The sequence below is a fragment of the Achromobacter sp. 1L-A-4-B-C2 genome (assembly GCF_057291955.1).
On sequence record NZ_JBXAWP010000001.1, the window covers coordinates 620514 to 1530872 of the forward strand.

Annotated in this window: 830 protein-coding genes, 6 tRNA genes, 6 pseudogenes and 4 riboswitches (2 of these 846 running past the window's edge); of the genes and pseudogenes, 418 read left to right on the forward strand and 424 right to left on the reverse strand. The window is 64.4% G+C overall.

Annotation, left to right across the window (positions count from 1 at the left end; translation table 11 throughout):
* The 4 genes from AC0Z35_RS02845 to AC0Z35_RS02860 form a co-directional block, all read left to right on the forward strand.
* Window positions 1-312 carry the end of a LysR substrate-binding domain-containing protein gene (locus tag AC0Z35_RS02845; protein ID WP_046803884.1) on the forward strand. 585 nt of this gene lie to the left of the window's left edge, so 312 of the gene's 897 nt are visible here — the last part of the coding sequence; its start codon lies off the left edge, out of view; its stop codon occupies window positions 310-312.
* Between the two features lie 171 nt (window positions 313-483).
* Window positions 484-1677, forward strand: coding sequence for a CaiB/BaiF CoA transferase family protein (locus tag AC0Z35_RS02850; protein ID WP_485131414.1), 1194 nt, complete (start codon window positions 484-486; stop codon window positions 1675-1677).
* Window positions 1674-2621 carry a hydroxymethylglutaryl-CoA lyase gene (locus tag AC0Z35_RS02855; protein WP_219991086.1) on the forward strand — a complete coding sequence of 316 codons (948 nt, stop codon included), beginning with the start codon at window positions 1674-1676 and terminating at the stop codon, window positions 2619-2621. The genes AC0Z35_RS02850 and AC0Z35_RS02855 overlap by 4 nt, the downstream gene beginning before the upstream one ends.
* 114 nt (window positions 2622-2735) lie before the next feature.
* Window positions 2736-3722, forward strand: a complete 987-nt coding sequence (locus tag AC0Z35_RS02860; RefSeq protein WP_046803813.1) for a Bug family tripartite tricarboxylate transporter substrate binding protein — start codon at window positions 2736-2738, stop codon at window positions 3720-3722.
* Between the two features lie 23 nt (window positions 3723-3745).
* Here AC0Z35_RS02860 and AC0Z35_RS02865 read toward each other — a convergent pair whose 3' ends face one another.
* Both AC0Z35_RS02865 and AC0Z35_RS02870 read right to left on the reverse strand, forming a co-directional pair.
* Complete coding sequence (locus AC0Z35_RS02865) at window positions 3746-5662, reverse strand: sensor histidine kinase (protein ID WP_485131413.1); 1917 nt, start codon at window positions 5660-5662, stop codon at window positions 3746-3748.
* Window positions 5663-5801: 139 nt separating this feature from the next.
* Window positions 5802-6572, reverse strand: a complete 771-nt coding sequence (locus AC0Z35_RS02870) for a response regulator (RefSeq protein WP_485131652.1) — start codon at window positions 6570-6572, stop codon at window positions 5802-5804.
* Between the two features lie 202 nt (window positions 6573-6774).
* Between AC0Z35_RS02870 and AC0Z35_RS02875 the strand changes: the two genes are divergently transcribed.
* From AC0Z35_RS02875 to AC0Z35_RS02885, 3 genes are all read left to right on the forward strand, one after another.
* Window positions 6775-13833 carry an autotransporter outer membrane beta-barrel domain-containing protein gene (locus tag AC0Z35_RS02875; RefSeq protein WP_485131412.1) on the forward strand — a complete coding sequence of 2353 codons (7059 nt, stop codon included), beginning with the start codon at window positions 6775-6777 and terminating at the stop codon, window positions 13831-13833.
* 78 nt (window positions 13834-13911) lie between these two features.
* Window positions 13912-14298 (forward strand): DUF6152 family protein, encoded by a 387-nt coding sequence (locus tag AC0Z35_RS02880; RefSeq protein ID WP_104142044.1) that lies wholly within the window; start codon window positions 13912-13914, stop codon window positions 14296-14298.
* Between the two features lie 16 nt (window positions 14299-14314).
* Window positions 14315-14800, forward strand: a complete 486-nt coding sequence (locus AC0Z35_RS02885) for a DUF6644 family protein (protein ID WP_485131411.1) — start codon at window positions 14315-14317, stop codon at window positions 14798-14800.
* Window positions 14801-14824: 24 nt separating this feature from the next.
* Here the strand turns inward: AC0Z35_RS02885 and AC0Z35_RS02890 are convergent, their stop codons facing one another.
* From AC0Z35_RS02890 to AC0Z35_RS02915, 6 genes are all read right to left on the reverse strand, one after another.
* Window positions 14825-16246: a DUF1254 domain-containing protein gene (locus AC0Z35_RS02890; protein WP_485131410.1), complete on the reverse strand. Its 1422-nt coding sequence runs from the start codon at window positions 16244-16246 to the stop codon at window positions 14825-14827.
* 91 nt (window positions 16247-16337) lie between these two features.
* On the reverse strand, window positions 16338-17153 hold the full coding sequence (locus AC0Z35_RS02895; protein WP_223264696.1) for a hypothetical protein: 816 nt from the start codon (window positions 17151-17153) through the stop codon (window positions 16338-16340).
* 101 nt (window positions 17154-17254) lie between these two features.
* Window positions 17255-18295: a glycosyltransferase family 2 protein gene (locus AC0Z35_RS02900; protein WP_371683090.1), complete on the reverse strand. Its 1041-nt coding sequence runs from the start codon at window positions 18293-18295 to the stop codon at window positions 17255-17257.
* A gap of 475 nt (window positions 18296-18770) precedes the next feature.
* A complete protein-coding gene (locus AC0Z35_RS02905; protein ID WP_485131409.1) occupies window positions 18771-21860 on the reverse strand; it encodes an efflux RND transporter permease subunit in 3090 nt (1029 codons plus the stop codon).
* Window positions 21857-22966 carry an efflux RND transporter periplasmic adaptor subunit gene (locus tag AC0Z35_RS02910; RefSeq protein ID WP_485131408.1) on the reverse strand — a complete coding sequence of 370 codons (1110 nt, stop codon included), beginning with the start codon at window positions 22964-22966 and terminating at the stop codon, window positions 21857-21859. Before AC0Z35_RS02910 ends, AC0Z35_RS02905 begins: the two co-directional genes overlap by 4 nt.
* Window positions 22967-23045: 79 nt before the next feature.
* Window positions 23046-23660 (reverse strand): TetR/AcrR family transcriptional regulator, encoded by a 615-nt coding sequence (locus tag AC0Z35_RS02915; protein ID WP_120156942.1) that lies wholly within the window; start codon window positions 23658-23660, stop codon window positions 23046-23048.
* Between the two features lie 88 nt (window positions 23661-23748).
* Between AC0Z35_RS02915 and AC0Z35_RS02920 the strand changes: the two genes are divergently transcribed.
* From AC0Z35_RS02920 to AC0Z35_RS02935, 4 genes are all read left to right on the forward strand, one after another.
* Entirely contained in the window at window positions 23749-25209 is a 1461-nt protein-coding gene (locus AC0Z35_RS02920; RefSeq protein ID WP_485131407.1) for an efflux transporter outer membrane subunit, read from the forward strand.
* Window positions 25210-25405: 196 nt separating this feature from the next.
* Window positions 25406-26098 carry a hypothetical protein gene (locus AC0Z35_RS02925; RefSeq protein ID WP_485131406.1) on the forward strand — a complete coding sequence of 231 codons (693 nt, stop codon included), beginning with the start codon at window positions 25406-25408 and terminating at the stop codon, window positions 26096-26098.
* A gap of 306 nt (window positions 26099-26404) precedes the next feature.
* Window positions 26405-27271, forward strand: coding sequence for an RNA ligase family protein (locus AC0Z35_RS02930; protein WP_120156946.1), 867 nt, complete (start codon window positions 26405-26407; stop codon window positions 27269-27271).
* 10 nt (window positions 27272-27281) lie between these two features.
* Complete coding sequence (locus AC0Z35_RS02935; RefSeq protein WP_485131405.1) at window positions 27282-28418, forward strand: AAA family ATPase; 1137 nt, start codon at window positions 27282-27284, stop codon at window positions 28416-28418.
* Window positions 28419-28580: 162 nt separating this feature from the next.
* Here AC0Z35_RS02935 and AC0Z35_RS02940 read toward each other — a convergent pair whose 3' ends face one another.
* Window positions 28581-30134 (reverse strand): IclR family transcriptional regulator domain-containing protein, encoded by a 1554-nt coding sequence (locus tag AC0Z35_RS02940; RefSeq protein WP_485131404.1) that lies wholly within the window; start codon window positions 30132-30134, stop codon window positions 28581-28583.
* A gap of 234 nt (window positions 30135-30368) precedes the next feature.
* On the opposite strand from AC0Z35_RS02940, the gene AC0Z35_RS02945 reads away from it, so the two are divergent.
* Genes AC0Z35_RS02945 through AC0Z35_RS02960 form a run of 4 tightly spaced genes read left to right on the forward strand, consistent with a single transcriptional unit; the run spans window position 30369 to window position 33578 of the window.
* Window positions 30369-31178 (forward strand): RraA family protein, encoded by an 810-nt coding sequence (locus AC0Z35_RS02945; protein ID WP_104142025.1) that lies wholly within the window; start codon window positions 30369-30371, stop codon window positions 31176-31178.
* 24 nt (window positions 31179-31202) lie between these two features.
* Entirely contained in the window at window positions 31203-31670 is a 468-nt protein-coding gene (locus tag AC0Z35_RS02950) for a nuclear transport factor 2 family protein (RefSeq protein ID WP_485131403.1), read from the forward strand.
* Entirely contained in the window at window positions 31667-31960 is a 294-nt protein-coding gene (locus AC0Z35_RS02955; protein ID WP_485131402.1) for a Dabb family protein, read from the forward strand. The genes AC0Z35_RS02950 and AC0Z35_RS02955 overlap by 4 nt, the downstream gene beginning before the upstream one ends.
* A gap of 31 nt (window positions 31961-31991) precedes the next feature.
* Window positions 31992-33578, forward strand: a complete 1587-nt coding sequence (locus AC0Z35_RS02960) for an aldehyde dehydrogenase (NADP(+)) (RefSeq protein ID WP_485131401.1) — start codon at window positions 31992-31994, stop codon at window positions 33576-33578.
* A gap of 87 nt (window positions 33579-33665) precedes the next feature.
* Here the strand turns inward: AC0Z35_RS02960 and AC0Z35_RS02965 are convergent, their stop codons facing one another.
* Together AC0Z35_RS02965 and AC0Z35_RS02970 are read right to left on the reverse strand one after the other, a co-directional pair.
* Complete coding sequence (locus AC0Z35_RS02965) at window positions 33666-34862, reverse strand: L-talarate/galactarate dehydratase (RefSeq protein WP_105807132.1); 1197 nt, start codon at window positions 34860-34862, stop codon at window positions 33666-33668.
* A gap of 42 nt (window positions 34863-34904) precedes the next feature.
* The gene (locus tag AC0Z35_RS02970) at window positions 34905-35837 is read right to left on the reverse strand and encodes a Bug family tripartite tricarboxylate transporter substrate binding protein (RefSeq protein WP_485131400.1); all 933 of its coding nucleotides are present in this window, start codon (window positions 35835-35837) and stop codon (window positions 34905-34907) included.
* Window positions 35838-35944: 107 nt separating this feature from the next.
* On the opposite strand from AC0Z35_RS02970, the gene AC0Z35_RS02975 reads away from it, so the two are divergent.
* Window positions 35945-37030 (forward strand): LacI family DNA-binding transcriptional regulator, encoded by a 1086-nt coding sequence (locus AC0Z35_RS02975; protein ID WP_485131399.1) that lies wholly within the window; start codon window positions 35945-35947, stop codon window positions 37028-37030.
* A complete protein-coding gene (locus tag AC0Z35_RS02980; RefSeq protein WP_485131398.1) occupies window positions 37027-38031 on the forward strand; it encodes a LacI family DNA-binding transcriptional regulator in 1005 nt (334 codons plus the stop codon). The genes AC0Z35_RS02975 and AC0Z35_RS02980 overlap by 4 nt, the downstream gene beginning before the upstream one ends.
* 14 nt (window positions 38032-38045) lie before the next feature.
* Here the strand turns inward: AC0Z35_RS02980 and AC0Z35_RS02985 are convergent, their stop codons facing one another.
* The 3 genes and pseudogenes from AC0Z35_RS02985 to AC0Z35_RS02995 all read right to left on the reverse strand — a co-directional run bounded on the left by AC0Z35_RS02985 (window position 38046) and on the right by AC0Z35_RS02995 (window position 42255).
* Complete coding sequence (locus AC0Z35_RS02985) at window positions 38046-39419, reverse strand: MFS transporter (RefSeq protein WP_219991102.1); 1374 nt, start codon at window positions 39417-39419, stop codon at window positions 38046-38048.
* A gap of 180 nt (window positions 39420-39599) precedes the next feature.
* Window positions 39600-41163: pseudogene (locus AC0Z35_RS02990) on the reverse strand (dihydroxy-acid dehydratase domain-containing protein).
* Between the two features lie 6 nt (window positions 41164-41169).
* Window positions 41170-42255: a mannonate dehydratase gene (locus tag AC0Z35_RS02995; RefSeq protein WP_485131397.1), complete on the reverse strand. Its 1086-nt coding sequence runs from the start codon at window positions 42253-42255 to the stop codon at window positions 41170-41172.
* A 320-nt stretch (window positions 42256-42575) separates the two neighbouring features.
* Here AC0Z35_RS02995 and groES point away from each other — a divergent pair, with 320 nt between their 5' ends.
* The 11 genes from groES (at window position 42576) to AC0Z35_RS03050 (ending at window position 53287) form a co-directional block, all read left to right on the forward strand.
* Window positions 42576-42863, forward strand: coding sequence for a co-chaperone GroES (gene groES, locus AC0Z35_RS03000; protein WP_006221616.1), 288 nt, complete (start codon window positions 42576-42578; stop codon window positions 42861-42863).
* A 37-nt stretch (window positions 42864-42900) separates the two neighbouring features.
* Window positions 42901-44541, forward strand: coding sequence for a chaperonin GroEL (gene groL, locus AC0Z35_RS03005; RefSeq protein WP_046803791.1), 1641 nt, complete (start codon window positions 42901-42903; stop codon window positions 44539-44541).
* Window positions 44542-44830: 289 nt separating this feature from the next.
* Window positions 44831-45754 carry a YihY/virulence factor BrkB family protein gene (locus AC0Z35_RS03010; RefSeq protein ID WP_219991103.1) on the forward strand — a complete coding sequence of 308 codons (924 nt, stop codon included), beginning with the start codon at window positions 44831-44833 and terminating at the stop codon, window positions 45752-45754.
* 127 nt (window positions 45755-45881) lie between these two features.
* Window positions 45882-46859: a LysR substrate-binding domain-containing protein gene (locus AC0Z35_RS03015; protein ID WP_104142007.1), complete on the forward strand. Its 978-nt coding sequence runs from the start codon at window positions 45882-45884 to the stop codon at window positions 46857-46859.
* 175 nt (window positions 46860-47034) lie between these two features.
* Window positions 47035-47586 (forward strand): 3-hydroxyanthranilate 3,4-dioxygenase, encoded by a 552-nt coding sequence (locus tag AC0Z35_RS03020; RefSeq protein WP_120156957.1) that lies wholly within the window; start codon window positions 47035-47037, stop codon window positions 47584-47586.
* A 28-nt stretch (window positions 47587-47614) separates the two neighbouring features.
* Window positions 47615-48616, forward strand: coding sequence for an amidohydrolase family protein (locus AC0Z35_RS03025; protein ID WP_485131396.1), 1002 nt, complete (start codon window positions 47615-47617; stop codon window positions 48614-48616).
* Between the two features lie 57 nt (window positions 48617-48673).
* Window positions 48674-49849, forward strand: a complete 1176-nt coding sequence (locus AC0Z35_RS03030) for an ABC transporter substrate-binding protein (protein ID WP_046803786.1) — start codon at window positions 48674-48676, stop codon at window positions 49847-49849.
* Between the two features lie 40 nt (window positions 49850-49889).
* A complete protein-coding gene (locus AC0Z35_RS03035; protein WP_485131395.1) occupies window positions 49890-50810 on the forward strand; it encodes a branched-chain amino acid ABC transporter permease in 921 nt (306 codons plus the stop codon).
* Between the two features lie 10 nt (window positions 50811-50820).
* On the forward strand, window positions 50821-51807 hold the full coding sequence (locus AC0Z35_RS03040; protein ID WP_485131394.1) for a branched-chain amino acid ABC transporter permease: 987 nt from the start codon (window positions 50821-50823) through the stop codon (window positions 51805-51807).
* Complete coding sequence (locus AC0Z35_RS03045) at window positions 51804-52580, forward strand: ABC transporter ATP-binding protein (protein ID WP_485131393.1); 777 nt, start codon at window positions 51804-51806, stop codon at window positions 52578-52580. Before AC0Z35_RS03040 ends, AC0Z35_RS03045 begins: the two co-directional genes overlap by 4 nt.
* Window positions 52577-53287, forward strand: a complete 711-nt coding sequence (locus AC0Z35_RS03050; protein WP_120156962.1) for an ABC transporter ATP-binding protein — start codon at window positions 52577-52579, stop codon at window positions 53285-53287. Before AC0Z35_RS03045 ends, AC0Z35_RS03050 begins: the two co-directional genes overlap by 4 nt.
* Before the next feature lie 10 nt (window positions 53288-53297).
* Here the strand turns inward: AC0Z35_RS03050 and AC0Z35_RS03055 are convergent, their stop codons facing one another.
* From AC0Z35_RS03055 to AC0Z35_RS03095, 9 genes are all read right to left on the reverse strand, one after another.
* Window positions 53298-54350: an Ldh family oxidoreductase gene (locus AC0Z35_RS03055; RefSeq protein WP_485131392.1), complete on the reverse strand. Its 1053-nt coding sequence runs from the start codon at window positions 54348-54350 to the stop codon at window positions 53298-53300.
* 12 nt (window positions 54351-54362) lie between these two features.
* Entirely contained in the window at window positions 54363-55883 is a 1521-nt protein-coding gene (locus AC0Z35_RS03060; RefSeq protein ID WP_485131391.1) for a mannitol dehydrogenase family protein, read from the reverse strand.
* Between the two features lie 163 nt (window positions 55884-56046).
* A complete protein-coding gene (locus tag AC0Z35_RS03065) occupies window positions 56047-57582 on the reverse strand; it encodes a UxaA family hydrolase (RefSeq protein ID WP_485131390.1) in 1536 nt (511 codons plus the stop codon).
* Between the two features lie 40 nt (window positions 57583-57622).
* On the reverse strand, window positions 57623-58489 hold the full coding sequence (locus tag AC0Z35_RS03070; protein ID WP_485131389.1) for a fumarylacetoacetate hydrolase family protein: 867 nt from the start codon (window positions 58487-58489) through the stop codon (window positions 57623-57625).
* Between the two features lie 64 nt (window positions 58490-58553).
* Window positions 58554-59300, reverse strand: a complete 747-nt coding sequence (locus AC0Z35_RS03075) for an SDR family oxidoreductase (protein ID WP_046803777.1) — start codon at window positions 59298-59300, stop codon at window positions 58554-58556.
* 14 nt (window positions 59301-59314) lie between these two features.
* Window positions 59315-60724, reverse strand: coding sequence for a TRAP transporter large permease (locus AC0Z35_RS03080; RefSeq protein WP_046803776.1), 1410 nt, complete (start codon window positions 60722-60724; stop codon window positions 59315-59317).
* A gap of 57 nt (window positions 60725-60781) precedes the next feature.
* Window positions 60782-61426 (reverse strand): TRAP transporter small permease, encoded by a 645-nt coding sequence (locus tag AC0Z35_RS03085; RefSeq protein WP_205571586.1) that lies wholly within the window; start codon window positions 61424-61426, stop codon window positions 60782-60784.
* Window positions 61427-61510: 84 nt separating this feature from the next.
* Window positions 61511-62485, reverse strand: a complete 975-nt coding sequence (locus AC0Z35_RS03090; RefSeq protein WP_046803775.1) for a sialic acid TRAP transporter substrate-binding protein SiaP — start codon at window positions 62483-62485, stop codon at window positions 61511-61513.
* A gap of 133 nt (window positions 62486-62618) precedes the next feature.
* The gene (locus tag AC0Z35_RS03095; protein WP_319301218.1) at window positions 62619-63353 is read right to left on the reverse strand and encodes a FadR/GntR family transcriptional regulator; all 735 of its coding nucleotides are present in this window, start codon (window positions 63351-63353) and stop codon (window positions 62619-62621) included.
* 167 nt (window positions 63354-63520) lie between these two features.
* On the opposite strand from AC0Z35_RS03095, the gene AC0Z35_RS03100 reads away from it, so the two are divergent.
* The 3 genes from AC0Z35_RS03100 to pyrF are packed head-to-tail and all read left to right on the forward strand — an operon-like array spanning window position 63521 to window position 66113.
* Entirely contained in the window at window positions 63521-63919 is a 399-nt protein-coding gene (locus AC0Z35_RS03100) for a diacylglycerol kinase (protein ID WP_006221640.1), read from the forward strand.
* A 48-nt stretch (window positions 63920-63967) separates the two neighbouring features.
* Window positions 63968-65287: an NAD(P)/FAD-dependent oxidoreductase gene (locus AC0Z35_RS03105; protein ID WP_082134395.1), complete on the forward strand. Its 1320-nt coding sequence runs from the start codon at window positions 63968-63970 to the stop codon at window positions 65285-65287.
* 7 nt (window positions 65288-65294) lie between these two features.
* Complete coding sequence (gene pyrF, locus AC0Z35_RS03110; RefSeq protein WP_319301213.1) at window positions 65295-66113, forward strand: orotidine-5'-phosphate decarboxylase; 819 nt, start codon at window positions 65295-65297, stop codon at window positions 66111-66113.
* Here pyrF and AC0Z35_RS03115 read toward each other — a convergent pair.
* The 6 genes from AC0Z35_RS03115 to ribBA form a co-directional block, all read right to left on the reverse strand.
* Complete coding sequence (locus tag AC0Z35_RS03115; RefSeq protein WP_046803773.1) at window positions 66097-66672, reverse strand: CinA family protein; 576 nt, start codon at window positions 66670-66672, stop codon at window positions 66097-66099. The genes pyrF and AC0Z35_RS03115 overlap by 17 nt on opposite strands.
* Window positions 66669-67175 carry a phosphatidylglycerophosphatase A family protein gene (locus AC0Z35_RS03120; RefSeq protein WP_046803772.1) on the reverse strand — a complete coding sequence of 169 codons (507 nt, stop codon included), beginning with the start codon at window positions 67173-67175 and terminating at the stop codon, window positions 66669-66671. Before AC0Z35_RS03120 ends, AC0Z35_RS03115 begins: the two co-directional genes overlap by 4 nt.
* Before the next feature lie 90 nt (window positions 67176-67265).
* Window positions 67266-68231 carry a thiamine-phosphate kinase gene (gene thiL / locus AC0Z35_RS03125; protein WP_104141989.1) on the reverse strand — a complete coding sequence of 322 codons (966 nt, stop codon included), beginning with the start codon at window positions 68229-68231 and terminating at the stop codon, window positions 67266-67268.
* Window positions 68232-68370: 139 nt separating this feature from the next.
* A complete protein-coding gene (gene nusB / locus AC0Z35_RS03130; protein ID WP_006227614.1) occupies window positions 68371-68880 on the reverse strand; it encodes a transcription antitermination factor NusB in 510 nt (169 codons plus the stop codon).
* Window positions 68849-69379, reverse strand: coding sequence for a 6,7-dimethyl-8-ribityllumazine synthase (ribH, locus tag AC0Z35_RS03135; protein WP_046803770.1), 531 nt, complete (start codon window positions 69377-69379; stop codon window positions 68849-68851). The genes nusB and ribH overlap by 32 nt, the downstream gene beginning before the upstream one ends.
* Window positions 69376-70566 carry a bifunctional 3,4-dihydroxy-2-butanone-4-phosphate synthase/GTP cyclohydrolase II gene (gene ribBA / locus AC0Z35_RS03140; RefSeq protein WP_046803769.1) on the reverse strand — a complete coding sequence of 397 codons (1191 nt, stop codon included), beginning with the start codon at window positions 70564-70566 and terminating at the stop codon, window positions 69376-69378. Before ribBA ends, ribH begins: the two co-directional genes overlap by 4 nt.
* A 148-nt stretch (window positions 70567-70714) precedes the next feature.
* Between ribBA and AC0Z35_RS03145 the strand changes: the two genes are divergently transcribed.
* The 9 genes from AC0Z35_RS03145 to AC0Z35_RS03185 all read left to right on the forward strand — a co-directional run bounded on the left by AC0Z35_RS03145 (window position 70715) and on the right by AC0Z35_RS03185 (window position 80686).
* Window positions 70715-71551 carry an HAD-IIB family hydrolase gene (locus tag AC0Z35_RS03145; protein ID WP_485131388.1) on the forward strand — a complete coding sequence of 279 codons (837 nt, stop codon included), beginning with the start codon at window positions 70715-70717 and terminating at the stop codon, window positions 71549-71551.
* 13 nt (window positions 71552-71564) lie between these two features.
* Window positions 71565-72380: an IclR family transcriptional regulator gene (locus AC0Z35_RS03150; protein WP_046803767.1), complete on the forward strand. Its 816-nt coding sequence runs from the start codon at window positions 71565-71567 to the stop codon at window positions 72378-72380.
* A 155-nt stretch (window positions 72381-72535) separates the two neighbouring features.
* Complete coding sequence (phnD, locus tag AC0Z35_RS03155; RefSeq protein WP_046803766.1) at window positions 72536-73534, forward strand: phosphate/phosphite/phosphonate ABC transporter substrate-binding protein; 999 nt, start codon at window positions 72536-72538, stop codon at window positions 73532-73534.
* Window positions 73535-73540: 6 nt separating this feature from the next.
* Window positions 73541-74311 carry a phosphonate ABC transporter ATP-binding protein gene (gene phnC, locus AC0Z35_RS03160; protein ID WP_046803765.1) on the forward strand — a complete coding sequence of 257 codons (771 nt, stop codon included), beginning with the start codon at window positions 73541-73543 and terminating at the stop codon, window positions 74309-74311.
* Window positions 74308-75192 carry a phosphonate ABC transporter, permease protein PhnE gene (gene phnE, locus AC0Z35_RS03165; RefSeq protein WP_485131387.1) on the forward strand — a complete coding sequence of 295 codons (885 nt, stop codon included), beginning with the start codon at window positions 74308-74310 and terminating at the stop codon, window positions 75190-75192. Before phnC ends, phnE (AC0Z35_RS03165) begins: the two co-directional genes overlap by 4 nt.
* Window positions 75189-76013 carry a phosphonate ABC transporter, permease protein PhnE gene (gene phnE / locus AC0Z35_RS03170; RefSeq protein ID WP_046803763.1) on the forward strand — a complete coding sequence of 275 codons (825 nt, stop codon included), beginning with the start codon at window positions 75189-75191 and terminating at the stop codon, window positions 76011-76013. Before phnE (AC0Z35_RS03165) ends, phnE (AC0Z35_RS03170) begins: the two co-directional genes overlap by 4 nt.
* A gap of 217 nt (window positions 76014-76230) precedes the next feature.
* Window positions 76231-77889, forward strand: a complete 1659-nt coding sequence (locus tag AC0Z35_RS03175; protein ID WP_104141984.1) for a CYTH and CHAD domain-containing protein — start codon at window positions 76231-76233, stop codon at window positions 77887-77889.
* A gap of 367 nt (window positions 77890-78256) precedes the next feature.
* Window positions 78257-78451 carry a hypothetical protein gene (locus AC0Z35_RS03180; protein ID WP_485131386.1) on the forward strand — a complete coding sequence of 65 codons (195 nt, stop codon included), beginning with the start codon at window positions 78257-78259 and terminating at the stop codon, window positions 78449-78451.
* A 36-nt stretch (window positions 78452-78487) separates the two neighbouring features.
* Window positions 78488-80686, forward strand: a complete 2199-nt coding sequence (locus AC0Z35_RS03185) for a phosphocholine-specific phospholipase C (protein WP_104141981.1) — start codon at window positions 78488-78490, stop codon at window positions 80684-80686.
* A gap of 104 nt (window positions 80687-80790) precedes the next feature.
* Here the strand turns inward: AC0Z35_RS03185 and ftsY are convergent, their stop codons facing one another.
* Window positions 80791-81906 (reverse strand): signal recognition particle-docking protein FtsY, encoded by a 1116-nt coding sequence (ftsY, locus tag AC0Z35_RS03190; protein WP_485131651.1) that lies wholly within the window; start codon window positions 81904-81906, stop codon window positions 80791-80793.
* A gap of 343 nt (window positions 81907-82249) precedes the next feature.
* Between ftsY and rsmD the strand changes: the two genes are divergently transcribed.
* The 4 genes from rsmD (at window position 82250) to AC0Z35_RS03210 (ending at window position 84946) form a co-directional block, all read left to right on the forward strand.
* The gene (rsmD, locus tag AC0Z35_RS03195) at window positions 82250-82816 is read left to right on the forward strand and encodes a 16S rRNA (guanine(966)-N(2))-methyltransferase RsmD (RefSeq protein WP_046807919.1); all 567 of its coding nucleotides are present in this window, start codon (window positions 82250-82252) and stop codon (window positions 82814-82816) included.
* A 58-nt stretch (window positions 82817-82874) separates the two neighbouring features.
* On the forward strand, window positions 82875-83378 hold the full coding sequence (gene coaD / locus AC0Z35_RS03200) for a pantetheine-phosphate adenylyltransferase (RefSeq protein ID WP_046807920.1): 504 nt from the start codon (window positions 82875-82877) through the stop codon (window positions 83376-83378).
* A 105-nt stretch (window positions 83379-83483) separates the two neighbouring features.
* Window positions 83484-83735: a YfhL family 4Fe-4S dicluster ferredoxin gene (locus tag AC0Z35_RS03205; protein WP_006221659.1), complete on the forward strand. Its 252-nt coding sequence runs from the start codon at window positions 83484-83486 to the stop codon at window positions 83733-83735.
* Complete coding sequence (locus AC0Z35_RS03210) at window positions 83732-84946, forward strand: benzoate/H(+) symporter BenE family transporter (protein ID WP_046807921.1); 1215 nt, start codon at window positions 83732-83734, stop codon at window positions 84944-84946. Before AC0Z35_RS03205 ends, AC0Z35_RS03210 begins: the two co-directional genes overlap by 4 nt.
* Before the next feature lie 12 nt (window positions 84947-84958).
* Here the strand turns inward: AC0Z35_RS03210 and AC0Z35_RS03215 are convergent, their stop codons facing one another.
* Entirely contained in the window at window positions 84959-85345 is a 387-nt protein-coding gene (locus AC0Z35_RS03215) for an MOSC N-terminal beta barrel domain-containing protein (protein WP_046807922.1), read from the reverse strand.
* Window positions 85342-87840 (reverse strand): AsmA family protein, encoded by a 2499-nt coding sequence (locus tag AC0Z35_RS03220; protein WP_104141979.1) that lies wholly within the window; start codon window positions 87838-87840, stop codon window positions 85342-85344. Before AC0Z35_RS03220 ends, AC0Z35_RS03215 begins: the two co-directional genes overlap by 4 nt.
* Window positions 87841-88258: 418 nt before the next feature.
* On the opposite strand from AC0Z35_RS03220, the gene AC0Z35_RS03225 reads away from it, so the two are divergent.
* Window positions 88259-89857 carry an MDR family MFS transporter gene (locus AC0Z35_RS03225; protein ID WP_046807924.1) on the forward strand — a complete coding sequence of 533 codons (1599 nt, stop codon included), beginning with the start codon at window positions 88259-88261 and terminating at the stop codon, window positions 89855-89857.
* Between the two features lie 3 nt (window positions 89858-89860).
* Entirely contained in the window at window positions 89861-90301 is a 441-nt protein-coding gene (locus tag AC0Z35_RS03230) for a MarR family winged helix-turn-helix transcriptional regulator (protein WP_314355582.1), read from the forward strand.
* Window positions 90302-90344: 43 nt separating this feature from the next.
* On the opposite strand, the pseudogene AC0Z35_RS03235 reads toward AC0Z35_RS03230, so the two are convergent.
* The 11 genes and pseudogenes from AC0Z35_RS03235 to betI form a co-directional block, all read right to left on the reverse strand.
* Window positions 90345-91031: pseudogene (locus AC0Z35_RS03235) on the reverse strand (PDDEXK nuclease domain-containing protein).
* Window positions 91032-91056: 25 nt separating this feature from the next.
* The gene (gene ychF / locus AC0Z35_RS03240) at window positions 91057-92148 is read right to left on the reverse strand and encodes a redox-regulated ATPase YchF (RefSeq protein WP_046805048.1); all 1092 of its coding nucleotides are present in this window, start codon (window positions 92146-92148) and stop codon (window positions 91057-91059) included.
* A 95-nt stretch (window positions 92149-92243) separates the two neighbouring features.
* Window positions 92244-93023 carry a CPBP family glutamic-type intramembrane protease gene (locus AC0Z35_RS03245; protein ID WP_046805049.1) on the reverse strand — a complete coding sequence of 260 codons (780 nt, stop codon included), beginning with the start codon at window positions 93021-93023 and terminating at the stop codon, window positions 92244-92246.
* Window positions 93020-93619 carry an aminoacyl-tRNA hydrolase gene (gene pth, locus AC0Z35_RS03250; protein ID WP_485131385.1) on the reverse strand — a complete coding sequence of 200 codons (600 nt, stop codon included), beginning with the start codon at window positions 93617-93619 and terminating at the stop codon, window positions 93020-93022. Before pth ends, AC0Z35_RS03245 begins: the two co-directional genes overlap by 4 nt.
* Window positions 93620-93716: 97 nt before the next feature.
* On the reverse strand, window positions 93717-94328 hold the full coding sequence (locus AC0Z35_RS03255) for a 50S ribosomal protein L25/general stress protein Ctc (protein ID WP_046805051.1): 612 nt from the start codon (window positions 94326-94328) through the stop codon (window positions 93717-93719).
* 148 nt (window positions 94329-94476) lie between these two features.
* A complete protein-coding gene (locus tag AC0Z35_RS03260) occupies window positions 94477-95427 on the reverse strand; it encodes a ribose-phosphate pyrophosphokinase (protein ID WP_006227587.1) in 951 nt (316 codons plus the stop codon).
* Between the two features lie 141 nt (window positions 95428-95568).
* Window positions 95569-95645 (reverse strand) — tRNA-Gln (locus AC0Z35_RS03265).
* Window position 95646: 1 nt separating this feature from the next.
* Window positions 95647-96546: a 4-(cytidine 5'-diphospho)-2-C-methyl-D-erythritol kinase gene (gene ispE, locus AC0Z35_RS03270; protein WP_120157628.1), complete on the reverse strand. Its 900-nt coding sequence runs from the start codon at window positions 96544-96546 to the stop codon at window positions 95647-95649.
* Window positions 96547-96578: 32 nt separating this feature from the next.
* Window positions 96579-98252, reverse strand: coding sequence for a choline dehydrogenase (gene betA / locus AC0Z35_RS03275; RefSeq protein WP_485131384.1), 1674 nt, complete (start codon window positions 98250-98252; stop codon window positions 96579-96581).
* A gap of 78 nt (window positions 98253-98330) precedes the next feature.
* Window positions 98331-99797, reverse strand: a complete 1467-nt coding sequence (gene betB, locus AC0Z35_RS03280) for a betaine-aldehyde dehydrogenase (RefSeq protein ID WP_046805053.1) — start codon at window positions 99795-99797, stop codon at window positions 98331-98333.
* A gap of 17 nt (window positions 99798-99814) precedes the next feature.
* Window positions 99815-100438, reverse strand: coding sequence for a transcriptional regulator BetI (gene betI / locus AC0Z35_RS03285; protein WP_104141970.1), 624 nt, complete (start codon window positions 100436-100438; stop codon window positions 99815-99817).
* A 286-nt stretch (window positions 100439-100724) separates the two neighbouring features.
* Here betI and AC0Z35_RS03290 point away from each other — a divergent pair, with 286 nt between their 5' ends.
* Entirely contained in the window at window positions 100725-102311 is a 1587-nt protein-coding gene (locus tag AC0Z35_RS03290; RefSeq protein ID WP_219991120.1) for a BCCT family transporter, read from the forward strand.
* Window positions 102312-102385: 74 nt separating this feature from the next.
* Here AC0Z35_RS03290 and lolB read toward each other — a convergent pair whose 3' ends face one another.
* Complete coding sequence (lolB, locus tag AC0Z35_RS03295) at window positions 102386-102988, reverse strand: lipoprotein insertase outer membrane protein LolB (protein ID WP_219991121.1); 603 nt, start codon at window positions 102986-102988, stop codon at window positions 102386-102388.
* Window positions 102988-104874: a tetratricopeptide repeat protein gene (locus tag AC0Z35_RS03300; protein ID WP_104141967.1), complete on the reverse strand. Its 1887-nt coding sequence runs from the start codon at window positions 104872-104874 to the stop codon at window positions 102988-102990. The genes lolB and AC0Z35_RS03300 overlap by 1 nt, the downstream gene beginning before the upstream one ends.
* On the opposite strand from AC0Z35_RS03300, the gene mutM reads away from it, so the two are divergent.
* From mutM to AC0Z35_RS03320, 4 genes are all read left to right on the forward strand, one after another.
* On the forward strand, window positions 104873-105700 hold the full coding sequence (mutM, locus tag AC0Z35_RS03305) for a bifunctional DNA-formamidopyrimidine glycosylase/DNA-(apurinic or apyrimidinic site) lyase (protein ID WP_485131383.1): 828 nt from the start codon (window positions 104873-104875) through the stop codon (window positions 105698-105700). The two genes, AC0Z35_RS03300 and mutM, sit on opposite strands and share 2 nt — an antisense overlap.
* Window positions 105701-105837: 137 nt before the next feature.
* Window positions 105838-106791, forward strand: coding sequence for an MBL fold metallo-hydrolase (locus AC0Z35_RS03310; protein WP_046805058.1), 954 nt, complete (start codon window positions 105838-105840; stop codon window positions 106789-106791).
* Between the two features lie 116 nt (window positions 106792-106907).
* The gene (locus AC0Z35_RS03315; RefSeq protein ID WP_485131382.1) at window positions 106908-108587 is read left to right on the forward strand and encodes an FAD-dependent oxidoreductase; all 1680 of its coding nucleotides are present in this window, start codon (window positions 106908-106910) and stop codon (window positions 108585-108587) included.
* A gap of 19 nt (window positions 108588-108606) precedes the next feature.
* Window positions 108607-108807, forward strand: a complete 201-nt coding sequence (locus AC0Z35_RS03320; protein WP_046805060.1) for a DUF2783 domain-containing protein — start codon at window positions 108607-108609, stop codon at window positions 108805-108807.
* A gap of 40 nt (window positions 108808-108847) precedes the next feature.
* Here the strand turns inward: AC0Z35_RS03320 and AC0Z35_RS03325 are convergent, their stop codons facing one another.
* A complete protein-coding gene (locus AC0Z35_RS03325; protein ID WP_314355574.1) occupies window positions 108848-109762 on the reverse strand; it encodes a LysR family transcriptional regulator in 915 nt (304 codons plus the stop codon).
* 163 nt (window positions 109763-109925) lie between these two features.
* On the opposite strand from AC0Z35_RS03325, the gene hmgA reads away from it, so the two are divergent.
* A complete protein-coding gene (gene hmgA, locus AC0Z35_RS03330; protein WP_485131381.1) occupies window positions 109926-111224 on the forward strand; it encodes a homogentisate 1,2-dioxygenase in 1299 nt (432 codons plus the stop codon).
* A gap of 149 nt (window positions 111225-111373) precedes the next feature.
* Window positions 111374-112693 carry a fumarylacetoacetase gene (gene fahA / locus AC0Z35_RS03335; protein ID WP_485131380.1) on the forward strand — a complete coding sequence of 440 codons (1320 nt, stop codon included), beginning with the start codon at window positions 111374-111376 and terminating at the stop codon, window positions 112691-112693.
* A gap of 158 nt (window positions 112694-112851) precedes the next feature.
* Here fahA and AC0Z35_RS03340 read toward each other — a convergent pair whose 3' ends face one another.
* Both AC0Z35_RS03340 and AC0Z35_RS03345 read right to left on the reverse strand, forming a co-directional pair.
* Window positions 112852-114747, reverse strand: coding sequence for an LTA synthase family protein (locus AC0Z35_RS03340; RefSeq protein WP_485131379.1), 1896 nt, complete (start codon window positions 114745-114747; stop codon window positions 112852-112854).
* Window positions 114748-115013: 266 nt separating this feature from the next.
* A complete protein-coding gene (locus AC0Z35_RS03345) occupies window positions 115014-115742 on the reverse strand; it encodes a FadR/GntR family transcriptional regulator (RefSeq protein WP_046805065.1) in 729 nt (242 codons plus the stop codon).
* Between the two features lie 127 nt (window positions 115743-115869).
* Here AC0Z35_RS03345 and AC0Z35_RS03350 point away from each other — a divergent pair, with 127 nt between their 5' ends.
* From AC0Z35_RS03350 to AC0Z35_RS03370, 5 genes are all read left to right on the forward strand, one after another.
* Window positions 115870-116718, forward strand: a complete 849-nt coding sequence (locus tag AC0Z35_RS03350) for an NAD-dependent epimerase/dehydratase family protein (RefSeq protein ID WP_104141955.1) — start codon at window positions 115870-115872, stop codon at window positions 116716-116718.
* Between the two features lie 8 nt (window positions 116719-116726).
* Window positions 116727-117611: an SMP-30/gluconolactonase/LRE family protein gene (locus AC0Z35_RS03355; RefSeq protein WP_485131378.1), complete on the forward strand. Its 885-nt coding sequence runs from the start codon at window positions 116727-116729 to the stop codon at window positions 117609-117611.
* A 111-nt stretch (window positions 117612-117722) separates the two neighbouring features.
* Window positions 117723-118700 carry a TRAP transporter substrate-binding protein gene (locus AC0Z35_RS03360; RefSeq protein WP_485131377.1) on the forward strand — a complete coding sequence of 326 codons (978 nt, stop codon included), beginning with the start codon at window positions 117723-117725 and terminating at the stop codon, window positions 118698-118700.
* 7 nt (window positions 118701-118707) lie between these two features.
* Window positions 118708-119271, forward strand: a complete 564-nt coding sequence (locus AC0Z35_RS03365) for a TRAP transporter small permease (RefSeq protein WP_082134494.1) — start codon at window positions 118708-118710, stop codon at window positions 119269-119271.
* Entirely contained in the window at window positions 119262-120545 is a 1284-nt protein-coding gene (locus AC0Z35_RS03370; RefSeq protein WP_046805069.1) for a TRAP transporter large permease, read from the forward strand. Before AC0Z35_RS03365 ends, AC0Z35_RS03370 begins: the two co-directional genes overlap by 10 nt.
* Here AC0Z35_RS03370 and AC0Z35_RS03375 read toward each other — a convergent pair.
* The 5 genes from AC0Z35_RS03375 to AC0Z35_RS03395 form a co-directional block, all read right to left on the reverse strand.
* On the reverse strand, window positions 120497-121318 hold the full coding sequence (locus AC0Z35_RS03375) for a phosphatase PAP2 family protein (protein ID WP_104141952.1): 822 nt from the start codon (window positions 121316-121318) through the stop codon (window positions 120497-120499). The two genes, AC0Z35_RS03370 and AC0Z35_RS03375, sit on opposite strands and share 49 nt — an antisense overlap.
* A 72-nt stretch (window positions 121319-121390) precedes the next feature.
* Window positions 121391-122734 (reverse strand): sensor histidine kinase, encoded by a 1344-nt coding sequence (locus AC0Z35_RS03380; protein ID WP_219991131.1) that lies wholly within the window; start codon window positions 122732-122734, stop codon window positions 121391-121393.
* The gene (locus AC0Z35_RS03385) at window positions 122731-123444 is read right to left on the reverse strand and encodes a response regulator transcription factor (RefSeq protein ID WP_046805072.1); all 714 of its coding nucleotides are present in this window, start codon (window positions 123442-123444) and stop codon (window positions 122731-122733) included. The genes AC0Z35_RS03380 and AC0Z35_RS03385 overlap by 4 nt, the downstream gene beginning before the upstream one ends.
* 49 nt (window positions 123445-123493) lie before the next feature.
* A complete protein-coding gene (locus AC0Z35_RS03390; RefSeq protein WP_485131376.1) occupies window positions 123494-124909 on the reverse strand; it encodes an FAD-binding oxidoreductase in 1416 nt (471 codons plus the stop codon).
* A 97-nt stretch (window positions 124910-125006) separates the two neighbouring features.
* Window positions 125007-125636, reverse strand: a complete 630-nt coding sequence (locus tag AC0Z35_RS03395; protein WP_219991133.1) for a BPTD_3102 family carboxylase-like protein — start codon at window positions 125634-125636, stop codon at window positions 125007-125009.
* Between the two features lie 324 nt (window positions 125637-125960).
* Here AC0Z35_RS03395 and AC0Z35_RS03400 point away from each other — a divergent pair, with 324 nt between their 5' ends.
* Together AC0Z35_RS03400 and pgi are read left to right on the forward strand one after the other, a co-directional pair.
* Window positions 125961-127355 carry a phosphomannomutase/phosphoglucomutase gene (locus AC0Z35_RS03400; protein WP_485131375.1) on the forward strand — a complete coding sequence of 465 codons (1395 nt, stop codon included), beginning with the start codon at window positions 125961-125963 and terminating at the stop codon, window positions 127353-127355.
* 8 nt (window positions 127356-127363) lie between these two features.
* Window positions 127364-128917: a glucose-6-phosphate isomerase gene (gene pgi, locus AC0Z35_RS03405; RefSeq protein WP_485131374.1), complete on the forward strand. Its 1554-nt coding sequence runs from the start codon at window positions 127364-127366 to the stop codon at window positions 128915-128917.
* Between the two features lie 94 nt (window positions 128918-129011).
* On the opposite strand, the gene AC0Z35_RS03410 is transcribed toward pgi, so the two are convergent.
* From AC0Z35_RS03410 to coq7, 10 genes are all read right to left on the reverse strand, one after another.
* Complete coding sequence (locus AC0Z35_RS03410) at window positions 129012-130154, reverse strand: glycosyltransferase family 4 protein (RefSeq protein WP_046805077.1); 1143 nt, start codon at window positions 130152-130154, stop codon at window positions 129012-129014.
* Window positions 130151-131308, reverse strand: coding sequence for a glycosyltransferase family 4 protein (locus AC0Z35_RS03415; RefSeq protein WP_485131373.1), 1158 nt, complete (start codon window positions 131306-131308; stop codon window positions 130151-130153). Before AC0Z35_RS03415 ends, AC0Z35_RS03410 begins: the two co-directional genes overlap by 4 nt.
* Window positions 131305-132420, reverse strand: coding sequence for a glycosyltransferase family 4 protein (locus AC0Z35_RS03420; protein ID WP_485131372.1), 1116 nt, complete (start codon window positions 132418-132420; stop codon window positions 131305-131307). The genes AC0Z35_RS03415 and AC0Z35_RS03420 overlap by 4 nt, the downstream gene beginning before the upstream one ends.
* 3 nt (window positions 132421-132423) lie before the next feature.
* Window positions 132424-134355, reverse strand: a complete 1932-nt coding sequence (gene asnB, locus AC0Z35_RS03425) for an asparagine synthase (glutamine-hydrolyzing) (RefSeq protein ID WP_104141940.1) — start codon at window positions 134353-134355, stop codon at window positions 132424-132426.
* A 44-nt stretch (window positions 134356-134399) separates the two neighbouring features.
* Entirely contained in the window at window positions 134400-135542 is a 1143-nt protein-coding gene (locus AC0Z35_RS03430; RefSeq protein ID WP_319301130.1) for a glycosyltransferase family 4 protein, read from the reverse strand.
* The gene (murJ, locus tag AC0Z35_RS03435) at window positions 135543-136892 is read right to left on the reverse strand and encodes a murein biosynthesis integral membrane protein MurJ (protein WP_046805082.1); all 1350 of its coding nucleotides are present in this window, start codon (window positions 136890-136892) and stop codon (window positions 135543-135545) included. It lies immediately after the preceding gene.
* 1 nt (window position 136893) lies between these two features.
* A complete protein-coding gene (locus tag AC0Z35_RS03440; protein ID WP_219991138.1) occupies window positions 136894-137919 on the reverse strand; it encodes an SDR family oxidoreductase in 1026 nt (341 codons plus the stop codon).
* A 10-nt stretch (window positions 137920-137929) separates the two neighbouring features.
* Window positions 137930-139207: a Vi polysaccharide biosynthesis UDP-N-acetylglucosamine C-6 dehydrogenase TviB gene (tviB, locus tag AC0Z35_RS03445; RefSeq protein WP_120156990.1), complete on the reverse strand. Its 1278-nt coding sequence runs from the start codon at window positions 139205-139207 to the stop codon at window positions 137930-137932.
* 99 nt (window positions 139208-139306) lie between these two features.
* A complete protein-coding gene (locus AC0Z35_RS03450) occupies window positions 139307-140413 on the reverse strand; it encodes an MraY family glycosyltransferase (RefSeq protein WP_046805084.1) in 1107 nt (368 codons plus the stop codon).
* A 754-nt stretch (window positions 140414-141167) separates the two neighbouring features.
* Entirely contained in the window at window positions 141168-141845 is a 678-nt protein-coding gene (coq7, locus tag AC0Z35_RS03455; RefSeq protein WP_046805085.1) for a 2-polyprenyl-3-methyl-6-methoxy-1,4-benzoquinone monooxygenase, read from the reverse strand.
* 123 nt (window positions 141846-141968) lie between these two features.
* Between coq7 and AC0Z35_RS03460 the strand changes: the two genes are divergently transcribed.
* The 4 genes from AC0Z35_RS03460 (at window position 141969) to AC0Z35_RS03475 (ending at window position 146542) form a co-directional block, all read left to right on the forward strand.
* Entirely contained in the window at window positions 141969-142412 is a 444-nt protein-coding gene (locus tag AC0Z35_RS03460; RefSeq protein ID WP_046805086.1) for an OsmC family protein, read from the forward strand.
* An 8-nt stretch (window positions 142413-142420) separates the two neighbouring features.
* Entirely contained in the window at window positions 142421-143392 is a 972-nt protein-coding gene (locus AC0Z35_RS03465) for a thymidylate synthase (protein ID WP_485131371.1), read from the forward strand.
* Window positions 143393-143777: 385 nt separating this feature from the next.
* Window positions 143778-145841 carry a putative bifunctional diguanylate cyclase/phosphodiesterase gene (locus tag AC0Z35_RS03470; RefSeq protein ID WP_485131370.1) on the forward strand — a complete coding sequence of 688 codons (2064 nt, stop codon included), beginning with the start codon at window positions 143778-143780 and terminating at the stop codon, window positions 145839-145841.
* Between the two features lie 206 nt (window positions 145842-146047).
* On the forward strand, window positions 146048-146542 hold the full coding sequence (locus AC0Z35_RS03475) for a dihydrofolate reductase (protein WP_485131369.1): 495 nt from the start codon (window positions 146048-146050) through the stop codon (window positions 146540-146542).
* A 19-nt stretch (window positions 146543-146561) separates the two neighbouring features.
* Here the strand turns inward: AC0Z35_RS03475 and AC0Z35_RS03480 are convergent, their stop codons facing one another.
* Window positions 146562-147980: an aminotransferase-like domain-containing protein gene (locus tag AC0Z35_RS03480; protein WP_485131368.1), complete on the reverse strand. Its 1419-nt coding sequence runs from the start codon at window positions 147978-147980 to the stop codon at window positions 146562-146564.
* 162 nt (window positions 147981-148142) lie between these two features.
* Between AC0Z35_RS03480 and aptA the strand changes: the two genes are divergently transcribed.
* The 10 genes from aptA to AC0Z35_RS03530 all read left to right on the forward strand — a co-directional run bounded on the left by aptA (window position 148143) and on the right by AC0Z35_RS03530 (window position 163128).
* The gene (gene aptA, locus AC0Z35_RS03485) at window positions 148143-149468 is read left to right on the forward strand and encodes an omega-aminotransferase AptA (RefSeq protein ID WP_485131367.1); all 1326 of its coding nucleotides are present in this window, start codon (window positions 148143-148145) and stop codon (window positions 149466-149468) included.
* Window positions 149469-149584: 116 nt separating this feature from the next.
* Window positions 149585-151078, forward strand: a complete 1494-nt coding sequence (locus AC0Z35_RS03490) for a CoA-acylating methylmalonate-semialdehyde dehydrogenase (RefSeq protein WP_046805092.1) — start codon at window positions 149585-149587, stop codon at window positions 151076-151078.
* 133 nt (window positions 151079-151211) lie between these two features.
* A complete protein-coding gene (locus AC0Z35_RS03495; RefSeq protein WP_046805093.1) occupies window positions 151212-152720 on the forward strand; it encodes a M81 family metallopeptidase in 1509 nt (502 codons plus the stop codon).
* An 81-nt stretch (window positions 152721-152801) separates the two neighbouring features.
* Window positions 152802-154367: an ABC transporter substrate-binding protein gene (locus AC0Z35_RS03500; RefSeq protein WP_120156992.1), complete on the forward strand. Its 1566-nt coding sequence runs from the start codon at window positions 152802-152804 to the stop codon at window positions 154365-154367.
* Window positions 154368-154394: 27 nt separating this feature from the next.
* Window positions 154395-155336 carry an ABC transporter permease gene (locus tag AC0Z35_RS03505; protein ID WP_046805095.1) on the forward strand — a complete coding sequence of 314 codons (942 nt, stop codon included), beginning with the start codon at window positions 154395-154397 and terminating at the stop codon, window positions 155334-155336.
* 9 nt (window positions 155337-155345) lie between these two features.
* Entirely contained in the window at window positions 155346-156251 is a 906-nt protein-coding gene (locus AC0Z35_RS03510) for an ABC transporter permease (RefSeq protein WP_485131366.1), read from the forward strand.
* A 5-nt stretch (window positions 156252-156256) separates the two neighbouring features.
* Window positions 156257-157954, forward strand: coding sequence for an ABC transporter ATP-binding protein (locus AC0Z35_RS03515; protein ID WP_046805097.1), 1698 nt, complete (start codon window positions 156257-156259; stop codon window positions 157952-157954).
* Window positions 157955-158016: 62 nt separating this feature from the next.
* Entirely contained in the window at window positions 158017-159426 is a 1410-nt protein-coding gene (locus tag AC0Z35_RS03520; protein WP_046805098.1) for an amidase, read from the forward strand.
* Between the two features lie 27 nt (window positions 159427-159453).
* Window positions 159454-160929 carry a M81 family metallopeptidase gene (locus AC0Z35_RS03525; RefSeq protein ID WP_485131365.1) on the forward strand — a complete coding sequence of 492 codons (1476 nt, stop codon included), beginning with the start codon at window positions 159454-159456 and terminating at the stop codon, window positions 160927-160929.
* A gap of 240 nt (window positions 160930-161169) precedes the next feature.
* Window positions 161170-163128, forward strand: a complete 1959-nt coding sequence (locus AC0Z35_RS03530) for a DUF945 family protein (protein ID WP_485131364.1) — start codon at window positions 161170-161172, stop codon at window positions 163126-163128.
* 91 nt (window positions 163129-163219) lie between these two features.
* Here the strand turns inward: AC0Z35_RS03530 and gcvP are convergent, their stop codons facing one another.
* The 5 genes from gcvP to AC0Z35_RS03555 all read right to left on the reverse strand — a co-directional run bounded on the left by gcvP (window position 163220) and on the right by AC0Z35_RS03555 (window position 169744).
* A complete protein-coding gene (gene gcvP / locus AC0Z35_RS03535; protein WP_485131363.1) occupies window positions 163220-166093 on the reverse strand; it encodes an aminomethyl-transferring glycine dehydrogenase in 2874 nt (957 codons plus the stop codon).
* A 71-nt stretch (window positions 166094-166164) separates the two neighbouring features.
* Window positions 166165-166542: a glycine cleavage system protein GcvH gene (gene gcvH / locus AC0Z35_RS03540; RefSeq protein ID WP_046805102.1), complete on the reverse strand. Its 378-nt coding sequence runs from the start codon at window positions 166540-166542 to the stop codon at window positions 166165-166167.
* 102 nt (window positions 166543-166644) lie between these two features.
* On the reverse strand, window positions 166645-167745 hold the full coding sequence (gene gcvT, locus AC0Z35_RS03545) for a glycine cleavage system aminomethyltransferase GcvT (RefSeq protein ID WP_485131362.1): 1101 nt from the start codon (window positions 167743-167745) through the stop codon (window positions 166645-166647).
* 91 nt (window positions 167746-167836) lie between these two features.
* Window positions 167837-167960: riboswitch (glycine riboswitch) on the reverse strand.
* A 33-nt stretch (window positions 167961-167993) separates the two neighbouring features.
* Window positions 167994-168090: riboswitch (glycine riboswitch) on the reverse strand.
* Between the two features lie 116 nt (window positions 168091-168206).
* Complete coding sequence (locus AC0Z35_RS03550) at window positions 168207-169100, reverse strand: ZIP family metal transporter (RefSeq protein WP_485131361.1); 894 nt, start codon at window positions 169098-169100, stop codon at window positions 168207-168209.
* A gap of 29 nt (window positions 169101-169129) precedes the next feature.
* Window positions 169130-169744 carry a superoxide dismutase gene (locus tag AC0Z35_RS03555; protein ID WP_120156997.1) on the reverse strand — a complete coding sequence of 205 codons (615 nt, stop codon included), beginning with the start codon at window positions 169742-169744 and terminating at the stop codon, window positions 169130-169132.
* A 191-nt stretch (window positions 169745-169935) separates the two neighbouring features.
* Between AC0Z35_RS03555 and AC0Z35_RS03560 the strand changes: the two genes are divergently transcribed.
* On the forward strand, window positions 169936-171420 hold the full coding sequence (locus AC0Z35_RS03560) for an SPFH domain-containing protein (protein ID WP_082134495.1): 1485 nt from the start codon (window positions 169936-169938) through the stop codon (window positions 171418-171420).
* Window positions 171421-171432: 12 nt separating this feature from the next.
* Here AC0Z35_RS03560 and AC0Z35_RS03565 read toward each other — a convergent pair whose 3' ends face one another.
* The 3 genes from AC0Z35_RS03565 to AC0Z35_RS03575 all read right to left on the reverse strand — a co-directional run bounded on the left by AC0Z35_RS03565 (window position 171433) and on the right by AC0Z35_RS03575 (window position 175614).
* Complete coding sequence (locus AC0Z35_RS03565; RefSeq protein WP_485131360.1) at window positions 171433-172635, reverse strand: BaiN/RdsA family NAD(P)/FAD-dependent oxidoreductase; 1203 nt, start codon at window positions 172633-172635, stop codon at window positions 171433-171435.
* Between the two features lie 23 nt (window positions 172636-172658).
* Window positions 172659-174920: an arginine/lysine/ornithine decarboxylase gene (locus AC0Z35_RS03570; RefSeq protein ID WP_046805107.1), complete on the reverse strand. Its 2262-nt coding sequence runs from the start codon at window positions 174918-174920 to the stop codon at window positions 172659-172661.
* A 241-nt stretch (window positions 174921-175161) separates the two neighbouring features.
* Entirely contained in the window at window positions 175162-175614 is a 453-nt protein-coding gene (locus AC0Z35_RS03575) for a hypothetical protein (protein WP_485131359.1), read from the reverse strand.
* A gap of 113 nt (window positions 175615-175727) precedes the next feature.
* Here AC0Z35_RS03575 and AC0Z35_RS03580 point away from each other — a divergent pair, with 113 nt between their 5' ends.
* The gene (locus AC0Z35_RS03580) at window positions 175728-176246 is read left to right on the forward strand and encodes a GNAT family N-acetyltransferase (protein ID WP_319301080.1); all 519 of its coding nucleotides are present in this window, start codon (window positions 175728-175730) and stop codon (window positions 176244-176246) included.
* 22 nt (window positions 176247-176268) lie between these two features.
* Here the strand turns inward: AC0Z35_RS03580 and AC0Z35_RS03585 are convergent, their stop codons facing one another.
* Window positions 176269-177510: a GGDEF domain-containing protein gene (locus tag AC0Z35_RS03585; protein WP_046805141.1), complete on the reverse strand. Its 1242-nt coding sequence runs from the start codon at window positions 177508-177510 to the stop codon at window positions 176269-176271.
* Window positions 177511-177671: 161 nt separating this feature from the next.
* Here AC0Z35_RS03585 and AC0Z35_RS03590 point away from each other — a divergent pair, with 161 nt between their 5' ends.
* Entirely contained in the window at window positions 177672-178541 is an 870-nt protein-coding gene (locus AC0Z35_RS03590) for a GNAT family N-acetyltransferase (protein ID WP_485131358.1), read from the forward strand.
* An 18-nt stretch (window positions 178542-178559) separates the two neighbouring features.
* Here the strand turns inward: AC0Z35_RS03590 and dcd are convergent, their stop codons facing one another.
* From dcd to apbC, 4 genes are read right to left on the reverse strand one after another with little or no spacing between them, the layout of a single operon-like run.
* The gene (gene dcd / locus AC0Z35_RS03595) at window positions 178560-179123 is read right to left on the reverse strand and encodes a dCTP deaminase (protein WP_006221748.1); all 564 of its coding nucleotides are present in this window, start codon (window positions 179121-179123) and stop codon (window positions 178560-178562) included.
* Window positions 179124-179165: 42 nt separating this feature from the next.
* Entirely contained in the window at window positions 179166-183326 is a 4161-nt protein-coding gene (locus tag AC0Z35_RS03600; protein ID WP_485131357.1) for a translocation/assembly module TamB domain-containing protein, read from the reverse strand.
* Window positions 183323-185218, reverse strand: a complete 1896-nt coding sequence (locus tag AC0Z35_RS03605) for an autotransporter assembly complex protein TamA (protein WP_104141915.1) — start codon at window positions 185216-185218, stop codon at window positions 183323-183325. Before AC0Z35_RS03605 ends, AC0Z35_RS03600 begins: the two co-directional genes overlap by 4 nt.
* 3 nt (window positions 185219-185221) lie before the next feature.
* A complete protein-coding gene (gene apbC, locus AC0Z35_RS03610; RefSeq protein ID WP_120157003.1) occupies window positions 185222-186310 on the reverse strand; it encodes an iron-sulfur cluster carrier protein ApbC in 1089 nt (362 codons plus the stop codon).
* A 101-nt stretch (window positions 186311-186411) separates the two neighbouring features.
* Between apbC and AC0Z35_RS03615 the strand changes: the two genes are divergently transcribed.
* A complete protein-coding gene (locus tag AC0Z35_RS03615; RefSeq protein ID WP_006221752.1) occupies window positions 186412-186687 on the forward strand; it encodes a hypothetical protein in 276 nt (91 codons plus the stop codon).
* Between the two features lie 202 nt (window positions 186688-186889).
* Complete coding sequence (gene metG, locus AC0Z35_RS03620) at window positions 186890-189010, forward strand: methionine--tRNA ligase (protein WP_262984199.1); 2121 nt, start codon at window positions 186890-186892, stop codon at window positions 189008-189010.
* A 76-nt stretch (window positions 189011-189086) separates the two neighbouring features.
* Here metG and AC0Z35_RS03625 read toward each other — a convergent pair whose 3' ends face one another.
* The 3 genes from AC0Z35_RS03625 to AC0Z35_RS03635 all read right to left on the reverse strand — a co-directional run bounded on the left by AC0Z35_RS03625 (window position 189087) and on the right by AC0Z35_RS03635 (window position 191369).
* Entirely contained in the window at window positions 189087-189824 is a 738-nt protein-coding gene (locus AC0Z35_RS03625; protein WP_485131356.1) for a sulfurtransferase, read from the reverse strand.
* A 114-nt stretch (window positions 189825-189938) separates the two neighbouring features.
* On the reverse strand, window positions 189939-190736 hold the full coding sequence (locus tag AC0Z35_RS03630) for a DUF4377 domain-containing protein (RefSeq protein WP_485131355.1): 798 nt from the start codon (window positions 190734-190736) through the stop codon (window positions 189939-189941).
* A gap of 102 nt (window positions 190737-190838) precedes the next feature.
* Complete coding sequence (locus AC0Z35_RS03635) at window positions 190839-191369, reverse strand: META domain-containing protein (protein WP_046805114.1); 531 nt, start codon at window positions 191367-191369, stop codon at window positions 190839-190841.
* Window positions 191370-191673: 304 nt separating this feature from the next.
* Here AC0Z35_RS03635 and AC0Z35_RS03640 point away from each other — a divergent pair, with 304 nt between their 5' ends.
* Entirely contained in the window at window positions 191674-192840 is a 1167-nt protein-coding gene (locus AC0Z35_RS03640) for an acyltransferase family protein (RefSeq protein WP_046805115.1), read from the forward strand.
* Here AC0Z35_RS03640 and AC0Z35_RS03645 read toward each other — a convergent pair.
* Window positions 192821-193225 (reverse strand): helix-turn-helix domain-containing protein, encoded by a 405-nt coding sequence (locus AC0Z35_RS03645; RefSeq protein ID WP_485131354.1) that lies wholly within the window; start codon window positions 193223-193225, stop codon window positions 192821-192823. The genes AC0Z35_RS03640 and AC0Z35_RS03645 overlap by 20 nt on opposite strands.
* Window positions 193226-193830: 605 nt before the next feature.
* On the opposite strand from AC0Z35_RS03645, the gene AC0Z35_RS03650 reads away from it, so the two are divergent.
* Both AC0Z35_RS03650 and kch read left to right on the forward strand, forming a co-directional pair.
* Window positions 193831-194643, forward strand: a complete 813-nt coding sequence (locus tag AC0Z35_RS03650; protein ID WP_046805116.1) for a winged helix-turn-helix domain-containing protein — start codon at window positions 193831-193833, stop codon at window positions 194641-194643.
* Window positions 194644-195082: 439 nt separating this feature from the next.
* A complete protein-coding gene (gene kch, locus AC0Z35_RS03655) occupies window positions 195083-196294 on the forward strand; it encodes a voltage-gated potassium channel protein (RefSeq protein ID WP_485131353.1) in 1212 nt (403 codons plus the stop codon).
* Window positions 196295-196297: 3 nt separating this feature from the next.
* Here the strand turns inward: kch and AC0Z35_RS03660 are convergent, their stop codons facing one another.
* Window positions 196298-197917: an EAL domain-containing protein gene (locus AC0Z35_RS03660; RefSeq protein WP_319308419.1), complete on the reverse strand. Its 1620-nt coding sequence runs from the start codon at window positions 197915-197917 to the stop codon at window positions 196298-196300.
* A 262-nt stretch (window positions 197918-198179) separates the two neighbouring features.
* Between AC0Z35_RS03660 and AC0Z35_RS03665 the strand changes: the two genes are divergently transcribed.
* The 7 genes from AC0Z35_RS03665 (at window position 198180) to AC0Z35_RS03695 (ending at window position 204276) form a co-directional block, all read left to right on the forward strand.
* Window positions 198180-198647, forward strand: a complete 468-nt coding sequence (locus AC0Z35_RS03665; RefSeq protein WP_485131352.1) for a hypothetical protein — start codon at window positions 198180-198182, stop codon at window positions 198645-198647.
* Window positions 198637-199383 (forward strand): acetoacetyl-CoA reductase, encoded by a 747-nt coding sequence (phbB, locus tag AC0Z35_RS03670; protein WP_104141905.1) that lies wholly within the window; start codon window positions 198637-198639, stop codon window positions 199381-199383. Before AC0Z35_RS03665 ends, phbB begins: the two co-directional genes overlap by 11 nt.
* A gap of 376 nt (window positions 199384-199759) precedes the next feature.
* Window positions 199760-200875 carry an ABC transporter substrate-binding protein gene (locus AC0Z35_RS03675; protein WP_046805119.1) on the forward strand — a complete coding sequence of 372 codons (1116 nt, stop codon included), beginning with the start codon at window positions 199760-199762 and terminating at the stop codon, window positions 200873-200875.
* Between the two features lie 81 nt (window positions 200876-200956).
* A complete protein-coding gene (locus AC0Z35_RS03680) occupies window positions 200957-201850 on the forward strand; it encodes a branched-chain amino acid ABC transporter permease (RefSeq protein ID WP_046805120.1) in 894 nt (297 codons plus the stop codon).
* The gene (locus AC0Z35_RS03685; protein ID WP_485131351.1) at window positions 201843-202730 is read left to right on the forward strand and encodes a branched-chain amino acid ABC transporter permease; all 888 of its coding nucleotides are present in this window, start codon (window positions 201843-201845) and stop codon (window positions 202728-202730) included. Before AC0Z35_RS03680 ends, AC0Z35_RS03685 begins: the two co-directional genes overlap by 8 nt.
* Window positions 202727-203545 carry an ABC transporter ATP-binding protein gene (locus AC0Z35_RS03690; RefSeq protein ID WP_485131350.1) on the forward strand — a complete coding sequence of 273 codons (819 nt, stop codon included), beginning with the start codon at window positions 202727-202729 and terminating at the stop codon, window positions 203543-203545. Before AC0Z35_RS03685 ends, AC0Z35_RS03690 begins: the two co-directional genes overlap by 4 nt.
* An 11-nt stretch (window positions 203546-203556) precedes the next feature.
* Window positions 203557-204276: an ABC transporter ATP-binding protein gene (locus AC0Z35_RS03695; protein ID WP_120157631.1), complete on the forward strand. Its 720-nt coding sequence runs from the start codon at window positions 203557-203559 to the stop codon at window positions 204274-204276.
* A gap of 6 nt (window positions 204277-204282) precedes the next feature.
* On the opposite strand, the gene AC0Z35_RS03700 is transcribed toward AC0Z35_RS03695, so the two are convergent.
* The gene (locus tag AC0Z35_RS03700; protein WP_046805123.1) at window positions 204283-204957 is read right to left on the reverse strand and encodes a GntR family transcriptional regulator; all 675 of its coding nucleotides are present in this window, start codon (window positions 204955-204957) and stop codon (window positions 204283-204285) included.
* Between the two features lie 335 nt (window positions 204958-205292).
* On the opposite strand from AC0Z35_RS03700, the gene AC0Z35_RS03705 reads away from it, so the two are divergent.
* The 4 genes from AC0Z35_RS03705 to AC0Z35_RS03720 all read left to right on the forward strand — a co-directional run bounded on the left by AC0Z35_RS03705 (window position 205293) and on the right by AC0Z35_RS03720 (window position 209355).
* Complete coding sequence (locus tag AC0Z35_RS03705) at window positions 205293-206729, forward strand: cytochrome ubiquinol oxidase subunit I (RefSeq protein ID WP_485131349.1); 1437 nt, start codon at window positions 205293-205295, stop codon at window positions 206727-206729.
* A 4-nt stretch (window positions 206730-206733) separates the two neighbouring features.
* Complete coding sequence (gene cydB / locus AC0Z35_RS03710; RefSeq protein WP_485131348.1) at window positions 206734-207741, forward strand: cytochrome d ubiquinol oxidase subunit II; 1008 nt, start codon at window positions 206734-206736, stop codon at window positions 207739-207741.
* Window positions 207741-207878: a DUF2474 family protein gene (locus AC0Z35_RS03715; RefSeq protein WP_082134497.1), complete on the forward strand. Its 138-nt coding sequence runs from the start codon at window positions 207741-207743 to the stop codon at window positions 207876-207878. Before cydB (AC0Z35_RS03710) ends, AC0Z35_RS03715 begins: the two co-directional genes overlap by 1 nt.
* Window positions 207879-207942: 64 nt before the next feature.
* Entirely contained in the window at window positions 207943-209355 is a 1413-nt protein-coding gene (locus AC0Z35_RS03720) for an aminotransferase-like domain-containing protein (RefSeq protein WP_485131347.1), read from the forward strand.
* Window positions 209356-209389: 34 nt separating this feature from the next.
* Here AC0Z35_RS03720 and AC0Z35_RS03725 read toward each other — a convergent pair whose 3' ends face one another.
* The 7 genes from AC0Z35_RS03725 to AC0Z35_RS03755 form a co-directional block, all read right to left on the reverse strand.
* The gene (locus tag AC0Z35_RS03725; RefSeq protein WP_485131346.1) at window positions 209390-209992 is read right to left on the reverse strand and encodes a WG repeat-containing protein; all 603 of its coding nucleotides are present in this window, start codon (window positions 209990-209992) and stop codon (window positions 209390-209392) included.
* 122 nt (window positions 209993-210114) lie between these two features.
* Complete coding sequence (locus AC0Z35_RS03730) at window positions 210115-211092, reverse strand: Bug family tripartite tricarboxylate transporter substrate binding protein (RefSeq protein WP_485131345.1); 978 nt, start codon at window positions 211090-211092, stop codon at window positions 210115-210117.
* Window positions 211093-211176: 84 nt separating this feature from the next.
* Window positions 211177-212442 carry a tricarballylate utilization 4Fe-4S protein TcuB gene (tcuB, locus tag AC0Z35_RS03735; protein ID WP_485131344.1) on the reverse strand — a complete coding sequence of 422 codons (1266 nt, stop codon included), beginning with the start codon at window positions 212440-212442 and terminating at the stop codon, window positions 211177-211179.
* On the reverse strand, window positions 212439-213845 hold the full coding sequence (gene tcuA, locus AC0Z35_RS03740; protein ID WP_485131343.1) for an FAD-dependent tricarballylate dehydrogenase TcuA: 1407 nt from the start codon (window positions 213843-213845) through the stop codon (window positions 212439-212441). The genes tcuB and tcuA overlap by 4 nt, the downstream gene beginning before the upstream one ends.
* A 77-nt stretch (window positions 213846-213922) precedes the next feature.
* Complete coding sequence (locus tag AC0Z35_RS03745) at window positions 213923-214849, reverse strand: LysR family transcriptional regulator (protein WP_485131342.1); 927 nt, start codon at window positions 214847-214849, stop codon at window positions 213923-213925.
* A 2-nt stretch (window positions 214850-214851) separates the two neighbouring features.
* Window positions 214852-215550, reverse strand: coding sequence for a glutathione binding-like protein (locus tag AC0Z35_RS03750; RefSeq protein WP_046805131.1), 699 nt, complete (start codon window positions 215548-215550; stop codon window positions 214852-214854).
* Between the two features lie 145 nt (window positions 215551-215695).
* On the reverse strand, window positions 215696-216151 hold the full coding sequence (locus AC0Z35_RS03755; RefSeq protein ID WP_485131341.1) for a hypothetical protein: 456 nt from the start codon (window positions 216149-216151) through the stop codon (window positions 215696-215698).
* 207 nt (window positions 216152-216358) lie between these two features.
* Between AC0Z35_RS03755 and AC0Z35_RS03760 the strand changes: the two genes are divergently transcribed.
* The 9 genes from AC0Z35_RS03760 to AC0Z35_RS03800 all read left to right on the forward strand — a co-directional run bounded on the left by AC0Z35_RS03760 (window position 216359) and on the right by AC0Z35_RS03800 (window position 226929).
* Window positions 216359-217237, forward strand: coding sequence for an alpha/beta hydrolase (locus AC0Z35_RS03760; RefSeq protein ID WP_120157014.1), 879 nt, complete (start codon window positions 216359-216361; stop codon window positions 217235-217237).
* 167 nt (window positions 217238-217404) lie between these two features.
* Window positions 217405-218898 (forward strand): tetratricopeptide repeat protein, encoded by a 1494-nt coding sequence (locus AC0Z35_RS03765; RefSeq protein WP_485131340.1) that lies wholly within the window; start codon window positions 217405-217407, stop codon window positions 218896-218898.
* 41 nt (window positions 218899-218939) lie between these two features.
* On the forward strand, window positions 218940-219104 hold the full coding sequence (locus AC0Z35_RS03770; protein ID WP_162941279.1) for a hypothetical protein: 165 nt from the start codon (window positions 218940-218942) through the stop codon (window positions 219102-219104).
* 148 nt (window positions 219105-219252) lie between these two features.
* Entirely contained in the window at window positions 219253-220473 is a 1221-nt protein-coding gene (locus tag AC0Z35_RS03775; protein WP_485131339.1) for a CaiB/BaiF CoA transferase family protein, read from the forward strand.
* Window positions 220474-220492: 19 nt separating this feature from the next.
* Window positions 220493-221290, forward strand: a complete 798-nt coding sequence (locus tag AC0Z35_RS03780; protein WP_411266407.1) for an enoyl-CoA hydratase/isomerase family protein — start codon at window positions 220493-220495, stop codon at window positions 221288-221290.
* 11 nt (window positions 221291-221301) lie between these two features.
* On the forward strand, window positions 221302-222525 hold the full coding sequence (locus AC0Z35_RS03785; protein ID WP_485131338.1) for a CaiB/BaiF CoA transferase family protein: 1224 nt from the start codon (window positions 221302-221304) through the stop codon (window positions 222523-222525).
* On the forward strand, window positions 222522-224885 hold the full coding sequence (locus AC0Z35_RS03790) for an acyl-CoA dehydrogenase family protein (RefSeq protein WP_485131337.1): 2364 nt from the start codon (window positions 222522-222524) through the stop codon (window positions 224883-224885). The genes AC0Z35_RS03785 and AC0Z35_RS03790 overlap by 4 nt, the downstream gene beginning before the upstream one ends.
* 43 nt (window positions 224886-224928) lie before the next feature.
* The gene (locus AC0Z35_RS03795) at window positions 224929-225900 is read left to right on the forward strand and encodes a Bug family tripartite tricarboxylate transporter substrate binding protein (protein ID WP_485131336.1); all 972 of its coding nucleotides are present in this window, start codon (window positions 224929-224931) and stop codon (window positions 225898-225900) included.
* Between the two features lie 66 nt (window positions 225901-225966).
* On the forward strand, window positions 225967-226929 hold the full coding sequence (locus AC0Z35_RS03800) for a LysR family transcriptional regulator (protein ID WP_046807675.1): 963 nt from the start codon (window positions 225967-225969) through the stop codon (window positions 226927-226929).
* A 54-nt stretch (window positions 226930-226983) separates the two neighbouring features.
* On the opposite strand, the gene AC0Z35_RS03805 is transcribed toward AC0Z35_RS03800, so the two are convergent.
* The 7 genes from AC0Z35_RS03805 to AC0Z35_RS03835 all read right to left on the reverse strand — a co-directional run bounded on the left by AC0Z35_RS03805 (window position 226984) and on the right by AC0Z35_RS03835 (window position 232996).
* Complete coding sequence (locus tag AC0Z35_RS03805) at window positions 226984-227853, reverse strand: amidohydrolase family protein (protein ID WP_485131335.1); 870 nt, start codon at window positions 227851-227853, stop codon at window positions 226984-226986.
* Complete coding sequence (locus tag AC0Z35_RS03810) at window positions 227850-228464, reverse strand: carboxymuconolactone decarboxylase family protein (RefSeq protein ID WP_485131334.1); 615 nt, start codon at window positions 228462-228464, stop codon at window positions 227850-227852. The genes AC0Z35_RS03805 and AC0Z35_RS03810 overlap by 4 nt, the downstream gene beginning before the upstream one ends.
* 130 nt (window positions 228465-228594) lie before the next feature.
* A complete protein-coding gene (locus AC0Z35_RS03815; RefSeq protein ID WP_485131333.1) occupies window positions 228595-229209 on the reverse strand; it encodes a glutathione S-transferase in 615 nt (204 codons plus the stop codon).
* A gap of 36 nt (window positions 229210-229245) precedes the next feature.
* Window positions 229246-229890 (reverse strand): flavin reductase family protein, encoded by a 645-nt coding sequence (locus AC0Z35_RS03820; protein ID WP_046807672.1) that lies wholly within the window; start codon window positions 229888-229890, stop codon window positions 229246-229248.
* 36 nt (window positions 229891-229926) lie between these two features.
* Window positions 229927-230910: a tripartite tricarboxylate transporter substrate binding protein gene (locus AC0Z35_RS03825; RefSeq protein ID WP_485131332.1), complete on the reverse strand. Its 984-nt coding sequence runs from the start codon at window positions 230908-230910 to the stop codon at window positions 229927-229929.
* A 51-nt stretch (window positions 230911-230961) separates the two neighbouring features.
* Window positions 230962-231960 carry a Bug family tripartite tricarboxylate transporter substrate binding protein gene (locus AC0Z35_RS03830; RefSeq protein ID WP_046807670.1) on the reverse strand — a complete coding sequence of 333 codons (999 nt, stop codon included), beginning with the start codon at window positions 231958-231960 and terminating at the stop codon, window positions 230962-230964.
* 97 nt (window positions 231961-232057) lie between these two features.
* Window positions 232058-232996 carry an IclR family transcriptional regulator gene (locus tag AC0Z35_RS03835; RefSeq protein ID WP_485131331.1) on the reverse strand — a complete coding sequence of 313 codons (939 nt, stop codon included), beginning with the start codon at window positions 232994-232996 and terminating at the stop codon, window positions 232058-232060.
* Window positions 232997-233152: 156 nt separating this feature from the next.
* Here AC0Z35_RS03835 and AC0Z35_RS03840 point away from each other — a divergent pair, with 156 nt between their 5' ends.
* The 3 genes from AC0Z35_RS03840 to AC0Z35_RS03850 all read left to right on the forward strand — a co-directional run bounded on the left by AC0Z35_RS03840 (window position 233153) and on the right by AC0Z35_RS03850 (window position 237905).
* The gene (locus AC0Z35_RS03840) at window positions 233153-234142 is read left to right on the forward strand and encodes a Bug family tripartite tricarboxylate transporter substrate binding protein (RefSeq protein WP_485131330.1); all 990 of its coding nucleotides are present in this window, start codon (window positions 233153-233155) and stop codon (window positions 234140-234142) included.
* A gap of 72 nt (window positions 234143-234214) precedes the next feature.
* Complete coding sequence (locus AC0Z35_RS03845) at window positions 234215-236566, forward strand: cytochrome P450 (RefSeq protein WP_485131329.1); 2352 nt, start codon at window positions 234215-234217, stop codon at window positions 236564-236566.
* Window positions 236567-236864: 298 nt separating this feature from the next.
* Window positions 236865-237905: a DUF2235 domain-containing protein gene (locus tag AC0Z35_RS03850; protein ID WP_485131328.1), complete on the forward strand. Its 1041-nt coding sequence runs from the start codon at window positions 236865-236867 to the stop codon at window positions 237903-237905.
* Between the two features lie 252 nt (window positions 237906-238157).
* On the opposite strand, the gene AC0Z35_RS03855 is transcribed toward AC0Z35_RS03850, so the two are convergent.
* From AC0Z35_RS03855 to AC0Z35_RS03930, 16 genes are all read right to left on the reverse strand, one after another.
* Complete coding sequence (locus tag AC0Z35_RS03855; protein ID WP_485131327.1) at window positions 238158-238994, reverse strand: DUF6708 domain-containing protein; 837 nt, start codon at window positions 238992-238994, stop codon at window positions 238158-238160.
* Window positions 238994-242254, reverse strand: coding sequence for a T6SS effector BTH_I2691 family protein (locus AC0Z35_RS03860; RefSeq protein WP_485131326.1), 3261 nt, complete (start codon window positions 242252-242254; stop codon window positions 238994-238996). The genes AC0Z35_RS03855 and AC0Z35_RS03860 overlap by 1 nt, the downstream gene beginning before the upstream one ends.
* 528 nt (window positions 242255-242782) lie before the next feature.
* Window positions 242783-244087, reverse strand: a complete 1305-nt coding sequence (locus AC0Z35_RS03865) for an ABC transporter substrate-binding protein (RefSeq protein ID WP_485131325.1) — start codon at window positions 244085-244087, stop codon at window positions 242783-242785.
* A gap of 36 nt (window positions 244088-244123) precedes the next feature.
* Window positions 244124-245248 carry a zinc-dependent alcohol dehydrogenase family protein gene (locus AC0Z35_RS03870; protein WP_485131324.1) on the reverse strand — a complete coding sequence of 375 codons (1125 nt, stop codon included), beginning with the start codon at window positions 245246-245248 and terminating at the stop codon, window positions 244124-244126.
* 132 nt (window positions 245249-245380) lie between these two features.
* Window positions 245381-246133, reverse strand: coding sequence for a glucose 1-dehydrogenase (locus tag AC0Z35_RS03875; RefSeq protein ID WP_046807567.1), 753 nt, complete (start codon window positions 246131-246133; stop codon window positions 245381-245383).
* A 25-nt stretch (window positions 246134-246158) separates the two neighbouring features.
* Entirely contained in the window at window positions 246159-247595 is a 1437-nt protein-coding gene (locus AC0Z35_RS03880; protein ID WP_485131323.1) for an aldehyde dehydrogenase family protein, read from the reverse strand.
* A gap of 17 nt (window positions 247596-247612) precedes the next feature.
* A complete protein-coding gene (locus AC0Z35_RS03885) occupies window positions 247613-248269 on the reverse strand; it encodes an ABC transporter ATP-binding protein (RefSeq protein WP_104141865.1) in 657 nt (218 codons plus the stop codon).
* A 3-nt stretch (window positions 248270-248272) separates the two neighbouring features.
* A complete protein-coding gene (locus tag AC0Z35_RS03890; RefSeq protein WP_046807570.1) occupies window positions 248273-249013 on the reverse strand; it encodes an ABC transporter ATP-binding protein in 741 nt (246 codons plus the stop codon).
* Between the two features lie 2 nt (window positions 249014-249015).
* Complete coding sequence (locus AC0Z35_RS03895) at window positions 249016-250032, reverse strand: branched-chain amino acid ABC transporter permease (protein WP_104141864.1); 1017 nt, start codon at window positions 250030-250032, stop codon at window positions 249016-249018.
* Window positions 250032-250937, reverse strand: a complete 906-nt coding sequence (locus AC0Z35_RS03900) for a branched-chain amino acid ABC transporter permease (protein ID WP_219991172.1) — start codon at window positions 250935-250937, stop codon at window positions 250032-250034. Before AC0Z35_RS03900 ends, AC0Z35_RS03895 begins: the two co-directional genes overlap by 1 nt.
* Window positions 250938-251203: 266 nt before the next feature.
* Window positions 251204-251818 carry an electron transporter SenC gene (locus AC0Z35_RS03905; protein WP_485131322.1) on the reverse strand — a complete coding sequence of 205 codons (615 nt, stop codon included), beginning with the start codon at window positions 251816-251818 and terminating at the stop codon, window positions 251204-251206.
* Window positions 251815-253200: a GldG family protein gene (locus AC0Z35_RS03910; protein WP_485131321.1), complete on the reverse strand. Its 1386-nt coding sequence runs from the start codon at window positions 253198-253200 to the stop codon at window positions 251815-251817. Before AC0Z35_RS03910 ends, AC0Z35_RS03905 begins: the two co-directional genes overlap by 4 nt.
* On the reverse strand, window positions 253197-253910 hold the full coding sequence (locus AC0Z35_RS03915) for an ABC transporter permease (RefSeq protein ID WP_046807575.1): 714 nt from the start codon (window positions 253908-253910) through the stop codon (window positions 253197-253199). Before AC0Z35_RS03915 ends, AC0Z35_RS03910 begins: the two co-directional genes overlap by 4 nt.
* Complete coding sequence (locus AC0Z35_RS03920) at window positions 253907-254875, reverse strand: ABC transporter ATP-binding protein (RefSeq protein ID WP_485131320.1); 969 nt, start codon at window positions 254873-254875, stop codon at window positions 253907-253909. Before AC0Z35_RS03920 ends, AC0Z35_RS03915 begins: the two co-directional genes overlap by 4 nt.
* Before the next feature lie 68 nt (window positions 254876-254943).
* Window positions 254944-255810, reverse strand: coding sequence for an N-acyl homoserine lactonase family protein (locus AC0Z35_RS03925; RefSeq protein ID WP_319307711.1), 867 nt, complete (start codon window positions 255808-255810; stop codon window positions 254944-254946).
* A gap of 280 nt (window positions 255811-256090) precedes the next feature.
* On the reverse strand, window positions 256091-256999 hold the full coding sequence (locus tag AC0Z35_RS03930) for a LysR family transcriptional regulator (protein ID WP_120157638.1): 909 nt from the start codon (window positions 256997-256999) through the stop codon (window positions 256091-256093).
* A 120-nt stretch (window positions 257000-257119) separates the two neighbouring features.
* Here AC0Z35_RS03930 and AC0Z35_RS03935 point away from each other — a divergent pair, with 120 nt between their 5' ends.
* The 12 genes from AC0Z35_RS03935 to prpF all read left to right on the forward strand — a co-directional run bounded on the left by AC0Z35_RS03935 (window position 257120) and on the right by prpF (window position 275182).
* On the forward strand, window positions 257120-257713 hold the full coding sequence (locus AC0Z35_RS03935; RefSeq protein WP_104141856.1) for an amino acid synthesis family protein: 594 nt from the start codon (window positions 257120-257122) through the stop codon (window positions 257711-257713).
* Window positions 257710-258582 carry an alpha/beta fold hydrolase gene (locus AC0Z35_RS03940; protein WP_485131319.1) on the forward strand — a complete coding sequence of 291 codons (873 nt, stop codon included), beginning with the start codon at window positions 257710-257712 and terminating at the stop codon, window positions 258580-258582. Before AC0Z35_RS03935 ends, AC0Z35_RS03940 begins: the two co-directional genes overlap by 4 nt.
* 126 nt (window positions 258583-258708) lie before the next feature.
* Window positions 258709-259704, forward strand: coding sequence for a Bug family tripartite tricarboxylate transporter substrate binding protein (locus AC0Z35_RS03945; RefSeq protein WP_485131318.1), 996 nt, complete (start codon window positions 258709-258711; stop codon window positions 259702-259704).
* Between the two features lie 136 nt (window positions 259705-259840).
* Window positions 259841-260698 carry a PA3715 family protein gene (locus tag AC0Z35_RS03950; protein ID WP_485131317.1) on the forward strand — a complete coding sequence of 286 codons (858 nt, stop codon included), beginning with the start codon at window positions 259841-259843 and terminating at the stop codon, window positions 260696-260698.
* Window positions 260699-260958: 260 nt separating this feature from the next.
* A complete protein-coding gene (locus tag AC0Z35_RS03955) occupies window positions 260959-262989 on the forward strand; it encodes a type VI secretion system Vgr family protein (RefSeq protein WP_485131316.1) in 2031 nt (676 codons plus the stop codon).
* Window positions 262990-263038: 49 nt separating this feature from the next.
* On the forward strand, window positions 263039-265609 hold the full coding sequence (locus AC0Z35_RS03960) for a peptidoglycan DD-metalloendopeptidase family protein (RefSeq protein ID WP_485131315.1): 2571 nt from the start codon (window positions 263039-263041) through the stop codon (window positions 265607-265609).
* Complete coding sequence (locus tag AC0Z35_RS03965) at window positions 265606-266214, forward strand: hypothetical protein (protein WP_485131314.1); 609 nt, start codon at window positions 265606-265608, stop codon at window positions 266212-266214. Before AC0Z35_RS03960 ends, AC0Z35_RS03965 begins: the two co-directional genes overlap by 4 nt.
* Before the next feature lie 181 nt (window positions 266215-266395).
* Entirely contained in the window at window positions 266396-268294 is a 1899-nt protein-coding gene (locus AC0Z35_RS03970; protein ID WP_485131313.1) for a sigma-54-dependent Fis family transcriptional regulator, read from the forward strand.
* Window positions 268295-268653: 359 nt separating this feature from the next.
* Complete coding sequence (locus AC0Z35_RS03975) at window positions 268654-270456, forward strand: NAD(P)/FAD-dependent oxidoreductase (RefSeq protein WP_485131312.1); 1803 nt, start codon at window positions 268654-268656, stop codon at window positions 270454-270456.
* 162 nt (window positions 270457-270618) lie between these two features.
* On the forward strand, window positions 270619-271329 hold the full coding sequence (locus AC0Z35_RS03980; protein WP_104141845.1) for a GntR family transcriptional regulator: 711 nt from the start codon (window positions 270619-270621) through the stop codon (window positions 271327-271329).
* A complete protein-coding gene (acnD, locus tag AC0Z35_RS03985) occupies window positions 271329-273947 on the forward strand; it encodes a Fe/S-dependent 2-methylisocitrate dehydratase AcnD (RefSeq protein ID WP_485131311.1) in 2619 nt (872 codons plus the stop codon). The genes AC0Z35_RS03980 and acnD overlap by 1 nt, the downstream gene beginning before the upstream one ends.
* Before the next feature lie 50 nt (window positions 273948-273997).
* The gene (gene prpF, locus AC0Z35_RS03990; protein WP_485131310.1) at window positions 273998-275182 is read left to right on the forward strand and encodes a 2-methylaconitate cis-trans isomerase PrpF; all 1185 of its coding nucleotides are present in this window, start codon (window positions 273998-274000) and stop codon (window positions 275180-275182) included.
* Between the two features lie 15 nt (window positions 275183-275197).
* On the opposite strand, the gene AC0Z35_RS03995 is transcribed toward prpF, so the two are convergent.
* On the reverse strand, window positions 275198-275647 hold the full coding sequence (locus AC0Z35_RS03995; protein ID WP_219991182.1) for a PaaI family thioesterase: 450 nt from the start codon (window positions 275645-275647) through the stop codon (window positions 275198-275200).
* Between the two features lie 4 nt (window positions 275648-275651).
* Window positions 275652-276452 (reverse strand): IclR family transcriptional regulator, encoded by an 801-nt coding sequence (locus AC0Z35_RS04000; protein ID WP_104141841.1) that lies wholly within the window; start codon window positions 276450-276452, stop codon window positions 275652-275654.
* A 169-nt stretch (window positions 276453-276621) separates the two neighbouring features.
* On the opposite strand from AC0Z35_RS04000, the gene AC0Z35_RS04005 reads away from it, so the two are divergent.
* From AC0Z35_RS04005 to AC0Z35_RS04050, 10 genes are all read left to right on the forward strand, one after another.
* Complete coding sequence (locus tag AC0Z35_RS04005; protein WP_485131309.1) at window positions 276622-278268, forward strand: acetate--CoA ligase; 1647 nt, start codon at window positions 276622-276624, stop codon at window positions 278266-278268.
* 19 nt (window positions 278269-278287) lie between these two features.
* Window positions 278288-279469 (forward strand): FAS1-like dehydratase domain-containing protein, encoded by a 1182-nt coding sequence (locus tag AC0Z35_RS04010; protein WP_485131308.1) that lies wholly within the window; start codon window positions 278288-278290, stop codon window positions 279467-279469.
* Between the two features lie 163 nt (window positions 279470-279632).
* On the forward strand, window positions 279633-280880 hold the full coding sequence (locus tag AC0Z35_RS04015) for a CaiB/BaiF CoA transferase family protein (RefSeq protein WP_485131307.1): 1248 nt from the start codon (window positions 279633-279635) through the stop codon (window positions 280878-280880).
* Window positions 280881-281005: 125 nt separating this feature from the next.
* The gene (locus tag AC0Z35_RS04020; protein WP_485131306.1) at window positions 281006-281971 is read left to right on the forward strand and encodes a Bug family tripartite tricarboxylate transporter substrate binding protein; all 966 of its coding nucleotides are present in this window, start codon (window positions 281006-281008) and stop codon (window positions 281969-281971) included.
* Between the two features lie 202 nt (window positions 281972-282173).
* On the forward strand, window positions 282174-283604 hold the full coding sequence (locus AC0Z35_RS04025) for a gamma-aminobutyraldehyde dehydrogenase (RefSeq protein ID WP_120157038.1): 1431 nt from the start codon (window positions 282174-282176) through the stop codon (window positions 283602-283604).
* Window positions 283605-283617: 13 nt separating this feature from the next.
* On the forward strand, window positions 283618-284412 hold the full coding sequence (locus AC0Z35_RS04030; protein ID WP_046806652.1) for a nuclear transport factor 2 family protein: 795 nt from the start codon (window positions 283618-283620) through the stop codon (window positions 284410-284412).
* Between the two features lie 44 nt (window positions 284413-284456).
* Entirely contained in the window at window positions 284457-285203 is a 747-nt protein-coding gene (locus tag AC0Z35_RS04035; protein ID WP_485131305.1) for a FadR/GntR family transcriptional regulator, read from the forward strand.
* Between the two features lie 44 nt (window positions 285204-285247).
* On the forward strand, window positions 285248-286030 hold the full coding sequence (locus AC0Z35_RS04040; RefSeq protein ID WP_485131304.1) for a cache domain-containing protein: 783 nt from the start codon (window positions 285248-285250) through the stop codon (window positions 286028-286030).
* 151 nt (window positions 286031-286181) lie between these two features.
* The gene (locus AC0Z35_RS04045; RefSeq protein WP_046806655.1) at window positions 286182-286544 is read left to right on the forward strand and encodes a DUF805 domain-containing protein; all 363 of its coding nucleotides are present in this window, start codon (window positions 286182-286184) and stop codon (window positions 286542-286544) included.
* Between the two features lie 169 nt (window positions 286545-286713).
* Entirely contained in the window at window positions 286714-288123 is a 1410-nt protein-coding gene (locus AC0Z35_RS04050) for an NAD(P)/FAD-dependent oxidoreductase (RefSeq protein ID WP_205571639.1), read from the forward strand.
* A 23-nt stretch (window positions 288124-288146) separates the two neighbouring features.
* Here the strand turns inward: AC0Z35_RS04050 and AC0Z35_RS04055 are convergent, their stop codons facing one another.
* A complete protein-coding gene (locus AC0Z35_RS04055) occupies window positions 288147-289523 on the reverse strand; it encodes an MFS transporter (RefSeq protein WP_485131303.1) in 1377 nt (458 codons plus the stop codon).
* Between the two features lie 235 nt (window positions 289524-289758).
* On the opposite strand from AC0Z35_RS04055, the gene AC0Z35_RS04060 reads away from it, so the two are divergent.
* The gene (locus AC0Z35_RS04060; protein WP_485131302.1) at window positions 289759-290661 is read left to right on the forward strand and encodes a LysR family transcriptional regulator; all 903 of its coding nucleotides are present in this window, start codon (window positions 289759-289761) and stop codon (window positions 290659-290661) included.
* Window positions 290662-290666: 5 nt separating this feature from the next.
* Here AC0Z35_RS04060 and AC0Z35_RS04065 read toward each other — a convergent pair whose 3' ends face one another.
* The 5 genes from AC0Z35_RS04065 to AC0Z35_RS04085 form a co-directional block, all read right to left on the reverse strand.
* Entirely contained in the window at window positions 290667-292235 is a 1569-nt protein-coding gene (locus AC0Z35_RS04065) for an argininosuccinate lyase (protein WP_485131301.1), read from the reverse strand.
* Between the two features lie 174 nt (window positions 292236-292409).
* Window positions 292410-294401 (reverse strand): phosphatase PAP2 family protein, encoded by a 1992-nt coding sequence (locus tag AC0Z35_RS04070; RefSeq protein WP_485131300.1) that lies wholly within the window; start codon window positions 294399-294401, stop codon window positions 292410-292412.
* A gap of 133 nt (window positions 294402-294534) precedes the next feature.
* Window positions 294535-295512, reverse strand: a complete 978-nt coding sequence (locus tag AC0Z35_RS04075) for a LysR substrate-binding domain-containing protein (RefSeq protein WP_104141821.1) — start codon at window positions 295510-295512, stop codon at window positions 294535-294537.
* A gap of 107 nt (window positions 295513-295619) precedes the next feature.
* Window positions 295620-296291, reverse strand: coding sequence for a DUF1028 domain-containing protein (locus tag AC0Z35_RS04080; RefSeq protein WP_046806662.1), 672 nt, complete (start codon window positions 296289-296291; stop codon window positions 295620-295622).
* 118 nt (window positions 296292-296409) lie between these two features.
* The gene (locus AC0Z35_RS04085) at window positions 296410-296823 is read right to left on the reverse strand and encodes a RidA family protein (RefSeq protein WP_120157045.1); all 414 of its coding nucleotides are present in this window, start codon (window positions 296821-296823) and stop codon (window positions 296410-296412) included.
* A gap of 223 nt (window positions 296824-297046) precedes the next feature.
* On the opposite strand from AC0Z35_RS04085, the gene AC0Z35_RS04090 reads away from it, so the two are divergent.
* From AC0Z35_RS04090 to AC0Z35_RS04100, 3 genes are all read left to right on the forward strand, one after another.
* Window positions 297047-298072 carry an ABC transporter substrate-binding protein gene (locus AC0Z35_RS04090; protein ID WP_046806663.1) on the forward strand — a complete coding sequence of 342 codons (1026 nt, stop codon included), beginning with the start codon at window positions 297047-297049 and terminating at the stop codon, window positions 298070-298072.
* Between the two features lie 97 nt (window positions 298073-298169).
* The gene (locus AC0Z35_RS04095; RefSeq protein WP_485131299.1) at window positions 298170-299024 is read left to right on the forward strand and encodes an ABC transporter permease; all 855 of its coding nucleotides are present in this window, start codon (window positions 298170-298172) and stop codon (window positions 299022-299024) included.
* 1 nt (window position 299025) lies between these two features.
* Window positions 299026-299847, forward strand: coding sequence for an ABC transporter permease (locus AC0Z35_RS04100; RefSeq protein ID WP_485131298.1), 822 nt, complete (start codon window positions 299026-299028; stop codon window positions 299845-299847).
* Window positions 299848-299851: 4 nt separating this feature from the next.
* Here the strand turns inward: AC0Z35_RS04100 and AC0Z35_RS04105 are convergent, their stop codons facing one another.
* Genes AC0Z35_RS04105 through AC0Z35_RS04125 form a run of 5 tightly spaced genes read right to left on the reverse strand, consistent with a single transcriptional unit; the run spans window position 299852 to window position 304090 of the window.
* Window positions 299852-300808 (reverse strand): 2-hydroxyacid dehydrogenase, encoded by a 957-nt coding sequence (locus AC0Z35_RS04105; RefSeq protein WP_120157046.1) that lies wholly within the window; start codon window positions 300806-300808, stop codon window positions 299852-299854.
* A gap of 13 nt (window positions 300809-300821) precedes the next feature.
* Window positions 300822-301295 carry a type II 3-dehydroquinate dehydratase gene (locus AC0Z35_RS04110; RefSeq protein WP_314355485.1) on the reverse strand — a complete coding sequence of 158 codons (474 nt, stop codon included), beginning with the start codon at window positions 301293-301295 and terminating at the stop codon, window positions 300822-300824.
* 12 nt (window positions 301296-301307) lie between these two features.
* Window positions 301308-301928 carry a glutathione S-transferase gene (locus AC0Z35_RS04115; protein WP_485131297.1) on the reverse strand — a complete coding sequence of 207 codons (621 nt, stop codon included), beginning with the start codon at window positions 301926-301928 and terminating at the stop codon, window positions 301308-301310.
* Window positions 301929-301979: 51 nt separating this feature from the next.
* Window positions 301980-302978 carry an NAD(P)H-quinone oxidoreductase gene (locus AC0Z35_RS04120; protein WP_485131296.1) on the reverse strand — a complete coding sequence of 333 codons (999 nt, stop codon included), beginning with the start codon at window positions 302976-302978 and terminating at the stop codon, window positions 301980-301982.
* A gap of 8 nt (window positions 302979-302986) precedes the next feature.
* Complete coding sequence (locus tag AC0Z35_RS04125) at window positions 302987-304090, reverse strand: ABC transporter ATP-binding protein (protein WP_255444686.1); 1104 nt, start codon at window positions 304088-304090, stop codon at window positions 302987-302989.
* Between the two features lie 257 nt (window positions 304091-304347).
* Here AC0Z35_RS04125 and AC0Z35_RS04130 point away from each other — a divergent pair, with 257 nt between their 5' ends.
* Window positions 304348-305616, forward strand: coding sequence for an NAD(P)-binding domain-containing protein (locus AC0Z35_RS04130; RefSeq protein ID WP_314355480.1), 1269 nt, complete (start codon window positions 304348-304350; stop codon window positions 305614-305616).
* 50 nt (window positions 305617-305666) lie between these two features.
* Here the strand turns inward: AC0Z35_RS04130 and AC0Z35_RS04135 are convergent, their stop codons facing one another.
* On the reverse strand, window positions 305667-306581 hold the full coding sequence (locus AC0Z35_RS04135; RefSeq protein WP_104141810.1) for a beta-keto acid cleavage family enzyme: 915 nt from the start codon (window positions 306579-306581) through the stop codon (window positions 305667-305669).
* A 13-nt stretch (window positions 306582-306594) separates the two neighbouring features.
* Complete coding sequence (locus AC0Z35_RS04140; RefSeq protein ID WP_219992785.1) at window positions 306595-307809, reverse strand: ABC transporter substrate-binding protein; 1215 nt, start codon at window positions 307807-307809, stop codon at window positions 306595-306597.
* Between the two features lie 149 nt (window positions 307810-307958).
* On the opposite strand from AC0Z35_RS04140, the gene AC0Z35_RS04145 reads away from it, so the two are divergent.
* On the forward strand, window positions 307959-308717 hold the full coding sequence (locus AC0Z35_RS04145) for a Crp/Fnr family transcriptional regulator (RefSeq protein ID WP_223264681.1): 759 nt from the start codon (window positions 307959-307961) through the stop codon (window positions 308715-308717).
* A 26-nt stretch (window positions 308718-308743) separates the two neighbouring features.
* Here AC0Z35_RS04145 and AC0Z35_RS04150 read toward each other — a convergent pair whose 3' ends face one another.
* The 3 genes from AC0Z35_RS04150 to AC0Z35_RS04160 all read right to left on the reverse strand — a co-directional run bounded on the left by AC0Z35_RS04150 (window position 308744) and on the right by AC0Z35_RS04160 (window position 310730).
* Window positions 308744-309970: a type II toxin-antitoxin system HipA family toxin gene (locus tag AC0Z35_RS04150; RefSeq protein WP_485131295.1), complete on the reverse strand. Its 1227-nt coding sequence runs from the start codon at window positions 309968-309970 to the stop codon at window positions 308744-308746.
* Window positions 309970-310416: a helix-turn-helix domain-containing protein gene (locus AC0Z35_RS04155; RefSeq protein WP_411266406.1), complete on the reverse strand. Its 447-nt coding sequence runs from the start codon at window positions 310414-310416 to the stop codon at window positions 309970-309972. Before AC0Z35_RS04155 ends, AC0Z35_RS04150 begins: the two co-directional genes overlap by 1 nt.
* A gap of 240 nt (window positions 310417-310656) precedes the next feature.
* Window positions 310657-310730, reverse strand: a tRNA-Gly gene (locus AC0Z35_RS04160).
* A 183-nt stretch (window positions 310731-310913) separates the two neighbouring features.
* Between AC0Z35_RS04160 and trmB the strand changes: the two genes are divergently transcribed.
* The 4 genes from trmB (at window position 310914) to lysM (ending at window position 313753) form a co-directional block, all read left to right on the forward strand.
* Entirely contained in the window at window positions 310914-311738 is an 825-nt protein-coding gene (trmB, locus tag AC0Z35_RS04165) for a tRNA (guanosine(46)-N7)-methyltransferase TrmB (RefSeq protein WP_485131294.1), read from the forward strand.
* A complete protein-coding gene (gene pip, locus AC0Z35_RS04170; protein ID WP_485131293.1) occupies window positions 311738-312679 on the forward strand; it encodes a prolyl aminopeptidase in 942 nt (313 codons plus the stop codon). Before trmB ends, pip begins: the two co-directional genes overlap by 1 nt.
* A 12-nt stretch (window positions 312680-312691) precedes the next feature.
* Complete coding sequence (gene thiS / locus AC0Z35_RS04175) at window positions 312692-312892, forward strand: sulfur carrier protein ThiS (RefSeq protein ID WP_006222389.1); 201 nt, start codon at window positions 312692-312694, stop codon at window positions 312890-312892.
* Window positions 312893-313306: 414 nt separating this feature from the next.
* Window positions 313307-313753 carry a peptidoglycan-binding protein LysM gene (lysM, locus tag AC0Z35_RS04180; RefSeq protein ID WP_046806676.1) on the forward strand — a complete coding sequence of 149 codons (447 nt, stop codon included), beginning with the start codon at window positions 313307-313309 and terminating at the stop codon, window positions 313751-313753.
* Window positions 313754-313873: 120 nt separating this feature from the next.
* Here the strand turns inward: lysM and ffh are convergent, their stop codons facing one another.
* Complete coding sequence (ffh, locus tag AC0Z35_RS04185) at window positions 313874-315280, reverse strand: signal recognition particle protein (RefSeq protein WP_046806677.1); 1407 nt, start codon at window positions 315278-315280, stop codon at window positions 313874-313876.
* Window positions 315281-315386: 106 nt separating this feature from the next.
* Here ffh and AC0Z35_RS04190 point away from each other — a divergent pair, with 106 nt between their 5' ends.
* From AC0Z35_RS04190 to AC0Z35_RS04205, 4 genes are all read left to right on the forward strand, one after another.
* Window positions 315387-316229: a cytochrome C assembly family protein gene (locus tag AC0Z35_RS04190; RefSeq protein WP_485131292.1), complete on the forward strand. Its 843-nt coding sequence runs from the start codon at window positions 315387-315389 to the stop codon at window positions 316227-316229.
* 1 nt (window position 316230) lies between these two features.
* On the forward strand, window positions 316231-316500 hold the full coding sequence (locus tag AC0Z35_RS04195) for a PP0621 family protein (protein ID WP_046806679.1): 270 nt from the start codon (window positions 316231-316233) through the stop codon (window positions 316498-316500).
* 144 nt (window positions 316501-316644) lie between these two features.
* Complete coding sequence (gene ampD, locus AC0Z35_RS04200) at window positions 316645-317223, forward strand: 1,6-anhydro-N-acetylmuramyl-L-alanine amidase AmpD (protein ID WP_485131291.1); 579 nt, start codon at window positions 316645-316647, stop codon at window positions 317221-317223.
* 19 nt (window positions 317224-317242) lie between these two features.
* Window positions 317243-317863 carry a glutathione S-transferase family protein gene (locus tag AC0Z35_RS04205; protein WP_046806681.1) on the forward strand — a complete coding sequence of 207 codons (621 nt, stop codon included), beginning with the start codon at window positions 317243-317245 and terminating at the stop codon, window positions 317861-317863.
* A gap of 16 nt (window positions 317864-317879) precedes the next feature.
* Here the strand turns inward: AC0Z35_RS04205 and AC0Z35_RS04210 are convergent, their stop codons facing one another.
* Complete coding sequence (locus tag AC0Z35_RS04210) at window positions 317880-318698, reverse strand: IclR family transcriptional regulator (RefSeq protein WP_485131290.1); 819 nt, start codon at window positions 318696-318698, stop codon at window positions 317880-317882.
* Between the two features lie 331 nt (window positions 318699-319029).
* Here AC0Z35_RS04210 and AC0Z35_RS04215 point away from each other — a divergent pair, with 331 nt between their 5' ends.
* From AC0Z35_RS04215 to AC0Z35_RS04240, 6 genes are all read left to right on the forward strand, one after another.
* Window positions 319030-320109 carry a 2-dehydro-3-deoxygalactonokinase gene (locus AC0Z35_RS04215; RefSeq protein WP_485131289.1) on the forward strand — a complete coding sequence of 360 codons (1080 nt, stop codon included), beginning with the start codon at window positions 319030-319032 and terminating at the stop codon, window positions 320107-320109.
* Window positions 320106-320759 carry a 2-dehydro-3-deoxy-6-phosphogalactonate aldolase gene (locus AC0Z35_RS04220; RefSeq protein WP_485131288.1) on the forward strand — a complete coding sequence of 218 codons (654 nt, stop codon included), beginning with the start codon at window positions 320106-320108 and terminating at the stop codon, window positions 320757-320759. Before AC0Z35_RS04215 ends, AC0Z35_RS04220 begins: the two co-directional genes overlap by 4 nt.
* The gene (dgoD, locus tag AC0Z35_RS04225; protein WP_046806685.1) at window positions 320756-321904 is read left to right on the forward strand and encodes a galactonate dehydratase; all 1149 of its coding nucleotides are present in this window, start codon (window positions 320756-320758) and stop codon (window positions 321902-321904) included. The genes AC0Z35_RS04220 and dgoD overlap by 4 nt, the downstream gene beginning before the upstream one ends.
* A 144-nt stretch (window positions 321905-322048) precedes the next feature.
* The gene (locus tag AC0Z35_RS04230) at window positions 322049-323359 is read left to right on the forward strand and encodes an MFS transporter (RefSeq protein ID WP_319307687.1); all 1311 of its coding nucleotides are present in this window, start codon (window positions 322049-322051) and stop codon (window positions 323357-323359) included.
* Window positions 323360-323581: 222 nt separating this feature from the next.
* Window positions 323582-323908 carry a type II toxin-antitoxin system RelE/ParE family toxin gene (locus tag AC0Z35_RS04235; RefSeq protein WP_319307686.1) on the forward strand — a complete coding sequence of 109 codons (327 nt, stop codon included), beginning with the start codon at window positions 323582-323584 and terminating at the stop codon, window positions 323906-323908.
* Window positions 323905-324213 (forward strand): helix-turn-helix domain-containing transcriptional regulator, encoded by a 309-nt coding sequence (locus AC0Z35_RS04240; RefSeq protein ID WP_319307685.1) that lies wholly within the window; start codon window positions 323905-323907, stop codon window positions 324211-324213. Before AC0Z35_RS04235 ends, AC0Z35_RS04240 begins: the two co-directional genes overlap by 4 nt.
* Before the next feature lie 66 nt (window positions 324214-324279).
* On the opposite strand, the gene AC0Z35_RS04245 is transcribed toward AC0Z35_RS04240, so the two are convergent.
* The 3 genes from AC0Z35_RS04245 to AC0Z35_RS04255 form a co-directional block, all read right to left on the reverse strand.
* Window positions 324280-325479, reverse strand: a complete 1200-nt coding sequence (locus tag AC0Z35_RS04245; RefSeq protein ID WP_485131287.1) for an MFS transporter — start codon at window positions 325477-325479, stop codon at window positions 324280-324282.
* 146 nt (window positions 325480-325625) lie between these two features.
* Entirely contained in the window at window positions 325626-326576 is a 951-nt protein-coding gene (locus tag AC0Z35_RS04250; protein WP_485131286.1) for an IclR family transcriptional regulator, read from the reverse strand.
* On the reverse strand, window positions 326566-327363 hold the full coding sequence (locus AC0Z35_RS04255; protein WP_046806689.1) for an IclR family transcriptional regulator: 798 nt from the start codon (window positions 327361-327363) through the stop codon (window positions 326566-326568). The genes AC0Z35_RS04250 and AC0Z35_RS04255 overlap by 11 nt, the downstream gene beginning before the upstream one ends.
* Window positions 327364-327578: 215 nt before the next feature.
* Here AC0Z35_RS04255 and AC0Z35_RS04260 point away from each other — a divergent pair, with 215 nt between their 5' ends.
* The 5 genes from AC0Z35_RS04260 to AC0Z35_RS04280 all read left to right on the forward strand — a co-directional run bounded on the left by AC0Z35_RS04260 (window position 327579) and on the right by AC0Z35_RS04280 (window position 334489).
* Window positions 327579-328745: an acyl-CoA dehydrogenase family protein gene (locus AC0Z35_RS04260; RefSeq protein WP_485131285.1), complete on the forward strand. Its 1167-nt coding sequence runs from the start codon at window positions 327579-327581 to the stop codon at window positions 328743-328745.
* 64 nt (window positions 328746-328809) lie between these two features.
* Entirely contained in the window at window positions 328810-329793 is a 984-nt protein-coding gene (locus tag AC0Z35_RS04265) for a Bug family tripartite tricarboxylate transporter substrate binding protein (protein WP_485131284.1), read from the forward strand.
* Between the two features lie 121 nt (window positions 329794-329914).
* The gene (locus AC0Z35_RS04270; RefSeq protein ID WP_104141788.1) at window positions 329915-331078 is read left to right on the forward strand and encodes an acyl-CoA dehydrogenase family protein; all 1164 of its coding nucleotides are present in this window, start codon (window positions 329915-329917) and stop codon (window positions 331076-331078) included.
* Window positions 331079-331167: 89 nt separating this feature from the next.
* The gene (locus AC0Z35_RS04275) at window positions 331168-332163 is read left to right on the forward strand and encodes an acrylyl-CoA reductase family protein (RefSeq protein WP_485131283.1); all 996 of its coding nucleotides are present in this window, start codon (window positions 331168-331170) and stop codon (window positions 332161-332163) included.
* A 136-nt stretch (window positions 332164-332299) separates the two neighbouring features.
* Window positions 332300-334489, forward strand: a complete 2190-nt coding sequence (locus AC0Z35_RS04280; protein WP_485131650.1) for an acetate--CoA ligase family protein — start codon at window positions 332300-332302, stop codon at window positions 334487-334489.
* Window positions 334490-334648: 159 nt separating this feature from the next.
* Here the strand turns inward: AC0Z35_RS04280 and htpG are convergent, their stop codons facing one another.
* On the reverse strand, window positions 334649-336547 hold the full coding sequence (htpG, locus tag AC0Z35_RS04285; protein WP_485131282.1) for a molecular chaperone HtpG: 1899 nt from the start codon (window positions 336545-336547) through the stop codon (window positions 334649-334651).
* A 204-nt stretch (window positions 336548-336751) separates the two neighbouring features.
* On the opposite strand from htpG, the gene AC0Z35_RS04290 reads away from it, so the two are divergent.
* A complete protein-coding gene (locus AC0Z35_RS04290; protein WP_485131281.1) occupies window positions 336752-338137 on the forward strand; it encodes a nucleobase:cation symporter-2 family protein in 1386 nt (461 codons plus the stop codon).
* A 162-nt stretch (window positions 338138-338299) separates the two neighbouring features.
* Window positions 338300-338384 (forward strand) — tRNA-Leu (locus AC0Z35_RS04295).
* Between the two features lie 280 nt (window positions 338385-338664).
* On the opposite strand, the gene AC0Z35_RS04300 is transcribed toward AC0Z35_RS04295, so the two are convergent.
* Window positions 338665-340128 (reverse strand): ATP-binding protein, encoded by a 1464-nt coding sequence (locus AC0Z35_RS04300; RefSeq protein WP_485131280.1) that lies wholly within the window; start codon window positions 340126-340128, stop codon window positions 338665-338667.
* Window positions 340129-340293: 165 nt separating this feature from the next.
* Between AC0Z35_RS04300 and AC0Z35_RS04305 the strand changes: the two genes are divergently transcribed.
* The 3 genes from AC0Z35_RS04305 (at window position 340294) to AC0Z35_RS04315 (ending at window position 341682) form a co-directional block, all read left to right on the forward strand.
* Window positions 340294-340959 (forward strand): SOS response-associated peptidase, encoded by a 666-nt coding sequence (locus AC0Z35_RS04305; protein WP_485131279.1) that lies wholly within the window; start codon window positions 340294-340296, stop codon window positions 340957-340959.
* 55 nt (window positions 340960-341014) lie between these two features.
* Window positions 341015-341323, forward strand: a complete 309-nt coding sequence (locus AC0Z35_RS04310) for a hypothetical protein (protein ID WP_314359018.1) — start codon at window positions 341015-341017, stop codon at window positions 341321-341323.
* A 101-nt stretch (window positions 341324-341424) separates the two neighbouring features.
* The gene (locus AC0Z35_RS04315) at window positions 341425-341682 is read left to right on the forward strand and encodes a CrpP-related protein (protein ID WP_314359020.1); all 258 of its coding nucleotides are present in this window, start codon (window positions 341425-341427) and stop codon (window positions 341680-341682) included.
* Here the strand turns inward: AC0Z35_RS04315 and AC0Z35_RS04320 are convergent.
* Entirely contained in the window at window positions 341635-341898 is a 264-nt protein-coding gene (locus AC0Z35_RS04320) for a DNA-3-methyladenine glycosylase (RefSeq protein WP_485131277.1), read from the reverse strand. The two genes, AC0Z35_RS04315 and AC0Z35_RS04320, sit on opposite strands and share 48 nt — an antisense overlap.
* 506 nt (window positions 341899-342404) lie before the next feature.
* On the opposite strand from AC0Z35_RS04320, the gene AC0Z35_RS04325 reads away from it, so the two are divergent.
* Window positions 342405-342743: a hypothetical protein gene (locus tag AC0Z35_RS04325; protein WP_162941224.1), complete on the forward strand. Its 339-nt coding sequence runs from the start codon at window positions 342405-342407 to the stop codon at window positions 342741-342743.
* A gap of 191 nt (window positions 342744-342934) precedes the next feature.
* Here AC0Z35_RS04325 and AC0Z35_RS04330 read toward each other — a convergent pair whose 3' ends face one another.
* From AC0Z35_RS04330 to AC0Z35_RS04350, 5 genes are read right to left on the reverse strand one after another with little or no spacing between them, the layout of a single operon-like run.
* Complete coding sequence (locus AC0Z35_RS04330; RefSeq protein ID WP_485131276.1) at window positions 342935-343939, reverse strand: hypothetical protein; 1005 nt, start codon at window positions 343937-343939, stop codon at window positions 342935-342937.
* Window positions 343940-343998: 59 nt separating this feature from the next.
* Window positions 343999-344247 (reverse strand): Rz1-like lysis system protein LysC, encoded by a 249-nt coding sequence (gene lysC, locus AC0Z35_RS04335; protein WP_485133306.1) that lies wholly within the window; start codon window positions 344245-344247, stop codon window positions 343999-344001.
* Window positions 344129-344530, reverse strand: a complete 402-nt coding sequence (locus AC0Z35_RS04340) for a hypothetical protein (RefSeq protein ID WP_485131275.1) — start codon at window positions 344528-344530, stop codon at window positions 344129-344131. Before AC0Z35_RS04340 ends, lysC begins: the two co-directional genes overlap by 119 nt.
* Window positions 344527-345003 (reverse strand): hypothetical protein, encoded by a 477-nt coding sequence (locus AC0Z35_RS04345; RefSeq protein ID WP_485131274.1) that lies wholly within the window; start codon window positions 345001-345003, stop codon window positions 344527-344529. The genes AC0Z35_RS04340 and AC0Z35_RS04345 overlap by 4 nt, the downstream gene beginning before the upstream one ends.
* A gap of 2 nt (window positions 345004-345005) precedes the next feature.
* Window positions 345006-345449, reverse strand: a complete 444-nt coding sequence (locus AC0Z35_RS04350) for a hypothetical protein (protein ID WP_346550891.1) — start codon at window positions 345447-345449, stop codon at window positions 345006-345008.
* 32 nt (window positions 345450-345481) lie between these two features.
* On the opposite strand from AC0Z35_RS04350, the gene AC0Z35_RS04355 reads away from it, so the two are divergent.
* Window positions 345482-347578 (forward strand): acyltransferase family protein, encoded by a 2097-nt coding sequence (locus tag AC0Z35_RS04355; RefSeq protein WP_485131273.1) that lies wholly within the window; start codon window positions 345482-345484, stop codon window positions 347576-347578.
* A 149-nt stretch (window positions 347579-347727) separates the two neighbouring features.
* Here AC0Z35_RS04355 and AC0Z35_RS04360 read toward each other — a convergent pair whose 3' ends face one another.
* The 19 genes from AC0Z35_RS04360 to AC0Z35_RS04450 all read right to left on the reverse strand — a co-directional run bounded on the left by AC0Z35_RS04360 (window position 347728) and on the right by AC0Z35_RS04450 (window position 365521).
* Window positions 347728-348930 (reverse strand): hypothetical protein, encoded by a 1203-nt coding sequence (locus AC0Z35_RS04360; RefSeq protein WP_485131272.1) that lies wholly within the window; start codon window positions 348928-348930, stop codon window positions 347728-347730.
* Window positions 348931-349006: 76 nt separating this feature from the next.
* Complete coding sequence (locus AC0Z35_RS04365) at window positions 349007-349897, reverse strand: hypothetical protein (protein ID WP_485131271.1); 891 nt, start codon at window positions 349895-349897, stop codon at window positions 349007-349009.
* Window positions 349894-355500: a phage tail length tape measure family protein gene (locus AC0Z35_RS04370; protein ID WP_485131270.1), complete on the reverse strand. Its 5607-nt coding sequence runs from the start codon at window positions 355498-355500 to the stop codon at window positions 349894-349896. Before AC0Z35_RS04370 ends, AC0Z35_RS04365 begins: the two co-directional genes overlap by 4 nt.
* Window positions 355501-355536: 36 nt before the next feature.
* Window positions 355537-355839, reverse strand: coding sequence for a DUF1799 domain-containing protein (locus AC0Z35_RS04375; RefSeq protein WP_485133307.1), 303 nt, complete (start codon window positions 355837-355839; stop codon window positions 355537-355539).
* 5 nt (window positions 355840-355844) lie between these two features.
* On the reverse strand, window positions 355845-356165 hold the full coding sequence (locus AC0Z35_RS04380; protein WP_485131269.1) for a phage tail assembly chaperone: 321 nt from the start codon (window positions 356163-356165) through the stop codon (window positions 355845-355847).
* Window positions 356166-356236: 71 nt separating this feature from the next.
* Entirely contained in the window at window positions 356237-356887 is a 651-nt protein-coding gene (locus tag AC0Z35_RS04385) for a phage tail protein (RefSeq protein WP_485131268.1), read from the reverse strand.
* 103 nt (window positions 356888-356990) lie between these two features.
* Complete coding sequence (locus AC0Z35_RS04390; protein ID WP_485131267.1) at window positions 356991-357431, reverse strand: hypothetical protein; 441 nt, start codon at window positions 357429-357431, stop codon at window positions 356991-356993.
* Window positions 357428-357781: a DUF3168 domain-containing protein gene (locus AC0Z35_RS04395; RefSeq protein WP_485131266.1), complete on the reverse strand. Its 354-nt coding sequence runs from the start codon at window positions 357779-357781 to the stop codon at window positions 357428-357430. Before AC0Z35_RS04395 ends, AC0Z35_RS04390 begins: the two co-directional genes overlap by 4 nt.
* The gene (locus AC0Z35_RS04400) at window positions 357774-358268 is read right to left on the reverse strand and encodes an HK97 gp10 family phage protein (protein WP_485131265.1); all 495 of its coding nucleotides are present in this window, start codon (window positions 358266-358268) and stop codon (window positions 357774-357776) included. The genes AC0Z35_RS04395 and AC0Z35_RS04400 overlap by 8 nt, the downstream gene beginning before the upstream one ends.
* The gene (locus AC0Z35_RS04405) at window positions 358265-358603 is read right to left on the reverse strand and encodes a phage head closure protein (RefSeq protein ID WP_485131264.1); all 339 of its coding nucleotides are present in this window, start codon (window positions 358601-358603) and stop codon (window positions 358265-358267) included. Before AC0Z35_RS04405 ends, AC0Z35_RS04400 begins: the two co-directional genes overlap by 4 nt.
* Window positions 358600-359019 (reverse strand): head-tail connector protein, encoded by a 420-nt coding sequence (locus tag AC0Z35_RS04410; protein ID WP_485131263.1) that lies wholly within the window; start codon window positions 359017-359019, stop codon window positions 358600-358602. Before AC0Z35_RS04410 ends, AC0Z35_RS04405 begins: the two co-directional genes overlap by 4 nt.
* A gap of 2 nt (window positions 359020-359021) precedes the next feature.
* Complete coding sequence (locus tag AC0Z35_RS04415) at window positions 359022-359348, reverse strand: hypothetical protein (protein WP_485131262.1); 327 nt, start codon at window positions 359346-359348, stop codon at window positions 359022-359024.
* 66 nt (window positions 359349-359414) lie between these two features.
* Complete coding sequence (locus AC0Z35_RS04420) at window positions 359415-360653, reverse strand: phage major capsid protein (RefSeq protein WP_485131261.1); 1239 nt, start codon at window positions 360651-360653, stop codon at window positions 359415-359417.
* Between the two features lie 68 nt (window positions 360654-360721).
* On the reverse strand, window positions 360722-361462 hold the full coding sequence (locus AC0Z35_RS04425; protein WP_485131260.1) for a head maturation protease, ClpP-related: 741 nt from the start codon (window positions 361460-361462) through the stop codon (window positions 360722-360724).
* Window positions 361428-362768 (reverse strand): phage portal protein, encoded by a 1341-nt coding sequence (locus tag AC0Z35_RS04430; RefSeq protein WP_485131259.1) that lies wholly within the window; start codon window positions 362766-362768, stop codon window positions 361428-361430. The genes AC0Z35_RS04425 and AC0Z35_RS04430 overlap by 35 nt, the downstream gene beginning before the upstream one ends.
* Complete coding sequence (locus tag AC0Z35_RS04435; RefSeq protein WP_485131258.1) at window positions 362768-364468, reverse strand: terminase large subunit; 1701 nt, start codon at window positions 364466-364468, stop codon at window positions 362768-362770. Before AC0Z35_RS04435 ends, AC0Z35_RS04430 begins: the two co-directional genes overlap by 1 nt.
* Before the next feature lie 46 nt (window positions 364469-364514).
* Window positions 364515-364835 carry a hypothetical protein gene (locus tag AC0Z35_RS04440; RefSeq protein ID WP_127185228.1) on the reverse strand — a complete coding sequence of 107 codons (321 nt, stop codon included), beginning with the start codon at window positions 364833-364835 and terminating at the stop codon, window positions 364515-364517.
* A 186-nt stretch (window positions 364836-365021) separates the two neighbouring features.
* Window positions 365022-365189, reverse strand: a complete 168-nt coding sequence (locus AC0Z35_RS04445; protein WP_485131257.1) for a hypothetical protein — start codon at window positions 365187-365189, stop codon at window positions 365022-365024.
* Window positions 365189-365521 (reverse strand): HNH endonuclease, encoded by a 333-nt coding sequence (locus AC0Z35_RS04450; RefSeq protein ID WP_485131256.1) that lies wholly within the window; start codon window positions 365519-365521, stop codon window positions 365189-365191. The genes AC0Z35_RS04445 and AC0Z35_RS04450 overlap by 1 nt, the downstream gene beginning before the upstream one ends.
* Window positions 365522-365807: 286 nt before the next feature.
* Here AC0Z35_RS04450 and AC0Z35_RS04455 point away from each other — a divergent pair, with 286 nt between their 5' ends.
* A complete protein-coding gene (locus AC0Z35_RS04455; RefSeq protein WP_485131255.1) occupies window positions 365808-366161 on the forward strand; it encodes a response regulator transcription factor in 354 nt (117 codons plus the stop codon).
* A gap of 615 nt (window positions 366162-366776) precedes the next feature.
* Here the strand turns inward: AC0Z35_RS04455 and AC0Z35_RS04460 are convergent.
* Window positions 366777-367208, reverse strand: a complete 432-nt coding sequence (locus AC0Z35_RS04460) for an H-NS histone family protein (RefSeq protein WP_104145972.1) — start codon at window positions 367206-367208, stop codon at window positions 366777-366779.
* A 540-nt stretch (window positions 367209-367748) separates the two neighbouring features.
* Between AC0Z35_RS04460 and AC0Z35_RS04465 the strand changes: the two genes are divergently transcribed.
* Entirely contained in the window at window positions 367749-367991 is a 243-nt protein-coding gene (locus tag AC0Z35_RS04465; RefSeq protein WP_485131254.1) for a hypothetical protein, read from the forward strand.
* 135 nt (window positions 367992-368126) lie between these two features.
* On the opposite strand, the gene AC0Z35_RS04470 is transcribed toward AC0Z35_RS04465, so the two are convergent.
* The 8 genes from AC0Z35_RS04470 to AC0Z35_RS04505 all read right to left on the reverse strand — a co-directional run bounded on the left by AC0Z35_RS04470 (window position 368127) and on the right by AC0Z35_RS04505 (window position 372626).
* The gene (locus AC0Z35_RS04470; protein WP_485131253.1) at window positions 368127-368768 is read right to left on the reverse strand and encodes a hypothetical protein; all 642 of its coding nucleotides are present in this window, start codon (window positions 368766-368768) and stop codon (window positions 368127-368129) included.
* Complete coding sequence (locus tag AC0Z35_RS04475; protein WP_485131252.1) at window positions 368768-369190, reverse strand: putative PDDEXK endonuclease; 423 nt, start codon at window positions 369188-369190, stop codon at window positions 368768-368770. Before AC0Z35_RS04475 ends, AC0Z35_RS04470 begins: the two co-directional genes overlap by 1 nt.
* Window positions 369187-369888 carry a hypothetical protein gene (locus AC0Z35_RS04480; protein WP_485131251.1) on the reverse strand — a complete coding sequence of 234 codons (702 nt, stop codon included), beginning with the start codon at window positions 369886-369888 and terminating at the stop codon, window positions 369187-369189. Before AC0Z35_RS04480 ends, AC0Z35_RS04475 begins: the two co-directional genes overlap by 4 nt.
* Window positions 369872-370705 carry a YdaU family protein gene (locus tag AC0Z35_RS04485; RefSeq protein WP_485131250.1) on the reverse strand — a complete coding sequence of 278 codons (834 nt, stop codon included), beginning with the start codon at window positions 370703-370705 and terminating at the stop codon, window positions 369872-369874. The genes AC0Z35_RS04480 and AC0Z35_RS04485 overlap by 17 nt, the downstream gene beginning before the upstream one ends.
* Window positions 370702-371196, reverse strand: coding sequence for a nuclease domain-containing protein (locus AC0Z35_RS04490; RefSeq protein ID WP_485131249.1), 495 nt, complete (start codon window positions 371194-371196; stop codon window positions 370702-370704). The genes AC0Z35_RS04485 and AC0Z35_RS04490 overlap by 4 nt, the downstream gene beginning before the upstream one ends.
* On the reverse strand, window positions 371187-371492 hold the full coding sequence (locus AC0Z35_RS04495; RefSeq protein ID WP_346541222.1) for a hypothetical protein: 306 nt from the start codon (window positions 371490-371492) through the stop codon (window positions 371187-371189). Before AC0Z35_RS04495 ends, AC0Z35_RS04490 begins: the two co-directional genes overlap by 10 nt.
* A gap of 294 nt (window positions 371493-371786) precedes the next feature.
* Window positions 371787-372233, reverse strand: coding sequence for a phage regulatory CII family protein (locus AC0Z35_RS04500; protein ID WP_104143997.1), 447 nt, complete (start codon window positions 372231-372233; stop codon window positions 371787-371789).
* Between the two features lie 150 nt (window positions 372234-372383).
* Window positions 372384-372626: a YdaS family helix-turn-helix protein gene (locus tag AC0Z35_RS04505; RefSeq protein WP_485131248.1), complete on the reverse strand. Its 243-nt coding sequence runs from the start codon at window positions 372624-372626 to the stop codon at window positions 372384-372386.
* A 71-nt stretch (window positions 372627-372697) separates the two neighbouring features.
* Here AC0Z35_RS04505 and AC0Z35_RS04510 point away from each other — a divergent pair, with 71 nt between their 5' ends.
* From AC0Z35_RS04510 to AC0Z35_RS04580, 15 genes are all read left to right on the forward strand, one after another.
* Window positions 372698-373726, forward strand: a complete 1029-nt coding sequence (locus AC0Z35_RS04510; protein ID WP_485131247.1) for a S24 family peptidase — start codon at window positions 372698-372700, stop codon at window positions 373724-373726.
* Between the two features lie 483 nt (window positions 373727-374209).
* A complete protein-coding gene (locus tag AC0Z35_RS04515) occupies window positions 374210-374485 on the forward strand; it encodes a hypothetical protein (RefSeq protein WP_485131246.1) in 276 nt (91 codons plus the stop codon).
* An 8-nt stretch (window positions 374486-374493) separates the two neighbouring features.
* Entirely contained in the window at window positions 374494-374715 is a 222-nt protein-coding gene (locus AC0Z35_RS04520) for a hypothetical protein (protein WP_485131245.1), read from the forward strand.
* 4 nt (window positions 374716-374719) lie between these two features.
* The gene (locus AC0Z35_RS04525) at window positions 374720-374992 is read left to right on the forward strand and encodes a hypothetical protein (RefSeq protein ID WP_485133301.1); all 273 of its coding nucleotides are present in this window, start codon (window positions 374720-374722) and stop codon (window positions 374990-374992) included.
* 269 nt (window positions 374993-375261) lie between these two features.
* On the forward strand, window positions 375262-375420 hold the full coding sequence (locus tag AC0Z35_RS04530) for a hypothetical protein (RefSeq protein WP_485131243.1): 159 nt from the start codon (window positions 375262-375264) through the stop codon (window positions 375418-375420).
* A gap of 270 nt (window positions 375421-375690) precedes the next feature.
* On the forward strand, window positions 375691-376230 hold the full coding sequence (locus AC0Z35_RS04535) for a hypothetical protein (RefSeq protein WP_485131242.1): 540 nt from the start codon (window positions 375691-375693) through the stop codon (window positions 376228-376230).
* Window positions 376227-376472 (forward strand): hypothetical protein, encoded by a 246-nt coding sequence (locus tag AC0Z35_RS04540; RefSeq protein ID WP_485131241.1) that lies wholly within the window; start codon window positions 376227-376229, stop codon window positions 376470-376472. The genes AC0Z35_RS04535 and AC0Z35_RS04540 overlap by 4 nt, the downstream gene beginning before the upstream one ends.
* A 286-nt stretch (window positions 376473-376758) precedes the next feature.
* Window positions 376759-377730 (forward strand): hypothetical protein, encoded by a 972-nt coding sequence (locus tag AC0Z35_RS04545; RefSeq protein WP_485131240.1) that lies wholly within the window; start codon window positions 376759-376761, stop codon window positions 377728-377730.
* A complete protein-coding gene (locus AC0Z35_RS04550) occupies window positions 377727-378248 on the forward strand; it encodes a hypothetical protein (RefSeq protein WP_485131239.1) in 522 nt (173 codons plus the stop codon). Before AC0Z35_RS04545 ends, AC0Z35_RS04550 begins: the two co-directional genes overlap by 4 nt.
* Entirely contained in the window at window positions 378245-378625 is a 381-nt protein-coding gene (locus AC0Z35_RS04555; RefSeq protein WP_485131238.1) for a hypothetical protein, read from the forward strand. Before AC0Z35_RS04550 ends, AC0Z35_RS04555 begins: the two co-directional genes overlap by 4 nt.
* Window positions 378626-378677: 52 nt before the next feature.
* Window positions 378678-379016 carry a hypothetical protein gene (locus AC0Z35_RS04560; RefSeq protein WP_264615252.1) on the forward strand — a complete coding sequence of 113 codons (339 nt, stop codon included), beginning with the start codon at window positions 378678-378680 and terminating at the stop codon, window positions 379014-379016.
* A complete protein-coding gene (locus AC0Z35_RS04565) occupies window positions 379013-379180 on the forward strand; it encodes a hypothetical protein (protein WP_485131237.1) in 168 nt (55 codons plus the stop codon). The genes AC0Z35_RS04560 and AC0Z35_RS04565 overlap by 4 nt, the downstream gene beginning before the upstream one ends.
* Window positions 379180-379482, forward strand: a complete 303-nt coding sequence (locus AC0Z35_RS04570; protein ID WP_485131236.1) for a DUF4884 domain-containing protein — start codon at window positions 379180-379182, stop codon at window positions 379480-379482. The genes AC0Z35_RS04565 and AC0Z35_RS04570 overlap by 1 nt, the downstream gene beginning before the upstream one ends.
* Window positions 379483-379598: 116 nt before the next feature.
* Window positions 379599-379805 carry a DUF4224 domain-containing protein gene (locus AC0Z35_RS04575; RefSeq protein ID WP_485131235.1) on the forward strand — a complete coding sequence of 69 codons (207 nt, stop codon included), beginning with the start codon at window positions 379599-379601 and terminating at the stop codon, window positions 379803-379805.
* On the forward strand, window positions 379802-380836 hold the full coding sequence (locus tag AC0Z35_RS04580; protein WP_485131234.1) for a site-specific integrase: 1035 nt from the start codon (window positions 379802-379804) through the stop codon (window positions 380834-380836). The genes AC0Z35_RS04575 and AC0Z35_RS04580 overlap by 4 nt, the downstream gene beginning before the upstream one ends.
* 347 nt (window positions 380837-381183) lie before the next feature.
* Here AC0Z35_RS04580 and AC0Z35_RS04585 read toward each other — a convergent pair whose 3' ends face one another.
* On the reverse strand, window positions 381184-381537 hold the full coding sequence (locus AC0Z35_RS04585; protein ID WP_104141782.1) for a hypothetical protein: 354 nt from the start codon (window positions 381535-381537) through the stop codon (window positions 381184-381186).
* A gap of 187 nt (window positions 381538-381724) precedes the next feature.
* On the opposite strand from AC0Z35_RS04585, the gene AC0Z35_RS04590 reads away from it, so the two are divergent.
* The 3 genes from AC0Z35_RS04590 (at window position 381725) to AC0Z35_RS04600 (ending at window position 384225) form a co-directional block, all read left to right on the forward strand.
* Window positions 381725-382342, forward strand: a complete 618-nt coding sequence (locus AC0Z35_RS04590) for an HAD family hydrolase (protein WP_485131233.1) — start codon at window positions 381725-381727, stop codon at window positions 382340-382342.
* Window positions 382343-382379: 37 nt separating this feature from the next.
* Window positions 382380-383690: a hypothetical protein gene (locus AC0Z35_RS04595; RefSeq protein WP_485131232.1), complete on the forward strand. Its 1311-nt coding sequence runs from the start codon at window positions 382380-382382 to the stop codon at window positions 383688-383690.
* A 67-nt stretch (window positions 383691-383757) separates the two neighbouring features.
* Window positions 383758-384225 (forward strand): MarR family winged helix-turn-helix transcriptional regulator, encoded by a 468-nt coding sequence (locus tag AC0Z35_RS04600; RefSeq protein WP_189371350.1) that lies wholly within the window; start codon window positions 383758-383760, stop codon window positions 384223-384225.
* Window positions 384226-384296: 71 nt separating this feature from the next.
* Here the strand turns inward: AC0Z35_RS04600 and AC0Z35_RS04605 are convergent, their stop codons facing one another.
* The 4 genes from AC0Z35_RS04605 to AC0Z35_RS04620 form a co-directional block, all read right to left on the reverse strand.
* Window positions 384297-385613 carry an MFS transporter gene (locus AC0Z35_RS04605; protein ID WP_046807253.1) on the reverse strand — a complete coding sequence of 439 codons (1317 nt, stop codon included), beginning with the start codon at window positions 385611-385613 and terminating at the stop codon, window positions 384297-384299.
* 59 nt (window positions 385614-385672) lie between these two features.
* The gene (locus tag AC0Z35_RS04610) at window positions 385673-389110 is read right to left on the reverse strand and encodes a c-type cytochrome (protein ID WP_485131231.1); all 3438 of its coding nucleotides are present in this window, start codon (window positions 389108-389110) and stop codon (window positions 385673-385675) included.
* Window positions 389107-389709, reverse strand: a complete 603-nt coding sequence (locus AC0Z35_RS04615) for a (2Fe-2S)-binding protein (RefSeq protein ID WP_485131230.1) — start codon at window positions 389707-389709, stop codon at window positions 389107-389109. The genes AC0Z35_RS04610 and AC0Z35_RS04615 overlap by 4 nt, the downstream gene beginning before the upstream one ends.
* A gap of 94 nt (window positions 389710-389803) precedes the next feature.
* On the reverse strand, window positions 389804-390961 hold the full coding sequence (locus AC0Z35_RS04620) for an FAD-dependent monooxygenase (protein ID WP_120157079.1): 1158 nt from the start codon (window positions 390959-390961) through the stop codon (window positions 389804-389806).
* Between the two features lie 271 nt (window positions 390962-391232).
* Here AC0Z35_RS04620 and AC0Z35_RS04625 point away from each other — a divergent pair, with 271 nt between their 5' ends.
* The 6 genes from AC0Z35_RS04625 to AC0Z35_RS04650 are packed head-to-tail and all read left to right on the forward strand — an operon-like array spanning window position 391233 to window position 398137.
* A complete protein-coding gene (locus AC0Z35_RS04625) occupies window positions 391233-392009 on the forward strand; it encodes a maleate cis-trans isomerase family protein (RefSeq protein WP_485131229.1) in 777 nt (258 codons plus the stop codon).
* Window positions 392006-392848 carry an alpha/beta fold hydrolase gene (locus AC0Z35_RS04630; RefSeq protein ID WP_485131228.1) on the forward strand — a complete coding sequence of 281 codons (843 nt, stop codon included), beginning with the start codon at window positions 392006-392008 and terminating at the stop codon, window positions 392846-392848. The genes AC0Z35_RS04625 and AC0Z35_RS04630 overlap by 4 nt, the downstream gene beginning before the upstream one ends.
* A gap of 39 nt (window positions 392849-392887) precedes the next feature.
* Window positions 392888-393961, forward strand: coding sequence for a 2,5-dihydroxypyridine 5,6-dioxygenase NicX family protein (locus tag AC0Z35_RS04635; protein WP_485131227.1), 1074 nt, complete (start codon window positions 392888-392890; stop codon window positions 393959-393961).
* The gene (locus tag AC0Z35_RS04640; RefSeq protein WP_046807247.1) at window positions 393958-394644 is read left to right on the forward strand and encodes an isochorismatase family protein; all 687 of its coding nucleotides are present in this window, start codon (window positions 393958-393960) and stop codon (window positions 394642-394644) included. The genes AC0Z35_RS04635 and AC0Z35_RS04640 overlap by 4 nt, the downstream gene beginning before the upstream one ends.
* A gap of 48 nt (window positions 394645-394692) precedes the next feature.
* Window positions 394693-397056, forward strand: a complete 2364-nt coding sequence (locus AC0Z35_RS04645) for a xanthine dehydrogenase family protein molybdopterin-binding subunit (RefSeq protein ID WP_485131226.1) — start codon at window positions 394693-394695, stop codon at window positions 397054-397056.
* 46 nt (window positions 397057-397102) lie between these two features.
* Complete coding sequence (locus AC0Z35_RS04650) at window positions 397103-398137, forward strand: XdhC family protein (RefSeq protein WP_104141768.1); 1035 nt, start codon at window positions 397103-397105, stop codon at window positions 398135-398137.
* Here the strand turns inward: AC0Z35_RS04650 and AC0Z35_RS04655 are convergent.
* From AC0Z35_RS04655 to AC0Z35_RS04665, 3 genes are read right to left on the reverse strand one after another with little or no spacing between them, the layout of a single operon-like run.
* Window positions 398067-398612, reverse strand: a complete 546-nt coding sequence (locus AC0Z35_RS04655; RefSeq protein ID WP_485131225.1) for a GAF domain-containing protein — start codon at window positions 398610-398612, stop codon at window positions 398067-398069. The two genes, AC0Z35_RS04650 and AC0Z35_RS04655, sit on opposite strands and share 71 nt — an antisense overlap.
* A complete protein-coding gene (locus AC0Z35_RS04660) occupies window positions 398612-399964 on the reverse strand; it encodes an MFS transporter (protein WP_046807244.1) in 1353 nt (450 codons plus the stop codon). Before AC0Z35_RS04660 ends, AC0Z35_RS04655 begins: the two co-directional genes overlap by 1 nt.
* A 34-nt stretch (window positions 399965-399998) precedes the next feature.
* Complete coding sequence (locus AC0Z35_RS04665; protein WP_485131224.1) at window positions 399999-401228, reverse strand: metal-dependent hydrolase family protein; 1230 nt, start codon at window positions 401226-401228, stop codon at window positions 399999-400001.
* A 246-nt stretch (window positions 401229-401474) separates the two neighbouring features.
* Between AC0Z35_RS04665 and AC0Z35_RS04670 the strand changes: the two genes are divergently transcribed.
* On the forward strand, window positions 401475-402425 hold the full coding sequence (locus AC0Z35_RS04670; protein WP_485131647.1) for a LysR substrate-binding domain-containing protein: 951 nt from the start codon (window positions 401475-401477) through the stop codon (window positions 402423-402425).
* 55 nt (window positions 402426-402480) lie between these two features.
* Here the strand turns inward: AC0Z35_RS04670 and AC0Z35_RS04675 are convergent, their stop codons facing one another.
* Complete coding sequence (locus tag AC0Z35_RS04675; protein WP_485131223.1) at window positions 402481-403617, reverse strand: FUSC family protein; 1137 nt, start codon at window positions 403615-403617, stop codon at window positions 402481-402483.
* 163 nt (window positions 403618-403780) lie between these two features.
* Between AC0Z35_RS04675 and AC0Z35_RS04680 the strand changes: the two genes are divergently transcribed.
* The 3 genes from AC0Z35_RS04680 (at window position 403781) to AC0Z35_RS04690 (ending at window position 407494) form a co-directional block, all read left to right on the forward strand.
* Window positions 403781-404797 carry an amino acid ABC transporter substrate-binding protein gene (locus tag AC0Z35_RS04680; RefSeq protein WP_314355445.1) on the forward strand — a complete coding sequence of 339 codons (1017 nt, stop codon included), beginning with the start codon at window positions 403781-403783 and terminating at the stop codon, window positions 404795-404797.
* A gap of 209 nt (window positions 404798-405006) precedes the next feature.
* Complete coding sequence (locus tag AC0Z35_RS04685) at window positions 405007-407094, forward strand: UvrD-helicase domain-containing protein (protein WP_485133302.1); 2088 nt, start codon at window positions 405007-405009, stop codon at window positions 407092-407094.
* A 118-nt stretch (window positions 407095-407212) separates the two neighbouring features.
* Window positions 407213-407494: a peptidylprolyl isomerase gene (locus AC0Z35_RS04690; RefSeq protein ID WP_104141761.1), complete on the forward strand. Its 282-nt coding sequence runs from the start codon at window positions 407213-407215 to the stop codon at window positions 407492-407494.
* A 95-nt stretch (window positions 407495-407589) separates the two neighbouring features.
* Here the strand turns inward: AC0Z35_RS04690 and AC0Z35_RS04695 are convergent, their stop codons facing one another.
* From AC0Z35_RS04695 to AC0Z35_RS04710, 4 genes are all read right to left on the reverse strand, one after another.
* Entirely contained in the window at window positions 407590-408330 is a 741-nt protein-coding gene (locus tag AC0Z35_RS04695; protein WP_485131646.1) for an ATP-binding cassette domain-containing protein, read from the reverse strand.
* Between the two features lie 62 nt (window positions 408331-408392).
* Window positions 408393-409355: a sugar ABC transporter substrate-binding protein gene (locus AC0Z35_RS04700; protein ID WP_120157086.1), complete on the reverse strand. Its 963-nt coding sequence runs from the start codon at window positions 409353-409355 to the stop codon at window positions 408393-408395.
* Between the two features lie 18 nt (window positions 409356-409373).
* Window positions 409374-410315 carry an ABC transporter permease gene (locus tag AC0Z35_RS04705; RefSeq protein WP_485131221.1) on the reverse strand — a complete coding sequence of 314 codons (942 nt, stop codon included), beginning with the start codon at window positions 410313-410315 and terminating at the stop codon, window positions 409374-409376.
* A gap of 145 nt (window positions 410316-410460) precedes the next feature.
* Window positions 410461-412029, reverse strand: a complete 1569-nt coding sequence (locus tag AC0Z35_RS04710; protein WP_485131220.1) for a xylulokinase — start codon at window positions 412027-412029, stop codon at window positions 410461-410463.
* 273 nt (window positions 412030-412302) lie between these two features.
* Between AC0Z35_RS04710 and AC0Z35_RS04715 the strand changes: the two genes are divergently transcribed.
* Both AC0Z35_RS04715 and AC0Z35_RS04720 read left to right on the forward strand, forming a co-directional pair.
* Window positions 412303-413502 carry an ABC transporter substrate-binding protein gene (locus AC0Z35_RS04715; protein WP_120157088.1) on the forward strand — a complete coding sequence of 400 codons (1200 nt, stop codon included), beginning with the start codon at window positions 412303-412305 and terminating at the stop codon, window positions 413500-413502.
* A gap of 107 nt (window positions 413503-413609) precedes the next feature.
* Window positions 413610-413783 (forward strand): hypothetical protein, encoded by a 174-nt coding sequence (locus AC0Z35_RS04720; RefSeq protein WP_485131668.1) that lies wholly within the window; start codon window positions 413610-413612, stop codon window positions 413781-413783.
* Between the two features lie 42 nt (window positions 413784-413825).
* Here the strand turns inward: AC0Z35_RS04720 and AC0Z35_RS04725 are convergent, their stop codons facing one another.
* Window positions 413826-415298, reverse strand: coding sequence for a DUF1254 domain-containing protein (locus AC0Z35_RS04725; RefSeq protein WP_485131219.1), 1473 nt, complete (start codon window positions 415296-415298; stop codon window positions 413826-413828).
* A 173-nt stretch (window positions 415299-415471) separates the two neighbouring features.
* Between AC0Z35_RS04725 and AC0Z35_RS04730 the strand changes: the two genes are divergently transcribed.
* Window positions 415472-416065 carry a hypothetical protein gene (locus AC0Z35_RS04730; RefSeq protein ID WP_485131218.1) on the forward strand — a complete coding sequence of 198 codons (594 nt, stop codon included), beginning with the start codon at window positions 415472-415474 and terminating at the stop codon, window positions 416063-416065.
* 59 nt (window positions 416066-416124) lie between these two features.
* Here AC0Z35_RS04730 and AC0Z35_RS04735 read toward each other — a convergent pair whose 3' ends face one another.
* From AC0Z35_RS04735 to AC0Z35_RS04745, 3 genes are all read right to left on the reverse strand, one after another.
* The gene (locus tag AC0Z35_RS04735) at window positions 416125-416688 is read right to left on the reverse strand and encodes an ureidoglycolate lyase (protein ID WP_046803331.1); all 564 of its coding nucleotides are present in this window, start codon (window positions 416686-416688) and stop codon (window positions 416125-416127) included.
* Window positions 416685-416924: an Arm DNA-binding domain-containing protein gene (locus AC0Z35_RS04740; protein WP_485131217.1), complete on the reverse strand. Its 240-nt coding sequence runs from the start codon at window positions 416922-416924 to the stop codon at window positions 416685-416687. Before AC0Z35_RS04740 ends, AC0Z35_RS04735 begins: the two co-directional genes overlap by 4 nt.
* A 176-nt stretch (window positions 416925-417100) precedes the next feature.
* On the reverse strand, window positions 417101-417619 hold the full coding sequence (locus AC0Z35_RS04745; RefSeq protein WP_046803329.1) for an Hcp family type VI secretion system effector: 519 nt from the start codon (window positions 417617-417619) through the stop codon (window positions 417101-417103).
* A 379-nt stretch (window positions 417620-417998) separates the two neighbouring features.
* Between AC0Z35_RS04745 and AC0Z35_RS04750 the strand changes: the two genes are divergently transcribed.
* The 3 genes from AC0Z35_RS04750 (at window position 417999) to AC0Z35_RS04760 (ending at window position 424683) form a co-directional block, all read left to right on the forward strand.
* Window positions 417999-418379: a cupin domain-containing protein gene (locus AC0Z35_RS04750; protein WP_120157092.1), complete on the forward strand. Its 381-nt coding sequence runs from the start codon at window positions 417999-418001 to the stop codon at window positions 418377-418379.
* A gap of 257 nt (window positions 418380-418636) precedes the next feature.
* Complete coding sequence (locus AC0Z35_RS04755) at window positions 418637-421801, forward strand: WG repeat-containing protein (protein WP_485131216.1); 3165 nt, start codon at window positions 418637-418639, stop codon at window positions 421799-421801.
* A gap of 2 nt (window positions 421802-421803) precedes the next feature.
* Window positions 421804-424683 (forward strand): WG repeat-containing protein, encoded by a 2880-nt coding sequence (locus AC0Z35_RS04760; RefSeq protein ID WP_485131215.1) that lies wholly within the window; start codon window positions 421804-421806, stop codon window positions 424681-424683.
* A gap of 100 nt (window positions 424684-424783) precedes the next feature.
* Here AC0Z35_RS04760 and AC0Z35_RS04765 read toward each other — a convergent pair whose 3' ends face one another.
* A complete protein-coding gene (locus AC0Z35_RS04765) occupies window positions 424784-425656 on the reverse strand; it encodes an isocitrate lyase/PEP mutase family protein (RefSeq protein WP_485131214.1) in 873 nt (290 codons plus the stop codon).
* A gap of 101 nt (window positions 425657-425757) precedes the next feature.
* Between AC0Z35_RS04765 and AC0Z35_RS04770 the strand changes: the two genes are divergently transcribed.
* The gene (locus AC0Z35_RS04770) at window positions 425758-426639 is read left to right on the forward strand and encodes a LysR family transcriptional regulator (protein WP_046803325.1); all 882 of its coding nucleotides are present in this window, start codon (window positions 425758-425760) and stop codon (window positions 426637-426639) included.
* Window positions 426640-426751: 112 nt separating this feature from the next.
* On the opposite strand, the gene AC0Z35_RS04775 is transcribed toward AC0Z35_RS04770, so the two are convergent.
* From AC0Z35_RS04775 to AC0Z35_RS04785, 3 genes are all read right to left on the reverse strand, one after another.
* Window positions 426752-427567 carry a siderophore-interacting protein gene (locus tag AC0Z35_RS04775; RefSeq protein WP_485131213.1) on the reverse strand — a complete coding sequence of 272 codons (816 nt, stop codon included), beginning with the start codon at window positions 427565-427567 and terminating at the stop codon, window positions 426752-426754.
* Between the two features lie 30 nt (window positions 427568-427597).
* Window positions 427598-428302 carry a PadR family transcriptional regulator gene (locus AC0Z35_RS04780; RefSeq protein WP_485131212.1) on the reverse strand — a complete coding sequence of 235 codons (705 nt, stop codon included), beginning with the start codon at window positions 428300-428302 and terminating at the stop codon, window positions 427598-427600.
* A 71-nt stretch (window positions 428303-428373) separates the two neighbouring features.
* Complete coding sequence (locus tag AC0Z35_RS04785) at window positions 428374-429012, reverse strand: MmyB family transcriptional regulator (protein ID WP_413815420.1); 639 nt, start codon at window positions 429010-429012, stop codon at window positions 428374-428376.
* Between the two features lie 41 nt (window positions 429013-429053).
* On the opposite strand from AC0Z35_RS04785, the gene AC0Z35_RS04790 reads away from it, so the two are divergent.
* Complete coding sequence (locus tag AC0Z35_RS04790; RefSeq protein WP_485131211.1) at window positions 429054-429443, forward strand: hypothetical protein; 390 nt, start codon at window positions 429054-429056, stop codon at window positions 429441-429443.
* 103 nt (window positions 429444-429546) lie between these two features.
* On the opposite strand, the gene proC is transcribed toward AC0Z35_RS04790, so the two are convergent.
* Complete coding sequence (gene proC / locus AC0Z35_RS04795) at window positions 429547-430353, reverse strand: pyrroline-5-carboxylate reductase (protein WP_485131210.1); 807 nt, start codon at window positions 430351-430353, stop codon at window positions 429547-429549.
* A gap of 244 nt (window positions 430354-430597) precedes the next feature.
* Here proC and AC0Z35_RS04800 point away from each other — a divergent pair, with 244 nt between their 5' ends.
* The 5 genes from AC0Z35_RS04800 (at window position 430598) to dapA (AC0Z35_RS04820) (ending at window position 437066) form a co-directional block, all read left to right on the forward strand.
* Window positions 430598-432064: an FAD-binding oxidoreductase gene (locus AC0Z35_RS04800; protein ID WP_485131209.1), complete on the forward strand. Its 1467-nt coding sequence runs from the start codon at window positions 430598-430600 to the stop codon at window positions 432062-432064.
* A 49-nt stretch (window positions 432065-432113) separates the two neighbouring features.
* Window positions 432114-433196 carry an ABC transporter substrate-binding protein gene (locus AC0Z35_RS04805; protein ID WP_046803319.1) on the forward strand — a complete coding sequence of 361 codons (1083 nt, stop codon included), beginning with the start codon at window positions 432114-432116 and terminating at the stop codon, window positions 433194-433196.
* Between the two features lie 61 nt (window positions 433197-433257).
* Complete coding sequence (locus AC0Z35_RS04810; protein ID WP_046803362.1) at window positions 433258-434337, forward strand: ABC transporter ATP-binding protein; 1080 nt, start codon at window positions 433258-433260, stop codon at window positions 434335-434337.
* A 4-nt stretch (window positions 434338-434341) separates the two neighbouring features.
* Window positions 434342-436117, forward strand: coding sequence for an ABC transporter permease subunit (locus AC0Z35_RS04815; protein ID WP_046803318.1), 1776 nt, complete (start codon window positions 434342-434344; stop codon window positions 436115-436117).
* Between the two features lie 43 nt (window positions 436118-436160).
* Window positions 436161-437066 (forward strand): 4-hydroxy-tetrahydrodipicolinate synthase, encoded by a 906-nt coding sequence (dapA, locus tag AC0Z35_RS04820; RefSeq protein WP_485131208.1) that lies wholly within the window; start codon window positions 436161-436163, stop codon window positions 437064-437066.
* Between the two features lie 6 nt (window positions 437067-437072).
* On the opposite strand, the gene AC0Z35_RS04825 is transcribed toward dapA (AC0Z35_RS04820), so the two are convergent.
* Window positions 437073-437903 carry an IclR family transcriptional regulator gene (locus tag AC0Z35_RS04825; protein ID WP_046803316.1) on the reverse strand — a complete coding sequence of 277 codons (831 nt, stop codon included), beginning with the start codon at window positions 437901-437903 and terminating at the stop codon, window positions 437073-437075.
* A gap of 32 nt (window positions 437904-437935) precedes the next feature.
* On the opposite strand from AC0Z35_RS04825, the gene AC0Z35_RS04830 reads away from it, so the two are divergent.
* Window positions 437936-438094 carry a hypothetical protein gene (locus AC0Z35_RS04830; RefSeq protein ID WP_485131207.1) on the forward strand — a complete coding sequence of 53 codons (159 nt, stop codon included), beginning with the start codon at window positions 437936-437938 and terminating at the stop codon, window positions 438092-438094.
* Between the two features lie 32 nt (window positions 438095-438126).
* On the opposite strand, the gene AC0Z35_RS04835 is transcribed toward AC0Z35_RS04830, so the two are convergent.
* The 3 genes from AC0Z35_RS04835 to AC0Z35_RS04845 all read right to left on the reverse strand — a co-directional run bounded on the left by AC0Z35_RS04835 (window position 438127) and on the right by AC0Z35_RS04845 (window position 441368).
* A complete protein-coding gene (locus tag AC0Z35_RS04835) occupies window positions 438127-438894 on the reverse strand; it encodes a phytanoyl-CoA dioxygenase family protein (RefSeq protein ID WP_485131206.1) in 768 nt (255 codons plus the stop codon).
* 116 nt (window positions 438895-439010) lie between these two features.
* Window positions 439011-440135, reverse strand: coding sequence for an AI-2E family transporter (locus AC0Z35_RS04840; RefSeq protein WP_046803314.1), 1125 nt, complete (start codon window positions 440133-440135; stop codon window positions 439011-439013).
* Window positions 440136-440285: 150 nt separating this feature from the next.
* On the reverse strand, window positions 440286-441368 hold the full coding sequence (locus tag AC0Z35_RS04845) for a LysR family transcriptional regulator (protein ID WP_120157104.1): 1083 nt from the start codon (window positions 441366-441368) through the stop codon (window positions 440286-440288).
* Window positions 441369-441758: 390 nt separating this feature from the next.
* On the opposite strand from AC0Z35_RS04845, the gene AC0Z35_RS04850 reads away from it, so the two are divergent.
* From AC0Z35_RS04850 to AC0Z35_RS04860, 3 genes are all read left to right on the forward strand, one after another.
* Window positions 441759-442955, forward strand: coding sequence for an efflux RND transporter periplasmic adaptor subunit (locus AC0Z35_RS04850; RefSeq protein WP_046803312.1), 1197 nt, complete (start codon window positions 441759-441761; stop codon window positions 442953-442955).
* Between the two features lie 26 nt (window positions 442956-442981).
* Entirely contained in the window at window positions 442982-446197 is a 3216-nt protein-coding gene (locus AC0Z35_RS04855; RefSeq protein WP_319307795.1) for an efflux RND transporter permease subunit, read from the forward strand.
* Window positions 446198-446269: 72 nt separating this feature from the next.
* Window positions 446270-447748: an efflux transporter outer membrane subunit gene (locus tag AC0Z35_RS04860; RefSeq protein ID WP_046803310.1), complete on the forward strand. Its 1479-nt coding sequence runs from the start codon at window positions 446270-446272 to the stop codon at window positions 447746-447748.
* Between the two features lie 191 nt (window positions 447749-447939).
* Here AC0Z35_RS04860 and AC0Z35_RS04865 read toward each other — a convergent pair whose 3' ends face one another.
* Window positions 447940-448497, reverse strand: a complete 558-nt coding sequence (locus AC0Z35_RS04865) for a hypothetical protein (protein WP_485131205.1) — start codon at window positions 448495-448497, stop codon at window positions 447940-447942.
* The gene (locus tag AC0Z35_RS04870; RefSeq protein WP_485131204.1) at window positions 448497-449432 is read right to left on the reverse strand and encodes a LysR family transcriptional regulator; all 936 of its coding nucleotides are present in this window, start codon (window positions 449430-449432) and stop codon (window positions 448497-448499) included. Before AC0Z35_RS04870 ends, AC0Z35_RS04865 begins: the two co-directional genes overlap by 1 nt.
* Window positions 449433-449614: 182 nt before the next feature.
* Between AC0Z35_RS04870 and gtdA the strand changes: the two genes are divergently transcribed.
* From gtdA to AC0Z35_RS04910, 8 genes are all read left to right on the forward strand, one after another.
* A complete protein-coding gene (gtdA, locus tag AC0Z35_RS04875) occupies window positions 449615-450679 on the forward strand; it encodes a gentisate 1,2-dioxygenase (protein ID WP_485131203.1) in 1065 nt (354 codons plus the stop codon).
* 150 nt (window positions 450680-450829) lie between these two features.
* Window positions 450830-451528, forward strand: a complete 699-nt coding sequence (locus AC0Z35_RS04880) for a fumarylacetoacetate hydrolase family protein (protein WP_219991262.1) — start codon at window positions 450830-450832, stop codon at window positions 451526-451528.
* Window positions 451529-451540: 12 nt separating this feature from the next.
* Window positions 451541-452179, forward strand: a complete 639-nt coding sequence (maiA, locus tag AC0Z35_RS04885) for a maleylacetoacetate isomerase (protein WP_485131202.1) — start codon at window positions 451541-451543, stop codon at window positions 452177-452179.
* Window positions 452176-452565 carry a chorismate mutase gene (locus tag AC0Z35_RS04890; RefSeq protein WP_485131201.1) on the forward strand — a complete coding sequence of 130 codons (390 nt, stop codon included), beginning with the start codon at window positions 452176-452178 and terminating at the stop codon, window positions 452563-452565. The genes maiA and AC0Z35_RS04890 overlap by 4 nt, the downstream gene beginning before the upstream one ends.
* The gene (locus AC0Z35_RS04895) at window positions 452558-453565 is read left to right on the forward strand and encodes a Bug family tripartite tricarboxylate transporter substrate binding protein (protein WP_485131200.1); all 1008 of its coding nucleotides are present in this window, start codon (window positions 452558-452560) and stop codon (window positions 453563-453565) included. Before AC0Z35_RS04890 ends, AC0Z35_RS04895 begins: the two co-directional genes overlap by 8 nt.
* A gap of 129 nt (window positions 453566-453694) precedes the next feature.
* Complete coding sequence (locus AC0Z35_RS04900) at window positions 453695-455047, forward strand: FAD-dependent oxidoreductase (protein WP_485131199.1); 1353 nt, start codon at window positions 453695-453697, stop codon at window positions 455045-455047.
* A 16-nt stretch (window positions 455048-455063) separates the two neighbouring features.
* Window positions 455064-456278: a 3-hydroxybenzoate 6-monooxygenase gene (locus tag AC0Z35_RS04905; protein ID WP_485131198.1), complete on the forward strand. Its 1215-nt coding sequence runs from the start codon at window positions 455064-455066 to the stop codon at window positions 456276-456278.
* A 49-nt stretch (window positions 456279-456327) separates the two neighbouring features.
* Complete coding sequence (locus AC0Z35_RS04910) at window positions 456328-457503, forward strand: ABC transporter substrate-binding protein (RefSeq protein ID WP_485131197.1); 1176 nt, start codon at window positions 456328-456330, stop codon at window positions 457501-457503.
* Window positions 457504-457661: 158 nt separating this feature from the next.
* On the opposite strand, the gene AC0Z35_RS04915 is transcribed toward AC0Z35_RS04910, so the two are convergent.
* The gene (locus AC0Z35_RS04915) at window positions 457662-458678 is read right to left on the reverse strand and encodes a Bug family tripartite tricarboxylate transporter substrate binding protein (RefSeq protein ID WP_104141720.1); all 1017 of its coding nucleotides are present in this window, start codon (window positions 458676-458678) and stop codon (window positions 457662-457664) included.
* A 214-nt stretch (window positions 458679-458892) separates the two neighbouring features.
* Here AC0Z35_RS04915 and AC0Z35_RS04920 point away from each other — a divergent pair, with 214 nt between their 5' ends.
* Together AC0Z35_RS04920 and AC0Z35_RS04925 are read left to right on the forward strand one after the other, a co-directional pair.
* Window positions 458893-459372, forward strand: coding sequence for a hypothetical protein (locus tag AC0Z35_RS04920; RefSeq protein ID WP_485131196.1), 480 nt, complete (start codon window positions 458893-458895; stop codon window positions 459370-459372).
* Window positions 459373-459402: 30 nt separating this feature from the next.
* Window positions 459403-459813, forward strand: coding sequence for a hypothetical protein (locus tag AC0Z35_RS04925; RefSeq protein ID WP_485131195.1), 411 nt, complete (start codon window positions 459403-459405; stop codon window positions 459811-459813).
* Window positions 459814-459910: 97 nt separating this feature from the next.
* Here AC0Z35_RS04925 and AC0Z35_RS04930 read toward each other — a convergent pair whose 3' ends face one another.
* The 4 genes from AC0Z35_RS04930 to AC0Z35_RS04945 all read right to left on the reverse strand — a co-directional run bounded on the left by AC0Z35_RS04930 (window position 459911) and on the right by AC0Z35_RS04945 (window position 465176).
* Window positions 459911-460327 (reverse strand): VOC family protein, encoded by a 417-nt coding sequence (locus AC0Z35_RS04930; RefSeq protein ID WP_104141717.1) that lies wholly within the window; start codon window positions 460325-460327, stop codon window positions 459911-459913.
* A 238-nt stretch (window positions 460328-460565) separates the two neighbouring features.
* Complete coding sequence (locus AC0Z35_RS04935) at window positions 460566-463295, reverse strand: hypothetical protein (protein WP_485131194.1); 2730 nt, start codon at window positions 463293-463295, stop codon at window positions 460566-460568.
* 63 nt (window positions 463296-463358) lie between these two features.
* A complete protein-coding gene (locus tag AC0Z35_RS04940; protein WP_485131193.1) occupies window positions 463359-464342 on the reverse strand; it encodes a hypothetical protein in 984 nt (327 codons plus the stop codon).
* 87 nt (window positions 464343-464429) lie between these two features.
* A complete protein-coding gene (locus AC0Z35_RS04945) occupies window positions 464430-465176 on the reverse strand; it encodes a lysozyme inhibitor LprI family protein (protein WP_485131192.1) in 747 nt (248 codons plus the stop codon).
* A gap of 485 nt (window positions 465177-465661) precedes the next feature.
* Between AC0Z35_RS04945 and AC0Z35_RS04950 the strand changes: the two genes are divergently transcribed.
* Window positions 465662-466312, forward strand: coding sequence for an imm11 family protein (locus AC0Z35_RS04950; RefSeq protein ID WP_485131191.1), 651 nt, complete (start codon window positions 465662-465664; stop codon window positions 466310-466312).
* A 302-nt stretch (window positions 466313-466614) separates the two neighbouring features.
* Here the strand turns inward: AC0Z35_RS04950 and AC0Z35_RS04955 are convergent, their stop codons facing one another.
* The 4 genes from AC0Z35_RS04955 to AC0Z35_RS04970 all read right to left on the reverse strand — a co-directional run bounded on the left by AC0Z35_RS04955 (window position 466615) and on the right by AC0Z35_RS04970 (window position 470855).
* On the reverse strand, window positions 466615-467355 hold the full coding sequence (locus tag AC0Z35_RS04955) for an amino acid ABC transporter ATP-binding protein (RefSeq protein ID WP_046803291.1): 741 nt from the start codon (window positions 467353-467355) through the stop codon (window positions 466615-466617).
* Between the two features lie 60 nt (window positions 467356-467415).
* Window positions 467416-468516, reverse strand: a complete 1101-nt coding sequence (locus AC0Z35_RS04960; RefSeq protein WP_219991277.1) for an amino acid ABC transporter permease — start codon at window positions 468514-468516, stop codon at window positions 467416-467418.
* Window position 468517: 1 nt separating this feature from the next.
* Complete coding sequence (locus AC0Z35_RS04965; protein ID WP_046803356.1) at window positions 468518-469708, reverse strand: amino acid ABC transporter permease; 1191 nt, start codon at window positions 469706-469708, stop codon at window positions 468518-468520.
* A gap of 130 nt (window positions 469709-469838) precedes the next feature.
* Window positions 469839-470855 carry an amino acid ABC transporter substrate-binding protein gene (locus AC0Z35_RS04970; RefSeq protein WP_046803289.1) on the reverse strand — a complete coding sequence of 339 codons (1017 nt, stop codon included), beginning with the start codon at window positions 470853-470855 and terminating at the stop codon, window positions 469839-469841.
* A gap of 325 nt (window positions 470856-471180) precedes the next feature.
* Here AC0Z35_RS04970 and AC0Z35_RS04975 point away from each other — a divergent pair, with 325 nt between their 5' ends.
* The 6 genes from AC0Z35_RS04975 to AC0Z35_RS05000 all read left to right on the forward strand — a co-directional run bounded on the left by AC0Z35_RS04975 (window position 471181) and on the right by AC0Z35_RS05000 (window position 476649).
* Window positions 471181-471939 (forward strand): cell division ATP-binding protein FtsE, encoded by a 759-nt coding sequence (locus tag AC0Z35_RS04975; protein WP_485131190.1) that lies wholly within the window; start codon window positions 471181-471183, stop codon window positions 471937-471939.
* Window positions 471936-472844: a cell division protein FtsX gene (locus AC0Z35_RS04980; RefSeq protein ID WP_319302303.1), complete on the forward strand. Its 909-nt coding sequence runs from the start codon at window positions 471936-471938 to the stop codon at window positions 472842-472844. Before AC0Z35_RS04975 ends, AC0Z35_RS04980 begins: the two co-directional genes overlap by 4 nt.
* A gap of 339 nt (window positions 472845-473183) precedes the next feature.
* Window positions 473184-473963 carry a chemoreceptor glutamine deamidase CheD gene (gene cheD, locus AC0Z35_RS04985; RefSeq protein WP_046803286.1) on the forward strand — a complete coding sequence of 260 codons (780 nt, stop codon included), beginning with the start codon at window positions 473184-473186 and terminating at the stop codon, window positions 473961-473963.
* 107 nt (window positions 473964-474070) lie between these two features.
* A complete protein-coding gene (thpR, locus tag AC0Z35_RS04990) occupies window positions 474071-474625 on the forward strand; it encodes an RNA 2',3'-cyclic phosphodiesterase (protein ID WP_485131189.1) in 555 nt (184 codons plus the stop codon).
* Window positions 474626-474669: 44 nt separating this feature from the next.
* Window positions 474670-475230, forward strand: coding sequence for a 5'-3'-deoxyribonucleotidase (locus AC0Z35_RS04995; protein WP_046803284.1), 561 nt, complete (start codon window positions 474670-474672; stop codon window positions 475228-475230).
* 81 nt (window positions 475231-475311) lie between these two features.
* Window positions 475312-476649 carry an NAD(P)H-dependent oxidoreductase gene (locus AC0Z35_RS05000; RefSeq protein WP_104141705.1) on the forward strand — a complete coding sequence of 446 codons (1338 nt, stop codon included), beginning with the start codon at window positions 475312-475314 and terminating at the stop codon, window positions 476647-476649.
* A gap of 66 nt (window positions 476650-476715) precedes the next feature.
* Here AC0Z35_RS05000 and AC0Z35_RS05005 read toward each other — a convergent pair whose 3' ends face one another.
* Both AC0Z35_RS05005 and AC0Z35_RS05010 read right to left on the reverse strand, forming a co-directional pair.
* Window positions 476716-477462 carry a FadR/GntR family transcriptional regulator gene (locus AC0Z35_RS05005; RefSeq protein WP_046803355.1) on the reverse strand — a complete coding sequence of 249 codons (747 nt, stop codon included), beginning with the start codon at window positions 477460-477462 and terminating at the stop codon, window positions 476716-476718.
* A 37-nt stretch (window positions 477463-477499) separates the two neighbouring features.
* A complete protein-coding gene (locus AC0Z35_RS05010) occupies window positions 477500-478237 on the reverse strand; it encodes an SDR family NAD(P)-dependent oxidoreductase (protein WP_046803282.1) in 738 nt (245 codons plus the stop codon).
* A 407-nt stretch (window positions 478238-478644) separates the two neighbouring features.
* Between AC0Z35_RS05010 and AC0Z35_RS05015 the strand changes: the two genes are divergently transcribed.
* From AC0Z35_RS05015 to lpdA, 10 genes are all read left to right on the forward strand, one after another.
* A complete protein-coding gene (locus tag AC0Z35_RS05015; RefSeq protein ID WP_219991281.1) occupies window positions 478645-479880 on the forward strand; it encodes a branched-chain amino acid ABC transporter substrate-binding protein in 1236 nt (411 codons plus the stop codon).
* Window positions 479881-480028: 148 nt separating this feature from the next.
* A complete protein-coding gene (locus AC0Z35_RS05020) occupies window positions 480029-480970 on the forward strand; it encodes a branched-chain amino acid ABC transporter permease (RefSeq protein ID WP_046803280.1) in 942 nt (313 codons plus the stop codon).
* Complete coding sequence (locus AC0Z35_RS05025; RefSeq protein WP_485131188.1) at window positions 480967-482235, forward strand: branched-chain amino acid ABC transporter permease; 1269 nt, start codon at window positions 480967-480969, stop codon at window positions 482233-482235. Before AC0Z35_RS05020 ends, AC0Z35_RS05025 begins: the two co-directional genes overlap by 4 nt.
* Window positions 482232-482984, forward strand: coding sequence for an ABC transporter ATP-binding protein (locus tag AC0Z35_RS05030; RefSeq protein WP_046803278.1), 753 nt, complete (start codon window positions 482232-482234; stop codon window positions 482982-482984). Before AC0Z35_RS05025 ends, AC0Z35_RS05030 begins: the two co-directional genes overlap by 4 nt.
* Window positions 482981-483712 (forward strand): ABC transporter ATP-binding protein, encoded by a 732-nt coding sequence (locus tag AC0Z35_RS05035; protein WP_485131187.1) that lies wholly within the window; start codon window positions 482981-482983, stop codon window positions 483710-483712. The genes AC0Z35_RS05030 and AC0Z35_RS05035 overlap by 4 nt, the downstream gene beginning before the upstream one ends.
* A 36-nt stretch (window positions 483713-483748) precedes the next feature.
* Window positions 483749-484537 carry an SDR family NAD(P)-dependent oxidoreductase gene (locus AC0Z35_RS05040; RefSeq protein WP_046803276.1) on the forward strand — a complete coding sequence of 263 codons (789 nt, stop codon included), beginning with the start codon at window positions 483749-483751 and terminating at the stop codon, window positions 484535-484537.
* A 37-nt stretch (window positions 484538-484574) separates the two neighbouring features.
* Window positions 484575-486758, forward strand: coding sequence for an alpha-ketoacid dehydrogenase subunit alpha/beta (locus tag AC0Z35_RS05045; RefSeq protein ID WP_104141697.1), 2184 nt, complete (start codon window positions 484575-484577; stop codon window positions 486756-486758).
* On the forward strand, window positions 486755-487243 hold the full coding sequence (locus AC0Z35_RS05050; protein ID WP_046803274.1) for a VOC family protein: 489 nt from the start codon (window positions 486755-486757) through the stop codon (window positions 487241-487243). The genes AC0Z35_RS05045 and AC0Z35_RS05050 overlap by 4 nt, the downstream gene beginning before the upstream one ends.
* Window positions 487244-487253: 10 nt before the next feature.
* Entirely contained in the window at window positions 487254-488615 is a 1362-nt protein-coding gene (locus AC0Z35_RS05055; RefSeq protein ID WP_485131186.1) for a pyruvate dehydrogenase complex dihydrolipoamide acetyltransferase, read from the forward strand.
* A gap of 8 nt (window positions 488616-488623) precedes the next feature.
* Window positions 488624-490021 (forward strand): dihydrolipoyl dehydrogenase, encoded by a 1398-nt coding sequence (gene lpdA, locus AC0Z35_RS05060; protein WP_485131185.1) that lies wholly within the window; start codon window positions 488624-488626, stop codon window positions 490019-490021.
* A gap of 122 nt (window positions 490022-490143) precedes the next feature.
* Here lpdA and AC0Z35_RS05065 read toward each other — a convergent pair whose 3' ends face one another.
* From AC0Z35_RS05065 to AC0Z35_RS05075, 3 genes are all read right to left on the reverse strand, one after another.
* Entirely contained in the window at window positions 490144-491025 is an 882-nt protein-coding gene (locus tag AC0Z35_RS05065) for a LysR substrate-binding domain-containing protein (RefSeq protein WP_485131184.1), read from the reverse strand.
* A gap of 179 nt (window positions 491026-491204) precedes the next feature.
* Window positions 491205-493073, reverse strand: a complete 1869-nt coding sequence (gene ilvD / locus AC0Z35_RS05070; protein ID WP_046803270.1) for a dihydroxy-acid dehydratase — start codon at window positions 493071-493073, stop codon at window positions 491205-491207.
* 78 nt (window positions 493074-493151) lie between these two features.
* Window positions 493152-494042: a LysR family transcriptional regulator gene (locus tag AC0Z35_RS05075; protein ID WP_104142281.1), complete on the reverse strand. Its 891-nt coding sequence runs from the start codon at window positions 494040-494042 to the stop codon at window positions 493152-493154.
* Between the two features lie 118 nt (window positions 494043-494160).
* Here AC0Z35_RS05075 and AC0Z35_RS05080 point away from each other — a divergent pair, with 118 nt between their 5' ends.
* Window positions 494161-494706: a GNAT family N-acetyltransferase gene (locus AC0Z35_RS05080; protein ID WP_314355392.1), complete on the forward strand. Its 546-nt coding sequence runs from the start codon at window positions 494161-494163 to the stop codon at window positions 494704-494706.
* The gene (locus AC0Z35_RS05085) at window positions 494703-495905 is read left to right on the forward strand and encodes an MFS transporter (protein WP_485131183.1); all 1203 of its coding nucleotides are present in this window, start codon (window positions 494703-494705) and stop codon (window positions 495903-495905) included. The genes AC0Z35_RS05080 and AC0Z35_RS05085 overlap by 4 nt, the downstream gene beginning before the upstream one ends.
* Before the next feature lie 79 nt (window positions 495906-495984).
* Here AC0Z35_RS05085 and queC read toward each other — a convergent pair whose 3' ends face one another.
* Window positions 495985-496704, reverse strand: a complete 720-nt coding sequence (gene queC / locus AC0Z35_RS05090; protein ID WP_104141686.1) for a 7-cyano-7-deazaguanine synthase QueC — start codon at window positions 496702-496704, stop codon at window positions 495985-495987.
* A gap of 165 nt (window positions 496705-496869) precedes the next feature.
* Here queC and ppc point away from each other — a divergent pair, with 165 nt between their 5' ends.
* From ppc to AC0Z35_RS05110, 4 genes are all read left to right on the forward strand, one after another.
* The gene (gene ppc / locus AC0Z35_RS05095) at window positions 496870-499719 is read left to right on the forward strand and encodes a phosphoenolpyruvate carboxylase (RefSeq protein WP_485131182.1); all 2850 of its coding nucleotides are present in this window, start codon (window positions 496870-496872) and stop codon (window positions 499717-499719) included.
* 233 nt (window positions 499720-499952) lie between these two features.
* Window positions 499953-500888: a 3-hydroxyacyl-CoA dehydrogenase family protein gene (locus tag AC0Z35_RS05100; protein ID WP_046803265.1), complete on the forward strand. Its 936-nt coding sequence runs from the start codon at window positions 499953-499955 to the stop codon at window positions 500886-500888.
* A 178-nt stretch (window positions 500889-501066) separates the two neighbouring features.
* Window positions 501067-502407, forward strand: a complete 1341-nt coding sequence (locus tag AC0Z35_RS05105; protein ID WP_104141685.1) for a short-chain fatty acid transporter — start codon at window positions 501067-501069, stop codon at window positions 502405-502407.
* 38 nt (window positions 502408-502445) lie between these two features.
* Window positions 502446-503174, forward strand: a complete 729-nt coding sequence (locus AC0Z35_RS05110) for an SDR family NAD(P)-dependent oxidoreductase (RefSeq protein ID WP_046803263.1) — start codon at window positions 502446-502448, stop codon at window positions 503172-503174.
* Window positions 503175-503224: 50 nt separating this feature from the next.
* Here AC0Z35_RS05110 and AC0Z35_RS05115 read toward each other — a convergent pair whose 3' ends face one another.
* On the reverse strand, window positions 503225-504007 hold the full coding sequence (locus AC0Z35_RS05115) for an IclR family transcriptional regulator (RefSeq protein ID WP_046803262.1): 783 nt from the start codon (window positions 504005-504007) through the stop codon (window positions 503225-503227).
* A gap of 194 nt (window positions 504008-504201) precedes the next feature.
* On the opposite strand from AC0Z35_RS05115, the gene AC0Z35_RS05120 reads away from it, so the two are divergent.
* From AC0Z35_RS05120 to AC0Z35_RS05145, 6 genes are read left to right on the forward strand one after another with little or no spacing between them, the layout of a single operon-like run.
* Window positions 504202-504891, forward strand: coding sequence for a 3-oxoacid CoA-transferase subunit A (locus AC0Z35_RS05120; RefSeq protein ID WP_046803261.1), 690 nt, complete (start codon window positions 504202-504204; stop codon window positions 504889-504891).
* Window positions 504888-505532 (forward strand): 3-oxoacid CoA-transferase subunit B, encoded by a 645-nt coding sequence (locus AC0Z35_RS05125; RefSeq protein WP_046803260.1) that lies wholly within the window; start codon window positions 504888-504890, stop codon window positions 505530-505532. Before AC0Z35_RS05120 ends, AC0Z35_RS05125 begins: the two co-directional genes overlap by 4 nt.
* Window positions 505533-505547: 15 nt before the next feature.
* A complete protein-coding gene (gene catC / locus AC0Z35_RS05130) occupies window positions 505548-505823 on the forward strand; it encodes a muconolactone Delta-isomerase (protein WP_006227165.1) in 276 nt (91 codons plus the stop codon).
* A gap of 12 nt (window positions 505824-505835) precedes the next feature.
* The gene (locus tag AC0Z35_RS05135; RefSeq protein WP_006216052.1) at window positions 505836-506132 is read left to right on the forward strand and encodes a YciI family protein; all 297 of its coding nucleotides are present in this window, start codon (window positions 505836-505838) and stop codon (window positions 506130-506132) included.
* A 53-nt stretch (window positions 506133-506185) separates the two neighbouring features.
* The gene (gene pcaD / locus AC0Z35_RS05140; protein ID WP_314355389.1) at window positions 506186-506965 is read left to right on the forward strand and encodes a 3-oxoadipate enol-lactonase; all 780 of its coding nucleotides are present in this window, start codon (window positions 506186-506188) and stop codon (window positions 506963-506965) included.
* Window positions 506966-506969: 4 nt separating this feature from the next.
* On the forward strand, window positions 506970-508010 hold the full coding sequence (locus AC0Z35_RS05145) for a cyclase family protein (RefSeq protein ID WP_485131181.1): 1041 nt from the start codon (window positions 506970-506972) through the stop codon (window positions 508008-508010).
* A gap of 86 nt (window positions 508011-508096) precedes the next feature.
* Here AC0Z35_RS05145 and AC0Z35_RS05150 read toward each other — a convergent pair whose 3' ends face one another.
* Complete coding sequence (locus AC0Z35_RS05150) at window positions 508097-508429, reverse strand: PsiF family protein (RefSeq protein WP_046803257.1); 333 nt, start codon at window positions 508427-508429, stop codon at window positions 508097-508099.
* 353 nt (window positions 508430-508782) lie between these two features.
* On the opposite strand from AC0Z35_RS05150, the gene AC0Z35_RS05155 reads away from it, so the two are divergent.
* The 4 genes from AC0Z35_RS05155 (at window position 508783) to AC0Z35_RS05170 (ending at window position 511384) form a co-directional block, all read left to right on the forward strand.
* The gene (locus AC0Z35_RS05155; protein ID WP_046803256.1) at window positions 508783-509121 is read left to right on the forward strand and encodes an FxLYD domain-containing protein; all 339 of its coding nucleotides are present in this window, start codon (window positions 508783-508785) and stop codon (window positions 509119-509121) included.
* Window positions 509122-509301: 180 nt separating this feature from the next.
* Window positions 509302-509952, forward strand: coding sequence for a carbonic anhydrase (locus tag AC0Z35_RS05160; protein ID WP_046803255.1), 651 nt, complete (start codon window positions 509302-509304; stop codon window positions 509950-509952).
* A gap of 71 nt (window positions 509953-510023) precedes the next feature.
* Window positions 510024-510632, forward strand: a complete 609-nt coding sequence (locus tag AC0Z35_RS05165) for a glutathione S-transferase (RefSeq protein WP_046803254.1) — start codon at window positions 510024-510026, stop codon at window positions 510630-510632.
* A gap of 131 nt (window positions 510633-510763) precedes the next feature.
* Window positions 510764-511384 carry a hypothetical protein gene (locus AC0Z35_RS05170; RefSeq protein ID WP_485131180.1) on the forward strand — a complete coding sequence of 207 codons (621 nt, stop codon included), beginning with the start codon at window positions 510764-510766 and terminating at the stop codon, window positions 511382-511384.
* Between the two features lie 84 nt (window positions 511385-511468).
* On the opposite strand, the gene AC0Z35_RS05175 is transcribed toward AC0Z35_RS05170, so the two are convergent.
* On the reverse strand, window positions 511469-512806 hold the full coding sequence (locus AC0Z35_RS05175; protein WP_485131179.1) for a DUF3100 domain-containing protein: 1338 nt from the start codon (window positions 512804-512806) through the stop codon (window positions 511469-511471).
* Between the two features lie 247 nt (window positions 512807-513053).
* Here AC0Z35_RS05175 and AC0Z35_RS05180 point away from each other — a divergent pair, with 247 nt between their 5' ends.
* From AC0Z35_RS05180 to AC0Z35_RS05195, 4 genes are all read left to right on the forward strand, one after another.
* Window positions 513054-513989 carry a LysR family transcriptional regulator gene (locus tag AC0Z35_RS05180; RefSeq protein ID WP_104141679.1) on the forward strand — a complete coding sequence of 312 codons (936 nt, stop codon included), beginning with the start codon at window positions 513054-513056 and terminating at the stop codon, window positions 513987-513989.
* 74 nt (window positions 513990-514063) lie between these two features.
* On the forward strand, window positions 514064-514255 hold the full coding sequence (locus AC0Z35_RS05185; protein WP_046803250.1) for a DUF2970 domain-containing protein: 192 nt from the start codon (window positions 514064-514066) through the stop codon (window positions 514253-514255).
* A gap of 145 nt (window positions 514256-514400) precedes the next feature.
* A complete protein-coding gene (locus AC0Z35_RS05190) occupies window positions 514401-516143 on the forward strand; it encodes a nitrite/sulfite reductase (protein WP_314355386.1) in 1743 nt (580 codons plus the stop codon).
* Window positions 516136-516681 (forward strand): DUF934 domain-containing protein, encoded by a 546-nt coding sequence (locus tag AC0Z35_RS05195; RefSeq protein WP_046803248.1) that lies wholly within the window; start codon window positions 516136-516138, stop codon window positions 516679-516681. Before AC0Z35_RS05190 ends, AC0Z35_RS05195 begins: the two co-directional genes overlap by 8 nt.
* On the opposite strand, the gene AC0Z35_RS05200 is transcribed toward AC0Z35_RS05195, so the two are convergent.
* A complete protein-coding gene (locus AC0Z35_RS05200; RefSeq protein ID WP_485131178.1) occupies window positions 516629-517447 on the reverse strand; it encodes an IclR family transcriptional regulator in 819 nt (272 codons plus the stop codon). The genes AC0Z35_RS05195 and AC0Z35_RS05200 overlap by 53 nt on opposite strands.
* A gap of 103 nt (window positions 517448-517550) precedes the next feature.
* Here AC0Z35_RS05200 and AC0Z35_RS05205 point away from each other — a divergent pair, with 103 nt between their 5' ends.
* The 4 genes from AC0Z35_RS05205 to AC0Z35_RS05220 are packed head-to-tail and all read left to right on the forward strand — an operon-like array spanning window position 517551 to window position 521758.
* Window positions 517551-518543 carry a Bug family tripartite tricarboxylate transporter substrate binding protein gene (locus AC0Z35_RS05205; protein ID WP_046803246.1) on the forward strand — a complete coding sequence of 331 codons (993 nt, stop codon included), beginning with the start codon at window positions 517551-517553 and terminating at the stop codon, window positions 518541-518543.
* 16 nt (window positions 518544-518559) lie between these two features.
* On the forward strand, window positions 518560-520155 hold the full coding sequence (locus AC0Z35_RS05210; protein WP_485131177.1) for a class I adenylate-forming enzyme family protein: 1596 nt from the start codon (window positions 518560-518562) through the stop codon (window positions 520153-520155).
* Complete coding sequence (locus AC0Z35_RS05215) at window positions 520152-520943, forward strand: citryl-CoA lyase (protein WP_485131176.1); 792 nt, start codon at window positions 520152-520154, stop codon at window positions 520941-520943. The genes AC0Z35_RS05210 and AC0Z35_RS05215 overlap by 4 nt, the downstream gene beginning before the upstream one ends.
* On the forward strand, window positions 520940-521758 hold the full coding sequence (locus AC0Z35_RS05220; protein ID WP_104141672.1) for an SDR family NAD(P)-dependent oxidoreductase: 819 nt from the start codon (window positions 520940-520942) through the stop codon (window positions 521756-521758). The genes AC0Z35_RS05215 and AC0Z35_RS05220 overlap by 4 nt, the downstream gene beginning before the upstream one ends.
* 61 nt (window positions 521759-521819) lie before the next feature.
* On the opposite strand, the gene AC0Z35_RS05225 is transcribed toward AC0Z35_RS05220, so the two are convergent.
* Window positions 521820-522614, reverse strand: coding sequence for a MetQ/NlpA family ABC transporter substrate-binding protein (locus tag AC0Z35_RS05225; RefSeq protein WP_485131645.1), 795 nt, complete (start codon window positions 522612-522614; stop codon window positions 521820-521822).
* 182 nt (window positions 522615-522796) lie between these two features.
* Between AC0Z35_RS05225 and AC0Z35_RS05230 the strand changes: the two genes are divergently transcribed.
* The gene (locus AC0Z35_RS05230) at window positions 522797-523870 is read left to right on the forward strand and encodes a DUF6817 domain-containing protein (RefSeq protein WP_485131175.1); all 1074 of its coding nucleotides are present in this window, start codon (window positions 522797-522799) and stop codon (window positions 523868-523870) included.
* Window positions 523871-523949: 79 nt separating this feature from the next.
* Here the strand turns inward: AC0Z35_RS05230 and AC0Z35_RS05235 are convergent, their stop codons facing one another.
* From AC0Z35_RS05235 to hemA, 5 genes are all read right to left on the reverse strand, one after another.
* Complete coding sequence (locus tag AC0Z35_RS05235; RefSeq protein ID WP_046803240.1) at window positions 523950-524513, reverse strand: UbiX family flavin prenyltransferase; 564 nt, start codon at window positions 524511-524513, stop codon at window positions 523950-523952.
* Between the two features lie 7 nt (window positions 524514-524520).
* The gene (gene grxD, locus AC0Z35_RS05240) at window positions 524521-524847 is read right to left on the reverse strand and encodes a Grx4 family monothiol glutaredoxin (protein ID WP_006227137.1); all 327 of its coding nucleotides are present in this window, start codon (window positions 524845-524847) and stop codon (window positions 524521-524523) included.
* Window positions 524848-524978: 131 nt separating this feature from the next.
* On the reverse strand, window positions 524979-525812 hold the full coding sequence (prmC, locus tag AC0Z35_RS05245; protein ID WP_485131174.1) for a peptide chain release factor N(5)-glutamine methyltransferase: 834 nt from the start codon (window positions 525810-525812) through the stop codon (window positions 524979-524981).
* Between the two features lie 10 nt (window positions 525813-525822).
* The gene (gene prfA / locus AC0Z35_RS05250; protein WP_046803353.1) at window positions 525823-526905 is read right to left on the reverse strand and encodes a peptide chain release factor 1; all 1083 of its coding nucleotides are present in this window, start codon (window positions 526903-526905) and stop codon (window positions 525823-525825) included.
* A gap of 84 nt (window positions 526906-526989) precedes the next feature.
* Complete coding sequence (gene hemA / locus AC0Z35_RS05255; protein WP_046803238.1) at window positions 526990-528264, reverse strand: glutamyl-tRNA reductase; 1275 nt, start codon at window positions 528262-528264, stop codon at window positions 526990-526992.
* A gap of 215 nt (window positions 528265-528479) precedes the next feature.
* Here hemA and AC0Z35_RS05260 point away from each other — a divergent pair.
* From AC0Z35_RS05260 to AC0Z35_RS05310, 11 genes are all read left to right on the forward strand, one after another.
* Window positions 528480-528555, forward strand: a tRNA-Phe gene (locus tag AC0Z35_RS05260).
* A gap of 85 nt (window positions 528556-528640) precedes the next feature.
* Window positions 528641-528716, forward strand: a tRNA-Phe gene (locus AC0Z35_RS05265).
* 131 nt (window positions 528717-528847) lie between these two features.
* Window positions 528848-529621, forward strand: coding sequence for a hypothetical protein (locus AC0Z35_RS05270; RefSeq protein WP_485131173.1), 774 nt, complete (start codon window positions 528848-528850; stop codon window positions 529619-529621).
* A complete protein-coding gene (locus tag AC0Z35_RS05275) occupies window positions 529618-530115 on the forward strand; it encodes a hypothetical protein (protein ID WP_046803236.1) in 498 nt (165 codons plus the stop codon). The genes AC0Z35_RS05270 and AC0Z35_RS05275 overlap by 4 nt, the downstream gene beginning before the upstream one ends.
* 14 nt (window positions 530116-530129) lie before the next feature.
* Window positions 530130-530221, forward strand: a riboswitch (TPP riboswitch).
* Between the two features lie 69 nt (window positions 530222-530290).
* Window positions 530291-531373: a LuxE/PaaK family acyltransferase gene (locus tag AC0Z35_RS05280; RefSeq protein WP_485131172.1), complete on the forward strand. Its 1083-nt coding sequence runs from the start codon at window positions 530291-530293 to the stop codon at window positions 531371-531373.
* On the forward strand, window positions 531370-532830 hold the full coding sequence (locus AC0Z35_RS05285) for an acyl-CoA reductase (RefSeq protein WP_485131171.1): 1461 nt from the start codon (window positions 531370-531372) through the stop codon (window positions 532828-532830). Before AC0Z35_RS05280 ends, AC0Z35_RS05285 begins: the two co-directional genes overlap by 4 nt.
* The gene (locus tag AC0Z35_RS05290) at window positions 532827-533591 is read left to right on the forward strand and encodes an ABC transporter ATP-binding protein (protein WP_485131170.1); all 765 of its coding nucleotides are present in this window, start codon (window positions 532827-532829) and stop codon (window positions 533589-533591) included. Before AC0Z35_RS05285 ends, AC0Z35_RS05290 begins: the two co-directional genes overlap by 4 nt.
* Window positions 533588-534352, forward strand: coding sequence for an ABC transporter permease (locus AC0Z35_RS05295; protein ID WP_485131169.1), 765 nt, complete (start codon window positions 533588-533590; stop codon window positions 534350-534352). Before AC0Z35_RS05290 ends, AC0Z35_RS05295 begins: the two co-directional genes overlap by 4 nt.
* A 20-nt stretch (window positions 534353-534372) precedes the next feature.
* Window positions 534373-535386 carry an ABC transporter substrate-binding protein gene (locus tag AC0Z35_RS05300; RefSeq protein WP_485131168.1) on the forward strand — a complete coding sequence of 338 codons (1014 nt, stop codon included), beginning with the start codon at window positions 534373-534375 and terminating at the stop codon, window positions 535384-535386.
* A gap of 1 nt (window position 535387) precedes the next feature.
* On the forward strand, window positions 535388-536167 hold the full coding sequence (locus AC0Z35_RS05305) for a 3-oxoacyl-ACP reductase (protein ID WP_314355375.1): 780 nt from the start codon (window positions 535388-535390) through the stop codon (window positions 536165-536167).
* A gap of 44 nt (window positions 536168-536211) precedes the next feature.
* Window positions 536212-538821 (forward strand): mechanosensitive ion channel family protein, encoded by a 2610-nt coding sequence (locus tag AC0Z35_RS05310; RefSeq protein ID WP_485131167.1) that lies wholly within the window; start codon window positions 536212-536214, stop codon window positions 538819-538821.
* Here the strand turns inward: AC0Z35_RS05310 and AC0Z35_RS05315 are convergent.
* Window positions 538818-539990, reverse strand: a complete 1173-nt coding sequence (locus tag AC0Z35_RS05315) for a M20 aminoacylase family protein (RefSeq protein WP_485131166.1) — start codon at window positions 539988-539990, stop codon at window positions 538818-538820. The two genes, AC0Z35_RS05310 and AC0Z35_RS05315, sit on opposite strands and share 4 nt — an antisense overlap.
* Before the next feature lie 175 nt (window positions 539991-540165).
* On the opposite strand from AC0Z35_RS05315, the gene AC0Z35_RS05320 reads away from it, so the two are divergent.
* Both AC0Z35_RS05320 and AC0Z35_RS05325 read left to right on the forward strand, forming a co-directional pair.
* Window positions 540166-541089, forward strand: coding sequence for a LysR family transcriptional regulator (locus AC0Z35_RS05320; RefSeq protein ID WP_485131165.1), 924 nt, complete (start codon window positions 540166-540168; stop codon window positions 541087-541089).
* 173 nt (window positions 541090-541262) lie between these two features.
* Window positions 541263-542249, forward strand: coding sequence for a Bug family tripartite tricarboxylate transporter substrate binding protein (locus AC0Z35_RS05325; RefSeq protein WP_104142759.1), 987 nt, complete (start codon window positions 541263-541265; stop codon window positions 542247-542249).
* Here the strand turns inward: AC0Z35_RS05325 and AC0Z35_RS05330 are convergent.
* Window positions 542236-542706 (reverse strand): Lrp/AsnC family transcriptional regulator, encoded by a 471-nt coding sequence (locus AC0Z35_RS05330; RefSeq protein ID WP_046803228.1) that lies wholly within the window; start codon window positions 542704-542706, stop codon window positions 542236-542238. The two genes, AC0Z35_RS05325 and AC0Z35_RS05330, sit on opposite strands and share 14 nt — an antisense overlap.
* 290 nt (window positions 542707-542996) lie before the next feature.
* On the opposite strand from AC0Z35_RS05330, the gene AC0Z35_RS05335 reads away from it, so the two are divergent.
* Complete coding sequence (locus tag AC0Z35_RS05335; protein WP_104142756.1) at window positions 542997-543641, forward strand: LysE family translocator; 645 nt, start codon at window positions 542997-542999, stop codon at window positions 543639-543641.
* Window positions 543642-543698: 57 nt separating this feature from the next.
* Window positions 543699-544604, forward strand: coding sequence for an EamA family transporter (locus tag AC0Z35_RS05340; protein WP_485131164.1), 906 nt, complete (start codon window positions 543699-543701; stop codon window positions 544602-544604).
* 26 nt (window positions 544605-544630) lie between these two features.
* Here AC0Z35_RS05340 and AC0Z35_RS05345 read toward each other — a convergent pair whose 3' ends face one another.
* The 5 genes from AC0Z35_RS05345 to AC0Z35_RS05365 form a co-directional block, all read right to left on the reverse strand.
* The gene (locus AC0Z35_RS05345; protein WP_219991308.1) at window positions 544631-545623 is read right to left on the reverse strand and encodes a Bug family tripartite tricarboxylate transporter substrate binding protein; all 993 of its coding nucleotides are present in this window, start codon (window positions 545621-545623) and stop codon (window positions 544631-544633) included.
* Between the two features lie 182 nt (window positions 545624-545805).
* Entirely contained in the window at window positions 545806-546591 is a 786-nt protein-coding gene (otnI, locus tag AC0Z35_RS05350) for a 2-oxo-tetronate isomerase (RefSeq protein ID WP_120157150.1), read from the reverse strand.
* A 144-nt stretch (window positions 546592-546735) separates the two neighbouring features.
* A complete protein-coding gene (locus AC0Z35_RS05355) occupies window positions 546736-548751 on the reverse strand; it encodes a TonB-dependent receptor domain-containing protein (protein ID WP_485131644.1) in 2016 nt (671 codons plus the stop codon).
* Between the two features lie 160 nt (window positions 548752-548911).
* The gene (locus AC0Z35_RS05360) at window positions 548912-549154 is read right to left on the reverse strand and encodes a type II toxin-antitoxin system RelE/ParE family toxin (RefSeq protein ID WP_485133303.1); all 243 of its coding nucleotides are present in this window, start codon (window positions 549152-549154) and stop codon (window positions 548912-548914) included.
* Window positions 549114-549236, reverse strand: a complete 123-nt coding sequence (locus tag AC0Z35_RS05365; protein ID WP_485131643.1) for an antitoxin PaaA2 family protein — start codon at window positions 549234-549236, stop codon at window positions 549114-549116. The genes AC0Z35_RS05360 and AC0Z35_RS05365 overlap by 41 nt, the downstream gene beginning before the upstream one ends.
* 94 nt (window positions 549237-549330) lie before the next feature.
* Between AC0Z35_RS05365 and AC0Z35_RS05370 the strand changes: the two genes are divergently transcribed.
* The gene (locus AC0Z35_RS05370; protein ID WP_046803222.1) at window positions 549331-549810 is read left to right on the forward strand and encodes a VOC family protein; all 480 of its coding nucleotides are present in this window, start codon (window positions 549331-549333) and stop codon (window positions 549808-549810) included.
* Between the two features lie 76 nt (window positions 549811-549886).
* Here the strand turns inward: AC0Z35_RS05370 and AC0Z35_RS05375 are convergent, their stop codons facing one another.
* From AC0Z35_RS05375 to AC0Z35_RS05415, 9 genes are all read right to left on the reverse strand, one after another.
* Window positions 549887-550936 (reverse strand): ABC transporter substrate-binding protein, encoded by a 1050-nt coding sequence (locus AC0Z35_RS05375; RefSeq protein ID WP_046803221.1) that lies wholly within the window; start codon window positions 550934-550936, stop codon window positions 549887-549889.
* Window positions 550937-551026: 90 nt separating this feature from the next.
* Window positions 551027-552010, reverse strand: a complete 984-nt coding sequence (locus AC0Z35_RS05380) for a CobW family GTP-binding protein (RefSeq protein WP_485131162.1) — start codon at window positions 552008-552010, stop codon at window positions 551027-551029.
* 1 nt (window position 552011) lies between these two features.
* A complete protein-coding gene (locus AC0Z35_RS05385) occupies window positions 552012-553670 on the reverse strand; it encodes an amidohydrolase family protein (protein ID WP_120157154.1) in 1659 nt (552 codons plus the stop codon).
* A gap of 5 nt (window positions 553671-553675) precedes the next feature.
* Window positions 553676-554923: a metal-dependent hydrolase family protein gene (locus tag AC0Z35_RS05390; RefSeq protein WP_485131161.1), complete on the reverse strand. Its 1248-nt coding sequence runs from the start codon at window positions 554921-554923 to the stop codon at window positions 553676-553678.
* A gap of 25 nt (window positions 554924-554948) precedes the next feature.
* A complete protein-coding gene (locus AC0Z35_RS05395; RefSeq protein ID WP_104142744.1) occupies window positions 554949-555830 on the reverse strand; it encodes an ABC transporter permease in 882 nt (293 codons plus the stop codon).
* A gap of 8 nt (window positions 555831-555838) precedes the next feature.
* Window positions 555839-556885, reverse strand: coding sequence for an ABC transporter ATP-binding protein (locus AC0Z35_RS05400; protein ID WP_104142742.1), 1047 nt, complete (start codon window positions 556883-556885; stop codon window positions 555839-555841).
* A 3-nt stretch (window positions 556886-556888) separates the two neighbouring features.
* On the reverse strand, window positions 556889-557752 hold the full coding sequence (locus AC0Z35_RS05405) for an ABC transporter permease (protein ID WP_046803215.1): 864 nt from the start codon (window positions 557750-557752) through the stop codon (window positions 556889-556891).
* 343 nt (window positions 557753-558095) lie between these two features.
* On the reverse strand, window positions 558096-559193 hold the full coding sequence (locus AC0Z35_RS05410) for a M14 family metallopeptidase (protein WP_082134355.1): 1098 nt from the start codon (window positions 559191-559193) through the stop codon (window positions 558096-558098).
* Entirely contained in the window at window positions 559190-560611 is a 1422-nt protein-coding gene (locus AC0Z35_RS05415; RefSeq protein WP_485131160.1) for an MFS transporter, read from the reverse strand. Before AC0Z35_RS05415 ends, AC0Z35_RS05410 begins: the two co-directional genes overlap by 4 nt.
* Window positions 560612-560863: 252 nt before the next feature.
* On the opposite strand from AC0Z35_RS05415, the gene AC0Z35_RS05420 reads away from it, so the two are divergent.
* Window positions 560864-561769, forward strand: coding sequence for a LysR substrate-binding domain-containing protein (locus AC0Z35_RS05420; protein ID WP_485131159.1), 906 nt, complete (start codon window positions 560864-560866; stop codon window positions 561767-561769).
* A gap of 171 nt (window positions 561770-561940) precedes the next feature.
* Window positions 561941-562648, forward strand: a complete 708-nt coding sequence (locus tag AC0Z35_RS05425; protein ID WP_046803211.1) for a FadR/GntR family transcriptional regulator — start codon at window positions 561941-561943, stop codon at window positions 562646-562648.
* Here AC0Z35_RS05425 and AC0Z35_RS05430 read toward each other — a convergent pair.
* From AC0Z35_RS05430 to AC0Z35_RS05495, 14 genes are all read right to left on the reverse strand, one after another.
* Complete coding sequence (locus AC0Z35_RS05430) at window positions 562629-563978, reverse strand: amino acid permease (RefSeq protein ID WP_370638791.1); 1350 nt, start codon at window positions 563976-563978, stop codon at window positions 562629-562631. The genes AC0Z35_RS05425 and AC0Z35_RS05430 overlap by 20 nt on opposite strands.
* 95 nt (window positions 563979-564073) lie before the next feature.
* Window positions 564074-565333: a 3-oxo-tetronate kinase gene (gene otnK, locus AC0Z35_RS05435; RefSeq protein ID WP_485131158.1), complete on the reverse strand. Its 1260-nt coding sequence runs from the start codon at window positions 565331-565333 to the stop codon at window positions 564074-564076.
* Window positions 565330-566256 carry an L-threonate dehydrogenase gene (ltnD, locus tag AC0Z35_RS05440; RefSeq protein WP_255444167.1) on the reverse strand — a complete coding sequence of 309 codons (927 nt, stop codon included), beginning with the start codon at window positions 566254-566256 and terminating at the stop codon, window positions 565330-565332. Before ltnD ends, otnK begins: the two co-directional genes overlap by 4 nt.
* Before the next feature lie 22 nt (window positions 566257-566278).
* Window positions 566279-567253, reverse strand: coding sequence for a D-erythronate dehydrogenase (gene denD, locus AC0Z35_RS05445; RefSeq protein ID WP_104142730.1), 975 nt, complete (start codon window positions 567251-567253; stop codon window positions 566279-566281).
* A gap of 99 nt (window positions 567254-567352) precedes the next feature.
* Window positions 567353-568138, reverse strand: a complete 786-nt coding sequence (gene otnI / locus AC0Z35_RS05450) for a 2-oxo-tetronate isomerase (protein WP_485131157.1) — start codon at window positions 568136-568138, stop codon at window positions 567353-567355.
* A gap of 46 nt (window positions 568139-568184) precedes the next feature.
* Window positions 568185-569522: an MFS transporter gene (locus tag AC0Z35_RS05455; RefSeq protein WP_104142727.1), complete on the reverse strand. Its 1338-nt coding sequence runs from the start codon at window positions 569520-569522 to the stop codon at window positions 568185-568187.
* Between the two features lie 75 nt (window positions 569523-569597).
* A complete protein-coding gene (gene otnC / locus AC0Z35_RS05460; RefSeq protein WP_219991319.1) occupies window positions 569598-570236 on the reverse strand; it encodes a 3-oxo-tetronate 4-phosphate decarboxylase in 639 nt (212 codons plus the stop codon).
* A gap of 214 nt (window positions 570237-570450) precedes the next feature.
* Window positions 570451-571680, reverse strand: coding sequence for an MFS transporter (locus AC0Z35_RS05465; protein ID WP_485131156.1), 1230 nt, complete (start codon window positions 571678-571680; stop codon window positions 570451-570453).
* 37 nt (window positions 571681-571717) lie between these two features.
* The gene (locus tag AC0Z35_RS05470) at window positions 571718-572557 is read right to left on the reverse strand and encodes an amidohydrolase family protein (protein WP_485131642.1); all 840 of its coding nucleotides are present in this window, start codon (window positions 572555-572557) and stop codon (window positions 571718-571720) included.
* 120 nt (window positions 572558-572677) lie between these two features.
* A complete protein-coding gene (locus tag AC0Z35_RS05475) occupies window positions 572678-573130 on the reverse strand; it encodes a hypothetical protein (protein WP_485131155.1) in 453 nt (150 codons plus the stop codon).
* A 65-nt stretch (window positions 573131-573195) separates the two neighbouring features.
* Window positions 573196-574092, reverse strand: coding sequence for a glycerophosphodiester phosphodiesterase (locus tag AC0Z35_RS05480; RefSeq protein ID WP_485131154.1), 897 nt, complete (start codon window positions 574090-574092; stop codon window positions 573196-573198).
* Window positions 574082-575686 (reverse strand): hypothetical protein, encoded by a 1605-nt coding sequence (locus AC0Z35_RS05485; protein WP_046803200.1) that lies wholly within the window; start codon window positions 575684-575686, stop codon window positions 574082-574084. Before AC0Z35_RS05485 ends, AC0Z35_RS05480 begins: the two co-directional genes overlap by 11 nt.
* Window position 575687: 1 nt before the next feature.
* Entirely contained in the window at window positions 575688-576602 is a 915-nt protein-coding gene (locus AC0Z35_RS05490) for a hypothetical protein (protein WP_485131153.1), read from the reverse strand.
* A gap of 96 nt (window positions 576603-576698) precedes the next feature.
* Entirely contained in the window at window positions 576699-577160 is a 462-nt protein-coding gene (locus AC0Z35_RS05495) for a hypothetical protein (protein WP_104142720.1), read from the reverse strand.
* A gap of 213 nt (window positions 577161-577373) precedes the next feature.
* Here AC0Z35_RS05495 and AC0Z35_RS05500 point away from each other — a divergent pair, with 213 nt between their 5' ends.
* From AC0Z35_RS05500 to AC0Z35_RS05520, 5 genes are all read left to right on the forward strand, one after another.
* Complete coding sequence (locus AC0Z35_RS05500; protein WP_046803198.1) at window positions 577374-577961, forward strand: hypothetical protein; 588 nt, start codon at window positions 577374-577376, stop codon at window positions 577959-577961.
* A 113-nt stretch (window positions 577962-578074) separates the two neighbouring features.
* Window positions 578075-578740 (forward strand): RNA polymerase sigma factor, encoded by a 666-nt coding sequence (locus AC0Z35_RS05505; RefSeq protein ID WP_046803197.1) that lies wholly within the window; start codon window positions 578075-578077, stop codon window positions 578738-578740.
* Between the two features lie 2 nt (window positions 578741-578742).
* Window positions 578743-579369, forward strand: a complete 627-nt coding sequence (locus tag AC0Z35_RS05510) for a hypothetical protein (protein ID WP_485131152.1) — start codon at window positions 578743-578745, stop codon at window positions 579367-579369.
* A 17-nt stretch (window positions 579370-579386) separates the two neighbouring features.
* A complete protein-coding gene (locus AC0Z35_RS05515; RefSeq protein WP_485131151.1) occupies window positions 579387-580898 on the forward strand; it encodes a caspase family protein in 1512 nt (503 codons plus the stop codon).
* Window positions 580899-580959: 61 nt separating this feature from the next.
* Window positions 580960-581349 carry a SecDF P1 head subdomain-containing protein gene (locus tag AC0Z35_RS05520; RefSeq protein WP_485131150.1) on the forward strand — a complete coding sequence of 130 codons (390 nt, stop codon included), beginning with the start codon at window positions 580960-580962 and terminating at the stop codon, window positions 581347-581349.
* Window positions 581350-581363: 14 nt separating this feature from the next.
* On the opposite strand, the gene AC0Z35_RS05525 is transcribed toward AC0Z35_RS05520, so the two are convergent.
* The 5 genes from AC0Z35_RS05525 to AC0Z35_RS05545 form a co-directional block, all read right to left on the reverse strand.
* Window positions 581364-582569, reverse strand: a complete 1206-nt coding sequence (locus AC0Z35_RS05525; RefSeq protein WP_485131149.1) for an acetyl-CoA C-acyltransferase — start codon at window positions 582567-582569, stop codon at window positions 581364-581366.
* A 97-nt stretch (window positions 582570-582666) separates the two neighbouring features.
* Window positions 582667-584244 (reverse strand): aldehyde dehydrogenase family protein, encoded by a 1578-nt coding sequence (locus AC0Z35_RS05530; RefSeq protein WP_485131148.1) that lies wholly within the window; start codon window positions 584242-584244, stop codon window positions 582667-582669.
* 51 nt (window positions 584245-584295) lie between these two features.
* Entirely contained in the window at window positions 584296-584694 is a 399-nt protein-coding gene (locus AC0Z35_RS05535) for an acyl-CoA thioesterase (RefSeq protein WP_485131641.1), read from the reverse strand.
* Between the two features lie 119 nt (window positions 584695-584813).
* The gene (locus AC0Z35_RS05540; RefSeq protein ID WP_485131147.1) at window positions 584814-585764 is read right to left on the reverse strand and encodes an SDR family NAD(P)-dependent oxidoreductase; all 951 of its coding nucleotides are present in this window, start codon (window positions 585762-585764) and stop codon (window positions 584814-584816) included.
* Between the two features lie 5 nt (window positions 585765-585769).
* Entirely contained in the window at window positions 585770-586252 is a 483-nt protein-coding gene (locus AC0Z35_RS05545; protein WP_046803193.1) for a MaoC family dehydratase, read from the reverse strand.
* A gap of 199 nt (window positions 586253-586451) precedes the next feature.
* On the opposite strand from AC0Z35_RS05545, the gene AC0Z35_RS05550 reads away from it, so the two are divergent.
* On the forward strand, window positions 586452-587093 hold the full coding sequence (locus AC0Z35_RS05550) for a TetR/AcrR family transcriptional regulator (protein WP_046803192.1): 642 nt from the start codon (window positions 586452-586454) through the stop codon (window positions 587091-587093).
* A 157-nt stretch (window positions 587094-587250) separates the two neighbouring features.
* Here the strand turns inward: AC0Z35_RS05550 and AC0Z35_RS05555 are convergent, their stop codons facing one another.
* Window positions 587251-588879 (reverse strand): AMP-binding protein, encoded by a 1629-nt coding sequence (locus tag AC0Z35_RS05555; protein ID WP_485131146.1) that lies wholly within the window; start codon window positions 588877-588879, stop codon window positions 587251-587253.
* Window positions 588880-589056: 177 nt separating this feature from the next.
* Here AC0Z35_RS05555 and AC0Z35_RS05560 point away from each other — a divergent pair, with 177 nt between their 5' ends.
* From AC0Z35_RS05560 to AC0Z35_RS05570, 3 genes are all read left to right on the forward strand, one after another.
* Window positions 589057-589812 carry an enoyl-CoA hydratase/isomerase family protein gene (locus AC0Z35_RS05560; protein ID WP_485131145.1) on the forward strand — a complete coding sequence of 252 codons (756 nt, stop codon included), beginning with the start codon at window positions 589057-589059 and terminating at the stop codon, window positions 589810-589812.
* A 29-nt stretch (window positions 589813-589841) separates the two neighbouring features.
* Entirely contained in the window at window positions 589842-591065 is a 1224-nt protein-coding gene (locus tag AC0Z35_RS05565) for an ABC transporter substrate-binding protein (protein WP_046803189.1), read from the forward strand.
* A 164-nt stretch (window positions 591066-591229) separates the two neighbouring features.
* The gene (locus tag AC0Z35_RS05570) at window positions 591230-593332 is read left to right on the forward strand and encodes a PhoX family protein (RefSeq protein WP_104142706.1); all 2103 of its coding nucleotides are present in this window, start codon (window positions 591230-591232) and stop codon (window positions 593330-593332) included.
* A 15-nt stretch (window positions 593333-593347) separates the two neighbouring features.
* Here the strand turns inward: AC0Z35_RS05570 and AC0Z35_RS05575 are convergent, their stop codons facing one another.
* Entirely contained in the window at window positions 593348-594319 is a 972-nt protein-coding gene (locus tag AC0Z35_RS05575) for a MerR family transcriptional regulator (RefSeq protein WP_485131144.1), read from the reverse strand.
* 172 nt (window positions 594320-594491) lie between these two features.
* Between AC0Z35_RS05575 and AC0Z35_RS05580 the strand changes: the two genes are divergently transcribed.
* Window positions 594492-594947, forward strand: a complete 456-nt coding sequence (locus AC0Z35_RS05580) for a fasciclin domain-containing protein (RefSeq protein WP_104142703.1) — start codon at window positions 594492-594494, stop codon at window positions 594945-594947.
* A 132-nt stretch (window positions 594948-595079) separates the two neighbouring features.
* Window positions 595080-595331 (forward strand): DNA-3-methyladenine glycosylase, encoded by a 252-nt coding sequence (locus tag AC0Z35_RS05585; RefSeq protein WP_120157173.1) that lies wholly within the window; start codon window positions 595080-595082, stop codon window positions 595329-595331.
* Here the strand turns inward: AC0Z35_RS05585 and AC0Z35_RS05590 are convergent, their stop codons facing one another.
* The 4 genes from AC0Z35_RS05590 to AC0Z35_RS05605 all read right to left on the reverse strand — a co-directional run bounded on the left by AC0Z35_RS05590 (window position 595332) and on the right by AC0Z35_RS05605 (window position 599089).
* Window positions 595332-596108 carry an EAL domain-containing protein gene (locus AC0Z35_RS05590; protein ID WP_046803185.1) on the reverse strand — a complete coding sequence of 259 codons (777 nt, stop codon included), beginning with the start codon at window positions 596106-596108 and terminating at the stop codon, window positions 595332-595334. It abuts the gene before it with no gap.
* Window positions 596109-596392: 284 nt separating this feature from the next.
* Window positions 596393-596469: transfer RNA gene (locus tag AC0Z35_RS05595), tRNA-Pro, on the reverse strand.
* Window positions 596470-596808: 339 nt separating this feature from the next.
* Window positions 596809-597774: an octaprenyl diphosphate synthase gene (gene ispB, locus AC0Z35_RS05600; protein ID WP_046803176.1), complete on the reverse strand. Its 966-nt coding sequence runs from the start codon at window positions 597772-597774 to the stop codon at window positions 596809-596811.
* Between the two features lie 154 nt (window positions 597775-597928).
* Window positions 597929-599089 (reverse strand): fumarylacetoacetate hydrolase family protein, encoded by a 1161-nt coding sequence (locus AC0Z35_RS05605; RefSeq protein WP_104142698.1) that lies wholly within the window; start codon window positions 599087-599089, stop codon window positions 597929-597931.
* 119 nt (window positions 599090-599208) lie between these two features.
* Between AC0Z35_RS05605 and AC0Z35_RS05610 the strand changes: the two genes are divergently transcribed.
* The 5 genes from AC0Z35_RS05610 to proB all read left to right on the forward strand — a co-directional run bounded on the left by AC0Z35_RS05610 (window position 599209) and on the right by proB (window position 603396).
* On the forward strand, window positions 599209-599967 hold the full coding sequence (locus AC0Z35_RS05610) for an IclR family transcriptional regulator (RefSeq protein WP_485131143.1): 759 nt from the start codon (window positions 599209-599211) through the stop codon (window positions 599965-599967).
* A gap of 302 nt (window positions 599968-600269) precedes the next feature.
* Window positions 600270-600581 carry a 50S ribosomal protein L21 gene (rplU, locus tag AC0Z35_RS05615; RefSeq protein WP_006216228.1) on the forward strand — a complete coding sequence of 104 codons (312 nt, stop codon included), beginning with the start codon at window positions 600270-600272 and terminating at the stop codon, window positions 600579-600581.
* A 34-nt stretch (window positions 600582-600615) separates the two neighbouring features.
* Window positions 600616-600876 (forward strand): 50S ribosomal protein L27, encoded by a 261-nt coding sequence (gene rpmA, locus AC0Z35_RS05620; protein ID WP_046803173.1) that lies wholly within the window; start codon window positions 600616-600618, stop codon window positions 600874-600876.
* 191 nt (window positions 600877-601067) lie between these two features.
* A complete protein-coding gene (obgE, locus tag AC0Z35_RS05625; protein ID WP_485131142.1) occupies window positions 601068-602204 on the forward strand; it encodes a GTPase ObgE in 1137 nt (378 codons plus the stop codon).
* Window positions 602205-602259: 55 nt separating this feature from the next.
* On the forward strand, window positions 602260-603396 hold the full coding sequence (proB, locus tag AC0Z35_RS05630; protein ID WP_046803171.1) for a glutamate 5-kinase: 1137 nt from the start codon (window positions 602260-602262) through the stop codon (window positions 603394-603396).
* Here the strand turns inward: proB and AC0Z35_RS05635 are convergent.
* Window positions 603393-604070 (reverse strand): transcriptional regulator, encoded by a 678-nt coding sequence (locus AC0Z35_RS05635; protein WP_046803170.1) that lies wholly within the window; start codon window positions 604068-604070, stop codon window positions 603393-603395. The genes proB and AC0Z35_RS05635 overlap by 4 nt on opposite strands.
* A 79-nt stretch (window positions 604071-604149) precedes the next feature.
* Here AC0Z35_RS05635 and AC0Z35_RS05640 point away from each other — a divergent pair, with 79 nt between their 5' ends.
* Window positions 604150-604599: a helix-turn-helix domain-containing protein gene (locus AC0Z35_RS05640; protein ID WP_162941286.1), complete on the forward strand. Its 450-nt coding sequence runs from the start codon at window positions 604150-604152 to the stop codon at window positions 604597-604599.
* A gap of 164 nt (window positions 604600-604763) precedes the next feature.
* On the opposite strand, the gene AC0Z35_RS05645 is transcribed toward AC0Z35_RS05640, so the two are convergent.
* Window positions 604764-605327 carry a SecDF P1 head subdomain-containing protein gene (locus AC0Z35_RS05645; RefSeq protein ID WP_046803168.1) on the reverse strand — a complete coding sequence of 188 codons (564 nt, stop codon included), beginning with the start codon at window positions 605325-605327 and terminating at the stop codon, window positions 604764-604766.
* A gap of 390 nt (window positions 605328-605717) precedes the next feature.
* Between AC0Z35_RS05645 and thiC the strand changes: the two genes are divergently transcribed.
* On the forward strand, window positions 605718-607631 hold the full coding sequence (gene thiC / locus AC0Z35_RS05650) for a phosphomethylpyrimidine synthase ThiC (protein WP_104142696.1): 1914 nt from the start codon (window positions 605718-605720) through the stop codon (window positions 607629-607631).
* A 99-nt stretch (window positions 607632-607730) separates the two neighbouring features.
* Here the strand turns inward: thiC and AC0Z35_RS05655 are convergent, their stop codons facing one another.
* From AC0Z35_RS05655 to gpmA, 7 genes are all read right to left on the reverse strand, one after another.
* Window positions 607731-609143, reverse strand: coding sequence for an FAD-binding oxidoreductase (locus AC0Z35_RS05655; RefSeq protein WP_319302160.1), 1413 nt, complete (start codon window positions 609141-609143; stop codon window positions 607731-607733).
* A complete protein-coding gene (locus tag AC0Z35_RS05660) occupies window positions 609140-609859 on the reverse strand; it encodes a FadR/GntR family transcriptional regulator (RefSeq protein ID WP_120157178.1) in 720 nt (239 codons plus the stop codon). The genes AC0Z35_RS05655 and AC0Z35_RS05660 overlap by 4 nt, the downstream gene beginning before the upstream one ends.
* Before the next feature lie 117 nt (window positions 609860-609976).
* Entirely contained in the window at window positions 609977-611176 is a 1200-nt protein-coding gene (locus AC0Z35_RS05665; RefSeq protein WP_319302158.1) for a GGDEF domain-containing protein, read from the reverse strand.
* A 138-nt stretch (window positions 611177-611314) separates the two neighbouring features.
* A complete protein-coding gene (locus AC0Z35_RS05670) occupies window positions 611315-612070 on the reverse strand; it encodes a HesA/MoeB/ThiF family protein (protein WP_046803163.1) in 756 nt (251 codons plus the stop codon).
* Window positions 612067-613512, reverse strand: a complete 1446-nt coding sequence (locus AC0Z35_RS05675) for a S41 family peptidase (protein WP_319302155.1) — start codon at window positions 613510-613512, stop codon at window positions 612067-612069. The genes AC0Z35_RS05670 and AC0Z35_RS05675 overlap by 4 nt, the downstream gene beginning before the upstream one ends.
* A 69-nt stretch (window positions 613513-613581) precedes the next feature.
* Window positions 613582-615192, reverse strand: a complete 1611-nt coding sequence (locus AC0Z35_RS05680) for a murein hydrolase activator EnvC family protein (RefSeq protein WP_143215259.1) — start codon at window positions 615190-615192, stop codon at window positions 613582-613584.
* Window positions 615193-615199: 7 nt separating this feature from the next.
* Window positions 615200-615952: a 2,3-diphosphoglycerate-dependent phosphoglycerate mutase gene (gene gpmA / locus AC0Z35_RS05685; protein ID WP_046803160.1), complete on the reverse strand. Its 753-nt coding sequence runs from the start codon at window positions 615950-615952 to the stop codon at window positions 615200-615202.
* 184 nt (window positions 615953-616136) lie between these two features.
* Here gpmA and AC0Z35_RS05690 point away from each other — a divergent pair, with 184 nt between their 5' ends.
* The 5 genes from AC0Z35_RS05690 to AC0Z35_RS05710 are packed head-to-tail and all read left to right on the forward strand — an operon-like array spanning window position 616137 to window position 619613.
* On the forward strand, window positions 616137-616559 hold the full coding sequence (locus AC0Z35_RS05690) for a rhodanese-like domain-containing protein (protein ID WP_046803159.1): 423 nt from the start codon (window positions 616137-616139) through the stop codon (window positions 616557-616559).
* Between the two features lie 46 nt (window positions 616560-616605).
* Entirely contained in the window at window positions 616606-616863 is a 258-nt protein-coding gene (grxC, locus tag AC0Z35_RS05695; RefSeq protein ID WP_006216244.1) for a glutaredoxin 3, read from the forward strand.
* 39 nt (window positions 616864-616902) lie between these two features.
* Window positions 616903-617451: a protein-export chaperone SecB gene (gene secB / locus AC0Z35_RS05700; RefSeq protein ID WP_219991339.1), complete on the forward strand. Its 549-nt coding sequence runs from the start codon at window positions 616903-616905 to the stop codon at window positions 617449-617451.
* 14 nt (window positions 617452-617465) lie between these two features.
* Window positions 617466-618572 carry an NAD(P)H-dependent glycerol-3-phosphate dehydrogenase gene (locus tag AC0Z35_RS05705; RefSeq protein ID WP_219991340.1) on the forward strand — a complete coding sequence of 369 codons (1107 nt, stop codon included), beginning with the start codon at window positions 617466-617468 and terminating at the stop codon, window positions 618570-618572.
* A gap of 48 nt (window positions 618573-618620) precedes the next feature.
* Window positions 618621-619613: a Bug family tripartite tricarboxylate transporter substrate binding protein gene (locus tag AC0Z35_RS05710; RefSeq protein WP_046803157.1), complete on the forward strand. Its 993-nt coding sequence runs from the start codon at window positions 618621-618623 to the stop codon at window positions 619611-619613.
* Between the two features lie 52 nt (window positions 619614-619665).
* On the opposite strand, the gene AC0Z35_RS05715 is transcribed toward AC0Z35_RS05710, so the two are convergent.
* Entirely contained in the window at window positions 619666-620136 is a 471-nt protein-coding gene (locus tag AC0Z35_RS05715; RefSeq protein WP_319302150.1) for a tRNA (cytidine(34)-2'-O)-methyltransferase, read from the reverse strand.
* Window positions 620137-620232: 96 nt separating this feature from the next.
* The gene (locus AC0Z35_RS05720) at window positions 620233-620784 is read right to left on the reverse strand and encodes a ComF family protein (RefSeq protein ID WP_413815377.1); all 552 of its coding nucleotides are present in this window, start codon (window positions 620782-620784) and stop codon (window positions 620233-620235) included.
* A gap of 249 nt (window positions 620785-621033) precedes the next feature.
* Between AC0Z35_RS05720 and AC0Z35_RS05725 the strand changes: the two genes are divergently transcribed.
* Window positions 621034-621969 carry a methyltransferase domain-containing protein gene (locus AC0Z35_RS05725; RefSeq protein ID WP_319302149.1) on the forward strand — a complete coding sequence of 312 codons (936 nt, stop codon included), beginning with the start codon at window positions 621034-621036 and terminating at the stop codon, window positions 621967-621969.
* Between the two features lie 61 nt (window positions 621970-622030).
* Here the strand turns inward: AC0Z35_RS05725 and AC0Z35_RS05730 are convergent, their stop codons facing one another.
* The 7 genes from AC0Z35_RS05730 to rsmB form a co-directional block, all read right to left on the reverse strand.
* On the reverse strand, window positions 622031-623272 hold the full coding sequence (locus tag AC0Z35_RS05730; protein WP_046803154.1) for a YbdK family carboxylate-amine ligase: 1242 nt from the start codon (window positions 623270-623272) through the stop codon (window positions 622031-622033).
* A 330-nt stretch (window positions 623273-623602) separates the two neighbouring features.
* Window positions 623603-625072: a TrkH family potassium uptake protein gene (locus AC0Z35_RS05735; protein ID WP_046803153.1), complete on the reverse strand. Its 1470-nt coding sequence runs from the start codon at window positions 625070-625072 to the stop codon at window positions 623603-623605.
* A 53-nt stretch (window positions 625073-625125) separates the two neighbouring features.
* Complete coding sequence (gene trkA / locus AC0Z35_RS05740) at window positions 625126-626505, reverse strand: Trk system potassium transporter TrkA (protein WP_046803152.1); 1380 nt, start codon at window positions 626503-626505, stop codon at window positions 625126-625128.
* Window positions 626502-627194: a response regulator gene (locus AC0Z35_RS05745; protein ID WP_046803151.1), complete on the reverse strand. Its 693-nt coding sequence runs from the start codon at window positions 627192-627194 to the stop codon at window positions 626502-626504. The genes trkA and AC0Z35_RS05745 overlap by 4 nt, the downstream gene beginning before the upstream one ends.
* A gap of 12 nt (window positions 627195-627206) precedes the next feature.
* Entirely contained in the window at window positions 627207-629528 is a 2322-nt protein-coding gene (locus tag AC0Z35_RS05750; RefSeq protein ID WP_046803150.1) for a sensor histidine kinase, read from the reverse strand.
* Window positions 629525-630136 (reverse strand): DUF4390 domain-containing protein, encoded by a 612-nt coding sequence (locus AC0Z35_RS05755; protein WP_046803149.1) that lies wholly within the window; start codon window positions 630134-630136, stop codon window positions 629525-629527. The genes AC0Z35_RS05750 and AC0Z35_RS05755 overlap by 4 nt, the downstream gene beginning before the upstream one ends.
* 18 nt (window positions 630137-630154) lie before the next feature.
* Complete coding sequence (gene rsmB / locus AC0Z35_RS05760; RefSeq protein ID WP_219991344.1) at window positions 630155-631492, reverse strand: 16S rRNA (cytosine(967)-C(5))-methyltransferase RsmB; 1338 nt, start codon at window positions 631490-631492, stop codon at window positions 630155-630157.
* A 94-nt stretch (window positions 631493-631586) separates the two neighbouring features.
* On the opposite strand from rsmB, the gene AC0Z35_RS05765 reads away from it, so the two are divergent.
* Window positions 631587-632219 (forward strand): LysE family translocator, encoded by a 633-nt coding sequence (locus AC0Z35_RS05765; RefSeq protein ID WP_485131140.1) that lies wholly within the window; start codon window positions 631587-631589, stop codon window positions 632217-632219.
* Between the two features lie 1338 nt (window positions 632220-633557).
* On the opposite strand, the gene AC0Z35_RS05770 is transcribed toward AC0Z35_RS05765, so the two are convergent.
* From AC0Z35_RS05770 to AC0Z35_RS05890, 25 genes and pseudogenes are all read right to left on the reverse strand, one after another.
* Window positions 633558-634739 carry a hypothetical protein gene (locus AC0Z35_RS05770; protein WP_485131139.1) on the reverse strand — a complete coding sequence of 394 codons (1182 nt, stop codon included), beginning with the start codon at window positions 634737-634739 and terminating at the stop codon, window positions 633558-633560.
* 140 nt (window positions 634740-634879) lie between these two features.
* Window positions 634880-635155, reverse strand: coding sequence for a YrhB domain-containing protein (locus AC0Z35_RS05775; RefSeq protein ID WP_485131138.1), 276 nt, complete (start codon window positions 635153-635155; stop codon window positions 634880-634882).
* Window positions 635155-635265 (reverse strand): annotated as a pseudogene (locus tag AC0Z35_RS05780) (hypothetical protein); the annotation flags it as partial. The pseudogene AC0Z35_RS05780 and the gene AC0Z35_RS05775, both read right to left, overlap by 1 nt.
* A 102-nt stretch (window positions 635266-635367) precedes the next feature.
* Window positions 635368-635739 carry a hemagglutinin repeat-containing protein gene (locus tag AC0Z35_RS05785; RefSeq protein ID WP_485131137.1) on the reverse strand — a complete coding sequence of 124 codons (372 nt, stop codon included), beginning with the start codon at window positions 635737-635739 and terminating at the stop codon, window positions 635368-635370.
* A gap of 165 nt (window positions 635740-635904) precedes the next feature.
* On the reverse strand, window positions 635905-636348 hold the full coding sequence (locus AC0Z35_RS05790; protein WP_485131136.1) for a hypothetical protein: 444 nt from the start codon (window positions 636346-636348) through the stop codon (window positions 635905-635907).
* A pseudogene (locus tag AC0Z35_RS05795) lies at window positions 636345-636467 on the reverse strand (hypothetical protein); the annotation flags it as partial. The pseudogene AC0Z35_RS05795 and the gene AC0Z35_RS05790, both read right to left, overlap by 4 nt.
* A 15-nt stretch (window positions 636468-636482) precedes the next feature.
* Window positions 636483-637484 (reverse strand): hypothetical protein, encoded by a 1002-nt coding sequence (locus AC0Z35_RS05800; protein ID WP_485131135.1) that lies wholly within the window; start codon window positions 637482-637484, stop codon window positions 636483-636485.
* 117 nt (window positions 637485-637601) lie between these two features.
* The gene (locus AC0Z35_RS05805; RefSeq protein ID WP_485131134.1) at window positions 637602-637829 is read right to left on the reverse strand and encodes a hypothetical protein; all 228 of its coding nucleotides are present in this window, start codon (window positions 637827-637829) and stop codon (window positions 637602-637604) included.
* A gap of 293 nt (window positions 637830-638122) precedes the next feature.
* Window positions 638123-638713, reverse strand: a complete 591-nt coding sequence (locus tag AC0Z35_RS05810; RefSeq protein ID WP_485131133.1) for a hypothetical protein — start codon at window positions 638711-638713, stop codon at window positions 638123-638125.
* Window positions 638710-640893, reverse strand: a complete 2184-nt coding sequence (locus AC0Z35_RS05815; RefSeq protein WP_485131132.1) for a hypothetical protein — start codon at window positions 640891-640893, stop codon at window positions 638710-638712. The genes AC0Z35_RS05810 and AC0Z35_RS05815 overlap by 4 nt, the downstream gene beginning before the upstream one ends.
* Before the next feature lie 6 nt (window positions 640894-640899).
* Complete coding sequence (locus AC0Z35_RS05820) at window positions 640900-641547, reverse strand: hemagglutinin repeat-containing protein (protein WP_485131640.1); 648 nt, start codon at window positions 641545-641547, stop codon at window positions 640900-640902.
* Between the two features lie 9 nt (window positions 641548-641556).
* On the reverse strand, window positions 641557-641919 hold the full coding sequence (locus tag AC0Z35_RS05825; protein WP_485131131.1) for an IS3 family transposase: 363 nt from the start codon (window positions 641917-641919) through the stop codon (window positions 641557-641559).
* Between the two features lie 49 nt (window positions 641920-641968).
* A complete protein-coding gene (locus tag AC0Z35_RS05830; protein WP_485131130.1) occupies window positions 641969-642301 on the reverse strand; it encodes a transposase in 333 nt (110 codons plus the stop codon).
* Between the two features lie 119 nt (window positions 642302-642420).
* Window positions 642421-642729: a DUF6984 family protein gene (locus AC0Z35_RS05835; protein WP_485131129.1), complete on the reverse strand. Its 309-nt coding sequence runs from the start codon at window positions 642727-642729 to the stop codon at window positions 642421-642423.
* On the reverse strand, window positions 642726-643892 hold the full coding sequence (locus AC0Z35_RS05840; protein ID WP_485131128.1) for a hypothetical protein: 1167 nt from the start codon (window positions 643890-643892) through the stop codon (window positions 642726-642728). Before AC0Z35_RS05840 ends, AC0Z35_RS05835 begins: the two co-directional genes overlap by 4 nt.
* Window positions 643889-645058: a hemagglutinin repeat-containing protein gene (locus tag AC0Z35_RS05845; RefSeq protein ID WP_485131639.1), complete on the reverse strand. Its 1170-nt coding sequence runs from the start codon at window positions 645056-645058 to the stop codon at window positions 643889-643891. Before AC0Z35_RS05845 ends, AC0Z35_RS05840 begins: the two co-directional genes overlap by 4 nt.
* A gap of 721 nt (window positions 645059-645779) precedes the next feature.
* The gene (locus AC0Z35_RS05850; protein WP_485131127.1) at window positions 645780-646031 is read right to left on the reverse strand and encodes a DUF7660 family protein; all 252 of its coding nucleotides are present in this window, start codon (window positions 646029-646031) and stop codon (window positions 645780-645782) included.
* 7 nt (window positions 646032-646038) lie between these two features.
* Entirely contained in the window at window positions 646039-646386 is a 348-nt protein-coding gene (locus AC0Z35_RS05855; RefSeq protein WP_485131126.1) for a hypothetical protein, read from the reverse strand.
* Window positions 646364-647407: a pre-toxin TG domain-containing protein gene (locus AC0Z35_RS05860; protein WP_485131125.1), complete on the reverse strand. Its 1044-nt coding sequence runs from the start codon at window positions 647405-647407 to the stop codon at window positions 646364-646366. The genes AC0Z35_RS05855 and AC0Z35_RS05860 overlap by 23 nt, the downstream gene beginning before the upstream one ends.
* Window positions 647408-648047: 640 nt before the next feature.
* Entirely contained in the window at window positions 648048-648506 is a 459-nt protein-coding gene (locus AC0Z35_RS05865; RefSeq protein WP_319302129.1) for a hypothetical protein, read from the reverse strand.
* Window positions 648507-648514: 8 nt separating this feature from the next.
* Window positions 648515-650011, reverse strand: coding sequence for a hypothetical protein (locus AC0Z35_RS05870; RefSeq protein WP_319302128.1), 1497 nt, complete (start codon window positions 650009-650011; stop codon window positions 648515-648517).
* A 411-nt stretch (window positions 650012-650422) separates the two neighbouring features.
* Window positions 650423-650581, reverse strand: coding sequence for a hypothetical protein (locus tag AC0Z35_RS05875; RefSeq protein ID WP_185975333.1), 159 nt, complete (start codon window positions 650579-650581; stop codon window positions 650423-650425).
* 669 nt (window positions 650582-651250) lie between these two features.
* Window positions 651251-651580: an Imm45 family immunity protein gene (gene imm45 / locus AC0Z35_RS05880; protein ID WP_185975332.1), complete on the reverse strand. Its 330-nt coding sequence runs from the start codon at window positions 651578-651580 to the stop codon at window positions 651251-651253.
* A gap of 1 nt (window position 651581) precedes the next feature.
* A complete protein-coding gene (locus tag AC0Z35_RS05885; RefSeq protein WP_485131124.1) occupies window positions 651582-665552 on the reverse strand; it encodes a two-partner secretion domain-containing protein in 13971 nt (4656 codons plus the stop codon).
* Window positions 665553-665666: 114 nt separating this feature from the next.
* Entirely contained in the window at window positions 665667-667379 is a 1713-nt protein-coding gene (locus tag AC0Z35_RS05890; protein WP_046803111.1) for a ShlB/FhaC/HecB family hemolysin secretion/activation protein, read from the reverse strand.
* A 376-nt stretch (window positions 667380-667755) separates the two neighbouring features.
* Between AC0Z35_RS05890 and rimO the strand changes: the two genes are divergently transcribed.
* Window positions 667756-669072 (forward strand): 30S ribosomal protein S12 methylthiotransferase RimO, encoded by a 1317-nt coding sequence (rimO, locus tag AC0Z35_RS05895; RefSeq protein ID WP_046803110.1) that lies wholly within the window; start codon window positions 667756-667758, stop codon window positions 669070-669072.
* A 79-nt stretch (window positions 669073-669151) separates the two neighbouring features.
* On the opposite strand, the gene AC0Z35_RS05900 is transcribed toward rimO, so the two are convergent.
* Window positions 669152-669703: a ferritin-like domain-containing protein gene (locus tag AC0Z35_RS05900; protein WP_046803109.1), complete on the reverse strand. Its 552-nt coding sequence runs from the start codon at window positions 669701-669703 to the stop codon at window positions 669152-669154.
* A 230-nt stretch (window positions 669704-669933) separates the two neighbouring features.
* Between AC0Z35_RS05900 and AC0Z35_RS05905 the strand changes: the two genes are divergently transcribed.
* From AC0Z35_RS05905 to AC0Z35_RS05925, 5 genes are all read left to right on the forward strand, one after another.
* The gene (locus AC0Z35_RS05905; protein ID WP_046803108.1) at window positions 669934-670521 is read left to right on the forward strand and encodes an LOG family protein; all 588 of its coding nucleotides are present in this window, start codon (window positions 669934-669936) and stop codon (window positions 670519-670521) included.
* Window positions 670522-670563: 42 nt separating this feature from the next.
* Window positions 670564-671130: a hypothetical protein gene (locus tag AC0Z35_RS05910; protein ID WP_046803147.1), complete on the forward strand. Its 567-nt coding sequence runs from the start codon at window positions 670564-670566 to the stop codon at window positions 671128-671130.
* Between the two features lie 32 nt (window positions 671131-671162).
* A complete protein-coding gene (locus tag AC0Z35_RS05915) occupies window positions 671163-671789 on the forward strand; it encodes an HAD hydrolase-like protein (protein ID WP_485131123.1) in 627 nt (208 codons plus the stop codon).
* Window positions 671790-671810: 21 nt separating this feature from the next.
* The gene (locus AC0Z35_RS05920; RefSeq protein WP_485131122.1) at window positions 671811-672437 is read left to right on the forward strand and encodes a pyridoxamine 5'-phosphate oxidase family protein; all 627 of its coding nucleotides are present in this window, start codon (window positions 671811-671813) and stop codon (window positions 672435-672437) included.
* Window positions 672438-672532: 95 nt separating this feature from the next.
* Entirely contained in the window at window positions 672533-673054 is a 522-nt protein-coding gene (locus AC0Z35_RS05925) for a class IV adenylate cyclase (protein WP_046803146.1), read from the forward strand.
* 65 nt (window positions 673055-673119) lie between these two features.
* Here the strand turns inward: AC0Z35_RS05925 and fmt are convergent, their stop codons facing one another.
* Entirely contained in the window at window positions 673120-674070 is a 951-nt protein-coding gene (fmt, locus tag AC0Z35_RS05930; protein ID WP_485131121.1) for a methionyl-tRNA formyltransferase, read from the reverse strand.
* A 32-nt stretch (window positions 674071-674102) separates the two neighbouring features.
* A complete protein-coding gene (gene def / locus AC0Z35_RS05935) occupies window positions 674103-674615 on the reverse strand; it encodes a peptide deformylase (protein WP_046803104.1) in 513 nt (170 codons plus the stop codon).
* Between the two features lie 224 nt (window positions 674616-674839).
* Between def and dprA the strand changes: the two genes are divergently transcribed.
* From dprA to AC0Z35_RS05950, 3 genes are all read left to right on the forward strand, one after another.
* Window positions 674840-675952 carry a DNA-processing protein DprA gene (dprA, locus tag AC0Z35_RS05940; protein WP_485131120.1) on the forward strand — a complete coding sequence of 371 codons (1113 nt, stop codon included), beginning with the start codon at window positions 674840-674842 and terminating at the stop codon, window positions 675950-675952.
* A 120-nt stretch (window positions 675953-676072) separates the two neighbouring features.
* Window positions 676073-676981 (forward strand): hydroxymethylglutaryl-CoA lyase, encoded by a 909-nt coding sequence (locus AC0Z35_RS05945; RefSeq protein WP_046803102.1) that lies wholly within the window; start codon window positions 676073-676075, stop codon window positions 676979-676981.
* A complete protein-coding gene (locus AC0Z35_RS05950; RefSeq protein WP_120157202.1) occupies window positions 676978-677451 on the forward strand; it encodes a hypothetical protein in 474 nt (157 codons plus the stop codon). The genes AC0Z35_RS05945 and AC0Z35_RS05950 overlap by 4 nt, the downstream gene beginning before the upstream one ends.
* Before the next feature lie 51 nt (window positions 677452-677502).
* Here AC0Z35_RS05950 and AC0Z35_RS05955 read toward each other — a convergent pair whose 3' ends face one another.
* On the reverse strand, window positions 677503-678519 hold the full coding sequence (locus tag AC0Z35_RS05955) for an amino acid ABC transporter substrate-binding protein (RefSeq protein WP_104142648.1): 1017 nt from the start codon (window positions 678517-678519) through the stop codon (window positions 677503-677505).
* A gap of 153 nt (window positions 678520-678672) precedes the next feature.
* A complete protein-coding gene (locus tag AC0Z35_RS05960) occupies window positions 678673-679914 on the reverse strand; it encodes an aminotransferase-like domain-containing protein (RefSeq protein ID WP_485131119.1) in 1242 nt (413 codons plus the stop codon).
* Window positions 679915-680114: 200 nt separating this feature from the next.
* Here AC0Z35_RS05960 and AC0Z35_RS05965 point away from each other — a divergent pair, with 200 nt between their 5' ends.
* Window positions 680115-680834, forward strand: coding sequence for a YggS family pyridoxal phosphate-dependent enzyme (locus AC0Z35_RS05965; protein ID WP_485131118.1), 720 nt, complete (start codon window positions 680115-680117; stop codon window positions 680832-680834).
* Window positions 680835-680994: 160 nt separating this feature from the next.
* Complete coding sequence (locus AC0Z35_RS05970) at window positions 680995-681963, forward strand: Bug family tripartite tricarboxylate transporter substrate binding protein (RefSeq protein ID WP_319302108.1); 969 nt, start codon at window positions 680995-680997, stop codon at window positions 681961-681963.
* Window positions 681964-682080: 117 nt separating this feature from the next.
* On the opposite strand, the gene AC0Z35_RS05975 is transcribed toward AC0Z35_RS05970, so the two are convergent.
* Entirely contained in the window at window positions 682081-686040 is a 3960-nt protein-coding gene (locus tag AC0Z35_RS05975) for a DUF3683 domain-containing protein (RefSeq protein ID WP_046803096.1), read from the reverse strand.
* A 131-nt stretch (window positions 686041-686171) separates the two neighbouring features.
* A complete protein-coding gene (locus AC0Z35_RS05980) occupies window positions 686172-686708 on the reverse strand; it encodes a YqaA family protein (RefSeq protein WP_104142643.1) in 537 nt (178 codons plus the stop codon).
* A 157-nt stretch (window positions 686709-686865) separates the two neighbouring features.
* Here AC0Z35_RS05980 and ilvA point away from each other — a divergent pair, with 157 nt between their 5' ends.
* Window positions 686866-688374 (forward strand): threonine ammonia-lyase, biosynthetic, encoded by a 1509-nt coding sequence (gene ilvA, locus AC0Z35_RS05985; protein WP_319302104.1) that lies wholly within the window; start codon window positions 686866-686868, stop codon window positions 688372-688374.
* Window positions 688375-688549: 175 nt separating this feature from the next.
* On the opposite strand, the gene AC0Z35_RS05990 is transcribed toward ilvA, so the two are convergent.
* On the reverse strand, window positions 688550-689662 hold the full coding sequence (locus AC0Z35_RS05990) for a porin (RefSeq protein WP_485131117.1): 1113 nt from the start codon (window positions 689660-689662) through the stop codon (window positions 688550-688552).
* A gap of 468 nt (window positions 689663-690130) precedes the next feature.
* On the reverse strand, window positions 690131-690514 hold the full coding sequence (locus tag AC0Z35_RS05995; protein ID WP_219991355.1) for a DUF4148 domain-containing protein: 384 nt from the start codon (window positions 690512-690514) through the stop codon (window positions 690131-690133).
* A gap of 404 nt (window positions 690515-690918) precedes the next feature.
* Here AC0Z35_RS05995 and AC0Z35_RS06000 point away from each other — a divergent pair, with 404 nt between their 5' ends.
* Window positions 690919-691809, forward strand: a complete 891-nt coding sequence (locus tag AC0Z35_RS06000) for a LysR family transcriptional regulator (RefSeq protein WP_046803091.1) — start codon at window positions 690919-690921, stop codon at window positions 691807-691809.
* A gap of 13 nt (window positions 691810-691822) precedes the next feature.
* Here the strand turns inward: AC0Z35_RS06000 and AC0Z35_RS06005 are convergent, their stop codons facing one another.
* The 8 genes from AC0Z35_RS06005 to purT form a co-directional block, all read right to left on the reverse strand.
* Window positions 691823-692374 (reverse strand): adenine phosphoribosyltransferase, encoded by a 552-nt coding sequence (locus AC0Z35_RS06005; protein ID WP_046803090.1) that lies wholly within the window; start codon window positions 692372-692374, stop codon window positions 691823-691825.
* A gap of 54 nt (window positions 692375-692428) precedes the next feature.
* Window positions 692429-694126 carry a thiol reductant ABC exporter subunit CydC gene (gene cydC, locus AC0Z35_RS06010; RefSeq protein ID WP_485131116.1) on the reverse strand — a complete coding sequence of 566 codons (1698 nt, stop codon included), beginning with the start codon at window positions 694124-694126 and terminating at the stop codon, window positions 692429-692431.
* Complete coding sequence (gene cydD / locus AC0Z35_RS06015) at window positions 694123-695955, reverse strand: thiol reductant ABC exporter subunit CydD (RefSeq protein WP_485131115.1); 1833 nt, start codon at window positions 695953-695955, stop codon at window positions 694123-694125. Before cydD ends, cydC begins: the two co-directional genes overlap by 4 nt.
* Entirely contained in the window at window positions 695952-696077 is a 126-nt protein-coding gene (gene cydX, locus AC0Z35_RS06020) for a cytochrome bd-I oxidase subunit CydX (protein WP_046803087.1), read from the reverse strand. The genes cydD and cydX overlap by 4 nt, the downstream gene beginning before the upstream one ends.
* 13 nt (window positions 696078-696090) lie before the next feature.
* Window positions 696091-697245 (reverse strand): cytochrome d ubiquinol oxidase subunit II, encoded by a 1155-nt coding sequence (cydB, locus tag AC0Z35_RS06025; RefSeq protein ID WP_104142637.1) that lies wholly within the window; start codon window positions 697243-697245, stop codon window positions 696091-696093.
* A 14-nt stretch (window positions 697246-697259) separates the two neighbouring features.
* Window positions 697260-698834, reverse strand: a complete 1575-nt coding sequence (locus tag AC0Z35_RS06030; protein ID WP_046803085.1) for a cytochrome ubiquinol oxidase subunit I — start codon at window positions 698832-698834, stop codon at window positions 697260-697262.
* A 128-nt stretch (window positions 698835-698962) separates the two neighbouring features.
* Window positions 698963-699508: a GbsR/MarR family transcriptional regulator gene (locus AC0Z35_RS06035; protein WP_104142636.1), complete on the reverse strand. Its 546-nt coding sequence runs from the start codon at window positions 699506-699508 to the stop codon at window positions 698963-698965.
* Window positions 699509-699935: 427 nt separating this feature from the next.
* Window positions 699936-701153: a formate-dependent phosphoribosylglycinamide formyltransferase gene (gene purT / locus AC0Z35_RS06040; protein WP_046803083.1), complete on the reverse strand. Its 1218-nt coding sequence runs from the start codon at window positions 701151-701153 to the stop codon at window positions 699936-699938.
* A 105-nt stretch (window positions 701154-701258) separates the two neighbouring features.
* Here purT and AC0Z35_RS06045 point away from each other — a divergent pair, with 105 nt between their 5' ends.
* From AC0Z35_RS06045 to AC0Z35_RS06085, 9 genes are all read left to right on the forward strand, one after another.
* Window positions 701259-702248, forward strand: coding sequence for a KpsF/GutQ family sugar-phosphate isomerase (locus AC0Z35_RS06045; RefSeq protein ID WP_046803082.1), 990 nt, complete (start codon window positions 701259-701261; stop codon window positions 702246-702248).
* Window positions 702245-702853: a KdsC family phosphatase gene (locus tag AC0Z35_RS06050; RefSeq protein WP_082134343.1), complete on the forward strand. Its 609-nt coding sequence runs from the start codon at window positions 702245-702247 to the stop codon at window positions 702851-702853. Before AC0Z35_RS06045 ends, AC0Z35_RS06050 begins: the two co-directional genes overlap by 4 nt.
* 37 nt (window positions 702854-702890) lie before the next feature.
* On the forward strand, window positions 702891-703523 hold the full coding sequence (gene lptC, locus AC0Z35_RS06055) for an LPS export ABC transporter periplasmic protein LptC (protein WP_046803080.1): 633 nt from the start codon (window positions 702891-702893) through the stop codon (window positions 703521-703523).
* Complete coding sequence (gene lptA, locus AC0Z35_RS06060) at window positions 703520-704137, forward strand: lipopolysaccharide transport periplasmic protein LptA (RefSeq protein ID WP_046803079.1); 618 nt, start codon at window positions 703520-703522, stop codon at window positions 704135-704137. Before lptC ends, lptA begins: the two co-directional genes overlap by 4 nt.
* A gap of 33 nt (window positions 704138-704170) precedes the next feature.
* Window positions 704171-704965, forward strand: coding sequence for an LPS export ABC transporter ATP-binding protein (gene lptB / locus AC0Z35_RS06065; protein WP_046803078.1), 795 nt, complete (start codon window positions 704171-704173; stop codon window positions 704963-704965).
* 222 nt (window positions 704966-705187) lie between these two features.
* A complete protein-coding gene (gene hpf, locus AC0Z35_RS06070) occupies window positions 705188-705526 on the forward strand; it encodes a ribosome hibernation-promoting factor, HPF/YfiA family (RefSeq protein WP_006216296.1) in 339 nt (112 codons plus the stop codon).
* A gap of 321 nt (window positions 705527-705847) precedes the next feature.
* A complete protein-coding gene (locus tag AC0Z35_RS06075; RefSeq protein ID WP_046803077.1) occupies window positions 705848-706303 on the forward strand; it encodes a PTS sugar transporter subunit IIA in 456 nt (151 codons plus the stop codon).
* Between the two features lie 19 nt (window positions 706304-706322).
* Window positions 706323-707249, forward strand: coding sequence for an HPr(Ser) kinase/phosphatase (gene hprK / locus AC0Z35_RS06080; protein ID WP_006216298.1), 927 nt, complete (start codon window positions 706323-706325; stop codon window positions 707247-707249).
* A 22-nt stretch (window positions 707250-707271) separates the two neighbouring features.
* Entirely contained in the window at window positions 707272-708705 is a 1434-nt protein-coding gene (locus AC0Z35_RS06085) for an aminotransferase-like domain-containing protein (protein WP_319302070.1), read from the forward strand.
* A 17-nt stretch (window positions 708706-708722) separates the two neighbouring features.
* Here AC0Z35_RS06085 and AC0Z35_RS06090 read toward each other — a convergent pair whose 3' ends face one another.
* The gene (locus AC0Z35_RS06090; protein ID WP_319302068.1) at window positions 708723-710006 is read right to left on the reverse strand and encodes a cytochrome c; all 1284 of its coding nucleotides are present in this window, start codon (window positions 710004-710006) and stop codon (window positions 708723-708725) included.
* Between the two features lie 13 nt (window positions 710007-710019).
* Window positions 710020-710808 (reverse strand): c-type cytochrome, encoded by a 789-nt coding sequence (locus tag AC0Z35_RS06095; protein WP_485131114.1) that lies wholly within the window; start codon window positions 710806-710808, stop codon window positions 710020-710022.
* Between the two features lie 187 nt (window positions 710809-710995).
* On the opposite strand from AC0Z35_RS06095, the gene rapZ reads away from it, so the two are divergent.
* Window positions 710996-711868 (forward strand): RNase adapter RapZ, encoded by an 873-nt coding sequence (rapZ, locus tag AC0Z35_RS06100; RefSeq protein ID WP_046803145.1) that lies wholly within the window; start codon window positions 710996-710998, stop codon window positions 711866-711868.
* Entirely contained in the window at window positions 711865-712827 is a 963-nt protein-coding gene (locus AC0Z35_RS06105) for a septal ring lytic transglycosylase RlpA family protein (protein WP_046803073.1), read from the forward strand. Before rapZ ends, AC0Z35_RS06105 begins: the two co-directional genes overlap by 4 nt.
* A gap of 20 nt (window positions 712828-712847) precedes the next feature.
* Here the strand turns inward: AC0Z35_RS06105 and AC0Z35_RS06110 are convergent, their stop codons facing one another.
* Both AC0Z35_RS06110 and rsmI read right to left on the reverse strand, forming a co-directional pair.
* Window positions 712848-713432: a methylated-DNA--[protein]-cysteine S-methyltransferase gene (locus AC0Z35_RS06110; protein WP_485131113.1), complete on the reverse strand. Its 585-nt coding sequence runs from the start codon at window positions 713430-713432 to the stop codon at window positions 712848-712850.
* A gap of 4 nt (window positions 713433-713436) precedes the next feature.
* The gene (gene rsmI / locus AC0Z35_RS06115) at window positions 713437-714372 is read right to left on the reverse strand and encodes a 16S rRNA (cytidine(1402)-2'-O)-methyltransferase (RefSeq protein ID WP_219991361.1); all 936 of its coding nucleotides are present in this window, start codon (window positions 714370-714372) and stop codon (window positions 713437-713439) included.
* Between the two features lie 65 nt (window positions 714373-714437).
* Between rsmI and AC0Z35_RS06120 the strand changes: the two genes are divergently transcribed.
* The 4 genes from AC0Z35_RS06120 to AC0Z35_RS06135 all read left to right on the forward strand — a co-directional run bounded on the left by AC0Z35_RS06120 (window position 714438) and on the right by AC0Z35_RS06135 (window position 716930).
* Window positions 714438-715004: a YraN family protein gene (locus AC0Z35_RS06120; protein WP_485131112.1), complete on the forward strand. Its 567-nt coding sequence runs from the start codon at window positions 714438-714440 to the stop codon at window positions 715002-715004.
* A gap of 101 nt (window positions 715005-715105) precedes the next feature.
* Entirely contained in the window at window positions 715106-715699 is a 594-nt protein-coding gene (locus tag AC0Z35_RS06125; protein ID WP_006216307.1) for a phosphoheptose isomerase, read from the forward strand.
* Window positions 715696-716439 (forward strand): BON domain-containing protein, encoded by a 744-nt coding sequence (locus AC0Z35_RS06130; RefSeq protein ID WP_319302060.1) that lies wholly within the window; start codon window positions 715696-715698, stop codon window positions 716437-716439. Before AC0Z35_RS06125 ends, AC0Z35_RS06130 begins: the two co-directional genes overlap by 4 nt.
* On the forward strand, window positions 716436-716930 hold the full coding sequence (locus tag AC0Z35_RS06135; protein ID WP_046803068.1) for a peroxiredoxin family protein: 495 nt from the start codon (window positions 716436-716438) through the stop codon (window positions 716928-716930). Before AC0Z35_RS06130 ends, AC0Z35_RS06135 begins: the two co-directional genes overlap by 4 nt.
* 159 nt (window positions 716931-717089) lie before the next feature.
* Here the strand turns inward: AC0Z35_RS06135 and AC0Z35_RS06140 are convergent, their stop codons facing one another.
* Window positions 717090-717878 (reverse strand): MetQ/NlpA family ABC transporter substrate-binding protein, encoded by a 789-nt coding sequence (locus AC0Z35_RS06140; RefSeq protein WP_046803067.1) that lies wholly within the window; start codon window positions 717876-717878, stop codon window positions 717090-717092.
* 263 nt (window positions 717879-718141) lie between these two features.
* Here AC0Z35_RS06140 and argB point away from each other — a divergent pair, with 263 nt between their 5' ends.
* The 5 genes from argB to AC0Z35_RS06165 all read left to right on the forward strand — a co-directional run bounded on the left by argB (window position 718142) and on the right by AC0Z35_RS06165 (window position 723204).
* Window positions 718142-719044, forward strand: a complete 903-nt coding sequence (argB, locus tag AC0Z35_RS06145) for an acetylglutamate kinase (protein WP_006216311.1) — start codon at window positions 718142-718144, stop codon at window positions 719042-719044.
* Entirely contained in the window at window positions 719044-719790 is a 747-nt protein-coding gene (locus AC0Z35_RS06150; RefSeq protein WP_485131111.1) for a pyrimidine 5'-nucleotidase, read from the forward strand. Before argB ends, AC0Z35_RS06150 begins: the two co-directional genes overlap by 1 nt.
* 56 nt (window positions 719791-719846) lie before the next feature.
* Window positions 719847-720422: a nucleoid occlusion factor SlmA gene (slmA, locus tag AC0Z35_RS06155; protein ID WP_046803065.1), complete on the forward strand. Its 576-nt coding sequence runs from the start codon at window positions 719847-719849 to the stop codon at window positions 720420-720422.
* Window positions 720423-720645: 223 nt separating this feature from the next.
* Window positions 720646-722139 carry a DASS family sodium-coupled anion symporter gene (locus AC0Z35_RS06160; RefSeq protein ID WP_046803064.1) on the forward strand — a complete coding sequence of 498 codons (1494 nt, stop codon included), beginning with the start codon at window positions 720646-720648 and terminating at the stop codon, window positions 722137-722139.
* A gap of 12 nt (window positions 722140-722151) precedes the next feature.
* The gene (locus AC0Z35_RS06165; protein WP_104142623.1) at window positions 722152-723204 is read left to right on the forward strand and encodes an Ldh family oxidoreductase; all 1053 of its coding nucleotides are present in this window, start codon (window positions 722152-722154) and stop codon (window positions 723202-723204) included.
* 59 nt (window positions 723205-723263) lie between these two features.
* Here AC0Z35_RS06165 and rodA read toward each other — a convergent pair whose 3' ends face one another.
* The 5 genes from rodA to AC0Z35_RS06190 all read right to left on the reverse strand — a co-directional run bounded on the left by rodA (window position 723264) and on the right by AC0Z35_RS06190 (window position 728900).
* Complete coding sequence (gene rodA / locus AC0Z35_RS06170) at window positions 723264-724400, reverse strand: rod shape-determining protein RodA (RefSeq protein WP_046803062.1); 1137 nt, start codon at window positions 724398-724400, stop codon at window positions 723264-723266.
* On the reverse strand, window positions 724397-726325 hold the full coding sequence (gene mrdA, locus AC0Z35_RS06175) for a penicillin-binding protein 2 (protein ID WP_046803061.1): 1929 nt from the start codon (window positions 726323-726325) through the stop codon (window positions 724397-724399). The genes rodA and mrdA overlap by 4 nt, the downstream gene beginning before the upstream one ends.
* A 15-nt stretch (window positions 726326-726340) precedes the next feature.
* A complete protein-coding gene (mreD, locus tag AC0Z35_RS06180) occupies window positions 726341-726901 on the reverse strand; it encodes a rod shape-determining protein MreD (RefSeq protein WP_006216318.1) in 561 nt (186 codons plus the stop codon).
* Entirely contained in the window at window positions 726888-727772 is an 885-nt protein-coding gene (gene mreC / locus AC0Z35_RS06185; protein WP_039882480.1) for a rod shape-determining protein MreC, read from the reverse strand. Before mreC ends, mreD begins: the two co-directional genes overlap by 14 nt.
* Before the next feature lie 84 nt (window positions 727773-727856).
* Window positions 727857-728900: a rod shape-determining protein gene (locus AC0Z35_RS06190; protein WP_006216320.1), complete on the reverse strand. Its 1044-nt coding sequence runs from the start codon at window positions 728898-728900 to the stop codon at window positions 727857-727859.
* Window positions 728901-729127: 227 nt separating this feature from the next.
* Between AC0Z35_RS06190 and gatC the strand changes: the two genes are divergently transcribed.
* From gatC to gatB, 3 genes are all read left to right on the forward strand, one after another.
* Window positions 729128-729436, forward strand: a complete 309-nt coding sequence (gatC, locus tag AC0Z35_RS06195; protein WP_046803060.1) for an Asp-tRNA(Asn)/Glu-tRNA(Gln) amidotransferase subunit GatC — start codon at window positions 729128-729130, stop codon at window positions 729434-729436.
* Window positions 729437-729439: 3 nt separating this feature from the next.
* Entirely contained in the window at window positions 729440-730966 is a 1527-nt protein-coding gene (gene gatA, locus AC0Z35_RS06200; protein ID WP_219991363.1) for an Asp-tRNA(Asn)/Glu-tRNA(Gln) amidotransferase subunit GatA, read from the forward strand.
* Window positions 730967-731079: 113 nt separating this feature from the next.
* Window positions 731080-732537 carry an Asp-tRNA(Asn)/Glu-tRNA(Gln) amidotransferase subunit GatB gene (gatB, locus tag AC0Z35_RS06205; protein ID WP_046803058.1) on the forward strand — a complete coding sequence of 486 codons (1458 nt, stop codon included), beginning with the start codon at window positions 731080-731082 and terminating at the stop codon, window positions 732535-732537.
* A 77-nt stretch (window positions 732538-732614) separates the two neighbouring features.
* On the opposite strand, the gene pyrE is transcribed toward gatB, so the two are convergent.
* On the reverse strand, window positions 732615-733313 hold the full coding sequence (gene pyrE / locus AC0Z35_RS06210; protein WP_104142618.1) for an orotate phosphoribosyltransferase: 699 nt from the start codon (window positions 733311-733313) through the stop codon (window positions 732615-732617).
* Window positions 733314-733446: 133 nt separating this feature from the next.
* Between pyrE and AC0Z35_RS06215 the strand changes: the two genes are divergently transcribed.
* The gene (locus AC0Z35_RS06215) at window positions 733447-734235 is read left to right on the forward strand and encodes an exodeoxyribonuclease III (RefSeq protein ID WP_104142617.1); all 789 of its coding nucleotides are present in this window, start codon (window positions 733447-733449) and stop codon (window positions 734233-734235) included.
* A 483-nt stretch (window positions 734236-734718) separates the two neighbouring features.
* Entirely contained in the window at window positions 734719-736062 is a 1344-nt protein-coding gene (gene gdhA / locus AC0Z35_RS06220; RefSeq protein ID WP_205571594.1) for an NADP-specific glutamate dehydrogenase, read from the forward strand.
* 25 nt (window positions 736063-736087) lie between these two features.
* Here the strand turns inward: gdhA and AC0Z35_RS06225 are convergent, their stop codons facing one another.
* Window positions 736088-736579 (reverse strand): copper chaperone PCu(A)C, encoded by a 492-nt coding sequence (locus tag AC0Z35_RS06225; RefSeq protein ID WP_485131110.1) that lies wholly within the window; start codon window positions 736577-736579, stop codon window positions 736088-736090.
* A 20-nt stretch (window positions 736580-736599) separates the two neighbouring features.
* Complete coding sequence (locus tag AC0Z35_RS06230) at window positions 736600-737499, reverse strand: LysR family transcriptional regulator ArgP (RefSeq protein ID WP_104142614.1); 900 nt, start codon at window positions 737497-737499, stop codon at window positions 736600-736602.
* A 162-nt stretch (window positions 737500-737661) separates the two neighbouring features.
* On the opposite strand from AC0Z35_RS06230, the gene AC0Z35_RS06235 reads away from it, so the two are divergent.
* The 6 genes from AC0Z35_RS06235 to AC0Z35_RS06260 all read left to right on the forward strand — a co-directional run bounded on the left by AC0Z35_RS06235 (window position 737662) and on the right by AC0Z35_RS06260 (window position 744551).
* A complete protein-coding gene (locus tag AC0Z35_RS06235; protein ID WP_319302012.1) occupies window positions 737662-738294 on the forward strand; it encodes a LysE/ArgO family amino acid transporter in 633 nt (210 codons plus the stop codon).
* A gap of 146 nt (window positions 738295-738440) precedes the next feature.
* Window positions 738441-739382: a LysR substrate-binding domain-containing protein gene (locus tag AC0Z35_RS06240; RefSeq protein WP_185975331.1), complete on the forward strand. Its 942-nt coding sequence runs from the start codon at window positions 738441-738443 to the stop codon at window positions 739380-739382.
* 320 nt (window positions 739383-739702) lie between these two features.
* Window positions 739703-740866, forward strand: coding sequence for an ABC transporter substrate-binding protein (locus AC0Z35_RS06245; RefSeq protein WP_046803050.1), 1164 nt, complete (start codon window positions 739703-739705; stop codon window positions 740864-740866).
* 142 nt (window positions 740867-741008) lie between these two features.
* Window positions 741009-741881: a branched-chain amino acid ABC transporter permease gene (locus AC0Z35_RS06250; RefSeq protein WP_006216335.1), complete on the forward strand. Its 873-nt coding sequence runs from the start codon at window positions 741009-741011 to the stop codon at window positions 741879-741881.
* 3 nt (window positions 741882-741884) lie between these two features.
* Window positions 741885-743810: a branched-chain amino acid ABC transporter ATP-binding protein/permease gene (locus AC0Z35_RS06255; RefSeq protein WP_485131109.1), complete on the forward strand. Its 1926-nt coding sequence runs from the start codon at window positions 741885-741887 to the stop codon at window positions 743808-743810.
* An 18-nt stretch (window positions 743811-743828) separates the two neighbouring features.
* Window positions 743829-744551, forward strand: coding sequence for an ABC transporter ATP-binding protein (locus tag AC0Z35_RS06260; RefSeq protein WP_046803048.1), 723 nt, complete (start codon window positions 743829-743831; stop codon window positions 744549-744551).
* A gap of 118 nt (window positions 744552-744669) precedes the next feature.
* Here AC0Z35_RS06260 and AC0Z35_RS06265 read toward each other — a convergent pair whose 3' ends face one another.
* The 3 genes from AC0Z35_RS06265 to AC0Z35_RS06275 form a co-directional block, all read right to left on the reverse strand.
* Window positions 744670-745095, reverse strand: coding sequence for an organic hydroperoxide resistance protein (locus AC0Z35_RS06265; protein WP_006216338.1), 426 nt, complete (start codon window positions 745093-745095; stop codon window positions 744670-744672).
* A gap of 209 nt (window positions 745096-745304) precedes the next feature.
* Entirely contained in the window at window positions 745305-745778 is a 474-nt protein-coding gene (locus tag AC0Z35_RS06270; RefSeq protein WP_046803046.1) for a MarR family winged helix-turn-helix transcriptional regulator, read from the reverse strand.
* A gap of 122 nt (window positions 745779-745900) precedes the next feature.
* The gene (locus tag AC0Z35_RS06275) at window positions 745901-746608 is read right to left on the reverse strand and encodes a Crp/Fnr family transcriptional regulator (protein ID WP_219991367.1); all 708 of its coding nucleotides are present in this window, start codon (window positions 746606-746608) and stop codon (window positions 745901-745903) included.
* A gap of 169 nt (window positions 746609-746777) precedes the next feature.
* Here AC0Z35_RS06275 and AC0Z35_RS06280 point away from each other — a divergent pair, with 169 nt between their 5' ends.
* The 7 genes from AC0Z35_RS06280 (at window position 746778) to AC0Z35_RS06310 (ending at window position 755279) form a co-directional block, all read left to right on the forward strand.
* Window positions 746778-748754: an AMP-dependent synthetase/ligase gene (locus tag AC0Z35_RS06280; RefSeq protein WP_046803044.1), complete on the forward strand. Its 1977-nt coding sequence runs from the start codon at window positions 746778-746780 to the stop codon at window positions 748752-748754.
* Between the two features lie 5 nt (window positions 748755-748759).
* Entirely contained in the window at window positions 748760-749557 is a 798-nt protein-coding gene (locus AC0Z35_RS06285; RefSeq protein WP_046803043.1) for an ABC transporter ATP-binding protein, read from the forward strand.
* An 11-nt stretch (window positions 749558-749568) separates the two neighbouring features.
* Window positions 749569-750498, forward strand: a complete 930-nt coding sequence (locus AC0Z35_RS06290) for a branched-chain amino acid ABC transporter permease (RefSeq protein ID WP_046803042.1) — start codon at window positions 749569-749571, stop codon at window positions 750496-750498.
* Between the two features lie 24 nt (window positions 750499-750522).
* Window positions 750523-751587 (forward strand): branched-chain amino acid ABC transporter permease, encoded by a 1065-nt coding sequence (locus AC0Z35_RS06295; RefSeq protein WP_046803041.1) that lies wholly within the window; start codon window positions 750523-750525, stop codon window positions 751585-751587.
* Between the two features lie 138 nt (window positions 751588-751725).
* The gene (locus AC0Z35_RS06300) at window positions 751726-753066 is read left to right on the forward strand and encodes an ABC transporter substrate-binding protein (protein WP_485131108.1); all 1341 of its coding nucleotides are present in this window, start codon (window positions 751726-751728) and stop codon (window positions 753064-753066) included.
* A 60-nt stretch (window positions 753067-753126) separates the two neighbouring features.
* Window positions 753127-753993: an ABC transporter ATP-binding protein gene (locus tag AC0Z35_RS06305; RefSeq protein ID WP_223264744.1), complete on the forward strand. Its 867-nt coding sequence runs from the start codon at window positions 753127-753129 to the stop codon at window positions 753991-753993.
* Between the two features lie 17 nt (window positions 753994-754010).
* Window positions 754011-755279, forward strand: a complete 1269-nt coding sequence (locus AC0Z35_RS06310; protein WP_485131107.1) for a phenylacetate--CoA ligase family protein — start codon at window positions 754011-754013, stop codon at window positions 755277-755279.
* Between the two features lie 17 nt (window positions 755280-755296).
* Here the strand turns inward: AC0Z35_RS06310 and AC0Z35_RS06315 are convergent, their stop codons facing one another.
* From AC0Z35_RS06315 to AC0Z35_RS06325, 3 genes are read right to left on the reverse strand one after another with little or no spacing between them, the layout of a single operon-like run.
* Entirely contained in the window at window positions 755297-755716 is a 420-nt protein-coding gene (locus AC0Z35_RS06315) for a YeeE/YedE family protein (RefSeq protein ID WP_046803038.1), read from the reverse strand.
* Window position 755717: 1 nt separating this feature from the next.
* On the reverse strand, window positions 755718-756149 hold the full coding sequence (locus AC0Z35_RS06320; RefSeq protein WP_485131106.1) for a YeeE/YedE family protein: 432 nt from the start codon (window positions 756147-756149) through the stop codon (window positions 755718-755720).
* Window positions 756146-756481: an ArsR/SmtB family transcription factor gene (locus tag AC0Z35_RS06325; RefSeq protein ID WP_485131105.1), complete on the reverse strand. Its 336-nt coding sequence runs from the start codon at window positions 756479-756481 to the stop codon at window positions 756146-756148. Before AC0Z35_RS06325 ends, AC0Z35_RS06320 begins: the two co-directional genes overlap by 4 nt.
* Window positions 756482-756602: 121 nt before the next feature.
* Here AC0Z35_RS06325 and AC0Z35_RS06330 point away from each other — a divergent pair, with 121 nt between their 5' ends.
* The 4 genes from AC0Z35_RS06330 (at window position 756603) to AC0Z35_RS06345 (ending at window position 759956) form a co-directional block, all read left to right on the forward strand.
* Complete coding sequence (locus AC0Z35_RS06330) at window positions 756603-757457, forward strand: MBL fold metallo-hydrolase (RefSeq protein WP_319301992.1); 855 nt, start codon at window positions 756603-756605, stop codon at window positions 757455-757457.
* A gap of 93 nt (window positions 757458-757550) precedes the next feature.
* Window positions 757551-759017, forward strand: coding sequence for a polyphosphate:AMP phosphotransferase (gene pap / locus AC0Z35_RS06335; RefSeq protein WP_485131104.1), 1467 nt, complete (start codon window positions 757551-757553; stop codon window positions 759015-759017).
* Window positions 759018-759045: 28 nt separating this feature from the next.
* Window positions 759046-759495 (forward strand): GNAT family N-acetyltransferase, encoded by a 450-nt coding sequence (locus tag AC0Z35_RS06340; protein WP_046803034.1) that lies wholly within the window; start codon window positions 759046-759048, stop codon window positions 759493-759495.
* On the forward strand, window positions 759492-759956 hold the full coding sequence (locus tag AC0Z35_RS06345) for an HIT family protein (RefSeq protein WP_485131103.1): 465 nt from the start codon (window positions 759492-759494) through the stop codon (window positions 759954-759956). The genes AC0Z35_RS06340 and AC0Z35_RS06345 overlap by 4 nt, the downstream gene beginning before the upstream one ends.
* Before the next feature lie 27 nt (window positions 759957-759983).
* Here AC0Z35_RS06345 and AC0Z35_RS06350 read toward each other — a convergent pair whose 3' ends face one another.
* Both AC0Z35_RS06350 and AC0Z35_RS06355 read right to left on the reverse strand, forming a co-directional pair.
* Entirely contained in the window at window positions 759984-761138 is a 1155-nt protein-coding gene (locus AC0Z35_RS06350; RefSeq protein ID WP_314355300.1) for a glycosyltransferase, read from the reverse strand.
* Window positions 761135-761542, reverse strand: coding sequence for a hydrogenase (locus AC0Z35_RS06355; protein WP_185975330.1), 408 nt, complete (start codon window positions 761540-761542; stop codon window positions 761135-761137). The genes AC0Z35_RS06350 and AC0Z35_RS06355 overlap by 4 nt, the downstream gene beginning before the upstream one ends.
* 353 nt (window positions 761543-761895) lie before the next feature.
* Between AC0Z35_RS06355 and nhaA the strand changes: the two genes are divergently transcribed.
* From nhaA to AC0Z35_RS06380, 5 genes are all read left to right on the forward strand, one after another.
* Window positions 761896-763128 (forward strand): Na+/H+ antiporter NhaA, encoded by a 1233-nt coding sequence (nhaA, locus tag AC0Z35_RS06360; RefSeq protein WP_485131102.1) that lies wholly within the window; start codon window positions 761896-761898, stop codon window positions 763126-763128.
* Between the two features lie 172 nt (window positions 763129-763300).
* Window positions 763301-764086: a 3-hydroxybutyrate dehydrogenase gene (locus AC0Z35_RS06365; protein WP_046803029.1), complete on the forward strand. Its 786-nt coding sequence runs from the start codon at window positions 763301-763303 to the stop codon at window positions 764084-764086.
* A 45-nt stretch (window positions 764087-764131) separates the two neighbouring features.
* Window positions 764132-764893, forward strand: a complete 762-nt coding sequence (locus tag AC0Z35_RS06370; protein ID WP_485131101.1) for a uracil-DNA glycosylase — start codon at window positions 764132-764134, stop codon at window positions 764891-764893.
* 278 nt (window positions 764894-765171) lie between these two features.
* Window positions 765172-766968: a DEAD/DEAH box helicase gene (locus AC0Z35_RS06375; RefSeq protein WP_046803027.1), complete on the forward strand. Its 1797-nt coding sequence runs from the start codon at window positions 765172-765174 to the stop codon at window positions 766966-766968.
* A 151-nt stretch (window positions 766969-767119) separates the two neighbouring features.
* Window positions 767120-768307 carry a class I SAM-dependent methyltransferase gene (locus AC0Z35_RS06380; protein WP_485131638.1) on the forward strand — a complete coding sequence of 396 codons (1188 nt, stop codon included), beginning with the start codon at window positions 767120-767122 and terminating at the stop codon, window positions 768305-768307.
* A gap of 51 nt (window positions 768308-768358) precedes the next feature.
* On the opposite strand, the gene AC0Z35_RS06385 is transcribed toward AC0Z35_RS06380, so the two are convergent.
* The 3 genes from AC0Z35_RS06385 to AC0Z35_RS06395 are packed head-to-tail and all read right to left on the reverse strand — an operon-like array spanning window position 768359 to window position 771782.
* Entirely contained in the window at window positions 768359-769468 is a 1110-nt protein-coding gene (locus AC0Z35_RS06385; protein WP_485131100.1) for a tRNA nucleotidyltransferase/poly(A) polymerase-related protein, read from the reverse strand.
* Entirely contained in the window at window positions 769465-771615 is a 2151-nt protein-coding gene (locus AC0Z35_RS06390; protein ID WP_219991374.1) for a lytic transglycosylase domain-containing protein, read from the reverse strand. The genes AC0Z35_RS06385 and AC0Z35_RS06390 overlap by 4 nt, the downstream gene beginning before the upstream one ends.
* Before the next feature lie 20 nt (window positions 771616-771635).
* Window positions 771636-771782: a hypothetical protein gene (locus AC0Z35_RS06395; RefSeq protein ID WP_485131099.1), complete on the reverse strand. Its 147-nt coding sequence runs from the start codon at window positions 771780-771782 to the stop codon at window positions 771636-771638.
* Window positions 771783-771849: 67 nt separating this feature from the next.
* Here AC0Z35_RS06395 and AC0Z35_RS06400 point away from each other — a divergent pair, with 67 nt between their 5' ends.
* The 6 genes from AC0Z35_RS06400 to AC0Z35_RS06425 all read left to right on the forward strand — a co-directional run bounded on the left by AC0Z35_RS06400 (window position 771850) and on the right by AC0Z35_RS06425 (window position 778117).
* Window positions 771850-772524 carry a 5-formyltetrahydrofolate cyclo-ligase gene (locus AC0Z35_RS06400; RefSeq protein WP_104142823.1) on the forward strand — a complete coding sequence of 225 codons (675 nt, stop codon included), beginning with the start codon at window positions 771850-771852 and terminating at the stop codon, window positions 772522-772524.
* Window positions 772525-772745: 221 nt separating this feature from the next.
* Window positions 772746-774176, forward strand: a complete 1431-nt coding sequence (locus AC0Z35_RS06405) for a circularly permuted type 2 ATP-grasp protein (protein ID WP_046803025.1) — start codon at window positions 772746-772748, stop codon at window positions 774174-774176.
* A gap of 2 nt (window positions 774177-774178) precedes the next feature.
* A complete protein-coding gene (locus tag AC0Z35_RS06410; protein WP_046803024.1) occupies window positions 774179-775153 on the forward strand; it encodes an alpha-E domain-containing protein in 975 nt (324 codons plus the stop codon).
* A gap of 15 nt (window positions 775154-775168) precedes the next feature.
* Window positions 775169-775972 (forward strand): transglutaminase family protein, encoded by an 804-nt coding sequence (locus tag AC0Z35_RS06415; protein WP_046803023.1) that lies wholly within the window; start codon window positions 775169-775171, stop codon window positions 775970-775972.
* Window positions 775973-776026: 54 nt separating this feature from the next.
* The gene (locus AC0Z35_RS06420) at window positions 776027-776893 is read left to right on the forward strand and encodes a proteasome-type protease (RefSeq protein ID WP_046803022.1); all 867 of its coding nucleotides are present in this window, start codon (window positions 776027-776029) and stop codon (window positions 776891-776893) included.
* Between the two features lie 177 nt (window positions 776894-777070).
* Complete coding sequence (locus AC0Z35_RS06425; RefSeq protein ID WP_485131098.1) at window positions 777071-778117, forward strand: tripartite tricarboxylate transporter substrate-binding protein; 1047 nt, start codon at window positions 777071-777073, stop codon at window positions 778115-778117.
* Between the two features lie 73 nt (window positions 778118-778190).
* Here AC0Z35_RS06425 and metF read toward each other — a convergent pair whose 3' ends face one another.
* The 9 genes from metF to AC0Z35_RS06470 form a co-directional block, all read right to left on the reverse strand.
* Window positions 778191-779033: a methylenetetrahydrofolate reductase [NAD(P)H] gene (metF, locus tag AC0Z35_RS06430; protein WP_046803021.1), complete on the reverse strand. Its 843-nt coding sequence runs from the start codon at window positions 779031-779033 to the stop codon at window positions 778191-778193.
* Entirely contained in the window at window positions 779033-779368 is a 336-nt protein-coding gene (locus AC0Z35_RS06435; RefSeq protein WP_006224804.1) for a phage holin family protein, read from the reverse strand. The genes metF and AC0Z35_RS06435 overlap by 1 nt, the downstream gene beginning before the upstream one ends.
* Window positions 779369-779492: 124 nt before the next feature.
* A complete protein-coding gene (gene ahcY, locus AC0Z35_RS06440; RefSeq protein WP_046803020.1) occupies window positions 779493-780911 on the reverse strand; it encodes an adenosylhomocysteinase in 1419 nt (472 codons plus the stop codon).
* 100 nt (window positions 780912-781011) lie between these two features.
* Window positions 781012-781159: riboswitch (S-adenosyl-L-homocysteine riboswitch) on the reverse strand.
* Between the two features lie 61 nt (window positions 781160-781220).
* Window positions 781221-782270 carry a glycosyltransferase family 4 protein gene (locus AC0Z35_RS06445; RefSeq protein ID WP_485131097.1) on the reverse strand — a complete coding sequence of 350 codons (1050 nt, stop codon included), beginning with the start codon at window positions 782268-782270 and terminating at the stop codon, window positions 781221-781223.
* Window positions 782271-782381: 111 nt separating this feature from the next.
* Entirely contained in the window at window positions 782382-782618 is a 237-nt protein-coding gene (locus AC0Z35_RS06450) for a DUF1289 domain-containing protein (protein ID WP_046803018.1), read from the reverse strand.
* Between the two features lie 79 nt (window positions 782619-782697).
* Window positions 782698-783585: an alpha/beta fold hydrolase gene (locus AC0Z35_RS06455; protein ID WP_485131096.1), complete on the reverse strand. Its 888-nt coding sequence runs from the start codon at window positions 783583-783585 to the stop codon at window positions 782698-782700.
* A 21-nt stretch (window positions 783586-783606) separates the two neighbouring features.
* Window positions 783607-784263 (reverse strand): 3-isopropylmalate dehydratase small subunit, encoded by a 657-nt coding sequence (leuD, locus tag AC0Z35_RS06460; protein WP_314355292.1) that lies wholly within the window; start codon window positions 784261-784263, stop codon window positions 783607-783609.
* Window positions 784260-785681, reverse strand: coding sequence for a 3-isopropylmalate dehydratase large subunit (gene leuC / locus AC0Z35_RS06465; protein WP_120157235.1), 1422 nt, complete (start codon window positions 785679-785681; stop codon window positions 784260-784262). Before leuC ends, leuD begins: the two co-directional genes overlap by 4 nt.
* Window positions 785682-785838: 157 nt before the next feature.
* Window positions 785839-786822 (reverse strand): tripartite tricarboxylate transporter substrate binding protein, encoded by a 984-nt coding sequence (locus AC0Z35_RS06470; RefSeq protein WP_485131095.1) that lies wholly within the window; start codon window positions 786820-786822, stop codon window positions 785839-785841.
* A gap of 163 nt (window positions 786823-786985) precedes the next feature.
* On the opposite strand from AC0Z35_RS06470, the gene AC0Z35_RS06475 reads away from it, so the two are divergent.
* Window positions 786986-787909 (forward strand): LysR family transcriptional regulator, encoded by a 924-nt coding sequence (locus AC0Z35_RS06475; protein ID WP_485131094.1) that lies wholly within the window; start codon window positions 786986-786988, stop codon window positions 787907-787909.
* Between the two features lie 95 nt (window positions 787910-788004).
* Window positions 788005-788535 (forward strand): annotated as a pseudogene (locus AC0Z35_RS06480) (HipA domain-containing protein); the annotation flags it as partial.
* Between the two features lie 9 nt (window positions 788536-788544).
* Here the strand turns inward: AC0Z35_RS06480 and AC0Z35_RS06485 are convergent.
* The 3 genes from AC0Z35_RS06485 to AC0Z35_RS06495 all read right to left on the reverse strand — a co-directional run bounded on the left by AC0Z35_RS06485 (window position 788545) and on the right by AC0Z35_RS06495 (window position 791095).
* Complete coding sequence (locus AC0Z35_RS06485; protein WP_046803011.1) at window positions 788545-789186, reverse strand: flavin reductase family protein; 642 nt, start codon at window positions 789184-789186, stop codon at window positions 788545-788547.
* Between the two features lies 1 nt (window position 789187).
* Window positions 789188-789958 (reverse strand): GntR family transcriptional regulator, encoded by a 771-nt coding sequence (locus AC0Z35_RS06490; protein ID WP_104142592.1) that lies wholly within the window; start codon window positions 789956-789958, stop codon window positions 789188-789190.
* Between the two features lie 174 nt (window positions 789959-790132).
* A complete protein-coding gene (locus tag AC0Z35_RS06495) occupies window positions 790133-791095 on the reverse strand; it encodes a polysaccharide deacetylase family protein (protein WP_485131093.1) in 963 nt (320 codons plus the stop codon).
* A 230-nt stretch (window positions 791096-791325) separates the two neighbouring features.
* Here AC0Z35_RS06495 and AC0Z35_RS06500 point away from each other — a divergent pair, with 230 nt between their 5' ends.
* The 3 genes from AC0Z35_RS06500 (at window position 791326) to AC0Z35_RS06510 (ending at window position 795952) form a co-directional block, all read left to right on the forward strand.
* Window positions 791326-792516, forward strand: coding sequence for an ABC transporter substrate-binding protein (locus tag AC0Z35_RS06500; protein ID WP_319301961.1), 1191 nt, complete (start codon window positions 791326-791328; stop codon window positions 792514-792516).
* A 65-nt stretch (window positions 792517-792581) separates the two neighbouring features.
* The gene (locus tag AC0Z35_RS06505) at window positions 792582-793460 is read left to right on the forward strand and encodes a branched-chain amino acid ABC transporter permease (protein ID WP_046803008.1); all 879 of its coding nucleotides are present in this window, start codon (window positions 792582-792584) and stop codon (window positions 793458-793460) included.
* Window positions 793460-795952 (forward strand): branched-chain amino acid ABC transporter ATP-binding protein/permease, encoded by a 2493-nt coding sequence (locus tag AC0Z35_RS06510; protein WP_485131092.1) that lies wholly within the window; start codon window positions 793460-793462, stop codon window positions 795950-795952. The genes AC0Z35_RS06505 and AC0Z35_RS06510 overlap by 1 nt, the downstream gene beginning before the upstream one ends.
* A gap of 7 nt (window positions 795953-795959) precedes the next feature.
* Here AC0Z35_RS06510 and AC0Z35_RS06515 read toward each other — a convergent pair whose 3' ends face one another.
* Both AC0Z35_RS06515 and AC0Z35_RS06520 read right to left on the reverse strand, forming a co-directional pair.
* Complete coding sequence (locus AC0Z35_RS06515; RefSeq protein WP_485131091.1) at window positions 795960-797597, reverse strand: dipeptide ABC transporter ATP-binding protein; 1638 nt, start codon at window positions 797595-797597, stop codon at window positions 795960-795962.
* A 151-nt stretch (window positions 797598-797748) separates the two neighbouring features.
* Window positions 797749-797877, reverse strand: a complete 129-nt coding sequence (locus AC0Z35_RS06520) for a hypothetical protein (protein WP_255444113.1) — start codon at window positions 797875-797877, stop codon at window positions 797749-797751.
* On the opposite strand from AC0Z35_RS06520, the gene AC0Z35_RS06525 reads away from it, so the two are divergent.
* From AC0Z35_RS06525 to AC0Z35_RS06565, 9 genes are all read left to right on the forward strand, one after another.
* Window positions 797876-798748, forward strand: coding sequence for a VOC family protein (locus tag AC0Z35_RS06525; protein ID WP_120157242.1), 873 nt, complete (start codon window positions 797876-797878; stop codon window positions 798746-798748). The genes AC0Z35_RS06520 and AC0Z35_RS06525 overlap by 2 nt on opposite strands.
* A gap of 1 nt (window position 798749) precedes the next feature.
* A complete protein-coding gene (locus tag AC0Z35_RS06530) occupies window positions 798750-799859 on the forward strand; it encodes a M14 family metallopeptidase (protein WP_485131090.1) in 1110 nt (369 codons plus the stop codon).
* Between the two features lie 64 nt (window positions 799860-799923).
* Entirely contained in the window at window positions 799924-800937 is a 1014-nt protein-coding gene (locus tag AC0Z35_RS06535; protein ID WP_046803003.1) for a quinone oxidoreductase family protein, read from the forward strand.
* Window positions 800934-801356: a PaaI family thioesterase gene (locus tag AC0Z35_RS06540; RefSeq protein ID WP_104142586.1), complete on the forward strand. Its 423-nt coding sequence runs from the start codon at window positions 800934-800936 to the stop codon at window positions 801354-801356. The genes AC0Z35_RS06535 and AC0Z35_RS06540 overlap by 4 nt, the downstream gene beginning before the upstream one ends.
* A gap of 27 nt (window positions 801357-801383) precedes the next feature.
* The gene (locus AC0Z35_RS06545; protein WP_485131089.1) at window positions 801384-803030 is read left to right on the forward strand and encodes an ABC transporter substrate-binding protein; all 1647 of its coding nucleotides are present in this window, start codon (window positions 801384-801386) and stop codon (window positions 803028-803030) included.
* Window positions 803031-803040: 10 nt separating this feature from the next.
* On the forward strand, window positions 803041-804012 hold the full coding sequence (locus AC0Z35_RS06550) for an ABC transporter permease (RefSeq protein ID WP_104142585.1): 972 nt from the start codon (window positions 803041-803043) through the stop codon (window positions 804010-804012).
* A 1-nt stretch (window position 804013) separates the two neighbouring features.
* Complete coding sequence (locus tag AC0Z35_RS06555; RefSeq protein WP_485131088.1) at window positions 804014-804901, forward strand: ABC transporter permease; 888 nt, start codon at window positions 804014-804016, stop codon at window positions 804899-804901.
* A gap of 22 nt (window positions 804902-804923) precedes the next feature.
* The gene (locus AC0Z35_RS06560; RefSeq protein WP_485131087.1) at window positions 804924-806465 is read left to right on the forward strand and encodes a class I adenylate-forming enzyme family protein; all 1542 of its coding nucleotides are present in this window, start codon (window positions 804924-804926) and stop codon (window positions 806463-806465) included.
* A complete protein-coding gene (locus AC0Z35_RS06565; protein WP_485131086.1) occupies window positions 806462-807253 on the forward strand; it encodes an SDR family oxidoreductase in 792 nt (263 codons plus the stop codon). The genes AC0Z35_RS06560 and AC0Z35_RS06565 overlap by 4 nt, the downstream gene beginning before the upstream one ends.
* A 24-nt stretch (window positions 807254-807277) precedes the next feature.
* Here the strand turns inward: AC0Z35_RS06565 and AC0Z35_RS06570 are convergent, their stop codons facing one another.
* Window positions 807278-808291, reverse strand: a complete 1014-nt coding sequence (locus tag AC0Z35_RS06570; RefSeq protein WP_046802997.1) for an Lrp/AsnC family transcriptional regulator — start codon at window positions 808289-808291, stop codon at window positions 807278-807280.
* Between the two features lie 82 nt (window positions 808292-808373).
* Here AC0Z35_RS06570 and AC0Z35_RS06575 point away from each other — a divergent pair, with 82 nt between their 5' ends.
* Together AC0Z35_RS06575 and AC0Z35_RS06580 are read left to right on the forward strand one after the other, a co-directional pair.
* Window positions 808374-809702: an MFS transporter gene (locus tag AC0Z35_RS06575; RefSeq protein ID WP_046802996.1), complete on the forward strand. Its 1329-nt coding sequence runs from the start codon at window positions 808374-808376 to the stop codon at window positions 809700-809702.
* Between the two features lie 79 nt (window positions 809703-809781).
* On the forward strand, window positions 809782-811212 hold the full coding sequence (locus AC0Z35_RS06580) for an amidase (RefSeq protein ID WP_485131085.1): 1431 nt from the start codon (window positions 809782-809784) through the stop codon (window positions 811210-811212).
* A 201-nt stretch (window positions 811213-811413) separates the two neighbouring features.
* Here the strand turns inward: AC0Z35_RS06580 and metK are convergent, their stop codons facing one another.
* Entirely contained in the window at window positions 811414-812577 is a 1164-nt protein-coding gene (gene metK / locus AC0Z35_RS06585; RefSeq protein WP_046802994.1) for a methionine adenosyltransferase, read from the reverse strand.
* Between the two features lie 284 nt (window positions 812578-812861).
* Here metK and AC0Z35_RS06590 point away from each other — a divergent pair, with 284 nt between their 5' ends.
* From AC0Z35_RS06590 to xerC, 5 genes are all read left to right on the forward strand, one after another.
* Window positions 812862-813722 (forward strand): lysophospholipid acyltransferase family protein, encoded by an 861-nt coding sequence (locus tag AC0Z35_RS06590; RefSeq protein ID WP_485131084.1) that lies wholly within the window; start codon window positions 812862-812864, stop codon window positions 813720-813722.
* A 39-nt stretch (window positions 813723-813761) separates the two neighbouring features.
* Window positions 813762-814652 (forward strand): lysophospholipid acyltransferase family protein, encoded by an 891-nt coding sequence (locus AC0Z35_RS06595; RefSeq protein WP_485131083.1) that lies wholly within the window; start codon window positions 813762-813764, stop codon window positions 814650-814652.
* Between the two features lie 27 nt (window positions 814653-814679).
* Window positions 814680-815591: a diaminopimelate epimerase gene (dapF, locus tag AC0Z35_RS06600; RefSeq protein WP_485131082.1), complete on the forward strand. Its 912-nt coding sequence runs from the start codon at window positions 814680-814682 to the stop codon at window positions 815589-815591.
* A gap of 4 nt (window positions 815592-815595) precedes the next feature.
* A complete protein-coding gene (locus AC0Z35_RS06605) occupies window positions 815596-816273 on the forward strand; it encodes a DUF484 family protein (RefSeq protein WP_046802990.1) in 678 nt (225 codons plus the stop codon).
* A 199-nt stretch (window positions 816274-816472) separates the two neighbouring features.
* On the forward strand, window positions 816473-817408 hold the full coding sequence (xerC, locus tag AC0Z35_RS06610) for a tyrosine recombinase XerC (RefSeq protein ID WP_485131637.1): 936 nt from the start codon (window positions 816473-816475) through the stop codon (window positions 817406-817408).
* Window positions 817409-817419: 11 nt separating this feature from the next.
* On the opposite strand, the gene AC0Z35_RS06615 is transcribed toward xerC, so the two are convergent.
* Genes AC0Z35_RS06615 through AC0Z35_RS06635 form a run of 5 tightly spaced genes read right to left on the reverse strand, consistent with a single transcriptional unit; the run spans window position 817420 to window position 821905 of the window.
* Window positions 817420-818661 (reverse strand): nickel/cobalt transporter, encoded by a 1242-nt coding sequence (locus AC0Z35_RS06615; protein WP_485131081.1) that lies wholly within the window; start codon window positions 818659-818661, stop codon window positions 817420-817422.
* On the reverse strand, window positions 818652-819245 hold the full coding sequence (locus tag AC0Z35_RS06620; protein ID WP_485131636.1) for a DUF1007 family protein: 594 nt from the start codon (window positions 819243-819245) through the stop codon (window positions 818652-818654). The genes AC0Z35_RS06615 and AC0Z35_RS06620 overlap by 10 nt, the downstream gene beginning before the upstream one ends.
* Window positions 819246-819295: 50 nt before the next feature.
* The gene (locus AC0Z35_RS06625) at window positions 819296-820300 is read right to left on the reverse strand and encodes a metal ABC transporter substrate-binding protein (protein ID WP_485131080.1); all 1005 of its coding nucleotides are present in this window, start codon (window positions 820298-820300) and stop codon (window positions 819296-819298) included.
* 19 nt (window positions 820301-820319) lie between these two features.
* Window positions 820320-821186, reverse strand: a complete 867-nt coding sequence (locus tag AC0Z35_RS06630; protein WP_104142573.1) for a metal ABC transporter permease — start codon at window positions 821184-821186, stop codon at window positions 820320-820322.
* A complete protein-coding gene (locus AC0Z35_RS06635; protein ID WP_046802985.1) occupies window positions 821183-821905 on the reverse strand; it encodes a metal ABC transporter ATP-binding protein in 723 nt (240 codons plus the stop codon). The genes AC0Z35_RS06630 and AC0Z35_RS06635 overlap by 4 nt, the downstream gene beginning before the upstream one ends.
* 366 nt (window positions 821906-822271) lie before the next feature.
* On the opposite strand from AC0Z35_RS06635, the gene AC0Z35_RS06640 reads away from it, so the two are divergent.
* From AC0Z35_RS06640 to hslU, 5 genes are all read left to right on the forward strand, one after another.
* Window positions 822272-822775 carry a Fur family transcriptional regulator gene (locus AC0Z35_RS06640; RefSeq protein ID WP_046802984.1) on the forward strand — a complete coding sequence of 168 codons (504 nt, stop codon included), beginning with the start codon at window positions 822272-822274 and terminating at the stop codon, window positions 822773-822775.
* Between the two features lie 410 nt (window positions 822776-823185).
* Entirely contained in the window at window positions 823186-824301 is a 1116-nt protein-coding gene (locus AC0Z35_RS06645) for a CobW family GTP-binding protein (protein WP_104142572.1), read from the forward strand.
* Window positions 824302-824427: 126 nt separating this feature from the next.
* Window positions 824428-824892 carry an RNA polymerase-binding protein DksA gene (gene dksA, locus AC0Z35_RS06650; protein WP_006216410.1) on the forward strand — a complete coding sequence of 155 codons (465 nt, stop codon included), beginning with the start codon at window positions 824428-824430 and terminating at the stop codon, window positions 824890-824892.
* Window positions 824893-825024: 132 nt separating this feature from the next.
* Window positions 825025-825564, forward strand: a complete 540-nt coding sequence (gene hslV / locus AC0Z35_RS06655; RefSeq protein ID WP_006216412.1) for an ATP-dependent protease subunit HslV — start codon at window positions 825025-825027, stop codon at window positions 825562-825564.
* An 80-nt stretch (window positions 825565-825644) separates the two neighbouring features.
* Complete coding sequence (hslU, locus tag AC0Z35_RS06660; RefSeq protein WP_104142571.1) at window positions 825645-826979, forward strand: ATP-dependent protease ATPase subunit HslU; 1335 nt, start codon at window positions 825645-825647, stop codon at window positions 826977-826979.
* Between the two features lie 243 nt (window positions 826980-827222).
* On the opposite strand, the gene AC0Z35_RS06665 is transcribed toward hslU, so the two are convergent.
* Window positions 827223-827528, reverse strand: coding sequence for a copper-binding protein (locus tag AC0Z35_RS06665; protein ID WP_006216414.1), 306 nt, complete (start codon window positions 827526-827528; stop codon window positions 827223-827225).
* Between the two features lie 208 nt (window positions 827529-827736).
* Between AC0Z35_RS06665 and AC0Z35_RS06670 the strand changes: the two genes are divergently transcribed.
* The 5 genes from AC0Z35_RS06670 to rfbC are packed head-to-tail and all read left to right on the forward strand — an operon-like array spanning window position 827737 to window position 831730.
* Window positions 827737-828291: a cob(I)yrinic acid a,c-diamide adenosyltransferase gene (locus tag AC0Z35_RS06670; RefSeq protein WP_485131079.1), complete on the forward strand. Its 555-nt coding sequence runs from the start codon at window positions 827737-827739 to the stop codon at window positions 828289-828291.
* Window positions 828292-828340: 49 nt separating this feature from the next.
* Window positions 828341-829405, forward strand: a complete 1065-nt coding sequence (gene rfbB / locus AC0Z35_RS06675) for a dTDP-glucose 4,6-dehydratase (RefSeq protein ID WP_485131078.1) — start codon at window positions 828341-828343, stop codon at window positions 829403-829405.
* Window positions 829402-830310, forward strand: coding sequence for a dTDP-4-dehydrorhamnose reductase (rfbD, locus tag AC0Z35_RS06680; RefSeq protein ID WP_485131077.1), 909 nt, complete (start codon window positions 829402-829404; stop codon window positions 830308-830310). Before rfbB ends, rfbD begins: the two co-directional genes overlap by 4 nt.
* Window positions 830307-831188 (forward strand): glucose-1-phosphate thymidylyltransferase RfbA, encoded by an 882-nt coding sequence (gene rfbA, locus AC0Z35_RS06685; RefSeq protein ID WP_485131076.1) that lies wholly within the window; start codon window positions 830307-830309, stop codon window positions 831186-831188. Before rfbD ends, rfbA begins: the two co-directional genes overlap by 4 nt.
* Entirely contained in the window at window positions 831188-831730 is a 543-nt protein-coding gene (gene rfbC / locus AC0Z35_RS06690; protein WP_485131075.1) for a dTDP-4-dehydrorhamnose 3,5-epimerase, read from the forward strand. Before rfbA ends, rfbC begins: the two co-directional genes overlap by 1 nt.
* Here the strand turns inward: rfbC and lipA are convergent, their stop codons facing one another.
* On the reverse strand, window positions 831731-832741 hold the full coding sequence (gene lipA, locus AC0Z35_RS06695; protein WP_046802961.1) for a lipoyl synthase: 1011 nt from the start codon (window positions 832739-832741) through the stop codon (window positions 831731-831733). It abuts the gene before it with no gap.
* A 215-nt stretch (window positions 832742-832956) separates the two neighbouring features.
* Between lipA and AC0Z35_RS06700 the strand changes: the two genes are divergently transcribed.
* Window positions 832957-833769, forward strand: coding sequence for a substrate-binding domain-containing protein (locus AC0Z35_RS06700; RefSeq protein ID WP_485131074.1), 813 nt, complete (start codon window positions 832957-832959; stop codon window positions 833767-833769).
* A gap of 162 nt (window positions 833770-833931) precedes the next feature.
* Here AC0Z35_RS06700 and AC0Z35_RS06705 read toward each other — a convergent pair whose 3' ends face one another.
* The 10 genes and pseudogenes from AC0Z35_RS06705 to AC0Z35_RS06750 form a co-directional block, all read right to left on the reverse strand.
* On the reverse strand, window positions 833932-834651 hold the full coding sequence (locus AC0Z35_RS06705; protein ID WP_485131073.1) for a tetratricopeptide repeat protein: 720 nt from the start codon (window positions 834649-834651) through the stop codon (window positions 833932-833934).
* Window positions 834648-835298 carry a lipoyl(octanoyl) transferase LipB gene (gene lipB / locus AC0Z35_RS06710; RefSeq protein WP_485131072.1) on the reverse strand — a complete coding sequence of 217 codons (651 nt, stop codon included), beginning with the start codon at window positions 835296-835298 and terminating at the stop codon, window positions 834648-834650. Before lipB ends, AC0Z35_RS06705 begins: the two co-directional genes overlap by 4 nt.
* Before the next feature lie 19 nt (window positions 835299-835317).
* Window positions 835318-835590, reverse strand: coding sequence for a YbeD family protein (locus AC0Z35_RS06715; RefSeq protein WP_006216435.1), 273 nt, complete (start codon window positions 835588-835590; stop codon window positions 835318-835320).
* A gap of 117 nt (window positions 835591-835707) precedes the next feature.
* Window positions 835708-836574 carry a D-amino acid aminotransferase gene (locus AC0Z35_RS06720; RefSeq protein WP_162941297.1) on the reverse strand — a complete coding sequence of 289 codons (867 nt, stop codon included), beginning with the start codon at window positions 836572-836574 and terminating at the stop codon, window positions 835708-835710.
* A gap of 139 nt (window positions 836575-836713) precedes the next feature.
* Window positions 836714-837976 carry a D-alanyl-D-alanine carboxypeptidase family protein gene (locus AC0Z35_RS06725; protein ID WP_046802956.1) on the reverse strand — a complete coding sequence of 421 codons (1263 nt, stop codon included), beginning with the start codon at window positions 837974-837976 and terminating at the stop codon, window positions 836714-836716.
* Between the two features lie 151 nt (window positions 837977-838127).
* Window positions 838128-838781: an alpha/beta hydrolase gene (locus tag AC0Z35_RS06730; RefSeq protein ID WP_219991413.1), complete on the reverse strand. Its 654-nt coding sequence runs from the start codon at window positions 838779-838781 to the stop codon at window positions 838128-838130.
* Window positions 838782-838967: 186 nt separating this feature from the next.
* A pseudogene (locus AC0Z35_RS06735) lies at window positions 838968-839567 on the reverse strand (ABC-type transport auxiliary lipoprotein family protein); the annotation flags it as partial.
* The gene (locus AC0Z35_RS06740) at window positions 839564-840520 is read right to left on the reverse strand and encodes an MlaD family protein (protein ID WP_332609529.1); all 957 of its coding nucleotides are present in this window, start codon (window positions 840518-840520) and stop codon (window positions 839564-839566) included. The pseudogene AC0Z35_RS06735 and the gene AC0Z35_RS06740, both read right to left, overlap by 4 nt.
* Window positions 840507-841346, reverse strand: coding sequence for an ABC transporter ATP-binding protein (locus AC0Z35_RS06745; RefSeq protein ID WP_046802952.1), 840 nt, complete (start codon window positions 841344-841346; stop codon window positions 840507-840509). Before AC0Z35_RS06745 ends, AC0Z35_RS06740 begins: the two co-directional genes overlap by 14 nt.
* A complete protein-coding gene (locus tag AC0Z35_RS06750) occupies window positions 841346-842476 on the reverse strand; it encodes an MlaE family ABC transporter permease (RefSeq protein ID WP_485131071.1) in 1131 nt (376 codons plus the stop codon). The genes AC0Z35_RS06745 and AC0Z35_RS06750 overlap by 1 nt, the downstream gene beginning before the upstream one ends.
* 96 nt (window positions 842477-842572) lie before the next feature.
* Between AC0Z35_RS06750 and AC0Z35_RS06755 the strand changes: the two genes are divergently transcribed.
* From AC0Z35_RS06755 to AC0Z35_RS06765, 3 genes are read left to right on the forward strand one after another with little or no spacing between them, the layout of a single operon-like run.
* A complete protein-coding gene (locus tag AC0Z35_RS06755) occupies window positions 842573-843424 on the forward strand; it encodes a biotin--[acetyl-CoA-carboxylase] ligase (protein WP_485131070.1) in 852 nt (283 codons plus the stop codon).
* Entirely contained in the window at window positions 843421-844227 is an 807-nt protein-coding gene (locus tag AC0Z35_RS06760; protein WP_046802950.1) for a type III pantothenate kinase, read from the forward strand. The genes AC0Z35_RS06755 and AC0Z35_RS06760 overlap by 4 nt, the downstream gene beginning before the upstream one ends.
* A gap of 12 nt (window positions 844228-844239) precedes the next feature.
* A complete protein-coding gene (locus tag AC0Z35_RS06765; RefSeq protein ID WP_185975327.1) occupies window positions 844240-844404 on the forward strand; it encodes a hypothetical protein in 165 nt (54 codons plus the stop codon).
* Window positions 844405-844449: 45 nt separating this feature from the next.
* Here AC0Z35_RS06765 and AC0Z35_RS06770 read toward each other — a convergent pair whose 3' ends face one another.
* The 18 genes from AC0Z35_RS06770 to AC0Z35_RS06855 form a co-directional block, all read right to left on the reverse strand.
* Window positions 844450-845781, reverse strand: a complete 1332-nt coding sequence (locus AC0Z35_RS06770; RefSeq protein ID WP_485131069.1) for a 3-deoxy-D-manno-octulosonic acid transferase — start codon at window positions 845779-845781, stop codon at window positions 844450-844452.
* A 1-nt stretch (window position 845782) separates the two neighbouring features.
* A complete protein-coding gene (gene waaC / locus AC0Z35_RS06775) occupies window positions 845783-846820 on the reverse strand; it encodes a lipopolysaccharide heptosyltransferase I (protein ID WP_485131068.1) in 1038 nt (345 codons plus the stop codon).
* A 104-nt stretch (window positions 846821-846924) separates the two neighbouring features.
* Window positions 846925-847719, reverse strand: a complete 795-nt coding sequence (locus AC0Z35_RS06780) for a PIG-L deacetylase family protein (RefSeq protein WP_485131067.1) — start codon at window positions 847717-847719, stop codon at window positions 846925-846927.
* Entirely contained in the window at window positions 847709-848587 is an 879-nt protein-coding gene (locus tag AC0Z35_RS06785; RefSeq protein ID WP_485131066.1) for a GNAT family N-acetyltransferase, read from the reverse strand. The genes AC0Z35_RS06780 and AC0Z35_RS06785 overlap by 11 nt, the downstream gene beginning before the upstream one ends.
* Window positions 848588-848712: 125 nt before the next feature.
* A complete protein-coding gene (gene galE, locus AC0Z35_RS06790; protein WP_485131065.1) occupies window positions 848713-849753 on the reverse strand; it encodes a UDP-glucose 4-epimerase GalE in 1041 nt (346 codons plus the stop codon).
* Window positions 849750-850652, reverse strand: a complete 903-nt coding sequence (locus AC0Z35_RS06795) for a glycosyltransferase (protein WP_485131064.1) — start codon at window positions 850650-850652, stop codon at window positions 849750-849752. The genes galE and AC0Z35_RS06795 overlap by 4 nt, the downstream gene beginning before the upstream one ends.
* Window positions 850649-853384, reverse strand: coding sequence for a glycosyltransferase (locus tag AC0Z35_RS06800; protein ID WP_485131063.1), 2736 nt, complete (start codon window positions 853382-853384; stop codon window positions 850649-850651). Before AC0Z35_RS06800 ends, AC0Z35_RS06795 begins: the two co-directional genes overlap by 4 nt.
* A gap of 81 nt (window positions 853385-853465) precedes the next feature.
* Entirely contained in the window at window positions 853466-855499 is a 2034-nt protein-coding gene (locus tag AC0Z35_RS06805) for a glycosyltransferase (RefSeq protein ID WP_485131635.1), read from the reverse strand.
* A gap of 2 nt (window positions 855500-855501) precedes the next feature.
* Window positions 855502-856659, reverse strand: a complete 1158-nt coding sequence (locus tag AC0Z35_RS06810; RefSeq protein WP_485131062.1) for a class I SAM-dependent methyltransferase — start codon at window positions 856657-856659, stop codon at window positions 855502-855504.
* A 15-nt stretch (window positions 856660-856674) separates the two neighbouring features.
* Window positions 856675-858066, reverse strand: coding sequence for an ABC transporter ATP-binding protein (locus AC0Z35_RS06815; RefSeq protein ID WP_485131061.1), 1392 nt, complete (start codon window positions 858064-858066; stop codon window positions 856675-856677).
* Window positions 858056-858880: an ABC transporter permease gene (locus AC0Z35_RS06820; RefSeq protein WP_485131060.1), complete on the reverse strand. Its 825-nt coding sequence runs from the start codon at window positions 858878-858880 to the stop codon at window positions 858056-858058. Before AC0Z35_RS06820 ends, AC0Z35_RS06815 begins: the two co-directional genes overlap by 11 nt.
* Before the next feature lie 28 nt (window positions 858881-858908).
* Window positions 858909-861026, reverse strand: coding sequence for a glycosyltransferase family 4 protein (locus tag AC0Z35_RS06825; RefSeq protein ID WP_485131059.1), 2118 nt, complete (start codon window positions 861024-861026; stop codon window positions 858909-858911).
* A complete protein-coding gene (locus AC0Z35_RS06830; protein ID WP_485131058.1) occupies window positions 861026-862363 on the reverse strand; it encodes a glycosyltransferase family protein in 1338 nt (445 codons plus the stop codon). The genes AC0Z35_RS06825 and AC0Z35_RS06830 overlap by 1 nt, the downstream gene beginning before the upstream one ends.
* A gap of 374 nt (window positions 862364-862737) precedes the next feature.
* The gene (locus tag AC0Z35_RS06835; protein WP_485131057.1) at window positions 862738-863076 is read right to left on the reverse strand and encodes an EamA family transporter; all 339 of its coding nucleotides are present in this window, start codon (window positions 863074-863076) and stop codon (window positions 862738-862740) included.
* Window positions 863073-863786 carry a class I SAM-dependent methyltransferase gene (locus AC0Z35_RS06840; RefSeq protein WP_485131056.1) on the reverse strand — a complete coding sequence of 238 codons (714 nt, stop codon included), beginning with the start codon at window positions 863784-863786 and terminating at the stop codon, window positions 863073-863075. The genes AC0Z35_RS06835 and AC0Z35_RS06840 overlap by 4 nt, the downstream gene beginning before the upstream one ends.
* A 1-nt stretch (window position 863787) precedes the next feature.
* Entirely contained in the window at window positions 863788-864780 is a 993-nt protein-coding gene (locus AC0Z35_RS06845) for a glycosyltransferase family 2 protein (protein WP_485131055.1), read from the reverse strand.
* Window positions 864777-866702 carry a hypothetical protein gene (locus AC0Z35_RS06850; RefSeq protein ID WP_485131054.1) on the reverse strand — a complete coding sequence of 642 codons (1926 nt, stop codon included), beginning with the start codon at window positions 866700-866702 and terminating at the stop codon, window positions 864777-864779. Before AC0Z35_RS06850 ends, AC0Z35_RS06845 begins: the two co-directional genes overlap by 4 nt.
* 63 nt (window positions 866703-866765) lie before the next feature.
* Complete coding sequence (locus AC0Z35_RS06855) at window positions 866766-867887, reverse strand: MraY family glycosyltransferase (RefSeq protein WP_485131053.1); 1122 nt, start codon at window positions 867885-867887, stop codon at window positions 866766-866768.
* A gap of 450 nt (window positions 867888-868337) precedes the next feature.
* Here AC0Z35_RS06855 and AC0Z35_RS06860 point away from each other — a divergent pair, with 450 nt between their 5' ends.
* From AC0Z35_RS06860 to AC0Z35_RS06870, 3 genes are read left to right on the forward strand one after another with little or no spacing between them, the layout of a single operon-like run.
* A complete protein-coding gene (locus tag AC0Z35_RS06860) occupies window positions 868338-868907 on the forward strand; it encodes an SRPBCC family protein (protein WP_046802946.1) in 570 nt (189 codons plus the stop codon).
* Window positions 868908-868940: 33 nt separating this feature from the next.
* Window positions 868941-870359 carry an MFS transporter gene (locus AC0Z35_RS06865; protein ID WP_104142528.1) on the forward strand — a complete coding sequence of 473 codons (1419 nt, stop codon included), beginning with the start codon at window positions 868941-868943 and terminating at the stop codon, window positions 870357-870359.
* 18 nt (window positions 870360-870377) lie between these two features.
* Window positions 870378-871247, forward strand: a complete 870-nt coding sequence (locus AC0Z35_RS06870; protein ID WP_104142527.1) for a DMT family transporter — start codon at window positions 870378-870380, stop codon at window positions 871245-871247.
* Between the two features lie 9 nt (window positions 871248-871256).
* Here the strand turns inward: AC0Z35_RS06870 and clsB are convergent, their stop codons facing one another.
* The 12 genes from clsB to AC0Z35_RS06930 form a co-directional block, all read right to left on the reverse strand.
* Window positions 871257-872468 (reverse strand): cardiolipin synthase ClsB, encoded by a 1212-nt coding sequence (gene clsB, locus AC0Z35_RS06875; RefSeq protein WP_104142525.1) that lies wholly within the window; start codon window positions 872466-872468, stop codon window positions 871257-871259.
* On the reverse strand, window positions 872465-873331 hold the full coding sequence (locus AC0Z35_RS06880) for an endonuclease/exonuclease/phosphatase family protein (RefSeq protein ID WP_046802943.1): 867 nt from the start codon (window positions 873329-873331) through the stop codon (window positions 872465-872467). The genes clsB and AC0Z35_RS06880 overlap by 4 nt, the downstream gene beginning before the upstream one ends.
* 271 nt (window positions 873332-873602) lie before the next feature.
* Window positions 873603-875390, reverse strand: coding sequence for an aspartate--tRNA ligase (aspS, locus tag AC0Z35_RS06885; RefSeq protein ID WP_046802942.1), 1788 nt, complete (start codon window positions 875388-875390; stop codon window positions 873603-873605).
* A gap of 40 nt (window positions 875391-875430) precedes the next feature.
* Window positions 875431-876096: a DUF502 domain-containing protein gene (locus AC0Z35_RS06890; RefSeq protein ID WP_046802941.1), complete on the reverse strand. Its 666-nt coding sequence runs from the start codon at window positions 876094-876096 to the stop codon at window positions 875431-875433.
* A gap of 17 nt (window positions 876097-876113) precedes the next feature.
* Window positions 876114-876449 carry an FmdB family zinc ribbon protein gene (locus AC0Z35_RS06895; RefSeq protein ID WP_319307568.1) on the reverse strand — a complete coding sequence of 112 codons (336 nt, stop codon included), beginning with the start codon at window positions 876447-876449 and terminating at the stop codon, window positions 876114-876116.
* Between the two features lie 207 nt (window positions 876450-876656).
* Window positions 876657-877940 carry a putative Na+/H+ antiporter gene (locus AC0Z35_RS06900; protein ID WP_046802939.1) on the reverse strand — a complete coding sequence of 428 codons (1284 nt, stop codon included), beginning with the start codon at window positions 877938-877940 and terminating at the stop codon, window positions 876657-876659.
* A gap of 192 nt (window positions 877941-878132) precedes the next feature.
* Window positions 878133-879029 (reverse strand): DUF6999 family protein, encoded by an 897-nt coding sequence (locus tag AC0Z35_RS06905; protein ID WP_104142521.1) that lies wholly within the window; start codon window positions 879027-879029, stop codon window positions 878133-878135.
* Complete coding sequence (locus AC0Z35_RS06910) at window positions 879026-880993, reverse strand: iron-containing redox enzyme family protein (RefSeq protein WP_485131052.1); 1968 nt, start codon at window positions 880991-880993, stop codon at window positions 879026-879028. The genes AC0Z35_RS06905 and AC0Z35_RS06910 overlap by 4 nt, the downstream gene beginning before the upstream one ends.
* 32 nt (window positions 880994-881025) lie before the next feature.
* Window positions 881026-881958 (reverse strand): fatty acid desaturase family protein, encoded by a 933-nt coding sequence (locus AC0Z35_RS06915; protein WP_205571597.1) that lies wholly within the window; start codon window positions 881956-881958, stop codon window positions 881026-881028.
* Window positions 881918-882694, reverse strand: a complete 777-nt coding sequence (locus AC0Z35_RS06920; RefSeq protein ID WP_046802936.1) for a sterol desaturase family protein — start codon at window positions 882692-882694, stop codon at window positions 881918-881920. The genes AC0Z35_RS06915 and AC0Z35_RS06920 overlap by 41 nt, the downstream gene beginning before the upstream one ends.
* A gap of 135 nt (window positions 882695-882829) precedes the next feature.
* Window positions 882830-883723: a 4-hydroxy-tetrahydrodipicolinate synthase gene (gene dapA, locus AC0Z35_RS06925; RefSeq protein WP_485131051.1), complete on the reverse strand. Its 894-nt coding sequence runs from the start codon at window positions 883721-883723 to the stop codon at window positions 882830-882832.
* Window positions 883724-884043: 320 nt separating this feature from the next.
* Complete coding sequence (locus tag AC0Z35_RS06930) at window positions 884044-884529, reverse strand: GAF domain-containing protein (RefSeq protein ID WP_050448331.1); 486 nt, start codon at window positions 884527-884529, stop codon at window positions 884044-884046.
* Window positions 884530-884687: 158 nt separating this feature from the next.
* Between AC0Z35_RS06930 and AC0Z35_RS06935 the strand changes: the two genes are divergently transcribed.
* From AC0Z35_RS06935 to AC0Z35_RS06955, 5 genes are all read left to right on the forward strand, one after another.
* The gene (locus AC0Z35_RS06935) at window positions 884688-885890 is read left to right on the forward strand and encodes an aminotransferase-like domain-containing protein (RefSeq protein WP_046802933.1); all 1203 of its coding nucleotides are present in this window, start codon (window positions 884688-884690) and stop codon (window positions 885888-885890) included.
* 133 nt (window positions 885891-886023) lie between these two features.
* Complete coding sequence (gene ubiA / locus AC0Z35_RS06940) at window positions 886024-886950, forward strand: 4-hydroxybenzoate octaprenyltransferase (protein WP_046803123.1); 927 nt, start codon at window positions 886024-886026, stop codon at window positions 886948-886950.
* Between the two features lie 227 nt (window positions 886951-887177).
* A complete protein-coding gene (locus AC0Z35_RS06945; protein WP_104142516.1) occupies window positions 887178-887582 on the forward strand; it encodes a DUF1090 domain-containing protein in 405 nt (134 codons plus the stop codon).
* 356 nt (window positions 887583-887938) lie between these two features.
* Window positions 887939-888331, forward strand: a complete 393-nt coding sequence (locus AC0Z35_RS06950; protein WP_082134336.1) for a DUF4148 domain-containing protein — start codon at window positions 887939-887941, stop codon at window positions 888329-888331.
* A gap of 201 nt (window positions 888332-888532) precedes the next feature.
* Entirely contained in the window at window positions 888533-889654 is a 1122-nt protein-coding gene (locus AC0Z35_RS06955; protein ID WP_319307571.1) for a saccharopine dehydrogenase family protein, read from the forward strand.
* Between the two features lie 62 nt (window positions 889655-889716).
* Here AC0Z35_RS06955 and glcC read toward each other — a convergent pair whose 3' ends face one another.
* Complete coding sequence (glcC, locus tag AC0Z35_RS06960; protein WP_046802929.1) at window positions 889717-890481, reverse strand: transcriptional regulator GlcC; 765 nt, start codon at window positions 890479-890481, stop codon at window positions 889717-889719.
* A 238-nt stretch (window positions 890482-890719) separates the two neighbouring features.
* Between glcC and AC0Z35_RS06965 the strand changes: the two genes are divergently transcribed.
* From AC0Z35_RS06965 to AC0Z35_RS06975, 3 genes are all read left to right on the forward strand, one after another.
* Window positions 890720-892900, forward strand: a complete 2181-nt coding sequence (locus AC0Z35_RS06965; RefSeq protein ID WP_319307572.1) for a malate synthase G — start codon at window positions 890720-890722, stop codon at window positions 892898-892900.
* Window positions 892901-893083: 183 nt separating this feature from the next.
* The gene (locus tag AC0Z35_RS06970) at window positions 893084-893701 is read left to right on the forward strand and encodes a TetR/AcrR family transcriptional regulator (protein ID WP_104142512.1); all 618 of its coding nucleotides are present in this window, start codon (window positions 893084-893086) and stop codon (window positions 893699-893701) included.
* Between the two features lie 317 nt (window positions 893702-894018).
* Entirely contained in the window at window positions 894019-894876 is an 858-nt protein-coding gene (locus tag AC0Z35_RS06975) for a cysteine hydrolase family protein (protein WP_319307573.1), read from the forward strand.
* 141 nt (window positions 894877-895017) lie between these two features.
* On the opposite strand, the gene AC0Z35_RS06980 is transcribed toward AC0Z35_RS06975, so the two are convergent.
* The 5 genes from AC0Z35_RS06980 to AC0Z35_RS07000 form a co-directional block, all read right to left on the reverse strand.
* Window positions 895018-895641, reverse strand: a complete 624-nt coding sequence (locus tag AC0Z35_RS06980) for a TetR/AcrR family transcriptional regulator (RefSeq protein WP_319307574.1) — start codon at window positions 895639-895641, stop codon at window positions 895018-895020.
* 127 nt (window positions 895642-895768) lie between these two features.
* Entirely contained in the window at window positions 895769-896080 is a 312-nt protein-coding gene (locus tag AC0Z35_RS06985; RefSeq protein ID WP_046802924.1) for a DUF4148 domain-containing protein, read from the reverse strand.
* Window positions 896081-896179: 99 nt separating this feature from the next.
* On the reverse strand, window positions 896180-896491 hold the full coding sequence (locus tag AC0Z35_RS06990) for a DUF4148 domain-containing protein (RefSeq protein ID WP_319307575.1): 312 nt from the start codon (window positions 896489-896491) through the stop codon (window positions 896180-896182).
* A gap of 227 nt (window positions 896492-896718) precedes the next feature.
* Window positions 896719-897459: a class I SAM-dependent methyltransferase gene (locus AC0Z35_RS06995; protein ID WP_319307576.1), complete on the reverse strand. Its 741-nt coding sequence runs from the start codon at window positions 897457-897459 to the stop codon at window positions 896719-896721.
* Between the two features lie 75 nt (window positions 897460-897534).
* Window positions 897535-898512, reverse strand: coding sequence for an AraC family transcriptional regulator (locus AC0Z35_RS07000; protein ID WP_319307577.1), 978 nt, complete (start codon window positions 898510-898512; stop codon window positions 897535-897537).
* Window positions 898513-898654: 142 nt separating this feature from the next.
* On the opposite strand from AC0Z35_RS07000, the gene AC0Z35_RS07005 reads away from it, so the two are divergent.
* Both AC0Z35_RS07005 and AC0Z35_RS07010 read left to right on the forward strand, forming a co-directional pair.
* Window positions 898655-900538 (forward strand): TonB-dependent siderophore receptor, encoded by a 1884-nt coding sequence (locus AC0Z35_RS07005; RefSeq protein WP_485131050.1) that lies wholly within the window; start codon window positions 898655-898657, stop codon window positions 900536-900538.
* Complete coding sequence (locus AC0Z35_RS07010; RefSeq protein WP_485131049.1) at window positions 900535-900873, forward strand: TonB-dependent receptor domain-containing protein; 339 nt, start codon at window positions 900535-900537, stop codon at window positions 900871-900873. Before AC0Z35_RS07005 ends, AC0Z35_RS07010 begins: the two co-directional genes overlap by 4 nt.
* An 8-nt stretch (window positions 900874-900881) precedes the next feature.
* Here the strand turns inward: AC0Z35_RS07010 and AC0Z35_RS07015 are convergent, their stop codons facing one another.
* Window positions 900882-902048 carry a mandelate racemase/muconate lactonizing enzyme family protein gene (locus AC0Z35_RS07015; protein WP_319307579.1) on the reverse strand — a complete coding sequence of 389 codons (1167 nt, stop codon included), beginning with the start codon at window positions 902046-902048 and terminating at the stop codon, window positions 900882-900884.
* A 113-nt stretch (window positions 902049-902161) separates the two neighbouring features.
* Between AC0Z35_RS07015 and AC0Z35_RS07020 the strand changes: the two genes are divergently transcribed.
* Window positions 902162-903064 (forward strand): LysR family transcriptional regulator, encoded by a 903-nt coding sequence (locus AC0Z35_RS07020; protein WP_319307580.1) that lies wholly within the window; start codon window positions 902162-902164, stop codon window positions 903062-903064.
* Window positions 903065-903118: 54 nt separating this feature from the next.
* Here the strand turns inward: AC0Z35_RS07020 and ssb are convergent, their stop codons facing one another.
* Window positions 903119-903640: a single-stranded DNA-binding protein gene (ssb, locus tag AC0Z35_RS07025; RefSeq protein ID WP_046802916.1), complete on the reverse strand. Its 522-nt coding sequence runs from the start codon at window positions 903638-903640 to the stop codon at window positions 903119-903121.
* Between the two features lie 412 nt (window positions 903641-904052).
* The gene (locus AC0Z35_RS07030; RefSeq protein ID WP_046802915.1) at window positions 904053-905237 is read right to left on the reverse strand and encodes an MFS transporter; all 1185 of its coding nucleotides are present in this window, start codon (window positions 905235-905237) and stop codon (window positions 904053-904055) included.
* Between the two features lie 196 nt (window positions 905238-905433).
* Here AC0Z35_RS07030 and uvrA point away from each other — a divergent pair, with 196 nt between their 5' ends.
* Window positions 905434-908289 (forward strand): excinuclease ABC subunit UvrA, encoded by a 2856-nt coding sequence (uvrA, locus tag AC0Z35_RS07035; protein ID WP_370638738.1) that lies wholly within the window; start codon window positions 905434-905436, stop codon window positions 908287-908289.
* Between the two features lie 62 nt (window positions 908290-908351).
* A complete protein-coding gene (locus AC0Z35_RS07040) occupies window positions 908352-909014 on the forward strand; it encodes a glutathione S-transferase family protein (RefSeq protein ID WP_485131048.1) in 663 nt (220 codons plus the stop codon).
* Between the two features lie 71 nt (window positions 909015-909085).
* Here the strand turns inward: AC0Z35_RS07040 and AC0Z35_RS07045 are convergent, their stop codons facing one another.
* Window positions 909086-910213 carry a deoxyguanosinetriphosphate triphosphohydrolase gene (locus AC0Z35_RS07045; RefSeq protein ID WP_046803121.1) on the reverse strand — a complete coding sequence of 376 codons (1128 nt, stop codon included), beginning with the start codon at window positions 910211-910213 and terminating at the stop codon, window positions 909086-909088.
* A 23-nt stretch (window positions 910214-910236) separates the two neighbouring features.
* Window positions 910237-910359, reverse strand: partial view of a 3-dehydroquinate synthase gene (aroB, locus tag AC0Z35_RS07050; protein ID WP_046802912.1) — the 3' end only. Its footprint extends 954 nt past the window's final position; the window shows 123 of its 1077 coding nt (coding positions 955-1077); its start codon lies beyond the right edge, outside the window — the gene reads right to left on this strand; it ends in the stop codon at window positions 910237-910239.

The window sequence follows — 910359 nt, forward strand, 5'->3', positions numbered from 1 at the left end:
TACGTGGGCCTGCCGCCCGCCACGTCGCTGGCCACCCGCTTGTCCGAAGAAAGCGGTCGCCTGGGCCGGGCAATGCGGCTGCGCATCCAGGTGCGCAGCTTTGACGCGATCTGCCGCATGGTCACGGCCACGGGCGGCGTGGGCATCCTGCCGCGCATCGCCGCCGAGCCGCATGCGCGCTCGATGCCGCTCAAGCTGATCCCCCTGACCGACGAATGGGCGCGCCGCTGGCTGCTGCTGGGCGTGCGCGATGCCGACACGCTGACCGTGGGCGCCCGCCTGTTGCTGGCGCATCTGCGCGGCGACCACTAAGGCGGCGATCAAGAAGGCGGCGACAAAGAAGGCGGCTGCCGCTGCGGGTTTGCCCGGGGTTTCTCGTTCCAGGAATACCCCTTTCCCCGATTGTCCATTCCGCTTCCCGCCGCTTCGCGGGCACACTGCCGCCTGTCAATCATCAATATCAAGCGTTGCCAAGGAGGCGAAATGGCTGGGCAGATTCTTGCTGGCATCCGCGTGCTGGAGCTGGGCCAACTGATAGCGGGGCCGTTCGCCGCCAAGACCCTGGCGGATTTTGGCGCGCAGGTCATCAAGATCGAACCCCCCGGGCAGGGCGACCCGCTGCGCAAATGGCGCTTGCTGCACGAAGGCACGTCGGTGTGGTGGGAAGCGCAGTCGCGCAACAAGCAGTCGGTATGTGTGGACCTGCGCCAGCAGGAAGGCCAGGACATCGTGCGTCTGTTGGCGCAACAGGCCGACGTGCTCATCGAGAACTTTCGCCCCGGCACCCTGGAAAAATGGGGCTTGTCCTGGGAAGCCCTGCATGCGCTGAACCCGCGCCTGATCATGCTGCGCATCTCGGGCTACGGCCAGACCGGCCCCAAGGCGCGCGAACCGGGCTTTGCCGCCATCGGCGAAGCCATGGCCGGGTTGCGCTACCTGAACGGCGAACCGGGTCGCGCGCCGGTGCGCGCGGGGCTGTCGCTGGGCGACACCATCGCGGGCCTGCATGGCGCGCTGGGCGTGATGATGGCGCTGTACCAGCGCGATGCGCGTGGCGGCGTCGGCCAAGTGATCGATGCGGCGCTGTACGAAAGCCTGTTCAACCTTAGCGAAAGCCTGCTGCCCGAATATTCCGTGTTCGGCGCCGTACGAGAGCCCGCCGGCGCCGCGCTGCCGGGCATTGCACCGTCCAACGCCTATCCCTGCCAGGACGGCTACGTGCTGATCGCCGGCAATGGCGACGCCATCTACACCCGGCTGATGGCGCGCATCGGCCGCGACGACCTTGGCCGGGACCCGGCCTTGGCGCACAACGACGGCCGCGCCCGCCGCGTTGCCGAGATCGACGCCGCCATCGGCGCATGGACGCAGGCCCGGCTGATCGACGACGTGTTGGCCGCCATGCGCGAAGCCGACGTGCCGGCCGGTCGCATCTATTCCGTGGCGGACATTGCCGCCGACCCGCACTACCGCGCCCGCAATGCCATCACCACCGTGCAATCGGCCGCCGGCGTGCAAGTGGAAATGCCGGCCGTCTTTCCGTATCTGTCCACCAACCCCGGCGCGGTGCGCGAACGCGCGCCCACGCTGGGCGAGCACACCGATGCCGTGCTGGCGCAGGCGGGTTTGTCGAACGAACAACGCGACGCGCTGCGCGCCAAGGGAGTGATTGCATGAGCGCCGGCCCCGCCAAGATCGAGATCAACGAAGTCGGCCCGCGCGACGGCCTGCAAATTGAAAAAAACCTGGTCGCCACCGATGACAAGGTCGCCTTTGTGGACGCCCTGTCCGACTGCGGCTTTGCGCGCATCGAAGTCACCAGCTTTACCTCGCCCAAGGCCATCCCCGCGCTGGCCGACGCCACGGAGGTGATGCGCCGCATCCGCCGCCGCCCCGGCGTGATCTATACCGCGCTGGTGCCCAACATCCGCGGGCTGGAACGCGCGTTGGAAGCGGGCACGGATGAGATGAACCTGGTCATGTCGTGCAGCGAGACGCACAACCGCGCCAACCTGCGCATGACGCGCGATCAGTCGCTTGCGGAGCTGTCGCAGGTGCTGGCCGCCGCCGCCCGCAGCGGCACGCCGTGCAACGTGTCGCTGTCCACCGCCTTCGGTTGCCCGTTTGACGGTGACGTGGCCGTGGACCAGGTGCTGGACCTGGCCGCACGGCTGGCGGACGCGGGCGCCACCGGCATCACGCTGTGCGACACCACCGGCATGGCGTATCCGACGCAAGTGGCCGCCTTGTGCGAACAGGCGTCCGCGCGCCTGCCGGGTGTGGCGCTGACCGTGCACCTGCACAATACGCGCGGCATGGCACTGGCCAACGCGATGGCCGCCTGGCAAACCGGCATCACCCGCTTTGACGCGGCGGCCGGCGGCCTGGGCGGATGCCCGTACGCACCCGGCGCCAGCGGCAACGTCAACACCGAAGAACTGGTGCACATGTTCGCCTGCATGGGCGTGGACACCGGCGTGTCGCTGGAGCCTTTGCTGGCCATCGTGCGCGGCTTGCCCGCACTGGTGCAGCGCGACCTGAGCAACGCCTTGCTGCAAGCAGGGCCACGTTTGGCAACGCATGCCGCGCCCGCCTGGCTGGCCGAGAGATTTCCGCAGTAGCAGTGATGCAGTGATGCAGTGATGCAGTGAAGTACGACGCAGCGCGGCCCAAAACCCGCAACCGTTTCATCCGTTTGTTTTGACCACACCTATAAAAAAGCAAGGAGACATCCCATGACATTGCCCAGCCTGCCCACCCTTCTGCGCGCCGGTATCGCCGCCGCGCTCGCCCTCGGCGCCAGCGCAGCCAGCGCGCAAGCGGACTTTCCCAATCGCCCCATCACGCTGATCGTATCGGCCGCGCCCGGCGGCACCACCGACATTGCCGCCCGCCTGATCGCCCAGCCCCTGGGCACGGCGCTGGGCCAGAGCGTCGTCGTCGAGAACAAGCCGGGCGCCTCCGGCGGCATCGCCGCGCAGGCAGTCGCCCGCGCCAAGCCCGACGGCTATACGCTGCTGCTGCAATACTCGGGCTTTCAGGTCATCACGCCCCACGTGACGCCTGCCGCCGGCTGGGACCCCATCAAGGACTTCGCCCCCGTCGCCAACGTGCTGTCGGCGCCGCAAGTCGTGGTGGTGCGCCCGGACCTGCCCATCAACTCGCTCAAGGAACTGGTGGCCTACGCCAAGGCCAACCCGGGCAAGCTGAACTACGCGTCATCCGGCAACGGCTCGCTGCAACAAGTGGCCACCGAACTCTTGAACCAGATGGCCGGCACGCAGATCACGCACATCCCGTACAAGGGCACCGGCCCCGCGCTGAACGACCTGCTGGGCGGCGCCGTGGACATGACCATCACCACGCCCCCGCCGCTGCTGGGCCAGATCGCCGCCGGCAAGCTGCGCGCACTGGCCGTCACCGGCAACACCCGCCTGCCGTCCCTGCCCAACGTGCCCACCGCCGCCGAAGCCGGCTACCCCGACCTGATCGTGTCGTCGTGGTTCGCCATGTACGCGCCCAAGGACACGCCCGCGCCGGTCGTCGACAAGATCGCCGGTGAAATCCAGAAGATCATGAAGACCGACGCCTTCCGCCAGAAGGCCGCCGAACAAGGCGCCGAAGCCATTTTCATGGGGCCGAAGGAACTGGGCGCGTATACCCAGTCGGAACTGGACCGCTGGGGCAAGGTCGTCAAGGCCGCGAACATCACGGCGAATTGATGGGGGGGCCTGGTTCCTGGTTCCTAGTTCGCCACGAGACTCTGGCCGCTTTTTTTCTGCTGCTGACCGTAGTGCTGGGACAAGGGCAGCCACAGCTTGAACAGCGTGCCGCCCGGCAGTGGCTGCCAGGCGCACCGCGCCCCAAGTACCGTCACGCGATTGCGTATATTCGCCACGCCCCGCCGCCCCGGCAATGCCACCTCGGGCGGCGGTGGCATGAACGGTCGGCCGTTGTCCTGCACGCACACCCACACGCCGATCTCTTCCGCGCCGCCCGCGGCCGCCGTCGCTTCGGCGGTGGTCACGGTGATCTCCGTCGCGTCGCTGTGCTTGACGATATTGGTCAGCACCTCTTGCAGGATACGCAGCACGTGTAGCGCGCTTTGCGCGTCGAGCCACTGCAATGGCGGCAGATCGCTCATCCGCCAACGCAGCGCGATCCCGGCCCCGGTCAACCTCGGCCCCAATCGAAAGCGCAAGGCCCCCAACAAGGCCAACAGGTCGGCATCGGTGCTTTCCAGGGAATCGATGGCGATCTTCAGGTCGTCGATGCATTCCCGCAGAACCTGAGCGATGTCCAGCGGCGTGCGCCCCAGCTCTACCTGGCGCAGCGCGCTCATCAGAGAAGAGCCCACGCCATCATGCATTTCGCTCATCAGGCGTTGACGTTCGTTCAATAGCGTCTGTTCGCGCTCGGCCACGCGCAAGCGCTCGTGCGCCTGGACCAGTTCGCGCTCTTGTGCGGCCAATTGCTCGGCCAGCACCGCGCGGGCGCGCGCAGCCACGGCCAGCGCACGGGTGTAGCGCGTGAACGCGACATAGACGAACAGGGTGAGCAAGCCCAGATTCACATACGGCGTCAGGTATATGCCTTCCATGTCCGTCTTGAAGCTCTGCATGCGCAGGTCATGCCACGCCATCAGCAACGACACGGGCCCCCATGCAGCCAGCAACACATTGGCGCGGCTGCGTTCATGCCAGGCGTTGGCCGTGGCGGCATAGATCTGCGCCAGCGCCGGCGGCAGAACTGCCAGGCGCTGCACGGCCAGAATCCCGGGACGATCCGCCCACCAACAGGGCAGCGTCGCGACGACGACAACGGCCCAGTACACCAGCAGGACGCGGCCCAAGCGCGGGCGCGGGCGATGCTGCACCATGCCAAGGAAATGAAATCCGCAGACGGGTACGGTCACCATGCCCACCAACGTCATCCACGAGAACCAGGCGAAGCTCATGGACAGGCCCGCATCGTCCACCAGGAACAGCAAGGCTGCCAGCGCCTGCGCCACCGCCATGCAAAAGAAAAGCGCGAACGGCCACGCGCCGCCGGCAGGCGCCAGGCTGGTGTCGCGACGGCGGTTCGTGCGCAGCCAGATGGCGATGCCCAAGGCAAAGAATCCCAGCAGCAGGAAAGAGCCACGCCAATAGGTCGGCAGCGCCGTCTGCAGAAAAGTGCGCCAGCGCCAGGACGGCAGCAAGTCGGCGGTCGGTCCGATCCACATCGACGACAGCGCGCCACCCGTATTGGGCTGGTTGGCCACGCGCACGTACACCCATGCATCCTTGCCCGGGTGCAACAGGCCGCCCAGATCCACCCACAAAGGGTGATTGAAGTTGTTCCACGCGCGGTCGCCACGTGATTGCCAGGCGCGCTGCCCGTTCACGTATACCGCCAGCGTGCCGGTTGCCTGCCAGCGCGCGGCGTATAGCCGCAGCCGCGGCGTCGTGAAGTCCGTGGCAGGAATGTGCACGCGGTACCACTGCACCTGCGCACGGTCCGCCGATCCCGGCGCGGCTACCGGCCACGGCGTTCGCGGCCGGGCATGCGGCAGACTTACCGGCTGCCAGTCGGCGTCGGCGGCATTCATGGCACTGTCCCCGGCGTCCAGTTCAGCCATCGAAGGCGGCTGCATCCACGTGGTGCTCGATGACGGCCACATCTGCGCTTCAGTGATATGGAGCACGGGCGATTGGGCTTGCGCCAGCCCGCAAACGGCAAGCAGAAGAAGGCCAAGCATTAACCTCAGCGCGGCGTCCCAACTGCCCATGGCCACCCAGGGCCGCGCCCCCTCGGGCAGTTCAATCCTCACTCAGCCACCCGTGTCGCGCGCCTTCGCGCACCGCTTCAGCCCGCGAATTCACCTGAAGCTTGGTATAGATGCGCCGTACAAAGGTCTGCACGGTGTGCGGCGAGACGCCCAAAGCGCTGGCGACTTCGTCCACCGTATAGCCGCGTGAGACCAGGCGCAGCGTCTCGGCTTCGCGCGCCGAAGGCGATACAAGCGGCGCGCATGCGGGGGCGGCAACGGCCTCGACGGGCGGCGCCTGCACGGTGTGTCGCAAAAGGAGTTTCCTGGCCACCATCGGGTTGATCGGGCTGCCTCCGGCATGCAGGCTGCGGATTTCCGCGACCAGCTCCTGGGCGCTCAAGTCCTTCAGCACATAGCCCATGGCACCCGCTTCGATGGCGCGCAGGACGTGGGTTTCATCCCCAAAAATCGTGCTTACCATCACGGCGCATTCCGGCCATGCCTGCCGCGCGGCGGCGATCACATCCAGGCCGGAGCCGTCGGGCAAGCCCAGGTCCACCAAAAGCACGTCAAGCGGCTGGCGTGGCAGCAGGGACAACGCTTCGCGCCGGTTGGCCGCCATCCAGGCCATGCATAATCCCTGCGCGGTCTGGACGGCGTGCGCCAAGGCCTGCTGGCAAACCGCATCGTCTTCGACTGTTGCCACACGTATAGGCGGTCCGCTGGCTGCCGATGCGCTGTCCGCGCGCGGCAGCACTTCGTTCGTGTCGGGAGTTTGCGCCGCCGGTTCAGACTTTTGTTGTATGTCTTTTTTTCGCATCAGATGATCATCGGACGGCTTCGATTCATATCGAACAGGGCGCACCGGATCGCCAGAGCGAGCCCCGCTGCGAGCACAAGCGGCGAGTCTGCCTTCATCGGCTTGTTCCGTCATGTCCTCAGTTTTAGGGACATACAGTGTTGCACAAGTTTTTTATGCTGCGCCAGCCACCTCAACGCTGTCCTGATAACCGGAAGAACGCATGACCAACCGCCGGGTTTACCTTCGCGTAACCACTCTCTCAGCCGCGATTGCCGGCACCTTCCTGGGGGCTGCGGCGTCGGGCCAGACGTACAACTGCGGCGGTGGCAGCGGCGGACTGTCCTGCAACACGTCAGGCACTTCCGGCCAGGCGGTCATATTCCAAGCCGGAAACTACAACCCCGTACCGCCCATGAACGTAAGCGCCAGCGCGGACATCACGGTGACGGTTGGTTCTTCAACGAAGGCGGCGCTTCAGGCCTTGTCGATAGGCGGCAACGGCAATCCAGACGGCACGCTGACCGGTACGGACACGCAAGGCCTGACCGTGATCAACACGGGCAACCTGACGTTGCAGTCCGCGGGAGGTCCGATCGTCAGCGACGGCAATCTCTACGGGCTATTCGCGCAGATGCAGGGCGGCAATGCCGCCAGCAGCAGCAACGGCGACTATGGCGGCAATGGCGGCGTGGCCGGCCGGTCGCAGACCGAGATCCTGTCGGTGACCAATCACGGCGACGTCAGCATCAATCTGCCCAACGTCACGGTAGCGGGCGGCGCGGCCGTGGCCGCGCTGAGCCAGGGCGGCGCCGGTAGCGGCACCACGGACGACCATAACCCCAGCGGTGCCGGCGGCCAGTCGGCGGGGGCGTCCATCGTCAATACGGGAAACATCAACGTCAACCTCGCCGGAACGGGGCGCTACGCAGGCATCCTGGCGTCCAGCAGCGGCGGCAATGGCGCCGATCAATACGACGGCGGCGCCAACATGGGCGGCGGCGGCGGCAGTGCTTCGATCACGAACTCCGGCAATGTCGCGTTGAATTGGGTCTGGACCAACAACTCGACCGCCTCGTCCGCGCTGTATGGCGTGCTGGCTCAATCCACATCGGGCAATGGCGGCGATTCGACCGACAAGGGCCTTGGCAATGGCGGTGCGGCAGGCATCGGCGCCGCCAGCGACCTCAGCGCCAAGGTCACCCTGCTAAGCGGCGGTAACGTCACCGTCACCCAGAGCGGCACGCCGCCAGCGCCCGGAGCGGGCGTCGCAGCGATCATCGTGGCGGGCAACGGCGGCAATGGCCTGGCCGACGAAGACGACACCTTGGGCGGCAATGGCGGCAACGCGGGCAGCATCAATGGCTCGCAGGTTCCCTTGCAGATCAACGTGACGGACGCCAGCGTGTCAACGGCGGGAAGCCAGCTGCCGGCGTTGCTGGTTTCAGCGCGCGGCGGCGCGGGCGGCGGCAACTTCAATAGCGGCAGCTATCACGATCGTAATGGGGGTCTTGGCGGGCAGGCGGGCGACGCGGGCGTATGGGTCACCACGGCCAGCGCCCCCATTACCTTGTCCACTACAGGCGACCACGCTTCGGGGATCCAGACCTCGCAAGTCGGCGGCGCGGGCGGTGCGGGCGGGGACTACGGCGGCGATGCGTTGGGGTTCGGCAGCAGCAACGCCGGCAATGGCGGCAGCGGTGGCAACGCCGGCAGCTTGACGGTCAAACTGGCGGGCAGCAAGGCCCTGCCCATCACCATCACCACCGCAGCGAACGACTCCCATGGTATCTATGCGGTGTTGCAGGGTGGGCAAGGCGCCGACGGCGGCACGCTTACCGGAACGATCGGCGGCGGTTCGGGAGGCGATGGCGGCGCGGGCGGTTCCACCGGATCGATGAACGTGTCCCTTGCCGGAACATCGATCTCGACGCGGGGCGCGAACGCCTTCGGCATTCTTGTGCAGAACCTGGGCAATGATGGCGGCACCGCCGCGTCCGCCACAGGCACGGACGTACAGGGGGGCAACGGCGGCAATGGTGGCTCGACGGGCACGGTAACGATATCGACGGATTCAAACACCGCCATATCGACGCAGGGGCAAGGCTCGCCCGGCATCCTGGCACAAACCGCCAGTGGCGCCGGCGCCAACGGCGGCAATGGCAACGGCCAGTTGAGCGGCGTTGACGGCAGTGGCGGCAACGGTGGCTCGGCGGGCGCGATAACCGTAGCCAACGCCGGCACGATAACGACCGCCGGCACGGATTCGGTCGGCATCATGGCGCAGTCCCTGGCGGGCGCGGGCGGCGCCGGGTCGGTCGACTACGGCATTTTCTACAGCAAGGGCGGCACGGGCGGCGCCGCCGGTTCAGCCGGGGTCATTACCGTGACGAACACCGGCGCCATTCGCACCAGCGGCACCATGGCGATGGGCGTCCTGGCACAGTCCATCGGCGGCAGCGGCGGCGCGGCGGGAAGCGCGGGCGGCCTGGGGGTTTCGCTGGGTGGCGATGCCACCACCAACCCCTTCGAGTCCAATGCCAACACGGTGACCTTCAACGCGTCCGGCACCATCGCCACCACGGGGCTGTCCGCGATAGGTGTCCTGGCGCAATCCATCGGCGGCGGCGGCGGCGCGGGCGGTGCTACGCAGGGGTTGATCAGCGTTGGCGGCACCGGCGGCAAAGGCGGCTCGGGCGGCTCAGTGATGGGCACGCCCACCAACCTGGCGCTCACTACGGGCGGCGACAACGCGCACGGCCTGGTCGCCCAATCCATCGGCGGTGGCGGCGGCAATGGGGGCAATGCCAGCAGCTTTGGCATTTTCCATTCGGTCGCCATTGGCGCATCGGGCGGTGACGGTGGCACGGGCGGGTCCGTGGTGCTGAACCTGAACAACTCCAACATCGTCACGCAGGGAACCAAGGCGGCAGGCCTGGTCGGCCAGTCCATCGGGGGTGGCGGCGGCACCGGCGGCCAGGCGTTCGCTTATAGCGTCGGCCCCCTGGCGACAGTCGCCGTGGCGGTGGGCGGACAAGGCGGCACGGGCGGCAACAGCGGCGTCGTCAGTTCGCAGATGCTGGGCGGCAGCATCAAGACGGGGCAGACCTCGCGGCTGGTCAACGGCACTTGCGCCGACCCGTGCCTGACGGCGAACGCGCAGCCCATCGATTCCTTTGGCGCCGTGATCCAAAGCATAGGTGGCGGCGGCGGCCTGGGCGGTAATGCCACGGCGAAGGCGGCGGCAATCGGGATCCCGGTGACGGAAGCGGGTACGCAGGTTTCGATTCCTGTTTCGGTCGCGGTCGGTGGCACTGGCGGTATCGCGGGCGATGGCAATTACGTGACCTTTGCCGCTGCGCAAGGCGCGCAGATCGAAACCCGGGGCCAAGGCTCGCACGGTGTGTTGATCCAAAGCATCGGCGGTGGCGGCGGCGCGGGCGGCGACTCGTCGTCGCTGGCCGCTGCGCTGGATTACGGCGGTACGGTGCCCGAAGGTGCGTTCTCTTTATCCTTGAATGTGGCCGTGGCCGTGGGAGCGGACGGCGGCGCCGGCGGCAACGGCAATTCGGTCTGGAGCGCCCTGGGGGGCCTGGTCAACGTATCCGGCGGGCAAGCAACGTTCACGCCCGATGCGGCCGGAACCGCAAGCAGCACTATCGCGACTTACGGCGATTATGCCAACGGCATCACCGCGCAATCGATCGGTGGCGGGGGCGGCAACGCCGGCTTCGGCAGCGCAAACACGCAAGATTTCGGCACCGGGTCCGTCCTGACGGCCAGCATCGGCTTAGGCGGCTCGGGCGCCGTCGGCGGTAATGGGGGCCTGGTCCAGGTAGAGGTCTTGCCCACGGGGCAGATCCAGACGGCGGGATCCGGCGCCATGGGCGTGCTGGCGCAGAGTATTGGCGGCGGCGGAGGTGCGTCACAAGGCGGCTCCTATAACTTCGTTGGCCTGGCCATGCACGTATCACCGTCATTCGACGTCAAAGTGGGCAAGACGGGCGGGGCCGGCGGCGCGGGAGGCGCCGTGGGGGTGACGGTCGGCGGCAACATCGCCACCTACGGCGGTGACGCCGCGGGCGTGCAGGCGCAGTCCATCGGCGGTGGTGGCGGGCAAGGTGGATCGGCGGGGTCGGATGGTTCCGCGGACAATCCCATCGTGTCCATTCTTGATGGTCGCGTCGACGCCAAGAACGTGCTCCAGGATGTGTACCAGAAGCTCTTGAAAGAGCAGCCGCCCAACTATCAGCTCAACCTTAATCATGATGTGTCGGTCGGCGGCGCGGGCGGCGTGGGCAATACCGGTGGCACGGTCACGGTGAATCTGGATCCCACAGGCACGATCACCACCGCGGGCGATTGGTCCGCGGGGATATTTGCCCAGAGCATCGGCGGCGGCGGCGGTAAAGGGGGCGGCGCGCTTGCAACAGGCTCGGGCTGGGTGGATCCGACGAAAGTCGACGTGAACTCCAACTACAGCGTGGGCGGCGATGGTGGCAAGGGCTCGACCGGCGGCAGTGTGACGACGGCGCTGAACGGCGGATCGATTGCCACCAGCGGCTATGGCGCGGCCGGCATCTACGCGCAGAGCGTGGGCGGTGGCGGCGGCCATGCCGCGGACGGCTCGGACGGCTTCTTTGGCACCCTCACCGTCGGCGTCGGCTACGGCGGTTCGGGCGGTGGTGCGGGCAATGGCGGGGCCGTCACGCTATCCACCGCTGCGGGCGCCCCGGCCAACATCACGACCATCGGCACGCAGGGCGAAGCGGCATTCGGCACGGTGCTGCAATCGGTGGGCGGTGGCGGCGGTTTCGCGGGTGCGGGCACCAGTGTGCGGGTTGCCGTGGCCGACGATCCCATACCGGCCATCAAACTGTCGACCGGCCAAACCCAGAATACAAGCGAAGGCAACGGCGGCGCCGTGACGCTGCAAGACAACGGCGCCCTGCGCATCACGACGCAGGGCAACAACGCGTTTGGGGTGCTGGCGCAAAGCGTGGGCGGCGGCGGCGGGATCGTCATCAATTCGCAAAATCAACAAGCGACCGCAGGCATCAACACCAGCATTTTCGGCAGCACACCCGAGGGCGGCGCACAGGCTGACGGCGGCACGGTGACTGCAAGTCTTGGCGCACAAAGCTGGATCAAGACTTTCGGGACCGGATCGCATGGCCTGGTCGCCCAATCGGTGGGCGGAGGCGGTGGTTTGGTCGGCCTGCCTGGCACCGCGCCCACCCTCACCGTCGACGCAAGCCAAGCCGCGTCCATATCGCCGGGCAACGGGCAAGGTGGCAACGTCTCGGTGACCAACAACGGCATCATCACCGTTACGGGCGCCGGCGCCATCGGGATCCTGGCGCAAAGCGTCAGTGGCGCAGGTGGCCTGATGCTGGCGGCGGATGGGAATACGGTCTATGCAGGATCAGGCACTTCGGAACGGCTCGGCAACGCCACTGTCAATGTCACGGTCGGCGCCAATGCAAGCGTCTGGTCGACGGCGGTCAATGGCATCGGCATCTTCGCGCAGAACGCGAATGGAAACGGCGTGACCCTCGCCATCGACGGCAGCGTCATCGGTGGATCGGCCACCGAGGCGGCAACCGCCATCTGGACGGACAGCGCGGCCGACAGCATGATGAACATAGCAAGCACGGGCTCGGTGACCGCTGACACCGCGGTCCGGGCCACCACCGGCCTGCTCAATATCAACAACGCCGGCCTGTTGATGGGCAACGTCTACCAGAACGGCGGCGGGATGACGAATACCGGCACCTTTTCGTCCGGCCCGCAATACGTGGGGACATCGCTGCAGAACAACGGGCTGGTTGCGCTGGGCGGGCGCGAAGGCACCCACTGGGGTTATGACCGCACTCGCTTCATCGCCACGACCTTCAACACGACTTACACGCAATCCGCGCAGGGCACGCTCAAGGTGGGGGCCGACTTTGACAAGATGGCATCCGACTTCCTGACCATCAACGGGCCTGCCACCCTGGATGGCAAATTGCTGGTGGCGCCGCTCGCTCTGTTGCCGAATCGGGAGTTGGCCGTATTGAACGTCAACGGCATCCAGGCCGGCGCCTTGCTTGCATCGGATTCCCCGGTGGTCGACTACGAAGCGCGCCAGGATGGCGGCACGACCCACGTGCGCTCTGTGGGCGCCAACTTCAGCGCGGATTCGATGCAGTTAAAGCGCAACGCGACAAGCCTGGCGAGCCACTTGCAACGCGACTGGGATCAAGGCGGAACCGCCGGGCTTGCCAAGCTGTACGCGGTGCTGGACGCGGCCTCGCGCCAAGGGGCCGGCTCGTACCAGAATCGCCTGTCGGACCTGTCGCCCGGCGTTGCGCTGGCGCCCGCCGCGCAAATGCAGCTGGGCATGGCGCGCTTCACCGGCGCAATGATGTCCTGCCCCACGTTCGTGGGCAACGGGCCCATGACCCAGGAGCAGGATTGCGTCTGGGGGCAGGTCACCGGCCGCAATACGAATCAGGACGGCGGCAACGGCTCATCGGGGTTCTCACTGGACAGCGTGACGTACCAGCTGGGCGGCCAGCGGCGGATCGCGCCGGACTGGTATCTGGGCGGCTCGTTCGCCTACCAGAACTCGCATCTTCGTGGCGACGATCGTCGCGTCACCGGTTCCGGCGACACCGGGTATGCCGGTCTGGTGCTCAAGCGGGAAGCCGGCCCCTGGACGATTTCGGGCGCGCTGGGCGCGGGCTATGGGTCGTATGACCTGAACCGCAATCTGGCGATTCCCAATTTCAAGTCGCAAGCCACGAGCAAGCCCGACGTGTACAGCTTCGGCGCGCGCATACGCGTGGCCAGGACCTTCACCGACGGCAACGTCTACGTGAAACCCTATGCGGATCTGGACGCGACTTACTCGCGTATGTCCGGCTATGAAGAGTCGGGCGACGCCCTGCATCTGAAGGTGGCCAGCAGCGATCAGATGGTCTTCGGCCTTGCCCCCACGTTGGAAGTCGGCGGACGCAGCGAGCTACCGCAGGGCGCCGTGTTGCGGCCGTTTGCCTACGCAGGCGTGTCGCTGCTGTCGGAAGACGGCTGGAAAACCAAGTCCAAACTCGCGGGCGCCCCCGACAGCGCGGGAAGCTTCACCACCACGATGCCCACCGACAATGTGGTCGGACGCATCGGCGCGGGCTTCCAGGTCACGCACGCCAATGCGCTGGACTTCAGGCTGCAATACGACGGCGAGTTCGCGTCGCGGGGCAACAGCCATTCGGGCTCGCTGAAGCTGGCTTATCGGTTCTAGAGGTATGCTTTGCTCACTGGCCGCCACGCCCCAGCGCGGGCCGTGGCGACGGCCCCACCGCACCCCAGGAGCATCGACATGAAGCTATCGAAGCGCGCGTTATTTGCAGGGCTGGCGCTATCCGCGCTGTGCGCAGTGGCCCCCACGGCCATGGCGCATCACGGTTGGTCATGGGCGGAATCCGAACAGATGACCTTGCAAGGCACGGTCGAGCAGGTGCAGGTCGCGCCGCCCCATCCCACGTTAAAGGTGCGAGCCGATGATGGCGTCTGGGTGGTCGAGCTGGGCAATCCCACCCAGACGAAGGAAGCGGGATTCGTCGAGGGTTCCGCCAAGCCGGGCGACGCCATCACCGCCATTGGCAACCGCGACCAGGACGCCGGCAACAAGCGCATGAAGGCCGTCCAGGTCACGGTGGGCGGCAAGACCTACGACATCTATCCCAGCCGCATCAAGAAACCCTGAGCCACGGCTTTCACCCATGCCTGAACCGCTGCGGCTGGCGCTGGACGCGCTGACGGCCCTGCCCCCGGCGCTGTGGCTGCGACGATCCGGAACGCTTTATCTTCTGGTCAACGCCGCCCATATCGGCGCCATCGGCCTGTTGATCGGTTCGATCGTTCCGCTGGACCTGCGGCTGCTCGGCGCGCTCAAACCCACATCCTTGGCGCTTCTGGCGCCTGTGCTGGCGCGCACCGCCGCGGTTGGCCTTGCGCTGGCCATACTGACCGGTGCAACGCTGTTCACCGTGCGGGCGCAGGAATACCTGGAAAATCCGGCATTCGTGGTGAAGATGGGCCTGTTGGGCGCGGGGCTTATCAACGCCTGGCGGGTGCGCCGGAGCGGGGCATGGGGACAGGTACTACAAGGCGGCCCCGCGTCCACCGCGCTGCGCTGCCAGGCCGCCGTCTCGCTGCTGCTATGGACGGGCTGCCTGGTAGCGGGCAGATGGATAGGATTCCTGTAGTCGGGAGTCGCTCAGTGCAATGCGCTACATCGCCTTGACGATCTGGGGCGGACTCCACGTGCCATTCCCGGGAGGCAGGATGGAAGGCGCCTCGGTCTTCGGCCAGTACAGGCGCATGACCAGGTACATGAGATCGTTTGGTGCCGGCAGCCAGTTGTTCTCTTTGTCCGCGCCGGGTGACGTTTTCTGAAGGTACAGCGTCAGCGAGCCATCCGCGTTTTTCGTCATGGTCGAGAGCATCGGCGAATTAATCAGGTACCGATCGATGGAGTTCTCGATCAGCAACTGCGTCTTGCCGTCGTACATCGTCACCGACCAGAAAGCATTGACCGGCGGCAGCTGCCCCTCGCGAAAGGTAATGGTGTAGTTGTGTTTACCAGCATCCAGCGGCTCGCCATCGGGCAACGTCGTGGTCAGGGGGTAAGTGGCTTCCGCAGCGTCGTTGGCATATATGCCCGCCTGCGCCACCGCGGCCCGCTTCAGCCAGTCGCCGTGGTAGAAGGCGCTGTCGCCGCCGGCCCCCACGATGTTCCAGCCATTGACCTTCGTGCCCAGATTCTTGATAGCGTTTTCGACCTTGGCATGCCCGTCTTGCATGCCTTGGACGACGGCGCTCTTTTGCTCGGCGGACAGCTGTTCGAAGCTGAACTTCTTGTCGGCGCCAATGCCCAGACGAGCAAGCTTCGCACGAATTGCCACTTCTTCCGGCGCGGCCGGGCCGAATTGCAAGGCGAAACCCAGGTATGTGAAAAAGTCGGTCTTTGCCAGATCGTTATTGATTCTTGGAAAGTCGATGGCGGGCGCGGCAGGAGGCGCCGGCTGTTTGAGATATGCAGAAAGCGGCTGTGCTTTGTAGCCCGATTGAATCGCTACGACGTTGGGCATGTCGGCCGGGTTGAACAGTTGAGTCCGAAAGACCGCGAAGGGAAGCTGCGTTTCGGATCGAAAAACCTTTCTTATGCCTGGAGGCATTACGCCTTTCCAATCGGGGCCAACGACCATGTAATCGCCAGCCTCGTCCCCGGTGGAACGGCTTCCGATGTAGCCGAAATTGTAGGTACTGCCGTCAATAAGCTGAACCGAGTAGTACCGAGGCTTAGTCACTGCCGGTACCGATAAAACGATCGGCTCGGTGCGTAGGTCCATGAACATCATGGAATACGGCGTGTCGCTGTTCGGCGAGATAATGGCCGTGTCCTTGTAGGTGGCGACATGGTGCAGGCTGCGAATCTGGTTGAACGGAGCCTTGTACTGGCTCGAGCTCTTGTCGACCGCGTACTCGTACATGATCGCGTAGTTCATCACAATAGGAAGACCGTAGATGTACCCTTCCTCGGCGATGGCCCGCGTTTCGGAGAGACTGATTTCCGCGCAGGCATAGGACGATGTGAAGGACGCAATCACCAGCATCGCGCGACAAACTGCTTTCGGTAGTTTGATGTCCATGAGGCTCTATTCCATCTGTTAAGTCCAGCGGTGAATCGGCTCGCAACCGACTGACGACAGGGTGCGTCGAAGCGAGTCTGACAAGCAGCCTTTAAAAACGAATGGTCAAGCCGGCCATTGGGCCGTGCAGCACAGCGTCGAACTTAAAGCCGCCGGCGCTGTAATCCACGCCCACAGCGCGGTAGCCGGCAGTCGCTGAGACGCTCTTGCTGAAGTTGTATCCCATGCCGATTCCAACATCCCAATCCGCATTCGCGCCGCCAGCGCCTACCAGGCCCCAGCCCGTCGCGTACAGTTTTGTAGTGAAAACGTAGTTGCCCCGCACCCCTACGACGGCATCCACCCACGTGGCGCCATCGCTGCTTTTCCTGCCATTCAGGCGTGCGCCCTTCAGCGTGATGTCGGTGTCTACCGACCAAACGCGCAAACCCGCCACGACGTCAAGGCTGTGAGGTGACTGATCCAGGACGGAATACCCTGCGCCCAGTAGACCGGTGAAGGTCTTGCTGTGGACGTCCGCAGTGGTTGCCACAACCTCACGGGGCGTGTCGCCCTGAGCGCCGACCTTTGCATAAATCAAATCGCCGAAAAGGCTGTACCGGCCCTTACGTGCTTCGCCGCTAAGCATGGCCGCGAAATCCAGGTTTTCGAGAATCTGATCAAAGCTCGTGTCTACATCGATGACCGGCAACCGTCGGTGAGACACCTTTCCAGACAGCGCCGGTGCCCAGACATAGGGCGTGACTGAAAATTCCCATTCGCCTGATCGCCGACCGTCGGACACAGGCGTATCAACCTGGTCCGCGCCAAAACTCGATCCGGCGTAAAGCAGCCCGCCAACCAGACATCCAAGCATGCGCTTTATCATCGTCCCGCCTCGGCCCGCAAGAGCCAGTGAATTAATCACGGCGGCCCCCAAGGGGCCCTATCGAAACGACATCAGTTCGCTAGTTGCAAATTCAAGCCCGGCAAATCTGCCCGTCCGGGGCGGGGCGCGGGGCCGAGGCGTTAGAAGCGCCAGCGGCCGAATATGAAAAGGACGTTACCCGTGCCGCTTGCACCTGGGATATAGGTGGCATAGAGCATGGCTCCCTTGTAGCTCGCGCTGACCAGTTTGCTTTCCAAGTACCCCTTGCCGACGTATTCGCCCAACAGGCCGATAGTCAAAAGCTGAATTCCGCTCAGCAACGTAATCATGGCCATCAGTGACGGATAGCCCGGTACGTCATCACCGAACATCATGGTTTTGAAGATAATCCAAAACCCAAATGCGGCGCCTGCCAATGCCACAACGGCGCCTATCCCCGTCGCCCACCGCAACGGAGCGGTTGAGAAGGAGGTGATTCCTTCAAGGGCGAGCCCGAACAGGGCGAAGTAGTTCCATTTTGTCTTGCCGGCAGCCCTGGGCGCGCGGTCATAGTCGATGACTTTGGTCGGGAATCCGATCCAGGAATACAGACCTTTCATATAGCGGCACCGCTCCGGCATTTGAAGCAGGGCCTCTACCGTTCTTCGACTCATAAGGCGAAAGTCACCGGTGTCTGCGGGTATCCGCGAACGGCTCATACGACTCAGGATTCGATAGAACGCATACGCAGACAACCGCTTCGCGGCACCTTCCCCCTCGCGCTTGCGTCGTCGCATGGAGACGATGTCGAAGCCGTCGCGCCAAGCCTTTACCATATCCGGAATGAGCTCAGGAGGATCCTGCAGGTCGGCATCCAACATAATCACGGCCTCACCGCGGGCATGCGCCAACCCTGCGCTCATCGCAGCTTCTTTTCCGAAGTTTCTGCTCAGGCGCACGACTCGCACCCTGGGATCCCGTCGAATCAGCGCAGCCACGAGCTCCACGCTGTTGTCCGTGCTTCCATCATCCACGAACACGATTTCGTAGGGTTGGGCCAGCCCTCCAAGAATCCCTTTCAGCTTCGCATAACAGACAGGCAAGACGTCCTGTTCGTTCAAGAACGGGACGACAACCGAGATCTGAATTGTGCTTACCGCTTTCTTGACGGCTTCAGACGGACTTGGCAGCGATGTGATCACAGTATGACCCCGCTCGATATCGAAGGACTGCCGACCTACGAAAGTTCACCACCATACTCGTCGAACATGCGCAATAAATACGCTGCGGCTTCGATTCATATCGAGCCTACCCGTATGCACAGCGTCAGGATAGAGGCGAACAAGACAGTCGGATACCCGGGAATACGAGCGACCGCTACTTAACGTTTTTAAACATGCCACGCAACGAGAAAACCACCAAAAGTAATATGCCCTGAAACCCCGGTCGGATCGGTTGGCAACCGACGCAATGCGCGCAGCGACGCGCTTCACGCTACTTGCCGGCAGAGGAATAATCCATACCTCATGTTGGGTACGGCAACAGGCGACCAAACGGTTCTTGCTTTTTCGGATGAGTCTTTGATTCAAGACGCCCGGCGCGAAAGCGTTGCGCCATGGCTTTGCTGTAACGAGGGCGGGGCGGGAAACCAAATAACGCCATCTCCCGCCGCCCGCATTATGCGTGCTGAGCCTCTTCGATCCTTCCGCCCTGCTCCGCGCGAATTTTGAACCAGATGGAATACATCGCCGGAAGGAAGACGAGCGTCATGATCGTGCCACCCAGCGTGCCCCCAATCAGGGTATAGGCCAGCGTTCCCCAGAACACCGAATGCGTGAGCGGAATGAAAGCCAAAATGGCTGCCAGGGCGGTGAGCAACACCGGACGCGAGCGCTGCACCGTGGCTTCAACCACCGCATGGAACGGGTCCAGCCCCTCGTTCTCATTGTGGTGTATCTGCCCAATCAGAATCAGCGTGTTCCGCATCAGGATGCCCGACAGAGCGATCAGGCCCACCAGTGCGTTGATCCCAAACGGTTGCTGGAAGATCAGTAGAGTCGGCACCACACCGATCAGACCGAGCGGCGCAGTGAGGAAAACCATGACCATGGCCGACATCGAACGCACTTGCAGAATGATGATCAGCAGCGTCAGGGCGATCATGATCGGGAACAGAGGCAGCATCGCCGTGCTGGCTTTGCCGGACTCTTCAATCGACCCGGCCTGCTCGATCCGATATCCATTGGGAAGCTTGTCGATGATCGGTTGCAGGTCCTTGGTGATTGCCGAGGAAACGTCCGGCGGCTGTAGGCCTTCGGCAATGTCACCCCTTACCGTCATGGTGGGCGTGCGGTCGCGGCGACGCAGAATGGGATCTTCCATGCGAACCTCGACTTCCCCCACCTGAGACAGAGGAATGCGCTGGCCGGCGGAACCCACCAGGGTAAAACCTTCAATCTTGGCCGGATCGAGTCGGATATCGCCCGCTGCGCGCCCCATCACCTGGACCGAACGAATGTCTTCGCGAACGGACGTGATCGGCACACCCGTGAGCAGGAATTGCAACTGCTGGGCGACGGCCGAGGACGTCAGCCCAACGGCCTGCAAACGATCCTGATCCAGCGAGAAATGCAGTGTCGGCACTAGCGGTCCCCAGTCAGTATTGACCGTGCGCATCATGGGGCTGGCTTGCATTACCTGCTGCACCTGGCCGGCGATATCGCGCAACGTGGACGGGTCAGGTCCCATTACACGGTAGGCCACCGGGAATGGCGAATACGGGCCGAACACAAGCTGCGAGACCCGCACGCGGGCTTGCGGCGCAAGTCCGTCAGCCGTGGCTTCGCGCAGGCGCAGCTTGAGCTTTTCCCGCGCCTCCTGGCTGTCGGTAAGCACAACGATCTTCGCAAACGAGGGATCGGGCAGCTCAGGCGCCATGGCCAGATAGAAACGCGGTGCGCCCTGACCGACATACGCGGTGACGATCTTCGCTTCTTCCTGCTTTTGCAGCCACGCTTCAATCTTCGCCGTGGTGGCGCTCGTCTGCTCAATGGAGGTGCCATAAGGCATCTGCACCTCTACCAGTACTTCCGGACGATCAGAGTTTGGGAAGAACTGCTTCTTGACCACGCCCATGCCGGCGATCGCCACGATAAATGCCACGATTACCGTTCCGGCCACCAGCCACTTGCGGGCGATGACCCGGGTCAGCACCCTGCGGAAGCGGTTGTAGCGAGGCGTGTCGTAAATCGCCGCGTGCCCCCCTTCGACCTTCTTTATCTCCGGCAGCATCTTCACGCCGAGGTAAGGCGTAAACACCACGGCGACGACCCAAGAGGCGATCAGGGCAATGCCCACGATCCAGAACATATTGCTGGTGTATTCGCCCGCCGTCGACTGGGCAAAGCCGTTGGGCATGAAGCCAACTGCGGTGACCAGTGTGCCAGAGAGCATTGGCGCGGCGGTGTGGCTCCAGGCATATGCCGAGGCTCTGATCCGGTCGTAGCCTTCTTCCATTTTCACGACCATCATTTCGATGGCAATGATGGCGTCATCGACCAGCAGGCCAAGCGCCAGAATCAGAGAACCCAGGGTTATGCGGTCAAAGTTCTTGCCCGTGGCGGCCATGATCACGAAGACCACCGCCAACGTCAGCGGCACAGCCGCCGCCACGACCACGCCTACGCGCCAGCCCATGCTGACAAAGCACACCACCATCACCACCAGCAGGGCGACGAAAAATTTGACCATGAATTCGTCGACCGCCGAGCTGATGTTGACAGACTGATCGGTGACCTTGGTCAGGGTCATGCCCAGTGGCATGTCCTCATTGATTTTGACTACCTCTGCATCGAGCGCCTTGCCGAGATCCAAGCCATTCCAACCCTCGCGCATGATGACGCCCAGCAGCAAGGCTTCTTCGCCGTTATTGCGCACCAGGAACGTCGACGGGTCTTCATACCCGCGCTCGACGGTTGCTACATCCGAGAGCTTCAGCGTGCGTCCGCGAGCTACGATGGGCGTATCGCGGATCTTTTCCAGTTTGTCGAAGGCCCCGTCAAGCCGCAGGAAAATCTGTGGCCCTTCGGTATCAATGGAGCCGGCCGGGGTAAGTACGTTCTGACTGTTCAGGGCAGAAAAAATATCCTGTGGCGAGACCCCGAGCGTCGCAAGACGGTCATGCGCAAACGAGACAAATATACGTTCGGCTTGCTCGCCAATGATGTTGACTTTCTTAACACCAGGCACGTGCAGAAGACGTTGTCGCAGCGATTCGGCATCTCGCACCAACAGCCGCTGCGGCTCGCCCTTTGCCTTAAGCGCGAAGAGCGCGAAGGTCACATCCGAAAACTCGTCGTTGACCATCGGCCCGATAACACCGGCCGGCAACTTGCCCGATTCGTCGCTGAGCTTCTTGCGCGCCTGATAGAACTCCTCCTGGACTTCGGAAGGCGGCGTCTTGTCCGCAAGAGACACCATGGTGAAGGCCAGGCCCGGACGGGTGTAGGTTTCCGTTCGGTCATACCACTTCAGTTCCTGCATGCGCTTTTCGAGCGGCTCGGCCACCTGGTCTTGCATTTCCTGCGCCGTGGCGCCGGGCCACGCGGTAATGACTGTCAGCTGTTTGACGGTGAAGGGCGGATCCTCGGCGCGGCCCAATTGGAAAAACGCCAAGGTCCCGGCAATCGCAATCAGAAAGATCAGAAATACCGTAATCGAGCGCTCACGAACTGCAAGCGCGGATAGATTGAAACGTCCCTCGCTCATGGACGGCTCCCCGCTACGCTGGAAACGCCCTGAGACGCCACCCGAACCTGCTCGCCCTCATGCAGCAGATGGGCACCCAGCGCGATAATCTGCTCGCCGGCTTTCAGGTCGCCGGACACGCGCGCAGCATCATCGCCCAGGCTCAAGACGTCCACGGGTCGCCAAGTCACTATGGCCGGGTTGCCCGCAATAGCCCACACGCCCGGTCCCTTGCCGGCGTTGTAGACGGCAGCGATCGGCACCTGAAGCACCTGCTTGTTGGCGGGCCCGTCGGGAATATCAAGAGTGACCGTCGCGCCCAGTGGCGCATTAGCCAGCGCGCCTTCCAGCACATAGCGCGCCTCGAACGTCCGAGTAAGGCGGTCCGCCGACTCAGACAACAGCCTGAGCTTGGCGGATACCGCACCGGCGTTGCTGCCATATAACGTCGCTTGCGCCGTGGAGCCAGGAGGCGGGCGCAGCGTCTCCGGCAGGTTCACGATCGCTTCTCGCTGGCCAGCGCGCGCCAGTCGAACCACGGGTTGCCCAGGGCTGACGACCTGCCCGGGTTCAGCCAATGTCTCCATAACCACACCATCGGCGTCGGCCAGCAGCACGGCGTAGCCCGAGGCATTGCGGGCCACATCGGCCTGTGCGATGGAGACGCTGAGCTGCGCCTTTGCCGAGTCGGCAGCTGCCTTGATCTGGTCATACGCCGATGCCGACACGGCGCCGGCCGCGACCAGATCACGATAGCGCGCCTCGTCATCGGCGGTTTGCTTGGCGCGTGCCCGCGCGGCCGTCACCGCCTCTTGCTGTGCGCGCGCCTGAAGGCCCAGGTCAATGGGGTCCAGCCGCATCAGGGGCTGACCGCGCTTGACGGTCTGTCCGGTATCGACCAGACGCTCTAGGACCTTGCCCGAAACGCGAAAGCCCAAGTCGCTCTGCACCCGGGCGGCGACAGTGCCGGTGAACGAACGGGATATGTCGGAAGAATGTTGGACCGCTGTCGATCTCACGAGTGGAGCGCGCGTGCGTGGATCGTCGGCCTTAGAGGACTCGCCACACGCCGTCAAGACGAAAGGCAGCAAGCAAACGGCAATAGTGGCAGGTCGAAGCCGAAGCATGGGTTCCCTTACTTAAATGAGTAGAACAGGAACCGCATTCTCAAACTAGTGACTAGTAAAGTCAACAGTCACTACACGTTCAGGGCGACAGGCTCCTCAAGATGAGGGCGGAAAGCTGCACTGCCGACTCAGTCGCCATGTCGAGGTTGTACTGAAGCTGTACGGGATTGATATAAGGCCGCATGACCAGATAGATTGCGTTGGACGCTTCATCCAGCGGCGTCTTGCGCTCGAATTCGCCGGATTCGCGCCCCTCTAGAAGGATGCCTTGGATCACCTGACGCAAATGCGCCTCCAGGGCGCGCACGGAAGGCCACTGGTCGCGTGCGGCAACGGCAGCGATGTCGTAGAGCTTGCGATCATGGAAGAAAAGATCGCTGCCGGTTTCGGTCAGAGCGCGGAAAAGCCTGCGCAATCGCTCTGAAGCCGTGGGCGAATCAGCGATCACAGAGTCAACCACCTGCATGATGATCGCAAGCCGGTTCGAGCAAATCACCTCGCCGATCGCCTGCTTCGAGTCGAAGAATTTATAGATATAAGCCTTGGAGAATCCAATCGCCTTGGCCAGATCGGACACAGTGGTCTTCTCATAGCCGTAGTGGCTGAAGTGCTCGGTCGCCGCCTCGACGATCTGGTCGCGTACGTTGTGCTCCGAAGGCCCACGCGAATGGGTGGTAGTGCCGTTTTCAGTCATTTAATTAGCTTAGCCTGACGAACTGTGATTGACAACGAGTGACCATATAGTAATATCGTCACCTCAGATTGCTCATTCAAGGATCCCCATGCTTTCCCCTCGCTCTCTCGCCCTCGTCATGAGCGCCTGCCTGATGACGGGTTGTGCGGTGGGTCCGGACTATCACCGACCGGATACTCCCCTTTCAGAGCACTACATGGGCCAGCGCGCCGTCGAAAATCGGGCAGCAGCGACCCCCGCCAGCCTTGCGATCTGGTGGGAGGGCTTTGGAGACCCAGTACTGAGTCACTTCGTCACAAGGGCGCTTGAGCAGAACCTGGATCTGGCCCAGGCCATGGCCAGGGTGACTCAGGCGCGCGCCGGCCTCGGCGCTGCGACAGCCGCATTATTGCCCACCGGGAATATCAATGGCCAAGCAGGACGTTCTTATCAGTCTATTGAAACTCCGCTCGGCCAGGTGCTGAACTCCACCCCGGATTTTGACCGGTACGGCAATTCGTACGAGACCAACCTGGGAGCAAGCTGGGAACTGGACGTGTTTGGAGGGTTGCGCCGCGAACGCCAGGCCGCGATGGCCGAATACCAGGCATCCGAGGCGGGCGCTGCCGCTACACGACTGGCCGTCGCCGCGCAGACCGCCGACATTTACATCACCATTCGCGGATTGCAGGCGCGCCTGGACATTGCGAGCCACCAGGTGAAGACGCAACGTGGGTTATTGGAGAAGGTTCGCTTACTACACAGCAAGGGCCTTGCCGCCGAGTACCAGGTTCGGCAGACCGAGGGCTCGCTCGCCCAGGTGCTGGCAACGGTTCCCGTAATCCAGACCGGCTTGGACGCCGCGATGAATGCATTGGACGTAATGCTAGGCACCCCGCCGGGCACCAATCGCGCGGAACTGGCGGCCACCGGAGTTATCCCCAAGGCGCCGCGGATCGCGTCCACAGGGACGCCCGCGGATCTGTTACGGCGCAGGCCCGATCTCATCGTGGCAGAACGTCGGCTTGCCGCGTCCAGCGCGCGCATTGGCGTGGCTATCGCCGAGTACTACCCAAAATTCTCCCTGAATGCCTTGCTGGGTAGCGCCACATCCATTTCCAGCGGCAACCTTTTCTCCAGCGGCGCCAGCCAGTCGGCGGCGGTTCTAGGTCTACGGTGGCGGCTTTTCGACTTCGGTCGTATCAACGCGCAGATCGATCAGGCCAAGGGACAGGAAGCAGAAGCCCTCGCGGCCTACCGCCAGTCCGTGCTGCGCGCCACCGAAGACGTCGAGAACGCCTTCTCCGCCCTGGTCAACCGCGAGACGCAAGCCACGACGCTTGCCGGTGGCGAAGATTCTCTGACCCGTGCGCGTCAGTCGTCATTCATGGCCTACGAGAAAGGCACAGCCAGCCTGATCGATGTCCTGCACGCAGACGAAACGCTGTTGCAGGCTTCGGATGCCCGAGCGCAAGCGCAGACCGATTCGGCACGGGCGGCCATCTCGGTGTTCAAGGCGCTTGGCGGCGGCTGGCAGCCCCCTCCATTCGAATCCGTGGCGGTTCGATGACGGGCATCCTGTACCACTACGGCAAGCCTCTTGAGGCAGGTAGGCCTCGGCCCGCAAGGTCACGGTGCGCCGCGCGAAACGCTCATCGGCCCCATCCAGCATGCGCACGCCGGTAATCGGATCCGCGATGCAGAAGCCGACGTTCAATTTCGTGGCAAACTTCGACAATAAATCCCTCCCATAGGAAACATCGACATTGTCGCGCGCCCTTCGATATCTTTCGTTGCCGGCCTTACGTTGGGCTTTGCCGACGCTAGCCCTGCTGGCCACCGCCGGGTGCGGGTCCGGTTACGCCGATAGCACGACGAAGGCACCGCTGCGCAAGCTGAACCCCGCTGCGACGCAGGCCTACGAGATACGGCTCACACTTGCCAATGCGTCCGATCTATCAAGCGCAGGCGACGGCAAATCGCCGTTTACGGTGGCAGAGGGCACTGTGCAGTTCGACGCCAGCAACGGCGCCCGCTGTGGAAAATCCAACGCCCTGTCCGGCCACGTGCCGACATTGTCCAGCCACGAACCGTTCCGCCTTTCCCGTATATCCGCCACCGAGTACGTGGGCACCGTGTATGCCGACATGCTGCTCGACGAGGACTATTACGGGCGCGGGGTATGCCATTGGGCATTGACTGAAGCGCGCGTCGCTTTGCAAGCGCGGACGGATAGTGCCGATACGCGATTCGTAGCGGGGCTGCCCGCGAAAAAAATGCTCGCGGGCGGTACCCAGGCGCGCTATTTCTGGAAAGGGTATTACCCCCGATTCGAAGGCGGGCAACATACCGATTACGGAACGCCCCAGCTGGATACCGTTTCGGCCGAAAAGCTAAACGAGTTTTTCACCGTGACGCTGACGGCCAGGAAGATCGCTGGCGACGCGCAAGCCAAGTAAACGTCTATCACCCGCGTCATGCCTCGCATTGACAAAACCCTTTTCGATGTCTTAGGATCCCGCCTCTTCTTCAACCCGCTTTTCCATTTGAGTGCAACCGTGTCTGCCATCCGTCACTACGCCTAAACGCCGACGACTACCGCCCTGGTAATCGCGGTCTGCCTGCGCGCCCCGTGCTGCTCGACGCCTGAGTCTTGAGCGCACGCCATGGGGTCCAGGCGCGGTTCCAGGAAGCACACACCCACTCGCTTTCCTTTCCCGTCCAGACTGCGTCGTCGGCTTTTCCATCACACTGGAGAAGATCCCATGACGCAAGATTTCTGCGCTTACGCGCAATCGCTGGACCTGTTTCGCTATCCCCGCACTCCCCACCTGGAAGGCTCGCGCCTGCAAGACGGCGACGAAGGCCACGACCACGTGCCGTACCGTCAATTGGCCGGCCTGCACCTGGTCGTCGAAGAAAAGCTCGACGGCGCGAACACCGGCATCAGCTTCAGCCCATCGGGCGAACTGCTGCTGCAATCGCGCGGCCACTACCTGGTGGGAGGCGGACGCGAACGGCAATTCAGTTTCGTAAAAGCCTGGGCCGCGGCGCACACCGACTGGCTGCTTGACCGCCTGGAGGACCGCTACGTGATGTATGGCGAAACGCTGTCGAAGAAGCACTCGGTTTTCTACGACGCCTTGCCGCATCATTTTTTTGAGTTCGATGTCCTGGATCGTCACAGCGGCGAATTCCTGTCCACCCAGGCGCGCCGCGTCTTGCTGGCCAATGGCCCCGTGCTGTCGGTGCCCGTCCTGTATGAAGGCGTGGCGCCACCCAGGCTTGACACGCTCAAGGCCCTGCTGCGGCCGTCGCTGGCCAAGACGCCAGACTGGCGCAAGGCTTTTGAAGCCACCGTGCAGCGAGAAGGCTTGGACCTGCAGCGCGCCTGGAAACAATGCGACAAATCGGACCTGTCGGAAGGCCTGTACGTCAAAGTGGAAGCCGACGGCAGGACGATCGCCCGCTACAAGTGGGTAAGACGAGATTTCGTTCAAGCCATCCTGGATTCGGACAAACATCATTCCGAGCAGCCCTACGTGCCCAACCAGTTGGCGCCCGGCGTTGATCTCTACGCGCCGCGTCTCGCGGTGGACTGGGACACGCTGCGCGGCGCCGCCGGACAATAAGGAATAGATCATGCAATACGAAGCACTGCGGGCACTTACGCCTGCTCCGGGCAAGGCGCCGGATTTCAATGCCTGCCTGGCGGCATTTCCCGCGCTGGAGCTGGCCAAGACCACGCCGCAAGACCCGCGCTATCACGGCGAAGGCGATGTCTGGACCCACACGAAAATGGTGATGGAAGCGCTGCTGGCATTGCCGCAATACCAAACGGCGGCTCGGGCCGACCAGGAAATCGTATTTCTTGCCGCGCTGCTGCACGACATCGCCAAGCACAGCACGACCGTCATCGACCCGGTCACCGGCGCCATCGGCCAGCCCGGCCACTCCCGCAAGGGCGCCATCGATGCGCGGATTGCGCTGTGGGATGCAGGCGTGCCCTTTGCCGTGCGCGAGGCCGTGTGCCGGTTGATCGCGGTCCATCAGGTACCGTTCTTCGCACTGGAAGGCTCGCGTCGCGGCAAGACGCCCGAGTTCATCGTGCGTGAACTGTCCTGGCAGGTCGACATTCCATTGCTGGCCATGCTGGCCGAAGCCGACATGCGCGGACGCATCTGCGCGGACGGTCAGCGCGTGCTGGACAACATCGCGTTGTTCTGCGAGCTGGCGCGCGACGAACGGTGCTTTGGGCAGCCACGCGCCTTCGCCGATGCCCATACCGCGGTCAGCTATTTTCGCGGCGCCGACGTGCACCCCGATTACCCGTTGTTTCAGGAACCTGGATCGCGGGTGATTGTGATGTCCGGATTGCCCGCGTCGGGCAAGAACACCTGGGTAAGCCGGCATCATCCCGAGTTGCCGGTGATTTCGTTCGACGATGCGCGAGAAGAACTGGGCCTGCGCCACGGCAAGAACGAAGGCATGGTGGCGCACCTGGCTATCGACCGTGCCCGCGAACTGCTGCGGCGCAAGGCGCCCTTCGTCTGGAACGCCACCCACCTTAGCGAGCTGATGCGCAAGAAGACGTTGGATCTGCTGTATTCGTATCATGCGCAAGTTGAACTGGTCTATCTGGAACAACCGCGCGCCGAGCTGCTGCGCCGGAACACTCGGCGCGACACATCGCTATCGAACAAGACGTTGACCAGCATGCTGCACCGCTGGGACCTGCCGCTGCCGACCGAGGCGCACCGGGTGACGTATGCGGTTTAACACGACGGACCTACCGTGCCCGCCCCCCGGGAAGAGCACCGGAGAAGCACCGGGAAAGCACAAACAAAAGCCGCGCGGCGGTTACGAAGGCCGGCGTTCATGCGGGGAGACGAGTGGCGGGTCGCCGGTGCCTACTGCCAAAAGCTTCGCGTACGAAGTTGCCTAAAGCGGAAACTCAAACAGGCATCCGGACAAAGGCGCCTTGGCCAACGTGTCCAGGGCGACTTGCTGGCGCGCTGTCGTGACAATCATGCGCGCACCAGCCGCCGCCAGATCTGTCGGGCAAGGCACCGGCAAGCCCACCACCCGATCCAGCAGCCCATCCCGGGTGAAGCGCACGACGCTCCAGCCGTCGCAGAGCGCGGTCCAGATGCCGCCGTCGGCGTCCAGCGCAAGTCCGCTTAGCAGTCCTGAGCCTTTGGGCATGCTGGCCAGGCGGCGCACGCTGTCATGGCCCGGTTGCAAAATCAGGATGGCGCCGGACGCGGGCGTCACCGCGTAAAGCTCACATTCCTTGGCGCACCACTGCAAGGCCTGCACGGGTTCAGCGATGGCCCAATGGGGCTCAAACCGACCCGTGGGCAATGCGATCACGCCTACCACGCAGCCTGCTCCTTCCTCCTGTTCGAACGCCGCCCAGGCCTCGCCGGCATTACCGCCTTGGCACAACGCCATCAACGTTGCGCCCGGCCATGCGGCCTGCGGATTGATCGTGCCGTCTTGCGCGATGCGTACCGCACTGTTGCCGCCCGCCACCAACATTCCGTCTGCGTCCAGCAACAGGCCCTTGATCGGATTTTCAAGCCGGTAGGCGAGCTCATCGCGCGGCGGCCTGGACGACATGTCCAGGCGCCGTACCGACGGCGCTAACACGTCGGCCCAAACCAGACTCTTGCGGTCCGGGCACCATTGCGGATGCGCGCCATGAAACGCCCAAGGCCCGGCGATGGCCACTGCGGCAGTTCCGTCCGCAGGCGGCTTCACGGTTTCGAGTTGCGCACCAATGCGGCGGGCCGCTTGAGCCACTTCGGGCCCCAGCAATTCCACTCGGGCGCGCGTCAGCCGATAGGCAGGCCCCGCCACGCTGATGGCGCCCCGCACCACGCCGGATGCGTCCACGATAGGCGCCCCGACACAGCGCACGCCCAGCACGATTTCTTCGTCATCGATGGCGTAGCCTCGGGCTGCGGTGATCTTCAATTCCGCATTCAGACGCCTCCGGTCGGTGATTGTGTGGGGGGTGAACGATCTCAGCGTCATGTCGCGGACAATTTCTTCTCGTGGCGCGGCTTGCATGACGGACAAAATCGCTTTTCCCTGGCTGGTGCAATGCACCGGCTTGCGCTGTCCCAACACCGCTGCGGATCGCACGCTATGCGCACCGTCGCAGCGTTCAAGCGAAATGACTTCAAGGCCGTCCAGCGTCGCCAGATAGCAGGTCTCTCCGGTCAGGTCCCGCAGACCGCGCATTTCCAAGGCGGCGGCGGCGGCCAAGTCCGGCATCGTATAGGCCTGGCGCGCCATTTCGAAACAGCGGAATCCCAGCCGATAGACCTTGCGCAGCGGGTCACGGCGCAACATGCCGCGCGCCACCAGCGTTGCCAGCAAGCGGTACGTGGTGGTTCTGGGCAACGCCAACTGCGCCGCCAGATCGGTCTGGCTCAAGCCATCGGGTGCCGCGCCCACCGCCTCCAACATGTCGATGGCTTTCTCCAAAGAGCCAGTTCCATCACCAGTATTTGCTGTCATCGGGGCAAGTCTCAATATGTGGAAAAAAGCGCCAAGTTTGACGTTCGCGCGCTGCTGGTCTCCATATTAAGTTCGCCGCAACTTCAATACCATTTCGTGAACGGATGCCGCGCCGTGACGGCGCGGGCATTCATCCCCGGATGTTCCACCATTTGGGACAAACCGCCGATTTCCCTTCACGTAAAGCGACAGCCACGCACCATGAGCGTCTCAAACCCTCCCCCCTTGGCCGTAATTCCCCAGCGCGAACCGGCCCCTTATGTTCCCGATTCCGTCCTGGACCGTCTGGCCCGCGCCACCAGCGGCTCGCTGACCACGCAGCTGTATATCAAGGGCCTGCGTCAGCCGGTGCTGCACGGCCTGACGCCGCTGAACAAAAAGGTCAAACCCTTTGCCGGCCGCGCGTACACCATGCGCTTCATTCCCGCGCGCGAAGATGTGGACGTCTATGGCAACCTGACTACGTCGCCCTCGGCGGACAACCTGCAATGGGTGGGCGTCGAGCAGATCGAGCCCGGCCATGTGCTTGTCATTGACAGCAACAAGGACGGCCGCGCCGCATCCATGGGCAATATGCTGATCACGCGGATGATGATGCGCGGCGCGCGCGGCGTCATCACGGACGGTACCTTTCGCGACGGCACCGAACTGAGCCAGATGGATTTTCCAATCTGGAGCACCGGCGTCACCGCGACCACTCGGCTGAGCTACCACCATGTGGCGGATCTGCAAGTGCCGATCGGCTGCGCCGGCGTGGCGATCTATCCGGGCGACGTGATCCATGGCGATGGCGACAACATCACCGTCATCCCCGCGCATCTGGCCGAAGAAATGGCGGACCTGTGTGAAAAGCGTGACGACATCGAAGCGTATCTGGCCTTGCGCGTGCAAGCCGGCGAACCGCTGTGGGGCCTGTATCCGCCCAGCGACGCCACGCGCGCGCAATTCAAGCAATGGGTCGCTGACGGCCGCCCCGCGATCCCCGCCGCCAAGCCCGCAGGCAGCCGTTGATCACGCCGCATTCAGGATGCACTCATGAGCAAAACGTTTACCCCCGAAGACCACGCCGCGCTGATCCGCCGCTATTTCGACGCCTGCAATGCCGCCGACTATGACGCGCTGGTTGATTGCTTCACCCCCGACGCCGTCCACTACTTCCCGGCCGGCTTGCCGGAAGTGCCGTGGCGCACCGCCGACACCATCGCCAAGAAATGGGTGTGGTGTGTCGAAACGCTGGGTTCCCAGTGGACCATCGAACGCATCATCGTCAGCCACGACACGCCCGAGGCGATGATCGAATGGACGCATTGGAAGAACAAAAGCGGCACGGCCCTGCGCGGCGCGGAGTGGTACGACTTTGATCCCGAGACGGGAAAAATCTCAGAGATCCGCGCCTACTACGCCTCGCCCGCTGACCTGTCTGCCCGCATCAATGAACTGGTTGCGTTTGACTATGCCGATCGGGGCTATCACCTGCAAAGCGCCACGAAGGCAGCAACATGATCCGGCACATTGTCTTGTTCCGCAGGCGTCCCGGCGTCGAGCGTGATGCGGCGCTTGAAGCGCGCCTGGCCGAGCGCATGAGCGCCTTGGGCGCCGACATTCCGGCGATACGGTTCTGGCGCGTTGCCGCCAACGAACTGACGCGCCCCATCAGCTGGGATTACATCCTGGAGTCCGAAGTCGACAACTCAGCCGAGCTCGATGCCTACCTGTTCCACCCGCTGCATGTCGCATTGGTGGCTGATTTGAAGCCGTACTTCGAATGGGCCGCCGTTGACTACACGGTGTAGGGCAACGCTGAAACCTATGCGAGACCGCAACATGACACTGTCTGGAAGCATGCTCATCGGAGCATCCGACGTAACGGGCGACGAAGGCGTCGCCCACGCCATCAATCCGGCAACCAATCAGGCGATCCCGACTCCCCCGTTCGGCCTGGGCGGCGCCGCGCACGTGGATCGCGCCGCCCGTTTGGCGGCCCAGGCCTTCGACGCCTATCGACGGCAACCCATGGAGACCCGAGCCGCCTTGCTGGAGTCCATCGCCGACAACATCGAGGCGCTGGGCGACACCCTGATTGAACGGGCGCATGCAGAAACGGGCCTGCCCGTTGCTCGGCTGCAAGGAGAACGCGGCCGCACGACCGGACAACTGCGCCTGTTCGCAAGCGTTGTCCGCCAGGGGCATTTCCTGCGCGCCACGCTGGACACGGCGTTGCCGCAGCGGCAGCCGCTGCCCAGTAGCGACCTGCGCATGTCCAAACTGCCGCTGGGTCCCGTCGCCGTCTTTGGCGCCAGCAATTTTCCGCTGGCATTTTCGGTGGCTGGTGGCGACACCGCCAGCGCGCTGGCGGCAGGCTGCCCCGTGATCGTCAAAGCCCACTCGGCGCACTTGGGCACCTCGGAGCTGGTGGGCCGAGCCATTCAACAAGCGGTTGCCAGGCTGGGACTGCACGAGGGGGTGTTCTCTTTGCTGATCGGATCGGGACGCAAGCTGGGAGAATCGTTGGTCGCCCATCCCGCCATCAAGGCGGTCGGCTTCACGGGGTCCCGCCAGGGCGGGCTGGCGTTGCAGCGTATCGCGCAGCAACGCACCGAGCCGATTTCGGTGTACGCAGAGATGAGCAGCATCAACCCCGTGTTTCTGCTTCCAGGCGCCTTGGCCGCCCGTCCCGAAGCACTGGCCAGCGCGTTCGCAGATTCCTTGACGCTGGGCGCCGGCCAGTTCTGCACGAATCCCGGCCTGGTGCTGGCAGTGGACGGGCCCGGCCTGGATGCGTTCGTCGCCGCGGCTGCCCGGGCAGTGGGCAAGAAGCCCGCTCAGACCATGCTGACCCCAGGCATCCACGACGCGTATTGCTCGGGCAAGGCGGCGTGGCAAGCTGCCGATGGGGTATCCACCGTGGCGACAGGTCTCTCATCCGAAGGGCGTCCCAACGCCGCTCAGGCCGCGCTGTTTCTCAGCGATGCCGAGCACCTGTTGGCAGAGACAGCGCTACAGGCCGAAGTCTTCGGGCCCGCTGCGTTGCTCATCCGGGTGCGGGATGAAGACACCCTGCACCGAGTCGCCGAGCATCTTGAGGGCCAACTGACCGCTACCTTGTTGCTGGACGAGTCCGACCATCCGCTGGCGCGCACGCTGCTGCCCGTGCTGGAACGCAAAGCCGGCCGCATCCTGGTCAACGGCTTTCCGACGGGCGTGGAAGTCTGCCACGCGATGGTTCACGGTGGCCCCTACCCAGCCACGACCAACGCGATGTACACCTCGGTGGGTGCGCAAGCCATCGACCGCTTCCTACGCCCTGTTTGCTATCAGGATGTGCCAGAAGCCCTGCTGCCCGCTGAGCTGCTGGCGGACAACCCGCTGAATCTCTGGCGGCTTGTGAATGGTGCGTTCAAACAAGCCTAGCCTACCTAAGAAGGCAAGAAAAAGCGCGTCAGTCCCGAGAGACTGGCGCGCTTTTTACTTGGCCGGCATTGCCGGCCCTTTCGATCGCTACGGACGCTTGCCGAACTCTTCGAAGTCCGCGCGCCAGGCGATTGCCTGTTCGCTCAGCGAGAACCCCAGCCCGGGCCGATCCGACACGTACATGCGGCCATCCTTCAAGTGCATCTGCTCATTAAACATCGGACCCAGCCACTCGAAGTGCTCCAGCCACGGCTCGATGGGATAGGCGGCCGCCAGGTGCAGGTGAATCTCCATGGCGAAATGCGGGGCCAGCTTGCGGCCCTTGAATGCTCCCAACGCCATGATTTCCAGGAACGGGGTGATGCCGCCCACGCGCGGGGCGTCCGGCTGAATGAAATCACTGCCTTCCGCCAGGATCAACTGGGCGTGCTCGCCCGCACTGGTCAGCATTTCGCCCGTAGCAATGGCGGTATCAAAGCGGTTCGCCAGTTGCGCATGGCCCTCGAAGTCATACGCGTCCAAGGGCTCTTCAATCCAGGTCAGATCAAAGTCTTCAAAAGCGCGGCAAGCGCGCGTCGCCTTCTGCCGGTCCCATTGCTGGTTGGCGTCGACCATCAGCGGGAAGTCGTTGCCCAGCAGCTTGCGCACCTCGCCCACGCGCTGGACATCGATCGCCAAGTCAGGCTGGCCCACTTTGAGCTTGATGCCGCCGATGCCGCTTTCGCGCGAAATCTGCACGTTCTTCAACACCTGGTCCAGCGGGGTATGCAGATAACCGCCCGACGTGTTGTAGCACTGCACCGAATCGCGATGCGCGCCCAGCAGCTTGGCCAGCGGCAGACCCGCGCGCTTGGCCTTCAGGTCCCACAGCGCAATGTCGAATGGCGCAATCGCCTGTGTCGTCAGGCCGCTGCGGCCCATGGACGCGCCCGCCCATAGCAACTTGGTGAACAGCTTGGAAATATCGCTGGGGTCTTCCCCCAGCAGGTTGGGCGCGATTTCCTTGGCGTGCGCATACATGCCTGGACCGCCGGCGCGCTTCGAATAGCCGAAGCCGATGCCCTCATGGCCGTCGCGCGTGCGGATCTCGGCAAAGATGAACGCGATCTCGGTCAATGGCTTCTGCCGGCCTGTGAGCACCTTGGCGTCACTGACGGGCGTCGCCAGCGGCAGATACACCAGCGATACCTTGATCCATTCGATACGGTCGCCGCTCTCAGCCGCGGTGCGCACGTTGGCGTCTGCCTTGGCATAAGACACGATGTTGGATTGGACAGCTTTCATTTGATCAATTCCGGATAGAGGACAACGAAAATGTGGGCCTGCTCAATTGAGCTTGATGCCGGCCTTCTGAACCACTTGTTCCCAGCGGGAGATTTCTTGCTGTACGAATCGGCTGTAATCCGCCGACCGGGACGCCACGACCACGAAGCCGCTGGCTTCGAGCTTTGCACGCGCGGCGGGGTCAGAGAACCCCTTGACCATCGCCGCCTCCAGCTTGGCGACGACAGCGGCGGGCGTGCCCTTGGGTGCGGACAACCCTGTCCACGACACGGCACTGAAACCCGGATAGCCGGACTCGGCCACGGTCGGCACATCGGGGTACAGCGGATTACGTTCGATGCTGGTCACGGCCAATGCCCGCAACTTTCCCGCTTTCACATGCGGCAACACCGCATCTTGATTGGTGAACATGCCGGGAATCTGGCCAGCCAGCACATCGTTCAACGCAGGCGCACCCCCCTTATAAGGGATGCCCACCATGTCCAGGCCCGCCACCTGCTTCAGGTATTCGGTCGTCACGTGACCAGATGACGCATTGACCTGGCCGTAGTCGAATTTGCCAGGATGTGCCTTAACCCAGGCAATAAATTCCTGAAAGGTCTTCGCAGAAAACGCGGGGTTCACGACCAGCACATTCGGCCCGGCCGCCAATTGGGAAATATGAACGAAGTCGCTGTTCGAGTCATACGACGGCTTTGGCGTGAAGCCGTGAATAATGGCGTTGCTGCCTATCCCCGACAACAGCAGCGTATAGCCATCGGCCTGCGCTCTTGCCACTTGCTCCGTGCCGATCGCGCCTCCGGCGCCCCCCTTGTTCTCAACGACGAAAGCCTGCTTGAGCTCGCGGCCGAGCACATCGGCAATCAAGCGGCCCATCAGATCGCTGGTGCCGCCAGCGGGAAAGGGCACGACAATTTTCACCGGACGCGACGGATAGTCAGCTTGCGCCCAAGCCGCGCCAGGCAGTGTCACCATGCTGGCCACCAGGCATAGCGCGGTGAATAGAAATCTACGGCTCATGCTTTGTCTCCTGTGCGGTCGTAGCCGCTTTTTATGGATAGAATTATGGAAGCGCTTTCATTTTGAACGCCTGCCCGGATTTCGCAATCCACCCCTTTTATCGACATCGCCTCGCGTCCCACACTTTGGAACTTTCGCCTCACATACCCGGCAATGCCCGCATGAGCGACGTCGCCCGAGAGGCGGGCGTCTCACTCGTCACCGTTTCGCGCGCCTTGAATACCCCCGAAAAGGTGTCTCGCGATACGCTGGCGGCCGTGCGCCGCGCAATCGCCCTGCTGGGCTATGTGCCCAACCTGATGGCGGGCAGTCTGGCCTCCAACCGTTCCCGCATCGTCGCCGCCATCGTCCCAACGATATCCAACCTGGTCTTTGCCGAAACGATCGAAGCGTTGACGCATACGCTGGCCGGAGACGGATATCAATTGTTGCTAGGCCAAAGTGGCTACAGCAAACAGGTGGAAGCAGCGCTTGTGGATACGTTCCTGGGCCGCCGCGTCGACGGCTTGGTGCTGACCGGCTTTTCGCAGCCCAAAGCGCTGCGCCTGAAACTGCAACGCGCGAACGTGCCCGTCGTGCAGACCTGGGGCCTACCGGGCCCGGGGCACACCACGCTGATCGATATGGCCGTCGGGTTTTCGAATGCAGGCGCAGGACGCGCCGCCGCGCGCCATCTGATTGATCGAGGTCATCGCACGCTGGCATTCATTGGCGCCGATGAGGCGCGGTCCCGGCAACGCCTGCAAGGCTTTCGCGCGGAAGCGCTGGCCGCCGACCTGCCTGATATCGAAGCGGCGCTCATCCCGCCTCCGGTTCAGATCGACGCGGCCGGACCCTGTCTGGAACAGATGCTGACACGCCGCCCGGACATCACGGCGGTGTTCTGCAACAACGACCTGCTGGCGGCAGGCTTGCTGTTCACCTGCCGGCAAAACGGCCTGCCGGTCCCCGAGCGGCTTGCCATCATGGGCTTTGGCGATCTGTCGATTTCCCGGGCGGCCTCTCCCGCCTTGTCGACCATCCGGATCCGCCGTGCAGAGATGGGCGAACGGGCCGGAAAGATGTTGATGGCCCGTTTGGGCAACTCCGCGCCCGGCGCGAAATTCGCCGATCTTGGCTTCGAGGTCATTGAACGGAGCAGCACATGACGCACGCCGCAACCCGCGTCCAGATGGCTGACGTCGCCCGCGAAGCCGGCGTCGCGCGGGTGACGGTCTCGCGCGTGATCAATGCGCCGGACAGCGTCGCCCCCAAAACGCGCGCCACTGTCCTGGCCGCGATCGCCCGCCTGGGATTCGTGCCCAATCTGAATGCTGGCACGCTGGCGTCACGCCGTTCACGCATTGTCGGCGCCCTGGTGCCCACCCTATCCAATGCGTGGTTCGCCGACACGATGGACGGTCTGTCGGCCCGCTTGTCGGCAGCAGGTTATCAATTGCTGCTTGGGCAGACCCGATACGACCCGCATGAAGAAGAGCGATTGGTTGACGCCTTTATTGGCCGGCGCGTCGACGCCATCGTCGTAACCGGCACGCAGCATTTGCCTGCCGTGCAAGCGAAGCTGCAACGTTCGGGCATACCGGTGATCGAATGCTGGGATTTGATCGATACGCCGATTGACACCGTGGTGGGCTTTTCCAACGCGGACGCCGGCGCCACAATGGCCCGGCATCTGACAGGCCGCGGCTGCCAGCAGCTGGGATTCATCGGCGCGGATGAACCCCGTTCCGCGCAGCGCTTGCGCGGGTTCCGGGAAGCCGCGACAGCAGCTGGCGTCTCCAGCGTTCATATGCACCTCGTCAAGCCGCCTTCCAGCATCCAGGATGGCGTTCATGGTCTGGAAGCATTGGTGGATGCGCATCCCGGTCTTGACGGTGTGTTTTGCGGCAACGACACCCTGGCGCTAGGCGCGCTGCTGGCGGCCCGAAACCACGGCTGGCGCGTTCCCCAGAACATTGCCGTCGCCGGATTTTCAGACCTGCCGGTCGCCATCGCCAGCGTCCCGGCGCTGACAACCATCAGAATCGATTCCCGCGCGCTGGGTGAGCACGCAGGCGACTTGCTGGCGCGCCGCCTGCGCGGCGCATCCAACGATGGCCAGCGCGTTCACGACCTGGGATTCACGCTTGTCGTGCGCGACAGCGCCTGATCCCCAATACCCCATCACGGGTTTGATGGACGGGCGTGAATCTCGCGCAACGCCGGCGCTCTGCGCTTGGGCTCAAAGCGTTGGATGCGGCCCACCAGCAGCCAGTAACTCGCCACGGCAACTACACCGTGCAAGCCCACAAACACCAAGGCTTGGTGGAACGAACCCGTCGTGCCCAGGATGTACCCAATCACGACGGGCGTAGTGATGCCCGCCGTGTTCCCGACCGCATTGAACACGCCGCCAGTCAAACCGATCATCGACTTGGGCGCAGTATCGGCCACCACCGTCCAGCCCAATGATCCGAAGCCCTTGCCAAAGAAGGCCAGCGACATCAGCGCCACCACGATCCAGTCGGTATCAACGTAGTTGCAGCCGATCATGACCGAGGTCAGCAGCAGGCCGATGGTGATGGGCACCTTGCGCGCAATCGTCAGTGACTGCGTGCGCTTGAGCAGCCAGTCCGACACAAATCCCGTCAGCACGCCACCCACGCAGCCGGCGATGGCCGGCAACGACGCCACAAATCCCGCTGTCAGAATGCTCATGCCGCGCTCTTTCACAAGATAGGTCGGAAACCACGACACGAAGAACCAGGTGATGGCGGTAATGCAATACTGCGCCAGGAAAATGCCCGTCAACATCCTGCTGCGGAATAGATCAAGCAGGTTGGGCGTGCGCTGCACCATGCCGTCCGCATCGGGCTGCACATCGCCGTCCGTGGATGGGGCCACGCCATGGGCCGGCAGATCAACGAGTGCGCCGCCGTTGCGCATCAATTCCAATTCCTGGGCGGTGAGCTTGGGGTGTTCGGTTGGAACCTGATAGGCACGCCACCACAGCAGCGCCAGCAACAAGCCCAGCGCGCCCATGACCGAGAACACATGTTCCCAGCCGAACATATGGTCCAACCAGCCCATCAACGGCGTGAACAGGGCCAACGACAGATACTGCGCACTGTTGAAGATGGCGCCGGCCACGCCGCGCTCCTGCGCGGGAAACCAAGCGGCGATCACACGGCCCGAGGCCGGACCCACCGGGGCCTCGAACGTGCCCAGCAGAAAGCGCAGAACCAGCAACGCGGCGAACGCGGAAGCAAACCATCCGGCGGCGCCCATGAACATCGTGCACGCCGACCACAGCACCAGGCCGCCCAGTACGGTGCGCTTGGCGCCGAGCCTGTCGACCAGCCACCCCGCAGGAACATGTGCCAGCACATAGGCCCATGCGAAAGACGAGAACAACCATCCCATCTGCACAGGAGACAGACCCAGCTCCTTGGACATGCCTGAACCAGCGACAGACAAGGTCGCGCGATCGCCCGTGCTAAAGGCAAGTACGATCGTGATCAAAGCGAGAATGAGAAAGCGCTGGCGCGCACGCAACATGTCTAGGTCTCCAGATTATTTTTGTTGGGGGCAGACCGTGCGCATTGCGGGAAATGCACACCGCGCAGGACCGCGCCCGGTGCTAGGTTCAGAGTGTGTACCGACGCCTCCACGCGCTCAAGGCGGCGCGCGGGCGATCAGGTGCCTTTGTCTCAGACTCTGGAATTGAGCAGGAAGAACTCAAAAAATATCTGGCTCGCCGGCGCATTCGCCGGCCTGCGCCAGCAGCACATCCATGTCGCAGCCTTGATCCGCTTGCAGGATGTGGTCGGTGAACATCTTGCCGTAGCCTCTGCCGAATCGGGCGGGCGGCGCGTGCCATTGCGCACGCCTGCGAGACAATTCGTCGTCGCTGACTTCCAGCCGGATCTGTCGCCCTGGCACATCAATGGCAATGATGTCGCCCGCCTGCACCAGTGCCAGCGGGCCGCCCACATACGCTTCGGGCGCCACATGCAAGACGCATGCGCCATAGCTGGTGCCGCTCATGCGCGCGTCGCTGATGCGCAGCATGTCGCGCACGCCTTGCCTGACCAGCTTCAGGGGCACGGGGATCATGCCCCATTCAGGCATGCCCGGACCGCCCTTCGGGCCTGCATTGCGAAGCACGATCACATGGTTTTCCGTGACGTCCGCGTCCGGATCGTCCAGCATCCGCTTCAGACTGGGGTAGTCGTCGTACACCAACGCCGGGCCGCGATGGTTCAGATACTTCGGACTCATCGCACTGGGCTTGATCACGCATCCATCTGGCGCAAGGTTGCCGCGCAGCACGGACAGCGCGCCCTCCGCATAGACGGGCCGCTCCAGCGGACGAATCACCTCGTCATTGAAGACTTGAGCCGAGGAAAGGTTAACGCGCAGGCTCTGACCTGTGACGGTCAGCGCGTCCAGATCCAGGTGCGCTTGCAGCCGCGACATCAATACGGGCAAGCCGCCTGCAAAGTAAAAATCCGCCATCAGATAGGGGCTGTCGCCGTTGGGGCGGATGTTCGCAATCACGGGTACTTGGCGGCTGATGCGGTCAAAATCATCCAGGCCCACATCCATGTGTCCAGCGCGCCGCGTCCACCGCCGGGATGCAGGACGCGCCGGGTAACGCCATCCCCAAAGCCTCTGCGATCGCGGTCATGGTACTGGCGGTTCCCATCGTCATGCAGGTGCCCGGGCTGCGTGCAATGCCGCTGATAATGCCGTCCCACTCTGCTTCGGTAATAAGTCCGGCACGGCGATCGTCCCAGAACTTGAACGCATCCGATCCCGAGCCTAACGTCTTGCCGCGAGAATGGCCACGCAGCATGGGACCCGCGGGCAGGAACACCGCAGGCACGCCGGCGCTGATGGCGCCAAGCAGCGTCGCCGGCGTCGTTTTGTCGCAACCGCCCATCAGCACCACGGCGTCAACCGGATAGCACCGAATCATTTCTTCGATTTCCATCGCCATCAGATTGCGGTAGAGCAGCGCCGAGGGCTTGACCAGCGCATCATTCAGCGACATGGCGGGCATCTCCAACGGAAAGCCGCCTGCCTGCAAGACCCCCCGTTTGACGTCATCGACGCGCTGCCGAAAGTGCATATGGCAGGGGTTGAACTCCGACCAGCTATTGATAATGGCGACGATCGGTTTGCCTTCCCAATCTTTTCGCTCGAAGCCCATTTGCATGAACCGGCTATGGTGGTTGAAGGTTCGGAAATCATCGTTCGCGAGCCACCGCTGGCTGCGCAACTTTCTGGCTTCGGCCATGGCGATTCAGCGCCCCGGCGGCGACCACACGCCGGCGGCCTGCAACAGGCCGCGCGTGTAGCCCAGCGCGAACGCCATGAAACGTTCCCGCCCTTCATCGATGTCGGAGACGGGCACGTGATCGGGACACAACGGCCCGGCGTACCCTCCGCGTTGGTACGCCTTCACGGCCTCCAGCATGTCGACATCACCCTCGTCAGGAAAGACCTCTTGAAAATCCAGGTAGCCGCCCCGGATATTGCGGAAATGGACCATGAAGATGCGGCCGGTGGAGGCGAACTCTTCGATCACGGGGATCATGTGCCTGGCGGGCTCCTTGAACATCTCGGCAACCGTTCCCTGGCAGAAATTGAGCCCGTGGTTCTTGCTGGGAGACAAGGCCAGGAAGCGGCGCAAGCCGTCGGCCGACCCGACTACATGCTCAACCCCGTTTAGGCCCCCGACCGGGTACGCCGGATCGTGCGGATGGCAGGCCAGCCGCACACCGGCCTTGTCCGCCGCAGGCACCAAGCCTTCAACCAGGAATTCGATGGCGTCCCAGCCAGCCTGCTCGGTCACCGGCGGCACTACACGCGCCATCTTCTGGCCGCACAGCAGCGCCGACTCCGACCCGCCTTCCTCTTGATTGCTGGGATACCCGACGCCCCAGTAGGAGTGCTTGCGTTCGTTTTCTGGCGAGTATTCCCGGTAGACAAATCCGGAGTTCCGGGCGCCGCCGCGCCCGGGCTTCAACCCCGTGCGCGTGATGCCTACCATTTGGACGTTGTACTTAAGACAAGTGATGCCCGCATCCGCCGCCTTCTGGATGTTGTCGGCCAGGGTTGCGCGCTGCCGCTTGGCGCTATCCATGTCGATCATCGAATCCAGAAGAATGGAACCCACATCCAATGCAAAGACATCCAGCTTCAGGCCAAAACCTTCAACCCATTGTCGATAGGCGGCGAGCTTGGCGGCGTCCCATTTGCTGACACCGCCGCGGGCTGACACGAGCTCGGTGCCACGGTTGTCGAGCACGACGCTTTGAACGCCGAGTTGAGTCGATAAGCGCAGTCGGCGCTCATCAGGATTGAGCAGTTGCTCGCTGATATACATGGCGTCTCCAGAATTCCAACCCCGTCCAACACAAAATAGACACGTGTTCATTCTGTGGCGGCAGCGCCTGGGTGATCAAGCAGGGAAGTGTTCGGCGCCCGGCTCATGGGGGCCGGAATCTCAAATGGTGGAACGCGAGTGACAATTGGCGGCCTAGTCTGGCCATCGTCCAGCCGAACCCCGAATATGTAACAGCCGTCCCTCCCCCCTTGAACCCTGCAACATCATCCCTATAATTAGCACTCGACACCGGTGAGTGCTAACAGCCCTCCCGGGGCTAACCGATCATTCACTTTCAATCAAGTAAACAGGAGTTCCTCATGGCCTTGCGTCCCCTGGGCGATCGCGTGATCGTCAAACGCCTCGAAAACGAGCGCAAGACTGCCTCGGGCATCGTCATCCCCGACAGCGCCGCTGAAAAGCCTGATCAGGGCGAAGTCGTGGCCGTCGGCCCCGGCAAGAAGACCGAAGACGGCAAGATCCTGCCGGTCGACCTGAAGGCTGGCGACAAGGTTCTGTTCGGCAAGTACGCCGGCCAGTCCGTGAAGGTTGATGGCGAAGAACTGCTCGTCATCCGCGAGGACGAAATCCTCGCCGTGGTTCAGTAAACCCCGCCTCAAACGAATTTTCGAAGGAAGCTAAGAAATGGCTGCCAAGCAAGTATTGTTCGGTGACGACGCCCGTGTGCGTATCGTCCGCGGCGTGAACGTTCTCGCCAACGCTGTTAAGACCACCCTGGGCCCCAAGGGTCGCAACGTCGTGCTGGAGCGCTCGTTCGGCGCCCCGACCGTGACCAAGGACGGCGTGTCCGTCGCCAAGGAAATCGAACTGAAGGACAAGTTCGAGAACATCGGCGCACAACTGGTCAAGGACGTTGCCTCCAAGACCTCCGACAACGCCGGTGACGGCACCACGACCGCCACCGTGCTGGCTCAAGCCATCGTCATGGAAGGCCTGAAGTACGTTGCCGCCGGTTTCAACCCGATCGACCTGAAGCGCGGCATCGACAAGGCTGTCGCCGCTGCCGTGGCTGAACTGAAGAAGCAATCCAAGCCGGTCACGACCAGCAAGGAAATCGCTCAAGTCGGTTCCATCTCGGCCAACAGCGATGCCTCCATCGGCCAGATCATCGCTGACGCGATGGACAAGGTTGGCAAGGAAGGCGTCATCACCGTCGAAGACGGCAAGTCGCTGGAAAACGAGCTGGACGTCGTCGAAGGCATGCAATTCGACCGCGGCTATCTGTCGCCCTACTTCATCAACAGCCCGGAAAAGCAAGTTGCCGTGCTGGAAGATCCGTTTGTCCTGATTTTCGACAAGAAGATCAGCAACATCCGTGACCTGCTGCCCGTGCTGGAACAAGTTGCCAAGTCGAGCCGTCCCCTGCTGATCATTGCAGAAGACGTCGAAGGCGAAGCGCTGGCCACCCTGGTTGTGAACAACATCCGTGGCATCCTGAAGACCACCGCCGTTAAGGCTCCGGGCTTCGGCGACCGCCGCAAGGCCATGCTGGAAGACATCGCCATCCTGACGGGCGGCACGGTGATCTCCGAAGAAACCGGCATGTCGCTGGAAAAGGCCGGCCTGGCTGAACTGGGCCAAGCCAAGCGCATCGAAGTGGGCAAGGAAAACACGACGATCATCGACGGCGCTGGCGACAGCAAGTCGATCGAGGCTCGCGTCAAGCAAGTCCGTATCCAGATCGAAGAAGCCACGTCCGACTACGACCGTGAAAAGCTGCAAGAACGCGTGGCCAAGCTGGCCGGCGGCGTTGCCGTGATTCGCGTTGGCGCTGCCACCGAAGTCGAAATGAAGGAAAAGAAGGCTCGCGTCGAAGACGCCCTGCACGCTACCCGCGCCGCAGTGGAAGAAGGCGTTGTGGCTGGTGGCGGTGTCGCACTGCTGCGCGCCAAGCAAGCCATTGCTGAACTGAAGGGCGACACGCCTGACCAGAACGCCGGTATCAAGCTGATCCTGCGTGCTGTGGAAGAACCGCTGCGCACCATCGTCACGAACGCCGGCGAAGAAGCCAGCGTCGTGGTCAGCAACGTGCTGAACGGCAAGGGCAACTACGGCTACAACGCTGCAACCGGCGAGTACACCGACCTGGTCGAGCAAGGCGTTCTGGATCCCACCAAGGTGACCCGCACCGCCCTGCAAAACGCTGCCTCCGTCGCCAGCCTGCTGCTGACGGCTGAAGCCGCCGTGGTCGAACTGGCCGAAGACAAGCCCGCTGCCCCGGCCATGCCGGGTGGCATGGGCGGCATGGGCGGCATGGACTTCTAAGTCCCGCTTTCCTTGCACGGCCTCCCCGGCGTCAAAACCGGGGAATGCAGTATCTGAAAAACCCCCGGACCTTCGCCCCGGGGGTTTTTCTTTTTGTGCGTCCATCTTTTTGTGCGCTCCTGCCCGCTACCGACGGCGGATTCGGCGGCCGGCCACCGCACACATTGCCTGTTGTTTCCAACGCACCCGTTATCGCCCGGCGCGAACACGTTTGCGCACAAACTCGCGGTTTCCCCCAGTCGCATGCGTCCCTACAATGAAGATTCCTTCGCCCACGCCGCCCAGCCCTATGCGCCTACCCCAGAGCCTGCGAGCCTTGCGTCCGTCCGAGATCGGCGGGCTGCTGATGGACTCCGCCAACCAGTGGTCAAACCACCGCGCCTCCAGCAAGGGCGCCGCGCTGGCGTTGTACATGGTGTTTTCATTGGCGCCGATGCTGATCCTGGTGATCGCCGTGGCCGGCGCGTTTTATGGCGAAGACGCGGTACGGTCAGAGCTTTTCTTGCAGATGCGCGACCTGACCGGCGAACGCGGCGCGGAAGTCATCCAGACGGTGTTGGCCAGCGCGCATGAATCCGGCGGCGGGTGGATCGCCGCGCTGATTTCCATTTTTGTGCTGATCTTCAGCGCCACCACCGCCTTTGCCGAACTGAAGGCCAGCCTGGACGATTTGTGGGAAGTGCCCGCCAACCAGAAGGGCGGCATCCAGGGCATGGTGCGCAGCCGCATGCTGTCGTTTGGCCTGGTGCTGGTGCTGGCGCTGTTCCTGTTGGTGTCGTTGACGGTGAATGCCGCGCTGGGCGCTGCGCAAAAGCTGTATGGCGACCTGTGGATGGCGTCCACCGTCGCCAGGGTGGTGGATTGGGCATCGACGCTGTTTTCGTTTTCGGTGGTGGTCGCGCTGTTTGCGGTGATCTTCAAGTTGCTGCCCAGCGCAAAGATATCCTGGCGCGACGTGATCCCGGGCGCCATCGTGACGGCCGCACTGTTCCTGGTGGGCAAATGGGGCATCGGGCTGTACCTGAGCCGGGGCGCGGCCGTGTCGGCCTATGGCGCGGCGGGTTCGCTGATCGCCCTGCTGCTGTGGATCTACTATTCCGCGCAGATCTTTTTCTTTGGCGCGGTGTTCACGCGGCAATTCGCGCTGCGCTTCGGCGATGCCGCGAAGCCTGCCGTGTCGGACCCGGCCCCGGCGGCACCCCCGCAACCCTAGACCGGTAGATACAATCGCGTCTACCGCGAGTTCTTCGACGCTGATGGCCCCGCCCGCACACGCGCTGCGGTGCATCCGTTGCCGCACCCGCACTTGCTGATTTCAATCAAGGCGGGCGCCTCCAAGCATGTCGAACTTCCGCATCACGCCCAATGCGCTCAGCCATAAGCTGAAGCTGCATCAATTGCAGATCTTTGAACGCGTGCTGGCGCGCCGGTCGCTGTCGCGCGCGGCCAGCGAACTGCATCTGACCCAGCCCACCGTCACCAAGGCCATCCACGACCTGGAAGCCTTCTTTGGCGCGACCTTGTTCGAACGGTCGAACCGGGGCGTCACGCCCACGGAGCTTGCCCTGGTGCTGGGGCGTCGCGTGCATGCCATGTTGGCCGAGGTGCGCTACATGGCCGACGACATCGACGCGGTACTGGGCGGCGCCAGCGGCCACGTGGTGGTGGGCACGCTGATCGCCGCGTCCGCCAAGCTGCTGCCCGAAGCCATTGCCCGCATGATGACCGACCACCCGGGCATCCAGGTCACCGTGCGCGAAGGGCCGTCGGCCCAGTTGCTGCCCGCGCTGGCCACGGGCGACGTTGACATCGTCGTGGGCAGGTTGCCCGGCGCCGACATGGCGTCGATATCGGGCGTGGCGGTCGACCATCACAAGCTTTATCGCGAAGCGCTGTGCCTGGTGGTCGGCGCGCAGCATCCCATGGCCGCCGCGCAAGAGGTCACGCTGGCGGACCTGGCCGACCACATCTGGATTCTGCCCGCGCCCACCTCGCCCCTGCGCGCTTCGGTTGAGCGCACGTTTTTCGACGCGGGCCTGCGCCTGCCCGCGCGCCACGTGGAATCCCTATCGCTGCTGACCAACATCGGCATCCTGATGCACAGCGACGCGCTGGCGCTGATTCCCTACGACGCGGCAGCGCAGTTCCTGTCCATGGGCTTGCTGGCGCGCCTGCCTACGACGGTGTTCGGAGACTTTGGCGACGTGGGCTATTCCGTGCGCGCCGATCGTCCGATGACGCCCGCTTGCCAGCGGCTGGTGCAGTACCTGCAAGCCATCACGGCGCAGCGCGAACCGGCATCGGCCCGCCGCGAATAACGCGCGAATATCGCGCGAATATCGCGCGGATAACGCGCGCGGGCCAGGCGCGCCCGTTTCCCTACGGGAAACCCCGCGATAGATAAGCCGCATATCCAACCGCGCAATTTCTATTATTCCCTCGGCGCGCTCGCCCCCTAGACTTCATCAAACCAAGCCTCCCCCGGAGATCCTCATGCCCGCCTACGGCCCGCCGTTGAATTTCCAGCGCTGGATCGACGATCACGCGCATCTGCTCAAGCCGCCCGTGGGCAATCAGCAGATCTGGCAAGACGCCGACTTCATCGTCACCGTAGTCGGCGGCCCCAACCACCGCACCGATTATCACGACGACCCGCTGGAAGAATTCTTCTACCAATTTCGCGGCAACGCCTGGTTGTCGCTGTGGGTAGACGGCAAGCCCGAACGCGTGGACTTGAAGGAAGGCGACATCTTCCTGTTGCCGCCGCATGTACGCCATTCGCCGCAACGCCCCGAAGCCGACAGCGCCTGCCTGGTCATTGAACGCCAGCGCCCCGTGGGCCTGCTGGATGGCTTTGAATGGTATTGCCCGCATTGCGGCCACCTGGTGCACCGGGTTCAAGTGCAGTTGAAAAGCATCGTCACCGACCTGCCACCGCTATTCCAGGCGTTCTACGACAGCACCGACAAGCGCACCTGCCCCGGCTGTGGCCAGGTCCATCCCGGCAAAGGCCACGCGCCCGCCGGACAAGCCGTGCCCGCCTAGCACCCCAACTCTTGCGAAGCCGTTATCCATGATTCAGAAAATCGACATGCACGCCCATTTCTTTCCGCCGATCACGCGGCAGGAAGCGGCGGCGCTTGATCCCGTGCACGCGCCCTGGCTGCGCCCGGACGCCGACGGCGCCACCGGCCAGATCATGGCGGGCGATCGCGAGTTCCGACCGGTGGACGCCACGCTGTGGGACCCGGCGCTGCGCATCGAGCAGATGGATCGGCATGGCGTGGACGTGCAGATCCTGTGCGCCACGCCGATCATGTTCGGCTACACCTACCCCGGGCAACTTGCCGCCGAATGGGCGGCCCGCATGAACGACCTGGCGCTGGAACACTGCGCCCATGCGCCCGCGCGCTTGAAAGCGCTGGCGCAGGTGCCGCTGCAAGACCTGGACCTGGCTTGCAAAGAAGCGTCCCGCGCACGCGCCGCCGGCCACCTGGGTGTACAGATCGGCAACCACGTCGGCCCGCGCGACCTGGATGACGACACGCTGGTGCAATTCCTTATCCACTGCGCCAACCACGACATCCCGGTGCTGGTGCACCCGTGGGACATGATGACCGATGGCCGCATGAAGAAATGGATGCTGCCCTGGCTGGTGGCCATGCCCGCCGAAACGCAGCTGGGCATTCTGTCGTTGATTTTGTCCGGCGCCTTCGAACGCATTCCGCGCAGCCTGAAGCTGTGCTTCGCGCACGGCGGCGGCAGCTTCGCGTACCTGCTCGGCCGCGTGGACAACGCCTGGCGGCACCGCGACATCATCCGGCAAGACTGCCCGCGCCTGCCCTCTTCCTATACCGACCGCTTCTACACCGACAGCGCCGTGTTCGACCCGCGTTCGCTGCGCCTGTTGATTGACGTGATGGGCGAAGACCGCGTGCTGCTGGGTTCCGACTACCCCTACCCGCTGGGCGAACAGGAAGTGGGCCGCCTGGTGGCGCACGCGGAACTGGTGCCCGAGGTGCAGCAAAAGATCCTGTTTCGCAACACGATGACGTTTTTTGGATTGCAGCCGTAACCCCTGCGCGGGGCAAGAGACCACGACCGTGACACACGGCAACTCAAGGGAAAAAACATGAAACGCACCACCACACTGGCCGCCGCCGCGGCCCTGGGCCTGGCCCTGTCGGGCGCCGCGATGGCCGACGTGAAGATTGGTTTGTTGACCACATTGACCGGCCCCGGCTCCGTGCTGGGACAGGACCAGCTGGACGGTTTCATGCTGGCCGTGGACCAGGGCGGCGGCAAGCTGGGCGGCGTGCCGGTGCAGGTCATCAAGGAAGACGATCAGTTCAAGCCCGAAGTGGGCGTGCAGGCCGCGCGCAAGCTGGTGCAAAGCGACAAGGTGCCGATCATTACCGGCGTGGTGTATTCCAACGTGATGCTGGCCGTGGTACGGCCCGTCACCAGCGCGGGCGTGTTCCTGGTGGGGTCCAACGCGGGGCCAACCAACCTGGCTGGCAAGGACTGTTCGCCCTATTTCTTTTCCACGTCCTGGAACAACACGCAGCGCCATGAAGGCAGCGGCGAAATGGCCAACCAGATGGGGTTCAAGAAGGTCTACCTGCTTGCCCCCAACTACCAGGCGGGCAAGGACGCGATGGCCGGTTTCAAGCGCTTCTACAAAGGCCAGATTGCCAACGAGGTCTTCACCCAGGTCAACCAGCCCGACTACTCGGTAGAGCTGGCGGCGCTGGCCGACGCCAAGCCGGACGCGGCGTATGTGTTCTTTCCTGGCGGCATGGGCGTGAATTTCATCAAGCAGTACCGGCAGGCCGGGCTGTTCGGCAAGATACCGCTGTTGTCGGTGGACACCATCGACGGGGCCACGCTGCCCGCGCTGCAACAGGATGCGCTGGGCGCCGTGACCAACGTGCCGTATTCGCCGGACCTGGACAACGGCGCCAACAAGGCGTTTGCCGCCGCGTTTCGCCAAAAGTACGGACGCGAACCGTCCAGCTATGCGGCGCAATCGTTCGACGCGGCCCAGCTGATCGGCTCGGCGCTAAAGAAAACGGGCGGCAAGGTCGACGATAAGGACGCGTTGCGCAAGGCGCTGGAAGCGGCCGATTTTGCTTCGGTGCGCGGGGAATTCCGCTATCAGCCCAATCACTTTCCGGTGGCCGGATTTTTCCGCGCCGACGTGCAGGCCGGTGCGGACGGCAAGGTGGCGTTCGTGAACAAGGGCCCCATCTTCGCGGACCTGTCCAAAGTGTCCGACCAGTACGCCGCGCAATGCGTAATGAAGTGATGCGCAGGGCCGCGCCGGCCCCGCGCCAAAGGTGACAACCATGTCCGCGACGCTGCTGCTTGTGCAGGCCTTGAACGGCTTGCAGCTTGGCATCCTGCTGTTTCTGCTGGCCGCCGGCCTGACGCTGGTGTTCGGCATCATGAACTTCATCAACCTGGCGCACGGGTCGCTGTACATGATGGGCGCGTTCATCGCGGCCACCGTGTTCCGCCACACCGGGTCATTTCTGCTGGCCGGCGCCGCCGTCATCGCAGGCATGGCGGCGCTGGGTCTGCTGCTGGACCGCATCGCGCTGGCGCGGCTGTATCCGCGCGACCACCTTGACCAGGTGCTGGCCACCTTCGGCTTCATCCTGTTCTTCAATGAGCTGACCCGCATCATCTGGGGCCCCGCGCCCATCAGCATGGGGCTGCCGTCGTGGCTGTCGGGCACCATCGACATCCTGGGCGTGACCTATCCGCTGTACCGCTTTTTGATCATCGTGATGGGCTTGCTGGTGGCCGGCGGCTGCTACGTGCTGATCCACCGCACGCGGCTGGGCATGTTGATCCGCGCGGGTTCCACCGACCGCATGATGGTGGGCGCGCTGGGCGTGAACATTGCGCGGCTGAACACCTTGCTGTTCGTGCTGGGCGCGGTGCTGGCCGGGCTGGCGGGCTTGATGGCAGGCCCGATCCTGTCGGCGCAGACGGGCATGGGCGAACCCATCCTGATCCTGACGCTGGTGGTGATCGTGATCGGCGGCATCGGCTCGGTGCGCGGCGCGTTTCTGGCGGCGTTGATGGTGGGGCTGATCGACACGCTGGGCCGCGCGCTGCTGCCCACCTTGTTGCGCGCCACGCTGCCGCCCGCCGCGGCCAATGCCGCCGGGCCAGCCATTGCGTCCATGCTGATCTACGTGGTGATGGCGCTGGTGCTGGCCATGCGGCCGCAGGGCCTGTTTCCCGTCAAGCATGGATAAGGGGAATCGCATGCACATTCCGTCCGCGCGCTTTCTGGTTGCCACCGCCTTGCTGGTGCTGCTGGCCTTGGTGCCCGCGTACGCCCACTGGCAGGGCGAACCTTTCCTGCTGGCCTTGTTTGGCCGTGTGCTGGTGTACGGCGTGGCGGCGCTGGCCCTGAACCTGTTGCTGGGCTTTGGCGGCATGGTCAGCTTTGGCCATGCGTTGTACCTGGGCCTGGGCGCGTATTCGGTGGGGGTGATGTCGCACTACGGTATCGAAAGCGGCTGGCTGCATCTGGCCGGAGCGCTGGGCGCGTGCGCCGTGGTGGGCTTGATCAGCGGGTTCGTCGTGATGCGCACCTCGGGCATCGCCTTCATCATGATTACGCTGGCGTTCGCGCAGATGTTCTACTTTCTGGCCACAGGGCTGGACGGCTTTGGCGGCGACGACGGCATGTCCTTGTTTGCGGGCAGTGACTTCGGTGCGTTCCGGCTGGATACGCCGCTGGCGCTGTACTACGCGGCTTTCGGCGTGCTGGTGTTGGTGCTGGCGCTGATGCATCGGCTGATCCACGCGCCGTTCGGCATGGCGTTGCGCGGCTGCCAGGCCAACGAACGGCGCATGCGCGCGCTGGGCTTTCCCACGCTGCGCTACCGGCTGGCCGCTTACGTGTTGTCGGCCATGATCTCCGGCGTGGCGGGCGTGCTGCTGGCCAACCTCACGATGTACGTATCGCCGTCCTATCTGGCATGGACCACGTCGGGCGAATTGATTGTGATGGTGGTGCTGGGCGGCATCGGCACGCTGTTCGGCCCCGTTGTCGGCGCGCTGGCCTTCCTGCTGTTGGAAGAAGGGCTGAAGCTGTTGACCGGGCATTGGATGCTGATCATGGGGCTGTTGATCGTGGGCGTGGTGCTCGTGTCGCGGCGCGGCGTGTATGGCAGCTTGCCCGACACGCCCTGGCGTCGCCACCCCGCCGCGCCGCTGGGCCAGCCTTCCGGAGAACCGCAATGAGCGCGCTGCGTGTTGAAAACCTGGTCAAGCGTTATGGCGGATTAACGGTCACCGACAATTTGTCGCTGGACGTGCAAGCGGGCGAATTGCATGCGGTGATCGGCCCGAACGGCGCGGGCAAGACCACGCTGATCGGCCAACTTAGCGGCGAACTTCGGCCCGATGCCGGGCGCGTGATGCTGGATAACCGCGACATTACCCGCATGCCCGTGCACACGCGGGTGCGCCATGGCCTGGCCCGCTCGTATCAGATCACCTCGGTGTTCAAGCCGTTCACCGCTTTGGATAACGTGGCGATGGCAGTGCAGGCGCGGCGTGGCCACAGTTTTCGCTTCTTCAAGCCCGTGCTGGGCACGCCCGCGCTGACGGAGCCGGCCCTCGACGCGCTGGCGCTGGCCGGCTTATCGGCCCGCGCCAACACCCCGGCAGCCGAGCTTGCACATGGCGAACTGCGGCAACTGGAGCTGGCGATGGTGCTGGCGTGCCAGCCGTCGCTGCTGTTGCTGGACGAGCCCATGGCCGGCATGAGCCAACACGAATCCGAAGCCATGACGCGCCTGCTGTTGCAGCTGCGTGGCCGCTACACGATCTTGCTGGTGGAACACGATATGCAAGCCGTCTTCGCGCTGTCAGACCGCATTACGGTACTGGTCTACGGCAGCGCGCTGGCTTGCGGCACGGCCGACCAGATCCGCAACGACCCGCACGTGCGCGAATGCTATCTGGGCAGCGAACGCGCCAGCGCCCGCCGCAAGCAGGAGGCCGCCGCATGAGCCCCCTGCTATCGCTGCGCGGCGTGACGGCGCACTATGGCGCCAGCCAGGCACTGTTCGGCATCGACCTGGACATTGGGCCGGGCCAATTCGTGACGCTGCTGGGCCGCAACGGCATGGGCAAGTCCACCACCGTGAAAACCGTGATGGGCCTGGCGCGCGCCACCACGGGCAGCATTGTTTTTGATGGCCAGGACATCAGCCGACTGCCGTCCTACAAGGTGGCGCAATGCGGCATCGGACTGGTGCCCGAAGGGCGGCATATCTTCCCTAACTTGTCCGTGCGCGAAAACCTGATTGCCACCGCGCACAACCGCCAGGGCCTGGCGCAACCGTGGTCGTTGGACCGCGTGTACGCGCTGTTTCCGCGCTTGGCCGAACGCGCGCGGCATCTGGGCAGCCATTTGTCCGGCGGCGAACAACAGATGCTGGCAATCGGGCGGGCGCTGTTGACCAACCCGCGCTTGCTGATTCTGGATGAAGCCACCGAAGGGCTGGCGCCCGTGGTGCGCGAAGAAATCTGGCAGGCGCTGGACAGCCTGAAGCAGACCGGGCTGGCCGTGCTGTGCATCGACAAGAACCTGGAGCCGCTGCTGGCCACCGCCGACCATCACGCTATTGTCGAAAAGGGCCGCGTGGCGTGGACGGGATCATCGCAAGCGTTTCTGGATGACGAGCCCCGGCTGTTGCAGTACCTGGGGGTGTAGGTCCGCTTGCTCAGACACGTTGCGCGGGCAGCGGCACGCCCAGGCGCAGGCTCCAATCCTGCATCTGCGCCCACAAGGCGGGCGGCACGGGAATGCCGTCTTGCCGGCGCGCGGCCTCGGCCGCCGCTTCAGGGTCGCCCGGCATGCGCGGCGCGCCCGGTTGCGCCGAGAGTTCCATCGCCATTGCCGCCACCACACCCGCCAGCGCCGCGCCACCCGCGAAGCGCTCCGGATCGATCACGATAAAGAACGCACCCAGCTCGCGCGGGCGCTGCAATTGTTCATACATGGGCGAGATATGCGGGCCGAACGGGTTGCCGTTCAACGGGCCGCACAGCAGCTCGATCATCATCGCCAGGCCGTAGCCCTTGTAGCCGTATTCTTCGCCGCCCAACGGCCGCAGGGCGCGCACGGCGTCTGCGTCCGTGCAATCCCGCCCGGCGGCATCAAGCGCCACCCCGGGCGGCAACGCCACGCCATCGCGGCGCGCGTTCATGACGCGGTTCCACGGAATGGCGGTGGTTGCCATGTCCAGACACAAGGGCTGCGCGCCTGCGCGCGGAAACGCCAGCGATATCGGGTTGGTGCCAAAGAACGGCTGATGGCCGCCATGCGGCGCGGCAATCGAATCCGAATGGGTGAACGCAATGCCGATCAAACCTTGCCGTGCCGCCGCGCGGCTGTACAAGCCGACGGCGCCGCAATGCGAAGAATCGCTGACGCCCACGGCGGCGATGCCCGCTTCGCGCGCCAGCTCAATGGCCAGCGCGTTGGCCCGGTGCGCCACGATGATGCCCTGCCCTTGCCCGCCGTGCAGCTGCGCCGTGCCGGGGCCGGTCCGTTCGATGCGAATGGCGGGGCGCGGCACGATCGAGCCGTGCGCGACGCGGTTCAGGTAGTGCGGCAACCGGGCGATGCCGTGCGAATCAATGCCCCACAGGCTGGTCTGCGCCAGGCTGGCCGCCAGGCTGCGCGCGTCTTCATCGCTGAAACCTTGTGCGTGCAGGCAGGCGCTGCCCCAGCGTTCCCATTCATCGGCATCCACTCGGCTTTGCCCAGACATGCGGCGCTCTCCTCAGGTAGCGGCTTGCACGGCGTACAGCACGCCATGCTGGCGCAGGTTTTCCAGATGCGTGCCTAGCGCGGCCACGAAGTCGGGCACGCGGCCCAGGTTGCCGAACACCGGCTTATAGCCCGCCAGCACCATCGCGCGGCGGTGCGCCGATTGCGCGGGCGCGGACGCGCGGGCGGCGACCTCGGCGCGCGACAGCAGCTTGGCAAGCCGCGCGGCCAGCGGGTCGTCGATGGCGTAGCGCCCGCCTTGCTCGTCCTCGCCGCGCAGATAATGCAGCCACGCGGCCACTGCCAGGGATAGGCGCTGGATGTCGTCGCCCGCGCGCAAGCGGTAGCGTATGGTTTCCAGCAGCCGTTGCGGGATTTTTTGCGAGCCGTCCATCGCCACTTGCGGGATTGGATGCGGCAGCGCGGGGTTGGCGACCCGTTCCAGGAAGCGGCGGCGGTATTCCTCCAGCCCGCCGTCCGGAATGCCCTTCAACGTAGGCGCGATTTCCAGCCGCATCATGGCATCCACGAACGCATGCAGCGCGGGCGTCTGCACGGACTCGCTGACCGTCCGGTGCCCCAGCAGCGCGCCCAGGTAGGCGAAGGCGGAATGCGGGCCGTTCACCATTCGCAGCTTCAAGCGTTCGTAGGGCGCGGCGTTACGCACGAAGGTGGCGCCGCCCTGCGTTTCCCAAGCCGGACGGCCGGCGGCGAACTTGTCTTCGATCACCCAATTCAGATAGGGCTCGCCCACCACGGGCCAGGCGTCTTGCACGCCCAGCTTGTCCGCGATGCGCCGACGGTCATCGTCATCCGTGCCCGGCACGATGCGGTCCACCATGGAGTTGGGAAAGGTGCAGTGCTTGTCGATCCAGCCCGTCAGCGCGACGTCCACGCGCAGCGCAAAGGCCAGCACCAGGTTGCGCAGCAGGTCGCCGTTGCCGCGCAGGTTGTCGCAGGACATCAACGTGACGGGCGGCAAGCCGCGCTCGCGGCGCAGCGCCAGGCCATGGACCAGAATGCCGATGGTGCTGCGCGGACGATGCGGGTTTTCAAGGTCGTGCAGGATGTCGGGGTCATCCCAGCGCAGGTGGCCCGTGGCCGGCTCGTGGCTGTAGCCTTTTTCGGTCACGGTCAGGCTGACGATGCGGGTCTGCGGATACGCAATCCGCTCAAGCACGGCGTTGGGGTCTTCTTCGGCCACCATCACGCGCAGCACCGAGCCCACCACACGCAGCTGCTCGCGCGCCTGGCCGTCGGGGCCGCCGTCGCGCAGGGCCAACGTGTACAAGCCGTCTTGGGGCGTCAGCGCATCGCGCGTGTCGGGTCGGCGCAGCGACACGCCCAGAATGCCCCAGCTAAGATCGCCGCTGGCCTCCATGGCCAGGTCCGTCATCACCGCCTGATGCGCGCGATGAAAGGCGCCCAAGCCCAGATGCACGATGCCGGGCGTGAGCCGGCTGCGGTCATAGATGGGTTTTTCCACGTCTGCGGGCAGACGCGGCAACGACTCCGTATTCAAACGTTCAAGCATGGTTGACCAGGGGCGGAAGGCGCCATGCACCTGTCGGGTGACCGGCCAGTCGGCGCGCGGGTGAGGATATCCCCAGACACAGAATTGTTCGATCCCCGGACAGTGACAAAATGCAACACCCCATCATCATGATCCTCGTCGCCGGTATCCGCGGGCCGTTCGCCTACATCACCGCGCCCAGCTGCCACGGCACGAATTCGTTCTGGCCATAGCCGTGTTCTTCGCTGCGGGTGCGCCGCCCCGAAGCGGTTTGCAGCATCAGCTGGAAGATGCGTTCGCCCATCTGCGCCACGCTTTGCGCGCCGTCCACGACTTCGCCGCAATTGATGTCGATATCGTCGGACTGGCGCTGCCACAACGCGGTGTTGGTCGACAGCTTTAACGACGGCGCGGGCGCGCAGCCATACGCCGAGCCGCGCCCGGTGGTAAAGCAGATCAGGTTGGCGCCGCCCGCGACCTGGCCGGTGGCCGATACGGGGTCATAGCCCGGGGTGTCCATGAACACCAGCCCGCGCGAGCGCACGGGCTCGGCGTATTCGAATACGTCGGTCAGGTTGGTGGTGCCGCTTTTAGCGATGGCGCCCAACGACTTTTCCAGAATGGTCGTCAGCCCGCCCGCCTTGTTGCCGGCCGACGGGTTGTTATCCATCTCGGCATCATTGCGGGCGCAGTAGTCTTCCCACCAGCGCACGCGCGCCAGCAGTTTGTCGGCCACGGCCGGGGTTTGCGCGCGACGCGTGAGCAAGTGTTCGCCCCCGTAGATCTCGGGCGTTTCCGACAGGATGGCGGTGCCGCCGTGGCGCACCAGCAGGTCCACGGCGGCGCCCAGCGCGGGGTTGGCGCTGATGCCCGAATAGCCGTCGGAGCCGCCGCATTGCAGGCCCACCGTCAGATGGCTGGCCGGCACGGGCTGGCGCTGCACCTGGTTGGCCTGCTCCAGCATGCGTTCCACCAGTTCGATGCCGCGCGCCACCGTCTTGCGCGTGCCGCCTGTGTCCTGAATATTGAAGGTGTGCAGCAGGCTGCTTTCACGCAGGCCCTCTTGTTCCATCAAGCCGCCGATCTGGTTGGTTTCGCAGCCCAGCCCCACCACCATCAGCCCGCCGAAGTTGGCATGGCGTGCATAGCCGCCCAGGGTCCTGCGCAGCACCTTCAAGGGTTCGCCCTCGCTGCCGGTCGCGCAGCCGGCGCCGTGCGTCAGCGCCACCACGCCGTCCACGTTCGGACAGGCGGCCAGCGCATCGGGATGGATGTCGCGGCGGAAGTGGTCGGCGATGGCGCGCGCCACCGTGGCCGAACAGTTCACGCTGGTCAGGATGCCGATGTAATTGCGCGTGGCGATGCGGCCGTCGGCGCGCACGATGCCATCGAAGGTGGCGGGTTCGGCCACGTACTCGGTGGGGTGCGCGCCCTGTCCCACGGCGTAGTCGCGCTGGAACGCCGAGAATTCCAGGTTCTGCGTGTGGACGTGCTGCCCGGCCGCAATGGGCTGGCGCGCCACGCCGATGATCTGGTTGTACCGGCGCACCGGCTCGCCCGCCGCGATGGCGCGTACGGCCACCTTGTGGCCGGGCGGCACCAGCCCTTGCACCGTCACCCCTTCGCTTTCCAGCCGCGTGCCGCTGACCAGCTGGCGCCGGGCGATCACCACGTTATCCGCCGGGTGGATGCGTATGACGGCCGTATCGTTGTGGGACATGAAGACTCCGGAAAGAAAGGGGTGCGGGTCGGGCGAGCGATCAGCCGTCGATCAAGGCCGGGTCCCAGGCATGCACGCGCTGGCGCTGCTCGCCCAGGCCGGCGATGCCCAGCTTGATCTCGTCGCCCGCCTTCAGGTACACGGGTGCGGGCTTTTGCCCCATGCCCACGCCGGGCGGCGTACCGGTGCTGATCAGGTCGCCCGGATACAGCGTCATGAAGCGGCTGACATACGCCACCAGCTGCGCCACGCCAAACACCATGGTGCGCGTGCTGCCGTTCTGATAGCGCTTGCCGTTCACTTCCAGCCACATCTCCAGGTCTTGCGGGTTGGGAATGTCGTCGGCGGTGGCCAGCCAGGGGCCGATGGGGCCGAAGGTGTCGCAGCCCTTGCCCTTGTCCCAGGTGCCGCCGCGTTCGATCTGGTATTCGCGTTCGGACACGTCGTTGACCACGCAATAGCCGGCCACGTGCTTCATGGCGTCGGCCTCGCTGACGTAGCGCGCCTTTTCGCCGATGACCACGCCCAGCTCGACTTCCCAATCGGTCTTGACGGAATCCTGCGGCAGCACGACGGGGTCGTTGGGACCGACGACGGCGGACGTGGGCTTCATGAAGATGACGGGCTCGGCCGGCACGGGCAGGCCCGATTCGGCGGCGTGGTCGGCGTAGTTCAGGCCGATGCAGATGAACTTGCCCATGCCGCTCCAGGGCGGCGCGATGCGGCCCGGGTTGGCCACCAGCGGCAGCGTGGACGCGTCCAGCGCGCGCAGTTCGGCCAGGCGCGCGGACGTCAGCGTTTGCGCGGTGATGTCGGGCAATACGGAGGACAGGTCGCGCACCTTGCCCTGGTTGTCGATCAGTCCGGGCTTTTCAGAGCCCTTGGGGCCATGGCGCATCAGTTTCATATCGGTTCCTTGTTGCGGAAATGGAAATAGGAAATAGAAATAGGAAATAGGAAAGAGGAAAGCTTCAGTTCGTCCAGCCGCCGTCGATCACCTGGGTGGTGCCCGTGGTGAAGGCGGATTCGTCGCTGGCAAGATACACCGCCAACGCGGCGATTTCATCCGTACGGCCGATGCGGCCCATGGGTTGGCGGGCGGTGAACGCGGCCTGCACGGCGGCAATCGTCTGCCCGCTAGCCGCGGCCTGCGCTTCAATGCGCTGGTGCAGCGACGGGGATTCGACGGTGCCCGGGCAGATGGCATTGCAGCGGATGCCTTGCGCCACGAAGTCGGCCGCCACCGCCTTGGTCAGCCCGATGACGGCGGCCTTGGTGGCGCCGTACGCACAGCGGTTGGGCGCGCCCTTGATGCTGCCGGCCACCGACGCCATGTTCACGATGGAACCGCCGCCGCGCGCCAGCATGCCCGGCAGGCACGCGCGGATCAGCCGGTACATGGACCGCACGTTCAGGTTGAATGAAAAGTCCCACGCGTCCTCGTCGCAGTCCAGGATGGTGCCGGCGTGCACGAAGCCCGCGCCGTTGAACAACACGTTGACCGGCCCCGCGTCTTGCGCCAGCGCGGTGATGGCGCGCCCGTCGGTCACGTCCACCACTTGCGTGCGGCAGCCCGACAGCGTCTGTAGCGCGGCCGCGTTGATGTCCACGGCCAGCACGTTGGCGCCTTCTCGCACAAACGCCTCGGCCACGGCGCGGCCGATGCCCTGGCCGGCGGCGGTGACGATGGCGGTCTTGCCTTGCAGTCTTTCCGACATGAGTGCGTCCTTTTTTATTTGCCGGCCATGCCCATTGCGGTGGGCAGCCACAGGGTGATCTGGGGGATGTAGGTAATGGCGATCAGCGCCACGAACAGCGGCACCAGCCACGGCAGGATGGCCATGGTGGTGCGTTCAACGGACAGCCGCGCCACGCGCGCCAGCACGAACAGCACCATGCCCATGGGTGGATGCAGCAAGCCGATCATCAGGTTCAGCGTCATGATCAAACCGAAGTGAATCGGGTCGATGCCCAGCTTGAGCACGATGGGCAGCAGGATGGGCACCAGGATCGTGATGGCGGCGATGGTGTCGATGAAGCAGCCCACGATCAGGATCAACACGTTGGCCATCAGCAGGAACACCCACTTGTTCTGCGTCACGCTGAGGATGGCGTCGGTCAGCGCCTGCGCCGCTTGCGTGGTCGTCAGCAACCATGCAAACACCGACGCGGCCGTCACGATGAACAGCACGGATGCCGTGGTCTCGATGGTGTCGAACGTGGCCTTGGCCAGCGTGCGCAGCGTCATCGAGCGGTAGCGCACCAGGCCCAGGAACAGCGCCCAGATCACCGCCGCCACGGCTGCTTCGGTAGGCGTGAACCAGCCCAGCGTCATGCCGCCGATCAGGATCACGGGCGCCATCAACGCCATCACCGCCGAAAAGTTGAAGCGCCAGTCCAGCACCAGCAATGCCACGAATGAAATTCCCGTGGCCACGTTGGGCGACACGCCGGCCAGCGTCATCAGCCAGATCGAAAAAGGAAACGCCAGCACGATCAGCACTTCCAGCCCGGCGCCGGCCAACCGCTTCCAGTTGAAGGCGACGTCGCCGCCCCAGTTGTTGCGGCGCGCGTAGTACGCCACGGTCAGCATCATCAATATCGTCAACACGGCGCCCGGAATCAGGCCCGCCAGGAACAGCGACCCAATCGACACGTTGGCCATCATGCCGTAGATGACAAACGGCAAGGACGGCGGAATGATGGGGCCCAGCGTGGCCGACGCGGCGGTCACGCCCACGGCGAATTCGGTTTCGTAGCCATGGTCTTTCATGGCCTTGATTTCGATGGTGCCCAGGCCCGCCGCGTCGGCGATGGCGGTGCCCGACATGCCGGCGAAGACGACCGAGCCGATGATGTTGACCTGCCCCAACCCGCCGCGCATCCAGCCCACCAGCGCCACCGCGAAGTTGTAGATGCGGCCGGTGATGCCGGCAATGTTCATCAGGTTGCCGGCCAGGATGAAGAACGGCACGGCCAGCAGCGGAAACGACTCCACGCCGGCGATCATGCGCTGCGCCACCACCACGTCGGGCACGCTGCCCGAGATCAGCACGAACAACAGCGACGCGCCCGCCATGGACACCGCCACCGGCAGGCCCAGAATCATCAACAGCAGAAAGGTTCCAATCAATGTGCCCATGGCATGCTCCTGGAAAGGCACTGCAACGTCATAGGGGCCAAGCCCCGGCGTTTCGGATCAATCCTGCGACTCGTAGGCCGCGGGATTTTCCAGGATGGAATAGCCTTGTCGCCAGTTCTGCACGGACACCTGCATCGACCGCACGAACATCATGGCAAAGCCCGCCAGGGCCAGCCAGTACACATAGGACTTGTTCCAGAACAGCGTGGTCATGGGCTCGTCGCCCACCAGCACGATGTAGCGATACGTGAGCCACACGGCATAGCCGAAGAACACGGTGCGCAGGATGTCGATGACGGTGGCCAGCACGCGCCCCACCGGCTTGGGCAAGTAGCGGTAAAGGAAGTCGACCTGAATGTGGCGGCAGGCGCGCACGCACATGGCGGCGCCCAGAAACACCACGCCGATCAGGCAGTACACCGCCAATTCCTCGGTCCACGCGAACGAATCGTTCAACACGTAGCGGGAAAAAAATTGCAGAAAGACCAGGCCGGACATTACCCAGAAAATGCCCAGGCAGATCCAGTCTTCCGGCTGATAGCCTGCCAGGCTGACTTCGTGCTGGTCGGCCTCTTCGAAGCTATGGACGATGTCGTCCACGCTGGTCTGGTGCGGGCCGGAAGATGACGTTGCGTGGCTGTGCGGCGGCGTCGGGCCGTGGCTTACGGCCGCCATCGGCGCCGCTTTCGCGTTGGAGTGCATGACGTTCCCCTGATCGGAATGGGTAAGGTGGGGCGGGCCGGCAAGGCCCGCCCACGCGGGCGCTTACCGGGGGCCTACCCGGACTTACTTCACCGCCTGGATCTTTTCCCAATCCGATTTCTGATAGCCGTACTGCTCGAACGGCACCTTCTCCAGCACGGTCTTGCGGAAGTCGTCGATGTTGACTTCGGCCACGTTCAGACCGCGTTTCTTGAACACTTCAACCATCTTCTTTTCGCTGGCGGCCACTTCGGCCGACGCCTTTTCGGCCGCCTGCTGCGAGACCTCGGCGAAGATCTTCTTGTCTTCGTCGGACAGGCTCTTCCACAGCTTGCCCGAGATCACCGTGTTCAGGTGATCGACGATGTGGCCGGTCAGCACGATGTTCTTCTGCACCTCGTAGAACTTCTTGGCCTCGATGGTGGTCAGCGGGTTCTCCTGTGCTTCCACGGTGCCGTTCTGCAAGGCCAGGTAGACCTCGGCGAATGCAATGGGCGCGGTGTTGGCGCCACAGGCACGCGGCATGGCCAGGTAGGCGGCCACGTCGGGCACGCGGATCTTCATGCCCTTCATTTCAGAGCACTTGGTGAAGGCGCGGTTGGACGTGGTCTGGCGCGTGCCGTAGTAGGTGGTGGCGACGATGTGGTTGCCGCTTTTCTGGTCGTAGCCGCCCGTCAGCTCTTTGTAGATGTCGCTTTTGGTGTAGGCGATCAGGTGCTCGGGGTTGCGGAAGGTGTAGGGGTAGTAGGTGACGCCGATGCGCGGGAAGCTCTTGGCGGCGAAGCTGGAGCCGGAAATGATCATGTCCACCGTGCCCAGGGTGAGGCCCTGGTTGATGTCGTTTTCCTTGCCCAGCTGAGAGGCGGGATAGACGTCGATGTGATAGCGGCCGTTGGTGCGTTTTTCGATTTCCTGAGCCGCCCACACCGACGAGGTATGGAAGGGTTCGGACGTCTCGTACACATGCGCCCATTTCAACTTGGTTTGCGCCAGCGCGCTGCCACTGACGGCCAGCGCGACGGCGGCAAACAGCACTTTGATAGCGTTGCCTTTATTCATGTTGTCTCCTCTCTTTGAGGTAGCGGGCGCGGCGCAGGATGGGGTGGCCGACCCGCCTTATGTTTCACATCGGAATTTCACATACGTGGTGCACCTTGGTACTGCGACTGCGACTGTGAGAACCCCGGTGGCGTCAGGACGCCGCCGGTTCTTTGCTATCGATGCGCATCGTCTCGGCCGCGCCCGGCCAACTGGCGGTCAAGCGGTCGAACGAGCAGGAAAGATGGTGATGCATGGCCGCGCGCGCGGCAGGCTCATCGCCCGCCGCGATGGCGGTGATGACGCGGCGGTGCTCGGTGATGGCGACGGCCCAGCTGTCCGGGTTTTCAAAGTAGTCGCCCAGTTTCACGGACAGGGGGTTGTGGCGTTCGTCGAACAGTTCGCCCACCACGCGCACCAGCACGGCGTTGTTGGCCATTTCGGCCACGCGCAAATGAAACAGCCGGTCGCCGCGGATGGGCACAAAGCCCGCGCGGGCTTCGTCTTCCATGGCGCCCACGGCTTCCAGCAGGCCGTCGACCAGCGCCGGCGTGGGGCTGCGGGCGGCCTGGGCGGCAAGTTCGCCTTCGATAGTCCAGCGGGCGCGGATGGTTTCCAGGGGGCTTTCGGCGGTCAGGCTGACGCGCGGCGAGCCCGACAGGCTTTGCACGTACACGCCCGACCCCATGCGCACTTCCACCCAGCCTTCGACTTCCAGCGCGATCAAGGCCTCGCGCACGGACGGGCGCGACACGCCCAGCTTCAGCGCCAGGTCGCGCTCCGGCGGCAAGCGCGCGCCCACGGGAAATTCGCCCGCTTCGATCAGCAAACGCAGCTGGTCGGCGATCTGGCGGTACAAGCGGCGCGGCTCGATGGTCTGGATCGGCATGGTGGGTGGGGTGAAACCGGACGGGTAAAGTGGCCTTACCAATTGACCAGAATCCTGCGCCTGCCGGCCATGCGTCACAATTAGGGTTTGCCCATAGGTTCGCGCCGCGTCACGCGGGCAACCCATATCTGTTAAAAAGCCGCCACACCCGGCCTTCCTACGCGCACATGACCCACGACCCGCAACACTCGCCCTTCAAAAGCTCCGGCGGCTTGCGCCGCATCCTGAATGCGCTGCGCTACTCGTGGCAGGGCTTGCAGGCGGCCGTCAAATACGAGGCGGCGTTCCGCCAGGAACTGGCCTTGGCCGTGCTGATGATCCCGGCCGCGTTCTTCCTGGGCCGCACCACGGTCGAGGTGTTCTTCCTGGTGGGCACGGTGGTGATGGTGCTGGCGGCAGAGCTGCTTAATTCCGCCATCGAGGCACTGGCCGATGCCTTGTCGGTGGAACGCCACCCGCTGCTGGGCCGCGCCAAGGACCTGGGCAGCGCGGCGGTCATGTTGCTGCTGATTTTTGCAGGCGCCGTCTGGATCGGCGTGGCGATCAGCCGTTTCGTCATGCATTGAAACGGTCAGCATCCCGTGGGGGATGCGGCCGTCTTTATACTGGGAGCCATGATGCCTAATTCGACGTCAACACGCTCTGAACGCATCGTCATCGTCGGCGGCGGTGCGGGTGGCCTTGAACTGGCCGCCAAACTTGGCCGGGTCCACGGCCGCCAGCACATCACGCTGGTCGACAGCCGGCCCTTCCACATCTGGAAGCCGTCGCTGCATGAAGCGGCCGCCGGCACCCTGGATATACACCAGGAAGGCCTGTCCTACCTGATGCTGGCCCACATGAACGGCTTTTCGTTCGCGCAGGGCCGCCTGGTCAGCGTAGACCGCGAGCGCCGCCAGATCGTGGTGGATGCCGTCAACGATACGCAGGGCCTGGAAGTTCTGCCGCGCCGCGAACTCGGGTACGACACCCTGGTGCTGGCCCTGGGCAGCACGTCCAACTTTTTCAACACGCCCGGCGCGGCCGAACACGCCGTCACGCTGGACACCACCGAAAACGCCGAACAGTTCCGCCTGACCATGCTCAAGGCCATGGCGTTGGTGGACCAGGCCAAGGTGCACAACCCGTCCGCCCGGCTGGATTTGGTGATTGTGGGCGGCGGCGCCACCGGCGTGGAATTGGCCGTGGAACTGACGGAAGCCAGCCACGTGGTCAGCGCCTACGGCCTGCCTAATTTCCGTGCCGAACGCGACCTGGCCATTACCTTGGTGGAAGGCGCGCCGCGCATTCTGTCGGCGCTGCCGGAAAAGATTTCAGAGGCCGCCACCCACCGCCTGACCGAACTGGGCATCGGCGTTGAAACCGCCTGCCGCGTGTCGGAAGTGACCGGCCACAGCGTCAAGACGGCCGATGGCCGCGAATTCCCCGCGCAGCTGTGCATGTGGGCCGCCGGCATCAAAGGCCCCGCCTTGCTGGCCGACCTGGGCTTGCCGCTGAACAAGCTGGGGCAGGTGGAAGTGAACGAACGTCTGGAAACGCCGGACCCGAACATCCTGGCCCTGGGCGATTGCTGCTCGGCGCCTTGGCGCGACGGCCGCAGCGTGCCGGCCCGCGCGCAAGCCGCGCACCAGGAAGCCGACTACCTGGCCAAGAAACTGACGGCCCGCCTGCGCCACAAAGCCGAACCCACCGAGCCCTACGTCTACCAGGACCACGGCTCACTGGTGTCGCTGGGGCAGGACGCCGGCGTGGGCAGCCTGATGGGCAAGCTTGCCGGACGGGGACTGTTCGTAAGCGGTACACTGGCGCGCTTGATGTACATGAGCCTGCACCTGATGCACCACAAAGCGGTGTTGGGCATTTCGCGCACGGCCTCCCTTGCCCTGGCTCGCCTGCTGATGCGGCGCACGCGCCCCCGGGTCAAACTGCACTGAACTCCCCATGAATTTCCTGCAAAAACTCGAACACGCCTGGACCACCAGCAACTCGCTTCTGCAAGTGGGCCTGGACCCCGACCCCCAACGCTTTCCGCGCGAATTGCAGGACAAGCCGGATGCCATCTTCCAGTTCTGCCGCGACATCGTCGACGCCACCGCGCCGTACGCTTGCAGCTTCAAGCCGCAGATTGCGTACTTTGCCGCGCACCGCGCCGAAGACCAATTGGAAGCGCTGTGCCAGCACATCCGCGACAAGCATCCCGACCTGCCGATCGTGCTGGACGCCAAGCGTGGCGACATCGGTTCCACCGCCGAGAACTATGCGCGTGAGGCGTACGATCGCTACCAGGCGCACGCGCTGACGGTCAGCCCGTACATGGGGCTGGATTCCGTCGAGCCCTACCTGGCGTGGCGCGACCGTGGCGTGATCGTGTTGTGCCGCACGTCCAACCCGGGCGGTTCGGACCTGCAATTCTTGAAGATGGATAACGGCGAACCGCTGTACCTGCACGTTGCCGGTCTGGTTGCCGACAAGTGGAACGCCAACGGCCAGTGCGGCCTGGTGGTGGGCGCCACGTTCCCGAACGAATTGGCGGCGGTGCGTCAGCGCATTGGCGACGCCCTGCCCCTGCTGGTGCCGGGCATCGGCGCGCAAGGCGGCGACATTACCGCCACGGTGAACGCTGGCGCCAACGCGGCGCGCAGCGGCATGATGATCAACTCATCGCGCGCCATCATCTACGCCAGCGGCGGCGACGACTGGCGCGAAGCCGCCGGCCAAGCTGCGAAGGGCTTGCGGGATGCAATCAACGCAGTGCGTTGATTTCCTGATCAGCCCCCACGAATTCCAGCAAGCCGCGTAACGCAAACTCCACGGCGGCCTGACGCACTTGCGTACGGTCGCCAGGAAACACGTGGGTGGCGGCGCGGCTGGTGATGCCGTCGCCCACCCGCATCGCAAACCCAAACGACACCATGCCCACCGGCTTGCCCGGCGTGGCGCCCCCCGGCCCCGCAATGCCTGTCGTGGACACGGCCACGTGCGCGGCGGGCGCAACCAACAACACGCCGTTGGCCATCTCAAGCGCCACGGGTTCGCTGACCGCGCCAAAGTGATGCAGCGCGTCGGGCGAGACGTCCAGCTCGGTCACTTTGGCATCGTTGCTGTAGGTGACGAAGCCGCGTTCGAACCAATCGCTGGAACCCGCCACCGACGTCATCGCGCCTGCCAACAGCCCACCGGTGCACGATTCCGCCGTGCCCAGCATCCAGCCATGGCGCCGCATTGCGTCGCCCAGCCGCTCGGCCAAGCCGGCCAGTGTGGCTTCCGACAACTGCGCCGCCGACAGATTCGAACGGGTATTTCCTTGCAGTTCGCTCATCCCAAGACTCCTGTGCGCGCGACCAGCACCATGACCAACAGGGCATAGCCCGCCGCGACGATATCGTCCCACATGACGCCAAAGCCACCCTTGATATGGGCGTCGAAGAACTTGATGGGCGGCGGCTTGACGATGTCGAACGTGCGAAACAACGCAAACGCCAACAACTGCGACAACCAACCCGCCGGCGTCAGCCACAGCACCAGCCAAAACGCCACCATCTCGTCCCAGACCATTCCGACATGATCGGCCTGCCCAAGTTCACGGCCTACGCGATGGCAAGCCCAGCACCCATACAGAAAGGCCAACGCCAGGAACACGCCAATCGCCAGGTCGGATGCCGCGGGCGCGGCGGCAACCCAGATGCCCCAAGCAAGTAGCGTGCCCCACGTGCCCGAGGCCGGCCGGATCAGGCCGCTGCCCAGGCCAAAGGCGATCAGGCGGCCAGGGTCACGGCACACCCACCCAAGCGTGGGATACGCAGCCCGCGAGCGTTCGCGCATGGACGGGGAGGACTTATCGGAAGAGGACATGGTGCCTGGGCCGCTTGAAAGAGGAGGAGGAAAACGGAAACCGGAATCGGCTATTCACATTCAAGCCGCCGGAAAATGATCGAAGCCGGCGGGCAGGTCGGCCAGCGGCTGACCTTGCGCATCCAACACGCGCAGCCCGGGTTGGGCCAGTGTGTGGCCAACGCGCGTCACCCGCGCTTGCGCCTGATCGGCGGCCTGTTGCACGGCCTCGCGCCGCGCGGCGGGCGCGGTAAAGCACAGCTGATAGACGTCGCCCCCGCCCAATACGGCGCGGCGACGCGGCGCATCGTCCAGCGCCGCCAAGGCGGCAGCCACCGGCATGCGGGCGTATTCCAGGTTGGCGCCCAGGCGGCTGGCGGCCAGGATGTGCCCCAGGTCTTGCAGCAAGCCGTCCGACAGATCGATGGCCGCGTGGGCAATGCCGCGCAGTGCCAAGCCCAGCGGGACCTGCGGTTGCGGCCATTCCAGCGCGGGGCGGGTTGCGGCCAGCAAGGCGTCGTTGGCGGGATACTGGCCGTCCAGCAATCGGTAGGCCACATCCGCCGCGCCCAGTTCGCCCGACACCCAGATATCGTCGCCCGCCTGCGCGCCGTCACGCCGCAATGCCTGCCCGGCGGGCACCGCACCGAACACCGTCACGCTGATGGCCAGATCGTGCGCGCTGCGGGTGGTGTCGCCACCGATGAGCGGGCAGCCGTGGGCATCGGCCAGTGCATGGAAGCCATCCGCGAAGGCAGCCAGCCAGGGTTCGTCCAGGCGCGGCAAGGCCAGGCCCAGCACGCAGCCGATCGGGCGCGCGCCCATGGCGGCCAGGTCGGACAGGTTCACGGCCAGCGCCTTGTGGCCCAGGGCGCGCGGGTCCACGTTGGAAAAGAAATGCCGGCCTTCCAGCAGCAGGTCGGTGCTGGTGGCGACCTGCTCGCCGGGCGGCACGGGAAACAACGCGCAGTCATCGCCCACGCCCAACAAACCCGCAGGCGCGGTGCGGGTGAAATAGCGCGCGATCAAGTCAAATTCGGACGCCACGGCAACTCCGAGACGCCGGCCGGCGGCCGGCTGGAAAACACATAAGAAAGGGGTCAGGCGCGGACCACGCCTGGCGCACCGTACAACGATGCGCGCAGGGCAGCCCGCGCCTGACCCCTTAAGAGGCCATCAGGCGGGGTCAGCGTCGCTGCTGCGCCGCCGCCTGGACCTCGTTGGCGCGCACGTCGGCAGCCAGTTTGTCGAGCACGCCGTTGACGAACTTGAAGCCGTCGGTACCGCCGAACGACTTTGCCAGTTCAACGGCTTCGTTGATGGCAACCTTGTACGGCACTTCGACATGATGAATCAGTTCGAAGCTGCCGATCAACAGGATGCCGTGCTCAACGGGCGACAACTCGGCCAGCGGGCGGTCGACATAGGGCGTGAAACGCTCGCGCAGCGCCGGGGCTTCGCGCAGGACACCATGCAGCAAGGTCTTGAACCATTGCGCGTCGGCCTCGGAAAAATCCTCGGTGTCGCGCAGATGGGCGTCGATCTCGCCGGCGTCCTGCGTGCCTTCGCCGCCGCGCAGCAGCCACGCGTAAACGCCTTGCAGCGCGAATTCGCGTGCACGGCGGCGTGCGCTGCGCGCGTTGGCGCGGGCTTGCGCCGCGCTATCAGCGCTGGTCGTCGTCTTCTTCGTCGTCAAAATCTTCGTCCTCGTCGTCTTCGTCTTCGTCTTCTTCCTCGGGTTCCAGCGCCGCCACCAGGTTGGCCATTTCAACGGCCACCTGGGCGCAATCGCGGCCCTTGCCGGCGGCGCGGGCTTGCGCCTGCTCGTCGGTGTCGACGGTCAAGACGCCGTTTGCGACGGGGATGCCGGTTTCCAGGGAGATACGGGTGATTGCAGTGGCCGTTTCATTGCTGACCACTTCAAAGTGATAGGTCTCGCCACGGATGACGGCGCCAAGCGCGATCAAAGCGTCGAATTCAAACGTTTCGGCCATGTGGGACAGGGCCACGCCCAGTTCCAGGGCGCCCGGGACGGTGGTGACCATCACGTCGCGTTCGTCCACGCCCAGCTCGGCCAATTCCTTCAGGCACGCTTCGAGTTCGGCCTGACCGATTTCTTCGTTGAAGCGGGCGCGAACGATGCCGATGTGCAGCCCTTCGCCGTTCAGGTCGGGGGTAAGGATGTAAGGGTTCATGTGTCGGCCTTAAGTGTTGCGGGAGTATTCTGCGGGTCGCAATCGTAACCCGTAATGGTCAGGGAAAAGCCCGCCATGCTGGGCATCTTGCGGGGCCGGGCCAGGAGCCTCATCTGGCCCACATTCAGGTCACGCAGGATCTGCGCGCCGATGCCATAAGTGCGCAAGCCGAAGCGGTCGGTGCTGGCGGCGGCGTCGGCCTGGGCCTTGGGGTCGCTCCAGCCGGCAATCTGGCCAAACAGGTGTTCCGTGGACGACTGGCAGTTCATCAGCACCAGCACGCCGGCCGGCGCGGCGGCAATGGCTTCCAGGGCCTTCGCCACGCCCCAGCTATGCGGGCTGGCGCCGGTGTCCAGCACGTCCAGCACGGAAGCCGGTTCATGCACGCGCACCAGCGTTTCGACGTCGGGAGAAACGTTACCATGCACCAGCGCCAAGTGGGCGGAGCCGGTGGCGGCGTCTTCGTAGGCCACGGCCTCGAAGGTGCCCCAGGCCGTCTGCATGGGCCGCTTGCCCACGCGCTTGACGATGGATTCGTGTTCGCTGCGGTACTGGATCAGGTCGGCGATGGTGCCGATCTTCAGGTTGTGCTGGCGGGCAAATTCCACCAGGTCCGGCAAGCGGGCCATGGTGCCGTCGGGCTTCAAGATTTCACAGATGACGGCGGCGGGCGTCAGGCCGGCCATGGCGGTCAGGTCGCACCCGGCTTCGGTGTGGCCGGCGCGCACCAGCACGCCGCCGGGCACCGCGCGCACCGGAAAGATGTGGCCGGGCTGGACCAGGTCGGACGGCTTGGCATCGCGCGCCACCGCCACCTGGATGGTGCGGGCGCGGTCGGCGGCCGAAATACCGGTTTCAACGCCTTCGGCGGCTTCGATGGACTGCGTGAAGTTGGTGCCGTAGCGCGTGCCGTTGCGGGCCGCCATCATGGGCAGCTCCAGTTGGCGGCAGCGTTCTTCGGTCAGGGTCAGGCAGACCAGGCCGCGGCCGTGGGTCACCATGAAGTTGATGGCTTCGGGCGTGACGAATTCGGCGGCCATGACAAGGTCGCCCTCGTTTTCACGGTCTTCTTCGTCAACCAGGATGACGATGCGGCCGGCGCGAAGCTCGGCGATGATCTCGGCAACCGAAGCGATACCGAAAGATTCCGGCTCGGAGCCGGGCAAAGAGGACAACTGGACGGACATGGCGGGCACGCAAACCAGGCGGGAAAGCCCGGATTTTACCGCCCCTGGGCCCAGAACCCCTATTGGTCTGCAAGAAGCCCGTTCGGCGGGGGTCATACGGTTAAACTTTCGCCCGGAGATCCCCCTTAAAACTCGAAGGAAAAACCTCATGCAAGCCCTTGCGGCCATGCCTTTGACCGTGGCGGCGGCGGTTCGCGTCGTCCTGACCGACATCGACGACACGCTGACCACCGAAGGCCGACTGCCGGCCGACGCCTACGCCGCGCTGGAACGCCTGGAGGCGGCTGGTATCCAGGTAGTGCCCATCACCGGCCGCCCGGCCGGCTGGTGTGACCATATCGCGCGCATGTGGCCGGTGCGCGCCGTGGTGGGGGAAAACGGCGCGTTCTACTACGCGTATGACCGCCAGGCCCGCCGCATGACGACCCACTACTGGACGGACGCCGCCTCGCGCCAGGCCAGCCGCAAGCGCCTGGATGCCATCCGCGACCGCGTGCTGACCGAGGTGCCGGGCTGCGCGGTGGCCAGCGACCAGGACTACCGCGTGGCCGACCTGGCCATCGATTTCTGCGAAGACGTGCCCGCCCTGCCCGATTCGGCCGTCAGCAAGATCGTCCAGATCTTCCAGGACGCCGGGGCGCAGGCCAAGGTCAGCTCAATCCACGTGAACGGCTGGTTTGGCGACTACGACAAGCTGACCATGACGCGCACGATGTTCCAGCGGGAATTCGGCCTGGACGTGGCCGACGCGCTGGACAGCACGCTGTTCATCGGCGATTCGCCCAACGACGAGCCCATGTTTGCGTACTTTCCGATTTCGGTGGGCGTGGCGAACATCCAGGCGCAATTGCACCGCTTGAAGGACCGCCCCGCGTTCGTGGCCGCCTATCACGGCGGCGCCGGGTTCGTCGAAATGGCCAACCGACTGTTGGCGGCGCGCCAGCAACCGCAGGCCGCGCAATCATCCCCAGCCCGATCGGCATAAGGGCAGACACACCGTGGCCACCTCCAAGACCCCCGCCGCGCCCGCCAATGATGGCCGCCGCAGCATCCAGTCCATCGAAGTGGGCGTGCCGTTGTTGTCCGCCCTGGTCGACGCCGGCAAGCCGCTGACCCTGCGCGACCTGGCGGCGGGCGCCGGCATGACGTCCGCCAAGGCGCACCCCTATCTGGTCAGCTTCATCCGCGTGGGGCTGGTGCAGCAGGATGCCGTTACCGGCCAGTACGAGCTTGGCCCCTTCGCCTTGCAGATGGGGCTGGTCAGCCTGCAACGGCTGGACCCGGTGCGCATCGCCATGCCGGAGATCGCCAAGCTGCAATCGGACATCGGCCACACGCTGGGCATCGCCGTGCTGGGCTCGCACGGCCCCACGATGATCCACATGACCGAAGCCAGCTACCCGGTGCACGTGAACATGCGCAAGGGCACGGTGATGTCCATGCTGCACACCGCCACGGGGCTGGTGTTCGCGGCGTGGCTGCCGCCCAAGGTCAGCGAACACTACATCGCGCGCGAAGAAGGCGACACCGCCGTCATCGCCAGCGTGCCGCCGCCGCGCAAGGCGTCGCGCGCCAATATCGAAGCCCAGCTGGCCGACATCCGCGTGCACGGCATGGCGCGCGCGCTGGGCAACCCGCTGCCGGGCGTGGATGCGCTGTCGGTGCCGGTGTTCGACAACACCGGCAACATCGTGCTGGCACTGACCAGCCTGGGCCCGACGGGGCTGTTCGATGTGTCGTGGGACGGCACGATTGCCAAACCGCTTCTGGCCTGCGCGCACGAAATCTCGCGCAAGCTGGGCTATCGGGGCTGATCACCCTGCCGGTGTTCGCAAACAAACGAACATAAAGCGAACAATTCGAACAAATCCCGAAAAGAAAGGCAGGGACTTTCCCAGGTGTGCCTGTCCCCTCTTGTGTGTTTGAATTCAGCAAATATTCAAATTCATCCCAAAGAGGAGACAAAACCATGCACGCGATGCGTCTAATGCAAGCGGCCGCCCTGGCCGCGTTCGCCGTTGGCGGCTCGGCCGCCAACGCCGCCGACACCTGCTCGAACCGTGGCGATCTGGACCAGATGTACTGCGACGCCAACAAGGATCTGGTGGCGGACACACCCTCCGACGCCTCCAAGCTGAAGACACCGTCGACCCTGGTGTTCACCTACACCCCGGTGGAAGACCCGGCCGTTTACGAAGACATTTTCAAGCCCTTCACCAAGCACCTGTCCGAATGCACGGGCAAGCGCGTTGTGTTCTATCAGGTGCAAAGCAACGCCGCTGAAATCGAAGCCATGCGCTCGGGTCGCCTGCACGTGGGCGGCTTTTCGACCGGCCCCACCGCCTTCGCCGTGAACATTGCCGGCGCGGTGCCGTTTGCCGTCAAAGGCTATGCCGACGGCTTCCAGGGCTACAACCTGATCGTCATCGTCAAAAAAGACAGCCCCTACCAGAAGCTGACGGACCTGAAGGGCAAGAAGCTGGCGCACACCGCGCCGTCGTCGAACTCGGGCCACATGGCGCCCGTGGCCCTGTTCCCCAAGGAAGGCCTGACGCCGGACAAGGATTACAAGGTGATCTTCTCGGGCAAGCACGACCAGTCCGTCATGGGCGTCAATTCCGGCGACTACGACGCGGCCGCCGTGGCGTCGGACGTGTTCAAGCGCATGGTTGAACGCGGCCAGGTCAAGGAAGCCGACTTCCGCGTCATCTACCGTAGCGAAAAATTCCCGACTTCGTCGTTCGCCTACGCGCATGACCTGGAGCCCAAGTTCCGCGACCAGATGCTCAAGTGCTTCTACGACTACCGCTTCCCCGCGGAAATGTCCAAGGCCTTCGATGGCGCCGACCGCTTCTATCCGGTGACCTACCAGAAGGACTGGGCCATCGTCCGCCAGGTGGCTGAATCGGGTGGCGAAAGCTTCAACCGCGCCGCCTACGACCGCGAATCCGCCAAGAGCAAGAAGTAATCCAGCATGACGACGTCGCTACGCATTTCCGGCCTGGTCAAGGAATACCGGGCCGGCCGGCCGGTTCTCAATGGCATCAACCTTGAAATCGCCGGCCAGGGCCTGACCGCCATCATCGGCCCTTCCGGCACCGGCAAAAGCACGCTTCTGCGTTGCATCAACCGGCTGATCGAACCCACCCAGGGCGAGATCGTGTTGCAGTCCAAGGAAGGCGCCGTGGACCTGGCCCGCGTGCGTGGCGCGTCGCTGCGCCGCGCCCGCCGGCGCATTGGCATGGTGTTCCAGGAATACAACCTGGTCGAACGCCTGACCGTGATGGAAAACCTGCTGACGGGCCGGCTGGGCTATACCTCGGCGCTCAAGGCCTGGATGCGCCGCTTTGAGCCCGAAGACATCGAGCACGCCTACAAGCTGCTCGATACCGTTGGGCTGGCCGGTTTTGCCGACCAGCGCGCCGATGCCCTGTCGGGCGGCCAGCGCCAGCGCGTGGGCATCGCCCGTGCCCTGATGCAGCGCCCGCAGCTGCTGCTGGCCGACGAGCCGACCTCGTCGCTGGACCCGAAGACCTCCGTTGAAATCATGGAGCTGCTGTCCGACCAGGGCAGCGCCACCGGCATCCCCGTCATCGTCAACATCCACGACGTGGAACTGGCGCGCCGCTACGCCACGCGCATCGTCGGCATGTCCGGCGGGCACGTGGTGTATGACGGCGACGGCCAGGGGCTGGACGCCACCATGCTCAAGACCATCTACGGAGGCGAGTCTTGGCTGGAATGACGCACCCCCGGGGCGGCCGCCCCTTTGCCATGTCCGGGCGCGCCAAGGCGGGCCTGGTGTTGCTGGTGATCTACACCCTCTATGCGGGCGCGCAGCTGGATTTCAGCTGGGCGCGCTTTGAAACCGGCATGGGACACGCGTCGACGTTTCTTTCGCGCATGTTTCCGCCCAATTTCGAAAAGCCCGCCACCTTGTGGAAGGGCATCGCCGAAAGTCTGGAAATTGCCGTGCTGGCCTCGGTGCTGGGCATTCTGTTCGCCCTGCCCGTGGGCCTGCTTGGCGCGCGCAACATGATGCCTGCCTGGGTGTCCTGGCCCGCGCGTTCGCTGGTGGCCCTGTGCCGCGCGCTGCACCCGGTCATCGTCGCCATCCTGTTCGTGAAGGCCGTGGGCTTCGGCGCGCTGGCGGGCATCCTGGCGTTGACGGTGGCGTCCATCGGTTTCATCGGCAAGCTGTTCACCGAGGCCATCGAAGAGATCTCGCTCAAGCAGGTGGAAGCGGTGCGCGCCAGCGGCGCGTCGTTCGCCAACGTGATTATCTTTGGCGTGCTGCCGCAGGTGTTCGCGCGCTTTATCGGCTTTGCCACCTACCAGTTCGACTCAAACCTGCGCAACTCCACCATGGTGGGCATCGTGGGCGCGGGCGGCGTGGGCGGCACGCTGTTCTCGGCGTTCCAGCGCTTTGACTACGACTTCGTCAGCGCCATCCTGCTGACCTTGATTGCCATCATCATGCTGGGCGAAATCATCGCGGGCTTCGTGCGCGCCGTATTCCTGGACAACCTGGGGTTCGACCGCATCCTGCAAGGCCGCTTCGCCGGCGCGCGGGGCATCGGCGCCAGCAAGCCGGCAGCCGTCCGCAAGGCGGAGGTGGAAGAATGAACGCCCACGCCTCAAGCCTGAACCCGCCCGGCTCGCCGCGTGTGTGGCAGCGCTACAGCATGGGCCAGCGGCTGCTGCGCTTTGCGCTGTACCTGCTGGTGGTGGCAGCCATCGCGCAGGCCATACGCGGCGTGGAGGTCATACCGGAATTCCTGTATGACGCGCCCGAGCAGATGGCCGACCTGTTCCGCCGCATGTGGCCGATCGACTGGGCCTACTACCCGGACGGCGTGCACAACGCGCTGATCGAAACGCTGCACATCGCCACCCTGGGCACCATCCTGTCCGTCTTCATGGCGGTGCCGGTGGGCCTGCTGGCGGCCAACAACCTGACGCCCAGCAAAACCATCAACATGCTGGCGCGATTGATCCTGGTGTCCAGCCGGTCGGTCAATTCGCTGGTATGGGCGCTGCTGTTCATCGCCATCTTTGGACCCGGTGCCTTGGCCGGCACGCTGGCGATTGCGTTCCGCTCGATCGGGTTCGTGGGCAAGCTGGTGGGCGAAGCCATCGAAGAAGCGCAGCGCGGGCCGATCGAAGCGGTTACCGCCACGGGGGCCAGCAAGGCGTCCGTGCTTTGGTATGCCTACTGGCCGCAGATCCGCCCGGCGTTCTGGTCCATCGTGCTGCTGCGCTGGGACATCAACGTGCGCGAGTCTGCGGTGCTGGGGCTGGTGGGCGCGGGCGGTATCGGCATGGCGCTGGATACGGCGCTGAACCTGTTCCAGTGGGATCGCGTGGCGCTGGTGCTGGCCGCCATCTTCGTGGTGGTCGTACTGGCCGAAATCATCATCACGCAGGCGCGCAAGCGCATCCTGTAAGCGCTGCTTCCTGATTACGCTTGTCGGTTTCCCCTGACCAGCGCTCCTTGGCGCCGCCCTTGAAAAAAGGCGGCGTTTTTCTTTTGTCCCGGCAACAGTGGCTTGTTGTGCACCGCGAATGGCGACTATGCTCGATGTGACCAAAATATGAACCGTCATCAAATCCGCCCCCTTGCTTGATTAAGATCTCGGCTTTTGCCGTCGGACACCCACCGCCATGTCGGAACAGGAATTGAAACTGCACGTGCCCGCCGCGACGCGCCAGGCCGTCCAGAACGAAGTCAAGCAACGCGACGCCACGCGCATCCGTCTGCACGCCATGTACTTCGACACGCCCGAACGCGAGCTGGCGCGGGCGCGCATTGCCATCCGGCTGCGTCAGGAAGGCCCGGACTGGGTGCAGACCCTGAAGATGCCCGGCATCAACGCCATTACGCGCATCGAACTGAACCACCCCCGCCCCGGCCCCGTGCTGGACCTGTCCGTCTATGCCGGCACCGAAGTCGAAGAGGCGCTGGGCGCAATCAAGGGCGAACTGGGCCTGCGCTATGAAACCGACGTGCTGCGGCTGCTGCGCAAGGTCCGCACCCGTTACGGCACGGTCGAACTGGCCTTTGACACCGGCATCCTGCGCGCGGGCGCGCTGGAGCTGCCGATTTCCGAACTGGAATTCGAGCTGATGTCGGGCCGCCCCGGCGCCATCTTCGCGGTGGCGCGTGGCTGGCAACAGCGCCACAGCCTGGTGCTGGACCCGCGCAGCAAGTCCGAACGCGGCGACGCGCTGGCGCAACTGGCCCACAAGCTTGCCGTTGAAGACGCCAACCCGGGCGACGATCTGGAAGCGCGCCGGGCCCAAGCGATTGCGCAATTCTGGGCACCGCGCGGCGCGGCCCCGGTCAAGCTGCGCGAAGACATGACAGCCCCGCAAGCCCTGGGCCGCATCGCCGCCGAATGCCTGGACCAGATCGCGCGCAACGCCGCCGTGTTGGCCGAAGTCGATACCGAAGGCGTGTACCGCGCCGGCAATTCCGAACACGTGCACCAGCTGCGCGTGGGCGTGCGCCGCCTGCGCTCGGCCTGGAAGCTGTTCGACGGCTGGGTCGCGCCGGTGCCGGACACGCTGCTGCAAGGCGTGCGCACGCACTTTGCCGCCTTTGGCGCCAACCGCGACCAGGACGTGCTGAACGAAACGGTGGCGCCCGCGCTGATCCACGCAGGCATGCCGGTGATTCCGATGGAAGCCGCGCCGCCTGAACAGGACGCGCAGACGATTGCCGCCGGCAAGGCGTTTCAGGCCTGGCTGCTGGAGCTGCTGGAATGGAGCCTGGATGTGCCGCCCGCGTTGCCATCCGGGGGCGCGCAGGCCGTGGCCAATGGCACGCCCAGCGATGCCGCGCCCGAACCGGCCATCCGGCTGGAAGGCGGCCTGGCGGCCACCAGCGTGAAGCCCACCATCATCCCCATGCTGGCGCCCGAACCCGACCCGCACCACCTGCGCAAGCAGCTGGCGCGGCGCCTGCACCGCTGGCACAGCAAGGTGGCGGAACAGGGCACGCAGTTCGCCAAACTGGATATCCCCACGCGCCATGAATTGCGCAAGCGTGGCAAGCGGCTGCGCTACAGCCTGGCGTTTGCCGAATCGCTGCTGCCGGCCGCCAAGCTGCGCGGCTATCGCAAGCTGTTGTCCCGCGTGCAGGACGTGCTGGGCGAAATCAATGACCTGGCCGTCGCCAAGGACTATTACGAGTCGTGCACCGCCACGCATCCGCAAGCCTGGTTCGCGCTGGGCTGGATCAGCGCGCGCCTTGAAGAGCTGGCCGTGGACGCACAAAAGGCCTTCGACGCCCTGGCGAAAAGCAAGCCTTTCTGGCGCTAGGCCAGGCCACGCGCGGCTGCGCCACGCGCGTCGGCGCGGTGGCCCCTGCGTGCGCGAATCGGTTGCGGGGCAGTGCCTGACTGGCGCGTCGGCGCCTTGGCCCGTCTACCGCATCTTCGCGACAAACGCCCGCGCGCCTTGCACCTGGACACGCATCTAGCAAGGCGTTTCAAAAAAGGGGCCAGAGTCAGCAACGGGTCAGCTTGCTGTCAATTTGTCGACATTAACGGCGTCAATACTGGATCGCTGTCGCCCGGCCGCCCTGCGCCGGTCGCATTCGTGGCCCGCAGCATCCCGCCCGACATTCGTCCTGTGTGACGGCACGACGGCCCTTGCGGGCCGTCAGCCCATCCACAACGACCGAACCATGGAAACCCAATCCCCCTTGCTCGCCCATGCAAGACGAGGCCTTGCGGCCTTATGCGCCTTGTCGCTGGTGTTCGCGCTGTCCGCTTGCGGCGGCGACGACAACGACTCTGACGAACCGGCTCCTGCTCCGCCCACCACGACGCCCACCCCGCCCGCGCCCCCTGCCGCGTGCGGGGTGCACTGCGCGCCTTGAGCCCGTTTCCCATCGATCACCAGGACAGACAAGCCAATGACGTTCGACGCATCCAAACGAAAGTTCTTCAAGACCACCGTGGGCGCCACCGCCGCGGTCAGCGCGCTGTCGATGTTTCCGCCCAGCATTCGCCGGGCGCTCGCCATTGAAGCCAGCAACGCCACCGGCACGATTCAGGACGTGAAGCACGTCGTGATGCTGATGCTGGAAAACCGTTCCTTCGACGGCTACTTCGGCACCTTCCCCGGCGTGCGCGGTTTTGGCGACCGCTTTCCCATTCCGCTGGCCAACGGCAAATCGGTATTCCACCAGACGCGCAGCGACGGCACCGAGGAATTGCCCTATCACCTGGACGCCGCGCAGGGCAACGCGCAACGCGCCGGCAGCACGCCGCACTCGTGGCCCAATTGCCAAGCCGCGTGGGACCACGGCCGCATGAACAAGTGGCCCAGCGCCAAGCAGCCGCTGTCCATGGGCTACTACGAAACCGCCGAAGTGCCGTTCCACCGCGCGCTGGCCGACGCCTTCACGCTGTGCGACAACTACCACTGTTCGATGCACGCCGGCACCATCCCGAACCGCCTGTTTTTCTGGACCGGCACCAACGGCCCGTCGGGCGACAACGTGTCGGTGGTGATGAACGAATGGAACGACGGCGCCGACGTGGGCCCGTCCACCGAAGGCTGGACGTGGACCACCTATGCCGACCGCCTGCAAGCGGCCGGCGTCAGCTGGAAGGTCTACCAGAACATCCCCGATAACTTCGGCTGCAACGAGATGATGAGCTTTCGGCACTGGCGCGCCGAGATCGAAAAAATGCCGGCGGACCGCCGCGTCACCAACCAGGGCGGCCCCGCGTACAACCCGGCCATCGACGACCAGTACAGCCCGCTGGCCAAGGGCTTTGGCAACACGATGGCCGACGGCGGCTTCCTGCAAAGCCTGCGCGACGACGTCGCGAACGGCACGCTGCCCGAAGTGTCGTGGATCATTCCGCCGGCCGCCTACAGCGAGCACCCCGGCCCGTCCAGCCCCGCCAAGGGCGCGTGGTACATCCAGGCCGCGCTGGACGCGTTGACACAGTCGCCCGAGGTCTGGAGCAAGACGGTGTTCCTGGTGACCTACGACGAGAACGACGGCTTCTTCGACCACATGCCGACGCCCTCGGCGCCGTCGCGCAACGACGACGGCACGCTGGCTGGCAAGTCCACGCTGACCGACGCGCAAATGGCGTTCGAGTATTTCGACTACCCGCCGGCCACGCCCAAGCAGCTGACCGCCGACGGCAAGCCGTTCGGCCCGGGCATGCGCGTGCCGATGTGGGTGATTTCACCGTGGAGCCGGGGCGGCTGGGTCAATTCGCAAGTGTTTGACCACACCTCCGCGCTGCGTTTTCTGGAACAGCGCTTTGGCGTCGTGGAACCCAACATCAGCGCGTTCCGCCGTGCCGTGTGCGGCGACCTGACCACCACGCTGGACTTCGTGTCGCCCAACAGCGCCCGCCTGCCGACCCTGTCGGGCCGCACGACCAAGACGGACGCCGACGGACTGACGACCTGGCAGGAAGCGCAGCCGGCCATCGCCATCCCCACGCAGCAAACGCTGGCCCCGCAGGCCTCGGGCACCCGCCCGTCGCGCGCACTGCCGTACGAGCTGCACACCAGCGCGCGCGAGCAAGCCCGCGAGAACCGCGTGCAGCTACTGTTCGCCAACGCAAGCGGTGCGCAAACGGCTGCGGTCTTTCATGTGTACGACAAGCTGCACCTGGACCGCATTCCGCGCCGCTACGTGGTCGAAGCGGGCAAATCGCTGGATGACGTCTGGGACGTGTCGGGCGACAGCGGCCAGTACGATCTGTGGGTGCTGGGCCCCAACGGCTACCACCGTTCGTTCTCGGGCGACTTGATGCGCGCGGCCGGCGCACAGCCCGAAATCCAGGTTTGCTACGTGCCGTGCGACGACGCCCAGGTGCAGGTGAAGCTGCACAACAATGGCACGCAGGACTGCGTCTTCACGGTGCAAGCCATGGCCTACCGCAACGATGGCCCGTGGACGGCAACGGTGGCGGCGGGACAGGTCGGCGAACTGAGCTGGCCGGTCACCAGCAGCGGCCAGTGGTACGACTTCACGGTGGGCTGCGACACCTACCCGGCATTCAAGCGGCGCTTTGCGGGCCGCATGGAAACGGGCAAGCACGGCATCAGCGACCCGGCGATGGGGCAGCTGGACAGCTGAAAATAAAACGGGACGGCGCCTTGGGCGTCGTCCCGTTTTGCGGTCCGGCAGGCGAGCGATCGGCTGCCGGATCAGCGCCGTATCAGCGCCGTATCAGCGCCGGGTCAATCCGCCAGCAAGGCGCCCGCGAATTCGTCCGCGACGAAGGGTTGCAGGTCTTCCAGGCTTTCGCCCACACCGATCCAATACACCGGAATCGGACGCACGCCCTGGCTGCCCGCCGCCACGGCGGCCAGCGTGCCGCCCTTGGCGGTGCCGTCCAGCTTGGTCACGACCAGGCCGGTCAGGTTGATGGCGGCATCAAAGGCGCGGATCTGCGCCAAGGCGTTCTGGCCGGTGTTGCCGTCCACCACCAGCAGCACTTCGTGCGGCGCCGATGCATCCGCCTTGCCGATGACGCGGCGGATCTTTTTCAGTTCTTCCATCAGGTGCAGCTGCGTGGGCAGGCGACCCGCCGTGTCCACCATGACCACGCCCATGCCGCGCGCGCGGCCGGCGTTGACGGCGTCAAAGGCCACGGCGGCCGGGTCGCCGCCGTCTTGCGAAATGACGCTGACGTTGTTGCGGCTGCCCCATTCCACCAGTTGCTCGCGCGCGGCCGCGCGGAAGGTGTCGCCCGCTGCCAGCAGCACGCTGGCGCCCTGGCGCTGGAACGTGTGCGCCAACTTGCCGATGGACGTGGTTTTGCCCGCGCCGTTCACGCCGGCGATCATCACCACCAGCGGCTTGGCGCTGGTCAGGTTGAAGCCGCGCTCCAGCGGGCGCAGGTGGTCGGCCAGCAACTGACGCAGTGCGGTCTTGACCTTGGCGGGGTCTTCAATGCGCTCTTTCTTGACCCGCGCACGCAGCGCGGTCAGCAGCTTCTCGGTGGCCTCCAGGCCCGCATCGGCCATAATGAGCGCCGATTCGAGTTCCTCGAACAGGTTTTCATCGACCTTCACGCCGACGAAAATGCCACCAATGCTCTGCCCCGTGCGCGACAAGCCTTGCTTCAGGCGCGACAGCCAGGAGGATTTCTTGGGCGCTTCGGGGGCCGGGGCGGGTGCGGGGGCGGGCGTGGGCGTCGACACGGGCGCCGGTGCAGGCGTTACGATCGGCGCGGGCGGCACAACCGGCGCTGGCGCGGCGGCTGGCACCGCTGCGGGCGCAGGCGCGAATGCCGAAGGGGTCTGAGGCGCGGCAGCCGGTGCAGGCGCGGACGATACCGTCGGCGCCGACATCGGCAACGGGGCACGCACGGATTCGGCGGCGGGCGCGGGCGGTGTAGCCGGTGTAGACGAGACAGCCGGCGCGCTCGGGACGGCCGGCGTTGCCACCGTAGGCGCTGCGGGCGATACCGGGGGCGTAATCTGCGGCGACGGCGCGGCAGGCGCAGGCGCGGTACCCGGAGCGGGAATCGGCGCGGGCGCCGGGCTCACGGGCGCCGGGCTCACGGGCGCCGGGCTCACGGGCGCGGCAACGGGTTCCGTGGGCGCAACCGGGGCGTCCACGACCTCAGGCGGCGGCGCGGGCTGGGCCGGCGCGGCGGGCGGAGGGGTTTTTTTCTTGAAGAAGCGGCTAAACATGGGTCACAAGTATATTCGTATCGTCGGGGGCCAATACAGGCGCACCCCCATCGCCGTTCCCGACGTGGAGACGCTGCGCCCCACGCCCGACCGGGTTCGCGAAACGCTGTTCAACTGGTTGAATCATCTTTGGGCCGGCGAATTCGCCGACAAACAGGTGTTGGACCTGTTCGCCGGCAGCGGCGCCCTGGGCTTCGAGGCGGCGTCTCGCGGCGTGGCGCATGTGCAGATGGTCGAGCGGGACAAGACCGCCGCGTCCGCGCTGCGGACACTGCGCGACAAGCTCAAAGCCGACATGATACGCATCCACGTGGGCGACGCCATGCAGGTCGCCGAACGGATGGATGCGTCCCGCTTTGACCTCATCCTATTGGATCCGCCCTTCGGACAGGGTTGGCTGCCGCGCCTTTGGCCGATTCTGCCCGGTATCCTGAGCCCGCACGGACTCGTCTACGTCGAGGCGGAAACGGCCATCGAAGCTCCCGAAGGTTTCCAGATCTTGCGGCAGGACAAGGCAGGCGCGGTCCACTACCATCTGCTGGAATTTGCTGCATTGCGGAAATAGATCAATAATCCGAGCTTCGGAGGATGGTGTACACCACTAATAACGGTACGGAGCTCGCATGATCATCGCTGTATATCCCGGCACTTTCGACCCGCTGACCCGGGGCCACGAAGACCTGGTCCGCCGTGCGGCCACGCTTTTCGACAAGGTCGTGGTGGGCATCGCCCACAGCCGCAACAAGAAGCCTTTCTTCAGCATCGACGAACGCGTTGAAATCGCGCGCGAAGTGCTGGGCCACTATCCCAACGTGGAAGTGCAAAGCTTTGGCGGCCTGCTGAAGGACTTTGTGCGCGACCAGAACGGGCGCGTCATCGTGCGCGGCCTGCGCGCCGTGTCCGACTTCGAATACGAATTCCAGATGGCCGGCATGAACCGCCACCTGCTGCCCGACGTCGAAACCCTGTTCATGACGCCGTCGGACCAATATCAATTCATCTCGGGCACCATCGTGCGCGAAATCGCCCAGCTGGGCGGCGACGTCAGCAAGTTTGTGTTCCCGTCCGTGGAACGCTGGTTGCAGGAAAAGGCCAAGGAACGCCGCGAGCAATCCTGGCCGGGCTGATCCACCGGCACGGCACCATCCCGAAGGGCGCGATTCGCGCCCTTCTTGCGCTGGGCGGCCGGCAGTACAATGGCAGCCGCCCCCGGCTTTACACCGTTGCCCACCATGGCCTTGCTCATCACCGAAGAATGCATCAATTGCGACGTTTGCGAGCCCCAGTGCCCGAACGACGCGATCTCCATGGGTGATGACTATTACGTCATCGACCCCGACAAATGCACCGAGTGCGTCGGCCATCACGACGAACCGCAGTGCAAGGTGGTGTGCCCGGTAGAGTGCATTGAACTGCACCCTCAGTGGAACGAAGGCCAAGAGCAGCTCATGGCCAAGTACCGCCGCCTGACCGGTGCCGCATGAGCGACGCCACGCAACACGGCATTCCCCTTCCCCCTGGTTCCCACCAAGCCCGCCGCGATGTCTCGGCATCGGCGATTGCCGCCGGCGTGGTCGCGGTGCTGGTCAGCTTCGGCGGCACCGCCGTGCTGATGGTGCAAGCGGGCCACGCAGCCGGGCTGGACGCCGCGCGCATCGGGTCGTGGATCGGCTCTCTAAGCCTGGCATTCGGATTTGGCGGCGCGTTCTACAGCCTGCGCACCGGCCTGCCCATTGTGATGGCGTGGTCCACGCCCGGCGCGGCGCTGCTGGTGACCGCGCTGGTGGGCGTGCCGTTCAATGAAGCCATCGGCGCCTATATCCTGGCGGCCGGCCTAACGCTGGCCTGCGGCCTGTTCGGCTGGATCGACCCCATCCTGCGCCGCATTCCCGGTGAAATCGCCGCCGCCATGCTGGCCGGCGTGCTGCTTAACTTCGGCATGGGCATCTTCAGCAACGTTGCCAACCAGCCCGGCCTGGTGCTGGCGATGTGCGCCACGTACCTGTTGTGCCGACGCTGGGCGCCGCGCTACGCGGTGCTGCTGGTGATGATCGTTGCCATTGCGCTGGCCTTCGCGCTGGACATGATCCGGCTGGACCTGCTGGACTGGAGCCTGACGCAGTTCGTCTGGACCACGCCCGAGTTCAGCGCCCAGGCCGCCGTCAGCCTGGGCATTCCGCTGTTCGTCGTGGCCATGGCATCGCAGAACCTGCCCGGCCTGGCGATTCTGCAAGCGGCGGGCTATCGGCCACCAGCCTCGCGCATCGTGGCCGCCACGGGCTTTCTGGGCCTGCTGGCCGCGCCGTTTGGCGCGCACAGCGTCACCATGGGCGCGATCAGCGCCGCCATCTGCACCGGCCCCGAAGCACATCACGACCCTTCCAAGCGCTACATCGCCGCCGCCACCTACGGCTTGGGCTATGTGGGCCTGAGCGTCGTGGCGGGCGCGGTAGCCGTGTTCTTCCAGGCCCTGCCCGCCGCCCTGCTGGCCGCGTTGGCGGGCTTGGCGCTGTTGGGCACGATCATGGGCGGCATGTCGGCCGCCATGGTCAACCCGCAACGACGCGAAGCCGCGCTCATCACCTTGCTGGCAACGGCGTCTGGCTTCAGTTTCTGGGGTATTGGGTCGGCCTTCTGGGGCCTGGTGGCGGGCCTGCTGGCCCATGCCGCGTTCGAGTTCAAGCGGCGTCAGTAAGGGCGCTGCCCTTCAGTCCGGCCAGGAGGCCACGGGCGTGTCGGGGTGCACCTTCATGATCCGGCAGGGCACCTGCACGAAGTTCGAGATCCAGGCCGCGGCCAGTTCCCCTTCGTCGATCACATCGATGGTCTGGTCGCCCACCTTCATGCTGTAGCGGACGCTGTCGTCGTCTTCGATAACGTCCAGCGGGATGTCCATGCGCAGCATGCCCGGCGCTTTCAACACCAGGTAGCCCAGGCGCAATTCCACCGCAACGTCGGCCAGCCGTGGGCACAGCTCACGATTCAGCCATTGGCCGGAATCGTTGGCGATCAGCCATTGGCGGTGATAGGCCGCAGCAGCCGGCTGGGCCGTGACGCCGCATTGCGCGATGGGTTGAAAGCTATCGGTGCTCATTTACCTAGCAGTCCTTTCAGGGCCTTGTCCACGGCCGCGCCGTTGCCGTTCTTGCCCGTGACGGCGTCGCGCAGCTTGTTTTCCAGGCTGCGCTTCAGGATGGCGCCGATGGCGTCTTTCCACAGCAGCGTGTACGTGGGCTTGTCGAACGGGCCCTTTATATGCACGGGAATCGTCACGTCTTTCAGGTCGATCAGTTCCTGGCCTTCGGGGTTGGCCGCCGGGTTGACGACGCGCGCACGCGCCACCAGGTCCAGCTCGCTCTTGACGAAGTCGATGTTGGCCGGATCGCCCTGCGTCACACGCAGCAGCGGCGACACGATGTTCAGGCGCTTGACGGCCGCCACGCCCTTGGTGAAGGCCAGGTCCGCGTCCATTTCCGAAAACTCGGTTTGCTTACTGGTGTCGGCGGGCACGGTTTCGTCTTGCGATTCCGGCTTGAACGCCGCCTTCAGTTCGCGCAGCGTCTCGGTCAGGTTGATGCCCTTGACCGCGCCATCGCGCAGGCGCACCTGCATCGTGCCGCCCAGCGCACTCTTCATGGCGTAAGCATTGGCGCCGGCCGTCTTCAAGTCCAGCGCCAGGCTGCCCGTGCCGCTGAGCACGTTGCGGTTGGCCAGGTCCATCAACAACGGTTCGATGGCGATACCGGCCAGCGACATCTTGCTGGCCAGCTGGTTGCCTTGCGCCGCATCCACCGACAACGCGCCCGCCAGCTTGCCGCCGTACAGGCCGGCGGTCAGGCTGGAGATTTCCAGCTTGCCTTTGTCCAGCTTGACCACGGCGGCCACTTCATCCGCCTTCAGGCCACGCACCACCAGCTTGCCGACCTTCAACGTGCCGTTGACGCTGGGGCCGATCAGGCCGGAGAGGTCGATGGTGTCGTCCACCGGCGCGGCAGGCGCGGGCGGCGCGGCGGGCTTGGAATCATCCTTCTTGCCATCGGCGGGGGGCTTGGGCGGCGCGGCCACCACGGGCGGCACCAGCTTGTCCAGGTCCAGCGTGTCCACCACCAGCGCGAACTTCACCGCAGGCGTTTGCGACAGCTTGGTGATGTCGGCGCTAAGGTCGAACTTGCCGCCTTCCAGCACGGCGTTGATCTTGCTGCTGGCCTGGTCTTTCAGCAGGTCGGCGTTCAGGCTGCCGATCACCGGAATCTGCAAGCTGCCCTTGGGCAAGCCCGGGTCGGTGATATTGACGTCGCCGCGCAGCGCCGACAAACCGCCGCTACGTTGCAACAGGTTCAAGGTCAGCGGCGATGCAAAATTCAGCTTCACGACGCGGTCGCCATTCTTGGACGTGCTGTCCAGCTTGGCTTCCTTGATGTCGAGTTCGGCGGCGTTGCCGCTGATGCCGTTCAGGCCAAAGCTGGCATCCAGGCCGCTGATGCGCACGCGGCCGGTCAGTGCTTCACCGGTGGCCGACGTGGGCGAAATGTTCAGCGCGGGCGCGTCCACGGCGAATTCAAACGGGCCGTCGGCCGAGCCGCCCTTGGCACGCACGGCGAGTTTTTCGATTTGCAGCTGGCTCTTGTGCGGGTCGATCGCCAGCTTGGGCATGGCCACGCTGGCTTCCACATTGGTGGCGCGCGCGGCCGGGTCGGTGATGTCGCCCTGGAAAACCACTTCCAGGCCCGCCACGTCCAGCGCGGATTTCTGGCCGTTGAAGGCCAGGTTGCCACGCACGGCCAGGCTCTTGGCCTCGGCGCCGGGCAACTTGCCGTCCATGCGCAGGTCCAACTTTTGCGCCGCGTAGCGCTTGGCGGACGGGTCCAGCGTCAACAGGGCCTGCCCCGTCAGGTTGGCGTCCACGCGCGGGTTGCCGCCTTCCACGCGCGCCGTCAGGCGCACATCAAAGGGTTGGTTGAACGTGACGCGGCCGGTATTGGCGTTGATTTTCGTGACCGCCACCGCCATGCCGGAAATCTCGTCCTGCAACTGCACTTCGCCGTCCTTCAAGTCCAGGCCGGCGATATCGATCTGCATGTTGTTGCGGTTGGCCGGCAAGGTGCCGCTGGTGATGGCCTGGGCCGCCGTCTGCGCCGCGCCCACCAGGGCTTCTGCCGGGTTGGATGGCGCGGTGGTGACGGTGGACGCGCCGCCGACCAGATTGCTGAAGTTGAATTGGCCGTCCTTGCCGCGCACCACCCGGGCCTTCAGGCCGCTGATGGCCACGTGGTCGACCACGAAGCTATTGGACAGCAAGGGCCAGACGGCAACCGCCAGGCGCGTGCTTTCAATGGAAGCGAAGGTGTCCGTGCTGTTCGGCTCGGACAGCGACACGCCCTGCACCGACAAGCCGATGCGCGGAAAGAGCGATAGCTCGATCTCGCCGTCGATCGTCAATGTGCGGTGATAGCGTTCTTGCACAAGCTCTTCCAGCTTGTACTTGTACGCGTTGGGGTCGAATGTCAGCAAGAAGATGGCCAGGCCAACGACGGCCACGACAACCAACACAACCAGGCCTATCAAAATGCGCTTGAACCACGTTTTCATTGCTGCCCCGTCGGTACCTCGACTGGAAATTCTTGGATGCCGCCCACCGCGCAACGCGCGGGGATGGTGCTGTAGCGGCGGAAAACCCACGCGCCAGTTGGAGCTGTCTGCCTTTCAGGGCGAGCCCTCGCTCCTGCCGGAAGCTTGTGGCCGCGGCGTTTGGAAAGAGGATCTACCAAGGAAGGCGTGCTGAAGACGTTGGAATCACCAACGTGCAGATTTCGCTATCGTAACAAATCGGGCCGCCTTAAAGCGGCCTTGTCAGACCATGACACCAAAAACGCGATAAGTCATGGATGGAATTAATAGCGGCGTGGGGTCACGAGACCCTTCCGCCCCGCCTTGAAGCTGACAATTTTCTGTCCGGCGGATTGTAGGACTAGAATGATTGATCCATCAATCATTGATATATCCAACAATGCCCGCCCCCACTCCCAGCACCCCGCATTCGCCCGGCCAGGTGCTTCCCTTCCGGCAGACGCTGCTGGCCATGCTGGGCATGTGCTTCGTCATGATGATGGTCGCTATCGACCAGACCGTGGTGGGCACCGCGTTGCCCACCATCGTGGCCGAGCTCAAGGGCTTTGAACTGTATGCGTGGGTTGCCACGTCGTACCTGCTGACCTCGGTGATCACCGTGCCGATCTTCGGCCGCCTGGGCGATTACTACGGCCGCAAGCCCTTCGTGGTGGCGGCCATCATTCTGTTCACGCTGGCATCAGCGCTATGCGGCGCGGCCGACAGCATGCTGACGCTGGTGCTGGCGCGCGCCTTGCAGGGCATCGGCGGCGGCATGCTGGTGGGCACCGCGTTCGCCTCGATCCCCGACCTGTTCCCCGACCCGCACGTGCGCCTGCGCTGGCAGGTCATGCTCAGCTCCGCCTTCGGCATCGCCAACGCGGTCGGCCCCACGCTGGGCGGCGCGCTGACCGAGCACTATGGCTGGCGATCAGTGTTCTACGTGAACCTGCCTATCGGCATCCTGGGCCTGTGGTTCGTATCGCGCTACCTGCCGCACCTGCGCAATCACACGTCCGGCAAAGTGCGGCTGGACTGGCAAGGCGCGCTGCTGATCGCGCTGGCGCTGGGCAGCCTGCAACTGCTGGTCGAGCTGCTGCCCAAGGAAGGCTTCAGCGGCCCCATCGTGCTGCTGGGCGCGGGCAGCATCGCTGCGTTCGGCCTGCTGATCTGGTGGGAAAAGCGTTGCCCGCATCCGCTCTTGCCGCTGGACATGTTCCGCAATCGCGGCCTGGCCACGCTGTTCACGCTGGCGCTGCTGGTGGGCGTGACGATGTATTCGCTGCTGTTCTACGCGCCCTTGCTGCTGCAAGGCGGCTTTGGCCTGTCGCCGCAGGACGCGGGGCTGTTGATTACGCCGATGGTCGTTTTCATCACGGTAGGCAGCATCATCAACGGCCGCATCATCACGCGTATCCGCAACCCCAACCGCATGCTGTATGCGGGCTTTTTGCTGATGGCGCTGTCCTGTATGGGCATTGTCACCACGCACAACTACACGTCGCATGTGCTGATTGGCGCGTACATGCTGATGGCCGGCCTGGGCATGGGGTTCATCATGCCCAACCTGACCGTGTTCGCGCAGCAGACGGCGGGCCGCACGCACCTGGGCATCGCCACGGCGCTGTTGCAGTCGCTGCGCATGATCGGCGGCATGCTGGGCACGGCGGTCGTGGGCACCATGGTCAGCCACAGCTATTTCAGCGGCGTCGAGTCCACGCTGCGCGGCGCATCAGCGCAATGGCTGCCTGAATTGAACGACCCGCAGATGCTGGTGAACCCCGCAGCCCAGACACAGTTCCTGGCACAATTGGCGCATCAAGGCCAGGACGGCACGTCGCTGATCGAGATCGCGCGAGTCGCGCTGGTGGGCGCCATCCATGAAGGCCAGCTCATCGCGCTGGCCGTCGCCATCTTCGCGCTCTGGTGCGTGCGACGCGTGCCGCTGGTGCAACTGGCCCGCCCCACCAAGGCGGAGCCCGCTGGCGTCGGAGAATAGCTTTTGCCCAGACAACAACAAGGCCTGCAAGTCATCCAGCACATGGGGCAGACGTACCGCGTCATGCAAAGCGCATTCAGCAGCAAGGTCGGCCACGCCCTGCCCCGCTGGCGCATCCTGCTGGCGTTGCATGAGAACGGACAGTGTTCGCAGAAGCACCTGGCCGAACGCTGCCGGCTGGACCCGGCATCACTGACCCGGCAATTGCAGGCGATGCAGAAGCTGGGCTGGATTTCGCGCGCGGTGGATGCCCAGGACAACCGGCTGACCAATGCCACGCTGACCGCCACAGGGCAGGCGGTGGTGAACGAAGCGCTGCCTAAACGGGCAGCGTTTTTCGAAGAGGCGTTGAAGGGGTTGTCAGCGGCGGATGTGGACACGCTGAACCGGGTGCTGAGCGTGCTGGAGTCGAATTTCTTGAGGGCGGCGGGGGATAGGGGGTAAGGCGGGGGGGGGGTGATGCGGGACTTGAACTCGGCCGCGCTGCTTATTTATCCGCACCGCCCAGTTCGCGCTCGATCTGCTCGATGCTGGGCAGGCTGGTTTGTAGCTCTTCAGGCAGAGATTCCAACAGCTTGTATTCGGCGATACCCATGGGTGGGGATTTGTCGCCGAGGGCGTATTCAGCGACGACCTTGTTCTTGCTCTTGCACAGCAGCAGGCCAAGTGTCGGGTTGTCTTGATCGCTTTTTACCTGACGGTCAATGGCAGTCAGATAGAAGCCGAGTTGCCCCAGGTGTTCGGGTTTGAACGCACCACCCTTGAGTTCGATAACCACATAGCAACGCAGCTTCAGGTGGTAGAACAGCAGGTCAATGAAGAATTCATCTCCCCCTACATTCAGCAGCACCCGGCGGCCGACAAAGGCGAAGCCCGCGCCCAATTCCATCAAAAAATCCGGTGACGTGGCTGACCAGTGCCCCTTCGATTTCCCGCTCCTGCGCCTCGTCCGTCAGACCCAGAAAGTCGAAACGGTAAGGATCTTTAAGAGATTCGCGGGCACCGCCAGGCGCTGCAAGATGTCGCAACCGATCTGCCTGTACAGCAGTACCAGCTCTCGGTTGACGGCTTGAGCGGCCCGTTGCTGCGCCGTATGAATACGGATCTTCAGCTCACCCAGCCAGTGGTCGTAACCGTCAGGCGTGGGTATCAGGGATGCGGGCTTATCGCTCATGCCGCCGTCGAGCCTCAGACGTCGATCAAACGTTAAACAAGAAATTCATCACATCGCCGTCCTGCACGATGTATTCCTTGCCTTCGGCGCGCATCTTGCCGGCTTCCTTGGCGCCTTGCTCGCCCTTGTACGTGATGAAGTCTTCGTACGCGATCGTCTGCGCGCGGATGAAGCCGCGTTCGAAGTCGGTGTGGATGACGCCGGCCGCTTGCGGGGCGGTTGCGCCGATGGGCACCGTCCAGGCGCGCACTTCCTTCACGCCTGCCGTGAAGTAGGTTTGCAGGCCCAGCAGCTTGAAGGCGGCGCGGATCAGGCGGTTCAGGCCCGGCTCTTCCATGCCCATGTCGGACAGGAAGGCCTGGCGGTCGGCGTCGTCCAGGTCGACGATTTCGGATTCGATGGCGGCGCAGATGGCGACGACCGGTGCGTTGCGCGCGGCGGCGAATTCGGTGAGGCGGTCAAGCAGCGGGTTGTTGGTGAAGCCGTCGTCGGCCACGTTGCCCACGTACATCGCGCGCTTGGCGGTGATGAAGCACAATTGGGCGATGTCGGCCTGTTCTTCGGGGCTGAGGTCCAGCGCGCGAATCGGCTTGGCTTCGTTCAACTGCGCCACGCACTTTTCCAGCACGGCCACGATGCGCTGCGATTCCTTGTCGCCGGAGCGGGCGGTCTTCTGGTGACGCAGCAGCGCTTTTTCAGCGGTTTGCATGTCGGCCAGCGCCAGTTCGGTTTCGATGACTTCGATGTCGGCGATGGGGTCGATCTTGCCCGCCACGTGGATCACGTTGGGGTCTTCGAAGCAGCGCACGACGTTGACGATGGCGTCGGTTTCGCGGATGTGCGACAGGAACTGGTTGCCCAGGCCTTCGCCTTTGCTGGCGCCGGCAACCAGGCCGGCGATGTCCACGAATTCGACGGTGGCCGACAGGATGCGCTCGGGCTTGACGATTTCAGCCAGCTTTTGCAGACGCGGATCCGGCACTTCGACCACACCGACGTTGGGCTCGATGGTGCAGAACGGATAGTTCTCGGCGGCGATGCCGGCGCGGGTCAGAGCATTGAAGAGAGTCGATTTGCCAACGTTGGGCAGGCCGACGATGCCGCATTGCAGAGCCATGGGAATCCTGTGTAAGTACGGTATTGATCGTTAACGTTCTAGTTTACCCCGGGTGCGCCCCGTGGCAGTTTCGCCTGCGCGGCGATGCGACCCCGCTATTGGGCGATGGACGGCGCCCAGCGCATCACGGCCCAGATCATCAAAATGGGGCCGGCGTTGAACGTGGCGTGCAGCAGGATGGCCGCGCCGATGCCGCGACGCACGCGCATCCAGCCCAGCACCAGCCCGGTCAGCCACTGCGGCAGCACCAGCAGCGGCATCAGCCAGTACGGCGTCTTGCTATAGACAAAGTTGGTCAGGTGCACCGCCGCGAACGTCAGCGCGACCAGGTGAAACACCAGGCCAAAGTGCTTCAGGTAATAGCGCCGCCACGTCGTGTCCCACCCCGTCAGCAACGTTGCGCGTTGGCGCACGCCCCAGCATGCCAGGATCACGAAGGCGGCCAGCAGCAGCCCCGTCCACAGCTTCGGGCCATACAGCACGACCGGCATCAGCGCGGGCACCAGCCACAGCACTTGCAACGGTCGGCGCAGACCATAGCGGAACAACATTTCTTCGACCAGCGGCGCCCAGATCACTGCCGTCAACCACGGCAGGTTGGTGGGGTCGATACGGTGGGTGGCGCCGCCCAGGCCGGCGGCCATCACGGCAACGGGGCCCAGTGCGAAAAGATTCAGCGCCCACAGCAGCCCGGCCCAGGCCAACAGGCGCCCGGGGCGTATGCCCGGCCACCAGTCGGCCAGCAAACCACTGCCCGCCGCGCGGCCCGGCACGCGCGACAGCGAGCGTGGGTGCCGGATATACCGCCAGAAATCCGCGACTTCTGTTCGAAAGCGGGTCTTGGCGACGGGCTGGGACGGTGCGGGGTGGCTCATCCCGCGACGTTGCCGCTGTGCAACTGGCGCGTGGCCAGCGCGAAATCGCCCGCCAGCATCGCCGGCACGACGGCGCGGCAGCGGTCGATGACGGCTTCGATTTCCTTTTGCTCGTCGCGGCGCGGCGGGTGCAGCACAAAGTCGGCAACCTGTTGCGCCAAGCCCAGCGTGCGCGGGTGACCGATGCCGATGCGCAGCCGCCAGAAGTTCGGGCTGCCCAGCACGGCCTGGATGTCCTTCAGGCCGTTGTGGCCCGCATGGCCCCCGCCCTGCTTGAGCTTGACCTGCCCAGGCAGCAGATCCAGTTCGTCATGCAACACCAGCACCTGTTCCGGCGCCAGCTTGTAGAAGCGCGCCAAGGCGCCCACAGCCTGGCCCGACTTGTTCATATAAGTGATGGGCTTGAGCAGCAGCACGTTGTCCGCCCCCAGGCGCGACTTGGCGACCATGCCGAAAAAAGATTTTTCAAGCGCAAAAGAAGTGCGCAGATCGTCCGCCAGATGGTCGGCCAGCCAAAAGCCGGCGTTGTGCCGGGTCGTTTCGTAGTCGGGACCGGGGTTACCCAATCCCACAATGAGGCGTACGGGAATAGACATGATGGAGGGTGTTTAAACCAAAAAACCCTGCGCATGCAAATGCACACGCAGGGTTTCGGGCACAAGCCGCGGAAAGCCCGAAGGCTTTCCAGCAGACTTAGGCAGCCGGAGCAGCTTCTTCGGCTTCGTCGGCAGCGGCAGCGCCGCCCTTGACGATGGCGGCAGCCAGCAGCGGGTTGTCTTCACCGCCGTGGGGCACGTACGTCACGCCCATGGGCAGCTTGATGTCGGCCAGGTGGATCGAAGCGCCGGCCAGGATGTTGGTCAGGTCAACTTCGATGAACTGGGGCAGAGCCTTCGGCAGGCAGGTGATTTCCAGTTCGGTCGTCACGTGGCTGATGATGGCGCCGGCCAGCTTCACAGCGGGCGAGATTTCGGCGTTGACAAAGTGCAGCGGCACCTTGGTACGCAGAGCCTGGTTGGCGTCCACGCGCTGGAAGTCCACGTGCAGGACTTGCGGCTTGTAGGCGTGCCATTGAACCGAACGCAACAACACTTGCTCATCCTTCGAGCCTTCGAGCTGCATTTGCAGGATCGATGCGTGGAATTCTTCCTTACGCAGGGCGTGATAGATCTCGTTGTGGTCGAGTTCGATGTTCAGGGGGGCAGCCGTACCACCATAGACAATGGCGGGAACGCGGCCCGCGCGGCGCAGGCGGCGGCTCGCACTCGAACCCTGGACGCTACGCGCAGTGGCGATGAATTTCATGGAAAACTCCAAAAACAAAATAAGGTGAAGAGGCTTCACCAGTTAACGGCACGGCGCGCAACATGCGCGCCGTGTTGATTGCGCCTTGCCGCGACCAGCAAGGTGCAAAAACTAAAGGTAGGCTGTGGCCTGACCGACGCGAATCGCGTCAGTCGACGAACAGCGAGCTGACCGATTCCGCGTTCGAGATACGCAGGATGGTCTCGCCCAGCAGCGCGGCGCACGACAACTGGCGGATCTTGCCGCTGGCCTGGCCTTGCTCGGAGAGCGGGATGGTGTCGGTGACGACCAGTTCGTCCAGTTCCGACGCTTCAATGCGGTCAATGGCGCCGCCCGACAGCACGGGGTGCGTGCAATAGGCGTAAACGGCGCCGGCGCCGCGGTCTTTCAGGGCCTGGGCCGCCTTGCACAGCGTGCCGGCGGTGTCGACCATGTCGTCCATGATGATGCAGGTGCGGCCGTCGACTTCACCGATGATGTTCATCACTTCCGACACGTTGGCGCGCGGACGACGCTTGTCGATGATGGCCAGGTCGGCTTCCAGCTGCTTGGCCAGCGCGCGGGCGCGAACCACGCCGCCGATGTCCGGGGACACCACGACCAGGTTCGAGAAATTGCGGCGCCAGATGTCGCCCAGCAAGATCGGACCGGCGTAGATGTTGTCCACGGGGATGTCGAAGAAACCCTGGATCTGGTCCGCGTGCAGGTCCATTGTCAGGACGCGGTCAACGCCAGCCACTTGCAGCATGTTGGCCACAACCTTGGCCGAGATCGCGACGCGCGCCGAACGCGGGCGGCGGTCTTGGCGGGCATAGCCAAAGTACGGAATCGCGGCGGTGATGCGGCCGGCGGACGCGCGGCGCAGGGCATCGACCATGACCATGATTTCCATCAGGTTGTCATTGGTGGGCGCACAGGTGGGTTGCAGGACGAAGACGTCCTTGCCACGCACGTTCTCGTTGATTTCGACCATCACCTCGCCGTCGGAGAAGCGACCGACGGTCATCTTGCCCAGGGACATATCGAGGTGGTTGACTACGTCCACGGCCAGCCGAGTGTTGGCCGTGCCCGTGAAGATCATGAAGCTATCGTTTGCCATGATGGATGATGCGATGGTCGTTGTAAGACACTAACGAGGTGATGCGGGGTGAAAACACCAGCGAATCCGGAAAATAAAAAAGCTGCTGAACCCGGGCCAGTGTCTTACAGGCGTGTTCAACAGCTTTTTTATGTATTCGGTTGGCTGGGGAGGAAGGATTCGAACCTTCGCATGCCGGAATCAAAATCCGGTGCCTTAACCAGCTTGGCGACTCCCCAACTATCTTGCAATCCAATTCCGCAACGGATGTTCAGTTAAACCAGTACAAGCCTGCACTAACCGAAACCGTGGATGCGTTGTGCTGTTTGTTTTAACAGCGCCGCGCATTATAGCGGATATTTCTGTTTTCGCCAAAACGGCTTCGGAGAGTTCTGAGAATTCGGCGAATAAACATGCGCCTGATCCCGACATGCGTACAGGATAACCCTGTTCTGCAAGCCACCGCGATGCCCTGAATACTTCAGGATAAAGACGGTGAACCACCGGCTCCAAGTCATTTTTCCCGAAGGAAAAAGTTGGCGAAGCAAGAAAGTCCGCTATTGTGATGTAAGAAGAATCCCTTGTCAAATCGGGCGCCGAAAATATGCCAACAGTGGGCACGCTGGTGTCAGGTTGCGCTACCAGATACGCGCGTTCAGGCAGCGTCACAGCGGTCAGTGCTTCGCCCACGCCTTCGGCAAAAGCGGATTGCCCGAACACGAATACCGGCACGTCGGCGCCCAACGGCAAGGCCAGGTCCATCAGCTGGCGCCGCGTGAGGCCGGTGTTCCACAGCTTGTTCAATGCGATCAACACCGAGGCCGCATCGCTGGAACCGCCGCCCAGCCCGCCCCCCTGTGGAATGCGTTTTTCAAGGCCGATCTGCACGCCCTGGCGTGTGCCGGTGGCGCGTTGCAAAGCGTGCGCGGCCCGCAGGGTCAGGTCGTCGGCTTCCGACACGCCGGCAAGCTCGGTGGCGCGGCTGATGACGCCGTCGGCGCGCACGTCGAAATGCAGCGTGTCGCAAAGGTCGATGAAGCGGAAGACCGTTTGCAGCAGGTGGTAGCCGTCAGCGCGGCGGCCCACCACATGCAGGAACAAATTCAGCTTGGCGGGAGCGGGAACGTCGTACAGAGTCACATCAGGCAACCGGTGCGGGACAAGCCCACATTCTAGCTACGCGCGGGGCCCTGCGCCGTGTAGTACGGCACGTTGGCGCGCGGCAGCGGCTCGCGGCCACGCAGGTGGTCGGCCAGCTTTTCAGCCATCATGATGACCGGCGCGTTCAGGTTGCCCGTGACGATGTCCGGCATGATGGACGCATCGATCACGCGCAGGTTTTGCAGCCCGTGCACGCGCCCGTAGCCATCCACCACCGCCATCGGGTCCGACGACGCCCCCATCTTGTTCGAACAAGACGGGTGATACGCGGTCTCGGCTTGCGCGCGCACAAAGGCATCCAGGTCCGCATCGCTTTGCAGGGCAGCGCCCGGCGAAATCTCGCGGCCCGCATATTGCGCCAACGCGGGTTGCGCGAAGAGTTCACGCGTGATGCGCAGCGCCGCGCGAAATTCGCGCCAGTCCTGCGCGTGCGACATGTAGTTGAACAAGATGCTGGGATGGTCATGCGGCGAGCGCGACCGAACGTGCACGCGCCCCCGACTGGGCGAACGCATGGAGCCCACATGCATCTGGAAGCTATGCGCCTTGATCGGGTTGGACCCGTTGTAATTGATGGCCACCGGCAAGAAGTGATATTGCAGGTTCGGCCACGGGAAATCGTCGTGGCTGCGTATGAATCCGCCGGCTTCGAACTGATTGCTGGCGCCGATGCCGGTCCCCATCAACAACCATTCAGCACCGATCGCCGGCTGATTGCGCAACTTGAGCGCGGGGGCCAGCGACACGGGCTGCTTGCATTCAACCTGCACGTAAAGCTCCAGGTGGTCTTGCAGGTTTTCGCCCACGCCCGGCAGCTCATGGCGCACGGCGATGCCCAGGCGGCGCAGCAACTGCCCCGCGCCCACGCCAGACCGTTGCAGGATTTGCGGCGACGCGATGGCGCCCGCGCACAGCAGCACCTCGCGGCGGGCAAAGCTGCGGTGCTGCTGGCCGTGCTGCTCCCACGCCACGCCTTCGGCGCGCTGGCCCGAAAACAGAATCACGTCGATCAACGCCCGCGTCACGATGGTGAGGTTGGCGCGCCCGCGCGCTTGATCCAGATAGCCGCGTGCCGTGCTGGCACGACGCCCGCGCGGGGTCACGGTGCGGTCCATGGGGCCGAAGCCTTCCTGCCGATAACCGTTCATGTCAGGCGTATGCGGATAGCCTGCCTGTGTGCCCGCCGCGACCATGGCATCGAACAACGGGTTGTTGTCCAGCTTGGGCGTGGTGACGCTGACGGGCCCGGCGCCGCCGTGATAATCGCAAGCGCCCACGTCGCGGCTTTCTGCCTTCTTGAAGTACGGCAGGCACGACAGGTAATCCCAATGCGTCAGGCCTTCGACGCGCGCCCAATGGTCGTAGTCCAACGCGTTGCCGCGGATGTAGCACATGCCGTTGATCAATGACGAACCGCCCAGGCCCTTGCCGCGACCGCAGTCCAGCCGGCGCCCGTTCAGGTGCGGCTCGGGGTCGGTTTGATAGCCCCAGTTGTAGCGCCTGCCTTGCAAGGGCATGGCCAGTGCGGCCGGCATCTGCGTGCGGAAATCGAAACGATGATCCTGCCCGCCCGCTTCCAGCAGCAGCACGGTGGTGCCCGGGTCCTCGGTCAGCCGCGTGGCCAGCGTGTTACCCGCTGATCCCGCGCCCACGATGATGTAGTCGTACTCCCGCTTGATCGACATGCCCTTCCCCCCTACACGTACAGAAAGCGGGCGGCCCGGCCTTACGCCCGGCGCCCGGTGCGATGTGCGACGGCCCCGTCAGAACACCGAGGCGAACTCGCCAAGTTCGACCTGGACCGACTTCGTTTGCGTGTATTGAGCCAGCGCCTCCAGGCCGTTTTCGCGGCCCAGGCCCGACTGCTTGTATCCGCCCACCGGCATTTGGGCGGGGGATTCGCCCCACGTGTTGATCCAGCAAATGCCCGCCTGCAAGCGATGCGCGATGCGGTGGGCGGCAGCAAGGTCGCTGCTGACCACGCCCGCCGCCAAGCCGTAGCGGCTGTCGTTGGCGCGCTGCACGACTTCGTCCTGGCTATCGAAAGACAGGATGGTCATGACGGGACCGAAAATTTCTTCCTGCACGATTTCCATGCTGTCGTCGCAGTCGGTGAACACGGTGGGGGCCACGTACGCGCCCTTGGCCAGCACGCCGTCCGTCAAGCGCACGCCGCCGGCCAGCAAGGTGGCGCCTTCGCGCTTGCCGATTTCGATCCAGCTCAGCACGCCGTCCATGTGCGCGGCGCTGACCAGCGGACCGAAGTTGGTGCGGGGGTCGAAGGGGTCGCCAACGCGAATGCGCGCCACGCGCTCCAGCACGGCGGCTTCGAATGCCGCCTTTTGCGATCGGTGCACGAAGACACGCGTGCCGTTTGTGCACACCTGCCCCGAGCTGAAGAAATTGGCCATCATGGCGATGTCAGCGGCGCGTTCAACCGAGGCATCGGGCAACACGATCAGGGCGGACTTGCCGCCCAGTTCCAGTGTCACGCTCTTGAGCGATGCCGCCGCCACGCCCATGACCTGCTTGCCCGTATCCACGCCGCCCGTGAAGGACACTTTTGCGACGCCCGGGTGGCCGGTCAGCCAGTCGCCGATGTCACGGCCACTACCCAGCACCACGTTGAAGACGCCATTGGGCACGCCGGCTTCGGTATAGATTTCGGCCAGCCGCAGCGCCGTCAGGGGCGTGATCTCGGCGGGTTTGAACACCATCGCGTTGCCCGTGGCCAGCGCGGCGGCCGACTTCCACATGGCGATCTGAACCGGATAATTCCACGCGCCGATGCCCGCGATCACGCCCAGCGGTTCACGCCGCGTGTAAAAGAAGCTGGACTCGCGCAGCGGCACCTGGATGCCTTGCACGGCAGCCGCCAACCCCGCGTAGTACTCGATGACGTCCACACCCGTGGCGATATCCACGGTGCGCGTTTCGGACAGCGGCTTGCCGGTATCCAGCGTTTCCAATTCGGCGAGCTCGTCATTGCGTTCGCGCAGCAACTGCGCAGCCCGCAGCAGTACCTGGCCGCGTTGGGCGGGGGACCGCGCCGCCCATGCCTTCTGCCCTTCTTGCGCGCTGGCCACCGCGCGGTCGATATCCTGTCGGGCGGCCACCTGCACTTCCGCCAACACCGCGCCGTTGGCGGGGTTCACCGTGGTGATGGTCTTGCTGCTGATGGCGTTGGTGCGCCGACCGTGGATGTAGAGTTGCTGGATGGGCAAAGGCATGGGAGTCCGTCCTATTGTCAAAGTGAGGGCGGGCCCAAGGCCGGCTGCCCCACGAATTGGCTGCGAGCTAGCAGCAGGTCTACATAGTCGTAAGCGACGGCGCGCGCTTGTTCGCCCGCGAAATCCGCGCCCATCAAACCACCGCGCAACCACAGCCCGTCGATCATGGCGGCCAGGCCGCGCGCGGCTTCTCGCGCTTGGGCAAGCGGCAGCACGCGCTGGAATTGGCAGCACAGGTTGGAATGCAGACGGCGGTCATTGGCGCGTTGCAGGCGGCCCAGGCGCGGCTGGTGCATGCTGGCTGCCCAGAACGTCAGCCACGCGCGCATCGCGCTGCGCGAGACCTGCGTGGGCACGAAGTTGCCGTCGATGATGGCGTGCAGTTGCGCACGGGCGTCTGGCGCGGCGGCGACGCGCGCGCGCGATACGGAATCGCGCAGGTTGCGCAGCAATTCCCGCATGGACGCTTCCAGCAAACCGTCCTTGTCGCCGAAGTAGTGGCTGATGATGCCGGTGGACAGTTTGGCCGCGCGGGCGATGTGCGCGATGGAGCTTTCCGCCAGGCCGACCTGGTCGATGGATTCAAGCGTGGCCTGAATAAGTTGATTGCAACGGATGGGCTGCATTCCGACTTTTGGCATGTTGCGCGGAGTTCCTGGGTGACATGAAGAAAGCGACGAGAAAGCGCCGAGAAAGCGACGAGAACGGCCGACGGCAATGACGGTAACTAGCTGTCGGCGGAGTGCGGTCGAGTCTAATTTATATTGATTGATCGTTCAATATAAAAACGGTAAGGTGCCGCAGACACATCGCCGACGGCCACATCGCTGGCAACACACATCGACGGCAAACACGCGAACAGCACGAACAGCGCGAACAACGACACATCGGTAGCACCAGGCAGCATCACCACACGGGGAGACAGCGGTGCGGCATGAACGGATCACTTCGACGCGGTCATCGGCAAGCGCACCGGTCCGGCGCAGCTGGCTGGCGCATACCAATCCCATCGTTTTCCTCAGCGCGGCCGTCTCGGTGCTGGGGTTCGGCGCCCTGCTCATCTGGCAGCCCGATGCCGCGCAGGCATGGCTGCAAGCCGCGCAGTTGCTGGTGGCATCGCACTTTGGCTGGTACTACATGCTGGCCATGACCGTCAGTGTCGGCTTTGCCCTATGGCTGGCCCTGTCGCGCCACGGCGCGCTGCGCCTGGGCGATGACGACGAGTCCCCGGAATTCAGTTATCTGTCCTGGGTGTCGATGCTGTTTTCATCCGGCATCGGTATCGCGCTGGTCTATTACGGCGTCTACGAGCCCCTGGACCATTTCCTGTTGCCGCCCACCGGCGCGGGTGGCACGCAGGACGCGGCGCGTAACGCGTTGACGCTGACCTTTCTGCACTGGGGCATCCACGGCTGGACGCTTTATGCCCTGACCGCCACCGCGCTTGCCTATTTTGCGTATCGCCACAAGCAGCCGCTGGCGCTGCGTTCGCCCTTGCAGGGGCTGTCGGACAAACCGCTGCCCAAAGCGGTCGGCCATGCGGTGGATGGGTTCGGCGTGCTGGCCACGATCGTCTCCATGGTCACCAATCTGGGCCTGGGCGCCTTGCTGCTGCACGCCGGGCTGACCTACCTGCTGAACGTTCCGAACACCGCTGCCGCCCAGGTGCCCATCGTCATCATCATGATGGTGGTGGCCACCGGCGCGGCCGCGCTGGGCATCAAGCGCGGCATCGCCGTGCTGTCCAACGTCAACACCGCACTGATGTGCCTGCTGTTGCTGTTCGTGTTTCTGGCCGGACCCACCCGCTTGCTGCTGGACGGCATGGTGCAGAACCTGGGCGACTACCTCAACGCGTTCCTGGGCAAGAGCTTCGACCTGTACCTGTACGACATGAAAGCCGTGCGCTGGACCAGTTCCTGGACCATCTTCTATTGGGCCTGGTGGATAGGCTGGGCGCCCTTTGTCGGCATGTTCATCGCGCGTATTTCACGTGGTCGGCGGATACGGGAATTGATCTTCGGGGTGATGCTGGTGCCGCTGGGCTTCACGCTGGCGTGGCTGTCCATCTTCGGCAACACCGCCATCAACCTCGTGATGAACGAGGGCGCGGCGGGGCTGGGCGACATGGCCTTGGCCAACCCGCCCATGGCGTTCTACACGTTGATGGAATACCTGCCGCTGACGCAGTGGGTGGCCGGCGTGGGCGTGGTGATGTCATTCATGCTGTTCTTGACGCCGGTCGATTCCGGCACGCTGATGATCGCCAACCTGTCCGCGCGCAACGCGGACGCCGGGCACGATGCGCCCATCTGGCTGCGGGTATTCTGGGCGTCGCTGACCACGATGCTGGGTGTGGGGCTGCTGCTGGCCGGCAACTTCAACGCAATGCAGACCGCGGTCGTGCTGTGCGGCCTGCCCTTTTCGGTGATCTTGCTGTGCTACATGGCCAGCCTGTACCGGGCGCTGGTCCGAGACAACCCCGAGCCCAGCTCCCAGGCCGTCGCGCGCTGAGTGGCAAGCTCGCAGGCCTGCCGAGCTTCCGGCGTGCCGACTGGCCGACTGGCCTCGTGCAAACAGACCCGGACTCAGGGCTGGTTGACCACCAGCCGAACCATGATGCGGCGACCCGGTTCCTGGCGTTGCAACACCAGCATCTGCGGGCCCAGGTTGTCGTAGCGCGACAGGTTGGCGCGCCAGCCGCCTTGCTCGAAGGCGGTAGGCCGGCCCCGGTCGTCGCGGGTGATGTCCGATGCTTCCGGGTCGGCGGGCAACTTGCCGCGCAGCCAGTCACGCAAGCCCGACACGGGCATGCTGCTGCCCAGGGCTTCTTCGGCCAGGGCATCGGGGTTATCGGCTTCCAGCCGGGTACCGTCGGCCTTGGTCAGGGTGGCCGCGCCGGGCCGCCCTTGCACGCGCGCTTCGGTTGAACCCAGCGGGTTGGTCAGGTCCAGCACATAGCGCTGGCCGTCATCCGACCACGAAAACCCGCCCTGCACGGCGTTTTGCTTGCCGCCTTCTTCGTTGACGGTGATCGCAAAGCGGCCGATGCGCGAGAACGCGTCGGCGCTGGCGCCTTCAATGGGTTTAGGCGTGGTGGTGCAGGCGGCAAGCGCCGTCGCCAGCAACGCCAAGAACGCCAGGCGCAGCCAGGCAACCATGCCAGGCAGGCGTCGCAATGCCAAAGCCATCACAGATTGACTCCCAGCCGCCGGACAACGTCCTGGACGGTCTTGTTCTTGGGGTCTTTCATCAGCGCCACGCGCAGCAGTTCAATAGCCTGATCGCGCTTGCCTTGGCTCCAGAGCACTTCGGCCAAGTGGGCGGCGATGTCGGCCTCGGGGCGCACGCTGTAAGCCCGGCGCAGATACTGCGCGGCGGATTCGGATTCGCCCATGCGGTACTTGACCCAGCCCATGCTGTCCAGAATGAACGGGTCGTTGGGCGACAGTTCAAGCGCCTGGGTGATCAGGTCCAGCGCTTCGGGCAGGCGCTGGTTGTGGTCGGCCAGCGTGTAGCCCAATGCGTTGTAGGCGTGGGCGTGGTCCGGGTCCAGCGCGATGACCTGGCGCAGCATGCGCTCAAGATCGGCCAGGCGGTTCTGGCGTTCGTACAGCATCGCCAGTTCGTATTTGATTTCGACCGTGTCCGGCAGCGCCTGATCGGCGGCTTCCAGGGTGCTGACCGCTTGCGGCACGCGGTCCGCGTCGCGCAGGATCTGCGCCTTGGTCAAGACGCCCAGCGTGCGCTCTTCTTCGTCTTGCGGGCCGGCGGCGTCGATCATGGCCAGCGCATCGTCCACGCGGCCGCTCTTGGCGCGCAACGCGGCTTGACGCATCTGCACGGAATAACGCAGCGTCGGGTCGTCGATGCGGCCCAGTTCGCGGATAGCTTCGTCGTAGTTGCCCTGGTCTTCGGCAATGCGCGACAGCAGCACGTGCGCGTCGGCCGCGGCGGCGCCGGCATCGGTTGCGCCCGGCACCGTGGCGCGCTGGCGCTGCTGCTGCACGTCCAGATACTGTTGCAGCAAGGTCTTGGCTTGCGGCAGTTGGCCCGCCTTGTAGGCCAGTTGCGCCTGCATGAACAGCAGGTCGAAGTCTTCCGGCGACCGGCGCGACATGGCTTGCAGTTCGGACAGCGCGCCGTTGTAGTCACCGCTGTCGGCCAACTGGCCCGCCAGCATCAAGCGCACCTTGCGGGCGTTGGGATTGCGGTTGATATAGGCGCGGGCCTCGGCCTGGGCGCGCTGCGGGTCCACCTTGGAACCGTATTCCAGCAGGCGCTGGGCGGCGGGTTCGGATTTCGGGTCGCCGGCCAGGGCCGCGCGGGATTCCTGCGTGGCGCGTTCGTAGTCGCCAGCGGCCGAGGCCACGTCGGCCAGGGCCAGGTGGGCGGCAGGCAGCTTGCGTACGCTGTCGCTCAGGGATTCGTCAAGAATGCGCAGCGCCAGACGGCGGTCGTTCAGGCGGCTGAGCACGGCCAGCGCCTGGCCAATGGCGGCCGGCTTGTCGCGCGAGGCGTCGATGCGGTTGCGCAGCGCCTGGGCCAGGCCCTTGGTCTGGCCGTTGGCAGCCGCCAGGGCAAGCTCGGTGGAGCTGGCTTCGACGTCGTTGGGAGACAGGCGCGCCCACACGCGGGCGGCGTCCAGCGCACCGGCAAGATTGCCGCCGGCCAACTGGAATTCCAGGCCCCGTCGCGCCAGGCGAGGGTCGCCCGTGTCGCGGGCGAGGCCGACCATGGTGGTGGCCGCCGTGCCGTACATGCCGCGCTGGGCGGCGATTTCTGACGCGAGGACGCGGTAGAAGATGTCGGCGGTCAGCGAGACATAGGGCAACTGACCCGGCCGCAGGCGGATCACCTCGGTTTCCGGCTGGCGGTTCTGCGGGGCCATGCGAGGCCCGGTCGCATCACGCGTCCGGCTGTCGGCCGCCTGGGCCGGCAGCGAAAAACCTGTTGCCAGCGCAAGCGCCAACACGGCGATCCCGATATTCATTTGTTTGAAAGACGACTTCACGCGGCCCGTCCGGTTGATGGCACAATCTTCGTACACGCAATTGATGATCTTACACTGGCTCATGCCGGAACTGCCTGAAGTCGAAACCACGCGTCGAGGAATCGACGCCGTCATCACCGGCCGGACGCTCTTGCGACTGGTCATCCACGAAGCCCGCATGCGCTGGCCTATCCCCGCCGACCTGCCGACGCTGATCGCCGGGCGCGACGTGCTGGAATGCGCCCGCCGGGGCAAGTACCTGCTGCTGCGGTTCGAGCACGGCACCCAGATCGTGCATCTGGGCATGTCCGGATCGCTGCGCAGCGTGGCCCCTGGTGAATTTCTGCGCAAGCACGACCATGTCGAATGGATCTTCCAGGACGCGGTACTGCGCCTGCACGACCCCCGCCGGTTTGGCGCGGTGTTGTGGCACGACCATGCCGACGGCCCCATCGACGCGCATCCGCTGCTGGCCAAGCTGGGCATCGAACCCTTCGACCCGCGCTTTGACGGCGCCTGGCTGCACCGGCATTTCAAGAACCATGGCGCCGCCGTCAAGCAGGTGCTGCTGGCGGGCATGGCGGTGGTGGGCGTGGGCAATATCTACGCATCAGAAAGCCTGTTCCGCGCGCGCATCAACCCCAAGACCCCTGCCAACAAACTGTCATTTGCCCGCTGCGAACGGCTGGCCGACATGGTGCGCGCCACGCTGGCCGACGCCCTGACCTCTGGCGGCAGCACGCTGCGGGACTACGTGGGCGCCACCGGTGAACCCGGTGCGTACTTCGAAATACACGCCGCCGTCTATGAACGCGAAGGCCGCCCCTGCCGCGTGTGCGAAACCCCGATACGGCGGTTCGTCCAAGGCCAACGGGCCACGTACTACTGCCCGAAATGCCAAAGGAATTAGCTCTAAGGCCCTGAAATCCCTGGGGAAATCCCTGCATGCCCTTCGGCCATTTGTTTATAGCAAACGTATTGCACAAACACTAACGCCACGCTATATTCCTTCCACACACTATTCCTATAACAGTGGAAGGAGCCTCCATGAGCAAGCAATTCGCCTCGCACGCCGACATGGACGACAAGGTCGTCTCGTTCGAAAAACTGTCTGACAACGCCTATGCCTACACGGCCGAAGGCGACCCCAACACGGGCGTGATCATCGGCGACGAGGCCGTCATGGTGATCGACACCCAGGCCACCCCGGTCATGGCGCAAGACGTCATCCGCCGCATTCGCGAAGTCACCGACAAGCCGATCAAATACATCCTGCTGTCGCACTATCACGCCGTGCGCGTGTTCGGCGCGTCCGCCTACAACGCCCAGGAAATCCTGGCCAGCCGCGACACCTATGACCTGATCGTCGAACGCGGCGAACAGGACAAGGCCAGCGAAATCGGCCGCTTCCCCCGCCTGTTCCGCAACGCCGAATCGATTCCGCCGGGCCTGGTCTGGCCGACGATGACGTTCAAGGGCGAAATGACCGTCAACCTGGGCAACCTGGAAGTCAAGCTGCTGCAAGTGGGCCGTGGCCACACCAAGGGCGACACCATCGCCTGGCTGCCCGAGCAGAAGATCCTGTTCGCCGGTGACCTGGTCGAATACCAATCCACCCCGTATTGCGGCGACGCCTATTTCCGCGACTGGCCCACCACGCTGGACGCGCTGTCGGGCTTTGAAGCCGAAAAGATGGTGCCCGGCCGCGGCCCCGCGCTCAAGAACGCCACCGAAGTGCGCCAGGGCCTGGCCGGCACCCGCGCGTTCCTGACCGACCTGTACGGCGCCGTGAACCGCGGCGTGGCCGAAGGCAAGGACCTGAAGACGATCTACCGCGAGGTCTACGACTTCATGAAGCCGCGCTACAGCGACTGGGTCATCTTTGACCACTGCATGCCGTTCGACGTGTCGCGCGCCTATGACGAAGCCTCGGGTCACACGCACCCGCGCATCTGGACCGACAAGCGCGACCTGGAAATGTGGGCGCAGCTGGAAGGCTGACCCCGGCGGGCCGGCAGCCCCGGCCCGATTGATTGCAGCAAGAACCGAAGGCGCGCGTCGCAAGGCGGCGCGTGGCTACGCGCATAAAAACAAAATGACCCACACAGGAGACAACCGTGGGAGACATCGACTTTCAGGCGATGGAGTTCGCCTATGAAAAGCACGCCGACCAAAGCGCCGGCACGCCCCCCCGCCATCAGGTAGTGGTGGTGGGCGCCGGCCCGGTCGGCCTGACCACCGCGCTGGACCTGGCGCGCCAGGGCGTGCGCGTGGTGGTGCTGGACGACGATTACCGATTGTCCACCGGGTCGCGCGCGATCTGCTTTTCCAAGCGCACACTGGAAATCTGGGACCGTCTGGGCGTTGGCCAGCGCATGATCGACAAGGGCGTGTCGTGGAACGTGGGCAAGGTGTTCTTCCGTGAACAGGAAGTGTGGCGCTTTGACCTCTTGCCCGAACCCGGCCATCGCCGCCCCGCTTTCATCAACCTTCAGCAGTACTACGCCGAAGGTTATCTGTACGAACAAGCCCGCCAGGAACCGAACATCGACCTGCGCTGGAAAAACAAAGTCGCCGGCGTCACGCAGACGGACGACGGCGTCACCCTGACCATCGACACGCCCGAAGGCACCTACACGCTGCACGCCGACTGGCTGGTCGCCTGCGACGGCGCGCGTTCGCCCGTGCGCAAACTGATCGGCCAGGAAAGCCATGGCCGCATCTTCCGCGACCGCTTCCTGATCGCCGACGTGAAGATGAAAGCCGACTTCCCGACCGAGCGCTGGTTCTGGTTCGATCCGCCCTTTCATCCGAACCAGTCCGTACTGCTGCACCGCCAGCCGGACAACGTCTGGCGCATCGATTTCCAACTGGGCTGGAATGCCGACCCCGTCGAAGCCGTCAAGCCGGAAAACGTGCTGCCACGCATCCGCGCGCTGCTCGGGCCCGATGCGCAATTCGATCTGGAATGGGTCAGCGTCTACACCTTTGCGTGTGAACGCATGGACAAATTCCGCCACGGGCGCGTCGTGTTTGCGGGCGACTCCGCGCACCGTGTCTCGCCCTTCGGCGCGCGCGGCGCCAACAGCGGCGTGCAGGATGCCGAAAACCTGGCCTGGAAACTGAAGCTGGTGCTGGCGGGCCTGGCCCCCGACGCGCTGGTCGACAGCTACAGCGTTGAACGCGAATACGCGGCCGACGAGAACATCCTGAATTCGTCGCGCGCCACGGATTTCATCACCCCCAAGAGCGACATCAGCCGCAGCTTCCGCAATGCCGTATTGAACCTGGCCAAGACGCATCCGTTCGCCCGTTCCCTGGTCAATAGCGGCCGCCTGTCCCTGCCCGCAACGTATGCCGCGTCGCCGCTGAATACGCCCGATACGGACGCATTCGCGGGCCGCATGGTGCCCGGCGCTGTCGCGCTGGATGCGCCGGTCACGCAGCACGGCGACAAGGACTGGTGGTTGGCGCAGCTGGATGGCGGCTTCGTGCTGGCCGTGTTCTGCGGCAACGCGCTGCCGGACGGCGACACGCAGCGCGCGTTGCTGGCGATGCGCATGGGCCCCGTGCCCGTCAAGACGGTTCTGGTGCTGGATGCGCAATGCGATGCCTCGGGCCTGGCTGCCGACCTGCCCGTGGTGACGGACGTGGAAGGTTGCCTGGCCAAGCGTTACGACGCGCAAGCGGGCACGGCTTACCTGATCCGCCCCGATCAGCACATCGCCGCGCGCTGGCGCGCCTTCAACGCCGACGCGGTCGCCGCCGCCGTCAAGCGGGCCACGGGCCACGCGTGAAACAAGAGGTCATCCCATCATGCTGATTACCGAAACCAACCTGAGCTCGCCCGACGACTTCTACGAAGCGCTGATCGAAACGCACCGCGACCTGAGCAACGAGCAAAGCCAGGAGCTGAACGCGGCGCTGATCCTGCTGTTGGCCAACCACCTGGGCGACGTGGCGCTGCTGCGCGAGGCCTTGCAGCAGGCCCGCGCGTCGGTAGTGGAACGCGCGTAGCCGCGCGCCGCCTGCGCGGCGGCGCCCGCCACGTCCCCCCCTACCGCCCGCCGCCCACGCCGAACGTATCCACGATCAGCGCACGCAGCCACTGATTGCCGCTGTCGCGGTCAACGCGGCGTTGCCAATAGAGATTCGTCTGTAGCGCGGGCACTTTCACCGGCGGCGTCATGAAGCGCAGCCCGAACGGCGGCGCGGCGCTGGCGGCCAGTTTTTCGGGCACGGTAGCCAGCAGATCCGTTGCGCTGACGATGTACGGCACCGCCGAAAAATGCGGCACGCTGAAGTGCTCGGCCAGCACGATGCCCGCGCGCTCCATCGACTGGTTCACCTGCCCGTAAGGCGCGGCGCGCGACACGATCAAGTGGCGCTCGGCGCGAAATGCCTTGATGCCCATGCCCGCGTGCGCCGTCGGGTGCGCTTGCCGGAACAAGGTGGCGTAGCCCTGGCGAAACAACATGCGCTGCAATGTGCCCGCGCCCATTTCATCGAACGCGCCAATCGCCAGATCGACACGGCCGGCCTCCATCTCGCGCGGCAGGTCCGGCCCCTGGACCCGCACGGAATCGATGCGCACCTGCGGCGCCACCTGCACGCAGACTTCCATCAGGCGCGGCATGAAGTGGATTTCGCCCACGTCCGTCATCGCCACGCGAAAGCGACGGCTGCTGGTGGCGGCATCGAACACGTCCTGGTCTTGCAATGCCTGCGTCAGCATGGTCAGCGCCTCGCTGACCGGGCCGGCCAGCCGCTGCGCGCGCGGCGTGGGCAGCATGCCCTGGCCGGTACGCACGAACAACTCATCGCCAAAGGCGTCGCGCAAGCGGCGCAGGGCGTTGCTGACGGCGGGCTGCGTCAGGTCCATGCGGCGCGCCACGGCCGACAGGCTGCGGTCTTCCAGCAAGTGCTGAAACAAGATCAGCAGATTCAAATCGACGTTGCGCAGTTCGGCCATGCCGCCCCCCTTTCTACTATTCACAAAATTTATAGTCTGTATTTTTGCATTCCCGTAGCCGTATCGGGGGTTTTTTCCGACAATGACGAATCGCCGCCGGGTTGCACCGCGGCACCCCATACCGAACGCGCGGCCATGCACCGCGCCGCCACAGGAGGATTCCATGGAACTGCAATACCTGACCGGGTTCGGCAACGATTGCGCCACCGAGGCTTTGCCCGGCGCGCTGCCCGTGGGCCGCAATTCGCCCCAGCAATGCCCGTATGGCCTGTATGCCGAACAACTGTCCGGCACCGCCTTCACCGCCCCCCGCAATGAAAATCGCCGTTCGTGGCTGTACCGCATTCGCCCGGGCGCGCAGCACAAACCGTTTGAACCGTTTGCCGGCGCTGCCGGCTGGGAAAGCACGTTCGGCCACAGCCCGGTCACGCCCAACCAGCTGCGCTGGAGCCCGTTGCCGATTCCCGATGCACCCACCGACTTCCTGGAAGGGGTGCAAACCTGGGGCGGCAACGGCGGCCCCGACGAGCAGGGCGGCGTCGCCATCCACCTGTACGCGGCCAACAAGTCCATGCAAGGCCGCTACTTCTACAACGCCGATGGCGAACTGCTGCTGGTGCCGCAACAAGGCCGCCTGCGCCTGGCCACCGAGTTGGGCCTGATCGACCTGGAACCACTGGAAATTGCCGTCATCCCGCGCGGCGTGCGCTTTCGCGTCGAGCTGCTGGACGCCGAGGCGCGCGGCTACATGCTCGAGAACTTCGGCGCGGCGCTGCGCCTGCCCGAGCTTGGCCCGATTGGCTCGAACTGCCTGGCCAACGCCCGAGACTTCAAGACGCCGGTGGCCTGGTACGAAGACATCGAAGGCGACTTCGAACTGATCGCCAAATTCACCGGCGGTTTCTGGCGCGCCCCGATCGACCATTCGCCGCTGGACGTAGTGGCCTGGCACGGCACGCACGCCCCGTACAAGTACGACCTGCGCCACTTCAACGCGATCGGATCGATCAGCTTCGACCATCCGGACCCGTCGATCTTCACGGTGCTGACCGCGCCGTCGGACACTCCGGGCACGGCCAACATGGATTTCGCGATTTTCCCGCCGCGCATCCTGGCCATGGAAGACACCTTCCGCCCGCCCTGGTTCCACCGCAACGTCGCCAGCGAATTCATGGGCTTGATCCAGGGCGTGTACGACGCCAAGGCCGAAGGCTTTGCACCCGGCGGCGCCAGCCTGCACAACTGCATGAGCGGTCACGGCCCCGACGCCGAAACGTTTGAAAAAGCCTCGCACGCCGATACGCACAGCGCGCACTACATCCGCGATACGATGGCGTTCATGTTCGAAACGCGCCGGGTGATCCGTCCGACCGCGCAGGCGCTGGCCTCAGGGCAATTGCAGAACGACTACTACCGCTGCTGGCAGGGCATCGTGAAGCACTTCAACCCGAACAAGGCGTGACGGCGAACCCCCGCTGATCCACGCTCACGGCGATGCGCGCAAGCGCATCGCCGTTTGGTATTTGATTTTGGCATCTGCTTTTGGCGTACACCCGCCGGCGTTCCTCCGGTTTACGGCCATCCACACACACATCAACGAGACACGCAGCCATGACCACCACCATCAACGAAACCCACGACCCGTCCTTGAAAAGCTGGGTTGCCAGCGCCAACACCGGCACGTCCGATTTTCCCGTGCAGAACCTGCCCTATGGCACCTTCCGCCGCAAGGGCACGAACGAATCGTTCCGCCCCGGCGTGGCCATTGGCGACCAAATTCTGGACCTGGCCGCGCTGGCCGCACAGAAGCCGTTTGAAGGCCTGGCCGCCGACGCCCTGGCCGCCTGCAACAGCGACAGCCTGAATGCGTTGATGGCGTTGGGCCACGCCCACTGGAGCGCCCTGCGCCTGGCGCTGTCGCGTGCCTTGCGCGACGGCGCCGCGCTGCGCGCCACCGTCGAACCGCTGCTGGTGCCGCAGGCCGACGCAGAGCACACCACCCCCGCGCGCATCGGCGACTACACCGACTTCTACATCTCGGTGCACCACGCCACCGCCATCGGCAAGCAATTCCGCCCTGACAACCCGCTGCTGCCCAACTACAAGTGGGTGCCCATCGGCTACCACGGCCGCGCATCCAGCATCGGCGTCGACCAGAAGTTTCCGCGCCCCGTGGGCCAGACCCGCCCGACCAACGAAGGCGACACGCCGCAGTTCGGCCCGTGCGCCCGCCTGGACTACGAGCTTGAGCTGGGCATCTTCGTGGGCACCGGCAACACCCAGGGCGACCGCATCGACCTGGCCGACGCCGACCAGCACGTCTTCGGCCTGTGCATCCTGAACGACTGGTCCGCGCGCGACATCCAGGCTTGGGAATACCAGCCGCTGGGCCCCTTCCTGTCAAAGAACTTCGCCTCAACGATTTCGCCGTGGATCGTCACGATGGAAGCGCTGGAGCCCTTCCGCACGCAATACAACCGTGGCCCGGCTGAACCGCAGCCGATGCCGTATCTGGCCTCGGACGCGAACCGCGCCAAGGGCGCCTACGACGTGCAGCTGGAAGTGCTGATGACCACCGCGCAGTCGCGCGAGGCCAAGGCGCCGCCGGTCACGCTGTCGCGCAGCAACTTCCGCGACGCTTACTGGAACGTGGCGCAGCTGATCACGCACCACACGGTGAACGGCTGCAACCTGCAACCGGGCGACATGCTGGGCACGGGCACGCTGTCCGGGCCGCAGCCGTCGGAAGCCGGTTCGCTGCTGGAATTGAGCCAAGGCGGCAAGACGCCGATCGACCTGCCCTGGGGCGAAAAGCGCACGTTCCTGCAAGACGGCGACCAGATCATCATGCGCGCCGCATGCCAGAAGGCGGGCTATCCGAAGATCGGTTTCGGCGAAGCCTCCGGCGTGGTGTTGCCGGCCAAGCTGTAAAGCAAACTCCGACGCAAACCCCGCACGGCGCAAGCGATCACGCGCGCGCTGCGCCGCGCGGGCACATCGTCAAAAACAAGAAAGGCCGCTCCGTTTACCGGGCGGCCTTTCGTTATTTCATGCCGTCGTTGCCCAGGCATCAGGGCTTCAACGCGCCATCAAGGCAGTCGGTATTTTTCCTCGCGGTAAACCCAGCTTGCCCACAGCGCATGCGCCAGCGCTTCTTCAGTCAAGGCCGGGTCCGCGGGCTCGATGGGCGCATAGACTTCGTCCTTGCCCACCGGCGCGGCTTCGTATCGGAATTCGCGCGGCGCTTTCTGTGGCTCCAGCACCAGCAGCTTGTCACCTTGCAAATAGCCGAAGTTGTCGGCGTACTGCATCATTGCGCGGTTCGGATCGCGCTGCGTCAGGTCGGCGCCCAGCATCGGGTTGACGTTGTCCAGCCCGATCAATGACAGCAGCGTGGGCGCCATGTCGATCTGGCTGACCAGGCGCTCGTCCTGGCGCGGCGCAATGCCGGCGCCCAGGAACAGCGCGGGAATCTGGAAGTGGCGTACCGGCACCGGTATCGACCCATACACGCGCGAATCGTGATCGGCTATCACCAGGAACACGGTGTTGTCCCAGTACGGCGCCTGCTTTGCCTTTTCAAAGAACTGCCCCAACGCCCAGTCGGCGTATCGCACCGTGTTATCCACCGTGGCCGGGTCGCCCACCGGCTTGATGCGACCTTCGGGGTATTCCCACGGCGAATGGTTCGACACCGAAAACGCCAGCGTGAAGACCGGCTTGTCGCCATCCGCGCGCAGCAGGCGGTCGACCTGATTGAACATGTCTTCGTCGGACGCGCCCCATGACCCTTCGAACACCGGGTTCACGAACTTGGGCCGGTCCACCACTTCATCAAAGCCGTTGCCCAGGAAGAACGCGCGCATATTGTCAAAGTGCGACTCGCCGCCATACACGAAGCGCGAGTGGTAGCCGTGCTTGCCCAGCACCTGCGCCAGCGTGAAGAAGCCGGTTTGCGAACGTGGCAGCTTGACCACCGCGTCGGCCACGCTGGGCAGGAAGCCCGCCGTTACCGCTTCGATGCCGCGCACCGAGCGCGTGCCCGTGGCGTAGGCGCGATGGAACATCCAGCCTTCCTTGGACAGGCGGTCGATATTGGGTGTCAGGTCGCGCCCGCCCAGGCTGCCCACGTACTGCGCGCCCAGGCTTTCCTGCAAGATGATCACCACGTTCAGCGGCTTGTCGCGCCGCACCGTGGCTTTTTGTTCGTGCAGGCTGGGATAGCGCGCATCCAGCGGCGCCCCGGTCAGGCCGGCTTTCTCGCGCACGATGGCGTTCATCTGGTCCACCGGCATCCGTGGATACATCGCGGCCGACGAGCGTTCGTCGCGCATGCGATAGGCCGCGTCGAACACGCTGTACAGCGAATTCAGCGCCAGGGCATTGACCATGGAATCTGAACTGAACGCCACCTTGGCCGGGTTGATGGGCCGGTGTTCCAGCGTGCCGCGCGCGCCCAGCACCACCAGCGCCAGGATCACGAAGGACGCAATCGGCCGCTTCCACCACGCCATGAATCCATCGCGCGAACGCGTCGGAAACAGCTTGAACGCCAGCCATGCGGCCACCACCAGCACCACAAATGCCGCCAGCAGCACGCCCTTGTAGCCCTGCCACAGCATCGACCCCACTTCCTTGGGATTGAGCAGGTAAATGAAGTAAAGCCGGTTCGGCCGCGTGTCGTATTCCGCGATGAACTGCGGCGTGGACACTTCCAGCAGCACATACAGCATCCACCAGACGCGGAACCACCACGCGGTAATCGCTGCGGCCAGCGGGCGATGCCCAAACCACGGCGACAGCACCGCGGGCAACGCAATCACCATGGACAACAGGCAGACGTCGATGCGCAGCCCGCCCAGCAGCACCGGCCCCAAGCCGCCGGCCGCTTGCACGCGGTCCCACATCCAGAATGACAGCCCCAGCCGCGACAAAGTCAGCAGCACCAGGACGGCCAGGATGAATCGAAGTGTCAGGCGACGCATGCGGCGGCCCTCCGCAAGAGGCGAAGCGCGTTCGCCACCGGTGATGAAAGAATGCCGCTGTTGATGCCGAGCAAAGCCATGCCGTCTCGTAGTCCGAAATGAAAACGGGCAAAGATTAACGCGGTTTTGGGTACACGGCCGGTAGATTCGCAACGGTTCGCGACGGCTGGCAATGGCCGGCAATCGCTTAAACGTTGTACGACATCGTATTTCGCGCTACGTCGCGCGGTCGGCTTCCCGTACGGGCTGGTCGGGTACGTATCTGTCTACTGGGCGCGGCGCAGGCGTTCGCGGCTGTTGCTCAGGTGCGTGCGCATCGCCGCGCGCGCGGCTTCGGCATCCTGGCGCATGATCGCGCTGTAGATGTCTTCGTGTTCCAGGTTGACGCGGGCCAGATAGGCCGCGCGGTCTTCGTGCGCGAACTTGGCCGAATTGATGCGGGTGCGTGGAATGATCGCCGACCCCAGGTGCGACATCAGGTCGGCGAAATAACGGTTGTCGGTGGACTGCGCCACCAGCAGATGGAACTGGAAGTCGGGCGTGATCGTGTCGCCGCCAACGTCCAGCGCGGCTTTGAACAGGTCAAGCGCGCGCCGCATTTCCTGCAACTGCACGTCGCTGCGCCGAATGGCGGCAAGGCCCGCGGCCTCGCTTTCCAGGCAAATACGCAGCTCTAGCAGCACCAGCACATCGCGCACCGTGGCGATGTCGGCCGGGTCCACCCGGAAGTCGACGCTGCCACTGGGCTCCAGCGCATACGTGCCCACGCCATGATGCGTTTCGACCAGGCCCGATGCCTGCAAGCGCGACAGCGCTTCGCGCACAACGGTTCGGCTGACGCCAAACTGACGCATGATCTCTGATTCGGTGGGCAGCTTGTCGCCAGGGCGGATTTCGCCACTGCGTATGCGTTCGGAGATGCTCTCGACCAAGCCTTGAGCCAGATTCCGGGGACGACGCTGCGGCAAGACAGGAGTATCGACAGGAGCGTTCATCAGGGTTAATCCGAAAATGAGTACAAAGGCTTGACGCTGAAATTTGCGGCTAATTATACTTTGCGCAAGTTGTATGACAACGTACCAGATACGTTCCCACTCCGCACCTTCTACCGAGCGTTGCGACATGAGCAGAACCGTCAACCCGCCGCCAGCGACCACCCGCTGCCAGCGTCTATTACTCACCGGCGCCGCCGGGGGCCTGGGACAAGTGCTCCGTCCCCGACTCAAAGCATTCACCGACCTGCTGCGCATATCCGACGTGGCGCCCATGGCCGCCGCGGGCGATGGCGAAGAAGCCGTCCCGTGCGATCTGGCCGACGCCGCCGCCGTGTCGTCGCTGGTGCAGGGCGTGGATGCCATCGTGCACCTGGGCGGTGTATCGGTTGAACGCCCGTTCGAACAGATTCTTCCGGCCAACATCCAGGGCGTCTACAACCTGTACGAGGCCGCCCGCGTGCACGGCGTGCGCCGCGTGGTGTTCGCCAGCTCGAACCATGTCATCGGCTTTTACGAACAGGGCCAGCAACTGGACGCCAACGTGCCGTTGCGCCCCGACGGCTATTACGGCCTATCCAAAGCCTATGGCGAACATCTGTCGCGCTTTTACTTCGACCGCTACGGCATCGAAACCGTGTGCCTGCGCATCGGTTCGTCGTTCCCCGAGCCCAAAGACCGCCGCATGCTGGTTACCTGGCTCAGCTACGACGACCTGACCGACCTGGTCACGCGCGCGCTGTTCACGCCTGACGTCGGGCACTTGATCGTCTATGGCGCGTCCGCCAACCGAGACCGCTGGTGGCGCGACGACGCCGCAAAGGTGCTGGGCTTTGTGCCCAAGGATTCCTCCGAGGTCTTCCGTGCGCAGGTCGAAGCGCAGCCGCCACTGGCCGCCGACGATCCGGTTGCGCGCTACCAGGGCGGCGCGTTCGTCAAGGCCGGCCCGTTCCCCTTCCCCCCGGTTTCCACCAAGTAGGCGCCCCCATGCCCGCAATCGCCGAACGCGTTGGAGACATGCTGTGCGGCGTCGGAGAAAGCCCGGTCTGGCGCGCCAGCGACCAGACCTACACCTGGACCGACATTCCCAACAAAACGCTGTGGCGCTGGTCGCCCGCCAGCGGTGAATTCGCGCAATGGGCGCTGCCGCGGATGGCGGGCTGCATCGCCATGCGCGGCGCGGGCTGGCTATTGGGAATGGAAGACGGCGTGTACGAATGCGACGCGCTGCTGCCCGATGCACCTTGCCACCCGCGCCTGCTCGCGCCGGTGGCACACGCCGCGCCCGGCATGCGCTTTAACGATGGCCGCAACGATCGGCAAGGCCGCTTCGTGGCGGGCACGATGGTGATGGACATGGGCCGCGCGCTAGCGGCCGGCCGCCTGTATCGCTATAGCGCCAGCCCGCGCGACCTGACCGTGCTGGTGGATGACCTGATCGTGCCCAACGGCCTGGCATTCAGCCCGGACGGCAAGACGATGTACCTGTCCGATTCGCACCCGTCGCGCGCCATGGTGTGGGCGTTTGATTACGACGTGGACAGCGGCACGCCCCACAATCGCCGCCCGTTCATCGCCGCCTTGCCCGCCGGCCGCCCCGACGGCGCCGCGGTCGACGCCGACGGCTGCTACTGGATTTGCGGCAACGACGCCGGCCGCGTCTACCGCTACACGCCCGACGGCCGGCTGGACCAGACCTACACCGTTCCCGCCCGCAAGGTCGCCATGTGCGCCTTTGGCGGCGCGGGCATGGACACCCTTTTCATCACGTCGATACGCCCTGCCGACGCCGCCCCCGGCGCGCTGGACGGCGCCGTGTTTGCCCTGCGCCCCGGCGCGCGGGGCCTGGAGGAAACCGCAAGCGCCGGCTAGCACCCGACCGGGGCGGCATTAACGCGCCCCACGCAACGTAGGTCTGTACACGAAGAGCTTCGAGGCCGTCCTGGCCCATAACGAAACGCCGTACTCCAACCGGAGGTAGACATGCTGCGCCCCACCCTGACCCGCGCCATCCTGGCGGCGGCTGCCTTGCTGACCCTTGTTCCCCTGGCCAACGCGGCCGAGCTGCGATCCGCCGACATCCATCCCGACGACTATCCCACCGTGCAAGCCGTGCGCCAGTTCGGCGAACTGGTCAAGCAACGCACCAACGGCCGCATCACCGTCAAGGTCTATGCGGGTGGCGCGCTGGGCAACGAAGACGACTCGATCGAACAGGTCAAGCTGGGCGCGCTGGCCATGGCGCGCGTGTCCAGCGCCGCCATGCACAACATCTGCCAGACCACGCGCGTGCCGTCGCTGCCGTTCCTGTTCCGTTCAAAAGAACATCTGCACAAGGTGCTGGACAGCGAGATCGGCGATCAGATCCTGCGCGCTTGCGAGGCGGCCGGCTTTGTCGGGCTGGCCTGGTACGACAGCGGCTCGCGTTCGATGTACACGCGCAACAAGCCCGTCAAGACGCTGGCCGACGCCAAGGGCATGAAGATCCGCGTGCAGCAGTCGGACTTGTCCGTCGCCATGGTCGAGGCCATGGGCGCCAACGCCACGCCCATGCCGATGGGCGAGGTCTATACGTCGTTGAAGACGGGTCTGGTGGACGCCGCCGAAAACAACTTCCCCAGCTACGAAAGCGCGCATCACTACGAAGTGGCGAAGTACTACGCGCTGACCGAGCACACCATGACGCCGGAGATCCTGATCTTCTCCAAGCGCCAGTGGGACAAGCTGGCGCCCGAAGACCAGAAGATCCTGCGCGAGGCCGCGCGCGAATCGGTGCCGTTCATGCGCAAGCTGTGGGACGAACGCGAACAGAAGTCGCGCGCCATCGTCGAGAAGGCGGGTTCGCAGATCGTGGACGTGGACAAGGCGTCTTTCCAGGGCGCGATGAAGCCGGTGTACGACCGCTTTGTCACCACGCCAGAAATGAAAGACCTGGTCGCAAAGATCCAGGCTGTCCAGTGAGGGCGACATGTTGGCCACACCCACGAATGAAACCGGTGTAGCAGCGGTGGGCCGGGCGCAAGCCCTGGCCGGCCCGCTGGACGCCTACACGCGCGGCTGCGCCCTGCTGGCGCGAGCCTGCATGTGGACCAGCGTGTTCGGGCTGGTCTGCCTGATCATCGCGGTCAGCTTGCAGATCTTCGGCCGCCACGTGCTCAACAGCACGCCCACCTGGGCCGAAAGCCTGGCGCTGCTGCTGGTGCTGTACGTCACCATGCTGGGCGCGGCGGTTGGCGTGCGCGATGCGGGCCATATCGGCTTCGAGTCGCTGCTGGAAGCGCTGCCCGCGGGCGGGCAGCGGCGCTTGCGCATCTTCATCCACCTGCTGGTGCTGCTGTTCGGCGTACTGATGGCCTGGAACTGCGGCGTGCTGGCGGAATCGGTACACGCCTACAAGATCCCCAACCTGGGCATCTCGAACGCCTGGAAGTACATCCCCGCAACCCTGTCGGGCACCTTGATCGCGCTCTTTTCGCTGGAGCACATCATCGCGATCCTGCGCAACCATAAGGTGGTACCGGCATGGCGCTGACACTGCTTTCGTTTACGTTCATGGGCTTTTTGGTGATCGGCGTGCCGGTGGCCTTCGCCATCGGCCTGTCGTCCATCACCGCGATCATGGTCGAGGACCTGCCGCTGGCCGTGGCGTTCCAGCAGATGACCTCGGGCATGAACGCGTTCTCGTTCCTGGCCATTCCCTTTTTCATCTTCACGGGCGAGCTGATGCTGTATGGCGGCATCGCCGACCGCATCGTCAACTTCGCCAAGTCGCTGGTGGGGCATGTGCGCGGCGGGCTGGGCATGTCCAACGTGGTGGCTTGCACGCTGTTCGGCGGCGTGTCGGGCTCGCCGGTGGCGGACGTGTCGGCCATGGGGTCGGTGATGATCCCGATGATGAAGCGCGAGGGCTATCACGCCGACTACGCGGTCAACGTCACCACGCACGCGGCGCTGGTGGGCGCCCTGATGCCGACCAGCCACAACATCATCATCTACACCTTGGCGGCGGGCGGCAAAGTATCCATTGCCGCGCTGATTGCCGCCGGTGTCGTGCCCGCGTTGATCCTGACGCTGTGCAACCTGGCCGCCGCGTATTTCGTGGCACGCAGCCGGGGCTATCCGGCGGGCACCTTCCCTGGCTGGCACATCGTGTTGCGCTCGCTGGTGGCGGCCACGCCCGGGCTGTTCGTGGTGGTGCTGATCATCACCGGCATTCTCAGCGGCGTGTTCACCGCGACGGAATCGGCCGCGGTGGCGGTGTTGTACGCGTTGGCGCTGACGGTGTTCGTGTATCGCTCGTTGACCTGGGACCAGTTCGTGCGCGCGGCCAGCAAGGCGGTGAAGACGACGGGCGTGGTGTTGCTGCTGATCGGCATTTCGGCCACCTTCGGCTATCTGATCAGCTTTTACGGCGTGGCCGAAAAAACCGGCGAGTTGATGGCCTCGATATCGACCAGCCCGTGGGCCATCTTCCTGATGGTCAACATCATCCTGTTCGTGCTGGGCACGTTCCTGGACATGGCCGCCACCATTCTGATCTGCACGCCCATTTTCCTGCCGATCTGCATGCAGTACGGCATGGGGCCGGTTCAGTTCGGCATCGTCATGTTGCTGAACTGCGCGCTGGGCTTGAACACGCCACCGGTGGGCACCACGCAGTTCGTGGGTTGCGCCATCGGCGGGGTATCGGTGGGGACGGTCATGCGAACGATCTGGCCGTTCTATGGCGCGCTGCTGGCCGCGCTGGCGCTGGTGACCTACGTGCCCGCGTTCTCGCTGTGGCTGCCGGGCGTATTGCTTAACTGATCGCGCGACAAGCGGGACGGGCCGGATGGACCGGGCCGTTCCGCATCGGCCCGGCCGCCGGCATGCCGCCTGACGATCAGCGGCATGAAGAACAGCGCGGCCAGAAACCACAGCAGGGTCGCCGACCACAGCGTCTGGCTCAGGAAATGCGCGCCCTGCAAAATGCGCACCACTGAAAACAGCACGCCGGCCGACACGCCCGTCGCCAGGCCCCACCAACGCCATGCAGGCCGTTTCAGCGCCCAGCCGAAAAAGTACAGGGTCAACATTGAATACCCCGCGCCCGCATGGCCGCTGGGCAAGGCGCCGCCCGCCCTGGCGCGTACCCACGTCCACCAGTGCAGCGGATACGGCGTGTAGCCGCCCAACGTCTCCAGGTCGTAAGGACGCGGCAGCGTCGTGTGGTGCTTGAGTTGATTGACCAGTACCTGTCCGACCAGGCATGTGGCCGCCAGCGCCAGCGCGGCGCCGCGCCACTGTCGCCACGCCGGCACGCGAAAGCTGGCGGCGACCACACCGACAGCGGCCAGGGCCACGCCGATGGGCAGCACCAGCACCAGGCGATGGCCCAGCATTTCCAGCAATCGGTTGGTGTGTAGGGGGAAATCGTTCAGCACCGGGCTGAACAGCGCATGCGCAATGCGCAGATCCAGTCCCGACACGTTGGTCCACCAGGCGGCGGCCGCCAGGGCCAACGTCACGCCGATCAGTTGGCTGCACAAATACCAGGCAAGCGTGGGCGCACGCGCCGGGAACAGCGGTGGGGACGGCATGGTGGCAAGGACCAGGGGACGGTTCGGGGAATCGCTGAGGTTAGCGCCCCGAAGGTCGAATAATCGTCAAATTCAGGTCTGTGTTTGCGGCGCAACAGCGGTGGAATGCGCGTCGAACCGCAGCAGGAACCGGGTGCCGCGCGATGCCGGCTCGCGCGACGATTCCACGGTAAGCAGCCAGCCCTGCATGTCGCAGACGCGCTTGGCGATGGCCAGCCCCAGGCCGCGCGCCGTCTCGTGCTGGCCGGCGGCGACCGTGTCGCGCATGCGGCCGCTGTAATAACGGCGGAACAGGAAAGGCAGGTCGTCCGGCGCGATGCCCTTGCCATCGTCGCTCAGTTCCAGCACGTCAGGCGCGCGAAACGTGGCGGTCAGCGTGGCCGGCGCGGCATGCTCGACGGCGTTGCGCACCAGGTTGCGCAGCACCGTCAACAAGGCGTAGCGATCCAGTGTCAACACATGGCCGGAGGCAATCTGATTGTCGAAACGCAGTTCGGCCAGCGCGCCCTGGGCCTCGTAGCCGCGCCAGGCGTCCTGCATGCATTCGGCGATGTCGACGGGCGCGGGCGGAAGCAGCTGGTCGCGCGCCATGGCGCGGGCGCTTTCCAGGCACACGATCACGTCGTCGACGTTGTCCACCACACGCGTCAGGCGCTCGCGTTGGTCGGCCGTCAACGCCTGGGTCAGCAGCATCAGCTCGCTGTCCGAGCGGATGGCGGCCAGCGGCGTGCGCACTTCGTGGCTGAGGTTGCCGGCGAATTCCCGCTCGCGCGCGATGGACCGGTCGACCTGGTTCTGCACGCGGTTAAAGGCTTCGATCAGGCGGCCGGCCTCGTCATCGCGGGTCACGGCCATGTCTGGCGCACCCGGCGCCCAGGTGGCCAGCCGGTCGGTCAGGTCCAGCAGCGGCCCCACCGCCACCCCCGCCACGCGGCGCGACAAGGCGTAGGCGCCCACGACGCAGATGGCGCCCACGCCCAGCACAATCAAGCCGAAATCATGGACGCGCTCTTCGTTGTCGGTAGCGTCGTATAGCAGGTACACCTTGCCCCGCCCCGTGTCGGCCACCATTACGTGCCAGGTATAGGCTTCGGGTTCGATCAGGTGCAGCCCGTTATCCAGTTCCATCACTTCGTCGGGTATGCCGGCCGGGCGCTGCCCAGCCACGCTCATCCAGGCGCGCATCGACCCGCCAAGCTCGCGCACGCCGTCGCGCGGCAGGAAGTCGTCGCTGCTGCGCGCATGCTGCACCAGGCGGTCCATTTCGGTGTTCAGGATGTCGTTGACCAGGTCGTCTTCCATCTGGTCAAACGTCAGGTAGGCCAGCAGCGCCAGCGCCGTCACGAATAGCGCGACGGTGCCAGTCAGCGCCCACACCACGCGCTGGGTCAATGTGCCGCCCGTGGCGCGCGTCATGGACATATTCCGTTCAGCGTCAGACGCCAGCCAGTGCCGTGCAGCGTTTCGATGCCGTCAAAACCGGCGTCCGCCAACGCGCGGCGCAACAGGTGGACCTGGCTGCGCAACGCGTCCGACGACGGGGGTTCGTTGCCCCACAACAGCGATTCCAGTTCTTCGCGCGCGACCACGCGGCCGGGGTCCCGCATCAGCGCGTCCATGATCAGGCTGGCCTTGCGCGTCAGATGCACGGGCTGGCCGTTGACCAGCACGCCCCGGCTGCGCGTGTCGTACTTGAGCGGACCGAATTCGCGCACCGCGTCCACCGTCGCCCCCTTGGCGCGCTGGATCAGCGCCAGCAGGCGGGCTTCGACTTCAAGCAGCGCGAAGGGCTTGGTCAGGTAATCGTCGGCGCCATGGGAAAACCCCGCCAGCTTGTCTTCCAGGCTGTCGCGCGCGGTCAGCATCAGGACGGGCACGTCGGCGCGCATGTCGGTGCGCAGCGTGTGCAGCACCGCGTTGCCGTCCATGCCCGGCAGGCCGATGTCCAGGATCAGCGCATCGAAGCGCTGCGCCTTCAAGCGTTCCAGAGCAGCGTGGCCGGTGTAGGCCACGTCGGGCAGGAAGCCGCGCGCCTCCAGGAATGAATACAGGTTGCCGGCGATGATGTGATCGTCTTCAACGATCAGCACCCGGTGATTTGCTCCCGCCGCGGGGCTGACTGCCATGTTGTGGGCTCCCTGTTCAGTAGATCGCAAGTGGCGGCGCAAGCGCGCGCTAGGCTTGCAGGACCTTACCCGGATTCATCAGCCCTTGCGGGTCCAGCGCGCGCTTGATGCGGCGCATCAGCGCAAGCTCTACCGGGCTTTTGTAGCGCGGCAATTCGTCGCGCTTGAGCTGCCCCACGCCGTGCTCGGCGCTGATGGAGCCCTGATGCGCATGCACGCTGTCATGCACCACGCCATAGATCTCGCTTTGCAAGGCCAGTAGCTCGGCTTCGGTCTGGCCGGGCGCATTGGCGACGTTGTAATGCAGGTTGCCATCGCCCAAATGGCCGAAGATGACGTGCCGCACGCCGGGAAAGCGCGCTTGCAGCAGCGCGTTGGTCTTGTGCACGAAGCCGGCGATGGACGAGATGGGAATGGACACGTCGTGCTTGACGGACTTGCCCAGCTCGGCTTCGGCCAGCGGGATGCTTTCGCGCAGGTGCCACAGCGCCCGGCTTTGCGCGACGTTGGCGGCAATGGCGGCGTCGTGGATCAAGCCGGCGTCGATGGCCTCGCCCAGCACGGCCTCGAAGCGTTCGCGCGCGTGGGCCTCGCTTTCACTGTCGGACAGTTCAAGCAGCGCGAACCACGGCGATTCGGCGGAGTCGCCTTCGAAGGGCAGGCGCTGTTGCGGGAACAGGTGCACCACGCCTTGCAGGCAGGCGTTGCTCATCAGTTCGAAACCCGTCAGCGCGGCGCCAAAGCCAGCCCGCGCGCGGGACAGCACTTCAACCGCCTGGTCGATCGTGTCCAGGGTCAGCAGCGCGGTGCAGCTGGCAACAGGCCGGGGAAACAGTTTCAACGTGGCGGCGGTGATGATGCCCAGCGTGCCTTCGCTGCCGATGTACAGGTCGCGCAAGTCGTAGCCGGTGTTGTCTTTGCGCAGGCCACGCAGGCCATCCCAGATTTCGCCTTCGGCCGTCACCACTTCCAGGCCCAGCGTCAGGTCGCGCGTATTGCCGTAGCGCAGCACCTGCGTGCCGCCGGCATTGGTGGCCAGGTTGCCGCCGATGGTGCAGCTGCCTTCGGCAGCCAGGCTCAGCGGAAACAGCCGGTTCGCGCCCGCGGCAGCCTCTTGTACGGCTTGCAGGATGCAGCCCGCTTCGACCGTGATGGTGTCGTTGTCGGTATCCACATTGCGCACCGCCGTCAGGCGGGCCGTGGACAGCACGACGGCGCGACCGGTGTCGTCCGGCGTGGCGCCGCCGCACAGGCCGGTGTTGCCGCCCTGGGGCACTACCGGCACGCCGTGGCTCAGGCACAGCTTCACGGCGTCGGCCACTTCCTGAGTGGAGCCGGGCCGGATCACCGCCAGGGCCGACCCGCGATAACGACGGCGCCAGTCCAGCACATAGGACGCGGCGTCCTCGCCGGTCAGCACATTCGTGAAACCCAGCAGGGACTGAAGATCGCTCAACAATGTCATAGGCGCCGCACAAGAAGGGGCCTGGGCGCGCCCAGGCACGGGTCTAGGGATGTGCGGGCTATTGTAGGGGTTCAAGGGCGCGGGCTGAAGCGCCGCGCTAGCCGACGGCCTGATCCAGCCGCGTGCCCGTCAGGCCGGAACAATAGGCGCGCGAGGCGATGCGGTTCATGAGGAAGGCGCGGTCGGTGCCGGCCGGGCCGGGCATTTCAGACAACGCCCGGTAGGCGCGGCGCAATGCCTCGCCCCGCGTGTCGCCGCAGACCAGCAGGCGGGTGCAGGGCAAGCGGCGGTCGACGCAGCCGTCGATACGCATTTCAAGCGCATGCGCGCCAACGGCGTCGGGGCTGGCCACGATGGAGCCGGCATGCGGTTGCGCTTCGGCGCCAATCACGCGGAACACGCCGCTGCGGTCGTCCAGGGAAAATGCCACGGCGCCCATGCCTTGCCAGTTGCGGTCCCGGGCGACGTCGGCGGCAATGGTGCGCAACGCGGTTTCAATCGAAGACGGCAGATGCGGCGCCGGGCATTCGGCGATCAACACGCGGGCCTCGCGCCAGACGCAGCGTTCCCACGCGCGGCCGGCGACCATGTCGCCCGTCTCGGAAACAAATACATGGATATCAAGCCGGCGTTCACGGCCCGCGGCCGGCCCGGCGTAGTCCGTGGGAGGACCGCGCCGGCTGCTGGCGCCCCCCGATGACATCACAGTAGAAACTTTGGCACCCATGGCCTCTCCCGGTCTTTCTGCTTGCAGCGCAAGCGTATCACCTTCCCATGACAAGCAATTTGTGGGCCATGCCGCCGCAGCCCGTAGCAGAGTCGAACCGCCCCCGCCCGCGCACCGGATCAAAGCGGCACGCTACGTGCTACGCACCATTTCAGGGCGGGCGCCACCCTTAAGACGCCCTACTGCTCCCGTCGGATGAGGCGCATGCGCCGATGGGGGATAATTCACTTTTCTTGCTTAACCCGGTCGGGTTTTGATATACGGGTTTACCACTAGGCCCATCAAAACCAGCGCTGCAACCTTCTTCTTCTTCAAGGAATCGTCGTGGGCAACAACAACACGCAATTTCCCGCTTCCGTCTTCAAAGCGTATGACATTCGCGGCACTGTGCCGGACCTGATCGATGCAACGTTCGCCCGCGCGCTAGGCGTGGCGCTGGCCACCCGCGCACGCGAAGAAGGCGTGCAGACCCTGGTGGTGGGCCGCGACGGCCGCCTCAGCAGCGAAATGCTGTCCGACGCCTTGCAGGAAGGCATGCTGGAAGGCGGGGTCGATACGCTGGACGTTGGCATGGTGCCCACGCCGCTGGTCTACTTCGCGGCGAACATCATGCAGACCGGTTCCGGCGTGGCCATCACCGGCAGCCACAACCCGCCCAAGTACAACGGTTTCAAGATGATGATGGGCGGCCGCGCCCTGTATGGCGACGAGGTACAGGCCTTGGGCGCCGCCATGAACGGCGCGGCCTCGGCCCCGGCTGAACGCGCAGGCGTGCGCCGCCAGCTGGACCTGGTCGCCGCCTACATCGCGCGCGTGGCCTCGGGCGTGAAGCTGGCCCGCCCCATGAAAATCGCCATCGACTGCGGCAACGGCGTGGCCGGCGCCGTGGCGCCGCAGCTGTTCCGCGCGCTGGGCTGCGAAGTGACCGAACTGTTCTGCGAGGTGGACGGCACGTTTCCCAACCACCACCCGGACCCGGCCGAACCCAAGAACCTGCAAGACCTGATCAAGTGCGTGGCCGACACCGACTGCGAACTGGGCCTGGCCTTTGACGGTGACGGTGACCGCCTGGGCGTGGTCACAAAATCCGGACAGATCATCTGGCCGGACCGCCAGCTGGTGCTGTTCGCGCGCGACGTGCTGGACCGCAACCCCGGCGCCACCATCATTTACGACGTCAAGTGCAGCCGCCACGTGGGGCTGTCCGTGGAAGCCGCTGGCGGCGTTCCGCTGATGTGGAAGACGGGCCATTCCCTGGTCAAGGCCAAGCTGGCCGAGACCGGCGCGCCGCTGGCCGGCGAGATGAGCGGCCACATCTTCTTCAAGGAACGCTGGTACGGCTTTGACGACGGCCTGTACACCGGCGCCCGCCTGCTTGAAATCGTGTCGCGCCAGGCCGACGCCTGCGCGCCGCTGGAAGCGTTGCCGCAGGACGTATCCACGCCCGAGCTGAAGCTGGAAATGGAAGAAGGCCAGCCCTTCGCCCTGGTCAAGGGTTTGCAGGACCACGGCCAGTTCCCCGACGCCCGCCGCGTGCTCACCATCGACGGAGTGCGCGCGGAATACGCCGACGGCTTCGGCCTGGCCCGCCCGTCCAACACCACGCCCGTTGTCGTGCTGCGTTTCGAGGCGGAAAACGCCGAGGCGCTGGCCCGCATCCAGGCCGACTTCCGACGCGAACTGGGCAAGCTCGCACCGGAAGCGACATTGCCGTTCTGATTGCGTCCATGTCGCTATCCAACAGCCCGGCCTGGCAACAATTCTCGGCAGCCGCCAAGGCCGCGCCCTTGCGCGGCGAGCAGCTCAGGGTCGTCAACGCCCCGGGCCTGCGGCTGGACCTGAGCACCCAGCCGCATTCGCCGGCCTTGCACGCGGCGTCCGAGGCGCTGCTGGCGCAGCAGAACTTCGACGCCGCCCGCGCCTTGTTGTTCGACGGCGGCCACGCCAACTGGACCGAGGGCCGCGCGGCCTGGCATACCGCCCTGCGCGCGCCCAACCCGCCCGCCCCGGTGGCCAAGATGGTGCAGGCCGAACGCGACCGCTTGCGCGAATTTGTACGCGAAGCCGATCGTGCCGACCGCTACGGCTACGTGCTGCACCTGGGCATCGGCGGCAGCGACTGGGGGCCTCGCCTGGTGACGCGTGCCTTGCGCCATGGCGGCGCCCGGCGCGAAGTGCGATTCGCATCGAATGTGGATTCGCATTCCGTCGCCGACGCCATGAGCCGCCTGGACCCGCACGACACGCTGGTCATCGTCGCGTCCAAATCGTTCACCACGACCGAGCCGCTGGCCAACGCCGAAGTGGCCATGAACTGGCTGCGCGAAGCCGGCGTGGCAGACCCGATCAAGCAAGTGGTGGCGATTACCGCCAACGTGGAAGCCGCGCTGAACCTGGGCATCCTGCCCGACCACATCTTTCAGATCTGGGACTGGGTGGGCGGCCGTTATTCGTTGTGGTCCGCCATCGGCCTGCCCATCGCGCTGGCGCTGGGCAACGACGCGTTTGACCAGTTGCTGGCAGGCGCGGCGGCCATGGACGAACATTTCCGCACGGCGCCCCTGGCCGAGAACGCGCCGGTGCAGATGGCGCTGGCGGGCGTCGTCAACCGCAGCGTGCTGGGCTATGACTCGTTGGTGATCGCGCCGTACGATTCACGGCTGTATCACCTGGTGCCGTGGGCGCAGCAGTTGGAAATGGAGTCGCTGGGCAAGGTCGCAACGGCCGACGGCAGCCCCGTCGACGTGCCCGCGGGGCCCGCGATCTGGGGCATGTCGGGCACCGACTGCCAGCACACGTTTTTCCAGTGGATGCACCAGGACGCGATGGGTGCACCCGTGGATTTCATCTTGTGCGAACAGCCGGACCACGCCTACGCCCGCCATCACGAACTGCTGATTGCCAACTGCCTGGCGCAGCGCTCGGCGTTGCTGCGCGGCAAATCCCTTGACGAGGCGCTGGCGGAAACGTCCGCCACCGAAAGCGATCCGGCGCGCGCGCGATGGCTCGCGCAACACCGCGTTCATCCTGGCGGGCGCCCGTCTACGCTGATCGTGTTGCCGCGCCTTGAGGCCTACACGCTGGGCGCGTTGCTGGCGATGTACGAACACAAGGTGTTCACGCAAGGCGTGATCTGGGGCATTAACCCGTTCGACCAGTGGGGTGTGGAATTCGGCAAGGCGCTGGCCAAGGGCATCATGCGCGAGCTGGATTCGCCGCAGCCCAGCCAGCAGGACCCGTCGACTCGCTTCTGGATCGACGCGATCGCGCGGCGGCAGTAGGCGGACAGCGCGGCAGCGCGGGACGCTGCCGGCGCTCGACATGGCACGGGCTGGGATTGCCGGATACTGGCCGCGCGTCGGTGGCGGCCTTGGGCTAGCCGCCAGCCGCGCGCCGCCCCAGCGCGTCGTACAGCTCAACATGCACGCGCGCAACCTGACGGATATCGAACTCGCGTTCGGCCAGCTCGCGCCCCGCCGTGCCCATCGCCTGGCGCAGCACGGCATCGTCCGCCAAACGCGCGATGGCGTCCGCCAGCGATGCGGCATCGCGCACCGGCACCAGCAAGCCGGTCTTGCCGGGGTCGATGGCATCTCGGCAACCGGGCACGTCCGTCGTGACCACCGCGCGCCCGCAGGCCGCGGCTTCGATCAGCGATTTGGGCAGCCCTTCGCGATACGAAGGCAGCACGGCGATATGGCTGGCGGCGTACAAATCAGCGATGTCCGAGCGTTCGCCCAGCGCCTGCACCGCGCCTTCGCGCTGCCAGGCCTCCACCTCTTCTTGCGTGGCTGACGTGGGGTTGCCCGCGTCCACCCCGCCCACCAGCTGCATCGTGACGGGCACGCCGCGCTTGCGCAGCAGCGATGCCGCATCGACGAATTCGCGCACGCCTTTGTCGCGCAACAAGCGCGCCACCATCGTGACCACGACGGGCGGCGACGGCGGTTCGGGCGACGCGCGATAGGCGTCCAGGTCCACCCCCGCGCCACGGATCATGACGACCTGCTCGTCGCGCACCGCGCCCAGGGACTTGAGCAGGTCGCGATCATTGGCGTTCTGAAAAATCACGCGGCTGTTCGGATGGCCCAGCGCCACCCGGTACAGACGCGCCACCACGGCGCGCACCAGGCGCATCTTCAATGAGTTCGACAGGAACACGAAGCCCAGCCCCGAGATCGCCGCCACCATGCCCGGCACGCGGGCCAGCCGCGCGGCAATGCCGCCGTACAGCACCGGCTTGATCGTGACCAGGTGCACCACGTCCGGGCGCACGCGGCGAAACAGGCGCACCAGCGCGCGCAACGTGCCCAGTTCCTGCAAGGGATGCTTGCCGCTGCGCGTCATGGGTATGGCGTGATGCGTCATGCCCAGCGCCTGAATGTCGGCCACCGCCGGGCCATCCATCGTGGCCACGTGCACGTCATAGCCCGCCTGCTGCGCCGCCAGCGCCACCGGCACGCGGTGCGACATGAAAAACGCGGGGTTGTTGACCACAAACATCAGGCGGCGACTCATGCGTTGGCTCCAGAAATACGGCGCCATACGGCGATGTAACGTTGCACCATGCGTGCCAGATCAAAGTTTTCCAGCACGCGCGCGCGGCCGGCTTCCCCGGCGCGGCCCGTGCCTCGCGCGGCGACATCGCACAGCGCGGTTTCGATGCCCCGCGCCAGCGCTTCGGCTTGTTCGGGCGGCACGACGACGCCGGTGTCGGCAACGATGTAGGCGGCGTCGCCCACGTCGGTCACCACGCAATAGACGCCGCACGCCATGGCCTCGGCCACCACATTGGGAAAGCCTTCGGCGCAGCTGGACAGCACATGCAGGTCCAGCCCGTTCATCACGGCGGGCACGTCGTCGCTGGGGCCGGCCAGGATGAGGCGGTCGTGCAGGTTCAGCTTGTCGATCAAGGCAGCCAGTTCGGGGTTGTCGGACGTCATGCCGCGTCCAACCAGCACGCAGCGCAAGCCGCCGTCACGCCCGTCGCGCACCAGCGCGGCCACGGCGCGCAGCAGGTTGGCATGGTCTTTCAACGGGTCCCAGCGGGCCACGCTACCGATCACGGGCGCGTCTTCGGACAAGCCCCATTGCGCGCGCATGCGCGTGCGGGCCTGGGCGTCCGGCGCATAACGCGACAGGTCATAGCCATTGGAAATGACGACCATGCGGTCGCGCCGGTAGCCCTTTTCGGCATGGCGTTCGGCGGCGTTCTGCGCCGCGCACACGATGGCCCGCGGCACGCTGCCGGACAACAACGCGCAAGCGCGCAAGACGATGCGCGCCGACCGGCTGCTGCGTTCCAGGTGTTCGCCGGAATTGCGGATGCCCCAGGCAATGGCGCGCACGCCGGCCAGCCGCGCGGCCAGGCCACCGATCAGGTCGGCGTGATACATCCAGGTCTGCACAACGTCGGGACGCGTGCCGGCGATCAAGCGGCGCAGCACCATGAAACCGCCCAGGCTGACGCGGCCGCGCTTCATGCCCAAGGCATGCACCGCGACGCCGGCATCGCGCAGGCGCTGGCCGTAGATGCCTTCATCGGTCAAGGACACGACGGTGTGCGACACACCCGCTTCCGGGTACGTCGCCAGGCGCAGCAGCACGGATTCCGCGCCGCCCTGGCCCAGGCCGGTGATCACGTGCAGCACATGTAATGCCGGGGTGCTCATCGCCCCTCCCGCACCGCGTCGAACAGTTCGTCCCATTCCGACAGCACGCTGGAAAGCGCATAACGCTGGCGTACGGCGGACGCGCCGCGGTCGCCCAATTGCCGACGCAAGAGCGGGTCGCTCATGATGCGTTGCAAGGCGTCGCGCAAGGCATCGCGGTTGCCGGTGGGCACCAGCAGGGCGTCCTGCCCGTCGCGCGTCATTTCGCGCGGGCCGCTGGGGCAATCGAACGCCACACACGGCAAGCCCAGCGACATGGCTTCCAGCAGCACGTTCGGAAACCCTTCCACCAGCGAGCTAAGCACGAAGGCCTGGCCACGCGCCAGTTCTTCCCACGGAGTTTCGGTACGGCCTGGCAGGCTGACCCGCGCTTGCAGGCCCAGCTTGGCAACCTGCGCTTCCAGCGCCGCGCGTTCCGGGCCTTCGCCCCAAATGCGCAGGTTCCAATCAGGATGCGCTGGCGCCAACTGCCCGAACACGTCGATCAACAGATCGAAGCGCTTGTCGGTCACCAGGCGGCCCATGGCCAGCAGTTCGCGTGGGCCGTCACCGTCGTGCTGCACCACGCGCGGCGCTTCTAGCAAGGGCGCGGGCAAGGGGTTGGGGATGACAGCCAGGCGCTTGATGCCCGGCACCTGGCGCGAGAACGGGCCGGCGGTGTCTTCGGCCTGCACCGTCACCATGTCGGCGCGCGGATACAGCAGCCGGCGCAGCCGGCGCCACACGGTGCCCGTCGTGGTCTCGGCCACGGGGTTGGTACGTTCGCAGACGATCAAGGGCACGCCCAGGCCCCGCGTGGCCAAAATGGCGGCCACGTTCACGTTGGTCAGGAATGACACGACCACATCGGGCTTGGTGTCGCGGATGTGTTTGCGCAGGGCCATCAAGCGCTTGAACGCCGCCATCGCGCCCGAGGCGCGGGTGCCGGCGATATCGGCCAGCCAGGCCAGCTGGACCTTGTCGGACAACGGATAAAAGCACGTGCCCTTGGACGAATAAGTGGGCGTCAACGTGACGGTATCCCCGCGTTCGGCCCATGCATTCACCAGCGTGGCGGCCACCCGTTCGGCGCCGCCCGCGTGCATGGAACTGACCAACATCAGAATTCTCATACGTCAACGACTCCCAATCGTTCCCCCTTGATCCGGTGCTGCACGATAACGATCCAGCCAGGCCTGCATCATCAACACGCCCCACAGGTGGCTGTCCCAGTTGCGATGGCCCGAGGTGTGTTCACGCCATTTGCGCAGGATGGGCTCGGGTTCGAACCAGCCTTCCTGGCGCAGCCGCGTGGGGTCCAGCAACGCATCGGCCCATTCGCGCAAGGGGCCGCGCAACCAGGCGGCCAGCGGCACGGCAAAGCCGCGCTTGGGGCGGTCCACCAGCGCCTGCGGCACATGGCGATGCAGCACCTGGCGCAGCAGCCACTTGCCCGTGTTGCCGCGCACCTTGTATTGATGCGGCAGGCTCCAGGCAAATTCATACACGCGGTGATCGATCAGCGGCACGCGCGTTTCCAGGCTGACGGCCATGGCCGCGCGGTCAACCTTGACCAGGATGTCGTCCGGCAGATACGTGACCGTGTCCAGCTTCATCATGGCTTCGAAGGTCGACCCTTGCATGTCGCGCGCGAATTCCGACACGGGCTCCACGCCGCCCTTGACCACCTGCGACGGCTCCGGCCAGTACGACACGAAGTGGCGATAGAAATCCCCGCGCGAATCGGTGCGCAGCAGCTCGCCCAGCTTGCCGACCTTGCCGCGCCAGGCGCCGCGTCCGGGAAGTTGGGCCGAGGCGGACAGCAGCGCGCCGGCCGGCTTGCGCAGCATTGCGGGCACACGCTCGCATTGTTGCCACCAGTTGTTTACGCGGAAATAGCGCGAGTAGCCGCCGAAGAGCTCGTCGCCGCCGTCGCCGGACAGCGCCACGGTGACGTGCTGGCGCGCCATCTTGGTGACCAGCGACGTCGGGATCTGCGAGGAATCCGCGAACGGTTCGTCGTACATATCGGCCAGCGACGGCACCACCGCCAACGCATCGTCGGCGGTCACGTAAAGCTCGGTGTGATCGGTGCCCAGGTGCGTGGCGACGGCCTTGGCGTGCTGCGCCTCGTCGTAGCCTTTTTCGTGGAAACCGATGGCGAAGGTGCGCACGGGCTTGGCGCTTTGCGCCTGCATCAATGCCACGATGGTCGACGAATCGATGCCGCCCGACAGGAACGCGCCCAGGCTGACGTCTGACAGCATCTGGCCGCCGACCGCCTTGGACAGCACGCCTTCCAGCGCCTCGGCGGCTTCGGCATCGGTGCCGAAGGACAAGGGCGCGCGCGCCGCCGCGTCGGCGGCTTCACGAGCGGACCAGTACACGCGCGGTTCCGGCATGCGGCGGCTGCGAGTGTCGTCGGCGGTGAATTCGATCCACGTTCCCGGGGGCAGCTTATTGATGCCCTGGTAGATGGATTGCGGCGCGGGAATGTAGTTGTGGCGCATGTACGAAGCCAGCGCATTGCGATTCAGGTCGCGGCCGAATCCGGGGATGGGCATCAAGCCCTTCAACTCGGACGCAAACACCAGCTCGGCGCCCGAATAGCCGTAGTACAGCGGCTTTTCGCCCATGCGGTCGCGCGCCAGCATCAGCTTGCGCGATGCGCGATCCCACAGCGCGATGGCGAACATGCCAACCGCCGCTTGCAGCGTGGCTTCGATGCCCAGCGCGGTAAAACCGGCCAGCAGCGTTTCGGTATCGGAATGGCCGCGCCAGGTGGGCGCCAGTGCCGATTGCTCCAGCTGCTTGCGGATGTCCATATGGTTATAGACCTCGCCGTTGAACACCATCACGTAGCGGCCGCAAGCGGACGTCATGGGCTGGTGGCCGGCTTCGGTCAGGTCCAGGATGGCCAGGCGCACATGGCCCAGCGCCACTTCGGCTTCCGGGTCTTCCCAGAAGCCGTTGCTGTCCGGCCCGCGATGGCGGATGCGGCGGCAGCTTTCGGCCAGCAACCGTTCCTTGTTCCCGATGGGGCCCCAAATTCCGACTATTCCACACATGATGAGGTTCTCGTGGTCACCGTAGCAACGGCGTGCCGCAGGGCCTAGCGGCCCGATTCGCGCACGCCGTCAAAAAGTTCTTTCCATTGCTGCAACACGCGCGCGGCCGAGAAACGGTCGCGCACATCGGTTGCCGCTTGCGCCATCCGCTGGCGCCTTGCGTCATTTTCCATGACTTCGGACAGCGCCTTGCACAGCGCCGGCACATCGCCGTTGGGCCGCACCAGCACGCCGTCGATGCCGTCGCGCACAATCTCGCGCGGGCCGGTATCGCAATCGAACGACACCGCCGCCAGGCCGCTGGCCATGGATTCCAGCAAGGTGTTGGACAGGCCTTCAAAGCGCGAAGTCAGCACGTACAGGTCGGCGCTGTCGTACCAGTCGCCCACGTTGCCGGCGCGGCCCGGCATCGAGATGCGCTGGGCCAGGCCCGCCTGGTCGATCTGTGCCTGCAACGCGCCGCGTTCATGGCCTTCGCCCAGGATAACCAGATCCCAGTCCGGATGCGACGGGGCCAGCGTGGCGTAGGCCTGGATCAACAGGTCGAAACCCTTGTCGGCGTGCAGACGGCCCACGGCCAGCAGACGCTTGCGATCAGGCGCCGCGTTGGGCGCCAGCATGGGCTCGGCACGCGGCAGCGGCCAATGCACCGGGTTGGGGATGACGGCCAGGCGCGAGCCCGGCACGTGGTGTTCGATCCAGTCGGCCGTGCCACGGGTCAATGCCACCACACGGGCGGCGCGCGGATAGGTCATGCGGCGCAGGCGCTGCCACAGGCCAGACAGCGTCTGCGACGGCGGATGGGTGTGTTCGGTGGCAATGACGCGGCAGCCCAGCCCCGAGGCGGCCAGCACCGACAGCACGGACGCCGTGGTCATCATGCCCAGCACGATGTCCGGCCGAAATGCCTTGATGACGCGGCGCAACGCGCGCACGCGCTGCACGTTGCTCCAGATGCCGCGCAGCCCGCCGCCCTCGCCCGCCGTGTTCAGCACTTCGCGGCGCACCTTGGGGTGCAGCGCGTAGACGTCGCCATCGGCGTTGGCCTGCGTTACGACCATGACCTCGCGGCCCATGCCGGCCCAGTGCGCGCTCAGGTCGGCGGCAACCCGTTCAGCGCCCCCGCCATGCAGCGAATGGATAAACAGCAGCACGCGCAGCGCGCGGCCGGAGTCGGCTTGCGACATTCAATCGGCCTCCTTGGGTTCAGCCTTGCGCATCGCCACCACCAGGTAGCAGGCGAAGGACAGCACATACATGAGGCTGGTTGCCAGCATGATGCCGGCCGCGCCCATCTTGGGCGCCAGCACGGTGTTCAACACGGCCTTCAGCGCGAAGTTGGCCACGGCGATGGCGGCCATGATGCGGTAGCGATTCTGGCTGGCCAGCAATTGCACCAGGATCAACACGCCAAAATAGAAAGGCAGTTGCAACAGGCCCCAACGCAAGACGTGCGCCACGGCCTCGGTGTTCTCGGCGGTGAAGGCGCCGCGCTGGAACAGCACGGACACGCCCCAGGGCGCCAGCACCCAGCCGATAGCCACGGCCACCGCGCCCGCGCCCACCATCAGCACCGACCATTTCAATGCCATGCTGCGCGCGCGGTCGGTATCGCCGCGCGCCTGCACATCGGCCAGCACGGGCAACGCGGCGCGCCCGACCGACACCGCGCCGATGCCCAGCAGCAACGACAGCAGCCGGCTGGCGTAACCCAGCGTGGCGTTGGCGTTAGCGCCCAGGTTGGCGGCGGCGTATTGGTCCAGCGGGCCGACAAAGCTCATGGCCACCTGGCCGATCAGCATCACGCCGGCCGCGCCCATCAGTTCGGGCCAATGCGGCGAACGCAGCGTCAGGCGCGGCGCGCCCCAGAAGCCGCCATCCGCGCGCGCGGCCAGCCAGGCCAGCCAGACGGTCTGGATGGCGTAGCCCACCAAGGTGCCCCACAGCAGCGGGCCCACGCCGTCGGCGCTGACGGCCAGCATGACCCAGGCCAGCGTGGCCACGGCGGGCACGCTGTCCAGCAAGGTGTTGACGTGGCGTTCGTGCGCGCGCAGGCGCGCGGCACTGATGCCCGCGATCAGCAGCAAGGCGGACACCGGGGCGAAGGCCACCAGCAGGTCGCCCGTCATGCCGCGCACGCGCTCGGGCAAGCCCTTGCCCAAGGCGTCCACAACGTACGGCCAGGCAAACCAGGTGGCTATCGCCAGCGCGACACCGGCCGCGGCAACCCAGCCTTGCAGTTCTTTGATGAATTGGTCGCGCTCGGCATCATCCGCGCGGCGCAGGCGCACCAGCACGGGGATCAGCACCACTGACAGCACGCCCACGATGGTGACCGGCAGCCAGGTGGCCATGGTCATCGTGAATTGGTAGGCGTCCACGGCGTCGCTGACGCCGTAGCGGTACGCCACCGCCATCTCTTTGATGGCGCCGGCGGCCTTGCCCAGCAGAAGGAACACCGCCACCCGGAACGCGCCCTTGAAAATGCGCTGATGGTCCGGGTGGATGTTGCCGAGTTTGCGGACGAGTGCTTTCAAATCAACGCAGGAATTGCGTGTACCAGGGCATGGCCACTTCCAGGCCTTGCAGCACGGTGTGCGACGGCACGTAGCCCAGCAGACGGCCGGCCTTGCTGACGTCGGCCTGCGAATGGCGCACGTCGCCGGCGCGGAAGTCGGCGTAGACCGGCTTCTTGGCGTAGTTCACGTTCTGGTTGCCCAGCGCCGTGACCAGGAAGCCGAACAGGTCGTTCAAGGTGCTGCGGCCGCTGACGGCCACGTTGTAGACCTGGTTGCGCGCTTCGGGCGAGGCCATCGCGCCAAGCAGATTGGCCTGCACGGCGTTGTCGACGAAGCAGAAGTCGCGGCTGGTTTCGCCGTCGCCGTTGATGGTGACGTCTTCGCCCTTGATCATGGCGGCGGTCCACTTCGGGATCACGGCGGCGTACGCGCCGTCGGGGTCCTGGCGCTTGCCGAACACGTTGAAGTAGCGCAGGCCCACGGTCTCGAAGCCGTACGAACGCGCGAACACGTCGGCATACAGTTCGTTCACGTACTTGGTGACGGCGTAGGGCGACAGCGGCTTGCCGATGTTCTCTTCCACCTTCGGCAGGGCCGGATGGTCGCCGTAGGTGGAGCTGGAGGCCGCATAGACGAACGACTTCACGCCCGCGTCGCGCGCGGCGACCAGCATGTTCAGGAAGCCACCGATGTTCACTTCGTTGGTGGTGATCGGGTCTTTCAGCGAACGCGGCACGGAGCCCAAAGCGGCCTGGTGCAGGACGAAATCAACGCCTTCGGTCGCGCGCTGGCAGGCGGCCAGATCGCGGATGTCGCCTTCCACGAAGGAAAAACGCGCCCACTGTTCGGGCGTTACCGAGTCGCGCACTTCATCCAGATTGCGTTGGTGGCCGGTGGCGAAGTTGTCCAGGCCGGTCACGGTCTGGTTCAGCTTGAGCAGCGTTTCCAACAGGTTCGAGCCGATGAAGCCGGCGCAGCCGGTCACCAGCCACTTGCGCGGCTGGGCGGCGAGTTCTTGCTTGATGGTTTCAAATCGCGTGGTCATGGCGGAATCCTTACAGACGCAGGTCGGATTCGGCGGGCGACAGCACGTACTTCAGGTCGTACAGCACGTGTTGCGGCTTGCCCAGCTTGCGGATGCCTTCGGCGCCCATGGCCTTGAACTGGTTGTGCGCCACCGCCAGGATCACGGCGTCGTACTTGCCTTCTTCAAGCTTGGCCACCGGGGTCAAGCCGTATTCGTGCACGGCTTCTTCCGGGTCGACCCACGGGTCGTAGACGTCCACTTCCACGTTGTAGTCGCGCAGTTCGCCAACGATGTCCACGATGCGGGTGTTGCGCAGGTCGGGGCAGTTTTCCTTGAAGGCCAGGCCCATGACCAGCACGCGCGCGCCTTGCACATGGATGCGCTGCTTGGTCATGCACTTGACCAGCTGCGACACCACATAGCCGCCCATCGAATCGTTCAGGCGACGACCGGCAAGGATGATTTCGGGGTGGTAGCCGATGGACTGCGCCTTGTGGGTCAGGTAGTACGGGTCCACGCCGATGCAGTGGCCACCGACCAGGCCCGGACGGAACGGCAGGAAGTTCCACTTGGTGCCGGCCGCTTGCAGCACGGCTTCGGTGTCGATGCCCATCTTGTTGAAGATCAGGGCCAGTTCGTTGATCAGCGCGATATTGACGTCGCGCTGCGTGTTCTCGATCACCTTGGCGGCTTCGGCCACGCGGATGCTGGACGCCTTGTGCGTGCCAGCGGTGATGATCTGCTTGTACAGCTGGTCGACCAGTTCGGCGACTTCGGGCGTCGAGCCGGACGTGACTTTCTTGATGGTGCTGACGCGGTGATCCTTGTCGCCCGGGTTGATGCGTTCGGGGCTGTAGCCGGCGTAGAAGTCCACGTTGAACTTCAGGCCCGACACGCGTTCCAGCACGGGCACGCAGTCTTCTTCGGTGGCGCCGGGGTACACAGTGGATTCGTAGATGACGATGTCGCCGCGCTTGAGCACGGCGCCAATCGTTTCGCTGGCCTTGACCAGCGGGGTCAGGTCGGGCTGCTTGTATTCGTCGATGGGCGTGGGCACGGTCACGATGAACACGTTCGCCTTGCCCAGTTCGGCGCGGTCGGCGGTGTAGGTCAGCTGAGCGGCTTCGGCCAACTCTTCGTCGCTGACTTCCAACGTGTGGTCGTGGCCGGCCTTCAAAGCGTCGATACGGCGCGTATTGATATCGAACCCGATGACCGAGCGCTTCTTGCCGAACTCCACCGCCAGGGGCAGGCCAACATAGCCCAGGCCCACGACGGCAAGTTTCACATCCTGAATTTGCAACATAACTCTCCCTTCACCGTAGAACGTTTACGGCATCTTGAATATGGTCGGGTGATCGATGACTAACGAGCCCCCGGCGGTGATCGCCGGGGCGCTCAACTCTTAATCCGAGGTCTTCAAAACGGACGGCAGCAGCAGCCAGCCGGGGCGGCGCCACGACACCAGGCGCGCATACAGCCAGACATAGACGCTGGCGAACACCAGCAGGCTGGCGCCCAGCGCCCACGCGTTGTCCCACCAGATGGTGGCCGGCACCAGGCCGATCAGCGCCAGCACCCACATGTAGGGCGACGCCATCGCGTTGCACAGCGCCGGCACGGCATGGCGGCGACCACGGCTGAAGGTCACGCGGACCAGGCGGCGGAACACCAGTTGGTGCAAGTGCAGCGCATCCGGCTGGTCGACCGGCACGCCGCGCTTGAAGCGGCGACGCCAGATCGAAAAACCGGTTTCGAAGACGGGGTAGAACAACACGGCCAGCGCGTAGAACGGCGACACCGAGGGGTTGCGCACCACCAGCAGCACGGCCAGCTCGGCCAGCATGAAGCCCAGGAAGTACGCCCCGCCGTCGCCCAGGAAGACGCGGCCGAACGGAAAATTCCAGACCAGGAAACCCAGTGTGGCGGATGCCAATGCGGCGGCGATCATGAAGATGGGCACGTCGCCCACTTGCAAGGCCACCAGGCTGATCGACACCGCCATCAGCGTGGCGACCATGCCGGCCAGGCCGTTCATGCCGTCAACGATGTTCAGCGCATGGGTACAGCCGCCCACGGCAAACATGGTGAACAACAGCGATACGGGCCAGTACGACAGCACGTAGTCCACAGGCGCCATGCCGACACGGCTGACGCCGCCCAGCAGCCACCAGGCAATCGCCGCAGACAGGAAAGCCGCCAGCAAACGCTTGCTGGCGCCGATGTCTTTCGTGATGTCTTCCAGCAGGCCCGCGACGAACACGGGCAGCGCGGCAACGAACAAGGCGGGCCACAGCCACGTCAGGGTCATGTTGGCCGGGCCAAGCACCAGCAGGCCCAGCAGCGTGCCGGCCAGAACGGCCAGGCCGCCAACGCGGGGCGTGGCGCGGGAATGGTTCGCTTGTGGTTTATTGAGGTCGCTGTCGCCGGTGAAGCGGCCATGCCAGCGCTCCGACCACACGATGAGTCCCCCCACCATGAACGCGACCACGCAGATATACAGCCAGGTCACTGGATCACCTTTGGTTGGTCTATCGAGACAGGCCCGCCATTATGGGAGGCAGGTGTAACGCCCATATATGTGAGGGATAAGGAAGTGCAATTCACGGGCACGAAACGTAACGCCCCTGCCGGGGCCGTTCGTGCGCGCAGAAGTACGGATTTCATGCTGGCGATTGTAGAGCTTTCCGCCTTGGCGCATACGAAATATCCAAGGGAAAACACGGACGCGTCCATAGGGAGGATGGCCGGGCTTGCCGCGCGGGCCGGGTCGCAAATGTCAATAAATAGGGACGGATTATTTCCAGGCAAAAAAAAGCCCGAGATCGTGAGATCTCGGGCTAAATCCACCAAAGGAGGAGGGTGGAGGAGACAACCGTGGCATGTTGGGAGCTCGCTTTCTGCTCGCTGCGCTGTCGGGGTTTTGCACCGCGCCGACTGCGTTTCAACATCCGATGAATGAATAGTACCGAGGTTTTTTGTGCGATGCAAGAATTTTTTTGATCTCTTTAAAAGGTCAAATCCGACGTTGCATTTTCGCCGCAAATTTCGCGACCGCCGCCTGGAGAGCCATAGCTGGCAACGACTTGGTCCAAAAAAGGGTTTTTGCCGAACGGGTAAACCCCTTGCGGATTTACCCTTGGCGGTTCCGGGTAATCCCACCCCGCAAACCGCACCAATTCAGTGCACCGCGCACCACGATGCGGCCAAATTGGCGCAGTGCAACATTTCCTTAAAGACCCTTAAAGATCGATTCGGGCCGGCATTCAGATCCAGTACGCCGTGGTGGTCATCACCTTGGACATCGCCCGCATGGCCGTCTTTACAGGCCCCGGCAGCGGTACGCCCCCTGCCCGCTCGGCGCTGGCGCGGTGCTCGGCCTCGTCGTCTTTCATCTTTCGGACGACCTCGCGCGAGCGTTCGTCTTGCACCGGCAAGGTGCGTAAATGTTCGTCCAAATGGGCCTCGACCTGTTTTTCGGTCTCGGCCATGAAGCCTAGATTGCGGGGCACGCCGGCGTAGCTGGCCAACACGCCCAATGCAAAAGAACCGGCATACCAGACCGGGTTCAGCAGGCTGGGCCGGCTGTTCAGCTCGGTCAGCCGTTCGTTGCACCAGACCAGATGGTCGACTTCCTCGGCGGCGGCATTGAGCAGCAGCGCGCGGGGGCCGGGTTCGCGGCAGACCGAGGCCTGGCCACGGTACAGCGCCTGGGCGCAGATTTCGCCCACGTGGTTCACGCGCATCAGGCCGGCGGCGTGGCGTTTGTCCTGCTCGGAAAGCGCGCCCGGCGCGTCGGGCGTCGTGGCCGGATACGGCCGGCCTGCCGTGGCGCTGTTGGACAGCACGCGCAATGCGCGGTCGGCCTCGGCCAGCAAGGCATCCAGCGGGCCGATGCGGCGGCGAATGGAAACGGGTCCGGATTGAGACAAAGCAGTGGACATGGGCGGCTCCTGTGCAAACTGGCGCCACACACCCCTGATGCGGGGCGGGGCTCTCATGCCTGGAATTGTACGCAACAGGTATCATCGACCATTGACTGCGCTCAATGCGGAAGGACACTCAAAATGGAATGCACGATTGACTGGGGCGGCCCCAACGGCATGCTCTTTACCGCCAGCACCGGCAGCGGCCACGTGGCCGTAATGGACGGCGCCGTGGACGGCGGCGGACACAACCTGGCGCCGCGCCCGATGGAAATGCTGCTGGCTGGCACCGGCGGCTGCACGGCGTACGACGTGGTGCTGATCCTGAAGCGCGGCCGCCACGCCGTCACCGGATGCAGCGTCAAGCTTCAGGCCGAACGCGCCGAGTCCGACCCGAAGGTCTTTACCCGCATCCATTTCGCCTTCACCGTCACGGGCCGCAACCTGCCGCAGGCCGCCGTGGAGCGCGCCGTGCAGTTGTCGCACGAAAAATACTGCTCGGCTTCGGCCATGCTTGAAAAGACCGCGGCGCTGACCTTCTCGGTCGACATCGTCGACACCCAGGAAGCGCCGGCCGCCGCCTGAGAACCGCCATGAAACAATATCTAGACCTCGTTCAATCCATCCTGGATACCGGCTCGTGGCAGGAGAACCGAACGGGTATCCGCACGATCAGCATGCCGGGCGCCTCCCTGCGCTTTGACCTGCAACAGGGCTTTCCCGCCGTCACCACCAAGAAACTGGCCTTCAAGTCCGCCATCGGCGAAATGGTCGGCTTTTTGCGCGCCTCGCGCAGCGCGGCCGAATTCCGCGAGCTGGGCTGCAAGGTCTGGGACCAGAACGCCAACGAAAACAGCCAATGGCTGGCCAACCCGTACCGCGAAGGCCCGGACGACCTGGGCCCGGTCTATGGCGTGCAATGGCGCCAGTGGCCCGCCTACAAGCTGCTGGATGCCGGCAACAATGGCCAGCTTGAAGACGCACTGTCCCGCGGCTACACCAAGGTGGCCGACCTGCAGGAAGGCGGCGTGGACAAGGTGCTGCTATATAAAGCAGTCGACCAGCTGCGCCAGTGCCTGGACACCATCCACGAACGTCCGGGCGACCGCCGCATCCTGTTCCACGGCTGGAACTGGGCGCAGATCGAAGAAATGGCGCTGCCGCCCTGCCATCTGCTCTACCAATTCCTGCCCAACGCCACCACCCGCGAGATCGCGCTGTGCCTGTACATTCGGTCCAATGACGTGGGCCTGGGCACGCCGTTCAACCTGACCGAAGGCGCGGCGCTGCTACACCTGGTGGGTCGTCTGACGGGTTACAAGCCGCGCTGGTTCACGTATTTCATTGGCGACGCCCACATCTACGAGAACCACCTGCCGATGCTGCGCGAGCAGCTCACGCGCGAACCCTTTGAATCGCCCCAGCTGGTGTTGTCGGACCGCATTCCCGACTTTGCCGTCACCGGCCGCTACGAACCCGAGTGGTTGGAAAAGGTCGAGCCCGGCGACTTTTCATTGTCCGGCTACACGCATCACGCTCCCCTCACCGCGCCCATGGCCGTGTAGGAAAGCCCCCGGGGCCGCCCCTTCGTCGGCCTCGGGCGCCCGCGATCAGCGGCCATAAGTGAAGATTGGTGAGCTTCTGGAAGCGCGATTTCGGTATAACCCATCCCTTAGCCTCGGACGCGCGTCCGGCACTACGCGCGCATCCAGGAGTTCGACCGGCCCATGCCGCGCCGAGCCCGCCGCCTGTCGCCGATCCCGCGACGCGCCCGGCAGCGCCGACCGCAGGCATTGCTTGCCCCTTCCCCCTTCCCGACAAGAGAGTACGAAAATCGCCAGCGTCGACAGCAGCAATCGTCTTACGACGGAATTGCAACTGTTGACTACTAATTGATTTGATTTGAGGCCGGCGCGACGGCAGTAAAGCGCTTAGGACAGGACCGCACAAATGCTCGTTGGAACTTATAACCCTTCGCTCGTCCTCGTATCTCTAGGGGTCGCCATCCTGGCGTCATACACGGCGCTGGGCATGGCCAACCGTGTGCGGGCCTCGCACGGGCTGCCGGCGGCGCGCTACTGGCTGGCGGGCGGGGCGTTCGCGATGGGGGTGGGCATCTGGTCGATGCACTTCGTGGGCATGCTGGCCTTCAACCTGCCCATCCCGATGGGTTATGACTTGTCATTGACGGTGCTGTCCCTGGCCATCGCCGTCGGCTGTTCGGCGTTCGCCCTGTGGATCGTCTGCAAGGACGAATTGCCGTGGCGCCGCCTGCTTGTCGGGGCGCTGCTGATGGGCGCCGGCATTGCCGCGATGCACTATCTGGGCATGGCCGCCATGCGCATGGCGCCCGGCATCGTCTACGACGCGAAATGGTTCGTGCTGTCCATCGTGATCGCGGTGGCCGCCTCGGGCGCCGCCCTGTGGATCACCTATCGCCTGCGCCATGACGGCCCGCGCGTGGCGTTTTCGCGCCCGCTGGCCTCGGGCGTCATGGGCATCGCCATCGTCGGCATGCACTATTCGGGCATGGAAGCCGCCGGCTTTCCGGCGGGCAGCATCTGCATGGCGGCCGACGGCGGCATCTCGGCGGGCTGGCTGGCCATCGCCGTCACCGCCGTCACGCTCAGCGTGCTGGCGATTGCGCTGGTGGTGGCCGTGCTGGACAACCGGCTTGAAGCCCGCACGTCCGCGCTGGCCTCGTCGCTGGCCGAAGCCAACGAGGAACTTGTGCAATTGGCCTTGCACGACACCCTGACCAAGCTGCCCAACCGCATCCTGCTTGAAGACCGCATGGAGCAGGCCATTGAAAGCGCCAGCCGCCGCAAGGGCTATTTCGCGGTGCTGTTCTTTGACCTGGACGGGTTCAAGGCCGTCAATGACGCCTATGGGCATCACACCGGCGACGCCTTGCTGATCGATCTGGCCCAGCGCATTCGCCAGGCCCTGCGCACCCAGGACACCGTGGCACGCCTGGGCGGCGACGAATTCATCGTGCTCAGCGAAGTCATCGAGCCCACCGACGCCGCCAACGTGGCCGACCGCCTGATCGAAGCCATCGCGCGCCCGGTCATGGTCTATGGCCACGAAGTGCTGGTGACTTCCAGCGTGGGCATCGCCGTCTACCCGAACGATGGCGAAGACACGCACGCCCTGCTGACCAACGCCGACGCCGCGATGTACCACGCCAAACGCCTGGGCGGCACCGGCTACAGCTTCTTCGAGCCGTCCATGAACGCGGACGCGCATGAACAGATCGAGCTGCTGCACGACCTGCGGCTGGCCCAGGAGCGCGACCAGTTCGTGCTGCACTACCAGCCCAAGTACGAAGCACCGGCCGGCCCCATCATGGGCGCCGAGGCGTTGCTGCGCTGGAACCACCCCACGCGCGGGCTGGTCGGCCCGGACCAGTTCATTCCCACGGCGGAGAAGACCGGGCTGATCCTGTCGATCGGCGAATGGGTCATCAACGAAGCCTGCCGCCAGATGCGCGAATGGATCAACGCCGGCCAGGGGCACTGGACCATCGCGGTCAATATTTCCGCCTTGCAGTTCGCCCACGCCAGCCTGGTCGAAACGGTGCGTTCCGCGCTTGCCCGGCACGACGTGCCGCCCGCCTGCCTGACGCTGGAAGTGACGGAATCGACCGCCATGCGCGACGCCGAGGCCAGCCTGACCGTGCTCAAGCGCCTGTCGGGCCTGGGCGTCACCATTTCTATCGACGACTTCGGCACCGGCTATTCCAGCCTGCTGTACCTGAAGCGCCTGCCCGCCACGGAATTGAAGATCGACCGCGGCTTCGTCAACCAGCTGGAAAACGACAACGAAGACGCGGCCATCGTGTCGGCGATAGTCGCCTTGGCCCAGCAGTTGAACCTGCGCATCGTGGCCGAGGGCGTGGAGACCGCCGCGCAGCAGAAATTCCTGACGGGGCTGGGTTGCGATTCGCTGCAAGGCTTCCTGCTGGGCCGACCGATGCCCGCCACCGAATTCCTGGAACACGCGGCGACCTGAACGGAAACAAGGCGAAGCGCCAAGGGCCGAACGGCAACAAGGCTGAACGGCAAGATCTGAACGGCGCGGGTCGAACGGAAAAAAGGCTGAACCGCAAACGTCGGCGCTGCCCCAAGCGCCCCTCTTCAGACCAGCGCCCGAATTTGCTACGCTTACGCCGTTCCGCGGGCCGACTTCCGGCCGCGCCTCCACCGTAGCCAGCCCGAATGCCCGCCAGCCTTACCCTGATCGTCGCCTACTCCACCAACCGCGTCATCGGCCGCGACAACACGCTGCCCTGGAAGCTGCCGGGGGACCTGGCGCATTTCAAGCGCAGCACGCTGGGCCATCCCATCATCATGGGCCGCAAGACCTGGGATTCGCTGGGCCGCCCGCTGCCCGGCCGCAGCAACATCGTCATCAGCCGCAACCCTGATTTCACCGCAACCGGCGCCACGGTCGTACCCAGCCTGCAAGCCGCCATCGACGCCTGCGGCGAGGTAGACGAAGCGTTCGTGATCGGCGGCGCACAGATCTACGCCCAGGCGCTGCCGCTGGCGCAACGCGTGCTGGCCACGGAAGTGCACGCCGACGTTGACGGCGACGCGTTCTTTCCGTTGCTGCCCTCGTTCCAGTGGAAGGAAACGGCGCGCGAATCACAGCCCGCTGAAAACGGCTACGACTACGACTTCGTGACGTATCAGCGTCAGGCCTTGCGATAGGGCCTATTCCCGCCCCGCTTCACGCCGCGCCCGCGTTTCTGATGAAGCGCCACAACGCCGGTGCTTCCGAATACGCCACGTTAAAGCGCACCCAGGGCGTGTCGGCTTCGTCCACCTCGAAGTAAGACCCCGGCGCCAGCCAGATACCGTCTTTCAGTGCCAGTTCGGCCAGGCCGTTGGCGCCGCGTTCGCGCCAGGTGCCCGCCACCTTGGCCCACAGGAACAGCCCGCCCTGGGGCCGCCCATGGATTTCAAAACCGTGTTGGCGCATCTGTTCGGCCACCACGACGTGCGCCTGGGCCAGCCGTTCGCGAGTACGGGCGATGTGCGCGCGGTAGCGGCCTTCGCGGATCACCTGGTGCACGATGCGCTCCATGATCTCGGGCGAGGTCAGCCCCACCGCCATCTTGGTGCGCGCAATGTCGCGCACCAGATCGCGGTGCGCCACCACGTAGCCCACCCGCACCGACGGGCTGATGACTTTGGAATAGCCACCCAGGTAGACCACGCGCTGCCCGCCGTCCAGCGCGGCCAGCATGGGCGTGACGCCGGGCGCCAGTTCGCGCGAGATATCGTCTTCGATCACCCATAGCCCATGGCGCTCGGCCGCCTGCAAGATGCGAAAGGCGTTGGCCATGCCGATGCTGGCGCCCGAGGGGTTCTGCAATACGGTGTTGATGAACAGCGCGCGCGGCCGGTGCTGCGCCGCCACCGCTTCCAGCGCCTCGCAATCCAGGCCATCAACCGTGCGCGGCACCGACACCACGCGCAGGCCCGCCAGGCGCAGCAGCTGCAACAGGTTGGCGTAGGCCGGCTGCTCGACGACCACCGTGTCGCCCGGCCGCAGCAAGGTGCGGATCACCATGTCCAGCCCGTGCGTGACGCCCTGCGTCAGCAGCACCTGCGAGGCCTCGACCTCCATGCCTTGCGCGCTGAGGCTGGCCGCGATGGTTTCGCGCAGCGGCGCGTAGCCGTACGGGTGCCCGTAATTGGCGATGCGCATCGCCGGCACGCGGCCCATGTGGCGCAGCGCAACGTGCAGGCCTTCTTCGTTCAGCCATTCGCCGGGCAGCCAGCCGCAGCCGGATTTGATGGGGATGGAGTGGTCGGCAAAGATGTCCGACAGCAACCAACCGGCGTTCAGGCGCGGGGGCTCCCAGGACAGTGGCTCGCCCCGGCGCGCGGGCGCATCCGGCGAGGCCACCCGGTAGCCCGCGCCCGGCCGCGCCGCCAGCCAGCCCAGCGACACCAGCCGGCTATAAGCGCTGGCAACGGTGAAGGTGCTGACGCCGTACTGGCGCGCGAACTCGCGCACCGACGGTAGGGACATACCCGGACGCAGGGTTTGTTCCTCGATGGCGCGCAGGATGGCCGCCACCAGCTGTTCCACCAGAGTGGGCGCCAGTCCGCGAGCGCGGTTGGGCTGGAAATCGATCACGGGGATAACTGTACAGTTGAACCACTCGTGACTATACAGTTAGCGGGCTTTGCGCAGATCGTATATTTTCATTCCTCGTGGGACAGACCAGAATCATTGAATCCCGGCGGCCGCGCTTTCCCTTCTGTTGCGGCGCCGCCGTTTCGTTCTACTGGAGCCGCCATGAACGCCCCCGCCAATTTGCCCGACCTGTCCCATCTCTGGATGCCGTTTACTGCCAACAAGCAGTTCAAGGCTCATCCGCGCATGCTGGCAGCGGCCAAAGGCATGTACTACACGTCGGCCGATGGCCGCCAGATCCTGGACGGCACCGCCGGCCTGTGGTGCGTGAACGCCGGCCACGGCCGCCAGGAAATCGTCGAGGCCATTTCCCGCCAGGCCGGCGTCATGGACTACGCCCCGGGCTTCCAACTGGGCCACCCGCTGGCGTTCGAGGCCGCCACCGCCGTGGCCAGCCTGATGCCGCAGGGCCTGGACCGCGTCTTCTTCACCAACTCGGGTTCGGAATCGGTCGACACGTCCCTGAAAATCGCGCTGGCTTACCACCGCGCGCGCGGCGAAGGCCAGCGCACCCGCCTGATCGGCCGCGAACGCGGTTACCACGGTGTGGGCTTCGGCGGCATTTCGGTGGGCGGTATTTCCACCAACCGCAAGACCTTCTCCGGTGCGCTGCTGCCCGCCGTGGACCATCTGCCGCACACCCACAACCTGGAACAGAACGCCTATTCCAAGGGCCAACCCGCCTGGGGCGCCAACCTGGCCGAGGAACTGGAACGCATCGTGGCGCTGCATGACGCGTCCACCATCGCCGCCGTGATCGTCGAACCCATGGCCGGCTCGACCGGCGTGCTGATCCCGCCCAAGGGCTACCTGGAAAAGCTGCGTGAAATTACTTCCAAGCACGGCATCCTGCTGATTTTTGACGAAGTCATTACCGCCTACGGTCGCCTGGGCGCCGCCACCGCGTCCGAGTTCTTCGGTGTCACGCCCGACATCATCGCCATGGCCAAGGGCGTCAGCAACGCCGCCGTGCCAGCCGGCGCGGTCGCGGTCAAGCGCGACGTGCACGACGCCATCGTCAACGGCCCGGCGGGCGGCATCGAATTCTTCCACGGCTATACGTACTCGGCGCACCCGCTGGCCGCCGCCGCCATTTTGGCGACGCTGGACATCTACCGCCGCGAAGATCTCTTCGGCCGTGCCCGCAAGTTGTCGGGCGCCTTCGAGCAAGCCGCGCACAGCCTGAAGGGCGCGCCGCACGTCATCGACGTGCGCAACCTGGGCCTGGTGGCCGGCATCGAACTGTCGCCACGCTCGGGCGCTCCCGGCGCACGCGCCGGCGAAGTCTTCCAGAAGTGCTTCGACAGTGGACTGATGGTGCGCTATACCGGCGATATCATCGCCGTGTCGCCCCCGCTGATCATCGACGAAGCCCAGATCGGCCAGATCTTCGACCAGATCGGAAAAATCCTGAAAGAAGTCGCCTGACCCTGATGACGACGCAGCCCTCGCGGCCGCGCCGCGCTTGATGTGACACCTCTTGCGGGCGGCCATGTGCCGCCCGCAAGAAGTTTTGAAGAATCCCGCAGAGAAGCCCCCGCACCATGAAGAAGATCCCCCATTTCATCAACGGCCAGCATTTCGATGGCCGCAGCAGCCGCTACGCCGACGGTTTCAACCCCGCCACCGGCGAAATCTGCTCGTCCATTCCGCTGGCGTCCAACGAAGACGTGGCGCTGGCCGTTGCGGCCGCCAAGGCCGCGTTCCCGGCCTGGTCCGAAACCCCCGCGCTCAAGCGCGCCCGCATCCTGTTCAACTTCAAGGCGCTGCTGGATCAGCACCAGGACGAACTGGCCGAGCTCATCACCCGCGAACACGGCAAGGTGTTCTCGGATGCCAAGGGCGAAGTCATGCGCGGCATCGAAATCGTTGAATTCGCCTGCGGCATTCCGCAGTTGCTCAAGGGCCAGTATTCCGACCAGATCGGCGGCGGCATCGACAACTGGAGCATGCGCCAGGCACTGGGCGTGGTGGCCGGCATCACGCCGTTCAACTTCCCGATGATGGTGCCGTGCTGGATGTTCCCCGTGGCCATCGCCTGCGGCAACACCTTCGTGCTCAAGCCCTCCGAACGTGACCCATCCGCGTCCCTGCGCCTGGCCGAACTGCTGACCGAAGCCGGCCTGCCTCCCGGCGTGTTCAACGTGGTGCACGGCGACAAGCTGGCCGTGGACGCGCTGATCAATCACCCGGACGTTGAAGCGCTGTCGTTCGTGGGCTCTACCCCCATCGCCGAATACATCTACGCCGAAGGCACCAAGCGCGGCAAGCGCGTGCAGGCGCTGGGCGGCGCCAAGAACCATCTGGTCGTCATGCCCGACGCCGACCTGGACCAGGTCACCGACGCGCTGATGGGCGCCGCGTATGGTTCGGCCGGCGAACGCTGCATGGCAATCTCGGTTGCCGTGGCGGTGGGCGATGTGGCTGACAAGGTGGTCGAACGCCTGACCCCGCGCGTCAAGGCGCTGATCGTCAAGGACGGCATGAACGCCGACGCCGAAATGGGCCCGCTGGTCACGGCGCAGCACCGCAACAAGGTCATGGGCTACATCGAAGACGGCATCGCGGCCGGCGCCGATCTGGTCGTGGACGGCCGTGGCCTGACAGTGCCCGGCAACGAAAAGGGCTACTTCCTGGGCGGCACGCTGTTCGACAACGTCAAGCCCGCCATGAACATCTATCGCGAAGAGATCTTCGGCCCGGTGCTGTGCATCGTGCGCGTGCCCGACTTCGCCAGCGCCGTTGAACTGATCAACGCGCACGAGTTCGGCAACGGCGTGGCGTGCTTCACATCCGACGGCGGCGTGGCCCGCGCGTTCGCACGCCAGATCAAGGTCGGCATGGTCGGCATCAACGTGCCGATTCCGGTACCGATGGCGTGGCATTCGTTCGGCGGCTGGAAGCGTTCGCTGTTTGGCGACCACCACGCCTACGGCGAAGAAGGCATCCGCTTCTACTCGCGCTACAAGAGCGTGATGCAGCGCTGGCCGGACAGCATCGCCAAGGGCGCCGAATTCACCATGCCCGTGGCGAAATAAACCCGCCCGCTTCACGACTTCAACCCTCCGTTTTCCAGAAGGACGCATTACCCGGCTTTGCAAGGGCGCGGCTTCGGCCGCGCCCGGCCAGTACCACGACACAGCAACATCACATGACACAAGGGGATGCCCGATGCGCATCGGTATAGGCGGCTTTCAGCACGAAACCAATACGTTCGCGCCTTCGCGCGCGACGTGGGAAGATTTTGCCGAGAAAGGCGGCGGCTGGCCCAAGCTGGTCAGCGGCCCCGCAATGTTCCAAGCCGTGGCAGGCGCCAACATTCCCGTGGCGGGCTTCATCGAAGCCATGAGCCAGCACACGCTGGTGCCCACCACCTGGGCCGCGGCCAGCCCGTCCGGCCTGGTCACCAAAGACGCGTTCGAACGCATCAGCGCACTGATCTTGCAAGGCCTGTCCGACGCGCTGCCGCTGGACGGCGTGTACCTGGACCTGCATGGCGCCATGGTCACCGAACACCTGGACGATGGCGAAGGCGAACTGCTCAAGCGCGTGCGCGAGCTGGTCGGCCCCGACGTACCCGTGGTGGCCAGCCTGGACCTGCACGCCAACGTCACGCGCGCCATGGTGCGCCATGCCGACGCGCTGGTCTGCTACCGCACGTATCCCCACATCGACATGGCTGAAACCGGGCAACGCGCCGCCGCGCTGCTGTCCCAGCGGCTGGCCGGCGTGCCGCGCCCCTATGCGTCGTTGCGCGCCTTGCCCTATCTGATTTCGCTGTGCTGGCAATCGACCGACATCGAGCCGTCGCGCAGCCTGTATGCGCTGGTGGGCGAGATCGAAGCGCGCGGCGCCACCAGCCTGTCTTTCGCCACCGGATTCCCTGCTGCCGACTTCCCGGAATGCGCGCCCACCGTATGGGCCTACGGCACCACGCAAGCCGAGGCCGACGCGGCCGCCGCCGAAATGGCGCGCGCCGTGCTCAATGCAGAACGCGACTTTGGCGGCAAGCTCTACACGCCCGACGAAGCCGTGCAGGAAGCGATGCGAATCGCGCACGATGCGGACAAGCCGGTCGTGATCGCGGACGCGCAAGACAACCCCGGCGCGGGCGGCAGCTCGGACACCACCGGCGTGCTGCGCGCGCTGATCCGCCATGACGCGCGCGACACCGCCATCGGCCTGATCGTTGACCCCGCCGCCGCGCTTGCCGCGCACCGCGCGGGCGTCGGAAACAAGGTACGGATTGCACTAGGTGGACACTCGGGTATTCCCGACGACGAGCCGCTGGACACCGAGTTCATCGTCGAGAAAACTTCAGATGGACGCTTCGATACGCACGGCGCTTTCTACCGCGGATTCCACATGGATCTGGGCCCCAGCGCCTGCTTGCGTATTGGTGGCGTGCGCATCATCGTCGCCTCTAACAAGGTGCAGATGGCGGACCAGGAAATGTTCCGGTTCGCGGGCGTCGAACCCACGCGCGCCGCGATTCTGGTGGTGAAGAGTTCCGCGCATTTCCGCGCGGATTTCACATCCATCGCGCAAACGATCCTGGTGTGCGCCGCCCCCGGCTCCATGCTGATGGATGCGGCAAAACAACCATGGACACGGTTGCGTCCCGGCATCAGAATGGCGCCTTGCGGACCAGTGTTTTCGGGCCGGCCCGCAACCGCCTGACCCTCCCACGCCGCCATCGAGCGGCGCGTTAACGACGTAGCGGCCAACCGTGCCGCTCACACCGCTTCAAGGGGAATCTCCATGCTCAAGTTTGTTCGAGCGGCCGCGTTGGCCGGTGCAACGTTGATGATGGCTCACGGCGCTTACGCCGAAACCGTCATCAAGTCCGTCATGCACTCGCCGTTGCGCTTGACCGACCCGCACGCCACCACCGCGTACATCACGACGTGGCACGGCTACATGATCTACGACACCTTGCTGGCCACCGACGCCGACAACAAGATCCAGCCGCAAATGCTTGAGAAGTGGGAAGTCTCGCCGGACGGCAAGACCTACACGATGACCTTGCGCGACGGCCAGAAGTGGCACGACGGCAAGCCCGTCACGTCCGAAGACTGCGTGGCCTCGATCAAGCGCTGGGCCGCCGGCGACGGCATGGGCCGCACGCTGCTCAAGTTCACCGACAAGATCGAAGTCATTGACGACAAGAATTTCCGCATCGTCATGAAAGAACCCACGGACCTGGCGCTGCGCGCGCTGTCCAAGCCGACGGGCACCGCGCCGTTCATGATGCCCAAGCGCATCGCCGAACAGGCCATCGGCCAGCCCATCACCGACATGACCGGCTCCGGTCCGTTCAAGGTGATCGAATTCAAGCCCGGCGTGAAAACGGTGTATGCCAAGAACGCCGACTACGTGCCGCGCAAGGAACCGGCCAGCGGCCTGGCCGGCGGCAAGGTCGTGAACGTGGACAAGGTCGAATGGGACGTCATGCCCGATGCCCTGACCACCGCCAACGCGCTGCTGGGCGGCGAAATCGACTTCGTCGAACAGTTCCCGTATGACCTGTTGCCGATGATCGAAGGCAACAAGGACCTGAAGGAAGAGTCCCTGAGCCCGGTCGGCTACTTCACGATGTACCGCTTCAACTTCAAGTACCCGCCCTTCAACAACAAGAAAATCCGCCAGGCCGCGATGTACGCCATCGGCCAGGAAGACGTGATGAAGGCGCTGGTGGGCAATCCCAAGTACTGGAAGACGTGCGCGTCGCTGTGGGGCTGCGGCACGCCGATGGAAAGCGACATCGGCAAGGAAGTCGTGGTGCCGTCGAACATCGAAAAGGCCAAGGCCTTGCTGAAGGAAGCGGGCTACGACAACACGCCCATCCTGGTCATGCACGCCACCGACGTGGGCACGCTGTCCGCGCAACCGGTGGTGATGGCGCAGGCGTTGCGCAAGGCCGGCTTCAACGTCAACCTGGCGGCCATGGACTGGCAAAGCGTGGCCACGCGCCGCGCCTCCAAGGCCGCACCGGCTGAAGGCGGCTGGAACATCCACAACACCAACTGGTACGCCACTGACGTGATGGACCCGGTGCGTTCCGCGCCCGCCGCCGCCAACGGCGACAACGCCTGGTTTGGCTGGCCCGACATGCCGCAAGTGGAAGAACTGCGCACCAAGTTCGCGCTGACTTCCGACCCGGCCGAGCAAAAGAAAATCGCCGACGAATTGCAGCGCATCGGCATCGACGAAGGTCTGTACGTGCCGCTGGGCCAGATGTCCGTGCCCACCGTCTATTCGACCAAGCTCTCGGGCCTGGTGCATGCACCGGTCTTTGCGTTCTGGAACGTCAAGAAAGCTCCTTAAAGGGGCAAGCAGTTCAGGGGGAAATACATGCTGGCATTTGTCTCACGCCGGCTCCTCGCGACCATCCCCGTTCTGGTGATGGTCGCGGTGGTGGTCTTCGCGATATTGCGTTTCAGCCCGGGCGACCCGGCCATCATCATGGCGGGCGACGGCGCCACGCCTGAGCGTATCGTCCAGATACGGCAGACGATGGGCCTGGACCAACCGGTCATCAAACAATTCTTCATCTGGGGCGGCAAGCTCCTGCAAGGCGATCTGGGCACCTCGCTCATGTCCGGCGTGCCGGTCACCAAACTGATCGCGCAACGCCTGGAACCGTCCATGAGCCTGGCGGTGCTGACCCTGGTCTTCACGCTGCTGGTCGCCATTCCGCTGGGCATCCTGGCGGCATGGCGGCAAGGCCGCCTGCTGGATCGGGCCGTGATGGGCTTTTCGGTGCTGGGCTTTTCAGTGCCGGTGTTCGTCACGGGGTACCTGCTGATCTGGCTGTTCGCCATCAAGCTGGGCTGGTTCAACGTGCAGGGCTATGCGCCGCTGGACAAGGGCTTCTGGCCCTATCTGCACCGGCTCATCCTGCCGTCACTGGCCTTGTCCACGGTCTATGTAGCGTTGATTGCGCGCATCACGCGCACCAGCGTCATCGAGGTCATGGGCGAAGACTTCATCCGCACGGCGCGCTCCAAGGGCCTGGGTGAAACCGGTGTGCTGCTGGGCCACGCGCTGCGCAACGCCGCCGTGCCCATCGCCACCGTCGTGGGCCTGGGCATTGCGCTGCTGATCAGCGGCGTGGTCGTGACTGAATCGGTGTTCAACATCCCCGGCCTGGGCCGGTTGGTGGTGGAAGCCGTGCTGGCGCGCGACTACCCCGTCATCCAGGGGCTGACGCTGTTCTTCGCGTTCGTCTACGTGTTCATCAATCTGGTTGTCGATTGCGCCTACACGGTGTTCGACCCGCGCATCCGCTACTAGGGAAGAGCCATGCACACGCCAACCGATGCCGCCGTGCCGGCGGCCGCCGACCTCCCCGGAGGCGGCAACCCTCAAGTCACCGCCTGGCGCCAAGTGCGCCAGGGCCTGAAAAGCTGGCCGGTCATGCTGGCGCTGGTGGTGCTGGTGACCATCGTCGCCATTGCCGTGTTCGCGCCGCTGCTGGGCACGGTGGACCCTACCTTCATCAACCCGGGCGCGCGCCTGAAGCAGCCCTTTACCGACTACCTGTTCGGCACCGACGCCTTTGGCCGCGACGTCTGGTCGCGCGTGGCCTACGGCGCGCGCATCTCGCTGATCGCGGGCCTGGGCGCCGCCGTCGTCAGCGTGGCCATCGGGCTGGTCATCGGCGTCATTGCTGGCTGGTTCCGTTCGCTGGACGGGCTGATCATGCGCACGATGGACGCCATCATGGCCATTCCCGGCATCCTGCTCGCAATTGCCCTGGTGTCGGTTACCGGCGCCAGTATCACGACCGTGCTTGTCGCCATCACCATCCCGGAAATTCCCCGGGTGGTGCGGCTGGTGCGCGGGCAGATCCTGACGGTGCGCGGCGAACCCTATGTGGAAGCCGCGCTGGCGTTGGGCACGCCCTTGCCGCTGCTGCTGTGGCGGCACATGGTGCCCAGCACCATCGCGCCGCTGACGGTGCAAGGCACCTACGTGTTCGCCTCCGCCATGCTGACCGAAGCCATCCTCAGCTTCCTGGGCGCCGGCATCCCGCCCGAGATCGCGTCGTGGGGCAACATCATGTCCGAAGGCCGCATGTATTTCCGCATGCTGCCCGGCCTGATTCTCTTTCCTGGCCTGCTTCTGTCGCTGACCGTGCTTAGCGTGAACATCCTGGGTGACGCCCTGCGCGATGCGCTGGACCCGAAAATGGTGCGCAGGATCTGATGCCGATGACCTACTCTCCTACTCCCCCCGCGGGCGACACCTCGTCCGCCATCCTGGCCATTCGCAACCTGTCCGTGGAAGTGGCCGGCGCCGGCAACCGCGTCGTGCGCAATCTGAGCCTGGACGTGCATGCCGGCGAAACCGTGTGCGTGGTTGGTGAATCCGGCTCGGGCAAATCGGTCACATCGCTGGCCGTGATGGGCCTGTTGCCGCAAGGCATCCTGTCCATCAGCGCCGGTTCCATTCGCGTGGAAGGTGAAGACGTCGCCACCGCGTCGCAACGCCGCCTGCGCGAGATGCGCGCGACCCGCATGGCCATGGTGTTCCAGGAACCCATGACCGCGCTGAACCCCGTGCATACGGTGGGCAAGCAGGTTGACGAAGTGCTGCGCCTGCACCGCAAGGGCATGAGCGCCGCCGACCGCCGCGCCAAGGTGCTGGACATGTTCCAGTCGGTACACCTGCCCGATGTGGAACGCATCTTCGAGGCGTATCCGCACCAGCTGTCGGGCGGCCAGCGCCAGCGCATCGTGATTGCGATGGCGCTGATCCTTGAACCCAAGCTGCTGATCGCCGACGAACCCACGACCGCGCTGGACGTCACCACGCAAAAGCAGATCCTGGCGCTGATCAAGGAATTGCAGGTCAAGCACAAGACGGCCGTGCTGTTCATCACGCACGACTTTGGCGTGGTGGCCGAGATTTCGGATCGCATCGTGGTGATGAACCGGGGCGACCTGATCGAAAGCGGCACGCGCAACGAAATCCTGGCCGAACCCAAGCAGTCGTACACGCGCCGCCTGGTGTCGTCCGTGCCCAGCCTGGTGCCCAACCGCCGCGACGCGCCGGATGGCCAGCCCGTGTTGCACGTCAAGGGCCTGGGCCGCACCTACGCGGGCAAAAGCTCGATGTTCTCGCGGCGCGCCGCGCAACATGTGGTGGCCGCTACCGACGTCAACCTGACGCTGCGCAAAGGCGAAATCCTGGGCATCGTGGGCGAATCCGGGTCGGGCAAGTCCACGGTGGCGCGCTGCATCGTGCGCCTGATCGAGCCCACCGCCGGGCACATGATGATGGGCGGTGAAGACTTGAGCACCTTGTCAGGCTCGGCGCTGCGGCCGGTGCGCCGCCGCATCCAGATCGTGTTCCAGGACCCGTACCGGTCGCTGAACCCGCGCCGCACCGTGGGCGAATCCATCATCGAAGGCCTGCTTAACTTTGGCATGCCGCGCGATCAGGCGCTGAAGCGCGCCGGCGAAACGCTGACCGTGGTGGGCCTGAGCCCCGACGCCATGCAACGCTACCCGCACCAATTTTCGGGCGGACAGCGCCAGCGCATCTGCATCGCGCGCGCGCTGGTCATGGACCCGGAGATCCTGGTGGCCGACGAAGCCGTATCGGCGCTGGACGTGTCGGTGCAGGCGCAGGTGCTTGAACTGCTGGAGCAAGTGCGCCAGCGCACCGGCGTGGGCGTGCTGTTCATCACGCACGATTTGCGCGTGGCCGCGCAAATTTGCGACACCATCATGGTCATGCAGCGCGGCAAGGTGGTCGAGACCGGTTCGGCCGAAACCGTGCTGACCGAGCCGCGCCACGAATACACCCGCGCGCTGATCGACGCGGCGCCTGGGCGCGACTGGGACTTCCGCAACTTCCAGCCCGTCGCCACGACCTTGGCGCAAGCGGCCGCCGCCGCATCATGATGGGCTGATGTGCCGATGCCCTGAATACCCGAATTGCCTTCCTTTGCAACACAGGAACCCAGATGTCACAACCGCACGAATTGTCCGCCCAGGAACTGCTGCAAGCGTATCGCGACAAGACCTTGTCGCCCGTTGAGGTCACGCGCTCGGTGCTTGACCACATCCAGCGCTGGGAACCGCACCTGAAGGCCACCTACGCGTTGGACCCCGAAGGCGCGCTGGCAATGGCGCGGGCCTCCGAAGCCCGCTGGATGAAGGGCCAGCCGCAATCAGCGGGCGGCTACAGCCTGGATGGCGTGCCCGCCACCATCAAGGAAAACATCGCTACACGCGGCACGCCCGTGCCGCTGGGCACCGCCGCCACCGACCTGACCCCGGCCGCCGCTGACGCGCCGCCCGCCGCCCGCATGCGCGAAGCGGGCGCCGTGCTGCTGGGCAAGACCACCATGCCGGACTTCGGCATGCTGTCATCGGGGCTGTCCAGCTTTCACGAGCTGACGCGCAACCCCTGGGACCTGAGCAAGAACCCGGGCGGTTCCAGCGCCGGCGCGGGCGCGGCGGCGGCGGCGGGTTATGGCCCGCTGCATATCGGCACCGACATCGGCGGTTCAGTTCGCCTGCCGGCCGCCTGGTGCGGCATCGCCACGCTCAAACCCAGCCTGGGCCGCATTCCCATCGACCCGCCTTTCATGGGCCGCTGCGCCGGCCCCATGACGCGCACCATCACCGACACCGCACTGATGATGGGCGTGCTGTCGCAGCCTGACGCGCGCGACCACATGAGCTTGCCTTTCCAGGACTTCGACTGGCTCAACCTGGCGCAAGACGTTAAAGGCCTGCGCATCGGCCTGCTGATGGATGCCGGCTGCGGCCTGCCGCTGGACCCGGAAGTGCGCGACGCCGTGCAGGCGGCCGCGCAAGCCTTCGAAGCCGCCGGCGCCATCGTCACGCCGATGCTGCCCTGGATGACGCCCGACATGCTGGATGGTGTGGACCGTTTCTGGCGCACGCGTTCGGCCATCGACTTGGCCGCGCTGCCCGAGGCACGCCGCGCCAAGATCCTGCCGTTCATTCGCACGTGGGCGGAAAGCGGCGGCGGCCAAAGCGGCGAAGCCGTCTTCAAGAGCTACTACGAAACGCTGAACGTGCGCGCCAAGACCGTGGCCGCCTGCGCGCCATTCGACTACGTGCTGTCGCCCGTGGCGCCCGTGGTGGCCTACAACGCCGAGTGGCCGTCGCCCACCAATGAAGTGGCCACGACCATGCACCACATCGGCTTCACCTTGCCCTTCAACATGAGCGAACAGCCGGCCGCCTCGGTCAATTGCGGCTATACGCGGGCGGGGCTGCCCATTGGGCTGCAAATCGCCGGCGCGCGCTTTGACGACCTGGGCGTGTTGCGCGTGGCGCGCGCGTGGGAGCAGATGCGTCCCGCGCAACACCCGTGGCCGCAGCCGCCCCAGACGAACTGACTTTCCACAGCAACCACAGGAATTCCCATGCGTTGGCTATTGGCAATGATCAAGCACGAGACGAATACCTATTCGCCCGTGCCGACCCCGCTTGAACGCTTTTTCCGAGGCAGCCCCGACATCCTGGCCGGCGATCTTGCCATCAAGGCCTACGAGAACACCGACAGCGGGCTGGGCGGCTATATCGAAGTGGCGCGCCGCGAGGGCGCGGAAATGGTCGTGCCCGTAGCGGCCGAGTCCTGGCCCAGCGGCCCCACCAGCGCCGAGACCCACGAACGCCTGTGCAAGCTGGTGCTGGACCAGGTCAAGCTGGGCGGCTTTGACGCCATCTTGCTGGACCTGCACGGCGCCATGGTGGCCGAAGGCGTGGAAGACGCGGAAGGCGACCTGCTGCGCCGCCTGCGGGAAATCGACCCGACCACGCCCGTGGCCGTCACGCTGGATATGCACGCCAATATCTACGACGACATCGTGCGCAACGCCACCGTCATCAGCGGCTTTCACACGTATCCGCACGTGGATATCCGCGCGGCCGGGGTGCGCGCCGCCAACGTCATCGCGCGCACGCTCAAGGGCGAGATCAAACCCGTCATGACGTGGGCCAACAAGCCCATGCTGCCGCACATCATGTGCCAGGGCACCCATGCCGCACCCAACGGCCCCTTGCAGGAACGCTGCAAGGAACTGGAAGCGGGCGGCGTGCTGGCGGCGTCCGTCTTCGTGGGGTTTCCGCATGCGGACATCCGCGAAGCGGGCCTGAGCGCCGTCGTCTGTACGGACGGCAACCTGCAAGAGGCCGAGAAGCACCGCGACGAACTGCTGGAACGCGCCTGGGCAGGTCGCGCCGATTGGGTGTTCCACCCCGAGCCGCTGGCGCCCACCATCGCGCGCGCCAAGCAGATCGAGCAAGGCCCCGTGGTGCTGCTGGACCACTACGACAACACGGGCTCGGGCGGCACCATGGACACCACGGCCGTGCTGGCCGAAGTGTTGCGCCAGGAATTGGACAACGTGGTGTTCTACGCCATCTGCGACCCTCAGGCAGCAGAACAGGCCGCCGCCGCGGGCGTGGGCAAGACCATCACCCTGACGCTGGGCGGCAAGCTGGCCATGCCGGCTATCAAGGAACCCAGCGAACCGTTGCAGGTGACAGGCCGCGTCAAGCTGGTGTTCGACGGCGTGTACCTGAGCCGGGGCCCGATGTACCGGGGCGTGCGCAACGACACCGGGCTGACGGTGGTGATCGACACCGGCCGGGTCGAAATCGTGGTGGTGTCGCGCCACCAGGAACCCTTCGACATCAACTGCCTGTCGTCCGTGGGCGTTGACCCGTTGCAAAAGCGCTATGTGGTGCTGAAAAGCCGGGTGCACTGGCGCGCGGGCTTTTCCGCCATGGCCACCGAGGTCATCGAGTGCACCGGCGTGGGCGTCACCACGTCCGACTACAGCCAGCTTGAGTTCAAGCACGTGCGCCGGCCGATCTACCCGCTGGACCCGCTGTAACGAAATCGGGTCGCAAAGTTGTCGACAAAACGGCCGGCGCCCTGCGCCGGCCTTTCATTTTGAAATCTTCAGTAACTGGGCGCACGGTCGAGCGTCACAGCGCATCGGTATACTCCGGCGCGGGCCCTTACAGGCCGATGAATACGTGTATGCCGGCAGCCGCGCCTGGGAGACCAGCCGCGACGGCGCAATGCCCTGTCTGCCGGATATAACTCGATAATCAACGAAAAAAGCACAACGATGAAAAAGAGCGTAGCGATCACCCTCGGCGTGGTCATAGTGGGAGCGGGAAGCTGGATAGGCGCCACGTGGTATACCGGCAAACGCATTGAGGAAAGCTCGCAACGCCATCTGGCAGAAGCCAACGAAAAGCTGGCCAAGCTGACGCCGCTGTTCGGCCTGCGCATCGACCAGCTCAAGTACGACCGCAGCCTGTTCTCGACCCAGGCCCGTTATGGCCTGTCGCTGGTCAAGAACGACAAGAGCCCGGACGCCATGCCCGCCGGCATGATCGAATTCGATGCCGTCATCGAACACGGCCCCTTCCCCAAGACCGCGCTGTCGCGCGGCGCGATTGCGCCCAAGCTGGCGTTCGTGCACGCGGAAGTCGCCAAGACCGACAACCTGAAGGAAGTGTTCGCGCTGACCAAAGACATCTCGCCGCTGATCAGCGACGCGATGGTCAGCTACAGCGGCACGACCACCTCCACGGCCAAGATCGCGCCCGTGTCGACCGCGCTGCAAGGCAATTCGATCGACTTCAGCGGCATGGTCATCACCGGCAGCTTCGACCGTACGCTGCAAGGCGTCGTCGCGCATGGCGTGATGGACAAGCTGGCCATCGACGGTTCCAAGAGCAACGACCCCGTCATCATGTCGATCGCCGGCCTGACGATGGACGTGAACAGCCGCATGGGCAAGTTCGGCGTGTCGATAGGCGATTCGGACCTGAAGATCAAGCGCATCGACGTGACCCGCAAGGGCGACGACGTCAAGCTGTCGCTGGATAACTTCGGCTACGGCGTGAAGCTGTCCGAGGACGACAAGTCCATCAACATGCAGGCCGCCTATCAAACCGGCGACATCACCGTCAACGACGTGCCTCTGGGCAATGGCCAGGCCGTGATCAAGCTGGCCAAGCTGGACGGCCAAGCCGTCAAGCAACTGTCGGACACGTACAACCAGCTGCTGCGTCAATACATGGCGCAGACCGAAGACGAGGGCCTGAAGGACGAGCAGTTCCAGGCGATGCTGGACAGCGCCGGCAAGCTGCTGGCGGGCAACCCGTCATTCAGCATCGACCCGATCAGCTGGAAAACCGGCAAGGGCGAAAGCAAGCTGAACTTCACGCTGGACCTGGCCAACCCGCCGGACGTCAAGAACCTGACGCCGCAGGAAATTGCCGCCAAGGCCATCAAGCGCATCGACGCCACGCTGATCATTTCCAAGCCGATGGTGCAGGACCTGGTCGCGCAATACGCCGTCAAAAAAGAAGGGCTGACCCCGGAGAAGGCCGCCGAGGACGCCGACCAGACCGTGCGCCAGATGTCGGGCATGGCTGAAATGTTCAACGTGGGCAAGAACGACGGCGACAACATCGTCGGCAAGTTCACGTTCGCGGACGGCATGGGCAACCTGAACGGCAAGGAAATTCCCGCCGACGAATTGTTCAGCGGCCTGCTTGGCGCCGCCGGCATGAATTCCATGGGCGACGACGAAGAAGAGTCCATGCCCGGCATGAGCGAGCAAGAGCCGGCCGAAGGCGCAACGCCCGCCGTCGGCGTGATGCAGGACTTCAGCCTGGACACCGTCAGCGCCCTGCTGGACGACATGGGCATTACCGCCAACAAGCAGGATGGCGACGAAGGCCCCGTGCTGATCCTGGACCCGGGCACCACCGGCGCCAGCGACCTGCGCCTGGAATTCCTGTGCAACGACTTCACTGAAAAGTGCCTGGACCTGGTCATGACGGCCACGTACAAGACCAAGAAGCCGATGTCGCTGAAGACCATCAACAGCTGGAACCAGGAATACCGCTGGACCCGCGCCTACCTGGACAACAAGAACCAGGCCGTGCTGCAAATGGACATGAACGCGGAAGGCGGGATCGGCAAGGACAACCTGCAAATCCTGTTGAACACGTTCATCAGCATCGCCGAAGACTTCAACGAGGCGGCCCAGGCGGCGCCGGCCAAGTAAGGCGTACGGCTGATACCGATACGGGCAAGCGCCCAACAAAAAGCCTCCATCGCAAGATGGAGGCTTTTTTATCGCCGCTACGCGTAATGCCCTACGCGTACGCTTCGATCGGCAAGCACGCGCAGACCAGGTTGCGGTCGCCGTAGGCGTTGTCCACACGGGCCACGGGCGGCCAGTACTTGGCCTCGCGCAGCGACGCCACCGGGTAGGCGGCCTGCTGGCGCGGGTAGTCGTGCAGCCATTCTTCGGCCAACAGCATCTGCGCGGTGTGCGGCGCGTTCTTCAGGACGTTGTCCTCGCGATCGCGTTCGCCGCGCTCGACCTGGGCGATTTCCTCGCGGATGGAGATCATCGCGTCGATGAAGCGGTCAAGCTCGGCCACGCCTTCGGATTCCGTGGGCTCGACCATCAGCGTGCCGGCCACCGGGAAGCTCATGGTGGGCGCGTGGAAGCCGTAGTCCATCAGGCGCTTGGCGATGTCCTCGGCGCTGATGCCGCTGGTTTCCTTCAACGGGCGCACGTCCAGAATGCACTCGTGCGCCACGCGGCCATTGCGGCCCGCGTACAGCACCGGATAGTGGTCGCGCAGGCGGGTAGCGATGTAGTTGGCGTTCAGGATGGCCACTTCGGTGGCGCGGCGCAGGCCATCAGCACCCATCAGCGCGATGTACACGAACGGAATCGGCAGGATGCCGGCCGAACCGAACGGCGCGGCCGACACCGGGCCGACCTTGGCTTCGCCGGGCAGCTTGCCCTGTTCGTTCACCACGCCCGGCAGGTACGGCGCCAGGTGCGCGCGCACCGCTACGGGACCCACGCCGGGGCCGCCGCCGCCGTGCGGAATGCAGAACGTCTTGTGCAGGTTCAGGTGCGATACGTCGGAGCCGAACTTGCCCGGCTGGGCCACGCCGACCATGGCGTTCATGTTGGCGCCGTCCAGGTACACCTGGCCGCCGGCCTGGTGGACCATGTCGCAGATTTCAGTGACGGCTTCCTCGAACACGCCGTGTGTGGACGGGTAGGTGATCATCAGCGCGGCCAGCTTGTCGCCGACCTGCTCGATTTTGGCGCGCAGGTCGGAAAGATCGACGTTGCCGTTGGAATCGGACGCCACCACCACCACGTCCATGCCGGCCAGCTGCGCCGACGCGGGATTGGTGCCGTGGGCCGAGGCCGGGATCAGGCAGACGTTGCGCTGATGCTGGCCGTTGGCCTGGTGGTAGCCGCGAATGGCCAGCAGGCCGGCGTATTCGCCCTGCGCGCCCGAGTTCGGTTGCAGGCTGATGTTGTCGTAGCCGGTGATTTCGCACAGCGCGGCGGACAGGCGGTCGATCAGTTCGTTGTAACCCTGGCTTTGCGAGGCGGGGGCAAACGGGTGGATCAGCGCGAATTCGGGCCAGGTGATGGGGATCATCTCGGCCGTGGCGTTCAGCTTCATGGTGCACGAACCCAGCGGGATCATCGTGCGGTCCAGCGCCAGGTCCTTGTCGGCCAGCTTGCGCAGGTAGCGCAGCATGTCGGTTTCGGATTGCACGCTGGAGAAGACGGGGTGCTTGAGGATGGCGCTTTCGCGCGCGACCGATGCGGGAATGCCGCCGGCGGCGGCCGCGTCCAGCGCGTCGATGTCCAGTTCGACATCATCGCGTTCCAGGCCGGCGGCAAACACGTTGACCAGCGCTTGCAGGTCGGCGACGGTAACGGTTTCGTCCAGCGACACGGCCAGGCGCGCGCCGTCGACGCGGCGCAGGTTGATGTGCTCGCACTCGGCGGCCGTCAGGATGGCCGGGGTGGCCGCGCCCGTTTCCAGCAGCAGCGTGTCGAAGAACGTGTCGTTCACAACCTTCACGCCCAGCTTGATGAGTTCTGCGCGCAAGATGGCGGTGCTGCGCTGCACGCGCTGGGCAATGCGGCGGATGCCTTCGGGGCCATGCCACACGGCGTACATGCCGGCCATCACGGCCAGCAGCACCTGCGCGGTGCAAATGTTGGACGTGGCCTTCTCGCGGCGGATGTGCTGTTCGCGCGTTTGCAGCGCCAGGCGCATTGCCGGGTTGCCTTGTGCGTCTTTCGACACGCCGACCAAACGGCCGGCCATGTTGCGCTTGAAGGAATCCTTGCAGGCCATGAAGCCGGCGTGCGGGCCGCCAAAACCGAACGGCACGCCAAAGCGTTGCGCCGATCCGATGGCGATGTCCGCGCCCCACTCGCCCGGGGCGGCCAACAGGGCCAGCGCAAGCAGGTCGGTGGCGCAGGCAACCACGGCGCCTTGCGCGTGGGCGGCTTCTGCCAGCTTGCGGTAGTCGGACACCGAGCCGGTGCTGTGCGGGTATTGCAGCAGCACGCCGAAGCATTCCGGCAGGCCCTGGGCTTCGTCGCCCACCGTGATTTCCAGCCCCAGGCCTTCGGCGCGCGTGCGCACGACTTCGATGGTCTGCGGATGCACGTGGCGCGAAATGAAGAACACCGGGCTTGGCGACTTGGCGCCACGGCGGGCCAGCGTCATGGCTTCGGCGGCGGCCGTGCTTTCGTCCAGCAGCGAGGCGTTGGAGATGTCCAGCCCGGTCAGGTCGGCGACCATGGTCTGGTAGTTCAGCAGGGCTTCAAGACGCCCTTGCGAGATCTCCGGCTGATACGGCGTGTAGGCCGTGTACCAGGCGGGGTTCTCAAGAATGTTGCGCAGCACGACGTTGGGGGTCTGCGTGCCGTAGTAGCCCTGCCCGATGTAGTTGCGAAAGACCTTGTTGCGGCCCGCGATCTGCTTCAGTTCGGCCAGCACGTCGGTTTCGCTGCGCGAGGGCGGCAGCGCCAGCGGGGCCTGGCTGCGGATCTTGGCGGGAACGACTTCGTCGATCAGGGCGTCCAGGCTGGCGCTGCCAATCACTTGGAGCATGGCGGCCTGGTCGGCGTCGGACGGGCCGATGTGGCGGGGGATGAAGTCGGTATGGGTGTCTAGGGCGCGCGACATGGGAACTCTCGGGTGGTGGTGCATCAGGCCGGCGCGCCAAGAGGTCGGCGCGCCCGGCTCGAACCGGCTTCTTAGCCGTTGGCGACGGCTTCGTAGCCGGCGGCGTCCAGCAGCTTGTCGGCATCGGCCGCGTTGACCGGCTTGATCTTGAAGATCCAGGTGGTGAAGGCCGATTCGTTGATCAGGCTGGGGTTGTTTTCCAGCTCGTCGTTGAAGGCAACGATTTCACCGTTGACGGGTGCGTAGATGTCCGAGGCGGCCTTGACCGACTCGACCACGCCGGCGGTTTCGCCCGCGTTCAGCTTGGCGCCAACCTTGACGTCGCCAACGAAAACCAGGTCGCCCAATTGGTCCTGGGCGGTATCGGTGATGCCGACGACGAACACGTCGCCTTCAGCTTTGACCCATTCGTGGGACTGGGTGTACTTGCGATCGGTGGGCAGGCTCATGGGAAATCCTCTAGGGAATACGGGTAGATGAATGGTGTTGCGCGCCTCGTGCGAGCGGCGTGTGCGTCAACTGGCAGCGGCCGTTCGCGCGAAGCTTCGAGTTTACGAGTGTTCGACGGCTTTGCCGTTACGCACGAAGGGCAGCTTGCAGACCAGGGCGGGCACCCATTTGCCGCGGATGTCGACTTCGACGGTGTCGCCCGGACGCACGCCTTGCGGCAGGCGGGCAAAGCCGATCGACACGCCCAGCGTGGGCGACATGGTGCCGCTGGTGAGTTCGCCCGTGCCTTGCACGCAGCGCACGGCCATGTGGGCGCGCATCACGCCGCGCTCTTGCAGCTTCAGGCCGACAAAGGCGGCGGGGGTGGCGAATTGTTCCAGCGCGTCGCGGCCGATGAAGCGGCGCTCGGCATTCTTGAGCGACACGGTCCACGTCAGGCCGGCCTGGTCGGGCTGGGTCAGCTCGTCCATGTCCTGGCCATACAGGTTCATGCCGGCTTCCAGGCGCAGCGTGTCGCGCGCGCCCAGGCCCGCCGGGCGCACGCCCTGGGCAGCAAGGTCGCGCCACAGCTGCACGACGTCGGACGCAGGCAGGACGATTTCAAAGCCGTCTTCGCCGGTGTAGCCGGTGCGGGCGACGAGCGTGTCGTCGCCCACGCGGGCGGCAACGAAGGGGGTCAGTGCTTCGGAGGCGGCTTGCCAGGCCGGGCGCGCGGCCCAGACCTTGGCGCGGGCGTTCGGGCCCTGCACGGCCACCATGGCCAGATCGCGGCGCGGGGTGATGGCAACGTCGAAATTGCCGGCCTGCTTCACGCGCTGCATCCAGGCCACGTCTTTGTCGGCGGTGCCGGCGTTGACGACCACGCGCCATTCGTCAGCGGCAAAGAAATAGATGATCAGGTCGTCGATGACGCCGCCCTGCGGGTTCAGCATGCACGAATACAGCGCCTTGCCGGGCACGGTCAGCTTGGCGACGTCGTTGGCGACCAGGCGTTGCAGGAAGGCGTAGGCATCGGGGCCGGCCACATCCACGTTCAGCATGTGCGACACGTCGAACATGCCGGCGTCCTGGCGCACCGCGTGGTGCTCCTCAAGCTGCGAGCCGTAGGCCAAGGGCATGTCCCAGCCGCCGAAATCGACCATTCGGGCGCCGGAGGCGATGTGTTCGTCGGCCAGCGGGGTGCGTTTGAGGGTTGCGGACATGCGCGGAAACTCCGGGACGGCAATGGCTTGCCAGGGTTACGGAATGCCGGTCGTGACAAGCGGATTGCGCCCGCACGGCATCGGCTGAATCTTCCGCCCCTCTGTCCTTTTGCCTGAGAGTTGCCCCGCGCTGGGCGGGTTTGCACCTTCGGCGCCTGGGCTGCTCGCTGTGTCCCGAATTCGGGGCGGCGCCAGGTCTCTCCAGAGTACTGTTTTGCCGCATCCACACGGTAAAAACCGGGACGGGGCAAGCATGTGCGGTATCGGTTACCTGAGCGATTCTGGGCGAATTGCGCCTTCGGCGGCGACCCTGGTGAAAGGGGCGCTCTCTCCCGCAAACATGCGTGACAGCGGCGCCAAGCATACAACGAAAACCAGGCCTGGAAAAGCGCGATTTCCGGGCGCGGCCCGGCCACAAACCGCTGCCGTGGACCGCGCCAAACCGGACACCAACCCCCGGGCTAGCCCAGCGCCGTGTCCAGCAACATCATCAGCACAAAGCCCAGCATCAGCCCGCACGTGGCGTAGACCTCGTGCCCCTTGCGGTGCGATTCGGGAATGATCTCGTGGCTGATGACAAACAGCATGGCGCCCGCCGCAAAGCCCAGCCCCCAGGGCAGCAGCAAGACGGACCAGCCGACGATGGCGGCGCCCAGCACCGCGCCCAACGGTTCGACCAGCCCCGACAACATGCCCAGCGCCACGGCGAAGGCCCGCTTATAGCCGGCGGCCAACAGCGCCACCGCGACAACCATCCCTTCGGGAATGTCCTGGATCGCGATGCCCGTGGCCAACGCGGTGCCCGCCACCGGATCGCCCCCCGCGTAACCCACGCCGATGGCCAGGCCCTCGGGCAGGTTGTGCAGCGTGATGGCGATAACGAACAACCAGGCGCGTCGCATGCGGCGCGCCTCGATGCCTTCGCGGCCCTTGATGAAATGTTCGTGCGGCAGCGTGCGGTCCATGATGAGCAGCACCGCCGCGCCCAGCAGAATGGCCGCCCCCACCGTCAGGCCCGCGCCCCAGCGGCCCATGCCCTGGCTTTCGGCCGCCGCAATGCCGGGCACCACCAGGGAAAACGCGCTGGCCGCCAGCATGACGCCCGCGCCGAACCCGAACATGCTGTCCTGGACCTTTTGCGGGATGGTGCGGGCGAACAGGATGGGCACGGTGCCCAGCGCGGTGGCGCCGGCCGCTACCAGCCCGCCCAGCAGGGCGTCGGCCACGTGCGGCGCGCGCACGTCCAGGTAGGCCCACAGCTGGTGCATCGCCAGGCAGGACACCAGCACGGCCAGGATCCAGACGCTGATGCTGGTGGCCGCGGGACGCACGCGGTGACGGCTGAATGTGTTCATGGGGCCGATGCCTCCATCACAAAGCGGGCTTAACCCTTTGCGGCCGCATAACGGCGCGCCACCTCGGGCCAATTCACGACATTGTAGAAGGCGCCAATGTATTCAGGGCGACGGTTTTGGTACTTGAGGTAATAGGCGTGTTCCCAGACGTCCAGGCCCAGGATCGGCGTATTGCCGTGCATCAGAGGGCTGTCCTGATTAGCGCTGCTTTCCACCACCAGCTTGCCGGCCGGCGTGACCGAGAGCCAGGCCCAGCCGCTGCCAAAGCGGGTCAGGGCCGCTTTGGTGAAGGCCTCGCGGAAGGCGGCCAGGCCACCCAGTTCGGATTCGATAGCGGCCGCCAGCGCGCCATCGGGTTCACCGCCACCCTGGGGCGACATCACCGACCAGAACAAGCTGTGGTTGGCGTGGCCGCCGCCATGGTTGCGCACCGCGCCGCGTATGGCTTGCGGCAATTGGTCCAGCCGCGCGACCAGGGCTTCAACGGGTTCTTCCGTGCTGATGCCGGCGCCATCCAGCGCCGCGTTCAGGCTGGTGACATAGGTTTGATGATGCTTGCTGTAGTGAATCTCCATCGTCATAGCGTCGATGTGAGGCTCGAGGGCGTCATAGGCGTAGGGCAGCGTCGGAAGGGTGTAGGGCATGAGCGTCTCCGTGGAACTGGCCCCTTTTCATCGAAAGCAGCCAGTCGAAATCGAAAACATAAATGATATGTATTTTTATTTGATAAAACAATAACGACATTGTCATAAGTCGCGGAATGGTCGCGTCCTATGATCCCGCAGTCCAAGGGCGCCCACCCCGGACGCCTTAACTTCGAGTATCCGCCGTAAACATGATCGAAATTTCCACCACGAGCATCGCAAGCGCCCTGGTTGCTCTGTTTCCCCTGATCGCATTTGTCATCGTTTCCCTTCGCCGCGTTGTGCCCACCAACATGGTGCACATCGTTCAATCCAGCAAGCAGACCACACCCTACGGGCGCGGCAAGTTGGGGGGCAACACCTACTACCACTGGCCAAGCTGGCTGCCGGTGTGGGGCGTGGCGGTATCCAAGTTTCCTGAAAGCAACTTCCAGGTCGATCTGAAGGACTACGCTGCCTATGACGCCGCACGGCTACCGTTCGAAGTCGACGTCACTGCGTTCTTCCGCATTGAAGACGCCTCGCTTGCTGCCCAGCGGGTGTCGACCTTTGATGTCCTGGTCGACCAGCTTCGCAACGTAGTCCAAGGGTCCGTACGTAGCGTGTTGGCAACGAACAAGCTGGAAGACATCATGCAGGCGCGAAGTACGCTTGCCGACGCGTTTACTGCAGCAGTGGACACTCAACTAGCCGAGTGGGGCGTCAAGACCGTCAAGACCATCGAGTTCATGGACATCCGCGACAGCGCGAACAATAAAGTGATCGACCAGATCATGGCTCGCGAGAAGGCGCGCATAGACCGCCAGAGCCGCGAAGAAGTCGCCGAACACAATCGCGCGGCAACCGAAAAAGAAATCGCCATGAAGCGGGAAATCGACCTTCAACAGCAGAACGCTCGCCAGCAGGTCGGCATGCGCAACGCGGAAACCGAACGCGAGGTTGGCATCGCAGAGGAACAGTCACGCCAGGCGATCGCGTTCGAATCCGTCACCACGGCTCGAAAGGACATGGAGGTCCAGCGCGTGCGCGACGTACAAGCGGCCGAAATTTCGCGTGATGTCGCTGTCGTCAGGGCCGAAGAAAACCGGCAGATAGCCGTGGTTGCCGCACACGCCGAAAAAGAAGCCCAAATTGCCAAGGCGGAAGGCGATCTGATCTCGGCAACCCGGGAAGCCGAGGGTGTAACGGCGCTTGGCGCCGCAAAAGCGTCCGCCGAGCAAGCCATGCAGGTGGCGCCCGTTGAAGCGCAAATCAAGCTGGCGAAAGAAATCGGGGGCAACGCGGGCTACCAGGAATATCTCATCCGCATCGAACAGGTAAGGTCAGGCAAGGATGTCGGCATGGAAATGGCCCGCGCCCTGCAACAAGCGGACTTGAAGGTCATCGCCAATTCGGGCGATATGCAAAATGGCGTCGCCTCACTGGGCGACATGTTCACGCCCAGTGGCGGCACGCGCCTTACGGGCATGTTGGCCGCGCTAGGACAAACGCCGGAAGGCGCGGCCCTGATTGAGAAATTAGGCGTCCCAGTGGTTGCCGGCAAAGCATTAAAAGAAGTTTCCCATAGCGCCACACTTGGCGCGGTGGCAACGGCTGCCATGGCGCACGACACCATCATGGCGCCGCCGCCTGCCGCGACGGCTTCAACCGACGGATCAGTATGGCGGCAGCTCTGATCCCGGCGAGGCCTACAGCGCCTTGCCGCAGGCCACGCCGGAGGCCCAGGCCCATTGGAAGTTGTAGCCGCCCAGCCAGCCGGTCACATCCACCGCTTCGCCGATGAAGTACAGCCCGGGCGTGGTTTTGGCTTGCATGGATTTCTGGTCCAGGCCGCGCGTGTCGACGCCGCCGCGCATCACTTCGGCTTTCTTGTAGCCGGCGGTGCCGCTGGGCACCAGCGTCCATTGATGGATGTCTTGAGCCAGCGCGCGCAGCGTTTTGTCGGGCGCGTCGGCCAGGCGCATCGCGGCCAGGCCGGGCTTGCCGCCCTGCTCTGCCAGATGCAGCCAGCGATCGGCCAGGCGCTTGGGCCACAGGCCCGCCAGCACGGTATGCAGCTGCTGCCGGTTGCCCGACTTGGACGCCAGCAATTCTTCGGCCAGGTCGCGGCCCGGTGCCAGGTCGATCACGATGGGTTCGCCCGGCTTCCAGTAGCTGGAAATTTGCAGGATGCCCGGGCCTGAGAGGCCGCGATGGGTAAACAGCAGGTCTTCCAGGAATTCACCCCGCGCCTTGCCCTGCCCCGTCTGCAGGCCCACTTCCAGCGCCACGCCCGACAGCTCGGACAGCGGCTGCCATTGTGCGGAGTCAAAGGTCAGCGGTACCAACGCGGGTCGCGGCTCGACGACTTTCAAGCCGAATTGGCGCGCGATCTTCAGGCCGAAGTCGGTGGCGCCCAGCTGCGGAATCGCCATGCCGCCCGTGGCCACGACCAGCTTGGCCGCGCGGATCACGCCCTGGCTGGTGCGCAGTTCGAAGCCCTGCTCGCCGTGGCCGATATCGGCCACCGAACAGCCCATGCGCCATTGCACATCGCCCGCGTCGCACTCGGCGCGCAGCATGTTGATGATGGATTCGCTGGAATCGTTGCAGAACAGCTGGCCACGGTGTTTCTCGTGCCAGGCGATATGGTGGCGCTTCATCAGCGCCAGAAAATCCTGCGGCGTGTAAGCCGACAGTGCCGAGCGGCAGAAATGCGGGTTTTCGGACAGAAAATTGGAGGGCCCGGTCCCGATGTTGGTGAAGTTGCAGCGGCCACCGCCGGAGATGCGGATTTTTTCGGCCAGGCGCTCGGCATGGTCGACCAGCACCACGCGCAAGCCGCGCTGCCCGGCCACCGCTGCACACATCATGCCAGCGGCGCCGGCGCCGAGGACGGCTACATCAAACATCAGGACTCCAGACCCGCCGGGTCTTATTCTTCGATCAGGCAATCAACGTAGTAGCGCTTTTCGCCATCCGGACCCAGTTCGTCGGCCAGGCCGTGAATATAGGTTTCGAAGCCGGGGAAGCGCTCGTTGAATTCGCGCGCGAATTGCAGGTACTGCACGATCGTGCGGTTAAAGCGTTCGCCCGGAATCAACAGCGGAATGCCCGGGGGATACGGCGTCAACAGCACGCCCGTGACGCGGCCTTCCAGCTTGTCGATGTCGACACGCTCGACCTCGCGGTGCGCCATGCGCGCAAAGGCGTCCGACGGCTTCAGCGCCGGCACCATGTCGCTCAGGTACATCTCGGTGGTCAGGCGGGCGACGTCGCGCGCGCGGTAGGCTTCGTGGATTTCCTGGCACAGATCGCGCAGGCCCATGCGTTCGTAGCGGCGATGCACACGGCAGAAGTCGGGCAGGATGCGCCACAGCGGCTGGTTGCGATCGTAGTCGTCCTTGAACTGCTGCAACGCGGTCAACAGCGTGTTCCAGCGGCCCTTGGTAATGCCGATGGTGAACAGGATGAAGAACGAATACAGGCCGGTCTTTTCGACCACGACGCCGTGCTCGGTCAGGTACTTGGAGACCAGCGCGGCCGGGATACCCGTTTCGCCGAAGCTGCCCGACATGTCCAGCCCCGGCGTGATGACCGTGGCCTTGATTGGGTCCAGCATGTTGAAGCCTTCGGCCATTTCGCCGAAGCCGTGCCAGTGGTCGTTGGCTTCCAGGATCCATTCGTCGCGGTTGCCGATGCCTTCGGACACCAGGCGGTTGGGGCCCCAGACCTTGAACCACCAGTCGTTCTTGCCGAATTCGGATTCCACCTTGCGCATGGCGCGGCGGAAGTCCAGCGCTTCGCGGATGCTTTCCTCGACCAGCGCGGTGCCTCCGGGCGGCTCCATCATGGCGGCGGCCACGTCGCACGACGCGATGATCGCGTACTGCGGCGAGGTCGACGTGTGCATCAGGTACGCCTCGTTGAAGACGTTGCGGTCCAGCTTGCGGGTCTCGGATTCCTGCACGATGATCTGCGAGGCCTGCGAAATGCCGGCCAGCAGCTTGTGCGTGGAGTGCGTGGCGAAGACCATCGCGTCCTGGCTGCGCGGGCGGTCCTGGCCGATGGCGTGCATGTCCTGGTAGAACTCGTGGAACGAGGCGTGCGGCAGCCAGGCTTCGTCAAAGTGCAGCGTATCGACATAGCTGCCCAGCTGCTCCTTGATCATTTCCACGTTGTAGATAACGCCGTCGTACGTGCTTTGCGTCAGCGTCAGGATGCGCGGATTCTTGTTCACCGCTTCGCGCGCGAAGGGGTTGGCCTCGATCTTCTTGCGGATGTTGTCCGGGTGGAATTCTTCCAGCGGAATCGGGCCGATGATGCCCAGGTGGTTGCGCGTGGGGCGCAGGAACACCGGGATCGCGCCCGTCATCGTGATGGCGTGCAGGATCGACTTGTGGCAGTTGCGGTCCACCACGACCACGTCGCCGGCGGCCACGTTGGCGTGCCACACGACCTTGTTGGACGTGGACGTGCCGTTGGTCACGAAAAAGCAGTGGTCGGCGTGGAAGATGCGGGCGGCGTTCAGTTCGGACTCGGCCACGGGGCCGGTGTGGTCCAGCAGTTGGCCCAGTTCGTCCACGGCGTTGCAGACGTCGGCGCGCAGCATGTTTTCACCGAAGAACTGGTGGAACATGCGGCCCACCGGGCTCTTCAGGAAGGCGACGCCGCCCGAGTGGCCCGGGCAGTGCCACGAATACGAACCGTCTTGCGCGTACTTGACCAGCTCGCGGAAGAACGGCGGCGGCAGCGAATCCACGTAGCTGCGCGCTTCGCGGATGATGTGGCGCGCCACAAATTCGGGGGTGTCCTCGAACATGTGGATGAAGCCGTGCAGTTCACGCAGGATGTCGTTCGGAATGTGTTCCGACGTGCGCGTCTCGCCATACAGATAGATGGGGATGTCGGCGTTGCGAAAGCGCAGTTCGCCGATGAACATGCGCAGGTTCTTGATGGCGCTGGCCACGTCTTCGGGCGAGTCCACGTCGAACTCTTCATCGTCAATCGACAGGATGAAGGCGCTGGCCCGGCTTTGCTGTTGCGCGAACGAACTCAGGTCGCCATAGCTGGTCACCCCGATCACCTCGACGCCCTCGGCCTCGATCGCTTCAGATAAGGCACGAATACCCAAACCGGACGCGTTCTCGGAACGGTAGTCCTCGTCGATGATGAAAATGGGGAAGCGAAATTTCATGCAGGCGCTCCTGGGGGCATGGCGGGTTCGGTCGCATAACGCGGCGCGAGTGTACTGCTAGTAAAAATCCGCCTGATGACAGACGGCGCGAGCCCCCGCCCAACAGGCGGGAATGGCGGAATTGTAGGGCTGTTTTTCTTTCAGTCCTACGGGAAATCCCCAGATAGGCCGAACGGCCGTTGTCATCGCGCCAAAAGCCGGGCTTTCAGCACAGCGACAGCAACGGCGGCACGGAGCAAACCTAGCGGATGGTGCGGGCTTCGCCGGCTTCCAATGCCAAGGTGAACTGCTCGAAGTAGGCGGGGATGGACTCGGTGGCCCCGTCCCGGATCCGGCGTTCTACCTTGGCGATGGCGCCAAAGCAGACTTCGGCCCCGGGTTCGCCACAGACAAGCACGACCGGGTCTTCGTCGTCGCAGACCTCGTACAGCCCGCCGTGCGCCCGGCGTCCAACCTCGTAGAGGTAGGCGGCGGCGCCAACGGTTTGCATGGGGGTAAGCGGCAAGGTGCCCAGGTGGGCGGCTTCCAGCGCGGTATCCAGCGCGTAGATGCTGGACAGGGAGTAGTCCAATATGGCGCCGGTGGATTCGGCGGCTTGTACAAAGTCTTGCGCGGCGTCTGCCACCCGTTCGACAAATGCGTCCTGCACTTCATCAAGGGTGGCTTCCTGGTTTGTCTTGAGGAAACCGAACATCGTTGGCTCCTTTGTGAAAACCGCAAGCGGCAATAGGGCCATTATAGGCAAGCGTGTTACCTATAATCGGCGGGAAACCCCTCAACGTTTCCTATTCCCAACACTTGCCGCCCATGACCGCACCGCTAGTCAGACGCCTGACTGCCCTTGACGCCCCGTCACTGCGACGTTTGCGCCTGGACGCCCTGGTTGAAACGCCGGAATCGTTCGGATCGAGTTACGAAGAGGAACACACGCTGACACTGGACGACATCAAAGGCTGGGTCACCCCGCAGGACGACAGCGCGATGTTCGGGGTGTTCGTGGGTGATGACCTGGTGGGCATCATCGGCGTGGGCCGCCAGCGCAAGTTGAAGATGCGGCACAAGGCGCATATCTGGAGCGTCTACGTGGCGCCCGAACAGCGTGGCCGCGGGCTGGGGCGGTTGCTGTTGCAAGCCGCCATCGCGCATGCCCGCACCATGCGCGGCATTCGTCAGGTGCAGCTAAGCGTCACGTCCAACAACACGTCGGCCGCCGCCTTGTATGCCGGCCTGGGCTTCGTGGAATACGGGCGCGAGCGCGAGGCGCTATGCGTCAATGACCAGCTTTACGACGAAACGCTGATGGCGCTGCCGCTAGCGGAAAAGTAAACGACAAAGCGGGCGGAGCGCCCTACGCCGCCGCCCCGCGCCGCCGCGTGCCGTAGGCGCACACCTGATTGCGGCCACCGTCCTTGGCCTTGTACAGCGCCTGGTCAGCCGCCTTGATGACCGCGTCCGGCGCACGCAGCGCGTCGCCCCGCTCGGCCACGCCGATGCTTACCGTTACCCGCAGCGGACGCGGATTGCGCGCACCGCGCGCACCGCGCCGGCGCTGGCCCAGTTGATCTGCCTTGGGTCGCGCGGGCTTGTCACGCAGGCGCATCTGGTAGGCCTCGATTGCGCGGCGCACCGCTTCCAGGTGCGGCAGGCTTTCCGCCGCCGTCTTGCCCGGAAACACCAACGTGAATTCTTCGCCGCCGTAGCGATACGCCTGCCCACCGCCCGGCACGCGCCGCAGCTGCGACGCCACCATGCGCAGCACCTGGTCGCCCACGTCGTGCCCGTGCGTATCGTTGAATGCCTTGAAATGGTCCACGTCGGCCATCGCCAGCGTGTAGACGCGGCCCATGCGTTGCAGGCGTTCGTTCAGCGCGCGCCGGCCCGGCAAGCCGGTCAGCTCGTCGCGAAACGCCATGTGAAAGCCTTCGTGGGCCAGCGAAATGCACAGCGCCGTCAGCGCGGCGGCGGACATCAGGGCCAGTTCGATTGGATGCTGCGCGCCGCGCGGCAATGCCCACGCCATGCACACAAACCCCAGCCATTGTCCGGCCTGTTGCGGGCGGCCATAGCGCAGCAGCAACAGGGTCAGCGTCAGGCCGGTGCCCAGCAACGCCACCAGCGCCTCGACCGGCACGCCAAGCCGCGCCAGCTTGCCTTGCAGGGCAAGCGTGCCAAACACTTCCACCAGCCCTTCTTTGCCGACCAGCGCAATGCCGGCCATGCCGACGGCAATCAGGCCGATGCGCAGCGCCAGGTCCAACAGCATGCTGGATCGTTCGGCCCACAGCGCGTTGATGGTGTAGGCAATGGCCCACCACGCCAGCGCGGGGCCCAACGCCCATGGCGCCTCGCGCGCCAGCGTCGGCCATACCGCCGTGGCCGCCAGCACGCACAGCATGAGCGCCATGGTTTGCGAACGCTGATACATCAAGCAGATGGCCGCGCCGATCAGCGCCATCACCCACGGCACGAACGGCACGATCAAGGTCAGCGCGGGCGGCCACTCGCGCCACAGCATCAGGCCTACCGCGGCGGCCACTGGCAACGCGGGGTAGAACAACAGGGGCAGCCAGGGGATATGGGGGTAACGCACGGTGGGGGCCTTGCTCGCTTGCAGAGATGACGTCGCCAAATCGGCAAACATATATATCCTTTTTACGGTCGCCGGCGGGGGTTCTTTAGCGCGGTTACCGCTGTGTCGCCGGCCCGTGGCGCGCGTGATATGTTTTCATCCCCCGCCGAAGGAATGCCGCCATGCAGCTGCTTGTGAATATCGATGTGCCCGATCTTGAACACGCCATCGTCTTCTACGAACGCGCCTTCGGGCTGACGCTGCACCGGCGGCTGGGGCCGAAAGCGGCTGAAATGCTGGGCGCCAACGCCCCCATCTATCTGCTGGAAAAGGCCGCTGGCACCACTGCGACGGGTGCGGCGGGTGCGGCAGGCGCGGCGGCGCCATCGCGCGATTACGCCCGCCATTGGACGCCCGTGCACCTGGACGTCGTCGTGCCCGACGTGGACCGGGCCGTCGATCGGGCCGTCGCCGCCGGCGCCATCCTGGAAGGCCACGCTGCCACTCACGCCTGGGGCCGCATCGCACACCTTAGCGACCCGTATGGCCACGGCATCTGCATCCTGCAATTTTTGGGACGCGGCTATGACGAAATCACGGGCGATCAGGTGCGCACCCTGCCCGTCTCGGCATCCGACTTCGATGCGCTGGCCGACATCCGCGTGCAGGCCATGCGCGACAGCCTGGAACGAGCGGGCAGATTCGACCCGGCGCGTGCCCGGGAACGGCTGCGCGCCAATTTCCACCCGGATTGCACCTGGTGGATCGAACATGCCGGAAAACGGGTGGGGTTCTATGCCCTGCGGCCGGACGGCCAGGGCCTGCGGCTGGACCACCTGTACCTGGTGGCCGCCGCGCAGGGACAGGGCCTGGGCGGCCGCGTCCTGCAAAGGATTCTGGATGACGCCGACAGCCAGGGGCTGCCGGTCAGTGTGGGCGCGCTGCGGGGCAGCGATTCGAACCGGTTTTATCGGCGGCACGGGTTTGTGCAGACGGCCGAGTCGGAATGGGATATCGACTACCTGCGCCCGGCGCCGGGGCACGCGGGCTAAGCCGCCAGCGCCCCCCGATCAGGTGCGCGGCAGCGTCACGCCGCGTTGGCCCTGGTATTTGCCGCCACGGTCCGCGTACGAGGTCTCGCACACTTCGTCGCTTTCCAGGAACAGCATCTGCGCGCAGCCTTCGCCGGCGTAGATCTTGGCGGGCAGCGGCGTGGTGTTCGAGAATTCCAGCGTGACGTGGCCTTCCCATTCGGGTTCCAGCGGCGTCACGTTGACGATGATGCCGCAGCGCGCGTAGGTGCTTTTGCCCAGGCAGATGGTCAGGACGCTGCGCGGAATACGGAAGTATTCCACCGTGCGGGCCAGAGCGAAGGAATTCGGCGGGATGATGCAAACATCACCCTTGAAGTCCACGAACGAGCCTTCGTCGAAGTTTTTCGGGTCGACGATGGTGGAATTGATGTTCGTGAAAATCTTGAATTCATCGGCGCAGCGCACGTCGTAGCCGTAGCTGCTGGTGCCGTAGCTGACGATGCGCCCGCCATTGGCCGTGCGGACCTGGCCCGGTTCAAAGGGTTCGATCATGCCGGCGTCGGCCTGGCGGCGGATCCAGCGGTCGCTTTTGATGCTCATGGTGGGAATGGTGCTAAAGGGGTGAAGTGGCCGTCATTTTACTCAGTTCCCCCAGAACGTCCGGTACACCAGCGCGATGCCGTTGACCGACCCGCCCTTCAAGTCCACGGAAAGCCCGCGCGCCAGACGGTAACTGGCCCGGCCCACGGTGTCGCTGCCGGCCAGCGCCTGCTCCACGCTTAGCGTGATGCCGTTGGCGAAAGACTTGCTGGCCACCAGGAACTGGGTTGCCAGCTGGCTGTCACTGTCCCGGTTTACGTCGCCGGCCACCGTGCGGTCGGGCAGGATGCTGCCCGAACTGCCGATATTGCCGGTGCGCACGCTGACATCGTCCAGCCCGAACTGTTTGTAGAACGGCTGGCCGCCGCCCAGCAGCGCGGTGCCCACCGACACCAGCAAGGCCGCGTCGCTGCCGCTTTCGTCGGGTCCGCGCCCCAGCAGCAGCCAGGACAGCTTTTCGACATCGCTGACGTCCGGGTAGGACACCAGGTCGATACGCGGGCGCTGCGCGGTGCCGACCACCTTGACGCCGGCCTCGACCTGTTCGCCCGTGCGCAGGGCTTCGATGTCCAGCAGCGGGTTGTCCAGCCGGCCCTGGAACGTCAGCGTGCCCCGGCTGAGACGCAGCTTCTGGCCATAGGCCTCGATGCCGCCGCCCCGCGTGCGCAACGCGCCCACGCCGGTCAGCCTGCCATCATTAAGCAGAATCTGGATGGAGCCCAGCAGCCCGGCGTCCAGCCCCATGCCCGTAATGTAGAAACGCGGCCCCATGTCGAACTTCAGGTTCATGCTGGTTTGCAGCGGCGTGGACACCGTGGCGCGATCCTGGCCCGGATGAATGACTTTGACGTCGTCATCCAGCGACGGCACGCCCTGCAGGATTTCCAGGCTGAACCACCCGGCGTCAGCCTTGAGGTCGCCCACGATGTCGATGCGCGGCATGGCGGCCGTCAGCGTGACCGTGCCGGAAACCATGGCGTAGCGGTCCGAGCGCTGCAAGGCCGGAAAGCGGTACAGCGTCAGCTTGATGTCGCCACCGCCGTCCATGATGTTCCACTGCCCGCGCGCCTCGGCGTAGCCGCCCTTGGCCTCGGGGTTGGTCGTGATCCATTCCTTGGTGCGCCATTCGGCCGGCATCACGCGCAGCGATGCCGGAAAGCGCAGGCTGTCCAACACCAGCCGCTGGCCATCCAGCCGCGCCGACAGCGTGCCGTCCACCAGGCGCACGCCGTCGTCAATGCGGACCAGGCGCAGCTTGTCGCCCCGGATGTTGCCCGTGGCCGACCATTTTCCGGCCAAGGTGCCTTGCACCTCGACGTTGGCCTTGACGGCGCCGCCCACTTCCATCGAATCGCCCACAAACAGGCCGACCCAGGCCAGATCGGCAATGTCGGCGTCCAGCTTGGCACGCAGCGGCTGGCGCTCGTCCAGCGCCATGCCGCCCTTGGCGTCCACGCGCAGCACGGCGGTGCCGGTGCCGTTCACGGTGCCCATCTTGGCGGTAGCCAGGTCGATTCTGGCGTCCAGGCGGCTGGCGTTGGGCGACGTGGGCGTGGCCGTCAGGTCCAGCACAAGCGCCTTCAATCCCAGGGGGACGGGCGGGTCGCCGGGGATCAGCAGGTCGCCTTCACGGCGGGCAATGCGCGCCTTGCCCGCCAGGCGGCCGTCAAATTTCAAGTCCCAAAGCAGGTCCAGGGCGATGCGGCGCTGGCCCTCGGGCACCATGGCGTTTACGCGCGAGGGGCCCTTGCCCAGCTTGGCGGCGGCCTCGGGGTCCAGCGCGCCGATCACCTGGCGGGCCATGGCGGCCGTGATGACCAGGTTGTCGGCCTGGCCGGCGGTTTCCCAGCGCTTGCCACCGCCGCGCGAGCCTTGGTGCGCCAAGGTCAGGCGTTCCTTGCCCGGCAGCGTCACGCTGAGAACGGTCTGGCCCACCTGCCATTGCCATTGCGGGTGCACGGCCGACGGCAGATAGGCCAAAGAGACCGCCCGGTCAGCCGCCACGACAAACCCGGCGCTATCGGCCGTCAGCTTGGAAAAGGTGCCGCGCCAGCCCACCAGCGCCGCGTCGGGCTGGCCCGCGGGGCCCTTGCCCCAGCCGCCGGCAAAGACGATATTGGCTTTGGCCGGCGCCTCGCCCAGCACGCCCGCGCGGGGCTTGGCGGGGGTGTAACCGGCGTTGAGCTCGCCGCGATGCGCCGCGATATTGCCGGCCAGCTTGCCCTTGAGCTCGGCGCCGCCCGGGATGCCGGGCCAGAAGGCGTCCAGCTGCGGCGCCTGCGCGTCCAAGGTCAGCGCGCCGTCGGTGGCGTCCATCTCGCCCGATGCGCGGATGCGGTTGCGACCCAGCTTCAAGTCCACGTCCAGGCCGTGAATGCGCAGTCCGGACAGCGGGTCGGAGGAGGCGGCGGGTGCGGGTGCGGTCGTTGGCGCCGTTGTGGAGCCCGCCGGTGCGGGTGCCGGTGCGGGTGCCGGTGCGGGTGCCGGTGCGGGTGCCGGTGCGGGTGCCGTTGCGGGTGTCGGTGCAGGTGCCGTTGCGGGTGCCGGTGCGGGTGCCGGCGCCGTCGCTGTTGCCGGTGCCGCGGCCGGTGCCGATCCGGGCTCGGTTGCGGCGATGTCCACTTGCGCTTTCACGCCGCCCGTCAGCGGCTGCTTGTTCCAGCGGGTGCCCTCTTCGAAACGCAGGTCAATGGCGGCATGGCGCAACTGGCTCAGGTTTTCAATGTCGGCCTGCACGTCGCCGCGCACCGTCAGGACTGCCGGGGGCACGTCCTTGCCCAACCACGGCGCCAGATCCAAACGCTGCGCGCTGATCGTGCCGGTGATGCGGTCGCGGCCGGCGACTTGGCCGGCGCCCGATTGCAGGTCGAACTGGGCGGCCAGGGTCGACTTATCCGGCAGCTGCGCGTTGGCGCGGGCGCTGCGCAGGATAAGCGCGGTGCGCGGGGCCAGGTCGGCCACCACGTCCAGCAGCATCCCCGACCCGGCACCGTCCAGCTTGGCCTGGATGCCATCCATCGACCCCGCCGCATCGGCGCGCAGCACGACCTGGCAGGCGGGCGCGGGCGGGCCGGCGATCTCGGAAGTAGCGGCTTTGGAGCCGGCGCTCGCGCCCGGCCCGGCGGCCACATTGGCGTTCCCCGTGGCTTTGGGATTTACCTGTGCGCTTGCTGTGGTCGTCCGCGCATCGGCTTTGTTGCGGCCCTGATTGGCTTTGGAGTTCGCCTGCGCGTCGGCTTTGGAGTTCGCCTGCACGTCGGCTTTGGAGTTCGCCTGCGCATCGGCTTTGGAGCTCGCCTGCACGTTCGCGTCGGACGCCGGCGCATTGGCTTTGGAGTTCGCCTGCGCGTTGCTCGGTGCGCTGCCGCGCGGTTTCGCCGCTGTTCCGGATTGCGGCGCAGTGCGTGCGCCCGGTTGCGCCGTGCGTTCGGCGCTGGCGGCGCGCTTGGCTTGCGACGTCGTGTCCCCTTGCTTGCCCGTCGCGGCCGGACCCGCCGCGAATACGCCCCCTAATCGGTCCGCCTGACACAAGGGAGATTCGGGGCCGGAACCGCGCGCGGTCACATCCAGGCGCGCGGCGAACGGCCAGGGGTCGGCCATGCCTTGCAGCTGCGCTTCGCCCGACACCTGCGCCTCGCCCACCTCGTGGCCAACCCGCAGCGACGCGATGCGCAGCTGCGCGCCTTGCTTGCCGGCCGCGAACGTCGCGCTAAGGTCGCCCAGCGTGACCGGCAACGGCTGGCCGTCCTGCACCAGTTGAAAGTCACCCAGGGCCAGGCGGTCCACGGCAATATCCACGGGCAGGGACGGCAAGGAAAACGGCTCGCTATCGTCCGGCGTGGCGGGCGCCTCGGCTGACGGGGCCAAGGCCACGCGCACCGATTCCGCCGACACGTCGCGCACATGCAGCCGCCGCTGGCCCAGCGCGCGCCAGTCCACATTCAGATGTAGCCGGCTGATATCGACGCGCGTGCCGCCCGCGTCCACGTCCAGCTTGCCCACGGTCACGCCGCGCAACAACGATCCGTTCACGTCCAGCGCCTGGCCGTTCAACTGCTGTGCGGCGGTGGTCAGCAACAGCCGCGTGCCGCTTTGCGACCCCACCAGCCAGAACAGGAAGCCGGCGGCCAGCAACAGCAGCATCGCCAAACCCGGCAGCCACCACACCAGCACCTGCCGCAGGAATTTGCGCAACAGCTTCAAAACGCGATCCCCAACGAAAAGTGCAGACGCAGGTCGCGCTCGCGCTGGCCGTAGGCCACGTCCAGGAACAAGGGGCCGGCGGGGGTGCGCACCCGCGCGCCGACGCCGTAGCCCACCGCCAGGGACATGTCGCCGAAGGACTCGGCGGCATCGCCCGCGTCCACGAACACGCCCATGCCCCAGCGTTCGTTGAAATAGTGGTCGTATTCGACGCTACCTACAACCAGCGTCGGCGCGCCCACCACGGCGTTGTCGCGTTGCACGCCGATGCTTTGATATTTGTAGCCGCGTATGGACCGCGCGCCGCCCGTGCGAAAGCCGAAGTCGTCCGGCACCTGCACCTTGCTGCTGGACCACACGCGGCCGACCTCGCCGCGCACCGTCAAGACGTCCAGCTTGCCGATGGGCCACCATTTCTGCGCACGCAGGCGGGCGCGGGTATAGGGTTCGCCAGTGTCCAGCGTCACGCCCACGCCGCCGCCCACGGCAATCAGGTTGCCTTCGCGCGGGTCATATTTGTTGTCGACGTCGCGGCGCAGCCATTCGGCCGTGGCGGTCAGCGTGGGCAACGTATATTCGTCGCCGCCGTCGATTTTTACGTGGTCCTGTGCCAGCAGCAGGCCCCAACGCGTTTCATATTCGACGCGGCTGTCGCCCGCGCCCTTGCGCTCTTGCAGACGCGTGGCGCCCAGGGCATAGCGGGTTACATCCAGGCCCTGGATGTCGGAATGGTCGGCCAGCACGCCAAACGAATCCTTGTAGCCGCGCTCGGTGGGCGGCAGCAGGAAGTCGGCGTAGGCGCGCTGACGCAGACGGTCCACGCTGAAACCGGTTTCCATGGTGACGGGTTGGCCGAAGACCACGTTCTGGCGGTATAGCGATTCCACGCGTACGCCCGCCTCGTCGTCTACGCCGATCGACGCCGTGAACCGCTTGGGCGGCGCTTCCACCACGCGCACCTGCACGGGCAAGGTCACTTCGCCGTCCGAGTCATAGGCGGGCGGCGGCGGCGGCACCGCGCCCGACACAGTCGGGTCGCCCGCGGGCGTGGCGGCGGCCACATCGGCAGAGCCGGGCGCGCGGGCGCGATCGGATTTCACGTCGGCCGCCTGCGGCGGCGTGCTGCCGGGCGGCTCCAACGACACGAAGGCGCCGCGAAAGAAGGCCGTTGATTGCAGGTCCTGCTGCCAGGTATCCAGTCGGTTCTGATCGTAGGCGGCCCCGACCGAATAGCGCACGTAGCGCTGCACCAGCTTGTCCGGTACGCGTTTCAGGCCTTCGGTGGTCAGTTCGCCCATACGGACCTGCGGCCCGCTGTCCACGGTCACCTGCAAGGCGGCGGTGGCCGTGTCGGCCATGATTTCCGCCTGCGATGCCGTCATGCGCGCCAGCATGAAGTCGCGCGTCGAAATCTCATCCAGCAGGTTCGACTTGGCCCGATTCCAGTCACTATTGATAAATGGCTGTCCGGCCTTGAGCTGCCAGTCGTCGCGCAGCTTTTGCACACGCTGGGCGAATTCCGGACGCGTGATGCGGCCGGTGAACTTCAGGTCCACGGACGAGACGGTCGTGCGCTTGCCCGGCACGATGCCGATATCCCAGGTTTCCCCGCCGATATCGGTGCCGGATTCCAGCGTTACCGTGGGTGAAAAGTAACCCTGCGTGGCCAGCGCGGCCAGCGTGGCGTCGCGCGCACGGCGTCGCAGCCGGTTGATTTCGCCCCCGTCCTGGTCTTCAGCCAGCCGAGCAATGGCATCAACGGCCTCGGTAATGGCCGTCAGCGCGGCCGGCGGCACGCCGCCCGGGTCCACGATGACTTCCGGCCGCTTGGCCAACGCCTCGGCTGAAAACACGCATAGTCCTGCCAGAATGGCGCGGGCTGCCCATTGCATGTGTCAGGTCGGCTGCTGGACGACAATAGACGGAAATTTTCCGGCCATATCACGCGGTAGCGCGGCCACCCCGGCGGCCAGCTTGCGGGCAATGGCACGATAAAGCCCGGCGGCTTCGCTACCGGCATCCGACACCACGGTGGGCTTGCCGGCGTCCGTTTGTTCGCGGATGGCAAGCGTCAGCGGCAGGCTGCCCAGCCAGGGCGTTTGATACTGCTCGGCCATGCGCTGGCCGCCGCCTTCACCAAAAATGTGTTCGGCATGACCGCACTGCGAGCAGATGTGAATGGCCATGTTTTCGACCACGCCCAGAATCGGCACTTCAACCTTCTGGAACATGCGCAAGCCCTTGCGGGCGTCCAGCAGCGCGATGTCCTGCGGCGTGGTCACGATGACGGCGCCCACCACCGGCACCTTCTGCGCCAGTGTCAACGCCACATCGCCCGTGCCGGGAGGCATGTCGACGATCAGGTAATCCAGGTCGCGCCAATTGGTCTGGCGCAGCAACTGTTCCAGCGCCTGCGTCACCATCGGGCCGCGCCAGATGGCGGGGGAATCGGCGTCGATCAGGAAGCCGATGGAATTAGCCTGCAAGCCGTGGCCCGTCAGGGGTTCCATGCTTTTGTTGTCCAGGCTTTCCGGGCGGCCCGAAATGCCCAGCATCGTGGGCACGCTGGGGCCATAGATGTCGGCGTCCAGCACGCCGACCTTGGCGCCCTCGGCCGACAAGGCCAGCGCCAGGTTCACGGCGGTGGTGCTCTTGCCCACGCCGCCCTTGCCCGACGCAACGGCAATGATGTTGCGCACGTTGGGCAGCGGCTTCAAGCCCTTCTGCACCGCGTGGGCCGCAACCTTCCAGGTGATGTTGATGCGGGCGTCGGGAACGCCGGCCTGGGCCAGCGCCGCGGCCGCCACGGCGGCCACCTGTTCCCGCACGCCGTCGGCGGGATACCCCAATTCCAGGGTGACAGCCACGCGGCCGCCTGTCAGGTCGATGTCACGATCTTTTACAGAAACGCCCAGGTCCAAACCCGTGTTGGGGTCGCGCGCCGCGCGCAAAGCGGCGCGGATGTTTTCTATCGTTATACTCATGTCACTATGGTTCCGTAGGCAGCGCGGCTTCTGCGGGCCGCCATCCCCTAAAGGATAGCGGATACGCGGGAACCTTTCGCTGCGTTTTGCATCCGACCTTCATGACCAACACACTTATCCGCTTCTTCCGTGCCGTCCTTTTCGCCGCCCTGGCCTTGATCGGTATGGCGATGGCGCTGGTCTTCATGCTGTCCACGGCGCTTGCCGTGGCGATCCTTTACGTGGTCGCCAAGGTGCGCGGCAAACCTTTCGGCGTCCGCGCCTACTGGAGCCAGCGCCAAGGCGCCCGACCGGGACCCTTCCAGACCGCCACCGCCCCCTTCGCCACGCAGCCGCGCGGCGATGTGATCGACGTCGAAGCTCGCGAAGTTCGCTAACGTCGGCATGACGTAAACGCTTGCGCCGCGTGCGGCGCAAGCTTGCCGTTGCCTTTGCCGTCGCCCGGTACGACCGCCCGGACTGCCCGCGCCGGGTACCGCCACCGACTGCCGGCCGCCACCCATTCCAACCCGCCTGAATCGCGCCCGCGCGATCGGCGGGTTGCGTCGTTATCGGGCCGCGCCGGGGCAAGTCCACGCCATTGTCCTAAAATGGCCCGCCAAACCCTTTTTCCCTCCCCCTCTGTCGACAACCATGTCTCGCACCCTATTTGTCACCACAGCGCTGCCCTACGCCAACGGATCCTTCCACATCGGCCACATCATGGAATACATCCAGGCTGATATCTGGGTGCGTTCGATGCGAATGGCGGGCCACACGGTGCATTTCGTGGGTGCCGACGACGCGCACGGCGCGCCGATCATGTTGAAGGCCGAAAAAGAGGGCATCACGCCGCAGGCGCTGGTGGCCCGCTACGCCGCTGAACGCCCGCAGTACCTGAACGGCTTCCACATCCGTTTCGACCACTGGCATTCCACCGATTCGGCGGAAAACGTCGCGCTGTCGCATGACATCTACCGCGCGCTGCGCGAGCAGAACCTGATCGAAACGCGCTCCATCGAACAGTTCTACGACCCGGTCAAGGGCATGTTCCTGGCCGACCGCTACATCAAGGGCGAATGCCCCAAGTGCCACGCCAAGGACCAATACGGCGATTCCTGCGAAGTGTGCGGCGCCGTGTACGCGCCCACCGAACTCATCAACCCGTATTCGGCGCTGACCGGCGCGACGCCGGTGCTGAAGTCGTCCGACCACTTTTTCTTCAAGTTGTCCGATCCCCGTTGCGTGGAATTCCTGCAGCAATGGACCACCGGGTCCAACGCCAACGGCGGCAAGCACTTGCAGCCGGAAATGCTGGCCAAGACGCGGGAATGGCTAGGCGCCGAAGACGGCGAGGCCAAGCTGGGCGACTGGGACATCTCGCGCGATGCCCCCTACTTCGGCATTGAGATCCCCGACGCGCCGGGCAAGTACTTCTACGTGTGGCTGGACGCGCCGGTGGGCTATCTGGCGTCGCTGAAGTCGTACTGCGCGGTCAAGGGCCTGGACTTCGACGCCCTGCTCGACCCCAACGGCACCACCGAACAAGTGCACTTTATTGGCAAGGACATCGTGTATTTCCACGCGCTGTTCTGGCCCGCCATGCTGAAATTCGCCGGGCGCAAGACGCCGGACGCGGTCAATGTGCACGGTTTCATCACCGTCAGCGGTGAAAAAATGTCCAAGAGCCGCGGCACCGGCATTTCGCCGCTGCGCTATCTGGAACTGGGCATGAACGCGGAATGGATGCGCTATTACATCGCCGCCAAGTTGAACGCCCGCGTCGAGGACGTGGACTTCAACCCCGAGGATTTCATCGCGCGCGTCAATAGCGACCTGGTCGGCAAATACGTCAACATCGCCAGCCGCGCCGCCAGCTTCATCACCAAGCACTTTGACGGCGTGCTGGGCTATTCCGGCGACACCGCCGCGTTGTCGGCCGAATACGCCGAACAGGCCGAGTCGATCCGCGCCGCTTTCGAGGCACGCGAATACAACCGCGCCATTCGCGAGATCATGGCTTACGCCGACCGCATCAACCAGGCGTTCGACACCGCGCAGCCGTGGGTGCTGGCCAAGGGCCTGGCCACCGCCGACGACGCGCAAAAGGCCGCGTTGCAAGACATCTGCTCGCGTTCGCTGGCCGGCTTCAAGGCGTTGTCGGTGATGCTGGCGCCGGTGCTGCCGTCGCTGGCCGAGCGCGTCGCGCTGGAGTTGTTTGGCGCCCAAGCGCCGTTCACCTGGGCCGATGCCGCCGTGCTGCCGCAGCGCGTGGCACCGTTCAAGCACCTGATGCAACGCGTGGAACCCCAGATGCTGGAAGACCTGTTCGAACCGCCCGCCGCCCCCGTCGTTGTGCCCGGTGGCGAGCCCGTTGCCGAAACCATTTCCATCGACGATTTCGCCCGCGTGGATCTGCGCATTGCGCAGATCGTCAACTGCGAACACGTCGAAGGCTCGACCAAGCTGCTGCGCCTGACGCTGGACGTGGGCGAAGGCCGCCACCGCAACGTGTTCTCGGGCATCAAGTCGGCCTACAAGCCCGAAGACCTGATCGGCAAGCTGACCGTCATGGTGGCCAACCTGGCGCCGCGCAAGATGAAGTTCGGCGTGTCCGAAGGCATGGTGCTGGCCGCCAGCCACGCGGACGAAGCCGTGGACGCCGGCATCTATGTGCTGGAGCCCTTCCCCGGCGCCAAGCCCGGCATGCGCGTGCGTTGATCGGCGCATCCGCCTGACGCAAAAAAGGCCCGCCGGTAATGGCGGGCTTTTCTTTGGCAGACGGCCCGGGCCAGGGCTACGGCTGGGTGGGCGCCAGCTCCGGGTCCAGCGAATGGCGTTCGTCGAAGACGAAGCATTTGCCGTCATACCCGACGCCGCCGGTTTCCTCGAAATACTTCAGGATGCCGCCGTCCAGCTGATACACGTTGGGAATGCCCGCCTCGTTCATGTAAATGGCGGCTTTTTCGCAGCGGATGCCGCCCGTGCAGAAGCTGACCACCGTCTTGCCTTCCAGTTCGGCGCGGTGCGCCTGTACGGCGGCCGGAAACTGCGTGAAGCGTTCGATGCGCCAATCGATGGCGTTCTTGAACGTGCCTTCATCGACTTCAAAGGCGTTGCGCGTGTCCAGCATGACGACGGGGCGGCCGGCATCGTCGGCGCCCTGCTCTAGCCAGCGCGCCAGCGTCTTGGCGTCCACCCCCGGCGCACGGCCCGCTTCAGGGCGGATGGTGGGGTGGTCCATGCGAATGATTTCGCGCTTGATCTTGACCAGCAGCTTGCGAAACGGCACGCCTTCGCTATGGCTGAATTTCACTTCCAGGTCTACAAAGCGCGCATCGGCGCGCAGCGTTTGCAGGAAGCTGTCGATGCCCTGGGCGGAACCCGCCAGGAACAGGTTGATGCCTTCTTCGGCCAGCAGGATGGTGCCCTTGAGCCCGCAGTCGCCAGCCACGGTCAACAGGTGGGCGCGCAGGTCGGGCAGGAGATCCAGCGAAACGAATTTGTAGGCGGCGATATTGACGACGGCAGTCATGGCAAAGCAATGCAAAGCGGTGGGCGAAGGCCGTAATAGTAAACGCTGGGCGGATCGCCCCGCAGGCGCGAGCGCCGGGCACGCCCCGCCGCCCAGCGCCCGGCTTGATCCGTATCAACGGCTGACGATTTCCTGCTCGATCACCGCGTCCAGCACCCAGCGCGTGGTTGAAGCGCCCGGCGGCGGGTTCGGGTCGGTCACTTCAACCACGCGCAGCCGGTAACGGATGCCCGGCTGAAACTGAAAGCCCGTGATGTCGCCATACCAGTACTGCCACGGCTGCGAGGCGCTGTCGCGCACCTGATAGCACAGCGCGCGACCGGCGCCCCCGTTGCAGGGCACGCGCTCGGCATTCACATAGACCAGCTTGGTCGGCCCGGCTTGCCCGCCCGCCACCGGGTCCACGCGGCGGCCAAAGTCCAGCGTATCGCCGCTGGCAAGCACCCACGTCATGCGCTGAGGGTTGTTGGTGTTGTCCAGCGACGTCGCGGTGATGCGCGTCAGCCCAGTCAGGAAGTCCTGCTCAAGCTGCATGTTCTGCGGCGCGCACGCCATCATCGTGGCGACCGGATTCGCTTGCACGATCAGTTGGCCGTTAGCCACGGTATAGGGCGCGTTGTATTGGTTGCAACCCGCAAAGCCCGATACCCGCGGCGCACCTTGCACATGGACGAAGCTGACAGTCAGGGGACGCGAATTCGACGAGGGATGCGGAATCGTCCGCAAGCCGCCGCCCGGCGAGGTCCAGCGCGCCAGGTCCCAGCTGGTCTGGGCCAGGATGTCGGAGGCGGAAGCGGGTTGGAAGCGGCGGTCTTGCCCATCGGCGGCGCGATGGGACGGGCCGGCGCAAGCGGCCAGGGCAACGGCTAGCGCGCATGGCGCCAGCCAGCGCAGGATAGCGGTAAAGGGCATGGGCGGTCTCCGCACGTGAGCACGTCAGCAGGTCAGCAAGTCGGGCCGCGCCACGGCGCGATGCCGGGCGCGGAAAGGCGACATTATCGCGCTGCCAAGGGCTTACGGCGTGGGCGGGTCCTGACGGCGTTCAAATTCCAGCACGTCGCCGCCGCGCAAGTTGAACGTCAGGTGCCGGGGCGCGCCACCGCTGTCCAACGTGAAGGTGTCGATGGCGGTCAGGCCGCGCAGGTAGTCGGCTTCAAGCTTGGCGCGTTCGGGCGGCACGCAGGCCATGCGCGTGGTGGCCGGGGCGTCGATAAACAACTTGCCGCTTTGCAGCTTGTACGACCCCATATAGCGGTTGCAGCCGGAAAAGCCGTTGACGCGGTACTGCTTGCCTTGCGCCAGAAAGGTCAGCTGCACCGGCTCGCCGTTATCACCGTGGGGGATGTCGCGCTGGGCGCCGCCCGTCTGGGTCCAGCGCACCAGTTCCCAACTTGTCTGGGCCAGGGAATCTGCACTGGTGGCGGCATTGGCCGCGGCGGCGCCTTGCGGGCGCGCGCCTCCGGTGGACCCCGCGCAACCCGCCAATGCCAGGGTCAGCAGGCTCAGGCACAGCAGCCGGCAACGCGAAGACAGAGGGGTAGGCATGAATAGGTCTCCTAAAGGTTTCATAGCCCCGACTGTAACCGGCACAGGCCTGTAACGTCCTGCTCTCTAAACCCTACAGCCGTATCCAAAAGCAGCACGATGGCCCGATTCCATCACGCCGAAGATGCAGGGTGCTGCATCGAATGCCGCATGGCGGCGCCTGTGTCCGACGCGCAGAATCATTCCAGACCACGCATCTGGCCACCCTGGCAGCACAGGGCAAACAAGCCGATCGCAACGTAACGAACGACGCATGCGTCGGCCGCTTCTGGCCGGCCATAAAAGATTACCGGGAGACACGGCGATGGGCTTCTTGAGAACTCTACTGGCGCTATCAGTGGTGCTGGACCACCTGGGCGGCGGCTACGCCGATCACCTTGTCGGCGGGCGGCTGGCGGTGCAACTGTTTTATGTGATTTCGGGCTTTCTGATTTCATATGTGCTGACCGCCACGGACAACTACCAGGGCGCCACGGGCAAGTTCTACGCCAATCGTTTCCTGCGCCTGTTCCCCATCTATCTGACGGTGGCGGGCCTGACCCTGCTGGCGCATGTTTTAAGCGGCGGCGCGTTCTTCCGCTTCTATGCAGCCCTGCCCTTCTCGGCCGATCTTTTCCTGGTGCTGTCCAACCTGTTCATCTTCGGACAGGACTGGTTGATGTTCTTCGGCATCGAACACTCGGCGCTGGCATTCACGGGCAGCTTCGCCAATAGCGAAGTGCCGCTCTACCAGGGATTGCTGGTGCCGCAGGCCTGGACGCTCGGTGTCGAAATGAGCTTCTACCTGGTCGCGCCTTTTGTTCTGGGATCGCCGCGCAGATTGTTGGCCCTGCTGGCCGCATCGTTGGCGCTGCGCGGCGTCTTGATCGTGACCGGCGTCGGCGTGACGGATCCCTGGACCTATCGGTTCTTTCCCACCGAACTGGCGTTGTTCCTGATCGGTTCGCTATCGCACCAGGTACTGCTGCCGCGCTTCAAGGCCTGGACGCGCCGGTTTCACCGGCTGCCTGAAGCGGGCACCGTGGCGCTGTTCATCTACACGCTGCTGCACTTTTCCATCGGCATCAATCCGACGGTGCGTGATGGGTTGGCGGTGCTGCTGTTTGCCGCGCTGTTGCCGCTGGCTTTTCTGTTTCAGTCGCGCCACCGCCTGGACAAGGCCATCGGAGAACTCAGCTACCCGATCTATATCTGTCATTCGCTGGTGATCCTGTTCTTCAGCTGGTTGCTCAACGACGTTGAAATGCACCAGCCCATGTTGTTCGCGGCATTGGTGATCGCGGGTTGCATCGGGTTTTCGGCGCTATTGAACGGCTTGGTGGCGGACCCCGTGGAACGCTTGCGCAGCCGCCTGCGCCGCAAGCCGCAGCCGGGCGAATTCATGCCCGCGCCGGACCCGCATCGCCGGCCGCAAAGCGCGGTGCCGCCCAGCCCGGCTCAACCCATGGGGCCTATTCGCCGCGTGCCTTGATGTAGGCGGCAAGCACGAGTTCGATCTGCCGCTTTTCCTGCGAGCTCAAGCGTGAATAGGTGGCGTAGGACACCGATTCGAAGGGCCACGCCGGTGGGGCCGGCAGGTCGCCGGGATTGGCGTTGGCCGCGGTCGGCTCGGCATAGCCGGAGCTAAGCATCGGCCCTTCTCCGGTACTGAGCCACATCGGGCTGACCCGCAGAGCGCGGGTCAATTTGATAAGCGCATCGCTGGAGGGCTGCTGGCGCTGCCCGCTTTCGTAGTTGCCGATAGCGCTTTGCGACAGGTTGCTTGCGACCGCCAAGTCCTTTTGAGTCCATCCCTGAAGCATTCTTGCGTTGCGCAGACGATGGCTAAACGTGTCCAATCGATCAACCTGAGACATTAATATGAAATTATTTATTTGATTAAAACATCTCAACACTGGCGCCAAATAAACGGATTGCGCCCCAATTTCAGGGTTAATCCGTAAATCGCAATATTCGCGTGCTTGCGTGTCGCATGAGCCCCGCCGGCACGGCTTTATCGAGCGGGTCACACCGACGAAAACCCAAGCCGGCCAGCCACTTACCGCAATAATGCAGCGTGCGCGGAAAGGGTAGTCGCACCGGGGTACAACCCGCAAGCCCGACGTTAAAGCCGCACGAGTTTATGAGCAATTCCGTATGCAAAATAGAAAATAATGTATCGGTAATACTTAATAATCCGCTGAGGCAGGGGCGCAAAGCCCGAGGCGGCGCGGTGCTTTCCGCTACTGTTCCGTGACGCCACGGTTACCATCAGAAACTACAGAAACGTATCTTCACAAAAAAACACGCCCGTGTTTAAATGAAACACGGGCGTGACTTCAAGGCGGCATAGTCCTCGCCGCTGGTGGCCAGCATCGGACAGGAAGCCGGCCGAAGCCCGTGCCCACATTCAAAAAAACACCGCCAGACGGTCTCGTCATGGCGCGACGCTCCGTGCCGCGCCGGCTCATTGGAAGCATCAATGAATAACACGCTGGATGTCATTTTCCTTGGCAATGACGATGCCAAGCACGCCAGGCTTGTGGATGCCTTGTCTCATCTGGGTTTCTGCGTACGCCGTTGCCATGACCTGATCGACGTCTACGACCGCTATTCCCGCCGCCCCAGTCCGCTGGTCGTGCTGGACGCGCCGCTTTCCGATATCCACAACGCCGCCGTACGCTTGCGCGCGGTCGATCGGGGCCTGGGCATTGTCGCCATCGCCGCCTTTGCAGACGCCGAAAGCCGGATCCGCACGCTGCTGTGCGGTGCGGACGCCTGCCTGCCTCCCGATGTGACGGGGCTGGAATTGGCCGCGGCATTGCAGGCGCTGGTGCGCCGAGCGGTGGGGCTTGACGGCATGGAAGCCGCGGCGGACACGCACGCCGAAGAACCGGCGCAGGAAACCTGGCGCCTGGCCAACAAGGGGTGGACACTGATCAGCCCCGCCGGCCGCACACTGGGGCTGACCACCGGCGAACGCGATTTTCTGTCGCGGCTGGTGACGGCGCCCGATCGCAAGATCAGCCGTGACGCGTTCTACGCCGATGGGGCCGACGATGCAGACAGCGGCATCACGCGCCGGCGCTTCGTCGACGTCATGATCAGCCGCTTGCGGCGCAAGGCCACCGCCAACCAGATGACATTGCCGATCCGGGCTGTGCACGGCTGGGGCTATATGTTCGCGGCGGATATCGCGCTGGACCCGGACTATCGAGCTTCAGGGGAGGACAGCCGGCAGGACGGGCTGGAAGAATGGGGCCGCGAAACCGAAGACGCCGGCGCGGCAAACTGATCTGGGCGCAAAGCCCATGGCGCGTTCAGATTGAACGGGCGAAAAAAACGCGGCGCTGCCCCCGAGAGGTAAGACGCCGCGCTAAAACAACACGTGAACCCGGAGTCATCAGCCGGCACTGATGCCTTCTACCTGGATCACGCGATTCCAACATTCGTGCCTCATACTGCTCACGCACGGTCCGACCGTGAACTTCTGCGCGGTCTCTAGTCCGCGCACAAGCTGCAACGTGATCAACGCCTGGGTGCTGGCCGGCCCCGACTACTGGCTGACTTCCACCCGTATCAGCGGTTTTCCACTTGGATAGCCGCGTGATGAACGAAGTTTATGACTTGGCACCCGAATCCAGTAATTCTTTGTTGATAGCCTTCTATACCTATTTGATATAGCAGAGCCCTTTGAGTCATCGTCCTAAAATGCGGACTAAAGGACAGGTCCAATGCCGCTAACCTCTGTGTCGCTGATGCGCCTGCACAAGAAAGTGCTGGCGGTGTTTCCCCCCAACTGGTGCCTGGCCATCCTGGTTGCGCTGGACGGCTACGCATTCATGCACCCCGTGCTGCGCGAAGTGCGCGCGCGCGAATATTCGTTCTGGCTGGCGCTGGACAATTGGCATGAAGTGATGCGCGTGGTGGGCCTGTTGGAAATCCCGCGCCTGGTGCTGGGTGTGGGGCTACAGGTGATTGCCATCGGCCTGATCTTGAAGGCGCGCATCGCCTGGGCGTTCTCGCTGGTGCTGCTGATCGGCATCGGCACCTTCGCGATTCTTGGCGACAGCGGCCGCGCGGGGCTGGGCATCTACACGATGGTGCTGGTGATTGCGCTGGGGGTGTATTGGCGCCGCTTTGACCGCGCAAGCGTGACGGCGGGTTCGCTGTTCGCGCTGGTCAGCGTGATGTCCCTGTTGATCTACGCCGTCTTCGGCACCCTCTACCTGGGCGAAGAATTCAACCCGCCGGTCAAGGACGCGGGCACCGCGTTCTACTTTTCCATCGTGTCGATGTCGACCGTGGGCTATGGCGACATCACGCCGCACAGCACCACCGCCAGGCTCTTTACCGCGTCGATTATCATCCTGGGCATTACCGTGTTCGCCACGTCCATCAGCGCCATCGCCGGCCCGGTGATCGGCGGCAACTTGAAACGGCTGGTCAAAGGCAAGTTTTCAACCGCCATGAGAAAAAACCACATCATCATCGCGGGCGCGACGCCGCTGGCGCTTAGCGTCTACGCTGGATTGCGCCGGCGCGGCGACGAGGTCACGGTAATCGTGCCGCCCGGCATGCCGCATGAATACCCCGCCGCCACCGATTTGATCGAAGGCGACCCGTCCAGCGTAGACGTGTTGCACAACGCCGGCGTGACGCGTGCGCGCTATGTGCTGGCGCTTCGCGACGACGACGCCGAAAACGCATTCATCGTGCTGGCCGCCAAAGAGGCCACGGCGCAGGGCGGCGCCAAGACGGTGGCGCTGGTCAACACCAGCAAGCATCTGGAAAAGATCCGGCGCGTGCATCCGGACCTGGTGTTCTCGGTGCAACTGCTGGGCGCCGAGTTGCTGGCGCGTGCCATCAACGGCGAACCGATGGACGGCCAGGCCATCACCGACTTGTTCTTCGCCAAGGCCGAACCGCAGGCCAAGGCGTCCTGATCGCTACGCCGCTGTCGCGCCCGGCGGCGTAGCTTGCGCCAGCGCGCCCGTCGTCGCGCCACCCGACGATGGCGGCACCGCGCCTGGCGGCGAGTGCTTTGCGTACCAGGGGATGAATTCGGCCGACGGCATCGGCCGCGCAAACAAATAGCCCTGGATGAACGCCACGCCGCGCGCCGTCAGGTAGTCAAACTGGACCTGCGTTTCAACGCCCTCGGCCACCACCGCCAGATTCAGCCGGTGCGACAAGGTGATGATCACGTCCAGCACCGGCGCCTCTTCACCGGTCGGCAGAATGGACTGCACGAAGCCCTTGTCGATCTTCAGGTAGTCCACCGGAAACTTCTGCAGGTACGACAGCGAACAATGCCCCGTGCCGAAATCGTCGATCGCCACACGCACGCCCGCCGCCCGCAACGCCTCGATGTTGCGGCGCGCCTGGCCGCTGTCCTGGATCAGGCTGCGCTCGGTAATTTCCAGCACCAGCAGCGGCCGCCGCGCGGCCACGTTGGCCAGAAACGCCTGCATGTCGGGCACCAGCAGGTTGCTCGACAGATGCTCGGGCGCGATGTTCACGCCGATGTGAAAGTCAGGCGGGGTGCGCCACGTTTGCAAATCGCGTTCGATCAGCCGCAGCAGGTGCTGGGTCAAGGCAATGATCATGCCCTCGGCTTCGGCGGCCGCAATGAAGATGTCCGGCCGCACGAAACCCACGCCGGGCCGGTTCCATCGCATCAGCGCTTCCACGCCTTCGCACTGCCCGGTCAGTTGCCCATACACCGGTTGGTAATGCACCTGGAATTCATTGGCCAGCATGGCGCGGCGCAACTGCTCTTTGAATGACAGGCGGTTCAGTTGCAGGCGATACGCCGCAAACGCCAGGCCCGCGCCAATCAATAAGGTGGCGGGCAGGTAGCTCAGCAACAGCTGCTTCCAGGCGTGCATCATGCTTGCCGTGGGCGCCCTCACGTTGATCGCCAACGCGACCCGCCCGTTGTTGCGCGTGATTTCGTCGTACACGGGCTGGATGCCGGCGTCGTCGTCGCTCCAGGAATCGCTGTGTATGGGCGCGCCCTTGCCCACGATCAGTTCAATGCGATAGTCGCCCAACGTGCCCACGGCGTTCAGCAGGTCCAGCACGTAGCGGCCGTCCAGCGCGACGGCGCCGCTAAAGCCCGGGGCGCCCGGCTTGCCCAGCAGAATTGCCGGGCGGTCCGGCGCCAGCGGCGTGCCCGCCACTGAAAACAGCCAGCGGTCGGGCGTGCCGTCGATGGGCCATTTGCGGAAATCGCCCAATTCGGAATCCACTTCGCCGACGATCGAAGAACAATAAATGTGGCGATCGTTGGCCAGCACCAAGGCGCGGAAATACGGGTTGAGCGTGCCCCAGCGACGCAGCTGCGGCAACACCTGAGCACAGGGCTGCGGCGTCAGCTCGGCCACCTGATCCAGCACCGGCCACGCCTGCGCAAGCATGTTCTCGATTTGCACGCGCACGATCTGCGCGGCGGCTTCGGCTTCGGTCCTTTGCTGCTTTTTGGCGTGGATCCAGGTCCCCGCCAGGCACAGCAGCGCGGGTAGCACCAACGCCAGCGCCACCGGCAGGTACCGCCAGGACGGCACGCGAACCGTTATTCCCGATGTGGCCACAACTGCCTCGCTGAATAGTCCGTGCAGCCCAAGTGCCGCTTCGACGCATGACACACCATGGCCGAGGTAACGTCAAGTTACTTTGCGGGCACAAAAGCGCGGCGCGCACGGGCTGGCATTGCGGGGGGACGCTGGGCTATTGTTGACCCACGCCGTGCGCTAGGCGCAGCCGCCCTGACCCAGACGGCTTCCAGGACTGATTCGTTGCCCCTTACCACTACGACAAGGACGGATGATGAAGAAACCTACTGCCTCCATGCCCCAGGGAATTGCCGGCGCCAACGCCGCCTATTACCAACGACTGACCCAACTAGCCCAGGAAAGCCAGCAGCGCTGGATGGAACTGGGCCGCCGGCTGGCCGACCAACACACAACCAACACGCTGTCCACGCTAAGCCCGCTGCAACACACCGGCGACTGGCAATCCATTGCACCGGCGCTGGGCGAGATGACGCGCAAGCAATGGCAGGCGCAATTGGAAGCCAGCCAGGCCATCACCCATGCCGCGCTGCAAGAGCAGGCCGCGCTGACGGCCGGGCTGGGCGAAGCCATGAGCGGCTGGTTCAAGCTGGCCACCGGCGGCGGCATCGCCCCCGCGCCCTTCCCCATGACACAGATCTGGACGGCGATGTCGGACCAGATGGCCGCCGCGTGCGCCGCCATGCGCGATGCCAACCAACCCGGAGATCGCCATGACGGATAAACGCACCGCGCTGGTGACGGGTGGCTCGGGCGGCCTGGGCCGCGCCATCGCGCTGGCGCTGCACGATGCCGGCCACGACGTGATCGCCACCTACCACTCCAACGAAGGCGCCGCGCACGCCTGGGCCGAAGAAGAAGCCTCGCGCGGACGCCGCTTCGCGCTGTACTCCGTGGACGTGGGCGACTACGCGTCATGCCAGACGCTGATGCGCCGGCTGGACCACGACGGGCGCATTATCGACATCCTGGTCAACAACGCCGGCATCACGCGCGATGCGCGCTTGCGAAAAATGAGCCTGGAATTTTGGAACGAGGTCATGCACAGCAACCTGGATTCCATGTTCCACATGACACAGCCGCTATGTGGCGGCATGGCGGACCGCGGATGGGGCCGCATCGTGAACATTTCGTCCGTCAACGGCAGCAAGGGCGCGTTTGGCCAGACGAACTACGCGGCGTCCAAGGCGGGCATCCACGGCTTCACCAAGGCGCTGGCGCTGGAACTGGCCGGCAAGGGCGTCACCGTCAACACCGTGTCGCCCGGCTACCTGGACACGCGCATGGTGCAGGCGGTGCCCGAAGATGTGCTGAAGGAAAAGATCCTGCCGCAGATCCCGGTCGGCCGCTTGGGCCAACCCGAAGAAGTCGCGGCGCTGGTGGCATTTCTGTGCGGCCCGCACGCAGGATTCATGACCGGGGCCAACGTCGCCATCAACGGCGGCCAGCATATGTACTGAAGTACTGACCGTAGTACTGAAGTCCTGACCGTAACGCGGCCACGCTGACCGGCCGGCCCTCGTTTCTCAGGCAACAACATCGCGCCCGCCGACGGCTCCGTCGGCGGGCGCGATGCGTTGCGGCATATCGACACGCGGTGCAACCCGGTGGATAAAACGGTGTTTGAAACACCAGGTAACGGGTTAACCCCATATTGTTGAGACCCGAGCTGCCTCGTATATTTGCATCCACTTGAGCAGGATTGGATGCAATTTCTATTTTTAGTATCCACATCTGCCCTCGTTTCGCGCCTTGGGTAATGCCCAGGGCCACCACACACCGCCGGCCCCTTCGCGCATCAGACGCGGACCCGGCACGCTTCGAGGGGAAACCACCATGCAATTGTTCGTCCGCCCGTTGCTGGGCGCCACCTGCCTGATGTTGTCGCTGGCCGGCGCCGGCGCCCACGCACAGGAAACCGTAAAGATGGGCGCCGTGCTGTCGTTGACCGGCGCCAACGCCACTGTGGGCGAGGACGTGCGCCGCGCCGTGGACCTGGCCGTGGAAAAGGTCAACGCCGACGGCGGCGTGATGGGCAAGAAATTTGCCGTGGTGGTCGAGGATTCGGGCGGCAACCCCACCACTGCGTTGAATGCCGCGCGCAAGCTGGTCAGCGTCGACAAGGTGCCGGTCGTCATCGGCGAATACTCGTCGGGCATTTCCATTCCGCTGGGCCAGTACCTGGTCAAGGAAGGCGTGACGCACATCAACATCGCCAGCACCAGCGTCAAGATCCGCGACCTGGGCGCCACGTCGTTCAACCTGATCGGCCTGGAAGACAAGGGCAACCGCTTTTCCGCCAAGGACACCTGGGATCAGGGCTACCGCAACGTGGCCATCATTGCGCCCAACAACGCCTACGGCCAAGGCGTGGCGCACGGCTACAAGGAAGAGTTTGAAAAGCTGGGCGGCAAGATCGTGACCGAAGTGCTGTACACCGCCGGCCAGTCCACCTACCGCCGCGAATTGCAGCAGATGTCGCGCAGCAACCCGGACGCCTACATCTACACCGCCTACGGCCAGGAATCGGCCGTGATCAACCGCGAGGCCTTTGAACTGGGCCTGCGCAAGACGCCGTGGTACGGCATCTTGCTGAGCATGTGCCTGAGCGACACGCCGGCCGACATCGCGCAAGGCCAGATCGGCATGGAAGTGGGATCGGTGCTGGGCCCCAAGGGCCGCGAATACGCCGAAGCCTTCAAGGCCCGCTACAAGGACGGCTTCAAGACGTCCTACACCGGCTACGCCTATGACGCGGTGCTGTTGACGGCCGCCGCCATGAACCTGGCCAAGTCCACCGCCCCCGCCGACGTGCAGGCCGCCCTGACCCAACTGGGCCAGAAGGGCTATGAAGGCGTCACCGGCTTCATCAAGTTCGACAGCGACCGCCAGCGCGTGGACCCGCCCTACGCCAAGCTCAAATCCGACCAAGGCAAGATCGTCGCACGTTGATGGGCCCGGGCCGGCGGCTGCCACGCAGCCCCGGCCTTGTCTTCAGGCGTTTTCTTTTTTGCTGTCTTACGAGTCAACAAGATGATCCAGATTCTCGTCGACACGCTGCTACGCTGCTCGGACCTGGCGCTGATCGCGCTGGGCCTGAGCATGGTGTATGGGCTGGTCAAATTTCCAAACATCGCGCACGTGCAATACGCCATGCTGGGCGCGTACGCGACCTATGCGTGCAGCGTGCTCGGCCTGCCCCTGCCCCTGGCGCTACTGGCCGCAAGCCTGCTGACCGGGGCGCTGGCGCTGGTGTTTCACCTGCTGGTGTTTCGTCGGCTGCTGCGCGCGGGTCCGGCCATCACCATGATCGGCTCGCTGGCGCTGTCCATGTTGCTGATCGCTTTTTGCCAGGGCGTCGCGGGTTCGTTCCCGCTGATGTTCAAGCTGCCGCTGGCCACGCCAATACGCCTGGGTGACGCCAGCGTCACCGTCATGCAGATCGCCGCCGTATCCACCACGGCGGTACTGCTTGCGGCCTTTGCGCTGCTGCTTTTCACTACGCGCACGGGTCGCGCCATGCGCGCGCTGTCCTGCAACCCGGCCCTGGCCGACGCCAGCGGGTTGAACGCCTCGCGCATTACCTGCCAGGTGGCGTTCGCCAGCGGCGCGCTGGCAGGTCTGGGTGGTGGGCTGCTGGCCCTGTCCACGGGCGCGCACATCAACCTGGGTTCGGATCTGTTGTTGCCGGTGTTCGCCGCCGCCATCCTGGGCGGCCTGGGCAACCCACTGGGCGCGGTCGCTGGCGCATTCCTGATCGCCTTCACCGAAACGCTGGTGACTAACCTGAACTTCGGCTGGCTCTACAACAAGCCGGTGGCCTTCCTGCCGGTGGCGTACATCAGCGCGGCATCGTTCCTGATCCTGTTGCTGGCGCTGCTGTTCAAGCCCTACGGCCTGTTCGATCGCGAGGTGCGCCGTGTTTGATTTCCTGATTTCATCGCTGACCTTCGGCGCGATCTTTGCCTTGATGGCGCTGGGCCTGAACCTGCAAGCCGGCTTGGCGGGCTTGCTGAATTTTGGCCACATCGCGTTCGCGGGCATCGGCGCATACGGCACCGGCATCGCCGTGCATATCGGCTGGCACCCGGGCCTGGGCGCCGCTGCCGGCGTTGCGGTGGCCATGGCGCTGGGCTGGTGCGTTGCACGCTTGGGCAAGCAGCTGGCCGCCGATTATTGGGGCATAGCCACCCTGGCCATCGCCGAGATCATCCGCACCGTCGCCACCAACGAACTGTGGCTGACCAATGGCGCGCAAGGCATCAGCGGCATCCCCGCGTTGTTCGGCGGCCTGGACGGCAAGAGCGGCGCGCTGGCATTCCTGGGCCTGGTGCTGGTGTTGACGGCCGCCGCCGCCGTGCTGTTGCGCCGTCTGGCCTACAGCCGCTTCGGGCGCGCGCTGCGCGTGATGCGCGAAGAACCCAAGCTGGCGGCCTGCATGGGCTATGACCTGATGCGGCTGAAATCGCGGGCGGTAATGGCCGGCGCGGCAGCGACCGCGCTGGCGGGCTCGCTGTACGCGCACTACATGAGCTTTGTCGGCCCCGATTATCTGCTTGCCTCCGAGACATTCCTGTTGTGGACCATGCTGATGATCGGCGGCATCGGCAACGTATCGGGCGTGCTGCTGGGCGTGGTGCTGGTGCAGACCGCCTACACGCTGGTGCCCTTCGCCAAGGACGCGTTCGGCTTCGGCTCCGACGTGGCCGGCGCGCTGCGGTTGGGCTTGATCGGCTTCATTTTGTTGGGATGCCTGTTGTGGCGCAGCGAAGGGCTGCTGCCGGAAAAGATGAGGAAGATGCCATGACCACCCCTTATGCATTGCAAGTCGATTCGGTGGCCAAGGCGTTTGGCGGCAACCGCGTGCTGGAGAAGGTCGGCTTTTCGATCCGACCAGGCGAAATCGTCGGGCTGCTCGGCCCGAACGGATCGGGCAAAAGCACCTTGCTGAACACCATCACCGGCTTTGAATCCATCGACGCCGGCACCGTGCAGTTCGAAGGCCGACGCATCGACTCCTTGAACGCGCACCGCATCGTGCAGGCCGGCATCGCGCGCACCTTCCAGTTGCCGTCGATGCCACGCAAGATGTCCGTGGCCGAGGTCGCCATGGCGGCATCGACCGAGCATCACGGCGTGTGGGAAAACCTGTTCGGCTCGCGCGCGGCGGGGCTGGCCGAGACACGCGCGCGGGCGCGTGCCGGCGCGTTAATGGACCAATTGCTGCTGACGCCGGTGCGCGATTTGTCGGCAGCGGCGATCTCGGGCGGGCAAAAGAAATTGCTGGGCATCGTCTGCGCGCTGATGGCCCAGCCGCGCATGCTGATGCTGGACGAGCCCACGGCCGGCGTGCACCCAAACCTGCGCAGCGACATTGTCCGTGCGTTGCAGCGCCTGAATGATGCAGGTATGACGATTGTGATTGTCGAGCACGACATGCATTTCATCCGCGAAGTCTGCCATCGCTGCATCGTGCTGGACCGTGGCCACATCGTGGCCGATTGCCGGCCGGATGAACTGGCGTCCAATGAACGGGTGTTGCAGGCGTATCTGGGCGGCGCGGCGGCCAAGCCCGCCGGCGGCGCCACCGCCACGCCGGTACTGCGCATGGGAGCTGCCTGATGAGCGAAAAAATGATCGACGTGCAAAACGTTGTTGCCGGCTACACCCGCGACGTGGACATTCTGCGCGGCTTGTCGCTGCATGCAGGCCAATCTGAAATCGTGACGCTGCTGGGACCCAACGGTTGCGGCAAATCGACCTTGCTGAAAACCATCGCCGGCTACCTCAAGCCGCGCGAAGGCCAGGTCGTGCTGAAAGGCAAAGACATCTCGCGCTTTCCCGTGCACGAGAAAATTCTGCGTCACGGCCTGGGCTTCGTACCGCAAACCGAGAACGTGTTCACGGCGTTGTCGGTGCGCGAAAACCTGCTGGTGGGCGGCAATGCGCTGGACAAGGCGCAGTGCCTGGCGCGCGTGCGCACCTTGTGCGAACACTACCCCGTGCTGCAACGCAAGCTGGATGCGCCCGCCGCGTCGTTATCCGGCGGCGAACGGCAAATCCTGGCGCTGGCGCGCGCGCTGATGCCTTCGCCGGGCCTGTTGCTGCTGGACGAGCCATCGGCCGGGCTGTCACCCAAGACGCTGGGCGAAGTGTTCGAAGCCATCCAGCGCATCCGCGCCAAGGAAGGCGTGACGATACTGATGGTGGAGCAAAACGCCATGGAAGCGTTGCGCATTTCCGACCGCGCGTACGTGCTATCGATGGGCACGGTGGCCATCACCGGGCAGGCCGAGGCCTTGATGAACGACGCAAAGGTGCGCGAACTGTACCTGGGCGGCCGCGCGGCGTAGGCCCGTTCAGCCGTCTTCCCGCATGCGGTGCATGGCGACCAGGTTTTTCTTGGTTTCGATAATGTGCGCTTCCACCAGGCGCGCGGCCAACGCGCCGTCCTGCGCACGACAGGCTTCCAGGATGCGGTAGTGATCCGCCTGCGGCCCTTCCTTGCCGGTCGCCTGCGACATCATCTCGTGCGTGTAGCGGTCCGTGTTCAGGCCGTATTCCTCGATCAGCCGTCGCAGCCGCGTGTTGTTTGCCGGCGCGCAAAGCGCCAGGTGAAAACGGCGGTTCAGCTCGGCCCACTCCGACACCGAATCGGCCTCGTCGTAGGCCTTCAGGATGGCTTCCAAGGTGTCCAGGTCAGCCCGCGCCATGTTGGGCACGGCCGCGCGCACCGCGTAGCCTTCCAGCGCGATGCGGATGTCCAGCAGCTCACAAATCTGGTCCACGTCCATGCGGATGACGACCGCGCCCCGGTTCAGGTGATACGCCACCAGCCCTTCGGTTTCCAGCTGGCGCAACGCTTCGCGCACCGGAATGCGGCTGGCCTGAAAGCGCGTGGCCAGGGCGTCCTGCTTTAGCGGCGTGCCCGCGGGCAAGGCGCCCGTCAGGATCTCATAGCGCAACTGGTCGCGGATGCGGTGCGGCAAGGCCTGGGCTTTACTGGACGTGCCCTTCGTTTTGGTGATGCTCATGACTCTCGGGTATCTATGGGGCGAAGGACGGCGGCCTGCGGCAAACGTCGATGAAAGTGGATCCAACGGCGGGCTCCCATCGTAGCCGAACGAACCGGGATCGGGAACCGCCGCCGTCCACGCAGGGCATGGCAAGCGTCTGCGCCGTTTTTCAGGGACACCATCATGACGCGGGCCTGATCCGGGTACAGCGCCAGAGCCGGCGTCCCGCCTGGCTTTACGCGTCCGACCGCCCAAACTGATCCGCTTTTTTATTCCATTTCTGAATCTGTACTGCATCGCGCTGCGGATCTACCGTTCGACGGGTAGGACACCCGTTTATCAGGAAGACCGCTATGCATGGCGACGCGCTATTGCTTGCCCGAATACAGTTTGGGTTCACCATTTCATTTCACATCGTTTTTCCCGCCATCACGATCGGCCTGGCCAGCTATCTGGCGGTGCTGGAAGGCTTCTGGCTGCGCACGGGCAAAACCGTCTATCGCGACCTGTATCACTTCTGGACCAAGATCTTTGCCGTCAACTTCGGCATGGGCGTGGTGTCCGGCCTGGTGATGGCGTACCAGTTCGGCACCAACTGGAGTTTTTTCTCGGACTTCGCAGGCAGCGTGACGGGGCCGCTGCTGGCGTACGAAGTGCTGACCGCCTTTTTCCTGGAAGCCGGCTTCCTGGGCGTGATGCTGTTCGGCTGGACGCGCGTCGGCCCGGGCCTGCACTTTTTCTCGACCATCATGGTGGCGCTGGGCACGCTGGTGTCGGCCACGTGGATCCTGGCGTCAAACAGCTGGATGCAAACGCCGGCCGGCTACGAGGTCCTGGACGGGCGCGTCGTGCCCACCGACTGGCTGGCCGTGATCTTCAACCCCTCGTTTCCGTATCGCCTGGCGCACATGGGCATCGCCGCCTTCCTGGCGACCGCGTTGATGGTGGGCGCGTCCGGCGCGTGGCACTTGCTGCGCGGCGACCGCAGCCCCGCCGTGAAGAAGATGTTCGCCATGGCCATGGGCATGCTGCTGCTGGTGGCGCCGCTGCAAGCGGTGGTGGGCGACTTTCATGGCCTCAATACCCTGAAGCACCAACCCGCGAAGATCGCCGCCATTGAAGGCCACTGGGACAACGAACCCGGCGTGGGCGTGCCGCTGACGCTGTTCGGCATTCCCGACATGGCACGCGAAGAAACGCGCTTTGCGCTTAACGTGCCGCGCTTGGGCAGCCTGATCCTGACGCATAGCTGGGACGGCCAGTTCCCGGGGCTGAAGTCCTATCCGCCCGAAGACCGCCCCAATGCCACCGTGGTGTTCTGGTCGTTTCGCATCATGGCCGGGCTGGGCATGCTGATGATTCTGCTGGCCGGCTGGGCGCTGTGGACGCGCTGGCGCGGGCGGCTGTACGAGTCGCGCGCGCTGCAACGCTTTGCGCTGTGGATGGGGCCGTCCGGCATTGTCGCCATGCTGGCCGGCTGGTACGTCACCGAGATCGGCCGTCAACCATGGATCGTCTACGGCGTGATGCGTACGGCCGACGCGGCCACGCCGCATGGCGTTGGCGAACTGACGTTGACGCTGGGCCTGTTCGTGGCGGTCTACCTGCTGGTGTTCGGCGCCGGCGTGTCGTACATGCTGCGCTTGATCCGCATGGGGCCCAGCCCCGCGCCCGGCCACGCGCCGCTGTCGGGTGGCCCGGGTGAAGCGCGCCAGCCGTCACGCCCGCTGTCCGCCGCCTCCACGCTGGCGGGGGTGGAACCCGCGCCGCACAACCGTTCCGGAGTCTGACGCCATGGGCATCGACCTTGCATTGATATGGGCCGTCATCATTTTGTTCGGCGTGATGATGTACGTGGTGATGGACGGCTTCGACCTGGGCATCGGCATTCTGTTTCCGCTGATCCGCAGCCGCGATGAACGCGACGTCATGGTCAACACCGTGGCCCCCGTCTGGGACGGCAACGAGACCTGGCTGGTGCTGGGAGGGGCGGGGCTGATGGCGGCGTTTCCGTTGGCGTATGCGGTGATCCTCAGCGCGCTGCACCTGCCGCTGGTGTTCATGCTGCTGGGCCTGGTGTTTCGCGGCGTGGCGTTCGAATTCCGCTTCAAGGCCGACGAACATCATCGCCGTTATTGGGACATGGCCTTTGTCTTTGGCTCGGTCACCGCCACGTTCTTCCAGGGCGTGACGCTGGGCGCCTACATTGAAGGGATTCCGGTGGTGGGCCGCGCCTTTCACGGCGGCGCGTGGGACTGGATCAGCCCGTTCTCGCTGTTCACCGGCGTGGGGCTGGTGGTGGGCTATGCCTTGCTGGGCTGCACCTGGCTGATCATGAAAACCGAAGGTCGGCTGCATCGCCACATGTGCGATATCGCCCGGCCGCTGACGTTGACGCTGCTGGCCGTGATCGCGGTGCTTAGCGTGTGGACGCCGCTGGCGCAGCCGCAGATTGCGCAGCGCTGGTTCAGCCTGCCCAATATGTTCTGGTTTTTCCCGGTGCCGGTGCTGGTGGCCGCCGCCGGCTTCGAGCTGATCCGGCGCGTGCGCGCCACGCCCGCCGCCGGGCCGTTCATGCTGTCGCTGGCGCTGGTGTTTCTAGCCTACACGGGCCTGGGCATCAGCATCTGGCCCGCCATCATTCCGCCTGACGTCTCCATCTGGACGGCCTCCGCGCCGCCGCAAAGCCAGGGCTTCGCGCTGGTCGGCGCGTTGCTGATCATTCCGATTATCCTGGCCTACACGGCGTGGTCGTACTACGTGTTTCGCGGCAAGGTCCGCACCGGCGAGGAGTTCCATTGATGCGTGTCTGGACAACATCTGCCTGGCCGCGCCGCCTGCTGTGGCTGGCGCTGCTGTGGGCCGCCAGCGTCGCCACCTTGGGCGTGGCGGCCTACGCGCTGCGGCTTCTGATGCGCGCCATCGGCATGTCGACATGACGGCGCACCGTCACACCCGCGTACCGCCCCGCCCCTCTTTTTCCCTTTTTGAAACGACACCGCCATGAAGCGCTATGAACGGTTGACCGAAGACATCACCGCCTCCATCAGTTCCGGCTTGCTGCAAGTCGGCGACCGCCTGCCCTCGGTGCGGCAGACCAGCACCAGCCGGGGCGTCAGCCCGTCAACGGTGTTCAAGGCCTATTACCTGCTGGAAGCGCGGGGCCTGATCCGCGCGCGCGATCGGTCCGGCTACTACGTGCTGCGCGCCCCGCACGCCGTGCTACCGGAACCCGACGCCCTGTCCAGCGCCACCGCCGGGCGTCACCCGGTGGACGTCAGCGACAACGTGCTGCAAGTGCTTAACGCCACGCTGCGTCGCGACATGGTGCCGTTTGGCTCGGCCTTTCCCAGCCCGTCGCTGCTGCCCTACGCGCGGCTGGGCAAGTTCATGGCGTCGGCGGCGCAGCGGCTGGATCCGTGGGGTTCCATTGACGACCTCAGCCCGGGCGACGCGGCGCTGCGCCGCGCCATTGCATTGCGCTATCTGGCCGATGGCCTGTCGGTGCCGGTGGACGACATCATCATCACCAACGGCGCGCTGGACGCGCTGAACCTAAGCCTGGCGGCGGTGACCCGGCCGGGCGATGCGGTCATCGTCGAATCCCCCACCTTCTATGCCGCGCTGCAATCGTTGGAGCGCAACCAGCTGCACGCCATCGAAGTGGCCACGCATCCGCGTGAAGGCATCGACCTGCAAGCGCTGGAACGCGCCATCGTGCAGCACCGTCCGCGCGCCTGCTGGCTGATGACCACGTTTCAGAACCCGCTGGGCAGCCTGATGCCCGACAGCAAGAAAGAAGCGCTGGTCAAGCTGCTGACGCGCCACGGCGTGGCGCTGATTGAAGACGACGTTTACGGCGAGCTGTACTTTGGCGAACAACGGCCGCGCCCGGCCAAGGCGTTCGACAAGGAGGGCATCGTGATGCATTGCTCGTCGTTCTCGAAGACGCTGGCGCCGGGTTATCGCGTGGGCTGGGTGGCGGGGGGACGCTACACCCGGCAGATCATGCGCAACAAGCTGACCACCAGCCTGGCCACCGCCGCGCCCACCCAGGCCGCCATCGCCGCCTATCTGGAAAAAGGCGGCTACGACCGCCACCTGCGCCAGTTCCGGCAGGCGCTGGCATTGCAGCAGGGCGAACTATTGCAGGCCGTGGCGCGCTACTTTCCCAAAGGCACGCGCGCCACGCGCCCGGCCGGCGGCTACTTCGTGTGGGTGGAGCTGCCCGAGCATATCGACACGCTGAAGGTGCATCGGGCGGCATTGGATCACGGCATCAGCATTGCACCAGGGCCGTTGTTTTCGTCATCGGGCGCGTTCGGAAATTTCATGCGTCTTAACCACGGGCACCCCTGGAGCGTCGACATGGAACAAGGCATGGTGACGTTGGGCAAGCTGATGGCTGGAGGGTAATGCGGCGTGCCGGTTGAGAACGACCGGCAGGCGCTCAGCGCCGCGTGTCGGCGCCCGCGCGCGCGGCTTCCACGTCCTGCATCAGGCTGGCTGCTTCGTGACGCAAAGGCATCACCACCCGGCCTTGGCGGTCGATAGCGCCCCATTGGCCGCCCGCCATGTAGTAGTGCTCGCCCCCGGCGGCAGGCACCTTGCGGCAGCCCTGGCACACCACGGCCAGCCCGCCTTCAAAACGGTCGACCCAATCGTAAGGCGTCGTGATGACGCGATTGAGTTGGGCGTCGTAATACGCCATGCCGCCTGACCACGGCCCGCGCGTCAGCCCGTCTTCAAAGTCGTCGGCGAAATTGTCGTACGTGACCACGGCCACGGACTTGCCGTCGGGCCGTACCCATCGCCATGACCCGTGCGTGTATGCCGGCGACAAGCCGTCTGCGTTGAAATCCATGCGCCCCAGCGCCTGGGCAGCGAAGGTCAGCGTGTCGCCGTCGACACGCGCGCAATGGTCCTCGGATTCCAGCGAGCCGCCCTCGTGCTTGGCGGGGTACAGGCATTGCAGGGGATAGGACGAAGCCGGGGCGGCGGCCGGGGCGGCGGGCGCGGCAGCCAGCAGGGCAAGCAACAGGGTCGTCAACATGGCGGCGATCCTAGCATGCTGGCCGGGGCCCGCAAGCCCCGGTGTACGGCGCCCCGGGAAGGCAAGGCTGTCATTCGCGGGTGCGACCGGCGGCCCGGCGGCCACTATTCGCCCCCGGTGCGTCAGTTCGCCGTCGCGCCCGAATCCTTCACCGCTTTCGCCCAGGACGCGATCTCGCTCTGGATGAACGTGCCGAACGCGGCGGTGTTCAGGGTGGACGCGGCCGCGCCTTCTTCCATCAGGCGCTGCTTGACCGCGGGCGCGGCCAGCGCACCGCTTAGCGCCGCGTTCAGCTTGTTGACCACCTCCGGCGGCGTGCCGGCCGGCGCAACCACGCCGTGCCACGACACCGCCTGGAAGCCGGGCAGGCCGGACTCGGCCATCGTCGGCACGTCGGGCATGGCCGGCGAACGCTCGGGCGAGGTCACCGCCAGCGCGCGCAGCGTGCCTGCCTTCACGTGCGGCAACACGCCCGGAATGGTGGTGAACATGAAGTCGATCTGACCGCCGATCAAATCCGTGATGGCCGGGCTGCCACCCTTGTACGGCACGTGCGTGAATTGCAGCTTGGCCGCGCTCTTGAACATCTCGCCTGCCAGATGGCCAGGCGTGCCGGCGCCCGCCGAGCCCATGTTCGTCTTGTCGCCCTGCCCGCGCAGGTAGGCAATCAATTCCTGCACGCTGGCCGCCTTGACGTTGGGCCCGATGACCAGCACGTTGGGCACCGTGGCCAACAGCGTGACGGGTGTGAAGTCCTTCACCGCGTCATACGAAATGCGCGAGTACAACGACGGGTTGATGCCATGCGTGCTGGCGGTAGCCAGCAGCAGCGTGTAGCCGTCCGGCGCGGACGAGGCCACCTGCTTGGCCGCGATGGTGCCGTTGGCGCCGCCCTTGTTGTCGATGACGATGGTCTGGCCCAGCGTCTGGGCCGCTTGCGCCGCAACCGTGCGCGCCAGGATGTCGGACGTGCCCCCGGCGGAATGCGGCACCACCAGCGTGATGGGCTTGGTCGGGAAAGTTTGCGCGTGCGCCACCGGCAACGCCGGCAGCAAACAGGCGGCCAGCGCAACGCGCGCCAGCAGTCGGGTTTGGATCATTGAAGTCTCCTCGTTTGTCATTGGATGCGGCGCCCTCGCCGGGGCGCCGTCATGCCCGCGTGGCGCGGGTGGGGTCGGGTCAGATCAATCGGAGCCCAGTTGCAGCTTGTTCGGCTGGCGCTTTTCGATAGACCACTTCAGCAGCGCCGCCGAACGGTAGATACCGTGCGCGAACTTGCCGTAGGGCAGCGTCAGGAACAGGGCCATCACCACGCCCAGGTGTATGGCCAACAACAGCGCCATCGCGCCGCCATCGCGCCCGGCAAGCAAGGCCAGCCCCGTGGCGCTGGTCAGGAACAGCAGCACGATGAAGCCGCGATCCATCGGCTTCTGTGCCGCGTCGCCCTGTTGCGGATGGCGCTTGATGTTCAACCACAGCAAACCGGCCGGCCCGATCAGCAAGCCGATGCCCCCGGCCGTACCCAGCAACACCGGCGCGCTCAGCAACGGATACGGCGCCTGCTGATTCAGCAGATAGTGGTACAGCGTGGCCACGCAGGTGGCGGCAAAACACAGCATGAAGCCGTAAAAGGTGAAGTGATGAAAACGCCGGCGCCACAAGGTGAACGCATCGTCGGCGTTGTTGCAGCCCTTGCCGTGGCCGCCGTCCAGATAGCGCAGGCGCAGCGCGTCGTGCGCAGCCTCGGCCACCGCCGCGCCGGATGCCGCCCCCGGGCTGACGTTGCGCCAGAAGCGCGTGACGCCCACGCCCAAGGCCAACATCGAAAAACCAAACACCACGCCGAACATCAGCGCCAGCGTGTTGTGCGGGAACACGGCGTAGAAATTGCCGGCCATGGGTTCATCAAACAAGCCGCCCGCCATCAACACGGCCAGCACCAGGAACAGCGCCAGACCCGCGGCGGTGGCCAGCGACAAGGCCAGGCCGTTGCGCTTGTACAGCGAGCCCAGCGCGGCCGGCCAGGCGTAATCGGTGTAGGTCTGCACCCGCACCTTGGCCATGGCCTGCGGCACGTTCACCGCGAATTCATGTGGCGGCGCGTACTGGCACGCGTGCAGACAGGCGCCGCAGTTATGGCAGAGGTTGGCCAGGTAGTTCAGGTCGGCCTTGCCGAATTCCAGGCGGCGCGTCATGGCGGGAAACACCGCGCAAAAGCCTTCGCAATAGCGGCAGGCGTTGCAGATCTGCATAACGCGCGCCACTTCGGTTTCGTCTTCGGTCAATGCGTCCGCTTGCGGCTTGGCGTTCTTGCCGCGCCACTGGACGGGGTGTTCGACCATGGCGGCGGGCATCGCGGGTTGCTCGGCCACGGCGGGGCTGCCGGGCGTCGAAGCATGCGGGGTGGAAAACGACTGGGCCTCGCGGGCCAGGGCTTCAAGCTGCTTCATGTCGCGCTCTTTGCAAGGGTCTGGGCGCGCGCGGCGGCAGCGGCCCGGGTGCCGGCAATGCGGCCGAACGCCGTGCCGATGGACATGCCCACGCCGGCCGTATAGCCCTTGCCCAGCACGTTGCCGGCCATCATCTCGCCGGCCACGAACAGGTTGTCGCTGGGCACGTCGTTAAAGCGCACGGCGGCGGTGTCGTCCACCTTCAAGCCCAGATAGGTAAAGGTGATGCCGGGGCGCAGCGCGTAGCCGTAGAACGGCGCGGTGTCGATGGGCCGTGCCCAATGCGTCTTGGCGGGCGCGATGCCTTCTGTGTGGCAGTCGTCCAGCGCGGTGTGGTCAAAGGTACCGACACGGCACGCGGCGTTGTAGTCGCGCAAGGTCTGTGCAAAGGTGGCCGGGTCCAGCCCCAGCTTGTCGGCCAGTTCGGGCAGCGTGTCCGCCTTCACGCCCGGAAACACGGGCGGCATGAAGCGGCCGATGGCCTTGGCGTCGATGATGGAATAGGCGATCTGCCCGGGCTGCATGGCGGTCAGCCGGCCCCAGATGGCATAGCGCTTGGGCCAGAAGTCTTCGCCTTCGTCGTAAAAGCGCACGGCGTCGCGGTTGACCACCACGCCCAGCGACACGCAGTCGATGCGCGTACAGATGCCGCCGTCGTACAGCGGCGCGCGCGCGTCGATTGCCACGCAGTGCGATTGCGAGGGGTCGCCGATGCCGTCCGCCCCCGCGTCCAGCATGAATTTCAGCAGCACGCCCATGTTGAAGCGCGTGCCACGGATCAGGAAATTGTCGGCCGGCCATTCGCCGCGTTCGTTCTGGCCCCAGGCCTCGCGCAGCCATTCGCGGTTGGACTCGAAGCCACCCGCCGCCAGCACACAGGCGCGCGCCTCGATGCGTTCGTCGCCGATGCGGGCGGCCTTGAAACGGCCGTCTTCCAGCTCCAGCGCATCGACCGGCGCGTTGTAGCGGATCTGCACGCCCAGCGCTTCGGCACTGCGGTAATACGCGTTCACCAGCGCTTTGCCGCCACCCATGAAAAAGGCGTTGGTGCGCGCCACATGCAGCGCGCCCGACAGCGGCGGCTGGAAGTTCACGCCATGGCGGCGCATCCAGTCGCGGCACGTGGACGATTCGCGGATGACCAGGCGCGCCAGATGTTCGTTGGTCTGTCCGCCTGTGACTTTCAGCAGGTCTTGCCAGTATTCCTCTTCGGGATAGGCGTCGATCAACACGTCTTGCGGCGCATCGTGCATGCAGCGCAGATTGCGCGTGTGCTGCGAATTGCCGCCGCGCCATTCGCGCGGCGCGGCTTCCAGCAGCATCACACTGGCGCCGGCCTCGCGCGCCATCAGGGCCGCGCACAGCGCCGCGTTGCCCCCTCCCACCACCAAGACGTCCACCATGCCATCGTCCCCAATTCAATGGGCTGACTGTACTGACGGGGCGGCGTCCGCGATATCAGGCGGGCGTCAACGGGTCTTCACGAATCGTGAAGGGCCACGACGGCCCATTTGCCCTGTTGCGCCAGCGTGCGCGAGACGTCGGCCAGCACCAGGCGCGCGGCCAGCGCGGCGGGCGACAGTTCGTCGTCGGACAGGCTGACCAGCAGATTGGGGCGGAACAAGTGGGCGTCGTCGATGCGGGCCATGTGCAACTGCCCGGGCGCAATACGCGCCGTGGCGGAGCTGGGCTGGATGGTGGCGGCGCTGCCCAGCTGCACCACGTCCATCAACAGCGACAAGCCATCCACCTCGGCCACCACGCGCGGCGTCTGGCCCAGTTGCAGGAAGGCGTTGTTCACCAGCGCGCGCAAGCCATGGCGGCCGCTGGGCAGCACCAAGGGCAGATGCGCAATGTCGGCCAGCCGCGTCGTGTCGCCGCCCGGCACCCCGGGCATGTCGCGACGCGCGCACAGGAACAGCGGCTCGTCCAGCAACGGCATGATGCTCCAACGGCGCGCGGATTCGGCCTGGAACACGATGGCCAGGTCCAGCAACCGGCCGTTGAGCATGTCGGCCAGATGGCCCGACAGCGCCTCGACCAGATGCAGCCGGATGTCCGGGTAGCGTTCGTTCATGGCTTGCAGGAACGGCGCGCCCAAAATGGCGGCGGTGGTTGATGACAGGCCCACGCTGACTTGGCCGGCCAGCCGCGCCTGTTGCGCGGCCTGCACGGCGTCATCCGCGTGGCGCAAGGCCAACTGCGCCTGCCGAAAAAACGCCAGCCCGGCATCGGTCGGCACCACGCCGCTGGCGCTGCGCTGCAACAGCCGCGTCGACAGTTCGCCCTCTAACCGGCTGATCTGCTGGCTGAGGGCCGACGTGACCATGCCGATGGACATCGCCGCGCGGCCGATGCTGCCGGCCTCGACCACGCGCACGAAGTAACGCAGCTGGCGCAGTTCCATGCCTAGCTCGGAATGGTCAGGCCCCGCACCACGGCCGGGCGCGCGACAAACGTTTCCAGCACGCGGGCCACGTTCGCAAATTGCGGGAAGCCGACCAGCTCGCCCGCTTCATAGAAGCCGACCAGGTTGCGTACCCACGGGAAGATGGCGATGTCGGCAATGGTGTATTCCTCGCCCATGACCCAGTCGCGGCCTTCCAGGCGCTGGTCCAGCACGCCCAGAAGGCGCTTGGCCTCGGCCACGTAGCGGTCGCGCGGGCGCTTGTCTTCGTAGTCCTTGCCAGCGAATTTATGAAAGAACCCCAGCTGGCCGAACATGGGGCCGATGCCGCCCATCTGGAACATCAGCCATTGCAGCGTCTCGTAGCGTTCGGCCGTGTCCGTCGGGATGAACTGGCCGGTCTTGCTGGCCAGGTAGATCAGGATGGCGCCCGACTCGAACAGCGCCAGCGGCTTGCCGCCCGGGCCGTTGGGATCAAGGATGGCCGGGATCTTGTTGTTGGGGCTAAGGGACAGGAATTCCGGAGAAAACTGGTCTTGCTTGTCGAAAGCCACCCGATGGGGCTCGTAGGGCAGGCCGATTTCTTCCAGCAGGATCGACACCTTCACGCCGTTGGGCGTGGGCAGCGAATAGAGCTGGATGCGGTCGGGATGCTGGGCGGGCCACTTCTTGGTGATGGCGAACGAATCTAGGGAGGTCATGCGGGGTTTCTCCAGAGGAGGCGGACATCGGGTTGGGGAATTGCGCCGACAATCCTAGCGCATACGGGTGGAAATCCGCCTGAAAATTACCGGCGGACGGGGTGGGCGGGGCGGGCGCATCTGCCTGCCGGGGCGGGGCCTGCGCCTAGCGCGCCCCGAGCTTGGACACGCGCAGCAAGGCCCAACGCACCGCCGTCGTCGCCAGGGCAATGGGCAGCACCAAGGGCCATTGCGCCAGAAACAGTTCACGCGTGGCCTCGCCCCACGCCCAGGTGTTGCCGAACACGATCGGCGCGGGCGGCGCCAGGTAAAGCGCCAGCAGCGCCGCCGCAAACGTCGCCGAAAGCCCCGCGACCGCGCGGCCCGCCACGGTCAGGCGGGCACCGGCCAGGCGCTCGGCAAGGGTCAACAGCAGCAGCCCGGCCAGCCCCGCCAGCACGGCGTCGGCGTAGAAATCGCGGGGTCCGTAGAGGTAAGGCGCGTCGGGCACCGCCCAGCCGTAGGCGCCCGTGGTCAACAGCGACGTCAGGCAAGCGCCAAAGAGCGCGGCGGCGCCGGCCAACAGCAGGAAATCGCAGAGTCGGGGTAGAAGTTTGAGCATGAAGGCTGGGGTGGGATCGGAGGGAAAACGGCGAACGGGCGCAGCATGCCACAGGTGGTGGCGGATGCGGCGGCGCGGGGATGAGGACGTGGCGTGGCGGGTCGGGTCAGTCGCGACGGTCGGGTCGGCTTCGCGGTGGGACGGTCGGCGGCGACATCTGCAACTGCGCTACATTGATCGGCGTTCCGCCTTCGCCACGTCCCATCCATGCGCGCGCCCCGCTTGCTGTTGACCTTGTTGCTGGCCACCGCCCTGCCCTGGCCGGGCATGACCGTTTCGTACGCCGCCCCGATAGCCACCGCCTCGACGTTTCCGGCAGCCGTGCTGGCCGATCAGCGCTACGGCCCCGACCCCGCCCAGATCGCCGATGTCTATCTGCCCGATGCATCGACACAGCACGGCCGACCCGCCCCCGTGCTGGTCGTGGTGCACGGCGGCTCATGGAAAGGCGGCGACAAGGCCACGCCCGACGTCGTGCAGGACAAGCTTGCCTACTGGCTGCCCCGGGGCTACGCCGTGGTCTCGGTCAACACGCGGCTGATGCCGCAAGCCCGCCCGGCCGCGCAGGCCGAAGACCTGGGGCGGGCCATCGCGTGGATCGGCCAGCAGGCCGCCCGCTGGCACGCCGACCCGGACAACCTGTTCGTCATGGGCCATTCCTCAGGCGGCCACCTGTTGACCTTGCTGGCCGCCGACGCCGCGATGCGCCAGCGCACGGGCGCCCCCTTGTGGCGGGCCAGCATCATCCTGGACGGGGCGGGCTTCGATCTGCTGGACGTCATGCCGCGCCCGCACGCCCCGTTTTACGACGAGGCCTTCGGCGCGGACCCCGCCGAATGGGCGCAGGCGTCGCCCGCCGCGCAACTGACCGGGCCACAGCCGCCCGCGCTGTTCGTCTGTTCCACATTGCGGCCCGACCCGTGCCGACGGGCGCAGCGCTACGCCGACCTGTTGACGGCACAAGGCGGCCAAGCCGCGCTGTTCGGCGTTGCCCGCAACCACGCGCAGGTCAACGCCGACGTCGGTGCCGACAACGAGGCCACCCGCGCAATCAACGCCTTCATCACCGCACGACTACAGCGGTAGAAGCCGTCAGCGCGATAGGACGCAGGTGGAACCGATCGGCTGCGATCGGTGGCGATCAAAAACGGTCGCCAGCAATCGGGACCGACAAGCAGCAACAGGCCGCGCGTTCGTGACACAATCTGGCCCGCCTCAATGACGGGCGGGCCGCCCTCGTGCCCGCCACCTCCATGCCCCAGTTCACCCTGCACCGCCTGACCTCGCTGATCCTGACCGCCGCCGGCCTGCTGGCCTTGCCGGGCGCTCACGCCGAACCCGCGACGGTGGGCGATATGCCGCCCCCTATGGCGCCCGCCGAGACGCCCGCCGTGCTGCCCCCTGTGCTGCCCAGCGATTCTCAAGCTGCCACACCCGCCGCGCCTTCCGCTGCCGCCCTTACCGAGCCCCCGCCCGGCATGGCCCAGTACGGCCGGGGCACCCATGGCCAGACCCTGACCCTGACACTGCTCAGCGACCACACCAGTGCGCTCGCTCCGCACACGCCGTATCGCCTGTTCCTGACGGGCAAGAAAGAGTTCATTGAAGACACGCCCAGCCAGGACGGCATCCTGCACGGCGTCACCGACGACCAGGGCCGTACCGCCTGGGTCTGGACCGACAAGCCACACGACCCCGACGACTTCACGCTGATCCGACGCGTCGGCGACGGCGCGTGGGGCCACTTCTTCCAGCTGCATTCCAGCAGCAGCACCAAAGAACCGGTACCCGCGTGGCCCTACATCCTGACCATGCGCCAGCGCTGGGGCGAGCAATGGGTAGACCTGGGCTACACCACGCGCCAAGGCGCCACGGCCTACTTCAGCCACGACACGCCGGCCGTGCCCATATCCTTGTCCATCGAGTCGCCCGTCACCGACAACCACGCCTGCTTCGACGAACTGGACGCCATCAACCGCAAGTTCAGCCAGGGCGACGTCGACGGCGCACATGCCCTGATCGGCGCGATGCACTGCGCCGCCACCCCGCAACAACAGTTGAACCTGGCGCAATTGCTGTTGATGGTCGGTCGGCAGGACGATGCCCGCCACTGGCTGATGCGGGCACGCGAATGGCGGTTTCCGCAATCCCTGAAACCCGTCGACACCGATTTGCTAAGCGACCGGCTGGACGTAGAGCGGCTGCTGGGCATGCCCGACCTGGCGCTGGCCGATGCCCAAACGCTGCAACAGCGTCAAGCCAAGCTCGCCCGCGCAGGGCGCGCCAGCGACACGGACTGGGCCAACAACATCGCTTATTTTCTGGCGGACTTTCCGGACTACCTGCCCCAAGCCGAAGCCCAGGCGCGGCAATCGATCCGCGAGATGGGGCCGAACGCGTTCAACCAAGGCACCCTGGGCTGGATCCTGAGCCTGCAAGGCCACAGCGAAGAAGGGCTGCGCCTGCTGCATGTGGCGTATCGGGAGCTGTCCCGCAATGAAGAGCTGGTGGCCGACTATGGCCTGGCGCTATGGCAACACGACCGCCCTGAGCAGGCGGTGCGCCTGTGGGACGAGGCGCAGGCGCAATGCGTCTGGGGCCGGCGCCTGCACGACGCCATGCGCCAGGCGCAGTACCCGCACCCCTATTTCCAGCCGGCGGACTCCGACGCGGTCAAGGCGTATCGGCAGCGCTGCGACGCGCCTCGGACCAAACGCACCCACCGGCAACCGGTCGCCGCCCTATAATTTCTTCTCGCCTTGCCCCGGGGCAGCCGCAGGAGACCACCATGAAATCGACGTTGATTGCCTTGCTGACCACGCTTGCCATCTCTGTCTTGGTAAGCGCTTGCACCAACAGCCCCGGCGGCCCGCCGCACCCCGGCGCCGTCAATCCCTACAGCAGCGGCGGCTTTAACGACGCCGGCCCGAATTACCCCGACACGGGCCGCTGACAAGTCCCCGGCTTTTCCTTGCCCGCGTTGTTGCCATTGCACGCGGGTCGGTGCGCCAAACGCATAACAGCTTTGTGCCTCGGGTGCATCCCGCCGCAAGCCGGAAATCCTAGACTACCTGCACATCACAGGAGTCAAGGAGAAGGCTTTGCAGCCGCTGTTATCAAACGTGAAAGTGCTGGACCTGAGCCGCATTCTGGCCGGCCCCTGGGCCAGCCAGATCCTGGCCGATCTGGGCGCGGACGTCATCAAGGTCGAGCGGCCGGGCCTGGGCGACGACACCCGGTCCTGGGGCCCGCCTTTCCTGAAAGACGAGCACGGCCAGGACACTACCGACGGCGCCTACTTCATCGCCACCAACCGGGGCAAGCGGTCCATCACGCTGGACTTGCAGACGCCTGAAGGGCAGGCGCTGGTCAAGGACCTGTGCCGCGACGCGGACGTGGTGCTGGAGAACTACAAGGTTGGCACCCTGGCGCGCATGGGGCTGGACTATGACTCGCTGGCCAAGATCAATCCGCGCCTGGTGTATTGCTCGGTCACCGGCTTCGGGCAGACCGGCCCGCGCGCCGCCGAGCCCGCGTACGACTTCCTGATCCAGGCCATGGGTGGCCTGATGAGCGTCACGGGCGAACGCGACGACAAGCCCGGCGGCGGCCCGCAAAAGGTGGGCGTGCCCATCGTGGACCTGACCACCGGCGTCTACGCCGCGCTGGGCATCGTGGCCGCGCTGCTGCGGCGCTCGCAGACGGGCCAGGGCGAGTACATCGACGTCGCCATGCTGGACGTGCAGGTCGGCCTGTTGGCCAACCAGGCCATGAACTTCCTGCTGGGCAACCGCGTGCCGCGCCGCACCGGCACCGCGCATCCGAACATCCAACCGCAACGCACCTTTGTCTGCGCCGATGGCGACATCGTCATCGTCGTGGGCAACGACGCGCAATTTGCCGCGTTGTGCCGCCTGCTGGGCAAGCCCGAGCTGGCGCAAGACCCCCGCTACATCACCAACAGCCAGCGCGTGACGAATCAGGACACGCTGGACCCGATCCTGGACGCCATCTTTCTTACGCGGCCGCGCGCGCACTGGCTGGCAGCGCTAAAAAGCGCCGGCGTGCCGGCCGGGTCGATCAACACCGTGCCTGAAGTGTTCGACGACCCGCAGGTGGCGCACCGCGCCATGTTGCGCCGCCTGCCGCACCCCACCGCCAAGAGCGTGCCGCAAGTGATGAACCCCTTGCGCTTCGCCACGGCGGACCTGCGCGCCGACCGCGCACCGCCCCTGCTGGGGCAACACACCGCCGAAGTGCTTGAAGAACTGGGCATGAGCGCGCAGCAGATTGCCGACCTGCGCCAGCGCAAGATCATTTGAACAAGACGGAGACACGGACATGACCATGCCCGACAACTTGACCGGCCCCTACACCGCGCTGCACGTCACACTTGAAGACGGCGTGGCCGTCATCCTGCTGGCCAACCCGCCGGTGAATGCGCTTAGCACCGACATGATGAACGAGCTGTCCTGGGTGCTGGACCGCATCTCGGAAACGCCCGAGGTGCGCGCCGTGGTGTTGTCCGGACAGGGCAAGACGTTTTGCGCGGGCGCGGACTTGAAGAACCGCGCCGCCACCATCAAGGGTCCCGGCGACCTGCCGCAGCACTCGCGCCGCACCCGCGAGTGCTTTCATGCCATTCGCGAATGCGCCAAGCCCGTCATCGGCGCCATCAACGGCGCTGCGCTGGGCGCGGGGCTGGCCATCGTGGCCTCGTGCGACATCTTGCTGGCGGCATCGACGGCCGTGGTCGGCCTGCCTGAAATCAACGTCGGCCTGCTGGGCGGTGGACGCCATGGCATGCGGCTGTTCGGCCATTCCCGCTTGCGCCGCATGATGCTGACGGGCTTGCGCGTGGACGGCGACGAGCTCTATCGCCTGGGCATCGTCGAAGCCTCCGTGCCCGCCGACGCCTTGATGGATCGCGCCCTGGAATTGGCGCGCGAGCTGGCGTCCAAGAGCCCCTTGGCCACCGTGCTGGCCAAGCAGACGCTGAACGCCATCGAAGACATGAGCCTGCGCGACGGCTACCGCTACGAACAGGACATGACCGCCGCTATCGGCAAGACCGAAGACGCCCAGGAAGCGCGCCGCGCCTTTCTGGAAAAGCGGGCACCGGTGTTCCAGGGCAAATAAGGGGAAGACCGATGAGCCGAGCATTAGAGGGCGTCAAAGTCCTGGATTTAAGCCGCGTGTTCTCCGGGCCGTGGGCCGCGCAGATGCTGGCCGACTTTGGCGCCGAGGTCATCAAGGTCGAACGCCCGGGCCGGGGCGACGACGTCCGGCACCAGGGCTATCCGATGCCGGATCGCCATGGCGAACCCAGTCGGCAAACCTCGTCGTTTGTGGCGATGAACCGGGGCAAGAAATCCCTGACCATCGATATCTCCAAGCCCGACGGCCAGGCGCTGGTTCGCCGGCTTGCCGAGCGCGCCGACATCGTCATCGAGAACTTCAAGGCGGGCGACCTGCGCCGCTACGGGCTGGATCACGACGCGCTGTCCAAGGTCAACCCCCGGCTGGTGATTTGCTCGATCACCGGCTTCGGGCAGTCCGGCCCGTACAGCCATCTGCCCGGCTACGACCCGATCTTTCAATCCATGAGCGGGCTGATGAGCGTGACCGGGGTGCCCGATGGCGAACCCGGCGCGGGGCCGGTCAAGGCGGGGTATTCCGTGTCGGACATCACGGCGGGCTTTTACGCGGTGGCGGCCATACTGGCGGCGCTGCACCATCGGGACCAGATCTCTGGCGCAGGCCAGCATATCGACCTGGCCTTGCTGGACGCGCAGATTGCCGCCATGTCGCACATCGGCATGAACTATCTGGCAAGCGGCCAGGTGCCGGCGCGCATGGGGTCGGCCTCGCAGATAACCGCGCCGTTTCGCGCGTTTGCCTGCCGCGATGGACACCTGATGGTGGCGGTGGGCAACGACACGCAGTTTCGCGCCTTCTGCGCGGTGATCGGGCTACCCGCGCTGGCCGACGACGCGCGTTTTACCAGCAACCCCAAACGCGCCGCCGCGCAAGCCGAGTTGTCGCGCCTGATCGAGCCGGCCATGCAGGCGCGCACCGCCGGCGAATGGAACGACGCGCTGGCTGCGGCCAACGTGCCCTGCGGCCCGATCTACACGATGGACCAGGTGTTTGAGGACCCGCAGGTACGGCACCGCCAGGTGCTGGGCCGCGTCGCGCATCCTGAACTGGGCGACATGCCCGTCATCAACAACCCCATCCATTTTTCCAAGACGCCGATAGCGCCGGGCCTGCCGCCGCCCCTGCTGGGCGAACATACGGCCGAGGTCCTGCGCGCCGAACTGGGGCTGTCCGACGACGAGATCGCGCGCCTGCACGCCGAGGGCATCGTATGAGCAGCGTGGACCCTGCCTTGATCGAAGAAATACGCGACAGCGCGCGTGATTTTCTGTCGCGCCGCGACCAGCGCCAGCGCAAGCGCTCGGCAAGCGGCGCCGATCGCGCCTATTGGCGCCAGATCGCCGACGCCGGCTGGCTCGGCATGAGCGTGCCGGAAGCCATGGGCGGGCTGGGCCTGGGCTGGCACGCGATGGCCGCCGTCATCGAAGAAGCCGGACGCGCGCAATTGCCCGAGCCGCTGGTGGGCGCGGGCGTATTGGGCGCAACCCTGCTCACGACAATCACACCCCTGCCGGACTCCCCCTTGCGCGACACCCTGCTCCAAGCGGTGTGCGATGGGACGCGGATGATGGCGCTGGCCTGGCAAGAAACCGAAGGGCAGCTGGAAGCCGGCGAGGCCGCGGGCGTGTTCGGCGTCAGCGCCACCCCGCGCGAAGGCGCCTATGTCTTGAACGGCGAAAAGCGCCATGTCATTGCCGACGCCGCCGTGGACGGCTGGCTGGTAATGGCCGATAGCGAACCAGGCACCCTGTTGTTCTACCTGGCCGCCGGCACGCCCGGCGTTACCGTGCGCCCCCATGCGCGCGCGGACGGCACGCCCGCCTGCCACCTGAGCATCGAATCGGCCATCGTGCCGGCCGACGCGCTGCTGTCCCAGGACGCTGTGCTGGACGCCGTGGACCATGCCCTGGATTACGGCCGCCTGATGCAATCGGCCGAATTGATCGGCGTGGCGCGGCAGGTGCTGGCCGATACGGCGGTCTACCTGAACACGCGCCAGCAATTCGGCAAGCCGTTGTCATCGTTCCAGGCACTGCAACACCGGCTGGTGGACGCGGCGCTACAGGTGGAGTTGGCGGCCAGCAGTTTGCAGGACGCGTTAACGACATTGGCCGACGCCACGGACCCGGACGTCGCCACCGCTCGCAAGGTTGCCGCCAGCCGGGTGAAGGCCCGCGCGGCGCGCGCCGGGCTGGACGCCACGCGCCTGGCGATTCAGTTGCACGGCGCCATCGGCTACACCGAGGAATGCGACGTCAGCCTGTATTTTCGCAGCGCCTTGCACCTGGCCGCGTGGCTGGGCAACGCCGCCGCGCATCGCCAACGCTACGGCGCACTGGCTGATGCGCCCGCGCCCCCTGCCGACGACACCGCCACGCCGTCATCGCCGGGGGAATTTCCCCGCGACGCCGACTGGAACGGCATGCCCGAAGCCGACTTCCGTGCGCTGTTGCGCCGCTTTTTTCACGCGCATTATCCCCAGCACCTGCGGCATGTGCCGTGGCGGCTGCATTGGGATGAGATCAAGCCGTGGTACTTCACGCTGTCGCGCCAGGGCTGGATTGCACCATCGTGGCCGCGCGAGCATGGCGGCATGGCCTTGTCGCCCGCGCGGCAGATCGCCTTCATCGAAGAGGCCGAGCGCCATGGCGTGGCGCGCGCACCCGACCAGGGCCTGGTCATGCTGGGCCCCATCCTGATCCGCTACGGCACCGAGGCACAACGCGCACGCTTCCTGCCGGGCATCCTGTCGGGCAAGGCCGTGTGGGCGCAGGGCTATTCCGAACCCAACGCGGGTTCGGACCTGGCGGCGTTGCGATGCGAAGCCGTGATCGACGGCGACGACCTGATCGTGACCGGGCAAAAGACATGGTCGACGCTGGCGCAGGACGCCACGCACATGTTCATGCTGGTGCGTACCGACAAGACGGTGAAGAAGCAGGCGGGCATCAGCTTCCTGCTGGTGGACCTGGCCAGCCCCGGCATCAGCCGCCGCCCCATCCGCACGCTGTCCGGCCACGAAGAGTTTTGCGAAGTGTTCTTCGATCAGGTGCGTGTGCCGCGCGCCAACCTGGTGGGTGAACTGAACGCCGGCTGGGGTATCGCCAAGGCACTGCTGGGCTTCGAACGCTTGTTTTCCGGCAGCCCGAAGCACGCGAGCCATGCGCTGCAACAGATCTTCAGCATCGCGCGACAACGCGGCCTGTTGGCCGACCCCGCCTTTACGGACCGCCTGGCTGAACTGCGGATGGACAGCGCCGACCTGACCGCCATGTACCGCGTGTTTGCCGATATGGCCCGGGCCGGTCGACCGTTGCCGCCGACGTTGTCGCTACTGAAAATCTGGGCCACCGAAACGCATGAACGACTGGGCGCGCTGCTGATCCAGATTGCCGAGGAATACGGCGGCGCCGACATGCGGCTGGGCTACGGCGATGGGGATCGGGATGGGAATGGCGGCGTGCAGGCGCTGGCGCCCTACCTCAACGCACTGGCCGCCACCATCTTCAGCGGCACCAACGAGATTCAACGCAACATCTACGCCAAACAGGTCCTGGGCCTGGACGGCGCATAACAACATCGCGCCGACACGACTGGGCGCCATCAGGAGAGAGACAATGAAAAAAGCACCCGCATTGACGGTGGCCTCGGTATTGCTGGCCGCAACGATGGCGCCCGTGGCGCAGGCCGCGCAGCCCTGGCCCAGCCAGCCCATCCGCTTGATCGTGCCCTACCCGCCGGGCGGCTCGGTGGACAACCTGGCCCGCCTGCTGGCACCCGCGCTGGGCAAGCGGCTGGGCCAAACCATCGTCATCGAGAACAAGGCGGGCGCCAGCGGCACCATCGGCGTGGACGCCACCGTGCGCGCCGAGCCGGACGGCAACACGTTCGGCTTCGGCGTGCCGGGCGCCATCACCGGCCTGCCGCACGTCATGAAGGTGCCTTACAACGTCAGCACCATTCAGTATGTGTCGCTGGTGGCGCGCATTCCGCAAGTGGTCATGGTGAACCCGTCGCTGCCCGACACCACGCTGGCCGCCTTCGTTGCCAGCGCCAAGCAGCATCCGGGCAAATACAACTACGGCTCGGCCGGCAACGTGACCACGCCCCATCTGGGCGGCGAACTGCTGAAGCAGCAAACGGGCATCGACATCATGCACGTGCCGTACAAGGGCGCCGCGCCCGCCGTGACGGCCTTGCTGTCCAACGAAGTGCAGATGTTCCCGGGTGACGCGTCGGCAGCCTTGGGCTTCATCAAGGCAGGCAAGCTGCGCGCGCTGGCGGTGGCCAGCCCCGAACGCTTCGAGGGCCTGCCCGACGTGCCCACCACCCGCGAGGCGGGCTTTCCCGGCGTGATCGTGGAATCGAACTACGGCATCATCGCGCCCACCGGCACGCCCAAGGACATCGTCGACAAGATGGCGGCGGCCATCGCCCAGTCCCTGGCGGAACCCGAACTGCGCCAGAAGATGATCGACCAGGGCGCCATTCCGGCGGCAAGCACGCCGGACCAGTACCGCACGCTGATGGAAACCGAATCCAAGAAATGGGGCGACGTGATCCGACGCGGCAAGCTTGGGCTGGAATGACCCGTTGCCACGCGCTTTGCCGTACGCTTATGCCGTTCCTTCTGCCTGCGACCCCGCCCCGCCATCATGCCTTTCGCCAAAGCCACCGGGCTAAGCCTGGACCTGACTGCCGACCTGAACAAATGGAGGGCGTTCCTGGCGATTGCGGAGTTGGGCAGCATCACGCGCGCCGCGCTCTACCTGGACCAGGACCAATCCGTTCTCAGCCGCCGCATCAACGCACTGGAACGCGAGTGCAACGCGCGGCTGTTCAACCGCACCGGTCGCGGCGTGAATTTGTCCGAGGTGGGCCAGCGGCTGTTTCCCTTGGTGCAAACGCTGCTGGGCGACGCCGAACGGCTGGAACTTGAGCTTAACGGCCAGGCGCGCGAGCCCGCGGGCGAAGTCACGCTGGGGCTGTTGCCGTCCACCGCGCATCCGCTGATCCGCCGCTTGTTTTCGCGCCTGCGCAAGCACTTCCCGAAGGTGCACCTGAAGATTCTTGAAGGCTCCAGCGGCCAGATCGAAGAGTGGCTGACGGACAGCCGCGTGGACATCGCCATCCTGTACCGCTATGGCGACAAGTGCCCGCCGGGCGAGCAGGCGCTGGCCTACGTGGATTCCTATCTGGTGGGCGCGGCGGGCGATACGCGCACCGCATCGGGCGAAGTCACGTTCGACCAGCTTAACGGCCTGCCCTTTATCCTGCCGGGCGCGCCGAATGGTTTGCGCAATGCGCTGGACGGCCTGGCGCGAGCGCGCAAGATCACCATTGCCCCGTTGATCGAAGCGGATTCGTTGCCGCTGATGAAGTCGATTGTGGAGCACGAGAACATGTACACCGTGCTGCCGCTACATGCCGTCTGGCAAGAGGTGCAGGAAGGCCGGCTAAGCATCGCGGCGCTGCGCGACCCGACGATGGGCCGAATCATTTCCATGGCATTTTCCAGGTCCAAGGGACCGGGCCGCACCGTCATGGAAGTGGCGGCGCAGATTGAAACGCTGGTGCGGGAAATCGGCGGCGAAGGCGTGTGGCATGCGGAACCTTGAGGGGCAAGGAATCGCCTGCCGCAGGACCGCCTGCCGCAGGTCCGCCTGCCGCGCTCAACCGAACCCGTACAGGCGCGCCGGGTTGTCGACCCATACCTTCTTGCGCAAGCCGTCGTTGCCCAGCCATTCATAGGCCACGTCCACCAGCGCATCGGCCGATGGCGCGGACGCGCCCATGCGCACGAACGGCCAGTCCGATCCCCACAGCACCTGATCGGGGTTGGCGGCCGTGAAGGCGTCGTGGATGTAGCGGGCATTTTCATAGTCGGGCGCGGCGCCCACGCGGCACAACGTCAGCTTCATCCAGATTCGCCCGTCGGCCAGCAAGCCGCGCAGCAGCTGAAAGGCCGCATCCTGTTCGCCACGCGCAGGCACCAGGCTGCCCAGATGGTCGATCACAATCGGCACGTCCAGCGCAGCCAACGCCGGCAGATGCTGCACATACGCATCGCAAGGCGCCCATAGCTGGGCATGCAGGCCAAACTGCTTCATGCGCGGCGCCATCGCGGCAATCTGCCCAAAGCCCACGCTGCCGGGGAACAAATTGCCCGCCGGGTCGCGCGCTTCCAGAAAGCGCAGACCGCGCACGCCGCCATCCACCAGCGCCTGCAACTGCGCATCGGTCACCGACGGGTCGGCCACCGCGATGCCGCGCAGCCGCTCACCGCCTTGCGCCAAAGCGTCCAACAACGCCGCCGGGTCCACGCCATAGGGCGCGGGCTGCACCAACACCCCGCGCGCCGCGCCCAGCGTATCCAGCATGCGCAGGTAGCGCGGCGCAGGCGCGTCCGGCGCGGCATAGGACGAGGCGTGTTGCAGGGGAAAGCGGTCATACGGGCCGAACACATGGCAATGTGCATCGCAGGCCAAGGCGGGTAGCGCGTGCCTGGGGGTGACGGGCATGCGCGGTATCTCGGGCGTCATGGCTGCTCCTTGCGCGGCAGCGCCGCCAATGGGCTCAAGGCCGGCGCGCCGCCTTGCGTCGGAATATCCAGCGGCGCGGGCGCGTCGTCCGGCATCGGGATGTCGTGTGCGTTCAACGTCATGGACACCATGGTGTAATAGCCGATCACCGCCGTCAGCTCCACCACGCCCACCGCCTGCCATCGCGCTACCGCTTCGGCATAGAGGTCGGGATCGACCTGGCCGGTTTCCTGCAACTGGCGCGAGAACTCGTAGACGACTTCATCGTCGCGCGTGTCGAACCGCGGCATCTCCCGCGCCTGGATGGCGTCCAGCACGGCGTCTGCAATGCCGGCCGCGCGCGCTGCCTGCGCGTGGATATGCCATTCGATCTGGCTGTTCCAACGGCGCGCCGTCACCACAATGGCCAACTCGCTGACACGCGGCGGCAGGCTGGTGCCAAAGCGCAGCAGGGCGCCCAACGCCTGCCAGCGTTCGGCAAGTTCGGGGCTGTGCAGCGCCGCGCGCAGCGGGCCCACAAGGCGCCCGCGCGGGCCCGAGACGATCTTCTCGTACACGCGTTTCTGGTCCTCGGTCATGCTGTCGGGGGAAGGCAGCGGGATACGGCTCATCATCATCCTCGGTTCAGTTTGTGGCGCGGCGCCAAGTCGGACGCGCCGCGCGCATCGACGCACGCAATGACGCCGGCAACGATGCACGCGACGACCCGCGCATCATCGGGCCACGTTCGATACGGCGCGTTCACGGCGTTTCATCCGGCTGGCTGCGCGCCACCGACGGGCGCGCGCAAAAGCCTTGATGCCAGGCGGCAAGCTTGGGGTGGCCACTGCGCCAATCGATATCCGGAAAACGATAATCCATGTACGACAGCGCGCAACCGATGGCAATCACCCCCAGGTCGAAGCCGGTGGCCGACAACGCGGGCGTCTCGGCTTCCAGCGCGGCCAGCACGGCACGCACCTTCAGCGCAAACGCGTCCAGCCAAGCCGCCGTCTGCTTTTCCACAGGCTTGTTGCGCTCTTGGCGGTACAGCAACAACGCGTCCAGAAACCCATCGCCCAGCGCCTGCCGGCGCTCGGCCACGAGCCGCGCCGTGGCATCGCCAGGCATCAGCCGACCGCCCGTCAGCCCATCCAGATACGCACAGATGACGCGCGAGTCGTACAAGGCCGTGCCATCTTCCAACACCAACGTGGGCAGCTTGATCAGCGGATTGTCCGCCACCAGATCCAGATTGGGCTTGTCCATTGCGACGGGCGTGCGCACCAACTGCACGCGGTCTTCAATACCACCTTCGTATAAAACGATCATCACCTTGCGCACAAACGGCGACCTGGGCGACCAATGCAACTTCATCGTGGTTCTCCTTGGGGTTGCGCGACGGGGCGCGCATCAATGCCCTTGCGCGGGCAGCACCGACGGGTCGTTGGCCGCGGTGGGCGCCAGCATCTGGAACAAATCACTTGTGTGCGCATACCAACCCGCGCCATGCATGCGGCCCAGCAAGCCCAACGCGGGCGTGTCCACATGAAAGCGATCGCGGTTCAGCAACGCGTCGTCGCGCAGATACATGCCCACCACGCGCGCCAACACGATCACACGATGCGGCGCGGCCTCGATCACCTGCCACACCTTGCATTCCAGCGCTGCCGGGCTTTGCGCGATGCGCGGCGGCGCGACCAGCGTCGATGGCTGCGTGGACAGCCCCACGCGGGCCAGCTCGTCAACGCTGGCGTCGTAATCCAGGCTGGTCTGGTTCATCTGCCGGGCCAATTCCCTGGACACCACGTTGATCACGAATTCACCCGTGTCCATGATGTTGCGCGACGAATCCTTCCACTGCCCGGCGCGCGGGCCGATGCCCAGCGCCACGATGGGCGGGTCACTGCTGACGACGTTGAAAAACGAAAACGGCGCGGCGTTCAGATCGCCGCGCGCGGACTGGGTCACCACCCAGGCAATAGGCCGTGGCACGACCACGCTGGACAGCAGCTTGAACGCATCGGCGGACGCCAGTTGGCTGAAATCAAAATTCATGGCGGCATCGCCCTGCGGCGGCGTTACGAAGGTTTTTCATTTTGCCAGCAGCCCCAACGAGCCCAGCAACCGCTGCATGTCGGCGCGATCACGGCGCACGTAGGCGTCGGCCTCGGCGGGCGATAAGGACATCAGTTCTATCGCCTGCTCTTGCATCACGCGCCGGTATTCCGGGTCGTCGTTCACGGCCTGCACGGCGCTGCTCAGGCGCTGCACGATGTCGGGCGGCGTGCCGGCGGGCGCGGCCAGGCTGTACCACGTAGCGGCCTCGGCGCCCGCCACGCCGGCTTCGGCCAGCGTGGGCACGTTGGGCAGCAGCGGGGAACGCTTGTCGGCTGCGTACGCCAACGCCACCAGCCGCCCTTGGCGGATGAATGGCAGGCTGGCCGACAGGTTCAGCATGGCCAGGTCGATCTGGCCGCCCACCACATCGTTGATGGCGGGCGATGCGCCGGCGTAGGGAATGTGATTGAGCTGCACGTGCGCAGCCTGCTGGAACTGTTCCGCGCCCAGATGCGTGGCGCCGCCCACGCCGGCCGACCCGTAGCTGAGCTTGCCCGGTTCGGCCTTGGCGCGTTCCACCAATTGCGCAACCGTGGTGATGCCACGCGCCGGGTTCACCACCAGCATGATGGGCTGCACGGCCACCACCGAACAGAACGCGAAGCCGTCCACCCCGTCGTAGGGCGTCTTTTGCATCAACGGCGTCACCACGTGGCCGGCGGACGTGCCCAGCAGCAAGGTGTAGCCGTCCGGCTTGGCGCGGGCCACAAAGCCCGTGCCGATGGACGCGCCGCCACCCGGTTTGTTTTCCACCACCACCGGTTGGCCCAGCCGCTTTTCCAGTGCGCGGCCCAGGCTGCGCGCCACCACATCGGCCGGGCCGCCCGCCGCGTACGGATTCACCAGCGTCAAGGGGCGGTCAGGATAAGACGCGGCGTGGGCGGCCGGCATCAGCAGTGCAGCCAGCGCCGCCACCATGGCCGCTTTGGCCAAGCGAAACGGATTCATCGATGTCATGGAATTTCCCGTTGAAGGGCGATCAAGCGCGCGCCCATGGCCGTCTCGCAATCAGTCCGACTTGGCGCCGGACTGCTCGATCACTTTGGCCCACTTCGCCGTGTCCGTCTTGATCTGCGCGGCAAACGCTTCGGGCGTGCTGTGCGTGGTCTGAATGCCGTAGGCCGCCATGCGCTCGACCATTTGCGGTGACGTCATCACCGCCGCGATGTCCTGGTTCAGCTTGTCGATCACCGCGCGCGGCGTACCGGCAGGCGCCAGCACACCTGACCACAGGCTGACTTCGTACGACTCAAAGCCCGGCGTTTCTGAAATCGACGGCACATCGGGCAGCACCGGCAAGCGCTGGCGGCTGGTCACGCCCAGCGCGCGCACCTTGCCCAGCTTGACCTGTTCGATGAAGTTCGATGACGTGTCGATCATCATCGATATCCGGCCCGCCAGGAAATCGTTGATGGCGCCCGACGTGCCCTTGTACGGGATATGGCGGATGTCCACACCCGCCGTGGACTTGAACATTTCGCCGGCCAGATGGCTGGTCGTGCCGTTGCCCGATGAGCTGAACGTCAGTTCGCCCGGCCGCGCCTTCGCCAGCGCCGCCAGTTCCGCCACGGAATTCACTTTCAGATCGGAATTGACCACCAGCAGATTCGACGTCAGGTTGGTCATCGAGATCGGCGCGAAGCTCTTTTGCGGGTCGTAGCGCAGCTTGGGGTACAGCGACGGGTTGATGGTCAGCACGCCCATCGTCGAGTACAGCAGCGTGTAGCCGTCGGGCGCCGCGCTGGCCACGGCTTCCGCGCCAATCGTGCCCCCAGCGCCACCCCGGTTTTCCACCACGATGGCTTGGCCCAGCTTGTCACCCAGCCCTTGCGCCAGCGCGCGCGCCATCAAATCGGTTGCGCCCCCCGCCGGAAACGGCACCACCATCCGGATGGAGTGGTCAGGATAGGCGCCCGCCACGGCCGGCCCCATCATCCCGACGGCGGATACCGCCGCCCCCACCCGCAGCCACAGGCCGACCGAGGTCAGCGCCCTTGCGATCTTCATACCGTCTCCAAACCTTGTGATTTTTGTGTTTGAAGCATGGTATGCGGCGGGCCGGGCCGGCGCTATGCGCGGTATCGCATATCTGCTTTGCGCAGGGCTACGCCACGTAACCCAATGCCGCGCTGGCGGCCGCGGCTTCTTTTTTTACCGCCGCCACCACCTTGCCGTTGGGCGACACATCAAAGCCACCCGTCGCGCCCAGCGCCGTCAACACCGCGCAGGGCCGGCCCGTGTGGTCATACAAGGGCGCCGACACGGCGCTGATGCCGCGCAGGTTCGTATCCTTGACCGTGGCGCAGCCGGCCGCTTGCACCTGACGCCGCAGCCCACCGATGGGATCGTCGCGGTCCAGCAAGGCGCGCAAATCGTCGGGCGCCTCGGCCAGTTCCGCCAGGGCCATCCGCTGGATCGGGGCTTCGTCCAAAGCGCCCAGAAACGCGCGTCCGGTCGCGGACCACAGCATCGACAGTACCGAGCCCACGCGCACGTTCACCGTGACGGGCAGCGCCGGTTCCTCGAAGCGCACGATGGTCGGGCCCTTGTTGCCCATCACGGCGATGAAGCACGTCACCGCCAGGCTTTCGCGCAGCCGGATCAACACGGGTTCGCTGATGCGCAACGGGTCCGCCTGGCGCATGGCGGCCACGCCCACCATCAGCGTTTCCAGGCCAAGGTGGTACTGCTGCGTGGCCACTTCCTGGTCCACCAGGCCCTCGGCGATCAGGCTCATCAGATAGCGATGCACCTTGGCGGGGCTTTCGTCCACGTGCGCGGCCAGCGCGGTCAGGCTGGCGCGCCCGCCCATTCGGGCCAGGCCTTTCAACACCACCATGCCGGTCTCGGCAGCCTGCACGCGCTGGCGCCTTTCGAGCGGGCGGGTGTCCCTTTCCGGATTCACATCCGCATTCGTGGATGCCTTGGTGGATGCCTTGGTGGATGCCTTCGTGGACGCCTTTGTCGACGCCTTGGGGGCAACCTCGTCGGACGTCCGGGCGGACTTGGCGGGCATCTTCTTGGACGGCTTGGATGGGGTCATATCAGCGGTGATTCCTGGCGAATGCGGGCGCGCGGGGCGGCTGGGGGCCTGCCGGCGCGGATCCAAGGTTAACCCTTCTTGAAAAATTACGCATTGCGTATATGATTTACGCAAAAGAAGGGATGCCATCAGGTCATCCCAATACGGAGACAGCCTATGCGCGCCCTGAAACACCCCCTGCTTGCCGGCCTTTTGGCCTTGCCCCTGCTGGCCTGTGCCAGCGCGTTTGCCCAAACCGCACCGGCCAACTACCCGTCCAAACCCGTGCGCTGGGTGGTGCCGTACGCGGCGGGCGGCGGGTCCGACTTCCTGGCCCGCAGCATCGGCCAGGGCCTGACCGGCCGCCTGGGCCAACCCGTCGTCATCGAGAACAAACCCGGTGGCAACACCGCGATTGCCGCCTCGGAAACCGCGCGCGCCCCGGCCGACGGCTACACCATGCTGTCCGCCGACAACGGCACGCTGGTGTTCAACCCGGCGCTGTACAAGAAGCTGTCGTATGACCCGGTCAAGGACCTGGCGCCCGTCACGCTGATGGGCCGCTTTCCCATGATCCTGGTGGTGGGCCCGTCCATGAAGGTCAACACCGTTCAGGAATTTTTGGCCGAGGCCAAGTCACGCAAGGAAGGCCTGGACTACGGTTCCGCTGGCGCGGGCAGCCCGCACCACCTGGCCATGGAACTGCTGAAAGTCGAAAGCGGCCTGACCATGACCCACGTGCCGTATCGCGGCGCATCGCCCGCGCTGGCTGACGTGGCGGGCGGCCAGATCCCCGCCATGATGGTCGACCTGGCGGCCGGCGCGGGCTTCATCAACGGCGGCAAAGTGCGCGCGCTGGCCGTTGCCAACCCCACGCGCCTGCCGCAATTGCCCAACGTGCCGACGTTTGCCGAGATCGGCCTGAAGAACGTCGAGGCCGCCGCGCAGGTGGGCGTCGTGGTGCCGGCGGGTACGCCGCCCGCCGTCATCGACGCGCTGAACAAGCAGGTGGTCGCCACCATCAACGACCCGGCCACGCGCCAGCGCCTGGTGGAATTCGGCATCGAGCCGGTCGGCAACACGCCCGCCGAATACGCCGACATGCTGAAAGCCGAACGCGCCCGCTGGCAAAAGCTGATCAGCGATCTGAAGATCACGCTGGACTAAGCGCTGCCATCACCACCCGCGGCCTGCCGCCCACGCGGCAGGCCGATGCATCACGAATACACGGAAAGCATCATGAGCCAATCGCCCTCTCCCTCGCGCCCGTCGGGCTGTCCCATCGATCACGCGGCGCTTGCCGCGATGCAAAGCCCAACCGGCTGCCCCGTCAGCCCGCGCGCGGCCGAGTTCGACCCCTTTGGCGATGGCTATCAGCAAGACCCGCCTGAATACGTGCGCTGGGCGCGCGAGCAGGAACCCGTGTTCTACAGCCCCAAGCTGGGCTACTGGGTGGTGACCCGCTACGAAGACATCAAGGCCATCTTTCGCGACAACATCACCTTCAGCCCGTCCATCGCGCTGGAAAAAATCACCCCCACCGGGCCCGAGGCCAACGCCGTGCTGGCGTCGTACGGCTACGCCATGAACCGCACGCTGGTCAACGAAGACGAGCCCGCCCACATGCCGCGCCGCCGCGTGCTGATGGACCCGTTCACGCCCGAAGAACTCAAGCACCACGAGCCCATGGTCCGCCGCCTGACCCGCGAATACGTCGACCGCTTCATCAACGACGGCCGCGCCGATCTCGTCGACCAGATGCTGTGGGAAGTGCCGCTGACCGTGGCGCTGCATTTCCTTGGCGTGCCCGAAGAAGACATGGAGCTGCTGCGCCAATATTCCATCGCGCACACGGTCAACACCTGGGGCCGCCCCAAGCCTGAAGAACAAGTGGCCGTGGCGCATGCCGTGGGCAATTTCTGGCAGTTGGCCGGCAAGATCCTGGACAAGATGCGCCAGGACCCGTCCGGCCCCGGTTGGATGCAATACGGCCTGCGCAAGCAGCAGACGCATCCGGAAGTCGTCACCGATTCCTACCTGCATTCCATGATGATGGCCGGCATCGTCGCCGCCCACGAAACCACCGCCAACGCATCGGCCAACGCCATCAAGCTGCTGCTGCAACACCCCGACGCCTGGCGCGAGATCTGTGAAGACCCCGACCTGATTCCCAACGCCGTCGAAGAATGCCTGCGCCATAACGGCTCGGTCGCGGCATGGCGCCGCCTGGCCACGCGCGACGTCGAAATCGCCGGTGTGCCGATTCCGGCAGGCTCCAAGCTGCTGATCGTCACGTCGTCCGCCAACCACGACGAAGGCCAATTCAACGACGCCGACCTCTTCGACATCCGCCGCGAAAACGCCAGCGACCAACTCACATTCGGCTACGGCTCGCACCAATGCATGGGCAAGAACCTGGCCCGCATGGAAATGCAGATCTTCCTGGAAGAACTCACGCGCCGCCTGCCGCATATGAAGCTGTCGGAGCAGTCGTTTACCTATGTGCCCAATACCTCGTTTCGCGGGCCGGAGCACTTGTGGGTGGAGTGGGACCCGAAGCAGAACCCGGAACTCGCGTCGCCGGCATTGCTGAATGATCAGCACCCCGTGCGCATCGGCGAGCCCTCGTCGCACGCCATCACGCGGCCCGTCGTCGTGCAAAGCGCGGTCGAAGCCGCTGACGGCATCCTGCGCCTGCGTTTGGTGTCGCCCGATGGCAAGCCGCTGCCGCGCTGGACGCCGGGCTCGCACATCGACGTGGAATGCGGCGACACGGACTTGTCGCGCCAATATTCCTTGTGCGGCGATCCTTCGGAGACCGGTGTATTTGAAATTGCCGTGTTGAAGGAAACGGAAGGCCGAGGCGGCTCCGCATGGATGCACGCGAACGCGGTGGTCGGCACACGCTTGCGCATCCGGGGGCCGCGCAATCACTTCCGCATGAATGAAGCGGCCGACAAGCTGATCTTGATTGCCGGCGGCATCGGCATCACCCCCATCAGCGCCATGGCGCGGCGCGCCAAGGAACTGGGCCTGGATTACCAACTGCATTACAGCGGGCGGTCACGCAGCTGCATGGCGATGCTGGACGAACTTGTCGCGTTGCACGGCGACCGCCTGCATGCCCACGTCAAAGACGAAGGCACGCGCGCGGATTACGCGGCGCTGTTGTCCCAGCCGGATTTCGGCACGCAGATTTATGCGTGCGGCCCGCAAGGCTTGCTGGATGGCTTGGCGGCGTGCTGCGCCGCGTGGCCGGAAGATGCGCTGCGCGTGGAACACTTCCATTCCACCCTGGGCACGCTGGATCCGTCCAAGGAACAGCCATTTGAAGTCGTGCTGAAGGACTCGGGCATCGTCATCAACGTGCCCGCGGATCAGACCCTGCTGACCGCGCTGCGCGGCGCCAATATCGACGTGCAAAGCGACTGCGAGGAAGGCCTGTGCGGATCGTGCGAGGTGCGCGTGCTGGAGGGGCAGATTGACCACCGCGACGTCGTGCTCACGCGCGCTGAACGCGACGCGAACAACAAGATGATGGCGTGCTGCTCGCGCTCGTGTGGCGGTGGGAAGGTGGTGTTGGAGTTGTGACGGTGGACTGACCGACCCGGCTACCAACCTCGCCAATCGTGGATACCATCCGCCTGTACGGCGGATGGCTACGCATTCATTAGTTCGTTTATCCCCCCTTCCCGCCCCGCCTGCGCCCAAGCGCCCGCGCAGGCGTTTTTGCGTCCGCCACCCCTAGTAAAAAAAGCGGTGTACATGCCGCCAGCAGGGAAACCACGCGGGCGGCAAACGGGTAACCCGCGTGATAGCGTGCCTCACGCGGGCGTCATCCCAGCCAGCAGCAGATGTATCGCAAGACTCGATCTGTGGAGAGCCGAGCATGCAGAAGAATCTGGCCATCTTCTTTGACGGTACGTGGAACGAACCCAACGACCGCACCAACGCCTACGAGCTTTACAAAGCCGCGCCCGAAACCAGCACGCAGGAAACCCTGTATATCGAAGGCGTCGGCACCCAAGGCCAAGGCCTGTGGGCCGCCATCGATAAATTCCTGGGCGGCGCATTCGGCGCCGGCCTGTCCGCCAATATCCGCCAGGGCTACCGATGGCTGTGCCAACGCCAAGAACCTGGGGACCACATTTTCCTGTTCGGCTTCAGCCGTGGCGCGTACTCGGCACGCAGCCTGGCCGGCATGGTCCGCAAATGTGGCCTGCTCAAAAACCCCACCGACGACAACGTCGCCGAAGCGTACGCGCTTTACCGCGATGAGTGCCTGCCCTCGTCCATCGACGCCATTTCGTTTCGCGCTCAGTTCTCGCGCGACACCGACCTGCATTTCGTCGGCGTCTGGGACACGGTGGGCAGCCTGGGCATACCCGTCGGCGGCATTTCGTTTCCCGGGTTTTCAAAGTTCTATAACTTTCACGACACCGAACTGAGCAACCACGTCCGCAACGCCTATCACGCCATCGCAACGAACGAATACCGCGAGCCGTATTTCCCAACGCTATGGACAAGGCTGGCAACATCCGAACCGCGCCCGCCGGACAGGCCGGTTGAACAGCGCTGGTTCATCGGCGCGCACTCGGATATCGGCGGAGGATATCGCGACGGGAGTTTGCAGACACTACCGGCAGCGTGGATCCAGGAAAAGGCGCGGCAGGCGGGGTTGGAAGCCGGCACCGCGCAGCGCATCTCCACCGACTATGACCAGTGCAATCCGCACGACTCGTACAAGGAGTTCACCGAGAAGGTGCTGATTCATGTGAAGAAGCAAGCGCGGGTTTGGGACGGCGAGACCGTGTTGAATCTGACGGTGGATGAAAGAGTGGTGAGGCGGGTGGAAGGGAGTGTGGAGTATTTGAAGGAGTTTCCGGATTTCAGGGAGGCGGTGGCGGCCTTGCCGGTGGGGCGGGGGTAGCCCAGACGCTTGCCTCGCACATCCAAATTATTAAACCTATCCAAGACTGGCTAGGTCCCGAAGTGATAGTTCGAGGCGCATTCGCGCAGCGCCGGAGCCACTTCCGGCGGCTCGTTCGGACCCGGAAGATCACGCTTCCAACCGGCGCAGGGAGGATTGAGCATCGATCTGGGCATTACGCTTCCTCCGTCACGCTGATGCGGGCATAGCCGGTAAGGTCATCCACGTCAGGCACAATCGTGATTGATCTCATCACCGCCCTTCTCCCCTGCCCTCCAACCCACGCGAATATTCGCTAGATCGCGACTCCCAATCCATCGCCTCCGGCCACTCCACCCGAGGCGCCCACCGCAATGCCAGGTTGTACGCCGGCACATCGTTCGCATCGCGCGGTTCGATGTCGCACGGCGGCAAGGCTTGCGGGCCTTGCTGCATATAGGTGCAGACGTAGGCCCAGAGGTTGTCCAGGTCGTGGTTGTAGGTGCTGAGGTGGAAGCGTTCGATGACGTCGTTGGTACCGGGTTTGACGATGGCGAGGGACACGCCCCACTTGATCATCAAGCCCCCGCCGGAGGTGACGCCCCATTGCTCCCAGAGTTCGGCGCGCACGTCGTCCCAGGGGTAGCTGGCGGTGGTGACGTACCAGCGGGTGAACGGGTTCCACCAGACCATGTGGAAGCCGTAGACGTAGATGCGGCGGCGGGCGCGGTTGAAGCGGATGGGGAGGTCACGTGGGGGGGAGACGTCGGCCAGATACAGAAATGCGGTCATCCAGACACCAATTGCCAAAACGAACACAGCGATCCACAGCGTCGACCAATCGCTCGTAGTGAACGCTCTGGGGTGATCCACCAGCAAACTCCAAATGACGCCGGGTACTCCGATGATCGTCGCATAGAGCATAAATGGGATAAACAGCAACAACACCCCACGTATGCGGGATGATCGACGAGACAGTTCCATGTAGACATCATCAACATGATTGGGCGCGTTTTCACGCAAGCTAGGAATTGCATCGGGACGGTCATTTGGGCCGGGCAAGTCGCGTTTCCATCCCAAGCAGGCCGGGCTGAGTTTGGGTTGAACCATTACGCGTCCTCGGTCATGCTGATGCGGGCGTAACCGGTAAGGTCATCCCTGTCAGGCCAGAACGTGATCTCGATCGTGGCGCTCTTGATACTGTGCATGGGTCCGAGCCAGTATCGACAACTCAAGACGGGAGATTCTCGGGTTGGCAAACCCTGATCTTCTGGCAGCAAGTATTTATACGAATCCAATCCAGGGGCCCACCGCATGCTGTTGTGGTGCATTGCCGCAAGCACGCCCTCTGACAGTTTTGGACCTCGGCGTCCGCTTCTTTCCACGCCAAAGCTCTCTAAAAGCAGCCTGAATTCGAAGCGCGATATCGTGGGGTCGAACCCTGGCAACACGATCCGATAGGCCAGTTCAATTCCCGATTCGACCCCGCCCGTTGCCTGGATCTGCAGAATGTCTGACGTTAGAAGCAAATCGGTATCCATTACCCGCTTGGCGGAATGAAAGCCCAGGGTTGCATCCATTCCTATGACCGCAGCGTTCAACGCCGAAATCGCCGCGTCCATTTGGTCAGCCCCCTCCCAACGACGTTCTTGTTCTGCTTTGCCAAAGTAGGACCGACGGGCCCACATTTCCAGACTGTCCGACTCAAGAGACTTGGCGTTTTTTCCGACAACGAAAGCGGCCAGTCCAAGCACGATTCCAAGGCCCAGTGGCCCTAACAAGGCTCCGTCTACCAAGATGCCAAAGATGCTCGCGGCAGCACCGAAGAGTGAAATGAAGCCACTCAACTTGTACTGTTTTCCCGCGTCGACATCTCCCAATAAATCCGTCCGAACTTCCGCCGCGAAACTCCCCACCCCATCCGCCACCCCGCCCAACGCCGCGATTACCCCTCCCGCCTTGATCTGCGTCTTCCCCATCCCGATCGCCCGCGTCACAGCACCGCCCTCCGCTGCCGCCACCCGTCGCATGAACGGCTGCACACATTCCGCGCCAATTCTCAGCGTCAACCCACCCGCCTCCACACCCGCCCCCAGCAGCCCCACCCCTGCCCCATACAACGCGGCCATCGCTTCCGGATGCCTTGCACCGACAGTCTCCCGCGCCGCATCCAGGCTGGTACGCACGCTGTCATGCAGGAAATACAAGCTGACCAGTGACAGCGCGCCATAACCCGACCCGACAGACAATCGCTTTAGACTCGTCAGCCCATTCTTCGCGAACTCCTGCGCGTGGGCCGCGCTTAACTCCAAACCCTTTAGCAGTTGCGCCGCCGGGGCTTCCAGGTTCTTCATGCCGACCGAGATCTTTCGCATCGCGCCATGCGACGCCTTGCGCGCCGCATCTTCCGCTTGACGGACCACACCTTCCACCTGGCGCGCCACATTTTCTACTGGATCGCCGGCTACTTTCTCAAAGGCGTTGATTCGCTTCCGGATCTCTTCCGCGCTGCCTTCCATCCACAGCGTCACGTCAATCAGCGTATTGCGCACCGCCGGGTCCGGGATGCTGATCAAGCCGGCGAACACAAACGCGCGCACGCGCCGGCTGGCGTCTTGTTGCAGGGGCTCGCCGACGCGTTGCAGCTCTTCGGCGCAGATGGACAGCAGTTCCCCCACCGTGAGTTGAACCACCACCTGCGTCATCTGCGCCTTGCGGTACAGCCACGCGCCGCCCACGTGAACCGCATCGACGGCGGCTTTGGAGCCGGCGCTCAAGTGTTGATTCAGGCGCTCGCTGGCGCCGTGCATGGCGGTCAGCAGTTGGTCGGCGGCGTCTGCCGCTCGGCCTTCTCGCCATGCACCGATTTCTTTGCTGCTGATGATGCTCTTGACGGCGTCGAAGTATTTTTTCCCGGCGTCGTTGGCAACCGCCCCGGCGCCGAACAGCGGGATAAAGGTGGTTTGCAAAAAGGTTTGATGGCCGTTCAAGGCCAGATAGGCGGCGCTGTTGGGATCACTTAGCAACGACTGCCACGCGGTGCCGGTAGGCCCCAGCGTTTCAGGCTCCGCCGACGCGGCATCAGGCGCAGGCATCGCATCGGTAATCCCGCCGTCCAAACACGCACCAACCGTAATCAAGCGCAGCAGACGCGATCGTTCATCGGTATCGGAATAGTCCATTGCCACGATGCGCTTCCACGCCGCGCTACCCAGTACCTGCGCCCAATCCTTGCCATACGCATCGATATCTTTTTCAAACCGCTTGATGTCGCGGTCATACCGGGACTGAAAGCTCGCCCGGCCATGGCGGCGCGGTTCGGCGGGGGGATTGGTTTCCCAGTAGCGTTCTTTCAATCGTTCAACGCGATCGGTGATCTTGGCCTGCACCCGCTCTTGCCGTTCACGCGCGGGGTCCCAGAACACGGGTGGCGTGCCGGACTCGCTGGGCATGATGTCGAGCAAGGGTGTCGGGCTATCCATCGTCTCGGCGTCGGTCTGCACGGCGTACATCTGTTGAATTGCCAGCAGGCATTGCGAGGTCAGGTAGGCATAGCGGCGAGTCGGCTCTTCGGACCACAAGCGCTTCTGCGTATAGGCGGCCAGGCGGACGTTGTTGAGTTCTTCGGCCATGCCGATCGGGTCGGGCAGAATCAGCCCGGTCACGCCTTGCGGCAAGCGGTGCTGCCGTTCCATCAGCGTCAGGTAGTTACGCATGCCCGTGGCTTGCGTCACGCGCGATGACCAGCCGTGAACACTGCCGAAGTCGTCGACACCGCTGACATACTCCGCCACGTGTTTGTTCACCGGATGCGCATGTTCCAGCGCCAGCGCGGTGCTACCCGCCGTGGGATCGTCCCGCAACTTGGGCAGATCCACGATGACAAACCGTAGCGGGTAATTGGCATTCAAACCGTCGCCTGACTTGTACGCATCCAGCACCGCCGTCGGCCAAGGGTCTTGCGAATACGCGATCCAGGCCAGTTTGTACTTATCAATGTCGATACCGATGAACGACGCGGGCAAGTCGTGGGCGGCCTGAACGCAGCGCTCGGCCAGCGGAGCAGGCTCGTCGCGCGCCATCTCGTAGGGATCGAAATGCCGCATATGGCCCGCATCGGTCACTTGATAGGCATGCCATACCCTGCGGTCCAGCAGCACATACACATAGCCCTTGCGCATGATGCGCAGCGATTCTTGCAGACCAGGATGCGACAGCGCACCGCGCGCATGTAAGAACGGGCTCTTGGCCACCACCGCCGGGCGCAGCAGCAGAATCGGCACGCCGTTGCGTTCGCAGGCGTTGCAACTGCCGGGTGGCAGCGGCAGGGTTTCTTCGACGATGTCGATAAGCGATTGGCTGAGCGTCATGCGAACACTCGAAGGCCAAGGCTCTTGCTGGCAATGCAAAACGTTGCGGGGGTAGGCATGACGGGCTCCGTCGTCGTGTCGGCCATGGCGGCCGGGGGGCTTCCGAAGGAAGCGCTAGCCGGACTCATGCAACATCCATGCCGAGCGTCACGTCCTGTCAATAAGCTCCATGAAATCAATGGCTTGCCATGCGGCTAAGACACTTACGACGGAGCTCTCTGACCGGAATCCCTACGAAACCGCCGTTTTCCCCCAGAAAACGGGCCAGTTCTGACCCGATAAAAAAATATCGCTATTGAATCAATGGCTTGTAGCGGGTCAAAATTGGCCCGATCAGGTCAAATCTGGCCCACGCTGTGAAGAATGACCGCACGCCACTCTTCCCTAAGGATGCGAACCATGGCTCTTGGTCTGTCATCGCACTATGTTTTGCTGAATAAAAAATGCAGTCTGACACCTTAAAAAAACCAAAAAAAAACCCCGACGATTGCTCGCCGGGGGAGTCCCTGCACACACAACACAGCTTGCTCAGTTCGAATACACCCTGATCTGGTCGCTTTTCAAGACATCCGGGGTCAGGTTCTTTTCAATCCAGCCCATCGACGTGTCTTCCACTCCCGGCGTCACCAGTTCGGCCGGCACGATCGTAATGTCGGCCAGCACCTTGAATGGGTACTTGTCGCTCTTCTTGGTCACGCCGAACAATTGCGCTTCCAGGCCCTGGCCGTCAGCACGGTGCATTTTGACTTCGCGGCCGTAGCCCTTGAAGGACACGTCGTGCATGGCGGCGGCCACTTGTTCCGGGGTGGGCCAGGCGCCGTTGTTGTCCTTGATGGCTTTCTCGTAGCCTGCTTTCAGGCCCTGGATGGCTTGCACCATGTGGTAGACCGAGTAGATCGGGTACGCGCCGGTCTTGTCGTGGAATTTCTTCACGAAGGCCTGGTGCTGCGGGTCGTCCTTGGTTTCCGGGTGCAGGAAGTAGTGATCGCCGCGTGCGCCGACGTAGACGCCTTCGGGCAAGGCGTTGCCCAGGCGTTCCAGCGAGCTTTCGGCCAGCGACAGCACGAAGGTAGAGTTCTTGAACAGGTTGCGCTGCGAAGCCTGGCGCACGAAGTTGTCCAGGTCGCCGCCCCATGACGTGGACACGATGACGTCGGGTCGCAGTGCTTGCAGGCGGCTGATTTCCGTGGAGAAGTCGGCGGCACCGAACTTGGGGAACATCTCGGCCACGACCTTTACGTCGGGCTTGAACTTCTTCAGCGCGGCCAGGAAAATGTCGCGCGAGTCGCGGCCCCAGGCGTAGTCCTGGTTGACGATGGCGATGGTCTTGAAGTCGGGCTTGACCTTCATCAGGTACAGCACCTGCGCGACCATTTCGGTGGTGGCGTTGGCTTGCGTGCGCACCACGTACTTGTACTTCTTGCCTTCCAGCGCCTTTTCCGTGCCGCAGTCCCACAGCACGTTCAGCACCTTCAGGTCTTCGGCTACGGGGGCCACGATGTTGCAGTGGCCGCTTGAAATGGCCGACAGCATCACGCGCGTGCCGCCTTCGGCCAGGCGGCGGTATTCGGACAACAGTTTTTCGCCGCCGCCGCCTTCGTCGATGTAGCTGGGCACAAGCTTGACGCCGTCGATGCCGCCTGCCGCGTTGATGTCCTGGATCAGGATTTCAGCGGCGTCGCGCGCCGGCACGCCGAACACCGATGCCGAGCCCGACAGGAAGGTCGAGATGCCGATGTTCAGTTCTTTGGGCTTGTCGGCGGCGCCGGCCAGCGCCGCGAAGCCGGACAGCAGGGTGGCGCCTAACAGCGCGGCCAGTCTTGAGGTTTTCATGGTTGTCTCTCCAGTGTTGTAGTCGGGTCTATGCCCTTAGAAAACGATGGCGTCGCGCAGGCTGCCGCCGGTGGCGAGGTGATCGAACCCCTCGTTGATCTGGTCCAGCGAAAATGATTTACCCATCATCCGGTCCACCGGCAGGCGGCCCGCCTTGTACAGGTCGATATAGCGGCCGATGTCGATGGCGGGTACGCCGGAACCCAGGTAGCTGCCCCGTATGTCGCGCTCTTCGCCGACCATCTGCGAGAGCGATAGCGGGAAGCTGAACTTGGGGTTGGGCAGGCCCGAGGTAACAGTCGCGCCGCCGCGCCGGGTCAGCTTGTAGGCGGTTTCAAAGGCGGGCACGGCGCCCGCCATGTCAAAGCCGTAGTCCACGCGGCCGCCGGCCAGATCGAACAAGTCATCGTCCGTCTTGACCTGCTTGGGGTTGACGACATGGGTGGCGCCCAGCTCCTTGGCCAGCGCCAGTTTTTCGTCGCTAAGGTCGATGGCCACCACGCGGCGCGCACCGGCCGCAACCGCAGCCAGCAAGGCTGACAGGCCCACGCCGCCCAGCCCGACGATGGCGGCGGTGTCGCCTGCCTTGATGCGTGCGCGGTTCAGCACCGCGCCCGCGCCCGTCAACACGGCGCAGCCGAACAGCGCGGCTTCGCGATGGCTGAGTTCAACGTTGACCTTCACGCAGGACCGGCGCGACACCACGGCGTATTGCGCGAAGCAGGACACGCCGGTGTGGTGGTTCAGGTATTCCTCGCCGATGTGCAGGCGGCGGTCGCCACCCAGCAAAGTGCCTTGCGTGTTGGCGGCCGCACCGGGTTCGCGCAGTGCGGGGCGGCCTTCCATGCAGGGGTTGCAGCAGCCGCAGCTGGGCACGAACACCATGGCCACGTGGTCGCCGGGTTTCAAGTCGGTGACGCCGGGGCCGGTCTCGACCACTTCGCCGGACGACTCGTGCCCCAACACGATGGGCACGCCGCGCGGGCGGTCGCCGTTGATGACCGACAGGTCGGAATGGCACAGCCCGGCCGCCTTGATGCGCACCAGCACCTCGCCCGTGCCGGGCGGGTCCAGGTCGACCTCGGTGATGGTCAGGGGCCGGGTCTGGGCATAAGGGCCGGGCACCCCTACGTTACGCAACAACGCCGCTTTGATTTTCATGCGCTGACATCCAAGTAGAAGCAATACGGGCTAGAAGCAATACGGGCTAGAAGCGATGCGGACCGAAAGCAATACGGACCACTAGCAATGCCGACCGGCAACCGGCCGGCAGGCACCGCCCCGATCACAGCCTTACACCGTGCGTCCGCCGTCCACCGGGAACTCCACGCCAGTGATGAATTCCGCCGCGTCGCTGGCCAGGAACAAGGCCGCCGCCGCCACGTCCGATGGCTGGCAGAAGCGGCCAAGCGGAATGGTGGACACGAACTTGGCGCGGTTCTCGGGCGTGTCGGGCAGACCCATGAACAGTTCGAACATCCCGGTGATGCCCATCACCGGGCAGATGGCGTTGACGCGGATGCCGTCGGGGCCCAGCTCCACGGCCATCGATTTGGACAGCACGTTGACCGCGCCCTTGGACGCGTTGTACCAACTGAGGCCGGGGCGCGGGCGGATGCCGGCGGTGGACCCGACGTTCAGGATCACACCGCGCTTTTGCTTGCGCATCACGGGCACCACGGCCTGCGCCATGTGGTAGATGGACTTCACGTTGATCTCGAACATGCGGTCGAACATGGCCTCGTCCACGTCCAGCATGGGCTGGTTCTTGTGGGTGATGGCGGCGTTGTTGACCACGATGTCGACGGAACCGAATTTTTCTTGGCAGACGCGCACGACGTTGTCGATGTCGGCGCGGCTGGACACGTCGGCCTTGACCGCCAGCGCGGCGGCGCCCACTTCGGCGGCCACGCGGTCGGCGGCTTCCTTGTTGATGTCGGCGATGACGACTTTGGCGCCCTCTTTCGCATACAGCTTGACGATGCCTTCGCCGAAACCGCTGCCACCGCCCGTGACGATGGCGACCTTACCCTGCAACTGACTCATGACTTGACTCCGATATGCGTGGCGATCATTCGCCGTAGAACTGGATCAGCGTTTTGGTCGTGCTCATTTCTTCCAGCGCGATGAAGCCCTTCTCGCGCCCGTGGCCGCTTTTCTTGACGCCGCCAAACGGCAGTTCCACGCCGCCGCCCGCGCCAAAGCCGTTGATGTAGACCTGACCGCACTTGATGCCGCGCGCCACGCGCTGCTGGCGTCCGCCGTTCTCGGTCCAGACCGCGCCCAGCAGGCCGTAGTCGGTGGCGTTGGCCAGCCGGATGGCGTCGGCTTCGGTGTCAAAGGGCAGCGCCACCAGCACCGGCCCGAAGATTTCTTCGGTCAGCAAGGTGCTGTCGTGCGAGGGCGCGGAAAACAGTGTCGGCTTCACGAAGTAGCCGCCAGAAGGCACGCCGTCGGCAATGGCGCCTTCGGCCGCCACGGTCAGCCCATCGGCCAGGCCCTTGGCGATGTAGCGGTTGACGCGGTCGAACTGCGCCTTGTTGACGACCGGGCCGCAGGTCAGGTCCATGTCGGGCGTGCCGGCGCGCACCTTGGAAAACTCGGCGGCCAGCGCCTTCATGAAATCGGCATACACGCCGCGCTGCACCAGCAGGCGGCTGCCCGCCGTGCAGGTCTGCCCGGTGTTGTGGACGATGCCTTTGACGATGGCGGGAATGGCCAGTTTGTAGTTGGCGTCGTCGAACACAATGTGGGCCGACTTGCCGCCCAGTTCCAGCACGCACTTGACCGCGTTGACGGCGGCGGCCTGCTGGATCAGCACGCCCACTTCGTTCGAGCCGGTGAAGGTGATGAAGTTGATGTCGGGGTGACGCGACAGGCTGGCGCCCGCCTCTTCGCCCAGGCCCGTCACGATGTTCAGCGCACCCGGCGGAAAGCCCACTTCCAAAGCCAGTTCGGCCACGCAGATGATGGACAGGCAGGCGTCTTCGGCCGGCTTGACGACGCTGGCGTTGCCCATGGCCAGCGCCGGGGCCACGCTGCGGCCGAACATCTGCGCGGGGTAATTCCAAGGAATGATGTGGGCGGTCACGCCCAGCGGCTCGCGGATCAGCTGGACGGAATAGTCCTTCTGAAAAGGAATGGTCTGGCCGTGCACCTTGTCGGCCGCGCCACCGTAAAACTCGAAGTAGCGCGCCAGCACCGTGATGTCGCCGCGCGCGGTGGACATGGGCTTGCCGGTGTCGCGCGATTCCAGCCGCGCCAGCTCTTCGTGATGCGCCAGCACGGATTCACCCAGGCGCAGCAGCAGGCGGCCGCGTTCCAGCGCCGTCATGCGGCCCCAATCGCCTTCCAGCGCGGCGCGGGCGGCGCCGACAGCAGCATCCACGTCGGCCTGCTGACCGCGCGGAATGGTGGTGAATACGTCGCCGTCCACCGGCGACACCACGTCTATGGTGCGCCCGTCATGGGCATCGACCTGGCGGCCGTTGATAATCATCTGCGTCATGCAATGTCTCCGGAAGTTCAATTCAAGGTGATCGAGCCGCGCTCGATCGTCCAGATCTGGTCAGGAATGTCGCCCAGCAGCTTCACGTTGGATTCCGTGATGACGACGCATAGGTCGGGCTGCAATTCCTTCAGGCGCCCCAACGCTTCGGTGTAGTCGCGCGCAAGCTTGGGGGCCAGGCCCTGAAAGGGTTCGTCCAACATCAACAGCCGCGTGCCGACCATGATGGCGCGCGCCAGCGCCACCATCTTTCCCTGCCCGCCCGACAGCGCCGAACCAGACCGGCCCAGCATGGGTTCCAGCTGCGGCACCACCTTCAGCACGGTCTGGATGCGGGCGGCGATTTCAGTCTTGGACTGGCCTTGCACTTCGCACGGCAGGTTCAGGTTTTCAGCGACGGTCATGGTCGGGAAGATCACGCGATCTTCAGGCGCGTAGCCCACTTTCAAGGCCGCGCGCTTGTGGCCGGGCATGGCTGTCAGGTCGGCCCCGTCGAACGCGATCTTGCCGGACTTGATCTTGGTCAGGCCCATGATGGTGCGCAGCAAGGTGGTCTTGCCCGCGCCGTTGCGCCCCACAATCCCGATGGTTTTGGATGATTCAAAACTGGCGTTGACGTCGCGCAGGATGCGGTTGCCTGCCAGGTCTACGTTAATGGCCGATAGGTTCAGCATGGTTCAGGCCCCCAGCACTTCGCTTTTGATCTGCGGGTTATTCAAGACTTCGTCCGGCGTGCCGTCGGCGGCCACCTTGCCCGCGATCCAGGCGGCCACGCGCGTGGCGTAGCGCGACACGATGTCCACGTCGTGCTCGACAAACCAGCTCGTCACGCGGCGCTCGTCCAGCGCGTGCATCACGGTTTCCATCAAGGCGAATTTGTCTTCGGACGCCACCCCGCTGGTGGGCTCGTCCATGATGAGCAGCTTGGGCCGCAGCGCCAGCGCCATGGCCACATCCAGCAGCTTGCGTTTGCCCTCGGGCAACTCGATGGAAGCCTCGTCGGCTTCGGGCAACAGGCCCACCAGGTCCAGCGTGGCGTCCACTTCTTTTTCGTCGATGGTGCTTTCCAGCGAACGGAACCAGCTCAGTTCCTTGTTGCGGCGCGCGGCGGCGATCTGCACGCATTGGCGCACCGTGTGTTCGGTGAACAGCTGCGGCAACTGAAACGAACGGCCCAGCCCCAGACGCACGATCTTGCGCGGCGCCATGGCGGTGACGTCGCGCCCATCGAAAATCACGCGGCCCTTGGACGGCGCCAGGTAGCCCGTGCAGATGTTGATGAAGGTGGTCTTGCCCGCGCCGTTCTGGCCGATGACGGCCAGGCGTTCGCCTTCATGCAATTCGAAGTTGATGTTGTCGGCCGCGATCACGCCGCCGAAGGCCAGGTAAAGATCTGTGGTTTGAATAAGCGGTTTCATCATCAGTTCCTCACCGGCGCGTGCGTGTTGGCGGAAACGCGCGCCTGCAAGGTGGCGTTGGCGCGGGCGCGGGCCCGGGCCTCATCGCGCTTTCGCGTGGCGATGCGCTTCATGACCTGGCCGACAAAGCCGGTGGGGAACATGAAGATCACCAGGATCAGCGTCAGGCCCAGCAAGAACTGCCACAGGCCGGGGAAGTAAGCGGCCGACACCAGCTTCACCGTTTCAAAACCGACGGCGCCCAGGAACGCACCGGCCGCATGGCCCGCGCCGCCCAGAATGGTGATGAAGACGAATTCGCCCGAGCGCAGCCACGAGCCGATTTCGGGGGTGACCAGGCCCTGCATCAAGGCCAGGATCGCGCCCGAGAAGCCGACGACGACAGCCGACAGCAGGTAGCCCTTCCACATGATGAAGTACGCGGAAAACCCCAGGTACTCAATGCGCGTTTCGTTGGTCTTGATGGCGGACAACGCCTGCCCGCTGCCCGAACGGAAGTAGCGCTGCACCCACCAGGCCAGCACCAGTGACAACACCAGCGTCAGCACCAGCAACGCGCGTTCGAAGGACTCGCGTTCCATCAGCACGCCGGCCATTGTCGGGCGCACGATGCGCATCCCGTCCGAGCCGCCGGTCAGCGTGTACAGCTTGCCCAGCAACGCGAACAGCACCATGCTCAACGCCAGGTTCAGCATCCCGAAGAAGATGCCGCGATAGCGCACCACGAACAGGCCGATCACGATGGCCGCCAGGAAGCTGGCAACGACGCCCGCCATAATCAGCAGCAGCGCGTCGGTGCCCGGCATGGCGCGCGCCAGGAACGCGACCGTGTAGGCCGAGATGCAGGAATACATGGCATGGCCAAACGAGATCTGGCCAGCCCGCGCCATCACCGACACGCCCAGCGCCGCGATGGCGTAGGTCAGGCCGATGACGATGGGGGTGATTGTCCAGGAAAGGCTATAGCCAAGAGCTAGCGTGGCCATCGCGGCCACGAGGCTGAGTACGACGACTTTCATCAGATCCTCCGGGCTTGGGCGACGGTGAACAAGCCATGCGGCCGGATGATCAGCACCAACACCATGATGATGTACGGCACCGCCACTTCCAGTTCGGGCGCGGCGTAGACGGCAATGGAACGCATGACGCCAATCAACAGCGCCGCGATCAGCGCACCGGTGATCTGGCCCAGCCCCGCCGTGGCAACCACCGCAAACGACAGCACCGTCATGTCGGTACCGGCGCCCGGCACCAGCGACGTGGTGGGCGCGGCCAGCGCGCCGCCCAATGCGCCCAGGATGGTGGCGATCACGAAGGTGACGTAGCCGATCTTCTTGGCGTTGATGCCCAACGACGTGGCCACTTCACGGTTGTGCGTCGTGGCCACCGTCTGCTTGCCCAGCTTGGTGTGGCGCAGGAAATACTCCAGGCACACGTAGGCCAGCACGGCGGTCACGGGCACCACCACCAGCTGGTAGGTGGTGTAGGTGATGTCGCCGATTTCGATATTGCCCAGACGGTTCACGACTTCGCTGGCGCTGTAGGGCTGCGCGCCCCACAGCAGGCGCTGGACGTCTTCCAGCATCAGGAAGCCGCCAAAGGTGATCAGCAGTTTCAGGATGGGGTCGTAGTTCTGCGCGCGGCGGATCAGCACGAATTCCATGATGCTGCCCAACGCCAGGCCGATGGCGATGGCGGCCACGAACAACGCGGCGAACAGCAGGAATGGGGAATCGGTTTTGGGCGCCAGAAACATGACGAGACTGGCCGCGGCATAACCGCCGAAGGCGTAGAAGGCGCCATGGGCAACGTTCAAGATGCCCATCACGCCAAACACCAGGGTTAACCCCATCGACACCAGGAACAGCAGACTGGCGTACGCCACGCCATCCACCAAGGCGAGAGGCAGTAGATCCAAGGTCAAGCGTCTTCTCCCAATACGCTAAACACCTGCCCCGTCCGCGATGCGTTGCCGGGGCAACGGGCATCGCCGGCAAGGCGGCGTGGGCACATGGCCCGGGCGTGCGCGTGGCGCGCCCTTGTCTCGTTATCAACCTTGCCGCCTTGACTTCGAACGCGAATCGAAGCGGAACGGAAGGCACTTTTATGGACCGGCGCGATCACTGGCAAGCGCCACTTTTCGTACTAGTCCGATGTGCAGCGAAGTATAGGGACGCCCCTTTTGAGCGGCTATTTATCTTTGCGCAAGCCGGGTTTCACAAGCAATAGAGAGGCCGTGGTCGCCATGCCGGGCGCATGCGGGTTTACCTGAATCGTCGCGGCCATCGGCGCGCGCGTCTGGTAATCGGGGATGATGCGCAGGTGCGGTTCATCGGGCAATTGCACATAACGGCCTAGTCCATCCGGCGTGAGCGCGCCGACGTCCATCCGGGCCAGCGTGGCGCCTTTATCGTCATCGATGGCGATGCGTAGCGCGGGCGGATTCAGGCCATATGATTCGCCGGGGTGCGGGGCCAGCACGCGGTCACTGCGGGCTTGCGAAAACAGCGGCAGGAAGTCGTCTGCGTCGAAGGCGGGGGGTGCGGTGGAGGTTGCACTGCCCGGCATCGCGGCCCAACCCTGAGCGGCGCGTGTGTACGTCGTCGTGGATGCTGGCGTGGACAGCGTGATACGCGCCGCCTGCGCGGCGTTCCACGCGTACAGCCGCGCCGGCTTGCCGGTGTCGTCATGCAGGTGCGTGTGCCCACTGTGGGTGGCGGGCGATTCCATGGCCTCGTGCCATTGCCAGGCGGACAGCGCAACGCCCGCCGCCAGCAACATCAGCCAGCCACGCCCCGCGTTCATCGCCGCCTCCACCACAGCAGCAGGCCCGTCATCAAGGCCAGCAATGGCAAGGCCACGGTACTGGTCCAGAACACGGTGCGCATCTGGCGATTGGTCAGCTCGACACGACGGTTTTCGTAATGGCGCGGGCGTATCGTCAACAAGGCGTCTTCACCGGCCAGCAGCGTGACGGCGCTGGTAAAAAGTGCGCCGTTGCCCAGCGTGGCGAAATGGCGGTTGGTGGCGAAATCGCTATCGCCCGCAACCAGCAGCGTGGGCCGCGCCGACCCGTCCGCGCTGGCGGTCTGCGCGTTGCGCGTGGCCAGCGCCATCAAGGTGTAGCGCCCCGCCGACTGCCCCGGCAACTGCGCCTGTGCCGACGTCTGCGCCAGCGGCGTGACCGTCACGCCTTGCGGCAGCGCCTCTCCGGCGGGTTCCAGGCCTGCCGCGCCGGGAAAGAAACTTAACGGCAGGCCGCGCGTCATCTTGTGCCGCGTGTAGTCGCTGACGGCTGGGCTGCCGGGGTCGTTGCGGTAATGGCTGCCGGGGTCGACCAGCGCGCCCATCGGCCGCGCGATACCGAAGTCGGCCAGCAACGCATCCAGCCCGTGGCGCGTGTCCGGTTCCAGCAGCAACAGGGTCTTGCCGCCGTCGGCCGTCCAGCGGCGCAGCGCCTCTGCGTCGTCGCTACCGAACGGCGCGCGCGGCCCCGCCGCCACCACCACGGCGCAGGCCGGCAAGGCTTGCGCCAGGCTGCCCGCGTTGATACCGCGCGTGGCAAAGCCCAAGGTCTGCAAGGCATTGCGCGCCATCGCCATGCCGTGCTGCTCGTGCACCTCGACGCGCGCCACCAGGTTTTCATCGTCGCCGTGGTCTTCCAGATCATCCAGCGACGTCAGGCTGTCCAGCACGGCTTCGCGATGGCCCTGCGTAAAGCACACCGTTTGCGCGCCACGCTGGCTGATGCGGATCAGCGCGTTGGTGAAGTCGGTTTCGGTGCCGCCATTGATCGTCATCTTGCGCGTGTCGGCGGCCAGCACCGCGCTGCCGGCGAACTGGATGCCCGCTTCGCGCGCCTCGGCCGGACGCAGTGCCGGGTCCACGCCGCGCACACGGATCAGCGGGTTGGTATGTTCGTACTGGCGCAGCAGCTCCAGCGCGTCCACCATGCTTTTGTTGCGCAGATCGTAGAACCACGTCACGTCCACGGCTTGCTTGATCTGGCGGGCTACCTCAACGCTTTCGGGCGACAGGCTGTACAGGCGCTGCGCCGTCAGGTCCAGGCGGCCCAGATGGCGCGAGGCCCACAGGTTCAGCGCCAGCAGCAAGGCGGCAACGGCCAGCACCGGCAACCACAGCAACAGGCGCCGGCCCGTGCGCAGCATGCGAGGGTTTGCGTTCATCGCAGCCTCCAGCGCTTGAGGTTGACGGCGGCCACCATCAAGGCCAGCACCGCCACGCTGGCCAGCGTGACCGTGGCCGGACCGGGCAACACGCCCCGAATAAAGTCCACGTGTTGCGCCGACAAAGACAGCGCCTGAAAGAACGGCGACAACGCGGGAAAGGCGTCCAGCGCGGCCGGGTAATCAATGAACCAGAGCAGCACCAGGATGCCCCACGTGGCGCTGGCCGCCACGATCTGGTTGGTGCAGGCGCTGGACACGGCAATGCCGATCGCCAGGAACAGCGCGCCGTACAGGAACACGCCGACGTAACCGCCCACGATCGGCCCGTAGTCCGGCTGCCCGTACCACGCCAGCGGCAGCACGGCGGCGGTCGTGCCCGCCAGCATCAAGGCCAGGACCGTCAACCCGGCCGCGTACTTGGCCGCCACCAGCGTCGCGTCGGACAGCGGCAAGGTCAGCAGCATCTCCAGCGTGCCCTGGCGCGCTTCTTCGGCAAAGGCGCGCATGCTGACCAGGGGCATCACCAGGATCAGCAGGATGGTCATGTTGTGAAACGCGGTGACCATCTGCCCCGTGCTGACAAAGAACAGGTTGAAGCTGAACAGGTAGCCGGACAAGGCCCAGAACACGGCCACCACCACCAGCGCCACGGGCGAGCCGAAATCGGTGCGCAGCTCTTTTCGGTACAACGCCAAAAAGCCTTTCATGCCCGCCTCCGCATCACCGGGTCGTTAGGCGCCAGCGCGGCAAGCAGGCGCGCTTCCACGGCGTCATGCAGCGACAGCACCGCGCGCACCTGGGCGTGCGCCAACACGATGCGCAGCACGCGGTCGCACATCGCGCCTGAAGGATCGCCCGCGCCGGCCGTGTCCCAGCTGATGCGCCACTTGCTCAGCTCGGCATCCTGTACGGTAGCGTCCACGCCGCGTATCCCGTCGCAGGCCGACAGCGCGGCGCGCAAGGCGGCGTGGCCGGCCGTTGGCAAGGCCAGCTGTAATTGCAGCGCGGCCTGCGCCTGCCCCAGCACCGCGTCTTCCACCAGCCGCCCCTGCTGCAAGATGACGATGCGCGTGCACAAGGCTTCCACCTCTTGCATAAGGTGGCTGCTGAACACCACCGCGCGGCCTTGTGCGCAACGGCGGATCATGGCGCGGGCCTCGACGATCTGGACGGGGTCCAGGCCATTGGTGGCTTCGTCCAGCAACAGCACGGGCGGATCGTTCAGCACCGCTTGCGCCAGGCCGACGCGCTGGCGCTGGCCCTTGGACAAACGGCCGATTGCGCTGCGGGCCACGGCTTGCAGGTCGAAGCCGTCGATGGCGCGTTCGATGGCAAGACGACGCGCGCCCGCCCCGCCCGCCACCTTCACCCCCGCGCCAAATTGCAGGTATTGCATGACCGTCAGCGCGTCATACAGCGGCGCGCGTTCGGGCAGGTAACCGATGTCGGCGTTGCCCCGGCCCGGCGCGGGCGGCCGGCCGCACACGGTGACGCGGCCGCTGTCGGGCGTGTAGAACCCGGCCATCAGGCGCAGGGTGGTGGTCTTGCCACTGCCGTTCGGCCCCAGCAGGCCCACGATTTCCCCGGGCGCCACGGACAGGCTCAGGGAATGCAGGACCTGACGGGGTCCAAACGACTTGCAGACCTGGTGCAAAGCAACGGCCGGCTGCATGGGGCGCCTTCGGTCAGACTTGCGTTAGTCGAGGTCGATCGACGGGGAATGCGGCATCCAGCAACGCGTTAATCGAACACTTTGGTCTTGGCGTTTTGCGCGTGCTGCTCGGCGTCGTGGCTGTACCAAAGCTGGCCCTGGCGCGCATCGCGGATCTGCTTAAGACGGTCAATCGCCAGCATGGACGCCGCGGTGTTCCATGTGATGCCCGGGATGACGCCCGCCTCGTTCTCGGCGGTGTAGATGGCGTCGGCCGCCAGCAGCACGGTGCCGGTGTTCTTCAGCTTGACCTGCAAGGACTGGTGGCCCTGCGTGTGGCCCTTGGTGTCCAGCAGCACGATGGTGCCATCGCCGAACAGGTCGAAGTCGCCTTCCACCTGGATGAAGTCGTAGTCCCGCGTGGTGTCGAAGTCCTTCATGACATAGGCGGCGCGCTGGAATTTTTCGGGCCACCAGGCGGCGCGCAGTTCGGCCTTTTGCACGACGTGCTTGGCCTTGGGAAACATCTTGATGTTGCCGGCGTGGTCCAGGTGAAAGTGCGAATACACCACGTACTTCACGTCGCTGACGTCAAAGCCGGCGGCCTTGAGCTGGCGGTCGACGACCTCGTCGCGGCCCTGGATGGAATTGAACGCGCCGCACAGGCCCTGGCCCCAATAGTTGGCGCAGTTGCCGTCGGCGGTGGCCTGGTTCATGCCGGTGTCGAACAGGACCAGCCCGCGCGGGTGCTGGATGACATAGGCGGGCACCGGGATCTTGATCTTGGTGCCCACGTCGACCATGGCGGTCATGAAGCCCTTGTCCAGCTCGATCTTGCCGACCGACAGCTGCATCAGCTTGATGTCGGGCGGCGCGTCGGCGGCCTGCGCGCCCGCCCCCGCCAAGACCGCCACCGCGCCCACCGCCCCTGCAAACCTCTTCCAGCTCTTGCTCATTGTCGTCTCCTCGGACCCACGGGTAACCGCCGCCAGATGGCGACGGTCGATAGCAAGCCACCCGGTATGCCCCGGGTTTTCATTCGATAGGGTTCTGCTGTGCGGGGGGATGGCGCGGCGGATCGGTTCGCCGGCCCGGACGGCATCTGACGGCCGTTTTCTCTGTTGCGCACTCTGACGCAGCGCCGGGAGGCTGCCAATTAAGGATTTATTAAGCTGGGCTTCACGCCGGCCGAAGTAGTGACAACCCTAGGCCGAAGGCGGGTAAGGCAGCCGGGCGTTACACCAGCGCTGCGCCCTTGCGGCGCGTGAACTGCGCCAGCGACCGCAAGGCCAGCGCGTGCATGGCCGCCACCGATGGCAACAAGGTTTCTTCCTTGCGGGTCAGCACGCCCACGATGCGCTCGACGGTGGGCTCGCCCAGCGGCACGAAGGCCAAGCCACTGCTGACGGCGGGTCGCGCCAGCACCGGCAGCACTGTCACGCCCAGGCCGCTGACCACGCTGGCCAGCAACGACGCGCGGTTCGACACCACCATGGCCGGGTCGTCGATGGCGCTGCCCAGTTGCCGGTTCTTGAGCGTGTCGAAGGTGGCGTTGCCGATCAGGCGTTCGCCTTCCAGCGCCGCCCACGGCACGGCTCCGCGCCGCCGCGCCAGCGGATGCGATTTGCGGCACACCAGCCCGAAGGCATCTCGCGCCACGGGGGTGAACGCGACCTCGGCCGTGCGCGGCACCTGGCCGGCAACGCCCACCTGCACTTCGCCCGTCAGCACCAGCCGGTGCACGTCCTGCGACGATTCATCCACGGCGCGGATGCGGATGTCGGGATGGCTGCGCGCGTAGCGTTCCAGCAGGCGAGGCAGCCATTCGTCGGCCAACGACGGCATCACCGCCAGCGACACCGGCCCCGTATTGCCCATGCCCAACTGCCGCGCCGCCTCCAGCACGCGGTCATGCGTGGCCAGCAATTCGCGCAGCAGCGGCGCGACCGCCAGGCCCAGTGGCGTCAGCTGCGCCCGCTTGCCGGCTTCGAACAGCGGCGCGCCCAATTGCTGTTCCAGGTCCTGCATGGCGGCGGACACGGCGGCTTGCGAGCGGTGCGTGCCTTCGGCCGCCAGCCGAAAGCTGCCGTGGTCGGCCGCCAACAGGAATTGGCGCAGGTGCTGGATCTTCAAGGGTGCGGGCATGGCGGGCATCGATTGACTTCAGGTTTTCCGAAATTAACTTGAGTTAATTTGGATTGTCAAAATTCCGGCATGGCTTGAACAATAGGTCCATCGTCAGCCCTTATGCACTGGAGCAATCGAATGGCCCTGCAAGTCCGAAAGATCATCAGCTATGTGGAAAAGACCTGCATCGAAGGCGGCAAGCCGGCCGAGCGGCCGCTGATCATGATCGTTGCCGCCGCCGTGATCCGCAACCCGTGGGCGGGCCTGCCGTTCCAGGAAGACCTGCGCCCGCGGATCCTGGAAAACGCGCCGCCCCTGGGCGAACTGCTGGTGGCCGAAATACTGCGGCAGGCGGGGTCGGCAGACCAGATCGAAGCCTATGGCAAGGCCGCCGTGGTGGGCACGTCGGGCGAGGTCGAGCACGCGTCCGCACTGATCCACACGCTGCGCTTTGGCAACGCCTATCGCAACGCCGTGGGCGGCACCAGCTACCTGGCCTTTACCAACACGCGCGGCGGCCCGGGTTGCGTGATTTCCGTGCCCTTGATGCACAAGGAAGACGAAGGCTTGCGTTCGCACTACCTGACCGTGCAGACCAATATCAACGACGCCCCCGCGCCCGACGAAATCGTTATTGCGCTGGGCGCGGCAACGTCCGGCCGGCCGCACCACCGCATCGGCAACCGCTATTCCGATTTGCAGGAACTGGCGCAAGAGGCGCAATCGAAATGAGCACGCCACGTCGACGTTCCGGTCGTGGCGCGCCGCTGGTGTTGCTGCACGGCGTGGGGCTGGACCACACGCTTTGGGATGATCTGGCGCCGCTGCTGGAACCCCGCTTCGACGTGCTGCGTTACGACCTGCTGGGCCATGGCGCGGCGCCCGGCATCCAGGGTGCCGCGAACATCGGGCAATTTATCGAGCAGCTGGATGCCGAGCTGGATGCGGCGGGTTGGGGCGAAGCCAACGTGCTGGGCTATTCGATGGGCGGTTTGATCGCGGGCGCCTACGCCGCCGCGCGGCCCTGCCGCGTGACCCGGCTGGTGCTGCTCAGCACGGTGTTCCAGCGCACGCCCGACGAGGTGCAGGCCGTGAAGGCGCGTCTGGTGGCGGCTGCCACGCAGGACGTGGCGACGTCGGCGGCGGTCTCGCTGCAACGCTGGTTCACGCCCGCGTTCGAGGCCGCCCGCCCCGAACGCGTCGCTGCCATCGGCCACCGCTTGATAAAAAACAACCGCGCCAACTTCCTGGCGGCCTATCGTCTGTTCGCGCATGGCGACGCGCTGCTGGCGCAAGCCGCGCCGGATATCGCCTGCCCCACGCTGGTGATGACAGGCGGGGATGACGTCGGGTCCACGCCTCGCATGACGCGCGCGTTGGGGCGGGCACTGCCGGACGCCCGAGTGCGCGTGCTGGATGGACAACGGCATATGCTGCCGGTGGAAGCGCCCGAGGCGCTGGCCTCGGCGTTGCACGGCTTTTTATTGCCGGGCGGGCAATCGGATGCGCGACCGGACGGTATGCCCGACCGGACGAATGACCCGGCGGCCCAGCCACTGCGGGGCCCGTCATCAAGCCCGTTTCCTGGCCCTGGGATGTAGGAAACCCAGGCCCAACGCCGGCCGCCACGCCCACACCGCCGACCACGCAGACCCGCGCTGAATCGCCCGCCCAACAGAGGCGATCGGCCAACGCTCTGAAGACTGAGCGCAGATGGAGACAAATGCATGAATCGCAGAACCGTTTTGAAGCACCTGGCCCTGGGCGCAACGACGCCGCTGGCCGCATCGCTGGGCTTGTCGTTGGGTTTGTCGCTAAGCCGTAATGCCGCCGCGCGCGAGGCGCCGCTGCGCGTCATCGTGCCGTTTCCGCCGGGTGGCGGCACCGACGTGCTGGGCCGCGTCATCGCCGCCACCCTGGAAGGCGCGCTGGACCGCCCGGTCGTCGTGGAAAACAAGCCCGGCGCCAGCGGCATGCTGGGCGCCGACTACACCGCCAACGGCGCCAAGGACGGCAGCATGCTGCTGTTTGCCGGGCTGGTGCCGTCCGTGCGCTACTACGCGCGTCCGCCCGAAGAGGTGCTCAAGCAACTGGCGCCCGTCTGCCCCATCGCGCGTTCTCCGTACATGGTGGCCGTCAATGCCGACCTGCCCGCCAAGACGCTGGCCGACCTGGTGGCCCAGGCCAAGCGCGATCCCAAAGGCTTGACGTTCGGGTCGCCCGGCAACGCCACGCCGCAGCACCTGGCCACCGAACTGCTGCAAGCGGCGTGCGGCATCGACCTGCTGCATGTGCCGTATCGCGGCACGGGCCCGATGATGACCGACCTGCTGGGCGGCCAGATCCAGTTGGTGGTAGCCACGGTCGCCGCCGTTGAACCGTATATGAAGGGCGGACGTCTGCGCGTGCTGGGCGTTACCAGCCGTGAGCGGCTGCCCAAGTATCCCGACATCCCCACGGTTGCGGAAAGCGGCTACGCCGGGTTCGACGCGCAGATCCAGTTCGGCACGTATTGCGCGGCCGGCACGCCCGACGCGATGATCGCTGCGTTGAACCAGGGCATCAACCGCGCACTGCAAACCGAGGCCGTGCGCAGCAAGCTGGCCGAACAGGGCTTTGCGCCGACGGGCGGCACGCCCGCGCAGTTGCAACAGTCGCTGCTGGCCGAGATCCGCAACGTGGCCGGGCTGGTGCAGGCGGGCAAGGTCCGGGTGGACCTGTAGCGATCGTTGCCGCGTCGGTACAAGCGGCAACGTCCGGGTCGAGCTGTAGCGATCTGTAGCGGGCGGTAGCGAAGGGGCGCGCAGCCGCCCCAAGGCCTGATTAGAATTCGGACTTCTTCCTTTCCGCCCGCCCGCCATGTTCCGTCCCTATTCGCGTCTGCCCGCCGCCGCCCTGCTTCTATCCGCCGTGGTGACCTGCGGCGCGGCGCAAGCGGCCAGCGGGCCTTGCCCGGAAGCGGCCGGCATCGTGCGCACCGTCTACAACAATACCGACAAGCCCGACGCCCAAGGCCGCATCCGCTTGAAGGAAGGGCACGCCATCGTCACGCTTTCCGACGCGGACGTGGGCGCGCCGTTTGCCGTGGCATGCAAGGCATGGCCCGCCAATCCGGACCTGTTGCTGGTGGCGGTGCCCCTGATGCAGGACACCCCCGACCCCGAGAACGGCCACGTCGGCGATCTGGACGTGCTGGTGCTGGACAAGCAAACGTTGCAAGTGCGCCAACGGCGGCGCCTGGTGGGCCTGATGTCGGACGATGCGGTGCGCATCGCCGGGCTGGCGTTCGACACCGCGCGCTACGACGTGGCAACCGACAAGCGCGCCTTCGGCATCCGCATCGAACGCGAAGGCGCATCGCGCGCCAACCCGTTCGATGAAACCAGCTTGCGGTTATTCACCGTGCACGACAACGAGTTGCGCCTGGTGCTCGACGGCATGTCCGTCAACCGCTCGTCGGGCGTGTGGGACACCACGTGCGCGGGCGAATTCTCGGAAAGCGCCGTCAGCTTGGCAATAGGCGACACGCAACGCCGCGGCTACCGTGACCTGATCGCCACCGAATCCCACTCGGCCAGCCGCGCTTCGGTGCAGCAAGGCGACTGCAAGGAAAAGACCGTCAAGCAAGGCAAAACCCGCCACACGCTGACATTCGACGGCAAGCGCTACCGCATCCCGGCCGCGCTACGGTCCATGGATCGCGATAGCGCTGGATAAGCCAAATTTGCCGCAGCGCAATGAACAACCCAGCAGGCGGCAACAGCGCCGGTGGCCGGCCAGACCGCTATCAGGCCGGCCCGCTTGATCCCCGCCCCGCTTCGGGATTCGGATATTTCCAAGTTGTCCCCGTCAGTATTCTTAGTCGTCCTATAGCCATACGCTGACTCGCTGTCCAAGATGTGCCGCATGACGCATTCAAAGGGGGCATCGTGAGTCACAAACATGACTTCCGATTTAGCTTTAGCATCGTAGGCGGCATGGATTTTGAAGTGGTCGAGTTCACGCTCGACGAGGGCTTGTCCGAGCCGTTTCGCCTGGAACTGGATCTGGCCAGCCACGAATCGTCGGTGGACTTCGGCCTGGTGCTGGACCAGGCGGCGCTGCTGACCGTCTGGTATCAAGGCGCCCCGGTACGCTACGTGCACGGCGTGGTCTCGCGCTTCGAGCAAGGCGCCACCGGCTTTCGCCGCACCCGCTACCGCGCCACCGTTGAACCGCTATTGGCGCGCGCCGGCCTGTCTTCCGATTGGCGCATCTTCCAGCAGTTGTCCGTACCCGAAATCCTGCAAGCGGTGCTTAAAGAGCACGGCGTCCTGGACTACGAACAGACGGTGACGCACGAACACCTGCCCCGCGAATACTGCGTGCAGGCCGGCGACACCGATCTGTACTTCATGGAACGGCTGGCCCGCGAAGAAGGCTTCTTCCATGCGTTTCATCACCACGCCAAAGGCCACCGTCTGGTCCACAGCGACCGCTTGCACATACACGGCAACATCGATGGTGGCCCGGTGCGCTATCTTCCCGCCCCGGGCGGGGACCAACCCGAGCCCGCGCTACGCCGCTTTTCCTACGCCGAACAGGTGCGCACGGCCCGCCAGACCCAGCGCGACTACACCTACACGCACCCGCAATACACACAGGAACACAGCCGCGACGGTGTCGACCTGCACCACCAGCACCGTCACTACGAACGGTACGACTACCCGGGACGCTACAAGCGCGACGAAGCGGGCATTCCGTTTACCGAGAACCGCCTGCGCGGGCTGCGACGGGATGCCCGGATCGCCACGGTGGAAGGAGACGACCCTCGTTTGGTCCCCGGGCTGTCGTTCGAACTGGCAGGCCATCCACGCGGCGACCTGAATCAAGGCTGGCGCCCCATACGCATGCGTCACCACGGCGTGCAGCACAGCAGCCTACAGGAAGACAGCGCCGACGCGCAGCAAGGCACCCGTTATGGCTATACGGCGGAGCTGGTCTCCAAGCACACGGAATGGCGACCCGAACCGCTGCCCAAGCCTCGCATCGATGGCCCGCAGATTGCCACGGTGACCGGGCCAAAAGGGGAAGAGATCTATTGCGACAGCTACGGGCGCGTCAAGGTGCAGTTCCCTTGGGACCGCCTGGGCAGCCATGACGAACACAGCTCGTGCTGGATCCGCGTGTCGCAAAACTGGGCGGGCGCCATGTGGGGGCATATGGCCATACCGCGCATCGGGCAGGAAGTCATCGTGAATTTCCTGGACGGCGACGTGGACCAGGCTGTCATCACGGGCCGCACCCACATGGCGCTGCAACTACCGCCTTACGAACTGCCACGCCACAAGACGCGCATGACGATAAAAAGCCAGACGCACAAAGGCGAGGGCTATAACGAGCTGCGCTTTGAAGACGAGCGCGATCAGGAAGAGATTTTCGTGCATGCGCAGCGCGATCAGAACATCCACGTCAATCACGACGAGACCACGTTCGTGGGACACGACCGCAGCGAAAAGATCGAGAACGACGAGACGATTGCCATCGGCCGCAACCGCCGCGAAACCGTGGCTACCGACGAGCAGGTCGATATCGGCCAAGACCGCCGCCACAGCACCGGGCAAGACGATTTTCTGAACGTGGGGCGTAACCACACCGTCCATACGGCCAAGGACCGCACGGAAGAGGTCGGCAACAGCCGGCGTGACAAGACAGCCGCCAACCACTGGACCGACATCGGCGGTTATGCCGAAACAAGAATCGAAGGCTATGACCTGCTGGAAGTCGGCCAGAAGATACATCGCAAAACCACCGTCTACGAACTACAGACCGGCGAGAAGGTGGTCTTTAAGGGCCCTGGCGGCACCATCACCATCGACGGCTCGGGCATCACGCTGGATGGCGTCGAAATCAAGATCAAGGGGCCATTGAGCCAAAGCAGCGCGGGCGCAGGCAGCGCGCTACAGATTGCGGGCGTACCCGCCGTGTCGCGCGACGTAGACCCTGCGGATATTCCGTTATCCGAGTAGGCAACGCGCGCGGCTATCCATCGGAGTTCCAACCTGGGAGCAAGGCCTCATGTTGATCAGCGCACCCTTCCTGCGCGCGGTGCTGCAAGCCGACGATGCGGAAAGCAATGCCTACTGGAGCCTGGGTGAGAAGACAGGCAAAGGCGCCTTTCCCGTCAGCCACCAGTTCGGCTGGCATGGCGGCGTGCACCTGGTGGCACCGGGGTCTCCACAGAAGCCCGAACCGGTGCGGGCAATTGCAGATGGTGTCGTCGTGTATGCCAGGGCCAGCGACTCACCCAAGCGCGGGGTCGATGCCACCACGCCCGCCGACGACCCGTTGATGTACTACAAGGGCTGGACCAGTAACGGCGTCCTGGTGCTGAAGCACGACACCGAGATCGGCGAAGACGTCAGCGTCACGTTCTATTCCATCTACCAGCATCTGCACGCCCTGGAAAAGCACACGGGCACAAAACTCGCGTTGAACACGGGCGACAAGGTGTACCGCAAAGAGGCGATTGCCCGCGCGGGCTACCTCTACGGCGAACCCGACCGCATTCATTTCGAAATAGTGGCCGACAGGGCCAACGTCGAGCGATTGCTGGGCCGCAGCGCCGGCGCTCTGAAAGCCAAGGAGGGCCGCCGCGATTGCGTGTGGGGCGATATTCACTTTGTATTGCCCGCCAATACGCCGCTGTATGACATGAATCCGCGTGAGGTTCGAAGCACCTACCTGATACGCCACTTTCAAACCGGGCAGCCCGGCAGCGCGGAACGCCCCGCCGCCCTTGCCTCGCAGTTCGGCACCACCCCTGACCGGCTATGGCAGATGAATCGCAAGTCGCCGAGCGGTGCGGATCGGGAAGGCGATGAGAAGACGTGGTTGAACTGGGTGAACGGCGCGCATCAGAGCATGTTCGATCTACCTACCCCTAGCGCAACGGAAAGAACAATCTATGTGCCGGGGGTTTACGGCGCGCTCGTTGACCGCTTTCCTTCCGGTTCGAATCCCGATCACTGGGCAAACTGGCAGGTGCCGGTAGCCGCGCGGACCACGGCGGAGCTGATTATCAGCATCAGCGAACTGCGGGGTGCCTTTACGGTCACCGCGCGAACTCGGCAAGGCGAGATCATTGGCGTCCTGCAAGGCGCTGCCGAGAAAACCGAAAGTTCGTACGAGCTATACAACACGGCGGTCAAGCAGTATCCAGGCTGCCCCAGCGCGGGGTTTGAAATGCTGCGCTTTGGTCGTGTGCTGGGTCCTGATGCGCCGGCACAAAGCGATTTGTATCACGGCCGACTGCCCCACATCCGCAGAGTCCGGCTGTCTGACGACAGCATCTTCTTCGTTGACCTGAATGCACCCGACGTCCAGGTCTACAGCGATGCAGATTTTCCGCATTGGCAAGGTTGGACGTTTATTGACGACGATCTGGACGGCAATAGCCGATGCGACTCGGGCACGCTGCTGAACCTGATAGAACCGTTGAAACCCACTGCGCATCCAGCGCCGACGCTGACGGGAGTCTTGGGAGACACGCTTCACAAAATGGCCACTGGCGTACACGCCTTGATGCAATACCAAGACCGCCTGGCACGCGCCACCGCCAAGATCCGCACCGCGCAAGTATCCAAGGCATTGCGCCGCTGTGTGGTGAAGATCCCCACGGAATGGTCACGGGATGATTTTGACAAGCGATGGGGTTGGCTGAAGGTGGACGACCCCGACCAACGCCCGGCGAATGTGCTGAGGACAAGCGAATGCCTTAGTGATGAGGCCTATGGCCGGCTGAAGCGGCATCACGAGGCGTTGGCGTTCTGGGAAGACGCGCAGGCGCAAGGACTGGCACTGGATAAGGTGCATTACCACTTTCATCCGTTGCAGTTTATTGAGGAGTTCAGGAAGTGTGGGTGGCTCTCCAAAGGTGACCTGCGGCGAATCTATCCAGACGCCTTGTACAACAAAAAAGAAACCCCCGATCCGGAGATGCTCAGGGAAAAATATCGTGCCTCTGTAAATAAGGCAATGCGAAAGTACTTCATCGTCACGCCAACACAGATGGCTCACTTCCTCGGCCAGGCAGCAGTAGAGTCCTATAGCTTCGCGCGAATGATGGAAGCGTCATCCACCCATTTCACAGCCAGCCTGCAACCAGAGCGAGGAGGCTACTACAACAACCCGCAAGACGAGCACTTCAACTATCTGGATAACAAGCTGGGAAACGTAGACAGCGGAGATGGACGAAAATATCGCGGCCGCGGAATAAAGCACCTGACCGGTAGAGAGAACTACGCCAAATACTGGGTTTACAGGGGATGGCTTGAAAGTTCGTCGTTCAATCGAGCGTGGTGGACATCTTCGCAAAAGAAGCGTCCAACAATTGAAAGGCCTCATGCCCTGAGTGAGGATGCATATAACTGCGCCGACGCAGGTGGCTGGTATTGGACGGCGGGGGCAGCGTCCAACCGATTCCTCACCATAAACTCGAAAATAGTCGAGCTTGACGTATCGGACAGCGCCATATTCGCAGTCTCGGCCGCGATAAACGGAATCGGCGCGTCGGGAGAGCCCAACGGTCTACCGGAACGCACCGCCCAGACCAGGAGGATATCGAAAATAATTTTGGACACCCCATGAACACCATACGGTATGCCTTGGGCTCCATTGCAGCCTCGTTGTTATTCTCGGGCATGGCTGCGGCGGACTCTATATCCTTCCACGATGGATTAGAAGTCCTGGTACCCGCCCACAGCGCAGACACCCACTCCGTCAATGGTGGCACATGTATTGATGCGTCCAGACACTCGTTCGCGTTGAGAATCTGCCTGTACAGAAGATCTTTCGAGGACATGGCGGCTTCCAACATGTTCTTTGAATATCGATCTTTAAGCGATGATGAAAAAGAGCTAGCAGGCCCTTTACCCGAAGATTCGTACGTCGTCAGCGCGGGAAACTGGCTACATCCAACGTCAAAAAAGGTCAGCACACACTTTCAGTACTACGAGGCAGTGGGCGTCTTATGTAATCTGGGAGCCAACTTGCCAGAGCCTACCTATCGAGACTGCTACTTTGCAGGGATGAAGCCCCTTCTGAACTTGGCCACCCCATTGAGCATTTTCGTCTCGTCCGGCTACCCCGTGACCGAGTCCAAGAAACTTCAGACCCAGAAAATAAGAGAAGCGATTAACTCCATCCAGATACTTAAGCCATCTGCACTCATTAATTCACAACAGGAAAAATAACAGGACTGCGGGAAACCGCGCCCACACGTCTTGCGTCCTTGAATCCGGCGTTGTCTGCACCCCGCCCCCCCCCGCCGCAATCCCCCCCCCACCGCTGGATAACCACCATTTACAAGCCGATTCGTCTCTGTGCATGCTGCCGTGTTGATCCGGCACAGATCGGGCGCAACATGGAGACGACATGCCTAGTCAGGAATCCCCGCATACCGCCCACATTCGCGAGATCGAACAGGTGGGCCAAGGCCGGCCTACGCAGCGCGATGCGCATGTGGTGCGCAGTTGGCTGCGCTGCCTGGATCAGTACCAGCTCGATCCGGCGCAGGCTTGTGAAGCCTATATCGTGCCGGATGGCCGGTTGCGAGAACATCGGCAGCAATCCGAAGCGCTGATCCGCATTGCGCGCAGCGGGCTGGATCATCTGTTCCGGCAGGTGGCGGGGCAAAACTATGTGTTGTTGCTGGCCGACCGGCAAGGCGTCACCGTGGAATTCCTGGGAGACCCCGCGCAGACATCCAAGCTGCGCAAGGCGGGTCTGTACCTGGGATCGGAATGGTCCGAGCCGCGTGCCGGCACCTGCGCGGTGGGCGCCTGCCTGGAGACGGGCGAGGCGCTGACCATTCACCAGACCGACCACTTCGACAATACGCACACGCCGCTGTCCTGCACCGCCGCGCCAATCTATAACGCCGACGGGGAACTGGCCGCCGTGCTGGATATTTCCCTGCTCAGTTCGCCCAGCCTGAAGACCAGCCAGAACCTCGCGCTGCATCTGGTCAACAGCACGACGCGCCGCATTGAACTGGCTAACCTGATGGCGCGCACGCGCAATGAATGGGTGCTGCGCTTTGCGCGGTCGCCCGAGTTCTTGGATGTAGACCCGGAAGCGGCCATCTCGCTGGACGGCGCGGGCCGCATCCTGGGCATGACGCATTCGGGCGCCAAGCTGCTGGCGCGGGCGGCCGGGCTGGACTGGCGCCAACCGGCCGGCCTGATCGGACTACCTGTCACGCGTTTTTTCGACGTGCAGTTGGACGACCTGCCGCGGTACACGCGCGGCCATGCGCCGCAAGACCGCCTGATCGTCGCGCGCGACGGCAACGCCCTGTTCGCCCACGCCATCGAACCGAACCGCAGCACGCGCGGCGGCGCCGTGGCCGTGCGCGGCACGCCATCCGCACTGCGCGGGCTGGACGGCGGCGATGCCAGGATGGCGGCGTTGCAGAGCCGCGCCGCCAAGCTTGCGCGGCAAGGCCTGCCTATCCTGCTGCACGGGGAAACGGGGGTGGGCAAGGAATATCTGGCGCGCGCGATTCACGAAGACAGCCGGCGGCCGGGCCGCTTCGTGGCGGTGAACTGCGCGGCCATTCCTGAATCCTTGATTGAAAGCGAGCTGTTCGGCTACCTGCCGGGCGCTTACACCGGCGCGGCGCCCAAGGGTCGCAAAGGGCTGATCGAAGAGGCGGATGGCGGCACGCTGTTTCTGGACGAAATCGGCGATATGCCGCTGGCGCTGCAAAGCCGGCTGCTGCGCGTGCTGGCGGAATCCGAAGTCACGCCCATCGGCGCCAATGCGCCGCGTGCGCTGCGTCTCGCGTTGGTGTCGGCTTCGCACCGCGAGCTGGGCGCGCTGGTGCGCGAGGGGCGTTTTCGTGAAGACCTTTACTACCGTATCAACGCCGCCACGCTGACGGTGCCGGCGCTGCGCGAACGCCAGGATCTGGACTGGCTGATCGCGCGCATGCTGGCGCGTCACCAGGATGAGTCCGGTGCGCCCGTCCTGTCGCCTGGCGCCTTGCTGGCGTTGAAGGCGCACACGTGGCCCGGCAATATTCGCGAACTGGCCAACGTGATCGCCGTGGCCGCCGCACTGTGCGAACACGGCGTCATCGAGCCGGGCGACCTGCCCGACGCGCTGGCCCCGGGCGGCGTGGCGGTGTCGGCCGAGGAAGCGGCGCTGCGGTCCACGCTGGCCAGTTGCGCGGGCAATGTGTCGGAAGCCGCGCGGCGGCTGGGCCTGGACCGTTCCACCGTGCACCGCCAGATGCGGCGCTACGGGCTGGGCGCTCGCGGGCGGCGCTAGGGCTTTCTGCACTGCGGTTCCTGGCGCGACTTTCCTCGATCAGGCCGTAACTTGCCGCGCCGCCGCCAGTTAGCGCGCCTGGCCGCAACTTGCCGCGCCTCGCCCGACTTGCCCCCTGCCCGCGACCCAGCCCCCCACGGCGCCACACCCCCGCGCCACAGGTGTGGCGTCGCGCCACGGTGGGTCGGCAGCGTATCCGCCCGTTCCCCCCGTGCCACGGGCGCGCGGCGTTGTCGGCGAGCTGGCACAGCATTTGCATGGAAGGGGTTGGGCAGCCACCGGCCGGTACAGGCCGGGACCGCTCGCGGGCGTACGCGTCCGCCCCCCAACCACGCCCGCCATGGGCAAGGAGACAAGCTATGCAGACCGCCCCCGCCGACGCCGCTTTGGACGCCGTGCTTGCCCGTCTGAACACCGCGCTGGGAAACAAGGACATGGCCGCCATCGCCGACCTGTTCCAGGAAGAATGCTATTGGCGCGACCTGGTGCTGTTCAGCTGGAACCTGCGCACGTTCGAAGGCCATGCGCAGATCCGCGACATGCTCACGCAACAACTGTCGCAAGTTGAACCGGTGCGCTTCACGCGCGACGATCGTGAAGCGACAAGCGACGACGACGGCCTCTTGCAGGGCTGGCTGCACATCGATACGAACCTGGCGCGCGGCTACGGCCACATCCGCGTGAAGGACGGCAAGATCTGGACGCTGCTGACCACCATGTCCGAGCTCAAGGGCCACGAGGAACCCAGCGGCACGCGCCGCCCCCTGGGCGCCGAACACGGCAGCCGCCGCGAACGCCAGACCTGGCTGGAAAAGCGCGAGCAGGAAGCCGCGGAACTCGGCTACAAGACGCAGCCCTACGTGCTGATCATCGGCGGCGGGCAAGGCGGCATTGCGCTGGGCGCGCGGCTGCGTCAACTGAACGTGCCAACCATCATCATCGAAAAGAACGAGCGCGCGGGCGACAGCTGGAGAAAGCGGTACAAGTCGCTGTGCCTGCACGACCCGGTCTGGTACGACCACCTGCCCTACATCCCCTTTCCGGAAAACTGGCCCGTGTTCGCGCCCAAGGACAAGGTGGGCGACTGGCTGGAGATGTACACGAAGGTGATGGAGCTTAACTACTGGACGTCCAGCGTCTGCGAATCGGCGCGCTATGACGAGGCGAAGAAAGAATGGGAAGTCACCGTGCTGCGCGACGGCAAGCCCGTCGTGCTGCGGCCCAAGCAACTGGTGCTGGCCACCGGCATGTCGGGCAAGCCGAACGTGCCGCGCTTTCCCGGGCAGGACGAGTTCCAGGGCGAACAGCAGCATTCTTCGCAACATCCCGGGCCGGACGCCTATCGCGGCAAGAATGTGGTGGTGATCGGCGCCAACAATTCGGCGCACGACATCTGCGCGGCGCTGTGGGAAGGCGGCGCCAACGTGACGATGGTGCAGCGCTCGTCTACGCACATCGTGCGGTCGGACACCTTGATGGACATCGGGCTGGGCGGGCTGTATTCCGAAAAAGCGCTGGCCAGCGGCATGACCACGCGCAAGGCCGACCTGACGTTTGCGTCGCTGCCCTACAAGATCATGGCGCAGTTCCAGATCCCGCTTTACAACCAGATGCGCGAACGCGATGCCGAGTTCTACAGCAAGCTGGAGAAGGCCGGCTTCATGCTGGACTGGGGTGACGACGGCTCGGGCCTTTTCATGAAATACCTGCGGCGCGGCTCGGGTTATTACATCGACGTGGGCGCTTGCGACCTGATCATCGACGGCAGTGTGAAGCTGCAATCCAATACCGACGTCAGCCACCTGGCGCGCGATGCCGTCGTGTTGAAGAACGGCGTGACCTTGCCCGCGGACCTGGTCGTGTATGCCACCGGCTACGGCTCGATGAACGGCTGGGCCGCCGACCTGATCAGCCCGGAAGTTGCCGACAAGGTAGGCAAGTGCTGGGGCCTGGGATCGGACACCACCAAGGACCCCGGCCCGTGGGAAGGCGAACAGCGCAACATGTGGAAGCCGACTCAGCAGGAAGGGCTGTGGTTCCATGGCGGCAACCTGCATCAGTCGCGGCACTATTCGCAGTATCTGTCGCTGCAATTGAAGGCGCGCCACGTGGGCTTGCCGGTGCGGGTGTACGGCATGCAGGCGGTGCACCACAAGCGCTAGCCTGGCGTTGATGTGCCTGTCGCAAGCGGCCCCCGGCCGCTTGCACCCCCTTTACCCCGGCTTGCGCCTCGCCCCACCGCGGGGTAAATTGTTGACAATTCAGCGTCCACACAACGCTTTATCCCGATATTCACCCCGCAATTCGGACATATTGTTGACACTATGAGCAAAGTGCTGACGCTGCCAGGCGCGGCGCCCGGGGACGGCGAGACGCTGTCGGATCACATCTTCAAGAAGATCCAGGCGGCCATCGTCAAGGGCGAGATCGCCCCGGGCAGCAAGATTTCCGAACCCGAACTTGCGCGTATCCATGGCGTCAGCCGTGGGCCGCTGCGTGAAGCGCTGCATCGCCTGGAAGGCCAGAAGCTGCTGGTGCGCGTGCCGCATGCGGGCGCGCGGGTGGTCTCCTTGTCGCAGCAGGAATTGTCCGAGCTGTATGAGATTCGCGAATCGCTGGAAGGCACCGCATGCCGGCTGGCCGCCGAACGCATGCCGCCGTCTGAAATCGCCGAGCTGCGCGAGGTACTGCACGCCCACGAACGCGATGCCGCTTTTCAAGCCGGCGTGGGTTACTACCAGCAGGAAGGCGATTACGATTTCCACTACCGCATCGTCAAGGGCAGCGGCAACCAGATGCTGTTTCGCATGCTGTGCGACGAGCTCTACCAACTGGCGCGCATGTACCGCATCCAGTATTCGACCACGCCCAACCGCCCCCGGCAGGCCTATGCCGAACACCACCGCATTCTTGACGCCATCGCAGACCGCGACGGCGAGCTGGCTGAAATCCTGATGCGCCGCCATATCCGCGCGTCACGTATCAACATCGAACAACAGATCGCGCAAAGCACGCTGACGCGCACGGAGGCATGATGAACCATTCGTACCGCAAGACCCTGCCCGGCACCCGCCTGGATTATTTCGATGCGCGCGCCGCCGTTGAAGCCATTGCGCCCGGCGCCTACGCTGGCCTGCCGTACACGTCGCGCGTGCTGGCCGAAAACCTGGTGCGCCGCTGTGACCCGGCGATGTTGACGGATGCGCTCAAGCAACTGATCGAGCGTCGCCGCGACTTGGACTTTCCGTGGTTTCCCGCGCGTGTGGTGTGCCATGACATCCTGGGCCAGACCGCGCTGGTGGACCTGGCGGGCCTGCGCGACGCCATCGCTGAAAAAGGCGGCGACCCGGCCAAGGTCAACCCGGTGGTGCCGGTGCAGTTGATCGTGGACCACTCGCTGGCGGTGGAATTTGACGGCACCGACCCCGACGCCTTTGCCCGCAACCGCGCGGTGGAAGACCGCCGCAACGAAGACCGCTTCCATTTCATCGACTGGACCAAGCAGGCCTTTCGCAACATCGAAGTGGTGCCGCCGGGCAACGGCATCATGCACCAGATCAACCTGGAACGGATGTCGCCCGTTATCTACACGCAGGACGGCGTGGCGTTCCCGGACACGCTGGTGGGCACCGACAGCCACACGCCGCACGTGGATGCGTTGGGCGTGATCGCCATCGGCGTGGGCGGGCTGGAAGCCGAAAACGTGATGCTGGGCCGCGCCTCGTGGATGCGCCTGCCGGACATCATCGGCGTGGAACTTACCGGCCGCGCGCAGCCGGGCATCACCGCCACCGACGTGGTGCTGACGCTGACCGAGTTCCTGCGCAAAGAAAAAGTGGTGGGCGCATATCTGGAGTTCTTCGGCGAAGGCGCCGCCAGCCTGACCTTGGGCGACCGCGCCACCATTTCGAACATGGCTCCTGAATACGGCGCCACCGCCGCCATGTTCTCGATTGATCAGCAGACCATCGACTACCTGCGCCTGACCGGCCGCGAAGACGAACAGATTGCGCTGGTGGAAACCTACGCCAAGACGGCGGGCCTGTGGTCCGACAGCCTGGCGACCGCCGAATACGAACGCGTGCTGCGCTTTGACCTGTCGACGGTCGTGCGCACGCTGGCCGGCCCGTCCAATCCGCACCGCCGCCTGCCCGTCTCGGACCTGGCCGAACGTGGTATTTCCGGCGTGGTCGAAAACGCACCGGGCTTGATGCCCGACGGCGCCGTCATCATTGCCGCCATCACCAGCTGCACCAACACCAGCAACCCGCGCAACGTGATTGCCGCCGGCCTGTTGGCACGCAATGCGCGCCGCGCCGGCCTTGCCCGCAAGCCGTGGGTGAAGAGCTCGCTGGCGCCCGGCTCCAAGGCGGTGCAGCTGTACCTTGAGGAAGCCGGGCTGTTGCCGGATCTGGAAGCGCTGGGCTTCGGCGTCGTCGCCTTCGCCTGTACCACGTGCAACGGCATGTCGGGCGCGTTGGACCCGGTCATCCAGCAAGAAATCATCGACCGCGATCTGTATTCCACAGCCGTGCTGTCCGGCAACCGCAACTTCGACGGCCGCATCCATCCGTACGCCAAGCAAGCGTTCCTGGCGTCGCCTCCGCTGGTGGTGGCCTATGCGATTGCCGGCACCATCCGCTTTGATATCGAACGCGATGTGCTGGGCGTGGATGGCAACGGCAAGGAGATTCGCCTGAAAGACATCTGGCCCAGCGACGAAGAGATCGACGCCATGGTCAAGACGGCGGTCAAGCCCGAGCAGTTCCGCAAGGTGTACGCGCCGATGTTCGGCATTCAGGAAGACCGTAAAGCGGGCGTCAGCCCCTTGTACGATTGGCGCCCGCAAAGTACCTACATTCGCCGTCCGCCGTACTGGGAAGGCGCGCTGGCCGGCGAGCGCACGCTGCGCGGCATGCTGCCGCTGGCGCTGCTGGGCGACAACATCACCACCGACCACCTGTCGCCGTCCAACGCCATCCTGATGGACAGCGCGGCCGGCGAATACCTGCACAAGATGGGCCTGCCCGAAGAGGACTTCAACTCTTACGCCACCCATCGCGGCGACCACCTGACCGCGCAGCGCGCCACCTTCGCCAACCCCAAGCTCTTTAACGAGATGGTGACCAACGAAGACGGCACGGTGAAGCAGGGATCGCTGGCGCGCGTAGAGCCCGAAGGCCGCGAGATGCGCATGTGGGAAGCCATCGAAACGTACATGCATCGCAAGCAGCCGCTGATCATCGTGGCGGGTGCCGATTACGGCCAGGGCTCGTCGCGCGACTGGGCGGCCAAGGGCGTGCGGCTGGCGGGCGTGGAAGCCATCGTGGCCGAAGGCTTTGAACGCATCCACCGCACCAACCTGATCGGCATGGGCGTCTTGCCGCTGGAATTCAAGCCGGGCGTGAACCGCAAGACCTTGGCGCTGGACGGCACCGAAAGCTATGACGTGATCGGCGAACGCCAACCGCGGGCGGACCTGACGCTGGTGATCCATCGCCGCGATGGCCAGACCGTGCAGGTGCCGGTGACGTGCCGTCTGGACACCGCGGAAGAAGTGTCCATCTACGAAGCCGGCGGCGTGCTGCAACGCTTTGCGCAGGACTTCCTGGAAGCCGAATCCGTTGCGGGCGACACCAAGAAGGCCGGCTAAACCGGGCTGCGCACCGCCGCCCTGACCCTCACAGACACCAGGACATCCCCATGGCTCATGCTCCTCAGACCAAAATTACCGCCACCTACATGCGCGGTGGCACCAGCAAAGGCGTGTTCTTCAAGCTTGACGACCTGCCCGAATCCGCGCGCGTGCCCGGCCCGGCGCGCGACGCGTTGCTGCTACGCGTGATCGGCAGCCCCGACCCCTACGGCAAGCAGATCGACGGCATGGGTGCGGCCACCTCCAGCACCAGCAAGACCGTCATCGTCGGCAAAAGCACGCAGCCGGATCACGACGTGGACTACCTGTTCGGCCAGGTCTCCATTGACCAGCCGTTCGTGGACTGGAGCGGCAACTGCGGCAACCTGTCGGCGGCCGTCGGCCCCTTCGCCATCACCAACGGCCTGGTCGACCCGGCGCGCGTGCCGGACAACGGCGTGGCGGTGGTGCGCATCTGGCAGGCCAACATCAAGAAAACCATCATCGCTCACGTGCCCATGACGGACGGCGCGGTGCAGGAAACCGGCGACTTCGAACTGGACGGCGTGACCTTTCCCGCCGCCGAACTGCGCCTGGAATTCATGGACCCGGCCGAAGACGGCGACGGCGGCTCGATGTTCCCCACGGGCAATCTGGTGGACGACCTGGAAGTGCCGGGCGTGGGCACGTTCAAGGCCACGATGATCAATTCCGGCATCCCGACCATCTTCCTGGAAGCGGCTGCGCTGGGCTATACCGGCACGGAATTGCAAGACGACATCAACAGCGACGCGGCCGCCCTGGCCCGCTTCGAAACCATTCGCGCGCATGGGGCGCTGCGCATGGGCCTGATCGAAAAACTGGAAGAGGCCGCCAGCCGCCAGCACACGCCGAAGGTCGCATTCGTGGCGCCGCCCAAGGCCTACGTCTCATCCAGCGGCAAGCAGATCGAGGCCGACAAGATCGACGTGCTGGTGCGCGCGCTGTCCATGGGCAAGCTGCACCACGCGATGATGGGCACGGCATCCGTCGCCATCGCAACGGCCGCGGCGGTACCCGGCACGCTGGTCAACCTGGCCGCCGGCGGCACCGAACGCGACAACGTCAACTTCGGCCACCCCTCCGGCACGCTGCGCGTAGGCGCACAAGCGCAGTTGGTTGACGGCGAATGGAAGGTCACCAAGGCCATCATGAGTCGCAGCGCGCGCGTGCTGATGGAAGGCCGCGTGCACGTGCCGCGAATCGGGTTCTAAGGCGGGGCGGCGCAATCAGGCAGGCGCGGGCTTCGCGCCTGGGCCTGGGTCCAGCACTTTCAACACCGCCGCCCCCGTCGCCAGCACCTGCCCGGCGACGCTTAGCTCCCCCCGCATGAACACCAGGCTGGACGTGGCGCGCAGGACGTCTCCGCGCACTTCCAGGAACTGTCCCGCGCGTGCCGCCGCCAGGAAGTGCGTGTCCAGTTGCACCGTGACGCACGCGCGGCGGTCCAGGGCTTGCCAGGCGATGGCGCTTAAGCCGTGGTCCAGCAGCGCGGTCAACAAGCCGCCGTGTACGACGCCTGCCGGGTTCAGGTGGTTCTCGGTGGCCAAGAGTCCGTAGGCCCACGCCTGCCCTTCCTTGCGCACCCACAAGGGGCCGATCAGTCCGGCGAAGCCGGGTAGTGATTTGCGGTGCCAGCCATCGGCGGCAAGGGATTCGGGATTGGCGGGGTGCGACATGGCGTCAGCTCCGTGTGGACAGCAGTTGCGACAGCGTGTGCGCTTCCGCTTGCAATTCCTTGGCCAGCGCGTGCGCGCGGGCGTCGTCCAGTTGTTCGGCCAGGCCCGCGGCCACCAGGGAATGCGTCATGCGCTTGTGGCTGTCGAGCACGGGCACGGCGATGACGACGACGCCGTTGATGTAGTGGTTGCGATCCAGGCTATAGCCCTCGCGCCGCACCGCGTCGATGTCGGCTTTCCACTCCGCATAGGCGGGCGCCTGATCCCAGCGCAACGCCTTGAATCGGCGTTCCAGTTCTTTGTCCGAGAGGTCTGAAAACGCGGCCACCAAACGGCCCGTTGCGCTGATCAGCGCGGGGAAGCGGCTGCCCACGTCCACGTGCAGACGGAAGGGCGCGGTCGAGCGCGACAGCGCCAGCACCACCATGTGTTCGCTGCCCGCCACTTCGACGCCGATGGCCGTGACGTTCGCGCTGCTGGACAGCTTGTCCAGCACCGGCTGCACCAACGCCGGGAAGGGGCTGCTTTCGATCACGCTGCGCGCCAGGGTCAACATGCCCACGCCCAGGCTGTAGCGCTTGGTGCCGGTGTCGACCTTCACCAAGCCTTCTTCCACCAGCACACGAAGTATGTGCAGGCAGGTGCTGGTGACCATGCCCAGCTCCTGCGAGATGGCCTTCAAGGTCATGGCCTCGCCGCCACGGCCCAGCAATCGCAAGATGGCGATTGACCGCGTTACCGCCGGCACGGGGCGCACGCGCGGCCCCGCTGCGGCGGTGGATTCCTGGGAACTGGCTTCACTCATCGGGCTCTCCGGTTTTTATTGCGGCAAGCATACCTTGCGCGGGACAAAACGCGTCCCTTAATTGCCGCCCGTAATTGTCTATATACAATCGATAAACGTCATTGACAATTTAAAAGCCCGCGCGCATAGTCGCTTCAACGGCTTGCCAGACCCACACAGGTACGACGACATGACGATGCTGACGCAGACCACCTCATACGCCGACGCGCAGGCGCTTTGCACTTCCGAGAAGCTTTGGGAGTTGTTCGATGGCAACCGCGACCGCATGAACATTGCGCACGAATGCATCGACCGGCACGCGCACAAGGACCAGCCCGCGATCATCCTGGTGCGTGCAACCGGCGCTGATGAAACCTTCAGCTTCCAACAGATCGCCCAGGCGTCCTCGCGCTTTGCGCACTACCTGGCGGATCAGGGCATCGGCGCCGGCGACCGCGTGGCCGTCATGCTGGAACCGTCGCTGGCGTTCTATGTGGCCATGTTCGGCGCCATGAAACGCGGCGCGATCGCGGTGCCGCTGTTCACCCTGTTTGGGCCGGACGGCATCCGGCTGCGCGTGCAGGATTGCCAGCCGCGCATGCTGGTCACCAACGCCGACAAGGCGCCGATGGTGCCGGCCGCCGACGACATGCGCGTGGTGATCGCGGACGACGCATTCCTGGCATCGCTGGACCGCTTCCCCGCGCAATACGACTGCAACACGCAAGCCGATGACCTGGCCATCTTCCAGTACACATCGGGCACCACCCGCGAACTGCCCGACGCCGTGCGCCACACGCATCGCGCGCTGGTCACGTTGATGCTGGCCGCGCTGTACGGCACCGGCGTGCGCCCCGGCGACCGCTACATGTGCCCGTCATCGCCGGCGTGGGGGCATGGCCTGTGGCACGGCACGCTCGCGCCCCTGGCGATGGGCGTGACCATCGGCGCCTATGCCGGCAAGTTCAACGCCGAACGCCTGCTGCAAGCCTTGCAGGACCACGCGTTCAACAACATCTCGGCGGCCGCCACGCATTACCGGATGATGCGCAACTCTGGCGCGGCGGGCCAATATCGCTACCAGATAGACAAGGTGTCTTTTACCGGCGAACCCATCGACAGCGAGACCTCTGCCTTTGTCCTGGCAACCTTTGGACGCCCGGTGTGCAGCATGTACGGCACGACGGAAATCGGCGTGTGCCTGGTGAACTACCCGGGCGCGCCAGACTTCACCGTCAAGGCGGGATCGCTGGGCAAGCCCGTGCCCGGCCTGCGCGTCCAGGTGCAGGATGCCAACGGCGCGCCCTGCCCGCCCGGGGTGACGGGCGAACTGAAACTGTGGCGACGCGACGCCTGGGTAGCCACCAAGGACTTGGGCCGCGTCGACGAAGACGGCTATTTCTGGCATGGCGGCCGCGCCGACGACGTCATCATTTCCGCCGGGTGGACGATGAGCGCCGTTGAAATCGAAGACGCCATCCTGAAACACCGCGACGTCACCGAAGCCGCCGCCATCGGCGTGCCCGACGCGCTGCGCGGCCAGGTCGTCAAGGCGTTCGTGGTGTCGGCCCGGCCGGGTGACGACGCCTTCGTGGAAGAAATCCAGAACACCGTGCGCAGCCAATTGGCGCAACACGAATATCCGCGCCAGGTGGTGTTTGTGCCTGAGCTGCCCAAGACGCCAGCCGGGAAGATTCATCGCCGCAAACTGCGCGAACAGGAACTTGCCGCGCCCTCCGCGAACATCAACGCCGCCACCTCCCCTGACACCCCTACCGACGGCTCCACCAACACCCCCACCAACAAAACACCCGCCGCGCCCGCCGCGCACGTATGACCCATCCCCAGGAGACATCATGCTGACCGAAACCAAACCGCAAGTGCAGCCCCAAGCCCAGGCCCCCACGAAGACCGAACGCAGCTTCCCGAAGATCACCGAGCGCGGCCTGGACGAACTGCGCGCGCGGATCGGCGTGAAGATCGGCGCCACCGCCGAACCGTGGTGCTACGAAGCCACGCGCGACAACATCCGCCACTACGCGCACGGCATCGGCGATGACAACCCGTTGTGGTCGGACCCCGACTACGCCGCCAAGACGCAGCATGGCGGCATCATCGCTTTGCCCAGCTTTTTGTTTTCCACCAGCCGCATCGTGTCGGGCTACGTGGGTGGCCTGCCCGGCGTGCACGCCATGTGGTCAGGGGCCGACTGGACCTGGCACAAGACCGTCAAGCGCAACGACGTGATCTCGACCGAAGCGCACCTCAAAGACCTGGTTGAACACCAGACGCGCTTTGCCGGCCGCGCCGTGCAACAGATCTATCACGTGGACTTCTTCAACCAGGACGGCGACAAGGTGGCCGAGGCCGACAGCTGGTGCTTTCGCACCGAACGCGACCACGCCCGCGAACAAGGCAGCAAGTACAAGGAAGTGCGCGCCCGCGAACCGCGCCGCTACAGCCCTGAAGAAATCAAGGAAGCGTACAAGCTGTACGCGCAGGAAGCAGTGCGCGGCGCCACGCCCCGTTACTGGGAAGACGTGAAGGAAGGCGAAGAACTGCCCGTGATGTTCAAGGGCCCCATGACGGTGACCGGCTTCATTGCCTACGCGCAAGGCTGGGGCGGCCTGTACATCCGCGCCAACAAGCTGGCCTGGCAACTGATTGACGCGCACCCGGGCGTGGGCATCACCAACCGCTTCGGCATTCCCGACGTGCCGGAACGCGTGCACTGGGAAGAGGAATTCGCGCTGGAAGTGGGCGCGCCGGGCGCCTACGACTACGGTCCCGAACGCAATTCGTGGTTGACGCATCACCTGACGAACTGGATGGGCGATGACGGCTTCCTGCGCAAGTCCACGTGCAAGATTCGCCGCCACAACCCCGAGGGCGACATGCTGTTCTTCAAGGGCCGCGTCAAGCGCAAGTACTTGGAAGACGGCCGGCACCTGGTGGAAATCGAACAGGAAGCGCGCAACCAGGACGATGAGTTGTCCGTGCTGGGCTCGGGCGTGGTTGAATTGCCCACCCGTGCGTAAGCCGTATCGCGCACATGGCCCTCATGACTGCATGATGCATGGGCGGCGCGGGCGCAGCGCGCGCCCCGCCGCCTGATTTCCGACGGCTGACCGGCCGCCGCTGCTTACCATGATCGCGCGCGGGTTTGCCGCCCGCGCGTCCGACATGACCAAACCGAGGTCAATGATGTCTGGTTCATCGGAGCATGCTGCACACGCCCCGCCCGCCCGCGCCGCTGGCGCGCTGGAAGGCATTCGGGTCATCGATCTATCCAGGGTGCTGGCCGGGCCGCTCTGCACGCAGATGTTGTCCGACCAGGGCGCCAGCGTCATCAAGGTCGAGCCGCCAGGCGGCGACGAAACCCGAGCGCTAGGCCCGCCCGTCAACGCGGACGGCGACGCGGCCTACTTCACCGCCGTCAACCGAGGCAAGCGCGCCATTGGCCTGGACTTGTCCTTACCTGGCGGTCGCGACGTGCTGCTGCGCCTGCTGCAAGAGGCCGATGTGCTGGTCGAAAATTTCTTGCCCGGCACCATGGCCAAGTGGGGCCTGGATTACGAAACAGATTTGAAGCCGCGCTTTCCCCAGCTGATCTATTGCGCCATTTCAGGCTTTGGCGAAGACGGCCCGCTGGGCGGCATGCCCGGCTACGACGCCATCCTGCAAGCCATGTGCGGCTTGATGAGCGTGAACGGTGACGCGGCCGGCGGCCCGACGCGCATCGGCATCCCCATCGTCGACCACCTGACCGGCTACACCGCGCAGTCGGGCATCTTGCTGGCGCTGTACCACCGCGCACGCACGGGCCAGGGCCAGCGCGTGGACGTGACCTTGTTCGACACCGCGTTAAGCCTGCTGGTGCCGCACGCGGCCAACTGGATGCACACGGGCCAGACGCCCGCGTTGATGGGCAGCGCGCATCCGAATATCGCGCCATACGACCGGTTTGCATGCCGCGACGGCGAGATTTTTCTGGGTGTGGTGAACGACCGCCAGTTCCGCAAATTCTGCGATTACGCCGGGTTGGGCGCCTTGCTGGAAGACGCGCGCTTTGCCACCAACCGCCAGCGGCTGGACCACCGCGACGCCTTGCGCGCCGCCATCGAGCAAGCGCTGGCCCACCGCACGCGTGCCGATTTCTGCCACGACCTGATGCGGCTGGGCGTGCCGGCCGGCCCCATCAACAGCGTGCCCGAAGCGTTTGAACAGGCGCACGCGGTGCATCGCGGCATGCGCGTGTCGCGCGACGGCTATCAAGGCATTGGTCCGGCCACGCGCTTGTCCGAAGCGCCCACGCGCATCGGCCGCCCCCCGCCCGGCTTTGGGCAACACACCGATGAAGTCTTGCGGCAAGCGGGGTATGACGACACGCACATCGCCGGCTTGCGGGAAGACGGCGTCTTGCCGCTCGGACCCGCGCGCAAGCGATAGCAGGCAACAGCAACGACGGCAGCAGCAGCAGCAGCAGCAGCAGCAGCAGCAGCAGCAGCACCGCGGCAACGGCAGCAGCCGCGTCCGCGGCATCACGACCCTATAAAAAAATCCAGGAGACCACCATGAAACCCTTACGCATGATCGCCGCGCTGGCGGCATCCGTTCTGTTCACACAGCCGGTGTCGGCCGCGGACAGCTATCCCTCAAAGCCGGTGCGCATCATCGTGCCCTACCAGGCGGGACAGGGCACCGACGTGGCCGCCCGGTATCTAGGCGAGTATCTGGCGCGCAGCATGGGCCAGCCGTTCATCGTCGAAAACCGGCCGGGCGCGGGCGGCAACATCGGCGCGTCCGAAGCGGCTCGCGCCGCCCCCGACGGCTACACCTTGCTGATGGGCACCAACGGCACGCACGTGCTGAATCAGTACATCTATGCGTCCACCAATTTCGACCCCGCGAAAGACTTCGCGCCCATCATGCTGGTCAGCTCGTTTCCGATGGTGTTGCTGACCGCGCCCGGCTCGCCCTACAACAGCCTGTCCGACCTGCAAGACGCCGCGAAGTCCAAGGCCGACAGCATCAATGTCGGCATGCCCAGCACCACGGCGCGGCTGGTGTTCGAATTGCTCAAGCAACAAGGCGTGGCCAGCATCCGAGGCATTCCGTACAAGGGTTCGGCAACCGCCACCACGGACCTGATGGGCGGCCAGGTGCAGCTGGGCATCGACACCGTCAGCGCCGCGCGCTCGTTCATTACCAGCGGCAAGCTGCGCGCGTTGGCCGTCACGTCGCTGAAGGAATCCGCCTTGTTGCCGGGCGTAAAGCCGGTGTCGGCGCAGGGCCTGCCCGACTTCCAGGTGATTGCGTGGAACGGCCTGTACGCCCCCAAGGGCACGCCGCCCGCCGTGGTGCAGAAGTTGAACGCGGAACTTGCCAAGGCGTTGGCGCAGCCCGAGGTGCGCCAACGCCTGCTGGAACTTGGCCACGAGCCCGGCGGCGGCACGCCCGCTGAACTGGAAGCCTTTGCGCGTAGCGAACGGCTGAAGTGGCAACCGCTGATCATCCAGGCCGGACTGAAAGCGGAATAGCCGCTCACCGCATTTGCTTTGACCCCCACGCCCGGGCCTCGCGCCCGGGCGTTTTGCATGGGGCTCGCATCCAGGGTTAACCCCAGCAGAATAAATACCTATAACCTCAGAGAATATAACTATCGCTAGCCCACCCGTCAGCCAATGTGCTGGCCCACCCGCTAGAAAACCCAAACCAGAACAACCCTCCGGGAGACAAACCATGGCGCTGCCCACCCTCAAGCATTTCATCAACGGCCAGTACGCCGAATCCACGGGCTCTGAATACTTCGACCTGATCAGCCCGGTCACCGCCCAGCCTATCGCCCGCTCTCCCAACGCCAACGCCGCCGACGTCGATGCCGCCTACGCCGCCGCCAGCGCAGCCTTCAAGATCTGGGGCCGCAGCACACCGTCCGCGCGCCAGCAGGCGTTATTGAAATTGGCCGACGCCGTCCAGGCCAACAGCGACCGCCTGGTCGAGGCCCAAAGCCGCAACACCGGCCAGCTCAAGCACCTGATCGCCTCTGAAGAAGTCGCGGTCTGCGTCGACCAGATCCGTTTCTTTGCCGGCGCCGCGCGCTTTCTGGAGGGCAAGGCCACGGGCGAATACATGGAAGGTTTGACGTCCAGCATCCGCCGCGAACCGCTGGGCGTGGTGGGCCAGGTCACCCCCTGGAACTATCCCCTGATGATGGCCGTCTGGAAGATCGCGCCGGCCCTGGCAGCGGGTAACACGGTGGTGCTCAAGCCCAGCGACACCACGCCCGAAAGCACCTTGCTGCTGGCCGAACTGGCCGCGCCGTTCTTCCCCGCCGGCGCGTTCAACGTGGTGCTGGGCAATGCCGCCACGGGCGCCAAGGTGGTGTCGCACAAGACCCCCGCGCTGGTGTCCATCACCGGTTCAGTGCGAGCCGGCCTGCAAGTGGCCGCGTCCGCCGCCGCCAACCTGACCCGCGCACATCTGGAACTAGGCGGCAAGGCGCCGGTCGTCGTCTTTGAAGACACCGACCTGGATCGCGCCGCGCAACACATTGCGCTGACGGGCTTCTTCAATGCGGGGCAGGATTGCACCGCCGCCACCCGCGTCATCGTGGCTGAATCCGTGCACGACGCGTTCGTCACCAAGCTGGTGGCCGCGGCTATCGACACCCGCTTTGGCGACCCCGACGATCAGGAGGCGCTGTACGGTCCGCTGAACAATGCCGCGCAGCTGGAACGCGTGCAGGGCTTCATCACCCGCCTGCCTGCCCACGCCCGCGTTGAAACCGGCGGCCGCCAGGCCGCGCGCGCCGGGTACTACTTCGAACCCACCGTCATCACCGGCCTGCAACAGCAGGACGAAGCCATCCAGACCGAAGTCTTCGGCCCCGTCATTACGGTGCAGAAGTTTGCTGGCGAAGAGCAGGCCATCGCCATGGCCAACGACGTGGAATACGGCCTGGCCGCCAGCGTCTGGACACGCGATCACGGCCGTGCGCAGCGCCTGTCGCGCGAGCTGGACTTCGGCACGGTATGGATCAACACGCACATTCCGCTGACCGCCGAAGCCCCGCACGGCGGCTTCAAGCGGTCGGGCTATGGCAAGGACTTGTCCGCCTATGGCTTCGAGGAATACACGCGCGTCAAGCACGTGATGAGCGCGCACGACTGACCGGGGAAACATCATGAGCACCCAACACACGCCCACCACCCAAGCCGATGCGCTGCGCGAACGCGTTGCCCGCGCGCACCATGAATTGTTCACGCTGCGCGACACCGGCGCGCTGGAACGCTATTTCTCGCCGCGCTTCATCGAGCATTCCCCCTTGGTCAAAAACGGGCTGGACGGCCTGTTCATGCTGGTCCAGGAACATCCCGACCTGAAGCACGAGGCCCACCGCGTGCTGGTGGACGGCGACCTGGTCGCCATCCACGGCCGCTACACCGGCCTGGGCGAACAGCCGCTGGTCGGCTTTGACATCTATCGCGTGGCCGACAACCGCATCGTCGAGCATTGGGATGGCCTGGTGCCCGAAGCGCCGCCCAACGCCAGTGGCCGCACCCAGCTGGACGGCCCGACGCAACCGCGCGCCGACCAGGACGTCGATGAAAACCGAGCGCTGGTGCTGGGCTTTTTCACGCGCGCCCTGATCGAAGGCGACTATCAAGCGTTCATCGACAACTGCAACGGCGAAGCCTTCCACCAGCACAGCCCGGACATTGCCGACGGCACGGCAGCCGTCATCGGCTTTCTGAACCAGCTGCGCGAATCCGGCCAGGGCCTGCAATACAGCCGCATCCATCGCTGCGTGGCCGAAGGCGACTTCGTGCTGACGCATTCCGAGGGCAGCATCGCCGACCAGCGCCACGCCTACTTTGAACTGTGGCGCGTGCAAGACGGCAAGGTCGTCGAACTCTGGGATGCCATCGCGCCCGTGCCCGACGACAGCCAGGCGCTGCATCGCCACGGCATCTTCTAGCGCCGTGGCATGATGCACGTTTTCCATTCGCGCCGGAGCCCCCCATGACCGCCCACGCCATCGTCTATGCACCGATTGGCCAAGGCACGCGCTCGGAGCAGGTCGTCGAACGCCTCAGCAACGCGATCGTCGCCGGCCTGCTGCATCCCGACGAGCAGCTGCCCAACGAGAACGAGTTGTCGCGCCTGATGGGCGTGTCGCCCGTAACCGTGCGCGAGGCCCTGAACACCTTGCGCGCGCGCCAGCTGATCGACACCCGGCGCGGGCGCAATGGGGGCAGCTTCGTGTGCCCCGTGCCGGCGCAGATGATGCACGACCGCCATCCGCTGCGCCTGGCCACGCCGGGCGATCTGGCCGACCTGGGCGAGCTGCATTGCGCCGTGATCGGCCACAGCGCCAAGCTGGCCGCGCGGCGTTCAACGGCTGACGATCACCGGCGCCTGGCGCAAGAGATCGACCAGTTCGAAGCGGCTAAGGCGGCGCAGGCGCGCGCGCAGGCGGACATGCGTTGCCTGCTGCTGCTGGCCACGCACGCGCAGTCGGCGCGGCTGGCCAACCAAGAGCTTGAAATCCAGGCGGAATGGGCGCCGCTGGTTGCCGCGTTGTATCCGCACGGGTCGGTGCACGCCGAGATGGTGGCGGCATATCGCCGGCTGCAAGCGGCGCTGCAAGCGGGCGACGATCTTGCCGGCAGCGCGCTTGCCCTGGACATGATCAGCACGCAGACGGACCACCTGCTTGAACACAAACTGCGGTTGGACGCCACGGCGCCGCCGCCACAACAGACCTAGGGCCGCTGAACGCCGGCGGCAACCTTGGCTACAGGAGACGGCAGATGAACGAAGACGCGCATATCGACCGGGCCCACGGCATTCTGGACTGCGTCGTGAACGACGCCCGGAACACCGCCGCCGCGCTGGCCGAGGCCGCCGCGCAGATTCTGTCGGGCCAGACCCCGACGCCCGGTAGCGGCCTGCGGCTGTCGGCGGACCATCGCCGCGCGCTGCAAACCCACATCCAGGTGGCGCTGCAACTGAACCCCTGGTGCAACGGCGCGGGCTTCGCCAGCTTTGAAGCGCATGCCGACACCGATGACGGCTACTGGACGCTGGAATGGTGGCAGCAAGAGGGGCGCTCCCTGCAACACGTGCCCCTGGAACGCAATCAGGAAACCCGGCGGCGGCTGGATTTTCGCGCGTTCGCCTGGTTCGACCAGCCCGCGCGCCGCCATCTTCCCGTTATCGAAGGCCCCTACGTGGACTACATCTGCAACGGCGCCTACACCATCACCGCCGCGCACCCCGTGCTGGTCCGCCAGGCGTTCGCCGGCGTGGCCGCCGTGGATGTTCTGGTCTCCACGCTGGACCGCATGCTGCTGCCCGCGTTGCGGCGCATCGGCAAGCCCGCGTTGGTGCTGAACGCGGATTCGCGCGTGGTCATGTCCACCGCCCACCGCATTCGCACCGGCAGCCTGTGGCAGCCGCAACACGGTGACCGCCTTATCGGCGCCCGCGGCGCGCTACGCCTGGCGGTGCTGCCCGCCCCGCCATCACACGCGGCGGGCGGCCACGCCGGCCAGCCCAGCCTGCCCGGACTGGCGCACAGCCCCGGCAGCTGAGGGGTCCGACGCGCCGGCACGACGCCCGCCCGCGCCCACGCCCCTTCCCTTAATTCTTTTCAATCCCTTGGCGCCCCCGCGCGCCGATGGCGCCGCCCGCGCTCACGCCCGGCGCGGATGGCGCACATCTTTACAAACCAGGAGACCCCCCATGAAGTGGTATCTGCAAGCCCTCAAACACTACGCCGTCTTCCAAGGCCGCGCACGGCGTCGCGAATATTGGTACTTCGTGCTGTTCCAGCTGATGGCCGTGTTGGCGATCTCGGCGGTGGAACGCGCGCTGGCCATCGCCAACCCTGAAATCCTGTTTGGCTGGTACACGGCGGGCTTTCTGCTGCTGACGCTGCTGCCCGCGCTGGCCGTCACCATCCGCCGCCTGCACGACACGGGCCGCAGCGGCTGGTGGGGCTTGCTGCATGCCGTGCCCGTCATCGGCACGCTGCTGTTGCAGCCCTTCATGCTGCCCGCCGGCGCCCCCGGCCGCAACCGCTTCGGCCCGGCCCCCACGGCCTGAGCCCTTTTCCGATTCCAGGAACATCGACATGACATTGAATCGACGCGAATTCATCCTCAAGACAGCGGCGGCCACAACGACGGCCACCGCCGTCGGCGCACTGGGCTTGTGGCCCGCGACCTCGCACGCCTTGACCACCGCCTACGCCAGTGTGCCGCCCCGCGACACCATGCTGCCGCCCGCCCAATTGCTGCACGATGCCCAGCCGATACCCACTCGGCTGGGCATTGATCCGCGCATCTGGAACTGGCGGCACGACGCCAAACCCACCGACCCCATGCCCGCCAACTACTACGAGGCCTCGCTGTCCGAGTGGCCCGCCTTCGGCCCGCTGCCGGGCGATGTGGACTGCGAAGTGGTCGTCATCGGAGGCGGCCTGCTGGGCGCGTCCACCGCCTTGCACCTGGCCGAAGCCGGCGTCGACGTGGTGCTGATCGAAAAAGACCATATCGGTTCGGGCGCATCGGGCCGTAACGGCGGCCAGATGACACCGGGCCTGGCGCGCTGGGAAGCGGGCACGATGCTGGACAACCTGCCGTTGGACGACGCGCGGCGGCTGTGGCGCTTTGCCTCGGTCGAAGCCATGGAAACGGTGGACGGCCTGCGCGAGCGCTACGGCTTCGACTGCGACCGCAAGCGCGGCCACGTCACGGCGGCGGTGCATGCGGGCCATATGGGCGCGCTGGTTGAAAATGCCGACGCGCGTCGGCGGCTGGGCGACGACGCCGTCAAGATCATCGGCCGGCATGAACTGAAAGAACAGTACGTGAAGTCCGACATCTATTTCGGCGCGGCCATCGACAGCGGCGGCGGCCAGGTGCAGCCCTTGGCGCTGCTGCGAGGTCTGATCCACGCCTTCGTCAAACTGGGCGGCCGCGTCTACGACAACACCGCCGCGCAAGCCATCGACGAATCGCCGGGCAATACGCGCGTGACCACGGCGCAAGGCGCCATCAAGGCACGCCGCGCCGTGGTGCTGGCGGTGCACAGCGCCACCTTCCAGTTCATGCCGGGTAGCTCAACCACCGTGCCGTTCTTCACCTACGTGGCCGTTACCCCGCCGCTGGGCGATACGCTGAACGCGCTGATCCCGTCCGGCCTGCCCATCTACGACACGCAGCTGCAAATCGACTACTACCGGCCGGTGCGCAACAACCGGCTGCTGTTCGGAGGCCAGGGCACCGGTAACTCGTGGTCGCCGCGCGACGTCAACAACTACCTGCTGGATCGCATCAAGACCGTGTTCCCGCAATTGGAAAACCCGGCGCTGGAATATTCCTGGAGCGGCATCAGCGACCTGACGCTGAACGGCGCGACCGACAGCCGCAAGAGCGCGGGCGATGTGCCCGTGTACATGGTGCACGGCTGGAGCGGCCACGGCGTGGCGCAAACGGTGCGCATCGGCCGCGCCATCAGCGATGACGTCACCGGCCGCAACACCGACTACGCCATGCTGACGCGCTTTGACCATGCGGGCATCCCGCTGGGACGCCACTTGTCGCCCGTGGCCATCCCGCTGATCAAGGGTGCGCTGGGTGTGATGGGCATCCTGAACCCGGCCGACATGGTGTCGTTCTAGCCGCGCGTCCTGGCGCCTGCCGATCAGGCCCCGGTCCAGGCGGCAGACCGCGCGCGGTCGCGGCCCATGATCGCTACCGTTACCGCCACCCACAGCAGCACCACGGCCAGCGCATAGGTCCACCGCATGCCCGCCGCCAACGCGGCGGGCGACGCGAACCGCAGGTCGACACTGCCGGCGCCCCACGCAAACACGGCGCCCATCAACGACGCGCCCGTAATGAACCCCAGGTTGCGCGACAAGTTCAAGACGCCCGACACCGCCCCGCGCTGATCCGCCTGCGCGCTGCCCATGACGGCGCTGCTGTTGGCGGCCTGAAACAGCGCATAGCCGCTGGTGATCACGGCCAGCGGCGCCACGTACCCCGCAATGCCAAAGGCGGCCGGCACCCACGGCAGCACCGCCGCGCCGGCGGTCATCGCCACCAAGCCGGCCAGCATCACGCGTTGCGCGCCAAACCGATCCACCGCCCGCCCGGCCGGCACCCCCACCAGCGCCGCGACGACAGGGCCGCACGACATCACCAGGCCTACCCCCGCGGTGCCCAGGCCCAACGCGCCGCCCAGGTAGAACGGCCCCACGACCAGCGTCGTCATCATCACGGTAGACACCAACCCGTTCGTCGCCACGCCCGCGCTTAACGCGGGTTGGCGAAACAGCGACAGTTGGATAAGCGGGGACGCTGCCCGAGCTTGACGCCACACGAACGCCCCGCCGGCCATGGCCGCCGCAGCAAGCAGCGCGGCATTGGCGGCCCCGAAGCCGCCACCGGCGGTCATCGCCAATGCGTAGGCGGCGATGCCGCACGCCAACAGCGCCGAGCCGGGCACATCGAAGCGTGCTCTTGAAGGCACGGCGTGCGGCGAGCGCATCGGGCCGCCTTGCGCGCCGTCTTTGGGCAAATGAACCCACGCCAGCCCGAATGCCAACACGCCCAGCGGCACGTTGATCAGAAAAATCCAAGGCCAGCCAAACGCCCCGATCAACAGCCCGCCCAACGTCGGCCCCAAGGCGGTACCGATGGCCGACATCGTCCCCATCAGCCCCATGACGCTACCCGTCTTCTCTTTGGCCACGGACGCGCTGGCGAACGCCATGGTCAGCGCCATCATGATCGCCGCACCCAGGCCCTGCACCGCGCGCGCCGCAATCAATCCGCCCAAGCCGAGCGACGCGCCGCAGGCCAGCGACCCCACGGTGAACAGCCCGATTCCCGCCAACATCAACCGCCGCCGTCCCAGCAGATCTCCCAGCCGCCCCACGCTGACAATCAGCGTGGTGATGGCCAGCAGGTAGGCCAGCACAATCCACTGCACGTCCTGAAAGCGCGCATCCAACGCCACTGACAGCGTCGGCAAGGCCACGTTGGCAATGCTGGCGCCCAGCGCGGGCAGCAACATGCATAAGGACAGGCACGCCAACAACCGGGGGGCAGGTCGGGGCGGCACAGGGACTGCGGGAGGAGTGGTGGGCATGATCGGGCCTGCAAGAAAGGCGGGACGCCAACACGGCGCCCTTACGCACATCCTAGGCGTGCGCCACACCAAGCGGAAGACGCAGCATTTGCACTGAATACCTGCACCGGACGCCATGTCAAAACTCCCGCAGCACCCGGCGGCATGCTACGTTTGCCGCATGGCCCATCCCGATCTGAATCTGCTTATCACGCTGGACGTGCTGCTGGACGAAGGCAGCGTGGCGCGCGCGGCGCGGCGCCTGCGTCTGAGCCCGTCCGCCATGAGCCGCGCCCTGGCGCGGCTACGCGACACCACCGGCGACCCGCTGCTGGTGCGTGCCGGACGCGGGCTGGTGCCCACGCCGCGCGCCCTGGAACTGCGCGGCCATGTTCATGGGCTGGTGCAGGCGGTGGAAGCGGTGCTGCGTCCCGCCGCGCAGCCTGACCTGGCGCGGCTGACGCGCACCTTTACGCTGCGCGCAAGCGACGGTTTCGTCGAAAATTTCGGGGCGCGCCTGCTCGCGCGCACCGCGCATGAAGCCCCTGGCGTGCGGCTGCGCTTTGTACAGAAAACCGACAAGGACAGCGCCCCACTGCGCGAAGGCAACGTCGACCTGGAAACCGGCGTGGTCGGCGACGCGGCCAGCCCCGAACTGCGCACACGCGCCTTGTTTCAAGATCGATTCGTTGGCGTGGTGCGCAAGGGCCATCCGCTGGCAGCCAGCAAGATCACACTGGCCCGCTATGCCAAGGCGCGCCACATTCAGATATCCCGGCGCAACCGGGACAGCGGGCCGGTGGACGCCGCATTGGCCACCGCAGGGCGGGAACGCAGCATCGCCACCAGCGCGAGCGGCTTTTCGGCCGCGCTGGCGCTGGCGCGCGGGTCAGACCTGATCGCAACCGTACCCGAGCGGCACACGGGCAGCCTGCGCAGCGGCATGCACACTTTCGCGCTGCCCTTCGCGATGCCACCCTTCACCGTGTCCATGCTGTGGCATCCGCGCATGGATGCGGATGCCGCTCACCGCTGGCTGCGGAGCTGCCTGCTGGACGCCGTCCAGCAGGACACCGCGGGATAGCGCGCCTACTTGCCCGCGCTGGCCGCCAGCGCGTCAAACGCCTTGTCCAAGCTGGCTAGCGACTGGTTGATGTGATCGCGGCGGTCCTTGATCCATTTTCCTTGCGCCGCCAGCTGTTCGCGCGCGGCCTTCACCATGCGTTCCATTTCCGCCGGCTGCGGGCCGCCGATGGTCGCGCGGTTTTTCACAATGGCCACGGGGTCCAGCGTGGCGCGGAACTCGGCTTCGCTCATGGGCAGCTCGTTGCCGTATTTGGAATCCTTCATCGCGTCGGCGTAAATGCGGCGCGCCTGGTCATACGGAAAGTCCAAGGGCTTGATGTTGTTGGCCTTGGCGTAGCTGACCACTTCGGACGCAAAGTGATGGCCGTCGCGGAACGGCAGCTTGTACTTGCGCATCAGCACGTCGGCCAATTCCTGCGACGCCGTCCAATCGCTGTTCAACTCTTCCAGCGCGCGGTCGGGGCTGATGACCATGGCGCGCAGCACGCGGTCCCAGCGCTTCAGCGCCGAAATGCCGCTATCGACCATCGCTGAATTCTGCTTCACGTCTTTCGGGTCGCTCATGCCGGGCGTGATGTTGTGCGTCTGGATCACGGGGCCCATCGCCAGCGTGATGGCGGTGGACGCATCGCTGCGCGTGTCGTTCAGCAACCCGGGGTTGCGCTTTTGCGGCATGGCGCTGGACACGTAGGTGTTGCCGCCGCCCTCTTCCAGCAGGATCCAAGGCCGCGACTGCGCGTACTGCGTCATGACGTCTTCAACAAAGTTACCGGTACGCAGCGCGATGCTGGTCACAATCGACGCCACTTCCACCGGCTGGTCCATCGACGAAATCTGCGAGGCGTCGTACGCGTTATCCACCAGCGCTTCAAAGCCCAGGTATTGCGCCATGCGCTTGCGGTCCAGCGGCCAGCTGGTGCCGTTCAGCACCGTGGTGCCCATCGGCGACCGGTCGATGCGGGCATAGGCCTCGCGTATGCGCTGCGCATCGCGCGCCAGCCCGGCCGCCTGGCCCAGCAGGTAGTGCCCATAGCTGTTGGGCTGCGCGGCAACGCCATTGGTGTAGTTCGGCACGACGGTGCCGGCATGCTTGGCCGCCAGCTCCACCAGCGTGGTCGATGTCTTGTTCAACTGGTCCGCCAGGTCCAGCAGCTTGTCACGCAGGATGGCGCTGCGGTAGGTAGCGTGCATGTCCTGGCTGGAGCGGCCGGCGTGCAGCAAGGTGATGTCTTCGCCGGCCGCCTTGATCAGCAGCGGTTCGAACGTGATGACGGTAGCGGGACGCTTGGCGCCCGGCTGGTTGCCGTCGTTGATGACCTTGGCCACGCCTGCCGCCAGGCGCGGCGCCATGGCCTTGTCCAACAAGCCTTCATCGGTGTTGATGACGGTGGTGGCCTTGTTGATCTCTCCCAACCAGAAGAAGGGGTCGCGCGGCGTCGGGGCGGCGACGGCTGGGGCGGACGCCGTGGCAGGCGCGGCGCCACCGGCGGCCGGGGCTGCTTGCGCCAGCGCGGCCTGCGCGCACACTGAAAGGACCAGGGCGGCGCCCAGGGTGGGAAGACTCTGTCTCATGGCGTTCTCGTTATGGGGTGGGCCGGTCAGTTTATGGAAAACCCCGGCGCTGGAAAACCCGCGATTTCACGGATAGGCGCGGCGGCCCCAAAAAAAATGCCCCTGCCATGGATCAGGCAGGGGCATGGCAGGCGCCGGCGCAGGCGGCATCATTGCGCCGCCCGCGCCGCTCCATCAGACGGCAGGGTCCAGACGCACCTGCACGCTGTCGGCGTTGTAGATCGCCGTGGCCTTGAAGCCCTTGACGGTCACGCCGTCGAACGTGCCGTGTACCTTGCCCGCGCGCAGCACCGTCAGCGTCGTACCCGCCTGCGGCGTGTAGCCCGGGCGGAAGTCGACGTTCAATTGCCCGGCCAAGGCCGCATCGGCCGTCACCGCGATCTGGCCGGCGTCAGCGTCGCCGATCCAGGTTTGCAGCGTGCCCGCCGACGTCTGCGTGTAGGGGCCTTGCACCTGCACGGCCTCGGTGGCGTTGAGGGCCAACGCGCCGCCACCCACATAGACCGCGCCTTGGCCCAAGGCCTGGGCGGCGTCGGCGCGCAAAACGCCCCCCGCCACCTGCGTGCCGCCCGTGTAGGTGTTGGCGCCCGCCAGCCCCAACGTTCCGGTGCCGCTCTTGGTGAGCTTGCCCGCGCCGCCGATATCGTTGCGCCACACGTCCAGCGCATGGAAGCCGCCTCGGCTGGCCGTCATGGTGACGTCCACGTCGCCGTTGAACGCGCCGTAGCCGTCGCCGGCCGCAAACAGGTTCAGCCGGCCGAAGCCCTCGGCGTCGTCAATGACGGGATAGCCCGACGGCAAGGCCGTGGTCTTGAGCACCACGCGGCGTTGCTCGGCGCTCAGGTAAGGCAAGCGCGTCTCCAGCATGACTTCCGCGCCCTTGGGCACGACGGCCGGCTTGCCGGTGTCGCCAATCTGCGTAAAGCTGAATGTCAGGCGACGGCGGTACTCGGCCTTGTTGGCCGCATGATCCGCGAAGCGGTCCTGGCTGACGTCCTGAGAGTGGGCGAACGCCAGGAACTGCTCGGGCGTGCTGGCGCCCACTGCGGCCATCAGCGTCTGGTGCGCCTGCGCATAAGCGACCGACCGCGTGCCTTCGCTGGCGGCATAGATGTTGCCCAGCGCGGACGCCTGGCCCAACACGCGCCCGCTGATCACATCCAGCGGCGAATGCATGCCGGCAATGATGCGGCTTTCGCCCAGTTCCAGGCCGCGCGCCAGCAGTTCGTGGAAGCGTTCCGGCACCAGGTAGGCCATGCCGATTGCATTGCGCACGGACTCGGCGGTATGGCCGCTGGGGTAGCCGCCGTCGGTGGGCGCGGACGTGCTCTTGGCCGGTTCCAGCGCCGGCACGACCTGCACGCTGGCGCTCCAGCGCCACGGGCGCGCGTACTTGTAGAAGCGCTTGCTGGGTTCAGTGGACGCATTGCCGCCCATGCTGTTCACAAAGTCGATGACATCGCCGAAGGCCGGGTTGGCCGCGCCGCCCACCCCCGTGTTGTTGCCGGTGTCGTCGTACTTGACGGTGGTGGCGTCGGGCGCCACGTCGTTGATGCTGGTGGTCTGCTGCGCCGCCGTGCGCCATGCCGCCGTCAGCGGCCCCAGGCCATCCGTCACGCTGTAGTTCTTGCCACGACGATCGTCCAGGTAGGCCGCCTTGGCCTGCTCGGGCGTGCGCTTGGCGGTGGTGCGCACCACAAAGTCGATGTTCTCGTCGTGCACGGCTTTGTTCTTCACGCGGCCATCGGTGGCGTCGCCCGGTATGCCCGTCCAGTCCGACGCGATGATGCCCGGGAAGCCGTCGGCGCCGGCGGCGGTGACGCCCGCGTCCACCAGGCGCGTGCGCGGTTCCCAGATGTCCAGGAAGCCGCTCAGCACGCGCACCCCGGCATTGGATTCCAACGTGGCGTAACGCGGATCGCCGCGCTGGTTCGTGGCGGCAAAATCCACGAACGCGGGCGCATCCGGAACGGGTGCGGTATCGACGCGACCCAGGCCGGCAGGAGGTGCCGGCACCACGTAGGCAACGTCGTCATTCTGTTGCGGGGCGTCGGTGTCGTTATCGTCGTCGCCGCCGCAGGCGGACAGGGCAAGGATAACGGCCAGGGACGTGGCGCGCAGGGCATAGGCGGGAAGCCCCCTGCGCGAGGGTCGTGCTTGGATCATGAGCGTTCAGCCAACGGTTTGCAGAACGCCGCATGGTAGGTAGCTATTGTTTACGCGCGATGACAGGCGGCGCGGCGCTTGTCATCGCGCGTGGAGCCGTGCGTTGGTATATGCCTGCCTGCACGGCGCGCCGTCAGCCCGGGTCTGCCGGGGCCATGCCCGAGATATACGGGTCAAAAAAACTGGCCGCGCTCATGCCGGGTATGTATTGATCCGAGATATACGCGCGGCACCGCTGCATGAACGCCTGCGTCAGCCGCGACGGCTTCATGGGCTTGTAGGTGGCCAGCCCAAGCAGCATCGGACGGTGCTCGCCGGCCAGGCGCAGGCGTACCAGGCGCTTGCCGTCCAGCGATTGCGTCGACCTGGGGCGCACGTTGAACAGCGCATACCCGATGCCGTTGGCCACCATCGACCGCACCACGTCTTCAGACCGCGAGCGCGCCACGATATTGGGTTCCAGCCCCGACTTGGAAAACAGCGACAGGAAATATTCGCGGCTCATGGGCAGGTCCAGCAAGACCATGGGCAGTTGCGCCAGCTCGTCCAGCGTGACCGCAATTTGCTGCGCCAAGGGATGCAATTCGCTGACCAGCACGTGCGGGGGCATATGGGCCAGCGTTTCAAAGCTGATCTCTTCGCCCAGTTGCAGGTCATACGTGATAGCCACGTCGACGTCCAACGTATGCAGCTTGTTGATGAGCTCTTGCTGGTCGCCCTCTGCCATATGCAGTTCGACTTTCTCGAACGCGCGTGAAAAACCGAAGATGACTTCGGGCGCGATCATGGCCGCCAGCGGCTGAAAACAGCCCACGCGCAGCACGCCCTGCATCATGTCGTTCGAATTGGAGGCAATCTCGTACAGCTTGGTCGCGCGTTCCAGCAGGTCTTCGCATTCCTGCATGACCTGCATGCCCAACGGCGTCAGCGCCAGGCCCTTGGACGGATGCCGCACGAACAGCTGCACGCCCAGTTCGGTCTCGATGTGGGCGATGGCCGCCGAAATGGATGGCGGTGAAATATGGATCTGGGCCGACGCCGCCGCGATACTGCCGTGCTTGGCAGTCGCCACGAGGTATTCCATCTGGCGCAAGGAAATGCGATTGAGCATGGTCCAACTTGAGCAAACAAAGAATGTTGCACAGTATCCGGTCTACCCGTGGCGGCGGGCAACAGTTTCCTCGGTGGGCCATGGCAGCCGGGATGGCCGCCGCCGGTTCACAGGTCCCCGGGCACGCCGAAGCTGGGCGCGTCGCGCGGGTCACGTGCGCGGGTGACGTAAGCGGCAACCTGGGGCTGGTAGATCTTCCAGGCGTCGTACAGGGCCTGCACCGGGTCGGATTCCACCCAGTCCAGTCGCAAGTCGACGATGGGCCAGTCCAGATCCTGATAGACCAGCACGCCGGCGGAATGCACGGGCCCCGCTTCGCCGCCGGCGGCCTGGCCGGCCAGCAAGGCCTGCATCAATCGCTCGGCCAGCTCGCCCTGCGCTTGCTCGAAGGCGGCGAGCATGGCGTGCGGCACGTCGGTGCTGGCCAGCATATTGCCCGCGCAGGCGGCATGTTCGCCCGCCGCGCTGGCCAGGACGCCCAAGGCGCTGGCGCCGGTGTAGATGGCAGGCGGATGCGAGGCGTCGATGGCCATCAATTGGCGATACGCAATAAAGGGACGCGCCTGCATATCTTCAAGCGCCTGTTGCGGGCTGCGCCCCGCCGCCATCCGGTCCAAGGTCAGCGGCCCCAGGGCGGGGTCGGTGATGTTCTGGCTGACGGCGGCGCCCACGCCCGCGCGAGCCCGAATGCAGCGCGACGCCACGGCCGGCGAAGACGAGGAAACGGCCGCGCCGAACTGGCCGGTAGCAGGGCAACGGGCAATGATGGAAAAGGTCATGTCGATGAGTTCGGGTCGATGAGTTCGGGTCGATGAGGTCAGGTCGAGGAAGTCATAGCGTAGGGATGGCGTCGATGCCGTGGCGTCGACACCGTCGCGGCTGCCTGCCCGGTATCCATCAATCCGGGATCACGGCGGTGGCGTCGATCTCGACCAGCCATTCCGGCCGGGCCAAGGCCGACACCACAATGCCGGTGGACACCGGGTAAACCCCCTTCAGCCAGCGTCCCACCACGCGGTAGACGGCCTCGCGATAGCGCGGGTCGATCAGGTAAATCGTGATCTTGCAGATGTCTTGGATCTCGCCGCCCGCTTCCTTGAGCAGCATGGCGATGTTCGCCATGGCCTGCTCGGCCTGGCCGGCGGCGTCGCCAATGCTCACGCTTTCAGAGGTGTCCAGGTTCTGGCCGATCTGTCCCCGCAGGAACACGGTGCTGCCCCGGGCCACCACGGCCTGGCACAGGTCGTTATCCAGGTTCTGCTCCGGGTACGTGATCTTGGTATTGAAGGTGCGAATGCGCGTGTGTTTCATGGCGGCAAGAAGGGTGAAGGAGGCTGGTATCGGGAACGTGGCGCCGCAAGCGTGCAGCGCGTTGCATGGCATCCATGGTCAGACTCGGGCCGCCCCGACGCCTATTTGTTTTTTCCTTTGCCCTCTCTCGGAATTTCCGACTTGGCCCCTGCCATGCCCTCTTCCATCATCTGGCTTCCAGTCGGAAGCGCTCGGCGGAACCAACACAGACAAGGGGAATTCAATGATTCGCAAACTTACGGTAGCCGGGCTTCTTGCCAGCGCGCTGGTCGCCAACGTGGCCGTGGCCGAGGACGCGCTGGTGGTCAGCACCTGGGGCGGCAGCTTCCGCGACCTGATCGACGAGAACATCGGCAAGGAATTCACGCGCCAGACGGGCGTGCCGGTCAAATACATTACCGGCGGCACGATCGACCGCTTGAACAAGGCCAAGCTGACCAAGACGCCCGAAAGCGACGTCACGTTCACCACGTCGCACATCGGCTGGCTGTACGTGGACAGCGGCCTGTTCGAAAAGCTGGACACCGCCAAACTGCCCAACTACGCCAACCTGGTGGACCGCGCCAAGGTCAGTCCCTTTCATGTGGGCAGCTGGGCCTATGTGTACACGATCGGCTATCGGCCTGACCTGACCCCCAAGGACATCAAGTTCGACAGCTGGAACGACCTGTGGAACCCCGCGCTAAAGGGCAAGCTGTCGGCGCCGGATTTCGACCCCAGCCACATCATCGACGTGTCGGCCATGCTGTCCGGCGGTGACGCCAAGACCTGGGAAAAAGGCCAGGACAAGCTGCGCGCGCTGAAGCCCAACTTCAAGGCGTTCTACACCAACGACGCCAATAGCCAGCAGCTGATCGCCACCGGTGAAACGCCCGTGCAGATCCTGCTGTCAATGAATGCTTACTACATGATCGGCCAGGGCGTTCCCATCAAGGTCGTCATGCCCAAGGAAGGCGCCGTGCTGGGCATCGACACCATGGGCATCATGAAGGGCAGCGCCAAGGCGGACCTGGCCTACAAGTTCATGAACATTGCGCTGTCGCCCGAGGTGCAGTCCAAGATCGTGGCCTACAAGAAGGCCAGCCCGGTCGTCACCAACGCCAAGGTATCGGCCGAGGACGCGGCGCTGCCCGGCGTCTTCACCACCAAGGAACAGTGGGACAAGCAGGCCATCGTCATCGACGACAAGCTGCGCGCCGAGAAGACGGCGCAATGGCGCAAGTGGTTCACCGAAAACATCATGAACTGAAACGCGCGCCGTCGCGCCGCCCGTGTCCCGGCCACGCCTGTGGCGGGACACGGGCATTTCCACACCGCATCCCCGCACTTGGAAGTGACCACGACCTATGAATACGCGTTCCAGTTTGCGAGGCTGGTTGATCTCGCCCGCCGGCCTTGTGGCGGTTTGCATCTGTGTGTCGATGGCGGCGGTGCTGCAATTCAGCGTGCGCGCCTTCATCCCCGGCTCGTTGGACGTGGGCGGGCTGACGCTGGAGAACTTCACCGGCCTGGGCAAGTCGGTCTACCTGTCCGCCTTCGCCAACACGCTGCTACTTAGTATCGAAACCACGATCTGCTCTTTGCTGGTGGCGTACCCGCTGGCCTACGCAATGGTGCGGGTGCGTCAGCGGGTGCTGAAGTCGTTCATCCTGATCGTGTCGATCACGCCGCTGTTCCTGGGTGAAATCGTGCGCACGTATTCGTGGATCATCGTGCTGGGCAATAACGGGTTCATCAACACGGTGCTGCGCAAGATCGGGCTGATCGACCTGCCGCTGAACCTGATGTTCACGCACCTGGGTGTGCTGATCGCGCTGGTGCACGTGACGATACCGGTCGTGGTGCTGATGCTGGCCACCGCCATTTCGCACATCAATCGCGATTTTGAAAAGGCCGCGCAAAGCCTGGGCGCCGGCCCCGTGCGCACGTTCGTCACGGTGACGTTGCCGCTGTCCATGCCGGGCATCACCGCCAGCATCACCACGTCGTTCGCGTGGACGTTCAGCGCGTTCGCCACGCCGCAGATGATCGGCGGCGGTCGCGTGCCCACGGTATCGACACTGGTTTACCAGCTGGGCTTTTCGTCGATGAATTTCCCCCTGGCCGCGAGCCTGAGCGTTGCCGGCCTGACCTTGACGGTTGTGTCGCTGATGCTGCTCGGCCGGGCAACCAAGCGGCTCAACGCAATGGGAGCGCACTAGCATGGCCATCAAACATTCCCTGCCCTTGCCGCTGCGCATCGGCGCCCCGTTGCTCGTTACGCTGATCCTGGCGTTTGTGTTGCTGCCCGTGGTGGTGGTCACGGTGGCGTCCTTCAATGACAAGGCGCTGCTGACGTTTCCCCCTGAAACCTGGTCGCTGCGCTGGTTCGAACGCGTGTTCACCTATCCAGACTTCCAGCAGGGTTTCCGTGCCAGCCTGATCGTGATGTTCTGGGCCTCGTTGCTGGCGCTGTTCATCGGCACCGCGCTGGCTATCGCGGTCAAGCGCATGGGGTTTCCGGGCAAGGACATGCTGCAAGCGGTGTTGCTGTCGCCGCTGGTGATTCCGCATTTCACCTTGGGGCTGGGGCTGCTGATCCTGGTGGCCCAATTTGATATGGACCGTGGCTACGGCTTGGTGATTCTGTGCCACGTGATGCTGGTGCTGCCGTTCGTGATGCGCAGCGTCTACGTTTCCATGGAGAACATCGACGAACGTCTGGAGCAGGCGGCGGCCAGCCTGGGCGCGTCGCCCTTGAAGGTGATGTTCACGGTGACGGTGCCCTTGCTGGCGCCAGGCCTGTTCGGCGGCTGGCTGTTCGCAGCCATCATGTCGTTTGGAGAGTTCACCGCGTCGCTGTTCGTCACGACACAGTTGACGCAGACGCTGCCGGTGTCGATGTACAACTACGTGCGCGAATTTGCCGACCCGACCCTGGCGGCGTTATCGGTGGTCTACATCGTGGTGACGGCGACCCTGCTGGCCGTGGCCAATGCCTTTCTGGGCCTGGGCAAGATCCTGAATATCGAAGACGCCGACTAGGCGTTCAATACCCGCGCGCCGGGTCGATCTGATTTGCCGGGGCATCGCCATGCGATACACGGGCGATGTTCTCGGCGATCTGCGCCGCCGCCGATGCCGGGATGGCAACCGACGCCAGATGCGGGGTGATCAGCACATTGTCCATGCGCCACAGCGGGTCGTCACCGGGCAAGGGTTCGCGTTCGAAGACGTCCAGCGTTGCCGCGCCGATATGGCCGCTTTGCAGCAGCGCCGTCATGGCTGCCTGGTCCACCAGGGCGCCGCGCGCTACGTTGATCAACGCGGCGCCACGCGGCAGCTTTTCCAGCCGCGCTCGGTTCAGCAGGCCTCGCGTTTGCGGCGTCAGCGGCAGCATGACGACCAGAATGTCCGCCTGCGAAATGACCGCGTCCAGCGTCTCCATGCCCGCATGGCATTGCACGCCGGCTATCTGGCGCGGGCTGCGCGACCAACCCAGCACGGTAAGCCCCTGGCGTTGCAGTTCGTGCGCGGCGCAGGCGCCCAGCTCGCCCAGGCCCAGCACCGCCACGCGCGTGTCCTCCGGCGAACGGGGATGCCGATACGCCCATTCGCCACGGCGCTGGGCTTGTTCAAACCACGGAATGTCGCGCGCGTGGCGCAGCGTGGCGAACAGCACGTAGCCGGCCATCATGCGCGCCATCCGCGGATCGGTGATGCGTGTGATGGGAACGCCGGCGGGCAGATCGGTGCGGCCCACCAGCGAATCCACGCCCGCCCCCAGGTTGACGATCAGGCGCAGGTTGGGCATGCGGTCGAAGAAGCCCGCGGGCGGCTTCCAGGCCAGCGCGTAATGGATGTCGGCGGGGTCGTCGATGTCGTCGGCGTGCAGCACGCGCAAATGCGGCATGCGCGCTTGCAGTGCCTGTTTCCAGGCCGAGAAGTCATCGAACTGGCTGTAGAAAACCATCGCGCCCGAGGGCGTCGTATTGCTGGCGTTCATGGAAATGGCCTTATCAAGCGGTGCGCGCGATCAGGCGCGCCATGGCGTCGATGGCCAGCTCGTAACCCTCGCCGCCCAGGCCCGCGATGACGCCGTCGGCCGCCTTGGAAATATAGGAATGATGGCGAAACGCTTCGCGCCGCCAGATGTTGCTCATGTGGACTTCAATAATGCGGCCGGGAAACGACAGCAGCGCATCCAGGATAGGGATCGACGAATACGTCAGCCCGGCGGCGTTGATGATGATGCCCTGGGCGTCGCCGCGCGCTTCTTGAATCCAATCGATCAGCTGGCCTTCATGGTTCGATTGCACGAAATTCAGCGTCAGGCCCAGGCTGGCCGCCTTGCGCTCGCAACGCTCGCGCAACGCGGGAAAGCTCTCGGTGCCGTAGGTCTTGTTGGCGTCCAGCCCGTACAGATTGGCGTTGGGCCCGTTCAGAAACCAGACGGTGGCGGCGGTTGGCATAGCGGCGGTGGGTTCGGTCATGGTGGTACGGTTTTAGGCTTCATGGGGAAGGGTTGCCTGCATGGCGGGCAACGTACGAAACGCGGCTTCCCATTCCGCGGCGCCGGGATGGCGGGCGCGCCAATCGATTTCAGGAAAGCGAAAATCCAGGTAACCCAGCGCGCAGCCCAAGGTCACCTCGCCGATGGTGGGCGCCTGGGTTGCCAGCGCGGGCGCCTGTTGCTCGATCTGATCCAGGCAGGCAGCTACCTTCACCAGTTGCGCGTCGCGCCAGGCGGCGTATTGATATTCGGACGGCCGCGCCGTGTGCTCGTAGCGTGCCAGCAAGGCCGCGTCCAAGAGGCCATCGCCCAGCGCCTGTTGCGCCAGGGCAAGCCAGCGGCGCGGCCCGATGTCGGGAAACAGACCGGCCTGGGGCGCCAGGTGGGCCAGGTATTCGCAGATGACGCGGCTGTCGTAAAGCGCATGGCCATCGGCCAGGATCAGCGTCGGCACCTTGGCCAAGGGGTTGTGGGCCGCGATGCGATCGTCGCGTCGGATGGGGTTTGCCGCGCTGTCCAGCCACTGGATCTGGTCCGCCACGCCCGCCAGGTGGGCGCAGACCATCACTTTGCGGACGTAGGGCGACGTGGGCGCGTAAAGCAGCTTGAACATACAAGACCATGCCTTTGTCGCGCGTGCGACAGGAACCAGGGATCCAGGGAATCAAGGACGCAGCACGACCTTGCCGAACACGTCGCCCGCCTCCAGCATGCGGTGCGCGTGCGCCGCCTGGGACAGCGGCAGGCTTGCATGGACGCGCGGCGTGATGCGCCGGTCCGCCAGCAGCGGCAGCACATGGCGCGCGATGGCCTGCCCCATTCGGGTTTTCTCGGCCGCGCTTTGCGGCCGCAGCGTCGACGAATGCAGGCTCAGTTGTTTTTGCATCAGGGTCAGCAGGTCCAGCGTCACCACCGACCCTTGCAGGAAGGACAGGCTGACGTGGCGACCGCCAAACGCCAGCGCCTGAAGGTTGCGTTGCACGTAGTCGCCCCCCACCATATCCAGCACTACGTCCACACCGCGCCCCTGCGTGGCGTCCAGACAGGCCTGCACGAAATCCGTATCGCGATAGCAGACCGCCCGTGCCGCGCCCATCTCGCGCAGCGCCGGCAAGCGATCCACGCGGCCCGCCGTGGCGATGACGGTGGCGCCCGCCGTATACGCCATGCGGACGGCCAGCGTGCCGATGCCGCCGGCCGCGCCGTGCACCAGCACCGTCTGGCCCATGCGAAGGCGTCCCAGCTCAAACAGGTTGTGCCACACGGTGTACAGGCCTTCGGGCAAGGCGGCCGCCGCGTCGTCGTCCAGGCCGTCCGGCACGGCCAGCGAATGGTCGACTCGCGCTACGCACCAGGGCGCGTAGCCGCCGCCGGGCAACAGGCTCATCAACCGTTGCCCCAGCAGCGCCGTCGGCACACCCGGCCCTGTCGCGGCCACGTCGCCGCACGCCTCCAGGCCCAGCACATCGGTGACGCCGTCGGCGGGTTTGACCAGCCCTTGCCGCTGCATGATGTCGGGCCGGTTCACGCCCGCCGCGCGCACGCGCAACAGCACTTCGCCCGGGCCGGGGGTCGGCACCGGCCGGGTTGCCAGCGTCAGCACGCCGGCATCGCCGGGCTCGCGGGCGACGATGGCCTGCATGGTGGTGGGGATAGCGGTCATGGCCGGCGTTACGACACGTTGAAGACGCTGATGCCCTGGCCGGGCAGCGCCAGCCCGGTCACCGCACCCACCGGCCATTGCCGCAAGGCGTCCAGGCCCGCGCTGCGCACCATGACGCGCTGATGCCCGGCCACCGGGATGTCCACGTCGATGTAGGAATCGATGTGATCGCCCTGGAACACATGGTTCACGACCGTGCCGCTCAAGACTGATTCACTATGCAGGTTTTCCAGCCGGATCTGTTCGGGCCGCACGTAGATGTCCAGCCGCCGGCCTTCGTGCGAACCGCCCACCAGCCGGTCTCGCGCCACGCGGATCAAGCCCGCGCCCAGGCGCAGCAAGAGGCCGTCGGGGTCCGAGCCGTGATAGTGCGCGGGCAGAATATTCACATCGCCCAGGAACGAGGCCACGAACGGGTCCTGCGGATTGCGGTAAAGCTCGTCAGGCGTGGCGATCTGGCGGATGACGCCGCTGGACATCACCGCGATGCGATCCGACATGGCCAGCGCCTCGCCCTGGTCATGGGTGACAAACACCGTCGTCACGCCCAGCTTGCGCTGGATCTCCCGGATCTCGACCTGCATGGCGCCGCGCAGCCCCTTGTCCAGCGCCGAGAACGGCTCGTCCAGCAACAACACCTTGGGGCGAATCACCAAGGCGCGCGCCAAGGCCACGCGTTGCTGTTGGCCGCCGGACAATTCGCGCGGGCGGCGTTCGCCCAGGCCGTCCAGCTTGACCAGCGCCATCGCCTCCTGCACACGCTGGGCGATCTCGTCGGCCGGCATCCGGCGCATGCGCAGGCCGTAGCCGATGTTGCGCGCCACCGTCATGTGCGGAAACAGCGCGTAGTTCTGGAACACCATGCCGATCTGCCGCTGATACGGAGGCGTGTCCGTCACCAGCTGGTCTTCGATGAAGATCTCGCCGTTGTCCGCTTGCGCAAAACCGGCGATCAGGTTCAACAGCGTGGTCTTGCCGCAGCCTGAAGGCCCCAGCAAAGTCAGGAATTCTCCCCGCCGGATTTTCAGCGACAGCTCCTGCAACACCGTTTGCTGGCGGTATTTCTTGACCACTCCTTCCAGGCTTACCGCGCTGGACGATTTTGGGGGCATGGGGCTGTTCTGCATGGCGGCTCTGTGTGTTGCGCGATGCTTTGCAGAATACGCCGAAGGGGGTGCGCCGGCCGTTTGTGGATATTGATGCGGTCCATCGGAAAAAACGAAACGAGGCGCCGGCCCGGCCCCGTCCAAGTGATTTGCTTTTTCCTAAGCCCAGCGTCCAAAAAACCAAGTTATCAAGCCCCGGTATCTGGCTCACACTGCGCCGCATCGAAGCATGAACGTGGTCTTGAACCTACTTAGGAAACGCAATGTCAGTGGAAAAAACCAATACCTTGGTGATCGGCGCGGGCCAGGCCGGCATCGCGATGAGTGAGCACCTGGGCGCGATGGGCATTGACCACATCGTGCTGGAACGCAAACGCATCGCCGAGCGTTGGCGTTCTGAACGCTGGGACTCGCTGGTCGCCAACGGCCCCGCCTGGCATGACCGCTTTCCCAGCCTGAAGTTCGACGATATCGGCGCGGATGTGTTTCCACCGAAGGAACGCATGGCGCAGTATTTCGAGGACTACGCCAGGATGATCCACGCCCCCGTGCGCACCGGCGTCGAGGTGCTGCGCGTGACGCGCAACCAGAAGCGCCCGGGCTTTACCGTCACCACGTCGGACGGGGTGTTCGAAGCGTTGCACGTCGTCACCGCCACCGGCGCGTTCCAGATCCCCAGCTACCCGGCCATCGTTCCCGAGGATGCCGGCATTCAGCAAGTGCATTCGTCCGCCTACAAAAACCCGGGCCAGTTGGTGGACGGCGCGGTGCTGGTGGTGGGCGCGGGCGCTTCCGGTTCGCAGATTGCCGAAGAACTGCGACGCGCCGGGCGCACGGTGTACCTGTCGGTGGGCGAACACTACCGCCCGCCCCGCTCGTATCGCGAACGCGATTACTGCTGGTGGCTGGGCGCGCTGGGCATGTGGGACGAGGTCAAGAAAAAACCCAAGCGCGAGCACGTTGCCTTTGCGGTCAGCGGCTACGACAACGGCAAGACCATCGACTTTCGGCGGCTGGCGCACGCGGGCATCCAGCTGGTCGGCATCACCCAACGCTTTGACAATGGCGTGATGACGTTTGAAGAAGGGCTGGCCAGGAACATCGCGCAAGGCGACGCGGACTACTTCGAGGTGCTGCGCGAAGCCGACGCCTACATCGAACAAAATGGCCTGGACCTGCCGCCCGAACCCGACGCCTGGCAGTTGCTGGACGACCCCGAGTGCTTGACGCACCCCATTCTTAGCCTGGACCTGGCGCAAGCCGGCATCAAGAGCATCGTCTGGGCAACCGGCTTCAAGGTGGACTACCGCTGGATGGAAGTGGACGTCTTCGACGACAACGGCTATCCCGTGCACAAGCGCGGCATCACCGGTGAAAAAGGCATCTATTTTCTGGGCCTGCCAAACCAGTCAAACCGGTCTTCATCGTTCATCTGGGGCGTGTGGCACGACGCGAAGTACATCGCGGACCATATCGGAATACACCTGGATTATCTGGCGTATGAGAAAAACGGGGGCATGCCCGGGCGGTGAATCCGTTTGGCCCGGGCATGGGTCCTGTGATCTTGCGACCACAGATCCGATCACACCGAAAACTCGGGCCGGATACCGCTTTGCAGGGGCAGCCCCAGGATCTCGCGCGCTTCGGCGGGCGTGGCGGGTTCCATGTCCATTTCGCGGATGATGCGCACGATGCGCTCGGTCAGTTGCACGTTGGTGGCCAGCTCGCCGTGGCGGTAGTACAGGTTGTCTTCCAGGCCCACGCGTGCATGGCCGCCCAGCAGCAAGGCGCTGATGTTGGCTTCCAGTTGCGACGGGCCGATGCCGCTGACGCAAAAGATGCTGTTCTTGGGCAGCAGGTCCACCATCATCTGTAAATGGCGCGGCGAGAACGGCATCGCATTCTGAAAATTGCGGTGCACGTTCATGACCAGGTTGATGAAATGCGGCCCTTCGTCCAGGCCTTCATCGATCAACGTGGTGGCGTCTTGCAGGATGTGCGTGGGGCTGAAGACTTCCCATTCGGGCTTGATGCCGCGCGCCTTCATGCCGGCCGCCAGTTCGCGCGCCTTGGTCAGCGGCGTGTTCATCAGATATTCGCGATCGCCAAACGCCAGGTTCAGCGTGGTGGCGTCCAGCGTGCACATTTCGGCGCCGGCATCCATGCCTTTCAGGCGTTCTTCCCACAGGATTTCCCAGGTGCCCGGCGACGTTTCCTTGACCATGTCGCCATGCACGCCGCCGCCGGTGGAGTTGTTCAGCACGATGTCACAGCGCTCGCGGATGCGCTGGTTCATGTCGCGATAGATCGCCGCATCGCACGTCGCCTGGTCGTCGGGCCGGCGCGCATGCAGCGCCACCACGCTGGCGCCCGCGTTGTAGCAGCGGTAGACGTCCTCGGCGATCTCTGCCGGCTGCGTGGGCAGATGCGGGTTCTGGGTCTTGAATGCCATGCCCCCGGTTGGGGCGATGGTTACGATGACTTTGCGTTTGGCCATGGCGGTCTCCGGTTCATTTCCACAGCGTGCAGCGGCTTTCCGACTGCTTGGTGAAGGCCTCGTTGCCGTCGATGGTTTGCAGCACCTTGAAGTAATCCCAAGGCTGCTTGGACTCGTCCGGCGTCTTCACTTGCAGCAGGTACATGTCGTGCACGACACGGCCGTCGGGGCGCACCACGCCGTCCTTGATGTAGATGTCGTTCAGCTTGTTCTGGCGCAGATACGCCAGCACGCGGTCGGCGTCGTCGGTGCCGGTGGCCTTGACGGCGCGCAGGTATTGCAGCGCGGCGGAATAATCGGCGGCTTGCAGCGACGACGGCATGGCGTTGCGGCGTTCGAAAAACTTCTGAGCCCAGGCGCGCGTGGCGTCCGATGCATTCCAGTACCAGCTGTCGGTCAGGTACATGCCTTGCGTGGCCGGCAGGCCCATGGCGTGGATGTCGTTGATGAACATGATCATGCCCGCCAGCCGCATCGTCTTGGTCACGCCGAATTCATTGGCGGCCTTGATCGCATTCGTGGCGTCCGCGCCGGCATTGGCCAAGGCAAGAATGTCCGCCTTGCTGCCCTGCGCCTGCAACAAAAACGATGAAAAATCGCTGGCCGACAAGGGGTGCTTGACCGCGCCCACCACCTTGCCGCCGCCCGCCTCGACCACCTTCGTCGTATCGGCTTGCAGCGCATTCCCAAAGGCGTAATCGGCCGTCAGGAAGTACCAGCTTTTACCGCCCGCCTTGACCACGGCGGCGCCCGTGCCCCGCGCCTGCGCGACGGTGTCGTACGCGTAGTTCAGCGTGTAGGGCGTGCATTGCTCGTTGGTCAGCGCGGGCGCGCCGGCACCCACCACGATGATGGGTTTCTTCTTGTCGGCCGCCACCTGAGACATGGCCAGCGCGGTGCTGGAATTGGTGCCGCCGATCAGCATGTCCAGGCCGCGCTGATCGAACCATTCACGCGCCTTGGCCGAGGCGATGTCCGCCTTGTTCTGGTGGTCCGCCGTCAACAGTTCGATTTTCTTTCCGTTGATCTCGCCGCCCATTTCTTCGATGGCCATCTTGATGGCTTCGGCGCCACCGGGGCCGTCGGGGCCCGAGTACACGCCGGACAGGTCGGTGATGAATCCGATTCGAATGACATCGTCCGAAATCTGGGCGTGGGCGGCGCCGGCGTGCAGCAGCGACACGGCGACGCCGCAGGCGAGCGCGCCGCCGGACATGATGCGTGGCATTGACAACATACCTGTCTCCTCTTATGTTTTTTGGCTCTTGATGCCTCAACTATTCTGGGACCGCCCCCTGGCCCGTACAGTCATCATGGTGACAAAGCGGCCTAGGGTTTACCTGAGCGCCTTTCCCCTTTTGGTTTAACGGAGTAACCATGCGTGCATCCACCGCCAGCGCAGGCAGCCAGACCGGTGCTCCCGGGCGCCAGCCGGCCGCATGTCCGGTGGACAGGATGTTGAGCGTTGTGCCCTGGTACAACGGCTTGCCCGAACTTGAACGCAATCTGGTCCGCTCGGAATTGCGCACGGTGTCGCTGGCCACCGGCGAATATCTTTTTCGCGCGGGGTCGAAGTCGCTGGGGTGGTACGGCGTGGTCGAAGGGCTGGTGAAATGGACGTCGCCGGGTGCGAACGGCAAGTGCCTGTCGCTGGCCGGTTTCAGCATCGGCAGCTGGTTCGGCGAAGCCACGATGCTGCGCCGCGAGCGCTTCGAATATGAGGTCGTGGCGCTGCGCCCCAGCCGCATCGTGATCCTGCCGCGCGACACCTGCGAACGGCTGTGGAACCACAACATCGAATTCACCAAGGCCGTGACGATGCATTTGGCGCAGCGCGTCAATTGGCTGATGGCCTGCTACACCGGCAACGTATTGCTGGATGTCGACACCACCGTAGCCCGCGCCGTGGCGGCGCAATTCGATGCCGAACGCCATGCCGATACGCAGGGGCGTTTGAAGATATCCCAGGAAGAAATCGCCAGCCTGTGCGGCGTGTCCCGCCAACGCTGCAACGCCGCCCTGACCAGGCTGGCACGCGCGGGCGTGCTACGAACGCACTACGGCGGCATGACGATATTGGATAAGGATGCGCTGTATCGGCGGGCGATGATCGAGGATGATGCCGGCAATCGATAGCAGCCTGCCGAGGCTGGGCAATGCCTTCATAGAAATGCGGGCTCAAAATCCGTCAAGCCGGAGCGTTGCATGCCCAGCCCCTTTGCCACCTCGCGCCAGCTATCCACCGCCTGACCCACCTCTGTCCAGATTGCAGCTGCTTTCTGCGCATCCAGCCTGAAATAGGCGGCACCCTCCATCAGCATGGCGCGGCTGTCGATTGGCCCCGAATCCTCGGTCAGCCATGTCTTGCTCTCGCGACGGTCGCCAGGCATCGGATTCAAGTCAAACGCCGGCGACAATCGCCATCCATGGTTGCGCGCGTCGTACAGCAGACCCGTATTCCGCAAATGATCATCGGTATTGCAGATCAGAAAATTGAAAGCCAGGCGTCGCCACAACTGGTGGATATCGGCAATAGGGTTGGCGCCGCTCTGCAACAGAACATCCACCAATTCGGTATACGCATGCACCGTATCCCGGCCATCGGATTGCAGCATTGTCGCGGCGGACACGTAGGGGATGCGCCCGCCATTGTCGGTACGGTCAAAACGCCGAATAATGGCCACCGCCGTTCTGTCAACAACCGCCACACGCGCAACTGCCGTATTGACGCCAGCCTTGCTGGCAAGATGCATTGCCATCACTTCGCCACGGATAATGTCGCGCTGATCCGCCTGGCTAGGAAACTTGCCCAAGGCTAAACGTCCATCGTGGTCTAACACCGTCGATTTGGGCCGGGCTCCGCCAAGCGAGGTGCCCTGCCCCAGCAGGTATTGCAGGTCCTGCTCGCTCTCCGTTCCGGCCTCTAGCGCTCGGGCGGCTCGCACAACGTTATCCAGCTTCAGCAATGGCGGCACTTTTCCATGCGTGTCGTCGGCGCGCAGATAGATTTGAGCGGAAGGGTCAAACAAACGCAGCGCCCCGACACGGGCCTCGTCGTCAACCCATAGCAAGAAGTCGACAGGCTCGAGCGCAGGCGTGTCCCGGTCTTTCTGCCGGAACCTCGCATGCGCGCGCCGGATTACACGCTCGCCCCAGGAGTCGGGCGCAGTGTCTTCCAGCGCGCGAAAAAACGTCTGTTCAGGATGTTGGATGCCCGAGACGGGCAACAGGTCGGGCGATAGCGTGAAAAAACGCGGGCTTTGCAGCCAACGCTCGTCGTACTGGAACGCGCTGCGCTTGCCGTTACCCAAATACAGCCGTCCTACCACTTGCCCGCTGGAACCCAGATGAACCTCCAGGTCTCCACGCCGGATCACCTTCGGCGCCATCAGAAACCCTCCAGCTCTTCGTTGTCATTCGTCGATTGGGTTTGCCCGGGCTGAGAATCGGACATGCCCAATTTTCGGCCACGCGATGTGCGAACCCGCTGCGGCAAATTTTCACGCATCAGCGCCATGCCAAGCGCGTCCTTTTCCATGGCCAAAACCTCGGCCACGGCGTCCAGGCGCCCAAGCACATGCAACGCGCGCAGGAAGGTGTGCAGGGCGGTGCCGGGATAGCCGTCTTCCATGCGCCTGACGGTACTTAGTGAGGTTCCAATGCGCTCGGCCAAGTCTTCCTGACTTAGCCGGCGCATACGGCGAGCGGACGAGATGTCCTGTCCCAGGCGATGCAGTGCGCGCTCGACGGGGCGCGGCATGGCGACACGGTGCTCGGCAGATTTTGGGGTGGAAGGCATGGGTTGCTTGGTCAAATATGAAGGCAAATTGCCCATAGACGGTCATATATGAACATATCGCGATTTGCCAGACAAGCAAGTCCCGTTAACTATTCAAATATGAGGTTTAAATTGATTCATAGGTTCATATTTGGCTACTGCGCGTGCGACGGTGGTTTGGCGATATGACAACTACGCCTTCAACGTGCCGCCGGACGCAAGGGGCGGGCACGAGCGTCGACGGGCGTCAAACAGACGGGATCGATCGTCGCGCGAATAGCGTGCAAGCCTGGGAGTTGGAGCGGGTGAAGGGAATCGAACCCTCGTATGAAGCTTGGGAAGCTGCCGTTCTACCATTGAACTACACCCGCTCGGGTGTCGTGCCAGGGCGCGGGTCCCTGGCAGAGTCGGCGATTATAGCGCGGCTTTTTTTGGATTCGGGCAGGAATTTTGGCTTGCCGCCGCGCTTGCGGGTCGGGGCGGATTAATGCGTCCCTTATTTAGTGCATCCGACCGACTCCGCCGGCCGGCACCTGCCACTACAATTCGGGGCTATGAATACGAACAACCCCGCGGACAAGCCCGCGACGCCCCCCGTGAACACCTCCGACACGACCGCCGATTCCTCTGCTTCGGCGTCCACCGCCGCCCCTGTTTCCGCCGAGACGCAGGCTGCGCTGGCCAGCACCGCGCATGCGCCGAACAGCCCCGGCGCGACGCATATCCGCAGCTTTGTGCACCGCCGTGGCCACATCACCCAAGGTCAGTTGGCCGCGCTGGAACGGTTGATGGGCGAATGGTCCATTCCGTACGCGCCCCGCCGCCTGGACCCCGCCGCCGCGTTTGGCCGACAAGCGCCGACGGTGCTGGAGATTGGTTTCGGCATGGGCGAGACCACCGAGAAGATCGCGCTGGCGCGTCCGGACGACAACTTCCTGGGCGTGGAAGTGTTCAACGCCGGCGTCGGCTCGCTGCTGCGCCGCATTGAAGATTCCAAGATTCAGAACCTGCGCATCATCCAGCACGACGCGGTCGAGGTCGTGCGCGACATGATCGCGCCGGATTCGCTGGCCGGCGTGCACGTGTACTTTCCGGACCCGTGGCCCAAGAAGCGCCATCACAAGCGCCGCTTGCTGCAACCGGCGTTCGTGTCGCTGCTGGCCAGCCGCATCGCGCCGGGCGGCTACATCCATTGCGCCACCGACTGGGAAGACTACGCGGTGCAGATGCTGGAAGTGCTTAGCGGCGAACCGCTGTTGGCCAATACGGTCGACGGCTACGCGCCGCGCCCCGATTACCGCCCCCTGACCAAATTCGAGACACGCGGCCTGCGCCTGGGCCACGGCGTCTGGGACCTGATCTTCAAGCGAGTCGCCTGATGCTCTATCCGCCGATCGAACCCTACCGCCACGGCATGCTGGATACCGGAGACGGACACCAGATCTATTGGGAAATGTCGGGCAATCCGAACGGCAAGCCCGCCGTGTTCCTGCATGGCGGGCCGGGCAGCGGTTGTTCGCCCGTGCATCGCCAGCTGTTCGATCCGCAGCGCTACAACGTGCTGCTGTTCGATCAGCGTGGTTGCGGAAGGTCCAAGCCGCATGCCAGCCTGGACAACAACACGACGTGGCATCTGGTGTCCGACATCGAGCGCCTGCGCACCGAAATCATGGGCGCGGAAAAGTGGCTGGTGTTTGGCGGATCGTGGGGTTCGACGTTGGCGCTGGCGTATGCGCAGACGCACCCGTCGCACGCCAGCGAGCTGGTCGTGCGCGGCATCTTCGGTTTGCGGCGCGCGGAAATCCAGTGGTTCTACCAGGAAGGCGCGTCGTGGCTGTTTCCGGATCGGTGGGAAGAATATCTGGCGCCCATTCCCCAAGCCGAGCGCGGCGACCTGGTCGCGGCGTATCACAAGCGGCTGACGGGCGATGATCCGGCCGAGCAGTTGCGCGCGGCCAAGGCGTGGAGCAAATGGGAAGACAGCACCATCACGCTGCTGCCCAGCCCGCGCCATCAGCAAAGCCACGCTGCCGACCGCGCCGCGCTGGCGTTTGCCCGCATCGAAAACCATTACTTCGTGAACGCGGGCTTCATGGAAGAAGGCCAGCTGATTCGCGACGCGCACAAGCTGCGCGGCATACCGGGCACCATCGTGCAGGGCCGCTACGACGTCTGCACGCCCGCGCGTACGGCCTGGGACCTGCATCGCGCCTGGCCGGAAGCGGACTTCCACCTGGTGCCCGACGCGGGCCACGCCTTTGATGAACCCGGCACGCTGGCGCGCCTGATCGCCGCCACCGACGCTTACGCAAAACAGTGAGGACACCCTGACATGCACATCACCCTGAATGGCGACGCGCGCGAATTCCCGTTGGACACGACCGTGATCGAACTGCTGCAAACGCTGGGCTACGCCGGCAAGCGCGTGGCGGTGGAACGCAATGGCGAAATCGTGCCCAAGAGCCAGCACGAGCAAACCACGCTGACGGACGGCGACCAGATCGAGATCGTGGTCGCGGTGGGCGGAGGCTGAACGTCCGCCACGCATTGACCTGCTTGCAACGACGAAGGGCCGCTGATGATCAGCGGCCCTTTGCGTTGGGACGCATGTTTGGCGCGGGGGTGGCGTCAACGTGATGCCGACACCTTTCTTCATTGCACGGCTTGTCCGATGGGGTTTGCGCCAAGCGCGCGAGTCACCGTGCAAAGTGACGAGCATTGTTGCGTAGTCTGGCGAGCGACTAGCAACCTGTTACACGATAACCCCTCGTCTGGCGGCAATTGTGCGAGTAATAATCGTTGCTGTTGGCTCGTTACGCGGCAAATTGCGGGTCAAGCGGGGGGCTTTGCGTCACCCGCCCTCTGCGGCATTCCAGGGCATGTTGCCCACCGCGCGCGCTCGCCAGGGACTTGGTTTTCTCACCGCAGCACAGATAAAGGAAACACTATGGGTCTGCTCAATTTCATCAAGGACGTAGGCGAAAAGCTTTTCGGCGCCAGCGAGGCCAAGGCCGCGACGGCTGACGAACTGAAGAAAGAGCTGGATAAGCACGGCCTGAACGCCGACGGCCTACAGATCACCGTGGACGGCGACAAAGTCACGGTAGCCGGCGAGGCGCTCAGTACCGAAGACGCCGAGAAGATTTCACTGGCGTTGGGCAACACGGTGGGCGTGGCGGCGGTGGACAACCAGTTGAAGGTCAAGCAGGCCACGCCGGAAGCCAAGATGTACACGGTGCAAAAGGGCGACAACCTGTGGAAGATCGCTGAAGCGCAATACGGCAAGGGCCAGGGCGCCAAGAACACGCTGATCTTCGAAGCCAACAAACCCATGCTGACCAGCCCGGACAAGATCTACCCGGGCCAGGTGCTGCGCATTCCGCCGCTGTCGTAAGCGGCCACTGAACTCGACAAGCCGGAGAACACCCATGCGTTTTCCGGATTGTGTCGCGGCACGGCGCCCCCTGCCTGCCGCGACTGCTTGGCCAGACGCAATGTCTGGCCATTTTTTTGCCTACTTCATGCCGAAGCGGCCCAGCCCTTTCATGCCGCCCATGGCGCGCATCATCTTGGCCATGCCGCCCTTCTTCATCTGCTTCATCATCCCCTGCATCTGCTCGAACTGAGCCAGCAGGCGGTTGACTTCCTGGACCGGCACGCCGGAGCCGGTGGCGATGCGGCGCTTGCGGGACGCCTTGATCAGTTCAGGCTTGGCGCGTTCGGCGGCCGTCATGGAATTCAGAATGCCTTCGGTACGGCGCAGCTGCTTTTCCGCCTGGCCGCCTTGCAGCTGACCGGCTGCCTGCTGGAACTGGGCCGGCAGCTTTTCAAGCAGCGACCCCATGTCGCCCAGCTTTTTCACCTGGCCAAGCTGATCGCGGAAATCGTTCAGGTCGAACTTGTTGCCCGACTTGATCTTGGCCGCCAGCTTTTGCGCATCGGCGATGTCGATGTTCTTTTGAGCCTGCTCGACCAGCGAAACGATATCGCCCATGCCCAGCACGCGTTGCGCCATGCGGTCAGGGTAGAAAGGTTCCAGGCCGTCCAGCTTTTCGGACACGCCGACAAACTTCAGCGGCTTGCCGGTGACGTGGCGCACCGACAGGGCCGCGCCGCCACGGGCGTCGCCGTCCAGCTTGGTCAGCACCACGCCAGTCAGGGGCAGCGCGTCCGCAAAGGCGCGCGCGGTGTTGACCGCGTCCTGGCCTTGCATGGCGTCCACGACGAACAGCGTTTCCACCGGCTTGACCAGATCATGCAGTGCGCGGATTTCGCGCATCATGGCTTCGTCGATGCCCAGGCGGCCGGCCGTATCCAGGATCAGGACGTCGTAGTGGTGACGACGCGCATGGTCCACCGCGCCGCGCGCGATGTCTTCAGGCTTCTGGCTGGGGTCGGACGGCAGGAAATCGACACCGACCTGAGCGGCCACGCTTTTCAGCTGGTCGATAGCGGCCGGGCGATACACGTCGGCGGACACCACCAGCACTTTCTTCTTGCCGGTCTTGCGGCCGTGCTGCGTGTGCTGCCCTTCGGACAGCCAGCGGGCCAGCTTACCGGTGGTGGTGGTTTTACCCGCGCCTTGCAGGCCGGCCATCAGGATGACGGCGGGCGGCTGCACGGCCAGCGACAGTTCGTTGGAATCGGCGCCCAGGTCGCCGCCCATCAAGGCGGTCAGTTCCTTGTGGACGACGCCGACCAGGGCTTGGCCCGGGCTGAGGCTGGCGGCCACTTCCTCGCCCAGCGCTTTTTCTTTCACGCGGGCGACAAATTCACGCACGACGGGCAGCGCCACGTCGGCTTCCAGCAGCGCCATGCGCACTTCGCGCAGCATCTCCTGGGTGTTGGCCTCGGTCAGGCGGGCTTCACCGCGCAGCGTCTTGACGACACGCGATAGGCGTTGAGTTAGGTTATCGAGCATGAGAGGCGTTTCCGCTTAAACTAGTTGATTGAACGGTGGCCGCAGGCGCGGATTCTGCGCTTTCGGGTGGCACGCACCCCAAGGCCCCATCCAGACAACGGTTTCTATGTCACTCGGCATTGTATTTCACACAGCGGCTGCCTTGGCGTACGCAGTGCTAGGGGGGTCACTTTGGCTCCGCCTGGCCGGCGCCGGGGAAGTTGAGCAGACGGGCAAAATCGGCCGTCTGTGCCTGCTGGGGGCCCTGATTCTTCAAGGGATCGGCCTGCAACAAGCGATGCTGGGCGCCCAGCATCTGTTCATTGGGTGGGCACTGGCCCTGTCCGCCGCCATCTGGCTGGGCATGGTGGTGTTCTGGCTGGAAAGCCTGCTGGTGCGCATCGACGGCCTGCAATTGCTGCTGCTGCCCGCCGCCGCCCTGGCCAGCGCCCTGGCCGCCCTTTTTCCGCAAGGCCAGTTCGTGCCGCACGCCGACGACGCCTGGCTGCGCGTGCACCTTTTGATTGCGCTGGCCGCCTATGGCCTGATCACCATCGCCGCGCTGCACGCCATGATGATGGCGCTGCTTGACCGCCACCTGCACCGCCCGCTGGACGCCCCCGCCGAACGCAGCATCATCGGCCGCGTGCTGGACTCGCAGCCGCCGCTGCTGGTGCAGGAACAACTGCTGTTCCGTATTATCTGGATCGGTTTCATCGTGCTGACCCTGGCCGTGGGCTCGGGGTCGGTGGCGTCCATGAAACTGACGGGCAAGATCCTGCCGTTTGACCACAAGACCGTCTTCACGCTGCTGTCCTGGCTGACATTTGGCGTGTTGCTGGTTGGCCGCCATGTATGGGGCTGGCGTGGCCGCGTGGCGCTGCGCTGGACGCTGACGGGTTTTGGTTTTTTGATTCTGGCGTACACCGGCAGCCGGTTCGTGCTGGAAATGATTCTGCATCGAGGCTGACGTGGGCAAGTTGTTGTTCTGGATTGTTCTGATCATCGCGGTGCTGTTCGTGGCCCGCATCGCCGCCCGCATGGCGGCCGCCCGCCAGGCCGGCGAGCCCACCCAGGGGCGCGGCAAGGCGACACGCTCGGCGCCCGCGCCGGCCGCCCCCGAATCCATGGTGCGTTGCGCGCATTGCGGCATCCACCTGCCCCGCTCCGAGGCCGTGCTGCTGAACGGCATGACCTGGTGCAGCACCGAACATTCCACGCTGGGCCCCGCCAGGAAGTAAGCGGAAAGCGGGGCGGGGGAACCGGGCGCCCGCGACGGCGCATGGGCTGCGTTTTACGCACGCCCCTCGGCAAAAACGCCAATTTGGGAGGCGGCGGCGACCACGGCATAATGCCCGTTGGCTTCAACACGCATGTTCTCTCTTATGGCTCTGCTTCTGGATCGACATGGCTGGCTGGCGCCGGCCCCCGGCGTCACCCTGCTGCCTTCGCCCAACTGCGACGCGCGCCCCGACGGCGCGCAGGTCTCTTTGCTGGTGCTGCACAACATCAGCCTGCCGCCCGGCCAATTCGGCGGCCCGGAAGTTGCCGGGCTGTTCACGAACACGCTGGACTATTCGTCGCACCCCCGGCTGGAACGCCTGCGCGGCCTGCGCGTGTCGGCCCACTTCTTTATTCGCCGCGATGGGCGCATCATGCAGTTCGTGTCCACCGACCAGCGCGCGTGGCACGCCGGCGTGTCGCGCTTTGGCCGGCGCGAACGCTGCAATGACTTTTCCATCGGCATCGAACTTGAAGGCACGGATACCCTGCCGTACGCCGACGAGCAGTACCTGGCGCTGCGCAAGCTGACGCCGGTGTTGCGCGCGCGTTATCCGCTGGCTGCGGCCTGGGGCCACGAACACATTGCCCCGGGGCGCAAGACCGACCCCGGGCCCGCTTTCAACTGGACGCGTTTTTCGCGCGACAGCGGCTTTGCGCGGCGGCAGTTGCCGCCCGTCTGACACTACTCAAGGACTGGTTATGTTGAAGATCTGGGGACGTCTTACGTCCGTCAACGTGCAGAAGGTAATGCTGGCCGTGCGCGAACTGGCCCTGCCGCACACCTTTACCCAGGCAGGCGGACCGTTCGGCGTGGTGGATACGCCGGAATTCGCCAAGCTGAACCCGAACCGCACCGTGCCGGTGATCGATGACGGCGGCTTTGTGCTGTGGGAATCGAACGCCATCGTGCGTTACCTGGCCGCGCGCTACGGCGCGGGCACCTTGTGGCCGGAAGACGCGTGCATGCGCGCCGACGCCGACCGCTGGATGGACTGGCAGACCACCGAATGGCAAGCCGCGATGGGCCCCGCATTTCTGGGGCTGATTCGCACGCCGGAAGCCAAGCGCGACCAGGCCGCGATTGAAAATTCGGTCAAGCGCTCCAACGTCCGCGCGCAGATCCTGGACCAGGCGTTGCAAGGCCGTGAGTTCATTGCAGGCCGTCACCTGACCATGGGCGACATTGCGCTGGTCAGCTCGGCGCACCGCTGGCTGGCCCTGCCCATCGAACGCCCCGATACCCCGGCGCTGTCCGCCTGGTATCGCCGCGTGATGATGCGCCCCGCCCCGCAAGGCGTGCTGACGCTGCCGCTGGAATAAGGCGTGCCGGACCGCGTCAGCCGCGGTCCACCTTCCAGCCCATTTCCGCCGAAATACCGGCGGCGGCTTCCTGCACCACCGGCACCATGTCGCGCATGCGGTCCAGGGACATATACGGCACGGTGCTGGACACGCTGATTGCCGCGACGATGCCGCTTGAGGCATCGCGCACCGGCGCCGCCACACAGCGGATCGACGGCTCGTTGTCTTCCAGGTCAAACGCATAGCCCTGCGCCGCATAGTCACGCATGCGGTCGCGAAACGCTTCCCAGCTCTGCTGGCCACCCGGTGCGCGCGAGGACACCGGCGCGCCGATGCAATGTAGCGCCTTCCATTGCGGTTCTTCGGTATCCAGCAGCAGCGCCTTGCCCACGCCCGTTGCCGCCAGCGGCATCCGATGGCCCACGCGCGAGCGCATTTCCAGCCCCTTCTTGCCAGGAATCTTTTCCAGGTACAGCACTTCGTCGTTGTCGCGCACGGCCAGATGAATGGTATCGCCCGTCTGCGCGGCCAACGCATCCAGGTAGGGCCGCGCCAGCGTCGCCATGGGAAACGCTTCACGCGCCTGGAATCCCAGTTCGATCAGCTTGGGCCCCAGCACATAACCCACCCCCGGCAAAGCGCGCAAATAGCGCTCTTGCACCAGGCAGCTGGCAAGCCGGTGCGTGGTGCTGCGCGCCACGCCGATGCGGGCGCAGATTTCCTTCAGGTCGCGCGCGCCGTCGGCCACCGCCTGCACAACGGCCAGACCGCGCATCAGCGTCTGCGTGCCGGCCGGCGCGGCGGCGTCGGGGTCCAGGGAGGGAATGGGATTTGCGGGCAAGGGGAAGGTCATGAAACGGGGATGAAACGGGGAGGCAATGGCGGAAACGGGGCAAGCATACCCGGGATGGCAAGGGCCAGGGCGCGACACAGGGCAACCGGCCATCCGATTCGGGCACCGTCCAAAGCGCGCCTTCTACCGTGCCACATTCCCTGTATGTGGGATTTAATTCTATATTTTGAGATTTTTCAAGCTCTGATCTAGAATTTTTTCCAGCGCGCGCCACGCTTTGCACAAGCCCGGTGCGCACCGACACAACAAGGTTTCCCCGCCCCGCCCGCCTGACGCATCCCCGCGCCGGACGGGCGCACCAGGCAGGGCAGCCAACGATGAGACACATCAGATGACACCCGCAACGCCCGCCCGCGCGGCGCTTATCGCGCTGGATTGGGGCACCTCTTCGCTACGCGCGTATCGGCTGGACGGCACGGGCCGCACGCTGGATACGCGGCATCTGCCCTGGGGCATCATGCGCCTGCCGCAACCTTTGCAGGATGGCGCGGCCAGCACCGCCTTGTCTGGTTTCGACCTGGCGTTTGACCAGGCTTGTGGCGACTGGCTGCGCGCGGAACCGAGCTTGCCCGTCATCGCCTGCGGCATGGTTGGCAGCGCGCAAGGCTGGCGCGAAGCGGCCTACCTGGACGTGCCCGTCGACCTGGCGCGCATCGGCACCCTGCTGACGGTGGTGGAACGCACCAGCGCCGGACCCGACGCCACCCCGCTGCATATCGTGCCCGGCCTGATCCAGCGTCACGGCCTGCCCAACGTCATGCGCGGCGAAGAAACGCAGGTCTTCGGTGTGATGTTCGACCAGGCCGAAAAATCCGGCGCCAATGCCGCCGACAGCGTGCTGATCGGCTTGCCCGGCACGCATTCCAAATGGGTCACCGCCCGCCGAGGCCGCGTCACCCACTTCGACACCTTCATGACCGGCGAGGTCTACGCCGCGCTGCGTGGCCACACCATCCTGGGCCGCACGATGAGCGACGCGCCGGCCGCCGACATGGCCGCCTTCGAGCGAGGCGTGAAGGTAGCCGGCGCACCGGCCGGACGCGCCGGCGTGTTGTCCACCATCTTCAGCACGCGCGCACTGGGCCTGACCGGCGAACTGGCGGCCACGTCGCAAGCCGACTATCTGTCCGGCCTGCTGATCGGCCACGAAATCGCCGCACTGGCCCAGATGCTGCACGAGCAAGGCGAGCGGCCCCGCATCGTGCTTTGCGGCGACCCGGCGCTGTGCCAACGCTACATCCTGGCCATGCAGCACTACGGCCTGGGCACGCCCGAACAAGCGCAGAACGCCACCGAACGCGGCTTGTGGCACCTGGCCGTCTGCGCCGGGCTGGTCAAGGCCGAATCGGGCGCGGCCGGGCAGCGCTACGCCACCCCCACCCCTTCGGCATCCGTCCAGGAACCCACATGAACCACACCGGACTGCAAACCGCCATGGCCCACTGCGGCCTGATCGCCATCCTGCGCGGCATCCAGCCGCACGAAGCCGAAGACATCGGCAACGAACTGTACGCGGCGGGCTTTCGCCTGATCGAAGTGCCGCTGAATTCGCCGGACCCCTTAGCCAGCATCCGCGCCATGCGCGCCGCGCTGCCAACTGATTGCCTGATCGGCGCCGGCACCGTGCTTGACCCCGACGACTGCGCGCGCGTGCAGGATGCGGGCGGCGAATTGATCGTCATGCCGCACAGCGACGCCGCCGTCATCCGCGCGGCCAAGACGCTGGGCATGGCGTCCTGCCCCGGCGTTGCCACGCCCACCGAGGCATTCGCCGCGCTGGCAGCCGGCGCCGACGTGCTGAAGATGTTTCCCGCCGAACAGCTGGGCCCCAACGTGCTGCGCGCATGGCGCGCCGTGATGCGCCCGCCAATCGCGCTGGTGCCCGTGGGCGGCATCACGCCCGACAACCTTTCCGACTTTGCCCGGGCCGGAGCCAGCGGCTTCGGCTTGGGCTCCGCCTTGTACAAACCCGGCCTGACGGCCACCGAAGTCGGCCAGAACGCGCGCGCATTCGTCGCCGCCTGGCAACGCGCCTATTCCGCCCAGGAGACCCAAGCATGAAGATCACCAAGCTCACCACCTACATCGTGCCGCCCCGGTGGTGCTTCCTGAAAATCGAGACGGACGAAGGCATCGTCGGCTGGGGCGAGCCCGTCGTGGAGGGCCGCGCGCATTCGGTGGCCGCTGCCGTTGAAGAGCTGTCCGATTACCTGGTCGGCAAAGACCCGCGCAACATCGAAGACCACTGGACGGTGCTGTACCGGGGCGGCTTTTATCGCGGCGGCGCCATCCACATGAGCGCGCTGGCCGGTATCGACCAGGCACTGTGGGACATCAAGGGCAAGCACCTGGGCGTGCCGGTGTCGCAACTGTTGGGTGGCAACGTGCGCGACCGCATCCGCGTGTATTCGTGGATCGGCGGCGACCGCCCTGCCGATACCGCCGCCGCCGCCAAAAGCGCGGTGGACCGCGGCTTTACCGCCGTGAAGATGAACGGCACGGAAGAACTGCAATTCATCGATTCGTTCGACAAGGTTGAAAAGTGCCTGGAGAACGTGGCCGCCGTGCGCGATGCCGTCGGCCCCAACGTGGGCATCGGCGTGGACTTCCACGGCCGCGTGCACAAGCCCATGGCCAAGGTCCTGATGAAAGAGCTGGACCCGTTCAAGCTGATGTTCATCGAAGAACCCGTCTTGAGCGAACACTACGAAGCCTTGAAGGAACTGGCGCCGCTGACGTCCACCCCCATCGCGCTGGGCGAACGCCTGTTCTCGCGCTGGGACTTCAAGCGCGTGCTGTCCGAAGGCTATGTGGACATCATCCAGCCGGACCCGTCCCACGCGGGCGGCATCACCGAAACGCGCAAGATCGCGGCAATGGCCGAGGCCTATGACGTGGCGCTGGCGCTGCATTGCCCGCTGGGTCCCATCGCCCTGGCCACCTGCTTGCAGATCGATGCGGGTTGCTACAACGCCTTCATCCAGGAACAAAGCCTGGGCATCCACTACAACGCCGCCAACGACCTGCTGGACTACGTCAGCAACCGCGAAGTCTTCCAGTACGAAGACGGCATGGTCGCCATTCCGCAAGGCCCGGGCCTGGGCATCGAGGTCAACGAGGAATACGTAAAGGAGCGCGCCGCCGTGGGCCACCGCTGGCGCAACCCGATCTGGCGCCACGCCGACGGCAGCTTCGCCGAATGGTAAAGCCAGCCCGATCACGCTGACTGACCGCCATGCGGCGCCTCTTGCTTCTGTCACGAGCGCCGCTTTTTTCTTCTTTATATCGATAACCCATCGGCATCCAAGCCGATGGCCCCGCCCCTAGCAGGGCGCACGAGGAGACAATCCGTGTCAACCGCCACCCACGCCGGCTTGCAACACACCCAGCGCCCCACGCGCAGCCGGTACATCATCATGGTGATGTTGTTTATCACCGTCGTCATCAACTACCTGGACCGCAGCAACCTGTCCATCGCCGCGCCCGCGCTGAAAGACGAGTTTGGCCTGGACACCTGGCATGAAGGCCTGATCCTGTCCGCCTTCGGCTGGACCTACGCCGCCATGCAGATCCCCGGCGGCTGGCTGGTGGACCGCGTATCGCCCCGCGTGCTGTATGCCGTGGCGCTGATCCTGTGGTCGGCGGCAACCTTCTTCATGGGCTTTGCCAGCAGCTTCATCATTCTGTTCGTGTTGCGCCTGGCGGTAGGCGCGTTGGAAGCGCCCGCCTACCCCATCAACAACCGTGTCGTCACCACTTGGTTTCCGGAAAAAGAACGCGCCACCGCCATCGGCTTCTACACGTCGGGCCAGTTCGTGGGCCTGGCCTTTCTGACGCCCGTGCTGGCCTGGCTGCAACACCATTACGGCTGGCACATGGTGTTTGTCAGCACCGGCTTACTGGGCATCGTCTGGGGCGTGCTGTGGTACCTGATCTACCGCGAGCCGCGCCAGTTCAAGGGCGCCAACGCCGCCGAGATCGAACTGATCCAGCAAGGCGGCGGCGTGGTCGACCTGGACCGCAACGCGCGCGCCAAGAAGGCGCCGTTCAACTGGAATGACCTGGGGCTGGTCATGTCCAAGCGCAAGCTGTGGGGCGTGTACCTGGGCCAGTTCTGCCTGACGTCCACGCTGTGGTTCTTCCTGACGTGGTTTCCGACTTACCTGGTGAAGTACCGCGGCATGGACTTCATCAAGTCGGGCTTCCTGGCATCCGTGCCCTTCCTGGCCGCGTTCGTGGGCGTGTTGTGCTCGGGCGTGCTGTCCGACTTCCTGGTGCGACGCGGCGCCACCGTGGGCCTGGCGCGCAAGCTGCCCATCATCCTGGGCCTGCTGATTTCCACATCGATGATCGGCGCGAACTTCACCGATTCCACGCCCTGGGTCATCTTCTTCCTGGCGCTGGCCTTCTTCGGCAACGGCCTGGCATCCATCACGTGGTCGCTGGTGTCAACGCTGGCGCCGGTGCGGCTCTTGGGCCTGACGGGCGGCGTGTTCAATTTCGTGGGCAACCTGTCATCCATCTGCACACCCATCGTCATCGGCCTCCTGGTGTCCAAAGACAACTTCGCCCCTGCCATCGTCTACGTTTCGTCGCTAGCCCTGCTGGGCGCGCTGTCGTACATCCTGCTGGTCGGCAAGGTGGAACGGATAGAGGCGTGATTGATGTGTGTGGGTGAGATGAAGGGTGCCGGATGAACGGCACCCTTTTTTTGTGCGCGATATGCAGCCCGAGAGCACAGAGCAAGGGCTAAAAGCGTCACTTCCACGTTTTCGCTTTTGCAGCGGATCAAGGACCATCACGCCATGTGAGTCACATCCGCCGATGACGAGACGGCACGGACAAGCAACTTGACTAATTTTCGTCGATAAACGAATATGGCCATGTTTGAAATTGAACACTACGTGACCGCCGATGCCGGGATCGACCTTTATGTGGCGTGGTTGAAAAGCCTGCGTGACAACCGCGCAAGAGTGGCGATCATCCGCCGAGTCTTTCGCATCCACCAAGGCAACTTCGGCGATCACAAGTTCTGCCGCGAAGGAGTCTGGGAACTACGAATAGATATCGGCCCGGGATATCGCGTGTATTACGGGCTAGCCGGACGGCGTGTGGTGCTGTTGCTTTCCGGCGGCGACAAACGTTCGCAAACTGACGACATCGAGCGCGCGGTATGCGCATGGCAACATTGGAACCAGAGAACACCATGAAAAGCAGACCCCACGATGAAGCGATGGCCGAGCTGTACCGTGATGACCCCGCATTGGCCGTTGACCTGATCAACAGCGTGCTGGAAGACGGGACCCAGGCAGAGCTCTTGATCGCGCTGCGGCAACTGACGCAGGCTTTTGGTGGCGTGCAGGCCGTGGCGGCGCAGGCGCACCTGAATCCCACCCAGCTCTACCGCACGCTGTCACCCAAGGGCAACCCCGCGCTGAGCAGCCTGACGGCAATCCTGAAAGCCTTGGGCCTGCGGCTGGCGGTACAACCGCTGACACCCGTGGGCGCCAGATAATGCGAATGGGCGGGTTGGGGGACAACGCCCAACCCGCCCAGCTAATGCTAATGTTCGACGCGCCACTCAGCAGCCCTGCATCGCCAGCTTGCGGCGGCGCACGTTGCCGGCGCGTTGCACCAGCACCAGGGCCAGGCCGGCGGTGGCGATGACGGCGCCGGCGATGGGTACGGCGGCGTAGCCCAGCCCGGCCGAAATCACCGCGCCGCCCGCTGCCGCGCCTACCGCGTTGCCCAGGTTGAACGCGCCCACGTTGACCGACGATGCCAGCCCCGGGGCCTCCGTCGCCGCGCGCATCACGCCCATCTGCAAAGGCGGCACCACGGCAAAGGTGGCGATGCCGAAGATCAGCAGGGAAATCGCCGCGCCGATCTGGGTGGAGGCGATCCACGGGAACGCCAGCAAGTCGATGATGACGATCACCAGGAAGGTGATCAGCGTGCCGTCCAGCGAACGGTCGGCCATGCGGCCACCCAGGCCGTTGCCCAGCGTGAAGCCCAGGCCAATCAACACCAGCATGCCGGTAATGAAGCCGGGCGACGCGCCGGTGATCTCGGCCAGCGTGGGCGCAATGTAGGTGTACAGCGTGAACATCGCGCCCGCGCCCACCACCGTGGTCAACAGCGCCAACAGCACGACGGGGCTTTTCAGCACGGCCAGTTCATGGCGCACGTCGGGGCGGCGTCCGGCTTCGCCCGCGGGCAAGGCGAACCACAGCGACAACATCGCAATCAAGCCCAGCACGGCGGTGGCGGCGAACGACATGCGCCAACCGATCACCTGCCCCAGCCACGTCGCGGCCGGCACCCCGCCCACGTTGGCGATGGTCAGCCCCATGAACATGGTGGCCACCGCGCTGGCCTGCTTGTGGCGCGGCACCACGCTGGCGGCTACCAGCGAGCCCAGCCCGAAGAACGCGCCGTGGTTCAGGGCGGTGACCAGCCGCGCCAGCAGCAGCGTCGTGTAATTGGGTGACAGGGCCGACAGCACGTTGCCGATGGTGAAGATCAACATCAACAAAATCAGCGCCTTGCGCCGCGACCAGCGCGAAAACACCAGCGTCATCAGCGGCGCGCCCACCATCACGCCGATGGCGTAGGCGCTGATCAGCATGCCGGCGCTGGGAATGGACACGCCCACGCCATCGGCGATGACGGGCAAAAGACCCATCGGTGAAAACTCGGTCACGCCAATGCCAAACGCACCGACGGCCAGCGCCAGTAGCGGCAGCCCGGATTTGACCGGTTGATTATCTTGCGGGTTCATGCGAATTCCTTAGAGCACGTCGGAAAGACAGGCGTGCAGTATGACGGCGCCATCCTTGCGGAAAAAGCCGTCTGGCGGGCAAACACTTTTGACTTGGGGTCACAAATCGGTTCCCGGTGTCGGGATCAGGGATGCACAGCCCCGCGCTAGGTCAGCCCCAACAGGCGCTCCGTCTCGCGCGCCAGCGCCACCAGCCGGGGCCCGATATCGGCGGCGCGCTCGCGAAAGGGTCCGTCCCCGGAAGGCACGCCACAGTTGAAAACGTACGTCAGTGACTGGTACGGCCGCCACAACGGGGCCGCAAACCCATACGCGTCGGGACGCCACTGCACGTTGTTGCCGCAATACCCCTTGCGCTCCAGGTCGCGTGCCGCCGCCGCCAGGCTGGGAAAATGCTCGGCGTAATGGCGCGCGTCGGCCACACGTAGCTGGTTCAGCACCACCGCCCGCTCGGCATCCGGCACGCGGCACAACCACGCCTTGCCCGCCGCGCTGGACAGCAGCGGCAGCGACGCGCCGATATCGGGCCGGGTTTGCAAGGCGTCGTTCGAGCGAGCGGTTTCCACGTACACCATTTGCAGGCGGTCGCGCACCACCAGCGACACCGCGCCGCGTGCGTGGTCGGCCAGCTGCTTCATCAGCGGCCGCGCCAGCTGGCGGATCTGCATGCTGGCCAGCAAGGGGTAGCTCAACGCCAGCACCGCCGCGCCCAGCCGGTAGCGGGCGGGCGAGCCCACGCGTTGCAAGAAGCCCAGCTCGACCAGCGTATGCGTCAAGCGCGCCACGGCGCTTTTCGACAGGCCCGTCTGCTGCGCGAAGTCCTTGTTGGCCAGCTCGGGCCGGTCCGCCCGAAAGCAGCCCAGGATATCGATGCCGTGCGCCAGCGTGGTGGCGAAGTCGCGGTCGCGGGCGGGGTCGACGCCGTCCCGGTGTTGGCTGCCGTCCCGATGTGCGGAGCCGTCCCGGTGTTGGCTGCCGTCCCGACGTGCGGAGCCGTCCCGATGTTGGGAGCCGTCCTGATGTTGGCCGCCGTCCCCATGGGGGTCGCGCTTGCGGTCACGGCGGGGCTCGTGGCCACCGTTAAGTTCAACCGGCATCCGAACGCTCCAGCATTTTTTCCACGCGCGCCACCAGCGTCAGCAGACGGGGTGCGATGCGCCGCCGCAGATCGCCCGCGCGCAATCGCCGCGTGGGAACCCCGCAATTGAAAACGAATACCTGGCCATCCACGCGGCGCCGCATCGGCACCGCCACCGCGTGCACGTCCGCGTGCCACTCACCCTCGGCCACGCAATAGCCATGCGCGGCGTAATCCCGCTGCGCCTCTGCCCAGCCGGGTGCATGCCGTTGCCATGCAGCGGGGTCTTGTTCGCGCAGCTGACGCAACAGCGCTTGCGCCTCGGCCGGGTCCGCCTGCGCCAGCCACGCGCGGCCCATCGCAGACGCCAGCAACGGCAGCATGGCGCCGATGTCCGGCCGAAACGCCACCGCGTCATGGCCCCGGCACGTTTCCACATAGACCATGTGCGTGCCGTGATGCATGCCTAATGACGCCGACCCGCCCGCCGCGTTGGCCAGCCGCGTCATCAGCGGACGCGCCATCTGCCGCAGCTTGATGCTGGCCAGCAAGGGATAACTTAGCGACAGCAGCGCCGTGCCCAGTCGATAGCGGCGCAGGCCGGCGTCATAACGCAGCAGCCCACGCTGCACCAGCGTGTACGTCAGCCGCGAAATCGTGGCTTTGGACAGCCCGGTGCGGTCGGCAAGCTCGCGGTTGCTTAGCGCCGGCTCGCCATGGCGAAAAGTTTGCAGCACCGACAGGCCGTGGGCCAGCGTGGTGGCGAAATCAGGGTCGGGGTGGCGGCCGCCCAAGGGCGTGGTCATGGTCGCATTCCGGGTGGGACGGCGCGCGGACAGGCGCCGGGCAGTGAGGTCGATGATAGTGCAGGCGCCCCCTGCACCGCAGCCCGCGCGCTCATAAAGCGTTCAAGATATCAAAACACTTGTCTCGCATTTCGCGCTGCTTTGCTACCTTGGATTCCGCGCCGCCCGGTGTGAAATATCGGCCCGGCCCACAAAAAAACAATCGGAGACAGGCCATGATCAGGGACCCGGAAGGCTATGCCGCCTTCATCGATTCGCTACGGCGCTTTGTACGGCAGCAATTGGTTCCACGCGAAGCCGAGGTTGCGCGCCTGGATGCCGTGCCCGACGACTTGGTGCGCGCCATGGCCGCCCAGGGCATGTTCGGCTATTCCATCCCCGAAGCCTACGGCGGCGCGGGCATGAGCACCGAAGAATTGATCCGGGCGGCCATCGAGTTGTCGCAATGCTCGGTCGCGTTTCGCGCCCGAGTCGGCACCAACACCGGCATCGGCTCCGAGGGCCTGGTCGCCGACGGCACCGAACAGCAGAAAGACCGTTACCTGCCCCGCCTGGCGTCCGGTGAATTGACCGGCTGCTTCGCGCTGACCGAGCCGCAAGCGGGCTCGGACGCCACCGCCTTGCGCACCACCGCCGTGCGCGACGGCGACAGCTACGTGCTGAACGGCGAAAAGTGCTTCATCACCAACGCGCCCATTGCCGGCCTGTTTACCGTCATGGCGCGCACGGACCCCGACGCGCCGGGCGCCAAGGGCATCTCGGCCTTCATCGTCGAGCGGGGCACCCCCGGCCTGACCACCGGCCAGCCTTACGACAAGATGGGTCAGGCGGGCTCGCCCGTGTCCGCCGTGTACTTCAACGACTGCCGCGTGCCCGCCGCCAACCTGATCGGCGGCCAGGAAGGCATGGGTTTCAAGACCGCCATGAAGGTGCTGAACAAGCAGCGCATTCACCTGGCTGCCTTGTGCATCGGCCCGGCGATTCGCATGCTGGACGACACCCTGCGCTTCGTGGCCGAACGCCAGCAGTTTGGCAAAGCGCTGATGGACTTCCAGCTGATCCAGGCCATGATCGCCGACTGCCAGACCGACATCCAGGCGGCGCTGGCGCTGGTGCTGCAAACCGCGCGCGAGCGCGACGCCGGCCACGACGTGACCATGAACGCGTCGATCTGCAAATACTTCGCGTCGGAAATGTGCGGCCGCGTCGCTGACCGCTGCGTGCAGATGCATGGCGGCTATGGCTACATCGCGGAACAGGGCATTGAACGCTTCTACCGCGACGTGCGGCTGTTTCGCCTGTACGAAGGCACCAGCCAGATCCATCAACTGACCATCGCGCGGCACACGCTGGCGCAGGCCGGCTACACGCCCGGCCGTTAGGTCCGAGCGTTTTCGGGACCGCCGCCACAAGAAGCGCGCGGCCCACAACCCCAAGGAGACTGACATGCTGCACAAGCACCTGCCGAAGTGGATCGGCGCCCTGGCGGCCGCGTTTGCCTGCGCTGCCCTGCCGCCCCAAGCGGCCGCCGCCTACCCCGACAAGCCGATTCGGCTGATCGTGCCGTTCGCCCCCGGCGGATCCACCGACATCCTGGGCCGCCTGCTGGCCGAAGCGCTGCACCCCATCCTGGGCCAGCCGGTCATCGTGGAAAACAAGCCGGGCGCCGGCGGCAATATCGGCGGCGACTTCGTGGCGCGCGCCGCGCCCGACGGCTACACGCTGCTGCTGGCGGCGGCAGGCCCCACCGTCATCAACCCCAGCCTGTACGCCAACATGCCGTTCGACCCCGCCCGGGACCTGACGGCCATCACCTGCATCGAACGCGAACACAACCTGATGGTGGTGACCAAGTCGATGCCCGTCACCACCTTGCAGGAATTTCTGACATACGCCCGCAACCACCCCGGCAAGCTGTCCTTTGGCTCGCCCGGCAACGGGTCGCCCGCGCAACTGGCGGGCGAATTGCTCAAGCAGAAGGCCGGGCTGCAAGCCGAACACGTGCCCTACAAGGGCTCCGGCCCTGCCATCACCGACCTGGTCGCTGGCCACATCGATTTCATGATCGACAACATGCCCGCGCTGCTGCCACAGGTCAAAGCCGGCACGCTGCGCGCGCTGGCCGTACCCAGCGACGCGCGCGCCACCGCCTCGCCGGACGTGCCCACCTTTACCGAAGCGGGCATGCCGGGCTTTGAAGTGATGGCATGGAAGGGCTTGATGTCGCCCGCCAACACCCCACCCGCCGTGATCGACCGCCTGCATGCCGCCGTCGTAAAGGCGCTGCAAGACCCGCAATTGCGCGCGCGCTTTCAGGAGCTGGGCGCTGAACCGCTGGGCAGCACACCGGCGGAATTCGCCAAGCAGATCGCCGACGAAACCGTGTGGTGGGGCAAGTTGGTGAAGTCCACCAACACGCGTATCCAGTAAGGCGCTACCAAGGTGCCTGCGTGACGATGCCTGCGTGAGGGTGCCCTCACATGCTCGCCTTCACATGCATGCCTTCACATGCTCGCCGTTATTCGCAAGCCACTGCCAAGAGACACAGCCCATGCCCGCCCAGCCCTACGACGACGCCGCGATCCAAGACCTGTGCGAGCGGGTCCGCCGCTTCATCGATGACATCGCCATCCCCGAAGAATCGCCCGCCATCGCCCGCAACGTGGCGTCTCTGGACCAATGCGTGGCGCGCTTGCGCCTCAAGGCGCGGGATGCCGGCCTGTACGCGCCGCAACTGCCCGTCGAATTTGGCGGGCTGGGTCTGGGTTGGCGCGCGCTGGCCCAGGTGTTGGAAGCGGCCGGGCGCGGCTTCTTAGGGCCGGCTGCCCTGAACTGCGCCGCCCCCGACCAACCCAACATGCTGACGCTGCTGCGGCTGGCCACGCCCGCGCAGCGCGAGCGCTATCTGCTGCCGCTGGTGCGCGCCGAACAACGCGCCTGCTTCGCCATGACAGAACCCGCACCCGGTGCGGGGTCCGACCCGTCGATGCTGCGCACCCGCGCCGCGCGGCGGGGTCAAGGCTGGGTATTGAACGGCCACAAGCAATACATCAGCGGCGGCGTCGGCGCGCACTTCGCGTTGCTGCTGGCGCAGACCGATGCCGGCGCCACGCTTTTCATCGTGCCCGCCGACACCAAGGGCTACCGCGTCATCCGCGACATCGGCATGGTCACCGGCTACCAGATCGGTGGCCACGCCGAGATCGAGTTGCAGGACTGTGAAGTCGGTGACGAGGCCGTGCTGGGGGAACCCGGACGCGGTCTGGAATACGCGCAGCTGCGGCTGGAACCAGCGCGCCTGTCCCACTGCATGCGCTACATCGGCCGCGCCCGCCGCGCGTTGGACACCGCGCAAGCCTACGTCACGCAGCGCGAGTCTTTCGGCGCGCGCCTGGCCGACCTGCAACAGATTCAAGCCATGGTCGCCGATTCGCACATCGACCTGCACGCCAGCCGTCTGATGACGCTGGACTGCGCAGCCCGCATGGACGCAGGGCTGTCCGTCAAACAGCACAGTGCGATGACGAAGGTGTTCGTGTCGGAAGCCGTCAACCGCGTGGCGGACCGGGCCGTGCAGATGATGGGGGCTGCGGGGCTGTCGGACGACACACCCGTGGCCATGATCTGGCAGGAGATGCGGCCGTTTCGTATCTATGACGGCGCCAATGAACTGCACCGCGCAACACTGGCTCGGCGATTGCTGGCGCCACGATGATTGTTGTGCAGGACCGGTTGCGGATCGACGTTGCCGGTCTGAGAACCCGCCATGTCGACACGCGTTGTCGACCCGTTTTGGAGACTTGCATGCCCATCTCGACATTCCAGGCGTACCGCTTGCACGCCGGCCCCGACGGGGCCTCGCCGCAGGGGCGATTCGACACGCTGTCCGAAGGCGAATTATCGCCCGGCGACACGCTCATCAAGGTCGCGTACGCCGGCCTGAACTACAAGGACGCGCTGGCGCAAGCCGGACGCGGCAACATCGTCCGCGACTATCCCCGCATCGGCGGCATCGACCTGAGCGGCACCGTGGTGCACTCGGCCGACCCTGCGCTAGTGCCCGGCCAGCAAGTTGTCGTGCACGGCTTTGGCATCGGCGTGGATTGCGACGGCGGCTACGCGGAATATGCGCGCGTGCCGCACGACTGGGTCCTGCCCCTGCCCGACGGCATCACCCTGCGCGATGCCGCCGTGCTGGGCGCCGCCGGCTTCACCGCCGCACTGTCGCTGCACTGGATGGAACACTGCGGGCTGACGCCGGAGCAAGGCGACGTGCTGGTCACCGGCGCGACCGGCGGCGTGGCCGGCATCGCCATCGACATCCTGAGCCAACGCGGCTATCGCGTGTGCGCCATGTCCGGCAAGGTGCAGGCGGCGGATTACCTGCGATCCCTGGGCGCGGCCGACGTCATCGCCCCACCCGACTTGTCCGCGCCCATCAAACCCTTGATGAGCGCGCGCTGGGCCGGCGTCATTGATACCGTGGGCGGACCCTTGCTGGCGCATGCGCTGGCCGGCTTGCGCCCCGACGGCGTGGCCGCCGCCTTCGGCAACGCGGGCGGCGCGGACCTGCCCACATCCGTCATCCCCTTCATCTTGCGTGGCGTGAAGCTGTTGGGCATCAACGCCAACAGCCCGATGCCGCTGCGCCGCGCGCTATGGGAAAGGCTAGCCACCGATTACCACCCGACGCGGCTGGACCTGACATCACGCGAGATCGCCTTGGCGGACCTGCCACGCGCCCTGACCGCGATGCTGGAACGCGGCAGCACCGGCCGCACCGTCGTGCGCTTTTCTTGAACGCAACCTCGGCTGCGCGCGGCTACACACGAGCGCGCGCGAGTGCGCCCGAGTGCGCCCGAATGCGAACAGCATGCGCGCTTCGCTTCGTTTGAAGCGGCGCGCCGTCCTCACCAAACCTGAATCCGTCGCCACCATGACCCTGCAATCCGACTCCTCGCTGACGCGCCTGTTTACCCCTCGCAGCATCGCCATCGTGGGCGCGTCCGCCACGCCCGGCAAGATCGGCGCCATGCCCGTCAGCCTGCTGCGTCAGCATGGTTACGACGGCCGCATCCTGCCCATCAACCCGCGCGCCGATAGCATCCAGGGCTTGCCCGCCGCGCCCGATCTGGCCGCGCTGGATACCGACGTGGACCTGGTCATCCTGGCCGTGCCCGCCGCGCATGCCGCCCAGGCGCTACAAAGCGCGCGCCCTGGTCAGGTTGGCGGCGCGGTCGTATTCACGTCAGGCTTTTCGGAAACGGGCGCGGAAGGCGTCGCCATGCAAGAGGCGCTATGCGCCATCGCGCGCGAGCGCGGCATCCGCCTGCTGGGACCCAACTGCCTGGGCTACATGAACGTGCGCCACAAGGTCTACGCCACGTTCTCGCCCGCGCCCGCCAACGGCGCCGTGGCGTTGGGCGGCATCGGCATGGTGTCGCAAAGCGGCGCGTTCGGCGCCTATGCCTATTGCATGGCGCGCGAACGCGGACTCGGCCTGTCGCACTGGATCAGCACCGGCAACGAAGCCGACATCGACGTGGCCGACTGCATCAACTGGCTGGCGCACGACGCCGACACGCGGGTCATCATGGCTTACATGGAAGGCTGCCGCGACGGCGCCAAGCTGCGCGGTGCACTGGCCGCCGCGCGCGACGCCGGCAAGCCCGTGGTCGTCACCAAGATCGGCCGCACCCAGGCCGGCGCGCAGGCCGCTGCGTCACACACCGCCGCGCTGGCGGGCGATGACGCCGTCTACGACGCGCTGTTTCGCCAATACGGCGCGCTGCGCGCGCGCAGCATCGAAGACTTCTTCAACCTGGGCTATGCGCTGGACACCTGGCAGCAACGCCCCCAAGGCAAGCGCCTGGGCATCTTCACGATATCCGGCGGCGTTGGCGCCTTGATGGCGGACGAGGCCGAGGAAGCCGGCCTGTCGCTACCCGAACCCGACGCGGCCGCGCAAGCCCGGCTGCTGGAACGCGTGCCCTTCGCTGGCCCGCGCAACCCGGTCGACGTCACCGGCCAGGTGGTGTCCGAGCCCGGCCTTCTGCTGGCCACCGCCGACGACATGCTGGCCGACGGCCGCTACGATGCGCTGGCGGTCTTCCTGGCCGCCGCCGGGTCGTCGGAAGCTTTGTGGCCCACCTTCGAGACCTTTGCCCGCGAGATGCGCGCCCGCCACCCCGACGTGCCACTGGCCTTCTGCGCGCTGTTCCCGCCTGAGCGCCGCCGCGAGCTTGAACGGCTGGGCACGCTGGTGTTCGAAGACCCCAGCGCCGCGATACGGACGATAGGCGCGGTGGCGGGCTTGGCTGCGGCGTCGGGGGCCACGTTGGATGCCGCGTCGAATGCTGTATCGAATGGCAGCACGGATGGCATCTCCAAGGCCGCGTCGGAGGCCTCCACCCACACCTCAATGCCGCCAGTTGCAGCAAGCATCGAGCCGCTGCGCGACACCTACAACGAAGTGCAGGCGATGGACGTCCTGCGCCAAGCCGGCCTGCCCGTGCCCGACTGCACGCTTGCCACCGACGCCGACACCGCCGTGGCCGCCGCTGCCCGCGCGGCCGGCCCCGTGGTCTTGAAAGTGGTGTCGCCCGACATCCTGCACAAAAGCGATGTAGGCGGCGTGAAGCTGAACCTGTCGGGCGAAGACGCCGTGCGCCACGGCCACGCCGCCATCCTGGACAGCGTACGCACGCACTGCCCCACTGCCCGCATCGACGGCGTGCTGGTCGCGCCCATGGCGCCCAAAGGCGTGGAGTGCATCGTGGGCGTGCACAGCGACCCGGTCTTCGGCCCCGTCGTCATGTTCGGCCTGGGCGGCGTCTTCGTCGAAGTACTGAAAGACGTCAGCTTCCGCCTGGCGCCCTTTGGCCATGCTCAGGCTTTGTCGATGATCCGCGAAATCAAGGGCTACGCGCTCCTGCAAGGCGCACGCGGCGCACCGCCTTGCGACATCAATGCGTTGGCAAATGCCTTGGTGGCGCTGTCGCGTTTCGCGGATGCGCGCCGGGAAGATTTCAGTTCCGTGGAGATCAACCCCTTGTTGGCGCTGCCGGATGGGCAGGGGGTGCTGGCCTTGGATGCGGTGCTTATTCCCAGCGCTGGGCGGTCATGACAATCTTGGGCGCTTGGGCACGACCTGCACTTCCAGCCCAAGCAGACATGAAGGCCTCCAAAATTACCGATCGGGAATATTCACTTCCCTCGCAGCCTCGCGCAATAAAAAAGAGGGCGCCTTACGTTCAGGCGCCCTCTCATCCCACCACCCCGCCGCTTACTTCAGCAGCAAGGCATTCAAGCGCTTCACAAACGCGGCCGGGTCGGCAATTTGTGCACCTTCAGCCAGCAGGGCCTGATCCAGCAGCAGACGCGCCCACTGATCAAATTCACCATCTTCAGCCGCACGAATGCGTGCCAGCAGCGGGTGTTCCGGGTTGATTTCCAGCACCGGCTTCACGTTCGGCGCTTCCTGACCCGCGGCCTTCAGCATGCGCAGCAGGTGCGGGCTGAGTTCATTCTGGCCCACCACCACGCACGCCGGCGAATCCACCAGACGCAGCGTGACGCGCACTTCCTTCACCTGATCTTCCAGCGTCTTTTGCAGGCGCTCGACCAAGGACTTGAAGTCTTCAGCCACTTCGGCTTGATGCTTCTTTTCTTCTTCGTCGGCCAGCTCGGCCAGGTCCAGGCCGCCCTTGGCGACCGACACCAGCGACTTGCCGTCGAATTCGCGCAAGTAAGACAGCATCCATTCGTCAACGCGGTCCGACAGCAGCAGCACTTCGATGCCCTTCTTGCGGAAGATTTCCAGATGCGGGCTGTTGCTGGCGGCGGCGAACGTGTCGGCCGTGACGTAGTAGATCTTGTCCTGGCCTTCCTTCATGCGCGACACGTAGTCAGCAAACGACACCGTCTGCGCCTGGTCGCCCGAATGCGTGGACGCAAAGCGCATCAGCTTGGCGATGCGTTCCAGGTTGGCGGAATCTTCGCCCGCGCCTTCCTTCAGCACCTGACCAAATTCCGTCCAGAACGTGGCGTAGTCTTCCGGCTTGTTCTCGGCCAGGTCTTCCAGCAGCGACAGAATGCGCTTGGCCGAGCCTTCGCGAATGGCGCGCACATCGCGGCTTTCTTGCAGGATTTCGCGCGACACGTTCAGGGGCAAATCGGCCGAATCAATCACGCCGCGCACAAAGCGCAGGTACGACGGCAGCAGCTGGTCAGCGTCATCCATGATGAACACGCGCTTGACGTACAGCTTCACGCCGTGGCGGCCGTCGCGGTCCCACATGTCCATGGGCGCGTGCTTGGGCACATACAGCAGCTGCGTGTATTCGCTGCGGCCTTCCACGCGGTTGTGCGTCCAGGCCAACGGGTCGTCGTAGTCGTGCGACACCGTCTTGTAGAACTCGCGGTACTGCTCTTCAGTAACTTCCGACTTGCTGCGGGCCCACAGCGCATTGGCCTGGTTCACCGTTTCCAGTTCTTCGGTCTTGACCTGCTCGCCCTTTTCCTGGTCCCACTCTTCCTTGGCCATGCGGATCGGCAAGGAGATGTGGTCGGAATAGCGGCGCAAGATTTCGCGCAGCTTCCAGCCGTTCAGGAATTCATCTTCGTCGGCGCGCAGGTGCAAGGTCACGTCGGTGCCGCGCGTGGCCTTCTCGGCGGCGGCAATCGTGAATTCGCCCTGGCCGTCGGATTCCCACTGGATTGCGTCCGTGGCGCCGGCGCGGCGGCTGACCACGGTGACCTTGTCGGCCACGATGAACGACGAGTAAAAGCCCACGCCGAATTGGCCGATCAGCTGCGCGTCTTTTTGCTTGTCGCCCGTCAACTGGGAAAAGAATTCCCGCGTGCCGGAGCGCGCGATGGTGCCCAGGTTCGCCACGGCTTCTTCGCGCGACAGGCCAATCCCGTTATCCGAGATGGTGATGGTGCGGGCAGCCTTGTCGTAGCTGACCGTGATGGCCAGCTCGCCATTGCCTTCCAGCAATTCGGGCTGGTCGATGGCTTCAAAACGCAGCTTGTCGCAGGCGTCCGAGGCGTTCGACACCAGCTCGCGCAGGAAAATTTCCTTGTTGCTGTACAGCGAATGGATCATCAGGTGCAGCAGTTGCTTCACCTCGGCCTGGAACCCCAGGGTTTCGGACGTGGAAGACGTGGCGGTTTGGCTCATGGTTCTACGTGAAGTAAAAAAATTAGGGACAAATAAAAAGGGACCGCAAATACCGGGATCCCGGGGCGAGGAGCCCGCGCGGAATCCGGGAAACCCTACTGAGGTGGGGGCTATCGGGAACTTTTCAAGGCCCCGTCGCGGCAGCGGCGCGATCCCCGCTAAAATCCCGCACTTTCTCTCCTACCCCCGGCCGGCCTTCCGCCCATGCAACCCGCCTCCCTTTCGCAACCCGCCCCCCACGCCGCCGACGACGCGCCCAGCCACGACCTGGTCTACGGCCCCGCCGACCGCCCCGCGCCGCCCGTCGCCTTCGTCGCCGCGTTGCAGCACCTGCTGGCCATCCTGGTCCCCATCGTCACCCCCGGCCTGTTGATCTGCCAGGCGCTGGGCGTCAGCAGCCGCGACACCACGCTGATCGTGTCCATGTCGCTGGTCATCTCCGGCATCGCCACCTACGTGCAGTGCAAACGCTTCGGCCCGCTGGGCGCCGGCTTGCTTATCGTGCAGGGCACCAGTTTCAACTTCGTGGGCCCGCTGATCGCAGGCGGGTCGGTCATGGTCAAGCAAGGCACGCCGGTCGAAGCCGTGATGGCCGCGATCTTCGGCGTGGTCATCGCCGGTTCGTTCGTGGAAATGGGCATCAGCCGCATCCTGCCCTTCGTCAAACGCCTGATTACCCCGCTGGTAACCGGCATCGTCGTGCTGCTGATTGGCCTGACCTTGATCAAGGTCGGCCTGATCAGCATGGGCGGAGGTTTCGGCGCCATGGCCAACGGCACCTTCGCCAGCGCCGAGAACCTGACGCTGTCCGGCCTGGTGCTGGGCACGATCATCCTGCTGAACCGCGTGCCGGTCGTCTGGATCCGCAGCACGGCGCTGGTGCTGGCGCTGGCCGTCGGCTACATCGCCGCCGCGTCCATGGGCCGCCTGGACTTCACCGGCGCACGCGAAGCCGCCCTGTTCCAGATCCCCGTGCCGCTGCACTTCGGCCTGGGCTTCTCGTGGGCGCTGTTCGTGCCGATGCTGATCATCTACCTGGTCACGTCGCTGGAAGCCATCGGCGACGTCACCGCCACCAGCAAGGTGTCCAAGCAGCCGGTCGAAGGCCCGCTGTGGATGCAGCGCATCAAGGGCGGCGTGCTGGTCAACGGCGCGAATTCGCTCCTGGCTGGCGTGTTCAACACCTTCCCCAGCTCGGTCTTTGCGCAGAACAACGGCGTAATCCAGCTGACCGGCATCGCCAGCCGCCACGTCGGCGTCTGGATCGCCGGCATGCTGATCCTGCTGGGCCTGTTCCCCAGCGTGGCCGGCGTGCTGCAAGCCGTGCCCGAACCCGTCCTGGGCGGCGCCGCCATGGTGATGTTCGGCGCGGTGGCCGCGTCCGGCATCAACATCCTGGCGGGCATCCAGCTGGACCGTCGTGCGCTGTTGATCATCGCGGTATCGCTGGCCTTGGGGCTGGGCGTGTCGCAAGTGCCTGAAATTCTGTCGCACCTGCCGCACGCGGTAAAAAGCGTGCTGGAATCGGGCGTCGCCACCGGCGGGATCTGCGCCTTGGTCATGAACTGGTTCTTGCCGGAAAAGAAGTAGATAGTGCTTGAGGGCTGGGTCCGTTTTCGGCTGGATGGCCGGGCGGATCCGGCCTTGATCAGGGGCTGGATTTGAGGCCGCCTGACAATTTTTGAAAGTACGCATATAATCGCTGTCTTCGTTCTCCCGCAGCCGTCATCTGGACGTGTTCGCGACCCCCTTGCCCGGGTGGTGAAATTGGTAGACGCAGGGGACTCAAAATCCCCCGCCGCAAGGCGTGCCGGTTCGATTCCGGCCCCGGGCACCACATAAAAATCAAGCACTTACGTAATGCGTACCGCCATACAGCGCGGTAGTGTTCCGCATTCGTTCCGCCCCCCGTTCCGCAACTTGATCAAATCCGATCACATAGCCATCACATTGCGATCAGGGCGCCGATCGGCAATTTCCTCTGTGAAATCATCGCTCTAGATATTTCGTGCTGGGCGCATAGGCGGTCTAGCGATCAAGTGGATCACATAGCCATCACATAGAGATCACATAGGAATTCCCAAGAAACATGGGGAACGGGCGCGATCTCTTGTCCGTTAAGCCCAGAAGGGCCAGTAGGAAGCATGGCGCTTCGACTCGCTATCGGGATTTGACTTTCGAATCAAGCCAGCCTCCAAGGTCTCTTTAATGATCCGCGAGGCCATCGCGTGATTCTGATCTTCAATATTGAAGCGCTTGCGGACGGTCGCATTAGTCGCTGTCTTATTGCTTACATACATCAGACAGGCATGTTGGTAGCAAGCGCGTATGCGATCTTTCGGCTGCATCGCGGTCAGCTTTTGTGGGGCGTAAAGAATCGCGACCGTGTTGTCCCCAACAATCCGAAATTCAGGCGGTGGCAACTGATAAAGCTCGGCCTCAAACACCACCTTGTCAATGCCGCTTCCACGCTCTTCGCACATCCCGAAACGACGCAGCAGAGAGGCAAGGCGCTCATTCCTGGAACGAGGCGGGGTATCCATCAGCCGATCAATTTCCACCAAGGGCGTTCCGGGGTTCGAAATCTCCATGCGGTCGTCGAAAATCTCGATAAGAGGACCCGCTCCGCCCACTCTGAAATCCTGATGGATTAGGGCGTTCGCGGCAAGCTCGCGGACGGTAAGTGTGGGATACATCGGTACGCTTTTCCGCAGTGCTGTTCCCATCACCTCGTTGTTGGGCACAAGGTTATTGATGAAGGAAATGAGGTTTTCAAAACCTGCAGCGTACCCTCGTACACCGCCTTGCTCGCGCTTTGTTATGACGCGATTATCTCCTTCATACAACACAACGCGCACAGCCTTGCGCGCGAGCTTGGGAAACGACGTCAAGTCTCGCGCGAATAGAATTGCACCCAGGTTGGTCACGCCATAGTCCCCCGCCTCTTCTTCAACGATCAACTGCTCACTCAGCAATTGGCGGAGGATCTGTGCCCGGCCCTCAGGCAGAGGAATTTCAGACAGCTGAAAGTACGCTGGATAGTCGAGCAACGAGATCGCTTCCGATTCCGAAAGCCCGGATGCAGCCAGCTCTCCTTCATACTGCGTCTGCTCAAAGATCCGCCAAAGCTCCGCCTCCAGCTCAGGAGCAGATTTGAGCGATTTCTTCGTAGACCCCACGCGTATGAACTCTTGTCCTTCGAACTGCGTTGGCTGTCGATGCGCCCGATCTACCGCCATCATGACAAGGTCATGACCATCAACGACCACAGGGAAAAATTCGAATTTCGTTTTGGGTGTGACTAGCCTCTGAAGCCACGGGATCAAGTCTTCATTTCCGATTTTGCTGAAGAACGGATCGAACTTGGTTCCCACCACGCGGCGTGTTTGATCTTCGACGCCCCAAATCAGATATCCATGGTGCTTGCTGGCAAGCGCCGCAGAGTTGGAGAGGGCGGAAATGTAGCTACCAATTTCCTTTGGATCTGCATTGTTCACCTTGAACTCAAGCCAACCACATTCATGGGCATCTTCTATGAGTTTTCGGGCGAGCTTCGCTCGTTTATCAAAACTTTGATCCATACACCGCCTGCGTTAAACATCTTGGCCGCCATCCCTTGTGCAGCCTACGCGGCTAGACTACCAGATAGCGCAATCTCTGCCGACTTTGAGTGAGAGTCTGGTGGTCCTAAGAACAACTCCCATCGGTGCCAGCGACTGGCCGACCTTATGTGGGGCGGGGGAACTATGTGTAGCCACTACCAGACCTTGAAAGACGCCGAGCTGCTGCTCAAGAAATTCGGAGTTCGCCAAAAGCCGGCCGCCATCGGCAAGTACGACATGTGGCCCAGGTATCAAGGCGTATTCGTGCGCCGCCCCGTGGAGCATGACGCGGGAGACGACGCTGTGCCGGAACGGGAAGCAGTGGCCGGCCGCTGGGGTCTCATCAGCGCCATGACCGAGCTCGATGGGCTGGACAAAGCTGGCAAGCTCTCTACGTTCAACGCCCGCAGCGAGACCGCGTCCAAGTCCTTCACCTTTGGCAACGCATGGCGTCGCGCCCAACACTGCATCATCCCGGCGGATGCCATCTTCGAACCCGACTGGCGGTCCGGGTCTGCCGTGCCCACGCGGTTCACACGGGTTGACGGCGCGCCGCTCGGCATCGCGGGCCTTTGGGACCGGTGGCGCGATGCTGCCGGCCAGTGGCAAGAGAGCTACACCATGCTGACCATCAATGCGGACGATGACCCGCTGTTCCGTGACTACCACCAGGCGGGCAAGGAAAAGCGCATGGTCGTCATCCTGCCGGAAGGCGCGTACGGCGACTGGCTGACCGCGCCGGCCGCTGCCACCTGGGATTTTATCCTCCCCTTCCCCTCGGACAAGCTCGTCGCCACGCCGATGAAGTGACCCCTTTTTTTGCTGCAATATACTGTATTTTTATCCAGTCTTTAGGCAGCAACCTATGCTCTGCACCGTCACCCGCACCCACTGCCTGGGCGAAAAGCGCCCTGACCGCGATCCCGGCCCGACTATCACAGGCACAGTGCGCATGTACTCGATCATGCGCGATGACTTGAAGCGGTACGTCAGGATCATGACGATGGACAGCCTCCAGACGTTCGGCGCATCGCAGAAAGGCACGATTCCGGATTTAGTCCAACCCGAGCTTTTGACCTTCGGATCTGATCGCGGCATGATGGTCTGCGGCTTTGAAGAAATCGATGGAAAGCGCTACTACCAGGGATGGTGGATGCAATGGATCGACGGCTGATCCTTCCGTACTCGGCCGGTAGTGCCGCAACACTATTGCAAGCGACGCACGGGCGAAGGCAAACTGGCCTCCCATTCACCATACTTTTGGAGGGTTCAGCAATGCACTGCGATCACATCCAGAAGCTCGGCGCGAAAGCCGCCCGCGAGGGGTTGACCCTGTGGGACTGCCCGTACTTACGCGCTGCCGAAATGCCTGGACATACCGGAGAACGGATCTCGGATTGGGTATTGAAGATCGAGGCATGGGAAGCAGGGTTCCGAAAGCATGTGCGGGCTCGGTCACCCACGGTGCGAGGCCGAGTTCGCGCTCTAGTCGCCGCGAACCGAAGTTCTGCGGTAGTCCTCCGCACGGGCTAGCGTACGGTAGAACATGGAGCCCACATTGACGAGCCCGGTGCACTCATCAACGCTCAGCCTGTCGCTGATTTCCACAAGGCAGTTGGCGTATTCGGTAAGCACTTCCGCCCAATCATCGAAATTTTGACCGGGGGCAGCGTGGGAGATCATTTTCGCGAGAAGTTCATCACGTAGCATGGCGGGGCCTTTGAATTGCGAGCCGATGCGTTGCAGCAATCGGTATGCCCACCCGTCATTCAGCGCCCCTCTACGGGGCGCTTTCTATTGCCTGGAGTTCCGCGGCCCTTGTCCATAGGCAGATTGGGGGATAGGGCCTGCCCTTCCCTGCATGCTACGAATGAAGTGCCACGGGAAAGCGCTGACCGCCGGCACATTAGATCGATCCCGATGCGGACGCGCAGGCTACAGGAGGGGCAATTTATGGCTTCCGGCTCCCGATTGTCCGACGTTATCGTCAAACTGCCTGACCGATCCACATGTCGAGTGGAACGACGCCTGATCATAAAACGCAGCCCTGATGCCGCACCAGTTCACCAGTATGTGTGCACTCTAACCACTGGCGAGGCGGTCGTCTGGCTGGGAGCCGGCAAATACCGGTTGCCGAGCGGCGCCATCGCCATCGCCGTCGCCCACAAAAAACCGTAGGGGGGGTGGCCGACTAGGGAACGCGCACAGGCATAAACGGTTCATAATTGTCCGCACCTATCAACGCAGGGGCAATCATGGCCTTCTATGCTCAAGAACGAGTGTCCACTTGCGATATAGCGGGCGCCGTGGCCCGCGCGGCACTCGAAGACATACGCATCAATTCGTTCGCATGTCCGGGGTTACCTGAAATTCGAGTGTTCGAAGCAAGCAAGACCAAGTTCGAAATCACCCTACGGTTGCGCGCGGAAAGTGACACGCTGATCGAGGCATTCGCACTGGGCCGCCAGGAAGCGTTATCCGCCGCGCGAGGGTTTTTGGATGACACGCTTACACCGGAAGCCTTATTGGCCCAGGTCCAAGGAGCAATGGCCTCTTTGGAAAGACAATACAAAGAAGCCGCGCGGGACGCGTAGGCTAGCGCAATCGCGCCTGGCAAGCCTCCAGCTGCGCGGTCACTCTTTGGATCCCAGCCTGGAGGGCGAAATAATTCGGTTGACCCGCAAGAGCAAGTTCGGCGCGGACTCCATCGCCCGCACCGAGGCCTACACGAGGGAATGCCGGGCCAGCAGCGGCAACTCACCGCCGCGGGCCACACGCTTCTATATCAGGGCGCGATGGTCTTCTGATACCAGTAGATGTCCCACAGGTTCGGATCAGGACGGCCGCTGCCTTGCGAGGTCGCGCCGCCGAAGTAAAGCTGATAAGCCGGGAACCAAGGATTGATGAAGCCGTAGGGATCACGCAGGAAGGCGGCGAAAGCATTCCAGCTCTTTCCAGTGTCCGCTGATGTTACGTTGTCCACAGCCTCCCACGTGCCGGCAGCCATCGCACTCCACGGCGTCCGGTAGACGTCCAGCCGCCCCTCATCGTTAAGCCTATTCGTCACCATATACACATTGCTGGTGGTGGCATCAAAGCCGAAGTCGGCGGCCGTAATAAATCCTCCATAGACTCCCTGTTCGGAGATCTGGTGCTGGTAGTCCAAATTCAGGCCATTGGGCGAATGGAACAGATGATAGTGCTGCGCGCCGCCCACGGTTTCTTGACGTAGGACGAACAGCCATACCGCAGGTCCGCCCGTGCCGTTGATAGCCACCTGATGACCAATGCCGTAGGCTTGACCATAGTTTTCGCGATAGATAGGCGTGGGGTGTTTAACCCAGTTGATCTTGTCATTTGAGAAGGCGACACCGATACCGTTATTGACGCCCCCATTCGATCCGTCATTCGTGCCCGTGTAATACATGGCGTACTGGTAATGCGTCGAGCTGCCCAACGGGTAAACAAAATCGCCTTTGACCACACTCGGGTCGCACGTGTGCGCAGAATCCCAACCGTTGCTTCCTTGATTGCTGGGCTGCAACACGTTGTGGATCGGACCATACGTCGGCCCGGAGACATCAATGTTGCGGTAGTAGATGTTGTCGGCGTTGTTGCCAGAGCCGCACCACCAAATGTCCATCGAATTTCCATCTCTCATGACGGCCGGAGCGTAGTCGTATCCAGCGCGCTGAAACAGAAGCCCCGATTGCGACGGCGGTTGCGCGTGGGTGGCCAAGGCAGGGGCGAGCAGCAGTACGCCTGCCAGTACTTTTTTGAAAGAGTTCATGCTGTGATCCTCATGTCACTTTGATAATCAATGCGAAGTCGAAATGCGGGTTAGGGCTGTCACTTCATAGGCGTCTCCGGTGAATGGATCGTCGGCTTCGGCCACGCATCAACTAAGGCGCGCTGCCTCGCGGCGCACTCCCCGTAATGCACTGCCAGCACCATGTAGCTGCGTGCAAAGTCGTCCCAGCTATCGCTCGTCACTGCCGGCACCTGCGGGCATGGCTGCGCCAGGTTGACTGGCAGTATTGGCCACGCGGCCGGCTTCGTTGATGTGCTGCAGCCGCTCAGCGTCGATGCGGCAGCCAGCAGGCAGAGGGCTTTGAACTTCGACACGGGTGTACCTCTCTATGGTCTTGGGTTGGGCATCGCGAAGCGCCACCAGTGCCCCCTCCAGGCTTACCGATACATCTGCCAAGCGCGCTGTCTGACTCTTAAACTCGTTGAGCTGGGCAAGAGTGTGATCGGCGGTGGCCTTGTCAACCCCAGCCTGGTATTGACTTGCACCGTACCAGCGCACGCCAAACACGGCGGCTACCACCAGAGCGGCGCCGACCAGATAGGGCAGCGCTGCCCGCAGCACCGGGTTCATGAAACAACCTCGGCGACCGCCTGGCGATAGAGGTCTGGCCAAGTTTCAGGATGCGGCTTACCGGGGCGCCACGTGCGCAGATAAAGCGCCCATGCGCCTTCCGCGTCACCAAGCGAAGGCAGACGCTGAAAGTCGGTCCACAACAGCAGGCGGGCAAAGGCAGCGGCCAGAACATCGTCGTGTTCCAGCGTGTTGTACACATCGCGCGCGGTCGCAGCGACTTCGCGCTCATCGCACACCGAATAAGCAAGGTCACGACTGAACGGATGCATCAGAACCCCGCGCACCCCGCCCCCCTGCTCGAACTGCCAGAAACCCCGCGCCGGCCCTCCGATCTGGCGCCTATGCAGAAAGCGACTTTCCTGCAAACCAATGGCAAGAAGCATCACGCGTGCTTCGCGGGTATCGCGGTTCGCGGGCAAGAGCGCAAGCGCAGGTGCGATTGCGGTGTCGATAACAGTCTTCAAATCCACAATCACCCCTCCCCACCAGGCCGCACGCCCAGAATCTTCGCGCGGACCTCGGCCACCCATTCAAGCAGCCCCTTCTGGCGCATGCTTGCCATCCATCGCATGTACGCCCCCAATACCCACCATGCCGGAAGCCCAGCGAGCAGCATGCTCGGCCCCAACACGTAGAACTTCGCCAGCAGCGCGTCATCACTGCCCGCGCCGTGCTGCGCCAGCCAGATCATGGCGTCCATCAGCCCCGGTTTCCACGCGATCACCGCGCCGGCCAACGCCGGCCCAAACATGAACGAGCATGCGACGGTCGAAATCGTTCGGACGGTGAACTCCCGCGCCGACCGTGGCGGCATGATCAGCAGGCCAAGCATGGCCGCCAACGCCGCCGGCACGCCATACGCCATTGCGACCTTCAAGGCAGCGAGGCCTCCCAGCCCCGTAGTACCTGGTTCCATAGTTGCACTGCTCCTGTAGACGGTGCGCATGATTGCCTCCCGTATGGACGAAAAAAAACCCGCCGAAGCGGGTGGTTTCAGTTAGCTCTTACAATCCGAGCCAGATCAAAAATACTCATAGGAAAATGTCAAACCTCAAGTACCGCCCAGAGATAGACGGGCTGCGCGCGATATCCGTTTTGGCCGTGGTTCTGTTCCACCTCGGCGTCCCGGGCATTAGCGGCGGATTCGCGGGCGTGGATGTTTTCTTTGTCATATCCGGGTTCTTGATTACGACCATCCTGAAGTCAGAACTGGATGACAGCACGTTCTCGCTGCTCTCCTTCTACGATCGTCGCATCCGGCGCATTCTTCCCGCGCTCCTGACTATGCTGCTGGCGTCGCTCGCTGCAGGGTATTGGCTGCTAGCACCTGGCGATTACGCCACTATGGCGCGTAGTGCAGTAGCCGCATCAGCTTCCGGAAGCAATATCTTCTTTTTTCTATATACCGGCTACTTCGATGCGTCATCTTCCATGATGCCGCTGCTTCATACTTGGTCGCTGGCCATCGAAGAGCAGTTTTACTTCGTCCTGCCACTAGCTCTGGTGGCCATCTATAGGGTCGGCCTCGGGAGGCATGCTCCTGCCGTCCTGGTCTGTATTCTTGGCTTAAGCTTCGCTGCTTCCATCCTGGCCCTGGCGGATGGCCCGAAAGCCGCGTTCTACCTTCCTCAGTACCGCGCCTGGGAACTCGCCGCCGGTTCTATGCTGGCCATTCTACCGGCCGCCAAGCACGCGAGGTTTGGCGCGCCCATCGGAATTTTCTGCGTTCTCCTAGCGGTTCTTTCCCTAGACAAATCCACACCATTCCCTGGTTTCGCCGCAATGCTGCCCGTGACCGGAGCGGCTTTATTACTGCGCTACGGGGCACAACCCGGTCAAGTCCGATCCCTTCTATCCCTCCCTCCGATGGTTTTCATCGGGAGGATCTCATATTCGCTGTATCTCTGGCATTGGCCGGTAATCGTGTTCTGGAAGCACTACACCAGTAATGCGCCCCTGCGAATACAGGACCAAATCGTCCTCGCCGCAATCTCTCTGATGCTAGGCTGGCTGTCGTGGCGCTGGGTTGAACAACCTTTCCGCAAGCGGAGCCTGAGCGAACATCGGACCATCGGTGCCGGCATTGGAGCATCTGTGCTGATATCCGGGGTCGCCATGGCGGTGGTATTCGCCCAAGGCTTCCCAACAAGAATCCCTCCCGAACTAGGCAACCTGGGCGACCGCGATGCTATGTGGTCATGGTCATGCCCGGCAGATGTGCCAACCGGGCCGTGGAAAGGGCTTTGTCAAGTTGGCGTACCCTGGAACGAGGCTAAGGCCCGTCTTGTCCTGACGGGAGATAGCCACGCTGAACACTTCATGCCATACATCCATGAGGCCGCCAAGGCTGACGGACTTGCTGTGGTGCTGTTCCGCGCGTGCCCCCCGATCTTCACGGACACGGGGACAAAACGATTTGTTCGCGTCGGCCCAGACTACACTGCTGGTTGCACCAAGACCCACGACCAACTGCTAGCCCAGCTCGCCGCCTCCCCCGACGTTTCTGGTTTGATCATCGCGTCTGCCTGGGCGGGACATGCGCTCTGGTCATTTAGAGGACACACGCCACCGGAATCAATCGGCACTCCGGATGCCAGAGACAACGGGCTCCAGGCTATTCAAGACGGGATGAACGAGCTGCTACCCGCTTTGGACCGACTGGGAAAGCGTGTAATCGTCATCAGCGACATGCCCTCGTTCGACTACGACCCTATCCACTGCGCCATAGGTGATTCTTCGGGGTTGATCCGCAGGCCGTGTGCGCCAGGCTCAACAAAGATATCGGCCACGACCTTCAGTACGTGGCAAGCCAATTCCCAGCGAATGCTGCAATCGGTTCACGCGGGTAATCCGGGGACGATATTTGTGTTTCCTGGGCAGTACATGTGCAATGAGTCCGGCTGCGATGCGACTCAAGACGGTACTTTCCTGTATCGAGACACTGACCATTTGCGCCGAGATCTACCGCCGCTTGTTAACCGGCACCTGGCTGACCGGATTGGCCTAACCAACGCTCTGAGGTCGGTCATTCCTCCTGGGGGATAGGTGGCCTCTCATCTTCTGGAGCTAGCGGTGTATTCCCTGCGTCCTGCCAAGCCAGGAAAGCCAGATAGTCAGAGCTGGTTTCGTCGATTGGTATGAACGCCCCGTCTTCCAACCGCAGGATGCTTCCAATTTTGAGTAGTTGGTACATGTCAAAGCTCCGCTGCGATGATGATGAAGGCTGCCGTGCTGTTGTTACCCTGGACGATGCACGCATTTCCAGCCGTCAGTAGAGCGGAACTGGCAGTAAGGGACAACGCCGCGGAATCAACCCCGATCTGACCGAACACCATGGCAATGTTGCCGATATTCCCGCCGGCTGCCGTAGTTACGGAAAAGTCAGAGTTTGATGTGTATGAGATCGTGGGCGCAGCGCGCTTTCGCCGATAGGAAAAGATGGTTTGTGCCTGATTCGTCGAGATTGCTTGTGCGATCGCGAACTGAGTAAACGGAGTAAGGCTGCGGCGTACTTCGGTGTACCAGATGCAAAGGTCCATCTCTGCCGTTTGGGGACGATTTTCAAACGATGTGGGGTTCAATCCAGCTTCAAATTGAGGCAACGTGAGAGTGCCCATACCGAATTCGATGTTGGTACTGATCCCGCCGGTAATCGCGCCCCTGACGGGGCTGGTGGCGAAGCCCCCCGCGCCAATACGTCCCGTAGAGGTTCCGGTCCACGATAGAACGTGATCACCCGTACGCAGATTGTTCCCTTCGACTACCTGCACGAGCGTACCGGCCGTGATGGTGATCGTGGTAACTCCTGCCGACGTGGAAAAGGTGTAAGTGCAGCCTCCGCTGCCAGCCTTCCAGCGGTCATGGCCGTAGGCCCCTGCCGCCAGTGTGACAGTGCCAGACACCGCTCGTTGGTTGATGTTGAACTTGCCGTTAATGAGCAGGTTCTTGAAGCCGCCAGTCGGGATGACCCCACTCACAGTATCAGCCGTGTATGCCACGCCGGCCCAGTTCATCACGCCGATGCCGGGAACATAAATTGGACCAATGTTGGCCGTCGGAATAGAGTCGGCAGCCACGACCGGCAAGCCCATCCCCTGGGCGGCGAGCTGCGCGTAGTGCTTGGCGGAGAATTCGCCGCCGCTTACTGGCGCACCGGTCTTGGCTGCCCACTCCGCTGCCAGCGCGGCGCTGCTTGCGGCTACGGCAGCGGTTTGCGCGGCCGCATCGGCCGATGATGCGGCGTCCGCTGCCTTTTCGCCTGCAAGATTGCGGCTGGTTGCTGCGTCCTGGGCACTGCTGCCCGCAGCGGCGGCATTTTCTTCCGCAGCCAGGGCCGCATCATTGACCTGCTCCTGGAGCAAATTCGCTTCCTGAGCGAAGCTCGGCAGCGCGGCCATGAATGCGTCTGCCCTTTCAGGAAAGTTAGCCGGGTCGCTTCGGCTCGGCGGGTTGGGTAACGCTGTGATCGCCATATCAGGTAAGTCCTTCAATTTCTAAGCTGCAATAGGAAACCAGCGGGTAAGCGATTTCCAATGAAAAGTCTCGGTAAAAACCAAATATTGTGAGCGGGCCGTAGCCCTCCGCGTCCGAGCCAATCCAGACGCAAGGCGTAGCGCGAAGACCAGACAGCAGGCGATAGACCGCGTTGAAGCGAGCCGAATCGACCCACAGCCGATGCGACATCCGCCGCGAGAAGCGACGACGCCGAAACGTCGTTACCCCTGTTGCCGACGTCTCTTTGCGGCTGTAGTCGATGATGCCGGCGCTGCCGCCATACTCGACTTCACCGACCTCATAGGCACTGCCGCAGATCATGGCTCCGCATGCCGCATCTGCCCCCGGCGCGCTGATGGTCACCTCAAGATGCAGGCTCCCGTATGCGGGGATATCCGTGAGAACCACCTCGGATAGCGGTATGAACGGCTCAAAGAAGTACTCAAACCAGTTCGAAACAATCGAACCCTCTAACTGCCGCGAATGCTCGTAGATGATTGGGCCTGCGGGGCCGTCCCTGCCCACCACCGACAGGTGCGAACCGCCAAGTTCCAGCAGCGCCAGGCTGTTCGTGATCCCAGGCTTGACTACAACCGCCAAGGGGCTGGGCGCGACCGTCTGCGTGCTGACCTCGCTATCGAACATGAGCCATTTGTTGGTCGGCCCAGCCGCCGCCCAATAGAGCGGCGATTGGTCCGGTTGATGACCTTTGTTCGGCGCCTGGACGCACTCGTAGATGATCGATTCATAGAGGACTTGCGCCCCCACCGGATAGTCGTTTGCCGGATCGTATGCAGGCAGATCGCTGTCCGGCACACTCGAAGAGACGAGCTGTGCCGGACCTATCACCACAGGTTTGATTACTTTCATGTGCTTTCCACCTGAAGAGGTGCGCCGGACTCGGTACGAACCAGCATCCCGTCCATTTCGAGCCGGTCAAGCTGGCGCGCGGTTTTGCCGGTATTGCTGGCCGTCGCGCGCGCCTCGATACGCAGGCTGGCAACTTCTGCCCGAAGTGCCTCGTTCGATTGGCGCAACGCCCGCAATTCTGCAAGCAGCAACTCTTGATTGCCGCCCCCGGAAAGGATTGCCTGCGTGCGTTCCGCGCTGAAGATTCGCGAAGGACCAGTTACCTCCAGTTCCGGCCCGCGCTCGCCCACCAGGCGCAACCCGCCGGCATGGTCGCCGCCCTTCGCAAACGCCGCCACAGCCCGGCCGCTCAACGCATTGACCACTTGGCGCAATCCGTTCACCGTTGCGTCACGGCTGGCGTTGATCGCGTTCGCAACCACCTGCTCACCGCTGAGCGCCGACGATTCCAAGGCGGCCAAGGTGGCATCAATTTGCGCAAGCAGATCCAGGCTTTCCTTGGCGTAGTCCTTCGGTGCCACGGAATCCAGCCGGCCTGCGACCGCCTCGGCCCGAGCCAGCGCCGTCGCGACGAATGCCTGATAGGCGGCATCGGACGAGAACGAATCCTTGGCCGCCTCAAGCATCGGTTGCATGAGCGCGTTTAGCTTGTCGGCGTAGCCGGCCAGCGCCTCCCCGTCCGAACCCATCGCGCTGGCGTATGCCTTCGCATAGTCGCCCTGCAATGAAGAAAACTGATCCTCGGGGGAAAGCTGGCTGTAGCGGTAGTCTGAAACCGATTTACGAAGCCCCGCCGCGCTTTCCGCCATCAAGCCAGCAAGCGCCTTCTGGGCCTCGTAGTACCGCACAGTTTCCGCACGCAGCTCTCCCAGCCGCGAAACGGACTTCGTTGCATCCAGCGCGAACTTCTGCAGCGCATCTGCGTATGCCGTTTGCTGGTTCTTGGCGTTTGTCGCCGCCTCGGTTGCCGCGGCCTGTGCGCTCGCGGCCGCCGTCACCGACGCCGCATATTCGGCTTGCAAGCGGGCGACGTCTGCGAGCGCTGGTGCGCCTGCCGCTGCCGCCTGTGCTGCCCGCAATGCCGCTTGCGCCTGTTCCCAGGCTGCTTGCGCAGCCGGCATCTGCGACTGCGCTACGCTCCGCGCCGCGTCTAGCTCCGACCAGTTCTTCTTTTTGTATGGGACCGTCTTAGGCGCGTAGATATCCCAGTTCAGCTTATCCAGCAGTGCCTGGGCTTCGGTCGCCCGTTGCTGAGCGGCGGCAAGCCCTGAAGTTGCGTTGTCATAGCCGCCCTTTACCGCGTTGTATGCGTCCTCCCGCTGTTTACGTTCCGCCACCCGCTGTGCCGCCATGGCATCAGCGGCGTTCAGGCGGCCAGAGGCTGCTATCAGCCCCGCGTTGCTCGGGCCCACGGTGTTGACCCCGGCGATTTGCTTCGCGATGGCCTGCGGCGTCATGACCTTGGCGTCAATGATTCCGCGCGCAGCGTCACGCACTGCCACCCGCTCGGCATTGATGCCGTTCATCAACCCGGCGAAGCGGCTGGCCAGATTTTGGAATGCCAGCGCCATCGTCGCCACAAAAGTATCGGTATCGACCGCGGCCAGTGCGGCGCCCAAACCCGCAAAGTCGATGATCGCACCCCCGGCCTGCGCCCGCAGATCGGCGATTTGATCGCCCAACAATGCGGACGCCTCCTGGCCAGCGGTCATTTCTGCAGAAACGCTGGTCAGATTGCCATTGAACTGGATAAGTCCGGAGTCCAGAATCAGGAACAGGCGCGAGATATACCCAACTGCCGCTGTAGCCCCCGAGGCGCTATCCGACACGTCATCAAACGCGAGTGCCGCACCAGACAATGCAGGCAACGATGCCCCGCGCCCGCCAAATGGCTCGAACAACGCTGCAGCCGCTTCCTGCACCGCCCGTTCCGAAGCTTCTATCGCCGTGGCGAACGCCGGCCCGAGAGAAATCAAGGTGGCATAGGCCGCCCGTCCCGAATCAGTCGTTAGATCCAGGGCCAGAGCAACCTTGTTCAGCTCCTTCATGGTGTTGGGCATATCGATGCCGACCGATTGGAGCGCATCACCGATCGACGCCAAGCTGAACTTGGCGCGTTCGCCTTCGGTGTATGCCACCTCGTAGAACGCTTGGCTGGCATTCGTCAGGCTCTCCAAACCGCCGAAGGCCGCCGCGACTTTAGTCGCCGTTTCCGCACCCATCAGGGACACGTCCAGAAGGTCATGGCGAAGCAGCTTCAAGGAAGAATTGACGTTCGCCAAGCTGTCACTCAACCGCGCAAGTGTCTGACCGGCAGATTCACCCTCGGCCGCCAACCGGTCTATGTCGGGAATCAGCGCGCGCACCATGTTCTCGCCGACGTTTGCCAGCATCGTGTCGATGAGCTTCTGGTTCTCTTCGGCGTCCTTCGTCAGCGTGACCTTGATGCGCTCGCTGTAGGTGTCCAACGTCTTGGAAGACACCCCAATAGAATCCGCAAGCGCGCCGACGCCCATCTTCATCAATTCAAAGGAGGCCGTCATGGACTCCATGAATTCGCTGTCCAGCGAACCGTATTGCACCCCCTTCTTATTGCTGCGGAACACCCCACCCTTTTGAGTCCAGGGTGTTTCGTTGTGGCCCATGAAACCGAGCGTGCCGAACTCGCCAGCAATCGACGTGTCGCCGTACTTTTTCGGCTGCATTCCGAACAGCCTCGCGATGGGGGATGAGCCGGACAGCATCGACGCCCATTCGCCCTTGACGCCAACCGCCCGCAGAATCTTGTCGGTCCACAGCGACGGCCCGGTGATCGGGTTGTACTTGGCAATCGGCGCCATCGTGCCATTGCCCGCATCCCATCCCTGTTTGTAGAGCGAACGAGAGGCCATCATGCCGGCAGCAATCCAGCCCACCACCGGGATTGCGCCAGCGGCCATCGAACCAGCGCTGGCCGCCGCGCTTCCCGCAGTCGTCGGGCCTGCCAAGCCAGCGGCCAGCGTGGCACCCTGCCCTGTCATGCCCAACGCAAACTGCGTGGCCGCCGTTGACCCGATAGCGCTGCCAATGGCGGACACGCCAGAAGCGAGGGACGCAGTGATCCCACCCGTCAGGGCGCCGTATGCGGTCTTGGCAACGCTCAGTACGTTCATCAGGCCCAGGCCCCCAAACGAACCGCTTTGCCCCGCCGCACCGGACAGAGACGCCACGGCACCGCCCGCAGAGGACGTGCCGCCCATGATGCCCGCCAGATTGGCGACCATGTTCACAACAATGGGCTGCGCAAACATTTTGTACAGCTGGTCCGCGACCGTCGTCTTAAATGTCGTGGTTAGCGACTTGGTGAACGACTTCCAGCCCTCCTTGCCGTTGTTCAGCATGTCGGCAAAGCCGATCCGGAACACGTCGCCGTACTTATCCACGCTGCGCTCCCAATCACGCGCTGCGTCGTCCGCGATCTTCTTCTGGGCGTCCTTCACGTCCTTGGCGCTGATCGCGGCAGAAAGCCGCTCCCGGGCCTCGATTTCCTGTTCAATGAGATCAACTTCGCGCGCCGACCCTTCGAACCCGGCCAGCGTTGCCTTGCGGTCATACAAGCGCGCGATAGTCAGACGCTCCAGCGCCGCCTTGCTCAGCCCGTAAGTGGCAACCTGATCTTCGATTGCGGCGGCCTCCAGGCTGATCTTTCCGACGCCCTCTTCCAGCTCCTGCATGTACTTCGCGCGCGACTCCAGGAACGCTGCCGTTTCCTTGTTAGTGCGCGCCAGGGCGCCTGCCTCGGCGGCTAGCGCCTGTGTGCGCTCCAGGCCGGCGCGCGCGGCTCCCTTCAAATTGCCTTGAAGCAACTCGCCAATCTCAGCGGCGCGCCGCTCATGTTCGTTGAGTTTGCTGGTTTGCAGACCACGTTCGGCCAGCTCCACAGCCAGCGCCTTTTCCTCCGCAATGCGCGCCCGCAGCCTGGCCGCTTCGTTCTCCGTCGCACTCGGCCCCTTGCCCGCCCCCTTGTCTTCAAACCGCTTCTCGATATCGGCCAAGGCCGCCTGGTGCGCGGCGTACACCTTGCGATACTCTTCGGTCCCCGCGGCAAGACCTGCAATCGCCTTGCGATACGCATTCGATTCGGCCTCGATCGCCTTTGCGCGCTGCTGCGGCTTCGTACTCCGGTTGGGGTCATCGACATACTCGGCCCGACTGCGCGCGGCAGCCAGATCCTCGACAGCCTTCTTTTCGGCTTGTGCCGCAGCAACGGCGGCCGCAGATTTCGCCAGCATTGCGCCCAATTCGGCCTGAGCGCCGTCAAGGCCGCTAAATTCCTTCGCCGAGACCGTGGAGCCGCCCTGTTGCGCCAGCCTGATGTTTTCCTGTCGCTGCCGCACCTCGCGTTCCATCTTCGCGATGGCATCCTCGGCGGTAGAGGGACGGCCAATGTCCAGCATGGCATCCCATGCCCCCTTGGCTGCACCCTGCACGCCGGCCCATGCACGCTCCAGCGTGCCCAGATTGTTCGTAATCTTTGGGGCGCGGTCGTTCAGCGCATCCGCGTATGCCTTCTGCGCCACGGCCGCCGCTTCGCTTGATCGCCCTTGCAGATCCAAGGCGCGAATTTGCTCATAGGTGCTGGCCGTCAGGTAGTTCATGCCTTCGTTCAGCTTGAGCGATGCCTCCAGCGGGGCCTTACCCAAATCTTCGAACGCCTTGGCCGTATCGGTCACGGCCGTGCCGGTCGCCTTCTCCCAGCGAATCGCCGCTGCGGTAAACGCCTCCAGATTCTGCGCGCCCACTTTCGCTGTGCCCGCGAAGACGTTCAGCGCCGCCGCCGCTTGGCCCTGCGTTCCCACCGTGGAGCCGATCCGCTCAGACATTAGCTGCAATTGACCCGCGGTCACGCCCGCAGCATTGCCCGTCTTGATGAGCGTCTGGACGTATGCCGAGGTTTCCTGTGACCCCTTGTAGTAGGCGATGCCCAAGCCCGCGACGGCGCCGGCTGCCAGCGTCATGGGGCTGATGAGCCCACGGATATAGGTGCCCATTGCCCGTGCAGCGGGTCCGATCCCACCAAACATATCCTTAAGCTGCCCGCCCTGCTGGAGCATCACCGTCATCGGCCGCTGCCCGCCCTGAAGCGACGTGATGATATCCGTGAACTGCGCCGGCACGCCGCGCATAGCCGCCGCCGTAGCCTTCGCCGACATGCCCAACTGCTGCATCGCCGGTGCCGTTGCAGATATGGCCACCTTGGCCTGAGTATGCTTTGCCGTGACCGCGTTCAACTGGTCCAGGTAGGGCTTGAGCTGGTTCGTGTCAATGCCGCGCTGCTTGGCGATTTCCTGAAAGTAGGCCGCCGTGCCACGCGCGCCCGCCTCGGTCACAGCGATTTGGCGTTCAATTTGCCCGATCAGACTCTGCGTGGAGCGCTCAATCTTCTTGGTGGCCTGGCTGCTGCTATCGGCCGCTTTGTTGAGACTGGTCGACGCACCGCGCCCCAGACTGTCCAGCGACTTCTTCGCCTTGCCAGTTTCCTGTGCAACGTCCGCCATCGCGGCAGTCAGGCCGGACGTGTCGCCTGTGACCGCAACGACGCCTTCCGCAATAACTTTCGACATGGTCAGCCCAAATGAAAAATGCCCGCTCGCGGCGGACTACTTCCGGTTTATCTCTTCCAGGGCGGCGAACTCAAGGACGCGCACCTGCTCTTCCAGTTCTTCGTACTGCCCTGGCGTGAGGTCCATGCGATCCATCTTGTGGAACAGGGCGCAGTAGTCCATTCCTGTCGCACCTGCCATACCGATGCGCCATTGCGAACGCAACGCGAAGAACAGCATGAACGCGGCTTCGTTCTCCGGCCATATCTCGACTGGATCGCCCGCTACGTCGTCCGACGTAAGCCCGAATGCGGCCAGCTCGCGCGGGTCGGGCGCCTTCTCGTAGAGAGCGGCGCCCAGCGCCTTTAGTTTCCCAGGCGCGCCTTGCTGAGTTCGTCGATGTAGGCGCCCAGCACGGCACGCGCGGAACCGACGTAGCCCTGGACCAGGCGTTCGATGTTGTCCTGGTCAAACGCATCATCCAGTTCCCAGCCGCACGCGATGTCCAGCAGGAGATGGACGTCATCGGCGCGTTCCGCCAGCCCCTCGGCGAATTGCTTGAACTCTTCCTTGGTGCGATGCTTGAAAGTGAATTCCACTTCTTCAAAGCCCGCACCAGGGACGGGCAACGGCACCTTCTTCTTGAACGTGGGGGCCGGATTGAGGGTGAATTTCGTCTTTGCCATGATTGGATGTACTCCGAGAGGGTGCTTGGGTTGCAATGCCGCCCAACACGGGCGACAGGTTCGTGATTGACTTATGCGGCGGCGTAGCGCACGGGGCGCGAAAGCAACGAGAATGTGGCCTGCACGCCCATCACTTCGCCCTTGGTCATGGTCGGCGTCTCGTTGAACGACACGTAGCCGTTGTAGAGAATCATCGAACCATTGGGGAACGTGATGCGCAGGGCGCGCACCTCACGGGTTTCCGCAGCCGCTTGCAGCGCCTTGTACCCGGCCAGCGTCGGATCGTCCGCGATGGTCAGCGCCAAGGACTGCGCGCTGGCCTGGGTCGGGATCTGCGCTTCGAAGTCGTTTTCGAGGAAGCTGTAGGTGGCGAACTGCATTTCGCCGCCGGACGTGCTGGTTTCCAGGATCTGCGTGATCTGCGTAAACGCCGTGATTTCACGCACCGAGCCGGCGCCAGTGCCGGCAGGGAATTGCACCAGGGACGAGGTATTCATGCCTTCCAGGGAGAAGGCGCCGGCGGCAGCATCAGCGACACGCATGATGCGCTCGTTGATCTTCTGCCATCCAGACTTCACTTCGATGAGCGCGCCGTTGGCGATACCGTGGGCGGCGCTGGTCGCAACGGCCGGATTGGCATTGGTCAGAGCGGTGATGTTCTTCGACGCGCCATATGCGGTCGCCAGCGCGATGATCACGCCATTGGGGAGGGATACTGACATTGTGGGCTTCCTATCTCGGGACGAAAAAAAACCCGCTTTAGGCGGGTTGTGTGGTGTTGCCCCACAAAGGGGCGGTCTCGGCCCAGCGGGCCATCAAAGGGGATTACGGCGGCTCAAATATCGGGCTGTCGATTTCGAGCGATACGCTGGTGACAGCGATATCGGTCCCGCCACCGATGCCCAACATTCGGCTAGAGGCGCGGGCGGTGAAATAGTGATGCCCGAAACCCGGAACCATGACGCGAAAGCTGAAGCTGGATTCAGAATCAAGCGCTGCGCGCAGCAAGGCCTGACCCGGATCGACCAGGCGGTACATCTCCAGCGGTAGCGAGGCGGCGGCCTGGGCAACACGTCGCTGATAAGGAACTGCTGCGCCAATGGGGTGAAAGGGAACGTTCTGATACGACTTGCCCAGGCTGCTCAGCACCCGGACGCCACGGACAGGCGTATAGGCCAATGCGTCGAACGCCGAGCGCGTCAACGTGGACGGAAGGACGGCGCTGACACCGACCGTAGAGCCGGTGGATACATGAGGTGTCGTCATAGCGTGTCGTGCCAGATCATGAAATCCTGCGTGGCGCCCTTGAACCCGGTGATCGGGTCCGTGACGGACACCGGTCCACCCTCGGGCCGAGCAAACGTCGGCGCCCCGCACAGGATCGCCCTGGCAGCCGCAATCAGGCCGGATGCGTTCAGGCGGGACTTCGCCCAGACATTGATCTGGACGCGAGCGCCCTGCTTGTCCGCCGTTTCCCCGTCCACAAACACGACATCGCGCCCCCCGACCTGTTGGTACGTCATGAACGGCATGGGCGTGTCGCCGGCTGCGGTATCGGGAAATACGCGGCCCTCCACAAGAGGGGCAAGGACCGCAACAATCATCGGTTCAAGCATTCATAATCTCCCCGATTTTTTCGGCCATTCGCAGCCGTCCTGCCTCGACCGCCGCCGCGATTTTTGCGTCCACCGATACTCGTAGATACGGCTGCGCCGGTTCGAATATCGGCGTTTTCAATGGCTTATCCTTGAGGGTGACGTACGCCCCGTCCGGTAGCCTCAGCACAGCGTGGCGGCGCCAGTGGCCATGCTCAACGAGCCACCAATGTGGCGCCTTGCTCTTATTCACGCCGACCTGATATGTCTTGCGGTCTGCGTCAGATTCTGACGCGTCGAACCACCGATAAATGGCTCCCTGAAGCTTGCCCATATGGAAGGGAACTCGCGCTCGCATTTCGTCGTAGAGAACCACCGCCATGGCATGCGCCGCAGGGCGGACCGCTTCCTCGCGCACCCTCTCCACAAACGTCGCAATTTGGCCGGCGATATCCCCCTCGAAGGAGAAGGATACGGATCGACTCGTGTGCGTCCTTCGCAGGCTCATGCGGCAACCTCGATAGGTGATAGGAGTCTGCAAACGAGATCGACATGATCCCGATTCACTTCATCCGCCAGGACCGCCTCAATTTCGTAGAAGTCTTCACGATGTTGAACACGCATCCCCGCGACAACGTCTAGCCGAAATCTGAGCCTGATGCTCGCTTTGACAATTTGACGCTCCGCACCGGCCTTGATTGCCTGAATCCCCGACGTGTGCCGTATCGACGCCCAGTTCGGCGGGCCATAGCGAACCCACTTGTTGGTTAGCTCGTTCGCCGCGTCACGTTCCTCTGCATTTTTAAGGAGTTCAATGCGGCTGTTCAGCGATCCGGCTCTCATGGCAACACCCGACCATAGGGGAAGACCAGTCGCGCAAATCCAGGATTCTCATGGAGCATCTTTTCACCCGCTGCCTCGGGGTTGTTCAGCATGTCGCCTACCAACATCACAATCGCTAATTTCAGCGGCTCTGGAGCGGGCCCCGGTCGGGATGTGAAAAGCACTGGATACGCTCCTGGCTCCCCGTCCAGATCGGCCGGCCAGAGGGGCAATGGGGCCGTCCGGCCGCCGACGGGAGTCCATTCGTAGGACGCTGCGGCGAGCGCAAAGCCCGTTCTTCGCTCGACCAATTCGCGGGCCGCGGTTATCAGCCCTGGGATATCCTCATCCAGGGCATCGTGATCAATACGTAGAAGCCGCTTCACCCGGTCCACGCTGATGGGCTCGCTAATCGCGGGAGTGATCAGGCGCAGCATGTTCAGCCTCCGGCCGATTCCACCGCCTTCGGGTGGGGATCGATATATCCGGCGCCTTTAAGCGCGGGAACATGTTCGGCGTCGAACTCGCGCACTTCGCCGCACTTGCCATAGATGCTGTCGTGCAGCACCAGAGCCTTAACCCACTTTCGGTCGTCCGGTTCGGGGGTCGGCGCCAGCGATTCGGTCAGGCCCGGCATTGTCGCCGCCTGGGCGGTAGCGCCGACCTCCCCAGCAGCAGCAGCAGCAGCGGCTGCCTGGTCAGGCAAAGCGGGCGTGCCCAGGGGCTCGCCACTCGGCGCGGTCTGGGCCGTCGTTTTTCGTGCCATGGATTTCTCCTTTAAAGAGCCGACCAGTGGTATGTGCCCGCCGGCCAGCGATCACCCGGATGCCGCTTAGGCCGCGGCGCCGTGCTGGAACAGCTTCACCGCGCCGCCCACGTCGACCAGATTGCCGCCCGAACGCATCCAGGCCAAGAAGCCAACCTGGCCCTTTTTGACGTAGGCAGAATCGTTGAAGCGGAACAGCGTGATCGCCATCACGTCGCGGATCTTGTACAAGCTGAAGTCGCCGAACGCGATGGACTTGGCGGCGGCCGCCGGCACCGGCATGTGCTGGTTGATCTGGATGTCACGATTCAGCAGGCGATCCGGCGCGCCGCCGGGGTTTCCCTGCTCGTAGCCGGGAACGAAGATCGGGCGGCCCTGATCGTCCTTGATCTTGCGCACCATCTTGAGCATGTCGTCGTGGAACATCCACTTGGCGCCCAGGCGATAGGCCGGGTCCACGCTGTGCTCGATGTCCACCAGATCGTCGTAGGTGATCAGAGGAATTGCCGAGACGGCGCCGATCTTGCCGACGCCGGCGGCGGTAACCACGCCCATGGGGCCGGACGTGCCGGCCCCGACCGTGTAGTGGCGATTGGTGACGCGACCGAGGCGGGTATTGAGACGCTGGGTGATAAAGCCCTCGATGTCGGACGAGCTATCTTGCAGCAGCTCCCAGGGCACGGTCACCACCTTGGAGCTGAACTTGTAGACCTGCAGGCCCTTCGTGCCGAAGCTTACGTCCTGGTCCGTCGCCGACTGGTTTTCCGCGACGATCTCGCCCTCTTCGTTCGTGCCGTCGCTGGTGGGGTACTGCATGGGCTCGCCGCCCGCGGTGCGAAGGATTTGGGCGACCTGCCGCATGCCGCCGAACGTCTTCAACGCGTCCAGGATCGAACTGGCCACCGTGGTGGGCACCGTGTAGCCGCCCTGCTCGGGATTCACGGCCGGGTTACCGCTCATGGCGCCACGGATATGGTTCCAGTCCTCGGCGCTCAGCGCGTTGTCGCCGCCACGGCACCACTTATCGAACAGGGCGACATCCGCCGGTCGGGCGCCTTTGGCGCCGGGGCGCGCATCGTGCTCACGCACGCCCGCGTCGTGAAGGTCGTTTTCAGCCGTCAGGTCCATCATTTTCTGATGGCGTGCGATGGCACCGTCGATGCGCTCGATTTCCGCCGTGTTGTCGTCGTACTTCTTCTGGTGGTCGGCGTTCCAGTTGGCGCCGGGGTTGTTATCCAGCAGAGCGCGGGTTTCCTTGGCCAGCGCGTTGCGGCGCTCCCGCTCGGCTTGAAGATTGAAAGCCATAACTTAGGTTCCTTCAGTCGTAAAAAAACCGCCCGAAGGCGGTGGGTTGTCCTGCGAGCGGGAGCCGCTTATGCAGGGGTAGCCTCGATCAGCGAAAACCGCCGCTCAAGATCATTTCGTAGGGCTTGGACCTGGGCGTCATCGACATCGGACGGTTTCGGCTCGGTCAGCGCCTTGGGTGCGTTCTGGTAGGCCGCCAGATTCCATGCGTTGGAGGTGGTCGGCTTCTTCGCTGCGGCGTCAACGATGCGATCGACAAAGCCATGCTCCAGCGCCTCGTCGGCGCTGAACCATGTCTCCGCGTCCATCCAGGCCTCGACCTGATCCGCCGACTGGCCGGAGCGGGCCACATAGTCGGCGGTGATCGCGCCGTCCACCTTTTCAAGCAGATCGGCCGTTTCCCGCATGTCGGCCTTGTTGCCGATGGCAACCGTCCAGGCGTTGTGGATCATGAAGAATGCCCCCTGCGAGATCTCGACCTCGTCGCAGGCCATGCAAACGTCCGTCGCCGCGGAAGCGGCCAACCCGTCCACGTGAGCAACCACCTTCGCCGAATGCTGCCGGATCGCGGTCATTATCGCGCGAGCGTCGAACACGTCGCCCCCGGGCGAGTTAATGCGCAGATGGATCGTGTCGGCCTTGACGCTGGAAAGAGCCTTGGCGAAGTCGGTAGCGTCTATATCGCCCCACCACCCGCCGATCACCCCATGCAGGTAGATCGTATGCTCGCCATTGCTCGCCTCAGCGCGCAGCGGCTTCGATCCAGAGGCGTTATCACGCGCCAGCTGAAGAAGCTTCGGAATTTTCATTCTCGGTTTCCTTGTCTTGATCGTTATCGTCCTCGCGTGCGGGTTGCGCTTGTGTGCCCGCCCGCGTCGGTCGGTCAAAATCCCCGCCCAAGGGTTGGAGGTTCTTCACGCGGCGCACCTCGTCCACGCTCATCCAGCCCTGCGCACCAGGGCCGCCCAGCGCCTTGGCGAAGTAGTCCGCCTGAGCCTTGGAATCGCCCGCCATGAGCCCATCCGTGTTGTGCTCGGTGAAATACCGCGCGGTGCGGAATAGCTTTCGGTTCAACTCGCCCTTGATGCGCTTTAAGTGCGGGGCCAATGTGTATTTCACAAAGCCGATACCCATCTGCTCGATGCCGCTCCCCCAGCTGCTGGACTTGGTCATTTCGCCGATCATGTGCGGTGGAACGCCGAAGGCTCGCGCCATGTCGATCACCTGCCATTGCCGAGACTCCAGCAATTGCTGGTCCACCGCCGACATTGTCAGTTCCTTGATATCCAACCCTTCGGTCAGAATCAGCGGTATGCGGCGGTTGCCCTGAATGCCGCCATACTTCGCAATCCAAGCGGCGCGAAAATCCTCTTGCATGTCCGGGGACATGGCTGCCGGCGCCTTGATCGCTACCTCGGGCTTGCCTCCTTCGCTGAAGAACTTCCCGGCATGTTCGTCGCCCTGAATGGCAATGCCAATGCCGTTTCGCGCCCCCCACTGAATCACCGACATCGAGCTGATGCCGTTGAACCCGAAGCCGGGGATGTGAATCACGTCATCCTGATCGACCGTAAAGAAGCCCTTATCGTCATAGAACGTGTACTGCAATCGCCGTAGTTCGCGCGGGCTTTCGCGCTCCTGTTCGCGGATCTCCACACGGGAGCGGGGCCAGGGGATCAGGCTCGTCATTGCGCCGGCACGGTTGCGAACGATGTACGCAATTCCATCGCCCCGCAACAGCATCTGCGTGATCAAAAATTCCCACGCAGCAGAAGCTACCCAAGTGGGGCAAAACTGTTCGTTGAGTGTCCACCAGTACGCGTGGTCCACCTGCTGCCGCGCCCCGTCCACGCGCTCGAAGATGGGCAGAGGCAACTGCGCGATGGATCCAGCGATCAGCGAAACACAGGCGTAGACCGCCGATACCCGCATAGCAGTTTGGTCATTGACCACCGCACCTGCCGCGGTCCGAGGATCGCCGAAGATCTCGTACATGCGGATGTCGGACGAGGAGACCGTCCCGCCGTCGGCGATGTTGCCAATTGCTGGCTCTTGTCGGCTGTCTGGCTGTGCCGCCTGGCCGTCCGAGCCGAAAAATCTGGAAAGTAGTCCCATCACATCACCACGAATCCCTGTTGAATTTTCTGGACGCCTGCCGATGGGTTAAGCGACATCAGTTGCGCCGCGTCGAAGAGGGCCATGAGCGGGTCAATCTTCGCCGTGCCGCTGGCCTGCTTCGTGATCACTATTCCATTTGCTCGCACTTCGATACGGGCATTGCCCACACTCCAGGCCATCAGGGGCTGATCGCCGTGCAGAAACGTCCCTTCGGCCAGCTTGCGCTCTACCGTCTTGATGATCCCGCCCAGGCGCCAGCCCTGCGACACCCCCACGATCAAGTCTTCGGGGATCTCCGCTTCCAGCAGTGCGTCGTTGAAAGTCACGCCGTTCTGATCGGCGCCGATGGCGTTTTTCTCAGGCAGCAGACCCGCCTCGAACACCTGGCGCACAATGGCGGCAAGTTCGGCTGTGTCTTCGCCGATCTGGTTCACGATGACCAGGTCGCCGGCCTTCTCGAAGTCTTGCAGCCGCGGGGCGATGTCCTTGCGCCGCTCAAGGACGGAGGGATGCGCCCAAGCGCGCCCCCAGTGCAGCCAGTTCCCCGTTCCACGCTCTCGACCAATGAGCCCGAAGCCGAGCAAGTCGTCCAGCCCGCCCCCGTCAATGCCGACGGTCACCACCTCGGAACGTTCGAGCAGCGCGGGAAGCGTCAAAACTCTATTGCCGCGCGCCAACCAATGGTCCGCGCCCGCCCACCGGTCCGAACGCAGATTGAGGCCGATCTCGACGTTTCCGTACTTCGCCAGGAAGCCCTTAAGTGACTCTTTCCCTTCGTCAGCCGCCTTTCGGTACTCTCGCGCCAGGAATTCTTCGTCCACCGAATACCCCATATTGGGGTTGACCATCGGTAGGTTCTCCAAGAGCAAGCATTCTTCGGTCTTCACCATTTCTGGTGGATGCTCGAAGAGGATCGGCATGAATTGCGGATCGTGGATCTCCCCGTCTCGTACCTTGCGCGCGTAGTCGAGCTTTTCCTTGAACACCCCCGCCGGTGGATCGTCACTCTGGGTTGTGATGTAGATCACAAACCCCTCAGGCCGGGACGCCAGGCCGCCGGACGCCTCGCGGAGCATGTCTTTGGCGTTTGCCTCTTTGCCAAAGAGCCACAACTCTTCGACCAAAATCCCAACGGACTTTTTCCCCGCAGTCGTACTCGCGTCAGCTGCGATCACCTTGAGCTTGGCGTTCTTCTCGCGGTGCGTGAGGGTCTTCACGTGCTCTTGCACATGGATAAGATCCGCGAGCTCGCTGTACTCCTCGCCGTCCTCATCCTCCTCCAGGAAGTTCACCATGTCCTTGGCAGGACCAAAACTGTTGTCCGCCACTTCCTTTGTCGGAGCGAGAATCGTGAACTCGGCCGACCGCCGCCAGTTCCGGATCAGGCAAGTCAGCATGATCGACGCCGCCAGGCCAGACTTGAAGTTCTTCTTCGGCAACATCACGAACCATTCTTTGATGAGCCTGCGCCCGCTCTGCGAGTCATAGGCTCCAAAAATGGTTGCGGCCAGGTCAAACACCCATTGACCGCACGCATCCGCCATGTGCGGACTGCCAGGCGCGTCCACGATCCGTAAATCGCGCATCACAGCAAGCCCGGCTTCGGCCTCATCGGGGAAGATGGGCGGCGGGATGATCGACTTGCCGGCGCGCAGCCGTTCCGCCCAGTCAGGGCAAGACGTAGTCCATTTCGGCATTGCGTTCCTCGCGGCAAACACCGCCGCGCTGGCGGGTCATTTCGGATTAGGAGTTGTTGACGACAAGCCGGGGTGGTGCTGCGGCCGGGGCGTACTTCCCGGCGCTGGCTTTTCTCGCGGCTGCATCCTTTTCGCCCTTCTTCCCGCCTTCGCCCTTCTTGGCGTGCGTGTACTGAACTGCGGCGATCGCGGCGCGCACCTGTAGCGCGGTCGCCTCCACCTGTCCGAGGGCAACTTTCTGAAGGAGGTCCAACATGTTGTCCGCCTCGATCAGCGGAGGCGGCGCCTTGGGCGTGTCGTCTACCTTTTTCCGTGGCCGGCCGGCGCCAGAACGAGCGCCGCCGCTGCGTCCTTTGACTCCAGCCATTTGAATTCCAATTTGAAAAGGGGAAATTTTCTGCGCGTGAGGGAACAGGTGGTTTCCAATCCGGCAACCCGCCAGACTTTCGACCCGCCCCCCCTCTGCCATGGCCTCTACCGCCCGCGCACAGGGCCGCCAGGGCGCGACGACGGAGCAGCCGCGCGCGCACCATCACCAAGACCGTGCGGCCCGCTAAGGCCTTCTGGTGACGCAGACGGACAGGCCACGCCCGATCCAGCGCGTCACCTTGCCCGCGTCTGGCGTTGCACCGGTGATCTGCGCGGCCAATGCCACGCCGGATAGATACCAGCGCACCCACCACGCGACGCGAACCGAGATCGTGACTGCGTGCGGTGCCATTACGTGCGGCCCCTGTATCCCATGTCCTGCCGTGTCTTGGCGTCATGGCATCCGACCTTACGCCCGAGCGCATCGCGCGAGACGCACAGCACCTGCGTGTTTCCGTCGACGTCTTCGCCGCCATCGAACAGACTTACCTTGTGGTCAAGCTCGAAGCCGTGCGGGTACAGGGTCAACGATCCACAATGCGCGCAGTGCGGATTAGCGGACCATACTTGCAACCTGCGGTCTTGCAGCTTGCGGCCTGTCATCCGTTTTGCGCTTGGCGTCGGCGCGGCCGAAAGCCTGGGGCCGACCGTAGCCAAACGCGGCTTCAGTGTCGTGAGTTTCATGGTTAAGCCTTTGGATTGTGCCGGGCGTCAGCACTGGCACGTTGCCCGATGCGCCGCGCCTGCCGCCGCTAACCAGGCCCCCGCGCGGCCCTCAGCGGTCCTCGGGGGCGGACGGGCGCGCCAAGACGTGCCAACTCGGAACCGGCGCGCGGCCTCGCTATGTACAACCCGCAGGTTGACCGCCTACTGGATCGGGCGCACAGTTCAAAGCTGGAAGCGATGGGGCGACATATCGCGAACGGGGCCGCCGCCGGGACATTTCAGTCGGATAAATCGGGGGGCCTTCATGCGCGTTCTAATCGTTGACGATGATGCGGCCACAGCCGAGCTGACAGCAGAGTGCTTGATGATGGATAGCGAAATCATCGTCCAGATCGCCCCCGACGATGAGGCCGCTCTACGTGCGACAGTTGACTTTGCGCCCGATGCGATTCTGCTCGATGTACAGCTTGCCGGCACGTCTGGCCTAGATTTGGCCGTTGACCTAAAAGTCCTGTCCCGAGGTCGCGCCCGCATCATTGTCTTTAGCGGGACGGTCAGCGAATACGAATCGGGGCCTTTGCCTCCGGGGGTAGACGCATGGCTTTCCAAGCCCGCGCACCTCGACGAGCTGCACGCGTGCATTTCGGCAAAGCCCTGATCCACTCAGACTTTTAAGTTCCCACGCACGGCGAAAGAAACTGGTTCCCGGCCTATGAGCGAAGCTCCATCCCGCACTACAGAATTTCTAGTTGCACTGGTTGGCGATCTGGAGACGGTCACAGCCATATGTTCTAGATGCCCCGAAGAAATTTCCCTTGAAGAAAGCTTCACAGGGTGGGAGCCACGTCCGAAGGGACCAATCCAGGTTTTGCTTGTGGCGCATCAAGATATGGCTGCGAATGGCGCAGCGCTACAGTTTGCCCTAATTCTAGAGGACATACTGAATCAGCCGCCGCGAGGGGATAGATTTATGCGGATGAGGATAACGGTTGGCAGTGACGTCAACCGCTCACATATCGAAGACCACTTCCGCTCGTCTCCGACTGCGCTTGGGCACAACTTCAATACACATCCGCGCCAGGGCCTGTCATTCCCATCAGCACCACAAATATGTCCGCGCTTTTAAAGCGCGCAGCAACGGCCAGTCGCCGCACTGGTCAATAAAGTCCTGTGGCTTGCTCGCGGATGTGGAGGCAGTGGAAGACGCAGGCGCCGCTGCCCTGTGTCCGGGTTCAGTATCTTAGCCGCAAAGGTCCGGTGCGACGTCGCGCGCCTAATGTTGCGTTGGCTGTTCGACGATAAAGTGCCGGCGATCGCGGCCCTCTGATTCGGCGGCAGCGAGCCAACGTGGAATGACACCTCGCCCGGTCCATGTTTGTCCCGTCTCCGGGTCTCGGTACTTTGGCGCGACTCGAGATCGTCCATCGAAGCGCGGTACCGGAGCAGTCGAGGAATCCGACGAAAGCTGAAATGCGGCCGTTATGTCATCCGGCTCGATTTGCGACTGACGCATCAAACGAACAATTTCGCGAACAGCCAGGGCTCTTCTCTTTGCACGCAGCGCGTTTACGCGATGCTCCAACAGACCGATTGCGGCAGATATGCCTTTCAGTGCGTTTGGTGGCTTCATGGCGGCTCCCGTTGACCGACTTAAGCACTTTATTCCTCCCACAATTATGTAGGGAGCCGGGCTTACCCTCACCATGTAGCGCAAACCTCGCGATGATAGGAGTAACCCTGATTAGCGCCGGTGTTTGCATCGGATGTGGGCTAAAGCTGTATTGACCCCCCAAGACGACAGTGACCCAATGACATCTGGGAACAGACCCTAAAGTAAACGGAGGGGCGTCATGGAGGCACACTACACAAAACGGCCTATGGAGCTTGTCGCAGTTGACCGCGACGGGGTGACGTACATCATCGAACGGAGATGCCGATCACTGCCGTGCGACGATGGCCAACAGGCCTTTTTCTATTGCTGCTTGCGGGACGGGCAGCCCGTTTCGTGGCACGGCGAGAACAATTACCAATTGTCTGACGGGACGGCGCTTCTCGCGGTTGCCTGCCGTCTGACGCAGCCGGACGTAGCAGGGATAGAAAGGGCTCGGACTGATCCGGCCTAGCTGGCTTGGAACGCAGTACCGGGCGATTCAGAGGCTAGGCAGCCCGGCGCATGTTCACTATTCCCCACAGGTGGGCTGAGTGCTAATGTGAAAGTCCGCGGGGTTCACTCCGGAGCTACATCATGATTGATAATCCGGAAGCGAACATCGCCCGCGCCGTCAGCTTTGAAGTGGGGGCACTGGAAGGGGAACTCAACGCCGTGATCATGCGCGTCGAACATATTCCCTTGGCGGATTCCACCGCAGAGGAGACGCCTGGCTCATTTGTTTTCATTCTTGACAGGGAGCAAGCCGCAGACCTCAAGCGACAGCTGCTGAATGCCTTGGGATGGTTTGGCCCTGGCCCCCCACAAGTGGCCCATTAGTCCTCACGCATCGCCGCGAACAAACAAAATAGCCCGCCATTTCGCTGGCGGGCTTTTCATGGACGCAGTAATACACCGTATCCGTTCTGCGCCTATATTGGGGGAAAAAACACCACCGGTCAACGACTTTTTTTTTTAGGCGTCTACCGGATCGATCAAACCTGACGCCTGGAGACATTCAGAAAACGCTCGACTCGCCTGTTGATGCACGCCTGGCGCTGCGCCGGCGCCCCCGAAAAGCCATCGCTTCAGCTTCGCGCTGTGCGCCCCCGCAGTTTTCTCATCGACATCGTGCCGCGCGGCTAGGTCGGCCAAAGTTGCTTTAGCACCCAGCAACCGCTGAATCAACGCGGATCGCAATCGGCCGTTCGACACGCAACCCGCCAGTGCTCCCGCCGCAGCCGCCGTGGTTACCTCGCTCATAGCGTCCTGCCATTCCGGGTTCACCTTTCGACCAATGCAACAAGCGGCCTTGCAATCGCACGGGAATTCGGCCTGTGCGGTGCTGGCGATCAGGACGGCGCGGTACAAGGGCGGCAGGCGATTCAGTTGCGCGCGTATCATGCCCGCCTGCCCTGCGCCATCAATGCCCGAGAGGCCTTTGCCTTCGCCTTCCGGCTTGCCGGACATCGCCTTGTTCATCAACGGCCGGTCATATTGCTGCATCGAGTAATTCAACGCGTACACCAGCGCAGCATGGGCACTACGGAAAAGCGCCTCGGGCTTTTCTTTCACGGCCGGGGCCGAAGGTACGCGAGAAAGCGTATAGGTCGTCATCAATAAATTCCCGGGGAAAAAGTCACTTTCGCGGGAAGCATTTCCCGCATCCATTGCATTGCCGCTTCCCACCCCAGCGTGACGGTGTACCGCCCCCGGACAGGAAAAATCTTTGGGTTCACGTCGTGGGCATCGACCATCACCGATTCGCCACGCGCGCCCGTCTGTCTGTAGATCAGCACCGGTACGCCCTGCTCCCCGGCCTGCTCCTGCGCCTGGCGCCACCATGCGGGTAGACAAAGCGTGTTGGCGTGCTTGCATTCGATGCTGATCCGCGCGAATGCAGGATCGTCCGCAACCACGTCGCTATCGCCGACCGCGTTGCGCACGCGCCGCCGCCACACCTTGCCAGTTGCCTCGGTCAGCATGTTGGCAACCTTGCGCTCATACGACGCGCCTTTGTTGCGTGCCATTGCGCTCATGCTCGCGCCCCCTGGTCCGGGTAGGCGTCCATCGCGGCTTGCGCCATGGCGATCACCGTGGGCGAGTACTGCGCGCCGCCCTTCTTCACGGCGTCCAAAATGCGCTTGGCGCCTCGGCGGGGGTCGCGCCCGGCTTCGTTCAGGATTGCACCCGCCCCCATCGCCTTCAGTGCCTTCGCCGCCTCTTCCGGCGTCGCTTGGGTCGCACCGGGCGAGGGCAATGCAGGCGCAGGCGTGGGGACCGGATGCCATTGGCCGCGCGCCATTTCGTCGCCGAATGCGCGTTCCCACCGCGACTTCAACACCGCATAGCCGCAGTTCAGCAAATCATGCGTGCCGACTGCCACCGCTGCCCAGTAAATCGCCGGATGCGCCCAGTTCCCAATTTCGCCACGGCGGCGCGCGGTCATCCCCGTCACCGCGTCATGGAAAGCAACCTCGGGCGTCATCCAGGGGCGGCACAGGCGGATGAACTCGGGCAGCGTGGGCGGCCAGTCACGGCTCAAGCAAGCAACGATGCCCACGCGGGCCTCGGCTTCGGTAAAGCCGGCCAGCATCTGATTCCACGCCTCTTTGACCTCGCGTGGCGTGAGCCCTTCCCATGCCTGAGCAAACTTGGTCCCGTACATCAGGCGCAGTTCCTTCATTACCAGGTCGCCAATGCCTTGGACGGCGGACGGGTTAGTGAGTTGTGACATCGATGATCCCCATGTCGATTTCGGTTTGTGGCACGCCTTGCGAAAGCGACGCGCCCATTTCTTCGTTCCAAGACGCCCGGCGTTGGGCCGCACTCTGCGGGCGGCTGGGCCGTGCCGCACCGGAGCGCAGGACACGTTGCAGGTAGGCAACCGGTTCAATGGCCTGGTCGTCCACGCATTGCTGGATGGCCCGCACGATGTCCGCGTCGTCGTGGCCCTTGCGGAACATGCCCAGCATGGAGCGCGCTTGCTTCTCGGGCTGGCCGGCAGCGATCAGCAAAGGCAGGCCCAAGGCGAAAATCTTCTCGACGGCCGATGGCGGCTGCGGCGGCGTGCCGCCCGTTCCGCTAGGAACGGAATATTGGTTCTTGGTTATTGGTTCTTGGTTAGGGTTACGACTGGGTTCTTTCTGGCCCCCGACTGGGTTTGCTTTCGCATCCGTTTGGGTTTCTTCTGGCAACCCATCAGAAACCGACTGGGTTTCGTTGGGTTTCTTCTTGGGCCTTCCGCCTGCCTTCCCGTTATCCCGGTTGGTTTTCGCCTTCTGCTGGTACGCGGCGATTTCGCTATCCGCTCGCTTATTGCGCCATGCCCCGTCCACAAGCTCGAAGAACTCTTGCAGGATCATCGGCACGGCCGCGCGCTCTTCCTCGGTGCGCGCCCCCACCCAACGGCAGACCTGTTGCAGATCGTCTTTGATCGGCTGTTCCTCGGCGTAGTAGCGGCGCAGCAAGCGGCTATAGATGGCGTCTTCGATCAGGCTCAAGTGCATCGTGGCCTGGGCGTAGTCGCCGATGTTGTGGCTGTAGTAGTTCATTCGGTGACTCCATAGAGCGCTTGAAAGCCGCGCTCCGCTTCCTCGGGCCACTTGCCCAGGTCAATGATTCGCTGGCGCGTGAGGCGCAAGGCGGGGATGAAATAGCTAAGCTTCATCGCGCGCGGTGCTTTGGACTGATCCAGGAAGAAATGGCAGCCGCCGCAGGCAAACGCGATGCACCAGTCATGCGCCTTGATGCCCTTGCCTTTACCGTCGCGCGTCCGATTCGAATGGGCCGATACCGTGCTTTCAATCCCGCCCCAGCAGTAGCTGGGTACGCGTGTAAGACATTCCTCGTCCTTGGCAAGCGCCAACAGCGCGGGATTGCGATAGACGGTCTTTGTCTTCCTCTTGCCCTTCTTGCGCGCACTGATGGCTGCGCGTGGGGGCGGCATAGGGGTGGTCCGCATCGGCGCTGCACGCATCATCGGCGTGGCGCTGCGCTTCATGGGGGTCTTGTTCTTGAGGGGCGTGCGGCGCGTCAGCGACATACCGCCTCCGGCTTCGTCTTGACTCGCCACCAGTACGGGAATTTCCAGGCGTTTGCGCGACGTTTGATCAGGCCAGCGCGGGCAGCATCGAACAGAAACGAATCAACGGCACGGGCGGCAGCATCAGCGCGCGGCGTGCTGGGCCAAGGGTCCACCGCCACCAAGGCGGGCAGCACAATGGCCCGTAGTGCCACTACATCAACGCGGCGCGGAGTATCGATGATGGCTTGCTTGACGGCTTCGACCGTCTTGGGCGGCACCCGGTAGCCCCGGAACATGTGGAGGCAGTCAGCCATAGACGCCGCTCCAGTCTAAAAAGGGCTTGCGGACGGCCTCATGAAAGAGTGTTGCCGCCTTGGCGTTGTGATCCAGCTCAGCGCGGCTGGCGATGCCGCATGCATCCCGGACGAACCGCGCTGCGTGTTGCTGGCCTGACACGCCCTCGGGGGCGGCGCCAACGCGGGATTCAACCCACTGTTGAAACTTCGCGCCGTTGCACATCATTGCAGCCGCGCGCGACAGCGCCGCCCCCTTACGCTCCGTGGACGCGATACGCGCCCGCACGGGTACACCAGAAGTTCCTCGGTGCATCATTCTTCGGCCATCCCTTCCAGGCGCGTGTTGATTTCACCCACCGCCGACATGACGCCCGCGCCGGCCTCGCGGATCCGGGTCAGTTCCTGGCGGTCCACGCCGCCATCCGCCAGTGCCTTGTGAATCTCCTGCCCGTAAACACCGCTCGCCACCATGAAGCCCACCACCTGCTCAAGCACCGACATGTCGCTTTCGGCCTGGCAATGGCTCGGAGCCTTCACCAGCAGAAAGCCGTGCGAGTGCGCCAGCGCCGAGAGAATGCGGAAATCCGCTGTCATACGCATCAGGCGATCAGCCTCGGCAAGCGTCAGGTGATGCGTGGTGTTGTTCGGGTTGACCTTGTTGCGCAGCACAGCCGCGGATATGCCGACCAGCGGCCCCAGCGACTCGCTGCCGCCCTTGTATTCGTGCACCGTCAGATCGGCCGCAGTGGTGATGTTCATTTCGAGCATTCCTGAACGTATCTATTGCGAAGCAGCGGCTTTACGATGCGCTGCATGGGGAACGAACTTCAAACGTCCAGCGGACCAATCTGCACGCGGTCATCCTGCTGTGGGACGGGCGCAACCGGCGGTACTGGTTTTGGGGGTGTGTCAGTGGTGTGCATATGCGGCCTCCTTGAGTTCGGGCCATATCCGGTCCCAGCCATCAGGCCAAAGATCGCGGCGGCTGACGACGCCACCGGTCTCTTTCTCGATTGCCACGCAGCGTTCCGGCGAGATGGGCGATTGCCCGGATGCCATCTGCGATAGATAAGAAGGCGAGACGCCAATTGCCTTAGCTAAGCTCGCCGCCGTGCCACGTGGGCTAGTGCTGATATAGGTCTTAAGGTCCATCCGCCAAGTTTAGTGAGAACTAAACCGTAAGGTCAAGTGTTTACTAATTTAGTGTCCTATAAACTTTCGCCATGACCATCCAAGACATTCGACGGGCGAATCTTCGCGGCTGGGTGCAGCAGAACGGTGCGCCCAGCAAGGAGAAAAGCTACTTCTCGCAAGTCCTATCCGGCACGTCTCCTATCGGGGAACGTGCCGCGCGTCGGCTTGAGCGCGATTACCGAATGGGTGAAGGCTTTTTGGATACACCGCTGGACACCAGCGCCAAAGCAGCGCCGCAACCACCCGCGCCCTCTCCCTGGCCTTTCGCGTCTATAGCGGAGGCGGACGTGCGGGCTTTGCCTGCCGGCCAACTGAGCGCCTTAGAGGGAGCGATAGCGCTCGCCATCGCTCAGCTGAAACTCGGAATTACGGTGGCCCCGCCACCCTCCGTGCGGCCAGCGCAATCAGCCCGGGGCGAACTGGTGGACATGGATGCTGCCGACGACGCATTCCCGATGCGCGTCGGCGGCCTACCGCCCGCGCCGGGGGAAGACGGAAAGACCAGTCAACAAGCAGAACGCGAGCGCAAAGTTCGGGTTAGCACCAAAGCCGGTGTAATAGCCAATGTCGGACCAGGCGAGCCGCACGCGGCGAATGACAAGTTCGAAAAGGTGCCAGAAATGGCAGACGTGCGCCTGGCTGCGGGAGACGGCATTGAGAATTTGGCAGAGGAAGAAACCGGCACCGTTCAATTCCGGCGGTCCTTCCTGCGATCTGTCGGCGCCGGTTCGGGTAAAGCCCGCGTCGTATATGCGAAGGGCGATAGCATGGCACCGATCATTCGGGATGGTGCTGCCTTGCTCGTCGTTCCTAATGAAAGCCTCGCCGTGCAAGATGTGGCTGCGGGCGGAGTCTACGCCATCAATTACGACGGCAAGATGATTGTGAAGACCATCACGCGGGACCGCCTGACAAAACGATGGGTTGCTCGCTCGTTTAACCCCGCATACCCGGATATTTCGCTTGAGAACGGCGCGTCCGTTCGCGTGCTTGGCCAGGTTGTTTGGGCCGGATCTCGTCTGAGCGACAGTGAATCCGGTCAATGGACGCGCGCATAAGAAGCTCCCCTCACTAATAGCACCAGCCACCTTCGGGTGGCTTTTTTTCGCCGCGCACTAAGTCGCACGGCCCAAAGTCACGTCCCAGAGTTTAGTTTTTACTTGACGATAAGTTTAGTGTTTACTAATATCTGCTCTACCGCAGCTTTGCGCTGCAAACGGTACCCCACGGACCCGCAGGCAGTAGTCAGGCCATCGCCTCAAGCGGGAGACGTCACCGCCACAAAGTCGGACTGGGGAAGGCGAGAACCGCTCTTTAACAACTTAGGCCGCCCGCCCCCGAGAGGGAGGAAGGGCGAAACAGGACAACCAGGCGCCAGCGCGCCCCCGGACCCTGTGTGCATGGGCCACCGCGCCCAGGCAACGCCCAGCCGGGCGTGGCGACGATAACCCCGGCATGAAATCCGATTCCGCTGAAAAGCGGGTTTCGGCCAGCGCTGCGGGTCAGCGCTTACCGAAGCCCACCCCGTAGGAAATCCCACCATGAACAAAGACCGCCGTAAGCAGCTGGACGCCCTGCGCCAGCGCATCGAAACCCTGAAGTCCGAAGCGGAAAGCCTCAAGGACGATCTGGAAAGCGGCCCGCTCAGCGACGAGCAAGACGCCTTCGACAACATGCCGGAATCGCTTCAGGACGGCGAGAAAGGCACGAAGGCACAAGAGGCGCTGGACTCCATGCAAGAAGCCATCGACTCCCTGGACGAAGTTTGCAGCGCGCTCGACGAAGCAACCCAGGCTCTGGAAAAGGCTGCTGAATAGCCACCCTCATGCCCACTATCGACACACAAGACCACGTAGGCGGCTGCTACATGGACGAAACGCCCGGCGGCGTCTTCGGCAACCGCTGGTACTACGACCGCCGCTACTGGTGCGCCTGGGAAAGCCTCAGTGACTCTTACCAGGGCGCGCCATTGCTTTCCAACGCGGTGATGGACGACTTCGGCACTCTTGTGCCCGTCCCGCGCCCTCCCCGTCAACCCCAGCACTGAGGAAATGACCATGCAATGCGAGTGCATTTCGCGTGTCGAAGAAGAAGCCAGGGCGCACCTTCAACCGCAAATTAAGGGCCCAATCAACAGCGTCAAGATGGGCAATGTCGCCTTTGTCATCGACGGCAGTTCAATGGACGCCCGGCTCTACATCCCTCTCCAAGTGAAAGCGGATGCCCCCGGCTACCGCAGCCAGGACGGCAAAGCGGTGCCACTGCATGTGACCTTCTGCCCCTTCTGCGGGGTGCCTGCAAAGGCCGAGCAGGTCGCGGCCTGACAGCCCCGGCTCATGCCCCGCGTGCGGGGTATCGGCAGGCGCTGTGCCTGGACACCATGGAGATTGACCATGTTTGGCAGTGACGATCCTGAAAGCACCATCTTCAACCCGAAGCGCAAGCGGGGCCTCGGCCCCAGCTAGACCGCCTCGGCTTAATCCCTGAGTACGCGGGCGCAGAAAGCCGGGCGATATCGGCATGGGTCAAAAGTTGCCCGATGGCTGGAGGAGCACCCACCCTCTGTACGCCAGATGACGGCGCAATACGCTAAGTGGCTGTACCTAACCTGCGCCGGGTAAGCGCGCAGGACCATCATCAATCACCCGCAACCGCAACCCAGTCAACGGAGCATCCCATGGTCGCCGTGATCATCCGCTTCCTCGAAGAACTCATCGACGCCTTCAACTTCGGCAGCAGCATCAACAAGTAATGCCGCGCCTGCCCCGCCTCACCGGGGCGGCTTTGGAGAGTGGGCCGGCGTCGCAACGTCACCGACGCTGAAAGTGACTTTCAGGGATTAACCGGGCCTCCAGCCTGCTCTCCAAAGCCCATCACCGCGCGTTCGCGCACATCCCCATGCCCTCAACCATCCCCGCCATCTGGTGGGGCCTGGCCCTGCTCGCCTTGGCGGCGGTGGCCCTGGTCCCCGCCTGCGAATACCTCAACCGCCGCTATGTTGCGGCCGACCCCTGGAATCGAAATGACCAACGACAAAGCACGCCATCGGATGCTTAAGCTCCTGGCCCTCGCCCGTCGCGGCGAAGGCGGCGAACGAGACAACGCCCAGCGCTTTTTGGAATCCATGCTCAAGAAGCACGGCATGACCCTTGCAGATCTGGATGAAGATTGCCAGGAAGCCGAATGGAAGTGCTTTCCCATCAAGACTGCCCAGGACCGCCGCTTACTCGTCCAGGTCGCCGGCATGGTCCTGAAATCCAACTCATTGGACCTGCGGCAGCAGCGCGGGAAAAAGAATGTCTGGATCGAAGTCACGAAGGCCCAGCATCTGGAAATCGAACTTCACTATCGAGCATTCAATCGCGATCTGAAGAAGGTCCAAGAACAGGCCTTCATCGCATTTATCGGCCGCAATGACATTTTCAGTGGCGTGCGTGATGATGATGACGCGCCGCCCAAGTACTCCGCCGCAGACCTCGCCGCCATCGCCGCGATGATGGAGGGTATGTCGCGTACCGCCGTACACCGCCCCCTCGAATACACCGTGGGGGTCGCCCGATGAACACGGCAGCCCGTAACGCGATAAGCGCGTCCGTCCCCCGCCGCATTGTCGCCACCAAGCTGACAACGCCGGCCATCACTACCCGCCGCCTCGCTGACATGGTTGCTCCCCGCGACCACGCCGGGAAAGGCGCGTGGAATCACAACGCCTCCATCCCCGCAATTGCGTGGGTCTATGCGGCCCTGTTCGCCTTCGCCTTTCTGGTGGTGCTGCCGTGGCTGGGACGTGGAGCAGGCTTCTGACCATGAACGGTATCGAATTCATTTTGCGTGATCGGTCGGGCTGGAGTCCGACGCTCCCACGCCCCCGAAGCCGGTTTCGTTGGGTTGATTCGAAGCCCAAGCCGCTCACCCGCTTTGAAATTGCTTTCATCCGCTCTGCAAGGGGAACCGTCAACAGCGCCGACCTGGCGAGGTGCTATGGGGTCACGGCGCAGACGATCCGCAACATCTGGGAAGGCCGCCGCCATCCTCTCCAACCATCCGGAAAGCGGCCTGGCCGCCGCCCCAAGTCCCTCAAGGTGCCAGCATGACCGATTCCAGCGCCCCCGTGTCGTTCCGACAAAAGATCCTCAATAAAGAAATCAAGCGCGCCCACGCAATGCAGGTCCGGTATGAGGATCTGCACGTGGAACCCGGATTCAATCTCCGCGCCCCCATAGAACGCCTGGGCGGCAAGCTGCGCCAGCAGGCAGAAGCGGCCGAGGAAAGCTTGTTCCGGCACATCATGGCCGGGGGGCAGTACCCCGCACTTGAGGTTCGCCCCCGCGCCGAGGGTGGCGTGTGGATCGTTGACGGCCACCGCAGACACAGGAACATCGGGCGGGCAATCGCTGCCGGCGCTCCGCTCCAGGACAAGGCCGGCTTCGTCATGGTCGACGTCGTTGCGTTCGAAGGAAACGACGTCGAGCGGACGAAGCGCGTTATTTCCAGCTCGAAAGGCCAGGGCCTGCTCACGCTGGAAACCGCCTTCGGGTATGCACGCTTGGCGCGATTCAAGTGGGACTGCGAACGCATCGCCGCCGAGGAAGGCGTCACTTCAGTTTGGGTCGGCAAGCTCTTGACCCTGGCAAACGCAAATACCGACGTTCATGACCTCATCCTGGCAGACCTGGTCAAGCCCACCGTAGCAATTGCCGCTGTCGAAAAGTATGGCGAGGCTGCTGGAGAGTTTCTGCGCAATCGGGGAAAAACCACTGTCAGCGACATCAAGGGCCGGCCGCTGCCCCGCAAGGTTGTCTCCCCGCTCATCAGCGGCGTGGACGCCTTTATCAAGGGCCTGGACGCCAACCAGCGCGCAACCCTTGTGGACATCAAGGAAGGCCGCGTAGCCAGCGAGACGATCACCATTCCGACCGCCGCGCTTATCGATCTGTTTGAGGCACACGGTGCCGTCGAAACCGTCCGAGCCAAGCAAGCCGAAAAGCAGCGCTTCCAGGCCGAAGCCGCAGCAGCTGCCGGCCAGGCCGAAATCCCCACCGAACAGGAAGCCACCGCATGAGCGCCCCCGAGAATGCGCCCCCGGTCGAATTGGTCGATGCAGCTGTAAATGCGTGGTTCGCCGAAACCCCGCGCGCTGCGTTGATCCCCGACCCGCACGAACACTTCCGCGAACGAATGCGCGCCGCCCTTGTTGCGGCGGGCTGGACGGCCACAGCCGCCGCCGCTGCGCGGGATGCTGCCCGTCAGCAACGCTTGATTGATGAACTGAGCAAGATCGTTCACAACATGGTTGTTGCCGACCAAGCTGCCTGGATCGAATGGAGGCACGGCAAGGGCGCAGAAGCGGCCATGCAGTGGATCGGCAACGGCCTGTTGGGGCCAGACCACATCCCCGCAGAGGACGAGCCTTACAGCACCGAGGCCCAAGCGTGGTACGACGCCAACCGCGCCGACGCCTTTCCGGCCTGCCAGTGCGGCCGACCGTCCAACATCCTGCACATGGGGAAAGGGTATTGCTCTACGGAGCATTACGACGCCGCCATTGCCGCCCAGCAGGGCAAAGGGAGTGAAGCATGACAAACGGCCTCGATGTCCTCAACGAGTTCACGAAGGAAGAAATCATCGCCTTCGTGCGTGAAAAGGGGATCTTCCTGAGCATCCGTCGCCGAGATCTGCTTTTCATCCGCTGGAAGACTGCTAGCAAGAAGCTGATGGCCGACTTTGACGCGGAGCTTGCCCGCTGGGATGCGGAAAAGCCCGATTTCAAAAAGCGGGATGCCTTGGCTATCCAATGCAATGCCAGCAAAGACATCCACGAAAGGCTTCGTCTATTGCGCGAGATCGAACCATACGACAAGGCTCTGCAAGATCACATTTCGCGCACGCGGAAGCTGGACGCCCGGCAGAAGACCGTTGACCGCATGTATCGCGACATCGAAAGGGAGGCAGCATGAGCAATTGGAACAAAGCCGCCATTGCCCAACAGTCCCAGCGGAAGGAGGCGTGATGAAGCGATTCATCCAGCAGCCCTACGTCGAGACTCGCGCCACCATAGAACTGTCTGAGGTCGAAATGCGCGCCTTGGAAGCCCTGATCGGCTATGGCGTCCAGCCGTTCTTGGACGTGTTCTACCAGCACATGGGCAAGCACTACCTGCGGCCGCATGAGGCGGGTATCCGCTCCCTGTTCAAAACCATTGGCAGCGATATCCCTGATGTCCTGCGACGCGCTGATGCAGCACGCCAAGCGTTTGCCCTGGATGAGCCGGTCATTCGTTCCAAGAAAGAGCATGACGAACTGATCGCCCGGTTGATCGCAAAGGCCACCACCAAGGAAAGGACATGACCAACTTTATCTGGCGCCTGCGCGCCGCACTCGCTTACCGCCGCATGGCCGCCCTGAACTTTCCCATGGCCTGGGGCTGCGCGGGCGCGCTGCTTGAGAACCGCGATTCCTTCGACGGCCCGGTAGACGCCGTGCGCGAAGACCTCACCTATTGGGGCGAGTGATGACACACCAGAAAAGCGCCTTCATTTCTAGCTATCACGGGAGGGCCACCTTGCGCGCGCTGATGTGCATCGTGTTAGCCGCCATGCTGACGGCCTGCTCAAAAGAGCCTGTCTCGGTGTCCGGCACTGACAACAAAGACATCGCGGTCGCCGAACTGTTCACCCACAAAGGCGTCACCGTCTACAGGTTCTACGACGCAAACCGCTGGGTCTACTTCACCAGCACGGACAGCGACATCACATCAACCCACCAGGAATACTGCGGAAAGGGCTGCACCCACGCCGTAACCGTGGAAACGTAGGGTGATGCCGGGTATACGCCCCGAGGCAGGTGACCATAGGCCCGCCCCAGGCTTACAAGGACCGCTCGTGAATTTATCGACGCCCGCAGCATTGCGGGCTTTGTTTTGGAGGCTCCATGGACCCAATTCTGTCCGAAGCCGCCCTGGCGCGGCTGACTGGCTACGTTCACGCCGCTGCGCAACAGCGCGTACTGAATGAATACGGCATCCCTTACAAGGTCGTCCGCCGGGAAATCATCGTTCTGGTCGCCCACGTGACGGCTTGGGTCGAGGGCCGCCCCGTACCGCGCCATTCCGCGCCCAATCTATCCGCAGTGTCATGACGAACAAGTTTCCTAACCTGCGCACTCACACGCGCAAGCGCAAAGGTGGCCGTGTGGTCACCTACTATTTCTATGATCGCCGGAAAGAGGGCGAACCCGATATTCCACTCGGCACAGACTACGACCGAGCCATCGAATTGTGGAACGAGATCCGCCTGGGAGCCCCCCGAATTGTCGGAACGCTCGAACAAGCTTTTGCAGCATGGGAACTGGACAAGGAAACGGGGCTTCTGTCTTACGCCAACTCGGAAACCCGGGACGGCTACAAGAAATGCCTGAACAAGCTGCGCCCTGTATTCGGTGCAGCAACTTGGGAATCCGTGGAGTTCGTCCACCTCACCGGCTACTTGCGTCGTCGCAGCGCCAAGACTCGCGGAAATCGCGAAATGGCCGTCCTACAGATCATTTGGAACTGGGCGCGCAAAGAGGGCCTGACTGCGGTTCATTGGCCCGCCGCCGGCATGGAGCGATCACGCTGGAAAAACCCCGAGAACGCACGGGAATTCGAAGTCACGGACGACCTGTTCGAAGCCGTGTATCAAGCTGGCGATCAGGTGTTGCAAGACGCCATGGATATCGCCAGCGCGACGGGGATGCGGATCAAGGACACCATACAGGTGCCCCTCCCCGAAGACGACCTGCTGCGCCTCACGGCAAACAAGACGGGGAAAAAAGCTGATTTCGACGTGTCTCTGTCCGAGGTTCTTCCGGGCTTGATCAAGCGCCGTCGTGCGGTTCGGGCACATCATCAAATGCTGCTGAGCACGCCAACTGGGCGGCCCGTGACGTACACCATGTTGCGAAATCGCTGGGAGTTTGCCCGCGAATGGGCCGCCCTGAATGCGGCAGCTGCAGGCGAAATGGATCTTGCCACCGAAATTCGCGCAATGATCCTACGGGACATGCGGAAGCGCGCCGGGGATCTTTCGGAAAGCGATGAAGCGGCCAGTCAGCTACTACAACATAGCAGTGTGACCCTGACCAAACGTCACTACCGGACAAGAGTTACACGGCTAAAGCCAGTCCGCTAAAATCCGTTCCGCATTTGCATGCCTTCCCTGCGGACAAAAGGCGAACAAAATGCGGAACGGATCGCCTTGAAACCCTCGCTAACACTGGAAATCCATACAGGACTCAAAATCCCCCGCCGCAAGGCGTGCCGGTTCGATTCCGGCCCCGGGCACCAGAATTCCTCATGTGACGCGCGTTAAACACGCTTCGTCCAGCATCGCATCATCCCCTCCGAGCATTGCCCTCCTCGGGCTTAGACGGCCATACCCCCCGGGCTAATGCCCCGCGCGAGGGGCATAGGTACGCACTGCAATGCAGTGCAGTGCTCACGCACCCAGCTAAAAAAGAGCGCCATTAAATAGCGCACCTACTTTTTATCTCCGGTCAGAGCCATGTAGCAGCCCGCGTAGCCCAAGTTCTCGAACTCATCTACAGCTTTCGATTTCCGTTCGGCCGACTCGTAGGACGGAACCCGGAACGCCTGCTCAATGAAGAGCATTTTGATGCCCTTCATGTACTCGTCCTCTGTTCTGGATGCGTCTTCCATAAGCTGCCTCATGGAAGCGCCATGCTGACGCTTTTCCATAATTCCTCGCGCAATAGATGATGAGATTGCGCACTCCTTCATGATCTCGTCAGACGAGGGAGCCGCGACAGCGTTCGAAGATAAAGCAACCGCACACGCGAGCTGGGCGAAGAACCAATTATTTATTTTGACCATTGATCGCCTCTCCTTGTGAGGCGTCGAGTTTACTAGTCGCAACCTGCTAAACGAAAACCCCTTACGGAGACCCCACTCAAAGCTTCGCTCTGCTTTTTAGCCACTAAAACCGCTGTTGCGATAAGCTTGCCTCCACTCGCCCACCGCACCGTGGACATTCATTTTGACAAGCACCGGGGGCTCTCCGATGGCAATCAAAGCCGTAGCGTTTGACGTGTTTGGGACATTGGTCCATATCCAGCGGCCTACTCGCCCGTTTCGAAAGTTGGTCCGTCTGCTGCATGAAGCCGGTCGTCGGCGGCAGCGTGACGACGGGGTTCGGGCGATGAGCAATGTGTTGGACCTCAGGCAAGCGGCAAGCTTGTTTGGCGGGATGGTTAGTGAAGAAGATTTGTGTGGGTTGGAGGCCGAGTTGCATGAGGAGATCCAGTCGATCTCACTCTTTGACGATGCCATTCCCACCCTGACTGCTCTGAAAGACCGAGGCATCAAAGTAGCGCTCTGCTCAAACCTTGCCGCGCCGTATGGGCCGCCGGTGCTGAAACTGTTGCCCGTCCAGCCGGACTTTTGCGCCTGGTCGTACGAAGCTAGCGCGGTGAAGCCGCAGCCGAAGATCTATCAATACCTTTGTGAGGGTATTGGCTGCCGGCCGAATGAGGTCTTGATGATTGGTGACACCGTCGATGCAGATATGATCGGCCCGCGAAAATTCGGTATGCAGGGATACCATTTGAATCGGCAGGCAGCCACGCCGGCTAACAGCGATTCTCTGCGTTCGCTAAGTGAAGTGCTGAATATTGTTTAACTGATTCTTTTCAACTGATCGGCCGCATCCCCTCCCAATGACCACCACCCCCTACCGGGATTACCTCTTCGGCCTGATCATCTCGATTGCCCTGGCCGGGTGGCTGGCATTCCTTGGCCTTACCGCCGCGTTAACTCCCGACCTGGGCTGGGGCATCGTCGCCCTTCTTACTGCCGCAATCTGGGTGGGCGGGCCACTGGCCATCCTGCTGATCATCGTCTGGCTCTACTACCTTTCTCGCGATCGGGGCCGTGTGCCGGGCCGGGTCCATGCCTGGTTGTTCTTGCCTACGCTGATCACCATGCTGATTTACCCGGCCAGCGAATCGTTCGAAAAATCCAAACGCGAGCGCTTTAGCGATGCGCATCCCTATATTGCGGAAACGCACGTCAACCTTAGCGGCAAAGATCTGTGGATCGACACCACGCCTTACGCCACCACGTCGTCGGGTGCTGGGCCAAGAATGCCGTTTGCGGCCGCTGAATCGCAGCAGTTCATGGTGTTCAATCGATATCCCAGCCCGGCCGCGACCCAGCCTTTTCCGTATGACGGCACGCGCTTGCGCGAGGATATCGCGCAGTACAGATATCTTTCTGCGTCGGGCGATGCTGTCGCCGCATCGTTGCCGTTGACGCGTCTTGCTTACCCGGACGTGGCGCGCTTTTCATCCGCGTTGAATAAGCCGGATAGATCGATGTTGCGGTATCTGTATTTTCATTATCCCGACCGTGTCGAGGTTGCCCCTGTGCTGAACCGTTTGGCGGGGATGACGGAGCAGCGTCTTGATCGAAAGGGGCAGCACGGGCTGGTGTTGCTCAGTGCGGTCAATTACACCAGCAGCGCTATCGCTCGGCTTGAAGTGAATGGTCAGACGCTGGATATCGGCGACCGCGCGCTTGTTTCCGTCGCGCCGTTGCCGGCCGCCTGCCATGATTTTGCGCGGCCCATCGGTGCGGCGTTTATTATGCTTAGCCGGCCACTGGCGCTGCGGTGGCAAACGACTGGCGCGCCGGGAACGCCGGGAACGCCGGGAACGCCGGGAACGCCGGAAGCGCCTGAACCCAGCAGCACTGCCAACGCCGCCCACCCCTGGCACACCGCAACGCTGCACGCGCCCGCATTTCGGCATCCTGAACCCGTTGACGGAGAAACCACGCTGATGCGTCTACAGCTGTATTTCCTGCCTGACGGCACGGTCGAAGTGGAACGCTTTGTGCAGGTACATTTTCCGAAAGACAAACTAGGCATGCGCGCCACCGGCGTACCCGCACGCGCGGCCCCTTATGCAAGCTGCGGCGGCGCATACAGTACCTACAACCCGCAAACCGTCCCGCTGCTGGCAAACTAGACATACCGTCAACCTGCACACCGTTGATAAAGATCATCATGACCCATGCATTGCTTCGGATAGGCTTATGCGCAATATGAAAGGCAAGTCCTCGTCCACCACGGAAGGCTATTTGTTTTCTGATCAGATAGGTCACCTGCTGCGGCGTGTCTATCAGCGTCACACCGCTTTGTTTCAGCACTACATCCCCGACTCTCAGCTCACCGCCGCGCAGTTTGTCGTGCTGTGTTCGGTGCGGGATAACGGTGCAAGTTCACTGGCGGACCTGGTCAAGGCGACGGTCATTGACCAAGCTACGGTGCGCGGCGTGGTGGACAGGTTGAAGCAGCGCGAATTGGTGCAGGTGGATCACGACCCGGTTGACCGGCGCAAAGTGGTTATCAACCTGACACCCGTCGGGCAAGCGCTGGTTCAAGAGATGGAACCGTTTGCCAAGCAGATCACGGAAAGCACCTACGGCAATCTGAACCCGGCCGAGCGCGTGGCGCTGCATTTTCTGCTGACCAAAATGTTGAACGGCGACGAACAGGCCTGAGCTGTTCGTCGCCGTTCCTGGCAGCACGCCGGCGCTATTCACGCCGGCGGCACCCTCGATTTACACCACCATCAATCCAGCGCGCGGTTGCGCGACTCCACGTCTACCGACCAGATCGACACGGCGCCTGCCAGCAACATGCTGGACAGCACGACCAGCGACAGCGTGAAGTGGCTGGTCATGATGGGCGCGATGATGGCCGGGGCGAACAGCCCGCCAAAACGCGCCACCGCGCCCGCCATGCCCATGCCGCTGGCGCGCAAGTCCGTTGGGTAGACCTCGGGCGTGAACGCATACAGCGCGCCCCACGTGCCCAGCAGCGAAAAGCTCATCAGCAAGGTGGAACCGATCACCACGGCGGGGTCGGTGCCCAGGCTGTACAGCATGCAGCCTACCGCGCTCAAAATCAGGAAGCCGACCAGCGTGGGCTTGCGGCCCCAGCGTTCGACGCCATAGGCAGACAGCGCAAAGCCGGGCAATTGCACCAACGCCAGCAGCACCAGGAATTCCTGGCCGCGCATGAAGGCAAAGCCGGCGGTGCTGAGCTTGATGGGCAGGTACACGAAGACGCCGTAGTACGCGATGGAGATCAGCGCCCATGCCAGAAGCAACCCGATGCTGCGGCGGCGGTAGCTGGGCGAGAACAAGGCGAACATGGATTTGTTGACGGGCGTTTCCGGTTGCAGCGCGGGCACTTCGATGTTGCGCTGGTTGACGCGCGCGACGCGTTCCAGCACTTTGCGCGCCTGGTCGGATTTGCCGTTGCGGTTCAGGTACATCGGCGATTCCGGGATGTAGAACCGCAGCACCACGCCGATCAGTGCGGGCAGGCCCGTAACGAAGAAGATCACGCGCCAGGCGTCATCGCCCCACGACACCGCCGCCAGCGCCAGCAGCGCCAGGAAGATGGTGCCCACGGCCCAGAACGATTCCAGCAGCACCAGCCAGCGGCCACGGCGATCGCTGGGCAGGAACTCGGCCATCATCGTGTAGTCCACCGGCAACGTGCCGCCCACGCCGATGCCCGTCAGGAAACGCAAGAGCAGCAGCCACGTGAACTCAGGCGCGAAGGCCGAAGCCACGCCCGCGCAGGCGTCGATGACCACCGCGATCATCAGGACGGGTCGCCGGCCGATGCGGTCGGCCATCCGGCCGAAGACGAACGCGCCGATCAACATGCCGATGAAAAAGAACGTGCCGCTTTGCAGCGCTTGGGGCACGGTGATGCCAAAGGTCTTGGCGATGGACGGCGCGGAAAAGCCGATGGACAGCACCTGCATGGCGTCGGCCATCCAGACCAGGCCAAATATCACAAAGAGCCGATACTGGAACTTGCCGACGCCGGCCACCTGAATGGCCTTGTCCACGGATACCAATGAAGCTGACATAGATGAAACCCCTTGATGTGATCATCACTAAAGCCGCACGCGTTATGGCCGCGTTTTCCTTAATTCAGCTCCGCATGGTTGCGTAGCTGTTTAATCGTCGTGCCGGGATCGGCCCAGGCCTCTTTGTCCGGCGCAAAACGTTCCCGCAAATAGCCCAGCAGGTCGGCGACCTGCCTGTCGTCAAGACTGTCCTTGAAGCCCGGCATGTACCCCAGCGCGTCGTCGGCGGGTTCCTGGATGCCGTGCAAGATCACCTGGATCAGGTTGTCGGGCGTGTCGGCGTGCAGGTTGGTGTTGGCGCTTAGCAAGGGCTTGGCGCCGAACAGCGTGGGCCCGCTTCCGGCCTCGTGGCAGACCGCGCAGGCGTTCTGATAGATGCGTTCACCGTTGGCGCGCCGGCCTTGCAGGGATTGGATCGTTGCAGCGGCGGGCGTGGTGGCGGAGGCAGACGCAGAGGAAGTCTTGGGCGCAGCCGCGGTGTCGGTTGTGGTGTCGGTGGTGGTCTCGGTCGTGGTCTCGGTCTTGGACGATGGCGAGGACAACGAGGGCGAGGGCGAGGGCGACGGTGTCGCAGAAGCCGATGCAGAAGCGGATGCCGAAGCCGATGCCGAAGCCGATGCCGATGCCGATGCCGCCGACGCAGCATATTCGGCATTGCCGTCGCCCTGCCGCTTCGGCAAGTCCAGCAAATACGCGGTGATGGCCTTGAGGTCGTTGTCCGGCAATTCTGCCAAGCCGTGGATCACGGGCGCCATCGGCCCGGCCGCCACGCCGTGGCTGGGGGAATAGCCCGTGCGCAGATACTGGAACAGTTCATCACCCGACCAGGCGCGTGGTCCGCTGGCCAGTTGGTTCAAGGCGGGTGCGGTCCAGCCTTCTGCCTCGCCCCCTGCCAGGTAATGCACGCCCTTCTTCTCCGCGCCCAGGCGGTTGCGCGGTGAATGACAAGCGGCGCAGTGGCCAACGCCCTCGACCAGATACGCACCACGCAGCCACTGCGCGCTGCGCGACGGGTCCGGCGTGAAGGGCGTGGCGTCGTGAAACAGCGCATTCCAGCCGGCCAAGAGCGGGCGCATATTGAAGGGGAAGGCCAACTGCGTCTTCGGCGGCTCGGACTTAACGGCGGGTTGCGACATCAGGTAGCCATACAACGCCTGCATGTCCGCTTCGCTCAATTTGGCATAGGCCGTGTAGGGAAACGCGGGATACAGCTGACGGCCGTCCTGGTGCACGCCTTGGCGCATGGCGCGTTCGAACGCGGGGTAGGACCAGCGGCCGATGCCGGTGTCGTTGTCGGGCGTGATGTTGGTGGAATAGATCGTGCCGAAGGGGGTGTCCAGCGCCAGACCGCCCGCGTTGGCTTGGCCACCGGGCGCGGTGTGGCAGGCGATGCAATCCCCGGCAGCGGCGACCAGGCGGCCCCGTTCGATGGCCCGCATGGAATACAGGGAAACGTCGGGGCCAGCCGTCAAAGGCAACGCAGGCTTGATGGGCCACAGCGCGGCGACCATGCCGGCCAGACCGGCGACGCCGGCCGCGAGCCACACGCCGGCTCGCGCCAGACGACCCCGCGCCGACGTGCCCCAGCTTGGTCGCCCATGGTCTTGCAACGCCAAGCGCAACGCCTCGGTGTCGAACGGCGCTTGCCGCAGCCGCACGCCGGTTGCGTTATGGATGGCGTTGGCGATGGCGGCGGCGGCGGGCAAGGTGACCACGCCGTCCATGGCCAGACGACCTTGTGTGACGTTGCCGTCCGCGACGTCTCCCGCTGGGCGGGGCAGCATCGCGCCGTCGCTCCCTTCGTAGGGGCGTACGGCCGGGAGTGGCGCGTCATCCTTGAACGACGGGCTGACCCAATCGTCAAACGCCGGCGGCCCCGCCAGCAGACGGCGCGCGTTATCCAGCAGCCATGGCGTTTGCTGTTCGATATGGGCGTGTACGGGCGCGCCTTGCGCCGGTTGCAGGCGCTGGCTGTCGTGGCCGGCGACCACGCGGGTGACTTCCACCTGACCGGTCTGGGCGCGCACGGATACCTCGGCCACCCAGGCGCTCCACACCATGCGGGTGGCGCCGTCGTCATCCACGCATTGCACCTGTGCGGTGGCGAAGCCCGTGCCATGCAGCAGGCCCGCGGTGGGCGCTGGGGCGGCGTCGGTGTCGGCGTTGGCGTTTGCGTTTGCGCCTGCGCCTGCGTTTGCGTTTGCGTCTTCGCCTGCGCCTGCGTTTGCGCCCGCGCCTGCGTCTGCGTCTGCGCCTGCTCCGGCGCCGGTGTTTAATCTTGCGCGACTCACGACTTGGCGCGCCAGCTCGCGGCCCTTGCCTTCGGGCAGGTTTTCCACGCGCCACGCGATGGGATCTTTGCCGTGGGCCAGCGCGGCTTCATGCCATTGGCTTTCTTGCGCAAAGACTTGCGCGGCGTTCAATTCATCCACACTGGCGCGCAACGGGGGCAGCGCGCGCCGGGGCGACGTTACGGGCGCGCCGCATACCGTCGCCTGTGCCGACGCGCCTGCCAGCGCGGGCTGGCTCAACAGCCGCGCCAGGCTCGGGCGCACCGCCCAGGGTGCATCGGACCGCAACGACGCGGCGCCGGCAGCGGCGAGCGAGTCGGGTTGCGGCGCGAAGGTAGTGGCGTTGGTGGCCGAGGCGTTAGAGGCAGAGGCGTTGGAGGCCGAGGCGTTGGAGGTGTCGGCGTTTGAAGCCCATGCATTCAAAGCAGCAGCATTCGGAACGGCAGCATTCGAAGCACCTGCATTCGAAGCACCTGCATTCGAAGCACCTGCGTTCAAAGCAGCAGCGTCCCAACCCGCCGAGGCGAACGTCGCATCATCGACCGGCAGACGCAGCACCAACTCTTCAGCAACACCCGACCGGCAGGCCACGCACACCGGCCGGCCCACTGCTTGCGACAGCAGCGCGGCGTCGGCGGCGGCGTCCATCAAGTCCAGGGGATGCCCCGCATCGTGGCCTTCGGAGACCGCCCCGTCGATCGTCGCATGCACCGTGACGCGGATCGTCTCTTGCGCTTGTTGCAGCAGCGCCGCCAGCTCGCGGCGTATCTGAGCTTGCGTGCCGGGCGTGCAGGGCGGCAGCCACACGCCGGCATGTCCGTTCAGCGCCCATACCGTCGCCCGAGCACCGGCTGGCGCTTCAAAAGACGGCAGGCACAGGCCATAGCGAATTTCGTCCGAATCCGCGACATCATCACGTGGCGTCTGGACTGAATCCGGCGCTTGCCATACGGGCGCCAAGGCCATGGCCGCCTGCCTGGCATGAACGGGCGACACGGCGACGACGCCCGCGAAGTGTGTGTGCCGAACCACCGTCACAACGCCAGACAGCGCGCGCGCCTGATCCCACTGCGCCTGCTGCAAGACGCTGCCGCGATACCGCGCGCCATCCCACAGCACGGCAGGCGGACGCAAGGCCACGCCGTGCAGCAGGTCCGCGGGCAGGCCCAGGTGGTGCAGCGGTGACCCCAGCGCGTCCTGGCTCATCGCGTGGATCCGCCATCCGCAAGGTCAACACCGCCCGCAACATCCGCGACACCCGCAACACCCACAACACCCACAACACCCACAACACCCACAACACCAACACTTTTCGCCCGCAACTGAACCGCCCGCAGCGCCGCCTGCATGATTTCCACATGCGTGCCGCAGCGGCACAGGTTGTGATGCAGTTCGCTGCGCAGCGCGTCTTGCGTGGGCTCAGGATTGCGGCGCAGCAGCGCTTCCACCGTCATGATCATGCCGTTCAGGCAGTACCCGCACTGCGCTGCCTGGCAATCGATAAATGCTTGCTGCGTCGTGCCCGGTTGCTGACGTGTGCCCAAACCTTCCAGCGTGACCACCGCCCTGCCCTGCGCGGCCCGCACCGGGATCACGCACGACCGCGCGGCCACGCCGTCGATCAACACCGTGCACGCGCCGCACTCGCCCAGGCCACAGCCATACTTCGGCCCGTTCAGCGCCAGGTCGTTGCGCAGCACGTGCAGCAGCGCCGTGTCGGGCGCGGCCGGCACGGTGCACTCGACGCCGTTGACGTTCAAGCGGATCGGCTGAGTAGCGCGGCAGGAATTGACGGTGGGTCCCATAAGGCGTGGCGCGTGGTCGCAGTTCGAAAAGTACGAAGGTTGCCGCGACACGGGCCCAGGGGCAAGCCCCCTGGCACGCGCGGCGGACAGATCCTCAGGCCGCGGCCCGCGTCTTGGGGTCTACCAGCGGTTCGTTGAACACGTCATAGCCAAAGCACCACGACGGATCTTCATTCGTGCGCAACCAGGTGTTGTCGTGCGAAATGCGCTGCACCTTGCTGGCGCGTTCGGCGCGGTTGGCTTCGTACAGCGCAAAGGCCAGCTCGTGGTTCTGCACGCCCACTTCCTGGAAGCAGCGCGCCAGCATGGCGCCATCTTCAATGGCCATGGCCGCGCCTTGCGCCATGTGCGGCTTCATGGGGTGGCAGGCATCGCCCAGCAACACCAGGCGGCCACGGCTCCAGAGCGGCAGCGGGTCACGTTCCAGCAGCGACCACTTGGTGACGTCCACCGTGGCGTCGATCAGCGCCTGCACGGTGGGGTGCCAACCGCTGAAGGCTTCGCGCATTTCATCCTTGCTGCTGGGCAGCCAGCGGTCGTTCAAGTCCCAGTGCTCCACCGGCACGCCGGTGACGTAGTAGAGCTCGTCGGCCTTGCTGGTAACGAAGTACACCATCATGTGGCGATCATCGCTCCACCATTTGACGCAGGAATCGAAGGGCAGCATGCCGGCCTTGGTCCGCGGCGTGGGGAACACGGCGCGGTGCGCCAGATAGCCCGCGTACTTGGGCAGCTCTGGCCCCAGCAGTTCTTCGCGAATGCGGGAATTGACGCCATCGGCGCCGATCACGATGTCCGCCTCTTCCGAGGTGCCGTCGGCAAAGTGCATCAGCACCACGTCGCCGCGATCTTCCACGCGAGTCAGGCTCTTGTCGTACGCCACCACGTGCTTGGGCAAGGCGTCGACCAGCAAGGCATGGAAGTCGCCCCGGTGCACGGTCAGATACGACGCGCCGTATTCCTTGACGGCGTAATCGCCCAGCGGAATCTGCGCCAGGATGTCGCCGGTTTCCCAATGGCGGCTGTACCAGAAGTCCGGGTGCGAGCCCTGCGCGTTCAGCGCATCTTCGATACCGATGCGGCGCAGGATCTTCATGACGTTCGGCCCCACGTGGATACCGGCCCCCAATCGCGAAAAGCCGGGCGCCTGCTCGTAGACGCGAACGTTAAGCCCTTGCTTGAGCAGCAGCGCGGCGGTGGCGGCGCCGCCCAGGCCCGCGCCGACGATGGCGATACGAGGGGATGTAGACACGGAACTTCTCCTTGCTGGATGGTGAAAGACTGCTGAAGCCAATTCAGGAAATTATGGAGTACACGCTTAATTTATGGATACATAAAAAGATGACCCGCGCGTAAACCCGAAGGGGAATCACCAAAATAGTGCATTACTCGCGCACACTTAGGTGAAAACCACTACAACAAGCGGGCTGGTCATCTGCGCTGCTCTTTGCAAGAATAGAGCGTATACGCTTCTTTTGAATTTATCGAAAACCCTAGGCCCGCCCTTTTTCCAAGGCTTCTCCATGACGAAGACATTCCGTATCGGCCAGATCGTTCCCAGTTCCAACACCACGATGGAAACCGAGGTGCCCGCCATGTTGCAGGCGCATTCGTCGCTGCGCCCCAACGATCGCTTCACGTTTCATTCCAGCCGCATGCGCATGAAGAAAGTGCAGAAGGAAGAGCTGGCCGCCATGGACGCCGAAAGCGACCGCTGCGCGCTTGAACTTAGCGATGCGCGCGTCGACGTGCTGGGCTACGCCTGCCTGGTGGCCATCATGGCCATGGGGCGCGGTTACCACCGCGTGTCTCAGAAACGGCTGACCGAGCGCACCGCCGAAAACGGCGCCTCCGCGCCCGTCATCACCAGCGCGGGCGCGCTGGTCGAGGCGCTGCATGCGATGGGCGCCAAGAAAATCGCGCTGGTCGCGCCCTACATGATTCCGCTGACCGAACTGGTCATGGACTACATCGCCGCCGAAGGATTCGAAATCGTGGATTGGCGCGCGCTGGAAATTCCCGACAACCTGGACGTGGGCCGCCATGACCCGGCCAAGCTGCCGGGCATCGTCGCCGGCATGAATGTGGCCGACGCCGATGTGATCGTGCTGTCCGCCTGCGTGCAAATGCCGTCGCTGCCCGCCGTCTCGCAAGTGGAGGCGGAAACCGGCAAACCCGTTCTCACGGCGTCCATCGCCACCACCTACGCCATCCTCAAAGAACTGGGCATGGACCCAGTGGTACCCGGCGCCGGCGCCCTGCTATCGGGCGCTTACCCCTACTCCCGGAGCGCACAATGACCCAAGCCCAAGCCAATAGCACTTTTCTGTACGGCGCCAACGTCCACGCCAACGGCATCCGCCAGCACTACCTGCGTTACGGCGGCACGGCGGGCGAACGCGCCGGCCGCCCCGCCGTCATCCTGATTCCCGGCATCACCAGCCCGGCCGTCACCTGGGGCTTTGTGGCTGAACACCTGGGCCGCCAGTTCGACACCTATGTGCTGGACGTGCGTGGACGGGGCCTGTCGGCGTCCGGCCCCGGGCTGGACTACGGCCTGGACGCGCAAGCGGCTGACGTCAATGCGTTTGCCCAGGCGCTGCAACTGGCCCACTACGCGCTGGTCGGCCATTCCATGGGCGGCCGCATCGCCGTGCGCGCCGCGCGCAGCCAACCCCAGGCGCTGACTCGCCTGGTCCTCGTGGACCCCCCGGTATCCGGCCCGGGCCGCCGCCCGTACCCGGCCAATCTGCCGTGGTACGTGGACTCCATTCGCCAGGCCACGCACGGCATGAGCGCCGAGGACATGCTGGCCTTCTGCCCCACCTGGACCGAAGCCCAGCGCCAACTGCGCGCGCAATGGCTGCACACCTGCTTTGAACCGGCGATTGTGCAGAGCTTTGAAGACTTTGGCCGTGACGACATCCACGCGGACCTGCCCGCCATCAAGATCCCGATGCTGCTGGTTACCGCCGAAAAGGGCGGCGTCGTCGGCGATGACGATGTGGCCGAATGGCAGGGGCTGGCGCCGCAGACGCAGCACGTGCGCGTACCCCGCGCTGGCCACATGATTCCGTGGGACAACGAAGCCGGCTTCTACGCCGCCTTCGGCGATTTTCTTGGCAGCAAGATCGACTGATCCGCCCTTTTCCCAATCCGCTGATTCAAGGAGCCCGCCATGTCCGTCAGCGATATCGATTTGATCCACGCCTGGAAGCAGGTGCTGACGTTGTCGCGGCTTGAAGCCGGACAGATCGTCACCGTGCTGACCGGCGCCGACACGCACCCGCAAACCTTGCGCTGCGCGATCGCCGCCGCCACCGACCTGGGCGCCCGCGTCAACCGCCTGGACCTGCCGCCCGTCAACGCGGAAAAGTCCATCAGCCGCGACGCGCTGGCGTATCTGGGCGCCACGCCGCTGACGGGCAACCCGGCCGCCATCGCGGCGCTGAACGCCAGCGACCTGGTGCTGGACCTGATGACGCTGCTGTTCTCGCCCGAGCAGCATGACATCCTGCAGACCGGCACCAAGATCCTGCTGGCCATCGAACCGCCCGAAGTGCTGTGCCGCCTGGTCCCCACCGATGCCGACCGCGCGCGCGTGCAGGCCGCCGCGCGTCGCATCGAAGCCGCCAAGCAAATGCACATCACGTCCGACGCCGGCACCGACCTGCGCTGCGAACTGGGCGAGTTTCCCGCGATATCGGAATACGGCTTCGTGGACGAACCCGGCCGCTGGGACCACTGGCCCAGCGGCTTCGTCCTGACGTGGCCCAACGAAGGGCAAAGCCAAGGCCGCGTGGTATTGGACCGTGGCGACATCCTCTTGCCCATGAAGGACTACGTGACCGATCCGATTGAACTGGTCATCGAGAACGGCTACGTCACCCGCATCAACGGCGGGCTTCAGGCAGACATCCTGAAGGAATACATGGCGGCGTATGAAGACCCGGAAGCGTATGCCGTGTCGCATATCGGCTGGGGCCTGCAACCGCGCGCGCAGTGGTCCATGCTGGCGCACTACAACAAGGAAGCGCACATCGGCATGGACGCGCGCGCCTTCGAGGGCAATTTCCTGTGGTCCATGGGCCCCAACAATGAAGCAGGCGGCAGCCGCACCACCGCCTGCCATATCGACATCCCCATGCGCCATTGCAGCGTGGCGCTGGACGGCCAGCCGATGGTGACGCGCGGCGTGGTGCAAGACGAACCCGGCCTGGCGCACGCCGCCCGCCGCAAGGACAACAAATGAATGCTTCCACCCAAACCATTCCCGCCGACGCCGTCGCGGGTGACATCTCGGCCTACTCGCGGCAAGGCTTCGGCACGCCGTTGCCGCTGAAGGCGCCCTTTGGCCTGCTGATCGTGGACTTCGTCAACGGCTTTGCCGACCCGGCCGTGCTGGGCGGCGGCAACATTGCGCCGGCCATTGCGCAGACGCGGCACCTGCTGGCCCACGCGCGTGAACGCGGCTGGCCGGTCGCGCACAGCCGCATCGTGTTCTCGGACGACGATGCCGACAGCAACATTTTTTGCTTGAAGGTGCCCGCGATGTTGGCCCTGAAAGAACATAGCCACAACAGCGCCATCGTGCCCGAGCTTGCCCCGGCGCCCGGCGAATACGTGGTGCGCAAAAGCACGCCGTCTGCATTCTTTGGCACCATGCTGGCGCCGTGGCTGGCGCAGCGCGGCGTGCAGACCTTGCTGGTGGCCGGCTGCGTGACCAGCGGCTGCGTGCGCGCCAGCGTGGTGGATGCCATGCAGGCGGGCTTTCGGCCGCTGGTGGTGTCCGACTGCTGCGGCGACCGCGCGCTGGGGCCGCACGAAGCCAACCTGTTCGACATGGCGCAGAAGTACGCGGCTGTCATGCCCTTGGACCACGCGCTGGCCGAGACGCGCGCGTTGGTGGATGCCCCACTGCCGGCCGCGCGCTAAGCGCGACATAATCGTCAACCGGCCCGGCCCCTCCCCTTCGCTGCCCTCATGCCCCTGCCCCAGCCCCACCTACTGCCTGGCGCGCTGCTTGCCCACCCCGACGCCTTGCTGGTGGTGCGCGAGCCGTCGGCGCCGCCCAAACCCGCGCCGGGTCAGCCGGGCTCCGCCACCGAATACGTCCAGCCCACGCCCGAAATATTCGTGGCCATCGTGCGCGATGCCGGCCTGGTCGCGGGCGACACGCCGTCGCCCGGTTGGCGCGTGCTGGCATTCAACGGGCATGTGGACCTGGGCACCGGTATCCGCACGTCACTGGCGCAGATCGTTGCCGAAGAACTGGACGTGCCCCTGTCACGGCTGGACATGGTGCTGGGCCACACCAGCGCCGCGCCCAACCAGGGGCCGACCATCGCCAGCGCCAGCATCCAGATTTCCGCCGTGCCATTGCGCCGCGCCGCCGCGCAAGCGCGCGAACATCTGCTGATGCTGGCGGCGCAGCGGCTGGGCGTGCCGCGTGACGCGCTGTGCGTGCGTGATGGCGTGGTGCAGGTGCGGGACCAGCAAGATCGCCGGCCACGCCAAGGTCGGCACGACGACGGCGATACGACGCATCACAACAATGCCGCGCCACACTTGCCGCAAGCGCTCAGCTATGGCGATCTGCTTGCCGGCCAGCACATCCGCTTGACGCTGGCCGCGCCCGACGCCCCCGTCCGCCTCAAACCCGCCAGCGAATATCGCATCGTCGGCCAGGGCGTCGCCCGCGTGGACATCCCCGCCAAGGCCACGGGCGAACTGAGCTTCGTGCACGACGTGCGCGTGCCGGGCATGCGGCATGGCCGCGTCGTGCGCCCGCCGCACCCCGGGCGCGATGCCGGCGACTTCATCGGCCAATGCCTGATCGATGTGGACCGCGCCTCCGTGGCCCATTTGCCGGGCAATGTGCAGGTGGTGGTGCAAGGCGATTTCATCGGCGTCGTGGCCGACCGCGAAGAACAGGCCATTGCCGCCATGCGCGCCCTGAAGGTCCGGTGGAAGCCCATTCCGCCCGCGCCCGACCTGAGCGACGTGGCTGCCGCCATCCACGCCAACCCGGCCCGCGCGCGGCCGCTGATCGAAGACGGCGACGTGGACGCCGCGTGCGCCCAGGCCGCCACGCACCTGCGCCGCCGCTACGTCTGGCCGTATCAGATGCACGCGTCCATCGGCCCATCCTGCGCCGTGGCGGATTTTCGTGACGGGCGATTGACGATGTGGACGGGCACGCAAAACCCCCACATGCTGCGCACCGATCTGGACCGGCTGCTGAACCTGGGCGAAGGCCAGATCGACCTGATCCGCCTGGAAGCCGCCGGGTGCTACGGGCGCAATTGCGCGGACGACGTCTGCGCCGACGCAGCGCTGCTGTCGATGGCGGTGGGCGCGCCGGTGCGCGTGCAGCTGACGCGTGAACAAGAACACCAATGGGAGCCCAAGGGCACCGGCCAGTTGATGGACGTGGGCGCCGCCATCGACGCGCAAGGCAATCTGCTGGCGGTCGACTTCGCCGTGCGCTACCCCTCCAACGATGCGCCACTGCTGGCCTTGCTGTTGACCGGCGCCGTCTCGGGCGACCCGCGCACACTGGAAATGGGCGACCGCACCGCCGCGCCGCCCTATCGCTACGCGGCGCGGCGCGTCGTCTGCCACGACATGCCGCCGATCGTGCGTTCGTCTTGGTTGCGCGGCGTATCGGCCCTGCCCAATTCCTTTGCGCATGACTGCATGATCGACGAGCTGGCCGAGGCCGCTGGCGCCGACCCGGTCGAATACCGCTTGCGCAACCTGGACGACGCGCGCGCCGTCGCGCTGATCGATGCCACGGCCAGGCAGGCCGGATGGCAAGCGCGCGCCGCCGGCAGCCGGGGCCAGCCGGACGCCGACGGCTTACTGCGCGGGCGGGGCATTGCCTATGCGCGCTATGTGCACAGCAAGTTCCCCGGCTTCGGCGCCGCGTGGGCGGCCTGGGTCATCGACCTGTGCGTGGACCCGGCCACGGGGCGCGTGCGCGTCGAGCGCATTGTCGTCGGCCAGGACACGGGCATGATCGTCAACCCGGCCGGCGTGCGCCATCAAGTCCATGGCAACGTGATCCAGACGCTTAGCCGCTGTCTGATTGAAAAGGTGTCGTTTGACGACGCCGGCGTGGCCAGCCGCGAATGGGGTGGCTACCCCATCATCGGCTTCAAGGACGTACCCGCCATTGACGTCTTGCTGATGCCGCGCCAGGACGAACCGCCGATGGGCGCGGGCGAATCCGCATCCGTGCCCGGCCCCGCCGCCATTGCCAACGCCTTGTTCGACGCCACCGGGAAGCGCTTTTACGAAGCGCCATTCACGCCCGACGCCGTGCTGGCGGTGTTGGCGGCCTGACCCACGCAACAACGCCACACATCAACGCCACGCAAGCATCAGCCCCATGACGGACATCAACATCCTGGTATTACGCCAAGCCTTGGCCTGGCAACAAGCCGGCATCCCGGCCTGGCTGTTCACCGTGGTCCGTACGTGGGGGTCGTCGCCCCGGCCCGCCGGGTCGATCATGGCGATGAACGCGCAAGGCGCGGTGGTGGGGTCGGTGTCTGGTGGCTGCATTGAAGACGACTTGGCCGATCGCGTTCGCGCCCTGGGCGATGACGCGCACTTGCCGGTGCTGATGCGCTACGGCGTGCTGGCGGACGATGCACGCCGCTTCGGCATCCCTTGCGGCGGCACGGTGCAATTGTTGATGGAACGCATCGGCGCGCACAGCCTGCTGCCAGAACTGCTGCAAGCCTGCGTGGAGCGGCGCTGCGTCACGCGTACCGTCGATCTGTCATCCGGGCACACGCGATTGCAGGGCGCACAGCCCGACATCGCGCCGCAATTGACTGACGCGACGTTGACGGTGGGCTTTGGTCCCACGGCGCGCCTCATCGTGATTGGCGCGGGTGACACCAGCCGATATCTCTGCCAGATCGCGCTGACCTTGGGCTTTGAAATCATCGTTTGCGACCCGCGTGAATCGCATCAGGGCGATTGGGCGCAGGACGGCATAACTTTCACGCGCGAGATGCCGGACGACGTCATCCTGCGCGTGCAGCCCGACGCACGAACCGCCGTGGTCGCCTTGACGCATGACCCCAAGCTGGATGACCTGGCGCTGATCGATGCGCTGCAATCCAACGCTTTCTATGTCGGCGCCATCGGCTCACGCAAGAACAGCGAGCAGCGCCGCGCGCGGCTGCGCGAGTACTTTGATCTGACCGACGCCGACCTGCACAAGCTGCGCGGCCCGGCCGGCGTATTCATCGGCAGCAAGACTCCCGCCGAGATCGCGTTGTCGATCATGGCGGAAGTGGTGGCGGCAAAGAACGGAGTGAGCTTCCTTGCCGCCGCCGCGCTCACACGCTGTCCAGCCCCGATCGATCAACCGCCGCCGCCGCCGCTTGCGCAGCCTGCATTTCCTCAATGAAGACCGGCGCGCACATGCCCGCGATCACCGCCGCCAGATCCCGGTCGGCAAGATCGTAGGCTTTGCGACCGGCCAGCAGGTTCAGCGACCCGATCACCCGGCCCTGGTAGCGCACCGGAATATTGAACGCGGAATGCAGGCCGCGCTCGATCAGCATCGGCGCTTCGGAAAACACCGACCGCACGTCGTCTTCATCGCTGGCCACATACAGCAGGCCTTGCTCCAGCACATGACGCGACCACGGCCCGTTGCCCGTGGCCTTGAAACCGCCCAGCGGGCTGATGCTTTCATCCGACGTGTACAAGCGCTTCATCAGCCGATGCTCTGGCAGATACAGCAGCGCGGTGAACAGCTGATGCCCGAAGGCGTCCGCCAGCAAGGCCGACACTACTTGCCACTGCGCCGCGCGGTCTTCTGCCTGAGCCAGGGCCCGCGCATGCGCCGCCCACGGCGCCAAGGTTGATGTCTGTGTCATCAGTGAATCGCCTCCAGCACCACGCCACGCGTGTTCTTGCCAAAGAACAGGATGCCCAGCCCGCCCACCAGCAAGATCGCCGTCATCATGGCGAACACGCCGGCAAAGCCCAGTACGGGATACGCCACGCCGACGATGGTGGGCGATGCAATCGAGCCGATGCGCGCAAAGGCCGATGCCGCGCCCATGCCGGTTGCCCTGATCGACGTCGGATAGATCTCGGCGGTGTAGGTGTACTGACCGGCAATCACGCCATTCATGCCGAACGACAGCAACATGCTCAACATGATGATCTGCTGTTCACCACTGGCCAAAGCCAGGCCCAGCGCCGACAGGCACGACAGCAGCATGTACGCCAGAATCGTGTACTTGCGGCCGATCTTGTCGTTGAAATACGCGGCGGAAAAATAGCCGGGAATCTGCGACAGATAGATCAGGATGGTGTACGAAAAGCTCTTGGTGATGGTGAAACCGCGCTCGACCAGCAAGCTGGGAATCCACACCAGGAAGGCGTAGTAGCAGAACAGCACCGTGATCCAGAACACCCACACCAGCACCGTCGTGCCCAGGTAGGTTTTCGAGAACAGGGACGTCAGTTTGTCCATCGCGCTTTGCGGATTTTCGGCGGCGGTGGCGGCGCGCCGCGTCGCAACGGGCGTGGGCAGCGGACGGCCCAGCTTTTGCTGCACTTCGGCTTCGATGGCCGAGCAGATGCGGTCGGCTTCGGCGGTCTGGCCGGTGTGTTCAAGCCAGCGCGGCGACTCGAACAGCGACTTGCGCCACCACAGCAAAAACACTACCGGCACGGAAGCAATCACCATGATCCAGCGCCAACCGTCGTCGCTCATCGGCACGATGAAATAGCCCAGCAACGCCGACAGCACGAAGCCGAACGAGAAGAAACCCGCCAGCGCGCCCGTGAAGCGTCCACGGTATTTGCTGCTGACAAATTCCGCCAGATACGGCGCGATGATGGCGCCTTCCGCGCCCATGCCGATGCCGGCAATCATGCGCAGGATGTAGAACTCGTGATAGTTGCGCGCAAACGCGTTGATGAACGTGGCCACGCAGAACAGCAGCAAGGCCCACATCATGATTTTCTTGCGGCCGTAGCGGTCACCCAGGATGCCCGAGAACAGCGCGCCCACCAGAAAGCCGACGTACGTGCTGCTGGCGATCCAGCCGATCTGGCCGGTGGATAAGCCCCACTGCGTGCGCAGCGAGGGGATGATGAAGGCAATGATGCCGGCGTCCAGTGCTTCAAACGCAAGCCCCAGGCCGCCGATCATCAGCAACCTGAAATGGAAGCTGGAAAACGGTAGCCGTTCCAGGCGGTCCGATACGGAATACATGGTGAAGATTTCCGGAAGTAAGGGTGAAAGAACGTCACCAGGCGTTCTTGTGCAGCAAGCCGCGGTTCATGATGAGCTTGATGGAATCGGGCTGCGTCAGCAGGGCGATGTCGTCCAGCGGGTTGCCGTCGACCAGCAACAGGTCGGCATGCGCGCCTTCGCGGACTTCACCCAGCAAGCCTTCCTGGTTCAAGATCTCGGCGCCGATCAACGTCGCTTGCTGGATCACCTTGGCGTTGCCCAGCACGCGCGCGCGCAAGGGCAGTTCGTCGGCTTGCATGTAGTGGGTTTCGCCCAGCAGGTCGCTGCCGTAGCCCATCTTCACGCCGACTTCGTCCAGGATTTCCAACGCCTTCAAGCCCTGGGTGCGCACGGTGGCGATTTTCTTGACCGAGTCCGCCGGCAGGCCATAGCGCTCGCCGTCGTTGGCCAGGCCTTCGTAGGTGATCAGCGTGGGCACCATGTAGGCGCCATGTTCTTTCATCACCTCGGCCGCCTCGCGGTCCACCAGGTTGCCGTGTTCGATGGTGCGCACGCCGCAGCGCACGGCACGCGTGATGGCGCGCGGCGTGTAAGCGTGGGCCATCACATAGGTGTTGGCGTTGCTGGCTTCTTCAACGATGGCGATCAGTTCTGATTCAGAAAACCCCAGGTTCTGGATCGGGTCGTTCGGCGACGCCACACCGCCCGAGGCCATGACCTTGATTTGCGTGGCGCCTTTCAGGATTTCCTCACGCACCGCCAGGCGGCAGTTGTCCACCCCGTCGACCACGCGGCCGATGTTGCCGATCTTGACCGAGCACGGGCACGGGTCCAGCTCGTCGTTGCGCGGCCGGAAGTCGCCATGGCCGCCCGTCTGCGACAGGGCTTTGCCCGAGCAGAACAGGCGCGGGCCATCGACCACGCCGTCCAGCACGGCTTGCGCCAAGGCCCAATCCGCGCCGCCGGCATCGCGCACCGAGGTAAAGCCCCGGTCCAGCATGCCTTGCATGATGGGCAAGGCGCGCAGCAGTGCCAGCGCGTTGGGCAAGGCGGCCACGCGGCCCAGGTTGAACGACGAGGCCACCACGTGCACGTGGCAGTCGATCATGCCCGGCATCAAGGTCATGCCCTTGGCGTCAACCACCTCGGCGTCGGGCGCCGTCAGCGCGTCGGCGCTGATGCGGGAGATCATTCCGTCTTCGATCAATACGTTGGCCGCGTCTTCGAGGACCATCGATCGGGTATTCAAGATCTTGCAATTCTTAACAACAACCGGCTTCATAAATAAATCACGCTATCTGTTCAACATGCAGGAAATTCAGCATGGCGAACTCTACCGGTACAATCCAAACGTCCGATACCGGGTCTCCCCTTAGGCGTTCGACACAAAATAGAACAGCCTTATGAGCTTTACTCATACCCCTCTTCGGGAATGCTCCGCGCCGGTTTTGAGCCACATTTCTTATCCGCGATTCATAGCCGGATTGCGCACACCACCATGAGACGTCGCTGCCCCACCCTCTCAGAGTTGAACGCGTTCACCGCGGCGGCGCGTCACTTGTCGTTCTCCAAGGCGGGCAAGGAACTGTTCGTGACGCAAAGCGCGATCAGCCGGCATATCGCCACGCTGGAAAGCTATCTGGGCCACACCCTGTTCATTCGCGCCACCAATGGCTTGCAGCTGACCCGCATGGGCGCGACCTACCTGAGCCTGATCCGGCCGGCCCTGCACACGCTGGAAAGCGCCACATCGCAGGTCATGGCCACGCAGCAGTCGGCCAAGTCGTTGAACGTATCCGCCGCGCCCACCTTCGCGGCGCAATGGTTGTTTCCCCGCTTGAAGACGTTTCGCGCCTTCAACCCGGATATCTCGGTCAACTTCGTGCGCTACAGCGTGGCGGATTACAAAAGCACCGAACTGGATTTCGATGCATCCATCCAGTATGGCTATGGGGATTGGCACGATGGCGACGCCAAGTACCTGACCGGGCGCGAAACCCGCCTGGTGTGCTCGCCCGATTATCTGGAACAGCACCCCATCAACAGCCTGGAAGACATCAAGCAGTGCACGCTGCTACAGCACATCGAGATTCCGCTGTCGTGGGAATACTGGTTTTCCACGTATATCGGCGATTATGATCGCGCGCGTTTCGGCCCGGGGTTCAATCTGTTTTCAATGATTATCCAGGCGGCCTCATCCGGCTTCGGCGTGGCCTTGATGCCGCATTGCCTGATCGAAAAGGAACTGACGACGGGGCAGCTGGTGGACGTGTTCGACCGCGCGTTTGAAAGCCCGCTGGGTTATTACCTGTGCGCGCCGAACTGGCGCAGCAATATGGAAAGCTATGACCGCCTGAGCCAGTGGCTGTCGCATGAATGTTTGCATGGCGCGGCCGTGGAAGGCGCCATGGTGCAAACCGCCAAGCCGGATGCCGATTGCCCCTATTGCGCGGCGGGTCTGGCACCCACGGGCGGATAACGACAAAAAAAGGAATATGGGCAAGAGCCGGCATCCGCCCCCCCTGCCCACGTAATCAACTCACCCGATTCGGCAGCACCGCGCGCATCCACCGGCTTAATCGCGGCCGTATGCGTTGGTTATGCAGCAGCACCGCGCCCAGCACCCCGATGAACGCGCCGATGACTGTATCCACAAACCGCGCTTCAATGACGTCGGCCGGATAGCCCTGGCCTAGATGGGGCGCTTCGGCCAGGAATATGGTCAGCGGCGTAATCAGCGCCACCGCGCTGGCATAGTGGCGGACCACCAGCGTTTCAATACCGAACGACAGCGCCATCATCACCAGGCTAAGCGTCCACACATTCAACGGCAGGCTCAACAACGCCCACGCCACGCACAAACCCAGCGCCGTTCCCAATATCCGATGCAGCTGGCGGTTCCAGGCCGCCCACAGGCTGGCGCCCTGGATAATCGCCAGGCAACTGACCGGCACCCAATACGGGCGCGGCAGTTGCAGTAATTCGGCCACCAACAAGGAAATGCCCACGAACAGGCCGATGATGACCGAGTCGTACACCACAAAATCAAAGGTCGGTTTGGGCGGCGCGGCTTCGGGCGGCGGCGGCGCCACGCGCGTCATGTGCAGGGAATACGCAAACGCCACCAGGCAGGCCACCAGGCAACCCAGCGCCACCATGCCAACGCGCATCGGCACATCTTCAATATGGCCAGGCGTATACGCGGCAATCGCGGTGGCCATAATGAAGAACAGGCTGCCCGGCGGCCCCAGCCGATAGCAGCGGCACACCATGTTCACCAGGATGGCAATAACGGTCAGTGCGGCAATCATCGCCGTGGGCCAGAACTGCGTCAGCGCGCCGATGGCGTAGCAGGCGACCATGCCGAACGCGGCCGCCAGCAGCATCATCATGCGTTGGGCAAGTGAAGTATTGGGCAGGCTTAGAAACACCATGCCGCCCAAACTGGACATCAGGCCATAGTCCATGCGGCCAAAATACGCGCCCACCATTAATGGCAAGCCGGAAGACAGCGCGGCGGCCAGCGGCATTTCCCAGCGCCGGTCGCTGGTATTGACGCGGATCAGTTCACGCCACGTGCCCTGCACCTGCTGCTTGACGAAACCACGCCCCGGGCGGCGCCGGGCGTGGCCGCCGTCGTCGGCACCTTCGGGTGGATCTTTCTGATTCATTTATCGCCCCTGTGTCGGCCCGGCAAGAATTATCCCCGTAAATTCCGCCCAGTGGATTTAACGGGAATTCCCTGATATTCCCGCCCAGGCGGCGTGGCTACCATTCCGCGCACCTCGGCCCACGGCCGACAGAATACCAATGCGCCCAGCGCGCGGAGACACCATGAAAGCACTCAAACACGTTGCGGCAGGCACCGCCTTATTTCTTTCGTCCTGGGCCGCCACGGCGGGCGTGACTTTCGACAGCGTCAAGAACAAGGGCTTTGTCCAATGCGGCGTCTCGACCGGCGTGGCCGGCTTTTCGGTCAATGACAGCAAGGGCGGCTGGGTCGGCCTGGACGTGGACCTGTGCCGCGCGCTGGCCATCACCATGTTTGGCGACCCCGCCAAATCCAAGATCATGGCCGTCAGCGCCGTGCAGCGTTTTACCGCGCTGCAATCCGGCGAAGTGGACGTCCTGCCGCGCAACACCACGCTATCACTCACGCGTGACACCACGTTGGGGTTGATCGGCGTGGGCGTGAACTACTACGACAGCCAGGGCATCATGGTGAACAAGTCCCTGAACGTGAAAAGCGCCAAGGAACTGGACGGCGCCACCGTGTGCGTGCAACCGGGCACGACCACCGAACTGAACCTGGCGGACTGGTTCCGCTCGCAGAACATCGCGTTTAAACCGGTGGTGGTGGAACGCCTGGACGAGATCATCCGCGCCTTCGCGGTGGGCCGCTGCGACGCGTTCACCGGCGACAAGTCGCAACTGGCCGCGGCGCGCAGCAACCTGGAAAACCCCGGCCAATACGACATCCTGCCCGAGAACTTCTCGAAGGAACCGCTGGGCCCCATGGTGCGCCAGGGCGACGAGCAGTGGTTCAACGTCGTGCGCTGGACCATGTTCGCCATGCTGGAAGCCGAGGAATACGGCGTCACGTCCAAGAACGTGGACGAGATGCTGAAAAGCACCAACCCCAACGTGCAACGCCTGCTGGGCGTGACGCCCGGCATGGGCAAGAACCTGGGCGTGGACGACAAGTGGGCCTACAACATCATCAAGCACATCGGCAACTACGGCGAGAGCTTCGAAAAGAACCTGGGCCCCAGCAGCCCGCTGAAGCTGTCGCGCGGCCTGAACGCGTCTTACCGTGACGGCGGCCTGATGTACGGGTGGCCGGTGCGCTGATCGCGGCGCGTCCGCTTTCCACATCTGCTTTCCCGTAGTCAGGACCTGAATGGCCGGCAGGCGCGCCTAGCGCCCGCCGGCCATTTGCGTTGCGGAGCCCATTTTTGGAATCGTTACACTGGCGTCTTCCGCTGCGACATTCTGCTCGCGCCTTTTTTGCCTAGATGACCACAAACTCCCCTGCCCCCCAGTTCTTCCCGTCCGGATTCGTGCCCACTGAAGAACAGGCCCGGATCCAGACCTCGCGCAGCCGGACCAGCCTGGTCATCGCCAACGCGGGCGCCGCCAAGACCACCACGCTGGCCCTGCGCATCGGCGAAGCGCTGACGCGCGGCCTGCCGCCTGAAGACATCCTGGCGCTGACGTTCACGGATGAAGCGCGCCAGGTGCTGCAAACGCGCCTGGTCGACGTCGGTATCGCCTACAACACGGCGCGGCGCGTCCCTGTGCAAACGGTTGAAGAGTATGCGCAGCGGGTATTGGCCAAGATCGAAGACGGCAAGCCCGAGGTGTTGCCGTCCACGCGCGAACAACAGGCCTACGCCTTGTACGCTCTGGAAAGCGTGGCGGCCAATAACCCGCAATATGCCGAGCTGCTGGATATCCGTACGCACAACACGGCCGTCAGCCAGTTTCTGGATAACCTGCTGAAGCTGAAAGCCACGATGCAGATCGCGCCGAATGACGAGGCCGATGCCGTGTCCATCGCCGAAAGCGCGGGCGTGACAATCACCGATTATCTGTGGGCCGTTGAATACGAAAAACAGCGCGTTGATGTGTTCGGTTATGTAGACGCCCGGGGTTTTTTTGACGCCACGTACGATCTGGCCCGCCTGCTGCGCTCTTCTTCCGACCCGCGCGACGTGCTGGCCCCTTACAGGCTGGTGTTGTGTGACGAGCTGCACGACATCAACGAAGCGTCGTTCTGCATTATCGAAGCGCTGCTGAATGTGGACGTTACGTATTTTGTAGGCGTGGGCGATAAAGACCAGGTGATTTATTCACACCTGGGCGCGGATGAATCGTTCCTGCAAACTCGCATCCGTGCCAGCTTCCCGGATTGCGCAAACTACCCGCTGACGATGACGTACCGCCACGGCCCGCATCTGGCCTACGCGATGGAAGCGTTCAAGCAAAAACCGGTGGATTCAAACCTGCCGCTGCGCACTGACATTCACGAGGCCGCGTACGCCGACACGCCGGGTGCGTGTGGCGACCAGGTCGTCAAGGCGATCCTGCAATGGAAGCAGGACCGCAAACCGCTGGACCAATGCTGCGTCCTGCTGCGCGACGCGCATCAATCCATCGAAATCGAAAACGCCTTGATGAACGCCGGCCTGCCCTACCGCACGCTGACGATGAAGAGCTACCTGCTGCGCGAAGAAATCCTGTTCCTGCGCGGCATGCTCGCCATTGCGCTTGACGACTTCCACCACGTGGCCGCACCCGCCACGCGCGAGGCCATCGTCGACGCGCTGACCACCTTTGCCGAAGTGCCGCTGACGCCGCAGGAACTGCGCGAAGCCCAGACCACGCTGGCCAACGAGCCGTCCGCGCTGAAGCACTTTTTCAGCGGCCAGATACAGCGCGTGGGCAGCCCCGCCGCCCGCGCCCGCATCACGGACGCGGTGGAACACCTGCGCGCCTTGCCCACCGACACCCCCGCCTACCTGGCGCTGGAGTCCGTGCGCGACGGCATGGACATGGAAAAACTGGCCAGGCGCCTGTACGTGCACCCCTACGAGGCGTCCGTCGTCACGCGGTCGATCAACGGTTTCATCGCATCGGCCAAGGCGTCGGCCAAGACGCTGCGCGAGTTCTCGGAATGGATCGGCGCGGCGGAAGCCTTTGTCGGCGCGCGGCCCGGCAAGAACACGGTGCAGATGGATTGCATCGTCAACGTCAAGGGCAAGGAATTCGAACACGTCGTCCTGCCCTTCATGGACGCCGACGCATTCCCCGACCCGCTGCGTCAACGCCGCGAAGAAGAGAACCTGTTTTACGTCGCGGCAACACGAACCAAGTCGCGCCTGACCTTGATATCGACGCAAGACGCCACGCGCCGCAGCGCGTTCATCGACCAGATGCAACTGGCCGCCACGCAAAAGCGCGCGGACACCGCGCTACGCCGAAACATGGCCGCGCCGGTGCAAGCGGTGGGCCACCGGGATCTGAAAGTGGCCTACGCGAACCGGGACGTGGTCAAGGCGCTGGGCGCGCAATGGGACAAGACCCGCAAGGTTTGGTATGTGCCCAGCGGGATGGACTTGGGGCCGTTTCGGGAATGGCTGGCGTAACGTCGGGTTAATAACCGCAACAGGGCCGCCACGAAAGCCAGTTTATGATGGCACCGTAGTGAGCACGCCCAAATGCGTTACTCTCCCCTCCCCAATCTATTCCGCAAGGAGCCTCCACATGGCACAAGCCTCCGCCCGTCACATCCTCGTTTCCACCGAAGACAAGTGCAACGAACTCAAGACCGCCATTGAAAACGGCGCTGACTTTGCTCAAGTCGCCAAGGAAAACTCCAGCTGCCCGTCGAGCCGTGACGGTGGCAACCTGGGCACGTTTGGCCCGGGCCAGATGGTCAAGGAATTCGATACCGTCGTGTTCAGCGCCCCGGTCGGCGTGGTGCAAGGTCCGGTGAAGACGCAGTTCGGTTATCACCTGGTTGAAGTGACCAGCCGCCAGGACTAAGTCCCGCCGCTGCACGATAAAAGGCCGCCGCCAGGGGAAACCCGGCGGCGGCTTTTTTTATGCGTCAGGCGCAAATGCGGGCACGCCCGCCAGAATCAATCTTTACCCGTCATCACCCGATGCGCCAGGGCGTCGGCGTCCAGGCCGGCGATGTCGCGTTCGATCACTTTGACGCCACCTTTCAAAATGGCGACACGATCGGCCAGCGCGACCACGTCGGCCATGTTGTGACTGATCAGGATTACCGTGCGCCCTTCTTCGCGCAGCTTGCGCACCAGGTTCAGGACCAAGGCGGTTTCCTTGACGCCCAGGGCGGCGGTGGGCTCGTCCATGATGACGACGCGCGCGTCCCAGCGCAGGGCGCGGGCGATGGCGACGGCCTGGCGTTGGCCGCCCGACATGCGTTCAACGGGGCGCTCCATGTCGTCGATGGGCACCGACAGGCGCTGGAGATAGCCGCGCGCCTGCTCGGCCATGCGGCGCTTGTCCAGCACGCGCAGCGGGCCGACGCGGCGGACCAGCTCGGCCCCCATGAAGACGTTTTCCCAGATGGACAGGCGCGGCGCCAGGGCCAGGTCCTGGTAGATGGTGGCGATGCCCTGGACCAACGCATCGTGCGGCGAGCGGAAGGCGACGGCGCGGCCGTTCAGGCTGAGTTCGCCGCCCGTGGGTTCCTGCGCACCCGAGATGATGCGGATCAGCGTGGATTTGCCCGCGCCGTTGTCGCCGCAAATGGCCATGACCTTGCCTTCGGGTACGTCCAGGTCCACGCCTTTCAGGGCCTCGACCGCGCCGTACGATTTGCGGATCTGGCGTAGCGACAAGGCGGCGGTGATGGGGGGCATGCTGGCTGGGGTCATCGGGGTCATGCTGACTGGGATTACACGCTGGCCCGCATTCACTTCGCGGCGGGTTGCAGGAACTTCTGCACGTTGGACGCATCGACCAACACCGAATCCATGAACAGGTACGGCCCCGAGGCCACCGTTTCCTTGGGCTCTTTCTTGACCACGATGCGGTCGATGGATTCGATGGCGCTGGTGCCCAGCTGTTCGAACGGAATCATCATCGTGGCGGTGATCAGGCTGTTGGGGTCGGCGATGCGGCGATAGGTTTCGGGCCCGCCGTCCACCGACACCAGCGTGATGTCGCCCTTCTTCATGCCTTGCGATTGCAGCAGGTCGTCGATGACGTAGGCTTGCCCGTCAAACGATGCCCACACGCCCTTGAACTGACCTTGATGGCGCAGGAACAGCGCCTGCATGCCGTTGCGCACATCGTCGCGCCAGCTTTGCGTGCGGGCCATGCTGAACTTGGCCAGATCCTTGACGGCGGTGTTCTCCGTCAGCACCGCGTCCAGCATCTTGCCGCGAATGCGCGTGCCCGAGTTGCCATCAAAGCGCGCCGACAAAATGTTGCCCTGATAGCCCATCTTGCCCAGCAGGTACAAGACCGACTGCGCGCCCGTAGCGTATTCGTTGACTTCCACGTCGAACAGCATGTGCGGGCTGGCGCCGGACATCACGCCCACCACCGGAATGCCTTTCTCTTTGGCGGCCTGCAACTGCGCGTCGGTTTCCACCGGCTTGCCCATCGCCACGACGATGGCATCGACCTTCTTGTTGACCAGCGTGTCCAGCTGTTCGGCCAGCTTGGGCAACGAGCCCTCGGCGTTCAGTTGCGTGACCGTCCAGCCCTTGGCGCGCGCGGCCTGGGCGGCGGCGTTGGCCACGCGGGCGTGCGTCTCGGACGACATCTGGAACGCGACGATGCCGACGTCAAAGGCGTGGGCGGCGCTGGCGGCCAACGCTTGCGCGGCGAAGGCGCCCGCCAGCAACGTGCGCTTGATCAATGTCTTCATGATGGTTTCCCCTTCGGATCAGAATTTGAAAGCCGCTTTCTTCAGCACGGCCGATGACACCGCGACGGATGCAATCATGATGAATCCCAGCACGATGTCCTGCACGTAGTACGGCGCGCCCATCAGCACCAGGCCGTTGCCCAGCACCTTCAGGATCAACGCGGCCACCAGCGTGCCGCCGATGTTGGCATGGCCGGGGTTGAACATCGTCATGCCCAGCAGCACGGCGGCGATGGCATACAGGAAGTAGTCGCCGGCCATGTTGGGCGCGGCGGACGACAGGCTGGATGTCAGCAGCACGGCGGCGACGCCGGCGCACAGGCCGGACAACGCCAGCCCGATGCTTTTCATGGCGCGGATGTTGATGCCGGCCAGGCGCGCGGATTCGCCGGCCTCGCCCGTGGCCGTCATGCGCGCGCCGGTGCGCGTCCACTTGATAAGGAAATACGCGACCAGCACGATGCCCAGCATCCACAGCACCAGCGCCGGGATGCCGAAGGGCTTGGCGCGAGCCAGGTCGGTAAAGGCAGTGGGCCAGCGGCCTACGTAGGACACGCCGTCGGTCAGCATGAAGGCGAAGCCGCGCGCCATGGCGGCCATGCCCAGCGTGGCGATCAGCGATGGCACGCGCAGCAGCGTCACCGCGATGCCGTTGGCCAGGCCGCACAGCAGGCCGACGCCCAGGCCCGCCGCAATCGCGACGATCACCGGTTGGCCGGTATGGACCAGCGCACCGGTGACGACGGCGGCCAGGCTGGCGACGTCGGCCACCGACAAGTCCAGTTCTGCCGTCACCAGCGCCAGCGTGAAGCCGATGGCGATGATGGCCAGGAAGCTGGTTTCCTTGGCGATGTTCAACAGGTTGTTAGGCGCCGCGAAATTAGGGGCGGCGATTGCGAAGAAGCCCACCAGGACCAATCCCGCGATTGCCGTGCCGTACTTTTCCAGGATGCCGCGCATCGACTCAACCCTTGCTGCGTTGGTATTTGTTGTAGTGCAAGGGTTATCCACCGCCTGCCGGGCGTACGCGCCCTGATGGCGTAGCAGTTTATACCCGGGCAGCCCCGCGCAGGGCGGCTTTGCGGCGTCGTCGCACTTAGGGTTTTTACGGCAGGCGCAGTGAGGCCAAGGCGTGCGAGACCGGCGTCAAGGCGGCTTCGGCAGCGCGAAATTGCGCATACAACCGGTGATAGGCGTTGCGTCGGGTGGCGTCGGGATCGTAGCGGTGCGCGGGGCGTGCCAGGGTGGCCTGGGCTTGCGCGAAGCTGCCGTAGCGGCCAAGCGCGGCCCAGGCGGCAGCCGCCGCGCCGATGACGCCCGGCTGGTCCGCCTGCCCCACCACGACGGGGCGTTCGCAGATATCGGCCTTGACCTGGCACCAGTGCGGGTTGGACGCCGCGCCGCCACCGAAGCGGATTTCTGCAACCGGCTTACCCAGTGCGGCTTCGGCGCGTTGCAACACCGTGCGGTTCAAGAAGGCCACGCCTTCCAGCACCGCCCATGCCAGGTCGCCGGGGCCGTGCCGGCGGTTCAGGCCGATGAAGGCGCCGCGCAATTGGGGGTCCCAGTAAGGCACGCGCTCGCCTTGAAGGTAGGGCAGGAACAGTGCGGGCTGCGGGTCGCGCGGCGCGTTAAGCAAGGCGTTCATGGCGTGGCTGACGGCGGACATGTCGCCGGCCCGCGAGTCGCCAAACCGGGCCACCCCGCCCAGCAAGGGCAACAGCCAGGCGATGGTGTCGGCGCCGTTCTGGCCCGGTCCGCCGATCTGGTGGTTGCCGTTGCCCCAGTTCACCGTCATCAGCCCCTCGGCCAGCACCGGCTCGGCGCCGACCGCGCCAAAGACTTCGGTAGTGCCCGAGATGTTGTAAGCGTAGCCGGGCCGCAACGCCCCCAACCCGGCCACGGCGGCCCAGGTGTCGTTCGAGCAGGCGACCACGCTGCGGCCGGCCAGACGGGCCAGCGAACCCGGCAGGCCGGGTTGCACCGGGCCGACGATGGCAAGGGGGTCGAGCAAAGGCGGCACCCAGCCGGGATCGGCGCCGACCGCAGTCAGCAGGTCGGGGGCCGGGCCTTGCGGCCGCCCCGCCGCCGCCAGTCTGGCCATGGACACGGTGTCGCTGGCGGCATGGCCGGTCAGGCGGAAGTTCAGGTAGTCCTTCGGTTCCAGCACGACACGCACGCGTGCGGCGTGTTGCGGTTCGACGCGCAGCAGCCAGACCACGCGCGCCCACGGGTGAAACGCGTTGATCTGCGCGGCCTCGGGGTGGTCGGCGGGCATCGCGGCCAGCCATTGCGCCACGTCCCCCGCCGTGCGCGTGTCGCGCCATGTGATGGCGGGACGCACGGGCGCGCCCTGGGCATCCACGAATACCTGCGTGCGGGTGACGCCGCAGATCGCGAGGGCGGCGATGGCGTCAAAGTCGGCGCCCGCCTGCCGCGCCAGGGTGTCGGACAGCACTTGCAGCCCGCGCCACCACTCGTCGGCATCGATCTCGTCCCAGCCGGCTTGGATGCCGGTGGCCGCCGGGCTGTCGATGGCGCAGGCGTGGGCGATGCCTCCCGCCTCATCCACCAGCGCGGCCCGGAAGCGGGTGCCGCCCAGGTCCACGGCAAGAACGTAGCGCGGGCCGGCAGGGCCGGAAGATTGGGGGTCGGTCGGTGGGCGGCGGGACATAGCGGCAGATTGTATTTCAGGGGGGTCGCGCCTGACCGCGTGGATGACACCAAGATCACGCTGCGCCGCAGCACCGGAAACCGTATCAGTTGATAATTTCTGTTCACGTGACAAGGCCGGATCCGTGCGACAGAATGGGCCGCACCCGGCGGAGACAGCCGGGGCCACGATAGAACAGTACACGTCCAAGCCCCATGAAAAAATCCAGGGACAACGTCGCATTCTGACGACGGCACGGCATCCAAACCAAAACCCCAAGGCGGGAGACAAATCATGAAAAGAACCTTGAACGCGGCGGTAGCCTCGGCACTGCTGGCCTTTGGCGGCGCGGCCGTGGCCGATGACGGCGTGATCCGCATCGGCTTCATCACCGATATGTCGGGCCTGTCGGCCGATGCCGACGGCCCGGGCGGGGCCGAAGCCATCAAGATGGCGGTGGCGGACATGGGCGGCGAAGTGGCCGGCAAGAAGATCGAAGTGCTGGTTGCCGACCATCAAAACCGGGCCGACATTGCGTCGTCTCGCGCGCGCGAATGGCTGGATCAGAAAGGCGTGGACATGCTGATCGCGGGCGCCAATTCCGCCGCCGCGCTGGCCATGGCAAAGGTGGCCGAAGAAAAGAAGACGCCGTTTTTCGTGGTCAGCGCGGGCGCCTCGGAACTGACCAATGCGCAATGCACGCCGTACACGGTGCACTACGTTTACGACACGGTGTCGCTGTCGCGCGGCACGGCGCGCGCGATGCTTAAAGAAGGCAACAAGGACTGGTACTTCCTGACGGTGGACCACGCCTTTGGCCACGCGCTGGAGCGCGATGCGTCGGCCGTGGTGCAGGCAAACGGCGGCCAGGTAAAGGGCCGTGTGCGCCATCCGCTGAACACATCGGATTTCTCTTCCTACATCTTGCAGGCGCAGGCGTCGGGCGCCACGGTGCTGGGCCTGGCCAACTCGGCTGCCGACACCAGCAACGCCGTGAAGGCGGCCGCCGAATTCGGCCTGACGCCGAAGATGAAAATTGCCGGCCTGCTGGTGCTGATCACCGACATCCACGCGCTGGGCCTGGCCGCCGGGCAAGACATGTACCTGACCACCGCCTGGTACTGGGACCAGGACGACGCATCCCGCAAATGGGCCGCGCGCTTTGAAGAGCGCATGAAGAAGAAGCCGTCGATGCTGCAAGCGGGCGATTACTCGGTCACCACCACCTACTTGAACGCGGTGAAAGCCACCGGCACGACGGACGGCGAAGCCATCATGAAGTGGGTCAAGAGCAACCCGGTAAACGATTTCTTCGTGAAGAACGCGACGGTGCGCGCTGACGGCCTGCTGGTGCACGACATGTATTTGATGCAGGTGAAAAAGCCGGCCGAATCGAAGGGGCCTTGGGACTATTACAAGCTGGTCGCGAAGATTCCGGGTGATGAGATCTATACCTCGCCGAAGGAATCCAAGTGCCGCTTGATGACGCAATGATCCGATGACGCAATGACGCAACGACGCATACGGGCAAACCCATAACGCCTTCCAGGGAAAACGCTTGACCCCGCAAGACTTGACCGCCCTGCCCGTGGACCTGAGCGGTGCCTTTGCGCACGCCCTATGCCGCGTCCAAATGGGGCGTGGTCGGGTTGACGCGATCGCTGACGGTGGAGTTGGGCAGTTACGGCATCTGCGCCGGCGTGGCCGATCGCCGGCTGCGTCAGGCTCATGACCTGCGCGGCCTGGCGCGTCGAGCCGTCATGACAACCGTGTAGAAGATGCGCAGATCGTGGATGTTGAAGTTGCGCTTCATGCCGCTAGCGCGCCACGCGTTCGATTTCCGGTGTGACCCACTTGCCGTCCAACAGCGCCGGCTTGGGCCAGTAATAGCGCATCGTCACCATGAACGGGCCGTCCGGCGCCGGCAGCCAGTTTGATTCGCGGCCCTTGCCTGGGGACTGCGCCTGGATGTGAATGGTGACCCCGCCATCCGCGTCTTTTTTCAGCGACGGCAGCATGGAGGAATTGATCAGGTAGCGGCCCAGCGGATTGGGCGCCAGCAATTGCTCGGGCAGGCGATACAGGGTCATGGACCAGAATGCGTTAACGGGCGGCAGGCTGCGCGGCGCGAAGCGCATGGTGTAGGCGTACCTGCCGTCCAGCTCTTGCCCACGGCTGTCTTTTTCAAGCACGGGGTACAGCGCTTCTTCGCGGCTATTGGCGCCGATGCCGATCTGCGTGCCGGTGGCGCGCGACAGGTAATCGTTCTTGAGCTTGGCGCGATCGCCAAACAGCGTATCGGTCTTGCCGGCCAGCGCCGCGCGGTTCTTGTCGATGTCGTTCTGCGCGGTGTGCATGCCCTCTTGCAGGGCGCGGCGCAGGCGCGGGTCCAGCTTGTCGACCGGGTACGGCTGACCCGGCTTGATACCGATGCTTGCCAGGCGTTCGCGCAACCATTTTTCGGTGGGATGCGTGGGGGCAAACTGAAGCAGGAAGGCCAGCTGGTGATAGAACTCAAGCGAGGTGCGCATCTCGTGTGGCGGCACGGGAGCAATCCAGTCGATCGGGGCCGGCGCGGGCGGCGGCGCGGTGCGCGTGTACGCGGACAGCGGCTGCACCTTGTAGCGCGCCTGGATGCGCTTGACGTTGTCCAGGTCGGCCGGGTTGAACAGCTGCGTGCGCCCCACCAGGTTGACCAGTTCCGTTTCTGACTTGATGACCCGCGTGATGCCCTTGGGCGTCTTGCCCTGCCAGCGCGGCCCCGCCACCAGGAAGTGACCGCCGCCGTTGCCGGTCTCGCGGCTGCCGATATAGGCGAAGTTATACGTGTACAGGTCCATCAATTGCAGGACGAAGTACCGCCGCTTCTCCATGGGCGGCACGCTGATGACCACGGGTTCGGCGCGCAGGTCCAGCATCGCGAAGGAATACGGCGTATCGGAATTCGGCGTGACGAACGCGGTGTCTTCGGGCGTGAAGACGCGCGCGATGTTGATGATGGTGTTGGGCGGCCCCTTGTACTGGGGGTTGGTCTTGTCCAGGTTGAAGGCGTACAGGGTCTGGTAGCTGGCGACCATGGGTGTGCCGTACAGATACGCTTCGCTGGCGATGCTGCGCGCCTGCTGCGCGGTGACGCCGTGAATGCCGACGGACTGCGAACCCGTTGCCTCGTCCGGAGACGTGAAGCTGCACCCGGCTACGCCAGCGGCCAGCATCAAGATGGCAAGTCCGCCCAAAACGGGGTGCCGGGCCGGAGACGTCAGGCCGGTGCTACTCTGGCGATCACGCATACATTTGCTCCAACACATTCTGATGTTGGCAACGCCCTGTTGGCGGCAGCGTCGCGGGCAAGGACTGCAATTCCCGGGGGATTCTGGCATATTTCCCGTCAATCAAGAAGGCTCGGCCAACCGCGGCCACAGCGCGGTCAGCCCCCACCCACACCGCAACAACCATCCCTTGCATGCCCACCACCCCGACACACCCCGACGCCCTCTTGCCCATTGACGCCAACGTGCGCGCATCGTCGTACTTCGTTCTGCGGGCAACGCACGCCTGCCGCCACTGCCGGCACGCCACCCCGGTTTACGCGCTGGCGTTGCCGCCGGGGCACGAAAGTACAGAGGCCGAGACGGAGTTGGACGACGATGGCGACAGCCGGGGCCTGGACCCGGGCGCGTTTCACGATTGGCTGTTCAGCCCGCCAACCTGGCAATGCGTACCCGGCCCGGCGCTGATCTCGCAAGTGGGAATATTGGCGGCGGACGTGGCGGCGCACTTGCGCCAGGCGGCCCCGGCGCTACGCGCGGACCCGGACGGCCAGGGTCAATGGACCAATTTTTGCGAGCATTGCGGCCACGCGATATGGGAGGGCGATTTGTACCCAACCGTGGGCCAGGCCTTTTGCCCGAAGGACGATGCCGCTGCCACACAGGTCTTGGTACAGACCGTGCACGCGCCCTTCGCGGCTTACGCGTCGATGATCTGGTCGGACGGCTATCGCAACAAATGGCCGCTGTTCAAGCGGCTGGGCGTAGCGTGCGGCGAGGCGGATTGAATCAGCGTCGGGCCGCGCAGGTCGGGCCGCGTCAGGTCGCGCCGGCCGACCTTCAGCGCTCAGGCATCCACGGCCTGCTCGCGTTCCGCCACGTCTTCAAGCTGATGCGTGGCAATTGCCACGATGGCGCTTTCGGTCGCGCGGGCATCGGTGCTCAGGTGCTGGATCAGGTCCAGCGTAGTGGACCGGCGCGTCAGCATCAGGCAGGTCACCTCGGCATCGACCACGCGGGTTGCATGCCAGCAGCCCGGCCGCATGCAGATGCCCTGCCCTTGCGGCACAAGAAAGGCGGCCAGCGTCGTCAGGTCGGGGCTGCCGTCGGCATTGCTGCTGGCCACCACCTGGATGATCGTGCCGGTCAGCGGCACGATGGCCTGTTGCGTCAGCAGGTGCTTTTCCAGGCTGGCGATGTCGGTCGCGCGGCTTCGGTAATTTACCCACAGCACTTCGGCGTCGCCGCCCGCGCCCGTGTTGAAGACATGTTCCTGCCAGAAGTCCGTGGCGGCGTTCGAGAACAGCGGCACCCCGTTGCCGTCCGGAATCGGCTTGCCCAGCATCCAGCCATAAGGCGTGAACGCTTGCGGCGTCAGGTCGTTGACTTCCAACTGCGTGTTGCTTGTCATGCGGAACCCTGTGTTGGCTTGGGCGGCGTGCCGCGTTTAGGAAATTCAGCGGCGTAATCGAAATCGCCGCGCGCGATGGCTTCGATGATCGTGGCGCGCCGGTCGGCGGCGCGTTTCAGGTTGGCGGCCGTGGGCTTGACGCGGATGCGTTCCACGCAATGCCGGCCGTCGTAGTAGAAGCCGATCTCGATGGACGATTCCGACGCGGGCCGGACGCCTTCGAACCCCTGGCTCATCGCCTTTCCCGTGATGGTTGCTGTTGGGCCACATGATAAACGCTACGCGATGACGAAAAAAAGGCGCAGCGCGCCTTCAGTGAAACCAAGCCGCGATGACGCACCGGTGCGCCGATGCGCCGGTGCGCCGATGCGCCGGTGCGCCGGTGCTCCGGTGCGCCATCGCGGCGACCTGCTTAGCTTTCCAGCGGTTTGCGCCAGTCGTCCGACGCTTCGGTGCCGGCAATTTCGTGCGTCCACGTGATCTTGCGGTACGCCATGGCTACCTTGATCAACTGCGTGAAGTCCGATTTGCTGGGGTCTTGCGCGTGCGGCAGCACACTCGTGATGTCCACGATGGTGGCGTCTTCCAGCGCCGTCGTGAAGAAGTGTTCCTGCTTGCCGTCGATGGACGTGCGATACCACTTCACTTCAACTTCGGGCAGCATTTCGCCCGAGGCCAGCGCGTGATACAGCAAGGGCGTGGCCTTGTTCAGCGCGCTGGTGAAGATGAACGGCTTGTGCACGCGCTGGCCCGAAGGCTGGCCGCTTTGCGGGTCGGTCGGGGTGTTGACGCGGTGTTCGATTTCCTGGACCAGGATCTGGTCTTCGTGGCCTTCGACGTACACGTTGCCGACCGAATCCGCGGTGAAGGCGCCTTCGGTGATGTTGCCCTGGGTTTTGCCGGAAATGCTGATATAGGCGGGAGTAGGCATGTCGATTCCTAAGTCGTCGTAGTGGGTGGCCATGGTGGCCGGATGCCTCCCGAAGGAGGCGCTACGTAGGGCTAATGCAACATCCATGCCAAGGCGTGAATTAAAAAACTATTCGCAATGGAATCAAAGACTTGGGATGGATTTACGATAAGTACGACGCGCCGCTTCCCCCTTGTTGCCCGTGGTTTCTCGGCTTTTCCGGGGCGATACGGGCCAGAACTGGCTCGCCAGAAAATAAAGGCTTATAGATCAACGCGTTGCAGCGGGTCAGATTTGGCCTGATCGAGCCAGATCTGGCCCAGCTCGGTACCATGGCCGATCAACGCTGTTTTGCACTACCTTGTCTTCCTGCCCCGCCCCGCTACCAAGGACGCCCCACATGACTACCAATTTGTCATCGCATTACGTCTTGCTGGATGCCGCCGGCACCGCGACAACCGTGAACGGCGGCGACGCGTTCTGGTCGCAGTCGCCTGACGAGCTGGACCGTTTCGGCCGTGGCTGGCTGGTGTCGGAATACACCTTCACCAAGGACTGGCCGCAATGGGAGATGCACCCCGAAGCCGACGAGATCGTCCGCCTGATGGCGGGCGCGGCCGAGCTGCATCTGGAATGGCCCACCGGCGTGCAAGTGGTAAAGATGCTGGCCGACGATGCCTATGTCATACCGAAGGGCGCCTGGCACACCGTTAAGGTGATGGAACCCTGTCGCATGTTGCACATCACCATGGGCGCGGGCACACAGCACCGGCCGGTCTAGCGCAGGTCTAGCGCACAACCCTACAACCGGGAAATCAAGGCCAAGGCGAACCGCCGCCGACACGGCACCGACTTGCCACCGAATGGCCATGGGATTGCCACCCGTTAACGCTTCGTTTTCTATCGTTACATTTACCCCTTCATTGCCTGCTACTGCTGGTTACAGTGCTGCCTTCGCATATTTTGGCAAGGCACCCCGACCATGTGGCACGTCCGGCTTGGCTTCCCCTTTTTCGCGGCGCTTGTCCGCGCCTTCGCATGATGCGCGCCGCGATCAAGCCGCTGTCCCTGGCCCTGGCCTTGGCCCTGCCGGCACTGCCCGTGACCGCGCGCGCGGAGTCCTGGCTGGACCAGTGCACCACCTCTTACTACGGACAGGGCTCGGACCCGGTCTGCCATCAGCCTTTCAGCGAAGGGCTGGCGGCCGTGCTGACGGGATCGCGCAGCGATGAGGCCGGCGCCTGGGGCTATATCGACAAGCAAGGACGCATGGCCATCGCGCCTGCCTATCGGTACGTCATGCCGTTCCAGAACGGCGTGGCTGCCGCCAGCCAAGGCGAACTGTGGGGCTATATCGACCCCAAGGGCCAGTGGGTTATCAAGCCGCGCTATACCAACGCCACGGGGTTCAATGCCGAAGGCACCGCGCTGGTTGAAGAAGACGAGCGGGACGTCCTGATCGACCGTCAGGGCAAGGTCGTCAAGACCTTTCCACTGGGCACGCGCACATGGGGTTTCATGCCCGGCCAGAAGCTGGCATCGATAGAAATGCCCACGCCGCCGCGCCTGATCAACACCACGACGGGCGCGGCGGCCGAGCTGCCCGAAGGCGTGATGATGCTGGCCGCGCCGTCGGCCGGTTACCTGCCCGCGCAGGTACGAGGGTCGCGCTATTCCGGATGGTGGGGCCTGCTGGACGCGCAGGGCCGCTGGGCCGTGACGCCGCAGGTGCTGCGTTCGCGCGAAGCACCCATGCGCGACGGCGACGTCGTAGCCGTACGCCGCGATGAAAAGTGGACGTTCGTGGACCCGCGCGGTGAAGCCATTTCGTCCGCCGCCTACGAACGCGTGCAATGGCTCGCGCCCGGCGTGTGGCTGGTGGCCACCGAAGACGGCAAGTCGACGTTGCTGGACGGCCGCCTCAAGCCGACGCATGCGTTCACCACGTCGTACATGGGTGTGCAGCAGCGCGATGGCTGGCGCTATCTGTCCGACGCATCGACCACGCTGTTGATCAGCCCGGCCGGAACGATGCAGAAGCTGGCGATACGCGACGGCCGCGTCGACATCGTGCAAGGCCGCGCGTGGGTCTATGGCATGCCGGCCGATGGCGCGCCGCGCGCGGATGGCGCCGGCGACGCCGCAGCGGGCGACGCAGCAGCAAGCGACGCCGCAAAGGAAGCCGCGCCCGTTGCCGTGGAAGCCTCGGACGGTAACGTCGATATCGCGGCCGACGCAGTAGCGGTGGATGCGGCGGACAATGCGGCCGCCGCTGCGGCAGGAGCCTCCGACGCGTCCAAGCCCGGCGCGGACGCGGTGGCGGCTCCTGCCGCAGCGGTCGATACCGCGGCGGTCGACACCACCGCAGCCGACACCGCCACCGTCGTCACCGACGTCGCGGAAACCGTTGGCGCGGATCAAGCCGCGGCCGGGGCCGAAGTGGCCGACACCATCAGCTCGGACGACGCCGCCTCGTACTCGGCTACGGTCGCCAGCGCCGACGGGTCGCTGGTGCAGGTCTACGCGGCCGACGGCAAACCTTTGCTGGATTCAGACACTGCCCAGCGCCTGCGCGGCTATGACGTCAGCGAGTTTTCACCTCGCAAGACCGCCCCGCGCACGCCAGGCAACGCGACCATGCCGCTGGCGCTGCTGCGCGCCCTCAACGGCGACCGGCCGCTGGCCATCCTGACCGCCACCGGCAAGATCGTGTCGAACCCGCAATGGGAAAACATCGACACCTATAACGTGACGATGCCGCTGGTGGTGCGCGCCAAGGGCGACAAGGTGGGCGCCATCGACGGCCAGGGCAAATGGGCGGTGCCCCCGGAATACAGCGAATTGCGGCCGTTCAACGGCCCCTACACCTGGGCACGCACGCCCGACATGCTGCGCCGCGACGCCATCCTGATCGATGCGCGGGGCAAACCCACGCGCGTGCCGGACGAGGTGGGCGCGGCAGCCTCCGACCTGGACGGCGATCTGCTGGTCTACCGCGCCGCCGACGATAACCGCGAGCGCCGCTGGGGCCTGTGGAACGTGCGCTTGAACGCGCCCGCCCTGAAGCCCGACTACGAACGCATCGAGGAATTCGACGACGACTGGGTCCGCGTGCAGGACAAGGACCGATGGGGCGTCGTCAACCGCCAGGGCCAGTGGGTCGTACCGGCCAAGCACGACAGTGCCTACGGCATGGAATATCTGGGCAACGGCGTCATGCTGGTGAGCGAACCCGAAGGCAAGGGCCTGGCCGGCCGCTACGGCGACAGCCCGTACCGCATGGTCAACCTGCGCACCGGCAAGCACAGCGACATCATCTACGGCAAGCCCGACAAGCTGGCCGAAGGCCGCTACATCGGTCAACTGGCCGACGGCAGCGCCGTGCTGTTTGACGCGCAAGGCCGTGCCACCAAGATTTCCGACGGCCGTCCCGAAAGCAAAGAGCAGCACGGTGAATGGCTGATCGTGCGCCAGGACGAACGCGAAGGCGCCATCGACGCGCGCGGCAACCTGCAAGTGCCCGCGCTGTATGGCGAATTCAACCCCTTCTTCGTGCAGCCCGAGGGCCTGGCGCGCGTCAACCAGGGGTCCGGCTATCGCGTCATCGACCAGCAGGGCAAGACCGTGCTGGAAAAGCGCGGCGACGGCTTCCCGCTGGCGTCCATGCGGCGCGTGCTGTTCACCGACGACAGCTCGTCCACCACGGTGTTGACGGACCTGCAAGGCCGCGAAGTGGCGCGCCTGTCCGGCCGCTATCCGGTCGAATACCGCCACGCCAGCGAAGGCGTGGTGCCGTACAGCGAGAACTACGGCAAGTACGGCTTCCTGGACGCGGCGGGCAAGCGCGTCGTGGGCGCGCACTTCAGCGTGCTGGGCCCGTTGAAACACGGCCTGGCACGGGCGCAACGCCTGGACCGCACCGGCAAGCTGTATGGGTTCATCGACCTGAGCGGCCGCTACGCCATCCCGCCCGCCTACAACTGGGCGCAAGACTTCCAGGACGAACGCGCGATGGTGTTTCACGACCACCTGGTCGAATTCATCGACCCGCGCGGCAAGACCACCACCACCTTTGGGGTGTTGTGCGACCAGATCGTGATTTTTGACGCGGAAGAAAACCAGAGCTGGCCGCGCGAAGCCCTGACCTGCTCCGATGCCAAGCGCATCGATCCCCCCGCCCTAGACTCCGCCAAAGCAGAATGACCATGACGTCACGCGTGATCCGCACCACCCGTATCGCCTTCGCGCTGGCCGCGCTGGGCGCATCCCTGTCCGCGCAGGCGCAGACGGGCCATGTGTTCTGCGTCGACGAAGCCCGCGCGCGCAACGACGCCGCCGTCGATGACATTTCCAATCACACGCCCTACACCAACGGCTGCATCCGCAATATGGCGGACGGACGCGCCGCCGTGCTGCTGCCGTCGGCGCTGGAACCCATGCGCCGCGTGCCGTCGGACGAGTCCCTGCGCCGCCATGCCTGGGGCTTTCTGGACCAGAACGGCCGGCTGGCGATCCGCCCGATTTTTGAATCCGTGCGCGACTTCCGCCACGGCCTGGCCGCCGTAAAGTGGCAGGGCAAATGGGGCTTCATCAACCCGCAAGGCCGCATGGCCGTGGCGCCGCGCTACGACAGCGTGGGCGACTTTGCCCAAATCGGCCTGGCCGTGGCCACGCTGGACGGCCGGCACCTGTTCATCAACCGCCAAGGCGAACCGGTCGGCGATCCGCTGGACGCGGGCATCGACAGCCTGGAGCTGGCTGACGGCCTGCCCGCGCGCGCGGCCGTGGCCTTCAAGCCGGAATACCGCTCGCCCACCGGCGAACGCCGCTTCGCCGCGCCCGGCGTGGCGGTCAAGCAAGCCTATGGCCCGGACCTGTACATCGCCACCGACGGCGAGTATCGCCAGGGCCTGGTGGACCGCGATTGGAACTGGGTGGTCGAGCCCGTGTACCACGACATTTCCACCGACCGCGACGGCAGGCTGGCCGTGGCCGATGGCCCCGACGGCGTGGTGCTGCTGGGTACGGACGGCAAGGTGATCGGCGCGGACCAGCACTACGAATCGATGGGCCCCGTGGGGCGCAAATTCTGGAGCGCGCAGCTGGCCGGTCGCAAGGGCTATGCGCTGCTGGACGCCGCCGGCCAGCTGGTCGCCACCCTGACCTCGGAGCAAGCGCATGCCTCGCAGCGCTTTCACGACACGATCGTGTACCCCTCGGGCGAGACGCTCATGGCGCTGGTGCCAGGCCAGGACAAGCCGCTGACGCTGGGCGCGGGCCTGTCGCCCAGCATCAATGAAGAAGGCTTCGTGCTGTTCAGAGGCGAGACGGGTGTGGGCCTGCTGACGCCCAAGGGCGCGTGGCTGCACGGCGAATCGGCGCCCGCATGGCTGGCGGATGCCGGCGACATGGAAGTCCGCCAGGGCCGCCTGTGGATCAAGAGCCAGGAACGCGCGCTGCTCAATATCGTGGACGCCGACGGACACGCGTTACTCAAGCCCGAAGCCGTAGAAGCCACGCAGAACATGGAATTGAAGGCACTGTCCGTCAACGTGCCGGGCGCGCCGTTGGGCATGCTGGGCCAGTCGCATTGCCAGTGCGGCCCGGCAGGCGCCGGCTTGCTGCTGGCCGACGGCAGCCTCGTCACCGATGCCGCGTGGACGAGCCTGACACCGCTGGACGCAGACGACGAGCGGGGCGGCGATGCGCCGCTCTTGGACGAGGGCCTCAAGGCAGATCAACTGCGCTACGCCGCGACCACCGCGGACGGCATCCGTCTGCTGGACGCGCAGGGGCGCGTGATGGACCTGCCGCCCCAGCAACACATCGGCGCCTTCAACAACGGCTACGCGCTGGTGTACGCCAAGGGCGTGAACAAGATGATCGATCGCGCGGGCAAGCAGTACGACCTGCCCGCCGGCGTGTTCGATTCACAGGTGGTGGCGCCGGGCGTCATGCGCTATGTGAAGACCGCCAGCGCCGATGCTCCGTGGGGCCTGTACGACTTTGTGGCGGGCAAGGAATTGGCCGCGCCGGCGTTCCAGGAGATCGGCGTGTTCCAGCACGGACAGGCCGGCGCGTCGCTGGGCGCGGGCCGCGTGGGCGTGATCGACCTGCAAGGCAAGTGGATCGTGCCCGCGCGTCATCATGGCGTCGAGCGCGTCAACGACAAGCTGTGGAAGGTGATGCAGGCCGGCGGCCAGGACGAGGACTACGCCCGTCCCGTTGCGCTGTTCAACGACCAGGGCCGCGCGCTGACGCCCTTTATCAGCCGGCTGCAAATCGGCCGTGCGCAAGACGGCAGCGTGACGGCCGACAGCGATCAGCGCCGCTGGGTTTTTTCAGCCGATGGCACCCATGCGCTGGACCTGGAAGACGCGCTGTACACCCGGCTTGGCGACTGGCTGGAAATTCGCCGCGCGCCCCGCTATGGCTATCTGAACGATCAAGGCCAATGGCAGATCGCGCCTCGCGCCGGCGTCACGTCGATCTTCCAGGGCGCGCCCGCGCGCGCGCTGGCCGCCGATGACAGCGGCACCCGGCTGATCGATACAGCGGGCAAGACGGTGGCGACACTGCCCGCCGGCGAATGGGATTGGCCGCAAGGCTCGCCGCTTTTGCTGCGGCACTACGAGGTCAATGGCCGGTTGCGCACCGACTATGTCGAACCCGGCGGCAAGACGCGGTTGACGGCCGAAGGCGCAACGTCCGCGTTTTCGGAAGGCCAGGCGGTGTCGCTGCTGTCCACGCGGGCGATGCGTGCGCTGGACGCCAAGGGCGCGCTTACCGGCCCGGCATTCAACGCGTTGGGCACGCTGCGGGACGGCCTGGCCCCGGCCCTGGCCGATATGAACTTCGGCTTTGTCGACCGCCACGGCGAATTCGTGATCGCGCCCGACTACAGCGCGGTGACGCCGTTCCTGAACCAGCGCGCGGTGGTGTCCACGACCGACGCGTCGGAAATCATCGACCCGGCCGGCCGCGCGCTGGCCCGCGTGCAGATGGTGTGCGGCGTGCGCACGCTGTACGGCAGCGCGGGGCAACGCTTGTGGCCGAACACGATGCCGGCGCGCTGCGACCGTTAGACCGTCAGACCGTTAGACCGGACCGTTAGACCGTTAGACCGTTAGGGCTGGAGCCCCACGCCTTGGCCCGCAGGCGGTCGGCGGCGCGGGCGTTGGACGCTTACTGCGCGTCCAACGCCAGATAACGCGCGGTCTGCACGATGGCCTCGCGTTCCTTGAAGCTGGTCAGGCGATCGGCCAGCGCGCTGCTGTCGCCCGTTTGCTTGATGGCCGCCAGCGTGGCCTGCATGGCGTGGATGGCCGCGCGTTGCAAGTCCGACGGAATGATGGCCAGGCGATAACCCATCGCCGCCAGATCGGGCAACGGCACCAGCGGCGTCTTGCCACCGTAGAACATGTTGATGAGCTTCAGGCCGGGCAGGCGGTCGGCAATGGCGCGGATCTGCGCCAGCGTTTCGGGCGCTTCCACGAAGATCATGTCAGCCCCGGCTTTCAGGTAGCGCTCGGCGCGCGCGATCGCGGCATCAAACCCTTCCACCGCGATGGCGTCCGTGCGCGCAATCACCAGCGTGTCGGCGTCGCTCAAGGTCTGCCGGGCAATGTGCACCTTGCGGCACATCTCGTCGGCGTCCACCAGGCTTTTGTCGTCCAGGTGCCCGCAACGCTTGGGAAACGACTGGTCTTCGATATGAAACGCGGCCACGCCCGCGCGCTCCATGATGCGCACGGTGCGCTCCACATTCGCGGACCCGCCAAAGCCGGTGTCCGCGTCCGCCACCACCGGCAGCCCGCTAGCGTCGACGATCTTTTCCACGCGGTCCATCACTTCTGTAAAGCTCAGCAGGCCGATGTCCGGATATCCCGCCGCGCGGGCGATGGCGCCCCCGCTGGCATACACGGCGCCAAAGCCCGCTGCGGCGACCAGCCGCGCCGAGAGGCCGTCGTAGGCGCCGGGCGCGACCACAATGTCGTCGGCCAGTTGCTGGCGCAGCAGGGCGCCGGGTGTCAGGCAGGGGGTCGCGGAGCGCGTCATGGAAATCCTTGATCGGTGGGGCAATGTCCGCATGATCGGCCTGCGCCATTAGAATGTCCAATATATGGAATGTTGATAATCAGTACATAAAAGGTATCGATATGGAATTGCGCCATCTGCGTTATTTCGTGGTGACGGCCGAGGCGCAGCACTTCACCCGCGCCGCTGAAATACTGGGCATGGCGCAGCCGCCGTTAAGCCAGCAGATCCGCCAGCTGGAACACGAGGTCGGCACGCCGCTGTTTGACCGCACGGGGCGCGGCGTGGTGTTGAACGACGCGGGTCGCGCCTTTCTTACCTGCGCGCAAGACATTCTGCGGCGCACCGACGCGGCGGTGCAGACGGCCCAACGCGCCGCGCGGGGCGAGGTCGGGGAATTGGCCTTGGGGTTTACCGAGTCGGCGTCGTTCAACGGCGTGGTGACGGAAGTAATACGCCAGTATCGCCAGCGCTATCCCGACGTGGACATGACGCTATCGCAAGGCGATAGCGAAACGCTGGTGGCGCAGCTGCGCGAAGGCGCGATCGATGCCGCGTTCGTGCGGCCGCCGTTTGCGCTTGATGGTGGGCTTGCGTTCACGCAGCTGACCGAAGAACCGCTGGTGGTGGCCTTGCCATTGGGGCATGCGCTGGCACGCCGCAAGCGGCTGGCGCCGAAGGATCTGGCGCAGGAACGCTTCATCCTGTATTCCCGCAAATCGGGCTATGGGCTTAGCGCGGACATCATGGCGGCGTGCCGCCAGCATGGCTTGAATCCGTTGATTGGCCAACGCGCGCCGCAGCTGTCATCGGCGGTGAATTTGGTGGCGGCGGGCATGGGCGTGGCTGTGGTGCCGGCATCGTTGCGCCACCTGCGCCCGGACGGCGTGGTGTATCGCCCCTTTGCCCTGGACTGGCCGCGCGCGGTGCTGGGGCTGGCGGTGCGTGAAGACCGGCCAGGAGGACGCGTGGAGAACCTGCTGCGTCTGGCGCGCGAGGCGTAAGGGACGATGCCGGGCGTCGGATGCGTGACGCCCGATGCGTGATGCCCGATACCTTAAGGGAAGGCGTCGTGGCGGCGACGTTAACGCGCCCGCCCCCCACGCCACGCAGCAATCAGTCTTCGTGCGACTCGTGCACCGCGACCGCGCCACGCTTCCAATAACTCGCGGCACGGATGCGGGATTTGTCGATGGCGTGTTGCGACACCATGATCTCGCGCACGGCCTTGGCCACGGCGGACTCGGCGGCCACCCACACATAGCCCTCGCCCGCCGGCAACGCCAGTTCGCGCGCCGCTTGCAATAGCAGCGTGCTGTATCCCGCCGCCGTGCCGTTGCGGTGCAGCCACCGCACCGACGTTTTCGCGGCCGAGGCCAACGGCATTTCGTTATCGGGCGACGGCACTTCGATCAACACGATCGCTTCGGCCCCGGCCGGCAGTTCTTCCAGGCGGCGGGCGATGGCGGGCAGCGCGGTTTCGTCGCCAATCAGCACATGCCAGTCGAACCCCTTGGGCACCACGAACGACCCACGCGGGCCGCCGATACCCAGCTGCTGCCCGGGCTGCACCTGTGCCGCCCAGGTGCACGCCGGCCCATCGCCGTGCAGCACGAATTCAATCTCCAGCTCGCGGCGCGCGGCGTCGAAACGGCGCGGCGTGTAATCCCGCGCGGCGGGCTTGGGCGCGCCTTCGGGAAACTTCACGCCATCAGGCCCCACGCTGGGCAAGGCAGGCGCTTGCGTCGGGTCGGCCGGAAAGAACAGTTTGACGTGGTCGTCGAATGACGCCGAGACAAAGTCTTGCAGGTCATCGCCGGTGAACGTGACGCGGGCCAACAGACCGGCCACGGGTTCGACGCGCACGACGGTCAGGACGCGCATTTTCAGCGTGTGGCGCACGCGCTCCACGGTCAGGTCGCTACGGTTCATCAACACTCCAGATTCGGGAAAAGGACAAGATCAAGCACAGGGCTTGCCGTTGATCTCGTCGGTGGCGCGCGCCAGGATGGCGGCGATGCGGCGTTGCTCGGCGGGCGAGGCATCGGTGCGCTCCATCAGCGCGCGGCGCATCGCGTGGCGCGCCTCTACAAATTCCGGCACCCAACCGGTGCGCGCGTCCTCGCCTTCCGGGCCCACGCTGCGCGGCTCGCCGCTCCAGGCCTGGCGCATCCAATCCATTTTTTTGGCGATGTGCTTGAAGCGGTTGAACATCAGCGCGACGCGCTCACGGTTGGCATCCAGATGCGCCTTGCCGGCGTCCGCCAGGTGGTAGCGCTTCTTCGCCCCGTCTTGCTCGACGGTGGCGTAGCCCAGCTCTTCCAGGTAGGTCAGCGCCGGGTAGACCATGCCGGGGCTGGGCGTGTAGAAGCCGTTGCTCAGCGCGCCGAACGCCTTGATCAGTTCGTAGCCGTGGCTGGGATTTTCTTCAAGCAGGCCCAGCAGCATCAGTTGCAGATCGTCGGCCGACACGCGGCGGCCGCGTGTGAAACCACGGCCATCGCCGCCGAACCCATCGGCGTCGCCCCGCCCGTCATCTGGCGGGCCGGAAAACCAATCGCCGCGCGAGGCGGCGTGGTGCGAGGGGTGGTGGTGGTGCTTGGGATGGTGATGATGGCGGCGGTGATGGCCACCGTTGTCGGGTGTCTGAAAGTCGGGATGGCGCATGGAATGCCTCTTACGATGTATCTTAAGATATAGATCTTACGATACATCCGAGAAATCCCCGCCGTCAACTTCTACGTTGCGTGGCGTGTCTTCAACCATAGTGCGAACGGCTCCGCCTTTGGCTCTTCAGGCGCCGCCGCATAGACCACCAAGCGCAGATGGCGGCTTTCATCCACGGTCAGCGTGGTGTGCTCGAAGGCGATGTCGCCCAGCGATTCGATATGCAGCCGGCGCTGGCCCATGCAGGCGCCGTGCACATCGTGCTCGCGCCACCACGCGTTGAAGTCCGGCGATACGGCTTGCAGTTCGTCGACCAGTTCGGCGATGTCGGGCACCCCCGTTGCACTGGCAAAGTCGCGACGAAACGTGGACAGCATTGCGGGCGCCTGCGCCGGCCAGTCCGAGAACAAGCGTCGCATCGCGGGCACGACGAACAACATCCACAACAAGTTGCGCCGCCCCGTGGGCTGCGCCGAGAAATCGAACACGCGGTCCGCGGCGGCGTTCCACATCACCACGTCCCAGCGCAGGTTCAGGATGTACGCGGGGCGGGTCGGCAGGTCGTCCATCAGCCGTCGCACCTGCGGCGGCACCGTGCACCACGTGCGGCCGGCTTCGGCGGGCGGGCGCTGATGGGCAAGCAGGTACAGGTGGCGGCGTTCGGCGGCATCCAGCTTCAGCACGCGTTGCGGGGCGGGAGATAGGGTCATGCTGCCCCGACACCCGCGCGTTGGGTCCAGTGGGACTGGGCGTGCTGCTGTCAGGCGGCTTTATCACGACCTTCGCGTGCGGGGCCGCGTCCATTGCGGTGCTGCTGGCGATCGCGCGCATGCAACGCAGCGTCAAGGCGCGCGGCGGCGCGCCGCTGCTGGACATGGCCTTGATCGCGCAGCCGGGCTTTGCGGCCGGATGCCTGCTGGTGATGCTGGTGTTCTCCACCGCCAGCGCCATGTTTCTTTGCTACGCGTTGTTGGTCCAAACCGGCTTCGGGCTGGACGCGTTGACGGCGGGCCTGATCTTCGCGCCGGCCAGCGTGGGCTTCGTTGCGGGGTCGATGGCCGCGCCGCGCCTGGTGAACCGCTTTGGCACGCCGGCCATTGCTGTTGCGGCCTTGCTGTACGGCGGGCCACCGCGGCCTTGATGGCGAAGGTGGACATGGCCGGCGCGGCGCTGTCGCCGTGGTCGCGGGTGCCTGCGCTGGTGTGGCTGGGGCGACACCGCGACACGGCCTCACTGGGCTGAGATCAGCCCGCCGACAGTTCCCGTGCGCGCTTTTCCGCCTTGTGCACCGCCGCGCCGATGGCCTCGGCCACGCCGGCTTCGCGCAAGTGCGTCAGGGCCGCATAGGTGGTGCCGCCCTTGGATGTGACGCGATCCTGCAATTCCGTCAGGGGCACGTCTTCGCTTGCCGCCAGGCCTGCCGCGCCGCGAAAGGTGGCGACCGCCAGGCGGCGCGCGTCTGCCTCGGAAAAGCCCAGCTCGACCGCGCCCTTTTGCAGCGCCGCCATGAAGTAAAAGACATAGCCCGGGCCGCTGCCCGTCACGGCGGTGACAGCGTCGATCATGCCTTCGGTGTCGGTCCAGATGCGCTCGCCCACGGCGGCAAACAGGGCGTCGACGCGGTCGCGCTCGGCGGCGCCGCACGCCGCCGTGGCGTACAACCCCGTCATGCCCAGCCCCACCTTGGCCGGCGTGTTGGGCATGGCGCGCACAATGCGCGCGTGGCCGCCCAGCCAGTCCGACAGCGAGGCCAGGTCCACGCCCGCCGCGATGCTGACGACCGTGGCGCTGGCGGGCAGATATTCCCGCACCTGGGCGCAGGCGTCCTGCAAGCCTTGCGGCTTGGTCGCCAGCACGCACAGCGCGGCGTCAGCGACGGCCGGTCCCACGCTTTCCTGGCAGGCCAGTCCCCGCGCCCGCAAGGCCTCTCGCGTGGGCGCGTAAGGCTCGATCACCAGGAAGTTGGCCTGCTCACGGCCTTGTCCTAGCAGGCCGTCGATGATGGCGGAGGCCATGTTGCCGCCTCCGATAAAAACGATCTTTTCGCGCATGGGAATTCAGTTCCAAAGAGGCAGGGAAGGCGATGCAGACAGACCGCATATCGCACAATACGATTGTATTTCGCTCGTTTAGCGGGCGACAAGCCGTATGTTCCCCACCCGCCTCGACTAGGACATACCCTAAATTCGATTGATATACGATTAATCAAATCGAAAAGCGATTTAAGTGATCGTATGCTGTGCCTCAATGCGCTCGGGTTCGTGTGATCCCCGAGCTTCATTCGGGACCACAGACATGACCAACGGCATCACCCTGCTAGACGCGTTGACCCAGGCCTTGGGCGCGGACGCCATCCTTCATTCCGACACCGACATGGCCGGCTATACCGAAGACTGGCGCGGCCGGTACAAGGGCCCCGCACTGTGCGTCGCCCTGCCCGGCAACACGCAGCAGGTGGCCGACATTGTGCGGCTATGCAACGCCCATGCCACGCCCGTGCTGCCGCAGGGCGGCAACACCAGCCTGTGCGGCGGCGCGGTGCCGGATGCCAGCGGTACGCCGCCCGTCATCGTGAACCTGGCGCGCATGCGCCGGGTGCGCCGGGTGGATGCCGCCAACAATTCCATGGAAGTAGAAGCCGGCTGCGTACTGGCCACGGTGCAGGATGCAGCGGCCGCCGAGGGCCGCTTGTACCCCATCAGCCTGGGCGCGGAAGGCTCGTGCCAGATCGGCGGCACCATCGCCACCAACGCGGGCGGCACGGGCGTACTGCGCTACGGCAACACGCGGGACAACATCCTGGGCCTGGAAGTGGTGCTGCCCGACGGCGCCATCTGGAACGGCCTGACCGCGCTACGCAAGAACAATACCGGCTTTGATCTGAAGCACCTGTTCATCGGCGCCGAAGGCACCCTGGGCATCGTCACTGCCGCCGTGCTCAAGCTGCATCCGCTGCCCACCCGCCACGCCGTGGCCTGGCTGGCGCCAGACAGCCCGCAAGCCGCGCTGGAAATCCTGGGCATGTTCCAGCGCGCCTGCGGTTCGCGCCTGTCGGCCTTTGAAATGATCGACAGCAATCAGCTGGACATCGTGATGGCGCATGTACCGGGCCGCAAGAACCCGCTGGGCGACGCGCACCCGTGGCATGTGCTGGTGGAACTGTCCGACACGGGCAGCGGCGACGAACTGCAAGCGCTGTTGCAGCAGACACTGGAACACGCGTCCGAACAGGGCCTGCTGCACGACGCCGTGCTGGCCAGCAACGACAGCCAGCGCGCCGCGCTTTGGGAAGTGCGCCACAGCGTGTCCGAAGGCAATAAGAAGGCCGGCGTGGGCCTGACCACGGACAGCGCCGTACCCGTGTCCAGCGTGCCGCGCTTCATCGACGAAGCCACCGCCGCCGTGCGCCGCCTGGTACCCGACCTGCCGGTGCTGATCGTGGCCCACCTGGGCGACGGCAACGTGCACTTCATACCCTTCTTCACCTTCGACGCCTGGAACGCCCTGCCCGACCGCGACGCGATGGCCGCCGATATCCGCCGCGCGGTCAACGATGTGGCCGATGCGCTGGGTGGCACCTTCAGCGCCGAACACGGCGTGGGCCGCACGTCGCTGGCCGAAATGGCGCACTACAAGTCCCCCGTTGAACTGGCGATGATGCGCGCGCTGAAGGCCACCTTCGACCCCGCCAACCTGTTCAACCCCGGCCGCTTGCTGCCCCGCATGGATCGAACCGCCCGCCTTCGACCCCCCGTCTTTTGAATCCCCACCCTTGATCCGCAGTCCCTGACCCGACCCGCAGGAGTCTTCCATGAAAACGATCCCCCACAACGCCTCGCGCCGCGCCGCGCTGAAAACCGTGGCCGCCGGCGCCGCCGCGCTGGCCATGCCCATGATCTGGACGCCGTCGCGCGCCGCCTCCAAGCGCATCGTCGTGCGCGATGACGGCGGCATCTACAGCAAGGCCTATGGCGCCGTGTTCTACAAGCCGTTCTCGGAAGCCACCGGCATCCAGGTGGTGGGCGTGCAGGCCAACGCCGAACCGACCGCGCAGATCCGCAGCATGGTCGACACCGGCAACTACACCTGGGACATGGCCAAGATCAGCCAGCCCGCCATCCTGATGCTGACCGAAGGCGGCAAGGTCTATCTGGAAAAGCACGGTCTGGAATCCGACCCGGTCGTGGCCACCATCCCGCCGCAATACATGTCGCCCTACGGCGTGGGCAACAACGTCTACACCACCGTGCTGGCGTACCGTACCGACGCCTTCAAGGGCCGCCGCGCGCCCGCGTCGTGGGCCGACTTCTGGAACGTCAAAGACATCCCCGGCCGCCGTGGCCTGCGCAAGCATCCCTTCGACACCATCGAAGAAGCGCTGATGGCCGACGGCGTGCCAACCGACAAGGTCTACCCCTGCGACATCGACCGCGCGCTGGCCAGCCTGGACAAGGTCAAGCCCTCGGTGGACGTGTGGTGGAACACGGGCGCGCAGGTCGAACAGATGCTGGGCTCGGGCGAAGTCGACATGATCGCCACGTGGGTATCGCGCGCGCAATCGGCCATCGCCAACGGCGCGCCGGTGCAGATCGTGTGGGACCAGAACATCTGGGGTTGCGACAACTGGTCCATCCTGAAAGGCACGCCCAACGCCGACGCCTGCCGCGAGTTCATCAAGTTTGCGTCGGACCCGAAGCGCCAGGCAGCGCTGGTCGAATACTTTGCCGCCGGCGTCACGCAGCCCGCCGCCTTTGACCACATCAAGGCCGACGTGGCGCGCAACTGCCCGACCCACCCCGACAACATCAAGACCGGCCTGCACATCAACGCCGCGTACTGGCTGGACAAGCAGCGCGACGTGCTTGAACGCTTCAACGGCTGGGTCCTTAAATAAGCCATCGGCCGCGCGCCACCGCCGTGGCGCGCGCCGCGCGAAATCTAATGTGCTGAACACCATGTCTTCTTCCAATCTGCAAATCTCGGGCCTGGGCAAACGCTATGGCGATTTCGTCGCGTTGGCGCCCACGCACCTGGACGTCGCTCGCGGCGAATTCCTGACCCTGCTGGGCCCCTCCGGGTCCGGCAAGACCACCTTATTGAGCCTGATCGCCGGCCTGGCGCAGCCCGACGAGGGCCGCGTGCTGATCGACGGCGCCGACGTCACGTACGGCGCGCCCTACGAGCGCGACATCGGCATGGTGTTCCAGAACTACGCGCTGTTTCCGCACATGAGCATCGAAGAGAACATTGCGTTTCCCTTGAAGATGCGCAAGGTGCCGGCAGCCGAAGCGCGCCGCCGCGCGCACGAAGCGCTGGACATGGTGCGCCTGCCGCACGTAGCCACGCGCCTGCCGCGCGAACTGTCCGGCGGCCAGCAGCAGCGCATCGCGCTGGCGCGCTGCATGGTCTATCGACCCGCCATCATCCTGATGGACGAACCGCTGGGCGCGCTGGACAAGAAGCTGCGCGACCAGATGCAGCTGGAGATCAAACGCATCCACCGCGAACTGGGCACCACCATCGTGTACGTCACGCACGACCAGGAAGAAGCCATGACGATGTCCGACCGCATCTGCCTGATGAACGGCGGCGCGATCGAGCAGCTGGGCACGCCGGCCGATCTGTACTTCCGCCCCCGCACGCTTTTCGTGGCCGACTTCCTGGGCGAATCGAACCTGCTGCAAGGTGAAGTCACGGCGGTGGACGGCGACGTATTGAGCGTGACGCTGGCGCATCAGGGCGTTACCGGACAGGCGCTGTCCAACGGCGCCCCGATCAAGCCCGGCCAGAAAGTCACCGTGATGTTGCGCCCGCAAAACCTGCGCGTGGCCACGTCGGGCAGCGGCCTGACCGGCAAGCTGCTGGACGTGATGGTGACGGGCAGCCTGACCAAGCTGTACCTGGACCTGGGCGTGGCCGACGCCGCCCCCATCGTCGTGGCTTACCCCACGCAGCGCCAGGCCGAGCAATACGCCATCGGCCAGCCGCTGACCGTCAGCTGGCAAGCCGCCGACGCGGTGGCCATTGCGGAGTAAACGCATGACATCCCTTGCTACTCCCCGCAAGCGCATGAGCCCCGGCCGCCGCCATTTCCTGATGGCCGCCCCGCTGGTCGTGCTGCTGCTGGTGCTGCTGATCTATCCGGTGGGCCAGCTGCTGTTGTTAAGCGTTGTCGACGACAAGGGCTTCACGCTGGCGCAATATCACCGGCTGTTCGAGTCGTCGGTGTATGTGAACGTGCTGCTGATCACGTTGAAGATTTCGTTGTGGACCACGTTCTTCTCCGTCGTCGCGGGCTACCCGGTCGCCTATCTGATTTCCAGCCTGTCCGCCAAGCGCAAAACGTCGCTGCTGTTCTGGGTGCTGCTGTCGTTCTGGACCAGCTTCCTGGTGCGCACCTTTGCCTGGGTGGTGCTGCTGGGCCGCAACGGCGTGGTCAACCAGCTGCTGCAAGCGCTGGGCATCCTGGATGCGCCGGCCAACCTGCTCTACAACTTCGGCAGCGTGCTGGTGGGCATGGTGCATGCGCTGATGCCGCTGGCGGTGCTGACGATGCTGTCGGTAATGGAGAACATCGACCGCAACCTGCCGCGCGCCGCCTCCACCCTGGGCGCGCGCCCCGGCACGGCATTCTGGAAGATCTATTTCCCGCTGTCGATGCCCGGCGTGGCGGCCGCGGCCATCATGGTGTTCGTCACCGCCATCGGCTTTTTCATCACGCCCGCGCTGCTGGGCGGACGCAAGGAAACGATGATCACGCAGATCATCATTGACCAGGTGCAGCAGACCATGAACTGGGAGTTTGCCGGCGCGGTGTCGGTGTTGCTGCTGGTGGTGGTGCTGGTGGTGTTCGCCATCTATGACAAGGTGCTGGGCCTGTCGACCATGACGGGCGGCGCATCCACGCGCGTGCGGGCATCGGGCAAGGAAAGCCTGTCGCGCCGCGCGGGCGATGCGGTGTTGACGGTGCTGGCGAATGTGTCGGATGCCCTGTTCGCGCTGTTGCCCAAGCGGGTGCGGCGGTCGGTGTCGGGCACGGGTCAGTCACGCACGCTGTGGTGGATCGTGCTGGGCGTGCTGGCGTTTCTTAGTGCGCCGGCCTTCCTGATGATTCCGCTGTCGTTCGATTCCGGTTCGGGCCTGACGTGGCCGCCCAAGGGCTTTTCGCTGCAATGGTACGAGCAGATGTTCACGTCGCCCGTGTGGATGCAGGCCATCACCCGGTCGTTGATCGTGGGCGTGGGCACGGGTTTGCTGGCGATGCTGATTGGCACGCCCGCCGCCTTCCTGCTGGTGCGCGCGAACATGCGAGGCAAGTCGGCGATGCTGGCCTTCGTGCTGTCGCCCATCGTGGTGCCGCGCATGATCATCGCGGTGGGCATGTTCTATTTCTTTGCGCGCGTGGGGCTGGTGGGATCCACCATCGGCCTCATCCTGGCGCATACCGTGGTGGCCGTGCCCTACGTGGTGATCACCATGATGGCCGTGCTGCGCAACTACGACACGCGGCTGGACCTGGCGGCGCAAAGCCTGGGCGCCGGGCCGTGGGCCACGCTGCGCTTCGTGACGTTTCCGATTCTGGGCGCGGGGCTGATGTCGTCATTCCTGTTTGCCTTCGCCACATCGTTCGACGAACTCACGATTGCGCTGTTCGCCTCCGGCGGCCTGAACGCCACGCTGCCCAAGCAGTTCTGGGACGAGGTCACGCTACAGATTTCCCCGGTGATTGCCGCCGTCTCTACCTGCCTGTTCATTTTCATTGCCGCGCTGATCTGGCTGGCCGACCGGCTGCGCCGCCGCAGCCTGGCCAATTGAATCCGACGCCTCTGATTTAGATTTATTTTCCTGGATACACAACATGCTGAACGCAACCCAACTGCGCGGAGTTTTTCCCGCCATCCCCACGCCGGTCAACGCCGACGACACCATCAACGTACCCGCTGCCAAGGCGCTGGTTGCCTACCTGATGCAGCAGGGCATCGACGGCATCGTCCCGTTGGGCGGCACGGGCGAATACGGCGCGCTGCCCCGCGCCGAGCGCATCCGCATGTGCCAGTTGACGGTCGAGGCCGTAGCCGGCCGCGTGCCGGTGATTCCCGGCGTGCTGGACCCCGGCTATCACGACGCGCTGCAAGCGGGCCGCGAATTCGCCGAGGCCGGCGCCGATGCGCTGATGGTGCTGACGCCCTACTACACGACGCCAACGCAGGCCGGCATCCGCGACTACTTCCTGCGCTATGCGGATGCGTCGCCGCTGCCCGTGATGATCTACGAGATTCCGTACCGCACCCGCATCGCGATTGCGCCCGAGGTGCTGCATGAACTGTCGCGCCACCAGAACATCATCGGCATGAAGGCCTGCAACACGGACATGTACCACTTCCTGCGCACGGTGGCGGGCGTGGACGAATCGTTTGCGGTGTTCAGCGGCGAAGACACGCTGCTGCCGGTGCATCTGGCCGCCGGCGCGCGCGGCGGCATCGTGGTCACGGCTAGCTTGCTGCCGTCGGCCTGGCGCCAGGTCTACCAGCTGGCGTCGGAAGGCCGCACGCGGAAATCGATGGAACTGCATCGCCGCCTGATTCCGTTGATGGACCTGGCGTTTGCCGAGACCAACCCGGGCCCGATGAAGTCCGTCATGGACCTGATCGGCGTGAACGCGCCCGATGTGCTGGACCCGCTGGTGGCCCCGGCCGATGCGTTGCAGTCGGCCCTGCGTGAAACGCTCAAGCCGTTGCTGGCGGAATTCGAAGGGGTGAAGTAAGTCGGCCTATCTGGAATAGCCCGCGAATTTGGACTTTGAAATCGATGTGGCCGCCACCTGCACATGGGGCGCCAGTTCGGCTTCAACGCGGGCGACCGTCCAGCGCGTCGTGGGCACCGAAATATTGATGGCAGCCACGGCCAGGCCGCGATGGTCGGTGACCGGCGCGGCCACCGAGATATCGCCCAGCACCGTCTCGTTGACGATAATCGCGTAGCCCTTTTCGGCCACGCGCTGCACGCGGTCCATCAGCTTGTCAGGGTCCACTTCGGTGTAGGGCGTGATGGGGTCCAGCCGCGTGCGCGCCAGGATTTCACGGCGATGCTCGTCCGTCAGACGCGACAGGATCGCGGTGCCGGACGCCGTGAAGAACGCCGGCAGACGGCTGCCGACGGCGATGTCCACGTTGACCAGGTGATGGCCCGGAAAGCGCGCGACGAACACAATTTCGTGGCCGTCCAGTTCTTGCAGGTTAGTGGTTTCGCCCAGCGTGCGGCTAATGTCCAGCAGATAGGGCGAGGCCTTGTCGATCAGCTCGTTGGCGCGCACATAGTTGTACGAAAATTGCAGCACCTTGGGCGTCAGCCCGTAGTTGCGCGTGTCGGGAATGCGGCGCAGGTAGCCCAGCGTTTCCAGCGTGTAGACCAGGCGCTGCGTGGCGCTGCGGTCCAGGCCGGACGCGCGGGCGATGTCGGCCAGCGTCATGTGGCGGCGCGACCCGTCGAACGCGTGCAGCACCTGGAAGGCCTTTTCGGTGGACCCCACAAACAGCGATGACCGGGTTGCGCCGGGCGCCTGCGATTCTTGCGTGTCGTTGTCGATCTTTGTTTTGGGCACGGGAAACAGCCTGTTCAGTTCCGGGGATGGTCATGCAAGAAGAACGCGATGCGGGTTTTGCCGGCCCGGCATCGCGTATTCATCCAGACGTTCTGCGTACTGCGTTATGCGCACTGCATTGTGCGCACTGCTTACTGCGTACTGCGGTTGAAATAATTGTAGTTCAATTATTTATTGCAGATATCGATTGATTATCACCGCCCCAACGTCCGCCCCTTACCGCTTACCCAGCCAGCGGCACGTCCGGCTGCGACGCGGAACGCGTACCCGCGATGGGGTGGCAGGACGCCGGATGATAGGTGTGCACCAACGACAGCTTCACGCGGTCGCTGCGATTGCCTGGCGCGGCGTGCAGCGTGCGGCAATGGAAGAACACCACGTCGCCCGCCTCTAGCGTGGGGCTGACCGCCCGCGCGATCCAGTCGGCGTTTTGGGGTACGTTTTCGCGGAAGAACTTCTTCTCATCGAATTGTTCAGGCGCGAAAGACGCCGTGTGCGAACCGGGGATGAATGACAGACCACCATTGCCCGAACTTTCGGGCACCAGCGCCAGCCAACAGGACACCAAATCAGTATCGGAAAAAGACCAATAGCGGATGTCCTGATGCCAACCGGTCAGGCTGCCGTAGGCCGGGTGCTTGGTCATCACGCAGTTGTGATGCACGGTGGACAGCACAGCCGGTTCGCCGAAATAGCGCGCCAGCCATTGGCCGATGGCCGGGTCAGTGGCCCACTGCGCGAACAGCGGGTCGCGCGCATAGGCGTTCAACAGGCGGCGCACCGTCAAGCCGCCTTGCGTCTCGCGGGATGCCGGCGCGCCGGGATAGCGCAGGTCGGCTTCGTATTCGATGGGCGCTACATGGTCTTGCAAATGGCGCTCGGCCAGGGCGCGCAAAGCGGCTACCCGGTCCGGGTCCGCAAACTGGCGGGCCACCACAAAACCCTGCTGGCGCAGGACGGCAATTTGATCATCGTGCAGGAACCCGGACATCTCAATCCTCACACCCCGCGGCGGTTGCGAAGCGTCTGCGTGCGGGGCAGGCGCGTACCGGTCAGGCGCCGGTAAACGCGGGGATGGCTAGATTACCAAAGCGGGCGGGCTGCGCGTCAGGCAGTAGGTGTTTTTTCAACGCGCGGCGTCGCCGGCGGCAGCGGCGGGCGAGCCCGTTCAGCGTCGCGTTCCTGGACTTCGTGGTGCACCCATTCACGCCACACGGCCACCAGCAAGGCCATTAGCACCGGCCCGACGAACAGGCCCACGATGCCCATCGTCTTGACGCCGCCCACCAGGCCGAAGAACGTCGGCAGGAACGGCAGCTTGACCGGGCCGCCCACCAGGCGCGGGCGCAAGGTTTTGTCCACGATGAACAATTCCACGCTGCCCCAAACCATCAGCGCAATGCCCGCCACCACGTGGCCGGAACCGACCAGGTACAAGGACACCAGCGTGAACGACAGCGGCGCGCCGCCGGGGATCAAGGCCATGAAACCGGTCACCACGCCCAGCAACACGGGCGACGGCACGCCCGCTACCCAATAGGCGATGCCCAGCACCAGGCCTTCGCCCAGCGCGATCAGGCCCATGCCGGTAACGGTGGAATTGATAGTGGCAGGCACCACGCGGGAAAACCGCTGCCAGCGCGCAGGCAGAATGCGTTCGCCCAGCACGTCCAGCTGCGCCACCATCCGGATGCCGTCCTTGTAGACGAAGAACAGCGTGATCAGCATGAACAGCACGGTCAGGAGCAGCTGGAACACGTTGCCCGTCGCGGCCAGCACCATGCGGTAGATGTTGCCCAGGTGTTCGCCGCTGACGGCTTCAACCAGCGCGCCCAGCGCGTGGGGCTGGCCAATATACGATTCCCAATACTGGCCCAGGCGCTCGCCCAGCACGGGCATCGACGTAATCCAGTTCGGCACGGCCACGCCGTGGCGGTTGGCGGCTATGGCCCAGGCGAAAAAGGTGCTGGCTTCCTTGATGGCGTAGGACAAGGCCAACGACATCGGCACGATCAGCACCACGATGACCATGAGCAGCGCCAGCGACGCGGCCACGGCCGTGCGGCCGCCGCAGCGCACGACCAGGCGCTGGTACAAGGGCCAGCTGGCCAGGCCAATAATCAGGGCCGCAAGAGCAGGAACGAGAAAGCCGCTAAGGAAGTACACCCCGGCCAACAGCACGAGCAAAAGCAGCCAACGGGCCATCAAATAAGCGGGTAGAACAGGCTGCATAGCGCGGATCGACAGTAAGGGCGTTGTAGGCTTTGACTGTCGGACTATACAGACGTTTCAAGATATACGAGGGACGCAAGCCCTGTATTTACTACGGGGATTCCCGTGGTTTTTCGGCGTGGCACGCACCGGGCGCGCCACGCCGCACGCTTACAGCGCGTACTCGGCGGCCTCTTCGCGCGGGCTGCGGCGACGCGGCGGCGTCTGGGCCAACACCGGTTCGGCCAGCGGCTGGGCGGCGGGCGCCCCCATCGTCATGGCGCTGGGCATGCCCAGCTGACGCTGATACACGCCGCAGCTGGCGGCTGCCGGATCGGTTTCGTCGCGGCCGCTCAATAGTGGGCATCCGGCGAACAATTCAGCCACCCAGTCCGTAAACGCGCGTACCTTCGGCGACAGCTGGCGGCTTTGCGGATACAGCACGGAAATCGGCGTCGAGCTGGGCTTCCACTGCGGCAGAATTTCGATCAGCTCGCCCGATTGCAGGTGCGGCAGGGCCATGTAGCGGGCCACCTGGATCAGGCCGAAACCCTTCAGCCCGCAATCCAGATAGGCGCCGGCTTCGTTCACCGCTACCGTGCCCTTCATGTCCACTTCCTGGTGCTTGCCGTCCACCTTGAAGTCCCAGGCGCAGTTACGGCCCGTGCGGCTCATGAAGTAATGCACCGCGTGGTGATCGCGCAGCGACTCGATGGTTTGCGGCATGCCGTGGCGCGCCACGTAGGTGGGCGAGGCGCAGGTGACGGTCTGCAAGGTGCCGATGCGGCGCGCGACCAGGCTGGAATCTTCCAGTTCGCCTGCGCGAATCACGCAGTCGACGGCCTCTTGCACCATATCCACAGGCCGGTCGCCCAGGCCAAGCACCAGCTCGACGTCGGGGTATTTGTCGTGGAAATCACACAATGACGGGATCAGGATCAGGCGGCCGATGCAGGTTGGCACGTCAATGCGCAGCCGGCCCTTCAGGCGCAGCGCTGCTTCCTGGAAACAGGCCTCGGTTTCTTCGACGTCCGCCAGAATGCGCACGCAGTGCTGGTAATAGCCCGCGCCGTCCGGCGTCAGGCCGATACGGCGCGTGGTGCGATTCAGCAGTCGTACGCCCAAGAGGCGTTCGAGGTTCTGGATGATGGTGGTGACGGTGGTGCGCGGTAGCGAGAGGCTGTCGGCCGCCCGCGTGAAGCTGTTGGCGTCCACGACGCGCACAAACACCTGCATAGCCTGAAAACGGTCCATGGCGACGGTGTCCTTTTGGGCAAATAAGTCGGGGTGAACGGAGCATAACCCGATTTCGACGCCGATTAGTCATCCGTGTCGAACAGTGTTGCCGGATTAACTGTGTTTATCCGGCCCCACAAAACACTCAGAATGCGAACCATCTTGAAGTGCCCTTGCCTCCCGGCGACCCCACAGGGCATGTCAATCCTCAGCTTCCGTCCTCGCAGAGCGCCCCCCCGGCACTCTGACTTGGATCCGCAACCCTGATGGATGTTGCGTTGCAGCATAAGCATATACGCCTAGCCGCAACGGACGCTAAGGACTGACATGGCCAGACCCGCCGCAGCCGCCCCCGCCCCGGGCTCCAAGCAAGCGCGCTTTCGCACCTAAATCTTTCAAGGAAACATCATGGTTTCGCGTAAACGTATTGCTGTGCTCGTTGTATTTGCCGCCGTGCTGGCGGCCGGTGGCGGCTATGCCCTGACCCGTGGCCCCGGTGGCGGCAACGTCGCCGTGGCCCAGGGCGCGCCCGCCGCGACCCCGGTCGAAGTAGCCGAAGTCGTCAACAAGACCATCGTGGACTGGCAGCGTTATTCCGGCCGCCTGGAAGCCATCGACCGCGTCGACATTCGCCCGCTGGTGTCCGGCACGCTGACGCAAGTGCACTTCCAGGACGGCAGCATCGTCAAGAAGGGCGACGTGCTGTTCACCATTGACCCGCGCCCCTACGCGGCCGAGGTTGACCGCGCCGCCGCCGCCCTGACCGCCGCCAAGGCCCGCGCGTCGTACACCGCCACCGAACTGGCGCGAGGCCAGCGCCTGCTGGCCGACAACGCCATCGCACGCCGCGACTTCGAGGAAAAGCAGAACGCCGCACGCGAAGCCGCCGCCAACCTGCAAGGCGCGCAGGCCGCGCTGGACTACGCCAAGCTGAACCTGGGCTACACCCGCATCGAAGCCCCCGTGGCCGGCCGCGTGTCGCGCGCCGAAGTCACCGTGGGCAACGTGGTGGCCGCCGGCGCCGCGTCCGTGCCGCTGACCACGCTGGTGTCGGTGTCGAAGATGTACGCATCGTTCGACGTGGACGAACAAACGTTCCTGAAGTACGTGAACCCGGCGCGCAACGGCAAGGCCGGCTCGGTGCCGGTTGAACTGGGCCTGGCGAACGAAGAAGGCTATTCGCGCACTGGCGTCGTGCAGTCGGTGGACAACCGCCTGGACGCCACCTCGGGCACGATCCGCGTGCGCGCCGAATTCGACAACGCCGACGGCTCGCTGTTGCCCGGCCTGTACGCCCGCGTCCGCCTGGGCGGCAGCGACCCGCGTTCGGCCGTGCTGATCGACGAAAAAGCCATCGGCACCGACCAGGACAAGCGCTACGTGCTGGTGCTGGACGACAAGAACCACGCCGTCTACCGCCAGATCAAGCTGGGCGCCAACCAGGAAGGCCTGCGCGTCGTGGATTCCGGCCTGAAGCCCGGTGAACGCATCGTCGTCAACGGCCTGCAACGCATCCGTCCCGGCGACGCCGTGACCCCCACCGTCGTGCCCATGGTTGCCGCCAAGCGCGCACCGGTGCAGACCGCCGCGGCCCAGGTCCAGTAAGGCCCGCGCGTCTACAGAGAACGCTCATGAATATCTCAAAGTTCTTCATCGACCGGCCGATCTTTGCCGGTGTGCTGTCCATCCTGGTGTTGCTGGCCGGCCTGTTGGCCATGTTCCAGCTGCCCATTTCCGAATACCCGGAAGTCGTGCCGCCGTCGGTGGTGGTGCGCGCGCAGTATCCGGGCGCCAACCCCAAGGTCATCGCCGAGACCGTCGCGTCGCCGCTGGAAGAATCCATCAACGGCGTCGAGGACATGCTGTACATGCAGTCGCAGGCCAACAGCGACGGCAACCTGACGCTGACGGTCAACTTCAAGCTGGGCGTGGACCCGGACAAGGCGCAGCAGCTGGTGCAGAACCGTGTGTCGCAAGCGCTGCCGCGCCTGCCGCCGGACGTGCAGCGCCTGGGCGTGACCACCGCGAAAAGCTCGCCGACGCTGACGCTGGTGGTGCACCTGATTTCGCCTAACGACCGCTACGACATCACCTACCTGCGCAACTACGCCATCCTGAACGTCAAGGACCGCCTGGCCCGCATCACGGGCGTGGGCGAAGTCACGGTGTGGGGCTCGGGCAACTACTCGATGCGCGTGTGGCTGGACCCCCAGAAAGTCGCGCAGCGGGGCATGACGGCGTCGGAAGTCGTTGCCGCCATTCGCGAACAAAACGTGCAGGTTGCCGCCGGCGTGATCGGCGCATCGCCCACGCAGGGCGACGTGCCCTTGCAGCTGAACGTGAACGCGCGTGGCCGTCTGCAAAGCGAAGAAGAGTTCCGCGACATCATCCTGAAGACCTCGTCCGACGGCGCCGTGACGCACTTGTCCGACGTCGCCCGCGTGGAGCTGGACGCGCAGGAATACGGCCTGCGTTCGCTGCTGGACAACAAGCAGGCGGTGGGCATGGGCATCATGCAATCGCCGGGCGCGAACGCGCTGGACGTGTCGTCCAAGGTGCGCGCCGCCATGGCCGAGCTGTCGCAAGACTTCCCGCCGGGCGTGGAATACCGCATCGAATACGACCCCACGCAGTTCGTGCGTTCCAGTATCGAAGCCGTGGTGCACACGCTGCTGGAAGCCATTGCGCTGGTCGTGCTGGTGGTGATCCTGTTCCTGCAAACGTGGCGCGCATCGATCATCCCGCTGCTGGCCGTGCCGGTCTCCATCGTGGGTACGTTCGCGCTGCTGCTGGTGTTCGGCTATTCCATCAACGCCTTGTCGCTGTTCGGGATGGTGCTTGCCATCGGGATTGTGGTGGACGATGCGATCGTGGTGGTGGAAAACGTGGAACGCAACATCGCGGCGGGCTTGAGTCCACGCGACGCCACCTACCGCGCCATGCGCGAAGTCAGCGGCCCCATCATCGCCATCGCGTTGACGCTGTGCGCCGTGTTCGTGCCCCTGGCGTTCATGACGGGCCTGACCGGCCAGTTCTACAAGCAGTTCGCCATGACGATTGCCATCTCGACGGTGATCTCGGCCTTTAACTCGCTGACCCTGTCGCCCGCGCTGTCGGCCCTGCTGCTCAAAAGCCATCACGACAAGCAGGACTGGCTGACCCGTGGCATGAACCGCGTCTTCGGCCGCTTCTTCAACTGGTTCAACAACATGTTCGGCCGCGCGTCCGAGTCCTATGGCACGGGCGTGTCCAGCGTGATCCGCCGCAAGGCCGGCGCGATGGGCGTGTACGCCGTGCTGGTGGCGGCCACGATCGGCGTGTCGTACCTGGTGCCCGGCGGCTTCGTGCCCGCGCAGGACAAGCAGTACCTGATCGGCTTCACGCAGTTGCCCAACGGCGCATCGCTGGACCGCACGGAAGCGGTGATCCGCCGCATGAGCGACATCGCCTTGAAGGAACCCGGCGTGCAATCGGCCATCGCGTTCCCGGGCTTGTCGATCAACGGCTTTACCAACAGTTCCAGCGCCGGCATCGTGTTCGTCACGCTCAAGCCGTTTGACGAGCGCAAGGGTGCCGAGCTGTCGGGCAACGCCATTGCCGCCTCGCTGAACCAGAAGTTTGCCGCCATCCAGGATTCGTTCATCGCCGTGTTCCCGCCCCCGCCCGTGATGGGCCTGGGCACGCTGGGCGGCTTCAAGCTGCAACTGGAAGACCGCGCGGCGCTCGGCTATGCCGAGCTGGACAAGGCCAAGCAGGCCTTCCTGGCAAAGGCGCGTCAAACGCCTGAACTGGGCCCTGCGTTCTCCAGCTACGAAATCAACGTGCCGCAGCTGGACGTGGACCTGGACCGTGTGAAGGCCAAGCAGCTGGGTGTGCCGGTGACGGAAGTGTTCGACACCATGCAGATCTACCTGGGTTCGATGTACGTCAACGACTTCAACCGTTTCGGCCGCGTGTTCCAGGTGCGGGCGCAAGCCGACGCCCAGTTCCGCGCGCATGCCGACGACATCCTGCAACTGAAGACCCGCAACGCCGCGGGCGACATGGTGCCGCTGTCTTCGCTGGTGACGGTGAACCAGACGTTCGGCCCCGAAATGGTGGTGCGATACAACGGCTACACCGCCGCCGACATCAACGGCGGCCCGGCGCCGGGGTTTTCGTCGGACCAGGCGCAAGCCGCCGCCGAACGCGTGGCCGCCGAAACGCTGCCGCGTGGCGTGAAGTTCGAATGGACCGACCTGACGTATCAGCAGATCCTGGCGGGCAATGCCGGCTTGTGGGTGTTCCCGATCAGTGTGCTGCTGGTGTTCCTGGTGCTGGCCGCGCTGTATGAAAGCCTGACCCTGCCGCTGGCCGTGATCCTGATCGTGCCGATGAGCATCCTGGCTGCGCTGACCGGCGTGTACCTGACGGGCAACGACAACAACATTTTCACGCAGATCGGCTTGATGGTGCTGGTGGGGCTGTCCGCGAAGAACGCGATCCTGATCGTGGAATTCGCCCGCGAGCTTGAAATGAGCGGCCGCACGCCGCTGGAAGCCGCCATCGAAGCCAGCCGCCTGCGTCTGCGTCCGATCCTGATGACGTCCATCGCCTTCATCATGGGTGTGGTGCCGCTGGTGATGTCGTCGGGCGCCGGTTCCGAAATGCGTCATGCGATGGGCGTGGCGGTGTTCTTCGGGATGTTGGGCGTGACCTTGTTCGGCCTGTTCCTGACGCCGGTGTTCTACGTGCTGCTGCGTTCGCTGGGTGGCAAGCCGCTGCACTCGGCGTCCCAGCATGAAGCGCCGGAGTGCGCGCCGCACATCGACCCGCATGCGCCGCCCGCCCCGCAGACTCACGCATAAAGCAGGCAGACCCACAGAGAAGCCAGCGCGCCCTGCCCCAGCGGGCGGGGCGCGCGACAAAGAGAATTCATCATGATCCAAAGACTGACCCGCGGTTCCGCCCTGCTTGCCGTCCTGCTTGTGCTGGCCGGCTGCGCGGTGGGCCCCACCTACGAAAAGCCGTCCGCCGCCGCGCCGGCGGCGTTCAAGGAAGCCGCCCTGCCCGCGTCCGAGGCCGGCACCTGGAAGCCCGCCGAACCGTCCGAAGACGCGTTGCGCGGCGCCTGGTGGAAGGTATTCGGCGACGACGGCCTGAATCAATTGCAGGAAGAAGCGCAGCAGGCCAACCAGAACCTGCAAGCGGCCGCTGCGCGCCTGGCGCAGTCGCGCGCGCTGCAACGCGAAGCCCGCGCCGGCTTCTTCCCGACGCTGGACGCGGCCTTTGGCCCCAACCGCCAGCGCCCGTCCGCCGTGTCGCAAGGCTTGCCCGATGGCACGTCGACCAGCCCCGTGACGACGTGGCGTGCGCAAGGCGCGGTGTCGTACGAGGCCGACCTGTTCGGTCGCGTGGCATCCACCGCCGACGCCGCCACGGCCGACGCGCAGCAAAGCGAGGCGCTGTACCGCTCGGTGCTGCTGGCCTTGCAGGCTGACGTGGCCACCACGTATTTCCTGGTGCGCGAACAGGACGCCGAATCTCAGCTGTATCGCCAGACCGTCAAGCTGCGTACCGACACGCTGCAACTGATCCAGCGCCGCTACGACGCGGGCGACATCAGCGAACTGGACCTGGCACGCGCCAAGGCCGAGCTGGCATCCGCGCAATCGGAAGCGCTGGGCATCGACCGCCGCCGCGCCGCCGCCGAACATGCGCTGGCCGTGTTGCTGGGCCGCGCACCGTCCGACTTCACGATGCCGCCGCAGCCCATCCAGAAGGTGGCGCTGTCGATTCCCGCCGGCCTGCCGTCCACGCTGCTGGAACGCCGCCCGGACATCGCCGCCGCCGAACGCGCCATGGCCGCCGCCAATGCCCGCGTGGGCGCGGCCAAGTCCGCGTTCTTCCCGCGCCTGGACATCACCGGTGCCTTTGGCTATGAATCGTCCGACCTGGGCAACCTGTTCCAGTGGTCCAGCCGCACGTTCCTGTTGGGGCCGCTGGTGGGCGCCGCGTTGTCGATGCCGATCTTTGACGGCGGCCGCCGCCAGGCCGGCCTGGACCGCGCCCGCGCCGTCTACGAAGAAGACGTGGCCGTGTATCGCCAAACGGTGCTGAACGCCTTCCGCGAGGTTGAAGACAACCTGGCCAACCTGCGCATCCTGGCCGACCAGACCAAGGCGCAGGACGCCGCCGTCGACGCCTCGGCGCGCGCCGCCAAGCTGTCGCACACGCAGTACCGCGAAGGCTCGATCAGCTATCTGGACGTGATCGAAGCCGACCGCAGCGTGCTGCTGCAACAACGCGTTGCCGTGCAACTTAGCGGTGAACAGGCGCGGTCGGCAGTGGAACTGATCCGTGCCATCGGCGGCGGCTGGGACAACCCGGTGCCGGCGGACACGGTCGCATCGCGCTAAGGCGCCAAGGCGCTAGGTCGCTAAGCCGGCAAGCCGACAAGGCGGGGATGCCCGCCGCGCCAGGCCCGGGCGCGGGGCGCAGGGCGCCTAGTGCCAGGCGCCTGGCGCAGAGCGCCTGGTGCCAAGCGCCTGGTATCCGTTGCCTGGATGCCCATGCATAAGCCATCACGGTGCCCGTCACCGATGATGGCTTATTTGTTTTGGCCGTGGCCGCCCGCCACCACGCGCAGCGCCACGCGATATCCCGCGAACACGTAGAACGCGGCGCTGTTCACCACCAGCCACGCGCCCAAGCCGCCCAGCAGCGCCACCACCGGCCCCACGGCGCGCACGCCGCCCAGCGCCCAGGCGGCAAGGCCCATCGCGCCAATTGCGATCAGCGCCAGCACCAGCCGCCTGATCAGCACCAGGCCCGCGCACTTGCCGGCCATCACCATCACCACGCCAATCGCCAACGCCAGCGCCGTACCCGCGCAAACCGCCACCAGCGCAAACGCGGCCAGCGCCGCGCCCGCGGATCGCAGCAGCAGGCTCAGCACTTCGATCCCGACGCCCAGCCCGCCCGTCATCACCAACACCGACAACACCAGCGGCGACCACATGCCGGGCGGCACGCGGCGCGCGTCCATGTCGGCCACAAAGCGATGCATGGCCGTCGATGCGGCCGGGTCGCCGGAGCCCGCCAGCGCGGCCTCCACCTTGCGGCACTGCACGATCAACGCTGTCAGCCCCGCGCCCGGCGCTGTCATCAAGGCCTCGTCACACCGGGTGCGTGTTCGGCCACCGTGTTGCGCAGCGCCGCCATTGCCTCTTGCACGGCCATCGGGCGGAACGCGTCTTCGCGCCAGTACATCGCCACCGAACCAAAGCCCGACAAGCGCACGGGGATGATGCGCATCGCGCGCATCTGCGAAAAGCGCAGCGCCGCGCGATGCGAGGCCACGCTGATCATGTCGCTGTTGTTGATCAGCGTGAGGTTGATGGTGACCGAGTTCGATTCCACGTGATCGGCGGGCGGCGCCTGGCCGGCGGCCGCCAGCGCCGCGTCCACCGCATTGCGGATCGGCGTGCCCTTGGGCCAGAGAATCCAGCGGTACGACAGCAGGTCCGGCCAGCTCGGTTGTTCAATGGCAAACAGCGGATGGCGCGGGCGCGCCACCAGGTGGATGGGCTCCAGGTACAAGGCTTCAAAGCGAATGGCCGGGTCGTGGTGTTCAGGCGCCGAGCGGCCCACCACGATATCCAGATCCCCTTGCGCCAGCTGCGCCAGCAGGCGGTCGGTAGTGCCTTCGACCAGTTTCACGCGCGCTTGCGGCATGCGTTCCAACAGCTTCATCACGGCCAGCGGCACGGTGTCGGAAGCGGACGCGCCAGATGCCCCGATCACCACCCGGCCCCCGCCGCCTTCGCGCAGCGCGGCCATGTCGGCGCCCGCGCGATCCAGTTGCGCTTCCAGCCGCTGCGCATGCGCAATCAGCACGTCGCCATGCGGCGTGGGCCGCAGCCCGCGCGCGTGGCGCTCGAACAGCGGCAGGCCGATGTCGTCTTCCAGGTCTTTCAGCCACTTCGACAGCCCGGGCTGCGTCGTGTTCAGCATGGCCGCCGAATGGCTGATGTTGCGGGTCTGCGCCAGACTTAACAGCATCTTCAGGTTGCGCAGCCGCAGGCGATGGGTCCAGTCCATGCAGGCCTTCGTGCGTGGGAGGTTGTCTCGTATGTATATATTTATTCGTATGGATAATAAGATAATTTCATTTCAAAACACATAGCTGCGTACGCATAATCGTCTTCGAATCTGGACCAGCCGCGAACCACGTGGCGGCCACCTGTAGAAGCCGGCTTCAGCCGGACATACCGGAGACAAACATGCCCGACGGCCACACCCCCGGCGCACACCCCAGCGCCGACCGTGCGCAGTACTACGCGCGCATCGCCAAGAAACACATGGCTCCGCTGTGGGAGTCCCTGCATAACCTGGTGCCCCGCCAGCCCTCGCCGCGCTGCGTACCCGCCCTGTGGAAATACGACGATGTGCGCGACGACGTCATGGCGTCCGGCTCCTTGATTAGCGCCGAAGAAGCCGTGCGGCGCGTGCTGATCCTGGAAAACCCCGGCCTGCCCGGGCAAGCCAGCATCACGCAAAGCCTGTACGCCGGGCTGCAACTGATCTTGCCGGGTGAAGTGGCGCCCAGCCACCGCCACACGCAGTCGGCACTGCGTTTCATCGTGGAAGGGCGCGGCGCCTACACCGCCGTCAACGGCGAACGCACCACCATGCACCCGGGCGACTTCATCATCACGCCGTCCTGGACCTGGCACGACCACGGCAATGCCGACACCATTGAAGGCGGCGAACCGGTCGTCTGGCTGGACGGCCTGGACATTCCGCTGCTGCGCTTTCTGGATGCGGGCTTTGCCGAAAACTATCCGCAGGCCGCGCAGCCCGTGACGCGTCCCGAAGGCGACAGCATGGCGCGCTTCGGGCACAACATGGCGCCGGTGCGCCACCCAGCCACCGGCGGCACATCGCCCATCTTCAACTACCCCTACGAACGCAGCCGCGAGGCGCTGGACGCGCTGTATCGCCATGGCGAGCTTGACCCTTGGGACGGCGTGAAGCTGCGCTACCTGAACCCGGCCACGGGCGGCTACCCCATGCCGACGATGGCCACGTTCATGCAGCTGCTGCCGGCGGGCTTCCAGGGCAAGGCGTATCGCAGCACCGATTCCACCGTGTACAGCGTGGTGGAAGGCCGGGGCATCGCGCGTATCGGCGACGAAGAATTCCACTTCGGTCCGCGAGACGTGTTCGTCGCGCCGTCGTGGATGCCGGTGCAGTTGGCCGCGCTGGATGACGCCACGCTGTTCAGCTATTCCGACCGCCCGGTGCAGGACGCGCTGGGCGTGTGGCGCGAAGAACGCATCGGCTGATCCCGGGCGCGCGGTGCCAGCGCGGTGCCAGCGCGGTGATTGCGCAGTGGGGTTTGAACCCTGCGCCTTGCGCTTTGCATTTCCGTTGCATCCCCTTTGCGTTTCCCTTTTCCCTTTTTTCTTTCCCCTTCCGTCTTTCCAGGGTGATTCATGCCTTTCGTGTTTGCTCCCCCCGCGCCCGTTGCCGTGCCCATCGCCGGCAGCCAGGACACGTTTCCCGTACGCCGCGTCTACTGCGTCGGCCGCAACTACGCCGCCCATGCGCGCGAGATGGGCTTTGACCCCGACCGCGAACCGCCCTTCTTCTTCTGCAAGCCCGCCGACGCCGTCGTGCCGGTTGCAGAGGGCCAGACGCTGAGCCTGCCCTACCCCCCCGAAACCGCCAACCTGCATTACGAAATCGAACTCGTCGCGGCCATTGGCCAAGGCGGCGCCGACATTGCCGTGGACGACGCGCACAAACATGTCTGGGGCTACGCCGTGGGCCTGGACATGACGCGCCGCGACCTGCAAATGAAAATGCGCGAAGCCGGCCGCCCCTGGGAATTGGGCAAGGCATTCGACCGCAGCGCGCCCATCGGCCCGCTGCATCCGGCGGCATCGAGCAGCGGCATCGAACAGGCCGGCATCTGGCTACAGGTCAACGGCACCGACAAGCAACGCAGCGACATCGGCAAGCTGATTTGGTCTGTGGCCGAGACCGTGGCCTACCTGTCCCGCTACTTCCGGCTGGAGCCGGGCGACCTGATCTACACCGGCACACCCGAAGGCGTCGGCCCCGTCGTGCGCGGCGACCAGATGCTGGGCGGCGTGGATGGGCTGGGCACACTCAGCGTAAAGATGGTCTGACCAGGAGGCCACATGCAACTGCACAGCTTTTTCAATAGCTCTACGTCGTACCGCGTGCGCATCGCGCTGGCGCTCAAGGGCCTGCCCTACGACCACGTGCCCGTGAACCTGCGCAAGCAGGAACAGCGCGCGCCCGACTACGTTGCGCAGAACCCGTCGGCCGGCGTGCCGCTGCTGACCGATGGCGACGTCCAGCTGTCGCAGTCGCTTGCCATCATCGACTACCTGGACGCCACGCATCCCACGCCGCGCCTGATCCCCACCGATACCCTGGCGCGCGCCCGCGTGCTGGAACTGGCGGCTGCCATCTCGTGCGATATCCATCCCGTCAACAACATGCGCATCCTGCGCTACCTGCAAGACGTGCTGGGCGCAACCGACGCGCAAAAGAACGACTGGTATCACCACTGGATCAAGGAAGGGCTGGGCGCGGTCGAGCAATTGCTGGCACGCCATGGCCAGGGTGCGTATTGCTTTGGTGACGCGCCCACGCTGGCGGATTGCTGCCTGGTGCCGCAAGTGGCCAATGCGCAGCGGATGGGCTGCGACCTGTCGCCGTATGCCCGCATCCTGCGCGTTTACGACCACTGCAACGCGCAACCCGCCTTCCAGCAAGCCGCGCCCGCGCGCCAACCCGACTACACGCAATGACCAAGCCCATGCAAGAGCCCGACACCCAAGGCGCGCCCCTGCGCGAATACACCGACCCCGCCTACCAGCCGCTGTGCGCCACGCTGGCCGATGTGCGCGCCAACATCGATCGCCTGGACGACGAGATCGTCCGCTTGATCGCCGAGCGCGCGATGTACGTGAAAGATGCCGCGCGCTTCAAGCGCGACACCTTCCAGGTCAGCGCACCCGCGCGTCAGGCGCAGGTCTTTGACAAGGCGCGCGCGCTGGCCACGCGCCACAACCGCGGCTTTGCCAACCTGGAACAGGTGGTGGACGCAACGTATCGCGCAATGGTCGCCGCCTTCATCGCCAACGAACAAACCTATTTCAACACCATGAAAAACGTGGGAGACACGCATGACTAAGTTGTTGCCCCAACGCCTGACGCGCGCATTGGGCCGGGGCCTGATGGGTCTGTTGGCCCTGTCCGCCGCCGCGCCGCTGACGTCCGCCCAGGCAGCCGATGCCTGGCCCGCCCAACCGCTCAAGGCCATCGTGCCCTTTGGGCCCGGGTCCAGCCCGGACCAGGTGGCGCGCATTGTCGGCGAGAAGGCCGGCGCCATCCTGGGGCAAACCATCGTCATTGAAAACAAGCCCGGCGCCAGCGGCAACATCGGCACCTTCGCCATCGCCAACGCCAAGCCCGACGGGTACACCTTCGGCGTGTCCATCACCGGCCCGCTGGTGAACAACACCTTGTTGTTCGACAAGCTGCCCTATGCGCCCGCCACCGATTTGTCGCCGCTGACGCTGGCCGTGCATCAGCCCAACGTGCTGGTGGTGCCCGCGTCCGCCGGCATCGCCAACGTGGGGCAGCTGCTGGAGGCGTTGAAGAAGAATCCGGACAAGTACAACTTCCCGTCGCCGGGCGCCGGCACGGTGTCGCACCTGGCCGTTGAACTGCTGCTGCAACAGATCGGTGCGCGCGCCACGCACGTGCCCTATCCGTCGTCGCCCGCCGCGTTGACGTCTCTGTTGTCGGGCGACACGCAGTTTGCCGCGCTGCCGCCCATTGCCGTCATGCCGATGGTGAAAGACGGCCGCTTGAAGGCGCTGGCGGTGACGTCGTCCAAGCGTTCTGCCTTGCTGCCCGACATTCCGACTTTGGCGGAAGTGGGCGTGCCGGGCATTGAGGGGTCGGCATGGATTGGCTTCGTGGTGTCGTCCAAGGTGCCGGCCGACATTCAGAAAAAGCTGTCGGATGCGTTGATCCAGGCCATACGCGACCCGGAAGTCGCCAAGCGGCTGCAAGCGCAATTCATGGACCCGGTGGGCAGCACTCCCGCTGAGTTTCGCGCCTACATGGACGACGAACTCAAGCGCTGGGAACCGCTGATCAAGAAGCTGGGCATCAAGGGCCAGTAAGCGGTAATTCGTGGCGCAACGCAGGGTGGCGCACAGCATGGTGGCGCAACGCAGGGTGGCGCAACGCAGGGTGGCGCAACGCAGGGTGGCGCAACGCGCCGCGCAGCAATACAAGCAAGGAGATTTTCGATGGTCATTACCGAACCCGCCCGCCAGGTCCCGCTGTATGGCGAATTTGATGTTGTGGTGCTAGGCGGCGGCCCCGCCGGCGTGCTGGCCGCCGCCAGCGCTGCCCGCAACGGCGCGCGCGTGCTGCTGGTGGAACGCTACGGCTTCCTGGGCGGCATGGGCACCGCCGCCGGCGTATCCAACTTCTGCGGCCTGCACGCCAACATCCACGGCGACATCCGCCAGGTAGTGCACGGCATGACCGACGAATTGTTGGACCGCATGCGCGCGATGGACGGATTGAATGATCCGCACCTGATCCTGGGCAAGATCCACGCCCAGGCCTACGACATATCCGCCTTCAAGTGCGCGGCGGACGGCATGGTGCAAGACAGCGGCGCGCAGATCTTGTTCCACGCCCTGGCCACGGGGCTGACACGCGACGAACGCGGCCGCGTCGACGCCCTGTTCCTGGAAACCAAGTCCGGCCGCTGCGCGGTACGCGCCAAGGTCTTCATCGACTGTTCCGGCGATGCCGACATCGCGCAATGGGGCGGCCTGCCCTTTGAAAAAGGCGACGCCCACGGCCACATGCTTTACCCCACGCTGATGTTCAAGGTGGGCAACGTGGACAGCGCGCGGGCGCAGGAAGCGTGGAAGACGATACCCCTGCTGATGGACGAAGCCGCCGCCAGCGGCGAGTTCACCTTCCCCCGGCGCGGCGCCATCGTCCGCCCGCAAAAGCACGACTACGAATGGCGCGTCAACGTCACGCAGCTGGCCAATGCCGATGGCAGCGCGGCCGACGGCACCGACGCGGGCTCGCTGTCGGCAGGCGAGCTGGAAGGCCGCCGCCAGATCATGCAGTACCTTGCCTTTCTACGCGCCAAGGTCCCGGGCTTTGAACAGGCTTACGTGCTGGACATCGCGCCACAGCTGGGCATCCGCGAAACGCGTCGCATCGTCGGCGAAGCCGTGCTGACGCAGGAACACGTACTGGGCTGCGCCGACTTCGAAGACAGCATCGGCGTGAACGGCTGGCCCCTGGAAATGCACACGGCGGGCGACGTCAAATGGGTGTGGCCGCCCATCCCAGAATCGCGCGGCTACAACCAGCTGCCGTTTCGCATGATGGTGCCCAAGCGCGGGCCCGGCGTGGCCGACAACGTGCTGGTGGCGGGCCGCTGCGCGTCAATGACGCACGAGGGCCAGTCGGCCGCGCGCGTCAGCGGCAGTTGCTTCGTCATGGGCGAAGCCGCGGGCACGGCGGCGGCAATGGCGCTGCGCGACGGCATCGCGCCGGGCAACGTTTCCATCGCGGCGCTGCAAGCGCAACTGAAACACCAAGGCGCCTTCCTGGGCGGCCAGGATTGATCCCGCGGGAGCCAACATGAACGCATCTTCACTTTCTGCCAAGCCGACGCGATCCGTGATCGTGGTGGGCGGCGGCATCGGCGGCCTGGCCGCCGCGCTGGCGCTGACGCGGCAAGGCATCGCCGTACAACTGCTGGAACAGGCCGCGCACATTGGCGAAATCGGCGCGGGCATACAGCTGGGGCCCAACGCGTTCGCGGCGCTGGACGCGCTGGGCGTGGGCGAGACCGCACGGGCACGCGCCGTCTTCACCGACCACATCATCATGATGGACGCCGTCGACGCCAAAGAAGTCGTGCGCATCGACACGGGCGACGCCTTTCGTGCGCGCTTCGGCGGGCCATATGCCGTGATCCATCGCGCCGACATTCACCTGTCCATTCTTGAAGCCGTGCAGCAAAACCCGCTGATCCGGTTTCGTACGTCGACGCAAATCGCCGCAATGTCGCAAGACGCGCAAGGCGTGGAAGTGGTGGACACAAACGGCAACCGTTATCGCGCCGACGCGCTGGTGGGCGCGGACGGCGTGAAGTCCGTCATCCGCGCGCAGACGGTGGGCGACCCGGTGCGCGTCACGGGCCACGTCGTCTACCGCGCCGTCGTCGAACGCGAGAACATGCCAGACGAACTACGCATCAACGCGCCCGTGCTGTGGGCCGGGCCGCACTGCCACCTGGTCCACTACCCCTTGCGCGGCGGGCAGCAATACAACCTGGTCGTGACGTTTCACAGCCGCGAACAAGAGGAATGGGGCGTGCGCGAAGGCAGCAAGCAAGAGGTGCTGTCGTACTTCAAAGGCATTCACCCGCGTCCACACCAGATGCTGGATCGGCCCACGTCCTGGAAGCGCTGGGCCACCGCCGACCGCGAACCGGTCGCGCATTGGGGCCAGGGCCGCGTCACCTTGTTGGGCGACGCGGCGCATCCCATGACGCAATACATGGCGCAAGGTGCCTGCATGGCGCTGGAAGACGCGGTCACGCTGGGGGTCGCGGTGCAACAGTGCGGCGACGATCTGGACGCCGCGTTCCGCCTGTACGAATCGGTGCGCATTCCGCGCAGCGCGCGTGTCGTGTGGTCCACGCGCGAGATGGGCAGGCTGTATCACGCGCGCGGTGTGGAACGCACCGTGCGCAACACGCTGTGGACGGGCCGCAGCCAGTCGCAGTTCTATGACGCGTTGCAGTGGCTGTATGGCTGGAAGGTGGAAGGCTGCCTGGCGTCCACTTAGGGCATATCAATACAAAGCAAAAACACCGCAGCACCACTGGGAGACAACCATGACAAGCCACATCCTACGGGGCGCCGCCGCCCTGGCGTTAACGCTGACGGCATGCGCCGCCGGCGCGCAAGGCAAGCCGCTGGACATCGGTTTCATCGGCACCTTGTCCACCCCCGCCGGCTACATCGGCGAAGACGAGCGCGACGCCTTCATGCTGGCCGTGAAGGAAGGCGGCGGCAAACTGGGCGGCGTGCCCGTCAACGTGCGCGTGGAAGACGACGCGCTAAAGCCGGCCAACGCCAAGCAGACCGCCGACAAGATGGTGCAGGACGGCGTGCGCCTGTTCACGGGCGTCAACTTCTCGAACGTGATGGCGGCCGTTGGCCCCACGGTGCTGAACGCGGGCGGCTTCTATGTCAGCTTGAACGCGGGGCCGTCAAACTACGCGGGCAAAGCCTGCAACCAGAACTATTTCGCGGTCGCATTCCAGAACGATTCCTACGCCGACACGGCCGGCATCGCCGCCAACGAACTGGGCGTGAAGCGCGTCGTCGTCATGGCGCCCAACTATCAAGCCGGGCGTGACGCGGTCGCCGGTTTCAAGCGCGCGTACAAGGGCGAGATTGCGGAAGAGATCTACACCAAGCTGGACCAGTCGGACTTTTCGGTAGAGCTGGCGCGCATCCGCTCGTTGAATCCCGACGCGATTTTTCAGTTTCACCCGGGCGGTGCGGGCATCAACCTGACCAAGCAATTCGCCAACTCGGGGCTGTCGGACAAGATCAAAATGATTACGCCGATCTACTCGATGGACGACCGCATGCTGGCCGCGACGGGCACGGCCAGCAAGGGTTTTTATCTGAGTTCGCTATGGAGCGCCGACTTGGACAACGCGCAGAACAAGCACTTTGTGCAGGCGTTCACCAAGGCCTACAACCGCCCGCCCACTGCGTATGCAGCACAGGCGTACGACACCGCCAACCTGATCGCCTCGGCCCTGAAAGCCGTGAATGGCGACATCAGCGGTCGCCCGGACGATTTTCGCAATGCGCTACGCAAGGCGGACTTCCCCAGCGTGCGCGGCAAGTTCAAGTTCGGACCGAATCAACATCCGGTTCAGGACTGGTATCTGCTGCACATCGAGCCTGGCAGCGACGGCAAGCTGGTCTACAAAAACCTGAAGGTGCTGGCGCGCGACCACACCGATGTGCACGCGGCGGATTGCAAGATGTAGGCGGGGGAAGTTGGGGTGCGGAAACGGGATCGGCCGGGAACGGGTAGACCGGCGATAGGGGCGGCGTAGATGAGCACGCCGTAGATCCGTACGCCATAAATGAAAGGGGGCAGCTCACGCTGCCCCCAAAACTGCTGTCGCGTTGAATCAACGACCCATCAATTCAAGCTCGCGCCAGAAATCTTCACGATTTCCTGGTACTTCGACTTCTCGCTCTTCACGAAGTCAGCAAAGGCTTCCGGCGTCATCGGCGCAGCTTCCGAACCCATCGTCAACAGGCGTTGCTTCACATCCGGCTGCTGCATCGCATCGGCATACGCCTTGTTCAGCTTGGCCACCACCGGCGCGGGCGTGCCACCCGTCGTGAACACGCCAAACCACGTGCCCAGATCAAAGCCCTTCACGCCCGACTCTTCAACCGTCGGCACATCCGCCAGCAACGAGGAACGCTTGGCCGTCGTCACCGCCAGCGCCTTCACCTTGCCGTCCTTGATCAACGGCGCCGACGCCGCCAGATTGTCGAACATGAAATCCGACTGACCCGACAACAGCGCCAACTGCGCGGGCGCCGCGCCCTGGTAAGGAATGTGTTCGACGTTGATGCCGGCACGCGCCTTCAGCAGCTCGCCCGACAGATGGCCCGCGCTGCCGTTGCCGCCCGAACCGTAGTTCAGCTTGCCCGGATTCTTCTTGGCGTAGTCGATCAGGTCGGCCAGGGTCTTGATCTTGTTCTTGTCGGCGAACTCAACGTTCATCACCAACACGTTCGGCACCGACGCCACGATCGTCACCGGCGCAAAATCCTTGACCGGGTCGTAGGGCAGGTTCGCGAACAACCACGGGTTGATCGCATGCGTGGCCACCGCGCCCATCACCAGCGTGTAGCCATCTGCCGGCGCCTTGGCCACCAGGTCGGCGCCAATGTTGCCACCCGCACCCGAGCGGTTTTCCACGATCACGGGCTGACCCAGCGAACCGCGCACCTTCTCGGCCAACATGCGGGCCATGGTGTCCAGCGGACCGCCAGGCGGGTAAGGCACAACAAAGCGAATCGGCTTCGTCGGGAAATCGGTCGCCTGCGCCAGCGCGGGCGCACCAAACGGCAAGGTAGCGGCCAGCGCCACGGCGCCCTGCAACAAGGCACGGCGGACCGCGCTACGGGGGGTATTCGTCATGATGTTTTTCTCCTCACTCTAGATCTATGGCGGTCAGTAGCATACCGCAGGGAGGAGATTGGCGTAACAAAGAGATACCGGGCGGGGATGCCCTAGTTTGGTCAACCTTGGGCGGGGAGTTCGTGTTTTCTTTTGACCACGCGCGTCATAAACAAAGCGTTTAAACAAAGCGTCAGACTGCAATATCATCGATACCCCATCCGAGGAAACCGACATGACATCGCAGCCACAACGCTTCCTGGATCACCTCGCCGCTCGTGGCTGGACGGTGCTGCGGACCACGCCCACCTCGACGCCAGCGGCCGCGCCGCGCGACGCGCACGGCTATGGCGCTTTCCTGGCGACATTCACCGAATTGCACAACGCGGACCAGACACGCTGGTTCCTGAGCGCAGCCGACCATGACGGCACGGCGGACAGCGCCTTTCCCTGGCACACCCTGCGCGATATCAGCCTGGAGGCCGCACTGGACGACGCCGGCCGGCAGGCGGTCCTGGACTTCTGGCAACAGCACACGCCGATCTACATGAGCGTTGCCGGCGCGTACGAATTCCTGGCCATAGAACGCGACTCGGGCCGCATCGTGCACGGCATCGAACCGGAATTCGAGGACACGCGCGACGTTGCCCCGAATCTCGCGGCTTTGTTCGAAGACATGATTGCGGGCCGCGCCATGGCGGCGCTACTGGCGTAACGCCGTATGCAACCGCCTGCGCAGCCCCCTATGCCGCCCGATCTGAAGGCGTATACCCACGACGATATTCCTGCTCAGGAAACTTGGTTGGACTGTGCAACCGCAGACGGTGGCCGGCTGCGCGTGGCGTTGCTTGCGGCCGGTCCGCAGGCGGCGGCGCCGTTGCTGGCGCGAGCCTGCTCGACTGCCCAAGTTTTGGCCGCGCACCGCAACGCGGCGCTGCATTTCCTCTGGCGCGCGGGGCGCGACGGCGGCGAGCCCGACGATCCCCCGGCGGCGTTCCTTGAACACTTCGTCCCATCGGACTTGGTCGTCTCGACCGACGGCGGCTACGTGCTGCACCTGGCGGCGCGCGACGCGACCTGGTTCATGGATGGCTATTGGCCGTCCGTGCAGTTTGCCGCAGACGACGTGCCCATCGCCTGGGTCTGCGAATCCTGACCGAGGCCGTCGCTTTCCGCCGACGTCTTCCGACCCATTGCCGTCCTTGGCGGCGCCTACTTTGGCCGGCAGTTCAGTTGCCGCGCCAGATCAGCTTTCACTCTAACCACTGCGGATTCCAGACAATTTCCCAGAGATGTCCGTCGGGGTCCTGAAAGTACCCCGAGTACCCCCCCCAGAACGTTTCATGCGGTGGCTTGACAATCGTTGCCCCTGCCGCACCGGCCTGAGCCATGACAGTGTCCACTTCGACTTTTGATGAGACATTGTGACCCAGCGTCATCTGGGTCGGATTGAACGGCACTGTCGTCAATCCTGTGTCATGAGAAATGCTGCTCTGCGGCCAAAGCGCCAAGCGCACGCCGGACTGCAAATCCAAAAACGCAACGGCGCCGTGCTCGAATTCCCTGCCTACAATGCCGTCGCTGGAAAGGCCTAACCCATCCCGGTAGAAGCTCAACGACACGTCAAGATCTTTAACGCCCAGGGTGATAACGGTAACTCGTGGCTTCATGTTCGTGCCTCCGTTTGAATAGCGAGTTTATCGCGGCGGTTTCTGGGTGATGAGGGAAGTCGTCAACGAGGGACGCCTTTCGACCCGAAGCAGCCGTTTGGCAGCGGTGTGCCTAAACCGGCCATTCGCCCAGCGCGAAGCCGTCAGGAAGAAATGCGAAGGGCGGCGGACCTGGCCTAAGACTCCGCGAAAGCCGCGATCGGCGTCAGAGCCTACCTCGGGACGCACGGATCAGCAGCTATTCGAAACTCTGCTCGCCTTCCCGATCGCGCTTGCTCTCATGTTCGATCCAGCGTTCGAGTTCGGGCAGCATGTCAGTGACCCATTGCCGAACCTCGCCTCCTGCATTGTCACCCAGCGTTGTGATAGCCGCGTGACGCCGAACCAAGATATCGGCGAGCGAGCCGCTACAGCTGCGCGGATGCAGCCGCGACCGGATATCACCGAGGAACGCCCGCTTGTCTGGCGCGTGGCCCAATATTTCCAGGAAGAGCGTGGAGACACCATTCTCCTCTTCGCCCTGCTGCCGCTTGAACATGGGGATGCTTTCCCCGAGCAGCGGATAGCGCCGATCCGGATCGATACTCGCCCACAGAACAAGGGTCTCGGCGCCGACATCTTCCTCCGGCGTGCCAGACCCGAAGTCCCCCTCAAACAGCCTCCGATTGCTCGGCCCGAGTTCGGGGAGCAGGAGTTCGTCGAGTGCGATCAGGGGATGGGTCTCGAAGATCGCCTTGAGGACATAACCAAGATCGTACGACGAGAGATAGGCGGTCTCCAGTCCGGCCCGAACGCGAGCGCAGATTTCCCGCAATGTCGCCTCTCCATCAGGTCCGGCGCAGCAGACCCGAATAACGGTATGCAGCCCAAAATCGCGTAGCGACTGCGTCTTTCCGAAGTCAGCGCGCAGTAGCAGTTCACGGCCAACAGCGATCAAGGATGGCGCGCGTTGACGGCCTTCTTCCTGATCGCGGTAGAAGTGCATGTGCAATATATCGAGCGCGATCTCGACGCCGTCGGCTAGATTGCCGATGTCGGTGAGCAGCGGGCCAAGCGCGTCGGGTGGAGACTCCCCGACACTGCCATTGGCGATGCTTTGAAAATTCCGCGCCGAAAGGACGCCACGTTCGATCGCACGCCGAAGCCGCGCTATGCCTTGGGCATCGATAGCAACACGCGCCTGAAGATACGGCAGACTCGCGGCGAGATCGGGATTCTGGATCACATCCTCTAGCGTAGCGTTGGCAAAGGCCGAATCCTTGGCGTGCGCGTCATGGATAAACCCGCCCAGCACCGTCGCATTCCGGCTGTCCGCCTCGGCGGCGGAGAAGAGGTCCAGCAGTTCCCGCCACATTGCACCAAGATCGGCGGCACCATCCGACAGGCCAATGCCGCATTCATAGGCGCGCTGCGGATTTTGTTCGACTAGCAGTTCGGCGATGAAGACAGCGCGCGTCTCCGGGTCGTGCGCGAGTGCGGTGCCGATCTCTTTCGCCAGCTGGGAGGCGCGTTCATAGGGTTTTATGACGTCGCCGTCATCCGCATCGCCATCAGCCACATCCCAACCGAAACTGCTGCGCCCAAGTACGACCGCACGGGCCCGATGGAGAAGATCGGTGGGTTTCAGGCGTTCGATGAGCGCTACGAGACGGGCGCGCACCTCATCCGGCATCGCGTCGCCCTCGAAGCGCAGCGCTGTGCGGAAGCCGATCCACCCCTCGATCCAAGGTCGCTCGGAAGAAAAGTGGGTCGCTGCCCGTTCGAGCGCATCATGGCAGGCGCCGATGCGCCAAAGCCCTCTTACGCTGTGGGCAAGGTGGTCTCTTGCGTTCTTGATCATTGGCGAGAGCTCCACCGCCAGGTCGACCGCGCCGTTGTACCAGGCCCAGATGTCACCATAGGTCGGCGGGTGCCAGCCATAGTCCCGTGACCGGGCGCCGAAGTCGAAGTCGCTGGATGAACTGAAATGGTGCGCCTTCAGCAGCGCATCGAGGGCGACGCCGACACAGCGCACCAAAGCCGGATCCCCCGATTTTGCGAACCGGCGAACGAGCGCTCGCCGCTGATCTGGCAGAGCTTTGGTGCCGGACAGGTGTAGGTGAAAGAGCTCGGCGAACATGTCCGATGCTGAGTTGTGGCGGTGGTGGGGCGATTCAGCGGAAAGGAACCGCGCAAGCAAGGTTGCCGCGCGGTCAAACAGCGGCGGATCGTAAGCGAGGAGCTTGATCAACCGCATCCATTGCCACCGGTTGTTCGACTGCGGATCAAGTATCTCGCCGCCATTTGGGCCAGCAATATCTCGCTCGATCCTCACGAGTACGGCTTCGGGCTCGACCGGGGCGATGTTGGCGATGATCTGACGGCCGTCTTCTCCCAATGCCGCAAGATCGCCGAGTGGCCCGTCGGCACGGAGCCAGCGCTCGACCGCGGCCCGCGCCTCGGCGCTGTCGTGCAGATAGCCGAGGCGGCGCGAAAGGGACTTCTGCATCCGCGTTGTAAGCGACGCACAGAAGCGATCGAAATCGGCTGGCGGTATGCGTTCAAGGGCGAACCCGGCGAGCGGGTTGGCGATCGCATGCGGCAGGATAGCGCGCCACCGTCCCCGCAGCTGCGCGATCCGCCGCTGTCGAAGCGCGTTCAGCGCCGCATATATCGCCGCCACTGGAACACCGCGAATAGCGGCGACCCGCGCAAGTTCACCTCCTTCCGAAGTGTCCTCGCCATCAATCGAATAGAGCAGGGCAAGGTCTTCGGCAGCGGAAAGCAGATCCCGGTCAGGCTCGTTGCGCTGATGAAAAATCCGCTCGAAGAGGTCGCGGCTCTTGAGCTTTCCCAGGGTTTCGCCTTTTCCGAGCGTGTCGGCGAGAGCGCGCGCCACGCGGAAGTTTCCGTCGCTGAACTCCGATATGGTTCGCCGGTCGACCTGCGTCACATTGGGGAAGGTCTTTTCCAGCCACTGCTCCACCATTTCGGGCGATGCTGATTGCAGGCGAAAGACCTCGGTACGCTCGGGCTCGTCGTCGCGAACATCTTATTCGACAGTTAATAGACTGACTTGGCTCCCTGCTTCCGAACAGATGCGGGCCAGTTCGCTGTGCGTCGCCGGGTTACAGTTGTCGACGATTAGGATCGCGCGTCGTCTTGCGATCACCAACTGGCGCGCCATGTCCCGTGCTGTCGGGTCAGTCTCCGCCGAATAGTCGGTATAGACGGCTAACCCCGGATCGAGCGGCTCCTCGCCCACACCTTCCTCGAACAGTGCCTGCACGAGACGAGTCTTTCCGAGGCCGGACAAGCCGATCAACCGGATACATTGGCGAGCTTTGGTCAGAGAGACGCGAAGCCGGGCGATACCCTCGCCGATGGTGAGTTGCTCGCGGTCGCTCGTTCTTTCATCGGTTAGGCAGGCCTTCTCGTTGAAGAGATAGGGCGTCTCCTCGCTCACGCCGACGCCGTACCAATCGCCGATGCTGCTCCAGCCCGACATACCGATGCCGAGCCGCGTGCGGACCCAAGCGGCGATTCCGGGATAGTGATTGACCCATGTCGCCAGCCGGTCGCGATCGTAGAAGTCGCTATGCAACTGCCCGGCCTCAGGCAGATCGTCGAGCTGCGCCCGGATCGCATCGCGACGATCGCTCAGCGGCTTGTCTGCGACCGATCCTTGCGCGCTGACTATGATGTAGGCGCCGGAGCGAACGGCGAGTTCGGCGATGACCGGCCGTAGTACGCCGCGAGGACGCATCTCATCGCGGATTGCGCTCGCCGGCATGTCGGGCTTTTTTACCTGAAACCCTGTGTGCTGGCGCGGCACGAAATCCGGCCTCGGCAGTGCGGACGGGCACTCGACCCGGACATCAAGCCCGCCATCGGCCGCATCCTGATTGCCGCCAGAGGTTACCGACGAACTGGGGCAACCCTGCGCCCGCAATTCTGCCGAGGCGAGACGTGCGACGAGTGTTCGCAGATCGGCGTCATTGAGGTCGGCGACTTGTGCGCCAGTAATTTCGAACATCGTTCTTCAACCCTTTAACAATGGTGTCAGCCCACGATTTCGATATGCCCCGCATACAAAATCACGGATAAGCCCGGGCGCTTACCGTCAACCGCCATAGCATTGCGCGTAAATAAAGTCGACCAGGCGCTTGTCTGAGGCATCCTGTGGCGTGGACGGCTCGACTTGGAAATGCCCGAACATATCGTCGTTGCAGATCCGCACGTTCTTGCGCTGCGTACCTTCCTGCAATACGCAGGAGCCGCCAAAACTGTGATTACTCCCGGCGACGCCAACCGGTAGATCAATCAGCCGGCTACAACCAATGATCCGGCCGTTTTGCTTCTGATGCGCCAACGATTGGTTGAACGATTCAACACGGGAGTTGGGATCACGAATCGGCACAACATTCACGCATTCGCCACTAACGGTTTGGTTGCCCGGCAGCTTGCAGTCTGAGTACAGCTCGCCATTGGCAATATGTTCCTCATTACGCGCCAGCATGGCGATGCGGGCTGTGTATGTTTGCTGCAGGCAGGCGCTGTCTTCACAAATGTCACGAGCGTATTTGATCCAGTTGCGCTGTTCTTTAGCCAACTCTTTCTTGCCATAGGCATCGGTTGCGGCTAGTGCTGTTTCATAGGCGCCTTGCAATTTTCCATCCAGCGCGGATGTCTCGGCATCGCTACAGATCAACCTTTCCGTAATGCCCGCGGCCTTGTTGCAATCAAAACTAGCGGCTTGGGCGCTAGCCCATAACGTTGCAAGGCCCAACGTAAAGAGAAGCTTCATCGCAGGTGTATACCGAGTCTTCGGTGCGTAAGCGGGCGGGCGTGTTGAATGCGGCTGGGTCATGATCCTATCTTCTCAAGTTTTATGTCGATGATGTCTTGCGTACAGCACAACACATCTCCCTCGTGACACGTCAAATCAGCTGAACTGGGCTTATGCACATCTCTGGGCTTGTGATCTTGTCGCAGGACCATCAGAGGCATTCTTATTCCCAATACCCGGCTCAGTTTTTAACAGATCTAAGCGGACGCCTGTGCCTTTAGCAACTAAAGCGGCGGCTCCATCACAATCATCTCGGATGATCCTTCATTAACGTCGCTTATGAAGTTCATTCAACTTGAGATTTCGTTCGCTGAAGTTGGCATGGTCTGGTACAGCCTGCAATACAAGAGCTTGGTCCGATGCTCGTCCGCTCCTGGCCGAAAACCGCCAAGCGGATCAAGTATCACAGGCAGCATTTCGACGGAACTTGTGGCTGCGTTAAAGCCCCGTTAGCATCGGCGCACCTGCATTCCCGTTCTGCGCCCACATCCATGATGGAACCCACCGTGACCGAACCCACCGCCATTGAAGTGTCAGGCGAAGCCGCATCGCATAAGGGAAAATTTTTCCTGATCGATGCCAGCTTCTTGGGAAACGGCAGGGTTCCCGGCATAGAAATTGGCAACGAACAGAAGCTGATCGATCCGGGGATGAATGTCGTCTCGCGTCCGAATGGAATGCCAGATCAGTATCCGGAGCGTCCGCACCTGGTTCATGTACCGGAGAAAGGCGGAATGCCACGCGATCTGGAAGAGCTCGCTGGCCTATGGATTGTGTCGGAGCCGTTGAAGCAACTGTTTGAGCAATTGGACGCCGAGGCGTTTGCCTTTGTGGCATGCGACTTCAGCCTTGCTGACGGCAGCCCCGGTCCTCAGTACTACCTTGGGAATGTGCTGCGCACACTCGACGCCCTGGATGAAGCCGCTTCGCGCGTGAGGATCAAGCTCGACCGCAATTATCAGACAGGCCAGGACGAGAAGCTCTATAGCCTCGTTGGCGGAGCCAGCTTGGTGTTCAAACAGGATGTTGTGGGAGACGCCCATATCTTCCGCCAGGATCGCATGGGAGCCCCTCCTATCTGCGACCGCGCGATGTTTGATGCATTGAGTGCGGCCAACTTCTCCGGCGTACGGCTGCGCGATGTAGCCGATATTTAGAGCTGACACGGGAGCGGAGGCTTATGGCCGCTGCGCGGCCACAAGCGGCCCTAAGCGGCAAGGTAAGCGGCCAGGCTCGGATGTCGGTGCGGTGACGCGTATGCTCGCTCCTGGCCGAAACCGCCCGCATATCGAAATGCCGCAGCGCTACACACTACGCCCCGAACGCATCGAACACCCGCCGACCCCACCCGCGCTTCATCAGCCCCCGCATACCACCCCAAAAAAAACACCCCAACAGTCGGACCAAAATCCGATTCTTGGGGCGCTTACCTCAAACGACTTTTCTAATCTTCAGCCGATCAATGCAAGATCTGGCTCAAGAACAGTTTCGTCCGTTCGTTCTGCGGATTATCGAAAAATTCATCCGGGTTGTTCTGTTCGATGATCTCGCCACGGTCCATGAAAATGACGCGGTTGGCGACCTTGCGGGCGAAGCCCATTTCGTGGGTTACGCAGATCATCGTCATGCCGCTTTCCTGGGCCAGCGACACCATTACGTCCAGCACTTCCTTGACCATTTCGGGGTCAAGCGCCGAAGTGGGCTCATCGAACAGCATGATCTTGGGGTTCATGCACAGCGACCGGGCGATGGCCACGCGCTGTTGCTGGCCGCCTGACAGCTGGCCGGGGAATTTCTTGGCCTGTTCCGGAATGCGTACGCGTTCCAGGTACTTCATGGCCGTGGCTTCGGCTTCCGCGCGCGGCTTCTTCAGTACCCACATGGGGCCCAGCGTCAGGTTTTCGAGCACGGTCAGGTGCGGGAACAAGTTGAAGTGCTGGAACACCATGCCGACGTCCTTGCGGATCGTCTCGATGTGCTTCAGGTCATTTGTCAGCTCCGTGCCGTCCACAATGATGTGGCCTTTCTGGTGCTCTTCCAGACGGTTGATGCAGCGGATCATCGTGGACTTGCCCGACCCCGAAGGGCCGCACACCACGATGCGCTCGCCTTGCGCCACGTCCAGATTGATATTGCGCAACACGTGGAACTGCCCGTACCACTTGTTCACGTCCTGCATACGAATAATGGCATCCGACATGCCTGTACTCCCGTAAATATCGCTGTGCGCGCCCACCGGCAGGCGGGCGCGCGCCAGTGGCTAGCGTTTGTGATCAGTCGCAAGACGTTTTTCAAGCGCCTGACTGTACTTGGACATGGAAAAGCAGAACACGAAGTAGATCGCCGAGATAAACAGGTAGGCCTCTACGCCGAATCCGCGCCATGCCGCATCCGACAAAGCCGCCTTGGCTGCCAGCGTCAAATCGAAGATACCGATGATGACGACCAGCGACGTGTCTTTGAACAGCGCAATGAAAATGCTGACCAGCGGCGGAATCACGATTTTCAGCGCCTGCGGCAAGATGATCTTGCGCATCTGCTGCCAGTAGTTCAGGCCCAGCGAATCGGCGCCTTCGTACTGCCCTTTCGGGATCGCCTGCAAGCCGCCACGCACCGTTTCCGCGATGTAGGCCGCGGCGAACATGATGATGGCGATCTGCGCGCGCAGTAGCTTGTCGATCGAAAAGCCTTCCGGCAGGAACAAGGGCAGCATCACCGACGACATGAACAGCAGGCTGATCAGCGGCACGCCACGAATCAGCTCGATGTACACAACGCACAGCGCCTTGATGGCGGGCATCTTCGAGCGCCGGCCCAGGGCCAGCAGCACGCCGATGGGGAACGCAAAGGCGATGCCGAACGTGGACAGGATCAGCGTCAGCGGCAGGCCGCCCCAGCGGGCGTTTTCGACGTAGGTCAGGCCGAACACGCCGCCCCACATCAACAGCGCCACGGCGGTCAGGCCGACGGTCCAGATCACTGCCAGCTTCCAGTTCCAGAAACGACGGATGCCGCTGCAAACAATGACCGCCACCAGGATGATGGTGGCGATCAGCGGACGCCATTGCTCGTCGAACGGGTACGTGCCGAACAGGATTAGCCGGTGCTTCTCGATGATGAACGCCCAGCAGGCGCCACCGGAAGCGCGGCATTCCTGGGCGTTGGCGGCGTTGAAGTCGGCCTTGAAGAACGCCCATTCCAGCAGCGCCGGCACCGACATCAACAGGAACCACGCCAGCAGTACCGTGATCAGGATGTTCAGCGGCGACGAGAAAAGACGGGATCTTAGCCAGGGCCACGCGCCCACGTGGGTGCTGGGCGGCGGCATGGCTTCGGTGGGGGTATGCGTAGTGCTGCTCATCTCAACGCTCCACCAGCGCGATGCGCTTGTTGTACCAGTTCATGAATATCGAGATCGACAGGCTGACCGTCAGGTACGCGCCCATGATGATGAGGATGCCCTCGATGGCCTGGCCCGTCTGGTTCAGCGTGGTGTTCACGACCGACACGATGTCGGGGTAGCCGATGGCGACCGCCAGCGAGCTGTTCTTGGTCAGGTTCAGGTACTGGCTGGTCATCGGCGGGATGATCACGCGCAGCGCCTGCGGCAGGATGACCAGGCGCAGCACCTTGGCGCGTGGCAAACCCAGCGAACCGGCGGCTTCCCATTGGCCGTTGTTGACGGCCTGGATGCCCGAGCGCACCACTTCGGCAATGAACGCCGACGTGTAGATCACCAGGCCCGCCAGCAACGCGGCGAATTCCGGCGACAGCGTCAAGCCACCCGAGAAGTTAAAGCCCTTCAACGCCGGCATGTCCAGCGTCAACGACGCGCCGCTGACCAGCCAGCCGATGAACGGCAGGCCGATGAGCAGACCGATGGCCCAGCGGCCCAGCGGGAACATGTGGCCGGTGGCTTCGTGGCGCTTCTTGCCGTAGTGGCCAAGAAAGATGATCGCGACGATGGCAAGGCCCAGGCCCGCCAGCATCCAGTCCAGCGAGTTGCCTTCCAGGCCGGGCACTTTCAGGCCCCGGTTGGAGATGAACACGCCGGGAAGCGGGTTGTGCGCCTGGCGCGGACCCGGCATGTTTTCCGTGATCAGCGCGTACCAGAAGAACAGTTGCAGCAAGAGCGGCACGTTGCGCATCACTTCGACGTAAACCGAGGTGATCTTGGCGACGAGCCAGTTCTTGGACAAGCGGCCGATACCGATCAGGGTACCGAGGATGGTGGCCAGCACGATGCCGATGACGGCAACGCGTAGCGTGTTGAGCAGGCCGACCAGGATGGCGCGGCCGTAATCATTGGCGGGGGTGTAGGCGATGGCGGTTTCACCGATCGCAAACCCGGCTTCACGGCTTAGAAAACCGAAGCCCGTGGCGATGTTGCGCACGGACAGGTTATGCAGCGTGTTGGAAACCAGGAACCACACGGCCCAGGCTACCGCGGCCAGCGCAAGCACCTGGTAGACCACGGAGCGCACTCCGGGATCATTCCAGTTCAGCCGCCGGCGAGGAGCCGAAATTGGGGCGTTTCTATTGGAAGTCGTCATGATGAATCTACAGAAGTCGTACACCGGGTGGCAACGCCGGCAAGGCCACGCCCCCCACTCCTGCCGCCCGCTCGGTGGCGGGCTAGGCAAAACGGAGCGCTAAGGCTCCGTTTTGCCGGGCAGCCGTGTGTTAGCGCACCGGCCAGCCGTACATCAAACCGCCTTGCTTGTACGACGCGTTCAAACCACGCTCCAGCTTCATCGCGCTGTTCTTGCCCAGCGTGTTTTCGAAGCTTTCACCGTAGTTGCCCACGTTCTTGATGATGTTGTAGGCCCACTTGTCGTCCACGCCCAGGTTCTTGCCCATGCCCGGGGTCACGCCCAGGATGCGCTGGATGTTGGGGTTGGGGCTCTTGGTCATTTCATCGACGTTGGCCTTGGTGATGCCGTATTCCTCGGCTTCCAGCATGGCGTTCAGCGACCAGCGCACGACGTTGAACCATTGCTCGTCGCCCTGGCGGACCATGGGGCCCAGCGGCTCCTTGGAGAAGTCTTCCGGCAGGATGACGTACTTGTCCGGGTTCTCGAGCGTGGTGCGCGTCGAAGCCAGTTGCGACTTGTCGGTCGTGAAGGCGTCGCAGCGGCCGGCCGAGAAGGCGCGGATGATTTCGTCGTACTTGTCGATCACGACCGGCTTGAATTCGATTTTCTGACCGCGGAACCAGTCAGCCAGGTTCAGTTCGGTGGTCGTGCCCGGCTGCACGCAGATGGTGGCGCCGTTCAGTTCCTTGGCGCTCTTGACGTTCAGGTCCTTGGAGACCATGACGCCTTGCGAGTCGTAGTAGTTCACGCCCACGCCGATCAGGCCCAGCGTCGTGTCGCGGGTCAGCGTCACGGTGGTGTTGCGGGTCAGCACGTCGACTTCGCCCGATTGCAGCGCGGTGAAGCGTTGCTGCGTGTTCAGGGGCGTGAACTTGACCTTGGTGGCGTCGCCGAACATGGTCGAGGCGATGGCGCGGCACATGTCCACGTCGATGCCCTTGTATTCGCCCTTGCTGTCAGCAATCGAAAAACCCGGAATGCCCGTTGAAACCCCGCATTGGACAAACCCTTTCTTTTTAACGTTATCGAAGGTCGCGCCCGCATTGGCAGCCGAGGATGCGGCAAACAGTGCAGCGCCAATTGCAGCGAGTTTCAGTACTTTCATCGTGATCTCCGTGTGGGACAAATCGAGCCTTGCATCGACCGGGTTGGGCCGACGCATGGGGCGGATGGTAGCGTCCACGCAGCGGCCGGCACATCCGGGAATTCCCTTGAAATTTAGGGACACTGGCGAAATCAATCGGCGTTTTCGTTCGAAAACGGGGACGCCTTTTTTCGATTGCACAGGGTCCGAAGATGCGTTTGTTTCGTTCTGCTCAAAACGTGTCCATCCGGTCACACCGAAACGCTTTTTCACAGCCCGGGCACGAATCGGCTTACGCCCCGATCCTGTCCCCGAGTTACTATTGCGGCTTCATCCGACAGCCGCCATGATCGAATTCCAGCACGTATTCAAATCATATGGTCGCGGCCGAAATATCCTGGCCGACATCAACTTCCGCGTGAGCGCGGGAGAATTCGTTTTCGTATCCGGGCCGTCAGGCGCCGGTAAATCCACGCTGCTCAAGTTGATCGGCGGGTTGGAGCCCGCCAGCCGCGGGTCCATCCAGGTCAACGGGCAAAGGCTGGACAAGCTGCCTGCCCGTGCGCGCCCTTACCTGCGCCGCGCCGTGGGCGTCATCTTGCAGGACACGCACCTGCTGTTCGATCGCAGCGCGTTCGAAAACGTGATGCTGCCGCTGGCGGTGCAGGGTCACCCCTGGGATTCGGCCGCCGCGCGCGCCCGCGCCGCGCTGGACAAGGTGGGCTTGTCGGGTAAAGAAGACCTGAACCCCATTGAATTGTCCGGCGGTGAACAGCAGCGGCTGGCGATTGCGCGGGCCATCGTGAACCGGCCCGCCATCCTGATCGCCGACGAACCCACCGCCAACCTTGACCATGACAACGCGCAGCGCATCATGAACGTGTTTCGCGATTTCAACCGCGTGGGCGTCACGACGCTGATCGCTTCGCACGACCAGGAACTGATGGCGCGCTACGCCACGCGCACGCTGCGCATTGACCCGGGCAAGTTCGCCGATTCGCACGGCCCGTCGCAACCGCCCGACGCCGGGCAACCCACCGCCGCCACGCCGCGCACCGGCAGCCGCGCCGAGCCGGGCATGGGCTTTCCGGGAGAACCGGCATGAACGCCTGGCTGCGGCAACACCGCTATGCGTTGATGGTCACCGTGCGACGTCTGGCCAAACAACCTTTTTCGTCATTGGCCAACCTGCTGGTGATGGCGCTGGCGCTGGCTTTGCCCTTGCTGGGCAGCGCCATCCTGGTGTCCGTGCAACCGGTGGCGCGCGAAATGTCCGTCACGCCCGAAGTCACCGTGTTCATGCGCGTGGACGCCCCCGCCGGCGCGGCCGCCGATGTGGCCAAGCGCATCAAGGACGACTACCAGGCCGACGTGCGCGCGGTGCGCGTGGTGGGGCGCGACGCCGCCCTTGCCGACCTGCGCGCCAACCCGGCGTGGCAGCAGGCGCTGGCCGTCCTGCCCGGCAACCCGCTGCCGGACGCCGTGGTCGTCACGCTGGCCGACGGCGACAACCTGGCCGGACGCGCCGACAAACTGGCCGCCGACTGGAAGCAATGGAACCACGTTGACCTGGTGCAGCTTGATAGCGCCTGGGTGCAGCGGCTGGAGGCCATTCTGCGCTTTGCCCGTATCGGCCTGGGCTTTTTGGCCGCCTGCGTGGCCGTGGTGGTGCTGGCCACGGTGTTCAACACCGTGCGCATGCAAGCGCTGTCGCAACGCGAGGAAATCGGCGTCGCCCGGCTGGTTGGGGCCACGGAATCCTTCGTGCGGCGCCCGTTCCTGTACCTGGGCGCACTGTCCGGCGCCGTGGCGTCGCTGCTGGCGATCGGCGTATCGGCCATCGCCCTGTCTCCCTTGAACGAGGCGCTGCTGGGGCTGGCCCGCAGCTACGGCGCCGAGTTCGCGCTGCACCTGCCCGGCACGCCGGTGCTGGTGGCTGCCGTGGTGGCTTCGGCCGCACTGGGCGCCTTGTCGGCGCGTTGGTCGGTTACGCGCAGCACCCGGTTCTAAAACCGCCCTGCCCAATCTCTAAAGCTACGTATAAAGCCGGAACGTCCCCGTGATCCGGGGAAAGACCGCGCGCGCGCCTGTGTACGATGATTTCCAGGCGTCGTTGCTGACGCCCGCCCGCGCCGCGGCGTCATACGCGTCGTGGCGGGTCGCCGCCATGGAGGCAAAGCGCGTTATGAATCAGGGACGTATCGTTCGCCACCGTTACAAGCATTTCCCCCGTTGTCTCGCGGGATATGTAAGAATAAAGCGAAATTTTTCTATACTTTTTGAAACATTCAACGTTTTGCCGAGCACCGTCCTTCGTGTCCCAATCGCCGTTCTTGCCTGATAAGTCCCATGGTCGCCCGTCTTGAAGCCCGTGCAACGCGCCACTATTTCGATAGCGCGTTCCAGTGTCAGGCGGTGAAGGTACTCCCCAACGAGTACTACGTCACCGACGAAGACCTGATGATTTCGACCGTACTCGGGTCGTGTGTTGCCGCCTGTATTCACGATCCGGTTACCGGCGTGGGCGGCATGAACCACTTCATGTTGCCGGAAGGCGACATGCAGTCGCCCGCCTCGGCGACGATGCGCTACGGCGCGTTCGCCATGGAAGTGCTGATCAACGAATTGCTCAAGGCCGGCGCCGTGCGCGACCGCCTGGAAGCCAAGGTGTTCGGCGGCGGCGCGGTGCTTAGCGCCATGCAGCAAATGAACATCGGCGAACGCAACGCCATCTTCGTCTTGAACTATCTGAAGATGGAAGGCATTCCGGTCAAGGGCAAGGATCTGGGCGACGTGCACGCGCGCCGCATCAATTACTTTCCCCGCGATGGCCGCGTGATGGTGCGCAAGATGGCGCCGCACCACCAGCGCGCCGAAGAAATCATCGCCAAGCGCGAACAGGCCGCCGCTCAAAGCGTGCAAGCCAAGACGCAAACCCCGCAACGCGTGGAACGCTTCACCCGCCCAGGCGTCGAGCGCTTCGATGCGCCCGCCCGACCGGGGGTGGAACGATTCGACAAGCCGGCGCGACCCGGCGTGGAACGTTTTGATCGCCCGGCGCGCCCGGGCGTCGAACGCTTCGACACCGCGCTGTCGCGCCTGCGCAAGTCGGAAAACACCGGCAGCTGAGCCATCGCCCGACGCCCGTCCGGAAGCGCGCCGGGAACGGCGCGGAGCGAACTGCACGGAACGAACTGCGGACGACGAACCGCAGACGGCGCGCCTACAATCGGCGCATGTCCACCGTCCGCCTTTTCTACGCCCTGTGGCCGTCACCGCAACTGGCAGCATCGCTGGCCCAGTGGGCGCAAGCCGCCCGCCCCGCTTGCGGCGGCCGCGTCATGCGCACCGAGACGCTGCATCTGACCCTGGCGTTTCTGGGGCCGGTCGAGGCGCAATTGGCCGACACGCTGGCGGCCGCCACGCCCGGCTATGGCATCGCGCCGGGCGAGGTGCCGCTGGACCACCTGGGCGTCTTCCAGCGCCCGCGCATTCTGTGGGCCGGGCCGCGTGACACGCCGCCCGCGCTGCAAGCGGTGCACGACGATCTGTGGCAACGGTTGGCGGGCTACGGCCTTGCCAAGCCACCCCAACCCTTTCGCCCCCACGTCACGCTGCTGCGCAACATCGAACATGCGGAGCCGCCTCCGCGCCTGCCCGCCGACGCCGCTGATGGCGCCCGGACACCGCTGATCTGGCGCTATGACCGCCTGGTGCTGGTGGCTTCGGAGTCTCTGTCGGGCGGCAGCCGTTACCGGATCGTTGCCCAATCCCGGCCGCTGGACGCATAGCCGCGCTCTGGCACAATCGCTGGGTTGCAACCCCTGGGATCGCCATGATCATCCTGCTGGACCAAGACGGCGTGCTGGCCGATTTCGAACATGCGTTCATCGACGCCTGGCGCGTGCGCCATCCCGATATCGCCCCCATTGAATTCGAAGACCGCAAGTCCTTCCACATCCGCGAGGACTATCCGCCCGAACTTCGCGGCATGGCCGAAGCCATCTATACGGCGCCCGGCTTCATTCGCAACTTGCCGCCCGTGCCCGGCGCCCTGGAGGCCGTGCAGGAACTGCTGGCCTTGGGCATGGACGTGCGCATCTGCACGTCGCCGCTGTCGCAGTTTGAAAACTGCGTGGCCGAAAAGTACTTGTGGGTCGAAAAGAACCTGGGGCGCGACGCCACCGCCCGGCTGATCCTGACCAAGGACAAGACGCTGGTGCACGGCGACCTGCTGATCGACGACAAGCCGCATATCGAAGGCGCCGTGAAGCCGCGCTGGAAGCACATCCTGTTTGACGCGCCCTATAACCGCCAGGTCACCGACCGCCCTCGCGTTACCTGGAAAAACTGGCGCAACGTGCTGGCGGGCGAGCTCTATACGGCGGACGAATGAGTCCGGGCGGCTGCTGTTCAGCCGTCATGATTTAGGACTATTCTGTGTTGGCTGTACCCCCACCCCGGAGGAGCCCGCACCATGAATCTGTACCGTCTGCTCAAGCAGCGAGAAGCCGATCACAAGCCGTTGCGTGTTGCATTGCTGGGCGCCGGAAAGTTCGGCGCCATGTTCATGAGCCAGGCCCCTCGCACGCCGGGCATGCGACTGGTGGCGGTGGCGGATCTGGCGCCCGACCGCGCCCGCGCGGCACTGACCCGCGTAGGTTGGCCGGCCACCGCGCTCAATGCCGCCAGCACCAATGACGCCCTGAAAAACGGCAAGGTCTTCTTCAGCGACGACCCCCTGGCCGTCATTGCCAGCCCCGAGGTCGACATCGTCATCGACGCCACCGGGCAGGCCGCCGCCGGCATCACCCACGTGCTGGCCTGCTGCGAATACGGCAAGCACATCATCATGGTCAACGTCGAAGCCGACGCCCTGGCCGGCCCGCTGCTGGCGCGCCGCGCGCGCGAGGCGGGCATCGTCTATTCGCTGGCCTATGGCGACCAGCCCGCGCTGATCTGCGAGATGGTGGACTGGGCGCGCGCCGCCGGCTTTGAAGTCATGGCGGCGGGCAAAGGCACCAAGTACCTGCCGGAATTCCACACCTCGACACCCGACACCGTCTGGCCGTACTACGGCTTCACCGCCGAAATGGTGGCCGCCGGCGACTTCAACGCGCAGATGTTCAACAGCTTTCTGGACGGCACCAAAAGCGCCATCGAGATGGCGGCGGTGTCCAACGCCACGGGGCTCTTGCCGTCACCGTCCGGCCTGCACTTTCCGCCTTGCGGCGTGGACGATCTGGCGCGTGTGCTGCGCCCGCGCGAGGACGGCGGCATCCTGCATCACCGGGGTCAGGTGGAAGTCATTTCATCGCTGGAACGCGACGGCCGCCCGGTGTTTCGCGACCTGCGCTGGGGCGTGTACGTGACGCTGGCAGCCGACAGCGACTACGTGCGCCGCTGCTTCCAGGAATACGGGCTGGTCACCGACCCCAGCGGCAACTACACCGCCATGTACAAGCCGTATCACCTGATCGGCCTTGAGCTTGGCATCAGCGTGGCCAGCGTGGGCTTGCGGCGCGAACCCACCGGCGCGCCCGCCGGCTGGCACGGCGACGTCGTGGCCACTGCCAAGCGCGACTTGCAGGCCGGCCAGATCCTGGATGGCGAGGGTGGCTACACGGTGTACGGCCGGCTGATGCCGGCGCGCGATTCAGTCGAAGAAGGCTATCTGCCGCTGGGCTTGTCGCATCAGGTCAAGCTCAAGCATCCGGTGCGGCAGTCGCAGGCGATTCGCTGGCGCGACGTGGAATATGACGAGCGCTCGACGGCGGTGCAGTTCCGGCGCGAAATGGAGCAGACCTTCGCGTAGCGACGGCCGAAAAGGGTGGCCAGACACGGGCGAAGCCAGCGCCGTTGCGCGTCACCGCCGCGCCGCTTACACCGGCGCCGGGCGCTCGGCCTGGAACAAGCGAAGCCGGTCCGCCGCGTTGCGCAGATGCTGTTCGGCGGCGCGGCCGGCGGCGTCGGGGTCCGAGCCTTCGATGGCCACGAAAATGGCCTGGTGCTCGCTTTGCACGGCGGCCATCCGTTCGGCATAACGGCGCGCCGTGTTGTTGCGCGCGCTGCGGATCACGCGCCGCACATTCGCTTCCAGATAATCATTCAGCGACACCAGATGCGGGTTGTGCGTGGCCTGCACGATGGCCTGGTGAAACTGGTAGTCCTCTTCGTCGCCCAGCTTGTCGTTGATCAGCGCGTATTCCATGCCGACCAGCGCCTGGCGCATCTTCTTCAGGTCCTGATCGGTGCGCCGCTGCGCCGCGTAGCGCGCGGCCGTGACCTCGATGGACAACATCAATTCCAGGATGTGTTCCAGGTCTTCGGTGTCGCCGGGCGTGGGCGCGGCAATGCGAAACGCGTTGCGCTGGAAGTTGGGATCCACGAACACGCCGCTGCCCTGCTGCGACGTGATCAAGCCTTCGGATTTCAAGCGCGCCAAGGCCTCGCGCACCACCGCGCGGCTGACCGAATAGGTTTCGGTCAGCTGCTTTTCGGTGGGCAGGCGGTCGCCGGGGGCTAGCACGCCCTGGCGTATCTGTTCGGCCAACGCATCGCCCAAGGCCGCGGAAAGCGAGCTCTTGGGCGGGTTGCGCGGCGTGTCCTGATCGTGATTCGTCGACATGGGAAATCGGGAAAAGGTGATGGCGGCGTCCTTCACTTTAAGCGATGTAGATGCCGCCGTTGACCTGCATGACTTCGCCCGTCACGAAACCGGCCAGCGGGGAACACAGGAATGCGATGGATCCGGCGATTTCCTCGGCGGTGCCGAAGCGGCGCAGCGGCGTGCTTTCCAGCAGATGCGTGCCTTTCTGGCCGATCAGGTCGTGCGTCATGGACGTGGCGATGATGCCCGGAGCCACCGCGTTCACGCGGATCTGCGGCGCCAGTTCCAGCGCCAGGCTGCGCGTGAAGCTTTGCACCGCGCCCTTGGACGCGGAATAGGCCGCGTGCGCGTAGCTGCCGCGCTGCGCCGCCAACGAGGTCAGCAGCACGATGGACCCGTTGTGGCGCAGGTGGCGCTGGGCGGCGCGGCACACGTAGAACGTGCCGTCCAGGTTCACGCGCATCAGCGTGCGCCACGCCTCGTCGCTGGTGTCCTTGACCAGTTGTTCGGGATAGATGCCGGCGCAATGCACCAGATGGTCCAGCCCGCCAAAATGCTTGGCCGCCGCCTCGAACACGCGCTCGCATTCATGCGACACCGACACGTCCAGCGCATGTGTGTAGACGCGCTGGCCCGTCGGGTCCAGTTCGGCCGCGATCTCTTCCAACCGCGCGCCGTCGATATCCGTCAGCACCAGCCGGGCGCCATGGGCGGCCATCAGGCGCGCCGTTGCCAAGCCGATGCCATTGCCCGCGCCCGTGATCGCGGCCACCTGCCCTTCAAATGAAATCATCCTGTCTCCAGCGTGTGTAAGTGGGCGCGCCTTGTGTCTCGGCCGCCCCGGCACTGTGATTGAACTCCTCAATCCGCCGCTTGACACGAGAAAAACGCTTGCCCTATTATTTATCAGACAACTTAATAAAGTTACCTGACAACTTATCCGGAAAGCGTAAATCAAGTCGCGTTTTCAGGCAAGCCAGTCAGAAAAAACAAAGGCCGAAGCGCCGCAAAAACAGGACGGAGACAACAGGGCGGACACCCCCGGCAGCACGACGGTGTTCGTCCCCATCTTGCGATATCCCCTTCCCCGATTTGCTCGTTCACGGCCATGGAATAGGCGCCACCAAGCGCGCTTGCTAGGGCGGTCGCACGCATCTTTACGTACGCACACACCACTCCCGTTCCACGGAGGAGACACGCATGAAATTGGCTTTCACTACCGGCCTGCTGTGCCTGGCCGGCATCGCCGCATCGGCGCACGCCGCACCCGTCAAGGTCGGCCTGATCGAGACGCTGTCGGGCCCGCAGGCCTCGACCGGCCTGATGTTCCGCGCCGCGGTCAAATATGAGCTGGACCGCATCAACGCCGCCGGCGGCTGGAACGGCCAGCCGCTGGAATTGGTCGAGTTCGATAACCAGGGCGGCCCGGTGGGCGCGTCCGACCGTTTCCGCGCCGCCGCCGCCGAAGGCGTGCAGGTGTTGGTGCAGGGCTCGTCGTCCGCCATTTCGGGCCAACTGACCGAAGACGTGCGCAAGCACAACCTGCGCAACCCGGGCAAGGAAGTCGTCTTTCTGAACGTGGGCGGCGAAGCGCTGGAATTGACCGGCCAGAAGTGCCACTTCTATCACTTCCGCTTCACCACCAACGCCGATTTGCGCGTGAAGTCGCTGGCGTCGGTGATGTCGGCCGACGGCACGCTCGGCAAGCGCGTGTACGCCATCAACCAGAACTATTCCTGGGGCCAGGACATGGAAGGCGCCACCGAGCGCTTTGCCAAGCAGTACGGCTATGAAGTGGTGGGGAAGACGCTGCACGAAGTCAACAAGATCCAGGACTTCGCGCCCTACGTGGCGCGCATCCGTTCCGCCACGCCCGACACCGTCATCACCGGCAACTGGTCCAACGACCTGCTGTTGCTGATGAAGGCCACGCAATCCGCCGGCCTGAAAGTGCGCTTTGCCACCGTGTTCCTGGACCAGGTGGGTAACCTGGCCAACGCCGGCGACGTGGCCCTGGGCCACTACATCGCGCACCCGTACAACATCGAAGCCGCCGGCGACGAAGGCGCCAAGTTCGCCGAGGACTACAAGTCCAAGACAGGCCACTACCCCAGCTACACCGAACCGCAGACCGTCATCGGCGTGCGCTTCCTGGGTGAAGCGCTAAAGCAGGTCAAGCCCAAGGACGGCAAGCTGTCCGTGCCGGACCTGGCGCTGGCGCTGGAAAAGGTCACCTACACGTCTGCGCTGGGCACCTACACGATGCGCGCCGAAGACCACCAGGTGCAGCTGCCGATGGTGGTGTCCAAGGTCAGCAAGAACGCCAAGTACAAGGCCGACGGCACCGACATGGGCTTTGAGCCGGTGAAGGTGCTGGCGGCGGCGGACGTGTCCGCCCCGGTGCAGGCCACCTGCAAGATGCAGCGTCCGCAATAAGACGCCAGGCAAGGCGGCGCGCAACCTGCGCGCTCGCCTTGTTCGTCGCCTGACAAAAAAGCGCACCGCCGGCGCGGGCCGGAAAAACAAGGTGCGTAATGGATCGCGCAAGCCACGGGCTTGAGCGCGAAAGATTTATGGAGCGGACATGGAATACTTTACCGTCTCGCTGTTGAACGGCGTGATTTACGGCCTGCTGCTATTCATGGTGTCGGCGGGCCTGACACTGATTTTTGGAATGATGGGCGTGTTGAATTTTGCACACGCCTCGTTCTACATGATTGGCGCATACGCCGCCTACACGCTGACGCCCGTCACGGGTTTCTGGACGGCGCTGGTGCTGGCCACGATCATCTCGGGCGTGCTGGGCATGGGCGTCGAACGCTTTTTCCTGCGCCGCGTGCACAAGTTCGGCCACGCGCAGGAACTGCTGGTGACTTTTGGCCTGGCGTTCATCGTGGCCGAGCTCATCAAGCTGTTCTACGGCGACTTTCCGGTTGATTACCGCGTGCCGTCCTTCCTGAACTTCGCGGCCTTTCGCGTGTTCGATGCGGACTACCCCTTCTATCGCCTGCTGATGGGCGGCGTGTCGCTGGCGATGTTTGCCGTCATCTACCTGCTGCTGTCGCGCACTCGCGTGGGCATTGTGGTGCGCTCGGCCATCTATCGGCCGCGCATGGCCGAAGCGCTGGGCCACAACGTGCCGCTGGTTTTCATGAGCGTGTTCGGCGTGGGCGCGGCGATGGCCGGGCTGGCGGGCGCGGTGGCCGGCGCGTTCTACACCACCAACCCGAACATGGCGCTTGAGCTGGGCGTGCTGGTGTTCGTGGTGGTCGTCGTAGGCGGCCTGGGGTCGCTGGAAGGCGCCATGATCGCCTCGCTGCTGATCGGCCTGATCAGTTCGTTCTCGGTGGGTATCGACGCCAGCCTGGCGTCCCTGTTCGGCCTGTTCGGCGCGGGCGAATGGGCTGAAAGCGTAGGCGGTTTGATGACCGTGAAGATTTCCAGCCTGGCCGCCACCCTGCCCTTCCTGCTCATGCTGGTGGTGCTGCTGGTCAAGCCGTCGGGCCTGAAAGGAGAACAGGCATGAGCCAGACCCGTATTGCATCCGGCGCGCTGCTGCTGATCGTTTGCGTGGCGGCGTTGTGCGCCTTGCCGTGGCTGCTGCCGCCCGGCCAGTTGGTGGCGGCGGTGCAGATGTTGATCGCCGCGCTGTTCGCCTGCGCCTTCAACCTGCTGGCGGGCCAGGGCGGCATGCTGTCCTTCGGCCACGCCGCGTACTTCGGCGTGGGCACCTTTGCCACCATTCACGCCATGAACGCGTTGGGCGGCGCGGGCTTGTTGCCCACGCCATTGATGCCGCTGGTGGGCGGCGTGGCCGGCCTGCTGTTCGGCCTTGTCGCGGGCTGGTTCGCCACCATGCGTTCCGGCGTCTACTTTTCCATGATCACGTTGGCGCTGGCTGAACTGCTGCACGCGCTGGCGCCGCATTTGAAAGGCGTGTTCGGTGGCGAAGCGGGCGTGTCCGCCATGCGCATGCCGGCCTGGGGTTTTACCTTCGGGTCCGACATCGAGGTCTATTTCCTGGTGCTGGCCTGGGTGCTGATATCGCTGGCCGCGCTGTATGGCCTGACCCGCACGCCCTTGGGCCGGCTGACGCTGGGCCTGCGCGAAAACGCCAACCGGCTGCGCTATCTGGGCTATCGCCCGCATGCGCTCAAGACGATGGTGTTTGCGTTGTCGGCCATGTTCGCCGGCATCGCGGGCGGCTTGCAGGCGTTGAACATCGAAGCGGGTAACTACGTGCTGTTCGAGGTCAAGCTGTCGACCGACGCGGTGCTGTTCGCCTACATCGGCGGCGTCAACGCGTTCCTGGGTCCGGTGCTGGGCGCGGCGACACTGACATTCCTGTCGCAGACGCTGGCCGACATTACCCGTTCCTGGTTGCTGTACCAGGGCATTCTGTTCGTGCTGGTGATGCTGTTCGTGCCGGACGGCCTGGTGGGCCTGGTGCAGCGCGCCGCCAAGTCGCTGCGCGAACGGGGCCTGGCCAACTGGCTGCCGCGCGCCGTCGTGTCCGTGGCTGCCGGCCTGCTGCTGACCGCCGCCACCGTCTTCCTGGTAGAGCTGCTGCAACGCATGTTCGCGCGCGACTACCGCGCGCTGCTGGCCATGAACCCGGATGCAGGCTGGCCCCCCATTTCGCTGTTCGGTCACGACTGGGCTCCGCTGGCTTTGTCTACCTGGCTGGTGCCCTTGGCCCTGTTCGCCACGGGCCTCTTGGCGTGTCGCTGGGCGCTGGCCCTGTGGCGCGACGACGGCGATGCCGCCCCCGTGCTGGAGCCCGCAAAATGAGCCATTCCATCCTGACCCTGACCGACGTGCGCAAGTCCTTTGGCCAAGCGCAGATCATTCGCGGCGTGAACCTGGCCATTGAAGCCGGCGAGCGCCATGCGGTCATCGGCCCCAACGGCGCGGGCAAGTCGACCCTGTTCCACCTGATGTCGGGTTCGTTCGCGCCCACTTCCGGTGACATCAACCTGCGTTCGCGCGCCATCGGCGGCTTGTCCCCCGAAGCCATCAACCGCCTGGGCCTGGCCCGCTCGTTCCAGATCACCAACGTGTTTCCGCGCCTGTCCGTGCGCGAAAACCTGCGCCTGGCGGTGTTGCGCATGCATGGGCTGGTCTACAACTTCTGGCGTCCCATTGCGCGGCACCGCGCCGTCAATGAAGACGTGGACCGCCTGCTGGAAAAAGTGCGGCTGACGGCCAAGCAGCAAACCGCCGCGGGCGACCTGAACTATTCCGAGCAGCGCTCGCTGGAAATCGGCATGACGCTGGCTTCGCGCCCGAAGGTCATTCTGCTGGACGAGCCCATGGCCGGCATGTCGCAACACGAAGTCGATTACACGGTGGAGCTGATCAAGGACGTCACACGCGACTGCACCTTGCTGATCGTCGAGCACGACATGCAGGTGGTGTTCTCGCTGGCCGACCGCATCAGCGTGCTGGTGTACGGCGAAATTCTTGCCACGGGTACGCCCGCCGACATCCGTGGCGACGCCCGCGTGCGCGAAGCGTATCTGGGAGAGGAAACGGTATGACGACGCAAGCCTCACTACAAACGCCCCTGCTCAGCCTGCACGGCGTGCATGCCCATTACGGCAAGAGCCACATCCTGCACGGCATCGATCTATCCATCGGGCACGGCGAAGTCGTCAGCCTGCTGGGGCGCAACGGCGCCGGCCGCTCCACCACCATGAAAAGCATCATGGGCCTGGTGGACGTAACCGGCGGGCACATCGCCATTGAAGGGCACGACATCACCAACAAGCGTCCCTTTGAAATCGCGCGCGCCGGCGTGGGCTTCGTGCCCGAGGAACGCGAGGTCTTCGCCAACCTGACCGTGGACGAAAACCTGCGCATGGGCGAACAGCCCAAGCGCGACGACGCGCCCCATTGGACGGTGGCGCAGATGTTCGACTACTTCCCGCGCCTGAAGGAACGCAGCAACACAAAGGCCGGCAACCTGTCGGGCGGTGAACAGCAGATGCTGACGATGTGCCGTTCGCTGCTGGGCAACCCCAAGGTCATGCTGATCGACGAACCCACCGAAGGGCTGGCGCCGAAGATCGTGGAAGTGATCGCCGACGTCATCCGCGATATCCACAAGCGCGGCGTGTCGGTGGTGCTGGTGGAGCAGAAGCTGACGATCGCGCTGAAGGTATCGACGCGCGTCAGCGTCATGGGCCACGGCCGCATCGTGTTCGAAGGACCGCCCGCGCAGTTGCATGAGCGCCAGGACGTGGTCCAGGAATGGCTGGCGGTCTGACCCCGCCGCAACGCACAACCTTTACAGGCATCTACCTTGGACCACACCACAGAAGTCATCCATAGCGACCTGCGCGGCCAACGCGTCGTCATCACCGGCGGCGCCAAGGGCATTGGCCTGGCCACCGCCCACGCGTTCGTGCGCCAGGGCGCGCGCGTGGCCTTGCTGGACATGGACGCCGCCGCGCTGGCGGCCGCCGTGGCCGAACTGACCTCGGCCGGCGGCCAGGCCATGGCCGTGCAGGCGTCCGTCACCGACGCCGACGCCGTCGAGCGCGCGTTTGCGCAGGTCGAACAGGCCTGGGGCGGCGTTGACGTGCTGGTCAACAACGCCGGCATCTCGGCCAACAAGCCCACGCTGGAAGTCACCGTGGACGAATGGCGCCGCGCCGTGGACATCAACCTGACCGGCGTGTTCCTGTGCGCGCAGGCCGCCGGACGCCGCATGGTGCCGGCCGGCGCGGGCAGCATCATCAACCTGGCATCGATGTACGGCGTGGTGGCGGCGCCCGACCGCGCCGCGTACTGCGCCACGAAGGGCGCGGTGGTGCTGCTGACCGAAACGCTGGCCGTGGAATGGGGCCCGATGGGCGTACGCGTGAACGCGCTGGCCCCCGGCTACGTCGAGACCGATCTGGTGCGCGACCTGGCCGCGCGTGGCCGCCTGGACCCCGAACGCCTGAAGCAGCGCACCCCGCTGCGCCGCATGGCGCAGCCGGCCGAAATGGCCGACCTGGCGGTTTTCCTGGCTTCACGCCAGGCCGCCTACATCACCGGACACACCCTGGTGGCCGACGGCGGCTGGAGCCGCTACAGCTACCTCTAACCGCACCGACGCTTAAAAACATTCTGGAGATTCACTCATGGCCACCTACCAATCGCTTGAGCCCCAAGCGCCCTGGCGGCAACTGACGGTCGAGGCGCGTGACTGGCAGCAGGCGGACCCCGCCCTGCTGGGCACGATGCTGACCCAGCTGCACTGGATCCGCGCCTTTGAAGAGGCCGTGCTGGACCTGGCCGCCGAAGGCCTGGTGCACGGCCCCGCGCATTCGTCCGTGGGCCAGGAAGGCGGCGCCGTCGGATCGGTGCTGGCGCTGGGCGCGGGCGACCAGATCAACGGCTCGCATCGCGGCCACCATCAATTTCTGGCCAAGGCGCTGCAACACGTGGCGCCGCTGGGCCTGGACCCGCGCAACCCGCTGACGCCCGCCATCGACGACGTGCTGCAAAAGACGCTGGCTGAAATCATGGGCCTGGCGCAAGGCTTCTGCCGGGGCCGTGGCGGCAGCATGCACTTGCGCTGGCTGGAAGCGGGCGCGCTGGGCACCAACGCCATCGTGGGCGGCGGCGTGCCGCTGGCGGCGGGCGCGGGCTGGGCACACAAGCACGCCGGCACCGACCGCGTGGCCGTGACCTACTTTGGTGACGGCGCGGTGAACATCGGCTCGGTCCTGGAAACGATGAACCTGACGGCCGCATGGAAAACGCCGCTGTGCTTTTTCATCGAGAACAACCGCTACGCGGTGTCGACCACGGTGGAAGAATCCACCGCCGAACCGCGCCTGTCCGCACGCGGCCTGGCGTTCAATATTCCGTCGTGGAAAGTCGACGGCATGGACCCGCTGGCCGTGCACCTGGCCATGTCCGAAGCCGTGGCGCACATGCGCGCCGGCAACGGCCCGACGATTGTCGAAGTGGACGTGTACCGCTTCTTCCACCAGAACGGCCCCTTCCCCGGCAGCGCCTTCGGCTACCGCACCAAAGACGAAGAATCCCAGTGGCGCCAACGTGATCCGCTGGACAAGATCGCTACCGAAATGATCGGCCGCAAACTGATCACGCAAGCCGAAGTGGATGCGCTGCGCCAGCGCTGCAAGGACGTCATGAAAGACGTGTGCGGCCGCCTGACCGAAGCCGCTGACGGCGGCAAGCGCCGCGTGCGCGCCGACCTGTGGCCGCGCCCCGACTTCCGCGACGTGGGCCTGCGCAGCGACGGCGCCGAATTGGCCGGCCTGCGCTACCAGGACGCCGACGACCACACGGGCGCGAAAGTCGAACGCAAGTTTGTCGACGCGGTGGCAGACGTGCTGGACCGCCGCATGGAAACGGACGCTGGCGTGGTTGTGCTGGGCGAAGACGTGCACCGCTTGAAGGGCGGTACCAACGGCGCCACGCGCGGGCTGAAGGACAAGTACCCCGACCGCGTGCTGGGCACGCCCATCTCCGAGAACGCGTTCGCGGGCCTGGGCGGCGGCCTGGCGATGGACGGGCGCTACAAACCCATCGTTGAATTCATGTACCCCGACTTCATGTGGGTGGCGGCTGACCAGATCTTCAACCAGATCGGCAAGGCCCGTCACATGTTTGGCGGCGACATCGACGTGCCGTTCGTGCTGCGCACCAAGGTTGCGATGGGCACGGGCTATGGCTCGCAACACTCGATGGACCCAGCCGGCATCTTCGCCACGGCGCCGGGCTGGCGCATCGTGGCGCCGTCCACGCCGTATGACTACGTGGGCCTGATGAATACCGCGCTGGCCTCGAAGGACCCCGTGCTGGTGATCGAACACGTGGACCTGTACGCCTCGACGGGCGAGGTGCCGGACGGCGACCTGGACTACGCCATTCCGTTCGGCAAGGCGCGCGTGCGCCGCACGGGCGGCAAGGTCACCATCCTGACGTACCTGTCGATGGTCAGCCGCGCGTTGAAGGCGGCCGAAGAGGCGGGCGTGGATGCCGAGGTCATCGACCTGCGCACGCTGGACCGCGCCAGCCTGGACTGGGACACCATCGGCGCTAGCATCCAGAAGACCAACAACGTGCTGATCGTGGAGCAAGGCGCGCGCGGCACGTCGTACGGCGCGATGCTGTCCGATGAAATCCAGCGCCGCTATTTCGACTGGCTGGATCAGCCGATCAAGCGCGTGACGGGTGGCGAGGCGTCGCCCAGCATCTCGAAGGTGCTGGAACGCGCGGCGTTCGCGGACACCGAAGAAGTGCTGGCCGGGCTGGCCGACGTGCTGGCCGATCTGGGGGAACAGGCATGAACGCGATGCACATGACCGTGCCGATGGAAGTCGGCATCTGCTGCCGGGATCTGGACGCGCTGCTGGCGTTCTACACCGACGTCGTCGGCCTGAAGCTGGTGAACCGCGTCAGCGTGCCCGCCGACAAGGCACGGGCAACGGGCCTTACCGCGCATGGCTATGACGTGGCGCGCTTGCAGACGCCGTACGGCGAACGCATCAAGCTGCTGCAACCGAGCGTGGCGCCGGAGACGGCCGTGCGCGGCGCGGCAATCCTGGATCGCCAGGGCGCCACCTACCTGACCTTCATCGTGCGCGACCTGGCAGGGGTGGTGCGCAACCTGCAAGCCCGGGGCGTGGTCTTCGACAGCACGCCCGCGCCCATGGAAGTGCGCCCCGGCACGTGGCTGGCGTTCTTCCGCGACCCCGAAGGCAACGTGCTGGAACTGGTCGAATACGACGACCCCGCCGACTACCGGCCCGATCTGGCCGGCGCCGCCAACTAGGAGGAACATCGTGGCTCACCTAATCAAGCTCCCCTCTGTTGCCGCCGATACCTCGGGCGGCAACCTGCACCAGTGGCTCAAGCAGGAAGGCGACACGGTCGCCGTCGGCGATGCGCTGGCGGAAATCGAAACCGAAAAGGCCATCGTCGAAATCAACGCCGAGCATGCGGGCGTGCTGGCCCGCATCGTGGTCCCGGCCGGCGCGGCGTCGGTGCCGATCAACACGGTAATCGGCGTGCTGCTGGCCGAAGGCGAAGATGCCTCGGCGGTTGATCGCGCGTTGGCGGAACATGGCGGGGCGGCTGCTGCGGCGGCGGCGTCCGCTGCTGGGGCAACGTCCGCGGCGAAATCTGCGGGCTCATCCGCTGCTGGTTCATCCGCTGCTGGTTCATCGGCTGCTGGCTCATCCGGCTCATCTGGCTCATCGGCTGCCGCCGCCGGGCCTGCGGGAGCACCCGTGGCCCCGCCCCCCTTGCCCTCTGATGCTGCTCCCGCCTCCACCGCCCCCGTTCCCGGTGGCCGCTTGTTCGCCAGCCCCCTGGCGCGCCGCCTGGCCGCGCAGTGGCATGTGGACCTGCTGGGCGTGACCGGCACCGGCCCGCATGGCCGCATCGTGCGCCGCGACGTGGAAGCCGCGCGCAACCGTGCGCCGTCGCCCACCGCTACCGCCACGCCACCGTCCGGCCGTCCCGCCGCGCGCCGCGTGCCGCACACCGGCATGCGCCGCGCCATCGCGCGCCGCCTGACGGAAAGCAAGCAGAACGTGCCGCACTTCTACCTGTCGGTGGACTGCAAGATGGACGCGCTGCTGGCCCTGCGCGCGCAAGCGAATCACGGCGGCGCGGTCAAGCTGTCGGTCAACGATTTCATCGTGCGCGCCGCCGCCTTGGCACTGCGCGAAGTGCCCGAAGTGAATGTCAGCTGGCACGAAGACGCCATCGAATATCACGCGGGCGCCGACATCTCGGTGGCCGTCGCCACCGACGGCGGCCTGGTCACGCCCATCGTGCGCGACGCGGACATCAAGTCCCTGTCGGCCATTGCCGGTGAAATCGTCGAGCTGGCCGGGCGCGCCAAGATCAACCGCCTGAAGCCCGAGGAATTCACGGGCGGCTCGCTGACGGTCAGCAACCTGGGCATGTACGGCATCAGCCAATTTGCCGCCATCATCAACCCGCCGCAGGCCGCCATCCTGGCCGTCGGCGCGGCCGAACGGCGGCCCGTCGTCGGCGACAACGGCGAACTGGTCGCCGCCACCGTCATGACTGTGACCTTGTCCGCCGACCACCGCGCGGTGGACGGCGCGGTGGGCGCGCGCTGGCTGGCTGCCTTGCGCACGCTGATCGAAAACCCCGTGCGCATTTTGCTGTGAGCCCCACGATGACGAAGAACGTGTTTGATGTGGTCGTCGTCGGCGGCGGCCCCGGCGGCTACGTGGCCGCCATCCGCGCCGCGCAGCTGGGCATGTCGGTGGCCTTGGTGGAACGCGCCGAGCTGGGCGGCATCTGCCTGAATTGGGGCTGCATACCCACCAAGGCCTTGCTGCACAGCGCAACGGTGCTGCGCGCCTGCCAGGAAGCGTCACACTACGGCGTCACCGGCGCTGGCGAGGCGCGCGCCGACCTTGCCGCGATGGTGGCGCGGTCGCGCAAGGTGGCGGGCCGGCTAGGCCAGGGTGTGGCGCATCTGATGAAGAAAAACGGCGTGACGGTGTTCGCCGCGCGCGCGCAATTGGCCGGCGCGGGCAAGCTGGCGCTGGACAACGGCGCGACCCTGTCCGCCAAGCACATCATCCTGGCGACCGGTGCGCGCGCTCGCGAACTGCCCGCGTTGCCGCTGGGCGAGCGCATCTGGGCCTACCGCCAGGCCCTGGCGCCCACCCAGATCCCGAAGACGTTGCTTGTTGTGGGCGCGGGCGCCATCGGCGCGGAGTTCGCCAGCTTCTACCGCGCCATTGGTTCGGACGTGACACTGATCGACATGACGCCCGAAATTCTGCCGCAAGAAGACGCAGAAATTTCGCAGCTGGCGCGCAAGGCGTTCGAGAAACAAGGCATCCGCGTGCTGACGCAATGCGCCGTCACCGCCTCGTCGCCAAGCGCCACGGGCGTCAACGTGACGCTGGAACATCAAGGTAAAAAGACGCAGCTTGAGGTGGACCGCGTCATCGTCGCGGCCGGCATTGTCGGCAACGTTGAAGACCTGGGCTTGGAGAAGACGCGGGTGCAGGTCGAGAAGACCCACATCGTCACCGATGCACACTGCCGCACCGGCGAACCCGGCGTCTACGCCATCGGCGACGTGGCCGGCGCGCCCTGGCTTGCCCACAAGGCCAGCCATGAAGGCGTGCTGTGCGTGGAAGCCATCGCGGGCAAGACGGTGCACGCCATCGATCCGCTGCGCATCCCCGCCTGCACGTATTCATACCCGCAAGTGGCCAGCATCGGCATGACGGAAGCCCGCGCGCGCGAACACGCCAAGGCCCACGGCGGCGAGATCCGCGTTGGCAAATTCACCTTTGCCGGCAACGGCAAGGCCATCGCCATGGGCGAAGACCAAGGGCTGGTCAAGACCGTATTCGATGCGACGTCAGGCGAACTGCTGGGCGCGCACATCATCCATCCCGAAGCGTCCGAGCTGATCACCGGCTATGGCGTGGCGGCGTCGTTGGAAGCCACCGAGGAAGACTTGATGCACACCGTGTTCGCCCATCCGACGCTGTCGGAAACACTGCACGAATCGGTGCTGGCTGCGTTCGGACGGGCGCTGCACGCGTAAGGAGCAGAAGGCGGCATGCGAGCGGAGCCGCCTTCACTTCGACCTTCGCGCGGCTTGCATGGCTGTGCAAGCCGCGCGCCAGAAACGCTTCAGGAGCGCTTTAAGAACGCGTCAAGAACGCCTCAAACCCGCTGCGCAAAGAAATCCAGAAAGCACGCAATGCGCCGCGACAGCTGCGTGTTGCGGTGGTACACGGCGTGCATCGGTTGCAGGTGATCGCTGTACACGCCTTCCATCACCTTCACCAACCTGCCCGCCGCGATATCTTCGCGCACCACGAAATCCGACAGGCAGGCGATGCCCACGCCGCGTAGCGCCAACTGGCGCTGCGTTTCTCCGCTTGATGTGGCCAGCGTCGGCGTCGCCTGAAAGCTGGAGCCGCCCGCGTGCTTGAGCGGCCACAGGTTCAGGCTTTCGGGCTGCGTAAAGCCCAACACTTCATGCCGCGCCAGATCCTCAACCGTTTCCGGCGCGCCGCGCCGCGCGATGTAGTCGGGACTGGCCATCATCCAGCGCGGCGACGGCCGCAATACGCGCGCATGCAAAGTGGAATCCGTCAGCGGCCCCATGCGAATCGCGATGTCGGTGCGGTGCTCCATCAGGTCCACGATGCGATCGTTGCTGGTCAGCTCCAACGTAATCTCGGGATACTCGCGCCGGAATTCCCCCACGTGCGGCACCACGCAATGCAGCATCACCGGCACCGACGCATCCACCCGCAACCTGCCCGCCGGCCGCTGATGCACCATGCGCATGCACTCTTCGGCCTCGTCCAGCGACGCGACAATCTGCCGCGCCTTGGGCAAGAAGTGCGCGCCCTCTTCGGTCAGCTCCATGCGCCGCGTGGTGCGGTTCAGCAGCATCACGCCCAGGTCCTCTTCCAGCCGTGCCAAGGCCCGGCTGACTCCCGACGCCGTGTGCCCCAGCAGCTCGGCCGCGGCGCTAAGCGACCCGGCGTCCACCACGCCGAGAAACACGCGCAATGCATCGGAATTCAAAGCCATGTGGTGCGTCCTTGGGGCCCAAAAAACAGCCTGTCTGTTGTATATCGAATTTACAGCCTTAACCCTGTGCTTCGCAGTATCCCGCTACATTGCGCGGTGTCTTGCGACCCCAATGACGCCTCACCGCGCAAATAAAACGGCGCCCCTCGGGCGCCGTTCTTCCCAGCCCTGCGCCGCGATCAGCGCTTGGCTTTTTGCTTCAGCTGCGACAGGTCACGCACCGCGCCGCGGTCGGCCGACGTGGCCAATGCTGCGTAGGCTTGCAGGGCTTGCGACACCACGCGTTCGCGGCCGACCGGCTCCCACCCGTCAGCGCGCGCGTCCATCGCGGCGCGGCGGCGGGCCAGTTCTTCGTCGGAAACCGCCAGGTGCATCTTGCGGTTGGGGATGTCGATTTCGATGATGTCGCCTTCTTCCACCAAGCCGATCGTGCCGCCCTCGGCCGCTTCCGGCGAGGCGTGGCCGATCACCAGGCCGGACGAGCCGCCCGAGAAACGGCCGTCGGTGAACAGGGCGCAGGTTTTGCCCAGGCCCTTGGACTTGAGGTACGACGTGGGGTACAGCATTTCTTGCATGCCGGGGCCGCCCTTGGGGCCTTCGTAGCGGATCACGACGACGTCGCCCGCCACGATCTTGTCGCCCAGGATGCCTTCAACGGCGTCGTCCTGGCTTTCGAACACGCGGGCGCGGCCCGTGAAAACCCATTGCGATTCGTCCACGCCGGCGGTTTTGACGATGCAGCCCTTCTCGGCCAGGTTGCCGTACAGCACGGCCAGGCCGCCGTCCTTGGAATAGGCGCTTTCCTTGCTGCGGATGCAGCCCGTCTTGCGGTCGGTGTCCAGCGTCAGGAACGTGGCGTCCTGGCTGAAGGCGACCGTGGTGGGGATGCCGCCGGGCGCGGCGCGGTAGAACTTCTGCGCTTCTTCGCTTGCGTCACCGGCCACGTCCCATTTCTGGATGGCGTTGCCCAGCGTGCCGCTGTGCACGTTGCCACAAGACAGGTCCAACAGGTCGGCGCGCGCCAGTTCGCCCAGGATGCCCAGGATGCCGCCGGCGCGGTGCACGTCTTCAATGTGGTACTTGTCGGTGGCGGGCGCCGCCTTGCACAGGCACGGCACCTTGCGCGAGATACGGTCGATGTCCGCCATCGTGAAATCCACGCCCGCTTCCTGCGCGGCGGCCAGCAAGTGCAGCACGGTGTTGGTCGAGCCGCCCATGGCCACGTCCAGCGCCATCGCGTTCTGGAACGCGCTCTTGGTGGCGATGTTGCGCGGCAGGACCGATTCGTCTTCTTCGACGTAGTAGCGGCGGCACAGGTCGACGACCAGGCGGCCGGCTTGTTCGAACAAGCCCTTGCGCCACGCGTGCGTGGCGACGATGGTGCCGTTGCCAGGCAGGGCCAGGCCGATGGCTTCGGTCAGGCAGTTCATCGAGTTGGCGGTGAACATGCCGGAACAGGAGCCGCAGGTGGGGCAGGCGCTGCGTTCCACTTCGGCCACTTCGGCGTCCGACACGTTGGGGTCGGCGGCCTTGATCATGGCGTCGATCAGGTCGATCTTGGCGATGACCTTGCCGTCGGTGGGCGACTTGACCTTGCCCGCTTCCATCGGGCCACCGGACACGAACACGACCGGGATGTTCAGGCGCATGGCGGCCATCAACATCCCCGGGGTGATCTTGTCGCAGTTGGAAATGCAGACCATGGCGTCGGCGCAATGCGCGTTGACCATGTATTCGACCGAATCGGCGATCAGTTCGCGCGACGGCAGCGAATACAGCATGCCGCCGTGGCCCATGGCGATGCCGTCGTCGACGGCGATCGTGTTGAATTCCTTGGCGACGCCACCGGCGGCTTCGATCTCTTTGGCGACCAGCGCGCCCAGGTCGCGCAGGTGCACGTGGCCGGGCACGAACTGCGTGAACGAGTTCACTACCGCGATAATCGGCTTGCCGAAATCACCGTCCTTCATGCCAGTGGCGCGCCACAGGGCGCGGGCGCCGGCCATGTTGCGGCCGTGGGTCGATGTGCGGGAACGGTAGTGCGGCATGATTTGTCTCGAGTGCTGTTAGCGTGGCGGCAAAACGGTAAATAATACGCTGGATCGGGCGCAGGCGTGCCAGCAAGCCTACGCCCTGAGCGCCAGCAACGCTTCCTGCAAATGGCGCAAGCCCCGGCTCAGCGGCTTGTCGCGGCGCATCACGATGGCCAGATCGCGCGCCAAGTGCGGCGTCAGCGAACGCACCACCAGCGCGTCCCGGTGTCCCGCGCCGGAAACGGCCAGCTTGGGCAGCACCGCGCAGCCCAGCCCCGCCGCCACGATTTCCTTCATGGCCTCGGTGCTGCCCAGCTCCATGAAGGGCTTGCAGGCCACGCCCGCCACCTCGAACCAGTCGTCCACCAGGCGGCGCGTACGTGCGCCAGGCTCAAACAGCACCAAGGGCCACGGAGACAAGGCCTGTGGCGTCACCTGCTCCGGAATCGAGGCAGAGTCGCGAACGGGGAAGATCGCCACGAACTCGTCTTCCATGACCGGCGTCACCTGGAACATGCGGCCGGGCGCGGGCAGGGTCACCAGCCCCATGTCCAGCGTATTGTTCTCCAGGGCCCGCAGCATATCGGCGGTGTTGCCGGTGCTGGCCACGATATCCAGCGCGGGAAAGCGTCGGCGCAGCTGCGCCAGGATGGGCGGCAACAGATACGTGCAGGCGGTGGCGCCCGTGCCCAGCCGGATGCGGCCGGACACCTGGGACGCATGCGCGGTCATGGCCTGTTCGGCCTGCGCCAGCGCCGCGTCGATCACGCGGATATGGGTCAGCAGTTCAAGCCCGGCGGCAGTCGGGCCGGCACGGCGGCCGACCCGTTCGACAAGTTTCAGGCCAAAACGCCTTTCCAGCTGGCGGATTTGCAGGCTGACGGCTGGCTGGGTGACGCCCCCGCGCTCGGCGGCCGCCGAGAAACTGCCAAGCTCAATCACCTGCGCAAAGATGCGTAGATGGACCAGGTTCAAGCCTCGCATGACGCCAACCAAAAGTTTTTCTTATGCAAATCATAATCTTCCAAAGCTTCATTTATGATTTATTTCGGACCAAACTGGCGGCTGGCCCATTTCCCCTACTCTTCGCTACGCCCCCTTTATGTCGCCCAACACGCCAACCCTGCTCATCCGCGACAGCGCGGATGCTGACCTTCCCGCCATCAAGACCATCTACGCGCACCACGTTGAACACGGCACCGCGTCCTTCGAACTGGAGCCGCCTTCCATCAACGACATGCGGCTGCGCCGCGCGGCCGTGCTGGAAAAAGACATGCCGTACCTGGTGGCGGAGATCAATGGCGAAGTCGTCGGCTACGCCTATGTCACGCCGTACCGCCCCCGCCCGGCCTACCGGCACACGGTTGAGGACTCTGTCTATGTCAAAGCCGGCCGCGCCGGCCTTGGCATCGGCGGCAAGCTGCTGGCCGCGCTGATCGACCGCTGCACCGCTGCCGGCTGGCGCCAGATGCTGGCGGTGGTGGGCGACAGCCGCAACGCCGCGTCGCTGGCGCTGCATGCCCGCCAGGGTTTTCATCCGGTGGGCACGCTGCGATCCGTGGGCCACAAGCATGGCGAATGGCGTGACACGGTGCTGATGCAGCGCAGCCTGGGCGAAGGCGACACGACGCCACCGCAGCGCCCGTGATTGCGCCGCGCGCCGTCGTCTGCCTGGGCTTGACCCAGCTGGTCAACTGGGGCGTCACGTTCTACCTGATCGGCGCGTTCGGCCCGGCCATGACGGCCGACCTGGGGTGGAACGCGTCCCTCGTCTATGGCGGGTTTTCAGCCGCCATCGTCACGATGGCGCTGGTGTCGCCGTTGGCGGGCCGGGCCGTGGACCGCTGGGGCGGGCATCGCGTGATGCCGGTGGGCGTGTTGATCGGGGCAACGGGCTGCGCGCTGCTGGCCGCCGCGCACGGGCTGGCCGCTTACTACCTGGCGTGGCTGGTGCTGGGCGTGGGCATGCGGCTGTGCCTGTACGACGCCGCGTTTGCGTCGCTGGCGCGCGCCGCCGGGCCGACCGCGCGCCGGGCCATGTCGCAGATCACGCTGTTTGGCGGGCTGGCGTCCACGGTGATGTGGCCGGCCGGACACGCGCTATCCGGCTGGCTGGGCTGGCGCGGCGCGGTGCTCGTCTATGGCGCGCTGGCGTTGGCGACCTTGCCGCTGTACCTGGCGCTGCCTCGCCAACGGTATGCCGCGCCCGCCGCTGTCTCCGACCGCCCGGGCGCCGGCTTGACGCGCAATGCCTCCGAACGCCGCCTGGCCGGCACGCTTTACGCGGTAATCGCCATGCTGACCAACTTCCTGGCCGCCGGCAACGCCGCGCATTTGATCGCACTGATGACGGGCTTGGGCGTGGCCGGCGCGTCGGCGGCCAGCGTGGCGGCCTTGTGGGGCGTCGGCCAGTTCGCCGCCCGCATGGCCGACGTGACGTTGGGCGCAAGGCTGCATCCGCTGACGTTGACGTGGGTCGTCACCGCCTTGATGCCGCTGTGCTTTGTGCTGGCGTGGTTGTCCAACGGCAGCGTGTACGCCATTGCCGCCTATGCCTTGCTTTACGGCGCGTGCAACGGGCTGCTGACCATCACGCGCGGCACGCTGCCGCTGGCCTTGTTTGACTTCCGCAGCTACGGCACGCTGGTCGGTGCGCTGCTGGTGCCCAGCTTTTTGCTGACGGCCACGGCGCCCGTGGCGTATGCGTATTTGATCGAGACGCAGGGTGCGCGCGCCGCCATGGCGATGTCGGCGGCCTTGGCGGGCGTGATCGCGGCGGCGGCTTATTTATTAAGACGGCGGTTTATCGGCAGGGTGGTGGCTGTGCCCGCGTCCAGGCGGACTTAGGCCTGGAGGGCCGGACGCGCCGGCGTGCACCGGCTACGCCTGCGCAACCCCAAGCCCGCATCCCCCCCGCCACTGGCCATCAGCCTTCCGCGGCCGAGGCCACCACCCACTTTTCCCAGCCGATCTTGCGCAGCTTGCACGCCGGGCATTCGCCGCAGCCGTAGCCCCAGTCGTGCCGCGCACCGCGCTCGCCCAGATAGCAGGTATGGCTTTCTTCGACGATGGTTTCCACCAGGGCGTCGCCGCCCAACTGATAGGCCAGCGCCCAGGTTTCGGACTTGTCGATCCACATCAGCGGCGTCTCGATCGTCATCCGCGTGCCCAGCCCCAAGCCCAGCGCCACCTGCTGCGCCTTGATGGTGTCGTCGCGGCAATCGGGGTAGCCGGAAAAGTCCGTTTCGCACATGCCGCCCACCAGCACGTCCAGCTGGCGCCGATAGCCCAGCGCCGCCGCCAGCGTCAGGAACAGCAGGTTGCGCCCCGGCACGAAAGTGTTGGGCAGGCCGTTAGCCTGCATCTCGATGGCGCGGTCGCTGGTCATGGCGGTGTCGCCCACCTGGCCCAGCACCTTCAAGTCCAGCAAGTGGTCTTCGCCCAGGCGCGGCGCCCAATCCGGAAAGTTGGCGCGGATGTCGCGCAGCACATTCAAGCGCGCCGACAGTTCGATGTGATGGCGCTGACCGTAATCGAACGCCACCGTTTCCACATGGGCATAGCGGTCCAGCGCCCACGCCAGGCAAGTGGTGGAATCCTGGCCGCCCGAGAACAGCACGAGCGCGCGACGTTGATGATTTTGCATAAAGGGGGCTTCTACAAAGACGAAGGGACATCCCGGACTTTAACCGAGGCAAAGCGCCGTTCCCGTAAGGAACGCTGCGTAAAATCAATCGGTCCGATTTTCCTGGTAGTGCCGCAACGCCCACGTCTTTCTTTTCTTCATTCAGCCTGACGGAACCCCCGCCCGATGAAAGCCAGCCGCCCGCAGTCCGACTCCGCAGAACCCTTGCGCCACGATATCCGCCTGCTAGGCCGCTTTTTGGGCGCCGTGATCGCGGAATGCGAAGGCAAACGGGTGTTCGACACCATTGAAACGTTGCGCCGCACCGCCGTGAAATTCCGGCGCGAAGGCAACGAGGCGGACAGCAAGCTGCTGGAACAGCGCGTCAAGCGCTTGCAAGGCAACGACCCGAATTCCGTGGCGCGCGCCTTCAGCTATTTTCTGCATCTGGCCAACATTGCCGAAGACCGCGACCAGAACCGCCGCCAGCGCACCCGCGCCTTGGCCGGCGACACCGCGCCGCGTGGCAGCCTGCGTGATGCCGTGCAGACATTGGGCAGGCAAGGCGTGGGCGTGGCGCGCATCCGCCGGCTGCTGGCCGACGCCAGCGTGGTGCCGGTGCTGACCGCGCACCCGACCGAAGTGCAGCGCAAGAGTACGCTGGATGTGCACCGCGAAATTGCCCTGGCGCTGACCCAGCGCGACGGCGTGCTGACGCCCGACGAATTGGCCGAGCTGGATGCCGCGTTGCTTGGCCGCGTGGCCACCTTGTGGCAGACGCGCATGCTGCGCTACACGCGCCTGACGGTAGCCGACGAGATCGAAAACGCCCTGTCGTACTACCGCAGCACCTTCCTGCAAGTCATCCCGCGCCTGTACGCAGACCTGTCCAAGCTGTTGAACCGCGAACCGACCAAGCCGTTTGCCGCGCCGCCCGCGCCGCTGGAACCGTTTCTGCGCATGGGCAGCTGGATCGGCGGCGATCGCGATGGCAACCCCAATGTGGACGCCGCCACGCTGGAACGCGCGCTGCTGCGCCAGGCCACGGTGCTGTTTGAACACTATCTGCAAGAGGTCCACGCGCTGGGCGCGGAACTGTCGATCACCACCCTGCTGATCTCCGCCGACCCGGAACTGCTGGCGCTGGCCGACAACAGCGGCGACGATTCCCCCCACCGCAGCGACGAGCCCTATCGCCGCGCGCTGGTTGGCGTCTATGCGCGACTGGCCGCCACGGCGCAAGCGCTGACGGGGCAGGACCTGGCGCGCCGCAGCACCGTGGCGGCGCCCGCGTATCAAGCACCGCGGGAACTGTCCGCCGACCTGGCCGTGATTGCCGCGTCGCTGGCCGCGCACCACGCCTCGCCCATCGCCAAGCTGCGCCTGTCGGGCCTGCAACAAGCGGTGGAGGTGTTCGGCTTTCACCTGGCCACGGTCGACCTGCGCCAAAGCTCCGACGTGCACGAACGCGCGCTGGCCGAACTGTTCGAGCGCGCCGGCACGCTGCATGAAGGCAAGCCGCTGGACTACCTGGCGCTGGACGAAGACGCCCGCGTGGCGCTGCTGCGTGCCGAACTGGCCCAGGCGCGCCCGCTGGCTTCGCCGTGGATCGCCTACAGCGAAGACACCACGCGCGAACTGGCCGTGCTGCGCGCCGCCGCCGCCGGTCGCGCGCGTTACGGCAAGCAGGCCGTGCGCCAGACCATCGTGTCGCACACCGAAACGCTGAGCGACCTGCTGGAAGTCATGGTGCTGCAAAAGGAAGCGGGCTTGATAGCCCCGGTCGGGCAGGACCTGGACCCCGACGACGGCCTGATGGTCGTGCCCTTGTTCGAAACGATTCCCGACTTGCAGCGCGGCGCCGACATCATGGCTGCCTGGCTGGACCTGCCCGAAGTGCGCCAGCGCGTGAAGCAGGCGCAGAACGGCGCGCAGGAAGTCATGCTGGGCTATTCCGACAGCAACAAGGACGGCGGCTTCCTGACGTCGAACTGGTCGCTGTACCAGGCTGAGCGCGCGCTGGTCGACGTGTTTTCATCGCGCCACGTGCGCCTGCGCCTGTTCCACGGCCGCGGCGGCTCGGTGGGACGCGGCGGCGGCTCCAGCTTTGACGCCATCCTGGCGCAGCCGCCCGGCACGGTCGCCGGGCAGATCCGCCTGACCGAGCAAGGCGAAGTCATCCAAAGCAAGTACAAGGACGCCGAGGTTGGCCGCTGGCACCTGGAACTGCTGGTGGCCGCCACGCTGGAATCCAGCCTGGCCCCGCGCGCCGAAGCCACCAGCGCGGAAGATGCGCACATGGCGCAGCACGGCCCGGCCATGTCGTTCATGTCTGACACCGCGCAGCGCACCTATCGCGGCCTGGTGTACGACACGCCGCGCTTTGCCGAGTATTTCTTTGCCGCCACGCCCATCAGTGAAATCGCCGGCCTGAACATCGGATCGCGTCCTGCCTCGCGCAAGAAGGGCCAGCGCATCGAAGACCTGCGCGCCATTCCGTGGGGCTTTTCGTGGGCGCAATGCCGCCTGATGCTGACCGGCTGGTACGGCATGGGCTCGGCCATCGAGGCCTATCTGGAAGTGGGCGCCGAAGGCGGCCCGCGTTCACGACGCGCGCGGCTGGCGCAACTGCGCGAGATGGCGCGCGACTGGCCCGCGTTCCGCACGCTGCTGTCCAACATGGAAATGGTGCTGGCCAAGTCCGACCTGGCCATCGCGGCGCGCTATGCGCAGCTGGTGCCGCAACGCGGCCTGCGCGAGCGCGTCTTCGGGCTGATCAGCGCCGAACATGGCCGCACGCTGGCCATGCTGAAACTGCTGACCCAACGCGAGTTGCTGGCCGACAACCCCACGCTGCAAGATTCCCTGCGCGAACGTTTTGCGTATATCGACCCGCTGAACTACTTGCAGATCGACCTGATCCGGCGCCACCGCGCGGCGCAGAACAATCCCAAGGCGGAAATAGACGAACGCGTGCAGCGCGCCATCCACCTGACCATCAACGGCATCGCGGCGGGCCTGCGCAATTCCGGCTAGGCGGCAGCGTCCACCTGCCGAACACCGTTGAGGGGCCATTTGTCCACCCCGGGAGACTTTTAGTACTATCCCTGACAGAAATTCTATACACGCACAAATGTTCGTATATCGAACATAACGATTTTTCTGGCCGCGCCGCACAGAAAGGCACCCTGAGGACGAGACAGAAACCGCCTGGTTCCCCGCGTGCCCGCCTGCAACGCCCGGCTGCAAGCAGCCCCAAGCGAACTGTCATGGATACTCCCCTCAAGAATCTCGCCGTCATCGGCGCAGGCGCCATGGGCAGCGGCATTGCCGCCCTGTTCGCCTCGAAGGGACTGAACATCGTCCTGATCGACCCGATGCCCGGCGCGCTGGACCGTGCCCGCGCCGTCATCGACCGTCAGTTGAACGTCTACGCGCCCGACCAGGTGCAGGAATCCCTGGCGCGCATCCGCATGGATGCCGGCCTGGAGGCCGCGGCTGACGTCGAACTGGTGATCGAGGCCGTGCCGGAAAACCTGGAGCTCAAGCGCGGCATCTTCGCCAAGCTTGACGCGCTGTGCCCCCCGCACACGCTCTTCGCCACCAACACGTCGGGCCTGTCCATCAACGCCATCGCCAGCGCCGTCGCGCGCCGCGACCGCTTCGTGGGCGCGCACTTCTTCACGCCCGCCGACGTCATCCCGCTGGTGGAAGTCGTGCGCAACGACGACACGTCGGACGCCACCGTCGCGCAGGTCATGGCGACGCTGCGCTTTGCCGGCAAGCGGCCCGTGCTGGTGCGCCAGGACATCCCCGGTTTTATCGCCAACCGCATCCAGCATGCGCTGGCGCGCGAAGCCATCTCGCTCTTGGAAAAGGGCGTGGCCAGCGCCGAGGACATCGACGAAGTGGTCAAGTGGAGCCTGGGCATCCGGCTGGCCCTGTCCGGCCCGCTGGAACAGCGCGACATGAACGGCATCGACGTGCATTACGCGATTGCCAGCTACCTGTACAAAGATCTCGAAAACCGCACCGAGCCTTCCGACCTGCTGAAAAGCAAGGTCGACAGCGGCCAGATCGGCGCCAAGAGCGGCCAGGGTTTCTACACCTGGAGCCCTGAGCGCCGCGAACGCGTGCTGCGCGAGAAAAGCGCGGCGCTGGGCGAACTGGCGGCATGGCTGAACAGCAAGGCCGACGACTCCTGACGGCGTTTCTTTTTCGAATTCACAACTGATAAGGCGCGGGGCATTGCCCACCGCGCCATCGGGCCACGAGCCCCCCCACACAAAGAAAACCAATCGTCGATCCCCGTTGCGCATCGCCACCCGATGGCGCGCGGGGCACGGCACTAAAGAACCCGCCTACGGAGTTGTTGGAGGCACCATGAATAAACTCGCTTCATTCTTTACCGAGCTGATGCGCAAGTATCTGCCGGATCCTTTTGTTTTCGCGATTGCACTGACCTTGCTGACCGTGCTGCTGGCCATGGGCATCGAAGGCCAGAGCATCGGCGACGTGACCCGCGCCTGGGGCAAGGGCTTCTGGAGCCTGCTGGCGTTCACGACGCAGATGGCCGTGATTCTGGCGATGGGCTACGTGCTGGCCACCGCGCCGCTGACCGACCGCCTGCTGAACCGCATCGTCAGCCACGTGCACAAGCCGCACACCGCCATCATCGTCGCCACGCTGGTTGGCGGCGTGGGCAGCTACCTGAACTGGGGCTTTGGCCTGGTCATCGGCGGCATCGTCGCCAAGAAGCTGGCGCTGAAGGTCAAGGGCGTGCACTACCCGTTGATCATCGCGGCCGCCTATAGCGGCTTCACGATGTACGGCCTGGGCCTGTCCGCCAGCATCCCGGTGCTGGTCGCCACCCCCGGCCACCCCACCGCCAAGCAGATGGGCACCATCCCGCTGTCGGAAACCATTTTCTCGGTGCCCATGCTGATCACCAGCCTGGTCATCATCATCACGCTGCCGCTGCTGAACGCGTGGCTGCACCCCAAGAAGGGCGAGAAGATCGTTGAAGTGGACCCGGGCATCGACCGCGACGCCAATGCCTCCAACGCCAGCGAAGACATGCTGGAAAAGGGCACCATTGCCTCGAAGCTGAACAACAGCCGCATCCTGAGCCTGCTCATCGGCGCGCTGGGCATTGCCTACGTCACGTTCCACTTCATGGACGGCGGCTCGCTGGACCTGAACCTGATCAACTTCATCATCCTGTTCCTGGGCATCATCCTGCTGGGCACGCCGGCCGCTTACGTGGCCAAGCTGACCGAAGGCATCAAGACGATTTCCGGGATCATCCTGCAATACCCGTTCTACGCCGGCATCATGGCCATCATGGCCGCGTCCGGCCTGGTGACGTCGATCTCGCAAGTGTTCGTGGATCTTGCCACGCCGGCCACGCTGCCGTTCTGGGGCCTGATCAGCTCGTTCTTCATCAACTTCTTTGCGCCGTCGGCCGGCGGCCACTGGGTCATCCAGGGTCCGTTCATGATCGACGCGGCCAAGGAAATCGGCAGCGCAATGAACCAGACGACCATGGCCGTCATGCTGGGCAACGCCTGGAACGACCTGGTGCAACCCTTCTGGATCCTGCCGGCGCTGGCCCTGTCCAAGCTGAAGCTGCGCGACGTGATGGGCTACACCGTCATCATGATGCTGTGGGTGGGCGTGATCCACATCACCGCCGTGCTGGCCTGGGGCTACGCCACGCACTGATCCCCACGCGCTTTCTTTGAACAAGACTGGAAACCGATATGAGCAAACCGACTGCGTATCTCGTCACCGGCGGCAGCGCCGGCATAGGCGCCGCCATCATCCGCATGCTGCTGGATGCGGGCCACAAGGTGGTCAACATCGACTACCGACTGCCCGAGAATCCGCCGGCCGGGCTGGTCTCGTATCAGGCCGATCTGACCGATGAAGCGCGCACCAAGGAAGTGGCCGCCGAAGTCACCGCCGCCTACAACATCGTGGGCCTGGTGAACAACGCCGGCGCAACGCGCCCGGGCACGGCCGACACGGCCACCCTGGCGGATCTGGACTATGTGGTGAACCTGCATCTGCGCACCGCGCTGATCCTGGTGCAGGCCGCGTTGCCCGCCATGCGCGAAGCCGGCTTTGGCCGCATCGTGAACATGTCGTCGCGCGCGGCGCTGGGCAAGCCGGATCGCGTGGTCTATTCGGCCACCAAGGCCGGGCTGGTGGGCCTGACGCGCACGCTGGCCATGGAGCTGGGCGGCGACGGCATCACCGTCAACGCCATCGGCCCCGGCCCGATCGCCACCGACCTGTTCACCAAGAGCAATCCGGCGGGCGCTCCGCAAACCGAGCGCATCATCAACAGCATCGTCGTCAAGCGCCTGGGCACGCCGGAAGATGTGGCGCGCGCCGCCATGTTCTTCCTGTCGCCCGACAACGGCTTCGTAACGGGCCAGATGCTGTATGTGTGCGGCGGCACGACGCTGGGCGTCGCGCCCATCTGAGCCCGCTCGCCATGCCGAACCGCCCCGACCTTCGTGCCTGCCCGCCGCGCCTAGCGGCGCAGCAGCGCGTGGTTGATCTGGTCGGCGGCGTGGCGCAAGGGCGGCAAAAACGCATCCAGCATGGCCTCGCGCGTGAAGCGGTTGGACTGCCCGCTGACGTTCATCGCGGCGATCACGCGGCCGCTGCGGTCAACGATGGGCACGGCCACCGATTGCAGGCCTGGTTCAAGTTCCTGCGCCACGCACGCGTAGCCGTCGGCGCGCACGCCGGCCAGCAGGCGCTTGAGTTCGGCAACGTCGGTAACGGTTTGCGGGGTGTAGGCCTGGATCTGGCTCATGGCCAGCACCCGGTCCAGTTCCGCGTCCGACAGGCCGGCGAGCAGCACGCGGCCCATCGACGTCACCCACGCCGGCAGGCGGCTGCCCACGGCCAGGTTGATGGTCATCACCTTGTGCGTGGACAGGCGCAGGATGTACACGATGTCGGCGCCTTCCAGCACCGACACCGAGCACGATTCGCGCGTCTGCTCGGCCACTTCTTCCATGTACGGCAAGGCCAGGTTCCACAGCGGCGTGCCGGACAGGTAGGCGTAGCCCAGCTCCAGGATGCGCGGGGTCAGTTCGAACTTGCGGTCGGTGACGGTGACGTAGCCCAGGTGTTCCAGCGTCAGCAGGATGCGGCGCGCGCCGGCGCGGGTCAGCCCCGTCACGGCGGCCACTTCGGACAGCGTCATCTGCGAACGGCCCGGGCCGAACGCCCGGATCACCGACAGGCCGCGCGCGAAGGATTGCACGTAGCTGTCGCTGGGCTGCTGGGGGTCTTGCTCGGCCATCCGGTAGGTCCCAAGAGTAAAAAGCTCGCCGCTGGCGAGCCGTTCGTTGCCATTGCGGGCAACGCCAAACGATGGAGGATCGTCATGCGTCGGGTTGCCTTGACGCTGTGCGGTCCCCATGAAACGATGTTCTTCAGAAGAACGAAAGTTCTAGTGAAGAACAAATTATGACACGCCACCTATGAGCGAACATCATGATCTCTAAGCTTGTTGCAAGCGCGGCGGCCGCCCTGGCGGACGTACCCGACGGCGCCACCGTCATGATCGGCGGCTTCGGCACTGCCGGCCAGCCCATGGAATTGATCGACGCCCTGCTCGAACAGGGCGCCAAAGACCTGGTCATCATCAACAACAACGCCGGTAACGGCACCACCGGCCTTGCCGCCCTCTTGGGCGCGAACCGCGTGCGCAAGATCATCTGCTCGTTCCCGCGCCAGGTCGATTCGCAGATTTTCGACGGCCTGTACCGCAGCGGCAAGATCGAGCTGGAACTGGTGCCCCAGGGCAACCTGGCCGAGCGCATCCGCGCCGCGGGCGCCGGCATCGGCGCGTTCTTCTCGCCCACCGGCTACGGCACCCCGCTGGCCGATGGCAAGGAAGTGCGCGAGATCAACGGCCGCCACTACGTGCTGGAATATCCGCTGCACGCCGACTACGCGCTGATCAAGGCCGAACGCGGTGACCGCTGGGGCAACCTGGTCTACCGCAAGACCGCCCGCAACTTCGGCCCCATCATGGCCAGCGCCGCGCGCGTGGCCGTGGCGCAGGTGCGCGAAGTGGTTGAACTGGGCACGCTGGACCCCGAAACCGTCGTCACCCCCGGCATCTTCGTGCAGCGCGTCGTGCAGATCGACGCCGCCCCGGCCGCCAAGGAGCAGCAATGAGCACCAAACTGACCCGCGACCAGATCGCCGCCCGCGTCGCGCAGGACATCCCCGAAGGCGCCTACGTCAACCTGGGCATCGGCTTGCCCACGCTGGTGGCCAACCACCTGCCGGCTGACCGCGAAGTCATCCTGCATACCGAAAACGGCATGCTGGGCATGGGCCCCGCGCCCGCCAAGGGCCAGGAAGACTACGACCTGATCAACGCCGGCAAGCAGCCCGTGACCGAACTGCCCGGCTGCTCGTTCTTCCATCACGCCGACTCGTTCGCGATGATGCGCGGCGGCCACCTGGACATCTGCGTGCTGGGCGCCTTCCAGGTGTCGCAGCACGGCGACCTGGCCAACTGGCACACCGGCGCGCCCGACGCCATCCCCGCCGTGGGCGGCGCGATGGACCTGGCCATCGGCGCCAAAGACGTCTTCGTGATGATGGAACTGCAAACGCGCGAAGGCCAAAGCAAGCTGGTCGAGGCGTGCACGTATCCGCTGACGGGCGTGCGCTGCGTGTCGCGCGTGTACACGGACGTGGCGGTGTTCGACATCCGCGCCGACGGAGTCACCGTGACCGACATGTTCGGCGATGTCACCGCTGACGAGCTGCTGGCATTGACCGGCCTGCCGTTGAAGTTTTCCCGCTAATCAGGAGCCCCCATCATGCTGTTCATGGTTCAAATGCAAGTCAATCTTCCCGTCGACATGCCGGCCGAACGCGCCGACAAGCTCAAGGCGGACGAAAAGGCCCTGGCCCAACAACTGCAACGCGACGGCAAGTGGAAAGAGCTGTGGCGCGTGGTGGGCCGCTACGCCAACGTGAGCATTTTCGACGTCGAAAGCAATGACGAGCTGCACACGCTGCTGGCGTCGCTGCCGCTGTTTCCGTACATGGACATCAACGTCACGGCGCTGGCGCGCCATCCCTCGGCGATCTGACAGGAGCACTTCATGCCCTACATCATCGAAACGTTCGACAAGCCCAACCACCAGGAAGTGCGCCAGCAACATCGCGCGGCGCACCTGGAATACCTGGACGCCAACAAGCAGCTGCTGCTGGCGTGCGGCGCCAAGCTGCAAGACGACGGCAAGGACGCCGGCGGCGGCCTGTACATCGTTGACCTGGACACGCGCGAAGCCGCGCAACAGTTCATCGACGCCGACCCGTTTTCGCAAGCCAATCTATTCGACCGCGTGACCATCACGCGCTGGCGCAAAGCCTACGTCGACGGCACCTGCCACCTGTAATCCCGTCGCGGCCGCCTTTTGCGCGGCCGCGTTTTCATCCGAGGACTTCCCACATGGCTTACGCCGATCTCAGCCAGGCCCGGCTGTTCTACGTCATCGATGGCCCCGCCGACGCGCCGGTGCTTGTGCTTTCCAATTCGTTGGGCACCTGCTCCGACATGTGGGCGCGCCAGATTCCCGAACTGACCAAGCATTTCCGCGTGCTGCGCTACGACACGCGCGGCCATGGCAAGTCGTCGGTACCCGATGGCGAATACACCTTTGCACAGCTTGCCGGCGACGTTGCCGAACTGCTGGCGCACCTGAACATCAAGCGCGCGCACTTCTGCGGCCTGTCGATGGGCGGCCCCACCGGCATCGCGCTGGCGCTGGCCCACCCGGAACGGATCGGCAAGCTGATCCTGTGCAACACCGCCGCCCGCATCGGATCGGCGGAAGGCTGGAGCACGCGCATCGCCGCCGTGGCCGAGCAGACGCTGGAAAAAATGGCGCCCACGCTGGTCGAACGCTGGTTGACCGACGGCTACCGCGCCGCCGAACCGGGCCTGACGCAAGTGCTGATCGACATGCTGCGCCGCACGCCGGACGCCGGCTATTCGGCCAACTGCGCCGCGCTGCGCGACGCCGACTACCGCGATCAAGTCTCGGCCATTACCGCGCCCACGCTGGTTATCAGCAGCTCGCACGATATGGCCGCCACACCCGTGCAAGGCCGGGAACTGGCCGCCGCCATCGCCGGCGCGCGCTATGTCGAATTGAACACCTCCCATATTTCGAACTGGGAGCAACCGGAAGCCTTCACCCGCGCGGTCGTCGACTTCCTGACGGAGTAACCGCATGCAGCGCTGGAAACATCGGCCCGAAGGCTCCAACTGGGGCGACTTCGGACCCGACGACCAACTGGGCCGTTTGAATCTCATTACCGAAGAACAAGTGCTGAAGGGCGCGCGCGAGATCCGCGCGGGCAAGACGTTCTGCCTGTCGTTGCCGCTGGATCTGCCCGGCGGCAACGTGCTGAACCCGCGCCGCCACCCGCCGCAACTGAGCCCGACGCGGCTGGCCGACACGCCGTACCTGAACTTTCCGCTGCGTAACGTCAATCCGGATGCGGTGGACGTGCTTAGCGACGACCAGGTGCTGCTGTCGATGCAATATTCCACGCAGTGGGACGCGCTGGCGCACGTGGGCGCGCTGTTTGACGCCGATGGCGACGGCACGCCGGAACTGCGCTATTACAACGGCTTTCAGGCGGGCGTGGACGTGGTCGGCCCGGCCGATAGCGAACATACCGGCTGCGCTTGCTCAACCGGCGGCCCGTCCGCCGCGTTGAAGCTGGGCGTGGAAAACCTGGCGCAAAAAGGCATGCAGGGGCGCGGCGTGCTGGTGGACCTGTTCCGACACTACGGCTCGGGCCGCACGCTGGTCGGCCATGCCGAACTGATGCATGTGCTGAACACGGATGGCATCACGGTTGAACGCGGCGACATGCTGGTGCTGCGCACCGGTTACGCCGAGGCGGTCGTGGCCATGAACGGCACGCCGGACCCGCAAGTGCTGCACACCTACGGCGCCGCGCTGGACGGCACCGACACGGCCTTGCTGCAATGGATCACGGACAGCGGCATCGCCGCGATCTGCGCCGACAACTACGCGGTCGAGGCCTATCCCGCGCGGGAAAAGACCGGCCCGCGCGCCATGCTGCCGCTGCACCATCACTGCCTGTTCAAGCTGGGCCTGCCCTTGGCGGAGCTTTGGTATTTGAAAGACCTGGCGGACTTTCTCCATGCCAACGGCCGCCATCACTTCATGCTGACCGCCCCGCCGCTGCGCCTGCCGCATGCGATCGGGTCGCCGGTCACGCCGATTGCGACGGTGTAAGTCCACGGCAATCGGCGCGGCCAACGGCCACGCAAAAAAAAGCGCCAGACGAGAGCCTGGCGCTTTTTTTATTCGTGCAAGCGTTTTCAACCCTTCAGGCAGGTGCTCATGAAGGTTTTGCGCGCATCGCCCGTCAGCTTCTGGTCGCCGGCCTTGGCGTTGCAGTCCTTCATTTTTTGTTGCTGCGGCGTCAGCTTCTTTTCGGCCCCGGGGGCTTCGCCCTTCAGGCAGCTGCTCATGTAGGCCTTGCGGTCATCGCCCGTTTTACCGGTGGCGGACTTGTTGCAGTCGGCCATGCGTTGCTGTTGCGGCGTGGGCGTCTTGGCGGGCGCGGGCGCGGCGGGGGTCTGGGCGTAGGCCCCGAAAAAACATGCGGACAACACGATGGCCGAGGCCAACTGGCTAGTACGGGAAAGCATGAGTTTCTCCCTTGCGTTAGGCGCCCGTTTGCGTGGATGCGCGCACCCGGACGAGCGGCCGGCCACGTGCCGGCCCCGCCATCATCGAACAAACGGCCACACACGGCAAGCATCGAAAAGTTAGGAAAAGACAAGGCCGAAAGATCTCAATTTGGAGACATTCCGACGCATCCTTGTCAGTAAGCGACGAATATCGGAACAACCCACGCAACCTGTTACCGATTCATCCTTTTGACCCGTTGTGCCTGGCCTGGGAATGGAGTGAGATAGCCCTGTCCGCTAGAAGCGCGGACGGCGCAAACGGCAGCGCGGACAGTCAAGCGCCCCCTACGCCGGCACACCAGGAGACCGCCATGAAACTTGCCCATGCCTTTGTTCTTTTGCTTGCCGGCCTGTCCGGCGCCGCAGGCGCGCAAAGCCTGACGTACGGCGTCACGCTGGGCAACGTGCAGGCGGTGCGCGACACCAATATGAACATGTCCACCATCACGGGTTCGCTGGCCAACCTGTCCGGCCGGCCGGTGTCCAGCGCGGTGCTGACGTATGTGCTGTACGACGCGCAAGGGCGCGAGGTGGGCCGGGTGAATGACGACGTGATCGGCCCGATTCCCCCAGGGCAGATCCGCCTGGTCAAAGCGATGACGCCGCTGAAATTCACCAAGGTCACGGTACTGGATGTGCGGGCGCAATAGCCGATGACGGAGACGACGCCGAAAAACCCTGATCGAATCAGGGTTTAGACAGGGGGTTGGAGGGACAAATATGGGAAAATTCCGCTTGTCGACTCGATAACAGGGGCTTCCAAACGAAGCCCCTTATTGCGTCTGTCGGCGTGCCAGCAAGCCTGGCCCTGTTTCTAGGAAGCGACCATCATGTTCCCCAAAAGACTCACCGAAGGCTATCAATCGTTCCTGGACGGCCGTTTCCACTCGGAAAGCAGCCGTTATCAGAAGCTGGCTGAACTCGGGCAAAGCCCGGAAATTCTTCTTATTGGCTGCTGCGATTCCCGCGTGTCGCCCGAAGTGATCTTTGACGCCGGCCCCGGCGAGATGTTCGTCGTGCGCAACGTGGCCAACCTGGTTCCGCCCTGTGAGCCGGATTCGGAATCGTCCTATCACGGCACCAGCGCCGCGATCGAATTCGCGGTCAACGGCCTGAACGTCAAGCACATCGTCGTGCTGGGCCACGCGTCCTGCGGCGGCATCCGTTCATTCTTCGACGACGCCAAGCCGTTGTCCAAGGGTGACTTCATCGGCAAGTGGATGTCGCAGATTGAACCCGTGGCCGAACGCCTGGGCCCGGGCAGCGGCGACCGCCAGACCAAGCTCAAGCGCCTGGAACTGGCCGTGGTCGAACACAGCCTGAACAACCTGATGACGTTCCCGTCGATTCGCCGCCGTGTTGAAAAGGGCGAGCTGGAGCTGCACGGCACGTACTTCGGCGTGGCCACCGGCGTGCTGTTCCTGCGCGATCCGGAAACCGGCGAATTCAATCCCTGCCTGGAAACCGGCATCACCGAATAAGCCTCATATCCGGTACGCTTGCGGCTGCTTTTCGCTTTCTTCAAAGACGTTACGCAACCCCAAGGACCGATATGAAATTGTTCTTCTCGCCGGCTTCGCCTTTCGTGCGCAAATGCATGGTCATTGCGCACGAACTGGCCCTGACCGACCGCATCGAGAAACTGCCCAGCGCCGCCGGCCCCGTCGCCCGCGACAAAAGCATCATCCCCAGCAACCCGCTGGGCAAGGTGCCCACCTTGATCACGGACGACGGCCAGGTGCTGTACGACAGCCGCGTCATCTGCGAATTCCTGAACGACCTGGGCGGCGGCACGCTGTTCCCCGCGAACGGCCCCGCGCGCTGGCAGGCACTGGCCGACCAGGCCTTGGGCGATGGCGTCATGGACGCCGCGTTGCTGGCGCGCTATGAAGTGGCGCTGCGCCCCGAAGCCCTGCGCTGGACCGACTGGGTCGACGGCCAACTGAGCAAGGCGCACGACGCCCTGGCTCAGCTGGAAAAAGACGTGGTCCGCCTGGACGGCCGCATGGACATCGGCACGATTGCCATCGGCTGCGCCCTGGGCTATCTGGACTTCCGCTTCGGCGATTACGACTGGCGCGCCACGCACCCCGGCGTTGCCGCCTGGTTCAAGACCTTTAACGCACGCCCCTCCATGCAGGCGACCCTGCCGCCCGTCTGACGCGGTTACGCCTTGACTCCTAGTGCGACGGGCTGACACGACGCCGCGCCCGCAACGCGGTAAATTTTCCCCATGTCAGCCCCCGGCAGACCCGACGATTCGGGTCTTGTCGACTTGCACAGGGAGCAACCATGAACGTCTCTGCGATCTCGCCCATTACCCGTGTTGCCGCGCCCTATCCGGCGCGCGTGCCGCTGGTGGACGACACCCGACCCACGTTTGAAGCCGAGCGCCTGGCGCGGGAAGCCGCCGTGCGGGAGGCTGCCCTGCGCGAAGCCCAGCGCACCAAGCAGGCCCAGGCCGCCTGGGAAGGGCAACGCCTTGCTCGCGCGCGCGAGGCCTCCGAGGCTGCGCGAACCCGACCGGCCGCCAATACCCGTACCGACACCACTGCCCACACCGGCCTGCGCGCCGAGGCGCTGGCGCCGTTGGCCGCCGACGTACTCAACCCCGATATCCTGCGCGATCAATTCGCCGATGCGCGCTTGCGCCGCGCGCTGGACGCCTATGCGGCGCAATCGGATCCGGTCGCCCAGCGCGCGGGCAACGCGAACGATCTGGGCACCATCGAAGGGCTGACGCCGTTGCAGCCGTATCGCGTTGCGATGGCCAACCCGCAAGTGGAATTGCAGGCAGCCGTGGCCGTGAAGGCCACCGCCGTCGCCGTGCCGGCGGTCGTCAACATCGGAGCGACCGAAAACGTGACGGACAACGCGCGCCATCGCTCCGGCGCTGCCGCACGCATGTCCTGAAACGAAAAAGCCGCCTGACAACGCCAGGCGGCTTTTTCATTCGCGTTCAGCGCGGCGCCATCGGCGCCGCCCCGCGCGGATCGATCAGTGGAAGAATTCCGCGATCATCGTGGCGCCCATGAAGGTGCCGGCGTTGGCGGCCAGGGACACCACCACGATCTTCCAGCCCAGCTTGCGAAACGCCGGCAGGTCTTTCAGGATCGACAGGCCGGCCATGGCCAGGATCACGGTGGTGAACGGCAGGAAATTCACCTTGCCGACCAGCGCGATGATCTGGTCCGAGTACGGCAGCACGCCCGGGCACCCGGCCGTCATGGCGATCAGCGACAGCACGAACACGGCCGGCAGCTTGGGCACGACACGCAGAATCAGGTCGGTCAGCACCACCAGCAGGATGATGATGCCCATGCCCGGCAACGCGTCCATGAACGGCACGTTGTAGCCCAGGCGGTTGCCCACCAGCGCGAACAGGCCGCAGATGACATAGGCGGTCAGGCGGTCGCCAAAACCCATCTTGGCGTTATGTGCCGGCACGTCTTCCGACACGCTGTCGTCCACAACCGATTCAGAGGTCTTGCCGCGCGACCAGCGGCCCAGCACCGGCTCCAGCTTGCCGTACAGGAAGATCGTGGTCGGCAGCGAGATGAACAGCGTGAAGTACACGCCAACCACGGTCGTCAGCAAGTTGGCGGCGGCGGCCAGCGCGGCCACCTGATGCGCCATTTCAGGCGTCTGCTGCGAGGCGATGGCGCCCACGCCCGCGGCCATCATGCTGCCCGAGCCCACGCCGGCGCCCATGGCGAGCGAGCGCGGATCAAAAATGTTCAGGCTGGTGATGAAGCCGGCCATCAGGGCGACGAACAGCGCGCCGATCACCGTGCCGGTGATGTACTCGGCCATCACGCCACGGCCTTCGGGCGAATTCATGCCGTAGCGTTCACCGATGATGGCCAGGCTGGGCTCGCGGCCCACCGAGAACGTGGCGCCGATGGCTTCGCGCTTGATGCCCAGCAGCAACGCCAGCGGCAGGCCGATGGCCATGGTGCCGAAGAAGTGGCCGAATTCCTGGAACACCAGCGCCCAGCCGGCTTCGCGCACCTGCGGCAACGCGCCGCCCACCATCAGGCCCAGCTTGGCCAGGAAGGGCAGCAAGGCGTATTGCAGATAGCCGCTGATGCGGGTCTGCATGGCCTTGTCGATGCCGGCGCCCACGGGCAGCCGCTGGCCGAAAGCCGCCACGATGGCGCCGATGAAGATGGCCCAAAGCATCGGTTGCAGAACGATCTTGCCCGGACCCACCGAAAACGTGACGCTGCCGATCGCTTCGGAAATACCCACCACCAACAAAATGGCGGCAAGCATTCGAACGCGTGCGGATAGCGACATGGAAGGCGCGGCCAGACTGGCGCTGGCGAGAGACATCGATTTCCCCTGATGAACGTGAGTAGATTTTGTGCGCGTGCCGGGCAAACGCAGCGCTGCGGCAGCAGGCGGAATTTTCGCCGGGGGTCTTTCAGGCAACCATGACACCGCCCGCGCATAAACGTTGCGTAAAATGCAACGCACGGCCTTTTCCTGGGAAAGTTTTGCACGGCATCGGTTTCGATACGGGTAAACCCTTAACCGGGACTGTGTATCTGCCGCCGCATCCGCCCGCCTGGAACCCGCCATGGACGAAAAACTCGACGCCCGCCGCACTCACTATTTCATGCAGGTCATGAGCCGGGGCTCGGTGCGTGGCGCCGCTGAAGTGCTGGACATGGACCCGTCCGCCGTCAGCCGCGCCATCGCCGCGCTGGAACGCGACTGCGGCATGGCGCTGTTCGAACGGCGCGGACGCGGCGTGGTGCCCACCGACGCCGGCCACATCCTGGCCCGCTATGTGAAGCGGCAGCAGAACATCCAGGAAAGCTTCTTCTCTGAAATCGACAGCTTGCGCAAAGCCGAGCGCGGCCATATCGACCTGGTGCTGGGCGAAGGCTTCGTCGAACTGATGTTCGACCGCGTGCTGCCCGGGTACTGGCGCAGCCACCCGGAAGTCACGCTGGACATCGATGTGGCGCGCACGTCCGAGATCGTGCAGCGCATTGTGGACGACCGCGCCTATATAGGATTGGTGTTCCAGCCGCCCAACGACGCGCGGCTGCGCACGCATTATTCGCGGCCCGAACCCATCCGCGCCATCGTCCGGCAGGACCATCCGCTGACCCGGCTGGGCCGCCCCCTGCTGCTGACCGATCTGGCGGATCACCCCGGCGCGTCGATGCAGGAAGGGTTTGGGGTGCGGCAACACATTCAGGCGGCCGAGATCAGTGAACAGGTGCGCTTGCGCAACGTGCTGACGACGTCGTCGTTCAAGGCGCTGTGGCAGTTCGCGGCGGCGGGCATCGGCTACGCGCTGACGCCGCCCATCGCCGTCACGGCCGACATGCGCGCCCAGCGCCTGGCCAGCCTGCCGCTGGCCAACCCCATCCTGAACCAGGGCAGCCTGCACGTGCTGAGCCGCGCCGGCCGCCACATTTCGCCCGCTGCGCGCGAATTGCTGGAACACATCGTGCGCGGCATCGGCACCCCGGCGCCGCCGCCAACTGATACGGTCGCCTGACGCGAATCTGCCTCTGTTTGGCGCGCCCGCCAGCGCCTACAGTGCCAGTTCCCCTCATCCGCCACGAGGCGCATATGCTTAGTTTCCTGCGCACGGTCCGCTCCGTGCTCTGGGGTTTCTTCGGCGTGCGGCGCGGCCGCGGCTACCACGCCGACATCGCCCACAACAAACCCGGCCCGCTGATTGCAACCGGGCTGCTGCTGGCGGCGGTCTTGGTGATCCTGCTGGTCCTGGTCGCGCGCTGGGCAGTGACTGCCGCCTTGTAATAGCGCTGCGCGAAGGTATTTCCATATTACGAGAATGACTTAGACGCTGCCGTCTGCTGGCTGTTACGGTTATGAATCCCCTTTTCCGACGCTGCGCGCCGGACGCTACAGGGCATAGACCGAGAAGACCACAAGGGCAGTAGACATGTACGTGTATGACCCCGTCGACCAGCAGCTTGTCGAGCAGCGTGTGGCGCAGTTTGCCGATCAGACGCGCCGCTTCCTCGACGGCCAGCTCACCGAAGATGAATTCCGCGTTCTGCGCCTGCAGAACGGCCTGTACATCCAACGCCACGCCCCCATGCTGCGCGTGGCCATTCCCTACGGCATGCTGGCGTCGCGCCAATTGCGCACGCTGGCGCACATCGCCCGTAAATGGGATCGCGGCTACGGCCACTTCAGCACCCGCCAGAACATACAGTTCAACTGGCCCCGCCTGGAAGACGTGCCGGACATCCTGGCCGAACTGGCCACCGTGCAGATGCACGCCATCCAGACCAGCGGCAACTGCATCCGCAACACCACCACCGACCACTTCGCCGGCGTCGCGCCCGATGAACTTGTCGACCCGTTGGTGTGGTGCGAGATCATCCGCCAGTGGTCCACCCTGCACCCCGAATTCGCCTTCCTGCCGCGCAAGTTCAAGATTGCCGTCAGCGGCGCCGTGCAAGACCGCGCGGCCGTCGGCGTGCACGACATCGGCCTGCAAGCCGTTGAACGCGATGGCACGCTGGGCTTTCGCGTGTGGGTCGGCGGCGGCATGGGCCGCACGCCCATCGTCGGCAAGCTGATCAACCCGTTTGTGGAATGGCAGCATCTGCTGACCTACCTGCAAGCCGCGCTGCGCGTCTATAACCTGCACGGCCGCCGCGACAACAAGTACAAGGCGCGCATCAAGATCCTGGTCAAGGACCTGACGCCCGAGGTCTATGCACAGCAGGTCGATGAGCAGTGGCAACTGATCAAAGACGGCCCCGACACCATCACCCAGGACTTCGTGGACAGCATCAAGGCCCGCTTCGTGTGGCCGCAATACGATGCCGCCGCCGCGCAAGATGCCGACAACACCGACGCGCTGGCCGCCGGCGACAAGCGCTTTGCGCGCTGGCTGCGCACCAACGTGCACGCGCACAAGGTCGCGGGCTACGCCGCCGTCACCGTCTCGCTCAAACCCACCGGCGTGCCGCCCGGCGACATCACCGCCGACCAGATGGACGCCGTGGCCGACCTGGCCGATGCCTATGGCTACGGCGAATTGCGCGTCTCGCACGAACAGAACCTGATTCTGGCCGACGTGCGCCGCGCCCGCCTGCACGAGCTCTGGCAGAAGCTGGAAGCGCTGAACCTGGCCACGCCCAACGTCGGCCTGTTGACCAACATCATCGCCTGTCCGGGCGGCGACTTCTGCGCGCTGGCCAACGCCGTGTCCATCCCCGTGGCCGAAGCCATCCAACGCCAATTCGACGACCTGGACTACCTGTTCGAAATCGGCGAACTGGACCTGAACATCTCCGGCTGCATCAATTCCTGTGGCCACCACCACGTGGGCCACATCGGCATCCTGGGTGTCGATAAGGCCGGCGAAGAGTGGTATCAGGTCACGCTGGGTGGCCGCCAGAACGGCGCCGCCAAGCCCCTGCCCGACCTGGAATCCACGCGCGGCGGCGGCGCTGCCGTGGGCCGCATCATCGGCCCCTCGTTCGCACGCGACCAGGTGCCCGGCGTTGTCGACCGCCTGATCCGCACCTACCTGGGCTTGCGCGACAGCGAAACCGAACGCTTCATCGACGTGGTGGACCGCGTCGGCATCGACCCCTTCAAGCAGGACGTCTACGCCGATCCCGCCTTCGCCAAACCCGTACAAAGCGCCGAACCCGCCCATGCCTGACCTCTACGCCCACGACGCCCCCGGCCCGCACCTGATCCGCGACGGCCGCCTGCAAGCGGACACGGCGCGCCCGTTCGTGCCCGAACCCGAAGTGGCCGCCGAGGGCCAGGTGCCCACGGACGAGCCCGGCTGGATCGTGCCGCTTTCCATCTGGAAAACCTCGCGCGCCACCTTGCGCCGCCACAAGCATCCCGTGGCCGTGCTGCTGGAACCCGACGCCGACCTGCGTGACCTGGCTGAGCCCGACGGCACGCTGGACCCCGCCGGCATCGCCTTCATCGCCGTGGACTTTCCCAACTACACCGACGGCCGTGGCTATTCGCTGGCGCAGCTGCTGCGCACGCAATACCACTGGACGGGCGAACTGCGCGCGGTGGGCGACGTGATGATCGACACCATCCACTACCAGGCGCGCGTCGGCTTCAGCAGCTTTCTGGTCAAGCCGGGCCACGACCCCAAAAAGGCGCTGGACGCCTTCAATACGTTCACGGTGCACTACCAGAAGACGTATCGCGCGCCGACCCCGGCCGCGGCTTGACGTCGTCTTGCGCCAGCTGGCCGCGGATCAGTTCCGCGATGCTGCGCTGGCGCGGCGCCTGCATCCGGTCGATCAGGCTGGATACGCTGACCGCCAGACGCGGATAACCGTTGGCGTCGCACACGGCGACGCCAACGCCCAGCACGCCGGGCACCGCCGCGTTGCCCACCACCGACCAGCCCCGGTCGCGCGTGTTCTCAACCAGCCGCCGCATCTGCACACCGGTCATGCCGCCATAGGCGCGCAAGGCCTTTTCGTTTTGCGTCACCACTTCATCGGCCTCGGCCGGCGGCAATGCCGCCAGCAAAGCCAAGCCGGCCGCGCCCACGCCCAATGGCTGGCGGTGCCCCACCGTTACCGCCAATACCTGCACCGGGTAATTGCCCACTTCGCGATGCAGGCATAGCGAATCATTTGCCGCGCGACAGATCAGAAAGGCGGAATCCCCCGTCACGTCGCTGATCTGGCGCAGCACCGGCCGCAGGCCGCGCACGGCCTGCGCATGCGGGTCGCCGGCCATCATCACGCCCAGTTCCGCGATGCGCCAGCGCGGCGCCTCGGACTCGCGCAGGGCATAGCCTTCCTGCACCAACACTTCCAGGTATCGATACGCGGTAGAGCGCTGCATACCCGCCGCGCGAGCAATGTCGGTGACGTGCATGCCGCCCGCCCCCGCTTGCCGCAACACCCCCAGCACCCGCAGGCCCCGGCGCAAGACCACGGGCCCCGAGGACTGCGATTCCGAATCCGATTCCGCTTTGTTCATATTTTGGACACCCTGCGTTGCTGACGCTTGCATCAAAGCCCAATATCAAAACGGGCAGACGAAGATCTGTCCAAATATTAGACAAAACAGGACGGAGACATTCATGAAGACTGCATACACAAGGCGGCTGGCCGCCTTTGCGCTGACCCTGGGCAGCGCGCTGGTCGCCGGCGCCCCTGCCCTGGCGGCCAAGCCCTACCCCGATCGCCCCGTCACGCTGGTGGTGGGCTACGCGGCGGGCGGCGCCACCGATATCGTCGCGCGCTTGATGGCCAAGTCGCTGTCCGAGGCGCTGGGCCAGACTTTCGTCGTGGAAAACAAGACGGGCGCCAACAGCAACATCGGCGCCGAGATCGTGTCGCGCGCCACCCCGGACGGCTACACGCTGTACGTGGGTTCCATCGCCAACACGATCAACCGCAGCCTGTACAGCCAGCTGAACTACGACTTCATCAAGGACTTCAAGCCCGTCGGCCTGGTCGCGACCATTCCGAACATTCTGGTGGTCAACCCCAAGGTGCCGGTCAAGACGGTGCAGGAATACATCGCCTATGCCCGCGCGCATCCGGGCAAACTGACCTGCGCGTCGTCGGGCAGCGGCTCGTCCATCCACCTGTCTTGCGAGCTGTTCAAGATGGAAACGGGCACCGACATCCTGCACGTGCCTTATCGCGGCAGCGGCCCGGCCGTGGCCGACCTGTTGGGCGGCCAGGTCGATTCCATGTTCGACAACCTGCCCTCGTCGTTGCCGCACGTGCAGGCCGGCAAGCTGCGCGCCATTGGCGTGACATCGCCGCAGCGCCTGCCCGCTACGCCGGACGTGCCCACGCTGGCTGAATCCGGGTTGCCGGGCTTTGACGTGGAATCGTGGTTTGGCCTGGTCGCTCCCGCCGGCACGCCGCAGCCCGTCATCGCGCGCCTGAACGAAGCGCTGAACCAGGCACTGGCCAGCCCCGCCTTGCAGGCGTCCTACAAGCAGGCCGGCTTCTACGCGCCGACCACGCCCAACACGCCGGAGACCTTCGCCAAGAAGATCGACAGCGAAATCGACAAATGGGCCGCCGTCGTCAAACGGGCCGACATCAAGGCCAACTAGTTTTCAGGAGCACAGGGTGTACCCGATCGATTTCTTTTTCCGCGCGGCCGAGCAGTATCCCGAACGCATTGCGCTGGACGGCCCCGAAGGCGCGGTGACCTACGCCGAACTGGCCGCCCGTACCCGCGCCCTGGCGGCCGCGTTGCAAGACCTGGACCCCGAACCGCAAACGCGCGTGGCCCTGTGCGCGGGAAATTCCGCGCGGCACATCCTGGCGCTGCTGGCCGTGCTGGCCAGCGGAAAGATCTGGGTCCCGCTTAACTATCGCAGCACCGCGCGCGAGATCGGGCGCATCCTGGATGCGACCACGCCGTCCATCGTCATCGTGGACGCCACCGGCGACCCGCTGGCGCCGTGGGCGGACGGCGCACGCATCCATCTTGACGATGCCGACCGGGACGGAGACGGGAACGCTGACACGGGCACAGCCACAGCCGCTGATACCTCCACGGGCAGCGGCAAGTGCGCGAGCACCCGCACCGGTGCAAGCCTGCGCCTGAACGCGCTGCTGCGTCAGTACGCCGGACACGAGCCCACGCGCCACGCGCTGTCCCGTGACGCCACGCAGGCCATCAAGTTCACGGGTGGCACCACCGGGCTGCCCAAGGGCGTCATGCAACCGTACCGCGCGTGGAACGCCGGCATCATCAACCAGATCGCCAGCTGGCAGCTGACGTGCGAGGACCGCTACGTGGTGTCCGCGCCCATCACGCACGGCACCGGCACCTACATGCTGCCCATACTGGCCTGCGGCGGCGCGCACCTGCTGCTGGACAGCGTGACGCCGGCCACCATCACCGCCGCCTTTCGCGAGCGCGGCGGCACGCTGAGCTTCATGCCGCCCACGCTGATCTACATGATCATGGCGCAGGACGGCGTGTCGCGCGCCGACTTTCCCGAGCTGCGCAACCTGATCTACGGCGGCGCGCCGATGCCGCCGGAAAAAATAGACCGCGCGCGCGACTTCTTTGGCCCCGTGCTGGGCACCACCTATGGCCAGACCGAAGCGCCGCAAATCGCCACCGTGCTGCGCCCGTCGGACTTGAACGATCCGCGCAACCGCGCCTCGGTCGGGCGGGCGACATGGCTGTCCGACGTCGCCATCATGGCGCCCGACGGCACGCTGTTGCCGCGCGGTGACATCGGCGAAGTCGTGGTGCAGGGCGACCTGACGATGACGGGCTACTGGCGCCTGCCCGAGAAGACCGCCGAAACGCTGGTGGACGGCTGGCTGCACACCGGCGACACGGGCCTGATCGACGCACGCGGCTATCTGTTTCTGAAAGACCGGCTGCGCGACGTCATCATCACCGGCGGCTTCAACGTGTACCCGGTCGATGTCGAGAACGCGCTGTCGTCACACCCGGCCGTGTACGAATGCTCGGTGTTCGGCCTGCCCGACGACAAATGGGGCGAAGCCGTGCACGCCGCCGTGCAGTTCCACCCAGGCGCGCAGGCCGATGCCGACGCGCTGAAGGCGCATGTGCGCGCACTGTTGGGGCCGGTCGCCACGCCCAAGCAATTCCATATCCACGACAGCCTGCCGCGCTCCAGCGTGGGCAAGGTCCTGAAGAATGCCGTGCGCGACGCCGCACAAAAGGAGACGCCATGAACACACCTGAAACCCGCCTTTGCGCCCATCACCTGACCGGCATGTCGTACCGCGACGTCGATCTGGTTGACGGCCTGATCGGCAAGAAGACCTTTACCGAAGTCATGATCATGCAGATCCTGGGCCGCGACGCGCGCCCGGTGGACATGCGCATCGTGGACGCGGTGCTGGTCACGTTGATGGAACACGGCATGACGCCCAGCGCCATCGCCACGCGCCTGATCTACATGAGCGCCCCCGAAAACCTGCAAGGCGCTGTCGCGTCCGGCTTGATGGCGGTGGGCAGCCAATTCGTGGGCACCATGGAAAATTGCTCGCGCCTGCTGGACCGTATCAAGCAGGCGGCGGACGGCCGTGCCGAAGCGCTGGCCATCGCGCGCGAATTCCGCGAACAGCGCCAGGCGCTGCCCGGCTTTGGCCACCATCTGCACAAGCCCGACGACCCGCGTTCCATCAAGCTGCTGGCGCTGGCCGAGGCCGAGCCGGACCTGGAGGGCGCGTCGCTGAACGCGTTGCGCCTGCTGGCCGCCGCCGTGGACGAGACCTATGGCAAGCACATCACCATCAACGCCACGGGCGCGGTGGCCGCGTTGCTTAGCGAAATCGGCGTACCCACGAACCTGATGCGCGGCTTTGCCGTGATCTCGCGCGCGGCCGGCCTGGTGTCGCACGTGGCCGAAGAACAGCAAAGCCCATCGGGCCGCTACATCTGGGAAACCATTGACCACGCCATTCCTTACGTCGGCAAGGGCAAGACGCATCAGCAAGAGGACGGAGGACCGGCATGACGGCGGCGCAGGGCACCGATACCCGGCTGGCGGGCAAGGTCGCGCTGGTAGCCGGCGCCGGCGCGTCCGCCAGCGGCTGGAGCATCGGCCGCGCCAGCTGCGTGACGATGGCGCGGCAAGGCGCCGCCATCGTGGCGCTGGACGTGAACCTGGCGGCCGCGCAAGACGCCGCCCATGAAGTCGAAAAAATTGGCGGCAGCGCCTTGGCCGTGCAGGCCGACGTGGCAGACCCCGACGCCATGCAAGCGGCGGTGGACGCCGCGCTGCGCCGCTACGGCCGCATCGATATCCTGCAAGCCAACGCGGGCATCGGCAAGGTGGGCGGGCCGGAAGATATTTCGCTGCAAGACTGGGACCGCATCCAGCAGGTGAACGTGACCAGCCTGCTGATCGCCACGCGCCTGCTGGCGCCCGTGATGCGGCAACAGGGCGGCGGCGCCATCGTCACGGTGTCGTCCATTGCTGGCATCCGGTACACGGGTTATCCACACCTGGCCTACAGCGTCAGCAAGGCTGCCGTCATCCACTTTGCGCGCATGGCGGCGCAGCAATATGCCGCTGACGGCATCCGCGTGAATACCGTGATCCCCGGGCTGATCGACACCCCGCGCGTGGCGCAGAACGTGGCGCGCATGTTCGACCCCGACAACCTGCAAGCCGCGCTGGCCGCGCGCGACAAGCAGGTGCCCATGGGCCGCATGGGCACGCCCTGGGAGGTGGCGAAAGCGGTGGCGTTCCTGGCGTCGGACGATGCGTCGTACATCACCGGCACCGAGCTGGTCGTGGACGGCGGGCTGACGGGCAAGTACGCCTGATCGTGGGCGCCGGACTCAGGCGCTACGCCTGATCGTCAGGCGCCAGACGCAGGCGCGACGCTTACCAGGACGTGGAGTACGCCCCCGGGAACTGCTTGGCCACAAACGCCTTCACCTCGTCCGACTGGTACGCCTTGATGAAGCGGGCAATGCGCGGGTCGTTCTTATTGTCTTCACGCGCGGCGATCACCACGGCGGCAAAGGGCGCGTCCTTGCTTTCCAGCGCCAGCGCATCCTTGGCGGGCGACAGGCCCGCCGGGATGGCGTAGGCCGAGTTGACCGCCGCCGCGTCCACGTCCGACAGCGAATGCGGCAACTGCGCCGCTTCGATCTCTATGAACTTTAGCTGCTTGGGGTTTTCAACGATGTCGAACAACGACGCCGTCACCGTCACGCCGTCCTTGAGCTTGATGAGCTTGGCCGCCTGCAACACCAGCAGCGCGCGGGCGCCGTTGGTGGGGTCATTGGGTATCGCCACCTTGCCGCCTTGCGGCAGGTCGTCCAGCGACTTCAGGCGCTTGGAATAGATGCCCATCTGCTGCACTACGGCGGTGGCCACCGGCACCAGCTTGTAGCCCCGCGCCTTGTTCTGCGAGTCCAGAAAAGGCTTGTGCTGATAGATGTTCAGGTCCAGTTCCTTGGCGTCCAGCGCGGCGTTGGGCTGGATGAAATCGCTGAATTCGATCAGCTTCACTTTCAGGCCCTGCTTGGCCGCCACCTGCTGCACCACTTCGCCGATCTGCGCGTGCGGACCCACGGTGACGCCCACCTTCAGTTCGGCGTCCTGCGCCATGGCTTGGGTGCCGGCAAAACCGAGCACAACGGCGAATACGGCGAGGGAATGGCAAAGGCGCATAGGGCGCATAGGGATCTCTGAAAGTAGAAAGAATGAGCCGCGATTCTATGCAGCGTCCTACAAAACCGGAAGCGATGAATATTCATATTGATATGCACGAAATCGTATAAAGCGCCGCGCCATGACAAGCCCGCGTCATGCGGACACAATAGCGGCTGCCATCAATCATCCGCATTCACGCCATGCCCACATCCGCCGAACTACACCCGCACGCGCGCTCCTTGCTTGCCGACCACTACCAAGCGATCGATGCGGACCTGCCCGCGTTGCTGGACCTGCTGTTCGCCCGCAGCGCCGGTGAAGACTGGCACAAGGCCGGCACCTTCAAGCACCATCTGCTGGGCGTGTACCGCACGCTGGCGCTGTGGAACCAGCCGCGCGAAGTGCGCATGCTGGGCTTGTTCCACAGCGTGTACGGCAACGAATACGTGGACCTGACCTTGTTCGACCGCGAGCGCGAACGCGAGACGTTGCGCAACGTGCTGGGCGACGAAGCCGAGGAATGGGTCAGCCTGTTCTGCGCCATGCCTCGCACGAAGTTCGTGCAGGCCGTGCTGGCGGGCCAAGGCACGGGCGGCACAGGCATGACGCTTGAAGGCACCGATGGCCAGGTATTTACGTTGACGCCGCGCCAGGTCGCCGCGTTCATCGTCGTGTCCGCCGCCGACATCGGCGAACAATGGCACAGCTGGCAAGACGAAATCTTCGCCGGTTATCCGCAGCAGCAGCGGCGTGATCTGAAAGCCAACTGGGCATCGTCGTTGTGGCCCGGCCCGCTGAAGCCGCCGTCAAATATCCTGTCGATGCTGTCGCACTTGCTGGCGCCCTTGTCCGGCATGCGGGCCGATACCGGCATCCCCGTCCCGCCGGCGTTCGACGGGTGCAGCGCCACGCTCAGCCCGCGCGACGAAGCCGCCGCCAGCGCGCTGTATTGGCAGGTCATCACGCGCATGCACCCGCTGACGGAAATGGATAGCGCGCGCCATCTTCTGGAAGCCGCCGTGGCGCATAACCCGTGGGTGGGCGAACCGCGTTTGCTGTTGGCGCAACTGGCGCTGACCACGGGCGATTTCGACGCGGCCCAAACGCATGCGGCAGCTGGCTTGGCGGCTTTGCAGGCCTGGGGCACGGCGTGGGACAAGCGCATTGAGTGGGCGGGCTGGATGGCCTGGGCGCGCATCGAATTGCAAAACGCCCGCGCGCGTCAATGGCCGGAAAATCTGGCAGCGCTTAATGGCTTGGGGCTGGTGGAGTAAGCCCGGGGCGCCGCCACCATGCAAACAGCCCCGCATGCGGGGCTGTTTCATTTCACGCGGCACACCGGCAGCGGCCTGGCTACTTCATGCCTTCCCAATGCGGGCCGGGCACGATGATGTCGAACAATTCCAGCACGCGCGCTACGGTGTGATCCACCATTTCTTCAATGGACGACGGGCGGTGATAGAAGGCCGGCAGCGGCGGAAACACGATGCCGCCCATTTCGGTCACGGCGGTCATATTGCGCAGGTGCGCCAGGTTGAACGGCGTTTCGCGCACCAGCATCACCAGGCGCCGGCGTTCCTTCAAGGTGACGTCGGCCGCGCGGGTGATGAGGTTGTCCGACAGGCCATGGGCCACCGCCGCCAACGTGCGCATCGAACACGGCACGATCACCATGCCGGCGGTCTGGAACGCGCCGCTGGCCAGCGTGGCGCCCACATCGCGCACCGAATGTACGTGATCGGCCAGCGCGTAGACGTCGTGGCGGCTGACATCAAGCTCGTGCTTGATGTTCAGCACACCAGAGGCGGACACCACCAGATGCGTCTCGACATCATCCACGCCGCGCAAGGCTTGCAGCATGCGCACCGCGTACAACGCGCCCGTGGCGCCGGTGATGCCGATAACAAGCCGCCGCATCGCGGCGTTAAGCCGTGGCGCCGGATTGCTCCAGCAGCGTCTTCAGTTCGCCGGATTCATTCATCTCGTTCATGATGTCCGAGCCGCCGATGAATTCGCCGGCCACGTACAGCTGGGGAATGGTGGGCCAGCTGGAAAATTCCTTGATGCCCTGGCGGACTTCGTCGTCTTCCAGCACGTTGACGGTGACCAGCTTCTTCACGCCACAGCCCTTCAGGATTTGAATGGCCTTGCCGGAAAAGCCGCACTGCGGAAATTGGGCGGTGCCCTTCATGAACAGCACAACGGGGTGCTGGGTCACGGTTTCGCGGATGAATTCTTGAACGTCGCTCATGGTGGTCTCTTGGACAGGCATAACGGAATACGCCAATTATAGGTACAGCGAAAAAATCCGCCCGAAATCCCCGGAAGCGGGTCAGGCCAAACGCGTTTTCCGCGCCAAACTCTTGTAACAGACGGCCCGGGTCAACCGCGCGCGGCAGCCCGGCGTCCGCCGGAAATTCGCTCGATGCCGGCCAGGTCGTGGCGGCTGTGCACATTCTCGAACCCGGCATCGGCCAGCAAGCCGCGTACCGCCTGCGCCTGGTCCCAGCCGTGTTCCAGCCACAGCGCGCCCCCCGGCCTCAGGTGCTGGGCGGCGCCCGTCACGATGCGGCTCAGGTCTTGCAACCCGCTCGCGCCGTCGGTCAGCGCACCGCGAGGTTCAAAGCGCAGATCGCCCTGGTCCAGATGCGGGTCGTTGCTGGCCACATAGGGCGGGTTGGACACGATCAGATCGAAACCCTCGCCGGCCGGCACCGCATCGAACCAGCTGCCTTCCACGAAACGCACCGATGCGGTCAGATCCCACGCGTTGGCCGCCGCCACCTTCAGCGCGGCGGCGCTGACGTCGGACGCCATCACGCGCGCATCGCGTCGGGCCAGGGCGATGGAGATCGCAATGGCGCCGCTGCCCGTGCCCAGGTCCAGCACGGCAGGCCCGGCCATGCCCGCCACGCACTCCAGCGCGGTTTCCACCAGCACTTCGGTGTCAGGACGGGGAATCAGCACGTCGGGCGTCACGGTGAATCGGTGACCCATGAATTCGCGGTGGCCCAGCAGGTACGCCATCGGCTCGCCCGCCAGCCGGCGCGCCAGCAGCGCGTTGAACGCGGCGGCAACGTCGGGGTCCAGCGGGTCGGTGTCGTGCGCCAGCAGCCATGCGCGCGGCTTTTGCAGCACGTGCTCAAGCAGCATCCGCACTTCCAGGCGCGGCAGGCGGGTGTCGAGCAGCAGGCTTTTGAGCTGGGGCGTCGTCATGGCGCGCGCGTCAGAGGTCGTCGCCCAGCGCCGCCAACTGCTCGGCCTGATGCTCGGCGATCAGCGCGCCGGTCAGCTCTTCCAGGTCGCCTTCCATGATCTGCTGCAACTTGTACAGCGTCAGGTTGATGCGGTGGTCCGTCACGCGGCCCTGCGGAAAGTTATAGGTGCGGATGCGCTCGGAGCGGTCGCCCGTGCCGATCAGGCTCTTGCGCTCGGCGGCTTCCTTGCTTTGGCGCTCGCGCGTTTCCTTGTCTTTCAGGCGCGCGGCCAGCACCTGCATGGCCTTGTCCTTGTTGCGGTGCTGCGAGCGGTCATCCTGGCACTCCACCACCAGGCCGGTCGGCAAGTGGGTGATGCGCACCGCTGAATCGGTCTTGTTGATGTGCTGGCCGCCCGCGCCGCTGGCTCGGAACGTGTCGATGCGCAGGTCGTTGGCGTTGATGACGATTTCCGACATCTCGTCGGCTTCCGCCATCACGGCCACGGTGCAGGCCGACGTGTGGATGCGGCCTTGCGCTTCGGTGGCCGGCACGCGCTGCACGCGGTGTGCGCCGGATTCGAACTTCAGGCGGCCGTAGGCGCCGTCGCCATCAATGCGCGCGATCACTTCCTTGTAGCCGCCCAGCTCCGAGGCGCTTTCCGACATCAGCTCGACGCGCCAGCCGCGCGCTTCCGCGTAGCGGGTGTACATGCGCAGCAGGTCGCCCGAGAACAACGCGCTTTCGTCGCCGCCCGTGCCGGCGCGGATTTCCAGGAACACGCTGCGCCCGTCGTTGGGGTCGCGCGGTAGCAGCAAGAGCTGCAATGCGCTTTCCAGGCTTTCCAGCTTGCCTCGGCCCGACTTGATCTCGTCTTCGGCCATGGCCTTCATGTCGGGGTCGGACAGCATTTCCTGCGCCGTCGCCAAGTCTTCTTCAGTGCGGGCAAATGCGGTGAACGCGTCGACCACGGGTTCCAGCTCGGCGCGTTCGCGCGAGAGCTTGCGAAAACGGTCCATATCGGACGCGGTTTCCGGTTGGGCCAGCAACGCGTCCACCTCGGTCAGGCGGTTACACAGATGCTCCAGCCGGCTGCGCATGGAAGATTTCATGGGGGAATGACCAAAGAAAAAACGGGAATAGCGGGCGCCCACAAGACGAACGCCCGCCAGGAGGCGGGACGTGGGGCAGATTCGCTAACGGCGGGAGTCGCGGCCGGGAAACAGGCGAGGCATCCAGGCAAGCAGCTGCTTGCGGTCGTCGCCTTCACTGCGGTTCAAGGCCGCCAGCGGGCCGTGCAGGTATTTTTGCGTCAGCCCGTGCGCCAGCTGTTCCAGCACAGCTTCGGGCGATTCGCCACGCGCCAGGAGGCGGCGCGCGCGTTCCAGTTCAGCGGCGCGGACGTCTTCGGCGGCCTGGTGCAGGTCGCGGATAACGGGCACCACTTCGCGGGACTGCATCCAGTGCATGAAGCCCTGGACGCGGGTTTCGATAATGGCTTCGGCCTGCACCACGGCAGCGCGGCGCGCGTCGGTGCCGGTCTGCACCAGCCGGCCCAGGTCGTCCACCGAATACAGATAGACGTCGTCCAGGCGGCCGACTTCGGGCTCGATGTCGCGCGGCACGGCCAGGTCGATCATGACCATGGGGCGGTGGCGGCGCAGGCGCGTAGCCCGTTCCACCATCCCCAGGCCGAGGATGGGCAGGGAGCTTGCCGTACAGGAAACGATGACGTCGAACTCGGACAGGCGATCCGTCAGGTCGGACAGCTTCATGGTGCTGGCCGAAAAACGGTTGGCCAGGATTTCGGCGCGCTCGGCCGTGCGGTTGGCCACCACCATGCTGCGCGGGCGTTGCGCGGCGAAGTGGGTGGCACACAGTTCAATCATTTCGCCCGCGCCGATGAACAGCGTGCGGGCCTGGTCCAGGTTGCCGAACACGCGCTCGGCCAGGCGGACGGCGGCGGCGGCCATGGACACCGACTGTGCGCCAATGGCGGTCTGCGACCGCACTTCCTTGGCCACCGAGAACGTGCGCTGGAACATCTGGTGCAGCAAGGTGCCCAGCGACCCGGCTTCGCCGGCGGCGCGCACGGCGTCTTTCATCTGCCCCACGATCTGGGTTTCACCCAGCACCATGGAGTCCAGCCCGCTGGCCACGCGGAAAGCGTGACGGACGGCGTCGTCTTGATGATGGCGGTACAGGTGCGGGCGCAGCGTGCCGGCGTCCAGGCGGTTATGTTCAGCCAGCCAGGCGGGCAATTGATCAGCGACGTGACCGTCGGCCGCGCAATAGATTTCGGTGCGATTACAGGTGGACAGGATGGCGGCTTCACGGACGGAACCGCCGAATGCCGAACGCAGACCTTCCAGCGCAGGCTTGACCAGATCGACGGGCATGGACACGCGTTCGCGAACCGAAACCGGCGCGGACGTGTGGTTCAGACCGAAGGCAAGGACAGCGACCGACATGTGGATGCGTAAAGAACTGCCACGAAAATGACTGAAAGATTATACCCCTGCGGGTTATCCCCAGGCCATTTGCGCCCACTTCCGCGACCCTGCGTCGCACCTTCCGTTCCATTCACCCAACAGTCGGCAGGCGCGACGGGGCGAAAAATAGTTGGCGGATCCGCCCCTACGGCTGGCGTGGGCAAAAAAAATTGTGTATAGTTGCGGACTTCGTTGGCCTGGTAGCTCAGTCGGTAGAGCAGAGGATTGAAAATCCTTGTGTCGGTGGTTCGATTCCGCCCCAGGCCACCAAAAGAATTATTGGGATTGCGATAGCAATATCAAGTTCCAAAAAAGCCCAGCCCCCGCGCTGGGCTTTTTGCACCGTGTACGTGTTGGCCTGGTAGCTCAGTCGGTAGAGCAGAGGATTGAAAATCCTTGTGTCGGTGGTTCGATTCCGCCCCAGGCCACCAGCCCTCCTGATCTCCACCGCTGTGGGGATTTTTTTACGTCCAAATTCTGGCCTTCACCCCCGCCTCGGCGCCCGCTTGCAAAATATTACATGCCGGCAAAAAAGCCGGGCACGAGGTCTACAATCGTCGGTATGAAACCGGCCGCCAATCTTCGCTTCGCTGTGCGCGACCGCATCAACGGCGTTGATGTGGGCCCAAAGGCTGTTCCCTTGAGCCTGCTTGGCGAGTTTCAGAAAGACGTCAGCGACTTTCTGCAAGGGTCCACCCGAGAGGTCAACCCGGCCGCAGTGCTGGTGTCGATAGAAGACGGGTCGCTGGTTTTAGTCGCCGAAGGGTTGTTGGCGGCATCAACGCTCTGGGCCGATGTGGAACGCTTAGCCGTCCCGAATTCTCTCGAAGCCATTGATCCCCGGCGCGCGGCGGTCATCGAGCGCTGGCAAGCCCAGGCACGCAACAATCCCGATCGTGTTTACGCCCTTGAAGACAACACGCGGCGCGCGCTGACGATTGTCAATGCCCAGTCAGACTTCAAACAATCCGTCGATATTTGGGTAACCGTGGAAAAGTACTTACACGGCAAAATCGTGGACTGGGGCGGCAAGACCAAGGCGAACGTTCACCTTGTGCTTGAAAATGGCAAATCGCTTACGGTAGCCGCCACTCAGCAATTACTGGCACAGGAGAGCGAAAATCGCCTCTATCGCCCAGCCTTGCTGCACGTGACCGCTGAAGAGAATCTACGAACCGGTGAATTGCGCAATTTGAATCTGCGCTCGTTTGAGGTGCACCACCCCGCGTACGACGACGATGAATTCCAGCGAATGGTACGCAAAGGCACCGCGGCCTGGGCGGACGTACCCGACGCAACACGATGGGTTGAATCACTGCGTGGCGACGACTCATGACGGCAGCAGTGTTGCTGGATACCAGCTATCTGATCTCGCTCGTCGACGCGACTCGCCCCAACCACCAAATTGCCACCCGGTACTTCCGGCAGATGCTTGACGAGTCTCTGCCGATTTATTTTTCGGCAGTCGTTGCAGCGGAATTCGGCATCAAGCAAGCACTGACCGACTTACCACTGCAAAAGTTTCGCCACCTGCCGTTCAACATCCCGCACGGGCAGCGAGCCGCCCAATTGTGGAATGCGCTGGGCCCAAGGGGCGATGGCACTGGGCGCGCAGTTGCGCGTGATGACATCAAACTCATTGCCCAGGCTTGTCACGAGCGCATTCCCTTTGTCCTCAATGAGGACGCTTCCTCGCTGCACAAATACTGCGAACGGCTACGTGAGGCTGGCGTATGCCAGGTGCGTTCCATCGTCCTGGCCAGCGGTTATGACCCCGCAGCCTTCCGAATGGACGGTCAGCAAGGATTCGACCTAAGCGGCGAACCCTAGAGCGGGTTAACATTGCCTTCGCTCCGGGGTGCACGCCAGTGCTGAGATTCAGACCCGCGAACTTGACCCGGTTCATGCCGGCGTAAGAAGAGCAATCGTCCGACCCTGCCGCGCCCTTGCGCCGCTTGCGCGGGCGGGCTTCGGAGCTTCCTTGTACCGGAATCGACGAACGCCCATGAACAACGCTGCCCCGCCCGTCGCGGAACTTCTTGAATTCATTGCCCAGGACGGCTGCACCGATGCGCAGTTCGACCGGATGGCGCTACGGCTTTTTGCGTATCAATATGGCGCCAACGCGCCGTATCGCGCGTTTTGCCAGCGGCGCGGCGCGACCGTGCGCAATGTGAAGACCTGGAGCGACATTCCCGCCGTGCCCATCGACGCCTTCAAGGCGATGGAGCTGCGCTGCGAGGCGCCTCGGGCCGACGAGCGTGTCTTCATGACCAGCGGCACGACACGCGCCGATATGCGCGGGCGGCACTTTCACCCGCATCTTGAGGTCTACGACCTGTCCATGACCCGCAATTTCGCCGCGCGCGTCATGCGGGGCACGCCGCGCCTTCCGATGGGCATTCTGTTTCCGGACGAAGCCGCCATGCCCAATTCGTCGCTGGCCCACTACCTGGCCCTGGCCAAGACCGCGTTCGGCACCGAAGACAGCCGCTATTTCATGTCGCCGCAGGGCATCGACCTGGATGGGTTGTGGCGTCGCCTTGAAGAGGCTGAACGCGACGGCCAGCCCTATGCGCTGCTGGGCGCCAGTTTCAGCTTCGTGCATGTGATCGATGCGCTGCGCACCGCGGGCCGCACGTTCCGTTTGCCGCCGGGCAGCCGCATCCTGGACACCGGCGGCTACAAGGGCCAATCGCGCGAGCTGCCGCTGGACACCTTTTATTCCGAGCTGTCCGAGCTGCTGGGCGTGCCGCGATCGCTGTGCATCAACATGTATGGCATGACCGAACTCAGCACGCAGTTTTATGACGACGGCAATGCCACCGTCCCTTCCGTGAAATCGGGGCCGCACTGGATTCGCTCGCGCCTGGTCGACCCCGCCAGCGGCCGCACCGTGCCCGCGGGCGAACGCGGCATCCTGGCGCACTGCGACCTGGGCAACTTCAATTCGGTCAGCACCATCCTCACTGAAGACGTCGGGCAACCCGCCGATGGCGGCTTTTTGCTGCTGGGCCGTGCTGAAGGCGCGCAGGCCAAGGGCTGCTCGCTGGCCGTCGAAGAATTCATTCAGTCGGCGCGGCCATGAGCGTGCAACGCGTCCAAGCGGGCTATCTGCCGGGGCTGACCTCGGCCGATGTCCAATGGCAGACCCTGCCCTTCGAGCAGGACGGCCGGCGCGTGGAAGTGGCCGTGCCGGTGCTGACTGCCGCACAGATGCAAGCGCTGGCCGAACGCGTCAAGCAGGCCAGCGCGCGGCATCTGAAGACGATGATGGTGTCGGAGATCATCAACGTCATCGACGGCGCCATCGCCCGGTTGCTGGACCCCAACGACCCGGTTCGGCAACAAGCCGATGCGCTGTTGCCGATCGTCAGCGGCTATGACGGGCAGATGGTGCGGCTGGGCCTGACCGGCTTTTTCAAGACGTTCCGCGCGCCGCAGCTGCATCGCTTTGTGGCCGAAGACTTCGCCAACCCCAAGGTGCTGGACGGCTTTCAGCCCGCGGCCAAGGGCGGCGCGGTGCGCGCGCATGGCCCGCAATTGCTGGTGCACAGCTGGGCCGGCAACGTGCCCGCGCTGGCATTGTGGAGCCTGATCTGCGGCCTGCTGGTCAAGGCCGGCAATATTGGCAAGCTGCCCAGCGCCGAGCCGCTGTTTGCCGGCTGGTTCGCGCACCTGTTGGCCGAGGTGCACCCGCCGCTGACCGACTGCCTGGCCGTGGTCTGGTGGCGTGGCGCGGGCGAGGACGACGCCGCCGCCCTGTACGCGCAGGCCGATACCGTCGTGGCGTACGGCGGTAACGACGCCCTGCATGCCATCCAGCGCCGCCTGCCCGTCACGACGCGCTTTCTGCCGCATGGCCACAAGCTGGGCTTTGGCGTGGTCAGCGCGGCGGCGCTGGACGCACAAAAGGCCCCCGCCCTGGCACGCCGTGCGGCATGGGATGTGATGCGCTACGACCAGCAGGGCTGTTATTCGCCGCAGATTTTTTACGTGCAGCGTGGCGGCCTGGTATCGCCGCGCGACTTTGCGGCTTACCTGGCGGGCGAGCTAGCCAATCTGCATCGCCGCTTTCCGCGCCGCGCGTTGGATCTGGCCGAATCGGCGGCGCTGGCCAAATGGCGGCAGTCCATCGAATGGCAGTTGCCGTCCAACGCCGCCGACGTGTTGATCGGCGACCCCGATGCCGCCTGGACGGTCTCTTATGTGGACACCGCGCCCGCGCTCTCGCCCACGGCCCTGCAACGCAGCATCGTGGTGGCCGGTATCGACATGCTGGATGAGGTGGCGGCGCGCGTGGCGCCCCACCACCACTACCTGCAAACAGCGGGCGTGGCCGCCACGCCCCAAGAGCTGTATCGCCTGGCCGATCAGCTGGGCGCGGCAGGCGTTACCCGCGTCAGCGCGATTGGCGCGATGAGCATGCCCGAAGCGGGCTGGCATCACGACGGCCGTTTCAACCTGCTGGACCTGGTGCGCATGACGGAAATTGAACAGTCCGCCGAAACCGCCGCCGACCCCTACGCGCCGTACGAACCATGATTGCGGACTCGTCCCGCCCCTTCCTGCACATCGACGGGGCGGTCTACACCTACCCCGGGCGCACGCCCATCGTGAACGGCATCGACTGGCGCCTGCAAGCCGGCGGCTTTCATTGTCTGGTGGGCCGCAGCGGCTGCGGCAAGACCACGCTGCTGAAACTTGCCGCCGGGCTATTGGCGCCGCAGTCCGGCCGCGTGGTGCTGCAAGACGGCACGCCCGCCGCGCCCGGCCCGCAGCTGGGCTATGTATTTCAAGCGCCGACGCTGCTGGACTGGCAACACGTAATCGACAACGTGCTGCTGCCCGTGTCCTTGCAACGCCGACCGCTGCCGGAAGACGCACGGCGCGCGCACGATCTGCTGTCCATGCTGGGCCTGTCCGACCACGCACAACACTACCCACGCCAACTGTCCGGCGGCCAGCAAAGCCGCGTGGCGCTGGCCCGCGCGCTGATTCTTGAACCCGCCTTGCTGTTGCTGGACGAGCCCTTTGCCGCGCTGGACGCCATCACGCGCGGCGAGCTGCAAGACGACCTGCTGCGCATGTGCCGCTTGCGCAATACCACCGTGCTGTTCGTCACGCACGACATCAGCGAAGCCGTCTACCTGGGCGACCGCGTGGCCGTCATGCACCAGGGCCGCATGCTGGCCGACCTGCCGGTGGACCTGCCCGCGCCCCGCACGCAAGCCATGCGGCACGGCGCCGCGTTCAACGCCACCTGCGCGCAGGTGTACGAATTCATGACCGGGGCGCGCCCATGACGCCCGCCATTCGATTCCGCGTGCTGGCGCTGGCGCTGCTTGTCGCGCTGCTTGGCGCCTGGGAAATCACCGTGCGCCAAGCCGGTATCTCGGCATTGGTGCTGCCCGCCCCGTCCGCCGTCGCGCAAACCTTGTGGACCAGCCTGGCCACCGGCTACCTGTGGCCACACATCGGTGCAACGCTTGCCGAGATGCTGCTGGGCCTGGCGATCGGCGGCGCGGCGGGCCTGGGCATCGGCATTGCGTTGGCCGAATCGGCCTTGCTGGACCGCGTGCTCAAGCCCTACGTGATCGTCAGCCAGGTTGTCCCCAAGCTGGCGCTGGCGCCGCTGTTCGTGGTGTGGTTCGGCTTCGGCATGGCGCCCACGGTGGTCATGACCGCGCTGATCTGTTTTTTCCCCTTAATGGAAAACACGCTGACCGGGCTGCGGCAGGTCGACCCGAACCGGCTGCAACTGTTTCGCATGCTGGGCGCCACGCGCGCGCAAACCTTGCTGCGGCTGAAGCTGCCTGCCGGCCTGCCGGGCATCCTGGCGGGACTGCGCGTGGCGCTCGTGCTGGCACTGGTGGGCGCCGTAGTGGGCGAATTCATCGGCGCCAGCCGAGGCTTGGGCGCCGTCATCATCGCCGCGCAAGGCATGATGGACACGCCCCTGATGTTCGCCGCCCTGACCGCCATTGCCGCCATCGGGTTGCTGGGCTATCAGGCCACGCTGATGCTGGAACGACGCCTGCTGCGTCCCTACGCCGATCAATCATGACTTTCATCCGGACCGCATCCATGCATTTTTCCCCCACCCGCCGCGCCTTGCTGACGGCCGCCGCAGGCCTTGCCGCCACGTCCGTGGCGCCGCTGACGGCACGCGCCCAGGGCGCCTCGGCCACAGCCGTTAGCGGCACCGTCACGCTGGCCGGCTGGAGCAAGCCCATCAGCGAAATCACCAACCTGCTGGCCGAGCCCGACAAGGGCTTCTTCAAGGCGCAGGGCGTCAACCTTGTCTACCTGCCCGGCGCGGGCGGTGGCGACGCCATCCGCAACCTGCTCAGCGGCCAGGCCGACGTGGCCTTCACCGACCCCGGCTCGTTCTTCATGGCGTTGGACAAGGGCGAAAAGCTGCGCGCCATCTACGACATCTATCCGCAAAACGTCTTCAACGTGGTGTCGTTGAAGTCGGCCAACATCACGCGGCCGGCCGACTTGAAGGGCAAGCGCATCGGCGTCTACAGCCTGTCCAGCGGCACGCGCCAGAACCTGCTGGTGATGCTGCATCAGGCCGGGCTTACCGAAGCCGATGTTGAAATCGTCGTCACCGGCGTGCTGAACTTTGCGCCACTGCTGCAAGGGCAAGTGGACGCCACCGCCGCCACCGACACCGGCTTGCTGGTGGGGCGCAAGCGCGGCCTGGGCGAGGTCAACGTGATGCAGGTCAGCGACACCCTGAACGTGTCCAGCGACCTGTTCGTCGTGCGCGAGTCGGCACTGCCGCAAAAGCAGGCCCTCCTGCGCGCCTTCCTGAAGGCTTATCGCGACAGCGCCGCGTGGATGATCGCGCATCCCGAAGAAGCGGCCCAGCTGGCCGGCAAGCGCGCCCTTGACGGCACCGATCTGGCCGTCAACCTGGAAGTGATCCGGCTGCGCAACGCCGCATCCATCGCATCCGGCGGCAGGCCCTTGGGCACCATCGATATCGGCTTGCTGCAACAGGCGGCGGACGCTTACCACGCGTTGGGCCTCATCAAGCAGCCCATCGACATCGCCGCCGTTGTCGACACGCACTTGTTGCCGGAGGCATGACATGAATGCGGCGTTGAAATTCGCAGGCAAGGTGGTGCTGGTGACGGGCGCCAGCCGAGGCATCGGCGCCGAAATCGCGCGCAGCTTCGCGCGTGAAGGCGCCACCGTGGTCGTCAACTATTTGCGCAACACGGCCGCGGCCGACAGCGTGGTCGCGCAATGTCAGGCCGCCGGCGGCGATGCCTGGGCCGTGCAGGCGGACGTCGGCGTGCCCGACGCCGTGCGCGCCATGGTCGACGGCATCGTGCAAGACGCCGGCCGCCTGGACATCGTCGTCAACAATGCCTTGCGGCCCTACGCGTTCGACCCCCGCCAGCGCACCGCTTTCGATGCGCTGCAATGGCAGGACTATCAATCGCAGTTCGATGGCGCGGTCGGCGCCGCATTCAACGTGTGCCGCGCCGCCCTGCCGCATTTCAAGCAGCGCGCGCAAGGCTGCATCGTCAACATCGCCAGCAACCTGGTCGAACATCCGGTGGTGCCGTACCACGACTACACCACTGCCAAGGCCGCGCTGGTGGCATTCAGCCGCAACCTGGCGGTTGAGCTGGGGCCGTATGGCGTGCGCGTCAATTGCGTGGCCCCCGGCCTGGTCTACCCGACCGACGCCAGCGGCGCCACGCAAGAATCGTTTCGCGAGCAGCTGATTGCGGCCACGCCGCTGCGGCGCATCGCCCGCCCCGAGGACGTCGCCGGGCCGGTGCTGTTCCTGGCGTCTGACTGGAGCGGTTTCATGACGGGGCAAGTGCTGTTCGTGGACGGCGGGCTGGTGATGCGCTAGAGTGGGTTGCCCCCCGCCTCGCAGCATCCCTACGGAGTCGCGACATGCGCGTCCGAGCCAGAGTCCTCAAGTACCTGTTCGGATGTTCCCTAGGCTTGCTGGCCTTGGCCGCCGCCCGCGTGGCCATCGCCGACCCACCTTCCGCATCGCCGCCTGCCCCGCCCGCCGCCATCCAGATGGCGGACATTCCATTGCGGGCGGACAGCGACACCCGCTACGCCGAGGGCGTGTTGCAGCGCGTGGCCGTGACCGACCCCGACGCTACCCTGGGCCCGGCGCTTGAGGCCATCGGCAAATCCGCCGACGAAAAACTCTACGAATTCCAGCCTGCCCAACTGCGCACGTTGCCCATCATGCGCGTGGAAAGCCTGGAGCGGCACTGGGTCTTTGACGCCAACCGGCTGGCACGCTGGCAGGCGGACCTGCGCCAGGCTACCGCCTGGTACGCCAGCGACGCCGCCGAACTGCTGCGCCGCCGCGCCGCATGGCAGGCCATCAAGGATTCTTCCTCCGCCGCCGGCCTGCCGCCCGCGCTGGCCGACCGCGTGGATGCCGTCCAGGCGCAGTTGACGGCGGCGGCGCAGGCCCTGTCCATTCCGCTTTCGCGCCAGGCCGCGCTTGAACAGCGCGCCAACGCCGTCGAAGAACGCATCAAGGCGGGTCAGCGCGCGGTCAGTGACGCCATCAACGATATCGACGCGCGGCTGATGCGCATCGATTCGCCACCGCTCTGGGATGCAGGCAAATCGCAGGACACGGGCGAAGACACCCTGGCCCTGCTGCGCACCGGCCTGGACATCGAAGTGCGCTTCGCGCGCGACTACGGCGCGGCGGGCAGTGGCAATCAGCGCGCGCTGCATGTGCTGCAACTGTTGCTGCTGCCGCTGCTGCTGTGGCTGGCAAGAAAAAGTCGCGACGCGATTCGCGCGGGCGTCATGAGCGAAACCGCCGCCGGTGTGCTTGGCCGGCCCTTGTCCACCTGGTTGCTGCTATCGATGCTGGGCGTGCTGGCCCTGGAGCCCGACGCACCGTTGATGGTGCAGCAGGTAGCGCTGGTGCTGGCCGCCGTGCCGGTGCTGCGCCTGCTGCCGCCGTCCGCGCGACGCCAGCTGGACCAATGGCCGCACGTAATCACCGCACTGTTCCTGGCCGAGCGCCTGGGCTTTCTGTTCCTGGCCAACACGCTGTTCTACCGCCTGTCGACCGTGGCGCTTACCGCGCTGGCGCTGGCCGCCATCTTGTGGCTGCTGCACCGCACCCGCCGTCAGGTCCACCCTGCCGCCTCGGCACGGCTGGCGTCCATCTTGCGCGCCATCGCCTGGGGGGCCGCCGCCTTGCTGGGCGTGTCGCTGGTCGCGAACCTGTTCGGCAATGTGTCGCTGGCCGAAATGCTGACCAGCGCGGTGATCGGCTGCGGCTACTTCGGCCTGGTGCTTTATGCCGGCGTGACGGTCATCATCACCCTGCTGCAATTGCTGCTGACCCGGCAAGGCATCTCGCGCTTCCGGCTGGCGCGCGAACACGCGCCGCCGCTGGTGCAGTTGCTGATCCGCCTCTTGACCGCAACGGCCGCGGTGGGTTGGGCCGTCTACGCGATGGACCGCTTTCGGATCCTGCGCGCCACCTATGCATTCGTTACCGAAGTGCTGTCCTACACGCTGACCATCGGCGAAGTTTCCATCAGCCTGGGCAACGTGTTGCTGTTTTTTATTTCGGTGATCATCGCCTTCTGGGCGGCGCGCACCATCCGCCTGATCCTGCGCGACGAAGTGCTGACCCGCATGGCCTTGCCGCGTGGCGTGGGCAACAGCGTTGCGTCGCTGTCGTACTACCTGGTGCTGCTGCTGGGCCTGGGCATTGCGCTGTCGGCGGCGGGCTTCCAGACCAGCCAGCTGACCATCGTCTTCGGCGCGCTGGGCGTGGGCATCGGCTTTGGCTTGCAAGGCGTGGTGAACAACTTCGTATCGGGCCTGATTCTGATGTTCGAGCGGCCGATACAACCGGGCGATGTGGTGGAGATCAGCGGCACGTCCGGCCAGGTGCGCGACATTGGCATGCGCGCCACGCGCATCAAGACATTCGAAGGCGCCGACGTGATCGTGCCCAACGGCACGCTGCTGTCGGACAAGCTGACCAACTGGACCATGCTGGACCGCAGCCGCCGCATTGAAGCCAGCATCGGCCTAGCCTACGGCACCGACCCTCGCCAGGCGATCGCGCTGCTTGATGCCGTCGCCCGCGACACGCCCGGCATCGTTGCCGACCCCGCGCCCACGGTACTGTTCATGGGCATCGGCGCCAGCACGCTGGACTTCAGTGTGCGCGCGTGGACGTACGATTTCGACCGCTGGATCGACATCCGCAGCGACCTGTTGACGCGCCTGTACGACGCGCTGCGCCAGGCCGGCATCGAAATCGCCTTCCCGCAGCGCGATCTGCATCTGCGCACGGTGTCGGAGGAAGCGGGCGCGGCGTTGGCGCGTGCAGGCGCATCCGTCGCATCGGCGGCAGCCGAATCGGCGTCCGCTGCTTCTGCTGCTTCTGCTGCCTCTGCTGCCTCTGCTGCCTCTGCTGCCTCTACAGCCTCTACTCGCGCCCCTTCCGCACCTTCCGCCACCCACGAGCCGTCAGAACCCCGCCACCCGCCGCGCTAAATCGGCATCGCCGCTTTCACCAGTTCCACCCAGTAATGCGCGCCCAGCGGCAGAATGTCGTCGTTGAAATCGTAGTACGGGTTATGCACAGGCGGGTTTTCAACGCCTGGCCGCCCGGCGCCGACAAACACGTACGCGCCCGGGCGCTGTTGCAGCATATACGCGAAATCTTCCGAGCCCATGCGCGGCGTGCAAGCCGCATCAACCTTGTCCGCGCCCACCACGCGCGCCGCCGCACGGACCGCCAGCTGCACCTCGGCTTCCGTGTTCACGCACGCCGGATAGCCGCGAAACACCTGCACTTCGATATGGGCGCCGGAACTCACCGCCACGCCCGCGCACACTTCACGCAGGCGCCGTTCGGCCAAGTCGCGCGTGGCGGCGGTCAACGTGCGGCAACTGCCGCGCAACATGACGCTGTTGGGCACCACGTTCCAGGTATCGCCGGCATGAATCTGCGTGATGCTTAGCGCCAACGCGTCGGTGGGCTTCACATTGCGGCTGACGATGGCCTGCATGGCGGTAACCAGCTGCGCGGCCGCCACGATGGGATCGATGCCATGCTCGGGTTGCGCCGCATGGCAGCCCTTGCCGGTGACGTTGATTTCATACGTGTCGCAATTCGCCATCACCGTGCCCACCCGCGTGGACACGGTGCCGAACGGCAGATTGGGCGAGTTGTGCAGCGCGTACACCGCGTCGCAGCGAAAAAGGTCGAACAAGCCGTCCTGCACCATGGCCAGCCCGCCACCCGCGTGTTCCTCCGCCGGCTGGAAGATCAGGTGCAGCGTGCCGCGCCATTCCGGGTCCACGGCCAGGTGATGCGCTGCCCCAAGCAGCATGGCCGTATGCCCGTCGTGGCCGCAGCCGTGCATCTTGCCGGCAATGGTCGACCGGTGCGACGCGTCGCCCAGTTCCTGCATGTCCAGCGCGTCCATGTCGGCGCGCAGCCCGATCACCGGCCCCGCGCCCCGCGCCAGCGTACCTACCACGCCGGTCTTGCCCAAGCCCCGATGCACCACGGCACCCGCGCGCTCCAATTCGCGCGCCACCACGTCGGCCGTGCGGAATTCACAGAAGGCGGTTTCGGGATGGGCGTGCAGGTCGCGACGCCATTCGCGCATGTTGCGCAGCAGTTCCGGGCTGATGGGCGATGGGACGTTAGCCATGTTGCGGTCTCTCCGTAGGCAGGCTTGGGGGAAATACGGCTATCGACTATAGACAGGCGCGGGTACAAAGCCGATAGCAATGATTGCGTCTTATCGATGCGGTTTTTGCAACGATGCAACCCGGCCGAATACGGGGGGGTGCGTCTTTCTTGGAAGCCCGTCATGGAAACCAATCATGGATGATGTCCTGGAGTTCAAACGGACGCTCTGCTTGCTGCAAGTGATAGAAACCGGCACGTTGCGCGCCGCCGCCGATCAGCTCAATACCGATCCGTCCGCCATCAGTCGCGCCATCGCCCGGTTGGAGGCAGACACCGGGCTGACGCTGCTGGAGCGCCGTGGGCGCGGCGTGGTGCCTACTGACGCCGGCCGCCTGGTGGCGCTGTTCGCCCGCCGTCAGCAGGACCTGAACGAATCCTTCCAGGCCGAAGTCAACAACCTGAAAAGCGCAACGCGTGGCCATGTGGAGCTGGCGCTGGGCGAGGGCTTTGTCGACATGGTGCTGGAGCCCGTGCTGCTGTCCTTCGTGCGCAAGCACCCCGACATCACCTACAGCATCCACGTGGCCGGCACCAACGAGACCGTGCGTTGCCTGGTGCAAGAGCGCGTACAGATTGCGTTGGCCTTTCAGCCGCCCAACGACGTGCGCTTGCGATCGCACTATTCGCGCGCCGCGCCGATGCGCGTGCACGTGCACAAAGACCACCCGCTGGCGCGGTCGCGCCGTGCGTTGCGCTTGGCCGACCTGGCGCCCTACGGGTGGGCCGCCATGGACGAATCGTTTGGCGTGCGCCAACACATCCAGGCGGCCGAGCTGGACGAAAACGTCAAGCTCAAGCCCGCGCTGCTGACCAACTCTTTCAGAATCCTGTGGGAATTCGCCAGCCAGGGGTTGGGCTATGTGGTGAACCCGCTGTCCGTGCCGCTCGAGGGCGCGCAGTTTCGCCAGATGGTGTCGCTGCCGCTGGCCAACCCCATCCTGAACAACAGCCGCACGCACGTCATCAGCCTGGCCGGCCGGCATCTGCCGCCCGCCACGGCCAGCATGCTGCGCCACATCCTGAAGACCTTTCCCGCCCTGGAGTCCCGCCGCGCCTAGGCCGGTCTCGCCTCAGCCGGCCGCGCCTCAGCCGGCCACTTCCATCGATGCAAAAATCACAATGATCGGACCTCCCGCCAGTCATTGATGCGAACAATCGCCGCTGCCTAGACTGCATACGGCAGACCGGACAACCGGCTGCGCGCCAACAGAAATGACAAGGGAGAAGCAGCATGCGTTGGAATCTACCGGCCCGGATGGCCGCCGTTTGCCTTGCCGCTTGTGCCATGACGCCGCTGGCCCATGCGGACTATCCGGCCAAGAAGCCGCTGAGCCTGGTGGTGCCGTATCCGGCGGGCGGCGCCAGCGATGCGTCCGCGCGCCAGTTTGGCGTACACATCGCCCACGCGCTCGGGCAACAGGTGGTGGTGGAAAACGTGGGCGGCGGTGCGGGCATGCTGGGCGCGCGCCGCGTGTTGACCAGCGCGCCGGACGGCTACACGTTCTTGCACGGGTCGCCTAACGAGGTCATCCTCAGCCCGTTCCTGAACGCCGCCGCGCACTACAAGCCCGAAGATTTCCGGCTGACGCAGCCCATCAGCGAAGCCACCATCGTGTTGCTCGCGCGCGCGGACCTGCCGGTCAATACCGTGGATGAATTCATTGCCTACGCCAAGCGACCGGGCGCCAGCCCCCTGACCTTCGGCAGTGTGGGCGTCGGTTCGCTCTACCACATCATGACGGAATACCTGGGCCGGCGCGTGGGCGCGGAATTCCTGCACGTGCCCTATCGCGGCGCGGCGCCCGCGCTGCAAGACCTGATCGGACGCCAGGTTGATTTTGCGGTACTGCCCTACCAGCAAGCGATGGAGGGCATGGCCGCGCAACAGCAGTTGAAGATCCTGACCAGCTTTTCGGACACGCTGCCCGCTGCGCTGGCCAAGCTGCCGCTGATATCGCAAAGCAAGACCATCCCCGATTTCGTCTACACGATCGCGGGCGGTTACTACGTGCGCCAGGACACGCCCGCCGCCGAAGTGGACACCTTGCGTCGTGCCGTGGGCTATGCGCTGGAACAGCCCGACCTGCGCGCCCGCATGGAAGCCGAGGGGCGCCGCTTATTGGCGCCGATGAGCCAGCCCGACGCAGACGCCTACGCCACCGCTCAGGTCGCCAAGTACCGCCAGATGATCCAGACGCTGGGCCTCAAGCCGATGTAGCCACCGGCACCGTCAACGTGTTCTTCACCTGGCTCATCACCACCAGCGTCGAGAAGCGCTTGACGTTCGGGTTGCCCCAGAAGTGGCGCTGGGCGAAGTCGTCGTATTCGGCCATGTCGGCCATGGTCAGCGTCAGCACGAAGTCGACTTCGCCCGTTACCGCCAGGCACTGCATGACCTCGGGCGCGCCGTGCATGGCGCGCTTGAAGAGGTCGAGCTTGTCGGCGCGTTCGCTCTCCAGCGACACCAGCACCACCATCATGATGGCGCGCCCCACGGCGGCCGGGTCCACCACGGACACATCAGCCGTCACTACCTTGGATTCGCGCAGCCGCTTCATGCGGCGCAGGCAGGATACCGGCGACAGGTTCACGCGTTCGGCGACGTCCTGGCTGGTGCGCTGGTTGTCTTCCTGCAAGCTTTGCAGGATTTGAAGATCAAAATCGTCTAGTTCCATTGGGGTCTCGGAACGGGGGGAGGTCGGAAACGCGGTGGCGGCTTCGGCTGGCGGGCCGGACTACAGGCCGGATAACGGCCCGGGCTGTGGGCGGGCTGCGGGCCAAGGTCGGGGTTGATTCCGGGCTTGCGCAGATTCTAATCCTGGGCGCGAACAGGTCCGGCCCAATTCGACGGGAAACTTCATTTGGCCGCCGCCGGACGCAGGAAAAAATCAGCGGGCGTGCGTACACTGAGAGCCCTCCGTCCCCGGTGCCCTGCCGTGGGACACGCCAATCAGCCGCCGTTGCAATGCCGTCGCTCCAGCTTTTTCTGCTTTTTCTTGCCGCCGACGCGGCGCTTAAACTCACGCCCGGCCCGGACATGGCGTTGACGCTGTCGCGCGGCATGACGCAAGGCTTTCGCCCGGCCTTGCACAGCGTGCTGGGCAACGTGGCGGCCGGTTTCATCCAGGTGCCCGCCGTGGTGCTGGGCCTGGCGTCGGTGCTGCAAGCCTTTCCGACGCTGTTCGTGGCGATCAAGGCAGCGGGCGGTTTGTATCTGGGTTACTTGGGTATCAAGGCGATGATCCGCTGCGCGCAGGCGGCCGACGTGTCCTTGTCGGCGCGGCCGGGCGATGCGCGCGATGCGTTCTGGCAGGGCTTCATGACGAACCTGCTGAACCCGAAGGTGCTGCTGTTCATGATCGCCTTCCTGCCGCAGTTCACCTCGCCGGAAAACGGCCCCGTGTGGGTGCAGATGATGGTGCTGGGCATCACCATGAAAGTACTCAGCCTGCCTTACGGCAGCTGCTTTGCCTACGGCGCGTCGCGCATTCGTGGTTGGGTCGGGCGTAACCCCTGGTTCTTGCGCATGCAGCAAGGCTTGCTGGGCGCCGTGATGCTGGGCCTGGCGCTGTATGTGCTTTACTCCACGGCCGCCACGCTGGCGCCTTGAACCTTCGTTTTTCGTTGCGCGTCCGCGCGTTCCTGCATTGAGCGTTACCTAGCACCCATGACCGCCGCCACCTTGAACACCGGGCACAACGCCACGGGCTCGACCCTGCTTCCCACCCTGTCGCTGATCGGCGCGATGGCATCGCTGTGCATCGGCACGTCGTTCGCCAAGTCCTTGTTTCCCCAGGTGGGCGCGCAGGGCACGACCGCCTATCGCATCGTTATCGGCGCCATCATCCTGATTGCGTTCTGGCGTCCGTGGCGCTTCGCGTTGACCCGGCAAAACGCAGCGAAGATCGCGCTGTACGGCGTGACGCTGGCCTGCATGAACCTGCTGTTCTACATGGCGCTGCGCACGTTGCCGCTGGGCATCGCCATCGCCATTGAATTCACCGGCCCGCTGACATTGGCCGTGCTGATGTCGCGGCGGGCGATTGATTTTGTGTGGATCGGCTGCGCGCTGGCAGGGCTGGTGCTGTTGATTCCCACCGGCCAGTCGCTGCACGACCTGGACCCGACCGGCATTGCCTACGCATTGGCCGCCGCCGTGTGCTGGGCGCTATACATCGTCTTCGGAAAAATGGCCGGCAACGTGCATGGCGGCCAGGCGACGTCACTGGGTTTGCTGGCGGCCACGATGGTGGCCTTGCCGGTGGGCGTCGCGCATGCGGGCATGGCCTTGCTGGACCCCAAGCTGATCCTGGCGGGCATTGGCGTGGGCATTTTGTCCAGCGCGCTGCCCTACTCGCTGGAAATGATCGCGCTGCGGCGGCTGCCGCAAAAGACGTTTGGCGTGCTGCTCAGCATGGAGCCGGCCATGGGCGCGCTGGCCGGCGTGATCGTGCTGAGCGAACACTTGTCGCAAACCCAATGGCTGGCAATTGCCGGCATCGTCATCGCGTCGGCGGGTTGCGCGGCCACGGCGCAGCGCGGCAAGAAGCGCCGCGCCAGGGTGCGCGACTAAGCGCCCCAGGCGCGACTGATCCCGCGCTATTCCGCCGAAATTCCCTTGTGCCGGATCACCGCGCCCCAGCGTTCGTTTTCCGCGCGCGCATAGTCGGCAAAGGCTTGCGGTGTGCTGCCCGTGGGTTCCATGCCCTGCAAGGTCAGTTGCTTGACCACGTCGGGCGACTTCAACGCGGCCACGATGGCCTGGCTGAGCTTATCGACGATGGGTGCGGGCGTGCCGGCCGGCGCCACCACGCCTTGCCAGGCCGCCGCCTCGAACGTGTGCCCGCCCACTTCCGCAAAAGTCGGCACGTCGGGTAACTGGGCTGAGCGCTGCGCGGCCGGCACCGCGATGGCGCGCAGCTTGCCGGCCTGGATCAACGGCCGCGCGGCGGCCAGGTCGGCCATCATCATCGGCACCACGCCCGACGCCACGTCCTGCAAGGCGGGCGGCGTGCCCTTGTACGGAATTGCCGTGGCGCGTCCGCCGATGGATTCCAGGAACAGCTCCATGGCCAGGTGATGCGGGCTGCCCACGCCCAGCGAGGCATAGCTGCCCGGCTTGTCGCTGCGCAGGTAGCGCATGACGGCGGGCATGTCTGACAGGTCGGAAGTGGGCGAGGTCACCAGCACGATCGGCAGGGACACCAGCGTGGACACCGGGGTCAGGTTGCGGGCGGGGTCATAGGGCAGGTTCTTGTATAGCCAGGGGTTCAAGGCCAGCGTGCTCATGCCTGCGGTCATCAAGGTGTAGCCGTCGGGCGCGGCGCGCGCGGTCTCTTGCGCGGCGACGATGGTGGCGGCCCCCGGCCGGTTCTCGACCACGACCGTCTGCCCCAGCGATTCGCCCACGTGCCTGGCGACGATACGCGTGGCGATATCGCTGCCGCCGCCCGCGCTGAACGGCACCAGCCAGCGGATGGGATGGTCGGGGAATTCGCCCGCCGAAGCGCCGCTGCATGCAAGGCTGAACCATGCAGCGGCGCTGGTCAGCGCCACGGCCCGCCACGTGCGCGGCAAGATGCTTGTCATCATGTCCCGGCCTCCTCGACCTTGGTTTGCGTTTATTTTGCTTAACATATTAACTATTTTCGGCACGACCGCAAGCCCGGCGTTTCGGGCGGCAATGCAGGAGAAAATGAGGACAGAAGAAGGCGACAGGGGGACAGGGACAGCGCGGTGTTCAGCCGCGCGTTGCGATTAGCCGCGCGCCGCGATTAGCCGCGCGCCGCGTTCAGCCAGCGCAAGCCCGCCGACGTGTGGCCCGCCGGGCGGTACTCGCAGCCGATCCAGCCGCTGTAGTCCAATTCGCGCAGTACGTTGAATACCCAGCCGTAATCAAGCTCGCCGCGATCCGGTTCGTGGCGGTGCGGCACACCCGCGATCTGCACGTGGCCCACGCGGCCCGTGGGCAGGTACTCATGCAGTTTGGTGGTGACGTCGCCTTCGACGATCTGGCAGTGGTACAGGTCCATCTGCACTTTCAGGTTCGACGCGTTCACGGCCTGCACGATGGCGTGGGCCTCGCTCTGGCGGTTCAGGATGTAGCCCGGGATGTCGCGCGTGTTGATGGGTTCGATCAGCAACGTGACACCCGCTGATCGCGCCTGGCGCGCCGCCCAATCCAGATTTTCGCGGTAGCAATCCAGCAGCGATTCGCGCGGCACGCCGTCGGGCGCCAACCCCGCCATGACGTGCACATTAGAGCAAGACAGCGTCGTCGCATACGACAAGGCATGTTCAATCCCTGCCTGGAATTCCGCCTGCCGGCCGGGCAATGCCGCCAGCCCGCGTTCACCGCGCGCCGTCACGCCTGGCGGTGCATTGAACAGCACTTGCGACACGCCCACCGCGTCCATCCGTTCCCGCACGAAGGCGGCGGGTTCGGCGTACGGAAACATGCATTCGACCCCCGTGAAGCCATCCGACGCGGCGGCGGCATAACGGTCCAGGAACGGATATTCCTGATACATCATGGATAGGTTGGCGGCGAATTTCAGCATGACGGCGGCTTGGGGTTCCAGCGGGAATTCCGAACGGGAATTCCGGCAACTTAGCACACCGCCGGCCGGTTTCGTGCAATCGATTTGCACGCGGGAACCACGCGAAGTGATGCGCGCGATCCCCGCGTGGTGTGCCGCACTGCATCAATACGTCATGCGCACGCCCAGCATCACACTGCGACCCGGCAGCGGCGCCACCGAGGAAATGAACGACGCGTGGTTGTAGGCCAGCTTGTTCAAGAGGTTGGTGCCGCGCACATAGACTTCGTAGCCCGTGTCGCCATAGCGGCCGCGATAGGCCACTACGGCGTTGACCATGTTGTAGCCCGGCGTGCTGTCTTCGTACGACGCGATGTCCTTCTGCGAGAACACGCGCGCGTATTCCACGCCGCCCGACCACTGTTGCCACTTCACATTCCCGCGCACGCCGGCGCGTGCCGCCGGAATGCGCGGCAGGTTGCCGTCGCCGCCCGTCAGCTTGCCGCGCACGTAGTCGCCGAACACGGCGGCCGAGAACACAGGCGTGAACTGGTGCCGCAGCTCGCCTTCCACGCCGGTAAATTCCGCGTCGCGTTGCGTGTACTCGATCAGGCGAAAGTCTTCGTAGCGGTCCAGCGTGTTGGCATAGATATAGTTCTTCACGCGGTTGTGGAACACGCTGGCGGAAAACGTGGTGTCGCCGGCATGCTTGCGCAACGTCAGGTCGATGTTGTGCGACGTTTCGCGCCCCAGGTCCGCGTTGCCCAGTTCATACGTATTAGTGGCAAGGTGCACGCCATCGGCGTACAGCTCTTGCGCGTTGGGCAAGCGTTGCGAACGGGACAACGACAGCGCGACGGAATACTGCGGCGCAAAGTCCCAGATGGCGGCGGCTGACAACGACGTGCCGGACAGGCTGCTGCGCGGCGCGCCGCCTTCGGGCGAAATGCGTTGCCAGTCCTGCCGCGCGCCCACTTCGAAGCGCCAGTCGTTCAGCTGGTATTCCTCAAGCACGAACAAACCGTTTGATCGCGTGCGGCTGCGGGGCAGGAAGGCTTCTTCGCCCTCTGCGCTGAAGTCGCTATACGCGTTCTGCATGCCAATCACTCCACGCCAGCCGGCGATGGGCTTGTGCTGCAATTCCACGCGCAGGTCATAGCCCTTGTTCTTGAAACGCGTGCCGACTTCGCCGCCTTCGATCTCGTCGTGCTGATAGTCCGTCAAGCCACCGCGCACACGGATTTTCTCGAAGCCGGCGAAGGGGTCCTGGTATTCGGCGCGCAGGTCCAGGCGGTTGCTGCGCAGCTTCACATAGGGCACGCCGCCATGTTCGTGATCGTGGTCGTGGTCGTGGCCTTCTTCTTCGTGGTCGTGATCGTCGTGGCCGCCACAATGCAAATGCGTGCCGTGGGGGTGGCAGCCTTCGTATTCATGGTTGTGGCCGGGCAAGCCGTACTTGCTTTCCAGATGCGTGAACGCCAGGCCGACGTAGCCGCGCGGCGTAATCCACGACATGCCGACGGACCCTTGCGCGGATTCGCTGTACGAGCCTTCCAGCTTGCTGCCCGGCCAGTCGGGCACGTCGTAGTCGCTGGTGCGGCGCTTCATCCCTTCGACGCGCACGGCGAACTGGCCCTCGCCTGCGGTGATGCCGACGGCGCCCGCACGTTCCTTCGTGCCGGTTGCGCCGCGCAGTTCCACTTCGGCTTCGACGCCCTTTTCCGGCACGGCAGTCGGCACTTTTTTGTCGACCACGTTGACCACGCCGCCAATCGCGCCACCGCCGTACAGCAAGGTGGCCGGCCCGCGCAGCACTTCAATGCGCTCGGCCAGCAGCGGTTCCACGGTGACGGCGTGATCCGGCGAGATGCTGGACGCGTCCATCACTTCTGACCCATCGGACAGCACCTTCACGCGCGGCGCGGTCTGGCCGCGAATCACCGGGCGGCTGGCGCCGCCGCCAAATGTGTCGCTGTTCACGCCGGGCAGGTTCTTCAGCGTTTCGCCCAGCGTACCGGTGCGCTGCTCAATCAATGCGTCGCCTTCCAGCACGGACGCCGGCAGCGTGGTGCTGTTCAGGTCCAGACCCAGGGGATTGGCCGACACGGTAATGGGCGCCAACGTCTTGGCGCGGTTGACGTCCGCATCGCTCTCGGCCTGCGCCACCGGCGCGATCAGCATCAACGAACACACCAACGGTTTCAGGCTTCCCCGACGCGGCCCGCGCGCCTTCGCTGCCACCCGGCCTGCCTTCTTGAACCCCAGCTTCTTGCCTTTCATCTACGTTCTCTCGGATGTTATATCATTACAAACGGCGGACGAATGATATAACATTTCAGAATCAATGCGATGAAGTTTTGGGGGGCTTGACCACCATCTCCCTGGTTCCCGCGACCCGCCCCACGCGATAAAGCCGTGGACGCCGGCGCAACTTAGCCACCTTCTGCTCAATCTCATCAAGCAAGCGAAGCGCAGCCGCCGGGCTGTCGTCCGATATGTATTCAACAATCGCCAGCAGGTCTTCGCGAGCCGTCTGGCGCCATTCAAGAACCGGCACGATGCTTCTTTTTGCTGACCAAGGCACGCGCCTCGGCCATCACCTCCTGGTGGGAAACCGCTGGACGCGTATCGACGAGCGCCTCCTGGACCTTTGCGCGAAAACACAGAGTATTCTCGACATCACGAGACCCTGCACGCGATGCGCGCCGGTTGTTCGGACGCCAGGCGTCAACGGGTTCTCATCCCACCAGGAGACTCCCGATGATTCCCAAGAACACCATTTGCCTTTGGTTCGACGGCACCGCGCTGGAGGCGGCGCGGTTCTATGCGCAGACGTTTCCCGATAGCTCGGTGGACGCGGTGCATCATGCGCCGTCCGACTACCCGTCAGGCAAGGAAGGCGAAGTGCTGACCGTGCAGTTCACCGTGATGGGCATCCCGTGCCTGGGCCTGAATGGCGGGCCGGCGTTTCAGCACAACGAGTCTTTTTCGTTTCAGGTGGCGACCGACGACCAGGAAGAAACCGACCGCTATTGGAATGCCATCGTTGGCAACGGCGGGCGGGAAAGCGAGTGCGGCTGGTGCAAGGACAAGTGGGGCTTGTCCTGGCAGATCACGCCGCGTGTGTTGACCGAGGCCTACACGGGCGCGGACCGCGCCGCCGCCAAGCGCGTGTTCGAAGCGATGATGACGATGGGCAAGATCGACGTCGCCCGGATCGAGGCGGCGCGGCGGGGATGACTGCGGCAAGCGCGGCGACGGGGGGGGCCGGCGGGCGGGCCGGGCGCCCGGCCCCGCCGCCACATCATCCGCCCCATCAACCCGCCTTGAATTCCTTGTTCCAGAATTCCAGGATGTCGGCCTTGCGTTCGGTCAGGCCCTTCAAATCGTACGCGTGCAGCAGCTTGACTTCGGCATCGGTGAAGCCGACGCGCTTCAGGTTCTCGGGCAGTGTCGCGTTGGTCACCGTGGGCGCGTAGCCCATTTTTTCGGCGAAACCGATCTGGCCTTGCGGGTCCAGCATGGCGTTCAGGTATTCCCATGCCGCGTCCTTGTTGCGGCTGTTCTTGGCCACGCCAGCTTCGAACGACACCGGCACCGAGCCTTCCTTCGGGATCACGAAACCCAGCGGCAGGCCGCTGTCCTTCCACTGCAATGCGCGCGCCTTCCACATGCAGGCGATGGCGATTTCGCCTGACTTGAATGCGGACGCCACCGCCTCGTTGGACGGATAGATGCGCGGCGCATTGGGCTTGAGCTTGGCCAGGAAGCGCTTGCCGCCGTCAAACGTCTTGGTGTCCCCACCCGCGCCCAGGCCGACGAAGACCGAGTTGTACAGGTACAGAATGTCCGAGAAACCCACCTGCCCTTTCCACTTCGGGTCCAGCAGCACTTGCAGCGAGTCCGGCGGCGTCGGGAATTTTTCGGTGTTGTACACCAGCGTCATCGCGCTGAAGATGTGCGGAATCGAATACGGCGTTTTCAGCGCGGCAATCGCGTGCGCCAGGTTGGGCAGCTTCTTGACGTCGATGGGCTCCAGCGTGCCGGAACGTTCGGCGTCATACATATCGACTTCGCCTAGCAGGGCCACGTCCATGCTGCCCCGCCGCGAGTTCTTTTCCGCGCGCAACTTGGTCACGCGGCCCACGGCGTTGCCCGTGTCGTACACCACCTTCACGCCTTGCTTGTCGACGATGGGGTTGATGATCTGCTGAAGCAGGTTTTGGTAATCGCCGCCCCACGTGCCCACGACCAGGTCTTTTTCGGCGGCGTGCGCCATGCCGGGCACCCAGCCCAACGCGGGGGCCAGGGCCAGGCCCGAGGCGGTCTTGATGAAGCCACGGCGAGTCAGGTTTTTCTCTTGCATAACAACCTCGTATCGAAGGGGAACTGACGACTTGCTACGGTGGCGCGCAAGCGGCTGTGCCCGCCCGCGCGCCTTGGGTTTTCAAACCGGTCAGACCAGCATCTGGACCGGCGCATCGGGTGCCAGCGCCTGGATTTCGGCCGCGTCGATGTCGCGCGCGATGACGATGATGGCATCGCGTGCATCGGGCTGACGCGTCAGCCGTTGCGGCGCACTGAAGGTCGTGCCTACCGACTGGATCAGGATGGGCTCGGCGCATTCCGTCACGCGCACTACGGCCTTGAGCCGCAAGAGCCGTTCGCCGCACAAGCCGGCCAGGTTATCCAGCCATTCGGAAAAATCGGTCCAGCTCATGCCGTCCCGCGCACGCGCTGCCATCACGCGGATGCGCGGGTGCGCCGCATTGGCGCCGCCGCCGCCCGCGATCAGCATGCGCGCGGCCAGCCCGGCCAAGTCGGCGACGCCTTGCGACAGCGCAAAGGCGGCTTGCACGGCGCTCCGGCGGTCGGGGTCGGCAATGACATCGGCCAGCGGGTTCAGCGCGGCGGCGCGCGCGGCGCGGCCGGCAAGCTCGGATGCCGGCAACAGATCGGTCTTGGTCAGCACGATGCGGTGCGCGGCGCCAAACTGCGCCATGGCCTCATCCATCTCGGCCAACGCATCAGGGTCACGCGCGCAATCGTCGGTGCACACCACCGTCAGCCGCAAACCCCGGCTGGCCAGTTCCGGGTCAGCCAGCGACGCGATGATCGGGCCGGGCCGCGACAGCCCGCTGCATTCCAGGATCACGCGTTGCAACGGGCCTTCGCCCTCGGGGCGCGGCGCGTCCAGCAACGCCGACAAGGTATAGACCAGGTCGCTGCGCAACGAGCAACACACGCAGCCATTGGCCATCAGCGTCATCGGCACGTTGTCGCTGTCGTTGGCAACGATGGCGCCGTCCACGCCGATTTCACCTGCCTCGTTGACGATGACGCCGGTGTCGCGGGACGCCGGATCGCGCAGGTAATCCACCAGCAGCGTGGTCTTGCCGCTGCCCAGGAAACCGCACAACAGGAACAGGTCGACGGCCATGTCAGCCTGCCTCGTCCGCGCTGTCGCAAGGCGAACCCGACGGCGCGCCGCCAAACGGCGGGCGTTCGCCATCCACGTCTTCCGCCCAGCTGTCCTTGACCATCTTGCGCACGTCGGCCAGCAGTTCGGCGGTGTCGTACACCACGCCGGATTTGATGGTGGTGCGCAGGCAGCGCTGCCATTCGACCTTGGCCGTGTCGTCGTTCAGGCGCATGGCGCCGGTGCCGAACAGCAGCTTGAAATCGGTCAGCGGATTTTGATCATGGATCAGCAGGTCGGCGCGCTTTTGCACATCGATCGACCCGGTGTCGTCGTCGATGCCCAGCAACGCGGCGCTTTGCGAGGTGGCGGCGCGCAGCACTTCAATGGGATGAAAGCCGGCTTCCTGAAGCAGTTCCAGTTCGCGCACGAAGCCAAAGCCGTAGATCTGGAAGATGAAGCCGGAATCGCTCCCCGCGCACACACGCCCGCCCAGGTTCTTGTATTCGTTGATGAACTGCATCCACAGCCGGTAGTTCTGCTTCCACTCGATTTCGTTGGTGGTGCTCCAGCGATACCAGTAGGCGCCATGCCCGCCGCGCTGCGGCTGGAAGTACTTCCACACTGCCTTCCAGGTGTAGTCGTCGTGCCAGTCCGCGCGGCGCGCGCGCATCAGGTCGCGGTTGGCGTCGTAGATATTGAAGGTCGGCACGAAGGTGTGGCCAAGCTCCAGGAACTGGTCCATCACCTGGCGCCATTTGGCCGAGCCCGGCTGCGCGGCCTGCATGAAGGTCTGGCCGGCGACGGCAAAGCGGTAGTACTCGTCGCTGTAGTTGTAGTCCGTGGGAAACGACTGCACGACGCGGTCTTCGAACAGCGCTTCGGGCAGGCCGTAATAGTGTTCGGAGCTGGTCAGCCCCCAGCGCGCGGACTTCAATGCGTTCACACGGGTCACGGCCATCTGCGCGTGGTGGCAGCCCGAGCGCAGGCCCAGTTGCGCGGCTTCGTCCAGCGCGGCTTCCATGATGGCGGGCGGCGCGCCAAAGAACTTGATGCCGTCCGCACCGCGCGCGGCCAGCTTGCGCACCCATTCGCGGCCCTGCTCGGGCGTGTGGATGGTTTTGACGCGGTCGTTCACGGCGGGAAACACGCTGTGCACCACCATGCGCGGCGCGGCGATCTTGTTGGCGGCGGACAGTTCGCGCTGCTCCATCGTCCAGCCCAGCCCGCCCATCGCGCCCATTTCGCGCACCGTGGTCACGCCATGCGCCAGCCACAGCTTGTAGATGTAGTCGGCGGGCGGAACGATGCCGCTCATGGCGTGATACGGCGTGCCGATGTGCGCGTGTGCGTCCACAAAGCCAGGCGTGACGAACTTGCCGTGGCAGTCGATTTCGTGGTCGCCCGGCCCCGGGCGGCGCTTGGGGTCGATAGCCTTGTGCGGCGTGCCCACGTTGACCAGCGCAGTGATGCGGTCGTTTTCGATCACGATGTCGACCGGCCCCCAGGGCGGCGCGCCGGTGCCGTCGATGATGGTTGCGCCGCGCAGGATCAGCCGGGGAAACGGCCCCAGGCCACGGTCGCGCGACACCGGCGCGGAAGGCGGATGCCAGCCCTTGGCCGCGTTGACGTCGCGGGATTCTTCGCCGACTTCCGATTGCGAAAACGTGGGATCGCTCATGGCGCTTACACCCCCAGTCCGTTGTGTTCGATTTCGCCGCCCTTCATGATGAGCGCGATGTGCTCGCCCTGCCCCAACAGGCAGGACAAGTCCCGATACGGGTTGCCGTCCACCAGCAGCACATCGGCCAGCGCGCCCGGCTGGATGCGGCCAAGCTGGCCCACCTGGTTCAACACTTCGGCTGCCGTGGTGGTGGCGCACTGAATCACTTCCTGGGTAGAAAGCACTTCGTTGCGGATACGGAATTCGTCGCTTTGCAGGCGTTGCGAGGGGCCCAGCAGATCCGAGCCATAGCCGATTTTCACGCCCGCCTTCTTGTAGATTTCCAGCGAGTGCAGGCCGGCGGTGCGCACGGTGGCAATCTTGGCAACCGAGTCCGCCGGCAGGCCATAGTCGGCGCCTTCGTTGGCCAGCGCTTCGTAGGTCACCAGCGTGGGCACCACGAAGGCGCCCTTCTCGGCCATGAAGCGCGCCACGCGCTCATCCACCAGGTTGCCGTGCTCGATGGTGCGCACGCCGTTGCGTACGGCGCGTTCGATCGCGTCGGCGGTGTAGGAGTGCGCCATCACATACGTCTGGCGGCTGGCGGCTTCGTCGACGATGACGCGGATTTCTTCTTCCGAATAACCGAAGGACGCAATGGGATCGGTGGGCGATGCGACGCCGCCCGAGGCCATCATCTTGATCTGGTCCGCGCCCATCTGGAGTTCCTGGCGCACGGCCTTGCGCACGTCGTCGATGCCGTCGGCCACACGGCCGATGTCCCCCGCCCGAAAGCAGCAGCCGCAAAAGCTCATGGGGCGCAGGTGGTCCGAACGCGGGCGCGGGTCGCCGTGGCCGCCCGTCTGGCTGATGGCGCGGCCCGAGATGAACAGGCGCGGCCCCTTGACCGTGCCTTCGTTGACGGCGCACTTCAGGCCCCAGCCCGCGCCGCCCGCATCGCGCACCGTGGTGAAGCCGCGGCGCAGCATCGCCGCCATGATGGGCACCGCGCGCATCATCACCAACGCATCGGGCAGCACGCCCTGCGTGCTCAGGTTCAACTGCGTGGCCAGCACGTGCACGTGCAGGTCGATCAGGCCGGGCATCAGCGTGCGGCCAGCCGCGTCGATCACCTGTGCCGAGGCGCTGGTGATGGGCTTGTCCGACACTTCCTTGATGACGCCGTCCTCGACCAGCACATGGTGGCCTTCCAGCAATACGGCCTGCAAGGGATCAAGCAGGTTCGCGTTCTTGAACAATACGGATGCCATGAAATTTCCTTGTTGTGATTCGGGCTCAAGACGCCATGGTCTTGATGTAGCGCCGATGGATCAGCCAGTTCGATATCAGTGCGATGACCAGCGTGCCGCAGACAAGGATGACGGCCAGCGCGGCGCCGAACGGCCAGTTCGAGGCGCGGGTGATCTGGTCGTACAGCGCGGGCGCCATCATCGTCAGGCCCGAGCCGCCCAGCAGCACCGGCGTGGCGTAGGCGTTCATGCAAAGAATAAAGACCAGCATCGTGCCCGCCGCCACGCCCGGCGCGGCAATCGGCAACACGATGCGGCGAAACGTCGTGAAGAAGTTGGCGCCGACATTGCGCGCCGCCTCTTCCACGGACAGGTCCATGCCTTCAAGCACGCTTTGCAATGTCAGGATCAGGTACGGCATGACCACGGCCGTGGTGCCGATGACCACCGCCGTGGGCGTGTACATCAGCGTGATGGGCTTGTCGATCACGCCCAGGCCCTGCAACACCGCGTTGACCACGCCGGCGTTGCCCAGCGCCACCATCCAGCCGGCCGCGCGCACCACGTTGCCCACCATCAGCGGGAACACCAGCAGAATCACAAACAGGCTTTTGTACCGGCTTTGCGTGCGCGCCAGAAAATACGCCACGGGAAAGCCCAGCACCAGGGCCAGCACCGTGCACAGTGCCGCCACCCACAAGGTGGTGAAGAAGATGTCGCGGTAGTAAGGGTCGCCAAAGAACTTGGCGTAGTTTTCGAAGGTGAAGGCGGTTTGCATCAGCTCCGCCGGATCGAAATGGTTGAAGCTGTAGCGGGCCAGTTGCAGGATGGGCACCAGGATGATCACCAGCACCACCAGCGATGCGGGAAAGGCCAGCCCGGGCCCCAGCCAGCGGCTGGGCCGCCCGTCTACGGTTGCGGTCGTCATGGCGGCTCCTATTGCGTGAAGGCCACGCAGTCTTCCGGCTCGAAGCACGCGTACACGCGCGAGCCGGTTGCCGGTTGCGCGCGCCCCGCGCCGCCATTGACGATCTGGCTGATCATGCGGTTGCCGCCTTCCAGCTGCACGCGCACTTCCAGCACCGACCCCAGGTACAGCGAAGATTCCACCACGCCCGCCAGCGCGTTGCCGCCCAGGGGCTGCTCGGCCAGGCGCACCCGCTCGGGCCGCACGCCCACATGCGTGGCGCCGGCGCCGTCCGGCGTGGCGATGCGCTGGCCTGCATCGGTATGGAACTGGTTGTCGGCCTGGCCGCGCCCCGTGAACACGTTCATCTTGCCCAGGAAGTCGGCCACGAAAAGATTCGCCGGACGCTCGTACAGCGTGGCGGGCGCGCCCACCTGCTGCACGATGCCGTCATGCATGATGGCCATGCGGTCGGCAATGGCCAGCGCCTCTTCCTGATCGTGCGTGACGAATACCGTGGTCAGGCCCAAGCGCTGCTGCAACGATCGAATTTCCTCGCGCACTTCCAGCCGCAGCTTGGCATCCAGGTTGGACAGCGGCTCGTCCAGCAGAAACACCTTGGGTTCGATAGCCAGCGCGCGGGCAATCGCCACGCGCTGCTGCTGTCCGCCCGACAATTGGCGCGGATAGCGGTCGCGCAATTCCGTCATGCGCACCATGTCCAGCACGCGGCGGATCTTGGTGTCGCGGTCGGCCTTGGGCACCTTGTGCATCTCCAGCCCGAAGGCCACATTTTCGGCCACCGTCATGTGGGGAAACAGCGCGTAGCGCTGGAACACCATGCCAGTATCGCGCTTGTGCACGGGCAAACGGGTGACGTCGGTATCGCCGATGCGGATGCGTCCGGCCGTCGGCGTAATGAAGCCGGCAATCATGCGCAGCGTGGTGGTTTTGCCGCAGCCGCTGGGCCCCAGGAACGTGACGAGTTCGCCTTCGGCGATCTCCAGGGAAAAGTCGGACACCGCCACCGCCGCGCCGAACTGCTTGCGGATATTCTCGATTGAGACCTTCGCCATTTCTTACACCACCTGACTGAGTTTCACATAGCGGTCGGTCACAAGCATGATGATGCCCAACAGCAGGATTTGCACCGAAGCCACCGAAGCGATGGTCGGGTCCAGATTGAATTCCAGGTACTGCATGATGGCGATCGGCAACGTGGTGCGCCCCGGGCCCACCAGCGATAGCGACAGCTCCAGGTTTTCAAACGACACCACGAAGCTGAACAGCGCCGCCGCCACGATGGACGGGCGCAGCATGGGCAGGGTCACGCGCATGAAGGCCTTGGGCGCGCTGGCGCCCAGGTTGCGCGCCGCTTCCTCGATGGAGCCATCCAGCCCCGCCATGCCGGCGGTGACCAGGCGCACCGTCCACGGAATCGTCAGGCAGACGTGCGCGATGACCAGGCCGCCGAAGGTGCCGATGATGTCCTGGTCCAGCATTTCCTCGGCGCGCAGATAGAACAGGTAGATGCCCACGCCCGCCACGATGCCGGGGATCAGCAGCGGCGACAGCAGCAAGGTGTTGATGCCCTTGCTGCCCTGGAAGCGGTAGCGCGCAATGCCGACCGCGGCCAGCACGCCCATCACCACGCCGATGGCGGCGGCCACCAGGGACACTTGCAGGCTGAACAGGAAGCCGTTGGCGAACGCGGGATTTTCCCATGCCTTGACGTACCAGGACAGCGTGTAGCCGGACGGGGGGAAGTAGAGAATGGCGTCCTTGAAAAAGCTCAGCCAGACCACCAGCACGATGGGGCAGAGCATGAACGCATACATCAGTACGACGAAAACTCGATGCAGCCACGTTGCCCAGGGGATCACGCGTATGGGCTTGACCCGGGCGGCCGTGACGGCCGAGTTCAAAGGAGGCGCGCTATGCAAATCCTGTTTCCTTGTCAGCGAGGTGCCGGCTCGGTTTAAAACTCCTCCGCATGGAACTCTTCGGTTCTCTCGGTTAACCGAAGCATATCGATGGGTTGCTGCGCCGTTCAACTAGGGATTACCCAACATTGCGCGCCCGACGCCGCATCGACGCGGGTAATTCCCGACGCGCGCGGCGCGAGCAGGTGCAACCCGTCTCGGTGTGAAAACAGGGGCAGGTGCAACCCGGGGTTTCCATGAGAATGACGGTGCCGAGGCCTCGGCACCGTCCGTCATGCGCTGGCGCAGCGGCGCACCGGCGCAGCGGCGCAGCGGCGCATCGGCGCACCGGCGTGTCAGCGCCTCAGCGCGCCGCCTCCAGCCCGCACAGCGCTTGCAGCACCGCCACGCGGCTTTGCCCCAGCACCATGCCGTGCCAGTCATAGGCGTGGCAATAGAACGCGTCCTGCGTGGCTTGCAGGATGTCGCGGCGCAGCGCGGCCGGGGCATCCGGGTTGGCGCGCAGCCAGTTGCGCCCGCGCAGCGCCAGCACGATGTCGTCAAAGGGCACCGTCCCGTATTCCAGCGCCATCAGCGTGGGCGACGACTGCGGGCAGGCCTGATAGATCAAGCTGGCCAGATGACCCGTGATGTCCACGGAAGCCGATGTCCCCTGAAACGGCACGGCAATGTCCAGGCCCCACCACTGCCGCGCCCGCGCCACTTCGGCGTCATCGCGGCGGCCGGCGTAGATTTTTTCGCCATGGCCGCGCGGCCCCAGGCCGGTGTGCACATCGATCCAACCAATATGTGCATAGGGGCTGGCATGCGTTTGCAGGATGCGGCGCAGGTTGGATAGCGAGGCCGCCGGCGCCGCGCCGCCGTAGAACAAGCCGTCGGGGTGCGTGTACTGGCCACGCGACACGGCTTGCGCAAAGGCGGCCTGCCCATGTTCCGCGACGTAACGCGCCAGATCGCGCTGGTTGTCGTCGGATGGCGGCCATTGCGTGGGCAGCAGCAGCGGATGCAGCGCGCCGTAGCCGGCGTTGACCGGCAGCGGCGCGCCGTCAAAGGGTTGCGCATTGCGATTCAAGTCGACGTTGCCTTCGTCGGTACGCGCCATCCACGAATACCCGTACGGGTTTACCGCGTGCACCAGCAGCAAGGCCACGCCCGCCTGGCGCGCCCGCTTGAGCATCGGCGCGTCGTCCATCAGCGAGAACTGGCAGCCCGCCCCGCAAAAGCCTTCGACGCCATGCGTGGCGGACGTCATGATCAACAGGCGCTTGGCGTCGGGCGCGCCGATCAGCGCAACGTCGGTGGCCAAGGCTTCGCCCTCGCTTCCCACCGCCTCGATCGGGTAGGACGCGACGGACGCGCCCAGGCGCTCGGCATCCGCCACAAAGCGCTCGCGCGATTCGGCGTAGCTGCGGGGAAAGTAGCTTGTACTGCTGGGCATCATGCCTCCTGAGTGTCGATTGCATGGCCGGTGCGGTCCTGAATCCAGAACAGCACCACGGTGGAAAGCGTGACGGTCACCATCAAATACCAGGCGGGCGCCATGGGGTTGCCGGTGACATGCAGCAGCCAGGTCACGAAGAACTGCGCAAAGCCACCAAATACCGAGATGCCCAGACCATACACGACGGACATGCCGGTGGTGCGCACGGCCTTGGGAAACAGCTCGGGCAGCATCGTGATGACGGGCGCGGTCTGCAAGGCCAGCAACACGGCCAGCAACGCAATCACCGTCATCAGCCGCGCCGTGCTGGGCGCGGACACCAGCCATTCAAAGCACGGCAGCAAGGCGCACACCGTGGCGGCGCGCGACCAGAAGATGACCTTCTTGCGCCCCACGCGATCCGCCAGCATGCCGACAAACGGCGCGATCAAAAAGCCGATGGCGCCCAGCACCACGCTGGCAAACAGCGTGGACGTGGCGGGCAGGCCCAGCTGCTTGTTGGCGTAGGCGGGCATGTAGAAGCCGATGATCTGCGCGCACACCATGCCGCCGATGACAAGCAGGATGCCCTTGACGACCAGCGCCTTGTGCTCGGTGAACACGCGGCGCAGCGGTTGATGGGACGGCGCGGTGGAGGCCGCGGGGGTGACGCGCGAGTCGGCCGCCCTGGCCGGGGAATGCGCGGCGGGGGTGGTATGCCCCGCCTGCACCGCCTGGCGGGCGTGATTCCCCGGAGACGATTCCGGCGTCTCCAGCGTTTCTTCCAGGTTGCGCCGGATGTAGGCACCCACCGGTACGGTCAGGATGCCGATGACGAACGGCACGCGCCAGCCCCACGCCTGCATCTGTTCGGGGCTAAGCGCGGCGGTCAAGAGCGCCACCGTCAGCGCGCCCAGCATCACGCCCAGCGACTGGCTGCCGAACTGCCAACTGGAATAAAAGCCGCGCTGGTTGGCCGGCGCGTGTTCCACCAGCAAGGTGGTGGACGCGCCCACCTCGCCACCGGCGGCAAAACCCTGGATCAGCCGCGCCAGCACCATCAGCACCGGCCCGGCCACGCCCATCTGCGCATAGGTGGGCGCGGCGGCGATCAGCGCGCAACCCAGCCCCATCAGCCACAGCGTCAGCGTCATGGCGGCGCGGCGGCCGTGGCGGTCGGCGTACGACCCGATCAGCATGCCGCCCACGGGCCGCATCAGGAAGCCCACGCCGAAGGTGGCGGTGGTCAACAGCAACTGGCCGTAGCCAGAGGCAGCCGGAAAGAACAGCGGCCCGATGACCAGCATCAGGAACGTGAAAACGGTGAAGTCGAAGAACTCCAGCGCGTTGCCGATGGTGGTGCCGGCAATGACGCGCCGACGCATCGTCGATGAATGCAGATGCTGCCGGCCGGAATCGGCGGCGATGGCGATAGACATGATTTCCCCTTGATGTCCGTTGCCGGGGCGATGGTCCGCGTCGCGCGGCGCGCGTCACGCACTGACCGCGCCGTGTTGGCCTGATGGCCGCCGGGCGTCATGTCCCGGTCGCTTTGCCTGCCCCGTCCGCGTGAATATACGGATGGCGGACGATAAGGAAAAGACAGTATTTTTGTTCCAGTGAAAGCTTTTTGTTATAGCCCCGCCCATCCCGGCCCCGTCACCACTCCTTCCCCCCGCAATCCCCACGCCATGAATCTTCGCCAATTGCGCGCCTTTGTCCTGATCGCCGAGCACGGCAGCATCCGCGCGGCGGCGCGCGCCCTGTTCGTGACGCAGCCCGCCGCCACCCGCAGCCTGCGCGAGCTCGAACAAAGCGTGGGCGCCGAACTGGTGCGCCGCAGCGCGCGCGGCGTTAAACTGACCCCGTACGGCGACGCGCTGTACAAGCGCGCCGTGGTGATCCTCCAAGAAGCGCGGCGCGCCCAGGAAGAGATCGGGCAGATGCGCGACGGCGAAGGCGGCAGTTTGAACCTGGCCATCAGTTCGGCCGCGCTGACGGTGCTGCCCGCCGCGCTGTCGGCCTTCCGGGCGCGCATGCCGCGCGTATCGGTGGCGTTCAATGAAGTGGCGCCGCCCTTCAGCCACGAACAACTGGAATCGGGCCGCTACGACTTTCTGGTGCAAACGGAATACGACGGCGACATCGACGACGGCTTTGCCCGCACGACACTGTTCACGCTGCCGCTGGCGGTGGGCGCGCGAGCCGGGCATCCGCTGCGCCACGCCCGCACCCTGGCCGATCTGCACGAGGCCCTGTGGCTGCTACCCGGCAACATCCAGGCGCCGGCCAACCTGCTGCGGCTGGCTTTCGCAACGCAACAACTGCCTGCGCCGCGCGATGTGATTCCGTGCCAGTCCATCGCGGTGGCCCTGGCCATCATCGCGGACAGCGACGCGCTGGGCATCTTCGTGCGCAATCTGTTCGACCACCGGCTGCTGCCGCGCGACGTGCGCATGGTGCCGCTGTTGCACGAACTGCCAGCCGCGCGGGTGTCGATCCTGACGCGCGCCGACTCGCCGCCCACGCCCGCCGCGCGCTGCTTCATCGACTGCCTGCACGAGGCCCACGCCCAGCACCGCCCACCCCGCCGATAGCGTCGGTAGCGCCGGTCTACCGGTTATGATTGCCGCCGGGCCTCGCCACGCGCTGCTGTCAACGTCAACATCAACGTCAGCGTCAGCGTCAACACGCGACAGACGTCCAGCATCGCCATCCGCGACCGGCGTCGTTGCCCCGCACCCGCCTTACTCCTGCCCTTGATACCCATGGTGTTCCCCCGCCTTCCTTCCCAGCCCACGCTGACCGACACGGTCACCAAGCGCCTGCTCGCCGAAATCGACGAAGGCCGCGTGCCGCCGGGCGAAAAACTGCCTACCGAAGCGGCGTTGGCCGAGCAGTTCGGCGTCAGTCGCACCGTCATCCGCGAAGCCGTGTCGCGCCTGCGGCAGGACGGTATTGTTGAAGCGCGGCAAGGCAGCGGCGTCTTCGTTACCGGCCTGACGGGTAATCGGGCGCTGCGGATCGATGCGACGGAACTCACCTCACTGGACGCGGTGCTGCACATCGTGGATCTGCGGCGCGCGCTGGAAACCGAAATCGCGGCGCAGGCCGCAGCCATGCGCAAGAAGCGCGACATGGCGGATATCGACAACGCGCTGGCCGCCATTTCGCAGGCGGTGGCGGACGGCGGCGACGGCGTCAAGGAAGACGTGGCTTTTCATCGCAGCATCGCGCGCGCCACGGGCAACCCGTATTTTCTGACCACGCTGGCCTTTGTCAGCCAGTTTCTGGAAGCCGCCACGCGCGTCACGCGCGGCAACGAAGCACGCCACGCCGACCTGATGCGCGACGTGCTGCAAGAGCACGTCGCCATCGTCGAGGCCATCCGCCGGCAAGACGTGGAAGGCGCGCGCGAAGCCGCGCGCATCCACATGGTCAACGCGGCCAAGCGCCTTAGCCGGGCGCACCGCTGACCTGCAAGCGGCGCCCGCCGGTGCCGATGCCAAAGCGCTGCGCCACCAGCCCCATCGCAACAATCGCGCCCGCCAGCAACGACGTATAGGCCACTTCGTTGCGGTATGTGCCTTCGACCACCATGGTGATCAACGCGGCGATGATGCACACGATGACGGCATAGGTCAGCCACGGAAACAGCCACATCTTGAACGTCAGTTCCACGCCTTGCGCCTGCAAGCGATAGCGCATGCGCAGCTGCGACAGCGCAATCGCCAGGTACACGAACAGCGCGATGGTGCCGGTGGCCTGCATCAGCACGTCGTACAGATCCATCTTGGATGTCGCCATCATCCAGATCGCCACGAAGGCGAACACGCTGGACACCAGTACGCCGACATAAGGCGTGCCGGTGCGCCGGCCGGTCACCTGCATGATGCGGTGCGCATCACCGCGACGCGACAGCGAATACAGCATGCGCGACGCGGTATACAAGGCCGAATTGAAGCAGCTGCACACCGAGGTCAACACGATGAAGTTGACGATGGCCTGCGCATGCGGCACGCCCAGCCGGCTCAGCGCCACGTTGTAGCTGCCGTGCGTGGGCTGCGACAGCAGCGGGTCGTTGTACGGCACCAGGCACACGATGATGAAGATCGAGCCGACATAGAACAGGCAGATCCGCCACACCACCGAGCGCGTGGTCTTGATGATCTCGCGCGCGGGGTCGGCGGATTCGGCGGCGGCCACCGTCACGATTTCCGCGCCGATGAACGCGAACATCACACCCAGCATGGCCACCACCACCGACTTGATGCCATTGGGCATGAAACCCTGCGCCGTCAGTTGCGACACGCCGCGCGCCTCGCCCCAGGGCCACAGGTGCACCACCGCCAGGCTGCCGATCACCAGGAACGCAACGATGGCAATCACCTTGATCAGCGCGAACCAGAACTCGAATTCACCGTAGTTCCGCACGTTCATGAAGTTGACGATGATGAGCGACACCGTGATGAAAAGCGCGTAGCCCCAATCCGGCACCTGCGGAAACCAGCCATGCAGGATCTGCCCAGCGACGTAAGCTTCCCAGCCCATCAGGAACGCCCAGAAATACCAATACAACCAGCCGATGGTGAACCCCGCCCAGCGCCCGATGGCGCGGTCGGCGTAGGTGGAAAACGAACCCGTGTCCGGCTGCGCCACGGCCATTTCCCCCAGCATGCGCATCGCCAGGATGACCAGGATGCCGCCGCCCAGGTACGCCAGGATGACGGCGGGGCCGGCCAGCGCGATCTGCTTGCCCGAGCCGACGAACAGCGCCGCCCCGATGACCCCGGCGATGGACATCATCGTCAGGTGCCGTGATTTCAAGCCGCCTTTCAGCGCGTTGTTCTGTTTGCTGGCCACTGCCTGCCCTCCTGCTTGTGTGTATGGCTGAATCGGCGTCAGCGAAACGCCTTGATGAAGAAGTCGCGCGATCCAAAGTTGCCTGACTTCAGCGCGATGCTGACGTCTTCATTCGCCACGGGCGAATGACCGGCGCACCACGGCACGCCCGGGTCGATCTGCGTGCCGATGGTGATCTGCGCAAGCCCCAGCGCCTGCACCACGGCGCCCGAGGTTTCACCGCCCGCGACGATCAGTTGGCGCACGCCGCGCTCCACCAGGCCAACCGCGATGCGCGCAATGGCCGTCTCGACCATCTCGCCCGCGCGCGCCACGCCCAGCGCGCCTTGCGCGGCTTTCACCGCATCCGGTTGCGCGGTGGAATAGACCAGCACCGGGCCGTCCTGCATGCGCGGGGCGGCCCATGCCAGCACCTGCTCCACCACGTCTTCGCCCGATGCCAGCTTCATTGGGTCCAACGCCATCGCGGGCCGCCCGCTTTCAATGAACGCAGCTACCTGCGCATTGGTGGCGGTAGAGCAGCTGCCCGCCACCACGGCCTGCAAGCCGGGCGCGCGCACGTCAACGGCCACGGTGCCGGGCGCCAGGCCCCAGTTTCCGGGCAGGCCGATGGCCACGCCAGAGCCCGCCGTCACCAGCGGCATGTCACGCAGCGCGGGCCCCAGGGTCAGCAGGTCGTCGTTGGACACGGCATCCACGATGGCGATCTCAACGCCCTCTTGCTGCAAGGCCTGGATGCGCGCGCGGATGGCATCCGCGCCCGCCGCCACCACGCTGTAATCGATCAGCCCGACCTTGCGCGAGGTTTGCGCCTGCAACACGCGCGCGAGGTTGGGGTCGGTCATCGGCGTCAGCGGATGATGCTGCATGCCCGATTCGTTCAGCAGCACGTCGCCCGCGAACAGATAGCCCTTGAAGACGGTGCGCTTGTTGTCGGGAAACGCGGGCGTGGCGATGGTGAACGGCGTGCCCAGCTGCGTCATCAGCGCGTCCGTGACCGGGCCGATGTTGCCCTGCGGCGTGCTGTCGAACGTAGAGCAGTACTTGAAATAGATCTGCTGGGCGCCCTGCTGCTGCAACCAGCGCAGCGCGGCCAGCGATTGCGCCACGGCCTCATCAGCCGGCAGCGTGCGGGTTTTCAACGCCACGACCACGGCGTCCGCATCGGCGCGTAACGGCTCACCCGGCACGCCGATGGTCTGCACGGTGCGCATGCCGGCGCGCACCAGGTTGTTGGCCAGGTCGGTGGCGCCCGTGAAGTCGTCGGCAATGCAGCCAAGCTTGATGTTGATGCTCATGTTGCCTCCGGCAAAGTGATGCCCGGAAAAATCTTGATGACGGCGCTGTCGTCCTCGCGGCCATGCCCGGCGGTGGACGCCTGCATGAACATCTGATGCGCGGTGGAAGCCAGCGGCAGCGGAAACTTGCTGTGCCGCGCGGTGTCCAGCACCAGGCCCAGGTCCTTCACGAAGATGTCCACGGCCGACAAAGGCGTGTAGTCGCCGGCCAGTACATGCGGCATGCGGTTCTCGAACATCCAGCTGTTGCCCGCGCTATGCGTGATGACCTCGTACAGCGCATCGGCGTCCACGCCTTCGCGCAGACCCAGCGCCATCGCTTCGGCCGCCGCCGCGATGTGCACGCCGGCCAGCAACTGGTTGATGATCTTGACCTTGCTGCCCGCGCCCGCGCGGTCGCCCAGCCGATAGACCTTGCCGGCCATGGATTCCAGCACCGCGCCGCAGGCGTCGTAGGCGGCGTTGGCGCCTGCCGTCATCATCGTCATCTGGCCGGCGGCGGCCTTGGCGGCGCCACCGGAAATCGGCGCGTCCAGGTACAGGACGCCCTGCTCGGCCAGGCGCGCTTCCAGCGCGATGGACCAGTTGGGGTCCACGGTGGAACACATCACGAACACGGCGCCGGGCCGCAAGGCGGTGGCGATGCCACCGTCGCCATACAGCACCGATTCGGTTTGCGCGGCGTTGACCACCACGCTGATGATGATGTCGCAGGCGGCTGCCATGTCGGCCAACGTGGCGCAGGCCACGCCGCCATCAGCGGCAAAGGCTGCGGCCGCTTCGGAACGGATGTCGTACACGTGCACATCGTGGCCGGCGCGGCGCAGGCTTTGGGCGATGCCCGCGCCCATGGCGCCCAGGCCGATGACGCCGACGCGGCGGGGAGTGGATTGCGGAAGGCTCATGGCGGGTTCGTCCGGAATGTCGTAAGAATGGCGCCGCGTATCAACGCGGCAAGTCGTCGGCCACGTAGGCGCGGACGATGTCGGCAAAGCTGTTGTCGCCCTTCAAGCCCAGGCGGCTGGCGCGCGTGGTGTCCCAGCGGCCGGGCCAGCTGCCCACGATGCGTTCAACGCGTTCGTCCGGGCGCCACGTGATGCGGTCGGCGACGTCATCGCCCGCGACCTCGCGCAGCGCTTGTTCCATGTCGGCCACCGTGACGGACACGCCCGGCAGGTTGATGGGCGCGCGGTCGGACACGGCGTCAGCCGAAAGCTCGCATCCGGCGATCAAGGCCTGGATGGCGGCACGCGGCGACAACAGCCACAGGCGTGTGTCGGCGCCCACGGGGCAGACGGCGGTTTCGCCGTTAAGTGGTTCGCGGATGATGCCGCTGGCAAAGGACGATGCCGCGGCGTTGGGGCGGCCCGGGCGCACGCTGATGGTGGGCAGGCGCAGCACGCGCCCGTCAACAAAACCGCGCCGCGTGTAGTCGGCCAGCAGCAGTTCGGCAATGGCCTTTTGCGTGCCGTAGGACGACTGCGGGTTCAACGCGGTGTCGTCGCGCACGGTGTCGGGCAAGTCGCCGCCGTACACGGCTACCGAACTGGTGAAGATGACGCGCGGCTGGTGACCCAGCGCGCGGCACACTTCCAGCAAGGCGCGCGAGGCGTCCAGGTTGATGCGCATTCCCAAGTCGAAATCGGCCTCGGCCTGCCCGCTGACGATGGCCGCCAGATGGAAGACGGCGCGCGTGTCGGTGTCGATGGCCTGGCGCAGCACGGCCGGGTCGGCAATGTCGCCGACTTGCGAGTGCACGCGCGGGTCAGTGAACGCATCGGTCTTGACGACGTCCAGCAGGTCGATGCGGGTAATGGCTTGCGGGCCGTTGGCGTCCAGCGTCAGCGTGCCCTGCTCCAGCAGTTTGCGAGCCAGCCGCTGGCCCAGGAATCCGGCGCCGCCGGTGATCAGGATTTTCATGATGCGATCTCGGTGATGTGCAATTCGGTGATGTGCAATTCGTTGATGTGCAATTCGGTGCTAAGCAACGTGATGTTGATCAACGCAGCCTTGTACGACTCAGCGCCGGGCAAGATAGGGTTGCGCCCAGCCCAGGCCCGCGCGTGTGCCGGCCTTGGGGCGGTATTCGCAGCCGATCCAGCCCGTGTAGCCCAGCGCGTCGATGCGATCGAACAGGTAGGGATAGTTCAGTTCGCCCACGTCGGGCTCGTGGCGGTCAGGCACGCCGGCAATCTGGATGTGGCCGATGCCGGCCATGTCGCGTTCCAGCTTCTTGGCGATGTCGCCTTCGACGATCTGGCAGTGATAGCAATCGAATTGCACTTTCAGGTTGTCGGCGCAGACTTCCTTGCAGATGGCTTGGGCGTCATCTTGCCGGTTCAGGAAGAAGCCAGGGATGTCGCGCGTGTTGATGGGTTCGATCACGACCGTGATGCCGGCCGTTGCCGCAATGCGCGCGGCGTGGGCCAGGTTCTTCACGTACACCTCGCGATGCGCCGCGCGGTCCTGCTCCGGTCGAATCAGCCCGGCCATGACGTGCAGGCTGCGGTTGCCCAGTTGCGCCGCATATTCCAGCGCCTGGTCCAGACCGCGCAGGAATTCATCTTCGCGCCCCGGCAAGGATGCAATGCCGCGCTCGCCCGCAGCCCAGTCGCCCGGCGGCGCGTTGAACAAGGCCTGCGTCAAGCCGTAATCGCGCAACCGCGCCTGGATATCGGCGGCGGCGTAGTCGTAGGGAAACAGAAACTCCACCCCTTGAAAACCATCGCTTGCGGCGGCCGCAAAGCGATCCAGGAACGGATGCTCGGTGTACATCATGGTCAGGTTGGCGGCCAGGCGCGGCATGGCGAGTCCTTTGTTCAATAACGTTTATCTACGCGGCAATAACGCCTTAGCGGTTGACCAGCTTGGCGGGCGTGAACCACACCGCGATGGCGCCGATGACCAGCACGGCAGCCAGCACGTACATGCCGGACGCCGTGGAGTTCGTCAGGTCTTTCAGGTAGCCGATCATGTAGGGGCTGGCGAACCCGGCCAGGTTGCCCACGGAGTTGACGATGGCAATGCCCGCCGCCGCCGCGGTGCCCGACAGGAAGGCAGTGGGCAACGACCAGAACAACGGCGCGCAGGTCAGCACGCCGGCGGCGGCCAACGACAGGCAGATCAGCGACACCACGGTGTTGTCGGCAAAGGATGCGGCGGCGGTAAAGCCGATGGCGCCCGCCAGCGCCGGCACGATCAAGTGCCAGCGGCGTTCGCGACGCTTGTCCGCCGAATGGCCCAGCAGGTTCATCACGATGATGGCGCAGATAAACGGAATGGCCGACAGCAGGCCGATGTTCAGTGCCCCGGTCACGCCAGTGGACTTGATCAGCGTGGGCATCCAGAACGTCAGGCCGTATTGCCCCGCGACGAAGGCGAAATAGATCAGGCACATCCACCACACGCGCTTGTCGCCGAACACCGCGCGCAGCGAGTGCTTTTGCGTGCCGGTCTGCTTCTGGTCCTGTTCGATCTCGCGCGTCAGCAGCTGCTTTTCGTCTGGCGTCAGCCACTTGGCGCTGGCGATGCCGTTGTCCAGGTACATGATGGTGACCACGCCGATCAGCAGCGCGGGAATGGCTTCAATCAGGAACATCCACTGCCAGCCCTGCAAGCCGTGCGTGCCGTGAAAGGCTTCCATGATCCAGCCCGACAGCGGGTTGCCGAAGATGCCGGCCACGGGGATGGCGGACATGAACAGCGCGATGATCTTGGCGCGGCGATGCGCCGGGTACCAGTAGGTCAGGTACAGGATCACGCCGGGGTAGAAGCCCGCTTCGGCCAGGCCCAGCAGGAAGCGCAGGATGTAGAAGCCCGTGGGCGTTTCCACAAACATGAACATGCCGGACAGGATGCCCCACGTGATCATGATGCGCGCGATCCAGATGCGCGCGCCCAGGCGATGCATCAGCAGGTTGCTGGGCACTTCAAACAGGAAGTAGCCAATGAAGAAAACGCCCGCGCCCAGCCCGAACACGGTTTCGCTAAAGCCCAGGTCTTGCGACATCTGCAACTTTGCAAAGCCGACGTTGACGCGGTCCAGGTAGGCAATGACATAACACAGCATCAGGAACGGCACGAGCCGCCAGAACACCTTGGCGTAGGCGCGCGCGGTTTCGCGGGATTCAGGTTGGGATGCCGAAGCGGCAGCGGGGTTGGCGCCTGACGCCAGATCCATCGGGGGCATGAAAAGTCTCCAGGAGAATGCGCCGCACCGGTCCGCACCAAGGCGGCCAGGCGACTTTATTTGCGGTTGATGGGCTTAGATGCGCGCGCCGAACGCTGTGCGCAATTCTTCGATGGCGTCGGCAGACAAGGGCGTGGGACGCGGCTGGCTCATCAGCCACAGGCGCGCGGTTTCTTCCAGCTCTTCCAGCGCATACGAGGCATGCGCCACCGAGCGTTCCCACACCACCGGCCCCAGCCGTTCGAACAGCGCGCCGCGCACCTGGCCGGCCACGGCTTCGACCTCGGCCGCGGCTTGCGGGTCGCCGGGGCGGCGATACGCGATCAGCGGAATGCGGCCCACCTTCATCACTTGGTAGGGCGTGATAGGCGGCAGCACTTCGTCGGTTTTCCAAACCCCGGCCAGCGTCAGCGCGACCAGATGCGTGGAATGCGTGTGGATGATGCCGCGCGATTCGGGGCTGGCGCGATAGATGCCCTGGTGCAGCACCAGCGTCTTGGACGGCTTGGCGCCCGACACCCAGTTGCCGTCCAGGTCGACCTTGGCCAGTTCGGCGGGGTCCAGCCGGCCCAGGCAGGCGTCGGTGGGCGTGATCAACCAACCGTCGTCCAGCCGCGCGCTGATGTTGCCGGCGGCGCCGACCGTGTAGCCGCGCTGGTAAAGGCTGGCCCCGACGACGCAGATTTCTTCGCGGATGCGGGCTTCGTCAGTCATGAAAAACCCCTGGAAAGCAGGGGCGGACAGGCGCTGGAACGCAATGGGAAGGTGATGGCCAGGACGGCATGATGACTTGTCTCATGAATATAAGTTATCGGGTCATCATACAAATTTGGGATCGCAAACCCTACCGGGTAAACCCTAGGCGAAAGAAAAAAGGCCCGGACGATGCCCGGGCCTTGTCGGCGTTTTGAGTGTTGCCGGGTAGTGCTTATTCCAGCACGCGACCCTTGGTTTCCGGCAGCAGCAGCGCCGTCACGATCACCACCGCATAAGCGCCGGTGGCGAAGGCGCCAATGGCCCAACCCAGCCCGTGCGTCTGGCTGAGAAAACCAACCAGGCTGGGAAACAAGGCGCCGATGCCGCGCCCGAAGTTGTACGCAAACCCCTGTCCCGATGCGCGCACGCCGGACGGGAACAGTTCGGTCAGGTAGGCGCCGATACCGCTGAAAATGCCCGATGCGGCAAAGCCCAGCGGAAAGCCCAGGAACAGCATCTGGTGATCGGTCAACGGCAACCGCGTGTAGGCGTAGACGCTGATGGTGGACAGCACCGAGAAAATCAGCAGATTGGCGCGTCGGCCCAGCCGGTCGGCCAGATAGGCGCCGGCGATGTAGCCGCAGAACGACCCCAGGATGATGACCATGAGGTAGCCGCCCGTGTTCAGCACCGACAATTGCCGCTCGACTTTCAGGTAGGTGGGCAACCACGTCGTAATGGCGTAATAGCCGCCCTGCACGCCGGTGCACAGGATGGCGGTGATGACGGTGGTCTTGATCAGCGCCGGCGAGAAAATCGTCCAGAACGAGGCGCGCTCCTGGCCGGCTTGCACCTTGGCCTGCGCGCGCTGGAACACCTCGGGTTCGGGCACGTTCTTGCGGATGTACAGCACCAGCAGCGCAGGCAGGACGCCGATCCAGAACAGGCTGCGCCACGCCCATTCCGAGGGCAGCACCGAGAACGCAAGCGTGTACAGGATTGCTGCCGCGCCCCAGCCCACCGCCCAGCCGCTTTGCACCGTGCCCACGGCCTTGCCGCGATGTTCGGCGCGCACGATTTCGCCCATCAGCACCGAGCCCACGGCCCATTCACCGCCAAAGCCCAGGCCCTGCAACGCGCGCAGCACGAACAACTGCTCGAAGTTCTGCGCGAAGCCGATGGCCACCGTGCAGGCCGAAAACCACAGGATCGTGTATTGCAGCACGCGCACGCGGCCGTAGCGGTCGGCCAGGATGCCGGCCAGCCAGCCGCCGATGGCGGAGAACAGCAGCGTCACGGTGCCCAACATGCCCGCCTGGCCCTTGTCGATGCCCCACAGGGTCATCAAGGTGGCGATCACAAACGTGAACACCATGAAGTCCAGCGCGTCGATGGCCCACCCGCCGAACGCGGCGATGAAGGTGCGGCGTTCGGTCTTGTTCAGCTCTCTATACCATTGCATGGCTTGTCTCTTGTGTTGTTGTTCTGGCGATGCGCGGCTATCGCGTCGGGGCGAACCCGTACAGGCGTTCGGGGTTGCTGACCAGGATGCGATGGCGCACGTCGGGGTCCGGCGCCCAGAGCGCCAGCTGGTTGCGCAAGCGTCCCGTATTGACCATGCGGGTCTGGTGCACGTGCGGCCAGTCGCTGCCCCACAGCATGCGGTCGGGCGCGGCCTGGATCAGCGCCTGCGCCCACGGCGTCACGTCGCTGAAATCATCAAAGCGTTCGCTGATGCGATACGCGCCCGACAGCTTCACCCACCAGCCGTGGTCGCGCACCAGGTGATCCAGCGCCTGGAAGCCGGGGCTGCCCAGGCCATCGGCCACCGGCATGTGCCCCATGTGGTCCACCACGCCGGGCACCGGCAGCTTGCGCATGCGCGGCAGCAGCTCGGGCAATTGGCGCGCGTCCATCAGGAACTGCATGTGCCAGCCCAGATCGGCAATGCGATGCGCCAGTGTTTCCATGGCGTCAAAGCCGATGCCGCCGCCAAACAGCACATTGATGCGCAGGCCGCGCACGCCGGCCGCGTGCATGGTTTCCAGTTCGTGGTCGGTGACATCGGGCGACACGACGCCAATGCCGCGCAACGTGTCGGGGTGGCGGGACAGCACCTCAAGCATGTAGCGGTTGTCGGTGCCGTAGACGCTGATCTGCACCAGCACGCCGCGCGACATGCCGGTTTTTTGCAGCATGGCCAGGTAGGCCGATTCCGGCGCGGGCGGCGGCGTGTAGGTGCGCTCGGGCACCAAGGGGTAGGCCGCGGTGTCCGGGGCGACGACGTGCGCGTGCGTGTCGCAGGCGCCGGGCGGGATGTCGAAGGTGGCGGCGTCCATGTCGGGCAGCGGGGCCAGGCACAACGGCGGTTCGCCCGCGTTCGGGGTGGTGTTCAAAGTTGTCTCCTCAAATGGCCTGTGGCCTATTGAACGGACCATCGGAAGGCCCATCCGGTGGCCTTACAGCGAATACCGATATTCGCAGTTCAGCGTCGCCGTCAGCGCCGCCGGGGTCTGCGCCCCCGTGGTCGAGCGCGGCCGGGGCGCCTTCAACTTCGCCTGGAACTTGCCCGCCATGTCACCGCTGTCGCTGGTCTTTTCCACCGCCATGGTGGACGGCAGCGCGTAAAGCGTCAGCGCCGTGCCTGGCGAAGGCACCAGCAACAGGAACACGGACTGCGGAAAGTCCGACACCACATAGCTGCCCTGGGTCGTCGTGTCGTTAAGGGCGAGGGTGGCGTCGAAGTAGCTCAGCGTGATGTCCAGGTCTTCGGAGGACGGCGACGGAATCGTGCCCTTTATCGCGACCTTGCCGCTATCGGATACGCAAGACAGTTCGGCCGGCGCCGAGCCGGCGTGGGCGGCGCCGGCCAGCAGCAGGCAGGAGAAGAACGAAATCGCGCGGGCGTGCATGGGGCTTCCTTGCGGACGGTGAACGGAAAAATTTGCCGTTCAGTGTATGCCCAATCCCCCGCGTTTCAACCCCCGACGGCGCGGCAGAACGCCTGCGCGTCGCCGTCGATGATCACGCCCGACGGCAGGTAGCCTTCGCGCTGCCGCGTCGCGCGCAGTTGCTGCGCCAGGGCCGCATCGCCGCCCACCGCGTAGACAAAGACGCGCACCGATTGCGCCGCCGCGTCACGCAGCAATTGCGGGTTGGCGGCCAGCGTCATCGCGTCCACATGCACACCGACAGGCGCGCCCACCGTTTTGGCAAGATTGGCCAGCCACTGGCGGTTAAGCGAGGGCGCGGTGGCGCGTTGCGATACGTACTTGCCCAGCGGGTTCGCGCTGACGGCGTCCGCGTGGCGCGGGTCGAACACGATCAGGCCCAGATAGCCATCGGGGTCCGTGCCGCGCACGCAGCGCAGTGCCTCGGGAAACGCCGACGTGATCATCCAGTTGCCGTGCGGCAGCGCGGTCTTCATGCCGGCGACCAGCTTGCCCACCGGCGCGCAATCGCGGTAGACGACCTTGAGTTCGGCGTTGAAGGTCTTGGCCGGCTGCGTGGCCGCCACTTGCAGCGCATCGTCCAGGAACGGCGGCGGCTGTCCGCCGCCCTGCCCGGCCAGCTTGGCGCCGCGCCAATCCGCGCTGCTCAGTTGCAGCACGGCGCGGCGTCCGACGCCGGTGACCGACCTGCCGGTCAGCACATCGTGGTGCAACACCCAGCGGCCATCCTTCAGGCGCTGCATGTCGATTTCCACGCCGTCCCACTGGCCCGCATACGCCGCGCGGATGGACGCCAGCGAATTCTCCGGCAACGTCGGCGCGCCGCGATGCGCGTGCACCTGCATGCCCAGGCACGCGGCGCCGGCGCCCGACCAGGGCATGGCGGCGGCAAGCAGCGCCGCCATCCAGCGTTTAGCCTGCATCGCCGTGATATCCATACTTGATGCCGCCCAGCAAGCCGGTGCGCACCGCTTCGTTGAAGGGATAGGTGTACGCCTGGCCCACCACCACCACGTGCGCCACGTTGGCCAGCACGCGGCGGCGCAGCGCCTGCCCCAGCGATTCATCATCGCGGCCGACCTCGGCGCGCGACATCTGCTGGAACAGTTCGCTTTGGGTCACGCTGTTCTGCATGAACGAAAACGCCGTCCATACACACACCAGCGTCAGCACCAGGGCCAGGCCGGCGGCGCGCGTCGCCGTGCGCCCGGGCTGCTGGCCGGCGGGTGTACGCAGCCACACAAGCAGCTTGGCGATCAGATAAAGCAGCTTGGCAAAGTGGCCCACCGCGCCCAGCAGCGAACACAGCAATGCAACCGGCGGCACGATCGCCGCGCGCGCGGCGTCCTCGCCCAGCTTTTGATGCTGGCCGCCGCGCTGGAAGTCAGACGCGCTGGCGGAAAAGCGTGGCATCGCCTCGTCGACGGCGCGGTCCAGCATGCCGTCGTACAAGCGTTTGAAGCTGGCGGGATCGGTGTAGTTGGCGGCCACGTTCATGCTGGCCGGCACCATCAGCGTCTGGCGCAGCAGCTTTTGCACGCCGGGTCGCGCCACGAAATCCTCGTAGGACAGGCCGGGCGGAATGGCGTCGCCTTCCACATGCACGGTGCGGCTGCGCATGGTCTTCCAATACTGCTGGGCAACCGCCTCGTTGAACGTGGCGCGGTCGTGCGGCTGCCAATCGGCAGGCACCGGGATGCGCTTGCGCACATCTTGCGTGACGCGGCCCTGGTAGCGGGCGGGCACGCGTTCTGGCGTCCAGCCGCGCCGCGACAGGCTATTGCGGTAATCGGACCACGCGCGGTCCTGCTCGCGCGCCAACCCGATGTCGGACGCAACCGGCACGCCGGCATATTTCTTCCAGCGGTCCGCCACCGACTGCATCACGCTGGTGTAGACCTGGTGATAGCCGCGGATGCCCGGCGCCGTCATGCGCACATCGCGGCCGTCAAACGAAAACGTCTTCATCTGGCGTTGCAGGTCGCTGCGGATGACCTGGCGTTTCTTGGGCTCGACCTTTTCGTCCAGGTTGTCGATGTTGGACAGCAGCACCTGGAACACGGCCAGGAACGCCTTGCCCTCGGGCCGCGCATAGACGCCATCGTCCACCAGACCATCCAGATGCAGGTCGCCCTGCACCAACGACCGCTGGAGCAGACCGGCGTTGGTGGCGACGCGGCGAAAGTCGGCATCGCGCGTGTCCACCAGCACGTTCACCAGCATCTTGATGGCGCCGAACACCACCAGCGCGGTCACCGCGCAGGCCACGACGATCTTCAGGAACGACGGCTGGCCACCCGTTCGCAGGCGGCGCGTCCACAGCAGTTGCAGCACCACCAGCGCGGCGGCGATGCCCGACAGCGTGCGGCCGAAGAACTCCAGCTCTTCGATGTCGTGGGGCGTGGCGCGGCTGCCCACCACGTCCAGCAGGCGGGCGTTGAAACCCAGTTCAAAGCTCAGGTAGACAACGGTCAGGGCGATCAGGATAAGGATTTGGCGAATCTGGGCTTGCCGCACGTCAATCTCTCAGGTCGATTCGGGTCGAGGTGATTTCCTCGTCGGGCAGGTCCAGCTTGGCGGGCACGCGCGACGCGCCGCCACGCGGTGGTGCGCTGGCGGCGGCGGCCGTGTCGCTGCCGGGCATGCGCTGCACGGGCGGCGGCACCATGCGGCCGTTGCCGGGCGCGGCAACCGCCGTGGTCGGGGCCGAATCCGGCGGGGCGGCTGGCGCGGACTTGCCCGGCCTGGGCGCCTTGGGTGCCCTGCCAGGCTTGGGCTTGGCGGGCGCGGCGGGCGGCGGATAGACGCCGTACTGGCGCAGCGATTCCTGGTAGCCCGCCGGGTACAGCGATTCGTCGGCAAAGGGTTTGGCGCGCGGGTTCATGCCGGCAACAGACTTCACGTCGCCACGGCGCATGCGGCCGTCCTGCGTATAAACGAAGCGTTCGATGCCGGACCCCTTCGGGAAGTCCAGCGTCAGGGCGGCGCGGTCGTCTTGCACCAGCACGGCGGGCCGGTCGCGGCAGTTGCCCAGGTCCCAGGACAGCACGTCCGATCCCTGGATGGCCAGCACGGTATAGCGGTAGTCGCAGTTGCGCCGTTGGGTCTCAATGACCACGACGGTGCGCGGGCCGACGTTCTCGGTGCGCGCGATGCGAGCCGAGTCCACGTTTTTCAGGGGCACCACACGCTGGTTGCCGGACAGCTTGACCGAGAAGTTCTTGCCTTCGCGCCGCAGCGTGCCCTCGCCGCCGTCCTGCAATGGGAACTGGCCGATCTCGGTGCCGAACAACGCCGCCGTGTCCACACCGTAGACCAGCTTGCCGCGCGAGTTGGTCTGGACCGCGCACGCGCTCAACCCTCCCAGCAACAACAGCATGGTTATCAGGCGCAGGGGCAACGAACGGAATAAGAACGGGTGCATCGAAATCATCAAGGTGTCGGGAAACCGGCCCCGCAATGTATCTCAAAGTTACAAGGCAGGGCCAGGCTTGTTTCAATTCCGGCGGGCAGTCAGGCTCGGCGTGGCTTAGCCGGCGGCGCTTTGCTTCTGTTCCAGCGCATCCTTGACCAGTTCGCCGGCCGCATGACGGATGACACTGACGCAGCGCGCCACGATGCCGCGCAGCAGCGCTTCGGCCGGCAGCGAGTCCGGCCCCGCCACAAAGCCTTCCACCGAGGCAGAGATGCGCCCGGCCTTGTCGGCGCGGTCCTGCCCCAGGCTGAGCTTGACCGCCTTGCAGCGATGCGTGACCGCGTTCATGACTTCCAGCAGCTGCTCGCGGGTCAGGCCCAGTTCATTGGCGTCGACAAAGCTGGGATACACCAGGCGCAGGAATTCCGGATCGGCGTCGCTCACGCTGAAGAACATCGTGCCCAGGTCGGGATAGCGGAACATCACGTCGCCGTCTTCATCGATGCGGGCGACCAGGCCCAGTTCATCTTGGACCACGGTTTGATACAGGGTGGCCAGGGCGGTGGGGTTGGACATGATGGGGGTTCTCCGTGTGGAAGGTTGGCAGCGGGAAAATCCGTGCCCTTGCCTCTTGCTACGCACGGCATCGAAAAAGGTTCGAAAAAAAATCGAAGAAAGATTGAAGAAAGACCGAAAAAAAATTCCGTCAAAAATAAATCGAACCTTTTCGCCCGCCGCGCATAGCCATTGGTACAGGCATCCATTTGCCGCAACCGAAAAGGAATGACCATGCAAGGTAAAGAGCTGCGCGACGTATTGACCCAGGCCAAGACCCACGGCGGGCGCTGGGCCGCCACCGCCGCCGCCCGCGTCAACCGTGGCGACGCCGTGGGCGCGCTGCTGTTCCTGTTGGCCACCACCGTGTTCTCGGTGCTGACCGTGCGCATGATGGGATCGAACGCCAGCCTCAGCTTCTATGACCTGCTGCGCTTGCAGAATGGCGGCGGCATGCAAGGGTCGATGGGCGGCCAGGCACCCGGCGCGGGCATCTATGCGCTGTTGTGGCTGTTGGCCGTGGTGGGCCCCCTGCTGCCGTCGCTGATGCCGCAACGCGCGGCGCGCCTGGGGTATTTCATGCCGCTGGCGCTGTGGCTGATCGCGCTGATGGGCGTGGTGTCGCAGGTGCGTGAATTGATGGCGGCCACGCGCCAGTTCGCCGGTTTCATGGGCGGCTCGCGCGCCAGCCGTGGCATGGCGGGCGATATGGCGTCCGGCCTGTGGAACAACATGAGCTTTGGATTTGGCTTCTACCTGTCGCTGGCCATCGTGATCGGCTTCACCCTCCGTGGCGTTGCCATCCTGCGCCGCCGCGCTTGATTTTCCGCCCTTGCACGGCTAAGGTGCCGCTGCCCTCGGTTTGCAGGGCGGCGGCGTTCCCTGCCGATGGGCTGACGTTTACTGCGTCCAGTTCGACAACAAGAAACTGAACCATGAACACGCTCGACCCCAAGCGCTACGTCATCAACAACGTCGACGCGCTGCTGCGCATCATGCATGCCGACCCGCGCTACGCGCTGGATTTCCGCAACAAGGCCGAGCAGCACATCACGCTGAAGCTGCGCAAGAAATTCTTCAACGCGTCGCCGGAGGGCGTGGTCGACGCCTTCAACAACGCGCTGATGAAATTCCTGCAAACGCGCACGTTCAAGGATGAAGGCTTTCTGCATGGCCAGCCGGCCGGCGGCTGGGCGGCGCACGAGCTGGCCGTCAGCAAGCTGGGCGGCTACCTGTACCGGGGGTCCTTGCACGAGCTGATCCAGATGCATCGGCGCACGCGACATGAAGTGCCATGGACCGGGCCGGACGCCGATGCCCAGCACGAGGACAACGTGTTTGACGACGCCGAAGACGTGGGCGACCCATCGCCCTTCTCGGACCCCGCCAAAGCGTACGAGCACCTGTCCGTCGTGCAGCGCATGCGCGACTGCCTGAACCAACTGAGCGACACCTTGCGCGCCACGATGTTCCTGTATCTGGACGAAGTGCCGATGGAACAGATCGCCAAGCAGCAAGACCTGCACGTGCCCACCGTCAAGAGCCGGCTGCATGCCGCGCGCAAGCTGGTGACCGACTGCACGCGCAAAGGAATGGACTGATCATGTCTGAAGACCGCGTACTGTCCTACCTGTCCGGGGAATTGGACGCCGACGAGCGCCGCGCGTTTGAAGCCGAGCTGGCGCGCAACCCCGAATTGCAGGCCGAGGTAGACGAATGGCGCCTGCTGGCGCAAGCACGCCAGATCGCGCATAACGAAATCGGCCAGGCCGAGCGCGACACGCAATTTCTGCACGCGCTGGCCGAACACGTTCGCCCCGCGCCCGCACCGCTTTCGCCACGCTCGCGCCTGTGGCAATGGCTGTGGCCCACGCCCGCCAGCCCGTTGATGCCGCTGGGCTGGGCGTTGGCCATCGCCTTGTCGGTGGTCGTGCTGCTGCAAGCCCCGCGCGAGGGTTTCCAGTCCGACGGCGTGCCGGTGCAGGACGGCACACTGACGCGCGGCGGCGGCGCTTGCCCGCGCTTGGTGGTGGACCTGCCCGACGCCGTCAGCGCCAAGCAATTGCGCAACACCCTGGCGCAGTACGCGGTGTCCATCGTGGCCGGACCCGACGAAGACGGCCGCTTCGTGTTGAGCGCCGCGCGCGAATCCTCGCTGCACGATGCCGCCACGGCGCTGGGCGCGGCAGGCGTTGCGGCGGCATTGCCTGGAGCCTGCCCCACGCCATGAAGCCATGCCGATCCGCCATGTCCGCCACGTCCGCCATGTCCGCCATGCCCTCCATGCCCATCACGTCCGCCCCCAGCCTTAGCCGGACCCGCCGCCGCCTGGTCACCGCCCTGTTCGGCGCCGGCCTGCTAGGCGCCGGCCTGCTGGGCGCCGCCCCGCCAAGCCTGTCCGCGCCGGGCGCCGCCACCGCCGCGCCCACGCCCACTCCCGTTTTGGCCACCCGCCGCTATGCGCTGGTCATCGGCAACGCCCGCTACGCCGTGCCCACCAATGCACTGGCGAACCCGGTCAATGACGCGCGTCTGGTTGCCGACACGCTGCGCCGCCGCAACGTCGACGTCACCTTGCTGACCGACCTGACCACCGCGCAGATGGAAGCGGCCGTCGACGAATTCGCCACGCGAGCAAACGGCGCCGACCTGGCGCTGGTGTACTTCGCCGGCCACGCGGTGGCGGTGGATGACGTGAACTACCTGTTCGGCGTAGAGCTGCCCGTGGCCTTGGCCGACGTGCGCATCCGCACGGCGCAGCAGGGCTCCTTAAGCCTGAAGCGCGTGTCGCAGGCGCTGCGCCGCGCGCAGGTGCGTGCGCGTCTGCTGGTGCTGGACGCCTGCCGTACCAACCTGACGCGTGGCGCACCGTCGGTGGGCCTGGTTCGCGCTGTGCCGGCGGGCGGCGAGCTGATCGCGTTTTCGACGCAGCCCGGCGCCACGGCCGAAGACGGCTTTGGCAATGACGGCCCGCGCCACAGCCCCTATGCGTTTTATTTCGCGCAAGGGTTGGCCGAGCTGCCCGCGTCCGCGCCGGTTGAAACCTTCTTCAAGCAATTGACGGGCGATGTGCAGGTGGCCACCGCTTACCGCCAGGTTCCGCACTACGCCAGCAGCCTGGTCGGCACGGTGACCTTCACCAGTCTGGCCGACGGCCAGACGCCCGCCACGCCCCCGACCCAAGCCGGCCAGCCCGGCCAGGCGGGGCGCGGCCCGTCGCCCACGCTGGGCCGCGATTTGATCAAGGCGCGCATCAGCGCGTGGGAATACGAAGTCGAACGTGGCGCGCAATACCTGGACGAACCCCGCCTGGCCTCGCTGCAAGCGCGGGCGCAGGCGGGCGACGTGGTGGCCATGACGACCTTGGGCCTGATCCTGGAGAACGGCGAACACGTGCAGCAAGACTACAAGGCTGCCGCCCGCTGGTATCAGCGCGCCGCCGACCAGGGCTTTGCGCCCGCGCAAACCTATCTGGGCGAACTGGCCGGGATGGGGCGCGGCGTACCCAAGAACTACAACGTGGCCGAACGGCTGTTTCGCGACGCCGCCGAAGCCGGCCATCGCCGCGCCGCGCTGGACCTGCTGGACCTGCGCGTACGCATGGGCGAACCGCTGGACCCGCGCGAGTGGGCCGCCGTGCTGCAAGACGTGACGCGCAACCCCATGGGGATGGCGTTGCCCGGCATGCCGCCCATCCAGGGGCTGCCGGACACGCCCTGGATGCGCGCGCTGGGCGTGCGCCCGGCCGGCCAGCCCTGACGTTAACGGGGCGCGCGACTTCGGCTAGGATATTGGCGTTGTCCAACAGAAGGAGTCCGCGATGCCCCTAATGAGACACCTGGTCCTGGCGCTGGCCGCCGCCGTGGCGATGCCGCTGGCCGCGCACGCCGAGAGCGTCACCTTGCAAGCCCAGCGCGCCACCGCGTCATCCGACCCGCACACCGGCGCACGCGTGGTGGATATTGAACTCAAACCCGACAGCCGCAAGGCCCTGGCCGACTTCACCCGTGACCGCGTCGGCAAGCGCATCCAGATCCGGTCAAACGGCATCCTGCTGTCGTCGGCCACGCTGATGAGCCCGCTGGAAGGCGACAGCTTTCGCATCACCGCGGGCGAACATGGCTTTGGCGGCAAGTCGGCCGAGGACATCGCGCAGGGCATCATGAAAGACGGCGGCTTGTCGGTGGACGACGAGAACGTCGCCAAGTAGCCGCCGACGCGCGCTCATCCCGCGATTTCAAACAGACCGGCCGCGCCCATGCCGCCGCCCACGCACATGGTGACGACGGCATAACGCACCCCGCGCCGCCGGCCTTCAATCAACGCGTGCCCGGCCATGCGCGCCCCCGACATGCCATACGGATGCCCGATGGAAATAGCCCCGCCGTTGACGTTCAGGCGGTCATCGGGGATGCCCAGCTGGTCGCGGCAGTACAGCACCTGACACGCGAACGCTTCGTTCAGCTCCCACAAACCGATGTCATCAACGGTCAACCCATGCCGCGCCAGCAGGCGGGGCACGGCATGCACCGGCCCGACGCCCATTTCCTCGGGGCCACAACCGGCCACCGCCATGCCGCGATAAATGCCCAGCGGCGTCAGCCCGCGCCGTTGCGCCACGCCCGCTTCCATCACCACGCAGGCCGAGGCGCCGTCCGACAACTGCGATGAATTGCCCGCGGTGATGTGCAGGCCCGTATCCAGCCGCTGACCGTTTTTGAACACCGGCTGCAAGGCCGCAAGGCTTGCCAGCGTGCTGTCGGGCCGGTTGCCCTCGTCGCGCGCAAGCGTGACCGGCTGTGCGGTGGTCTGGCCCGTGGCCCGGTCGGTGACCTGCATGACGGCGGAAAGCGGCACGATCTCGTCATCGAAGCGCCCGGCCGCCTGCGCGGCGGCGGTGCGCTGTTGCGAACGCAACGCGTACGCGTCCTGCGCGGCGCGGGGGATGCCGTAGCGGCTGGCCAGGATCTCGGCGGTTTCCAGCATGCTCATGAATATTTCCGGCTGCTCGCGCATCAGCGCGTCGTCCAGCCAGCGGTTGCGATTCATGCTGGCGTTCTGCACCAACGAGATCGACTCCAGCCCGCCCGCCACCACGATGTCCATGCCTTCCTGCGTGACCTGTCGCGCGGCCGTCGCAATGGCCATCAGCCCGGACGCGCACTGGCGGTCCAGCGTCATCGCGGCCACATGTACCGGCAAACCGGCGCGCAATGCCGCCTGCCGCGCCACGTTCATGTGCGTGGTGCCCTGCTGCAACGCCGCGCCCAGGATCACGTCTTCGACCTCGCCCGGCGCCACAACCGCGCGCGCCACGGCGTGCGATATCGCATGGCCGCCCAGGGTCGGGGCGGTGGTGTCGTTGAATGCCCCGCGATACGCCCGTCCGATGGGCGTGCGGGCGGTGGAGACGATGACGGCTTCTCTCATGATGGGTTCCTGATATGGGGTAGGCGGGTGACGGCGCGGTGTTGCGGACCGGGGGTGTTGCGGACTGTAGGCGCTGCGGACTGTGGCTACTGCGGGATCAGGCGCGCCAGACGGTGTGGCTTTGTTCTCGTGCGAATTGGGCAACGTAGTACGGACCCAGCCCGCCCTTGCCCGTCATGCCCGAGCCCTTCCAGCCGCAGAACGTCTGGATGCCCGGCCACGCGCCCGTCGTCGCGCCGCTGGCGCGGTTGAGGTACAGCGCGCCGGCCTGGGCGCGGTTCAGGAACGTGTCGATCTCGGCTTGCTCGCGTGCATAGCAGCCGGCGGCCAGCCCGTAGTCCACCGCGTTGCCGTCGTCGATGGCGGCGTGCAAATCGTCGAACGGCAATACCGACACCAAGGGCAGGAATAATTCCTGGCGGTTCAAGCGGTGATCGGCCGGCAAGCCGGCGACGACGGTAGGCCGCACATAGTGCCCGTACGCCAATTCGCCTGCATTCAAGCGGCGGCCGCCGGCCAGGACTCGACCGCAGGCGTCGGCATCTTCGCACGCGGTGCGGTAGCGCCGCCACGCAGCTTCGTCGATCAGCGGCCCCATGAAGACGGCGCGGTCGCGCGGGTCGCCCACCACGATGTCGTCGGCCGCCGCGCACAGGCGTTCCAGGAATCGGTCGTACACGGCCGAATGCGCGTAGACCTTGGACCCGGCCGAACACTTCTGCCCTTGCAGGCCGAACGCGGATCGCAGCACGCCTTGCACCGCCACGTCGATATCGGCGCTGGCGGTAACGTAGGTGGGATTCTTGCCGCCCATCTCGGCAATGACGGGCCGCGCGTAGGCCCCGGCGGCCACGGTTTGCAGCAGGTCCATGCCGACATCGAGGCTGCCGGTGAATGCGTAGCCATCGATGGCAGTGTGCTGCGCCAGCAGCGCGCCCGTCTTCGCGCCGCCATGCACGCCGTTGACGCAGCCGGGCGGCAGGCCCGCGGCATCGCAGGCGCCCAGCAGCAAAGCCCCGGTCAGCGCCGCGCGTGGCGACGGCTTGTAGACCACGGCGTTGCCGGCCAGCAGCGCGGCGCACACCATGTTGACCGACAGGGCCAGCGGAAAATTGAACGGCGCGATGACCGCGAACACGCCATACGGGCGCAACACGTCCTGCGTGCTTTCGTTGTCGAACGCGCGCGCCAGGGGTTGCCGGTAGCCGTCGCTGCGTTCAGCCTGATCGCAGTAGTAGCGGATCAGGTCCACCGCTTCCTCGGCTTCGCCCAACGCTTCCAGGCGCGACTTGCCGATCTCAATCATCGTGGCCATGGCGAAGTCAAGCTTGCGCTCGGACAGCACCATTGCCAGCCGCCGCAACACCGCGATGCGGGCAGTCCAACCTTGCGCATCCCAGGCTAGCTGCGCGCGCTTGGCGCACGCGATGGCGCGGTCAACCGTGTCGGCATCGGCGCACGGAAAGCGGCCGACCATCAACCAATGATCGATCGGCGAATACGCTTCCTGCAACGCTTCGCCCGCCACGAATTCGCCGTTCAGACGGTGACGATGGTCGCGGCCCAGCATGCGCGTTTCAAAGTCGGGAAGGCGCTGGTCCAGCAGGTCGTGTAGCGAAGAAAAATCCGCGTGGATATTCGAGTACGTGACGCGAGGCAGGGTGTGGGCGTTCACAGGGGCTCCCGGGGCGGCGTTCTGGTCAGCGTGGCCACGCAAGGCAGCGCATCACGCAGACTTGAGAAGCAAGGGCTCCAGCGCGCGGCGCAACGCCGATGGCAACGGAACCGGTTGACTGGTGGCGCGGTCGACATAGGCGTGGGTGTAGCTGCCCTGCGCGGCGGCGGTCTCGTCGTCGCCACGGAACAGCGCGAATTCATAGGTGACGCTGCTGCGGCCCAGGCGGCCCACGCGCAGACCCAGCACGACGGAATCCGGAAACGACACCTGGCGGAAGTAGGACGTCTGGCTGTGCACCACCAACCCGATCACCGCGCTTTGGCGCAGGTCCAGCACGCCAAGTTCGATCAACGTCTGGTTGACGGCGGTGTCGAAATATTCGTTGTAGACCACGTTATTCATGTGGCCGTAGACATCGGTGTCGCGCAGCCGTGTAGTCATCGGCATCAAGCGCGAGTAGTCGCCGCGCGCGTGGGGCGTGGCGCGTTGCGGGGCGGGGCCGGAGGCACCGTCGGACGCGGCGGCGGTGGGGGCAGTCGCGCTACCGCGGCCGTTCGCGTCTGCGCTCATGCCGCCTCCTGCGCGCGCTTCAGGATGCGGGCAACGTGCGCCAGGCCTTCGGGCGGTTCGATCAGCGTGTCCAGGCTGGCGATTTCGTCAAAGTGCGCGGCGATGCTTTCGGGCGTGCGTTCGTGTTCGGGAAAATACATGCCCGCGCTTTCCACAATGGCCAGGCGCGCGTAGGTGCCGGCGCCCGCCAGCAACGCCGTGCGGCTGGGCGCCGCTTGCGCCACCAGGAACAGCGCCGCCGGGGTGACGAAGGCGGGGTCCAGCGCGCGCAGCGTGTCGGCATCGAACATCTCGGCCGTCATGCGGGTGGCGGCGGTGGGCACCAGCGCATTCACATGGATGCCGTGCTTCTGGCCTTCCAGGTGCAGCACGTTCATCAGGCCCACCACGCCGGCCTTCGCCGCGCCGTAGTTCGATTGGCCGAAATTTCCGTACATCCCCGACGTGGACGTCGTCATCAGGATGCGGCCATAGCGCTGTTCGCGCATGATCGGCCAGACGGCGCGCGCGCAGTTGGCCGAGCCCAGCAAGTGCACGTCGATGACGGCGTTGAAATCGTCGGCGCTCATCTTGGCGAAGGTCTTGTCGCGCAAGATGCCGGCGTTGTTGATCAGGATGTCCACGCGGCCCCACGCCTGCATCGCGCGCGCCACCATGGCGTCGACGGCGGCGCTGTCGCACACGTTGCCGCCGTCGGCAATCGCCTGGCCGCCGGCGCCGATGATCTCGTCGACAACGGCTTGCGCGGCGCTGGTTGGCACCGCGCCGGTCTGCACCACGCCGGTCTGCACCGCGCTGGTTTGCACCACGCCGGTCTGCACCGCGCCACCATAGTCGTTCACCACTACTCGGCAGCCGCGTGCGGCCAGTTGCAGCGCGTGGCTGCGGCCCAGCCCCTGGCCGGCGCCGGTCACGATGGCGACGCGATCATCAAAGCGTATGGTCATGGCATTCATCCTTCAAGCACGGTCATGGTGATCCAGTCGGCCACCAGCGCGGGCCGCGCGGCGCCCTCGGTCTCCACGGTGACGGCATAGCGGGTGGTGAATTCACGGTCGTTACGCGGCGTGAATTCGCTGAGTACGAAGCGGCCGCGTACCCGCGCACCGACGCGCACGGGGGTCAGGAAGCGGACTTTGTCGAAGCCGTAGTTGATGCCGACGGCGCCTTCGAATACCGGCAGCACCTGCAAGCTGAATGCGGTCAGCATGGACAAGGACAGGAAGCCATGCGCGATGGGGCCACCAAACGGGCCTTCGCGCGCGGCGCGTTCCGGGTCTACGTGGATGAACTGGTGGTCGCCGGTGGCATCGGCAAACAGGTCGACCCGTTCTTGCGTGACGGTCAACCAGTCCGACACCCCGATTTCCTGCGACACCCGCGCCGCCAGGGCTTGCGGGTCGATAAGGGATTCTTGAACAAGGTCTTGGGTCATGGACGGCCGTTGGTGAAAGGGAAAGACGATGACGGGGGGCAAAAACATACCGAGTAGTATAAACTTCGATTTTTGGATTTGTATAGGCCGTGCGAACGAGGCGGCGCCTCCTGCACCCCGCGCTGTGGCACCCCGCCCCGGCCCCGGGCGATTGGCTAAACTGGGCGCTTTGCCGCGACGCATGGATGGAGAAACGCGCATGAATGGGGAACCTACGGTGACGGCTGCACGCGATGACGGCATGGGCAACATTGAACTGCTGACCGCGGCGGCCGAGTGCTTTATGGAGCAAGGGTTCCACGCGTCCAGCATTGACGATGTTGCGCGCCGGCTGGGCGCCACCAAGGGCCGCGTCTACCACTACTACCGCTCCAAGACGGACCTGTTCTTTGACGTGCACCGCGAAGGCATGCGGCGTAACTTCGAGGCGGTGCGACCGGTCATGAAAGAGCCCGGCACGGCGGCCCACCGGCTGGCGCTGATGCTCAAGCATCACGCGCTGTCGATGATGGAGAACCTGGCGTTCGAGACCGTTGTGGTGCAGGGCGTGCACATGCACCGGCTGGGCGCGACCACACCCGCGCAGCGGCAGACGCTGGCCGAACTGATGACCATCCGCGACGATTTCGAAGCCTTGTTCAAGCGCGTGGCCTACGAGGGCGTGGAAGATGGATCACTGGCCATCGACGACGTATCGGTGGCCATCAAGGCGGCGCTGGGCGCCATCAACTGGCTGGCCGTCTGGTATCGCCCACGCCTGGGCGAAACGCGCGACGACCGCGAGATCCTGGCCAACAAAGTCGTGCACACCATCATCGCGGGCCTGGGCACGCGCGCCTGAGCGCAGGGCGGCACGGGATGGCGTGCGCGGTATCGCGCGCCATGTATCGCGATACATGTATCTCGCTCCATGTATCTCGCTCCATGTATCTCGCTCCATGTATCGCGCGCCACGCGTCGCGCGCCGTTCATGCCGTCCCGCGTAGCCCGCGGCCCGATCAAGCCAGCCGTTCGCGGCGCAGCTTGATGCCCGCCGCTTCGCGGTCCCACGTGCCGTCGGCCAGGCCTTCGCTGCGCAGCACATGCTTTTGCAGCTTGCCGCTGGCGGTCTTGGGCAGGTCGTCCACCACGCGCACATAGCGCGGCACCATGTAGTGCGGCACGCGTTCGGCCAGCCATGCGATCAGCGCCGCCTCGTCCACCCGCGCCCCGTCCACGGCGGTGACCACCGCCAGCACCTCGTCTTCGCTGTGTACGCTGGGCACGGCCACGGCCACCGCTTCGCGCACATCCGGGTGGGCGCAGATTTCCCCTTCCAGTTCGAACGACGAGATGTTTTCCCCGCGCCGACGAATCACGTCCTTCAAGCGGTCGACAAAGAAAAACGTGCCGTCGGCGTCGCGGCGGAACGCGTCGCCCGTGTGGAACCAGCCGTTGCGCATGGACGCGGCGGTGGCCTCGGGGTTGCGGTAATAACCCGAGAACAAGGCCCAGGGCCGATGCGAACGAATCAGCAGTTCGCCCACCGTGCCGTCCGGCACCGCGCGGTCTTGCGCATCGCCCACGCGTAGTTCGAACCAGGGCCGGGGCTTGCCGCAGCGCCCGGCCTCGGTCAACCCCGGACCGGCGCTCAAGGGGCTGGCGATTTCGGTCATGTTGTACACGGTGTAAAGGTCCACCCCGAAACGCGCCTGAAACGCGGGCGCGTCCTCGCCGAACGGCACGATGAAGACGCCGCGCAAGCGGTGTTCGCGGTCACGCGGAGACGGCGCCTGCTTGAGCAGGAAGTTCGCCATGACGCCCAGCAGTAGCACCACGGTGCTTTCGGTGTCGCGGATGGCGTCCCAGAATTGGTCGGTACGAAATTCCGGCACCATCGCAATCGACCCGCCGTAGGCGAGCATGGCGTACACGTACAGCGTGCTGCCGCAGTGAAAGATCGGGCCGGCGATCATGCAGCGGTCGTCCGGCGTGATCCAGTCGAACGCGTCGGGTCCCATGGTGTAGATCTGCACGTAGGACGTGACCACGCCCTTGGACAAGCCGGTGGTGCCGGACGTGTACATGATGGACTGCATATCCCAGGGTTCGATCGGCGCGTCCAGCGCCAGCAGCGCCGGCGGGGGCGGCTCGGCCGCGTCCGACAAGGGCGCAAAGGACACCCCGGCGGGAGGCTGCAACGGGGCGTCGCCCGGGTCTTCTCCGGTCAGCAGCACACGCGTCAGCGCCCCCGGCGCCACCTCATGCAAGCGGCCCGCCAACGCGCGATGCGCCACCATCAACGACGCCTGCGCGTTGTCCAACACGTGCGCCAGCGGCCGCCCCCGCAAGCCCGTGTTCAGCGGCACATACACCGCACCCAGGTAATTGATGGCGAACCAGCTGGTCAACAGTTCAGGCCCATTGCCCATCCAGCACAGCACGCGGTCGCCCTGCTTGACGCCTTCCCAACGCAAGGTGGCCGCCCGTTGCTGAACCCGCGCCAGCGTCTGGGCGTACGTCCACGTGGGGCCGCCGTGGAACCGGACGAAGATTCTGTCCGGTATCTTTTCCGCTTGCGCCTCTAGCAAATAGCGCAGCACGCAAGCCTGGCGGTCAGGAATCGCCGCCCGAACGTCGTCGTTCATCAATGTCTCCTTCCTTGTTATTTGCCTTATTTTTCATGACTTTCTTCTGGCCATCCAGCACCGCCGGATACGGACTTACCCGCAGGTGGCCCCCGAGGCGTTCCTAAAGTCTTGCGGGTTTCAACATACTTGGTAGTATATCCAGCAGATTTTCCCAAACAAGCACGGAAGAACCCCATGAGCATGGTTTCAATCGAGCGGGATGGCGGCGTGGCGATCGTGCGCTATGACCGAGGCGGCAAGGCCAATGCCCTGAACCTGGCCGCCATGGACGCGCTGATCGAGGCGGCGACCGATTTGGCCCGCGACGACCACATCCGCGCCGTGGTGCTGACGGGCACATCGGCCCTCTTTAGCGCCGGCATTGATTTGAAAGACCCCGCGCTATGGGGCCATGACGACCCGCTGATCACACAACGCGCCCTGGCGCGTGGCGAAATGCTGTGCCGCGCCTGGACCGAACTGCCGCAAGTTACCGTCGCCGCGATCGAAGGCGCGGCGGTGGGCGGCGGCGCCGTGCTGGCGCTGGCCTGCGATTGGCGCGTGCTGGCGGACAACGCTTTGCTGCGCTTTCCCGAAGTGCGATTGGGCCTGCCGCTAGCCTGGGGCGGCCTGCCCCGCCTGGCCGCGCTGGTCGGGCCCGCACGCGCCAAGCGGGCGCTGTTTACCGACCTGACCTTGCACGCCGACACCGCGCAAGCCTGGGGTTTGGCGGACGCCCTGGCCCCGCAGGGCGATGCACTGGCCGCCGCACTGAGCTTGGCGCGCGAGGCCGCCGCCTGCCCGCCCCTGGCGCTGCGCCTGTCCAAGCGCGCCATCGACGCGCAGTTCGACGCCAGCCACCTGGCGCATGCGCAAACCGATCAATTCCTGTTGTGCCATCTGCTGTCCCCCGCCACCGCCGTATCGACCCCGCCGCAAAGATCCGCCTGAAAGAGCGGACGCCCACCTGGAGGAAAGACATGAACCCATTACTTGGCGCCTTGCTTGTTGCCGGCGCATTCGCCTTGCCCAGCGCGCACGCGCAGTCCGACGCGCCCATCCGCATCGGCGTCCTGACCGATCTATCCGGCATGAATGCCGACCTGTCCGGGCAAGGCTCGGTCGAGGCGGCGCGCATGGCGGTGGAAGACTTCGGGCCGACCGTGCTGGGTCGCAAGATCGAAGTCATTGCCGGAGACCATCAGAACAAGGCGGACATTGGCTCTGCCACCGCGCGCCGCTGGATCGATCAGGAAAATGTGAAAGCCATTGTCGATGTACCGACGTCGTCCGTGGCGCTGGCGGTGCAGGAAATCACGCGCACCGCCAACATCGCCTTCCTGGCGTCCACCGCCGGCACGTCGGACTTGACCGGCAAGGCGTGCTCGGCCTCCACCGCGCAATGGACCTACGACACCTATGCGCTGGCCAACGGCACCGGCCGCGCGCTGACCGAATCCGGCATGAAGAAGTGGTATTTCCTGACGGCGGACTACGCGTTCGGCCATGCCTTGCAGGCGGATACCGAGAACGCCGTCAAGCAGGCTGGCGGCCAGACGCTGGGCTCGGTCAAGCACCCGCGCGCTTCAAACGATTTTTCTTCATTCCTGTTGCAGGCGCAGGCCTCGAAAGCCGAGATCGTGGCGCTGGCCAATTCATCCGGCGACACCACCATGGCGATCAAGCAGGCCAACGAATTCGGCCTGATCAAGGGCGGCCAGAAGCTGGCCGGCCTGCTGATGTTCATTACCGATGTGGACGGCGTGGGCCTGGAACAGGCGCAGGGCCTGGTGTTGACCAGCGGCTTTTACTGGGACATGGATGAGCGGACGCGCGCCTGGTCCAAACGCTACGCCGAGCGCACGAAAGGCCGCGTCCCGACCATGGCGCAAGCCGGCGTCTATTCCGCCGTGCTGACGTTCTTGAAAGGCGTGAAGGAAAGCGGCAAGCTCGAAGGCGATGCGGTGATGACGCAGATTCGCGGCATGAAGATCGACGACATGTTCGCCCGCAACGCGTATTTGCGTGAAGACGGCCGGCTGGTGCACGACATGTACCTGGTGGAAGTGAAGAAGCCGTCGGAGTCCAAGGCGCGTTGGGACTACTTCAAGATCCTGCGCACGATTCCGGGTGACAACGCCTTCCGCCCGCTGGACCAGGGCGGCTGCCCGCTGGTCAAGTCCAAGGCGGTCGCCACCCAATAAGCGTGTCGGTGCCCATCTGGCCGGCCCCGTGCAAACGGGGCCGGCCTTTTCGTTTGCGCGCCGTATGCCCGATATCGCATTCAGCCATCTGTCATTAACCTTTCATTTGCGACTTCTAGTATTGCTCGTCCCATTCAGGCACAGCCCCCAAGCCAGGAATCCACATGAGCAAATCCATCTCCGACAAAATCGTCCGCAACCCCAGCCAGAGCAGCCCTTTCAGCGAAATTCTGGAAAAGAACCTGTCGCGCCGCATGGTGATGCGCGGCGGTCTGGCCGCTGCCTTCGCCACGATGACCAGCCTTGGGCTGGCCGGCTGTAACAGCAGCGATGACGATGACGAACCCGTCGGCGGCGGTGACCCCAACCCCACGCCCGAAGTGCCCGGCGGCGGCACCGAGACCCCCGCGCCTACCCCGCTGAAACTGGGCTTTGACTCGCTGCCCACGTCCATGACGGACGCTTGCGTCGTGCCGCAAGGCTACGTGGCCCACGTGTTTGCGCCGTGGGGCACGCCGTTGAACGACAACGCGCAGCCCTGGGACCAGAACGGCAACAACACGTCCAACGACCTGCTCAACTCCACCGGCATGCATCACGACGGCATGCATTTCTTCCCCATCGAAGGCAGCTCTACGGAAGGCCTGCTAGCCGTTAACCACGAGTACATCGACCAGGCCGCGCTGCACCCGAACGGCCCGACGCTGGTGGCGGGCAAGCGCCCGGCCGAGGAAGTGCGCAAGGAAATCAACGCGCATGGCGTGGCCATCCTGCACGTGCGCCGCGAAAACGGCCGCTGGAACATCGTCAACAACTCGCGCTACAACCGCCGCTTCACATCGGCCACCGCCATGAAGCTGGCCGGCCCGGTGGGCGGCACGGACTGGGTCAAGACGCCCTTCTCGCCCAACGGCACGCAAGTGCGCGGCACCAACAACAACTGCGGCAACGGCTACACGCCGTGGGGCACGTACATCACCGCCGAAGAAAACTGGGCGGCCTGCTTTGTGAACACCGGCACCCGCCCCGCGCACCAGCTGCGCGTTGGCGTGTCGGGCGGCCCGGCCGGCCGCTACCAATGGGAGACCGCTGCGGGCGACGCGTCGGAAGTGCTGGGCGAATTCGCGCGCTTCAACGTCACGCAAACCGGCATCGACGCCACGCAAGACTGGCGCAACGAAGTGAACGGCTTCGGCTACCTGGTGGAGATCGACCCGTACGACCCGTCCAGCATCGCCACCAAGCGCACGGCGCTGGGCCGTTTCGCCCACGAAGGCTGCGCCTACAGCAAGCCCGAAGCCGGCAAGCCCCTGGCGTTCTACAGCGGCGACGACTCGCGCTTTGAGTACATCTACCGCTTCGTGTCCGAGGCCGTGTGGGACCCGAAGGACGCCGAGCGCAGCGACCGCCTGGCTGTCGGCGCCAAGTACCTGGACAAGGGCACGCTGTACGTAGCGCGCTTCAACGCGGACGGCTCGGGCGAATGGCTGCCCCTGATCGGCACCACGCCGGGCGTGGGCGGCCGCACGCTGGCCGACGAGTTCGGCAGCCTGGACGCCATCCTCATCAACACGCGCGGCGCGGCCGACTTCGTGGGCGCCACCCCGATGGACCGCCCGGAGTGGACCGCCACCCACCCGACCAACGGCGACATCTACCTGACGCTGACCAACAACAGCAGCCGCAACGCCGGCACCGGCACCAACCCGCCCAACCCGCGTCTGAACAACGTCAACGGCCACATCATCCGCTGGCACGACGAAGCGGGTTCGACCAAGTTCGAGTGGGATATCTTTGTGTTCGGTTCCGACGCAGGCGCCGACGCCGACACCAACCGTTCGGGCCTGACCGCGCTGAACCAGCTGGCCAGCCCGGACGGCATCGGCTTCGACACGCGCGGCATCCTGTGGATTCAAACGGACAACGGCATCGACGGCGGCCGCAACAACAACGTGGCCCGCGCCACCAACGACCAGATGCTGGCCGTGATCCCGGGCGCGCTGGCCGACAGCACCGGCACGGGTCCCGCCATCAACCCGTCCAACCAGGCTGACCTGCGCCGCTTTTTCGTTGGCCCGAACGAAGCCGAAGTAACCGGCTTTGCGTTCACGCCCGACTACACCAGCATCTTCCTGAACATCCAGCACCCGGCAAACTGGCCGGCGTATGGGACGGATGATGCAACGGTCGCAACCACGGGCACGGTGCGCCCGCGCTCATCGACGGTGGTGATCCAGCGCGCAGACGGCGGCCCGATCGGGGTGTGATGAGCTGGCCGGCGCCTAGCCGGCCAGCGGCCACATGCCTTCCGTGTGCAGCAGGCGGGCCATGGCGTTTTCCAGGATGCCGCGGGCTTGGCCCGCGGCCTGCTGCAACGCCAGGTGCAATTGCGCGTCGGCTTCGTCACGCGATGCGCATTGCGAGCTGAAACGTTCGAAGCTGCCCACCATCATCAGCAATTCGGCAAGATGTCTGGGGCATTCGCATGTGATCGGGTTGCGCATCGCCATGATCTTGGCCAGGGCTTCTTCATCGAACTCAATGGCCGACGCCGGAGCCAGCGCGCCAAGGTTCGAACCGACGACCGCCGATCGGCACAACGGCGCCAGCTCGTTCAACTGCGCCGGGATGCGGGCAACCAGGCAGCCTTGCGCGCGCAGGGTCCGAATCGTGGTGCTGGCACAAAAGCGGTAGAGCACCACCACGGCGCCCGACTCGGTGGCGTCGCGCGCGCGCTGGATAGGCGCCAGCGCATCCACGTCCAGCTCTGAAATTTCAACGATCAGCACGTCGGCATGGCGCGGCAGCGAGCCTGCGTCTTCCAGGCGCGCGCAGGCGCCAACCACGTGAACGTCCGGCCCGGCCATGAAGCCCGTCGAGCCATCTTGGGCGACCCCGCCGGCCAAGAGGCGCGGGGCCAGCGTGGCGCCGACCGCCACGGCGCGCAGCGGCGGGCCGGCCCGGCTGGGCTGCGCGCCCAGCATTGCTTGCAACTGCTCCAGCGGTAGCGACGCAAGCGTGCCAATGGCGTGACCCTGATCCGCCAGCTGCTTCAAGAGGCTTAGCCGGCGCACTTGCTCGGCCGAGTACAGCCGCTGGCCGCGTGCCGAGCGCGCGGGGGAAGACAGCTGATAGCGCCGTTCCCAGACCCGCAGGGTTTCGACGGGCAGGCCGGCCAACTTGGCGGCGACTCCCGTGCGGTAAGCGGCCGTTGAACCGGCCTCGTCTAGGTCAGTGCTGGAGGTGTTTGGCATTTTTGACCCGCCTTTGAACCGTTAAATACCCGCATTTATAGGTTCAAAATATGGACGAAGTGAAAGATGCCGCCTACTCTACCCTCACGCATCGCGTTTTCCAAGTTGCGACGCGCTCTTGAGCGCCCGCCTTGATGCGGGCGCCGGTAACCCTGACATTCTGGAGCACACCATGAAGCGATTTCTGATTGGAACGACGATTGCCCTGGCCTGCGGCTGGGCCAATGCCGCCGACATCGTGGATACGGCCAAATCGGCGGGCGACTTCAAAACGTTGACGACCGCCGTGCAGGCCGCCGGCCTGACCGAAACGCTGAAGGGCCCGGGTCCCTACACCGTTTTCGCCCCCACCGACGCCGCGTTCGCCAAGGTGCCCAAGGACAAGCTGGACGCGCTGCTGAAAGACAAGGCCGCGCTGACCAAGGTGCTGACGTATCACGTGGTGCCGGGCAAGGTCATGGCCAAGGACGTCAAGGCGGGCCAGGTCAAGACGGTTGAGGGCAGCACCATCGCCGTCACCGTCGCCGACGGCAAGGTCAAGGTGAACGATGCCAATGTGGTCAAGACGGACATTGCGGCCGACAACGGCGTCATCCACGTCATCGACACGGTGCTGATGCCCAAGTAATCCGGGACATTCACGGGTCACGCCCCGAGCCTCTGCGCGTAGCAAACGGTACAAGACCGCCATCGGGCGGTCTTGTGCCTGGGTCGACGTGACCGGTGATTGATCAACCGGGCAAGTAGCAGGAGGCTTTTTATGGATACCCAGGAACTGGTAGCGCAGATGATCGTCAGGACATCGCCCATGCGGCGCTTCGAGGACTGGCCAGAAGTTCTGGCCGCCTACGCCGCGTGCCTTGAAACCGTGCAGCACAAGCTGACCACGCAAGAGATGAACGACCTGATCAATTTAGGCGCGGACTTTTACCGCACCTTGGCCCGGGCAGAAGACTACCGGCGAGGCGCCGACCTGGAGGCCCGAAGCCGAGCCACAGGCGGCTTGGGGTAATCAGCCCACATTGGCTATCGGCGGCATCGCCTTGAATGCGGGTTTGGCGAACAAATAGCCCTGCATGAGCGTGATGCCCTGCGCCGCCAGAAAGTCGCGTTCACCCACCGTTTCCACGCCTTCGGCGATGACGCGAATGCCAAGATCGGTACAGATCTTCTGCACGCCTGAAATGATGCGTTGACGCGCGGTGTCGACATCGATACCGCGCACAAGCGCCATGTCCAGCTTGATGAGGTCAGGCTGGAAGTCCGCCAGCAGCGTCAAGCCCGAATAGCCCGCGCCAAAGTCGTCGATGGCGGTCTGAAAACCGTAGGATTTGTAGGCCTGAAAGATCTTCAGCAGATGGGCGCGGTCAGTGATGCTTTCGCCTTCGATGGTTTCGAAGATGATCCGGTTCACCGGAAAGCCGTGCCGCTCCGCGGCCTCGAAGGTGGTGCGAATACATGCGGCGGGTTGATAGACCGCATTCGGCATGAAGTTGATGGACAGGAAACGGTCCATCCCCATCCTGGCCGCGAGTTCGATGGCGGTGGTGCGGCAACGCTGATCGAAATGGTAGCGGTTGGCGTCGTCCACTTGCGACAACACCGAGGCTGCGGGCTGGCCTTCAGGCCCGCGCACCAGCGCCTCGTAGGCATAGGCCTGGCCAGACGCCAGATCGACGATGGGCTGAAACGCAAACGCCATGTCGATGGGCGCGGCCTCGTCAGATTTGCAACCTTGGCACTGGCCGCCTGACGCGGTCGACTCTGCTTGGCCGTGGATAGGAATCATGTTGGCGAGTGGCGGATTTCGGAGGGGCAGACAGAGGCGCTGGACCCGTGTGTGTGTGTCAGGCGGCAGGAAAGCGCAAGGGCGTTGGGCTTGGCCTGACCTTGGCTTTGGCCTTGGCTTTGGCTTTGGCTTTGGCCTTGGCTTTGACCTTTAGCTGGCGACTTTAACAGACGCGCGAAGGCATAAAAACGCCTCGCAGACGCAAAAAAGCCGGCGTCGCTGTCGCGATTCCGGCTTTTGCTGTTGGTGTCGAGAACACCATCAAAAATTCGACCACAAATGAGTGGTCGGGGCGAGAGGATTCGAACCTCCGACTCCTGCGTCCCGAACGCAGTACTCTACCAGGCTGAGCTACGCCCCGATTCAGTAAATTTGCCACGCTGAAAAACCGCGCTGACAAACTCGTACTACCAACTTGGCGGCGCTCAGTGCTACCAAGTTTTTTCTTTCCGCTGCATGTCTCGCGACTGCTGCGGCGACTATGCTCTGGTGACTTTGCTTTCGCTTCCCACCTTTGCTTTCCATCACCGCCGTTTCAACAGCGACCGCTATTAGAACCTATATTCCGCTTTTTTGAAAATCAGGTTTTGCTTTGGTTGCTTTGGCTTCTGCGTTTAGCTTTTGCTTTTGGCTTCAACAACCCACCCGCTTTCAAACCAGCTAGCTACGCCCAACTTCAGCGCCGCTGTGGATTTCGGCTTCAGCGATCTCTATTCACCGCGAAAGCGCAGAATTCTAGCAGAGAATTCAGAAAAGGCGAAACGGGGTAAATCGACAGCGCTTCGCGAGCCCGATCCGCTTCGGCCACAGCGGCCAGGCGGGCGTGTTCAAGCGCGTCGGTGGCCTGAATGGCTGCGGCCACGGCGGCGAAATCGGCGTCGCCCGTCTTGATGGCGTCGCGAATCAGTTGTTGTTGTTCGGGCGAGCCCACTTCCATCACGCGGATCAGCGGCAGCGTGGGCTTGCCTTCGCGCAGGTCGTCGCCCACGTTCTTGCCCAACGCGGCGGCGTCGCCGCTGTAGTCCAGCACGTCGTCAACCAGCTGGAACGCGGTGCCGACGTGGCGGCCATAGGCGGCGGCGGCGGCTTCCTGCTCGGGCGTGGCGCCTGCCAGCACCGCGCCCACCTGGGCGGCAGCTTCGAACAGCTTGGCTGTCTTGTAGCGCACCACTTGTAGGTAGCGGTCTTGCGAGACGTCGGGGTCGTGCACGTTCAGGAGCTGCAAGACCTCGCCTTCGGCGATCACCGTGGTGGCTTCGGACAGGATGCTCATGATGCGCATCGAGTCGGCTTCGACCATCATTTCGAACGAACGCGAATACAGGTAATCGCCAACGAGCACACTGGCGGCGTTGCCGAACACGGCGTTGGCCGTTTCGCGGCCGCGGCGCAGGTCGGATTCGTCGACCACGTCGTCATGCAGCAATGTTGCGGTGTGGATGAATTCCACGACGGCGGCCAGCAGTTGGTGATGCGTGCCTTCGTAGCCCAGCGCGCGCGCCACCATCAAGACCATGGCCGGGCGCATGCGCTTGCCGCCCGCGCCAATGATGTAGTCGCCGATTGTGCGGATCAGAACCACGTCCGAATTCAGCCGCTCGCGGATGACCGCGTCGACAGCCTTCATATCGTCAGCAATGGGGGCAATAAGCGCGGGGAGATTCAAGACGTATCCGACAAGTGAAACGAGCCGCGAGGGGGCTCTTACCGCTGGGCCGCCAGGAATGGCGGGGGATTCGACCAGCGATTATACGGGGTGCGGCGGGTGCGGGGCGGCCCGCTGCCGCCCCCCAGTCAGCGCAAGCGCGCCGGTCGCCGCCCTATCGAACCAGGCCGCGCTTGGCCAGGTTGGCGTACAGGGCCCGCACGCCGAACGTCCACGGTGTGATCTCGGTGGCCAACTGCACATCGTTGACCAGCGCGCCGATACGCTCGGACGCGATCTGGACGCGATCGCCCAGCTTGTGCGTGAAGCCGGTGCCGGGACCCTTGCGGTCCTGGCTGGGCGAGAACATCGTGCCCAGGAACAGCATGAAGCCGTCGGGGTACTGGTGGTGCGCGCCAAAAGCCTGGCGTACCAGGTCCTGGGGGTCGCGGCTGATTTCGCGCATGTGGCTGACGCCGTCCAGCGCGAAGCCGTCCGCGCCGTCGATGCGCAGCGACACATCGGCGTGGCGCACGCTGTCCAGGTCGAAATCCCCATCGAACAAGCGGATGAAGGGGCCGATGGCGCATGACCCGTTGTTGTCCTTGGCCTTGGTCAGCAGCAAGGCGCTGCGGCCTTCGATGTCACGCAGGTTGACGTCGTTGCCTAACGTGGCGCCCACGATCTCGCCACGGCTGTCCACGGCCAGCACGATCTCGGGCTCGGGGTTGTTCCACTGCGATTCGGGCAGCACGCCGATCTGCGCGCCGTATCCCACCGATGCCATCGCGGGCGTCTTCGAGAAAATCTCGGCGTCGGGGCCGATGCCCACTTCCAGGTATTGCGACCACTGCCCGCGTTCGACCAATTCGGCTTTCAGCTTGATGGCTTCGGCGGAGCCGGGACGCAAGCGAGACAGATCCGAGCCGATCAAGGCCTGCATCCGCACACGGATTTCATCGGCGCGGCTGGCGTCGCCGCCCGCTTCTTCCTCGATCATCCGCTCCAGCAGGCTGATGGCGAACGTGACGCCGGCGGCCTTGATGGGTTGCAGATCGCACGGCGCCAGCAGGCGCGGTCCGTCTTGCCCTTGCAAGGTGGCGGCCATCAGCGCGCGCACGTCGCCCAGCGATTCGCCTGCCGCGCCTTTGGCCAGCGTGACGCGATCGGGGCGATCCAGCAGATCGGACACGGTGGGGGCCACGGCGGTGATGTCAAACACCTCGCCGTTGCGCACCACCACGACGCTGGGCCCGTCCACCGGGGCCGGCCGCCAAACACGGCCCACCAGCAAGGCGCCCGCCAGGTCGACGGGCAATGCGTTGTCTATGTTCATGAGTCTCCACGCTTTATGCCGACTGGGCGGCATTTCAATAAAGGTGCAACGAGTCTAGAAGAAGGCCGTTATCATGTCCAACATTCTGAATTGCAGTCCAATAGGTTGGACAAACAGACATGACCGCCGACTACGATGTGCCCGCCATACGCCGTACCCACGACATCCTGCGGGTGCTGGCCAGCCGCCGCACCCCCGTCAAGGCCGCCGAACTGGCGCAGGCCTGCAAGCTGCCCAAAAGCACGCTGTACCTGTTGCTGGACTGCCTGGAACACCGCCGCTGGATCGAACGCAAAGACGGCGGCTACCTGATCGGCATCGAGCTGATGTCGCTGGGCTTCGCCTACCTGCGCCACGACGGCCTGCAAGCCGCGTTCCACGAGGCGGCCGGCGAGTTCGTGACCCGCTGCAATGAAGTCGTGCAGCTGGCGGCGCTGGATGGCTTTGACGTGGTCTACATCGCCCGCGAGGATGCCCGCCGCCCCGTGCGGCTGGTCTCCGACTTGGGCATGCGCCTGCCCGCCCATGCTTGCGCGCTGGGCAAAGTGCTGCTGGCCAGCCTGGAACCCGACGCCCTGGCCGCCAGCGTGCCCGACCCGCTGCCCCGCGTGACGGACCGCACGCTGGCCACGCGCGACGCGCTGTATCAAGAATTGGACAAGGTGCGCCAGACAGGGCTGGGCCACGATCAGGAAGAACTGGCCACCGGCCTGGTCTGCTACGCCGCGTATGTGGGCGTCACGCCCACGGGCAAGCGCGTGGCGGTCAGCACGTCGATACCCACCGACCGGCTGGACGACGCCCACCGGCGCGACATCATGGAGGGCATCCGCCGGGTGGCGCGCCACGTCTCCCAGCGCGTGGTGGCGCCCGCCTGAAGCCCCTGCGCCACACCTAAGCCCTTAGCCCACAACAGGTTTTTGACTTTTGAAAAGTCACGCGCTAATATTGCGGATTCGGTCAGCAATGCCCGAATTACGTCGGTTGTTCGCGTAAACCCTTCGGGTGCCTTGTTCGGGATATTTCCACCCGGTACCTGGCAGTCAGGCCCCTTTCCTTCTGGCCCGCCGCATGTCAAATGCCGGCACACGGACAGGAAAGCGAACCTTCCAAAGTGGCAATCCCACCCAGCAGGGCGGGCCGCGCGAATGAACCCATTTACCTATTTAAGGAACACCCCATGTACGCGGTCGTAAAAACCGGTGGCAAGCAGTATCGCGTTGCCGCTGGCGAAAAACTCAAGATAGAACAGATACCGGCAGACATTGGGCAAGAAATCACCCTGGACCAAGTGCTGTCCGTGGGCGAAGGCGACCAACTGAAAGTTGGCACGCCCCTCGTCTCCGGCGCTGTGGTCAAGGCAACGGTTCTTGCGCAAGGCCGCCACGACAAGGTCAAGATCTTCAAGATGCGCCGTCGCAAGCACTATCAGAAGCGTCAGGGCCACCGTCAGAACTACACCGAAATCCGCATCGAAGCCATCACGGCTTAAGTAGCGACTCGGTACCACTTAGCAGGAGCTAAACATGGCACAGAAAAAGGGCGGCGGCTCTACGCGAAACGGACGCGACTCAGAATCAAAGCGTCTGGGCGTCAAGACTTTCGGCGGTGAACTGATTCCCGCTGGTTCGATCATCGTGCGTCAGCGCGGTACTCGTTTCCACGCTGGCGTGAACGTCGGCATGGGCAAGGACCACACCCTGTACGCGCTGATCGACGGCAAGGTTCAATTCGGCTTCAAGGGCGCGTTGAACAAGCAAACCGTTTCGATCATCGCTGCCGAGTAATCGGACCAGCCACGGTCAGCGCAACGCGGTTTACCGCGTTGCCGAACGGCAAAAGCCCTGTCGCATGCGGCAGGGCTTTTTTGTTTTAAGCTTTTTTGTTTATGGCAATTGGCGAGTAAAGTTTCCAATGCCACCTGGCAGCGCCCCATGGCGGGCAACTGTCCTATTTACCCACTACACGCGCAGACACCATGAAATTCGTAGACGAAGCCACCATTGAAGTGGTCGCCGGCAAAGGCGGCAATGGCGTGGCGAGCTTTCGCCGCGAAAAGTTCATCCCCAAAGGGGGCCCGGACGGCGGCGACGGCGGCCGCGGCGGCACCATCTATGCCGTTGCAGACCGCAATATCAACACGCTGATCGATTTCCGCTACGCACGCCTGCATCGCGCCAAGGGCGGCGAGAACGGCCGCGGCTCGGACCAGTACGGCGCAGCGGCTCCGGACATCACCCTGCGCGTGCCCGTGGGCACCGTTATCCATGACGCCGAAACCGGCGAAGTCCTGTTCGACATGGACACCCATGACCAAAAGGTCGTGCTGGCTGCCGGTGGCCAGGGCGGCATGGGCAACATCCACTTCAAGTCCAGCTTGAACCGCGCCCCGCGCCAGTGGACGCCCGGCAAGGAAGGCGAACATCGCTACCTGCGCATGGAACTGAAGGTGCTGGCGGACGTGGGCCTGCTGGGCATGCCCAACGCCGGCAAGTCGACGCTGATCACGCGCATCTCGAACGCGAAGCCGAAGATCGCGGACTACCCGTTCACCACGCTGCACCCCAACCTGGGCGTCGTGCGTACGTCGCCGTCGCGCAGCTTCGTCGTGGCCGACATTCCCGGCCTGATCGAAGGCGCGTCCGAAGGCGCCGGCCTGGGCCACCTGTTCCTGCGCCACCTGGCGCGCACCCGCGTGCTGCTGCACCTGGTTGACGTGTCCACGCCCGACCCCGATGCAGATCCGGTCGAGCAAGCCGTGGTCGATGCGCGCGCCATCGTCGAAGAGCTGCGCCGCTACGACCCCGAACTGGCCGCCAAGCCGCGCTGGTTGGTGCTGAACAAGCTGGACATGGTGCCGGACCCCCAAGACACCAAGCGCCGCTTCCTGGAACTGTACGACTGGAAGGGCCCCGTGTTCGCCATTTCCGGCCTGACGGGCGAAGGCACGCAAGACCTGCTGTACGCGCTGCAAGACTACCTGGACGCCGAGCGCGAAAAGGAACATTTGTCGAGCGACCAGGCGGACGGCACCTATGTGGCGCCGGACCCCCGCTTTGACGACACGCGGTCCGACGCCGACAAGCCGGCCGCGCCGCGCGGCGGTGACGAATAAGCCATAATCGCAGTCCTTTCGATTACGTCTTTTTTCGCCGCAGCCGGCGCCTACCATGTCTGCTGAAACACCTGCCGTTTCCGTCGTCACCCACGCCCAGCGCCTGGTCGCCAAAGTTGGCTCGTCGCTGGTCACCAACGAAGGCCGCGGCCTGGACCGCGCCGCCGTCGCGCACTGGGCCTCGCAGATCGCTGCCTTGCACAAGCAGGGCAAGCAGATCGTGCTGGTCTCCAGCGGCGCCATCGCCGAAGGCATGGCGCGGCTGGGCTGGCGCAAGCGCCCTTCCGTCATGCACGAATTGCAAGCCGCCGCCGCCGTCGGCCAGATGGGCCTGTGCCAGGCTTACGAAGCGGCGTTCGCCGAGTACGGCCTGCGCACCGCGCAGATTTTGCTGACGCACGAAGACCTGGCCGATCGCCACCGCTACCTGAACGCCCGCAGCACGCTGTTCGCGCTGCTGCGCCTGGGCGTGGTGCCGATCGTGAACGAAAACGACACGGTCGTCACCGACGAAATCCGCCTGGGCGACAACGACACGCTGGGCGCGCTGGTCACCAATCTGATCGAAGCCGACACGCTGATCATCCTGACGGATCAGCGCGGTTTGTACGATTCCGATCCTCGCAAGAATCCCGACGCTACATTCATGTCGCACGCGCAAGCGGGCGACCCGGCGCTGGAAGCGATGGCCGGCGGCGCAGGCAGCGGCATCGGCACGGGCGGCATGCTGACCAAGGTGCTGGCCGCCAAGCGCGCGGCGCACAGCGGCGCGCACACCATCATTGCCTCGGGCCGCGAGCGCAACGTGCTGACGCGATTGGCGCAGGGCGAATGCATCGGCAGCGAACTGCGCGCCGTGCTGCCCGTGTGGTCCGCCCGCAAGCAGTGGCTGGCCGACCACCTGCGCCTGCGTGGCCGCGTGGTGCTGGACGACGGCGCCGTGCAGGCCCTGATGCGCGAAGGCAAGAGCCTATTGCCCATCGGCGTGACTGACGTGCAAGGCGAGTTCGGCCGTGGCGACGTGGTGGCCTGCGTGGACAGCCAGGGCATCGAATGCGCGCGCGGTCTCATCAACTATTCGTCTGTCGATACGCGACGCATCCTGCGCCAGCCTTCGTCGCAGATCGCTCGCATCCTGGGCAGCATGACCGAACCCGAGCTCATGCATCGGGATAACCTGGTCGTTCTCTAATCCTGCGGCTCCTGCGGCGGGCTGTGCTGAAGCAAGATATAGCCCCATCCGCGCACGGCCAACACCGGCAGTTCAATATCGAAGCGGCGCGCCTTGGTGCGCAGCCGCGACACCAGCACGTCAACGCTGCGTGCGCCCTCGCGAGGATTGCACGGAAAGAAGCGATCACGCCGCAGGCACTGGCCGGGCGCCCTTAGCAAGCGGACAAAAAAGTCGCGTTCGGTCAGCGTCAATGGCAGGCGTTCGCCGGCCGGGCCTGACAGCACGCGTTGGTCCAAGCGCCATGCAGGGCCGTCGGTGGAAGGCGGCAAGAGCCGGCGCCGCACATTGCGCAGCAACGCGTCCCATTCCTCGGGCTCCATACGGGCCGAACTATAAAAGTCCACACCCGCCTCCAGCGCCTCGACCCGTTCGCGCGCCGAGGCCACCGGCGACTGCCACACCACCGCCGCGTCCGGCGCCGCGCGGCGCAAGGCCGCGATCAGCTTGGGGACCTCGGCGCCCTGCCCACGCAACACCATCGCGTCGACATCGTCCGTGCGCAGCCGTTCGAAAAGCTCGTCCGGTGACGCGCACGCGCTGACCTGCCATTGAAAATCACGCAAAGCAGCGACAAAATGATTGCTCGTCATTTCATCAAGTTGCACGACGAACACGTTGCCCCGTTCATGCATGTGTCCTCGCCTCCAAAACTATCACCCAGGTAATGCTTATAACCACCAAAGTAAATCATGAGCAAGCTTCAATCGACTCGTGAAGACATTTTCAGACCGATTGAAGCAAGCCCGTCTTCTGCGTGGTCACACGCAGAAGACGCTCGCTCGTCTTGCGCGAATCTCGCAAAGTGCAATCGCCAGTTACGAAAACGGGCTCCGGCATTCCAGCCGGTCCGTCCGTAAGCTTGCGCAGATTCTGAAGATTGAGCCTGAGTGGTTGGAGACCGGTAAGGGTCCCATGGAACTACCCATGGAAGGCTATGACCTGTCAGATACGCTGCCCGCAGCGGGCGTCGCCGAGACCATGCCGCGCATGGCCCGACGGCCCCGTCCGCAAGCGCCCTGGCCGTTTCCCAACATTGCGCCGTCGCAATTCGACGGCCTGACACCCGATGATCGCGCCATGCTTGAAGCACTGACGCAAACCTTCATCGAGACCGCGCAAGCGCGTCGCACGGTCAAGCCGCGCGGCCGCAAAATCGGCTGATTCATCCCGCCCATCCGATGCGCGCGATGGCCGCGCCGTCGTTTGCGGGCAAAAAAATATCCGCACCTTTCGGTGCGGATATTTTGATTCAAGCGCCTGCGAATAACCAACTTCTGCCGCTTTTGCGACCTCGGCTTATCCGCAGGAAGATCGGTGATCAGTGATCAGGGCTTGGGCGTCGGTGCGGGCGCGGCGCCGCCGGCAGCCGGAGCGGGCGGTGCATCACCACGGATCTTGGCGGCGATTTCGGACGCGGCTTGCGCCGAGGCGACACCAAAGGCCAACACGCCACGGTTCAGGGGTTCGGCGATGCTCGGGGCGGCGACCAGTTCCTGATCGATCACCAGCGCCAGGCGGTTGCCGACGTTCTTGGTGCTGACGTCGGTCAGCTTGCGCGCGCCGGCTTCAGAGAAGCGCAGGCCCACGAAGTTCTGGCCTTGGCGGTCGACCAGCGCGGCGGCGTCGGTGAGATCCGCGCGCGTCAGCACGGGCACTTCCTGCATGTAGAGCTTGCCGTCGGGCAGTGCGATTTCGCGCAGGCCGGGGCCGGGCTGTTGTTGCGCCAGGTAGAAGTCCACCGACGATGCGGTAGCCGGCACGCTCGACTGCTGGCCGGCTTCGGGCGTGGCCGCGGCGCCGGACGGTTTCGTCGGGGCGGTCTTGCAACCCGCCAGCGCCAACGTCACGACAACCAGGGCGGGCGCCAATTTGCGTAGGGTCAGTTGCATGCTCGATTCCTTCTTTTAAGTTAGCTATGCCCGGCGAGTCGATGGCAGGCCGGGCGTTGGTGGAAAAAAGTGTACCGAACCTAAATGACGGTGTCGCCCCAGACTGAATCCAAATGTAAAGCAGTAATACCAGCTCTCGGAAGCAAGCGTTCTTTGAATGATTTCATGCGCACAAATCATCATATGCGCCGGGCCGCGTTGGCGCGATCTATACTTCGCTTTCGCGCAGGGGTACTCGTCCCGCCTTTTCAGGCGGCGCCGGGTTGAGAGAGTCCCTTCGTACCAGTACGGATAATGCCGATGCTGGGAGCCGTATTTCCGCCAGGCGTCGCTGCACGCCTGGCGGAAGTCCATTCCCGATCGGCTCCAACCACTTGCTTGGAGCTTTCCATGAACGCCAATCCCAAATTCCTGGCCGCTACCGCCGAAGTCGACGCGGCGGCCGTCGCACCGCTGCCCAGATCGCGCCGTGTGTATGAGACGGGCTCGCGCCCCGACATCCGCGTGCCGTTTCGTGAGATCGAGCAGGACGACACGCCGACCATGTTCGGCGGGGAAAAAAACCCGCCGCTGACCGTCTACGATTGCAGCGGCCCCTACACCGACCCCGATGCCAAGATCGATATCCGCCGCGGCCTGCCCGAGCTGCGCCGCGCCTGGATCGAAGAGCGCGCCGACACCGACGTGCTGTCCGGCCCGACCAGCGACTACGGTAAGGCGCGCCTGACCGACCCGAAGCTGACGGCGATGCGATTCGACCTGCAACGCCCGCCGCGACGCGCCAAGGCGGGCGCCAACGTATCGCAGATGCACTATGCGCGGCGCGGCATCATCACGCCGGAAATGGAATTCGTGGCGATCCGTGAAAGCCTGCGCCGCGAGCACTACCTGCAAACGTTGCGCGACAGCGGTCCCGATGGCGAAAAGATGGTCAAGCGCCTGCTGCGCCAGCACCCCGGCCAATCGTTCGGCGCCGCCATCCCCGCCGCCATCACGCCGGAATTCGTGCGTGACGAAATCGCGCGCGGGCGCGCCATCATCCCGGCCAACATCAACCACCCCGAGGTCGAGCCGATGGCTATCGGCCGCAACTTCCTGGTGAAGATCAACGCCAACATCGGCAATTCGGCCGTCAGCTCGGGCATCGGCGAAGAAGTCGAGAAGATGACGTGGGCGATACGCTGGGGCGGCGACACGGTGATGGATCTGTCCACCGGCAAGCACATTCACGAAACGCGCGAATGGATCATCCGCAATTCGCCGGTGCCCATCGGCACGGTGCCGATCTACCAGGCGCTGGAAAAGGTGGATGGCAAGGCCGAGGACCTGACGTGGGAGATCTTTCGCGACACGCTTATCGAACAGGCCGAGCAAGGCGTGGACTACTTCACCATTCACGCGGGCGTGCGGCTGCCGTTCATTCCGATGACGGCGGATCGCATGACGGGCATCGTGTCGCGCGGTGGCTCGATCATGGCCAAGTGGTGTCTGGCGCATCACAAGGAAAGCTTCCTGTACGAGCGCTTTGAAGACATCTGCGAGATCATGAAGGCGTATGACGTGAGCTTCTCGCTGGGCGACGGGCTGCGTCCGGGCTCGGGCTACGACGCCAATGACGAAGCGCAATTCGCGGAATTGAAGACCTTGGGCGAATTGACGCAGGTGGCGTGGAAGCACGACGTGCAGGTGATGATCGAGGGGCCGGGCCACGTGCCGATGCACCTGATCAAGGAAAACATGGACCTGCAACTTGAGCACTGCCATGAAGCCCCCTTCTACACGCTGGGGCCGCTGACCACCGATATTGCGCCGGGCTACGATCACATCACGTCGGGCATCGGGGCCGCGCTGATCGGTTGGTACGGCACGGCGATGCTCTGCTATGTGACGCCGAAAGAGCACTTGGGCCTGCCCAACAAGAAAGACGTGAAGGACGGCATCATCACGTACAAGATCGCGGCGCATGCGGCGGACCTGGCCAAGGGCCATCCGGGCGCGGCGATCCGCGACAACGCGCTGTCAAAGGCGCGCTTTGAATTCCGCTGGGACGATCAGTTCAACCTGGGGCTGGACCCGGACACCGCCAAGGAATTCCACGACGAAACGCTGCCGAAGGACTCTATGAAGGTGGCGCACTTTTGCTCGATGTGCGGCCCGCATTTTTGCAGCATGAAGATCACGCAGGACGTGCGCGACTATGCCGCGGCGCAAGGCGTCAGCGAGAAGGACGCCTTGCAGAAAGGCATGCAGGAAAAGTCGGTGGAGTTCGTGAAGAAGGGTGCCGAGGTCTATCACCGGCAATAGACGCTGACTGCGGCACGGACTGCGGCGCGGCCTGCTACCTGATGTGGGAGCAGGCCGCGCGCGCGAAAGCCGCCGGGATCAATGCAATGGCAATTTGCCTTACAGCAATTTGCCCGGGTTCATGATCCCGGCCGGGTCCATGACTTTTTTGATCTCGCGCATCAGGCGCAGCTCGACCGGGTCCTTGCTGTGCAGGAAGTGGTCGCGCTTGAGTTGGCCGATGCCGTGTTCGGCCGAGATGCTGCCGCCGTAGCGGTTGACCTCGTCCAGCACCGCGTCGGTAATCGCGGCGCCATTCACGGCCACCCAGTCACGCGCCGCGCCGGCGGGGCGGGACAGGTTGTAGTGCAGGTTGCCGTCGCCGAAGTGGCCGAAGATGAACGGGCGAATATCCGGGAACAGCGCGCGCACGCGGGCCTCGGCGGACACCATGAATTCGGGAATGCGCTCGATGGGCAGCGACACGTCGTGCTTCAAGTGTGGGCCATCGGCACGCTGCGCTTCGGAGATTTCTTCGCGCAGCTTCCACAGGGTCTGCAATTGCGCCATTGACGCCGACACGGCGGCATCCAGGCACAAGCCGCGTTCCAACGCCGTACCGATCACGTTTTCCAGCAAGGCCGTCAGCCCGGCTTCGTCGGCGGTGTCGGCAAGCTCGATCAGCACGTAAGCCGGGTAGCGCTGATCAAACGGCTCTTGCACGCCTTCGGCATGCGTCAGCACCAGGTCCAGGCAGTCGCCAGAGAAATATTCGAACGCCTGCAAGCGCGCGCCGCACTGCTCGAACAGAATCTCGAACATTTGCAGCGCCTGCGCGGGCGACTCGACCGCCGTCAGCACCACGGAACGCACGTCGGTACGCGGGAACAGCCGCAACGCCACCGCCGTGATCACGCCCAGCGTGCCTTCGGACCCGATCAGCAGCTGCTTCAGGTCGTAGCCCGTGTTGTCCTTGCGCAGCGTGCGCAGGCCATTGAAGATTTCGCCGGTGGGCAGCACGGCTTCCAGGCCCAGCACCAGCTCGCGCGCCATGCCGTAGCGCACCACGTTCACGCCACCGGCATTGGTGGCGACGTTGCCGCCGATCTGGCTGGAATCTTCCGCCGCCAGGCTTAGCGGCAACAGGCGGCCGGCGTCTTGCGCGGCGCGGCGCAGGTTGCCCAGGATGGCGCCCGCCTCGGCCACCAGGGTGTTTGCGACGGTGTCGATGGAACGCACGGCGTTCATGCGGTCCAGGCTTAACACGACGTTCCTGGCGCTGCCGTCAGGCGTGGCGCCCCCGCACAGGCCGGTGTTGCCGCCACGCGGCACAACCGGCACGCCTTCCTGCTGGCACAGGGCCAGGCAGGCGGCCACTTCAGCCGTGTTGCGCGGGCGTACGACGGCTTGGGCGTGGCCGTTGTACAGGCCGCGCCAATCGGACAACCAGGGCGCGATGTCCGCTTCGGCAGTGAACACGGTGTCGGGGCCCAGGGCTTGGACCAGGCGTTGCGGAAAGTCGGATGCGGTCATGATGTCGGCGTGGCTGCGGGAAAAAGTTGATCGAGTTGCAGGCGGGTGGCCGCCTGCTGCAAATGACGGACGGCGGCTTGCCGGGCACGGTCGGGGTTGCGCGCGCGGATGGCTTCGAATACGGCGACGTGTTCCTGGTGCACGGCAGCGGTCAAACCGTCGTGCAAGCGGCTGTTGGACCGCGCGGTGCTGACGGCCAGGCGCAGTTGTCGGTTCAGGTACTGCAACAGGTCCTGATAGCTGCGGTTGTGCGTGGCGGCGGCAATGGCAACGTGAAAAGAGATGTCGTGTTCAACGCCTTGTTCGGGGTGCTCAAGATGCGCTTCAAGCGAGGCCAGCGCCTGGGCCATGGCGGTCAGGTCGGCGGCGTTGCGCCGCATGGCGGCCAGCGCTGCCGCGCCCCCTTCCAGTTCCATGCGCAATTCATAGACGTTGGCCAACTGCTCGCGGTTGACCGCGATGCCGCTGGATACCTGAAACCCCTGCCCGCCGGTGCGCGACACCACGGTGCTGCCCGACCCTTGGCGGCTTTGAATCAGGCCCTGAGCGCGCAGCCGTTCGGTGACTTCGCGGATGACGGCGGCACTGACGCCGTATTGGTCCGCCAGCACGCGGCCGGGCGGCAGCTTGGCGCCAACCGGATGCACGCCGTCGGCGATATCCGTGGCGATCTGCTGGGCGACTTGTTCAGTCAGGGTGAGGCTTTTGGTGAGCATCGGCGGATTATAGACAACTTTTCAGGTTATCTGATAACTTTCAGTCCAGGAATGGATAGGGGCGCGCGATGTCGGTACTGACGGTACTGCCGGCGCTGCTGAGGCTCTTACCTGCTCTCAGGCCGCCGCCGTCGCGCTGTCGCCGCCGGCCACAGTGGCTTCGTCCACCCGGGCCGCCCCGCCGTCGACTTCGCAGCAGCGGCCGCCCCTGGCCTTGGCGCGGTACAGCGCGGCATCGGCCGAATCCAGCGCCGCCTGCGGGTTGCGGTTGCCGGCCGAGATGATCGAGATGCCGATCGACATCCCCACAATCACCCGCGTACCGTCCGCCAACGCGATGGGCTGCAAGGCGTCCAGCAGCAGATGCTCGCCCAGCCGCAGCGCCGCCGTGGCGTCGATGCCGGTGACCAGCACGATGAATTCATCCCCGCCGATGCGAGCCGCCACGTCATCCACCCGCAGCATGGCTCGCATGCGCCGGGCGATCGTGGTCAACACCAGGTCACCCGCCGCATGCCCGTAGGTGTCGTTGATGCGCTTGAAATCGTCCATGTCCATATAGAGCAGCGCCGCGTCGCTGTCGTGCCCGCGCGCACTGGCGCAAACGCGCTCCAGGGCCACTTGCAGGCCGGTGCGGTTGGCCAGCCCGGTCAGCGCGTCTTCATTGGCGCGGCGTTCGCTGGCGCGTTCGGCCAGCATGGTGGAGACCAGGATACGGTTGAGCCGATGTGACGCGATGGTCATGCTGACCAGGTAGAACGGAATCTGGATAAAGACGATGGCCGTAACGATTTCGCCCGTAAACAAGGCGCCCAGGCACATGGGGCCCAGGCTCAGGAAGATCATGGCGGCCACCAGCCGAGGCGCGCCATAGTTGCGAAAGCAGATGCCGCCCGCCATCGCGCCGCACGATATGCCCGCCAGCGTTGCGGCCAGCCAGTCGCCATTGATGAAGGTGATGAAGACGCCGTACCCCACGCTGAACGCCCACAGCAGCGCCAACAGAATGTAGAGGTCGGTATGGGTGTTGCCGCCCTTGGGCGCGGCGCGCAAGGCCGCGCGCAGGATCGTGACGCGCACGATGGCCAGCACCACTTCCAGCAGCAGCCAGGATATGTATAGCGGTTCGGGCCGCCGCCAGGTCACCACGCCCGAAATCATCAAGGTGTTGATGACGCCGCCGGCAAAGATGGGCAGCGTGCCGAACAGGCTGGCGATCAGCGCGGCACGGATGTCCGCGGGCGTATCCGGCCCGGAATGGGTAAGCCAGCGCGTCAGGCGCCACTTGGGCGAGCTGAACTTCAGTCCTGTTTCCACGCCGTCACGTCCACATTGCCGCCTTTGATTTCGGTAGGCTGGCTGGCGTTATAGCAGGTATTTCAGGCCTTTAATATTGTCCGCAAGGGCAATAAGGGCACGCCGGACCCTGCAATTCGCGTTGCGAAAAAGCCCGTTTCAGCGCCCCCGATGGCCGCAAACGGCGCATTCCGGGTCCCGCTGTACGTTGACGCTGCGCCATTGCATGGTGCGCACATCCAGCCAAAGCAGCCGGCCCGACAGGCTTTCGCCTACGCCGGACAGCAGCTTCAGGGCTTCGGCCGCCTGCATGCTGCCGATGATGCCCACCACCGGGGCAAACACACCCATGGTGGCGCAGTTGGCTTCCTCGACGTCGTCGGCTTCCGGGAACAGGCAGTGGTAGCACGGCGCGTTGTCGTCGCGCAGGTCGTACACGCTGACCTGCCCGTCAAAGCGGATGGCGGCGCCCGACACCAGCGGCTTGCGATGCTGCACGCAGGCGCGGTTGATGGCGTGGCGGGTGGTGAAGTTGTCGGTGCAGTCCAGCACCAGGTCCGCCGCGGCAACGGCATCGGACAGCGCATCGCCTTGCAAGCGTTCCACGCGGGCATGGACTCGCGCCTGCGGGTTGAAGGCGGCCAGCATGTCACGCCCCGACTCGGCCTTGTGACGGCCGACGCTGGAGGTGGTGTGGAGAATCTGGCGTTGCAGATTGCTGAGCTCGACAGTGTCGTCGTCAGCAAGGGTGATGTCGCCTACGCCGGCAGTTGCCAGGTAGAGCGCGGCGGGTGAACCGAGTCCACCCGCCCCTACGATGAGCACACGCGCCGCCAGCAGTTTTTCCTGCCCTTCAATACCCAGCTCGTCGAGCAGGATGTGGCGGGCGTAGCGCAGCAGTTGCTCGTCGTTCATTTGTCCTTGCTGGGCTCGACTCCGGTCGGCGTGATCTTCATGCGCGTGGGAGTGCCGCCACCGGCCTTGGCATCCGCCTTGGCCTGGGCGCGCGCCGAACCCTTCTGTACCGGCTTGCCGGCCAGCACATTCAGCGCTTGTTGCAGTTGGAAGTCGTCCTTGCCGCCAAATTCGAACACCTTGGTCGGCACGTCCACGTTGTCTTGCGCCGAGTTGGACTTCACCTCGTTGGCGGTCTCGGGGTTGGACAGGTGGCGTTGCAGGTCGGCTTCGCGCGGCAGGCGGAACAGGTCGCCGTCGGCCGTGTCGGCAACAACGAAGTCCGGTTCGATACCCGTGGCCTGGATCGAACGACCGCTGGGCGTGAAGTAGCGCGAGGTCGTCAACTTGACGGCGGTGGATTCGGACAGCGGCAGGATCACCTGCACCGAACCCTTGCCGAACGTGCGGTTGCCCAGCACCTTGGCGCGCTTGTGATCTTGCAGCGCACCGGCCACGATTTCGGAAGCCGAAGCCGAACCGACGTTGACCAGCACCACCATCGGAACCGTCTTGGTCCAGGCCGGCAAGCCGGACAGGTAGTTACTTTCACCACGAGCGTATTCCGACGGCGTGGCCAGGTACTTGTGGCGGGCGTCAGGCGTACGGCCATCGGTGGACACCACCAGGGTATCCGGCGGCAGGAACGCGCCCGACACGCCGATGGCGCTGGTCAGCAAGCCGCCCGGATCGTTGCGCAGGTCCAGCACCAGGCCCTTGGGTGCTTCTTTCGCGCCCAGGTCCTTCAGTTGCTTGGCCAGGTCGGAGCCGGTCTTTTCCTGGAATTGGGCAACGCGGACGTAGCCGATGCCGTTATCCAGCATCTTGCTGCGCACGCTGCGAACCTTGATGACGTCGCGAACGATCTTCAGCACGATGGGCTGAGGACGGTCGGCGCGCATGATGGTCAGCGTGATGGGCGACTTGGGCGCGCCACGCATGAGCTTGACCGCATCGTTCAGGGTCATGCCCTTGGTGGGCGTGTCGTCGATCTTGATGATGAGGTCACCGGCCATGACGCCGGCGCGCGCGGCGGGCGTATCTTCGATGGGCGAGATGACCTTGACGAAGCCGTCTTCCGCGCCGACTTCGATACCCAGGCCGCCGAACTCGCCTTGGGTCGCCGTCTGCATTTCACGGAACGCGTCGGCATCCAGATAGGCCGAATGCGGGTCAAGGTTCGAGACCATGCCCGAGATCGCGTTGTCGATCAGGGTTTTGTCGTCGACCGCTTCGACATAGTTGTTCTTGATGGCCGCGAAAACATTGCTCAGTTGCCTGAGCTCGTCCAAGGGCAAAGGGCTGCCGCGCTGGGCGACTGCCGTCACCCCTACGCTAAGCAATACGCCAGCCACCGCACCGATGGCAATCAGACCGAAACCGCGAAACTTGCGAGTGCCCATGCACACTTCCCGAATTTTGTTTTCGCCGATGGGGGTTTGGTAATTTACCAACGACTTGTACCTACCAACCTATTGGGCCAGCCACTGGGCCGGGTCCACAGGAGCGCCACGATGGCGAATTTCAAAGTATAGGCCGGATTCCACTTGGCCGCCGGTTGCCCCTACCGTAGCAATAGTATCGCCACCTGTCACCGAATCCCCCACCCGTTTGAGCAGACTTTGGTTGTAAGCATAGACCGTCAGGTATTGCTGCCCATGATCCACGATGATGAGGTTGCCAAAACCACGCAGCCATTCGGCGTAGACCACCGTGCCGGGGGCCACGACTTTGACGGGCGTGCCCTCGGGCGCGCGCAGCACCACGCCGCGCCAGACGCCGCCATCGGGGCGGTCAACCCCGAAGCGGCCCTGCACCTGGCCACGCACCGGCATGGTCAGGCCATGCTTCAGGCCGTTGCCGCCGCCCACGGGCGGGGCAGCACGGGTCTGCTGCGCCGATGCGCTGCGGGTTGGAGTGGTCTCGGCCTCGGCGGGTTCCGCCTTTTTTGGAGGATCTTCCGATTTGGCGGGCGCCTGGGCCGGCGCTTGGGTCGGCGCCTGGGCCGGATCGGTCAGGCGCGTGTGTTTTTGTTCAGCAGGACGTAATCCGGCGGCATCCGGATCGGCGACGGCGACCGGGCCACGGCTTTGGCGCGACGCCGCTTCGACCTGCTCGCGCGCCTGGGCGGCGTCGCGGGCGTCGCGGCTATCGCGATCGCGGCGGGCGGCGATTTCGGCAGCCCGCTTGCTATCGGCCTCGGCTTTCTTGCGGGCCTCGTCGGCGCGGCGCTCGGCTTCGGCGCGTTTGCGGGATTCTTCAGCGGCGCGGCGCGCCTCTTCAATGCGGCGGGCCTCTTCGGCTTTCTTGCGTGCCTCTTCGGCCTTGCGGGCTTCTTCGATCTGCTTGGCAATCGCCGCGTCCAGATCGGTGATCAGGCGCGACAGGCGCTGGTCATCACGCCCCAGCTTGTTGGCTTCGGCGCGCTGGGCGGCGATCTGCCCTTCCAGTTGCGCCAACAGCGTGGCGCGTTCTTTCTGCTGCCCGACCAATGCAGCCTTCTGCTCGGAGGTTTCGGCCACGACTTTTTCAATCTCGGCACGGCGGGCGTCGGCGCGAGTTTGCAGCGCGGCCAGACGGTCGATGTCGGCCCGCAGTGCCTTGACGGCATTAGCACGTGCCTGGGACACGTAGTCCAGGTAGCCCAGATTGCGGCCCAGCACCTGGGGATCGTCGCCGGACAGCAGCGCTGTCCAGGGCGATAGCCCGCTGGTGTATTGGGTGCGAAGCTGATCGGCCAGTTCGGTACGACGCTTGGCCAGCACCGTTTCCTGCACGCCGATCTGCTTCTCGAGGCTGGTCAGGTCCGTCTGCGCCTGGCGCCCGGCATCGGCCAGTTCGCGCAGGCGCAGATTGATCTTCGAGATGGCCGATTCCGACTGCTTGAGCGCGTCGGCGGCTTCCTTGCGGGCGGCTTCGCGCCCGTCGATCTCTTTTTGCAGATTCTCGATACGGTCGCGCAGCGCCGCCTGCTGACGCTCGGCGTCAGACTGGCGGCCGGCAAGGTCGTTGGGCGCGGCGCGAGCCGATAGCGCCCCACCGGTCAACATGACCGCCAACAACAACCCTGCCGTGCGACGCATAGAGATATCAGTCCTTCTTAGCCTTGCCTTGAGCGGCAACCGCAGCCATGGCCGCCTCGATCTCGGCGGCATCGCCCAGATAATAGTGGCGGATCGGGCGCAGGTCATCATCCAATTCGTAGACCAGCGGCTGGCCAGTGGGGATGTTCAGGTTGACGATGTCGTCATCGGACACGTTGTCCAGATGCTTGATCAGCGCGCGCAGGCTGTTGCCGTGGGCGGCGATCAGCACGTTGCGACCGGCGCGGATGGCCGGGGCGATGGAATCGTTCCAGAACGGCAGCACCCGGTTCACGGTGTCTTTCAGGCACTCGGTGGCGGGCAGCTGATCGGCCGGGATCTTGGCGTAACGGCTGTCAAAACGCGGGTGGCGTTCGTCGTCCAGCGACAACGGTTCCGGGGCGATGGCGTACGCGCGGCGCCAGATCAGGACCTGTTCGTCGCCGTACTTGGCGGCGGTTTCAGCCTTGTTCAGGCCTTGCAGCGCGCCGTAGTGGCGTTCGTTCAGGCGCCAGTTCACACCAACCGGGGTGTACATCGCGTCCATGGCGTCCAGCGCGATCCACAAGGTGCGGATGGCGCGCTTGAGCACCGACGAGTACGCCAGGTCGAACGTATAGCCTTCTTTCTTGAGCAGTTCGCCGGCTCGGCGAGCCTGTTCGCGGCCGGTTTCGGTCAGGTCGACGTCGGTCCAGCCGGTGAAGCGGTTTTCCAGATTCCACTGGCTTTCGCCGTGGCGCATCAGAACAAGTTTATGCATGGTTTGGCACGCTTTCCGCGCGGGTTAAAGTTAAAGGATGGTTAAAGAATGCGCTCATTTTATAATTGAGTGATTTTGCCCTTGATTTTGCCCCGGCGCACTCGTCCAATTCCCTGGCGCGGCGCCCGCGGGTTGGCCGAGGGTTCGCCCATATCCGGCTAGCTGCCGCACTTCAGGATGACCCGTGGATCTTTTGCAATTCTTGCTCGATAAAAACAACGTCTTCATCGTCGGCGTCGCCGTGATCTCCGGCGTGATGCTGGCGATTCCCGCCCTGCGCAAGGGCCGCAGCGGCTCGGCCGTCAGCACTGGCGAGGCCATCCAGATGGTGAACCAGCGCAACGCCGTCTGGGTGGACGTGCGTCCCGTCGAACAATTCCAGGCCGGCCACATCGCCCAGGCACGAAATGTGCCGGCAGCCGACATCGAACAGAAAGCCGCCTCGCTGCCCAAGAACAAGCCGCTGGTTGTGGTTTGTGACAATGGCCGCGATTCGGCCCGCGTGGCCGCCAAGCTGCGCGCACAAGGCTTTGCCGACGCGGTGCCGCTCGATGGCGGCATGCGCGCCTGGTCGGCCGCCAGCCTGCCGGTCACCCAAAAGGGCTGAACCGGGGCTGTCCCATCATCAATCTTGAATCTATCGAGGAGCGCCTATGAATAAAGTCGTCATGTACAGCAAGGACTACTGTCCCTATTGCTCACGCGCGAAGGCCCTGCTCGAGCAGCGTGGCGTGACCGACCTGGAAATCATCCAGATCGACCGCGATCCGTCACAGCGCGATGTCATGATCGAACGTACCGGCCGACGCACCGTGCCGCAAATCTTCATCGGCGATACTCATGTCGGCGGTTGCGACGACCTGATGGCCCTGGACCGCTCGGGTGGCCTTGCCCCCCTGCTGAACGGCTAATCGCCTCTACTTTTGCCCCCTCCACCAACGGAATCACTCATGGCTGATCAAGACCAAAACACCCAGCAAGAAGGCGGCAACGACGCGCCCTCGTTCAACCTGCAACGCGTCTACCTGAAAGACCTTTCGCTGGAAATGCCGAACGCGCCTCACGTCTTCCTGGAGCAAGAAGCGCCCCAGGTTGAAGTCAGCATCACCGTGGGCGGCCAGCGTCTGGCCGACACCGTGTTCGAAACCACGGTCACCGTCACCGTCACCACCCGCATCAACGACAAGGTCGTATACCTGGTCGAAGGCACGCAAGCCGGCATCTTCGAAGCGGCCAACATCCCCGAAGAACAGCTGGATCCGCTGCTGGGCATTGTTTGCCCGACGATGCTGTACCCGTACCTGCGCGCCAACATCGCCGACGCGATCACGCGCACCTCGATGCCGCCGCTGCACCTGACCGAAGTGAACTTCCAAGCGCTGTACGAACAGCGCCTGGCCGAGTTGCAACAGCAGCAGCAAGGCGCCGCCAACGGCAACGGCAACGGCAATGGCAGCGATTCGGGCATCATCCTGCCCGCCAGCGCCACCCGCCAGTAAGCGCGTCCGCCCCGATGAACCATCCCGCTCTGCCGCGCTTGCGCGTTGCCGTCCTGGGTGCGGGAAGTTGGGGCACCGCGCTGGCGGCGGCCGCCAGCCGCCGCCACCCCACCGTCCTTTGGGCGCGCGACGCCGCGCAGGCCGCCGACATGGCCGCCTCGCACGAAAATGCGCGCTACCTGCCGGGCATCACCCTGCCCCCATCCCTGAATTTTTCGTCCGATCTGGACGCCACGCTGCGCAGCCTGCAAGCGGACGACGCGCGTGCGCTGATCGTGCTGGGCGTGCCCGTGGCCGGTCTGGCCGCGACCTGTCGTGAACTGGCCCGCCGCCTGCCGGTGCTGGGCCTGCAAGACACCCCTATCGTCTGGACGTGCAAGGGCTTTGAAGCCGACACGGCCAGGCTGCCCCACGAGATCGTGCGCGAGGCCCTGCCCGGCGCAATCGGCGGCGCCTTGTCCGGCCCCTCGTTTGCGCGCGAAGTGGCCCAGGGCCTGCCCGTGGCGCTGACCGTGGCCAGCACCCATACCGCCTTGCGCGATGCCACCACCGCCGCCTTGCACGGCGCGGCGCTGCGCGTCTACGCCAGCTCGGACCTGGTCGGCGTGGAAGTCGGCGGCGCCCTGAAGAACGTGATCGCGGTGGCCTGCGGCATCGGCGACGGCCTGGCGCTGGGCACCAACGCACGCGCCGCGCTGATCACACGCGGCCTGGCGGAAATGACGCGCTTTGGCGTCGCGCTGGGTGCGCGTGGCGAAACGTTTGCCGGGCTGACCGGCCTGGGCGACCTGGTCCTGACCGCCACCGGCGAACTATCCCGCAACCGCCGCGTGGGACTGGAAATCGGCGCCGGACGCAAGCTGGCCGACATCCTGGCCAGCGGCATCACGGCCGAAGGCGTGCGTTGCGCCCGCGCCGCGCGTGACCGCGCCCGCGCCATCAATGTCGAACTGCCCATCACCGAAGCCGTCTGCGCCGTGTTGTTTGACGGCGTCGCCCCCATGACCGCCGTGTCGGCCTTGCTGGCGCGCGACCCGCGCGATGAAAGCGCTGACGAAATTGCGAACGTCAGCGCGCACGCCAGCGGCCCGCTGGACGAGTCCCTGGGCGGCCATCTTTGATTTCTTCCTGACAACAAAAAACCTGCCCATCCCGAGGAGACATCCTTCATGACGCAAACCCGACAATTCCGGGTCGGCCCGCTTCTGCGCGGCCTGTGCCTCAGCCTGGCCGCCGTGTTGCCGGCCGCCGCCCACGCCGACTGGCCGGATCACCCCATCCACATGGTGGTGCCGTTTCCGCCGGGCTCGTCCCCGGACATCCTGGCGCGGACGATTTCCGAGCCGCTGTCGCAGGCGCTGGGGCAGCCCATCGTGATCGACAACAAGCCGGGCGCCGGCGGCAACATCGGCACGCGCGTGGTTTCGCAGGCCAAGCCTGACGGCTACACGCTGCTCTACACGATCAACGGCCCGCTGGTCACCGCGCCCACGCTGTACAAGAAAACGCTGGGCTACGACCCGGTCAAGGACCTGGCGCCAGTCAGCCTGGTGGGCACCAGCCCCAACGTGCTGGTCGTGCCGGGCAGCCTGAAGGTCGATAACGTCCAGGACTTCGTCAAGCTGGTCAAGGGACGCGGCAATTCGCTGAACTACGGGTCGGTGGGGCCGGGAAGTTCGGCGCATCTGGCCATGGAGATGTTCAAGGAAAGCGCGGGCGTGGACCTGGCGCACATCCCCTATTCCGGGTTCCCGCAGGTCATTACCGCCATCATCGGGGGCGACGTGCAGGCCGGCTTCATGGTGCCCGCCATCGCGGTGCCGCAGGCGCGCGACGGCAAGGTCAAGCTGTTGGCGGTGACCAGCCTGCAACCCAGCGAAGCGCTGCCGGGCGTGCCGACGATGGCCTCGCAAGGCTATCCCGACTTCGAAGCCATTTCGTGGAACGCGGTGCTGGTTCCGGCGGGCACGCCCACGCCCATCATCGAACGGCTGAACAGCGAACTGGCGCGCGTCATCAACAGCGACGCCGTGCGCAAGCAGCTGGCGTTGCAGTACTTCACCCCGGCCCCGTCCACGCCCGAGGCGCTGACCCTGCGCATCAAGAACGAAAAAGCGCGCTGGGACCAAGTGATTGAAAAGCTGAAGCTGTCGCTGGATTGAAGCCTGGACCGGCGGGCCCGGCCCCGACCTTACGGGGCCTGCCGCCGCCGGCTTATGAACCGCCTTCGAAGCCCTGCTGACGCCAGGCTTCGAACACCGTCACCGCGACGGCGTTGGACAGGTTCAAGCTGCGCTGGCCGGCACGCATGGGCAGCCGCAGGCGCTGCTGCGGCGGGAACATCGCCTGATGTTCGTCCGACAGCCCGGCCGTCTCGCGGCCGAAGACAAACACATCGCCCGGCTTGAACGCCACGTCGGCCACGCTGCGCTGGGCGTGCGTGGTCAGCGCGTAGATGCAAGACGTGTCCGCGCCGGTGTCATCCAGCGCATCCTGCAAGCTGTCGTGCACCCGCACGGGCTGCCACTCGTGATAGTCCAGCCCGGCGCGCCGCATGCGGGCGTCATCCAGTTCGAATCCCAGCGGGCGCACCAGGTGCAACTGGGCGCCCGTATTGGCGCACAGCCGGATGGCGTTGCCGGTGTTGGGGGGAATCTCGGGGCAGACGAGGATGACGTGGAACATGGCGATAGGAAGCTGAGGCTAAGACGGCTGGCGGCGCCAGAGTGGCCGCGTGGCGGAATTGTCGCCGATTTGGGCGGGGCAAGCTGCCGTCGGTGATCAGGGCGTGCGGGCGGCCACCAGCACCGTCACACCGGCCGCGCCCGCCGCGATCAAGGCGGTGGCGGCGGCTTGCACGGTGCTGCCTGTGGTCATCACGTCATCCACCAAGGCCACATGGCGGCCGCGCACCACCGGGGTAGCGCCGAACAGGCCTGCCACCACGCTACGCCTGGCGCGGCGCCCCAAGCCCGTCTGCCGGGGTGTCTCGCGCAGCCGCCGTAGCGCCTGGCGCGCCAGCGGCACATCCAGCTGCGTGGCCAGGCTGCGCGCAATCTCGGCTGCGGGATTCATGCCGCGGATGCGTAACGATGCGCGGCTGGCCGGCACCGGCGCCAGCAACACGCCTTGCGGCAAACCGCCGTCGCGCCGGATAGCGTCGGCCAGCAAACACGCAAGCACCGGCGCCATGCTCAGCCGCAGCTGGGTCTTCAGCATGCGGATCAGCGCATCGGCGGGCGGCGTGTAGTCAAAGGCCGCAAGGGTCCGCCCGTAGGCGCGCGGCGCGCCCAGGCAAGCAGGGCATGCCGACGCCGCAACAGGCAGCCGCAATGCACAGCGCGGACAACGCGGCCGGGCGCCCGGCGGCGCGGCGGTAATATCGGCCGCACAGCCGCTGCACAGGCGCGCGCCCGCCACACGGGTGCCGCACAGCGGGCAGTCGCAGCCCACGCGGGACCAGAGACGCCGCCCCAAGGCCAGTAGGGGCAATCGAAGGCAGCGGCCGGGATGCGCAATAATGGATGCCATCCCTTATGTAATCATGTTCCGCCCCGTGGCCAAGACGCGGGCGCGACCGAAATGTCCCTTCCAGAATCCGCACCGCTACCCTCTCTTCCTATCGTCAGCACCGACGTGCCCAAGCAATTCGCCCGTCGTGGCGACTTGTCCGACGCGCAATTTCTCTACGGTGAAGTCGCGCGCCGCATGTTGGGGCGCTTGCAGTACATCCGGGTACAGCCGCAGGCGATGCTGGATGCAGGCTGCGGCGCGGGCGACAACCTGCCGCTGCTGCGCGAACGCTACCCCGACGCGACTTATACCGGCCTGGACAACTGCGAACCGCTGCTGGAATTGGCCAGAAAGCGCCATGCACCGGCCGGCCTGGGCGCCTGGATCGGCAAGCTGGCGCGGCGCGGGCCGGCCGCCCCCGCGTTCGTCAACGCCGATCTTGCCGAAACGGGCTTGCCTCCGGAATCGCTGGAGCTGGTGTGGTCGAACCTGGCCATGCACTGGCACCGCGCGCCACACGCCGTCCTGGCCGAGTGGCGCCGTATCTTGAAGGTGGGCGGGCTGGCGATGTTTTCCTGCCTGGGGCCGGCCACCTTGCGCGAGTTGCGGCAAGCACTGACCGACGCGGGCTTATCCACTGCCACGCCTTCCTTTGTGGACATGCATGACTTTGGCGACCTGCTGGTGGAAAACGGCTTTGCCGACCCGGTCATGGACCAGGAAATCCTGACGCTGACCTACCGCAGCCCCGAAAAACTCCTGGCCGATGTGCGCGCGCTGGGCGGCAACCCGGCAGAGGGACGTCGCGGCGGACTAGTCGGCCGCGACTGGCGCGACCGCCTGTGCGCCGCGCTGGAACGGCAGCGCAACGCGGACGGCTTGATCACGCTGAGTATCGAAGTGGCCTACGGCCACGCCTGGCGCGCCGCCGCGCACCGCACGGTAGCCGGAGAAACCCGGCTCTCGGTCAGCGCCATTGGCGGCCGGCAACGCGGCAACTCCTGAAGCGACGGGGCCGGCAGGGGCGGCACGCACCCGCGCGCGTCGCCCTCCTGCCATTGCGCTATCAGTGCAAGCGTTCCGGCAACGGCACGCTGACGCCCGGTTCCGATGCGGACAAGGGCTGCATCGGCTCGGAATTTGCCCGGATGCGACGGCGCAGCACCGCCGTGGGTTCAGCCGGCGCCGCAGCGGGCGCATCACCGCGCCAGGCGTGCGTCATGGCGTCCACCATGAGCGGCAGGTCGCGCAGGCGATGGAACTGGCTACGCAGCCAGCGCGCATCGTTGCCGCTGCGCATGGCATCGTCGCGCAGCGCGGCGATCATGTCGCCCGTGCCCAGCTCTTCCGCCACCGGCATCAGGCGTTGGAACAGCGCACGCAGGTGATCCATCAGGCGCAGACGCTGGCCGTCCGGCGTTACGTAGCTGCCTTGCAGGCCAAAGCGGCAAGCCTGGAAATGGTTGCTGCGGTAGGACAGCCAGGCGTTGTCGCTAGGGTCGTCCTCGCGCATCAGCAGCACGGCCAGGGCCTGCGCGAACGCGGCGATCTGGCAAGCGCGCTCAACGGTCAACGGCGTATCGCAGACGCGGATTTCAACCGTGCCGAATTCCGGCTTGGGGCGGATGTCCCAATACAGGTCCTTGATGCTTTCGGCCAGACCATAGGCGCGCAACTGCGCCAGGTGGGCCTCGAACTGATACCAGTCCTTGACCTCGGGCGGCATGTGGCCGGCAAGCGGAAAGCTGTTGACGGCGTTCAAGCGCGAGCAGGAGAACAGCGTGTCCACCCCCTCGCAGTAAGGCGATGAGGCCGACAATGCGATGAAGTGCGGCACGTAGGGCGACAGCCGGCGCAGCAACTTGATGGAGTCGTCGCCGCTTTGAACGCCCAGATGGATGTGCTGGCCGAACACCGTAAATTGACGCGCCAGGTAACCGTACATTTCGGCCAAATACTGGAAACGCGGGGTGTCGGAAATGGAACGCTCTTGCCAGCGCATGAAGGGGTGGGCGCCGCCGCCGGCGACGGACACACCGACCGCATCGGCCGCCTCGACCAGCGCATCGCGCATTTCGCGCATTTCGGCCAACAGGCCCATGGGGTGCTCGTGCACCGAAGAATTCAGTTCGATCATGGACCGCGTGATCTCGGGTTTAACGCGGTCGGCAATGGGGTGATTGGCCATTTGGGCCAGCAGCTCATCAGAGGCTGCGGTCAGGTCAAAACTGCGGGGGTCGATCAGTTGCAACTCTAGTTCGATGCCCAGGGTGTTGGGGGCCGACGAAATGAACGGGATCGGTTCCATTCCGGACTCCTTTGAATGTTTGTATGAGGGGGTGCGCCGTTCGACCTTGAAGCCCGGAGACGTCCCGGGGGGCACTAGACGGCAGCTTGTGAAATGGATGATAGCCGCAGGTTTGTGGCAAAACGATTGAAAATCGTGACATTTGTGTGCAACATCGCGACGCACCTCGTTTTTCCCTCTGAAGATAAGTGAGCAAGCGCTTACAACTCAGGAACGGCGCGGGTCCCCGGCCGATCGGGCGCGCATCGGCAGGAAATATGCGGTTTTCGAGATGGGGTGGGATAACCCTGAAGCGGGTTATCCCTGATCAAAAACGGAGTCCGGCGACCCTTATTTGCGCCAGAAGATGGGCGTGAACAGCACCAGCACCGTCAGCAATTCCAGGCGCCCGATCAGCATGGCGAAGGTGCATACCCAGATCTGGAAATCAGACAGCACCGCAAAACTGCCCATGGGGCCAACCGGGCCCAGGCCGGGCCCCGTATTGTTGATGCTGGCAAAAATGGCCGAGAACGCGGTGATGGGGTCCAGCCCCGACAGCAACAGCAGGCTGGTGAACACGGCGATGGACAGCCCGTAAAACAGCATGAAAGCCAGCACGGACGACATGGTGCGGGTTTCGACGGCCCGGTCGTTGATGCGCACCGGGCTGACGGCATGCGGGTGCAGCATCGTCACCAGCTCGTTGCGCGCCTGCTTGACCAGCAGGATCGCGCGAATCATCTTGATGCCGCCCCCGGTGGACCCGGCCGACGTGGCAAACCCCGACAGCAGCAACATGGTCAGCGGCGCGAACAGGGGCCACTGGGCAAAATCCGTGTTGGCATAGCCGGTGGTGGTGGCCATGGAAATGGTGTTGAACATGCCGTAGCGCAACGCTTCCAGCGGCTCGGCGTAGACGCCCTTGATGTACAGGAACACCGAAATCACCAGGCCCGCGCCCAGCACGACGGCCAGGTACGGAATGGCTTGCGGGCATTGCAGGTACGCGTTTGCGCTGCGCTGCCGGAAGGCATTGAAGTGCGTGGCGAAGTTGATGCCGGCAATCAACATGAAGACCATGGCCACCATCTCGACCGCCACGGAGTCAAAGTGCGCAAAGCCGTCGTCCCAGGTGGAGAACCCGCCAAGGCCCATCGTGGTGGCCATGTGGCACCAGGCTTCGAACCAGGACAGCCCCACCGCGCGGTACGCCAGGAAACACAAGATCGAAAACACGAAATACACCGCGTACAGCGCCTTGGCGGTGCTGGCGATGCGCGGTGTCAGCCGTTCGTCTTTCATGGGCCCGGGGGTCTCGGCCCGCACGACCTGATGGCCACCCACGCCCAGCAGCGGCAAAATCGCCACGGCCAACACCAGGATGCCCATGCCGCCGATCCAGATCAGCGTGGCCCGCCACAGGTTGATGGATGGCGGCAAGGTGTCCAGGTGGGTCAGCACCGTGGCGCCGGTGGTCGTCAGGCCGGACATGGCCTCGAAATAGGCGCCGGTAAACGACAGCGGCAAGCCGGCGCGGTGAAAGTAGAGCATCAACGGGATCGAGGCCAGCAACGGCAGGCCGGCCCACACGGCCGACACCAGCACGAAGCCGTCGCGGGCGCGCAGTTCGCAGCGGCTGCGCCGGGTCAACGCGGCAAGCGTCCCCCCGATGCCCATCGAAATCAGGAAGCCATGCAGGAACGCATCGCGCGCGGCATCGCCGCCCACATAGGCGATCAGCAATGGAATCAGCATGGTGAGCGCGAACATCACCATGGTCAGACCCAATATGTACAGGGTGCCCAGGACGCGTTTCATGACAGCCTACCCGGCGGCGCCCGGCCCACGGCGGAGCTTGAAAAGTGCGTGCATCAGAAAAAGGACGCCGAAACTTGAAACAGCTTTTCCACGCGCGGCATCTGCCGGCGCGACGGGACGAAGACGATCACGTGGTCGTCCGTTTCAATGACGGTATCGGCGTCGGGCAGGATGATTTCGTCGTCGCGAACCAGCGCGCCGATGCTGGCGCCCTTGGGCAGGCTGATCTGACCCACCGGCCGCCCCACTACCTTGGACGTGGACCGGTCGCCGTGCGCGATGGCCTCAAGGGCCTCGGCCACCCCCTGGCGCAGCCGGTGTACGGCGGCCACGTCTCCGCGCCGCACGTGGCGCAGCAGTTCGCTCATCGTGGCTTGCGACGGGGATACGGCGATGTCGATATGGCTGCCCTGCATCAGTTCGCCGTAGGCCTGGCGGTTGATCAGCGCGATCACCTTGCGCGCGCCCAGGCGCTTGGCCAGCAGCGACGACATGATGTTGTCTTCGTCGTCGCTGGTCAGCGCGAGCCAGGTGTCCATGTCTTCGATGTTTTCGCGTTCCAGCAGGGCCTCGTCGGTGCCGCTGCCGTGCAGGACCAGCACACTGTCGGGCAACTGGGTCGCCAGGTATTCGCAACGCTTCAGGTCGCGTTCAATGATGCGAACGCTGTATTTTTCTTCGGCCAGCTGGCGCGCCAGCCGCAAACCGATGTTGCCGCCGCCCGCGATCATGACGCGTCGCACGGCGCGTTCGGCATCACGCAACTGGCGCACGGCGCGGCGCGCATCGCGCGAATCCACCACCAGCACGACTTCGTCGCCCGGGGCGATCACCGTGCCGCTGCCCGCTCGCAGCGGCCGCCCGCCCCGCAGCACGTCAATGACACGCGCTTTCACGTCGGGCCAGACGTCGCGCAACTTGTCCACGGGGGAATGCGCCATCGGGCTGCCATGCCCCACGCGCACGGTCACGACGCTGACCCGCCCTTCGGCAAATTCCACAACTTGCAGGGCTTCGGGGAATTCAATCAGGCTATGCAGGTAGGTGGTGACGCTGCGCTCGGGGCTGATCAGCGCGTCAATGCAAAAGCCCTCTTCGCTCATGAGTTCCGGGTGTTCGGGGAACTCAGCGGAGCGAATACGGGCGATGCGGCGGGGGATATTGAACAGCTGGCGGGCGATCTTGCAGGCCACCATGTTGGCGGCGTCGGAGGCCGCACAGGCGATGAACAGGTCGGTATCGGCCGCGCCGGCGGCTTCCAGCACCGACACCTGCGAGCCGTCGCCATGGACGACGCGCAAGTCGAAATGTTCCTGCAAATACCGAAGCTGCGTGGGATCGGTATCCACCACGGTGATGTCGTTTTGCTCGGACACCAGGTTTTCGGCCACGCTGGTGCCTACGCGACCAGCGCCCATGATCAGGATTTTCATGTGCTGCGCTTGCGCGCCGACTCGATGCCCAATTGCTTGAGCTTGCGATAAAGGTGGGTGCGTTCCAGGCCGGTGCGCTCGGACACACGCGTCATGCTGTGGCTTTCGCGTACCAGGTGATATTCGAAATAGATGCGTTCGAATTCGTCCCGCGCTTCGCGCAGGGGCTGGTCCAGCGAAATGCTGCCAAGCTGGCCGTTGGACGTGACGGGCACTTCGTTGGCCGGCGCCGTCGTCAACACGGGAGGGTCAAGCTCGTCTTCCAGCGCCACGGCCGGGCTGACCGCGGCCGGATGCACGGCGACGGGCGCCGGGTGCGGGGCGCGCCCACGAGCCAAACCCGCCGCCACGGTCTTGAGCAGCCGTTGCAGCGTGATGGGCTTTTCCAGGAAATCCATGGCGCCGATGCGCGTCGCTTCCACTGCCGTGTCGATGGTGGCGTGGCCGCTCATCATGATCACCGGCATATCGAGCAGCCCTTGCGAGCCCCACTCTTTCAGCAAACTTACGCCGTCGGTGTCCGGCATCCAGATGTCCAGCAACACCAGATCAGGACGCATGCGAAGGCGAGCGGCGCGCGCTTGCGCTGCGTTTTCGGCCAGTTCGACCGTGTGTCCTTCGTCGTAAAGGATCTCCGACAAAAGCTCGCGTATACCAACTTCGTCGTCAACCACCAGAATTCTGGCCATAAAGCATCCCACCTATTGCGTAGCCGCATTATCCTTTTCTTGCGCGGTCGCGTCCATAGTGTCTGCCCCGGTGGTCACCGCCAACCGGGTCAACAAGATGGAAATCCGCGCCCCCCCTTCCTTGCGGTTAGCAAGGTCGATACGCCCGCCGTGCTCTTCAACGATCTTGCGCACGATTGCCAATCCTAACCCAGTCCCGTGGGACTTTGTGGTTACGTAGGGCTCGAACGCGCGCTGCATCACCTGCGCCGGAAAGCCCGGCCCGGTGTCCGCAACGGTAAATCTCAGGGCCTGTTGGTCGGCCCGATCCGGCTGCTCGCTGCGCATCAACTGCGTCGTCACGCTGACCCGCCCCTGGCCGCCCGACTCGGCGATGGCGTCGCGGGCGTTGGACAGCAGGTTGTGAATGACCTGGCGCAGCTGGGTCGGGTCGCCCTCGATCTCGGGCAGGCCCGGTGCCAGCGACACATCCAGATTCAAGGCCTTGCCCGTCGCGCGGGAAACGCCGCCGTCCGGCTCCCAGCCGTATAGCGACAGCACGTCGGCCACCAGCGCATTGAAGTCGATGCGCTGCATGACGGCCGGCGGCGTGCGCGCGTATTCGCGGAAGTCGTCCACCATCTGCTTTAGCGAAGCCACCTGGTTGACGATGGTATTGGTGGACCGCTGCACGATCTGCGCCTCGGCCGGTTGCAGCTTGCCTTCCAGCTTCATGGCCAGCCGTTCGGCGGACAGCTGGATGGGCGTCAGCGGGTTCTTGATTTCGTGGGCCAGGCGACGCGCGACTTCGCCCCAGGCCACGGTACGGTTGGCGGAAATCACTTCGGTAATGTCGTCGAACACCACCAGATAGCCGTTGCCGCGCCCGTCCACGCGCAGATGGGTGCCGCGCGCCAGCAGCGTCAGGGGCTGAGGCGCGGTGGGCGCATCGGCCTGGGCCGGGCCGATCTCGAACTGCTGCTGCCAGTGCTGGCGCTCGGAACCCACCGCGGCGTGCGTCGAGAACGCCTGGCGCACGATGTTCGCAAATTCCAGCATGCCGTCCACGGTTTCCAACGGCCGGCCGATGACCGAACGCAGGTCGACGCCCAAAATCGTCTGCGCGCCCTGGTTGACCGTCGTCACGCGGAACGACTCATCAAACACCAGCACCCCGGACGACAGGTTCGACAGCACGCTTTCCAGATAGACGTTGGACCGTTCCAACTGCTGACGATTGCTTTCCACCATGCGGCGCGCCTCGTCCAGCTGGCGCGTCATGGCATTGAACGACCGCGTCAGCTGGCCGACTTCGTCGCGTTCCGGGGGTTCAGGTAGCGGCCGGTAATCCCCCACGCCCACCGCCTGCGTGCCGCCGGCCAGACTCAGCAGCGGGCGCACCAGGCGCTTGGATAGGGACAGCGCCACCGCAATAGCGCCAAACGCGGCCAGCAGCAGCGCCAGCGTCAGGGTGATGCCATACAGCTTGCGCAACCCCAGCCGCGACAGGGCCAGTTCCTGATAATCCCGAAAGCCCTGCTGCACCAGATTGGCGTTATGCGCGATCTGTTCCGGCACGGGTTGCAAGAGCTGCAGCCAGCGCGGCTCGGACGTGGCACCCAGCAGATTGTCGTAGCGGTCGGGCCCGGTCAGCGGGATCACGACCCGCAAATGCAGCCCGCCCTCGGCGCCCGGGGTGACGGGATCGTCGGCTTCGGCCGCGGAATAGCCGCGCGACAGGCGCAACTGATTCATGACGGTGGACGGCGGCATCGCCGGCAGCAACTGGCCGTACTGGCTGGTGGAAAACGCCACCATGCGGCCACTGCCCGTGAAGACCATGGCCTCTTGCACGCCGTTGGCCTCGCGCAGACGGGTCAACGCCAGCGTCACGCCGCTATCGGTATTGCGATTCAGTTCGACGGCCATGGAGCGCGCGCGCGCGTCTAGGTCGGCCAGCAGCGAGTCCAGGGCGGCGCGGCCCAGGTTCAGGCCGGCTTCCAGGGCGGTATCGACCCGCACGTTGAACCAGGATTCGATCGAGCGGGACATGAACTGCACCGACACGGTGTAGATCAGCGCCCCCGGCACGACGCCAATCAAGGCGAAGGCCAACGAAAAGCGCGCGGTCAACCGCGCGCCAAATTGCCGACGCCGGATCTGACGCGCCAAGCGCACCGTCAGCGCCACCACCCAGATAAACAGCGCCAGCGCGAAAATGCCGTTCAGCACCAGCAACGTATCGTAGTAACGCGCAAAGCGCGACGCATTGCCCGTGGACCACGCCAGCAGGCCCAGCAACGCCAGGCCACTTACGGCCCCCACCATCAGGGCCAGCCGAAGCAATAGCCTCATGAGGGATCTTTCTCCTGGTCGCTCAGCATGAACGAGAACTCCGTCCAGGGCGTGCCTTGCGCCCACGAACTGCTATTTAGTGCATTCACCTGGAACGGCCGGGGCAAGAGCGAGGTGTCCAGGCGCAGCCGCAGCTGCCCGCCGTACAGCACGCCGGCGTCAAAATCGGCGGCATCCGCCACCGACCAGTTGCGGATATGGCGGATGACGCTCATGGCGTCGTCCAGCGAGGCCACCGGAAACGAGAGTTCGCCGACGCCCGCGCGCCACTGCCGCGTCAGCGCGTTATAGACGACCCGCCACGTGCGTGAGGTGTCCACCAGCGACTTGTCGAACCAATACCAGCGCTGTTGCGTCATGGTCAGGTCGGCCGTGAAATACAAGGGGACGCCGCGCTGGGCGGCGTCCCGCAACTGCTGGTTCAATTCGAATTCAATGTCGGCATCGATCTCGAGCTTGCCATTGCGTACCGCGGGCTCTACCCGCGTCACCCGGGGCTCGGCGGCATGAACGTCGCCGCCCGGCACGGAACAAAGCAAGGTAGATACCAGCAACAACCCTAGAAATAAACGCGAAATAGTGGACATACGACACCGCAACACCGTCATGCCCCTATTCTTGGTGATTCAGGACTGCTTGGCAAACAAGGCGTAGAAAAAGCCGTCATGTTGCTCGACCGGTGTTGCATCGAGCGCAACTGGCAGCAACTGGCCGGGCGCATCCAGCCGTTGGGCCTCGGGGTGGCGTTGCAGGAATTCAAGCGCCTGGCGCGCCCCTTCGATCGGGAAAACCGAGCACGTCACATAGAGCAGTCGGCCGCCGGGCGCCACGGTCTTCCACAGGGAATCCAGGATCCTGGCCTGCAAGGTGGCGGTGCGCCGCACGTCGTTTTCGCGACGCAGCCAGCGGATGTCGGGGTGGCGGCGCACGATGCCCGATGCCGTGCAGGGCACGTCGGCCAGCACGGCGTCGAAGGGCTTGCCGTCCCACCAGGCGTCCAGGTCGGCCGCATCGGCCGCCTCCAGGCGCACGCGCTTGCTGGCCAGCCCCAGGCGGTCCAGGTTTTGTTCCACGCGTTCCAGCCGTTCGCCGTCGGCGTCCAGCGCGACCAGATCGATATCGGCCAGTTCCAGCAGGTGCGCGGTCTTGCCGCCCGGCGCCGAGCAGGCGTCCAGCACGCGCATGCCGTCAGTGGGCGCCAGCAGTTCGGCCGCCAACTGCGCACCCGCGTCCTGTACCGACCACCACCCCTCGGCAAAGCCGGGCAACTGTGTCACGGGTTTGGGGCTGCCAAGCACCAGGCCGGCCTGACCGACCGGTTGCGCCTCCAGGCCCGCGTCCTGAAACGCCGCCAGGACCTGTTCGCGGCTGGCGCGGCGGCGGTTCACGCGCAGCGTCAGCGGCGCCGGCACATTGGCCGATTCAAGAATCCGCTGCCAATCCTGCGGATACGCGATGCCCAATTGCTTGACCCACCAACCCGGGTGGTTCCACTGCGCCTCGGGGCTGTCGGCCACCGCAGCGTCAAGCGCCACCCGCTCGCGCAGGAAGCGGCGCAGGCAGGCGTTGAGCATGCCCTTGAACGACGCAAGGCTGCGCGTATTGGACGCCGCCGTCACCGCCTGGTCCACGACCGTGTGGGCCGCATAAACCGGCATGCCCGGCAACTGCGCGGCGGCCTCGCCCTCTTCTTTCAGCAGCGTCAGCGACACCAGCAGCAGCGATTCGAACAACACGCTGGGATAACGCTGAACCAACTCACGGCCCACGGCATCGGCCCAGCCCAGGTATCGCATCGCATGAAAAGATACCGCCTGGGTCGCCGGGCGCAAGGCAACGCTGACATCGGTCAACGCGTCCGTCAGGGAACGGCCGTCCAGCACACTCTCGACCACCCCCGCGCTGGAAAGAAGTACGGAGGAAAGCGGAGGGGCAAGATGGGGGGAGTCGGAACGCGTGGACATGGTGGGAATTCTGAGAATAAGACCGATATGGTAGCCGGACCTGGACGAATGGCGCTGGCCAGATCAAACTGGCCGCTGCCTAGGAGCCCGCTTTATGTCCACCGCCACCTTGCTGTTGTTCATCCTGGCCTCGGCCGTCGCCATCATCACCCCCGGCCCCACCACGCTGCTTGCCATGAGCAACGGCTCGCGCCACGGCGTGCGCGCCGCCAGCTGGGGCATGGCCGGCGCGGTACTGGCCGACTTGATTCTGGTCGGCTCGGTGGCTTCGGGTTTGGGAGTGGTGCTGGCCGCGTCTGAAGTCGCATTCCAGATTATTAAATGGTTGGGCGCGGCGTATTTGGCCTATCTGGGCTGGAAGATGCTGCGGTCGGATGCTGCGTTGGTATTGCCGTCTGCGGCTACGGATATAGAGCGACCGGCCGGCTTGGCGCTGGGGATGCGCAGTTTTCTGGTGGCGCTGACCAATCCCAAGGCGCTGTTGTTCATGTCAGCGTTCTTGCCGCAGTTTATTGATCCCCAGGCACCGCTATTGGTGCAATACGCGATTGTGGGGGGGGTACTCGCCACGATTAATGTGCTGACGATGCTGGTATATGCGGCGTTGGGTGCGCAGATGGTGCGGGTGTTCAGAGGCTCGGGGTTACGGTGGCTGAACCGCGTTTGTGGCGGCGTGATGATTGGGCTGGCGGGGATGCTGGCGGTTTATCGGCGGGGGGCGGGGTAGGTTTTTGGGGGGGCGGGGGCTGCGGCTAGGATGGACCGCCGAGGCGGCTTGCATGGGGTCGTGCGCGTTGACTGGCGGCCAAGCTTTTCTAAAATGCCTTACGAGTTCCCTCCGATCGGAAGCGGAGTCCTGTCCACGTTGACGTTTTCGCATCCTTGTATTTCTTCACGGCGACGGGCTTGGTACGTACCACGCCATTCACAACGACAAGCTCACGCAAGATCGCACTCGGATGCCGATAAAGCGTCTCATAGTCCTTTCCTGCCTCAAGAACCGCAGTAATCGCATCGCCGAAGCGCAAAGGCGATTTGCTCTGGAAATGAGGTGTGAAATAAGGTTTCGGACCACCTTGTACCGCAAGCCTCCCCTAAATTGCAGTCTGACACCTCATTTTCGCGTGCAGCCTCCGCTTGCGGATCCCTGCCTAGGCTATCGGCGATCTGCTTGACCTGAGCTGCCCCAAGGCCTTGAAGGTAGTTCACCGCGGCCGACTGCACGAATGCGCTGGGCGATCCCGTGACGTTTGCGCCGGCCGCGCCCGACAACGCTAACAAGACCAAGCCATACTTGCCGCCTGCCTCCAATCCTGAGTGCGCTGCACTTGAGCCATGAGCGCGCTTATGCTTGCCGCGTCGTTGGCACCGCCGGTCTTGATCGCGTCGGATAGCGCCTTCTCTCATTAAAGGACGGCGACCTATTCGTTATGAAAACCTCCGATACTGACAACTCAAATTCGTTAAATACAGTTCAACAGGGTACTCACCACCACTTGGGGAACGAATCAAAAACATTTCTTATCGCGGAAATCTCATCCTCATTTATGGGTATTTCCACAAATGAACTCGTCGAAAATGAGAACGAGCCTTCTAGCTTCCATGACCAGCGGAAAAAAATCCCACTATCATTTTCCAGTATTTCTAGCAAAAATCTCTCGTCAATACTTGCCAATCTCGACGGCCTTTCACCTTCCACAAGCCCCCTGAGGAAGCAATCAAATGCACTGCAAGTTATCCAAATTTCACCAGAGCAATGTAGTGAGCTTGCCATTCGAGCCGTGTCGACACAGAACCTGAACTTCACAGAAGGCAACCTATCATCACTCTCAAGCAAATCGAACTCCACTTGAAGCGGTGCTGATATTTTTATATCCATTTCTGTCACATTTTAGACAACGCGTGAATCAAAGCCGGTAGCCCTCCCGACGCCCTCGGCGGTGAAAATATAAGTTCCCATCCTTCCACATTGATGACTTTTCCGTAGGGGACTCCTCCTTTGCTAGCGGAATCCACAGCGGCCTGCAGACTGGTCAACTATTGCTGTGAAGAAAGTCGAACAGCTTCACGAGTGAAATTTATAGCCTTCATTTTTCGCATATTCAGCCATATGCTCTGTAGCATTCCCATGCACCCAAATTTTGGGGCCGCTCAACAGAGAAAGTTCAAAAGACTTTGGAATCACAGAACTAGGATATGGGGGTTGAGTCGCCTTGATAGAATCCCATACCATACCAGTGCCGTTTCCGGCGTTTATCAAGGGATTCGGACCACTTAACCCACCCGTTAGTGCTCCCGCCGAAGAGGCGAGCACGTTCAGTACTAGGTTGGCCACTTCGCGTTGGATTGCCGGAGGTAAACCCTGCATAGCATTGTCAATGGCGTCCTTCGCAGCCGCAGCAGTCAAGTCTCCCGCGATGGTACCGGTGATAGCGGCTGCTACGTTCCCTCCTCCAAGTGCCGCCCCAGCCCCCGCGACAATCGAATGCACGGCGATCCTGCCCGTTTTACCCTCGCCCCATACATCAGGATTTTCCTTCGCGAGACCCTTCAAGACATCCCCCGCAATCTGCATCCCCAACTGGCCAAACGCCTGTTGGAACTCCAGTTGCTCGCGGACCTTATCCTTGTCGAAGATCTGGCCGATGCTGCCATTCGCGCCTGCGGTGTCGCGGCTTAGGCCCGCCGTGCTGTCGCGGCCCGAATCCTTGTCCGAGCGCACCTCAATCGTGCCTGGCGCGATGGCGGCGTAGGTCGTGCCGGAAGCGCTGCCGCTGGTGTGACCCAAGCTCAATCCCGAGGGACCGAGCCCATTCGCGCCGCCCTTATTTGCGACGTCGAACGCACCCGACATGCCGAGGTTTAGACCGACAGTCGTGGACTTGTATGCGGCCTTGTTCTGCAAATCGGTAAAGCCGAACGTCTCCGTGGACAGCTTGTTCTTCGCCGCTTCCGCGTCGCTGGCGATAACGGCCCCGTCCAATTGCGTGTGCTTGCCGACGTAGACGTCAAAGCCGCCGATCCCTGCAGGCGGTCTGTACACACGTGCCCCATCAGCACTAATAAAGCCCCCAGGAACACCGGAGATAGGCCTAGCATCATCACCGATCCAGATTTTTCCTAATTGATTAGCTTCGAAAGATGTGCCTTGACCTATAGAAAAGTTCGGATTTTTCGTTCCACTACCGTTCACAGCAGCCGCCAACCTTGAGTCCTGCGACGCAACATTGCTCAGATTTTCTTTCACTAACTGATCTTTCTACTGGTTTTGTTGGGTACCCTGCTGGTTCAAAATCAGCAATCATCTTAGACTGACTTTTTAGGAAGATTCACTGCAGAGATATGACTAATTGACCCCGCATTTGCCGCTGCGCCAACAAATAGATCTTATCTTCCTAACTTGTTCTTCACATATTGATCCAGATATTCTTCTAGAGGCTTGTCAGTCCCTAGAACATGAAGCTCCCCTGTTTCTTTATCAATTAGGAACGGTCCATTTCCAGCCAGCTGAGCCGAAAAACTTCCTGTCTCTAAATACTCTTTAGATTGATAGCAAAAGAACCATCCCTCAGAAAACTCTCCCTCATGCGTTAACTGCAGAGGAATATCTGAGTCTTTTAAATACGCGTTAGCTCGCTCCAGCGCACTCTCATAGGTAATCATTAGTTAGTTCTCAGCAACTGTAGCGTCTTAAAATTATTCATATTAGCCGGCTTCCCGGTCTGCCCATCTAGATATCGGATAACCCCATTCTGATTAACGACGTTGAAAACATGGCCTGGCTGACACGCGGGCGTAGCCGGCTATTGATCTTGGTATGACCGTAATTGCGGCTGACGGCGTTGGCGCCGTAGCACAGCGCGTATGCACAGGGTCTACTGCACGCCCAAGCTGCGCTCTCTCGCGGCGTAGTGGCTGATGTCCTTCAGGCTTTCGATAATAAGGATGTCGCCTACCGTCGCCAGTATCCGACCGGCGCTGGCTTGCGCGCCGAGCAAGTCCTTATCGTCGCAGGAGTTCATGGTCAGGTAGTTGCCGGCCTGGACATGGGCGTTGTTCCGCGTCGTATCCTTACCATCCCTCTTGTTCTTGCTGCCGCCTGCTGCTTGCCGCCCGGTTGATCCTGACGCCCTTCTCGGCTCCACCGCAGGAGAAGCCCACGCCGATACTGGCGTTGCTGCTCTCGCCGTCAGTTTTCTGGCTCGCGGTATTTTGCTAGGCGGTAAGCAGGATGTCGCCTTAGGCATCCAGCAGAATGTTGGGGCCTACCGCCAGGTCCGAGCCGGCCACGACGATGTAGGTTGATCCGCCTTGGCCGCTGCGAGGATCTTCAGGTCGCTGCCGGCCCGGCCAAGCACTTGCAATTCTTGGTCGAGCCCTGCTCCCAAAAGCAGCCGAATCGGATGAGACTACTAATTTGAAAGTTCATCAAGGAAATCGCGAATCGAGGAGACGTCCACCTTCCATTGAGATATTTCAAGACCGTCCTCGTTGAACTCCGCCCTCCGAGACACGTAAGAATTTATTTTTCCGGGATCGAAAGGCTCGGAAATTTCCTCAAGGAATAAGATCCTATTTTGAACATAAGCCTGCCCGCCCTCTATAAAAATTATCCAATAGAAAATGAAATTACTTACCTCCGGATCGCGCATAGATGTCACCAATACGGCATGATCACCTTCTCGCAAACCTTGCGTTAATGATTTCTTCCAACTACTTAAATATTCATTTCTAGACCAATATTCTGTCGGCGCAAAGAAATCCTCAGTATGCCCATCGATTTCAATTTGGCCCTGCAACACCGGCTCATCGAATTCTGTCAACACCTCTTTGCCCAGAGTTATGCTAAAACTCATTTTTTTATCCAATTCAAGTCTCTATCGTACGTGCCGACTCTATTTCCGCGACGATCAAATACCTTCCAACCTTCTGACACATTATGAGCGTCAACATCAGGCGTAATGTAGTTTTTTCCATTCCAGAATACGACTTATCCATGTGAATCAAACGGCGCCCTTTGCGGTGAAATTCTATTCGTATAGCCCAGTTCCTTAGCCCTTTGCTCCACCTCCTTACTTCTGCTAAAGATCGGATCGACGATAATAGGACCATTGTTTGGAGTGCTGATCGTAGCTCCGTTGTCAACGTCCCCCTCCCCGCTGCCCGGTACTGCAATGGACCCAGCCGGCTCACCCGGCCAAGCCGGGATCTCCGAACCAAATGTCTCCTTCTCGGAAGGCAGCGGCGGCAGCGTATCCACGCGCACCACCTCTCCAGGCTTACCCGGCAGCGCCGTCTCGCGCCCCACTGCGCTGTCCACGAATTCCGACACCCAGTTTCCTACCGCATCGGACGCGGCGGCAATGCCCACCAGCGCAGCCGTTCCCACATAAATAGCGCCGTCCTTCATCTGCACGACAACGTAGGCGGTCTTGTCCGACACATACATGACCGCCCGCTGGCAGCTCGGCGTCGTCGCGCACTTACCCGCCGCCGCGCCAACTGCAGGAATTGCGAGCTGTGCCCAGTTCTGCGACGTCTCCAACGCCGCCGCAGTACCGGCCGTTGCCGCATCCGCTTCCGCAACGCTCGCTATGCCTGCCACCAGACTTGTGACCAGATTGCGCCGCGCTTCGATTTGCTCGGGGGTTAGGCCCTCGGGCAAGCCCATCAGGCTGTTGAGGATGCTGCCCGCACTCGCGCCCAAGGCGCCCGAAGCGCAAGCTGCGCCTTGGCCTGCGGCGCCTGCGCACCCCACGATGCCGTGCAATGCCGCGCGCGCAGCCTCCGACTGCGGATCCCTACCTAGGCTATCGGCGATCTGCTTCACCTGGGCTGCCCCAAGGCCTTGAAGGTAGTTCACCGCGGCCGACTGCACGAATGCGCCGGTCGATCCCGTGACGTTTGCGCCGGCCGCGCGCGACAACGCTAACAAGACCAAGCCATACTTGCCGCCTGCACTCCAGTCCTGAGTGCGCTGCAGCTCGTCCATGAGCGCGCTCATGCTCGATGCGTCAGTGGCACGGCCTGTCGTGATCGCGTCGGATAGCGCCTTCTCTGCCGCCTGCTTCTCCTTCGCCCGATTCGTCAAAAACTGACCAACCTGCCGCTAAGCTTCCGACGCAATCTCAAACCCCGCCTCGATCTTCTCCTTGTCAAAGATCGGCTTCAGCGCATTCAACGTATCGGTCGTGTCCCGGTTCAACGACGCTATCGTCTCCGCTGCCGTCTTGCCGGTCAGCGCCAACTGCCCCGCCTCGTCACGAATGACGATCGTGCCGCCGCTGATGCCGCTTTGCGTAGTCGAACTACTGTTGCCCACGCTGCAATGACCCACCAGCACTCCTATTTTCTCAGTGCCAGTGGCTATTCCTTTCTCGGCTGCGCTGGACAAGGATTTTTCAGCGACCTGCTTTTCTTTGCGCGATTCACCAAAGACTCCACAAAGACATATGTTTACGTCGAGCGCGCTCGTAAGCTCCCCATCGAGGAGACAATGGCTGCTAAGAAGTCGGAGAAATAGTTAACCGGGGCATAAACTGCGCATCATTTATACCCAGCGTAACGAGGAGATACTCACTAATCTGCGACGGCCTTTTCTTTCCGCTTAATTTAATTACTTCTATTTAATTACCTACATTTCCAATAATCTCTTCCACCGAAAATCCAATATCTTTCCGAATCGGGAATCAGCGCTAAAAAATCCCCGTACTGCGCAAACCACTCCACACCAGCAGATTTCTCGTGGAATCTATTTTTTTCAAGATGCATGTACATTTTTCGATCAAAATTTATATAAAACAAGGGCAACCTGGATGCCATTATTTGTGCGCGCCTACTCTCACTATCAGCTAAGCCCCCACCTGTGACCAGACTGCTTTCCACCTTATCCAAAATACTGACAGGATCGTGAGTGCCTCGAAACATAAAACCCATCAAATCTGATTTTGAATAAACATGACCGATCCGTGGACCCAAGTATTCAAGAAAATTATCCGATGTTAAATTTAGAATCCCCCCTCTAAATGCACGGCATGCCGCCTCATATTGCGATTCCGAAATTATTTTTTTTTCCAGATAAGCTCGATAGTCGATTTCAGCATTAAGAGAGAAATTATCTTTGACATCGATCAACCAGCGAATTTTCCCCATATGCACAATAAAACCTATGCAAAGCTCCCCTGACCACAAACGATCTGCCGTTTCATTGTTCAAAATCACTTTCCAAATTCCTTTAAAAAATCACTTTGAGAATAAACTCTCGCATTGCTAGAGTGTTTTTCCAGAAGCAGCTCCCACATTTTCGGCAATTCCAGCGACGTCCCTGGCGTTGTAGGATCTACGATTTTTGGTGCATTAGGATCTCGCGAAATCCCCGGGATAGGCTTCTGCGGGATTGCCCGCTCTATTATCTTCTTATGGAGACCAGCATCCACCTCAAATACGATGACAGTTCCATCAGGGTGCTTTTTATTTAGATAATACACGGCATGATCCGCTCCCCCGACACTCACACACAGCTGACCAGAGCATCCAGGCTTAATACTGATAGTTCCATCTGCATTTACCGTTATTCTATTTTGACTTGTAGCACTTCCCGCTCCGCCACCCTCCACTCGAAAATAGATTTCCGACTTTGGCTTCGACCCGTCGCTCAACAGCCTAGGCCCGCCAGAATCATATTTTCCGGTTATGGGATTCTGCCGCGCCAGCACGGTCTTCCCGTCCGCAGCCAACACCTCAGCATTGCGCACCGTCCAGGAAGCGCCATCCGCATAGGCTATTTTCGCCGCTGCCATCTCCAGCGAACCCCCGGCAGCTCGCGTCGCGCTCATTCGGACCGCATCGAAAACCGAACCTCGAATCACACCACCAACTCCACTGGTAGCGAGATCGAATATCATCAGCGCAGCATCGACCTTTGGCGTCAGTTCCCTTTGCGTCTTGTACTGTGCAAGAAGGCTATCCAGTTCCTTGATCGAGGTTTTCAGTTGCAATGCGCAAGCCGGTACTTGGCCGCATGCTGAATTTCCACCAAGCATTGCTTCCAGTTCTGCTCGTGTTGCTTCCAACGACTCAGGGCCGAACACGCTCTTCATTTGATCCAGCGCTTGCTGCGTACCCTCCGCGTTTGCGGCTTTCATTCGCTGGATGAGGTCCTCGTACTCCTCCGGTTGTAGCTGGTCGCTCAGCGCAAAACGATTGATCAGATTCTCGTGAAGCTTCGGATCGAGCGAGTTATTGTCCACCTCGGCAATCGCAGCGCTTGTAATCGTGGCAATTCCGTCCGCGCCTGCCACTGCTGCTGCACCGGCAATAAGCGAAGCCACCAAGTTGCGTCGCGCCTCACGCTCTTCATTCGAACTCCCCTGAGTGTTATCAAGCAGAGCATTGATGAGCACAGCCGCAGCGCCACCTGTAGCGCCGGCCGCGCAGCTTTGGCCACTTGCCGCGGCGGCAGAGCAACCGACTATGCCCTGCAAGGCAGCATGTTCCGCAGAGCCATCGCGGATGATGCCGCTACTGACCCACTTGCCAACCTCGGCAGCACCCAACTGCTGAACGTAGCTCACGAGCGCCCGTTGGGCGATATCCGCGGCTGCCCCGGTCACATTGCTGCCGGTTGCGATCATGACGGCATTCGCAATCCGACGATAGGTTCCGCCCGGGAGCCAAAGTTTGGCATCCTTGTACTGGCTCTCGAGTTCAGCGTATCTCGTCGGATCGTTTTCAGACTTCATCGCTTTCTCAAGCGCATCAGCCTCCTTCGCCCGATTCGTCAAAAACTGCCCCACTTGCCGCTGGGCCTCTGACGCAATCTCAAACCCCGCCTCGATCTTCTCCTTGTCAAAGATCGGCTTCAGCGCATTCAACGTATCGGACGTATCCCGGTTCAACGCCGCGATCGTCTCCGCCGCCGTCTTGCCGGTCAGGGCAAGTTGGCCAGCCCCATCACGAATGGCTACGCTGCCGCCGCTGATAGCGCTGTATGTAGTCGAGTTGGCATTCCCAGAAGCCGCGACAACCACGGGCAGACCGGCGGAAGCTCCGTTGCTGCTTGTCGGCAGGCTCGTACCTGGCACTTTGTCCGCGCCGCCAGCCGCCTGGCCTTTCGAGTTCGTCCCGACATCGCCCTTCTTCGCGTCTCCTTCCCCGCTGCCGCCCCAGCTATATCCGCCGCTCAATGCGACCTGATCTGCCTTGTAGCGCGCCGTGTTCTGCAAGTCTTTGACGACAAGCGTGCCGGTGGACAGTTGATTCAGGCCGTCTGCCACAGCCTGTTCACTGCTCGATATGACGCCACCAGTTAACGTGGTGTTCTGGCCAACGTTGACCAGAAAACCGCCGTCAGCCGCCTTCATCCCCGCCTGCTGTGTGGCGGATTGGAAATTGCTGTCCATCCGGCCTTACGAGACGTTGCCGGAGACGGAGCTTTTGCAGTAGCCGTAGATGCAGATACTTGCTTGGACGCCAGCACTTTGCTGCTTGGAAACGTAGGTGCTGGTATCTTGCAGAGTCTCAATTTGAAGATTCTTGCCGACCGAGGCGATGATCTGATCGGCGCTTGCTATCGCGCCGATCAGCGAGGTATCCCCGCCCGATTGCAATGCCAGCACGTTGCCAGCACTGACATCGGTATACGTCCAATTAGCGTCTTTGCCGTCTGCGCGCCCTCGGCCCCCACCGGCACTAAGGTTCAGCATCACGCCTATACCGTCTTCGCTGTTCGCTGAGGCCCCAATGCCGACGCTACCGTTGTAGCTCTTGTTTCTCGTGTGCTGCTCAAAGGTGTTCTGCGCAGCTTGCAGCAGAATGTCGCCGTCTGCCTTGATGATGGCGTTGTCCCCTGCTGACAGGCGTGAACCTGTGACGGTGACGTCGGACGCTCCGCCTTGAGCGCCTCGATCGCTGTGATGCATCAGTCCCGGTTGCGGCTTGCGCCTGGTCATGGCCATCAACAATGCCTGGATAACCAGACTTCGGTCTCGCTTGTCGGGCATGCTCCAACCGACTACTGAGCGCGAGTAAAGATCCAGCAGTACCGCGAGATACAGCCAACCTGTTCACGTCGATACCACCGTGATATCGCCTACCCAGACTTTGTTGGGGCAATGCACCGTGAACCGTCGTTCCAGGCGGTTCGGTGCCGGCCCGAGTAGCGAGTGTTTCTTCAGTCTGCGGAACCGTTGCTTACGCAGTGCCTCGATGCCCGCCGGGCGGCGCAAGCGTGCAACGCGATGCTTGCCACAAGCCACACCACTGGCATTGAGCGCGCGCCAAGTCTTCTCGGTACCGTACGCTTGCCGATAAGCCCTATGCGTTTGCTCGATCGCCGCCAGTAACTTAACGTCTCTTGCTGTCTTGCACACGGCGCGCGACGTCGCCACTCGTAATAACCACTGCGGCTGACCTGCAACGCCCGGCATAGCCGAGCGACCCGGAACTGCTGCTGATGAGCCTGCACAAAGGCGTACCTCACGGCAGTTCCCGCGCAAAGTACGCTGCCGCTGTTTTTAGGATGTCGCGCTCTTCAGTGACCTCGGCAGGCTGACGCTTGAGGCGTTGGATCTCGGTCTGCTCGTCGGAACGCGTTTTGCCTTTGCCGGGAAACGAAACGTCTGGCCCGTGCATTGCCAGCTCTTTCTTCCATCGGTAGATAATCGAGCGCTTCACGCCAAGCATCAGTGCCAACTGCGTACCGCTGATCTTGCCTTCCTCCAACTGCCGCACTGCCTCGATTTTGAATTCTCGGCTGTGGTACTGGAGCTTGGCATCGCTCGGCTTAGCTTCGGGTTTGGATTTATCCATAAGACACCTCCTTCAAGTATTGTCTACTTCTTCGGGTGTCCGGAAAACCCGGGCGAGCTCAGTCTGACACCTTATTTTCCAGTCCTTCCCAACAGCGAACATGACCGTGACAGATCGAACTAGGGAAAACTCTTCAGTTTAGAAAAATCGGTTTTCCAAACATCTAACTCGTACAAATCTCCAAAATTGTCCAAACTAAGGACAACCATAACCCAAACTCCATCTTCATCTTTGAACTCCCCACGCGCAATTTCTTTTCCCAGAATACGTCCTGGACGGGGAGAAAGAAACAATAAACTCCCCATTCCTCCATCTTCGATGCTCTCCACCATCACATCATCCAGCCTCAGCACTAGGAGCCTGCCGACTCCAGAAGACATGATCATTTTTTCTATATACGCACGCTCGTTAAGATTTAATCTTCTCATCTGAGGATCCTTGGCGGAGTAATGCGCCCCACATTAATTTTTCCATCCGGAAATTTAAAGGCACTATATTCAAGCCTAGTTCCGTTTATGATCACAAATCCAGTATGCGGACCGTCCTTAAGATCGACTCCAACCTTCGACAAATCCTTTTGAATAGCACGGCCCACGACTTCCCGCTCAAATCCCGCCGCCTCAACGTGCCTAAACTTATGATTTGTTTGATTTTCAACTCTTCCAAACTGGATCTTTTTCCCAGTGGTTTGGTCGATCAGCCTATATCCTGCAATAGACCCGGAGGTTTCTTCACTTTCCTTTGAGCTACCCGGCCCGCCTTTACCCCCCGTCTTCCCCGGCCGCGCCCCACCGCCACCGTCACTATCTAGCGCCGATAACCTTTTAACCGCCGCAAACACCACCGGTGACGACATCATCGCCTCGAGGACGAACCGATCTGCCTCGCTCGTGTAGTCTGGCGTCCCCGACTGAAAACGAACCAACGCGTCTTTCAGCGTCAAACGATCATAGAGACCCTTATTGCGCGCATCCAGCAAATCCATGCCCGCTATCAGCGGATCCTTCAATCTGCCGATAGCCGTTGCCAGCCCCGCCGTATAGGCGTCCCGCTCGGCGAGCCTGTTTTGAATGCAGATCCCAACTCCCCCGCAGGCGGGAAGATCTCGCTCATCAATAACCCGAATCCAGCCTTCAAAGTGGCCCGCAGCGGTCTGGCATGACCGTTCTCCCACGCAGTCCGCCAAGGCCTTAACCTTCTCGTCGAACCTCGCCGAGCGAACCTGTGTGTGATCCCGAAGCGTATTGTTTTCCGCTTCGAGACGAGCAGCATTCGCAATCGTCGCCGCTTGTTCCGGCGATAGCGCGCCCGCAATGCCCGCGATGATCGAAACCAACTGGTTGGCGCGTTGGTCCTTTTCCTCGGCACCGAGCATCTCCGAGTCCTTGCCCGAGATCTTTTGCAGGAGGCTGTTGACCACGATGCTGGCCGAGGCACCTACCGCGCCGGCTCCGCAGTTCGCACCCTGAGCAGCGGCGCCCGAGCAGGCAAGCACTGCATGCAGCGCGATATGCCCGCGGGAACCTTCCCCGCCCACACTGCCCGAAAGATCCTTGATCTTCGACGCGCCCAGACCTTGCAGATAGTTCACGGCTGCCGATTGAACAAACTGAGTCGCTCCCCGGTGACGTTGCCACCCGCAGCCGCGCCTATTGCCGTAGCGATCAAACGATACTGGCCATTGGGCGCCCATTTAGCGGCTTCGGCATGTTGCGCAGCAAGCTGCCTTTTGCGCGGACCCTCAGGCTCAGCATCCATCTCCTTCTTCAGCGCATCAGCCTCCTGCGCCCGATTCGTCAAAAACTGCCCCACCTGCCGCTGAGCTTCCGACGCAATCTCAAACCCCGCCTCGATCTTCTCCTTGTCAAAGATCGGCTTCAGCGCATTCAACGTATTCGTCGTATCCCGGTTCAGCGCGGCGATCATTTCTGTTGCCGTCATCCCGGTAAGGTCTTGCTGCGCGGCCTCATTTCGGATCACGATCGTGCCGCCGCTGATCGCGCTCTTCGTAGTCGAGCTGCTGTTGCCGCTTGCCGCCACAACCACCGGCGTACCCATCCCAAAGCCGCTGCTGCCAGTCGAGACCGACGTGCCGTGATCCTTCGTTGCTCCGCCAGCCACCTGACCGCCCTTGGTCGTGCCCAGGCCCGAGTCGCTCGCCTTGGCGTCGCCACCAAATCCGAAACCTCCCCCAATCGACACCTGGCTGCCGCTGTACTTGGCGGTGTTCTTGATGTCTTCCGTAACCAGCGTGCCCGTGGTCAGCTTGTTCAAGCCATCGGCCACCGCCTGGTCGCTGCTGGCGATGACGCTGCCTACCAACTTGGTGTTGTTCTCGACATCGATCTGGTAGCCGCCGTCACCCGCCCACAAACCCGTCTGTTCCGTGACGGACTTGAAGTCGCTGTGCATCTTGCCGGTGCTGGCGTTGGCCGAGACGTTGCTCGAACCTACGCAATACGGCGGGACACAAAGGCTCACGCCAAAGCCCGCGCTTTTGTTCTTGGAGTCGTACTTGCCGCTGCCCTGCAAGCTCTCCAGCAGCAGGTTGCCGCCCGCCGACGCGATGATCTGATCAGCGCGGCCCGCCGCGCCCTTTAGCGTGGTGTCGCCGCCAGACTGCATCGCCAGCACATTACCCGCCGTGATATTGCTGTTGGTCCAGCTTTCGTCGCGGCCGTTGGCCTTTCCGCGTCCGACCGAGGCGCCCAGTTCAAGGGTGAAGCCATTCTGCGAGCCACCGGTGGAGTAGCCGATGCTGGCGCTACGAGACTCACTCCGTCTCTTCGAGCCGTACCCTTAATATTTTTGCGCGCTATCGTAAAGCCTGATACGTTCATCAGAGATGTCAAGGCGGTCAAAATCTCTGACGAAATTTTCTACCCCCCTCTCTGACAATATTTCCACAATGCAGTAGCTGAAATTTCTTGAATAAAAGCCAGTGCATCAAGACGCTCACCGCATTGCGGGTAAGGGACTCCATTCATCTCATCCAACAATTCTGGATAAAGTTGCTCAAGCTCTGCTTTTTGACCCGGCGAGAAAAGAGTTTCATACGCCTACAGCTCATTCCTTCGGTCATCAGGAGATAGTGCAATACCGCCATCGAAGCCGAACCGTTCCTCTATCCAATTTGCTCTTCGACCGCCTTTAGAGATAAACAGTCGATAGATAAGCAATAAATTCTGATTGAACATAGATCCATTTCCTGAAAATAAGGTACCAGACTATGTTTTCCGGCATAACCTCACTGAAATTGCAGTCTGACGCCTTATTTTCTACGGTTAACCCTCGCTCCCATCGACTATCCGCCAACGTCCACTTGACAGAGGTGCTTACGACGCGAATATGAGGTGAGCAGACTTTCACTGGGTCAATACACAACGACCAAGCCGAGCAACGAAAAACGACACTTGCAGTAAGCGGATGAAACAACACAAACCCTGAGCCAGGGTTCAGTAAAGCCTATACAGAACAACTATTCATAAACTTTCGATGCACATAATATCTTCGCAAAAGTTCGCCAGCTAGGGCTAACAACGTCACTATCTCCAGAGTTTTTTGCATACATATCTATAGACCTAATCCAGATTTCCATTGCAGCTAAAAAACTCTCTAAGCTAGGATTTTCCCAGTCATCGGGATTAAGCACCAACCCTTCTCTAAACTCCCCAATAAAATCCGCAAGATCCTCTTTTGTGTGTATATCCCTAACTCGATCAAATTTCATATGCCCCTCACTTACAAACGCCTCGAATACAAATAATCGCACCGTTATTGGGCGTAGTCATTTTCCATCCTTCCTTCGCAACCTCTGCAGGGGTAGCTGGAACAATTTTTATTGGCACACCCGCTTCCGACGCAGCAAGCAAACGTCTATTATCCAAACTGTAGACCATTCCGTCTTTCTCAAATACTCGGATAGGAAGCAAGTCATCTGCAGAGATTTTCCCTGACTTCAACCCGTCAATTGTCGACTGAAGAGTTTGGTCATCTTTGAATGTATTCGACACACTGTCCTGCGTGAACCGAATATCTTTCGGGTTAGCATAACCAGTCAAGTTATCTGGCAAAACAGAGGGCAAGTTTTGACCCGTGGCGCCAATTCCTTTCGCCCCAACTATCTCGGCCTTCCCCCCCCACCTTCCCAACATCAAGCGCCTTTTCCGCCATCGCGAACGCATGAACCGATTGGCCACCCTTTTTCAGCATCCCGCCGACCACCGGCACCAATCCGATCGCGGCGAAGTATCGGTTTGCATCGTCGCCTGTCGCAGTTTTGCCCGTCAAAAGCTCGTACAGCGCACTCGCATTGGACACCCCCGGCGCCAGATCTAACACCGATTGCGCGAGCATGTCCGTCTTTTCTTTGCTCAGCTTTGGGTAGTGGCCTAGTGTCAGCGCAACGTCGTACGCTGCCGCCATCTTGTCTGCCCGAGCGAACTCCGCAGACAAACATGCATCGTCACCGCCGCAAGAAGCAATCGCCGAAGTGGTGATATCCGCCTTCATCCGCGCAACCTTGTCGCGGTTCTGATACTGGCTGTTGTGCTCCGCCTCGATGCGCGCCGCGATTTCCGCCGGCACTGCCGCACTCGGATCAATCGACGCAGCAATCCCTGCGACGATGCTGCTGATCAGGTTGACTCGCGCTTGCGCCTCTTCAGGTGACAAATCCTTGGCGTTGGCTCCATCCATGCTCTCCAGCAGCTTGCTCAGCACAACCCCAGAAAACGCGCCCGCACCGCCGGCACCACACGATGCGCCTTGCGCAGCAGCCCCCGCGCAACCCAATACCGCATGCAGCGCTGCGTGCCCGACGGAACCCTCGCCGCCCAGCGCACCACTCAACTCCTTGATCTTCGCTGCGCCCAGGGTCTGCAGGTAATTGACGGCTGCAGCTTGGATGAACTGGCTGCTGCTCCCGGTCACGTTGCCGCTGACCGCGCCCAAAATGATCGTGGCCCATTGGCTAGACGTCCCTTGACTGCCCCATTTGCTTTCCAGGTCAGCATATTCTTGGGCGGCTTTAGCTCGGTCAGCGTACGAAAGCGACTTATCTTCCGAACGCTCCCTAGCGCCTTGAATTTCCTTGCCCCGATTCACCAAAAACTGCCCCACCTGCCGGCCAGCTTCCCCCACGATCTCGCGAAATAAGGTGTCAGACTACGTTTTTCGGCAGGACCGCCCTGAAATTGCAGTCTGACACCTTATTTACACCTTATTTTCGACGAGCCATCGATCAGTGATTGCCTGGACCTGCTCAAGGTTGCCGAACAGATGTGCATTGGCTTTAAATTTCGATTTAACAATCTTAAAAATCGCAATATCCAACCTATCAATCTTTCACATAATATCTGGTTAGATAGAAACCCAAAATTTGCTAACAGCACTTCATCAAAAAACTCCAGCCCTCCACAGCGTAACCATCCGTCCGCTAACTCGCCTAACACATGATATGAATAGTCTATGCCTTGTCGAGTTATCGAGGGTTCTTGATTGGAAGAAATCTCTCGAACGATATATTCATCAAAGACCATGGGTAGCAATGCTGCTTTATAAGCCCCCCGACTTCCAGAGGAAATGGTAGGTAGCTCGCGAAACACGTCAACCCATGACCAGTGACGACAACTGAGACCTCCTCCTCAATATCTGGACACATCGAGTCGACAATAGCGGAATAAATCATGGGACTGGCCTTGTAATTTATCAATTGCGTACCACACAGCTACGGGGCCTAGATGTTCTAGCGCTCCTGCGCCTTTTGCACCATCAAACCCTTAAGTGAGTCTGGTGTGCAGCCTAGCTCCCTCTCCATAAATCGCAGCACCTCTACGGGGTTTCTCTCAGCAATTCCCACATAATGGTTATAATCATTAACTAGCAACGGATACCCCATTACATGGCTAATCTTAAATGCATTAAAAAGAACTTTGTAGTCTGATCGTGACTGTGTGATGCAAAGTTCCCAATCTGGTGAAACCCTAGCATCAACCAAGTGAAATAAGCTGCTCGGAACCCAGAAAGGTGGTTGTTCTGGAGCTCGCACCAAAAAATCCACCCTATCAAAAATAAACAGCAAGGCATACACCACGTAACTCTCCCCAACACTCAAAGGAGAATAATTAGTTTGATCCACCTCGCCTAAATAGCGCTCGGCCGAGGGGATAGCGCTACCCAGATTTGATTTGCAAATAGCAAGCATATATTCACTCACTTAAACTTGAAGTCATCAATTGCTCCAGTAATGGAGTTTCTTACATAGTGAATTTCGATTCCATTAATATTTTGCGCTGATTTCACCCAGCCATCAGTTGCCGGCCATCGGGAATCAGTCATCGGAACCGGCAGTGGACGACCAGCAGCGGGATTTGAAATAGCCTGTTCCATTGCAAGCTTTTCGTTCAAATTAGCAGGCGTAGATCTACCAGTCGAACCCAAACCGAGAGGCTTGTTCGCCGAAGGTGGTATTTCGACGCCTTTTGCACCCTTTATCGATCCAGCCACCGCACTCGCAGCCGCCACTAGCCTTGCAGCCGTTTCTGTACTCACACCATATCTTTTTTGCAGATCGGCGGCGATTTCAGTGTGAAGAGCCAAACTGACTGCTTCCGCATGCTGCAGAAAGTATATGGCAACATCATTCTTGAGGGCCGCAGGAAGATTCGTGCCAGTTAACTTATCTAGCTCCTCACGATACTCCGTCACTTGCTCGACAAATTCACCATAGAGTTCCCGGCAACGGTTCGGGTCTGCCGCACACACGGCGATCATGGTTTCTTGGTTGTCGATGCTGAGTTTCCGGTACCTATCCTGGACTTCGTCGCAATTGCCAAGTGCTTCGCAAGTGGATGCTTCTGCTGCGAATCGCTTCAACTCAGACAAGGTGAGGGCGTTATTGGTCAGCTCCGTGACAGCCGCGATGGTGCTAGTGGTGGCATCCACCGAAATTATTTCGGACATGCCGGCCACAACACTGGCGACCAAATTGCCTCGCGCTTCACGCTCCTCTGCGGATAGGTCATCCCCCGCGGCCATTCCTATCAGCTTGGCAAGGACAGAACTCGCTGCAGCGCCCAAAGCACCGGCCGAGCAATTGCCGCCGCTCGCCGCCGCACCAGCGCACCCCACAACTCCATGCAGAAGAGCGCGCGCCGCTTCCGAATCAGCTCCATCACCCAAGGAATCGGCGAGCTTCTTAACTTGAGATGCCCCTAGGCCCTGTAGATAATTCACTGCGGCCGCCTGGACGAAGCCACCAGCACTGCCTGTCACATTACCGGCCGCAGCCGCTGAAATCGCGCTCACGATGCGGCGGTAAGAACCCGAAGGACCCCACTCACTATCCAGCTTCTCCGCAGCGGCAGCGGCCTGGGCGCGCTCAGCCTGGGACAATGTCTCATCCTTGGCTCGCGCATTTAGAGCCTCGATCTCCCGCGCCCGATTCACCAAAAACTGCCCCACCTGCCGGCCAGCTTCCCCCACGATCTCGAACCCGGCCCGAATCTCCTTCTCGTTAAAAATCGGATCCAGGCTGTTCAACGTACCCGTGGTGTCGCGGTTCAGTCCGGCGATCACCTCGGCCGCCGTTCGTCCTGTCTGCGCCTTCTGCCCCGCTTCGTCGCGAATGACGACCGTTCCGCCGCTGATACCGCTGAGCGTGGTGGAGCTGGACTGGCCGCTGGCGCCCATGACGACGGGCACGCCCATGCTGATACCGTGCGCGCTGGCCAACTTCGAGTTCGGCGTCGCCTTGCTTCCGCCTGCGACCTTCCCTTGCCGTCGGTGCCGATATTGCTCTGGTCCTTGTCGCCGTCCTTCCCGCCGCTTTTGTCGGCATCCTTGCCGCCGCCAAAGCTCACGCCTCCGCCCAGCTGAATGGACTTCGTAGCTGGCGCGGTTTTCGACGTCGCGGCTGGTCAGGTGGACGCTCTTGCCAGTGATTAGCGAGGACGTCTGCCCGGTACCCGAGGACCCCTCATTGGACTTCACCGACTCGCTGCCGTTGGGGACCAACTTGACTCCGCTGGAGTTTGGACCGCCATCGATTGCCCGTCCGATGTCGCCCAGGCTCATGCCACCCAACTCGAAGCTGGTGCTCTTGCTCGACTCCTCGCTGGTCTAGGTCTGACAGTTGTCGGAGCCGACGACGGAGATATTGCGCTGGCTGTCCAGCACGACACCGCCCTGGGCGCGCAGGCTGGATCCGGAAATCAGGACGTCGCCATCCCGTGCAAGGCCCGAGGCAGCGCGCGAGCTGTTGCCGGTGGCACCGATCACGATATCGCCCACGGCACCAAGTAAAAAGCCATTGCTGACCTGGCTAGACGAATCGAACGAGCCGACCTTTCTGCACCATTTAAATCACCGCTACTTTAATGACTTAACCGCCTGACTCAATAGAGACATTAGCTCTTCAAGTTCAAAACTCCACTTCCCGCCTTCGGCAGGCGGGTATATTTCTATTTCCACGGGTCTATCAGGCTCGTGGGATACTTCAGCTAGCTGGTCAGTTCCCAACCATATTTCGAACACCGGATTTTCTCGATCTGGAGGGCTGCTAATCAAAGAGGATAAATGACTCATGGTTTCGATGGCCCCAACAGGCGGATAACTTTTCCGTTGGCATCGTAAGCACCCCTGTCAAGTAGAAATTGGCTAATAGAAGATCAGAGAGAGGGTTAACCGAGGCATTCCCCCGCACCTCCGTAACGCTCCGCCCAGCGGAATCTGATTAGACGCTAGTCCAAACCGATTTGCGCCGTCACACCCCATTTTTCCGCTTCGTTATACCGACTTTTGATATCCCCTTTAAGCCCTGGGTCCGTCATTAAAAGTTTCTTTTGCGCCTATTAAAACGTGCAAAATTACTCACCGCCCGTGCAATCTCGCGTCGTGGATAGCGAGAAAATTACAAGACCGACAAACAACCAACCAAACTTTTAAAAATCAAAAAAGGCATGCAGATCTGTATCCATCGATCAGATAAACGCTAGATACATCACAATCGGGATAAATCCAAGCATTCCAGTTTGAAACTAGCCATATTCGATCAACCCCTCTTCCTAATGCGGAGCTTTCCGCAGGCAAATGGACCAGGACTAGCCCGGCCTTATAGCCAGAGGTAACAATCAATCCATATGGCCTATCTCGATCCTTAGTTTCAAAGACCATAAAGTCCACGAAATCTTCATACGGATATTTTGCTGGCAGACTAAGTATATTACCCCGCCACAAAGAATCTTCTGTAGATTCTACGAGCTTCACTTTTTCGATCATATTAATTAACCTTTAAATTATGCCCACCCGCCTTGTCCGCTGCCGATGTTTCCCTAAACTCGAAGTTGACCTCGCCTAGATGTTTACCATTTTTAGCATTAACAACCTCAAAGCGTCCGTGCTGCGTATCTACCGCGTACAGATTTCCATCCCGAGCCTTATAGACATCACGTCCATTAAGTTTGCTCAGCTTGTTGTCCTTAATCATTCCATTCGCTTTCGCTACGCTAGCTACCATGCTCTTGATGTGAGCCACTCTCTCGCCCGGCGGCAAGTTAACTATGGATTGTTCAAATTCTTCGGCAGTCTTTCCCCCAGGCAGCGCACCCTTTGCCCCCACCTTCGCCGGCCGGACCCCCACCGCGCCAACCGCCGTCGCCGCACCCGACACCCCGGCTTCAGCGATGCTATCCCATGCCAATTTCTTGGCGTCTGCCCCTCCGCTTTCAATCGCGCGTTTGATCGCGGTATTGCGCACCCCAACCATCAATAGCTCAATGGAACCAAGCGCGACGTATTCCTTCATCTCTAGCGCACTCAACCCAACCGGCCCGCGAAGCTTCTCCTCCAACTCGCCACTTCTTTCCGCGTAGTCCGATAGCAATTGTCCGAATTCTTGCGCCTTCTGAACGCAAACCTTTCCTTCGCACTCCAATGCCTCGCGACGCCGCTCTGACGATATCTCGCCGTACTTCTTGGTGACCGATGCCTCGCATGCCTTGTCTTGGCACTGTGCCAGTTCCTTCAGCCGCGCTTGCTCTTCCGATACCAACAGCGCGTTGTGGACAGTCTCGTTTTCCGCGGCGAACACCGCCTCAGCGCCGCTAACGTGGGCAACCTGCGCAATTCCCGCGACAAGGGTCTGAATCAGATTGCTGTGTCGCTCTTGCTCTTCGGAGCTCAGGTTGGACGCATCCCCGCCTAGCAGTGAGTTCAATACCGAGCCCGCTCCCGCACCCAGCGCACCGGCACCGCATTCGCTCCCTTTGCCGGCCGCGCCCGCGCAGCCCACGATCGCATGCAGTGCTGCACGTGCCGATTCCGCACCTGCCCCTTCTCCCAGATGAGAGACAAGCCACTTGACCTCGGAGGCGGCCCGTCCCTGCAGATAGTTCACGACAGTCGACTGCACGAACTCGCCTGTAGCGCCGGTCACGTTTCCACTGAAAGCACCAATTGCTGCGGTTATCCACCGGCGATGTGAGCCCGACGGCCCCCACTGCCCTTCCAGCGTCTTCGCATCTGCAGCAGCTAGATCCCGTTCAGCCTGAGACAGCGTCTGATCCTTTGCACGTGCCTTCAGCGCATCAATTTCCTTCGCCCGATTCGTCAGAAACTGCCCCACCTGCCGCTGGGCCTCCGACGCAATCTCAAACCCCGCTTCGATCTTCTCCCTGTCAAAAATCGGCTTCAGCGCATTCAACGTATCGGACGTATCCCGGTTCAACGCCGCGATCGTCTCCGCCGCCGTCTTGCCGGTCAGGGCAATTTGCCCAGCGCCATCACGAATGACTACGCTGCTGCCGCTGATGGCGCTGTGTGTAGTCGAATTGGCATTCCCAGAAGCCGCGACAACCACCGGCAGACCAACGGAAGCTCCACTGCTATTAGTCGGTAAGCTCGTACCAGGCACTTTGTCCGCGCCGCCAGCCGCCTGGCCTTTCGAGTTCGTCCCGACATCGCCCTTCTTCGCGTCTCCTTCCCCGCTGCCGCCCCAGCTATATCCGCCGCTCAATGCGACCTGATCTGCCTTGTAGCGCGCCGTGTTCTGTAAGTCTTTGACGACAAGCGTGCCGGTGGACAGTTGATTCAGACCGTTCGCCACAGCCTGTTCACTGCTCGATATGACGCCACCAGTTAACGTGGTGTTCTGGCCAACGTTGACCAGAAAACCGCCGTCACCCGCCTTCATCCCCGCCTGCTGTGTGGCGGATTGGAAATTGCTGTCCATCCGGCCTTGCGAGACGTTGCCGGAGACGGAGCTTTTGCAGTAGCCGTAGATGCAGATACTTGCTTGGACGCCAGCACTTTGCTGCTTGGAAACGTAGGTGCTGGCATCTTGCAGAGTCTCAATTTGAAGATTCTTGCCGACCGAGGCGATGATCTGATCGGCGCTTGCTATCGCGCCGATCAGCGAGGTATCCCCGCCCGATTGCAATGCCAGCACGTTGCCAGCAGTGACATCGGTATACGTCCAATTAGCGTCTTTGCCGTCTGCGCGCCCTCGGCCACCACCGGCACTAAGGTTCAGCATCACGCCAATACCATCTTCGCTGTTCGCTGAGACGCCAATGCCGACGCTACCGCTGTAGCTCTTGTTTTTCGTGTGCTGCTCAAAGGTGTTCTGCGCAGCTTGCAGCAGAATGTCGCCATCTGCTTTGATGATGGCATTGTTCCCTGCTGACAGGCGTGAACCTGTGACGGTGACGCCGGACGCAGAGCCGGCCCCCTTGGCGACGATGGTCAGGTCTTGGCCCGCCGCCACGGTAGATCCCAAAACGGAAGACGACGCGCGATCTGTCGTGCTTTGGCTCTTGCTCACGCCAAAGTTAATACTGACACTCACGCCGCCAGCGCTCCTGGGATCGGCCGCGACAGCGTCATAGGCGTTGACCGCAGCAAGACCGGTCGTCGCCAAAGCCAGTCCTTGCATGACCTTGTTATCGGTCTTCCCTGCTGCATCCCCCATTCTTCCCGCGGTCTGCATCGCGTCGACCAAAGGCGTGTTGGCATTAATGCTCAACCCCGTCTGCTTGATCTCATGAAATTCCTTCTCTTTCGTGGTGTCCAGCGCCGCGCCGATGTTGACTTCCTTGCCGATCAGCGTGATGTCGCCCTGGCGTGCGATGACGTTGCTGCCCTTGATATTGAGAGCGCTGCCAGCGTTGATCAGCACATCGCCTTCGACGCTTCCGACGGTGCTGGCGTTGTGGAAAACCTTCTTGCTATCAAGCGAATCCGTCTGCTTGCTGGTGCCATAGCTCAATCCGCCCATGGCGCCAAAGCCTGACTTCTTGACCACCTTGTAGTCGTAGCCGTCCTCGGCGTTCTGGCCGGCCAGAATGTTGACGTCGCGGTCGGCCGACATCACCAGGTCGTTCTGCGCGCCAACGTTCGAACCCGCCACGCTCAAGTCGCGCCCGGCCATCAGTAGGGCGGTGTCGCCGGTGAAGGTCGAGCCCTTGGCCTGCTCCCAATCGGCCGACTTGATGATGTGCGTGGTCTTGGACGACAGGAAGCCGCGCTTTTTATAGTGAAGCTCGTCGTATGCCGAGCCAGACTCCACCCCGGCCGTCAGATTGATGTCGCGCCCAGCGCCCACCGCCAACTTTTTGTCGGCGGTGACGTCGGCGGCGCGCGCGTTCACGTCTTGCCCCGCGATCAACGTCAGATTGCCGCCTGCGGCAATCGACGAACCGATCTCTTTGCCGGTGCTCAGGTCATGACGGTTTTTCTTGTTGATGACGATGGACTCGCCATGGCGTTCCGTCACAGTGCTCAGATTGATGTCGCGGCCGGCTTGCAACCCGGCATTGCGCTCCGCGTTGACTTGCGCGGCGGTCAGGCTGATGTCGCGACCGGCTCGCATATTCAGGTCACCGGCATCCACGCGAGCCACGCCCGTGACGTGCGAGCCCCAGGTGTTGCCGAAGTTCTCAGACGCCGCCGTCGAGGTCAGCGCGATGTCGCGCCCCGCCTTCAGCGTGACGGAATCGCCCTGAATCAGCGAGGCTAGGTTGGTCAGGTCTTCGCGTGCGGCCAGATCCACGACCGCCCCCTGCACCAAACCACCCGCCCGGTTGACGATATTCGACGCGCTCATCACCGTGGCATGGCGTGCGCCGATCGTGCCGCTGTTGACGATGTCGCCGTCCGCCGCAAGCTTGACGTCGCGGCCGGCCATCAATGTGCCGTCGCCCTTCAGGTCGCCTTTGCGCACAACCAGATAGACCTTGGGCACCAGCACGGTGTCGGTGCTGCCGTCCGGCAGGGTGACGGTTTGTTCGACCAGCCACACAAGATCGCTGGTCAGCCGGCGTTGTTGCTCATCGGTCAGCGCCACGCCGAGCTGGACGTTGTTGGCCCGCGCGAACTTGGCGCCTTCCGAAATCAGGGCCTTGTATTGGCTGTCGTTGTCGCCGAAGCGGTCCAGGAACCGTAGTCCAGTCGTGGACAGGATTTGGTCGGATACGAGCTTTTGCTCGTAGAAGCCATCGCCCAGACGCTTGGGTTGGCCCGAGGGCGTCAGGAACTTGGCGCCGGGGGGCAACAGGGCGTCCCAGCCGGGCAGCCGCGCGCCGGACAGCGTCTTGCCGCCTGGCACGGCGTTGCCGGCAATGGTGCCGCCGCCGTCCAGCGCGGCGTTACCGACGTTGGTGGCAGCCGGGGATTGCAGACGCTGCGCGTCCACGCCGGAACCTGCGCCCACGGCAGGGCCCGCCGCTGCTTGCTGCGCGACGGCGCCATTGCCGATGGCAACGTGCACACGATCGGCGTCAGCAGGCTTGTCAGGGCGCGGGCCGGCAAGCCCGGCGCCCGCGCCCGCCCCGCCCGCGACCGTGGTGCCCGGCAATGCGTCGGGCTGGCGCAGCAGATCGAACAGGTAGTCGCTGGATACCGTGGGCCGTTGGCCGACAAAGCGCGGGTCCGTCGCGACGAGGTACGGCGCGTCGGGGCGCTTGTCTACGGTGAACAGCTGGTTGTCGGGAATGCTGGCGGGGTTGGAAACGGTGCGCACCACCGTGCCGCCGGGCAGCTCCAGGCTGGCGACCAGCACTGGGCCCCGCTTGCCGATACCCGTGTTGCCCGGCGCCGATCCGGCCAACGCGACGTTGGTGTGTCCGCCCGAGGTTCCCACGGGAAGCTCGATGGCTTGACCGGCCAGGGTGGCCGTGTAGCCGGAGGAGTATTCCTTGCGGTCCTTGGACCGCGCCTGCGAGACCGTGGCCGTGCCCTCGCGCACGACGGTGCGCTGGCCGCCCGCGCCGATGTTGTGGATGGCGGGGCCAGCCACGCGCAGCGCGCCGCCCGCGGCGATCTGACTCTTGTCGTTGGTAACGGCACCGGCCAGCGTCATCGCGCCGCCGGACAGGATCTTGCCCGGGTCCGACGACAGCGTGCGCGTTTCGGTGACGGTTTCGTTGACTTGGTAGTAGGTCAGCGTGCCGACCAGGCGGTTGCGGAAATCGGCGTTGAATTCGCGGATGCGGGCGTCCAGGATCTTGTAGGGCTCCGTGTACGCGGCATGCGCGGCTTCATACGCCTTGCGGCGAGCGCCTTCGGCAAGGCACGCCGGGCTGTTGCTAAAGCATGGCGCTTCCGGAGGGATCCAAATCGGCACGGAGCCCGACGGCGGGGTGATGCCGAATATCGACCATATGCGCGCATCGGAGCCATAGCCGAACCATTCGGGAACGTCCCAGCATCCGCCGCCCGCGTCGCCGCCGCTGCAAGCGACGTCGGCCGGGGTATAAGCCAACGCGATCGGCGAACTGACACCCGCCTTGCGTTTTCCACCCGGGGTGTAGTCGAACGGCGGGCCGTAGCGCGCAGCCGGATATTTGTCGGACGGCAGCAGGAACATGCGCTCGGGATCGTCGTCCAGCCAAGCCGGGTCCTTGCTGCACTGAGGGGTGACCTCGTCACACAGCCAGTTGGTCTCTGCGTCGTACATGTCGGTGCTGCCCGCCGGGGTGAAGTACACCTTGGGCTGGGACGACACCACTACCGTCTGGCTGCTATAGCCGGCGTTCTGGTTCAACAACGACGCCGCGGAAATGCGGGCGTTGCCCGCCGCTTCGATGGTGGCGCCCGAGTTCAACAACGACCCCGCGTACCCCGCCGCGTTGCCGCCGGCATCCAGCGCGCCGCCAATGGAAAGGTCCGCACCGGCGTAGATCAGCGCGTGATCGCGATTCACCAGTGAAGCCACGCCCAGGTCCATGGCGCCACGGGACGCGATGACCGCGCCCGCGCCTACCCCGGCGCTGTTGACCAGCGTGTGGGTCTGAATCGCGACCTTGTCGCCGTAGATGCGGGCCAGGTTGTCCACGCCGCCGGCGTTGATGCGCGTGATGGCGCCGTCGATCAGGCCCGCGTTCGTCAGGCCGTGCGTGACGTTAAGGGTGTTGCCGCCGCCCGCCAGAAGCTGGCCGGTGGCATGGTTGACCAGCGAATCCGCCTGGATGCTCAGGTCGCGCCCAGCGCTGATGGTGGCGCTGTTATCCAGCGCCCCGCCCAGCGACAGGTTCAAATCGCGACCGCTGGACAGGTCACCCGTCTGGTTCAACGCGCCCGCATACTGAAAGCTGAGATCGCCCGCTGATTGCAGCGTGCCCAGGCCATGCAAGACCTGCGCGATGACGGTCAGGCTGTTGCCCGCCAGCAGCTTGCCCTGGCCATTCTTCAAGGTGTCGGCCACGATGCGGGCGTTGCCTTGCGCGGCCACCTCACCGCCCTGGTTATCCAGTTCCCGCGTGGTCAGGGTCAGATCCCGCCCCGCCTGGATGGATCCACCTTGGTTGTCGACGCGGTCCGCCACGATGGCAACCACCTTGCCCAGCACGCCCTTCGGTGCTCCGCCCGCCACCGCAAGCGTGGCGCTGTTATCCAGCGACCCTGACGTCAGCGTCAGTGCGTTATCGGCCTGGATCAAACCGGCGCGGTTGTCGACGCTGGCACTGGCTTTCAGTACAAGATTGCTGCCCGCCAGCGTGCCCTCGCGGTTGACGACCGTGGTGGCGGCGATGTTCAAGTCCCCCGCCGCGGCGATAAGCCCGTCGGTGTTGTCCAGCGTGCCCGCCAGCGTCAGGCTGGCCGCGCCGGTCGAGGTCAGTTTGCCTGCCTGGTTGTTCAGGTTGGCGGCCGAGATTTCCACGCCGCCGCCCTGTACGACGGCCTGACGGGCGTCGATGTCTCCCGGCGTGGCCAGCGTGACGTTGCCCACTGCGGACAGCGCACCATGCGCAAGGTCCAGGTTGCCTGCGACAAGCGTCAGGTCCTTGCCGGCCAGGCTGGTGCCGCGATGAACGATGTGGCCGGCCTTCAGCGTGAGGCTGCCTGGCTGGTTAAGGGCGCCTTCGCAGTCCATGCCGGCGACCAATCGGCCTGCGTTGTCGAGCATGCCCGGTGTGGTGACGAGCAGGTCGCCGCCTGCCAGGACGGAACCCTGGTTCAGCAACGCGGCGCCGGCGCTGACACTGGCGCCGTCATTGGCCGACACCACGCCCGCGTTGGCCAGTGTGCCGCCCGCTTTCAGGGTCAGCGCGCCGGCGGATTGAAGGCGGCCGTCTGCCGCAACGGTCATGTTGTGCGCGGCGAAGGCGTTCAAGTCGCCCGCCTGCGTGGCGGTGACGCCACCCAGCGCGGCATCCGTGCCTGCGCGCAAGGTCATGCCTTGGCCTGCGGCCAGCGAACCCTGGGCGCGCAGCGCAGCGCCGGCATCGGCCGTCAACATGCCGCTGGACTGCACGGTCGATGCCGCGTCCAACGCCACGTCGCCTTGGCGCGAGGTCATCGTCAGGTCGCCGTTCAACGCGGCAACCGTGCCTTGCACCGTCAGGGCGTTACCCGCGATCAACGATTGCGAATGCCCCGCCAACATGCGCCCAGCCACCAGCACGGCCTCTTGGGCGGTGGCGGCAAGCGTGCCGCCTGCTTGGGCAAGACCGGTTGCGGCAACGGTCAGGTTGCGTCCGGTCAGCGTCAGGTTGGCATCGGAAGCCACGGTGCCGTCCACGCGCACATCGCGCGCGGCAGTCAGTGCCATGTCGGCAACCGAGCTCAACGCCCCCAACGCGCTAAGGTCTTGGCCTGCGTGCGCGCTTAGCGCACCGGCGGCCTGGACTTGTCCGCCTTGCTTGATGGTCAGGTCGTGTTGCGCGGAGATCTGCGCATCCCCGGCCGCGCGCTCGCCCAACGCTGCCACAACGCCGCCCAATCGGGCGCTACCGCCCGCTGCCAGCGTGAGGCCGCCGCCCGCCGCAATGACGCCGTCGGAATCCAGATCAGTGCCTGCGCTTGCGGCAAGGGTGTCGGACGCTTGCATCCGACCTAAGGCGCCCACTTGCAGCTTGGCGCCTGCGTCGGCTTGCAACGTGCCCGCAAGGGCTGTTGCGATGCCGTCGATGTTGATGTCACGACCGGCTTTCAGTGCAATGGGGGAGCCCGCCGTGACCGTGCCGGTGTCCGTGATGGACAGATCGCGACCGGCCTGTGCGCTAAGCGTGCCGCCGGTGGTAGCTGCTTTCTTGGCGTCCGCGCTTCTGGTGCGGATGCCGCGAGAGCCCGTGCCTTCGAGGTCTGTGCCTTCGGTATCCGTGCCTTCGGTGTCTGCACGCTTGGCGTCTGCACGCTGGGCGGCATCGCCCCCAGCCGCCGCGCCCTTGGTGTCCATGCCCAAGTTGCCAGCGTCCTCTGCCGTGCCCGCCGTACCGGCGATGCGCAGGTCTTGGCCAGCGGTCAGCAGCAAGTTGCGGCTGCCCTGTGCCAAGGCTTTGTCCGCGACCGTCAGATCCCTGCCAGCATTGATTTCAAGCGTACCGTTGGCGACCGTCTTGCCGCTCAGTTCGGCATCCGACTCCGCTTGCATGACGATGTCGGTTTCACCGGATAGGGTGCCCGCCGCTCGTAACTTCCCGCCCGCCTGCGCCAGCAATTTTCCGCCGGCTTGCAGTTCGCTTGCGCTGCCCAGCGTCATATCGCCACCGCTGCTGGCAGTAAGCGTGCCCGCGTCGGCCAGCACAGTGCCATCCACCGTCAGGTCCCGCTGTACGCGCAGCTGCGCCGATTGTCCGGCTACCAGCGTGCCCGACAACGCCGCGCTGTCTGCGTGGACGTCGACAGATCCATCCGCCTGCAACCGCGCGCCCGCCAAGGCGGCCAAGACGCCGCCGGCGTTTGCGGTGATAGCGCCCGTCGCCAGACTCTGGCCCGCCAGCGTTATGTTGGAGCCGGCATCCAGGACCACATCGGCCAGCGATGACAACGTGCCGGCCGCTATCAGCGACGCGCCCGCGCGTGCCAGCAAAGCGCCACCCGCCAGCGTCTGGCTGTCGGATGACAGGCCCAGGTCTTGTCCGGCAATCAACTGCAACGGCCCCTTGGCCGATGCCGTGGTGCCCGTGACGGCCATCGCGCCGCCGCTCTGTATCAACGCGCCGTGATCGCCGCGCACCGCGCCCGCAATCGTTGCGGCACCCGCTGCCTGGATACGCGCGTTGGCGGACGCTTCAAGCTGCCCGGTCGCACCGACGCGCACGTCGTTCTTGGCGACCAGATCCAGCGAACCGTCCACGCCCACCTTGCCGTCGACCGCGATATCCCGGCCGGCCTGCCATTGCGCATCGCCCTTGGAAACGAGCACACCACCGGCAGCAAGGTCGCGCCCGGACTGCGCCTGCACGCCCTGCCCTTGAAGCTGGCTCGCCGAGCCCAGCAGCACATCGTTGCCGCCCTTCAAGGCCAGCGTGCCACCGTAGGCCAGCGCATCGCCATCCAGACGCAGGTCGCGCGCGGCCGTCAGCGCCATGCTGCCTTCGGACATCGCCGTGCCGACGATATTCAGATCCTGGCCCGCCTTCAGCGCCATTGCGCTGTCGGACTGAAGCTGTGCGCCGCCCGCCACGGTCAGCATGTGACCGGCCCGCACATCCAGCGCGCCACCCGCGTAAAGCTGCTTGCTGATGCGGGCATTGCGCGCGGCCTGCAAGGTCAGCGCGTTCAATGAACTGACGGTGCCGGCCACCAGCAGGTCGCCGTCTGTTGTTGCACGCGCGGGCCCCGCCGCCGCGATGCGCGCCAACGCGCCCACCGACAGGTTTCGTCCCGCGCTCAAGTCCAGGCCGCCCACGCTGGCGGCCAGTTCGCCATCAAGCGTCAACGCGCCGACGGCGGCCAGCGTTATGTCGCCATTGCCACGCCACGCGCCGGACAACGTCATATCGTTGCCCGCCGTCGCGCGCGACGCGCCTTCGACATACCACTGCGCCGTCTGGCCCATGCTCAAGTCGTGCCGCGCAGCCAAGGAAATATTGCCGCTTGCCGACGCGGTGCTGTCCACGCGAACGTCGCGGCCCGCAGCCAAATCGATGGCGCCGCGCGACCCCATCGTGCCCGCCGCGTGAAGGTCACTGCCCGCCTGTGCCGAAATGCCTGCCCCTTGCGTGCCGCTGGACGCGCCCAGCCGCAGCGCGTTGCCCGCGCTCATGGCCAGTGCGCCGTCATACGCTCGCGCCGTGCCATCAATGCGCAAGTCGCTGCCTGCGTCCAACGTAATGCCGGCGTTGGCCAGCGCTTCGCCCGCCAAAGCCAAATCCTTGCCGGCCGACACGTTGATAGCGCCTTCCGATTGCAAGCGCGCAGCCGCGCTCGCCGTCACCTTGCCGACGGCATCAAGCAACAGGTCGCCGCCCGCCAACAGCTTGCCGTCTACCCAGGCGTCACGCGCGACCTGCGCCGTCAGCGCCGCCATGGACGACACCGTGCCCGCCGCGCTCAGTGCGCCGCCGACACGCAAGGCCACCGGCCCCGCCGCGTGCACGTGACCACTGGCACCTATGGACAGGTCGCTGCCGGACGCCAGGGATACGGCGCCCTGCACCGCACCAACGGCGCCAGTGATATCCAACTTGCGCGCCGCGTCCACCTGCGTACCCAGGTTGCTGCGCAGGCTACCCGCCAGCGCAACGTCTTCGCCGCCCCACAGGGACGCACCGCCCGTCGCTTCGAATGCGCCGGTAAGCTGGGCCGCGCCCGCCGCCCGCAGCGTCAGTTCGCCATCGGCCGCGAGCTTGCCGCCCAGCACTGCGCGATCACCCGCCGTCAGCAGCGCGGGGCCTTGGGCAAGAATTTCGCCCTGGGTATGAAGGTCACGCGACGCAGCCACTGCCACGCCTACCCCTTGCGCCTGGCTGCTTGCACCCAGGCGTAGATCCTTGCCGCTCTGGAGCTCAAGTGCGCCCCCGTAGGCCAGCGCTGCGCCGTCCACATTCAGATCGCGCACCGCGTGCATCGCCATGGAACCATCACTGACTGCCGTGCCCGCCAGATTCGCATCGCGGCCGGCGTTCAGCGTTGTGGTCGTGGTGGATTGCACTTGCGCGGCCGCGCCAATGCCCAGGTCTTGACCGGCGCGCAATGACAGCGTGTCGCCGGACAGCAGTTGGCCGCCTATCGCAATGTCGCTCGCCGCCGTCAACCTCTGTGCATTTCTGCTGGACAGCGCCCCGTCTACGGTCAACGCGCCGCCGCTTTGGCCTAGCAATGTGCCTCCCGCCGCCGCCTTGCCGTGCTTGCCGACCAACAGATCACCGCCCGCCAACAGCTCAAGCGCGCCTTGCGCCGCCGACGTTTCGCCATCCACGCGCAATGCGCCCCGGGCTTCGACATGGCTGCCTTCGTTGCTGCGCAGCGCGCCGGCAATCGCGATGTCTTGCCCCGCCGTGACGGCCACGCTGCGTTCCGCATCCACGCTTGCACCCTTCGCAATCGTGACGTCGCCGGCGCCGTGCAAATCCAGCTTGCCCGTGGCTTGCGCCTGGCCCCCGACGCGCACGTCCCGGCCCGCCGCTACTGCCATGTCGCCCCGTGAAGCCATCGAGCCATCGGCAACCAAGTCGCCGCCCGCCAGCACGGATACGCCGTCGCCCTGCACGCGGCTGGTCTTGCCCAGCTGCAATGCGTTGTCGGCGTTCAATGCAACCGCGCCGGTGTAGGCGCGCGCCGCGCCGTCGATGCGCAGGTCACGCCCGGCGTTCAGCTTCAAGGTCGCATTGGTTTCGGCTTCGCCGGCCAAGGACAGATCCTGCCCGGCCAGCAGCGTCATTGCCCCTTCCGATTGCAGACGCGCGTTCGTGTCCGCCACCACATCGCCCGCCGCCTGAAGCCGCATGGGGCCGCCCGACAAGAGCTTGCCGCTGACCTTGGCGTCACGCGCTGCTTGGGCCGTCAATGCAGCCATGGACGACACCGTGCCCGCTGCGTTCAACGCCCCCTTGGCGTGCAACGCGACCGGGCCACGCGCTTGCACGCTGCCACTGCCGGTAACCGAAAGGTCAGCGCCCGACGCCAGCGTCACGGCGCCTTGGTCGGCGTCCGCCGCGCCGGAGACGCTTAGCGCGCCGCCCGTCCTTGCATGTATGCCTTGCTTGCCATTCAGCGTGCCCCCCAGCAGCGCACTGCCGGCCGCCTTCACGTCAACGGTTTCTCCGGACACCATGTCACCGCCGACGCGGACATCTCCACCGGCGTCCACCACGATGCCCGCGCCTTGCGCGCGGCTGGTCTGACCCAAACGCAAATCGTTGCCGCTCTTTAGCGCCAAGCCGCCGCCGTAGGCCAGCGCGCTGCCGTCCATGCGCAGATTTCGCCCCGCGCCGATCGACAGCGCGCCGTCCGTCAAGGCCGCGCCAGCCAGATTGGCATCCACGCCTGCGCGCATCGTCATGCCCTTGGCCGACTGTGCCTGCGCGCCCGCTTCCGAGACCATGTTGGCGCCGGCCTGAGTCAACAACGTGCCGGACGTGTATATCTGTCGCGGCAGCACCAGGTCGCGCCCCGCTTGAAGCGTGATGCCGGACTTGGCGGAGATGACGCCGGACGCTTGCGACGCGCCGCCGGCCGATGCGCCCGTTGCGAGCGCATCGACAATCGCGTTGGCATTGGCGTTGGCGTTGCCATTTCCGTTGCCAGTGCCATTGCCAGCGCCACTGCCGTCGCCGATGCCGTTACCGATGCCGTTACCGTCGCCATTCCCCACACCCGCGCCCGGCTGAACACCGGCAAGCGGCAAGCCCGCCATCTTCAAGTTGCGGCCCGCCACCGCGATGATGTTCTGATCGGCCGTCAGCAAGTGACCCGACAGCGCCAGATCCTGGCCTGCCGTCACGCGCAACGCGTCTTGGGTACGCAGGCCCCCTTGCGAGCCAACAATCACGCGCTTTCCCGCCGTCACGTTCAACGACCCACCGGCCGCGACTCCGCCTTGAATGTCCGCATCGCGGCGCGCGGCCAACGTGGTCGCGCCCGCTGCCTGCGCCACGCCTTGCACGGCAAGGTCCCGGCCGCTATCCACGCGCAGCGCGCCAGCTGCTTGCACCGTGCCGCTGGGCGTAATGCGCACGTCTCCGGCCGCGTTCACGTGCAGGTCGCCCGTCAGCGCCACCAGGTTGCCGCCGATGTTCACGCCCACCCCGGCTTCGGTGCCGATCAGCCGGATGCTGTTTGCATACATGCCGCCCAGCGCAGCCGTGTCCAACGCCACGTCGGGCTTGGCGCCTTGCCCGCTTTGCGCGGTGACGATGCCGGTGTCGTAGTCGACGCGCGCGGCGCCGGCTGTGACGTTAAGCCGATCCGCCCACACGCCGGCGTTGATTTCCAAGCTGCGGGCCAAGAGGTCGACCTGACCAAGGTTGGCGCCGTTCAAGCCGGCGCCATCCACGCGGATGTTGCCCGATGCGATGTCAAAGCCGATACGCCCGTCAGCACCAATCAGCGGACGGCCGGTCGTCAGCGTGGCGCGGTCGGCGTTCAAGAAGCCGCAGCCGTTGCACGTTATGCCGGCGGGGTTGGCGACGATGACGTTGGCCCGGTTGCCGGCCACTTCCAGCGTGCCCAGCAATTGCGACGGGTTCGGCGCGGTGACCTGGTTAAGGATGGTGGTGGCGCGCTGGTTGCCCAGCATGATGTTGCCGCCCACCTGCCCTGCCAACTGGGTCTGGCTGGCGCCGCCGCTGTTGTTCAGCACCGCGCCGGAAGGTCCCACGTTGAACTGCGTGTAGCGGTTGTTCGACACCCCGCCCGCCGTGGGCGGCGCGATATTGATCACCGGCACGCCGTTGGTTGCGCCGACGGAAGGCTTGGCGCCCGCAACGCTCTTGTCGACGGTTATCGGCAACGTCTGCGCCAGCACTGGCGACCAGACCTGCAAGAAAACGACGGACCAGACAATCATCGAACGAAGCTTGGACATCATGCATACCCGGGTAACGTAAACGTCGACGGCGGCGCAAGCGGCGCTGCACCGGGGCAAGCCCGGCGCCTTGTCGACCAGATCAATCAGGAAGGCCGGCGGAGCAATGCCGCGGGATCAGAACTCGAACATCACGGCTGCGGCGAACACGGTGGATGCCGTCTGTAACGATTCCGGCTTTTTCAACGGCCAGCCGGCAGACAGGTCATAGCTGGCATCGACATAGGGGATGGATAGGCGGCCGCGCAGCCCAGCCACCGCGCCCACCAACGTGCGCCCGGTCAGCCATCGCGCCGACTCGCCGCCCACGCGTCCGGCGTCCAGACCCGCATACAGTTGATGACCGGGGCCGCCAAGCAGCTTGTCCAGGCCCAGCGACAAATCGTTGCGCAGCGTCCAGCCGTCTTCGGCCGCCAGCGTCATCTGGCCGTCAAAGCCGCGCACCGCATAACGACTGCCGATGGTGAAGTAATCCGAGGGCACGACCGGTGTCTTGGCGTGCTGGATTTGCCAGCTGACGTGGTACGCCCAGGGCTGGTCCGCCAATTGAAACGGCAGGTAGAGCCCGGCATTGGCCAGCGCGATGGTGCTGCGGCCATTCCAGTCGGGGTCGCCGTAGACGAAGCCGGGTTGGTCGGACAGGCCGGCCAGCGTGCCGCGCAGGCCCACGCCGGCATCCAGCACCGCTCGGCCCACATAGTGACGGTGCGCCACGTTGATGTCGTAGCCCGTCACGTCGCGCCGCTGGACTTCAATGGCGACGTCGTTCAACGTGCTGCCGACGCGCTTGCGTAGCACGGCCATCGTCGCCGTGCCCTTGTAGTCGGTACCGCGATAGGGCACCACCGACACGCCCGCCTGCAACTGCTTGGTGGTGCCGCCGTAGACGATGGGTTCGTCAAAACCGGCCACGGTTTGGCGATAGGTGGATTTGCTGGCGCCGGCAAACGCCGTCCAGTAGCCAAAGGGGATGCTGTAGTTGATGGACGCGGCCCGCGTGTTCGAGTCCGCATCGCGCCAGCGCGCATTGCTGTTCCACGACACAGACAGCTGGTCATAAAGGAACAAGGGGGAATCCAGGGTTAGTCCGGCGTTGACCTGATACTTGCCGATGGCGTCCAGGCCGCCGTTGTCGCTTCCCACGTAGCCATGCCAACGCTTGCCCGTGCCTGGACGCAGAATGATGTCGGAGTCACCAAGTTCGGGGCCGGGCCCGACATCGATGGTGGCGTCCGCCTGGCCACGAAGCCGGCGGATATTTTCCAGCGCCTGGTCCAGATCGCGCTGATTCAGTTCGCCGCCAGGGCCGGTGGGCAAGGCGGTGCGCCACCATCCAACGGTATTGGCGTCTTGCACGCCCGAGATGCGGCCGGGCAGAAAGCGCAGCGTCAGCGCGCCTGACGCCAGCGATTGTTCAGGCACCACCACGCGTGCCGTGATCTGGCCATCCTGGATCAGCCAGGCGTTCAGATATTCCTGAAACGCCCGCAGCCCTTGTCCGCCGACGCATTGGCCGATGACAGCGCGAGCGGCCCCGGCCAAGGCTGAAGGGGGTGGCGCGTCGTCCCAGCTCAGGTCACCGATGACAAAGCAAGGCGATTCAACGGGCAGGTGCAGCTCGCTTTTGCTGCGCGCGGCATCGGGCGACAAGACATCCGGGCGCTCGGCCGAGCGGGCGCGCTGGGCGTCCAGCTCTTGCTCTTGCCTGCGTTCAATTTCGGAAGGGCGCGATACCGCCTCGGGCGGGGTCTGCGCGAAGGGCTCGGTAGGGCAAGCGCCCGCCGCGATCAATACCACTGCGGCGACTCGCCGGCACCAATAGGAATTCATAACGGTTCCGCGCCCGCGGCAAGCCGAAGGCGCGTTCTATCTCGTTGAAACTAAATGTTGAGGCAGTTTGCGTGACGAGATAGTCAAAAACAATGGAAACCGGCGCGAATAAGCAAAATCTGATTTTTACTAGAATTTGAACGCCGTATTAATGTCGTTGGCCGGCGTTATAAGATTTTAGTAACTATCCGATTTTTGACTGCCGAATTCGTGAACCCTTCGACGGCAATACGTGACCGACGCAAAGCAGCACGCACGCGACACGCCAGGCTATGAATGCGCCGCGTTTCCCCTAAAATAACGGCCCCCGCTCCGCCGCGCTAAAATTGCGCACGTTTTGATCATTGGCGCCGGCTCGCGCCCACCGAGGTATTCCATGTCTTCCCCCAAAGTCGGCTTCGTCAGCCTGGGCTGTCCTAAAGCCCTGGTCGACTCCGAACGCATCCTGACCCAACTGCGCACCGAAGGGTACGAAGTCACGCCCGAATACAACGACGCGGATGTTGTCGTCGTCAACACCTGTGGGTTCATCGACAGCGCCAAGGCCGAATCGCTTGAAGCGATTGGCGAAGCGCTGGCCGAGAATGGCAAGGTCATCGTGACCGGCTGTATGGGCGTCGAGGAATCGGTGATCCGCAAGGTGCATCCCAGCGTGCTTGCGGTGACGGGCCCCCAGCAATACGAAGAGGTGGTGCGCGCCGTGCATGATGCCGCGCCGCCCAAGCAGGACCACAACCCGTACCTGGACCTGGTGCCGCCGCAAGGCATCAAGCTGACGCCGCGCCACTACGCTTATCTGAAAATTTCGGAAGGCTGTAATCACCGCTGTAGCTTCTGCATCATTCCGTCGATGCGCGGCGACCTGGTCAGCCGTCCGGTGGGCGACGTGCTCAGCGAAGCCGAACGCCTGGTCAAGGCTGGCGTGAAGGAACTGCTGGTGATTTCGCAAGACACCAGCGCGTACGGCGTCGACGTCAAGTACCGCAGCGGTTTCTGGAACGGCCGCCCGGTCAAGACGCGCATGACGGAACTGTGCCTGGCGCTGTCCGAAATGGGCGTGTGGACGCGTCTGCACTATGTGTACCCGTACCCGCACGTGGACGAAGTGATTCCGCTGATGGCCGAGGGCAAGATCCTGCCGTACCTGGACATTCCGTTCCAGCACGCCAGCCCGCGCATTCTGAAGGCCATGAAGCGCCCGGCGTTTGAAGACAAGACGTTGGCGCGCATCAAGCGCTGGCGTGAAATCTGCCCCGATCTGACCATCCGCTCCACGTTCATCGTGGGCTTTCCCGGCGAGACCGAGGAAGACTTCCAGTATCTGCTGAACTGGATGCAGGAAGCGCAATTGGATCGCGTGGGCTGTTTCCAGTATTCGCCGGTGGAAGGCGCGCCCGCGAACCTGCTGGACAATCCCGTGCCCGACGACGTGAAGCAAGACCGCTGGGAACGCTTCATGGAATTGCAGCAGGGTATTTCCACCGCGCGCCTTGCCCGCAAAGTGGGCCGCGAGATCGACGTGCTGATCGATGAAGTGGACGAAGACGGCGCTATCGGCCGCAGCAGCGCGGACGCGCCGGAGATTGATGGCTGTGTGTACGTCAGTTCCGACAAGCCCTTGAAAGCGGGCGATCTGGTGCGCGTGCGCGTCACCGAGTCGGATGAATACGATCTGTGGGGCGAAGCCCTCTGAAAAAGCAAGGGCGCCTGAGTTTCAGGCGCCCTTGCTGTGTGGCCGACACGAGGTGGCCGATACCGTGTAGCGGCCAGTCTTACAGGAAGTCCGCCAGATCGTCGGCGTGTTCCTCTTCAACCGCCAGGATCTCTTCCAGCAAGCGGCGCGTGGTCGAGTCCTGTTCGCCGATGTATTCGATCATCTGGCGATAGCTGTCGATGGCGATGCGTTCGGCGATCAGGTTTTCCTTGATCATGTCTTGCAGGGATGACCCTTCGACGTATTCCGAATGGCTGCGCTCGAGCAGGCCCTTGGGAGACAGGTTTGGTTCGCCCCCCAGCTGAACGATGCGTTCAGCCAGACGGTCGGCGTGTTCCTGTTCTTGCGTGGCGTGTTCGGCGAATTCCGCCGCGACCGGCTCGGCGTTCAAGCCGCGAGCCATGAAGTAATGGCGCTTGTAGCGCAGCACACAGACCACTTCGGTGGCCAGCGCCTCGTTCAGCAGCTTCAGCACGGTTTCCCGGTCTGCGCGATAGGTATCCGTAACGGCGCCTGACTCGATGTCCTGGCGCGCCTTGGCGCGGATCGCCTTCACGTCCATGTCGAATGGGCGGCTGGCCTTCTCGGGGGTTCGGGTCGTTTGTTCCATATCGTTCGCTCCTCTGTTAGTGAAAGCCCTACGACGCTGGATTTCCAGTCGTACCGAACGACTCAGTCTACCGATCGCAGCAGAAGTTGCTGTGTCCAAACATTGCTCCTGCCACCAATTTGCACGGCGCCCGAGCCCCAAAACGCGCCCGCTGACGTTCTCGTAAACTATCGACTTCCCGGAACGCCCGTGACGCAATCTGTAACGGGCCCGGCCATCACGAACCTGTTATGAACCTGAAGAACATCTGCGTATATTGCGGCTCGAACCCCGGCACCCGCCCGGACTACATCGAGCAGGCCCGCGTGCTGGCCCGCGAATTGGTCAAGCGCGACCTGGGGCTGGTGTACGGCGGATCGGTCGTCGGCATCATGGGCGTGGTGGCCAACGAAGTGCTGGCCGCTGGCGGCCGCGTGATCGGCGTCATCCCCGAATTGCTGCAAAAGAAAGAACAGGCGCATCGTGGCCTGACCGAATTGCACCTGGTGCAGAACATGCACGAGCGCAAGGCAATGATGATTGAGAAGTCGGACGGCTTCATCGCATTGCCTGGCGGTGCGGGCACGCTGGAAGAGTTTTTTGAAGTGTGGACGTGGGCGCAACTGAACATGCATCAGAAGCCCTGCGGCCTGTTGAATGTCGCGGGATACTACGACGCGTTGGTGCAGTTTGTGGATCACGCCGTCGACGAAGCCTTCATCCGACCGCAGCATCGCGACATGCTGGTGGTCGAAGAAGACCCCGCCCTGCTGCTGGATCGCTATGCCATCTACGAGCCGCCCAACGTCTCGAAGTGGTTCGACCCCATCACGGCCTGATGGCCCTCTTGCCCTGTTGAGCCCATGACGCCCGTTCTTGAAATGACTTCCGATTCCTTATCCCCCGCCAGCACCGAGTCCGTGCTGCGCGACTATTTCCACGCCAAGGATGAGAACCGACCGCATCATCTGGCGCGGGCATTCGCGTCGGACGCGGTGCTGAAAATGGCCTTGCGCACGCAAGCCATCGCGTTTCCGCCCGAATCCCACGGGGTCGCGGCCATTGCGGACACCCTGGTGCGCAAGTTTGGCCAGACCTACGAAAACGTCTATACGTTCTACCTGTCGCGTCCCGCGCCCGACGCGCGCTTGCCCGACTACCAGTGCGACTGGATCGTCGGCATGACCGAAAAGGCCACCGGCAATGTGCGCGTAGGCTGCGGCCGCTACGACTGGAAGTTCCAGGCGCAACCGTATCGCGCCACGGACCTGACCATCACCATCGAAACCATGGTCACGCTGCCGCCCGGCGACATGCCCGCCGTGTTCGGCTGGTTGCTGGGCCTGGACTACCCGTGGACCAATGCCGCGCGCGTGGTGGCCAGCGCGCCGCCGCTTGAAGCGCTGGCGCCGGTCGTGCACTATTTGCTTCACCCCAACGGCTTGTAGCCCCGCCAGAAGCCGGCAAACGGACTGATTACTTGAAATACGACATCGCTGCATTCGACTTTGACGGAACCTTGGCGGACACCATGCCCTGGTTCAATTCCATCCTGAACACGGTGGCCGACAAGTACGGCTTTCGCAAGATCGACCTGACCGAACGCGAAAACCTGCGTCACCGCGAGGCCTCGGAAATCCTGAAGTACCTGGGCATCCCGTTGTGGAAACTGCCGGCCATCATGACGCACGTGCGCACGCTGATGCAGGACATCGATCCCAGCGTGCACCTGTTCGATGGCATTGCCGACGCGGTGGCGCGGATCAAGGCAGGCGGCGTGCGCCTGGCGGTGATCAGTTCGAATTCCATTGAAAACGTGCAGCGCGTGCTGGGCGCGGACACCTGCGCGCTGTTCGACGACTATGAATGCGGCACCGACCTGTTCGGCAAGGCCGCCAAGATCGACCGCTTGATGCGGCGCCATGAAGTCGCCCCCGAACGCTTCCTGCTGGTGGGCGACGAAATGCGCGACATCGACGCCGCCCGCAAGGCCGGCGTGCGCGTGGGGTCGGTCGCCTGGGGTTATAACCATGTGGACGCCCTGCGCGAACGCAAGCCCGACGAACTCTTTTTGACCGTAGCCGACCTGCGCGCCATCCTGGCCTGACCCTGCCGACCGGAACCCGCTATGCACATCGATCCCGCTCATCTCGTCACCGACGCCGCCGCGCTGCAAGCGTTGTACGGCGCGCCCGGCGAGGCCTCGCTGAAGAAGGAAGTGGATCACGTGCATCCGCATTACCGCGCGTTCATTGAAGCGGCGCCGTTTGCGATGTTGGCAACATCGGGGCCGGACGGGCTGGACGCATCGCCGCGCGGCGATCCCGCCGGTTTTGTCGTGGTGGAAGACGAAAAAACGCTGCTGCTGCCCGACCGCCGGGGCAACAACCGCATGGACAGCTTGCTGAACGTGTTGGCTGATCCGCGCGTGGCGCTGTTGTTCCTGGTGCCGGGCGTGGGGGAAACGCTGCGGGTGAACGGCACGGCGCGCGTCAGTGTCGACCCCGCGCTGCTTGAGCGCTTTGCGATGGACGGCAAGCAGCCGCGCTCGGTGCTGATCGTGGACGTGCAGACGGTGTACTTTCAGTGCTCGCGGGCGCTGCTGCGATCGCGCCTGTGGGACCCGGCCACGCAGGTGCCACGCAGCGCGCTGCCCAGCACCGGGCGCATTCTGTCTGACCTGACGGCCGGTACTTTCGATGGCGTGACTTACGACCGCGACCTGCCAGCGCGGGTGGCGGATACGCTGTATTGATGCGGTATTGATGCGGCGCGGTATCGGTGCGGTATCGATGCGGTATCCGTGTGGTATCGGTGCCGTCTGCATTCACCTTGCGCGAGGGTAACGCCATGGCTCGCAACGTTGAAATCAAGGCACGGGTCGACAACCTGGCCGTGCTTGAACCCCTGGCCGCCGCGCTGTCGGGGCAGGAACCGGTGATTCTTGACCAGGACGACACCTTCTTCACGTGCACGCATGGGCGCCTGAAGTTGCGCGCCTTTGGCGACGGCACCGGCGAGCTCATTTTTTATCGTCGCTCGGACGAAGCCGGCCCCAAGGAGAGCTTCTACGCCATTTCACCGACCGATTCGCCCGACACCCTGCGCCAGACGCTGACGCTGGCCTACGGCGCAATCGGCCGCGTGAAAAAGCACCGCACCGTATTCATGGCCGGACGCACGCGCATCCATCTGGATCGGGTCGAGGGGCTGGGGGATTTTCTGGAACTGGAAGTGGTGCTGCGCGATGGCGAAAGCCTGGACGCCGGCAGCGAAGAAGCCCGCACGCTGATGGCGGGGCTGGGGGTCGCGCCCACGCAGTTGGTGGCAGGCGCGTATCTGGACTTGTTGGCGGCAACGCCGCGTCCGTGACCGGCGCGGCGCACAAGCGGGGGCGGTGATCCGCCCGGCGGGGCGCAGCGAGGCGCAAGCCGCCGTCAGGCCGGTTGCCAGCCCCGCACGAACACGTCCACGGGCTGGCGCTTGCCGCCGGCTTTTTGTAATTCCAGCAAGCGCAGCACGCCGTCGCCGGTGGCGATGTCGATGCCATCCGCCTCGGCGCGCAGCACGCTGCCGGGCTCGGCCGCCGTGGCCGCCGACGCGTCTTCAAGCGCCTGCGCGCGCCAGACCTTGACGGGGTCGGGCAGGCCCGGCAGCCGGATGCTGGCGCCGGGCACGGGGTTGAACGCGCGCACGCGGCGCGCCAGCAATGCCGCGGGTTGCGTGCAGTCCAGCGCGGCTTCGGCTTTGTCCAGCTTGGCGGCGTATGTCACGCCGTCCTCGGGTTGTTTGGTCGGCGTCAGGCCGCCTTGTTCCAACGCATTCAGCGCGTCCACAATCGCCTGCCCGCCCGCCAGCGCCAAGGCGTCGTGCAATTGCGCGGCGTTGGTGTCGGCCGAGATGGGCACCACGCGTTCCAGCAGCATGTCGCCCGTGTCCAGGCCCTGATCCATCTGCATGATGGTCACGCCCGTTTGCGCATCGCCGGCTTCGATGGCGCGCTGGATGGGCGCTGCGCCGCGCCAGCGGGGCAACAGGCTGGCGTGGATATTCAGGCAACCCAGGCGCGGCAAGTCCAGCACCCATTGCGGCAAAATCAACCCATACGCCGCCACCACCATGACGTCGGGCGCCACCTGTTCCAACAACGCGCGCGCGTCGGCGGCCTCGTCGGGATAGCGTCCGTCCAGCCTCAGGCTGCGCGGTTGGGCGACGGGTATGCCGGCGTCAAGCGCGGCCTGCTTGACCGGGCTGGGCGTCAGCTTCAAGCCGCGTCCGGCGGGCCGATCAGGCTGGGTCATGACCAGGGCGATGTCGTGACCGGCGGCCCGCAAGGCGTCAAAGGCGATACGGGCAAATTCCGGCGTGCCGGCAAAAACTAGGCGCATGGGGTTCAGACCAAAAAGTCAAAAAACGGGAATCAGTCGCGCAGCGCTTCGCGCTCGGCCTTCTTCAGCTTGGTCTTGATACGGTTCTGCTTCAGGTTGGACAGGTATTCGACGAAGACCTTGCCTTCCAGGTGGTCCAGCTCGTGCTGGACGCACACGGCCAGCAGGCCGTCGGCTTCGAATTCAAAGGGTTTGCCGTCGATGTCCAGCGCCTTGCAGCGGATGCGCGAGGCGCGTTCGACTTCGTCGTAGATGCCGGGCACCGACAGACAGCCTTCTTCGTAGATCTTGTAGTCGTCGCTGCGCCAGGTGATCTCGGGGTTGATCAGCGCGAGCAGGTCGTTGCTGTCTTCGGACACGTCGATCACGACCACGCGTTCGTGCACGTCAACCTGGGTTGCGGCCAGGCCGACGCCCGGCGCGTCGTACATGGTTTCGGCCATGTCGCGTACCAGTTGACGGATGCGGTCGTCGACTTCGGCTACCGGCTTGGCTTTCTTGTGCAAGCGCGGGTCCGGATAGCGAAGGATAGGAAGTAAAGCCATTGAAAAGGGATCGCCAGTAATTGATGCGTAGGCAAGAGTTTAATTCATTAGAGTATTGATTTCTAATAGTTTTCGGCTAAATGGAGCATTACCAGAGCGCTGCGTCCCCGCTTCTTTGGCTGGCTGGCAAGCAGACAAGAGAGATCAAAACGCCACCCATGCATCGGCGCCTGTTGCGCCTTGCATGCGACACTTGCCACCCTTGACGCCATCGCGCCCGCCTCATGCCGCTTACGCATACGTCCGCCGAACTGTCCGCCTGGTTGCGGCTGTCCCTGGAGCCCAACGTGGGTTCCGCTACCGCCTGTACGCTGCTGAGCGCGCTGGGCCTGCCCGAGCAGATCTACGCCCAGCGGGCGACTGCCCTCGCCCGCCACTTGCCGGATGCGCTGGCGCGCCAGCTGGCCGCCGCCATGCCGGCCGACATGGCGGCGCAGGTGGACGCCGCGCTGCAATGGGTGGATGCGCCCCACCGCCACATCGTGACGCTGGCGGACCCGACCTATCCCCAAAGCCTGCTGACCATCGCCGACCCGCCCATTCTGTTGTACGTGGTGGGCGATCCGGCCTATCTGCAAGGGCCATCGCTGGCCGTGGTGGGCGCGCGCAATGCCACGCCCGGCGGCCAGGAAACCGCGCGCGCGTTTGCCCGCCACCTGGCCGGCCACGGCTGGCGCGTCGTCAGCGGCCTGGCGCTGGGCATCGACGCGGCCGCGCACGAAGGCGCGCTGGACGCCGGCCCCGATGGCGCGGGCACCGTCGCCGTCATGGGCACCGGCATTGACCGCATCTACCCTGCCCGCCACCGCGACCTTGCCCACCGCATCGCCGGCAACGGCGCGCTGGTGTCTGAATTCCCCCTTGGCACGGGCGCCTTGCCGCCCCACTTCCCCAAACGCAACCGCATCGTGGCGGGCCTGGCTCGCGGCGTGCTGGTGGTGGAAGCGGCCAAGCAAAGCGGCTCGCTCATCACGGCACGGCTGGCCGGCGAAAGCGGGCGCGAAGTGTTTGCCATCCCCGGCTCGATCCACTCGCCGTTGTCGCGCGGTTGCCATGCCTTGATTCGGCAGGGCGCAAAGCTGGTGGAAACCGCGGCTGACATTACCGATGAACTGGGCGGCGGGCCCACGCCCGCCAGTCGCCGCGCGCCGCACCCGCCACCGTCATTGCCGGACCACCCCGTGCTGGATGCCATGGGTTACGACCCGCTGCACGTGGATGCCATCCAGACGCGATCCAACATCGCCATCGGCGACCTGCAGGCGCAGCTGGTTCAGCTGGAATTAGAGGGCCGGCTCGCCCGTCTGGATGACGGCCGCTACCAGCGTTTGAAATAGGGTCATCCCATGGCCCGACCCGGACCCGCGCACAAGCCCGGCGCGCGGCGATGGCGCTAATATTGTCGATGGCGCCGCAGCGTTGCGCGCCGCGTCACCCAAATCGAACCAGGAAGAGACATGGCTTTGCCCTCCCGCGTGAAGATCGTCGAAGTGTCGCCCCGCGACGGTCTGCAAAATGAAAAGGAATTCGTGCCGACCGACATCAAGGTCGAGCTGGTCAACCGCCTGTCCGCCGCGGGCTTCCCCAATGTGGAAGCCGCGTCGTTCGTGTCGCCCAAGTGGGTGCCGCAGATGGCCGACGGCGCCGATGTCATGGCGCGCATCGAACGCCGCCCGGGCACGATCTATTCCGTGCTGACGCCGAACATGAAGGGCTTTGAAGGCGCGCTGGCCGCCGGCGCGGATGAAATCGTCATCTTTGGCGCCGCCAGCGAAGCGTTTTCGCAAAAGAACATCAACTGCTCCATCGCGGAATCCATCGCTCGCTTCGAGCCCGTGGTGCAAGCCGCGCGCGACGCCGGCATCCGCGTGCGTGGCAGCATCAGCTGCGCGCTGGGCTGTCCGTATCAAGGCGAGGTTCCGATTGCGTCGGTGGTGGACGTGGCGCAGCGCTACCTGGCAATGCAGGTGGATGAAATCGACGTGGCCGACACCATTGGCGTGGGCACGCCGCAGCGGGTGCGCGACGTGATGACGGCCGTGACCCGCGTGGTCGATCCGGCGCGCGTGTCCGGCCATTTCCATGACACCTACGGCCAGGCGCTGGCCAACATCCTGGCCGCGTTGGAAACCGGCATCTCGATCTTCCATACGTCGGTTGCCGGCCTGGGCGGCTGCCCCTACGCCAAGGGCGCCACGGGCAACGTCGCCACCGAAGACGTGCTGTACATGCTGCGCGGGCTGGACATCGACACGGGCGTGGACTTCGACGCCGTGGTCGATATCGGCCAGTGGATGTCGGCCAACCTGAACCGCAAGGGTTCCAGCCGCGCGGGCAATGCCATCGCGGCCAAACGGGCGGCATGACCTCGCCTGGCCCCGCCCCGACTCTTGAAGATCGCGCGGCCCTGCTGCGCGAGATCGGCCCGTTGCCGTTGTCGGGCCAGGCCTGGCCCGACTGGGTCCGCATTCTGGCCTGGGTGATCCTGGCGGTGCTGGGCGTGCAGGTGGTCACCACCGCGATTCGCGCGCCCGCGCAGCCGTTCGACACGGTGCTGGCGGTGGTCGTGGTGCTGTGCTTTGTGGGGCTGCTGTTCGTGTCCTGGCACATGCAGACGTCGATCACCACGATCGACGATCGTGGCCTGCGCCAATCCTGGTTCACGCGTCGCGAAGTGGCATGGGAAGACGTGCGCTATGCACGCTTTGTGCCCATGCTGTTTTCCAAGCGCCTGGTGATATTCACGCACCGAGGCAAACCCGTCATCATCCAGGGCGGCACGCGCGAACTGCGCGCGGCCTTTGTGAAGATCGCGCAGCTGTATCGGCGCGGATGACGGGCTGGGAAGGCAGGGTGCGGCGTTGCCGCAACCCTGTAACCCTGCCGATCAGCGGATCGGCAGCGCGTACATCAAGCCGCCTTGCGTCCATTGCGCATTCAGGCCGCGCTTGATCTTCAGCGGGCTGCCTTCGCCCACGTTCCGTTCAAAGCTCTCGCCGTAATTGCCCACCTGCTTGACGATGTTGTAGGCCCATTTTTCGTCCAGGCCCAGGTTCGCGCCACTGCCGGGCGTGACACCCAGAATGCGCTTGATGTTCGGGTTGGCGCTTTTTAGCTGCTCGTCCACGTTCTTGGACGTGACGCCGTATTCTTCGGCTTCGATCATTGCCGACAGCGACCAGCGCACGATGTTCAGCCACGTATCGTCACCCTGGCGCACGAACGGGCCCAGCGGTTCCTTGGAAATGATCTCGGGCAGCACGACGTAGTCGTCCGGATTTTGCAGCTTGGAGATACGGATCGACGCCAGGCCCGACGCGTCCGTCGAGAACACGTCGCAACGACCCGCCGCGAAGGCGTTGACCACTTCGTTGAACGTTTCGATCACCACCGGCTTGTACGTGACGTTGTTGGCGCGCGCCCAGTCGGCCAACGTGTTCTCGTTGGACGTGCCCGTTTGCAGGCAGATGGTTGCGCCGTTGATGTCCTTGGCGCTTTTCACGCCCAGCGACTTGGGCACCAGAAAGCCCTGGCCGTCGTAGAAATTGATGCCGGCGTGGATGATGCCCAGCGCCGTGTCGCGCTGCTGCGTGACGGTGGTGTTGCGGGTCAACACGTCCACTTCGCCCGATTGCAACGCGGTGAAGCGCTGCTGCGAATTCAGCGGCACCACCTTGATCTTGTTGGCATCGCCAAAGACCGCCGCGGCGATGGCGCGGCAAAGGTCCACGTCCAGCCCTTGCCACTTGCCTTGCGCGTCGGGCGCTGAAAAGCCGGCAAAGCCCGTGGTCGTGCCGCAAGCCACGGCGCCGCGCTGGCGCACGACGTCTACCGTTGCCGCTTGCGCGCCCTGCGCCGCCGCTACCAATAGCGCCGCGCCCACCAACCCTTTTGCAATGTTCATGACCTGGATTCCTGTTGTACCGGGCGCGCGGACGCGCCGAGGCAAGAAGCTTATAGACATGAAGCGCCCGCGCCAAATAACAAGCGCTTATTTAGGTATGCGCAGCGCCGCCCGCTGGTGGGGTTGCGCCGCGCCGCCCGGTTACCGGGTGCCCTACGCCGCCAACGAAATCGACACCGGCTCGTTCGCTTCGCACGCGTCCAGCGCGCGACCCAGGCGCACCATGCCCTGGGCAATTTGCGCTTCGTTCATGGTGGCAAACGACATGCGCATGGCAAACAGGTCGGCCTGTTCGACATTGGCGTAGAACGCCTTGCCGGGTACATAAACCACTTCGTGTTCAATCGCATACGGCAACAGGCGCGTGGCGTCCACATCGCCCGTCAGCCGCGCCCAGAAGAACATGCCGCCTTCGGGCTTGCTGAAGCTGACGCGGCCGTCCAGTTCGCGCGCCAACCCCTGGGCCATCGCGTCGCAGCGCAGGCCATAGGCGGCGCGAATGCGCGGCACGTGTTCGTCGTAGCGGCCGTTGGCCAGGTACTGCGCCACCACTTCCTGGATCCACGCCGACGAGGCCATATCGTCGGCCGCCTTGGCGCTGACGCAGCGGCGGCGGATTTCCGGCGGGGCGATCAGCCAGCCGATGCGCAGCGCGGGCGCCATGGTCTTGGACATGCTGGCCAGGTACACCGCCCAGTGGCGGGCTTCGCCTTCCGCCAGGGCCGCGATGGGCGGCACGGCTTCGCCGGCAAAGCGCAGTTCGCTGTACGGGTCGTCTTCAACGATCAGGAAGCGATGCTTGACCGCCAGTTCCAGCAAGCGCAGACGGCGCTGGCGCGAGATGGTGGCGCCGCAAGGGTTCGAGAACGAGGCCACGACGCAGACCATCTTCGGCTTGACCCGCGTGGCCAGTTCGTCCAACGCGTCCACGTCGATGCCGTCCGGGCCGGATGCCACGGTGTGCACGGTGGCGCCCGTGTAGCGCAACGCCTGCACGGAATTAGGGAACGCGGGCGATTCAATGATGGCGTGGTCGCCGGGTTGCAGCATCACGCGCGTCAGCAGCGCCAGAGCCTGCTGCGACCCGCCCGTCACAACCAGCTCGGTGTCGGCATTGCAGTGCAGGCCGCGTGCGGCGGACAGGCGCGCCAGCTCGTTACGCAGGCTGGCTTGGCCATCGATGTTGGAATATTGCAGGCAGGCGCCCAGCCGCGACATGACCTGGGTGGACGCCACCGACAAGCCTTCGACGTCAAACAGCTCCTGGGCGGGGTAGCCGCCGGCCAGCGAAATGGTGCCGGGACGCAACGCGTAGGGCATCAAGGACCGGATGGGGGAAGCGGGGGGATTCAGGAAAGGCGTGGCAAAGGCGTATTCTGGCGCAGCGCTGGACATGGCGGGAGACCGGGGAAGGTGGGAAACCGTGTCGCCCGCTGGGGCGGCGCCGGAGGGCATAGAACATTGAAATATAAACAAATCTCCGCAAATTCTAAGCCTGCGTATTACGCAGGGTCAACGACTGGCGCGCACCGTGTGGCGAAACGAGCGCGCGCAGTCCTACACTATGGGACATCCTGTTCCTGCAAGAGAGCTGCATGACCGTCGAAGACACCATGGCCGGGCGCATTGCCCATATCCATCAACGCATCGCCGACGCCTGCGCGCGGGCCGGGCGCAGCCCGGACAGCGTGGTGCTGCTGCCCGTCAGCAAGACCTTCGAGGTGGACGCGATCCGCGAAGCCATGGCGCTGGGCATGACGCGTTTTGGCGAGAACAAAACGCAGGAAATCCGACAGAAGGCGGCAGCGCTGGCCGGCCAGGGCCTGCAATGGGTGCTGATTGGCCATTTGCAGACGAACAAGGCCAAGGACGCCGCGCGCGACGCCGCCGAAGTGCAATCGCTGGACCGCGTCGACCTGGCCGAAGCCTTGCATCGCCGCCTGCTGACCGAAGGCCGCACGCTGGACGTGCTGGTGCAGGTGAAAACGTCTTCCGAGCCCAGCAAGTTCGGCATGGCGCCTCAAGACGTGTCGGCGTTCCTGCGGCGCATCGCGGCGGAATTTCCCACGTTGCACGTCAAGGGGCTGATGACGCTGGCCGTCAACTCGCCCGATCCGGAACCAGTGCGGGCCTGCTTTCGCGCCCTGCGCACGCTGCGCGACAGCCTGCGCGCCGAAAACATCGAGGGCGTGTCGCTGGACCGCCTGTCGATGGGCATGAGCGGCGATTTCGAATTGGCTATCGAGGAAGGCTCGACCGAAGTGCGCATCGGCACGGCGATATTCGGCGCCCGTACCTACCCCGACCCACAGTAACGGGGCCACGTGATGCGGGAAAACGGGGGGCCGGACGGCCCCCTTTTCGCGTCGAACGCGAGCATAATAGCGGCGCAAAAAATAGCGACGCGAACCGACGGCGCAGAACACGACCGCCCGCGTCGCGCTCAAACTTTGATTCCGCACGAGGAGACACCCCATGCAACATTCCGCACGGCGCCTGTTGGCGCTGGCCGCCCTGTCGTTGGCCGCCGCCACGGCATCCGCCCAATCGTGGCCCACGCAACCCGTCCGCTGGATCGTGCCGTACCCGGCCGGCGGCGGCACCGATGTGGTGGCGCGTACGGTCGCCAGCAGCCTGGAAAAATCGTTGGGCCAGACCATCGTGGTGGAAAACCGCCCCGGCGCGGCCACCATCATCGGCGCCACCGCCATCGCCCAGGCCGACCCCACCGGCTACATGGTGGGCACGGCGGACTCGGGCACCCTGGCGTTCAACTCGTCGCTGTACGCCAAGCTGTCCTACGACCCGGCCAAGTTCACCTACATCGGCGGCATTGCCAAGTTTCCGCTGCTGCTGGCCGTGAACGTGAATTCGCCGTACAAGTCGGTGCAGGACGTGCTGGATGCCGCCAAGAAAGAGCCGGGTAAGCTGACCGCCGCATCGGCCGGCGCGGGTTCGCCGCACCATCTGGCGCTTGAACTGTTCAAGCAGCGCACCGGCGCCAACCTGCTGCACGTGCCCTACAAGGGCGCGGCCCCCGCCATTCAGGACCTGCTGGGCGGACAGGTGGACGTGATGTTCATCGACCTGGCCTCGGGCCTGCCCAACGTCAAGGCCGGCAAGCTGCGCGTGCTGGCCGCCGCCACGCCGGAACGCGTGTCGGTCTTGCCCGACACGCCGACCATGGCGGAACAGGGCGTGGCCAACTTCACGGCCTACGCCTGGCAAGGCCTGGTGGGCCCGGCCGGCGTGCCGGAAGCGGTGGTGAAAAAGCTGTCGGCCGACCTGGACGCCACGCTGAAAAGCGCCGCCGTGTCGCAAAAGATGCTGGACATGGGCGTGATCCCGATGCCGATGTCCGCGCAGGACTTCAAGGCCTATGCCGAACAAGAGCGCAGCGCCTGGGCCGACGTGATCAAGAAGGCCAACATCAAGCTGGAGTAATCCGCAATCCGTGATCTGTGATCCGTGATGCGTGGATTCGTGGATTCGGCAAGGCAATAAAAAACCCGCGTTCAGCGATGAACGCGGGTTTTTTCATGGGGCCAGGCGCTGGCCGCCTTACACCAGCACGCGCTCGATGCCGCCGGCGTTGGCGCGTTTCACGTAGTCTTCCATCCAGCCTTCGCCCAGGATGTGGCGGGCCATTTCGACAACGATGTAGTCGGCTTCCATCTTGACGTCGCCTTCATAGCGCGACAAGCCTTGCAAGCACGACGGGCAGGACGTCAGCACCTTCACGTCGCCCGCGAAGCCGTCGCCACGCAGCGCGGCGTCGCCCTTGAGCAGCTCTTCCTGTTTGCGGAAGCGCACCTGCGTGGAAATGTCGGGCCGGCTGACCGCCAACGTGCCCGACTCCCCGCAGCAGCGGTCGCTCTTGATGGCGTCGTCGCCGACCAGGGCGCGAACCGTCTTCATCGGCTCTTGCAGCTTCATCGGGGTGTGGCAGGGGTCGTGATACATGTAGCGCACGCCCTTGGCGCCTTCCAGCTTGATGCCCTTTTCCAGCAGGTACTCGTGGATGTCGATCAGGCGGCAACCCGGGAAGATCTTGTCGAATTCATAGCCCGACAGCTGGTCGTAGCAGGTGCCGCAGCTGACCACCACGGTCTTGATGTCCAGGTAGTTCAGCGTGTTGGCGACCCGGTGGAACAGCACCCGGTTGTCGGTAATGATCTGCTCGGCCTTGTCGGTCATGCCGTTGCCGCGCTGGGGGTAGCCGCAGCACAGGTAGCCCGGCGGCAAGACGGTCTGCACGCCGGCGTGCCAGAGCATGGCTTGCGTGGCCAGGCCCACTTGCGAGAACAGGCGTTCGGAACCGCAGCCGGGGAAATAGAACACGGCTTCGGTGTCGGCGGTCGTGGCCTTGGGGTCACGAATGATCGGCACGTAGTTGGCGTCTTCAATGTCCAGCAGCTTGCGCGCCGCCTGCTTGGGCAACCCGCCGGGCATCTTCTTGTTCACGAAGTGAATGACCTGCTCGCGCAGCGGCGGCTTGCCGACGGTGGCCGGCGGCTTGGCCGTCTGCTTTTTCACCAGGCCGGAGAACAGGTCGTGCGCCGCGCGCTGCACCTTGTAGCCCACGCCCACCATCGCCTTGCGCGTGGCGTTGATGGTGGCCGGGTCCTTGGCGTTCAGGAAGAACATGGCGCTGGCCGTGCCCGGGTTGAACGACTTGCGGCCCATGCGGCGCAGCACGGCGCGCATGTTCATCGACACGTCGCCAAAGTCGATATCGACCGGACAGGGGTTGTAGCACTTGTGGCAGACCGTGCAGTGGTCGGCCACGTCTTCGAATTCTTCCCAGTGCTTCAGGCTGACGCCGCGTCGAGTCTGCTCTTCGTACAGGAAGGCTTCCACCAGCAAGGAGGTGGCCAGGATCTTGTTGCGGGGCGAATACAGCAGGTTGGCGCGCGGCACGTGGGTGGCGCACACCGGCTTGCACTTGCCGCAACGCAGGCAGTCCTTGATGGATTCCGAGATGGCGCCGATGTCGCTTTGCTGCATGATCAGCGACTCGTGGCCCATCAGGTTGAAGCTGGGCGTCCAGGCGTGGCGCAGGTCGGCGCCCGGCATCAGCTTGCCGGCGTTGAAGTGGCCGTTGGGGTCGACGCGACGCTTGTAGTCCTGGAACGGCGCCAGTTCGGCTTCGGTCAGGAATTCGTACTTGGTCAGGCCGATGCCGTGTTCGCCCGAGATCACACCGTCCAGGTCGCGGGCGATCTGCATGATGCGGTCGACGGCCTGATGGGCCTCGCGCAGCATTTCGTAGTCGTCCGAGTTGACCGGGATGTTGGTGTGCACGTTGCCGTCGCCGGCGTGCATGTGCAGCGCGACGAACACGCGGCTTTTCAACACGCGGCCGTGGATGGCGATGAGTTCGTCGACGATCTTCTTGTACGACGCGCCCGAGAACGTGCGTTGCAGGCCGGCCAGCACTTCGGTCTTCCAGGACACGCGGATGGTGCGGTCCTGCACCACGTCGAACACGCGCGCGGTGGGCTGCGCGGCCAGGCGGTCGGTCAGCGTGGCGTGGACGTCGCCCAGGCCCAGTGCTTGCAGTTCGGGCAGCGCCTGCGCCAGCGGCAGGTCCAGGTTGTCCAGCAGCCATTGCCAGCGCTGGCGCACGCTGCCCAGCAGCTCAAGCGCCTGGCGCGTGCGGTCCGCCAGCACTTCGGCGCGGGTGCTTTCGATATCGGCGTCGTCGGCCTTGCCCACCGGCAGCGGCGTGCACAGGTAGGCATCCAGCGCGCCCAGCAGCTTGAGCTTGTTGCTGGTCGACAGTTCGATATTGATGCGTTCGATGTGATCCGTGTATTCGCCCATGCGGGGCAGCGGGATCACCACGTCTTCATTGATCTTGAAGGCGTTGGTGTGACGCGCAATCGCGGCGGTGCGCGAGCGGTCCAGCCAGAACTTCTTGCGCGCCTCGGGGCTGACGGCCACGAAGCCTTCGCCATGGCGCGTGTTGGCCAGGCGCACGACTTCGCTGGCGGCAGCGGCCACGGCGTCGTCATCGTCGCCAACGATGTCACCGATCAGCACCATCTTGGGCAGCACGCCGCGCTTGCTCTTGGTGGCGTAGCCGACCGCGCGCAGATAGCGCTCGTCCAGGTGTTCCAGGCCGGCCAGGATGGCGCCGCGCGCCTTGCCTTCGCCGTCCAGATAGCCCTTGACCTCGACAATCGACGGGATGGCGTCGCGCGCCTGCCCGAAGAATTCCATACAGACCGTGCGCGTGTGGCGCGGCATGCGGTGCAGCACCCAGCGCGCCGACGTGATCAGGCCGTCGCAGCCTTCTTTCTGAATGCCGGGCAAGCCGGCCAGGAACTTGTCGGTAACGTCCTTGCCCAGGCCTTCCTTGCGGAACACCCGGCCCTTGATTTCAAGCAGCTCGGTTCTCAGCAGGCGCTCGCCGGGCTTGCCCTTGCCGTCGAACCACTTGAGTTCGAAGCGTGCCGTTTCCACGTCATGGATCTTGCCCATGTTGTGTTCCAGGCGGGTGACTTCCAGCCAGTTGCCGTCCGGGTCCACCATGCGCCACCAGGCCAGGTTGTCCAGCGCGGTGCCCCACAGCACGGCCTTCTTGCCGCCCGCGTTCATGGCGATGTTGCCGCCCACGCACGAGGCTTCGGCCGAAGTCGGGTCCACGGCGAACACGAAACCGGCGGCCTCGGCCGCTTCGGAAACGCGCTTGGTGACGACGCCGGCGCCGGCATGGATGACGGCCACGGGCTCGGTCAGGCCCGGCAAGATACAGGACTCGACCTTGCCCAGCTTGTCGAATTTCTCGGTGTTGATGACGGCCGACTTCCAGGTCAGCGGGATGGCGCCGCCCGTGTAGCCGGTGCCGCCGCCGCGCGGCACGATGGTCAGGCCCAGTTCGATACAGGCAGTGACCAGCGCGGCGATTTCGTCTTCGGAATCGGGGGTCAGCACCACGAACGGGTATTCCACGCGCCAGTCGGTAGCGTCCGTCACGTGGGATACGCGCGACAGGCCGTCGAACTTGATGTTGTCGCGCGCGGTGATGCGGCCCAGCACCTTCTGCGCCTGCTTGCGCATCATGGTGGTCTGGTCGAATTCGCCTTCGAAGGCGGCAATGGCGGAACGGGCGCGGGCCAGCAAGCCGACGACCTTTTCATCGCGATGCGGGTCGTGCCCTTCTTCCGTGGGCGAACCCGGCTCGCGGCGGCGATCGATTTCACTCAGGCGGTGATGCAGCGCGTCGATCAGCTGCTTGCGGCGCTTGGGGTTGTCCAGCAGGTCATCCTGCAAGTACGGGTTGCGGCGCACCACCCAGATATCGCCCAGCACTTCGTACAGCATCCGCGCAGAGCGGCCGGTGCGGCGTTCGCCGCGCAGGTCGGACAGCAGGCTCCAGGCGTCATCGCCCAACAGCCGGCCGACAATCTCGCGGTCGGAAAACGACGTGTAGTTGTAGGGGATTTCGCGCAATCGCGCGGGAGCGGCGGGCGGCATCGCCCCGTTCAAGATGTGGCTAGCGAGTGGGGCGTTCATGGCGGCAAGAGGGGCCCATAAAAAATTATTTTATGCCATTGGCCGGACTTGACCCCTAATACCCTTAGGAAGCCGGCCAATGGCGCGGGGAAAACGGTATGTACCGTCCCGATTAAATTGAAAGTCGGTGCTTAGATCTGGCCTGGGAAGAACCAAAGCAGGCTGGCAGTCATGGCCAGGTAGCGCAGGAATTTGCCGATGGCCATATAGAGCACGCACGGCCAGAACGACAAGCGCAACCAGCCGGCCACGGCGCACAGCGGATCGCCCACGGCGGGCAGCCACGACAAGAGCAGCGCGGGAGGACCCATGCGGTGCAGCCAGTCATGCGCGCGTTCGTTCCAGCGGCCGCGCATGCGCCCGCCCTCGGTGGCGTCCGGATGCGGATGCGGGTGCTTTTCCTTCCACCGTTGCACGGCTTTTTCGGCGCCCACGCCCATCCAGTAGCTGATCGCCCCACCCACGGTGTTGCCGGCCGTAGCCACCAGGATGGCGGGCCAGAACATGTCGGGCGCCAACTTGATGAAGCCGAACACCGCCGGCTCGGAGCCCAGCGGCAGCAAGGTGGCGGATATCAACGACACCGTGAAGATGGCGGACAGGCCCACCGAGGGCAGCGCCAACATTCCCAGCAACCAGTGAACAGCGGATAAGAGGCTTTCTTCCATGAGGAGCGAGTGTAGCCGCGCGCAGGGAAATGACGATCAGGAATCGAACCGGCCCGCGCGTCCACGTCGCGGCATCGCAACCAGAAACCTGTCGGGCGACGCGGCTTTCCCTGCAATAATCTCGCCCAATCCTCACTTTTGCTTCTGTGCGCGGCCCATGTCCACTGATTATCTGAAACGCATCCTGACTTCGAAGGTTTACGACGTGGCGGTGGAATCGCCGCTGGAGGTGGCGCCCCAGCTGTCCGCGCGCATGTCGAACACGGTGCTGCTCAAGCGTGAAGACACCCAGGCTGTGTTCAGCTTCAAGCTGCGCGGCGCCTATAACAAGATGGCCAACCTGCCGGCCGCCGCGCTGAACCGCGGCGTGATCGCAGCGTCGGCCGGCAACCATGCCCAGGGCGTGGCGCTGGCGGCCAGCCGGCTGGGCTGCCGCGCGGTCATCGTCATGCCCACGACCAGCCCCCAAGTGAAGGTGGACGCGGTGCGCCGACTGGGTGGCGAAGTGGTGCTGGCCGGTGAAAGCTTCACCGACGCCTTCGCACACGCGCAAACCCTTGAGAAAAAAGAAAAGCTGACCTTCGTCCACCCCTTTGACGACCCCGACGTGATCGCGGGCCAGGGCACGGTGGGCATGGAAATTCTGCGCCAGCACCCCGGCCCCATCGACGCCATCTTCGTGGCCATCGGCGGCGGCGGATTGATCTCGGGCGTGGCGGCCTATATCAAGCAGTTGCGCCCCGAAATCAAGATCATCGGGGTGCAGACCGAAGACTCCGACGCCATGCTGCGCAGCGTGCGCGCCGGCCGCCGCGTGCAGCTCAATGACGTCGGGCTGTTCTCGGACGGCACCGCCGTCAAGATGGTGGGCGCCGAAACCTTCAAGCTGACGCGTCAATACGTGGACGACTTTGTCGTGGTCAACACGGATTCGATCTGCGCCGCGATCAAGGACGTCTTTCAGGACACGCGCAGCGTGTTGGAACCGGCGGGCGCCATGGCCGTGGCCGGCGCCAAGCAATACGCCGCCGAACACCACCTGAAGGGCAAGACGCTGGTAGCGATCGCCTGCGGCGCCAACATGAACTTCGACCGCCTGCGCTTTGTGGCTGAACGCGCCGAAGTCGGCGAAATGCGCGAAGCCGTCTTCGCCGTAACCATGCCCGAGCAACGCGGCAGCTTCCGCCGCTTCTGTGAACTGGTGGGCGAACGCAGCGTGACCGAGTTCAACTACCGGATTTCCGATGCGGACCGCGCGCATGTGTTCGTGGGCATCCAGGTGTCCTCGGCCGCCGAGCCCGACAAGATCGCCGCCAATTTCCGCCGCCACGGCTTTGACACGCTGGACCTGACGCACGACGAAATGGCCAAGACGCACTTGCGCCACATGGTGGGCGGCCGGTCGGCGCTGGCGCGCAACGAACTGCTGTACCGCTTTGAATTCCCCGAGCGCCCGGGCGCGCTGATGCGTTTTTTGAACGCGATGAATCCGGACTGGAACATCAGCCTGTTCCACTATCGCAACCAGGGCGCCGACTATGGCCGCATCCTGATCGGCATCCAGGTGCCGCCCGCCGACAAGAAACAGTTCCGCGCTTTTGTGGCCGAACTGGGCTATCCCCACTGGAACGAGACCGACAACCCGGCCTACAAGCTGTTCCTGTAGACGACGCGCTACCCCACAACACGCTGCCCACAATGCGAGAGGGCCTCCATCTGGAGGCCCTTCCCTTCTGTCCGTCAAGGACGCCCGGCTGAACCCAAGGGGGGGCTCGCTGTCACTCGGCGGCCTACGGAGATAAGCCGCGCATTCAGCAGGGTTCAGCCAGGCGTCCCGCCGATTAGAAGCGGTGGCGCAAGCCCACGGCGACGGCGGTGTCGCGTGCGTCGTGCTGGAACGCGTAGTTGTCGCCGTAGGAGGCGTACGCGTACAGGTTGGTGCGCTTGGTGAAGTCGTAGGTGTAGCCCAGGCTGTACACGTTGAACGTGGCGTCATCGCCCGTCAGCTTGTCGTTGCCCGGGGTGGCGCGCTGCCACGAACCGAAGATGGCGTGACGGCCCAACGGCACGGTGGCGCCGATCATGTACGAGTTGGCGCGAAAGCCATCGGCCAGCTTGAACGAACCCAGGTTGTTCATGCCTTCCGGCGTGGTGCCCATGTTCTGGCCCACGAACCAGCCGTCGCGCGTCTGGCCAAATGCGGCAGCCAGCTTCACGACTTCAAAGTCATACGAACCACCCACGATGTATTCCTGGATGCGCGCGGCGCTCTTGCCACCAACGCGATCGTTGGTCGGGTCGAAGCGGTCGTACGCGGCGGCCAGGTTCAGCGGGCCATTCACGTACTGCGCGCCAACGGTCAGCACGCGGTTGTTGTTGCCCGTGGCAAAGCCGGTCTGCGTGGTGTCGCTGACGGTGTCATCCGCGCTGAACGAATAGCCGACGCCGGCCTTGAAGCCGCCCAGGCTGGGCGTTTGATACAGCACCATGTTGTCCAGGCGCATCGTGTTGGCGCTGCCGAACGTCGTACCCATGTTGGCGGTGTTGTAGCTGATCGAGAACGGGTCGATGGAGCCGAAGTACTTCGAGGCCAGGTTCGTTTGACGACCGAATTCCAGGCGACCCCAGTAATCGCTGTCCAGGCCCACCGTGGCTTGACGACCGAACAGGCGGCCGTTCTGGGCCGACTTGCCGTTCATCGGGCCAAAGCCGCCTTCCAAAGTGAACACGGCGCGCAGGCCGTCGCCCAGGTCTTCCGTGCCGCGCAGGCCGAAGCGCGAGCCACTGCTCACGCCCTGCACGCCGCCGATACGGCTTTGCTTCACACCGTTGAACTTCACTTGTTCGTAGCCGATACCGGCGTCGATCAAGCCGTACAGCGTCACGGAGTCGGCGGCTTGCGCGGCACTGGCAAAGCCTGCCAGCAACGCGACGGCCAATAGCGTCTTCTTCATAACAGTTACCCCAAAATGGCGAGATGAAAAGGCATGCGCAACGGCCACGCCCAAACGGCGGGCCTGCTGCGTGCCGCTGCGATTCGCAAGCGGCGTCTGCACTGACGCTAGTGTCCGGCGTGCTGCAACGCGAAGTAACACGGATTTCGACGAACTACTTTCCATGGTTGGGATAATGCGGCCGCGACCGCGGTGCACGGCAGCGCAGCGTTGCGCTTAAGGCCTTGAAAATAAATGCGAATGTTTGCTCGCCATTGAGTGGCGCGCCGCGCATCGATGTTCAATGCGCCAGAATTTCCCGACAGCACTTGTTGTGCGCACCGACCAGTTATGCGGCAAAAACGCCACACTGGACGGGGCTTTCGACGTGCCGACACGGATGACCGGCGAATAAAAAACCCCTTGGCGTCTCAAGGGGTTTTTTCGTGACCAGCGGGTACGGGTAGTGCAACAAATCGATCGGCGGGCTTACTTGCCCTTGGGCGGGTAGTCCAATTCGCCAAAGGTGTATTCGCCGCGCGCCTTGGCTTCGGCCAGTTCCTGGCGGACCTGCTCGCGCGTCTTGCCACCGGATTGCGACACGGTGGCGCGGGGCGGGTAGTCCAGTTCAGCGGTGGTGACTTGGCCGGCGGCCTTGGCGCTTTGCAGTTCTTGCTGAACCTGCTCGCGCGTCAGACCGGTTTGCTGCACCGTGGCGGGCGGGTAGTCCAGTTCACCAAACGTGACCTGGCCGGCGGCCTTGGCGGCTTGCAGTTCTTGTTGGACCTGTTCACGCGTCTTGCCATCGGCGTGGGCGGCGGTCATGCCAACCAGGGTTGCGGTAACCATGAGTGCGGTTGCTAGGGCTTTCATTGTGATGACTCCATCCTAAACCTTGCACAGCGTCCGGCGCCAGAATGGCAGCCGCGATGTGACTGTTTGATTGCTGGGACGAAGTATCTGGAAAATCCGGCTTAGTAAAAACCCTTAATTTGGTGAACATATTTGCACGGATGGGACAATCGCCTGATGCACTGGGCGGCAGCGGTGCAATATTTGAGCAATCGTGCCCGCAGTCTTCGGACGTCACAGCGGCGCCAGGGCGTGGCAAGCCTTGCGGGCGTTCAGCTTGCCGCAAGCCGGCCCCGCGAAACCGGACAGCACGAACCAGGAAGCCGATATTCAGCGCAAGGAAATAGACATTTCAGCTGGCGGGACAATAAATCCATTTATCATACAAACCTGCCAGAAATGGAATTTACAGAGTCGAGGACCCCATGGATATCCAGCTTAACGACATCGCGCTTTTTGTCGAAGTCGCCAAGCGCAAGAACTTCAGCCACGCCGCCGAAGCCTTGAATATTCCAACGTCCACGCTGTCGCGCCGTGTCAGCGAACTGGAACGCAGCGTGGGGATGCGGTTGCTGAACCGCAGCACGCGCAAGATCGACCTGACCGAAGCCGGCGCGATCTATTTCGAACGCTGCCGCCATATTGTTGAAGAAGCACGCATTGCGCACGACCAGTTGCTGGACATGGCGGTGCAGCCCAAGGGGCGGTTGCGTATCTCGCTGCCGACCAGCCTGGCCCAGCTGTTCCTGCCGGCCGTCATCAGCGAATTTCGCGAGCAGCATCCCGATATCGAATGCGATTTCGATCTGAGCATGCGTCCGATCGATCCGATCAGCAATCCGTTCGACCTGATCCTGCGCTTTGGGCAGCAACCCGATTCCAGCCTGATTTCGCGCAAGATCGTCCTGATGGCGCACCAGTTGTACGCGTCGCCGGATTATCTGGCGCGCTATGGCGAACCGCGCGTGCCGGGCGACCTGACGCACCACGAATGCCTGCGCCCCACCATGCGCGAGGAATCGTCGTTCTGGATGCTGCATTCGGGAGACAAGGTGGAACGCGTGCAGGTATCAGGCAGGCTGTCGGCCAACAACGTCGGCATGTTGGGGCGGCTGGCCAGCCAGGGGCTGGGCATTACGCCGCTGCTGGTGTTCGACGCGATGGAACGCGCCATCAAGCAGTCTGGGCTGGTGCGGGTGCTGCCCGACTGGAGCCTCACGCCGCTGCCGTTGTTTGCGCTGCTGCCCTCGCGCATGCTGCCCGCCAAGACCAAGGCGTTTCTGGATTTCATCCAGCCCAGGCTGTCGGATTCCTAAGCGCGAGCGGCGGTTACGGCGTGGCCGCGCCGTACTGACAGACGGTGAAAAGCGGCGTGCCGGTTTCGGCCACTTTGGTGGAGCCGCCCAGATCGGGCAGGTCGATAATCGCGGCGGCCTCGACCACGTTGGCGCCCAGTCGCTGCAACAGCTTAATGGCCGCCAGCATGGTGCCGCCCGTGGCGATCAGGTCGTCGACCAGCAGCACGCGCTGGCCGGTGCGCACGGAGTCCGTGTGCATCTCGACGGCGGCATTGCCATATTCCAGCGAATACTCCTCGGCCACGGTGCGGAAAGGCAGCTTGCCCTTTTTGCGCACCGGCACAAAACCCAGGTTCAGCTCGTAGGCCAGCACGCTGCCCACGATGAAGCCGCGCGCGTCGATGCCGGCCACCAGGTCAAGGCGTTGGCGCATATAGCGGTAGACGAACAGATCGATCAAAACCCGGAACGCCCGCGGGTCCTGCAGGACGGGCGTGATGTCGCGGAAGATGACACCAGGTTGGGGCCAGTCCGGAACGCTGCGGATGGTGCGCCGGATGGTCTCGGCGTTGTCGGTCTGCATGAAAGGCGGGCCTGAAGAATTGAAGCAAGGCGAACTATAACCCTGCCACCGCGCTTAAGCCAGGAATGCCGGCTGCGATGACAGGTCATGTAATTGACCATTGCACAATTGCAGGCTGCGGTGCACGGCGCCGGGGGGTAGCGCGGCGTGCGTCACCACCACCACCGACCGACCGGTCACCGCGCGTTCCAGGTCATTGAAGAAGCTGGCCTCGGCGGCAGCGTCCAGCCCGGCGGTGGGTTCGTCCAGCACGATAAGGGCCGCCGGCGACAACAAGGCGCGCGCCAGACACAGGCGGCGCGCCTGCCCGGCCGACAACTGCGACCCCGTTTCGCCAGCCCAGGTGTCCAGCCCTTCCGGCAGCGCGCGCACAAAGTCGCCCAGGCGGGCGGCATCCAGCGCGCGCCACAACGCCGCATCATCGGCGTCGGCGTCGCCGATCAACAGATTGGTGCGCAGCGTGCCCAGGAATACGGGGGCATCTTGCGACAACAAGGCAATCCGGCGGTGCCAATCACGCTGCGTGCACGCGCGGGCGTCGACGCCGCCAAAGCGCACCTGCCCGGCTTGCGGATCTTCCAGCCGCAGGATCAGGTGCAGCAGCGTGGACTTGCCCGCGCCGCTGGCGCCCAGAATGGCCACGCGTTCACCCGGTTCAACATGCAACTGGATGCCGTCCAGTACGGCGGGGCTGTGGTCCGCCGACCGCGCCGGGTAGCGAAACGTCACCCCGTCCAGCTCCAGCGCGCCGCTTTGGGGCAAGACGCGCGGGTGGGCGGGGTCCTGCATGTCGGGTTGGGCCTGCGTGACTTCACGGATGCGCGCGGCGGCAGTCATGGCGGAGCCCATGCGCGACGCGCCCCGCATGATGGGGCCGGCCACTTCAAAAATGCCTATCACCGCCAGCAGTAGCCCGACCAGTACGGGGCCGTCGATACCGCCGGCTTCGTGGGTGCCCAGGCCGAACCACAGCAATGCCAGCACCGACACACCCGCGGCGATCTGCAAGAACCACTGACCGCGTGCGGCGACACGCGCCTGGCTGCGTCGAGCGCGCGCGCTGGCCTCGCACAGGCGCTGAAAATGTTCCGCGGTCTGGGCCTGCGTATGCAGCGCGACCATATCGGCGTGACCTTCCACGGCGTCCAAGGTCGCCGCGCGCAGCCCGGCGGCGCTTTCCTGGGCGGCCGCGCCGGGCTTTTTCGCGGCGCGCAGCAGCCACAGCGGCACCAGCACGCAAGCGGTCAGCAAGGCCAGCGCAAACGTCAACGCCGCTGCCGGCACCCACATTCCCAAAACGGCGGTTAAGACGGCGCCGGCCAACACGGCCGTCGCCAAGGGCGCCAGCACAAAGAGGAATACCGTGTCCAATGCGTCGACGTCGCCCGTCATGCGCGCGACCAGATCGCCGCTGCGATAGCGGGCGAGTTGTCTCGGGGTCAAACGGATCAACGCGCCAAACACCATGGCGCGCAGGTCGGCCAACAGGCGCAGCGTGGCGGAATGCCCGACCACGCGATCGGCGTAGCGAGACACGATGCGCAGGAACGACAGGCCGCGCACCAGCGCGGACGGGGCAAACAGGTTGAACACACCGCCCGCCCCCGCCAAGGCCGCGCCCGTCAGGAACCAGCCCGACACGCCCAACAAGCCGACGCCGGCAGCAACGGTAGCCAACGCACAGAACAATGCGAGCAAAAGCCCGCTTTTTCGGCGTGCGTATAGCGGCAGCAGCAACAGCAGATTCTTCATGCGTCTTCCAAGCCGCCGTTGGCCAGCCGAAGCACCCGGCCGACGCGCGCGGCCACGGCCGGCGAATGCGTGGCCAGCAACAAGGTCCGGCCCACGGCAAATTCCAGAATTTCCTCAAGCACGCGCGCCTGCGTCGTTTCGTCCAGATGCGCGGTGGGCTCGTCCAGCAGGATCAGCCCCGGGTCGCGCAGGAACAAGCGCGCCAGCGCCACGCGCTGCGCCTGCCCGCCTGACAAGCCGTGACCACGGCTGCCCAGCAGCGTATCCAGGCCTTGCGGCAGGGCGTCGGTAAACGTCAGCACGCACGCGCGGCGCGCGGCTTCGTGCACGTCGGCATCGGACGCGGCCGGGCGGCCCAGGCGGATGTTGTCGGCGATGGACCCGGCCAATAGCTGGGGCGTCTGACCGATCAACGCCACCCGCCCGCGCAAAGCGGCTTCGTCCCATGCCTCAAGCGGCAGGCCGTCCACGAGGATATGGCCCTGGTGGGGGCGCAGGCGGGCGATGGCCTCGATCAGCGTCGACTTGCCGATGCCGCTGGGCCCCATCAACGCGGCGTGTTCGCCGGGCGCCAGCGTTAGCGAGGCATCAGACAGCACCGGTTGCGCGCGGCCCGGCGCCAGCACGGTCAGCGCAGACACCGACAGTGCCGCCGCCGACAAGTGCGATCGGGCGGTGGCGTAGGGTGGGCTTTGCAGTGGCGGTTGCGATGGCGGTTGCGGCTGCGGCTGCGGTTGCAGTTGCGGCTGCGGTTGCCCCTGCCCGTGGACCCGCCCCGGTTCGGCGGCATCGTCCAGGGGCAAGCCGTCGAACAGCACCGCGATTTGCGTCACGGCGGCCAGCGCGGTGGCGCGGTCGTGATAATGCGCGGCGAACTGGCGCAGCGGTGCGTAGACTTCGGGCGCCATCAGCAGGCAGAACAAGCCCGCCTGCAACGTCAGGGGCGACCAGCGCACATCCAGGAAGCCCAGGTACGTCAAGCCGATGTACACGGCCACGCCCGCCACGCCCAGCGCGGCGAAGAATTCCAGTACGGCGGACGACAGGAATGCGATGCGCAGCACCGACATCGTGCGCTGGCGCAGCGCGTCGCTGGCGGCCACGACCGAGGCGGCTTCGGCGTCGGCGCGGCCATACAGTTTCAGTGTCGACAAGCCGCGCAAGCGATCCGCGAAGAAGCCCGACAAGCGCGCAAAGGCGCGCAAATGGCGGCGGCTGGCGCCTTGCGCGCCCCACCCCACCAGCGCCATGAACAAGGGAATCAGCGGCGCCGTGATCAGCAGCACCAGGCCGGCCACCACGTCCACCGGCAGCAACACCACCGAAAACGCCACGGGCAATAACGCCGCGGCGGCCATGGCGGGCAGGTACTTGGCAAAGAAGCCGTCCAGCGCTTCCACCTGGTCCACGACCGCGCTGGCCAATTCGCCCGAGGCCTTGCCACGGGTCCAGTAAGGCCCCTTGGCTACCATTCGCGAAAACAAGGACTGGCGCACGTGACGCTTGATGCGTTCAGCGGCATCGGCGCCGGCGCGTTCGCCCGCCCAGGTGATGGTGGCGCGCAGCAGCATCAACGCCGCGATGGCCAGGATGCTGGCCAGCAGTTGCTGGCGCGGCGCGTGCTGAACGATTGCGGCGTCCAGCACACGCGCGAGCAACCACGCCTGCACCACCAGCAACGCGCCGCTGACCAGCGGCGCGGCGCCGGCGAGCATCAAGCCGGGCCTGGCCGCCTTGGCCAGCGTCATCAACCACCGCGATTGTTCGCGCGGCGGTTTCTGCAAACTGGCCGACGGGTCATGCTCCAGGCTGCTGGCGCCGCCGCTCACTCGTCGTTACGGCTGACGCGCGGGTCGTGCGAGTGACCTTCGCGCAGCTCGAACCACATGGCGTTGAGGATGGCAAAAGCGCATGCCAGGCCCAGGCCGAGTATCCATGAGAAATACCACATGAGGCGGCTCCTTTTAGTACGAATTGGGCGTGCCGCCCACGGATTCATGGGTGACCTTGCCGCGCATGACGCGATACACCCACGCGGTGTACAGCGTCACGATCGGCAGGAACACAGCCACGGCAATCACCATGATCCACAGCGTCAGGTGGCTGGACGAACCGTCCCAGATGGTCAGGCCGGCTTGCGGCTTGGTCGAGGACGGCATGACGAACGGGAACAGCGCAAAACCCACCGTCAGGATGACGCCCGTGATCGACAACGCCGATGCCAGGAACGCCAGCATGTTGGCGCGCGCCGTCAACAGCAGCACCACCAGCAGCGCGCCGCCCACGCCCAGCGCGGGCGCAATCCACATCAACGGCCACGTCGCGTAGTTGGCCATCCACGCACCGGACTGCACCGCCACGGTCTTGAGCATGGGGTCGGACGGGCCGCCCATGTTGACCGCGCTGGTGATGGTGTGGCCGCCTATACCGCCGGCCACCCAGAAGCCACCCGCCACGAACAGCGCCGCGGTCAGCAGGCCGGCCAGCCGCCCCCAATTGCGGGCGCGCGAGGACACGGGATCGTCCGTGCGCCAGGCCAGCAGCACCGCGCCGTGCATGGCCAGCATCACCACGCTGAGCACGCCGGCCAGCAAGGCGAACGGCGCGAACAGCTGATAGAAGTGCCCTTCGTAGATGGGCCGCAACGTCACGGGGTCAAAGGTGAACGGCACGCCCAGGATGATGTTGCCCATCGCTACACCGAACACCAGCGAGGCCACCACGCCTGAAAAGCACAGCACGCCATCCCAGCTGTTGCGCCAGCGCGTGCCTTCCATCTTGCTGCGGTACTTGAAGCCCACGGGGCGCAGGATCAGCGCGATCAGCACCAGCATCATCGCCAGGTAGAAGCCGGAGAAGGATGCTGCGTACAACAGCGGCCAGGCGGCAAAGATGGCGCCGCCCGCCGTGATCAACCACACCTGGTTGCCTTCCCATACCGGGCCGACAACGTTGATGACGATGCGGCGTTCGGCGTCCGTCTTGGCCACCACGGGCAGCAAGGCGGCCACGCCGAGGTCAAAGCCGTCCATGACGGCAAAACCGATCAGCAAGGCGCCCAGCAGCACCCACCAGATGACACGCAAGGTGCCGTAATCAAAAGGAATCAGGGTATCCATGTGCTTGTCTCCGCTTAGGCGCGCACGGCGGCGCGCACAGGATCGGCGGCGGCGTCGCTTGCCACCGGCCCATCGGATTTCGGACCCGCCTTGATGGCGTGCAACATGACCTTCACGCCGATGATCAGCAAGACGGTGTACAGCACCAGGAAAATGGCAAGGCTGATGGCCAGGTCGGCAATCGTCAGGCCGGATGCCGCGTAGTACGTCGGCAGCACGCCTTCAATCACCCAGGGCTGGCGGCCATACTCGGCCACGAACCAGCCGCTTTCAATGGCGACCCAGGGCAGCGGCAAGCTCCACAGCGCCACCTTCAACAAGCCACGGCGGCTGTCCAGGCGGCCGCGCGAGGCCAGCCAGAACGCCACGCCGAAGAACAGGATCAGGTACATGCCCACCGCGACCATGATGCGAAACGCCCAGAACAACGGCGCCACGTTTGGCACGGTGTCGATCGCGGCCTGCTTGATGTCGGCCTCGGTCACCTTGGTCATGTCTTCTTGATAGCGCTTGACCAGCAGCGCGTAGCCCAGGTCCGGCCAGGTCTTGTCAAAGACCATGCGCGCGTCCGTGTCCTTGGGGTTGGCGCGGATCTTCTGCAAGGCTTCATACGCCACCATGCCGTCGCGGATGCGGTTTTCGGCGCGCAGGATCAGGTCGTCGATACCCAGCAGCGGCGTGGTCAGCGAACGCGTACCGATGATGCCCATGACGTACGGGATCTCGATAGCGAAGTCGTTCTTGCGTTCGGCCTGGTTGGGTATCGCGATCAGGTTGAAGGACGCGGGCGCGGGCTCGGTATGCCACATGGATTCCATGGCCGCGATCTTCATCTTCTGATGCTCGGTGGTCAGGTAGCCGCTTTCGTCACCCAGCACCACCACCGACAGCGCGCCCGCCAGGCCGAAGCTGGCGGCCACGGCCATCGAGCGCTTGGCCAGGTCGGTATGACGGCCCTTCAGCAGGTACCAGGCGCTGATCGACATCACGAACATGGCGCCCGCGACGTAGCCGGCGCTGACCGTGTGCACGAACTTGGCCTGCGCCACCGGGTTGAAGATCACCGCGGCGAAGTCGGTCATCTCCATGCGCATGGTGTCGGGGTTGAAGATGGCGCCCACCGGATTCTGCATCCAGCCGTTGGCGATCAGGATCCACAGGGCCGAAAAGTTGGTGCCGAACGCCACCAGCCAGGTCACGACCAGGTGGCTGACCTTGGACATGCGGTTCCAGCCGAAGAAGAACAGGCCGACGAAGGTGGCTTCCAGGAAGAAGGCCATCAGCCCTTCCAGCGCAAGCGGCGCGCCGAAAATATCACCCACGTAGTGGCTGTAGTAGGACCAGTTCATGCCGAACTGGAACTCCATCACCACGCCGGTGGCCACGCCCAAGGCAAAGTTGATGCCGAACAGCGTGCCCCAGAACATCGTCATCCGTTTCCAGATGGGGCGACCGGTCATGACGTACACGCTTTCCATGATGGCCAGCATGAACGACAGGCCAAGCGTGAGGGGGACGAACAGGAAATGGTAAAGCGCGGTCGCGGCAAACTGGAATCGCGACAGGTTGACGACGTCTAGATCAATCATTGGGGCGCTCCCAAGCAGTCAAGACACCGTGGCAACCGGCGTGGTTCCCAGGCCGACTCTGGCGCCATGTTACGGGCGATGGATACAACTTCATAGCAGTTTCCTGAAAAATCGGGGCGCATGGCAGCTCAATCCTTGCCCCGCAATTTGCCGGCGAAGCCCAGCACTTTCTGCACTTGCGAACCCAGTCGCATGAGCTTCTGCACGGTCTCCGGGGGCAGGCGTTGAACCTCGTCGAACCATCCAGACGACAGTTCGATGAGTTCCAGCATTTCGGTCATGCGTTGTTGCGCGTAGGCGTCGTTGGGCCCCGACGGGGTCTCCAGGAGGGTGTCGCGCAGCAGGGTCATCGTGGGATTGATTTCGCGCTTGCGCTTTTCTTCCATCAGGATGCGGAAGATTTCCCAAACGTCTTTGGGCGTTTCGAAGTAATCGCGCCGGTCACCGACTTGGTGGACCAGCTTGACCAGGCGCCACGATTGCAACTCCTTCAGGCCCAGGCTGACGTTCGAGCGCGAAAAACCCAGCGTCTCGGCAATTTCGTCGGCATTCAGGGGGTCCGGGTGCAGGAACAGCAGCGCGTAGATCTGGCCAACCGTGCGGTTCACACCCCAACGGCTGCCCATTTCGCCAAAGTGCAAGACGAAACGTTCGTTTTGAGGGGTAAGAACCATGTTTTTATTGCGCCGAAGGACTAGAGCGCGGCGATCTGGAGAGATCCAGTTACACCGCTTTCAGAAATTTCTGAAATTATCGAACAAACTGTGCGATTGCGCAAACCACAATATCGGCAGGGGCAAAGACGCAAGCGACGCTTCGTGGCTGGAATACGACGGGCTGAGATGACGAGGGGGGAAACGACCGGGTGGAATCGACGGTCACCGCTGCGGGTGACAGGCAACGACAACAGCCACCGGCCTGAAGGGCGCGGTGGCTGTGAAGGTATGGAAAAACCTGCGGCTATTCAGGCTATCTAATAGAGCCTGTCCCGAGAGCCAGCCCCGAGAGCCTGTCCTGAGAGCCCGCCCCAAGAGCCGGCACCGGGCCACATCAAGAGGCCCAGGCGCGGGGAAAGCGTGAGGAAATGGGATGCCCGAGCTTTTAGCCCGCCTTGACGGTCACGGCGGCGGAAACGCGCTTGGCCTTGGCGCGCGCGGCGGCCACGTCGTCGGCCACGGCCAGGCCCACGCCCATGCGGCGCTTGACGAAGGATTCCGGCTTGCCGAACAGCCGGATGTCGGTGCCCGGTTCGGCCAGCGCTTCAGCCACGTTGTGAAAGGACACGGCGGCGGCGTCCACGCCGCCATAGATCACGCTGCTGGCGCCGGGCTGGCGCAGGCTGGTGTCCACCGGCAGGCCCAGCAAGGCGCGGGCGTGCAATTCAAATTCGTTCTGGGTCTGGGTAATCATGGTGACCATGCCGGTGTCATGCGGACGCGGGCTGACTTCCGAGAACCAGACCTGGTCCCCCGCCACGAACAGCTCGACACCGAAGATGCCCAGGCCGCCCAGATCCGACGTGACGGCCAGCGCGATTTCGCGGGCGCGTTCCAGCGCGGCGGGCGACATGGGATGCGGCTGCCAGCTTTCAACGTAATCACCGTCAACCTGCTTGTGGCCGATGGGCTCGCAATAACGGGTTTCGACCTGACCGTCGGCGCCGCGCGCGCGCACCGTCAGCAGGGTGATTTCGTAGTCGAAGCGGATGAACCCTTCAACAATCGCCCGGCCCCCGCCTACCCGGCCGCCTTCCTGGGCATAGCGCCAGGACTGGGCGACGTCATCCGCGCTTTTGATGACGGATTGGCCCTTGCCGGACGAGGACATCACCGGCTTGATGACGCAGGGGTAGCCGATGCCGCCGTCAATGGCGGCGCGCAATTCTTCTTCGGTGTCGACAAAACGGTAGGGAGAAGTGGGCAGGCCCAGCGTCTCGGCCGCCAGGCGGCGGATGCCCTCGCGGTTCATGGTCAACTGGGCGGCGCGCGCGGTCGGCGTCACGCGGGCCACGCCCGCCGCTTCCAGTTCGACCAGCAAACTGGTGGCAATGGCCTCGATTTCGGGGACAATAACGTGCGGCTGTTCCTGCTGGATGATCTTTTTCAGGGCGTCCGCGTCGGTCATGGACACCACATGCGCACGGTGCGCCACCTGATGGCCCGGCGCGTCGGCGTACCGATCCACCGCAATGACTTCCACGCCCAGCCTTTGCAGGGCAATGATGACCTCTTTGCCCAATTCGCCCGAACCGAGCAGCATGACTCGGGTGGCCAGGGGGGACAGGGGCGTGCCAAGGACGGGGCTGGAAATGCTGGACATGGAGCGGGCCTGGATAAGAAGAATTGAAAGCCGTTGAAAAGAGCCGCCAGAATGCCATACGGCCCTGGCGGGGGCAAACCCGCCCACTGATATTAAAATCCCCGCATGACTGATCATCCCATCACTTCGTCCGATGCCGCGCTGGCATCCGCCCGCCGCACCTTGCAAGTCGAAAGCCAAGGCCTGCTGGACCTGTCCGCGCGGCTGGACGATTCGTTCTCGCAGGTTGTCGCGCTGCTGCTGGCCTGCCGGGGCCGCGTCGTGGTCACCGGCATCGGCAAGACCGGGCACATCGCCCGCAAGATCGCCGCGACCTTCGCCTCGACGGGCACGCCCGCCTTCTTCGTGCACGCCGCCGAAGCGGTGCACGGGGATCTGGGCATGATCACGAAAGACGACGTGGTCATCGCCATCTCTTATTCAGGGGCCGGGCAGGAATTGCTGACCATCCTGCCGGTGGCGCGCCGCATGGGCGCCAAGCTGGTGGCCATTACCGGCAACCCGCAATCCGAATTGGCGCAGTTGGCCGACGTGCACCTGGACGGCAGCGTGGCGCAGGAAGCCTGCCCCTTGAATCTGGCGCCCACCGCCAGCACCACGGCGGCGCTGGCGCTGGGCGATGCCCTGGCGGTTGCCTGCCTGGAAGCGCGCGGCTTCAGTCCACAGGATTTCGCGCGGTCCCACCCTGGTGGCGCGCTGGGCCGCCGCCTGCTGACGCTGGTGCGCGACGTGATGCGCCAGGGCAACGCCCTGCCCATCGTGCTTGCCGGCACGCCGGTGTCGCAAGCGCTTGAGGTGATGTCCGCCAAGGGCATGGGCATGACCGTCGTGACGGACGCGCAACACCGCCCGCTGGGCATCTTCACCGACGGCGACTTGCGCCGCCTGATTGCCCGGCACGGCGATATCCGCAGCTTGACCGTGGAGGCGGGCATGACCCGATCGCCACGCAGCATCCCCCCCGACGCATTGGCCGTCGAGGCCGCGCAGCAGATGGACGAGCTTCGTCTCAGCCAGATGCTGGTGTTGGACGCAGACGGCGCGCTGCTGGGCGCCTTGCACATGCATGATCTGATGGCCGCTAAAGTGGTATGACTATGACTCTTCCTGCTTCCGTGACTCACCCGGCCGAAGCGCTGGTTCTTGCCCGCATCCCCGCTACCGTGCGCGACCGCGCCGCCGCCGTGCGCCTGATGGTGTTCGACGTGGACGGCGTGCTGACCGACGGCAGCCTCTATTACGGTGAAGGCGGCGAACTGCAAAAGCGCTTTCACGCCCTGGACGGCCACGGCCTGCGCCTGTTGATGGAAGGTGGCCTGACGGTGGCGCTGATGACGGGCCGTTCGGGCCCCATCGTTGCCCGCCGCGCCGCCGAACTGGGCATCTCGGAAGTGATGCAGGGCGTGCGCGACAAGGGTTCAGCACTGGCAGAACTTGCGCAGCGCTCGGGTGTCCAACTGAATCAAACCGGCTACATGGGCGATGACATCATCGACCTGCCGGCCATGCAACGCGCGGGTTTCGCAGCCAGCGTGCCCAACGCGCCCGGCTATGTCAGCCAGGCCGCCCACTGGGTCTCCACGCAGGCCGGCGGCAGCGGCGCGGTGCGCGAATGCTGCGACCTGCTGTTGGCCTCCCAAGGACGCCTGGGCGCGTTCCTGGCGGCGCCCGGCCTGCTGGGCCCCGGCGCCATCCAATGACGGCCACGAACTTCGACACGCCCTGGCGGCGACACTGATGAAAGAACGTTTTCCTTCCCTGATTGCGCTGTTCCTGCTACTGGTGCTGGTCACCAGCTCGTGGTGGGCCGCCGATTACGCACAGCGGGCGATCCAGGTCGACCCGCCGCGCCGCATCACCCACGAAATGGACGCCTGGTCGCGCGATTTCGTCATGCTGCGCACGGACCCGACGGGCCGTCCGATCAATCGGCTGGAAGGCGAATACGCCGAGCATTTCCCCGACGACGATTCGTATCACATCACCGCGCCCCGCGCGGTGGGCCAACGCGAAGCCAACCCCGTGACGGTAGGCGTCTCGAAAACCGCCGTGATGGAACAAGGCGGCAAGCGCATCGTCATGAATGGCGACGCGCACGTGCATCGCCAGCCCGACGCCAACAACGACGTGCTGGATGTACGCAGCCAGCAGTTGATCATCCTGCCCGACGAAGACGTGGTGTATACCGACCTGCCGGCGGAAGTGCTCAAGGGCCGCTCGCGCATGAACGGCAAGGGCATGCACTACAACAACAAGACGCGCCAATTGCAGGTGTCCGCGTCGACGGATGTTGAAATTGCCGGTTCCGAAGGCAAGCAACAGCGCCGCACCGAGATACCCGCCAACAACACTGACCAAAAGAAACCATGACCGACCTTCGGACTCTCTTTGCCCCGACGACTCGCCTGCTTGGCGCCGTCCTGCTGACGGCCTCGGTGTTTGCGCCCGCCCACGCGGCCGAGCCCGCCAAGCCGGCCGAAGAGCCCAGCACCCTGATCCTGTCGGACACGTTGCACTATGACGACGTAAAGAAACAAAGCGTTTTCACTGGCAACGTCAACATGACGCGCGGCCTGATGACGCTGACCTCCGACACGCTGGAAATGCACGAAGACGCACAGGGCGGGCAGTACGGCACGGCTACCGCCAACAAGGGCAAGGTCGTGACCATCCGGCAAGAGCGCCCCGAGACGTTCGAGCTAATCGAAGGCAAGGGCCTGCGCGCGGAATACGACGGCACCAAGAGCACGTTCGACCTGATCGGCCAGGCCGTTGTGGTCCGTTACGTCTGTGGCAAACCGTTCGACACGATTCGCGGCGAACGGGTACGCTACAACGAAAAAACCGGCACCTATGAAGCGCAGGGCGGTCCCAATTCCGCCGCTGCGGGTGGTCGCGTGCGTTCGGTTGCCGAACCTCGCGCCAAGTCCGATGCCGCCGTGGCCGAATGCCGCAAGCAGCAAGCCGCCAAGAAAGGACGCTAAAGCGTCCCCCATGCAACACCACTCGCAGCCACGATGAACCAACCTTCTGTGCCCACACCCGTGACCTCCGCCCCCTCGGGGGTCAAGCAGGGCAGCCTGCGCGCAACCGGCTTGCGCAAGACCTATAACGGCCGGACCGTGGTGCAGGATGTGTCCCTGTCCGTGGTCAGTGGCGAAGTCGTGGGCCTGCTGGGCCCGAACGGCGCCGGCAAGACCACCAGCTTCTACATGATCGTGGGCCTGGTGCCCGCGGACGCCGGACGCATCGAGATCGACGGCGCCGTGATCACGGCGATGCCGATCCACAAGCGCGCGCGCATGGGCCTGTCGTACCTGCCGCAGGACGCATCCGTGTTCCGCCGCCTGACCGTCGAGCAGAACATCCGCGCCGTGCTGGAATTGCAGCTGGGGCCCGATGGCCGCGCGCTGTCCACGGCCAAGATCAACGAGCAGATGGAATCGCTGCTTGAAGAGCTGCAAATCGGTCACATTCGCAGCAATGCCGCCATTTCGCTGTCGGGCGGCGAACGCCGCCGCGTGGAAATTGCACGCGCGCTGGCCACCAGCCCGCGCTTCATCCTGTTGGACGAACCCTTTGCCGGCGTGGACCCCATTGCCGTCATCGAGATCCAGCGCATCGTGCGGTTTCTGAAGGGCCGCGGCATCGGCGTGCTGATCACCGACCACAACGTGCGCGAAACGCTGGGCATCTGCGATCGCGCCTACATCATCAGTGAAGGCAAGGTGCTGACCGACGGTCACCCGGACGAAATCGTGGGCGATCCCGCCGTGCGCCGCGTGTACCTGGGCGAGCACTTCCGCATGTAACGGGCACCCTGGGGAAGACCCCTAGTCGCCTCTCGGGCGAAGGCAAATACGCCCTAGGGGTTCAGCCATAAAAATGCCATGTTCTTGCGCTAGGTCAGCTTGTTTTCTCGGCCCGAGTCTATACACTAGTACTAAACGCACCCACCAATCCAAGGAGAACGCCTAACGACCTCACCGCGCATTTTGCGCACCCATTTTTCTCTTTTAGAAGGAGAGCACACTATGAACCTGAGCATCTGCGGTCGTCACCTCGACGTCACCCCGGCAATCCGGGAATATGTCATGAACAAACTGGCGCGAGTGCTGCGGCATTTCGATCACGTCATCGATACCCAGGTCATGCTCTCAGTAGAGCCCCTGCGGCACAGAGCCGAAATCACCATGCGTCTAAGCGGTAAGGATATTCATTGTGAAGCGACCGATGAAAATCTCTACGCAGCCATAGACCTTCTTGCTGACAAAGTCGACCGTCAGGTCATCAAGCACAAGGACAAGGTACGAAGTCACTCAGCGGAGTCCGTGAAGCGGCAAGCGGCGAGCCTCTCGCCACCCCAGCAGTAATGCGCTTCATGATCACTCGCCCTGCGCGATAAGCTAAACAGCGATTGTAAAAATCCTGCCTAAGTCCCGGTGTCCCGCTAGACGTCAGTCCAGCCGGGGCATCGGCAAAACTCCCCGCTCTACCCCCTCTCCCGCATTCCCCAATCCCCCTGTTTTTGCCTTGCCTGGCCATGTCCACGGGCTGGACGCTGTGTGTGAACGCCCACAACGCGCCGCGATCAGACTATGCTGTCGCTCTTGCCACGCCGTTCGCCGCCTGTCCACCGGGCGGGGCGCCAGGCCAATTTATTGCACTGCGTCATATAACCATATAATGATCCGATGAATCATTTGTCGCGCATCCTACCCGCCGGCAACGTCGTGCTCGATATGCTCGCAACGAGCAAGAAACGGGCGTTCGAACAAGCTGGCCTTCTCTTTGAAAACAATCATGGCTTGGCACGCGCGCTCGTGTTCGACAGCCTGTTTGCCCGGGAACGTTTAGGCTCCACTGCCCTTGGGCAGGGCGTGGCCGTTCCGCATGGCCGCGTGAAGGGGCTTGAGCAGGCGTTGGCGGCGTTCATCCGCTTGAGCCAGCCGATCTCGTTCGACGCGCCCGACGGGCAACCGGTGTCGATGCTGCTGTGCCTGCTGGTGCCGGAAACGGCTACGCAACAGCACTTGGACATCCTGGCCGAATTGGCGCAGCTGATGTCGAACAAGGCATTGCGCGAGGCCCTGGCCACCGAACCCGACGCGGCCATCGTCCACCGCATGCTCACCACCGGCCAACTCTGACCCTCGCGGAAACGCTGCCATGCTCACGGTGCAGGAACTCGTCGACGACAACGCCGACAAAATCCCCTTTAACTGGATTTCGGGCCAAGGCGCCGCTGACCGCGCCATTCCCGATGACGGCATGGCGGCCGCCGATCTTGTCGGCCACCTGAACCTGATCCACCCGTCGCGCATCCAGGTGTTCGGCCAGGAAGAACTGGCGTATTACACGCGCTTCGACCTGCGGCGCCGCATGCACCACATGGACGAGCTGCTGATTGGCGGCGTGCCGGCCATTTTGCTGGCCGACGGCCTTACGCCGCCGCAAGACCTGGTGGACCAGTGCGACCAGCATCAGGTGCCGCTGTTGTCCACGCCGGTCGCTGCCGCGCAGCTGATCGACCTGCTGCGCATCTACCTGGGCAAGAAGCTGGCCCCCACCACCACCGTGCACGGCGTGTTTCTTGATGTGCTGGGCCTGGGCGTGTTGATTACCGGCGAGTCGGGCCTGGGCAAAAGCGAGCTGGCGCTGGAATTGATTTCACGCGGCCACGGCCTGGTGGCCGACGACGCGGTCGAGTTCTCGCGCACGGCGCCCAACATGATCGAAGGCCACTGCCCCCAGCTGCTGCAAAATCTGCTGGAAGTGCGCGGCCTGGGCCTGCTGGATATCCGCACCATCTTTGGCGAGACCTCGGTACGCCGCAAAATGCGCCTGAAGTTGATCGTGCATCTGGTGCGCGCCACCGCGCAAGACAAGTTCGAACGCCTGCCCCTGCAAGACATCACGCAAGACATGCTGGGCCTGCCCGTGCGCAAGGTGATGCTGCAAGTGGCCGCCGGCCGCAATCTGGCGGTGCTGGTCGAAGCCGCCGTGCGCAACACCATACTGAAGTTGCGCGGCATCGATACGCTGGGCGAATTCATGGAACGCCAGGCCATGGCGATCCTGCAAAGCAGCAAATGAACGCGCGCGGTCTCGCGGCATCGTGAGCCTGTACGAAACCCTGGCCGACGAGATCGCCAAATCGATCCGAGACGGCGTCATGCGCGCGGGCGACAAGCTGCCCTCGGTGCGTGAAGCGTGCGCGGCGCGCGGGGTCAGCCCGTCCACGGTATTCCAGGCGTACTACCTGCTTGAAGCGCGCGGCCTGATCCGCGCGCAGCCACGCTCGGGCTACTACGTGCACGCCCCCGCCGAATCCCGGCCCCCTGAACCCGGCACATCGAACCCGGACGGCGAGTCGACAGAACTGGCCATCAGCGAACGCATCTTCGACATCCTGGGTTCCGTGCGCAATCGCGACGTGACGCCGCTGGGGTCTGCCTTTCCGTCGCCCCTGCTATTTCCGCTGCCCCGCTTGGCGCAGGCCATGGCCGCGCACCTGAAACGCCAGGACCCGCTGGATACTGTCGAAGATCTCAGCCCCGGCAATCCCGGCCTGCGGCGGCAGATCGCCTTGCGCTATCTGATTGGCGGCATGAACGTGCCGGCCAGCGACATCGTCGTTACCAACGGCGCGCTGGAAGCGTTGAACCTTTGCCTGCAAGCCGTCACGCAAGTAGGCGACACGGTGATGGTCGAAGCCCCAACGTTCTACGGCGCCTTGCAAGCCCTGGAGCGCCAGGGCCTGAAAGCGTTGGAAGTGCCGACGCATCCGCGCACGGGCGTGGACCTGGCCGCCATGGAGGCCGCCATCAAGCGGCACGCGCCCAGCGCCTGCTGGCTGATGACGCAATTCCAGAACCCGCTGGGCAGCCTGATGCCCGACGACAAGAAGCGTCAGCTGGTGGAAATGCTGGCGCGCCACGGCATTCCGTTGATCGAAGACGATGTTTACGGCGAACTCTATTACGGCGCCGCGCGGCCCGTGCCGGCCAAGGCCTACGACACCGAGGGGCTGGTGCTGCATTGCTCGTCGTTTTCCAAATGCCTGGCGCCCGGATACCGCATTGGTTGGGCGTCGGCGGGCCGCTACTCGCGACAGGTGCAGCGGCTGAAACTGTCGTCGACGCTGTCCGCGTCGGGCCCCGCGCAAGGCGCTATCGCCGAGTATCTTGAGCAAGGCGGATACGATCGCCATCTGCGCCGGTTGCGGCAAACGTTGCAGACGCAGCAAGACCGTATGGCCGACGCGATTGCGCAAGAATTTCCTGCGGGCACGCGCGTGACGCGTCCGCAAGGCGGCTTCTTTTTGTGGGTGGAACTGCCGGCGGCGGTGGACGCGCTGGCCCTGCATCGCGATGCGCTGGCGCGCGGCATCAGCGTGGCGCCCGGCCCGATTTTTTCAGCCAGCAGCCAGTTCGCCAGCGCCCTGCGCTTGAATTACGGGCATCCCTGGGACGCCGCGCACGAAGACGCCATCCGCGTGCTGGGCGAACTGGCCCGCCAGGCTTGCGCGCGGGTCAGCGCGAAGCGATAGACCCGCGGCAATCGGCATCAGTTCAGCGTTGACGCCGCACGCGCGCGCTTGACGTCCAGCGCGGTCACGCTGCCCGCTTCATTGCCCCAGCTATTGCGGATGTAGGACACCAGCATGGCGATATCACTGTCGTTCAGGATCTGGCCGAACGGCGGCATGCCGTGCGGCCGGGGATTGGCTGCCGTGGCGGGTGCGTACCCGCCATCGAGCACCATGCGGATCACGTTGGTGGGCACAGGCGCCGTCACGGTCGGGTTGCCCGCCAACGCCGGCCAGGCCGTACCGCTGCCCTGCCCTTGCGGCTGGTGACACTTCGCGCATTGCTGGCTGTAGATCTTGCTGCCCAGTTCCATGGCCGCCGGCGCCGCCGCGGATTGCTGGCGAGGCGTAGAGGCCGGCGTGGCCGGCAAGGACTTGATGTATACGCCGATAGCCAGCGCATCGTCATCCGTCAGGTGCTGCGTGCTGCCCAACACCACTTCGGCCATCGGGCCGCTGGCGCTGGAATGCGCCGAGATACCGGTCTTGAGCAACGCGGCGATATCGTCCGCCGTCCAGCGGCCCATGCCGGTCTGCATGTCGTTGGTGAGCGGCGGCGCGTACCAATCCAGCACCGGGATCACGCCGCCCGTCAGCGCCTCGGACGTCTTGGTGGCGCCCAGACGATTGCGGGGGGTATGGCAGGCCGCGCAGTGCCCCAGCCCTTCAACCAGGTAGCGGCCGCGATTCCATTGCACCGACTGGCCCGCGTCGGCCTCTTGCACGCCGGGCTTGAAGTACAACGCGCGCCAGGCCGCCAATAGCTCGCGCTGGTCGTACGGAAACGCCATGTCGGCCGGCCGATTCGCTTGCTCGACCGGCGGCACGCTACGCAGGTAGGCGTACAAGGCATCGGCGTCCGCGCGGCTGACGCGGGTGTATTCCGTGTACGGAAACGCGGGATACAGCAAGGTGCCGTCCTTGGACTTTCCGTTGTGCAGCGCCTGCCAGAAATCGTCGGCCGTCCACGAGCCGATGCCCGTCTTGTCGTCGGGCGTGATGTTGGGCCCGTAGACGGTGCCGAACGGCGTCGGTATGGGCGTGCCGCCCGCCAGCGCCTTGCCGCCCCGGCTGGTGTGGCAGGCCATGCAGTTGCCCACTTGCGCCAGGTAGCGCCCGCGGTCGATCAGCGTGGCCGCGTCGGTCGTGGTGGCGGCTGGACCCGTGCTGGTGTCCTCGCGCGTGCCCAGCCAATACAGGCCGCCCACCGCAACGATCAGCGCAACGAGGACGAAGGTCAGGATTTTCTTGAACAGTTTCATGGTGGCCCCCGTGTCAGCGTTGCGCCTGGCTGCCGCATTGCGCGGGCAAGGTCAGCGAGCCCGCGGCGTCGGGCACATAGGGCTCGATCACGGGTTGCGACGACAACCACGCCGCCAGGGCGCCGATGTCGGTGGGGGTAAGCTTTTGGGCGATGTCGGCCATGCAATCAGGCGCCGCCGCGCGACGCAGCCCGTTCTTCCAGCTGCCGATCTGCGAACCGATGTAGTCGCGCGGCAGGCCGAGCAAGCCGGGAATGGCGGGCATCAAGCCGCCCAGCGCGGCGCCATGACAGGACGCACAGGCGGGCAAGCCGCGCGCCGCGTCGCCCTGCAAGGCCAGCACGCGGCCCGCTTCCAGCGTGGCGCTGGAGACGTCCGCGCGGGTGGGCGGCGGATACGGCACATGCTGCTGCGAAAAATACTGGGCCATCTCGCGCAGGTAGTCGTCGGGCAGGCCGACCAGCAGATGCGACATGGGCCGATACTGGCGGCGCTCATCGCGAAAGTTCAGCAGCTGATGATAGAGGTAGTCTTGAGGCTTGCCGGCCAGGCGGGGGTAATAGCCGTCGGTGCCGGCCCGGCCCTGCGCGCCGTGGCAGGCCGTACAGGCCGCAACGCGTGCCGCCATGGTGTCGGGGCGCAGAGTGTCGGGGCTCAGAGTGTCGGGGCGCAGGCCATCGGGCGCTGCCGGCTGGGCCTCTGCAACGCTTGTCGTAAAGACAACAGCAGCAGCCGCGAGCACGCGGAAAATCGCCCTGAACCGCGGCAGTGAAACACTACGAATGGAAATGAGGGCTAACATCTACGTCGAATTCCTATCCCCCGAAAGCATGACGGCGGGGGTGTCGTAAGTGAATCGAACCAGTATCCGACCCGCAAGCTTACGCGACGGGGCAAGAAAGGGTACAGAACCAGATTCCCGAATTGCAGCCATATCAGATGCCATCCCGCCCGCATCGTCTCGGAAAAAGCGTGCCACAATCATGTCCATGTTGAAAGTCGTCCTTGTCACCGGCATCTCAGGTTCAGGCAAATCCGTTGCGCTTCGCATGCTGGAAGACGCCAGCTACACCTGCGTCGACAACCTGCCCGTGCGATTCCTGACGGAATTCATCGCCAATGCGCGCGACGAAGGCCTGGAACGCGTGGCCGTGGCCATCGACGTGCGCTCGCCCGGCGAACTGGCTGAACTGCCCGATGTGGTGACCGCGCTGCGCGCCATGGGCACCAGCCTGCGCGTGGTTTTCCTGGACGCCAACACCTCGACACTGGTGCAGCGCTATTCCGAATCGCGCCGCCGCCATCCGCTGACCGACCGCCTGCAACGCGGCGGCACGCCGCCATCGCTCACTGACTGTATCGCGCTTGAACGCGAACTGCTGGCGCCGTTGCGGGAACAAGAACACGTCATCGATACGTCGGACCTGACGCCCGGCCAATTGCGTGCCTGGATCCGCGACCTGATCCAGGCCGACCGCGCGCCGCTGGTACTGACGTTCGAATCCTTCGCCTACAAACGCGGCGTGCCCGGTGATGCCGACCTGGTGTTTGACGTGCGCTGCCTGCCCAACCCCCACTACGACCGCAACCTGCGCCCCTTGACCGGCCGCGACGAACCCGTCGCCACCTGGCTGGCCGGGTACGAACAGGTGGGGCAGATGATCGACGACATCGCCGGCTTCTTGAACCGCTGGTTGCCCCTCTACACCCAAGACACCCGCAACTACCTGACCGTGGCGATCGGCTGCACGGGCGGCCAGCACCGTTCGGTCTATGTGGTCGAACAGCTGGCGCTGCGCTTTGCCGACCACGATCCCTTGCTGGTGCGCCACCGAAACCAACTGCCCACCGAATCCGCATGACCCTGCCCCGCCCGCTCCACCTGATCCTGATGTTGCTGCTGGCCATTGCCGTGGCCGGCTGCTCTTCCACCGGGGGTCGCAAAAAGGGCGGCGGGTACTACAAGGACGACGGGCCGGACGCCAATCCGCCGGCAAACCTGGACCAGGTGCCGGATGCGGTGCCGCGCATCGAACCCTATGCCAGCGGCGCGAACCGGCCCTACGTGGTGTTTGGCCAGCGCTACGTGCCCGACACCAGCGGCCAACCGTACAAGCAGCGCGGCATTGCGTCGTGGTATGGCAAGAAATTCCATGGCAATTCCACGTCCATCGGTGAGTCCTACGACATGTACGCCATGACGGCCGCGCACACGACGCTGCCGATTCCCAGTTATGCGCGCGTCACCAGCCTGGTCAACGGCAAGACGATCGTCGTGCGCGTGAATGACCGGGGGCCGTTCCACAGCGACCGCATCATGGATCTGTCGTACGTGGCGGCCTATAAGCTGGGCATCATCGGGCCGGGTAGCGGTCAGGTCGTAGTCGAGAGCATTCCGCAAGAAGAGATCCGCCGCCTGGCCTCGCAAGGCACGCCTGCCGCACCCCCGCCGGAACCGGCTTCGGCCACCGGCTCGCTGCCGATTCAGGCGCCCGTGTCCGCGGTGCCGGTCGCGCTGACGGCCGAACCGATCCCCGGCCCGGCGGCCGGATCAGCCCCGGTACGCCAAGCGCCGGCCGCCGGCATTGGCAGCGTGTATCTGCAAGTGGGCGCATTCAGCCAGCCCGGCAATGCGCAGTCGCTGGTGGCCCGCATCAATTCGCAGCTGAGTTCGGCGGGCGCCCCGCCCGCGCAGGTCGAGCAATCAAACAACCTGTATCGCGTGCGGATCGGCCCCTACCCCGACCGCCAAAGCGCCTTGAACGCGGTGCCGCTGGTGTCGGACCGCATCGGCATCCTGCCCAGCATCGCTACGCAGTAGACCCGTAAGCCCGGCCGCCCCTACCAGGGCAGCTCTGCCTGCCCGTCGCAAATCCGCCGAGCCCGCGCGGTGCGGCTGACGTAGCGGTTGCCTTCGTGCGCCAGCAGCGCCTGCTTACGCGGCAGGCCGCCGCCAAACCCCGTCAATGAGGTATCGGCGCCAATCACCCGGTGGCACGGGATGATGATGATGATGGGGTTGCGCCCCACCGCGCCGCCCACCGCCTGCGCCCCCTTGGGCCGCCCCACGGTCCGGGCAAGATCGCCATAGCTGGCAAGCTTGCCGAATTCCAGCGCGCATAGCGCGTGCCAGACCTTGTGCTGAAACGTGGTGCCGATGGGGTCCAGCGCCACGTCGAAGCCGCGGCGCTTGCCCGCGAACCATTCGTCCAGCTCGCGCCGCGCCTGCTCCAGAATCGGGTCGGCATCGGTGCGCGTCCAGCCTTCAGAAGACGGCAGCAATTCCTGGTCGGTAAACCAGGCGCCACGCAGGCCCTTGGGGCTGGCGACCAGGCGCAATTCGCCCAGCGGGGTCTCGATGTCGCGGTAGGCAAGCGGTTCCAGCGGGTCGGCCGGCTTGTTCGACACAATGGTTGAATACGCCATGGCTTTACTCCGCCGACTTCTTGCGCGACAGCGCCCGGTTGTACAACACGTCGCGCGCCTGGCCCGTGACCTTGGCGGCGACCCTGGCAGCATCGCGCACGGACATCGATTCCAGCAGCGCGTCCAGCAGCACGTCGGTGCGCGGGTCGGCGTCCTCGTCAATTTCCTGCGCCACTTCGGCATGGGCGATCAAGACGAATTCGCCTTGCTCGCGATGCGCGTCGGCGGCCAGCCAAGCGGCGGCTTCACCCATCGTCAGCGTGGCGATTTCTTCAAAGCGCTTGGTCAGTTCGCGCGCCACCGTCAGTTGGCGGTCGGGCCCGCAGACTTCCAGCAGATCCGCCAGCGTGGCGGCCAGCCGATGCGGCGATTCGAACATCACCACGGGCGCGGGCAAGGCGCACCATGACCGTAGCCATCGCTGCCGAGCCACGGCCTTGGGCGGCGGGAAGCCCGCGAAGGCGTAGGCGGGGTTTTCATCGGTGGTGACGCCGCTGCCCATCAGCGCGGCGATGACCGCGCTGGGGCCGGGCACCGGCATCACGGCGAAGCCGGCTGCGCGCACGGCGCGCACTACGCGGGCGCCGGGGTCGCTGACCGCGGGCGCGCCCGCATCCGACACCAACGCCACGCGCTGACCTTGGGCCAGGCGTTCGCAGATGGCTTGGGCGGCGGCGGCCTCGTTGTGGCGGTGCGCGGCCATCAGCGGCGTATTGACGCCCCAGGCGTCCAGCAGGGTGCGGCTGGCGCGCGTGTCTTCAGCGGCGATCACGTCGGCGCGTTGCAGGGCGTGCCAGGCCCGCAGCCCCAAGTCGCCCAGGTTGCCGATTGGCGTGGCCACGACATACAGCGTCGAAGCGGGCCAATGCTGCCCGGCAACGCGATCCGCCACGCGGCTCCAGGCGTCGCCGGCGGGCGGGGGTGAGACATTTTGATTCATTGCAGCCTACTGACACGGAAAACCATGTCAGTGTAGCCGCCAACCTCGCCATACCAGGAGCCCGCATGACGGATGAGACCTTGCGCCTGGCCTGCGATCTGGCACTGGCTGCACGACACCGCGCGGACAAGCGCCGCCGTCGGGCGGGCTCTCGGCGCCCGGCTGCCGGGCGGCACACCGAGCGGCGCGCTGACCGAGGTGTCGACCCGGGCGCCGACCCGGGCGCCGACCCGCACGGCGGCATGCCCGCAGACACGCCGCAGCGCCGCTCGCCCATGCAGCGCAAGGGCGATCAGCACGAAGACGCGGCGTTGCGCTGGTTGCAGGCGCGTGGCCTGGTGCTGCTGGCGCGCAACCTGTGGACGCGCGCCGGCGAGCTGGACTTGGTGATGCGCGACGGCGGCACGCTGGTCTTTATCGAAGTGCGCGCGCGTGCCCTGTCCCGTTTTGGTGGTGCCGCCGCCAGCATCGGCCGCGCCAAGCAAGCCCGGCTGGCGCGCGCGGCGGCGCACTGGCTGCCCGAACTTGCCCGCCGCCATTTCCAGGGCGTGACGCCCCCCGCCCGCTTTGACGCGGTGGTATTCGACGCCGGCCGGCCGCAATGGCTGCAAGACGCTTTTTCCCTTCCCTAGACACTGGCGGCGCCAGCGCGACCCGGGCCCGGTAACGGCCGGCCGCACAGTCGTTACGCCTGGACAGAACAGCGCGACTGCCGCGTGAGATAATCGCGCCCATGGATATGACCTCTCGTATGACGTCGCACTTTCGCGACGCCATGGCTGCGTGCGAACAAAGTATGAACGTCCTGGCGGAACCGCTGGCAGTGGCGGTCGACGTGCTGTTCGGCGCCCTGGCGAACAACGGCAAGATTCTGGCTTGCGGCAACGGCGGCTCGGCAGCCGACGCGCAGCATTTCATCGCCGAACTGGTGGGCCGCTTCGAACGCGAACGCCTGCCACTGGCCGGCATCGCGCTCAATACCGACACCTCGATCCTCACCGCCGTCGGCAACGACTACGGCTTTGACGAGATCTACGAACGCCAGGTCAACGCGTTCGGCCAGGCCGGCGACGTGCTGGTTGCAATTTCCACCAGCGGCAATTCGCCCAACGTCGTGCGCGCCATGGAAGCCGCCAGCTCGCGCGAAATGCACGTGCTGGCCCTGACCGGCAAGGGCGGCGGCGTCATGGGGGAACTCATCACGCCGATGGACGTCCATCTATGTGTTCCCAGCGACCGCACCATGCGGATCCAGGAAGTCCATATTCTGCTGCTGCACGCACTGTGCGACGGCATTGACGCTCTTTTGCTTGGAGACACCGAATGATTTCTGACGTCAGAACCGCGGTTCGCCCCCTGATGCTCGCCGCGGCGCTGTCCACCGCGGCGCTCTCGCTGACGGCCTGCGCGCCCCTGATCGTAGGCGGCGCGGCCGCCACCACGGCGGTCGTGGTCACGGACCGCCGTACTTCCGGTATCCAGCTTGAAGACCAGAACATGGCCTTCAAGGCGCAAAGCCAGATCTCGCAAAAGCTGGGCGACACCGCCCGCGTCAATGCCATGGCCTATGGCGGCCACCTGTTGCTGACAGGCGATGTGCCCACCGAGCAGGCCAAAACCGAAGCGACCACCATCGCCCAGGGCATCGAGAACGTCAAACAGGTCATCAACCAGCTGAACGTCGGCCCCATCGCCTCGTTTGGCACGCGTTCGAACGACACGTGGCTGACCTCCAAGGTCAAGACCGCGCTGATCAACACCAAGTACGTGCCGTCGGGCACCATCGCCCTGACCACCGACCACAGCGTCGTCTACCTGATGGGCAAGGTCACCCAGGCCGAAGGCGAATACGCCGCCAACGCCACGGCGGATGTGGGCGGCGTGGCCAAGGTGGTTAAACTGTTCGAGACCATCAGCCGCGAAGAAGCCATCCGGCTGTCCAACAGCAGCACCCGGGACGCCTCCACAGAAACCAAAGCGCCTATCCAAAGCGGCGCCGGCGCAGCACCCAGCGACAACAACGCGGCCGGCACCAGCAATGGCGTTGAAGCCATGCCTATCAAATGAAAAAAGCCATCGTAGCCCTCGCCGTCCTGGTGGCGGTTGGTATCGGCGCCTGGTTCGTCTGGCGCCCCGCCCAGACCGCCCCCGACGTCTCGTTCACCACGCTGGAAGGCAAAACCTTCTCGATGCAGGACTTGCGCGGCAAGGTCGTGCTGGTCAAGTTCTGGGCGACCAGCTGTGTCACCTGCGTGAAGCAGATGCCGGAAACCATCGCCGCCTATAAGGAATACGCCGCCAAGGGCTACGAGGCCATCGCGGTCGCCATGAACTACGATCCGCCCAATTTCGTCTTGAACTTCGCGGACCAGCGCAAGCTGCCGTTCCCGGTGGCGCTGGACACCAAGGGCGACATCGCGCGCGCCTTTGGCGACATCCGGCTGACGCCCACGGCGTTCCTGATCGACAAGCAGGGGCACATCATCAAGCGCTATCTGGGCGAATACGATGTGGCTGAGTTCCACGCCACCGTGGAAAAGGCGCTGGCGGCGGGCTGATCTCTGCGGCCTTCCCCGGCTTGAATAAAAAACCGCCCACGAGGGCGGTTTTTTACTGGCGGGGTTTCATTGGCGGTGGCTTGCTTGCGGCCAGCCGAACCCACTCGCTCGGCCGGCAAACCTGGAACCTGCAACGGAACCAGGAGCCGCCTCTCCGGCTTAGAACGCCGGAATGACCGCGCCCTTGTATTTTTCCTGGATGAATTTCTTCACGTCCGCCGAATGCAGCGCGTCGACCAGCTTCTTGATTCCCGGCGCGTCCTTGTTGTCGGAACGGGTGACCAGAATGTTGGCGTAAGGCGAATCGGCGCCTTCGATGAACAGCGCGTCCTTCGTGGGCACCAGGCCGGCTTCCAGCGCGTAGTTGGTGTTGATCAGCGCCAGGTCCACGTCGTCCAGCGAACGCGGCAGCATGGCGGCTTCAAGTTCGCGGAATTTCAGCTTCTTGGGGTTGTCGACCACGTCGGCGGCCGTCGCCAGGATGTTGGACGCGTCCTTCAGCTTGATGATGCCCTGCTTTTGCAGCAGCACCAGCGCACGCCCGCCATTGGACGGATCGTTCGGGATGGCGACGGTGGCGCCGTCCTTGAGGTCGGCCAGGCTCTTGATTTTCTTGGAGTAGCCACCGAAGGGCTCGACGTGCACCAGCGCGACCGGCACCAGCGTGGCCTTGCGGTCTTTGTTGAACGTGTCCAGATACGGCTTGTGCTGGAAGAAATTGGCGTCCAGCTGCTTGTCCACCAATTGCAGGTTGGGTTGCACGTAATCGCTGAACACCTTGATGTCCAGCTCGACGCCCTGCTTGGCCAGCTGCGGCTTCACCACTTCCAGGATCTCGGCGTGCGGGACCTGCGTGGCGCCCACCACCACTTTTTCTGCATGGGCGGCGTTGGCCGCCACCAGGAAGGCCGATGCCGCCAGGGCGGCGCGGACGAAGTTCAAACGCATGGCTTGCCTCTTTTATGGAAATAAAATGGGGGCTGATACCCCGACCGGTGCGGATTTGCCCCCCTTTTGCGGGGGCTCGCGTCTCGAAAACGCCCCAATTTACCTGAATGCCGGTTATTTGTCGGGCATATGGACATGGGTTTTAGGCATATGAAACGCGTGGGTACTACAATCCGTCGTATGCTTGCGCTACCGCGTTTCGAACGCGATGTTGTGCAGGCATTTTTTCTAACCACTCATACATATTTGCCGACTTAGCTGCCATGACCGACACCCCCGACCCTGCTGCCGTTTCGTCCCCCGCTGTCAAAGCCGCTGTGCTGTCTGAAGCACTGCCGTATATCCGACGATTCCACGGCAAGACCATCGTGGTCAAGTACGGCGGCAACGCCATGACGGAAGAGCGCTTGCAGCGCAGCTTCGCGCACGATGTCGTGCTGCTCAAGCTGGTGGGTCTGAACCCGGTGGTGGTGCACGGCGGCGGTCCGCAGATCGACGACGCGCTGCGCCGCATCGGCAAGCAGGGCACCTTCATCCAGGGCATGCGCGTGACCGATGCCGAGACCATGGAAGTGGTCGAATGGGTGCTGGGCGGCCAGGTCCAGCAAGACATCGTCATGATGATCAACGAGGTCGGCGGCAAGGCCGTGGGCCTGACCGGCAAGGACGGCGGCTTGATCCAGGCTCAGAAAAAACTGATGGCCAACAAGGACAACCCCGCCGAACCCATCGACATCGGCTTCGTGGGCGACATCACGCTGGTTGAACCCGCCGTGGTCAAGGCCCTGCAAGACGACCAGTTCATTCCCGTGATCTCGCCCATCGGCTATGGCGAAGACGGCACGGCCTACAACATCAACGCCGACGTCGTCGCCGGCAAGATGGCCGAAGTGCTGGGCGCCGAAAAGCTGTTGATGCTGACCAACACCCCGGGCGTGCTGGACAAGGCGGGCAAGCTGCTGCGCAGCCTGTCGGCCCAGACCATCGACGAACTCTTCGCCGACGGCACCATCTCGGGCGGCATGCTGCCCAAGATCTCGTCGGCGTTGGATGCCGCCAAGAACGGCGTGAATTCCGTTCACATCGTCGACGGCCGCGTGCCGCACTGCCTGCTGCTTGAAATCCTGACCGACCAAGGCGTGGGCACGATGATCAGCTCGCATTGATGCGAGCTCAACGTCTGCTGTTACGGCCGGCGGCGCGTATGCGCCGCTCGCGCCGCATGGCCACGGGCGTTTCCGAACGCCTGTGGCTGTTTGACCTGGACAACACGCTTCACGACACCTCGCACGCCATCTTCCCGAAGATAGACCGGGGCATGACCATGGCGGTGGCCGAGGCGCTGAACGTGGACGTCGACACCGCCAACGACCTGCGCCGCAAGTATTGGCAGCGTTACGGCGCCACGATGATCGGCATGGTCCGCCACCACGGCGTCAACCCGCACGACTTCCTGCACCGCAGCCACGACTTTGACGTCAACCCGCTGGTGCGCGGCGAAAAGGCGCTGGCCTACAAGCTGCGCCAGCTACCCGGCCGCAAGGTGCTGCTGACCAACGCGCCGCTGCGCTACGCCCGCTCCGTGCTGGAACGCCTGGGCATCCTGCGGCAGTTCGACAGCCTGTGGGCCATTGAACATATGCGGCTGCATGGCGAATTCCGCCCCAAGCCGTCGCCCGCGCTGCTGCGTTATGTGCTGGCCCGCGAAGGCGTACCCGCCCACCGTGCCGTGCTGGTCGAAGACACGCTGGCCAACCTGCGCGGCGCGCGCCGCGTCGGCGTGCGCACCGTGCACGTGTATCACCCTGGCACCCCCTTCTCGCGCGGTCGTTCGCATCGTCCGCCCTATGTCGACTTGCGGGTAAACTCCGTCAGTGATTTGTTGTTACGCCGGCGTCCCCTGCGGGGATAGCGGCGCGCTCCTCCCTCCCCCTTCACCGTCAAGCCTGCGCGAGAGCAGTCCCTTCCATGGCGAGCAAACCCGGCGAGCGCAAGACCCAGATTCTGCAGACCCTGGCCGAAATGCTGGAGCAGCCGCACGCTTCCCGCATCACCACGGCTGCGCTGGCCGCGCGTCTGCAAGTGTCCGAGGCCGCCTTGTACCGGCACTTTGCCAGCAAGGCGCAGATGTTCGAAGGGCTGATCGAATTCATCGAGACCAGCATCTTCACGCTGGTCAACCAGATTGCCACCGTGGAACCCTACGGCGTGCCCCAGGCGCACAAGACCGTTGCCATGCTGCTGACGTTCTCCGAACGCAACAAGGGCATGACGCGGGTGCTGACCGGCGACGCGCTGGTCACGGAAGACAACCGGCTGCAAGAGCGCATCAACCATATCAATGACCGCATCGAAACGTCGCTGAAGCAGTCGCTGCGCATCGCGATCACCGACGGCGGGCTGCCCGCGGACGCCAACGTCGCGGCGCACGCCAGCCTGCTGACGCATCTGGTGCTGGGCCGTTGGCTGCGCTACGCCCAGAGCGGTTGGCGGGTGGCACCCACGCTGCATCTGGACGAACAACTGCGGCTGGCGCTGGGTTGATTGCCGGCTTGGTCGGCCGCACCGTGCTTGCGGCGCAACAGGGCGCGCGAGCATAATGCGCCAGGTGGGTTTTCTCAAGCCGAAATCTTCATCGGCTTGATCCATATCAATGCGGGTTTTCCTCAATGCCGTCACGATCGTCCTGTAGCGTCGACACATCGAATTGAACAAACCCGTGCTCGCGGGGAGTGTGTCGACGGTTTGACCTCAACCGGAGATGGATATGACCGCGCCAGCCGCCGTCCCTGCCTCACAGGCACCCCAAAAAGCAAAAATTCCCATCGGACTAATCGCCGGTTTCGTGGTGATGATCGGGGTATTGCTGATGCCCCTGCCCGCCGACCTGCCGGTCGCGGGACACCGCATGCTGGCAATCCTGGCATTCGCCGTGGTGGTCTGGATTACCGAAGCCGTGTCTTACGAAGCCAGCGCGATCATGATCACGACGCTGATGGCTTTCCTGTTGGGCACGGCTCCGACAATCAAAGACCCGAATGTGCTGTACGGCACCTCGGCCGCTATCAGCATGGCGCTGACGGGCTTCGCGAACTCGGCGCTGGCGCTGGTGACCGGCGCCCTGTTCATTGCCGCCGCCATGACCTTCACCGGGCTGGACCGGCGCATTGCGCTGGTCACGCTGTCGAGAGTGGGCACCAGCACGCGCCGCATCCTGATCGGATGTATCGCCGTGACGATCGTGCTGAGCCTGGTGGTGCCCAGCGCCACCGCGCGCAGCGCCGCCGTGGTGCCGATCATGATGGGCGTCATCGCCGCGTTCGGCGTGGACAAGCGGTCCAACATCGCCGCCGGCATCATGATCATCGTGGCGCAGGCCACCAGTATCTGGAACGTGGGCATCCAGACCGCCGCCGCGCAAAACCTGCTGACGGTCGGCTTCATGGAAAAGATGCTGGGCGAACGCGTGGCGTGGTCGGACTGGCTGATCGCGGGCGCACCGTGGTCGCTGATCATGTCGGCCGTGCTGATCGTGGTGGTGCTCAAGCTGCTGCCGCCGGAAAGCGACAGCATCGCCGGGGGCAAGGAAGCCGTCGAAAAGTCGCTGATTGAACTGGGCCCGATGACCGGCGCGCAAAAGCGCCTGATGGCCGTGTCGATCATGCTGCTGCTGTTCTGGTCGACCGAAGGCAAGCTGCACAAGTTCGACACCACGTCGACCACCTACTTCGGCCTGGTTCTCTTGATGCTGCCGCGCTTTGGCGTGATGACATGGAAGGACGTGCAATCGCGTATCCCATGGGGCACCGTGATTGTGTTCGGCGTGGGCATCAGCCTGGGCACCGCCCTGTTGACGACGCAAGCCGGCCAATGGCTGGGCAACCAGGTCGTGGCGCACACCGGGCTGGATCACCTGGGTCCGCTGGCCATCTTCGCCGTGCTGGCCGCGTTCCTGATCGTCATCCACCTGGGCTTTGCCAGCGCCACCGCGCTGACGTCGGCCATGCTGCCCATCCTGATCTCGGTGCTGGCCACGCTGCCCGGCGAGTTCAGCCGGCTGGGCATGACCATGCTGCTGGGCTTTGTCGTCAGCTATGGCTTCATCCTGCCGATCAACGCGCCACAAAACATGGTGTGCCTGGGCACGGAAACCTTCAACGCTAAGCAGTTCGCGAAAGTCGGCATCATCGTCACCATCGTGGGCTACCTGCTGATGCTGCTGATGGGCATGACCTACTGGCGCTGGCTTGGCTGGCTGTAAGGAGAACGCATCATGAAACTCTCTTTAGCCCAAGCCAACGAATACGGCCGCCGCGTGCTGATGGCGCAAGGCGTGCCGGAAGATATCGCGCGCGACGTGGCCGAACACCTGGTGGAGTCCGACCGCGTCGGCTACACCAGCCACGGCCTGTCCATCCTGACGAACTACCGCCGCGTCCTGTCCGAAGGGCTGGCGCAGGCAGACGGCCGGCCTGAACTGGTCAATGACCGTGGCGCCATGCTGGCCTACGACGGCCACCACGGCCTGGGCCAGTACGTGGGCAAGGCGGTCATCGAAAAGGCCATCGAACGCACGCAGGAACACGGGCAGTGCATCGTGACGCTGCGCCACAGCCACCACCTGGGCCGCATGGGCCACTTCGGGGAAATGGTTGCGGCCAAGGGCTTGATCCTGCTGGCCTTCACCAACGTGATCAACCGCTCGCCCACCGTGGCGCCGTTCGGCGGCGCGCAGGCGTGCCTGACGACCAACCCGCTGTGCTTTGCCGGCCCGCTGCCCGGTGGCCGGCCGCCGTTCATCGTGGACATGGCGACCAGTTCAATCGCCGTGAACCGGGCGCGCGTGCTGGCGGCCAAGGGCGAAAAGGCCCCCCCGGGGTCGTTGATCGATGCCCAGGGCAACCCCACGACGGACCCCAATGCGCTGTTCGCCGACCCGCCGGGCGCCCTGCTGCCCTTTGGCGGCCACAAGGGTTATGCGCTGGGCCTGGTGGCCGAGTTGCTGGCGGGCGTGTTGTCCGGCGGCGGCACGATCCAGCCGCAGCACCCGCGCATTGGCGTGGCGACGAACAATATGTTCGCGCTACTGCTGGACCCGCAGGTGGATTTCAATACGGATTGGCGGTCGATGGAAGTCGGCGCGTTCATCGACTACCTGCACGCCTGCAAGCCGCAACCCGGCGTGGAAAGCGTGCAGTATCCGGGCGAGTACGAAGCCCGCAACCGCGCCGTCAATGCGGATTCAATCGAGTTCGACAGCCGCATCTGGGACGGGCTGACGACGCTGGCCATTGAACTGGGTGTGCCGGACGCATTGCCTGGCTGAACGGGACAGGCGCGTTGCCGCAAGCACGACCGCGCCTCTGACGCCCCGCTATCGGCGCGTCAGGCTTTTACGGAGCGGTGGCGGCTGATGCTCATCATGATGCCGAAAGCGATGCCCATGGTGAACAACGCCGTCCCGCCGTAACTCATGAACGGCAGGGGCACACCCACCACGGGCAAGATACCCGTGACCATTCCGACGTTCACGAACACATAGATAAACAGCATCATCGTCAGCGCGCCTGACAGCAGCCGCCCGAACTGCGAGGCCGCGCGGGACGCGATGGTCAGCCCGCGCGCCATCATCAGGCCGTACAGCACCAGGATGGCGATGCCGCCGTACAGGCCGAATTCCTCAGCGTAGACGGCGAAGATGAAGTCGGTGGTGCGCTCGGGGATGAAGTCCAGGTGGGTCTGCGTGCCCTTCATGTAGCCCTTGCCATACACGCCGCCCGAGCCCACCGCGATCATGGACTGAATGGTGTGAAAGCCCTTGCCCAAGGGGTCCGAGCTGGGATTGAGCAGCGTGCAGACGCGGTGCTTTTGATAATCGTGCAGCACCACCCAGCTTACGTCCGGCTCGCACAACTGGTCTTCGTAATACACCAGCGTGCCAATGGCGATGATGCCGGCCAGCATCACCGGCACCAGCAGCTTGAACGACAGCCCCGCGAAATAGATCACGAAGAAACCGGCGCCAAACACCAGCAGCGCCGTGCCCAGGTCGGGTTGCAGCACGATCAACGCGAAAGGCGCGGCCAGCATCGCGGCGGCGGCCAGAAAGTCGCGGATGCGCACGGCGCCTTCATGGCGCTGGAAATACCAGGCCAGCATCATCGGCACCGCAATCTTCATCATCTCGGACGGCTGGATGCGGGTCACGCCCAGGTTCAGCCAGCGGGTCGCGCCCTTGCTGGTTTCACCAAAGAACTCCACGCCCAGCAGCAGCACCACGCCCACGACGTAGAAGGGCAGCGCCAGCTTCATCAGCCACTTGGGGGGAATCAGCGCCATGATCCACATGGCGAAGAACGCAATGATGAAGTTGCGGGACTGTTCGGCGAACCGCCAGTCCGTGCCGCCCACGGCGGAATGCATGACGGTCAGGCCCAGCGCCGCGAACATCATCAGGATGGCCAGCAGCGGCCAGTCGAACGCCGTGAAGACGCGTAGCAGGATAAGGCCCAGGCGCTTCATTGTTGGCGCACCACGTCAGAGGTAATGGTTTCGACCGAGGCCAGGGGGTCGGCGCGTTCCGGGCGCACGATCTTGTCCTGGCGGTCCTTGGCCAGCCAATAATCGAACACCTTGCGCGCGACCGGCGCGGCCACGCTGGCGCCCCAGCCGGCGTTCTCGACGATCAGCGACAGGGCGATGCGCGGGTGCTCGAGTGGGGCGAAGCCCATGAATAGCGCGTGATCGCGCAGGCGTTCGTCGATGGCACTGGCGCGGTAATGGCCGCCACGCAGGCTGAACACCTGCGCGGTGCCCGTCTTGCCGGCCGCTTGGTACGGCGCATTGGCAAACGCGCGGCGCGCGGTGCCCGCCCGCACCACGTCCGCCATGGCATTCTTGATGACATCCACATTCGCCTGCTTGAGCGGAATGCGGTAGTCGGGCGTGGACTCGGTGGGTTTGGCCACACCGCTGCGCGGGTCGCGCACGGCGTGCACCAGGTGCGGGCGACGGAACAACCCGTTGTTGGCCAACGTGGACGTACCCTGCGCCAGTTGCAGCAAGGTGAACGCGTTGTAGCCCTGGCCCACGGCAACCGAAATGGTTTCGCCCGCGTACCAGCGCTGGCGGTCCTTGTCTTTGTAGGCCGCGCGCTTCCAGTCGGTGGACGGCAGCACGCCGCGTTTTTCGCCTTCCAGGTCGATGCCGGTGATCTGGCCAAAGCCGAACTGCTTGGTGAAGTCGTGCAGCGCGTTCACGCCGATCTCGGGGCCCAGCGAATAGAAATACGTGTCGGACGACACCACGATGGCCTTGTGCATGTCGGTCATGCCGTAGGCCGCGCCCCCCGCGTTGCGGAATTTCTGTCCGCCGAATTCGTAGTAGCCCGGGTCCGAGATGCGGTCCGTGGCGCGGCGCTTGCCCAGTTCCAGTGCGGCCAGGGCCACGAAGGGCTTGTAGGTCGACCCGATGGGGTAGGTGCCGTAAAGCGGGCGGTTGATCAGCGGGTGGTCGGGCGATTCGTTCAGCATGCGCCAGTTGTCGACGTCGATGCCGTCCACGAACAGGTTCGGGTCAAACGAGGGTTGCGACACAAAGGCCAGCACTTCGCCCGTGTCGGGGTCGATGGCCACCAGGGCGCCGCGCTGCCCTTCAAACGCTTCCTCGGCCACCTTTTGCAGGCCCAGGTCGATGGACAGCATGATGTCGGACCCTGGCACCGGGTCGATGCGCCGCAGTGTGCGCATGGGCCGCCCGCCCGCCGTCACTTCGACTTCTTCAAGCCCGGTGCGGCCATGCAGCTGCTCTTCCCAGGTTTTCTCGATACCCTTCTTGCCGATGACATCGGTGCCGCGATAGTTGCCCAGTTGCCCGGCGCGTTCCAGCTCTTCGTTGTCGCCTTCGGCAATGCGGCCGATGTAGCCCACCACGTGCGCGGCCGACACGCCTTGCGGATATTCGCGCACCCAGCGCGCGCGCAACTCGACGCCCGGAAACTGGAAGGCGTGCGCGGCGAACCACGCGGCTTCCGTTTCGTTCAGGTTGTTGCGCAATTGCAGGCTGGCGTAGCGGCTGGACTCGGCGGCGCGGCGCTTGAAGCGGCGCTGGTCGGTCGGGCTGATGTAGACCACTTCGGTCAGCCGTTCGAACAATTCGTTCATGTTGCCCGCGTGGGCCGGCACGACTTCCAGTGTGTAGGTGCGGTAGTTGCGCGCCAGCACTTCGCCGTTGCGGTCCAGGATCTCGCCGCGCCGCGGCGGAATCGGCACCACGGCGATACGGTTGCGATCGGCGCGTTCGGACAGACCTTCGTAGCGATCCACCTGCAAATACCAGAACCGGCCCACCAGCACGCCAAAGCACAGCAGCGCAAACACGCCGCCCACCCACGCGCGCAGGCGGAAGCGCTGCTTTTGCTGCTGGCCGGTTTTCTTGAATTCAAACATGACGCGACGCCGCCATCAGGCGGAGGAAGATTCGGCGTCGTCGGCACCGCGCTGCGGCAGGTGCAAAACCCAACCCGCCAACGGCCACAGGGCGGCCGTGATGGCCACGCTGATGCACCAATCCCAACCCGGCCACTTGCCCGCGACCCAGGCATGGATGATCTGCGTCAGGAAACGCGCCACGAAGAACACAGGCAGCATGTGCATCGCCTGGCTCCAGAGGTCGAACCGTTGCAGGCGGCGATGCAGCACCACGGCGCCATAGGCGACCAGGGTGTAGGACAACGCGTGTTCGCCCAGCATGCCGGCGTCGTGCACGTCCATCAGCAAGCCGAAGAAAAACGCCGTGAACAGGCCGACGCGGCGCGGCTCATGCACGCACCAGAAGGCGATGATCAGCAGCAGCACGTCCGGCGCGCCCTGCCACAGGCGCCAGGGCAGCAACGACACCAGCCACACCAGCAGCACCGTGCCCCACACGAACACACCGTGCGCGGGACCGGACAACCGGTCGGGGTGCACGTTGCTGGGCGTACCCAGGCGGCGCCTGGGTTGCGAAGAATTAGTCCGATCCACCGGAATCGACCTCCTGACGGTTGGACTCGGCGCGCGCCACATCCACCTGCAAGACCAGGAAGTGGCGATAGCGTTCGGGATGGGCCAGCGGCTCACACACGGCGCGAGCGAAACCGGAGGCGGTGTCGCGTTCGACCGAGGTCACTTTGGCCACGGGTAGTCCGGCGGGGAACAGGCCGCCCACGCCGCTGGTGACGATAGTATCGCCTTCCTTGATGTCGGCATTGGCGGCAAGGTAACGAACTTCCATCTTGCCGGGAGAATTGCCGCCGAATGCAATCAGCCGCAAGCCGTTGCGCAGCAGTTGCACGGGGATCGACACTTGCTCGTCGGTGACCAACGCGGCCTCGGCCGTCATCGGCGTCACGCGCACGATCTGGCCGACCACGCCGCCTTCGTCGATCACCGGCATGCCCGGCGCCAGGCCGGCCTTGCTGCCCTTGTTGAACACCAGCCGCTGCGTGAAGGCATTGGTGGGTTCGTACATGACTTCGACCACCACGGCCGATTGCGCCACGGTATCGGTCACGCCAAGCAGGCGGCGCAGCTGGGCGTTTTCGGCCGCCAACTGGGCGGCGTGCGACGCCACCTGGGCCAGCTCGATGCGCTGGCGCTGCAAGGCTTCGTTTTCACTGCGGATAAGATTGGCCGCGTTGACCCATTCGTTGACCTGTTGCACCAGGTCACGCGGCGCCATGACGGCGCGCTGGAAGGGGTAAAGCGCCACGGCGATCGTACGGCGCGCCGGTTCAAGCATGCGCCATTGCGAATCGATGATGATCAGGGCCAACGCCAGGACGACCAGAACGACCAGCCGCACCTCCGCGGGTGGGCCGCGCCTGAATAAAGGGGGGGTCCCTTGTCGTTGCATGAATCTCAGCCCGGGCGCCCGCGTCCGAAGCCCCCGCAGCGGCCGGAGCCGAAAAAAAGCGGGGCTCCGGGCTGGCGGGCGGTATTAATCGTTGATGAAGATGGCGCCCAGTTTCTCAAGGTGTTCCAGCGCTTCGCCGCAACCGCGCACGACGCAGGTCAGGGGATCATCGGCCACCACGACGGGCAAGCCGGTTTCTTCCTGGAGCAGGCGATCCAGGTCGCGCAACAGCGCGCCGCCACCGGTCAGGGCGATGCCCTTGTCGGTGATGTCGGCGCCCAGTTCCGGCGGGGTCTGCTCAAGCGCGATTTTCACCGCGGACACGATCTGGTTCAGCGGGTCGGTCAGCGATTCCAGGATCTCGTTGGACGAGACCGTGAAGCTGCGCGGCACACCTTCGGCCAGATTGCGGCCCTTGACTTCGATTTCGCGGACTTCGGAACCCGGGAATGCCGAGCCGATTTCCTTCTTGATCAGTTCAGCGGTGGGTTCGCCGATCAGCATGCCGTAGTTGCGGCGGATGTAGTTGACGATGGCTTCGTCGAACTTGTCGCCGCCCACGCGCACCGAACCCTTGTAGACCATGCCGCCCAGCGAGATGACTGCCACCTCGGTGGTGCCGCCGCCGATGTCGACGACCATGGAGCCGCTGGCGTCGGACACGGCCAGGCCGGCGCCGATGGCCGCGGCCATGGGTTCTTCGATCAGGAAGACGTGCGAGGCGCCCGCGCCCAACGCCGATTCACGGATGGCGCGACGTTCGACTTGGGTGGAACCGCAAGGCACGCAGACGATGATCCGCGGGCTGGGAGCCAGCATGTTGCGGGGGTGCACCATGCGAATAAACTGTTTGAGCATCTGTTCGGTGACCGTGAAGTCGGCGATAACGCCGTCCTTCATGGGCCGGATGGCCTCAATATTGCCGGGAACTCGGCCGAGCATCTGCTTGGCTTCGTGGCCGACGGCCTGGATGATCTTTTTGCCGTGAGGCCCGCCTTCATGACGGATTGCGACCACGGAGGGCTCATCGAGCACGATGCCCTTGCCGCGGACGTAAATCAGCGTATTGGCGGTACCGAGGTCAATCGCCATATCGCTGGAAAAATAACTGCGCAGGAATCCGAACATGGGAGCTCAGCTAAATTCTGGGGGGAATTGGGTTCATGCCATGGGGCGTTTGGCCCGAAAAAGGTCGGGTCCGCCTGTCATCACGGCGATTAAACCGTGAATCATAACTTATAATTTCACCGGAAATAGCGCATAAATGCAGGCTATTCAAGCTTTGTAACGGGATCGGCGCATACATACTGCCCGGTCCCGCCCTTCGGCCTTCGCTTATCGATTTTGCAATCCCTATGGCGCTCAATGACACAGATGTGGCCCGCATTGCCCGGCTGGCCAGAATCGAACTGACCCCCGACCAGCGCACCCTTGCGCAGGCCGAACTCAACGGCATTCTCCACTTGATCGAACGGCTTCAGTCCGTCGACACCCAAGGCGTCGAACCGCTGGCCCACCCCCTGTCCGCCCATGAGGACATCGTGCTGCGCCTGCGTGAAGACGCCGTGACCGAGGCCAGCTCGGAAACACGCCGCGAGGCGCTGCTGGCCAACGCCCCCGACGCCCAGGAAGGCTTGTTCCTGGTCCCCAAAGTCCTCGATTAAGCCATGACAAAACCCGCCTTGCATACCCAATTCGAGGGGATCGCCGCCTTGCGCGCGGCCCTCGCCCAACGCCAGGTCAGCGCCGTCGAACTGGCGCAAAGCGCCTTGGCGGCCGCCGATGCGGCCAGCGGCCTGAATTGCTTTTTACATATTGACGCTGAATTGACGCTGGCCCAGGCGCGCGCCGCCGACGCCGCATTGGCCGCGGGTTCGGCCGGCCCCTTGGCCGGCGTGCCCATCGCCCACAAAGACGCGTTCGTGACCCGTGGCTGGCGCACCACCGCCGGCAGCAAGATGCTGGACGGCTACGTCAGCCCGTTTGACGCCACCGTGGTCGAACGCCTGGGTACGGCGGGCGCCGTGTCCATCGGCAAGCTCAACTGCGACGAATTCGCCATGGGTTCCGGCAACGAGAACTCGGCCTACGGCGTGGTGAAAAATCCCTGGGACCACGCGGCCGTGCCGGGCGGTTCGTCCGGCGGTTCGGCCGCCGCGGTCGCCGCCCGACTGGTGGCGGCCACCACCGGCACCGACACCGGCGGTTCGGTGCGCCAGCCCGCCGCGCTGTGCGGCGTCAGCGGCATCAAGCCCACGTATGGCACCGTGTCGCGCTACGGCATGGTGGCGTTCGGCTCCAGCCTGGATCAGGCCGGCCCGCTGGCGCAAAGCAGCCGCGACCTGCTTGAGCTGCTGGACGTCATCAGCGGCTTCGATCCGCGCGATGCCACCAGCCTGGAAAAATGCGATGGCGCCGTCAACGAACCCGGCCGCGTGCGCCGCGACTTCGACGCCGCGCAAGCCGCGTTCGACGGCGCCGGCAGCCAGCCCCTGAAGGGCTTGCGCATCGGCGTGCCCGAAGAGTATTTCGGCGCGGGCCTCGCGGCCGACGTGGCCGCCGCGGTGGAAGCCGCGCTGGCGCAGTTCGAAGCGCTGGGCGCCGTGCGCGTGCCCGTGTCGCTGCCGCGCACGGAACTGGCCATCCCCGCCTACTACGTCATCGCCCCGGCGGAAGCGTCCAGCAACCTGGCGCGCTACGACGGCGTGCGTTACGGCCACCGCACCGAGCAGTACGGCGACCTGAACGAGATGATCAGCCGCTCGCGCGCCGAAGGCTTCGGCGACGAGGTCAAGCGCCGCATCCTGATCGGCACGTACGTGCTGTCCCACGGTTACTACGACGCCTACTACCTGCAAGCGCAACGCCTGCGCCGCCTGATCGCGCAGGATTTCCAGCGCGCCTACGCCGGCCAGTGCGACGTCATCATGGGCCCCGTCACGCCGTCGGTCGCCAAGAACATCGGCGACAACCGCGACGACCCCACCGCCGACTGGCTGGCCGACGTCTACACGCTCGGCGTGAGCCTGGCCGGCTTGCCCGCCATGTCGATCCCGTGCGGCTTTGGCGGCGACAACGGCAAGCGCCCCGTCGGCTTGCAGATCATCGGCAATTACTTCGACGAAGGCAGGCTGCTGGCCATCGCCGACCGCTACCAACAAGTGACGGACTGGCACAAGCGGTCCCCGCTGTGATGATGCCCACACGCCCCCAACGTTCGCGCTCCCCCCAGGGGACCGCCGGCGTTTCGGGCGGCCCGGCGCCGCTGGCATCGCAGCCGCGGCTCTACTGATTGGAACTACAGATAATGAACTGGGAAATCGTCATCGGCCTGGAAACGCACACCCAGCTTTCCACCGACTCCAAGATTTTTTCGGGCAGCAGCACGCAATTCGGCGCGGCGCCCAACACGCATGCCAACGAGGTCGACCTGGCGTTGCCGGGCAGCCTGCCGGTCATGAACCGGGGCGCGGCTGAACGCGCCATCCGCTTCGGCCTGGCGGTGGGCGCGACCATCGCGCCGCGCTCGGTCTTTGCGCGCAAGAACTACTTCTACCCCGACTTGCCCAAGGGCTATCAGATCAGCCAGTACGAACTGCCCGTCGTGGTGGGTGGCTCGCTGTCGTTCTTCGTCGGCGAAGAAGAAAAAACCATCAACCTGACGCGTGCCCACCTGGAAGAAGACGCCGGCAAATCGCTGCACGACGACTTCACGCTGGCCAATGGGTCGCCCGCCAGCGGCATCGACCTGAACCGTGCCGGCACCCCGCTGCTGGAAATCGTGACCGAGCCCGAAATGCGCTCGGCGGCCGAGGCCGTGGCCTACGCGCGCGCGCTGCACAGCCTGGTTGTGTGGCTGGGCATTTGCGACGGCAACATGCAGGAAGGCTCGTTCCGCTGCGACGCCAACGTGTCCGTGCGCCCCGTCGGCCAAAAAGAATTCGGCACCCGCACCGAGATCAAGAACGTCAACTCGTTCCGCTTCCTGGAACGCGCCATCGTCTACGAAGCGCGCCGCCAGATCGAACTGATCGAGGACGGTGGCACGGTGGTGCAGGAAACGCGCCTGTACGACGCCGACCGCGACGAAACGCGCAGCATGCGCAGCAAAGAAGACGCGCACGACTACCGCTACTTCCCCGACCCCGACCTGCCCACGCTGGTGATCTCCAGCGCCTGGGTCGACGAGGTGCGCGCCGCCATGCCCGAACTGCCGGCAGCCCAGCGCGCCCGCTTCGAATCGGAATACGGCCTGCCCGCCTACGATGCCGCCCAACTGACCGTCAGCCGCGATCTGGCCGCCTACTTCCAGGCAGTGGCCAACGCGCTGCCGGCCGGCCAGGCCAAGCTGGCCGCGAACTGGGTCATGGGTGAGGTGTCCGCCGCCTTGAACAAGGACGAAAAGACCATCGCCGAATCGCCGGTGCAAGCGCCCGCGCTGGCAGCGTTGATCAGCCGCATCATCGACGGCACGATCTCCAACAAGATCGCCCGCGAAGTCTTCGGCGCCATGTGGGCCGGCGAGAACGGCGGCGACGCGGATGCCATCATCGACGCGCGCGGCCTGAAGCAGATCAGCGACACGGGCGCCATCGGCGCCATGATCGACGAGGTGCTGGCCGCCAACCCGGCCATCGTGGAAGAGTACCGGGCAGGCAAGCAAAAGGCGTTTAACTCGCTGGTGGGCCAGATCATGAAGGCCGCGCGCGGCAAGGCAAACCCGCAACAAGTGAACGACCTGCTCAAGGAAAAGCTGGGCGGCTGATCTGATAGCCCATACGGGGATCAGTCCTACAAAAGGCCGCGGCGCATTGCCGCGGCCGGCCATCCATCCCAGCAGCGTTACTTCACCCCGTACTTCGTGCGATACGCCTGCACGGCATCGCGGTTTTCCGCGAAGGCGGCATCGTCTTGCAGCAAGGCCATGATGTCCGACAGCGATGCAATCGCCACCACCGGAATGCCGTAGGTCTTGGCCACGTCCTGCACGGCGGAATGCGGGGACAGCGCGTCGTCGGGGCCCGCGCGTTCCATGCGGTCCATGGCAATCAGCACGGCGGCCGGCTCGGCGCCCGCGTTGCGGATGATCTCCACCGATTCGCGCACCGAAGTGCCGGCCGTGATCACGTCGTCAATGATGACGACCTTGCCCTGAAGCGGCGCGCCGACCAGCGTGCCGCCTTCGCCGTGGTCCTTGGCTTCCTTGCGGTTGTAGGCGAACGGTACGTCGTTACGCCCGTCCATCGCCGGGTGGCCCGCCAGCGCCACCGCCGTTGCGGTGGCCAACGGAATGCCCTTGTACGCGGGGCCGAACAGCATGTCGAACTGCACGCCGGAATCCAGCAGCGCCTGCGCATAGAACTGCGCCAGCTTGCCCACCGCGCGGCCACTGTTGAACAGGCCGGCATTGAAGAAATAGGGGCTGATCCGGCCCGACTTGACCTTGAAGCTGCCAAAGCGCAGCACGCCTTCGTCGAGCGCGAAGCGAACAAATTCCAGGGAAGTGGGGCGAGACGGGGAGGAAGAAGCGGCGGCGGGCATGCGAGTGAGTCCGGTGGATGGCAAACCCCGGCATTTTATCCGTTGTCGGGGCTATTCCCTGCCCCTGCCGCCCAGTCGGTTAAATTCCTGGCATTGTTCCGGCCCCTGGCGGCCGCTCTACAGGAGTTTCGCTTTGCTTCGCATCACGTCGATCAATCTCAACGGCATCCGGTCCGCCTTTCGCAAGGGCCTGCAACCGTGGATGGAAAAGCACGCCGCTGACGTGCTTTGCCTTCAGGAAATCAAGATCGCCGACGCGGACCTGACTGAAGATCTGCGTCACCCGCCCGGCTACACCGGCCACTTCCACCATGCCGTCAAGAAAGGCTACAGCGGCGTGGGCATCTACCTGCGCGATGCCGCCGAACGCGTGAACATCGGCTTGGGCTGCGAAGAATTCGACCCCGAAGGCCGCATCATCCGCGCCGACTGGAAGAACCTGTCCGTCATCAGCGCCTACCTGCCCTCGGGCTCCAGCGGCGACGAACGCCAGCAGGCCAAATACCGGTTCCTGGATCGCTTCGGCCCCTGGATCGATGCCCTGATGCACGAACACAAGACCACGGGCCGCGAGTTCGTCATCTGTGGCGACTGGAACATCGCGCACAAGGAAATCGACCTGAAGAACTGGAAGGGCAATATGAAGAACTCGGGCTTCCTGCCCGAAGAGCGCGCCTGGCTGACCGACGTGTTCGACAAGCGCGGTTTCGTGGACGTGTTCCGCACCATCGATGACCGGCCCGACCAGTACACCTGGTGGAGCAACCGCGGCCAGGCCTGGGCCAAGAACGTCGGGTGGCGCATCGACTATCAGATCGCCACCCCGGGCATTGCCGCCCGCGCGCGCAACGTGGCGATCTACAAGGACGAGCGTTTCTCGGACCATGCACCGCTGACGATCGATTACGACGCCACGCTGTAATACGTTGGGGCGGGCCGCGCCAAGCGTGCCCGCCCTGCCGGCTTGACCCTACCCGCGGTCTTTCGGCGTCCCTTACGAAAAAATTAATTAGGGACGCATAGTCCCACCCGCCGGCGGTCGGTATCCCACCGCCGCGCCCCAAACCCCTTTGTTTGCAGGGCTTGGCGATGTTTCTGCCCTGGCCGACACCACGATATAAAACGGGGACACATACAAATCCCCTACGAAATCAACGCTTGGGCGATCCTTAACGCGTATTCCGCCGCGAAAACGCGATATCTCCCGGTTATACGTCCCTGTTTATACACAGAAAAAAGCGCTTTCTTTTCAACGCTCTACCGCAGCACCGGCCCTTTGCGCAGGGCAACAAATTTCCCATACACTTGCGCACCATGACGGTGCAGTCGATGCACCAGAACAAACAAACCGCGCCCCACAATGGCGCAAGACGCACCCATTCGTAGCACCCCCGAGGAGATCAAGTTGAAAGTGCAGAGTCTGGACGACTTCCTGCGTGGCGTCGCCGCGCGCGACCCGCAGCAGCCCGAGTTCATGCAAGCCGTCCAAGAGGTGATGCTGAGCCTGTGGCCTTTCATCGAAAAGCACCCTCACTACGCCGAGCACGCCCTGCTTGAGCGCCTGGTCGAGCCGGAACGCGTGATCCAGTTCCGCGTGTGCTGGACGGATGACCGTGGCCAGGCCCAGGTTAACCGCGCTTTCCGCATCCAGCACAGCTCGGCCATCGGCCCCTTCAAGGGCGGCATGCGCTTTCACCCGTCGGTGAACCTGTCCATCCTGAAGTTCCTGGCGTTTGAGCAAACGCTGAAGAATTCGCTGACCACGCTGCCCATGGGCGGCGGCAAGGGCGGCTCGGACTTCGACCCCAAGGGCAAGTCCGACGCCGAAGTCATGCGTTTCTGCCAGGCGCTGATGATCGAGCTGTATCGCCACCTGGGCCCCGACACCGACGTGCCGGCCGGCGATATCGGCGTGGGCGCTCGCGAAGTCGGCTTCATGGCCGGCATGATGAAAAAGCTGTCGAACTCGACCGCCAGCGTCTTCACCGGCAAGGGCCTGACCTTTGGCGGCAGCCTGATCCGCCCGGAAGCCACCGGCTACGGCACCGTGTACTTCGCCGAGGAAATGCTCAAGCGCGTGGGCAAGTCGTTCGACGGCCTGCGCGTGTCGGTCTCGGGCTCGGGCAACGTGGCGCAATACGCCATCGAAAAAGCCATGTCGCTGGGCGCCAAGGTCGTGACCGTGTCGGATTCGAACGGCACCGTGGTCGATGACGCCGGTTTCACGCACGAAAAGCTGGTCGCGCTGATGCACATCAAGAACGACCTGCGCGGCCGCCTGGACACCTATGCCCAGCAATTCGGGCTGAAATACGAAGCCGGCAAGCGACCGTGGCACGTCCCCGTCGACGTGGCGCTGCCCTGCGCCACCCAGAACGAGCTGGAACTGGCCGATGCGCAAACGCTGATCAAGAATGGCGTGCTGTGCGTGGCGGAAGGCGCCAACATGCCGGCCACGCTGGATGCCGCCAAGGCCTTCATCGCCGCGCGCGTGCTGTACGCGCCGGGCAAGGCCACCAATGCGGGCGGCGTCGCGGTGTCGGGCCTGGAAATGGCGCAGAACTCCGCGCGGCTGGCATGGACGCGCGAAGAAGTGGATGCGCGCTTGCACGCCATCATGCGCGACATCCACGAGAACTGCGTGCGCCACGGCCATAGCGAACGCGAATACGTCAACTACCTGGACGGCGCCAACATCGCCGGCTTCGTCAAGGTTGCCGACGCCATGCGCCAGCAAGGCCTGTACTGACCTGGGCGCGGGGCCGGCGTCGTGCTTAGTGCTTCATCGCACCGTGATCGTGGCTCATGTCGGGGTTATGCGACGCCGGCTTGACCTTGAATTGCACGGCGACTTCCCCGGCCTTTTCAAACTTCAGCGTGGCGGGCACGGTGGCGCCGTCCTTGAAGGGCGCGCGCAGCTTGATGAACATGACGTGATAACCGCCCGGGCTGAGCTTGACCTCGGTATCGGCGGGCAGCGCGATACCGCCTTCCACCTGACGCATCTTCGACACGCCGTTCTCGGTCTGCACGGTATGCAGCTCGACCCGTTCGGCGGCGTCGGACGTCACCGACAGCAGGCGGTCCTCGGACTTGGCATCGTTGTCGATGTCCATGTAGCCCGCCCCATTCGACTGGCCCGGCGCCGAGGCGCGCACCCAAAGGTCGTCGACCTCGATCTGGCCAACCTTGTAGTCCTTGGCCCACGCCGAGCCGGCCGTGCACAGGCCAATGGCGGCAATGAGTGCGAACTTGCGGATGTTCATAGGGGTGTCCTCCTGGTGGGTTAACGCCGCCGGACCAAGCTGCGGGCGGCTGACAGAACCGAATCGGTCAAGGCTTGCATCGCCTCGGAGTTTACCCGCCAATGTTGCCAATACAGCGGCACATCCTCCCAGGCGCGGCTGCGAAGCATCATCAGATGACCGGCATCAAGGTGTTCTTGGACAAGCGGCAGTGGATTCATCGTCCACCCCAGTCCGCCCAGCGTGGCCTGCACGAACGCGCGGGTGGACGGCACCCACCACACCGGCGGCTGCCACGGCGCCGGGTCCGATATCTTGTGCGCAAAGCGCGCCTGCAACGCATCCTTGCGGTTAAAGACCAGCACCGGCGCCTGCGCCAGCGTCTGCGCGTTGACGCCCTGGGCGAAATAGCGCTTGTGGAAGTCCGGCGTGCAGGTCGCCACATACCGCATGCTGCCCAGCGAATGGATGCGGCAACCTTGCACGGGATCGGCCAGCGTCGTCACGGCGCCCAGCACCGAACCGTTGCGCAATAACGCGGCGGTGTGGTCCTGGTCTTCAGACAGCATGTCGAGCGTGGCCCGCGTGCGCTGCGAGAACTGCAAGGCAGCGTCGACAAACCAGGTTTCCAGGCTGTCGTGGTTGACGGCGATGGGGATGCTGGCGTGCGGCACGTCGTCGTCCGACACGCCCAGCCGGTTCAGCGCATCATGTTCCAGCAGCGCCGTCTGCTCGGCCAGTTGCACCAGCACCTGGCCGTCGGCGGTGGCGGCGGCCGGCACGGTGCGCTGGACCAGCAGGCGGCCCATGCGGTCCTCCAGTGCCTTGATGCGCTGCGAGACTGCCGACGGCGTCACGCTAAGCGACAGCGCGGCCCGCTCAAAACTGCCTTCGCGCACCACCGCGGCCAGCGCCCGCAGGTTGCCATGGTCGATTTTCATGGATTAGCTATCCTTAATTCAGTAAAGGAAAATTAGCTGTATTTCATCGGCGTGACAAGGGAAAATACGTGATTGCCAAACTGCGCAATGCGTTCGGAATTCTTCAGTCAGCACCCTTAATAAAGCGCCGCCACAGGCGTAGCAGTCACAGGTATTTGCATCATGTTCGCCACGTTGTCATCCCCCCTCTTTCTTACTGCCTGGGCCAGCGGAACGGCCACCGGGCTGGGTCTGTTCGCCGTTGTGGGCGCGCAAAGCGCGTTCATCCTGCGACAGGGGCTGATGCGCGCGCACCTGCTCAGCGTGGTCGCCATTTGCGCGTTGATCGACGCGGTGTTCATCTTTGCCAGCGTCTCGGGCCTGCAAGCGCTGACCGCCTGGTTCCCCTGGCTGACCACCGCCGTGCTCTGGTTCGGCGTGGCCTTCCTGTCCTGGTACGCGGTGCAGTCCGCACGCCGCGCATGGACCGCCACGGGTGGCCTTGCCGCCGCGCGCGACGTGGTGCCCTCGCGCCGCGCCGCGATGCTCGGCGCGCTGGGGTTTTCGCTGCTGAACCCGCATTTCTGGCTGGACATGGTGGTGGTGGGTTCGCTGGCGCATGGCTTTGACGACGCGCGCATGGCGTTCGCGGCGGGCGCCTTCACGGCCAGCCTGCTGTGGCTGGCCGTGCTGGGCATCGGCTCGCGCGTGTTCGCGCGCTTCTTCGCCAACGCATTGGCCTGGCGTGTGCTGGATGGCGTCATCGCCGTGGTCATGGCGGGTCTGGCGGCAAGCCTGGCGATCAAGGGCATCTGAACGGAGCGGGGTCGCGAAGGCAGCGACTCCGCTTCACTTCAGGGACCGCGACCACGCATCACTCCAGGCGCGGCGACCGCGCTTCACTTTTATAATGCGCCGTTGCCACTCTTTCGTCGGGCGCACGGCCGGCCCGCCAGACGATCATGCGCGGACCTTCCCCTTCCAAAGATGTGCGGCTGCCCCCCTTGGCCGCCATCCAGGCGTTTGAAGCCGCAGCGCGGCTGGGCTCTTTTGAACGCGCCAGCGAAGAACTCTTTGTCACCGCCAGCGCCATCGGCAAGCGCATCGCTGCCCTGGAAGCCATGCTGGACGTGTCGCTGTTCATCCGCAGCAGCCGGGGCGCCACCCTCAGCGCAGCCGGGCGCGACTACCTCAGCCAGGTCCGCACCGCTTTGGACCTGCTGTCCGACGCGTCGCTGCATCAGCGCGGCGAACCCAAGCCCGAACCGCTGCGCGTCGTGTCCACGCCCACGTTTGCCCGCCAGGTACTGATTCCCTATCTGCCCGGCTTTACCGCTGCGCATCCCGATGTGGAATTGGAAATCCTGCTGTCCATCCCGTACCTGGACATCATGCCGCCCAACGCGGACGCCTGGGTGCGGTTCGGCAGCGGCAAGTACCCAGGGCTGCACGCGCGCCAACTCACCGACGACCCGGTCTTCGCCGTGTGCTCGCCCGCCTACCTGGCCTCGCGCGGGCCGTTCAACCGCCCTGAAGACCTGGCTCGTGCTGAGCTGTTGCGCTGCCCGATGGAGCCCTGGCGGCCGTGGCTGGATGCGGCCGGCCTGGACTGGCCCGAGCCGTCGCGGGGCGTCTGGCTGGTGGACCTGGGCATGATGCTGGCCGCTGCTCGCGCGGGCCAGGGCGTGGCGCTGACGCGCCGCAGCCTGGCGGCCGAATGGCTGGACGAAGGCAAACTCGTGCGCGTCACCCACATCGATATCCCCGGCGAATCGCAGTACTACCTTTGCACCGAGGCCTCGCGTGCACCGCGCAGCGTGGTCCAAGCGTTTTCCCTATGGCTGCAAGAGGTCTGCAAACTCGCAGCCCAGGAACCACGCGGCGTGCCGCCCGGACAGGAATAAATTTCCAGCCCCGAGCGGAATGAATTTCCGCACGCCTTCATTCCCCGCTGGCTAGGATGCCGCCAGCACCGCTGTCTGCCTGCCACACCCCCGACAACCCCCGCGTCGCAGCGCCCCGGCAGCCCGCCGCCCCCGTGCGCCCGCACTAGATACGTACTAGGTATTTACGCGGAAAAGCCCCGCGCGGTCAGATTCGCGTAAGCGATTAAGCAGACAGTCACAACACGCAACACAGGAGAGCGCCGCATCACGCAACACGCCGATCAGCGCCGGCACACGGTTTTCCACGCAGTTCACTAATTACTACAACGGAGACATCCATGGATTTTCGTTTGAAGCTGCTAGCAGGAACCCTTGCATTTGCTGCATCGGCCGCGTCGTACGCCGCCGACCCCATCAAGATCGGCGTGGCCGGCCCGTACACCGGGGGTTCGTCCTCCATGGGCGTCAGCATGCGCGATGGCGTGCGCCTGGCCATTGAAGAGATCAACAAGAACGGCGGTGTGCTGGGGCGCCAGCTGGTTGCCGTCGAACGCGACGACGAAGCCAAGAACGAGCGCGGCGTGCAGATCGCCCAGGAATTGATCAACAAGGAACAAGTGGCCGCCACCGTCGGCTACATCAACACCGGCGTGGCCCTGGCCTCGCAGCGCTTCTACCAGGACGCCAAGATCCCCGTCTTCAACAACGTGGCCACGGGCAGCGTGATCACGCACCAGTTCAAGGCGCCGGAATACCCCGACAACTACGTGTTCCGCAATGCGGCGCATGACAGCATCCAGGCCCCGATGATCGTTGAAGAAGCGATCACCCGCCGTGGCTTCAAGAAAGTCGCCATCCTGGCGGATTCCACCAACTACGGCCAGCTGGGTCGCGAGGATCTGGAAAAAGCCCTGAACGCCAAGGGCATCAAGGCCGTGGCGGTTGAGAAGTTCAATATCAAGGACGTCGACATGACGGCCCAGCTGTTGAAAGCCAAGGCCGCCGGCGCCGAAGCCGTGCTGACCTATGGCATCGGGCCCGAACTGGCCCAGATCGCCAATGGCATGACCAAGCTGGGCTGGAAGGTGCCGATCATCGGCAGCTGGACCTTGTCCATGGCCAACTACATCGACAACTCCGGCGCCAACGGCGAAGGCGCGCGCATGCCGCAAACCTTCATCCAGGACCCCGACTCGCCCAAGCGCAAGGCGTTCATCGACGCCTACCTGGCCAAGTTCAAGCCCAAGAACAACCGCATCGATTCCCCGGTGTCGGCGGCGCAGGGCTATGACTCGGTCTTCCTGTTGGCGGCCGCCATCAAGCAGGCCAATTCCACCGACGGCGCCAAGGTGCGCGAAGCGCTGGAAAACCTGCAAACGCCGGTAGAAGGCGTGGTGATGACCTACAACAAGCCGTTCACCCACGACAACCACGACGCCATCACGGCCAAGGAAGTGGTTATCGGCGAGGTCAAGGGCGGCCGCGTCGTCAAGGCCAACTAAGTGTGAAACAAGCAGGAAGGCGGCGGCTGACCGGCCGCCGCCGCCCGCGCCCGGCGCATCGGGCGCGGGGCATGCAGCCGCCTGAAAACAGCGTTCTGCCCAAGGGGGTTGGGACGGAACACAGCGCATCAAGACACACACCATGATTCTTCTACAGCTTATCTACAGCGGTATCGCGCTAGGCATGATCTATGCCGTGATTGCGTTCGGATACCAGCTCACCTTCGCCACATCCGGCACGCTGAACTTCGGCCAGGGTGAAGCCCTAATGCTGGGCGCGCTGGTCGGGCTGACGCTGGTCGGCCTGGGCGTGAACTACTGGGTCATGATTCCCATCGTCTGCATTTTCGGCTTCGCGCAGGGCGCGCTGGTCGAGCGGGTCGGCGTGCGGCCGGCCATCAAGACGCGATCGGAGTTTGGCTGGATCATGGCCACCATCGCGCTGGGCATCATCTTCAAGAACGTGGCCGAGAACATCTGGGGCCGCGACGACCTGCGCTTTCCGTCACCGCTGCCCGAAGCGCCCATCCAGGTGCTGGGCGCCAACGTGCTGCCGATGGAACTGCTGGTGGTGTTCGGCGCGCTGGGCATGATGATCCTGGTGGAAATCTTCAACCGTAAATCCATCTACGGCAAAGCCTTCGTGGCCACCTCGAATGACCGCGATGCCGCAGGCCTGATGGGCATCAACACCGGCATGGTGATCACGTTTTCGTATGCGCTGTCGTCGCTGACCGCCGCGTTTGCCGGCGTGCTGGTCGCCCCGCTGACGCTGACCGGCGCCACGATGGGCGCGGTGCTGGGCTTGAAGGCGTTTGCCGTGGCGATCATCGGCGGACTGTCCAGCGGCATGGGCGTGGTCGTGGGCGGGCTGATCCTGGGCATTGCGGAGACGACCACCGGTTTTTATCTGTCGACGGGGTACAAGGACGTGCCGGGATTGGTATTGCTGCTGCTAGTGCTGACCTTCAAGCCCGCCGGCCTGTTCGGCAAGACCGCGATCAAGAAGGTGTAAGCGATGAAACCCCTGCACCTCTTGCTGTCCGTCGTGGCCGTGGCCTGCCTGGCCGCCGTGCCCCTGGGCGTGACCAATACGTACTACCTGCACCTGATCGAAACGATCATGATCTATTCGATCCTGCTGTTCGGGCTCGATATCGTGGTGGGCTACACCGGCCAGGTGTCGCTGGGCCATGCCGGCCTGTTCGGCATCGGCTCGTATGTCGCCGGCGTACTGTTCTTTCATCTGCAAATGCCCATCTGGGTGATTTTGCCCGCCGCCATCCTCATCGCGGCGGCCTTCGGCGCGGTGCTGGCGCTGCCGGCGCTACGCGTGACGGGACCTTACCTGGCGATGGTCACGCTGGCATTCGGCACCATCATCCAGATCCTGATCAACGAGATGACCTTCATGACTGAAGGCCCGTTGGGCATCAAGATCCCCAAGCCGTCCATCGGCGGGCACATCCTGACCAAAAGCGAATACTTCTGGCTGGTGGGCGCGCTGCTGGTGCTGTCGCTGATCGTGGTGCACCGCATCCTGAAGTCGCACCTGGGCCGCTCGTTCGAAGCGCTGCGCGACAGCCCGATTGCATCCGACTGCATGGGCGTGTCGGTCTACCGGCACAAGGTGTTCGCGTTTGTGATCAGCGCCGGCTTTGCCGGGCTGGCGGGCGCGCTGTACTCGTATTCCGAACAGTACATCTCGCCCAACACGTACAACTTCGAGCTCACCATCCTGTTCCTGCTGGCCATCATCATGGGCGGGCGCAAAAGCCGCACGGGCGCGCTGCTCGGCGCATCCATCATCGTGCTGCTGCCCAAGATGCTGGACGACATCAGCACCTTCCGCCTGATCGCGCTGGCCGTGGCCGTGTTGGTGACGGTGGGCAGCATCGTGGCCGTGTCCAAGGGCCGGGCCGAGCCGCGCCGCGTGGTCGTGCCGGTGGTGGGCACCCTCGTGCTGGCCATTTTCTCGTACTGGCTGGAAGCCGTGACCGATTGGCGCCTGACCATCTTCGGCGCCATGATCCTGTTCGTGGTGTATTACCTGCCCGACGGCATCGTGGGCTTTGTGCGCAACCTGTTCTTCTCGAACCGCCGCGCCGCGCTGTCGGTGAAAAAAGACCTGGTCAATGAACAGGACGCGGTGCCCGACGCCGTGGTGGCGGGCAAGGGCGAGACACTGCTGTCCGCCAAGCGCGTGCTGATGCAGTTTGGCGGCCTGAAGGCGCTGAACGAAGTGGACCTGACGATCAAGCGCGGCACCATCCACGGTCTGATCGGCCCGAACGGGTCGGGCAAGAGCACGATGATGAACGTGCTGACCGGCATCTATGTGCCGACCGCCGGCGCGGTGGAATTCTCGGGCAAGTCGCTGGTGGGTCTGCCACCGGCCGATATCGCCGCCACCGGCATCGCGCGCACATTCCAGAACGTGCAGCTGTTCGGCGAAATGACGGCCCTGGAAAACGTGCTGGTCGGCTTGCACCACACCTTCACCACCGGCCTGGCCGCCATTGCGCTGCGCACGCCGAAATGGAAGGGCGAAGAGCAAGGCGCCCGCGCCCGCGCCATGGCGCTGCTGGAATTCGTGGGGCTGGAATCCCTGGCAAGCGAAGAGGCGCGCAACCTGCCCTACGGCAAGCAGCGTCTGCTGGAAATCGCGCGCGCGCTGGCGCTGGACCCGCAGCTGCTGCTGCTGGACGAACCCGCCGCCGGGCTTACCGCGCCCGACATCATCGAACTGCTGGCCATCATCCGCAAGGTGCGCGACCACGGCATCACGTTGATCCTCATCGAACACCATATGGATGTGGTGATGGGGGTGTGCGACACCGTATCGGTGCTGGACTTCGGTCAGAAAATTGCCGAAGGCCTGCCGAACGAAGTGCAAAGCAACGCCAAGGTTATCGAGGCGTATCTGGGCGGTGCGCCCGCCTGACGCCAAGAGGACAACAAGATGCTATCGATCAAGAATCTGGAAGCGGGTTACGGCAAGGTCAAGGTGCTGCACGGCATCAGCATGGAGGTGCCCAAGGCCAAGGTGGTGACGCTGATCGGCTCAAACGGCGCCGGCAAGACGACGACGATGCGGGCGCTGTCGGGCATGATCCGGCCCACGGCGGGCGAGGTCACACTGAGCGGCAAGCGCATTGATGGCCTGGAATCGCACCGCATCGCTCGGCTGGGCCTGGCGCATTCGCCGGAAGGCCGGCGCGTGTTTCCCACGCTGTCGGTTACCGACAACCTGCTGTTGGGCGCGTTTCCGCGCCTGACGGGCAGCCGCCCCAAGGGCGATGTGCAAGCCGACCTGGGCCGCGCCATGGATCTGTTTCCGCGCCTGAAGGAACGGCGCGATCAACTGGCCGGTACCTTGTCGGGCGGCGAACAGCAAATGCTGGCCATGGCGCGCGCCGTGATGCTGAACCCGGAGCTCGTGCTGCTGGACGAACCCTCGATGGGGCTGGCGCCGATCCTGGTGGAAGAGGTGTTCCGCATCATCGCGCGCTTGAAGGATGAAGGCGTGACGATGCTGCTGGTTGAGCAATTTGCCGCAGCCGCGTTGCAGGTGGCCGACTACGGCTACGTGCTGGAGAACGGCAGGATCTCGGTGCACGGCAGCGCGGACAAATTGCGGGACGACCCGGCGGTGGTGGCGGCATACCTGGGCGGCGGGCACTAGTCCCGGCAACGCAAAGCGCGACGGGCCGTGTGTTCAACACGGAACCGTCGCGCTTGTTACCGCCCGGCGGCGTTCGGGCGGCTGGCGCCCAGACGCGCCGGGGTGCGTGCAATGACGCTTAGACGATGGTCAACGTCACGTCGATGTTGCCGCGCGTGGCGTTCGAGTACGGGCAAACGATGTGCGCTGCCGCCACCAGCTTTTCGGCCTGTTCGCGGTCCATGCCCGGCAGGGAAATCTTCAATTCGACTTCGATGCCGAAGCCGGTCGGGATGGCGCCGATACCCACAATGCCGTTCACCGACACGTCGGCGGGAATGGCGATCTTGTCGCGGCCGCCAACGAACTTCATCGCGCCCAGGAAGCAGGCGGAATAGCCCACGGCAAACAATTGCTCGGGATTGGTGCCGGCCGCGCCCGCTCCGCCCAGTTCACGCGGCGTGGTCAGCTTGACGTCCAGGTTGCCGTCATCGCTGACGCCACGGCCTTCACGGCCACCGGTGGCGGTTGCATTGGCGCGGTAGAGGACTTTTTCGATAGACATGATGCGTTTCCTTTGTAGGATGAAAGTTGAACTGCCTGGGCCGGACGGGCCTTCCCGCGTCGGCACTTACTGAAACTGAAGGACTGCTAACCCACTGAAAACCTGCTGCAAACCTGCTGCAAACCTATGCTTCACATTCATTTAAATCGTACACAACTATATAGCGCACTACTTATTTGACCGGGTAATGACAGGCATCACCCCACACTTCAAATACTGTCGACCAGCTTTTCCCGCAATGCGTGCAGCGCCTTCATCATGCCTTGCGCTTCGTCCAGCGTGCACTGGGCGGCGGCGGCCACGGCATGCGGCACGGCTTCGGCCTGCTCGCGCAGATCGCGGCCTTGCTTGGTCAGCCCCACGATCACCTGGCGCTCGTCGTCCACCGCGCGCTTGCGGGTTACCAGACCGGCGGCTTCCAGACGCTTGAGCAGCGGCGTCAGCGTGGCCGAATCCAGGAACAGCCGGGCGCCGATATCGGTCACCGTGATGTCCTCACCCTCCCACAGCACCAGCATCACCAGGTACTGCGGATACGTCAGGTCCAGCCCGCGCAGCAGCTTGCGGTACACCTTGTTCATCGCCAGCGAGGTCGAGTACAAGGCGAAGCACAGTTGGCTGTCCAGCAGCAGCGGGTTGAACGCGCTTTTGGGTTTGGTGGGCGCTTTCGCTTTGGATTTCATTGCGCAATATTAAATAGCGCACTATTTAACGTCAAGGATTTTTTGGAATATTTTTTTGCAGTGCTGCCGGGCTGCCGGGCTGCGGGACTGCGGGGCTTCGGAACATCGCACCGCCCTTGCCTTCAGGCCGCGTGTTCGCCTTCCACCGTGCTGCGGTCCGACCCGTATTGTTTCAGGCCGTCCAGATCCAGCACACGCACCGCGCCGTATTCCACGTTCAACAGACCCGCCTCTTCCAGCTTGCGCAGCGCCTGATTCGCACGCTGGCGCGACACCCTGGCCAGATAGCCGACTTCTTCTTGCGTAATCGTCAGCCGCATTCCCATGCCGGGATACAGCAAAGGGTTGAACAGTTCAGCCAGACAGCGGGCCACACGCGCATCGGGGTCCAGCAGCCGGTCGTATTCGGCCTTGCCGATGAACTGCGCCACGCGCTCGTTCAGCTGATGCAGCAGATAACGGTTGAACGGAATGCTGGTGTCCAGCAGCCAGTCGAACGTTGCCGCCGGCAGCCGCGCCACGACGGAATCGCGCAGCGCGACGATGTCATATTTGCGGACTTCGCGCTTCAAGAGCGAGCCTTCGCCGATCCAGCCGCCGGCGGGCACGCCCGTTAACGAGGCGACCTTGCCTTCCGCGTTGCCCACCGACACTTTCACCAAGCCGGCCAAGACACCGATCCAAGCCTGTGCGAGTTCCCCTTTGCGCTCTATGATCGATCCGGCAACGACTTGCTGCACGGACAGGTCCCGCTCGACGCGCGATTGCTGCTCGGCGTTGAGCACGCGAAACCACGCCGCGGCAAGTTGAAGGGAGTCGGATAGCTGCATCGGGAATACCCTAAAAGTTCCTTGAATGTCGCGATGGTGACAGTTGGTAGCAACCCAACCTTATACCTTAAGTCCTGCCGTAAATCTAAAACCAACTGGTCAAGCCCCTACTCGCCAATGCCGCATCTGCGGCGCGCTGGCGCGGTGTGCCCAAACCGGAGGAGACAACGTGGCACATTCATCGCCCGCATCCGCACAGGTGCCGGCGGCGCTGGACACCTTTCCAGCGCTGCTGTTCGCGCATGCCAATGTTCGTGGGTCGCGGCCCGCGATCCGAGAGAAAGACCTGGGCATCTGGCAAACCCTGACGTGGTCCCAGGTGGCCGAGCATGTACGCCATGTGGCCAACGGCCTGGCGGCGCTGGGCATCCGGCCCGGCATGCATGTGGCCGTCATCGGCGAGAACCGGCCGCGCCTGTACATGGCGATGATGGCCGCGCAATCGCTGGGCGCCATTCCGGTGCCGCTTTATCAAGACGCTGTCGCGCAGGAAATGGTCTACGTGCTGCAAGACGCCGAGATCAGCGTGGCGGTGGTGGAAGACCAGGAACAGGTCGACAAGATGCTGGAAGTGCGCGAGCAATGTCCGGCCTTGCAGCACGTGGTGTTTGATGACCCGCGCGGCCTGCGCCATTACTCCGATTCCATGTTGCAGTCGTATGAACAGCTGGAGAAGCTGGGCCAGGACTACGCGGCGCAGCATCCCGACTTTCTTGACCGCGCCATCGCCGCCGTGCAACCGCACGACCCGGCCGCCATGTTCTATACGTCGGGCACCACCGGCAAGCCCAAGGGCGTGGTGCTGACGCACCATGCGCTGATCGACCGCGCGCGCGCCGTGTCCGACATGGAAAACCTGACCGATCAGGAAGACGTGCTGGCGTATCTACCGCCCGCCTGGATCGGGCAGAACATGTTTTCGTATACGCAGTTGCTGGTCACGGGCTTTACCGTGAACCACCCCGAATCGCCGGACACCGTGTCGATCGACATGCGCGACATCGGCCCCACCTATTACTTCGCGCCGCCGCGCGTGCTGGAGGGTCTGCTGACGCACGTCATGATCCGCATGGAAGACGCGGGCTATATCAAGCGCCAGCTGTTCGGCGCCTGCATGAAGCTGGCGCGCCGCGTGGGCACCAAGATCCTGGATGGCGAATCCGTCAACGCCTGGGATCGCCTGCGCTATGCGCTTGGCAATGCGCTGATCTACGGCCCCTTGCGCAACGCGCTGGGCATGAGCCGCGTGCGCGTGGCCTACACGGCGGGCGAGGCCATCGGCCCGGACCTGTTCGTGTTCTACCGGTCCATCGGCATCAACCTGAAGCAGTTGTACGGCTCGACGGAAACGTCCGTGTTCGTTTGCGTGCAGCCCGACGGCAAGGTGCGCGACGACACCGTCGGCCCGCCGGTGGCCGGCGTTGAAATCCGTGTGGCGGACAACGGCGAAATCCTGGTCAAGAGCCCGGGCCTGTTCAAGGAGTACTACCGCAATCCGGACGCCACGGCGGAAGCGCGCAGCGCCGACGGCTGGTTCCACACGGGCGACGCGGGCTACCTGGACACCGACGGCCAGTTGAAGATCATCGACCGCGCCAAAGACGTGGGCAAGCTGGCCAACGGCAGCCTGTTCGCGCCCAAATACATCGAGAACAAGCTCAAGTTCTTCCAGCACATCAAGGAAGCCGTGGCCTTTGGCGCCAACCGCGACGACGTTTGCGCCTTCATCAACATCGATCTGGAAGCCGTGGGCAACTGGGCCGAGCGCCGGGGCCTGCCGTATGCGGGCTACACCGACCTGGCCGCCAAGGAAGAGGTCTACCAGCTGATCGCCGAATGCGTCGAACAGGTCAATGCAGACCTGGCCACCGACCCCAAGCTGTGCGCATCGCAAGTCAGCCGCTTCTTGATCCTGCACAAGGAACTGGACCCGGACGACGACGAGCTGACCCGCACGCGCAAGGTGCGCCGCGCGTTCATCGCGCAGAAATACGGCGTGCTGATCGATGCCCTGTTCGGCGGCAAGCCATCGCAGTTCATTGAAACCGAAGTGAAGTTCGAAGACGGACGCACCGGCAAGATCTCAGCCGACCTGAAGATCTGGCCCGTCAAGACGTTTCCCGCCATCACAGCCCGAGCCGCGTAGAGATCATGAGCAACAACGACCGCGACCAGCGTATCGGCGACGTCATGCTGGACATGCAGAACATCTCCTTGTCCTTCGGCGGCGTGAAAGCGCTGACGGACATTTCCTTCAACGTGCGCGAGCACGAGATCCGCGCCATCATCGGCCCCAACGGCGCGGGCAAGAGTTCGATGCTGAACGTCATCAACGGCGTCTACACGCCGCAGAAAGGCGGCATTGCGTTCCGTGGTGAGAGTTTCTCGAAGATGAACCCGCGCCGCGCCGCTGAAATGGGCATCGCGCGCACATTCCAGAACCTGGCGCTGTTCAAGGGCATGAGCGTGCTGGACAACATCATGACGGGTCGCAACCTGCGCATGAAGTGCGGGCTGCTGTCGCAAGCCTTCCGCCTGGGCCCGGCCGAACGCGAAGAAACCCAGCACCGCGAATTCGTCGAGAACATCGTCGACTTCCTGGAGATCCAGGCGTATCGCAAGACGCCGGTGGGCCGCCTGCCCTACGGCCTGCAAAAGCGCGTGGACCTGGGTCGCGCGCTGGCGATGGAGCCGCGCCTGTTGTTGCTGGACGAACCCATGGCCGGCATGAACATCGAGGAAAAGCAGGACATGAGCCGCTTCATCCTGGATGTGAACGATGAATTCGGCACCACCATCGTGCTGATCGAGCACGACATGGGCGTGGTCATGGACATATCCGACCGCGTGGTGGTGCTGGACTACGGCAAGAAGATCGGCGATGGCCGCCCGGACGAAGTCCGTGCGAATGAAGACGTCATCCGCGCCTATCTCGGCGTGTCGCACTAAGGCGGACAGACATGGGATTTTTTCTAGAGACCTTATTCGGCGGCTTGATGAGCGGCATGATGTATGCGCTGATCGGCCTGGGCTTCGTGCTGATCTTCAAGGCGTCCGGCGTCTTCAACTTCGCGCAGGGCGCGATGGTGCTGGTGGCCGCCTTGTCGATGGCGCGCTTCTCGGAATGGATACCGCGCTGGCTGGGCTTTGACAACATGATCCTGGCCAACGTGCTGGCGTTCATCGTCAGTGCCATGGTGATGTTCCTGCTGGCCGTTGCGATTGAGCGCTTTGTGCTGCGCCACCTGGTCAACCAGGAAGCCACCACGCTGTTGATGGCAACGCTGGGCATCAGCTACTTCCTGGATGGGCTGGGCCAGATCACGTTCGGCAGCTCGGTGTATTCCATCAATGTGGGCATGCCGAAAGATCCGCTGATGATCCTGGACACGGTCTTTGAAGGCGGGTTGCTGATCAACCTTGAAGATTTGACCGCAGCCGTCATCGCGGCGCTGCTGGTGGCCACGCTGGCGCTGTTCTTTCAGTACACGTCCACCGGCCGCGCCTTGCGCGCGGTGGCCGACGACCACCAGGCCGCGCAGTCCATCGGCATTCCGTTGAATCGCATCTGGGTGATCGTGTGGTGCGTGGCGGGCCTGGTGGCGCTGGTGGCGGGGATTATCTGGGGGTCGAAGTTCGGCGTGCAGTTCACGCTGTCCACCGCGGCGCTGCGCGCATTGCCGGTGGTGATCCTGGGCGGCTTGACGTCGGTGCCTGGCGCCATTTTGGGCGGCCTGATCATCGGCGTGGGGGAAAAGCTGTCCGAGGTCTACCTGGGGTCGCTCGTGGGCGGCGGTATCGAAATCTGGTTCGCCTATGTGCTGGCGCTGGTCTTCCTGCTGTTCCGTCCGCAAGGGCTGTTCGGCGAGAAGATCATCGACCGCGTGTAAACCACAGGCCACTGGGATAAAAACATGTTCTATCGCGAAAACGGCCAGTTCAAGACCACGTACCGGGCGGATCAGCAGATCTTCCCGATCCGTCAGGACCGCATCTTCATCTGGCTGCTGCTGGCGGTGGCGTTCATCGCCGTGCCGGCGCTGTCGTCCGACTACCTGCTGCGCGCCATCCTGATTCCGTTTCTGATCCTGTCCCTGGCGGCGGTCGGGCTGAATATTCTGGTCGGCTATTGCGGGCAGATATCGCTGGGCACGGGCGCGTTCATGGCGGTGGGCGCCTATGCCGCCTGGAACTTCGGCGTGCGCTTTCCGGGCATGCCGCTGATCATCCAGATTTTGCTGGGCGGCTGCTTCGCCACGCTGGTGGGCGTAATCTTCGGCATCCCCAGCTTGCGGATTCGCGGGCTGTACCTGGCGGTGGCGACCCTGGCCGCGCAGTTCTTCGTGGACTGGGCGTTCCTGCGCATCCCGTTCTTCACCAACTATTCATCGTCGGGCAACGTGTCGGTGCCGCCGCTGACCGCGTTCGGCCTGCCGGTGCAATCGGCCATGGAAAAGTACCTGTTCGTGCTGATCCTGGTAGTGGTCTTCAGCCTGCTGGCCAAGAACCTGGTGCGCGGCGCGATCGGCCGCCAATGGATGGCGATACGCGACATGGACGTGGCGGCGTCGGTCATCGGCATCCGCCCCATGTACGCCAAGCTGACGGCGTTCGCGGTCAGCTCGTTCATCGTGGGCGTGGCGGGCGCGCTGTGGGGCTACATCCACCTGGGTTCCTGGGAACCGCTGGCCTTTGATCTGACGCGTTCGTTCCAGCTGCTGTTCATGGTCATCATCGGCGGGCTGGGCTCGATCATCGGCAGCTTCTTCGGCGCGGCGTTCATCGTGCTGGTGCCGGTGGCGCTGTCGAACATCCCGCATGCGCTGGGCATCCCGCTGTCGGTGGACACCGCCGCGCACATCGAACACATGGTGTTCGGCGCGCTGATCGTGTTCTTCCTGATTGCCGAACCGCACGGGCTGGCGCGCTTGTGGAGCATCGGCAAGGAAAAGCTGCGCATCTGGCCGTTCCCGCATTGACGACAATTTGATTTCGCATTGATTTCTGCGGACCGCGGCGGCAAAAGTGCCGTGATCCACATCCTGAATACCCGGCTCAAGACCGGGCCAATCCCGGTGTCCCAGGGTTTACTGACCCAAGCACCACGCAGGAGGTAAATGGAGATGAAGCGTCTTAACCTGAAGTTGGCGGCAGCCCTGGTGGCCGCAGCCGGCGTCATCGGCGCCGTGGCCACGCCGGCAATGGCGGCCGAAGAGCAGTTCGTTCCGTTGCTGGTGTATCGCACCGGGTCGTTCGCGCCGCTTGGCATTCCCTGGGCCGATGGCAAGCTGGACTACCTGAAGCTGGTCAACGAACGTGATGGCGGCGTCAACGGCGTCAAGATCACGTACGAAGAATGTGAAACCGCCTATGCCACCGATCGCGGCGTGGAATGCTATGAACGCCTGAAGGGCAAGGGCACCGGCGCGTCGGGCTTTGACACCCAGTCCACCGGCATCACGTTTGCCGTCAGCGACAAGGCCATGGTCGACAAGGTGCCGGTCGAAACGATGGGCTACGGCCTGTCGCAGTCGGTGGACGGCAGCGTGTTCGAGTGGAACTTCCCGCTGCTGGGCACCTACTGGACCGCCGCCGACGTGATGATCCAGGACATCGCCAAGAAAGAAGGCGGCATGGACAAGCTCAAGGGCAAGAAGATTGCCCTGGTCTATCACGACTCGCCCTACGGCAAGGAACCGATCCCGCTGCTGCAAAAGCGCGCGGCCAAGGAAGGCTTCGAGTTGGTGCTGTACCCCGTGACTGCCCCCGGCGTGGAGCAGAAATCCACCTGGTTGCAGATCCGCCAGGCCCGCCCGAACTACGTGCTGCTGTGGAGCGCGGGCATCATGACGCCCACCGCCATCCGCGAAGCGCAGGCCAGCGGCTATCCGCGCGACAAGATGTACGCCATCTGGTGGGCCGGCTCTGAAGGCGACGTCAAAGACCTGGGCGATGTGGCCAAGGGCTACAACGCCATCACCGTGCACAACAGCGGCGCCGAGCACGACAAGGTCTACGACGACCTGAAGAAGTTCGTCTACGACAAGGGCCAGGGCGCGGACAAGACCGGCAAGACCACGCTGGGCACCATCGCCCACACGCGCGGCATGATGATTTCGATGCTGCAAGTGGAAGCGATCCGCACGGCGCAGGAAAAGTACGGCAAGGGCAAGGCGTTGACGCCCGAGCAGGTGCGCTGGGGTTTTGAAAACCTGAACCTGACGCAGGACAAGCTGGACAAGCTGGGCTTCGGCCAGATCATGCGCCCCGTCAAGACCTCGTGCAGCAACCACAAGGGTGACGACTGGGCCCGCATCGTGCAGTGGGACGGCGCCAAGTTCAAGGTGGTGTCCGACTGGTACCAGGCCGACAAGACCATTCTGGACCCGATGGTCAAGGACGCCGCGGCCAAGTACGCCAAGGAAAAGAACATCACGCCCCGCACTTGCGAGAACTGATGTGAACCGGCGGCCGGCGTCCTTGTGGATGCCGGCCGCCACCACGCCGCAGGAATCGTCATGACCGCTGCATCTTCCATTGCATCTACTGCTGCAACCCCGGTTGCCGCCCCCGCCGCCGCGCCCTCCGTGCTGCTGGACGTCAACGGCATCGAGGTGATCTACAACCACGTGATCCTGGTGCTCAAGGGCGTGTCCCTGCAAGTGCCGGAAGGCAAGATCGTGGCCTTGCTGGGCGCCAACGGCGCGGGCAAGACCACGACGCTGCGCGCGATTTCGAACCTGCTCAAGGGCGAACGCGGCGACGTCACCAAGGGCCACATCCAATACCGGGGCCAGCGTATCGAACGCCTGTCGCCGGCCGAGCTGGTCAAGCGCGGCGTCGTGCAGGTGATGGAAGGCCGCCACTGCTTCGCACACCTGACCATCGAGGAAAACCTGCTGACGGGCGCCTACACCCGCAGCATGAGCCGTGCCGATACCGCCGCCGCGCTAGAACGCGTCTACCAGTATTTCCCGCGCTTGAAGCAACGCCGCGCCAGCCAGTCGGGCTACACGTCGGGCGGCGAACAGCAGATGACCGCCATTGGCCGCGCGCTGATGGCCAACCCCAACATGATCCTGCTGGACGAGCCCTCGATGGGGCTGGCGCCGCAAATCGTGGAAGAGATCTTTGAAATCGTGCGCGATCTGAACCAGCGTGAACGCGTGAGCTTCCTGCTGGCGGAACAGAACACCAACATCGCGCTGCGTTATGCCGACTACGGCTACATCCTGGAGAACGGGCGCGTAATGATGGACGGGGCCGCGCTGGATCTGGCCCAGAACGAGGACGTGAAGGAGTTCTACCTGGGCATCTCCAGCGGAGAACGCAAGAGCTTTCGCGACAACAAGTTCTATCGCCGCCGCAAACGCTGGCTGGCCTGAAGAGAGGGTGCGATCCCATGTCCGAGTTTTTCGATGTATTGGAAACCCGTGCGCCCGAGCAACGCGAGCGCGAGCTGATGGCCGCCTTGCCCGACGCGATTTCGCGAGCCATTGCGCGCGCGCCGGCAATCGCGGAGCAGCTGCGCGGCGTTGACCCGGCCACCATCACGTCGCGCGCGGCGCTTGCCCGGCTGCCGGTGCTGCGCAAGCACGAACTGCTGGAACGCCAACAGCACAGCCGCGACGACGACGCCACGCCCGCCAGCCCCGGCAAGGCGTTCGGCGGCTTCTCGGCCATTGGCTGGGGCGAGGCGATGCGCGTGTTTGCGTCGCCCGGCCCGATCTACGAACCGGAAAGCGCGCGCGCCGACTACTGGCGTTTTGCCCGGGCGCTGTACGCAGCGGGCTTTCGCGCCGGAGAACTGGCCTACAACTGTTTTTCCTATCACTTCACGCCGGCCGGCTCCATGATGGAAACGGCGGCGCACGCCGTGGGCTGCACCGTGTTTCCGGGCGGCACCGGCCAGACCGAACAACAGGTGCGCGCCATTCAGGACCTGGCGCCCAGCGGCTACACGGGCACGCCCAGCTTTCTGAAAATCATCTTGGAAAAGTCGGAGGAGCTGGGGGTGAAGCTGGGCTCGCTGCGGCGTGCGCTGGTGTCAGGCGAAGCGTTTCCGCCGTCGCTGCGAGATTGGCTGGCGGCGCGCGGCATTGACGGTTATCAGGCGTACGGCAGCGCCGACCTGGGCATGATTGCGTTTGAAACGCCCGCGCGCCAGGGGCTGGTGCTGGGCGAAGACATCATCGTGGAAATCGTGCGCCCGGGCACGGGCGAACCGGTGCCGGACGGCGAAGTGGGCGAAGTCGTCGTCACCACCTTGAACCCGGACTACCCGCTGGTGCGCTTCGGCACCGGCGACCTGTCGGCGGTCATGCCGGGCATTTCGCCTTGCGGGCGCACCAACACGCGCATCAAGGGCTGGATGGGCCGGGCCGATCAGACGACCAAGGTGCGCGGCATGTTCGTACACCCTTCACAAGTGGCGGACGTGGCGCGTCGCCATCCCGAGATCCTGCGCGCGCGGCTGGTCATCAGCGGCAGCACGGGGTCGGACCGGATGGTGTTGAAAGTGGAATCGCGCGTGCGCGGCGAAGACCTGTCCAAGCGCATCGCGGAATCCGTGCGCGATGTGACCAAGCTACGTGCCGACGTGGAATGGGCGGATGCCGACAGCCTGCCCAACGACGGCAAGGTCATCGACGACGTGCGTACGTACGAGTGACGCGGGGCCGTGCCGGCCTAGCGCTGTCGGATCTTTTCGATCACCGAGAAGATCGCCATGCCCGCGATCATCGCGGCCACGAAGATCAGCGCGTCCGGCACGCCCGCGGCGGCGGCCACCAACGCGGGGCCGGGGCAAAAACCCGCCAGGCCCCAGCCCGCGCCAAAAGCCAGGCTGCCTAGCGCCAGCCGCGCGTCCACCCGCGTGGCCGTCGGCCAACGCAGCGGCTCGCCCGACAAGCTGGCGCTTTTCCGGCGCAGCAGCGCGAACCCCGCCGCCGTCACCAACACCGCGCCGCCCATCACGAACGCCAGCGACGGATCCCAGTCACCGGCAATATCCAGAAAGCCCAGCACCTTGGCCGGGTTGGCCATGCCGGACACGATCAAGCCCAATCCAAAGACCAGCCCCGACGCGAAAGCGATCAGCGCGACCATGTCAGCCCCCCACCCCATGCCGCACGACATAGACGACCGCAAACCCGGCCGCCATGAACAACGCAGTGGCCACCAGCGACCGCACAGACCCGCGCGACAGGCCGCACACGCCGTGGCCGCTGGTGCATCCCGACGCGTAGCGCGTGCCGATGCCCACCAGCAGGCCCGCCACGATCAAGCGCGTTGTCCCGGCTTGGACCACGATTTCCGGCAAGGCGCCGCCCAGCCGGTACAACCACGGCGCCGCGCACAGGCCCAGCAGGAACGCCAGCCGCCAGTTCCCGTCGCGCTGCCGCCCCAGCAAGCCGCCCACGATGCCGCTGATGCCGGCGATTCGGCCGGCGCCCGCCATCAACAGGATGGCAGCGGCGCCGATCAGCAGGCCGCCCAGCGTGGCCGACACGGGAGTAAAGACAGACCAGTCCGGGTTCATGTGAGTGACTCCATCGCGCGGCCGCAGTACAAACTGGATAGCGTTTTCATGACTTGGCTGACCTCGGGGCTGGCCATCTGGTAGTAGACGTACTTGCCATCGCGGCGCGTCGCCACCAGGCCTTCGTCGCGCAGCACGCCCAGCTGCTGCGACAGCGTCGGCTGGCGGATGCCCGTCAGCGATTCCAGTTCGCCCACGTTGCGTTCACCTTGCACCAGCTGGCACAGCAACAGTAGCCGGTCTTCGTTGGCCAATGCCTTGAGCAGCGTGCAGGCCTTGGCGGCAGAGGGGCGCAAGGCGGCGAGTTCGCAGTCGGTCAGGGGGGAGTTCATGAGCTAGGGGGAGTGACAAAGGAGGCAGGCAGTCATTATATTTATGTATAAACTATCGAACAATATTATTTGAAAATATAGATTGTTCTACGTTGTCTATGCGTTGTCTCCACGGCCGGCCATGAATCCACACATCCAAGCGTTCTTCGACTCCGTCACCGCCACCGTCACGTACGTCGTGCACGATGGCAGCGCCTGCGCCATCATCGATTCGGTGCTGGACTACGACCCGAAATCGGGACGCACCAGCACGGCCGGCGCGGACCGCGTCGTGGAGTACGTGCGCCAGCAAGGCTTGCAAACGCAATGGCTGCTGGAAACCCACGCACACGCCGACCACCTGTCCGCCGCCCCCTATTTGCAGCGGCAGCTGGGCGGCGTGATCGCCATCGGGCAAAGCATCCGTACCGTGCAAGGCGTGTTCAAGCAGGTGTTCAACCTGGAACCCGAATTCCAGCTGGACGGCTCGCAATTCGGCCGCCTGTTCGCCGATGGCGAAACCTTTTCGATCGGCAAACTGACGGCCACCGCCATCCACGTGCCCGGCCACACGCCGGCCGACATGGCCTATTTGATCGGTGACGCGGCGTTCGTGGGCGATACGATGTTCATGCCGGACGTGGGCACGGCACGTTGCGATTTCCCGGGTGGCGACGCGCACGAGCTGTACCGGTCCATCCAGCGCCTGCTGGCATTGCCCGGGGGCACGCGCCTGTTCATGTGCCATGACTACCCGCCCGCCGGCCGCGACGCCCACTGGCAAACGTCGGTGGCCGAACAGCGGGCGTCCAACATCCACGTGCGCGACGGCATCAGCGAGGATGAATTCGTCTCCATGCGCACCCGGCGCGACGCCACGCTGGGCATGCCGACGCTGATCCTGCCCGCCATCCAGGTCAACATCCGCGCGGGGCATTTCCCGCCGCCCGAAGACAACGGCGTGCGCTACCTGAAGATCCCGGTCAACGGGCTGTAGGTGGCGACTTCAATCGCGCCTGCCGTACTTGCGCGGCACGGGCGAATCCCGCAAGATCGGCGGACTTACCGATAGCCGACCAGACGGAACCCCATGTTCGCAGAAGCCGAAGCCGACCCCAGCCTGTCCAAGGACGAGTTCAAACCGCTGGAAGCCCGCTTGCGCGTCGCCCTGCTCAACGCCCAGTACCGGCGCCTGGAACAGGCCGAAAAAACCTTGCTGGTGGTGGTGGCCGGGATTGACGGCGCGGGCAAGGGCGCCACCATCAACCAGTTGAACGAATGGATGGACCCGCGCCACATCAAGACGCTGGCGTATGGCCCCCCTGAAGGCGAAGAGCTGGATCGCCCGCCTTTCTGGCGGTATTGGAAAGACCTGCCGCCCAAGGGCAAGACGGGCATCGTGTTCGGCTCTTGGTACGCGCCCCTGATCATCGAGGCCGCCAGCAAGAAGCCCAACCAGGAATACATCGCGGCGCACTCGGCCGCCATCCTGCGCTTTGAAGCCATGCTGGCCGCCGAGGGCGTGCAAATCGTCAAGCTGTGGTTCCACCTGTCGGCCAAGGCGCAGACGGACCGCGCCCAGCGCTTGCTGGCCAGCCCCGAGACCTCCTGGCAGGTCAGCCCGGTGGACTTGAAAGTCGCCAAGCGGTTCGACCGCATTCGCCATGGCGCGCAAATCGTGCTGAACCATACCGACAGCGGGCACGCGCCGTGGATCGTCATTCCCAGCGCCGACGAAAACATGCGCGCGGCGCGCACAGCCGAGGCCGTGCTGGCCGCGATGCGCCAACGCGGCGTGCCGCGCATACCGGCATCGTTTCACGCGCATGCGCGCCCGAGCCGCGTTGTCGACCGCCTGGGCGAACTGGACTACGACGCCAAGATCGACAAAGACGATTACGAGTCCGAACTGGGCTTGTTGCAGGGCCGGCTGGCACGCGCGGCGCGTTCGCGGAAATTCCTGGATCGTTCCCTGATCCTGGTCTTTGAAGGCCAGGATGCCGCCGGCAAGGGCGGCGCCATCCGACGCGTCACGCACGCACTGGACGCCCGTCAGTTCGACATCACACCGGTTGCCGCGCCGTCCAGCTACGAGATGTCGCGCCCGTACCTGTGGCGCTTCTGGCGGCACCTGCCCCGGCACGGCCGCGTGGCCATCTTTGACCGGTCCTGGTACGGCCGCGTGCTGGTCGAGCGCGTGGAAAAACTGACCGCCCCCGCGCAATGGCGGCGCGCCTACGGCGAAATCAATGACTTCGAAGAACAGCTGGTGGCCAGCGGCGCGCTGGTGCTGAAGTTCTGGTTGGCGGTGACGGAAGACGTGCAGCTGGAACGCTTCAAGGAACGCGAGAAATCGCCCTTCAAGAATTTCAAGATTACGCCGGACGACTGGCGCAACCGGGAAAAATGGAAAGACTACGCGGCGGCCGCCAACGAAATGCTGGCCCGCACGGACGTGGCCCATGCACCGTGGCATCTGGTGTCGGCCAACGACAAGCGTTACGCTCGCGTGCAGGTGCTGCGACACATCGTCCAGGCCCTGGAAGATCAACTCTGAATTCAATCTGTGTAGGAGGCCCCGCGCCATGAGTACCGCTGAAATCCGCCCCATCGGCGCCGCCGACTTCGACATCTGGCTGCCTCTGTGGAAGGGCTATCAGGCGTTTTACCGCGTCAGTATCGATGACGCCGTGACGCGCAACACCTGGGCGCGCCTGCTGGACCCCGCCGAACCGATGCACGCCGCGCTGGCGTTCGACGGCGGCCGCGCCATCGGCATGGTGCACTGGATCTTCCATCGCTCCACCTGGACGGCGGGCGACTACTGCTACCTGCAAGACCTGTACGTGGACGCGGACGTGCGCGGCACCGGCGCGGGCCGCAAGCTGATCGAACACGTCTACGCCGAAGCCACCGCCGCCAACGCCGCCCGGGTGTACTGGCTGACGCACGAAACCAACGCCCCCGCCATGCAGCTGTACGACCGCATCGCGGACCGCTCGGGCTTCATTCAGTACCGCAAGGTGCTGACATGAGCGCGCGCGACCCGAACTGCCCCTTGTGCCAGGAAGATGGCGGCACGGTGCTGTGGCGCGGGCCGCATCTGCGCGTGATCGAGGTTGACGATGCCGACTACCCCGGCTTCACCCGGGTGGTCTGGAACGGCCATCTGGCCGAGATGACCAGCCTGTCGACGCACGGGCGCGACCTGTTGATGCGCGCCGTGTACGCCGTGGAAGAAGCACAGCAGGCCGTGCTGGCGCCCGACAAGATCAACCTGGCGTCGCTGGGCAACATGGTGCCCCACCTGCATTGGCACGTGATCCCCCGGTGGCGCGGCGACCGCCATTTTCCGGACCCGATCTGGGCCGCGCCGCGCATTGCCGCCGGCGCGGAACCGGCGCAATGGACGGACCGCCAGGCGCGCACGCAGGCGCTGCTGCCGCGCTATCGCAACCGCGTCGTCGAAGCCATGAATGCGCTGTTGATGCATTGATGCGCTGTTGATGCACGCGGCACCGGGCTACCCCGCCCGGGCGCCGCGCCCCCGTTCCGCCAGCCAGGACCCATACACGGTTTCCACCTGCTGGGCGGCGCGATCGGCGCAGAACAAACCTTGGTCCCGGATCCGCGTCTGGCCCGCCCGGCCCATGCGGCGGCGCAAGGCGGGGTCGGCCAACAACGTGGCCAACGCCGCCGCCAACGCGGCCGGGTCACGAGGCGGCACCAGCAGGCCGGTCACGCCTGCCTGCATGGTTTCAGGTACGCCCCCCACGTTCGTACCGATCACCGGCACGCCCATGGCGGCGGCCTCGATGAAGACGGTGCCCAGCGCTTCGCGGTGCGTGGCCAACGCGAAAACGTCCAAAGCCATCAACACGTTGCCGATATCGTGGCGCCTGCCCGTGAAATGCACGCGCGCGTCCAGCCCCATCGCCGCGACCTTGTCTTGCAACTGCGCCATCAGCGGCATGCCGTCGCCAACCAACACCAGATGTGCGTCGGGAAAGCGGGAAGCAATACGCCCGAAGGCGTCGATCAGGTCGGCATGGCCTTTTTCAACGCGCATCACCGCCACGCACCCAACCACCAACGCATCGGCTGGCAGGCCAAGCTCGCGCCGTACGCAGGCATGTTGCGCGGCTTGCGGCAGCACGATGGGCGAATGGATGGTGGCCACCGAGCCGGGCCGCGCGCCGCCATCCAGCAACTGTTGTTGCACATACCGGCTAACGGCAATGACGCGATGCGCCAGCCAGGTGTAGGCATAGAGCGAACCAATGGGCTTGGCCAGATGCCGCGTGCGCACGATCAGCGGCGCGCCGGCCAGCCTGGCGCCCCACGCGGCCAATACGGTGTCGCGGCGGCTGTGCGTGTTGACCACGTCAAAGCGCCCGCCCCGCAGCAGCCGGCGCACAAAGAACACGCCGCGCAGAAAATTGCCCGGGCCGTCCATGACGATGCGGTGCACCGTGAACCCGGCCTCGCTTGCCCGGTCGCCCAGTTCGGCACCGGGCTGGCACAGCAGTTCCAGGTGATGGCCTCGGTCGCGCATCGCAACCATTTCCTTGTAGACGCAGAATTCCTGCCCGCCAAATGAGGTGGCGGCTTCGGTATGCAAGATGCGCAGTCGGCCACCGGCATCCGCGGCCGGGGTAGCAACGGGTGCGGAAGTCATTGAGGCAGGCGGGCGTCGTGGGTATCGGCGTTCGTATCGCCGTTCGACCCGGCGTTCGACCCGGCCTTCGACTCGGCGCGGTGCCACGCTTGACCTAGAACCAGCAGATAGGCTTCCAGGTACGCCACGTCTTCCGGAGCCAGCGCCAGGACGCCGGGCTCGCGGCATTCATGCGGGCATTCAGAGGCGGCCAGGCGGGAGCCCGCCCACACCTGGATGCTGCCGTGGCAAGACATGTCAAAGCGGGCGCCCTCACCGTGCCACGCCAACAGGCGCATGCTGGGGGCCAGGTGCATTACCTGATATCGACCATGGGCATCTGACGACGGGGGTGCGCTGACGGCGCTGCCGATATCGACCAACCGGGGAGCCGCGCCGGGGCGGGCGGGCTGGTAGGTCAGCACGGAAAGCTGATGGAGGGGCTGCGGGGGCTGGGGGGGCTGAAATGGCATAAGACGCATAGGGCACAGGCAAGGATTAAGCCCGGCGATGCTAGCCAGGAACGCACGCGAAATACCCCAGAAAATTCTTACTTTCCGGGTGACCCTCTTGCAGGGCCGATATATAGGACGAATCCGACCGAATGCCTGCCCAGGCACTTTTCAAGAATTACTGAGAATGCGGGGAATTTGGCCGACGTTGAACTACAGTTGCCTCACTTTGCCGGTGCCGCATCGACTTCACCGCACGGCATCGCCTCGCCTGTTCAGGTAAAATTCAGCAAATATTTCGACCCACCCTCACTCAAGGACGCTCTTTGACTCAGCCGGCCACGCCCCATCGCCCCGCCTCTTTTCTTCAGGCATTCTTGCGCTCGGAAGCGCTGGGTGGCTATGTGCTGATGGCCGCCGCGCTGGTCGCGTTGATCATCGCCAACAGCCCCGCCGCCCCGGTTTACTTCGACGTGCTGGGCACCAAGCTGGGCTTCACGGCGGGGCCCGTCGTGCTCAAGGAAACGGTGCTGCACTGGATCAACGACGGGCTGATGGCCGTGTTCTTCCTGCTGGTCGGCCTGGAAATCAAGCGCGAGGTCCTGGACGGGCAGTTGCGCGGGGTATCCCGCATCGTGCTGCCGGGCGTGGCGGCGGTGGGCGGCATGGTGATGCCGGCCCTGATCTACGTGGCGCTCAACCTGGGCACGCCCGACACCTTGCGCGGCTGGGCCATTCCCGCCGCCACCGACATCGCCTTCGCGCTGGGCATCCTGGCGCTGCTGGGCAGCCGCGTGCCGACGTCGCTGAAGATCTTCCTGACTGCGCTGGCCATCCTTGACGACCTGGGCGCCATTGTCATCATCGCGCTGTTCTATACGTCCCAATTGCAGGTGTTTGCGCTGGCCATGGCGGGCGCGCTGCTGGTCTGCCTGTTCCTGCTGAACCGCGCCGGCGTGCTGCGCCTGACGCCCTATCTGCTGCTGGGCGCCCTGCTGTGGTACTTCGTGCTGAAGTCCGGCGTGCACGCCACGCTGGCCGGTGTCGCCCTGGCGCTGACCATCCCGCTGCGCCCGCGCAACCAGGGCAAGCCCGAGGCCCATTCGCCCCTGCACGACCTGGAACATGCGCTGCATAAGCCCGTCGCGCTGCTGATCGTTCCGATCTTCGGCTTTGCCAATGCGGGCGTGTCCTTCGCGGGCATGGGTCTGGCCAGCCTGGCACAACCCGTGCCGCTGGGGGTGGCGCTGGGCCTGTTCCTGGGCAAACAGCTGGGCGTGTTCGGCTTTGCCTGGCTGGCGATCAAGACCGGCATGGCCAGCCTGCCGCGCCATGCCACGTTCAAGCAGCTGTACGGCGTGGCAATGTTGTGCGGCATTGGCTTCACCATGAGCTTGTTCATCGGCGCGCTGGCTTTCACCGACGCGGCCACGGTCGACGCCACCAAGATTGGAGTGCTGACCGGATCGCTGGCTTCCGCCGTGGTCGGTTTCCTGCTGCTGCGCTCGGGCGGCGCCCCGGCTACCGAGGGCGCTCCCGCCCCGGTGCGCCAGGGATGAGTCCGCGGGCGCCGGGCGTTCAGCCGGCGCTCAAGCTGAAGGACTACCATCGGATCAATTCCTTGCGGATCACCAGCGCGGCACCGGCCGGCGATTCGCAAGGCCGTCTGTCGCCGGCCGTCGCGCCCTGGGCGCATACACCGGCCGGCAATCCTTGTCCGGAGGTAGCAGCATGTCCCAGTTGAATGGAAAAGTGGCCGTCGTCACAGGCGCGGCCAGCGGCATCGGCAAAGAAATTGCGCTGACCCTGGCGCGCGCGGGCGCCACCATCGCCATTGCCGATTTGAACCAGGCCGGCGCGGACGCGGTCGCGAAAGAAATCGAGCAGGCCGGCGGCAAGGCGATGGGTGTCGCCATGGACGTCACCAGCGAAGACGCCGTGAACCAGGGCATCGACAAGGTGGCGGCCGCCTACGGCAGCATCGACATCCTGATCTCGAACGCCGGCATCCAGATCGTCAATCCCATCGAGAACTTCGCTTTTTCCGACTGGAAAAAGATGCAGGCCATTCACGTGGACGGCGCCTTCCTGACCACCAAGGCGGCGCTCAAGCACATGTACAAGGACGATCGCGGCGGGGTGGTGATCTACATGGGGTCGGTGCACTCGCACGAGGCCTCGCCGCTGAAATCGGCCTATGTCGCCGCCAAGCATGCGCTGCTGGGTCTGGCGCGCGTGCTGGCCAAGGAAGGCGCCGCGCACAACGTGCGCTCGCATGTCATCTGCCCGGGGTTCGTGCGCACGCCGCTGGTCGAAAAGCAGATCCCCGAGCAGGCCAAGGAACTGGGCATCAGCGAAGAAGACGTGGTCAAGAAAGTCATGCTGGGCAACACGGTGGATGGCGTTTTCACCACGGTCGAAGACGTCGCCCAGACGGCGCTTTTCCTGTGCACCTTCCCCAGCGCGGCCCTGACCGGCCAGTCGTTCCTGGTCAGCCATGGCTGGGTGATGCAGTAGGGAAACGCGCGGCGCGGCGGCCGCCCCTATGCCAAAATCGCGCCCATGCCGATTGATAACCGCCTGACTCCCAACGCCCTCGCCGCCCACACGGCCGCACTGCCCGCCGCCTGGGCGGCGGCCTTCAAAGACCCCGCCGTGGCCGATGCCCTGGCGCGGGCCACCGCCCATGTTGAAAAGCGCCTGGTCGAAGGCGCCGTCGTCTATCCCGCCACGCCGCTGCGCGCGCTGTACGGCATGGCGCCGTCGGACGTACGCGTCGTGATCCTGGGGCAAGACCCGTACCACGGCCCCGGCCAGGCTCAAGGCCTGGCGTTTTCGGTGCCCGACGACTGCAAGCGCCCTCCCAGCCTGCGCAACATCTTTAACGAAATCGCCCAGGAATACCCAGGTACCCCTATCCCCGCCGGCAATGACCTTAGCCCGTGGGCGGAACAGGGTGTATTGCTGCTGAACACCTGCCTGACGGTGGAGGACGGCCAGCCCGCCTCCCACGCCAAGCGCGGCTGGGAAACAGTGACGGATGCGTTGATCGCACTCGTCGCGCAAGACCCCTCGCCCAAGGTGTTCATGCTGTGGGGCGCCCATGCGCAGGCCAAGCGCTTGTTGCTGCCGGACAACAACGGCCACCTGGTGCTGATGGCGAACCACCCCTCCCCGCTGTCCGCCCGCAGGCCGCCCGTCCCGTTCCTGGGTTGTGGGCACTTTCAGATGACCAACGCGTGGCTGGTGAACCAAGGGAAAAACCCTATTGATTGGGGACTGGACAAAAAAATAATTCCCTTGCAAGGCGAAATCGGGTTATGATCGCCGCACTGCACAAAACGAGTTCGGCATTTACCGCTTTGATTTAGCGGAATTTTTTGCAGTCTGCCAGGCAAGCTAGCCTGGCCCCCATGCCGAACTATCATCGATTCCTGACCTCCTTTCCTTTCGCCCTGCGTTCCAATCTGTATAAGAGAACGCGCCACGCGCACGGTTGATTCGGTCGGCACGATGCTCCATCAACCGTCGCCTGGATCCGGCCGCCTACTCCCCTGGCCCGACCAAGCACTGCGTCGCATTGTCTGCGGCAAGGGAAAGTAATGTCTTTCGAAACTCTGGGTCTTGCACCCGCTCTGTTGTCGGCCGTTCAAGAAGCTGGCTTCAATACCCCCACCTCCGTCCAAGCCGCTGCCATTCCGCAAGCGCTGGCCGGTCACGACCTGATGGTTTCCTCGCAGACGGGCAGCGGCAAGACCGCCGCCTTCATGCTGCCGGCCCTGCACCGTATTGCCCAGATGCCCGCCAACAAGGGCGTCGGCGTGCAAGTGCTGGTGCTGACCCCCACCCGCGAACTGGCTCTGCAAGTCACCGAAGCCACGGCCACCTACGGCCGCAAGCTGGCTGACCTGCGCACCGCCACCGTCGTGGGCGGCATGCCCTACGGCGCCCAACTGAAGGCCCTGTCGCGTCGCGTTGACGTGCTGGTCGCCACGCCGGGCCGCCTGATCGATCACCTGCAATCGGGTCGCGTCAAGCTGAACACCGTGCACACGCTGGTGCTGGATGAAGCCGACCGCATGCTGGACATGGGCTTCATCGAAGACATCGAAACCATCGTCAGCCGCCTGCCGGAAGATCGTCAGACGCTGCTGTTCTCGGCCACGCTGGACGGCACGATCGCCAAGCTGGCTGCGAAGATGATGCGCGACCCGCAGCGTATCGAGATGGCCGGCGCCAAGGAAAAGCACACCAACATCACGCAAAGCCTGCTGTACGCGGACGACGCCAGCCACAAGATGCAATTGCTGGATCACGTGCTGCGCGACGCCAAGCTGGATCAAGCCATCGTCTTCACGTCCACCAAGCGTGGCGCTGACGATCTGGCCGATCGCCTGGCCGACCAAGGCTTTGCCGCCGCTGCCCTGCACGGCGACATGAACCAGCGCCAGCGCACCCGTACGCTGTCGCAACTGCAACGCGGCCAGCTGCGTATTCTGGTTGCCACCGACGTTGCCGCCCGCGGCATCGACGTGCAAGGCATCAGCCACGCCGTTAACTTCGACCTGCCGATGCAAGCCGAAGACTACGTGCACCGTATCGGCCGTACCGGCCGCGCCGGTCGCAGCGGCCTGGCGTTCACGCTGGCTACGCACTCCGAGCGCCACAAGGTTCGCCGTATCGAGCACTACATCGGCCAAACGATTACGCCGGAAACCATCGCCGGTCTGGAACCCAAGCGCACGCCGCGCCCGTCGGCCGGCGGCAGCGGCGCCCCGCGTGGCGGCAAGCCGTTCGGCAAGCGTCCTGGCGGTTTTGGTGGTTCGCGCCATGAAGGCGGCGGCTACCAAGGCAACCGCGAAGGTCGTTCGTTTGGCGGCCCGCGTGAAGGCGGCGCACCCCGTGGCGAATTCAAGCCGCGTGAAGGTGGTTACCAAGGCAACCGCGACAGCGCCCCGCGCGAAGGCGGCTACCAAGGCAATCGCCCCTTCGGCGACCGCCCGGCCCGTTCGTTCAGCGATCGTCCCAGCTTCGGTGATCGTCCCCAGCGCGAAGGCGGCTACCAGGGCAATCGCCCGTTCGGCGACCGTCCCCCGCGTGAAGGCGGCTTCCGTGGTGGTGACCGTGACGCCCGCCCCAGCTTCGGCGGCGACCGTCCCAGCTTTGGTGACCGCCCCCAGCGCGATGCCCGCCCGTTCAGCGAGCGTGCTCCCCGCGAAGGCGGCTTCCGCGGCGCTGACCGTGACGCCCGCCCCAGCTTTGGCGATCGTCCTGCCCGTGAAGGCGGTTTCCGTGGCGGCGACCGTCCGGAAGGCGGCTTCCGCGCCAAGCCCGCGTTCGACAAGCGCCCCGGCGGCCCCGCCAAGCGCTTTGCCAAGCCGGCTGACCGTCGCGGCTAAATCGCCCCGCTAAGCCCGCAGTAAAAAACCCCGCGTTCGTCGCGGGGTTTTTTTTGTTCATTGTGCATTACCGTCGCCAGACACCCGCCCACAGCCGGACGGCCGCACCTTTTTTTGGGAAAATGCCGTCATGCCTACGCCCGAACCCGCCATGCAACGCCCTGCCCCCGCCAACCTTCCCCCGTTGTCACCCGCCGCCCAGGCGCATAGCGACGCCGCCGCCGCACAGCTGCGCGCCGCCATTACGGCCAATGGCGGCTGGTTGCCGTTTGACCACTGGATGGCGCAGGCGTTGTATGCGCCGGGGTTGGGCTATTACGCGGCCGGCAACGTCAAGTTGGCCGATGGCAACGACGACGCCAAGGCGCCGGCGGGCGACTTCGTCACCGCGCCGCAACTGACCCCGCTGTTTGCCCGCACCGTTGCCCGTCAGGTTGCGCAGGTGCTGCGGCAGACGCAGACACAAGCCGTGCTGGAATTTGGCGCGGGCACGGGCGCGCTGGCCGAAGGCGTGCTGCGCGAGCTGGATGCGCAGGGCCTGGACCAGACGCAATACCTGATCCTGGAAGTGTCTGCCGACTTGCGCGCGCGCCAAGCCGAACGCCTGGCCGCTTTCGGGGACCGCGTGCAATGGTTGGACGCCTTGCCCAACGCCTTCGCCGGCTGCGTGCTGGCCAACGAGGTGCTGGACGCGATGCCCGTATCGCTGTTTTGCTGGAGCGAGGACGGCGCCGTGATGGAGCGCGGCGTGGCGCTGGACGCGCAGCAGCACTTCGTCTGGAGCGACCGCCCCGCATCGCCTGCCTTGGCCGAAGCCGTCGCCGCGCGCATGCCGGCGTTGCCCGGCTACGTGTCCGAAATCAATCTGCAAGGCGAAGCCTGGATTGCCGCGATGGGCAGTTGGCTGGAGCGCGGCGCGGCGCTGCTGGTGGACTACGGATTTCCGCGCAGCGAGTTCTACCACCCGCAACGCGCGGGCGGCACGCTGATGTGCCATTTGCGTCATCACGCGCACGGCGATCCCTTCACCGCGCCGGGCTTGCAGGACATTACCGCGCACGTGGATTTCACCGCCATGGCCGATGCGGCGCTGGAAGCTGGCCTGCAAGTGCTGGGCTACACGTCGCAGGCGCGCTTCTTGATGAACGCCGGGTTGATGGATTTGCTGGGCCAGTTGGACCCGTCGGATGTGCAGCAATACGCGCAGGCTGTGGCGCCGGTGCAAAAGCTGCTGTCCGAGGCGGAAATGGGCGAGCTGTTCAAGGTGCTGGCCGTGGGCCGTGGCATCACGGAACCGCTGACAGGTTTTTCACGCGGCGACCGTTTGGGCAAGCTGTAGCGGCGGGCAAAGTTGTGGCGGCGGGCCAAGCCGTCCGGCTGGCACGCCGAGCTATCCGGCTCGCAGCCGGTCCAGCCTTGCTTGCCGGACACTGTCCTTGATGCGCGCCGGGTCGCCCGCGCAAGCTTTCGCAATGGCGCCTGCGTCCACACCGCGCACCGCATCCGCCCTTGCCTGCCAGGCGCCCATGTCCACCGGGCGCAGGATGGCGGCGGTTTTCAGCAGATCGAAAAAGCGCTCGGGCTTGCGCAGCGCGTCGGCGCGTTCCATCAGCGCCATCTGCGCCTCGGTGGCGTCGCTGTTGTTGGCGGCTTGTTCAGCCGCGTCCAGGCCCAGCAATACCTCGGGCAACAAACGCGCATAGTCGTTGCATTCGGTGGGCACGCGCATGCGTCGGCCCAGCGCCTCGCGCTCGGGCGTCAGGCGGCACAGCAGCGCGTATCGGCCGGGCATCGACAACCCCAGCCCGGCCGCGCGATCCACGTCGGCACCCACGTCGGCAACGCCTTGCAATTCGGGCATCACGCGCGCCAATGCGCCGGAATCTTGCAGCACATCCAGCATGCGCGACGGCTTTTTAGCCATCAGCCCGCGCGACAATTCCTTCCACACCCGTTCGGCGACCAACGCGTCGGCCTCGCCCGCGTCGACCATCGCGCGGCAAAGCGCCATCGTCTCGGGCGCCACGGAAAAATCATCAAAGCGGGCGGCGAAGCGGCCCAGCCGCAGGATGCGAACCGGGTCTTCCTGGAAAGCTTCGCCCACGTGGCGAAACACGCGCGCGTGCACGTCGGCCACGCCGCCCAACGGGTCTACAAGCGTGCCGTCCTGCGTCTGGGCGATGGCGTTGACCGTCAGGTCGCGACGCCGCAAGTCTTCTTCCAGCGTCACGTCGGCGCCGGTGTAGAAAGTAAAGCCCTTGTAGCCACGGCCCGACTTGCGCTCGGTGCGCGCCAGGGCGTATTCCTCTTTGGTGCGCGGGTGCAGGAACACGGGGAAATCCCCGCCGACGGGGATGAAACCCCGACGCACCATGTCTTCGGGCGTTGCGCCCACCACCACCCAGTCGTGGTCACCCGGCTTCAAGCCCAGCAGCGCGTCACGCACCGCGCCGCCCACGATATACACCTGCAAGCCGTTGATGGCGGGGTCCTGCGTCATGGAATCGAGGTACTTTCGGCGCCCAGCGGCACGATGTTGCCCAGGCGCTCTTTCAGGGACTGCGGCTGGCCGGTGAACATTGCCGCGTAATACACCGAGTTGGACATCACGTTCTTCACGTAATTGCGCGTTTCGTTGAACGGGATGGTCTCGGCAAAGATCGCGCCTTCGACGGGATGCGAGAACGTCGAGCGCCAATTGTGCGGACGCCGCGGCCCGGCGTTATAGCCCGCGCTGGCCAGCATCTGCGACCCGTTCAGGTCGCGCAGCACCATGTTCAGGTAGTTGGTGCCCAGTTCGGTATTGGTGTCGAAATCGTTCACGCTGGCGGGCGTGAAATCGGTCATGCCGATCTTGCCCGCCACCCACTTGGCCGTGGCCGGCATCAGTTGCATCAGACCCGAGGCGCCCACGTGCGAACGCGCGTCCATGATGAAGCGCGATTCCTGGCGGATCAAACCGTAGACCCATGCCGGGTCCAGCGCGATGGCGTTGGCCTTGGCGGTGACACGGCCTTCAAACGGCGCGATGAAACGCTGGCTGAAGTCGAACTCTTTTTCGGTGCGATCCGACGTGTTGACCACGCGGTCGTAGATGTTTTCGGCGCGGGCCAATTCGGCGGCCGCCATCAACTGGCGGTCGCTCATGCCGCGCAGCGTGAAGTTCCATTCCGGCACCGCTTCGGCACGCCAGCCCAGGCGGAACAACTGCACGGCGCGCTGCAAGCCCGGGTTGGCGCGGGCCTCGGCGATTTCGCGGTCGTTGATGGGCGCCGGGCGCGGCGGCACATTGATGCGGCGGCCCAACTCTTCGGCCGACAGCTGGCCGTAGAAATCGAAGCGGTCGGCGATGCTGGCGTACAAGGCGTTGGCCTGATCCTTGCGGCCAGTGGCCGCCAGGCCGCGCGCCTTCCAGTACACCCAAGACGTGTCGTTGCGCTGCGCGGGCGGCATCTCGTCGATGGATTCGATCACCCACTTCCAGTCGATCTTGGGTTGGCGCAATGCGGCGCGCACCTTCCAGCCGGCGTTGTATTCCGTCATGCGGATGTGGCCGGCTTCGTGATACCAGTCGTCGGCGCGGCTATCGAGCTTCAGCGCCGCCATCAGGGCGTATTGCCCGCGCACCCAGGCCAGGTTGGGCTTGGACATGGACTTGGCCCATTCGCGGCGCAGGTAGGAATCGGCCACGCTGACATCCGATCGCGCCAGCCGCGCCAAGGCGATGGTGACCAGTTCTTTTTCGTTGCGGCCCACCGGCATGCGGTCTTGGCGGGTCAGCCATTTCATCGGGTCCTTCATCAGGACGTCGTACGTTTTCAGGTCGCGCGGCTCGAACATGTACTGCACCAGCTTGCGCGCGTCCGTCGTCTTGTCGGCCTCGATGGCGTCGCGCAGTTGCGGTTCCAGCTGTTCCCAGCCCAGGATGCCGTCGGCCACCAATTGGTCGTACAAGGCCCAGCAGGCGCTGCCGGGCGCGAAGGCGGACATGGCTTGCGCGGCGGTCGCGCGCTGGCCGGTCATGTGCTTGGCGTCAAGAATGGCGCATTCGATCTGGGCGTTGCTGTTCTTGACCGGCGCCAGCTTGCGCACGGTTTCGAAATCGCCACTGCGGGCGGCGGCCAGCAGCCAGTCGCCCCGCAGCCGGTCGGCCAGGTAGGCGTCGCCATTGCTGCTGATGAAGCGTTGCAGGTCGGCCGTGGGGCGGCCGGTGGCCGGCGGCGTCCAGAGCTGATAGCGCAGCAGCCAGTATTCGGGGTACATGCCCAGCGTGTCGGACTTGGCTTGCGGCACCAACGCGCCCAGGATGGACCACTGCTTGCGGTTCATGGCTTCGCGCGCGGCCACGACGGCGGCCAGGGCGGGCGTGTCGGCGGTAGGGGGCAGGCCGGCCAGCACCGCGGGAGGAACGGCAATCAGCGGTTGTGCCGCCGATTGCGCCGACTGCACGGGCGGCTGGGGTTGCGTGTTGATGGCGGCGCTGCGCTGTTGCGCATCCACCGGCGCACAGGCGGCGGTGAACAGCGCCAGCAACGGCAGCCAGCGGCGCAGGGCCAGGCGGGTGTCGGGCGTGTCAGGCTTGTCCCTGGCTTGCGGGGATTTCCGATGGATTTTCTGATACCGTCCAGATTGCTGCGCACGTGTCATGCCGCGTCCCTGATTTGCCGTCATACGAAGGCCTTGCCACACAGCTGCACGACATTGCCCGACAGCCGCATGGCCGATGGCATGTCCGCGTGCATGTTCACGTGCATGTCCACGTGCATGTCCACGTGCATGTCCACGTGCATGTTCGTGTACATATCCGTACACATGCCTCTATTCCGCATGCCCGATTCCAGCACGTTCGCCTTCATTGTCCACCCCCATTACAGCCACTGCATGACTACGCAAAATACTCCAAAGGATACCGCAGTCCAGCACCGCACGCGATTGCGGAAACTGCGTGCCGAAATGCCTGAAGACCAGCGCAGCCGCGGCGGTTTGTTGATGCGCGCGCGCCTGTTCACCTGGCTGAATGTGGCCCGCGACGAAGCTGTGCGCGCCGGCCGCCCCGCCCCCGCCACGGTCGCCGCGTTCTGGCCCATGGACGACGAGCCCGACCTGCGCCCCCTGCTGACGCAGTGGGTCGAAAACGGCGTCGGCGTGGCGCTGCCCGTGGTGCGCGAGCGCAATGCGCCGCTTTCCTTCCTGTCCTGGACGCCCGACGCCGAGCTGCGCGCCGGCCCCTACGGCATCCAGGAACCCGTTGCCGGCCCGGACGTGCTGCCCGACGTGGTGCTGGTGCCCACCCTGGGTTACACCGAACACGGCGACCGCCTGGGCTACGGCGGCGGCTACTACGACCGCACCCTGGCCGCGCTGCGCGAGCGCGGACATCCTTTCATCACCATCGGCATCGCCTGGAGCTGCGGCGAGCTGGATGCCGACTACCAGGCCGCTCCCCACGACTTCCCGCTGGACGCCGTGCTGACGCAAGACGGCTGGGTGCCCGAGGCGCCGCTGTCCCAAGGCGGCCCCGGCGGCACCACCTTGCATACGTTCCGCATGAACTGACGCACCAGATGCGCCCGGTGGCGCGCACCAAAGCGGTGCCATCGGTCGCAGCGGGGATGGCGTTTTTGCGTCCTTCAGAGGATATTGTGCCCACGGGCCCTGTGTCCCCGAAAGCTGGCATGCAGGTTGCTTATTGTTTGTGACCGGCCAATCATCGGCCGGGTTGACGGCGTGCAAGCCGGCCACCACAAGCCGGCAGCAGGCACAGCATCGGAGGAGCCATGAAGGACAGACCATCCCGTCCCGCCGCTTATGACGAAATGCGCGACAGCGCAGGCGGCATACGCTCCCAATACCAGGCGTTCGAACGCTGGCACCAAGAGCAGTCGGCCGAGGCCATGGCCGTGCGCCGGCTGGAAGCCGACCTTAGCTTTCGCCGGGTCGGCATCACGTTTTCCGTCGCCGGCGACGCCGCCGGCACCGAACGCCTGATCCCGTTCGACCTGATCCCGCGCATCATTCCCGCCGACGAATGGCGCCACCTGGAAGCCGGCCTGAAGCAGCGCGTGCGCGCGCTGAACATGTTCATCCACGACATCTACCACGGCCACGACATCGTGCGCGCGGGCATCGTGCCGGCCGAACAGGTATTCCTGAACGCCCAGTACCGCCCAGAAATGCAAGACGTGGACGTGGCCGAGGACATCTACTGCCACATCGCCGGCGTGGATATCGTGCGGGCCGGTGCGGGTGAATTCTATGTGCTGGAAGACAACCTGCGCGTGCCCTCGGGCGTGTCGTACATGCTTGAAAACCGCAAGATGTCGATGCGGCTGATGCCCGATGCTTTCAGCCGCATCAAGGTCGAACCGGTGGCGCACTATCCCGACCTGCTGCTGGACAATCTGCGCGAAGTGGCCCCGCATGGCGGCGACGATCCCACCGTGGTGGTGCTGACGCCCGGGATGTACAACTCGGCCTACTTCGAACACGCGTTCCTGGCCCAGCAGATGGGCGTGGAACTGGTCGAAGGGCAAGACCTGTTCGTGGAACAGAACACCGTCTACATGCGCACCACGCAAGGCCCGCGCAAGGTGGACGTTATCTACCGCCGGCTGGACGACGATTTTCTGGACCCGCTGTCGTTTCGGGCCGATTCGGCGCTGGGCGTGCCCGGCCTGCTGTCCGTTTACCGCGCGGGCCGCGTCACGCTGGCCAACGCCATCGGCACCGGCATCGCCGACGACAAATCCACCTATCTCTACGTGCCGGACATGATCCGGTTCTATCTCAGCGAAGAGCCCATCCTCTCCAACGTGCCAACCTGGCGTTGCGGGCGGCCTGATGAACTGTCACACGTGCTGGCCAACATGCACGACCTGGTGGTCAAGGAAGTGCATGGCGCCGGAGGCTACGGCATGCTGGTGGGCCCGTCCGCCAGCCGCGCCGAGGTCGAGGCCTTCAAGGAACGCGTGCGCGCCAACCCGGCCAACTACATCGCGCAGCCCACGCTGGCGCTGTCTACCGTGCCAACCTATGTGGAATCCGGCGTCGCGCCGCGCCACATCGACCTGCGCCCGTACGTGCTGTGCGGCAAGGACATCCGCACGGTGCCCGGCGGCCTGTGCCGCGTGGCGCTGACCGAAGGCTCGCTGGTGGTCAACAGCAGCCAGGGCGGCGGCACCAAAGACACCTGGGTTCTGGAGGACTGAACATGCTGAGCCGAACCGCCGACAACCTGTTCTGGATGTGCCGCTACATTGAACGCGCCGAAAACACGGCGCGCATGCTGGACGTGAACCTGCAAATGTCGCTGCTGCCGCAAGACCCGCAAACGCGCGAAGGCTCGTGGCTGGGCGTGCTGCGCATCTCCGAGCTGCAAGGGCTGTATCAAACCAAGTACGCGTCCATCTCGCCCAACGACGTGTTGCAGTACATGGTGCGTGATCCGGAGAACGCATCGTCGATCTATTCCTGCATGCGCGCGGCCCGGGAAAACGCCCGCGCCGTGCGCGGCAGCCTGACCACCGAGGTCTGGGAAACCTACAACACCACCTGGCTGGAATTGCTTAAGCATTTGCACACAGGCCTGCTGGAACGCAACCCCGGTGAGTTTTTTGAATGGGTGAAGTTCCGCTCGCATCTGGCGCGGGGCGTCACGATCGGCACGATGCTGGAAGACGAGGCGCTGTATTTCCTGCGCATCGGCATGCACCTGGAACGCGCGGACAATACCGCCCGGATGCTGGACGTGAAATTCCACGAACGCGGCAGCCAGGCCACGACGGAAGCGCGCGGCGAAGGCTCGGGCACCGCGGCGCTGCAAAGCGAGTTCTATCGTTGGTCGGCACTACTCAGTTCAGTGTCCGGGCTGGAGATCTACCGCAAGGTGTACCGCGACGTCATCACGCCGGACCGCGTGGCCGAGCTGCTGATCCTGCACCCCGACATGCCGCGTTCGCTGCTGTCGTCGATGCGAGCCGTGTCCGAAGACCTGGCGCGCGTCTCCAACCAACGCTCAACCGAGACCCAGCGCCGCGCGGGCATGCTGTGCGCCGAGCTGCAATTTGGCCGCGTCGAGGACATTCTGGATAGCGGCCTGCACCAATACCTGGACCATTTCCTGGACCGCATCAACGATTTGGGCAACCGGATCAGCCAGGACTTCCTGGTCCCGCTGTCGGCATAACACGGAGACAGCCCCATGAAACAGTTCATCACGCACGTCACGCACTACCGCTACACGGCGCCGGTTACCTACAGCATCCAGACGCTGCGCATGACCCCGCGCGACGACGAACACCAGCGCGTGCTGCGGTGGCACATCGAAGCGCCCGGCGCGTTGGAAAAGCAGGTGGACGCGTACGGCAACATCACCCACACGCTGACCTTGAACCGCCCGCACACCGATATCGAACTGCGTGTGGTCGGGCAGGTGCAGGTGGCGCCGCTGACGCGTGGCCTTTTAGGTAGCGAAGACAGCCGCCTGCCCGTGCACGCCTATTGCGTGCAGACGCCGTTGACCCAGGCGGACGACACCATTCTGGCCTTCGTGCGCGGCGTGCTGCCCAATGGCCTGGGCACCCAGGACGACATCCTGGCGCTGGCCAACGCCATCAGCGACCGCGTGGCGTACGAACCCGGCACCACCGACGTGACCACGGCCGCCAACCAGGTGCTGGCGATGGGCCACGGCGTCTGCCAGGACCACGCCCACCTGTTCCTGGCCTGCGTGCGCGGGTTGGGCGTGCCCGCGCGCTACGTCAGCGGCTACGTGCACACCACCACCGAACACTCGGCCAGCCACGCCTGGGCCGACGTGTTTTTGCCCGACATCGGCTGGACCAGTATCGACGTCACCAACCGCCAATTCGCGTCCGACAGCCATTGCCGCCTGGCCGTGGCGCGGGATTACGATTCCGCCTCGCCCGTGCGCGGCGTGCGCAGCGGCGGGGGTGAAGAATCCATGGAGATCAGCGTGCAGGTGCAGACGTCCGGCCAGCAATAACCGCCGCGCCCACGCCGCAATACAATGCGGCGTGGTTTCTTTGAATGATCGATCATGACCTATTGCGTAGCCGCCCGCCTTGATGCCGGCCTGGTTTTCCTTTCTGACTCCCGCACGAACGCCGGCGTCGACCAGATCAGCGTCTTCCGAAAAATGACCGTGTTCGAGCGCCCGGGCGAGCGCGTCATGGTGCTGATGAGCTCGGGCAACCTGGCCGTCAGCCAGGCGGTGCTGCATGCGTTGGCGCGCCAGCACGACGAAGGCGGCGACACCATCTGGAACGCGCCCGACCTGTTCGAGGCCACCCGCTGCGTGGGCGCGGCGGTGCGCGAGGTCTACCGCCGCGAGGCGCCCGCGTTGCAGGAACAGGGCGTGGAGTTCAACGTCAGCCTGATTTTCGGGGGACAGATCGGCACGGAAGGCTGCCGGCTGTTCCAGGTCTACGCGGCCGGCAACTTCATCGAAGCCAGCCAGGAATGCCCGTACTTCCAGATCGGCGAAGCCAAGTACGGCAAGCCCATCCTGGACCGCGTGCTGCGCCCGGACACGTCGCTGGACGAGGCCGCCAAGTGCGCGCTGATCTCCATGGACTCGACCTTGCGGTCAAACATCTCGGTGGGCCTGCCGCTGGACCTGCTGGTCTACGACACCGACACGCTGCGCGTGACCCACTTTGCCAGCATCGACGAACGCAACGAGTATTTCCGCATGATCCGGGGCACCTGGGGCGAGCGCCTGCGCCAGGTCTTTGCCGAAATCCCGGACCCGCTGTGGACCAACCCCAACGACCCCGGTTCGCTGGTGCCGCCCAGCCGCGTGCACCAGCCGCTGCGTGTTGAACCCGTCAATGCGCCCCCGGCCAGCAGCTACCCCGCGCCGCAAGTGCTGGCCGAGGATCCAGGCAAGGATCAGGCCAGTTAGGGGGCAAGCGGCAAGCGGCAATCCCCGTTACATCACCAGCGATCCGCGCCAGCCAAGCGGCAATCCGCGTTAACCCGCCTTTCCGCCCGCTGAAACCTGGCTTGAAAAACGGCGAATTCTCATCCTTGTTCCGACGGGCCACACTGGGGTCCATCAAAAAACCACAAGGAGCGAGACATGCCCCATCATTTCGCGCGCGTGGCCGATCGCGCCTCCGTTCGCGCCTCCCTTCGCGCGACCATTCGCGCCTCTATTCGCGCCGCCTGGCCGGCACTGGCCCTGTCCTGCCTTGCCTGGGGCTCCGCCAGTGCGCAAGGCGCTTACCCCAACCACCCCATTTCGCTGGTCGTGCCGTTCGCCGCTGGCGGGCCGACGGACGTCGTGGCGCGCAGCCTGGGCGCGTCCATGGCCAAGACGCTTGGGCAAAGCATCATCATCGAAAACCGCACCGGCGCGGGCGGCACGCTGGCCTCGCAGCATGTGGCGCGCGCGGCGCCGGACGGCTACACGTTCCTGATCCACCACAACGGCATGGCGACCGCGCCGGCCCTGTATCGCAAGCTGTCGTTCAACCCGCTGACCGACTTCGCTTACGTCGGCCAGGTGGCGGACGTGCCCATGACGCTGCTGGGCCGCAAGGACTTGCCGGCCGACGGCATGGCGGGCTTTATCAAGTACGCGCGTGAAAACGGCAACAAGATCAACCTGGCCAACGCGGGCCTGGGCGCGGTGTCGCAGCTGTGCGGCATGCTGTTGCAGGAATCGCTGGGCGTGCAGTTCACCACCGTGCCCTATGCCGGCACGGCGCCCGCGATGACGGCGCTGCTGGGCGGCCAGGTAGACGTGCTGTGCGACCAGACCACACAGACCATCCCGCAGATCAAGGCCGACCGCGTCAAGCTGTTCGGTGTCACCACACTGGACCGCATCAAGACGCTGCCGGACGCGCCGACGCTACAGGAAGGCGGTTTGAAGGGCTTTGAGGTGAAGGTGTGGCACGGCGTCTATGCGCCCAAGGGCACGCCGCCAGAAGCCATCGACAAGTTCAACGCGGCGTTGCGCGCGGCGCTGAAGGACCCGGCGTTCTCGCAAAAGATGGCAGAGCTGGGCGCCGAGATCGTGCCGGAATCCAAGCAGACACCCGAAGGCCTGCAAACCTGGCTGCAAGCCGAGGTAGACAAGTGGGGCACCGTCATCCGCAAGGTAGGGGTGTACGCGGATTAAAAAAAGGGGGGCATTTCTGCCCCCCTTCTGCTTGCCGGATACCGCTTAGCGCTTAGCGTTTACCGTTTACCGATTACAGCGCCAGTTCCTTCCACACCGCCAGCGGGGCTTCCGCGTGGTTCAAGGTGTAGAAGTGCAGTCCGGGCGCGCCGTTGTCCAGCAGGGTCTGGCACAACTCGGTCACCACATCCACGCCAAAAGCGCGGATGGATGCCTTGTCGTCGCCAAACTCGGCCAGGCGCAGGCGGATCCAGCGCGGCACTTCGGCGCCGCACATTTCCGAGAAACGCAGCAGCTGGGTGTGGTTCGTGATGGGCATGATGCCCGGCACGATCGGCACCTTCACGCCCTTGGCCTGGGCCCGGTCGACAAAGTCGAAATAGGCGTCGGCGTTAAAGAAGTACTGCGTGATGGCCGCATCCGCGCCCGCGTTTACCTTGGCCACGAAATGGTCCAGGTCAAGCGACGGGTTGGCGGCCTGCGGGTGCATTTCGGGATAGGCCGCGACTTCGATGTGGAACCAGTCGCCCGTTTCCTCGCGGATGAACGACACCAGTTCGTTGGCGTAGCGCAGTTCGCCCGCATCGCCGCCCATGCCCGAAGGCAGGTCGCCACGCAGCGCCACCACGCGCCGCACGCCTTCGTTCTTGTAGGTTTGCAGAATGTCGCGCAGATCCTGCCGCGTGGCGCCCACGCAAGACAGGTGGGGCGCGGCATCGCAGCCCAGGTTACGCAGCGTGCGCACGGCGTCGGCCGTGCCGGCGCGCGTGGAACCACCCGCGCCGAAGGTCACGCTGACGTACTTGGGCTGGATGGCCAGCATCTGCTTGGCCGCGCGAACCAGCCGTTCCTGACCAGCCAGGTCACGCGGCGGAAAGAACTCCAGGCTGAAAGCAGGGGAAGTCGAGTCAGACATTAGGGGATCAGTTTGGTAAGCAGGCCAGAGATGATGCTGTACAGAATGGCACCGCCCACGGCCCACCAGAACCCGTTGACCTGGAAGCCCTTCAGCACGGAGCCGACGAACCAGAACAACAAGGCGTTGATGACGATAAGGAAGAGCCCAAGGGTGACGATCGTGATGGGCAGCGTCAGCAGCACCAGCACCGGCTTGACCAGCATGTTCACCAGACCCAGCACCAGCGCGGCGATCAGCGCAGACCCGAAACTGGCCACGGCAATGCCGGGCAAGAGGTAAGCAACAGCCAGCAGGGCCACCGCGTTCAGAATCCAGACGAGTATCAATGTCACCATGTTCGAACTCCTGTATTGACGCTCCGCGGCCCTGGCTTCGACAGACAAAAACAGGGAAATCCGCGGTTCGGAAAACCCGCGCCAACATGGCGCGGGTCTTTCCTATTGTGCTTTCAACCCATCAATAACGGTAGTGCTCGGGCTTGAAGGGGCCTTCGACCGGCACGTTGATGTAGTCGGCCTGATCCTTGCGCAGCGTCGTCAGCTTCACACCCAGCTTCTTCAGGTGCAGGCGGGCAACCTTTTCGTCCAGGTGCTTGGGCAGCACATAGACTTCGCCCGACTTGTAGGCTTCGTTGCGCGTGAACAGTTCGATCTGGGCGATGGTCTGGTTGGCGAACGAGGACGACATCACGAACGACGGGTGGCCGGTGGCGCAACCCAGGTTCACCAGGCGGCCCTGGGCCAGCAGGATGATGCGCTTGCCGTCCGGGAAGATCACGTGATCGACTTGCGGCTTGATCTCTTCCCACTGGCAATCGGCCAGGCCGGCAACGTCGATTTCGTTATCGAAGTGGCCGATGTTGCAGACGATCGCCTGGTCCTTCATGGCGTTCATGTGCTCACGCGTGATGACGTGGTAGTTGCCGGTGGCGGTGACAAAGATGTCGCCATGCGCGGCGGCCTCGTCCATCGTCACGACCTTGAAGCCTTCCATCGCGGCTTGCAGGGCGCAGATCGGGTCGATTTCGGTGACCCAGACCTGGGCGCGCAGCGCGACCAGCGCCTGGGCGCAGCCCTTGCCCACGTCGCCGTAGCCGGCCACGACGGCGATCTTGCCGGCAACCATCACGTCGGTGGCGCGCTTGATGCCGTCAACCAGCGATTCGCGGCAGCCGTACAGGTTGTCGAACTTGGACTTGGTGACCGAGTCGTTGACGTTGATGGCGGCAAAGGCCAGCTCGCCCTTTTGCGACATCTGGTACAGGCGATGCACGCCCGTGGTCGTTTCCTCAGTCACGCCCTTGATCTGCGCCAGGCGGGTGGAATACCACTTCGGATCACGCTTGAGCGTTTCCTTGATGGCGGCAAACAGGATGCGTTCTTCGTCGCTGCCCGGGTTGGCCAGCACCGACAGGTCTTTCTCGGCCTTGGTGCCCAGGTGCAGCATCAACGTGGCGTCGCCGCCATCGTCCAGGATCATGTTGGCGTGCTGGCCATTGGGCCATTCGAAGATCTTGTGGGTGTACTGCCAGTACTCTTCCAGCGTTTCGCCCTTGACGGCGAAGACCGGCGTGCCCGACGCGGCGATGGCGGCGGCGGCGTGGTCTTGCGTGGAGAAGATGTTGCACGAGGCCCAGCGCACTTCGGCGCCCAGGGCCACCAGCGTTTCGATCAACACGCCGGTCTGGATGGTCATGTGCAGGCTGCCCGCGATGCGCGCGCCCTTGAGCGGCTGCGCGGCGGCGAACTCTTCGCGGATGGCCATCAGGCCGGGCATTTCGGTTTCGGCGATGGCCAGTTCACGACGGCCCCAGCCTGCCAGCGACAGGTCGGCAACCAGGTAATCGGAGAAGGATTTATCAGTTACAGCGTTCATGGTGTGTAGGCTCCACGTGAATTTCGAACGGCGCACGATATGGCCGGACAACGCGAATACACCACGACAGTCGAGTGCTCGCCTTTCCCGCCATATGCGACAAAGGTGAGCGCCGTTGCTGTAGCGACGCGCAAGGCGCGGCGCTTGAACAAGGATTCCTGAGCCTGGCGAGCCGGGTTCCGCGTAGATGTGCACGATGTGCCGTGCAAGGCGGTAACCACGGGGTCGTCGCAACGCTCCTCAGGATTGCCGGGGATTGTACCGGTTTGGCCGGGGGTGCGGAAACCCGTCCCTGAAAAAAAACGCGCGTCATCCCGCCTGCGCGGGCGTGGGCCGGGAGGTCGATTCCGGCGGCAGCGGCTTCAATGGCACCAGGGCATCCAGCAACGAGGTCGCCACGGCATCCCAGCTGCGGGTCAACGCGTGCGCGCGCACGGCGTGGCGGTCCAGCGGCAAGGCGGCGCGGCAAGCATGCGCCAGGTCGTCGTCCAGGCAGCCGGTCACGCCGGGCGTCACCACCGCCAGCGGCGCCTCGCTGCGAAAGGCCGCCACGGGCGTGCCGCAAGCCATCGCTTCCAGCATCACCAGGCCAAACGTGTCGGTCAAACTGGGAAAGACGAACACGTCGGCGGCGCCATACAACGAAGGCAGCGCATCGTCCTGTTGCATCCCCAGGAATACCGCATCAGGAAAGCGTTTTTTCAGCCGAGCCTCATCCGGGCCGGCGCCCACCACGACCTTGCTGCCCGGCAGGTCCAGCGCCAGGAACGCGTCCAGGTTCTTTTCCCGCGCGACGCGGCCCACACTCAGGAAAACCGGGCGGGGCAGATGGGCGAGAGCCTGGCTGGCGCTGGGTTGGAATTTGCGCGGGTCCACGCCGCGCGACCAGATGCGCAAGTTGCTCAAGCCGCGCCGCACCAGCACATCGCGCACCGTCGGCGTGGGCACCAGCACGCATCGCGACGGCCGGTGGAACCAGCGCAGATACCGCCACGGCAAGGCGGCGGGTATGCCCATGCGCGCTTGCAGGTAGTCGGGGAACATGGTGTGGAACGACGTGGTGAACGCCCAGTCGCGCGACAGGGCCATGCGTCGCGCCGCCAGCCCCAGCGGGCCTTCGGTGGCGATGTGCAGGGCGTCGGGGATGGTGTCGCCCAGGATGCGGCGCAGTTGCCGCCCGGGTTGCAGGCAGAGCCGCAGATCCGGCTCGGATGGCGCCGGCACGGTGCGGCTGCCTTCCGGGCTGACCACGATCAGTTCGTGACCCCATTCCTGCAGGATCTGCCGCATGGTCGTCCAGGTGCGGACGACGCCGTTGACTTGCGGATGCCAGGCATCCGTGACCAGGACGATGCGCATGATAGGGCCGGAAGTGGGCGATACCGCGATTTAGCCCGCTTCATGTGACATGACCAAGACGGCGGCGATGATCGGCCGCTGGGCGCGGTCACCCGCGCCGCAATGCGCCTTTCAGTTATTGCGCCGGGGATACCCCTGCGCCTTGATGCGCACCCAGACGTCGCGCTTTTCCTCTTCCGTCATGAAGACCCAGTTGGCCACTTCCATGGCCGTGCGGCCGCAACCCCGGCAGATGTCGTCGAACAGCGTCGAGCACACGGCCACGCAGGGGGAGTCGGTTGCCTTGAAGACGCGTTGCGCGTCGTCGGGGTCGGGTAGTTCGGAAAGGTTGGCGAAGTGGCGATTCATGGGGCGAAGGTTACCACCAGGGTTGTGTCCCTTTTTGGATAGCCCTATCGCCCGCCAAGGCTTGGTTGACGCCTGCCGCCTACCGCCATCCGAAGAAGGCGCCGGCCTCTTGCAGCAGCGCGTCGGGGCACTCTTCCGCCAGGTAATGCGCCCCCGGCAAGGGGCCGCCCGACACGTCATCGGCGATGGCGCGCCATAGCGCCAGCACGTCAAAATTCTTGCCCACCGCGCCGCGTTCGCCCCACAGCGCCCGCACGGGCATGCGCAGCCTTTCGCCGTTGGCGCGGCCGGCGCGGTCATGGTCCAGGTCCACCGTGGCGGATGCGCGATAGTCTTCGCAAAGACCGGTGGCCCAGCCCGGCAGGCGCGCCGCGCGTTCGTATTCCGCCATTGCCTCGGCGGAAAAATGCGCCAGCCCACCGGGTCGGCCGCCCATCACCGACCGCAGATAGAACACCGGGTCATGCTCGATCATCGTCTCCGGCCCCGGCGTGGGCTGGATCAGCCAGAACCAATGGAAGTACGCCTGGGCGAACGCGCGCGTCGTGCCCTCGTACATGTCCAGCGTCGGCGCGATATCCAGCAGCATCATGCGCGACACGGCCTCGGCATGGTCCAGCCCCATTCGGTGCGCCACGCGCGCGCCGCGGTCGTGCGCCAGCACGTCGAAACGCGCATGCCCCAGCGCTTGCATCAGCCCAACCATGTCGGCCGCCATCTCGCGCTTTGAATGCGCAATGTGGCCGGGCGAGGCCGCAGGCTTGGTGCTGTCGCCATAACCCCGCAAATCGGCCGCCACGCAGGTGCGATGCTGCGTCAACGCCGGCCACACGCGGTGCCAGATGGCGCTCGTTTGCGGGTGGCCGTGCAGCAGCAGCAACGGCGGGCCCGCCCCGTCGATGCGCGCGGCGATCTCAACGCCATTGGTCTGGATACGGCGCACCGGCAAGTCGAAGAATGCGGTCATGGATACTGCCTCCTTGTGGATTTATCGTGCTGCCCGATCCAGGCGGTCGCGCACGGTGCGCGCCACATCCTTCATCCACGGATGCCGCGCCCAATGCGCCGCCTCGAACCGTTCAACATCGGGCAATTGCAGCAGCGACGCGCCCACCATGTCCTGGCCTTGCGCGTACATGCGGCGATGGCGTTCGGGCAGCGCAAAGCCTGCCGTCCAGCCATCCGCCGCGCGCACCTGCCCCGCCATGACGTCGATGGTCACGCGGTTGCCGCCCGATTCCTGCGTATTGGACACCCGCGCGAGCAAGGCGTCGACTTTCAAGGCGGGCAGGCTGACCAGCAGCAAGCCGTTGTTGACCGCGTTGAAGTAGAAGATCTCGCCAAAGCTGGGCGCGATCACGGCGCGGATGCCAAATTGCTGCAAGCCCCACACCGCGTGTTCGCGGCTGGAGCCACAGCCAAAGTTGGGTCCGGCCACCAGCACCGACGTGCCCGCGTAAGCGTCCTGGTTCAGCACAAAGTCCGCGCGCGGTGCGCCATGCTCGTCAAAGCGCAGGTCGTACAGCAGGCCACGGTCCAGCCCTGCCTTGTCGATGATGCGCAAAAACTGCTTGGGCATGATCTGGTCGGTGTCCAGATTGGAAAACGGCAGCGGCGCGGCCACGCCTTCGATCAACGGGTTCATTTGGCAAGACTCCATTCACGGACATCGACAATGCGGCCGGCCAGCGCGGCGGCGGCGGCCATGGCGGGGCTCATCAGGTGCGTGCGCCCTGCCCGCCCCTGGCGGCCTTCGAAATTACGGTTGGTAGTGGACGCGCAGCGCTCGCCGGGCCGCAGCACATCGTCGTTCATGGCCAGGCACATCGAACAGCCGGGTTGCCGCCATTCGAAGCCCGCTTCGATCAGCACCGCCGCGAGTCCTTCGGCCTCGGCCTGCGCGCGCACCGCGCCCGAGCCCGGCACGACCATGGCGCGCACGCCATCGGCCACTTTTCTGCCGCGCGCCAGGTCGGCCACGACACGCAGGTCTTCGATGCGCCCGTTGGTGCAGGACCCGATGAAGACGCGGTCCACCGGCACGCCCGCAATCGGCGCCCCCGCTGCCAGGCCGATGTAGTCCATCGCCTTTTCCAGCGCCAGCCGCGCCAGCTGATCGGGTTCGGCTTGCGGGTCAGGCACGTGGCCCGTGATCGGCAGCGCCTGGTCGGGGCTGGTGCCCCACGTGACAAACGGCGCGATGTCGGCGGCGTTGAACGTGTGTTCCACATCAAAGGCCGCATCCGAGTCGCTGCGCAGGGTGGCCCAGTACGCACGCGCCTGCGTCAGCAGGTCGCCATGCAGTTGCGGCGCGTGCGCGGTCACGTAGGCGTCGGTGGTGGCGTCCGGGGCGATCAGCGCGGCGCGCGCGCCGGCCTCCACCGTCATGTTGCACAAGGTCATGCGGGCCTCGGCGGACAGCGCCTCGATAGCGTGGCCGCTAAATTCCACCGCGTGCCCGCGCGCGCCTTGCGCCCCGATCCGATGCACCAGATAAATGACCAGGTCCTTGGCGGACACGCCCACGCCCAGCGTGCCGTCCACGCGGATGCGCAGGTTGCGCGCCACGCGGTACACCAGCGTCTGCGTGGCCAGGATGTGTTCAACCTCGGACGTGCCGATACCAAAGCCCAGCGCCCCCAGCGCGCCGTAGGTGGTCGTGTGGCTGTCACCGCACAACACCACCATGCCGGGCAGGATCATGCCGTGCTCGGGCGCGATCACGTGTTCGATGCCCTGCAACGGGTCGGTCGTATCGAACAGCGCAATGTGCTGCGCATCGCAATTGCGCTTCAGGTTCACGGCCTGGCGCGACGAGGCTTCATCGGCAATCACGCGCAACGCCGACGGCACGGGATGCGTGGGGATGATGTGGTCCACCACCGCCATCTGCTGCCCTGGCCGCAACACGGCCCTGCCGCGCGCGGCCAGTCCGCTGAAGGCTTGCGGGCTGGTGTATTCGTTCATGATGTGCAGATCGACGTACAGCAGGATATGCTCGTCATCGATGCGGGCCACCTCATGGCTGGCCACCAGTTTGTCGTACAGCGTCATGCCGGGCATGTCTTGCTTCCTTATGTCTTGCCTGATTGCTTGATTGCTTGATTGCTTGATTGCCTGACGCGGGGCGCCCGCCTTGCCGACGGACGGGTCTTGCTGCGTCTTGCTGCGTCTTGCTGTGTTTTCTGGGCGGCGCAGTGGGCCGGCTCAGTCAGCCGGCTCAGTTCGCCTGGATGCCGGCGTCCTTCACCACCCCTGCCCAGCGCGTCATCTCGGCGGCCACCATGTCGTCCGTCTTGGCGGGTGTGGAGACCAGCGGGTCAAAGCCTTCGCGCTGCATGCGCGCCTTGAGCTCCGGCGATTGCAGCGCCTGGGCCAGCTTTGCGTTCAAGGTGTCGATCACCGGCTGCGGCGTACCGGCCGGCGCGCTGATGACGAACCAGGTGTTGAACTCATACCCGGGCAAGCCGGATTCCGCGATGGTCGGCACATCGGGCAACAGCGGCGAACGCGTGGTGCCCGTCACGCCAAGCGCACGCAACTTCTTGCCGTCCACCTGCGGCTTGGCGGCCGACAGCACCGGAAAGCTCATCTGCACTTGCCCGCTGATGGTGTCGACCATGGCCGGCCCGCCACCCTTGTACGGCACGTGCAGAATCTGCGTCTTGGACACCGACTTGAACAGCTCCGCCGCCATGTGGAAGGTGCTGCCCGTGCCCGCCGAGCCAAAGCTCAGATCGTTGGCGGGCCGCGCGCGCACATAGGTCAGCAGTTCACCGACGTTCTTCACGGGCAGGGCGTTGGTCACCGTCAGCACATGTTGCGACGTACCGACCGTGCCCACCGAACGCAGATCCTTCTTCGTATCGAACGGCATGTCCTTGAACAGCGCCGGGTTGATGGCCAGCGACATCGTGTTGATGGCCAGCGTGTAGCCGTTGGGCTGCGCGCGCGCCACGGCGGCCATGCCGATGTTGCCCGACGCGCCCGCGCGGTTTTCAACGATCACGCTTTGCCCCAGCGCGCGCGCCCACGCGTCCGAGATCAGCCGCGCGGCGATATCGACGCTGCCGCCGGGCGCAAACGGCACAACCAACGTCACGGCGCGGTCGGGAAATGCGTCGGCGGCGGCAGCCGACAGGCTCCAACAGGCGCCAGCAACTAGCGCCGCGCACCAGGCGCGGGTGGTCGGTTTGATCTTCATGCGTTGTCTCCTCGATTGGCCGCGTTGATGGGAGGTCCCGTGCGGCTCTGCTTGGGTGAGGCCAGTGTATAAGCGGGGTCGATTCTTATAATTCGCGGTAAAACGAATTCTTTATTAAATTGAATTTATAAATAGCCCTGCGCGCCTGCCCGCGCTACCTGCCATGGACGCCCTTTCCGATCTCGCTTTCTTCTCGTTGGTGGTCAAACACGGCAACCTGTCCGCCACCGCGCGCGAACTGGGCCTGACCCCGCCCGCCGTCAGCGCGCGGCTGGCCAGGCTGGAACAGCGGCTGGGCGTACGCCTGCTGAACCGCACCACACGCCGCGTCAGCGTCACGCAAGAAGGCGAGCTATATCTGGCCGAGGGCGGCCGCATCCTGGCCGACCTCGAAGCGCTGGAACGCTCGGTATCCAGCGCCCGCGCCCAACCCCAAGGCCTGCTGCGGCTTAACGCCACCTTCGGCTTCGGCCGCGCCCACATCGTGCCCGCCGTATCCGACTTCGCGCGGCAGTACCCCGACGTGGAAGTGTTGATGCGGCTGACGGACCGGCCGCTGAACCTGATCGAAGAAGGGTTCGACGTTGCCGTGCGCTTCGGCGACCTGCCCGACGCCCGCCTGACTGCCCGCAAGATCGCCTCCAACCGCCGGCTCCTGTGCGCCTCGCCGCGCTACCTGGACGCCTACGGCGAACCCCGCACGCCGGGCGACCTGCAACGCCACCGCTGCATCGTCGTCCGCGAGAACGACGTCGCCTACGGCACCTGGCGCCTGCAAGCCGGCCAACGCGCCGAAACCGTAAAGGTGCGCGGCCCGGTCAGCTCCAACGACGGCCAAAGCGCGCTGGAATGGGCACTGGACGGCCACGGCATCGTCATGCGCTCGGAATGGGAAACCGCCGCCTACCTGCGCGACGGCCGGCTACGCGAAGTGCTGGCCGACTGGCGCACTCCCCCCGCCGACATTCATGCGCTATACCCGGAACGCCTGAACCTGCCGGCCAAGACGGTGGCGTTCGTGGACTTTCTGGCCCAACGATTTGCGCGGTATCTGAAGGCGCCGGGCGGGGCGGGAGGAGCGTGGTGATGCAGGCCGCCGACACAGTCGACTTGTAGCCCCGGGGCTACAAAATGCCCTGTCGTGCGAGACTTTGTAGCCGGCGGGCCACATGAAGCCTGCACTATGCGTGGCATCTGCTCGCGAACTATGTGGTCCGTAACGCGGATTGCCATGCCAAGAACATCGCGCTGTATTACACGTCACGCGACGATGTGGCTTACACGCCGATCTATGACGTCGTCACCACCCAGGCCTATCCCCAGTTCAGCAACAGCGCCCCTGCGCTATCTGTGGACGGGCGCAAGACGTGGGCGCCGGGAAACACGCTGGCCAAGTTCATGCTGGCCCGGCTGGGCATCGCTTCCAGGCAGTACCACGCCATGGTCGAACAACTATGTGAATCGGCCGTGGAGGTGGGCAATGAAGTCATCGAAGCGGCAAAGAACGAGCCGCAATGGCGTTGGATCGCCAAGCAAATGGTGCACGCCTGGAACGACGGCATGTGCGCATTGCGCAGTCCAAAGCTCGGTCAACAATATCGTGGCCTTGAAGACGCGATCGCCAATGCCGGCTATGAGGCCGCGGACACGCCGTTAAATACCGCGCGGGTCATCGGACGGTCCGACGGGCTGGCCGCGCCACGGCGGGCGTAGCCGCCCCCCTCAAATTTCATCAATCGCCGTACTTGCCGTTGTTCCCGCCGGGGCTTCCCCCGCGCCGATGGCGTAGCGGTCGCGGGTGGTGACGTAGAAGCTGGCGCCGAAGCGGCCTACCGGGAAGTAGTCTTGCAAGCGCACGCGCCAGGTGTCCGTGTCGATCAGGCCGTCGCGGGCGTGCAGCCAGCGGACCTGGCCGATGAAGATCTGGCGGCTGGCGGTTTCCATGGTTTCGTACAGCGTGCATTCGAAGGCGACGGGCGCCTGCACGATGCGCGGCGGCTTGACGTGGTGGCTGGGCGCGGCGTCCAGGCCCGCGTGGGCAAGCTCGCTGACGTCGGCGGGCAGGCGGTCGCCGCAGCGGTGCATTTTTTCGGCCATGGCTTCGTCGGTAAGGTGCACCACGAATTCCTTGTCGCGGGCGATGTTGCGCGCCGTGTCCTTCAGGCCGCCGTCTTCCAGCCGGTTGATGCTGACCATGACGATGGGCGGATCTTCGCCCAGCATGTTGAACATGCTGAACGGCGCGGCGTTGACCACGCCGGTTTCCGACAAGGTGGTGATCAGCGCAATCGGCCGGGGCACGATCAGGCTGGCCATCAGCTTGTAGCGCTGGTATTCGGTGATAGCGTCGAAGTCGATTTCCATATCAGGCCAGTCCCAGCATCTGGGCAAGGGTTTGCGCGGGCTGCGGGCGCTCAAGGCTGATGCGCCGCTCCAGGTCCGCCAGGTGGTTGTCGTTGATCTTCACGGCCTCGGCCACGTCGCCGCGTTCCATCAGGTCCACGATCAGCACGTGTTCGCCGTGTTCGCACGCGGCATTGCCGGGCGGTTCGTACAGGGCCACGATGAGCGAGCAGCGCGACACCAGTTCCGCCAGGTAGCCGTGCAGGATGGCGTTGCCGGAAAGCTCGCCCAGGCGCACGTGAAAAGCGCTGGCCTGGCGTGCCCAGGCGGGCTGGCCGGCGCGGTGCAAGAGTGCGTGCTCATCGCGCAGCTGCTTGCGCAGCGATGCGTAGTCGGCCTTGGTGGCGCGCGCGACGGCAAGCGGCAACAGCGCGGCCTCCAGCGCGCGGCGCGCCTGAAAGATCTGGCGCGTGTCTTCGGGCGTGGGCTCGGCCACCACGGCGCCCCGGTTGTGGTGCAGGTCCACCACATGCTCGTGCGCCAGCCGCTGCAAGGCCTTGCGCGCCACCGAGCGCGACACGCCGAACAATTCGCAGATGGCCGCTTCGGGCAGCTTCGTGCCGGGCGTCAGCCGCTGGCTCATCACGCTTTCATAGACGGCTTCGCAGATGCGGCGCTCCATGTCGCTGTCGGGCGCTCCCTCGGGAACGACGGCACCTGGGTCGGGCGTGGCGCCGATGTTGTCACGGGCGGCGGGCTTGGCGCGGGGTTTGGCGGATTGTCGGGTTGGCATGCTGGACTCGGGCAATGGACTCGGGCAATGAAAGGGCAAGACGGGCAAGACAGGCGGACGGACAAGCGTACGGACAAGCGGGGCGAGGGATGGCGCAATCGGTGGCCGCGCTGGATGGCTGCTTTAGATAGCCCCTCATGATGGCCGCTCTGGATGGCTGCTCTGGATGGCTGCTCAAAGCGCCGCGATCACCCCCGGTGGCAGGCCGTCCACATGGCGGCAGATTTCACCGGGCGTGGTGAACCAGATCTCTCCGCGATCGCGCGCGGCGGCCAGCGGTTCCAGTGCCCGCCGCAGATGACGCAAGCGGTACGGCTGCCCGACGATATAGGGATGCAGCGCAATGCCCATCACGAGCGGCTGGCGGGCGGACTGTGCGCGCATCTCTTCGAACTGGTCAAGAATCATATCGGCAAAGTCGCGCGCGTCCATCTTGCGGCCCATGATCATCGGGATGTCGTTGAGCTCTTGCGGATAAGGAATGGCCCACAGGTCGCCCGCGCGGGTGCGCATGCGCATGGGCTGATCGTCATGGCACCAGTTCAATGTATAGCGATAGCCGGCCTCGGCCAGCAGGTCGGGCGTGGCGTGGCTTTCGGATATCCACGGCGACAACCAGCCCGCCGGCGCCTGCCCGACATGCTGCTCGATGCGATCGCGGCAATGCGCCAGCAGCGCGCTTTCCTCTTCTTCCGGCAAGCCGCCCTGGCGATGCGCGTTGCTGTAGCCGTGGCCGATCAGTTCGTCGCCGCGCGCGCGAAACGCCTCGACAAGTTCGGGGCAATGGTCATACAGCGCGGTGTTGACCAGCACGCCAGCCGGCAAGCGCAGCTGGTCGAATAGATCCAGGCAGCGCCACGCGCCGACGCGGTTGCCGTATTCGCGCCAGGCGTAGTTCAGCACGTCAGGATGCGGCGATGCGGGCCCCAATTCGGCTCCCAGCCCCTCGCCAAACGCAAAGTGTTCGATATTGAAGCCCAGATACACGGCCAGCCTCGCGCCGTTCGGCCAGGTGTAGTCGGGACGGTCGGCGATGCCCTGATAGGCGAAACGGCCATGGCAGGCCAACGCGGCGGGCGTCCACGCATTGGCGTCGTCACGCCCCGGATTAGTGCTTGCGAGCAAGGTTGGATTCATTTTGGTGCAAATCCTGATGCATGATTGTTAACAAAATTCCAGAAGCTTTGGAAACAAAACTCGGCTTTGACGCAGACAAACCACGTTCAAAGACGCTGCTTGCCCCTCGTGGCGCAGTGATCGACACCCCCGGCGACCAGGTCGGCACAGATGGCATGGATCTTGCATGGGCTACGCAAGCAGCACTTATCCCCATGCAAGATCCGTTCCACTTTTTCAGGAGTGCCCCGATGGTCCCGACCCGCCGTTCCTTCCTGCTTCGCGCCACCGCCGCCGCCCTCTTCACGGCCGGCCTCGCCCTGCAACCGGCGCTTGCCGCCGACCCCATCAAGATCGGCCTGATCACCGCGCTGTCGGGTGAATCGGCGCGCGCCGGCGAAGCGCTCACGCGTGGCATGACCATCGCCATCGACGAGATCAACGCCAAGGGCGGCTTGCTGGGCGGACGCCAGATCGTGCTGGTGCGGCGCGATGACGAAGGCAATCCCGCCAAGGGCATGGCCGCCGCGCGCGAGCTGATCTTCAAGGAAAAGGTAGCCGTGCTGTTTGGCGGCCTGGACACGCCGGTGTCGATGGCCATCGTGCCCATCGTGAATCAGGAAAAGGTGCCGTTCATGGGCCCGTGGGCCGCGGGCACCGCCATCACGCAGAACAAGGGCAACCCGAACTTTGTGTTCCGCGTGTCGGCCATGGACGAAATCGTCGACAGCGCCATGCTCCAGTACGCGCAAAAGACCTTCCAGACGGCCAAGCCCGGCCTGATCCTGGTGAACAACCCGTGGGGCGAATCGAACGAAAAAGGCCTGAACGCGGCCATGGCCGCCGCCAAGGTCACGCCGGCCGGCACTGAAAAATTCCAGCCGAATGATCTGGACGTCGTGCCGCAACTGAGCCGTCTGAAGGCCGCAGGCGCCGACACGCTGTTCCTGGTGGGCAACGTGGGCCCGTCGGCGCAAGTGGTGAAGTCGCTGGACCGCATGGGCTGGAAGGTGCCCATCGTGTCGCACTGGGGCCCGGCCGGTGGCCGCTTCACGGAGTTGGCCGGCCCCAACGCCAAGAACGTGCACTTCGTGCAGACCTACAGCTTCTTTGGCAAGCAAGGGCCGGTGGGCGACAAGGTGATGCAGGCGCTCAAGACCAAGTATTCCGACATCAAGGGCCCGCAGGACATCACCCCCGCCGTGGGCGTGGCCAACGCGTACGACGGCATGCAGCTGGCGGCGCTGGCGATTGCGCAGGCCGGCTCCACCGATGGCGATGCCGTCCGCCAGGGCTTCTACAAGATCGGCAAGTACGACGGCCTGATCAAGACCTACGAACAACCCTTCACGCCGACCTCGCACGACGCGCTGCGCGAGGACGACTACGTGTGGACGCAGTTCATCGACAACCGCATCCTGCCCGTCAAGGGCACGCAATAAGGCGGCGCGGCACGGCATCGCCGGCCGCCACGCAAACCAGCACTTGAATCACGCGGGAGACGCGCATGTTGTTGATGTCCGCCATAGTCAGCGGCCTGGGTCTGGGAAGCATGTATGGGCTGATGGCCCTGGGCTTCTACCTGACCTACGCCGTGTCGGGGACGGTGAATTTCGCCCAGGGCAGTTCCATGATGTTGGGCGCCGTGCTGACCTATACCTTTGCGCAGACACTGGGCTGGCCGCTTGCGCCCGCGCTGTTGGTGGCGCTGGCCTTGTGCGGCGTGTATGGCCTGGTGGTCGAACGCCTGGCGGTGCGGCCGTTCGCCAGCCGGGGTTCCAACGCGTGGCTGATGTCGACGGTGGCGCTGGGCATCGTGCTGGACAACGTGGTGATGTTCACCTTCGGCAAAGAGCCGCGCAGCCTGCCGTCTCCGCTGGCCCAGGCCCCGCTTGAAATCGGTGGCCTGGGGCTGGGCATCTATCCGCTGCAATTGCTGATCCCGCTGGTCGGGCTGGCGCTGGCGGCCGCGCTACATACGCTGTCGCGTCGCACGCGCTGGGGCGTGGCATTGCTGGCCGTGGTGCAGAACCCGAACGCCGCGCGCCTGATGGGCATCCCGGTGCGCCACGCCATCATGGCCGCGTTTGCCGTGTCCACGCTGTTCGCGGGCGTGGCCGGCGCACTGGTCGCGCCGCTGTTCAATGTGCAGGCGGACATGGGCACGCTGTTCGGGCTGAAGGCGTATGTGGTCGCCATCCTGGGCGGCATCACCAGCGCCTGGGGCGTGATGATCGCGGGCCTGTTGTTCGGCGTGGTCGAAGCGCTGATCACCGTGGCGCTGGGCTCCGGATACACCCAGATCATCAGCTTCACGCTGGTGATCGTCATGCTGGCCGTGCGTCCCAACGGACTCTTCGGCCGCGCCGATGTCAGGAAGGTCTGATGAATAAGCAACTTGCATCGCGCTGGCTACCGCTGGCGCTGTACGCCGTGCTGGCCGTGGCGGCGCTGGCGCTGGCGGCCACCGTCAACGGCTACTACGTCTTCGTGCTGGGCAACGTGGCGCTGCTGGCGCTGGCCGGCATCGGCCTGAACGTATTGCTGGGCCTGACCGGCCAGATGTCATTCGGACACGCGGGCTTTTACGCCATCGGCGCCTACACCGTGGCCATCCTGACGGGCCAGGCGGGCTGGAGCTTCTGGCTGGCGTGGCCGGCCGCAGCGCTCGTGGCGGGCGCCTTTGGCCTGCTGCTGGCGCTGCCGGCGTTGCGCGTCAAAGGGCCGTACCTGGCAATGATCACCATCGCCTTCGGCTTCATCGTGGAACACGCGCTGATCGAAGGCGGCGACATCACGGGTGGGCAGAACGGATTGATGGGCATCGTGCAGCCCTCGCTTGCCGGTATCGGTGGCGACCGGGGCGTGGCGATGTTGGCCATCGTTGCCGTCTTCGTGGCGTTGGCGGCTTATGCGCTGCTATCGCGCGGGACTTGGGGCGCGGCGATGCGGGCCGTCAAGGACAGCGAGACGGCCAGCGAATCCATCGGCATCAACCCCTTGATGGTCAAGACCGTGGCGTTCATGGTGTCGGCCGCGGTGGTCGGCCTGGCGGGCGGGCTGGTTGCGCCGCAAGCCGGCATGATTACGCCGCACAACTTCAACTTCATGCAGTCGATCCTGTTCGTGCTGGCGGTAACGCTGGGCGGCGCGGGCTCGTTGGCCGGCCCCTTGTTGGGCGCGGTGGTGGTGGGCCTGCTGCCCGAACTGCTGTCCAGCCTGGAGGAATACCGGCTGCTGTTCTTCGGCGCATTCCTGTTGGTGGTGTTGTGGGCCGCGCCGGATGGCGTCGCGGGCTTGCTGTCACGCTGGCGGCGGCGCGCGGCGAACCACGCGCTGGCGCCGCGCCAAGGTGGCGGCATGGCGGCCGCCGCGCGCGACCGGCGCGTGTTGCGCGCCGACGCGCTGACCATGACTTTTGGCGGCGTGCGCGCGGTGCAGTCCGTGTCGTTCGACGTACCTCCCGCTGCCGTCACCGCGTTGATCGGGCCCAACGGCGCGGGCAAGTCCACCGTCATCAACATGCTTAGCGGCTACTACCAACCGACCAGCGGCGCGGTGTCGCTGGGCGATGCGCCGCTGGCCGCGCTGCCCGCCTATCGCGTGGCGCGCAGCGGCATTGCGCGCACCTACCAGACGTCACAGCTGTTCGACACGTTGACGGTGGAAGACAACGTGGCGCTGGGCATGGTGCGTGGCCGACTGGGCGGCTTGCTGGCCTCGCGCCGCTACCTGGCAGCGGACGTGCGCGAACGCGCCCGCGCGCTGCTGGCCTTCTGCGGCTACGAAGGCGCGCTTGACGTGCCCGCCGCCGACCTGCCGCACGTGGACCGGCGGCTGGTCGAAATTGCGCGCGCGCTGGCCACCGACGCCGACATCCTGTTGATGGACGAGCCCGCTGCCGGCCTGTCGCGCGAAGACAAGACGCGCCTGGCGAGTCTGCTGCGACGCATCGCCGATGCGGGCGCCGGCGTGCTGCTGGTGGAACACGACATGGCGCTGGTGATGGGCGTGTCCGATCACATCGTGGCGATCGACGCCGGTCGTGAATTGGCCAAGGGCAACCCCGCGCAGATCCAGCAGTCGCCAGCCGTGCGTCAGGCGTATCTGGGCGATGAAAACGCCCGGCGCGCGCCCGCCGCCCGGCAGCGCCCGGCCGGCGCCGCCATCGGGCCCGAAGTGCTGGGGGTGGGAAATCTGGTCACCGGCTACGGCGCCAACCCCGTGCTGCACGGCATCGACCTGCAAGTGCGGCAAGGCGAGATGGTGACCTTGCTGGGCGCGAACGGCGCCGGCAAATCCACGCTGATGCGCACGCTGGCCGGGCTGCATCGGCCCGCCGAGGGCGGCATGCACCTGCAAGGCACCGAACTGAACGGCCTGGCCGCCGACCGCATCGTTGCGCGCGGGCTGGTGTTGGTGCCCGAGGGGCGGCAGGTGTTTCCCGGCCTGAGCGTGCTGGACAACATCCGGCTGGGCGCCTTCCTGCATCCGCAAGACCGCGAGGCGCGCGTCGAAGAAATGCTGACGCGCTTTCCGCGCCTGCGCGAACGCCTGCATCAACGCGCCGGCCTGTTGTCAGGCGGCGAACAACAGATGCTGGCGATTGCGCGCGGCTTGATGTCCAAGCCCGTGATCCTGCTGCTGGACGAACCATCGCTGGGCCTGGCGCCCAAGATCATCGACGAACTGTTCGAAGCGCTGGACCGCCTGCGCGCGGAATCCATGACGATTCTGCTGGTGGACCAGATGGCGGCGCTGGCGCTGTCATTGGCCGACCGGGCCTATGTGCTGGAATCGGGACGCGTGGCGGCGCATGGCACGGCAGCGGAAATTGCACAGGACGGCGCGCTGGCACGCGCGTATCTGGGCGCATAGCGGCGCATCAGGCCGCTTGTCGCACCGCCACGCTGCCCGGGTCCCAGCGGCGGCCAGGCACGGCGGCAAGCAGCGCTTGCGTGTACGGATGCGCGGGGTGTCTGAAGACGTCCGCGCAGTCCCCCTCCTCCACGATCTTTCCGTCTTTCATGACGGCCACGTGATCACAGACCTGCGCCGCCACCCGAAGATCGTGCGTAATGAACACGATGGACAAGCCCAGTTGCAGTCGCAGCCGCGCCAGCAACGCCAGCACTTGCGCCTGCACCGACACGTCCAGCGCCGAGACGGGTTCGTCCGCGATCAGCACGCGCGGCCGCATCGCCAGGGCGCGCGCCAAGCCCACGCGCTGCCGCTGTCCGCCCGAAAATTCGTGCGGATAGCGCTTAACCGCATCCGCCGACAGGCCGACCAGCTCAAATAGCTCTTGCGCCAGCGCCCACGCCTCGCGCCGGGGCATGCCGTGCACCATCGGGCCTTGCGCCACGATTTCACCCACGCGCTGGCGCGGGTTCAACGACCCATACGGATCCTGGAACACCATCTGCACGCGCCTGGCATGCGCGCGGCGCGCGGTGGCTCCCTTGAACGCCAGCGGCTCGCCCGCCAGCACGATGCTGCCCGCATTGGGCGCCTGCAAGCCCAGCAGCGTGCGCGCCAGCGTGGACTTGCCCGATCCGCTTTCGCCGACGATGCCCAGCGTCTGGCCCTCTCGCAGCGTCAGGCCGACGTTGTCCAGCGCATGCGTCACGCGGTCCGGACGCCAGAACGCGCCGCGCTTGCGATACGTCTTGGACAGCGCCCGGGTCTGCAAGATGACCGGCGCATCGGCGTCCAGCGTCGCGCGCACGGCGGCCGGTTCCAACGGCGGCACCGCTGCAATCAGCGCGCGCGTGTACGGGTGCTGCGGGCGCTCCAGGACCTGCTCAGCGGAACCGCTTTCGACCAACACCCCCTGCTGCATCACCGCCACCCGATCCGCAATCTCGGCGACCACGCCGAAGTCATGCGTGATGAACAATACCGCCGTGCCTTTGCGCCGTTGCAGGTCGTGTATCAAGTGCAGTATCTGCGACTGCGTGGTGACGTCCAGCGCGGTCGTCGGTTCATCCGCGATAAGCAGCGCCGGCTCCAGGGCAAGAGCCATGGCGATCATCGCGCGCTGGCGCTGGCCACCAGACAGTTCATGCGGATAGGCGTGTACGGCCTGCTTGGGATTCGGCAGGCGGACCGACTCGAGCAGGTCCAGCGTGCGCCGCGCGATTTCAGCGTTCGGCAGACGGGTGTGGGTGCGAAAGACCTCGCCTATCTGATCGCCGATGGTGCGCAGCGGATTCAAAGCCGTCATGGGCTCTTGGAAGATCATGCCGATACGCCGGCCGCGCAAACGGCGCAAGGCCTCGGGCGACATTTGCAGCAGGTCCTGGCCTTCCCAATGAATCTGTCCGCCGCTGGCCCGCACGCCCTGCGGCAACAGGCCCAGGATGGCGCCCGCCGTTAACGATTTTCCGGACCCGCTTTCGCCCACCACGCACACGATCTCGCCCGCCTTCACGCTAAGCGTCAGGTCTTTCAATGCGTGCGGTCGGTCGGCGCCCGGCGGAAGGTCCACCGTCAAATTCTGGATGTGAAGCAATTGGGTCATGTTGGTTCAAGCCTTGCGCCGCCTAGGTAGACCCGCACAGGCATGCCGGGCTTGCAAGGCGACGTGATGGTTCTGCCGGGAGGAAGCCGCCGATAGTAGGCCCGCGCCACACGCACTGCGAAATGCTGATTTCTCATTTGTTCATATTGGATCAGGCACGCAGCCCGTCGTACGCGACATGAAATGAAAACCAGATATCCACATGCGAATTCAATCGTTCAAGCGCGCCGCCACGTGCGACAGACTTCAGGTCTTCCCAACGCGAATCCAGGAATTCCATGTCTCTTCCCTCAGTCACCGGCCTAGACCACTACATCATCCGGGTCAACGATCTGCAGGCGGCGACGGACCGCTACGTGAAGCTGGGATTCAGCCTGGCCCCGCAAGGCAGGCACCATCGCGGCACGCGCAACCAGACCATCATTCTTGATGCGAACTATCTGGAGCTGCTTTATTTCCCAGAAGAACTGAAAGCCGAGTCGCGCTTCAGCGGTTACGACGATGCCTACGAAGGCCCCGTCGCCACCGCGCTGCAAACCACCGACAGCACCGCCGTGCACCAGGAACTGGCGCGGTTGGGCATTACGGCTGACGATCCGCAAAGCGGCGGACGCCCCGTGCATCTGCCCGAAGGCAGTGAAGACGCGGCGTGGATCAACACGAATTTTCCGGCCGGCCTGTTGGGCGTGCCCGACTTCTTCACGTGCGGCCACTTGACGCGCCACCTGGTGTATCGCCCGCAATGGCAGGACCACGCCAATGGCGCTCGGCGCATCGAATCGCTGGTCGCCGTGCACCCCGATCCCGCCTCTTTGCGTGCGGGTTATGAGCGCGTGTTCGGCGCCATTGCCATCAGCGCGCTGCCCGACAACGGCCTGCAAGTGCGTCGCGGCAGCCTGCGCATCGACTTCCTCAGCCCTGCCGCGTTTGAACAGCGTTACCCCCGCGTTCGCATTCCGGCCGGCTTGCCGGCATCGGCGGGCGGCGGCTGGTTTGCCGGATCGGTCATCGGTGTGCGCGACCTGGCAAAAACGCGCGCGCTGTTCGACGCCAATCAGGTGAACTATCGCGCCAACGCCCAAGGCGAACTGGTGGTGCCGCCGGAAGCAGGCGCGGGTGCGCTGCAAGTTTTTGTGCAAGAGGCGGCCTGACATGAGCGACGCCCTGCCCGATTATTGGGACTGCTTCAGCACCGACTACGCGGCGGCGCGCGACGCCTTTGTGGCGATAGCCCAAGCGCGTGGCGCGGTGCTGTCCCGCCATGAACATCCCACATTGAAAGACCCACACGGCCGCGCGCTGAGCGTGGATGTGGCCGTGCTGGGCCGCGTCGACGCGCCCCGCACGCATCTGGCGATCAGCGGCACGCACGGGCTGGAAGGCGCGGCGGGCTCCGCCGTGCAGATCGGCTGGCTGCGCGCCGATGGCGGCACGCCCTTGCCGGACGACGTCAACGTCGTGCTGGTGCACGCGTTGAACCCGTACGGCTACGCATATGACTCGCGCACGACTGAAAACAACGTCGACCTGAATCGCAACTTCATTGACCACACGCGCCCCACGCCGGCCAACCCGCACTACGCCACGCTGCATCCGCACCTGATCCCGGCCGCCTGGACGGAATCCAGCCTGGCGGCCGGCGCGCGCGAGGTCGAAAAATTTGGCACGACCCACGGCGCCGACGTGCTGTTCAACACAACGGCCAGCGGCCAGTACACCCATCCGGACGGCCTGGTCTACGGCGGCAGCGGCCCCGAATGGTCCAACCGCATCTTGCGCCGCATCGTCGACGAACATCTGGCCGCCAGCCAGCGCGTGTCGTTTATCGACTGGCACACCGGCATCGGTGAATACGGGGAACCGTTCTTCCTGTGCTTCAACGACGAAGGCAGCGCAGAACAGGCGCAGGCCGCCCAATGGTGGGGCGCCGAACGCGTGCGCGACCAGCGCCCGCATGGCCTGGCGCGACCCGACTACCAGGGCCTGGTGTTTCGCGGCGTGCAGCAGGCGTTGGGCAGCCGCCCCCTGGCGGGCGCCGTCGTGGAGTTCGGCACGCGCGGCTTGCGGATGCGGGCCGCGCTCAGGCTGGACCAGTGGCTGCGTTTCAAGGCCCCGCTGGCACCCGACGCCGCGCGCGACAAGCAGTTGCGCGCCGACCTGATCGACGCCTTCGTGCCGGTATCCAGCGTGTGGCGGCGCAGCGCCCTTGCCCATGGTCTTGCCATCACCCGCCAGGCGATTGCCGGCGTGGCGTCCTGGTAAGCCGGCGTCCTATTTCTTCCTATTTTTTCCTATTTTTTCCTATTCCTTTTTCCCTCAAGCATTCATGAAAGCAATCGTATTGCGTGAACACGGCGGCAACGACAAGCTCCGCCTGGAAACCGAATTCCCTGACCCCGTCGCCGGCCCGGATGACGTCGTCATTCGTGTGCGTGCGTCATCATTGAACTACCACGACGTATTCACGCGCCGTGGCATGCCCGGCATCAAGTTGCCCTTTCCCGTGATCATCGGCCTGGACGTGGCCGGCGAGGTCGTGCAGACCGGCCAAAACGTCCACGACTGGAAAGCCGGCGACCGCGTGCTGGTGGACCCGATCGACCGTGTGGACGGCGGGCTGGTGGGCGAGACCATCCATGGCGGTCTGGCCGAGCTTTGCCGCGTACCCGCGCACCAGCTGATTCGGCTGCCCGACGAGGTCAGCTTCGAACAGGCCGCGGCGTTGCCGGTGGCCTATGGCACCGCGCTGCGCATGATGAACCGCATCGGTCAGATCCAGGCTGGCGAAAAAGTCCTGATCCTGGGTGCCAGCGGCGGGGTGGGCGTATGTGCGGTGCAATTGGCCAAGCTGGCTGGCGCCGAAGTCATCGCTTGCGTGGGCACGCCGGAAAAAGGCGAGGCACTGCGCGCGCTGGGCGCCGACCACATCATCCTGTACACCGAGGAAGACTTCCTGAAGGCCGTGCAGGAACGCTTTGGCCGCCCTGCCCGCCGTCGCGGCGCCAAGTCGGGCGGCGTGGATGTCGTGGTGAATTTCACCGGTGGCGACACGTGGGTGAAATCGTTGCGCTGCCTGCGCCTGGGCGGCCGCCTGCTGACCTGCGGCGCCACGGCGGGGTTCGACCCCAAGGAAGACCTGCGATACATCTGGACGTTCGAACTTCAGATACGCGGCTCGAACGGCTGGGACCGCGACGACCTGCATGAGCTGCTGGAGCTGGTGCGCAGCGGCAGGCTGCACGTGCAGGTGGACCGTACCTGGCCGCTGGCGCAAGGCGCTCAGGCATTGGCATCGCTGGAAGATCGCAAGATCGTCGGCAAAGTGCTGGTGACTTCATGAGCGCGGTGCTGAACGCCAGCCAGATACAGGCCAAATTCGACGATTCGCCCTTCATCGCATGGCTGGGCCTGTCTGTCAGCGACGTGGATCACGAGCGCGGCGAACTGACCGTGCTGGCGCCGATGCGGCCGGAGTTCGAACGGGGTGCCGCCAGCGGCCAATGGCATGGCGGCCCGTTGGCCGCCGTGATCGACACGGTAGGCGATTTTGCCGTCGGCATGCTGCTGGGCCGTGGGCTGCCCACCATCAACTTTCGCGTCGACTACCTGCGGCCCGCCATCAACACCGGGCTGACCGCCGTGGCGCGCGTGCGCCGCAATGGTCGCAGCGTCGGCGTGGCGGATGTGGACCTCTACAACGATCAGGGCGCGCTTGTCGCCATCGGCCGCGCTACCTACGCCACGCTCAGCCAAGGCTGACAGCGCAACACCATAAGGATGCCCATCATGACTCAAGCCCCGCGCCTCGGAAGGCGCGCCTTCCTGACCCGAACCGCCGCAAGCGGCCTGGCCGCCAGCGCGCTGGGCGCGGTGCCGCGCACGCTGCTCGCCGCCACCGCCCAAGCGGGTACGGACGCCGGCCCGCCGCGCAAGGGTGGCACGCTGGTCGCGAGCTGGGGCGGCCTGGAGCCGCAAGCGTTGTTCGTGCCCGGCGGCGGCGGATCCAGCCCTTTTCAGACGTCCACCAAGATTCTGGAACGGCTGCTCAAGCTGGATGCCGACTTGAAATTCCAACCGGCGTTGGCGCTAAGCGTGACCCCGGCGGCGGACTTTCGCAGCTACACCATCAAGCTGCGCGAAGGGGTCACCTGGCATGACGGCACGCCCTTCACATCCGCCGACGTGGTCTACAACGTGTTGCAGCACTGGAAGCCGATTTCCGCCGGCATCGCGCTGAAGTCGTTGACGGACGCCACTGCCCCGGACGCGCACACGGTTGTGCTGACGTTCAACGCACCGGTGCCGGAGTTCTTTTTGAAGTCCACGTTGTCCGGCCAGTATCAGTTGCTGGTTCCCAAGCATTTGTATGACGGCAAGGACCTGATCACCAACCCACTGAACAACACGCCCGTTGGTACGGGCCCATGGAAATACGGCAAATGGGTGCGCGGCAGTCACGTGGAATACCTGCGCAACGACAAGTATTGGAAGCCGGGCGAACCGAATCTGGACAAGCTGATCATCCGCTGGTGGTCCGACCCGGCCTCGCGCGGCGCCGCGTTGGAAACGGGGGAGCTGGGCCTGGCCTATTCCAACCCCGTGCCGGCGCGCGACATCGACCGCCTGGTGAAAACCGGCAAGGTCGTGGTGGACACGCGGGGCTACCAGAACACCGCGTGGACCGTCACGGTGGAATTCAATCAGCGCCGCGACATTGTCAACCGACGCGACGTCCGCCAGGCCATTCTTCATGCCATCGACCGCCAGTTCATCGTCGACACGATCTACTACGGCCGAGGCAAACCCGCCATCGCCCCCGTCTTCAGCAGCAACCCGCTGTTCTACACCGAGGACGTGCCGCGCTACCCCTTCGATCCGAAGAAGGCCGCCGCCTTGCTGGACGCGGCGGGCCTGCCCGTCAAGGACGGCAAGCGCTTCACCGTGAACCTGGTGGCAGCCGCGTGGTTTGAAGAGAACGCCAAGCTGGGCCAGTACCTGAAGCAGGCGCTTGAAGACGTGGGCATTGCCGTGAAGCTGGATTCGGTGGACCGCGCCACGGCGCTCAAGCGCATTTATGGGGATTACGACTACGACATCGCGGTGGCCAACTTCACGTCGCCGCTGGAATTGGTGCCGACCGTGACGCAGTTCTTCACCACCGACGGCATTGTCAAAGGCGCCGCCTTCCGCAACGCCACGGGGTATTCGAACCCCGAGATGGACGCCGTGGTGGCCAAGCTGGCGGTCGAGACCGCGCCCGAGGCCCGCAAGGCGCTGGCCGCGCAATTCGCGCGCCTGGCCTCGACCGACGTGCCGCTTGTGCCGCTGGTTGAAATCCAGTCTTTCACGCTGGCCGGCAAGAACGTACGCAACTTCACCACCGGCGCCAACGTCCAGGGCGAAACCCTGGCCGATGTCTGGTTGCAAGCGTAAGAGGCCCGCCATGCCCTTGCGCCTGATCTTGCGCCGCCTGCTCCAGGCCGTACCGCTGCTGCTGGGCGTGGTGGTGCTTAACTTCGCCCTGATCCAATCCGTGCCCGGCACGTTCTTGGACGTGATGACGGCCGAGCAGCAGGTCACCGACCCGGCGCTGATCGAGCGGCTGCGCGTGACGTACGGACTGGACCAGCCGCCGACGGTGCAATTGCTGAAATACATCGGATCGGTTGCCAGCCTGGACTTCGGCTACTCGTACCGGCATAACCTGCCAGTGCTTGATGTGATCCTGGCGCACCTGCCGGCCACGCTGGTGCTGATGCTGGCCAGCATCGCCATCGCCGTGCTGGTGGGCATGGCGGCGGGCATCGTGTCCGCCATCAAGGTCAACACGTGGTGGGACAGTGCGGTCTCGGCGTTTGCCGTGCTGTGCTTTGCCGCGCCCAGCTTCTGGCTGGGCATCATGTTGATCATTCTGTTTTCCGTGAAGCTGGGCTGGTTTCCCGTGGGCGGCATGGTCACCATCGGCTTGGATGGCGGATGGTGGACGCAGGCGCTGGATGTGCTGCACCACCTGGCGCTACCCGCCATTGCACTGGGCCTGTTCTATTCGGCGGCGTATGCGCGCGTGATGCGGGCATCGATGCTGGAAGTCAGCCGCATGGACTACGTGCGCACCGCCCATGCCAAGGGCCTGACGCGTACGGCCGTGGTGCTTCGACACATTCTGCGCAACGCGATGCTGCCCATCGTTACGCTGCTGGGCCTGCAACTGGGTGCGGTGCTGGGCGGCAGCATCGTGGTCGAAGCTGTATTCAGTTGGCCGGGCATCGGCGGCGTACTGTTCGACAGCGTCATGAGCCGGAACTACCCGGTGGTGCTGGGCATTCTGGTGCTCAGTTCCTTCGTGGTGGTGGTTGCCAACATCATCGTCGACCTGCTTTACACGCGGATGGATCCGCGCATCAAGGCTGCCTGATATGTCCACATCCCCTGCATTTTCCGCCGTGCCCGCTACCCGGCTTGCGCCCCCGCCCGCATCGTTCGCCGCACGATTCGTGCGCAACCGCGGCGCGGTGGCCGGCGCGATCGTCTTGCTGCTGGTGGCGCTGCTGGCCGCCGGCGCCGGCTGGCTGTTTCCGACCAATCCGCTGCGCATTGTGGGCGCGCCCGAGATCTGGCCTTTTGAATCCTGGCGTTACCCCCTGGGCACGGATTCGATGGGACGCGACATTGCCGCCCTGATCGCGCACGGCGCGCGCGCCACGCTGTTGATCGGTCTGGTCGCGGCCGCCGCCGCCACGCTGATCGGCGTGAGCATCGGCGCGGCGGCCGCCTGGTTCGGCGGCTGGGTCGACGAAGCCCTGATGCGCGTCACCGAGCTGTTCCAGATCATTCCGAACGTGGTTTTCGTGCTGACGGTGGTATCGATTCTGGGACCGCATATCGAAGCGATCACGCTGGCCGTCGGGTTGGTGTCCTGGCCGCCCATTGCCCGGCTGACGCGTGCCGAATTCCTGTCATTCAAAGAGCGGGAATTCGTGCAGGCGTGCCGCGCGGTCGGCATGAACCCGTTGCGCATCGTGGCCGGCGAGATCCTGCCCAACGCGCTGCCCCCCGTCATCGTCATGTCTTCGCTGGTTGTGGCGGGCGCCATTCTGTATGAATCCGTCGTGTCGTTCCTGGGGCTGGGCGATCCCAACATTGCAAGCTGGGGCCGGCTGGTCGGCGAAGGCCGCAGCCTGATCCGATCTTCCTGGTACATCTGCGCCGTGCCGGGCGTGGCCATCATGCTTGCCGTGCTGTCGCTGAACCTGGTTGGCGACGGCCTGAACGACGCGCTCAACCCCAAGCTGCATAAGCAGTAGCCCCCACCGCCGGAACATTTTCATGACGTATACCCTGAACAACCTGGGCGACCTGACGGACCCGAGCGTGCCCGCGGATCTGCCCGCCATCGTAGACCTGCGCATCCCCGATGCCCCCGTCCATTACGCGCACGGGAAGATACGCGAACGCGCCGGCGGCGTGGCCGCATGGCTGACGGCTCGCGGGCTGCCGGCGGGTTCGCGCATTGCCATCGCCGCGTTGAATCGCGCCGAGTACCTGATTGCGTATTTCGGCATCATGCGCGCCGGCTTCGTAGCCGTGCCGATCAACATCAAGCAGACGCAAGAGAACATCGATTACGTCATCCGTGACGCGGACATCGCGCTGGCGTTCGTCGATAGCGCACGCCGCGCATCGTTCGAGAACACCGTGCCCGTACTGGACTTCGACGACCCGGGGCCAGAAGGCTTTGCCGCCCAGATTCAGCCCGCGCACTTTGCCAGCGTGACGCCCGCTTCCGAAGACGTCGCGCAGATGCTTTACACGTCCGGTTCCACCGGCAAGCCCAAGGGCGTGCCGCTGACGCACGCGGGGCAGTTATGGGCGCTTGCCGCCACCTCGGGCGCCGCGCCCCGACGCGAGCGTCAAGAGCGCTATCTTCTGGCACAACCCCTGTTTCACATGAATGGGCTCTTCATGGCCAAGCGCGCGTTCGCCAGCAACAGCCTGCTGGTGATCCAGCCCGCGTTCGACGTCAGCGCCTATGCCGACGCGCTGGAACGCTATCGCATCACCGTGCTGACGGCCGTGCCGACGATGTTCGCACGGCTGGTCAAAGAGCCCGGCTTGCTGCGTGACCGCGACTTGTCGGCGTTGGGGCGCGTCATGCTGGGATCCGCTCCCATGACCGTTGCGCTTTATCAGCGCATACAAGAAGCGTTGCCGCAGGCCACCATCACGCACGGCTACGGCACCACGGAAGCCGGACCGGCCGTGTTCGGCCCGCATCCCGCCGGCCTGCCCACGCCGCCGCTATCGGTGGGGCACCCCCTGGACCCGTCGCAAGTGCGGTTGGCGGACGGCCCGAGCGCCGATGAGGGCGTGCTGCTGATGAACAACCCGGCCGTGTTGTCCGGCTATCACAACCTGCCTGAAAAAAGTGCGCAGGTGCTGCAAGACGGTTGGTATTACAGCGGCGACGTCATGCGCCGCGACGCGGACGGCTTCTATTATTTTGTCGGGCGCGCGGACGACATGTTCGTATGCGGCGGCGAGAACATCTATCCCGTTGAAGTGGAAAAGCTGCTTGAGTTGCATCCCGACGTGCGTCAAAGCTGCGTGGTGCCGTTGGCCGACGAGGAACGCGGCCAGATCCCGGTCGCCTTTGTCGTACGCCGCGACGGCAGCGCATTGGATGCCGACGGCCTGAAGCAACATGCCCTGGCCAATGGGCCCGCCTATCAACACCCGCGCCGCATCCGATTCGTCAGCGAATTGCCGTGGGCCGGCACCAACAAGGTGGATCGCAACGCCTTGCTGTTGCAGGCGCGCCGGCTGGAAGCGCATCAGGCATGGACAAGCTACGAAACGGAGACCGCATGAGCCAGAACCAGAGCCAGAACCAAACCCCGGACAGTCTTGTCGGCAAGACAGCGTTGGTCACGGGCGCCAGCCGTGGCATTGGCCGCGCCATTGCGTTGGCGCTGGGCAAGCGCGGCGCGCATGTTGCCGTCCACTACAACGCCGCGGGCGACGCTGCGATTGAAGTCGCCGGCCTGATCCAGCGCGAAGGCGGCCACGCGTGGACGCTGCAAGCCGATCTTTCCCAGGCGGACGGGGCCACCACGCTGGCGCGCGATCTGCGCCGCACTTTGCTGGAACGCAATGGCGTGGATGGGCTGGACATTCTGGTGAACAATGCGGGCGTGGGGCTGCGCGCGCTGCTTGCAGATGTTGCGCCGCAAGACTTCGACCGCGTGCTGCAAGTGAATCTGAAGTCGCCCTTTTTTTTGATCCAGCAGACCCTGCCGTTCCTGCGCGACAACGGCCGCATCATCAATATTTCGTCGATGGGCACGCGGGCTGCCTACCCGGAAATGAGCGTCTATGCGCCCGCCAAGGCGGGGCTTGAAGCGTTGAGCCTGCTGCTGGCCCAGCAGTTGGGCGAGCGCGGCATTACGGTGAACGCGGTTTTGCCCGGCGCCACCAGCACGGACTTGAACCCACGTGCACGCGACCCGGAGCTTAGCCGCGTCATCGCCAAGAGCGTAGCGCTGGGCCGCGTGGGTCAACCCGAGGATATCGCCGACATCGTTGCTTTCCTGGCGTCGGACGAAGCGCGCTGGATCACTGGTCAACGCATCGACGCCACCGGCGGGCAGCGGCTGTAAATCTGGCGAGCGCGACGCGCGGCATCAATCCCCGCCGTCGCCGTTGCTGGCCAGGCGCGCCCCCGCGCGCACGATGCCGCAACGCTTGTGCGCCCGCATCACCACGCCGACTTCGCTGTTTAGCACGCCGTCCAGTTCGCCCAGGCGGCGTGTGGTCACTTCCCACAGATGCAGGCTGTCGCGGCACAGCACGTGCCAGAACAACTGCGACGCCCCGCTGGTGCCGAACAGGCAGCGGGTGTGCGGGTCCAGCGCCAGATGCGCCGCCATGGCGTCGACGGCTTGCGGCCGCACCTGCACCGAGATCACCGCCTCAACCGGAAAGCCCACCAACGCGGGCTCCACCTCGACGCGAAAGCTCAGTGCCCGGCGCTCGACCAGGTGGGAAAGCAGGCGCTGCGCGGTGGGTTCGCTGACGCCGGCCTGCTCGGCCAGTTCGGCCAGGCTGGCGCGGCCGTCGCGCATCAGATGCGCCACCATGCGCGACTCTGCATCGCTTAACGCGGCGGGCGGCTGGGCCTGCGGCGCGTCCGGCACGGCGTCCGGTTGCGCCTGGATGCGCCACTGCCCGGCACGACGAAATGGCCGCAGCACCAGCCGCGCTTCCACATGTTCGACGCCGTCGATCGACGGCAGCACGCGGGTGACCACGTCGGGCATGTCGGCCGCATCGGCCAGGGTCAGTTCGGCCATCAGGTCGGCGGTGCCGGCCAGCGTGACGACCAGCTGGCTGATGTCCAGCCTCGCCAACTGTTCGGCCACCTCAGGCACGCGGCCGGACCGGCAGCGCACCCACGCGTGCAACACCACGCCTTGTCCCATGGCCAACGGGTCGGGTTCGGCAATGACGCGCAGCGCATCGGCGTCCATCAAGCGGCGGATGCGACGCGCCACAGTGCGTTCGGCGATGCCGGTGGCCGCGCCCAGCTCGCGCCAGGATGCGCGGGGGTCTGCCTGCAACGCGATCAGGCAGGCCAGATCGGTGTCGTCCAGCGCTGGCATTAGGGGCTTACCCTTACTTGACGTGACCATATTCATTAATCTAACGTTCGCGCATTGATAAAAACACAAAATTAAACGGTCTTTTTGACTAAAAATAAATTCTTATGTTGAGGACGTCATGAGCAGCCCATCCGCGACCTTGCGCAGCAAGCAAGGGGCAAGCGCCGCGCCCGCCGCCGCGCTTGCCGCCGCGCCCATATCCCGGTCACGCACCATCCTGGCCGGTAGTGTAGGCAATGCGGTCGAATGGTTCGATTGGACCATCTACGCGTCGTTCGCCATCTTTTTTTCGGGCCAGTTCTTTCCAGAAGGCAATGAAACCACCGCGCTGCTTGCCACCTTCGGCATCTTCGCGGTGGGGTTTTTCATGCGACCGGTGGGCGGCTGGGTGCTGGGCATCTTTTCCGACCGCTACGGCCGCAAAGCCGCGCTTGGCCTGACGATTTTGATGATGGCGGGCGGTTCGCTCATCATCGCCATCACCCCCACCTACGCCACCATCGGCCTGGCTGCCCCGCTGCTGCTGACCGCCGCGCGCCTCTTGCAAGGCTTGTCGCTGGGCGGAGAGTATGCCTCGGCCACGACCTTTCTGGCTGAAATGGCGCCGCCTGAAAAGCGCGGTTTCTATTCCAGCTTTGTGTTTTTCAGCGCCGCCGTGGGCATCCTGGCCGCGTCCGCCGTGGGTTGGATCCTGACGTCCACGCTGACCAAGGCCGACATGGCCTCGTGGGGCTGGCGCATTCCGTTCCTGATCGGCGCCTTCGGTGGGCTGGCCGGCATGTGGATCCGCCGTTCGGTACCGGAAACCGAAGCGTTTTCGCACGCCAAGAAGACCGGCATCGAAAAGCAGCCGCTGCGCACGCTGCTGCGCGACCATCCGCGTGAAGTGCTGCGCATCGTGGGTTTCTCGGTGCTGACCACGTTTGCGTTCTACATCTTCGTGGCCTATGTGCCCACGTATGCCATCCGCCAGGTGGGCGCGGACCCCAAGACCGCGTTCGCCGCCAATACCGTGGCCTTGATCGTGTTCATGCTGGTGCAGCCGCTGTTCGGCATTTTGTCCGACCGCATCGGCCGCAAGCCGCAGCTGATCTTCTTTGCGGCCGGCTACCTGGTGTTCTTCTACCCGCTGATGACCACCCTGGGCCCGTCGTTTGGCTCGATCCTGGCGGTGGAACTGTTCGGCCTGGTGCTGTACGCGATGTACACCGCAATTGCACCCGCCATCATGTCGGAACAATTTCCCACCAGCGTGCGCGCTGTCGGCATCGGCACGCCGTACAACCTGGTGGTGGCGTTGTTGGGCGGCACCACGCCTTACCTGCTGACCTGGTTGCAAAGCCGTGGCATGGAACGCTGGTTCTTTTATTACGTGCTGGCCGGCGCCGTGATCACGTTGATTACCTTCATCCGCATGCCTGAAACAAAGGGCCAGACGCTGAAATAGCCGCAACGCGCGCCCTGCAAACGCAACAGCTTTCCGGTCCCGACAGGACCGGAGAGCTTTTCCTTTTTGAAAGAGACCCATGCCCGCACAAGACCACACCGACCTGCATTTTCGAGACGCCCGCGAGCTGGCGCGCGCCATCCGTGAAGGCGAGCTGAGCGCCCGCCAGGTCACCACGCATTTCCTGGACCGCATCGAACGCGCCGCCCCGCTGGCCGCGTTTAGCGAAGTCACCGCCGAACGCGCGTTGGCGCAGGCCGACGCCGCCGACCGTCTGCGGGACGCCGGCCTGCTGCTCGGGCCATTGCATGGCGTTCCGGTGGCCGTCAAAGACAGCGTGCAGTGGCAGGGCATACCGACCACGGGCGGATCTGAAGCGCGGCGCGGCGTGATCAGCGGCGAAACGTCCACGGCGGTGCGCAAACTGGCGGCCCAGGGCATGGTGATTCTGGGCAAGACGCGCATGACGGAATTCGCGTTCGGGCTGTCGGGGCAAAACCCCACCCAAGGCACGGCGCGCAACCCTTGGGACGCGAAGGTTGCGCGCGCGCCGGGCGGTTCGTCCAGCGGCGCGGGCGTGGCCATGGCGGCGGGGCTGACGGCCATTGCGCTGGGCGGGGACACCGGCGGCTCGGTGCGCGCGCCGGCTGCGCTGAACGGCGTGGTGGGCTTCAAGCCGTCTTCCGGCCTGATCAGCCGCGCGGGCTGCCTGCCGCTGTCGGACACGCTGGACGTGTTGGGGCCGCTGGCCCGCAACGTGGCGGACGCGCGCCTGCTGACGCAATTGCTGGCCGGGCCCGATGTAGACGACGTAGCCACCTTGGCGCTGCCCGCGTCCTGCGTGACCGCGCTGCGCCACCCCGCGCCACGCCGGTCCGCCGCCATCGCCGTGCTGGCCCCGCAGGCGTGGCCCACGCCGCTGTCGGATTCCGGCCTGGATGCGTGGCATCGGGCCCAAGAGCGACTGGCGCAAGCGGGCCTTGCGCCCACCGCCTGGCATCCGCCCGCAACGCTGTCGTTTGCGCGCATGGCCGATGACAACTCGCTGGTGCTGGCGTACGAGGCCTATGCCTATTACGGCGCGCTGGCCGAAAACCCCGCCGCGCCCTTGTGGGACGTGGTGCGGGCGCGCATCGCAGCGGGCGGGCGCATTACGCGGGCGGACTACGAAGCCGCGCTGACCCGGCGCCAGGCCGACATGGCCGCCTTCGCCGCCGCCATGCAGGGGCTGGACGGGCTGTTGATGCCCGCGTGCGATCAGGCGGCGCAAGCGCTGGACGCCGAAGACGTACGCCACGTGGGCTTGGGCAAGCTGCTGCGCCCCGCCAACTTCCTGGGCGCGGCCGCCATCGCGCTGCCTGCAGGCGCGGACCCTGAAGGCATGCCGATGGCCGTGCAGCTGCTGGCCCCCGCCGGTGGCGATGCCGCCTTGCTGGACTGCGCGGCGGTGCTGGAGCCGGTGCTAGCGCCGACGCGGCGCACGCCGGACCTGTCGGCGTGGGGGTTGTAGGACCACGGGCCGCGGGTGCAACGCTGCGCAATGCAGCAATGCAGCAATGCAAAAAAATGCCCCGCCGGGATTCCGGGCGGGGGCATTTTTCGTTCAGGGCCGGGCGGTGAAGCCCGGGTCGCCAAAGGAGGCAGATAAAAGGCGGCTGATAAAGCAGCCAATCAGGCGCGGCCGACAGAGAAGCCGACCGGCTGCCGTCGCTTACAGCGCCTTCTTCAGTTCCTGAACCTTGTCCGTGGCTTCCCACGAGAATTCCGGCTCGGAACGGCCGAAGTGGCCGTACGCGGCGGTCTTCGCGTAGATCGGACGCAGCAGATCCAGCATATTCACGATGCCCTTCGGACGCAGGTCGAAGTGCTCGCGCACCAGCTTGGCGATCTGGTCGTCGGGGATGACGCCCGTGCCTTCGGTGTAGACCGTGATGTTGATCGGTTCGGCCACGCCGATGGCGTAGCTGACCTGCACCTGGCACTGGCGCGCCAGGCCGGCGGCCACGATGTTCTTGGCCACATAGCGCGCGGCGTAGGCGGCAGAACGGTCAACCTTGGACGGATCCTTGCCCGAGAACGCGCCGCCACCGTGCGGGCATGCGCCACCGTAGGTGTCGACGATGATCTTGCGGCCGGTCAGGCCGCAATCGCCTTGCGGGCCGCCGATGACGAAGCGGCCGGTCGGGTTGACCAGGAACTTGGTTTGCGGCGTGATCAAGCCTTCGGGGAAGCTGGGCTTGATGATGTCTTCGATCACCGCTTCGCGGATGGTTTCTTGCGTGACTTCCGGCGCGTGCTGCGTGGACAGCACCACGGTATCGACTTCCGCCGGGCGGCCGTCGATATAGCGGAACGTGACCTGCGACTTGGCGTCCGGGCGCAGCCACGGCAGGCGGCCGTCCTTGCGCAGTTCGCTCTGGCGCTGCACCAGCCGGTGCGCGTACCAGATCGGAGCCGGCATCAGGTCAGGCGTTTCGTCGCAGGCATAGCCGAACATCAGGCCCTGGTCGCCCGCGCCTTGGTTCAGATAGTCTTCCGAGCTTCGGTCCACGCCCTGGGCGATGTCGGGCGATTGCTTGTCGTAAGCAACCAGCACGGCGCAACCCTTGTAGTCGATACCGTATTCGGTGTTGTCGTATCCAATGCGGCGGATGGTGTCCCGGGCGACCTGGATGTAATCCACGTTGGCCGTGGTGGTGATTTCACCGGCCAGCACGACCAGGCCCGTGTTGCACAGCGTTTCGGCTGCGACACGCGCATTCGGGTCTTGCGTGAAGATGGCGTCCAGGATCGAATCGGAAATCTGGTCGGCAACCTTGTCGGGATGCCCTTCGGAGACGGATTCGGAAGTGAAGAGAAAATCGTTATTGGCCACAGATGCGTCCTTGGTGTCCGGCGTTGCCGGCGTTGCCGGCGTATAGGTTCATGAGGCGCGTTGCACCCCGGACCGCATGAAATACGCTATCTGGGCGCGACGCTTTAGCGGATTTGGCAAAGGGCGCGCCATGCGCTGCACCCTTGCCGTCGCCCCGCAAGTTGTCGGTTAACTCGGCGACTGAGCGGATTTTAAGCGAAAATGCCGTTCTTATGCTCGCGGCGGGGGTGTAAACATATTCCCGAATACCGGCATAACCCTGCCCGACCTTTCCTATTTGCCGAATGCTGCTCGCCCTGTTCCGACTCTTTGCCGCCTTGCCGCTACCGGTTGCGCACGCCCTTGGGCGCGCGGCGGGGCTGGCCGTGTACGCCTGGCCCGGCAAGTATCGGCGCCGCCTTCAGGCCAATGCCGCCCAGGCCGGCTACCCCGGCGCGGCCTTCGCGCGCCGTGCCGCCGCCGAAACCGGCGCCATGATTCTTGAGAACCCCCGCGTGTGGTTCAAGAACGAACAAAGCCTGGCGCAGGTGATTTCCGACGACAACGCCGTGGTCGACACGGCGCGCGCCGAGGGGCGCGGCATCCTGTTCCTGACCCCGCACCTGGGCTGCTTCGAAATCACCGCCCGCTATCTGGCCCGCCAGATGCCGATGACGGTGATGTTCCGCCCGCCGCGCAAAGACGTGCTGGCCCCGCTGCTGGAGACCGCGCGCAACAGTTCCGCCGTCAATGCCGTGCCGGCCACCATGCAGGGCGTGCGGGAATTCGTGCGGGCGCTGCGGCGCGGTGAATCGGTGGGCATGCTGCCTGACCAGGCGCCCAGCGTGGGCGATGGGGTGTGGGCGCCGTTCTTCGGGCGCCTGGCCTACACAATGACGCTGCCCAGCAAACTTGCCACGCAGACCAACGTCCCCATCATCCTGACGGCGGGCGAACGCCTGCCCCACGGCCGGGGCTGGCGCATCCACTATGTGCGCGTGCCCGAGCCGCTGCCGGCCGATCCCACCGCGCAGGCCGCGCTGATCAACGCCGCGATGGAAACCCTGATCCGGCGCTGCCCTCAGCAGTACCTCTGGAGCTACAACCGCTACAAGACCCCGCGCGGCGCGCCCCCGGCGCCCGACGCCGCCCCGTCGGCTCGCTGACGTTTTCTGGTTTCCGCCGCCCGGTCCACTCCCGACACGATGAAAGATTCAAAGACGCGTACGCTGGTTTCCCTGTTGAAATGGTTCGGCCGCATCCAGCCGTCGACGCGCTTGCGCATCGGCGCCGTGCTGGGTTGGCTGGCGCCCAGGCTGGCTAAATCCCGGGCGCGCATCGTGCGGCGCAATCTGCAATTGTGCTTTCCCGATCAGCCCGAGTCGGTGCGCGAGCAATGGGTGGCGGAACACTTCCGGGCGCTGGCGCAATCCATCGTTGATCGCGGCGTGCTGTGGTACGGCACGCCCCAGGCCATCAAGGACATGGTCACGCAAAGCGGGGCCGAGCGCATCAACGAACTGATCGCGCAAGGCCGTTCGGTGATATTGCTGGCGCCGCACTTCATCGCGCTGGATGCCGCCGCCACCCGCCTGACCATGGAAGTGCCCAGCGCTGCCACCATGTACACCCCGCAAAGCGATCCGCACATCGACGCGGTCGTGGCCGCCGGACGCGCGCGCTTCAACGAGGTTTTCCTGGTCAGCCGCAAGGACGGCGTGCGCGACCTGATCCGCCACCTGCGCGCCCCGCGTCCCGTCTACTACCTGCCTGACATGGATTTCGGCCGCCAAGGGTCGGTGTTCGTGCCGTTCTTCGGCGTGCAGGCCGCCACGCTGCTGGCCACCGCGCAACTGGCCCAGAAATGGAACGCGGCGGTGCTGCCCATCGTGGGCTTCTGGAACCCCGACACCGGCCGCTACCATGTGGACGTGCTGCCCGCGCTGGCGGACTTTCCCGGCGACGCGTCCCTGGAAGAGGCCACCGCCCGGCTGAACCGAGAGCTGGAATCCTGGGTGCGCCGCTGCCCCAGCCAGTACTACTGGGTCCACCGCCGCTTCAAGACCCGTCCGCCCGGCGAAGCCAAGCTCTATTGATCTCGGCCGGCTGTCCGCGCCCGAATAATGGGCGATAATCGCCCGATGAACTGGAACTTCACCAAAATGCATGGCGCGGGCAACGACTTTGTCGTGCTCGACGGGGTCCGCCAGACCATCGAAATGACGCCCGAGCGCGCCCGAGCGCTGGGCGATCGGCACTTTGGCATCGGCGCCGACCAGATCCTGCTGGTCGAGCGGGCCACCCGCCCCGATGCGGATTTCCGCTATCGCATTTTCAATTCCGACGGCAGCGAAGTCGAACACTGCGGCAACGGCGCGCGCTGTTTTGTGCGCTTTGTGCACGAACAAGGGCTGTCCGACCGTAACCCGCTGCGCGCGGAAATCGCCACCGGCATCCTGATGCTGGACGAAGGCGACGACGAACAAGTCACGGTAGATATGGGCAGCACCCGGTTCGAACCCGAGGCCCTGCCATTCGACACCGCCGGCCTGCCTTCAATGCGCGAAGGCGAAGACACCCTCTGGGAACTTGAACTGGACGCCCCCGCCGGCGTGCCCAACAAAGTGTGGCTGTCGGTCGTGGCCATCTCGAACCCGCACGCGGTTCAGGTGGTGGATAACGTCGACACCGCGCCCGTTTCCGTTCAAGGCCCCCTGATCGAAACCCACCCGCGCTTTGCCCGCCGCGTGAATGCGGGCTTCCTGCAAGTCATGGACCGCCACAACGTCCGCCTGCGCGTTTTCGAGCGCGGCGCGGGCGAAACGCTGGCCTGCGGCACGGGCGCCTGCGCCGCCGTGGCAGCCGGCATCCGCCGTGGCCTGCTGGAATCGCCGGTGCGCGTGCAAACGCGCGGCGGCGTGCTGACCGTTGCCTGGAATGGCGACCAACTGCGCATGACCGGCCCGGCCGAATCCGTGTTCACGGGGCAAGTCGACATCGACAAGCTCGTCTTCTCCATGGCGCTGAACCGCTGACCCTATGACTGATACCGCTTTCACCGCCCAAGACATCGCCGCCTTCCTGCAAGACCACCCCGGCTTCTTTGACGAACACGCCGACGTGTTCGCCACCATGCAGGTGCCGCACCCGCATGGCTCGCGCGCCATCTCGCTGGGCGAACGCCAGATCCTGACCCTGCGCGAACGCAACCGCGAACTGGAATGGCGCTTGAACGAACTGGTGCGCAACGCCACCGCCAACGAAAGCATCGGCACGCATGTGGCCAAGTGGTGCAGCCGCCTGCTGTCTGAAAATGACGCGCAGCGCGTGCCCGGCGAAATCGCGCTGGGCCTGGCCGAACAATTCGACCTGAACCATGTGGCCCTGCGCCTGTGGGATTTGTCCGAGTTGGCGCCCACTGGTTATGGCGAGCCCGTCTCGCAAGATGTGCGCACGTTCACCGACAGCCTGAAGACGCCGTACTGCGGCACCGACACCGATTTCGAAGCGGTGGGCTGGCTGGACAGCAAGCCCAAGTCGCTGGCCCTGGTGCCCTTGCGCCTGGAAGCCGACGGCCCGGCCGTGGGCCTGTTGGTGCTGGGCTCCGACGACCCGGAACGCTTTACGCCCGAGATGGGCACGGCGTTTCTGGAATCCGTCGGCCAACTGGCATCGGCCGCGCTGCATCGCTTGAACCCGGCCTCGCCCAAGGCCTAGCGCAACGCGACGGCGGGCGGACATGGACCAGAACTTGCACAACGCGCCCCCGCCCGGCAGTGCCCAGGACGGCGCCGATGCTGCGCCCGCGTCCGACAGCAAACGGTCCACCGTCGGCACCGTGCCTTTGCCCGACGGAGTACGGACCACGGCCGGCCCCTCGCAGCCCGACGCCGGCGACCAGGCGCTGCCCGAACCGATGCGCGCGTGGCTACGCCATCTGGAAACCAACCGCCGCTATTCCGTGCACACGCTGAGCGGCTATCAGCGTGAGCTGCACTTTCTGCACCAACTGGCCGACCGCGCCGGCCTGCCGCTGGACAAGATCGCCAACGGCCACATCCGCCAATTTGTCGCACGCCTGCATGCCCAGGGCCGCGGGCCACGCAGCCTGGCGCGCACGCTGGCCGCCTGGCGCGGCTTCTACCAATGGTGGGCCCCCGCCGCCGACCTGGCCGGGAACCCCGTGGCCGGGGTACGGGCGCCCAAAGCGCCGCGTGGGCTGCCCAAAGCCTTGTCCGTAGAACAAACCCAAGCCCTGCTAGACCGCGCGCCCGCCAAAGTGGCCAACGAGCCCGTCGCGCTGCGCGACCAAGCCATGCTTGAACTGCTGTATTCCAGCGGGCTGCGCTTGTCAGAGCTGGTTGGGTTGGACTTGCGCTACACGCGCACCCCCGATTACGAATCCGCCGGCTGGTTGAAGCTGGAAGAAGCCGAGGTCGAAGTGCTGGGCAAAGGCGGCAAGCGCCGCTCGGTGCCGGTGGGGCAGGCAGCGATTGCCGCCTTGCAGAAATGGATTGCCGTGCGCCCGCAGCTGTCGCCCCCCCATCCGCTTACTCAGGACGCCTGCGCCTTGTTCCTGGGCGCGCGCGGCAAGCGCATTTCTCCCCGCGTCGTGCAACTGCAACTGGCGCAGATCGCCCAAACAGCGGGCCTGCCCACGCATGTGCATCCGCACGTGCTGCGCCACAGTTTCGCCAGCCATGTGCTGCAATCGGCGCAAGACTTGCGGGCCGTGCAGGAAATGCTGGGCCACGCCAATATCTCGACCACGCAGGTCTATACCCGCCTGGATTTCCAGCATCTGGCCAAGGCCTACGACCAGGCGCATCCGCGCGCGGGCCGCAAATCCTGAACGGGCGGGGCTTACCCGCCGCCCGCCAACATGCCGCCCAGCAGCATGACACCCAACAACATCACCGCCATCGCGGCCAGTGCCTCTACGCTGTAGCGCAATCGCGCCGCGCCCTTGCTGGACAAGCGCTGGCCGACGCGCGTGGCCGCGCCGCCGGCGGCAACCGCCAGGCAGGCCAACGCCGCCACCGTCAAACCGGTGCCGGCGCCCATGGCCAGCGCCGACGCCACGCCGGCCATAAAAAAGCCTTGCGACAACGCGAACACCAGCACGATCAACGCACCGCTGCAAGGTCGCAAGCCCACGGCCAGAATGGCGGATGCGGCGCGACGCCAGCTCAAGCTGCCCGCCACCTGCTCAGGCGCGGGCACATGCGCATGTCCGCAACCGCAGTCGTCGTGATGATGATGGTGATGGTGATGTTGGTGGAGATGCGGCAACCCCACCGTCACCGACGCGGCGGACGCATACACCGGGATCGCATTCAACGCCACAGCGCCCTTTGGCGAGGCGCCCTTTGGCGGAGCGCCCTTTGGCGGAGCGCCCTTTGGCGGAGCGCCCTTTGGCGGGGCGCCCTCCGGCGGTGCGCCCCTCGGCGGCGATGCACCCGTCGTCAATCCGGCACCCGCCATTGGCACAGCGTGCGTGGACGCGGTGGCCGGAACCGTTCCTGCCACCGCCCCTTGGCGCCTGCCCGGCAGCAGCGGCCGAATCGCCTTGACCCAGACCAGCCATGCGCCCAGCAACGTCACCAGCGCATACGACGCCAGCTCCAGCCAACGCGTCGCCTGGTTCATCGTGGCGGCGGTGGCGTTGAACACCAGCGCCAACACCGCGACCAACACAATCGCCACCAGCGCCTGGATCAATGCGGACGCCAGCGCCAGCAGCGCGCCGTTGCGCGCCGTCTGCCGATTGGCCAGCACGTAGGAAGAAATCACGGCTTTGCCGTGGCCGGGGCCCAGCGCGTGGAACACGCCGTAGGCAAACGACAGGCCGATCAACGTCCAGGCCGCGCCGCCATCGGCCTGCCAGGCGCGCACCGCGCCGGTCAGTTGACGGTAGAAATGGCTTTGCCAGACAGACACCTGACCGAAGAAATTGGCCAGCCAGCCCGGGCCGCCCATGCCCGCGCCGCTTTCCGGCACGCCAAACGGATGCGCGCCCTGCGCCGCCGCCGCGCCCATGCCGCCAAGCAGCAGCAATAACGCGAACCCCAGCACAGCACCGCCACGGGACAACGCTAAGGGCATTGCACCTCGATGCGGTGCGTCAGCCCTTTGGTGATGGCAAAAAGTTCGTCCGGCAGCGCCTCCGGATCGGCCGGGATTGCGGCCAATTGCTGCATGGTCTTCCAATCCAGTTCCTTGGGCTTGCGATAGTCGGATGTGCAGGCCGACGCCTGCGGGCCGGCCAGCGACACCGCGCCTTTCTCGTCGAACGCGTAAGCGACGAAATAGGTAGGGTCGTAAATGTCCACTTGCGCGCCCTCGGGGCCGATGGGCATCGGGCTCGCCAGCGGCAAGGTGAACGACAGCGTCAGGCGCGTCGTCTTCGGGTTCCAGTCAACACGCGCATCGCGCGGCGCCGCGAACGTAGCGGTCTGCCCGCCCACCGTGACGCGAGTGAAGTAGTGCGAGATCGGTTCACCCAAGGACCTCATCCAGTCATCGGCCATGCCCTTCAAGGTGGCGGCGGGCAAGGCGCCGCCCTTGCCCTTGGCCATGCCCTGCGTGGCGTAAGCGCCGAACATTTCGTCAAACAGCCATACCTGGCGCACGGCGGTGACGCGCTGCTGCGCGTCGATGTCGACCACCGCCCGCGCATCGATCCACATGTGCGGATGCGCGCCGGCGGAGCCGGCCACCAGCATGGCCGTCGCGGCGGTCAGGGCTGCAAGGCCGCGGCAAGCTGACGTACGTTCCATTCGAACATTTCCATATAGGTCGCGCCGGGCTGTCCGGGCTTGGACAGGGCGTCGGAATAAAGCGTACCACCCACCTTGGCACCGGTTTCCCGCGCAATCTGCTGCACAAGTTTGGGGCTGGAGATGTTCTCGACGAACACCGCGGGGACCTTGTCGCGCTTGACCTGTTCGATGATGCGGGCCACTTCGCCGGCCGACGGTTCGGCGTCCGTCGACACCCCCATCGCGGGGATAAACGACACGCCGTAGGCGTCGCCAAAATACCCGAACGCGTCGTGCGACGTCACCACCTTGCGGCGGTCGGCGGCAATGGCGGCAAACGTCTTCTTGGCCGAGGCGTCCAGCGCTTGCAGGCGGGCGATATAGGCGGCCGCGCGCTGACGATAGGCGTCGGCATGGGCAGGGTCGGCGGCGGCCAGGCCGTCGGCCACGTTGCGCGCATAGATCACGCCGTTGGCCAGGCTTTGCCATGCATGCGGATCGGCGTCGCCGTGATGATGATGGCCATCGCCATCGCCATCGCCGTGGTCGTGGTCGTGGTCGTGGTCGTGCTCATGGTCATGATCGTGTTCAGCGTGCTTATGGTCGCCGCCCACCTGCGCGAACTTGCGCGGCGTGACGCCCTGTGAGGCCACGACCGTCTTGCCGGCAAAGCCCGACGCCTTCGTCAACTTCGGCAGCCAGGTCTCGAAATCCAGCCCGTTCACAAACAGCACCTGCGCAGCGGACAGCTTTTTTGCGTCGCCCGGCGTGGGTTCATATTCGTGCGCATCGCCGTCAGGCCCCACCAATGTCGTCAAGCTGACATCGTCGCCCCCCACTTCGCGAACAATGTCGCCCAGGATGGAAAAGCTGGCCACGGCCTTAAGCGGTTCCGCGGCGTGCGCTGCGCCAAGGACAGCCGACAGGCACAGGCCCGCGACAGTCAACAGGGCGCGGCGGCGCGACGGCAGAATGGAACGCATGGCGAATCTCCTTGTGAACTCAGGCTTGGCGCGTACGGCGCGGTGCCCGCAGCAGCCCGCCTTGCGGGCCGCCAACGATGGAAAGCAGATAACAGGCGCCCGCCGCCAGGATGATCGACGGCGAGGCGGGTACGTTGAAGTGGTAGGACACGAGCAAACCGCTGACGGACGCCAGCACGCCGAAGCCGGCTGCCAGCGGAATCTGCCGGGCGGCCGAGCGCACCCAGAATCGCGCGGCGGCGGCGGGCAGCATCATGATGCCGACGACCATCAAGGTGCCCAGCACTTGGAAACCCGCCACCAGATTCACCACCACCAGCACCAGGAACCCCATATGCACCCAGCCGCCCCCGCCCCCACTGGCCCGCAGGAAACCGGGGTCCAGGCATTCGGCCACCAGCAGGCGGTAGATGGCGGCCAGCACCAGCAAGGTCACGCTGGCCGTGATGGTCACCAGCAGCAGCGAGGCATCGTCCAGGCCCAGCACCGTGCCGAACAGCACGTGCAGCAAGTCCATGTTCGAGCCGCGCAGGGACACCAGCAGTACGCCCAGCCCCAGCGATATCAAATAGAAAGCGGCAAAGCTGGCGTCTTCACGCAGCGGAGTCAGGCGCGCCACCAGGCCCGCCAGCAAGGCAACGGCCAGCCCGGTGACGATGCCGCCCAGCATCATGGCGCCCAGCGACAGGCCGGACAGCAGAAAGCCCGCCGCCACCCCCGGCAGGATCGCGTGCGACATCGCGTCGCCCATCAGGCTCATGCGCCGCAGCACCAGGAACACGCCCAAAGGCGCGGCCCCCAGCGACAAGGCACACGCCCCCGCCAGCGCGCGCCGCATGAATCCATAATCCATGAAGGGCGAAAGCACCCATTGCGCCAGACTCATTGGTAGGCCCTCGCGTGCCACTGGCGCGCCATTTTCAGATTTGCGTCGCTTAGCGCGGTCGCGGTGTCGCCCCACGAGACCACAGAGCCCGACAGCAGCAAGGATTCCGGGAAGTGGCCGCGCACCAGATCCAGGTCATGCAGCACCGCGATAACCGTGCGGCCCTGGCCATGCAGCCCGCATAGCAGGGCCATCAGGTCGTCGGCGGTATGGCTGTCGACAGCGGCGAAGGGTTCGTCCAGCAGCAGCACGGGCGCATCCTGCACCAGCATCCGCGCAAACAAGGTGCGCTGCATCTGCCCGCCCGACAAAGTGTCCACGCCGCGCCCGGCCGCATCGGCCAGACCGACGGTTTCCAGCGCGTGCATGCAGCGGTCAAGCTCGTCGGCGGGAAAGCGACGCCAGGCGCCGACCCGGCGCCATGCGCCCATGGCCACCAGGTCCAGCACCGTCACGGGAAACGCCCGGTCCAGTTCAGCCGCCTGCGGCAACCACGCCAGTTCGGAACGCCCGGCCCCGCTGATGCGCACGCTGCCCGTCATGGGACGCAGCACCCCCATGATTCCCTTGATCAGCGTCGACTTGCCGGCGCCGTTGGGTCCGACCACCGCCGTCATCCCGCCGGCGGCGAAGCGGCCCGACACGGCCTTCAGCGCGGGATGCCCGTGCCAGCCGAAGGACGCCTCGGACAGTTCGATCGTGACCGGCGCCACGCTCATCGCGGCCACCAATCCAGCGCCCAGCCCGTCAACACCCACAGCAGGGTTGCGGCCACCATTGCGACCACCATGCGGCGCCAGGCGGATACGAGAAATGCAGAGCGAGGAGGCTTGCCGTGCCGCGGCGCGGTGCCGGACCGTGCGGGCAGAAGCGTGAAGTGAGACATGGGAAAGCGCAAACACCACAAAGGACAAGCCGAAATCAAAGCAAGGCGCCGCGAGATGCGGCGCTTGCGATTTTTACAATGTTATATCATAACTAAATCTGCTTGATTCCGGGAGCGCTGCCCGCATATACGACTTTTCTGCTACCTTCCAGGCATCTCGCGCGCGTCGCGCGCGTCTTTCATTCAGATAAAGTCCGCCATGCCCGCTCCGCCCCGCCCCCCCCGCAGCGACACCGTAGGCGCCCAGCTCAGCGTCGCCGAGACGCTGTGCGAGCAGCGCGGACGCCGCCTGACGCCCATCCGCCGCAAGGTGCTGGAACTGCTGCTGCGCCATGGGCGCAGCCTGAAGGCGTACGAGCTGCTGGACGCCATGCGAGAAGTGCACCCCGGCGCTGCGCCCCCCACCGTGTACCGCGCGCTGGACTTCCTGATGGATGAAGGGCTGATCCACCGGCTGGACGCAGTCAACGCCTGGAGCGCCTGCCACGACGCCGGCGGCGCGCCCCACGACCTGCTGGTGGTGTGCACCGGTTGCGGCGCGGTGGCCGAAGTGTCCGACCCCGCCATGAGCCGCCAACTGGCCGAACGTGTCGCCCAAACGGGCTACGCCCTGGCCACACAAGAAACCGAGATCCGGGCGCTCTGTCCCCAATGCCAGCAAAAGCAACCCGCTGACGCCGGCCATCACCACCATCACCATTGAACCGGCTGCGGCGCGGCGCCCGCGCTGCCTGCCGCGCTGCCCACGTCTGCCCGCCCGTGTCCGTGGCGACGTTGCCAGGCCCCCGCTTGCCGCAACGCCAATTTGCCAGGCACCGGACAAGGTCCGGTCGCGACGAGGTCGCACCGACTCTTGAAATCCGGAAAACCGCCCCAAAATAGTGATATCGCCGGATACTTTCCAGGCTACAGACGCGATCCGGCGGGCTTCGGCCCCTGGGTTGACCCGGGGTTTGCCCCCTGCCCCCGACTGTGCTGTAATCCTGCGTCCGGCCGCTGTTGGCGGCCCACGCAGCCTGTGGCAAACACCATCCTGCACGGGGCAAAACACCCTGTCAGGGCCTGTGTTGAATGCCTAGACTTCAGCCTTGACTTCACGCTAGCAGCTTCGCCATGAACACCCCGCGCAGTTTGGACAAAATGGTTCCCGTCACCATCCTCACCGGCTTTCTCGGTGCGGGCAAGACCACCCTGCTCAAACGCATCCTGACCGAATTTCACGGCCGCCGCGTAGCGGTCATCGAAAACGAATTCGGACCGGAAAGCATCGACAACGACCTGCTCGTGCAAGACAGCGATGAAGAAATCATCGAACTGTCCAACGGCTGCGTCTGCTGCACGGTGCGTGGCGACCTGATGCGTACGCTGTCCGAGCTGCGCGTCAAGCGCGAAGCCGGCGAACTGACATTCGAACGCGTCATCCTGGAAACCACCGGCATGGCCAACCCCGGCCCCGTGTGCCAGACGTTCTTCATGGACGACGACATCGCCGAGTACTACCGCCTGGACGCGGTGGTAACCGTGGTGGATGCCAAGCACGGCATGTCCACGCTGGACGAGCAACCCGAAGCCCAGAAGCAAGTCGGTTTCGCCGACCGCATCCTGATCTCCAAGCGCGACCTGGTCAACGAAGTCGACTACGAAGCGCTGCGCCACCGCCTGGTTCACATGAACCCGCGCGCGCCGATCACGCCGGTCAATTTTGGCGAAGTCGACCTGAAGTCGATCATCGACATCAGCGGCTTCAACCTGAATTCCATTCTGGACATCGACCCGGAATTCCTGGCCGATGAGCACCCCGACGCCGCCCACAGCCACGCCCACGACCACGGGCACGATCATGGCCATGGTCACGACCATGACCATGATCACGAAGGCGACTGCGGGGCACATTGCGATCACGCCCACCATCACCACCCCAAGCACGACGACGAAATCGGCGCGTTTGTTTTCCGTTCCAACAAGCCGTTCGATCCCGCGCGCCTTGAGGAATTCCTGGGTGGCGTGGTGCAGGTCTATGGCCCCGACCTGATGCGCTACAAGGGCATCCTGTACATGAAGGGCATCAACCGCCGCATGTTGTTCCAGGGTGTGCACATGATGATGGGCGCCGAACCCGGCAAGCCGTGGACCGCGGCCGAAAAACCGTCCACCAAGATGGTATTCATTGGACGTAAGCTGCCCCAGGAGATTTTCACCCGGGGCTTGGAGCAGTGCCTGGCGGGGTAATCCCCCTTCCCGACGTGACGCGATGCGACGAAGGCAGTACTGTGAGGTACGAGTAACGTAGTCAGCAAGCAGCACCAACCGGGAAAGGACGCCCGCGCCAGGATCGATTCATAGTGGAGTGTTTTCATGGCTACCAAGGCAGCAACTAAAAAATCAAGCAAGTCGACGAGCGATACGGCGATTGATCTGCCCAGCGAGAAGGAATTGCTGGCCATGCCCGAGTCCGACTATATGAACGAACGCCAGTTGGCTTTCTTCAAGGAACGGCTCAAACAACTCGAACAGGACATCCTGGCCAACGCCGGCGAGACCACTGAGCACCTGCGCGAAACGCAGTTCGTGCCCGACCCCGCCGACCGCGCCACCATCGAGGAAGAACACGCACTTGAGCTGCGCACCCGCGATCGCGAGCGCAAGCTGCTGAAAAAGGTGCAACAGTCCATCGCCCGCATCGACAGCGGCGAATACGGCTGGTGTGAAGAAACCGGCGAACCGATCGGCGTCCCGCGCCTGTTGGCCCGCCCCACGGCCACCCTGTCGCTGGAAGCGCAGGAACGCCGCGAGATGCGCCAAAAGCTGTACGGCGACTGATCCGTCCCGTTTTCACGCCATGCCCTGAAAGGCTATGCTGGTTTCCAGCATGGCCTTTTTTATTGGCCGTCGCGCACCGCGCTTGATTTCCTTGGAACCGCCCCCAGCTAGTCCTTTCAAAGGAAGGAACGCATGGAACAATTTCACGCCACCACCATCGTGTGCGTGCGCCGCGGCAACCGCGTCGCACTGGGCGGCGATGGCCAGGTCACCCTGGGCAACATCGTCGTCAAGGGCACGGCCCGCAAGATCCGCCGCCTGTATCACGACAAAATCCTCGCTGGCTTTGCCGGCGCCACCGCCGACGCATTCACGCTTCAGGAACGCTTCGAGGCCAAGCTGGAAAAGCATCAGGGCAACCTGATGCGCGCCGCCGTCGAGCTGACCCGCGACTGGCGCACGGACCGCGTCCTGCGCCGTCTTGAAGCCATGCTGATCGTGGCCGACACCGAGCACACGCTGGTGCTGACCGGTAACGGCGACGTGCTTGAACCCGAACATGGCCTGGCGGCCATCGGATCGGGCGGCGCCTACGCGCAATCGGCCGCGCTGGCCTTGCTGCGCAACACCGAGCTGTCGCCCGAGGCCGTCGTCAAGCAATCGCTGGAAATCGCCGGCGACCTCTGCATCTACACCAACCAGAACCACGTCATCGAAACGCTGGGCGACTGACGCCGCCATACGGCGCTTGGGGTGTTCCCCGCGCCGTGGCCGCTTCCCCAGCCCGCCTCAAGCTTCAAGGATTCGCCCTCATGTCCGCATCCAACATGACGCCCGGAGAGATCGTCTCCGAACTCGACAAATACATCGTCGGCCAGAACCGCGCCAAGCGCGCGGTGGCCGTCGCCCTGCGCAACCGCTGGCGCCGCCAGCAGGTGGCTGAACCCCTGCGCCACGAAATCCACCCCAAGAACATCCTGATGATCGGCCCCACCGGCGTGGGCAAGACCGAAATCGCGCGCCGCCTGGCCAAGTTGGCCAACGCGCCCTTCATCAAGATCGAAGCCACCAAGTTCACGGAAGTGGGCTATGTCGGCCGCGACGTCGACACCATCATCCGCGACCTGACCGAATACTCGATCAAGCAAACGCGCGAACTCGAAATGCGCCGCGTGCGCACGCAAGCCGAGGACGCCGCCGAAGACCGCATCCTGGACGCCCTGGTGCCGCCCGCCCGCGGCGCCTCCGGCGAGCCGGAGCGCGGTGAAGACAACAGCGCCCGCCAGACCTTCAGAAAGCGCCTGCGCGAAGGCAAGATCGACGATCTGGAAATCGAGATCGAGGTCGCCCAGGCCGTGCCGCAAATGGACGTCATGACGCCCCCCGGCATGGAAGAAATGGCCGAGCAATTGCGCGGCATGTTCGCCGGCATGGCCCGCGACAAGAAAAAGCCGAAGAAGATGAAGGTGCGCGAAGCCTTCAAGCTGATCGTCGACGAAGAAGCCGCCAAGCGCGTCAACGAAGAAGACCTGCGCACCGTGGCCATCAATAACGTTGAGCAGAACGGCATCGTCTTCCTGGACGAAATCGACAAGATCGCCGCGCGCCAGGAATCGGGCGGCGCCGACGTGTCGCGCCAAGGCGTGCAGCGCGACCTGCTGCCGCTGGTTGAAGGCACCACCGTCAACACGCGCTACGGCATGGTCCGCACCGACCACATCCTGTTCATTGCGTCCGGCGCGTTCCACCTGGCACGCCCGTCGGATCTGATCCCGGAATTGCAGGGCCGTTTCCCGATCCGCGTGGAACTGGAATCGCTGACCGCAGAAGACTTCGTGCGCATCCTGTCCGACACGGACGCGTCGCTGACCAAGCAGTACACCGCCTTGATGGCGACGGAAGACGTGCAGCTGGAATTCACGGATGAAGGCGTACGCCGTTTGGCCGAACTGGCTTACGAGGTCAACGAAACCACCGAGAACATCGGCGCCCGCCGTCTGTACACGGTGATGGAAAAGCTGCTGGACGAGTTGTCGTTCGACGCGACGTCAAGCCAGGACAAGCACGTGAAGATCGACGCCGCCTACGTCAACTCGCAACTGGCCGAAGCCGCCAGCAGCCAGGATCTGGCTCGCTACGTGCTGTAAATCGGGGGCTTTGGGGTTGGCGACACGTTCGCGCCCCTGGCCTTGCCAGCAAAAAAGCCGCTTGCCGCCTGATGGCGGAAGCGGCTTTTTCTTTGGGCTCTGTGGATTGCGAGCTGCGGGCCGCGAGGTCCGGAGTTCGGGGTCCTGAGTTCGGGGTGCTGAGTTCGGAGTTTGGGGTCCGGGCTTGGGCTTCGAACCGAGATCGTCGATACCCGAGCTGGCTTAGTGCCCAGCGGGCAAACTTCAGTTCGTGATCGCCGTCACGACGTATTTGCCATCCTTGCGGGTCGCCGTGAAGCGCACCTTGTCGCCCGCCTTGATCTTGGCCAAGAGCGCCGGGTCGGCGTCATACACCAGCGTCATTGCCGGCAAGTCCAACGCCTTGATTTCGTCGTGCTTGATCGTCACCTTGCCCGCGGCCGGGTCCACCCGCCGCACTTCGCCGCTGGCGTCGGCCTGCTGAGCGAACGCCAGCGGCGTCGCCAGCGATACAACAGCCATCGCGGTCGCGACAGCCATGGGCATTGCATATTTGCGGTCAAAAGCCATACAGGCATCCTCCATTGACAGCGAAAGCTGCTCCGGCGGCACAGCGCCCGGCCAACTTTCCACAGTGCTAGGATACCGCCGTTAAGAAACAGTTCCTGCGGCAGAACGCAACAATCCTGACGGTTGATTGCCGGCCCCCGCCCCACCGGGCGCGCGCTTATCGCCGCACGCAACGCCTACTTTCTCTTTATCCCATTCAGGAACCTTCATGGCCAACCGCTTATCCGTCATCGCCACCCGCACCGGCGACGACGGCACCACCGGACTGGGGGACGGATCCCGCACCCCCAAAGACGCGCCGCGCATCGCCGCATTGGGCGACGTAGATGAATTGAACAGCGTCATCGGTGTATTGTTGGGCGAAGCCATCCCGGCAGAAATCGCCGCCGACCTGCTCGCCATCCAGCACGACCTTTTCGACATGGGCGCCGAGCTCTGCATCCCGGGACACACGGCGGTGAAGGACGAACAGGTCGCGCGACTGGACGAGCGCCTGGCGCACTACAACGGCACCCTGACCCCGCTGCGGGAATTCATCTTGCCGGGCGGCGCGCGAGCGGCAGCACAGGCGCATGTTGCGCGGACGGTGTGCCGTAGGGCGGAACGGGCGGTAGTGGCGTTGGCGGGAGTGGAAGCGGTCAACCCGCCAGTTCGGCAATATTTGAATCGGTTGTCGGATCTGTTGTTTGTGTTGGCACGCTGTATAAACAAGCATGCGGGGCAACAAGACACTTTCTGGGCGGGCGCCCAGGCACGCCGATAATTCGCAACGGGAACACGCCGGAAGCGAACGGCCCCGGGGTATTAGACACATGAGCATTATCGTTACCGGCGGCGCCGGCTTCATCGGATCGAATTTCGTGCTGGATTGGCTCGCTCAAAGCGACGAGCCGGTTATCACGCTGGACAAGCTCACCTACGCCGGAAACCTCGACAACCTTGCGCCCCTGGCGCACGACCTGCGCCACCGGTTCGTCCATGGCGATATCGCCGACCAAGCCACTGTCACGGCGCTGCTAAGAGAGCATCGCCCCAGAGCATTGATCAACTTCGCCGCTGAAACGCACGTCGACCGATCCATTGCCGACCCGGGCGCGTTCATTCGGGCGAATGTGTTGGGCACTTACCACTTGTTGGAAGCCACCCGTAGCTATTGGGCGCAGCTGGATGCTCGGCAACAGGCCGACTTCCGTTTCTTGCACGTCTCCACCGACGAAGTCTATGGCACGCTGGACGAAGGCGGGTCCCCGTTTACCGAACAGACCCCCTACGCGCCTAACAGCCCGTATTCGGCCAGCAAGGCCGCCAGCGACCACTTTGTGCGGGCATATCATCAGACCTACGGCCTGCCCGTGCTGACGTCCAATTGCTCCAATAACTACGGCCCGAGGCAGTTCCCCGAAAAGCTGATCCCGCTGGTTATCCACCACGCCTTCGCGGGCAAGCCGTTGCCCCTCTATGGCGATGGCTTGCAGCGGCGCGACTGGCTCTACGTTTCCGATCATTGCGATGCGATCCGCCGAATGCTCGAGGCCGGTGTTCCAGGCGCCACCTATAACGTGGGTGGTTGGAACGAAATGTCCAACCTTGAGCTGGTACGCGGCCTTTGCCATCTTCTGGATGGCTTGCGTCCCCGAGCAGATGGCAAGTCGTACACGGACCAAATCGTCCACGTACCCGATCGCGCGGGACACGACCGCCGTTATGCCGTTGACGCATCCCGCCTGCAACGCGAGCTGGGGTGGATGCCCGCCGAGACCTTCGAGTCCGGCATTCTGAAAACGATCCAGTGGTATCTGCACGAAACGCAGTGGGTAGCGAACGTCGCCAGCGGCGCCTATCGCGCCAACCAAGAAGCCCCGCCGGAGTCCGAGTGAAAATCCTTCTGTTGGGTAAGACCGGGCAGATCGGCCGGCAACTGCAGCGCTTTCTGCCTGTGCTCGGCGACCTGGTGCCGCTTAGCCGGAAACAGGCCGATCTTTCCGACGCTCACGCCTTGGGCCTGGCACTGTCGATTCATCAGCCGGATGTCATCGTCAACGCGGCCGCGTACACCGCTGTTGACCGGGCGCAACTGGAGCCAGAGGCCGCCGCCAGCATCAATACGGACGCCGTTGCCCAGCTTGCGCGGTATGCCAAGGAGTCAGACGCGCTGCTTGTCCACTATGGCACTGACTATATTTTCGACGGCACCAAGCCGACGCCTTATTGCGAAGCCGATATCCCAAACCCGCTGAACGTCTATGGCGCCACCAAGCTCGCCGGCGATGCAGCTGTGTTGGATAGCGGCTGTGATGCGCTGATCCTGCGTTGCAGCTGGGTATACGCGGCACACGGCCAGAATTTCCCCTCTACGCTGCTGCGCCTGGCGGCCACGCGCGACAATCTTGACGTAGTCGCCGACCAGGTCGGAGCGCCAACGTCGGCCGCGCTCGTTGCGGACACTACGGTGCGCGCCATTGCCGCGCGTACCCGCCGCGAGTTGCCAGGCGGCATCTACCATCTGGCGGCAAGCGGCAGCACCAGTTGGCATGCCTATGCGCGCTACCTGGTCGCGGGCGCCACCGAACGCGGGGTACCGCTGCGGCTCGCACCCGAGAACATTCATCCAGTGTCCTCGGACCGCTATGGCGCAGCGGCAAAACGGCCACGCAACTCCCGGCTGGACACTACTCGACTGGAGACGGCGCTGAACGTGCACTTTGACCATTGGACGTGTGGCGTGGACGACTTGTTGGACGAGCTTTCAAAACGCGGTCGGCGCGGCGGAGATAATCCATGAATCGCAAAGGCATCGTATTGGCCGGGGGATCGGGCGTTCGGCTGCACCCGGCAACGCTGGCTATCAGCAAGCAGCTCCTGCCGGTTTTTGACAAGCCGATGATCTACTACGCGCTCACTACGTTGATGCTGGCGGGTATACGGGACATCCTCGTCATTTCGACGCCGCAGGATACTCCGCGTTTTCAACAACTGTTGCAGGACGGTTCGCAGTGGGGAGTCAATCTGAACTATGCGGTCCAGGCTTCGCCCGACGGCTTGGCGCAGGCCTTCCTGATTGGCGCCCCGTTCATCGGCAACGAATCATCTGCCCTGGTGCTGGGCGATAACATCTTTTATGGGCACGAACTGCCAAAGCTGCTGCAAAGTGCCAACGATCGTGTCGATGGCGCGACCGTTTTTGCCTATCACGTGCAAGACCCTCAACGCTATGGCGTGGTCGAATTCGACCCGCAGGGACGGGTATTGTCGCTGCAAGAAAAACCCCTCGCGCCTCGTTCGCATTACGCGGTAACCGGGCTGTACTTCTATGACAATGATGTGATTGATATTGCGCGAGATATTCGGCCGTCCGGGCGCGGGGAACTCGAAATTACGGACGTCAACCAGCATTATCTTGATCGAGGAAAGCTGGCGACACAGATCATGGGCCGCGGCTACGCCTGGCTGGATACCGGCACGCATGAATCGCTGTTGGAGGCTAGCCAGTTCATCGCAACCCTGGAACACCGGCAGGGCCTTAAAGTGGCGTGCCCCGAGGAAATTGCGTTTCGCCAACGGTGGATAAGCGCCGAGGACCTTGAACGGCTTGCCGCGCCGTTATCCAAGAGCGGCTACGGGCAATATCTGCAACGCGTTCTTTCGGACACGGTGTTCTGATGAATGTCCTGCCCCAGATGCTGCCCGAGGTACTGCTGCTCGAACCCCACGTCTTTCACGATGAACGGGGATTTTTCTTCGAGAGCTTCAATGAACGCGCTTTTGAAGTTGCCACCGGCCTGCAGCGGCGGTTCGTCCAGGAAAACCATTCATGCTCGGCCCAAGGCGTCCTGCGCGGGCTGCATTACCAGCTTGAACGTCCGCAGGGAAAGCTGGTCCGTGTTTGTGCGGGAGAAATCTTCGATGTCGCGGTGGACATCAGGCGTTCATCGCCTACGTTTGGAAAATGGGTCGGGACACGCCTGAGCGCGGCAAACAAACGCCAAGTGTGGATACCCGAAGGGTATGCCCACGGTTTTGTTGCGTTGTCTGACTCAGCGGAGGTGCTGTATCGGGTAACGGACTACTACGCGCCGGACCGTGAACGCTGCATCCGCTGGGACGATCCGGATTTGGCCGTCGCGTGGCCGCTAAAGCAGGCGCCGGTGCTGTCTGCAAAGGACCGCCTCGGCGCCTTTCTCAAGGATGCAGAACTGGACTGATCAATTCACCCCAGCCGCATGCGCCTGTTCATCCGCGTGATACGAAGACCGCACCATCGCCCCCACCGCCGCATGGGAAAACCCCATCGCATAAGCTTCACGTTCAAACATCTTGAACGTATCCGGGTGCACGTACCGCAATACCGGCAAATGATGCTCCGACGGCTGCAGATACTGCCCGATCGTCAGCATATCCACGTTGTGCTCACGCATATCCCGCATCACTTGCAGGATTTCCTCGTCCGTCTCGCCCAACCCCAGCATCAGCCCTGACTTGGTCGGCACTTCCGGATGCAGCTTCTTGAATTCGGCCAGCAGCTTCAACGAGTGCATGTAGTCCGAACCCGGACGCGCCTGCTTGTAAAGACGCGGCACGGTTTCCAGGTTGTGGTTCATCACATCCGGGGGGCCGGCATTCAGGATGGTCAACGCGCGGTCCAGGCGGCCGCGGAAGTCGGGGACCAGCACTTCGATGCGGGTGGTGGGCGACAGTTCGCGGATGTGGGTGATGCAGTCCACGAAGTGGCCGGCGCCGCCGTCGCGCAGGTCGTCGCGGTCCACCGAGGTGATGACGACGTACGACAGCTTCAACGCGGCGATGGTGCGCGCCAGGTTTTCGGGTTCTTTGGTGTCCAGCGGGTCGGGGCGGCCATGGCCCACATCACAGAACGGGCAGCGGCGGGTGCACTTGTCGCCCATGATCATGAATGTGGCGGTGCCCTTGCCGAAGCATTCGCCGATGTTCGGGCAAGACGCTTCTTCGCAGACCGTGTGCAGGTTGTGCTCGCGCAGGATGCGCTTGATGTCGTAGAAGCGCGAGCCCGGTGCGGCGGCTTTCACGCGAATCCACTCGGGCTTTTTCAAGCGCTCGGCCGGCACGATCTTGATGGGGATGCGCGCCGTCTTGGCTTGCGACTTCTGCTTTTGCGTCGGATCGTAGACGGCTTCCGTGGTGGCGGGAGCGGCGGCGGATTCGTTCGGGGGAACAGCGGACTCGGCAAGCGTAGACATTGGGCACCTTCGCAACCGGCGCGCAGGACGGCCCGGTTTAAGACAAAAATGGCATTTTACCCCCGCCGCCGCCTCACGCCTCCACCGCCGCCTGTTGCACCAACCCGCCCGCCGCTTTGCCCTGGGCCAGCCGGCTGCTTGTCCACATCGCGCCTTGCAGGCTGAGTTATCGTCTTGCCTGGCAATTTCGCTGAATTCCCCCTAAGCCCTTCTCCATGTCCCTTATTTCCCCGCCCCGCCTCGTTGCCCTGATCGCCCCCCGCCTGGATACCGGCCCTGTCGGTCGTGCTGTTCAAGCTTGCGCGGAGCGGCTGGCGGGCGAGGGCTATTTCCTGGCGGCGGGGCCGTGGCACGACGCCGCCATGTTGCCGCAGTTGGCCGCCTTGCAGCCGGCTGCGGCGCTGGTCATGGGCCCGCTGGACGAGCCCAATCTTCGCGCCGGCCTGGCCGCGATGGAAATTCCGGTGGTGGAAACGTGGAGTGCCTCGGCGCACCCGCTGGATACGGCCGTTGTGATCGACAACGAAGAGGCCGGTCGCATGGCCGCGCGCCATCTGGCGGAAAAGCGGCATGCGTTGGTCGCCTGCATCAGCGCGGACAACCCTTGGGAACGCGCGCGACGCCAGGGGTTTATCAGCGCGGCGGCGGCGCTGGGGCTGGATCGGGTTGCGGACATCGTGCAGCCCGAAGTGCTGCAAATGAACGACGGGCGGATGGCGTTTTTGCGACTGCTGGCCACCAACACGATCTTTGACGCGGTGTTCTGCACGTCGGATCTGCTGGCGGCGGCCGCAGTGTCCGAGGCGCACAACCGCGACCTGCACGTGCCGCAGGATGTGGCGGTGCTGGGTTTCACGGATGACGGCAGTGCGGCGCAATGGGCGCAAGGCCTGACGACGCTGGGCGTAAACGCGGCGGACCTGGGCCGCCGGGCAGCGCAGGTGTTGCTCGACCGGCTACAGGGCGAACTGGCTGCCGGCCAGCATCAGACCTTGGAAGTGACGTTCGAAGCTCGGCTAAGCACGTAGAAAAGCGCGGCGCTGGGCGCATTATCGGGGCGATACCGCTGCTATACCGCTGCTATACCGGCGCTATACCGCTGCGATACCGCCCTACCTTTTCGGCCTGCAAACAACGCGGCAAGCCGATAGTCTGTCGACACCTTCACGCCAGCAGAAACCCCAGACCCTTCAGACCTCGTACAACGCCGGAAAGCCCGCGTCTTCCAGCATGGCGTTGGCTTCCTTCAAGAACCCCGGCGTGGCGGTTTCAGGCACGCGGACCAGCCATTGAACGGCTTCCTGCTTCTTGCCGCGCAGCAGCAGCAAGCGCCCCAGGTGGAACATGCCCCGGAAATCACCGCCCTCGGCGCAGCGCTGATAGCAATCGAAAGCGCGGTCAATGTCCTGCTCGACCACCTCGCCCGCTTCATAGAACCGCCCGACCACGCCAATCGATTTCACATGGCCGCCCTGCGCGGCTTGTTGGTACAAGGCCAGTGCCGCCGCCTTGTTTTGCGTGACGCCGCCCCGGCCGGCGCGCAGCATGTGCGCGTAGTTGTACATGCCCCAGTCCAGGCCACGGTTGGCGGCGAGCCGGAACCAGTACGCCGCGACGGTGTCGTCCGCCGCCACGCCCCAACCGTTTTCGTAGCAGCGGCCCACCATGTTGATAGCCATCGGATGGTCGGCATTGGCGGCGCGCTTGAACCAGGCCAGCGCGGCGTCGGGCTGGCGCGCCACGCCCACGCCGTCCAGCAGCATCTGGCCGTAGATGGTCTGGGCTTCGACCATCCCCATGTCAGCCGCGGCGCCGATCCATGAGGCATAGGATTCCGGCGGCCCTTCGCGCAGCTGGGCCAATTGTTCCGGCGTGGTGGCGGCGACATCGGCGGCGGTGTAGGTCTTCAAATCGTGCTCCTTCTACGGCGCCAGGCGTCCGCCAGATTTTGCGCCAGCGCGTCGCCCACGTCCGTGGGCAAACGGCGCACGCCGCAGGCCGCCATATCGACGGTGCGCAAACCTTCGTAGCCACAGGGGTTGATGCCCAGGAAAGGCGCCAGATCCATGTCCACGTTCAGCGACACACCATGATAGGCGCGGCCGTTGCGGATCTTGATGCCCAGCGCGGCAATCTTGGCAAGCTCGCCACTGTCGGGGCCCAGGTCGGGATCAGGCACATACACACCCGGTGCGCCGGGTTTGCGACAGGCGCCATTCACGCCATGCTGGGCAAGCGTGTCGATCACCGCGCCCTCAAGCAAGGTGACGTATTCCTTCACGTACATGTCCACGCGGCGCAGGTCGAACAGCGCATAGGCCATGATTTGCCCGGGCCCGTGATAAGTCACTTGGCCGCCACGATCGCAATGGACGATGGGGATGTTGCCGGGGTTCAGCACATGTTGCGGCAGACCGGCCTGGCCCAGCGTGTAGACCGGCGCGTGCTCGCAAAGCCAGATTTCGTCGGGCGTATCGGCGCCGCGCAGCGCGGTGTACGCCTGCATGTCCTGCCAGACCGGCAGGTAGTCCGCCGGCCGCGCGAGCCATTTGATCACGGCGATTCCGATTACACGATCACAGAACGATCGACACCATCGGATGGCCGTGCAGCGCCTTGTACAGGTTGTCCAACTGTTCGCGCGAGGTGGCGCGCACGATGAACGTCAGGCCCATGTAGTTGCCGCCCTTGCTGGGACGCATCTCGACCGTGGCGGCGTCAAAGCCCGGGTCGAACTGCAACACGACGTCAGTCAGCGTCTGGGCAAATTCGGGATGCTGCTTGCCCATGACCTTGATGGGAAAGTCGCTGGGATATTCGATAAGCGATTCTTCGGGCGGAATATGCATGAGAGTTACCTAGAGAGGTGGTTGCCCCTGAATGTTCTTATATGGGGGCAAGCTGCGCACAGGCAAGGCCGGCCGAAAGCGCGACGGGCGGCTGCGGCAGCCGCCCGGGACAACGGTTTACAGCGCGGCGATGCGGGCATCATAACCCGCTCGCAACTGCTCAAAAACAGGGCCGGGCTTGCCCGAACCCACCGGCTTGCCGTCCAGCGAAACGATCGCCAGCACTTCCTTGGTGGCGGAAGACAGCATCAGTTCATCGGCGGATTCCACCTCTTGCTGGGTGATGCGGCGCGCCTCGAACGGGATGCCCGCGGCTTCGGCCAGTTCGCCCATCAGGCCGTAGCGGATGCCTTCCAGGATCAGGTTGTTCTTGGGCGGCGCCAACAGCTTGCCGCCCGAGACTACCCAGATGTTGGTGGAGGACCCTTCGGTCAGGTAGCCATCGCGAAACTGCACGACTTCGTCGGCGTTCGCATCCACCGCCTGCTGCTTGGCCAGCACGTTGCCCAGCAGCGACACCGACTTGATCTCGCAGTGCAGCCAGCGTTCGTCCGGAATGCTGATGGCGGTCAGGCCTTGCGCGCGCTGCGCGGCGGGCGGCGGAGACCACGCCGAAATCATGCCGAACACGGTCGGCGTGATGGCCGCAGCGGGAAACTGGTGGTCGCGCTTGGCAACGCCGCGCGTCACCTGCAAGTACACGATGCAGGTGTCCAGATTGGTGCGCGCCAGCAACTGTTCGATCAGATCGACCCAGCCCGCGCGGTCCATCGGCGGCGTGATGCGCAAGGCGGCCAGGCTGCGGTCCAGGCGGTTCAGGTGCTCCGCCATGCGGAACGCCTTGCCCTGGTACACGGGAACGACTTCGTAGATGCCGTCGCCAAAAATAAAACCGCGGTCCAGGACAGAGACTTTCGCCTCGTCGACACGCAGGAACTCGCCGTTGAGATACACCTGGCTTTCGCCCGGCACGCCCGGAATCATGGGGTACTCCTGAAGGATCAAACGTCGCGGACAAGCCCGATGGGCTTGCCTGTAAATGGAAAACGGGCGTTTCGCACGAAACGCCCGCTGCTAGCTTACACCCGTGGCCGCGCCCGTGGCACGGCGCGGTGCGGTGCGCTTACTGGAACCAGCGCTTGACGGTGTCGACCATGCGGCCAAAGAAGCCGGCGCGTTCGACGGCGTCCTGCACGACCAGCGGCTCAGTGCGCAGCACCTTGCCGTCCAGCGTGAATTGCAGCGTGCCCACCTGTTGGCCCTTGGCCAGCGGCGCGATCAGCGGATCGGTGCGCTGGGCAACCGGCTTCAGGTCGCCGGCCTTGCCGCGCGGCACGGCAATCGACACGGGCTTGGGCGGACCCAGCTTCACGTTTTCAGCGGTGCCTTCCCAGACGCGCGCATCGATGCCGGGCTGGCTCTTGTCGAACAGCTTGACGGTGTCGAAGTTCTGGAAGCTCCAGTTCAAAAGCTTCAAGCTTTCTTCGGCACGCGTGGCTTCGCTGTCTGTGCCCACCACCACCACCAGGATGCGGCGGTCGCCGCGCACGGCGGTCGACACCAGGCAATAGCCGGCCGAGTCGGTATGGCCGGTCTTCATGCCGTCCACCGACGGGTCGGCCCACAGCAGGCGGTTGCGATTGGGCTGCGTGATCTTGTTGTACGTGTAGCTCTTTTGCTTGTAGTAGTGGAAGAAGTCCGGGTGATCGGTGATCAGGTGCGCGGACAGCGTGGCCAGGTCGCGCGTGGACGTCATGTGCTGCGGGTCGGGCAGGCCGGTGGCGTTCATGAAGTGGGTGTTCTTCATGCCCAGGCGTTCGGCTTCCTGATTCATCAGCGCGGCAAACGCCGATTCGCTGCCGCCCACGGCTTCGGCCAACGCCACCGAGGCGTCGTTACCGGACTGCACGATCATGCCTTGGTTCAGTTCGTCGACCGTGACGGGCTTGCGCGGTTCGATGAACATGCGCGAACCGCCCGTGCGCCAGGCGTGCTCGGACACGGGCACGGTCTGTTCCAGCGTCAGGCGCTTTTCTTCCAGCGCGTTGAACACGACGTAGGCCGTCATGATCTTCGTGAGCGAAGCCGGTTCGACCTTCATGTCGGGATTGGACGCGGCAAGGGTCTGGCCGCTGTTCACGTCGATAACGATCCAGGCCTTGGCCGCGATGGTGGGCGCCGGCACCGCCGACACATCACCCACCGGCACCACGCCCGAGGCTGACGGCGCCGGCGCGGTGGCGCCCGCGGCGGCAGGGGCAGCGGCGGGCGCTTGTTGCGTCCAGGCCGGCATCGAGGCCGCAAGCAGCGCCGACAATACCGCGCCCGTCAGCAGACGGCGGGTAAAGACAGCGGGGGATTGAGCGGAGTAAGGCAAATTCTTCATCGGCAACGTGGGTCCAGGAAAGACGCCCGCCGGCGCGGGGCTAGTGGCTGACAATTATAGGCAGGCGATTGGACCCGGCCGGTTCGCGCGGGGTTCCCGGTGCATTTAAAACATGCAACCTGATGCAACCTGCTGCCTTCGTGTGGCCGGTTCAGTCCAACGCGACCTTCAGCCGCGCCTGGATCAACTGGCGCAGCACCAGCAGCTTGCCGTGAAAGAAGTGCGATGCGCCCGGCACCACCACCACCGGAATCGAACGCGGACGCGCCCAGTCCATGGCTTCGGACAGCGGCACCACCTCGTCTTCTTCGCCGTGGACCATCAGCGTATCGTCAGGAACCTGGACTTCATGCGACTGAAACCGGTTCACCGCCGGCCCCATCAACATCAGCGCGGACGGCAGCTTGGCATCGCCCGCATCCGCCAGCGCCGCGTAGGTTTGCGCCGCGACCGCGGTGCCAAACGAAAAGCCGGCCAGCACCCAGGGTGCGTCGGCCAGTTCGGGATGCAGCTCGCGCATTTGCGTCACCACGGCAAGCATGTCCTGGGTTTCGCCGACCGACTTGTCGAACACGCCTTCGGACTGCCCGACGCCGCGAAAGTTGGGGCGCACCGCCACCAAGCCATGCTGCACGCAGGCGCGCGACACGGTGGTGACCACCTTGTTTTCGCGCGCGCCGCCTTGCAGCGGATGCGGATGCAGGACCAGGGCCCAGCCTCGCGGCGTGCCGGCAGGCCAATCGACAGCGCAATCAATGCGGCCAGCGGCGCCGGCGAAGGCGTGGGTATCAGTGCGTGCGGACATGGTTCAACTCAACGTGCAAAAAGAAAATGAGGGAGTAAAGCCTTGGATTCAATTGCCGGGCCGTGACCCGGCAGAGGGATTGAATGCGGGCTCGAAGTTCGGTCCGGGCCGGGGGCCGAATCCGCGCCGGGGCGCAGTTTCTGACGTAGCACCGGATGCCACCGCGGAGGCGGGTTCGGACGTGGCGGCGGAGGCGCTTCGCACCGTCGCCGCCAACCATTGCGCCAGCTGATCCGAGGCCTCGTCCGTGGCTTGCCGCAGCGCCGCGACGCCGCCGGCGGCGTCTTGCGTCGGCGTCGGCACGCGCACCGGGATGCGCTTTTGATCGACCACGTTGCGGCCATTGAGCAGCACTGCCTGCAACAGGATGCGCCCTTCGCTGGACCGCCCGTCATCGGCATACACCTGCTCGAACTGCATCAGCGTCAGTTGCAACTGCGGCATCTGAAGATTGACGCGGTCAGCCAGCACGGCGCCCTGACGAGACAAGCGGTCGGTGATGCGCTGGCGCACGAGTTCGGACGGCGACGAGGCCCAGCGGAACGTGGCATACGCCCGGGGCGCGGCGCTGTCGCCCACGCGCCAGATCATGCTGGTGTCCGACAAGGCGGGCGGCGCTTGCACGCTCATGGCGATCGGTGCGCGGGCCGGCAGCGCCGGCACGGGTTTGGCGTCCAACCCCAGGTCGAACACCGAGGGCGGCGCCGGCACGCGGCCGATGCCGCAGCCCGCCAAGGTCAGAGTCAGGGTCACGGTCAATAACAGTACGGCGCTGCGCATTTTCATTTGGGCTGTCTCCCGAATCCGGCAAAGCCGGCTTCGCCAGGCCCGGGCGCAACGGGCGCCGGGCCGAACAAGAACGATTGCGGCGTGCTGTCGACACGGCGCAGGGTGACGGTCGCGCCACGCGCGGCGGCGCTGACGTTGGTGGCCATATTGGTAACGGCGGGCAGGGTTTCGCCATCCAGGCGCGCGGCGGCCAGCGCAATGTCGTTAAGGCTGCGCGTGGCGACCGACAAGGGGCCGTCGGGCGCATTCAAGCGCGCCAGCGCCTGCCGCGCCTGTTGCGCCAGGTCGGCGATTTCGCGCGCGGCGCGGTCCGCCTGGCGCGACGTCGTGCCCAGCGAGTCGATCAGCGGTCCCAGCTTCGCCATGGTGGGCGCGAGGTCGCGGCTGGCTTGCCGCAACGACTGCGTGATGTCGGTGGCGTTCTGCAAGGTGGCGGTCAACGCTTGCACGTTCTGTTCGCTGAGCACGCGGCGCAGCTGCTCGGTGGCCTCTTCCACGTTGGATATCAGCTTGCCGCCCCGCTGCTCGATGCGGTCAAGAAAACCGGGGCGCAGCGGAATAGCGGCGGGATGCTCGGCGGACGAGGCCAGGCGCTTCAGCGACGAGCCGTCGTCGCGCAGTTCCACGTTGGACATCCCCGTCACGCCTTGTACGCCCAGCTCTGCCCACGTTGATTCGGTGATGGGCGTATTGGGCGCCACGCCGATGCGGATGCGCACCTGCCCCGGCTTGTTCGGGTTCAGCGCCAAGGACTGCACCTTGCCCACGGGCACGCCTTGATAACGCACCGCCGATTGCGGATTCAAGCCGCTGACGGCGGTGGCCGACACGATCTCGTACGTTTGCAGCTTGGTGCGGTCCCGCCCGATCCACACGGCGATCAGCGCGGCGGCGGCCAACAGGACCAGCGTGAAGATGCCGGCCATGAGCGCATGACTACGGTTTTCCATGATGCAACCCCTTCGGCGCCAGGTCTCCAAGCGCGCGCAAGCCGCGTTCGCCCAGAAAGAATGTATGAATGAACGGGTGATCGACCTTCAGGACTTCCTGCACCGTGTCGCACACAATCACCCGTTTGTCGGCCAGCACGGCGACACGCGTAGCCAGCGCCAGCAGCGTGTCCAGATCGTGCGTCACCATGACGACGGTAAACCCCAGCTGGCGGTGCAGGCTGCGCACCAGATCCACGAATTCGTCCGAACGCAGCGGGTCCAGCCCGGCGGTAGGTTCGTCCAGGAACAGCAATTCGGGGTCCAGCGACAACGCACGTGCCAGCGCCACGCGCTTGACCATGCCGCCGGACAGGTCCGACGGCCGCTTGTCGGCGTCCTTGGCGGATAGCCCGACCATGGCCAGCCGGCACATGACGACATCGCACACCAGGTCTTCGGGCACCGTTCGCAGTTCGCGCAATGGCAGCGCCACGTTGTCGAACACGGACAGCGCCGAGAACAACGCCCCCGCCTGAAACAGCATGCCCCAGCGGTAAGACAGGCGCCGGCGCTCGCCGGGCGACAGGTCGAACAGCGAATGCCCCAGCACTTTGACGGAGCCGGCGGCAGGTTGGTCCAGGCCGATGATTTGCCGCAGCAGCACCGTCTTGCCGGTGCCCGACCCGCCCACCAGCACCAGGATTTCGCCGGGGAAGACGGTCAGGTCCAGGTTGTCGTGCACCACATGGTCGCCAAACGCCGTGCGCAGCCCGCGCACCGTGATAACGGGCTCGACGGTGACGCTGTCGTCGGTGAACAGGCGGTTTTGCGTGGCGCTGTTCATCAGATGCCCACCGAACTGAAGATGATGGCGTAGAAGGCGTCCAGCAGGATCACGCCCGTGATCGATGTCACCACGGATGTGGTTGTGCCCCGGCCCAAGCTTTCGGTATTGGGCTGGATGCGCAAGCCAAAGTGGCAGGCGATCAGCGCGATCAAGATGCCGAAGGTCACGCCCTTGAGGATGCCGATCCAGTAATTGGTCAGCGAGATGGCATCCGGCAGCGAGGTCAGGAACCACTGCGGCGAGATACCCAGCTGCATCTGCGCGGCCAACATGCCGCCCAGCAAGGCCATGGCGTCCGTCCACAAGACCAGCAGCGGCATGGTCACGGCCAGCGCCAACACACGCGGCAGGATCAGGCGCTGCCCGTGCGAGATACCCATGACGCGCATGGCGTCCAGCTCCTGCGTGACGCGCATCACGCCAATCTGCGCGGTGATTGCAGAACCAGACCGGCCCGCCACCAGAATGGCCGCCAGCACCGGCCCAAGCTCGCGCACGATGGACACGCCCAGCAGCCGCACGATAAAGCGGTCGGCGCCGATCATCTGTAGCTGCTGCGCCGACAGATACGACAGCACCACGCCGATCAGAAACCCCACCAGCGCCGTGATGCCCAGCGCCTGCGCGCCGGTGCGATACACCTGCGCCGAGATCTCGCGCCAGGGTCCCAGGCGCGGCCGGCGCAGCATGGCGCCCAGGTCCAGCATCAATTGGCCCAGCATGATCAGCAGCGCCCGGCCGTTTTCGGCGGCTTGCAAGATGGCGCCGCCCAGGCCGCGGATCCAGGCTAAGGTTTCGGGCTTGGGCGGGGCCGTCTGGGCCTCGCCCTTGTTCATGGCCAGCGCGTTGAAAACATCCTGCTGGCCGGCCGACCAGCGCACCCGTTCGGGCAGTTTTTCGCCCCAGGCCTGCCAGATCAGCAAGGCGCCGATGGTGTCCAGGCGGCTGATGCCGTGCAGATCCCAGCGCACGCCTTCCTGGGCCGCGCGGGCCATGGCGGTGCGCCGGCGTTCGACTTCGCCGGCCTGTGCCAGGGCCAGGACGCTCCAGTCGCCCGCCACATGGCAGACTTTTCCGTCCAGACGGAAAGGCGCGGCGGCGGACGCGGATGAAGCGGAATGCGGCATGTAGGCGGGGCACCGGATGCAAAATGTATCGCCAATGATAAACGCTTGCGCCCCGAAAGACCGCGCGTGCCGGCCGCGTGCCCTACAATCGCCGCCATGTCCGAACACGTCCGCCCTATCGACCTGCCCGCGCCGGAAGCCCTGGCCCGCGAGCTAGGCCAGCGCCTGCCTGTATTCCAAGACATCACCTGGACCGGCAACACCGGGTCGACCAATGCCGACCTGCTGGCGCGAGCCCGCTCGGGGCTTGGCGCGGCCAAACCCTGGCTGTTGGGCGCCCATCTGCAAAATGCCGGCCGCGGCCGCGCCGGCCGCCCTTGGCAAAACCGCGCGGGCTCCACGCTGATGTTTTCGTGCGCGTACGACGTGCACCTGCCCGCCGCGCAATTGCCCGCGCTATCGCCCTTGGCCGGCGTCGTCGCCTGCGAGGCGCTGCGCGCCGTTGCCGGGCCGCGTGCGAACGGCCTGTGCATGAAGTGGCCGAACGATGTGCAGTGGCACGACGCCAAACTGGCCGGGGTTCTGGTGGAAACCACCCGCAATCCAGGTGGCCGCGAGGCCGGCTACACCGTTGTCATCGGCATGGGTGTCAATTTGCGCGACGCGGCCGAGCTGTCCCGCGCGCTGGATCGCGATGTGGCCGATTGGACTCAGGTGCAGGCCGAATCCGGCCTCCTGCCCGACGCCGCCGACCTGATCTGCGCCAGCGCCACCGCCTGGCACGACGCGGTTCAAACCTTGGAACGCGAGGGTTTTGCCGCGTTTCAGCATCGTTTTGACCGAGTCGACGCGCTGGCGGGCCGGCCGGTGAACGTGCTGGAAAAAGGCGATATCCTACTTAGCGGCACCGCCTGTGGCGTGGACGAACATGGCCGCCTGCTGGTGCAAACGCCCCAGGGCGCCACACCGATTTCAATTGGTGAAATCTCGATTCGACGCCAAGCATGATTATTCTTATTGATTCCGGCAACAGCCGTTTGAAGGTGGGTTGGCTGGACGCCAGCAACCGCGATATGCCGCGCGAGCCGGCGGCGGTCGCCTTCGACGGCCTGGACCTGGATGCGCTGGATGGCTGGCTGGCCGCGCTGCCGCGCCGCCCGCTGCGCGCGCTGGGCGTGAACGTGGCGGGCGAAGCCCGCGGCACGGCCATTGCCGCCATCCTGCAAAAACACGGCTGCGCGGTGACGTGGTCGCCTTCGCAGGGCACGACGCTGGGGCTGGTCAACAGCTACCGCGTGCCGACGCAATTGGGCGCCGACCGCTGGGCGTCGCTGCTGGGCGTGCTGTCGCGCCTGCCCGGCGCCCATCCCCCCTTCGTGCTGGCCAGCTTCGGCACGGCCACCACCATTGATACCGTCGGCCCCGACAACGTCTTCGCCGGGGGCCTGATCCTGCCGGGCCCTGCCATGATGCGCAACGCGCTGGCCCATGGCACCGCCAACCTGCCCATCGCCAACGGCCAGGTCGTGGCCTACCCCGTCGACACGCACGAAGCCATTGCCTCCGGCATTGCGGCCGCGCAGGCGGGCGCGGTGGTGCGCCAATGGCTGGCGGGCCGCCAGCGCTACGGCGAGACCCCGCAGATCTACGCGGCGGGCGGCGGCTGGCCCGAAGTGCATCAGGAAATAGAACGCCTGCTGGCCGATGCCGGCGGCGCATTCGGCGCCGCGCCGGTGCCGGTGTACCTGGACCACCCTGTCCTGGATGGCCTGGCCGCGGTCGCCCGCGCCACCCTGGACCTCAACGCCTGAACAAGGCCCGCCATGCGAGTGCTCTTCATCCTGATCCTCTTGGCGAACCTGTGGGTGCTGGCGCTGGGCCAAGGCTGGATCGGCGTGCGGCCAGAAGACGAAGGCCGCGATACAAGGCGGTTTGGTCAGGAATTGAATGCGGATGCGGTGAAGCTGGTGGGGCGGACGGCGCAGTGATCGGGCGGGACCTCTGCTGATTCAGGGCTGCGCGGCGATCCCAGTTCAGTCCAGCCAAGACGCCAGCGCGTCCATCGTCCGACGCGTGGCGCCGGCGTGCAGCTCGAACCAGCGACGCGCAGCCCGGCTAGCCTCTTGGCGCAGCGCTTCATCGTGCACCATCGCTATCGCGGCATCCACCGCCCCGGCAGGATCGGGCTGGCGCACCACCGCCCCCGCCGCAATCGCATCTTCGGCCGCCTGCTGGAAGTTGAAGGTGTGCGGCCCCACGATCACCGGCACGCCCGCTGCGCAGGCTTCGATCAGGTTCTGCCCGCCCAGCGGCGCAAAACTGCCCGCGACAATGGCGACATCCGACGCAGCGTAATAGAAGGCCATTTCGCCCAGGCTGTCGCCCAGCACCACGGCGGTTTCCGGGGTCGGCTCGACGCCCGCGCTTCGCCGGATGAACGGTAGCTTTGCATCGCTCAACAGCCTGGCCGCCTCGTCAAAGCGTTGCGGGTGTCGCGGGATCACCATGAAAAGCGGCGCGTCCGGCTGCCCGCTGTAGCGCTTGATCGCGTCGATAAAAGGCGCGTCCTCGCCTTCGCGGGTGCTGGCAATCGACACAACCGGCCGACCCAGACGCGTGCGCCATTCTCGGCCCGCCTGAACCTGCGACGCCGGCAGCAACAGGTCGAATTTCAGATTACCGGTCACAGCGGGCACGGGCGCGCCCGCCTGCACCAGCCGCGCCGCGTCTTCCACCGTTTGGGCCAGGACCATATCGAGGCCGGCCAAGGCTTCGTGCATCACGCCGCCCATGCGTTTTGCCTGGCGTAGCGACGACGCGGAATATCGCGCGCTGACCAGCGCCATCGGCACCTGCGCGCGTCGGGCGGCGGCCAGTAGATTTGGCCAGATTTCACGTTCGATCAGCAGTCCGCAGCGCGGCTGGTAGCCGCGCATGAAGCGGCGGGCAGCGCCCGGGAAGTCGTACGGCAGCCAAGCTTGGCGCAGTTGGCCCCGGCCAATGGCGTCGGCGAACAAACGCTGGCCTTCAGCGCGGCCCGTGGCCGTCATGTGAGTCAGCAGCACGGGCAAGCCGCGGTCTAGCAACGCTTGCAGCAACGGCTGCGCCGCGCGTGTCTCGCCCAGGCTGACGGCGTGTACCCAGACGGGGCGGGTCCAGGGGGAATCGGCGGTGGTGGAGACAGGGGCAGCAGCCTGCGACGCGGCAGCCCAAGCGAAAAGCGGTTGCCCATCCGCTGGATGGCCGAAACGCTCGCGCGAAAACACCTCCCACTGACCGCCCGCCCGTTTGGCGCGACGCGCCATCCACAGCCACAGCAGCGGCGCCAACGCCCGCAGTGCCAGCGTGTAGACGCCGCGATTCATGTCAGTGCGCGGCCAGCGCCTGCTCAACCGAGGCCATCACCGCTTCGCGCGATGGAGACGCGCCGCGGTCGCCCAGGCTGGCCGTGTAGTTCGACCCGACCAGCGGTGTGCGAACGGGGGTGGAAGCGCGGTAGATGCCGATGGTGGGGCGGCCCAGCGCCGCCGACAGATGCGTCAGCCCGCTGTCCAGGCCCACCATCAGGCGCGACCCGGCCAGCAAGCGCGCCACGTCGGTCAGGTCCATGCGCGGCATGACTTCGGCGCCTTCCATGCCGGCCACAAGCAGGCTCGCGCGCTCGGCCTCCGCGTCATTGCCCGCCAGCAGTTTCAGGGTGCAGCCGGCTTCGCGCAGGCGGCGGAATACCGCGCGCCAATCCTCTTCGGGCCAGAGTTTGTCGTCGCGGCTGGCCGACGGCATGATCACTGCGTAACCCCGGTCGTTGTCCAAATGATGCAGGCGCGGCAGTTCAGCGGCGTTCAAGCCGTCGCTGCCGACTTCAACCACGGGTTCCACAGGCTGACTGGCCTGCCGCACGAAATTCTGCAATCCAAAGTCCGGCAGCCCGGCATGCTGGTAGCCAAAGGTCAGCGCGGCCAACTTGCGCTGGCGGATCACGGCAGGCTGCCAGAATTCCACGCGGTGACGCACGTTGTAGAACAGCGACGCCAAGGGCTCACGCGCCGACCGCCAATCCAGCCCATGCCGCACGCCGCGCGCCTGACGCACCAGCCAAGCAGATTTCAGTAGCGCCTGCATATCCAGCACGATGTCGTATTGCGTGGACCGCAGGCGTTCTTTCAATGCTTTGCGCTCGGCTCGCACCTGTGAGGACCACCACGATTTTCGCCACCGGCGATGCGCGACTTTGATGATTTCGTTGACTGCTGGGTGCCAGGACGGAATCTCACCGAATGCCTCTTCGACGACCCAGTCGATCTGTGCGTCAGGCACATGCCGGGCTATGTCGGTAATAGCCGGCAGCATGTGGACGAGGTCACCTAGGGAAGACGTGCGGACGATGAGAATGCGGGTGGGCATCAAAACTGACGATCGTGCAATTGAAGGAGCGAATGTACAACAAACATCGCTTGCCACGAAGGGCGCAGGGAAAACTGGCGCTCCCACCGGCGAATACCGCGAAACTAGCTCGGCCGCTCAAACTGGCGGCGCCAAACCTGCAGGGCGTCTAGCAACTTTTCCCACTGACAGAACTCCCGCTTCTCGTAGTAAAGCGCGCCATCGTGCGGACGTTGCAGCAGGCGCGTCAGGTCAAGCGGTTGGGTCGCCTGGCGCCCGTCCAAGACGTAATGGGCAACAACAAAGGGCAACAGACCCAGCCACGTCTTGGTCTGCGATGGATATCCAAGACAGTATCCGATGAACCGCATCCGGAAATGCCACGGGATAGGCGAGTAGGTGACGGGGCCGTTGCCTACCAGCGGAAGCTGCACCCGGAATAGCGGCCCCTTGCAGCGGTAGGCGTTATATAGCGAAAACTGGCGGCACAACAGAAGACACCCCAGACGATGGCTGACTATTGCCACCAGCGCATGCAAAGCATCGTGGTCATGGTGTCCGCCTTCCCATGCGGTGACATAGATTGCCTGCACAGCCTTGAATCCCGCCACCCAATTCTCGATCCAAGCGCCTGCCGCATCCAGGTTATCGACTAGGCGGCCATCCGAAATAGACAGCATTTCTCCGGCAAAAACGACGTCGGACCCCGCCACGCCCAGCTTGCGCAACACCGTCAGAGACTCGTCGTTCCGGCGTTGAACAGAAACGCCGCCAAACCCCCCATCGGTCAAATAGCAGCACACCACTCTGCGCCCCTTACGCCTTTCCTCAGCAATCGCGTGGAAAACGCCAAACTCATCGTCTTGATGCGCAAAAAAGAAAAGAGCAATCGGCTCGGATTCGACGGCTTCAGTATGCATCAAAGTCCAGGAACGAAAATGCCACTGCCCCCGACTCCAACGTAGGCAGATTGGCCTTCAGTGGACGGAAAATAAAATTCAAAGGAGACGGACGGAACCGCTGCGGAATGCTGATATAACGCGCATAGTTGCACGCTCCGGCCGGATACAAACCGAGGAACAGACGCAGCGGTGACGCTTGCACTCCGGGGCCTGAGTACCCTTTCCCGAGCTCAGCACTCTCCAGTTGGGCGTAAGCCGAAAGCAGGCGGCCCTTGGCCTCGGCGAAGAACTGGCTGAAATCTCTGCCCGAGCGAGGCGAAATCCTGTTGACCGGATTGGCACAACGCCAGTTCAAATGCTCGCTCGTCCACACCCGCTGAAACTGTGCGTCCTGTTTCAGGCGCTGTACGTCAACGTCCAGGCTTCCAACACCAACACGAGCCTCCAGGGGCTGCACGAGCTTGAACCCCAGCTTGCGGACAAATCCAGGGGTGCTGTTCGCATTGGCGACGCCGTGGACAGCATCGAATCCCAGGGCCCCAGCAGCATCGTAGGTCGCCTGCGCCAGCTTCGTGAACAGCCCGCGCCCCTGAAATGACGGGTGTGTCGCCGTATTCAGCGAAAGCAGCATCTTGCTATGCGTACCCGCGAACGAAACGATGGTGGGAATGCACACGTAGTGCGCCGCAAGTTCATCGCCTTCCCATGCATCAAATCCCACGGCGTTGCCTGCGGGATTTTTCGTATAAAGCCAATTCAGGCCTTCCATGCCGAACTTGGCGGAAGGGGGAAAACAACGTGCAAAAAGCCCGGAATAGCTCTTCAACGAGTTTTCGTCGAACTGGATCGGCTTGATATTCATATATTTGAACGAGTAGTCCGACAAGCTGCTCGCAAGATCGCGTTTTCGCCGGTCCTGATGGGGGTGTGTACAGGCTCGTCAGCTTAGCACTAAAGAGATTGACCGGGCAGACCTTGAATCGGCCTTGGCAATGGCCCGAAGATGCCGCCCTAGCTGCCGTAGCCGTCAGGATTCCCTGATTGCCAGCGCCAACCGTCCGCGCACATTTTTTCAATATCTCGTTCCGCCTTCCAACCGAGCAATCGGTAAGCCAACGCCGCGTCTGCCCATGCTGCAGCGATATCGCCAGGCCGGCGCGGCTGGATCTCACAGGCGATCTTCTTGCCACTGGCCTGCTCGAACGCCCGCACCAGCTGAAAGACGCTTGTCCCTTTGCCGGTTCCAAGGTTAATCGCAGAAAATGGGTCTGTCGCCCCACATGCGTACTGCACAGCCCGCACGTGGCCGTCGGCCAGATCCTCGACATGGAGATAGTCTCGTACACCAGTGCCATCGACGGTGTCGTAATCATCACCGAACACCATCAATTTTTCCCGCTTGCCCACAGCAACCTGCGTAATGAAGGGGAATAGGTTATTTGGCGTGCCTTGCGGCGCCTCACCCAGGATGCCGCTGGCGTGCGAACCAATGGGATTGAAATAGCGCAGCGCCACCGCTCTACGGTCTTCGCCGGTCGCCGCCCAATCCTTCAGCATTTGCTCCACTATCGCTTTCGTCCATCCGTAGGGGTTGGTCGGTGCGATTCGATGGTGCTCGGAATAGGGCAATTCGGTAGGCTCGCCATAAACGGTGGCGGACGAGCTGAATACGAGATGACGCACCTGCGCGCGGTCCATCGCCGACAACAAGGCCGTGGTTCCGCCCACATTGTTGTCGTAGTAGGCGAGCGGGTTCGCGACAGACTCGCCAACCGCCTTCAAGGCAGCAAAATGCACCACGCACTGGACGCGACTCCCGTCCTCCATCTTCCGCTGGAGCAACTCGTCCAGTATTTTTGCGTCCCGAACATCGCCTTGGACGAATTCAATCGACGTTCCGCTCAACTGCTCCACCCGCCGAAGCACTTCCGGCACGCTGTTGGAGTAATTGTCCAGCACGACCGTACGGTAGCCAGCCATGATCAATGCAAGCAGGGTGTGCGAGCCGATATAACCGGCCCCGCCGGTCACCAATAATGTTCTATTTGTCATTTTGAATGTGAATGTCCTTTTCCGACGCGCAATATGCGCTCGTACAGAAATTGCCGGGACCGATCAGGCAAAATTCTAACGGGCAACCGGGACGCCAGATTCAACGCGAGGCGAAACAGACCGATGAACCCCGATCGGTAAAACGCCCATTGGGCGCGGCACTCTCCCGCCACGTAGGCAAAGCCGCCCCGGCGCGCATACATTCCAGCGCCCGCCCGGGCGTTGACTAAGACCACGGGTAGATTCGCCGTACGCGCGCCCGCTTGAATCATCCGGACCCATAGCGCATAGTCCTCATACAAATGCTCATTGCGGTAACCGCCCAGCGACAACGCCAAGTCTCGCCTGAACATGACCGTCATATGATTGAATGGGTTACGCCGCTTGGCGTAGGCCAGGATGGCCGCATGGCTTTCAGGTACTCGGCGCAGACGTCCCTCGTCCGAACCGGGATCCGTCTCGAACTCCCGTATCCACCCTCCTGTAAGATCAATCTCAGGGGCAGACATAATCAATCCCAATTGCCGCGCAAATCTGTCGGCAACGATCAGGTCATCGGTATCAAACCGGGCAATCCATCCATAGCGGCATTGCTTCAACCCTTCCGTGAGCGCCAGTCCCAGCCCCACGTTCTGCGCCAGAGGGACCCGCCGGAACTTCAACGCGGCTTCGTGATGCCGAATGACGTCGTGAAGCGTGTCCGGCAGCGGCCCGTCTTCCACCAGGACAACTTCGGGAAGCTCGACGGTTGAGGCCCGAAGGCTCCACAACGCGGCGTCAAGAAACGCGGGATTTTCCCCTCGATAGACCGACATGAGCACCGAAAACATCAGACCCGGCGCTGACTGCTCCAGACCTGAGCGACCGTTCTCAGCAGTATGCGCTTCGAGATGGTTCACCGGACTAGTCTCCGGAGTCTCGAGTATCCACGGTATACCGCCACTACAACCTTGCGCAGCCTTGGCTTCTGCATCATCGAACGAATCAAATTGACCAACTCGATTTCTTTCTCCGACAGACTGGCCCCGGCCAGCTGGGCGCTTCCTTTACCACCATCCGTGTTCGCCAAACTGAACAGGATATTGGCATCAAGGCGGCTGAAGCCTACAAGATTCCGCACAAGCCGGCGACGGCCAAAGTACTTGTTATATGTTTTGGACATGCTGCCAGGGGTGTTTCGATACAAATACCCCAGCGTCGGGATCAGGGAGAAACGCTGACCGGACCACGCCAGACGGGCAAAAAATGCCCAGTCTTCCCAAACAGACCTGTCCGAATCGTCCCAGCCCCCAAGTTCAAGCAAATGCGCCGTGCGCACCATGACATTTGCGGTAATGTACTGATTTTCCAGTATCGCGAGCGCCTTGGCTTCAGGCACACCTAGCGGCTTCCAGAACCATCCGTCCCGCAGCGGTTCAGTGGTCTTCGGCAGCGACTTCACATCCGTAAAATGCAACGCGAAGCCCGTTGCGGCCACCAGCGACGCATCTAGCGACATTGCAGCCCAAGCCTCTTCCAGCGTCTGCGGTAACAGAACGTCGTCGCTATCGACGAAGAATGTCACCGGTGACCGCGACAGTTTGAGCCCGGTATTTCGCGCCCCCGCCAAGCCGCGATTCTCCTGGCGATGAAGACGGACGGTAATCTTCTCGCCAATTATCCGATCGATCAGAATGCGCAGCTCGGCGTGATATTCCGGAGCCGATCCATCGTCGATAACGAGAAGCTCCGTTGGTCTCAGTCGGGATCGGGCAATTGAAACCAGTAACTCTTCGACGTAATCCACTGGCGTGTTGAAAACTGGCACGACTACGGAGACATCACATGCCGGGGTGGCCTCGAAAGCCCGCCAGTCCGGAATCCGAGACGGCAGATCGGAGCGACTCCAGCCTGCGTTGATGGCGCTTTGCCTGGCCCTTGCCCGCTTGCGGGATGCATTCAAGTCGTCGCCGTATTCTTCGGGAGACATACTCAGGACTTGCCCAAGTTTTTTCGCGAGCGACGCGGCGTCCGGAGCCGAAAAAAACCGCTCGACGTGCTCCGGATCATCAACGACTTCGATCGCTCCCCCGGTGTTGTAAGCCACAAACAGCGAGCCCAGCAGTAACTGCTCAAGAACAACAAAGGGATAGTTTTCGCCCCGCGACGGCACAACGAACAAGGTATCCGACAGTCTTTCATACACGAACGCCAGCAATTGCTCGTGTGTCAGATGCAGATCTTTGTAGTTGCAGATGGCTGCGAGCCTCTTTCGATCTTCATTTCCCGGCCCCAGCGGCCCCAGCGACACGACTTCAGCGATGTCGCGCAGATGATCAGCAGCGGCAAGCGACTCCATTGCCGCCAGGAAATCCGGCCATCCTTTTAACTGGTTGTACTTTCCGATAAAGACGATACGCTTTACCTTCTGAAAGCTTGTGGTCTGTGCGGGGGGCAACAGATCAAGGTCGAAAGGCAGCTTCCTAATGGAGAGATTATTTAGTTCATAACCGAACTCCTGCTGAAGCAGGCGTTCGCCCAGGTAGCGGGAGGGCGCAAAGCACTCATCCGCATACTTGAACAAATAGCTGTCGCGGACCGCCCAGGCCAACTCGTGCGGCGTGTAGTCCATGGACGATTCATTCTGCACCCCGTATTTCACGTAGTCGATAGACCCATGCATGAACACGCGCAGGCGCAGCCATTGGGGCAGAACGCCAGTCTGCTTGGCTTGTACGACGCGAAAGCCGATTGATTTGTAATCCTGCGTCTCTACCAACGTTACTCGCGGCAACAAGTACAAGATGCCTTTCAGCGCCTCAAGCAAGCCCAGCCCGTCGAAAAAGCTGTCAGGGCTGATACCGTCGAAGAACATACGTGGCACAAACGTGCGTCCGTCCAACCCACCGGGACTCAGGTCGACATCGCACATCAAGGCGCAGGAACGCGGATCCACCGCCTTGATGTTCTTCACATAGGTGCCAATTCCACCGGTGGCGCGAACGGTGGCATCCTCCGTTGTCAACAGCAGCTGATCGGCGTCCAGCAGTCCCGCCGAAAACCCTAGCCCTTCCAAGTATCGGCCATACGCCTCTCGCTCCACGCTAGCCTCGACGAGCACCGCAGATGTCGTGGAGGTTCGTTGGCGATACGAAAAACCGCTCGCCTCAAGGAAATCCAAGAATTGCTTGTGAGTCCAGGTTGGGGTGTCCGACAGCTCTTTTTCCGCCACGAACAGAATCGGACTCGCAACGTCGAGGCTGAGGCGCTTGAGCGCGGCAAGCAGAGGCCTGGGGTCGATTAGCTGCGCGAGCAGGCGGACGGACACGATCCAAGCAGTGCCTGAAGAGGAATGCGAGCGGACAAGCGCGTCCACCTGCCCCGTCCAGTTATCAAGCGTCCAGGCCACGGGAGGTGCCTCCAAGGCGGCGCTTCGGCCTGGATCATGAACGATCACCGGCACCGACGCTTCAATCGGGCTAAAAGCGCCTACGAGCACGGCCTTCTGGACCTGAGGGTCGCTCAGGTACTGGTCCAGGTCCGCCGACCAATACGGCCCAGCAGCGCTCAACGGGTCGCGCCCCAACCTGCCGAGCGCGCCACCGCCTTGAATTCCAGAATTAGCGAATGCGCCGATCTTTTTTAAGCTCATATATATGCGGGCCGAATATGTGGCCCATTTTTACACCGTCTAACTAATGGAGATTTTGAATGGGGCCGAGCGTCCGGCGTTCTACGCCGAGTGCGCAGTCAATACGTCATCAAAGAACTTTTCGTACGCCTTGGTGGTTTTGCTCCAGCTCCAGGCCTGGATCCGTTCCAGGTTTTCGGTGGACAGGCTCCGCAATTTCTCCGGCTGTACCAGAAGCTGGCGTATTTTTTCGGCAAAGGCCTCGACCGAGCGTTCCGTAACGATAAATTCACTCTGCCTTGGGCCGAACGCCTCCCGGACCACTCCTACGTCGTGAGTGACGACAGGAACGCCGCAGGCCATGGCCTCCAATATCGGATTCGGCGTACCCTCAAACAAGGACGGGCAAACGTAGAGGTCTATAGACCCATAGAAAGCGGGCATCTCTTCATGCGGAATAAACCTTATCTGCCGGTCCGCGAAACAGGTGTCAATACGATGGCCTTCCGCTCTCAGTATCTCGAGAGTCGGGATTAAAATCGAATTGAAACCTTTGGCATCTTGCAGCTCCGTAGCCCACCTGCTATTTCCCGCCCAGCCGATCACCAGTGGGCGTCGACCGACTTCGCCGAGCCTCTCCAGTCGGGCGGGACCGAACCGTTCCAGGTCCACGCCGTCGTGTGTCACGATGGAGGGTGGCGGAAAATCTTCCAGGCCTTGATAGATGCCCTCCAACCGCTTCGACGACACTGTATAGGCGGCCACACGATCCTTGAAGAAGGCGGCACGCTCCTGGACTTCTTCCGGGCCGAGAAACAAATGATCGTATACACTTGTCGTTACGGGTTTGCTACGAACGAATCGCTTGTCAAAGATATCAAACGGAACACCCGCGCGCTGGACATGGTTTATGCACCAAGGACTTTCGATCATCCGGAAATACTCCCGCCAAAAGAAATGCACTAGATCGCACTTCTCAGCGGCCATGAAGATATGATGTACATGCTCCAGGACTTCCGATGGAATGATTTTAAAATCAAACCGATGGGACAAATGAAGCTTGAGCTGGCGCGCGATGTTTCCAAATGCCCAATTATCCGTATCTATGACCAAGGCGATTCTTGGTTTGCTGCTGACAGACTGCACGCGACGGACAGCCGTCGGCAAAGCGTCAGAAACTATTCCAAGCTGCGCATGACGGCGGGCAATCCATCCTTCCAAGCCGTCGTTCCATATATCGAAGCCGTGCTTCTTCTCCATGTGACGGGCGGAATCATGAATCATCTGCCGTGAAAACCGCTGGCGCTCATAGGCTTGATCGGTTTCATCTTGAGGCGCGGGATGATCGTGCACCAAAACGACATGGCCTGTGACGCCAACTTTGTAACCCTCTTGGAAAAGCCGGATCGAGAAGTCGATATCCTCGAAGCCAATAAACATATTGTCATCGTAGCCTCCCAACTTCTCAAACGTCGAGCGCTTGCACACGCACGCGCCTCCGAGCAGGAAAGTCGAAAGAAAAGGATCGCCTTGGCGATCCTCGGTTGGCGCCTGCGCCAAGGCACTACTCGCGCCTACGTGCAACGCACCTACCCCTATCCCAACATGCAGATGCCCGCCGAATGAGAATATCGTCTCGTGGTCGGGATCTAGTAGCGGAACATTCAGGAAGTGGCACCCCAGGACCGCTATATCATTCTGAATTTTCGGCAGAGGGTTTGCCAGAAAAAAAATATCATTATCCAGGCAAAATACCCAGTCTTTCTTTGCCTGCGCAAATGCGCGATTCCTACCACCAGCCACGCCGTAATTCCTGCCCAGCTCTATCACGCGCCAGTTCAGTTTCAACTGCGCGCAGCCTTCGTACAGCACTTGCAAAGCTTCCGGCGTCGACCCATTATCGACGATCAGTATTTCTCCCGCGAAGTACGGTACTTGCGCAGCGATAGAATTGATAAGACGCAGGGTCAATTCGCTTCTGTTGAGCGAGAGACATGTAATTGTAAGATTCTCACCATTCCCGCCGATATTAGGGCCAGCAATACTGGCCGCATCGCTTGCCAGAACGCGATGGCGCGGGTCGGAAACATATGAATAGGCTGTCACGCCAGGAGCGAGGTTCGCTTTATAACCCACGATCAACGGTCCCCGGTGCCTTTGAAGGCCTTTACGGCTATTGCGCGGATCCAATGCGGAACTTTGTCCCGCAAACGGAAGTATCGTGCAGCGGGCAAGGCCAACTCCTCCATTTTCTCTTTAAGGGCAGCTATTTGCCCAAGCAACTGCTCGATTTCAAGTTCCTTCGCCCGCAACTGCGTTTCCCGCTCGGCGATGGTGCTCTGAGTTAACGCCAGTTCGGTATTTGCCGCTTGGGCTCTGAGGGCCGCATCTCTGGCAATGCGGTCGACGTCACCCGACGCAATGGCATCGAATATATCTATCGCTGACACCTGGGGTTGGGACTTCGCCTGCTGCCCCGCTTCCTCGCGAGGCAGCTGCCCCTGAAAGATCCCCTTCTTGAAGCAATCCATGGACAGCGGAAGGATAGCCGTACCGGCGTTGGACCGAGATCCATATTCCGGTTCGCCCCAGATGCCGAGGAAGTAGCTGGCGTTCTCTGCCCCGGGCCCTGCATTCAACTCCGCAGGCACGAATTGCGCATGCAATGTCTCCGAGGTCTGCAGCATCTGGACTTGTCCCGAGCGATTGTCGTCAGCCAAGTACTCGTCGAGCTGCAGATTCGCAAATCCTGTGATCGGACCGCCGACAAACCATGCAGATGCCTGCCCTAGGACGCCCTCGGTCATTGTTCGGAATTCGTCTAGTCGGTATTTTCGAAGATGGTAGGGATTGCGCTCGGCGTCGGTCGGAAAATACCACCAATCATTGGGACAACTAATTGCGACAACCCCCCCCGGTTTCAACAAATCGCGGATATTGCGCAGGAATAACTCGGGGTCCTGCACGTGCTCAATGGTTTCAAAGGAAACGATGAGATCAAAGCTATTTAGTTCAAAATGGCGCGGTAACGTCTCCGCGTCGTTCTGAATAAACTTTACGTTCGGGCTGGAAAAATGTTGTTGCGCACTTGCTATCGCCTCGGCCGAAATATCGACGCCCACAACCTCGCTGGCACCCCAGTTCGCCAATAGCCGCGAGCCATAACCTTCGCCACACGCGGCGTCCAGCACGCGCTTTCCCACGCATAGTTCCTTGGCAAAGGAATATCGCGCGATGTGAATTGCCGCCTCAAACCCGTCGTAGCGGCCGCTCTGTCCAAAACTCAGTCGTTCCATTATGTATATGTGCTTTTAGTCAGGTTTAGTCGCGACGCTGCTGAATTCAAATTCCCACTCGCGAGGCAAGCTCATTACGCCAACTGCCTCGAAGTCATCTGAGATCTGAAACGGGCAAACATTATTGGCTTCTGCATGCACGACGAACCCTCCGCCGTCGTTGATGGCTACACGCCACTTGTATGACCCACTCAAGAGGGGAACACTGGGAAAGTTGATGCTGAATTGGCCCGCCGGCGCCCCCGCATGGGCTGGGTACCCATCCATCAACGTGGTCGTGCCACAAATATACAAATCGTCGTGACGATACAGATTAAAAACAAAACTCATATCTTCTGGAACGATCGGACTGACCGCATGGAACCGCACATTCAGCCTCAGCGAAGCTCCGGTGCTGATCCGGTCCACCCGGTCGCCGACAGGCGTCGAAAGCCAGACGTCATCTATCTCGTAGAGCCTATCGGGCTCTTTGCGATACAACGGCCCCGCCTTTCCAGAAGCTCTAGCAACATCGACATGCGGCCCGAAGCCGGCCTCCGAAGCGTCGGCGCTCGGCGGATTGGAGTGGTCCAACTCTTCCATCTCCGCAGGCACGACAGTATGCTTGCCTGCCGCCTCTTCCCTGGCCTCGAACTCGCGCAATGCCGCCTGCATGTCGATGGTGTATTGGTCGATCACCCTGCCAGCGGGCCCGAACGCCTTTTGAACGCCCCGCTCAAGATAAAGCGCTCGCTGACAGATGGATTTGACCTGATATTGATCATGGGACACAAACAATATTGTGCATCCCATATCGCGGATTTCGTAAAACTTCTTAAGGCATCGACGCTGGAAGGCCGCGTCGCCGACTGCCAAGATTTCATCCACGATGAGAATATCGGGCTCAGTGTGGATGGCTACCGAAAACGCAAGCCGCGCAAACATGCCACTGGAGTACTTCTTTACCGGACTCTCGATGAATTCCCCGATGTCGGCGAATCCAGCGATACTGTCAAATCGCTGGTCAATCTGCTCATGCGTCAGGCCGAGCAGTGACGCGTTCAGGTAGACGTTTTCGCGGCCAGTGAATTCCGGATTGAATCCAGCGCCCAACTCGAGCAAGGCCGCAACGCGGCCATGAGTCGTGACCGAACCTGTGGTGGGTGTGACCGTGCCGCAGATCATCTGCAGCAGCGTCGACTTTCCAGACCCGTTACGGCCCACGATGCCGACGGTCTCGCCTTTTTTCACATCGAAAGACACATCCGACAACGCCCAAAATTCTTGCGCGTAGCTTTTTACACTGCGTCCGAAAAACCCCGCCCCGCGCGCGATCAAAGCCTCTTTCAGGCGGTCCTGCGGCTTGGAATAGATCGAGTATCGCTTGCCAAGGTTCTCGACGTGTATGGAAACTGTATCAGAGCACATCCGCGAACCCTTTTCGTACTTTCTGAAACCAAATGAGCCCGAGCACTGCCACGGCCAGCCCAACAACCGTATATATCCACCAGCCAGTCCAGTTGAATGGTTGCCCAAAGATGACCGCATTGCGCGTCTCTTCGACGACAAATGTAATTGGATTCAATTTCACGTACTTTTGCATCCGCTCAGGGATGGCGGACAGAGGATAGAAGATTGGCGAAATGAAGGTGAGGACAATAGTAAATAGCGACACGGCCTGGGCCATATCCCGGATGTAAACGCCTAGGCCCGCCAGAAACCAGGAAAGTCCAAGGCAAAGGAACATGAGAGGTATCAGGATCAACGGGAAATACACCACCGTCCAAGGAACGCTGCCGATGAATATAAGCTGCGCTGCAATCAGGACGACCAGGCTCACCAGCAAATGAAACAGCGCCGATCCCAAAGCAATGACGGCCAGTGTTTCCAACGGAAAGACCACCTTCTTGACATAAGTAACGTTTGATAGGACCAACGATGGCGCGCGGTTGATGCATTCAACAAATAGATTGTTCATGATGAGACCTGCGAACAGGATCACCGCAAAATCCCCATGCGAGTGCGGAGCTGTTGCCCCTGCCCCTCCCCACCGCGCCTTGAAGACGACAGAGAACACAAACGTGTAAACGATCAGCAGCAGCAATGGATTGAAGAACGACCACGCCAAGCCAAATACAGATCCTCGGTAACGGCCCAAGACTTCCCGTTTCACCATTTGCAGTATCAGTTGGCGATGGCGGGTCGCCATGCCGCGCACTACGTTCACCACTTCGGAAATCAAGAATTACCTCTCACATTCGTGTTCTGTTTCATGACCGGCGCGCATCAGCGGAGCGGCGACCTAGCAGTCGTTTGGCGAAACCAATCGCCGGGCGCAAAAGCCCGCATCGCTGGTACAGCGCCACAACAAGATTCCCTATACGCAGCAGCAATCGCAACAGCTCCGGCGGCAGGGCGGTCACGTCCTGAAGCGCCTTTCTCTCGGCTGCCGGCGTATTGGAAAATGCATTGGAGTTCCACACGGCGATCGAGCTTTGGGAGAGCCGCTTTCGACGGGCCGCGCTGTCGTCCCCGTTCAGCAGATACGAGATCTGCTTGGCGCTCGGATAGTGGGCGTCCTCGGCAGGCAGTTCCATCAGGGCGCGCGGAATCAACAGGCCGATCTCGCCGTTCTGCGTCAGGCTCCATAGATGTTTAAGTTCCGCATACTCGGCAAGGCCGGTATCGAAAGTATCCAGGATAAGTTGACCCGGCCGAGTACGGAACACCGCCCGCATTCCCGGGCTCCGTCCGCTCATAGGGGCTGTATCCAGAGTCAAAGGCAGCGCGTACGTGTCAACTCGCGGCTCTCCGTTAGCGCGACGAATCGACCATCCCGACACAAACGGAATGTCGGCGCGCGCGCTCAAAACGCGTACGGCGATATCCAGATACGACGGTTCGACGACATCGCGCGCACTCAAAATGACAAGCGCTTCGGTCGTTCGCAATGCCTGTAAGCCGATAGGCGCCCCGGTGGAATCAACACTATAGACGTTCCGGCCGAACAAGAATGCCGAGCCCCTGGAGTCGGCGTCCCGGGCGGGCAACAGGACAATAGCCCGATGGTTGCCTTCCGCGAGCCGCTTGCACAGCGGCTGCGCCTGAGCTAGCGTTTCCGCCTGAACAATTACCGACAGCTTGAAGCCCTGGACAACCACAGGCACAGCCTTTTCCGTCGGTACTGCTTCGGCGCGCTCATAGATTGGCGCAACGCTGGCCGGCACCACAGGATAGGGGAATGTCAATCGATCCCGCAGCCCGGCGTCATCCCAAAGCCGGCCAATTTGTGCCGCAAGGGCATCGGACGATTTGCAATCGAACACTAAACTGTTGCGTTCATGCTGAAAAAAGTCGTCAAACCCAGGAATATCCGAAACGATAAGTGGGACGCCACCCGCGTACAGTTCATGTGCAGCGTAGCAAAACGATTCGGCGCGATTCGGAAAAACAGCAAAACGGACCTTGTCCAGCAACGCTTCGGTTGCCTCGTGCGATAGATGTCCCAGGACGTGGAACCGTTCGCGCAAGTCTGGAGGAATGCGCCGCAGCAAGTAGTCCGCATAAAGCCCGCAGCCATCCGGCGGCTGTTTGGAATCTCCACCCACAAAATAAAAATCAGGGGTCAACTCCGGTCTTTGGCGCATCCACAGAACGGCGGCATCCACCAGCAGGTCGACGCCCTTGATCGAAAACAATCTTCCATAAAACAAGATGCCGTTCTCAACACCATCCGAGGCCCGCTTGTTGAGTGTCTTCTGCAGCGGCGGCACGGCCACCACTTGCCGGGAGGCTACCGTCGGATAAAGGTCCTCAAGCGAACGCTTGGATACAGACTCTGAAGGGACGATTACGGTTTCCGCCAATGCCAAGGCCGCGCGCTCAAGCGAGTAAAGGAGATAGAGTTCGGGATGAAGGGAATTCGTCAGGTCTACGCGATCCATCGCCTCGATCGTGGCGTGGTACCGGACCGCAATTCGCGCGCCTTCGTAGCTGCCAAATGCGAGCTTTTCACATAGCGCGTAGTACGCAACGCCGTGATAATCGAAGAACTCGATGAGCGCCGGCCGCTCCAATTCGTGAACTCTACGAGCCGCCTCATTCAGCACATAGGAGCGCCACTCATACCACGAAGCGAAACTATCGCGCGGCAAAAGACCTTGGCCGCAGATATCCTCGACGCGGTGGGCGACGCAATTGTGCGGATTGGGAAGCTTCAGTCTTTCATCCTTGTCGAAATGCGCAAACACCTCAGCATCAACGTCCAGCAAGAAGACCACACGCCCGCCGGACTGAAGCAACTGTACGGCAAGGTTGTGAAGCAGCGCGCCACAACCGCCGCGCGTGACTGGGAACAACTCATAGCTGACGAAGCAGGTGGTCTGCATCAGTTCAGGAACCGTTGCAAGGACCGGACGGATTCCGCATTGTGCTCGATCGCATATTCGCGGTACGCCAAAACGATCTGGTCGCGCTCATCCAACGCCAACTCAATCTTTTGGGCGATTGCGTACGCGTCATCGGGCACAGTGACCACCAATCGGCTATGAAGATAGGGATGGTTTTCGAAATACGGAGTATTCGGGCCGATGATGCACGGCACCCCCGCTGCAAAACTCTCCAGAGGAAGCATTGGAGCACATTCATTAAGCGTCACATAAAGATTCAGGTGCGTGGTCGCAAGGTGACCGGGCATTTCAGCCTGAGGCACCATGCCCCCCAGAAAGCTCTGTGCAAGACCGAATTCCCGGCAAAAATCCAGCATACGCTCCGAGGCGACCGAGCCGACAATCTGTGCATCCTTAATGGTGGAAGCCGCCGCCAGCATTTCGTAGGGCGGCTTGTGCCTCAGTTCAGAAATACTCCAGATCCCGAGCTTGATCGGCGCGACCGGCACGGCCGCAGCTCTTTCAGGAATCTCACGGTACATGTTCAACAGGTAATGCGCGTCAATTCCACGACGCCGCAGGATCTGCTCCTGACCTTTCTTCACCAACCCGATACGATGGATCTTGCCTTGCCGTTGTAGCGCACACATGAGGCGAAAACTCCGCCAGGCATAGTCTTCTGTCGCCTGCATGAACGTGCCATGCCACACGACATGGACGGGCAGATCCGGAGCTTGCCGATTCAGCGCCTCAACGAGATGTTGATAGGAGAACGGGAATCCCTGCAGCACCACCGCGGTTGGGCTCCTCTGGAGCAGGCGCTCGACAATGCCCTCGCTGTCATCCGGCGTCACCTCGTCTGTGAGCAAAAGCAGATGTTCGAACATCTGCGCGGCTGAACTCCGAATGCCGAGCCAATCCGGATGCGCGATAGCCACGGGGACGCTCAATGGCAGCGCTTGTATCACCGCATCGGGACAGAGGCTCCGTACCGCCTGCAATGGCATGCCAGCTGCGCCATCAGCCGAGTTGCCACTGGTGCCAGCCGGCGTCTCAGTCCCCCGGGATACGGGCTTTGGCACCTGGCGCCGCGCAACAGCGCGGTACACCCGACCCAATGGCCCCTTCGACAGACGCAGTCCAACGCGGTAGGCAACCGATCCCTGGATCTCGCGATAGCGGGCCGTTGTGTCGGCAAGCAATGCCACGGTGCTCGCCAATTCCATCCGCAGCTTTGCCGTTTCAGTATCGACAGCAACGCCCGTCGCGGGTGCGGTTTCCCCGATGGGATCTCGATGCTCTGGCGGCGCCCCGGAATTCGTCGAATGGATTGTCATGAAAGTCGAGTAATGGAATTGCTAGTATGCATCGTGCCCAGATCGAACTCCGCCCAGGAAATGCTCGATGGCGGCAGTTCGCGGAAGAAGAGATATGGCCAGGACGCCCGGCGCGCCCAACCCACGACCTCGTGTCGACGAGGGCGCTCATATTTTAGATCAAAATTCGATGCGGTCCCGCCGCCATGTGGGCGACGAGCCGTGGACCTGGAGCGTCTGCACGCTACGATCCTTTTCCGGTCGTAGTTGCTGATCCTCTAAAACGAGCGAACGCAAGCGTACACCCGCGCTGCGATGAGACACCGTCTTTGCGCTTTCTTGCTATTCCACACGTTCGGAAGCGTCGGGTAACGGCGGCCAACCGCCTGAAAATCCTAGGCTTTTCCTGCCACGACAATCCCAACCATGATCAACGCAATGCCGAAAAAGTACTGCGTGCTGAATCGCTCCCCGAAAATGAGATGGCTTCCCAGCGGAACCAAGACGAATGCCAGTGCCATGATGGGGTACACCCGCCCGAGTTCGACGCGTTGCAGCACCCAGACCCAAGTGATCGACGTAATTCCGTAGAGCACCATTGCAGCGAACAAGGCACCAAGCGGTTTTGTCGAAAAAAACGTGCCTGACTGCGCCAGCGCAGACGCACTTACTTTGAACAGGATCTGGCCAATTGCCAACCCGACGACGCACAACACGGCGGCAATGTAAATCATCGGCTTGCCACATCAGGCTTATCAACAACCGCGTGAAATGCCACGAAAAGATTCAGGTCCATCGCAGGCAGTCTGGTGGGCCACCAAGATTCCTGAGCTTCTGGAAAATAGTGCTTCAAAAGCGCCATAAGGTTATTGCAAGGGTTCACGTGCTCGCGCGCCATCACGTAGTCGTAAGGAATCCCCATCGCCAATGCGGCTTTACGCGGACCAAGACGCCGCCCCAGGCGCCATGCAAATCCAGGGTCGGTAGGAATAAGGATTGACAACGTGCCCCCCGGCTTCAGCACCCGCCGCCATTCCTTCAAGGCTAGGTGGGGATGGTAGATATGCTCGAGCACATGCGTGGCGATAACCCGATCATAGCTATTATCAGCGCAATCGATGTCGGCCCCGGTCTGCACCGAATACGAAACGCGTCCACCATACTGGTCGCCAATCTTCTTGGCGGCGATATCCAGCGTCTTGGGATCCATATCGGTCAGGACATATTCGTCAAATTGATGTCTGACAAACGGCAAATGTTCGCCAGTACCCGCTCCAATTTCCAAAACCCGACCAAACTGGACGCTGCTGTCAAATTGCCGTTCAGTGAGCTTGTGGCTCGCGCGCATCACCCAGGATTGCAGCGGACTTTCGTAGTTGCGCTCATCGTAGACATCGGCGAATTTCTCCCGATATTCCACCCAAGCCTTGTCTTCATTATGCACTTCATTTCTCCGAATCTTTCACACTTAACGCCGAATATCCACGAACGCGGTGAAATGGCCTATCTGGCACGGCACTGATATCGTGCCCCAGAAATGCCAATATCAATTGCAGTCCGACAATAATTGGCAAAGCAGACAGCATCACCGTTCCTGCGGGGGTGGTCGACCCGTGGCCCGCCGCATCAATCCAATTGTAGATACCAAACAAACTTCCGAATAAAATCATCAAGCATCCCAACGGCAATTCAATCGAAGCCAGGGACATATCCCTCAAGTAGTAGTTGTAGAAAATACGCTTCGAGAAATTTCTTATATGCTTGAAGAAAAATTCGCCGATGATTTTCCCGATCTTCAGATTACTGACTTCATCACCATATTTTGCGTCCATCGGCACATCGAGCACTACGGCCCGCAACGTATTCAATCGGAACAACAAATCCGTTTCGAAAAAGTACCGGTTGCTTATTTTGTCCATAGGCAAGTGCTTAGCGACTTCCCTATGAATGGCGGTATATCCGTTGGTCGGATCAAACAAATTCCAATATCCCGACGACAGTTTTGTCATGAACGATAGCACGGCATTTCCGAACAAACGGATCTTCGGCATGGCCCTGATCTCCTCGAGGTCAAAAAAACGATTCCCCTTGGTATAGTCAGCTTCCCCACAAAGTATAGGTGCAACAAAATCAGGAATGAGCCTAGGGTCCATTTGCCCATCGCCGTCCAGCTTTACCATCACATCCATACCGTCCGCAATGGCAGCCCGATACCCCGCCATCACAGCGCCACCGACGCCTTGATTCACTTCATTGCGCAGCACGATCACTCGTTGATCGTCGCAATTCTCTCGGACGAATGCCCCCGAGTCGTCAGGGCAGGAGTCGTCCACAACGTATATCCGACTGACTTCCGGTCCAATGCCCTTTATAACCTCGAGAATGTGCTTCTTGACCTTATAACTGGGAATAATTACAGAAATTCTCGAAGACATCATTGAGCCTGTTTAGTCATTTCGCCCAGCCGCGCACCGGAGACGGCCATGCCTATCGCCATCATGACAACCAGCAACGACATCGCCACGGATGGCCATAAGTAACGATAGTCCTGCGCGCTCATAAGCACGCTGAGCCCGACACAATTGAGCAATGCCGGAGCGAATATCAAGGCCGCCGCGGACTTGCTACGATACATCACCATCAACGTGGCCAGCAGACCAAGAAGTATATATAGCGCGGGACGAGTGTAGATGGTGCTCTTCGCGAAGATCTGGCTATGCCAGTTGTCCAGCACCTGCTTGGCTTCCGGCAGCAGCGGCCGGGTACTGAGACCCAAAGCCTCGCCTTCCGGCATCGGGGTGATTTCTCCCGGCGATATCGCGACCATTTCGTCACCAATGCCACCGATACGCCAGATCAATCCTGTAACACAAAGCTGATGCTGTAGAAACACGCCGGGATGGCGCAAGATTTCCTTGAACATCAGAGCGTTCAAATCGCCCGCGCTTTCAGCAAGTAATTTATAAGAAACATGCTTATTCCAGAACAACGGAACAACCGACTGGCAGTTGTACCCTTGGATCCACTCCTGGCGTGGAAGTACTTTCTCCATCAGGTCGTTGTCGGCGGAATCGAACTGCACGCCGGCGCTCTCCATAGCGCCCAGTATGTGAACTGCAAAAATGGATCGGTAATGAGGAGCAACTGGATACGCGCCAAGAACGCTCAACAAGAGTGTTTTCGAAATAAGGAACACGGCGATTTGAGCAAGCAAAGCTCCCCCAACTCTCAATTTGCTGCGCCGGCCCTTCGCAAAGACGAAGAGCAACACGAAAAAGAGGACAACAATGATGATTCCGTTATGGCGGACGCCAAAGGTCAACACGCCCGCTAAGCTCATCGCAACGATCGAGCTCCACGTTAGGGTGAGGTTGCGCCTGACTTCCCGGGCAGCCAACGTACTCAACAGAATGATGCCTATGGTGAACGGCACATCCTTCCACAACGTAGTGACCAGCATGAAATTCGCCGGAAACAGGGGAAAAATGACCATCGATACCGCTACGACATTTCGGTGCACACCCCACGCCATCGCTTCCTTCATGAAAAACCAGGTCACAGCCGTAAGGGCGATAATCTGAAGCAAAGCCGCCGCCTGAGGCGCGGGGTATATCAAATACGCCAATTTATAGAGGAAGGTCGACATAATGGGATGCGCGTCCGCGTAATACCCGTGGACGATCTGCCTCCATTGGTCGATCGAATCCGGCGACATTTGCGCTGGCCAGTACGCTGCCAGCACCAGCCCGTAGACGAGAACGCTCGGAATCGCTAGCCACAAGCTGAGCGGCAATTTGCTGTTTTCGCAAGCAGCGGGTCCCGTACTGTCGGAACGCAGGCGCGCTAAAAATTTCGTCGCGGCAAGGAACGCCATAAACGCGGTGACAAAGATCAGGATGCCTTTCAGCGCCGTGCGCCATACATTCAACTCAAGCGGCAGCGTCCTATAGAGATCGACTCTGAGTGTGCCCGGCGTGGCGGAATACAGGTCATAACGTTGCGAAAAATCGCCACTACTGATTTCGACAATTCCTGAATATTCATGCTTCGTGAAATTCAACGTGTCTCCGGCTCCGATCCGGGCATTGGTTTGAATCGTCGCAGGTTGATTTTGAAACGAAACCAAACTGCCGTCGCGCCGCTCCCAGCCGCTATCCAATTGCGTGGCGGAGTCGCGGACATCATTGACCAGCGGCGAGGAAAGCCAGACTTCGGTCGATTTCGCCAGAGGGTTCCGCTCACCCGTGGCGGTTATCTTCAGTGCTCCCGAGGCATCTAGGATCGGTTTTAGGGGAAGCATTATCAGCAATAACAACGCGAATATCACCGATATTACAACGCCCTTCCTGTTGGACAGCACAATTATTCTTCCTATTAACCGAATTATCTAAAAATTACCCAACATCCCAGCAGGACGATGCTCTCAGAGTTTCGTTTTCTTGAGACGTGGCCGTTTTCGCTGCCTCATTACCAACCATCTCGGCATATCGAACCGGACGAGCTTTCTGTAAAGGATAAGGTAGGTGGTCGAAAACAGAAAAACGAACAAAATGAGTATGTACTCGTACTGCCAGAACAACACTGCCGGTATGACGGCAAACGATGACAGCAACCAGAGATACGGTGAGGTCATTGCATTCCGCCGGATCTGATGACGCACTTCCTGCCCGCCGGCCCACCGGATTAACCGCTTGTATATAAGCATGTGGAGATGCACACCGTCCGGCATACCGGGAGACTGCCCCCTCAAGAACTTCTTCCTATATATCGAAAACAAAGTTTCGAAAACCGGGTAAATACATAGCAATAGCGGAAACCATGCCGAAACTTGCGGATGCCGGGCGAGCATGAGAACCGATATCGCACCGATCATGAAACCCACGAAGTAAGCCCCCCCGTCTCCCAAGAAGATGAGACCGCGAGGGTAATTCCATACCAGAAAGCCCGCGATGGCGCCGATCATCCCCACGGCAGTCACAAGAAGGAACCTATCACCCAGGTAATAGGAGACATAGGCGAAACCTGCAAATATCATTGCTGAAATCACCGCGGCGAGTCCGTTATAGCCATCGATGATATTGATCGCGTTCGCTGCACCAGCCATGGCGACTGCCGTAAACATGAACGACACGACAGTGAATTTAAGCAACCAATCGACGCCGATGATATCGAGGCGCGTCAATTCCGCGCCAAGAAAATAATATGCGGCACCTCCTGACACCATCGCCAGCCCTAGACGCACAAGGACCCTCACCCTTTTCGTGAGGTCCTCAGCCAATCCACCGAGAAACGCGGGCATGGAAACTGCCATGAGCGTCAGCAACTCCTGATGCAATGACGGCTCCCTGAATGCGACCAGCCCGCAAATGCTAAACATTGCGACGATAATCGACACGCCGCCAACTCGCGGCACAGGAACAACATGATATTTCTGAATACCGGATACGTCGTGGTCAGCGGTATATTTGGCATGCAACGTGTTGTAGCGCACGAGCAAGAGCGTGACCACAAGCGAAATCAGGAATGCTACTAGAACATAAACCATAAAAACACCGCGTTTGTAATTTCGCGCAATTTTAGTACTAAGCCCTCCCCATGGAGGGCTACGCAATATTTATTGCCGTTTTGGTACACAACGGCCGGTGTTTTGTTGGGTTTTCACCCAAACTCAATGCGCATGTCGCACGTCCCCTGAACTGTCCCGTGCGCGCCGCATTGGCGCACGATCGGATTTTACCGTGAGGGCTGCCCGGCGCACTACGGGCCACATGTCGCCCTCCGCTAGGGCTATTCGACTGGGCACCCGTAGCCACCGCCCGCGCAGGGGAGAACTTTAACCGTTTCGACGGCTAGGTTCTCGATGACGTTCCCATGCTCGGCCTTGAAATCGCGCCGCCGCTTGGCGGATCCGCCACTGGCCATCGGCGTTGAGCAGTAGCCAAAAGTTCCAAACGGCGCAAGAATGAACGCATAAAGCTTCTAAAAGGAGACTGCCATGCGCATTGCCGATGCCCAATGGATTCCTTCGACGCAGCACCAGACATGGGATGCGTTGACGGACCCGAGAGTCTTGCAGAAGTGCATACCGGGTTGCGTGGAAGTTGCGATGCGCAGCCCTACCGAATACGCCGTCACCCTGCGTGCCAATATCGCGGGGATCGACACCGACTACGAGGGCGAGATCCTGCTCTCGGACGTCAACGCCCCCGACAGCTGCACCCTGGTGTTCGAAGGCAAGGGCCGTGCGGCCTGCCTGGCCATCGGCACCGCCCAGGTCAATCTCAGCACCAAGGACCAGGGCACCCGCGTGGCCTATACCGTGGCCGGCATGGCGGGCGGCAAGTTGGCTGAATGTGGCGAAGGGCTGTTGCTGAAAGCCGGCGACAAGATCATCCAGAAGTTCTTTGCCGCGTTCATCGACCACATGGCCGTCCAGCCGCGGATCGCGCCGCCGCCCCCTCCCCCCGAACCTGAACCTCGCGGCGTGTCCAATTCCCGCTGGTCATGGCTGCTGGTCGTGGTGATCATTGCGGTTTTCTGGGGCTACCACTCGTTTTACAAGTGAAAACCCTAGTGGGCCGGTGATATCCTAGGCGGCATGACTCCGCCGCCGACACCGACCCAGCCCGCCGCCGATCCCACCCGCTCCAAGAGGGATTTGCTGATGGCCATGGCGGGGGTCTCGGCAACCGTGGTGCTGGCCGCGCTGGATTCCACCATCATCAGTACCACCTTGCCGCGCGTGGCCGAGGCGCTGAACGGCATGGCGCTCTATGCCTGGGTGGGCACCGGCTACCTGCTGGCCACCGCGGCGTCCATCCTGATCTTTGGTCGGTTGGGCGACATGTTCGGGCGCAAGCCGCTGATGCTGGTTTCCGTGCTGATCATCGCGCTGGGCTCCATTGCGTGCGGCCTGGCGCAGTCCATGACCCAATTGATCGTTTTCCGCACCCTGCAAGGGGTGGGCGGCGGCATGATGATTGCCACCGCCTTCGCCGCGCCGGCCGACCTGTTTCCCGACGCCAAGCAGCGCGTGCGATGGATGGCGCTGGTGTCCGCCGCCTTTGCCATGGCCAGCGGTATCGGCCCGGTGCTGGGCGGCGCGGCGACCCAGGCGCTGGGCTGGCGGGCGGCATTCTTCATATCTCCCGTTGCGGCCGCAGGCGCGTTTTTCCTGTTGGCCCGCTACTTTCCCCGTATTCGCCCCATGCATGACGGCAGCCGCAAAATCGACTGGGTGGGCGCCATCCTGCTCGTCTTGGCCGTGGGCGCGCCGCTCGCGGCGCTGGAGCTGGCCTTTGCCCAGGGCGAGCATGCCCACCCCCTGCTGGGCGCCATGTTGGCAGTGATCGGCGTGGCCGCCATCGCCATCCTGATTCCTACCGAACGCCGCGTGAAGTCGCCCATCTTCCCGCTGCGCGTTCTGGCCGGACAAGAATCCAAACTGCTGAACCTGGCCGCGATGATGGTGGGCGCGGTGATGTTCGTGCTGATCTTCTACAGCCCGCTGCTGTTGCAGCAGGTGCTGGGCTACACCCCCAGCGAGGCCGGGTTGCTGCTGACGCCGCTAGTTGCCGCGATTTCGGTGGGCAGCATCATCAACGGGCGCATGTTTCCCAAGCAGACCGAGCCGCAGCGCTTGATGGTGTTTGGCGGGCTGCTGCTGGCAGCCGGGACCTTGATGGTGTTGCTGATTTCACCTGGCACGTCGGCGTGGTGGATTCTTGCCGCGTTCTTCGTCAACGGATGCGCGCTGGGCTTTCTGCTGCCCAATCTGACGCTCTTCATGCAGATGCTGAGCGAACGCCGAGACGTGGGCGTGGCGTCCGCGCTGGTGCAAACCACGCGCGCCATCGGCAGCGCGCTGGGCACCGCGCTGGTCGGGATCATGATTTCGCATGGCACGGTACTAAACGGAGTGCGGGCCGGGCTGGTCTTGTGTATTGTCCTGTCCCTGTCCTGTGCGCTGCTGGCGTACCGGGTCAAGATGAAGAACCTGGTCACCAGCCGCAAATAAGGCTCACCGAGACACACCATGCGTCAACGCAATTTGCTGGACCTGCTGCTGCTGGCAGGGGTCTGGGGCGGTTCCTTTCTGTTCATGCGGCTTGCCGTCAACGATTTCGGGCCCGTCGCCCTGATCGAACTTCGCGTCGGCCTGGCCGCGCTGTTCTTGCTGCCCGCCGCGATGTGGCGCGGCAAGCTGCCCGTGATTGCGCGGCACTGGAAGGCCCTGCTGGTGGTCGGCACCCTGAACGCCGCCGTACCGTTCTTGCTGTATGCCTATGCCGCGCAATCGTTGGGCGCGGGGTTCCTGTCCGTGGCCAACGCGGTAACGCCCGTGTGGGGCGCCGTGGTGGGATGGCTGTGGCTCAAGGACAGGCTGCCGTGGATGCGGTCGCTGGGTCTGCTGATCGGCTTCGTGGGCATCATCGTGCTGGTGTGGGACAAGCTTAACTTCCAGGCCGGGGGCACCGGCCCCGCCGTGCTTGCCGCCGTTTCCGCACCCGTTTTCTACGGCCTCGCCGCGAACTGGACCAAGCGCTTCCTGACGGGCGTGGACGCGCTGGCCAGCGCCACGGGCAGCATGATCGCGGCCTCGCTGGTGCTGCTGCCGTTGGCCGTGTCCGCCTGGCCGGAGACGCCCGCATCGATGACGGCGTGGATATCCACGGTGCTGCTTGCCGTGGTGTGCACCGGCGCGGCCTACATCATCTTTTTCCGGTTGATCGCCAACGTCGGCCCCACCGGCGCGGTCAGCGTCACGTTCCTGGTGCCGATCTTCGGCGTGGTGTGGGGTGCGTGGTTGCTGGACGAAAGCATCACGCCGTCCATCGTGCTGGGCGCCGCCATCATCCTGGTTGGGACCGCGCTGGCGTTGGGACTGGTCAAGCGGCGCGCGTGATCCGCCGCGTCAGTATTTGTCGGACGAGCCCGTCAGCGCCACGCCGATACGCAGCAGCGTGTAGGACGCCGCATCCACCCAACGCCGCAACCAGCCCCGGCGCTGATAGTCCAGCGGCCGGATGAAATTGCCACCCTCGCGAATGGCCGTTTCCAGGCGCTCTTGCAGATCCCAGGCAAAGGGCTGATCGTCGACGACGACGTTGGCCTCGCGCGCCAGCAGCAAGCTGAAGGGGTCCAGGTTCGATGAGCCCACCGTCGCCACGTTGTCGATCACGGCAACCTTGGCGTGCAGGTAGCTGGGCATGTACTCATAGATTTCAATGCCGTCGCGCAGCAACTGGTCGTATAGCGAGCGCGTGGCGTGATACTGCATGCGGTATTCGACCTTGCCTTGCAACAGCAGGCGCACGCGCACGCCCCGCGCGGCGGCCTTGGCCAGGGCGCGGCGAAATTGCCGCCCCGGAAAGAAATACGCGTTGGCGATGAGAATGTCGCGCCGAGCCTGCGTGATGCCATACAGGTAAGCGCGTTCAAACGTCTGGCGAAAACGCAGGTTGTCGCGCAGCACCAGCGCGGCGCGCAGCGTGCCGCAGGGCTTGACGTGCGCGTGATGCGGCTTGGTCAGCCGCATGCGGTTCCAGTCGCGCGGATGGCGGCGCAGCCGTGCCCAGTTCAGGCGTACCCACAGCAGGTCTTGCGCATAGGCCGCCTCGGTGACCAGCGGCCCTTGCACTTGCACCGCGAAGTCAAAGCGCGGCCCAGGGATGCCGTCGGTCGGGTCCAGGTCGTCGTAGTCGTCCACGACATTGATGCCGCCGATGAATGCGATGCTGCCGTCCACCACGGTCACCTTGCGGTGCAGGCGGCGCAGGCGGCTGCGTGATGGGATGTAGCGCGCAAACCAGCGTGGTTCGGGCCGGAAGATGCGGCATTGCGCGCCCGCTTCAAGCAGGCGGGCGCGCACGGCTTCCACATGCATGGCGCTGCCGAAACCGTCCAGCACCACCCTGACCTTCACGCCGCGCCGCGCTGCCGCCATCAGGCTTTCCAGCACCTGGACGCCTGTGCGGTCCAGCATGAAGATGTAGGTTTCCAGATGCACGCTGACCTGCGCGGCATCGATGGCCGCGCAGAGCGCGGGGAAAAAGTCGGCACCGTTCTGCAACAAGCGAATGCTGTTGCCGTCCGTCCATTCCAACTTGACCTGCTCGGCCTTCACGGGAGTTCCAGCTCCGCCAGCAAGGGAGAATGATCGGACAGGCGCGCCCATTCCCGCCCGCGCAACACGCGCGCGCTACGCACAGCGAAACCGCGCTGATAAATGCGGTCCAGGCGAAACCACGGGAACACGGCCGGAAAGGTACGGGGCGGCGGCAGCAGCGGCGGCGCGCTGCCGCCCATGCCCAGCTGATTGGTGCGTTCCATCACGGACAAGCCGCCGTTGGGCAAGCCGCGCAACGCGTTGCTCAGGCGCTTGACCGAATCGCGCAAGCGCGGCAATTCACCACCATGGCTGCGCGGCGCGTGCGAGAACACTTCGTACAGCCCCAATTGCTGTACGAATAGCGGGGCCAGGCGGTCGTTCCAGTCGTTGAAATCGCCAGCGATCAGGATGGGTTCACCGTCAGGCACCATGCGACGAATGCGCTCGGTCAGCGCCAGCACCTGGCGCGTTCGGCTGCCGGCGAACAGGCCCAGGTGCACAACGAAACAGTGCACCGGGCGGTCATCGACTTCGATACGCGCGTGCAACAGCCCGCGTTGCTCCAGCCGGTGATCGGAGATGTCCAGGTTTTCGTGGTCAAGAATGGGAAAGCGCGACAACAGCGCATTGCCGTGATCCGTGGCATGACGGATGGCGTTGCGGCCATAGGCCACGTCCAGCCTCAAGGCGGCGGCAAGTGATTCGTGTTGCGCGTGGAGCAGGGATCGTTGCTCGTTGCGGCCCTGGACCTCCTGCAGGAAGACAAGATCCGGGCGCAGGCCATACAGGCCCAAGCGAAGTTCATTCAGGGAGTCGAGCCGGCCCAATGCCGAACGGCCCTTGTGAATGTTGTAGCTGACGACACGGATGAGCGACATAAAAGCGATGGCGCCTTTTGAAAGCAGAGGAACCACTGGCCAGACCCAAGAGCAGCTCCGGCAAGCACCGCCAACAAAGCGGCGTTTGCCAGATTACTCCAATTCAGCCACACCCTGCCGCGACAAAACACTCACAAGTAGCCACGCAGCCAAGAACGCAACCCGCCGCAAGCCCATGCCGCCCCACAAGCCGGGCCGCCGAGGATCCGGCTCCGCCGGTCCCGCGAGGCGCCCCCCTGGGGGGGAGGCGCCCCCGGCGCCTCGGGGGGGCTTACTTAGCCTCGACGTTACGCAAGCGGATGTGCAATTCGCGCAGCTGCTTTTCGTCGACTTCGGAAGGCGCTTGCGTCAGCAGATCCTGGGCGCGTTGCGTCTTCGGGAAGGCGATCACGTCGCGAATCGATTCGGCGCCGGTCATCATCGTGACAATGCGGTCCAGGCCGAATGCGATGCCGCCGTGCGGAGGCGCGCCATATTGCAGCGCGTCCAGCAGGTAGCCGAACTTTTCCTGAGCTTCCTCGGCGCCGATCTTCAGCGCGCGGAACACCTTGCTCTGGACTTCTTCGCGGTGGATACGGACCGAGCCGCCGCCGATTTCCCAACCGTTCAACACCATGTCGTAAGCCTTGGCGAAGGCTTTGCTGGGATCGGTTTCCAGGAAGTCTTCGTGGCCGTCCTTCGGGCTGGTGAACGGGTGGTGGGCGGCGGTGTAGCGGCCGTCTTCCTCGTCGTATTCGAACATCGGGAAGTCAACCACCCACAGCGGCTGCCAACCGGCCTCGAACAGGCCCGTCTTCTTGCCGAATTCGCTGTGGCCGATCTTCACGCGCAGCGCGCCGATGGCGTCGTTGACGACCTTCTCGCGATCCGCGCCAAAGAAAATGATGTCGCCGTCTTGCGCGCCGGTGCGCTTGACCAGTTCGGCCAGGGCAGCGTCGTGCAGGTTCTTGACGATGGGCGATTGCAGGCCGTCGCGGCCCTTGGCCACTTCGTTGACCTTGATGTAGGCCAGGCCCTTGGCGCCGTAGATGCCCACGAATTGCGTGTAGCCATCGATTTCGCTGCGGGACATTTCGGCGCCACCGGGCACACGCAGGGCAACCACGCGGCTGCCGGGCGCCGTGGCGGCGGCGGCAAACACCTTGAAGTCCACATCGCGCATGACATCGGTCATGTCGGTGAATTCAAGCTTCACGCGCAGGTCCGGCTTGTCGGAACCATAGCGGCGCATCGCTTCGGTCCACGGCATGATCGGGAACGGCTGCGCCAGATCAACGCCCTGCACCACCTTGAACACGTGACGGATCAGGTTTTCGAAGATTTCACGGATCTCGAATTCGTTCAGGAACGACGTTTCGCAGTCGATCTGGGTGAATTCGGGCTGGCGGTCAGCGCGCAGGTCTTCGTCGCGGAAGCACTTGGTGATCTGGTAGTAGCGGTCAAAGCCCGACACCATCAGCATCTGCTTGAACAGCTGCGGCGATTGCGGCAGCGCGAAGAAGTGGCCGGCGTTCACGCGCGAGGGCACCAGGTAGTCACGCGCGCCTTCGGGCGTGCTCTTGGCCAGCATCGGAGTTTCGATGTCGATGAAGCCCAGCTGGTCCAGGAACTTGCGCGTTTCGATCGACACGCGGTAACGCAGCATCAGGTTGCGCTGCATTTGCGGGCGGCGCAGGTCCAGCACGCGGTGCGTCAGGCGGGTCGTCTCCGACAGGTTGTCGTCGTCCAGCTGGAACGGCGGGGTGACCGACGCGTTCAGGATTTCAACTTCCTTGCACAGCACTTCGATTTCGCCCGAAGCCAGCTCGCTGTTGGCGGTGCCTGCCGGACGCTCGCGCACCAGGCCGGTGACGCGGACGCAGAATTCATTGCGCAGGCGCTCGGCGGTGGCGAAGGCGGCGTTGTCCGGATCGAACACGATCTGGGCCAGGCCCGCGCGGTCGCGCAAGTCGATGAAGATGACCCCGCCGTGGTCGCGGCGGCGGTTCACCCAGCCGTACAGGGTGACGGTCTGGCCGAGATGGTCACGGCAAACCTGGCCGGTGTAGCAGGTACGCATGCGGGATGACTCCGTTGTGTGCTTAGTTTGAGCGTAAGGGTTACGAATCGGCTCGCGGCGCGTCTTGCACGCCGGTTGCCGGAGAGAGCGGGGCCGGTTGACCCTCGGGCGCAAGCGCCTGGGTCGGGGCGACCACGCCCATGGAAACGATGTACTTCAATGCCGCGTCCACACTCATCTGAAGATCGATCGCGTCGGCGCGAGGCATCATCAGAAAGAAGCCGGACGTGGGGTTCGGTGTCGTGGGCACATACACGCTGATGTGGTCGCCCGGCATCAGGCCGGCCACTTCACCGCTGGGCGTGCCGGTAACGAAAGCGATGGTCCAGGAACCAGCGCGGGGGTACTGCACCAGTACCGCCCGACGAAACGCCTGGCCATTGGGGGCCAGCACGGTGTCGCTGACCTGCTTGACCGAGTTGTAGATGGAGCGCACCAGCGGAATACGGCCCAGCAGGCTTTCCCACTGGTCCACCATGGTACGGCCGATGAGGTTTGCCGCGAATATGCCCGTCAGCAACACCACTACGATGACCAGAACGAAGCGGAAGCCCGGGATGTCGATGCCGAACAGCGATTCGGACGACAGGAAGCCGGGCACGAACCCTTCCAGGGTGGCGACCAGCAAGCCCAGTACCCACACCGTGATGACCAGGGGGACCCAGATCAGCAAGCCGGTGATGAAGTACTTCTTGATAAGGCGCATCCGCATCGCAGGGGGCTCTAGGCGGGCGTACCGCCGGCCGGCGCAGCGGGGCTGGCCGCAGGCGCGGCTGCCGGTGCGGGCGTGGTGCTGGCGGCGGGTGCCGCCGGCGTGGCCGCCGGGGCACCTTCCGACGGCGCCGCGGCACCCGTGGCGGCTGCGCCACTTGAACCGTTGTTACGGAAGTCGGTCACGTACCAGCCGGAGCCTTTCAGCTGGAATCCAGCCGCGGTCACCTGCTTGGAGAACGTGCTTTGGCCGCATTCGGGGCAAACCGAAAGGGGCGCATCGGAAATCTTCTGCAAGACGTCTTTGGCATGGCCGCAGGCGCTGCACTTATAAGCGTAGATGGGCATCAGGGGCTCCGAGGCACACGCCCGGAAATCAAAGCCGTCAAACGCCAGACACGAAGTGGTCAGGAGCGACGGGGGGGGCTAGGCCGGAAAAAAATTCGGGAAAGTCTTGAATTTTAGCGGTTTTTCGGAAACCGTCGGTGCCCGGTCACGCCTTGGGGGGCCAAGCGGCATCCCCAAGGGCGCGACCCTTGCGTCGCCGGGCTTTTCCTAGAGCGGCAGCAGGAACATCAGGGCCGCGATCAAGGTGGGCCCCAAGGCGGACAGAAACAGCCGTCCCGACGAAATGCTGCCATCCGGAAAGTGGTTTTTCAGAATGGCGAAACCCGCCGGGTTCGGCGCGTTGGCGATCACGGTCAGGCCGCCCCCGGTCACCGCGCCTGCCACCAGCATGTAGCGCCAGGCTTCGTTGGTGCCTTCAACCAGCGACCCCAGATACGTCAGCGCGGCGTTGTCGGTAATGGCGGTCAGCGCCGTTGCCCCCCAGAACAGCACGAACGGCTGCAAGCCGCCCAGCAGATCCTGCAACCACCACTTCTGCAAACCGCCCAGCACCACCAGCCCGGCCAGGAAGAACCCGACCATCAGGCCTTCCTTGATCAACAGGCGGTTCTGATGGCGCTTATAAGCTTCGGAAAAGCCGATGAACATCATCAACAGGCCCATGAAAATGGCCGGGTGATGCGCGGTAAGCACCACGGCTACCAGGAAAACCAGATGCACGGCGATGACCAGCATCGGCACCGGCGGTCGCGAATCCGAGCCTTGCGCGCCGTCGACACCGCCGCCCGTGCCCACCGAGCGGTCCATCAGCGCCTTGCGGCAGATAAACGTCAACAAGCCGGCGTTCAAGCACACGGCCACCGCCGCGCGCCAGCCGAAGTGCTGCGCCATGAAAGCGGAATCCCAGCCGAAGGTGGACGCCACCATCAGCACCGGCGGCGCCGCGTAGGCGGTCAGCACGCCGCCGATCGACACGTTTACGAACAGCACGCCCAGAGTCAGGTACTTGAAGCCGGCGCGGCCGCTCGTGCGGAAATAGGCGTCACGCAGCAGGATCGCGGCCAGCGTCATCGCGGCGGGCTCGGTGATGAAAGAGCCGCCCAGCGGCACCAGCGCCATCACCACGAAGAAGGTGGCCAGTTCGCGCGGCAAGGGCAGCACGCGCGCCACGACGCGCACCATCAGGCCCACCATTTCCAGGATCGGCCGGCTGGCCGCCACCACCATGATCACGAAAACGAACAGCGGCTCGGTGAAGTTGCGCGTGTCCATGTAACTGATGGCGCTGGCCGGACCGGTCAGCGCGGCCATCGCGACGATCAGCGCGAACGCCCAGACGCCGAACACCGCTTCGACTTCGGCGAACAAATGCCAGATGCCGGCATGCGGGCCGCCGCGATGGGCCAGGCGCGCAAAAACGGGAACGGAAAAGGTATGAAGAACCGCCACCGCGAACAGGATGGTGGCAATGACTTCAATGGGCTGGGGCATAAGAGGGACTTCCGAAATAAGGAATCACGCAACGGAAAAACCTGCGATGCGGGGCGCAAACCATGCGCGACGCAACCGCGATCCGGCGCTGCTTACCGAACAAGGCAGGCAATATAACGCAGCCCTATTTCCGTGTAACGCAGGGTCTACACCAAGTGACTCCTGAAGACGCTCTGCTGCCCGCGCCCCCTTCTAGCTGATCGGCGCGGGCGGTTCCGCGCCCTGTTGCGCGGCCTTCATCTCCATTAGCAAGCTGTGCAGCATCTCGGTGGACAGGCCGTGCAACACCAGTCGATAGCCCGCCCGCAAGGTCGACATCGGCACCAGCGGGTGGCTGTTGTTGACCAGGATCAGGTGCTGCGGCGCGCCCAGCAATTTGGCCGCGTAGATGCCGATGGTTTCATCCAGCTGCAACGAGTTGGCCGCGCGCCAGAAGTCGTTGTCGGTCAGCATCAACTGGTACAGCGGGGTAAACAGTTCGATGGCGCTTTGCAGGTCCAGGAAGTTCAGCTTGCCTTGCGGCATGTCTTCCAGCTTCAGCGGCGGGTCCTCGATCATCGAGAAATCGACCGACTTGGGCGCATGCATTTCCACGCCGGCCTCGCGCAGTGCCTGGTTCAGGCGGATCACGAAGTTGAACAGGTTCAGGTCGTGCTTGACGAAGAGTTCGTCCTTCAGATCGTCAATGTCCAACGGCTTGAGCGGCGTGGTCGTGATCGGTACCGGCGAGTTCGCGCCGATGAACGCCAGCGCCTGCGCGCCCAGGTGAAAGTGCCGCAGGATCAGCCAGTTGGCCTCGGGCGATACGAAGCGCTTGAGCCCCCAGGCCAGGATGCGATGCAGCAGCCGGGAATGCGACCAGCGGCGCGGCAGGAACGTCTTGACCACCTGGATCACGATGATGAAGGCGCGCGCCAGCGGACGCAGGAACGGCAGCAGGTACTGACGCGAGGCGCAACTGGAATCGGTCAGCCAGGCCTTTTTCACCTTGTCTGGCAGCGGCGTGCTGCGGTCCAGGTACAAGGCCAGCCAAGGGCTGGGGTCGGCCGGATCATGCGCCTTGGCCAGGAATTCGGGTTCCTTGCTCATGCGGCATCGCCCTCCATGACATGGTGGAACTGCATCAGGTACAGCGCGGCGGTGCGGCGGGCGGTGTCCACGATGCGTTGTTCGGCGCGGCCGTCTTCGTCGCAATCCAGCGCCAGTTCCACGGCCGACAGCCAGCGCGCCAGGTGATGCTCGTCGTTGTGGCCGTGATATTCAAGGAAGCGGAATGCGTCGGGCGGCAGCTTCAGGCTGGCCTTGAGCAAGGGCAGCAGCGCAGGCACGATGCGCTGGCCCGTGCCTTCGATGATGTAGATGGCGCCCAGCAGCCCGATCGGGTCACGCGTGGCGGCCAGGCCGTGCAGATAGGCGTTCAGCGCTTCGCCGCCGGGGTTGCGGTGCAAGGCGTCGATGTTGTCCACGGTGCCGCCCGCCGTGCGGTAGTCCTGGAACAGGATCTGGAAATCGTTTTGCTCTTCGCCCGCGTGCATGTCGATCAGCGCGGCAAGCGGCGCGTATTGCTCGGTCAGCGACGCCGCGCCCTCGCGCATCCACTTGCTGCCTTCGCGCACCTGGGGAATCCAGTTTTCCATCCAGTTCAGATAATCGCCCGTCTGGAATTCGCGGCGGCGCAAGCGGCGCACCACCGGCGTGCGCCACACGCGCGAACGGTAGTCGTGCCAGATGGCGGCCAGCTCGGTCAGCAACTGGCCCAAGCCTTGCGGGGCCATGTCGGGGTCATGTGGCGGCGCGATGGCGTCGGCGTCATCGCTTTGCGTGTCGATGCGGGCGGTGGATTTGGCGGCCGGGTTTGCGGCCAGATTCACAGGATGATCGGCCGTGGACGGCGACGCCCCGGCCACGGCCGGCGCCTGCACCGCTTCCGCTTCCAGCAACATGTAGGCCGCCATGAAACGCCCCGACTCGGGGATATAGCAAAAAATCTGTTCGCCCGGTTTGATCTCACGCGTTTCCAGGAACTCGGCCAGCATGATCAAAATCGACGCCGCGCCCGTATTGCCGCGCCACGCCAGGTTGCTGAACCAGCGTTCACGCGGAATCACCAGGCCGGCCTTTTCCATCAGGTCTTCGACCACGGGGATGAATTTTTCCGACGAGTAATGGCACAGGAAATGGTCGACCTGATCCGGGTCCACCCAACCATCGCGCACCAGCTTGGCGTATTCATGGATGCCGATGTCGAACAGATGCGGCAACAGCCGGATGTCCTGGCGCAGCGACAAGGCGCCGTCGGCTTCGGCCTCGTTCCAGGACGGATAGTCCAGATGGCCCTTTGCGCGGTCGGCGGACAGGCCCAGTTGCATGCACACCGGGTAATCGCCCGAGAACGACCTCTGATGCACCCACTTCAGTTTCAGCCTGACGCCCTTGGACGCCCCGGCCAGCGCGCGGCCGCTGTTGCCCAGCAGCAAGGCGCCCGCGCCGTCGGACAGCATCCAGCGCAGGAAATGCGCATCGAAATCGGCGTCGTACCCGCGCGCCGCAAAGCGCGATCGCTTGAACAGACGCGACGGCAATTCGCTGGCCACGGCCAGCGCACTGGCGTGCCCGCCCATCTCGACGCCTTGCGCCGCCGCCTGGATCGCCGATACCCCCGCCGCGCAGATGCCGTGCACCGACAGCGTTTCCATCGGCTGAGCAGCAAGCTCGCCCTGGATCATGTTGGCGAAACCCGGCATCAGGGCGTCGCCGCCCGACGACCCGCTGGTCAGCATGGACACGGCCGACAGGTCGCTGTCGGCGCGCCGCAGGCAATCGCGAATGGCGTTGGCCGCCAGCTGCGCATTCGTATAGACCGTCTGGCCTTCCGCGTCGATAGCGTAGTAACGGTGCTTGATGCCGTTCTCGGCAAGGATGCGGCCTTTGATGCGGCTGGACATGCGGTTCAGCGGCGCGATGTAGTTGTCCATCGCCTCGTTGGACACGGGTTCGCCCGGCATGAAATAGCCGGCGCCTTCCAGGTAGACACGATTAAACGCGATAGGCATGTGACAGGCCTCGAGTGGTAATGGGTAAGGCGCTAGCGAACATGCTCGGGCGCCATGCAGGAACGGCTGCGCAGGCGCGGTACGAAGGCGCCCAGCACGAAGACACGGAACATATACGGCACCAGCCCCGCTTCATTGAGCGCCGGGTTGACGCGCGCGCGATAGTGTTCGCGATGCAGCCGGGTCAGTTCGGACCAATGCGCGCGCGGGTGCTCGTGATGCGCGGTGTGCAGGCCGATGTTGAACAGCAACGGGTTGACCAGCCCTTCAAAATTGCGTGCGTAGTTCAGGCCGGCAACATGGCGCGGCCCGCCGTCGGCATGGGCGTGCTGCAAGTAGTTGGTGGCCAGCAACCAATGCAGGCCATGCAGTTGCGGCACGATCACGAACACCAGCGCCTTGACGGGGTTCACGGCCAGCAGCCCACCCCATAGCCCCAGCCACGCCCCGTATTGCGCCATGCTGTAACGCCACGCGCCCGGCCAGTGGCGGCGCAGCCGGCCCAGCCACGCGAAGAACATCGGGTACAGCACCCAGCCCGCCTGAAACGGGTGCAGCACGTAGCCCCACAGGTGGTTGGTGTCGCCGCCAAAACGATAGGTGCGCGCGGCGTCGCGCGCACCATGCTTGTAGCGATGATGATTCGCCACATGGGCCGGGTAAAAGACGAAGGTCGGGTGCCCTTGCAGCAGCGTGATCCAGAAATCGGTTGCGCGGTTGGTCCAGCGGCCGCGCCACATGCGGATGTGGGTGTGGTTGTGGTGGATGACGCCGATGCCCAGCGTCAAGAACAGCATCAGCGCGTAAAGCGGCCACCAGAATCCGTACACCCATTGCCAGGCCGCCAGCGCGGGCAGCGTGGCCAGGTAGGCCAGGCTTTGCCAGTCGCGCCGGTTGCGCAAGGACGGCAGGCGCCGCCGGGTGTCAGGCTTTGCCGCCAACAGCGTCTCTGCGCTGGAATGCATCCAGCTGGTTTGCCGCGGCCTCGGCCTTCAGGCGCGTCCGAAACAGGCGGTCCATAAACGTAAACTGAAAACCGTAATTGCCGTTGTAGCAGGCGTGATGCAGATGGTGACGCCGGCTGGCGGCGAACCAATGCGCGTAGGACACCTTGGGGAAAAAGTCGTAGTTGGCATGGCCGATGCAATTGAAGAACAGGCTGAACAGCGGCACCGACGCCAGCGCCCAAAAGCTGAAATCATGCAACACCATCGGCAGCATGATGACGTTGCCCAGCATCAGCGCTTCGATGGGGTGAAAGCTGTAGGTCGAGAACGGCGTTGTAACCACGGAGCGGTGATGCGGCAGGTGGAAACGACGCAGCAGCTTGGTGTGCAGCAAGCGGTGGTTGACCCAGAAATGGACATCGTTCCAGGCCACCAGCACCAGGATTTCGACCACGACTTTTTGCCAGCTGGGGTTCGGGTCCAGATGCGCCCAGCCCAGTTGCAGCAGGCCCCACGGGAAAATCATGCCGGTGCCGAACAGCAGGATGGACAGGCCGGATTGCGCGAGTTCCCGGCGTAGCTGGCCGGGCCCCAAGGGGCGCGGATCCAGCGGCTTGCCGATGCCCAGTGCGGGCAACACGTGCTGGGTCAGCAGCCAGGTAGCCGCGCCGAAGACCAGATAGATGCCGCCGAAAAACAGCAGCCCCGCCAGCATCACCTGCCAGGCGGACAAGGCTTCAAAAGCTTGGGCCATGAACGTTTTGTTTCACCCCGAAGAATGGCCGCATCATAAGCAATCCGTCAGCATCCCGGTAGGGCATTTATTACCAAATGAATCCGGGCAACACAAAGCTGATGGACCGCAACGTGATCGCGGCCTAACTTCCGTCTACTGGCAAGGAAACTGGCGGTTCAGGCCGGCAACGGCCGCATCCAGACGCACCGCCAACGCCGCGCTGGCGGCCGGCATCGGCAGCCGCAATTCGTCGATCAACAAGCCTTGACGACTCAGCTGCGCCTTCAGCGGCCCGGGGTTGGGTTCTTCGAAGGCCAGGCGGATCACCGGCGTCAAGGCGTGGAACAACCGCCGAGCGACGTCCAGCTGCTGTGCGCGCACCGCTTGGTACATGGCGACGAACAGATCGGGCCGCACATGCGCGGCGGCCGCGATCATGCCCGCCCCGCCCAGGCACAGCACCGATAAGGTTTGCAGGTCTTCGCCCGCCAGCACATTCATCTGGCCGTCGGTTATCAAGGCCAGCGTCTTGTCCAGCGACCCGCCGCAATCCTTGATGGCCGCCACGTTCGGATGCGCGGCCAGCGACAGCAACGTCGATGTCTCAAGCGTTGTGCCCGTGCGGTAGGGAATGTCGTACAGCACCAGGGGAAAGCGCGAAGCATCGGCCAGGCGGCAAAAATAGGCGGCGGCCCCGTCTTGGCCCGCTCGCACGTAATACGGCGCCGGGGCCAGGATGCCGGCCAGCGGCCGCGTGCCAAAGGCGGACAGGCGTTGCAGCACGTGCCCTTGGTGGTTGCCCGCCAGCCCCATGATGACGGGCAGCCGGCCGGCTTCGGTCAGCACGGCGTCCAGCACCGCCAGTTGCTCGGCGTCGTCCAATGAGGCGGCCTCGCCGGTGCTGCCACACACGACCAGCCCGTCGACGCCCGCCGCCGCGTAGTGGCGCACCAGGCGACGCAAGGCGCCCCCGTCGACAGCACCGCCCGAAAACGGCGTGACCAGCGGCACCCACACGCCTTGGAACACAGATTGTTGAATGGACATGAGAACACTCCTTCGATGTAAGCGGACCGCGGTTGGACCGTACAGAAGTGCTCGGGATATCAGGGGTGCGCAAGAGGCGCCAAAGCGCCGCCAGAAGGCCGCTGTTCCGTCGCCCATCTGACGGAACAGCATGCTCCGGTCAGATGAGCGGCTGTTTTTTGGATTTCAGGCCGACGGCAGCCGGCACCACGCCCAGGGCGCGGATGCAGGAAGCGGATTGGATGGCCTGATGAATCATGAATGAATAAAACAATAAGACGCGCGTCGGCGGCTGATGCGGAAATCTACCGGGCGGCCGTTGGCGTGTCAACGGCCGGCGCTTAGCCCAGGCTGGCCAGGAACACGGCGCACAGCGCCTGCATGCCTTGGCGGTCGTCTTCGTCGAAGCGGTCGGGCACGGGGCTGTCCACATCCCACACGCCGATCAATTCGCCTTGATGCACCAGCGGCACCACGATTTCGGAACGCGACGCGGCATCGCAGGCAATGTGGCCGGGAAATGCGTGCACGTCCGGCACCAGCTGCGTCTGACGCTGGCTGGCGGCCGCGCCGCACACGCCGCGATTCAGCGGAATGCGCACGCAGGCCGGCTTGCCTTGGAACGGGCCAAGAACCAGTTCGGTGCCGTCAAAGAAATAAAAGCCCGCCCAGTTCAGATCGGGCAAGGCTTGGTACGCCAGCGCGCTGAGGTTGGCGGCATTGGCGATGCGGTCGGGCTCGCCCTCCAGCAGCGCGCGGGCCTGCGCGACCAATTCGGCGTACAGGGCGGACTTGGACTCGGCGACGATCGGGGCGGCTTCGAACATGGCGATAAATGTAACTGTACAGGCGGTTTTCGATGCAGGTGATTTTAGGGGTTCCGCGCGTTAAAGGGGCCGGGCTGCTACCGTATGGGACAATACTTTTTTGTCGCAGTCCCCTACACAAGCCTCTCCCTTTACCCTTCTTCTTCAAGAAGCAATCCATGGACAAGCCTCTCGAACCTGCGTTTTCCTTTTCGGAACGCGCCCAGCAACTTACCAGCTCCGCCATCCGCGAGATCCTCAAGGTCACCGAGCGCCCCGAAGTCATTTCGTTCGCTGGCGGCTTGCCGGCGCCCGGCGGCTTCCCGGTAGAAGTGGTACGTGCTGCGTTCGACAAGGTACTGTCCACCAACGGCCGCGCGGCCCTGCAATACGGCCCCACCGAAGGTTATGCCCCGCTGCGCCAATGGGTTGCCGACGACCTGAATCGCGCGGGCGCCAACGTTGCCGCCGACCAGATCCTGATCGTCTCCGGTTCGCAGCAAGCGCTGGACCTGCTGGGCAAGGTACTGATCGACAAGGACAGCAAGGTCCTGGTCGAAGACCCCAGCTACCTGGGCGCGCTGCAATCGTTCAGCCTGTACCAGCCGAAGTTCGTGCCGGTGCCCACCGACGAAGGCGGCCTGATCCCCGAATCCATCACGCCCGAACTGGCCGACGGCGCGCGCTTCCTGTATGCGCTGCCCAACTTCCAGAACCCCACGGGCCGCACGCTGAACCTGGAACGCCGCATCGCGCTGGTCAAGCGCGCCGCCGAACTGAACCTGACCATCATTGAAGACGACCCCTACGGCGAACTGCGCTACGCAGGCGAGCCGCAGCCCGGTCTGGTGGCGCTGGCCGCCGAATACGGCGCCAACGTCGTGCGCCTGGGTACGTTCTCAAAGGTACTGGCCCCGGGCCTGCGCCTGGGCTATATCGCCGGCGCCCGTCCGCTGATCAACAAGCTGGTGCAGGCCAAGCAAGCGACCGACCTGCACACGCCCACGCTGACGCAGATGGCCGTGTATGAAATCGTCAAGGACGGCTTCCTGGAAGAGCACCTGCCCAACGTGCGCGAAATCTACCGCGCCCAGGGCAGCTGCATGCTGGAGGCCATCAAGCGCGAATTCCCGTCCACCGTGACGTGGACCAAGCCGGAAGGCGGCATGTTCATCTGGCTGACGCTGCCCGAGCACATGGACAGCACCAAGCTGCTGGAAAAGGCCATCGCGCAAAACGTGGCCTTTGTGCCCGGCGCGCCGTTCTACAGCGGCGTGGGCAAGCAGAACACGCTGCGCCTGAGCTTTGCCACCGTGCCGGAAGACAAGATCCGCACCGGCATCGCCATTCTGGGCAAGCTGCTCAAGGAATACACGGCATAAGCAAACCGTAGCTTTCCGGGCAATGCGGCCTGAAAGCCGCACCCTGAACGGCGATTGACCTTCCACGGCCGGGCGCAACGCCCGGCCGTTGTTTTATGCTGTCGGCTTTCCCGACCAAATTCTGACCGTGACAGTGAGCGCCTCGCAACAACCTCCCGTCGACCTCAGCGACATCGTTTTCACCGACTGGGTCGAACGCTGGCTTCCGAAATCCTGGCGACCCTACGCCCGCCTGTGCCGGCTGGATCGGCCCATCGGCACGTGGCTGACGCTGCTGCCGGCCGTGGCCGCGCTGGTGCAATCGGCCGGTGGCCTGCCCGACCTGCAACGGCTGATCGTCTTTTCGCTGGGCGCGCTGCTGATGCGCGGCATCGGCTGCACCGTCAACGACATGTGCGACCGCAACTTCGACAAGCACGTCGAACGCACGCGCTTCCGGCCACTGACCAGCGGCCAGCTGTCGATGAAGAACGCGGTGTGGTTCCTGCTCGGGCAACTGCTGGTGTGCGGATCGCTGCTGTTTTTCCTGAACGAAATGAGCCGCTGGCTGGCCCTGGCCGTGCTGCCCTTCGTGTTCATCTATCCGCTGTGCAAGCGTGTCACGTACTGGCCGCAAGTGGTGCTGGGCATCTGCTTTAACTGGGGCATGCTGATGGCCTGGTCCGACACGCAAAACGTCGTGCCGCTGGCCGCCATCGCCATGTGGTTGGGCGCGGTGCTTTGGCAGGTGGGCTACGACAGCATCTATGCGTACGTCGACGTGCGCGACGACCGCAGCCTGGGGCTGCATTCCACGGCCATGCGCTTTGGCGACCAAGGCAAATTGTGGATCGGCGGTTTCTACGCCGCCACCGTCCTGCTGTGGGCCTGGGGTGGTTACGCCATGGGTTTGTCGTGGGCGTATCAGGTTGGCATGGCCGCCGTCGCGGTGCATCTGGCATGGCAGCTGAAGGTGTTCGACATCCAGCGCCCCGACCGCAACTTCATGCTGTTTCGCGCCAACCTGTGGCTGGGCGCGCTGCTGGTAGCAGCGGCGTTGGCAGGCACGCTGATCCGGTGATCCGGTGAGCTGCTGATCCGTCGGTCCGCTGATCCGTTGGTCTGCGGGATCCGTTGGTCTGCTGATCCCTTGGCCCGCCAAGGACGACGCCCCAGGGCGGACCGCAGCGCACCGCCGGCGCCGGGCCGGCCCGGCCCGGCCCGGCCGCCAACCACGGGCCGCCGCATTGCCGCCTGCGCCAGATCAGGCCATCATGGTGTTTCCGCAACGCCTTACGGAGACACCGCATGCCCTCTTTCGTTAAATCCCTGGCCGCCGCCGCCGCCGCGTGCGCCGTGTTCGGCACCCTGCCCGCTCAGGCCGCCACCGATTGCTCGGCCCAACGAGGCTGCGCCGCCAAGTTCTGCGAAATCGAAAACGACATTGCCGCTGCGCAAGCACAGAACAACACGCGCCGCGAAGCCGGCTTGAAAAAGGCCTTGGCCGAAGCCAAGGCAAATTGCACCGACAGCCGCCTGCAATCCCAACGCGAAGCAAACGTGCGTGAGAAGCAGTCCAAAGTGTCCGAGCGCGAACAAGAGCTGAAGGAAGCCCGCGCCAAGGGCAAGCAGGACAAGATCGATAAGGCGCAGCGCAAGCTGGAAGAAGCCCAATCCGAGTACAACGCGGCGCTGGTGGAACTGAATCGCTAAGCGGCGTCAGGCACTCACAGCCACCGCCGCCCCGTAAAGCCCCGGTCCAAAGCCGGGGCTTTGTTTTTCGGCGACCCCGGCCACTTTGCGGGGCGTACGCGGATCTGAATGGTCAACGGGGGCCGCCACCGACCACAACCTATCGTGTCATCAGATGGAAATATCGCCATCTATGGTGCCATCCGGTTAAATCCACGTCGATTAGTACATTTTTTGGAAAGATGTTTTCAGGTAATAAGGGTTTATCCCGAGGTTGTTTGAGCACAGAATGCATCTCATCGGGACACAGCAAGCGAACCCCAGGCAATGACGCCAGCGGTTCGAATCCCAAGCTCACAAGACACCGGAGGTCTGCTATGAAAACCCTTGCTACCGCATTGATGCTGTCCATGTCCGTTCTGGCCGCTGGCGCGCAAGCCGCCGAAGCCGACCAAGCCCCCACCCGCGCTCAAGTGCAAGCTGAACTGCAACAAGCCAAGGTCTCGGGTCAATACACGTTTGGCGAAGAAGGCTACCCCGCCCCCATCGCCCAGAAGTCCAGCCTGACCTCGCAACAAGTTCAAGCTGAACTGGCCCAAGCCAAGAACGCCGGCGAAGTCACCTTCGGCAACCTGGACTACCCGCCCGTCGCCGCCGCTGAACACACCACGTCGCTGAGCCGCGCCCAAGTTGAATCGCAACTGGCTCAAGCCAAGGCAGAAGGCCTGGTGACCTTCGGCAACATGGACTACCCCCCCATGGGCAGCTGATCCACTGGCCTGAAAAGGCCGTGACAGCCCCATCGAAAGCCCCTCGGCAAACGCCGTGGGGCTTTGTTTTTGACGCTTCGACTACTTATTAAGTCGTTTTGTCGATAACTTAAGCCGTTACGACACTTTCGGTTCTACAAATCGACAGCGCTCCCGCATAGGATGAGGCCACCCCATCCCCCCATCCGCAGGAGCCGCACCATGTCTACGTCAGCCACCCGCCCCATCGTTTTGCTGGGCGCCGGAAAAATCGGTTTTGCCATCGCCTTGATGCTCGAACGAAGCGGCGATTACTCGGTGCTGGTTGCCGACCAGGATCCAGCCCGGCTGGGCGTGCTGGCCGAATTGGGCTGCCAAACGCGCCAGATCAGCGACGACGACTCGGTGGCGCGTTGCATCGAAGGCGCTTACGCCGTCGTCAACGCCCTGCCGTTCCACCGCGCCACCGCCGTAGCAGGCCTTTGCGCGCGCGCGGGCGTCCATTACTTTGACCTGACCGAAGACGTCGCCAGCACCCACGCCATTCAGGCGCTGGCGGGCGATGTGCGCAGCGTGTTGATGCCGCAGTGTGGCCTGGCGCCGGGCTTCATCGGCATCGTCGGCAACGCGTTGGCCCGCCGCTTCGACACCTTGCTGGACTTGCGCATGCGCGTGGGCGCCCTGCCGCGCTACCCCTCCAACAGCCTGCGCTACAACCTGACTTGGAGCACCGAAGGCCTGATCAACGAATACTGCAACCCTTGCGAGGCCATCGTCGACGGCAAGCTGACCAGCGTGCCCGCGCTGGAAGGCTACGAAACCTTTGCGTTGGACGGGGTTGAATACGAAGCCTTCAACACGTCGGGCGGGCTGGGCACGCTGCCCGCAACGTTGTTGGGGCGCGCCCGCAACGTCGACTACAAGTCCGTGCGCTACCCCGGCCACTGCAACATCATGAAGTTGCTGCTGAACGACCTGCGCCTGCGAGATCGCCGCGATCTGCTTAAGGATATTTTCGAGTCAGCCATTCCCACGACCGAGCAGGACGTCATCGTGATCCAGGCGTCGGCATCCGGCCATCGCCACGGCCGGCTGGAAGAAGAGTCCTATCCCATCCGCGTGTTCGGCGCCGATGTGGACGGCCACCGCCTGAGCGCGATCCAGCTGTCCACCGCCGCCGGCATTTGCGCCGCGCTGGACCTGGTGGCGCAAGGCGTCTTGCCGCAAAAGGGGTTTGTGGGCCAGGAAGCCATCGACCTGGACGCCTTGCTGAACAACCGCTTTGGCCGCGTCTACGCCGGCAAGCCGCTGGCGCTGGCCGGCTGCGCAACGGCCGACCGTTAACACGCCCTGCCCGTCGGGCCGACAAGGCCCGCGCCCCAGCCCCAGCCCCAGCCCATTCGGCGCTACGTCCAGCCTTCCAGACGCAGCGTCGCGCGCACCAGGCGCTGTTCTTCCTGTTCGATATCCGACAAGCTCTGCCGCACGCTGTCCACATGGTCGGCTGCGGCTTTGCGCGCCTGTTCGGGCTGGCGCCCCGTCACCGCGTTGTACAGCCGGGTGTGCTGACGGTCGATCTGCCGCTTTTCCGGTTCGCGGTGATACAGGTTATTGACGCATGCAAAAACCGACCCCAGCAGCAGGTCGGTCAGCGATTGCAGCGTATGCACCAGCACCGGGTTGTGCGACGCCTCGCAGATCGCCAGGTGAAACGCGTGGTCCAGATGGGCGTGCGTGGCTGTGTCGGTGGCCGTGCCCTGCGCGGCAACCATGTCGTCATAGCGCCGGCGGATCATGATGAAGTCGGCTTCGGTGCCCCGGATGGCAGCCAGCCGGGCGGATTCCGCTTCAAGCAACGAGCGCACTTCCAGCAGGTCGTACAGCGTGCGCGGCTGCGAATTGAACAGGTGCATCAGCGGCCCGGCATCCACCTTCGAGATGTGCGCCACGAAGGACCCCTTGCCTTGCGCGGTGTGAATGATTTCACGCGCGCGCAGCAGCTTCAGGCCTTCGCGCAGCGCGGTGCGCGACACGCCCAGCTTTTCGGTCAGCCGCCGTTCGGACGGCAAGGCCTGCCCCGCCTTGAGTACGCCATCCAGGATCAGGCGCTCGATTCGCTCGGCGACTTCATCCGCCACCTGGCGAGGCTTTTCTTCAGTTTCCGCGTACATGCAATCTCCGCACCAGTGGTATGACCAAGCCGGCCATGGGGTTTCGGCTATCCGCCACACCTCTGTAAGGTGCTGATATAAAAACATAAAAATCGCCTGCCCGTCTTACGGCGACTAAATAAACTGGTATGACCAGTTGTTTTTCGGGTAGACATGGGCGCGGGTGCGAACGATGATGTCAGGACAGATTCGCCCGGCGCCCGGCGCCGGCCAGCCCTTCTTACCGCTAGAGACCCGCATGACTCAACGCACCCAGCAATACGGCCTGCAAGTGGCGGCCAATCTCACCCAATTCATCGAACAGGAAGCCCTGCCCGGCACCGGCCTGGATGCAGACAGCTTCTGGCAGGGTTTTGCGGCGCTGGTACATGACCTGGCGCCCAAGAACCGCGCCCTGCTGGCCGAACGCGACCGTCTGCAAGCCGAGCTCGACGCCTGGCACCGCGCCAACCCCGGCCCCATCGCCGACCCGGCCGCCTACCGCAAGTTTCTGGAAAGCATCGGCTACCTGCTGCCCCAACCGGCAAGCGTGCAAGCCACCACCGACAATGTCGATACCGAAATCTCGCAGCAGGCCGGTCCGCAGCTGGTCGTGCCGATGTCCAACTCGCGCTATGCATTGAATGCCGCCAACGCACGCTGGGGCAGTCTGTACGACGCGCTTTACGGCACCGACGCCATCCCCGCCACGCCCGGCGATACGGGCAAGGGCTACAACCCCGAGCGCGGCGCCGCGGTCATTGCGCGCGCACGCAGCTTTCTGGACACGGCCGCCCCGCTGGCCAATGGCTCGCACGCCGATGCGCAAAGCTACACCGTTGAAGGCGATCAACTGCGCGTCAACCTGGCCAAGGGCGTGGTCACCAGCCTGAAATTCGGCTCGCAATTCGCCGGCTACCAAGGCGACGCGTCAGCCCCCACGGCCATCTTGCTCAAGAACAACGGCCTGCACTTTGAAATCCAGATCGATCGCGCCAACGCCATCGGCAGCACCGACGCCGCGGGCGTGAAAGACGTGCTGGTCGAAGCCGCGCTGACCACCATCATGGACTGCGAAGACTCGGTTGCCGCCGTCGACGCCGACGACAAGGTGCACATCTATCGCAACTGGCTGGGCCTGATGAAGGGCGACCTGACCGAAGCCGTCACCAAGGCCGGCAAAACCTTCACGCGCAAGCTGAACGCCGACCGCCAGTACACGCGTCCGGACGGCAGCGCGCTGACCTTGCACGGCCGCTCGTTGATGTTCGTGCGCAACGTGGGCCACCTGATGACCAACCCGGCCATTCTTGACCGCGACGGCCAGGAAATCCCCGAAGGTATTCTGGACGCCGTCGTCACCAGCCTGGCCGCGCTGCACGACCGCACCGCCAAGCTGAATTCGCGCACCGGGTCCGTCTACATCGTGAAGCCCAAGATGCACGGCCCGGCCGAAGCGGCCTTCGCCAGCGAATTGTTCGACCGCGTCGAAGACCTGATCAAGGTGCCGCGCAACACCCTGAAAATGGGGATCATGGATGAAGAGCGCCGCACCAGCATCAACCTGAAAGCGTGCATCGGCGCCGCCGCATCCCGCGTGGCGTTCATCAACACGGGCTTCCTGGACCGCACCGGCGACGAGATGCACTCCAGCATGGAAGCGGGCCCGATGCTGCGCAAGGGCGACATGAAGTCCACCGCGTGGATCACCGCCTACGAACGCAACAACGTGCTGGTGGGCCTGGACACGGGCCTGCGCGGCCGCGCCCAGATCGGCAAGGGCATGTGGGCCATGCCCGACCTGATGGCCGCCATGCTGGAACAGAAAATTGCCCATCCGAAGGCCGGCGCCAACACCGCCTGGGTCCCCTCGCCCACGGCCGCCACGCTGCACGCGCTGCACTATCACCAGATCGACGTGCAAGCGGTGCAGAAGGAACTGGAACGCACCAAGCTGGACAGCGTGCGCGACGACTTGCTGGGCGGGCTGTTGAGCGTGCCGGTGGGCGATCCGTCCAAGTGGTCCGCCGCCGACATCCAGCAGGAGCTGGACAACAACGTGCAGGGCATCCTGGGATACGTCGTGCGCTGGATCGACCAGGGCGTGGGCTGCTCGAAGGTGCCCGACATCCATAACGTCGGCCTGATGGAAGACCGCGCCACGCTGCGCATTTCCAGCCAGCACATCGCCAATTGGCTGCGCCACGGCGTGACCAACAAGGAACAGGTCACGGAAACCTTCAAGCGCATGGCCAAGGTCGTTGATGGCCAGAACGCCGGCGACCCGCTCTACCAGCCGATGGCCGGCAACTTCGATACGTCGCTTGCCTTCAAGGCGGCCTGCGCACTGGTGTTCGAAGGCTTGACGCAGCCCAACGGCTATACCGAACCGTTGCTGCACAAGTACCGTCTGCAATTCAAGGCCGCCGCGCAGGCCTGACCGCCGATCGCGCGGATCATTGCACACCAAACCGGGCAGCTTGAGCTGTCCGGTTTTTTTTGCTCTGCATCAGGCTCGCGCCAGCGCATGTGGACTGCTGACCGGCGGCTGGCGACTCGCGACTCGCGACTGCACGCAAAAAATAGCCGACCGATTTCGCACGACCGTGCTAAATTTCGCTTCATGACTGCCAAAACGGAAAAAAGCGAGCTGACCTTCGCGGCCATTGTGGACGCGGCCTTGGCCATGGCCGCCACCCAGGGCATGGAAAGCCTGTCGCTGGGCCAGGTCGCCAAGCGGCTGGGCATCAGCAAAAGCGGTGTGTTTTCCCGCGTGGGCTCGCTGGAAGCCTTGCAGCAGGCCGTGCTGGACGAATATGACCGCCGCTTTGTGGCGGCCGTTTTCACCCCTGCCATGGCGTACCCGCGCGGGCTGCCCCGCTTGACCGCGTTGGTATCGCTGTGGGTGGAACGCGCCAGCAACGTTGAAATGGCCACGGGCTGCGTCTACGTGGCCGGCGCGTTCGAATACGACGATGTGGAATCGCCGCTGCGCGCCTTGCTGGAAAACAACCTGCGTCGATGGCGCGCCGCCATGGTCCGCACGGTGCGCCAGGCGCTGGACGCCGGCCATCTCCGGCCGGATACCGACCCCGAACAACTCGTCTTCGAGGTGTACAGCCTGATGATCGGGCTGATGCATGACGCGCGTTTCCTGCGCGATCCGCAAGCGCCCGCGCGCGTGCGGGCGGCCTATGACAGGCTGATATCAACGTACCGCAGCTTCACGATTTCAGAATGACGGGTGGCGTGACAGGCGTGCAAACACGCCTGTGGCTCGATCCGGATTGATTTGACGCAGGCGGCATCGTCCGCCCCCTTGCCGGCCGGTGCCGGCGTTTTCATCGCTCAATTTCGCACGATCGTGCGAAATATGAACAGGAGCTTGTCATGTGGATACTGATCGAGCTGGCCGTCTTGGCCGTCATCGCCTGCCTCTGGCGGCAATGGACGGCGCTGCTGCGTCAATTGCCCGACCGCGCCGAACATCTGGTCCTGTTCTAGTGAACAACGGCGATCCCGGTCTATATTCCGGTTTAGTCCCAATCGAATTTCGCCATGCCGCGTTCCGTCCATCTACTGATCGTCGATCCGCAGAACGACTTCTGCGATTTGCCCGAGCCCTACCTGCCGCGCGACCCGCTGACCGGCCAAGCCACGCGGCCCGCGCTGCCCGTGCCCGGCGCGCATGCCGACATGCAGCGGCTGGCAAGTTTCATTGACGCCACCGCCTCCGCACTGGCCTCGATCACCGTAACGCTGGACTCCCACCATCGCGTCGACATCGCGCATCCCACGTTCTGGCACACCGGCAAGGGCGAGCCCGTCGCCCCCTACACGCCGATAACCGCCGCGCAGCTGCGCGCCGGCCAGTTCGTGCCACGCCATGCCGACGACCTGCCCCGAACCGCCACCTATCTGGACGAACTGGAAGCACGCGGCCGCTACACGCTGATGGTGTGGCCCGTGCATTGCGAGATCGGCACCTGGGGGCACAACGTGCATCCCGACGTGCGCGCCGCGTACAACCGCTGGGAAGACGCCGGCCAATTCATCGTGCGCAAGGTGCCCAAAGGCACCAACCCGTGGACCGAGCACTACAGCGCCTTGATGGCCGAAGTGCCAGACCCCGACGATCCGCGCAGCCAGTTGAACCGCGCGCTGCTGGGGTCGCTGGATCGCTCAGACCTGATTCTGGTCGCGGGCGAGGCCGGCAGCCATTGCGTGCGCGCCACCGTCGAACATCTGGCCGAGCATCTGCCCGGCGGCAACCTGTCCCGCATCGTCCTGCTGACCGATTGCATGAGCCCCGTGGCCGGATTCGCCGACGCACAAACCGCGTTCTTGCAACGCATGCGAGACCTGGGCATGCAAGAACGCACCAGCGTGGACATGGCGCGCGCATTGCAACACTGAGCGCGCAATGACAACGGCCGCCTGCAAATGCCGGGCGGCCGTGATGGGAAATCGGATTCACTGCTGACTGCTGGCTGCTCAATGCGGAGCGCTGACCGGCGCGAAAATCCGCGCCGTCGCGATTTTTACGTCTGGCCGCAGTTACACAGTGGGTACGGATTCGGATGCGGCTGCGGCGGGCTTGGCTGCCTTGTCGCACTCCACATACAACGCACGGATGGCCTCGCACAATGCGGGTGGCTGCTGGAATAGCCGCGACACCAGCAGGCAACCTTGGACGGTGGCAAACACCGCGCGGCCGGCCGCATCGGCCGTGCCAGAGAACTTCAGCGTCCCCTGCGCCGCGCCTTCAGCCAGCACACGCGCCAGCCAGGCTTCGTGGGCACGGAAAAATCCCTGCAACGCGCCGCGCACGCGGTCGGACAGGCTCATGATGTCGGCGGCCAACATGCCGCCCAAACACAGTTCGCCCGAACCGCAAGCCCGCGATTCCATCATCGACAGGTATTGCTCCAGCTGCGCCTGGGCAGGCTGCGCGGTATCAATGGCACGGACGGCGCCCAGCGCGCGCGCGCTGTAGGCCTCGACTGCTTCATACAACAGGTCGTCCTTGCCGGGAAAGTAGTAGTGGATGCTGGACGTCTTCACGCCCACATGCTCCGCCAGATCGCGGTAGCTGAAACCATTGCACCCGCGCGTGCGGATGAGCTTCTCGGCGTGCGCCAGCAGCAGGTCTCGGGTGGTGTTGGGGGTCGGGGTGTCCATGGCTGAATATTACCTACTAATAGGTCGGTCCGTCATTGGTGGCCGCCCTAGGGTGTGGGCCTTGGCCCGTGCGAACCCCGGCCGGGAAACATCCCGCCCCCCGGGGTTCGCATGTGCCGGCATCGGCTTAGCCTTGCACGGGCGGGTAGTCCAGTTCGCCGCTTTCGGTCAGGCCTTGAGCGCGGGCAGCGGCCAATTCTTGCTTGACCTGTTCGCGGCTCTTGTCGGCGCCAACCGACGCGAATGACGTGGCGGCGTAGCCTTCTTCGCCCGACACCAGCTGCCCATTCGCGCGGGCGGCGGCCAACTCTTGCTGCACTTGGGCACGCGTCACGGTGCTGGCGGTGTTCAGTTCGGGCGGGTAGTCCAGTTCGCCGGCTTGAGCGGCGGCACCGATGAACGAGGCGGACAAAATCAGGGCGGATACGAGGGTCTTCATGGTGAATCTCCAGTAGAAAGGGATGCTGCGTGATGCGGATCAGGGGTATGTCGCGTTTGCGAAGCTATCTATGGCTAGATAGACAAGCGCCTAAAAAAATCAGCCTTGAACGGGCGGGTAATCCAGTTCGCCGCTTTCGGTCAGGCCTTGAGCACGGGCAGCGGCCAGTTCTTGCTTGACCTGGGCGCGGGTCTTGTCGGCGCCCACGGAGGCAAACGCGGTCGCGGCGTAACCTTCTTCACCGGACACCAGCTCGCCATTTGCACGGGCGGCGGCCAGTTCTTGCTGCACTTGGGCACGCGTCACGGTGCTGGCGCTGTTCAGTTCGGGCGGGTAGTCCAGTTCGCCGGCTTGAGCAGCGGCACCGATGAACGAGGCGGACAAAATCAGGGCGGATACGAGCGTCTTCATGGTTGATCTCCAGATGAATAAACGAGGCTTGCGTTGATTCGATTAAGCTACGGTTTTTGGTTTAGCTATCTACTTGTAGGTAGACAACCAGGGAAATAAAAAAGCGGTCCTACTGTATTTCTGGCTTCGGCGTCAGCGGCGTTTTGTGTGTGCTGCGTCGATGGATGAATCTTACCTACTACTAGATAGACAACGCAAGCGGGTTTTGTGAAACCAAATATTTCGGCCTATCGGGTCGCCGCCACCAGCACCATCATCGGCCGGTCCCTCTCTTCCGCAAGCGCGGGCTGGGCGGCCAGTTGTTCCTGGGTAGGCGCCCACTCTTGCACGTGCGCGATGGTGAACCCGGTCTGGATCAGCAAGTTCAGATAAGCGCCCAGCGTACGGTGCTGCTTGATGACGCCCTTGGCCAACCAGTCCGTGGTGCGCGGCCCTTGAACGGCGTACTGGTTCAACGGCCAGATGCGCCGGCCCGAGGCGTCCTGCACGAAGGCGGGGCTGGCGGGAGCCGTGTAGATCGGGTGTTCCGCCGAGAACACGAAATGCCCGCCCGGCACCAACGCTTGATGGACGGTGGCAAAAAGCTCAGCCAGCCGCTCGATGTAGTGCAGCGTCAACGAGCTGTAGGCCAGGTCGTAAGCCGCCGGCGGCAATTGCAGTTGTTCCAGGTCGGCGCGCTGATACACGATGCCGCCGGCGGCTGCCGAGGCAGGCGTGCCACCACGAGCCCGGTCCAGCATGTTTTGCGACACGTCCAGACCCAGTATCTCGCTGGCGCCCTGCGCCTGCGCCCATCGGCAGAACCAGCCGAAGCCGCACCCCAGGTCCACGACGCGGCGGCCCTGCAACGGTGGAATCAGCGCGCGCAACGCCGGCCATTCGGGCGCGCCGTCCAGGCCGTGCACCGACCGCGCCATCTGGCTGTAAGCCTCGAAAAACTCGGCAGTGTCATAGATGTTTTGCGTCATGGTGGTGTGCCCCTTGCGATGCGCCAACGCAGGCCCGAACCGGGCTCGGCAGAACTTGGCCGGCGTTGCTGCACCTTACCAGGACCGCGGCGACGCGCCATAGCGCGCCTTGAAGACCTTGCTGAAATGGCTAAGGCTGGAAAAGCCGACCTCGCCCGCCGCCTGCGTCACGCTCATGCCCGCTTGCAGCAGATCCGATGCGCGCGCCAGCCGCATTTCGCTTAAATACGCATGCACCGATCTGCCCACGCATTCACGCATCAACTGCTGAAGCCGCTTTTCAGACAGGCCCACTTCCCGGGCAAGGCGCCCCGGCGGCCAATGCTCGGCGCAGCGATCGCGCAATAGCTCGCACGCGCGATGCACGCGTTGATGTTCGTGCGCCAAGGGGCCCGACAGCGCGTCGGGCAACGACAGCAATTGCACAAAGGCCGACAGCATTTCCAGCGATTTGGCGCAATACCAAAGCCGCCGCGCTTCCGGCGCGGGTGGGGCCTCGCCGGTCAGGCTGCCCGCCAGCGCCAGCAAGCTGGTCGGGGCATCCAGCGATGCCACCAGTGATCCTTGCGCCGGCACGCTGACGTCGCGGTGAAACCGCTTGCGCAGCAGCGCAACCGGCATCGAACCACTTGCCCGCGTCAGCGCGTCGGGCGTGTAGCGCACGTCTATCATCCGCACGCGGCGATGGGCCGGCAGGTGTGTTGCCCAGCCGACGGCGTGTTCGTGGTTGAACAAAAGCGCCGCGCCACCGGCCACCTTCAGGGGCTCGCCGCCTTCCACCGCCAGCACGGCCTCGCCTTCCAGCCAGACCTGCATGCCGAACACCGGGGCGCCCGGCGCGGGAATCGTCAGCGTCCGACGGGGCGATCCGTCCAGCACCACCAGGCTGACGCCGTCGTCCACCCTCAGCACGCGCTCGATCACGTCTTCCCAGTCGTCCGTGGCCGGTACGGTCGGCAGCGTGCCGCGCCACCACTCGTGCCGCTTGGGCGGTGCGGTGCTGGGCTCGGGCAGAGACAGAATGGGCAAGGGCGCGGCGGCGCTGGCGGGCATGGGAAAGGGGCGCAAAAACGGGGCAGCAGCAAAACCGTCAAACGGCGCCGAAAAAACGTCAGACAGCAAAAGCGGGATCTGGAATCATGCCGACGCACAGAAATGATTCTTGTTAATTATAAATTGATCCAGGGGTAACACCGTGTCCTTTTCAGTCAAGCCGCTGCCGCTGGCGTTGCTGGCCGCCCTTGCGGCGTCCGCGTCCGCCTCTGCCATCGCGCAAACCGCCCAGCCCGCCCAAGCCACCGGTAACGGCGTCACCACCCTGGCCCCCGTCGTGGTGCAAGGGGTGCGCGACGCGTCGCCGACCTCCGGCGCGGACTATGTGGCCACGCGCAGCCGCTCGGGCACCAAGTCAGATGCCGAACTGATCAACACGCCCCAGACGATCAACGTCATTACCCGCAAAGAAATGGACGAACGCGGCGTCACCTCGGTCGCGCAAGCCGTGCGTTACACCCCCGGCGTCTTCGCCCAATACGGCGACAACGACGTGCGCTATGACTGGCTGACCGTGCGGGGCTTCACGCCGTCGCGCTATCTGGACGGACTGCTGCTGCCCTTCGGCGCGCGCGGCTATTCGCAACCGCGCATCGACACCTACGGCTTGGAACGCATCGAAATCCTGAAAGGCCCGTCGTCCGGACTGTATGGGCAAAGCGCGCCAGGCGGCCTGGTCAACATGACCAGCAAGCGCCCCACCGCCGAACCCATCAATGAAGTGGTGTTGCAGGCAGGCAGCTTCAACCGCTATCAAGGCGCGTTCGACTTCTCGGGCCCCGCCGACGAAGAAGGCAAGTTTCTGTACCGCTTGACGGGCACGCTGCGCGACAGCGACACGCAATACCAGCACGTAGACGATGAACGCCAGTTCATCGCGCCCAGCTTCACGTGGCGCCCGTCATCCGACACCAGCTTGAACGTCAGCGCGCAGTACCAGAAGATCACCAGCCACGGCGGCGGCGGCGCCCCCGTGCTGCCCGTCATCGGCACGCTGGAAAAAAGCGCCACGGCGGGCTACATCCCGCGCGACCGCTTTGTCGGCGAGCCCGGATACGACATCTTCACCAACGAACAAACCATGGTCGGCTACACGCTGGACCACCGCTTGAACGACACGTGGAGCCTGCGCCAAAGCGCCCGCTACACCAATGTCGACACCAACACGCGGCGCGTGCAGATCGGCGCCATGGTGTCGGACACGCAGGCCATCCGCTACGCCTGGGCGTTTCCGGAAACGTCGCATACCTTCCAGATCGACAACCAGTTGAATGCCAAATTCAACGCCGGTCCCACGCGCCATGACATCACCTTCGGCCTGGACTACCTGCGCGAAAAATCCCGCTATAACGAAAGCAGCCTGGGCCTGATGCTGCCCCCGGCCTCGCCGCTGTTCAACGTGTTCGACCCGGACTACGGCACGTCCGTGACGCGCCCGCCCACGGCCACCAAAATCAACATGACGCGCAGCCAGTTGGGCCTGTACGCGCAAGACCAGATTGAACTGGACCGCCTGCGCTTCACCTTCGCCGGCCGTTATGACTGGACCGAAGGCACCACCGACAACGGCGTCGCGGGTAGCGGCGGCCAATGGGGCTGGACGTCGCGCAGCGGCGATGCCGACCGCTTCACCGGCCGCGCCGGCGTGACCTACCGCTTTGACAACGGCATCGCGCCGTACTTCAGCTATTCCACGTCGTTCCAGCCGATGACCGGCATCACGCGTGACGGCTCGCCGCTCAAGCCCACCACGGGTGAGCAATACGAGGCCGGCGTGAAATACCAGCCCGAGGGCTACGACAGCTTTGTCACCCTGTCGGCCTTCCAGATCACGCAGAAAAACGTCAGCACGCCCGACCCGGTCAACACCAGCTTTGTGGTGCAGACGGGCGAAGCGCAGGTGCAGGGCATCGAGCTGGAAGGCAAGGCCAGCTTCGATAGCGGGCTGGACCTGACGATGTCGTATGCGCTGAGCGATAGCGAAGTCACCAAGACCAACGTCGCCGCCAGCGCGGCAACCAGATGATTTTCGTGCCGCGCCATCAAGCCGCGCTGTGGGCCGACTACACCCTGCGCGAAGGTCCGCTGCAAGGCGTCGGCGTGGGCGCGGGCGTCACGTACCGTGGCGGCTTCTACGGCGACTTGAACAACCGCTACGCCCTGCCCGCCGTCACCCTGGTGGACGCCGCCATCCGCTACGACCTTGGCCGCGTCAGCCCCACCCTGGCCGGCGCGCAAGTCGCGCTGAACGTGTCCAACCTGTTCGACAAGCGCTACGTCGCCAACTGCCTGGGCACGGCCGTCAGTTGCTACTGGGGCGCCGAACGCACGGTGATGGCGACGTTGCGGTATCGCTGGTAGGTCGGGCCCTACGCCGACAATTGCCGCATGACGGCGATCAGGTCCGACTTGCCTTCGAACCCGATGCCGGGAAGTTCCGGCATCGTGACGTAGCCGCCGTCGACTTTCACACCATCGGGAAAGCCGCCAAATGGCTGGAACAGGTCCGGGTAGCTTTCATTGCCGCCCAGGCCCAAGCCCGCTGCAATGTTCAACGACATCTGGTGGCCGCCGTGCGGAATGCAGCGGCTGGCCGACCAGCCGTGCTCGCCCAGCATGTCCAGCGTGCGCAGATACTCCACCAGCCCGTAGCTCAACGCGCAATCGAATTGCAGCCAATCGCGGTCCGGGCGCATGCCGCCGTATCGGATCAGGTTGCGCGCGTCCTGCATGGAAAACAGGTTTTCGCCCGTCGCCATCGGGTTGTTGTAGTAGTTGCGCAAGGTGGCCTGCAACTCGTAATCCAGCGGGTCGCCCGCCTCTTCGTACCAGAACAGGTCGTACTGCGACAGCGCCTTGGCATACTGAATGGCCGTATCCAGATCGAAGCGGCCGTTGGCGTCCACCGCCAGCTTCTGCCCGTCTTGCAGCACGCTCAAGATGGAATCGATGCGGCGCAGGTCCTCGTCCAGCGACGCGCCGCCAATCTTCTTCTTCACCACCGTGTAGCCACGATCGATGTAGCTGCGCATTTCATCCTTGAGCTTGCCGTGGTCCTGGCCCGGGTAGTAATACCCACCGGCCGCGTAGACAAACACCCGGCGGTCGGCTTGCCCGTTGCCGTAGCGATCCGCCAGCAACTGGAACAGCGGCTTGCCTTCGATCTTTGCGACCGCATCCCACACCGCCATGTCGATGGTGCCAATCGCCACCGAGCGCTCGCCATGGCCGCCCGGCTTTTCGTTCGTGAACATCGCGTCCCAGATCTTGTGCGGGTCCAGATTCTTGCCCGTCGCGTCCACGAGCGATTCTGGGTCGGCTTCCATCACGCGCGGAATAAACCGCTCGCGCATCAGCTTGCCCTGGCCATATCGGCCATTCGAATTGAAGCCGTAGCCCACCACCGGCTTGCCGTCACGGATCACGTCGGTGATCACGGCGACCAGGCTCAGCGTCATCTTGCTGAAATCGATATAGGCGTTGCGGATGGGCGAGCTGATGGGCAGCGTCTGTTCGCGGATCTCGACGATTCTCATGAGGTGTCTCCTGATGCGCCGGCTGTGGCGGCGTAGGTAAGTTCAGAACCCCTAGCGTAGAGGCGAATACCCGCACTAAGATTCACCCATATTCATTTGATTATTAACTTTCAGTGAAAACCGACATCGCGTCCGAATTGGAGTTCTTCATCCATCTGGCCCGGCTGGGCAGCCTTTCGGCGGCCGCGCGCGAACTCGACCTAACGCCACCCGCCGCCACCAAGCGCCTGGCGCTGATGGAACGGCGCTTGGGCGTGCGGCTGGTCAACCGCAGCACGCGCAACCTCAGCCTGACTCCCGAGGGCGAAACCTACCTGTCGCACGCGTCAAAGATCCTTGAAGACCTGCGCGCCATGGAAGACGCGGTCTCCAGCAGCGGCGGCACACCACGCGGCCCGCTGAAAGTGAACGCCACCTTGGGGTTCGGCCGCACCACCATCGCCCCGCTGGTCTCGGACTTTGCCAAGCGCTATCCCGACGTGCAGGTACAGCTGGACGTAACGGACCGGCCGGTGGACCTGGTGGAAGGCGGATTCGACCTGGCGATCCGTTTCGGCGAACTGCCCGACAGACGCCTCAGCGCCCGGCGCGTCATGTCCAACGGCCGCTTCCTGTGCGCGTCCCCGCGCTATCTGGACAAGCACGGCACCCCCACCACGCTGGCCGATCTGGCCTCGCACCGCTGCATCCTGCATACGCAAAACGACGAAGCACACGGCGTCTGGCGATTCACCCGCGAAGGCGAAAGCGTGGCAATCAAGGTGGATGGGGCGCTGTCCAGTAATGACGGGGATATCGTGCTGGGCTGGGCACTGGACGGCCATGGCATCTTGATCCGCTCGGAATGGGATCTGGCCAAGTATTTGAAAAGCGGACGGCTGCGAGTGGTATTACCCGACTACACGCTGCCGTCCGCGGACCTCTTTGTGTATTACCCGCAACGCAGAAATCAAACTGCCCGGGCCAGGGCGTTTATTGATTATCTGGTGGAAGTGTTTCAAGCGCCGAACAAATAAAAAGCCCCCGCTTTTGCGAGGGCTCTTTCATAGCTGCGTAGCCGTTCGGAAAAATCAGAACGGAATATCGTCGTCCATATCCGCCAAATTCGCACCGCTGCTCGCCGGAGCCGCAGCAGGCGCCGGGCGCTGTTGCGGCGCCGGGCGTTGCGCCGGGGCGCGTTGCTGTTGCGGACGCGACGGGGCGTCGTCGTAGCCGCCGCCACCACCGTAGCTGGCGCCGCCGCCACCGCCGTCTTCGCGGCCGCCCAACATTTGCATCTGGTCAGCCACCACTTCAGTGCTGTAGCGATCAGCGCCGGTGTCCTTGTCTTGCCACTTGCGCGTCTTCAGACGGCCTTCGATGTAGACCGAGCGGCCTTTCTTCAGGTATTCGCCGGCGATTTCAGCCAGGCGGTTGTACATGACGACGCGGTGCCATTCGGTTTCTTCGCGGCGTTCGCCGGAAGCCTTGTCCTTCCAGGTGGAGGTCGTGGCGATGGACATGTTGCAGATTGCAGCCCCTTCCGGGCTATAGCGGACTTCCGGGTCGCGACCCAGATTGCCCACGAGAATGACTTTGTTAACCGATGCCATGCCGATGTCCCTCAGTTGTTGACAGCCTGCGCCTGTGCGTTGCCGCGAGCGCGCCGGCAACAACATAAAAAGCGATGTTGAAGACCGGCTTCATGAAACGCGCCGGTCATCATGACAATGACCGGCGACGCCTGGGATCGTGACGACCCCCACTTCCGTGAAGCCCTAAATTGGTACGTATTATCGACGAAAAGCCCCCGCCACGCCAAACGCGATTCGTGACAAAGCGATCCACCCCGGGAATCGATTTAGGGGCTGTTGGGCGCCATAGGCAGCGCGATCAGCGACGGTTGAGGCGTAGTCGGGGACGCATCCCCGGCCCGGTAGCCGGCCCTGTAGCCGGCCCAATCGCCAGCCCTGATCACCCGCCTTCGATCACCGCCCTTGCCGCCTTGATCCCGCCTTGGCGGTCTTACGCCAGCGGCCGCAGCGCCCAGGTCACCGCGAGCCACACCGCCGACAGAATCGCCGCGCCGACGAACACCGCGCTAGCGCCTGAATGGGCCGCCAGCCAGCCTCCCAGCGCACCGCCCGTAAACAGCCCGGCCGCTTGCGCCGTGTTGTAGAAGCCAAGCGCCAGCCCCTTGTACGCCTGCGGCGCCACGCGCGACACCAGCGAAGGCTGCAAGGCCTCCAGCACGTTGAAGGCGACAAAGAAACCGGTCAACGCCACAGCCAGCGTGTAAAAACCATGGCTGGCCGCCGGCAGCAGCGCGCACACCAGCACCAGGCCCGCCACGGCGGCGCGCAAGGCGCCCCGGTGGGCACGACGCTTTTCCGCGACGAACACCACGGGCACCATCAGTACGAACGACACCAGGATGACGGGCAGATAGACCTTCCACAGCTCGCGCGCGTCCAGCCCGCCGACTTTGGCCAGCAAGGCCGGCACCACCACGAACAGCGACACCTGAATCAGATGCAGCACGAACACACCAAAGTTCAGGCGCAGCAAGTCACGGTGGGTCAGCACTTCACGCGGCCGGGCGGCCTGCATGGTGCGGGCTTGGGTGCGCGGCACCACCGGCACCACAAAGCGCGCCACGCCCAGGCAGATCACGCCCAGGCAGGCGATGGTCCAGAACAAGCCCGACAGGCCCCACCAGCCCACCAACACGGGCGACAAGACCAGCGACACCGCGAAAGACAGTCCGATCGACCCGCCCACCATGGCCATGGCCCGGGTGCGGACTTCGTCGCGGGTGGCGTCGGCCAGCCAGGCGGTGACGGCGGCGGAGATCGCGCCCGCGCCCTGGATGGCGCGGCCGATGGTGATCCAGTACACGTCGGTCGCCTGCGCGCAGACGATGCTGCCCACCACGAACAGCAGCAGGCCGAATAGCACAACGGGGCGCCGCCCCCAGCGGTCGGACGCCAGGCCGAACGGGATCTGCATGAATGCCTGGGTCAGGCCATACATGCCCAGCGCCAGGCCGACGCGCGCGGGGTCGTCCCCGCCAGGCAAGCCGGCAGCCGCGACGGCGAACACCGGCAGCAACAGGAACAGCCCCAACATCCGGGCGGCGAACAGGCCGGCCAACGCGACGCTGGCGCGACGTTCGGAGGGGGTCAATTTCAGCTTGATGTCTGCCGGCATGCGAAAAATTCAACAATGACAAGGGCGGTGCGCGCGCGTGGATGTCACACGCTCACAGTCTGATCTGGCGGTGCGGCGCCGAACGCCGTTCAGTCCAACTTGTCGGACTGCCTTGAACGCGGGAGGTTTCGGCGCGCTATAGTAACAAGTTGGCCTTTGAAACCGCTTAAAAGAGCCTGATGGACACCCGATCGACGTGACAATACGCATACGGGGTGCACGCACCCACAACCTCAAGAACGTTTCGCTGGACCTGCCGCGCCACAAACTGGTGGTCGTCACCGGCTTGTCCGGCTCCGGCAAGTCTTCGCTGGCGTTCGATACGCTGTACGCGGAGGGCCAACGACGTTATGTGGAAAGCCTGTCCGCGTATGCCCGCCAATTTCTCCAGCTGATGGACAAGCCGGACGTCGACCTGATCGAAGGGTTGTCGCCGGCCATCTCTATTGAGCAAAAGGCCGCGGGCCACAACCCGCGTTCCACCGTCGGCACCATTACCGAAATCCACGACTACCTGCGCCTGCTGTATGCGCGGGTCGGCACGCCCTACTGCCCCGATCACGGCCTGCCGCTACAGGCGCAATCCGTCAGCCAGATGGTCGACGCGGTGCTGGGCTGGACGCCCGAAACGCGCCTGGCCGTGCTGGCGCCCATTGCGCGCGGCAAGAAAGGCAGCTTCGAGGACGAATGCGCCAGTTTGCAGGCGCAAGGCTATGTGCGGCTGCGCGTGGACGGGCAACTGATGGAAATCGACGGCATGGCGCCGTTGAAGAAAACCGAAAAGCACGACATCGACGTCGTCATCGACCGGCTGCGCATCAAGCCGGAAAGCAAGCAGCGCCTGGCGGAAAGCTTCGAAACCGCGCTGCAACTGGCGGATGGGCGCGCGCTGGCGCTGGACATGGACAGCGAACACGAGCAGGTGTTCTCCAGCCGCTACGCCTGCCCGGTGTGCAGCCACAGCCTGCCCGAACTGGAACCGCGCCTGTTCAGCTTCAACAACCCGATGGGCGCCTGCCCCAGCTGTGACGGCATCGGCCAGGTGGGCTTTTTCGACCCCAAGCGGGTCGTGGCCTTTCCTGAACTGAGCCTTGCCGCCGGTGCCATCCGGGGCTGGGACCGCCGCAACGCCTTCACGCATTCGCTGCTGAGCAGCCTGGCGGCGCATTACGAATTCGATATTGAAGCCCCGTTTGAAGACCTGCCCGAAGCCCTGCGCGACAAGGTGTTGTACGGGTCGGGCGAAGAAGAAATTTCGTTCCTCTACTTGAACGAGAAAGGTCGCAGCACCGTCAAGCGCCACACATTCGAAGGCGTCATCCCGAATCTGGAACGCCGCTGGCGCGAAACGGATTCCGCGACCGTGCGGGAAGAACTGGGCAAGTACCGCAACATCAAGACCTGCCCGGACTGCGCTGGCTCGCGCTTGCGCCCCGAAGCCCGCAACGTGCTGATAGGCCACGATCCGCGCGGCGGCGAGCGCCACGGCCAAGCCATTTATGAAGTCGAGGCCATGCCGCTGTCCAGCTGCCTGGCCTGGTTCCGTGACCTGAGCCTGACGGGTGCCAAGCAGGAAATCGCGCAGCGCATCGTGCGTGAAATCGAGGCGCGGCTCAGTTTCCTGAACAACGTGGGCTTGAACTATCTGTCGCTGGACCGCAGCGCCGACACCATATCGGGCGGCGAGGCCCAGCGCATACGCCTGGCCAGCCAGATCGGTTCCGGTTTGACCGGCGTCATGTACGTGCTGGACGAGCCATCCATCGGCCTGCACCAACGCGATAACGACCGCCTGATCGGCACCCTGCAACACCTGCGAGACCTGGGCAACAGCGTCATCGTCGTCGAGCACGACGAAGACATGATCCGCATGGCGGACTGGGTGGTCGACATGGGTCCGGGCGCGGGCGAGCACGGCGGCGAAGTCGTGTCGCAGGGTGATCCTGAAACGGTGCAGCGCGATCCGAACTCGCTGACCGGCCAGTACCTGAGCGGCGCACGCGAGATCGCAATTCCACCGCGCCGTCCGGTCAACGACGAACTGCCGTGGCTGACCTTGACCGGCGCCAGCGGCAACAACCTCAAAGACGTAGAACTGCGCGTGCCGGCCGGCCGCCTTGTCTGCGTCACGGGCGTGTCCGGTTCCGGCAAGTCCACACTGATCAACGACACGTTAGCGGTTGCCGTATCGCGCCAGCTGCATCACGCGCAAAGCGAACCCGCCCCCTACGTGTCGATGCAGGGCCTGGAAAATTTCGACAAGATCATCAGCGTCGACCAAAGCCCCATCGGCCGCACGCCGCGCAGCAACCCGGCAACCTACACCGGGCTGTTCACCCCGATCCGGGAGCTCTTTGCCGGCGTGCCGGAAGCGCGTACGCGTGGCTATGACCCGGGCCGGTTCAGTTTCAACGTCAAGGGTGGCCGCTGCGAAGCGTGCCAGGGCGACGGCGTGGTCAAGGTCGAAATGCACTTTCTGCCTGACATGTACGTGCCTTGCGACGTGTGCCACGGCAAGCGCTACAACCGCGAAACGCTGGAAATCCGCTACCGGGGCCGCAACATCAGCGAAGTGCTGGACCTGACGGTTGAGCAGGCGCTGGAATATTTCGAATCCGTGCCCGCGATCTCACGCAAGCTGCATACGCTGATCGATGTCGGCCTGTCTTACATTCGCCTGGGTCAAAGCGCCACCACCTTGTCGGGCGGCGAAGCGCAACGCGTGAAGTTGTCATTGGAGCTGTCGCGCCGCAGCACCGGGCGCACGCTGTACATCCTGGACGAACCCACCACCGGCCTGCATTTCCGCGATATCGAACTGCTGTTGCAAGTGCTGAACCAGCTGGTCGACAGCGGCAATACCGTGCTGATCATCGAGCACAACCTGGACGTCATCAAAACGGCGGACTGGCTGATCGACATGGGCCCGGAAGGCGGCGACGGCGGCGGCTATGTCGTGGCACAAGGCACGCCCGAGGTTGTTGCCAATACAAAGGCCAGCCACACCGGGCAATACCTGGGCAAGCTGCTGCGCCGCAACGCAGGCCGGTAAATCGACGGGCACCCAATCGACGCGCACCGAATCGACGCGCACCTTAAGGCAGAAACCGCACCATGTACACCCTGATCATCGGCAACAAGAATTACTCATCGTGGTCCTTGCGGCCCTGGCTGGCGCTGCGTGCGACGGGCATCGAATTTAACGAGCAAAAGCTCGGGTTCTTCACGGAAGCGTTCACGCGGCAAGTGGCGGCGGTGTCGCCCGCCGGGCTGGTGCCGGTGCTGCTGGACGGCGACTTCGCCGTGTGGGATTCGCTGGCCATCTGCGAATACGTGGCTGAACAGCACCCCGACGCGGCCCTGTGGCCCAAGGACGCAAAGGCGCGCGCGCGGGCGCGGTCGATTGTGGCGCAAATGCACAGCGGCTTTACGGCGCTGCGCAACGCGATGCCCATGAATATCGAAGCGCATCTGCCGGACATCGACGTGCCCGAGGCCGCGCAGCAAGACATCGAACGCGTGCAAGCCATCTGGCGCGACACGCGCGCGAAGTTTGGCCTGGGCGGCCCGTTCCTGTTCGGTGAATTTTCGATTGCCGACGCGTTCTATGCACCGGTTGTGTCGCGCTTTACCACCTACAACGTTGCCGCGACGGGCGCCGTGCGCGACTACATGGACGCGGTGATTGCGCTGCCCGCCATGCAAGAATGGATGCGCGACGCGCATGCGGAAGCGACGTTCGTGCCGGAAGACGAGCCGTACCGCACGCATCGCTGAACGGGCACAACTGACGGGCGCAACGGGGCGCGCACCACGGCCCGGCAGCCCGTCAACGCCAGCGGCACCGCTTAGCCCATTTCAAACAGCCGCTTATGCTCGCGAATGGCGTAGCGGTCGGTCATGCCCGCGATGTAATCCGAAATGGCGCGGGCCTGTTCATTGAATGCCTCGCGCCGGTAGTCGGGCGGCAACAGCCGCGGATCATCCAGGAACGCCGCGAACATCTCGCGCACGATGCGGCGCGCCTTCGCGGTCATGCGCAGCACCTGGTAATGCCGGTACAAGTTGTCGAACAAGAACTTCTTCAGTGCGTCGGCCTCGCGCCGGATCTCGTCCGAAAAACCAGCCAAAGGCGGTGCGCGGCGCACATCGTCAACGCTGGTCGGGGCCGCGTCACGAATGCGAGCCAGCGATGTTTGCGTCAGGTCGACTATCAAGGTGTTGATCATGCGGCGAATCGTCTCGGCCACCGCGCGGCGTGGCGCCAGGCCGGGATAGCGGTCCAGCACCTGGGCATGGTGGCGTTCGAAGATCGACACGTCTTGCAACTGCTCAAGGGTGATCAAGCCTGAGCGCAGGCCGTCGTCGATATCGTGGTTGTTGTAGGCCACTTCGTCGGCCAGATTGGCCAGCTGCGCTTCCAGGGACGGCTGCGTGCGGTTCAGGAAACGCTCGCCCACATCGCCCAGCTGGCGCGCATGCGCGGCCGAACAATGCTTGAGGATGCCTTCGCGCGTTTCAAAGCAAAGGTTCAGCCCGTTGAAGTCCGCGTAGCGCTCTTCAAGCTCGTCCACCACGCGCAGGCTTTGCAGGTTGTGCTCGAAGCCGCCGGCCTCGGGCGCCAGCTCGCGCATGCAGGCATTCAGTTCGTCCTGGCCGGCGTGGCCGAAGGGCGTGTGGCCAAGATCGTGCGCCAGCGAAATGGCTTCGGTCAGGTCTTCGGACAGCCCCAGGCTGCGAGCCAGCGTGCGCGCAATCTGCGCCACTTCCAGGCTGTGCGTCAGACGCGTGCGGAACAGATCGCCTTCGTGGTTGACGAACACTTGCGTCTTGTATTCCAACCGGCGAAAGGCGCCGGAATGGACGATGCGGTCGCGGTCACGCTGAAACTCGGTCCGGTTTTCGGGCGGTGGTTCGGCATAGGCCCGACCGCGCGATTGGGACGGGTCGGATGCGTAGGAAGCCAGCTCTTTCATCTGCAACACCGTCTCCATCGCGGTTACTGGGTGGTTCGGGACAAGACGGCGCGCACCGCCTCATCCGGGGCCGCGCGCATCAGCGCTTGGCCTATGCGCGGCATGAGCACGTAGCGAATCGAGCCGCCTTCGGTTTTCTTGTCGAC

Excerpts from the sequence above, each read along its gene's own strand:
- AC0Z35_RS04650 (WP_104141768.1), top strand. The coding sequence starts at position 397,103 with ATGACGGACATCAACATCCTGGTATTACGCCAAGCCTTGGCCTGGCAA.
- AC0Z35_RS05455 (WP_104142727.1), bottom strand. The coding sequence starts at position 569,522 with ATGCCCCCGATGGATCTGGCGTCAGGCGCCAACCCCGCTGCCGCTTCG.
- ampD (WP_485131291.1), top strand. The coding sequence starts at position 316,645 with ATGGCTCTGCTTCTGGATCGACATGGCTGGCTGGCGCCGGCCCCCGGC.
- AC0Z35_RS05000 (WP_104141705.1), top strand. The coding sequence starts at position 475,312 with ATGAATCTGTACCGTCTGCTCAAGCAGCGAGAAGCCGATCACAAGCCG.
- dapA (WP_485131051.1), bottom strand. The coding sequence starts at position 883,723 with ATGTCCATTCAACAATCTGTGTTCCAAGGCGTGTGGGTGCCGCTGGTC.
- ribH (WP_046803770.1), bottom strand. The coding sequence starts at position 69,379 with ATGAACCCTTACATCCTTACCCCCGACCTGAACGGCGAAGGGCTGCAC.
- prpF (WP_485131310.1), top strand. The coding sequence starts at position 273,998 with ATGGCTCATGCTCCTCAGACCAAAATTACCGCCACCTACATGCGCGGT.
- AC0Z35_RS04385 (WP_485131268.1), bottom strand. The coding sequence starts at position 356,887 with ATGTCAGTATCCCTCCCCAATGGCGTGATCATCGCGCTGGCGACCGCA.
- AC0Z35_RS03495 (WP_046805093.1), top strand. The coding sequence starts at position 151,212 with ATGCGCATCGGTATAGGCGGCTTTCAGCACGAAACCAATACGTTCGCG.
- AC0Z35_RS06835 (WP_485131057.1), bottom strand. The coding sequence starts at position 863,076 with ATGATTTACATTGCCGCCGTGTTGTGCGTCGTCGGGTTGGCAATTGGC.
- AC0Z35_RS05470 (WP_485131642.1), bottom strand. The coding sequence starts at position 572,557 with ATGGACGCCGCCACCTTCGACATCCCGCCCGGCGCCTGCGACACGCAC.
- AC0Z35_RS04120 (WP_485131296.1), bottom strand. The coding sequence starts at position 302,978 with ATGACCGCTATCCCCACCACCATGCAGGCCATCGTCGCCCGCGAGCCC.
- AC0Z35_RS06550 (WP_104142585.1), top strand. The coding sequence starts at position 803,041 with ATGCCCTTGCGCCTGATCTTGCGCCGCCTGCTCCAGGCCGTACCGCTG.
- AC0Z35_RS04090 (WP_046806663.1), top strand. The coding sequence starts at position 297,047 with ATGATTCGCAAACTTACGGTAGCCGGGCTTCTTGCCAGCGCGCTGGTC.
- AC0Z35_RS06245 (WP_046803050.1), top strand. The coding sequence starts at position 739,703 with ATGGATTTTCGTTTGAAGCTGCTAGCAGGAACCCTTGCATTTGCTGCA.
- AC0Z35_RS06390 (WP_219991374.1), bottom strand. The coding sequence starts at position 771,615 with ATGACACGTGCGCAGCAATCTGGACGGTATCAGAAAATCCATCGGAAA.
- rsmI (WP_219991361.1), bottom strand. The coding sequence starts at position 714,372 with ATGAATCAAAATGTCTCACCCCCGCCCGCCGGCGACGCCTGGAGCCGC.
- AC0Z35_RS05220 (WP_104141672.1), top strand. The coding sequence starts at position 520,940 with ATGACGGCGGCGCAGGGCACCGATACCCGGCTGGCGGGCAAGGTCGCG.
- AC0Z35_RS05395 (WP_104142744.1), bottom strand. The coding sequence starts at position 555,830 with ATGACGACCGCAACCGTAGACGGGCGGCCCAGCCGCTGGCTGGGGCCC.
- AC0Z35_RS06310 (WP_485131107.1), top strand. The coding sequence starts at position 754,011 with ATGTCCGAGTTTTTCGATGTATTGGAAACCCGTGCGCCCGAGCAACGC.
- AC0Z35_RS04420 (WP_485131261.1), bottom strand. The coding sequence starts at position 360,653 with ATGGCTTTCAATCTTCAAGCCGAGCGGGAGCGCCGCAACGCGCTGGCC.
- AC0Z35_RS06515 (WP_485131091.1), bottom strand. The coding sequence starts at position 797,597 with ATGACCCAATTGCTTCACATCCAGAATTTGACGGTGGACCTTCCGCCG.
- AC0Z35_RS04190 (WP_485131292.1), top strand. The coding sequence starts at position 315,387 with ATGTCACTCGGCATTGTATTTCACACAGCGGCTGCCTTGGCGTACGCA.
- AC0Z35_RS03215 (WP_046807922.1), bottom strand. The coding sequence starts at position 85,345 with ATGAGCACCGATAGCTTTCAACCCATCGCGCAATGCGGCGTCACGGCC.
- groL (WP_046803791.1), top strand. The coding sequence starts at position 42,901 with ATGGCTGCCAAGCAAGTATTGTTCGGTGACGACGCCCGTGTGCGTATC.
- AC0Z35_RS04440 (WP_127185228.1), bottom strand. The coding sequence starts at position 364,835 with ATGGCTGGAGTCAAAGGACGCAGCGGCGGCGCTCGTTCTGGCGCCGGC.
- cydB (WP_104142637.1), bottom strand. The coding sequence starts at position 697,245 with ATGGATACCCTGATTCCTTTTGATTACGGCACCTTGCGTGTCATCTGG.
- AC0Z35_RS06750 (WP_485131071.1), bottom strand. The coding sequence starts at position 842,476 with ATGCCGCATTCCGCTTCATCCGCGTCCGCCGCCGCGCCTTTCCGTCTG.
- gpmA (WP_046803160.1), bottom strand. The coding sequence starts at position 615,952 with ATGCATAAACTTGTTCTGATGCGCCACGGCGAAAGCCAGTGGAATCTG.
- AC0Z35_RS05235 (WP_046803240.1), bottom strand. The coding sequence starts at position 524,513 with ATGCGGCGGCTTGTTATCGGCATCACCGGCGCCACGGGCGCGTTGTAC.
- phnD (WP_046803766.1), top strand. The coding sequence starts at position 72,536 with ATGCACGCGATGCGTCTAATGCAAGCGGCCGCCCTGGCCGCGTTCGCC.
- AC0Z35_RS05185 (WP_046803250.1), top strand. The coding sequence starts at position 514,064 with ATGCTTAGTTTCCTGCGCACGGTCCGCTCCGTGCTCTGGGGTTTCTTC.
- AC0Z35_RS04600 (WP_189371350.1), top strand. The coding sequence starts at position 383,758 with ATGCGCAATATGAAAGGCAAGTCCTCGTCCACCACGGAAGGCTATTTG.
- gatB (WP_046803058.1), top strand. The coding sequence starts at position 731,080 with ATGAACTGGGAAATCGTCATCGGCCTGGAAACGCACACCCAGCTTTCC.
- AC0Z35_RS04330 (WP_485131276.1), bottom strand. The coding sequence starts at position 343,939 with ATGAACTCTTTCAAAAAAGTACTGGCAGGCGTACTGCTGCTCGCCCCT.
- AC0Z35_RS04585 (WP_104141782.1), bottom strand. The coding sequence starts at position 381,537 with ATGGTCAAAATAAATAATTGGTTCTTCGCCCAGCTCGCGTGTGCGGTT.
- AC0Z35_RS03770 (WP_162941279.1), top strand. The coding sequence starts at position 218,940 with ATGAAATCGACGTTGATTGCCTTGCTGACCACGCTTGCCATCTCTGTC.
- AC0Z35_RS06270 (WP_046803046.1), bottom strand. The coding sequence starts at position 745,778 with ATGAAATCCAAAGCGAAAGCGCCCACCAAACCCAAAAGCGCGTTCAAC.
- AC0Z35_RS03045 (WP_485131393.1), top strand. The coding sequence starts at position 51,804 with ATGAGCGCGCTGCGTGTTGAAAACCTGGTCAAGCGTTATGGCGGATTA.
- pgi (WP_485131374.1), top strand. The coding sequence starts at position 127,364 with ATGTCGCTATCCAACAGCCCGGCCTGGCAACAATTCTCGGCAGCCGCC.
- AC0Z35_RS06760 (WP_046802950.1), top strand. The coding sequence starts at position 843,421 with ATGATTATTCTTATTGATTCCGGCAACAGCCGTTTGAAGGTGGGTTGG.
- AC0Z35_RS06475 (WP_485131094.1), top strand. The coding sequence starts at position 786,986 with ATGGACGCCCTTTCCGATCTCGCTTTCTTCTCGTTGGTGGTCAAACAC.
- denD (WP_104142730.1), bottom strand. The coding sequence starts at position 567,253 with ATGAAAATCCTGATCACCGGCGGCGCCGGATTCCTGGGCCAGCGGCTG.
- prmC (WP_485131174.1), bottom strand. The coding sequence starts at position 525,812 with ATGACGACGCCCCAGCTCAAAAGCCTGCTGCTCGACACCCGCCTGCCG.
- rsmD (WP_046807919.1), top strand. The coding sequence starts at position 82,250 with ATGGGTCACAAGTATATTCGTATCGTCGGGGGCCAATACAGGCGCACC.
- AC0Z35_RS03830 (WP_046807670.1), bottom strand. The coding sequence starts at position 231,960 with ATGAAGATCGCAAGGGCGCTGACCTCGGTCGGCCTGTGGCTGCGGGTG.
- AC0Z35_RS04700 (WP_120157086.1), bottom strand. The coding sequence starts at position 409,355 with ATGAAGACATTGATCAAGCGCACGTTGCTGGCGGGCGCCTTCGCCGCG.
- betI (WP_104141970.1), bottom strand. The coding sequence starts at position 100,438 with ATGCCAAAAGTCGGAATGCAGCCCATCCGTTGCAATCAACTTATTCAG.
- AC0Z35_RS05305 (WP_314355375.1), top strand. The coding sequence starts at position 535,388 with ATGAATGCGGCGTTGAAATTCGCAGGCAAGGTGGTGCTGGTGACGGGC.
- AC0Z35_RS03090 (WP_046803775.1), bottom strand. The coding sequence starts at position 62,485 with ATGAATAAAGGCAACGCTATCAAAGTGCTGTTTGCCGCCGTCGCGCTG.
- AC0Z35_RS02865 (WP_485131413.1), bottom strand. The coding sequence starts at position 5,662 with ATGTGGCCGTCATCGAGCACCACGTGGATGCAGCCGCCTTCGATGGCT.
- AC0Z35_RS03035 (WP_485131395.1), top strand. The coding sequence starts at position 49,890 with ATGTCCGCGACGCTGCTGCTTGTGCAGGCCTTGAACGGCTTGCAGCTT.
- AC0Z35_RS05765 (WP_485131140.1), top strand. The coding sequence starts at position 631,587 with ATGTCCACCGCCACCTTGCTGTTGTTCATCCTGGCCTCGGCCGTCGCC.
- AC0Z35_RS03255 (WP_046805051.1), bottom strand. The coding sequence starts at position 94,328 with ATGAAATTCATCGCCACTGCGCGTAGCGTCCAGGGTTCGAGTGCGAGC.
- metF (WP_046803021.1), bottom strand. The coding sequence starts at position 779,033 with ATGTCTGACTCGACTTCCCCTGCTTTCAGCCTGGAGTTCTTTCCGCCG.
- phnC (WP_046803765.1), top strand. The coding sequence starts at position 73,541 with ATGACGACGTCGCTACGCATTTCCGGCCTGGTCAAGGAATACCGGGCC.
- AC0Z35_RS02980 (WP_485131398.1), top strand. The coding sequence starts at position 37,027 with ATGACGCACGCCGCAACCCGCGTCCAGATGGCTGACGTCGCCCGCGAA.
- AC0Z35_RS03430 (WP_319301130.1), bottom strand. The coding sequence starts at position 135,542 with ATGTCGCAAGCCGACTCCGGCCGCGCGCTGCGCGTGCTGCTGTTTATC.
- pth (WP_485131385.1), bottom strand. The coding sequence starts at position 93,619 with ATGTCTATTCCCGTACGCCTCATTGTGGGATTGGGTAACCCCGGTCCC.
- AC0Z35_RS03225 (WP_046807924.1), top strand. The coding sequence starts at position 88,259 with ATGCCCGCCCCCACTCCCAGCACCCCGCATTCGCCCGGCCAGGTGCTT.
- mutM (WP_485131383.1), top strand. The coding sequence starts at position 104,873 with ATGCCGGAACTGCCTGAAGTCGAAACCACGCGTCGAGGAATCGACGCC.
- gatC (WP_046803060.1), top strand. The coding sequence starts at position 729,128 with ATGGCGCTCAATGACACAGATGTGGCCCGCATTGCCCGGCTGGCCAGA.
- AC0Z35_RS04055 (WP_485131303.1), bottom strand. The coding sequence starts at position 289,523 with ATGTTGCTGCCCGCGCTGGGCGCCAGCATTGCCAACGTGGCCTTGCCG.
- AC0Z35_RS04360 (WP_485131272.1), bottom strand. The coding sequence starts at position 348,930 with ATGGCCGCGCTGCCGAGCTTCGCTCAGGAAGCGAATTTGCTCCAGGAG.
- AC0Z35_RS04425 (WP_485131260.1), bottom strand. The coding sequence starts at position 361,462 with ATGAAAATTCCGAAGCTTCTTCAGCTGGCGCGTGATAACGCCTCTGGA.
- pap (WP_485131104.1), top strand. The coding sequence starts at position 757,551 with ATGTTCGCAGAAGCCGAAGCCGACCCCAGCCTGTCCAAGGACGAGTTC.
- AC0Z35_RS05335 (WP_104142756.1), top strand. The coding sequence starts at position 542,997 with ATGCCGTCGCTCCAGCTTTTTCTGCTTTTTCTTGCCGCCGACGCGGCG.
- AC0Z35_RS04640 (WP_046807247.1), top strand. The coding sequence starts at position 393,958 with ATGAATGCTTCCACCCAAACCATTCCCGCCGACGCCGTCGCGGGTGAC.
- AC0Z35_RS03505 (WP_046805095.1), top strand. The coding sequence starts at position 154,395 with ATGCTGGCATTTGTCTCACGCCGGCTCCTCGCGACCATCCCCGTTCTG.
- AC0Z35_RS06505 (WP_046803008.1), top strand. The coding sequence starts at position 792,582 with ATGTTGTTGATGTCCGCCATAGTCAGCGGCCTGGGTCTGGGAAGCATG.
- AC0Z35_RS02905 (WP_485131409.1), bottom strand. The coding sequence starts at position 21,860 with ATGAGCGAGGGACGTTTCAATCTATCCGCGCTTGCAGTTCGTGAGCGC.
- AC0Z35_RS05735 (WP_046803153.1), bottom strand. The coding sequence starts at position 625,072 with ATGAAACGCGTCCTGGGCACCCTGTACATATTGGGTCTGACCATGGTG.
- AC0Z35_RS03910 (WP_485131321.1), bottom strand. The coding sequence starts at position 253,200 with ATGAACGCAAACCCTCGCATGCTGCGCACGGGCCGGCGCCTGTTGCTG.
- AC0Z35_RS06385 (WP_485131100.1), bottom strand. The coding sequence starts at position 769,468 with ATGACGCAGGACCCCGCCATCAACGGCTTGCAGGTGTATATCGTGGGC.
- AC0Z35_RS05020 (WP_046803280.1), top strand. The coding sequence starts at position 480,029 with ATGGAATACTTTACCGTCTCGCTGTTGAACGGCGTGATTTACGGCCTG.
- AC0Z35_RS03145 (WP_485131388.1), top strand. The coding sequence starts at position 70,715 with ATGCAAGCCCTTGCGGCCATGCCTTTGACCGTGGCGGCGGCGGTTCGC.
- AC0Z35_RS03205 (WP_006221659.1), top strand. The coding sequence starts at position 83,484 with ATGGCCTTGCTCATCACCGAAGAATGCATCAATTGCGACGTTTGCGAG.
- AC0Z35_RS05680 (WP_143215259.1), bottom strand. The coding sequence starts at position 615,192 with ATGCGTCGCACGGCAGGGTTGTTGTTGGCGGTCATGTTGACCGGTGGG.
- rpmA (WP_046803173.1), top strand. The coding sequence starts at position 600,616 with ATGGCACAGAAAAAGGGCGGCGGCTCTACGCGAAACGGACGCGACTCA.
- AC0Z35_RS05330 (WP_046803228.1), bottom strand. The coding sequence starts at position 542,706 with ATGGAACTAGACGATTTTGATCTTCAAATCCTGCAAAGCTTGCAGGAA.
- AC0Z35_RS05225 (WP_485131645.1), bottom strand. The coding sequence starts at position 522,614 with ATGCGCCTTTGCCATTCCCTCGCCGTATTCGCCGTTGTGCTCGGTTTT.
- AC0Z35_RS04560 (WP_264615252.1), top strand. The coding sequence starts at position 378,678 with ATGAAGCGATTCATCCAGCAGCCCTACGTCGAGACTCGCGCCACCATA.
- AC0Z35_RS05515 (WP_485131151.1), top strand. The coding sequence starts at position 579,387 with ATGTCCGCCACGTCCGCCATGTCCGCCATGCCCTCCATGCCCATCACG.
- AC0Z35_RS03755 (WP_485131341.1), bottom strand. The coding sequence starts at position 216,151 with ATGCTCAAACTTCTACCCCGACTCTGCGATTTCCTGCTGTTGGCCGGC.
- AC0Z35_RS03860 (WP_485131326.1), bottom strand. The coding sequence starts at position 242,254 with ATGACGCTCAGCCAATCGCTTATCGACATCGTCGAAGAAACCCTGCCG.
- AC0Z35_RS02985 (WP_219991102.1), bottom strand. The coding sequence starts at position 39,419 with ATGTTGCGTGCGCGCCAGCGCTTTCTCATTCTCGCTTTGATCACGATC.
- AC0Z35_RS05495 (WP_104142720.1), bottom strand. The coding sequence starts at position 577,160 with ATGTCCAACCCCACCGCCCTGGCCACCCTGTATCAAACCGTGGTCCAA.
- AC0Z35_RS03410 (WP_046805077.1), bottom strand. The coding sequence starts at position 130,154 with ATGAGTCGCCGCCTGATGTTTGTGGTCAACAACCCCGCGTTTTTCATG.
- AC0Z35_RS03490 (WP_046805092.1), top strand. The coding sequence starts at position 149,585 with ATGAAGAAGATCCCCCATTTCATCAACGGCCAGCATTTCGATGGCCGC.
- AC0Z35_RS03175 (WP_104141984.1), top strand. The coding sequence starts at position 76,231 with ATGTCGGAACAGGAATTGAAACTGCACGTGCCCGCCGCGACGCGCCAG.
- trmB (WP_485131294.1), top strand. The coding sequence starts at position 310,914 with ATGAATACGAACAACCCCGCGGACAAGCCCGCGACGCCCCCCGTGAAC.
- AC0Z35_RS03930 (WP_120157638.1), bottom strand. The coding sequence starts at position 256,999 with ATGCCCGCACCCTTGAAGATCCAGCACCTGCGCCAATTCCTGTTGGCG.
- AC0Z35_RS04140 (WP_219992785.1), bottom strand. The coding sequence starts at position 307,809 with ATGCCACGCATCATGTCCGGCGGCGCGCTCGCCTGCGGCGTCGCCGTG.
- cydB (WP_485131348.1), top strand. The coding sequence starts at position 206,734 with ATGGGCATCGACCTTGCATTGATATGGGCCGTCATCATTTTGTTCGGC.
- AC0Z35_RS05730 (WP_046803154.1), bottom strand. The coding sequence starts at position 623,272 with ATGGAACCGATCCCGTTCATTTCGTCGGCCCCCAACACCCTGGGCATC.
- AC0Z35_RS06590 (WP_485131084.1), top strand. The coding sequence starts at position 812,862 with ATGCTGCTCGCCCTGTTCCGACTCTTTGCCGCCTTGCCGCTACCGGTT.
- AC0Z35_RS06645 (WP_104142572.1), top strand. The coding sequence starts at position 823,186 with ATGAACACCCCGCGCAGTTTGGACAAAATGGTTCCCGTCACCATCCTC.
- AC0Z35_RS03040 (WP_485131394.1), top strand. The coding sequence starts at position 50,821 with ATGCACATTCCGTCCGCGCGCTTTCTGGTTGCCACCGCCTTGCTGGTG.
- AC0Z35_RS06425 (WP_485131098.1), top strand. The coding sequence starts at position 777,071 with ATGCCCCATCATTTCGCGCGCGTGGCCGATCGCGCCTCCGTTCGCGCC.
- AC0Z35_RS04840 (WP_046803314.1), bottom strand. The coding sequence starts at position 440,135 with ATGCAGCCTGTTCTACCCGCTTATTTGATGGCCCGTTGGCTGCTTTTG.
- AC0Z35_RS06635 (WP_046802985.1), bottom strand. The coding sequence starts at position 821,905 with ATGAGCGTGGCGCCGGTCACGATCGAACTGTCCGAGGCGTCCTTCGGC.
- AC0Z35_RS05655 (WP_319302160.1), bottom strand. The coding sequence starts at position 609,143 with ATGACCGCATCCGACTTTCCGCAACGCCTGGTCCAAGCCCTGGGCCCC.
- AC0Z35_RS06230 (WP_104142614.1), bottom strand. The coding sequence starts at position 737,499 with ATGAAAATCGACCATGGCAACCTGCGGGCGCTGGCCGCGGTGGTGCGC.
- ssb (WP_046802916.1), bottom strand. The coding sequence starts at position 903,640 with ATGGCATCGGTTAACAAAGTCATTCTCGTGGGCAATCTGGGTCGCGAC.
- AC0Z35_RS04460 (WP_104145972.1), bottom strand. The coding sequence starts at position 367,208 with ATGGTGAGGGTAAGCCCGGCTCCCTACATAATTGTGGGAGGAATAAAG.
- AC0Z35_RS06605 (WP_046802990.1), top strand. The coding sequence starts at position 815,596 with ATGACTGATACCGCTTTCACCGCCCAAGACATCGCCGCCTTCCTGCAA.
- hslV (WP_006216412.1), top strand. The coding sequence starts at position 825,025 with ATGGAACAATTTCACGCCACCACCATCGTGTGCGTGCGCCGCGGCAAC.
- AC0Z35_RS03375 (WP_104141952.1), bottom strand. The coding sequence starts at position 121,318 with ATGCCGTCCCCACCGCTGTTCCCGGCGCGTGCGCCCACGCTTGCCTGG.
- AC0Z35_RS04025 (WP_120157038.1), top strand. The coding sequence starts at position 282,174 with ATGGCGCTGCCCACCCTCAAGCATTTCATCAACGGCCAGTACGCCGAA.
- glcC (WP_046802929.1), bottom strand. The coding sequence starts at position 890,481 with ATGTACGCGGAAACTGAAGAAAAGCCTCGCCAGGTGGCGGATGAAGTC.
- AC0Z35_RS06900 (WP_046802939.1), bottom strand. The coding sequence starts at position 877,940 with ATGCCCCAGCCCATTGAAGTCATTGCCACCATCCTGTTCGCGGTGGCG.
- AC0Z35_RS05280 (WP_485131172.1), top strand. The coding sequence starts at position 530,291 with ATGAACAACGCTGCCCCGCCCGTCGCGGAACTTCTTGAATTCATTGCC.
- AC0Z35_RS04630 (WP_485131228.1), top strand. The coding sequence starts at position 392,006 with ATGACCCAAGCCCAAGCCAATAGCACTTTTCTGTACGGCGCCAACGTC.
- AC0Z35_RS04675 (WP_485131223.1), bottom strand. The coding sequence starts at position 403,617 with ATGAATCAGAAAGATCCACCCGAAGGTGCCGACGACGGCGGCCACGCC.
- AC0Z35_RS06570 (WP_046802997.1), bottom strand. The coding sequence starts at position 808,291 with ATGAATATGGTCACGTCAAGTAAGGGTAAGCCCCTAATGCCAGCGCTG.
- AC0Z35_RS05710 (WP_046803157.1), top strand. The coding sequence starts at position 618,621 with ATGACGCAAACCCGACAATTCCGGGTCGGCCCGCTTCTGCGCGGCCTG.
- rimO (WP_046803110.1), top strand. The coding sequence starts at position 667,756 with ATGTCTTCCCCCAAAGTCGGCTTCGTCAGCCTGGGCTGTCCTAAAGCC.
- AC0Z35_RS04340 (WP_485131275.1), bottom strand. The coding sequence starts at position 344,530 with ATGAACCCGGTGCTGCGGGCAGCGCTGCCCTATCTGGTCGGCGCCGCT.
- gatA (WP_219991363.1), top strand. The coding sequence starts at position 729,440 with ATGACAAAACCCGCCTTGCATACCCAATTCGAGGGGATCGCCGCCTTG.
- AC0Z35_RS06405 (WP_046803025.1), top strand. The coding sequence starts at position 772,746 with ATGAAGGACAGACCATCCCGTCCCGCCGCTTATGACGAAATGCGCGAC.
- AC0Z35_RS06845 (WP_485131055.1), bottom strand. The coding sequence starts at position 864,780 with ATGATGTCTTCGAGAATTTCTGTAATTATTCCCAGTTATAAGGTCAAG.
- AC0Z35_RS04275 (WP_485131283.1), top strand. The coding sequence starts at position 331,168 with ATGCCCATCTCGACATTCCAGGCGTACCGCTTGCACGCCGGCCCCGAC.
- betB (WP_046805053.1), bottom strand. The coding sequence starts at position 99,797 with ATGCCTTTGCCCATCCAGCAACTCTACATCCACGGTCGGCGCACCAAC.
- AC0Z35_RS06860 (WP_046802946.1), top strand. The coding sequence starts at position 868,338 with ATGCGCATTGCCGATGCCCAATGGATTCCTTCGACGCAGCACCAGACA.
- AC0Z35_RS05005 (WP_046803355.1), bottom strand. The coding sequence starts at position 477,462 with ATGTCGACGAATCACGATCAGGACACGCCGCGCAACCCGCCCAAGAGC.
- AC0Z35_RS04725 (WP_485131219.1), bottom strand. The coding sequence starts at position 415,298 with ATGCGTGATCGCCAGAGTAGCACCGGCCTGACGTCTCCGGCCCGGCAC.
- AC0Z35_RS05570 (WP_104142706.1), top strand. The coding sequence starts at position 591,230 with ATGAGCAAATCCATCTCCGACAAAATCGTCCGCAACCCCAGCCAGAGC.
- AC0Z35_RS05315 (WP_485131166.1), bottom strand. The coding sequence starts at position 539,990 with ATGGCTAACGTCCCATCGCCCATCAGCCCGGAACTGCTGCGCAACATG.
- AC0Z35_RS03825 (WP_485131332.1), bottom strand. The coding sequence starts at position 230,910 with ATGACATCGATGAATCCGTTTCGCTTGGCCAAAGCGGCCATGGTGGCG.
- AC0Z35_RS04395 (WP_485131266.1), bottom strand. The coding sequence starts at position 357,781 with ATGCTTGAACCGATGATTGTTGCGGTCCTTGCCCCTCTTGTGGAGGGC.
- AC0Z35_RS06190 (WP_006216320.1), bottom strand. The coding sequence starts at position 728,900 with ATGTTCGGATTCCTGCGCAGTTATTTTTCCAGCGATATGGCGATTGAC.
- AC0Z35_RS04770 (WP_046803325.1), top strand. The coding sequence starts at position 425,758 with ATGGAATTGCGCCATCTGCGTTATTTCGTGGTGACGGCCGAGGCGCAG.
- AC0Z35_RS05540 (WP_485131147.1), bottom strand. The coding sequence starts at position 585,764 with ATGACCATACGCTTTGATGATCGCGTCGCCATCGTGACCGGCGCCGGC.
- AC0Z35_RS03525 (WP_485131365.1), top strand. The coding sequence starts at position 159,454 with ATGCGTTGGCTATTGGCAATGATCAAGCACGAGACGAATACCTATTCG.
- AC0Z35_RS03960 (WP_485131315.1), top strand. The coding sequence starts at position 263,039 with ATGTTGATCAGCGCACCCTTCCTGCGCGCGGTGCTGCAAGCCGACGAT.
- AC0Z35_RS05635 (WP_046803170.1), bottom strand. The coding sequence starts at position 604,070 with ATGCATGAACGGGGCAACGTGTTCGTCGTGCAACTTGATGAAATGACG.
- AC0Z35_RS04710 (WP_485131220.1), bottom strand. The coding sequence starts at position 412,029 with ATGTCCCGCCGCCCACCGACCGACCCCCAATCTTCCGGCCCTGCCGGC.
- AC0Z35_RS03650 (WP_046805116.1), top strand. The coding sequence starts at position 193,831 with ATGAATAACACGCTGGATGTCATTTTCCTTGGCAATGACGATGCCAAG.
- AC0Z35_RS04775 (WP_485131213.1), bottom strand. The coding sequence starts at position 427,567 with ATGAACCGTAGCGACCTGACCGTGGAGCGCGTGCGCCACACGCTGAAA.
- AC0Z35_RS06490 (WP_104142592.1), bottom strand. The coding sequence starts at position 789,958 with ATGCCAACCCGACAATCCGCCAAACCCCGCGCCAAGCCCGCCGCCCGT.
- AC0Z35_RS05565 (WP_046803189.1), top strand. The coding sequence starts at position 589,842 with ATGAACCCATTACTTGGCGCCTTGCTTGTTGCCGGCGCATTCGCCTTG.
- AC0Z35_RS06350 (WP_314355300.1), bottom strand. The coding sequence starts at position 761,138 with ATGACTTCCGCACCCGTTGCTACCCCGGCCGCGGATGCCGGTGGCCGA.
- AC0Z35_RS04270 (WP_104141788.1), top strand. The coding sequence starts at position 329,915 with ATGCCCGCCCAGCCCTACGACGACGCCGCGATCCAAGACCTGTGCGAG.
- AC0Z35_RS05510 (WP_485131152.1), top strand. The coding sequence starts at position 578,743 with ATGTCTGAAGACCGCGTACTGTCCTACCTGTCCGGGGAATTGGACGCC.
- dgoD (WP_046806685.1), top strand. The coding sequence starts at position 320,756 with ATGAAGATCACCAAGCTCACCACCTACATCGTGCCGCCCCGGTGGTGC.
- AC0Z35_RS04410 (WP_485131263.1), bottom strand. The coding sequence starts at position 359,019 with ATGCTGCGCCTGATCACTCCCGCGATTAGCGAGCCCATCAGCGTGGAC.
- AC0Z35_RS03920 (WP_485131320.1), bottom strand. The coding sequence starts at position 254,875 with ATGCAGCCGGCCGTTGCTTTGCACCAGGTCTGCAAGTCGTTTGGACCC.
- AC0Z35_RS06800 (WP_485131063.1), bottom strand. The coding sequence starts at position 853,384 with ATGAGCTTAAAAAAGATCGGCGCATTCGCTAATTCTGGAATTCAAGGC.
- AC0Z35_RS03675 (WP_046805119.1), top strand. The coding sequence starts at position 199,760 with ATGCAATTGTTCGTCCGCCCGTTGCTGGGCGCCACCTGCCTGATGTTG.
- AC0Z35_RS05920 (WP_485131122.1), top strand. The coding sequence starts at position 671,811 with ATGCACATCGATCCCGCTCATCTCGTCACCGACGCCGCCGCGCTGCAA.
- AC0Z35_RS05995 (WP_219991355.1), bottom strand. The coding sequence starts at position 690,514 with ATGAAAGCCCTAGCAACCGCACTCATGGTTACCGCAACCCTGGTTGGC.
- AC0Z35_RS05790 (WP_485131136.1), bottom strand. The coding sequence starts at position 636,348 with ATGAGTTTTAGCATAACTCTGGGCAAAGAGGTGTTGACAGAATTCGAT.
- AC0Z35_RS02915 (WP_120156942.1), bottom strand. The coding sequence starts at position 23,660 with ATGACTGAAAACGGCACTACCACCCATTCGCGTGGGCCTTCGGAGCAC.
- AC0Z35_RS05960 (WP_485131119.1), bottom strand. The coding sequence starts at position 679,914 with ATGTCCAGCGCTGCGCCAGAATACGCCTTTGCCACGCCTTTCCTGAAT.
- AC0Z35_RS05505 (WP_046803197.1), top strand. The coding sequence starts at position 578,075 with ATGAACACGCTCGACCCCAAGCGCTACGTCATCAACAACGTCGACGCG.
- AC0Z35_RS03590 (WP_485131358.1), top strand. The coding sequence starts at position 177,672 with ATGCAGCTGCTTGTGAATATCGATGTGCCCGATCTTGAACACGCCATC.
- AC0Z35_RS06315 (WP_046803038.1), bottom strand. The coding sequence starts at position 755,716 with ATGGTCGCGCTGATCGCTTTCGCGTCGGGGCTGGTCTTTGGATTGGGC.
- lpdA (WP_485131185.1), top strand. The coding sequence starts at position 488,624 with ATGACGAAGAACGTGTTTGATGTGGTCGTCGTCGGCGGCGGCCCCGGC.
- AC0Z35_RS03665 (WP_485131352.1), top strand. The coding sequence starts at position 198,180 with ATGAAGAAACCTACTGCCTCCATGCCCCAGGGAATTGCCGGCGCCAAC.
- AC0Z35_RS04755 (WP_485131216.1), top strand. The coding sequence starts at position 418,637 with ATGATGCGCGCCGCGATCAAGCCGCTGTCCCTGGCCCTGGCCTTGGCC.
- AC0Z35_RS04815 (WP_046803318.1), top strand. The coding sequence starts at position 434,342 with ATGACATCCCTTGCTACTCCCCGCAAGCGCATGAGCCCCGGCCGCCGC.
- AC0Z35_RS06410 (WP_046803024.1), top strand. The coding sequence starts at position 774,179 with ATGCTGAGCCGAACCGCCGACAACCTGTTCTGGATGTGCCGCTACATT.
- AC0Z35_RS05160 (WP_046803255.1), top strand. The coding sequence starts at position 509,302 with ATGTTCCCCAAAAGACTCACCGAAGGCTATCAATCGTTCCTGGACGGC.
- AC0Z35_RS04045 (WP_046806655.1), top strand. The coding sequence starts at position 286,182 with ATGAAGTGGTATCTGCAAGCCCTCAAACACTACGCCGTCTTCCAAGGC.
- AC0Z35_RS04110 (WP_314355485.1), bottom strand. The coding sequence starts at position 301,295 with ATGACCGAACCCACCGCCGCTATGCCAACCGCCGCCACCGTCTGGTTT.
- AC0Z35_RS04400 (WP_485131265.1), bottom strand. The coding sequence starts at position 358,268 with ATGAGCCTGCGAAGGACGCACACGAGTCGATCCGTATCCTTCTCCTTC.
- AC0Z35_RS06545 (WP_485131089.1), top strand. The coding sequence starts at position 801,384 with ATGACTCAAGCCCCGCGCCTCGGAAGGCGCGCCTTCCTGACCCGAACC.
- AC0Z35_RS05865 (WP_319302129.1), bottom strand. The coding sequence starts at position 648,506 with ATGCTTGCTATTTGCAAATCAAATCTGGGTAGCGCTATCCCCTCGGCC.
- AC0Z35_RS04455 (WP_485131255.1), top strand. The coding sequence starts at position 365,808 with ATGCGCGTTCTAATCGTTGACGATGATGCGGCCACAGCCGAGCTGACA.
- AC0Z35_RS05125 (WP_046803260.1), top strand. The coding sequence starts at position 504,888 with ATGAGCACCAAACTGACCCGCGACCAGATCGCCGCCCGCGTCGCGCAG.
- mrdA (WP_046803061.1), bottom strand. The coding sequence starts at position 726,325 with ATGTTTGAATTCAAGAAAACCGGCCAGCAGCAAAAGCAGCGCTTCCGC.
- AC0Z35_RS04605 (WP_046807253.1), bottom strand. The coding sequence starts at position 385,613 with ATGTCAGCTTCATTGGTATCCGTGGACAAGGCCATTCAGGTGGCCGGC.
- AC0Z35_RS04030 (WP_046806652.1), top strand. The coding sequence starts at position 283,618 with ATGAGCACCCAACACACGCCCACCACCCAAGCCGATGCGCTGCGCGAA.
- AC0Z35_RS04130 (WP_314355480.1), top strand. The coding sequence starts at position 304,348 with ATGTCAGTGGAAAAAACCAATACCTTGGTGATCGGCGCGGGCCAGGCC.
- AC0Z35_RS04915 (WP_104141720.1), bottom strand. The coding sequence starts at position 458,678 with ATGACGAATACCCCCCGTAGCGCGGTCCGCCGTGCCTTGTTGCAGGGC.
- queC (WP_104141686.1), bottom strand. The coding sequence starts at position 496,704 with ATGCAAAATCATCAACGTCGCGCGCTCGTGCTGTTCTCGGGCGGCCAG.
- AC0Z35_RS06715 (WP_006216435.1), bottom strand. The coding sequence starts at position 835,590 with ATGCATATTCCGCCCGAAGAATCGCTTATCGAATATCCCAGCGACTTT.
- AC0Z35_RS07045 (WP_046803121.1), bottom strand. The coding sequence starts at position 910,213 with ATGAAAGAGCTGGCTTCCTACGCATCCGACCCGTCCCAATCGCGCGGT.
- AC0Z35_RS03355 (WP_485131378.1), top strand. The coding sequence starts at position 116,727 with ATGCCCGCAATCGCCGAACGCGTTGGAGACATGCTGTGCGGCGTCGGA.
- AC0Z35_RS06005 (WP_046803090.1), bottom strand. The coding sequence starts at position 692,374 with ATGCAGACCGACAACGCCGAGACCATCCGGCGCACCATCCGCAGCGTT.
- AC0Z35_RS04390 (WP_485131267.1), bottom strand. The coding sequence starts at position 357,431 with ATGACGACACCTCATGTATCCACCGGCTCTACGGTCGGTGTCAGCGCC.
- AC0Z35_RS03020 (WP_120156957.1), top strand. The coding sequence starts at position 47,035 with ATGCCCGCCTACGGCCCGCCGTTGAATTTCCAGCGCTGGATCGACGAT.
- AC0Z35_RS04210 (WP_485131290.1), bottom strand. The coding sequence starts at position 318,698 with ATGACCTTCCCCTTGCCCGCAAATCCCATTCCCTCCCTGGACCCCGAC.
- prfA (WP_046803353.1), bottom strand. The coding sequence starts at position 526,905 with ATGAAATCTTCCATGCGCAGCCGGCTGGAGCATCTGTGTAACCGCCTG.
- AC0Z35_RS03785 (WP_485131338.1), top strand. The coding sequence starts at position 221,302 with ATGAGCCGAGCATTAGAGGGCGTCAAAGTCCTGGATTTAAGCCGCGTG.
- gtdA (WP_485131203.1), top strand. The coding sequence starts at position 449,615 with ATGCCCGACGGCCACACCCCCGGCGCACACCCCAGCGCCGACCGTGCG.
- AC0Z35_RS03350 (WP_104141955.1), top strand. The coding sequence starts at position 115,870 with ATGAGCAGAACCGTCAACCCGCCGCCAGCGACCACCCGCTGCCAGCGT.
- AC0Z35_RS04540 (WP_485131241.1), top strand. The coding sequence starts at position 376,227 with ATGAACACGGCAGCCCGTAACGCGATAAGCGCGTCCGTCCCCCGCCGC.
- AC0Z35_RS03010 (WP_219991103.1), top strand. The coding sequence starts at position 44,831 with ATGCGCCTACCCCAGAGCCTGCGAGCCTTGCGTCCGTCCGAGATCGGC.
- AC0Z35_RS04405 (WP_485131264.1), bottom strand. The coding sequence starts at position 358,603 with ATGAGAGCCGGATCGCTGAACAGCCGCATTGAACTCCTTAAAAATGCA.
- AC0Z35_RS03100 (WP_006221640.1), top strand. The coding sequence starts at position 63,521 with ATGACCCACGACCCGCAACACTCGCCCTTCAAAAGCTCCGGCGGCTTG.
- slmA (WP_046803065.1), top strand. The coding sequence starts at position 719,847 with ATGGCGAGCAAACCCGGCGAGCGCAAGACCCAGATTCTGCAGACCCTG.
- AC0Z35_RS06330 (WP_319301992.1), top strand. The coding sequence starts at position 756,603 with ATGAATCCACACATCCAAGCGTTCTTCGACTCCGTCACCGCCACCGTC.
- AC0Z35_RS04765 (WP_485131214.1), bottom strand. The coding sequence starts at position 425,656 with ATGACGCGCTCCGCGACCCCCTGCCTGACACCCGGCGCCCTGCTGCGC.
- AC0Z35_RS07040 (WP_485131048.1), top strand. The coding sequence starts at position 908,352 with ATGTACACCCTGATCATCGGCAACAAGAATTACTCATCGTGGTCCTTG.
- AC0Z35_RS03560 (WP_082134495.1), top strand. The coding sequence starts at position 169,936 with ATGATCGAAATTTCCACCACGAGCATCGCAAGCGCCCTGGTTGCTCTG.
- dcd (WP_006221748.1), bottom strand. The coding sequence starts at position 179,123 with ATGAGCATCAAAAGCGACCGCTGGATCCGCCGCCAGGCCGACGCCGGC.
- AC0Z35_RS03795 (WP_485131336.1), top strand. The coding sequence starts at position 224,929 with ATGAAAAAAGCACCCGCATTGACGGTGGCCTCGGTATTGCTGGCCGCA.
- grxD (WP_006227137.1), bottom strand. The coding sequence starts at position 524,847 with ATGAGCGACGTTCAAGAATTCATCCGCGAAACCGTGACCCAGCACCCC.
- AC0Z35_RS05775 (WP_485131138.1), bottom strand. The coding sequence starts at position 635,155 with ATGATTACCTATGAGAGTGCGCTGGAGCGAGCTAACGCGTATTTAAAA.
- AC0Z35_RS05785 (WP_485131137.1), bottom strand. The coding sequence starts at position 635,739 with ATGCCTAAGGCGACATCCTGCTTACCGCCTAGCAAAATACCGCGAGCC.
- AC0Z35_RS06980 (WP_319307574.1), bottom strand. The coding sequence starts at position 895,641 with ATGGACACCCCGACCCCCAACACCACCCGAGACCTGCTGCTGGCGCAC.
- AC0Z35_RS05380 (WP_485131162.1), bottom strand. The coding sequence starts at position 552,010 with ATGGCCGTCGACCTGTTCCTGTTGTGCGGTTTCCTGGGCAGCGGCAAG.
- tviB (WP_120156990.1), bottom strand. The coding sequence starts at position 139,207 with ATGTTGCAAATTCAGGATGTGAAACTTGCCGTCGTGGGCCTGGGCTAT.
- AC0Z35_RS05190 (WP_314355386.1), top strand. The coding sequence starts at position 514,401 with ATGTACGTGTATGACCCCGTCGACCAGCAGCTTGTCGAGCAGCGTGTG.
- AC0Z35_RS04785 (WP_413815420.1), bottom strand. The coding sequence starts at position 429,012 with ATGACCCTATCTCCCGCCCCGCAACGCGTGCTGAAGCTGGATGCCGCC.
- AC0Z35_RS04805 (WP_046803319.1), top strand. The coding sequence starts at position 432,114 with ATGAAAACGATCCCCCACAACGCCTCGCGCCGCGCCGCGCTGAAAACC.
- AC0Z35_RS03060 (WP_485131391.1), bottom strand. The coding sequence starts at position 55,883 with ATGCTTGAACGTTTGAATACGGAGTCGTTGCCGCGTCTGCCCGCAGAC.
- AC0Z35_RS07000 (WP_319307577.1), bottom strand. The coding sequence starts at position 898,512 with ATGCCCGCCAGCGCCGCCGCGCCCTTGCCCATTCTGTCTCTGCCCGAG.
- ilvD (WP_046803270.1), bottom strand. The coding sequence starts at position 493,073 with ATGCCGCACTACCGTTCCCGCACATCGACCCACGGCCGCAACATGGCC.
- AC0Z35_RS04215 (WP_485131289.1), top strand. The coding sequence starts at position 319,030 with ATGACACCCGCAACGCCCGCCCGCGCGGCGCTTATCGCGCTGGATTGG.
- AC0Z35_RS05675 (WP_319302155.1), bottom strand. The coding sequence starts at position 613,512 with ATGGGCACTCGCAAGTTTCGCGGTTTCGGTCTGATTGCCATCGGTGCG.
- rfbA (WP_485131076.1), top strand. The coding sequence starts at position 830,307 with ATGAATCGCAAAGGCATCGTATTGGCCGGGGGATCGGGCGTTCGGCTG.
- AC0Z35_RS05910 (WP_046803147.1), top strand. The coding sequence starts at position 670,564 with ATGACTTCCGATTCCTTATCCCCCGCCAGCACCGAGTCCGTGCTGCGC.
- AC0Z35_RS06260 (WP_046803048.1), top strand. The coding sequence starts at position 743,829 with ATGCTATCGATCAAGAATCTGGAAGCGGGTTACGGCAAGGTCAAGGTG.
- AC0Z35_RS06485 (WP_046803011.1), bottom strand. The coding sequence starts at position 789,186 with ATGGAAATCGACTTCGACGCTATCACCGAATACCAGCGCTACAAGCTG.
- AC0Z35_RS04135 (WP_104141810.1), bottom strand. The coding sequence starts at position 306,581 with ATGGCCAAACGCAAAGTCATCGTAACCATCGCCCCAACCGGGGGCATG.
- AC0Z35_RS03780 (WP_411266407.1), top strand. The coding sequence starts at position 220,493 with ATGACCATGCCCGACAACTTGACCGGCCCCTACACCGCGCTGCACGTC.
- AC0Z35_RS05885 (WP_485131124.1), bottom strand. The coding sequence starts at position 665,552 with ATGATGTCCAAGCTTCGTTCGATGATTGTCTGGTCCGTCGTTTTCTTG.
- AC0Z35_RS05825 (WP_485131131.1), bottom strand. The coding sequence starts at position 641,919 with ATGCCGGGCGTTGCAGGTCAGCCGCAGTGGTTATTACGAGTGGCGACG.
- AC0Z35_RS04070 (WP_485131300.1), bottom strand. The coding sequence starts at position 294,401 with ATGATCCAAGCACGACCCTCGCGCAGGGGGCTTCCCGCCTATGCCCTG.
- AC0Z35_RS02935 (WP_485131405.1), top strand. The coding sequence starts at position 27,282 with ATGCAATACGAAGCACTGCGGGCACTTACGCCTGCTCCGGGCAAGGCG.
- AC0Z35_RS04485 (WP_485131250.1), bottom strand. The coding sequence starts at position 370,705 with ATGAACTACTACAGCCACAACATCGGCGACTACGCCCAGGCCACGATG.
- AC0Z35_RS03855 (WP_485131327.1), bottom strand. The coding sequence starts at position 238,994 with ATGGTTCAACCCAAACTCAGCCCGGCCTGCTTGGGATGGAAACGCGAC.
- AC0Z35_RS05065 (WP_485131184.1), bottom strand. The coding sequence starts at position 491,025 with ATGGCTTTGAATTCCGATGCATTGCGCGTGTTTCTCGGCGTGGTGGAC.
- AC0Z35_RS03415 (WP_485131373.1), bottom strand. The coding sequence starts at position 131,308 with ATGAGCACCCCGGCATTACATGTGCTGCACGTGATCACCGGCCTGGGC.
- AC0Z35_RS06380 (WP_485131638.1), top strand. The coding sequence starts at position 767,120 with ATGCAACGCCCTGCCCCCGCCAACCTTCCCCCGTTGTCACCCGCCGCC.
- mreC (WP_039882480.1), bottom strand. The coding sequence starts at position 727,772 with ATGCAACGACAAGGGACCCCCCCTTTATTCAGGCGCGGCCCACCCGCG.
- aptA (WP_485131367.1), top strand. The coding sequence starts at position 148,143 with ATGAACGCCCCCGCCAATTTGCCCGACCTGTCCCATCTCTGGATGCCG.
- AC0Z35_RS05905 (WP_046803108.1), top strand. The coding sequence starts at position 669,934 with ATGAACCTGAAGAACATCTGCGTATATTGCGGCTCGAACCCCGGCACC.
- AC0Z35_RS03965 (WP_485131314.1), top strand. The coding sequence starts at position 265,606 with ATGAACACCATACGGTATGCCTTGGGCTCCATTGCAGCCTCGTTGTTA.
- AC0Z35_RS03875 (WP_046807567.1), bottom strand. The coding sequence starts at position 246,133 with ATGAGTCAGTTGCAGGGTAAGGTCGCCATCGTCACGGGCGGTGGCAGC.
- coq7 (WP_046805085.1), bottom strand. The coding sequence starts at position 141,845 with ATGTCCACTGCTTTGTCTCAATCCGGACCCGTTTCCATTCGCCGCCGC.
- AC0Z35_RS06400 (WP_104142823.1), top strand. The coding sequence starts at position 771,850 with ATGACTACGCAAAATACTCCAAAGGATACCGCAGTCCAGCACCGCACG.
- AC0Z35_RS04645 (WP_485131226.1), top strand. The coding sequence starts at position 394,693 with ATGCCCCTGCCCCAGCCCCACCTACTGCCTGGCGCGCTGCTTGCCCAC.
- AC0Z35_RS03950 (WP_485131317.1), top strand. The coding sequence starts at position 259,841 with ATGTTCCGTCCCTATTCGCGTCTGCCCGCCGCCGCCCTGCTTCTATCC.
- AC0Z35_RS05355 (WP_485131644.1), bottom strand. The coding sequence starts at position 548,751 with ATGCTGATCGCGCCGGTGGCGCAGGCCGAGAGCGATGCGGACGTCAAC.
- AC0Z35_RS05835 (WP_485131129.1), bottom strand. The coding sequence starts at position 642,729 with ATGAGAAGATTAAATCTTAACGAGCGTGCGTATATAGAAAAAATGATC.
- AC0Z35_RS03180 (WP_485131386.1), top strand. The coding sequence starts at position 78,257 with ATGGAAACCCAATCCCCCTTGCTCGCCCATGCAAGACGAGGCCTTGCG.
- AC0Z35_RS06920 (WP_046802936.1), bottom strand. The coding sequence starts at position 882,694 with ATGGCCCAAGCTTTTGAAGCCTTGTCCGCCTGGCAGGTGATGCTGGCG.
- AC0Z35_RS02855 (WP_219991086.1), top strand. The coding sequence starts at position 1,674 with ATGAGCGCCGGCCCCGCCAAGATCGAGATCAACGAAGTCGGCCCGCGC.
- AC0Z35_RS03080 (WP_046803776.1), bottom strand. The coding sequence starts at position 60,724 with ATGGGCACATTGATTGGAACCTTTCTGCTGTTGATGATTCTGGGCCTG.
- AC0Z35_RS04060 (WP_485131302.1), top strand. The coding sequence starts at position 289,759 with ATGGCCCATCCCGATCTGAATCTGCTTATCACGCTGGACGTGCTGCTG.
- pyrE (WP_104142618.1), bottom strand. The coding sequence starts at position 733,313 with ATGCCCGCCGCCGCTTCTTCCTCCCCGTCTCGCCCCACTTCCCTGGAA.
- AC0Z35_RS06420 (WP_046803022.1), top strand. The coding sequence starts at position 776,027 with ATGACCTATTGCGTAGCCGCCCGCCTTGATGCCGGCCTGGTTTTCCTT.
- AC0Z35_RS03500 (WP_120156992.1), top strand. The coding sequence starts at position 152,802 with ATGCTCAAGTTTGTTCGAGCGGCCGCGTTGGCCGGTGCAACGTTGATG.
- AC0Z35_RS05705 (WP_219991340.1), top strand. The coding sequence starts at position 617,466 with ATGAACCATCCCGCTCTGCCGCGCTTGCGCGTTGCCGTCCTGGGTGCG.
- AC0Z35_RS05955 (WP_104142648.1), bottom strand. The coding sequence starts at position 678,519 with ATGAACATTGCAAAAGGGTTGGTGGGCGCGGCGCTATTGGTAGCGGCG.
- rsmB (WP_219991344.1), bottom strand. The coding sequence starts at position 631,492 with ATGTCCACGCGTTCCGACTCCCCCCATCTTGCCCCTCCGCTTTCCTCC.
- AC0Z35_RS04430 (WP_485131259.1), bottom strand. The coding sequence starts at position 362,768 with ATGGGACTACTTTCCAGATTTTTCGGCTCGGACGGCCAGGCGGCACAG.
- AC0Z35_RS03720 (WP_485131347.1), top strand. The coding sequence starts at position 207,943 with ATGAAGCGCTATGAACGGTTGACCGAAGACATCACCGCCTCCATCAGT.
- AC0Z35_RS03220 (WP_104141979.1), bottom strand. The coding sequence starts at position 87,840 with ATGAAAACGTGGTTCAAGCGCATTTTGATAGGCCTGGTTGTGTTGGTT.
- AC0Z35_RS04835 (WP_485131206.1), bottom strand. The coding sequence starts at position 438,894 with ATGTCCGGGTTCCTGCACGATGATCAAATTGCCGTCCTGCGCCAGCAG.
- AC0Z35_RS04250 (WP_485131286.1), bottom strand. The coding sequence starts at position 326,576 with ATGCCGGTTGAACTTAACGGTGGCCACGAGCCCCGCCGTGACCGCAAG.
- AC0Z35_RS04240 (WP_319307685.1), top strand. The coding sequence starts at position 323,905 with ATGAAAAGCAGACCCCACGATGAAGCGATGGCCGAGCTGTACCGTGAT.
- AC0Z35_RS06725 (WP_046802956.1), bottom strand. The coding sequence starts at position 837,976 with ATGAAGAATTTGCCTTACTCCGCTCAATCCCCCGCTGTCTTTACCCGC.
- AC0Z35_RS06770 (WP_485131069.1), bottom strand. The coding sequence starts at position 845,781 with ATGAATCGCGGCGTCTACACGCTGGCACTGCGGGCGTTGGCGCCGCTG.
- grxC (WP_006216244.1), top strand. The coding sequence starts at position 616,606 with ATGAATAAAGTCGTCATGTACAGCAAGGACTACTGTCCCTATTGCTCA.
- argB (WP_006216311.1), top strand. The coding sequence starts at position 718,142 with ATGACCGACACCCCCGACCCTGCTGCCGTTTCGTCCCCCGCTGTCAAA.
- AC0Z35_RS03310 (WP_046805058.1), top strand. The coding sequence starts at position 105,838 with ATGAGCAAGCAATTCGCCTCGCACGCCGACATGGACGACAAGGTCGTC.
- AC0Z35_RS03805 (WP_485131335.1), bottom strand. The coding sequence starts at position 227,853 with ATGACGCCCGAGATACCGCGCATGCCCGTCACCCCCAGGCACGCGCTA.
- AC0Z35_RS05345 (WP_219991308.1), bottom strand. The coding sequence starts at position 545,623 with ATGATGACAAGCATCTTGCCGCGCACGTGGCGGGCCGTGGCGCTGACC.
- AC0Z35_RS06930 (WP_050448331.1), bottom strand. The coding sequence starts at position 884,529 with ATGTTCGAAGCCGCCCCGATCGTCGCCGAGTCCAAGTCCGCCCTGTAC.
- AC0Z35_RS03085 (WP_205571586.1), bottom strand. The coding sequence starts at position 61,426 with ATGCACTCCAACGCGAAAGCGGCGCCGATGGCGGCCGTAAGCCACGGC.
- AC0Z35_RS05980 (WP_104142643.1), bottom strand. The coding sequence starts at position 686,708 with ATGGAAGAAAGCCTCTTATCCGCTGTTCACTGGTTGCTGGGAATGTTG.
- pip (WP_485131293.1), top strand. The coding sequence starts at position 311,738 with ATGCTCTATCCGCCGATCGAACCCTACCGCCACGGCATGCTGGATACC.
- AC0Z35_RS04940 (WP_485131193.1), bottom strand. The coding sequence starts at position 464,342 with ATGTTCGAAATTACTGGCGCACAAGTCGCCGACCTCAATGACGCCGAT.
- AC0Z35_RS04525 (WP_485133301.1), top strand. The coding sequence starts at position 374,720 with ATGACCATGCAATGCGAGTGCATTTCGCGTGTCGAAGAAGAAGCCAGG.
- AC0Z35_RS05585 (WP_120157173.1), top strand. The coding sequence starts at position 595,080 with ATGGATACCCAGGAACTGGTAGCGCAGATGATCGTCAGGACATCGCCC.
- AC0Z35_RS06555 (WP_485131088.1), top strand. The coding sequence starts at position 804,014 with ATGTCCACATCCCCTGCATTTTCCGCCGTGCCCGCTACCCGGCTTGCG.
- AC0Z35_RS03975 (WP_485131312.1), top strand. The coding sequence starts at position 268,654 with ATGCAGACCGCCCCCGCCGACGCCGCTTTGGACGCCGTGCTTGCCCGT.
- AC0Z35_RS04935 (WP_485131194.1), bottom strand. The coding sequence starts at position 463,295 with ATGGTGGAGCAGTGGCTGGAAAAGACCTTCCCCAATGTGACGCAGGTC.
- AC0Z35_RS03555 (WP_120156997.1), bottom strand. The coding sequence starts at position 169,744 with ATGCCCTACACCCTTCCGACGCTGCCCTACGCCTATGACGCCCTCGAG.
- aspS (WP_046802942.1), bottom strand. The coding sequence starts at position 875,390 with ATGCGTACCTGCTACACCGGCCAGGTTTGCCGTGACCATCTCGGCCAG.
- AC0Z35_RS03865 (WP_485131325.1), bottom strand. The coding sequence starts at position 244,087 with ATGAAAACCTCAAGACTGGCCGCGCTGTTAGGCGCCACCCTGCTGTCC.
- AC0Z35_RS03050 (WP_120156962.1), top strand. The coding sequence starts at position 52,577 with ATGAGCCCCCTGCTATCGCTGCGCGGCGTGACGGCGCACTATGGCGCC.
- AC0Z35_RS05430 (WP_370638791.1), bottom strand. The coding sequence starts at position 563,978 with ATGATGTCCATCGCCGGGGTCATCGGGGCGGCGCTGTTCGTCGGCTCG.
- cydC (WP_485131116.1), bottom strand. The coding sequence starts at position 694,126 with ATGAAGAATCTGCTGTTGCTGCTGCCGCTATACGCACGCCGAAAAAGC.
- AC0Z35_RS04305 (WP_485131279.1), top strand. The coding sequence starts at position 340,294 with ATGTGTAGCCACTACCAGACCTTGAAAGACGCCGAGCTGCTGCTCAAG.
- AC0Z35_RS06880 (WP_046802943.1), bottom strand. The coding sequence starts at position 873,331 with ATGTCGCTCATCCGTGTCGTCAGCTACAACATTCACAAGGGCCGTTCG.
- AC0Z35_RS03790 (WP_485131337.1), top strand. The coding sequence starts at position 222,522 with ATGAGCAGCGTGGACCCTGCCTTGATCGAAGAAATACGCGACAGCGCG.
- AC0Z35_RS05830 (WP_485131130.1), bottom strand. The coding sequence starts at position 642,301 with ATGGATAAATCCAAACCCGAAGCTAAGCCGAGCGATGCCAAGCTCCAG.
- lolB (WP_219991121.1), bottom strand. The coding sequence starts at position 102,988 with ATGGCTTTGGCATTGCGACGCCTGCCTGGCATGGTTGCCTGGCTGCGC.
- AC0Z35_RS07010 (WP_485131049.1), top strand. The coding sequence starts at position 900,535 with ATGATTTTCGTGCCGCGCCATCAAGCCGCGCTGTGGGCCGACTACACC.
- AC0Z35_RS06345 (WP_485131103.1), top strand. The coding sequence starts at position 759,492 with ATGAGCGCGCGCGACCCGAACTGCCCCTTGTGCCAGGAAGATGGCGGC.
- AC0Z35_RS06665 (WP_006216414.1), bottom strand. The coding sequence starts at position 827,528 with ATGGCTTTTGACCGCAAATATGCAATGCCCATGGCTGTCGCGACCGCG.
- AC0Z35_RS06595 (WP_485131083.1), top strand. The coding sequence starts at position 813,762 with ATGAAAGATTCAAAGACGCGTACGCTGGTTTCCCTGTTGAAATGGTTC.
- AC0Z35_RS06780 (WP_485131067.1), bottom strand. The coding sequence starts at position 847,719 with ATGCATACTGAAGCCGTCGAATCCGAGCCGATTGCTCTTTTCTTTTTT.
- AC0Z35_RS04220 (WP_485131288.1), top strand. The coding sequence starts at position 320,106 with ATGAACCACACCGGACTGCAAACCGCCATGGCCCACTGCGGCCTGATC.
- AC0Z35_RS06995 (WP_319307576.1), bottom strand. The coding sequence starts at position 897,459 with ATGACGCAAAACATCTATGACACTGCCGAGTTTTTCGAGGCTTACAGC.
- AC0Z35_RS04625 (WP_485131229.1), top strand. The coding sequence starts at position 391,233 with ATGACGAAGACATTCCGTATCGGCCAGATCGTTCCCAGTTCCAACACC.
- cydX (WP_046803087.1), bottom strand. The coding sequence starts at position 696,077 with ATGTGGTATTTCTCATGGATACTCGGCCTGGGCCTGGCATGCGCTTTT.
- coaD (WP_046807920.1), top strand. The coding sequence starts at position 82,875 with ATGATCATCGCTGTATATCCCGGCACTTTCGACCCGCTGACCCGGGGC.
- AC0Z35_RS04880 (WP_219991262.1), top strand. The coding sequence starts at position 450,830 with ATGCCTTTCGTGTTTGCTCCCCCCGCGCCCGTTGCCGTGCCCATCGCC.
- tcuA (WP_485131343.1), bottom strand. The coding sequence starts at position 213,845 with ATGGTGGACGTCTTGGTGGTGGGAGGGGGCAACGCGGCGCTGTGCGCG.
- AC0Z35_RS05580 (WP_104142703.1), top strand. The coding sequence starts at position 594,492 with ATGAAGCGATTTCTGATTGGAACGACGATTGCCCTGGCCTGCGGCTGG.
- AC0Z35_RS02850 (WP_485131414.1), top strand. The coding sequence starts at position 484 with ATGGCTGGGCAGATTCTTGCTGGCATCCGCGTGCTGGAGCTGGGCCAA.
- AC0Z35_RS06140 (WP_046803067.1), bottom strand. The coding sequence starts at position 717,878 with ATGCGTTTGAACTTCGTCCGCGCCGCCCTGGCGGCATCGGCCTTCCTG.
- AC0Z35_RS04480 (WP_485131251.1), bottom strand. The coding sequence starts at position 369,888 with ATGTCACAACTCACTAACCCGTCCGCCGTCCAAGGCATTGGCGACCTG.
- AC0Z35_RS03370 (WP_046805069.1), top strand. The coding sequence starts at position 119,262 with ATGGCGCTGACACTGCTTTCGTTTACGTTCATGGGCTTTTTGGTGATC.
- ilvA (WP_319302104.1), top strand. The coding sequence starts at position 686,866 with ATGTCCACTGATTATCTGAAACGCATCCTGACTTCGAAGGTTTACGAC.
- AC0Z35_RS04780 (WP_485131212.1), bottom strand. The coding sequence starts at position 428,302 with ATGCGCCATCCCGACTTTCAGACACCCGACAACGGTGGCCATCACCGC.
- AC0Z35_RS05670 (WP_046803163.1), bottom strand. The coding sequence starts at position 612,070 with ATGAACGACGAGCAACTGCTGCGCTACGCCCGCCACATCCTGCTCGAC.
- AC0Z35_RS03580 (WP_319301080.1), top strand. The coding sequence starts at position 175,728 with ATGACCGCACCGCTAGTCAGACGCCTGACTGCCCTTGACGCCCCGTCA.
- AC0Z35_RS06765 (WP_185975327.1), top strand. The coding sequence starts at position 844,240 with ATGCGAGTGCTCTTCATCCTGATCCTCTTGGCGAACCTGTGGGTGCTG.
- AC0Z35_RS04555 (WP_485131238.1), top strand. The coding sequence starts at position 378,245 with ATGACAAACGGCCTCGATGTCCTCAACGAGTTCACGAAGGAAGAAATC.
- asnB (WP_104141940.1), bottom strand. The coding sequence starts at position 134,355 with ATGTGTGGAATAGTCGGAATTTGGGGCCCCATCGGGAACAAGGAACGG.
- AC0Z35_RS04715 (WP_120157088.1), top strand. The coding sequence starts at position 412,303 with ATGAAAAGAACCTTGAACGCGGCGGTAGCCTCGGCACTGCTGGCCTTT.
- AC0Z35_RS06565 (WP_485131086.1), top strand. The coding sequence starts at position 806,462 with ATGAGCCAGAACCAGAGCCAGAACCAAACCCCGGACAGTCTTGTCGGC.
- AC0Z35_RS06970 (WP_104142512.1), top strand. The coding sequence starts at position 893,084 with ATGACTGCCAAAACGGAAAAAAGCGAGCTGACCTTCGCGGCCATTGTG.
- AC0Z35_RS03870 (WP_485131324.1), bottom strand. The coding sequence starts at position 245,248 with ATGAAAATCAAAGCGGCGTTGTTGCGTAACGTAGGGGTGCCCGGCCCT.
- AC0Z35_RS06745 (WP_046802952.1), bottom strand. The coding sequence starts at position 841,346 with ATGAACAGCGCCACGCAAAACCGCCTGTTCACCGACGACAGCGTCACC.
- AC0Z35_RS05645 (WP_046803168.1), bottom strand. The coding sequence starts at position 605,327 with ATGCAACTGACCCTACGCAAATTGGCGCCCGCCCTGGTTGTCGTGACG.
- AC0Z35_RS03345 (WP_046805065.1), bottom strand. The coding sequence starts at position 115,742 with ATGAACGCTCCTGTCGATACTCCTGTCTTGCCGCAGCGTCGTCCCCGG.
- AC0Z35_RS04370 (WP_485131270.1), bottom strand. The coding sequence starts at position 355,500 with ATGTCGAAAGTTATTGCGGAAGGCGTCGTTGCGGTCACAGGCGACACG.
- AC0Z35_RS03925 (WP_319307711.1), bottom strand. The coding sequence starts at position 255,810 with ATGAGCAAGAGCTGGAAGAGGTTTGCAGGGGCGGTGGGCGCGGTGGCG.
- AC0Z35_RS05555 (WP_485131146.1), bottom strand. The coding sequence starts at position 588,879 with ATGAACGACGACGTTCGGGCGGCGATTCCTGACCGCCAGGCTTGCGTG.
- AC0Z35_RS04960 (WP_219991277.1), bottom strand. The coding sequence starts at position 468,516 with ATGAGCAGCACTACGCATACCCCCACCGAAGCCATGCCGCCGCCCAGC.
- AC0Z35_RS02920 (WP_485131407.1), top strand. The coding sequence starts at position 23,749 with ATGCTTTCCCCTCGCTCTCTCGCCCTCGTCATGAGCGCCTGCCTGATG.
- AC0Z35_RS04760 (WP_485131215.1), top strand. The coding sequence starts at position 421,804 with ATGACGTCACGCGTGATCCGCACCACCCGTATCGCCTTCGCGCTGGCC.
- AC0Z35_RS03705 (WP_485131349.1), top strand. The coding sequence starts at position 205,293 with ATGCATGGCGACGCGCTATTGCTTGCCCGAATACAGTTTGGGTTCACC.
- AC0Z35_RS03625 (WP_485131356.1), bottom strand. The coding sequence starts at position 189,824 with ATGACTGCCGTCGTCAATATCGCCGCCTACAAATTCGTTTCGCTGGAT.
- AC0Z35_RS04510 (WP_485131247.1), top strand. The coding sequence starts at position 372,698 with ATGACCATCCAAGACATTCGACGGGCGAATCTTCGCGGCTGGGTGCAG.
- AC0Z35_RS05215 (WP_485131176.1), top strand. The coding sequence starts at position 520,152 with ATGAACACACCTGAAACCCGCCTTTGCGCCCATCACCTGACCGGCATG.
- AC0Z35_RS03880 (WP_485131323.1), bottom strand. The coding sequence starts at position 247,595 with ATGACGCAGATGATTATCAACGGCCGCCAGGTCGATGCCCATGACGGG.
- AC0Z35_RS02885 (WP_485131411.1), top strand. The coding sequence starts at position 14,315 with ATGCCTGAACCGCTGCGGCTGGCGCTGGACGCGCTGACGGCCCTGCCC.
- AC0Z35_RS06305 (WP_223264744.1), top strand. The coding sequence starts at position 753,127 with ATGACCGCTGCATCTTCCATTGCATCTACTGCTGCAACCCCGGTTGCC.
- AC0Z35_RS05290 (WP_485131170.1), top strand. The coding sequence starts at position 532,827 with ATGATTGCGGACTCGTCCCGCCCCTTCCTGCACATCGACGGGGCGGTC.
- phnE (WP_485131387.1), top strand. The coding sequence starts at position 74,308 with ATGACGCACCCCCGGGGCGGCCGCCCCTTTGCCATGTCCGGGCGCGCC.
- AC0Z35_RS05370 (WP_046803222.1), top strand. The coding sequence starts at position 549,331 with ATGATTCCCAAGAACACCATTTGCCTTTGGTTCGACGGCACCGCGCTG.
- AC0Z35_RS05200 (WP_485131178.1), bottom strand. The coding sequence starts at position 517,447 with ATGAACAAAGCGGAATCGGATTCGGAATCGCAGTCCTCGGGGCCCGTG.
- ychF (WP_046805048.1), bottom strand. The coding sequence starts at position 92,148 with ATGGCTCTGCAATGCGGCATCGTCGGCCTGCCCAACGTTGGCAAATCG.
- AC0Z35_RS04300 (WP_485131280.1), bottom strand. The coding sequence starts at position 340,128 with ATGGATCAAAGTTTTGATAAACGAGCGAAGCTCGCCCGAAAACTCATA.
- AC0Z35_RS03065 (WP_485131390.1), bottom strand. The coding sequence starts at position 57,582 with ATGTCCCACAACGATACGGCCGTCATACGCATCCACCCGGCGGATAAC.
- AC0Z35_RS03970 (WP_485131313.1), top strand. The coding sequence starts at position 266,396 with ATGCCTAGTCAGGAATCCCCGCATACCGCCCACATTCGCGAGATCGAA.
- AC0Z35_RS03380 (WP_219991131.1), bottom strand. The coding sequence starts at position 122,734 with ATGACGCGCGCCACGGGCGGCACATTGACCCAGCGCGTGGTGTGGGCG.
- AC0Z35_RS04040 (WP_485131304.1), top strand. The coding sequence starts at position 285,248 with ATGAACGAAGACGCGCATATCGACCGGGCCCACGGCATTCTGGACTGC.
- AC0Z35_RS06955 (WP_319307571.1), top strand. The coding sequence starts at position 888,533 with ATGTCTACGTCAGCCACCCGCCCCATCGTTTTGCTGGGCGCCGGAAAA.
- phnE (WP_046803763.1), top strand. The coding sequence starts at position 75,189 with ATGAACGCCCACGCCTCAAGCCTGAACCCGCCCGGCTCGCCGCGTGTG.
- AC0Z35_RS06160 (WP_046803064.1), top strand. The coding sequence starts at position 720,646 with ATGACCGCGCCAGCCGCCGTCCCTGCCTCACAGGCACCCCAAAAAGCA.
- AC0Z35_RS03550 (WP_485131361.1), bottom strand. The coding sequence starts at position 169,100 with ATGAACACATTCAGCCGTCACCGCGTGCGTCCCGCGGCCACCAGCATC.
- AC0Z35_RS04085 (WP_120157045.1), bottom strand. The coding sequence starts at position 296,823 with ATGAAACACACGCGCATTCGCACCTTCAATACCAAGATCACGTACCCG.
- AC0Z35_RS06285 (WP_046803043.1), top strand. The coding sequence starts at position 748,760 with ATGAGCAACAACGACCGCGACCAGCGTATCGGCGACGTCATGCTGGAC.
- AC0Z35_RS04020 (WP_485131306.1), top strand. The coding sequence starts at position 281,006 with ATGAAACCCTTACGCATGATCGCCGCGCTGGCGGCATCCGTTCTGTTC.
- AC0Z35_RS05135 (WP_006216052.1), top strand. The coding sequence starts at position 505,836 with ATGCCCTACATCATCGAAACGTTCGACAAGCCCAACCACCAGGAAGTG.
- AC0Z35_RS05045 (WP_104141697.1), top strand. The coding sequence starts at position 484,575 with ATGGCCACCTACCAATCGCTTGAGCCCCAAGCGCCCTGGCGGCAACTG.
- AC0Z35_RS05205 (WP_046803246.1), top strand. The coding sequence starts at position 517,551 with ATGAAGACTGCATACACAAGGCGGCTGGCCGCCTTTGCGCTGACCCTG.
- dapF (WP_485131082.1), top strand. The coding sequence starts at position 814,680 with ATGGGCGATAATCGCCCGATGAACTGGAACTTCACCAAAATGCATGGC.
- AC0Z35_RS06125 (WP_006216307.1), top strand. The coding sequence starts at position 715,106 with ATGGATATGACCTCTCGTATGACGTCGCACTTTCGCGACGCCATGGCT.
- AC0Z35_RS03390 (WP_485131376.1), bottom strand. The coding sequence starts at position 124,909 with ATGACATTGTTGAGCGATCTTCAGTCCCTGCTGGGTTTCACGAATGTG.
- AC0Z35_RS05415 (WP_485131160.1), bottom strand. The coding sequence starts at position 560,611 with ATGTCTATCGCCATCGCCGCCGATTCCGGCCGGCAGCATCTGCATTCA.
- AC0Z35_RS05080 (WP_314355392.1), top strand. The coding sequence starts at position 494,161 with ATGTCGCCCAACACGCCAACCCTGCTCATCCGCGACAGCGCGGATGCT.
- AC0Z35_RS04945 (WP_485131192.1), bottom strand. The coding sequence starts at position 465,176 with ATGACCCAGCCGCATTCAACACGCCCGCCCGCTTACGCACCGAAGACT.
- AC0Z35_RS06730 (WP_219991413.1), bottom strand. The coding sequence starts at position 838,781 with ATGTCCGCACGCACTGATACCCACGCCTTCGCCGGCGCCGCTGGCCGC.
- AC0Z35_RS03185 (WP_104141981.1), top strand. The coding sequence starts at position 78,488 with ATGACGTTCGACGCATCCAAACGAAAGTTCTTCAAGACCACCGTGGGC.
- thiC (WP_104142696.1), top strand. The coding sequence starts at position 605,718 with ATGAACGCCAATCCCAAATTCCTGGCCGCTACCGCCGAAGTCGACGCG.
- AC0Z35_RS04125 (WP_255444686.1), bottom strand. The coding sequence starts at position 304,090 with ATGCCCCCAAAATCGTCCAGCGCGGTAAGCCTGGAAGGAGTGGTCAAG.
- AC0Z35_RS06535 (WP_046803003.1), top strand. The coding sequence starts at position 799,924 with ATGAAAGCAATCGTATTGCGTGAACACGGCGGCAACGACAAGCTCCGC.
- leuC (WP_120157235.1), bottom strand. The coding sequence starts at position 785,681 with ATGCCCGGCATGACGCTGTACGACAAACTGGTGGCCAGCCATGAGGTG.
- AC0Z35_RS06520 (WP_255444113.1), bottom strand. The coding sequence starts at position 797,877 with ATGGAATTCCTGGATTCGCGTTGGGAAGACCTGAAGTCTGTCGCACGT.
- AC0Z35_RS05310 (WP_485131167.1), top strand. The coding sequence starts at position 536,212 with ATGCGCGTCCGAGCCAGAGTCCTCAAGTACCTGTTCGGATGTTCCCTA.
- AC0Z35_RS07015 (WP_319307579.1), bottom strand. The coding sequence starts at position 902,048 with ATGAGAATCGTCGAGATCCGCGAACAGACGCTGCCCATCAGCTCGCCC.
- lipA (WP_046802961.1), bottom strand. The coding sequence starts at position 832,741 with ATGTCTACGCTTGCCGAGTCCGCTGTTCCCCCGAACGAATCCGCCGCC.
- AC0Z35_RS06340 (WP_046803034.1), top strand. The coding sequence starts at position 759,046 with ATGAGTACCGCTGAAATCCGCCCCATCGGCGCCGCCGACTTCGACATC.
- AC0Z35_RS05750 (WP_046803150.1), bottom strand. The coding sequence starts at position 629,528 with ATGAGGCTATTGCTTCGGCTGGCCCTGATGGTGGGGGCCGTAAGTGGC.
- AC0Z35_RS05815 (WP_485131132.1), bottom strand. The coding sequence starts at position 640,893 with ATGGACAGCAATTTCCAATCCGCCACACAGCAGGCGGGGATGAAGGCG.
- AC0Z35_RS06500 (WP_319301961.1), top strand. The coding sequence starts at position 791,326 with ATGGTCCCGACCCGCCGTTCCTTCCTGCTTCGCGCCACCGCCGCCGCC.
- AC0Z35_RS03730 (WP_485131345.1), bottom strand. The coding sequence starts at position 211,092 with ATGATCCAAACCCGACTGCTGGCGCGCGTTGCGCTGGCCGCCTGTTTG.
- AC0Z35_RS06320 (WP_485131106.1), bottom strand. The coding sequence starts at position 756,149 with ATGAACCCGGACTGGTCTGTCTTTACTCCCGTGTCGGCCACGCTGGGC.
- AC0Z35_RS06165 (WP_104142623.1), top strand. The coding sequence starts at position 722,152 with ATGAAACTCTCTTTAGCCCAAGCCAACGAATACGGCCGCCGCGTGCTG.
- AC0Z35_RS05270 (WP_485131173.1), top strand. The coding sequence starts at position 528,848 with ATGAAACCGGCCGCCAATCTTCGCTTCGCTGTGCGCGACCGCATCAAC.
- lptB (WP_046803078.1), top strand. The coding sequence starts at position 704,171 with ATGAACCAACCTTCTGTGCCCACACCCGTGACCTCCGCCCCCTCGGGG.
- AC0Z35_RS02955 (WP_485131402.1), top strand. The coding sequence starts at position 31,667 with ATGATCCGGCACATTGTCTTGTTCCGCAGGCGTCCCGGCGTCGAGCGT.
- tcuB (WP_485131344.1), bottom strand. The coding sequence starts at position 212,442 with ATGAAGCAGCTTGAAGCCCTGGCCCGCGAGGCCCAGTCGTTTTCCACC.
- AC0Z35_RS06525 (WP_120157242.1), top strand. The coding sequence starts at position 797,876 with ATGTCTCTTCCCTCAGTCACCGGCCTAGACCACTACATCATCCGGGTC.
- AC0Z35_RS04050 (WP_205571639.1), top strand. The coding sequence starts at position 286,714 with ATGCTGCCGCCCGCCCAATTGCTGCACGATGCCCAGCCGATACCCACT.
- AC0Z35_RS04590 (WP_485131233.1), top strand. The coding sequence starts at position 381,725 with ATGGCAATCAAAGCCGTAGCGTTTGACGTGTTTGGGACATTGGTCCAT.
- AC0Z35_RS05590 (WP_046803185.1), bottom strand. The coding sequence starts at position 596,108 with ATGATTCCTATCCACGGCCAAGCAGAGTCGACCGCGTCAGGCGGCCAG.
- AC0Z35_RS06830 (WP_485131058.1), bottom strand. The coding sequence starts at position 862,363 with ATGACAATCCATTCGACGAATTCCGGGGCGCCGCCAGAGCATCGAGAT.
- lysM (WP_046806676.1), top strand. The coding sequence starts at position 313,307 with ATGGGTCTGCTCAATTTCATCAAGGACGTAGGCGAAAAGCTTTTCGGC.
- AC0Z35_RS03615 (WP_006221752.1), top strand. The coding sequence starts at position 186,412 with ATGACCAACACACTTATCCGCTTCTTCCGTGCCGTCCTTTTCGCCGCC.
- AC0Z35_RS06825 (WP_485131059.1), bottom strand. The coding sequence starts at position 861,026 with ATGCAGACCACCTGCTTCGTCAGCTATGAGTTGTTCCCAGTCACGCGC.
- AC0Z35_RS04595 (WP_485131232.1), top strand. The coding sequence starts at position 382,380 with ATGACCACCACCCCCTACCGGGATTACCTCTTCGGCCTGATCATCTCG.
- AC0Z35_RS05900 (WP_046803109.1), bottom strand. The coding sequence starts at position 669,703 with ATGGAACAAACGACCCGAACCCCCGAGAAGGCCAGCCGCCCATTCGAC.
- AC0Z35_RS03025 (WP_485131396.1), top strand. The coding sequence starts at position 47,615 with ATGATTCAGAAAATCGACATGCACGCCCATTTCTTTCCGCCGATCACG.
- AC0Z35_RS02875 (WP_485131412.1), top strand. The coding sequence starts at position 6,775 with ATGACCAACCGCCGGGTTTACCTTCGCGTAACCACTCTCTCAGCCGCG.
- AC0Z35_RS03715 (WP_082134497.1), top strand. The coding sequence starts at position 207,741 with ATGCGTGTCTGGACAACATCTGCCTGGCCGCGCCGCCTGCTGTGGCTG.
- AC0Z35_RS04365 (WP_485131271.1), bottom strand. The coding sequence starts at position 349,897 with ATGAAAGTAATCAAACCTGTGGTGATAGGTCCGGCACAGCTCGTCTCT.
- AC0Z35_RS07030 (WP_046802915.1), bottom strand. The coding sequence starts at position 905,237 with ATGCCGGCAGACATCAAGCTGAAATTGACCCCCTCCGAACGTCGCGCC.
- waaC (WP_485131068.1), bottom strand. The coding sequence starts at position 846,820 with ATGCCCACCCGCATTCTCATCGTCCGCACGTCTTCCCTAGGTGACCTC.
- trkA (WP_046803152.1), bottom strand. The coding sequence starts at position 626,505 with ATGAAAATCCTGATCATGGGCGCTGGTCGCGTAGGCACCAGCGTGGCC.
- AC0Z35_RS03075 (WP_046803777.1), bottom strand. The coding sequence starts at position 59,300 with ATGTCGGAAAGACTGCAAGGCAAGACCGCCATCGTCACCGCCGCCGGC.
- AC0Z35_RS05525 (WP_485131149.1), bottom strand. The coding sequence starts at position 582,569 with ATGAGAGAAGCCGTCATCGTCTCCACCGCCCGCACGCCCATCGGACGG.
- AC0Z35_RS05725 (WP_319302149.1), top strand. The coding sequence starts at position 621,034 with ATGTCCCTTCCAGAATCCGCACCGCTACCCTCTCTTCCTATCGTCAGC.
- AC0Z35_RS04000 (WP_104141841.1), bottom strand. The coding sequence starts at position 276,452 with ATGAGTGAAGCCAGTTCCCAGGAATCCACCGCCGCAGCGGGGCCGCGC.
- AC0Z35_RS05535 (WP_485131641.1), bottom strand. The coding sequence starts at position 584,694 with ATGCCGATGACTACACGGCTGCGCGACACCGATGTCTACGGCCACATG.
- hmgA (WP_485131381.1), top strand. The coding sequence starts at position 109,926 with ATGGAACTGCAATACCTGACCGGGTTCGGCAACGATTGCGCCACCGAG.
- AC0Z35_RS06150 (WP_485131111.1), top strand. The coding sequence starts at position 719,044 with ATGCGAGCTCAACGTCTGCTGTTACGGCCGGCGGCGCGTATGCGCCGC.
- htpG (WP_485131282.1), bottom strand. The coding sequence starts at position 336,547 with ATGAGCCAAACCGCCACGTCTTCCACGTCCGAAACCCTGGGGTTCCAG.
- AC0Z35_RS05340 (WP_485131164.1), top strand. The coding sequence starts at position 543,699 with ATGACCGCCGCCACCTTGAACACCGGGCACAACGCCACGGGCTCGACC.
- AC0Z35_RS06615 (WP_485131081.1), bottom strand. The coding sequence starts at position 818,661 with ATGCCCTTAGCGTTGTCCCGTGGCGGTGCTGTGCTGGGGTTCGCGTTA.
- proB (WP_046803171.1), top strand. The coding sequence starts at position 602,260 with ATGTCTGCTGAAACACCTGCCGTTTCCGTCGTCACCCACGCCCAGCGC.
- AC0Z35_RS06630 (WP_104142573.1), bottom strand. The coding sequence starts at position 821,186 with ATGAGTCTGGCGCAATGGGTGCTTTCGCCCTTCATGGATTATGGATTC.
- AC0Z35_RS06030 (WP_046803085.1), bottom strand. The coding sequence starts at position 698,834 with ATGATTGATCTAGACGTCGTCAACCTGTCGCGATTCCAGTTTGCCGCG.
- AC0Z35_RS03115 (WP_046803773.1), bottom strand. The coding sequence starts at position 66,672 with ATGAGCGAACTGCAAGGAAATACCCGTTCGAATCTGTCGGCGGCGCAG.
- AC0Z35_RS04075 (WP_104141821.1), bottom strand. The coding sequence starts at position 295,512 with ATGCTCAATCGCATTTCCTTGCGCCAGATGGAATACCTCGTGGCGACT.
- AC0Z35_RS04325 (WP_162941224.1), top strand. The coding sequence starts at position 342,405 with ATGGCCTTCTATGCTCAAGAACGAGTGTCCACTTGCGATATAGCGGGC.
- AC0Z35_RS06095 (WP_485131114.1), bottom strand. The coding sequence starts at position 710,808 with ATGTTAGCCCTCATTTCCATTCGTAGTGTTTCACTGCCGCGGTTCAGG.
- AC0Z35_RS04065 (WP_485131301.1), bottom strand. The coding sequence starts at position 292,235 with ATGAGACAGAGTCTTCCCACCCTGGGCGCCGCCCTGGTCCTTTCAGTG.
- AC0Z35_RS04920 (WP_485131196.1), top strand. The coding sequence starts at position 458,893 with ATGACATCGCAGCCACAACGCTTCCTGGATCACCTCGCCGCTCGTGGC.
- AC0Z35_RS03300 (WP_104141967.1), bottom strand. The coding sequence starts at position 104,874 with ATGAGCCAGTGTAAGATCATCAATTGCGTGTACGAAGATTGTGCCATC.
- AC0Z35_RS03835 (WP_485131331.1), bottom strand. The coding sequence starts at position 232,996 with ATGACCCCATCCAAGCCGTCCAAGAAGATGCCCGCCAAGTCCGCCCGG.
- AC0Z35_RS04280 (WP_485131650.1), top strand. The coding sequence starts at position 332,300 with ATGACCCTGCAATCCGACTCCTCGCTGACGCGCCTGTTTACCCCTCGC.
- AC0Z35_RS03470 (WP_485131370.1), top strand. The coding sequence starts at position 143,778 with ATGCTCGTTGGAACTTATAACCCTTCGCTCGTCCTCGTATCTCTAGGG.
- AC0Z35_RS05520 (WP_485131150.1), top strand. The coding sequence starts at position 580,960 with ATGCCCCTAATGAGACACCTGGTCCTGGCGCTGGCCGCCGCCGTGGCG.
- AC0Z35_RS03760 (WP_120157014.1), top strand. The coding sequence starts at position 216,359 with ATGCGCGCGCCCCGCTTGCTGTTGACCTTGTTGCTGGCCACCGCCCTG.
- AC0Z35_RS05230 (WP_485131175.1), top strand. The coding sequence starts at position 522,797 with ATGCCCACATCCGCCGAACTACACCCGCACGCGCGCTCCTTGCTTGCC.
- ribBA (WP_046803769.1), bottom strand. The coding sequence starts at position 70,566 with ATGTCCGTCCAGTTGTCCTCTTTGCCCGGCTCCGAGCCGGAATCTTTC.
- ffh (WP_046806677.1), bottom strand. The coding sequence starts at position 315,280 with ATGCTCGATAACCTAACTCAACGCCTATCGCGTGTCGTCAAGACGCTG.
- AC0Z35_RS03095 (WP_319301218.1), bottom strand. The coding sequence starts at position 63,353 with ATGCCGATCCAGACCATCGAGCCGCGCCGCTTGTACCGCCAGATCGCC.
- AC0Z35_RS05110 (WP_046803263.1), top strand. The coding sequence starts at position 502,446 with ATGAGCAAACCGACTGCGTATCTCGTCACCGGCGGCAGCGCCGGCATA.
- AC0Z35_RS02960 (WP_485131401.1), top strand. The coding sequence starts at position 31,992 with ATGACACTGTCTGGAAGCATGCTCATCGGAGCATCCGACGTAACGGGC.
- thpR (WP_485131189.1), top strand. The coding sequence starts at position 474,071 with ATGTCCACCGTCCGCCTTTTCTACGCCCTGTGGCCGTCACCGCAACTG.
- ftsY (WP_485131651.1), bottom strand. The coding sequence starts at position 81,906 with ATGTCGGCGCCGACGGTATCGTCCGCGCCTGCACCGGCTGCCGCGCCT.
- AC0Z35_RS06365 (WP_046803029.1), top strand. The coding sequence starts at position 763,301 with ATGTCCCAGTTGAATGGAAAAGTGGCCGTCGTCACAGGCGCGGCCAGC.
- AC0Z35_RS03700 (WP_046805123.1), bottom strand. The coding sequence starts at position 204,957 with ATGAGCATCACCAAAACGAAGGGCACGTCCAGTAAAGCCCAGGCCTTG.
- AC0Z35_RS04850 (WP_046803312.1), top strand. The coding sequence starts at position 441,759 with ATGGTTTCGCGTAAACGTATTGCTGTGCTCGTTGTATTTGCCGCCGTG.
- AC0Z35_RS06455 (WP_485131096.1), bottom strand. The coding sequence starts at position 783,585 with ATGACCGCATTCTTCGACTTGCCGGTGCGCCGTATCCAGACCAATGGC.
- AC0Z35_RS04910 (WP_485131197.1), top strand. The coding sequence starts at position 456,328 with ATGACAAGCCACATCCTACGGGGCGCCGCCGCCCTGGCGTTAACGCTG.
- AC0Z35_RS03915 (WP_046807575.1), bottom strand. The coding sequence starts at position 253,910 with ATGAAAGGCTTTTTGGCGTTGTACCGAAAAGAGCTGCGCACCGATTTC.
- AC0Z35_RS06985 (WP_046802924.1), bottom strand. The coding sequence starts at position 896,080 with ATGAAGACCCTCGTATCCGCCCTGATTTTGTCCGCCTCGTTCATCGGT.
- AC0Z35_RS06510 (WP_485131092.1), top strand. The coding sequence starts at position 793,460 with ATGAATAAGCAACTTGCATCGCGCTGGCTACCGCTGGCGCTGTACGCC.
- AC0Z35_RS03070 (WP_485131389.1), bottom strand. The coding sequence starts at position 58,489 with ATGAAACTGATGCGCCATGGCCCCAAGGGCTCTGAAAAGCCCGGACTG.
- AC0Z35_RS04895 (WP_485131200.1), top strand. The coding sequence starts at position 452,558 with ATGACTAAGTTGTTGCCCCAACGCCTGACGCGCGCATTGGGCCGGGGC.
- AC0Z35_RS06575 (WP_046802996.1), top strand. The coding sequence starts at position 808,374 with ATGAGCAGCCCATCCGCGACCTTGCGCAGCAAGCAAGGGGCAAGCGCC.
- AC0Z35_RS04100 (WP_485131298.1), top strand. The coding sequence starts at position 299,026 with ATGGCCATCAAACATTCCCTGCCCTTGCCGCTGCGCATCGGCGCCCCG.
- AC0Z35_RS03105 (WP_082134395.1), top strand. The coding sequence starts at position 63,968 with ATGATGCCTAATTCGACGTCAACACGCTCTGAACGCATCGTCATCGTC.
- AC0Z35_RS04750 (WP_120157092.1), top strand. The coding sequence starts at position 417,999 with ATGACTACCAATTTGTCATCGCATTACGTCTTGCTGGATGCCGCCGGC.
- catC (WP_006227165.1), top strand. The coding sequence starts at position 505,548 with ATGCTGTTCATGGTTCAAATGCAAGTCAATCTTCCCGTCGACATGCCG.
- AC0Z35_RS04930 (WP_104141717.1), bottom strand. The coding sequence starts at position 460,327 with ATGAAGCCACGAGTTACCGTTATCACCCTGGGCGTTAAAGATCTTGAC.
- AC0Z35_RS06295 (WP_046803041.1), top strand. The coding sequence starts at position 750,523 with ATGTTCTATCGCGAAAACGGCCAGTTCAAGACCACGTACCGGGCGGAT.
- AC0Z35_RS04205 (WP_046806681.1), top strand. The coding sequence starts at position 317,243 with ATGTTGAAGATCTGGGGACGTCTTACGTCCGTCAACGTGCAGAAGGTA.
- AC0Z35_RS04495 (WP_346541222.1), bottom strand. The coding sequence starts at position 371,492 with ATGGCTGACTGCCTCCACATGTTCCGGGGCTACCGGGTGCCGCCCAAG.
- AC0Z35_RS04350 (WP_346550891.1), bottom strand. The coding sequence starts at position 345,449 with ATGGAACCAGGTACTACGGGGCTGGGAGGCCTCGCTGCCTTGAAGGTC.
- AC0Z35_RS02930 (WP_120156946.1), top strand. The coding sequence starts at position 26,405 with ATGACGCAAGATTTCTGCGCTTACGCGCAATCGCTGGACCTGTTTCGC.
- AC0Z35_RS06415 (WP_046803023.1), top strand. The coding sequence starts at position 775,169 with ATGAAACAGTTCATCACGCACGTCACGCACTACCGCTACACGGCGCCG.
- AC0Z35_RS05560 (WP_485131145.1), top strand. The coding sequence starts at position 589,057 with ATGAGCATGGTTTCAATCGAGCGGGATGGCGGCGTGGCGATCGTGCGC.
- AC0Z35_RS05545 (WP_046803193.1), bottom strand. The coding sequence starts at position 586,252 with ATGACCCAAGACCTTGTTCAAGAATCCCTTATCGACCCGCAAGCCCTG.
- betA (WP_485131384.1), bottom strand. The coding sequence starts at position 98,252 with ATGTCGATCAAGCGGGAGTACGACTACATCATCGTGGGCGCGGGATCA.
- AC0Z35_RS03845 (WP_485131329.1), top strand. The coding sequence starts at position 234,215 with ATGAGCCAATCGCCCTCTCCCTCGCGCCCGTCGGGCTGTCCCATCGAT.
- AC0Z35_RS06870 (WP_104142527.1), top strand. The coding sequence starts at position 870,378 with ATGCGTCAACGCAATTTGCTGGACCTGCTGCTGCTGGCAGGGGTCTGG.
- AC0Z35_RS03840 (WP_485131330.1), top strand. The coding sequence starts at position 233,153 with ATGCGCGCCCTGAAACACCCCCTGCTTGCCGGCCTTTTGGCCTTGCCC.
- acnD (WP_485131311.1), top strand. The coding sequence starts at position 271,329 with ATGAACCATTCGTACCGCAAGACCCTGCCCGGCACCCGCCTGGATTAT.
- AC0Z35_RS04580 (WP_485131234.1), top strand. The coding sequence starts at position 379,802 with ATGACGAACAAGTTTCCTAACCTGCGCACTCACACGCGCAAGCGCAAA.
- AC0Z35_RS06300 (WP_485131108.1), top strand. The coding sequence starts at position 751,726 with ATGGAGATGAAGCGTCTTAACCTGAAGTTGGCGGCAGCCCTGGTGGCC.
- AC0Z35_RS03605 (WP_104141915.1), bottom strand. The coding sequence starts at position 185,218 with ATGCAATGGGCAGCCCGCGCCATTCTGGCAGGACTATGCGTGTTTTCA.
- obgE (WP_485131142.1), top strand. The coding sequence starts at position 601,068 with ATGAAATTCGTAGACGAAGCCACCATTGAAGTGGTCGCCGGCAAAGGC.
- AC0Z35_RS05150 (WP_046803257.1), bottom strand. The coding sequence starts at position 508,429 with ATGCTTTCCCGTACTAGCCAGTTGGCCTCGGCCATCGTGTTGTCCGCA.
- AC0Z35_RS06445 (WP_485131097.1), bottom strand. The coding sequence starts at position 782,270 with ATGCGCATCGTCCTGGTCACGGATGCCTGGCATCCGCAAGTCAACGGC.
- AC0Z35_RS05295 (WP_485131169.1), top strand. The coding sequence starts at position 533,588 with ATGACGCCCGCCATTCGATTCCGCGTGCTGGCGCTGGCGCTGCTTGTC.
- AC0Z35_RS04315 (WP_314359020.1), top strand. The coding sequence starts at position 341,425 with ATGCACTGCGATCACATCCAGAAGCTCGGCGCGAAAGCCGCCCGCGAG.
- AC0Z35_RS04810 (WP_046803362.1), top strand. The coding sequence starts at position 433,258 with ATGTCTTCTTCCAATCTGCAAATCTCGGGCCTGGGCAAACGCTATGGC.
- AC0Z35_RS05755 (WP_046803149.1), bottom strand. The coding sequence starts at position 630,136 with ATGACGGTGTTGCGGTGTCGTATGTCCACTATTTCGCGTTTATTTCTA.
- AC0Z35_RS03210 (WP_046807921.1), top strand. The coding sequence starts at position 83,732 with ATGAGCGACGCCACGCAACACGGCATTCCCCTTCCCCCTGGTTCCCAC.
- AC0Z35_RS05480 (WP_485131154.1), bottom strand. The coding sequence starts at position 574,092 with ATGCAGGCTAAACGCTGGATGGCGGCGCTGCTTGCCGCCGCCATGCCC.
- AC0Z35_RS03520 (WP_046805098.1), top strand. The coding sequence starts at position 158,017 with ATGTCACAACCGCACGAATTGTCCGCCCAGGAACTGCTGCAAGCGTAT.
- AC0Z35_RS06450 (WP_046803018.1), bottom strand. The coding sequence starts at position 782,618 with ATGAATCGCCACTTCGCCAACCTTTCCGAACTACCCGACCCCGACGAC.
- AC0Z35_RS06130 (WP_319302060.1), top strand. The coding sequence starts at position 715,696 with ATGATTTCTGACGTCAGAACCGCGGTTCGCCCCCTGATGCTCGCCGCG.
- AC0Z35_RS06225 (WP_485131110.1), bottom strand. The coding sequence starts at position 736,579 with ATGAACATCCGCAAGTTCGCACTCATTGCCGCCATTGGCCTGTGCACG.
- rfbC (WP_485131075.1), top strand. The coding sequence starts at position 831,188 with ATGAATGTCCTGCCCCAGATGCTGCCCGAGGTACTGCTGCTCGAACCC.
- cheD (WP_046803286.1), top strand. The coding sequence starts at position 473,184 with ATGGTCGCCCGTCTTGAAGCCCGTGCAACGCGCCACTATTTCGATAGC.
- AC0Z35_RS06895 (WP_319307568.1), bottom strand. The coding sequence starts at position 876,449 with ATGCCCATCTACGCTTATAAGTGCAGCGCCTGCGGCCATGCCAAAGAC.
- AC0Z35_RS03750 (WP_046805131.1), bottom strand. The coding sequence starts at position 215,550 with ATGACCTCCCTAGATTCGTTCGCCATCACCAAGAAGTGGCCCGCCCAG.
- AC0Z35_RS04570 (WP_485131236.1), top strand. The coding sequence starts at position 379,180 with ATGACACACCAGAAAAGCGCCTTCATTTCTAGCTATCACGGGAGGGCC.
- AC0Z35_RS06580 (WP_485131085.1), top strand. The coding sequence starts at position 809,782 with ATGCCCGCACAAGACCACACCGACCTGCATTTTCGAGACGCCCGCGAG.
- AC0Z35_RS06855 (WP_485131053.1), bottom strand. The coding sequence starts at position 867,887 with ATGGTTTATGTTCTAGTAGCATTCCTGATTTCGCTTGTGGTCACGCTC.
- AC0Z35_RS03565 (WP_485131360.1), bottom strand. The coding sequence starts at position 172,635 with ATGTTTGATGTAGCCGTCCTCGGCGCCGGCGCCGCTGGCATGATGTGT.
- AC0Z35_RS04245 (WP_485131287.1), bottom strand. The coding sequence starts at position 325,479 with ATGAACCCGCAAGATAATCAACCGGTCAAATCCGGGCTGCCGCTACTG.
- AC0Z35_RS03120 (WP_046803772.1), bottom strand. The coding sequence starts at position 67,175 with ATGCGCGAACGCTCGCGGGCTGCGTATCCCACGCTTGGGTGGGTGTGC.
- AC0Z35_RS05145 (WP_485131181.1), top strand. The coding sequence starts at position 506,970 with ATGCAGCGCTGGAAACATCGGCCCGAAGGCTCCAACTGGGGCGACTTC.
- AC0Z35_RS05715 (WP_319302150.1), bottom strand. The coding sequence starts at position 620,136 with ATGTTCCACGTCATCCTCGTCTGCCCCGAGATTCCCCCCAACACCGGC.
- AC0Z35_RS04865 (WP_485131205.1), bottom strand. The coding sequence starts at position 448,497 with ATGACAGCGCCGGGCGCGGGGCTGACAGCGTTGATCGTGCAGTGCCGC.
- AC0Z35_RS06990 (WP_319307575.1), bottom strand. The coding sequence starts at position 896,491 with ATGAAGACGCTCGTATCCGCCCTGATTTTGTCCGCCTCGTTCATCGGT.
- rodA (WP_046803062.1), bottom strand. The coding sequence starts at position 724,400 with ATGAAGCGCCTGGGCCTTATCCTGCTACGCGTCTTCACGGCGTTCGAC.
- AC0Z35_RS04115 (WP_485131297.1), bottom strand. The coding sequence starts at position 301,928 with ATGTTCAAGCTGCTTTACGCGCCCACGTCGCCCTACGTCCGCAAAGTG.
- AC0Z35_RS03935 (WP_104141856.1), top strand. The coding sequence starts at position 257,120 with ATGGCCCTGCAAGTCCGAAAGATCATCAGCTATGTGGAAAAGACCTGC.
- AC0Z35_RS04610 (WP_485131231.1), bottom strand. The coding sequence starts at position 389,110 with ATGAGCCAGGACGCGCTGGGGTCACCGCTGCACCACCTGGGCCTGCCC.
- AC0Z35_RS05850 (WP_485131127.1), bottom strand. The coding sequence starts at position 646,031 with ATGAAATTTGATCGAGTTAGGGATATACACACAAAAGAGGATCTTGCG.
- AC0Z35_RS04890 (WP_485131201.1), top strand. The coding sequence starts at position 452,176 with ATGACCAAGCCCATGCAAGAGCCCGACACCCAAGGCGCGCCCCTGCGC.
- AC0Z35_RS04545 (WP_485131240.1), top strand. The coding sequence starts at position 376,759 with ATGACCGATTCCAGCGCCCCCGTGTCGTTCCGACAAAAGATCCTCAAT.
- leuD (WP_314355292.1), bottom strand. The coding sequence starts at position 784,263 with ATGAACCCGTTGATCGAAGGCGTGGCCGCGCCGCTGCCGTTTTCCAAT.
- gcvT (WP_485131362.1), bottom strand. The coding sequence starts at position 167,745 with ATGTCCGCAACCCTCAAACGCACCCCGCTGGCCGACGAACACATCGCC.
- AC0Z35_RS04845 (WP_120157104.1), bottom strand. The coding sequence starts at position 441,368 with ATGGACCGTTTTCAGGCTATGCAGGTGTTTGTGCGCGTCGTGGACGCC.
- AC0Z35_RS06235 (WP_319302012.1), top strand. The coding sequence starts at position 737,662 with ATGTTCGCCACGTTGTCATCCCCCCTCTTTCTTACTGCCTGGGCCAGC.
- maiA (WP_485131202.1), top strand. The coding sequence starts at position 451,541 with ATGCAACTGCACAGCTTTTTCAATAGCTCTACGTCGTACCGCGTGCGC.
- hemA (WP_046803238.1), bottom strand. The coding sequence starts at position 528,264 with ATGTCGGTCGCTGTCCTTGCCTTCGGTCTGAACCACACGTCCGCGCCG.
- AC0Z35_RS04860 (WP_046803310.1), top strand. The coding sequence starts at position 446,270 with ATGATCCAAAGACTGACCCGCGGTTCCGCCCTGCTTGCCGTCCTGCTT.
- hpf (WP_006216296.1), top strand. The coding sequence starts at position 705,188 with ATGAACCTGAGCATCTGCGGTCGTCACCTCGACGTCACCCCGGCAATC.
- AC0Z35_RS06370 (WP_485131101.1), top strand. The coding sequence starts at position 764,132 with ATGCCGATTGATAACCGCCTGACTCCCAACGCCCTCGCCGCCCACACG.
- AC0Z35_RS06090 (WP_319302068.1), bottom strand. The coding sequence starts at position 710,006 with ATGAAACTGTTCAAGAAAATCCTGACCTTCGTCCTCGTTGCGCTGATC.
- AC0Z35_RS04435 (WP_485131258.1), bottom strand. The coding sequence starts at position 364,468 with ATGCCGAAATGGACTACGTCTTGCCCTGACTGGGCGGAACGGCTGCGC.
- AC0Z35_RS06375 (WP_046803027.1), top strand. The coding sequence starts at position 765,172 with ATGTCTTTCGAAACTCTGGGTCTTGCACCCGCTCTGTTGTCGGCCGTT.
- dapA (WP_485131208.1), top strand. The coding sequence starts at position 436,161 with ATGCTGAACGCAACCCAACTGCGCGGAGTTTTTCCCGCCATCCCCACG.
- AC0Z35_RS03980 (WP_104141845.1), top strand. The coding sequence starts at position 270,619 with ATGAGCAAAGTGCTGACGCTGCCAGGCGCGGCGCCCGGGGACGGCGAG.
- AC0Z35_RS04310 (WP_314359018.1), top strand. The coding sequence starts at position 341,015 with ATGCTCTGCACCGTCACCCGCACCCACTGCCTGGGCGAAAAGCGCCCT.
- imm45 (WP_185975332.1), bottom strand. The coding sequence starts at position 651,580 with ATGATCGAAAAAGTGAAGCTCGTAGAATCTACAGAAGATTCTTTGTGG.
- AC0Z35_RS03680 (WP_046805120.1), top strand. The coding sequence starts at position 200,957 with ATGATCCAGATTCTCGTCGACACGCTGCTACGCTGCTCGGACCTGGCG.
- AC0Z35_RS04575 (WP_485131235.1), top strand. The coding sequence starts at position 379,599 with ATGGACCCAATTCTGTCCGAAGCCGCCCTGGCGCGGCTGACTGGCTAC.
- AC0Z35_RS06620 (WP_485131636.1), bottom strand. The coding sequence starts at position 819,245 with ATGTGGATCGATGCGCGGGCGGTGGTCGACATCGACGCGCAGCAGCGC.
- AC0Z35_RS04015 (WP_485131307.1), top strand. The coding sequence starts at position 279,633 with ATGATGTCTGGTTCATCGGAGCATGCTGCACACGCCCCGCCCGCCCGC.
- AC0Z35_RS06250 (WP_006216335.1), top strand. The coding sequence starts at position 741,009 with ATGATTCTTCTACAGCTTATCTACAGCGGTATCGCGCTAGGCATGATC.
- AC0Z35_RS04745 (WP_046803329.1), bottom strand. The coding sequence starts at position 417,619 with ATGCCTACTCCCGCCTATATCAGCATTTCCGGCAAAACCCAGGGCAAC.
- AC0Z35_RS04475 (WP_485131252.1), bottom strand. The coding sequence starts at position 369,190 with ATGAGCGCAATGGCACGCAACAAAGGCGCGTCGTATGAGCGCAAGGTT.
- AC0Z35_RS04290 (WP_485131281.1), top strand. The coding sequence starts at position 336,752 with ATGCAACCCGCCTCCCTTTCGCAACCCGCCCCCCACGCCGCCGACGAC.
- AC0Z35_RS06395 (WP_485131099.1), bottom strand. The coding sequence starts at position 771,782 with ATGTGTACGGATATGTACACGAACATGCACGTGGACATGCACGTGGAC.
- AC0Z35_RS04505 (WP_485131248.1), bottom strand. The coding sequence starts at position 372,626 with ATGGACCTTAAGACCTATATCAGCACTAGCCCACGTGGCACGGCGGCG.
- AC0Z35_RS05385 (WP_120157154.1), bottom strand. The coding sequence starts at position 553,670 with ATGAGCGATCCCACGTTTTCGCAATCGGAAGTCGGCGAAGAATCCCGC.
- AC0Z35_RS05390 (WP_485131161.1), bottom strand. The coding sequence starts at position 554,923 with ATGGCATCCGTATTGTTCAAGAACGCGAACCTGCTTGATCCCTTGCAG.
- AC0Z35_RS05950 (WP_120157202.1), top strand. The coding sequence starts at position 676,978 with ATGACCTCGCCTGGCCCCGCCCCGACTCTTGAAGATCGCGCGGCCCTG.
- AC0Z35_RS04975 (WP_485131190.1), top strand. The coding sequence starts at position 471,181 with ATGATCGAATTCCAGCACGTATTCAAATCATATGGTCGCGGCCGAAAT.
- AC0Z35_RS05945 (WP_046803102.1), top strand. The coding sequence starts at position 676,073 with ATGGCTTTGCCCTCCCGCGTGAAGATCGTCGAAGTGTCGCCCCGCGAC.
- AC0Z35_RS04145 (WP_223264681.1), top strand. The coding sequence starts at position 307,959 with ATGCGTGCATCCACCGCCAGCGCAGGCAGCCAGACCGGTGCTCCCGGG.
- AC0Z35_RS06240 (WP_185975331.1), top strand. The coding sequence starts at position 738,441 with ATGCGCGGACCTTCCCCTTCCAAAGATGTGCGGCTGCCCCCCTTGGCC.
- AC0Z35_RS04035 (WP_485131305.1), top strand. The coding sequence starts at position 284,457 with ATGACCGCCCACGCCATCGTCTATGCACCGATTGGCCAAGGCACGCGC.
- AC0Z35_RS05550 (WP_046803192.1), top strand. The coding sequence starts at position 586,452 with ATGAATGGGGAACCTACGGTGACGGCTGCACGCGATGACGGCATGGGC.
- AC0Z35_RS06945 (WP_104142516.1), top strand. The coding sequence starts at position 887,178 with ATGCCCTCTTTCGTTAAATCCCTGGCCGCCGCCGCCGCCGCGTGCGCC.
- secB (WP_219991339.1), top strand. The coding sequence starts at position 616,903 with ATGGCTGATCAAGACCAAAACACCCAGCAAGAAGGCGGCAACGACGCG.
- rplU (WP_006216228.1), top strand. The coding sequence starts at position 600,270 with ATGTACGCGGTCGTAAAAACCGGTGGCAAGCAGTATCGCGTTGCCGCT.
- AC0Z35_RS05105 (WP_104141685.1), top strand. The coding sequence starts at position 501,067 with ATGAATAAACTCGCTTCATTCTTTACCGAGCTGATGCGCAAGTATCTG.
- AC0Z35_RS04105 (WP_120157046.1), bottom strand. The coding sequence starts at position 300,808 with ATGAACGCCAGCAATACGACGCCCTCGGGCGCGATGGTTTTCTACAGC.
- AC0Z35_RS02950 (WP_485131403.1), top strand. The coding sequence starts at position 31,203 with ATGAGCAAAACGTTTACCCCCGAAGACCACGCCGCGCTGATCCGCCGC.
- AC0Z35_RS02910 (WP_485131408.1), bottom strand. The coding sequence starts at position 22,966 with ATGCTTCGGCTTCGACCTGCCACTATTGCCGTTTGCTTGCTGCCTTTC.
- AC0Z35_RS05975 (WP_046803096.1), bottom strand. The coding sequence starts at position 686,040 with ATGAACGCCCCACTCGCTAGCCACATCTTGAACGGGGCGATGCCGCCC.
- AC0Z35_RS04705 (WP_485131221.1), bottom strand. The coding sequence starts at position 410,315 with ATGCGCGGCATCCTGGAAAAGTACGGCACGGCAATCGCGGGATTGGTC.
- gcvH (WP_046805102.1), bottom strand. The coding sequence starts at position 166,542 with ATGAGCCTGCCCACCGATCGCAAGTACACCCAGTCCCACGAATGGGTC.
- def (WP_046803104.1), bottom strand. The coding sequence starts at position 674,615 with ATGGCTTTACTTCCTATCCTTCGCTATCCGGACCCGCGCTTGCACAAG.
- AC0Z35_RS02965 (WP_105807132.1), bottom strand. The coding sequence starts at position 34,862 with ATGAAAGCTGTCCAATCCAACATCGTGTCTTATGCCAAGGCAGACGCC.
- AC0Z35_RS04265 (WP_485131284.1), top strand. The coding sequence starts at position 328,810 with ATGCTGCACAAGCACCTGCCGAAGTGGATCGGCGCCCTGGCGGCCGCG.
- AC0Z35_RS05490 (WP_485131153.1), bottom strand. The coding sequence starts at position 576,602 with ATGATTTCGATGCACCCGTTCTTATTCCGTTCGTTGCCCCTGCGCCTG.
- AC0Z35_RS04735 (WP_046803331.1), bottom strand. The coding sequence starts at position 416,688 with ATGACAAGCAACACGCAGTTGGAAGTCAACGACCTGACGCCGCAAGCG.
- AC0Z35_RS05175 (WP_485131179.1), bottom strand. The coding sequence starts at position 512,806 with ATGTCTCTCGCCAGCGCCAGTCTGGCCGCGCCTTCCATGTCGCTATCC.
- AC0Z35_RS06865 (WP_104142528.1), top strand. The coding sequence starts at position 868,941 with ATGACTCCGCCGCCGACACCGACCCAGCCCGCCGCCGATCCCACCCGC.
- AC0Z35_RS04380 (WP_485131269.1), bottom strand. The coding sequence starts at position 356,165 with ATGGCAAAGACGAAATTCACCCTCAATCCGGCCCCCACGTTCAAGAAG.
- AC0Z35_RS06255 (WP_485131109.1), top strand. The coding sequence starts at position 741,885 with ATGAAACCCCTGCACCTCTTGCTGTCCGTCGTGGCCGTGGCCTGCCTG.
- AC0Z35_RS05990 (WP_485131117.1), bottom strand. The coding sequence starts at position 689,662 with ATGAAGAAGACGCTATTGGCCGTCGCGTTGCTGGCAGGCTTTGCCAGT.
- AC0Z35_RS06910 (WP_485131052.1), bottom strand. The coding sequence starts at position 880,993 with ATGCCTATCGCGTTTAATCGTGTCTACCTGGAAGGCGCCGGCTATTTC.
- AC0Z35_RS03320 (WP_046805060.1), top strand. The coding sequence starts at position 108,607 with ATGCTGATTACCGAAACCAACCTGAGCTCGCCCGACGACTTCTACGAA.
- AC0Z35_RS03905 (WP_485131322.1), bottom strand. The coding sequence starts at position 251,818 with ATGAACGCGGGGCGTGGCTGGCTGATGTTGCTGGCGGCGGGCGTTGCG.
- AC0Z35_RS03695 (WP_120157631.1), top strand. The coding sequence starts at position 203,557 with ATGATCGACGTGCAAAACGTTGTTGCCGGCTACACCCGCGACGTGGAC.
- AC0Z35_RS03575 (WP_485131359.1), bottom strand. The coding sequence starts at position 175,614 with ATGTTCGGTTTCCTCAAGACAAACCAGGAAGCCACCCTTGATGAAGTG.
- AC0Z35_RS04660 (WP_046807244.1), bottom strand. The coding sequence starts at position 399,964 with ATGTATTCCGTATCGGACCGCCTGGAACGGCTACCGTTTTCCAGCTTC.
- AC0Z35_RS04870 (WP_485131204.1), bottom strand. The coding sequence starts at position 449,432 with ATGGACTGGACCCATCGCCTGCGGCTGCGCAACCTGAAGATGCTGTTA.
- AC0Z35_RS03475 (WP_485131369.1), top strand. The coding sequence starts at position 146,048 with ATGCCCGCCAGCCTTACCCTGATCGTCGCCTACTCCACCAACCGCGTC.
- AC0Z35_RS04980 (WP_319302303.1), top strand. The coding sequence starts at position 471,936 with ATGAACGCCTGGCTGCGGCAACACCGCTATGCGTTGATGGTCACCGTG.
- AC0Z35_RS04800 (WP_485131209.1), top strand. The coding sequence starts at position 430,598 with ATGACCAACGGCATCACCCTGCTAGACGCGTTGACCCAGGCCTTGGGC.
- AC0Z35_RS05030 (WP_046803278.1), top strand. The coding sequence starts at position 482,232 with ATGAGCCATTCCATCCTGACCCTGACCGACGTGCGCAAGTCCTTTGGC.
- AC0Z35_RS02995 (WP_485131397.1), bottom strand. The coding sequence starts at position 42,255 with ATGTATATCAGCGAGCAACTGCTCAATCCTGATGAGCGCCGACTGCGC.
- AC0Z35_RS03530 (WP_485131364.1), top strand. The coding sequence starts at position 161,170 with ATGAAAAAGAGCGTAGCGATCACCCTCGGCGTGGTCATAGTGGGAGCG.
- AC0Z35_RS04450 (WP_485131256.1), bottom strand. The coding sequence starts at position 365,521 with ATGAAACTCACGACACTGAAGCCGCGTTTGGCTACGGTCGGCCCCAGG.
- AC0Z35_RS06035 (WP_104142636.1), bottom strand. The coding sequence starts at position 699,508 with ATGGTTCTTACCCCTCAAAACGAACGTTTCGTCTTGCACTTTGGCGAA.
- AC0Z35_RS03630 (WP_485131355.1), bottom strand. The coding sequence starts at position 190,736 with ATGCCCTTTACCGCTATCCTGCGCTGGCTGGCGCCATGCGCGCTAGCC.
- AC0Z35_RS06640 (WP_046802984.1), top strand. The coding sequence starts at position 822,272 with ATGCCCGCTCCGCCCCGCCCCCCCCGCAGCGACACCGTAGGCGCCCAG.
- AC0Z35_RS05165 (WP_046803254.1), top strand. The coding sequence starts at position 510,024 with ATGAAATTGTTCTTCTCGCCGGCTTCGCCTTTCGTGCGCAAATGCATG.
- otnI (WP_485131157.1), bottom strand. The coding sequence starts at position 568,138 with ATGCCGCGCCTGGCCGCCAACCTGACCATGATGTACACCGAGCATCCG.
- AC0Z35_RS06905 (WP_104142521.1), bottom strand. The coding sequence starts at position 879,029 with ATGAGCAAGGAACCCGAATTCCTGGCCAAGGCGCATGATCCGGCCGAC.
- AC0Z35_RS04925 (WP_485131195.1), top strand. The coding sequence starts at position 459,403 with ATGCCGCCCGATCTGAAGGCGTATACCCACGACGATATTCCTGCTCAG.
- AC0Z35_RS05475 (WP_485131155.1), bottom strand. The coding sequence starts at position 573,130 with ATGCACGCCCGCGCGATTTCGTTCTTCTCCTGCCTGCTGCTGGCCGGC.
- gcvP (WP_485131363.1), bottom strand. The coding sequence starts at position 166,093 with ATGTCGCGCGCCCTAGACACCCATACCGACTTCATCCCCCGCCACATC.
- AC0Z35_RS03765 (WP_485131340.1), top strand. The coding sequence starts at position 217,405 with ATGCCCCAGTTCACCCTGCACCGCCTGACCTCGCTGATCCTGACCGCC.
- AC0Z35_RS05660 (WP_120157178.1), bottom strand. The coding sequence starts at position 609,859 with ATGCTCACCAAAAGCCTCACCCTGACTGAACAAGTCGCCCAGCAGATC.
- AC0Z35_RS04445 (WP_485131257.1), bottom strand. The coding sequence starts at position 365,189 with ATGGCACCGCACGCAGTCACGATCTCGGTTCGCGTCGCGTGGTGGGTG.
- AC0Z35_RS03640 (WP_046805115.1), top strand. The coding sequence starts at position 191,674 with ATGGGCTTCTTGAGAACTCTACTGGCGCTATCAGTGGTGCTGGACCAC.
- AC0Z35_RS06110 (WP_485131113.1), bottom strand. The coding sequence starts at position 713,432 with ATGGCGTATTCAACCATTGTGTCGAACAAGCCGGCCGACCCGCTGGAA.
- AC0Z35_RS04730 (WP_485131218.1), top strand. The coding sequence starts at position 415,472 with ATGCCCACCACCCCGACACACCCCGACGCCCTCTTGCCCATTGACGCC.
- AC0Z35_RS04150 (WP_485131295.1), bottom strand. The coding sequence starts at position 309,970 with ATGGCGCCGAAGGTGATCCGGCGTGGAGACCTGGAGGTTCATCTGGGT.
- AC0Z35_RS04955 (WP_046803291.1), bottom strand. The coding sequence starts at position 467,355 with ATGTCGGATGCCATTATTCGTATGCAGGACGTGAACAAGTGGTACGGG.
- AC0Z35_RS03820 (WP_046807672.1), bottom strand. The coding sequence starts at position 229,890 with ATGAATTTTGATTTCAGCCAACTGGCGTCCGCCGATGCGTTCAAGCTG.
- AC0Z35_RS03245 (WP_046805049.1), bottom strand. The coding sequence starts at position 93,023 with ATGAGCCACCCCGCACCGTCCCAGCCCGTCGCCAAGACCCGCTTTCGA.
- hprK (WP_006216298.1), top strand. The coding sequence starts at position 706,323 with ATGCTCACGGTGCAGGAACTCGTCGACGACAACGCCGACAAAATCCCC.
- AC0Z35_RS04550 (WP_485131239.1), top strand. The coding sequence starts at position 377,727 with ATGAGCGCCCCCGAGAATGCGCCCCCGGTCGAATTGGTCGATGCAGCT.
- AC0Z35_RS03895 (WP_104141864.1), bottom strand. The coding sequence starts at position 250,032 with ATGAAAGTCGTCGTACTCAGCCTCGTGGCCGCGATGGCCACGCTAGCT.
- thiS (WP_006222389.1), top strand. The coding sequence starts at position 312,692 with ATGCACATCACCCTGAATGGCGACGCGCGCGAATTCCCGTTGGACACG.
- AC0Z35_RS06965 (WP_319307572.1), top strand. The coding sequence starts at position 890,720 with ATGACTCAACGCACCCAGCAATACGGCCTGCAAGTGGCGGCCAATCTC.
- AC0Z35_RS03635 (WP_046805114.1), bottom strand. The coding sequence starts at position 191,369 with ATGCCTACCCCTCTGTCTTCGCGTTGCCGGCTGCTGTGCCTGAGCCTG.
- AC0Z35_RS05275 (WP_046803236.1), top strand. The coding sequence starts at position 529,618 with ATGACGGCAGCAGTGTTGCTGGATACCAGCTATCTGATCTCGCTCGTC.
- AC0Z35_RS04900 (WP_485131199.1), top strand. The coding sequence starts at position 453,695 with ATGGTCATTACCGAACCCGCCCGCCAGGTCCCGCTGTATGGCGAATTT.
- AC0Z35_RS04415 (WP_485131262.1), bottom strand. The coding sequence starts at position 359,348 with ATGGCACGAAAAACGACGGCCCAGACCGCGCCGAGTGGCGAGCCCCTG.
- AC0Z35_RS05025 (WP_485131188.1), top strand. The coding sequence starts at position 480,967 with ATGAGCCAGACCCGTATTGCATCCGGCGCGCTGCTGCTGATCGTTTGC.
- AC0Z35_RS03945 (WP_485131318.1), top strand. The coding sequence starts at position 258,709 with ATGAATCGCAGAACCGTTTTGAAGCACCTGGCCCTGGGCGCAACGACG.
- AC0Z35_RS05970 (WP_319302108.1), top strand. The coding sequence starts at position 680,995 with ATGCAACATTCCGCACGGCGCCTGTTGGCGCTGGCCGCCCTGTCGTTG.
- AC0Z35_RS05925 (WP_046803146.1), top strand. The coding sequence starts at position 672,533 with ATGGCTCGCAACGTTGAAATCAAGGCACGGGTCGACAACCTGGCCGTG.
- AC0Z35_RS03460 (WP_046805086.1), top strand. The coding sequence starts at position 141,969 with ATGGAATGCACGATTGACTGGGGCGGCCCCAACGGCATGCTCTTTACC.
- lptC (WP_046803080.1), top strand. The coding sequence starts at position 702,891 with ATGAAAGAACGTTTTCCTTCCCTGATTGCGCTGTTCCTGCTACTGGTG.
- AC0Z35_RS05575 (WP_485131144.1), bottom strand. The coding sequence starts at position 594,319 with ATGCCAAACACCTCCAGCACTGACCTAGACGAGGCCGGTTCAACGGCC.
- hslU (WP_104142571.1), top strand. The coding sequence starts at position 825,645 with ATGTCCGCATCCAACATGACGCCCGGAGAGATCGTCTCCGAACTCGAC.
- purT (WP_046803083.1), bottom strand. The coding sequence starts at position 701,153 with ATGTCCAGCATTTCCAGCCCCGTCCTTGGCACGCCCCTGTCCCCCCTG.
- AC0Z35_RS04740 (WP_485131217.1), bottom strand. The coding sequence starts at position 416,924 with ATGAGCCAGGGGTTCGAAGGCGTCCGGCCCGCGTCGGAATCGTCCATC.
- AC0Z35_RS05610 (WP_485131143.1), top strand. The coding sequence starts at position 599,209 with ATGACCGCCGACTACGATGTGCCCGCCATACGCCGTACCCACGACATC.
- lptA (WP_046803079.1), top strand. The coding sequence starts at position 703,520 with ATGACCGACCTTCGGACTCTCTTTGCCCCGACGACTCGCCTGCTTGGC.
- AC0Z35_RS04520 (WP_485131245.1), top strand. The coding sequence starts at position 374,494 with ATGCCCACTATCGACACACAAGACCACGTAGGCGGCTGCTACATGGAC.
- AC0Z35_RS03810 (WP_485131334.1), bottom strand. The coding sequence starts at position 228,464 with ATGAGCCGTATCCCGCTGCCTTCCCCCGACAGCATGACCGAGGACCAG.
- AC0Z35_RS05015 (WP_219991281.1), top strand. The coding sequence starts at position 478,645 with ATGAAATTGGCTTTCACTACCGGCCTGCTGTGCCTGGCCGGCATCGCC.
- AC0Z35_RS04515 (WP_485131246.1), top strand. The coding sequence starts at position 374,210 with ATGAACAAAGACCGCCGTAAGCAGCTGGACGCCCTGCGCCAGCGCATC.
- AC0Z35_RS04260 (WP_485131285.1), top strand. The coding sequence starts at position 327,579 with ATGATCAGGGACCCGGAAGGCTATGCCGCCTTCATCGATTCGCTACGG.
- AC0Z35_RS06935 (WP_046802933.1), top strand. The coding sequence starts at position 884,688 with ATGGACAAGCCTCTCGAACCTGCGTTTTCCTTTTCGGAACGCGCCCAG.
- AC0Z35_RS03365 (WP_082134494.1), top strand. The coding sequence starts at position 118,708 with ATGTTGGCCACACCCACGAATGAAACCGGTGTAGCAGCGGTGGGCCGG.
- AC0Z35_RS05400 (WP_104142742.1), bottom strand. The coding sequence starts at position 556,885 with ATGGCGAAGGTCTCAATCGAGAATATCCGCAAGCAGTTCGGCGCGGCG.
- ahcY (WP_046803020.1), bottom strand. The coding sequence starts at position 780,911 with ATGAACGCTGTAACTGATAAATCCTTCTCCGATTACCTGGTTGCCGAC.
- AC0Z35_RS03395 (WP_219991133.1), bottom strand. The coding sequence starts at position 125,636 with ATGGGTGCCAAAGTTTCTACTGTGATGTCATCGGGGGGCGCCAGCAGC.
- AC0Z35_RS05325 (WP_104142759.1), top strand. The coding sequence starts at position 541,263 with ATGCGTTGGAATCTACCGGCCCGGATGGCCGCCGTTTGCCTTGCCGCT.
- rapZ (WP_046803145.1), top strand. The coding sequence starts at position 710,996 with ATGTTGAAAGTCGTCCTTGTCACCGGCATCTCAGGTTCAGGCAAATCC.
- AC0Z35_RS03570 (WP_046805107.1), bottom strand. The coding sequence starts at position 174,920 with ATGAAATTTCGCTTCCCCATTTTCATCATCGACGAGGACTACCGTTCC.
- AC0Z35_RS05035 (WP_485131187.1), top strand. The coding sequence starts at position 482,981 with ATGACGACGCAAGCCTCACTACAAACGCCCCTGCTCAGCCTGCACGGC.
- AC0Z35_RS06135 (WP_046803068.1), top strand. The coding sequence starts at position 716,436 with ATGAAAAAAGCCATCGTAGCCCTCGCCGTCCTGGTGGCGGTTGGTATC.
- AC0Z35_RS06290 (WP_046803042.1), top strand. The coding sequence starts at position 749,569 with ATGGGATTTTTTCTAGAGACCTTATTCGGCGGCTTGATGAGCGGCATG.
- AC0Z35_RS04255 (WP_046806689.1), bottom strand. The coding sequence starts at position 327,363 with ATGACCACGCCCTTGGGCGGCCGCCACCCCGACCCTGATTTCGCCACC.
- AC0Z35_RS06050 (WP_082134343.1), top strand. The coding sequence starts at position 702,245 with ATGACTATGACTCTTCCTGCTTCCGTGACTCACCCGGCCGAAGCGCTG.
- AC0Z35_RS03745 (WP_485131342.1), bottom strand. The coding sequence starts at position 214,849 with ATGGAACTGCGCCAGCTGCGTTACTTCGTGCGCGTGGTCGAGGCCGGC.
- AC0Z35_RS03055 (WP_485131392.1), bottom strand. The coding sequence starts at position 54,350 with ATGTCTGGGCAAAGCCGAGTGGATGCCGATGAATGGGAACGCTGGGGC.
- AC0Z35_RS06975 (WP_319307573.1), top strand. The coding sequence starts at position 894,019 with ATGCCGCGTTCCGTCCATCTACTGATCGTCGATCCGCAGAACGACTTC.
- dksA (WP_006216410.1), top strand. The coding sequence starts at position 824,428 with ATGGCTACCAAGGCAGCAACTAAAAAATCAAGCAAGTCGACGAGCGAT.
- proC (WP_485131210.1), bottom strand. The coding sequence starts at position 430,353 with ATGCGCGAAAAGATCGTTTTTATCGGAGGCGGCAACATGGCCTCCGCC.
- AC0Z35_RS02945 (WP_104142025.1), top strand. The coding sequence starts at position 30,369 with ATGAGCGTCTCAAACCCTCCCCCCTTGGCCGTAATTCCCCAGCGCGAA.
- AC0Z35_RS05410 (WP_082134355.1), bottom strand. The coding sequence starts at position 559,193 with ATGATGCCCAGCAGTACAAGCTACTTTCCCCGCAGCTACGCCGAATCG.
- AC0Z35_RS04080 (WP_046806662.1), bottom strand. The coding sequence starts at position 296,291 with ATGACCTTTTCCATCATTGCCCGTTGCCCTGCTACCGGCCAGTTCGGC.
- AC0Z35_RS06740 (WP_332609529.1), bottom strand. The coding sequence starts at position 840,520 with ATGGAAAACCGTAGTCATGCGCTCATGGCCGGCATCTTCACGCTGGTC.
- galE (WP_485131065.1), bottom strand. The coding sequence starts at position 849,753 with ATGACAAATAGAACATTATTGGTGACCGGCGGGGCCGGTTATATCGGC.
- AC0Z35_RS06275 (WP_219991367.1), bottom strand. The coding sequence starts at position 746,608 with ATGCAGCTATCCGACTCCCTTCAACTTGCCGCGGCGTGGTTTCGCGTG.
- xerC (WP_485131637.1), top strand. The coding sequence starts at position 816,473 with ATGCGCGCGTGGCTACGCCATCTGGAAACCAACCGCCGCTATTCCGTG.
- AC0Z35_RS04635 (WP_485131227.1), top strand. The coding sequence starts at position 392,888 with ATGTCCGTCAGCGATATCGATTTGATCCACGCCTGGAAGCAGGTGCTG.
- AC0Z35_RS03690 (WP_485131350.1), top strand. The coding sequence starts at position 202,727 with ATGACCACCCCTTATGCATTGCAAGTCGATTCGGTGGCCAAGGCGTTT.
- AC0Z35_RS05605 (WP_104142698.1), bottom strand. The coding sequence starts at position 599,089 with ATGAACATAGACAACGCATTGCCCGTCGACCTGGCGGGCGCCTTGCTG.
- AC0Z35_RS06120 (WP_485131112.1), top strand. The coding sequence starts at position 714,438 with ATGACGGATGAGACCTTGCGCCTGGCCTGCGATCTGGCACTGGCTGCA.
- AC0Z35_RS05195 (WP_046803248.1), top strand. The coding sequence starts at position 516,136 with ATGCCTGACCTCTACGCCCACGACGCCCCCGGCCCGCACCTGATCCGC.
- AC0Z35_RS06325 (WP_485131105.1), bottom strand. The coding sequence starts at position 756,481 with ATGAACTCCCCCCTGACCGACTGCGAACTCGCCGCCTTGCGCCCCTCT.
- AC0Z35_RS04490 (WP_485131249.1), bottom strand. The coding sequence starts at position 371,196 with ATGTCGCTGACGCGCCGCACGCCCCTCAAGAACAAGACCCCCATGAAG.
- AC0Z35_RS05180 (WP_104141679.1), top strand. The coding sequence starts at position 513,054 with ATGGACGAAAAACTCGACGCCCGCCGCACTCACTATTTCATGCAGGTC.
- AC0Z35_RS06890 (WP_046802941.1), bottom strand. The coding sequence starts at position 876,096 with ATGCGCCTTATCAAGAAGTACTTCATCACCGGCTTGCTGATCTGGGTC.
- AC0Z35_RS06045 (WP_046803082.1), top strand. The coding sequence starts at position 701,259 with ATGACTGATCATCCCATCACTTCGTCCGATGCCGCGCTGGCATCCGCC.
- AC0Z35_RS04010 (WP_485131308.1), top strand. The coding sequence starts at position 278,288 with ATGCTGACCGAAACCAAACCGCAAGTGCAGCCCCAAGCCCAGGCCCCC.
- otnC (WP_219991319.1), bottom strand. The coding sequence starts at position 570,236 with ATGACTGACGAAGCCCGCATCCGCGAAGAAATCTGCGTCGTCGGGGCC.
- AC0Z35_RS04465 (WP_485131254.1), top strand. The coding sequence starts at position 367,749 with ATGATTGATAATCCGGAAGCGAACATCGCCCGCGCCGTCAGCTTTGAA.
- AC0Z35_RS04655 (WP_485131225.1), bottom strand. The coding sequence starts at position 398,612 with ATGACACAGACATCAACCTTGGCGCCGTGGGCGGCGCATGCGCGGGCC.
- AC0Z35_RS05800 (WP_485131135.1), bottom strand. The coding sequence starts at position 637,484 with ATGGACGAGCTGCAGCGCACTCAGGACTGGAGTGCAGGCGGCAAGTAT.
- AC0Z35_RS06720 (WP_162941297.1), bottom strand. The coding sequence starts at position 836,574 with ATGATTCCGGGCGTGCCGGGCGAAAGCCAGGTGTATCTCAACGGCGAG.
- AC0Z35_RS03940 (WP_485131319.1), top strand. The coding sequence starts at position 257,710 with ATGAGCACGCCACGTCGACGTTCCGGTCGTGGCGCGCCGCTGGTGTTG.
- AC0Z35_RS06530 (WP_485131090.1), top strand. The coding sequence starts at position 798,750 with ATGAGCGACGCCCTGCCCGATTATTGGGACTGCTTCAGCACCGACTAC.
- AC0Z35_RS02890 (WP_485131410.1), bottom strand. The coding sequence starts at position 16,246 with ATGGACATCAAACTACCGAAAGCAGTTTGTCGCGCGATGCTGGTGATT.
- otnK (WP_485131158.1), bottom strand. The coding sequence starts at position 565,333 with ATGAGCATCAACATCAAGCTTGGCTGCATTGCCGACGACTTCACGGGC.
- AC0Z35_RS06540 (WP_104142586.1), top strand. The coding sequence starts at position 800,934 with ATGAGCGCGGTGCTGAACGCCAGCCAGATACAGGCCAAATTCGACGAT.
- AC0Z35_RS03420 (WP_485131372.1), bottom strand. The coding sequence starts at position 132,420 with ATGAGAATTCTGATGTTGGTCAGTTCCATGCACGCGGGCGGCGCCGAA.
- AC0Z35_RS05100 (WP_046803265.1), top strand. The coding sequence starts at position 499,953 with ATGGATACTCCCCTCAAGAATCTCGCCGTCATCGGCGCAGGCGCCATG.
- AC0Z35_RS06470 (WP_485131095.1), bottom strand. The coding sequence starts at position 786,822 with ATGAAGATCAAACCGACCACCCGCGCCTGGTGCGCGGCGCTAGTTGCT.
- dprA (WP_485131120.1), top strand. The coding sequence starts at position 674,840 with ATGCCGCTTACGCATACGTCCGCCGAACTGTCCGCCTGGTTGCGGCTG.
- AC0Z35_RS05120 (WP_046803261.1), top strand. The coding sequence starts at position 504,202 with ATGATCTCTAAGCTTGTTGCAAGCGCGGCGGCCGCCCTGGCGGACGTA.
- pcaD (WP_314355389.1), top strand. The coding sequence starts at position 506,186 with ATGGCTTACGCCGATCTCAGCCAGGCCCGGCTGTTCTACGTCATCGAT.
- AC0Z35_RS05010 (WP_046803282.1), bottom strand. The coding sequence starts at position 478,237 with ATGATTTCATTTGAAGGGCAGGTGGCCGCGATCACGGGCGCGGGCAAT.
- AC0Z35_RS05465 (WP_485131156.1), bottom strand. The coding sequence starts at position 571,680 with ATGCAATGGTATAGAGAGCTGAACAAGACCGAACGCCGCACCTTCATC.
- AC0Z35_RS03340 (WP_485131379.1), bottom strand. The coding sequence starts at position 114,747 with ATGCGTCGCCTGACACTTCGATTCATCCTGGCCGTCCTGGTGCTGCTG.
- AC0Z35_RS03385 (WP_046805072.1), bottom strand. The coding sequence starts at position 123,444 with ATGGCAGTCAGCCCCGCGGCGGGAGCAAATCACCGGGTGCTGATCGTT.
- AC0Z35_RS03440 (WP_219991138.1), bottom strand. The coding sequence starts at position 137,919 with ATGACCACGCGATTTGAAACCATCAAGCAAGAACTCGCCGCCCAGCCG.
- AC0Z35_RS06915 (WP_205571597.1), bottom strand. The coding sequence starts at position 881,958 with ATGCATTCCAGCGCAGAGACGCTGTTGGCGGCAAAGCCTGACACCCGG.
- AC0Z35_RS04565 (WP_485131237.1), top strand. The coding sequence starts at position 379,013 with ATGACCAACTTTATCTGGCGCCTGCGCGCCGCACTCGCTTACCGCCGC.
- AC0Z35_RS04005 (WP_485131309.1), top strand. The coding sequence starts at position 276,622 with ATGACGATGCTGACGCAGACCACCTCATACGCCGACGCGCAGGCGCTT.
- AC0Z35_RS05500 (WP_046803198.1), top strand. The coding sequence starts at position 577,374 with ATGCAAGGTAAAGAGCTGCGCGACGTATTGACCCAGGCCAAGACCCAC.
- AC0Z35_RS03015 (WP_104142007.1), top strand. The coding sequence starts at position 45,882 with ATGTCGAACTTCCGCATCACGCCCAATGCGCTCAGCCATAAGCTGAAG.
- AC0Z35_RS04500 (WP_104143997.1), bottom strand. The coding sequence starts at position 372,233 with ATGAACATCACCACTGCGGCCGATCTGACGGTGCACGAATACAAGGGC.
- AC0Z35_RS05155 (WP_046803256.1), top strand. The coding sequence starts at position 508,783 with ATGAAACTTGCCCATGCCTTTGTTCTTTTGCTTGCCGGCCTGTCCGGC.
- AC0Z35_RS03645 (WP_485131354.1), bottom strand. The coding sequence starts at position 193,225 with ATGTCTCAGGTTGATCGATTGGACACGTTTAGCCATCGTCTGCGCAAC.
- AC0Z35_RS06625 (WP_485131080.1), bottom strand. The coding sequence starts at position 820,300 with ATGCGTTCCATTCTGCCGTCGCGCCGCCGCGCCCTGTTGACTGTCGCG.
- AC0Z35_RS05425 (WP_046803211.1), top strand. The coding sequence starts at position 561,941 with ATGGTGTTCCCCCGCCTTCCTTCCCAGCCCACGCTGACCGACACGGTC.
- groES (WP_006221616.1), top strand. The coding sequence starts at position 42,576 with ATGGCCTTGCGTCCCCTGGGCGATCGCGTGATCGTCAAACGCCTCGAA.
- AC0Z35_RS04665 (WP_485131224.1), bottom strand. The coding sequence starts at position 401,228 with ATGAAGCCGGTTGTTGTTAAGAATTGCAAGATCTTGAATACCCGATCG.
- AC0Z35_RS05375 (WP_046803221.1), bottom strand. The coding sequence starts at position 550,936 with ATGCAAGAGAAAAACCTGACTCGCCGTGGCTTCATCAAGACCGCCTCG.
- AC0Z35_RS04995 (WP_046803284.1), top strand. The coding sequence starts at position 474,670 with ATGATCATCCTGCTGGACCAAGACGGCGTGCTGGCCGATTTCGAACAT.
- AC0Z35_RS03325 (WP_314355574.1), bottom strand. The coding sequence starts at position 109,762 with ATGGCCGAACTGCGCAACGTCGATTTGAATCTGCTGATCTTGTTTCAG.
- AC0Z35_RS03955 (WP_485131316.1), top strand. The coding sequence starts at position 260,959 with ATGGATTTTGAAGTGGTCGAGTTCACGCTCGACGAGGGCTTGTCCGAG.
- AC0Z35_RS04855 (WP_319307795.1), top strand. The coding sequence starts at position 442,982 with ATGAATATCTCAAAGTTCTTCATCGACCGGCCGATCTTTGCCGGTGTG.
- AC0Z35_RS04690 (WP_104141761.1), top strand. The coding sequence starts at position 407,213 with ATGGCACAAGCCTCCGCCCGTCACATCCTCGTTTCCACCGAAGACAAG.
- AC0Z35_RS03885 (WP_104141865.1), bottom strand. The coding sequence starts at position 248,269 with ATGCTGAACCTATCGGCCATTAACGTAGACCTGGCAGGCAACCGCATC.
- AC0Z35_RS06105 (WP_046803073.1), top strand. The coding sequence starts at position 711,865 with ATGACCCTGCCCCGCCCGCTCCACCTGATCCTGATGTTGCTGCTGGCC.
- AC0Z35_RS04615 (WP_485131230.1), bottom strand. The coding sequence starts at position 389,709 with ATGGGACCCACCGTCAATTCCTGCCGCGCTACTCAGCCGATCCGCTTG.
- fmt (WP_485131121.1), bottom strand. The coding sequence starts at position 674,070 with ATGCGCCTAGTTTTTGCCGGCACGCCGGAATTTGCCCGTATCGCCTTT.
- AC0Z35_RS04470 (WP_485131253.1), bottom strand. The coding sequence starts at position 368,768 with ATGACGACCTATACGCTTTCTCGCGTACCTTCGGCCCCGGCCGTGAAA.
- AC0Z35_RS06075 (WP_046803077.1), top strand. The coding sequence starts at position 705,848 with ATGAATCATTTGTCGCGCATCCTACCCGCCGGCAACGTCGTGCTCGAT.
- AC0Z35_RS05890 (WP_046803111.1), bottom strand. The coding sequence starts at position 667,379 with ATGAATTCCTATTGGTGCCGGCGAGTCGCCGCAGTGGTATTGATCGCG.
- AC0Z35_RS04235 (WP_319307686.1), top strand. The coding sequence starts at position 323,582 with ATGTTTGAAATTGAACACTACGTGACCGCCGATGCCGGGATCGACCTT.
- AC0Z35_RS03260 (WP_006227587.1), bottom strand. The coding sequence starts at position 95,427 with ATGGCAAACGATAGCTTCATGATCTTCACGGGCACGGCCAACACTCGG.
- AC0Z35_RS03725 (WP_485131346.1), bottom strand. The coding sequence starts at position 209,992 with ATGTTGACGACCCTGTTGCTTGCCCTGCTGGCTGCCGCGCCCGCCGCC.
- AC0Z35_RS03515 (WP_046805097.1), top strand. The coding sequence starts at position 156,257 with ATGACCTACTCTCCTACTCCCCCCGCGGGCGACACCTCGTCCGCCATC.
- rfbB (WP_485131078.1), top strand. The coding sequence starts at position 828,341 with ATGAGCATTATCGTTACCGGCGGCGCCGGCTTCATCGGATCGAATTTC.
- AC0Z35_RS06560 (WP_485131087.1), top strand. The coding sequence starts at position 804,924 with ATGACGTATACCCTGAACAACCTGGGCGACCTGACGGACCCGAGCGTG.
- AC0Z35_RS03800 (WP_046807675.1), top strand. The coding sequence starts at position 225,967 with ATGCCTTTCGCCAAAGCCACCGGGCTAAGCCTGGACCTGACTGCCGAC.
- AC0Z35_RS04680 (WP_314355445.1), top strand. The coding sequence starts at position 403,781 with ATGAAAGCACTCAAACACGTTGCGGCAGGCACCGCCTTATTTCTTTCG.
- AC0Z35_RS05420 (WP_485131159.1), top strand. The coding sequence starts at position 560,864 with ATGAATCTTCGCCAATTGCGCGCCTTTGTCCTGATCGCCGAGCACGGC.
- AC0Z35_RS04155 (WP_411266406.1), bottom strand. The coding sequence starts at position 310,416 with ATGGGCAATTTGCCTTCATATTTGACCAAGCAACCCATGCCTTCCACC.
- AC0Z35_RS06495 (WP_485131093.1), bottom strand. The coding sequence starts at position 791,095 with ATGAATCCAACCTTGCTCGCAAGCACTAATCCGGGGCGTGACGACGCC.
- AC0Z35_RS03360 (WP_485131377.1), top strand. The coding sequence starts at position 117,723 with ATGCTGCGCCCCACCCTGACCCGCGCCATCCTGGCGGCGGCTGCCTTG.
- AC0Z35_RS06670 (WP_485131079.1), top strand. The coding sequence starts at position 827,737 with ATGGCCAACCGCTTATCCGTCATCGCCACCCGCACCGGCGACGACGGC.
- AC0Z35_RS05320 (WP_485131165.1), top strand. The coding sequence starts at position 540,166 with ATGGATGATGTCCTGGAGTTCAAACGGACGCTCTGCTTGCTGCAAGTG.
- AC0Z35_RS03815 (WP_485131333.1), bottom strand. The coding sequence starts at position 229,209 with ATGAAGTTGCATTGGTCGCCCAGGTCGCCGTTTGTGCGCAAGGTGATG.
- AC0Z35_RS03465 (WP_485131371.1), top strand. The coding sequence starts at position 142,421 with ATGAAACAATATCTAGACCTCGTTCAATCCATCCTGGATACCGGCTCG.
- AC0Z35_RS05300 (WP_485131168.1), top strand. The coding sequence starts at position 534,373 with ATGCATTTTTCCCCCACCCGCCGCGCCTTGCTGACGGCCGCCGCAGGC.
- AC0Z35_RS06755 (WP_485131070.1), top strand. The coding sequence starts at position 842,573 with ATGTCCGAACACGTCCGCCCTATCGACCTGCCCGCGCCGGAAGCCCTG.
- AC0Z35_RS04970 (WP_046803289.1), bottom strand. The coding sequence starts at position 470,855 with ATGAAAGTACTGAAACTCGCTGCAATTGGCGCTGCACTGTTTGCCGCA.
- apbC (WP_120157003.1), bottom strand. The coding sequence starts at position 186,310 with ATGAGTATAACGATAGAAAACATCCGCGCCGCTTTGCGCGCGGCGCGC.
- AC0Z35_RS06000 (WP_046803091.1), top strand. The coding sequence starts at position 690,919 with ATGGATATCCAGCTTAACGACATCGCGCTTTTTGTCGAAGTCGCCAAG.
- AC0Z35_RS03030 (WP_046803786.1), top strand. The coding sequence starts at position 48,674 with ATGAAACGCACCACCACACTGGCCGCCGCCGCGGCCCTGGGCCTGGCC.
- AC0Z35_RS03510 (WP_485131366.1), top strand. The coding sequence starts at position 155,346 with ATGCACACGCCAACCGATGCCGCCGTGCCGGCGGCCGCCGACCTCCCC.
- AC0Z35_RS06700 (WP_485131074.1), top strand. The coding sequence starts at position 832,957 with ATGTCCCTTATTTCCCCGCCCCGCCTCGTTGCCCTGATCGCCCCCCGC.
- AC0Z35_RS02880 (WP_104142044.1), top strand. The coding sequence starts at position 13,912 with ATGAAGCTATCGAAGCGCGCGTTATTTGCAGGGCTGGCGCTATCCGCG.
- AC0Z35_RS04830 (WP_485131207.1), top strand. The coding sequence starts at position 437,936 with ATGCAAGAAGAACGCGATGCGGGTTTTGCCGGCCCGGCATCGCGTATT.
- kch (WP_485131353.1), top strand. The coding sequence starts at position 195,083 with ATGCCGCTAACCTCTGTGTCGCTGATGCGCCTGCACAAGAAAGTGCTG.
- AC0Z35_RS03995 (WP_219991182.1), bottom strand. The coding sequence starts at position 275,647 with ATGTCGCACCCCGCCAATCCCGAATCCCTTGCCGCCGATGGCTGGCAC.
- phbB (WP_104141905.1), top strand. The coding sequence starts at position 198,637 with ATGACGGATAAACGCACCGCGCTGGTGACGGGTGGCTCGGGCGGCCTG.
- AC0Z35_RS05745 (WP_046803151.1), bottom strand. The coding sequence starts at position 627,194 with ATGGCCAGAATTCTGGTGGTTGACGACGAAGTTGGTATACGCGAGCTT.
- AC0Z35_RS05170 (WP_485131180.1), top strand. The coding sequence starts at position 510,764 with ATGAACGTCTCTGCGATCTCGCCCATTACCCGTGTTGCCGCGCCCTAT.
- AC0Z35_RS05075 (WP_104142281.1), bottom strand. The coding sequence starts at position 494,042 with ATGCGAGGCTTGAACCTGGTCCATCTACGCATCTTTGCGCAGGTGATT.
- AC0Z35_RS05115 (WP_046803262.1), bottom strand. The coding sequence starts at position 504,007 with ATGGCCGAGCAAGACCCCCAGCAGCCCAGCGACAGCTACGTGCAATCC.
- AC0Z35_RS05870 (WP_319302128.1), bottom strand. The coding sequence starts at position 650,011 with ATGGGCGTGCCCGTCGTCATGGGCGCCAGCGGCCAGTCCAGCTCCACC.
- AC0Z35_RS06815 (WP_485131061.1), bottom strand. The coding sequence starts at position 858,066 with ATGTGCTCTGATACAGTTTCCATACACGTCGAGAACCTTGGCAAGCGA.
- AC0Z35_RS06810 (WP_485131062.1), bottom strand. The coding sequence starts at position 856,659 with ATGGAACGACTGAGTTTTGGACAGAGCGGCCGCTACGACGGGTTTGAG.
- AC0Z35_RS06950 (WP_082134336.1), top strand. The coding sequence starts at position 887,939 with ATGAAAACCCTTGCTACCGCATTGATGCTGTCCATGTCCGTTCTGGCC.
- AC0Z35_RS02860 (WP_046803813.1), top strand. The coding sequence starts at position 2,736 with ATGACATTGCCCAGCCTGCCCACCCTTCTGCGCGCCGGTATCGCCGCC.
- pyrF (WP_319301213.1), top strand. The coding sequence starts at position 65,295 with ATGAATTTCCTGCAAAAACTCGAACACGCCTGGACCACCAGCAACTCG.
- AC0Z35_RS02970 (WP_485131400.1), bottom strand. The coding sequence starts at position 35,837 with ATGGTGACACTGCCTGGCGCGGCTTGGGCGCAAGCTGACTATCCGTCG.
- AC0Z35_RS05285 (WP_485131171.1), top strand. The coding sequence starts at position 531,370 with ATGAGCGTGCAACGCGTCCAAGCGGGCTATCTGCCGGGGCTGACCTCG.
- otnI (WP_120157150.1), bottom strand. The coding sequence starts at position 546,591 with ATGCTGAAATTCGCCGCCAACCTATCCATGATGTATCAGGAATATCCG.
- fahA (WP_485131380.1), top strand. The coding sequence starts at position 111,374 with ATGACCACCACCATCAACGAAACCCACGACCCGTCCTTGAAAAGCTGG.
- AC0Z35_RS03850 (WP_485131328.1), top strand. The coding sequence starts at position 236,865 with ATGCAGAAGAATCTGGCCATCTTCTTTGACGGTACGTGGAACGAACCC.
- AC0Z35_RS05965 (WP_485131118.1), top strand. The coding sequence starts at position 680,115 with ATGACCGTCGAAGACACCATGGCCGGGCGCATTGCCCATATCCATCAA.
- ppc (WP_485131182.1), top strand. The coding sequence starts at position 496,870 with ATGAAAGCCAGCCGCCCGCAGTCCGACTCCGCAGAACCCTTGCGCCAC.
- AC0Z35_RS04965 (WP_046803356.1), bottom strand. The coding sequence starts at position 469,708 with ATGACGACTTCCAATAGAAACGCCCCAATTTCGGCTCCTCGCCGGCGG.
- AC0Z35_RS06265 (WP_006216338.1), bottom strand. The coding sequence starts at position 745,095 with ATGTCTATCGAAAAAGTCCTCTACCGCGCCAATGCAACCGCCACCGGT.
- AC0Z35_RS04905 (WP_485131198.1), top strand. The coding sequence starts at position 455,064 with ATGAACGCATCTTCACTTTCTGCCAAGCCGACGCGATCCGTGATCGTG.
- AC0Z35_RS02870 (WP_485131652.1), bottom strand. The coding sequence starts at position 6,572 with ATGCGAAAAAAAGACATACAACAAAAGTCTGAACCGGCGGCGCAAACT.
- AC0Z35_RS05050 (WP_046803274.1), top strand. The coding sequence starts at position 486,755 with ATGAACGCGATGCACATGACCGTGCCGATGGAAGTCGGCATCTGCTGC.
- AC0Z35_RS04535 (WP_485131242.1), top strand. The coding sequence starts at position 375,691 with ATGACCAACGACAAAGCACGCCATCGGATGCTTAAGCTCCTGGCCCTC.
- AC0Z35_RS04095 (WP_485131299.1), top strand. The coding sequence starts at position 298,170 with ATGAATACGCGTTCCAGTTTGCGAGGCTGGTTGATCTCGCCCGCCGGC.
- AC0Z35_RS03890 (WP_046807570.1), bottom strand. The coding sequence starts at position 249,013 with ATGAAACCGCTTATTCAAACCACAGATCTTTACCTGGCCTTCGGCGGC.